Origin of the sequence: Microbulbifer agarilyticus, assembly GCF_020171345.1 — a bacterium.
In the GTDB taxonomy this organism is placed as follows: domain Bacteria; phylum Pseudomonadota; class Gammaproteobacteria; order Pseudomonadales; family Cellvibrionaceae; genus Microbulbifer; species Microbulbifer agarilyticus_D.
In genome coordinates, this window is sequence record NZ_JAIUZM010000001.1 from 1 (window position 1) to 922746 (window position 922746).

A 922746-nucleotide genomic window follows, 5' to 3' on the forward strand; every position below is an offset into this window, starting at 1 on the left:
TGCCATCGTTGCCTGCATGCGAAAGCAACTCACGATCCTCAATACCATGGTTAAAAACAACACGTACTGGGATGAAAAAATGGCTTAATCGCTTGACGGGACACCATAGTCACTTGTTATAGGTTTTAGCCCAGTCAACTACGAAGTCCGCATATTTTGGACAAAATCTTTTAAATTGGGAGACTAGCTCTCTACCACCAAATGTCACCGTGTTTTCATGTGACCAATATACAACGTTCCTCAAGTGAGAGTCGCAAGCAAACGTCTCATAGTACCCAAATGAAAATCCAGAATACTCACTTTCTTCAAAATGTGCGCCCGTTTCCTGGAAGAAATATATTTTCTCTCCATGGAAGAAGTTTACTAGAAATTGCTCAAGATCTGGTTCAGAGTGATAAGGAAGAATTTTATTTCCATCGATAGCCAAGACTTCGATTAGAGGTGTTGGATCTAGCTCCAATGGGAACCAGTAGTTACCACCCCATCCCCAAAGAGACATTGCAGCAGCACGCGCACGGTCAAGTTTACGCTGCACCTGGTTCTGCTCTTGAAGATATCGATCTAAACGTGCTCCAGCATCTTCCTTATTCATATCACTGCTCGAGACCTATAACGCCGCGCTCAGGGGCGGCTTGCTTTGGGCGCATTTTGCGCAAAAATGGGAGCGAGGCGACCTGCGCAAAAGGTGCACAAAGTAAGCCGTCCCCTGCAGCGCCTGGTTATGGCTGGCCGCGCTGCGGAACCGCCTACTGGCACGCTGCCAGCCACGGATTGGCTGGCCACCGCCCATTAAAACGTGGAAAGAATACCGCACTTTCCCCAACCTGTTTTTATCTTATTGGCACGCCACAATACTGCAGCGAGCTGCCAGCTTCTACTGAACTCAAGCGAACGCTCTAGGAACGAAACTGCTTGAATGTGCCGTGGCAAAAAGCCAAATACTGGATGCCAAAACTGTGCGCAAAATTTTCAGCCACACAAAAACTATTTTTACCGACCGGCACCATAACATTTTAATCGTAGTCCCAAAGACTACTATTTCGTGGCTACTATTCCCAGCCGCACTGAAAGTAAATTCTCTGTCAGAACCTATATAATTCAAACGCTTAACTGCGCTAAGGCACCCATCACCTTTCTGCGAAAATGGTCGTCACGACTACTATCCCCAATCTGCGCGACCATCCTAAACCATTGATTTGGATAACTTTTCTTTGGAATTCACCTGTTTCACTGGGGATAGTAGTCGTGACGATCGAAATGCCGGCTCGATGATGGTCATATTTGAATCACTAATCACCGGGCAAGCATTGGAATGTGGCTGCTTCGCCATGGATATTCAAATGGTTACCAGGGAATGACGCATCCATCGTAATTAAAGAACTGACCGCTATCTTCTGCGCTGGCGTTGAGCAGCAGATTTTTTACACCCGCTACACTTTCCTCCGTAGATATCAGCGCATTGGGGCCACCCATTTCGGTTTTAACCCAACCCGGGTGCAGAGCAACCACCTTGATCCCCTGCTCTTTAAGATCGATCGCGAGGCTCTTTACCACCTGGTTCAGTGCAGTCTTGGAGGAGCGATACATGTAACCGCCCCCAGACTGGTTGTCGGCAATACTGCCTACCTTGCTGCTCAATATTCCAACAACTTTGTTTTGACCTGCCGCCAGGTTGGGGTAGAAGGCCTCGGCGAGTTTGTAGGGGGCGATGGTGTTGATTTCCAGTACCTTGCGCCACTCGTCCACATCGACGTGGCCGAAGGTCACGCCTTTCGGCCCGTAGTAGCCGGCATTGCTCACGAGAATATCCACAGGGCGCCCGTGCAGGCGCTGCGCCAGGTCCGCCAACTGCGCATAGTCGGTAACATCCAACGTATGCACTTCCAGGTTTGCATAGGATTCGTTCAACTCGCTCAGCTCCCACGCCGCAGACGGGTTACGGCAGGTAGCGATCACTTTCCAACCATCTTTGACAGATTGCCGGGCCATTTCGAGGCCTATGCCGCGGTTACAACCGGTGATGAGAATCGTGCCAGACATGTTGACTCCTGTGGTGGTATTCTTGCCCGGTTCGATAATAGCAACTGCAAATGTTATGTATTACTCGCTTGGCGATTTGATCTGGATTTTTATACTGGCACTGCCCGCCTGGTATTTTTGGGCTGGTATGGCGGCCAAGGACAGGGTGCGCAAGATTGTTAAGGATCACTGTATGAAAACCGGCGTGCAGCTGCTGGATGATACGGTGATGCTGGACCGCACCCGCATCAAGCGCGACCGCCACGGCCAGCTGCGCATTCAACGACGTTACGAATTCGAATTTACCTCGACTGGCGAGCGCCGTTACGAGGGTTTCGCGGTACTGCACGGCCAGCGTATTACTCAGATCCAGCTCTCGCCCTTTCACCTCGACTAATCCTCGAGCCGGTGAAAAAACAAACAAGAGAACCCCATGCAATCACTCAAGAAAGGTATCTACCGGCACTACAAGGGCAATCTGTACCACCTGATGGAAATTGCCACCCACAGTGAAACCGGGGAACAACTGGCAATTTACCGCGCTCTGTATGATGACTTTGGTGTGTGGGCACGTCCCCTGGCCATGTTTGCAGAAACCGTAACCAAAGACGGTAAGCCATTCCCGCGCTTTGCCCTGGAAAAGCCGCTTGATTGACTTCGGTATCACGGCCTTCGCCAAATAAAGACAATAAGGACTCTCGGTGAACAACAAACAAATCCTGATTTACGGTGCCTACGGATACACCGGCGAACTGATCGCCCGTCAGGCCGTGGCCAAAGGGCTGAAACCTATTCTTGCCGGCCGCAGTGCCGCCAAGCTACAACCGCTGGCAAACGAGCTGCGCCTGCCCGCCATTGCGGCCTCGCTGGACGATGAGGAAGCCCTGGCGCACGCGCTGAAGGATGTTGCCGTCGTGATCCACTGTGCCGGCCCCTTCTCCGCCACCGCAGAACCCATGATGCGCGCCTGTATCGCCACCGGCACCCACTACCAGGACATCACCGGCGAAATGTCTGTGTATCAGATGGCCCACGGGATGGACGCCGAGGCGCGTGCCGCGGGCGTGGTGCTGTGCCCGGGCACCGGCTTTGACGTCATTCCCACCGATTGCCTGGCGGCGGCGCTGTATAAGGAAATGAACAGTGCCACCCACCTGACCCTGGGGTTTGACTCGGACTCAGGCCTCAGCCCGGGTACCGCTAAGACCTCGATCGAAAGCCTCGGTGTGGGCGGCGCAGTGCGCCGCAATGGCAAGATCGAGGTAACGCCTCATGGCGAGCTGACCCGCAAGATCAATTTCGGGCGTGGCGAGAAGTTTGCCGTTGCCATCCCTTGGGGCGATGTGGCTACCGCCTACTACTCCACCGAGATCCCGAATATCGAGGTGTATATCCCCATGAGCCCGCGCCGGGCGAAGAAAATGCAGAAGCTGAACGCATTCCGCTGGCTGCTACGCATGAAGTGGGTACAGAACTGGATGAAGGGCAAAGTGGACGAGAAGGTCCGTGGCCCCAGCGAGTCACAGCGCTCCCAGCAGCAGACCTGGGTGTGGGGCGAAGTCCGCAATGACCGCCGCGGCGAGCGCCGGGTAGGCCGCGTAGTTACCGCGAATGGGTACGACGTTACCGTGCACGGGTCGCTGGCGGTACTGGAGCATCTGCTGGGCTACACCGGTAACGGGGGCTATTTCACCCCTTCGAAACTGTGTGGCCACGAACTGGTCGAGAAGCTGCCGGGCTCCGGCGCGATCAAAATGTCCATCGACTAGATCTGTGTCTACGGCGCCACCGCTCACGTGGCGCTCTCTCTTCCCTCCCTATCCCCCTTCCCTGGCAAAACACCACCAGAATTCGCAGATTTCACAGACCTGACACATTTTGTTCAAGTCTGCGCAACATAGGCTTCGTACTTTTACCGTATGCGAAGCTTACCTATCACCCTAAAAACCGTCGATGTGTCGCTGGTCCTGCGTATGGCAGAGCGCGCGGCGCGACCGGCATCCCGTAGAAACTACCTGCTGCTGTCCCGCTCCGCGGATGGCTGGATCTACTTGGCATCGCCGCTGCTGGTGGCGATTGTGAGCCTGCAAGCGGCGCTGCAGTTCCTTACCGTCTGCGGTGCCGCCTTCGTCATAGAGCGCTCGCTCTACTGGACAATCAAAAACACCACCCGCCGTAACCGGCCTCCGGAATCGATTCCCGGACTGCGATCCATTGTTATTGCCAACGATCGCTTCAGCCTGCCATCCGGCCACACCTCCGGTGCCTTCCTGTTTGTGACCATGCTGGCCCAGAGCCTACACCCATTGTGGGCCCTGGGTTACTTCTGGGCTGCTGGAGTGGGCACTTCCCGCGTCGGGCTCGGCGTACATTACCCGACCGACGTATGTGCCGGTGCGCTACTGGGCACTTGTGTGGGGCTTACGGTCGCCGGGTCACTGCTATAAGTGCCGCACGCCACCGCTCACCGGTCTGGGTAAAAACAACTGAATACACTGCAACCCTCGCAATTCCTTTCGGAGAAGCAATTTGAAAATTCTGTACGGCGTTCAAGGTACCGGCAACGGCCATATTTCACGGGCCCGGGCCATGGCGGAAGCCTTCCAGCAGTTTCCGAACTTGGAGGTTCAATGGCTGTTCTCAGGCCGCCCACCGGAACAGCTGTTCGCGATGGAAGCTTTTGGTGATTACTGGTGGCGCGAAGGGCTCACCTTCGTGCACAAGGAAGGCAAGATCGATCAGCTCGCCACCGCCAGGCAACTGGATTTGCGCAAGCTGCTGAAAGACATTCGTGAACTCCCGGTAAACGATTTTGATCTGGTTATCAGTGATTTTGAGCCGGTCACCGCATGGGCGGCGAAAAAGCGTAAGTGCCCAAGTATGGGATTGGGGCACCAGTATGCCTTTGACTACGCTATCCCAGCACCGGCTTTTGGCTGGCTGCCACGGACCATCATGAAACTGTTTGCGCCGGTGCCACTGGGCCTGGGGATGCACTGGTATCACTTTGGCCAGCCGATCTTGCCGCCGATTGCCCACGCCCACGAAGAGACCGTGCCCCCAGAGCAGGACCATGTGCTGGTATACCTGCCGTTTGAACATGCACTGCCGCTGTTGCAACAGCTGGCGCAATTGCCGCAGAAGTTTATTGTTTACGGTCTGCCCACAGATCTCCCCAAAGCGGACAACATCACCCTTAAGGCACCTTCGATAGAAGGCTTCCGCCACGACGTCGCCACGGCCCGCGCCGTTATCTGCAACAGTGGCTTCGAACTAATTGCCGAGACGCTGACGCTGGGTAAACCGATTTTGACCCGCCCGCTCAAGGGGCAGTTCGAACAGGAGGCCAATGCAATGGCCTTGCAAGAACTGCAACTGGCGAGGGTGGTAAAACATATCGATGCACTCACCATTGGCCGCTGGCTGGAGGAGCAGCCAAGAGGCGTGCGCATCGACTGGCCGGATGTAGCGCACGCTATTGTGCAGTGGATTTCCGAAGGCCGCGCCGAAGCGCCACAAGAGTTATCCAAAAGATTGTGGCAGGGTGTCATTCCCGGCCAGCGCCGTACCAAAGCCGAAGTGCAAGGCAACAGCGCAGCGGTGGAAGTGGACGGTGTCGAAGGTGTGGAAGGTGTGGAAGGTGTGGAAGGTGTCGAGGGTAGCGAAGGCACCTGATCAGGTGCCTTGGTTTTTGCGCGCGCGGTTTAACGCTGGTTACGCACCTGCTCCCGTTGCAGATGGGCAACGGCCTCCCGCATGGTCGTTACCCAGTAGCGCTCCGGATTGGCCGCCAGGTGTTGCAGGAGTGCGCGGTGGTCCTCGGAGGCGACCGAGATGTAATCCCCACCCACTCCGTGAAATAAAAAGCCCACAAGGCTGTTGTTTTCCCGGGCGGCTTCCGCCACGGCTATCAGTTGTTCTGCGGTTTTTTCTGCACCATCGAACGAGGCTATTCGGTAAAAATCTTTGTTGTCCGGATGATGCTGTCCGTCGGCGGAAAACAAGCGCGCGGCGCTTACCAGTTTTTTCAGCTCCGGCAGTACATCCTCACCCCCCGCCGTCATATCACCACACGGGTAGGCAAAGGTACGCTCCTCCTCACCGTCGATGGCCTTGAGCATGGTATTGGTGGTCTGCACTTCATCCACAAATTGCGCGAGGGTGTACTTGTCGAGATCTTGCCACGGTTGCACCCAACTGCGATTAGCCAACGATTTGCGGCACGGGTGGTAAAGCATATGGTTGCCGAGTTCGTGGCCACTCTGCGCGGCGCGGCGCCACTCGTGCTGGCGCAAGCGCACCGACGGGCGCGCACCGCTCAGATAAAAAGTACCGGGCAGTTTGTGTTTATCGAGCTGGGGGATGGCCACGTCCAGGTGTGAATCCAGCGCATCATCGTAGGACAACACCACAGCAACTTCCGCACCACCAGGCCAGGGGGAAACGGCCCCAGAAGCGGCCCCAGAAGCCGGCACCAAAAGTACTATGCAGCAAGAGGCGATAACGGAAAACGCTGTCGACGAAAGCTGCCGTACATGCTTTCCTGACCATTTTGACAACATACAAACTTCCTGTTTGTTTTATTGTGACGGAACGGATTAAAGTGCGACCCGCAGGGTAAGTCCGCCGAGATCCATATCGACCGTTTCCGACGGCTCGGCTATGGCAATCGTGCCGTGGTAACTCTCTACGATATCGACAACCACGGCAAGACCAATGCCCTGCCCCTGCTGCTGTTCATCGGCCCGCACACCGCGCTGAATTACCTGTTGCCATTGGTCTTCGGTCAGTCCCGGACCGTTATCTGCAACAATTATCTCCAGCCCACGCTGGTCGTCGGTGTTTTTCGCACTGACCAGCAGTTTGCCGCCACCATACTTGTACCCGTTGTCGAGAAGGTTCCCCAGCATTTCCATCAGATCCCCTTCATCGCCATAAAACAGCACGGAAGGGTCGCACAGCAGTTCTGCATCGATGGATTTATCCCGGTAGGCTTTATCCAGTGCCGAGAGAATTTTCTCTGCCATGGGCTGTACCGCCACGCCGCGCAAGATGGACTTGGGCGATGTCGCCACCGCGCGCTTCAGCTGGTAACTGATAATCCCGTCCATGCGCTCCACCTGCTCCGCCAGCGCCTGCTGTGCGGCCTGTGGGTTGGCGGCCACGTCCATGCCTTTTAGCACCGCCAGTGGCGTTTTCAGACTGTGCGCGAGGTCACCCAGCGTATTGCGGGTTTTCTCCCGCTGGCGACGCTCATTTTCTATCAGCAGGTTCAGGTTATCGGTCAGGGGTACGAGTTCTTTCGGGAATTTGCCCTGCAAGGTATCGGCACCCCCACGTTGCATATTCTTCAGCGCACTGGTCACTTGGCGCAAAGGCGCCAGCCCCCAATGCAGCACGAGTAGCTGTACCGCGATCAGTGCCAGGGCGCCGATACCCAACCAGCGCCACAGGGTGGTATTGAATTGATACACCTGCGCCTGCAGCGGCCCGGCGTCTTCCAGCACCACAAAGGTAAATTGCAGCTCGTTATCCAGCCCCCAGGCGATCCCCTGGCGGAAGCTGCTGTAGGGTACGATTGAGTCCGGCAGCTGAATTTCGGCAAACACCTGCTGGCCCTGGCGCAGCGGTAACGGCAACGGTAACTCGGAGAAATTTGGCAGGCTAAGTGCCGAAGGTGAACGCCAGATAACCCGGCCGCGGGCATCCATTACCGCGCCAATCAAACCGGAATCCGGCTGGTTGAATCGCGGCTCCGGCAGGTTCAGGGGCAACAGCAGATTGTCGCCGTCCGGCTCGGCCACCGCCAGTAGCGTATAGATGTGCAACTGCAGCTCACGCGCTTTGGACTCATCCAGGGAGGTGCGGTAGGCCTTTTCCAGCACACCAGAAAGTACCACCAGAAAAACAAGTAGTACCAGAGTGGCCATCAGCGAAAGACGGCCAGACAGGGAATGTATCCAGCCCGAGAGGAACTGGCGGATATTAGACAGGCGGTTCAGCAAGGTAATCAGCTCGCCGGGCTAAACCGGTAACCGCGCCCACGCAGGGTTTCGATGGGTTTTATCCCACCTGCGGCATCCAGCTTTTTACGCAGGCGACCGATAAATACTTCAATCACGTTACTGTCGCGATCACAGTCCTGCTCGTAGATGTGCTCGGTGAGCGTGGTTTTCGATACCACCTCATCCGGATGCAGCATCAGGTATTCGAGTACCTTGTACTCAAACGACGTCAGGTCCAGCTCGCTGTCGGACACCTTCACCCGCTGGGCGCTGGTATCCAGCTCGATGGGGCCGACGCTAATGACAGGGGAAGAAAAGCCGGCGGAGCGCCGCACCAGTGCGTTCAACCGGGCGAGCAACTCTTCGGTATGGAAGGGCTTGGTCAGGTAATCATCACCACCGGCTTCCAGGCCGCGCACCCGCTCCTGCCAGTGGCCGCGAGCCGTGAGAATCAGGATGGGGAAATGCCGCGATTCCTTGCGCAGGGTTTCAATAACCTGGATACCATCAATTTTCGGCAGCCCCAGGTCCATTATCGCTACGTCGTAAGGGTACTCGCGCCCCAGATACAATGCTTCTTCGCCATCGGGCGCTTCGTCGACGGTGTACCCCCCCTTGCGCAGGGAAGCCGCCAGCTGTTCACGCAACGCGTGTTCATCTTCTACCAGCAGTGCGCGCATGGTGTGTCCTCAGTAATGCATTTTTCGTTATAGAGTTAGCGAGAAATTCTTCCGCTCTGTCGATCCACGAATACAACATAGACCTGACTTTTTTCAGAAAGTCCCTTCACGCGGAACATACTTTTGCCTTTGCGCTGTACTTCGCTGATCGCCAGGATCTTGCCACCAAAGCGTCGTTTTACCAGAGCCGCGGCCTCATTTTTGGAAATGCCTTTGTTTTGCACCCGCACTGTGGCCAGAGGCTTTATTTCCAGATGCCTTACTTTCGCGGCCTGCGGCATTTGTGCCCCTTTTAACGCCGCCTGTGACATTGCCGATGCCGCAGACACCGGCGCGCTCACCAGTGCCGCCAGTAGTAAGCAGGCCAATACGGCAAACGGTACAAGTTTCATCCCTGCGAAGTGGATGGATACGGCCCCTTTCACTTGCTGTGCGGCTTGCGGACCTCGAGTGACTTTCACTGCTCTGCTCCTGTCGATTCCATAGCGCCGGTGGATGAATAACAATCAGACGTTGATCACAGTACCGGCGTGACGTCTACACGAACCCGAATTCTATCTCCAGGATGGTGGTTAGTGCGAATCAGATATTCCTGGCCGTTGTAGCGGTAGTTGACGTCGTAGCCAATCAACTCACGGCGCGTGCTCACTTCTTCGACAACCTGACAGCGCTGCTGGGTGCCGTACTGGACTGGCGCCTGGCTGCGACTGATGGCATTGCCGATAACAGCGCCTACCGCAGCGCCTGCGACCATGCCCGCAGCCTTGTTGCCGTGATGATGCCGGTGATAGCGACGGTGGTGGTAACGCTTGTGGTGCCTGTGTCCTTTGCTCACATTGCGCCCCACCGCAGCCCCCACGAGGCCGCCGATAATGGCCCCGGCCGGGGAAGGCTGCTGATAGGTGACGGTCTGGTCCCAGCACTGGGTTCTGGGCTCGACGACATTCACGTCATTATAGATAGGCGTCACTGCGGTGACGGGGGCGTAGTCATAGCCATCCTGGCCCCCATGCGGACCGGGGTAATAGCCACTGTCACCTGCGCTGGCGCGGACACTCACCGCCACCAGAACCACGGTGAGACCAACCAGTGCCAGCTGCTGTAACCACTTGTTTGTTAATGCCATGTTGCGTACTCCCTAGACCCGAGCGGTGATGCTCTGGTGTGACTCTATTCTGAAACTGGTCACTACCAGGCATCTTTGTTTGGCCAACAATTCGACCGATGGGCGTACTTTAAAGGGCGCTGACTGAATCGATCCTGAACTGAAACGAAAAAGCGGGGCTTCCTGCCCCGCATATACTGGCCCCGCATATACTGGCCCCGCATATACTGGCCCCGCATAAATTAGTCTCGCTTCTGTCGTTTGCCGCCGCGCTGTTTGAAGCGCTGCCGCTGCTCTGGTGTCATCTTGCGCCAGCGCTCCCGCAAACGGCGCTGGCGCTCCGGTGGCAGCTGCTTGAAGCGTTCGCGCGCCTCGCGGATTCTCTTGCGCTCTTCCGGCGGCAGCTTTTTGAAGCGGTCATAGGACTCGCGCAGCTTCTGACGCTGCTCGGGCTTCAAGCGCTGCCAGCGGCCAAATTCCTGGCGCGCCTGCTGTCGCTCCTGGGCACTCATGCCCGCCCAGCGCGCCGCGCCCTCCCGCAGGCGGGTGCGCTGCTCCGGGGTAAACTGCTCCCAGCGACCTTCAAAGCGCTGCAGTAACTGGCGCTCGCTGTCACTCAGCTCTTTCCACGCGGCCGAGTCGGCCCAGGCGCCACTGGCAAGGGAGGCCAACAACAGCAGTGCCAAGCCGATTTTCCGCACGGTGCCGGCAACGGGATTCGATGTGTGTTTGGCTGTGGCGTTACTCATTGCGCTCACCCTGCTCACGTTGTTCACTTTGCTCACGACCTCCCCCCAAATCGACCACCTCTGACTTGGGCGGGGCTGGCTGCTTCTCCAGCACGTCTTCCACTTCGCTCGGGGCGATAAATTCACCGGTCTCATCGGTCCAATCCGACAGAAATAACAAAAAGTCTTCATCCAGAGGTTCGTTGGCAAACGCAAAAGGCAACATCACCAGCTGAACCGGCAGAGTCCACGCCAGAATCCGTATTGACGTACGGCGCCTGCCAACCCCCGACTCAGGACGAGTGGCCATCCAGCGCCTCCTCTGCCAGCCACTGGTAAAACTCCACGTCTTCGATCATGTCCAGCTCGGCGTCTTCATTCAGAATCCACGCATCCGCCAGCACATCCACCGGCTCACCCTGGAAACTGGATCGCTCCTGCCCGAAAAACAGCGCCACCGTCAGCACGGCTGCGGCACTGGCCAGCCCCGTGGGTAACCAAAGCATCCAGCCTGGCCGCGCAGTATCAGCCGCACCATCTAGTGCTGCAGAGCGCGCACGACGCAGGCGCGACAGGGTTTCGCCGTCGAGCGATTGCTCGCGGCGCTCCATGGCTGCGCGCGCACCGGCCGCTAATTCGGCATCGTTGCGCTCGCTCGTCTCTTCGCGCTCCCGCGGCGGAGCCTTGGGCTTGTCTTGTGGCGACGTCATCGCACTTCCTCCAATTGCCCGCGCAGGGCAGCCAGCGCCCGGGACAGGTGGGTCTTCACACTACCGCTACTGCAGGACATGGCAGCAGCGGTTTCCGAGATATCAAAGCCTTCGACACAGCGCAACATAAATGCCTGCTGCTGCCGCGGGGGCAAACGACCGACGGCGGACTCAATCGCATCCAGGGCGCGCTCGGAAAACACACCTTGCTCCGGCCGTGGGCCACTCCGATCTTCCAGCGCACCCGGGTCAAACACATCGTCCGCCTCGTCGTCAACGCGGGCAAACTTTTCCCGCAGTAACTGCCAGCGCGAGACGGTCTTGTGACGGCGGTGCCAATCGGTAATTCGGTTATTGAGAATGGTAAAAAACAGCGGGCGCCACTGCTCCCGCTGTTTGTGGCTGTAATTGCGCACCAGCGCGAACATAGCATCCTGCACAATATCCAGCGCATCGTCACGGTTCCCCACCGCCATAGCGGCCATGGAGAAGGCACGCTTCTCTACCGAGGCTAAAAATTGTTCCATGCTGCGTACAGTGGCCCTTTGCGTGGAGACCCTTTGCTTGGGAACCCTGAGTACAGGAGCCTATTCTGAAAGCGTTTTATTATCATGCGATGGCGGCGCGGCCCATGCTACCCCCGGGCCGCACATTCCACTCTCCGAGATTCGTTAGTTCCCAACGCGCGCACTGCGACGGTCCATCCGGCGGTCCACTGCCTGCCCCTTGCGGTCGAGCTTGCGGTCAATACGGTTCCCTTTGCGATCCAGGCGGTTATCGATGCGATCCCCTTTCTTATCGAGATGCGCCGCGCGTTTGTCTTTGCCGTTGGAGGCGGCGCGTTCGGACTTGCGATCTAGCCGGTTGTTAATCCGGTCGCCCTTGTTGTCCAGGCGGTTGTCGATACGATCGCCCTTGTTATCCAGGCGCTGCTCGATGCGATCCCCTTTGTTATCCAGGTACTGCGCGCGCTTTTCGCCCGCATCTGCCGCTGCGACACCGGAAAGCGTCGCGGCCATGGCCAGAAGGACGATTTGTTGCTTGATCCGTTTCATCGATGTTTCCCTATTCTGGTGGGTGGTTTGCAAGTAAAAATGCGTTTGTTCACTTATCAAAACGCAGAGGTCCACGATTGGTTGACACATCAATGGATTTTTTTGTTTATCGGGCCTCTGCCGCCTCCCCGCTGTATCCTAGCCAGCGCTCGGTCAGGGTGCCCGCGGTCATGGCGCCATTCACATTCAACGCGGTGCGCGCCATATCGATCAGCGGCTCGACGGAGATCAATAGGGCAGCGATCTGGACCGGTAGCCCCATGGTAGGCAGCACCACCAGCGCAGCAAAGGTCGCCCCACCGCCCACGCCAGCGATACCGAAAGAGCTGATCACAATGACGGCAATCAGCGAGGTGAGCCACACGGGGTCAAACACATTGATCCCCATGGGCACCGCCACCATCACCGCCAACATCGCCGGGTAAATACCCGCACAACCATTCTGGCCGATAGTGGCGCCAAAAGAAGCGGAAAAGTTGGCAATGGCCGGGGAGTTACCGAGCTTGTCGATCTGGGTTTCCACATTGAGCGGTATCGTCGCAGCACTGGAACGGGAGCTGAAGGCGAACACCAGTACCGGCCATACCTTGGCGAAATAGTGCAGTGGACTGATGCCGTTGATCATCAGTAACAGCGCATGCACCGCAAACATCAGCGCAATCGCCACAAAGGAGGCGAGCACAAAGTTGAACAGGTTGAAGATGTCGGTCCAGCTGGACTTGGCGACCAGCGCCGTTACCAGCGCCATAACGCCGTAGGGGGTGAACGCCATAATCAGGCGCACCAGCTTCATTATCCAGGCCTGGGCCACGGTAACAAAACGTTCGATCGCAGCGCCCTGCTCCGGGTTCTCCCGGCGTACCGCCAGTGCGGCGAGTCCCATCAATACCGCGAAGATCACCACGGCGATCACCGAGGTATCGCGCTGGCCGGCAAGGTCCGCAAAAATATTGCGAGAAATAAACGAGGTAAGGATTTCGGGAATACTGAGGTCCGTCACGCGGCCCATGCGTTCATTCAGCACATCCACGCGCGCGGCTTCGCGGGAGCCTTCTACCAGCCCCTCCGCAGTCAGGCCAAACAGATGCGCGATCACCACACCAATGAACGCGGCAATGGCAGTGGTGCCGAGAAGGACCACCAGCACCGACCCACTGATTTTGCCGAGCGATGCGGTATTGCTCACTTTGACCACCGCGGCGAGGATCGAGATCAACACCAGCGGCATCACCAGCAGGTGCAGAAGATTCACGTAGCCGTTGCCAATCAGGCCGATCCAGTCGAGTACCCAGGGGGTATTTACGCCCCAGCCCTCTGCCAGGTGCATCAGGCCGCCGAGCAACACCCCCAATAGTAGCCCGGCAAACACCGCCGGCGCCAACGAATTGCGGCTGTGGTGCCAGCGCGCCAGAGGCCAGAGTAAAAACAGATAGAAGGCCAGCAGTAGAAATGCACTCAATTGCATTTATTTTGAGTCCCAAATTGCGGATTTTAGAAAAATAGTTTGCGCGCATCCTAACAGTCGGCGCGTAAATCCCTTAAAGACGCTTTGGTTATACAGGTAGAAGCAAGCGTATGGCGCATGCCAGCCAGCCCCGGGAAAGCCCCTACTCCGATAAGTAGGGTTGAATAGCCTCCATTAAGGATTCTGCGGTTTGCGGGCCGATTAACGTCCGCTGCCACTGGCCGTGACGGTCGATAATGAAGGTGGAAGGCAGTACCTGTGGTACCGCCTGACCCCAGCGCCCTTCCGGGGCGCCCGCCAACAACGGGAAAGCAATACCGAATTTGTCCGCTTGCCGCTGTATTTCTTCTTTTGGCGGCTGGTCAAAATTTACCCCAAGCACCAGAACCCGCCCCTTGTGCTCGCGGTAGAAGGTGTTTAGCTCGGGTATCTCTTCGCGACAGGGTGCACACCACTCTGCCCAGTAGTTCACCAGCAGGACTTTTCCCGAGGTATCCAGTGGTTCGCCATTCAATTCAGCTAACCCACCGGAGCGCGCGCCGCACCCCGTGGCCAGCGCGAGCACTGCGATTAGAAGAAAAAGAGCGCGGAACCGCTCAAGACTTGGCTGTTTTACTCGACGACTTGCCGCTACGCGCATTGCGGCTACTCCCTTTGCTAACCGATTTATTATCTGGGATCTCTTCCCCGGCCACCGCGGCGGGATTCAAGCTGGTATCCACGCTCTTTTCCACAACCTCTTGCGACATCGACTCGCGAAACAGGTCGCCAAGGCTTCGGGAAAGGTGCTCGCGGGAAAAGTCTCTCGCTTCGCGGAAGCGCGCTTCCACCTCGCGGTACCAGGGGCGCACTTCCAACTCGCGGTGGCCGCTCTCCGGCACCGGTGCCGGGTGCAGCCAATCCAGCATCTGTTGCAGGGTCACCGAATCCAGATCGCGTACCAATACAAACTCGTTGCGATCGGTTTGTCCAATCACCTGATTGTCCTGCAGCACCTCGCGGATACGGCGCCACTGCGTGGGACGTATACCCGCGCGTGAAATATCCTGTTCGCGAATGGTCTGTCCCTGCTGATAATTACAGAAAAACTTCCACAAAATAGACAGGGTTGCCACCAAGTCGGAGTAATTTCGCCCCTGGGCCGCCGCGTGGTAAGCGGACAGTGTTCGCACCAGCACACACCCTGCCAGCACGATCATCCACAACAAATAGATCCACAACAGGAACAGCGGTACAAAGGCGAATGCACCGTAAATCGCCTGTACTGAACTGCGTCCGACGATAGTGCCAAACAGATACTTTGCAAACTCAAAGGCAAAGGCGGTGATCACGCCGCCCGCAAGCCCATGACGCAGCGGCACACGGCAATTGGGTACCGCCACAAATAGCAAGGTAAAAGCGATGGCGGTAAACACCCAGGGCAGCACCCGCAATACCACCGGTAATACGCCCAGGCTATCGTTGTGCGCGAGCACTTTCTGTGAGAACAAATAGGTGGTGGCGGCCATACCGGCCCCGAGCAATATCGGCCCGAGACTCAGAATCGCCCAGTAGAGTAAAAAGCTGGAAACGCCGCGGCGGCCCTTGGGAATATCCCAGATTGCATTAAACGTGGCCTCGATATTTTTCAGCATAAAGCCCGCGGTCAGCAGCAGAATACCAATACCGACACCGGTAAGACGCTGGGCCTGGGTGGAAAAACTATCGATATACTCCTGCACTTCGCGCCCGCTCTCCGGCACGAAATGGGAAAAGATCTGGTGTTGGATTTTGCTTTCCAGACCCGCGAAGTCCGGGAACAGTGACAGCATGGCGTAACTCACCGTCACCAGGGGGACGATCGCGAACAGTGTCATGTACGTCAGCGCCGCGGCATTCTGCCGGCAGTTCTTCTCGTTGAACACGGTCCACAAAGAGGTAAAAAAACGACGCCAGCGGTGCACCATTTCAGTCATGGGTCTTCTCAATTTGTTATAGCTCTTGTCAAACAACTCCCCACACCACTTGCCAATCCGGCTCTCGCTTACCGTGTAAAACAAGTGGCTACGCGCCATTTTCTCGTGAATGGAGCGTATAAATCCGTGCAATTTGTCTAAAAAGTACGCCATACCTCAGCGTAGACGACCAACCGCAGGCTGTTAGAATACGCCAAACCTTAACAGGATACGCTTTCGATGTGGACGATCTACCATAACCCTCGCTGTTCAAAATCTCGCCAAACCCTGCAGTTACTGCAGGAAAACGATATCGAACCGGAAATCGTACTCTATCTGGAGACGCCGCCAGATGCCGCTGCTCTGAAAACCATTCTTGGCAAGCTCGGTATCGCGCCGCGCGATTTGCTACGCAAGGGCGAAGAGGCCTATAAAGAACTGAATCTGAAAGACTCCAGCCACAGCGACGACGATCTGATCGACGCGATGGTAAGTCATCCCAAGCTGATCGAGCGTCCTATCGTGGTCAAAGGTGACAAGGCCGTACTCGGCCGTCCGCCTGAAAATGTACTGGAGTTGATCTAGTGGCTTCTGCGAATCAAGCGCCTTACATCCTTGTGCTTTATTACAGTCGCAGTGGCGCCACCGCCAAAATGGCCGCGGAACTCGCCCGCGGCGTAGAGGAGCTAGGACTGGAAGCGCGATTGCGCACGGTACCTTCGGTTTCGCCAGATACCGCGGCATCCTTGCCTCCGGTACCCGACAGCGGCGCGCCTTACTGTACCCCGGATGACCTGCGCCACTGCGCCGGCCTGCTGCTGGGCAGCCCCACACGCTTTGGTAACATGGCAGCGCCATTGCGCTACTTTCTGGACCAGACCAGTGACATGTGGCTCGACGGCAGTCTGAGCGGCAAACCCGCCGCCGTGTTTACCTCCACCGGGAGCCTGCACGGCGGCCAGGAAACCACCCTGCTGTCGATGATGTTGCCGCTGATGCACCACGGCATGGTCATCGCTGGTATCCCCTATTCTGAAGGGGCCTTGATGCACACCTCCACCGGCGGCACACCGTACGGCGCCTCCCACTGGGCAGGCAGCGCTGAGGACGGCCTGAGTGCCGATGAGATCACCCTGTGCCGGGCACTTGGAAAACGCATTGCCGATCTGGCGAACCGACTGGGAGAGCACCGTGGCTAAAGACAAGAAACCAGGCAAGCCCATCGACGAGGCGCTGGTAGCCCGCAAATTGGCGTTCGCACGCAAACTCAACTGGGTGTGCTACGGCGGGCTGCTGCTGTTATTCGTTGTGTGGAACCTGTTCCTGGGCGGCTCATTTAAATGGTGGTTGCTGCAGACAGTGCCGCTGCTGCTGGTATTGCCCGGCCTGCTCAAGCAGCGTCAGCGCAGCTATTTATGGCTGTGTTTTATCCTGCTGCTCTATATTACCGCCGGAATCGTCGACGTAATGATGCCTACACGCGGCTGGCAGCATGGCGCGTTGACCGCCCTCAGCCTTATCCTATTTATATCGTCAATGATGACCAGTCGCTGGCAGGTGCAGTTACACAACGCACGCACCCACGTCAGTTTGTAAACCACAGAAGAAACACAACAGACCGTTCAACAAGGAGTTTCAGGTTTGACCGAATCAACACGTAGCCGCGGGGTTATCCGCCGCTTCTTTGGCGCCATCGGCGGAGCCATCACCTGGCTGCGCCGGGTGGTTACCAACCTAATCTTCCTGCTGCTACTTCTGTTTATCGGCGTCGCAATATTTGGCGGTGAAGAGCGCATTACCGTGCCCCAGGGGGGCGCGTTAAAGGTGGCGCCCAGTGGCTTCCTGGTGGATGAACTCAGCCAGCCAGGCGTGCTACCCGGCTTTTTTGGCGGCCCCTCCGCGCCGCAAGAGACGCGGGTAAAAGACCTGGTCGACGCCATTGATCACGCGGCCGGCGACAGCCGAATTTCTGCGTTGGTTCTGGAACTCGACAGCCTCGCCGGCGCCAGCTTGAGCAAGCTCGAAGAAGTGGGTGAAGCGGTGCAACGCTTCAAGGCGAGCGACAAGCCGGTTTATGCCATCGGTGACAACTTCACCCAGGGCCAGTACTTCCTCGCCAGTCATGCGGACAAGGTGTACATGAACCCGATGGGCTCGCTGCTCATCACCGGTTTCGGCAGCTACCGCAGCTACGTGAAAAGCGCGCTCGACAAGCTAAAAATCAACTTCCACGTATTCCGCGTGGGCGATTACAAAGACGCCATTGAGCCCTATATCCGCGATGATATGTCGCCTGCCTCCCGCGAGAACAAAGCGCGCTGGCTCAACCGTTTGTGGAACGAATACACCGAACAGGTGACCGGTTTGCGCAACCTGCCGCCCAGCGCCGTCGATAACTATATTGCCGAATTACCGCAAAACCTGCGTGCTGAAGGCGGTAGCTGGGCCAAGGCAGCATTGGCGAATCAATTCGTCGACAAGCTCCTAACCCGTCGCGCGGCCGTCGCCGAGCTGCAGGAGGTCGTTGGCGAGGCCAAAGAAGATACATCCCAATACCGCGGCATTCATGCGCAGGATTACCTGCGCCACATGAAAATGACCAACCTGCCGGATCCGCGCCAGCCAAAAGATAAAGTCGCTCTGATCAGCGCCGCCGGCGCAATCGTCGATGGCGATGCACCGGCCGGACAGATCGGCAGTGCCAGCCTCGGCAAACTGATTGCCAAGGCCCGCGACAAAAACGTCAAGGCACTGGTGCTGCGTATCGACAGCCCGGGCGGATCGGCATTCGCGTCCGAAGCGATACGCCAGGAACTGCTCGCCACCCGCGAAGCGGGCATTCCGGTGGTGATTTCCATGGGCAGCGTTGCGGCCTCCGGCGGTTACTGGATTGCGGCCGGTGGCGATCGTATCTGGGCATCACCGTCGACCATCACCGGTTCCATCGGTGTGTTTGGCGCCTTCCCAACCTTCGAAGACTCGCTGGAACACCTGGGCATCTACAACGACGGCGTCGGCACGACCGCGCTGGCGGGCACCATGCGCCTCGACCGGCCGCTGCCTGAGGCCGCCGCCGATATCCTGCAGCAGGGCGTCGAGCATACCTATGCGCAATTCCTGCAGCTCGTGGCCGAAGCCCGCAACAGTACTCCCGAGGAAATTCACAAGATCGCCCAAGGACAGGTGTGGACGGGTCGTGCGGCTCTGGAGCTTGGCCTGGTGGATGACCTTGGCAATCTCAAGGATGCCATTGCGGACGCCGCACAATTGGCCGAGATTGATAAGTACGATGTGATGGAGATCCAGCGCGAGTTGAGCCCGAGTGAAAAGCTGATGCGTGCGCTGGCGGAAAACGTCGATGCCCAGGTGTCAGCCAGCATCGAACGCAACCTGCCGCTGGGCGCGTGGTTCAGCAGCCTGCAGCCCGCATTGCAACCGTTCGCTGAACTGAAGTCATTCAAAGACCCGCGCGCGCTGTACCTCCGCTGCATGGGTTGCATCGCCCCTTAGCGGGCTTTAAAACGTCCTCGACCAAGGCCATGATGGCGTTCATCGCCACCATGGCCCCTCGCCCCTCCTTCCCAGAGTTTCCCTCTCATCCTCGCAGGCCAAACAGCTTCTTCCAACGGAGACCTCCGCTTCAAGGCTCGCCGGGCAATTTTCCAGAACGTCGGCCATGTCACTGCCTGCCGACCTGCTCATTGGTAGTATTCGCGCCATACTCAGAAAAATATTTGGCAAATTTCGAAACGCGGATATCAAGTCATGAAACTACTCTCCTCCGTTCTCGTCGCACTGCTTTGTGGCAGCCTTTCGGTGGCATTGCACGCCGAGCCTCCCGAAGGTAAGGGCTGGAAGAAACACCACAAGCACAAAAAGCACAGTTACAAGGAAGAATACTGGGAAGGCAACTGCAAGGTTGAGCGGAAGTGGAGCCGTAACGGCGACTATAAGGAAGAGCGCACCTGCAAAACTCCCCGCCGCTATGCCCACCATCACGGTCATCACGATACCGCCCGGGTGGTGATTCTGCCCCCATGGTTCGACCAGCGCGCGCCTGAGCCCGAATACCGCCCGGAATGGCGCCCAACCACCCGCACCTCCGTGTCGCGCTGTAACAGCGATCAAGTGGGCAGTGTTCTGGGTGGACTGATTGGCGGCGTCATTGGCCACCAAATCGGCGATGGCCGTGGCAACACAGCGGCCACCATTGGCGGAGCCATTGCCGGCGTATTGATCGGCGGCGAAGTGGGCCGACGTATGGATCAGCGCAACCAGGCGTGTGTGGCGCAGGCACTGGAGTTTGCTCCCGAAGGCGAGCGTATCACCTGGCAAAACACCCAGGGCAATGAGAACTACGCGGTAATCCCCGGTAGCGTCGAAATGCGTGGCGATCAGTATTGTCGTTCCTACACCGCCGAGTTCTTTACCAACGACGCATCCGACAGCACACGCGGCACCGCCTGCCGTCAGCCGGACGGTACCTGGGTCCGCTCTATTTGATTCAGGCGCGGTCTTCTGACTTCGCGGCTCGACAAGGGCATCCCCTCACCGGGAATGCCCTTTCTTTTTTGCGCTCAAGGGCCTCTCAGCCCGCCCAGCCACCGAATTTCCGTTAGCTGGTCTCCCATCTCCCACATATTTCCGCCGCAACAGGCGCCGCACCCAATTAGTGCACCCCATGCTCTCGCTTCGACTCGATTACCCAAGATGAGGCATGCGGTTCGATAGCCTGGAATCAACAAGAGAATTACTACGCCAATTGTCGTGTGCAAAGCACCGCTGTGGCTCACTTTCCGTAGACTGGCACTATTTTTGGATTAGTAGATCTGAGCGCGCTCCTTTTAGGTGACGCTCTCAAGATCTGCATCAGGAAGACCCGCATCTGGAACGGAATGAATAAAAATACCCGCCTGTCGCACCAATGGATGATCGTCAGTGATCTGGACGGCACTCTGCTCGATCACTTTACCTACTCGCACCAACCGGCCGATGCGACCCTGGTGGATCTGGAAACGGCCGAAATCCCGGTGATTCTGAACAGCAGTAAAACCCGCGACGAGATGTTGACGCTGCGGGACGCACTGCAAAACCGCCATCCGTTTATCGTGGAAAACGGTTCCGCGATTTTTATACCCTCGGGTTATTTCCCGCAAAAGCCAGAACACGCACAAGAAGAATCCGGTTACTGGGTTCTGGAGCCCGGAGCACGTCGCCAGTCCATCCTCGACTTCCTGGCACAGGACAGGAAACGCCACGGCGCACCTTATTTGAATTTTGCCGCCGCCAGTATCGACGAAATCGTTGCGGCAACCGGGTTGAGCCGCACGCAGGCCGAGCAGGCAAATTCCCGACATTATTCCGAACCGCTGCTCTGGCAGGGTACGGAGCAGGAAAAAATGGCGTTTGCTCGCCGCGCCGAGGCCGCCGGCTTCGCCACACTACAGGGCGGACGCTTTCTGCATGTGCTCGGCCAGACCGACAAGGGGCATGCAACGCAGTTGCTGCAACAAATCTACCAGCAACACAGCAACCGCCCCTGTAAACTGGTCGGCAGTGGCGACGGACCCAACGACCTGGATATGCTGAACGTTGCCGACATCGCCATCATCGTACGCTCGCCAACTCATGCCCCCCCCACACTCGACCACCATCCTTTTCTGGCCGTCACACAGAATACTGGCCCGCAAGGCTGGGCAGATGCCATCCAGAAGCTGCTCGCAACCGAATTTAAAACTGCACAATAATAGGAAATAACTGTGACCGATTTTTTCCAAAATGGCGATATCACAACCCTGCACAATCTTTCCAATCGCAGCCTGGAGGACATGGAGGCAGACCTTATTCGCTTTGCCAAGCACCGCCCCATGTCGCTGCTACTGCCGTCGCTCTATTCCGAACTGGAAGGTGAAGCACTCCCTAAAATTCTAAAAATTCTGGCAGACGTCCCCTACCTGTCCGAAATTGTGATTGGACTGGACCGCGCCGATGAATCCCAGTACCGCGACGCACTGAAGCAGTTCAGCATACTGCCACAACACGTGCGGGTACTGTGGAACGATGGCCCGCGTCTGCGGCAGCTGGATGCGCAGTTACAGCGCGACGGCCTCGCCCCGCAAGATGCCGGCAAGGGACGCAATGTGTGGTACTGTCTGGGATATATTCTCGCTTCCGGCCGCGGTGAAGCGGTGGCCCTGCACGATTGCGACATCGTCACCTATGACCGCGAGATGCTGGCACGACTGTTCTACCCGGTGGCCAATCCGCAGTTCAACTACGAATTCTGCAAAGGCTATTATTCCCGTGTTGCCAACGGAAAAATAAACGGCCGCGTATGCCGCCTGCTGGTGACACCGTTGATTCGTACTCTGAAGAAAATCTACGGTCACACCAAGTATCTGGAGTACATGGATAGCTTCCGTTACTCCCTCGCCGGCGAGTTCTCCTTCCGCCGCGACGTGATCAATGACCTGCGTATTCCCAGTGACTGGGGACTGGAAATCGGCGTACTGTCGGAAATGTATCGCAACTACTCCACCAACCGCCTGTGTCAGGTAGACATTGCACACGCTTACGATCACAAGCATCAAGATGTGTCGTTCGACGATGAGCACGGCGGACTTTCCAAGATGTCCATCGATATCGCGAAATCCTTCTTCCGCAAACTGGCCACCCAGGGTACGGTGTTTTCTTCGGAAACCTTCCGCAGCATCAAAGCCACCTACTTCCGCATCGCCCTGGACTTCGTGGAAACCTATCGCAACGACGCCATAATTAATGGCCTGAATTTTGATATACACAAGGAAGAACAGACCGTTGAGCTATTCGCGAGCAACCTGGTAAAAGCGGGACAGGCGTTTCTGGAAAACCCGATGGAAACACCGTTCATTCCCAGCTGGAACCGCATCACCAGCGCGGAACCTGGATTCCTCGACCAGCTCAAGCAGGCGGTGGAAGCCGACTACGAAGAGTACAACGTTTGACCATCGCTCTATTTTCAGACTTGTAGATATCCGGGGGAGACCGTGAATCAATCGACTGCACACCTGCCAATCAAAGAAGTATTGCACCAGAAGGTGATGGATCACCTCACGTTTATCTACCCGGAACTCGACGTTGAACCCATTGCGCAAAACCTGATTCGGACGATGCGTCTGGATGAGGACTGCCAAAGTCCGCTTGCGCATAAAAACCTGTGGGATCAGACCGATATTGCGGTAATCACCTACGGCAACAGCTTTCTGAGCGACAACCAGCCACCGCTGAAGACGCTGCACCACTTTTTACAAGCGCATTTTCCAATGCTGATCAATACGGTGCACATACTGCCATTCTTCCCCTATTCCAGTGACGACGGCTTTGCGGTATCCGCCTACAAACAGGTGGATCCGCCACTGGGTGACTGGAGCGATATCCTGCGTATCAGCGCCGATTTTCACCTGATGGCCGACCTCGTAATCAACCACTGTTCCGCCCAGCACGAGTGGTTTACCAACTACCAGAAAGGGAAAAGTCCGGGCCGTGATTTTTTTGTCGAGGTAGACCCGAAAGAAGACCTCAGCAAAGTGGTGCGTCCCCGGGTTACACCGCTGCTTCGCGCAACCAGCACACCAAGGGGCACGCAACATGTCTGGTGTACATTCGGCCACGACCAGATCGACCTGAATTTCGCCAACCCCAAGGTACTAACGAAGATTGTCGATATTATCCGACTGTATCTGGACATGGGTGTGCGCATCTTCCGTTTGGATGCGGTCGCCTTTATCTGGAAAATTCTCGGCACCAACTGTTTAAACCTGGAAGAGACCCACGAGATCGTTCGCTTACTGCGCACACTGATTGAGCACGCCGACCCCAACGCGGTCATCATTACCGAAACCAACATTCCCAATCGGGAAAACCTGTCCTACTTCGGCAATGCCAATGAGGCGCACTGTATCTACAATTTTTCTCTGCCGCCGTTACTGGTGAATTCACTGGTCACCGGGAACTGTCGCTATCTGAAAAACTGGCTGATGAGTATGCCGCCCGCGCAGAATGGCACCACGTATTTCAACTTTATTGCATCCCATGACGGGATTGGTCTGCGGCCGGTAGAGGGATTGCTGGACGATAGCGAGCAAGAAGCGCTGATTCAGACGATGGAAAATTTCGGCGGGCAGATTTCCTGGCGCGCGCTGGATGACGGCAGTAACAAGCCTTACGAAATCAATATCTCACTGTTTGACGCCTTGAAAGGCACTACCGCTGGAGAAGATGGCTGGCAGCTAGAGCGCTTTGTGTGTGCCCATGCCATTATGCTGGCATTGGAGGGAATACCGGCGTTTTACCTGCACAGCCTGGTGGGCACCACGAACGACTACGAGCGGATGAAAGAGCACGGTCACAACCGCGCCATCAACCGCCGCCAGTGGCAGGAGCAGGAACTCAACGAGCGCCTGGCAGACCCAGAGAGCCACCATCACAAGGTATTCCACAAACTGCGCCGGTTAATCAAACTGCGCCGCGAACAGCCAGCCTTTCACCCCAATGCGACGCAGTTCACCTTGCATCTGGGCGACCATGTGTTTGCGTTCTGGCGTCAGAGCCTGGACCGCAGGCAGAGTATTTTCTGCCTGAATAACATCTCCGATCAGCCACAAACGGTGTCGCTGAACGCGATCAACCTGATTGGCACGGACACGTGGAAAGATCTGGTGAGCGATGCCACCTTCGATGACATGCTTGCGAGTATTACCCTCGATCCTTATCAGACGCTCTGGATCAGCAACCGCTGGTAGTCAGGTTTACCCCGTCAATCATCAGCGCCCTGCGGCTGCCGGATATCCAGCTGACGCAGGGCGCCACTGATCCACACCAGCACAAACGCCAGCAGGCTGAAGATGCCGGCCCACAATAGCGTAGTGAGTGGCGCGGTAAATTCACTGATCACACCGGCGAGCAGTGCCCCGATCGCCGCAGAGCCGAACAGGGAAAACTGGTAGATCGAAATAATTCGGCTGCGCACCTGCTCCGGTGCCAATACCTGGACAATGGACTTACCCAGCGCTGCCGACGCCGCGGCCACTGCGCCCCAGCAGGCACACAGCAGCGCAAGACCAAACGCGGTAGGCCCAAAACTGATCGCAATCAACAGCGCGGCGCTGTAGAGCAGGCACATCAGGACGCCACGGCCGGGATGGTCTCCCTGTCCTCGCCGCAGCATGACTACGGTTGCGGTCACCGTGCCCACGACAAATGCGATTTGCAGCCAGGCGTAGTAGCTGGCGCCCCGCTCGTAACTTTCCGCCAGCAACGGCAATACCACCAGGAACACACCGATATGTACCAAGCCGTTAAAGCCGACCAGCAGTACCAGCTCGAAAATTGCGCGGCTCTTGCGCACCTCGGCAAAGCCTTCCAGCAAGGCGCGCGGTAATTTTTTGGCAGGCTTTTCTAATGGGGCTCCGCCGCGACGCAGGGAAATAAAAAAGCCTGCGGCAAACAGTAATACCACCACCTGAATCAGCAGCAGGGTTTCCGCCCCCCAGCTGTCAAACCGGCTGGCCAGCAGCATACCTACCGCCTGCCCACCGTACTGCGCCAGCATCATCCAAGTCACCAGATGCTGTACCTGATCCTCCTGCAGCTTACCCCCTACTGGCGGTTGTTGGGCCCCACGTTGCACCAGCGTTTCCCGGGCAGGCTGCAGAAACGCCGTACACACCCCCAGGCTCACGCCGTACATCAATAACAGCGCCAGACTGGGAATAGAGTGCATCAGGTAATAGGCGAGCACTGCGTGACATAGAGCCAAGCCCAAGCAGGAGAGTGCGGCGACCCGCGCCGCGTCGATACGGTCCGCCAGCGCACCGCCGAATAGCAAAAATATCAGGTTGGGAAGTAATACCGAGGCCTGCACCCAGCTCAGCTGCAGAGCGGGCAACTCGACCAGCGATACCGCGATCCATGGCAGCAAAACCACCTGCAGACCGGTGGCAAGCGAGGTGCCACTGAAGCCAAGCAGAAAAGTTCGCAGTCGAGCCGCCAGTGCGGGAAAAGTCATTTCAGGATCCGGAAAACAGTCACTCGCTACCCGCGTTTTTCCGCTGCAACGATTCAGCAACAGACACAGAAGCCCGGGATACAAAAAGGGCCGCGATTACAGAACGGTCTATTGTCCCACAGATTGATGCGGTGCGGGGGCAGTGCCCAACTTGGCCAGCTGTCGAAGCGGCCAGAACCCTCGCACCAAACGGCGCAGTTGCTTTAACGCATCTTTGCTGTCGGTATAGGCCGCCCTTTCATAGGCAACGGTAATACGTGCGGCCATGGGACCAAGCGCCGGTAACTCCCGCTCAATACGTCGGGCAAAATCGCCCGGTGCCTCACCGGAGCGACGCGGCAAGCCGGCACGGGCCATGCGCTGGCAGAATCGCAGATAGGCGCGGCTGGCCGGGGGCAGCGCTGGGCCGCGCGCGGACAGGTTGAGCCAGACCAGCAGTCCCAGCAATCCTACAGCAATCGGTACACCGAGAAACATCGCCATACGCAGTGGCGAGATCTCGCCAAGCCAACGTTTCAACAAGCCCTGCTGACGGTCCGCGTCAAAGCTCACTACCGTTTGATACCAGCGGTAATTAATCGTGTCCCATTGCAGCCGCAACCGGTTTATAAAACCAATCTTATGCAGGGGCAGAAATGCATCCTGCATAAACTCTTCTGCTACGGCACTTTGCAGGCCGTCGCGAATACGCTCCGGCGCCACTGCCGCGGTGGGGTCGACCCGCACCCAGCCGCGCTCTGGCAACCAGATCTCTGCCCAGGCATGGGCGTCGTACTGGCGCACCAGCAGATACTCTTCCTGCTCCACCCACTTGCCACCCTGATACCCGGCGACGACGCGCGCCGGTACCCCCGCGGCGCGCATGGTAAACACGTAGCTGTTGGCGAAATGCTCGCAGAACCCCTGCTGCGTATCGAACATGAATTCATCCACCGTATCCGCACCCAGGGCCGGCGGTTTCAGTGTGTAGGTGAAGCTGCGGTTGTATCGCGCTAACAGGGACTGCGAGATGGCCAGTGAATCCATTCCCTCCCGCCGTCGGGCCTCTGCCCAGGCGCGGGCCTGCGGATTCCCGGATTCGGGCAACTGTAAATGACGACGCTCTTCCGCAGGGCTCAGCCGCGCTCCGGCAGTGGCACTCTCCCGCGGCCAGGAGCGGACGTCGTACGCAAGCCGGCTGCCTACGGGCATGTGATAAACCAACGTATCGTCGCCGGTCGAGCGCACCCCGCGTGTATCGGAGTCGGAGATCGCCAACGCGAATAACCAGGGGTTATGGCTGGCCTCCTGAATCACCTGATAACGATAGCGTGGGCCCACCGCGGGCAACCTGCCGTCGTCTTCCTGACTGCTCTGCGTACTGTGAAACCGTCGGCCAAACCAGCGGTTACCGGTAACCCCGGGCTCACTCCAGCGCCGGCCATCAAAGTGGGTATACACTAACCCCCGCCAGTAGCGCTGCTCTGGCGGGGGCACAGAACCGTCGAAGGAAATACGCAAGGCTGGCTTGTCGGATTTTGACAACCGACTGAAGTCCCCGGGGCTCATGGAGTCGCTGATCCCCGTGGAAGCGGCGGAGGTATTATTCGGTACCGCCCACAAGGGCCCCAGGCGCGGCATCACCACAAACAGAATCAACATCACCGGCACGGCTTGCGCAAGGATCTTCATCGACAATCCGAGCGCCCGCCCAACCCGCGCACTGCCACTGCCCTGCTGGGCCACCAGTGCGGCGGTAATCACCACCAGGCACAACACCCCATACAACGCGTACGGAATGGTCTGCTCAAACACAAACAGGGTGGCGGCAAGGAAGTAGGCCAACATCAAACTGAGCACCGCATCCCGGCGGCTCAACAACTCGATGTTCTTCAGGGTAAAGGAAACCGCCAGCAAAGCGACCATCGGCTCAAGCGCAAACCAGCGCCGGTAAGTCAGCGCTAACCCGGCTACGGCCAGGGTGACCGCCAGCAGCTTGATCGCGCGCCCGGGCACTGCACGGCGCCCGCGAAACACTTCTATCCGCCATAAAACGGCCAGAAACCAGGCAAAAATAAGCCAGCTCGGCAGGTGCGCAAAGTGCGGCAGCAGGACGACGAACTGGGCGGCAAATACCCACAGCAGGCTCTCGCGCGGCAGCAAGGTACGGAACTGGCCGGCAACCTCGCTCACGATGACACCCCCTGTAGCGGGAACAATGCCAACAAGGTCAGCGCCTTTTGTCGGTGTGCAGCGCCGATCGCAGGCGCCAAGGTCTGCCCCGGAATGCGCAGGCCGTAAGCCACTTGCGCGCGCTCCGCCTCCAGCACCCAGGCACACAGATTGCTGAGGCGGGCCTCCAACTCGCGTCCGGCCAGTAAATCCCAATCCAGCCACAAGCGGGCATCACTACCGGAGGCATACTCTTTACTGTACAGGTCACGCCCGCCGGCAAATTGCTTCCACGCCACGTGGCGCAATGAGTCACCGGCCTGATAACTTTTCAGCCCAGCGAAATCGTCCCCGCCTGCGGAGTGGGTTTGCTCCTGATCGCCTTCACCAACGCTCGCCCCCCAGGGCAGCGGGCCGGCAGACTTGGGTTGCGGATACACCAGAAACTCGACATCCAGGTCCACCCAACTCCAGCACTTGAACAACCCGGCAGGAAAGCGGCTTTCCACGCGTATCCGCGGCGCGCGCACTTTTCCTCGCCGTATCAGAGGAAGCTCGAGGGTCACTTCCGTTGGCTCACTATCGGTAATATCTACCAGCGCCCCTTCTTCCGGTGGCCAGCACAGCCGCACCCGCTCATGAGAGCGCTTGCCGGTTTTCTTCAGTACGATTTTGGCGCGGCCGAAATCACCAGCGAACGCGGGCTCCACTTCCTGCAGGCGCAGTTTGAGCGCCGACAGGTTGGCAAAGGTGTGCACCGGCAAAATCACAAACACCCCTACCAGCATGAATACCAGTGCGAGTACCAGATTGTTCTCGTAATTGGTGCCCAGCAGCCAAAGCAGAACGATCAGCAGCAGGAACCCCATGCCGGCGGCAGTGGGCAGTACAAACAGTTTGCGGTGATTGAGGGTAACCGTCGACGCAGGTGGCAAGCGACGATTCAACCAGCGCAACCACCGCTGCTGCAGCAGCCCGCCGGCTTCACTGTTATCGCTTACCGCTTTGAAGGAAATTTTTTCGAGCACTGGCCGGCCCCTTACTCGCCTCAGGCAGCGATGATGTCCACTTGGTGCATCATGCGCTCGACCAGTTGCGCGCCATCGCCACCATCCGTTTGCAGGCGGTGACCTGCGACGGCGGGAAGAACCGCCTGTAAATCTTCCGGCAGGATATGACCGCGGTTGTGGATCAGCGCCCAGGCGCGGGCCGCATGCAGCAGTGCCAGGGCACCGCGGGGAGACAGGCCTACACCACACTCGGCACTCTGGCGCGTGTGCTGCACCAGGCGCTCCAGATAATCGAGCAGCGAGTCGGAGGCTTTCACCTGGTGCACCAGCCCCTGTAGCTTGCGCAGCCCTTCGCTGTTGATACGCGGCGTGATCTGCGCCAGCTGCGCACGTGGGTCGACGCCATTGAACAGGGCGCGCTCGGCCTCGCGGGTGGGGTACCCCAGGCTGATACGCATCAGAAAGCGGTCCAACTGGGATTCCGGCAGTACAAAGGTGCCGGACTGTTGCAGCGGATTCTGGGTGGCGATAACAAAGAAGGGTTCCGGTAGCGGTCGGGTCTCGCCATCCACGCTGACCTGACGCTCCTCCATGGCCTCAAGTAACGCACTTTGGGTCTTGGGAGAGCTGCGGTTGATCTCATCCGCGAGCAGCAGCTGACTGAACACCGGCCCCTCATGGAAGCGGAATTGCCCGGTCTCACGCTCGAAAATGCTGATACCGATAATATCCGCCGGCAGCATGTCGCTGGTGAATTGGACCCGCTTGTAAGAGAGCCCAAGCACCCGCCCCAGGGCGTGCGCCAGGGTGGTCTTGCCCATACCGGGTAAATCTTCGATCAACAGGTGACCGCGCGCCAACAGGCAAGCCAGCGCCAGCTTTACCTGATGCTCCTTACCCAGAAGAACCTTACCGATATCCTCGACGATGGCGGAGATGATTTTTTGCACGGCAAATCCATTACTGCTCGGTTTATCTCTTAGCCATTAATGATAGGCCCCGCACCCGGCGGGGCCCTTCACAATGTCTCATTTCACGCCATTGTGGCTCTTTTAAGCCCGCTAGACCAGTGCCGACAAACCCCGCGCCAGATCGACTTTAAGGTCCTCAACATTTTCCAGGCCCACAGAGACCCGGATCAGGTTTTCGCTAATACCAGCCTTTTCCTTGTCCTCGTCACTCAGGCGCCCATGCGTGGTGGTGGCCGGGTGCACGATGGTGCTTTTGGCATCACCGAGATTGGCGGTCACCGAGAAAATCTTACAGGCGTCGATCACCCTCCAGGCAGCCTCCCGGCCCCCGGGCACGGTAAAGCTGAACACCGCACCAAAGCCGGACTGCTGTGCCGCGGCCAGCTGATGATTCGGATGGCTCGGCAGGCCCACATAATTGACCTTTTCCACTTGCGCGTGCTCATTCAGCCACCAGGCGATATCCAGCGCACTGGTGCAATGCGCGCGCATCCGCAGGCTGAGGGTCTCCAGCCCTTTCAGGAATACCCATGCGTTGAACGGGCTCAGGCTGGGACCGCAGGTGCGCAGGAAGATCACCACTTCATCCATCAGTTCCTGCTTGCCCACAACCACGCCACCCAGACAGCGGCCCTGCCCGTCCAGGAACTTGGTGGCGGAATGCACCACAATGTCCGCCCCCAGATCCAGCGGGCGCTGCAGCGCCGGGGTGCAGAAGCAGTTATCCACCACCAGCTGCGCGCCAGCACTGTGGGCCAGGTCAGCCATAGCCCGGATATCCGCAACCTCACACAGAGGGTTTGACGGCGTCTCCATAAACAGCAACTTGGTGTCGCCATCCAAGGCATCTTGCCAGGCCTGGAAGTCGGTCAGTTCCACAAAGCTGACCTTGACCCCAAACTTCACCATGTAACGGGTAAACAGCGCAGTCGTTGTACCGAACACACTGCGCGAGCAGATCACTTTGTCGCCACTTTTCAGGGTGGCCATGCACAGGCTCAGGATCGCGGCCATACCGCTGGAGGTGGCAACAGCCGCCTCCCCGCCTTCCAGCGCGGCAATGCGCTCTTCGAACATGCGCACGGTGGGGTTGGTGTAGCGCGAGTAGACATTGCCGGGGGAATCCCCGGAAAAACGCGCGGCGGCTTCTGCCGCGGAGGGAAAGACGTAACTGGAAGTGGTGTAGATAGGCTCGGCGTGCTCGCCTTCCGCCGACCGGCTCTGGCCCGCTCTTACTGCCAGTGTTTCCAGTGCATAGCCGTCATCTTCAAACATGGGGTATCCGTCCCGGATTTAGAAATCATCGGAACCGGTAATCTTACCCCAAGAGACGAGCGTGCGTGGAGCACTGCCTTCGCCTTGTGTAAAAACAAAAAGGCCCACCAATTGGTGGGCCCTCTCTATGCGAAAAATAGCGTGGGCAGCTTATAACGCGCTTTCATTACCTTTGGCGGTATCGTTGCGCGCGGCGTGCAGGCTGTCCAGGTATTCCTCAGTTACATCACCGGTGATGTACTTGCCATCAAACACCGCGCAATCAAACTCTTTGATTTCGCTGTTGCCATCGGCAGAGGAAACGATCAGTTCATCCAGGTCCTGATAAATCAGCCAGTCTGCACCGATCTCTTCGCACACGTCTTCCGTGGTACGGTTGTGCGCGACCAGTTCGGTGGCAGACGGCATATCAATACCGTACACATTCGGGTACTTAACCGCTGGCGCTGCGGATGCAAAGTACACTTTTGCCGCACCGGCCTCGCGGGCCATCTGGATAATCTGCTTACACGTCGTCCCGCGCACAATGGAGTCATCCACCAGCAACACATTCTTGCCACGGAATTCCAGTTCAATTGGATTCAGCTTCTGACGTACGGACTTCTTACGCTGCTTCTGCCCCGGCATAATAAAGGTTCGGCCGATATAGCGGTTCTTCACCATACCTTCACGGAACTTCACGCCCAGACGGTGCGCCACCATCTGGCCTGCGGAACGGGAGGAGTCCGGAATCGGAATAACCACATCAATGTCGTGGTCCGGGCGCTCGCGCAGGATTTTTTCGGCCAGGTGCTCGCCCTGACGCAGACGCGCCTTGTGCACGGAAACACCATCCATGATGGAGTCCGGGCGGGCAAAATAAACGTGTTCGAAAATGCACGGACGCAGCTGCGGGTTCTCCGCACACTGCTCGGAGTGCACAGTGCCGTCCAGCTCGATGTAAATGCATTCACCCGGCGCCACATCGCGCACCAGGGAGTAGCCGAGCACATCCAGCGCGACCGACTCGGAGGCCACCATATATTCGGTGCCCTGCTCGGTCTCGCGCTTGCCGTATACCAGCGGGCGGATGCCGTTGGGGTCGCGGAAAGCGACCACACCGTAGCCCACGATCATTGCCACACAGGCGTAACCACCGCTCACACGCTTATGTACGGCGCGCATTGCGGTAAAAATATCTTCCGCTTTTGGCTGAAGCTTGTGCTGTTTGTGCAGTTCGTGGGCGAACACGTTGAGCAGGACTTCAGAGTCTGAGTCGGTATTAATATGGCGCAGGTCCTGCTGGAAGATCTGCTCCTTCACCTCTTTCACATTGGTGAGGTTGCCATTGTGCGCCATGGCAATACCGTAAGGGGAATTCACGTAGAACGGCTGAGCCAGTGCAGGACCAGAGCTTCCCGCGGTGGGATAGCGCACATGGCCGATACCGAAGTTACCGGTAAGACGCTGCATGTGACGCGCGCGAAACACGTCGCGCACCAGGCCATTCGCCTTTTGCTGGTTCAGGCGGTCGCCATCACAGGTGACGATGCCGGCGGCGTCTTGGCCCCGGTGCTGCAACAGGGTAAGGGCGTCATACAACTGCAGATTGACGTCACTCTTACCGACGATTCCAACGATGCCACACATACTTCAGATAACCCCAGTCATTTTGAAATGGTCTCGGTGATCCAGCGCCGCCTCCTGCAGCCCATCGATCAGTCAAATTGCGCTGCGAAGAAGTCCTTGATCGCGCCGGCCGCTTCGCGTGCGCGATCTTCAAATTCAAGAAAATTCGGTATTAACGCCGACTGCTGCCACCAGCTGTCCTGATCCACCGGCGCCAGTGCCGGAGCAAAGATCAACAGCGCCATCACCACGATACAACCGCGGAACAAGCCAAATACCATCCCCAGCACCCGGTCGGTCCCCGAAAGCCCAGTGGCTTCCACAAACGCAGACAAAAACATATTCAGGCCCGCGCCTGCCAATAGGGTGACAATAAAGAGTATGGAAAAGGCCGCGATGACCTGCAGTGAAGGCGTATCGACGAGGTTGGAAAGCAACGGGGCCAGCTGGTCACGAAACATCATGGCCACGACAAAGGCCGCCACCCATGTAAGTAGCGACAGGACTTCACGCACAAAGCCTCGGCTTAAGCCGATAAGCGTCGAGATGGCAATGATTGCCAGAATGGTCCAGTCAGCCCAGTTCATTCAACCCTACCTGCTACGCGGCGGCTGCCGCGAAGAGCGCGCATTCTAACTTACCGACCCGGGCCAAGGAAGCCATTCACTGAACCACTTCACAAACGGAGATCTTAAGGTCCCGCCACAGGCCCCGGCATCAGGCGCGATAGCGCAGGATGAGCGTCTGGGTTTTCAGCAGTTTGTCCAGCTTCTGCTTGTCTGACTGCGCATCCACCCGACTTAGCTTGGGTCCCACAAACACGCGCACCAGGCGCCCCTTGGGGGTATCTACCGCACGGGTGTAGGCTCTGAAGCCGGCATCCATCAGCTGGTTGCGCACCCGGTCAGCGCTCGCCACTTCCTTATAGGCACCAACCTGCACCACCCAGCCTTCGGGCAACCCGTGGTCATCCAGCTGGGTTTCTTCTGCTGGCATCTGCAACTGAGGTTCAGATGCGAGCTCAGGCTTGGTTTCCGGCTTGGCCGGCTCGGCTTTCGCCACCGCGGCGGCGGGTTTCTCAGATTTCGAGCTCGCGGCGTCATCAGGGGAAGAGGACACCGACTCCGGGGCAGGCCCGGACTGTTCCACATACTCCGGCTGGAAGATTTCGTTTACCGGCGGCGCCGGCTCGACGTTTTTCACCGGCTGCGGCTCGGCAATGATGATGGGGGTAATGTCTGGTGGCGCCGGGATCTGACTGGTGACATCAATGTAGCGCGCCCCTTCCCGATCAAACAGACTGGGCAGGAAGATAACCGCCAACGCCGCCAGTACCAGTGCGCCGACAATGCGCTGTTTTACCCCGTCGTTCAGACGACGTGGCACACCTTCCGCGCGTTGAGTAAAAGAATCGGATTCGCTGTCCCGGCCGGCCATTTCGTTGCTCTCTTGTCGCTGCTCTGGGCTATTTTGCGCACTCGAGCGGCTGAATTGCTGACAAAACCTCTGCAACGGTAAAGAAAGAACCGAATACAAGCAACCTGTCTTCGTCGCTCAAGGCAGCAACGGCCAGCTCAAGCTGCTCGGCTACAGGCGCACACATCTCCTCTACCTGCCCCGCTGCAACACCCGCAACGGCGAGCCCCGCGCGGACCTGCTCGGCATCTGCGGCCCGGGGATTATCCGGCAAAACGGCCGGATACCAGTGGTCCACCAGCCCTTTTAACGGAACAACAAGCCCATCCAGATCCTTATCCGCCATCACCGCCACCAGTGCGACGGTACGACCAGCAACCGGGTGACGAGCCAACCAGCGAGCCAAGTATTCCGCCGCCGCAGGGTTGTGCCCCACATCCAGCAACACCTCGCGCTCCTTATAGCGGACCGACTGGCAGCGCCCGGGCATTTGCAGTGCGGCGAGAACATCGCACACCTGTTCTGCGCCCGGCAACTCGCCGGCCAGCGCCAGAGCGGTGATCGCGGCAGCCACACTGGGGGGGGGCAAGCGCAGCTCTGGCAACCCAATGCGCAGTTCCGGATCCGCGTTTAGCAGATACTCACCTTCGATCAGAGAAAACTGACGGTCGATAAAATAGCCGTCACACCCCAACTCCCGGGATGCATCCACTACCGACGCCGGTGGCTGCGGATCTGCACACACAAACGTCTTACCCGCGCGCAAGATCCCCGCCTTCTCGCGACCAATCACCTCGCGGTCATTGCCGAGCCAGGCTTCGTGATCCACCGCCACACTGGTGATGATGGATATATCGGGATCCACCAGATTCACCGCGTCCAGTCGGCCGCCGAGCCCGACTTCCAGCAGTGCGAACTCCACATCTGCGCGCTTGAACAACCACAGGCCAGCCAGAGTGGTGAATTCAAAGTAGGTCAGGCTGATATCGCCGCGCGCCGCGTCTACCGCCTCGAAGGCTTCGATGAGTTGCGCATCGCTGACCTCTTCACCATTCACCCGAATGCGCTCATTGAAACGCAACAGATGTGGTGAGCTGTAGGCGCCTACCGAGTGATCCCCAGCGCACAACAGCGCTTCCATGGTGCGCACGCAACTGCCCTTGCCATTGGTACCTCCCACGGTGATTACGCGCCGCGCCGGCGCCTGCACGTCGAGCGCGCGGGCCACAGCGGAAACCCGCTCAAGACCAAGTTCGATTTCTGTGGGGTGTAGCTGTTCCAGGCGCGCAAGCCAGGATTGAAGGTCACTCATGAATGCACCAAACGTTCGTCAGAACGCGAATTCTATTCAGGAAAGCCGGGAGAGAACAGGCAATAACAAGGCGAATTGGGGGGCGATTGAAAATAGCGAAAGGACGACGGGGAAAAACAGGGTCGAAAAGAAAAGAGTATGAAGGGAGCGACGGCCCCGCCCACAGAACAGGAGCGGGACCGCAAAGGCTCTAATTGTTGGTCAGCTTGCTTAACAAACGACCAACGGTATTGCGCATATCTTTACGCGGAATAATCATATCGATGGCACCGTGCTCCAGCAGGAACTCTGCGCGCTGGAAGCCTTTCGGCAGCTTCTGGCGGATGGTCTGTTCGATGATATTCGGCCCGGCAAATCCGGCGCGAGCGCCCGGCTCTGCCGCATTGATATCGCCCAACAGTGCCAGGGAGGCAGAAACGCCACCGTACACCGGGTCGGTCATGATGGAGATATACGGCACACCGGCCATGCGCATTTTCTCGAGGACCGCAGAAGTCTTTGCCATCTGCATCAGCGAGATCAGTGCCTCCTGCATGCGGGCACCACCGGTCGCCGAAAAGCACACCAGGGGAATGTTTTCTTCCAGCGCGCGCTGGGCGGCACGGGTGAACTTCTCACCCACCACATAGCCCATGGAACCACCATGGAACGCAAACTCGAACGCGACCGCAACCACCGGCTTGCCTTCCAGCAACCCCTGCATGGCCACCAGCGCATCTTTCTCACCAGTCGCCTTCTGTGCCTGGGTCAGGCGGTCTTTGTATTTTTTGACGTCCTTGAACTTCAGGCGATCCACCGGCTCGACATCGGTCGCCAGCTCTTCGCGCTGTTCGTTATCCAGGAACATGTCCAGCCGACGGCGGGCACCGATGCGGAAGTGGTGATCGCACTTGGGGCATACATCCAGATTGCGCTCCAGCTCAGGGAGGTACAGGGTGGAATCGCACTTTACGCACTTTTTCCAAACGCCTTCGGGCACCTTGCTGGCACCGGGACGACGTTCAGCGCGAATGACGGAGGGAACAATTTTTTCTAACCAGCTCATTCTGTTTCCAAATCCAATGCTTGCAGGATTGAGTCGCCAGGCTTCGACCCCTTGCGAAGTAGAGGTCAGGCTATATGACTGGCGATTCTAAAACCGCGAATTAAACCACTTTCAGAAAGATTGCTCTTGGCCAGATAAGCCGCCTATCCGGGCTTTCTGGCCAACCTCTGCTGGCGCCGCAATCACCGCACTGCAGAACCCCTTGCGGGGCAGGGTGCAGTCGCCAGTTAACTCAACTATCTAACTCGAATACCTAACTCAGCTGTCCAGCGCGGAGCGCATTTCGCCCACGATGGCGCCCACGCGGTCCTTGGCGGCGGCAGCGTCGGCAGATTCACCCACTGCAGATACCAATACACTACCGACCACCGCACCGTCTCCATCGGCACTCACCGCTTTTGCGGAGGCGCCATCCTTGATACCGAAGCCCACACAAAGGGGCAAATCGGTGAAGCGGCGGATACGGGTCAGATTCTCATGCACGGAATCGAGGTCCAGGTGACCGGCACCGGTCACACCCTTGAGCGATACATAGTAGACAAAGCCGCTGGCCAGCTCGGTAATCTCGGCAATCCGCTCATCGCTGGTCGTAGGCGTCAGCAAAAAGATATTGCGCAGATCGCGGGCTCTCAACAATTCGTTCAGCGGCACCGCCTCTTCCGCCGGCAGGTCCACGGTCAGCGCGCCGTCACCGCCAGCGGCCTGGAGCGCATCCGCAAACACTTCTGCACCCATTTTTTCAATGGGGTTGGCGTAGCCCATCAAGATCACCGGGGTCTCGGCATCCTTGGTGCGGAACTCTTCAATCAGTGCCAGACACTTACGCAGTGAGGCCTTGTGCTCGAGCGCGCGCTCGTGCCCCTTCTGGATCACAGGCCCTTCGGCCATCGGATCTGAAAACGGAACCCCCAGCTCAATCAGGTCAGAGCCATTGGCAACCAGCTGATGCATCAGGTCAACGGTATTTTCCAGGCCGCCATCGCCGGCGACAATATAGGTAACCAGCGCCTTGCGGCCTTCGCTGCGCAGCTTGGCAAAGCGGCGATCGATTCGATTATTTAATGTAGTCACGACCGGGTTCCTTAAACTTCAATGCCGTCGATAGCAGCAACGGTGAAGATATCCTTATCACCGCGGCCGGAAAGATTCACAACAATGTTCTGATCCGGGCGCATGGTGGCAGCCAGTTTCAGTGCATACGCTACCGCGTGGCTGGATTCCAGCGCTGGCAAAATGCCCTCGGTACGGGTCAGCTGGCGGAACGCTGCCAGAGCTTCATCGTCATTCGCCGCCACATACTCGACACGGCCAATATCACGCAGCCAGGCGTGCTCGGGACCTACTCCCGGGTAATCCAGGCCAGCAGACACCGAGTGGGTCTCGATAATCTGCCCATCCTCATCTTCCATCAGGTAAGTACGGTTACCGTGCAATACACCGGGCACACCGTCATTCAGCGGCGCGGCATGACGACCGGTTTCCACGCCGTCACCACCGGCCTCTACGCCGTACATTTTTACGGATTCGTCAGCCAGGAACGGGTGGAACAGACCAATGGCATTGGAACCACCGCCCACACAAGCCACCAGCGCATCCGGTAGCTGACCGAATTGTTCCAGACTCTGACGACGCGCTTCGCGGCCGATAATGGAATTAAAATCTCGCACCAACTGCGGGTAAGGGTGCGGCCCGGCGACGGTGCCAATGATGTAGAAGGTATCGTCCACATTGGTCACCCAATCGCGCATCGCCTCATTCATGGCGTCTTTCAGGGTCTTGGAGCCGGACTCCACTGGAATGACTTCTGCCCCAAGTAACTTCATGCGGTACACATTCGGCGACTGGCGCTTAACGTCTTCCGCGCCCATGTACACTGCACACTTGAGCCCCAGGCGCGCCGCAACCGTCGCGGTTGCCACACCGTGCTGACCGGCACCAGTTTCGGCAATCACCCGGCTCTTGCCGCTGTGCTTGGCCAGCAGCGCCTGGCCCACGGTGTTGTTCACCTTGTGGGCGCCGGTATGGTTGAGATCCTCACGCTTCAGCCAGATACGGGCACCGCCGGCGGCCTCGGTAAGACGCTCCGCCAGATACAGGGGCGAAGGACGACCAACGTAGTGGGCCAGATCGTAATCAAACGCGGCCTGAAATTCCGGATCGTTTTTCAGGCGCTCATACATTTCCCGCAATTCATCGAGAGCGCTGATCAGGGTCTCGGAGACGAAACGTCCACCGAACTCACCAAAGTGCCCGCGGGCATCCGGGTAGGCCCCAAAATCGATGGGTGAACTGGGTTTACTCACGGCTCATACTCCTTGAATCAAAGCATTACTGGACGCACCGCTCGCTGCTGCAGCACGGGCTGCGCGAACAAATTCGCGTACCTTATCTGGATCTTTACGGCCCGGTGCCGCTTCCACACCACCACTCACGTCGACCGCGTCGGGGGCCGCTGCGGAAACTGCCTGCGCCACGTTTGCCGGGTTCAACCCGCCGGCAAGAATCACCTGACGCGCATTGCGCTCACGCCCCTGAGGCACCCGCTGCCAGTCAAAGGTGTCACCGGTGCCGCCGGGAACGCCTTTGCGGTAGGCATCCAGCAGGTAACCGCGCGCGTCCGGATAGGCCGACATGGCCTCACTGGGGTTCAGCTCTGGTTTCATACGCAGGGCTTTTATATACGGACGATGAAACTGCCGACAATAGGCGGCGGTTTCATTGCCATGGAACTGCAGCAGGTTCAGCGGGACTTTCGCGAGCACCCGCTCAACTTCCTGTGGATGGACATCCACAAACAGCCCGGTCAACACGACAAAGGGTGTTACTGCACGGGCAATTTCCGCTGCCTGCTCGAGGGATACGTGGCGGGGGCTGGGCGGATAAAACACCAGGCCGAGCGCATCGGCGCCGGCATCGACAGCCAGGCGAGCGTCTTCGACACTGGTGATACCGCAGATCTTTACGCGCATAATCCTTACATCGCTATACCTGCCAGACTGGCGCTCTGTCGGACGCCGCTGCGTCCAAATCAGAAATCATCATACGACGATCGCCATACATCCCGGGCGCTGGCAGTAGAAGAATTCGGAGAGCAGGCGATACTAGCAGATCGCCGGGCGCGACGAAATGCGCACGCACCCGGAGGCCCCACAAAAGCGGTTACTGAGTACCGATACTGCCAAATGGCAGGGGTACCAGTAAGGGCCCCGGCACCACTTCCGGCAGGGTAAATTCCGGCGGATACTGAACGTCCACCAGATAAAGACCATGCGGCGGTGCAGTAACGCTGGCGGCAGTGCGATCGCGCGCTTCCAGCACTTGCTGCACCCACTCCGGCGGGCGGTCACCGCGTCCTACCGCCATCAAGACCCCGGCGATATTACGCACCATATGATGCAAAAACGCGGTGGCACTGACTTCCAACACAATCAGCTGCCCTACCCGGCCAATATCCAGACGGGTAAGACGTCGCACTGGCGAACGCGCCTGACACTGCGCAGCGCGGAAGCTACTGAAGTCGTGCTCGCCAATCAGGTGCCCGGCCCCCTCGCGCATGGCCTCCAGATCGAGGGTGCGCTCAGTCCAGGTCACTTCGCTTGCCGCCTGCGCCGAGCGCGTAGGCGCACTGTGGATCAGGTAGCGATAGCTGCGGCTGCGGGCAGAAAAGCGCGCATGGAACTGTGCGGGCACTTCCTGGGCCCAGTGCACGCGCACATCGAACGGCATCTGCGTGTTCACCCCCTGTACCCAGGCCTTAACCGGGCGCAGCGCGGTGGTATCAAAATGCACCACTTGGCTGGACGCGTGCACGCCGGCATCGGTACGTCCGGCACACACCAGTGTCACCGGTTCTGCAGCGACCCTGGACAGGGCCTTCTCCAGGGTTTCCTGCACCGTCAGCGGATCGTGCTTTTGCTTTTGAAAGCCCCGCAGGCGGGTACCACAGTACTCCACACCCAGGGCTATGCGACGAAGTCCTTCCGGTAAAGATTCCCCTGGGGGCACCTCACCGTTCGGCTTGTATTGGTAAATCTTGCTCTTCATAGGGCGAATTTTACACGGCCCCAGAAAAAAGAAGACCCCGCAAAAGCGGGGTCAAAGTGTTGTTGCTGTAGACAGCGTGAATTCGTTGGTGCTGAGCGCGCGATTAGCCCATGCGCTCCAGCATTTCCTTGGCGCGCTGCTGGTGCTCACCCGCACTCTCATCAACTACTTCGCCAAGAATTTCGCGGGCACCCTCTTTGTCACCCATATCCAGGTAAGCCTGGGCCAACTCGAGCTTGGTGCTCACTTCGTCGCTACCTTCGAGCAGGTTCAGCTCGGAATCCAGGTCACCTTCCAGGTCGAAACTCAGGTCTGCCAGATCCCCTGCGGTATCCGCAGCCGGCTGGACGCTCGCGGGGGCGTCCATAACCGCCAGATCGAGATCCTGATCTGCCGCCTGAGGTTCAACAACCGGCGTTTCAGCCAGGCCCGCATCACCCAGATCAATGTCGCCCAGATCAATGCTGTCCAGATCCAGACTTCCCAGATCATCTTCAAGGCTCACACCCAGGTCATCAGTGGCAGATTCATCTGACGACTGATCACCGCCCTCCATCGGGCTCAGATCCAGGTCAAAGTCCAGACCAGCATCATTGGATTCGGCGGCCAGCTCGCTGCTTTCCATAGAGGAATCCAGATCCAGACTATCCAGATCCAGCTCACCGTCATTCATCAGCTCATCCAGCGCGAAATCTTCGGCGGCGGGAGCAGGCTCGCTCGCTTCAAGCGTCAGGTCAGCGCCAGATCCGGAATCCAGATCGTCGCCACCCAGATCCAGGGAACCGAGGTCGAATTCCTGTTCAGAGGATTGCGCTTCTGGCGCAGCGTCCAGTTCCAGGCCACCCAGTTCCGCAGCAGGCTGCTCAGCATCTGTTGCGGTAAATTCATCACCCAGGTCCAGATCGAGCGAGAAGTCGTCATCTGCGGTGATGGGTTCAGCATCTGCGCCACCCAGATCCAGGGACAGGTCGTCGAGGGCGCCAATGTCGTCACTCTCCGCAGCCGGGGCTGCGGTGCTCGCTGCCGAGTCACTGTTGGAGAACTCGTCCAGATCATCAAAGCTCGCCTCAAAGTTGTCGAGGTCAGAACCCAGATCATCCAGCTGCGCAGCCTCCAGGGACTCGCTGGAGAAATTCGTTTCCGGCGCTTCAAAAGGACCAATACCGGCAATGGTTTCGCGCAGGCGCGCCGCACGATCCGCTACCGGGCCATCGCTGTAGCCCAGCAGCTGACGGTAATGATCGTCAAACTGGTTGCCGTCTTGCTGGTGTGCGTACACTTCCAGCAACATCAGACGTGCATCAACATTCTCGGGCGCACCCTTGAGGCCAGTCAGAAGCTTCGCTTCTGCTTCCTGATACTGCCCGAGAGACAGGTGAATTTCCGCTTCCGCCACCGGGTCGTCGGTTTCGACTTCGCCCAGTTGGTCCAGGTCGAGATTGCTGTTTGCTTCCAGCTCTTCAACCGCCACCAGAGAGTCATCTTCGAAGGATTCGCTGGGTGCTTCCGCCAGCGCGCGTTCGGCAGCCATCTCCAACTCAACCTGGCGGATGGCCTCTTCCTCTTCCTTGCGACGACGCCAGGTGAAGAAGCCAAACAACGCGGCCAGCAAGGCGCCAGCGCCAATGCCGATCCACTGGATGTTCTCCATCAGAGTGTCGACCAGACTCGGCTCGGAGCGGGTCTGCACCACTACACGATTGCGGTTAGCGTCCGACTCAGCGGCAGGCGCGACTTCCGGAGCGGCTTCGACTTCTGCCGCTTCCTCGCTGGTGGTGTCAAACTCGCCAGCTTCTACCTCGGTACCTTCTACCTCGGTACCTTCAACTTCGCTATCCGCAAACGCTGAGCTTTCTTCGCCGGCGAGATCCAGCGCTTCACCGTCGATATCAGCGGACTCGAAGGTTTCCGCTTCGGCTTCCAGCGCGTCATTGGTCTCTGTGGCCGCAGCCTGCACCGCCTGCAACTCATCGTTGGAGACTTCAACCAGACGCTCCATGGTATCGATCTGCTCGTTCAGCTCACCGATACGCTCTTCCAGCTCGGCGCCCTCGAGACGGGACTTATCCAACTCTTCTTCGGTAACCGCGAGCTCGCCTTCCAGCGCATCGCTCTCGTTGCTACCGCTGCCGGAACCGGACAAGACGGACTCGTTGTCGCCCGGTGCAGCCAGGGACACGCGGCCCTCCAGGGCATCGCTCTCGTAAGTTTCTTCAACGGTGGCACGGGCGTCCAGCGGGGCGCCGGTAACGCCGGCATCGGCCACTCGCTCACGCCAGGCATCGTTCTGGGTAGCAACCTGAGAAACCGCTTCGGAGCGCGTCAAACCACGCACTTCGTCTGCGGTGGGCAGACGCAGGACTGCACCTTTCTTCAGCAGGTTGATGTTGTTGTTGATAAACGCCTCAGGATTCAGGCGCTGGATCGCCAGCATGGTCTGCTGAACAGACAGGTCGCGTGACTCGCGGCTATCACGGGCGATTTCCCACAGGGTCTTGTTGGCTTCCACTGGACCGTAGACGCGGCTACCACTCTCGGTAGAGGTCTGTGGGTCACTAAATTCTTCTGCCGGCTCTTCAAAGATCGGCTGCTGTACCTGTTCTTCCACGGGTTCTTCAACCGCCGATACCGGTGCGGCCTGCTCCGCCGGAGCCGCCACAGGCTCTGGCGCACGTTCAACAGTGGGCTGGATCGGGCGTTGAACCGGGGTGGTATTGCGCTGCACCTGCTGACGCTCGCGCTCTGCAGCACGCACTGGCTGGGATGCGGTGTTGGTGGAGAACGCCGGCAGATCCATCAGCAGGGTGTACTCCCGCAGCAGGCGGCCGCTGGGCCAGCGGGTTTCTACCAGGAAGTTCAGGAAAGGTTCGCGAATCGGAGAGCGGCTGGTGATTCGCACCATCGGCTGGCCACTGGAATAGTCGACGTCAAAGCGGATGCCATCAAGGGAATACCCCCGCTCGACTCCTGCGCGCTCAAAATCTTCCAGGCTCGCCAGGCGGACCTTGATTTCGTTCTCACCCAGGCCGCGGGTTTGCAGCAGCTTAATTTCTGCATCGAGCGGCTGATTCAGAGTGGAGTTTACCTTAATCTCACCGAGACCAAGTGCCAGAGCCCCATTGCCACCCAGTGCGCTGACCAGACCCACCGCAAGTGCCAGCTTTTGCACACGCATATCCGATTCCCTTTATTTTTAGAATCACACCGGCACCTGATCATTTTTCATCCACGAGCACCGCTTCGTGAACATTGTCAGGCCCAGTTTGTGCTAATTTTTGCACAAAATTTATTCAACAAGAGTCGATGATCAGACATCAGACTCCACGCTTTGGCGACGATGCGTCCCCCGAAAAAGACTTAACCCTTCCGGATTTCCACTTAACCTTCCCCACAACACCCCCAAGTGTTGTGGATTCCTGAAAGGCACAAAGTTAAGAAGAAACCTTCAGAAAGGCCGCTAAGTATTAAATATCAATGGGTTTTTAGCAACAAGTGGACAATTTGTACACAGTTAATTGCGACGTCTTTACGCAAATTGTCGGATGCCGCACAAAATACAACCTGTCGCGGATTGATCAAACCGGTGCGCAAGCGCCCCAATAAGGTGCTCTCACTGCCGACCGCATCCTGTGCCGACGGACGCTCTCGCATCTCCAGGCGCGCGCCGTTGGCAAGCAAGCCGCGCACCGTCGCCAGCTCCTGCTGCTCTTTCAGCTGCACGCTGATGTTTGCCAGTTGGCCATGAAACACCGACGCGGTATTAATCGACGCATCCAGTGCCACTTCATCACCCAGCAAACGGCGCAATTCCAGCACCAGTGCCAACTCACTGAAACCGTGGCCACTTTCCAATTGCGCTTCGGCGGAACTCAGCATGTTGAAGGCAAGGCGCTGACCGCTGGTCTCATCCGCCTCTGGCTCCTGCCCATTGAACAGGCGCGCAGTCTGCGCAGCGGCGGCATCCACACTCGCCTTGCCGAGAGCGGACACGGGCTGGTTCAGAACCACCTCAACCGATTGCAGCTGGGACTTCAGCGGAAACAGCGCTTCTGCCAGCATCGCCGCACCCGCGCCCGGCACCGCAATCACCTTGCGGTCGTGTTCATCGCGCTGGTTAAGTTCTGCACTATTGAGCAATGGGTGAATCAGCGCGACGCTTTCATCACCGCGGGTAAGGCCCGCGGCATCCACCACCCAGGCACCGGCCTGCTCGGCCTGTGCCAACGCTGCGCTTGCCGTGTCACCTCCGGTCAGCAGCAACACCACCTGCTGCGCAGAAAATACGAAGTCTTTCAGCGGTGTGACCGGCACGCTGCGGTTGGCAAACACCTGTGGGTCCACTTCCGATTCATCGTCGATCACCAGTTTTAGCTGGTCCGGGGTGACGGTTTTGCGCTCCTCCAGGATCTCCAGCAGCGCATCAAACGGCGCGCTGCCAACACCAACGATCACCAGTTCCCGGGTGGACTCTGTCATATCTGGACCTATTTCGGTTTTGCGAATTTTGATTCTGTGAAAAGCAACGGCTGCTTTTCAGGCAGGTCGACCACTAAAGCAGCAGCCTGAAATTGCGGGGGATTATACTCACGGAGAGTCAGGGGGGAAGCCGCCCCAGGACTGGGGCGGCGATTAGAACAAAAAACAACCTGTGGCGCGTTACAGTTTGCCCATCAGAATGAGCAGCACACGGCGCAATGGCTCGGCAGCACCCCACAACAGCTGGTCGCCCACGGTGAATGCATTCAGATATTCACCGCCCATGCTCAGCTTACGCAGACGGCCTACCGGGATATCCAGTTTGCCGGTAACCGCAGTCGGGGTCAGTTCCTGCACAGTGACTTCGCGCTCATTGGGAACGACCTTGACCCAATCATTGGCAGTGCCGATCAGCTGTTCAATTTCCGCCAGCGGCAGGTCTTTCTTCAGCTTCACGGTAAATGCCTGGCTGTGGCAGCGCATGGCGCCGATACGCACACAAGTGCCATCCACCGGCACATCCGCGCTGGTGCCGAGGATTTTGTTGGCTTCTACCTGCGCCTTCCACTCTTCGCGGCTCTGGCCGGATTCCATCGGGGTATCAATCCACGGCAGCAGGCTACCGGCGAGCGGTGCACCAAACTCGCTGGTGGGGAATTCCGCACTGCGCATGTTTTCCGCAACCTTGCGATCAATTTCCAGAATAGCGCTGGACGGATCAGCCAGCTCGCTGGCGACGCCATCGCGGATACTGCCCATCTGGGAAATCAGTTCGCGCATATTCTTGGCACCTGCGCCACTCGCAGCCTGGTAGGTCTGGGCGGTGATCCACTCCACCAATCCCTCGCGGAACAAACCGCCCAGCGCCATCAGCATCAGGCTCACGGTACAGTTACCGCCAATAAAGTTTTTCACTCCGGACGCAATGCCCTGGTCAATCACATCGCGGTTAACCGGATCCAGTACGATGATCGCATCATCGTTCATACGCAGGCTGGAGGCGGCGTCGATCCAGTAACCTTGCCAGCCCTGTTCACGTAATTTGCCAAACACTTCCTTGGTGTAGTCACCACCCTGACAGCTGACAATCGCGTCCAGCTCGGCCAGTGCATCCAGGTCGTAGGCGTTTTTGAGGGGTGCGACTTCCTTGCCAATTTCCGGCGCTTTACCACCGGCATTGGATGTGGAGAAAAATACCGGCTCAGCAATATGTGCGAAGTCGTTTTCTTCCAGCATGCGCCCCATCAAAACCGAGCCGACCATACCGCGCCAGCCTACGAAACCTACCTTGTTCATTGTTAAACCCTGAGAATCTATGTATTTCCTGATCCCGCTGCACTTCAGCCAAGCTTATCTGGCAGGAGCACACCGGAATCATGTCCGTTCAAGCGACGCGTTACAGCGCCGCCACTACTGCCGCACCCATTTCTGCCGTAGAAACTTTCTTCGTGCCTGCGGTGTGGATATCCCCTGTGCGCAGCCCCTGATCCAGCACCTTGCTTACCGCCGCTTCAATGGCATCGGCGGCTTCGCCCATGTTCAGGGAGTAGCGCAGCATCATGGCCGCAGACAAGATGGTCGCCAGCGGATTGGCAATGCCTTGCCCGGCGATATCCGGTGCGCTGCCATGACAGGGTTCGTACAGGCCAAACCCGGTTTCGTTCATGGAAGCAGAAGGCAGCATGCCAATGGATCCAGTCAGCATGGCCGCGGCGTCCGACAAAATATCGCCAAACATATTGCCGGTAACCATCACATCAAACTGCTTGGGCGCACGCACCAGCTGCATCGCTGCGTTGTCCACATACATGTGGGACAGCTCAACCTCTGGGTACTCTGGCGCGAGGCGATCCAGTACTTCGCGCCACAGCACGGTGACTTCCAGCACGTTAGCCTTGTCCACGGAGCACAGCTTGCCGCCGCGTTTTTTCGCCGCTTCAAATGCCGTACGCGCAATACGTTCGATTTCAGACTCTTTATAGACGTAGGTGTTAAAGCCCTGCTTTTCACCATTTTCCAGCGTCTGAATACCGCGCGGTTCACCGAAGTAAATACCACCAGTGAGCTCACGTACGATCAGAATATCGAGGCCGGAAACCACTTCCGGCTTCAGCGAAGAGGCATCGGCCAATTGCGGGTACAGAATGGCCGGACGCAAGTTCGCGTAGAGGCCCAGACCGCTACGAATTTTCAGCAGGCCGCGTTCCGGGCGAATGGCACGCTCCAGCGTGTCCCACTTGGGACCACCCACCGCACCCAACAGGACCGCGTCGCACTCGCCCGCTTTGGCCAATTCGGCGTCGGTCAGTGGCTCACCGTGGGCATCGATCGACGCGCCACCAATCAAACCCTCACTGAACTCGAGGTTAAGTGAGAATTTTTGGTCTGCGGTTTTCAGTACCGCAACCGCCTGCTCGATAATTTCCGGGCCAATACCATCGCCCGGAAGAATCATGACTTTCTTGCTCATTTATCTTCCTAAAATTCCACTTCGTCCGTTTACTTCACGGCGTCGAACAGCCACGGTGCCTGCTCGCGGCGCTTGGCTTCGTATGCACGGATATCGTCCGCATCTTCGAGCGTCAGGCCAATGTCATCGAGACCATTCAACAGGCAGTGTTTGCGAAAGGCATCCACTTCAAACGCAAGGGTTTCCCCATTGGGTTTGATCACGACCTGCTCTTCCAGGTCCACCACCAGCTCATAGCCCTCTTCGGCGTACATCTCTGTAAACAGCTGATCGACAATTTCCTCTTCCAGTACGATCGGCAAGAGACCGTTCTTGAAGCAGTTGTTGAAGAAAATGTCGGCGAAGCTCGGCGCGATGATCGCGCGGAAACCGTGGCCATCCAGTGCCCAGGGCGCGTGCTCACGGCTCGAACCACAACCGAAATTCTTGCGCGCCAGCAGCACCGAGGCACCCTGATAGCGCGGGTGGTTCAGCGGAAAATCCGGATTGATCGGGCGCTTGCTGTGGTCCTGACCCGGCTGTCCTTCGTCCAGGTAACGCAGTTCATCAAACAGGTTCGGGCCGAAGCCGGAACGCTTGATGGACTTCAGGAACTGCTTCGGAATAATCAAATCCGTATCCACATTGGCGCGATCCATCGGAGCGGCTACGCCTTTGTGCTTGGTAAATGCTCTCATTACGCGGCCTCCTGCATTTCACGTACATCGACAAAATGGCCGGCAATTGCCGCGGCCGCGGCCATGCTCGGGCTGACCAGGTGGGTACGGCCACCGTAGCCCTGGCGGCCTTCGAAGTTGCGGTTAGAAGTGGAAGCACAGTGTTCGCCCGCACCCAGCTTGTCCGCATTCATGGCCAGACACATGGAGCAGGAAGGCTCGCGCCACTCGAAGCCCGCTTCGATAAAGACCTTATCCAGTCCCTCTTTTTCCGCCTGCGCTTTTACCGCCTGAGAACCAGGAACTACCAGTACCTGCTTTACGCTGTCGGCTTTTTTACGGCCCTTGGCCACCGCGGCGGCCGCACGCAGGTCTTCAATACGGGAATTGGTGCAGGAACCGATAAACACACGATCCAACGCAATATCGGTAATTTTCTGGCCGGCTTCCAGCCCCATATATTCCAGCGCGCGTTCGATGCCCGCTTTTTTGGTCGCATCGTTTTCGTCTGCTGGGCTCGGCACCAAGGCGCTGACCGGCACCACCATTTCCGGGGAGGTCCCCCAGCTGACCTGAGGCTCGATCTCTTCCGCCTTCAGCTCGACAACTGCATCAAAGTGCGCACCGTCATCGGAATGCAAACGGCTCCAGTTGGCCACCGCCAACTCCCACATCTCACCTTTGGGTGCGTATGGCTTGCCTTTTACGTATTCCAGAGTGACGTCGTCCACCGCAACCATGCCCGCGCGCGCGCCGGCTTCGATCGCCATGTTACACACGGTCATGCGACCTTCCATGGACAGGGAACGAATCGCGGAGCCGCCGAATTCAATCGCGTAGCCGGTGCCGCCAGCGGTACCGATCTTGCCGATGATGGCCAATACCACGTCTTTCGCGGTGACACCCGGACCGAGCTCACCGTCCACACGCACCAGCATGTTCTTCATTTTTTTCTGGATCAGACACTGGGTGGCCATTACGTGCTCCACCTCAGAGGTGCCGATACCGTGCGCCAGCGCACCGAGCGCGCCATGGGTAGAGGTGTGGGAGTCACCACACACGACGGTCATACCTGGCAGGGTCGCACCAGTCTCGGGCCCGATCACATGCACAATGCCCTGCCCGGGATCATTGATGCCGAATTCAACGATGCCGAAGTCTTCGCAGTTCTCATTCAGGGTTTTTACCTGAATACGGGAAACTTCGTCGACAATGCCTTCGATACCGCCAGCGCGCTCTTCCACGTGAGACGGTACGTTGTGGTCCGGTGTCGCGACCACGGAATCGGTGCGCCAGGGCTTGCGGCCGGCAAGGCGCAGGCCTTCGAACGCCTGTGGTGAGGTCACCTCGTGAATCAGGTGACGGTCGATATAAATCAGTGCGGTGCCGTCGTCGCGGCTCTTGACCAAATGGTCTTGCCAGAGCTTGTCGTACAACGTCTGTTTTTTATTCTGTGGGTGGCCCATAGCCCCATCTCCTCTATGGATAACATGCAGGAGTCTAAGAGGGGCATTGAATAACATCAATTTATATTTATTATATGGCGCATTCGCTTTTGGAATATGGTGCCGATCGTATGGAAATTCAGTGGCTTAGAGCCTTTCTCGCCATCTCGGAACAGGGCTCCGTGTCGGAAGCGGCAGAGCATCTGCACTTGACCCAGCCCGCGGTGAGCAAACGACTGGCCTCGCTGGAACAACAGCTGGGTGCACCGCTGTTCGACCGCATCGGCCGCAAATTGCAGCTCACCAACGCCGGCCGCGCCCTGTTGCCGCGCGCGCGCCACATTCTTAATGAAGTCAGTGATGCCGAGCGCGAGCTGCGCAGCCTCGGGGAAACCATCGGCGGCAGCCTGCGTATTGCCACCAGCCACCATGTCGGCCTGCACCACCTGCCGCCGGTACTGCGCGACTTCAGTAACCGCTATCCAGACGTGGCCCTGGATATTGATTTTGTCGATTCGGAGCAGGCCTATGAGGCCCTGATGGCGGGCGAGTATGAACTGGCGGTGGTGACCCTTGCGCTCAAGGACTACCCAAGCCTCAACGCACAAATTATCTGGCCCGACCCCTGCGTGGTGGTGGCCGCCCCCGACCATCCGCTGGCACAGATGTCCGAGCTGAACCTGCCGGCGCTGGCCCAGTATCCGGCGATTCTCCCAGATATGAATACCTACACCGGACGCCTGATCAAACGGGAGTTCGACGCGCACGGACTCAAGCTCACCGCCAAACTGGCCACCAATTTTCTCGAGACCATCAAGATGATGGCCGGTGTCGGTCTCGGCTGGAGCGTGCTGCCCAAAACTCTGGTGGACAGCAGCCTGGCAGAACTGCCCATGCCGCAGCTCACCATTCAGCGCAATTTGGGCATCATCTACCACCGCAACCGCACCCTGAGTAACGCCGCCAATGCGTTGCAGCAACTGCTGGTAAAGGAGGCGCGCGGGCTCTGATCGACCTAAATCGGCACCTCTGGCCCCATAAGCACTGGTCAAGAACGCCAATTAGCCCGCAAAACCGCGGCAAACTGCGCGCGTACAACACCAGTTTCAGGGAAATTTTATAAAAACCCTGTAGAATCTGCCGCAGAATTCAACGGGAGCGACTAAAAAATGAAAAAAATCACCCTGGCCCTTTGCGCCGCACTGGCTTCTGCCGGCGCCAGCGCCGACACTATCCTCGGTGTTGATGCCACTGCCGGTGCCTGGAAACCCTCCTACACCGGCGCAGTTGGTGTGGACAGCTACAACGTGGATGAGTTTTCCCTGGCGGAAGACAATGCCACCTTCCTGCAGGTTGCGCTGGAACACCCGATCCCGGTGATTCCAAACGTTCTGCTCGCGCACAGCAAGATTGAAACCAGCGGCATGGCCATGCTGAGCGAAGATGTCACCTTCGCCGACGAAACCTTTACCGTTGGCTCTGACGTCACCTCCGACATCAACCTGACCCACACCGATGCCACCCTGTACTACGAGATCCTCGACAACTGGGTAAACCTGGACCTGGGCCTGACCGCGCGTCAGTACAGCGGTGAGCTGACTGTAGCCACTCATGGGCTGTCTGAAAACATCGAACTGTCGGGCGTACTGCCAATGGTTTACGGGGTTGCCCGCTTCGACCTGCCGTTCACCGGCTGGTCCATCATCGCCCAGGGCAACGGTACCAGCTACAAAGGCGACAGCCACACCGACCTCACCGCCAAGGTGCGCTGGGACTTCGTTCCCGCGATCGATTTCGCCATCGAGGCCGGCTACCGCGTGATGAGCCTGGATGTACAGGAACTGGATGCTCTCCAGAGCGACCTGGAAATCAAAGGCCCCTACATCGGCCTGAACCTGCACCTGTAATTCCTGACAAACAGGCATTAACAGGCAGGCACAAAAAAGGCGGAGCGCTTTCGGCGCTCCGCCTTTTTTATTTATTCGATCTGGGTTTGATCAGGCAGACGCACCTGCCGGGATCGTTAGGGCAAACTTCACATCGCCATTCTGCGCACGCTGGCGCAGTACATGATCCACCAGTACCAGCGCCATCATCGCTTCCGCTATGGGCGTTGCGCGAATGCCGACACAGGGGTCGTGACGCCCCTTGGTGACCACCTCAATGGGGTTGCCGTTGATGTCCAGACTCTTGCCCGGAATACGCAGGCTGGAGGTCGGCTTCAGCGCAATGTGCGCGATCAACTCCTGGCCACTGGAGATTCCTCCCAGCACACCACCGGCATGATTAGACTGGAAGCCGTCTTCGGTGATTTCGTCCCGGTGCTCGGTCCCCTTCTGCTCCACCGACGCAAAACCGGCCCCGATCTCCACGCCTTTGACGGCATTGATACTCATCAGCGCGTGGGCCAGATCCGCATCCAGGCGATCAAAAATCGGCTCACCCAGGCCCGCCGGTACGCCGCTGGCATGAACAGAGATCCGCGCACCAATGGAGTTGCCCTCCTTGATCAACGCCTGCATATACGCTTCCATCTCCGGCACTTTGTCGGCATCCGGGCAGAAGAACGGGTTTTCGTTCACCTGTGACCAGTCGAGCTTGTCCACCTTGATCGGCCCCAGCTGCGACAGGTAACCGCGCACCTCAATACCGAACTGCTGCTTCAACCACTTTTTCGCGATCGCGCCCGCGGCCACGCGCATGGCGGTTTCCCGCGCCGAAGAGCGGCCACCACCGCGGTAGTCGCGCAGACCAAACTTGGCCCAGTAGGTGTAATCGGCATGGGCCGGGCGAATCTGCTCGGAGATATTGGCGTAGTCCTTGGAGCGCTGGTCGGTATTTTCGATCAGCAGACCAATCGGCGTACCGGTGGTCTTGCCCTCAAATACGCCGGAGAGGATTTTCACCTGATCCGCTTCACGGCGCTGGGTGGTGTAACGGGAGGTGCCGGGCTTGCGGCGGTCCAGCTCCAACTGAATTTCTTCCGCACTGATCTCAAGCCCCGGAGGGCAGCCATCCACAATGCAGCCCAGCGCGGGGCCGTGGCTCTCGCCAAACGTGGTGACACAGAACAGCTTGCCAAATGTATTGCCCGACATACCCGGAATTCCCTACCCCAGTGATTTATTCGATGAAAGCCGCGCATTATAGAGGAATCTGTGACGCGGCGCTTTCCAGTAGTGTAATTAGGCTGCTAGCGCCCTATTTCGCCGCTCCGGCTTCAAACATCTCCCGGCAAGCCAGCAGGTCTTCTCGCGTCAACACAAATACCCCGTGGCCGCCGTCTTCCAGTTCCGGCCAGAAGAATGGTACACGCGGATACGCCGCTTCCAGCGCCTCCCAGCTGTTGCCCACTTCGCACACCAGAATGCCCTCTGGCTGCAGGTAGTCCGGGGCCTCGAGCAGCAGGCGCCGGGTAAAATCCAGGCCATCGTCGCCGGAGCCCAGCGCCAGACCGGGCTCGGCGTGATACTCCGCCGGCATTTCCGCCAGGTCCCGCGCATCCACATACGGGGGGTTGCTTACGATCAGGTCATAACTGCAACCCTGCAACCCGGCAAACAGGTCCGACTGCACCGCGCGTACTTCATCATTCAACTGATGGCGGTTGATATTGATCTGCGCCACATCGATAGCGTCCTGCGAAATATCGCTCAGGTCCACCCGCGCCCCGGGAAAAGTATCCGCGCAGGCGATCCCGATACAGCCACTGCCACAGCACAAATCAAGTATCGCCAGCGGCTCCTGTTGCAACCAGGGCTCGAAGCGTTGGCGGATCAACTCACCAATTGGCGAGCGGGGCACCAGCACCCGCTCGTCCACGTAAAACGGCAAATCGCAGAACCAGGCCTCATTGGTCAGGTAGGGTGCGGGAACCCGGGCATTGGCGCGTTTTTCCAGTACCGCCATCACCTGCTGCCGCTCTTTCATGGTCAAGCGCGCAGATAGGATTTCCGGTTTGCTATCCACCGGCAGGTGCAGGGCATGGGTGACCAACAGGACAGCCTCATCCCAGGCATTGTCGGTACCGTGGCCAAACCACAGCTCTGCCTCATTGAAGCGGCTGGCACCCCAGCGGATAAAGTCCAGAACGGTCTGCAATTCATGCAAATCGGACTCCCGTTTCTCTATCATTAGCGATATTCCTCTATGTTTCGCGCTTTACTACCGTGTGACAAAGGCTTAGGGTAGCGCACCCCAAGGTCTCCGGAGTCAGTCTCCGGAGTCAGCCTTCGGAGAGACTACCCCACCGGCAAACCGGTGATCGAACGCCCGACTCTTTGCGTATCAAGGCGATTCGGGCGAGACGTTGGAAGCATATTGATGAAAGAACATTACGCACACATCATTGAAGCCATTGGCGAAGATCTGCAGCGCCCGGGGCTGCTCGACACCCCCAAGCGCGCCGCCAAGGCCATGCAGTATCTTACTCAGGGTTATCAGCAGACCGTAGACGAGATCGTCAACGACGCGCTGTTCCCATCGGACTGCAGTGAAATGGTGCTGGTGAAAGACATTGAGCTCTACTCACTGTGCGAACACCACTTACTGCCGTTTATCGGTAAAGCACACGTTGCCTACATTCCTGATGGCAAAGTGCTCGGCCTGTCCAAAGTGGCGCGCATTGTAGACATGTTTGCTCGCCGTTTGCAGATTCAGGAACAGCTCACCGTGCAAATCGCGGAAACTGTGCGCCAGGTAACCGGTGCCGCCGGTGTTGGCGTTATCGTTGAAGCCAAGCACATGTGCATGATGATGCGCGGTGTGGAAAAGCAGAATTCGGTGATGAAAACTTCCGCCATGCTCGGTTCTTTCCGCAGTGAGCAGGCCACCCGCAACGAATTTCTGTCTTTGATTCGTTAATTTTCAGGGCAGTTAATTCGTCACACGGTTCGGACGGTTTAGACAAAACAGGAGAGCCCGGCAATGCCGCATCTAGTGATTGAATATTCGCAAAAACTGGAAGACAGCATTTCCATTCCCGCACTGGTCAGCAACGGTCAGCAGGCCATGAATGACACCGGGCTCTTTAACGCCGGCGCGATAAAAACCCGCGCCATTCCCTTCCGGGAATTTGTGCTGGGGAAAAGCCACGAAGGCTCCAGTAACCTGTTCATTCACGCGGAAGTACGTATCCTCGAGGGGCGCACCAGCGAACAGAAAGAAGCACTGAGTGCCGCCATTTTCAACTATCTATGCGAGGCCGCGCCCGAGGTTCCGGAAATCTCTGTGGAAGTCCGGGACATGCAGAAGGCGAGCTACTCCAAGCGCGTGCCTTTCTAGATCACTCGAGCCGAAGCGCTTACCCTGACGACTCTGTACTTTGCGGGTCTTCACCGCGAAGGAAGGGCTCAAACCAGTGCGCAAGCTCTTCCTCACTGCCCTCCATATGCAGGTGGTGGCCACCGGCAAACTCGCGCAGTTCAATGCTCGGCACCTGTTCCGCCAGTGGCCGAATACGCTCAAGCATTCCCTGAATCCCCTCTTTCCCCAGTGCCAGCCGAATTGGCATGGTGGCGCGCGCGAGAAAGGCGCGTACTTGGGGCTCGTTGAGCTTGGCTACCGAAGCTGCCATTAGCTGCGGGTCATTACTCCAGGTGAAGCCCCCCTCGCACGGACGGATACCGCGCTCTACCAGTGCGCGTGCCGCATCGTCGCTCAACTTGAACAGGCCGTTCTTGCGTGCAGTCACTGCAACATCAATGGACTCGAATACGCGGCTCTTGCGGCCGCGATAACGCACACGCTGCTCGATACCCTTGCGCAGGGTGTCCGCGACTTCCTCATCCGATGCCGGCGGCGGCACCAGACCGTCAATCAGGGCAAGACGCCGCACCCGTTCGGGAAAAGTAGCCGCGGCAATGGTGCCAATTATCGCACCGCGAGAATGCGCCAGTATGGAAAACTCCTCCCACCCCAACGCATCGGCAATCGCCACTACGTCCTCAATTTCGGTCCAGATGGTGTAGTTCGCATCCCGGTGACGGTGGTAACTCTGACCGTGCCCGGCGAGATCGATGGCGACAAGATTAAGACTGTGCAGAAAAGGCGCCATGGCGTCAAAGCTGGCGCAGTTATCCAGCCAGCCGTGCAAGGCCAACACAGGTACACCTGCCGGGTTCCCCCATTGCCGGGCGGCAATGGCATTGCCCTGCACGTCCAGGACAATTTCTTTGGGCGGGGTAAAGTCGGGAGTGATTTGGGAGGATAAGGCGCTCATAAAAAACCAAAACCAGCTATCGAATGCGCCATGCTGACAGCCCGCCGCCGCCATCACAATGGCAGCAGGGTTCACGAGTTATGACCGATTGCTTGTATTAAGGGGCTGGATTGAGCGCTTAGATGAAGAAAATGGCATCAGGGTTTGTGCTGCAACCACTCGAGTTCCGCACAGTCCCACGCCCAGACATCCGCAGACAGACAGGCGAGGCTCGATGTGCCCATAGGGTGCTCTTCCGCACTGCCGCAGAGTCGATTAACCAGGCTACCTACCAGCGGCTGATGGCTGACCAGTAACACCGGAAAGTCTTTCTCATCCACTTCTGCCAGTGCATCCAGCACCGCCTGAGCCGGGGTATCACCGGTCAGCACTTCGTTGATTTCTACCGGCAAACCGAAAGTGTCAGCGACGATCTTCGCAGTCTGGCGGGTGCGCACAAACGGGCTTGCCCAGATGGTCTTTACCTGCGCGAGTTCCGAGGCGCGCTCCTTGCACACCGCCGAGACCTGGTCGCGACCGTCCTCGGTGAGGGCGCGGGTCTCGTCACTTTTACTAAAGGGTTCAGCGCGACCATGGCGCATAACAAACAACAGCACTACCTTCTCCCAATCATTTCCGGTGAGTACACCGTATACGGAGTCCTACTTTTCGTCGGCGCTGTCTTCCTTGCGAGGCGCGCTCCCGGCGTCTTTGGCAGCGGTATCGGCTGCTGAATCGCTGTCTGCCACCGAAATTACCTCGCCATCGATTTCTTCGGCACTCTCATAGGTAGAGAGATCTTCTTCCTCGGACTCCGGCCACTCCGAGAAGGGAAACGGCTTCTCTTCCGTGTTGTAGATCAGGAATTGCAGGGTTTGGTAGATATAGGAAGAAATCTGATCGCCGAGGCGGCGCAGGTTGTCATTCGCCTTGCCACTGACAATGGCAAACAGGAATTGGGCGATCACCACGGCCAGCATGACAAAGCCGGCTATTTCCAGCAGTACCGCGAAAAGCACCATGTAGATCAGGCGCAACCACTGATTGGTAGAGGTCAGGTTTTGTTTCAGTTCTTCATTGCTCATTTGGCGATCACCAGTCCTTTGTTGGGCACCAGAAATGGGAGAAGCCGGCCCCTGCCGGCCTTAGATTCAGCGGTTGAGGTTCCGCTTTTCCGGGCTCAGCGGTTCGAGAACCCTCAATATAGCCCGGATTTCTGTGTGAGCCGCAGATCAGGACTGCGGCCACTCGGAAAACGGAAACGGCTTTTCTTCCGTGTTGTAAATAAGGAATTGCAGCGTCTGGTAAATATACGAAGCAATCTGCTCACCCATGCGACGCAAATTTTCATTCGGGCCACCGGAAACAATGGCAAACAGGAACTGCAATACGATGGTCGCCAGCATCACCACACCGGCAATTTCCAACAGTATTACAAACAGCACCATAAACAGCAGACGCGTCCAGTGGTCTGCAGAGGTCAAATTCTGCTTCAGTTGTTCGTTATTCATTCACCGCCCCCAATTCAAAATAGGTAAATCAGGATTTGGCCGAATAGGCCACATCAAAGGTTTGTGCCCCGGACATCAGCTCACGGATTACCGTTGGTATCGGGGTATCTTCAAATAATATGGCGTGAATTGCAGAAACCAAGGGCATGTATACCCCCAATTCGTCGGCTTTGGCCTTAATGAGACGAACGGTGTTCACCCCTTCCGCCACCTGGCCAATTTCGGCAACCGCCTCTTCCAGTTTCTTGCCTTTACCCACCAGGTAACCCACACGGTAGTTTCGGCTCAAGTCCGAGGAGCAGGTAAGAATCAGGTCACCCACTCCGGCGAGTCCGATAAAGGTCATCGGATCGGCGCCAACTGCCTCGGCGAAGCGCATCATTTCCGCCAGCGCCCGGGTGATCAGTAAGCTGGTGGTATTTTGCCCACGCCCCAACGCCACAGCCATGCCGGTGACAATCGCGTAGATGTTCTTCAGCGCGCCGGCCAGTTCCACACCAAACACGTCGTTACTGGAATAGACGCGGAAGGTTTCCGAGTGCAGTACTTTTTGGATGGTCGCGCACAGCGTCTCGTCCTCGCTGGCAATCACCGTGGCGGTGTAATGGCCAGCGACAATCTCCTTGGCAAAGTTGGGGCCACTCAGCACCCCCACGCGCATACCCTCGGCTTCCTCTTTCAGGATGTCGCTCATCAGATGGAAGCTGTCGTGTTCGACCCCTTTGGTCAGGGAGATCAGCATGGTGCCCGGGTCGAGCATCGGTGCCGCCCGGTGTACGACTTCGCGGAAGGATTGACTGGGGATGGCGACAAACACGATCTGGCAGCCGCGCACCGCCTGTTCCAGGTCGGCGGTGATTTGCAGGTCCGGGTGCAGTGCCACACCCGGCAGATAACGCTGGTTTTCGCGCTCGGCCGTGCAGGCGGCGGCGCGCTCCGGGTCACGCATCCACTGTCGGGTGTCATGGCCGTTACCCGCCACAATATTGGCGACCGCCGTGCCAAAGCTACCGCCACCGAGAATGGCGATCGGCAAACGGGATTCCGGTGCGTTCGAGGATACGTCTGTTTGGGTCATAACGCTCTGTAGTTTTTGCTATACAGCGGGGGATTATACGGAGCCGGGCGCCAGCACCCAATGGCCATTTGGGGTTTTAAGCAGTTTTGCCAAGTTCGCCGACAAATGCTGTCCATTCGCCGCCAAATCGCGCAAAAAACCAACACAAAAAATATAGCCCAGGCCGGCCGTGCTCGATGGTACGAACCGTAAGACCGACTTATTCAGCCCGGCAAAAAGCACACATGAAAAAGGCCGGCGGGGAGCGCCCCGCCGGCCTTCCAGCAAGAACGATCAGCCGCCAGTTAGCGGTTGAGTTCCAGCAGCAGCGTGTTCAGGCGACGCACATAATCGGCCGGATCTGCCAGCTGGTTACCCGCCGCCAGGTTAGCCTGATCCATCAGAATATTGGTGAGGTCCGCAAAGCGGTCCTCATCCTGCTCCTGATCCAGACGCTGCACTAGCGGATGGCTCGGGTTCACCTCAAATACCGGCTTGGCATCTGGCAGCGCCTGGCCGGCCTGCTCGAGGATACGGCGCATCTGCAGGCCCATATCATTGTCACTGGCCACCAGGCACGCCGGAGAATCCACCAGGCGCGTAGTCGCACGCACATCTTCCACGCGCTCTTTCAGCACGTCCTTGACACGTTCAACCAGTGCGCCGGCATCTTTCTCGGCCTTTTCGCGCTCAGCCTTGTCGTCTTCATTCTCAGCTTCGCCGAGATCCAGCGCGCCTTTGGCCACATCCTGGAACGACTTGCCGTCAAACTCCTGCATATGGCCAACGAACCACTCATCCACCTGGTCGGTCAGCAGCAGCACCTCGATGCCCTTCTTGCGGAAGACTTCCAGATAAGGGGAGGACTTGGCAGTGGCGAAATTGTCCGCGCACACGTAGTAGATGTTCTTCTGCCCATCCTGCATGCGACCCACATAGTCTTCCAGTGACTGATCCTGCTTGGGGTCATCGGTGTGGGTGGTGGAGAAGCGCAGCAGTTTGGCGATTTTCTCTTTATTGGAGAAGTCTTCCGCTGGCCCTTCCTTCATCACCGAACCAAACAGATCCCAGAACTTCTGGTATTCATCCGCGTCTTTCTTCGACAGCTTGTCCAGCATGTCGAGCACACGCTTGGTCAGCGCGCTCTTGATCGCATCGGTGTTCTGGTCCTTCTGCAGGATTTCACGGGAGACGTTCAACGGCAGATCGTTGGAATCCAGCACGCCTTTTACGAAACGCAGGTACAGCGGCAGGAACTGCTCGGCGTCGTCCATGATGAAAGTGCGCTGTACGTACAGCTTCAGGCCGCGCGCGGCGTCACGCTGGTACAGGTCAAACGGTGCGCGCGCTGGGATGTACAGCAGGCTGGTGTAATCCAGCTTGCCTTCCACACGGTTGTGACTCCAGGTGAGTGGGTCATCGAAGTCGTGGGAAATGTGCTTGTAGAACTCCTTGTACTCCTCGGACTTCACCTCGGAGCGCGGACGGGTCCACAGGGCCTGGGCGGCGTTTACCGCTTCGAATTCCGGCGCCTTTTCTTCCGGCTCTTCACCCTCTGCGGCAGGCGCCTCTTCTTTCAGCATCTCTACCGGAATAGCGATGTGATCGGAGTACTTCTTGATGATGGAGCGCAGACGCCAGCCATCGGCAAATTCTTTGGCATCGTCTTTCAAGTGCAGTACCACGCGGGTACCGCGATCCGGCCACTCGACATTTTCCACGGAGTACTCGGCCTCGCCACTGCACTCCCAGTGTACGCCCTGGCTGGCATCGGCACCGGCGCGACGAGTGAAGACATCCACCTTGTCCGCCACGATAAACGCGGAGTAGAAGCCGACACCGAACTGACCGATCAGGTGGGCATCTTTCTTCTGGTCGCCGGACAGGTTCTGCATAAAGTTGGCAGTACCGGAGCGCGCGATGGTACCCAGGTTCTCAATCACCTCGTCGCGGCTCATGCCAATGCCGTTATCGGAAATGGTCAGGGTGCCGGCGTCTTTATCGAACTCGATGCGGATACGCAGGTCCGGGTCTTCCGCCAGCAATGAAGGGTTGGAGAGGGCCTCAAAGCGCAGTTTGTCTGCGGCATCGGAGGCATTGGAAACCAGCTCGCGCAAAAAAATCTCCTTGTTGGAGTACAGCGAGTGGATCATCAGGTGCAGTAACTGCTTGGCTTCGGTCTGGAAACCGTGGCTCTCTTTATGCGCCGCAACAGTCATGGAACGGTTCTCCCCTTATTCAATTCAACTACAGACAAATCGTCGTCAAGGGAAGGAATATTGGGACGTATGTGGGCAATTCAAGCGTGAACTGAAAACCCGCAACGAGAAACGTTAGCCAGACGCCAACTGATTATTTTTTCGACGCTGCCGCAGCCGCCTGAACCAGCTTTCCGTGGCCAGTGATATCGGCAATGAAATTGGCGGTGAGATCCGAGATTACCCGGGATTCCGCGTTCATCAGGATAACGATACCGACCTTGCGCTTTTCCGAGTAGGCAATGGCCGCGCGGAAACCTGCGACCCAGCCACCGTGAAACACAATTCGATCATCGCCCACGGTATACAGACGCCAGCCCAACCCGTAACCCGCATGATCGATGTAGTCCCGCCAGATGCGATGGCGCAGGTGGCGGCGGGTTTCCACCCGCTCGGTGGTAAGGTCGGCGATCACCTCGGGCGGCAGTACATCTGGATAAGCGCCCAATTGCGCCTTAAGCCACTGCCCCATATCGCTGATACTGGCATTCACCCCAGCCGCGGGCGCCGCCAGGTAATATTCCTTTTCCACCTTCACCGGGCGCCAGCCTTTACCGGTCTGGACGTGGGGGGCGGCACGATTACTGGCCGCCATAAAGCTTTCCCAGCCTAGGGAGGCGTCTCCCATCTTTAATGGGACAAAGAACCGCTGTTTCAATTGCCGGCCGTAGGGCACACCGGTCGCCTTGTGAATGACGTCTTCGATCAGGCTGAATAGCACGTTCTGGTAGCCATAACACTTGCCTGGGGCACAGTGCGGATCGATGGTGGAAAACATCGGCAGAATTTTCGACAGCGGACGGTTGTCCTCAAGATAGTTGTCGTAGGCATTCGGTGTCAGGCCCGAGGAGTGGCTCAGGAGGTGCTGCACCTGCAACTGCATGGATAGCGCAGGGGTTTTGAAGCGCAGCTCGGGCACATAGCGCACCACCTTGTCGCCCCAATTGAATTTGTTCTCATGCTCAAGCAGCGCGGCCATGCTGCCGGCAAAGGTCTTGGAAACCGACGCGAGGCGGAAAACCGTGTTTAAGGTGACCTTTTCACTCTTGCCCTTTACCCGAACACCATAGGTATCCATCGACACGATCTTATCGTGGTCCACAATCACGTAAGCGCCACCGGGGATCCCGCCCTTCTTCATCAATTGGCGGAAATAGCGATCAAACTCCCGTGCACTGGCTTCGACACTTTTCGATGAAGCAGAAGCGGACTTAGCCACCCGCCCGGGCTCGCCAAACGCATGCCCGGCAGGCGTCGCCAGTATCAACGCGGCAGCCAGCGAAACCCATAGGCCCCGCGTGCCGCTCAGTATTCTGTGAAAAATGCCCTGATACACCTGAATTACACCATGCGCCGTACTGCAATCCGCAGCGATTGCTCGCCACCCGGCCATATCGACCTAGCAAGTGATTGGCCCCAAAATGTGTGGGGGTACTCGTACTAAGACTAGCAGCCCGCTAAAAAATTCTTTAACCAGAAACATTCAGTCAAAGATTCTTCACACCCAAAATGACCCGGTAGACCGCCCACTCAGCAGAGGCCGGGCATCCTTATCAAAGTGGAACAAGCGCACATGTTAGCGTTTTTTCCATCTTTATGTGATTCACGGGAACAACAGGCACAAAAAAACCGCCTGCCGGCGGTTTTTTTACCGGGAGGGACAGTCATCCCTCCCCGCGCGAACAATGACTTACAGCTTGTCAGAGTTCTCGCTCAGGTAGGCAGCAACGCCAGACGGAGACGCGTCCATACCCTTGTCACCTTCCTGCCAGCCAGCCGGACATACTTCGCCGTGCTCCTGGTGGAACGCCAGCGCGTCAACCATACGCAGCATTTCGTCTACGTTGCGGCCCAGCGGCAGGTCGTTTACTACCTGGTGACGAACAACACCTTCTTCGTCGATCAGGAAGGAACCACGGAAAGCAACGCCAGCGTCCGCTTCCACGTCGTATGCCTGGCAGATTTCGTGCTTAACGTCAGCAACCAGCGCGTATTTAACCTGACCGATACCACCGTCGTTGATATCGGTGTTACGCCATGCGTTGTGAGAGAACTGGGAATCGATGGAAACACCGATTACCTCAACACCGCGCTTCTTGAACTCTTCAAAGCGGTGGTCAAAGGCGATCAGCTCGGAAGGGCATACGAAGGTGAAGTCCAGCGGGTAAAAGAAGATAACCGCTTTCTTACCCTTGATGGTTTCTGCCAGGTTGAACTCGTCAACGATTTCGCCGTTGCCCAGTACTGCAGCCGCTGTGAAATCCGGAGCGGGCTTGCCTACTAATACAGCCATGAGAATCTCCTCAGTGAGATAAATAATGGATTGTAGAAACGGTCACTTTATAACCAATGACTATAGAGTGACAAAAGATCGATAGGGGGCCGCTATGATACACAGGGGCTTATGGCAGTCCCATTAATTTTTTATATGGCGGCAATAGCAGACGCCACCTGTCAGCCAGCAGCAAAACCACCCGCCCTCATCCGTTGACCGAGAAGCCATCAACCGACCATGCAGTTCATATAACAAGCAGCTAGAATAATGATTGATCGATAGCAAAATCTTATTGACACTTATTCTCATTAACAATAAGATCTCTTTATCGATAAACAGTAGATCGAATTTGCACCAGGTTTCCCGATGTACATTTGTATTTGTAAAGGCATCACCGACAGTCAGATTAAAGACGCGGTTCACGATGGTTCCACCTCCATCAAGGCCCTGCGCCGTCAGCTGGGCGTTTCCTCCCAATGTGGACGCTGTGCGGAACTGACCAAGGAAATCATCGACGAGACTATGTCTGCGGGCATGCCCGCCGACGTGAATGGCGCACTGTTCTACTCCGCCGGCTAATCGGCGGCACTCCGTTTCCCTCACGCGCGACGCGATATGTCGCGCGCCCTGCGCCCCCTTTGGGAAACATTCCTATTCCACCCCCCAGCGGCTTTTCCAATAAGCGCGCTTTATTATCGTTCTGCGTTGTCTCTTCTCTCACGTCAAACCTAACTGACTTCCCCCTTCACCTGTTCGATTTCTCGATTCAGGAAAAAACCGACAATGGTGCGGATCGCAACCAGTGCGCCGAGAAACCACAGATCCTCCAGCGTGTGACTGACGACCGTGTGCAGCAAGTCAGAAATAATCAGCAGTTCCAGCGCAAACACCAGCTTGATACCAAGGTCACAGCGCGCCATCTGCAACGCAAACATACGTTCCGCATGCGAACCGGTTCTGGATGCGCGCAAGACTTCATAAACCGCGATCACAAAGCCCCACACCATAATCAATGAAGCGGTAGCTTCAATCACAAAGACAGCGCCCGCGAGAAAGGTATGGAAGTATTGCTCCATAAGGTCGCTACCCTTGATATTTCATGAGGTGATTAAACCAGGTTCGCATCGGTGATCACTTCGACCAATGCGGGCCCCGGATGCTGCAGCGCCTTCTCAAACGCTATCGGGAATTCGCTCGCCTCGGTCACCCTGAATCCCTGTGCACCACATAACTTGGCGAAGGCTGCAAAATTGGGATTGTGTAAATCGGTCTCCCACACCGGCCACTCACCGGCCCGCTGCTCCTTGGAGATCTTGCCGAGTTCCGAGTTATTCAGCAGAACATGGGTAATGTCCATGTTGTATTTCACCGCCGTGGTGAAATCCCCCAGGTACTGCCCGAAGCCACCATCACCGCTAATCGACACCACTTTCCGTCCGCGATATTCCCCCGCTTCTTGGGTCGCGGCCCAGGCCCCCATCGCCGCCGCAAATGCAAAGCCAATGGAGCCCAGATAACCCGACATCAGTACCCGCTGGCCCTTGCTCTCAAAATAGCGGCCAAATGAATAGGTGTTGTTGCCCACATCCACGGCAATCACCGCATCCTCCGGTACCAGTTCCCCGAGCCAGTGGAAAATCACCGCGGAATTCAGTCCCTTGCCCCGGTCATCCTGCACGCGGCTCTCTTTTTCCTCTCGCCAGATATGCCAACGCTGAGCAAGCTCTTGCCGTTGATCGACGGTATCCGGCGTGTCCGGCAACTTGCCGAGCACCAGCTGCGCGGTGCGACCAATATCGCCCCAGACCGGGAGGGTAACCTTGTGAAACTTCCCCAGTGCCATGCGATCAAAGTCCACCTGAATTATCGGCTTTACCGGGGTAATCCCTGTGTGATTGGAAAAAGAAGATCCGAAGGCAAGAATCAAATCGCACTTGTTCATAAACCAGCTGGCAACCGGCGTGCCGGAACGGCCGAGTACGCCCGCGGCCAGAGGATGCTGATCGGGAATCTGCCCCTTTGCCTTAAAGGTCGTCAGTACCGGCGCATTCAGTTTTTCTGCCAGGGCGATGACTTTGGACATGCCCTCGAGCGCACCATACCCTGCGATAATAATCGGGCGCTTGGCGGCCTCAATTTGGCTGACCATCTCCTGCACCACTCCCGCATCGGGTGCGATGCGTGCGGCTGCCACGCGCCCCTCGGGCCCGTCGGTCGGCTTGGCATCGCCAGCAGGCAGGGTCTGTACATCATTCGGGAAAATCAAATGCGCCACATCGCGCTCGACTATCGCATTCTTGCAGGCCAGGTTCATCAACTCGGCAAAGCGCGACGTATGCAACACGGTCTGGCTGTAGTGGGCTACCGGCGCAAACGCGGCGGTGAGATCAATGTCCTGGAAAGCACCCGGACCAAACACCTGCACATCCACTTGCCCGGTCAGCGCCAGCACCGGCGCGCGGTCCACCTTGGCATCCCACAATCCGGTGACCATATTCGTCGCACCCGGCCCGGCAATTGAAAGACAGGCGGCGGGCTTACCTGTCAGTTTGCTGTAGCCCGAGCAGGCGAAGGCGGCAGCACCTTCATGGCGAACGCCGTAGTAATTCAACCGGCCCTCTTTAGCCTCCAGCCGCAATGCATCGGCAAGGCCCAGATTCGAATGCCCCACAATGCCGAAGACACTGCGAACCCCCCAATTTGTCATGGTGCGGGCCATCACGTCTGCTGCCGTCGCTTCCCGCGCCGGCTCAGCTTCCAGCCCGATGTAAACCTCACCATCACGCACGTCGACCGGGAACAAGCGCTGTCCGGAATCCTCATGCCCGCCCGGTGAGCGACCGGTTTTTGGATCAAAATCCCAACCGTGCCAGGGACAACGCAGCCAGCACTGGCCGTCCTCGCCCACTTCGATGGAGCCCTCCCCGAGTGGCCCGCCCTGATGCGGGCAGCGATTGTCCATCGCGGTAAATTCACCATCGATATTAGTTAATGCCATCGAGTGCGTGCCGGCAGTCACCGTCTTCACGCGGCCTGGCGGCAATTCATTTACTGCCGCGACTCGCACCCATTCCAGTGATTCAATGCTGTCCGTCATTTCCGCTAACTTCCTGTATTGTTCAGGAGTCCCTGTTCACGTCCGGCGTCGAGCATTTGCTGCCAGTAGGCGCGCAGTAACTCTGCGGGATTCTCTACGGCAATAGCATCCCGGTAGCGAAGCACCGCACCACTAAAGCCTTCACTGTTCCAGTAAGCGCCACCGGCCAATGGCAGGTGTGGAAAACGCTCAGGCTGGGGATAAGCGGTAACAAAAAAGTAGGGCTCCGGTATACCGGTATCACCAAAGCTGAAACCAAAATTCAGCTGCTTATCGGAGTACTCTTCATCCGCAGGATCCTGCCCCGCTACCTTGTCTTCACCAAGCACCAGCATGGCCAGGTCGAAGTGCCCCGGCCACAGATTGATCGGGCTGGTTTCTTCAAGGATCCCGGACTGGAAATCGGCAAGCGCGGCGACGATTTCCCGCCACGCCTGGGCGAGGTCAGCGGCGACTTGTGCAGAGTAACCGGAGCGCACAACCCCATCTGCCGCGCCATGGCTTCCAGCACTGTTTTCTCCGGGGACATAGTCCGCGCCTACGCCCCCGCCAAGGAGAAAAGCCTGTAGCGCGTCGGCCAGTTGATCTGCCGTCTGGCTTCCCAGCGGTTCACTGAAACGTTCGCCGTTGGCGATTGCGGCATGAACACGATTGCCCGCCAGATCCAGTTCCAGCGCAAAGTGCACACCATCCGCGTGCAGCGGACCGGTCGCCACACCGCCCAGCGAGGGCGAGAGACACAGGTTCCACCAGTGTTTGCGACGCGGGCGACATGTTCGAATCCATCCGCCGAGTACCTGCGCATAGGCGTGGCAGGCATCACGGGTATCGGCAATCACGGCCGGTTGCAGAGATGGGAAATTGTGTGTGGACACAATTTACTCCTGAATTATCGGGGCCACACCGCCGTATTCGATGCCGGTCAGCTGCGCCATATCGGTTTTGTACGTGGTGAGGTCATCGATGGAGAAGTCACGCAGGTGGCGGTGACCCGCGGCTCGAGCCAACACCTGCATCAGGTGCACGGCAGACGTAAAGTATCGGGTCAGACGCGCCGCGGCCTCATCCACCGGCAAGCGCGCGCGCAAGTGCGGTTTTTGCGTGGCGATGCCGACCGGGCAATTGTTGGTATGACAGGCTCGCATGCCCAAACAGCCAATGGCCTGAATCGCAGCGTTGGAGACGGCAATACCATCCGCACCCAGCGCCAGCGCCTTGGCAAAGTCTGCGGGGCGGCGCAAGCCACCGGTAATAATCAGGGTCACATCGTCTGCACCACAGCGATCCAGATGACGCCGCGCCCTGGCCAGGGCGGGAATCGTCGGTACAGAAATATTATGTTTAAAAATCACCGGGGCAGCCCCGGTGCCACCGCCGCGCCCATCCAGAATGATGTAGTCCACACCAACTTCCAGCGCGGCATCAATATCCTTTTCAATTTTTTGTGCCGAGAGTTTGAAACCCACCGGAATGCCACCGGTTTTCTCACGCACTTCTTGTGCAAAATCCTGGAACTGGGCAAGGCTGGTCCACTCTGGAAAGCGCGCAGGAGAAACCGCTGGTTCACCTTCCTCAAGGCCACGCACCGAGGCAATTTTTCCACGGACTTTGTCACCGGGCAGATGCCCACCGGTGCCGGTTTTTGCCCCCTGCCCACCCTTGAAGTGGAACGCCTGGGTTTTCTTTACCTTGTCCCAGGAAAATCCGAAGCGCGCCGATGCCAGCTCATAGAAGTAGCGGGAGTTCGCCGCCTGCTCCTCCGGCAGCATCCCCCCCTCACCGGAGCAGATACCGGTACCGGCGGCCTCGGCCCCTGTCGACAGCGCTACTTTGGCTTCTTCCGATAGCGCACCGAAACTCATGTCAGATACAAACAGCGGGATCTCCAGGCGCAGCGGCTTCTTCGCCCGAGGCCCGATCACCAGATCGGTCGCTACCGGTTCATCATCCAGCAAGGGCATTTTGTGCAGCTGGGAAACCACAAACTGAATATCTTCCCATTGGGGCAGAAGGTCCCGGGAGACGCCCATCGCCTCCATCGGGCCATGGTGTCCGAGCTTTGCCAGCCCATCGTTCGCCAGCTGCCGGATGTACCCCACGTAGGGCTCATCCGTCGTACCAGTAAAATCCTGATAGGCCCCTTGGTACTCCTCGCGCTTATAGGGTTGGGGATGGGTTTGCGCCCACTCGGCAATCTCGTCCTCGTCCACAAAGACCTTGCTGCCTTCGCGCCAGGCGGTGAATTTTTTTAGCTTTTCTTCGTTGTGGTACTCACTGATACCCGAATCGAGCCGATAGTCCCACCCATGCAGGCCGCAAATCAGGTTCTGCCCTTTGACACACCCGTCGGACAACAGGGCCCCACGATGCAGGCAACGACCATAGAAAACATTAACGTCATCCGCGACGCGAATCACCACCAGATCGACACCTGCCACCAGGGCATGGGCCGGTTGACGATCTTCAAGCTCATTCCATGTTTTTATGGCGGTCTTGCGCATCTGCGGGCACTCGTTGCTGTCCTTGCTCAGGCGTCAAAAGACACACCTGAAAGATGGTTCGTGGCGGGGGAAAATAAAATTACTGTAGTGTAGTCGATACCCTCGCACGGACTCGCAGTAGGCAGATGCCGCTGATATTAAGTAGGAATCGTTTTCGTTTACCTTTACGGCTAAATTTGCTTTTAAGCCTTTATATATAGTCCCTGCGTAATTTCGCACTCAGCCTTGACTTGCCGCATTCTGCCCATCAAACTCGACCGCAATTCGCTCGGGGTTCAATGATTTTTATCAATCCGGCACCTCGAGCGGAAATCGGGACAATAAAATTGAGTGAGGGCTTCCCTGCCCCAAGTAAACGAGTTATCGCTTGAACAGGAAGCCGCAGGAAACAACATGGAGCTAACGCAATGAAAGGCGATCCAAAAGTCATCGAACACCTGAACAAAGCTCTCGGCAACGAGCTGATTGCGATCAATCAGTATTTCCTGCATTCCCGCATGTTCAAAGACTGGGGTCTGAAAGAGCTGGCGGATAAGGAATATCACGAATCCATCGACGAGATGAAACACGCCGACTGGCTGATCGAGCGGATTCTCTTCCTTGAAGGCATCCCCAACCTGCAACACCTGGGCAAACTGCTCATCGGTGAAAACACTGAAGAGATGCTGAAGTGTGACCTGCAGCTGGAGAAAAAAGCGATTCCAGATTTGCGTGACGGTATCGCCTACTGCGAGTCCATTCGTGACTACGGCAGCCGCGAATTGCTGCAACGCATCCTCGACTCTGAGGAAGAGCATGTGGACTGGCTGGAAACCCAGCTGAGCCTGATCGACAAGGTCGGCCTGCAAAACTACCTGCAGACTCAGATGGAAAAAGCTTCCGACGAATAAGCGTCGCTGCGCGGTTGCTGCCTACTAGTTAGTAGCTACTAGGTACGGCCTGCTAGAGAGCACCGCGCCATTCCGATGTTTGCAGACATAAAAAAACCGCGGTCAATGCCGCGGTTTTTTTATGGGCCGTATGAACGGAAAAGTGCAATCACTCGCCCTGTTCGGCGCTGCCTGCGGCCTCTTCAATCAACGTCTTGAGCTCGCCGCTTTCATGCATTTCCATGATGATGTCGCAGCCGCCCACCAGCTCCTGCTTAACCCACAGCTGCGGGAAAGTCGGCCAGTTGGCGTACTTCGGCAGTTCCTGGCGGATATCCGGATTCGCCAAAATATCCACATAGGCAAAACGCTGGCCACACGCCATGATCGCCTGGGAAGCGCGCATAGAGAAGCCGCACTGTGGCGCATTGGGGCTGCCCTTCATATAAAGCAGGATGTCGTTATCGGAGATCTGCTTTTTGATATTTTCCAGAGTATCCATAGTGGAAGCTAACCTCGGCTGAAAAGTCGGTTGGAAATACAAGTGACTGCGAGTGACCGCGGCTCCTGCGGTGTCGATCCGTCAACGAAAGCGCGCATTGTACCCGATTCCGATTCGATTCCCATCCGCGGCCTGCGGGAGGCCATAGGCCTCTGTTACCGGGCTCCCGCTGTGCTAGTATTGCCGGTTTCCCGGGAAAATTGCGGTCAGAAAACGCAAAAGGCGCATTTTCTGCGGTTTTCCCATTGTTCGGGGCCGGCGGATACCGGCCCACGCTTTGAGACCCACCCACAGAGGAGATATACGGTGGCCACTCCCGCACTGATGCAAAACTACGGTAACAGAACCCTGACTCTGGTCAGAGGCGAAGGTAACTACGTGTGGGATGACAACGGCCGACGATATCTCGACGCCCTCTCCGGAATTGCCGTATGCGGTCTCGGCCACTGCCATCCGGCGGTCACCCAGGCCATTCAGGAGCAGGCCAGCACCCTGTTGCACGTTTCCAACCTGTACAACATTCCCCCACAAGAACAGCTGGCGGAAAAGCTGGTGACCCAGTCGGGTATGGACAACGTATTCTTTTCCAACTCCGGTGCCGAGGCCAACGAGGCAGCCATCAAACTGGCGCGCAAGCTGGGCAACCAGCGCGGCCTCACCTGCCCGAAAATCGTGGTGACCGAGGGGGCTTTCCACGGCCGCACCCTGGCAACCCTGACCGCCACTGGCAACCCCAAGGTACAAGAGGGCTTCGCCCCCCTGCCCGAAGGTTTCTTGCGTGTTCCTTATAACGACGTCGCCGCCATCGAGAAACTGGCCGCAGAACACGAGGATATCGTTGCGATTCTGGTAGAGCCCGTGCAGGGCGAGGGCGGTATTCGCATCCCGGATGCGGATTATCTGGCGCGCCTGCGCGCACTCTGCGACAACCAGAACTGGCTGCTGATGCTGGATGAAATCCAGACCGCCAATGGTCGCAGTGGCAAGTTGTTCGCCTACCAGCATATCGACGGCCTGCTGCCTGACGTGGTCACCACCGCCAAGGGGCTCGGTAACGGCGTCCCCATCGGTGCCTGCCTTGCCCGCGGCGAAGCCGCCGCACTCTTTAGTGCGGGCACCCACGGCTCCACCTTCGGTGGCAACCCGCTTGCCTGCCGCGCCGGCCTCGCCGTGCTGGAAACACTGGAAAGCGAGTGGCTTATCGAAAGAGCCGCCAGCCTCGGCACCCAGATGCTGGATCAATTGAAAGCGGAACTAGCCGGCTGCCCACATGTTGTGGATATCCGCGGCCTGGGCCTGCTGATCGGCATTGAACTGGATCGCCCCTGCGCAGAACTGGTCGATCTGGCCCGCGCACAGGGGTTGTTGATCAACGTTACCGCTGGCAATGTATTGCGCCTGCTGCCGCCACTCACCCTGAGTGACGAAGAGTGCAGCCAAATCGCCACCACCGTCGCCGCACTGGTGCGGGATTTCGCCCAACAGGCCGCCTGAATTCGGAGGAAACCAACATGGCAGTCAGACATTTTCTCACCCTCCTCGACCTGAGCCGGGAAGAACTGCGTGCAGTTGTCGAGCGCGCGATCGAAGTAAAAGCCCTGCGCAACCAGGGTGTTACCAGCGAACCGTTTCGCGACAAAGTGCTGGGAATGATTTTTGAAAAATCCTCAACCCGTACCCGCGTGTCTTTTGAAGCGGGCATGGCACAGATGGGCGGTAGCGCACTGTTCCTGTCCCCGCGCGACACCCAGCTAGGCCGTGGCGAACCCATTGAAGACAGCGCGCGGGTCATTTCGCGCATGGTAGACATGGTGATGATCCGCACCTTCGGGCACAACGTGCTCGAGCGATTTGCCGAGTACAGCAAGGTACCGGTGATCAATGCCCTGTCCGACAGCTACCACCCCTGCCAGCTGCTCGCGGACCTGCAAACCTATGTGGAACACCGCGGCAGCCCCGAGGGCAAGGCCGTGGCGTGGGTGGGTGACGGCAACAACATGTGCCACTCCTACATCAATGCCGCATTGATGTACGACTTTGAGCTGCGCATTGCCTGCCCCGAAGGTTATGACCCGGATGAATCCATTGTTGCCCGCGCCAAAGACCGGGTGAAAATTGTGCGCACGCCACAGGAAGCGGTGAGTGGCGCCGATTGGGTAGCCACCGACGTGTGGGCCTCCATGGGCCAGGAGACCGAGCAGCAAATTCGCCTGAAAGCCTTCGAAGGGTATCTGGTCGATCACGAGCTGATGAGCCACGCCAACAGCGATGCGATCTTCATGCACTGCTTGCCCGCACACCGCGGTGAAGAAGTGAGCGGCGATCTGCTGGAAGACGAACAGATCTCGGTGGTGTGGGACGAGGCGGAAAACCGTCTGCACGCGCAGAAGGCGCTGATGGAATTCCTGCAGGAGAACAGCAACTGCTGATCGCCTTCGGATCTTTTGTATTCTGAACACCGAAGGGCGCCAGAACATTCTGGCGCCCTTTTTTGTAGCGGCTCTTCAACTGGTCACTTTTTACACTCGCAGGAGCCTCTCACGCCCCATATGGATGTACAATTTTCATCCACACCTTACCTCGCTGACAGCCAATAACTCGAAAGAGCCAAAAGCCAAAAGTGGCGCAAAAATCGACCTGACAGTGTCGGTTTGATCACACAATGTGCAACCTCGCTTGGTTATTGCCGGGCTTAATTTGAGACCCGATTACTATTAAAAAATATTCTTAAAACCCCCGCCCTACGCAATCCACTGCTCACTTTTTATACCCGCCCAGTAATGGCGGGCGCTAGCGCAAGGAAAAATCCACCGCCGCACCGGCTACCCACAAATTATCCACAAGTAACTCCAGAGTTATCCGCCTTGAATTACCCCCCCAACCGCATTATCTTGTTGCTCATTCGAGGTCGAACCCCAACATATTGGGTTTAGGTACCAGGCGAGACCCCAATTACCCTTGGGAAAACGTCGCCAGGGATTTTCCACAGCCACAATATCTTGTGTTCGACCTCTTTCGCACCAACTAGTTGGCACAGCAGGTTGTCCGTTTTAGACGCCCTCTTCTGGGCAAAAACGCGACACCCGGGCAATGCGCCCAGGCCAATCGCAGTTTCAAAGATGTACCCCACAAGAGTTACCCGAGCGAAGCTTGTACTTCGCCGCAGCTACTTGTGCCCGCGGAATCATTTTGGTTCCCCAAGAAACTGCGCTGGGCAATAAATAAGCGCCAGTGATGCAATGGCACTTAGCCAAGAACTACTAGCTAGTAGATGCGCAAATAGAAGTTGCGCAAAGAATTAAGGCCACAAGCCGAACTTGTATAAATCAAAGCAAAAACCAAAAGCAGTCGACCACGACACGCACGCACAATTTACGGAGAATTTCATGCACACAGAGACAGGGCGCCCCCAGTCTGAGCCAAACGGCACCACCAAGGAATCGGTAGCAGACCAGGCCAGCAGCAATACCTCACTGGCTGCCACTGCCCCCGGTCAGATCCGTGTTATCAAGCGCAACGGTACCGTGGTGCCTTACGCCGACAGCAAAATCTCTGTAGCCGTCACCAAGGCGTTCCTCGCCGTGGAAGGTGGTACTGCCGCAGCCTCCAGCCGTATCCACGAACGCGTGGCCGACCTGGTTTCCCATATCAGCGCTACCTTCAAGCGCCGCATGCCTTCCGGCGGCACCATTCATATTGAAGAAATTCAGGATCAGGTTGAACTGGAACTGATGCGTGCCGGCGAACACAAAATCGCGCGCGACTACGTACTCTACCGCGAAGAGCACGCGCGCCTGCGTGCCGAGAAAGAAAAAGAAAAAGCAGCGGCACCAGAAGCCGCTGCCGATACACACCCGAGCATTCGCGTAAAAGTGGAAGACGGCAGCAAAGACGGCAAGCTGGTACCGCTGGATATGGAGCGCCTGCGCACCATCGTCCGCGAAGCGTGCGAAGGCCTGACCGACGTCGACGGCGAGCTGATCCTCGGCGAAGCACTGAAGAACCTGTACGACGGTGTTTCCGAAACCGACATCAATACCGCACTGGTAATCACCGCACGTACCCTGGTTGAGCAAGAGCCCAACTACACCTACGCCACCGCCTTCCTGCTGCTGGACAAACTGCGCTCCGAAGCCCTGCGCTTCCTGGACGTGGCCGAGTCCGCAACCCAGCAGGAAATGGAAGGCCTGTACAAGCCGGCACTGGCGGCGTACGTAGCAAAAGGTATTGAACTGGAACTGCTGGACCCGGCACTGGCCAGCTTCGACCTGGAAAAACTGGGTGATGCGATCAAGCCTGAGTGCGATCACCAGTTCACCTACCTCGGCCTGCAGACCCTGTACGACCGCTACTTCATCCACAGCGATGAAATCCGCTTCGAACTGCCGCAGATTTTCTTCATGCGTGTTGCCATGGGCCTCGCCATTAATGAAGAAGACCCGAACGCCCGCGCGATCGAGTTCTACAACCTGCTGAGCTCCTTCGACTACATGAGCTCCACGCCGACACTGTTTAACGCCGGTACCCTGCGCCCACAGCTGTCCTCCTGCTACCTGACCACCGTGCCGGACGACCTGCACGGCATCTACGGTGCGATCCAGGACAACGCCATGCTGTCCAAGTGGGCCGGCGGCCTGGGTAACGACTGGACCCCTGTGCGCTCCCTCGGTTCCTACATTAAAGGCACCAACGGCAAGTCCCAGGGTGTTGTACCTTTCCTGAAAGTCGCGAACGATACCGCCGTTGCGGTAAACCAGGGTGGCAAGCGTAAAGGCGCCGTCTGTGCGTACCTGGAAACCTGGCACCTGGACATCGAAGAATTCCTCGAGCTGCGCAAGAACACCGGTGACGACCGTCGCCGTACCCACGACATGAACACCGCCAACTGGGTGCCGGACCTGTTCATGAAGCGTGTGTTTGAAGACAAAGAGTGGACCCTGTTCTCTCCGGCAGACACCCCGGACCTGCATGACCTGTTCGGCGACAAGTTTGAAGAGCGTTACAACCACTACGAGCAACTGGCTGCCGACGGCAAGCTGAAGCTGCACAAGAAAGTGCGCGCACTCGACCTGTGGCGCAAGATGCTGGGCATGCTGTTTGAAACCGGCCACCCCTGGATCACCTTCAAGGACGCCTGTAACCTGCGCAGCCCGCAGCAGCACGCCGGTGTGGTACACAGCTCCAACCTGTGCACCGAGATCACCCTGAACACCAAAGCAAACGACGAGATCGCGGTATGTAACCTGGGCTCGGTGAACCTGTCCCAGCACATCAATGATGCCGGCGAGCTCGACATCAGCAAGCTGGAAGGCACCGTCAAAACCGCGGTGCGCATGCTCGATAACGTGATCGACATTAACTACTACTCCGTAGAAACCGCGCGTCAGTCCAACATGCGCCACCGCCCGGTGGGCCTGGGCCTGATGGGCTTCCAGGACGCGCTGTACAAGGCCGGCATCTCCTATTCCAGCGATGAAGCCGTCAAATTCGCCGACACCACCATGGAAGCGATCAGCTACTACGCCATTTCCACCTCCAGTGACCTGGCGGCGGAGCGCGGCAGTTACACCAGCTACGAAGGTTCTCTGTGGAGCCAGGGCATTCTGCCGATCGACTCCATCGAAATCCTGGCCAAGAACCGCGGCGAGCAGTTCATCGATCAGGACACCAGCAGCACCCTCGAGTGGGATCTGGTGCGCAAGAAGGTTGCCAGCCAGGGCATGCGTAACTCCAACGTCATGGCCATCGCACCGACCGCGACCATCGCCAACATCACCGGTGTTTCTCAGTCCATCGAGCCCACGTACCAGAACCTGTACGTGAAATCGAACCTGTCCGGCGAATTCACCGTGGTGAACCCGTACCTGGTACACGACCTGAAAGCCCGCGGCCTGTGGGACAAAGTGATGGTCAACGACCTCAAGTACTACGAAGGCTCTGTACAGAAGATCGACCGTATCCCGGCGGATCTGAAAGCCAAGTACGCCACCGCGTTTGAAGTAGAACCGCGCTGGATCGTAGACGCCGCCAGCCGCCGTCAGAAGTGGATCGATCAGGCACAGTCCCTGAACCTCTACATCGCCGGCGCCAACGGCAAGAAGCTGGACCTGACCTACCGCATGGCCTGGTACCGGGGTCTGAAGACCACCTACTACTTGCGTGCACTGGCTGCCACCACCACGGAGAAGTCCACCGTGAACACTGGCTCCCTGAACGCAGTGAGTGCCGGCGGCGCGCCCGCGGCCAGCGCCGCTCCGGCAGCGCAGGCAGGCACTCAGGAAATGGGCGCACCGGCCGCCGTGCCGCAGGCCTGTTCTCTGGACGATCCGGACTGTGAAGCCTGCCAGTAATTGGCCGGCCCTAAATTAAAAGACTCTCGGGGGAGAGCGATCGCAGACACTCGTTTTCAGACGAAGCGTCTGCAACCAAGACCATAAGCGCCGCCCCGGTACCGGACCCAACAAGAGGTCCGGGCCGGGCGCCGGCCGCACACCACACACTTGCACGGACTGTTATGCAACAGCTCGTCACCCAAAAAAGGGGAAGAAGTCATGCTGAGCTGGGACGATATCGATTCCAAACCCGAACAGAAAGCGAAAGAACCGCAACCGATGCCGGGTGCACTGCAATCCGAGCAGCAGGCAGTCACCGAACCCAGCGCTAACTACCAGGTAGAGAGCGCAAGCAGTGCCCCGGCATCGACCGCGGCCCAGGAAGAAGGCGCAACCGTCAGCAGTGCAGCAGCCTCCTCCGCCGTGGAAGCCGCCCGTGCCGCGGTAAATGATCTGGACCCGGCCCCGGGCCTCGAAGAACTGGAAATGGGTGCAGCCCGTATCCAGGTGGACGAGAAGCGCATCATCAACTGCCGCGCCGACCTCAACCAGCTGGTGCCGTTCAAGTACGACTGGGCCTGGCAGAAATACCTCGACGGCTGTGCCAACCACTGGATGCCGCAAGAAGTAAACATGAACAAAGACGTGTCCATGTGGAAAGACCCCAACGGTCTGACCGAGGACGAGCGTCGCATCGTGGAATACTCCCTGGGTTACTTCTCCACCGCAGACTCCCTGGTAGCCAACAACCTGGTGCTGGCCATCTACCGCCACATCACCAATCCGGAGTGCCGCCAGTACATCCTGCGGCAGTCCTTTGAAGAAGCCATCCACACCCACGCCTACCAGTACTGTGTAGAGTCTCTGGGCATGGACGAAGGCGAAGTCTTCAATATGTACCGCGAAGTACCGAGCGTGGCCAAGAAAGCGGCGTGGAGCCTGTCCCACACCCAGTCCATCGGCGATCCCAACTTCAAGACCGGCACCCCGGAAGCGGACCAGGAACTGCTGCGCAACCTGATCGCCTTCTACGCGGTAACCGAAGGCATCTTCTTCTACTGCGGCTTCACCCAGATCCTGTCCATGGGCCGCCGCAACAAGATGACTGGTGTTGCCGAGCAGTTCCAGTACATCCTGCGTGACGAGTCCATGCACCTGAACTTCGGCATCGACGTGATCAACCAGATCAAACTGGAAAACCCGCACCTGTGGACCGATGCGTTCCAGCAGGAAGTCACCCAGATGATCCTGGAAGGTATGGAACTGGAAGTGGCCTACGCCCGCGACACCATGCCCCGCGGCGTACTCGGCATGAATGCCGCCATGATGGAGGAATACCTCCACTTCATCGCCAACCGTCGCCTGAGCCAGCTGGGTCTGAAAGAACAGTTCCCAGGCGCCCAGAACCCCTTCCCGTGGATGTCCGAAATCATGGACCTGCGCAAGGAGAAGAACTTCTTCGAAACACGGGTAATCGAATACCAGACCGGCGGTGCACTGCAGTGGTAAACCACTAAATGCATCGACTGTAGAAAAGGATTTACTACAAGAAAGAGTCGCTCACAGGAAGAGAGGTAATTAAGCGGGCGTAATGCCCGCTTTTTTTATAGTGCCAGTTACCATATTAATTGCGGAGAACTTAAAACTTGAGTGTTGCAGCATTTTCGGAAGCTAGAGAAACCAAACGAATGGCTCCAGAAAAATTAAAGTACTCGAAGAACGCTGTTCAGAAAGCTGGTAAAGATCTATTGAGAAAAAAGCTAATCAGAAATGATCCGCAACGCTTTAAAGAGTGCATGGAAATACTGTCAAACTGGAGAGCCTGCCATATATCTGCACTCAACGAAGTCACACGGCAGTTAGATCAACATTCAAAATCAGAGGATAGGAACTCAATTGTTGTCGCCAGATTAAAACGCACGCCCTCCGTAATAACGAAACTACAAAGAAACCCTAAGATGAACCTCGACCGGATGCAGGATATTGCCGGCTGCAGGTCAATAGTAAAAAACCCGAAAGCTGTCGAGAAAATTAAAAAAAAGCTGAAAAAGTCTTATGAACTGAGGGAAAAAGACTATATCTCAAACCCCAAATCTGATGGGTATCGTGGGATTCACCTGATAGGAAAACACAAAAATTCAGAAGACGGAAACGAGTATCAGGTTGAAATTCAACTTAGAACTCAGCTACAGCATGCATGGGCCACAGCCGTAGAAATCGTAGACCTTTTCACAAATCAAACCCTGAAGTCAAACATCGGGAAAAAAACTTGGAAGGACTTCTTCCTTCACGCTTCGAACCAATTTGCCAAACTCGAAAGGAAAAACCATGATAAAAATGCAAACAGTGAATCTGAACTCTCAAGGCTCGTAAATCAACTTAACATCTATAAAAAATTTGATGCCTTTCGGATTTCCCTCAAATATATCGAGCAGGCAACCCCTAAAAAACAGCATGCGTACGCACTAATAAAAATTGACACTAAAGAGACGAGGGGTAGCGTTAAATTTTTCATGGAAAGCAAATTTCTAGAGGCAACAGAAAATTACCTCGAAGGCGAAAAAGATTCTGCAAAGAATGAAAACCTCGTCGTAGCCTTAGTAAATGTAGCATCAATTGACAACCTGAAAGACGCTTACCCAAACTACTTTGCTGACTCTAGCCACTTCATAGAAAACCTGAGAAGGGTTGTCATTAGAAAACCAAACTGGATTACAAGAAAGCTTATGAAGTGGCTCGACTCTACAGGCCTTGTGGAAAGACCAAAAAATAATTAGCAGAAAACAGACCAAATTTTTAAAATAGCGACACAAATTAAAAGCCACTACCTTGCTATATCTTATATTTTAGAACCGAGAAACAGGCTTAGAGTGAAAGTCTGAAAACTCTAAGCTTGCCCCTCAGATAGCCCTACAACGTGTCTAAATCAAGGGGGTCGGCGCCTAGAATGGGGCCTTCGATCAACGCAGCCACCACCTGTCCGACATGCGGGTACCCAGTCCGATCACCAGTGTACCGCTAAAGGCGCTATAGTGAATCAGCAGCTTCTCAACTTCGGCGGCATATACCGTTTCACCGGCGGCACTGATCACGCTTTGATCGCAGCTCCGCAGCTCGAGCTGGCCATCCTACGGCACCGTGGAGCGGCCCTAGGTTTTTACATGGCACTCCCCAATGATGACAATAACGGTAGCAGCGATTTTCCGGATCTTCGCAATAGCCCACCAGGGTAAAGCTGTCCTCATAGGGAACACTGGCAATGGCACTAACAACGGCGGATGAAGATTAAGATATCATGACTCATCCTGAAATATTGGATTATGAAAATTTGGCGCTCTCAACTCAAAATTGTCAAAATCTACAGTTAAAGTCATGGGCTTATCGCTATAAACTTCGCCGTAGACGCCTATCATTCCAGAGAGTTTGCGCCTATCGAAAGCACTCCCCACCAACTTTCCATTCGCAAACACGTCGAGCTTTCCACCACTTGCCAAAATCGCCAAGCGGTTTTTTTCATTCACATTTAAAACCGGCGCATGGGTCCAACTTATTATATCGATATATTTAGGCTCAGCTTTTTCGTCATAATATTCGAATTTAAATTTCTGATTATTGGATATAGTGACTTGATACCTAGTATATTTAGATGCTCTAAATGCAAGGCCAGCCGAAAAATCATTCGAGCCATAGCTCCCTTTAAAATTAACATCTATCGCTGCATAGAAGTCTGAAAGAGGATCGTATTTAGAATACACAGTATAAGCTGTCGATGTACGAGTAGAATAGTCAACCCTCAAAACACCAGAGGCTATTGATGAGGTGTAATCTCCTTTTTCCCCGAATTCCTGCCCTAAATACCATTTATTTAAATCAGCACCAAAGTGATCATCAGCCACCATATTCCAAGAACTATGATCCGGGTAAAAACCATCAGCATCCCTATCAGAAAAACCATTAGAATCGTTATAGATATCACCTACATCAGAATTCACTCCACCGGCATCGCTTATATTAATTGTAGGTACGATATAAATAAATATTCCTATCGCCACCAAGAATCCACCAATAATGCCAGAAGCCTTCACACGATTATCTGGAATCGATAATTTCCCTGACACCCCACCAGAAACTGCCAAAACCAAGAAAATTATTCCAGCGCATACCATTATTGTGGGCAATGGTGTTCCAGCAAGCTCGCCAATTATCTCTTTCATCACCAAATGACTCATTAGTTATAGCAATAGGACAACTATTGAAACGACATTTTTAATACATGAAGCGGCTAAAATCTATGGTAGATTGAGAATAGCCAGAGTTATGGCGTTTATTTCAACTATGGGCAACTTTGAACTAAAATTACATTTAATCAATTCCTTCATATCGGCCCGACTTGAGCAAAACGCCACTCACGAACGATCAAAGGGGTCTCATTGATTTTGAGCCTGCCTGTACTTTTCCGATTTTCTATCCCCTCCGCCCAGTTTTAGCTTCTATCTGCGCCTTGAAACGATCATCAGCGAGCACACATGCTTTATTGGTTACATCACGAATAGCAAGCAAATCTCCGCCCGGCATCAGGCCACGAAAAAGTGCACGATACGCCCCCTGAAGCTCATCCTGAGCCTTCCCCTATTATCGATAAATGGCATGGTGCGACAGCAGACGGATAGGCTTACCCAAGGCATTACCACGATAGCTTGACCACGGGCATTCAAGGGCAAGGGAAACCATGCCAGCACACACCGGATTCAATTCGATATTGCGATATACCGTCAATAGATAACTCTCAACATTCACTAATTTGGACTTGCAAATCAATGACTCTTACCCATCGATTCCCACCCCAGCGATTCCAGTTTCAGTCACTGGATGGAGATAGGATAATGTGCTTGATTACAGCTGTGAACACTTATCCCCAACCCCCAATCATTCGCACTTATATTGAATACCGTTTGCAAGCTTTCGATAGGATAGATTATTCTCTGACGGGATATATTATAAAATTAGGGTTAGCTAGCCCATCAAGACAATATCGTTCTTTGCTTGGAATGGAATCCTATTAGCACATGCATTTATTCAAAATAAATTTAAAGGCAGGAGGCCTAGAGTGAACATAGAAGAATTGCTTAATGATTTCTCTACCGGACTAAAATCTGATCCTTTGAATATATCTGAACTTTCAGAAGAATTAGATATTGATGAGGATGAGGTTTTAGAAAAGCTATTAGAAATAGGTCTAATTCGCGAAAAATTTGACATCCACACTCATCAAAAGACGGCAACAAAAACGAAGCTGGGAAAGCTTTTCGAGGTTAAAAATGGATGGAATATTGTAGTCTCAGGAATAATCTCAAATTTCTATGAAGAAGAAATAGAGAGAAAAAGGTATGCACCTAATGTTCCACCAACAGACAAGACAACATCAGGACAGTACATTGACTCAGAAGAAAAGACCTGTAAAAACTGCAAAACAAAAAAAAGTGTAAGTTATTTCTATCCAAGCACTAGAACTTCAGGCGGCTATACAAAGTGGTGTAAGAGTTGCCTGGAAATCTACCAAAATAACCAAACAGAAACCAACACTATCGCCTGAATACTATTGGAGCCGATGGGAGATTCTAACGACGGTGTTAGCATTCTATTTAGATTGCGAGCTTAATGAGGGTGTTCAAGATTCTGTATCAGCCTGAAGATCAAAGGGGTCGAAGATCAAAGGGGTCAGAGTCATTGATTTTTAGCTTGCTTGTACTTTTCGGATTTCCCATCCTCTCCGCGCCCTAGGGGCTCGGATCTCCGCCCGATTTAATAAATGGGTCAGAGTAAAGTTCCGGCGCGCAAGGCATCATCTGTCCGCCACTGCTGATTGAGGACCGACAACAATATGAGCAAGAAGGCCAGTGAAAGATCTCGATATCCACAAGAAAATCACCGTTTTAATCGATGCGGGCAACCTGCGCAAGCCGTTGCTGGAAAGGGCCACCAGAGTCATCTGCCGAAGGGAGACAGTATGCCTGAGCTAATATCTTTAGGTGGATATCCGTGCCCGCATCAATATTGCAGTGCACTTAAATGAATCTACCGACCTAAAGCCCCTCGATCTCACCGAGGGCCGGGGCCAGCAGGAGACATAGTAAATAATTGGGGTCAGATCAACATTTTGGCACTGAACCACCCAAAACAGACATGCGCTATAAAGTTGACCCGCCCCAGTTATTGCACTCCGGTCGCAAAATAGCGTTTCCTCCGCGAGGTAGCCGACACTGTGCTTTGGCTGCTCCTACTATGGGCGTTAGGTGAAAGACTTACCCGCGTTTAGTTTTGGGGAATGACATGTCAGAGAAGACAGTGAATGAAGAGCCAGCGCAAAAAGTATCCCCTCGCCAGTGGATCAGATTGGTTGTGGTGTACCTCCTTATCCCGTTGGTTTTACTGATATGCGGTGGGGATCTCGGTTGGTGGCAGGCGTGGCTCTATTCCCTGCTGATCTTTGCCGCTGGTATAGGGGGGCGCATGTGGGCGGAACAGCGACACCCCGGATTGATAGCCGAACGGCAAAATATTGAAAATTTCCACAACGCAAAAGTCTGGGACAAAGTACTTGCTCCGCTGATGGCGGTGAGTCTCGTGTTCCCTATGGTTATAGTAGCGGGGCTGGACCACCGCTATCACTGGTCCCCCGAATTCCCGCTATGGCTGATCGTGATCGGCTTCACGTTAATCTTGCTCGGATACGCGTTCGCGGCATGGGCACTGGCAGAGAACCGCTTTTTCTTCAGCGTGGTGTGCATTCGGGCAGATCGAGGGCATGTGGTGTGTGACAGTGGCCCGTACCGGTTTGTGAGGCACCCAGGTTATGCTGGAAATATTTTTCCGCTGCTCGGGATTGTTCTTGCGCTGGGCTCGGTGTGGGCACTGATTCCTGCGGCGGTGGCAACAATCATCACAGTGATTAGAACCATACTAGAAGACCAGACGCTACAGGAAGAATTGCCTGGCTATCGGGACTATGCACGGCGCGTGCGCTTTCGGTTGATCCCCGGGATATACTGAGAGATCGGGGTAGTGGGTATCCCAAATTCGCATAATTGGGGGGGAGAGTAAAATTTTGAGATATGAAATATCCTTTACGGCACCCTGCTAATTGAGCACAGGAAACAACAAGAGCAAGGAACTCAATGAAAGATCTCGACGAGCACAAGAAAATCGCCGTACTGATTGACGCGGACAACGCCCAGTATGCCAAGGTAAAGGCCATTCTCGACGAGATCTCCGCGCACGGTCATATCGTAATCAAGCGTGCCTACGGCGACTGGTCCAGCGACTACTTGAAAAACTGGAAGAAGTCCCTCAACGAGCTGGCGATCCAGCCGGTTCAGCAATTCGCCTACACCACAGGCAAGAACTCTACCGATGCCTCGATGATTATCGACGCCATGGATCTACTCTATTCCAAGCGCTTTGATGCCTTTGCACTAGTTTCCAGCGACAGCGACTTCACCAAGCTGGCGTCCCGCCTACGTGAGGACGAGATGTTTGTGTTTGGCGTTGGCGAGCGCAAGACGCCTATTTCCTTCCGCAATTCCTGCGATGACTTTATCTTTACCGAAAATCTAGGTAGCGATGAAGTAATTACCGCGGCTAAGGCTACTGATAAACCCAAAGAACAAGAAGCAAAGGCAAGTCTCAATGACCCCAGCGAATTGATCCCGCTATTGACCAAGGCTTGGGAGCAGTACCAAGATGACAATGGCTGGGCCAACGTATCCGTCGCCGGAAGCTTCCTGAAGCGCTCCATGCCCGACTTCGATCCCCGCTCATACGGCGCGTCCAAGTTTTCGCAACTACTGGAGAGTCTGAAGGGAAAGTTGGAGATCACCAAGAAAAAGGGCAATGGCAACCAGATCGCGTATAAAGTTAAGCCCAAGAAAAACAAATCAAAGAGCAGACCTCAAGTAAAGGGTCAGAAGATGAGCGCCGAAGAATATGCATGAAATCAAGGCCAACCTGCACCCCTGTAGGCACTGCAACGAAACAGGTACCTGCTCTAACGGGAAGGAAAGGGCGAGCTGCAATGCCTGCGCAAAGGGTCATGAACTGAGCAAGCGACAACGCTATTTCGGGCTTCCCTGTGCCGCTTGCAATGGAATTGGACAAGCCGAGCCGAAAACCGAAAGGATCAATAAAAGAGTAAAGCCTGTGTTAGCGATGGGCATAGTGTTTCTACTATTGATTTTTATGTTTGCTTTGGCGCTAACAGGAAATTCACACTTCCCCGAATTCCTGGCCTTCTCCGGAACACTGATTGGAAGTATTATTGCTTTCTACTTTACCCACAGCAAACAAGCATAAACTCCCATACTGACCAAATTGAGTGAGACAGCACCCCAAATTACGTGCGCTGACAATAGTGAAGGAACAACTACAAAAAACAGTCACTCACAGGAAGAGGGGTAATTAAGCGGGCAGATTGTCCGCTTTTTTATTTAAGAAATTCCATTTGGCGTCAGAGTTTCTGATAGACCAAAGAAAATAACGAGTAGTGCGAATGCAACCTTTTAAAACGCAATTCACCTTGTCACGGGATTACCTAGCGGAGTGTTATGACCAGTCTTCACTCTATGGAAAAAGCATCAAACCGAATTATCTGTTTCCCGTCTTGATGCTAGCCGCTGGTACCGGGACATTGCTTTATACCGAGCAACCCAAAGTATTGGGCTACATACTGGTTGCTTTCGCACTTCTGGAACTACTCCATATTCGATTTCGACGAGCCTGGTGGCTAGCTCGGCAGATGTTGGGTAAAAGCGCCAATAGCGAGGTGACGTTGACGATCGATGACGAGCGAATAACCACGCAAAGTGACCACGCACACACAACACTGTTATGGTCGGATATCGAACAAGTCGTTGATACCGAGTTAGGTTTGATACTTATCACCAAGTCCAGTGGCCAGCACTACTTGTCAAAATCGTTATTTCCCGATGGTCTGGTCGAAAAGATCAAGGATCGTGCAACAAGTGCTCGCGCTTAGGTAAAAATGCGCAAGCGCAGATTCCCGGCAGATCATGTGGTTCAGCCCACATTCAGTTAAAGCCGGTACGATGGTGTCATCCTAAAACCAAACTCGGCCGCCGCCCGCGGGCGCGGTTTGCTGTGCTGGCACCGATGTACCCTAATGAAAAGACGACTGCTGCTGCCCTGTTCCCTCGCGATCCTGACAACGGCCGGTTGCAGTACGGCCCCGTATCAGCATTCACCGGCAGACACCGCCAATCCCTCCAACAACCCCGCCAAAGAACATCCTCAGGCAGTAAAGCCATCCAAGCCATCCCCTTCACCTACCGAGCTCATCAAAGAAAGCTTGTACCAGCAGCACCAAGAATGGAAGGGTATCCCGTATCGGCTGGGCGGCATGAGCAAGCGCGGTATCGACTGTTCTGCTCTGGTCTACCTCATCTACCGCGATCACATGGGGATTGAGCTACCCCGCACCACCCAGTATCAGGCGTTGGCCGGAGAGTCCATCAAGCGCGCGCAACTGCGACCGGGAGATCTGGTCTTCTTTAAGACCGGCCGCCGCGGCCGGCACGTGGGAATCTATCTGGAAGATGATAAGTTTCTGCACGCGTCGGTCTCCAAGGGCGTCACCATCTCTCACCTAACGGATCACTACTGGAAAAGCCGTTATTGGCGGGCACGCAGGCTGGATCTAGAGCCTACTAATGGTTCTTGATTGCATAGGCAACAACAGCGCTAATTCGCCTTTACGCTGGAATAATCATCGGGGCACGCGTAGAGTTTTGGCATCTGCCCCAACTAGCTACTGAGCACGATAACCACAGATGCCTTACGTACTGATTACCCTGGCCATAGTCGCCCTTATCGTCGGCCCACAACTGTGGGTGCGCTACGTGCTGTGGCGCCACTCCACCGAGATCGGCGATATGCCGGGGTCCGGGGCGGAACTGGCCGAGCACCTGGTTGAGCGCTACGAGCTCGACGGGGTAAAGGTTATCAAGGCGGAAAAGAACCAGAACTACTACTCGCCTTCGGAAAAGGTCGTGGCACTGAGCCCGGACGTTTACCATGGCAAGTCGGTCACCGCGGTGGCGGTAGCGGCCCATGAGGTGGGCCACGCGATCCAGTTCTGCCGCGAAGAGCCCGTCTCTAGGCTGCGCGACAAGTATCTCGGTAAGGCCGGACAGATCCAGAAAATCGGCGGCTACATTCTGGTCGCCGCACCGATTCTCACCCTGCTGATCAAGTCGCCGGTGATCTTCCTGTGGATCGGGATTGTGGCGGTAATCACCATGCTCGCATCCGCACTCATGTACGTGGCAATACTGCCGGAAGAGTACGACGCGAGCTTCAACAAGGCCCTGCCGATACTCAGGGAGGGATACCTGCCGGAGCACCTGTTAGGCTCGGCACACAGCGTTCTGAAGGCCTGTGCGCTCACCTATGTGGCTGGCGCCCTGCTGGATGTGTTGCGGCTGTGGCGCTGGATACGCTTTATCCGCTAAGCACCAGAGAACCCCGCTTATCTACCAATAATCTGCGTTGGCAAATGCGGGCACACACTCGGTGCGCCCCTGCATTGCCGGAATCGAATTTCCATCCAAGGGTTGCCCCAACCAGCCAATTGGCTGGCTCAGAGGGTAAGGCGCCTGCACCAGTTCTACTCTAACTGGCACAAAACCTATCTTGGAATAGAATGCCGGATCACCGTAGGTGAAAACCAGATCCGTTTACCTTGCACGCAGTTGATCGAGCCCGAAACGAGTTAGCCCCTGCCCTACCCCTGTGCCCTGCATCTCGCTGGCAACGGCAACGGGGGATAGAAGAAACGCCTGCTGGCCATTTGGTACCGTCAGGCGGCTAAAAAATATTGCGCCGACAATACGCTCTCCATCCTTGGCAACACACCCAATAAGTGCATCCGCTGGCGTGGTTGTGATCAGACAGGAAACCAAACGCTCGACACTATGCCCTTCGGCCGCACCTTCTGACGCGGAAAAAACGCGAGTGAAGAGTTCGACGACTTCGTCGGTCGCCGTGGGTGCGAATAGTGAAAATTCCATAGATCCGACTTCTTCCAATCCATTTTGCTGGTAGCTATCACTATGGCAGCAACAACCTGAAGTTACTGACTAAACTCCTATTTTCCGTAATGGCGCCCGGAGTAAAACCTGGTGAGTTCTGCCGACACCCCCACAAAGTCCGCAACAAAGAAAGCCCTGAGCCACCACCCTCGGCCTACTTACCGCAATCCTCCTGCTGATTTACCACTTCCGCAAGCCAAGCTGGAAGCAACAAAAGCCGACTGCCGAGCAGCAATAGATCAAGGTAAGGACGATGAAGACACAATCCCCATTCGATGAATTCTTTGATCAACTGAATGAAGATATTCCCGATCACACCTTCCCACGTACAACCATGTCGGCCTTTGCTGCAGAGGCAACCGTAAACAGCGAAGCCTGGGCGGACGCAAAACCGGTGATGAACCTATCCTCCTTTGTTACCACTTTTACCGAGCCTGAAGCCTTCGAGGTATGGAAAAAACACTACCTGAAGAACTACATCGACCACGACATGTACCCCCAGCTGTTCGATATGGAGGGACGCATGGTGCGCTGGCTGCACGACTTGTGGAATGGACCGAAAGACGCAGAGCCGTTCGGGACCGCCACCATCGGCTCCTCGGAAGCCTGTATGCTGGCGGGGCTAGCGCATAAATGGAACTGGCGTAAAGCACGACAAGCCGCCGGACTGGATGCAAGCCGCCCCAACATTGTCACCGGCGGCAACGTGCAGATCGTGTGGAAAAAGTTCATGCGCTATTTCGATGTGGAACTGTAATCCCCCTGAAAAAAGAATTTACCAACTTCAATGAGTTCGACGTATCGTTCAAAGTGCGGGAAAAGGGATGGGTACTTTCGGCCTACTCCATGCCACCAAAAGCCGAGAGCGTAAACTCATTACGGATCGTGGTACGGCCTCACCTCAACCACAATGTAATCAGGTCCCTGGCCGAGGATATCATCCATGCCTGTGACTGGCTCAAGGAACACGGAGGCAACGCAACACCGCCCAAGCTACACAATCCGCACCAGAGCTCGGTAAGCAAATGCTGAAGCACCTGAGGCTATCCATCCCGCTATTCAACACTACTGTGTGACTAAGCAAAGGCAGCTCTGACGGCACTAAACACCAAAAACAATAGCGGAATATTGGACGCGACAAAGACTGCGAAACGCAATTCAATTTTATTGCCCAGCGCTTGCACTAGACTGTGGATAATCCGCAATGCCACATAAGCCCAAGCGGCATATAGGGTGAATCCGCTTGAAATCCCCATAACAGCGAGCGCGAGCACAACCGCATAAAACAGCGTTGGCTGCTCCATCAGGTGGTTGTAATTATCCGCCTTCCAACGTACTTTGGCAGGAAGCTTGGCCATCTGCTCACCATTGGGTGCCATCGGATCCATCTCTAACTTCATGGACATGATCGCCGGCACGCGGGTAACGTACATCCAAAGCCACATCACCATTGACCAAACAACCAAGGCTACAAGTGGCTGGATTAACTGGTTAGATATTTCCATATCGCTTCTCCAATCGTTCCTTAAAATGTGTTAATAACTATCTCATACACCCTGCACTGCTAAGTAATACGCACATCTAAACCTCCACATATAACCGCAGCCTATCTCTGTGCTGAATCCCATCTTCGATTATTGACTGAGGTCATTAGTTATGTGTGTCCACGCTTGCCAGCTAACACTGCACGCGCATTAGTTGCGCGTGCTGCCCACGCGACTTCTTTGGACACAATAGTTTTACCGATTGGAGCAATAGCAATGCCTGCCAATTTGAGGTGCTGCAGGCCAAAAGGTATACCAATTATTGTGATAAAGCAGACCAAAGCAGAGAATAAGTGGCCGATAGCCAGCCAGAGCCCACAAAAAACAAACCAGATGATATTTCCAATTAAGCCAAGGGGCCCGGTACCAATATCTTCTTTCCAAGTTAGCTCATTTCGGGCGATAGCCTCTTTTCCAAAAGGAAGGAACGAAAACAAGCCTATGACGAAGCAAGCTCTGCCCCAGGGTATTCCTACAATTGAGACAAATGCGATGATACCGAAAACCCACCAGGCAAGCCCCATGCAGAACCCGCCTAAGATAAGCCAAAGTAGATTCCCTAAAAGCCTCATTTCATGCCTCTATTACTGATTTTTCTAAAGCACACATAGCGCCCACGGAGGCCCGAAGGGCCGGGGTTTCATTGCCTGTGATTGTTATCCTAGCGAAGTTCAAACACATACAATTTCTTGGGCGTCCCCTCAAACGGAACCCAAACTTCTCTCACGCCTTTAAAATCGAGGACTGAAATTGAATCCTCGATAATTTTCTGCCCCAATATCAGGCCTTCTGAAAAAGTTGAATAAACACCACGCCAATTGCTAACTCATGAAAATAGATAGGAATAACGCTATGTGTATTCTCATTACTTTTACGCACTGAGCATAACCGTATTATTCATAAGCCCCCGGTCTATTGTTCTCAGACGTTTCTGTTCACCGGAAGCACAAACCGCCGGCGAGGACAATTTTCTTTTAATTCAACAAGTTACAGCGCACTTAGCGTTAGACAGAAACAGTAAAAGAGGCCTATAGCGATTGTTCCCGGGGATTTAAATGGCTCTTTTGTTATTTTACACAACCATATAAGTCAAAGAGTTAGCCTACTGCAATCAGGGAACACAAGCCATAGGCTACTGAACAAGGGGATCTGACGAAACCATGTACATTAAATATGCATTGGAAGATTTTTTACAGGCATAAAAAAAGCCACCCGAAGGTGGCTTTTTAAGAAAGAAACTTGCTGATTACCAGCCGGTTACTTCCTTCAGTGCGTCGCCGATTTGCGCCAGGGAACGTACGGTTTTAACACCGGCGTCTTCCAGAGCAGCAAATTTCTCGTCCGCGGTACCTTTACCACCGGAGATGATCGCACCGGCATGGCCCATACGCTTTCCGGGAGGAGCGGTTACACCAGCGATATAGGAAACCACCGGCTTGGTGACGTTATCCTTGATGTAAGCTGCCGCTTCTTCTTCAGCGGAACCGCCGATTTCACCGATCATTACGATGGCTTCGGTCTGCGGGTCATTCTGGAACATTTCCAGAATATCGATGAAGTTGGAACCCGGGATCGGGTCACCGCCGATGCCCACACAGGTGGACTGGCCGAAGCCGTGGTCAGTAGTCTGCTTTACGGCTTCGTAAGTCAGAGTACCGGAGCGGGATACGATGCCCACTTTGCCCGGCTTGTGAATGTGACCAGGCATGATGCCAATCTTACATTCACCCGGAGTGATAACACCCGGGCAGTTCGGGCCGATCAGGCGCACGCCCAGCTCGTCACACTTAACCTTGGCCTGCAGCATGTCCATGGTAGGAATGCCTTCAGTAATGCACACGATCAGCTTGATGCCGCCGTTGGCCGCTTCCAGGATGGAATCCTTACAGAAAGGCGCAGGTACATAGATCACAGATGCTTCCGCACCGGTGGCTTCTACGGCTTCTTTTACGGTATTGAAAACCGGCAGGCCCAGGTGAGTCTGGCCGCCTTTGCCCGGGGTTACACCACCGACCATTTTTGTACCGTACTCGATAGCCTGCTCGGAGTGGAAAGTACCCTGGGAGCCGGTGAAGCCCTGACAGATGACTTTAGTGTCTTTGTTAATCAGTACTGACATGATTATTTACCCTCCGCAGCTTTAACCACTTGCTCTGCCGCGTCGGTCAGGCTGGTGGCAGCGATGATGTTCAGGCCGCTGTCGCTCAGAACCTTGGCACCCAGGTCTGCGTTGTTACCTTCGAGGCGAACAACAACCGGGATAGTAACGCCCACTTCTTTCACTGCACCGATTACGCCTTCTGCGATCATGTCGCAGCGTACGATGCCGCCGAAGATGTTGATCAGAACGGCTTTTACGTTCTCGTCGGACAGGATGATTTTGAACGCTTCAACAACGCGCTCTTTGGTCGCGCCGCCGCCAACGTCCAGGAAGTTGGCCGGCTTGCCGCCGTGCAGGTTGACGATATCCATGGTACCCATGGCCAGGCCAGCACCATTTACCATGCAGCCGATGTTGCCATCCAGTGCTACGTAGTTCAGGTCCCACTTGGCTGCGTGCGCTTCGCGCTCGTCTTCCTGAGACGGGTCGTGCATTTCACGCAGGTCTGGGTGACGGTACAGAGCGTTACTATCGATAACGATCTTGGCGTCCAGGCAGTGCAGGTTCTTCTCTGGAGTGATGACCAGCGGGTTGATTTCCAGCAGGGCCAGATCTTTCTCTTCAAACATTTTCGCCAGACCCAGGAAGATCTTGGTGAACTGCTTGATCTGGTCGCCTTCGAGGCCCAGTTTGAACGCCAGTTCACGGCCCTGGTAAGGCTGTGCGCCTACCAGCGGGTCGATGATAGCTTTCAGGATTTTTTCCGGAGTTTCTTCCGCAACTTTCTCGATCTCTACACCGCCTTCGGTGGAGGCCATGAAAACGATGCGACGGGTAGCACGGTCCATCACCGCACCCAGGTACAGTTCCTGGTCGATGTCGGTGCAGCTTTCCACCAGGATACGGGAAACCGGCTGGCCGTTTTCGTCTGTCTGATAAGTTACCAGGTTGTTACCCAGCCACTTTTTCGCGAATTCTTCAATTTCCGCTTTGGAGTCCACCAGCTTTACGCCGCCCGCTTTACCGCGGCCACCAGCGTGTACCTGGGCTTTAACAACCCACTTGTCGCCGCCGATTTCGTCTGCTGCCGCTGCTGCTGCTGCCGGGGTTTCCGCTGCAATGCCTTGGGAAACCGGCAATCCGTATGCTGCAAACAGTTGTTTGCCCTGATACTCATGCAAGTTCATAGTCAATACCAATTCACATTTGAAATGTGTTTACCAATTGCAGATTACTCTGCACCTTTACACAGCGCTCTGGTGCTGCCTAATTGCAAAACCAGAGCCCTGAAATTAAACCGGGGCGGCTGTTATAGCCGCCCCGAAAAATCACATCGCTTACTTGCGCTTTTTGCGGTTGGCGATATGGATCGCGTGGCCGTTCGCAGCAAGCGCAGCTTCTTTCACCGCTTCAGACAGGGTCGGGTGGCCGAATACGGTCATGCCGATGTCTTCTGCGCTGGAGCCAAATTCCATGGCGATTGCCACCTGCTGAACCAGGTCAGCAGCAGACGGGCCAACGATGTGTGCACCCAGTACGCGGTCGGTTTCCGCGTGCGCGATGATTTTCACCATACCGTGGGTATCGTTGGCTGCCATGGCGCGGCCGGAAGCAGCAAACGGGAATACGCCCACATTGTAGGGCTCGCCGTCGGCTTTCACCTGTTCTTCGGTGCGGCCAACCGCAGCAATTTCCGGGTGGGTGTAGATAACGTTCGGGATTACGTCGTAGTTCATCATCGGCTTCTGGCCGGCGATGCGCTCAGCAACCACCACGCCCTCTTCAGACGCCTTGTGCGCCAGCATCGGGCCACGCACTACGTCGCCCACTGCCCATACGCCCGGTGCAGAGGTCATGCACAGGTCGTTTACATAGATGAAGCCACGCTCGTCCAGTTTTACGCCAGCGTCTTCAGACAGCAGACCTTCGGTGTACGGACGACGGCCCACACATACGATCAGCTTGTCGAAAGTTTCCTGGTGCTCTTTGCCATCTTTGTCCTGATAGGTAACAACAACTTCCTTACCTTTCACTTCGCTGCCGGTTACACGGCAGGACAGGCGGATGTCGAGGCCCTGCTTCTTGAAGATCTTCTGGGACTCTTTGGCAATCTGCTGGTCCATGATAGCGAGGAAGCTATCCAGGGCTTCCAAAACCACGACGTCGGAACCCAGACGGTTCCATACAGAGCCGAGCTCCAGGCCGATTACACCAGCACCGATTACACCCAGACGCTTGGGCACTTGGGTGAATTCCAGTGCACCGGTGGAATCAACAATGATCTTGTTGTCCACAGGCGCCGGCGGGATGTTTACCGGAACAGAACCGGAAGCCAGAATGATGTTTTCTGCTTCGTAGGTAGTGCTCTTGCCGTTGTGGTCAGTTACTTCAACTTTCTTGCCTGCGAGCAGCTTGCCGGTACCTTCAATAGAGGTCACCTTGTTGGCCATAAACAGGCCGGCTACACCACCGGTAAGCTTCTTAACGATGTCGTCCTTACGGCCGATCATTTTCTTAACGTCAATCTTGACCTTGGCATCGATACCGTGGACTTCGAAATCGTCTTTGGCTTCGTGGTACTTCCAGGAGCTGTCCAGCAGCGCTTTGGAAGGAATACAACCAACGTTCAGGCAGGTACCGCCATTAACGGTCTTACCATCTTTGTTTACCCATTTTTCAACACAGGCAGTTTTCAGGCCCAGCTGCGCTGCGCGAATAGCAGCAACATAACCACCGGGGCCAGAGCCAATTACGATTACGTCAAATTTTTCTGACATGGTCTGTTCCAAATTTGAGTGGATTCAACGAATGCGGATTTGTCACCGCATGCCCGGGCTTCTTCCCGGATTTCCCTGAGACGGTCTTGTTGCCGTTGATGCCAGCTCGAACGGCTGGCTCATTTTGCGGGCGACCTCTTAAGGGCCGCCCTTTCTCCAAATCTAACCTGCTTACACTTCCAGCAGGATACGCGCCGGATCTTCGATCATTTCTTTGATCGCAACCAGGAAGCCAACCGCTTCCTTGCCGTCGATCAGGCGGTGATCGTAAGACAGCGCCAGGTACATCATTGGCAGGATTTCCACCTTGCCGTTGACCGCCATCGGGCGTTCCTGAATTTTGTGCATACCGAGGATCGCGGTTTGCGGCGGGTTCAGGATCGGGGTAGACAGCAGGGAACCGAACACACCACCGTTGGTGATGGTGAAGGTGCCACCGGTCATCTCGTCAATAGACAGCTTGCCGTCACGGGCACGGACACCCAGGTCACGGATATTGTTTTCCATATCCGCCAGGCCCATGTTTTCTGCGTTACGCAGAATCGGTACTACCAGGCCTTTCGGGGAGGAAACCGCAACACCGATGTCCTGGTAACCGTGGTATACGATGTCGTTACCATCGATGGACGCGTTCACCGCGGAGTAGCGCTTCAGCGCTTCTACTGCCGCTTTTACAAAGAAGCCCATGAAGCCCAGGCGAGTGCCGTTGTGGGTCTTCTCGAACAGGTCTTTGTAGTTCTTACGCAGATCCATGATCGGCTTCATGTTCACTTCGTTGAAGGTAGTGAGCATGGCAGTGGACTGGGAAGCGTCGAGCAGACGCTCGGCGATGCGCTTGCGCATACGGGTCATCGGAACACGCTTCTCAACGCGCTCACCCGCAGCAACTTCCACTTGCGCGGCGGCAGCCGGCGCGGAGGCAGCCGGTGCAGTGCCCGCCTTCATCACGTCTTCTTTCAGTACGCGACCGCCTTTGCCGGTGCCTTCAACGCCGGCCAGGTCAACGCCTTTTTCCGCAGCCATTTTCTTGGCAGACGGCATGGCAATTTTTTCGCCGGCAGCAGCAGGTGCCGCAGCGGCCGGAGCTTCAGCTGCCGCAGGTGCAGCTTCGGCAGAGGCGCCAGCGCCCTCTTCGAACTTGGCAATGACTTCATTGGAGAGAACGGTGTCGCCCTCGCCTTTGATAATTTCACTAATGGCGCCGTCAGCCGGTGCAACGACTTCCAGCACAACTTTGTCGGTTTCGATATCCACGATCAGTTCATCGCGGGACACAGCTTCACCCGGTTGTTTGTGCCAGGTGGCGACGGTGCCGTCCTGAACAGATTCCGGGAATGTTGGCGCTTTAATCTCGATGGTCATTGTTCCTGTTTCCTGAGATTTTCGGGGATGCGGAAAGACCCTCGCCCTTCGCAACATCCTGCTCTTTCGTTGTACTGCTGCCTTATTTGACAGTCAGCGCCTCGTTGATGAACGTATTCTGTTCTTCCAAGTGGGTGGACATGTAACCCGCCGCAGGTGCAGCGGAAGCCGCGCGGCCAACATATTCCAGTTCCAGCTTGGGATGTGCTTCTTTCAGCAGGCGACGCAAGTGGTGCTGGCTGGAGTACCAGGCGCCCTGGTTCATGGGCTCTTCCTGGCACCAGGCAACGCTCTTGATGCTCTTGAACGCGGATACCGCACTCAGGAATTCGTCGTCTGGGAAGGGGTACAACTGCTCCAAACGGACCAGTGCAACGTCTTCCTGTTCGCGTTCCATACGCGCTTCCAGCAGGTGGTAGTAAACCTTACCGGAGCAGATGATCAATCGCTTCACTTTGGCCGGATCCACACCGCCATCCTGGATGACGTTCTGGAACTTGCCGGTAGCCAGCTCGTCCAGGCTGGAAGTCGCGAGCTTGTGACGCAAAATCCACTTCGGGCTCATGATCACCAGCGGGCGGCGCATCGGACGCACAGCCTGACGACGCAGCAGATGGAAAATCTGTGCCGGAGTGGTGGCATTACATACCTGGATATTGTGCTCGGCACACAGCTGCATGAAACGCTCGAGACGCGCAGAGGAGTGCTCCGGGCCCTGGCCTTCATAACCGTGCGGCAGCAGCATCACCAGGCCACACATGCGGCCCCACTTGTGCTCACCGGAAGTAATGAACTGGTCGATTACCACCTGGGCACCGTTGGCGAAGTCACCAAACTGCGCCTCCCAAACCACCAGGGATTTAGGGGTAGTGGTGGCGTAGCCGTATTCGAACGCCAGCACCGCTTCTTCCGACAGCAGTGAGTCGTAAATATCGAAACGCGGCTGGCCTTCGAACATGTGCTGCAGCGGCACATAGCTCTGGCCATCTTTCTGGCTGTGGATAACCGCGTGACGGTGGGAGAAGGTACCGCGACCCACGTCTTCACCGGTGAAGCGGACCATGTAGCCCTCTTCCAGCAAAGTGCCGTACGCCAGGGTTTCCGCCATGCCCCAGTTCAGAGGCAGCGCGCCACCGGCCATTTTGCGACGGTCATCGTATATCTTGGAAACCTGACGCTGTATCACAATACCGTCGGGGACGGTGGTCATGCGAGTCGCCACGTCTTTCAGCTTGGTCAGCTCAAAGCTGGTATCGCCTTCGACGGTCCACTCGTGGTTCAGGTACGGGCGCCAGTCCACAAACATGGACTCGTCCGGCTCATTCACCAGGCCGGTCGCCACGTCTTCACCGCGATCCAGTTTGTCGCGGTAGTCGTTGGCCAGCTTGTCGGCGGCAGCCTTGTCCAGCACACCTTCGCCAATCAGCTTCTCCGCATACAGGGTGCGGGTCGTCTTGTGCTTGCGGATGGTCTGGTACATCAGCGGCTGGGTGCCGGAGGGATCGTCGGTTTCGTTGTGACCGCGACGGCGGTAACAAACCAGATCGATCACGATGTCTTTCTTGAACTCGTAGCGGTAATCAATTGCGAGCAGGCCCGCCAAGACAACCGCTTCCGGGTCGTCACCGTTTACGTGCAGTACCGGAGCGTCGATCATCTTCGCGACATCGGTACAGTATTCGGTGGAGCGCGCATCTTCGCGCTTGCTGGTGGTGAAACCAACCTGGTTGTTCAGCACCAGATGAATGGTACCGCCAGTGTAGTAGCCGCGGGTTTGGGACATCTGCAGGGTTTCCTGCACCACGCCCTGACCGGCGAACGCCGCATCACCATGAATGTTGATCGGCAGTACTTTCTCACCGGTGCTATCGCCACGGCGATCCTGACGGGCACGTACGGAGCCCACAACTACCGGCGCACAGATTTCCAGGTGCGACGGGTTAAAGGCCAGCGCCAAATGCACTTCGCCACCCGGGGTCATCACGTTGGAAGAGAAGCCCTGGTGGTACTTAACGTCACCGGAGGTATCGAGGGTCTTCTTGCCTTCGAATTCTTCAAACAGGTCCGCGGGGTTTTTACCGAGGATGTTGACCAGAGTGTTCAGGCGGCCGCGGTGGGCCATGCCGATCACAATCTCTTTTACCGCGTAGGTACCGGAGCGACGAATCAGCGCGTCCATCAGCGGGATCAGGCTCTCGCCACCTTCCACACCGAAGCGCTTGGTACCCGGGTATTTGGAATCCAGGTGACGCTCGAGACCTTCCGCAGCAGACAGGCGCTGCAGAATTTCGACACGAATATCTTCACCGAAAGTAGGCTTGCACTGGCTGCGCTCAAGACGCTGCTGAAACCACTGCTGCTCGTCGAGATTCGACAGATGCATGATTTCTGCGCCCAGATTTCCGCAGTAGGTATTTTCCAGGCCCTGTACGATGTCTCGCAGGGTGGACTCGCCGTTACCGAAGAACAGATCACCCGTCTGGAACGTAGTGTCGAAGTCGCCCTCGGTGAGGCCATGGAAGTTCAGCTGCAGATCTGGCACCTGTTCGCGGGCCATGATACCCAGCGGATCAAGGGTGGCCTTCTTGTGGCCGCGGTGACGGTAGGAATTGATCAGTTGCAGAACTTTGATCTGCTTGCGCTCGTGTTCAACATTGACAGAGCCGGCGCCGGGAGCGGCGAGAGGACGGGTACGGTTTTTTGCCAGTAGCTCGAAGTGCTGGCGAATAGCAGCATGGGAGACATCGCCACCGCTAACACGCGGCAGGCTGTCAAAGTAGCTGCGCCATTCTTCCGGTACACCACTGGGGTCGTGCAGATAGGTCTCGTACAGATCTTCGACATACCCAGCGTTACCACCAGAGATATGTGAAGTCCGCCAGAGCGCCTCCATAGAGCTTTCGTGCATTAATGCCTACCTCAATTGACGGCGCGCACCCTTGATTTTCGCGCCGCTCTTTCCTGTCTTTTCACTCACAAAAGGGGAGGCGCTGAAATAGACACCTCCCCTCTTTCGTATAGGCCTGACACCTGCGCTGCTGTCGGCCTAATTGTGCTTATATTTTTGGTGGGAAACCCACTCCCCGTTACCGGGGCATCCGTTATACGGCGCGGGTTATCAACATATTGCGGATATGTCCGATTGCCCGAGTTGGATTCAGGCCCTTAGGACAAACATTGACGCAGTTTTGGATACCGTGGCAGCGGAAAACGCTGAACGGATCGTCCAGTTTACCCAGGCGCTCGTCGGTCGCAGTGTCGCGGCTATCCGCCAGGAAGCGGTACGCCTGCAACAGGCCCGCCGGGCCGATGAACTTGTCTGGGTTCCACCAGAAAGAAGGACAAGACGTGGAACAACAGGCGCAGAGAATACACTCGTAGAGGCCATCCAGTTTTGCACGATCTTCCGGGGACTGCAGACGCTCGATGGCCGGAGCCGGGGTGTCGTTCTGCAGGTAAGGTTCGATTTTCTTGTACTGGGTGTAGAACTGCTCCATATCCACAACCAGGTCACGGATAACCGGCAGACCCGGCAGCGGGCGCAGTACCAGCTTGCCTTTCGGCGCAGCTTCAGACAGCGGCATGATACAGGCAAGACCGTTCTTGCCAGAGATGTTCATGCCGTCGGAACCGCACACACCTTCACGACAAGAGCGACGGAATGCCAGGGTCGCGTCCTGAGCCTTCAACAGCTCCAGTACGTCCAGCACCATCAGGTCTTTGCCCTGGGTGTCTACTTCGTAATCCTGCATATACGGTGCAGAATCGGTTTCCGGGTTGTAACGGTAGATGCTTACTTTCAACATGGTCTTTCCGCTCCCGAATTAGTAGGTACGCGCTTTCGGTTCGAAAGCTTCTACGGTGTTGGGCGCAAAGTTAACGGCACGCTTGCCAACACGCTTCTCCGCAGGGAAGAACATGGAGTGGCACAGCCAGTTCTCGTCGTCGCGCTCTTGGAAGTCCTCGCGCGCGTGGGCACCGCGGCTTTCGGTACGAGTCTCTGCGGCAATCGCAGTCGCTTCGGCCACTTCCAGCAAGTTTTGCAGCTCCAACGCTTCGATACGTGCGGTGTTGAACGCACGGCTCTTGTCGTCCAGGCGAACGTTTTCGATACGTGCGCGCAGGTCTTCCAGCTTCTTCACACCTTCCGCCATGAAGTCGCCGCGACGGAATACACCGAAGTGGTTCTGCATCACGTTCTGCAGCTCTTTGCGCAGGTCGGCAGCTTTTTCACCGTCGTTTTTGGTTTCCAGACGGTTCAGGCGGCCCATCGCGGCTTCGAGGTCAGAGTCGCTCGCTTCGCGATGCTCGATACCTTCACGCAGGGCTTTTTCGATGAACAGGCCAGAGGCGCGGCCGAATACCACCAGATCCAGCAGGGAGTTGCCACCCAGGCGGTTGGCGCCGTGTACGGATACACAGGCGACTTCACCACAGCCATAGATGCCGTCGATCACGTGATCGTTACCGGAAGCATCCTGGGTCAGTACCTGACCGTGAATGTTGGTCGCCAGACCACCCATCATGTAGTGACAGGTCGGAACAACCGGGATTGGCACCTTAACCGGGTCAGCGTGCGCGAAGGTACGGGACAGCTCGAGGATGCCCGGCAGCTTGGCGTTCAGGGTTTTCTCACCCAGATGATCCAGCTTCAGGAATACGTGATCGCCTTCCGGGCCACAGCCGCGGCCGTCGAGGATTTCCAGAACCATGGAGCGTGCAACAACGTCGCGGCCCGCCAGGTCTTTCGCGTTCGGAGCGTAACGCTCCATGAAGCGCTCGCCGTCTTTATTGATGAGGTAACCACCTTCACCACGACAGCCTTCCGTTACCAGTACGCCGGCACCGTGAATACCGGTGGGGTGGAACTGCCAGAACTCCATGTCCTGGACAGGAATATCGGCACGCAGCGCCATACCGATACCGTCACCGGTATTAATGTGCGCATTAGTAGTAGAGGCAAAGATACGGCCCGCACCGCCCGTCGCAAGAACGGTCGCCTTGGACTTAACGTAAACGATCTCGCCATCTTCGATGTTCATCGCGATTACGCCGACAACAGCGCCGTCCTGGTTCTTCACCAGGTCTACCGCGAACCACTCGTTGAGGAATACGGTGTTGTTCTTAATGTTGCCCTGATACAGGGTGTGCAGCAGAGCGTGACCAGTACGGTCGGCCGCCGCACAGGTACGTGCAGCCTGGCCACCGCGGCCGAAGTCTTTGGACTGACCACCGAAAGGACGCTGATAGATACGACCTTCTTTAGTACGGGAGAACGGCAGGCCCATGTGCTCGAGTTCGAACACCGCTTCGGGGCCTACGGAACACATATATTCGATCGCGTCCTGGTCACCGATGTAGTCGGAACCTTTGACGGTATCGAACATGTGCCAGCGCCAATCGTCGTTGGGGTCGTCGCTGGCAATCGCACAGGTAATACCACCCTGCGCAGAAACCGTGTGAGAGCGGGTAGGAAATACTTTAGTAATAACTGCAGTCTTGAAACCAGACTGAGCCATCTGCAGCGCAGCGCGCATGCCCGCGCCGCCGCCACCAATTACGATGCCGTCAAAGGTTATTGTTCGCATATTCGACATAACTTATACACCCCACAGAATTTCGATGCCCCACACCGCGTAGAACACGGCAACAGCACCCAACAACACTTCAACCAGAATCCGCAGGACGGTCGCTTTGCCACCCATCATACGATTGGTGATGTAGTCAGTGACCACAGACCAGAGACCAATCCAGGCGTGAGCAATTGTGGAGATGAGAGCAACCAGGCTGAATACGCGAACCCAGCGCTGCTCGAACAGCGCAGACCAGCTTTCGTAGCCAAAATCTTTGGAAAGGAAAATGAAACCCACTATAAAGAGGGTGTACGCCACCAGCACCACCGCGGTAACGCGTTGAACAAACCAGTCGTAGAGGCCGCTACGACCAAAACCAGTAACTGCCTTTACCATATCAGAACCCCCGCCAGCAGAATGAGCACAACAGAAAGCACCAGCACCAGGATGGCGCTGCGGCGACCACCTTCAAGGCTTTCACCCAAACCCAGATCCATAATCAGGTGACGCACACCTGCAATCAGGTGATAGATAAGTGCAGCCAATGAGAGCCACAGCACAAGCTTGGCCGGTACACTGGTGAAAAAGTCTGCTACTTTTTGGAAACCCTGCTCAGATTCCAGACTGGAGTCCAGCATGCACAACAAAAGTGCAACCACAGCGAAAAGCACCACACCGGAAATACGGTGCAGAATGGATACCAACGCTGGTACAGGGAGCTTAATAGTAGAAATGTCTAAATTGACAGGTCTGTTCTTGTTCACAGGAAAAACACCTTGTTACCCTGAAAGACGGGGCGCCCGCTAATTCTCTACATACCGGGCGAGCTTGCTGATCACTTTCCAGTCAACCTGTAGAGGTCTTGTACAAAGTGGCCTTACCAAGGCGCAAGCCGCGCGGATTATAGGCATTCGCATATCAAAACACAACGAACCGAAAATCGGCACGGACGGCTTTGTACCAGTTGCTTTCAGCGCCACCCAGCCGACCAAAGTATGAAGCGCGCGATTCAACCGGCCGGGGTGATACCGAAATTTACATGCCATATCGCCCTTTCAGACAGGCAATTTCCCTGCCACTCCGATCTACCACGGAAGATCCTGCGGCCGCGGAACCGACTGGCCACGGCAATTTGGTTTGACAATTTGGGGCGCGACACTTAAGTTTGGCCGCGCTCAAAAGCCCGCTAGCCCCATATCCGCGTCTGGATGTAGCCAATGAAGGCCGTCCGAGCCCGCAGAATCCGGCATTTTCCGGGTTGTGCCTGCGCAGCAGAAACGTCCGCGATACACAACGCTTTATAAAATGTGATCACGGAAAAGCGCGGATTTCGCCCATCTCAGGGCCGTGAATTACTGAATCCACTTCAGCAATTTGTGTGGAAATAAGAAAGCTGGCGAAAGAATAGTTTTTAGGAGTCCACAATGTCTGACAAGAAAGCTCAACTCGCGGTCGACGGTATCGACACCCCATTCGACCTGCCAGTCTACTCTGGTACTGCCGGTCCCGACGTTGTTGACGTCAGCAGCCTGGCCAGCAAAGGCCTGTTTACCTACGATCCGGGCTTCATGTCCACCGCCTCCTGCGAATCCAAAATCACCTACATCGATGGCGCCAAGGGCGTTCTGCTGCACCGCGGCTACCCCATCGAGCAACTGGCGGACAAATCCGATTACCTGGAAACCTGCTACCTGCTGATGAATGGCGAACTGCCAAATGCAGAGCAGAAGAAAGAGTACGTTGACAGCATCATGAACCACACCATGGTTCACGAGTCTCTGGTTAACTTCTTTAAAGGCTTCCGCTACGACGCGCACCCGATGGCGATGATGTGTGGTGTTGTCGGCGCCCTGGCCTCCTTCTACCACGATTCCCTGGACATCACCGATCCGGAGCACCGTAAAATCTCTGCGGACCGCCTGATCGCCAAGATGCCGACCCTGGCCGCCATGTGTTACAAGCACAGCAAGGGCCAGCCGTTCATGTACCCGGACAACAGCCTGAGCTACTCCGAGAACTTCCTGCACATGATGTTCGGCAACCCTTGTGAGCCGAGCAAGATCGATCCGATCGTGGCAAAAGCCATGGACGTGATCTTCCTGCTGCACGCAGACCATGAACAGAACGCTTCTACCTCTACTGTACGCCTGGCTGGCTCCTCCGGTGCCAACCCGTTCGCGTGTATCTCTTCCGGTATTGCCACCCTGTGGGGCCCGGCACACGGCGGCGCCAACGAAGCCGTACTGAACATGCTGCAGGAGATCGGCGACGAGAGCCGTATCGACGAGTACGTTGCCAAGGCCAAAGACAAGAACGATCCGTTCCGCCTGATGGGCTTCGGCCACCGCGTATACAAGAACTTCGACCCGCGCTCCCGCGTAATGCAGGGCATCTGTGACGAAGTCCTGGGTGCGATGGGTGCTGAGAACGATCCACTGCTGCGTATCGCCAAGAAGCTGGAAAAGATCGCACTGGAAGACGAGTACTTCGTAGAGAAGAAACTGTACCCGAACGTCGACTTCTACTCCGGTATTATCATGAAGGCGATCGGTATCCCTACCGATATGTTCACCGTGATTTTCGCTACCGGCCGTACCGCTGGCTGGATCGCGCACTGGAACGAAATGATTTCCAACCCATACAAGATCGGTCGTCCGCGTCAGCTGTACACTGGCTACACCGCACGCGACTATGTGGATCTCGACAAGCGTTAATTCCGAACGGAATTTCGCCTCCAAAAAACCCGGCAATCGCCGGGTTTTTTTGTACCTGCGTACCAAGCAGGTGCCCGCTTAGCGACCCAATCAAAGCATCGATTTTCGGACCGCACAATAAGTGTGACATAAATCACATATTGAGCAGGATAAGGAAACATTATTCTAAGAAATGAGTTTAATATTGCGCCTTAAGAATAAATTACTCCTTATGCAGGCGCATGGAGAATTTAATTGCTACGAACGTACCAATTAGACAATTAGAAAGGCCTCCCCATGTTCGGACTTTTTTCCAGCAAGTCCCGCGATAATAAAGACACCGAGAAAGATGTGAGTGGCACAAGTGGCCGTCGCACGATCAAGTACGATCCTTCGCTCATCCTGTCTTTAAAAAATGACCACCATGAACTGGTAAATATTTTCCAGCGCATCTGGTCCGAAGGTTTCGAAAAACAGAATTTTCGCCAGCTTTCCGAATTGTTGAGCATTTTCAAGTCCACCTTTCAGGCGCACTTGATCAAAGAAAACGTCAGCTTCTATGTGTATCTGGAACAGTCTCTCGTCAACGACAGACACACGTTGCAGATCGTCAAAGATTTCCGCACCGACATGAACGACATTGCCAATGCGGTAATCCAGTTCTGTAAACGCTACTCCCGCGGCACGCTGTCACGAGAAGAACTCATTCGCTTTAAGAGCGACTACGAGCAAATCGGCGAGGCGCTCACCCGACGCGTGTCATTAGAAGAAAAAGAGCTTTATACGCTCTATAACCCCAGCTAACCCCCCGTAGCCAGTGCCGGCCCCTCGCGACCGACACTAGTTGAACGTGCGTCAAATGAGAACGATAAATATGAGCATAACGATATAGAACAATAATAATCGAGCGCCCAAACGGCTCGAGAGCAACCCATACACAACACGTGGTGCGGTAGTGCGGCAGTACTCGGGAGGCAATTGTGACCGAAGCGGTTTCCGGGCTTTGTGAAAGCCAGCGACAAGAAAATACGACTGGTGCGCACACCAGGGATCTGGGCTACCCGACTTTTGTTGTGGTCGGTGCGGGCCCTGTTGGCGTTCGTTGCGCACAGCGATTACTGGATTACAGCTCCGATGCACAGGTAGTACTTGTCGGTGATGAAGAAGGCGAACCGTACAACCGGGTGCGCCTTTCTCAGTATCTTGCCGACAACCTGAAACAATCCGAACTCAGTAATCCGGTTACCCACGCCCGACACCCTCGCCTGGCGGAATTCCACAACCGCAAAATCATCAACATCGACCGCCAAAACAAACGGATCATCGACGATCAGGGACAGCAACTCCCCTACACCAAGCTGATTCTCGCCACCGGGTCTGTCGCCGCACGCCCAGAACTACCCGGTGTGCACCTCGACAACATCATTAGCTTTCGCAGTTTGGAAGATGCACAAACCCTGATCGAATTACGACAGACGGCCAACACCATCGTGGTAGTAGGCGCCGGCGCTCTGGGGTTGGAGACCGCCGCTGCGCTAAAAACAAGCAACAATCGCGTCGTACTACTTGCGCGGGGCGGTTTGCTCGGCAACCGTCTCTCGGATACCGCTGAGAGCTATCTCAGTGCCGCGTTGTCAGCCCTGCAAGTAGAAGTACTCGCAGGCGCCCAGCTGGAGAAATGTTCCGGCAAAGACGCGGTAGAGCGCACTGTGCTGTCGAGTGGGGAAACCATTGATGCGGACGGTGTCGTCCTGTGTACGGGTATAAAACCTGAAATCTCCCTTGCGGAGAAATGCGGGCTCGATACCCAACGCGGTGTTTTGGTTTCCCCATATCTGCTGACCAGTGACCCCGACATCTATGCGGTCGGCGAATGCGCCGAGTACAACGAACAACTGTATCAGCTGGTACGCCCGGGTTTCGAACAGGCGGAAATCTGTAGCCGCCATGTGTGTGCAACCACCGATCAGGCCCGAGCGCTACCGCCCTATCAGGGCAGCAGTAATGACATCCAGCTCAAGATTTCCCACATCCCATGTTTCCTTATTGGTAGCACTAACAATTCCAACGACCCGGATTTACGCGTACTCACCTTTGAAAACCGCTTCCGGGGCCTGTGCCGGGAGTTGTATGTCCGCAACGGCAAACTCATCGGTGCGGTCGTTGTGGGTGCCTGGGAGGAAGCCCATTCTCTGAAACAAGCCATCGCAGATGGCGCAGACGTGTCAGAGCAGCAACTGGAAAGCTTTTGTGAGCAGGGCAACCTCTGGCAGGAAACCCGTGAACAGACCCTCAAACAGCAACCGGATAATTATCTGGTATGCCAGTGTAATGGCGTCAGCAAGGGTGAACTCTGTACAGCGATCGCCGGCGGCAAGCGCAATTTGCAGGACCTCGAGATAGAGACCAACGCTGGCTCTGCCTGCGGCAGCTGCCGACCGCTGATGGCAGAGCTGCTGGATATTCCCGCGCCCAATCTGGTGATGCGCCATGCCCGCGGCATTCTGGTGATTTCCATCCTGTCACTGGTGCTTATCGCCATCGCAGCCTTCTCGCCACCCCCACCGGTTTCCGACAGCGTACAGGCGAGCTGGTACCTGAAGAAATTGTGGTACGACAATTTTTGGAAGCAGGTCAGCGGCTACACCTTGCTGGCACTCTGCGTCATGACCGCCAGCCTCTCCCTGCGCAAGCGCTGGCAAAAGATAAAAGCTGGGCACCTGGACCACTGGCGATACATCCACAGCCTGATTGGCTTTGCCGCCCTGCTGGTGCTCGTTGTGCACACGGGCTTCCGCCTGGGAGAAAACCTGAACCTCGCACTTATGCTGGTGTTTCTTGCGGCAACCTCTACCGGGTCACTGGTGGGGGTATTTATGGCCCGCAACCACCATTGGACCGACATAAAACTCCGTGAGCACCGCAAGTGGTGGTCGCGCGTGCACTACGCACTGCTATGGGCACTCCCGGTGCTGCTCTTCTACCATATTCTTGCCGTGTACTACTTCTAAATGAAAAACTATAAATTCAAATTCTGGCATTACGGCCTGATCGTAACGCTGTTGGGCGCGGCGTTTATTACCTACAACCTGCAGGCCTCGGATAAATCCTATTTCCTGAGTGGCGAGGCGACCCATGGTCACCACCAGATTGAAATGTCCTGCTCCACCTGCCATGGCGATGGGTTTGCCGGGCAAACGTTTATTCAGGGTGCCTGTGTCAATTGTCACAGTGAAGAGCTGGAGATGGCGAATGACAGCCACCCCCGCAGCAAGTTTTTAGACCCGCGCAACGCAGGGCTGCTCGCCCACCTGGATGCTCGCCAGTGCATTAGCTGTCACACGGAGCACAAGCCGGAAATCACGCACGAAATGGGCGTCACTCTCGCCGGAGACTTTTGCTTTCACTGCCACAGCGACATTGCAGAAAACCGACCCAATCACGCGGACTTCGGTTTCGAGACCTGTGCCAGTGCTGGTTGTCACAACTACCACGACAACCGCTACCTGTATGAAGAGTTCCTGGCCGAGCGCATTGATCACCCCGCACTCGTCGCGGAGGCACAACTGCCCATGCGCTCCCTCCTCGCTAAGTGGCAACAGGAAAACCCGGAAACAAAAGCGCTCGAACTGGCCGACGCGGACTTTAGCAAAACCAACATTCACGACAGTTCGCCGATGCAGTCTGCAGCCGAAGCCTGGGCACACTCTGCCCACGCCACAACAGGCACCAACTGCAATGCCTGCCATATCAATGGTGAAGCAGAGCTAACCAGCGCAGAAGTGGTCAGCGTGTGTGGCGACTGCCACAGCCGTCAATTGGAGCAGTTCAGCCAGGGCAAACACGGTATGCGCCTGGCAGCGAGCCTCCCCGTTCAGCAACCGATGTCTCCGGGGGATGCGCAAATTCCCATGAAGGCAGGAGTCATTGAGATGGCCAAGGAACTCAATTGTGCCAGCTGCCACAACCCACACGACCTGGATACCCGCGTTGCGGAAGTGGATGCCTGCCTGAGCTGTCACAACGATAAGCACAGCCTTGCCTACAAAAACACGGAACACTTCCGCTTGTGGGACCAGCAGCAGCCGAACGGCGTCAGCTGTGCGAACTGCCACCTGCCACGGGAAGAACACAAGGGACAGATACTGGTCAACCACAACCAAAACCACAACCTGCGCCCGAACGAAAAAATGCTGCCGGTATGCCTCAATTGTCACGGTGTTGAATTTGCGGTTGCCGCGCTGGCTGATGAGCGACTGATTGAGAGTAACTTTAATCATGAACCAGATTCAGAGCATAAGACTTTTGAACTGATTCGCGCGCGAATTGCCCGCATAAAAACGACTCGATAATCCCAACAGGAGGGAAACATGCGTAAATTACTTTCCGTAATGATGGCTGGAGCGGTACTGGCTGGCTGTAGTGAACAAAGTGGTGTTCAACCGGAGCGGATGGCCGATGCTATCTTTGCAGTAATCGAAGCGGACAGGGCCAGCTACACCAATTTCGTGGTCAACCGGCTGGCCAACGAAGAACAGGTCATCAAAGCCGACGAGCACTGGAAAGATACCAAGGCGTTGCCGCTACCTGCACAAATGATGCGTATGGGCGCCGAGCGCGTTGCCGAAATGGACTCCGGCTTTAACTATGCCCTGCTCTCCCAGTGGGCCATCAACAAACAGAACAAGCCGCGCACCGAGCTGGAAAAGGAAGGCCTACAGTTTATCAATGACAACCCAGGGCAGAACTTCTACGGCACCGAGACTCTGGGTGACACCGATTACTTTACTGCGGTTTACCCGGACGTAGCGGTATCTCCCGCTTGTGTCAGCTGCCACAACGAACATGTGGATAGCCCGCGTACCGACTTCGAGCTGGGTGAAACCATGGGCGGTGTGGTGATCCGCTTCCCGCTCTAACACCCTAACCGCACGCAGCTATAATCTGCACCCAATAAAAAAGCCCCGGTATTTACCGGGGCTTTTTCTTTGCTGCTCAATTAGTTCGCGTCAACGCGAAACCTCTTGATCAGTTGCAGCTCGCATCACCGATCTCTTCCCAGTCGGAAGACGTGCTCGGCTCCTGGCCCTGAGTCCACCACTTGGCACGGTAACGCTTGCCTTCGTGGTTTACTTCGTCACCGCCGTTATAGGCAGTGCTGGCGTTCCAGGGTACTTCAATGTCGCTGATCAGCTGCCAGTCGGCGGAAGTGAAGCTTGGCTCCTGCTGGGTCCAGTACTTGGCCTGCCATACCAGCTGCTCGTGGCTTACCTGATCGCCACCCACGTAGGTGCTGCCAGACTGCCAGGCAGGGAAGTTACCCGCGTTCGGATCGGTAGAGCTACAGCCACCATCCACAATCACATTGGTAACGGTCACAGTGACGTCCGCACTCGCAGAGGCAATACCATCGCTCACGGTAACGGTCAGGGTGAAGTTGGTATCCGCTTCTACCTGCGGAGCAGTAATGGTGATGGTGTCACCGGAACCGCTGGCCATACCGCTCCAGGTGTAAGTCAGTGCATCGCCGTCGGCATCGGTGCCGGTAGCGGTGATGGAATCACTGGCGCCTTCCTGAATGGTTACCTGTGCCGGGGCAGAAACCTGCGGCGGAGTATTGGCATCGGCTGGCAACAGGAAGATGCTCACCTGGTCCGGCGTTGCGTCACTGAGGCTGCCGTCGTTCACATTCAGCTCAAACACCAGCTCCTGTTCCGCGCTGACTTCCGCCGCGGAGAAGCTCGGCGTTGCGCTGGAAGCGTCGCTCAGGGTTACGCTGCTACCGGCAACCTGCACCCAGCTGTAGGTCAGTGCATCGCCATCCGGATCGCTGGAGGCGCTGCCATTCAGAGTGACTGTAGCCGGAGTGGTGACCATCTGATCCGCGCCTGCATCGGCACTGGGTGCCTGGTTCGGCTGGTCCGCAATAACGGTTACAGCAACCTGATCGGAATCGGAAGCTTCGCCATCGGATACGGTCAGCGAGAACACCAGTTCTTCGTCCGCACTTACCGCAGGAGCGGTAAAGCTCGCAGAAGCGCTGCTGGCATTTTGCAGGGTCACGCTGGTGCCGGAAACCTGTACCCAGCTGTACGTCAGTGGGTCGTTATCCAGGTCACTGGAAGTGCTGCCATCCAGGGTTACGCTTGCACCACTGTCCACACTCTGGTCGCCGCCGGCACGCGCAACCGGAGCGCGATTACCGAAGCCATCACCGTGGCCGAGGCTCTCGTGCATAGCGTTCATGATGTCGCCATTGTCCGCGTCAATCTCCCAGGAGAACAGACCAGCGAGGTTGTTGGACTGAACGTAGGCACCCTTGGCCATTACCGAACGATGGTTATCGTAGGTAATCAGGTCACCAGTACTCGGCTTGAAGATATACGGCGCTTCAGCTGCAGTATCGTAATACTCTTCCCACTCGCCGGTAGCGATACGGGCCACGATATCGCGGTAATCCACAACACCATCTTCCCAGGTACCATTCACCATACCAGTGGCGGTGCCGGTCATATGGTCATTACCGTTCCAGCCAGAAACACCAGTCCAGCCACGGCCATACATCGCCGCACCAACAACCAGCTTACCGGGGTCAACACCCAGGCCCAGCAGGTTCTGGATACCGTTGTGGGTGTTGTAAGCGTCGTCGGAGCGCCAGGTTGGCGCATACAGTGCAGTCTGGTGACCCAGTACTTCGTTGCTCCAACCGCCGTAGAAGTCGTAAGTCATCACGAAGAAGTAATCCATGTACTGCTGTACAGCGAGATAATCCACATCTTCAACTTTGTCGTAACCCGCACCAATCGCAGAGGTAAGCTCGTAGGTACGACCAGTCTCCTGCTCAAGGTTATCGAGCATGGCACGCAGGTCACGCATCAGCAGGCGATAGGTTTCACCATCGATGGCGGGGTCACCCAGAGTCGGGTTCGCGCCCTGGCCACCTGGGTATTCCCAGTCGATATCCACACCATCGAAGAATTTCCAGGTGCGGATAAATTCCTCAACAGAATCCACAAAGGTTTTACGCTTGGCGGCATCGCTGAAGAAGTAGAAGGGGTCAGACAGAGTCCAGCCACCAATGGACGGCAGGATTTTCAGATCCGGGTACGCCTGCTTCAGCGCCATCAGCTGACCGAAGTTGCCTTTGTACGGATCGGAGAAAGTCTGGTCCGCCTGAGATTTTTGCAGCGCGGCAAATGGATCGTGCAGGGAAACCTTGAAGTCTTCACGGCCGGAGCAGGAACGCTGCAACGCCTGGAAAGAGCCTTCAATTTCTTTCAGGCTATCGTTAATGCCGTCACCACCACAAATGGGGATAAATCCATAGATCAGGTGGGTCAGGTTGTAGGAAGGCATCATGTCTACGGAGAACTTGCGTCCGTAAACGCCCCACTCCACAAAGTAAGTACCCACAACGGAGTTAGTGGAGTTGGTGTAAGACTGGTTGTTCTCACCCGCGGTAACGGTAATCGGGTCGAGGTGGCTACCGTCGGTATCGGCAACCACGATGTCAGTTGCGGCAGAGGTGGAACAACCATCGTCATTACACAGCGCTACTTGCAGGGAGTACTGACCGCCTTCGGCCACTTGCAGAGTCGCGGTGCCGGTCTGGGTGGCACCACCGCCCACGTTTTGCTCCAGAACAACCTGGCCATTGAGCAGGTACTGCGCGGTGGTCGCGGGATCACCCGACCACTTGGACCAGGCTACCGGTACTTCAGCGTAGTCGTTAATGGTTACCAATTGCTCATAGGCGGTAGCGGCTTCATCCACTTCAATAATGGCGAAGCTGGTTTCCATCCAGTCAATGGTGGGAGCGCCGGGCGCGGCGATAGCAGAGGAGCTGGCGAGACCTAATGCAAGCATTGCATGGCGCCAGTGGCTTGGGGTTAGCCCTTTCATCGATATTCACCTTGTCGTTATTTTATGGGTAAGGATCTATCAACCAGGGCAGCGAAAGGCTGTTTCCGTTAAACCGCAACGGGCATCGCTGCCCTTGGTGGAACGGCATTCAACAGCAATGCCGGTACTTCTAACTTGTTCATTTTTCAATAACTTCTTGAACGGGTACCTCGTATATGTGCAGTCTGCAGCCCACACAATGACACCGCTGTCATTTTATCCGGAAAAAATGACAGCGGTGTCATTACTTTTTTACCATACCCCGTTTTTGGCGCATGTGGCCAGCGCGTTAAGTCACCAGTGGGAGATATGTCACAACTTCGCCACAGCTAATGGCGTGAAAATCGACCCTAAAAATGGCTCGTAGGAAAATTCATTTCTAAAAAAGAAAGGTGCGCCACAAAAATGTAGAAAGGGAGAGGCCCGCGCTATCTCGCCATGCTCTGACAGTATTTGGCTACCGCCCCAACGGAAAAGCGGCCGAACTCTGTCGACCGCCTTCGCCCCATTTTCCCAATCAAGCTGACTGAAACTTCCCGCTCTTACTCTCGCTGAAATCAATGTTTCAAACCAGTGGTCACCCGCTGTGGGCGTATTTCCGGTCATGTCCAGTCTTCGTTACGGACCGCTTTTTCTTGGCACTCCACCTCGTCTCGCGATGGGGGAGTCTTCCCGGGACTGATACCAGTTTAGGATCGCCAAAAGTGCCCCCACACTTTTTTCTCATTTTTATCCCGACATGTAATTTTCCCTTGCGGCGTCATTGGGAGCGGCTAGTGCGGACCATACACTCCCCGAGCGATGTTCGAGCAATTGCAAGCGGAGTATTTATGCAGTTACAGATGTTAAGACGTGCCGGCGTGGCTTCCGCCCTGGCACTGACTTTGACGACCGCTGGCTGCGCCAGCATGAGTGATACCGATCGCCGCGTGGGCACCGGTATTGGGGTTGGCGCAGTAACCGGTGCCCTCATCACGGGTGATGCCGGTGGTGCAGCGGTGGGCGCTGCGATCGGCGGTGCCGGTGGTTGGTTATACGACCGCCAGAAAAAAAGACGCTATTACTATGACAGATACGGTCGTCGGGTTTATCGCTAACCGCATGTATTGCTAAGCGAATCCAAATAATGAGTTCCCGCGGGTATACCTGCTGGAGCTCATTGTTTTTTCAGGGGTTTCACCAGACCTTCCAGCCCTTCAATTTTTATTTCCAGTGTCAACGCCATCAGCTGTCCGAGACGTCCATTGGGAAACTCTTTCTTCGCGAACCAGAGCAAATATTCCTCAGGTAGATCAATTAACAACCTTCCCGCATATTTCCCGAACGGCATCTCGGTACGGGCGATATCGATCAAGTCCTGCTTCTCAAGCATCACGTCCCCTATTTCACACAACGTCTTTTCCCGCGGATTCTACACTGTCTGGGACCTGCCCCGGTGGAACCTCCTTTGATCGCAGCAAGCTTTTTGCCGCCGCAGTTATGTGACAACATCAAGGCGCGGCCGACTATTCGGCCAATGCGCGTGCATCCAGGAAGATCCCCGGTACACGTTCGCAGCAGCCCTTAAAAATTTTTTGAAGGAATAACAGTGAAAATAAACGCGTCCACACAAAAATTTGGACTGGCGCTTACCATCGCCCTGCTTACCGCCTGCGGCAAACCCGCAGATGACACCAACACGGAAGCCAGCACCCAAGCTGCCGCCGACAAGCCCGCTGCCACGACTGAGGCACAGCCGGCCAGCAGCACCGCAACGGTTTCAACCGAGGGCATGTGGATGCCCCGCCAGCTGCCTGAACTGGGCAACAAGCTGGAAGAGCTGGGACTGGAGCTGGACCCCAGCACCATGACCGACCTGACTAAGTTCCCGATGAATGCTGTGGTCAGCCTCGGCGGCTGCTCCGCTTCTTTCGTGTCTCCCCAAGGGCTGGTAGCAACCAACCACCACTGTGCCTACGGCTCCATTTCCTACAACTCCACCGAAGACAATGATCTGCTGGCCAACGGTTTCCTGGCCAAGACCCTGGAAGAAGAAGTCCCTGCGGCACCGGGTTCGCGCATCTACGTTACCGTGGAAATGGACGACGTTACTGACAAGATCAAGAGCAAGCTTGACGACAGCATGGACGGCGCCACCCGCTTCAAAGCCATTGAAGATGCAGAAAAAGCACTGGTTGCCGCGTGTGAATCCGACCCCGGCCACCGCTGTGAGGTTTACAGCTACTACGGCGGCGCAAGCTACTACCTGATCAAGCAGTTGGCCATCCGCGACGTGCGCCTGGTACACGCCCCAGCCTCCTCCATCGGCAAATTCGGCGGTGATATCGACAACTGGATGTGGCCGCGCCACACCGGCGATTACGCATTCCTCCGCGCTTACGTCGGCCCCGACGGCAAGCCTGCGGACTTCTCCAAAGACAACGTGCCGTTTAAGCCCAAGCACCACCTGACCGTGGCGACCGAAGGACCTCAGGAAGGCGATTTCGTGATGGTTGCCGGCTACCCCGGGCGCACCAACCGCTACCGCACCGCCGAAGAAGTGAGCAATAACTTCACCTGGTACTACCCCACCATGCAGAAGGTACTGGCAGAGTGGTCGGAAGTCATCGGCAACGCGACCGAAAACAACAAAGACGCTGCGTTGAAGTACGCAAGCCTGGTTGCCGGCCTGAACAACTATTCCAAGAACTTCACCGGCATGATGGAAGGCTACAACCGTAGCGACCTGTTGACGCGCAAGCAAAAGTTGGAGAAGGACCTGCAGGACTGGATTGGTGAAAAGCCCGAAGAGCGCAAGCAGTACACTTCGGTAATCAACGATCTGAATAACCTGATCACCGAAAAGCAGTCCACCCAAGAGCGCGACTTGCTGCTCAACTACATGAACCGCTCCGCGATGCTGAGCAGTGCCCAGCGCCTCTACCGCCTGAGCCAGGAAAAGCAAAAAGCAGACGCAGACCGTGAACCCGGCTATCAGGAACGCGACATGACCCGCTTTGGCGAGAGCATGAAGCGTATCGAGCGCAACTTCGAGCCGTCGGTAGACCAGGCCGTATGGAGCTACTTCCTCGAGCGCTACAACGCGCTGCCTCAAGATCAGCGCATCGAGAGCTTTGATACCTTCTTCGGCGTTGAGCTGAGCGGCGAAGCGTTGCAGAACAAGCTGTCTGCCATGTACGAAAAAACCGGCCTCACCGACACCGATACCCGCCTGGCCTGGATGGATAAGTCGCCGGAAGAGTTCCGCGCAAGTGATGATCCATTCATTCAGCTGGCCGTCGCTACCTTCGATGACCGCATGGCGCTGGAGAAAAAAGACAAGGCGCTGACCGGTGCCTTTGCCAAGATCCGCCCGCAGTTTATGGACCTGCTGATTTCCTACTATCAGGAACAGGGCAAGCCGGTATACCCGGATGCGAATAGCTCACTGCGCCTGACCTACGGTCTGGTGAAAGGCTACACGCCGCCCGCAGGAACCGTGAAAGGCGCGGCCGACGGCAACGATGGTAAAGACAGCTTTGTGCCCTTCACCACCCTGCGCGGTATCGAAGCCAAGTACACCGGCGAAGACCCATTTGATTCTCCGCAGGCACTGCTGGATGCCATCAAAAACAAGGACTACGGTGATTACTACGATGAAAACCTCGATTCCGTACCGGTGAACTTCCTCACCACCGTGGACATCACCGGCGGTAACTCCGGTTCTGCCACCATGAACGGCAAAGGGGAATTCATTGGTCTGGTATTTGATGGCACCTACGACAGCATCAACGCCGACTGGGACTTCAACGACAACACCCGCGCAATCCACGTCGACGTGGAATATATGTTGTGGGTGATGGACAAGGTCGACAACGCCCATAACTTGCTTGAAGAGATGGGGGTTAAGGAAGCTCAACAGTAACTTCCTATACCCAACTTCCAAGCACAAAAAAGCCGGCGTTTAGCGCCGGCTTTACATACTTCAATCCCTACCCTATCTAAAGCCACCCTCCGCAGCGAAAGGTGGCACATACTCAGCACATATATTGGCTTACGCAATTACTTTCTCGGCTGCACCAGGTATAACGTGCAGCACCCGCCCAAATACCATCGCAACGCCGAAACCCCCAATTGAAATAGCGCTCTTACTACGCCCAAGCCCTATGTCATCCGGTGACTTACTTCAGTTATTCCCTATTAACTAAGCGCGGACAACTTCCCTCAAAATATCCGTTGACGTATATTTCTTCGCAGAAACTATAAACGATACAAAAAACAATGAATGACACCTTAATTACGTTAGCCAAAACAACCGTACTATCCACCTGCCTGCTACTGCACGCTTGCGGTGGCGGTGGCAGTGGCGGCGGAGCCAGTACTCCCGAGCCAACCAACTTGCCTCCAACCGTTTCAGCAGCAAGTGCCACCATTGCAGAGGGCACTACAACAACAATTGTCGCCTCAGCTGCCGATAGCGATGGGACCATAGCGTCCTACACATGGGAACAGAAATCCGGTGTAGCCCTAACCCTCAGCAACACGGATTCTGATACCGTTTCGATCACCGCCCCGTCCGTTACGGAAGATAGCGAAGCTGTAATTACCATTACCGTAACGGACAATAGCGGCGCAACAGCCTCACAAGACGTATTGATTACCGTCACAGCCAACCTACTCAGCTTGGTAATCGAAGGGCGAGTCATTGCACCCTCATTAGAAACAAGTAGCGTCGAGTTCCGAGTTGGTGAAGAAGTATTTTCGGCCCCGATCACGGCAAGTGGTGACTACTCAGTTCCCTTGAATATCGACGAGAGCCGATCAGAAGAGATGGTTCGTGCAACCACCAGTGACGGCTCCGGGCAGAATCTGCTCGTGTCACTGATGGGAAGCGTTGCATCGCTACACTCTGCCGCGGGTGAAGATGGCTTGCTCACACGCGACGAGCACCTATCGGTAAACATTTCACCGGTTTCTACAGCATTCACCGCTCAACTTGAACAGGGTGTGCCGCAAAGTATCTCTAGTGAAGCGGTACTTGGCGAACGAATGAAGCGACTAGATGGAAATGCCGCACTGCAGTTAGCGGTGTTAATCACTCTGATAGTTGACGATGCGGATGGTGTAGCGCTAGATCTTCCCGCGGGTATAAATAGTACCTATGCCCTCGCGGCAAAGCCGGAAAGCATCTCCGAGTTTGTTGTAAATACGCAGCTCAGGCATACCACGGCTTACCTCAATGCTCTTGCGCTCGTCGCTTCCCATGAAGATTTATCATCGTCTGCGGTAGCTCGCGTAAACAACACCTATGCTGACACTTATTACCTCACCACCGCTGGTATTCAGTCTATTCCGTTTGCGGCACTTGGCAGCCACTTCGTCGATCTGGGCTACAAATTAACCCTGAATACAGAGGGCCAGGGCAACTTGATTGGCCGACTCGGGGATACCACATTGAGTTGGGCGGCAGGAGAGGATGGTATTACTCTGTCCGGTGCAGAGTTCGTAACCGATGAAGAAACTTTTTGGGATGCCGACCTCGGCAAAGGTGTCGTGAGGCAAACAGTGGTCGCACCCTCGGGTATCCGCTGGCTCAATCAAGCCAACGCTACAGACTGGCTGTTGGTTACCGTGGAGGAATATTTCCGCTATCCCGATGGCGAGTACCCTTCAACGGAACCAGAAGTGCACACTGGTGCGATGCTAGCAGTCCGCCAGGCTGGCACAATTCCAGCGCATGAAGTTATTGAAGTAGGTTTAAACTACAGCCTGCCTCTTGGCTACATTCAGGGCAATGTGGAATCACCGGCTGTAAGTGTTCCCAACCCCGATTTTTCAATTCGCGCCACGCAAATGATGTTTACTGGCGATGTTGATACCGGCGGGAGTGCGACTTATGTCCTGGATCAAATCAACGGCGAAGGTATTCCTGCTAGCACCCTAGCAACAACCGGTTGGTCTATTAATAACGAAGGTCAATTAAAGTTAAACGATGTTTACGGCAACACAGTGGAAGTAACTTTCCTTGAAAATACAAACATCAAAGACTCTCTGACTCACGTAACGACCACTAATGACGTAAGGCGAACCGCCATGACGTCAAATACTTTTGTAAAAGAGGCGAGCGATTGGACGTCAAGCGAAGCCGTAGGTATTTACCGCCTGCCCGACGATTTCTATTACCCTAACTCTCCCTACTGGATTGAAGTAAATGCAGATGGGACAGCACTCACCGTGATCGGGTACGACTCGAACCCCAGCAACGACACCGCCATAACAGACAGCTTTGTTCAAATGCCGGGCTTCTGGCAGATAAACGCCAACGGCAACCTCGTTATTCGGCGCTACCGTCAATATCAAATGGGTTACTGTGAACCCGACAGCTGGAATCCTGCAGCAAGCGACAGCTGCCTCCTCTACAACGAGCGAGAATGGGTCCTTCAGCAAAATTTGGATAACAACGCAATCGGCGTTCAGCAGTATACGCGCTTTTTCGAAGATGCCTTCAGAGACCCATCGTCCGGTATCGAAGTTAATGAGCTACGATCCAGTTCTATCGCCAACTACAAATTTGAAAGAATCTCCGAGCGTCCATATACAATAAATAATTGACTATAGAAAAAGGGCCCCTTATCGGGCCCTTTTTTATTGGAAAATTAGAGTCATATCACATGTACGACCGATTAATAAACTGGCGCGGTCACGGCCGCCCCCGCGGCGCAGCGCTTACCCGTCGCGCATGCTGCCGCTCGTTTTCCTCCTTAAACCGATCACTGCCTAGTGCCAAACCTTCGATACCGAGCCGCGAATTTCCTCCAGCAATGGCCCATCTAACTGATACCGAAACAATGCCCGGTAGCTCTCGCGGCGCTCCTTTGGGCAACGACCTAGGGCCATGTATTGAGGATGAGGCGTCAGTAGCGCGGAAGCCTTACCCAACCCGTTACAACGGTAACTCGACCAGTAATACTCGCCCGGGTCAACCACCATGCCGGCACGCACCGGATTCAGTTCGATATAGCGATAACATTGCAGCAGGTATTCTTCTGACTCGACCAGGCAAGACTTATAACGGCCCTCCCACAGCGTTCCAGATCGCCGATACTCACGATTGAAATAGCGCACATAAATACGCCCAAGGGCCTGCATCATCCGGCTGACGCCATTGTCGGAAGCAGGCGTAGCTAAAAGATGCACATGGTTCGTCATAAAAACCCAGGCATGGACCTGAACATCAAACTCCCTCGCGTACTGCTTCAACCAGCCCGCATAGGCAATCATGTCTTGCTCACTACAGAAGCACACCTGCCGGTTGTTTCCTCGCTGAATAACATGCTGTGGAATACTGGCAGGACCGAGGCGGGGTAATCTGGCCATTGGAAGCTCCTTTTCCTGATGGCCACAGATTAAATGACGGGAAGATTCAAAAGGTGCTAATGGGCGTCATAATGTTGATCTGACCCCATTTATTTCCAGAAACACACCTGCCGGTTGTTTCCTCGCTGAATAACATGCTGTGGAATACCGGCAGGACCGAGGCGGGGTAATCTGGCCATTGGAAGCTCCTTTTCCTGATGGCCACAGATTAAATGACGGGAAGATTCAAAAGGTGCTAATGGGCGTCACAATGTTGATCTGACCCCATTTATTAACCCCATTTATTAACCCCATTTATTAACCCCATTTATTATTACTGGGCCTACTGGCGCAGACACTTGGCTCAGGAGCACAGATTATGGGTGTCCTTTTTCTTGTTTTTCTCCTCTCACTCGTCGCAACCGGCAAGGTATTCCTCATAAAACCCTGAAAAGTAATCATCTCTACCATTTAGCCACAATGGCTCTTTATGCACCCACGAAAACGAGGGGATCTCAACTTCAACCGTACCATTCGACAATTGTAGTTGCGCGCGTACTACCCAAATATTTCCATATGTCCCCCACCCATGATGAACTACCTTACTAATATTTAGTTTCGTTCCTGCAGCCACCATACCGGTGATTGATCCTTTCCGATCAAACACTAAAGGATCAAACAAAGTCTCATCAATTTCACCTTTACGCTTACTGTAGCGCTCCATACTAGGGGGAAAGCCGCCCTCTCCCACAGCCTGAATAGACAAGCAGTTCTCAACATTTGACAACCCACCACTTAGATTTGCACAATCACTTTCAAAAATAAATGCGGGCTTAGCCAACGTATAACATGCGCTGACAAAATCTGCCTCCCCAATCCGGCTGGAGAAGTCTTGCGAAGGAATACAGCCAAGTAGCAATGTAAATATAGGTGAAATTAGCACTATTTTAGTCATGGATTACCTCCACCATTTTTACGCTTTCGGTAGTTTGCATCCCAACCGTGACAAAACGCCCCTGAGGACCCACCATTAAGACAGTCAGTTGAATTCGAGTATGGATTCAATAAACGACCAAGCCATCCACCATTGATAATATCCCACTTACCTAGATTCGTAATAGCAAGGTTTTCCGAGACCGCGATATTACCAAAAGGAAGAGAGTTCAACTGGGCAGAAGGTGCAAACCCTCTAGCAACCAAATTATTGCACGTCAACGTCCCCAAGCTATGACAACCTGAGATGTGTGTTCCGGACTTCCCTCCAGTAATGTAATCGTGGCCACTGGCATCCAGTAACCCTTGATATCCAAGCAACGTATCATTTACATCCCAAATAACGCCCCACAAACCGTGCTTTCTTGATGTAAAGCCACTAATCTCATTAGTGCTTTCATGATATCTACTACCAGCAATTTTATTGCCTGCGAATGAATTAAGCGTAAGTAGAGCGTTTAGCTCTTGTAGCGTTAAGCCATTCTTTTCTGCAATCCTTGCCATTTCTTTCTGGACATAATGATTCTTCACTTCATGTCCAGCGTTAATCACCGTATTCCTGAAACTATTGGCATCAAACCCGTTGTAAAAGAAATTAACTGCCCTGCCGACTTTCGGATCTGCAATATTTGCTGCTATTTGTATAATATTGATTGATTGCGGCGGCCCGCTCACATATGCCATCACGCCCGCGCTAAACGCGTTTCGAAATGCTCCTGTTTTTTCCACCCCAAAAGCTCTCGATATATCGTAATTTCCTGCAGCAACACATGCTGCATAAGCTGGCCCACACCAAATGGAAGCAATATTCACGACCCACTGACTTGCAGTTTGACCTATAGCCCTAAAGAATCCACGAATTACTTTTTTAAACGGCCTAAACAATTTATCAAACAAAAAGCCGCTTGGATCAGTAAAACTAAATGGCCGGTTCAGGACATAGGTGTAGCGGTTAAAAGCTTGGCTATTTTTTAGGGACTGCACAAACGGATCCGCCTGCATAAACCGCCCAAGATGCGCATCATAAATCCGCCCATTCATATGAATGAGCCCCACCTCATCCAGCATTTCGTGACCGGTATAGCCGCGAGTAGTAGTGAAGGCGGTAAGCCCGGACCAGTCCGACGACATCAAGTCACTAACCGATACCGCTGCCCAGTTGATCGGGTCGCGGCGTTTACCCCAGGAGTCAAAGCTGAGCTCTTCCACCACGCTACCATTTTCGTCGGTAATGCGGTGCAGCGAGCCCAAGTGGTCGTTGTGCAGATAGCGCAGCTGGCTTTCCTGCAGGCTCCAGCTACTACCGACGCTGTAGGTATCCGTCTCAATCGCGGTGCCCTGGATATAGCGTTTGACCTTGACGATATTGCCGGTGGTTACCTGTTCCACACTCCCCAGATACAGGGTGGTGGTGGTACCACTGCTGTTTACATCTTCACGCCAGTAGCGCTTGCGCTCCGGACTGTAGGCAAAACTTGTGGTGTGCCCACCCTTGCTGATTTCCAGCGGCTTGTCGAAGGTGCTGTAGTCAATACTGCGGCCACTGCTGTCGCTGGTCATATTGCCATTGGCATCGTAGCTATAGGTCACACCGTTCGGTGTCGCAATCACCGCGTGCGGGCCGGGACCACTGCCGCTGTCATTACCGTAGACATAGTCACCACTGCCCACGTCGGACTTGGACTTGATATTGCCCAGACTGTCGTAGGTCATTACCTGTGCGGCTTTACCAACAACTGTCGCTGTCAACAGGCGGTTGAGGCCGTCATAGGTAAAGTCTTCATGCAGGTTGCTGCTGCCGCTCAGGTCTTTGCGGAACAGCAGGTTATCCACATCGTCCCAGTCGTAGTGCAGTTCCTGCACTTCGCCGAGCCCGGCGACAGTACCGGCAGTTCGCGAAATCAGGCGCCCTGTAATTGGGTCATGTACTTGAGCGGTGGTAATACCATTACCCTGAACAAATTCGGTTACATTGCCACGGGCATCCATTTCGGCAACGGTGTAGTAGGTGTCGAGATAGTTGCCTCCACTGCGATAGGCGTTCACCACCTTGTGCAAGAAGCCGTACTGGTTGTACAGGTTCTGGGTGGCACCGGCATCGTAGGCCGCGTCAATCTCGGTGTTGTACTCCTGGAATACGCGCCCGTACTGGTCGTACACGGTCGTGGTTTCAAAACCGCCGAGCACACCACCCAGCCCCATGCTGGTCAATGTGTTGCTCGGGCGGCCGAAGCTGTCGTAACCGTGGATACGGATATAGCCACTGACACTGTCCTGCACACTTTCCAGCTGGCCGAGACCGTTACTGGCAACATCGTAGGTCCAGGTGGTATTGCCCTCGATACTGCCACCCGCGCGGCGATCAATCCGGTTCACCATACGACCCAGCTTGTCGTACGTCATGCTGCTGGTCTGGCCCTTGGCATCGGTCTGCTGTTTCAGCTCACCGAAGCCGGTGTACTGGTAACTCCACTGCCCTTTGTCCGGGTCGTCCATCGCAATTTTGCGGCCCACGATGTCGTAGGTGAGCGTGGTCACGATATTGTGCGGATCGGACGGGCTACCGTGCGAGTTCAGCGTCTTCAGGTTGCCCTGAGCATCGTAGCCATAAGTGATGCGGCCACCGAGGTGATCGGTCACTTCCACCAGTTCGCCGAAGGCATTTTTCTTCTCGGTTTTGGTTTGCCCCTTGGGGTTTGTGGTAACGGTGGTGAAACCGTCATAGCTCGCGGTGATTGGATTGATCACACCCGGGAGCGTGCTGCGCGTAACGCGGCCCAACAGGTCGTATTCAAACTCGGTCCAGTAGCGGGACGTTCCCTGGAAATACGGCGTCGACTGGCGGGCAACACGGCCGAGCTGGTCGTACTCCACATCGGTATACACCCAGCGGCCATCAAAGCCTTTTGCCGCCTTGCGGATTTCGCGCCCGAGGGTATCCACATAGCTACGGCTGATCGCACCGCCGGCACCGGTACTTTCTGCGTAGTACTGGGCACTAACGGGGCAGGTACCATCGGAACAGGATTTCAGCAGAGTCTGTGACCAGGCACCGGTGGGCGAAGCCTCAAAGTATTTACGGCCAAACTTGCTGTAGGCCGTATGGCTAACCACACCGTTGATGTCTGCCACTTGAGTGGGGTTGCCAAAGGCATCGCGTACGAGAACTTCGGAGGTTACCTGCCCAAGGGCGTTGGTGGTAGACCTCAGGTAACGACCATCATCATAGGCATAGGTCGTAGTCCGAGAAATTTCTCCCGCAGCGCTGACGGTAGCTTCTTTCTTATTTCCGTACTGATCATAGATATAAGAAGTCTTCACCTGGAAAGCAGTTCCGGGCTCGACAATTTCCTCATGCAGCAGCCCCTGATTCGCACCGTTTTCCTCAGGATAATAAGTAAAGGAAGACGTGCGCGAAACACTCTGGGCGCCGCGGGTAGAGGTCACCACAGTCTTACTCATACGCCCCATTTCCGCGGCCCAGCCGGAACTCGGGAAGGTATTGACCGTATCTTTGACGTAGCTGTTACCGTCTGCATCGCTGGTGGTCATGGTTACGCGGGTAGCGTTGCCGTAACTGTCTTGCGTGGTTTCGGTCAGCACGGACTGCAACAGGCCACCCTGCGTAGTACCGTTATTTTTCAACGCATAGGTTTCTTCCACCGACTTGGCGATAAACGGACGGTACGGCTTGGCGGGCGTACCGCTGCCATTCCAGCCTTGCAATCTCCATTCATTAGACGCGCGGCTCAACACCTTGCCACTTGCTGTACGGGTTTCCGTCAACAGCGGCATCCCCATAAACGGGAAGTCCTGCCGGTAGCTGGTCTCGGTAATGACGCCGGTCTGCTCGTCGGTACTGGAAACCTTCTGGAAACCGAGCATACCGCGCCCGGCCGCCTGCAGTTTCATCTGATGGTACTTGTAAGACACCGCACTGGTTGCCGTAGCATCGACATTGCCAGCCGTAGCTCTCGCAGCGGGGGAAGTGCTTTCGACGCGGGAAACCAGGAACATGGGTGCCAGCACATCGAGTACGGGCTCCTCTTTACCTAACGTCTGCGCGCCTTCCGGCAAATCCCAAGGTCCATTGAGTGCATCGTAGAGGGTCGCTGGATCACCGGTTGTGACCGGGTAGCAGATTTCCTCTTCGAGCATCGGCGTGCCGGGTTCAGGCGGCAAAGTAATGCACACGGTCTCGGTCTCACTGGACATTTCCAGACGTGAATAGACCTGCTTGTCGACCGCGTTGGCATAGGTAATATCCGTGATATTGCCCATGCCGTTATCGATTTGCACGATTACATCGTCGGGCTTATTACGATTGGCACTGTCATTTTTATTCGCTAGGTACGTATACAGTTCACCGTTCTTTTGCAGGTAGTGATAATCGGCTTGAGTGTCACCATTGACATCGGCAAACCAATACATGTACTTCTCTTTGTTACTCGGCAAGCTGCGGAAATTTGTTTCAGTACTAAAGGTGTTACTACCAGGCTGCCAGTAGCGCACCTTCAGCTTTTGCGCAGCGTAATCCGGCCAGAATATATCCGGATAGCCATCCTGGTTGAGGTCAGCAAAGCTCGCCTTCTCTGAGGCACCTAGCCACTGCTTGGCGGAAAGCCCTGAGCCGGTACTGAGCTGAACCACAACCTGAATACCGTTGAAGTAAGCGATATCGCTGAGTCCATCCCCATTGAAGTCCAGTGCGCTTAACAACTTGTCTTTTTTGCTGCCATCTACATTGGCATAAGTCTGGAAACTGTCACCATCAAACGCCGCAATCGAATGTCCCTTGTACACATAACCGAATACCGGCATATCACAGAAGCCATCTAGGTAACGCGCTGCATAGAGCTCCTGATACTCAGCGTCTTCATCGATCTGCCGATAGGGTAACTGCTCGAAATCATCGTCGCGACAATCGACCTGTTCATACGCATAACGGGTGACCAGAACATCCAATGCCCCATCGCCGTTGAAATCGCCAAGCGTTGACGCTAGACGATCATCTTCGCTGAAGCTGGTAGCGCCCTCGGTATTGATCGGGTAGGTTTTTTCACTAGCAAACTTGTAGTAGGTATCCGAGGTGGGCGCTTTACCCGAAGGTACCAGCTCGCGCACTACCAAAGTCTGCGTCCCATCGCGCACCTCGGCCTTGATAAAATCCGCGAGGCCATCGCCATTGAAATCAGCAAAGATCGCATCTTCTCCGGTTAAGCCGGTGTTGATGCCGTTGAAATCCAACTTCCAGTTGTTGTTCGTTCCCGTATAGCGAGAAAGATAGATATACCAGCGATTGGCGACTTTCCCATAACTGGATTTATTATCATAAATTGCGATGTCATGCCGCCCATCGGCATTGTAGTCCAGAACCCGGAACCCAAATCCGGAGCCGGCACCCGCATTGGAAAAATACGACGGATTAGACGGGCCATTTAAGTAATGCTGCAATGAATAGGTGGAACCGTTACCTAAGGCATATTTGATCCGGCTATCTGTGTAGCCGTCATCATGATCCCCCTCGTGCCATACGAGGTCCTGCTTGCCATCACCGTTAATATCGGCATAGCTATGGGATACATAGAAACGGTCACTGGAGGGGGAGAAGTCCAGCCCTGATACACCGCTACTTGGGTAAGTGACAGAGGGAGTAGACCAAGAAAAATTTGTTGCCGGAAGGCAGGTACTACCTACACACTCTTCGATGCTTTCTATCCGTGAAGCTTTGTCAGCATTCGCCAGCGTAGAGGTCGGAACATAGTTGACGACATATTCCCGAAGATCCGTGCCGTCATTACGCGAGGTAACCTTAGACAGTCGTTGCGTCGTCGAGAAATGGTATCCGGCCGTATAACCGCTCTGACCATCCGGGCGCGTTTCGTATGCAAACACCACTTCGGCTGCACCGCCGGCATAGCGGACACGGTGAATTCGGTGGCCGGTTTCAGCATCACCCTCATAGACGAATTCAATACCATTGCCGGCACTGTCTGCGAAGAGGCTCTGCGCCCACCTTAGTGTCGCAGCACCCGCCAACTTGGAATCTACGGTTTTACCGTACTCAGAAGTTGAACCGTCCTTACGTGTCACCTCGAAATAGTCCGGATCACCTGCGCTACCGCCAATCGCTTTGACCGTCGCAAAACTGTCGATTTCCGTTTTATAGGTAGAACCATCCGCGCCATAAACACCCGACTGCAACAATAAGCGCTGCCCATCCAGGCAGAAGCGGTCTTCCGCGGTCCAAGAAATAGGCTTAACCTTGCCATCCACACCTAGCGTTTGCCGACACCGGCTGATAGCAGAGAGCCCACCGAGACTCCACCCTTTGCCCAGCAGTCCATTACCGCTGGAGCTGCTGTAGCCCATGGACAGTTGCGGCGCAACGCCAGCAATACCCGGGGCAACCGCGATGGGCACATTGTAAGTGGCCGAACCCGCCTCGTTTACACGGAATTCACCGGCCAAAGCACCGATCTTGTCCGAGTTGATCACCTCGCTACTACCCGCTGTTGGCGCAGTCGCGAGTATAGGCGCCTGCGGTGCCTCTGGCGCGTCATGCACAACGGCACTGCCAGAAGTGCTGTATCCACCGCACGCGCTAAAGCTCGCAACGGTGTTACAAGCCCGCACTCGGAACGCCCAGCTGCCGCCGCTTAGTCCGGATACAAAACGGTTGTTCCCCGCCGCATTACTCACCAGCTCCCAACTGCCGCCATCTTGGCTCTGGTAAAGCTCGTAGGTATCCACATTACCCGAGGCACTACCCCAGGAAAGCGTCATGGCACCATCCGCATCGGTTGCGGGCACACCGCTGATTGCGCCGGGCACGCCTGGCACGCTGGCTACTGCGGCCTGCGTGGAGGTACGGAAATCACCATAGGCCGTATAACTACCCTGGGTGTTAAGCGCTTGCACACGGAACTTATAGGCTCCGTCCGCCAGCCCGGAAACCGCCTTCGAAAGGCCGGTACCATTATAAATCTCTACCCAGGAGCCACCGTCCTTTTGCTGCTGCAATCGATATTTGTCTGCCGGTGCCGCCACCGCCGTCCAACTAATGGTAAAACCACCTGAGGTATTCGTTGCAGGCACACCACTTATGGAAGAGGGTGTTGCCGGCTTATTGGCAACCGTCGCCGTACCGGAGGTGCGGAAAGACCCGCTCTCGGTGTGGCTACCGACAAGGTTCTGTGCGCGAACACGAAATGCGTAAGCGCCATCCGCGAGTCCGGAAACTGCCTTGCTCGTGCCGCTGCCGGTATAAATAGTGCTCCAGGAACCACCATTCGTTTGTTGCTGTAATTGATACTGGTCAGTATTGACCGTCACTGCGGCCCAGCTGACCGTAAAGGCTCCGGAACTGTTGTTCGTTGGTACGCCGGAGATACTGGCGGGTGTCGCAGGCTGACGCGCAACAATTGCATTGCCCGAGGTACGGTAGCCGGTATGAGCCGTGTAACTTCCTTCGGTATTGAAGGCCCGCACTCGGAAGGCATAGGTGCCGTCCGCGAGCGCACTTACTGCTTTTGAAGTACCGGTATCTGAATAGATTTGCGCCCAGCTACCACCGTTCGTCTGCTGCTCCAGCTTGTAACCATCTACAGTGCCAGTTGACGCGGCCCAGGAAACGGTGAAACTGCCATCCACATCCGTGGTTGGTACGCCGGAAATACTGGATGGCACACCCGGAACATTGGCAACGGTAGCGCTGCTGGAGGTGTTATAAGCGCTATAGGAGGTAAAGGTATCTTCGGTGTTATAGGCGCGTACTCGGAATGAGTAGGTACCGTCGCCCAATCCGGAAACGGATTTCGACAGTCCGGTCCCGGTATAAATATTTGACCAGTTACCGCCATTTTTTTGCTGTTGCAGCTCATACCCATCTACGGTGCCACCGGAAGCACTCCAGCTAATCGTAAAGGCACCGTTGTTATCGGTACCCGGTACGCCACTGATGGTGGCGGGGTAGCCGGGCTTGATGCCAACGATAGACTCCCCCGACGTTCGGAAGCTGCCATATGCGGTGTACGTCGAGTGCGTATTAAATGCACGCACGCGGAACTTGTAAGTACCGTCCTCAAGCCCACTTACGGCTTTGCTTTGGCCACTCCCCGAATAAATCGTAGCCCAGGAGCCACCGTTCAACTGCTGCTGCAGCTGGTAGCCATCAACCGTCCCCGATGAAACACCCCAGCTAACGGTAAAGCCGCCATCATCATCTGTTGCCGGAATCCCACTGAGTGACGCTGGCGTGCCAGGGGCATTCGCCACAATAACGCTGCCAGAAGTACGGTAGCCGCTATAGGTTGTGTAAGTCGATTCTGTATTGTACGCACGAACACGGAATGCATAGGTGCCGTCTGCCAGACCAGAGACAGCTTTGGAGGTACCGGTGCCTGTGTAAATTTTGCTCCAGCTGCCGCTATCTTTCTGCTGGTAAAGCTCATAGCTATCAACGGTACCGGATGACGCTCCCCAGCTGACCGTAAAGGCCCCGTTGCCATCGGTCGCCGGTACGCCACTAATGCTGGCCGGCACGCCCGGCGTGCGCGACACAATGGCATTACCGGAAGTGCGATAGCCACTGTATGCGGTGTAACTATTTTCTGTGTTATACGCACGCACCCGGAATGCGTAGGTACCGTCCGTCAAACCGGATACCGCTTTGCTAAGGCCAGTACCTTCGTAAATCTTCGTCCAACTGCCACTATTTTTTTGCTGGTACAGCTGGTATTTGTCGACAGTACCTGACGACGCTCCCCAACTCACGGTAAAGGCACCGTCAGCATCTGTGCCTGGAACCCCCGAAATAGAAGCCGGTGTTCCCGGTACGTTGGCAACGGTGGCGGTACCGGAGGTTTTGTAGCCGCTACATGTAGTGTAGGAACCTACGGTGTTACAGGCGCGAACGCGAAAAGCGTAGTCACCGTCGCCCAGCCCCGACACCGCTTTCGAAAGTCCGGTGCCAGAGTAAATACTGCTCCAGCTACCGCCATCTTTCTGCTGGTACAGTTCATACTTAGTGACAGCACCTGTTGAAGCGCCCCAGGAGACGGTAAACGCACCATTGTTGTCGGTTGCGGGCACGCCTGAAATACTACTGGGTGTTGAAGGAGGATGCGCTACATAAAAGGTTCCCGAAGTCTTATAGGCGCTACAGGAGGTATAGCTACCGACTTTATTGCACGCGCGCACGCGATAACGGTAACTTCCGTCTCCGTTACCCGAAAACGACTTGGATCGCGCGGTGCCCGTGTATTTGGACACCCAGCTGCCACCATTTTTCTGTTCATAAAACTGGTAAGAAGTGACGGTGCCTGTCGCTGTGCCCCAAGAAACGGTATATGTACCGCTCGTATTGTTAGATGGGGTAGAAATACTTGCAGGCACGCCCGGCGTACGCGCCACAGTTACCCGCTTATTCACTGTGTAAGAACCGCAACTTGTGCTACTACAGGCGCGCACACGAAAATCATATTGGCCATTACCCCAGCTACTGATCGCCTTACTGCGCGCGGTACCACTGTGTACCAGCTCCCAGGTAGAGGTTCCTACGGTTTGCTTGTACAGCTCATAGCGCGCAACGACGCCAGAGGCAGCAGCCCACGACAGCGTGAAGCTACCATCCGCATCGTTTGTGGGGCCAGAAATCGCACCGGGTGTTCCCAGGATTGCGGTAACATTGACCGTCCAGGAACCAATGCTCTGCACCCGGAAGTCCGGTTCGGCACAATACCCGTTATGTATCGGAACCAGACAGATTTGAACAGCACCAAACACCTCATACTTCCAATTTCCAGTGGAAGTTTCCTTGGCTGAATAACTAGACGCCGTGTACCCAGAGGTAATAGTTCGATTCAGCGAACCATTTTTATAGATCTTAATGGATGATGGCTTTGTACCACTCGTGGGCTTATTCCAGGAGTAATTAATAGTGTACATACCGTCATTATCTGACGAGGGTCCACTCACCCCAGCAAAAGCAATAGCGCTGGTAAACGCAAATACCGCAAGCAGCACACGCTGAATTAGCATTGAAATATCCCCAATAGCAATAGGCAGCCACCAGCGCTTGATCTTATATAGCGATCCCCATCTGCTATATGTATAAGAACGCGGAAGTGGCTAATTAAAATTTTTAGGAACGGGAATATATTCGAAATAAGATGAGCAATCACACATGAAATGCGAACAGAATCTCAATTTAGCAGCAAGATGAAGAATTATTTTTCTGCCTTTTGGGAATTAACTGTCATACCGGTATGAAACCGAATAAATATTCGAATTAGCGTCGCAACTTTACCGATATTGGCCGCACCTAATCCGCTTGAGGAAACGGGTATAATAGAAATAAATAAGTGTATTAACAGGTTAAAAAAGCTGGCGACGATCGCCGGATTTTTTGGAGCTCTACTTTGTTGCTGCTAATTATATTGGAGCACAATACGATTTTCTTGATCAGCAGCGCTTGAAAATTTTACCCACAAAATCTTGTTTTCTTTATCGTAGAGCCAACCCCGCGGATTTTCTGAGTCAATATCAACCAGCGCAGGCAACGAATCTCCATTCAACTCTGGCGGCTGGAAGTCACGCCCTATCAGATTAAGCTTCACCCTATAGTTATGTTTTTTTGGCTTGCCGGCGTATTCCCCCTTATGCGCCCCGACCACAATTTCCAACTGTTTATCACTGGAGACTACTGAAATCCGCGAAAAGCTTTGCTCGCCCCTTTGATACCCCAGGGTTTCACCGTCATCATCGTACAGGGTAAATGAAGATTCCCCCCGTTCTTTGGGGTAAATGTCCAACGTAATCGGATCCGCATGCACCGCTGGATCAATATGGAAAATTTCCGGCCCCATTGGAATAATAGCCCCGCGCTTTACAAATAATGGGATATTCGGGTGAATATCCATACTGGCAGCAACCTGAATCGTTTGCCCGCCTTCGTACACTTGATGGGTCCAGTAATCCACCCACTGTAATCCGTTGCCCTTCGGAAGATAAATATCCATTTTCTCCCCGGGAAAAGAAGCAGCGGACTTGTACACCGGCGCCACCAGGATCTCCTCGCCAAAAAGATACACATAGCGGTTTTCGTCGGCTTCCCCGGGGTAAGCCAGGCGCAGTGGCCGTGTCAATGGCATGGCGTCTTGCCATATATGCCAGCTGTAGGTGTAAATGTAGGGCAACAAGCGGTAACGCAGCATGCGCGACTGATAACTCAGTTTTTCTACCTGTTCGCCCCAAGACCATACATCTCGCGCGGTAGTACCATGATTGCGTGTAGACGTAGTGAAGTCGGAAAACTGCATCCAACGCAACGCGAGTTCGGGGTCTTCCCCCTTGGTATGCCCCGGTGTATCTGCATGTAAATAAGACCAGCCGCCCGGCGCACCATCATCGCTGTGAACAATGGCTTCAATCGTTTCAGCAAAGCCTTTCCAGTCCCCCAGCACGTCGCCGGTCCAGTGGATGGGCATGGCTTTTTCCAGAGATTCCTCATTAGGTGTACGCATATAGTCACCACCTAGAATCGATTCCTGATTGTGGTGATTCGGCCGCGCGTAGTGGCGGGCCATAAACATGATGCGCTTGTCTTCTCCGTGATGTTTGCGCAATAACTCCCACACGCGCTTTTCATACTGAGAATCTGCCCGCCAAAAATCCAGCCAGACAATATCCACACCGTAGTCAAGATCACGCTGGAGCTGCGCCAACCACTCTTCCCCGAATCCGCCCTCGTGATAGTTCATCATGAGCTTAAAATTCATTTCGTGAAGCGAGTCAATCAGGCCCTCAGGATCGGGAAACTTGTTTAAGTCCCACGTCATATTTCCGGGCCAGCTCCATTCCTTGCCGGTCCAATACATGTCCAGCACCATGACATCTGCGGGGTAGCGGTGACTCCCGTAGCGATTTTCGATCCCCCTCAATGCGCGAGCATGGTCAAGAAATCCTTCCTGGCTGTCATAACCAAAATCCTCTTCGCCCCATCCTGACTGCATATAACCAAACCCCCACTTGGGAATCATTGGCTCGGTATGCGGCGCGTTTAGAGCAATTTCATCGCTATAGTCATCCAACATCTCGGTGACACCGACAACTGCACAGCCCTGGGCATCGACACTCCGCCCAATGGGCGACGCTGGGCAACGGTCATCTTTGTTTGGGATACCGTCGCGGTCGTCATCCGCACTGGGATCCGGTTTCGAACTAGCATCCTTAGGGTCTGTCTCGGCGATAATCTCATGCTCATTGATAAAGCCATCGCCATCGATGTCGATATCACATATATCCCCCTGTCCATCACCATCCATGTCCTCCTGATTGGCGTTGGCTTCAAATGGGCAGTTGTCACGGGGATCCTTTCGGCCGTCTCCATCGCTGTCTTTTGCGGACACTACGACGCTTACAACGCTAACAAGGGCAATTACCACAGCTCCAATAAGTAAGCTGCGTGCTGTATTTTTGTTCATCGACTCATTACACATTCAAAGCTGGAAACGCGAAGCAACACTATTTATGGTCAAACTTTATCCACCTGAAGAAGGCGGTTTTAGCTCGTTCCAAGTTGCGCGACACAAATATTGAACAGGACTGTAATGGGTGCGCCGATTGACGAATAGCTGGGAGGGAGAAGATTACGCTAAGGCGGGACAATATTGAGATAAAGGAGATTGGGCACATAAACTCGGCCACAGACACATGCACCGAGAGATTTGCTCGCAACAGCCCTCAATGAATGACTCACGCATACTGGCAGGTCACATACACCCGAATCCTGGCGATCAGAATTTCGCCAAACTAGGGGTGACCGATACCCGGCACCGCGGGCTCAAAGAGTGGCGCACTTGTTGCCGCTTCCGCAGTTACCGCACCTAATAAGACCGCCATGGTACACAGTACAGCAGCGACATCCACCGCAACTCGAACCGGGCGCGACTGAGTTTCGAGCCAACGCCCGCGAATACCTTTCATCATCCTTATCGCCTCGACGGTTATTTTTCTTCGAATAGTCGGGGCAATCTAATGAGAAAGCGGAAAAAGTGCGTACCAAGACTAGGTAAATCGGAAGTTGGGACCTTTTTCTAGGGACTACCGTGCAAAAATCACCCAGCGCGGTAGTGAGTCCTTACATTTAAAACTCGTATTGAAAAATGGCTCAGGAAGCAACTTGCGGCGCGGGCTCCTCTTTTCGATATTGCGTTGGCGTCATCCCTGTATCTATTTTGAACAATCGGTTAAAGGTTGTTTTACTGTTGTAACCTGCACGCATCGCAAGATCCATTACGGACCGATCTTGCAACGAGGGATCAGAGAGGAACTGCTTCACCTCGGTAATTCTGTAGCGATTGATAAACTCAAAGAAATTGCACTCGAATTCCCGGTTTATCAGGTTAGACAGCAACTTGGGCGAAAGCGATACCTGACTCGCCAGATCCTCAAGCTTGAGATTGCTATTCAGGTACGGCCGTGCCGACTCCATATGCCGAGTGACGCGCTGAACTTGCTCCCGTGTATAGGGTGTTCGCTCGTCCTTATCTCCGTCACTTACCGGATGGTCAGCAACCTCATCCAATACTTCCTGGGTGACTTTTTGTACACCGTTGGCAACGCCAAATCCGTAGTACAGCAATCCCGATATCAGCAGTAACTGGCCATAATTGGACGCGATCCCAACACCATCCAGATCGCTCTTCTGGATAGCACCTTCTCCCAGCACAAAATTGAAACTCGTATATATGCTGAGATACAGAATATTCCACAGCCTCAGCGCGATGAACCCGATCACCAAAACTTTTAACCACCGGTAGCTCAGGTGATCCACATTGGAATAGACATTGGACATCCGTGGCTCGTAGCTTTTGATCGTCCAAAAAGCCCAAACACCAAATCCAGCTCGGGTCAGATTTCGGCAGTGCTCATAGAATTGAACAGAGTCCGAGCGCAAAAATTGAAGTACCGGGGAGCCCTGGCTCGCACCATAGTAAAGTAGCGCGCCAAAATAGAAGACCGCATACAAGCACAGTGGGAATAGCAGGACTAAATCTTTACGTCGGAAACTGGACTGGGTAAAAAGTACACTCCTCGTATAAAGCAGTAAAAGCGGACCTTCGATCCAGAGGGACGCCTCGGAAACCGCGAATACCCAGGGGGTATGTGCTACCACCCAAACGTGGAACGCCTCTCCCCATAAGGCCAGTACATGCAAGGCAACCAAGGCTTGAGAGAGCAGGAATGCTCCCAACCACACATTTCCCCAACCGTAGCTGCGGCGGCCGATCGTGGCAATCAGGGCAAATAATAGACACAGATAGACTGTCAAAAAAAGCACTATGTCATGTGCGTTAAACAGAACTAGTTTCATCGTTTGCTCCGCCAAAGATTACGGTCACCCCGCAACATTAACCTCGTTTTCCTGCCTGACAAACCAGTTTAACGGCCGTACCAACGCTAAATCGATCCTTCTTATCGCAACCGCAAAAGTCAGTTCTCATGGCGTGTTAGAAATAATGTGCCAATTAGATTGTGCGCCGCCTCAAAAAATACGGGTGCTGATTGGTCGTTTTGCACTGACGTTTTACATGAAGCAAACGCGTGCGCTCTTAATAAATATCGACAAAAATGAGGCAAGTGATGAGTATGACAGGGTCCAATCCGGATACAACCACATCCAACACAGTTTTCAAGCGCAGTTTGCTCGCAATCTGCGTCGCAGCCGCCAGTAATGCTGCATTTGCTGAAGAAGAAATACCCAGCCATGAGGCACTGGAAGAAGTCGTCGTACAGGGGGTACGCGGCTCCCTGATGAACGCACAAGACATGAAGCGTGATGCATCAACAGTTGCCGATGCGATTTCAGCCTCTGATATCAACGCACTCCCCGACAAAAGCGTTCTGGAAGCCCTACAGCGAGTTCCGGGCGTATCCATTGAACGCTTTGCCGCTGCAGAGGACCCTGATCACTTCTCCATCGAGGGTAGCGGCGCGACCCTCCGAGGCATGGTGCAAAGCCGCAGTGAATTCAACGGTCGCGATAGCTTTTCCGCAAACAACGGCAGTGGCCTGAATTTCCAGGATGTACCGCCGGAGCTGATGGGCGCGGTGATTGTGTACAAAAACCAGACCGCCGACATGATCGAAGGCGGTATTGCCGGCACCATCAACTTGGAAACCCGCAAACCCTTCGATAGTGACGGGCAAACAATCGCGTTCAACACCGCGGTGAACTACACCGATATGCGCGAAGCCGCGACGCCGGATTTTTCCGGCCTGTATAGCAACACCTGGTCAACCGAAGCAGGTGAATTCGGTTTTCTAATCAGCGCGGCCAATTCCAAACTGGAGGTCAGCAACAACTCCATCCAGCAAGGTGTTCCAGAGCTGAAAGCCATCTCAGGCGTAGGTGAACGCTGGGTCCCAATCAATGTTGGCGCCCGCCTGGTTGATCAGGATCGAGAACGCACCGGCGGCAGCATGGTATTCCAGTGGGCCGACAATGATGGCTCCAAGCTGTTTACTGCGGAGTACGTGCGCTCCGATGCTGACCAGTCCTGGCTGGAGCATGCTTTCCAGTCCGACAATACCGTTGGCGAACCATCCGCAGACAGTACATATAACGACCTGCGCTTTATCAGTGGCACTCTGGAAGGCGCTACGGGTTATAACAGCTATACGCGCCAGTCCCACTCACACACGCTGGTGGAAGACTTCTCACTGAATCTTGAGCTGAACCCAACCGACCGCCTGCAGGTGACTCTCGATGCACAGTATGTCGATGCCAGCACCAAAGTCGTCGACCTTTCGGTGTTCGGCCATACTGCAGCAGATGTCTATGCGAACTTTGGTGGTGGCACACCGGATGTAGCCTTCCTTGCCCCATCCTCGTCGTCACAAACCAGCGAAGAGTATTTCACCGACCCGGCGAATTATTTCTACCTGGCGGAAATGGACCATATTGAAGACAACGATGGTAAGGAAGCGGCCTACACTCTGGACGTTGAATATCAGTTGGATAAAGGCTGGTTTCGTAGTGTAAAAAGTGGCCTGCGCGCTTCCCAGCGAGAACAGACTACCCGCTGGTCTACCTATCAGTGGGGTGTGGTTTCCGCAGACTGGGCAGGCGGTCAAAAATTCTTCAACGGTGTGCACGATGTTGACCCCTGGGATGGTCTCCCTGGTACCGCGACATACCCCGCTCCAGAATACGGCACCGCCAACTTTAACGATTTCTTCCGAGGCAAAACCACGGGTATCACTGGTGGAACCTTGCTCGTACCAAGCCCAGATCTGGTACAAAACTTCTCCCGCTACCGCGAGCAGCTCGGCGAAATTTCTCCGGACTTCTTTACCTCCATTGCCGATCGCGATGGTGTAACCAACGGTCCGTTTGTGCCCGACGAAATAAACCCCATTACCGAAGACCGTTTCGCGGGCTATGTAATGGCCGAATTCGCCAATGCTGACGACACCTTGACCGGTAACTTTGGGTTGCGCTACGTCGACCTGAGCTATGAAACAACGGGTGGGTCTTCGTTTGCTTACCTTGATGATCGTCTGCCACTGCCCGCCGATGATCTTGCGTTCTTTAATGGAGAAACCACATCTTTTGTCGATAACGTAAGTGATCAACATTTCCTCCCTAGCTTTAACCTGAAGTACGAGCTTCAGGAAGATTTACTGGTTCGCTTCGGTGCCTCGCAAGCCATTGCGTTTCCGGATATGGGGATGCTGCGCAGCTATCTCGGCGTATATGCCATTATTGAAGGGGTTGATACCGATGGCGACGAAGTAGAGGACACCGGTGTAGTAACCGACTACCGTGCGGGCACCGGCAACTCACGACTCAAGCCCATGCAGGCCAATAACTTCGATCTTGCATTGGAATGGTACTTCAGTGATGTGGGCGCCGTTTCCGGAACCCTGTTCCACAAGGATATTTCCGACTTCTTTACCAGCGGAACCTTCCCTCGGGAAATCACTAACAACGGGGTTACCCGCACTGTTCAGGTAGAGGGACCGGTTAACTTCGGCGATGGTAAAGTCACCGGCTTGGAACTCGCTTACCAGCAATTCTTCGATACTCTGCCCGGTGCGTGGAGCGGTCTGGGCCTTCAGGCCAACTACACTTACGTAGACAATAAGAGTATTCCTAACCAAAACCTCGACTCGCAAGAAGGTGGTAACGTCGAGGTTGCATTTGACAGCCTGCCACTGGCGGGCATGTCCGAGCACACGTACAACCTGGTAGGCCTGTACGAATACGAAGACATTTCCGCTCGACTGGCCTGGAATTGGCGTTCGGAGTACCTGCTGACAACCCGCGACGTAATCACCAAGTTGCCGATTTACAACGGAGAGGGCGGGCAGCTGGACGGCTCTATCTTCTACAACGTGAACGACAACATGAAAGTTGGACTGGAAGCGACTAACATTCTCGACCAGATCACCAAAACAAGCATGCAGGTGAACGAAGAAGGCCAGAAGTTGGACCGTTCCTGGTTTATTAATGACCGGAGAATCGCCGCTGTTGTGCGTATAAACTTCTAATCGCTCTGAGACCTGGAGGAGGGCATGCCCTCCTCCAGGTTTTTTCAGAGAACATTTAAGCAGTAATCAAAAGAACCGAATGAAAAAAATAATAATACTCGGTGGTGGCACTGCCGGCTGGATGGCCGCTGCAGCCATGGCGCGTTTCGTACTCCCCAGGGGAATCGAGATCACCCTCGTCGAATCAGATCAAATCGGCACCGTCGGTGTAGGCGAAGCAACGCTGCCTCACCTGCGTTCCTTCAATGAATTACTGGGTATCGACGAAAACGTATTCGTGCGTGAAACCCAGGCCACATACAAATTAGGTATAGAGTTCGCCAACTGGGCAAGACAGGGCGATTCCTACATTCACCCCTTCGGCGAATACGGCCGGGACCTTAACGGTATTCCATTCCATCACTTGTGGTTAAAAGCTCGCGCTGACAACAACGCAGAAGCGCTGGACAACTACTCTCTGCCCGTAATCGCTGCACTTAAGAATCGCTTTGAATTCCCCAGCGAAGACCTGAGGTCCATCCTCGCCACTTATTCCTATGCATTTCATATTGATGCTGGCCTGTATGCACGTTACTTACGAAAGTTTGCCTGTGAGCTCGGTGTTAACCGAATAGAAGGTAAGGTCGATCGCGTGGAGCATCATGCAGATGGCGATATTGCTGCGTTACACTTGGAAAATGGTCAGAGCCTTGCAGGAGACTTCTTTGTCGACTGTAGCGGTTTCCGCTCACTACTAATCGGCGAGCAACTGGATTCGCCGTTTATCGACTGGAGCCACTGGCTCCCCTGTGACAGCGCTATCGCCGTGCCTTCTGAAGCCCCCGCAGGCGAGCTGAGACCTTATACCCGCGCCGAGGCCCATACCGCAGGCTGGCGCTGGCAAATTCCGTTGCAGCACCGAATGGGCAACGGCATCGTCTATGCACAGCGCTATATGCAAGATGACGAGGCGCAAAACCTATTAATGCAGGGCCTCCCCGGTGCTACGACGAACGAGCCGCGCCAGCTGAGGTTCCAGGCCGGGCGCAGGCAGGAGTCCTGGCGAAAAAACTGCCTCGCTGTTGGGCTTTCTAGCGGCTTCCTCGAACCACTGGAAAGTACCAGTATCTACCTGATTCAAATCGCCATCACCAAATTTATTGGCCTGCTGCCCGCTAATCACGTTGCCAGCCAACGTCCGCAACGCAACGAATTCAACCGGCAGATGGCCCTGGAATACGAACGTATTCGGGATTTTCTTATTCTCCATTATTGCGCCACAGAGCGCGATGACAGCCCCTTCTGGCGTTATTGCCGGGAGATGGAGCTGCCTGAATCCCTACAGAACAAAATGGCGCTGTATCGGGAAAGCGGCCATATAGCGGACTATAAGAATGGGCTCTTTTTGGAACCGAGTTGGCTGGCGGTTTACCAGGGGCAACGTATCACGCCGAGGCAGTACTCCCCCCGAGCAGACGCAATCAAGAGTGATGAACTCGCAGCACTACTGAAAAACTACACGGAACTGGTACGCCGCGCCACATCGGATATGCCCCTACACAGCGATGTTGTCGACCGACAATGTGGCCCTCGCCCTACGCGAGTACCTTCCACTTCCATGAGTCTCTACCGGAGTGTGGGTAAATGAAGAGTAATCCGCTGAACATAGCCGTAGTGGGCAACAATCCGAGCGCCTGGTACACACTCCTATTCCTGACACAGCAACTACCCACGCAGGCATGTAACGTCACCCTGGTAGCGCCTCCCAAATCAAGCAATACCCCCCTTCTTCTCACCGAGGATGCGGCTCTGGCGCACGGCAACATCGGGATTGACCCCGTCGAGTTCATCGCTGCGGATATGGCAGACATATTACTGGCTTGTGCGGTAACACCACCGGGAAGCTCCCATATGCATGAGCCATTGTGGCTGGCAAGTGGCGGCTACGGATTCGAACACCACAGGCAAGCTTTTTTCCTGTGGTGGCAACGATCACAGAGGCTCGGAATGAAGGTGGAGGCTAGCCAGTTCAATATTGCCTGCCTCATGGCGCAGAAAGATCGTTACCTGCTGGCAGACAACAACAGCGCCGATGTCTATCAAACTACCCAAGCTGGCCTGCAGTGCACCAGTAAAGAGTATTGCGAATTCCTATCCCGAATAGCCAGCGCCCGCCGGCTCAACGTCATCGAACAAAATGTTCAGCTCTTTCAGGAAGCTGACAACACACGCACCAACTCGCTGCAACTGGAAGACGGTCGTATTCTAAAATGCGACCTGATCGTCGACTGCGACGGCCAATTGATGCACCAGTTGGCCGACGACTATCGGCATGGGGATCAGCACTACCAGCCCTGCCCCGGTATTCCCATGTATCGCCAGATCAATGCATCACAGATCCCTGGAGCGAAAGAAGCCGGTCGTAAAACCTTTGCACAATTACATCTTGAACGGACATCCTGGCAACTCAAAGTACGTGGTCAGCGGTTCGAGTACGAGATCCAGGCAGAGCTACAGCCACAATTTCAGAATGCATGGGTACAAAATATACTTGCCATGGGCCCAGCCTGGGCGGATCCCGGTTACAGTACGAATCCGTTAGCCGTGACCCAGTTCCAGCTCCAACAGCTCCTACCACTTCTTAACGAGACCCAAGGCTGGCAACCCCAACAGAAACAGTTCAACATTGAATCTGCTCTTTATCGCGATGAAGTGAACGACCTGCAGAATCTATGCAAGTGGCTCGCAGGACAGACAGGTTTCCTTACCCGCACGAATAGCCACCGTTTGGCACTACTACGCGCCTGCGGTCAAACTCCGCAAACTGATCACGAAGTTGTGGACAAATCTCTCTGGCAAATACTGCCCACTTTGGCGGGTGTCTGGCCACGCAAAGGCAGCATTCCCGAGCCCGGAAACGATAAAGATTATGCAAACTGGCTCAACGCCTTGCGGCCGCACTATCAACAGGCCGCGCAAAGAGCCCCTGCGTATACTGACTACCTTGCAACGCTGCCGAATACCATTAATAGAGGAGCGCGCTTGTGACTAACCCTTCCCCCGTAAAACGCGTCGTTATTGTCGGTGGTGGTACTGCCGGCTGGATGACCGCCGCCGCCCTCGCAAAAGTTACCCAAGGGACCGACAGCAAGATTCAATTGATCGAGTCTGAGTCTATTGGCACCGTAGGAGTGGGCGAAGCAAGTATCCCAAGCCTCATCACCTTCAACAAAATGCTGGGTATAGACGAAAACCAGTTTATGGCCGAGACCAAGGGTACCTTCAAGCTAGGGATCGATTTTGTGGGCTGGGGTGCTGAAGGTGAGCGGTACTTCCATCCGTTCGGTACTTATGGCCGAGGTATCGACAGCATAGATTTCCAACACTGGTGGCTACAGCGCTACAACCAGGGCAACTCGCCCGATCTTGAAGAGTACTCATTGGCTGCCCAATCTGCATTCGCCGGCAAGTTCACCAGAATGCAGCCCATGCCCGACGCGCCGTTTGATGCCCTGGCATATGCGTTTCAGTTCGACGCAGGTCTCTATGCACAGTTCTTGCGTAAATTCTCAGAAGACCTTGACGTCGAGCGTATTGAAGGAGTGATAGAGGACAGTCAGGAAAGCCCAGAATCAGGCTACATCGAAAGTGTCCGGCTGACGTCGGGTGAGCGAATTCACGGCGATCTATTCATCGACTGCTCAGGTTTTCGTTCCCTGTTAATGCGACAAGCCCTTGGAACAAAATTTGTCGACTGGAGTAACTTGCTACCATGCAACCGAGCAGTAGCAGTCGCCTGCGAACGTAGCGGTGCACCGGAGCCGTTCACGCGCTCCACCGCGCGCTCAGCAGGCTGGCAATGGCGAATCCCACTGCAGCACCGAAATGGCAACGGTTATGTCTACTGTAGCGATTACATCAGTGATGATGAGGCGACCGCTACATTGCTCGAAAATCTGGATGGCGCCGCGGAGGGAAATCCGCGGCAGCTAAAATTTACCACCGGACATCTAGAGTCCTTCTGGGAAAAAAACTGTATCGCGATTGGGCTTTCTGCCGGATTCCTGGAGCCTCTCGAAAGCACCAGTATTCACCTAATTCAAAGTGCGATTCAAAAACTGATAGCGCTCTATCCCAGCCAAAACTTTGAAGAAGATAAACGTCGTATCTTTAATGAGCGTACCATCCTGGAATATCAGCGAATCCGTGATTTTCTTATCTTGCACTACCGGGCCAACCGCCGGCCAGAGCCCTTCTGGCGCGCACTCACCGCAATGGAGGCACCTCCCCACCTTGCTCGCAAGCTGACAAGCTACCAGCAAACGGGCAATATATTTCGTGAAGATGACGAACTGTTCAGTGTACCCAGCTGGCTTGCCGTCATGCATGGACAAGGAATTCGCACAGAGTCTTGTCACCCATTAACGAGCAAAATGGACGCGTCATTTGTCAAGGATAGACTGCAAGAGGTTCGCGACGGGATTCAATATGTTGTAGGTGCCATGCCGCCCCACGGAGAGTATCTCGACCGCTACTGCAAGGTTAAATAATCACCGGTAGCATACAATAAAAAGCGGGGCTCAAGCCCCGCTTTTTATTTCACATCATTAATAACTCAGACCGAATCCATAAGGAAACAGCGGATCATAATCCTCATCACCGAGGTTGATTGGGATCTGAGCCAGATTGCGAGGCCAGGTCACCGGCAACTTTCCTGTTGGCGCATATTCGCCAAACAATACATCGGCCACACCAGCGCCCTCGGTACCAGGGAGCCATGCGGCAACAACAGATTGCCAATCGGATATCTGGTCGGAAACCATTAATGGACGACCGGAAACAATCACAACTACCGTCGGTACGCCACTATCGGTCACACGATCTAGCAACTGACGCTGTTCGGCCGATAGACTCATTGGCTTACATTTTTCACATGGCGCTGGACGATAGTCCCCCCAACCTTCCGCGTATGGGTCTTCGCCGACCACGACAATCGCCACATCATGACCTTCGACGCCTTTGCCGTCTTCACCGTAGGTAACCGTGGATGCCGCTGCCTGGATACCTTCAAGAATCGTCGTGCCCTGCGTTTCAATTCCTGATTTACCCTGCCATTCAAGCGTCCACCCACCTGACTGGAAACCAATATCGTTGGCATGTACGCCGGCAACAAATATTTTGGACTTTTTCTCAATTGGTAACAGCGACTTTTCGTTCTTCAGTAACACCATCGACTCGCGTACCGCCTGGCGCGCGAGCGCACGGTGCTCGTCATTACCGAGGACACTATCGCCCTGTGCACTGAGCGCCAAAGGTGATACCGGATTTTCGAGCAGCCCTGAACGTGCCTTAACCAGAAGAATACGTCTCACTGCCTCGTCAATGCGCTCCATCGGTACTTCACCAGCCTTGACTGCCGCAGTCAGGTCGGTGATGAATTCCTGCCATTTCTCTGGCTCCATGATCATATCAAGGCCGGCGTTAATGGAGCGGACCACACGCTCACGATTTGTTTCTGCTGGAATTTCGCCCAATGCAGACCAATCGGAAATTGTAAAGCCAGCAAATCCCAGCTCGTCTTTGAGGAGATCGCTCACCAATCCCTTGTGTTCATGCATCTTTTTCCCATTCACACTACTGTAGGAAACCATTACCGAGCCTACATCCGACGACAAGGCTGGCAGGTAGGGAGAAATATGCAGTCGCTCCAATTCTTCATCAGTCAGCTGCGTGTCGCCACGGTCGATCGCATAACCCTCATCACCGGTTCCATAGGTGGTGCCGCCATCAGCTACCCAGTGCTTCGCCGTCGCAATTACACGGTTTTCGCCAATGGTATTGCCGTTCAATGTGTCCCCCTGCAAACCTTTTACGAAGGGCTCCGCAAACTCTGCGACTAGGGTCGGATCCTCACCAAAGCACTCATAGGCGCGCCCCCAACGATCATCGCGGGCGACACACAGGGTCGGAGCGAAGGTCCAGTGGATACCCGTGGCAGCGACTTCTTTTGCGGTAGCCAGACCGATGGAATACGCCAGTTCTGGATTACGCGTCGCACCCAGACCAACGTTATGAGGAAAAATCGTCGCATTCTTTACATTGCTGTGGCCATGAACTGCGTCAGTGCCATATAAAATGGGAATACCAAGTCGGGTTGACTGTGCGGCGTCCTGGTAGTCGCTAATCATGCCGACCCAGTCGCTTCTCTTGTTTTCACCGGGTACAGAGCCACCACCGTTGAGAATGGACCCAATAAAATAGGTTTTTACATCCTCCGGACTCGCATGAGATCGCTCGGCCTGGGTCATTTGCCCAATTTTTTCAGCCAACGACATTCGCTCCAGGAGCGCCTCAACCCGTTTATCAACGTCCTGTGCAGCAAAACTGGCTCCGCTCAACAGCAGTGTCGACAGTGCCCCCAGGCAAGATATCCACTTCATATTTTTTCTCCATTATTTTACGCGTCTCTCCCGTCGATATGCTTTCTTAATCACCGTCGAGAAAGTGACAGGTAACCCAGACATAAAAAAAGCCGGAGCAGATGCAACCGGCCACAATTTCGACGAGAAAAAACATCGAAAGCACAACGGTCGTCATGACCAAGAGAGATGCTTTACAGATGAACCACCATGCGCGAGGTTCAGCGCTTAATGTAGCATGTGAAATTTTGTCTGGAAGGCGTTCACGACAAGGAGGTCTTTGGATGAGACGATTCGGACAAGCGTATGAACAAGAGGAATTCAATGCGCCGCCTTATTGCAACTAGGGGTTCATTGTAATTACGCAATACACTAGGAAAAAGGAGAATACTACTTCCGGTTACGTAAAAACGGGGAAAATGCACCGTAGTAGACGATGTAGCAATAGCAAATCAGGGGCACAACAAATGAAAGCCGGATACCTGCGCTATCCGCAGTAATCCCCTGTAATAGTGGCACTATTGCGCCTCCGACAATAGCCATGCATAGCACACCAGACCCCTGACTGGTGAACTGCCGCAAGCCGCCAAGCGCGAGACTAAAAATCGTGGGAAACATGATTGAGTTGCACAGGCCGACTGCGACTATCGTCCAGACCGCCAGGGGACCCTCTGATGTAATTGAAAGCGAAATCAATAACACAGCAGAAAATCCGCAGGTGGCAAGCAAGGCACCAGGACGCACGAACTTCAATAGTCCCGCGCCAATAAAACGTCCAATCATCGCGCCAGCCCAATAGAGCGATACGTAACGCGCGGCCTCTCCGACCCCGATATCACCAACGGTCTTCTCGGTCAGATAACTAACCAAGAAACTGCCTATGGCCACTTCAGCGCCCACATAAAAGAAAATGGCCACAGCGCCTAATGCCAACCGTGGAAACAGAAGAAATTCGAAGATTCCAAACGCCCGCGCGCTGGACTCTTCCGGCAATTCCTCTTCCACCTTAATCGAAGGCAGGCTAACCCAGGAAAAGAATGCCACCAACACCAGCAGGACGACGGAAAGCCAAAAATAGGGAATTTCGACAGAGGCGGCCTCACTGGCAGGATAGTTGACTCCAGGTTGTATTGAAGAGAAGTTAACAATGCCTGCGCCCGCTGAGAAAATGACAAGGGCACCAAAAATAGGCGCCAGTGATGTTCCCAGAGAATTAAAAGCTTGGGTCAGATTCAGTCTGCTTGGAGCGCTTTCAGGACGGCCTAGTGCGATTACATAAGGGTTCGCAGAAACCTGCAAAATGGCGATACCGCTAGCCAGTACAAAGAGTCCCAGAAGGAACATCATGTAAACATGCATACGTGCGGCGGGAATGAACAATAGGCAGCCAGCACAGGCTATTAATAAGCCAAGCACTATACCCAGCTGGTATCCGACCCTACGAATTAACAACCCCGCAGGCACAGACACAAGAAAGTAAGCCGCAAAAAAGCTGAACTGGACCAAAATCGCCTTGGTATAGTTCAGCTCAAACGCGCTCTTTAAATGCGGTACCAGTATGTCATTGAGGCTGGTAATAAAACCCCACACAAAAAACAAAACCGTCAGCACAAACAGGCCCGCACGCTTACCTACGGTATAGGTGCCTACCTCTTTCGCTACACCACTGGAACCGTGGGTACGCTCAGGCACTAATTCATTCATCTGCTTTCCGCTAAATTGGCATACGGGCCCAAAATGGCATCCTTTCCTGACTTACATCCTCTACTACCAAAAGCCACCCTGTGAGGTACCAAATTTGGTTATCAACGAAGCTAACACAACCGGCGGCCAAGTTGGCTACAGGAAACCCCGCATGCGTCCGACCGGACCAAATATACGACAAGGTGGATACCACAAAATACACGAGCACCCACAATCCGATAGGGCGTCCCAAAACCACGGCAAGGTGGACAGATCATTGGCGTAAAGAATAGCCCGCCCTCCCAGAAATGTGTATTCTTTTCTAAGCGCCGAAGCTGTGTAATCTGTGCCAACCGATGATGCAATAATTGACAATAAGATGAGCTCTCTCAACCCTCGGCAAAAGCTGGCTGAACCTTCGACGATCCAGTCACAACACTGGTTTACCAAGCTTCAGCTGGTGAGCTGGTCCGGTATTATTATCATTACCTTTTTATCAGTAAGTGCATGGAGCCCCGCCAGCAGTGGTGCCGCGGCCGAGCCTTTCAACACCCTATTTCAATGCGGTATTGGGGTGCTACTCTCCCTGTTCTTAAAACCTATATTTGATGTCGCCTGGTATGCGCCAATCGCACTACGCACCTTTGTTTACCTTCTGGCTATCGCGGTCATTGCAGGAGTCTGGACCGTGGTGCGGATGGAGTCCAACCAATATTTACTGGGCGGGCACTCACTCTGGCCCGAATTTGGTGGTTGGTACTATGCGTCTTTATTTACATTTTTGTTCTGGAGCGCACTGTATTGCGGAGTGAAATATTTCTTGCTTCTGCAGGAGGAGCACAAAGTTGTTCTAAAGGTGGCGGCGATTCACGAACAAGAACAATTAAAACGCGTCCACGCGGAGTCAATCGCCAAGGAAGCGCAGTTGAAGATGTTGCGCTACCAACTCAACCCTCACTTTCTGTTCAATACCCTCAACTCCATCAACGCGCTAATTCGTATTAAAAGCGAGAAGCAGGCACAAGATATGGTACTTCGCTTGAGCCAGTTTCTACGCCTTTCCCTAACTGAGGCGCCATTAGCGAAGGTCTCACTCGCCGAAGAAATTAAAGCCGTTCAGTTATACCTGGATATCGAACGAACACGCTTCGCCGACCGACTTCGCGTCGAGGTGGACATTGAAGAGAGAGCATCGAATAGCCTGATCCCCAGTATGCTACTGCAGCCTATCGCGGAAAATGCCATCAAGTACGCCATTGCACAAAGCGTGTCTGGTGGAACCATCGAAATACGCGCAAAAATCGACCAAAATCGATTGCACATTGAGATGTGTGACACAGGAACAAGTAGCGACGACGTATCAGAGACAGACTCGGATATTGCATCCACAGGTGTAGGCTTGTCGAACGTACAGGAGCGCTTGGCAACGCTCTACGGCAATGATTTTCGCTTTACGCAAACTCACAAACCCTCGGGCGGACTTATTGTTACGCTCAATCTGCCGAATGAGCCCGCTGAGGAAACACAACCGGAGGCGATCTCATGGCCCCACTGAAAACGGTGCTGGTGGATGACGAACCCCTGGCTCTACAGCTACTTCAGTCGCTGCTGGATGACATACCCGAGATAGAGGTCATTGCGACTTGCCGCAATGGTCGTGAGGCGCTCAACGCGGTCGCCACCCATTTACCCGACTTGTTGTTTCTGGATATCCAGATGCCAGGTATGAATGGGTTTGATGTGATCGGGCGACTACAGGGGGACATCATTCCACAGGTGATCTTTGCTACCGCCTACGATCACTATGCGGTCGAAGCGTTCGATGTCAATGCGGTGGACTATGTACTCAAGCCCATGGAACCCGAGCGGCTGGCACTCGCGGTCGATCGTGCCCGGGCACGACTGCAACAGCAGGCACAGCAAAACAGCCACAACCAGGCCGACGAAAAAGGGCGCCTGCTCTCCTCCCTTACCGCACATTCACCGCAGTCGTCGGAAAAAAGAATCACCACCGATACACCCAGAAAACTCGCGATCAAGGACGGAGGGCGAATCGTTCTGGCAAATCAGTCAGATATCGAATGGATCGATGCCGCCGGTGATTATATGTGTGTCCACACAAATGGTGAGACACACATCATGCGCAGCACACTGAAAGAGCTTCAGCAGCAGTTGTGCCCTAAGACATTCAAACGCGTACACCGATCGACTCTGGTTAACCTGAATTACATCCATGAGATTCAGGTGCTGACTAAAGGAGAGTACCTACTGACCCTAAAGAGCTCAGAAAAGGTCAAGGTTAGTCGAAATTATCGGCAGCCGATCAAGGAATATTTAGAGCAGAATCAAACAGCGGCCGCTGTTTGAGCCTAAAAAAAATGCCCGGGATAACCCGGGCAATCTTTATCTTCCGCTAAGAGCGCAAATCATGCTTCGCGGACAAAATGCCCCTTCAATCCGTAATACAGGATGTAGACGTAGCAGGCGATAGGCAACGCAAATGCCATCTGAATACCAATACCATCGGCCAGGGCGCCCTGCGCAAGCGGCACCAGTGCGCCACCCACAATTGCCAAACACAGGAAACCAGAGCCCTGACTGGTTAACGGCCCCAGACGCGCCAAGGCGAGACTAAAAATAGCCGGGAACATTACCGAGTTACACAGGCCAATGGATAGTACACTCCACATAGCCAGTTGACCCGAGCTGAAAATCGTCAGCAGCAGCAGAATGACAGCGCCAATAGAACATACCGCAAGCACTTTACCCGCGGACACGTATTGCATTACGCCAGCGCCGATAAAGCGGCCAACCATCGCTCCGCCCCAGAAGAGAGATACGTAGAACCCAGCTTCATGCTCGGTGATACCGGCAATATTGCTTTCCGACAAGAAGTTAACGAGGAAGCTACCAATGGATACTTCGGCACCCACATACAGGAAGATCGCCACAACACCCAGTGTCAGATGACGATGCTTGAGCGCCTCCCAACGACCAACCTTCTCGACGGCTTGATCAGCACCCATATGGCTTTCAATCTTCGGGAGTTTCAAAAAGCGAAAGGTAAATGCCAGCACAGCCAGAGTTGCTGCCAGAATCATATACGGCAGTTCAACCGCCGATGCACCCTCGACACCCGACATATCCGAAGCCGCAACGCCAGCAACCGACAGAATCAGCGCGGTCCCGAAAAATGGTGCCACAGTGGTACCGAGAGAGTTGAAAGCCTGGGTGAGCGTTAAGCGGCTCGCCGCAGTTTCTTCTGCACCAAGAGCCGTGACATAGGGGTTAGCAGACACCTGTAACACAGTAATTCCTGCCGCCAGCACAAACAATGCGAACAGGAACAGGCTGTATACCTGTATGCGCGCAGCCGGTACAAATAGTACACAGCCAATGACGGCGATACCCAGGCCGATAACGATGCCGTTCTGGTAACCGACCCGCTCCACCAGCTTGCCCGCGGGCAGAGACACGAGGAAATAGGCACCAAAGAAGCAAAACTGAACCAGCATCGCCTGGGTATAGCTCAGGTCAAAGACACCTTTCAAATGCGGAATCAAAATGTCATTCAGACAAGTTATGAATCCCCACATAAAAAACAGTGACGTCAACGCAATCAATGCAAATTGCTGGTTTGATCCCCCTTCCTCGACCCGACTAATACTGGCCTGTCCTATATCTGGTCCGATAGCTGCCATTTAAGTACCCCTAGAATGTTAATAAGGCGACAGGCACAAAGGTGCCCATAAGCCGGTTGATCTATACGTAGGAGGTTGTATCACGCCCAAAACAACGGTTTTTCGGGTTTTCGACAAGGTGGTAAGAATCGGAGACAACAGGGAAAGTTTGGGAGGGGGAGCGGGAAGGTGGGGAAACAAATAGGGGCCGTAATACGGCCCCTTGCAGTCATTACTGACAGCTACCAATCAGAGTCCAGGTATTGTCGCTACCCGGCACACTATTGGTGTACCAGTTGGCCTGATACAGATTGCCTTGATAGGTCATTTGGTCGCCGCCCAGCAAATGGGTATTGGGACCACCTTCGTAGTCGGCATGCAGCCAGTTAGGATACTCGGTAACGCCGCTGCACTGGCCGGTGGTGACGGCACAGCCACTGCTGTCGACCGTCACACCGGGCTGAGTGGCCGGACACTGGTCCGCAGAATTCACTACGCCGTCGTTGTCGTCATCCAGACAGCTAGGATCATTGTTGCACCCGGAGTCTCCGACCGCCTTGATCTCAATCCAGTTGATATTCCAACCACCAGTGACCGCAGCGATAGCGAGTTCGGTGGTGCCAGCAGGCAGACTAACGGTGTGAGAAACGGTGGTCCAGCTCTGCCAACCTCCGGTGCCTCCAAAGCTTACGCTGCCGTACTCCACAGAACCACCCGGCTGCTCCAGCTTCAGGCTGCCGCCGCTTTCGGAGGCCACGCGATAGCTCACCTCGTAGTTACCGGTGCTGCTTGCAGGCAGGGTAACGTTGTAGGTCATCCAGTCACCGGCATCGATCCAGCCCACATTCTGGCCACCACCGACGTCGGTGGTTGCCTCTACTTGGACGTCGCCTGCATCACGCCAGTTTTCCGCTTCAACGCGTACAACTTCTCCACCAGGATTGCAGTCTGTAGTGCACGGCTCGACATCAACGCGCAACCAGTTCAAGTTCCAGCCGCCAACTTCAGCGGCAACACCTAGGATCTGCTGACCAGCCGGCAGCTGTACCTGATGGGAGATATCCATCCAGCCCTGCCAGTCACCGGTATTTGGTACATCGACAACACCGTAGGTGTTCTCACCACCACCCTGCTCCAGCTTGATGCGGCCACCGTCCACGCCGGAAGCAACGCGGTAGGTCACGGTTGCGGTGCCTGCCTGCGGCAAATTCACGTCAAAGGTCAGCCAATCGCCATCGTCAATCCAGCCGGCATTCTCGCCGCCACCAAAATCAGTGGTGGTTTCGAACTCAACGCCTTTTGCCTGGCAGAAGCTCTCTGCTTCAATCTGGGTACCGTTGCCACCCGCACCACAAGGACCATCAATGATGGTTTCGGTTGGCTCACGGCCACCAAGAATCTCCTTGATGAAATGCCCGGATTCTTTCAAAGTACCATCGGACCAGAAGAATGAGCTGGATTCTTCTTCGCCCAGGTGATTAAAGTCTTTGTCGTTGTAGGCCCAGGCGGCATGACTAATGCCGTTACTACGCAAGAAGTCGATCCACGCCCATGTTTCATCCCGGTTAACCGGACCCGCCCCGTTAGCATTCACCATGCCCCATTCAGTGGCAAACAAAGCAATGCCGTTATTCAGGGCCGTCTGCGCTTTGGCCCGCAATTCGGCTCTGTGGGTATTCGCGTAGAAATGGATGGTGTAGGCCAGGTTCGAAACATTGGCCGGGTTGGTTGAGGCAATATCAACATCCTGAGACCACTTAGGTGTCCCCATAATAATCAGGTTGTCCGGGTCGATAGAGCGGATGGTATTGCCAACTTGCTCCGCGTAAGGCTTCAGTGTGGAGTGCCAATCAACGTGCTTGGGCTCGTTGTAGATTTCGTAGATAACGTTGTCGTGTTGGCCCCACTTCTGTGCTACCGCCCGAAAAAAGTCTTCCGCAGACCCGGGGTTCGTATGAGCGATATGACTATGATAATCCACAATTACATACATATCGTTATCGATCGCGGCCTGTACGACGGTATCCAAGCGCTGCATATTCGAAGCCCAATCATCCTGCACGCCACCGGGCTCACCGTGACCGATAGCCGCACGAACGATATTTGCACCAAATTCACTTTTGATGCGGGCTACTTCAGCGGCGGTGTAGTACTTCTCTCCGCCCCAGTTGTTATTACTCCAAAACAGAGAAATACCTTCGAGGCTCTTTACCTGACCACCCACCAGTACTTTATTGCCTTCCACACGCAATGGCTCTACTGCCGCCACACTACCTGCTGCGACCATAAGGCCGAGCGCCGAACACACTGCGGCGACTTTTTTTCCGGCCAGGCCTAGAGCAGGCCAACGTCTACTTTTTTGAATCATTATTCTCACCATCTAAGAGTTATTGTTGGGACGGCAAAATCTAGAGACGAAGAAACCAAAAGTCGTACCAATACCAGTATTAAACGAACTTGGGACGACAATTGGCACGCGAGAACCATATGGAAAGGGAATCAGTGCGAAAAAAGACTTTTTGTCTCTATACACGACACAAAGAAAAGAAATAAGCAAAAGCGATGAAGCGGATTAATACATAGATAAAATTTTGAGGGAAAAAACTCTCCAATAGCAAAAGAGAAGAAGAATTTTCAGGCGTTCCCTCTTCGCCCAAAACACTGCGTGGCTACAGTCAACCACCCCTATCCTCAGAAGGATGTGTTAGATTTCATCGCACTACAATGGCATTCCACAAGGCTGCAAAAAGACGTATAAAGGTAGCAAATTCATAATAATCATATAGGTGGACTCCCGATGCACTTCACCCGCACGCTCCTCATAGCCATTCTTACTCTGGCTTGTAGCAACATCCAGGCCGCTACGCTTATCCACAATATTGCTGGCTATCACACGACATCTGATGGCCTTGAGTCATTTGAGGCGCTGGTCTTTGACGATGGCAAGGTCTTGGCAACCGGCAAGCTGGCAGATTTGAGGGAGAAATTCCCCGAAGCAAACGTACGGGATGCTGGAGGCAGGACGCTGTTGCCTGGGCTGATAGACGCACATGGTCACGTCCTCGCACTAGGACGTCTAAGGCAGGAATTAGATGTAAGGAACCTTTCTCTGGAACAAACCCTCGGCGCCACAAAAACATTCGCCAAAGATAAAGCTGCGAACGAATGGGTTTTGGGACGCGGCTGGAACCAGGTACTCTGGTCGGGCAAGCAATTCCCCACAAAAACAGCACTCGACAAGCTCGACATCCCCAATCCCGTCTGGCTACGCCGGGTTGATGGCCATGCAGGTTGGGCCAACTCTGCCGCCTTGCGGCTCGCCGGCATCGACCGAGAAACGGAAAATCCGGAGGGTGGTGAGATCATCAAAGACCGATTGGGTGAGCCGAGCGGGATCCTGATAGACAACGCCATGCTGCTACTGGAGCGCGCCATTCCTCAGGCGGGGCTGCAGCAGGATAAAGCCTCGTTAAAGGCCGCATTCAAAAGCGCCCTGTCACTGGGCCTGACCGGTATTCACGACGCCGGCATCGACAGCAATACCCTGCAGGCCTACCGTGAACTCGCCGCAGAGGGTGCCATTCCACTGCGCATTTACCCGATGATTGCCATCGAGGATGAAAACCTAACAACACTCCTCAAAGCCGGCCCCATCGGCGCGCCCGACCAGCGACTCTACGTGCGCAGTATCAAACTCTCGGCCGACGGAGCACTTGGCAGCCGTGGCGCAGCGCTACTCGCCCCGTATCAGGACAAGCCAGATGAACGCGGCCTCCTGCTCCACCCGGAAGATGAAATCCTCTCGCTACTACGGCTTGCAACCGAGCACGACTTCCAGGTCAACGTACATGCCATTGGCGATCGTGCCAATCACATCGTGCTTAACCATTTGTACACCCTGCACAAAGACAACGACCAGAAACCGTACCGCCACAGGGTTGAGCATGCTCAGGTCATGCTGAAAAGCGATATACCACGATTCCCATCACTTGGCCTGATCGCATCAATGCAGCCCACCCACGCCACCAGCGATAAAAACATGGCTGGTGACCGACTGGGAGAAGAACGCCTCGAAGGCGCCTACGCATGGCGCACCTTTCTCGACCAAGGCACCAAGATCGCGGGTGGGTCCGACTTCCCGGTAGAGCCCGCCAACCCATTGTTTGGACTACATGCCGCGGTTACCCGGCAAGATCGTGCCGATACACCGCAAGGCGGTTGGCGGCCAGAGCAAGCCATGACACTCACTGAAGCGTTACGGGCATTCACCCTGGATGCAGCCTATGCAAGCCACCAGGAAAACCTGATCGGCAACCTGGAACCGGGGAAGTTCGCGGACTTTATCCTACTGGAGAAAAATATATTTGCGATTGCCCCGGAAGATATTTGGCAGGTAGAAGTTGCCGAAACCTGGGTTGAAGGCGAGCGCGTTTACACGAAGGCCGATTGAACTAAATAAACTCTTTTCCCGGGCATCCACGCCCGGGAATTAAAAGGCATTCAAAGATCTAAAGCCTGATGGAGTTTGGCAATGGCACAAAACCCACTTTTCCAAAAAATCCGCGCAGCGACAGTCTATACGACCGGAATTCTAATTTTGGTCAGCAGTCTTAGTGGACCATCGTCTTTCGCCGCCAGTCCGGCAATAAGTGTCACCACGTACGGGACTCTTCCGCTCACGCGTACGCAGTACCAGAACAAACTACGCGGCTTCTGGTTGGGACAAAGTCTTGCCAACTGGACGGGGCTGGTCACTGAAATGGACAAAATCGGTGGCCCGGGCCCGCACGGTGTCTTCTACACCCGGGACGACTGGGGAAAAACGGACCAGCCGAGTATTTGGGGGCAAGGTGTCCCCAGTGACTTATCCACAACCATCGACTGGGTCCTGCGCCGGCCAGGGGAAGTGTGGGGAGCGGATGACGACACCGATATCGAATACATATATCAGCACCTACTGGATCAACACCAGACCACAATGCTCACCCCCGAGCAAATTCGCGACGGCTGGCTCACGCATATCTATTCGGACGAAAACACCCCCTTCACCACTACCGATGGAAAAGCGGAAAACTTTCTTTGGGTATCCAACCAACGGGCACACGACTTAATGCGTGAGCAATCTCTGCTGCCACCGGAAACCAGCCAACCCGACCACAACCCCCACTTCGACATGATCGATGCGCAACTGACCACGGAAATATTCGGCCTGTTTGCGCCCGGAATGCCGGACATTGCCCTCGCCATGGCCCACCTTCCCATCCGCACTACCGCACGTGAAAACGCCGCCTGGGCGGCAGAATTCTATGTGGTGATGCACGCTCTCGCTGCGGGCATTGACTCCACGCTCCCCGTCAAGCCGCAACTCTTCGCCATCGCCGACCGCGCGCGCCAGCAGCTGCCGCAAGGAAGCTACAGTGCAGACATGTACGACTTCGTACAAAAGCAGTACCAAAAGAAGGTACCTTGGGAAAAAGTGCGCGATAGCCTGCATAAAAAATATCAAATCAATGGCGAAGCTGGTTACGACCTCAGTACACGTAACCTCTACTGCAACGGCTGCTTTGCCGCCGGCATCAATTTCGGCGCCAGCCTGATCAGCCTGTTCTACGGTGAAGGGGACTACCGGGAAACCGTAAAGTTGGCCGTGTTAATGGGCTGGGATTCCGACAACCCGGCCGCCACCTGGGGCGGATTACTGGGTTTTATCTACGGACATGAAAAACTCACTGCGTGGTTCGGTCCACTATCCGATGAATTCGACATTCATCGTACCCGCGGCGGTTTTGCCAACAATGGTCAGGATACATTTACAAATATGGCACGGGTGGGCGTAACCATCGTTGACCGAGTGGTACAGGAAAGACTTGGCGGATCGCTGGATACCGAAAACAATCGCTGGAGTATCCCACGCCTCGAGAAAAATTCAGGCTTCGAGCTACCCGAAGAGGCCCCCGACAGCCGAAACCCCCAAAAATCAAGCAACGATGCCGAGCCCCTCACCGTCCTATCCCTGAATATTTACGGACATGCCACTATGCCGGCGGCCGCGGCCAAGTATGCGCAACTCGTTACCGATCACAATGTAGATCTGCTGGCAGTGCAGGAGGGTGTCGACGATTGGCAGATTCAAGGCCTGCCCACCGATTACCGACGTGCAGAGGCTTTGGCCAGCGCATTGGGGAATTGTTGGGTGCGCCGATATCAAGTTTTCGCCAACCGTTGCCGAGGACTGGAGTTCGAGCACAATGAACGCTTTGATATGACGGATGGGCCAAATGCAGTGCGCACTGGTGAATTGGTGGTAATTCGACGTGGCGCCGAGCGTTTCGGCCTGATCGATGTGCACTGGGATCACGAAAGCGAACGGGTGCGTTACGCCAATAGCCGCGAAACCAACGCCGCTACAAACTCCCCGTATCTACTCGATATCCCGCTACTGGTGGCGGGCGACTTCAACACAACCTGCGAAAGTGCGACGACCCAAGCGCTCGCCATAAGCTCAGATTTATCATTCCTGTATGGGGATGGTATTGACTGTGGTTTCGTGCGTGGCCTGAAAGGCAGCGGGAAAAGTATTGACGCCGCGCCATCGGACCATCCAGGTATTTTACTAAAAGTGACGGCTTTGAAATCCTGAGTACCGAGAAAACGCAATTCTATGGATACTATTCCATTAATCCTGCCCATCCCACTACAACTCTAATTCGACCGGTAATAATCACCGAAGTCAGACACCATATCCGTGCGTACCGATTTCTGTACTGTATTACGAAGGGCCGCTATGCGGCCCCACGTTAATTACTGGCAGCTACCAATCAACGTCCAGGAGTTATCACTCCCAGGCTCGCTATTTGTGTACCAGTTCGCCTGGTACAAGTTTCCCTGATAGGTCATTTGGTCTCCGCCAAGAAGGTGGGTGTTGGGACCGCCCGCATAATCGGCGTGGAGCCAGTGCGGATAAGCGGTAATGCCATCACACTGGTTGCTGGTCACAGTACATCCTTTGCTGTCGACTGTGACACCGGGTGCCGTTGCAGGGCACTGATCTGCTGAATTAACAACACCATCATTGTCGTCGTCCAGACAACTTGGATCGTTATTGCAACTGGAATCTGTAACCGGTTTAATTTCAAACCAGTTGATATTCCAACCGCCACTTAAGGCAGCAATCGCAAGTTCTGAGGTATTTGCGGGTAGCGAAACTGTGTGGGATACAGTAGCCCAACTCTGCCAGCCTCCCGTAGCACTGAACTTTAGGGTTCCGTATTCCACGGCACCTCCGGGTTGCTCCAGGGTTAGACTTCCTCCGTTACTCGCGGACGCCACTCGATAGCGCACCTCATAGCGACCTGTATTGCTGGCAGGCAAGTGGATGCTGTAGGTCATCCAATCGTCAGCATCAATCCAGCCTACATTGTCTCCACCATCGATGTCGGACGTTGGCTCAACCTGAACCTCCCCAGCCTCGCGCCAGTGTTCTGCCTCAATACGCAAGGAATCACTTTCAATTGGGCAGCCACTGTTGGTTGCTGCACCGACGGTTTGCGGACAGGCGTCGAAGGGGTTGCGCACCCCGTCGTTATCATCATCCAACAGTGAACAACCGTCACTGTCCACCGGTGCGCCGAGTGGCGTTTGCGGACACAAATCGACATCGTTACTCACGTCATCTGCGTCATCATCGCCGGGAACGGGACAGCCAAGGCTATCTACTTCTACACCTGTGGGCGTGCCCGGGCACTGGTCGAGCTGGTCCGGCACCGTGTCCCCATCCTCATCCGCCACCGGCACATCTGGCTGCCAGCGAAAGGTTACCGCGGTACGCGGAGCGATAGTATGCTCGAACGCCGAGTCCTCCCATGCAACCGAAACCGTCTGGGCGCTATTCGACTTGTTGTACACCAGAGCCACCAAAGTGCCATCCGGGTTTTTCAACGCAACGTTTACGATGCTTTCAGAGAAGCCTGTGGACGCAACTCGACGCGCACCAGGCTGCATAAAGCGGGAGAGTTGCGAAATAATGTAGTAAGACACATGACGCGTAAGCCCCTGCCCCCCCTCTTCTAGGGTGATCGCGCCCAGGCACGCAGTACAACCGGTTAGGGTGGTAGGCGGCGAGGTTACGAGGTTCCATTCGAGTACTGTGCGCGCATAATTCCTTAGGGAACCCATTACCACCGTTTCCATATGCCAGGCGAGGTCGCCATCAAACGCCGCAGCCCATCCCGCGGGCGTATCGTCTTCCGGTCTACCTGTCCATTGCTCAGTAAAATAAACGTCTTTACCACTCGCGTGATAAACATCACTCATGGTACTTATTTCACCGGCGTACAGGTGGAACGCGGAACCGTCAATGTACTGGCTCTGGGCTACGCGGATGGGAAACTCCGGGTGGTCGAGATTGTGATCAAAGCCGAGTAATTTCACATGGCCGAGACCGGCTTGCTGCAATGCCGGGCCGACATATGTTTCCACTAGGTCGTACTGCTGCTCGGCATTCATCAGCATACTGGGTTCATTCCAGGGGTTTTCTGGCTCGTTTTGCGGCGTCATCCCCCAGATCGTAATACCTTCAGCAGCCATGGCCTGAATATATTGCACAAAGTAATTTGCCAAATCGCCGTAGTGCGCGGGTTTGAGCGTCCCGCCGACCCAGTCATTGTTGGTTTTCATCCACAATGGTGCGGTCCACGGCGTGGCGAGGACTTTGATCTCTGGATTTATGGCGAGGATTTTCTTTAATACAGGGAGCAAGGTCTGCGTGTCAGGCCCCTGCAGGGAGAAACTGCGGTCGCTGCCTACTTCGGTAAAGGTAAAGGATTCCCAGGTGCCGGCAGATTGGTCGTTATCTACCATACGAACCAGGAGATTGTCATCGATATGCAGCCGGTCGTGGTTACCGAAACCTTTTAGCGGCAGCGATAGGAAGTAGGCGCCATGCCCTTCGCCGGGTGTCAACTCCCATTTTTCCCACCAGCCGTCAGCGGAAGTTTCCTGCATATCCGCCATATTGGTATCGTCGGTGCGCAACCGTGGCACGCTTCCACCGGCAGCGCGATCAATAAAGAACAATCCATCGCCCGCGGGGACAAATTTCCACTCGAAGTCCGGTCCGTGCGGTGAGTCAGGTGCTGTGTAGGGATCTTCGTTAAAGCCACTGGCACCCAGGCGCACATCGTGGGCGGGCATGTCGATGTAGTAGGTTTTACCCGGATCCGGAATAAAGTTTTCCTGGCTGCGGGTTTCGTCACTGTAGGTGTACAGAGATGTAGAGAGATCGGATGCACCGATGCTGATCCTTACCATGGAGACGTTGTTTCCCGCCTGCGGATGGAACATCTCGTTTAGAAACGCATTCTGTTCGGCTTCTGGTAGCGAAAGGATGGCCGCTGCACTGGCTTGCGTGAGTGCGTAGCCGAGGCCAGTTACGGATTGAAACGTTTGCGAAGGGTCAATTTCAATCGCAAACCCGCTTGTGGCGGCGGGCTGGGTGAACGGGAGGTCAAGCACCTGTTCATGTAGCAGTTTGCCGCGGTCGCCCTGGGTAGTAAGGACACTGACTTCCTCCGCGAGTGACAAGCTGGCAAATGCCAGCGCGGACAGGGTCAGCGCCGCCAGCGATGCTCTTCCGTTCTTCTTCATTATTCTCACCATCAAATTTTTCATTATTGGGAGAGTGAAAAATACGGAGGTTCTTGGGGAACGTCGTATCAATAAGAGAGTTTTCTTAATTTCGTACGAGTTCGCATGACCTGACACCAACCGAACGCGCAAATGTGGATTGATCCACTGAGTTTGGGCAAGCACAAAGTCAAAAACGAGAACCTGCAGACAGGTGCACAAATACAAAAAGCCCGCGCTAGCGCGGGCTTTTTTAATGGTATGGATTTCCGAGATTCCCTAAAGCGGCATTCCTTAAGCCACCCAGAAAATCAAGAATCAATCGAGCTTGGTCAAACTAAACCAGTTCAGGTTCCAGCCACCAACCGGTACGCCGATACCAAAATCCTGGGAGCCGGCATCCAGATGGACATCCAAGCTGATCGTGGTCCAGTTCTGCCAATCGCCGGTGGCGGGCACGTTCAGGGTACCGTATACCGGACTACCCCCCGCTCGCTCGAAGCTCAGCTGGCCGCCGCCTTGAGAGGCCACACGGAATTCCACTCGATAATTACCGGCACTCGGCACGTTTACACCGTGATAGGCCATCCAGTCGCCGTTATCGAGGTAACCCACATTCTGACCCCCGCCTACATCAGAGGTCGCTTCAACCTGAACGCCTTCCATGAAGGTGTAATTTTCGGCTTCAACCTTGATGGTCTCACCGCCCGGATCAGTAGATTGAATATCCAACCAGTTAATATTCCAACCCGGCCCCACCGCAGCGACCGCTACCTGTTGATCACCGGCTGGCAGGCTCACGGTATGAGAAATCGTGGTCCAGGACTGCCAGTCTCCGGTATTCGGTACGTCCAGCTGGCCGTACACCGGCGAGCCACCCTTGCCTTCAAATTGCAAGACACCGCCTGAGCCGCTGGCCGCAACACGGTAAGAAACCTCGTAGTTCCCAGCTGCCGGTACATTGATGCGATAGGCCATCCAATCGTCGGTATCGATATAACCAACGTTTTCACCACCGCCGGTATCGCTGGTGGATTCGGTTTGCACCCCATCGGCGCCACAGAACGCTTCGGCTTCGATGCGTCCGGGTACATTTACCGCAGTTGCCGAATCGCAGTCATCGCCACCCTCTGGGCCACCCCAATTAAGTAAAATATCTCGAACTTTGTTGCCCGATGCCGTCAACTGGGCGGGCGCCCAACTACCAGTGGCACTTGCACCCGGCACCAGTGCAGAGGCACCTTCTGGTTTATCGTTGATCGACCAGTTGGCGTGACTGATATTGTTGTTCTTAAGAAACTCCATCCACGCATCGGTCTCACCGTAGTTAACGCCGCCGTTACCATCGGCATTTACGGTGCCCCACTCGGTCACAAACAGCGCGATCCCGTTATTCAATGCGGTCTGCGCCTTGTCGCGTAACCATTGGCCGTGAGAGCCGGAGTAGAAGTGCAGGCCGTAGGCAATGTTGGCGTGGCCCTGGATGGGGTCAAAGGAAGCGTCATCCACGTCCTGAGACCAGTTCGGGGTGCCGACAATAATCAGGTTGTCCGGGTCAATCGAACGGATTGATGAGATAACGGATTCTGCGTATGGCTTAACGCCACTGGACCAGGAGACCTGCTTGGGCTCGTTGAAAATCTCATAAATAACATTGTTGGTATGACCATAATCGGCGGCCATGCGTGAGAAGAAATTGACCGCACGGCTCCAGTCATGTTCATTCGCGTAATGGGAGTGCCAATCGATAATCACATACATGTCGTTGGCAATAGCTGCATCCACGATGGCCCGGACTTTAGCCTCATTTCCCGCCGGGTCATCAAAGTAGCCTCCGGGATCTTCCACGCCCATGGCCGCACGTACCACGCCGGACTTCCAATCGGACTTCAACCAGCTAACGGTGCTTGGGTTATAAAACTTCTCGCCCCCCCAACCATTGTTACTCCAGAAGAAACTGTTGCCTGCCACACTGCCTTGCTGACCTCCAATCAAGACCTGGTTGCCATTTACAGACAGTGGTTCAACAGCAAGCGCACTACTGGACATCAGCGCAAGTGTGGCCAAAAGCAAGTTTTTATATGCGTTCCCGGCTGGAGCTGAACGCCCGTTTTCTCTTTTCATCAATTATTTTCTCCGCTTCATGACTATTGTTATTTGCGATTTAACGGCTAAAACACGTCATCCAAGTATTGGCTCAGAAAAACTTGCCACTGGGATAAACAAGATTCAATATGTCACTGAATGAAGGGAGCAAATGGACCAATGAGTTAAAGCGGGAGGGAAAAAGGTTAATACGGACTATCGATACAAAACCGGCCACTAGCACCGGCTTCTAAACAGATACAATTAGCTTCTGGCAAATCACAGTAACTCAGTTTTTACTTTTCCGCACCGCTGACAGCGTGATTCCGTTATCAGCCTTCCTTGCTTCACATCAAATTTTCGCTCAGCCACCACCTTCCACTTGTGAAAGCCATCACGACACAGGCTACTGCCTTTATGTTTTTCCCAAGCGGTCTTGCGCTTGAACTGAATGACCTCACCCACCGTTTTCTCCACTAGCAGTCCTATTTTATGCTTTGCTACGCAATATACCTCTATTCAGATGATTCTGCGCCGCGTGGCACATAGTGTGCTTTTTATGCAGGATATACAACGCGCTACGTAAACAAGATACCGCCGTAAGTATTCGCGTCGCGCGTATCGGGAACTCCAGGAAAACCCCCAAATACAAGCAAAGCGCACCAATTTCTACCGATAGAAGCAAATGACGAACTTAAGTCCAATTTAACTCGGAAATTGGTTTGACGGGGCTATAAGTCGCGCCTAATTTGAAGCGTATCACCCGATGCAAACGCCATGGATGGGCGCTGCCGATGAGTCAATTTCTCGACCGTCTCACCTTCTTCCGTAAAAAAACAGAAAAATTCTCCGCCGGCCACGGCATTACCACCGAAGACCCCCGCGACTGGGAGGACGCCTACCGTAAACGCTGGGCCGCAGACAAGATCGTGCGATCCACCCACGGTGTAAACTGCACCGGCTCCTGCTCCTGGAAAATCTACGTAAAGGGCGGCATCGTTACCTGGGAAACCCAGCAAACCGACTACCCGCGCACGCGTCCCGACCTCCCCAACCATGAGCCGCGCGGTTGCCCACGCGGTGCCAGTTACAGCTGGTACCTCTATTCCGGTACCCGGGTACGTTATCCACTGGTACGCGGCAGGCTGGTGGAAGCCTGGCGCGCGGCCCGGGTCAGTAAATCGCCGGTAGAAGCCTGGCGCTCCATTGTCGAAGATGCCCCCACGCGCGATAGCTGGGTATCGCGCCGCGGTCGCGGCGGCTTTGTGCGTATCGGCTGGGATGAAGTGGCGGAAATTGTCGCTGCGGCAAATGCCTATACCGTTCATGAGCACGGTCCGGATCGGGTGGTAGGCTTCTCCCCCATCCCCGCCATGTCCATGGTGTCTTACGCCGCTGGCGGCCGTTATCTCTCACTGATTGGCGGCACCCTGCTCAGCTTCTATGACTGGTATTGCGATCTTCCGCCCTCTTCGCCTCAAACCTGGGGTGAACAAACCGATGTTCCGGAAAGTGCCGACTGGTATAACTCCAACTATCTGCTGGTGTGGGGGTCCAATATCCCACAAACGCGTTCACCCGATGCGCATTTTTATAGCGAGGTGCGTTACAAGGGCACTAAAAGCGTCGTGGTTTCGCCGGACTACAGCGAGGCTTGTAAATTCGCCGACCTGTGGCTGCACCCCAAACAAGGCACCGATGCTGCTCTGGCACTGGCACTCGGTCACGTGGTGCTCACCGAGTTCTACGTAAAACGGCAGGTTCCCTATTTTATCGATTATGCGCGACGCTACTCCGATCTCCCCTTCTTGGTAAAACTGGTTGAGCGAGATGGGAAACTGGTGCCAGACCGCCTGCTGCGCGCAGCGGACTTTACCGATGCCCTCGGAGAATCCAACAACCCGGACTGGAAACCCGTCGCCTACGACGAAAACAGCGGCGATGTAGTGTGCCCCGCAGGCTCCGTGGGGTTCCGCTGGGGCGAACACGGCAAGTGGAATCTGGAAGAAAAAGACGGCCAGGGGCGCGACACCAAATTGCGGCTAAGTCTTGAAGACATCACGGAAAGCCGTGAGGCGGTCTCCTTCCCCTACTTCGGCAGCGACGCACCGGAAACCTTTGTCGCCACCAATCACGATTCTGTACTTGGGCGCAAAGTGCCGGTGGCTACTCTGCAGCTGAAGGATGGCAGCTGCCGCGTAGCCTCTACCTTCGACCTGTTTATGGCCAACTACGGCGTCGACCGGGGCTACGGCGGTGACAACGTCGCCACGAGTTTTGATGACGACGTGCCCTTCACGCCCGCCTGGGCAGAAACCGTCTGTGGTGTAAAACGCGATGCCATCGTCCAGGTTGCCCGGGAGTTTGCCGGGAACGCCGAGCAGACCGAAGGCCGCTCCATGGTGATCGTTGGTGCCGGGCTGAACCACTGGTACCACATGGACATGAATTACCGCAGCATTATCGCACTGCTGGTGATGTGCGGTTGTTGCGGTAAATCCGGCGGTGGTTGGGCGCACTATGTAGGGCAGGAAAAACTGCGCCCGCAGACCGGCTGGCTGCCGGTCGCCTTTGGCCTCGACTGGACCCGCCCACCGCGGCATATGAACGGTACCTCGTTTTTCTATGCCCACACCGATCAGTGGCGCTACGACTCCATGACTGTGTCGGACATTCTCTCCCCCACCGCCCCGGAAGGCGACTGGGATCACGCGATGATCGACTACAACGTGCGCGCAGAGCGCATGGGTTGGCTGCCGTCCGCACCACAACTGCAACAGAACCCGTTGCAGGTAGCAAAATCGATCTTCGAATCCGATATAGACCCGGACAGGGCTGTGCCGGAAATGCTGAAGTCCGGGGCGCTCAAGTTTGCCTGTGAAGACCCGGACAACCCGGATAACTGGCCGCGCAATATGTTCTTCTGGCGCTCGAACGTGCTGGGCGCCAGTGGCAAGGGCCATGAATATTTCCTCAAGCACTTTGTCGGTTCCCAGCACGGGGTAGTCGGCACGGAAGAAAGCAACCCGATCAAGCGCCCCTCTGAAGTCGTCTGGCACGATGAGGCACCCCAGGGAAAACTGGATTTGATGGTCAACATCGACTTCCGCATGTCGACCACCAGCCTCTACTGTGACATCGTATTGCCCACCGCCACCTGGTATGAAAAGCATGACCTGAATACCTCGGACATGCACCCCTTCATTCATCCCCTGACCGCAGCTGTGGACCCGGTATGGGAATGCCGCAGCGACTGGGAAATTTTCAAAACCATCGCGAAAAAATTCTCAGAAGTTTGTCCGGAAGTACTTGGCGTAGAAAAGGATCTGGTGCTGACTCCGATTCAACACGACGCTCCCGGCGAGATCGCCCAGCCCTACGAACCAAAGGACTGGAAGCGCGGTGAGTGTGAGCCGGTGCCCGGAAAAACCATGGCCTCGGTCGCACTGGTGGAGCGAGATTACCCGGCAACCTACCAGCGTTTTATTTCCCTTGGCCCCGCGCTCGAGGAAAAAGGCAACGGCGGCAAAGGACTGAACTGGAACACGGAAACCGAAGTCAAAAACCTTGCCAGCCTGAACGGTACCCATCCAGATGGCAGCTGTGCCGGCCGTCCAAAAATCGAAACCGACATTCAGGCTTGCGAAGCCATTTTAATGCTCGCCCCGGAAACTAACGGTGAGGTCGCGGTAAAAGCCTGGGAAGCCCTGGGTAAAGCCACCGGCCGCGACCACAGCCACCTGGCGGAAGGCAAGGAAGAGGAGAAGATTCGCTTCCGCGACGTGGTATCGCAGCCGCGCAAAATTATCTCCTCGCCGACCTGGTCGGGCATCGAAAGCGAGCACGTGTCCTACACGTCGAACTGGACCAATGTGCACGAGTTGATTCCATGGCGGACCATCACCGGCCGCCAGCATCTGTATCAGGATCACCTGTGGATGCGGGCGTTTGGCGAAGGATTCGTTACCTGGCGCCCGCCTATCGACACCCGCTCGGTGAAACAGGTACTCGGCAAGATCCCCAACGGCAACCCGGAGATCCAGCTGAACATTCTCACCCCGCACCAGAAATGGGGTATCCATTCCACCTACACGGAAAACCTGATCCTGCTGAGCCTGAATCGCGGAGGGCCGGTGGTATGGATCAGCGAAATGGACGCAAAGCAGGCGGGTATCGAAGACAACGACTGGATTGAAGCCTTCAATATCAACGGCGCACTCACCGCGCGGGCAGTCGTCTCACAGCGGGTGATGGCGGGCACGGCCATCATGTACCACGCACAAGAGAAAATAGTGAATACCGTGGGCTCGGAAATCACCAACCAGCGCGGTGGTATCCACAACTCGGTGACACGTATCAATGTGAAGCCCACCCATATGATCGGCGGCTACAGCCAGCTCGCCTATGGGTTCAATTACTACGGCACTGTCGGCGCCAACCGCGATCAGTTCGTTGTCGTTCGCAAGATGAACGAGGTCAACTGGTTCGACAAGGAAGTACACACCTGACAAACGTCCGTCAGGAAGTCGCAGTATTCACACCAAAAAACACTGGTGCATCCAGGTAGTAAATTTTCGGAATAACGCCGAAACAGCACAGGGAATTGTGATGAAAGTCCGCGCGCAGATCGGGATGGTGTTGAACCTGGACAAATGCATTGGTTGTCACACCTGCTCCATCACCTGTAAAAATGTATGGACCAGTCGAGAAGGCGTTGAATACGCCTGGTTCAATAACGTTGAATCAAAACCCGGTATTGGCTATCCCAAAGATTGGGAAAATCAGGAGCGCTGGAATGGCGGCTGGATTCGCAAGAAAAATGGCAAGCTACAGCCCAAGGCCGGCTCCAAGTGGCGTATTCTCGCAAACATCTTCGCCAACCCGGACCTGCCGGAAATCGACGATTTCTATGAGCCCTATACCTTCGAATACGAGTGGCTGCAGAAGGCACCGGAACTGCAGGCCCAGCCCTCCGCCAAACCGCGTTCTATGGTTACCGGCCAGGCACTCACCAAGATTGAGTGGAGCGGCAACTGGGAAGACGACCTGAGCGGCGAGTTCAGTAAGCGCTCAGTGGATTACAATTTTTCCGGCATCGAGAAAGAAATCTACGGCCAGTTCGAACAGACCTTTCTCATGTACCTGCCACGCCTGTGCGAACACTGCCTCAACCCTTCGTGTGTGGCCTCCTGCCCATCCGGCGCCATCTACAAACGTGAAGAAGACGGCATTGTGCTGATCGATCAGGACAAATGCCGCGGTTGGCGTATGTGCGTTTCCGGCTGCCCCTATAAGAAAATCTATTACAACTGGTCCTCCGGTAAATCGGAAAAGTGCATCTTCTGTTACCCGCGTATTGAGGCGGGTATGCCCACCGTCTGCTCTGAAACCTGTGTTGGCCGTATCCGCTACCTTGGCGTCATGCTGTATGACGCCGACCGTATCGAGGAAGCCGCGGCGGTGGAGAATGAAAAAGACTTATATGAAGCCCAACGCACGATCTTCCTCGACCCTAACGATCCGGAAGTGCGTGCCCAGGCCCGCAGGGACGAAGTGCCAGAAGCCTGGCTGGAGGCGGCAAAAAATTCACCGGTCTACAAGATGGCGATGGAGTGGGATGTCGCCTTCCCACTGCACCCGGAATATCGCACCCTACCGATGGTCTGGTACATCCCGCCACTGTCCCCGATCCAGTCCGCCGCAGAAGCCGGCAAGATCTCCACCAACAATGGCATGCCAGATGTGAAGTCCCTGCGGATTCCCATGCGCTACCTAGCCAACATGCTCACCGCTGGCGACGAAGCACCGATTGCTACGGCGCTCGAACGCATGCTCGCCATGCGTGCTTATATGCGAGCCAAAAGTGTCAACGGCGTTACTGATAACTCGATCCCCGAGAGCGTAGGCCTCGATGCACAAACCATCGAGGAGATGTATCGGTACATGGCGCTGGCCGCCTATGAAGATCGCTATGTAATCCCGACCAATCACCGGGAGAAAAACGAAAACACCTATCACCTCCGTGGCAACTCCGGCTTCGCCTTTACCGAGCCGCACAACGGCCGAACCAAGAACAACGATATCTTTGGTGGGCCCAAGAAAATGCCACGCAAACCTTTTACGGACTCCCCCTGATGATACGCACATTACGCGCTCTGGCACTACTGCTCGACTACCCGAGCGAGTCGCTCAAAACGCACTTTTCCGAAGTACGCGAAGCGCTGGAAACCGAGGGTTTTCTGAAGCCGGAAAGCTTGGCGAAGCTGCGACCGTTGATGGATAACTTTGAAGTGCTGCCGCTGCTTGAACTGCAGATGAACTACTCGGAGTTATTCGACAACTCCCGCGCACTATCATTGCATTTCTTTGAGCACATTCACGGAGAGAGCCGTGATCGCGGCCAGGCCATGCTCGACCTTGGCGAGGAGTATATAGAGCGCGGTTTCTACATTGAGCGGGATGAACTTCCAGACTTTATTCCCATGTTTCTCGAGTTTACTTCCTGTCTTACGATCGATGAGGCCCGCGACTGGCTATCCCAGCCATCCCACGTATTTGCTGCACTGAAGGAACGGCTTCAGGAGCGCGATGCAGAGTACGCTGGAATCTTCGACGCACTGCTCACACTTATACAGGAAAAACCTGACCCGGAAGCAGTGCGTGAACTGGTGGAACGCGCCAAGGCTTCAGAGAAGACTTCAATTGATGAGGTTTGGGAGGAAGAACAAGTGACGTTTATGGCCTCACAACCCCACAAACCGGTCAACAAGATTGTGGATCGCCTGAAGGCCGCCGGTAAATTAATCGTGTCCTCCAGCGACACCTGAGAAAGGCAGACGAGGCACATTCATGCACGACTTTATCAACTATCTGTTATTTGGGTGGTTCCCCTACGTCGCCCTGACGATCATGATACTCGGCAGTATCATTCGCTTCGACAAGGGGCAGTATGGCTGGCGATCTCAGTCGTCCCAGTTTCTGCGTCGCAAGCAAATGATGTGGGGGTCCAACCTCTTCCACCTTGGTATCCTCGTGCTGCTATTCGGTCACTTTGTTGGCCTGCTCACCCCGATTGGTGTGTTCGACGCACTGGGTATCAGCCACAGTTTCAAGCAGTGGATGGCACTCAGTGTGGGTGGTATCGCTGGTATCTTGGGCTTTATTGGCTGCACATTGCTTCTGCACCGCCGGCTGTACTACCCGCGCATTCGCAAGAGCTCTTCCAAGGGGGACATTCTGGTATTGGTATTCCTGTGGCTACAGTTGCTGCTGGGGATCGCCACCATTTTTTGGACCATCGACCATATGGACGGCAGCGCCATGGTGCTATTTATGGGGTGGGCGCAGGGGGTAGTTACCTTCAATCCAGAGGCCGCCAACCTGATCATTGATGCACACCTGGTGTACAAGCTGCACATCATTCTCGGATTGACTTTACTCGCCATCACGCCGTTTACGCGCCTGGTGCATGTCTTCAGTGCACCCTTTGCCTATGTGTTGCGCCCAGGCTACCAAATCGTTCGGTCACGGCGGCTCGCGCGCCGTACTAACACCCCACCGCCAAGCTCAGCGCCAACCTCTGTCGCCTCCAGAAAATCCTGAGTAAATAGCATTCTATGAGCACCGACAACAAAGACAGCGCCGTACAGTATGTGGAAATCCCCGCAGTGGGGATCCCGGCCGTAGATGTTACCGATCGACATCCTGAGCCCAAAATGCCGTCAGCCTGTGAAAGCGGTGGCTGCGGTTGCGCCACCGGTTCCAGTGAACCCTTGCCCACATTCTCATTCGGCGAAGTTACGGTGAATGGTGTGTCGATCGGTGAACATGTCATCTCGCGGGAAATGCAACACCACCGCGCCGATAGCGCCGAGGCCGCCTGGCAAGCGGCCGCTCGCGCACTGGTAATCAAAACCCTGCTGTTACAAGAAGCGAGCGATCGCAATATCGCTGCGGGAGTCCACGGCGATGCCGAGCAAGAGACCGATGATCGCAGCGAAACCGATGACGATGCCCGAGTGCGCACACTGCTCGAGGAGGTACTGATACCGGAAAAGGTCCACGAAGAAGAGTGTCGCCGTTATTACGACACGCAAACCCATCGTTTCCGCACCCCAGACCTATTTGAAGCGGCTCATATCCTGATTGAACCGAATGAGCAAAGCGAATCAGCCTGGCAAGAGGCCGAACAGTCCGCACGTAGTCTCATTGAACAGTTAGGTGATGATGCACAGGCATTTTCAGAAGCGGCCGAGCAGTTTTCCGGTTGCCCCACCGCCCATCAGGGCGGCTCACTCGGTCAAATTCGCCGTGGCGAGTTAGAGCCGGTACTGCATGACGTACTGGAGACCCTGGCCGAGGGCACGATCTTTCGTGAACCCGTGCGCAGCCGCTTTGGCTGGCACCTGATCCGCCTGCACCGAAAGATCAATGGGCGGATCCTACCCTTCGATATGGCGCGGGAAAAAATATTCGACATGCTGGAAGCGCGCGCTTGGGTGAACTCCGCCTCTCACTACATTGCCGAATTGGCCCAGCGAGCCGATATCGAGGGTGTGCAAATTGATTCTGCAGCGGATGCCGTTGCCAACGTGAGTACAGAACATGAGTGATCGAAAGCCACCGAAAGATTCCGACCTCAACCCGGACTTGAGAGCGAAGACTGACGAATCGTACGGGCCAGACCAGCAGGGACGAGATCCGATGGAGAGCATCTCCTCGACGGGTAAGCAAGGTCGCGAATGGCCTGTGATTTGGGTTGTGGTCGCGATCATTTGCATACTAATTTCGCTGTTTATTTTTATCGCGTAAGCACCCTAGACAGAAACATCGTGTAAGCCTATTGAACCGTCTGGTTGCCGCAGGGAATACTTATCATGGATGCCCCGTCTACCGTCTCAAAATCCGATCAAAACCGCGCGCTCACGCTGAGCACGATCGCCTTCACCGTATGCTTTGCGGTGTGGACAATCTTCTCGATCATCGGTATCGCCATCCAGGAAGAGTTGCAACTCAGCGAATCCCAGTTGGGCATTCTCATTGCCACACCCATTCTCACTGGATCCCTGACCCGATTGATCCTCGGCGTATGGACTGAGCGTTATGGCGGCCGCATGGTGTTCTCACTACAAATGCTGCTCACCGCAATCGCCACCCTCTTGCTTACGGTGGCAAACAATTACCCTATGTACCTCCTCGCCGCACTGTTCATCGGCTTGGCGGGAGGCTCCTTCATCATCGGTGTGACCTACGTTTCCAGCTGGTTTGAATCGGCACGGCAGGGCACGGCGCTGGGTATCTTTGGTGCAGGTAATGTGGGCGCGGCAGTCACCAAATTTCTCGCACCCTTCGTGTTGGTTGCCTTTGGCTGGCATGCAGTGGCTTATGTATGGGCCGGCGCACTCGCACTAATGGCGGTAATTTTCTACCTATTTGCCAAAGATGAACCGCAACTAATCGCACGTCGAGCGGCTGGCACAAAGCCCATCTCACTTTCGGAACAGTTCGAGCCACTTGAAGATATTCGAGTGTGGCGTTTTTCCCTGTATTACTTCTTCGTATTTGGGGGCTTTGTTGCGCTGGCACTATGGCTTCCACACTATCTCATCGACGTGTATGAAGTGGATCTAAAAACTGCAGGTATGTGTGCCGCGGCCTTCTCGCTATCGGCATCGCTGTTTCGCGCCTACGGCGGGCACTTGTCTGACCGATTCGGCGCACGTTCGGTCATGTACTGGACCTTCGGCTTCTCGCTGTTCCTGTTGTTTATGCTGTCATACCCGCCGACGCAGTACATCATTCAAACCAAGAGTGGCCCACTCACCTTCGCTACCGAAATGGGGCTCTGGCCCTTTGTGGTCACCCTATTCATTCTCGGTTTCTTTATGAGCTTGGGTAAGGCGGCCGTTTTCAAGCACATCCCGGTGTACTACCCCCATCATGTGGGTTCTGTCGGCGGGTTGGTCGGTATGATTGGCGGGCTGGGTGGGTTCATCCTCCCTATAATTTTTGGTATGGCATTGGATCTTACGGGCATCTATACCAGTTGCTTTGCGATTCTTTTCGCCATCGTGGTGTTCTCGTTGATCTGGATGCACTTGGCGATAAAAGCCGAGGAGCACCACAGTGAATACGAAACAGAATTCCGCACAGAAGCCGACCGTGAACGAGGCTCCACGGTAGTAACCGAGCAGAAGGCACAGGAACTGCTCAACAAAGGGGAAAGTACCATGAAGGAAACGGTGCTCAAGGAATGGCACCCGGACGATGAAGCGTTCTGGGAAACCAAGGGACGCGCCATCGCCCGACGCAATCTGTGGATATCCATCCCCGCCCTGCTGCTCGCATTCGCGGTATGGATGGTCTGGTCTGTGGTCGTCGCCAAGCTCCCCGCGATCGGGTTCAACTTCACGTCCTCGCAGCTATTCTGGCTAGCCGCACTGCCCGGACTTTCTGGCGCGACGCTGCGCATATTCTACAGTTTTATGGTGCCGATCTTTGGCGGCCGATTGTGGACAACATTATCCACAGCATCGCTACTGCTTCCCGCCATTGGTATGGGCTATGCGGTGCAAAACCCGGATACGCCATTCCTGATCTTCCTGATCCTCGCCCTGTTGTGCGGCTTCGGTGGTGGTAACTTTGCCTCGTCCATGGCCAACATCGCGTTCTTCTTCCCAGACAAAGAAAAAGGTAACGCGCTTGCGTTGAATGCGGGGCTCGGCAACCTCGGTGTCTCGTTGATGCAGTTCCTGGTGCCGATTGTTATTACCATCAGCGTCTTCGGCGTACTCGGCGGCGAGCCGCAGACCACCAGCGAAGGCACCAAGGTATGGATGCAGAATGCCGGGTTTATCTGGGTGCCAATGATCATCCTGTCCACCATTGCCGCCTGGATGGGCATGAACGACATAGCCGACGCCCGCTCCAGCTTCAGCGACCAGGCGATTATCTTCAAGCGCAAGCACAATTGGCTGATGTGCATCCTGTACACCGGTACCTTTGGCAGTTTTATCGGCTACTCCGCCGGCTTCCCGCTCCTGGCTAAACTCGAATTCCCGGATGTGAATACACTGCATCTGGTATTTCTCGGCCCATTTATTGGCGCGTTAAGCCGTGCCGGAAGCGGCTGGCTCGCGGACAAATATGGCGGCGCGCGGGTAACCTTCTGGACCTTCGCGTTGATGATTGTGGCTACACTTGGGGTGATTTATTTCCTCACCAACAATGAAATGGGCGGCGCTTTCTGGGGCTTCTTCGGCTGCTTCCTGGCCCTGTTCTTCCTCACTGGCATCGGCAATGCCTCCACCTTCCAGATGATCCCGGTGATTATGGGCAAAGAAATCCCGCGGCTGATGCCTCAGCTACAGGGCGAAGATCGAAACAAGCAGGTGGATCGCGAGAGCGCCGCGATAATTGCGTTTACCAGTGCCATTGCCGCTTACGGCGCCTTCTTTATCCCCAAGGCCTACGGTACCTCTATCAATATGACTGGCGGCCCCATGGCCGCACTGTGGGCATTCCTGATTTTCTATGTGATCTGCCTGTTCCTGACCTGGCATTTCTACTCCTCTCGCCGCGGTATGCTTTACGAAATTGAGCACAGCAAGAACAAGGAGTAATTGGGTCGAAAGAGGATTAGCACACTGTAACGAATACAACGGTACCGTTAACACGACGATGACAGCTAGCCAGGCAGGACCAACTGAAAATGCCTGGCTAGAATCACCAATAGAAAAACGTACTTCGATCCCACCAGCACGAACTTCACTTCAATATATAAAAAGACGCCCTGCAGACGTCTGTCTAATTCTTAAAAGTGTCAAAGTTCGAAAAACATAATGCTTTCTAGTGAAGGGAAGCACGTGGGGCGGAGCAAATGGATCACACAAGACCTTAGTCAAGCTTGGTGAAATCGCCCATCAGCCAGCGCTCACTACCGGCAGCTGGCATCAGCTGTGGCTGTGGGCCATACCACCGAAAGAGCGCAAACCAGTGGCCATTACCTTTGGTAGGGATATGGTTTGTAGCCGGCCTACCTTGCGGCAGGTTTGCGCCAACGGTAAGAGCAACAGTGCCATCTTCAGCGATGACCAAGTCATCGTCTTTGGAGGAAATTGCCACTGTGGGCACATCATCAAAGAAAGTGCCACCGGTTTCGAATTCATACACCGTAACAGACCAAAACTGCGCTGCAGGAACATCCGGCGGGACGACCAGTTCATAGGTATCGCTACTCTTAAGCACATTACCGTCAGCATCCCGTTGACCTACGAGATAGAACGTCGCTTTCCCTAAATGTTTAGGTGCCCAAATTGCCCAGTGAAAGGTTTGCGCGCGACTACGCCAATCATAATTTCCATCTTCATCCACATAGGTGAACTGACTTGCAGACTCACTGGGGGATACCGGAGTCGTCCAGTGAGCACCTGGGAAGAACTGATCCCCTATACCACGAAAGTCAGTTTGTAGCTGCTCCCAGGCCCGGGTAGCAGCCTTCGCGTAGGAGTCGTCAGGCATAAACTTTTTACCCTTGGCAATTCCGATCTGTTCTAACTTGGCGATGAATGACGCGTCGATCGGTTTATGGGCCTCGGTTTGAACATAGGTATCGAGCAGACGAAAGTAATTTTCGTCGTAGGGTGGACGCGGGTCATAAGGCTTATTTCCAGCATCTACGTAAACAGTACTTTCAGAATCCCCTTCGAATGGATACACCTTCATTTTTTTAATGTACGAGATCGCGTCTTCAATATCATCGGCTTCAAAGGACACCGGCGTCACCCGTAGCCCGGCGACCGTATTGTAGTGGGCGCTTGGAACATGTAAATATCCAGGCGGAATAGCTTCGCTATAACCCGGTGGCGTGATAAGAATCTTACCGCCCTGACTCTTATCAATCCCATTTTCACCACCAATATCTTCAAGCGGAACCATGAATGGGTCCAACAGAGAACCAAAAATACCCAATTTCCCGTCAGCGGCGGGAACTTCGAATACCACCGGCCCATCGAAAGTCTCTATATGAGAGGCGATGTAGAGTGTTACATTGTTCGGGGTAAGAAACTTGACATTGTGATCAAGCGGTTTTGACCAATACGTGATTTGGTTTGGCTCTGCGCCGACGTCCCGCAAGCTCGCTTCCTTCTGTGCAAAAAAACTGACAACAGGCATTCCCCACAACGCCACCTCAAGTGCGTCGTCCTCATCAGAGGATTCTACTGAGGTGGCGACAGTAGCATCACTATCTCGGGTACAACCCGGCGCCACCGCAAAAACAGCAACCAAGAGTACCAAGATTGCACTGATTCGTTTTACCATTTCCTTTACTCCTTTTAAGAGAAATGACGCCAAACCTGCTTTATAGTGGATTCCACAATGAGAATGAATACTGAAGCCAAGATTTGCAAAAGTTGCTGGCGTCCGACAGTCGAGCATACCCAGAGGCTATCGTGATTATAGCGATACCGCGATGGATCGATGACCTCTCTAGCCTTAAAATTCCCCCAGGATAATTAGTGGTCCTTCGTACCGAGAAATTTCTTACACAAATACTAAAATCAACAAAACGAACGGAACACATTGGCACGAAAAATTGAATAATGTGCATAACATTTTTGGCAATTGTAAAGCCATTTGCGAGATAGACTTTACAGAGATGTCGGTTTCAGGCAATAGAGTATCGGCGGACTTATTTACGTTTCTCGACATTTCGTGACTCAATCAATTCCTGTCACAATCTAAGAAGAAAAGATCGAACTACAGCATCCTTTTGTGTCATGGCTTTTAACCAAAACTCATACCTATCTGCATAAAAATAAATACCCGAAAGATATGCCACTGAAAAATAAAGGCGCCACCCATTTTTTAAAAGCCGCTTAGTGCATTTTTTATCTAGTAACCAGCGATAGGCTATGATCAGGAAAGTACGTAACGTCACATAAATCTTTTCTTACCTTTTCCCGGAGACACTAGTGAAGAATTATACGAAACTACTATGCACCCTCATTGCTGGACTATCCCTTGCCGGTTTCGCCACAGGCGATCAATTCGACATGGTGATCCAGAATGGTCGAGTAATGGATCCAGAAACCAACTATGACAATGTTGCCAACGTCGGGATAAAGGATGGGCGTATTGTTGTAATCACCGAGAAAGAGATAAAAGGTAAGGAAACGATCGACGCGAAAGGACTGGTGGTCTCGCCGGGCTTTATTGATACACACTTTCACTGGACCCGCCCGATTGGATACAAGTTTGCCCTGCGGGATGGTGTAACCACAGCGATGGACCTTGAAGCCGGAACCTACGGCCCCCGAGTCGCTGAATGGTATGCGATGCACGAAGGCCGCAGTGCAGTGAATTATGGGACCGGATCCGGACATGAATTTGCGCGCAATAAGGTTACGGAAGGCCTGCCAGACAGTGACTTACTCGACGCGCCATTTTCTGTAGTAAAAGGCCGTGGGGCGGGAACAAAATGGTCAGATGAGGTGCTCAACCTTGAAAAAGGCAATGGCATGTTGTCCCTTATCGACGAAGGCCTACGTCAGGGCGCAATCAGCGTAGCATCAACCGTTGGCTATTTGCCTGGTGCATCCGCACGTGAAATGTTTGAAGTTCAGCGTGTCGGAGCGAATTATGGTCGTCCAACCTCGGTGCACCTGCGCTACACCCCGGGCACAGACACAACAGAAGTGAATGGTGCTCAGGAAGTATTGGCTAACGCCATTGCCTTGGGCGCTGGCGTCAGCATCAACCACTTCAACAATCCTGGCTGGCCGCTGGTGCAGGAATTATTGGTGCGATTGCGAAAAAAGGGGCACAACGTATGGGGAGAGATTTATCCGTACGCGGCTGGACAGACGACAATCAATGCCGCGTTCGTTCGGCCCGAGAATTGGGTCGAAAAACTGGGCCACAAGTATGAAGAAACAATGCAGGATCCACTGTCGGGGGAATTTTATACTCTTGATAAATACCAGAAGATCCTCGCCGAAGCGCCCACCACACAGGTCGTGCTATATAAGATGCCACCTGACGACATTGCAAAATGGTGCGCCTTACCTGGCGTGGTCTATGCAAGTGATGCAATGATGTTACCTAGCGGCTGGGATGATGCCATTCCTCCGGAAACGCCGTACAACAAAATACCCAACACACATCCGCGCCTTTCCGGGACACGTGGAACCTGTTTCCGCCTAAGCCGTGAAAATGACATACCTATCATGCAGGCCATTTCCGCAGCGAGCTATAATCCTGCGAAATACCTTGGCGCCATGGGCCTCAAGGCAATGCAGGAGCGTGGTCGTATACAGGAGGGCATGGTTGCCGATATCACGATCCTCGACCCAAAGAATGTACGCGACAATTCGGACTATGCAGAAGGAACTAAGCCAACCACGGGGATTCCCTATGTCATCGTCAACGGGACTGTCGTGGTCAGGGATTCGGTAGTGCTTGACGGTGTCACCCCAGGACAACCTATCCGATTTCCGCAAGAGAATAAGGGACGCTTTAAGCCGCTTTCGCTCGAAGAGTGGCGTAATACTTATCTTCCGGCGACCATTGATTTCGGGGCACTAGATCGGAATCAGCTAAAGCCCTCCGCCAAGGAAGCGCCAGAAGCGCCGGAATAACAACATCGGATTTTGCTTCCGGCCCATGAAAGTGGTTTCAAATCAGCGGCTTTGTAGTTGGCTATTTTTGTGCTATTCGAGCACGAAAATAAAACGACACAAAAGACGTCACCATAGTAGTCTTGTTCGGCAGTGAACTCCTTTCCCGAATGCTTACCATTTTTAACGCCGGCTTTGGACTCAGCCCTCATTGACTAATAATTTAAGATTAATGACTGGATGTCAGCTTCTCTTGTAAAGCCATCAACGTGCCAGAGATTACAAATGTAATGTGGATAATTACACGCCACATAACGAGATTTTGATCGCTGTCTTCTGTCATGGTCAAAAACACTTTTAATAACTCTATCGATGATATAGCAACGATGGAGCCAATTACTTTAATCTTTAGGCCTGCAAATCCAACTTTACCCATCCAACCCGGCCGGTCTCCATCATCTTCCACTTCAATTTTTGAAACAAAACTTTCATAGCCGCTAAATACGATTATAAAAATTAAGCTGGCAATAAGAGCAATATCGATTAGTGTTAAAATATGTAGAATAACCTCTGATCCGCTAAGCTCATTTATATGTAGAACAATATGTGCTATCTCTTTTATGAACTTCAACAATAAAACAGAAACCGCAGCGATCAACCCAACAAAAAACGGCACTAAAAGCCAACGACTAGCAAATAAATTACGTTCAAATATTTCTTCAAAGTTTTTCATTCCAACCCCTAATGAGTATTTATTCATCGATTCAAATAGTGATCTGCTGCCACTTTCGTGGAAACTTTATGCCGCCAGTTTTCCATACTCTGAAGGCGATTGATAGCCGAGACTGGAGTGAAGCCGCTCTCGGTCGTAGAACTCGATGTACTCAATGATATGAGCCACCGCATCGATTTCGTTTTCGAACATCCGCTGGTGAACAAGCTTTGTCTTCATACTGTGGAAGAATGATTCGACGATTGCATTATCCAGAGGATTGCCCTTTCGACTCATACTCCGTGTCATACCTGCCGACTCAACAAGCTGTCGATACTCATGTGCTGCATATTCAATTCGCTGGTTAGAATGGAATATACAGCCCGCTACTAGAGCCTTTTATACCGGCCGACTTCATGAGCCTGGATACTCGCCTGACACTACATGACAAGCCGCTACGCTTTAGTTGTTGGTGTACCCGCCGGGCCCCGTATGCCTTTCGGAACCCCTGGTGCAACTCCACAATAGCATCGGTGAGACGGCGATCATGCCTGCGATGCTCGCTGTCTTCGCGTTTTCGCCAGGCGTAGAAACCGCTTTTCGACACACCAAACAGATCACATAGCTTCCTAACGTCACGACCTTTACGGCTCTTCTCAACCAGCTCAAAGAGCTTTACTTTATCCGCTGGAAGAACCGCTCGGCCTTTTTTAGAAGGTCAATCTCGTCGTTACGATTGGCCAGCTCTCTCTCTAGTTTCTTTATTTTTTTCTCAGCTGCAGCCAACTTCTCTTCAGCTTCCTTTACTGGGTCAGCACGACTTGGACGACGCTTGGGGGATGGTTTGGCAGGCTTCATATGCTTGTTTTCCTTCAGCTCTCCGCGGCGGTGCTCTATCTGCTACCGATAGAACATCACAGGATGTATGCCAAGGGATTCTGCCACATCCTTTGACCTAACGTCAGGATGATTGGCTAACTTAACGGCTTGAAGCTTATAAGCCAGGGTATAACGATCATAATTACGCTTTTTGGCATGTCCCATGCTGGACCTCTTTCGTGGATAAAAATACGGTCCACGAAAGTGGTTTCAGATCAGCGGCTTACCTTGTGCGCGTTTTCCGCGAAAATGGGAGCGTAGCGACCCGCGCAAAACGTGCACAAGGTAAGCTGTCCCGCGGAGGGCCACAGGCTCGGAGCAAATTGCCCGGCCTCGTTATACGCTACACTCGCTCTCAACTACGAGCACGCGCACTTCACCCCTTGGGTGGGCGACATGCTCCGTACCTACTGAAGCAAAAAATATATCGCCAACTTCTAATACAGCTACTTCTTCAGTTCCATTCACTCGATAGTGCATATCTACTACACCATCTAAAACAACGAAGACTTCCTCCCCGTCATTTATATGCCACTTATATGGCTTATCTGTCCAATGCAGTTTGGTAGTAATCCCCTGCATATTTGCGATTTGTTTCGATCCCCAAGCGCGATCGGCAGTGAAACACCTACTTTTTACAACTTCCATTTTCTAGCTACTTATCTGAATCTCGACATCACTGCGCTGGTCTTACCCACAAAAAGTAGACACTCTAACCATGCGCATTTTACGCAAAAATGGGAGCAACAGCGACCGCGCAAAAGGTGCACAAAGTAAGCTGTCGGCTGCAGTGCCATGTTATATGTTTACTCGATAGTGACATATAAGTGCTCGCTACGCCCGTTACACTGACTACTCGGGTGGCCTAGACAGGTATAGACCTCCGTGATCTTGCGGAATCCAGAACCCGACTGTGTGATCAAATTTAGTTTTGCCGGAATTGTGTCACAAGGTTCGGGGCAAATTAACGCAGTCATTTCAAAATCTTTGATCGGAGGCAAAATAAACTTTCCGTCTTCGTCTGTTTCAGCTTTGTTTTCCGGATAGTTCTCTAGATACACCTCTGCGCGTTTTACCGGCCTACCTTCAGAATCAACAACCACGCCCGTATAAATTGGTGTTTTCCAGTTGTAGTGCGGGTATGGGAGTATGCACCCCGACAAAAACAAAGCTAAAACCGCGATCAATATTGGTTTCATAGTGTCATATAACGCCCAGTGCAGACGCAGCCAGCGCGGAGCGCATTTTGTGTTAATGTTTGAGCGCCAGCGAGTAAGACAAAAGGTGCGTAGCGTTGGCTGTCGCTCTGCCGCTGCTTGTTATGCATGGCGCTACTCCGGACCTTCGCTTAAGGTCGATAGTGCCTGGCGCACCTGATTTTCGTCTAGATACATACCACTCATAGGATCAAAAATCACACCATTGAAGTGAGTTGAGAACAATGAAGCAGTATAGAATGCAACAACACTCTCCTCTGGACTGCTACCCTAGCGCAGCTGCAGCACCTTTGTGTTTGAGGAGCTTAAATTCTCATTTTTTGGTAGATAATCTTCTAGACTTGAATAGTCAATACTATACGTTTCCACGCCAGACTTACTTCCTCTCAAGGTAACTGGCAAGAATCCGCTATGTTTTTCGAGATCAACATTTTCTTCATAGACAACTCGTGGCTCTAGATTCTTCGCCACTTCATTTAGATCGCTTGTTCCCAACGTTACATCCAAAGCAAGAAAAATAAATAATTCCATCGACACTTTTGATATTACTCACTCACCTGTAAAGATGCATAACAGTTTATTAATGAGCCACTGGCTCTATATCTACCTGGCTACTATTTCCAGCTCGGGACACTTCAGATTCCATATTAAATTCTTAATTTACAACAGGTTACAGCTTTTCGGTTAAATCGCAATCAAAAATAACAAGCCACTGGCGCAAGTCGCTCCACTAAACCGATGGCTTTTGAACACGATTATGCCCCTAGAAAGATCAATGACTTAGGGCAGATTTTCTTTAGATGTTTGCCTTGACTCATTAATTAAGCATATTCCCCCAAGGCTAGAGTGGCTAGAAGGCATCTAATCTGAGAGTTATAACGAGGAATACTGATGGAACTAGTGACTGCGTATCCTCTTCCATAAAAAACCGGTGCCTAGCACCGCGTTTCATTCATTTCTACACAGCGATTTAGTTAAGTATCGCGGCGATTTCCCGCTCGATGATCAGCTGCTGTGCCTCTCGTGAGATCTGAGCAGGGTTATCATTATTCTGCAGGGTATCGGAGTAATAAAACTGTGTGTGGTTGCCGCCTTCAATACGTACGTAGTTGGTATTGGTCGGCAACTGGTTCTTGCTGCCCTCAATATCGCTTTCAGTAGTGAGACCATCCATACTACCCCAGATTGAAGTTACTGGAATTTGTATATCAACCAAGTTCGTTAATGCGTCCGGATATGCAGCAAGCAGAATCAACCCGGTAATACCATCGGAGGGCGCTCGGTTGCTGTCTACCCATAGTGCAGCCACTGTACTGCCCAGCGAGTGTCCAGCAACAACCCAATCCACGACATCATTGCGCCAGTGATTTTTCACATAGGTACCGTAGTGGGTGCCAAAAAAACCAAAGTTAAATGGCGGATTTTTCGACCTAAAAATAAAACCTGTGACTAACAACCATTTATAGATGCAATGCTGGCGGGAAAAGGCACGAGCAACGGGATGCATAGCTTAATTTATTGTGAAGAATACTTATGTGTCTTGACCCATTCGATTCCGCCAACCCTTTGTGAGACCCATCACACTTTCCGGACACCTGTTTGTTAACCTTAATAACTCACTTCAATCCATTGAGCTTCACAATGAAAACAACTCTTAATGCCATATCTCTTGGAGCGTTGTTGTTTTGCCTCCAGGCCTGTACGCCAGATTCTCCCGATGTCACGAGTAAAGCAGATACCGGGGGTGCTGAACCCATCACAGTTACTGATGCCACCGAGTCTACCGGCTCTTTTGAGCGCTATTCCGCAGAGCAATTTTTCCAAACCACTACGGTTTTCGGCTCTTCCATCAACCATGACAACTCGGCGGTGCTGGTCAGCAGCGATGAGTCCGGAGTATTCAACGCTTACCGCTATCCTCTGGATGGATCGGCGCCGGTGGCACTAACTCAGTCTGACAAGGACACAATTTTCGGAGTGAGCTGGTTTCCACAGGATGAGCGAATTCTGTACACCGCGGACGAAGGCGGCAATGAACTGAACCACCTGTATGTTCTAGAGAAAAGCGGTGAAGCGAAAGATCTGACGCCCGGTGACAAGCTCAAGGCCCAGTTTTTCGGCTGGCATGAGGATGACAAGCAGTTCTATGTTGCTACTAACGAGCGAGACGAGCGCGCGTTCGATCTCTATGCCTATTCCACTGACGGGTATGAACGAGCCCGAGTATTCGAGAATGCCGACACCCTGAACCTGGATACAGTGAGCCGCGATGGACGCTGGCTGGTCATGACGAAGGCGAACAGCAATGCGGACTCTGACCTATTTCTGGTGGACCTCCAATCGGAAGAGAAGACTGCGATGCATATCACCCCGCATGAAGGCAACGTAGAGCATTCTGCCTATACGTTTACTCCAGACAGCAGCAAGCTGGTGTACGGTACCAATGAGGCTACCGAGTATCGCCAGGCATGGAGTTACGATATTGCCAGCGGAGAGCGCTCCCCACTGTTCAGCGCAGACTGGGATGTATCCTTTGTTTACTACTCCAAAGATGGCAATTTCCGCGTAATCGGGACTAATGAAGATGCGCAGACCAAACTGGACATTGTCGACCAGCGTTCAGGTAAAGCCCTAAGCCTGCCGCACCTGCCCGCCGGGGATCTGCGCAGTGTGAACTTTGCCAATGATGGCAAGTCCATGGTGTTTTACGTGAACTCCGATACTGCACCTTCAAACCTGTATAGCTACGAGTTTGGTGCAGACAAGGTAAGCCGGCTGACAGATACCCTTAATCCGGAAATCAGTGAGCAAAACCTGGTTGCCAGTGATGTCGTGCGTTTCCCGAGTTTTGATGAGCTTGAAATTCCGGGTCTTCTGTACAAACCGCAGGGTGCAAGTGCTGAGAATAAAGCCCCGGCCTTGATCTGGATTCACGGTGGCCCCGGTGGCCAGTCCCGCACGGGCTACAGCGCGGCCAAGCAACATCTGGTTAACCAGGGATACGCGCTGTTTGCAGTCAACAACCGTGGTTCATCCGGTTACGGCAAGACCTTTTTCCACCTGGATGATAAAAAGCATGGGGAAGATGATCTGCAGGATATTGTCTACGGCAAGAAATACCTGCAGTCCCTGGACTGGGTTGACCAGGACAAGATCGCAGTGATCGGCGGCAGCTATGGTGGTTACCTGACGATGGCAGCGATGGCGTTTACCGATGAATTCGAAGCGGGGATCAACATTTTCGGCGTTACCAACTGGGAGCGCACCTTGCAAAGCATTCCGCCCTGGTGGGAATCTTTCAAGAAGGCGCTGTATGACGAAATGGGTGATCCGGCAACAGATGCTGAGCGCCATCGCCGTATTTCCCCACTGTTTCATGCCGACAAAATCGACAACCCAGTACTGGTAGTACAAGGCGCAAATGACCCGCGCGTTTTGCAGGTTGAAAGCGATGAAATGGTTGAGGCCATTCGCAAGAATAACGTACCGGTTGAGTATGTATTGTTTCCTGATGAGGGCCACGGTTTCCGTAAAAAAGCCAACCGTATTACTGCGTCAGAAGCGTACGTAAGCTTCCTGAATGAGCACCTTCCACTAGGCGAAAAGATGTAATTCGCTGGCACAAGATATGAAATAGCCCGCAGTTCGCGGGCTATTTTTTTGTCCAAATTCTTACAGCGTAAACTCCCCGATTTAATAAGGAAATCGACAACGAACTTGACCAACTTGTTTAAGCTTTAAACCCAATAAGGGCTTCAAGCGCAGGAGTTGTTGGTTGGTTCATTCACTAACGTCATTTAGGGGTACTGACGTTATCGCGCTGAGACGAGTATTAAACCGAACCACCAGCAGCGTGAGCGGACGCCCAGGCCCATTGAAAGTTAAACCCACCGAGCCAACCGGTTACATCCAGCACTTCGCCGATAAAGTACAGTCCCGGCTGTTTCATGCTTTCCATACTGCGGGATGACACCTCATTGGTGTCTACACCAGCGAGGGTAACTTCTGCAGTACGGTACCCTTCAGTGCCTTCTGGTATCAGCGTCCAGGTTTGCAGCTTTTCTGCCACCGTGCGCAGTTCGCTATCTGTGTATTGCTTGAGCGGCTTCGTTTGCAGGCCGTTTCTGTGCAGGAAGAACTGCACCAGTTTTTTACTCCACAGCTCCGCCAGTGCCGTATGCAGGGAGGTCTCCGGCTTGGTACTGCGCTGCTCCGCCAGCCAATCTGACAAATCCATTCCCGGAGCCAGATCAAAGGTCACCGGCATACCCTCTTTCCAGTGGCTGGAAATCTGGAGTACGGCTGGGCCACTCAACCCCTTGTGGGTAAATAACATCTGTTCGTGAAAGGCACCCTGTGCACAACTGGCATTCACCGCGAGTGAGGTACCCGGCAATTCCTGTTGCCGGTTTAACGCGCGCTGATTCAGGGTAAAGGGCACCAGGGCGGCGCGGGTGGGAATGATGTTATGGCCAAACTGACGTGCCACGTCGTAGCCAAAGCCGGTGGCCCCCATGGTAGGAATCGACAAACCACCGGTGGCAATTACGAGCGAGGTGCAAAGTACCTTGCCCAAGGAGGTGTGCACGGCAAAGCCCTGCGGCTCGAGGGGCTCGATTCGCTGGATATCGCAGCGGGTGCGAATCTGCGCCTTGGCTTCCCGGCACTCTGCCAACAGCAGGTCGACAATGTCCCGGGACTTGTTATCGCAGAACAGCTGGCCGAGGGTTTTCTCGTGGTAGGGAATACCGTGCTTTTCTACTAGCGCGATAAAGTCCCATTGGGTGTAGCGGGCCAGTGCGGATTTACAGAAGTGCGGGTTTTCGCTGTAGAAGTTGTCCGGCGCCGTGTACAGGTTGGTGAAATTGCAGCGGCCGCCGCCGGACATCAGGATTTTCTTGCCGACCTTATTGGCGTGGTCCAGCACCAGCACGCTGCGGCCACGCTTGCCCGCCACCGAGGCACACATCAGGCCGGCAGCGCCGGCGCCGATGATCAGTACATCGGCCTGGGTGGGGAGGTCAGTCATTCTTCCGTCGGATCAAAAGTCGAATCAGGAGTCGAATCAGGTCTTCGGCAGGGTTACGCCGCGCTGGCCCTGGTATTTACCACCGCGATCCTTGTAGGAAACATCGCAGATTTCATCAGACTCGAAGAACAACATCTGCGCCACGCCTTCATTAGCGTAGATCTTCGCCGGCAGGTTGGTGGTGTTGGAGAATTCCAGAGTCACGTGCCCTTCCCACTCTGGTTCCAGCGGGGTCACGTTCACGATGATGCCGCAGCGCGCATAGGTGGACTTACCCAGGCACACGGTTAGTACCGAGCGCGGGATGCGGAAGTACTCGACGGTACGCGCCAGCGCAAAGGAGTTGGGCGGGATTACACAGTAGTCACCCTCGACGTCGACGAAGCTGTCTTCATCAAAGGCCTTGGGGTCCACGGTGGCGGAGTGCACGTTGGTAAAGATCTTGAACTCACTGGCACAGCGTACATCGTAGCCGTAGCTCGAGGTGCCGTAGGAGATCAGGCGGTCGCCGGAGGCCCCGTGGCGTACCTGGCCCGGTTCGAAGGGCTCGATCATGCCCTCATTCTCAGCCATACGACGAATCCACTTATCGGATTTGATGCTCACCCTGTCCCCTCACTTGTTCATATCTGGCGGTCATTAAAGAGGCCGAATCATAGCGGTTTTACCCTGTGCAAAAAAGTGTCAACTCACTTGGTACAGGCTTGCCGATACTGGATGGGTACTGTATAAATTACCAGTAACAACTGTATACACATACAGTTCAACACCGACAGACCACCCGTGTGGAGCGAGCCAATCGTGAACAGCGCCGAAAACTTTTTGCAAAACAAGCAGTTAGCTAAACAGGCCAACAACGAGCCCCTACCTCCAGGGCAAGAGCAAGCACAGCCATTGCAGCAGTTGCTGACACGCCCGGACATCTGGCAACTGGCCAGCGGCCAGGGCCGCAGCCGTACCGGTATCAGTACTGGCTACCGCGGTCTGGATGCGCTGCTCACAGGGCACGGGTGGCCACGCGCCGCCTCTACCGAACTACTGATCGACAAGGCGGGTATCGGCGAGATGTCGTTGATCCTGCCAACTCTGGCCGAGCTCACCCGCCAGGGGCAGATGGTGATTCTGGTGAATCCACCGCTGATTCCCTACGCCCCAGCACTGGTGCAGGCGGGTGTGCAGCTGGAGAAGCTGCTGGTTCTGCACCCCCGCGGCCAACGGGACCAGCTGTGGGCAGCGGAACAGTCCCTGCAATCCGGTGCCTGCGGTGCGCTGATCCAGTGGCAGGGCAAGGAAACCCCGGCAGACAAAGACCTGCGTCGCCTACAGGTCGCCGCCCGCGATGGCGATTGCCTGCACTTTCACTTCCGCCCCGGCTCTTGTGTAAAAACACCATCGCCGGCGGCCCTGCGCCTGCAACTGAAGAGCGACGGCGAACAGCTGGCGCTGCACCTGTTCAAGCAGCTGAGCGGCAAGTCCGGCCAGCGCGTACACCTGGCACGCAACCCGGATCTGGTGCGCCGCGATCAGCCACTGCACTGATCGCCCCGGCTTAAGACAAAGAGGAACCATCCATGCTCTGGCTCTGTATCCAGCTCCCCAAGCTTCCCCTGGAAGCACTGACTCGGGCACACCGCGCCGGGGACAGTGCTCCTCTGGCGGTGGCTCAGAGCAGTTTGATTATTGACGCCAACCGGGCTGCCAATAGCCAGAATGTGGAACCCGGGCTCAGCATTGCCACCGCCTGTGCTTACTGTGCAGACCTACAACTACTGGAGCGGGATGCGGAGCGGGAAGAACAGCTACTACAGCAATTGGCGCAGTGGGCCTATAGCTTTACCCCGGTGGTCTCTCCGCGCAGCGCCGAGCGCGAGCACAACCAGCCAGACAACCAGTTTGCCTGCCTGTACCTGGAAATCAGTGGCTGTCTCAAGGCACATCACGGTCTGCGCCCACTACTGCAACAACTGGGTAAAGAGCTGCGCAAGATGCGCATAAGCCACTTTATGGGTCTGGGACACAGCCCCAGTGCGGCGCACTTGTTGAGCCAGTTGCCCGAACACCGCCAGTGGCTGGCGGAAACCAAACACGCCCCGACCTCACAGCAGTGGCGCCAGTGGATCAGCTTTGCCCCCAGTAAATTGCTCGACTGCAATCACAAGACGATTGCCAAGCTGTATGCCTCGGGCATAAAGCGGGTCAGCCAGTTGCTGGCAATTCCACTGTCGGAAGTGGGTAGCCGCTTCGGCCGCAACTTCATCAGCTACCTGGCGCAACTGAACGGTACCCGCCCGGACCCGGTGCCCAGCTTTGAACCACCGGCGGAGTTTCACAACGAGCTGTTTTCCCCCAGCCCGCTGGATAACAGCGAACAACTGCTCTTCCCCGCCGGCCGCCTAATACGTGAGCTCTGCCGGCAACTGCAGCGCCGCCAACTGTACAGCCAGCAACTGTGCTGGGTGCTGGACTACGGCAGCCGCGGCCAGCAGCCGATTAATGTGGAAGTATCCCGCCCACTGCTCGACCCGCAACGTCTGATCGCACTGACCAAGCTGCAGTTTGAACGGGTGGAATTGAAAGAACCGGTGCAGGCATTGACGCTCAAATGCCAGCAGCTGCAACCGATTGAAAACCAGAGCCTGCGCGAAGATTTCTTCGACGAGGGCAGCAAGCTCAACGAAAGTTACCAGCTGATCGACAAGCTCAAGGCGCGCCTTGGGCATCAGGCACTTTCCGGTGTCACCCTCAAAGAAAGCTATCTGCCGGAGCAGGCCTGGCAAAACGCCGATAGCCTCACCTTGCAGAGTAAAGCCAAGGGTCATCACCTCACCCCGGTCAGGGCGCCCCGCCCCAACTGGTTACTGCCAAGGCCGGACCGACTCCAGCAGCGGGATCACAAACTGTTTTACGACGGTGAACTGCAGTTACTGCAGGGCCCGGAACGAATCGACGGCTACTGGTGGCAACAGCGCCGCCACGCTCGCGACTATTACATCGCCCGTGGCAGCCATGGCAGCCTCTACTGGGTCTTCCAGGACCTGACATCAGAAAGCTGGTTTCTGCACGGGGTTTATTCCTGAGCAAGCCGGTAACACCATAGCGGACACGTATCGGTATGCAGTACGCCGAACTTTTCTGTCAGAGTAATTTCTCCTTTCTACAGGGCGCCTCCCATCCACAGGAACTGGTGGCGACCGCGTACGAGCTCGGCTATCGCGCGCTGGCGATTACCGATGAGTGCTCCATGGCGGGCGTGGTGCGCGCCTACTCCGAACTGCAAAATCTTGCTGAACAGCACGAGCGTCCGTTCCAGTTAATTTGCGGCAGCCTGTTTCGCCTGCAGGAAGAGCACCAGCAACTGGTATTACTGGCCCCGAACAGATTGGCCTACAGTGAAATTTGCCAGCTGATTTCCAGCTCGCGCCTGCGTGCGGAGAAAGGCCAGTACCAGACTTTTCTCGGAGACATCATCCAGCAATGCCAACACGCACTGTGCCTGTGGCTGCCGCCCCAAACTACGCAACAACAGGCACCACTCAATATTCCCGGAGAGCTGAAACAGCATTTTGGCAAACGCCTGTATATTGCACTGCACCACCATTTACTGCCCGGTGAAAACCAGCGTTTGCAGGCACTGATCGCCTTTGCCAAATCCGAACAGCTCCCGCTGGTGGCCACCAATGCGGTGTTGATGCACAGTCGCAGCCGCAAACCACTGCAGGATGTACTGAACGCAAACTATCACAACTGCACCCTGGATCAGCTGGGCTATCGGTTGCAACAGAATGCCGAGCGCTACCTGCGCAGCCTGCCAGAAATCGCGGCACTTTATCCACAGAGTGCGATCGTCAACACCCTGCGCATTGCCGAGCAATGCAGCTTTAGCCTGAGTGAACTGCAATACCAGTATCCCGCGGAGGTGATCGCGAAGGATAAAACTGCCGGTGAATACCTGCGGGAGCTGGTGGAAACCGGCATACCGATCCGCTGGCCGCAAGGCCCCGCAGAGCATATACGCCAGCAAATTGACATCGAACTCGCACTGATTGCCGAGCTGAAATACGAGCACTACTTTCTCACCATTTACGACATCGTCCAGTACGCGCGCAAGCAGCATATTCTTTATCAAGGGCGTGGCTCTGCGGCCAACTCGGTGGTGTGCTACTGCCTGTTTATCACGGAAATTGACCCGCACAAAATCGGTTTACTGTTCGAGCGCTTTATCTCGCGCGAGCGTAACGAACCACCGGATATCGATGTGGATTTCGAGCACGAGCGGCGCGAAGAGATTATCCAATACATCTACCAGAAATATGGAAGAGAACGCGCAGGGCTGGCAGCTGCCAAGATCACTTACCGCTTTAAAAGCGCCCTGCGCGACCTCGGCAAGGCACTGGGACTCGGCGCGGCAACCATTGAACAACTGCAGGCCGAACGCAGCTGGTGGGACAAGCTGGAGGATTTTCCCGATCAGTTAAAGAAAGTAGGCATTGCACCCAACAGTGTCGCCGGGCGCATGCTGCCCAAGCTGCTGGAACAGATCTATGGCTTCCCGCGCCACCTGTCACAACACGTGGGTGGGTTTGTCATTACCGAACTGCCACTCAGCCAGCTGGTACCCATTGAAAACGCGGCCATGGAAGACCGCACCATCGTACAGTGGGACAAGGAAGACATCGAAGACCTGAAGCTGATGAAGGTCGATATCCTCGCCCTCGGTATGCTCACCGCCCTGCGCAAGGCACTCAACTATATGGCGCTGTATGGGCGCCGAATGCGCCTGCAGGATATTCCCGCAGACGACACGGCGGTATACGACATGATGTGCCGCGCAGACACGGTGGGCGTCTTTCAGATTGAGTCCCGCGCGCAGATGAGTATGTTACCGCGCCTGCAACCGCGCCGTTTTTACGAACTGGTTATCGAGATCGCCATCGTGCGCCCGGGGCCGATTCAGGGCGGCATGGTGCACCCCTATTTGCGCCGCAAACAGAAGCTGGAGCCTGTCACTTATCCACACGCGAACTTGCGCCCGGTGCTGGAACGCACGCTGGGTGTACCCATTTTTCAGGAACAGGTGATCAAACTGTCCATGGTTGCCGCAGGCTTCAGTGGCGGCCAGGCAGACTCCCTGCGCCGGGCCATGGCCAGCTGGGGAAAAAATGGCAACCTGATGCAATTCCGCGAAAAGCTGATCGACGGCATGCTGGCGAATGGTTACCAGCACAGTCTGGCAGAGCAATTATTTGAGCAGATGAAAGGCTTTGGTTCCTACGGTTTTCCGGAATCCCACTCCGCCAGCTTTGCCCTGCTCGCCTATTTCTCCGCGTGGATTAAATGTCACCACCCCGCGGCCTTTTACAGCAGCCTGCTGAACAGCCAGCCGATGGGCTTCTACGCCCCGGCCCAACTGGTGTACGACGCTCAACGGCACAATGTAAAAATACTGCCACTGGATGTGAACCACAGTGGGTGGCACCACAGCCTGGCGTTAGAAAAACATTCTTTACCAGCCATTCGCCTCGGCCTGCGCTTGGTAAAAGGGCTGGCAGAGGAAACCGCCGAAGCCATTGAGACCGAGAGACTGGAAGGCGACTTTCAATCGCAGCAAGACTTTACCCAGCGGGTAGATATTCCCCGTGCACAAAGTGCCATTCTGGCGCACGCCAACTGCTTTTACAGTATTTCGGAAAATCGTTTCCACAGTACCTGGCAGGCATTAAACAGCCAGCTGGAGCACACGGCACCGCCACAGCACCAGCCGGAAACCAGCCAATCGGACAATATCTATAGCGATTATCAAACCACCGGCTTGACACTGCGCGAGCACCCGATCTCCTTACTGCGCAAGCAACGCCGTTTTGACAACCTGGTCCGCGCTTGTGACCTGGATGCACTCAGGGATGGTGAAAGAATCAAGGTGCTCGGTCTGGTCACCTGCCGCCAGCGCCCAGGCAGTGCTGCCGGGGTACTGTTCCTCACACTGGAGGACGAGACCGGGGTAATCAATGTGGTGCTGTGGAAGCAGGTACAGGAGCGTTACCGCAAGGAGATCCTGCGCGGCAAGATGCTATTGATTGAAGGCAACCTGCAGATCAGCCGGGACGCCGAGACCCAGCAGCTCTCGGTTATCCATCTGATCGGCAAAAAGCTCGACTGCCTAGCCTGGAAAGAGATCCAGCGGGTGCGCAGTTTTCATTAAGAAAATAAACAGTACACCATCCTCTCTGGAACACCGAGATTCAATATACGGTCCCGGTACAATCAGCCAACTGGATCGGGGAATACTTGGTCGTGCACCTGTGCTAGAGCCTTAAGATCTTCAACAACCAATGGATACAGACAAACACCATGCTGCAACTGCGCCTGACGTAATTTCCAAGCACGTTTTCCAGGTACACGTAAGGTACCACCATCATCCGATTCACAGGATGACCACAATGCCGTAAGGGCTGAAGTCTGTCGCAAGAAGCGTTGTGCATCACCAAACGCTTGCGGATCAATCACCTGTAAAAAGACGGAATTCGCCTCATCGTCCTGTGCGACGTCATCCGCTCGCCCGTACCCACCGAGCCCCATACTCAGCACTTCCAACATCGCTGACAGCGCCGCACCCTTGTAACCGTGATCCATGCCACCCACTGGCAGAATACTGCCACCATTGGCAAACGCCGCCGGGTCGTCACTGGGATTACCCGCAGAATCCTTCAGGTATGCGTGTGGCAATTTTCTTCCTTCTCGTTCGGCGCGCGCGACATACCCGCCGGCGGTAGCGGACATACTGATATCAAACAACAGTGGATAGTCGCCAGCGGGCGCGCCGAAGGCGATTGGATTGGCGGAAAACAGCGGCGTTTTACTGCCTTGGGGCGCAACAGTACGCTCCGCCGGTGTGGAACAGGTGAGAATCCCGACACAATTGTGTTCAAGGATTTTAGGAAGGTACGCAGCCAGGCAAGCGATATGCTGGCTGCGACGTATTACAATACTGACCACACCAAACTGCACTACCCGTGCGAGCGCCTCATCAACCGCTCGCGAAACAACCCAGGGGCCGGGAAGAAGCTCGGCATCCCAATTCAGGCAGTTGCCCCGGTCCAGCAAGACATGCGGCTCACCCGCAAGCCGCGACGCGCCGCTTTTCAGCCATTGCAGGTTGGAAGCTACCCGATTCAAACCATGGGTGGTGAAGCCCATAAGATCTGCTTCCAGAAACACTTCCGCCATGGTATCGGCCCGCTCGGATGCAATACCGGTAGAGGCAAATAAGGTACTGGCAAATTTTTTTAGTGCTTGCGCATTATAGCGTGTGCTCATGGTATTTTCTGGTTGTACTTTTTATTGCTGTGTTCGAGTGAGGCTGTCGAACGAAGGTTTCCAACAGTACTTTCAGTGATCCGAAACCTTACCGCGCATGGATTTAATTTTTCCACGCCGCGCTTTGCTGTTGAGGCGACGCTCCTTGGAGCCTTTGGTGGGTTTGGTTGGAATGCGCTTCTTGGGCACCACCAAAACACTGGTAATTATTTCCCGCAGTCTATCCAACACATCTGCGCGATTCTTATCCTGGGTGCGAAACCGCTGCCCTTTGATCACGATCACGCCTTCATCTGTAATACGCTGATCGCGCAGGGCTAACAAACGTTGCTTTACCGGACCCGGCAGACTAGACGCACCGATATCGAAACGGAGATGAATGGCGGTCGAGACTTTATTTACGTTCTGACCACCGGCACCACCAGAGCGCATTGCATGCATTTCCACTTCATCGAGTGGCAGCGCTAAATTACGAGAAATAAACAACATAAGAAAATGCTTCTATATTCCGCACATTCATACTAGGAAAATTCGTCTATGCTTATTCGAATCACATAAAAAATCATACCAAACTCACACCTTAAATCCTCGAAAAACTAAACGAAGAGCGACACGAGTCAGGCATGAGCCAAAACCGCAGTAAACACTTGGCGCACTTCAACCCACCGGTTTTCTATTCGGCGACGGCCGTACTTCTGTTAATCGTCGCCTACGCGGTACTTGCCCCGGATAACGCCACCGCCACGTTTAAATACCTGCAGACCTGGGTCGTGGAACACATGAGCTGGTATTACGTACTCGCCGTGGCCATCGTGCTGATCGGTACCATCGCCATTGCCATGTCCAGGTTTGGCGCGATCAAGCTTGGGCCCGAGCACGCAGAACCGGATTACGATTTTCTTTCCTGGTTCGCCATGCTGTTCTCCGCAGGCATGGGTATTGGTCTTTTATTCTTCGGCGTCGCCGAACCAGTGATGCACTATTTAGACCCGCCAGTGGGCGATACCGGTACCGTTACCGCTGCGCGTCAGGCGATGGTACTCACCTTCTTTCATTGGGGTTTTCATGCCTGGGCCATCTACGCGATTGTCGCACTGATACTTGGCTATTTCAGTTACCGGCACAAACTCCCGCTCACCCTACGCTCCGCACTATACCCAATGATCGGCGAGCGTATCTACGGTCCTATGGGCCATGCGGTCGATGTCTTTGCCATCGTCGGCACTGTCTGTGGTGTGGCGACTACGCTGGGTTACGGGGTACTGCAAATCAACTCCGGTCTTAATCATCTGTTCGGGTTGCCCATCGGCGACGGGGTGCAGGTCGCCCTGATTGTACTGACCACTCTGCTCGCTACCGTATCGGTAGTTGCCGGCCTGGATACCGGAATCAAGCGACTCTCTCAGTTCAACATGGTACTGGCCGCCCTGCTTCTGCTGATGGTGTTACTGTTGGGCAGCACCGTGTATTTGTTACAGGCATTTGTGCAGAATTTTGGTAGTTATCTTTCACAAATTGTCAGCAAAACCTTTAATCTCTACGCCTATGCGCCTACTGACTGGTTAGGGGGCTGGACAATTCTTTACTGGGGCTGGTGGATGTCCTGGTCACCATTTGTTGGCCTGTTCATTGCGCGCATCTCCCGCGGGCGCACCATTCGCGAGTTTGTTATCGGCGCGATGCTGGTGCCGGCACTGGTCACCATGATGTGGATGACCTTCTTCGGTAACTCAGCCATTCATATGATCCTTGACCAGGGGCTTACCCAACTGGGAGAAATCGTTGCCCAGGATCAATCCGTCGCTCTGTTCCAGTTTCTCGAGCAGTTCCCATTTTCCTCGGTATTTTCGTTTGTCGCGGTGATTATGGTGATTGTGTTCTTCGTGACCTCTGCGGATTCCGGGGCAATGGTGGTTAACATGCTGTCTTCCCACGGACGGGATGAAACCCCACTGTGGCAGCGAATCTTCTGGTGCTTCCTGATCGGCGCCGTGGCCATTGCGCTATTGCTGGCGGGGGGACTGGGCTCACTGCAAACCGCGGTCATTGTGAGCGCGCTGCCCTTTTCCGCCATATTACTGATCGCCATGTACGGGCTGATCACTGCTCTGCGTACCGACAGCGCCAAACGCATAAGCCAGCAGGCTCCGGTGGCACCCATCAGTGCACGCAACCCTGTGGCCTGGCAGGAGCGCTTGGAAAATGCATTACAGCTTTCCAACCTAACCGAGGTTCAGGCCTTCATAGACAACACAGGCAAGCCAGCTCTAGAAGAGTTTTCCGCAGAAATGCAAAAGAATGGTTACCAGACATCAGTGACAGAACCCAAAAATCATGTAGTTCAGCTGGAAGTAACGCAAGGAAGCGAGGTCAGCTTCATTTACGGATTGCACCCCAAGGCCACTCTAAAACCCGATGCCGCCCATCCCGAGCGCGAGCTGGATGATGACCTTGATAAAGACTCGGACGATGTTTACTTCCGCGCGGAAGTCCATCTTCAGGAGGGCGGCCAGGACTACGACGTGATGGGCTGGACCTCGGAACAGCTACTTACCGACATGGTTTCCCAATACGAGCGCCATATGCAGTTCCTGCACACGCTGCGCTAGCCCGACAGGCCCCGCAACTTGCCAAAAATGTTACCGGGATACACGCGCCACAACCAGTGACCGATCAGACAGATTTAGTTTCGACTTTTCGTTCACTCTGTTTTTTTCCTCGGTTAGTATCGGACGAGTTCTGGTTTTTCTGGGACGACTAACAGATAAAAATAATGATGCACGCACAGGTCTTACGCTGACAAAACTCAGCGATTGCGCTGCGCGTAGCGATGCTAGGAGATAACCATGCCCAACGCCAAGCGCAACCTGGCGGCCGCGATAGCTTTTGCTTCCATCACCAGCGGTCTGAGCACCACCGCCCTTGCCGATGAGTCCCCATTTTCTCAAGTGGTCGCATTTGGCGACAGCCTTACCGATGTGGGTAACGCCGGCGTATTCACCAGCGGTGACGACAAGCAGGCTGCCATCGACATTCTCTCGCAACAGCTCGGCCTGGGACCGGTCGCCCCGTCTTGTGCCGGCCTGTTCTTGTGTCTTCCCGACGTTACTTCAACCGTTAGCCCCGAAGATCAAGTGCGCGCGTCACTATCAAACGTAGGCGGCGGCTGGGCCGTTGGCGGCCACCGCGCCGCCGACGTGCTTTTGAACGTACTGGGTACCCGCGGCTATATGGAATACCTCGCCGAACAGGGGCTGACCCTTGATGTGAACACGCACAGCTATGTCAGTGCCCTGCTGCCGGACCCGACCCGTGAGACTGACACCGGCCTCTACCCTGACCTGAACCTTCTCGGCGCGTATCTCGCCGGCGACCCGAGTGCGCTCGGCGCAATCATTGCCGATTCCGGCATCACCGGTAATCCACACCCACTGGGTCTCGGTTACCTCGAAACCACCCGTGGCCGCGCCGACGGTAAAGCGCTGTACTGGGTTAATGGTGGTGGCAACGACCTCCTGAGCGGGTTTACTGCTTCTCTGAGTGGCGCCATCACTGCGGAACAGTTCGGTGCGCAAACCGGCCTCGCCGCCAACATGCTGGCCGACAGTGCCGGCGCACTATCAGATGCCGGCGCGAACTATATTCTCGTTTCCAATGTCCCCGACATCAGCAAAACCCCGGGTATGTACGCCGCCGTTGCCCAGGCTGTGGCAGCGAGCCCGGAAGCCGCACAGCTCGCCAACGCAGTTGCCGGCGGTTTGCTAACCCAGCAAGAGGCTGACGCCCAGCTAGCTGCCGCCATCGACGGTACCCTTTCACAAGCCAGCGATGCCGTTACCCTGTTTAACAGTACCCTGCTGGCGGAGGCCCGCGATATTGACGGCGTACTGATGGTGGATATGGAAGGTGTTGTTACCATTGCCATGGAAAATGCGGCAACGCTGGGCTTCTCCGATGAGTTTGACCAAAGCACCCTGTGCTACAACGGCAATGATTGTATTCCACACCCGGTATACGGCGAGAACGGTAGTGCGCCGGATGCCAGCAAGCTTCTGTTTAACGATTCCGTACACCCCACTCAGGCCGCCCAGGAACTGCTCGCGGATTACTACACCGCCGTGGTCAACGCGGCGCAAGTAGCAGGCCAGCTTCCAGACATGGGTGTACAGGCTTCGCGCAGCCACACCGCCGCACTGGAAGAAAGCTTCGCCAGCAGCCGTTACCGCTCTGCGGAAAGCGGCGTATTTGTGAGCGGCGTATTCGGTAGTAGCGATTACGACAACAACCTGGCGCCCTCTGCCAGTGGTGACGGCAACGGCGGACTGATCGGTGCCGGTTACGCATTGCGCGATAACCTCCAGCTGGGCTTCGCGGTGAGCCGCTCTGATCTGTCCTTGGAAAACAACCAGAGCGACATCGAGTCCACCTCGACCAACTACAGCCTGTTCACCCGTTACCACGCCAATGGCTTCTTCGTTGACGCCAGCGCGACCATCACCGATGTGGATTACGACCGTATCGGCCGTCACTTCCAGCTGGGTGATCAGTTCTCAGATACCCTGTACGGTGAAACCAGCGGTGAAAACACCACCCTGGACCTCACCGCCGGCCTCAACGTTTCCCGCGGTGAAGCCCGCTTTGGTCCATTCGCCGGCGTAACCAAGGTGACCGCCGATGTGGATGGCTACACCGAGGGTGCGATTGATGGATTCACCTATGCCAGTGCAGACAACCAGCAGGCTGACCCGTTCGGTATGAACTTCGGCAGCCAGGAGCGCCGCTACACCACCATGCGCTTCGGTGCTTTCGCCGATAAAGCCTGGGGTGATGTGAGTGCACACGCGCAGCTGTGGTACGAAGACACCACCGGTACCGAAAACGACATGCTGGAAGTGGGTGTTAAGTCCATGACTGGTAACATGAACGCAATGCCGAGCTACGCCAGCAAAGACACCGGACTCTTCGAAGACGGTGCCGGCGCACTAGTTGGCTTGCGTTGGCAAGCGGCCGAAGCCATCGGGGTGAGTGCAAACCTTACCGCGCGCCCGAACTCGGAGCACGGCTCCATCAACGTAACCTACCGCTTCTGATAAAACTGCTTAGCCGCATAAAAACGCCCACTTCGGTGGGCGTTTTTATTTGTGGATAAAGCTGGGTATTCTCCTCTACTCAGCGATAACCTGAAGTGCCCTCATACAATGTCTAGCTCCCCAGTACCCACAATTACTACCGAACGTTTGCGCCTGCGCCAGCTTACCGACAGCGATGCAGATGCGCAGTTCACTCTGGAGCTGCTGAACGACCCGGACTTTCACCGCTATATTGGTGACCGCGGTGTACGCACGCTCGAGGATGCGCGTCAGTATCTCCTGCGCGGTCCCATAGCCATGTATGCATCCCACGGGCTCGGAATGTGTTGTGTAGAACTAAAAGATGGAACCCCCATTGGGCAATCTGGACTGATGCGCCGCGCCGAACTGGATAATGTCGAAGTCGGCTTCGCCTATCTGCCCCAGTATCGCGGGCAAGGTTATGCCTTGGAGGCGGCCACCGCGGCCATGCAATGGGGAAAAGAATCACTCGGTCTAACGCGCATTCTCGCCATCGCCACGCCCGAGAACCATGCCTCCATCCAGCTGCTGGAAAAACTCGGTTTGAGCAAGGAAGACGTTTTCATATTCCCGGAGACCAACGAAGAACTCGCGCTCCTCGCCTGGAACCGGGAAAGCGAACCGAACAAACAATAAAAAAGCGAGCCGAGGCTCGCTTTTCTACATCACCAACACTCAGTGTGCACTGGCTGCACCGGCGCCTTGCGGGAAGCGAATACTTTCCACCATTTCCTGCACATCGTCAGGTGTCTTACGGGTAAATTTCGCCACGCCAATCGCCACGGCAAAGTTCAGCAGCATGCCCAGGGTTCCGATACCTTCCGGCGAGATACCAAACCACCAGTTGTCCGGCGTGTTCGCTGCCGGGTTCACAAACTTGAAGTAAACGATATACGCCGCGGTAAACAGGATTCCGGACAGCATGCCGGCGATCGCACCTTCCTTATTCATCCGCTTGGAAAATATCCCCATGATGATAGCCGGGAAGAATGACGAGGCTGCAAGCCCAAAGGCAAAGGCCACCACCTGGGCGACAAAACCCGGTGGATTAATCCCGAGATAACCCGCAATACACACGGCAACTGCCGCGGCGGCCCGGGCATAACCCAGCTCCTGTTTTTCCGTAATGCGCGGCATCAGGTTGCGCTTGAGCAAGTCGTGGGAAATGGACGTCGAAATCACCAGCAGTAACCCGGCCGAAGTAGACAAGGCCGCAGCCACACCACCGGCAGCAACCAGTGCAATTACCCACGCAGGGAGATTGGCAATTTCCGGGTTCGCCAACACCATAATGTCGCGGTCTACCTGCATCTCATTGCGTTCGTCACCGGAATAAAACATCTTGCCGTCCGCATTCTTGTCGTCCCACTGGATCAGTCCGGTCTCTTCCCAGTTGGCGACCCAGCTCGGGGCTTCCGCGTGCGGTGTGCCTTGCCCATCCGGCCCGTTAATGGTGTCGATCATATTGACCCGGGCAAACGAAGCGATGGCAGGCGCGGTGGTGTACAGCAGGGCAATAAACAGCAGTGCCCAACCGGCAGATTTTCGCGCGTCACGCACCTTGGGCACGGTAAAAAAACGCACGATCACATGCGGCAGGCCAGCGGTACCGACCATCAGCGCTGCGGTAATGAAAAACATATCCACAGTACTCTTGCTACCCGAGGTGTACTCGGCAAATCCAAGCTCTGTGGATAACCCATCCAACTTATCCAGTAGGTAGGTGCCATCGGACAGCAGGCCACCAAAGCCCGCCTGGGGAAGAACATGGCCGGTCATCATGATGGAAATAAAAACTGCCGGCACCATATAGGCAAAAATCAGTACACAGTACTGGGCCACCTGCGTGTAGGTAATGCCCTTCATGCCCCCGAGCACCGCGTAGAAAAACACTACCCCCATGCCAATAATCACACCGGTGGCGATATCCACTTCCAGAAAGCGGGAGAACACCACGCCCACGCCACGCATCTGGCCAGCCACATAAGTAAAGCTGACAAAAATGGCACAAATCACTGCCACCGTGCGCGCCGCCTGGGAGTAATAGCGGTCGCCGATAAAATCGGGCACGGTGAACTTGCCGAACTTACGCAGGTAGGGCGCAAGACACAGGGCCAGCAGTACATAGCCACCGGTCCAACCCAGCAGATATACCGCACCGTCGTAACCCATAAAGGAAATCAGACCGGCCATGGAAATAAACGAGGCTGCCGACATCCAATCCGCTGCCGTGGCCATACCGTTGGCCACCGGGTGCACCCCACCGCCGGCCACGTAGAAATCATTAGTGGAGCCCGCACGGGCCCAGAGGGCAATGGCGATGTACAGGACAAAGGTTGCCCCAACAATCAGGAAGGTAAGGCTTTGCACATCCATGCTCACTGCCCTCCTTCAAGTTGCTGAGATGCAATGTTTCCTGCAGATGGCTCGGTATCTTCCACAGAAGTCGCCGACTCATCGCCTTCATACACACCGTACTTCTTGTCCAGCTGATTCATTTTGTAGACGTAGAAAAAAATCAAACCCAGAAACACATAGATAGCGCCCTGCTGGGCAAACCAGAATCCCAGCTTAAAGCCACCAAATCGGATCTGGTTCAATTCTTCTACAAAGAGGATTCCGCAACCGAAAGACACCACAAACCAGACGCACAGCAAGCTGAGCATCAGGCGAATATTTTCTTTCCAGTAACGGGCGGCCTGTTGCCGATTGGCAAAGCTCATCGCACGACTCCTAACGTCAAATTGTTCTTATTCGAAAGGACTACTCTACCCTGATCCGCGCGTACAAAAAAGCGACACAGAGGATAGGCGCTCGTCCGTGACCAGCTGAAGAGTTCGATCCGATGTTTGACGAGCCGTGTATTTGACAAGCAATAGGTCTGTACTAGGCTCAAGGCGGGAGTTTGGTCTTTTTACAATAAACCGCAGAGAATCACGCCATGATCATCGCCACCGATATGCCTGAAGTTTCCAGCTGCGCTGCAACGGAGTGCGCCTACAACACCGATTCCTCATGCCACGCACGTGCCATCACCGTTGGCGATGGTGAACACCCGGACTGCGATACGTTTTTCAGTAACAGCCACCACACTAGCCGTCAACGCAATGCGGGTGTTGGTGCCTGCAAGGTGACCGGTTGCAGCCACAACATCGATTTTGAATGCAGCGCGGACAAGATTGAACTGGGCTATAGCGGCGATACGGTTAACTGTCTGACATACGCGCACTAGGCGACTCTGCGCGCCACCCCAATACGCAGTAATACACAATGTAGAGATAACACATCACTGGTATGAAGTAGGAGTGATGCAGGCCTATCGCGTCAGCGAGCACGCCTTGAAGCAGCGGTACCAGTGCCCCCCCAACAATGGCCAGACACAGCAGTCCAGATGCCTGGCCAGATTGAACCCCCATCCCCTCCAGCGCCAGACTAAAAATCGTCGGGAACATGATCGAGTTGCACAGCCCCACCAGCAACAAAGACCACATGGCGACGACCCCATTGGTGAACATTGCCACTAATATCAGCACAATCGCAGCGACCCCATTTACCGCTAGCACCGTTCCCGGTGGTACCACCCGCATCACGAAAGCACCAATAAACCGCCCCACCATGGCACCGGCCCAGTAAATCGCGATGTAATTTGCCGCCTGTGCCTCCTCCATCCCCATGACTTCCGGCAAGCCTAGGAAGTTGACCATAAAACTGCCAATGGCCACTTCCGCGCCAACATACAGAAATATCCCCAGAGCCCCGAGTACCAGATGCCGATGTGACCAGAGGGACTTTTCCCCCACTACCTTGCCGGTGTACTCCGGCAAAACACGCGGTAATTTCAGTAGGTAGAAGGTCACCGCAAGTAATACGAGCGTGCCCGCAAGAATCAGGTAGGGGAGCTGGACCGACTTCGCGGAATGGCTTGGATCGGGCAGCGCCGTTACCGCGGTCGAAAGGATGAGTGCACCACCAAAAAATGGTGCCAAGGTGGTACCCAAGGCATTGAAGCCCTGAGTCAAGGTCAAGCGACTGGACGCCGTGGCAGGATCCCCCAAAGCAGTGACATAGGGGTTAGCAGAGACCTGCAACAGGGTGACACCGGATGCCAATACAAACAGCGCACCCAAAAACAGCGGATAGGTTTGTACCTCTGCAGCGGGATAAAACAGCAAACAACCGAGCGCTGCTAGTAGTAGCCCGCACACAATACCGTACTTAAAGCCAATTCGGCGCACCAAGGCACCAGCGGGTAGCGAAATCGTAAAGTAGGCGCCGAAGAAGGCGAACTGCACCAGCATGGCCTGGGTGTAGCTGAGGTCAAATACCGCCTTGAGGTGCGGCACCAGGATGTCATTGAGGCAGGTGATAAAGCCCCACATGAAAAACAGGATGGTCAGTGCGGTCAGAGCAAACCGGTGATTCTCCTGTACGCCACCTTGGCCCTTACTGCCGTGTGTCGACTTCGCTCCTGACACAGGTACCTCAACTCCTGACAACCCCTCTATTCATCATAGACAGTCAGAGGACGAGTCCGCGCAACGCCGAAAATACTCAAATGAGCGCTTTTTACGCCACCGCGCATCGATAGTCGAATGGATAGGCGGGATACTTGGATCCAAAAATTTCCAGCCCTTCCTCACTCAGAATGCTCTGGGCGCGGGAAGATCCACCACCGGTTCCGAGGGTCGCACATCCATGTACCACCCCCTACCTATGCCCGATACGGCGCACCAGAGCGCCAGCTGGTGGTGAAATCTAGAGCAGGCGCCTAAGAAGATAGACTGCACCAGTACGTCCTGGGTATAACTGAGGTCAATACTGTCTTGCCGTACTACACCAGAATGTCATTGAGCTAAGTGATAAAACCCCACATGAAAAACAGAATAGTCAGAATAAATTTATTTCCATTTATTGGCTCTTAACTTAATGCCTATTCACTTGATAGGTAAAACACTGAATTCCTATCTTGCTCCCCCAGTAAATATCATAATCACTTGCAAGGATTTTATACTCACCCTTTGGCAACCAAAGCTGCCCATTCACAGGCGATAGAGACCGCGAATTCATATAGGCGTCCGTCATGAGTATCGACGGGTTCAGGCCCTCACCTTCTTGAGTGATCGAGTAAAGGCCATCACTTTCCAGCTCAATCAACCCCAAATGAGATGCACCCAATCGGTTTCGTGAACCCGCATTTCTTGAGTCAACGCAGGCCTCACTGAGCTCGCCCAAGTGGATGCGCTGATGCACTGGCAAATATACATCTTGTGCCTCGGGATCCATTTTGAGGTGATTAGGAATCGCATAAATTTCGTCGCGGCCATCTGGCTCGATGGAATTTATGCCCCACTGAGAAAGCGCACCCAGCTTGCCTTCGACAGCACCTGGGTCAAGCGTATGCAGTGAGTCAATAAATGTGAAAATCGTTTTAAACTCTGGCGAATCGGCACTATCTATCATTGCCTGATGGAACTTTGCCACATCCTTACCAACCGCATTGAACAGCTCATTCAGCGAATTTTGAACGGCTATTTCGTTAAACCAACCGACATAGGGCTCTTCCGGTGTCTGGCTGTCAAAGGAGTTATCCAGCGCAATTTCGGCAAACCAATCCGCATAGCCCTCCGAGTAAGCTGTCATTGGATTTAAATAATCCGCAATGCTTCGCTCCCCGCCACTGCTATCATTTTGCGAAATACTACCCATCACGTAGTGACCGAGCTCGTGAGTAATCGTCCAGTCATCAAACTCATGGTAGACGGGCTCGATCTCGATTCTCGCACTGTTATATCCCGCACAATTCCTTCGACAGCTGGCATAGGCCTGACTGGTATCCAATCCACCCTGATACCAGGCATAACTACTATCCAGGGCTGTAGGGGACCAATAAACATCCAGGTCGACCCAGCCAAGAAGATCGCCGTCATCTACCCAATGAAGTGCCCGACGGACATTACTGATGATATTTGCAGCCGCAGACTCGCGCACAGGGTCATAAACTCCCGCGTCATAGCCACTATCTAAAACCAAATCAGACAAGGGTGTATTCACGTCAAAGACTTCTGACGACACAATGGCAAAGCGATAGGTTGGCGGCTTAACTGCTTGAAGCGACCAAAATCGATCAGCATAATTTTGGCTAATATGCAGGCCAACCTCTTCTACCGTATTGAGGAAGTTGGTATCAGTATTATCAGCGACACGGATCAGAGCCCCGTTCTTGTAAAACATCGGCTCATAATTAATATCTACTGCAATCCCTTTCGGGATATCTACTTGATAGCTACCATCATCAGAAATTGAGCTTGAAGATACGATTAAATCACTACTATCACGAACTACAATGCTTCCAGCAATTACTGGAACCGTTGAAACACTACCGGGTTCGACATCTTCATAAAGCACCCTTCCCGAAGCCGTAACAGCCTCACCTCCGACCACAGTCGTTACCTGGTAGACCGTCTTGAAAGGTCGGCCATCATTCAATGTACCCTGTAGATAAAAGCTTGAATTGAGTTCACTAGAGTAGAAATTTGCAGCACTCAGTACCAGACCTGCTTCTGAAATTGAAATTTCAGCAAACGGCATCTCAAAAGGCAAATGTATATTTGCTTCTTGAAACTCATCGAAGGGAACCGTATGAGAACCTCCAGCGTTGAGCTGGATACGTTCAACACCTACTGACGAAGCAACCTCAACAGAAATCGTCTTAGTAAACCATTCTTCATGCCCCTTAAACTGGACACTCACATCTATCGCCAAGGTATAACTGCTTTCACTATGTTCTAAAAAGTACACTATACGGTTGAATTCATCAGGGTCTTTATACTGCACTTCTGAAACAGCCGGAAAAGACTTCTGATTAATTTCATAGTCATTAATCTCCAAATCAGACTGAATATAAGCGTAATACCCGCCCCCGGCAGTAACGCTCGATTCGTAAGAGATGGAGAAGTCAGGCTTGAAATCAACAATCTTGACCGTAATCGTTGCAGAGGCCGTAGCACCGTCATCATCGGTCACTGTAACCGTGACATCTACGGTTTTGTCTTCGGTAACAGAGGGCGCAACAAAAGAAGTTTCTGCTTCGGTCACTGAAGTCAAATCAATAGCTTCGGTAGAAGACACCGCCCAGGCATAACTGGCAATTGAACCATCGCTATCCGATGCGTTGGCGGTTAAGACAATCTCATTTCCTTCGTCGACCGCAGATACTCCGGCAATGGAAACCGTAGGCGCTTGATTCTGAGGTGTGGCCCCTCCGCTAGGGGAGGAATCCGTCCCACCACCACCGCCACCGCCACCGCCACAAGCCGTTAGAACAACGCTCAACATCAATGATAGATAAATACGCCTTTGCATCCTTCCCCCTAAATAACTGTTCGTCCTAATATCGTATAATTTTTCTACTGGTCTTCGATCGACTTCGAAAGTCATCCACACGATGAAGCCTGCAATAACCGTTGAACTAAGTCCTGCACAGCCAGGGGAATATACCTCTCTCCCGCAATAAAACTCTCAAGGCCTCAGACAGGGAGTACCTAGGGCGTTCGCCGAAAATTGTCGTCAAATTACGCTACTCAGCACCCTACCCCCAACGATTGTCGACAAAATGGTACATTTTTGCGACATTACTGAAAAGCTCATTAGAAATAGAATTGAGAAATAGCATTGGGAAACGGGATTGAGAAATAGGGTCGGATCAATTTTATGGCTGATTAATCAGCCTCTACACGGCTCGTCCCTGACGAAACATTGACCACATAAAATGCGTCGACCGCAGTACTCAGGAGGTGTCTATGGGCGTGACAATATTGATTTGATACGACTCAATTGAGCAGTTCGACAGAACCTACTTTGGTTACGGCTTCGATCGAATACTAGCCTGCTATTCGGACCGAATTGCGCTAGGTGAGCGGGAATAAGTTTCAAAAAAAGTTGGCTGCGACTTGCCGTCGACACAGAGTAGCCACAAAATTGCTCAAATGTGATGAGAAGGCCACATAGAAAGGATGAGATACAGAACCGCGACCAGCCAAAGTCCTGTATCTGCGAGATATCAGAAAAACTTGATCACACCAAAGCACTACGGTATTCGAACGAATAGCCCAAGTACTTCGGCCCAAAAATTTCCAACCCTTTCTCACTCAAGAATGCATTGGGTGCGGGAAGAACTACCACTGCCACTTGCTGGCCTACGCGATAGTTGGGGTTGGTTACCGGCTCACCGGTTTCCATATCCAGCAGACAAATCAGGTCCGGTATGGTGGCGTGCACTTCACCGTTGCGCCACCCAATCATATTCTCATTCTTGAGCCAAATTGCGTAATCCGAGCCCGCGTAATCCCCTTCCCCGGAAATAGAGATATTGCCAAGCGTGAAACCCTCAGCGGTCTTCCAGTCGCACGTGGAGATAGCTCCACGGAACACCACTTCGCCGCCACCTTGCGCCGCAATATTCGCTGCAATGTCGCCGCCGTCTGCCTTGGTGGCGCGCCAGGTTCTGCCAAGTTCCAGCGCTTTGGTGATGGTGCCGCCGATCAGCGCGCCGCGTAGTTCCTGCATACACAGGGCATGATCGACTGCAGCAATATCATTGCCGCTCGCCATGGATAGCGCGCGGACAATTTCCTCTGCGCGAAGGTCATCAACCACGTTTTCAATAACCATGCACTCACCAAAGGCATTGGCAGTCACAATGGGGGCCGCCGGCAGGTCGTTCAGGTAATACGTGGAATGCGTAATTTCCGGGACGGCGCGACCGGCCGGGTCACCATCGACGATGTAGCCACCGGTCATGGCGGCAACGTAAAACGCCATTGCCGTGTTTGACCCACCCAGTTCACAGGCTACGGTGCCACTGAACTTGGTTCCCTTGTAAGCCTCCATACGCTGGTAAGCTGCAAGAATGGGACGCACTTCACCGGTAGGCAAACGCGCGTACTTATCCTCCTCTCCCGCCGGCAGCTCTGAGATAGCACCGAGCATATAGGGAGTACAAATCATCGCTTCGTCAGGAATTTCCGATGGGTCTGCGAGCACAAACTCCTTGCCCAGCGCCAACGCTTCATCGATGAGTTCAAAACCCTCATCCAACTCGCCGCCACCGCCGGTTCCGAGGATCGCACATCCATACAGAATGTCTTGCAGATTCTGTCTTGTCAGTACTCGCATTGTTCAGTCTCGCACTACAGATACACAAGGTGCCGCCCGGTAACCGAGCGGCGCCCTAATATGGATAAAGTCAAAAATTAAAAGGAATATCCGAATTGCACGCCGTAGTAGCGGGGGCGCCCCGGCTGTCGGCCATATCCGTAGTCCAATACAAATGCGTCAGAAATGGTCGCTTCATCGGTGACATTTTCCGCAAACAAAGTAATGCGACTTTGATCGAAGATGTAACTCGCGCGCACATTCACAATATTAGTAGCACCGCTTTCCAGACTGTTTTCCAGGTCCCAGGCGATGGGTCCATTGCGCAGGTAGTCCACCCGGAACTCCAGCCCGGAACCACTTTGCAGTGCACGTACATACTCAGCACCAAGATTGATATTGGAGCGGTAGACACCGGGTACGCGATTGCCTTCGAGATCCGGATTCGCATCGTATTGATCGATTTCCGACTTCACCATACCAACACCACCGTGCAGGCGCAGAGAAGAGTTCACCAGATACTGGAAGTCCGCCTCAAGGCCCTGAGAAATGGAGCGATCGATGCCCAGGTTTTCTAAGGTAAAGGTCTCGACATTGAACTGCGTATACTGGGTATTTTGCGTATTCACATGAAACGCAGCGCCGTTCAGCACGAGTTTCTGATCCAGAAAATCAGACTTGAAGCCAATCTCGAAATTGTCAGAAATTTCCTGATCAAAGACGCGTTCGACATCGGGGTGCGGTTCATTGAAGCCGCCACTGCGGAAGCCGCGGGAAACAGACACATAGGTCAGTAAGTCTCCCGATAAATCGTATGACAGTTGGAATTTTGGCTGCAGTTCGGAGAAGTCGCGCTTGGCAAAGGTGCCTTCTACATCGCGCCAATCGTAGGATTCCCGTTTATCCATGTCGTAACGCAGCACGGCAGAGACCGTCAGTGTATCAGTCAAGTCGTATGCCGCCTGGCCAAAAATTGCCCATGCATCGCTGGTGTTGGAATCTACGATGGAATACAGATATTCGGTGAAAAAATCCGGGTCGAGGTTACTACCGATGAATTCATCGTTGGGAATATCGAAGCTATCCCGTGTGCGCACCCCTACACCATCAAAGTCATCCCACAGATGCAGCGTAGATTCGACTTCTCGCAATTGATAGTAGGCACCGGCTTGCCACTGCACTGCGTGATCAGCAGGCGCGGTGAAACGCAGTTCAGAGGTATAGGCCTTTACGCCGTATTGGGTTTCCTGTGCGCCGGCGAACAGCAGGTCAAAGTCACTCGGCATTCCGGTGTAATCCGAGTCGGAAAAAGACAGGTCGTCTACTTCACTGTAGCCCGCGACAAACAGCAGATCGCCATAGTCTGCAGACCATTCAAACTTGCTAGACAGCTCCAGTAGCTCGCGGTTGCTGCCACCGAGAATATTGGACGATTGGCCGGACCAGACGTTGTCTCCGATCGAGTCCGGGGAATCAACCACGCTGTAATAGCCCACCCCGGCCTGATTGTCGGAATAGCGCGCACGCAGGTCCACTTTGCCCTGATCACTCAGCTGGTAGGAGAGTAGGCCGGATACGGTGGAGACTTTGCTGGCATCCACCATTTGCCCGGTCACTTCGTTTTCAATAAACCCCGCACTATCGGAGTGTTTGGCACCCACGCGGTAATACAGTGAGTCTTCGACCAGCGCACCGGACAGAAAGCCCTCGGCATTGACGCTCTCACCATTGCCTGCGCCGACCACGAATGAGCCTTCGGTTTCATTGGTGGGTTCCCGAGTGACGATGTTGATCGCTCCACCCACTGCGCCCTTACCGTAGAGCGCACCCTGAGGGCCCTTGATCACTTCGATGCGCTCGACCGCGTGAAGATCCTGGTTAATGAAGTCCATGCTTGGGGCGGTAACCCCATCAACGACGTATGCGAGGGGCGCATCGCCGACCTGTGGGGTGATCATGCCGCGGATGGAGATGCGAGCAGTGCCTGGACGGTAGTTGTCGTCCATACTCAGGTTTGGCGTCAGTGCCGCAACACCTTTCAGATCCCGGATGCCGGCGGACTCAATCTGTGCAGCACTCAGCACGGTGATGGAATCCGGTACTTCCTGCAGGCTTTCGGCACGCTTGCGCGCGGTAACCTGAACTTCCTCAATGGTGTAGTCCGCGTAGCTCTCGGCCGCGATGGCCGCCCCGAGAATGGTCAAGCTGAACATCCGCAGCCATTTTTTGCCTTCTGGCATCTTCCGCTCCTTAATCGTTATTCGAAATCTAGCGACGGAGAGCGTGTACCAGCTGCCCCCGAACCCTGCTCAAAAAATTACCATGCAGGGCGGGAAACCTTTGCGCGACGGAGCCGCCCGAGACGAAACTTTATGAACATCTACCCGCTCTCGGGGAAACATTGTTTCCGGGCATTGGAGGTATAGTTAGCTCTGAATGATAAGAACGGCCAAGTGCCACCCCGGGCCAACACTCATCAGGCTATACCGCCAGATGAGCAAGCTGGGCGAACAGGTAGTCGACGTATGCACAATCAACCCAACACCGATCTGGAGCAATTGCTGCAGGATTACGCGACCGAACCGGTTCCTGCGCATATCAGCGTCAGTGGGGGCAAGATCTCCGAGGTGAACTCTGCGCTCGCCTTCTCCCTGCCCGGTGTAATGACCGGGGTTGTGGTGGTGGCAGAGGCGGGTATGGCGACCGCACTGTGGGCATTCTTGCTGGGCGGCCTTGCGCTGTCTCTGGTGGGCTTCGCCACGGGAATTGTCGGCGTTCGCAAACGAGTTAGCTCCTATATGCTGATCAAAGATTCGTTCGGCAGCCGCGGGGCAAATATCGTAAATTTATGTATTGCCCTGTCCATGTTTGGCTGGTTCGGGGTGAACATCGTGCTGTTCAGCTCCGCCATGGAATACCTGCTGGCAGACATTAGCGATATCAGCCTGCCCCATTGGCTGGCCCCGGTATGCGGGGGCGCGCTGATGACCGCATCGGCCATCTTCGGTTTCAAGTCGATTCAGAAACTCGCCGCCATCATTGTGCCCATACAGCTGCTGGTGCTGTGTGTGTTGCTTTACAAGCTGGTGGATCAAGCAAATTTTGCGGACATCCTCTCCGCCAGCGGTAAAGCCAATATGGGACTCGGCGAAGCAGTTTCCGCAGTAGTGGGCAGTTTTATCGTGTCCGCACTGGTGATGCCGGACCTAACCCGTTACGGCAGGTCCACCAAGGATGCTGCGATCGCTTCCTTCCTGCCATTTTTGGGCAGTGCCACACTGGTGTACTGCATCAGTGCAGCGGCTGCGGTGTGGTTATCGGAGACCGACGTGCTCGCCATGCTACAGGCAGCCGGCCTTGGCATTTTGGCACTGGTATTTGTGATCTTTTCCAGCACGATTACCAATGCGGTAAATTTGTATGGCTGTGGGCTGAGTATTGCTGCGATTGTGTCCCGCTTTAAAGAGTGGCAGATCGTGATCTTTTCCGGCATTGCCGGAACCGCCGTCGCCTTTGCGGGGATTTCCGATCACTTTATCGATTTTATTTTTTCGCTCGGGATCATCTTTATGCCGGTCGGCGCGATCTATACCGCACACTATATTCTGGAAATGAAAAGTGAACGATTAGTTGGAGCAAAAGGATCGCAAATTGAGGGGCCGACCAGGTTCTCTTGGCCGGCGATGCTGGCATGGTTAGCCGGTATGGGTGTGGCGTTTCTCACCAGCCAGAAAAAGGTGTTACTTACACAGATCCCCGCATTCGATGCACTCATTGCATCAGCACTGACTTATGTCGTACTGATAAAACTCGGTGAGGTAACGAAGAGGAGACGCCGGCGCTAACTACTGCGCTCGTCCATATCGTTTAACCACTCCAGTTCGCCGAGGGGGTAGGACTGAAATGGCTTGGGTGTGGACAGGACGAAGTTACTGGTAATCCTGGAGATGCCCAGGTCCTGTTCTAGCAGGCGATTGCTGATCTCGTTGTACTCTTCGAGATCGCGGCAAATAAAGTGTACGAGATAGTGATACTCGCCACTGGTTTTAAAACACTCTACCGCCTGTGGGAGCTTGCGAATAGCGGCTTCAATATTCACTTCCGCCGCGCGCCCGCGGTTGTCGCCGATAGCCAACTGCGCCATGGCCATCACACTGGTACAGACGCGGTTAAGATCCAGCTCAACGGTGTAGTGCCGGATATACCCCTGCTCTTCCAGCTTTTTGGTGCGCTTCAGGCAAGCGCTCGGTGACAGATTGACCTTTTCCGCCAGATCCCGGTTACTGATGCGCGCATTTTTCTGGAGCTCCTGAATGATCCGTTTGCTCACGCGATCAAACTTGAAATCCGACTTATCCATGTATCCGCACTCGCGATCGGGGGACTGGCAGCAGCGGGCTTATTCCCTCACCCGCTGCTAACGTAGCGCTACTTAACTTCTTCGCCGTGGGCCTGCTTGTCGGCGTGGTAAGAAGAACGCACCATCGGTCCACAAGCGGCGTGCTTGAAGCCGATTTTTTCCGCATACACGCGGTACTCTTCGAACTCGTCCGGGTGCACGTAACGCTGCACCGGCAAATGCTCCTTGCTCGGCTGCAGGTACTGACCAACGGTCAGCATGTCGATATCGTGGGCACGCATGTCGTCCAGCACTTCAAAAATTTCTTCCTTGGTTTCGCCCAGGCCCACCATCAGACCGGACTTGGTCAGGACGTCCGGGCGACGCTTTTTGTATTCCTGCAGCAATTTCAGCGACCACTTGTAGTTGGCCCCCGGGCGGGATTCGCGGTACAGGCGCGGCACGGTTTCCAGGTTGTGATTGAACACATCCGGTGCCTCGGCTTCCAGGATATCCAGTGCCACGTCCATACGGCCGCGGAAGTCCGGAGTGAGGATTTCCACCTGCAGGTTGGGCGACAGTTCGCGGGACTGCTTGATGCACTCGGCAAAGTGTTCGGCACCACCGTCGCGCAGGTCGTCGCGGTCTACGGAGGTGATTACCACGTAGCGCAGGCTCATGGCCGCAATAGCTTCTGCGAGTTGCTGCGGCTCGTTCGGGTCCAGCGGATTCGGCTTGCCGTGGCCCACATCGCAGAAGGGGCAGCGACGAGTGCAGATTTCACCCATGATCATAAAGGTGGCGGTACCACCACTGAAGCATTCGCCCAGGTTGGGGCAACTGGCTTCTTCACACACGGTGGCCAGTTTCTGCGAACGCAGGATGCTCTTGATGCGCTCCACTTCCTTAGAGGCCTTTACCGAAGGCACCTTGACGCGAATCCAGTCTGGCTTGCGCAGGGTCTGATCGCTGGCGATTACCTTCACCGGGATACGCTCAACCTTTTCCCCATCGCGCAGCTTTTCGCCCTGCTGTAAACGACGGGTGCGTTTTACCGGTACGAGATCCGGTTTGCCGGTCTCGGTTGGATTTAGCTCAGCGGGAGCTACTTCAGTCGCCTTCACTTCAGACTGGTCGGCGTCAAATCGTTCAGACATTACTTGTTCCTGGTTCAGCAGCCTGCACCTGTGCAGCTACCTCAAATACGTTTTCATCCAGCGGGGTCCAGCTGGCTTCCGGCAGCCCCAGCTTCTGCTGCAGCGCTGCGACAAATTTTTCCGCTACATCCTGCCACGCAGGCGTGGGCTGGATCACTTCGGCCATCTGCACCATTTGCATACCGGCGTAACCGCACGGATTGATCCGCAGGAAGGGGCCGAGATCCATATCGATATTGATGGCAATACCGTGGAAACTGCAGCCGCGGCGCACGCGCAGGCCTATGGAGGCAATCTTGTTGCCCGCACGCGGGCCTTCGGTCAGGTAGACACCTGGTGCATCCGCACGGGGCGCGGCACTGATGCCGTATTGCGCCAACATGACCACGGTCGCTTCTTCCAGTGCGGTCACCAGGTCACGCACGCCAATTTTGCTGCGACGCAAATCCAGCAGCGGATACACCACCAGCTGGCCAGGGCCGTGATAGGTCACCTGGCCGCCGCGATCCACCTGCACCACCGGTATGTCACCGGTATTAAGCAGGTGCTCGGCCTTACCAGCCTGCCCCTGGGTAAATACGGGAGGGTGTTCTACGCACCAGATCTGGTCCGCGGCATCGTTGCCGCGCGTATCGGTGTAGTGAGCCATGGCGCGCCATACGGTCTCGTAATCGCGCCGGCCCAGGTTGCAGATGACCGGTTCCGAACCCGCCATCACAGCACCATATGCACGCCCGGGTGGGCCTTCAATTCTTCGAACAGCGCCTTCAGTTGTGGCTCGCCGGTGGCGAGGATGTAGAAGGTCACCGAGTTGAATTTCCCATTGCGGCTGGGCTTGTGCTTCAACTTGCTTTCATCGAAGCCCGGCGCATGCCGGCGCATCACATCCATTACAAAATCGTGCACCTGATCATCGGCGTCTCGCACCACTTTGACCATATAGTCTTCACACGGGAATTCGATTTTGGGAGGCTGCTGCTCTGAATCCTGGGTCATACCACGCTCACATGGCCGCAGGTCAGATGGTGGATTTGCCGGTATCTGCCCGGCGAGGATTGCGGCCGGGCGGGAATTATACAGTGCCGATGGAGCACTGGACAGGGAGGAAAGATTGCAGACGAAACTGCTTTGGGAGGGAGGTAAAACAGCCCGGCGAGCGAATTCGCCGGGCCATATCAGGATTTTACTTGAAGAACGACATGACAAAGCGCTTGATGGAATCCCACATGCGCTTGAAGAAGCCGGCCTCTTCCACATCTTCGGCCACCACCGCGGGTACATCCGCGACTGTTTCGCCGTCGAGGTTCACGACCACTTTGCCCACTTGCTGGCCTTTGGCCAGTGGCGCCTTCAGCTCACCGTCGATAATCAGGTCGGCCTTGATGTTCTCTTCGCCACCGCGGGGGATAGTAACGAATACGTCGCGCGATACCGCGATACCCACAGAGTCGGCCTTGCCGCCCCATACGCGTTCGGTCTGCAGCACATCGTCGCTGCCGTAGACCTTATGGGTCTGGAAGTAGCGGAAGCCGTAGGCAAGTAGCTTCTGGGTCTCCGCCGCGCGCTTCTCATCGCTATCGGTGCCAACAACTACCGAAATCAAACGCATGCCGCGTTTCACCGCAGAAGCTACCAGGCAGTAGCCGGCTTCTTCGGTGTGGCCGGTTTTGATGCCATCTACCGCGGGGTCGCGCCACAGCAGCCGGTTGCGATTGGGCTGGTTAATGCCGTTGAAACGGAAATACTTCTCGGAGTAGAGCGCGTAGTGGCTCGGATGGTCATTAATCAGCGCCCGCGCCAGCGTACTCAGGTCGCGGGCGGTGGTGAGGTGCCCATCCGCTGGCCAGCCAGTGGCATTGACGAAGTTGGTATCCCGCATGCCAATACGCTCGGCTTGCTGGTTCATCACTTCGGCGAAAACTTCTTCACTACCCGAAACATACTCGGCCAACGCGATACTGGCGTCGTTGCCGGACTGAACAATCACACCGCGCAACAGATCGATCACCGGCACTTTGTCGCCAACTTTAACGAACATCTTTGAACCGCCTTTGCGCCAGGCTTTCTCGGAGATGTTCACCATGTCCTGCTCTTTGATGACGCCTTTTTCCAGCTCTTCAGAAACGATGTAGCTGGTCATCATTTTGGTCAGACTGGCGGGGGGAATCTGTTTGTCCGCAGCGTGCTCCACTAGCACCTGGCCGGTGTGGGCGTCGATCAAGATATACGCCGTCGCCGCTAGCTGCGGTGGCGCGGGAATCAGTGGTTTATCGGCCTGGGCCACACTGGCGCTAACAATCAGGAGCAGACAGGCAAATAAGCGTTTGAACATGGGTATCTCTTATTCCTTGCGTTCTTAAAATATCAATTCCCGGCTCCAGCCGGGGGAATACAGTAGCGTTACTGCATTTATTCCATAACTTCTGGGTTCAATCCACGACCACCTGAGGCTGGCCGAAATTGTGTTGTTCAACGGATTCCCGCAGCGCAACCAGCGCCCGCTGCTGCTCTATCGGCCCTATTCGTACCCTATATAGCATCTTTCCGCCACGATTTACCGGACTTACGCTAACAGGATAGCCGAATGTGGCGGCCAGCTGCGCGCGAATCTGTTCAGCCTGCAAGGATGAGCTATAAGCACCCACTTGCAGGAAGGTATTATCAGGCAACTTGAAGCTGGCATCTTCCGGTAAACCATTACGGGCAGCGGCGTCTTTTTCTACCGCCAGTGTCTCCATCGCACTTGGCAAACTTGCCGGGTCCAGCGCTTCCACTTCGACCCGAGCGACGCCTTTGTCGATATATCCGAGCTTCTGCGCAGCCGTGTAACTCAGATCAATAATACGGCCGGGCACGAAAGGGCCGCGATCATTCACGCGTACGATGATACTGCGGCCATTATCCAGATTGGTGACCTTGGCGTAACTGGGCAGTGGCAAGGTTTTATGCGCGGCAGACATGGCGTACATGTTGTACACCTCACCATTGGCGGTTTTGCGGCCATGAAACTTGGTGCCATACCAGGAAGCATGCCCGCGCTCCCGATACCCCTTCACGCCATCGAGAATCCGGTACTTTACGCCATTTACCACGTATGGGGACTTGTTGCCGGCGACGCCAATAGGTTCACGTACGGGGGTCACTTCCGGGGTTGCCAGCATATCGACCGGTACCGCGGGGCCGCTATCGCGCACTTGATCGAAAGGGATATCGCCCGCTTCCACCTTGGAAGTTCGCTTTTGCTCTATCGGAACCGTGCTACAGGCGGACACAAACGCCAACAGACAAGCAGCGCCAATTCGGGTCGAACACCCAGACAGTGGTTTTATCATGATTTCCCCCCGGTGCGAGACAACCGCTTTCGCTACCGTTTTTATCGATCTGTTCCGTTTTGTACGGTTACTTATTACTGTGCAATTTTGCGGCGCACTCTGGCGCCTTTCAATCTATATGGCTGGCTATATGGCTTCAGGCTAAATCGTTTCAGGAACGACCACCGCGGGCCTTGATGATTTCCTGCCCCAGTTCATACACCGCCATCGCATACATACGGCTGTGGTTGTAGCGGGTAATGGTGTAGAAATTATTCAATCCGATCCAGAACTGCTCGCCATTTCTTGTTTGCAGCGAGAACACGTTGGCCGGCATTTCCTTGGTTACCTGCGCAGTAGTGGGGAAACCTTTTGCCTCCACTTCACCCACCGTCCACTTGGGCTTCAGGCTGTCGTTGACGATGGTCATATCGGCATTGGGCAGCGGTTTGGTGATGACGGCAACCGGTTCACCGGTCTTCCAGCCGTGCTGCACAAAGTAGTTGGCCACACTGCCAATCGCATCTTCGGTATCGGTCCAGATATCCACGCGGCCGTCGCCGTTAAAGTCCACCGCATAGAAACGATAGCTGGAGGGCATAAACTGACCGAAGCCCATGGCACCGGCGTAAGAGCCTTTCAGGCTAGTCGGATCGATCTTTTCATCGCGGGTAAGTAACAGGTAGTTTTCCAGCTCCTTGGTAAAGAACTTGGAGCGACGGGGATAGTTAAACGCGAGTGTGGACAGCGCATCGATCACCCGATAGCTGCCCATATTGCCACCATAGCGGGTCTCGACACCGATGATGGCCACAATGATTTCCGGCGGCACACCGTATTTTTCTTCTGCGGCTTTCAGCGCTTCTGCGTTCTTATCCCAAAATTCGACACCGCCGCGAATACGGGCATCGGTGATAAATATATTGCGGTAGTCGTACCAGGGCTTGGCTTTTTCTGCCGGACGCTTGATGAGTTTGAGAATCGAGTCTTTGCGCCGCGCCTCACGCATCAGTGTTTCGAGCTCGTCGCGGCTGAAGTTGTGCTCGGCAACCATATAATCCACAAAGGCTTTGGCCTGGACATTCTCGTCATGCCCCTGCTCCTGAGCGCAGGCACCGAGCACCAGTCCCAGGCCAGCCAACAATCCCGTGGTCCACTTCAAAACAACCGCTCCTGTCTTCATAAAGCACTTCCCACTACTTTTTCACTATTCACTGTGTAAATCGCTGCATCCGTCACAATCGCCCTGGCCGGAGCCATGCCATCCTGGCGCCGTTATGGCTATTGTGACTACAAGCGCGCCAGAAAGTGGCACGATACACGTGAAAAAGTAAAGTCAGCCTGAACCGGCTCACGTTATTGGCAAACGTGGCGTAATTCCGGCGACGTACTCAGAAAAGCACTCTGCGTCTTTCCGTGCTGATGGCCATCAAAATACCGAACCCAGCCATCAAGGTGATGACCGAGGTACCACCGTGACTCACCAACGGCAGGGGCACCCCCACCACCGGCAGCAGCCCGGTAACCATACCGATATTCACAAACACATAAACGAAGAAGGTCAGGGTGATACTGCCCGCCAACAAGCGTCCGAATACATGCTGGGCCATAAAACTAATATAGATGCCCCGGGCAATGATCAACAGATACAGGGCAAGAAGTATCAGCGCACCGCGCATGCCCCACTCTTCTGCGAGCACCGCGATAATGAAATCGGTATGGCTCTCCGGCAGAAAGTCCAGTTGCGACTGGGTGCCCTGCATGTACCCTTTACCAGACCAGCCGCCAGAACCAATGGCCGCCTTAGACTGGAAAATGTTCCAGCCGGCACCAAGCCGGTCCGCATCGGGATTAAATAGAGTGAGAATACGCTGCTTCTGGTAGTCCCGCAGGCCCCACATCCACATGGGCCAGGCCGCCATCAATAACATTACCACCGCACTGCCAATCAACTTCCAGCTAAGACCCGACAGGTACAGCGCGAAAATACCCGATGCAGCGATCAGGATGGACGTCCCCAGATCCGGCTGGCGCACAATCAACAACGCCGGCACCCCGATAATCACCAATGTGGTAAATACCGTTAGTAGAGAAGGAGGCAAGGTGCGTTTGTGCAGATAGGCGGCCACCGCGATGGGCACCGCCAGTTTGAGCGCTTCCGATGGCTGAAAACGAAATCCACCAATTTGCAGCCAGCGCTGCGCACCCTTGGCGCCAACGCCGATTAACAGCACCGCGACCAGTAAGCAGCAACCCGCCACGTAAAACCAGGGCGACCAGCGGCGGTAAAACTCCAAGGGGATCTGCGCGGCAATAAACATGCCGACAAAGGCCAGCGCCATAAATACGGCCTGACGTTTCACATAATGCAACTCGTCGCCGGCAGCACTGTATAGGACACTCAGTCCCGCTCCCGCCAGTAACAGCAATAGCAGCAGGAGGGGTAGATCAATATGCCAGCGACGGGCAAAGCTCTCCGGGCGGCGCAGACTGCTGCCGGCATCCGGCAGCCGGTGCATATAATCGCGACTAGCCACGAAACACTCTCCCCATCGTTTCAGAGCACTGTTCGTCGAAATACGGAATGTACAGGGGCTGGATACTCGCGGTGTCTTCCAGTGGTCGCGACATCCAGTCGAAGAACAGCTCCCTCGCCACCGGCGCGGCGACCAGGCCGCCGCCTTCACCGTTTTCCACCAGCACCGATACTGCAATCTGCGGATCATCCATCGGCGCGAAGGCAACAAACAGGGCGTGGTCGCGGTGACGCTCCTTCAAGGCTTCCGAGTCGTACTTCGCCCCCTGGGCAATACCCACAACCTGCGCAGTACCGGTTTTACCCGCCACTTTGAAATCCAGCCCGGCACCGGCGCGCTTGCCGGTACCGTTGGTGGCGTACACAACCGCTTCCATCCCCTCGAATACTACGTCCCAGTGTTCCGGGCGTGCATCCACGTGGTGCAGCACTTCCGGCGGCTGCTCGACACCGTCCACCGCCATCACCATTTGCGGGCGATAGTGGGTACCGCGATTGGCAATGGTGGCGGTCATCACTGCCAGCTGCAGAGGTGTCGCCAATACAAAGCCCTGCCCCAGTACCGCATTGAGGCTGTCACCGGGGAACCAGGGAACGCCCCGGGCACCGCGTTTCCAGTCGCGCGACGGGAACAGGCCGGGATATTCGCGGGGCAGGTCGATGCCGGTCTTCTCGCCAAGGCCAAAGCGGGTGGCGATATCGTGCATCTGATCAATGCTCCAGCGCGACGCCATGTCCCAAAAATAGGTATCGCAGCTCTCCGCGAGCCCCTGCACTAGATCGACGTGGTTGCCATGTCCGGTGCGCTTCCAGTCGCGATAGATACGCGGATCATTGGGCAGCTTGAAGAAACCCGGATCGCGAATTTTTGTATCGACGTCAATAATGCCATCCGCCAGACCGCCGAGCCCCATCATGGGCTTCAGTGTCGACCCCGGCGGATACTGCCCCTGCACAACGCGGTTGAACAGCGGCACATCCAGCGAGTCTCTCAGCGTGCTGTAGTCCTTGAAGCTGATACCGGTGACAAACAGGTTGGGGTCAAATGACGGCTGGCTGACAAACGCCAGTACCCCGCCGGTTTTCACGTCGATCGCCACCACCGCACCACGCTTATCGCCGAGTGCGCGGGTGGCAACCTCTTGCAGGCGGGTGTCCAGGTGCAGGGTCAGCTCCGCGCCGGGCTTGGGATCTTGGCGCTCCAGCACGCGCAATACCCGGCCACGGGCATTGGTTTCCACATTTTCAAACCCGACCTCACCCAGCAATAGCTCTTCATAAGATCGCTCGAGGCCGACCTTGCCAATACTCTGGGTCCCCCGGTAGCGGCGCACATCTTCCTGGGTAAAGCCGGAAAGTTCGCGTTCATTGATACGGCCGACGTAGCCAACACTGTGGGCGAATAGGTCCTGCTCCGGGTAATAGCGCACCAATTCAGCCTCCACCGAAACACCCACGAGGTGGAATTCATTGACGCTGATACGAGCAATTTCTTCTTCGCTGAGGCGGTAGCGGAGGGGAACAGGTTCAAATGGCCGGCGCCGCGGCAGGCGGCGTTTGAATTTTTCCACGTCGCTGTCGTTCAACTGCACCAGTTGACCAATCAGTTCCAGGGTGGCGTCCAGGTCCCTGACCCGCTCGCGCACAATCGACAGGGTATAACTGGGGCGATTGTCGGCCAGCAGCTGGCCGTTGCGGTCATAGATCAGGCCCCGGGTCGGCGGGACCGGGCGAACCTGAATACGGTTCTCATCGGACTGGGTGCGGTAATCTTCGAAGTGCACCACCTGCAGATTGTAAAAACGGGCAACCAGCACCCCCAGCAGCACCATAACCCCACAGATGGCCACCAGCATACGGTTACGGAATAGCCGCTGCTCCGTGTGGTGATCTTTAAAATGCAGGTTTTCAGGCATGCTGGTGAATACAGGTTATTCGGTGGCGCGAAAATGACCACGAAGTGTACACAAGTTTGCTGTCCCTGCGGAAGTAAACCACTGCTCGTAGCAGGCATTTACAGTGCATCAGTAGGCACGGTTATCCAGCTACTGAGACCCCGCTCACGGGCACCGGTTCACTTGTGATAAGGGTGACCCGCAAGCAGTGTCCAGGCGCGGTAGAGCTGTTCCGCCAGCAGCACGCGCACCAGCGGGTGCGGCATGGTCAGTGCCGACAGCGACCATTTCTGATTCGCGCGCGCCACGCACTCCGGCGCCAGGCCGTCGGGGCCACCGATGAGCAGACACACGTTGTCGCCCCCCATCTGCCAGTCCGCCAGCTCGCGGGACAACTGCTCCGTGCTCCAGGACTTGCCCTTCACTTCCAGAGCGACCACATGTTCACGAGGCTGGATTGCGGCGAGCATCGCCTCCCCCTCTTTCTGGCGGGCTTTCTCCACCAAAGCGGGCGAGTTTTTCTGGCCGCGATTGCCCAGCGGGATTTCGACCATTTCCAGGGTCAGCTCCCGCGGCAGGCGCTTGGCGTACTCGTTGTACCCCTGCTGCACCCACCCGGGCATTTTGCCGCCAGCGGCGATTATTTTGATCTTCACGAGGATCGCATCTTCACGAGAGACAAACTGACAGGATCAGCCTTGGTGAGGGTCGGAACCATCCGCTTCTTCGCGGGTGTTCGGGGTCATGGACCAGAGTTTTTCCAGGTCGTAGAAGCCGCGGGTCTCCGCCTGCATCACATGCACCACCACGTCACCGTAATCCACCAGCACCCACTCGCCCTGGTCCATACCCTCAACGCCAATGGGGCGAATACCCGCTTCCTTGCCATCCTCGACCACATTATTGGCCAGGGATTTCACCTGACGGTTGGAGGTACCTGTGCAGATGATCAGGGTTTCCATCACATCGCTGAGTCCGGACACGTCCATGGAAACAATGTCTTTGCCCTTGAGGTCTTCCAGTGCGTTTACCGCAATTGATTTGATATCAGTCATAACACCTGTATCGGGAGCCTGTGCTCCACCGTTTTAACGCTCTTGTTGATAGAGCCCTTGAGATTGAATGTAGTCCAGCACCCGCTCCGGCAGTAAAAACTGGGGGGAGCGACCACTGCGTAATTGGTTGCGAATGTCGGTGGCGGAAATAGGCAGTAAACGCCGCTCCTGCACCAGAATTTTGCCCGCCGCCTGCTGTTGGATATCCGCCAGTTCGCCGCGCCGGGCCGCCAGCAGGTCCGCAACCTGCCCGCTTGCCGGAATCTCCCAGCCCGGCCGCGCCACTACCACCAGATGGGCCAGGTCCAGCAATCGCTGCCAGCGGTGCCAGCTGGGCAGTCCCAGCAGGGAGTCCATCCCCATGCAGAAGGCGATAGACAACTCAGCGCCCAACTCACTGCGCAGCTCTTCGAGCGTATCCACGGTGTACGTGGGGCCGGCACGCAGCAGCTCCCGTGTGTCCAGCACCAGCTCCGGACAATCTTCCAGTGCTAATGCCAGCATATCCCGGCGCTTTTCTGCCGTAACACCGGGCGCTGCGCGGTGCGCGGGCTGGTGCGACGGCAGCAGGCGCATTTCGTCAAAACCCAGCGCCTGCTTCAGCTCCAGTGCCATACGCAGATGGCCGAAGTGAATCGGATCAAAGGTGCCGCCGAACAGCGCCAGGGTTTTTAACGAGGGCGAACTCATTGACGAATTTGCCCGTCCCCGAACACGATCCATTTTTGCGAGGTCAGGCCTTCCAGGCCCACCGGGCCACGGGCATGGATTTTATCGGTGCTGATACCAATTTCCGCACCCAGGCCATACTCGAAACCATCGGCAAAACGCGTGGACGCATTGACGATCACGGAACTGGAATCCACCTCCGCCATAAACCGGCGCGCGCGGGTGTAGTCCTCGGTAACGATCGCTTCGGTGTGGCCGGAGCTGTACTGCGCAATGTGTTCCATCGCCGCGTCCATATCCGCCACCACCCGAATCGACAGTATCGGGGCCAAATATTCCGTACCCCAGTCTTCCTCGGTGGCGGGTAATGCCTGCGGCAGAATCGAACGTGTTTTTTCGCAGCCGCGCAGTTCAACGCCCTTCTCACCGTAAGCGGCGGCCAGGCGCGGCAGGAACTCCGCCGCCACGGCCTCTGCCACCAGCAGGGTCTCCATCGCATTGCACACGCCATAGCGATGGGTCTTGGCATTTAGCGCAATATTAAATGCCTTTTCCGTATCCGCCCGGTCATCCAGGTACACGTGGCAGATACCATCGAGATGCTTGATCACCGGAACCCGGGCCTCGCGACTGATACGCTCGATCAGCCCCTTGCCACCGCGCGGTACGATCACGTCCACAAACTCCGGCATCGAAATCAGTGCGCCCACTGCAGCGCGATCGGTGGTGCCCACCACCTGCACCGCCGCTTCCGGCAACCCCACCTGCTTGAGGCCAGCGGTGATACACGCGGCAATGGCCCCGTTGGAGTGCAGCGCTTCGCTGCCGCCGCGCAAAATAGTGGCGTTACCCGACTTCAGGCACAGGCTGGCAGCATCGATGGTCACGTTCGGGCGGGATTCGTAAATAATCCCAACCACCCCGAGAGGCACGCGCATTTTGCCAAGCTGAATACCACTGGGGCGGTACTTGAGGTCACTGACTTCACCCACCGGGTCGGGCAGTTCGGCGATTTGTAGCAGCCCTTCGATCATGGCGTCGATGCGCGCGTCGTTCAGTTCCAGGCGATCCAGCAGGGCCGCGTCCAGACCGTTGTCACGGCCGTTCTGCATGTCCTGGGCGTTGGCCGCCGCCAGTTGCGGTCGCTGCTTATCCAGTTCCGCGGCGATGGCCTTGAGTGCAGCGTTCTTAACTCCAGTGTCGGCGCGAGCCATCAGACGGGCTGCTGCGCGCGCGGCGCGGCCCATGGCCTGCATCTTCTGTTCAGTACTTTGTTGACTGCCCTGCTGCTCGGTGGCACTGACACTGTTCACTGCTAATCTCCATGCATTACACGCTATCGGTTCGGGACCATTACCAGTCCCGCGTCATCTTGTCCTATTACCGGCGACGATATTCGCCATTCCCGCCAAAAAGAAAGCTGTTGGAAAAAAGCCGCCGGAAAAAGGCCGCGCAGTATACCGCAAGCGCGGCCAAAAATTGGCCTGGATTGGTCAGGATCGACTCGAGTTAAGCAGAATCCTCCGGGTTCACCCCCAATTTCTGGTGGAGATAAGCGATCCCCAGCAGTGCGAGGCCCATTCCCATAAACGAGGCCACCCGCAGCAGCCCCTCAAGCCCGGACATATCCACCAGAAACAGCTTGACGATCACCAGTGCCAGAAGCGCCATACCGCCTTGATAGCCGCTGCGCCAGCCACGCCAACTGGCGACCAGAATCGCGGTTACCGCCAGCGCCAGCCACACCGCCGAATAGGTGTAGAGCTCGCCGGTGCTTGCCGGGACATCCAGACGGATGTTGCCCTGCCACAAATGCCGCACTTCAAGCGATATCCACACAAACGCCGCCAACGCCGCAAGCTGCCCGGCAAAGCGGCGCACACTGGGCAGGTAGAAGCGACTGGCCAGTGCCGCCAGTAGCACGGGCCCGGCAAACGCCGGTATCAGCATATTGAGCAGCGGGCGCTCGCCAATGCCGCGCCACACCCAGGGCTCGCTCAATGCGGTAGCCAGCAGAATCCCGATGTAACAGGCCAGCCCGGCCAGCATCAGCACGCGACCATAGCCGTCGTACCAGCGGCCAAAGTGGCCACTGAGCAAACTCTTGCGGTAATAGACGAGACCCAGGCAGGTAAACAGCCACATATCGATCACCGCCTCGGTAAAACTGAACTCGGCAGCGAGCGCATTCCCACTGTAGAGCCAGTAACGGCACTCCGCCCACAGGGTGAGCACCAGTAGGTGCAGGGCGCCCGCTTCCGCCCAGCGTGCCAAACCCACCTGCGCCGAATCCGCTGGCTGAGAAGAGGAAAGTATTCGCGCAGCGATCCAGGCACACAAGGTCGCACCGCCATAGGTCCACAGCGACCAGTGCGCGACGTTTCCATAACTGAGCAGCCATGGGTTTAATGTCAGCCGCACCACGACCACCAGCAATACCGCCTTCAGCAACCAGCCGAGCGCAGGCATATCGAAACGACGAATCACCCACGCCAGGGATATCGCTTGCAGCGCGAGCGCCAGGGTAAGACTTGCCTGTTTCAGCCACAGGCACACCGCCAGGCTATAGGCGAAATGGGCGGCGATAAACAACCACACCACCATACCCCGCGACCAGTGTTTACCGACGCCACGACTACCAAGGAACATAAAGATGGCGCCGAATATCGCCGCATACAGACACCACAGGTACCGCGGCAGGAAGTCTCCGGCAAGGGAATACCCCAGCAACAATGACAACAGTGGCACCATCACCGCCAGCGACGCCCACCAGGCCGCGGTTACCGTACGCTCTTTACTCTCGCCGCTACCCACCGCGAAATAGTTGTACACGGCAAAACCGCTAAACAGCAGCGTGTTCACCAGCAGGTAGGTCAAAAATGGGCTGTGCAACTCGGGGGGTAGTGGCGCCAAGCGCAAGGGCTCGCCGCCAACCTGATTGGCAAACCAGACCGCCACCTGCCCGAGAAACAGCACCCAGGGTACCGGCGCCAGGCGCGGGGTCTGGCGCGCGGCGAGCAAGGTCACGATGGCGAGCGGACTCCAGGCCCATATTGCCGAAGAGAGGAAACCTTCACGCAAAATGGATAGGCACTGCGCGGCGACCAGTAACAGCAGGCTGGGAAGCACCAGTGCGCCCTGCTGACTCGTATCCGGAATACGCAGGCGCAGCAACCAGTCCCGGGGAATAACGGCCAAAATCAGGTAAGCGACTGCCGCCAGATAGGGGCCACGCCAGCCATCAGCCTGATGCCCAACCAGGGAAACCAGCCACCACAACAATGCGCCGGCCAACAATCCGAGCCAGAGCCAACTGCGATAGACGTGGCGCAGGAGCAACAATACCGATGCGGAGATGATAAGCGCGTACACCATAGCGCCGAGTACGTTGCCGGAGTCACTGGAGACCAGAACCGGCACCGAATAAGCACCGAGCATGCCGATCGCCGCCAGCACCGGGCCGTGCAAGCGCGCGAGCCACATAGTCACCAAGGCCACCAGCGCCAGGGCACCAAACGCCACCCCAGGCTCGATAAAGTGATACAGGTGCACCGAGGAAAGAACGGCCGCAAATGCGGTTATGGCGCCACCGCCGGCGAGGGCGGCAAAGGTTGGGTGGGTACCACCGGTTTTACGGCGCAACACTTCCGCCGCAATATACAGCGCAAGCGCCGTGACCAGGCCCATCACCACCCGGACCTTGGGGCCGAGCAGCCCCTGCTCGATACCGTAGCGGGCAAGAAATACCCCGGATAGCGCCACACAGGCACCACCGAGCCACACCATCCAGTTTTTCTGTAAATTCGAGAAAAAGCGGCCGCCTGCGATGGGCCCCTGGGGTGAACGCTTCTCGGGTTGCGTGGCCCAGCGCTGGCTGCGGGGTTTCTGCAGTGTAGCCGGCGCCGGCTGCTCCAAATCGAGATCCAGTTCGAGCGTATCGGGCTCTGGTGGAGATTGCGCGGCGATGGAAAACACTTCGTTATCGCCCGCTGTACTGCGGTTCTGCCCCGTGGCTTCGCCCTGCTCAGACGCTTCGTCCAACCGCGCAGTTAAGCTGCGTACCTCTCTGCGCAGCTGTTTTACCTCGGCGAAGGCAAATATCCCCATGAATGCGCCAACAATGATGGTGACAACCAACAGGACGCCGAGTAGGACAAGGTTTTCCATAGTGATCTTTCAGGTTTATTGTTCTGTTTTCTAACCGCTTGCTCGTTGCGGCCTAGCCGCGAATCGCGCGGGCGTCAGCCATTGCGATCCACTCACCAGACGCCTTTGTCGCTATTCCTTCGCCCATTGATCCAGGTTGGCGGCGATGCTTGCCAGCCGCTCCAGCGGATCATGACTTGCCAGCAGTTCCACGCGCGCCGCATCCTCCAGTGGCAGCAGTTGTGCCAGCTGCCAGGATAAGGCCTCCGCGGACTCAACGGGCGCAAATTTCAGTGCCAGACTTGCGGCGTGTTGCTTCAGCTCATTCAGTACCGCCAGCAGGCCGTCGCAGCTCTCCGGCACCGGGTGGGACTCTTCGTCTGGCAGCCACTCCACTTCCGCCATCAACAGGCCGTCTTCCTCACGATGGGTTTCCAGCACGCGGAAGCGGGACTCGCCGGCCACGTCGATATGCAGCAGCCCCTCTTCGCCCTGACTCCAGTCCACCACGCGGACATAGAGCCCCAGCGGCCAAACCTCCGACGGGCCCACCTCCTTGCCACTGCGAATCAACACCACCCCAAAACCGGTATCGGACTTCAGAGATTCAGTCACCAACCGCAGATAGCGCTGCTCGAAGATACGTAATGGCAGCGTCACCCCGGGGAACAGGGCCATGTTGAGGGGAAAGAGCGGAATAAGGGACAAAATGCTGACTCTCTGGTTGAACGTGAATGGGACAACGATACCACTCCTGCGGATGGCACAAGAATAATCTCCCGACGCGCAAACAAAAAATCGCGCCATCTGATCTATGCTCAGAACTATGTGCGAAGTGAAATCGCCGATGTGCAACGCGGTTGCGCATCCACGGTCGCGAATCAAGAGGTATCACCATGCGTTGGCGTCAGGGTCGCAGAAGTTCGAATGTTGAAGACCGCCGCGGAGAACAATCACCGGGAGGCGGCGGCCTGGGAGGGATAGGCAACCTGCTCGCGCTGGCCCCGTTCCTGCTACGCAGCAAAACCGGCTGGCTGATTCTCGCGGCTCTCGCCGCCCTGTACTTTTTTGGCGGCAACTTGTTTAGCGGCATGCAAACCACCGCCCCCCCAAACCTGGGCCCGAATGCACAGACCGCACCGGGTACCCCCGGCGCCACGGACGAACTGGCGCAATTTGTTGCGGTGGTGCTGGGGTCCACCGAAGACGTGTGGGGCGGTATTTTCCAACAGGCGGGCTCGCAATACACAGCCCCCAAGCTGGTGCTGTATACCGATGCGGTGCGCTCTGCCTGTGGCTTGAGTTCTGCGGCGGTAGGGCCGTTTTACTGCCCGGGTGACCAGAAAGTGTATCTGGACCTGAGCTTCCTCAACGAGCTCAAGAAACTGGGCGCTCCCGGGGACTTTGCCTTTGCCTACGTGATTGCCCACGAGGTTGGCCATCATGTGCAAAACCTCCAGGGTACATCCGCCCAAGTACAGCAAGCGCGCATGCGTGCGGATAAAGTAACCGCAAATCGACTCTCGGTAATGCTGGAGCTGCAGGCAGACTGCTATGCCGGCGTTTGGGCGTTTTACGCCAATCGCGACAAGCAAATGCTCGAGCCCGGGGATGTCGAGGAAGGTTTACGTGCGGCAGCGGCCGTCGGCGACGACCACCTGCAACGCCGCGCCGGCCGCGCCGTATCCCCCGACGCGTTTACCCACGGCAGCGCAGAGCAACGGGCCTACTGGTTCAACCAGGGATTCAGCACCGGTGATGTGAACAAGTGCAACACGTTTGCGGCGCTATCCGGACGGTGAGTAGCGCCCGAGTTCGTTACGCACTAAGCTTGCCGCTCAAGAAACACTTCATCACCAATAAATAGGGAGATACCCGTGCCAAGAGCAACAGCACGCCACATTCTGGTAGAAACTGAAGCCCAGTGTCAGGACCTGAAAAAGCAAATTGAAGACGGCGCCGACTTCGGAAAAATTGCGCAGCAATATTCCAAGTGCCCATCCGGCCGCAATGGCGGCGACCTGGGTGAATTCGGTCAGGGTCAGATGGTGCCGGAGTTCGACAAGGTGGTTTTCAACGATGAGTTGAACAAGGTACACGGCCCGGTGAAAACCCAGTTTGGTTATCACCTGCTGGAAGTGACCAGCCGCACCGCTTGATTTAAAGGCTCAGGGCATCAAAAACACAGATGCCCGAAGCTAAGGTGCCGATGCCGGGCAAGACATTGTGAGACCTTCTTAAACAGGGATGTTTTAGAAGAGCTCCCAGGGATGGGTTTACGGCGTGTCTCACAATGTCTTGCCCGGTGGCGGTACCGCCACCAGAGCCAGAACAAAGCATCTCCGCCCCCGGGTTACCCCTTACTCAGAGCTTGTCTCAGTGCTTGTCTCAGCCTGCCATTCGAACAGGTTCATTTCGATGAAGAAGAAGGCTACCAGCCACAGGAAGGCATCCCAGAAATCCAGGAAGCTGCCATTTACACCCCAGTAGATCGCGCACAGCAACAGGGTGAAGTAGAGAATGCCTTTGATGACCTGGGAATAACGCATGATGGAATCGGATAGCTGGTGACGCAGCTGCAGCCATACATCAAAGGTCAAAATCGCAACCACCAGCAGCCAGGCACCGGAATTGATTACATCCACCCAGGCCAGCCACTGAATCTCACGCCAGACTTCCGCAGCACCCACAACCTGCGTATCCGCCAGTTGCAGCAGGCTCGCATCCGCCAGCGAGCCACAATTGGCCGCCGTCAGCGCCACATAGTCATCCTGCTCCAGCACCATCGACCAGCCACCGTTTGCCGCCAGGTCACAGGCTGCCGCCGACGCAGGGAGAAGGTTGGTCACGGTCACCATCTCGGAGAAGTAACCGTAGAAGGAGTAAACAATAAACACGTAACAGAACGCGGACACCGCGTTCAGCGCCCACTTGGTTGCGCCCTTCAGTTTCTCGTCGGACAGCACCCAGGTTTCCAATTCGAACACCAGCAGCAGCACCACCCATGCCAGGGTATCGATCGAATCGTTATAGGCCTCAATAATTTTGCCCAGGCTGACGCCGTCAGCGAATACGGTACCCGCGGCCGCGTGGTTTTCCAGGAAAAACGCATATACGTTGTACGCCAGCAAACTGTATATAACGTACTTAAAAATCTTGAACAGGGTATAGCGATTAGCGGATAAACCGGCCAAAGAAACCACCTCGGACATTGGCGAAGAACCTCGATAGCGTGATTATTGTTGTTACTTACTCAAATACTGAACGCGTTGCTTGGACAGCTGCGGATCTCTTGCGGGTTGTTGGATTTGCCGCAAGAAACAGCAATATCGAATAATTGTTCGGTTTTTGCAACCACCAGCGCGCAATTTCACCCTATAGGACGATATTTCTCAAGCCGAGCATAAAAGCGGAAACTATTTCAGTTGGCTACCGCGCGCTCTGGTTCGATGCCCGAAGCACCGTCATCAAACAGGCGGTCAAAGCGCACCTCTGGCTCAGACCAGGCACCGTTAATGCGGTAGCTGACGCTGGCGACACGATCCACCTGCTTTTTGAATACCTTACTGATCAGGTAAACACCGGCCGCCGCCGGCAGGCCACCGGCCAGCGCCGCAACAAAAGCGAGGTTGTTACCCACAGGCAGGGTCGCCACCAGCGTCAGGTTCAGATCCTCCCGCTGCAAGTTCACACGCCCCGCCATCTGCAACTCACTGGTGGGGCCTTCCACCTGGATGGGTACCGCGATCAGTAATTCGCCGTCCCCTTCGAAATATACCTCGCCGCGCACCCGGTCAAAGGTCAGGCCACTTTGCACCAAGTCGGAGAAATCCAGGCGCAGACGCCGCGCCCAGGTGTCGAAGTTGAACAGGGAAAGCAGCCGCAGCAGGGACGTGCCGGCATTGTCACTGGCACGGAGGAAATGACCGTTGCGGATATCAATACGGATTTCGCCGTTCATACCGTTGGGACGCAACATTGCCGGCGAGCCGCTCCAGCGCAGCGCAGTATCAAATACCGCCGAGCGGCTTTCGATGGCCGCTTCCTGCCCCCAGGCCTGCAGCACGTCACCGAGGTTATCGCCTCGCAAGCGACCAATAAACTGCGTGGACTCGCTGCCATCGGCGTCGCGCATCCACATCAGCTGGGCACCCAGCCTATTTTCTCCTTCGCCGCGCCCCTCGATACGCAAACCACGCATTGCGCCCTGAATTTCACTGACCACGAGGCGCTCTTCAGAGGGACGCAAACGGAACGACCAGGGGCCCATATCCTCCTCACCGAGCCACAAGTTTTCGGTGGAGAAATCCACCCGCGGCAAAGCGGTGAAATCAAACCCTTGCCAACGATCCTGCACTGCCTCAAGTACCGCCGTTTCCGTCAGTTCACGGGTTTCCTCTTCATCATTGCGGTTCTGGGCTTCCGTCTTGGCCAGTGCCGGCAGTCGTAGGTGTTCGAGTTTCAAATTCAGCGGCGAGGTGGAATTGAGAAGCCCGGTCAACTCGCCAGCCGCGGTTTCGCTGTCAAACTGCACCTGCCAGTCGGCACCCAGCCCGCGACCGCGCGCATGTATATTTTCGATCTGCACCGCATCAGACACTCGCAACAGATCGGTACTGAGATCGAGGACAATGGGTAAGGCCGAAGCATCATCCCCGGTTGCTGGCTCAGCGGGACTTGCGGTGTAGATTTCCAGCGCCTCTTTCCAGGGCGCAAAATCCACAACCGCCAGATCACCAAATACCGAGATGCCCGGGGAGTCTGGCAGTGTGGCGGGCGCATTCAGCGCGATGGCGGCGCGCTCCAGCTTACCGCCGACCTGCCACAGCTGGCCCTGCAAATGCTCACCATAACTGAGGTGATAGAGGTTGCCTTCATCCCCGATGGGCACCCGCATAACAAACCGGGATTTTTCACCCGCCGGTTTTCCCAGCGGTGCCGGCAGCCCAACGGCTACCTGCTGCAGGTCGGAGGAAATTTCCAGAATTGCACCGTACGGCTTGTCCTTGGATTTTGCCGGAATGGTAACCAGCGCCTGATAATCGAGGTCGCCCTCCATCCACTGCAGTTCCGGGCGCCCACTCCAACGGCCGATATCGGCGGTATTCGCGCTGCCATTCACGACCACTTGGGTATCGCGCTCATCCCCTGCGCCCAGGTGTTGAATGGATGCCTGTAATGGCTGCCCCCACAATGCGCCGCGGAAAGTGGAGCCCTCCAGGCCATGTTTACTGTGGTAGCGCACCTTCCCATTGAGTTGATCAAACTGTAGATTCAATTTCTGCAGGTTCAGCTCACTCCCGGCAAGCGTCAGGTCGATATCCTGCAAGGGCGCAAACTTGGCACCACCCATGGGCTGGACAATCTTCAACGTGCCCTGCATATCACCGCTCAGAGACCAGTGATCAAAGGCATCACCCAGCTTGTCGCGCAAGGGTGATTCCCGCAGCAACTTCATACCATCTGCAGCAGGCCCTTTTAGATCCGCGGAGACATCCAAACGTGAACCACCCGGCGCGGGTGAAATACGCACAGCGACATTTTCGCCGTCCACCTGCCACAGCTTTGCCGTGGGAGCCGCCACCAGGACTTCCGTATCATTAATCCCCAAATGACCATTCACTTGCTCCGCAACGGGCCAACCGCTGGCGTAACGCAAACTGCTGTCGGCAATGTCGGCCTGCAGCTGCACTGTCTGCCGCTGCTTGCTCTTGCCTAACGCGAGCAATGCCGCATCCTCGCCTTGCCGATAGCTGTAGCCCCGATAAATAAACCCGGCGGTGGGAATTCGCCCCGTGTTATCCACACCAATGCTGTCGTTCAGCCACTTGCGCAGATCGGCACTCACAACCGTCGGCACCAGGTGACGCTGCTCGGCTACCGCGACATTGCGCAAGCCGAGCGCCAGGGTAAAGTCGGATGGGCGGGTAAACGGCACTATGGGAATCTGCAGCAGGAACTGGCCGCGGAAAGCACCTGCCACGGGCACCTGCTCCTGCTGGCCAACCGCCGCAGCGTCCAACAAAAGAGGACCGGAATACACGGATACGGTGTCGTGCTCGCGATCTACATCCCAGGCCACGGTGCCGCGGGCGGAGGTAAAATTGAATGGCGCTTCATACAGCATGGGAAAATGCGCGCTGAAGCCGCTCTGGCTATCGAGTTCAACCCGACCACCCTGACCGTTCAGCGACAGGAAGCCGTTGACGCCGGTCACCGCCGGCGCACCGCGGTGCGCGCCCGCGGCGACATCGTGCAAGTTGGCGGAAATGGTTACTTCGCCGTTCACCCGGGACAGACGCACATTTTGCAATTCACCGGAGGGCTCCAGAGCTTGCAACCACTCGTCGGCTTTTGTCGGAATCAGCTCCAGCACGCGCAGTACTCGGTGCCAGGCCTGCAGTTCAATCTGATCCAGCGCCAACTGCAGGTTGCCCTGCTGGTCGCCACTTGCCTGTAGGTTTACATCCGGCACTTCCAGCTGCTGCCAGTTAAGTCCCAGATCCTGCAGTACAAGCTCCCACTGTTCGCCGGGGCGCCAGTTGCCGGAAATGTTGCTCGAGAGGGCATTCAAAGTACCCAGCGCACCCGCAGGCACTGTTCGGGTGTCGACATCACCGGCAGACGCGGCGTCCTCGGCAACCTGTGAGAGGCTCAAATTACCGCGCAGGCTGTAACCGGATTCTGCATCCGAACTAAGCCACAGGCGCCCGCCCGCCAGTTTGCGGCCGGGCCAGTAGAGTTTCTCGGGAAGGGGGGACAACTGGTACATCAGCCCGATCAGGTCTGCGTCTACCAGCAGTTCATTCAACTGTGCGTAGCCGCGCAGGGTGAACGCTTCTTTGCGCCGGGGATCTCCGCGCCCTTCCAGCACCAGGCGCAGGCTCTCCTCACCGCTGTTCAGGCTCTGCACTGCACCGGTAACAAATGCTCGCGCCACCAAACGGTGGAAGCTACCACTGTTCTCAAGCTGGATTTCCTTCAGATTGACATTCGCCGACTGCCCATCGGTAAGAGAGAGCGCAATACTGGCGTCGCGCACCAGTACCTTGGGACCGAGCTGGAAAATACGTGCCGGGTCGCCCAGGCGCACGCCATCGGTAGTTGGTGTTGCCGGCTGACTGGCACGAGGGAACCCGCGCACCTGCCAGCCGCCTTCTGCCCGCTGTTCCAGAGCCGCAGAGAAACCGTCAACCTCGAGGTTTTTCCAGATCAGTTCGCGATTCCAGAGGCTTGCCAGCAGGTCCAGATGGAACAGGCCACGGCGCAGTGCGACCTGGCCCTCTTCACCAATCTTGAGCCCATCCACCTGCAGCGCAACTTCCAGCGCCTGCCAACGCAGCGAGATATGTTCGAGCGCCACCGGCGCACCCAGCTGTTGCGACAGCCAGCCACTAATTTGCGGGCTGTACTTGCTGACTTGGGGCGAGAGAATACGCCCGGTCTGCACCAGGATCGCGAGGGAGATCACCAGGATCACCACCAGCAACCAGAACTTGCGGACGAACCAGCGCAACCACAGCATCAGGCAGACTCTCCCAGAGGAAAGGCCATGCTCGGGCGCACGCACACAGTCTTGGTCGGACGATTACACCAGTACAATGTCGTACTGCTCCTGGTTATAAATAGGCTCCACCTGAAACTGAATCGGGCGGGCAATAAATTCTTCCAAATCGGCCACATTGGCCGACTCCTCGTCCAGCAACAGGTCAATGACCACCTGGCTGGCCAGCACCATAATCTTGTCGCTGTCGTAGGCACGTGCTTCGCGAATGATCTCGCGGAAAATTTCGTAGCACACCGTTTCCGCGGTCTTCAGCGTACCGCGCCCCGCACATACCGAGCAGGGTTCGCACAGCATCTGGCCGAGGGACTCGCGGGTGCGCTTGCGCGTCATCTCCACCAGCCCAAGTTCCGACACCCCGGTAATACTGCTTTTGGCGTGATCGCGTTCCAGCGCCTTCTCCAGCGTGCGCAGCACCTGGCGCTGGTGCTCGGTATCCTGCATATCGATAAAGTCGATAATGATAATGCCACCGAGATTGCGCAGGCGCAGCTGGCGCGCAATCGCGGTGGCTGCTTCCAGATTGGTTTTGAAGATGGTCTCTTCAAGGTTGCGATGCCCAACAAACGCGCCAGTGTTGACGTCAATGGTACTCATCGCTTCGGTCTGCTCGACGATCAGGTAACCCCCGGACTTCAGCGTCACCTTGTTCTGTAGGGCCTTGCGGATTTCCTCTTCCACACCGTACAGGTCGAACAGCGGACGCTCACCGGGATAGTGCTCGATGCGCGGGGCAATTTCCGGCGCGTACTTGCTGGTGAACTTGGCCGCACGGGCGTGGGCCTCCCGTGAGTCAATTCGGATCTTTTCTGTATGTGGGCGAGCCAGATCGCGCAACGCACGCATGAAAAGCGGCAGATCCTCGTAAATGATCGAGGGCTCTTTTTCAGCCTTGATGCGCTGCTCCAGCTCATTCCAGAGCTTGTACAAGAACGGTATGTCGCGCAGTAACTCTTCTTCACTGACCCCTTCTGCGACCGTGCGCAGGATAAAGCCGCCATCGCCGCTCAGTCCCTCGTCCGCCAGCTTGGTGGAGGCCAGATCCACCAGGCTGCGCAGGCGCTCGCGCTCGGACTCATCCTCGATACGATTGGAGATACCGATGTGCCGGGTCTGCGGCATATACACCAGGTAACGGGCAGAAACCGACAAATGCGTAGTGAGGCGCGCGCCTTTACTGGAGATAGGGTCCTTGACCACCTGCACCACCAGCGACTGCCCCTCGCGCACCAGTGCGCGGATATCCGCAACCTCCCCCTCACGGGACTCCATGCCCTCGTCATCCAGCGGCGCGATATCCGAGGCGTGGATAAACCCGGCGCGCTCCAGCCCGATATCGACGAACGCGGCCTGCATACCCGGCAGTACCCGCACCACCTTGCCCTTGTAGATATTGCCGACAATACCGCGGCTCACGGTGCGCTCCAGGTAAACCTCCTGCAACACGCCGTTTTCTACCAGCGCCACACGGGTCTCCATGGGCGCCACATTGATCAATAATTCTTCGCTCACCGGGCCGCTACTCCTCGATCATCCCTGCATCGACGCGCCGATCAAATTGCCAGAAAGGGATGCCTGCGCGCTCCAGAAAACCCGACAGGGTCTCCAGCGGCAATCCCACCACATTGCTGTAACTTCCCTCGATAGACGCCACCAGCAGAGCGCCCTTGCCCTGGATACCGTAACCACCCGCCTTGTCGCGCGGTTCGCCGGTGTTCCAATAGTCTTCGATCAGACGATCGCTCAATTCACGAAAGCGCACCCGGGTTTCGACCACGGTACTGAACGACTGATCCCCATCGGTCAGGCAAATGGCGGTGAGCACCGCGTGCTCGGCGCCCGACATAAGGCCCATCATGCGGCGAAAGTCGGCGAGATCCCGCGGCTTCTCCAGCACCTCATCTTGCACGATGCCCAGGGTATCGGCGCCCAGGGACCAAACGGCGGCCCTTTTCCCTTCCCACTCTCCCACTTCCGATTGGGCAAGTCCGGCCCGCGCCTTTTCCTGGGCAAGGCGCAGCACGTATTCCCGCCCAGACTCATCTGGGCGACGACATTCTTCTACCGAAGTGGCAGCAGAGAAAAACGGGACCCCTATCTGCGACAGCAGCTCGGCGCGCCGGGGGGAGCCCGAGGCGAGAAGCAGGCGTGGCGCTGGGGTAGTTTGTCGAGTGTCTGGCTGTGGCACGGGCAACGCTTATGATTATGTATTTGCTGGACGAAAGTTCAGAACGCCTGATTATAGCGGCCGCGCTCGAAAAATAACCGCCCCTTTAAGGTTACTTAACGTAAATTTCGGTCGAGTTTTTTATTTCCGGGGCTTGGGTCTCAGTGTTTCGGTCACCGTTCGCGGCAGCGTCAGAGACCGTAAAGCTATCGGACCCGCAGGCTCGAAGCAGTGCGGTGCAACCAGGGGGTGACCACCGGCCACAGCACTGCCGTGGTGAGCGCCGGCCACAGAAAGGTCAATCCCGGCACCGACTTGCCCGCCAGGCTGTGCACCCAGTTGCCCAGCAACTGGTTGATCCCCACCAACACAAATACCCACATCAGCTGCTGCCCCGGGTTAAACGCGCGGGTACGACGGTAGGTCAAAAGGCTGAAATAGGCGAGCACCGCCAGAGACAGGGCGTGCGCCCCGAGGGTGGCCCCGGTCACCAGGTCTTCCGCGAACCCCACCATCCAGGCAAAGCCCACCCCCAGCTCCTGGGGCATGCGGGTCGTCCAGAAAATCACCACCAGAGCACAGAACGCAGGCCGGAACCACAGCCAGTCGGTGGGCAGTGGCATCACGGCCAGCAGCAGCGCAACCACCACGGTAAACAGGATAAACCAGCGATTGTGGGCATCCATTCGCTCAGTCCTGCCCCTCGTCTGTGGGCGTATTCAATACCGCCAACACAAAACGACTGCGGTTCATGCGCCCGCGGGGTTCCACATCCACCTCGGCAAAGGCACGCCCGGGGTCACGCTTGACCGAAATCACCTCGCCCACCGGGTAGCCCGCGGGAAAGCGCCCGCCCAGCCCAGAGCTCAGCAGGAGATCACCCTCGCGAATATCACTGGTGTTGGCCAGGTGGCGCAACTTGAGTCGGTAGAGGTCTCCGGTGCCCTCGGCCACTGCACGCACGCTGTTGCGCAATACCTGCACCGGCAGGGCGTGGTTGGCGTCAGTAATCAACAGAACCCGACTGGAAAAGTCCCCGGCCTCAATCACCTGCCCCAGCAGACCGCTGGCATCCATGATCGCGGCCCCCTGCACCACACCATCGCTGCGGCCTTTATCGATAATCAGTACATGTTCGAGCGGGTCCGGCGACACGCCAATCACCTGCGCCACCAGTACGCGCTGGTTCACGCTCTCGGCGGAGTTCATCAATTCTTTGAGCTGGGTATTTTCCGCGCGAACCGCGGCGAGCAACTGAGCCTGCTGCTCGAGCAACATCACCTGATGCTTGAGTCGGCTGTTTTCCTCCAGCAGCTCATCGCGGGTGCGCCACTGTTCGCCGGCCCAGTCACCCACCCTCGAGGGGGTTCCGGTCAGCCAGTAAAAGGGAGCCGCCAGACTGGAAAGGCGCTCGCGCACGGGATTCAACCAGTCGGTATAGAGATTGATCAGGATCAGCGCCGTCGCCACCAGTCCCAGCGCAAGTATGCGGGATTCCGGTGACGGGCCTCGGGTAAATAGCGGTTTAATGGGCGGCCCCCATCGACCTGTTCAGCAATGATGTTTTTATTGGTCTGTACGCGTATCCGTACGCGGGTGAATCGGCGGCGCTCGGCCCGGGTATTCCGTCAGGAAGTCATCGGGACGCAATCGGCGCTCCATGAGCACCGCCGTCGCAAACTGGCCGCAACCAGCTGCGTGTCGGATTTAGCTGGAAACTCAGCTAGAAACTCAACTCGAAACTCAACTCGAAACTAGGTACAGACGGCTCTTGTCCATCATATCCAGCGCCTGGCCACCGCCACGGGCAACACAGGTCAAGGGATCGTCGGCGACAATGACCGGCAGGCCAGATTCTTCCATCAGCAGGCGGTCCAGGTCGCGCAACAATGCACCACCACCGGTCAGCACCATGCCGCGCTCGGCGATATCGGAGGCCAATTCGGGGGGAGACTGTTCCAACGCGCTCTTCACCGCCTGCACGATACCGGTCAGCGGCTCTTGCAAGGCTTCCAGAATTTCGTCGCTGTTCAGGGTGAAGCTGCGCGGCACACCTTCTGCCAAATTGCGACCGCGCACGTCGATCTCACGTACTTCGCTCCCGGCATAGGCACAACCGATTTCTTCTTTGATGCGCTCGGCGGTGGCATCGCCAATCACGCTGCCGTAGTTGCGGCGCACATAGTTCACGATGGCTTCGTCAAAACGGTCACCGCCAATGCGCACGGAGTCGGAGTAGACCACACCGTTCAAGGAGATGATTGCGATCTCGGTGGTACCACCACCGATGTCCACCACCATGGAGCCGCTAGCTTCTTCCACCTTCAGGCCCGCACCGATCGCCGCCGCCATAGGCTCTTCGATCAGCCACACCTCGCGGGCACCCGCACCGAGGGCAGATTCGCGAATCGCACGGCGCTCAACTTCGGTGGACTGACAGGGCACACACACCAGAACCCGCGGGCTCGGACGCATCCAGCTGTGCTCATGCACTTTCTTAATGAAGTGCTGCAACATCTTCTCGGTGACCTGAAAGTCTGCGATGACACCGTCTTTCAACGGGCGAATCGCGGTGATATTGCCCGGGGTACGACCCAGCATGCGCTTGGCTTCCACGCCAACCGCTTCCACTATTTTGGTTCCGTTGTAGTGACGGATAGCAACAACAGATGGCTCGTCGAGGACTACGCCGCGATCGCGCACGTAGATCAGCGTGTTGGCAGTACCCAGGTCGATAGAGAGATCACTGGAGAACATGCCCCGCAAACGTTTAAACATGGAATTCGGTTACCTTAATTCTTCTGTAGTACAACACCCGAGCGGGATCAGGTGCCGAGAGCGCAAACTAGTGTGAACAGCGCCCCCAGCTGGAGATGCGTCACAGGATAATTAGTCCACGCAAACAATTCTGTGTTCCGGACGGCGTTTTCGTCCGTTCTTCGACGAATAAGCCAGAGACAACGGTGACCTGGCCAGAATCGGCAAACTCTAACAATGGCGGGGGTTAAGGGCAAGGCTCAGGGCCCTCTGATTTATAACCATAAAGAGTTTCCCCCACAGGTATGCTAAATTTGCGCTCCTTCTGTTACCGCCAGCCCCGTAAAACCGGGCCTGGCCGCAAATTAGCCAATGAGAAGCTGGAGTCTCTACCCCCATGGCCGTGGACGCGCAAACCATCGAAAAGCTGGCCGAACTGGCCCGCATCGCCATTTCCGAAGAAACCATAGACGAAGTCAGCAGCCGGCTGGGTGACGTGTTGCAGCTGGTGGACCAGCTGCAGGCGGTCAATACCGATGGTGTTGAACCCATGGCCCATCCACTGGATGAGGTGCAGGTCCTGCGCAAAGACGCTGTGACCGAGCCCAACCGCCGCGAAGCGTTCCTCGCCCTGGCACCCCAATCGGAAGCGGGCCTCTACCTGGTCCCTAAAGTCATCGACTGACCCTCGACCGACCAAACAAGTACCGACTTGGGCCACCACAGAATAGACAAGAAACCGGATTTCCAATGCATCAGTTGACCATCGCCGAGATCATCCGCGGCCTGCGCGACAAACAGTTCTCCAGCGTTGAACTCACCAGCCACTATCTGGAACGCATCCAGCAGCTCGACAGTCAGTTCAACAGTTTTATCACCGTCACCAGCGAGCAGGCACTGAAAGAGGCTGCGACTGCCGACGCCCGCCTGGCGCAGGGCGATGCCCCGGCACTGTGCGGTGTGCCAGTGGCCCACAAGGATATTTTCTGCACCAACGGCGTACGCACCAGCTGTGGTTCCAAGATGCTGGACAACTTCGTGCCGCCCTACGACGCCACCGTGATCCACAACTTCCAGCAGGCGGGTGCCATCAGCCTGGGCAAGACCAACATGGATGAGTTCGCTATGGGCTCCTCCAACGAAACCAGCTATTACGGTGCGGTGAAAAACCCCTGGGATGTGGAACGCATTCCCGGCGGCTCCTCCGGCGGCTCCGCCGCTGCGGTCGCCGCACTGCTGGCACCGGGCGCAACGGCCACCGATACCGGCGGCTCGATTCGCCAGCCCGCTGCCATGACCGGCACCACCGGCCTCAAGCCGACCTACGGCCGCGTATCGCGCTGGGGCATGATTGCGTTCGCCTCCAGCCTGGACCAGGGCGGCCCGATCACGCGCACCGCGGAAGACGCCGCGCTGATGCTGTCGATAATGGCGAGCCCCGATGCAAAAGACTCCACCTGCCTGGACCGCCCGGTGCAGGACTACACCGCGCAACTGAACGACGCCATCGCCGGCCTCAAGATCGGTGTACCCAGTGAGTACTTTGGCGAGGGCCTCGACAGCGAAGTAGGCGCCCGGGTGCAGGACGCACTGAAGGAATACGAAAAGCTCGGTGCCGAACTGGTTGAAATCAGCCTGCCCCACAGCAAGCTGGCGGTACCGGCCTATTACGTGATCGCACCGGCAGAGGCCTCAGCCAACCTGTCGCGCTTCGATGGCGTGCGCTACGGCTACCGCTGCGAAAACCCCGCGGACCTGCGCGATTTGTATATGCGCTCCCGAGGCGAAGGCTTCGGCGAGGAAGTGAAACGCCGCATTTTAGTCGGCAGCTACGCCCTGTCTGCCGGCTATTACGATGCCTACTACAACAAGGCCCAGCAGGTGCGCCGCCTGATCAAGCAGGACTTTGTCGATGCCTTCGACAAGGTCGACGTCATCATGGGTCCCACGGCTCCGAACCCTGCGTTCAAACTGGGCGAGAAAAATGCCGACCCGGTGGCTATGTACCTGGAAGACATTTACACCATCGCCACCAACCTGGCCGGCCTGCCCGGCATGTCCATCCCCTGCGGTTTCGCCCACGGCCTGCCCGTCGGCCTGCAGATCATTGGCAACTACCTGGACGAGGCGCGCATGCTGAATGTGGCGCATCAGTTCCAGCAAGCCAGTGACTGGCATCAACAAACCGCCCCGGCAGCAGAATAAGGAGACGCGACATGGAATGGGAAGTCGTAATCGGGTTGGAAGTGCATGTGCAACTGGCCACCCAATCAAAAATTTTCTCCGGCGCCAGCACCGCGTTCGGTGCTGACCCGAACACCCAGGCCTGCGCGGTAGACCTGGCCATGCCCGGCACCTTGCCGGTACCCAATGAAGAAGCTTTCCGCTTCGCGGTGATGTTTGGCCTGGCCATGAACGCGGAAATCGGCAAGCGCTCCGTATTCGAGCGCAAAAACTATTTTTACCCGGACCTGCCCAAGGGCTACCAGACCACCCAGCTGGAGCAACCGATCGTCGGCGAAGGGCAGATCGAGATCCATCTGGAAGACGGCAGCAGCAAGACCGTGCGCCTGCACCACGCGCACCTGGAAGAGGATGCGGGTAAATCCCTGCACGAAGACTTTCATGGCATGTCTGGTATCGACCTGAACCGTGCCGGTACCCCGCTGATTGAGATCGTATCCGAACCGGATATGCGTAGTGCCGCCGAGGCCGTGGCGTATCTTAAAAAGATCCACAGCATCGTGACTTACCTGGGCATTTCCGACGGCGATATGTCCCAGGGCTCCCTGCGCTGCGACGCCAACGTTTCTGTGCGCCTCAAAGGCGAGGAAGAACTGGGCACCCGCACCGAAATCAAAAACCTGAACTCCTTCCGCTTTATCGAGAAGGCGATCAAGGTGGAGGCGCAGCGCCAGATCGACCTGATCGAGGACGGCGGCAGGGTGGTACAGGAAACCCGCCTGTACGATGCGGACAAAAACGAAACCCGCTCCATGCGCAGCAAGGAAGTCGCCAACGACTATCGCTACTTCCCGTGCCCGGATCTGCTGCCGGTGGTGCTGTCGGACGAATACATCGAGCAGGTACGCGGCGACCTGCCGGAACTGCCAGACGCAAAGTGCGCACGCTTTGAAAAGGAATACGGCCTATCGGCCTACGACGCGGACCAGCTGACCCAGGAGCGCCTCACGGCAAACTACTTTGAGCAAGTTGCAGCGAAAAGTGGCGAAGCCAAACTGGCGGCCAACTGGGTGATGGGTGAAGTCGCGGCACTACTGAACCGCGAAGAGAAATCCATCGAGCAGTCCCCGGTTAATGCTGAGCATTTGGCGGGCCTGATTGCGCGCATCAAGGACGGCACTATTTCCTCAAAAATCGCCAAGCAGGTGTTTGAGGCTATGGCCAATGGTGATGGTGACGCGGATGCCGTGATTGAGGCCAAAGGCCTGAAGCAGGTTTCCGACACGGGCGCCATTGAAAAGCTGGTTGACGACGTGATCGCGGCCTCTTCAGCCCAGGTAGAAAACTATCGCAATGCCGATCCCGACAAGCGCCCGAAAATGATGGGCTTCTTTGTCGGCCAGATCATGAAGGCCTCCAAAGGCCAGGCGAACCCGCAGATGATCAACAAGATCCTGAAAGAGAAACTGGACGCCCTGCTCTGAGGTTGAGACTGGGGATGAAACCGGAGGCATTGGTGGTATCACCCCACCTCCGGTGGCGCCCGGACAAGAGCTACAACAGACCACGCAAGGAATTAACAAGTGAGCCTGAAAAAAGACAAACAAAAAGTTCTCGGTGAAGTGTTCGACGACGCACGTATCGCCGGCTTTCTCGAAGGTGAAGCCCCGGAAGGGTTTAACCGCGACTTCTACCTGCTGGAGCGGGCCTACCGCGGCATGAAAGCAGAAAACTTTGCAACCTTCGTGCGCCTGTTCAAGGAACAGGGCCTCGACCTGAGCAGCCAGAGCCCGGAAGGCCAGACGCTACTGACGCGCATTGGCGAGCACGAGCAAAGTGCCGAGTATGCCGACATCCTGAAGGCCGCGGGAGCGCAGTAAGTCATGGCTTCCAACCCGGCACATGGCGTACACGCACTGATCCGGGGGGCGCAGCTGCTTACCCGGAAAGAGCTGCGCCCGTTCATCATTATCCCCCTGCTCATCAACCTGGTGCTGTTTATCGCACTGGGCTTCGTGATGATCAGCCAGTTCGACGACCTCGGCCGTTACATCGGCAGCCTGCTCACCGATACCCCCGTGGACACCTCCAACATGTCCTGGTGGCGCGCCATTCTCGCCACCGGCGCAGACTGGGCGGCAAGCGTATTCCAGTGGCTGGCCTGGTTAATCGCCATTGTTGTCGTGCTGCTGTTCTTCTTCGTATACGGCTACCTGTTCGGGATTATCACCAACATCATCGCCGCCCCGTTTAACGGCATGCTGGCCGAGAAAGTCGAAGAACTGTTGACCGGCCACCCGCCGCCCCCGGAAGCCTTGCACAGCATGGTCTTCCGCACCCTCGGCCGGGAGCTGCGCAAGCTGATGTACTTTATTGGCTGGGGTGTCGTGATCTTTGTGATCGCCCTGCTCACCAGCTGGACTGTATTTATCCCTGCCCTGCTCGGCGCGCTCTGGGGTGCCTGGTGTATGGCGATCCAGTACGTGGATTACCCGCTGGATAACCACCAGCGTTCTTTCAGCGAACTGAAAAGCGTGCTGATGCGCAAGAAATTCACCACCCTCGGTTTTGGCGGCAGTGTGATGCTGGCGAAGATGGTGCCGATCCTGAACATCTTTGTGATGCCGGCGGCGGTTGCCGGTGGAACAGCGTTGTGGGTGGAGCGCATCTGGTCCGATGGCGACCCCGGCAAGGGTCCAAACGGACGGAGTTTCCCAATCGATCCGGCACCCGCTACTGAAACAAAGAAATGGCCGAAAGGTATTGAGGGACCGAAAAACGACAAATAAGCAGGCATAAAAAAACGCGGGTATTTCCCGCGTTTTTTGCCCAACGAACCGCTGAAGAATCAGCGGCGCGAGCGGCCACCGCCACCGCGACGCCCACCGCGATGACCGCCACGATCATTGCGATCGCCACCACTACTGCGCTTCACCTCCACCTTGGGCGGTGCAACCAGCAGCTCTTCCGGCGGTACTTCGCACTTCAGTTTGCTGCCGAGCAAGGTCTCGATCGGCTCCAGGCGCATCGCATCGTCTTCACAGGCGAAACTGATGGAGGTGCCCTTCTTGCCCGCGCGCCCGGTACGGCCGATACGGTGTACGTAATCTTCCGGCTCTTCCGGCAGGGTGTAATTCACTACGTGGCTAATACCGTCGATGTGAATACCACGGCCCGCGACATCGGTGGCGACCAGCACTTTGGATTTGCCGGTTTTGAAGTCTTCCAGGGTGCGCACGCGCTTGTTCTGCGCCACTTCACCGGACAGCAACCCGGCCTTGATGCCATGTGCGATCAGGTGGTCGTGCAGGCGACGACACTGGTCGCGACGGTTGGCGAACACGATCAGGCTGTCCACATCATCCTGCTGCACAATGTTGTACAGCAGCGGGTATTTCTCATCACCGGAAACCAGATACACATGCTGGGTAACGGTATCGGTTGCCACGCGCTCCGGCTCGATTTCCACGATGGTCGGTTCTGTAGTCCACTGCTCCACCAGGTCGTCTACCTCGGGGGTAAATGTGGCGGAGAAGAACATGGTCTGACGATGGGTCTTGCGCGGCGTCTGACGCACAATACGGCGTACATCGGGAATAAAGCCCATATCCAGCATACGGTCCGCTTCGTCGATCACCAGAATTTCAGTCTGATCGAGGTAACAGTCGCGCTTGTTGACGAAATCCAGCAGGCGACCCGGTGTGGCCACCAGAATATCCACCAGGCGTTCGTTCAGCGCCCGCTGCTGTTTCTCGTAATCCATGCCGCCAACCAGGGTGTGGATTTCCAGGTCCGTATACTTACACAGGTTCTTGGCGTCGTCGGCAATCTGCATCACCAGCTCGCGGGTCGGCGCAATGATCAGTGCACGGGCCTCGCCGGCATAGCGCTCGCCGTCAAACGGGTGCTTGAGCAGGTCATCGATTACGGTAACCAGGAAGGCCGCCGTTTTACCGGTACCGGTCTGCGCCTTACCCACCAGATCGTGACCATTAAGCGTGTACGGGAGAGATTGCCCCTGAATCGGGGATGCATACTGGAAGCCGAGGTCCGCAATGGCGTGCATCAACGGCAGCGGCAGGTCCAGATCGTGGAAGCGCACCTTGCCTTCCTGCTCCGGCACCGGGAAGTCGTCCAGCGTCCACGGCTTCTGCGGGGCCTTAGGGCGAGTATCCTTGCGGCCATCGGTGCGCTGGTCACGGCGGCGGTTGCGCTGGCGTCCACGGGAACGGCCATCATTTCCAGAAGCGGATTTACCCTCCGCAGAGCGCTTGTCGGCACCCGGGCCAGCCTTCTGGCCTTTAGCCTGCTGTTTGGATGCGTTGTCAGACTTGTCGGAGGAACGACGGAAAAACTTGCCTATCAAAAGATTGCTCGCTCAATTGCCCCGGCGCGGCCACAAACCGGCCGACCAAGGTAGCCCCTGTGACCACTGGGCCACAGGAACGGGTTAAATAATCGGCGAGTATATCATTTATATGTGACGGGCGCGGGAAGCATCGTGTGAGTCCCGCAAATCTGCGTTCGGTGACTGGCGCGGCTTAGTCCCGCAGCAAGCCGCGGCGACGAGCAATCCAGTAGTCGAGGCTGACAAAGCGCCCACCGCCGGTAAACAGCAGGGCCAGCAGCATAATGAAGTAAGTGGCCGCAAACTCGATACCGTTTTTGAGCACGGTAAAGTTCCCGGCCTCGGTCAACCACTCGTAATGCCCGTACTCCTTGAGTAATTCAACCGCCTTTTCCTTGCGCACTGCGGCTTCCGCAATCAGGTCCTTGCGCCACTCCCAGGGCATGGTGAGTGTTTGCTCCGGCAGGGCATGCCAGCCATATTGCCAGTGCGCCGCTACCGCCGCGACCACCATAGTGAACATCAGGGGGATTGCGGCCAGGCGCAAGCCCAGGCCAAGCACCAGTGCGATACCACCAAAAAACTCGGTGAGTGCGGCCAGCCAAGCCAACAGCATTGGGGCGGGCAAACCCAGCCCCCAGTCCGGGTTACCGAACCAGGCCGCAACATCACCAATGCCCATTAACTTGTTCCAGCCGGCAAGGATAAAGATCGGCCCAAGGAACAGCCGCAAGGCCAGCGGCCCCAAGCCATCCAGCGGTCGAAGAAAGCGCAAAAAACCCTCATAGAATCGATTGAACCCGCTGTGCGCCCCATCCATAATCCGCTCCCGTTTTGGTGTATTGCGACTGAATCCGTTTGACCCAACCTGTTCAGTAGTCGCGCAAGACGTGAAATGCTTACACTTCACCCCCCAATTTGGTCCCGAACAGTTTAGCCCCCAACTCATAAGCCGAGCAGACTTCGTCCTACACCATGTTTCGCATCTATAAACGCGCCACAGCCATCGAGCTACGTCACCTCACCAACCTCGGTGGGCCGCTGGTAGTGAGTAATCTGGCGGTAGTGAGCATGGGGGTTACCGACACCATCGTCGCCGGACGCTCCGGTGAGCTGGATCTGGCAGGGCTCGCCCTGGGTTCGAGTATCTGGGCCGTATGCGCGGTGACCCTGATCGGCATGCTCGCGGCAGTGTCACCGGTGGTGGCCAATCTGCGCGGCGCCCGCGACGAACAGGGTTGCGCGCGGCAGATGAGCCAGTCGGTGTGGATTGCGCTGGTGGGCGGATTGCTGGTGGCGGGCGCCTTGCTGGCGGCACCGCTGTGGAGCCAGTGGATCCAGACCGAGGAAGCGGTACGTAAAATCATGGTGCAGTACCTGCTGGCCCTGGCCACTGGTGTTCTGCCCTTTGCCTTTGGCAGCGCCCTGCGCGGTTACTGTGAAGGAATGGCGCAGGTGCGCCCGGTAATGCGCATCTACCTGGCCGCGGCGGTGCTCAATGTGCCGCTGGATATCCTGTTTGTGTTTGGCTGGGGCCCGATACCCGCCATGGGCGGTGCCGGGTGTGGTTGGGCCACCAGCCTGGTTTGCTGGGCGATTGCCATCGCGCTCTACTGGCACGCGGGCAATGACCCGGCTTACCGGGCGTTGAAGTTGCGTTTACTGCCGCAGCGGCCGCACTGGCCGACCCTGAAGCATCTGCTGGCGGTCGGCATGCCGATCTGCGTTGGCGCCGCCGGCGAAGTGACCTTCTTTGCCAGTCTTACCCTGCTGCTGGCGTCCTACGGCGCTACCATCGTATCGGCTCACCAGATTGCGATGAGCATTGGTTCCATTTTCTATCTGGTGGCCCTGGCGCTGGCCCAGGCGGTCAGTATCCGCACAGCCCAGGTACTGGGCCAGGCGCGCCCAAAGCGCGCGCGCTTTGTCGGTATGGTGGGCGTGGGCAGCGGCCTGATCTATGCACTGGGCACCGGCGTGGTGCTCATTAGCCTGCGCAATCTGTTGGTGCTCGCTTACACGAGTAACGTGGAAATCATTGCGGTGGCCACCAATCTGTTACTACTCGCGGCCGCCTTCCAGCTGGTGGATGTTGCTCAGGCCATGGCCTGGGGCGCCCTGCGCGGCTACAAGGACACCCGGGTGCCAATGTACATACAGCTGTTTTCTTATTGGTTAATTGGCCTGCCTTTCGCCTACTGGCTGGGCGAACAATTCTGGGGGGTATACGGCTACTGGGTTGGAATCTGTATCGGCCTCGGCACCGCATCCCTGCTGCTGCTCTGGCGACTCCAGCGCACCAGCAACAAGGCGCTTCCCGCCACACGCGCCGTGTCCGCCTAATTTCCCAGCCGATCTGCGAGCTGACCGGCCAGAATCGCAGAATCGCCAAGTGCCGCGCAATTCGCCGGGAACCGATTGGCTATACTCGCGCTCTCAGTTTCCAGACATCCGAATCATCGCGCGCGGCCAGATCGCTTTGGCCGACGCGGGATTTCCAGTAAAACGGAGCTTTTCATGCGTCATCGCGCTCTGCGCCTCTCCCTGCTGCTTGCCCTGTACTGCCTGGCGGCACCCTCGCTGGCACTGGACGAATCGAACCAAAGCGACAAGACCCCAGAGCCGGAGCCATCAGCCCAGCAAGCCGTACCAGCGGAACCATCGCCCGACGCAAGCGCGCTGCAAGAAAGTGAACAGCGCAGCACCGGTGACCAACCGGAAAAGCCGATTCCCAAGGCAAAGAGCGTCGAGCTCGACAAACCCGTGAGTGAAAGTGAACTGGTTGCGCCACCCGCGACCAGTGAAGAGCCTGCACCCACTGCAGAAACCGCCCCGCCTGAAAAACCCGTCGAGACACCGACAATCGAGCAAGTGGCGCCTGTAGGCCGCCCGCTACAGTTACTGGGTGCCGAAGTGCCTCCAGCAACCACCACGCGCCTGGCCTGGTCACCTCGCCAGCATTTCGAAGGCGTCTACAGCGCCACTCCGGTTCTGGTAGTCAATGGCGTGGAAACCGGCCCAACTTTGTGCCTATTCGCCGCGATCCATGGTGACGAATTGAACGGCATCGAAACCGTGCGCCGGGTAATGTACAACCTGGATAAAGAGACTCTGAAGGGCGCGGTGATCGGCGTACCGATCGTTAATCTGCAGGGGTTCCACCGCAGCTCCCGCTATCTGACCGACCGCCGCGACCTGAATCGCCACTTCCCGGGAGACAACCGTGGCTCCTCGGCCTCGCGAATCGCGCGCTCCTTTTTTGATGAAGTGGTGGTGCACTGCAACGCCATCGTCGACCTGCATACCGGGTCGTTTTACCGCACCAACCTGCCCCAGCTGCGCGGCGATCTGAAGGATCCCAAAGTCGTTAAATTGACCAAGGGCTTTGGCTCCACCGTGGTCCTGCACAGCGATGGCGCCAAGGGCACCTTGCGACGGGCGGCGGTGGAGGCAGGCATTCCCACGGTCACCCTGGAAGCCGGCGCCCCCATGGTGCTGGACGAGCTGTCGGTCAGTCACAGCGTGAAAGGTATTCGCACCCTGCTCAATCAGCTGGGCATGATGAGCAAATTCAGCCTGTGGGGTGACCCGGAGCCGGTGTACTACAACTCCACCTGGCAGCGCGCGACCACCGGCGGCATTATTTTCAGTAACGTAAAGCTTGGTTCCACCGTGCGCAAAGGCGACCTGCTCGGCACGGTCACCAACCCGATCACCAACGTGCGCAAAGAGATTCGCTCCCAATACAACGGGCGCATTCTCGGTATGGCCATGAACCAGGTGGTGCAGCCAGGCTTTGCCGCTTACCACATTGGCATTCAGGCTCCAGAGGAACAGATTTCAGCCCCGCAGGAAGTGACGGCAGAAGCAGAACCTGCGCCCTCTGATCAGGAAACAAGTGCCAGTGAGAAACCCCAACAAGACACCGCGACAGACGTAAAACAGCCAGCACAAAGTACGGAGTCCGAACCATCCGTCGATCCTGAAGAGCTAAGCGAAGAGGATGAATAAAACGGCCGACTAACGTCTGTGCGCCGCAGCAGTGAATACGCAACGCTCCTGCGGCTAACCGTCAAGAAGGTGGCGAGTTACTTTCCCGATCAATCACCGGGGTAGGATCAAAGTTTAACGGCTCGGGCTGCAATGTGATGTGGTGAATACCGAACCGTCGATTCAAGGTGCTGCGCAGCCGCTCGAGCACCGACGGCCAAGCCTCCAAATCATCGACGATAATATGCGCAGACAGCAGAATCGTACTGCTATCGAAGCGCCATATATGCAGGTCGTGTACGGACCGCACGCCCTCCTCTAGTGCCATGGCTTCCTCCACACTGGGCAAACTCAACTCGCGGGGCACACGCGCCATCAACACATCGACCGAATCTCTGATTAACCGCGCGCTGGCAATCAGGATCAGGATGCAAATCAACATGGAAAGCAACGGGTCGATTGGCGTCCAGCCAGTGAAATAAATCACGCCCCCCGCCACCAGCGCCGCCACCGAGCCAAGCAGGTCACCCATAACATGCAGTAACGCGCCACGAATATTCAGGGTCTGTTCGCCCCGGTGCAGTACCCAGGCCACGGCAACATTTACCAGCAAACCAATCGCGGCGATCAGCATCACCACGCCACCAGCAACCGGCTGCGGGTTTTGCAGGCGATCAAACGCGGCCATTGAAATACCCACCACGATCAGCAACATCAGCAACGCATTGACCATTGCTGCGAGCACTTCCGCACGCCCCCAACCAAATGACATCACCCGGCTTGCCGGCTTGCGCGCAACCAGTGCGGCCGCCGCGCCGAGGGCGAGAGAGAAGGAATCGGTAATCATATGGCCCGCGTCGCCCAGCAAAGCGAGAGAGCCGGAAAGCCAGCCACCGACAGCCTCGACGATGGCGAACAAAAAGGTAATAACCAGCCCCCAGACAAGGGGCTTCAAGCGGCCGCTACTATGATGGTGATGGGCATGATCGTGCATGCGTGATGTCCTAGCCGGTTTCCTTACTGGCCACTCCCCACCGCGATAACGAAGGGGTAAAACGGGTGTGGCTATGTACGCCCGAGCGTAATACGTTCCCGCCCGGCATAGTCCAGTCGGGTTTCCACATCCTTGTATCCATACTCGGAGAAAATATTGCGCACAGCCTTGCCCTGCTCCCAGCCGTGCTCCACCAGCAGCAGACCATTCTCGGAGAGATGAGCGGTTGCCTGAGACGCTATCTTGCGAATATCGGCAAGCCCTTTTTCATCCGCCACCAGCGCAGACACCGGCTCAAAGCGCACATCCCCTTCGCGCAAATGCGGGTCTTGGGTATCAATATAGGGAGGATTACTGACGATAACATCAAAGGTGGCATCACCCAGGGCAGAAAACCAGTCGCTCTGCAGGACTTGTACGTTGCCAAAGCCCAGCGCGCCCCGATTTTCCTCAGCCAGCGCAACCGCTGCCGGCATGGTATCCACCGCGGTTATTTGCCAGTGCTTTTTTTCACTCGCCAGGGCCAGGGCAATGGCGCCAGTGCCGGTACCGAGGTCGAGCAATCTCGCCGTAGTCTGTGGGCAGAGGGCCAGTACCGTTTCGACAAGCACTTCGGTATCGGGACGGGGAATCAGCGTGGAGCGATTTACCCTTAGGGACAGTGACCAGAATTCGCGGCTACCAGTCAGGTGCGCCACCGGCTCACCGGCAACACGTCGCTCGAGCAGCTGTTCAAATTCCTCTTGCTGGTCGTCGCTTAACGGTTGTTCCGGCCAGGTGTAGAGCCAGGCCCGCGACTTGCCTAACAGGTGGCACAGCAACACCTCGAGATCCAATCGCGGGCTATCACTGTCGGTCAGCTCTATTGCGCGTTGCAGGTTTTCCTTAACCGTTGCCATACGGATTAATGCTGCCCCAGTGCTGCCAGCTGATCCGCCTGATACTCGGTGCGCAACGGACCAATGACCTCATCCACCGCGCCCTGCATCACTTCATCAAGCTTGTACAGAGTCAGGCCAATGCGGTGGTCGGTCACCCGTCCCTGCGGAAAGTTATAGGTGCGAATGCGCTCGGAGCGGTCACCGCTGCCCACCAGATTGCGGCGCGCATCGGAGATTTCCTGGGCGGCGGCAGACTCCTGCGCGCTGTTGAGTTTTGCCTGCAACAACGCCATCGCCTTGGCCCGGTTCTTGTGCTGGGAACGCTCATCCTGACACTCCACCACAATACCCGTGGGGATATGGGTAAGACGTACCGCAGAATCCGTCTTGTTCACGTGCTGGCCACCGGCGCCGGAGGCACGGTAGGTATCCACGCGCAGATCGGCTTTGTTAATTTCGATCGCATCGCGCTCGTCGGGCTCCGGCATTACCGCCACGGTACACGCGGAGGTGTGAATGCGACCCTGGGACTCTGTTTCCGGCACCCGCTGCACGCGGTGCGCACCGGATTCGAATTTCAATTTTGCGTACACATCTTCGCCCGCAACGCGGGTAATAATTTCCTTGTAGCCGCCATGTTCACCGGCGTTTTCACTGATGATTTCAATACGCCAGCCCTGCTTCTCCGCATAGCGGGAATACATGCGGAACAGGTCGCCGGAGAAAATCGCCGCTTCATCACCGCCGGTACCAGCGCGGATTTCCAGATAAACGTTTTTGCGATCGTTGGGGTCGCGAGGCAGCAGCAACGTCTGCAGCGCCTTTTCCAACGGCTCCAGTTGTGCTTCCGCTTCGCGCAACTCTTCCTGGGCCATCTCGCGCATTTCTGCGTCGTTCTCTTCCAGCATTTCGCGCGCGCCGGCCATATCGTCCAGCAGGGTCTTGTAGCGGCCATAACAGCTGACCACTTCTTCGAGCTCGGAATACTCGCGCGAGAGATCGCGGAATTTGTCCTGGTCACTAATGATTTCCGCATCCCCCAACAGGGCAGATACTTCTTCGTGACGCTCCACCAGATTGTCGAGTTTGCTTTGTACCGAAGCTTTCATTACTTGAGTTTCTTCTTGTCCTGCTTGTCCGTGGAACCCTCGGTTCCCGCGGACGCGTCCGAGCCCGTGTCATCCGGGCTTAACCCGATGATCTGCCGGGCCAGACGCAATCGTTCCAGATCACCCTCCGCAGTGGCCTGTCGCAAGGCCACAGTGGGAGCATGAATTAGTTTATTGGTTAATGTGCGCGCGAGTTGCTCCAGCAATTGCTCCGGCTCACTGCCTGTGCGCAATTGGATTAGCGCTTTTTCCAGCTCATCCTTGCTGATCGCCTGTGCCTGCTGACGGTAACTGCGAATGGAGTCCACGGCGCGCAGGCTGCGGTGCTCACGCATAAATGCCGAGGCAGCTACATTTACAATTTCATCCGCGGCCTGGGCCGCCTGCTCCCGCAGACGTTTGCCCTCATCAATCACACCGCGCAAGTCGTCCACGGTATAGAGGTAGATATCGTCGAGCTCACCGACTTGCGGCTCAATATCCCGCGGTACCGCAATGTCCACCATGAAAACGGGGCGATGGCGGCGCTCTTTCAGCGCAGTTTCCACCGCTCCCTTGCCGAGAATCGGCAACTGACTGGCGGTAGAACTGATGACGATGTCCGCACACGGCAAATGCTCGGGAATGTCTGCCAGCAGAATCGCTTCAGCACCAAAATCTTCTGCCAGAGACTGGGCCCGCTTTAGAGTCCGGTTGGCCACAATCAACCGTTTTACGCCTTTATCCAGCAAGTGGCGGGCCACCAGCTCAATCGTCTCACCGGCACCGATCAACAGTGCGGTCTGTTCGGCCAGATCAGTGAAGATACGCGCGGCGAGTGATACGGCGGCAAAGGCGACGGATACCGGATTTTCACCAATGGCAGTCTCGGTGCGCACCTTTTTGGCCACCGAGAACACCTGCTGGAAAACATTGTGCAACGTAGGGCCCACACTGCCGGATTCACGGGCCACCGCGTAGGCGGACTTGATCTGCCCGAGGATCTGCGGCTCACCGAGCACCAGAGAGTCCAACCCGCAGGCCACCCGCATCATATGCCGCACTGCCGCTTCATCCGTGAACTGGTAGTAACAGCTGGTCAGCTCCTCCAGAGTGACCGCGTGGTACTCTGCAATCCAGGCCAAAACGGCCTCCGGAGTCACCTCGCCGTAGATTTCGGTGCGGTTACAGGTAGAAAGAATGGCCAATTCCGGGCATTCAAGGGCAATGCGCGCCTCGGCCAGGGCACTGGGCATGACTTCGGGGGCAAAGGCCACCCGCTCGCGCACGGCAACCGGCGCGCTGTCATGATTGATTCCCAGGGCAAGGATTGGCATAGATTCTCGTCACTACTTCCGCGCGCCAACACAACAAGCGAGCGCGGTGCAAAAATGGACGCATATTGTCCGGGCCCGCCGCGGCTGGTGCAAGCAGAATCCGGCGACGCACAAAATCTTCCTAGTTTAAATAGATGCTGACTTTGTCACCGGACCCGACCTGCCGGCTACGGGGGGCGAATTCAGAACTAGAATTATACGGCGATAACCCGGAAAAATACGCCAATAGGCGCTTCCTTAGCCAAATTGCCACGGTTTGCCGCGTATCTGGCCAAATGCCCTATGCCCGCGGCACCCTGCTTAGCCCGCAAGGGCCCGCCCCATTCGTGAGCAACGCGTGTATCAGGAAGCGCGAACGTACGGACACGTTTCTATGCAGCTGCTCTCCCCATATTTACTCGCCTGCCGCCAACCCCACAAGGCCCTCAAGACCGCGCTATTTCACAGTCATCCTGCACGTTTCAGGCGCTTCCTGTACGGGGTCGCTACGGCCTCCTCGCTTGCCATTCTCTGCGCATGTGCACAGCAACCGCAGATAGAAGACGGGGGCCAGGGGGATTGGCGCGACCAGTGGGAGTCCGAAGTCGCCAGTGAAGCTGACACTGAGACCCGCGAGCAAGACAACGGAGAAGACAGGCTATCTGAGCCCGCGGAGACCACGGCAACTGCCGAAGCAACCAATCAGCCCGGCACGGCCCGGCCCAGAGCGGAGGCAAAAGCCAAACCTTTCCCCATCGAAACGCTTTACACGCTGCTTGTGGCAGAAGTTGCGGGCAATAGAGAGCAATACGATTTGGCCCTGGCCAACTATTACTTTCAGGCCGAACGCACTAAGGACGCGGGCGTTGCTGCCCGCGCCACCCGCATTGCCCGCTACCTCAATGCGCGCCGCGCCGCGCTGCGCTCGGCGCAATTGTGGGTAAAACTGGCACCGGACAGTGCCGACGCACAATTGGCGGCAACCGCCGAGCTGACCCTCGCCGGCAAGCTGGATGAAGCCCTGCACCATGCAGAACTGGCGCTGGCACTTGGCGGCAACGCACCATTGCAGTCGGTGGCCGCCACCGCAGTTGATAATGAAGAGCTGGCGGCGAAAGTACTGCCGGAATTCGAGCGCCTCCACCTGAAACACCCCAGGAATTCTGAAGTCTCTCTGGCCTACGCCATGCTATTGCGCGCAAACAAGCGCGCTCAGGAGGCCTTAAAAATCACTCGCCAGGTACAGGAGCGCGACCCATCAAATCTGGATGCGCCTCTGCTGGAGTCCCACGCCCTGATCGACATGGGTCGAGAGAATGAAGCCCGCCGCCTGCTGGAAAACCTGGTAGAGCTGTATCCGAGAGAGAGCCGACTGCGCCTGCAGTACGCCCGGCTACTTATTCAGCAGGATCTGGATCTGGCCCAGCAGCAGTTTGCCGAGCTGGTAAAGCAGCGCCCCAACGATGGCAACCTCATCCTTTCCCTGGCACTTATTCACTATGAAACCAAGCAATTCGATAAGGCCACACCGCTGCTCAACAAACTACTTAAGCAGGAGGATCACGAATCCATCGCGCACTTTTATCTGGGCGGTATTGCCGAGCAAACAGACAACCCACAGCAAGCCGTTATTCATTACCGCCTGGTGCGCCCGGGGAGTGACTATGTGCAAGCCATCACCCGCGGCACAAGCCTACTCGGCAAGCTTGGGGAAACTGAAGAAGTGCACGAATGGTTCTCTGAGCTGCGCCAACGTCATCCCAAGCAGCAGGAACAGTTTTATCTGATGCAGACCGATCTGCTGACAAAAAATGGCTATTTGGAAGAAGCCCAGACTCTGCTGGCTGACGCGATAAAAGTAAATGAGGACAGCAAGCGCCTGATTTATGCACACGCCATGGCCAGTGAACAGCTGGGCGATATAAAAAACTTTGAACGGGGTTTACGCAAGCTATTGTCCCACGACCCGGATAATGCGAACCTGCTTAACACGTTGGGTTACAAACTGCTTTCTTATGACGACCGTGTCGAAGAAGCCATGCTGCTCATCTCCAAGGCCATTGAACTCAGCCCGGATGACCCTGCGATCATCGACAGCATGGGCTGGGCGCATTATCGCCTTGGCAACTACGCCGAAGCAGTGACCTATCTGCGAAAAGCACTGAGTCTGCTGCAAGACCACGAAATCGTCGCACACCTGGGGGAAGCCCTTTGGGCACTGGGCGAACGGCAACAGGCCATGCAGGTATGGGAGCAGGGATTGCAGCAAAACCCGGAAAGTAAACTTATTCCTGAAACCATGCAGCGGTTACAGGATCAACAAAGACTGGAACAGCATGTTACGGAAAGCTGACGTTCTCTCTTTCACCTCATACGAAGCAACCGCACGCCGCGCCCTGAAGTTTTTTGGCGCAGCCTTGCTATTGACACTCGCCGCGTGTAGCGCGCAGAAGCCGCAACCACAGCAACCCCCTGCCCACTCCGCGCAGCAGCAATCCGCGGCGGCGCTTCAGCGCTGGGAAGTAAAAGGGAAACTGGGCGTGCGCTCACCAAGAGAAAACGGCAGCGCAAATCTGGTATGGCAGCAGGCTAATTCCAATTACCGCATTCACCTGAGCGGGCCTCTCGGTGCCGGGTCCACCACCATCACCGGCGCACCCAACGGTGTAAGCCTGCAAAAGGGCAGCGACCCAGCGGTGTTTGCATCCAACCCGGCACAACTCACTGAACAGATCATGGGTTGGCCGCTGCCAGTCTCAGAAATGTTCTACTGGGTGCGCGGTCTGGCGGCACCCGGTGCGGTAAGTGGCCAACAGAAGGATTCAGAGGGGCTACTGCAAACCCTGCAGCAGGCTGGCTGGCAATTGAACTTCAGCGATTATCAGGCAGTGGGTCCTTACAAACTGCCGAGCCGCATCAAAGCGGCCAGCTCGAACCCCGCGGGCCCGGTGAGCGTTACCGTTGTGGTCAAGGAGTGGATTCCGAAGTAATCGCAGGTATCGACACCTTCACCTTCGCCCCTGCTAAAAAAAACCGGCGGCTGGTAAACTGGCCGCCGGTTTCTATATTGCCTCCAGCTAAATGAATACGCCCCCCCTCACTCTCACCGCCCCCGCAAAACTGAACCTGATGCTGCGCATTCTGGGGCGCCGCGAGGACGGCTATCACGAACTGCAAACGGTATTTCAGCTACTGGACGTTGGTGACACCCTGACATTCAGCCCAACTAATGATGCGCAAATTCACCTCCACTGTCCCGGCGTCGATGTTCCCCCGGAACAAAACCTGATCGTGCGCGCGGCCCGGCTACTGCAGACAGCAGCGCTGCAACAGCACAGTAACCGGCGAGACCTCGGGGCAAAGATCACCGTGGATAAGGTACTACCGGCGGGCGGCGGGATCGGCGGAGGCAGTAGCGATGCCGCCACCACCCTGCTGGCCCTGAATCACCTGTGGCAGTGTGAACTGGACGCGGACGCGCTGGCAGAACTGGGCCGGCAACTGGGCGCAGACATTCCCGTCTTTGTGCGTGGCGCTTCCGCATTTGCCGAAGGTGTTGGCGAAAAGCTCACCCCGGTATCCATCGAGCCCCGCTGGTACGTCGTACTCAAACCTGCCTGCCATGTCAGTACCGCAGCGCTTTTTTCCAATCCGCGTTTGACAAGAGATTCCGCCGCAATTACATTAGCGGCCCTTCGCGACAGGCAGCTGAACAGCGACTGGCTAAACCAATATGCCGGTAACGATTTTCAGCCGCTCGTTGAAGACCTCTACCCAGAGGTGCGCGAAGCCAGAGAGTGGCTTGCGCACTATGCAGACGCATTTTTGACCGGAACCGGCGCTTGTGTTTTTGCCGGATTTGAGTCGGAAGCTGCTGCACGGAAAGTGCTTGTGGCACGACCGGATGGGTGGGAAGGTTTTGTTGCCAAAGGTGCTGATGAATCACTCACACACAGGCAACTCGCGAATTTTGCAGCAACTGTCTAAGTTGACTAACTGCAACTTTGCTGGGGTGTAGCCAAGCGGTAAGGCAGCGGGTTTTGATCCCGTCATGCGAAGGTTCGAATCCTTCCACCCCAGCCATTTCCTTATTTATAGGTATCCCTACCACCTTGGGGTACAGACGGAGCCTCCGGCCCAGCCGGAAAAATTGGCAACCTAGCCACAACTCGACACTTGCACAACGGTCGCCCAATGAATCGGCAATACAACACCCTGCAAGCAGTTCCCACTCCGTATTCCACCTAATTTTTACTACTATCTTCTATCCCGACGAAAAAGGTACTCGCAGTGGCTGACTTAATGGTCTTCACCGGCAACGCAAACCCGGAACTGGCACAAAAGGTTGTTGAGCATATGGCGATACCGCTGGGGGAAGCAGTGGTTAAGCGCTTCTCCGATGGCGAAATTGCTGTGGAGATTACCGACAACGTGCGCGGCCGCGACGTTTTCGTCGTTCAGTCCACCTGCCAGCCAACCAACCGCAACATCATGGAACTGATCCTGCTGGTTGACGCACTGCGCCGCGCCTCGGCCGGCCGAATTACCGCGGTAGTCCCCTACTTTGGTTACGCCCGCCAGGATCGTCGCGTTCGCTCCCAGCGTGTGCCGATTTCCGCCAAGGTTGTTGCCGACATGATGGTGAGCGTGGGCATCGACCGCGTTCTGACCGTTGACCTGCACGCGGAGCAGATCCAGGGCTTCTTCGACGTGCCAGTGGATAACGTTTACGGCTCCTCCGTGCTGCTCGACGATATTGAGCGCCAGAAGTATGAAGACCTGGTAGTTGTTTCCCCGGACATCGGCGGCGTTGTGCGCGCGCGTGCGGTAGCCAAGAGCCTCGACTGCGAACTGGCAATCATCGACAAACGTCGCCCGGCAGCCAACGTGGCGGAAGTGATGAACATCATCGGTGAAGTCAGCGGCCGCACCTGCCTGCTGGTGGACGACATGGTCGATACCGCCGGCACCCTGTGTAACGCCGCCAAGGCCCTGAAAGATCACGGCGCCAAGAAGGTTGTTGCCTACTGTACCCACCCGGTACTGTCCGGCAAGGCCATCGACAACCTGAACAACTCAGTAATGGATGAACTGGTAGTCACCGACTCCATCCCGCTGGGCGACAAAATGGAGAAGGCTCCCAAGATCCGCCAGCTCACCCTGTCTGCCATGCTGGCCGAATCCATGCGCCGCATCAGCAACGAAGAATCGCTGTCGGCGATGTTTAGATCTTAAGAGTTCCGCTCTTAAGGGCTTCCCGCTCACGCACCGATTAAGAGTCGCCCCCGACTCCCCCGCGATCTTCTCCCCATAAGCGCTGGCATTCGCCGGCGCTTACACTTAGAATACGCGCCCGCCCGGCACTGCCGGGCGTTTACTATTGGGCGTTTCAATAGATTTCGCCTGACTTATAGCAACGCCAGAAGGTTCCGGTCGCAGGTCCTTCTGGACAGACAACCTGAGGTTTACCCCATGTCTGATTTCAAACTGAATGCCAGCCTCCGCTCCGACGAAGGGAAAGGTGCGAGCCGCCGCCTGCGTCGCCTGGAAGCAAAAGTACCGGCCATCATCTACGGTGGCAAAGCTGAGCCGCAGTCCGTTTCTCTGCTGCAGAAAGACCTGTTCAAGGCCCTGGAAAGCGAATCTTTCTACTCTTCCGTCATCACCCTGAGCGTTGAAGGCAAGGAAGAAACCGTGATCCTGCGTGACCTGCAGCGTCACCCGGCCAAAGCGATCCTGCTGCACGCTGACTTCCAGCGCGTATCCGCCAACACCAAAGTACACGTAAAAGTACCGCTGCACTTCCTGAACGAAGACAGCAGCAAAGGCGTTAAGGCCGGCGGTATCGTATCCCACACCCTGACCGAGCTGGACATCACTGCACCGGCTTCCAAGCTGCCTGAGTTCATCGAAGTTGACCTGGCTGACCTGGAACTGGACGGCAACATCCACATTTCCGACATCAAACTGCCGGCTGGCGTTGAGTCTGTGGACCTGGCTCACGGTGAATCCCACGACCTGGTAGTTGCCTCTGTACACAAGCCGCGTGGCGCTGTTGAAGCCGACGCTGAAGCTGCAGAAGGCGAAGAGTCCGGCGAAGAATAAGCCGACTCTCCAAGTCGACTTCTTCTCAGGATAAGCACCTTGAGCAAGGCTCCGGACACGCCCATCCAGTTGATTGTGGGCCTGGGTAACCCAGGCCCGGAATACGACCGGACGCGACACAACGCCGGAGCCGACTTTGTCTCCGAGCTGGCCCGTATTCACGGCACCCAGCTCGCGCCAGACAGCAAGTACCACGGCCACTCCGGCCGTGTGCGGATCGGCGGGCAGGATATCCGCCTGCTGATTCCCACCACCTATATGAATCGCAGTGGCCAAGCAGTGGGCCCACTGGCGAACTTCTTCAAGATTCCCGCCGAAGCTATTCTGGTCGCTCACGACGAGCTGGACCTGCCCTGCGGTACCGCGCGCCTGAAAAAAGGTGGCGGCCACGGAGGCCACAATGGCTTGCGCGATATCATCGCGGCACTGGGAAACAACCGTGAATTCATGCGCCTGCGCCTCGGCATTGACCACCCGGGTAACGCCCGCGATGTGGCCAAGTACGTTTTGCAGCGCGCGCCCCGCACCGAGCAGGACCAGCTGGCGGACGCCATCGATCGCGCGGTGGATGTACTGCCCTCCGCCGCTACTGGCGACTGGAACGGGGCCATGAAAACACTGCACACCAACTCCAAGTAGCGGCTCTTCGCTGCGAAACGTATTCAACGAAAGGCGGCACGCGCAGACGTACCAGCCACACCAACAGGATTCAGACCATGGGTTTTACTTGCGGCATCGTCGGCCTGCCCAATGTGGGCAAATCCACCCTGTTCAATGCCCTGACCAAAGCGGGCATCGACGCAGAGAACTTCCCCTTCTGCACCATCGAACCCAACGCGGGTATCGTGCCGGTACCGGACACGCGCCTGGACAAGCTGGCAGAGATCGTCAACCCGCAGAAGTTGATTCCCACCACCATGGAATTCACCGATATCGCAGGCCTCGTGGCCGGTGCCTCCAAGGGTGAAGGGCTGGGTAACAAGTTCCTCGCCAATATCCGCGAGACCGACGCCATCGCCCACGTGGTGCGCTGCTTCGACAACGACAATGTTATCCACGTAGCCAACCAGGTAAACCCGGTTGCCGATATTGAGGTGATCAACACCGAACTGGCCCTCGCCGACCTGGATACCGTGGAAAAAGCGCTGCAGCGCTACACCCGCGCCGCCAAAGGCCAGGACAAGCACGCGATCAAAATGAAAGCGCTGCTGGAAAAGATCCAGCCGCACCTGGATGAAGCCAAGCCGCTGCGCTCCTTCGGTCTCAGCGAAGACGAACTGGCAGACCTGCGCGAGCTGAGCCTGCTGACCGTTAAGCCCACCATGTACATCGCCAACGTCGATGAAGACGGGTTTGAAGGTAACGCACACCTGGATGCGGTTGCGAAAATCGCCGAGGAAGAAAACGCGGTTCTGGTACCCATCTGCAACAAGCTGGAATCCGAGATCGCCGAACTCGACGACGATGAAAAGCTGGAATTCCTCGAAGAACTGGGCATGGAAGAGCCCGGCCTGAACCGCGTCATCCGCGCCGGCTACGAGCTGCTGGGCCTGCACACCTACTTCACTGCCGGAGTAAAAGAAGTGCGCGCCTGGACCATTCCGCTCGGCGCCACCGCACCGCAGGCCGCGGGTAAGATCCACACCGACTTCGAAAAGGGCTTCATTCGCGCAGAAGTTGTCAGCTACACCGATTTCGTGGACAACAACGGCGAGGCCGGTGCCAAAGAAGCGGGCAAGTGGCGCCTTGAGGGCAAGGAATATATCGTTGCCGACGGCGACGTAGTCCACTTCCGCTTCAACGTTTAAGCCCCTCTCTTCGGCTACTTCCGCTAGCCAATTTCCGGCGGGCGCTCGACCACTTAACTCGAGCGCCTGCCGGAATAACTCGCCACCCGCGCCCCGACTGCCATAGCCGCAACATAACCAACACCAAAGGTTGCCATGCACCAATCCAACTGGAGAATTGGTCTTCCACTCGCCCTCACCACAGCCTTCCTCTGGGGCCTGCTGCCCATCGCCATGAAGGGACTGATCGAGGACATGGATTCCACCACGGTCACCTGGTATCGGTTCTTCGGTGCCGCACTGTTTGCCGGGATCTGGTATGGATGGCGGCAGGAGCTGGACCTGAAAAGCCTTTTTAGCGGCAAGCTTCTGCCCTATACGGTGCTGGCGGTAGGCGGCCTGCTCGCGAACTACATCACCTATGCCACCGGCCTCAATTACATTACCCCGGGTGCACTTCAGGTCCTCATTCAGCTTGCCCCGCTACTCCTGGTGATATTCAGCGTGTTCTGGCTCGGTGAGCGCTTCTCGCCCCGCCAGTGGATGGGTGTCATTCTGGTCTGCGCCGGCCTGCTCATGTTCTTCAACCAGCGCCTGGGAGAACTCTGGGCCGGCGAGGATCGTGAATACCTGATTGGTGTGGGACTGGTGGTGATCGCGGCAATTACCTGGGCGGTTTACGGGCTTTTCCAGAAAAAGATCGTCGCGCAGTCACGCCCCCAGAACCTCCTGATGCTGATCTATGTAGCCGGGACCCTGTGCTTCCTACCAGTCTCCCACCCGGGTACGGCACTGCAACTGGATTGGCTGGGCTGGGGACTCCTCCTGTTCCTGACCGCCAACACCCTCATCGCCTATGGCGCCTTCGCCAAGGCCATGGAGGTATGGGAGGCCTCCAGAGTGAGCGCGACGCTGGCACTGGTTCCGCTGATGACTCTCGGGCTGAGCACGGTTATCGGCGCGATATGGCCGGGTTACATCGACATGGAGCCGATGAACTGGATCAGCTGGGCTGGCGCGATAACCGTTGTACTGGGCTCACTACTGGCCGCCATTGGCCGTGGCCGCTGATCCACTCACTGGATTCTGCGGCAAAAGCGTATTGCGCGCTAAGCTACTGATTAATTTACTAAAAAAGTGTTGACAGCCCCCCGAGGTCGCCCGATAATGCGCGCCCTCGGTTAGCCGAGATTGTTTGTGGCAAGGTAGCTCAGCTGGTTAGAGCGCAGCACTCATAATGCTGAGGTCGGGAGTTCAAGTCTCCCCCTTGCTACCATTTTCTTCTCGTGATTCCAGCATCACGGAACACCACTGGGGTGTAGCCAAGCGGTAAGGCAGCGGGTTTTGATCCCGTCATGCGAAGGTTCGAATCCTTCCACCCCAGCCATCTTTATAAAAAAGGCGATTCCCCCGGGAATCGCCTTTTTTATTTGCCGCCTACTCATCCGAGCCTGCCAGGCTCACATGTATCAAGTCGCCGCAACGGCATCTTCAGTCTCGGAAGACACGGTAAAGTCGCGCTTGCGAAGCTGCTCCCGGCGCAGCCCGAGCGATCTGAGCGCCTCAAAGCCCGCCAGACACGCAACCATCCCGAGAAGCGCCAGTGCCACCCCAGACGCGCCCAGAGAGCCCCACTCGGACACACAGGTCCATACGAACTGAACCACGCACAACAGCGCCACCACCAGCAGCGTGGGCGTGCGCCCTATCAAGCCCACTACAAACACCCCTAACGGCGCCCCAAGGGCCACTACAGGGGCCGCAGCGAGCCAATTGCCCAGCACCCCGGGCTGCCAGTCGCCAGCGACACTCTTGACCGCCACACCAACCACAGAAGAAAACGCCATGATGACCACAGAAGTGGGAATGGCCACCTTCAGATCCACGCGGCTTAACAGCACCAGCGCCGCGTACACCACCATATCAATGCCAACGCCGGTCACCGACACAGCGACAAACCCGGAAGCCGCACCCAGCAGCACACCGATGCGGAAATCCTTCGGGCAACGGGGATCACCATGGTGGTCATGGGCGGTAATCTCACGCAGACGATAGAGGTGCAGTAGACCAAAGCTTCCCCAGATCACCGCAAAGGTCAGCTTTACCCACAGATCCGGCACCAGTGGAGCAAAAAACAATATGCCGATCGGCGTGGCGATCAGACTGCCGAGCAAGGCACCGCGCAGCATCGCCCAGGCAAGCGCCTGCCGACGACAAAATATATAGATACTGGCACTGACCATACCGATGGACTGCACCGCAAAACTGAAATCTCTCCCGAGACTCGCGGGCATATCAAACAAAAGCACCAGCACCGGAAACCCCACCGTACCACCCCCCATAGGGGTAGAACCGGCAGCGTAGCTACCAACGGCCATAGACAGTGCCATGGGCCAGTGTTCGGCGACCAGAGGCCAAAGATCATTGCCGAAGACGTAAACAGCCCACAGAGAATAGAACACAGCGAGCCACAGCAACCAGGGCAAAAAACGGGACAAGATGAACTTCATAAACTGAACCCACACTCAACGCTGGGCATGCACAAGCTGCAGAAACCTGTCATGTGTCATTGAGGCAGCTTTCGCACGATCCACAAGCTGCTCAAAACGCCCAAATATGGCGCCAACTTCCGTATCAGACATGGAAAAACGGGGAGAGGGATAATGCTGCATCCCGTACAGCACATAACGATAATTCGTATCGGTGAAGATACTCGCATAGCTACCGGCAAAATCCTGATATTCACAGATCTTGTGTTTCCACAGAGGCAATCTGGAGTTCAACCAGTGACACCCCTCAACGGTCGCAGGAGCGTTGCGCCAAAATTCAGTATCATCACGATCAGACAAGCAATAGTGCAGGACAATGAACTGCTTTAGGTCTTGGTAAAAGCCGCGCATTTTTTCATTATATGAAGCACGCAACACATCACTTCCGTCATCGCCCGCTAGGTGCGTTGCAAGCAAACTCACACCCAAGTGAATCATGTGCAGGCCTGTAGACTCCAAAGGCTCAATGAAGCCCCCGGACAACCCAACTGCAACACAGTTTCCAACCCAAGTATCCTTTCTGCAGCCAACCTTCATATCCAAATGCGTACATTTGATTACGCTAGTCTCAGCCCCCAAAAAACTCCGCAACTCATTTTCGGCCTGCTCCGGCGACAGCCGGCTACTGTCATAGACATAGCCACTGCCCTGCCGATTAACTAGATCGATTTGCCAAGCCCAACCACTGGATAGCGCTGTAGCAACCGTATACGGGCGCGGGGCCGCACCTTCTGGCATCTCCCGCTGAATAGCGACAGCCTTATCGCAAGGCAAAACGTCAGAGAACGACTCCCAATTATCTTTCTGAAGCTTATCGATTAATAAACCGCGAAATCCTGTGCAATCAACAAAGAAGTCCCCCGCCAAGCTTCCCTGATCCGTTGTAACTGAAAGAATCTCCCCCTGCTCAACCTCAGCATCGAGAACAGTTGATTCAATATGGCAAACGCCTTGCTCGACCGCTTTTCGGCGAAGAAAACGCGCCAAAAGCGTTGCATCGAGATGGTAGCCGTAAGGCGCAATGGCTTGAAACTGGGGAGAGGAGCCACTCTTTGGGCACTGCGCCGATTTAATTAGGTGAGAATTTAAGCTGACACCTTCATCATAACGCTGCCGGTCAGATCGCCTCCCGACGAACCATGCCGTAGAAATATCTACCGAGCCACCGGGTTGCTGCTGGTCAAACGGATGAAAATACTCATGAGTATTACCATCAACAGGCTTCATCCAGTTGCGGAACATTATCCCCGACTTGATGGTTGCATTCGTCTCCGCCATTAACTCACGTTCATCCAACCCCATAGCAGCAAAAAAGAATCGAATGCTGTGAACGGTAGCTTCTCCAACCCCGATAATTCCAATATCTGGGCTTTCTATGACATTGATCTGGTAGTTTTTGACATCGCGATTGAAATAGCGATTGAGGTAAATTGCGGTCATCCATCCCGCACTACCACCACCTACAATATTCAATATTTTGATCGCGCGAGACTTCATAGTTTGTTAAATTTTTTGTAGGCCGTATTTTTTAATACGCTCAATAAGCACCCGGTGCTCAGGCAACGCACCTAGCAACTGCTTAGAGAACATCGAAATTTCTTGAATTCTGTTCACAGCATCTGACATACCCGTGTACCGCCCAGAAAACCCTGCCGACAGGGTCGTCTCAAATTCCATTCCGTATAGAACGTACTGGTAGTTTGCCAGATTAAAAATTCCGAATTTACTCGGAAAATCATATGCGCTAGGCGGCTGAAACCTCCAGAGAGCTAACTTTTCCTGGAGCGAATCAGGAATTGAGCGTGCGTCACAGTTATCAATCCAAAACGCATGATCCCGGCGTCCACTAATGCAATAGTGCAATTTGATAAAGTCAATTACACAATCCCATGAGTACTGGACAGCCTGATTAAATTGTTTTGCCACTATCGGCATTACCGACTTGTTTGCCGGAAAAGTATCCGCGAGCATCCGCGCGGTGGCATCGTAAACGAGAATGCCTGTTGCCTCTAAAGGCTCAACAAAACCCTGGGACAAACCAATCGCCACACAATTATTTTGCCAAAAGGTTTCGCGATAGCCGACTCGCATCGGGATTTTTCGAATAGATAGGTCACCCTTTTGATCACCAAGATAGCTCCGGAAAACGGATTCTGCCCGATCGTGGCTAGTGTGATCGCTAGAGTATACATACCCGGTACCGCGGCGCTCAGATAGACCAATATCCCATACCCAGCCACTTTCTTGAGCGGTGGATATAGTAAAGCTTGGAATCGGGACACCCTTGCTCTTATATGGTATTTGCGCAGCCAACGCATAGTCCGCAAACAATACATCGCGCTGATCTACGAACTTCACCCCTAACGACTGCCCCAGCAGAAGTGAGGCGAAGCCCGTACAGTCGACGAATAAATCTGCTTCCAGCAGTTCACCCGCAGCGGTTTTAACCGCAGAAATATTTCCACACTCATCGCGCAGAACACTCTGCACGTCCGCAAGCAGGTGCTTTACGCCCAGCTTCTCTACACCATGCCGTGTGAGTAAGCGCGCGAATTTAGCCGCATCTAGATGATAAGCGTAACTGGTATGCCCCTCGTATTCAGGCACTGTCATATCTTTGGGGCCAAGCCCACTGTCACAGACAGCACCCTGTACAGATACGGCATCTACGTAGCTACAATCTGCCGCACCTTGCAACCAGTAAGGTGTTAAATCGCCAAACTGGCTATCCGGGTAATCAAAAATATGGTGGTAGTAGTCTGCACCAGGTGCACCGGGGGGGCGGACCCAATTCGCAAACTTGATGCCCTGCTTGAATGTGGCATCACACTCACGCACAAATTCGGTTTCACTGATGCCGAGGTAACGGAGGGAATCCCTAATCGCTGGGACCGTACCTTCACCAACACCAATTGTGGGAATATTTTCAGACTCGACTAGCGTAACCTGAACGCCAGTTGGGGAGGAGGAGGCTAGCTTTTTAGCAAGGTGACAAGCTGACAACCAGCCAGCTGTGCCACCTCCGACTATCAATATACGTTTGATTTGCTCACTGCTATCGATAGTCATGCTATTGAACTGAGTTCAAAAATTAAACACCAGCCTGCATTTTGGCCAGTCGGGAGAACTGATGCATAGAGCCCAGCTGCGCGTACAGTGGCGGCAGGAAGCCACGCTTGCGGAAGTCCGCAAAGTCTTCTTCGCTCAGCTCGTTCAACTTCTTCTCGTCGATCATGTAAATACCGGTCAGATTGATCTTCTCACCACCAGCATTAACTGCAACGTTCTGAGTGGTCAGCAGGTCCTTCTCGGCCAAAATCGCGATGAAAGCCTTGGTCATCTGGTCACTTTCCAGGTAGCCCACCAAAGACTCTTTCTTAGCCTTCAGGTACTCAGACTCTTCACCAGCGTCGTCGAACAGGGCATTCCCCTCTTCTTCGCCGACAACCGGGCTGTTCTCTACCAGGCCAACCATCAATTTCTCTTTATCTTCGCCGGCAGGAGCCAAAACGAAAGGATGGTTGCGCACGGCACCCGGAACGAAAACACCTTTCCAGCTTTCGCCATCAACAAACAGGTTTTCGCCTACTTTCAGGCTCAAAAGTGCAACAGATTGGAATTGTCCAGTATCGGAGTTCTTCACGAAAACGATTGGGTATTCAGCACCCAGACGAGAGAACTCATGGGCAGTTACCGGCACCATGTGAGCCTCTTTTACGTGCTCAAAGGTCCCCAATTCACGAACTTTCAGCTTACCGTGAACATCACTGCGCAATGGTACGATTTTTGGGGCTTCTACAGTGGCCATACAACACCTTATTCAATTGGAAGTTATTCTAAAAAGCCCGCCTAGTATATTTTTCATACGAAAAAAGGGAAGCAAAAACTTCCCTTTTTCCGTCACATCACGAAATTACTTCGCTATTAGAACTTGTAGGAAGCTCCAATGTTGATGCGGCGAGCAGTTTCGTACTCATACAGCGGAAAACCGCCGGTGAAACCGCTTCCTGGAGCAGGCTCAGCATTGTTACCCAGCTGAACAGACTCTTCTGCCAGCAGGTTGTTCACGTCGAGCTTAACATCCAGGTTCTCAGTGGCATACCAAACAGCACTCAGGTCGAGGCTACCGAAATCGTCGTGCAGACGATTGCCGTATGCACCGGACTCACGAATCATATACTCACTGCGCCAGTTGTATGCAACACGAGCGGAGAACATGTCATTTTCGTAGTAACCAGTCAGGTTATACACGTTCTCAGAGCTATCACTCAGGAACGGATTACCATCAGTGAAGGTTGCTTCATCGGTATCCGTATCTGTCCAAGTGTAGTTCACGATAGCGCCGAAACCGTTACCGAAGTCTTGCTGGTAACCCAATTCGATACCAGTGATCTCAGCACTTTCGCCGTTGTCTTTTTCCTGAACAGTCCAACCGAAGGGCACTTCACTATCAGGCAGCTCGAACGGAATCTCGCTGGCGGAAGCACTGTACTCGCTGATGGTTACAAAGTTGCTAACGTCTTTGTAGAAGATACCACCAGAGATCAGGGAGCCTTCAGCAAAATAGTACTCAACACCCAGGTCAAACTGGTTAGCCAGGAAAGGCTCCAGACCAACGTTACCAACTACCCAGAACTGGTTGTTGTCGATTTCGTCATTAGCACCGATGGGGCTCGGGTTAACATACATGTCTACGTACTGCGGACGAGCCATTACCTTGGCGGCGGCAGCGCGAACAATAACGTCCTCGCTCAGGTTGTATGCCAGGTTAAAGCTCGGCAAAACAACAGAGTAGTCAGCATCGGTTTCAGTGCGCACACCATCAATGTAGTAAGTGGAGGTAGCGTCGGTAGTTACATAGCGCAAACCGAAGTTACCGCGTACATCACCCACCTCGTAGGTAGCCATGGCGTAGATTGCAGAGTTAGTCTCGTCAATCTCGCTGTAGGAGCCCAGGTCCTCAACCTTGCCGGTGATAGAGGATTTGGCCCACGCCTTCAGTGCGTCAGCGTTCATGCGAGGAATCTGGTAGCTGCCAGCACCGGCATCGATAGCGCCGTTGATGATACCGTCGGTAGAGATTACCGGATCGAAACCATCGGCCTGAGTGAACACAAAACGACGGCTGGTGGAGTTATGATCGGCTGTCTTAATACCGGTTTTGATGGAATTGATCGCACCAAACTCTACATCAAACTCAACATCCGCCTGGAAGTAGCTCTCTTCGTCAGTTTTCGGAGTCGCATTGAAATTGGCACCGGTACCCATTGCCAGGGAGCCCGGATCATAGCTACCCATGTCGAATCCGTTCAGGTCCCAAGACTGGCCGCCACCGAAGAAGTCATAGCTAGCGCCGTCCAGCGCAAAGCCGCCGGAACCGTCGTCTACAACCATTTCAAAGTCGGTACCACCGGTAGAGGAGGTAGAACCCGCCTGGAAGCTCGCCTCGTAACCCTCACCAGAGTAAGTCACGGACAGGTCGACTACGTCAGAGTTCATGGTTGCTTCACGCGGACGCGCCTGCAGGTAAGCCACGTTCAACGGACCACGCGCAGTAGTACCATTGATCTGGTCTGCGGGATCAACGTCAACGCCACACCAGCCACAGTTGCCCTGAGTCAGCCACAGCGCGTAGTTGGTGTTATCGGCCTCCATCTGCATATCGATGGCATTCAGCACGATATCCAAGTTTTCAGTAGGCTGGTACTGGAAAGTAGCATTCAGCGCAGAGCGCTTACGCTCCTGCTCAAACGCAACTGGACCGGCACCCCACTCCCAAAACGCTTCGTTACCTTGACGCTGCAGCAAACGCTCTTGGGAAACGGCAGAAACTAGGACACCAAAGGTCTCAGAATCGTTTTTCCAGCTCGCCAGACCAGAGAACTGCGGATCGGTGGAGTCAGAATCAGACTGACGGGAAGCTTCTACAGAAGCCTGGAGAGTCAAAGAATCAAGATCCAGAGGCTTGCGAGTATTGATAACTACGGTACCACCCACACCGCCTTCTGCGATGTCAGCCTGGGAGGTCTTGTACACTTCGATGTTGCCAACCAGCTCGGAAGGCAGCAGTTCATAGTTGAAGCTACGCTTGGCAGGCTCTAGTACAAACCAACCGGTAGACGCAACGTTCTGGCCGTTCAGCGTGGTAAGAGTCAGGTCATTACCGGCACCACGGATAGATACCGCTGCGCCTTCGCCGAACTGGCGCTGGATAGTTACACCAGGAACGCGCTGCAGAGATTCCGCAACGTTTTTGTCTGGGAACTTGCCAATATCTTCAGCAGAGATCGCGTCCACAATAGAGTAGGAATCGCGTTTGGTGCTGATTGCATCTTGCAGAGCTCCACGAATACCAGTAACGGTAACTTCTTCGAGAGCGTCAGTTTGCTGGGCTACTGCCAGCGGAGCCATCAGGCCACCACTCAGTACAGCCGCACTGATCGAGAGAGCGAGTTTGTTGCGCTTAAGCATCGATTTCCCCTTCCTTTTTTATAGATATAAAGGTTTGGCTAGAAACTTTTTATTCACCTTGTACCGCCAAATGATAGCGCTGTCATTTGATGTTTTTGATAGCGCTGTCATTCTCACGATCGACAATACACACTCTGAAAAAAAAAAGCTACCGCTCCGGCGGGAAAATATCTGGGTAATTGTCGTATTTCTATGCTCACTAACTGTCATTTGTGACAGTTCAGAGTGATATTTACTCGGAATTCGCGCCACCACAGTACAAAATTTGTACAGCACTACTTGACCGACCATCCATCTGCGCGCCCGCTATTCTGACGGCTCCCGCTTGCCGCCAAAGTGCGGAACGCGAAACAGTCCGGCATAAAAAAACCCCGGCAAGACCGGGGTTTTCAAGCGATAGGTCAATCTCGAACCTATTCGATTTCCTTGATGCGCATGGAGCTGGTACCGCCGCCCATGTTCAGGCGCTCACCCTGGGTAATCAGGATACGCTGGCCCTTTTCCAGGTCGATACGCGAACCCAGTACCTCAACGATCGCGTCGGTCAGATGGCCGAGCGGCACCGACGCCGGGTCAAATTCGATCGGCTCTACACCGCGCAGCAATACCAACTGGCGGGCGACGCGCGAATGACGAGTCATGGCAAAAATCGGCAGCTGGCTGGTGGCACGGGACATGATGCGCGGAGTACGGCCTGATTCGGTCAGTGCCGCTACCGCACACAGGTTCTCAACCCGGGCCGCAGATTCAATTGCCGCCTGTGCAATCACGGTGTCAATAGTCACGGAGGAAGAACGGTCTGCAGCCGGGCGAGAGGTCGTACCCAGGTACTGCTCTGCACCAACAACCACTTCCGCCATGGATTCGACCGCCGCTACCGGGAAGTCGCCAGCGGCGGTTTCCGCGGACAGCATCACTGCGTCGGTACCATCGAGAACCGCGTTGGCCACGTCCATCACTTCAGCGCGGGTCGGGGTCGGATTGGTGATCATGGACTCCATCATTTGAGTCGCAGTAATCACGCCGCGGTTCAGTTCATTGGCGCGGTTGATCAGTTTTTTCTGCACGCCCACCAGCGCTGAATCACCGATTTCTACACCCAGGTCACCACGGGCCACCATGATTACGTCAGACGCCAGGATAATACCGTCCATCTGTTCGTCATCGTTGACCGCTTCGGCGCGCTCCACCTTAGCGACGATCGCTGCGTTACTGCCCGCTTCGCGCATCGCCTTGCGAGCGATCTCCAGGTCTTCCCCGCTGCGCGGGAAGCTCACTGCGAGGAAATCCACATCCAACTCGGCGGCGAGTTTGATATCGCCGTAGTCTTTTTCGGTAAGCGCCGGCGCAGACAGGCCACCACCAAGCAGGTTAATGCCCTTGTTGTTGGACAACTTGCCACCCTGCAGTACGCGACAGAACAGCTTGCTATTGGTGCCACCAGTGACTTCCAGACGAATCTTGCCATCGTCCAACAGCAGAATATTACCGGGCTTGCAGTCTGCAATAAGCGAAGGGTAATCGACACCCACACGCTGCTGGTTACCGCCCTCTTTCGGGCAATCGGCATCGAGGGTGAACTCGGCGTTGTTTTCCAGAAAGATGCTGCCTTCTGCAAAACGGGCAATCCGGATTTTGGGGCCCTGCAGGTCGCCTAGAACGGCAACCAGTTTGTTTTGCTCTGCAGCGGCGCGGCGCACTTCTTCCACACGTTTGCGGTGGTCATCGGCACTGCCGTGGGAAAAATTCAGGCGCACAACATTTACGCCGGCGCGGATAATCTCGTCAATTACACGTGGCTTGTCAGTGCCCGGGCCGAGTGTGGCAACAATTTTTGTATGGCGAATCATAGTGGTGGTTTTGTATTTGAATGTGAAGTGAGACCGATTCATTGTGGTCGCAGTCATCGTTGACCGCTTACCTTGCTACCAAACCCGCTAGCAAGGTCAAAAATAGGCCCGGGTAAGTCTTGCACTCACCCGGGCTGGATAACAAAACGTTATCCCGCTGCTATTACAGAAGTAATTACAGACCTTGCGCTTTGGCCATGGCCAGGCTGGTGTCGAGCATACGGTGAGAGAAGCCCCACTCATTGTCGTACCAGGACATCACTTTCACCAGGTTACCGTTTACACGGGTGTGGTTGGCGTCAAAGTGGCTGGAAGCTGCAGTGTGGTTAAAGTCCACAGAAACCAGAGGCTGATCGCAGTACGACAGCACACCACCTTTCATGGTGCCGGCAGCGTCCTGAAGAATCGCATTGATTTCATCCGCAGTGGTTTCGCGGCTAGCAATAAACTGGCAGTCGACCAGGGAAACATTGTTCACCGGTACACGTACCGCCATGCCGTCCAGCTTGCCCTGCAGTTCCGGCAGTACCAGACCTACCGCGGCAGCCGCGCCGGTTTTGGTCGGAATCATGTTGTCTGCAGCTGCACGTGCACGATAAATATCTTTGTGCACCGCATCCTGGGTGTTCTGATCGTTGGTATAGGCGTGCACAGTGGTCATAAAGCCACGCTCGATACCAATCGCTTCGTTCAGTACCTTGGCAACCGGGGCCAGGCAATTAGTGGTACAGGAAGCGTTGGACACAACTTTGTGCTCTGCAGTCAGTTTGTCGTCGTTCACACCGTAAACCACGGTCAGATCGGCGTCCTTGGAGGGAGCAGAAATCAGTACTGCTTTTGCGCCGGCTTCCATGTGCTTGGAGGCTGCGGCCTTGTCGGTGAACAGGCCGGTACACTCAAGTACCAGGTCCACTTCCAGCTCCGCCCATGGCAAGGCGGCCGGGTCGCGCTCCTGGCAAACTTTTACGGTGTCGCCACCAATAACCAGGTTCTCACCGTCGACCACGACTTCAGTATTGAAGCGGCCATGTACGGTATCGAAGCGGGTCAGGTGGGCATTGGCTTCCACCGGTGCCAGATCGTTAATCGCAACCAGCTGGATACGGTCGTTATAGCCAGACTCGTAAATTGCACGAGTGACATTGCGGCCAATACGTCCATATCCGTTAATAGCAATTCTGAGTTTCATATCGCTACACCCTTTGTCTTGTAAAGTTTATGAATTTTGTATCGCGACGCTGAGTGCAAATTCCCCCCCAGCGCTTTGTCTCAATCTTGAAATTCTCGAATCCGTTGAGACTGAATCAGCCTTTCAACTGGGACGCCTCTTTCGCGAGACGTGTGATCTCAGCCCAGTTCTTTTCTGCCACCAGTTTCGGGGCCGCCATCCAGGAACCGCCAACACAAACAACGTTGGACAGGTTCAGGTAGTCCATCGCATTTTTGGCACCAATGCCGCCGGTGGGGCAGAACTTGACTTGGCCCAGCGGACCACCGATGGACTTCAGCATCGGCACACCGCCGGCCGCTTCCGCGGGGAAGAACTTCTGGTAGCCATAACCACGCTCCAACAGGCGCATAACGTCGGATGGATTGGCAGCGCCCGGCAACATGGGTACCGAGACGTCAGCAGCGGCATCCAGCAGAGCGTCGGTCGCACCCGGGCTCACCATAAAGGTCGCGCCGGCATCCACGGAGCGGCGGATGTCACCAGCATTCAATACGGTGCCCGTACCTACGTGCGCATCCGGCAAATGCTTGGCAATTTCTTCTACCGCGGCCAGCGCCGCTTCGGTGCGCAGAGTGACTTCCAGTACGTTCAGGCCACCTTCTACCAGTGCCTGCGCCAGCGGCAGTGCATCACTCACGTTATCGATCACGATTACCGGCACTACGCCAGCCTGCTCCAATACGGGTACAAGACTCTCTTGCATGGTCAATTCCTAAAACTTGCCTAATTCGTTGTTATTCAAATGATCCAGGGCCCAATAGATTAAGGTGCCCAGTACACAGTGACCGGCTTTGATCCCTGTTTGAGAATGCTGCGTACTGGCATCTCCAGCACGTCGTCGCCCAGCAGTGCCTGGCGATATACTTTCAGCTTCTCTTCACCGGAGATCAGCAGTTTGATTTCTTTTGCCTGCAAAATTGCGGCAAGTGTCAGTGTCATGCGTTCTGTGTGCACACCGGTGACCGCACTTTGTTTCGCAGTAATGGCTTTGCACAGCTTTTCACTTTTCGGATCGAGCGCCTCTTCCAATCCTTCCGCGTAGGGAAAGAAGGAAGCGGTGTGGCCATCGTTACCCATGCCCAGCACACACACGTCGAAAGGACGCGGCAACTCTTGAAAGGCGCGTTCACAATCCGCCTCACCTGCCGCCGGCGTGGCCGCAGAATTTTTCATACCCAGACACGGAGCCTTGGCTGCTTCGTTTTGCAGCAGGGTATTTGAAATAAATGCCAGATTACTGCCCGCTTCGTCTTTCTCGACCCAGCGCTCATCCACCAAGGCTACGTTGACCTTCTCCCACGGGAGTGGTCGACGAGACAGTTCGCGATAAACCGGTTCGGGCGAGCTTCCGCCACTCACCAGGAACGTCGCCTGGCCGTTCGCCTTAATACCTTCGTGCAGTGCAGCAGCACACTCGTTGGCGAGCGCCAGTGTCAGGCGCTCTCTATCTGCAAAAAACTTTTCTTCAACCATGTCTTGTGACCGATTTTGAAATTAATTCTTTCACTGAATATTTCGATTAAGGGTTAAACCAGTGGTGGCCATTTTCCGCCAACAGTTGATTGGAGGCCTGCGGCCCCCAGGTACCCGCACGATAAAGCTGCGGCTGGTTGTTGGTTTCGCGCCAGCGATCCATGATGGGATCGACCCATGCCCACGCCGCCGCGACTTCGTCGCGATGGATAAACAGCGCCGAATTATTCGCCGCCGCATCCAGCATCAGGCGCTTGTAAGCATCACTCTTGAAGCTGTCGTAGGTTTCAGACAGTGACAGGTTCAATTCAACTGGTTGCAGCTCCATGGTGAGGCTGTCCATCTTTTTCGCCATCAGTACCAGCTTGATGCTCTCTTCGGGCTGCAGGCGAATCACCAGGCGGTTTGGCAACACCTCACCCGCTTCCGGCTGATACACACTATGGGAAACATTCTTGTACTGAATAACAATTTCCGCACAGCGCTCTTCCATACGCTTGCCGGTGCGCAGATAGAACGGCACGCCGGTCCAACGCCAGTTGTCGATATGCGCACGAATGGCAACGAACGTTTCGGTTGTACTATTGGGCGCTTTCAATTCTTCCAGATAGCCCGGCACCAGCTCTTTGCCCAGGCCGCCGGCCACGTACTGACCACGCACAATATTTTCATCGACATCGTCGTCGGTCAGCGGACGCAGTGCTTCCAGCACCTTGATTTTTTCGGAACGGATATTGCGGGCAGACATGCTGTTGGGCGATTCCATCGCGATCAGGCACAACAGCTGTAGCAGGTGGTTCTGAACCATGTCGCGCATTGCGCCAGTGTCATCGTAGAAACCGGCACGGCCTTCGAGGCCCACTGTTTCATTAATACTGATCTGAATTTGTTCAATGGTCTTGGCGTCCCACAGGTGCTCGAACAGTACATTGCTAAAGCGCAGCGCCAACAGGTTCTGGACCGTTTCCTTTCCCAGATAGTGGTCGATACGGAAAATACTTTCTTCGCGGAAGTACTCTGCGATCTTGCTGTTAATTTCGTCAGAGGTTTTGGCGTTGTAGCCCAGTGGCTTCTCTACCACAACGCGGGAGTTTTCGTGAATCAAACCTTTGACAGACAGGTTTTCACAGCAGGGACCGAACACGGCCGGCGGAATCGCCAGATAAAACAGACGGGTGCGCTCGATATCGTTGCCCAGCAAATCTACCAATACATCCCACTGCTCATCGGGCTTGGAGATATCCAGGGCAACCGCGCGCAGCAGCGGACTGAAAGCTTTCCATTGCTTATCCGAGTACTCACCGTCGCGCAGGTGGGTTTTCAGCGCCTGCTGTGCGGTATTCATGTATGCATCGGCATCTTCCGGGCGACGACATACCGGAAAAATGCGAGTGCCCTTGTCGAGGCCACCTTCGATAAATGCGCGGTACAACGCGGGAATTAATTTGCGCAGTGACAGATCTCCGCCGCCACCAAACAGTACCATGTCGAATGCTTTTGCCATTGCTCTGCTCTCAAACAAAGACGCGGGCATCTGTTGCTAAAGATCCCGCGTAAATTTCAACTTAAAAAAGAATGCTACCACCGGTTTCCGCGCCGCTCGCAAGCTTGCGCATATTGACAAACAGGTCGCGACCCATGCCTGTGTCATTGCCAGACAAATCGCATTCCGCTGGCGCTCGTGCCGCCAGCTCTTCATCACTTACATGTACTTTGAGAACACCGGCTTCCGCATCGAGTTCGATGAGGTCGCCATCTTGGATTTTGGCAACCATGCCGCCTTCCAGAGCTTCTGGAGACAGATGGATTGCCGCTGGTACCTTGCCAGAGGCACCAGACATGCGGCCGTCGGTAACCAGCGCTACCTTGAAGCCACGATCTTGCAGAACGCCGAGAGACGGCGTCAGTTTATGCAGCTCCGGCATCCCGTTCGCTTGCGGACCCTGGAAGCGCACCACCGCGACAAAGTCCTTTTCCAGCTCGCCCGCTTTGAACGCATCCAGAAGATCATCCTGACTGTTAAACACCACTGCCGGAGCGGTAACTTTCAGTTGCGGTGATTTCAGTGCAGACACCTTGATCACACTGTTACCCAAGTTGCCTTTCAGCAACTGCAGGCCGCCGTGGCTAGAAAACGGATCGTTCGCGGGGCGAATAATGTCCGAATTACCAGACTCTTCTGCGGTCGGGCGCCATACCAGGCCAGTCTTGTCATCATTGAGGAATGGATCGTAGGTGTAAGGCTCCATACCTGAATCACCAAGCACGGTGCTGACGTCGTTGTGCAGCAGACCGGCACCCAGTAATTCGCGGATCAGGAATTGCATACCACCTGCAGCCGCAAAGTGGTTGATGTCGGCGGTACCATTCGGGTACACGTGACACAGCAGCGGCACCACTTCGGATAGCTCGGCCATGTCCTGCCAAGTGATCTGAATACCGGCAGCGCGCGCCATCGCGATTAAGTGCATGGTGTGGTTGGTGGAGCCACCAGTCGCATGCAGGCCGACAATGCCATTCACAAACGCTTTTTCGGTAAGAATCTTGGCAATCGGTGTGTAGTTGCTGGGCTCGGAAATCTGCACCAGCTGCTTCACGGCAGAGTGGTTCAGCGCATCGCGCAATTCCGTACCCGGATTAACGAAGGAGCTACCCGGCAACTGCAGCCCCATGATTTCCACCAGCATCTGGTTACTGTTGGCGGTGCCGTAGAAGGTGCAGGTACCGGCACTGTGATAAGAAGCGCTTTCCGCTTCCAGCAGTTCCTTACGACCTACCTTGCCCTCGGCATACAATTGGCGAACGCGCACTTTTTCCGAGTTTGACAGACCGGTAGGCATTGGGCCGGCGGGGACAAATACCGCAGGCAGGTGACCAAATGACAGAGCACCAATAACCAGCCCCGGAACAATCTTGTCGCAGATGCCGAGGTACAGGCCACCATCAAACATGTCGTGGGACAGTGAAATGGCCGTGGCCATGGCAATGACATCACGGGAAAACAGCGACAGCTCCATGCCCGGCTGCCCCTGGGTCACGCCGTCACACATCGCCGGCACACCACCGGCAACCTGTGCGGTTGCACCATTGCGCAGGGCCTCGGCCTTCAGCATATCGGGATAAGCGCCGTACGGCTGATGCGCAGACAACATATCGTTGTAGGCATTAATGATGGCCAGGTTCGGTCCCTGTCCGGATGCGATCAGATTTTTGTCGTGATCGCTAGATGCTGCCATCGCATGCGCGAGGTTCCCGCACGCCAGATTGTGACGTGCCCGACCTTTGCCCTGCGCGCGCTCAACCTGGGCCAGATACTTGGCCCGGGTTTCTTCACTGCGGCGAATAATCCTGTCGGTCACCGCTTGTATGCGACTGTTTACCACTGTTTGGTTTGCCATTTTTAATCAACTCTTCGTTTTTTATCGGCCCGCCACACGTTGTTGTTAAGCCTGTTCTCCAGCAGGCTCAGCCACCGCAACTTCCGGTAGCTCCGTGGACGTAACCGCGCCGTTCTTTTTCCGGCGGTAGTATTCGATCAGTTGCGTCGTAGAACTGTCTTCGCCGGTCAAATTTCCCGCAGCCAGTTTCGGCTCCAGTTTGTTCGCCAGCCCCTTACCCAGTTCCACTCCCCACTGGTCAAAAGAATAAATTTGCAAAATCACACCCTGCGCAAAAATTTTGTGCTCATAGAGTGCAATCAGTGCTCCCAGTGATCGGGGGTCTAATTCCTTCAAGAGTATTGTGGTACTTGGCTTTCCACCCCTGTGTACCTTGAAGGGGGTGAGCCTTTTTATCTCTTCTTGCGACAGCCCCTTGGCTGCCAGCTCACTCGCCACTGACTCGGCATCCACACCGTTCATCAGTGCCTGGCTCTGGGCAAACATGTTTGCCAGCAGAATTTCGTGGTGACCATCGAGGTCGTGCCCGGGCGCCACGCTGCCAATAAAGTCCGCTGGCACCACTTCCGGGCTCTGGTGCAGATACTGATAAAACGCATGCTGCCCATTGATACCCGTCTGCCCCCAGATCAGAGGGCCGGTGGGATAATCCACCGCCACCCCGGCGCGGGTGGTTGATTTGCCGTTACTCTCCATATCCGCCTGCTGCAAATACGAAGGCAACATATGCAGTGCCTGCTCGTAGGGCAGCACGGCGTGTGCCGGGTATCCCATAAAAGTGCAATACCAGACACTCAGCAGCGCCATGATGACCGGCGCATTGGCTTCCAGCGGTGCCTCGCGGAAGTGCTCATCCATGCTCGCAGCCCCATCCAGCAACGCGCGGTAATTCTCAAATCCGCAGGCGATCGCAATTGGCAAACCGATCGAGGACCAGAGCGAAAAGCGCCCCCCAACCCAATCCCAGAAGCGGAAAGTCCGCTCTGGCAACACCCCAAACTGCTCCGCCTTGTCGGGACTGGAAGTCACTGCGGCAAAGTGCTGCTGCAACAGCGCCTCCCCATCTACTTCCGGCATCGCCCGCTGTAGCCACTTAAGTGCGCTGCGGGCGTTGGTCATTGTCTCGCTGGTCGTAAACGTCTTGGACGAGACAATAAATAGTGTCGAATCGGCATCCAGGCCGGCCAGCACATCCGTGAGCTGGGCTCCATCCACGTTGGAAACGAAATGCACTGCGACATCGCCCTTCCGGTGGGCTCGCAGCGCTTCGATGGTGGTTTGCGGCCCGAGATGGGAGCCTCCAACCCCAAGATTGACTACATCGGTAAACCTTTTACCCCGATAGCCATTCAGGGCTCCATTATGTAGTAAAACTACAAACTTTTTCAAGCGCTCCAATTCAGCCTCGACCTGGGCCGTGACGGAATCCCCATCAATCTCAATATCTGCCTGCAACCCCCCACGTAGTGCGGGATGCAGCACTGCCCGGCCCTCGGTTGCATTAATTGGCTTGCCGGCGAAGAAATCTGTGCACCACCGAGACAGCCCAGCCTCTTCAGCCAAGCGTAATAAATTTACAAAAACCTCCTGGTCGAACAGGTTTTTGGAGAAATCCAGCAAGAATTCCGGCAGCTCGAGTGAAAACCGCTCGGCCCGCTGTGGATCTGCAGCAAACAGGCTCTTCAGCGATGCCTGCTTGAACTCAGCGGCCTGCGCCTGCAACGCGCGCCAGATAGGTGACTGTGAAAGTGGTTGAGACGAAGAAGTGTCAGAGTGCATAGCGATCCCCGGAAAGTGGCGCCAACACTGGGGATGCGGGCACCGGTTATTGTTATTTACCCGTATAGCTCGCGACTTTCACACCCCTGAGCGAGAGCCACCGAGCGAAATGACAACGCTGTCAAATTGGCGAGAGAGTCACACAGTTGACGAGGGGTGTCAATTAGGTTTGTAGTTTTTTTCCACGCCGGTCACCGTGACATGCACAGAAGCAAACTCAATGAAGCGTGAATGACTGTGAGGCCATCGTCGCGCGGCGCGGAACCGGTTAAACTTGCGGGTTAGGCAAAGACAAGGAAAACGCCAGACATGAAAAGCACCATCAACGATGTGGCCGCACTGGCCGGGGTGTCGATCAAGACCGTTTCCCGGGTAATCAACAATGAACCCTCGGTACGACCCGCCACCCGCAAGAAAGTGATGGATGCGGTTGAAGAACTTCATTACCAACCGAACCTGGCCGCCCGTAACTTGGCGGGCACCCGCAGCTACACCATTGCACTGATCTACGACAACCCAAACGCCTACTACGTGATCGACATGCAGAACGGTATTCTCGAGGCCTGCAAGGCGCGCGGTTACGAGCTACTTATCCACCCAAGCAACGCCAAGTCCGACACAGTTAACGACGAATTGCGCGCTCTGGTGGAGCACTCCAAAGTTGCCGGCGTGGTGCTAACCCCACCCTTCTCCGAGACCCAGTCGGTCATCGATGAAATCAACAAGCTCGGCCTCGACTACGTGCGGATTGTTTCCAGTGGTGCCGCTGAGGGCGACGAAGAGAACTGTATTCAGGTCGACGATACGGCGGCAGCCTTCGATATTACCCAGCACCTGATTGACCACGGCCACAAACGCATCGGTTTCCTCTCCGGTGGCGAGGAGCACGTGTCGACCCACGGACGTCTGGACGGCTACAAGCAGGCGCTGCAGCAAGCAGGCATCAATCTGGCCCCGGAACTGGTCATCCCAGGTGAGTACTCTTTTGACTCAGGTGTAGCCGGCGCCAAGGCACTACTTGAAAGCGACAACCCACCCACGGCCATCTTTGCCAGTAACGATGAAATGGCGGCGGGCGCGCTGTTTGCCGCACGCCTGATGCATGTCGAGATCCCGGAGCAACTCTCTATCGTCGGTTTCGAGGATAGCCCCTTCTCCCGCCAGACCTGGCCGAAACTGACCACCGCACACCAGCCCAACAATGAAATCGCCAAATGTGCCGCCGCGCTGGTATTGAATAAAGCGCGCAGTAAAGGTGCTGCGGAAAGCGCTGCCGCCAACAAGGAAGCAGGCATTACCAAGAAGTTTGTCCCGGAGCTGCTGGTGCGCGATTCCACCGGAGACTCCCCGAGCTAATCAGCCTCGGCGCATGCCAGTCGGCATGCGCCTCCCTTCCCCGCCCCGAATTTCACACAAAAAAAAGCCCTCACAAGGAGGGCAAAGATGACGAGAACCAAAGAGAAAACATAAAACTGACTGTTGCGATGACAACAGCGGGAAGGATTACTTCCAGCTGCGCATCTTGTGCCCTTTCAGGGCGTAGAAAAGAATAAACAGGTAAGCCGGGATGGCGATGGCGTAGGCCAGCTGACCATCACCAGTATCGGCAAAGTGGCCGTACAGCGGCGGCAGAACCGCACCTCCGGAGATACCCATAATCAGCAGGGCGGCACCCTTGGAGGTGAACTTGCCCAGACCATCCAGCGCCAGCGGCCAGATTGCCGGCCAACACATGGCATTGGCGAAGCCCAGCAGTGCAACGAAGTAAACTGCGTTGGGAATTTCAGGCAAGCCAAATACAGCCAGTGTTGCAGAGGACATCGCGGTACTCTCGAGAGAACCGGTCATCACCGCAATGGTAAACAGGATACCCAGCACCGCGGAGATCAGCAGCGCGGCCTGCTGACTAATAAAGCGTGGGATGGCAACGGTGCCCCAGAGGTAGCCCAACACCATAAACACCATGGTGTAGGACGTCAGCACAGAAGCCACCGCCGTATCCAGGCCCGCCTGCTTACCCAGCAGGCCGATAGCATCGCCGGCAATTACCTCAACACCCACGTAGAAGAACAGCGCAATGGATCCCAGGATCAGCTGCGGGAACTTCAGCAACGCAGGCAGGTTTACCGCCATCTCTTCCTGACCTTCGATGGCTTCATCTTCGATATCCGGCAGCGGAGCGAACATCATCGCTACCGCCAACACAAAACCGAGAATTGCCATGCCGATGTATGGGGTAACCAACTGACCCGCCAACTCATCCAACTTGGCATCTTTTGCGGTTGCGGCAAGGGCGGACAGCTCCGCATCGCTTACACCGCTAATGCCGGACATAACCAGAGCAGTAAATACCAGCGGTGCAACGATACCCGCTCCCTTGTTCAGCAGACCCATGATGCAAATACGCACCGCGGCAGTTTCCGGGGAGCCAACTTTCACCACGTACGGGTTAGACGCGGTCTGCAGAATAGTGAGGCCAGAGCCCACAACAAATTGCGCGAGCAGGAAGATACCAAACATACGGCTGTAAGCCGCTGGGATAAAGATCAGGGCACCCACCGCAACCAAAGCAAGGCCCAGTGCCATACCGATTTTATAGCCGGTACGCTCGATAATCGCGGCCATGGGCAACGCCATCACGGTATAGGCTATATAGAAAGCGGAAGCCACGAGCATCGCCTCAAAGGCACTCAGCTCACAAATAGTTTGCAGGAACGGAATCAGGGCACCGTTCAGCCAGGTAACAAAACCAAAAATGAAAAATAGCAGGCCGATGATCACCATCGGCAAAACGCTGCTGCGCGTTTCGCTCTGGCTAATAACTGCGGTATTCATAGAGTCACCTTTAATTATCGTTATCTAGCGTTAATAAAATTCGTCATCAATTTTTGTATGTATGCAGATGGTCAGTCTGCGGAAAACACTTCCTGTCCGCTGATCCAGGTTTTGCGCACCTGGCCATCGTCGTCCAGTAAAATCATGTCGGCCGCACTCCCCTCCGCAATGCGTCCGCCGTCAAAACCGAGAAACTGGGCGGGATACAATCCTGCCATACGCAGGGCCTCACTCAGCTCGACACCACACCAGTCACGAATGTTGCGCACCGCACCAATCATATCCAGGTGGGACCCCGCCAGCTCACCGGTGGTGGAGGTCAGCTTGTCGCCATCGCGCGTCACCACGCGATCGAACAACGGAAAACTCATCTCGTCACTGCCAACCAGTGACATCGCATCAGTCACCAGCATAATCTTGCCGCGCGGCTTGGCTTTCAGCGCCAGTGTCATGGCTTCGGCGCTTACGTGGTGACCATCGGCAATCAAGCCACACCAGCAACCGTCACTGATCAGTGCGGTGCCGACCATGCCCGGGTCACGCGAATGCAACGGCGACATGGCGTTGTATAAATGGGTAAATCCGGTCGCGCCAGCGGCGACGGCTGCCGCAGCAGTCTTGCCGTCGGCATTGGAATGCCCGAGGCAAACCTTCACGCCCAGCGATACCAATTTGGCGATATCTTCCGGCGTTACATTTTCCGGCGCCAGGGTCACCACCTTCAGGCCGAGATCATCGCGAGCATAAATCGCCAGCTCTTCGTCGCTGAGCGGGCGAATGAAACACTCTTCGTGCGTACCCTTTTTCGGCGCGCTCAAATGCGGCCCTTCAAAGTGCACGCCCAGCACACCGGGCACACCCTCTTTTAGCGCGGCAGCGACCGCGTCTGCGGCCTTCTGCATCACCCCCACCTGATCGGTAATCAGGGTGGGCACAAAACCGGTAGTGCCGAAGCGCGCGTGGGCAGCCGACATCTTACCCAGGGCATTCACGCTGGTGTCGTTGTTAAACAGGGCACCGCCGCCACCGTTCACCTGAACATCAATCAGGCCCGGCGCCAGTAATCCGCGCAGACGGACTGCATCGGACACGGGCGCACCACCCAAAGAGACAATCTTGCCGCCGTCGATGGTCAGCGCCACGTCCCTGCGGAGTTGTTCGCCATCAAAAAGCTGCTCGGCGATATATGCCTGTGCCACTGTCTTGCCCCGCGTCCTGGATTACTGCAATTAAACCGTCTGTGTCACTTTCTTCAGACCCGCCGGCTCATCCGGATTGATACCGCGGCTCACCGCCACGTGGGCAACATCGATGTAGAAGCGCTGCAGCAATGCCAGCGGCGCAACCCGCGGGTGTACACCTTTGCTCGGTACATGCAGATTAATCAGGGTGCCGCCGCGACGGATAATGTCAGCGATCTGTTCGCTGTGCGCCTGATAGGATTCGTCTTCAATCGGCACGTTCACTACGGTGAGTTTTTGCTCCACCAGGGTTACCGGACCGTGCAGGAACTCCGCACTGGAGAAAGATTCCGCGTGCACACTGCACACCTCTTTCAGCTTCAGTGCCAGTTCGCGGGTAATGCCGTAGCCAGGGCCGCGGCCGAGTACAACCAAGTTCTTCACAGCGGCCAGATCTTCCGGGCGCAGCTGTACATCGGACTCAACCGCATCGGTGAGGGTTTGCGGCAACATCTCAACGCCGGCCATCAGCTCGGCATCCTGCGTCCAGTTGGCGACCAGCTGCAGCACCGCAGAGAGAGTACACAGGTAGCTCTTGGTTGCGGCAACCGCCAGTTCCGGGCCGGCCTTCAGCGGCACAACCTGGTCGACAATATCTTTAATCGGTGCAGTCTCATCATTGACCAGCGCGACGGTGTAGGCACCGGCGTCTTTCGCCATTTGCGCCTGCGCGAGGATGTCCGGACTGCGGCCAGACTGGGAGATAACGATAACCAGCGCATCTTCCAGCTTCAGTTTTTTGCCATACACGCTGGACACCGAAGGTGCCGCGGCGAAAGTCGGGGTACCAGTCTCAATTTCGATCAGGTACTTGGCAAACACACCGGCATGGTCGGAAGAACCACGGCCGACGATCATCACAAAACGCGGCGGCTTGCTGCGCAAACGCTCACCCAGCGCTTCCATGATCGGCGCATTGTTTTTCAGTTGCTCGGCAACCCGGCTCGGGGCTTCACGGGCCTCGCGTTCCATTACAGTCATTGCCATAGAAGCATCCACCTTGTTGGCCTCACCAGAGGTCACTGCACTCATAAAATCTATCCGTAACTTGTATCTGACCGTGTCTTCAGGCGCACTGCGGCCTTCCGACAACCTGTGTGTTCTAACGACTTGCGGCGCTCATCCAAAGAGCGCTTTGGCCTCAACCTCATCACCGGAGCCAGAATCACTGCCACCCAGGGCCGCGAGAGAGTGCTGCGCAAAGTAAACGCAACCCAGTTCCGGCGGGTCCAGTGGGTCAGAAACCTGTTCTGCGACATGTGGCTTCAGCCAGGGCTTCAAGCGCGGTGCCAAGCCGCCGATCATGGCCAGGCGAGGCGACTTGCCTTCCATCAACTTATCCGCAAGATCACTGATGTAAGCGGCACCATCGCGCATGATCGATGCAGCAACCGGGCAATCGGCCTCGGCGCACTCCACCACCGGCACGGCCAGCTTGGCGTACTGGCTGGACGGTTTGCCGGCCATCATCTCAATTACGTCGTAGGGATCGCTGGTGTCGAGTACCGCTTCCAACTCGCGCTTGAGCATGGAGTCTTCGGCGAGACCTTCCATTGCCATCAGCAGGTACTTCACCGCCTCCATGCCCAGCCAGGCACCACTGCCCTTATCGCCGTGGGGGAAGCCGTGGCCACCAATAATCTCACTGCGGCCATTGACCCAGGAGTAGCCGACAGAGCCGGTGCCAGCAATAATGACCGCGCCGTCGCCGCCACGATGGGCGCCCAGGCATGCGGAGTGCTGGTCAGTGGTGAGGAACATTTGTTTGAAGGGGTGCGCCCAGGCATTCATCTCGTTGTAGAGACGGGGCATGTTGAGCCCGGCGAGGCCAACACCAGCCACCAACTCACCGAGGGTTTCGGCGGGCAAACCAGCATCCGTCACCGCCAGGGCGGCAGAACGCACGATGGAATCAATGGTTTGCGCGTAACCATGCAGGGGGTTTGCGGGCCCTGAGACCCCGGTACCGAGCAGGCGATTGTCGGCATCGAAGATGGATGCGCGGCATTTGCTACCGCCGCCATCGACGCCAATAAAGAGTATGTCCCTGCTGTCTCTCAAAGCAACCATCTAACCGGCCCCTAAGATTTCTATTGTTATGTTTCCTTACCGGAGCTCCCCACCGCAGGTTTTGCGCCCCAGGGGATTCCGGCGAGGCGCCAGTGACGCCTGTACCAATCTGTGTATGCAGAAATACTACAAGACAAATGACAGCGTTGTCATGTCTTTTTTCAAAAAACCTACAAAGAGTCAGACCAGTATATGCCTGTTTTACGAACCAACTGGTGGGAAAACAGCGAATTCCTCGCTAGGTGAGCAGACACACCGGAAGACAGTTCAAAGAATGACCACCCCACCTCCTAGGCTGCTCGCTGGCCAGTCCGGTGTATATGATGTGCTCCATGTTCCAATTGACTGAAATAAATCTGTCACATTTTTCTGCGATAAAGCGCGCGCCCGCAGCGCACGACAGGCAATGATTCGCCGCGCGGGACGTCTTTCGAGGAATCTAGTGAAGAGAGAGGAGACAGGATGGAACTCAGTCAGACACACAAGGGAAAACTTACCGTCGCAGTACTGCTGCTTATCATAGCCCTGACGAGCCTACTGCTCACCGGCGTCACAAAAGCCGCCGACAGCGGTGATGCGCGGGTACTGTTCCGCATGACGGGTTCCAATACCTTCGGCGCAGATCTGGCACCGGCACTGGTGAAACAATATCTACACTCCCTCGGCGCCACCGATATCCGTCAACGCGGCCAGGGAGAAAAACACTGGATCGACGCACACCTGCAACATGAGCGGGTGGTTGTGCCGATAGTCGCCCTCGGCTCCAGTACCGGATTTAAGGCGCTCAATGGGGATAGCGCGGATATCGCTATGGCCTCACGCCGCGTGAAGGCAAAAGAAGTCGAAATGCTGGCCCGCCTTGGGGACTTTACCAGTGCCCAGGCGGAGCACGTGATCGGCCTGGATGCGCTGGTGATCACAGTGCACAAGGACAATCCCATCAAGCGACTGAGCCTTGCGCAACTGGCGCAAATCTACACAGGCGAGATCCGCAACTGGGCCCAACTGGGCGGTGATGACCAGCCCATTCGCCCGCTACATCGAGACATTGAGTCTGGCACCCGCTCCACCTTCGACAGCGAAGTGTTTGGCGGCAGCCGCCCGGCCAAACCCTTTGTGTACGAAGTATCTGGCAACCAAGAAATGCGCGACCTGGTCGTGCGGAACCCGGCCGCCATCGGCTACCTGCCATTCGCCGATGCTACAGGCTTACCTAAGGTCGCAATCAAATCTGGCGAACTGGCCGCGGTAGTGCCCAATCGCGGCATCATCGCAACCGAGGACTTTCCCCTCACCCGTCGGCTGTACCTGTACCGAAACCCGGGCCGCTTCAATCCGCAGGTCGACGCCTTCCTGCACTTTGCAGAATCCCACGCCGGCCAGCGAATCGTCGAGGATATCGGCTTTATCAATTTGACGCCGGTTGCCTTACAGATGGCACCGTTTGCAAACGCGCCGGAAAATTACCGAACGCTGATGGAAAATGGATCGCGGCTCAGCATCTCGTTCCGCTTTGCCAACGGCAGTACCGAGCTCGACAACCGTGCATTGCGCGACCTGCACCGATTACGGGACTATATGTCTGAAGAAGAAAATCGCGACCTATCTCTGACGCTGGTGGGTTTTTCCGATCGCAAATCCAGCGAAACGATTTCCGACCTCATCTCCCGCTTCCGCGCGCTCAAGGTTCAGGGCGCCCTGCTGCGTGACCACCAGATGGGAGACAGCCAGATTATGTCGGTCGGTGCCTTCGCGCCGCTTACCGCCGATAGCGAGCAGGGACCAGTAAAAAACAGCCGCGTCGAAGTTTGGATTAATTAGGCGGCCCTTTAGCACATGGCCTATGCGGTGGCGTGGCACAGCAACTATATTTAACGCCATGAACACCGCGATTTTGCCAAACAGAAACAGCTACTACGCACGCATCGCCACCCTGTTGCTTGCCCTGCTTCTGTTGTCGCTGTCCGGGTGTTCCAGTGTGCGCCTGGTTTACGGTCATCTCGACTGGTGGATGGACCGCACGCTGAATAAATATCTGAACCTGGAAGGCCCGCAAAAAGAACTTCTTTCCCAGCGGGTCGACGAATTCCACCGCTGGCATCGCCAGACGCAATTGCCGCGCTACGCCGACTACATGGAACAACTGGCGGCACAGGTTGATTCTCCCGACGCCAGTCCGGAAAACCTGAATAAAATTGAACAGCAGGTGGATGAGTTCTGGCACTCCTCCGTAATCATGCTGAGTGACCTGCTGCTGCCCATCCTGGTGGAGCTGGATGACAGTCAAATCAACCAGTTGTCCGAAAACGCGCGTGAAGAGCGGGAAAAGTCGCTAAAGAAATGGGATAAGTCGCAGCGCAAACGCGAGAAGCAGTTTCGCAAACAAGCGGAACGCTGGCTGGGAGACCTCACCGCCGGGCAGCAAACCATGATCGACGAACAGGTGGCCAATACCAAGTTTGACCCCGCACGTCGAATTGCTCAGCGCGAACTCTGGACCAATACCTTCCTCGACACGTTACGCAACAAACCGCAAGGGTACGAAAACACACTGCGTGAATTGCTGATCGACCCGCAGGCACTGTGGCCAAAAGATTACCGCCAAATGCAGGATGCATTGCGCGACCAGGGGAGAGCGCTGGCCACAGGGATATTGGAAAGCACCACTCCCGAGCAGCGCGCCCACATGAAAGAGACCCTGCTGGAATTCGCTTCCGACTTCCGCCACCTGGCGGCACAAAAACACTGAATAGCAACACCAAGCAGTGGCCATACGCACCAGCCCCGCCCCCCGCCAATTAGCACTGAATGGACATTGCTACAGTCCGTTTCAGCTGCAACAAATTTTCTGCCGAATCCCCGCGGATTTTGACGTTTTTTCTGTAAAAAAATTACTGAAAACATGACGGCTTCCACCCACTGCTGATAAGCTCCCGCTCCGAATTAAATCGCCAAATAGTTTGGATAGAGAAGAGGAAAGTCCGTGCGTATCGAAACAGCTCATCGCGACCAGCTGCAACAGTGGGAAAAAGACCTGGAGCAACAGTACCAGCGAATTTGCCAGCACAACCTGAGCCTGGACCTGACCCGCGGTAAACCGGCGGCAGACCAGCTTTCCCTTTCCGACAGCCTCGACGGCATTCTGACCGGTGATTACCGTGCCCCTGATGGCACCGATACCCGCAATTACGGCGGCCTCGAAGGCATCGCCGCATCCCGCGAGCTGGGAGCGGATATCCTGCAGGTACCGTTTGAAGAAGTGCTCGCCGGCGGCAACAGCTCGCTGACTCTGATGTACCACGCGGTGCTCACCGGCTACCTATTCGGCTTTGCTGGCAACCAGCCGTGGAAAGACATGAGCGCGCCTAAGTTCCTGTGCCCGGTTCCCGGCTACGACCGCCACTTCACCATTTGTGAGCAGCTGGGTATCACTATGGACACCGTGCCCATGACCGCCACCGGTCCGGACATGGATGTACTGGAGCAAAAGATTCGCGAAGACGACCAGATCATTGGCCTGTGGTGTGTACCCAAGTTTTCCAACCCTACCGGCGTAACCTACGACGAGGACACCGTGAACCGCCTCGCGCAGCTGGGCAAGACTGCCAACCCGGGCTTCCGTATCTTCTGGGACAACGCCTACGCGATCCACGATCTGGACCACCAGGTAACCCTGCCCAATATCCGCGAAGCGGCACTGAGTAACGACACCGCTGACTCGGTGCTGCAGTTCGCTTCCACCTCCAAGGTGACCCACGCCGGCGCAGGTGTGGCCTTTGTAAGCGCGAGCCCGGCTAACCTGGCGTCGATCAAGCAGCAGATGTCTGCCATGACCATCGGCCCCGACAAGGTGAACCAGCTGCGTCACTCGCGCCTGTTCCCGGAGCTGACCCAGCTGAAAGACCACATGCAAAAGCACGCAGAAATTCTGCGCCCGAAGTTTGCCTGTGTACTCGAGCACCTGGATAAAAACTTCATCGATACCGATCTGGGCGAATGGGAAAAACCGCAGGGCGGTTACTTTGTTTCCTTCAACACCCGTCCGGGCGTTGCCTCTGAAGTGATTCGCCTGTCCGCAGAAGCGGGCGTCAAGCTGACCCCGGCAGGCGCCACCTTCCCGTATGGCAAAGATCCGGAAAACACCAATATCCGCATCGCCCCGAGCTTCCCGCCACTGGAAGAGCTGGACACGGCCATGGCGGTATTCACCCTGTGTGTGAAACTCGCCACCGTGCGCAAGGCGCTGGCCGACATCTGATCGCCCAACGCACCCTTCATAAAAAAATAAAAAAACCGGCAAATTGCCGGTTTTTTTATGTCTGATTTTCTACGCAAGCATTAAATCTGCTTACGTCAGATCTGGTTCCGCCGCGTCTGCCAGGTAATCGGCCGCGCGTACTGATCCACCTTGTCTTCCACCCCAAGCAGCATCGCAAACAGGGCCATACGCACCAGCAGGCCGTTGTCGGTCTGACGGAAAATGGCCAGGCTCGGGTGCTCGTTCAGGTCCGGGTCGAGTTCATTGGCTTCCGCGCGGGAATCCCGCGGCAGCGGATGCATGATGACCGTATTGGGCTCCGCGTGACGGGTGAAAATATCGCGGTTCAAACGGAAGCGCCCGCGATAGCGGTCCGCCTCTTCCTGGGATTCAAAGCGTTCTTCCTGGATGCGGGTAGAGTACACAATATCCACATGCTTGATGGACTGCTCCAGCTGGTCGGAAACCGTCACCTGGTGGCCGGCCTCACGCAGTTTTTCGATCACCGCCGGCGGCATGGCCAGCTCTTCCGGAGAAACAAATACCAGTTGTACGTTCTTAAACAGGCACAGCAGCTTGCACAGGGAGTGCACCGTGCGGCCGTATTTGAGGTCGCCGATCATGGCGATACGGAAGTTATCCAGTGAACCGCCCTTGCCTTCCAGCTCCTTGCGGATGGTGTACAGATCGAGCAACGCCTGAGTGGGGTGTTCATTGGCACCGTCACCACCATTCACCACCGGCACCCGGCTGGCAGCGGCAAACTCGGCAACCGAGCCTGCCTGCGGGTGACGCATACAAATCACATCGGAATAGCCGGAAAGCACCCGCGCAGTGTCGTACAGGGACTCGCCCTTAGCCATGGCGCTGGCAGAAACCCCCACGGTCTCGCGCACGGTGCCGCCGAGCAAGTTGAAGGCGCAGCCGAAGCTTACCCGGGTGCGGGTGCTGGGCTCGAGAAACATATTGCCGAGGATTGCGCCCTCAAGTACGCGGGTCACTTTCTCCCGGCGCGCGTAAGGGACCATGGTGTCCGCTACGGTAAAGATTCGGTCGATGTCGCCACGCTCAAACTGGCTGACGGAAAGGATATTGGCGCCGATAAAGTCCATTGATGCTCCACTTTATGCACAGGTTTGCGCCGGGATCGCCGGCGGCTTAGCGGGCGGTATTCTACGCGGCGGGCCCTGTTTGGAATAGTACGTCTGGACAAGTACGCCTTGAATAGTAGCTACAACTTAGCCCAGCAGCTCAGCCCAGCAGCGCGTCGCCCCAAGCTTCCAGTTGATCCAACAGCGCATTGCGCTCCGGGTACTCCTCCCGCAGGCGCGCAATCTCCTCAAAGTACGGCTCCATGGTAATACTGGCGCCAAACTGGGGATCCGTCAGGCGCTGGTAGCGCCACTCTTCCCAGCGCTCCTGCTCCTCCTCGTTCAGGGTCTGCGGGAAATTGCGTGCGCGCAGGCGGAAGAGCAGCTCCGGCAGGCGCGCATCGGAAAATGGCACTTCTGCCGCCAGCGCTTCGGGGCCGCGGCTGGCCAGCGCATTGTGCAGCTGGCGGCAGGTATCGCGGTCGGCGTCGTTCATAAAGCCGTCGTACAGCCGCGCCTCCACATCCTTTTTCGGGAACTCGCCATCGAGGAACACTTGGTGCAGTTTTTCCGTCAGGTCCAGGCCCTGCAGTGCCTGCCAGTTCACACGGCAGGCCTCCTTGTCGATCTTGAGTTCGGCCGCGCGCTCATCCGACAGCATATTGGCCGGTGCCAACACCGGGCAGCGGTTCATATGGATCAGCTTCAGGCCCGCGGGCAGTTCCCCTTCTGCCAACTTGTCCCGCGCGGTGTACAGGCGCTCGCGCAGCGGCTCGGCATCCAGATCCAGAATCGGTTGCGGGTCCATGGCCAGGTTGGCACAGATGACCGCGTTGCGGTTCACCGGGTGCATGGCCAGAGGCAGCACGTAGGTCAGGTGGCCATGGCTGGCGGGCACCTTGCCGGAGATATGCAGCAAGGGCTTACGCTCGCGCGGATTGAGGATCTTCGCCACTTCCTGCTTGCGACGCAGCTTGTACACATAATCGTAGAGTTTGGGCTGCTTCTCGCGAATCAGGCGCGCCATATCGATGGTGGCCTGCACATCGGAAAGCGCATCGTGCGCCCCTTCATGGCTGATGCCATTGGCCGCGGTCAGCTCTTCCAGGCGGAAGGAAGGTACCCGGGTACCGTCGGCGCCGTCGCGCTCAGGCCAGACGATGCCCTCGGGGCGCAGTGCATAGGTAAGGCGCACCATATCAATGATGTCCCAGCGGCTGTTGCCGGACTTCCACTCGCGCTCGTAGGGGTCGAGCAGGTTGCGGTACAGGGTGTGGCGGGTCACCTCATCGTCAAAACGCAGGCTGTTGTAGCCCACGCCACAGGTACCCGGCGCCCCCAGTTCATCGAGGATCTTCCGGATAAAATCGATTTCCGGCAGACCTTCCGCAAACGCCTTCTGCGGTGCCAGCCCAGTCACCAGCGCCGCCATGGGCTGGGGCAGGCAGTCACTGGTGGGCTTGGCATAAATCATCAGCGGGTCACCGACGATATTCAGGTCCTCATCGGTGCGAATACCGGCGAACTGAGAGGGTTTATCCGCACCCGGGTCGACGCCCCAGGTCTCGTAATCGTGCCAGTACAGTGTGGTGCCAGACGGCTTGCCGGACATGTCTTTCCCCTGAATCCTTCAACTGCGCGCCATGTTACCTCAGCTCGCGTGCACCGCGCAGGTTGCAAAGCCTTCGCCGCCCATTAAAATCCCGCCTTCTTCTATATTGTCCAGAACGTCCACGGGATAACGCCCACCTATGAATATTCGCCAGCAACTTAACGACATTTTCCAGACCGCCATGACCAACGCGGGCATTCCCGCGGAGTGCAGCCCGGCGGTCGCCCCGGCCAAAAAGGCGGGCTTTGGCGACTATCAGGCCAACGGTGCTATGGCCGCCGCCAAGAAAGTGGGCACCAACCCACGCGAGCTGGCGGCCAAGATCATCGACAACCTGGGCGAGCAGCCCATGATCGAGAAGGTCGAGGTCGCCGGCCCCGGCTTTATCAACATTCACCTGAAGGAAGCCTGGCTGGGCGAAACCCTTGCGGCCGCGCGCGCCGATGAGCGCCTGAACATCGCCGCTGTCGCCAGCCCCGAAACCGTGGTACTGGATTACTCCCACCCCAACCTCGCCAAAGAGATGCACGTGGGCCACCTGCGCACCACCATCATCGGCGACGCCCTCGCCCGTCTGCTGGAGTTCCAGGGGCACAAGGTGGTTCGCCAGAACCATATGGGCGACTGGGGCACCCAGTTCGGCATGCTGCTGGCCCACCTGGCGGACCAGATGGAAAACCAGGACGCGGAAGTGGCCCTGGCGGACCTGGAAGTCTTCTACCGTGAAGCCAAGGTGCGCTTCGACGAGGAGGAAGGCTTTGCCGACCGCGCCCGCGAATACGTGGTGAAACTGCAGGGTGGCGATGCCGACTGCCTGAAACTGTGGCAGCGCTTTATCGACATCTCCATCAGCCACGCGGAAGAAATCTACCAGAAGCTGGGTGTCACCCTGAAGCGGGAAGACGTATACGCCGAGAGCCAGTACAACGACGACCTGCCGGTACTGGTGAAAGACCTGCTGGACCGCGGTATCGCGGTGGAAGACCAGGGCGCGATTGTGGCCTTCCTGCCGGAAATGGCCGACAAGGAAGGCAACCCGAGCGTGGTGATCATCCAGAAAAAAGGCGGCGGCTACCTCTATGCCACCACCGACCTAGCGGCCATCCGCTATCGCGCCAATGCCCTGAACGCCAACCGCATCCTGTACGTGGTGGACGCGCGCCAGTCCCTGCACCTGCAGCAGGCCTTTACCGTGTCACGCAAAGCCGGTTACATCGCCGACAGCCAGACGCTGGAACACTGCGCCTTCGGAACCATGATGGGCGACGACGGCAAGCCGTTTAAAACCCGTAGCGGTGGCACCGTGAAACTGGCCGCCCTGCTGGACGAAGCCGTTGAACGCGCCACCGCACTGGTCGCCGGCAAGAACCCGGAGCTGAGTACCGAGGAGCAGGCCGAGATCGGCCGCGTGGTCGGTATCGGCGCGGTGAAGTACGCGGACCTGAGCAAGACCCGCACCAACGATTACGTATTCAACTGGAATGCGATGCTGGCATTTGAGGGCAACACCGCACCTTACCTGCAGTATGCCTACACCCGTGTACGCAGCATCTTCCGTCGCGCCGGCGTTGAGCCATCCGCGCTGACCGGTACCATTACCCTGGGTACCGATGCGGAGCGCGCACTGGCCATCAAACTGAATCAATTTGGTGAAGTACTGGATCAGGTGGCGAAAGACACCTTCCCGCACGTGCTGTGTACTTACCTGTATGAGTTGGCCAGCGCCTACATGGCCTTCTACGAGGCTTGCCCGGTACTGAAAGAAGGTGTGACGGAAGAAGAGAAGCAGAGCCGGCTGCAGTTGTGTGACCTAGTGGCGCGCACCCTGTCTACCGGCCTGGGCCTGCTGGGTATCGAGACACTCGAGAAAATGTAACTCGAGGAAAAAGATGTAACGAAAACGGCCTCAGGCACTTTCCCTGGAAAGTGCCTGCTGCAACACCTGCTGGGCACTGGCGAGATCGGCGTCGCGGATCAGCCAGAGCTCGGAATGCCAGTTCAGGTTCCCCGCCCCAAAACCGTGTCCGCCCTGTGCAGACTCTACCCGCGTTTTCTGCGTCAAAACCGAATAGCCCGCAGACTGCAAAAGATTCTGCAGATAGCTGCCCAGTAGTTGATCGTCCGTGGTGTAAATTTTTCGCGCCATGATGCGAGTGAGTAACCTTGCAATCCCTGCTCGGCGGACTTTTGGTCCGACTACGAGACGTCCCCAAATTCTGAAATGATATTTCATGGAATTTGCCATTCCCCGCCAGGAATCCAGTGTCCCTTTCTGGCACCGGCGTGCAAATCGGAATGGCATAATGAAAAGATAGACTAGAGGGGGAGGAGGCGCCGCGTGATGAAGATGAAATACGCGGCACTAATCACGCTCTGACGCTTTTTTCTTTGCGTTTAATTTTTGTTGGCGTTAACCAGCTCCAGCGGGCGCACTACATCACCTTTGGCATCACCTTTGGCATCAGCCGCCAGTGGTGGCAGCGATACCTCGTAGATTTGGAATTTATTTTTTCCATGGCGCTTGGCGTGGTACATCGCCATATCGGCTTTCTGCAGAATGGCCTCCAGAGTTTCCCCCTTACCCTCAACCGCGACCACGCCAATACTCATGGTGACGGTAACCAGGTTGTCGCCGATCTTCACCGGCTGGGCCACCGTATTCAGTAATTTTTCCGCAAGAATCCGGTAACTATCGCCCACGGCATCGCGCACAAACACACAGAACTCATCGCCGCTGAGACGCGCCACAATATCGCCTGAGCGCATCACGCTGAGCAGGCGGCGGGCAATCACACACAACAGCTCATCGCCGCCCTGATGCCCCAGAGTGTCATTCACTTGCTTGAAGTCATCCAGGTCGATAAAAAACAAATACCCTAACTGTTGTACGGCACCGGGTTGATGCCGCGCCAGCTCCAGGTGGAACTCCAGTTGCTCGATGAGACTGTACCGGTTGTCTAGCCCGGTCAGGCTGTCGTGCATAGCGATCTGCTCGAGCTGGGCCGTTTTACGGGTAACCATGTCATTCATGTCTTCCAGCTGATCACACACCGCATGGCCGGTGGTATCGAGAACGTCCAGCTCGTCGAACTTTTCCAGATTTTTTTTCACCGGCCGAATTAACTGACGGGCATCGCCAAAGCGCCCGTTGGTCAATAGCGGCAGCGCCTGTGCCAGCCGACGCAAGCGGACAATGGGGCCCCACAAAATCCCCGCCACCGCCGCACTGAAAATCAGCGCCCCCAGTACCGCAAACAGGAACAAGACCTTTACCGACTCGCTGATGTGTTCCACCTGGGTCGACACATCTTCAATGAACACAAACTGCGGGCCTTCATCGTGCACATCCATACGCATGGTGCGGATATCAAACTGGCGCTCGTCCAGCTCGTACACTCTTGCCCGCTTCAGTCCGGATAAGTGCGGCACATCCGCGGCAACGCGATCAAGCAGCGGTAGTACCCGCTCGCGGGAAGTCAGTGACAGGATTTCACGCTGCCAGTTCGCCAGGTAAATACCGCCGCTATTCGCTGGTGCCTGCTCCCGCACCGCCGAGAGAATACCAATGTCGGTACCGGTCATTTCGCGAAACCGCTGCAGGGCTTTGACCAGCGGCCGTTCCAACTGCAACACATAATCGCCGCCGCGCGCGCGCATGGGCAGCGCCAGACTTTGCACACACACCGGCTCACAATGCACCAGCTCCAGTGGCTGCCCACCCAGCAGCACCTGCGCCACCTGCCCCGGGCGCAGTTTGCGCTGCGGCGCGCCCCAGCTGTCTACCAGCTGGCTGTCGGCGTCATACACCTTGAGCGAGTGCAGCACCCAAGTTTGTTGCAGCAGCTCCCACTGCCGATCCAGCGCCTTAGCCAATTCGTCCCGGGAGGAGATACGCCCACGGGGGCTGAGCGCAATCAGCTCTGCGAGCCGCACCAGTTCCTCGCGGGATTGCTGCAGCAGGCCGGATACCTGAAACTGAAAATTGAGGTGCCGCTGCTCGCGGTTTTTGGACATCAGGGACTGCAGGCTGCCGTTGCCCAGCAGGATGAAAAACAGGCACACGGCCACGACCAGCATTGCCGAGGAGAGGCAGGCCTTAACGCGCAGCGAGTTGAAATTTGCCTGTGGCAACACGGTGGAATCCCTTATTCCCTGGGAGTGGATACAAAATGGCCGCGGTCCTTCGGGCCCTTCGCTTTATTTGATTATTCAGGGAGTATGGCGCAATTTCCCGATCTGGCACGGGCGTCCGCGCAACACACAGAAAAAAATAGCGCCAGACTGCCTGAAACAGGATATATCTCACAAAAATGTGCATACCCCAGCACATTTCGCCCCCCAAACCGGCGAATTGCCCGTAAACACTGCGGTTGCTAAGATGCGCGCCGACTGGCGCCCCCCACAGACTTAATCTGTACATGGGGTCACGACGACGATGTCGCGCCGGCAATTGGGCAAGTGCACTTTGCCACACCATTATTATTGAACGTCGAACGCGGGAACGGCTGGTCATTCGCCATGCCGCCCCAGAATGAATACGGATCCGTTCGTCCGACCCACTTTGCTATTTTTGAGCGTTAACGCATTCCGGGAATTTGTCCCCGAGTGCCCTCAGCGTTTACAGGAATCCGACCACCATGACCCAGCCTTCCCTCAAGCAGTTGGAACAGCACGACGCCTTTATCCGCCGCCATATCGGCCCGGACGCCGCGCAGACCCAGGCCATGCTCGACACCCTCGGTGTCGCCACCCTGGACGAACTGATTGAAAAGACCGTGCCTGCCGCCATCCGCAAATCCGATGACCTGAACCTGGCAGATGCGGTGGACGAACAGGAGGCGCTGGCGGAACTGAAAGCGCTGGCGAGCCGCAACAAGATTTTCCGCACCTTTATCGGTATGGGTTACCACGACACCATCACCCCCAACGTGATCCTGCGCAACGTGCTGGAAAACCCGGGCTGGTACACCGCCTACACCCCGTACCAGCCGGAGATTGCCCAGGGTCGCCTGGAAGGCCTGCTGAACTTCCAGCAGATGATCATGGACCTGACCGGTATGGACCTGGCCAACGCCTCCATGCTGGACGAAGGCACCGCCGCGGCGGAAGCCATGGCCATGTGTAAGCGCCAGGTAAAGCGCAATAAATCTAACGTCTTCTTTGTCGACGCAGACTGCCACCCGCAAACCATCGCGGTGGTACAGACCCGCGCGGAACATTTCGGCTTTGAAGTGGTTGTGGGCAACCCGGAAACCGACCTGCCGGAAGAACTGTTCGGCGCCCTGTTCCAGTACCCGGGCTCTACTGGTGTGGTACGCGACCTCACCGACCTGATTGCCAAGGTGCACGAAGCCAATGCGCTGGTCACCGTGGCCGCAGACCTGATGAGCCTGGTAGCCCTGAAAGCGCCGGGTGAAATGGGTGCCGACGTGGTGGTTGGCTGTAACCAGCGCTTCGGTATCCCCATGGGTTACGGTGGCCCGCACGCCGGCTTCTTCGCCTTCCGCGAAACCTACAAGCGCTCCGCGCCCGGCCGCATCATCGGTGTTTCCGTGGACAGCAAGGGCAAGCGTGCCCTGCGTATGGCCATGCAGACGCGCGAGCAGCATATCCGCCGTGAAAAGGCCAACTCCAACATCTGTACCTCCCAGGTACTGCTGGCCGTGATGAGTGCCTTCTACGCGATTTACCACGGCCCGGAAGGTCTTAAGACCATCGCCGCGCGTATCCAGCGCCTTACCGACATCCTCGCTTCCGGCCTGAAAGAAAAAGGCCTGAGCCTCACCCACGACAGCTGGTTCGATACCCTCACCGTCTCCGTGGGCGACAAGCAATCTGACATCTTCGAGCGCGCCATTGCCGCCGAGGTCAACCTGCGCAAAGTGGGCGCGGACGCGCTGGGTGTCAGCCTGAACGAAACCACCAAGCTGGAAGATGTTGCCGAACTGCTGAATATTTTCACCGGTGCCGAGCACGGCCTCGACCTGCACGCGATGGATGCCGAGCTGGCCGCCAAGGGCCCCGCCGGCGTACCCGCAAGCCTGCAGCGCACCAGTGAATTCATGACCCACCCGGTGTTCAACACGCATCACTCCGAAACCGAGATGCTGCGCTACCTGAAGACTCTGGAGTCCAAAGACATCGCCCTGAACCACAGCATGATTCCGCTGGGTTCCTGCACCATGAAGCTGAACGCCACCGCCGAAATGATCCCGGTGACCTGGCCGGAGTTCGGCAAGCTGCACCCGTTTGCCCCGGCCGACCAGGCTCAGGGCTACCGCGAGATGTTCACCCAGCTGGAAACCATGCTGGCGGAATGTACCGGCTACGACGCCGTGAGCCTGCAGCCGAACGCCGGCTCCCAGGGTGAGTACGCGGGCTTGGTAGCAATCAAGAAATACCTGGAAGCGAAAGGCGAAGGCCAGCGCGATATCTGCCTGATCCCGGCCTCCGCCCACGGCACCAACCCCGCCTCGGCGATGATGGTGAGCATGAAGGTTGTGGTGGTTGCCTGTGACAACAACGGCAACGTGGACATCGCCGACCTGAAAGCAAAAGTGGAAGAGCACGGCGACCGCGTCGCGGCGCTGATGGTGACCTACCCCTCCACCCACGGTGTATTCGAGGAAGGCATCCGCGAGATCTGCGAGCTTATCCACAACGCCGGCGGCCAGGTGTACATCGACGGCGCCAACATGAACGCCCTGATTGGCGTAGCCGCACCGGGTAAATTCGGTGGTGACGTATCCCACCTGAACCTGCACAAGACTTTCTGTATTCCCCACGGTGGTGGCGGCCCTGGCATGGGCCCGATTGCGGTTGGCGAACACCTGAAGCCTTACCTGGCAGGCCACCCGGTAACCGAGGTACCGGGCAACGATCCGGTCAACGGCACTATATCTGCGGCACCCTGGGGTTCCGCCAGCATTCTGCCAATCAGCTGGATGTACATCCGCATGATGGGCAAAAAAGGCATGAAGCTCGCCACCGAAACCGCGATCCTGAATGCCAACTACGTGGCCAAGAAGCTGAGTGAACACTACCCGCTGCTGTACAAAGGCAGTAACGGTTTTATCGCGCACGAGTGTCTGATCGACCTGCGCCCGCTGAAAGAAGTGAGCGGTATTACCGAGGAAGACATCGCCAAGCGCCTGATGGATTTCGGCTTCCACGCGCCGACCATGTCCTTCCCGGTTGCCGGCACCCTGATGATCGAGCCGACCGAGTCGGAAGCGCAGGAAGAGCTGGATCGCTTTGTACAGGCCATGGCAACCATTCGTCAGGAAGCGGATGATGTGGCCAGCGGCAAATACAGTGCAGACGACAACCCCCTGCACAATGCGCCGCACACTCAAGACGACGTGATGACCGACGATTGGACCCATCCGTACAGCCGCGAAATTGCCGGTCGCCCGGCAGCCTGGCTGAAGCACCACAAGGTGTGGCCCGCGTCCAACCGTATCGACAATGTGTACGGTGACCGGAACCTGATCTGTTCCTGTCCGCCCGTTGAGAGCTACATGGACTAAATAGCCAGGAATAAGTAGCCCAGAAATAAAAATGCCGGAGCAGTGCTCCGGCATTTTTTTTGGATAATCTAAAGTCATCTGGCGGCAAAGCACCGGGTGATATTTTTCGAAATCGCTGTGAATACTTCCCTGTACGCTGCGTCGGCGACGTCCATGTCGCCGACGCTTTCGAAAAATATCACCCGGCACTTTGCCTTCTCATCAGGCTTCTGTAGTGCAAGAGATCACTACCGCTCGGCCCCTTCCCGACATTCACCGCGCAGTTCACCACCTTGCGGCGATACCACTCGATCAATCACAAAATACCCGTCGCGACAGAACCCCGTTTCCTGAAGTTTAAGCTGTAACGCATGATCGAAGTTCACCCGGCGCGGGCGAGCGAAGCCCTCGTATTGCTTGCCCATGCGCGCGCGCTCGCTCGCACTCTGCGTATATGGTCCGCGCAATGCGGGTGCAGCGACTTCCAACACGTAGGTAAAACGCTTGGAGCCGTTGGCAGAAATCTCGGTGTGGAAAGACTCTTTGATCCCAGGATTTGGGGCCGCCGGTTCGCTTGCGCAACCACCGAGTAGTTGCGTCATCAATACGAGAGCTGCACCCGTAACCATTGCTTGTTTCATCTTTCCCCCAAGAAAGCAACTAGAAAGCTACTAGAGAACTACTTAAATACCACGGTGCGGTTACCGTGAATAAACACACGTTCTTCGAGAACCCGCTGTAACGCGCGGCTCAATACCTGTTTTTCCACATCGCGACCGGCACTGGCCATATCGTCAGCGGAATAGAAGTGATCCACATGAATCACATCCTGCTCAATGATCGGGCCCTCGTCCAGATCGTCGGTGACAAAATGCGCGGTGGCACCAATAATTTTCACCCCGCGTTCAAACGCCTGCAGGTAAGGCTTGGCACCGATAAAGGCCGGCAGGAAGGAGTGATGAATATTGATGATGCGGTTTTTGAAGTGGGCAACAAACTGCGGTGTGAGCACCCGCATATATTTAGCGAGGATCAGGTAGTCCGGCTCGTAGCGGTCCACGATCTCAATAACCTGCTCCTCGTGCTGGGCGCGCTCGAGATTTTCTGCCGGCACCCAGTGGAACGGGATGTCGAACTTTTCCACAAGCGGCTGCAGCACCTTGTGGTTGCCAACTACTGCGGCAATCTCCACATCCAGGGCGCCGGAATAGCACTTCATCAGGATATCACCCAGGCAGTGGGATTCCTTGGTAACCATCAACACCACACGCTTGCGACCACTGGCGACCAATCGGCGCTCCGCCCCTTGGGGCAGTGTCATATCCAGGTCTTCCAGGAAGGTGTCATCGTTAAAGATCCCTTCCAGCGCAGTGCGCATAAAAAAGCGGCCCTGTGCGCGGTCAACGAACTCGTCGTTCTTGGTAATATTCAGTTGGTGCTTGTAGCAGATGTTGGTGATCTTCGCGATCAGCCCTTTGGCATCGGGGCAGTCCGTTAGCAGTATCTTCTTTTCCATGGTCCAAAATCAGACTATTTATCCAGAACAGTGACTATACACTATGTGCTTTCGTGTACCCGCGACAATGACTAGTTTTCGACCAATTCGTCGAGTTATCTTTTGACCCGACATTTATTTACCAGACCTATCTACCAGAACTATCTAGCAAAGCTATTTACCAAACCAAGGGGCGTTATGGACAAGCAACTCTTCAGTGAACACCTTGCCATCCTGTGCAAGCGTTACGATGAGATCCTCGAGCAATGCGGGTTTGAGACCCTCAACGTGTATAGCGGTTCGCCGTCCGTACAGTTTCTGGATGACAACTATTATCCGTTCCGGGTTAACCCCCAGTTCAAAGCTCTGGTACCGGTCACCGACAACCCACACAGCTGGGTCATCTATCGCCGCGGCCAGAAGCCCAAGTTGCTGTTCTACCGCCCGGTAGACTTCTGGCACTACGTGCCGCCCGCTCCGCAGACCTTCTGGAGCGACGAGTACGATATCGAGCTGCTGTCCAAACCGGACGAAGCCAAGGCGTTCCTCAGCGGTGAGAACGCGGCCTTTATCGGTGAGACCAGCAAACTGGAAGGCTGGGAGATCGGCCAGCGCAACCCGCAGCACCTGATTGACCAGCTGCACTGGGCCCGCGCCTACAAAACCCCCTACGAATTCGCCTGCCTGCGCGAAGCTAACCGCATTGCGGTGCGCGCCCACCAAGCCGCGGAAGAAGCCTTCCGCAGTGGCGCGAGCGAGTTCGAAATTAACCTGGCCTATCTGAACGCCGCCGGCCAGGGTGAAAACCAGATGCCGTATGGCAATATTGTCGGCCTGAACGAGCACGGTGCCATCCTGCACTACACCCACTTATCCACACAGCGCCTGTCCGAGAACGAGCGTCGCAGCTTCCTGATCGATGCCGGTGCCGACTGCAACGGCTACTGTGCCGACATCACCCGCTCCTATGCGTACCGCGATGGCGAGTTCGCCGAGCTGGTAACGGCAATGCACGAGAAAGAGCAGGAACTGGTTGCGGGCCTGACTCCCGGTGCCTCTTATGTGGAACTACACAAAGACTGCCACCACAAAATCGGTCAACTCCTGCAGCAGTTTGGTGTGATCAAAACCTCCCCGGAAAGCGCGGTGGAATCTGGCCTCACCGGTACCTTTATGCCCCACGGGCTGGGCCATTTCCTCGGCCTACAGGTACACGATGTGGGCGGCCACCAGACCGCACCGGAAGGCGGCACCACGCCACCGCCAACCGAGTACCCGTTTCTGCGTACTACCCGTACCATCGAAGAAAACCAGGTCTTCACCATCGAGCCGGGCCTGTACTTTATCCACAGCCTGCTATCGGATCTGAAAGAATCCCAGCTGACGGATGAAGTGAATTGGGACAAGGTGGAAAAACTGCGGCCTTACGGTGGTGTGCGTATCGAGGACAACCTGATCGTGCACAAAGACCGCGTGGAAAATATGACGCGGGATTGCTACTAACTCTCAAAACAAAGAAAGGGCCTGATCACAGGCCCTTTTTTATTGGCTGCGAAATGGAATCAAACTAACGCACTACGCACCGTGCGTGTCGCCTCCACCATATTCAGCAACGCGGAACCTACCTCCGCCCAGCTGCGGGTTTTTAATCCACAGTCTGGATTTACCCAGAGTTTTTCTTTCGGGATGACTTTGAGTAATTGCTGCAGCCGCGCCTGCAACTCTTCACGTTCCGGCACGTTCGGTGAATGGATGTCGTAAATACCCGGGCCGATTTCATTCGGGTAGCCTCCATTTTCACCGGCAAAGACATCCAGTAGGCGTAGATCCGAACGGGCAGATTCGATGGTGATGACATCCGCATCCAGCGCCACAATCGCGTCCATAATCGCGTTGAAATTCGAGTAGCACATGTGGGTATGGATCTGGGTTTCCGGTTTCACCTCACTGCAGGTGTAACGGAAGCAACCCACCGCCCAGTCGAAATACGCTTTGTGGTCTGCCTCGCGCAACGGCAAACCCTCGCGCAGTGCTGGCTCGTCGATCTGGATAATGCCGATGCCCGCCGCCTCCAAATCCTGTACCTCATCGCGCAGCGCTTTGGCGATTTGCAGGCAGCTTACCGCGCGTGGAATATCTTCGCGGGTGAAGGACCAGTTCAGGATAGTGACCGGGCCGGTCAGCATGCCTTTTACCGGACGCTTACTGAGGCTCTGGGCGTATTCACTCCATTGCACTGTCATCGCCTTGGGTCGGCTGATATCACCGGCAATAATTGGCGGTTTTACACAGCGAGAGCCATAGCTCTGCACCCAGCCATTACCGGTGTGGATAAACCCGTCCAATTGCTCGCCGAAGTATTCCACCATGTCGTTGCGCTCGGCTTCGCCGTGCACCAATACGTCCAGACCCAGGATTTCCTGACGGCGAATCGCTTCGGCTATTTCTGCACGCAAGTGCTCGTGGTAATCCTGCTGGCTGATTTCTGCGTTGCGAAACTGTTTACGCACCTGACGTAAAACGTCGGTCTGTGGAAAAGAACCGATAGTGGTGGTCGGCAGTAGCGGAAGCTGCCAGCGTTCGCGCTGAACTTCGACCCGCTCGGAAAATTTCTGCGGGCGCCAGGTACTTTCCAGCTGCTGACGTACATCCGCCTCGGTACGACTATCGGTTTGAGGAAAAGCCACGAGTGGCTCAGCCCCCGGTTCGAGTGCCGATTGCAGCTTCTGTAGTTCATCGAGTTTCTGGCGGCTATAGGCCAGTTTGTTTTTGTGTTCTTCGCTCAATCCCGCTTCGGTTTCCAGATCTACTGGCGAATGGAGCAGCGAACAGCTGGCAGATATCCACAAACGGTCGCCGAAGACTTCCGCTTCTTTTTTCAGAGCCTGCTGCCACTGGGCCAGATCGGTTTTCCACACGTTGCGGCCGTTGACCACGCCGACCGAGAGAACCTGGCCTCCCCGCAACGCCTCCAATGCAGGCTGCAGCTCTTCGCGACCGCGCACCGCATCGATATGAATTCCATCCACAGGCAGATCAAATACCAGCGGCAGATTTTCCCGCAATGTGGAAAAGTAAGTTGCCAGCAGCAGTTTACTGCCACTGGCTTGCGCCAGAGCTTTATACACAGGGGCAAATGCATCGCGCCATTCCGCGGGCAAATCGAGCCCCAGGATTGGCTCGTCGATTTGCACCCATTGCGCGGCGGCGTCAGCCAGCTGTACCAGTAACTGCTCGTAGCAGGCCAAAAGCCCCGGCAATAAATCGAGCGCGTTTTCCACACCGCGCCCTAACCAGAGGTAGGTCAGTGGGCCAATGATCACCGGCTTTACGTTGTGGCCGAGACTTTGTGCATCTTTTATTTCTGCCAGCAGCCATTCCGCGTCCAGTCTGAACTCCTGCCCCACGGCAAATTCCGGCACCAGATAGTGATAGTTGGTGTCAAACCATTTGGTCATCGCACTGGCGGCCACCGGCGCGCCGGAAGGAGCGCGGCCGCGGGCGAGGCGGAAGTATTGGTCCAGCTTGTTGTCTGCCGCGCCGGCCTCAAAGCGCTCGGGAATAACGCCGAACATCAGCGAGTGATTCAGTACCTGGTCATACCAGGCGAAGTCCCCCACGGTCGTGAGCGCCAGGCCCGCCGCTTGCTGGGCCTGCCAGTTCTGACTGCGCACCTTTGCGCCGGCGGCCAGCAGTGCCTGCTGGTCGATCTCACCTTTCCAGTACGCTTCCTGCGCGCGTTTGAGCTCGCGATGCGCGCCAATGCGCGGGTATCCGAGAATATGTGTCTTTGCCATGCCCTTTCCCCTGGGTCCGTAAAATTCGGGGTTGATTCTGGGGCGCACAACATGTTCAATCAATTTCATATTTTTCGCCAAAAACATGAATTTAACTAAAGATGACAAATACGAATGATTGAGCTGAGGCACTTGCGCGCCCTGACGGTACTGCGGGACACCGGCAGCATGGTGCGTGCGTCCGAGCGCCTGCACCTGACCCAATCCGCGCTCTCCCACCTGTTCCGCGAGATGGAAGACCGCCACGCGCAGGCGCTGTTTGTGCGCAAGTCGCGGCCCCTGCGCTTTACCAGTGCCGGGCTGCGGCTGTTGCAGCTGGCGGACGATGTGCTACCGCGGGTGGCGGTAGCGCAACGAGACCTGGCGCGGCTGGCATCGGGGCAGGCGGGGCGGCTGAATATCGCGATCGAGTGCCACAGCTGTTATCAGTGGCTGATGCCCACCCTCGATGCCTACCGGGACGACTGGCCCGAGGTCGAGCTGGACCTATCCAGTGGTTTCCATTTCGCACCGCTACCGGCGCTGGTACGCGGTGACCTGGATCTGGTGGTTACCAGTAACCCGGATACCTCTCTCAAGGGTATCCACTACGAGCCGCTGTTCAGTTTTGAGATGTGCCTGGCGGTCAGCCGCAAACACGCACTGGCGAAACAGAAGACGATAGCCCCGCAAGACCTAGCGAATGAAGTGCAAATTACCTACCCGGTAGAGCGAGAGCGACTGGATATTTTCCAGAAGTTCCTCGACCCGGCCGGTATCGAACCCATCGCGGTGCGTACCGCCGAACTCACGGTAATGATGGTGCAACTGGTGGTCAGCGGCCGCGGTGTTTGCGCCCTACCCAACTGGGCTCTTTACGAATATTTACAAAAGGGGCTGGTAAACCAACTGAGACTAGGAAAATCCGGCGTGTGGAGTACACTCTACGCTGCGGTGCGCGAGGAGATGCTGGAACAGGCTTTTCTAAGGGACTTCTTCACCACAGCACGGGATACCTGCTTCGCCAATCTGAATGGCGTGCTTGCCGCGACCGATAACATAAACAAGTAATAAAACACACAAGGGGATATGTATGGCCTCCACACCCAATAGCTGGAGCAAGACTCTCAAAACTCTGCACTGGATGATCGCGTTTTTTATCCTGTTCGCCTGGGCGTCCGTAGAACTCCATGAGCAGTATGCGAAAGAAGATCCGATGCGCGGTTGGTGGATGGTTGTCCACTTCTCCCTCGGCTTCCTGGTTCTGTTCCTGGGCCTGTTCCGTCTCTACTACCGCGCTACTCATGGTCGTCCCAACCTGTACGGCAGCGGCTTCCAGAAGCCAATCTCTCTGCTGACCCAGAGCTTGATGTACATATTGATCATCGGTATGCCGCTCACCGGCCTGCTGATGCGCCAGTTCGCGGGCCGCGACACCAAGCTGTTCTGGCTGTTCGACCTGCCGGCCTTCTTTGAGAAGAATATTGATGTGGCCAAGCAGTTCGCCTTCCTGCACAAGGAACTACTGTGGAACGCCCTGCTGGTACTGCTGGTACTGCACATTGGTGGCGCCCTGTGGCATCACCTGTACAACAAAGACAATACCCTGCGTCAGATGCTGCCGTTTGGCAAAGTGAACTAACAGAGTCAAACAACAGGGTTAAAAAGCTCGCACTTCGCGGGCAAACAAAAAGGGCACCAACTGGTGCCCTTTTTTATTCGCCCTGTAAGCCAGGATCAGTCGCGGTCGCGATGCTGCTTTGGCTTGCCAGACTTGCGGTGTGGCTTATCACCGTGCTTGCCACCGTGTTTGCCTTCAGGCTTACCTTCAAACTTGCGCTTCTTGAAAGAACCGCTTTTCTTGAACGGTTTGCCACTGTCCACCGCATTCGGGTCGTACTTGGCAATGTTCATCGGACGGCCGTTTACCCGCACTTTTTTCAGGTGCTGGAAAATCTCTTTCGGCATACCTTCCGGCAGATCGACGGTAGTGTATTCCGGGTAGATTTCAATGCGGCCGATGTAAGAGCTATCCAGCTCTACTTCGTTGGCAATAGCACCAACCACACTACCCGGGCGCACGCCGTGCTCGCGGCCCACATCAATGCGGAAACGCTCTTTGCCTTCATCCGGCGGCGGCATACGCTTGTCTTTTTCGAAGCTGCCTTTGCGCTCGCGCTTGCGGTCGCCATCACGGTCGCGGCGGCGGTCGTCGCGGTCACCTCGATCATTAAAGTCGCGCTGCTTCGGCTCGCGCTCGTCCAGCAACAGTGGCTGGTCGCCCTGCGCCATGGCCGCCAGTGCCGCAGCCACATCCAGCGGGTCCACTTCGTTGTCGGCCAGGTACTGGTCCACCAGGTCGCGGAACGGTGCCATGTCGCTGTCGCCAGCAAGGGTATCGCTAATACGCTGACGGAATTTTTCCATGCGCGATGCGTTTACCGCTTTCGCCGTCGGCAGTTCCAGACGCTCGATGGACTTCTTGGTCGCGCGCTCGATAACGCGCAGCATGCGACGCTCACGCGGCGCCACAAACAGAATCGCATCGCCTTCACGGCCGGCACGGCCGGTACGGCCAATACGGTGGATATAGGCTTCGGTGTCGTAAGGAATGTCGTAGTTGATTACGTGGCTGATGCGCTTCACATCCAGGCCTCGCGCCGCCACGTCGGTGGCCACAACGATATCCAGCTTGCCCGCCTTCAGCTTGTCGATCACCTGCTCGCGCAGGTTCTGCGCCATATCGCCGTTCAGGGCGGAAGAGGCAAAACCGCGTGCGGCCAGTTTGTCGGCGAGCTCAACGGTGGTGTTCTTGGTGCGCACGAAGATGATGGTGGCATCCACCGGCTCGGCTTCGAGAATACGGGTCAGCGCATCCAGCTTGTGCAGGCCGCCCACCGGCCAGTAGCGCTGGCGAATGGTTTCTGCGGTCTCGGTCTTGACCTTGATTTTCACGTCCACCGGCTCGTCCAAATGGTCGCGGGCAATCTTGGCGATCTCGCGCGGCATGGTGGCGGAGAACAGCGCGATCTGGCGCTCTTCTGGAATCTGTTCCAGTACCCACTCCACGTCGTCGATAAAGCCCATGCGCAGCATTTCGTCGGCTTCGTCGAGGACCAGCGTCTTCAGGTTGGACAGGTCCAGGGTGCCTTTGCGCATGTGGTCCATCACACGGCCCGGGGTGCCTACTACCAGCTGCACACCGCGCTTCAGTTGTTGGATCTGGCCGCGGTAGTCCGCGCCACCATAAATAGGTGCAACGTGGAAACCTTTGAGGTTAGCCGCGTAGGACTGGCAGGCCTCGGCCACCTGAATGGCCAGTTCTCGGGTCGGTGCCAGCACCAGTGCCTGAGGGCGTTTGCTCTTCAGGTCCAGGCTCGCCAGCAGAGGGAGCGCGAATGCCGCTGTTTTGCCCGTTCCTGTCTGTGCCTGGCCCAGTACATCGCGCCCTTCCAGCAGAGACGGGATGGTCTTTGCCTGAATCGGGGATGGGGTTTCATAGCCAAGTTTGGTGACAGCGTCGAGGATTTCAGCGGGCAGGCCCAACTGGTCAAAGCCAGTGGCCGTGGGGGTATCGGTCATATTTGGGAATCACTTGCGGCGTCTAACGCCGGTACTTGAGGGGCCGGATTGGCCTTTAAAAGGCTGCGCAGTCTAACAGTTTAGCCCGAGAAGGCCAGTTTATTTTTTAACCGGTAGATTTTGTTCGAGACCGCAGAATCTGAACCTGTCGGTTACGTGCCTGCGAACCCGGCGGTCATTGAAGTCACGCTCTTCATGGCGGTCAAAGGGTCTTGTGATGGGCGAAGTGCATCGCAGCGATCTTGCCCGGATTATCGCGCACCAGCTGCCAGGCCTTCTCTTCACCGACTACCTTAGCCGCAGCCTCTCGGCCTGCGTTCAGCGCTGGTGGACGGCGCACTTCATGGTGGGCATCGGTGGCTAGTATGGTGACCAGCCCGTTCTCCAGCATCTCGATGGAACGCTGCTGTGCCGGCTCACCAAAATGACCACATACGGCGCCGGAAGTTACCTGGAACAGGCAACCCTCATGCACCAGCGGCATCACCTTATTGAAATCGCGGATGACATCCTTGTTGCGCTCCGGGTGCGCAATCATCGGACGGACCTTCTGCTTGCGCAGCCAGCGGATCAACTGTTCGGTACCCGGCGGGATATGGCTGTGCGGCAGTTCCAGTAGCAGGACCTTTTCGTCGCCCCACTCGCCCAAAAAAGGTACCTGCTTCAGAATCACCATATTCAGGATTTCTTCGGACAGGCGAATTTCTGCCGCCATACCCACATGCAGCGGGATCTCGGCGGTATCCAGCGCGGCAACCAGCTGGCGGTGCGCTTTAGAGATGGTCGAAAACGTATTGGGGAAGCGGCCAGAGTGAATATGCGGGGTGGCCACGATGTGAGTAATGCCATCGGCAACCGCGGCGCGGGCCAGTACCAGCGCCTGGTCGAGATCCCGGGCACCGTCGTCGATGCCTGGGAGAAGGTGGCAATGCAGATCGATCATGCGAGCTCTACGCTGTCCTCTTTTACGTATTCAAGGTGTGCATACACACAAACCTGAACAACTCCGGCATACCCGAACCGAGGCACATAATTAGCACAAAAGAGCTTCTTAGGTACGCGCGTACCGATCTTCAAAGCGGACGATATCGTCCTCCCCCAGGTAAGAGCCGGACTGCACCTCGATCAATTCTAGCGGAATGGTCCCCGGGTTTTCGAGACGGTGGACTACGCCAAGCGGGATATACGTGCTCTGGTTTTCGGTCACCAAAAACTCTTTTTCACCACAGGTCACATTCGCAGTACCAGACACCACGATCCAATGTTCCGCACGGTGATGGTGCATTTGCAGACTCAGTTGTGCACCTGGATTCACTACAATTCGCTTCACTTGGAAACGTTCGCCGAAATCAACGGAATCGTAATAGCCCCACGGGCGGTAGACTTTACGATGCAATTGCGCTTCCGAGCGATTTTCGGCCTTGAGGCGTTCAACCACCTTCTTAATATCCTGCACGCGGTCTTTAGCGGCAACCAGCACCGCGTCATCACTTTCTACCACCACGATATCATTCAGGCCCACAGTAGCAATTAACTTGCTATCGCTCTGTACAAAGCAATTATGGCTATCCTCCAGGATAACATCGCCCTTCGACGTATTACCCTGCTCGTCCTTCTCAGACACCTCCCAAAGCGCTGACCAAGAACCCACGTCATTCCAGCCGCAATCCATCGGCACGACCACTGCATCGCGGGTATGCTCCATAACGGCATAATCAATAGACTCATCGGTACAGGCCAGAAAGGCCTCACTAGCCGGGCGCACGAAGTCGACATCAAAGGTGGCACCCTGCATGGCTTTCTCACAAGCCTCAAGGATATCCGGGCAATATTTAGACAACTCTTGGATAAAACGGCTGGCACGGAACAGGAACAGGCCGCTGTTCCAGTAAAATTCACCGGAACTCACGTATTTCTCTGCGGTAGCAAGATCAGGCTTTTCTACAAACTGCTGAACCACAAACGCGGTCTCAGCTTCATCTACGGCCCTTGCCTTGTTGATATAGCCGTAACCGGTTTCGGCAGCCGAGGGCACAATACCAAAGGTCACCAGTTTGCCAGCCTCGGCGTGAGGAACCGCACACATCACCGCGGCTTGAAAGGCAGCTACATCTTTTATTGCGTGGTCTGCGGCCAACACCAGCAGTAACGGATCTTCCGCCCCCCCCGCGATGGCCCTTAGCGCTGCCAAAGCGACCGCAGGAGCAGTATTGCGGCCTGCAGGCTCGAGTAGAATACCGCTATGAGCCTGCCCCACCTCGCGCAGCTGCTCGGCCACAATAAAGCGGTGATCATCGCCACATATTAGCAATGGTGGCTGCGACTCAATGCCCTCCAATCGCGCACAGGTGTTTTGCAACATAGTCGCATCATCCGTAAGCGGCAGAAACTGTTTCGGATGAAGTTTGCGCGAAAGCGGCCACAGGCGGGTGCCGGAACCACCCGCCATAATTACGGGTAAAATCATAAATTTATTCTGTTACAGAAATAGCACTAACGGCCCCCCCACCACTCCAATAAAAAGAGGCGGCATTTAAGCCCCATTATGTCACGCTTGGGAGTCGTTTGTGACCATCCATCGAGCGGTAATGAGCCGCCTCGAATACTTGAGCTGCGCTATCTGTAGCACTCCCCGTTTACAATTTTCCCGCCCAAAGCAAGCCATTACAACCTTTAGGGATTTGCATCTGCCTTTGCGGGGCATAACACAGTACCGCGAGCATTTTTTGACCAGACCACCGCACTTCCTATCAATCCTTAGAAGCCTGTATCAACGGAGCCCACCAGGACTCGCCCTGCAGGTACCACTGAATGGTTTTCTCGATTCCGGAAGAAAAGGATTCCGCCGGCTGGTAGCCGAGCTCGCCGCGGGATTTTGACGGGTCGATGGCATAGCGACGATCGTGGCCTGAGCGATCAGTCACGTAGGTGATCAGCTCGGCAGAGCGCCCCTCCCTGGCTCGCCCCGCATGCGGAAATCGGTCACCAAGGTCTGGGCTACTGGCGAATGCTTTATCCACCAGCTCACAAATCAGCCTGACGATGTCGATATTGGCCCACTCATTGATACCACCAATGTTATAGCACTCACCCAGTTGGCCTTTCTTGATCACCAGGTCGATACCCCGCGCGTGATCCTCCACATACAGCCAGTCACGGATCTGCTGGCCGTCCCCATAAATTGGAAGGGGCTTGTCGTGCAGGATATTGGTGATAACCAGCGGGATCAGCTTTTCCGGGAAGTGATAGGGCCCGTAGTTATTGGAGCAATTGCTGGTGGTGACCTTCAGCCCATAGGTATGGTGGTAAGCGCGGACCAGATGATCGGACGCCGCCTTGCTCGCAGAGTATGGGCTGTTAGGCGCGTAAGGGGTGATTTCGCTGAAGGCTGGATCGCTGGGCTCTAGGGTGCCATACACCTCGTCAGTCGAGACATGGTGAAAGCGGTGACCTTCTTTGTTCAGCCCCTCGTCCAGCCAGACTTTCTTCGCGGCTTTGAGCAGGCTATGGGTGCCGATGATATTGGTTTCAATGAATGCGTCCGGGCCGGTAATGGAGCGGTCTACGTGACTCTCTGCGGCGAAGTGTACCAAGGTGTCGATGTGGTGCTCTTTGAGCAGGGTTTCCACCAGCCGGGTATCACAGATATTGCCGTGACTGAAAACGAAGTTCGGATTACCGGCCACTGCCGCCAAGCTGGCCTTGTTGCCGGCATAGGTGAGCGCATCCAATACGACCACTTTGTCTTGCGGGTAGGTCCGCATCCAGTAGTGAACAAAGTTAGCCCCAATAAAACCGGCTCCGCCGGTTACAAGTAGATTGCTCATTTATAGTTCCGTTGAATTGAGGACAGACCTTAAAACCTGGCGCCAGTGCTGTAGCGCCAGGCCTGTCTCATTTACCAGTCGAGACTTGTCCAACACACTGTAAGACGGGCGCGCTGCTGGAGTTGGATAGTCGGTGGTCGCAATTGGGGCAATGTTTACCCGCCTATTATTCGACAGCAGGCCGGCTCTCTTACCTTCTTCGAAGATAGCCACGGCGAAGTCGTACCAGCTAGCGGCACCGGCGTCGGTGCAGTGGTAGATACCTTTGGCTTCCGGCACAGCGGCCAAAGCGAAAATATTTTTTGCGAGGGTACCCGCCCACGTGGGGGTACCGATCTGGTCAGCCACTACCCCCAGCTGGTCGCGCTCCCGCATAAGGCGCAACATGGTGGTAACAAAGTTTCCACCCTCGCGGTCGTATACCCAGGCAGTCCGCACGATGATGGCGCCCGGCAGGATGGCTTCCACCGCCTCTTCGCCACGCGCCTTGCTTTCGCCGTACACGCCGAGCGGGCTTCTGGCATCACCCGGCATATAAGGTTGAGACTGCTTTCCATCGAACACGAAATCGGTAGAGACGTGAACCAAGCGGATGCCCAGCTCACGGCAAGCCAGCGCAAGGTTTTCCGGGCCGCGCGCATTAATCAGATGCGCCTGTTCACAATCGGACTCTGCCTTGTCAACAGCGGTGTAGGCGGCAGCGTTGATAACCACCTCCGGCTCCGCCTGCTTGAGGGCAGAAAACACCTGATCTTTACTCGCAATATTCAGTGTGTCTCGCCCGTGAGCAACAATAGCCGTGTCGGCTGAGGCCTGCTTCAGCAGCTGCCTGCCGAGCTGGCCACTTTTACCGGTGATTAGAATTTTCATCGTCCCCCCCTTCAACCAAAGACGGCGGCGTCTTTCAGGAGTTTGCCTTCGGCATCTTTGGCGGAGAGCTGAGGCTGCTCGCCATTGACCAGAGGCCACTCGATACCGAGCTCCGGATCATCCCAGCGCAGGGAGTGTTCGTACTCGGGGGCGTAGTAGTCGGTACACTTGTAGACAAACTCTGCGGATGCACTGGTAACATAAAAACCGTGGGCGAAACCTTCCGGAACCCAGAGCTGGCGCTTATTGTCTTCGCTCAGTAACACGCCGACCCACTGGCCGAAAGAAGGAGAACTTCGACGCAGGTCTACAGCCACATCGAACACCTCTCCGGATGTAACCCGCACAAGCTTGCCTTGAGTATGCTCGGTCTGATAGTGAAGGCCGCGCAATATGCCTTGGCTAGATTTGCTGTGGTTATCCTGTACAAAAATGCGTTCGGCACATTCCTGATTGAAAAAATCCTGGCGAAAGGTCTCAAGGAAAAAACCGCGCTCGTCACCAAAGATCTTGGGGTCGATAATTTTTACATCAGGAATGTTGGTTTCTATTATTTTCATATCAACGCGCAAACCGGTGATCGCGGGCAGACTCAACAATAAGCTGCATCAAATATTCCCCATACCCACTTTTCATCAGCGGCCGAGCCTGTTTTTCCAGCATTTCCGCGTCAATAAAACCTTTACGGAAAGCAACCTCCTCGGGGCACGCGACTTTTAAACCTTGCCGGCGCTCAATAGTCTGTACGAACTGCGCTGCCTCCAGTAAATTGTCGTGGGTTCCCGTATCGAGCCAGGCGGAGCCGCGCCCCATCAATTCAACATTCAGATTACCCTGCGCCAAATACATTTGGTTGAGGTCCGTAATCTCAAGCTCACCTCGATGGCTAGGCTTGATCTCCTTGGCAAGGTCGCAAACCTGATTGTCGTAAAAATAAAGGCCAGTTACAGCGTAGTTCGACTTCGGCTCTGAGGGTTTTTCTTCGATACTGATTACTTTGCCGGCGCCATCAAACTCTGCAACGCCGTATGCCCTGGGGTCCGCGACATGGTAGCCAAACACCGTGGCACCTTCCGTTCGCTGATCCGCACATTTCAGCACTTCGTTAAAGCGCTCTGCATAATAGATGTTATCACCCAGCACAAGTGCGCTGGGGCTATTACCGACGTGCTCCCGGCCAATCAAGAAGGCTTGCGCCAGACCGTCGGGAGACGGCTGCACAGCATAGGAAATATTTACCCCCCATTGACTGCCGTCTTCCAGCAGGTTCTGGAATAGATGCTGTTCGCTGGGCGTGGTTATAATCAAGATGTCCCGGATTCCAGCCATCATAAGGGTGGTCAGCGGGTAATAGATCATGGGTTTGTCGTAAACAGCCATCAGCTGCTTACTGACCCCCTTGGTAAGTGGGTATAGCCGGGTGCCTGAACCGCCAGCCAGTACGATGCCCTTCCGTGGTGTTTCCCTTAATTTCATTCGCTTTCCCAGTTGAGTCCATTTTACTAGCCTTGGTCAAACTACATATAGCAGACACCCCCGCCCGCCAAGCACAAAGATGCCCCCCATCACTACATCCATGTAGATGAACCTCTCGGAGGCGCCCAAAACAAAAAAGGCCGCACCCTTACGGATGCGGCCTTTTTAATTTGGTGGAGCTAAGCGGGATCGAACCGCTGACCTCAACACTGCCAGTGTAAAAAACGCACAAATCTCAGTGAACAACGATAAACAACCACAGCCCAAGGAAAGCCATTTAATCCATACAAATCAATACCTTAGCCTGTTCACTGTTGTTCACCCCTGATCTCCCCCGTCCTTCCCCGTTCATTCAAAATGGACTTAATATGGACTTAAATTTAGCATGGGGGCTCTGGGAGGAACCATGCAAGCCAAGCTGACCACTACTACTATCCGCAATCTTGAGCCCCGCGAGAAGGCCTACGAGGTCGTAGACTCGGAACTCAAGGGCTTCCTACTCCGCATCCAGCCCACTGGGCGAAAGACCTTCTACTTCTCTTACAGAACTAATGACGGCAAACGTAAGCGGATCAAGATAGGCCCATTGGGCCCCTCCCTAACCATCGCCCAAGCCAGGGACCGAGCTACCAGCATGGCCGGTAAGGTTGCGGAAGGCGTTGACGTGCAGGGAGACAAGATTGAGGGGCGCCAAAAGGCCAAAGAAGCGCTGAAGGGGACTTTGGGACGATTCCTGGTCGACCAATACGAGCCTTGGGCACTTTCTAACCAGAAAAGCGGGCACTACACGGTCAGTACCGTCCGTGCCTCCTTTGCCGACTTCCTGAACGAGCCCATGAGCCAGATCCAGCTCCGGAAAGTAGAGCGCTGGCGAACCGAGCGCCTTCAAGCAGGCCGGAAGCCCTCTTATGTAAATCGCTGTGTGAATGCCCTCCGAGGAGTCCTGACTAAAGCAGTTGAGTGGGAGGTACTTGACGACCACCCCCTGAAGAAACTGAAAGCCCTGAAGATCGATGAGGGCAGGAAAGCCCGATACCTATCTCCAGCTGAGGAGGAGCGGCTGTTTAAAGCTCTGGCAGAACGAGACAAGGAGCTAAAGGAAGCTAGGGAGAGAGGCAATCGGCACCGTCGAGCGCGTGGCTACCCTCTCCTGCCCGACTTGAGCCGCCATGCCTTCTCCGACCGAATGACGCCTCTCATTACCCTATCCCTGAAAACAGGAATGAGGCGTGGAGAACTATTCGATCTGGAGTGGTCCTGTGTCGACCTCGACAAAAAGGTCATTACAGTCCGGGGAGAAACGGCAAAATCCAGCAAAACCCGGCATATCCCCCTAAGCCCCACCGCGCACCAAACATTAGTTGAATGGCTACGGCAGGCACCACTACCAGGTAGTTTGGTCTTTCCTGCCGACAATGGCAGCCGCCTGGATAACGTCAAGAGCTCTTGGAACAGTATTCTCAAGAAAGCCGGTATCGAGAAGTTCCGCTGGCATGATATGCGCCATGACTTTGCCTCGAAACTCGTCATGAAGGGCGTCCCCCTAAATACAGTGCGAGAGCTTTGCGGCCATGCAAATTTAAATACAACTCTGCGCTATGCACACTTAGCGCCTGACCATAAAGCTGATGCAATAGCACTAATCGGCTAAGGAGCAATTTAACCATGTATGGTCCTTGGTACCCACTGGAAGAGGCCTGTGAAATTCTCGGGATGCGACGTTCAGAGCTCTCCTATTTGATAACCAAAGGCGAGATCCAGCCTGTCGCCTTTACCGTGGAGCGTCCGCTCTTGCTGACATCACGGGATAGCGAAGGACGCTGGATTGGACGCGCCAGCTGTCGATATCGTGGGCACCTCCAGATGCATCCTAACGTGATCCAACCCCTAATTGATGGAGAGCCCATCAAGGTTAAGTCGGGAATGGCAGTACTCGAACCCGATGCTATCGGCAACTGGAGTAGTTCTTATCCGTTTAAAAGACAAGATCCAATTCCGCCTCTTTCTGGTTGGAAACCGGCCGTCAAAGATGCCGAACTCATAAGAACACTGATAGCTCTCCCATTTCCCAAGGAAGGAGTCTCGACCAACTCTGCTCTTACACGGGCGACTAAACACCTAGAGAAAGCTTTGGAAGCACAGAAAGCAGGAGAGCGCTATGAAATGGGAGGGCTATTCCCTGTTGAGGACAATCAACTTTTTTTCGATCAAAATAACGAGTTCTCTCCAAAAGACGTCCGCATTCCAGCTTCGGAAATTGAGAGTTATTTAAACCGCTCTAATGTGACTGAAACTAAAGCCCCTCCACGAGACACAAGTCAAAAAGAGAACCAGCTACACACCCTTCTCTTTAGAATCATTCAGCACAATCCCGACATAAAAGCGAAACAAGCGTGGGCTCTTCTTGAAGAGGACCATGAAGCTGACACCCCAAAATTTGACCTGGATGGGATCATTCAAGCTATCAGCCCAACAGAATTAGAATGGCTGAGCAGGTATGGGAACACGAGTTATCAGAAATTTAGCTCTTTCGCACCCACCTTGAGCAAGGTTCGGCGAAAATATCGCGAAAACAAGGAAGCCAACTAATGGAAAAGCTCTTAAGAAGGTCCTATGAATTAGAGAACGAATTACGCAAATTCTTCGAACTAGGCCTCTTCGACGACACAATGGATGTATTCGCCAGTCGCGCAATGTGCAGCTTAGCATTTGAGCATGCAGAAGCTGTGAAGTACTTAATTGCTGCGGAAAAGCACAACACTGCGATCAGCTTGGTGCGACTCCAATTTGAGGTATTGGTGAAAGGTATGTGGTTATTGTTTGCAGCTCCAGATGATGCTATCGAAAAATTGTTTACTGATGTAACTCTAGAGAACTTTAATCAGCTTAACCAAGCTCCAGGACTTAGCCAGATGCTAGAGGAGCTGAAAGGCAAAGCCCCGGAAGGCGCAACTACCATGTTAAGTGGATTTAAGGAATGCCACTGGAAGTCCCTCTGTTCATTCGTCCATGGCGGTGTTCTCGCATTCCAAACGCATGCGCTATTAATGCCTTCAAAAATGCTCAAAAACATCCTCAAGACTTCCAACGCAATTTCTACAATGATCGCTATGCTGCTGATCTTGCTGTCGGGCGTGCCCGAGCACCACGATAGGCTCACGGCCCTGCAAAAAAAATATGCAGATTGCTTCCCCACACTTCTACCAGCCTGACACCTTTAGGTTGGTCGTTTTTTATACAAGTTTAATCTGTCGGTTTTGCCCCTATCACTTCACCTAAGGGGGCCGCTCCGTCTGTCATTTGCTCTTCGGTTCCCGTTCGCTTCACCGTTCGGTTGCCGTTCGGTTGCCGTTCGGTTAACCCTCAGGGTTAAAAATTAACGCTGAGCCTTAAATTTTAACCCTGAGCTTAGCGCTCAAATTCAGCACTTACGGTTAGCTCATCGACTGCAATAGCTTGGTGAGACAACTGATGACTGCTGGTAAACAGACTCTACTCCCCCGTTCCCTCTCCGAGGCGGAAGCGGCGCAATACATCTGTATGAGCCGCTCATTCCTTCGCCAGTCTCGCATGGACGGAAAACGGGACTCCCGAACCCCTGCGCCCCCTTTCATAAAGATCGGGCGTGCAGTCCGCTACCTACGGGAAGACCTGGACCAATGGCTGGACCAGCAACAGAAGCTGGACCATCTAGGTCAACTGGGGCTATAGCATGGCCTGCATATCAGATCCGACCTATAGCTTGGACGGCTTCAAACCCTGCTTGGCCTATAGGTTTAACCCTGTATTAACCCTTCTTGAAACCCACCGGGAACCTATAGGCCAAATCCGACCTATAGGCCAGCGGGCTTTCAGTGTCTGGCAACCTATAGGTCATCCTTCCGTGCCCGACTCAGCGGCATCATTCCAGGAGGAAGCCGGGCTATGAGTGAGTTCGCGCTGGATAAGGCCCTGCGCATCACCGAAGACTTCGGGACTTTTGAGTGCCGGAAATTCCGAGAGCGGATCTTTAGCGCGCACGAGTTCCTATGCCTCCCCCTCGCCCACCACTACAAGCGAATCGCTGAGCGAGAGAGCCACGTCGCGGCCAATACAGAACTCCGACAGCTCCATAAGCTACTCACTCTGGGGAAGTCCTTTGAGGGGCTATTTATTACCTCCTCTGATGATGAGGTGAAGGAATTCGCCAGACATAAGGCGAAGCAGGTCAGTACAATTTTCATCCAGAACGAAAAAGCGCTCGGCCCCACCATAGCCCTAGAAAAGGTCATCGCCATTATCGAGCGATGCGAGTTCGAGTTCCCCCACCCCGAACCACTTCAAGCAAGCCCCGAAGAGTTGGCGCCGGCACTGGCTCGCACTTTTGACGAACAGTGGTGGCGCCGGCAGATCCGCAAGCGCCAGGACTTCATTCTGGAAGCTGTACATATCAGGCTTGGGCTCGTTAACAAGCGATCCGGAATCTATGCCAGTAATCACGGCGTAAAGCGCAAGTTCTCCCAGTGGAACCGCAATGAGGGCCTTTTGGCTCGTCTGGTCGCCGAGAACGATCTAGGCCAAGTTTTCAGCCTCCTTGATATCACTAAGCGGGGCGTCTCCAACCTGACCAATCGCCGCAATGAGCTGATGACGCGGCTTTCAGGTTTCGAGGGCATATCAGCCAAGCGGGGAGATATTGGGGTCTTTGTGACTCTGACCGCTCCGTCCAAATATCACAGCCATCTGTCCAACCCCTGTGTACCCAACCCCAAGTATCAGGGCCATACGCCTGCCGACGCTCAAGCGCATCTCAACCGACAGTGGAGCAAGATCCGGGCGAAGTTCGACCGAATGGGGATCAAGCCATACGGCTTCCGCGTAGTAGAGCCTCACCACGACGGATGCCCACACTGGCATTTGCTCCTATTCCTGCCTCAGCCCCAGGTTAAGCCGGCCATTGAAGTTATGCGCCATTACGCAATGGAGATAGACGGAGATGAGGCGGGCGCAGACAAGCACCGCCTGAAGGTCGAATACATTGACCCAGCGAAAGGGACCGCAACCGGCTATATCGCCAAATACATAGCCAAGAATATCGACGGTGTGGATGTGGGCGAGGATCTCCACGGCCACGATGCGATCGAGAGCGCTACCCGAATTCGCGCCTGGGCCTCTACCTGGAACATCCGCCAGTTCCAGCAGATCGGCGGCCCAGGAGTTACTGCTTGGCGGGAGTGCCGCCGGCTGTCGCACAGCGACCTTAAAGAAGCCGTTCTGAATTCTGTTGGAGATGAAAAGCTGGGCGAGATTGTGAAGGCCGCCGATGAGGGGGACTGGGAGCGATTCGTAGAGCTATTCGGCGGCCCCACCGTCGCCCGCAAAGATCAGCCTCTTAGAGCCTATCAGGTCGTCAAATCGACTCTGAACAAATATGGAGAAGAGGCCAAGAAGCTGATTGGCCTGCTTTACCGAGGGATTGAGAAGGTCCGAACTCGGCTTTTTGAGTGGACCATTCGCCCGATAACAGAGGCGGAGCAAGATAGTGGCTTTACGCCGCTCAACTTTTCTTCAGGCGGGGCGAACGCCCCGCCCTTGGAGTTCTGTCAATAACTGTACGATTGTGAATATACGACAAGACGAAGATTCGACCTAAAACGATTAAAGAGTTAGCATTGGTATCAAATAATATTACTTGGCACAATTCAGTGCTAACAGAGATATCCTTTGGAAAAGTCACCAATGGCAGAGCTCAAACCCTGGCAAAAGCGTCCTTTTGAACTAATTATTCACGCAGAAACACATTTCCGTAAAAAGACGGACTACGATCGAAGACTTGCTCTTATCAGCTTTGACAACTCTATAGAGGTGTCAATTGTTACATATCTTTTATTAAACCCTATTCAAAGGGGAGAAAGACATTATCCAAGGGCAGATATCGAAAAATGGAAAAAGAATTTCCCTAGTAAAATTGAATTTTTTCTAGAAGAAGTAAATAAGAGAAAACTACCTATTCATTCAGAAAAAGCTGAAATACTCTGGTATCACGATCAAAGGAATGAACACTATCATGGTGGCGGATCTGGTGTTCCGGAAGAAGAAACATTAACTAAAATAAGAGAAATATCTCTTTGGGTATTCTCCGTTTTATTTGAGATATCAGATATTTCCAACCACTTAAAAAACGTCGTTGATGAAAGAGAGGGCAAAGTTTCCAAGATACCCGATGGCTATGCAACTCCTGAGCCATCTAAAAGCCCTCCTCCAATCCCTGTTCATCACGGCACCACACAAGAGAAATCACTAGCATTAGTATCTCTGATAGGACAATGGGATGAGAGCAACGAACATGATATGGAATTTATAAAGGGTATTTCAGATGAATTTTGAAACTTTTTTGTCTGACATTAGGGAAATCATCCAATCCGAAGACGCGCCTATAGTACTAGACAATGGAATTTGGCGCGTATTAAACCGGGAGTCCCTATGGACAAACTCATCTTCTCGGTTTTTTGACGCACATTTAGAAACCTTCGAAAATAAAGTAATTGATGTTCTTTCTGAGATTGACCCTAAATTTGACCTCCCTGTCGATCAACAGTATGCAGCAAAGATTTACGGAAAAAATTTAAAATACTCTAGCCAACTTAGAGAAGGACTAAGCGAGACTCTTGCCTTACTAGGAAACAATGCTAGCCACCTGGAAAATTGTTCAAACACCAAACCGAAATCAACGGTTTTTCGAATTTTAAAAAACATTCTAAGCAGAAAAGAATGGAGAATTTGGGCAAGTTTAGACGATCACTTACCTAACATAGCAGAAGCCGACCCAGATGAATTCCTCCATCAACTAGAAGTGCACCTCAATCAAGATCCATGCATTTTTGATGAAATCTTTCTTCTTGAAGGTGATCCAATTTTTGGATCCACCTATATCACTGGGATATTATCGGCACTTGAAGCACTATCCTGGCATGAGGATTACATTGTCAGATCAACAACAATTCTTGCCCGGTTAGCAAGTAGAGATCCGGGAGGGAGATGGCAAAATCGCCCCATAAATTCTTTAACTTACATTTTTCTACCGTGGCTCCCACAAACATTCGCTACTTTTGAGAAAAGAAGGGCCTGTATCACCTCGATTGAAAGCGAACAAAAAGAAATCGCTTGGCAACTTTTACTGAGCCTGCTCCCGAACCAAAGCCAAACGAGCAGCGGAACTTATAAACCAAATTGGATTATGGAAATTCCAAGCGACTGGAAGCCTGAAGTAAAGACCAATGAATACCATGAGCAGGTTAACTATTACACAGAAAAAGCTATAAATTTAGCATTTGGAGACACCGAAAAACTATTAGGCCTGCTACAAATACTGGATAACTTGCCAAGCCAATATCTTCACGAAATATTAGCCCACATATCCTCAACAGATATAACAGATTTAGATGAGGATGAACGCTTCCCCCTTTGGCTAAAGATTACCAAGATAGCTAGAAAGCACCGTAGATTTTCTAATGCAAAATGGGCACTAACCGAACCTTTAATTGACGATATTGAAAAATCTGCGGACACCATAAAGCCCACCTCAATCGAACTTAATAGCATTGAGCTATTTAGCCAAAGTGAACATGAACTTTACGGACCTGGAGACAACTGGAGGCAACAGAGTGAAGATATTGAAAATTCACGAATTGCGACAGTAAAAGAAATTTTAGGCGACGGCGGTTTAGGTAGAGTTCTTAATTTCGCAACGCAAGTAGAGTCTCCATTTCGTCTTGGATACTCCTTAGGCAAAGCCCTACCAATTGATGATGACTCTGCTCTACTACCTGAAAAATTGTTAGAAAAAGATGAAAAAATTGAGTTTTTAATAAACGGATTTATTTCATCAAGAATACAGAATTTTGGCTGGAAATGGGTATTTGTCGGTAGCTTTAAAAGCTGGGATAACAACCTGAAGTCAGAGCTAACCTTAAGGCTTCCATTTACCATGTTGGCTTGGAATATAGCAAGAAATGAGTTAAATGATCCCATAAATGATTACTGGAAGCATGTAAAAGTAGAGCCGTACCAGTCAAGGGGAGAACTTTCGGTTGCAGCAAAAAACCTGCTTTCCGCCTCTCGACCGCTCGCAGCGCTAAACTGCCTATCATGCGACCTTTTGAATGACAGGCCTTTAGACACTCAACTAGTAGCTGAGGCACTATTACAGGCGCCAGCCTCAAGTGAAGACGAGCCGAGTATAGATTCTTATCATTTGGTCGAACTAATAAAGCACCTACAAGATTCTCCTGAATTTCCTGAAGATCTACTGTTCAAAGTGGAGTGGGCATATCTACCAATTTTGGAAAGCCACAACGGTGGGAGTCCCCGCCTTTTGAAGAAGCGATTATCTGAAGACCCCTCTTTCTTTTGCGAGGTAATTCGGAAGGTCTATCGATCTAAACATGATACTCCCGACAGCGAAGAACAGCACGACGAACAAGACGAAACTATAAGCACAAATTGCTGGCGATTACTCCATGGATGGAATACCCCTCCTGGAGTAAGCGAAAATCTCGACTTCTACGCGTCTGCATTTACTGAATGGCTCACAAGCGTAAAAGAGTATTGCAGCAAGTCAGGACACCTTGAAGTGGCACTCAATCACGTAGGACAAGTATGCTTTTACGGCCCTTCAGACCCAGGAGGGCATTGGCTCGATTTAACAATATCTAGGGAGCTCAACGCGCCAGAGAATGAAGAAATGAGAAGAGGGCTTTACTCTCAGGCTCTAAATTCTCGAGGTGTACACTGGGTGGATCCGTCAGCCGCGCCAGAAAAGCGGCTTGAAGAGAACTGGAGAGGCAAAGCGCACCAGAGCGATGATGCAGGACTCGGGAGACTTGCCGCCACTCTTCGAGAGCTTGCCGAGCATTACAGGCAAGAAGCCGAGGAGATTCTAAGCAGCAGGAGATAGTCAAGCTCCGCCCTGATTGCGGCAAAGAAGGCAACACAGCCCCCAAAAATCTTCTCTTGCTTTAGCCCGTGAAGATCCAACCCAGCTTACAACTTGCCCACTGGCCGCCTAATCGCCCCCCCCCAATTAGTGGGGGGGCTCCACGATGGACTTAATATGGACTTAAATTACGGACACAAAAAAACCCGCTCAATGAGCGGGTTCAGAAGTCGTTGATATACAACGAAAATTTGGTGGAGCTAAGCGGGATCGAACCGCTGACCTCAACACTGCCAGTGTTGCGCTCTCCCAGCTGAGCTATAGCCCCAAAGTCGCTCTCTTACTTGGGTTTCCCCCGAAAGCGAGGCGCATTTTAACAGCGCCGCTTCGGGTGTCAACCAGAAAAACAACTTTTCAATCAATTAGTTAGAGCGTAATGAGGAGCACTCTCCTACCACCCTCAATGGATGCTGGGTCAGCCGCTGGCCCAACACCCCCCGGTCTTGCCCGGCTCAGGCCTCGGCCTCTGCCTTTGATTTCTGCTGCCCCAGAAACTTCTGCAGCCCCACGCCAATCTCCGGGTGATGCAAGCCGTATTCAAACTGGGCTTTCATGTAGCCGAGCTTGTTTCCGCAATCATGGCTGTGACCAACGATCCGATAGGCGTCAACATTTTGCACCTTCAACAACTCATCGATGGCATCGGTGAGCTGAATCTCACCACCAGCGCCCGGCTGGGTTTTTTCCAGCAGAGTCCAGATTTCCGCAGGAAGGACATAGCGCCCTACTACGGCCATATTGGAAGGTGCAGCATCAACACTGGGCTTTTCCACCATGCCGTCGATCTTGGCTACGCCACCCACTTTGAGGTCGGCCCCCAGGCAGTCCACGACGCCATATTTACTGACGTCTTCCCACTCCACAGATTCAACCATGATCTGGCTGGCACCCGTTTGCTCGAAATTACGCACCATGGCGGCAAGGTTCGAGGTAGTGAGGTCTGCAGCGTATTCGTCCACAAGAACATCTGGCAGCAAAACCGCAAATGGATTATCGCCAACAACCGGGCGCGCACAGGCAATGGCATGCCCCAGACCTTTTGCCTCGGCCTGACGCACAGAAATAACCGTGACATCACGCGGAATAATGGCGCGCACCTCGTCCAAAAGCTGTCGCTTCAGGCGATTTTCCAACTGCGCTTCTAACTCGAATGAAGTATCGAAATGGTTAGTGATGGCATTTTTACTGGCATGGGTGACCAGCACAATTTCCTTGACCCCAGCCTTTACCGCCTCATTCACCACGTACTGGATAAGTGGCTTATCGACAATCGGCAGCATCTCTTTCGGAATCGCCTTGGTTGCCGGCAACATCCGAGTCCCCAAACCCGCAACCGGAATAACAGCTTTTTTTACTGTGGTCATATTTATGTCCTTTTTCTGCAATTTACTTGGGGCTCATTCCCTGGCCCCTGAGCGGTGCGGAATTCTACATGCAAAATGTGACAACTGTCACACAGTGTCTCATTTTGATACAAATCTTTTACTTTTGGCACCAAGGCCATCCAGTAATTAGTTAGGCAAAAAAAATGCCACTCTGTACAGAGAGCGGCACTTTTTATCCGCTGCCTTTAAGGAACTACATTTAACCCAGGCTGTTGTATTCCTTCTCCCAGCGCTTCAACACCTTCTTGCCGGCGCTACCGAGGACGTCGATGGCCTGGCGCAGGCGGGCGCGGCTGAGGTCGGCGCCCAGCAGGCCCATGGCATCCATGACGGAGAAGGACGCGGTGGTTCCGCTAATGGCGACAAACAGCGGCGCGTTGAAGTCTTTGAGCTTGATGCCCATCTGGGTGGAGAGCTCTTTGACGGCGGCAAAGATGTTTTCCTTGTTCCAAGTACGCAGGGCTTCCAGACGCCACAGGGCGAATTGCAGCAGCTTCTTCTGCTCGTCCAGTTCCATCTTGTTGCCGACGAAGCTCTCTTCGCTGAGGCCGAGGTTGCCGGCGGCGAGGAAGCTGACCAGCGGCATAAAGTCGCCAAAGGTTTCCATGCGGCCCTTGGCGTGCGGCAGTACCTTGAGCAGGTTGTCGCGGTTCAGCAGCCACTTCTGCAGGCGGTCTGCCAGTTGCTCGTCTTCCAGCTCGCGGATCCACAGGCCGTTCAGCCAGCTCAGTTTTTCCACATCGAATACCGGGCCGCCGAGGGAGACGCGCTGGATGTCGAAGTGCTTGAGCATTTCGTCCAGGGTGAACTTCTCGCTCTCGTCCGGCATGGACCAACCCATGCGGCCCAGGTAGTTGAGCAGCGCTTCTGGCATAAAGCCGGCGCGCTTATAGTACAGGATGGAGGTGGGGTTTTTGCGCTTGGACAGTTTGGTTTTGTCCGGATTACGCAGCAGCGGCAGGTGGCACAGCACCGGCATGTCCCAGCCGAAGTATTCGTACAGCAGCTTGTGCTTGGGTGCGGAGTTAATCCACTCCTCACCGCGCAGTACGTGGGTGATTTCCATCAGGTGGTCGTCGACCACGTTGGCGAGGTGGTAGGTGGGCATGCCGTCGGACTTGAGCAGGATCTGCGCATCGACCTGTGCCCAGTCAATTTCGATGGTGCCGCGCAGCAGGTCTTCCACCACACAGGTGCCGGTCTCGGGCACGTTCATGCGTACCACGTAAGGCTCGCCGGCAGCCTTACGCTTTTCCACTTCATCCGCGGGCAGCGCCAGGTCACTGGGCTTTAGGGTCGCCTTGCCGGATTCCTGCAGCTGCGCACGCAGCTCGTCCAGCTCTTCCGCGGTGCGATAGCAGTGGAAGGCATGGCCCTTGGCCACCAGCTCGTCACAGTATTTCTTGTAGATGTCGCCGCGCTCGCTCTGGCGGTAGGGACCATTGGGGCCGCCGACATCCGGGCCTTCCTGCCAGTCCAGACCCAGCCAGCGCAGGCTGTCGAGAATCGCCTGCTCGGATTCCGGGGTACTGCGCGCCTGGTCGGTATCTTCAATACGCAGTACAAACTGGCCACCGTGGGCGTGGGCAAAGCACTGGTTGAACAGGGCAATGTAGGCCGTGCCTACGTGGGGGTCGCCGGTGGGGGAAGGTGCAATTCGGGTTCTTACGGTCATTGGTAACCTGATGTTGGACAAATAACTAATAAAGGAAGAAAGAAAGACATTTGAGGCGCGGCATTATATCGCCGGGGTCGTAACGCGCACAGTGCGATCCCCGCCCGATTTTCTGTCGCATTTCTGACCAAAAGAGGACTTAAGCGTCACCAGTGATAAATTCACCCGAAAAATCCGTGACTGAGATCACAGAAAAGGTATGATTACCTCTAAGTCGACGAAATTGGGGAAAAAACCGCCAATCCACTGTGGTCGACGCCAGGGCCAGCTCATAAAATGCGCGCCCCACAACGATAACACTTCGGGATTTAGGGAAATCTACAATGAAAAAATTTGCGCTTCGCTCTCTGGCAGCCGCTGCGGCTCTGACAGCAGCTTCCTCCGCCTTCGCGGCTACCGATGGCACTGCAGGCTCTTCTTCCACTGGTGATGCACTGATCACTCTGGAGCTGAGCAAACTGATCTCCATTGCGGGCCTGGACGATATGGACCTGAACTTTGGCAACGGATACGCAGCAGTAACCGAGTTCTGCGTCGGCCAATCCGGCGGTGTGCGCCAGTATGACGTTACTCTGTCCAGTGCTCATGCGACAGCGGCCGCTACCGGCACCGGCCAGTTTGGCGGCAACGAATTCCAGCTCTGGAACAATGACGGCGCCAACGCCGATTACATCGGTTATGACGTAACTTATGTGCACGATACCGACGTATCTACTGCTGTAATTGATGGCACTCCGGTAGCTGCAGGTACCAGCGGCGCGGCGATCGGCACCAGCTTTGGTGATGCCGGCGAAGACCGTCTGGGCGCGCTGAACTGCACCGACAGCGACGGTGTTAATGCGCGCATCGACGTCGTAGTCCCCTCTGCGGAACTGACCAAAGCCAGTCAGGTTGGCGTGACTACCTTCACCGACACCCTGACTGTTACTGTGCAAGCACTGTAATAGCGCTCGGCCCGCTACGGCGGGCCAACTCTCCATCCCTCATGAAGCGCTTCACAAGGCGCGCGATTCTCGGCGCGATACTGCTTCCGATCTCAACCACTGTATGGGGTGCCACCGCAGCATTCACCCTAGAAACCGCTGCGCCCATGGGATTTGAAGAACTCACTGAGCCCACGCCGATTGTTCTCGACGTTTACTTCGGCGGCAGGCTTCTCAGCCAGAATATCGCCGCTACCGTCGACCTCAATACCCTTACCTTTTCTGACCCCCAGAAATTATTCGAATTGCTTCCCGCTCTTGAGGACCCGCAGCCGGTGCTTGAGCGCTTACAACAAGCGCTAAAGACTAACAGCCACCTGATATGCCGAACTCGCACGCAGACAAAGTGCGGCCTTGCGGATGCCGAAATTCTAGAGGTTATCTACAACCCGGATCAGTTTCGCGCGAATATTTTTATTGCCTCGGATTACCTCGCCAATGCCACCTTGTTAGCCGACCCTTTTTTACCGCCTGCAACCAACCGCTTTGCCATAAGCCAGCGATTGTCCGGCAATTGGTCTGGGGCCAGGGACCTCTCGAATAACGAGGATATTAGCGGCCAAAACTTCACGCTTTTTTCAGATTCCGTGGTGAGCTTTGGCGAAGCATCGATTCAGGCGAGAAGCTCTTTCAGTAACTCAACGATCCAAAATTCGGAAAACAATACGTTCCGTCTATCTGAGCTTTTCTGGACGCGCGACTATCGCGGTCGAGCTATTTCTGCCGGACTATTCCAGCCGGCAGGTATCGACAGCCCGTTTCTGTCCACCCAAGGAGTTTATGGAGCGGAATACTACAGCTCCAACAATACCCGTATGGACTTGGAAAGCCGTACCGGTACACCCATTGAAGTCTTCATGCCGGTCTCCGGCCGCGTGGAAGTGTTCCGCAATGAGCAGCTTATCCACAGCCAGATGCTTGAAGCAGGAAACCGCCTGCTCAGCACTTATGCCTTCCCGCAAGGTTCCTACGATGTCCGTGTCGTGACCTATGCCGAAGACGGCAGACTGCTCGCCGAAAGCCAACAGTTTTTTGCCAAGGATTCACGCCTTCCTCCTGCTGACGAATGGCAATGGAATCTAGTGGCTGGCGCTCTTTCTCAGCAGACTTTTACGGATAGCCTACCAGAGGTGTCTTCAGACTTTCTGATACAGGCAGGCGCGGCCAGACGGCTTGTGGATAATTTTGGTCTTTCAGGCAACCTTGCCGCCAGTGAAAATTCGCAGCAAGTCGAATTGGGCGCGCGTTGGGTCAGTAAATATATTGACGTGACACCAAGCTGGATGACTACCGATAGCGGGCGTAAAGGCTATCGTGTAAATGTGTCCCTGCGCAGCCCATGGGCCAACCTGACACTTCAGGAGGCACGGCTTGATTCGTCACAATCAGACGAGTTTGAAGAAAGCGTGGATCTGCTGAGCCAGGGTTATGACTACCGTACCGTTTCAGCGGTAATCCCTCTTTTACAGGGCCGTATTAGCGCCCGCTATTCCGAAAGGGCCTCCGGTGTTGCCAGTAGCGACCTGCAGCTCCAGCTCGCGGATACCGCCTATTCCGGTAATCGATTGAGTACTGTTGAGCTGCAATACCCAATTTTGCGCAGTCGTAGTTGGATTGGTGACATGCGCTTCGGATTTAACAAAAGCGAGGCAGACCAAATTTGGACGCTGAACTTTCAGCTGCGCCAGTACAAGGGCCGCTGGAGTAACAGTGGATCTTTACGCACCGAATCCGGCAACCGCCTGGGAGACCGACACTTTGGCGGTATAGGCACAACCTGGCAGGATGGTGACCTGTTGGCCGCAGAACTGCAAAACCAACTGAATTTTGAAGCCACCGCGGACAGCCGGGCAATACGCAACAGCACCCGATATGCGGGCCGCCGTGGCAGTTTGACATCCAATCTCAACTACCTCGCGAGCAACCAGGATACCCTGAGCTATACCGGCCGCTTTAATACGACATTCGCCAGTGACGGCGAACACTTCTCCTGGGGCGGCGAGAGTACTTATAACAGCAGTATCCTGGTGGACATTGAAGGCGCCAAAGAGGATCAGTTTGAAATTCTGGTCAACGGCAACCGTCGCGGCTATGCGAAAGGGGGCGAACAATCGCTGATTAGCGTACCCGCTTTTGAAAACTACGATATTGCCGTACGTCCACTAGGCGATGGCTTCTACAGCTATACCGACAACAGTGAGTCGATAACCCTGTATCCAGGAAATATGGCCAGCACGCACTATGAGATCAAAACGCTCATACTGGTGCTGGGCAAACTTGTCCGCGACGACAAGCCCGTGACGGGTGCCACCTTCCGTATCGGTGAGCAGAAAACCAAATCTGATAACAATGGAATCTTCCAGCTCGAATACTATGCTGCCCCAGGTAAGAGAAACTTTTCCTATATTATTTGGAATGATTGCGAAGTACCGCTCGAGAAATTACTCGGCGACCGCAGCTGGCTAAACCTGGGGACGATTGATCTGAACAAGGCAAGTTGTGATTTTGACCAGGAGGGGCAGCCACTTGCGTCAACTCACTAAACTATTTCTGCTGTTATTAGCGCTAACTCTCTTGTCCGGCAATAAAGCCTTTGCCAATGACTATTGCTCCGTCGACTTTGCGCTCAGGGTTTGTAATCTGGATGGCGAAACACTGGATCAACAGTATGCAAACGGTACTGGAGAAAGTGCCGATCTGAATTTTGAAGTGCAAAGCTGTAAGTGGCAGTCCAACAAGAATGCATGCCACCCATCCAACTTCCTCGCCTATCTCGTGTCAATTACCGCAGATAATGACGGGACGAACTTCTTATTGACCGGCCCCGGCAATGTGACGCTGCCGGTATCCATCAGTTATACCGACGCAACCAATTTTAGCGCTGCCATTCCCGCGGACGGCAGCGAAGTGGAAATGAACGGCACCAACACCTTGCAGCCGGTAGCGATTACCGTAACGGTGGATCCGCTCGCAACACAGGGACTGGCTCCGGGCACTTACAGTGCACCATTTACGTTCGCAGCCCGCCAGACCGGCGGTTGTGGCAGCAGTGGTTGCACCGAATTTAACGATATCGCTTTTACCGTAAACGTCACCATTCCTTCACAAATTGTCGTGAGGCGGCTGAACGATATTCCGCTTATCCGACCCGCCAGCGCCAGCCAGCCGATCATGCAGCGGGAGGATATCTGTGTTGGTGGGACAGGGTTCAGTGAATACAACGTGTCATTCTTGAGTGAGAATGGCACGACCGGAACGGGCAGTGGAAGTTATCCGTTTCAGCTCAATGGCAGCAATACTACGGATGCGATGCCATACGAGGTCGCGTTTGCAGGATCAATCTCGGCGGTTAGCGGAACCTCCGCTGCAAGTGACGGCACCGTGCCGGGCACCTTCACCCGCACAACCGACCTTTCCTGCAACCTCGATAATGCGACCATTTTTATCACTGTGCAGGCCTCTGACTGGACGAGTGCCGTCGACACGCAATATACCGATACCTTGCATATTACGGTGACGCCAGAGTAACGCCCCGGGCGTTACAGTGGTAGTTTTACGGTTTCCGACTTATCCCCATCAAACGCGCGGACTGCCAAATAGCCGCCTTTTTTATCCAAGGGAACTCGCTTTTCCGCGCCCGGGTACAGTCTTCCAGCCAGCTCGACAGGTGAACACTGCTGCTCTGATACACAGTGCTGAACGCCAATGATTTCCGCATTCACGGCGCCGTTGTTTTTCAGGTTGATCTGGTCGCCAGAGTGCTCGAGCTGCAATGCATAGGTTCCGCCGACCGGCTGCACAAAAATCAGCGCCTGAAATGCCACCAGGACTTTTAAGCCCGATGCCTCTGTGGTGATTTCTCCTACCACCGGCTTAAAGGTTACCCGATAGACCCTTTCCCGTTCGATTCCAGATTCCACATTCATCAGGCGAAAACGCTTTTGTGCCCCTGCTGGAATCACGGCCTTGCTCGGGCTAATCAACAATTTAAAGTCTTCGGGATTCACGACAGGAACAAGCTTTTCATTTTCCGTCCCCGGGTTATCCACGCGGAACACTTCTGTCTGGACGTACAGAGTTTCCTGATCCGGGTTGTACACAACGATGTCTTCCCGGGCATTGGGAATCGCGTCCATATGGACGATCATTTTATCCAGAGACATCGCCGCCCAGGCCGGGCCGGCCACACAGATAAGCAGAACTGCCAAAAGCTTTTTCATAATCCGCTACTAGCTAAATCGTTTCGTATTTGTAGCCATTTTAAGGGGCTGGTGCGGATAAACAACCAGAAACATCCGGGATTTTTTAGGGGCGATTCAGGCTCTATTCAGCGGCGATGAGCACTTGTTTTGGTGAGGGCTGCTCGCCATCCGATGAGGGGAGAGGGATACAGGTTTTGCCACCAGAATAACGAAGTGAATGGTAACCATCAGGTATTGTCGACTCAGAGTCTGACACAAGCCAACTTACCCGAAAGGCACTTCTGGGGAAGTGGTGTAAACACAGCGTGGGGGATGTCGCGGAATGATGCCCGGAAAACTGAACGGATGTACGTTCGGCATTGGCAGCATTGGAGCCCGAGGCTTCGAGCGTGACGCTGGGAGGCAGTATCAGGCTTATGCGAACGGTTCCTGTGGCCGTTTCCCCAACACTACTGGCAACCGTGATCTCGGTCCCTCCCACACCTACCCCCAATACCACAAGAGGCAGTAACAGTAGCCCACTCCACGAGCATAATTTCGCCGTTTTCTTCTGCGGGAACACCTTCGTCAACGAAACTTCAGATGCCAGTGCCAACTTCAATACCTCTAACACAACGATGCGAGCTTCTTTCAGTGTAGGCGGGGTCTCCCGAATGACTGCGTGTAGGAGGGATGCGGAAAAACGTGGCGTCAAAGCATGCGCCACCAGTTCCTTGCAAGCGGCCACACAGCAACTATTTTTCAATTAGAGATTTTGCGGTATCTCCCTCCTTTTCCACACAATAAGGCTACGCCTGGCGGGAACCCCTATCGATGTTGATTGCGCACTTAGGCGACAAAATCCACCATCCGGAAAATACCCTTGCCGCCTTCGAGGCCGCCCACGGTCTTGGCGCCTGCGCCATCGCCACCGAAGTACAGTTCAGCAAGAACCAGACACCCTGGTGCTGTACCGGTGATGGCATGGCATTCCCTCAGGCTGCGATCTCTGCGCCGCTGCGCTGCCTGAAAGACAAAGACCTCAGGACTCTGCCTCTCAGCAGTTTTCAGCAGCTGGTGAATTGGGCCAATCGCCACCGACATCTCGAGTGGTTTGTGGAACTGAATCCCGACACGTTGGCGCAGATTGGTGCAGAGACGGCCATTGAGCGCTTACTGGAGGACATTCACGGCCCTACGGACAATTTCGTTCTACTCACTTCGGACCTGCGCAGCCTGCGGCTGGCACGCAATCAGGGTTTTGATGTGGTGGCGCTGCGGGTGCCGAGTGTGTCTTATTGCCTGTCTGCGGAAGTGGTTACCCTGGCGCCGGATTACCTGCTAATTGACCAGACGGCGGTGGACTGTCAGGAACTGCCCCCGGGCCCCTGGCAATGGGTCGTGCATGAAATCAATACCACCCAGGGCGCGGTGCACTGGCGCCACCGGGGTGCCCACCATATTCTCACCGGCAACCTGCCGCTGCTAATGCGTTCGCGCGAGGCCAGCAATGTCTACGGAATATGATGTTCTGGTTGTCGGGGCTGGCATTCAGGGAGCGGGCGTTGCCGAGGCGCTGACGGCCGAGGGCTACCGTGTGGCCATTCTCGAACAGGAGGCCATCGCCTGTGGTACGTCTTCACGCTCCTCCAAACTGATCCACGGCGGACTGCGCTATTTGGAAAGCGGCCAACTCTCACTGGTGCGTGAATGCCTGAACGAGCGTCGCTGGCTGCTAACCAACAAGCCAGACCTGGTGCATATGGTGCCGTTTATGATCCCGGTGTACCGGCACAGCCGCCGCGCACCCTGGAAGATCAGACTCGGGCTAAGCCTGTACGCACTGCTGGCCGGGGTGTTTTCTTCGCAATCCCGTTTTCGCAAGATCAATATTCACGATCACCAGGCTCTTTCTGGGCTGAATAGTGATGACCTCATCGCGGTGTACCGCTATTTCGACGCGCAGACCGATGATGCGGCGCTAACACAGGAAGTCATCCGCACCGCGGAACGCGGTGGCGCAGAGTTGATCTGCCCGGGAAGCTTGGTGGGCGCGGAAGTCACTGACCGCTTCGTGCGTGCGGATTATTTCCATCAGGGGCAGTTAAACACCCTGCACTGCCGCACGCTGGTGAACTGCACCGGCCCGTGGATTAGCGAGACCAACAGCAAGTGCGCCCCCGGCGCCAAACTGCCGCCCCTGGAGCTGGTGGCAGGCACCCATATTCAGGTACCACTGAAAATCTCTAACAAGATTTTTTATGTGGAAGCGGAAGACGGTCGCGCGGTGTTTGTGATGCCCTGGCAAGGCGAAACCTTGGTAGGTACTACCGAGCGCCCCTACCACGGTAATCCTTCCGAGGTAAAACCGACGCTCGAGGAAAAGGCGTATCTGCTGCGGACCCTGAAGCAATACTTCCCGGAAACCCGCCCGCTGCAGTTAAGTGAGCTCAGCGACAGCTGGGCCGGTTTGCGTGTATTGCCAGGCGCCAACAACAACCCCTTCTCCCGCAGCCGCGAAACCATGATCTGCTGCGACGATGACAAACACCCGCGTATCGTAGCGGTAGCAGGTGGCAAGCTCACCAGTTATCGGGCCACCGCGCGCAGTGTACTGAAAAAAATACGGCCGCAGCTGGACTCAAACCGTGACTGGAGCCCTGCGGCAATGGCCTCGGAACAGAGCAGCAAGGAAGGAGCCAAGGAGCGTAACCTCTAGTAGTACTTGACTAGGTACTTGATGCCCTGCTGCCTGTTATACTGCGGGCAGAATTTCCCCCTGATTTGCTGGTTATGTCCGACGCACCCTCTTCCACTCCATCTTCTACCTCTGCGGCAACGAACCCGGCCTCGCGCCCGACCTCCGGCACTGCCACTGCGGTATCCCATCGTTTTTGCACCGCACCGCTGATGGATTGGAGCGACCGCCACTGCCGCTACTTTTGGCGGCTGTTCAGTAAAAACGCCCTGCTGTACACGGAAATGGTGACCACCGGTGCGATCTTGTTTGGCAACCAGCAGAGCCACTTGGACTTTAACGTGGAGGAGCAACCGGTGGCGCTGCAGCTAGGTGGCAGCGACCCGAAAGACCTGGCGCGCTGTGCGGAAATTGCCGAGCAATGGGGCTACAGCGAACTGAACCTGAACTGCGGCTGCCCCAGTGACCGGGTGAAAAAAGGCCGCTTCGGCGCCTGCCTGATGGCAGAACCGGATCTGGTGGCTGAATGCCTGGGCGCCATGCGCGAGGCGGTTTCGATCCCGGTGACGGTGAAGCACCGCATCGGTATCGACGATATGGAAGACTACCCGGGGCTGACACGCTTTGTGGAAGCGCAGGCGCGGGCCGGCATTACCACCTTCATTGTGCACGCGCGCAAGGCCTGGCTGAACGGCCTGAGCCCAAAGGAGAACCGCGAGATACCACCACTTAAATACGACATGGTGTATCAGCTGAAGAAGGATTATCCGGAGCTGGAAATTGTGTTGAACGGTGGCATCAACACCATTGAAGAGTGCCAGCACCATCTACAGCTGCTCGATGGTGTTATGCTCGGGCGCGCGGCGTATCAGACGCCAGCGCTGCTGGCTGATGTGGACGCTGCCCTGTTTGGCGGTGAACCGGGGCCAACCCCGGCGCAGGTCGTGCAACAGATGTTGCCGTATATTGAGCAGGAGCTGACGAAAGGGCAGCACCTGAAACACATTACCCGCCACATGATGGGGCTGTTTCAAGGCGTGCCCGGCGCACGCCGCTTCCGCCGCCACTTGAGTGAGCGCGCGCACAAGGCGGGCGCCGGACCGGAAATACTGGAGCAGGCGCTTGGACTGGTGACCAGCGCTGCCTAAGCGCAAGAACGATTTTGAATACAGGTTTTAACGATAAGGACGTGGGGACGAAATGAACAAACTGGAACAACTCAAGAAGCGCAGCCTCGTGGTTGCCGATACCGGCGATATCGAAGCTATCCGCCGCTATCAGCCGCAGGATGCCACCACCAACCCGTCCCTGCTATTGAAAGCCGCACAACTGCCGCAGTATCAGCAGCACGTGAAAGACGCCCTGGCCTGGGCGGAAACCCAGGGGGGCGATGTGATTGCCCAGGCTTCCATGAAGCTGGCGGTGTCCATCGGCAAGGAAATTCTGCAGATCGTCCCCGGCCTGGTTTCCACCGAAGTCGACGCGCGCCTGTCTTTTGATACCCGCGCCAGCGTGGAGTACGCCCGCCGCCTGATCACCCTGTACGAACAGGAAGGCGTGGGCCGCGAGCGCGTGCTGATCAAGCTGGCCTCCACCTGGGAAGGCATTGCCGCAGCCTCGCTGCTGGAGAAGGAAGGCATCCACTGCAACCTCACTCTGCTGTTCAGCCAGTGCCAGGCGGTGGCCTGTGCCGAAGCCGGCGTCACCCTGATCTCCCCGTTTGTAGGCCGCATTCTAGACTGGTACAAGGCCAGTACCGGGCGCGATGACTACACTGCACAGGATGACCCCGGCGTGCTGTCGGTGGACAGCATCTACGAATACTACAAATCCCGCGGTTACCCCACCATTGTGATGGGTGCCAGCTTCCGCAACACCGGCGAAATTGAAGCCCTGGCCGGCTGTGACCGGCTCACCATCAGCCCCCAGTTACTGCAGGAACTGCAGGACGATGAAGGCGAGCTGGCCAGTGGCCTGAATGAAGACGTTGTACCGCAGGCCAAACCGGAGCAACCGTTGTCGGAAGCGGAATTCCGCTACCAGCTGAACGCCGATGCCATGGCCACAGAGAAGCTTGCCGAAGGTATCCGCAACTTTGTCGCGGACCAGCTCAAGCTGGAAGCCCTGCTTGAGGAAGCGCGTTAATTCCGCGCGCTCTTCATTGCGCCCTTCCGCGCACCCTGCAACGCACAAGACACACAATCAGGAGCACACCACCATGCTGCATCAGCTTCGCAAACTGTTCGAACAGATTGGCGCTGGCGAAAGTGTGGAGGTGCGCCCGGAAAAAGATGTACGCATGATCAGCGCTGCGTTGATGGCGGAAATCGCCACTGCGGACCAAAAGGTGGATGCGCGTGAGCGCAATGCTCTGGTGCGGCTGTTGCGGGATCACTATCAGCTGGACGAAGCCACCGCCGAGGACATGGTGGAGCGCGCGCTCACCGAGCGCAATGAAGCCACCTCGCTGTACGAATTCACCCAAACCGTAAATGATAACTTCAGTGAACGGGACAAGTACCTGCTAGTGAAGCAGATGTGGGTGGTGGCCTTTGCCGATGGGGAAATTGACGCGTTTGAGGAACACCTGATACGGCGGGTGGCAGAGCTGATTTACCTGCCCCACGGCCTGTTTACCCGCGCCCGCGCGGAGGCGCGGGACGAATCACAGTTGGACGCGGATTAGGCCGCTGGAAACAGATTAGAACAGTCTCGAGAAATAAAACCCGGGAAGCGTTCGACAGGGGTTAGTGATTCGCGGCAGACTTTCGCTCGGAACCGGTGTGGGATTTGGTGGCGTGCTCGGTCTCGAGCGCATGCACTAAGTCGCGGAAAGTCTCTTCGTTCTGCTCGTTCATACTCATCAGCACCTTATGCGCTTCCAGCACCATTTCACGAGCACTGTGCTCATCGGGTGCGTGGCATTGCAGAGGTACGGGGCTTGCCTGATAGGCATCATTGTCGGCATCGCCGGAAATTTCCATCAGCTCCTCAAAGCCCATGGAATCCAGCAGGTGTAGCAGGCCGCGGTCTTCACACAGTACAAGCGGCTTGTTGCCGTTGCTCGCTTCGCAGCGGAAAGCAATTTTCGCCATCAAACCCAGGGTGGTACTGTCGACACCTTCGGCGTCGTGCATATCAAACACCACACCGCGAAAATCACTGTGCGAAAACATCTTGTCGATAAAGCTATCGAAAGAAGTACACAGATTGAGGCGCACATCACCCACCAGTTTGACGACATAAATGCCCTGGTGGTCACCAACCATTATCTGCCCGGACTGCATAGTTGACCTCAAGCACACCCTGCCCTGATCCCAGGCGAGGGTGCGAGACGGTTAAATTGCGGCTTTTGGCCGCAGCACGCTTCCTTGTGCATAGCTGGTGCAAACAACAGAACCGGCTGCCAATGCTTGGTGCGCCCGTACCGATTGAATGCCCTTGATTTGGCGGAGCTTACTCCTGCCCGACAGCGCTGACAAGACCAGTGTGACTCCCCTTGTGGATAACCGCAGAAAATCAGGCTACTCGGGGGACTTCAGCCACATGATCAGTCTCACACGGCTCTGCTGAACCTCACATGAACCGAGAACCAACACCTGTATGAAAGTATGAAGCAATATCTGGGCCGAGTGGTGACCGGCAGGCCACATGACCCGATAGAAAACCTTAGTCAGCGATAGGGTCCTGTCGCATGGTAAGAATGGCAATATCGTCCGGCAGGGATTCCGCGATATCCACCTTGAGCGCCGCACACAGGCTGTTGAGGTCGCCGCGGCTGTTGTCGATCATCTTCAGCAGCGCCTCCTCTTTTTCCAGCAGGTTGCCCTCCAGTAATTCGAGCACGCCGTCGGAGCAGGTCACCAGCCGCCAGCAGGCGGGCAGTGCAAGATGGCGCACCTCCCAACCGCCGCGGTGGAACAGCCCAAGCGGACGCCCCTTGCCAGGCAACCAGTGCGCCCCTTCTTCGGTGACCAGCGCCGGCATCGGTACCTGCCCGGCAACCGCATAGTGCAGCTGGCGTGCACGGCTATCCACAACACCGACAAACATACTCGCGTGCTTGTCGAGACTGGTGGCTACCAGCTCCGCATTGATCATTTCCAGAACGGCCGTGATGTCCTGATCGATGGTATCGAGCTGGCTGAACAAGGGGCGCTCGCGCAGCAGGTGCATAATGCTGTGCTTTATCAGAGCGGTGATCAGCGCCGAAGACACGCCGTGACCGGATACGTCCACCAGATAAAATGCGACAAATCGCTCGCCGAACAGGCCATAGTCGACGAAGTCACCACTCAGGTACAACGATGGTAGTAATCGATAGGCCGCCTCAATACCCGCGGGATACTGGTAGGGACTACTTGGCAGTAGATGCTGCTGAAGTTGACGACCCGCCTCGTGATCTCGCTGCAGGAGTTCAATATGTTCCTGCATTTCGCGGTTGCGGGCCTCCAGCTCTTCACGGTACGCGCGGTTCTGCTGAGTAAGCTTTCTCGATTCCGCGACACGGGTAACCGCGTGATCAATCACCCCGTCATCGGCAATGGGTTTTAACAGGTAATCGCTGGCACCAAGGCGCAGTGCCTGCACCACATCAGTTACCGCACTGTCGGAGGCGACCACCACCACCGGAGTTTCGGCACTCAGCCCCTTCACCTTACGCAGGACTTCAAGCCCACCCATATCCGGCAGGTGCAGGTCGGTAATTACCAGTTCGAATTTATCCGGGTCAAAACTAGCGATCGCGTCCAGGCCGCAATGAACCAAGGTTACGGTGTAACCTAGTCGCGACAGGGAATTTTGCAATTGGCCGCAGCAGGGTTGATCGGGATCGATCAGCAGCAGGCAGTGACGCTCGCTGACGCTTTCGGTGGCGTCAGCGGCTGCGTCTGTCTGAGAAGTGGACCGGGTGATGTCCGATGCCGTATCAGAAATCGTATTCATCCATATCGCCGCCGAAGTCGTCTTCCTGTTCACCATCGTTGATCAGGTACTCTCGGCGCTGCAGGTAGGCATCGCGCATTAACACATAGCGGTCGCGGTCGCCCTGTAGGAGGGACTCCGTTTGCAGCAGACTGGCGCGAGTTTGCACCACATTCAATAACTTGAGGGAGTACTCCACCGAACTGTTATCGACATAGGTCAACGGGTTCGTGTACCACATTACCACTTCCCCGGGCACATCACGCACCGTTGATGGTCCGAGTAAAGGAACCACCAAATAGGGGCCCGAGGGTACACCCCACACGGCCAGCGTTTGCCCAAAGTCTTCGCCGTCACTGGGTTCCAGTCCCATATATTGGGCAACATCCAGCAACCCCACCAAGCCGACGGTACTGTTGATCAGGAAACGGCCGGTGTCATTGCCTGCCTGCCCCCATTTCCACTGCAACACACCGTTTAGTACGTTGTTGATTTCACGCAGGTTGGAGAAGAAGTTAGAGAAACCGGTCTGCATAAAGATCGGCGTGATCTGGCGATAACTGACTGCGGTCGGCTTTAGAAACCAACGATCCGCGGTATCGTTAAAGCGGAACATGGCGCGGTTAAATCCCTCCCAGGGATCGCGCTGTTGTGGCTCTTCCGCGCTGGCAAATTCATCTGCCGGGTCAAAGCCGTATTCGTCTTCGAACCCCGCGCCAAACTCACCGGAGGCATCGGTGCTCGACTCGGCATCGCCCGCACCGGCACCACCGGCTGCCTCGCCTTCGGAGGCAAATGGATCTGCCGCAGACGCATCACTGGCGCCCGGCTCATCTGCAGCCGGTGCGACTGAAGGGGTCTCGTTGGGAATTTCCGCGAAAGGATCGGATGATTCCTGCGCCAGAACCGGCGAAGCCGACAGGAGTAAAACCAGGGTCCACGCGGACATATGTGTGCGGCTAAGCAAATCCCTGCTCCTCGCAAATAGATGACGTTTATTCAAACCAGAGTTCTTGTTTCCGTTTGCGCAATCTTAACACCGGTATTAATGCCAGCATAGCAGCTGGCCGTTTTGGTCAATCGCGCTGAGCGGTATGCCTGAAAGGGCTTAGGCTCCGCGGAAACCGGCAATAATGTCGAGCCGATGTAACTTTTGTACCAACTCCACCCCAAATCCCAGTAATTGCTCTGGCTCCGGATGCTGCATGTCCTGCGCAAGCTGTAATAACAGTTGGCGAGCGCTCTTTGGCGCACTGGCTTCGGCCTGGGCCTTTTCCACAAGCTGCAATAAATGCAGGGTTGCAGGGTTGGCCTCCATAAAACCCACGTCGTCTTCGCGATTGCGATACACCACCAGGCAGGTAGGCTCGGCGCCGGGCTCCAGAGGCTGGAACCCAGGGCCAATTTGATGCACCGGGTAATGGTAACTCAGGCGCCACGCGAGCGGTGACGCAACTGGCGCCATATCCAACGTTTCAGCTGACGAGATGCCCACGCTCACATCTTCCGGGAATTTTTCAGGACTCACATCCAGCGCCAGTTCCACCCATTCGTAGTGCGCCAACTCCAGAAGGAATGGAGCGTCCTGCTCACTGGCGGGCGACTGCGCGCGCTCGTTCTGCAGGTAATGCAGAAACTCTTCACTGATCTGCAGGAAATAGGGGCTGTGGGAGCAATGCCGCTCGACGAAGTCCCGCACCATGGCATGCCAGACATCGTCCGCGATTATACTGCGCAGGACCGGAAAACCGCCGGAAATAAAGGATTCAATGTTGTTGTAAATCAGATCCCGATAGATGCCCATGCGGCGATCTTCAATCCCCGCCGGTGCCGCCACCTTTGCAGGCGCGCGCAAGTGTGCAGCAAAATAGCGCTGCATCAGTTGAAAGCCGGCATTCTTTTCCGCCACAGAGTCATCGAGCACATTGTTATCGGCCATGGATGACCTCCGCGAGCGGAGATTCGGCACTGCGCGTGTGCACTCCGGCGGCCGCTTGATATTGGCGGATCTGGGCAACTTCTTCACACAGTTCCGGCAGTGGCGGAATATTGAAATCCCGTTCGAGCAGTGTGGGCATCGGGCCGAAGGCCGCGTAGGCTTTTTGCAGCAACGCCCACACTGGATCAATCACCGGCGCGCCATGGGTATCGACCTTGAGGTCTTCAGCCTCGTCAAAGTGCCCCGCCACATGGACGTAGCAAATACGTTCCGCAGGTAGCCCCAACAGGAACTGCTCGGGATCGTAGCGGTGATTAACCGCGTTTACATAAATATTATTGACGTCGAGCAACAGGTCGCAGTCGGCTTCCTGCAGTACCGCATTGAGGAATTCGAGTTCGTCCATTTCCTGGCCGGGCGCGGCGTAATAGGAAACATTTTCCATGGCAATGCGTTGCTCGAGAATATCCTGCACCCGGCGAATTCTACCGGCCACATAGCGCACCGCTTCTTCGGTGAACGGAATCGGCAGCAAGTCGTATAGGTGCCCATGGTCCGAGCAGTAACTCAAGTGCTCGCTGTAACAGCGAATATTGTGTGTCTTGATAAAATCTTTGATCGAACGCACCAGCGCCTCGTCCAGAGGCGCCGGAGACCCGATGGACAAAGAAAGTCCATGGGTGACGAACGGAAAACGCTCGGTGAATTCACGAAACCAGCGGCCGTAACGGCCCCCAACCCCAATCCAGTTTTCCGGCGCCACTTCGAGAAAGTCGACATCGGAGGGCTTGAGCGTTTCGCCCATCATCGAGCGCCGCAGTCCAAGACCTGCGCCTTGGACCGGGTATTGCCGTTGCGTGTTGGTCATCATATGACTATCAGCTTATGTGCCAGACTGAATTATCCGCCACACTTACCTTCACCACATTTACCTTCTTTCTTTTTACCTTCGCCGCACTTCCCTTCGCCGCACTTACCTTCTTTCTTTTTACCTTCTTCGCCGCACTTACCTTCGCCGCATTTCCCTTCTTTCTTTTTCCCTTCTTCGCCGCACTTACCTTCGCCGCATTTACCTTCTTTTTTCTTGCCGTGGTCATCCGCAAGCTTCAGGTTGTAACCCGCGGTCAGCTCGGTCGCGGTGAACGGGTTTGCAGCAGTGGATACGCTGAGGGTCGCGGAGGCGATAAAAGCAGCACCAACGGCCGCGGCAAGAGGCAGATTCTTCTTGTTCATGGCAGATCTCCTGATCAAATATCAAAATTTAAGGCTCTTCACGCTCGCGGCGCGAACACCGCCGCTCCCGGATTATAGTTTCCCGTGAAGGGGGCGCCCTGAAAGTCAGACCAACGGTTCGCAATTCGGGTTCAATACCCGCTGTGCTGGCTTCCAGAACTGTGAACTTGGCCCAATAAACCGCGATTTCCTGAGCGGTTACCCAATAGTCGAGGGGTAACGGCGGTTCTTACACAAAGAGCCAAACTTTTTTTTGTATAACGCTGTCATCCATATTCAGTGCACAAAAGAGTACTTTAGATACTGTTTAACCCTGAATTTCTGACCAGATCTTACGCAATCGTTTGATCGAAACCGGCATCAGGGTTTTCAGGGTTTGCGCAAACAGGGAGACGCGAAATTCCTCCAGCATCCAACGGTACTGCAGTATGCGCGGGTCTCCAGACAGCAACTGCAGGTCGCGCCCGGCGGCATAATCCTCATAGAGCTCGCTGGCCTGCTGGAACTCGCCGCTGAGCTTGCGATCCCGGTTTGAATCCAATGCGGCCTTTTCCAGACGCAGCTCAATCCCCTTCAGGTAGCGGCCGTACTGACGCAGCCACTCGAGCGGCGTATGGAATAGAAAGCCGCGATAGAAAAGCCCACTCAACTGATTGTTGATATCACCCACCGCCATGGCGACGGCTAGGTTTTTCTGTTGTTTGATTTTTTTACGCAGGGGCACCAGCTGCGCCAGTGCTTTGATCAGAAGTTCGCCGATTTCCTGGGCGATGGCGATCAGCTGCTCACGCGTCTCCAGCGCCTGAACAAACTCGCTCTCACTGCGGGGCCAGTTCTCGTCCGCCCAGAAACACTCACGCGCTGCCGCCATCAGAATATCGTCGGCAACCTCTTCGCGACGCCCCAGGTCTGCGGCACTCAACCCCAGCTCTTTGCCCTTGAGCAGTTCCTTGCGCAGATATTTCACCGGTTCCGGCAGGTGCAGTAACGCGAGACGACAGATACCGGCGCGGGTGAAACGTGCCGCTTCGTCCGGGTTATCCAGCAGTTTAAGATCAACGCTATCTTTGTTGGCGATTAGCGCAGGATAAGCGCGCACCTTCAGGCCACCCTGATCCAGCTGGTGGGTATGTGGCAGGTCGCCGAAATCCCAGCGGGTAATTCCCTCGCGCTCGAAATCGTCGCCGGCACTGGCGAGCTCCTGCTGCACACGATCGCGATAACGTGCCTGCAGTTCCGGCAGATCGCGCCCCTGATCCAGCAGGCGGCCGTTTTCATCCAGTACCTGAATATTGAAACGGTAAAAGTCTTCGACACCCTGCTCGGCAGAAGCCCAGGCGTCTTCCGGGAGATCCTGTGCAGTCTGGCGCTTCAGCTCATGGGCCAGTGCTTGCCACAGCGGGGTGTTGTCCGGCTGCATACGCGGCAAGGCTTTATCCACAGCGGCCGGCACCGGCACGAAGTGCTTGCGATATTGCTTGGGCAGGTTTTTAACGAGTGCAATGCATTTATCGCGCAAAATGCCCGGTACCACCCACTGCAGGCGGGACGCAGGCACCTGGTGCAAGGCACCGACCGGTACTTGAATACTCACACCGTCGTCGGCACTGCCCGGCTCGAAGTGATAACTGAGCGGATACTCGATACCACCGCTGGCGAGCGAATCCGGGAACTGCGCCTCGCCCACATGTCCCGCATCCTGCTGCATCATCAGGTCGCGGGGAATAAACAGCAGCTGTGGATCTTTCTGCTCTGCCTGCTTGCGCCACTTTTCAAAGCCCGCCAGATTCACAATATCCGCAGGCACGCGCTCGTCGAAAAAGCGGTACACCACTTCATCATCGACCACGATATCCCGACGACGGGACTTCGCCTCGAGGTCTTCCAGCTCTTCCTGCAGTTGCTTGAAGTGCTGGAAAAACTTGCCCTTGCCGCGATAGCGCTGCTCCACCAAGGCTTCGCGAATAAATACTTCGCGCGAAGTCACCGGGTCGAGTTTGCCATAGTGGATGCGCTGTTTATCTACTAACACCAGCCCGTACAGCGTCACCTTCTCGAACGCCATGACCGCACCGGAGCGCGGATTGTAGTGGGGCTCGAAATAGTTGCGTTTTACCAGGTGCTCAGAGCAGCCCAGCACCCAGTCCGGTTCGATTTTGCCGACGGTGTGCGCAAACAAACGGCTCGTCTCCAGCAATTGCGCAGCCACCAGCCAGCGCGGTGGCTTCTTGAATTGCCCGGACCCGGGGAATACATGAAAGCGGCGGTTGCGGCAGCCAAGGAATTCCTTGTTTTCATCGCGTACACCGATATTGCCGAGCAGCCCCGGCAAGATCGCCTTGTGTACACTGGCGTAGTCCGCGGGCTCCGGGTTCATTTTCAAATCCAGGTCGCGAATGGCCACCCGCAGCTGGTGGTGGATGTCTCGCCATTCGCGCAGCCGCAGCCACGACAGGAAGTTTTTCTGGCACCACTTGCGCAGCTGGTTCTGGCTGAGCTCCTGGCGCTGGACTTCAAAGCCATCCCACAGATTCACCAAGGTGAGAAAGTCGGACTGCTCGTGCAGCCACTGCTTGTGCTTCTCGTCGGAAGCTTGGCGTTTTTCTGCCGGGCGTTCGCGTGGGTCCTGCACGGCAAGCGCACTGACAATGATCAGCAACTCACGCAAGCTTTTGGTGGAGCCGGATTCCAGCAGCATGCGCCCGAGACGCGGGTCCAGCGGCAGGCGCGACAGCGCTCGGCCCATTTTGGTTACCGCGCCTTTGCCATCGACCGCTTGAAGTTCCTGCAGTAGGTTATAGCCATCGTTGATCAGTCGCTGATCCGGCGGATCGACGAATGGGAATTCGCGAATATCGCCGATGCGCAACTGTAGCATCTGCAAAATCACCGCGGCCAGATTTGTGCGCAGGATTTCGGCATCGGTAAATTCCGGCCGCTGCACAAAGTCAGATTCTTCGTACAGGCGAATACAGACACCGGCACTGACCCGGCCACAGCGGCCCGCACGCTGGTTGGCGCTGGCTTGTGAAATAGCCTCCACCGGCAAACGCTGGATTTTGCTGCGATAGCTGTAGCGGCTGATACGCGCGGTACCCGGATCGATCACATAGCGGATACCGGGAACGGTAATCGAGGTTTCTGCCACGTTAGTGGCCAATACAATTCTGCGGCCTTTGTGCGGCGCGAATACCCGACTCTGCTCGGCCAAGCTGAGGCGGGCATACAGTGGTAACACATCAATATGTGGCAACTGCGCGTCACGCAGCGCCTTGGCACACTCTCGAATCTCCCGCTCACCACTCATAAATACCAGAACGTCGCCACCGCGACGGGGCGAGGATTTTTCCTCCTGCAGTAATTCCTCAACGGCTTCAATTACCTGCTGGTTCAGGTCTGCATCGCTATCGGCGGGTGGGCGGTAGTGGATATCCACTGGGTAGGTGCGGCCGGATACTTCGATAATGGGCGCATCATCGAAGTGTCGGGAGAATTTCTCCAGGTCGATAGTCGCAGAAGTAATGATGAGCTTGAGGTCCGGGCGCTTGGGCAGAATGGTTTTCAAATAGCCCAACAGGAAATCAATATTCAGGCTGCGCTCGTGAGCCTCATCAATGATCAGCGTATCGTAATTGTTGAGCAGTGGGTCCCGCTGGATTTCCGCGAGCAGGATGCCGTCGGTCATCAGTTTGATGTGGGTGTGCTCGGTACTCTGGTCGGTAAAACGCACCTGATAGCCCACGGAATCCCCGAGGGACTGACCAAGCTCTTCGGCAATACGATTGGCTACGGTGCGCGCCGCGATTCGCCGGGGCTGGGTGTGACCAATCTGACCGACAATACCGCGCCCCAGTTCGAGGCAGATCTTCGGCAACTGGGTGGTTTTACCGGAGCCGGTTTCACCAGCCACCACCACGACCTGGTTAGCCGCAATCAACTCGGCAATTTCTTCGCGGCGCGCCACCACCGGCAGCCCTTCGGGCCACTCGACCTTGGGCAACTTCTGTTTGCGCGCCTCTACCAAAGCCACCGACTCCGCCAACTGCCCCTGCAGTTGCGCCAGCATCCGGTCCGCAGGCTTGCCCTCTTTCAGGCGCCGCCGCGCATTGTTGAGGCTGCGCTTCAGGCGATAGCGGTCGCGCCCCATGCACTGCGGTAGCAACTGCGCGCACTGCTGGATAACGGATTCGGGGCTGGGTTGGTTTTGGGGTTCGGAACTCATGAAACGGCTTATTAGAGTGACTGTTTGTTCAGGCCCTGAGGGCGGCCCGACTGGCGAGCGGGACATTATACCCCGTGGATACCCGCTGGGGACTCCCACAGCCTCTCCCTAGAATTGCGCCCGCTGTACCTGTCCTATACTCAAGCGAAAGGCGCGTATTACCACCGCGCACAATCACTGTGCAGACAAGCTCGCCGCGCACCAGCGGCCACTTCGAGGAGCCTCCATGCAAGACCTCAAGCCGAGACCCCCAGCCAGTGCCGGGGAGATGATGGGACACCCCAAGGGGTTATACCTTCTGTTTGGCACCGAGATGTGGGAACGCCTCAGCTACTACGGCATGCGTGGCATCTTCGTGTTTTACCTGACTTCGGCGACCACGGCGGCCGTATTCGGCTGGGAAGCGCTGTCTCAGTCAGAGTTGCAGTCCAAGGCACTCAGCTATTTGGGCTGGTACGCAATGCTGGTGTACCTGACCCCCATCATTGGCGGCTGGATGGCCGACAACATATGGGGCCAGCGACGCTGCATTATGTTTGGCGGTGTGCTGATGATGCTCGGGCAGTTTGCGCTGGGCTTCCCCCACAGCTGGCTGCCGGACGGTACCGAGATCTATATGCTGTGGCTCGGCCTGGCGCTGATGATCGTCGGCAACGGCTTCTTCAAGCCCAACATTTCCACCATGGTCGGCGACCTCTACGAGGAAGGCGACAAGCGCCGGGATACCGCATTCACAATCTTCTACATGGGGATCAACCTGGGTTCCATCCTGGGCTATCTTGTCATCGGCTGGATCGGCGAGAAAGTGGATTACCAATTGGCTTTCTTCTGCGCCGGCCTCGGCATGCTACTGGGCCTGATCCTGCAGGCTACCCAGTCGGATAAACTCCTCGGCGAAATTGGCAACCAGCCCTCTGCCAAGCTGGGTCTGAAGCCAAACCTGGACGACGAAGAGAAGAAGCGCCCACTTACCCCGGAGGAGCGCGACCGCATCAAGGTAATCCTGATTCTGGGCCTGTTCACGGTAATTTTCTGGGCTGGTTTTGAACAGGCGGCGGGATCCATGAACCTGTTCGCCAAATACAACACCGACCTGCACATTTTCGGTTTCGAAATTCCCGCCAGTTGGCTGCAGATGGTAAACCCGCTGTTTATCATCATCCTTGCGCCGGTGGTGGCGAGTATCTGGGTGGGGCTCGGATCCCGCGAACCTTCTTCGCCTGCGAAATTCAGTCTCGGTCTTATTTTCCTCGGCCTCGGCTTCATTTCCATGGTCGGTGCGGCACTGCAGATTGGCGATTCAGAAACCGCCAAGGCGAGCCCATGGTGGCTGGTGGTGGCCTACATCTGCCACACCATTGGCGAGCTGTGCCTGTCGCCCATCGGGCTATCCATGGTGACGAAACTGTCACCACTGCGCTACCTGAGTTTGATGATGGGCTTGTGGTTTGCCTTTATCGGGATTGCCAACAAGGGTGCGGCGGAGATCGGTAAGCTGGTTGGTGAAACCGGCCCGCTGGCAACCTTTGGTGGTGTGGCGATTGCGGCGATTACTGCCGGGATTATTCTGTTCTTTATCCGCGAAAAGTTAGTGGACTGGATGCACGGCGCGGAAGAAGAGCACACGAAAGTAAACGAAACCACCAAAGAAGAAATAGGCATTACTGCGGATCACGATGTGGCGCCGCAGAAAAAGTTTGGTGAGTAGATAGATAAAGTCGACGAGAAGGCAAGGTGCCGGGTTCGGGTTTTCAGGAGCGTCGGCGACAGGGACGTCGCCGACGCAGCGTACATGGATGTATTCACAGCGGTCCTGAAAACCCGCACCCGGCGTCTTGCCGCCACACCAGAAGTTCAAGACTCCAATTGCCTCAGCGCCCTTTCACCAGATAAGCAATCGCCCTATCCAAACCCTCAATGGTCATCGGATACATCTGGCCGTTAACCAGTTTCTGAGTCATACCGGTACTGGCAGTGTACTGCCAGTACTCTTCATCGGTGGGGTTGAGCCATACAAGTTTTTCGTAGGTGTCGGTGACCCGCTGCATCCAGGCCGCACCGGGCTCCTCGTTCATATGCTCAACGCTGCCGTAACGACTGGTGATCTCATAGGGCGCCATCGCCGCGTCACCCACAAAAATCACTTTGTAGTCCTTGCCGTAAGTGCGCAACACTTCCACCAACGGCGTGGATTCTGAATAGCGGCGCTGGTTGTCTTTCCACACATGCTCGTACACAAAATTGTGGAAATAAAAATATTCCAGATGCTTGAACTCACTGCGGCAGGCCGAAAAAAGCTCTTCACACTGTTTGACGTAGGGATCCATAGAACCACCCACATCAAAAAAAATCAGCACCTTTACCGCATTGTGGCGCTCGGGCACCATCTGGATATCCAGTAAGCCAGCATTGCGGGCGGTTGAGCTAATGGTGCTGTCCAGGTCCAGTTCTTCCGCGGCACCACTGCGGGCGAACTTGCGCAGCTTGCGCAACGCCACCTGAATATTGCGTGTGCCCAGGCTGACGCTGTCATCCAGATTGCGGAACTGGCGTTTTTCCCACACTTTGGAGGCGGACTTATTACGACTCTGGCCACCCACGCGAATACCACCCGGGTGATAGCCGCTATTGCCAAAAGGACTGGTACCGCCGGTGCCGATCCACTTATTGCCGCCACTATGCCGTTTTTTCTGTTCTTCGAGACGCTTCTTAAATTCTTCCAGCATCTTCTCGAGCCCACCCATGGACTCGATTTTGGCCTTTTCCTCGTCGGTAAGCTGCTTCATAAACTCCGCCCGTAGCCAGTCTTCCGGAATCATCTGCTCCAGAATATCGTCGAGAGACTCCAGATCTTTGAAGTAGGCGGCAAAGGCACGGTCAAATTTGTCAAAGTGCTTTTCGTCTTTTATCAGGCAGGTACGAGAAAGAAAATAGAAGTCATCGAGGTTGGCATACACCAGACGCTGCTGGAGCGCTTCGAGTAGCGATAGCAGCTCAGTGATGGACACCGGGAGCTGGTGGCGACGAAGATTTAAAAAGAATCCGATGAGCATGGTTGCGGTCTAGCGCCCTTCGCGGCGTGCCATAAATGCCAGTCGTTCAAGCATATGCACGTCCTGCTCGTTCTTCAGCAGCGCGCCATACAACGGCGGAATTGCCGAGCTGCCATCGCGGTTTTTCAGTACGTCTTCTGAAATATCGTCGGCCATCAACAGCTTCAGCCAGTCGATCAGCTCGGAAGTGGAAGGCTTTTTCTTCAGGCCCGGTACGTCGCGAATCTGGAAGAATACATCCATTGCCTCGGCAACCAACTGCTGTTTGATATCCGGATAGTGCACATCCACGATTCTTTGCATGGTCGCGCGATCGGGGAAGCTGATGTAGTGGAAAAAGCAACGGCGCAGGAATGCATCCGGCAGTTCTTTTTCATTGTTGGAGGTAATAATGACGATCGGGCGGTGCTTGGCGGTGATCGTCTCACCGGTTTCGTATACAAAGAACTGCATACGGTCGATTTCTACCAGCAGGTCGTTGGGGAATTCGATATCCGCTTTATCGATTTCATCAATCAGCAGAACCACCCGCTCGTCAGCCTCAAAGGCCTCCCACAGCTTGCCCTTCTTGATGTAGTTGCCAATATCGTGCACCCGGTCCACGCCCAGCTGGGAGTCCCGCAGGCGCGATACCGCGTCGTATTCATACAAACCCTGCTGCGCCTTGGTGGTGGACTTGATGTGCCACTGAATCAGCTTGAGGCCCAGGCTGCTGGCCACCTCTTCCGCCAGCAGGGTCTTACCGGTGCCTGGCTCGCCCTTGATCAGCAGCGGGCGCTGCAGGGTTACCGCCGCATCGACCGCCATCTGCAGATCGTCTGTAGCCACATAGTTATCGGTACCGGTGAATTTCATGTGTACTCCGAAAGCCTGAGAATCGAAAGTATCCATGGTAAAGGAAGCCCACAGGGGGCCAAAGGCGGAATCGGTCAGAATGGATGACAGCAGCGGCCGCGCCCGGGCAAAGCGCGACCATAGATCGAGACTTGGTCACAAATGACGAATTCAGGCAGCCTCGGTGCGGCGCCGGCGCACCACTTGGCGCCCCTTGTCGGTGATATACCAGCGAATACCCAGGTGGCTATGGATCTTGCCCACCATTTCCAGCACCAGCAGGCTGTTCAGGGCCCGCGCCACGGAATTGGTCTCCATATTGCCCTCCTGCACCATACCCGCCAGCGAACGGAATACGCACTCGCCGCTGTTGAGCAGGTTCAGCACGTGCAGCGCATTGTCGTCGAGCTTGCGAATCTGGTTGAAATCCAGGGTCGGCCCCTGATCCGGGTCTCCTTCGATTTCATGCTCCAGCAGCGGCATGATTTCCAGCTGCATGGCACGGATTTCCTGCTCGAGGTTTTCCACGCGGGCACGGGCAATACTGGCATCGCGCAGCTGACGTCGCGCGGCATTGAACACAAACATGCGCGAAGCGATGGCAGCAAGTAGGCAATAACCGGTAAAAATCAGCAGGCGGGAGGGGTCACCCTGAATTTCGATCAGCAGGTCGCTCTGGGTGAATTTCAGGAAGATCGGTACCATTAATGCGCCGCATAGCCCCATGATCAGGCAGCGTGCCAGGCCCGCAGGATCCTCCTCTGTGAACAACATCTGGTAGTAATTGACCAGACCCCCGAGGATTCCGGAGACCAGCATAACGGCGGTCAATATAAGGAGGTGATCGAGCATCCCTGTCCCTTCATTCCATGCACAGTAAACGCCGCGACAGGCACTTCTTGTGATTGTTAAGAACGTTTTGATTAGCTGTTTTACGACGGGCTTTAGTAGATATAGCAGCTAGCAGCGGGGACGGCTCAGACGAACCAAAGGGAAAAAGGAACTTGGCGCCAGTAACCACCTATGTCGCGGACTGGCGCACGCATTTGGATATACGACGTCAGTACTGGTCACTTTCCGTCATCGGGCGATCTTTGCGACGACGCAACACCAGCTTGATGATCCCGACAATCAGCATCACGGAGAAAGCACCGGCGGCGGCAAAAACCAGGCTGGCGGAAACTTCCGGCGTGGCGCCCTCTTCCTCAAACAGGGTCTGATACACAAACAGCGGCAATATTGGCACCAGCGGGCCATCGGCCATTGCACCGCGGGCGGGCACCAGCAGCACGGTTGCCGCTTCCAGCAAAATCAGATTGCGCACCCAAGACCACCCCCAGTTACGCATAAACCACCAGCCTGCGGCCAGCAGAACAATCACCCCAGCGGTATACACGGCCCAGGCTAACTTAAACTCTTCCACTATTTCTCTGCTCTTTTTATTGCTTCCAACACGTTGTGCCCAGAACCAAGTTTATCCAGTTACAGACACACGCTAAAAATCTTTCATCGCACGACTCGCCCGATGCATATCCGGCCTATTCATCACCGACCTATTCATCACCGACCCAGGTAACGATATATTCCTCGTAGTCTTCCACATCTACATCGGTTTCGCTGATGACTTTGTCACGCACCGAGATACCCGCACGATGTACCGACTCGGGATCACCGGAAACCAGTGGGTGCCACTCGGGCAAATCGCCCCCAGCAGCGAGAATCCGGTAGGCGCAGGTTGCAGGCAACCAGGTAAAGTCCACCGCGCGCTGCGGTGTCAACTGAGTGCAACCCGGCACCTGTTGCATGCGGTTAGGATAATCGGTGCAACGACAACTGTGGCTATCCAACAACTTGCAGGATACACAGGTCGTGGCAACTTCTCCGGTCTCTTCATCCTGCAACCGATGAAGGCAGCAGCGCCCGCAACCATCGCACAACGACTCCCACTCGGCGTCGGTCATTTCCGCCAGGGACTTTCGTTGCCAGAACGGCCGCTGACTTACCACAATCGCTACCTCGCCACCGTTAAAAAATAATCAGCCGCGAGACAGCTTGCTGTTTTGCGCAGCAATCGCCCGCATTTCATCGTCCACCACCGGCGGCATTTGCAGATAGAAGCCCTGCGCCTGCAACTGCTTGATTACAGTCTCTGCTTCAGCACGCGCCAGGGTGCGTTCCGGGGTCAATATTAAGGTGGTGACATGTACCGGCTCGCCGAACAGTTCCTGCAGCTTATCGGGTACACGCGCCAGCCCCTCCTGCTTTTGCACATACAGATACATTTCCTGTTCCCGCGGGCTGCGGTAAATATCACACAGGAGCTTACTCATACTTTTAACTCTTTCAATTCTTGCAGTAGTGGTTCGCCTACTACCGCGCGGCGCCAACCTACGAGGCGCCCTTCCAATGTTGGCTGCTGGGCCTGTACCAGTACTTCCAGTTCTTTTTTACGCACCAAAATTTCGGGTGGCAGCCCCGCCATTTCCGCCAGCTCGGTAACCTTTTTACGCAGCAGCTTCAGGACTTCACCCTGCTCGCGGTTGAGAGGCTGCGGCAGTCGAGCAGGAAGGTCCTCGCGTTCGGCCGCACCAGCAATGATTTCCAGCAATTTCTCGCCATAACGCCGCAAGGTCTTTCCTTCGAGCCCCGGTTGCGCCAGCGTCGCCAGGTACTTGGGCATATGCTGGGCGAGTGCCATGCACACATTTTCTTTGATCAGGTGGTTGCGCGGCATATCTCTCACGCGCGCTTCACGCTCACGCCAGGCACAAAGGTCCTGCAGTACTGCAAGCTGGTTCTGGCGCAGCCGCCAGGCACCCTTTACCTTGCAGTAGTAAAGTTCAGGAGACTCAGGCTGGCGCGCCGCGGCTACCATGGCCGTGCAATCTTCCCAAAGCCAATCGATACGTTCCTGCTCGCGCAAGCGTTTTACCAATATGCCGTACACCAGCGGCAACCAGGCCACATCCAGTGCGGCATAGTTTTTTTGCGAATCGCTGAGCGGGCGCTGCAGCCAGTCGGAGCGGGTTTCACTTTTCGGCAAATCGATCTGCAGCAGCTGGCTAACGGTTGCTGCATACCCCAACCCCGCGCCCATACCGCTGATTGCCGCGGCGATTTGGGTATCAAAAATCGGATCGGGTATAACACCGAGCAAGCGTTCCAGTGTTTCCAGATCCTCACTGCAGGAGTGCATGATTTTGATCACGCGTGTGTCTTGCAGTAGTTCTTTCAAAGGTTCCAGATTGGAAATGGCAAGGTTATCGATCAGGTAACAGTGTTTACCGTCGCCCACCTGCACCAGCGCCGGCTGTGGATAAAAAGTGCGGCTGCGCATGAACTCGGTATCCAGCGCAATAGCACTCTGGGTGCGCCAGCGCGCGCACAATTCCGCCAACTGCTCGTCGCTGTCAATCCAGATCGGAGTGACATCAACCAGCTGCTTATTTTCCGCAGTGAATGATTCAGCGTTAAATAAATCCGCCATTTACAGCACCGTCCGACTGTTGAAGGCGTGCGCCAGAGTGCCGCCATCGATGTATTCCAGCTCACCACCAATGGGAACACCGTGGGCGATGCGACTGACCGCCACCTCTTTGGACCGCGCACGCTCCGCAATAAATTGCGCGGTGGCCTCGCCTTCCACGGTTGGGTTAGTGGCAATAATCAGTTCGCGAATCTTCGGTTGCTCCGCGCCCTCGTCAGTGCTTTGCTTTTCGCTCAGGCGTTCGCCGAGTACATCCAAGCCAATATCCGCAGGACCGACGCCATCAATGGGCGACAGGTGACCGTGCAATACAAAGTACAGGCCGTGATAGTTGCCCGCCTGCTCAATGGCCAGTACATCCGCCGGTGTTTCCACCACACACAGCAGCGAGTGATCGCGGCGTGTGTTGTTGCACAGGGCACAAATTTCCTGCTCGGTCAGGGTGCGACAACGGCTGCAGCGGCCGACTTTCTCGACCGCCTGCTGTAACGAACTGGCGAGCAGACCCGCCGCATCGCGGTCTTTTTCCAGCAGATACATAGCCATGCGCTGAGCGGACTTGGGTCCAACCCCGGGCAGGCAGCGTAGTGCGCGAATCAGGTCTTCAATCAGGGGACTGAACATATTTCTTGTTTAAACGTAAAAAGGGCCCACGCTGGGCCCCGCAAAAATTTGGGAAAACGAAAACCGGTGTTAAATACTTGGCCAGATATGTGGTCAACCTGCGCAATCAGCCAAATGGAAACTTGAAACCTTCCGGCAGATTCATGCCCGCACCGAGGTTACCCATCTGCTCTTTCTGCACCTTCTGCACCGCTTCTTCAACACGACGAACGGTATCGTTCACCGCCGCCGCCAGCAGGTCTTCGAGCATTTCCTTGTCTTCGCTCATCAGGCTGGCATCGATATTCACATCCACCACATCGTGGCGGCCGTTCATGGTCACCTTGATCATGCCGGCTCCGGACTCCCCGGTTACCCGCAGGTCGCCCAGCTCTTTCTGCATCTTTTCCATGCGCTCCTGCATGTCGGCCTGCATTTTCTGCGCCTGCTGCATTAAATCGCCGAAACCTTTCATCATGGCAATTACCTATTTTCCATTTACTTCATTAATTCGTTTCTAACCCGGTCACTTTTGCCGAGCTGTATTTAACCCAGAAATTCGACCGAGTCTGGCACCAGCTGTGCGCCCAGCTCCGATTGCAACTCCTGCACCAGCGGGTCCTGATTCAGCGAGTCGCGCGCAGATAACAGCTGCGCTTCTTTGGTTGCCGCAATCAATTGGGCGGGGGTGCCGCCGTACACATCGCCTACCTGAATCTGCACGGTGACTGGCTGACCGAAAAAGTCACCCAGCACGTCCGCGAGGCGGCGCTGATGCCCCTCGTCGTACAAACTGCTGCGAGTCTGGTCCAGGGTAAAGGACAGTATATTGTCCTGCCTTCCCAGTAACTCCAGGTTGGCGGCAATGGAGTGCAGGATACCGGTCACTCCCATTTGCGGGTACATGGCGGGCCAACTACCGGGAGTCAGAGCCTCCAGGCGTGCAGCGGGCGTCTGCGCCTGTTGCGAGGCTTGCTGCTCAGGCACACCTGCAGTTGCCGCCGGGGCCGGGGTCTCTGACTGCACAACTTGCTGGGGCGGCACGGATTGCACCTCCGCTACCTGCTGACGCAGTCGCTCACGCATTGCCGTGCGCTCATCCGGCGCTGCTTCCGGCTGCACTGCCTGAGTCGCTGCGGCAATCGGTTGCTCGGCCACCTGCTCGGCCACAACGGCTTCTGACACATTGGACTGAGCTGGCAGTTCGGCTACAGCCTGGTTGATCGGTGGCTGCGACACCTGCACCGCCGGCTCGGGTGCCGGTTGGTGCGCAGGTTCGGTTACCGGCGCACTCGTCTGAGGCTCCGGGGTGAATTCAGGGGCGGGCTTTTTTCCCGCATCATTCACTACCTCCTCGGAACCAGATGCCGACTGGAGCTCCACGTCCCAGGGGGGAGCTTCATCCACCGGGGGCTGCGCAGTGGGCGCTTTGGCTGCAGGCTCAAAGGGTTGTGGTGAAGTCGCAGGCGCTTCTGGTTGTGATTGCGCAACGGGCGGCATCTGCTCTGCCACCGGTGGTTGCTGAGAAGGTTGCGGCGCTGGCTCTGCGGGCGCTTCCTGAGCCGGAACCACGGACTGTGGCGAAGGCTGGGCCGAAGTCTGCTGGGGTGCCGGTTGCGCACTGGCCCCTGCACCTGCAAGCGGAGCGGTTGGGATATGGGCAACGCCCTGCGGTTTGAATGCGAGCATTCGCAGCAGCGCCATTTCAAAGCCACCGCGCGGGTCCGGCGCCATCGGCAGGTCCCGGCGTGCGAGCAATGCCATCTGATAAAACAACTGCACATTTTCGCCGGCCATGGCCGCCGCGTGATGCTGCAGCAACTCGGCATCGCCAAGGGCGTTGTCGATGGATTCCGGCAGCACCTGGGCAATGGCAATACGGTGCAGAATAGAGGCCAGCTCAGCCAGCGCTGCGCTGTAATCCGGTGCCTGTTCGGAAAGCTCGCTCACGGTATCGAACAATGCGGACGGGTTTTCATCGGACAGCGCCTGCACCAGTTTCCAAACCAGGGTGCTGTCGAGGGTGCCGAGCATGGCTCGCACTTCTGCTTCACTGATCTTGCCGCCGCCGAAGGCAATGGCCTGATCGGTCAGGCTCATGGCGTCGCGCATACTGCCATCGGCCGCCCGGCCCAGATGCCAAAGGGCCTGCTCTTCAAACGGCACCAGCTCTTTTTCCAGTACGAAGCGCAGGTGCTCAACCACCCGCTCCGGGCTCATATTCTTGAGGTTGAACTGCAAACAACGCGATAGCACCGTCACCGGCAGTTTCTGCGGGTCGGTGGTGGCGAGCAGAAATTTAACGTGGGGAGGTGGCTCTTCCAGGGTTTTCAGCAGTGCGTTAAACGAGCTGTTGGACAACATGTGCACCTCATCGATCAGGTACACCTTGTAGCGGCCCCGGGTCGGTGCGTATTGCACATTCTCCAGAAGCTCGCGGGTGTCCTCGACCTTGGTGCGGGAGGCGGCATCCACCTCAATCAGGTCGACAAAGCGTCCGTCGGCGATTTCGGTACATACGGAACACTGACCACAGGGCTCGGAGCTCACGCCCGTTTCGCAGTTCAGGCACTTGGCAAGAATTCGCGCAATGGTGGTCTTGCCCACCCCACGAGTACCGGCAAATAGGTAGGCGTGATGCAGGCGGTTGTTGTCGAGGGCATTGATCAGCGCCTGAAGCACGTGCTCCTGCCCGACCATTTCCCGAAACAGCCGCGGCCGCCATTTGCGTGCCAGTACTTGGTAACTCATTCGCTCTCCGCCGTGGCCCCAGTCGACATGGGCGCCACCTTTAGTCGATATCTGCCGACTGATCCGAGGTACCCCCGGCCTAGCTGGCATTGAAATTTGAGAAGTGCGCCATTATACCGGCATCGACGCGCAGGAATAGGCATGTGCCTGCGGTCACTGGATTTATCGACCTGACGTGCGTGCAGGCTGTTCAATCGACTGCTGGACGCACCAAAAAGAACCACTTTGATAAACTCAGTCACTTTATCTTGCCAAAACGACCACTCGTCGATCGTTATCCAGCTGTGTTATAACTGACGCGGTTGGCCTTATAACAATCATAACGAGCGCGATACGGGGAATCCGTCCACCAATGAGCAAAGCCCGGAAGACACTTCTGGAATCTCTTTTTGCCGATCACGGCCAGGCGCTGGTGCGCTTTGTCACGCGTATTGTGCGAAGTACCGAAGATGCCGAGGATATTGCCCAGAACGCCTACTTGCGACTGCAGAAGCTCAGCGACGAGAAAGACCTCGACAACCCCCGGGCCTACCTCTTCCAGATCGCCAACAACCTGGCCGTGGACCAGCTGCGCCGCGGCAAACTGCATATCGACTATGTAAGCCAGCAATTGCCCCCCGAGGGCTCCACCCCCACCGATGACGAGTACGGTTTTGACCAGTCGCCGGAACGGGTGCTGGCAGCAAGACAGCAATTACAGGCGATCCACCAGGCCATGGACAGCCTGCCACTCAAATGTCGCCAGGCATTCCTGCTGCACCGCAATCGCGGCCTGTCCTACTCGGACATTGCCCAGGAAATGAACATCTCGGTCAGCAGTGTAGAGAAGTACATTCTGCAAGCGCTGAAAGTCTGTCGACAGAAGACCGGCGGAATACGCTGAGACTGTCGCCACACGCCCCGCTCCCGCACCTTATCCACTCATCGCACCTAGCCCCTCCACTAATCGCACATTGGTTGCGACTTGGTCTACCTTTGAACAAGCTTGGCGCATGGCATGCAATAACGCACCGCCGTGCAGCAAAAACATAAAAAAGTATTGAGGGCAAGGGGCTGTAGTCCGTCTTACTGGTATACACGGGCATCCATGTGAAAAAGAACGGATCATTCGTTCAAAATATGCTAAATTTTGCGGCGTTTTATCGTAAAAATTGCGCAGAACGAACAGGCACGTTGCTTTGGGCGCCAAACTTTAGCACCAAATTGGTGCGGCGAGACGGAAATGGAACTTGTTAGTCACCATTTGCTCAAAAGACAACTCTGACAGACAGCCCGATTCATAGATCGGGGAAAAGGTATTAGTGCGGTGAACCTCCAGGAAGTACAAAAAGGACCAACGGAAGATCAGCTCGATCAGGCTTGCGCCTGGATCGCGCGTTTGCGTTCCGATTCGATCAGCGATGCTGATCGCCGTGCCTTTGCCAGCTGGATGTCCGATGATTCCGCCAACCGTCAGGCCTTTGATGAAATGGCTGAGCTGTGGGGCGATCTCGGCGCCTTTTCACACATGCCACTGAATGAGCTCTATCCGGAGAGTGTGCCGACCAATCAGTCCGCCGCCGCAAACACGCAATCCTCTCGCACGTCAGCCTCTGCCTCTACGAGCGGCTGGAACCTGCCCCAATGGTTACTTGGTGGTGGCGCAGTGGCCGCCTGCCTGACCGTTGCACTCTGGGTGGGCAATCAGTGGCTGCAGCAGGCCCCGGCATCGCAACAGGTTTACGCAACTGCCGTAGGTGAGACGCGTACCGTTTCACTGGCGGATGGCTCGCAAGTGCAACTGAATACAAACTCTGAACTGGTGGTCACTTTCAGTCGCGATGAGCGCCGCACCCAGCTGCTGCGCGGCGAGGCTTATTTCGACGTTGCACGCCAGACCGCCAGACCGTTCACGGTCGCCGCCGGCGAGGCCAACATTCGCGTACTCGGCACCCAATTCAATGTTGAGCGCAACCGCAGCAACACCCGGGTATCCGTGACTGGTGGTGTGGTAGCGGTGAGTGAATCCCGTACTGCCAGCGGCCTGCAGCCCGAAACGGTAAAATTGACCCGTAATCAAAAGGTCAGCGTATCCGGTAGCGGCCTCTCCGATGTCAGCCGCACCTCGGCCAATGAAGCGCTGGACTGGACCCGTGGACAGCTGGTTTTCGACCGCACCCCACTGAATGAAGCACTGGAAGAATTGAACCGCTACCTGGACGTGCCCGCAGCGGCAGCGGCCAATGTGGGTGACCGCACCCTGTCCGGGACCTTCGAGCTCGCCGACCCGGAGAGCACCCTATCTGCGATTGCGACCGCCCTGGACCTCGACCAGGACCAGAGCAATCCCAACCTGACTCTCTTGTCTCCCAAGCCTAAGTAAGATATAAATCCCGCCCTGGTGATCGTACTTTTTTTAGCCATAAGCTAAACGATCGCCCATTTACGACATCAACTAAAACATAAGCTGTGTTTTCTGGTCGCCGATCGCGCCGGATACGGGCGGGATGAGTCGCATTGAATTTCCGGCATTGGGCAACGCTGTCGCTGACGGGTCTGCTTATACTCTCGCAGAGTAGCCTTGCCGCCTGCCCGAAATCCGGTGTTGAACTCCCCTCCGGCAACCTCTCCAAAGCACTCATATCGCTGGGCCGCCAATGCCGTATTTCACTGGTAGTACAGGCGGATAGCGCTTCTTCTATACAAGTCCGGAAACAATACCTCGAGACCCCCGACGGCAGTATTGCTCCTGCTTTGAAGCAGCTGCTGGCAAAAACCGGCCTGACATTTACCCACACCGGCACCAATGCCGTGGCAGTGGTGGCCAAAGCGAAGAAATCCGAACAGCAAGAAGCCGAAGACTCCCTCTTACCCGAAGAAGAGGTGATCGTCACCGGCCGCAGCCTGACCGGTAGCCATTTGCGCTACCTGAAGCTCGATAGCTATGCGCCGATCGATGTATTGGCGCAGCCGGAGCTCGAGATCACCGGTGCCCAGACCGTCTCAGAACTGCTGAAGTTTCTACCGGCAGTCTCCGGCAACTCCACCAGCACTTCGGTGACCAACGGTGGCAACGGCACCGCCACCGTCACACTGCGCGGCCTGCCTGCCAGCAACACCCTGGTACTTATCAACGGCCGGCGCATCGTCAGCAACGGCTTTGGCGGGGAAGCCGCGGACCTCAATACCATCCCCCTCTCTGCGGTAGACCGGATCGAAGTATTAAAAGACGGCGCGTCCGCAGTGTATGGCTCCGACGCCATTGCCGGGGTTGTGAACATCTTGCTGCGTAGAGACTTTGACGGCTTGTCCGTGAACAGTTACTACGGCCAGGCCGAACGCGGGGATCAGGAAACCAGTTCCTACAGCGTCACCTGGGGTGGAGGCAACGAAGATACACACCTGATGCTGAGCCTCGCGGACTACCGTCAGGGTGAAGTCTTGAGCCGCGATCGCACCATTTCGGATTCTGCGGATAACCGCGGCCGTGGCGGTACCGACTTGCGCTCCGCCGCATCACCACAGGGATTCATTGCCCTCGAGGATGAGGTCGTCACCAATAGCGTCGACGGCTACCGTACCTGGACAATGGAGGACCTGTATAACTTCCGCGAATACACCTCCGCACTAGTCCCCTCGGAACGCCAATCTGTTTATCTGGCGCTCAACCATCGCCTCCAGGGCGACACGCAAGCGTTCGCGGAGGCCATGGCCGTTCGCACCCGCTCCGAGGCGGCGATGGCACCTACTCCGGTATTTACCCGCTTTGACAATGGCGACCTGACGATATCCAGCGACAACATATACAACCCGTTCAACGAAGACATTGTCGATGTGCGCAAGCGGGTGATTGAGCTGGGCCCGCGCGCGCAACACAATGGCACGGACACCTTCCGGTTTAACACCGGCTTGAAGGGATTGATGGACGACTGGCAGTGGGAATTAACTGCGGCCGCGCACTACACCCGCGCACGTGAGCGCCTTACCAACCTGATCGACCCTTTCCGCCTTTCCCGCGCGCTCAAGGGGCCGGACATCTGTGCGGAAAACAGCGACTGCGTGCCCGTTAACCTTCTCGGCGTAACCGGAAGCATTGACGAGCAGCAACTGGATTACATCCGCGCAACCAGTTACGTGGACGGTGTGAGCCGAATGGCGTCCGTTACTTACATTGCCGACGGTCCGCTGGGCAAAATCGCGTCGGGTGACATTCTCGCTGCGGCTGGCGTCGAGTTGCGCAGAGAGGAAATCCGTTTCCGCTCCATCGATGCCGCTGGCTCCTCGTTCATCGGTGGCGCCTCCTCGGGCGCTGCCAAGGGATACCGGCTGATTGGCGAAAGCTTCGCGGAAATTTCCATTCCACTGTCCGCTGAACGACTTTGGCTGGACGGCGCAGTGCGCTACTCGGATTACAGCGATTTCGGCACCACGGCCAATCCAAAGATTGCATTGCGCTGGCGCCCCTGGCCATCTCTTCTGGTGCGTGCAAGTTATGCCACTGGCTTCAAGGCACCGACCCTGGTGGACATGAATCAGACTGGTTACCAAAGTCAGGAATTCCTGTTTGACCCCTGTACCAATAGCGACGCGGCCCTCCTCCCCGGCTGCAACGGGCAAGCAGACCAGTCACGAATTCAATACCTGACAGAATTTGGCGGCAACCCTGGCCTGCAGCCGGAGACTTCGGATAACCGCTCCCTCGGCATCGTGTGGACACCGGGCGGCTTTACCGGCTTCCATGCCAGCCTCGACCTGTACGATATCCGCCAAAACGATGTGATCGACACCAGCCCGCAATACCTGATCAACGAAAATGCAAACAACGGGCTCTTCAGTGATCGCGTTCAACGCGACGCCGGCGGTGACATCACGCGCATTGTCGCCACAAGACTCAATATCGGTGCGCGAGAAGTACGCGGTATTGACGCCTCCATGCGCTACCAGCACTTGTCAAAAAAACTGGGGCTCATTCGCTGGTCCATGAATGGCAGCCACATTGACCGCTACCTGAATCAGCTGGCGCCGGGTAGCCCTGTTGAGGACCTGACGGGCACCTTCGTCGACGCTGCGAGTGGCGGTGCCGGCTCGCTCCCGGAATGGAAAGCCAACACCGGTGTTTACATGCAGCGAGGACGCTGGGAAGGCGGCTACACCATTCATTACGTAGACAGCCTGGAAGAAAGCTTTACCCTCGACAACAAATTTGTCCGTCGAGATATTCACAGCTGGACAACCCACGACGTTCAAATCGCATACGCGGTACCGTCAGGATTTCGTTTTGCGATCGGCGTCGACAACCTGATGGACAAGGCTCCGCCGTTTGCAGCTTCCGCGTTCAACGATAATTTTGACGCGCGCACCTACGACATTGCCGGTCGCTATTGGTACACGACCTTTAGCTTCAACATGTAAAGCAAACGTCGCAAAAAATTCTCCGCGGATTTTTCCTTCGCCCATTTTTTCTGCGCACACCTGACGCGGAATATTTTTCTCAAACACTCTCCATGCGCCACGCGCACTGGCGCTTCTCATCGGTACTTTCACGCAACGAACGCACACCTCGTTCGCCATTTTCCCCACTTCTGACGCCGGTTTTGGCACGCCTGCACCAAAGGCGCAATTTCATTCACGAATCGACTTGAACGGTGAAAAATTGTTCTAGGGTTGATAGCAAGCCTCTTGTTGATAGATGTATGTAGTTGTCAGGGAGGGCGTAGCCATATTCGGCGATCATTACCGGTATCAGGAGAGGTATACCATGGACAAAACCCGTCTTTCTCGGGCAATCAAGGGCGCAATCGCAGCTGCAGCCGTCGCATCCAGCTTTTCTACCGTTTCGTTTGCTCAGGATGCTCAGGCGCAGGTTGAGGAAATTGTTGTAACCGGTTCTCGCATTCAACGTGCGACGGATGCCAATAGTGCCACGCCCATCACCGTATTCGATGCGGCTGCACTGGAGCAGTCGGGCCAGACAACGCTGGAAGATTTCCTGCAAAACATTCCATCCATGACAGGTGGTCAGCTGGGCTCCTCCGTGAACAACGGCAGTGCCGGCCTTTCAACCGTGTCACTGCGCGGTTTGGGCTCCAACCGCACGCTCATTTTGATGAACGGTCGCAGGCTCAGCTCATCCGCCGGCGCTACCGGCGTGGTGGACCTTAACACCATCCCCGTTTCGATTATTGAACGCGTGGAAATTCTGCGCGACGGTGCATCGACCATTTACGGTTCCGATGCCATCGCGGGTGTTATCAACATCATCACCAAAAGAGGTTTTGAAGGGGCGGAACTCTCGGCGGAGTACGGTTCTTCCACCCATGGCGATGGTGACGAATATCTGGCGGCAATGACCCTGGGTGCCTCCAATGATAAAGGGCACGTAATGGTCAACGCGCAGTACACCAAGCGCGAAAGAATCGGCCAGGGTGATCGCCGCTTCTCCGATTGCCCACGGCGTGAAATTGGCGGTGACGTGCTTTGCGGCGGCAGCTCGACAACCACGCCCGCCCGCTTCTCACCCACTGCGAACTCTGATCAGCTGATTGTAGATCCGGTTACCGGCCTGGTGCGCGACTTCAATGCCGCCACCGATGCCTATAATTTCGCCGACGCCAGCTATCTGGTGACCCCGCAAGAAGTTGCATCCATGTATGGCTACGGCACCTACGAGCTGTACGACTGGAAAGACTTCACCGACGTCAACGCGTTTACCGAACTTTCGTTTGTAAACCGGCGCTCAGACCAGTTAATGGCTGCAGAGGGCACCTTCTGGGGCCCCCTGGTACCCGTTAGCAACCCCTACAATCCAATCGGTGAACCAGTAAATATTGGTCGTCGCCTGGAAGAAACGGGCGGACGCGCATTCACTCAGGACCTAAATACCTGGCGTGGCGTTCTCGGCCTGGAAGGCGAATTCTGTAATGAGTGGACCTGGGATCTTTCCTACAATTACGCGCGCTGGGTAGATGCGCAGATTGACCGCGGCCGCGGTAACACCGTGCGCTTCGAAAACCTGCTTGATCCGGACCTGTGTGCGGAAGACCCGGACTGTGCGGCCGCCGTTGGAGCGTCCGGTGAGGTCGCCTGGAACCCCTTTGCCGAAGGTACCCTCACCCCAGAAATGCAAAACTATGCTCTGGTAACCAATTCACCGGTAGAGCGCTCCACCTTGCGCAGCTTGCAAGCGAACCTGGTAGGCGACTTCGGTGACTGGTCCCTTGCCAGTGAAGGGCCGGCCTGGGCAATAGGCTATGAGCATCGCGCCGAGCGCGTGGAAATTGTTGCGGACGGTGCCGCGCAAATCGGTCAGATCTACTTTGTCAGTGGTGACTCTTGGGGTGGCAACTACAGCGTCGACGAGTTCTACGGGGAGGTGCGACTCCCTATCATGGACGGCGAACCCTGGGTCGAAGTCCTCGCGGTAGAGGCCTCCTTCCGCTATTCCGATTACAACACCATCGGTAGCGACACCACCTTCGGTGCAGTTCTCGAATATGCACCGCTCGACGAACTGCGCTTCCGCGGCACCTACTCTGAGGGCTTCCGCGCGCCCGGTCTCGACGATCTGTTCCTGCCGCCAACGGTATCCGCAGAGTCCTATGCTGATCCGTGTAATGAATACGGTGCGGCAGATAATCCCAATGTCCGGGCTAACTGTGCTGCAGACGGCATTGCACCTGGCACCACCATTTCGTCCACTCAGGCAACCGGCCTGTTCGGTGGTAACCCAGATCTGGCAGCGGAGAAATCCGATAGCTGGACATTCGGTATCGTGTGGACCCCGTCCTGGACCGATGACATGGGCTTCACGCTGGACTACTTTGACATCAGCATTGACGACGCCATTGGGACCCTGACCACCGACACTATCGTCCAGGGCTGTTACGAGAGCCCCAACTTCAGCTCACCCTTGTGTGACCTGATCACCGGAGCAAGAGCAGTGGGTATCAGCCCATCGGCAGACGCGCCAACACGGCGCGCTTCCGACCTGACCATCGCCGGTCAGCTATTGAACAGCCAGAACGTGGCCACCTTTGAAACCTCTGGTGTGGACCTCGGCTTCGATTACAGCGTGCCCGTAGGCCCGGGTGTGGTAACCGTGAATGCCACCGCCACCTACCTGCACGAGTGGAAATACCGCGGCAGCTCAGAAGATCCCACCATCGATCTGGCGGGCTACTTCTACGCCGACCCGGTAACCACCGCCATCGTGGCCTTCCCAGAGTGGAAGTTCTACGGCACCGTAGGTTACGAGCTGGATTGCTGGAGCGCCTTCACTACCATACGCATGGTGGGTGAAGTGGACGACTTCGACCCGTCTCCGCGCGATCTGGCCACCCAGATTGATAATACCTGGTACCAGGATGTGAACTTCAACTACTTCCAGTGGGAAGGCGTCACCATCACCGGCGGTATCCGCAACCTTTGGAACCAACAGCCTCCCTATGTCACCAACTATGATGACATGAACACCCTGATGAGAAGCTACGACACCGTCGGTCGTTACTTCTACGGCGGTATTACCCTGCAGTTCTAAGGCTCTAGCCTCTCCTCCAAGCCCCGCCCTCATGGCGGGGCTTTTTTATGCCCAACAGGCACACCAACCCAAATTTCGCTCTGCCCACCTCAAACCTGACAACTGTCTAACCTGTCAAAACGACACTTTCAAAATTTTTATATTTTTTTTTGAGGGAACTTATACCTCATCCGTTAAATACACGTTGGGAAGGAAATGACCACTTGGGGGTAGTCGTTTCCGCACACGCCAAATCTGGCAAACAAACATAAATCCAACGATCAAGAGAGGATTTACAATGAAAAAGAACCTCCTGTCCGTAGCAGTAACTGCTGCGATCATGGTTCCAGCCTTGCCTGTATTCGCACAAGAAGATCCGGCCCTGGTAGAAGAGGTAGTGGTTACTGGTTCCCGCATTAAGCGCGAGACCCTGAACACCGCTGGCCAAACTGTTACTATTGACCGCTCTGACATCGACGTAACTGGCAACATGTCCGTTGCAGATGTACTGCGTGAAACATCCCTGAACACCTTGGGCTCTTTCAGTGAGCGCTCCGGTAGCTCCGCTCAGTCCAACGCAACCGTAAACCTGCGTGGCGCCGGCTCTGACCGTACCCTGGTACTGATCAACGGCCGTCGTGTTACTGGCTCCCCGTCTCTGGGCGGCGGCGGCTCCGTTAACCTGAACATGATCCCGATGGACGCGGTTGAGCGAATTGAGATCCTGGCTGATGGCGCCTCCTCTACCTACGGCTCCGACGCGGTAGCGGGTGTTGTTAACCTGATCATGCGCAAAAACTTTGAGGGTGTATCCTTCAAGTCCCGTATGGGCCGCCCATCTCAGGAAGGTGGCGATGAGCAAGGCATGAGCTTTGTATTCGGTGCAACTGGCGACCGTGTATCCGTAACCTCCGCATTTGAATTCAATTCCCGCGACGAGATCTACGATCGCGACCGCGACTACACTTCTGCCCGCTGGGCCGACGAAAATGGTGATGGTTTCATCGACATCTCCACTGAGACCGTTGGTGTAAGCCGTTACGCTCGCGGCATCTGGGATCCGGTTAACGAGACCTGGGCAGCTCCGGGCACCACCTGGAACGCAGAAACCGGCCTGTGGGAAGGCTCCAACTGTGAAGCCATCGGTGAAGGTTTCATCGACGCTCAGTACAAAGGCGGTAACGTTTGTGGTTACGCCTACGGCCTGATCTCCGCGAACCGCGCATCCCTGGAGCGTGCAAACAGCTTCACCAGCGCTGAATTCGACATTGATGGCAACTGGAAAGCCTACACCGACGTTCTGTTCTCCCGTGTAGAATCTTTCGGTCGCTACGCTCCTCCCGCGGCAAACTTCAGCCCGATGCCGGCTGATCACCCGGACAACCCTACTGGTGTAGACACCTACGCCACCTGGCGCTGGGACCGTATCGGGCCACGTGACAACACCGTAGAAGACCTGATGATGGACGGCACCTTCGGTTTTAACGGCCAGATCAATGACAACGTATCTCTGGAAGTTTACGGGCAATACGGCAAGTACATCTCTACCGGAATTGGCAGCAACTACCTGAGCTACGGTGGCCTCGCCATCAACAACGAATGGTACGGCGACCTGATCATGGACAGCGAAGAAGCTGTTGATCGTCTGCGCGCAACCACCGTTACCGATGAAGAGATGAACACCCGCAAGCTGTTTGCTGGTTCCCAGATCGACTTCATGGAGCTTTCCGGCGGCACCGCATCTGCATACGTAGGTGCTGAGCACATGGAAATCAACTACACCTCCATCGTTGACGCCCAGTCCGAAGCTGGCTGGATCGGTGGCAGTGCCGGTAACAGCGCAGCGGGCGGCCGTAAGCTGAGCGCTCTGTTCACTGAATTCCTGCTTCCGGTAACCGACCAGATCGAAGTTAACCTGGCCGCGCGCTACGACGATTACGACGATTTCGGCAGCGCTACCTCTCCGAAAGTTGGCGTCAACTACAGCCCGATTGACACCCTGACCCTGAAAGCTTCTTGGGGACAAGGCTTCAAGGCTCCGGCTCTGTCCGACCTGTACGGCGTGACCTCCTTCTCTGCGGAAGATGCAACTGACTACGTTTACTGTGCGGCTAACGGCATCTCAACTGCTAACTGTGTTGAAGAGCAGTACAACACTTACTACGGTTCCAACCCGGAACTGGAAGCAGAAGAGTCCGAAGCATTCACCTTTGGCGCGGTATATGATGTTACCGACACCATCACTGTGGGTGTTGACTACTTCAACCTGACAGTTGACAACGTAATTCAGGTTGTTGGCGCTCAGGACATGATCTTCGCCGAGCTGGCTGGCTTGCCGAATACTGTTGCTCGACTGGGCAACGGCGAGATCGATGAAATCCGCGCTGGTACCGTGAACGGACCTGGTTTCGAACTGCAATCTCTGGACTTCAACGCCAAAGGTTCTTTCGACACCAATTATGGTAACTTCGGTTTCAACGTTCTGTTCAGCCACCTCCTCGAATATAGCCAGCAGGCTTACTTCGGTGCGGCGGTTCAGGACCACGCTGGTTGGAACCTCTACCCTGAGTGGAAAGGTACCGTTGGCCTGACCTGGAATATGGGCAACCACAGCGTCGACTGGTACTCTGCTTACACCGGCGTGCACGCTGCTGAGAACACCATTAATAACGACGGCTCCCTGCTGCCGCCTCTGCGTGCAGAAGGCGAACTGGACAGCTGGCTGATTCACAACGTAGCTTATAACTACACCTTCAACGATGACCACAACGTACGCTTCGGCATCCGTAACGTCATGGATGAAGATCCGGTGTTCGACAAGAACGGTGAGTTCTCTCGTGACCACTACGACCTGTACAACAACTTCGGTCGTGTATACTTCGCTGAGTACTCCATCGACCTGTAATAGCAACATGAGTTGATTATTCAACTCGTTGTTGACAGGATAGGGCCTCCATTTGGAGGCCCTTTTTTATGAACACTGCAGATGCTTGGTCAGATTTCTGGAAACAAGGTTTTCCCACATCGTTTGCAAGCGATCTTCCCGAAAGCTATCAAGGGGAAATCGGCAGCTTTTGGATAGAAGCGGCGAGTAAGCTGAATAAAAAAGCAAAAATTTTAGATTTAGCCACCGGCAATGGTGCGCTAGCTCTGCTTTTCGCCAGATTCAGTCAAAAAAAACACATGGATTTTGAAATACACGCTATCGATAGCGCAGCGATTTCACCGGCGGAAAATAACAAGACCCCCTCCCTCACCCCACTTTACTCATCGATTAACTTCCACTCAAACTCAAGTATTGAGGACTTTGGATTTGATACGCCGGGCTCAATAGATCTAATTTCTTCACAGTTCGGTATAGAGTACTCAGACTTCACACGATCCATTTCAAATGCAGCGAGTCAACTCAAACCTGATGGAGAATTCAGAGCCATCTGCCACTACACTGAGTCAGAGACATTTGAAAACTGCATTGAAGACCAGTCAGCGTATAACCTCGCTATCGACACCCTTCAAATCCACGACCTAATTTCTAACTTTTTAAAGTCAATTGGTTCCATCGACTCTCTGAGTGCACTTGAAAAAGAAATCCTCATAGTAAGTAATCAGGAAAAGCTGAATGCTTTAATGAGTTCGATTAATGTACTGCGAGAAAAATATCCCAACTCTGCGGTCACAGCCTACTTCGTAAACAATGTAAATTCATTTTTTTCATCGCGCCTTGTGTCCACGGCTCAAGAGAAAGCGAACTTTTCCTCATCACTCGATACAGGCGCTAGAATGGGAAGGGTGCGAATAAACGATCAAATAAATGCCACTCTGTCTCCAGAATTAGTACAACGCTACGAACGTGCGATATCTGATAGCGGCCTTACTCTATCAAACAGCTCAAAATTTTTAGATGGGGAGAAGATTATTGGCTGGTGCTTCTGTGCTAATAAACCTACCTAATTACCTTAACTCGTATATTTAGGCTTTCAACTGCTATAAATTACTTACTTTGTCAGTACCATAAACGCCACAAATGTGTACGGTTGACGAACATCATTAACCAAGAGAGCTTCCGTTGGATACACTTACAGCCTTTTTGACTCTTCTCTTTGTAATGGATCCACTGGGCAATATCCCAGTATTCCTCGCCGCACTGAAGAACGTACCGCCAAAGCGCCAGCTTTACGTCATTATGCGTGAGCTGATCTTCGCACTAATCGTTTTACTGGTGTTCCTGTACGCCGGACGCTTTGTACTTGCGTGGCTTGGCTTGTCGCAGGAGGCGATTCGTATCGCAGGCGCGATCATCCTGTTCCTGATTGCCATACGGATGGTGTTCCCGATCGAGGGCGGCATTATGGGTGAGCGACTGGAAGGAGAGCCATTCTTTGTACCGCTGGCAGTGCCCCTGGTCGCAGGCCCCTCCACCATGGCAATTTTGATGCTTATGACAAATAGTGAGGGCGAGCAACTATGGGATTGGACTCTCGCACTGCTCGGCGCCTGGGGGGTATCGGCAGTTATCCTGTTGGCTTCGTCGCCTCTGGCTAAACTTTTGGGTAATCGAGGACTTATTGCCGTGGAAAGACTGATGGGGATGGTACTGGTAATGCTCGCCGTTCAGCTGTTCCTCGATGGTATAAAACAAAGCCTCAATTGATCCGTTTGAATTCTGGGCGCGGAAATCGCGTCCAGCGCACCTTCCTGTAACCTGCGTCGCCTATTACCAACCCTCCTCCTTCCTGTATTGCACCAGACGCAATTCCAGGCACTCACCGCGAAAACCCTTTCTACCAGTCGTTATCACTGCACACTCCCATGCTTGTAGAACTTAACTCCAGCATACGAAAGCAAATCACGAGAAAGGTCAAAAAACCAACACAACAAATGATTGATCACTATTTAATCACCGAACCTCTTTTTGGCGATAGCCATTCTCATCCTAATTTTCATAGAACTTTAATAATTTCTAACAACAATGGTCAAAATATAAGGATAAGAACACTTCTCGAAGAACGCTTTTTATCCAATATGAGCATTCATCGAACAAAATGAGTTAATGGGGACAGATACGCAAATGTCAGGTTAGTTCCATAAAATATTTTTGTCCTTTAAAGTCAGCTCGCACTCGATATAGAGCAAACAGATAAAAGTGCCTCTGAAAACATAAAAGGACACATCTATGATCAAGACCAAGTTGAGTATCGCTATTGCGGCCTTCAGCAGTATCGCTGCCGCAGGCGTTTCCGCTCAGGAAAACGTCCCCGGCCCTGCCGTTGAGGAAGTGATCGTTACTGGTTCCCGTATTGCGCGTGACCCACTGTCGACCACCGGCCCGATTACCATCGTAGATTCCGAGGCGATCAGCCGCTCCGGTGTTGGCACCATTGACGAGCTGCTGAACCAGCTGCCGTCCATGGGTACCACCGGTATCAACGCAAACGACAACAACGGTGGCCAGGGCCTGGCATTTGTTGACCTGCGTAACCTCGGTTCCGCGCGCACTTTGGTGCTCGTGAACGGTCGTCGCTTCGTCTCCTCCGCTTCCGGCGTGAGCTCTGCGGTGGACATGAACAACATCCCCGTTGAGATGATCGATCGAATCGAAGTGCTGACCGACGGTGCTTCCGCGGTTTACGGCTCCGACGCAGTTGCCGGCGTGATCAACGTGGTCATGAAAGATTCCTTTGAAGGTCTGCGTATCAATGCCCGCGCCGGTGCAACTTCCGAAGGCGGTGGTGAGAACGGAGACATATCCTTCACTTTCGGTAGCGAAGGCGACCGCGGCAGTTTCATCGCGAACATCAGCCACAGCCAGCGCGACGAAATTACTTACAACGACCGTGATTGGGCTGGCCTGACTAGCTCCATGGGCCCGAACGGCAACATCTTTACCCGCTACGGCGCCTTCAGCATCCAGGAAGACGGCGTGACCCTGGGCAATTACGCGGGCTACGACATTGGCCAGCACATGTGGCTGTCTGGCGCCATGGAACGTTCCTCCGCTACCGCATCTGGTAAATACTCCATCACCAACAGTGTTGAGCTGTGGGGTGAGGCAAGCTTCACTACCAAAACCACTAACCAGCAGCTGGCCGCACAGCCGATGTATGCCGGTAACGGTTTTAACCTGAACCCGGAAACGCACCTGCCTGAAGCCATCAAGTCTCAGCTGCAGGATGCCTGGCAACAAGCCGACGATGCCTATCAAATCGAGCTGGCTGCATATAACGCTGCGGTAGCGCAATGGGAAGCGCAGGGCAGCCCTGAAGGCCTTGAGCCGACTGCCCCGGTTGCCGCCCACGGCACCGACTGGGTTGATGGTTTCTCCGATTTCCGTATTCGCCCGGTTGACGGCGGCACCCGCTCTTACGAGCAGACCACCGACACTTACCGTCTGGCCACTGGCCTGAGCGGTGATTTCTCCAACGGTTGGAGCTGGGACACCTTCGTAAGCTACGGCAAAAACGAAGGCAATAACGTCACCCTGAACTCCTACAACAAAACCAAGCTGGATGAGATCTTCAGCGGTGAAGCTGGCCTCGATTTTGATTTCGCTGGTGGCATGAGCCCCGAAATCATGGATTACTTCCGTTACGACGACCGTGAAAACAACTCCTACGAGCTGCTGAACGCAGGTGCGTCCCTGTCCGGCGATATCGAAGCTATCGAATTCCAGGGCGGTGCACTGGGCTTCGCAGCGGGCGTGGAATACCGCGAGGAATCCGGTGAGTTCAACCCGTCCCCGGAAACCCAGAGCGGCGAAACCTTTGGTAACCAGCAAGACGCCACCGGCGGTGAATACGACGTTACCGAGGCATTTGCGGAATTCAATCTGCCAATCCTGCAAGGTGCGAAATTCGCAGAAGAGCTGACCGCTGACGTGGCGGTGCGCTACTCCGACTTCAGCACTTTTGGCGGCCAGAGCACCGGTAAAGTCGGTCTGGTTTACGCGCCGGTTGAAGACGTGCGCTTCCGTACCAGCTACTCCACTTCTTTCCGTGCGCCGGGTATCTATGAACTGTTCAGCGGTTCTGCGCAGAGCTACGAGTACCTGATCGATCCGTGTGACACCAGCGCGTCCAACACCGACGGCCAGGGTAAAAACTGCGGTATGGTCGGTGCGGGCTTCACCCAGGCGGGCAACCAGGTGCCAACCAACATCGGTGGTAACGAAGAACTGACCCCAGAAGAAGCGAAAACCTTCACCGCAGGCATCGTGTGGACCCCGAGCTTCGTAGACGACCTGTCCATCACCCTGGACTACTACGACATCAGCATCGAAGACGCGATCACCTCACCGGACCTGCAGCGTATCCTGGATGACTGCTTCCGCGATGGCATTGCAAGCGCATGTCAATTTGTTACCCGTGGCGCTGGCGATCAGATCGTTGCGCTGGAAGGTGCGAAGATGAACATCGGCCAGGTTGACACCCGCGGCGTGGACGTCGACATCGTACACAACCTGCACTTCGATGCCGGCCGTCTGGGCCTGCGCGCTCAGGCTTCCCGTCTGCTGGAGTACAACGAGTACAACGAGCAGTCCGGTACCGAGTCCGACTACCTCGAGTACGTGGGCACCACCGGTGGTCTGTACGTGAAATGGCGCGGCCTGGCCAGCGCCACCTGGTACGGTAACGACTGGGATATGGGTGCGGAAATGCAGTACTTCGACGATGGCTACAGCCCGTACAAGCCGGTTAAGTCCATGACTTACCTGAACCTGCGTGCAGGCTGGGATATCAATGAAGGCACGCGTCTGTCTGCCGGTATCGACAACGTGGCCGACAAGGCACCGGAAGACACTTCCGGCTACAACGACTGGAACAGCTTCTACGACTTCCAGGGTCGTTACTTCTGGGCTGGTGCTTCTTACCAGTTCTAAGTCGCGACTTTAATGTTGTAGACATTGCGTCGAACGAAAAAGGGGATGCCACTGGCATTCCCTTTTTTTTATTCTTTCCGGTCGCTGAGTAGATAATTCAGCTTTCTATTGTAGGCACTTTGCGTGCTTGGGTTATTCGCCAGAGAAAAAGCCTCGGAAAAATGTTCACGGGAATCATCAAACTCGCCCAGGCGAAAGCGCGTAAGCCCCATCAAAAAGTGAAACCGGTGATCGTTCTCATACTGCCAGATAGCACGTCGCAGCTGGCTTTTCGCACTCTTGTAATCCCCCTCTTCATACGCCGCCCGTGCCTGATAATACAGATAATACGGATTGCGCTCACGATGGTAGCGGGCCCGTTTCGCGTAGTAATCGGCTAGTTCAAACTGTTGCTGCTTGCGATGCAGGCGCTCCAGGTTGCTCATCGCAATGGCGTGATCGCCCTGTATCTGCAGTGCGCGCTTGTAACTTTCCTCGGCCGCACCAAATTCCTGATTGCGGCTGTAAAAAGCACCGAGATTTGCCCACAGATCCGCATGGTGAGGTCTCAACTCCAGGGACTTACGCAGATAGCGGAAGGCATCGCGCATCTCACCCTGCTGCATCAATTCAAGACCGCGGTTGCTGTAATACTGGGCAAATGCCTCGGTATCGGAAATCTTGCGCTGATCGTAGACAGGGTCATAAGCCTGCAGGTTGAAATCGACCACGCGCCGTCCGCGCGGGCTCTGGCTCACCATGTTGATATGGCGGTACACCACAAAGGTCTGCGCCTCTTCATGCCCCCACACCGGAGGCACTTCCACCTGGTTGAAATAGGCATTGGCACCGAGCTCCCGGGCCATAGCTACCATCAGCACCGTGAACGCCATACAGTTGCCCACCTGCTGGGAGTAAGTTTCGCTGGCGGTGAGGGTCTTGTCGGCGTGGTACTGCACCGTGTAATCGCGGCGCTCAAATCCATTCAGCAGTATTTGCAGGCGGTGCTGGGGGCCCGAGTCAGGTGCAATTTCCGCGAGGTAAGCCCGCATCTCGGGCGCAAGGCCCAGGATATCGTCCTCCGGAAGCTCCGAGAGGCGCACAGGTTCTGCAAACAGAGGCTGGCCGGATAACAACCACTGGGTATCGATTGGCTGGTGTACCTCGTCCGGGACACTGGCGCAGCCACTCAGCAGCAGCGCCAGGCCCCCAAACCAGATCTTGTTCCGCCAAGCAGCCAGCAGTGACCGATATTTGCCTGTCGTTCCAGAATATTCCGGGGTTTTCATGGTTATTCTCCCCATATCGTTTTCTGAATCTCTGATTTTCCACAATTCTTGTCGTGTAGGAATACCTTTCGCAGGTTCATTTCCTGTTTCAGCTGTAACCATTCGCCAGTTTCCGGCACCGCTGTTACACTCGCAGGGGATTAACTTATAACGTTATAACAATCGGAAACGCTGATATGTCGTCACAACTACAACACAACAGCGATGGCTTCTTTGGTCATCCCAAAGGGCTCTCCACCCTCTTCTTTACCGAGATGTGGGAACGGATGAGTTACTACGGCATGCGGGCCCTGCTGGTCCTGTTCATGACCGCCAGCCTGCAGCAGGAAGGCCTCGCCTTCACCGTTGCCGCTGCAACCGCAATCTACGGCCTGTATACCGGTGCCGTTTACTTCCTGGGCCTTCCAGGTGGCTGGATTGCCGACCGCCTGCTCGGCGGCCAGCGTACCGTCTGGTACGGCGGTATCATCATTATGTGCGGCCATATCGTGCTGGCCATTCCCAGTGAGAATACCTTCTTTATCGGCCTGATCCTGGTTGCCACCGGTACTGGTCTGCTGAAGCCAAATATCAGCGCCCTGGTTGGCCACCTCTACGCCGACGACGACGTGCGTCGCGACAGTGGCTATGCCCTCTACTACATGGGTATCAACATCGGTTCCGTACTGGGCTACATGATCTGTGGCTACTTCGGTGAGAAAGTGGGTTGGCACTGGGGCTTCGGTGCCGCTGCCGTGGGCATGGCCATCGGCCTGGTCCAGTACCGCAAGACCATCGGCAACCTGGGTGATGCCAGCCTGAAGCCGGAACACCCGATGACCGAAGCCGGCGCCAAGAAGGCCTGGGGCACCATCTGGGCGGTTGTGGCTGCCGTTGTGGTAATCACTGCGCTGACCATGAGCGGTGTAATCGTGTTTGACCCGGTTTCCGTGGCCAAGTACGTAGCCGTTGCCTTCACCCTGATCTTCTTTATCTACTACGCCTATATCTACTTCGCCGGCCAGCTGAGCCCATCCGAGAAGAAGCGTATGTGGGCCCTGTTCCTGGTGTGTGTGGCTTCCGCATGTTTCTGGTCCGGTTTTGAGCAGGCGGGTTCCTCCCTGAACCTGTTCGGCCGTGACTTCACCGACCGCATGATCGGCTCCTTCGAGATCCCGGCATCCTGGTTCCAGAACGTGAACCCGATGTTCATCATCATCCTGTCGCCGTTCTTCGCAGCCCTGTGGATCAACCTGGGCAAGCGCATGATCTCGCCGTCCTACGGCATGAAATGTGCGATTGGTCTGATCATCATGGCCACCGGCTTCATCGTCATGTTCTTCGCTGCCCAGCAGGCCGCTGCAGGCCTGAAAGTAGCGCCGATGTGGCTGGTAACCACTTACTTCCTGCACACCGTGGGTGAGCTGTGCCTGAGCCCGGTTGCACTGAGTGCGGTGAGCAAGTTGTCTCCGCGCCGCTTCGCCGGCCAGATGATGGGTGTGTTTGTACTCACCTACTCCATCGGCAACATCATCGCTGGCCTGCTGGCTGGTAACTTCGACCCGAACAATGTTTCCGAGCTGCCGAACCTGTACCTGCAGATCGCCATCTTCAGCATTGGTATCGGTGCCGTGATTGCGCTGATCAGCCTCAAGTCCAAGTCCTGGGAATCCCAGGGTGGCGACCATATCGAGCCTGTTGAGCCGGCCGAGGCGACTGCCAAGACCGTGTAATCGCTCGATTACAACGTAATAAAAAGGCCGCTGCGGGTAACCGCAGCGGCCTTTTTTTATGAGTATTGTTTTCGATATAGACGAGGGCTAGCTCAACCGAAAACCACCCCATAGTTCAGCCAGATAAAGCGCGCTCCGATCAGGAACAACAAGCCGGCAAAGCAGTTCTTCAACAACTGCGGTGAAAGCTTGTGCGCGAGCAGCGCGCCGAGGCGGGCGAACCAGGTACTGGCGAGCACAATGCCGAGAAACGCGGGCCAGTAGATATAGCCACTACTCCATTCCGGCAGCTGTGGATTGTTCCAGCCTTGCACCGCAAAGCTGAGCGCACCGGCGACCGCAATGGGTAGGCCGCAGGCGGCGGACGTCGCCACCGCGCGCTGGATGACCACATGGCAGCGCGTCAGGAATGGCACCGTCAGTGAGCCCCCGCCAATACCGAAAATCGCCGACACCCAACCGATAAAGCCCCCGGCAAACGAGAGCCCCACCCTGCCCGGTACACGGCTGCCGTCGCTGACGAGCTGCGCCTTGCGCAGGCCGTCGCGCCACATCTTGAGTGCGATACCAACGGCAAAAATACCAATCAGCAGCTGCAGCCAGGCACCGCTCAGCCAATCGGCAGTCATGCCGCCAATCCAGGAACCAATCAAGATGCCCGGCGCCATCGCAGCCACAATACTCCAGTCCACCGCCCCTTTGAGATGGTGGGTGCGCACGGAACTGATGGAGGTGATGATGATGGTGGCGAGTGAGGTGCCCACCGCCATGTGGGTGAGGATTTCCGGGGCGATGCCCTGCGCGGTAAACACCAGCACCAGTGCCGGCACGATGATCAGGCCCCCGCCGACACCAAACAGGCCGGCGATGGTGCCCGCCCCCATGCCCACCAGCAAGTAAATCAACAAAACTTCCACTGCGTGCCCCCAGTCCCTTATTGAAAGGTCATCAAAAAAAATGCAAAAAAAACGGTGGCATATAGCCACCGTTTTTGTCGGCCCGCAAGCGGGCCCGCAAACCAGCGGGAATTACTCCTCGCCAGTCGCCTCATCCGCCTGCTCGGCTTCATCGGCTTTGGCTTCCTTGATGGACAGCTTGATGCGGCCACGCTGGTCTACGTCCAGTACCTTGACCTTCACCATCTGGCCTTCGCTCAGGTAGTCAGTAACCGCATTTACGCGCTCTTCCGCGATCTGGGAAATGTGTACCAGACCGTCTTTACCCGGCAGGAAGTTAACAAACGCACCGAAGTCCACGATACGCACAACCTTACCTTCGTAGATCGCGCCGATTTCAGCTTCCGCGGTGATTTCCTCGATGCGGGTTACCGCCGCTTCCAGGCTCTCGCCGTCTTCACCGAACACCTTCACGGTACCATCATCTTCGATGTCGATGGTTGCACCGGTATCTTCGGTGATGGAGCGAATGGTCGCACCGCCTTTGCCGATCACGTCGCGGATCTTGTCCGGATGGATCTTCAGGGTGGCGTAACGCGGAGCGTTTTCGTTAACCACTTCGCGGGAAGCACCGATAACCTTGTTCATTTCCGCGAGGATGTGCAGACGCGCGTGCAGAGCTTGCTCCAGAGCGGTCTCCATGATCTCTTCGGTAATACCTTCGATCTTGATGTCCATCTGCAGCGCGGTCACACCAGAAGCGGTACCGGCTACCTTGAAGTCCATATCGCCGAGATGGTCTTCGTCACCCAGGATGTCGGTCAGAACGGCAAAGCCTTCGTCTTCCTTCACCAGACCCATGGCGATACCGGCAACCGGCGCCTTCAGCGGAACACCCGCGTCCATCAGGGCCAGGCTGGAACCACACACGGATGCCATGGAGCTGGAACCGTTGGATTCGGTGATCTCGGATACCACACGCAGGGTGTAGGGGAACTCTTCCGGGTTCGGCAGTACCGCAGCGATACCGCGACGGGCCAGACGGCCGTGGCCGATTTCACGACGGCTAGTAGCACCAACACGACCCGCTTCACCTACAGAGTAGGGAGGGAAGTTGTAGTGCAGCATGAAGTAATCTTTGCGCTCGCCTTCCAGGGCGTCGATGATCTGTGCATCGCGGGTCGCACCCAAAGTGGAAACCACCAGCGCCTGGGTTTCACCGCGGGTGAACAGCGAGGAACCGTGGCTCTTCGGCAGAACGCCAACTTCTACGGAGATCGGGCGTACAGTCTTGGTGTCGCGGCCGTCGATACGCGGCTCACCACGTACTACAGCGCCACGTACGGTCTTCTTCTCCAGCTTGCCGAAGTAGCTCTTAACGGTGCCTTCGTCCAGCTCTTCAGTCGCCAGGGCTTCAGCCGCTTCGTTACGCAACTCGCCCAGACGGGTAGTACGCGCCTGCTTGTCGGTGATTTTGTAGGCTTCCGCTACTTTCTCACCGAACTGGGCTTCCAGCGCAGACTTCAGCTCTTCGTTAACCGCTTCCGCCTGCCAATCCCAGGTGGGCTTGCCCGCTTCGGCTTTCAGTTCTGCACAGACTTTAACAACCGCCTGCATTTCCTGGTGGGCGTACAGTACCGCACCCAGCATGATGTCTTCCGGCAGCTCCGCAGCTTCGGACTCAACCATCAGGACCGCGTCTTTGGTACCGGCAACAACCATGTCCAGCTCAGACTCTTTCAGAGCGGCATAGCCAGGGTTCAGGATGTAGCCGTCTTTCTCGGTGTAACCAACACGGGCAGCACCAATCGGGCCCGCGAAAGGAATACCGGAAACAGACAGGGCAGCAGAGGTGCCGATCATGCCGGCGATATCCGGATCTACGTCTTTCTCGGCGGACAGTACAGTGATCATCACCTGTACTTCGTTCATGAAGCCATTCGGGAACAGCGGACGGATCGGACGGTCGATCAGGCGGGAGGTCAGAGTTTCTTTCTCAGACGGACGGCCTTCACGCTTGAAAAAACCACCGGGAATCTTGCCGGCCGCGTAGGCTTTTTCTACATAGTGTACGGACAGCGGGAAGAAGCCCTGATCTGGTCTGGCTTCTTTGGCGCCTACAACGGTACACAGAACAACGGTTTCACCGATGGTGACCAGCGCTGCGCCGGTGGCCTGGCGTGCAACTCGGCCAGTCTCAATGGTGACTTGATCTTTTCCGTACTGGAATGTTTTGGTTACTGGATTCACTAGTTTCTTTCCTGTTTCCTTACGGCTGCTGGCCCATTCCAACAGCCCCTACAGTGTTCGCCCGCAAACAAACGGACGATGGTTGCCGGCCTGTAACGTATGCCGGCAATCCCGGGGAACTACTTAACCGACTCCCCGAAATTCCTATATTCACTCGTTCCTGCAGCTCAATGCGTGTAAAGCAGCATTTATACAAGAACTAAAAAGAACAATGCCCGCCAGAGGCGGGCATTGTCAGGGTCTTAGCGACGCAGGCCGAGCTTGGCGATCAGCTGAGCGTAACGGTTCAGATCCTTGCGCTTCAGGTAGTCCAGCAGCTTACGACGCTGGTTTACCATGCGGATCAGACCACGACGGGAGTGGTGGTCTTGCTTGTGAGAAGCAAAGTGACCCTGAAGCTTGTTGATGTTGGCAGTCAGCAGGGCTACCTGAACTTCCGGAGAACCGGTATCACCTTCAGACTGGCCGTGCTCTTTCAGGATGGCTGCTTTTTCGTTTGCAGACAGTGCCATAACGAATTACCTCGTTCGTAACATGCTTTGAAAATTCGGCTGGCCCGTGCATGTTTACAGACCAGCTAGTCGCTTATTCCCCGTATTCGCCGGAAAACCGGCTCCTGCGGGTTATTTTACCAACCGGCGGGGGGCAACCCGCCCGTCATCAGTAATCTCTCCAACGCCCAGAAATTCACCACTTTCCAGGAAGAGGCGCACCATATCACCTTCGTCGCCCAAGCGATAGACCTGCAGATCCATAACCGGTTGCCCCTGACGCAGATAGTAACCCGTGTCATCCGCGAGGATCATCTTGGGCAGCCCGGAGGCGGGAGAATCCGCTGGCAACAGGTGGTGATCGAGTACTTCAGCGCGGTCTTCCCCACGCTCTTCGGTCAGCTCATCCAAGGTGACCGAGTCGTCTTCATGGTAGGGGCCTGCGGCAATGCGGTGCAGTTTTTCAACAAAAGCCCCTACACCCAGCGCCTTACCCAGATCTTCCGCGAGACTGCGCACATAGGTGCCCTTGGAGCAGTGCACTTCGACCTCTGCCCTGGGCAGCTTGTCTGGAGAATCTGCCGCAGGGATGAAGTTCAGCAACTCGTAGGAGAAGATCTCCACCTGGCGCGCTTCACGCTCTACTTCAATGCCCTGACGCGCCAGCTTGTATAGCGGCTGGCCATTATGCTTCAGCGCGGAATACATGGACGGCACCTGGCTGATAGTGCCGCGGAAATCCACCATGGCATCGCGCACCTGCTGTTCGGTGATCGCCGAGGCATCGCTGGTGGCCACAACATTGCCATCCGCATCACCGGTTTCGGTAGTCATACCGAGGCAGAAGGTACTGCGATAGCGCTTGTCGGCATCCAGCAGGTACTGTGAAAACTTGGTTGCCTCACCGAAGCATACCGGCAGCACGCCGGTCGCCAGCGGGTCCAGCGCGCCGGTATGGCCGGCGCGATTGGCAAAGAACAGGCGTTTGGCTCGTTGCAGGGCGTCGTTGGCAGAAATACCGGTGGGCTTGTTCAGCAACAGCACACCATTTACCTGCCGGCCCCATTTTGGTCTGCGGCCCATCAGTCGTTCTGTTCTTCCGGTTCGTCGTCAGACTTTTTCTGGTCGGACTTCACCGCCTTGTCGATCAATGCCGACAAGTGCTGGCCACGCACAGAGGTTTCGTCGTAACGGAACTGCAGACGGGGAATCGTGCGGATCTGAATTTCCTTGGCAAGCTGGCTGCGCAGGAAGCCGGCAGCCTTATTCAGGACGTCCATGGAAATATCGATCTTGCTGCGATCGTCTTCGCCCACCAAAGTGACAAACACTTTGGCAGTGGTGAGATCGCGGCTCACTTCCACGTCGTTGACATTGACCATACCAACGCGCGGGTCGCGCACTTCGTGCTGAATCAGCCGCGCCAGCTCTCGACGCATGGCGTCGGCAACTCGATCGGCTCGATGAAATTCTTTGGCCATTGTTTACCTATTAAAAATGGCATTTCGCCGACAGCCAGGCCCCGCGGTAAAACCGCGGTGACCCGGCTGCCGGCGAAAGAGAACGTTACAGTTCGCGGGCAATTTTTACGATGTCGAAGACTTCGATCTGATCACCAGGCTTGACGTCATTGTAGTCTTTAACGCCGATACCACATTCCATACCGTTGCGGACTTCCTGCACGTCGTCTTTGAAACGACGCAGGGATTCCAGGTCGCCCTGGTAGATCACAACGTTGTCACGCAGTACGCGGATCGGCTTGTTGCGGTACACGGTACCCTCGGTAACCATACAACCGGCAATGGCACCAAGTTTCGGGGAGCGGAATACGTCACGCACTTCGGCGATACCAACGATTTCTTCGCGCTCTTCCGGATCCAGCATGCCAGACAGGGCCTGCTTCACTTCGTCGAGCAGGTTGTAGATCACGCTGTAGTAACGTACTTCAACACTTTCGGTTTCTGCCAGCTTACGCGCGGCGACATCGGCACGGGTATTAAAGCCGATTACGATTGCGCCGGAGGTCAGGGCCAGGTTGATATCGTTTTCCGCAATACCACCCACGCCACTGGAAACCACGTTGACGGACACTTCTTCGTTACCGATATCGGCCAGTGCCGCTTGAATCGCTTCCAAAGATCCACGCACGTCGGCCTTAACCACAACCGGCAGCACTTTCTTCTCACCGGCTTCCATGTTGGCAAACATGTTTTCCAGCTTGGCGGCCTGCTGACGCTGCATACGCTCGGTGCGCTCTTTGTCGGCACGCTGCTCGGCAACTTCACGAGCTTTACGCTCATCCGCCACAACCATGAATTCGTCACCCGCATTCGGGGTGCTATCCAATCCCAGCAGCTCTACCGGTGTAGAGGGGCCCGCTTCTTTCACGGATTTACCCAGTTCGTTAGTCATCGCACGCACGCGGCCGTAGCTCTGGCCAGCCAACACGATATTACCGCGCTGCAACTCGCCGTTCTGTACCAGCAGGGTGGCAACCACACCGCGGCCTTTTTCCAGGCGCGCTTCGATCACAACACCGGTGGCCGGTACACCGACCTTGGCTTTCAATTCCAACATCTCAGACTGCAGGGATACTGCTTCCAGCAGCTCATCAATACCCTGCCCGGTGTGGGCAGATACTTCAATGAACTGGGTGTCGCCGCCCCAGTCTTCAGGAATCACGTCTTTCGCCGCCAGCTCGTTCTTCACACGATCCGGGTCAGCCGCTTCCTTATCACATTTGTTGATCGCCACAACCAGCGGTACACCGGCGGCCTTGGCGTGGGCGATGGCCTCTTCGGTTTGTGGCATTACACCATCGTCCGCGGCCACAACCAGGATAACCACGTCGGTCGCCTGGGCACCGCGGGCACGCATGGCGGTAAACGCGGCGTGCCCCGGAGTATCCAGGAAGGCGATCTCGCCCTGGCTGGTCTTCACCCGGTAAGCACCGATGTGCTGGGTAATACCACCGGCTTCACCGGACGCCACCTTGGTTTCACGGATGTAGTCGAGCAGCGAGGTTTTGCCGTGGTCAACGTGACCCATAACGGTCACAACCGGGGCACGGCTCACGTCTTCGCCGCCTTCCTGCTGAGATTCAGCAACCAGCGCTTCTTCCAGCGCATTCTCCGACACCAGCACCACCTTGTGGCCCATTTCTTCGACAATCAGGGTCGCGGTATCGCGATCCAAGCTCTGATTGATGGTGACCATTTCGCCCATCTTCATCAGGCGCTTGATCAGCTCACCGGCTTTAACATTTAACTGCTTGGCCAACTCGCCGACGGTAATCGTCTCGCCCAGTTGCACTTCGTACACTTGCTTTCCTGTCGGCTTCTTGAAGCCGTGTGTGTTCTTCACTTTCAGCGTAGGACGAGAAAGTGAGCGGGTGCTGCGCTGATCTTCTTCCGATTCAAAAGCTTCCAGCGCTGCATCGTACAGGGAGGTTTTGCTGGATTTTTTCGGGCCGGATTTACCGCGACGACTGCTGCGACGCTTGCGCGGCTCGTCATCGTCGCTGCTGGTGCTATCAACAGCAGCTTCCTGCTTGCGGCGCAAAGAGGGTTTCACGCCACCAGAGGTGTCGGCAGCCGCTTTCTGCTTGGCCTTCTCGGCACGCTCTTTCTGTTCTTCTTCGACGCGCTTGCGCTCCGCTTCTACGCGCGCTTTTTTCTCTTCCAGCTCTGCCGCTTCACGCTCCGCTTCTTTCTTGCGACGCTCCATGGCGGCAATACGCATGGCTTCAATATCGTCCACATAGCTGGAGCGAACGGGGGCAGGTGCAGGCTTGGCTTTCGGCGCAGGCTTGGCTTCGGATTTGGCCTCTGCTGCAGGCTTCTCGGCTTTGACGGCCTCTTCAGCCTTGGCCTCGGCTTCCGCTTTGGCGGCCTCCGCGGCCTCTTTTTCAGCCTGAGCCTGGGCTTCAGCTTCCGCCTTAGCGCGCGCCTCTGCCTCTGCAGCGTCCTTTTCCGCCTGAGCGCGCTCGGCCGCAGCTTTTTCCGCCGCAGCCAGCTCTTCTTCCGCCTTCTTCAGTGCGGAAGTATCCACTTCTTCCTGCGGCTGTTCCGCTTCGGACTCTGCACGCTTCACGTAGGTGCGCTTTTTGCGAACTTCCACATTCACGGTCTTACGGCCAGTGCCAGAGCCGGTTTTCAGCGTGGTGGTGGTTTTACGCTTGAGGGTGATCTTGCGAGGCGCGGCGTCCTCTTCCCCTTTGCTGCTGCCGTGGCTGCTTTTCAGGAAATTGAGCAAGACCTGCTTCTCTTCTGCAGATACCTTTGCATCCGCTGAAGTGTGGGGCAAACCCGCTTCGTGCATCTGCTTGAGCAGACGCTCCTCGGTGGCACCAACCGATTTGGCGAGTTCGCTAACTGTTACTTCGGCCATTCTCTCTCCTAAAAAGTCGCATTGCGGCGGCGCGGTATCAATGCATTTTTCCGCTCCGCCCTTGGCCTGACTGGCAGGCTATTCGGGGCGCGCACATCACACTCAGAGTGACGCGCAGGGCCGGGCTCGCACCCGGCACTTGGGCATTAAGCCTCTTGATCACTGTCGTCGGCGAACCACGGCTCGCGTGCTTTCATGATCAGAGCTGCGGCACGTTCCTGGTCCATGCCTTCAATTTCCAACAGGTCATCAACGGCCTGCTCCGCCAGGTCCTCCATAGAGGCAACCCCGCGGCTGGCCAGCTGGAACGCCAGCTGTCGGTCCATACCTTCCATGTTCAGCAGGTCTTCCTGTGGCTCGGACGCATCCAGCTCCTCCTCGGAGGCCAGCGCCTGAGTCAGCAACGCGTCCTTGGCGCGGGCGCGCAACTCCTCAGCAATCTCTTCGTCGAAGCCATCGATCGCCAGCATTTCTTCCAGCGGAACATAAGCGACTTCTTCGAGGGAAGTGAAACCCTCGTCCACAAGGACACCGGCGACATCTTCATCGATGTCCAGGCGCTCCATGAAGGTTTCCATGATGCTGCCAGATTCCGCTTCCTGCTTGGCCTGCCACTCGTCAACGCTCATTACGTTGATCTGCCACTCGGTCAGCTCGGAAGCCAGGCGCACGTTCTGGCCGCTGCGGCCAATGGCCATTGCCAGGTTTTCTTCCGCTACGGCTACGTCCATAGAGCCGGCGTCTTCGTCCACCACGATGGATTCGATTTCGGCTGGCGCCATGGCGTTGATTACGAACTGGGCCGGGTTCTCGTCCCACAGGACGATGTCCACGCGCTCGCCAGACAACTCGTTAGAGACTGCCTGAACGCGCGCACCGCGCATACCAACACAGGCACCGACCGGGTCGATGCGGCCATCATTGGTGTTCACTGCAATCTTGGCGCGCAGGCCCGGATCGCGGGCGGCACCACGGATTTCGATCACTTGCTCGGAAATTTCCGGCACTTCAATGCGGAACAATTCGATCAGCATTTGCGGGCAGGAGCGGCTCAGCATCAGCTGCGGGCCACGGGCTTCCGGTTGGATTTCCAGCAGGATGGCGCGTACGCGATCGCCGAGGCGGAAAATCTCACGACCAACCAGCTGGTCGCGGGGCAGGCGCGCTTCGGCATTGTTGCCCAGGTCCACCGCGATAAAGTCGCGAGTCACCTTCTTCACGGTACCGCTGACCATTTCGCCAACGCGATCGCGATACTCATCGACGATCTTGGCGCGTTCGGCTTCACGGACCTTCTGAACGATTACCTGCTTGGCAGTTTGTGCTGCGATACGACCGAAGCCTACGTTTTCCACCTGTTCGCGGAATACGTCACCCGCTTTCAGCTCGGGATCTTTTTCATGGGCTTCTTCCAGAGTGAACTGGGTACCCAGCTCTGCCAGAGTGTCGTCGTCAACGACTTCCCAGCTACGGAAGGTTTCATAGTCACCACTGCGGCGATCGATGATCACTTCGATAGTGGAATCTTCGTCGTAGCGCTTCTTGGTGGCCGTCGCGAGCGCCACTTCGATTGCCTGGAAAATAATATCCCGGTCAACGCCTTTCTCGTTGGAAACCGCTTCGGCTACCAGCAAGATTTCTTTGTTCATGCAGCTGCCTCTTCAAAAACGCTACGTGGTGACTATTCAATGCTTTGATAGAACCGTTACCGGTGGTTCCACCCACTACTTCCGCATTGCCCTTTCTAGTTGGCCCGAAAACCGGACACTGGCCCAAAATTCAGGCCCGAAACTTTGTTACCGCTTATTTGCTGTCATCAAATTGCGGAATGATATTTGCCTTCTCGATACTGTCGATGGGCAGTAAATATTCATTTTCGCTATCGATACGCAGGACGATTTCATCGCCCTCCACACCGGCCAGCAGACCGCGCCATTTGCGCTGTCCGTCCAGTGGCATACGCAGGCGCAATTCAATCTGGGCACCGATATAACGCTGGTACTGTTCCAGCTTGTACAGCGGGCGGTCCATCCCGGGGGAGGACACTTCCAGGGTGTACTTGCTGCTAATGGGATCTTCCACATCCATCACCGCGCTGACCTGGCGACTGACCTTTTCACAGTCATCCACGGAGATGCCGCGCTCGGCGTCGATATAAATTCGCAGCAGGGCGTTGCGGCCGTGGGTCTGGTAATCGATCCCCCACAGCTCGCAATCCAGTGATTCAACCACCGGAGCCAGAAGCTCTTCCAAAAGTTCGCGCTTGCTTGCCATATCACCACTTTGGCCCCGGCCCGCGCCAATCGCAGTGCGACTGCCCGGAGGGGCGGATGCGCGATCGCTTGTGCCGACCGCAAAAAACAAAAAATGGGCAGCGGAGCTAACCCCACGGCCCGAATGAGAAACCGCGGCGCCGACTCCCGGCCCATTCGGATGGCAAACCGGGAAATTCCCGTTTACCGCAGATACGAAAAAGCCCCTAATAGGGGCTTCAACTGCGTAGCCACATAGTATTTATGCAACCACAAGAATTTGGTAGCGGGGGCAGGATTTGAACCTACGACCTTCGGGTTATGAGCCCGACGAGCTACCAGGCTGCTCCACCCCGCAACAACAACTCTGGGGCTAGGCGACCACTTAAACCTCATGAAGTATAAATGGAAATTTGGTAGCGGGGGCAGGATTTGAACCTATGGCCTTCGCCGGCTATGCCGCCAGAGGTAAAGAGAGAGCCCGTCGGGCAACTCAGCAGAACCACTGAAACCAAATTTTGGTAGCGGGGGCAGGATTTGAACCTACGACCTTCGGGTTATGAGCCCGACGAGCTACCAGGCTGCTCCACCCCGCACCAACGACCCGGAAGTCGACCTGGTAAGTCTCGACTTCCTGCGGTGGGTGACCCCAACCGCTCAGAGGCTGCGCATTCTATTGATCGCCCCACTGGGAGTCAAGTCACTTCTGGCATTAAATTACTCCCAGCAGTTTCCGGACTTAAACCAGCTGCGCGATACTTTCTGTATAGACTATGTAGATGACCGTAGTTGGCCGTATATCGCGCCAAGTCGACACCCGGAATCAAGAGTTACCGAACGGTCACACAGCATCCAAGCTTTTGGGGAGCGCTTAGCGCGCCCCCAACGAGGCCCGATCAGAACTTGCCCACCATGTTGATAAACACGCCCTGACTATCGTAATCGAGATCGGTCAGATCATCGGAGAAGTCGGTAAAGTTATAACCGACGCCAGCCTTGAAGTTACGCCCCATCTGACGGTAGAGCGCGAGCAGAGCGCCGCTTCTGCGGTCACCGGCTTCCGGCAGGTCGAGCATCCGCCCTTCAATCAGCAGGTCCCACTGGTTGACGAAGTGCCAGTCCGCACGCAGCACGTACAGGTGCGCGGTACTGTCGAAGAACTCCGGATTTTCCCGCTCCATGCTCAACTGGCCGAGACGGTAGGCGTACTTGGCTCCCAGGGTCCAACGACGCGTCAGGTCGTAGTTGGTGTCCACAGAGAAGATATGACTCTTCTGCACATAATCAATCGCGCTGCTGCGGCTGCTCGAAGTCACCAGTACCTGATCGGATGTGGGCACATTGTAGAAATAGGTGTACTTCAACAAGGTGTTCCAGCGATCGTTATCCACCGGGCGATAGGCGTAGCCCATGACCCCCTCGGTAAACTTACCGTCATAGAACTGCCCAGCAGAACTCTCGCTGTCGGAATAATTCAGCTTGCCGACGAGGCGCCAGTCGGCACTCAGCTGATAGCTGAGGGCATTTTTCAGCAACCAGGTTTTGCGCTCGTTTTCCAGCACGGTTTGATTGGACGGCTCACCGGTATCGCTGACCACGGACTCGGTCAGCGTTTGCATATTGTCGACCCGGTACTCCACCGCACTGGACCAACGCAATTCGCCATCGTTAAAGCCCATGCTCGCACCCATGGCGCGGCGCTCGGTTTCGGCACCGGTACGCGGGTCCTCCAGTGTACCGGCCTCGAGGTTGGTACCGTAATTCCATTTATCATTGGGCGCCAGGTCCACCCCCAATGCGTGGGTCAGTCCGGTGGACACATCACCATGGGTGTAGCGTTCCTCACCATAAATACTCGTGGTATCCGAGAAGCGACTGCGGAAACCACTGTTCAGGTTGCCGCGCCGCGCACGCACGCCGGTATCGGTGCGCTCGTTGTCCAGGGTGTAATTCAGGTATAGGTTGGTGCGGTCGGTCACCAGGAAATCGGTACCGACACTGGCGGCGGTACCGGTATCACCACCGGACAGCTCACTGTCCACGGTAAAGCGATCGCTTACCCGGTAGGCGCCGCCGAAACCAACGCGATTGTTTTCGTCTCGGCTACCCGAGACGTCCGCGGTGCGCTGCACAAAACCAAACGCGCTCCAGTTGGCACCGGAATCGTAGCCGGCCTGAACCGCGACATCGGTACGGTCGCCCTGCTTCTGCGTGAGTGGCACCACCGGTGACAGGTCTTCCCGGGAATCGGAACGCGCGGCCGCGGCGAGACGCCAGCGGTCACTCAAGCGATACCCCAACTCCACATCGGTAGCGGCGGTCTGCAGGCCCTGCTGCTGTTCCTTGCTATCGGTTTTTAACGCGACATCGAAGCGCTCGCCAATTGGCACATTGATTGCGCCACCGTACTGTTCGGTTTCGCGGGTAGCCAGCTGACCGGGCGCTGAAAAGCCCGCGTCCCGCTGTTGAGCGTACACAGATACGGAGCCGCGCGTGCCGGCAAAAAAATCATCCAGCTGCATCGCCGCTTCGACCTTGCTCGCACCTGCTTTTGCGTTCGGGTCGATGGGGTCAATCGAATCGATCGGGTCTTCCAAACTAAAGCTGTAACCACCATCCAGAGAAGAAAGACTTTCCAGGGTGTTACCCTGGCTCTCTGCAGTTTCCAGCTTGACCCAGGTGCCCGCCGATTTGCGCAAGGTCAGGTCGACACCATTCAGGGAGGACTCGTTGTCCTCTTCATCCTGTTGGCTCGCAGTGAGGCCAATACGCACATGGTCACCGGCCCAGTAGTGCGCACTACCGCCCACGGCAAGAGTGTCCAGGTCTTCGAAACCCGGGGTGTATTCGTAGCGGGCAACCAGATACTGGGGGTTGCCGTTATAGGAACCATCCTGAATGATCAGGTTGTCCCCGGCGATCGCCGACAGCGGACGATTCAGTACCACGCGGCCCTGAATGTAATCCACATCGTAATCGATCACCGGTGTGAGGTTTTTCACCCCCAGCACCAGGCCGGAATTTTTATCCCGCACTTCCACGCGCAGACGCTCGGACCCGGTAAGGATGTCCTGGTGTCGCAGGTAATACAGTGAACCGCCGGTACCACGGAATTCGTCGCGGCCGGCAATGGTGCCCGGTTCCGCGCTGAATGCATCAATTTCAAAACGCTTCTCACCAAAGTCGGTGACGTCATCGGTTTCGAAATGGAAATTGGCCCCGTAGAGCGCACGGTCAATATGCGCCAGCTCATTATCGGTGTGCGATGCTTTAAAGTTACCCCACAGACCGTAGTCGTCGTAGTTCTCAAGCTTGATGTAGAACTTGCCGGAGGTGGGCGCATCTTCCACTACGGTGGAGTCGTCACCAAAGGTGGGGTAGTACAGGTCGCTGTCCAGACGCCGGAAAAGTGCATCCGGTGTCTTTTCCATAAAGTTGGAAAACAGCTCGTCGATCGGACCTTCTTCGGTATCGGCACTGGCAGACAGGCGCCAGCCATCACCAAAGCTACCGCTGGTGTAAAACGCCAGACGGCCGTCGTAACTTGCGGAATTGTCGTAGTGGGTTTCGTCCCCGGTCACCAGGGCAGCCGGGCCATTGGTATCGTCATGAGCGATGGTGACATCGGCGATACCCACACTGAACCAATCGCTTTGGTTGAACTCCAGATCCCGCAGGAACAGCTCACCATTGCCGTGCTCGTCCAGCACCGCCACTTCCACAGTGTGCAGCCCCTTGGCAAAAATTTCCTCGGCAACAAAAGCGCCCTCGCTGCTCACGGGCACTTCCCTGCCCGCCAACCACACACTGTGGTTCGCCGGAATCTCCGCACCGTTCACCAGCACCGCATTGCCGCTCACCGGAATATTCTGCTCGGCGAGACGGTTTTCCCCGTAACCTACCAGCAGCTCGGTCTCGGTGGTCGCTTCCCGCAGCTGTGGCTCAAAGTTGTCCACAAGCCAAAGTGTCTGCGGGCGCGTTTCATCAAAGCGCTGTTTCCAGTCATAGACCCGCAACACATATTTCAGTTTTTTCAGCGGTGCCTGGAAGCTTTCCAAATTTGCATCCCATTCACCCTCGCCATTCTGGTCCAGCGTAACCACGGCCAACGGCGTATCCCGCAGGGACTGCTCTTCCTCAAAAATACGCACTTCCCCACGGGTAATAAACGAGGGGTAGTTGGTGTAGTGCTTGAATTGGACGCGACTTTCGACCAGCTCGGTTTCCGGGTCATCCGCATAGCGGATGGTATTCGGGAATGCGGTGACATTGAGGCGCGGTTGCATCGACTGATTGTCAAAACGGAACTGGATGTTGGCCTGTTCCAGCGCGACGTCGGTACAGCGCTGTAAATCTGCGGAATTCTTGTGCGGATCGTATTCCGGGGCGCCGTCCACGGTAATGCGCATCAGGTTCAATGCGTACGGGTTATGCGCCACGGCTTCCTGTTGCAGGCGTTCGATCTCCAGACGGTCCTGCTCGGCGAGAATCGCTAATTCGTCGTATAGCACCTGCACTTCCACACGGGCACCATCCATGTGGATAAACCCAGTCTGCACCACATCCTTGGACTCTACATAGCCCCGCCCGTGGAACTCCACCTGGTTATCTTCAAGGCCCAGTTTTTCCTGCACTACCTGCATGGTTTTCTTGGCGCGCGCGGAAGACAGGCCCACGTCGTCGCCATACACCATGGCCTCACGACGCTCCATACGCTGATTATCGCTGTAACCGACAAAGCTCAGGCGCACATTCGACTTGCCTGCCACTTCATCCATCAACCGCTGCATCTGTGCCAGCTGGACACTGGAAATCTGTGGGTCACCGCTGTTAAGGAAAATCGGCGGTACCTCGCCGGTGGGCGACTCATGGGCGATGGTAATGGTTTCTGCCGTAGCGGACTCCGGGCAGGCCTGCACGCCATCAGCGGCGGTTTCCAGCAGGTCGTCGTACCAGAACTCCACCTCTACCCGATGATTGAGGGAACGCCCCTTGGCGGTGTCGTTGGCGGCAACCGGCTGGGTTGCGCCCTTGCCACTGCTAGTCACCATGTAACCCGGCAGATTCAGCTGATCCGCAACCGCCAGTGCTACCCGCCGTGCCTCGGCGCGGGACAGCGCCATCTGATCGTCATACAGCTCGGCCGGACCTTCCGGGAACGACGCCGCATTGGTATGGCCGACAAAGTGAATGGTGAGATTGGGCTTATCCAGTAAGGTACTGCGCACCTCCTGAATGCGGCGCACAAAGGCCGCCGGCAAGTCCACCTGCCCCGGCTCCAGGCGCAGCGGCGAAACCAAATTTTTTAGGCGTGCGCGCTGATCAGAACCATCGCTATAACGCAGCTTACACACGGTTTCCTGGCGGCAGACCTGCACCCGGTTCAACTGCAGGGCCTGGGCGCGACGCTGGGCATCGCGCGCCTGCTGATCCAGCTCGAAATAGCGCAGCGTTAAATCAACCCGACGATTGAGTTCGCGCCCCTGCGCGGTGATATTTTCCGTAAGCGGTTCGCTATCCCCATGCGTTTCCACCACGATGGCATCGTCCGGCAACTCCAGCGCGGTCTGAAAATACTCCGCAACCCGCTGAGCACGCGCCAGCGCGAAGGCAGTTTTATCCGCGTACTCCGCCTGCTGCGCATCGCTCAGCGGCGCGCTGTCGGTGTGACCGGTAAAAATCAGCTGCAATTCATGGGCATTTTCCAGCGCCGCCAGTTTCTCTTTCAGCTGCGCAACAAACTCTTCTGGCAGTTCATCGTCTACCTCGCGGTAAACCAGTGGCGGCAGCGCGTCTTTTTCCAACACCGCCTCTTCCGGGGCGACAAACACCTCCGCGTCCTGTACCCATAACTGGCCCACCTCGGGTATCAAGGTGGTCTCGGTGTTACTGCCGAGGGGTTTATCGGTGTAATCCGCGGTGCTTTCAATCTGTGGCGAAAGTCCGGGGATTTTCTGCCACCAGGATATATCTTGCTGACTGGCTTCCTGAGCAAAAGCCGAGGTACCAGCCAGCGCGGCAATGATCATCGCCAGTTTTTTTTGTGAAGGACGGAACATCACCGGGCCCCTCCCTGATCTTCACTTCCGATCATGCGATTAATACTGCGTTTGAGCCCGTCCAGCACATTGCCACGTTCGGGCGGCGCACCACGGCGCCAGAAAACTTCGGTTTCGATATTCAGCGGGTAACAGCAATCCAGTGCCGCCCAGTCTTCCGCGATACGAGCCTTAATAGTATCGAGGCGAGCCTGCACCAGCGCCGGATCTTCGTTTTCCGCAAGATATGACAGGCGCAGCAGGGACGGTGCCTCCTGCAGGCGCTCCAGCAGCAGCCCGGTACGCGAATGCCACTGTGGACGCAGCTCGGTAGTACCCGGCTCGAATACGGCTTCCGCGAGATCCAGCCGCACTACACGGTGCAAGCTGGTACCAAAATTAAACTCCAGCATTTTGCCTCGCGTGGCGCGCAGCACCCGCGGGTTTTCCGTGGTCAGGCGGTAACCACTGGGCAGACTGCGATCGTCGAGCTTCAGCACGAAGTTGGAACCGCGATCCGGGTTCGGCACGGCCGCACAGGTAATGTGGAAACGGCCGTTTGCGTCCGCAGTGGCTTTCAGACCGTTGGCGGTGACCACGCGCGCACCCGGTACCCCACCCTCACCGGCGTCCTGGTAACCATTCAGGTTTTTATCGTCAAACACCTTACCGATCACATCGGTACAGTCGAAGGTTGGGTCTGGAACCACACGCACGGTCGCCGACGCCTCACCAGAAAGCTGCTGGGCAGACAGTTCGTTGAACATGCGCGCCCGGTTGATGTACTCACCTTCACCGACACCGGAGCCCACCACCAGCAGCAATTTCATGCTGTGGGTTTGCTCGGGTTCTGCACGCAACTGCGACCACTGCAACTGCAGCCCGTTGACCTCGGGCTCCATGGGCTCGCCGTCCAGGTTCGCGGAACCCGCCACATACTTGAAGCCTGCGGGGAAGTAATCCACCAGTTGCAGGTCCGTTAGAGCCACGGGCAGAGAGTTGTTGAAGGAGATGGTATAGGGCACCAGCTGGCTGCGTGTCACATTCAACATGGCGGCAGTTTTGGTCAGCGCCAGAGCGCCGTCCAGCTGCGGATCCAGGGCAATGTGGTTGTTAAACAACTGGCTGCTACCGGGCTGATTACTGTCATCCAGGTTCAGGCGCAGGTAGTAGTCGGTCTCGCTGCTGCGCGCATCCACGTCCACAGGCGGCGGCGTCGCCGAAGGCTGAACCTCACAGTGATCCGGTGTCGCCGGATTCCTATCCGCCGCACTGCCAAGACAGGCCGCCACATCGAAGCTGCCGGTATCCACACCGGTTTGTGGTGGGATGATTTGCGATGGGCCAGACACGTAGTTGTCACTGGGCACATCCACTTCGATCAGGTAGTCCGCGTTGATCGCACAGGCGGCACTGCTGAAGTTGACATCGAACTTGTAGAAGCCGCCGGTGAGCGTGACCTGATTTTGTTGCTTGGCATCATCAAAGCAGCTGTCCGGCAGTAGCTGACCACTGGAGCCACTCACCAAGCGCACCCGGGCACCGTTGACCGGCGCACGCAGTACCGAATCGTAGATCGCACCGTTGGGGGTAATCGGCAGGTTCAGGTTCTGCAGGTTCGCCCCAGACTCCACATAGATGTTGAGGATCTGCTGCGGCCCGTTGGTGTAATCGGAACTGGCGGTACCGAGAGAAGCCGTGGAACCACTCGCATTCGGGGCGAGATAACGAATCTCGTAACTGATACCGGGCACATTGGCGCCGTCCATATTTGGCACCAGCCCATCAAATACGAAGAAGCCATTTTCATCGCTCTGCACGGTTTCCAGCAGCGCGTTGTTGAAATACAGCTCGACATTCCAATTACTGAGCAGTGACTCATCCGCGTCGAGCGTTTCATTGAAGTTGCCGTCGTGCCACAGATAACCGGAAAGGTTGGCGATGCCCGGGGTACCACCGATATCGATGGAGACGATCGCCTCGTTGTACATCGCCGGATCATTCCACTGCACCTGAGCGGTGTTCACCACCGAGGTACCAATCGCAAGATTTGGCCCCAGGCGCGCCTGAAAGCGCAGGGTCGCCACTTCGTCCGGCTGCAGGTCACTATAGTTGGTACTGTAATCCACGGTAATAACGGAACCGTTGACGGTCACACCACCGGGCTGACCATTTACCTGCGCAGAATCAGCCACATAAGTGAGCACGCCGTCGCCCGCCGCAAGCAGGTCATCGCGAATCACGATAAGGCTGGCCGGTACGCTGCTGATATTGGTTACCCGCACCAGATATTCCAGGACCTTGCCAGACTCGGCATCGCCACCACCGACGACCGCAACTTCTTTGGTAATCGACAGCTGCTGAGCGTCACCCACGACAACCTCGGTGGGCTGGGCGCCGTTACTGCTGTTGCCGTCGGCATCGGTGAGAGTAAGCGGCGTCTCCACACTGTACACGCTGCCCTGGTTGCTGATGATGGTGCCGCGTTCGGTATCCGCGTTGACCATCACATCAAACTCAATCACGGCAGTTTGCGCACTGGTAATAATGCCTTCGCCGGTCGCCGGCAACGGCGGTGTCAGATCGTCACTGCTGATGGCGAGTCCAGCCTCCAGCGGCGACGCGCCCCCGTTATCCGCCACATCAAACCCGTTCAGCGTTGTGCTGTTCGCCACGTAGCTGGTACCGGCCGGGACCAGGTCAACCAACCGCGCTTCGGTTGCATCTTTACCGCCCATATTGGCGACGGAAATGGTGTAGCGCAGCACATCTTCCGGGTCCACAATGCCGGCAGACAGGTTGTCGACCACCAGCTGTACGGTTTTGGTAACTACCAGCAACGGCACGTCGCCGACAATATCAATGGTGGGGTCATCCACGGTGGTGGTGGCCGGATCATCCGATGGACGCTCCGCGAAGGCACCGCTCCCGGCGCCGTCACCATTGGCGAACGCCTGGTTGGAAATCACGGTTCCGTCGTTCACGTCGTTGATCACAACATCAAACGTAATCACCGCCGGCGCCGCACCGCTGGCTGCGGCAAGCACCAGACCGCTCTCTTCACCCGGTGTCTGTACGCTGATACCGACGGCCAGCGCAGTAGATCCGCTGACATCGGCAACCTGTGCACCGTTTAGCGTGGTGGAGTTCGCCACATAAGTTGTGTTGCCCGGCACCAGGTCACGCAGGATGGTATTAATTGCATCTTCACTACCGGTATTTTCGATGGTGAGCGTGTAGCGCAGGCTGTCGCCCGGAGCCAACACATCAGGGTCGCCGGTCAGGTCCTCGGAGGTTTTCTGAATCACCAGCCAGGGCGCGGAGTTGATCAGAGTTTCGGTCGGGTCTTCACTGCCGCCCACAGACGGATCATCACTGGACGCAAACACCACGTCGCTCATGCTGAGCTGCGCCTGATTGAGCACCACAGTGCCGCTGGTAATCACCGGCACCAGATCCACGTCAAACGTGACGGTGATGGTGTCTCCCGCTTCTCCGGCCTTGGCAATTGCCAAGTCGGTTACCTCAAGCAGACCACTGGCCTGCGCCCCGCCGTCGGCGACAATATTGACCGTCGCGCCCGCAGGTGCGGAAACATCGCGCAGTGAATCAACCTGGAACATCGCGCTGCTATTCAGGCGATCCAGTTCGTCACGCAGTACGAACGCGTCCAGAGGCACATCGCTGACGTTCTGAATTTCAATGCTGTAACGCAGGTGATCACCGGGACTGGCCTCTGCGCCGGACTGACCGGTGGTCACATTGAGCACCGACTTACGCACTTCGAGAATCGCCGACAGAACGGTGAAGGTATGGCTGTCCTCGTGATCAACCACACCAGGGGTTCCGTCTGTGAGCGCGCGCTGATAGGCGAAACGCTCCGCCACTGCCGCAGCGGCGCTGTACCACTGGGTAGCACCGGCAATATTGGTCAGGGTGGTGTCGTTGATGTTATCGCCGTCCAGCTCGACCTGATAAACCAGGGTCAACGCGTCGCCGGCCGCGAGTTCGTCGTCGGTCTGCAAGCTCGCGGAGAATTCACAGGTAGGCGTGCCGTCAAAGAAGGTTACCGCGAAATCACTGGCCGCCAGAGCAACCGTGGAGCCATCGGCCTTCTGGATCGCCGCCGACTGAATCACCGGCTGCACGTCGCACATACCGCCCGGCTCCGGATTTGGCAGCCAGTCGGTCAGTGTCACATTCCACGCGCTGGCCGAACTGTTGTTGCGTACGGTCAGGGTAAAGTTTTCCGGCGTGCCCACCTGGATGGTTGCCGGGCCGGTTTTCTCCACCTCCAGTTCCGCATGTACGATGGTCACCGGGTTGGCGTCACCACCGGTGGTGGCATCGTCACCGAGACGCGTCACACCGTTGCTGTAGTCATACCAAGCGCGGTTAACAAAGGGGTCGGTGCGGCTTTGATTGTTTGCGGTATTCAATACCGCGACCGTTACCTCGACCTCGACCTGCGCGCCGGCGGGAATATTCAGCCCACCACTGGTGTCTGCAAGCACCAGATCATCATCGGTTCCACTGTTGCTCAGCGTATTACCACCAACAACATTGGCGGAAACAAATGCGAGATCCACGCCCGTCGCCGCCAGGTTGTCCATGATGCGCACATCTTCCAGCGCAACATTTACAGGTGTGGCGGGCACGGTCAGGGTGTAGGTCAGCTGTTCACCGATCGCCACGGATGTCTGCGCCGTCGCTTTACTCAGCACGCCGGCTACCGGCGTGGTCAGGTTAAACGTGGCGACATCAGAAGGGCCGTACTCTTCACGCCAGTCTACCGCGCTGTTGGCCGGCACCTGATCATTGTCGAACGAGTAATAACGCGTAACCTGCGCGCTGTTGGTCAGGGTCAGGCCGGCGCCGAGGTCGGCATCACCAGTAACTTGGTAGACCACCCGCAAGGTTTCGCCCGCCGGAATTGCAGCGTTGGCAGCGGGATCGAAGTCCCAGTTCGCGGTACCACTGGCCAGATCATAGGTTGGCGTCAGGGTGATACTGGTCGCCGCATTGACCAGCGTCGCACTCTGCATGCTGACGCCGCCATCGCGCAGGCCAATGGGCAATACATCTTCCAGCACCACATCGTAGGCCGGTGCGTTGCCGGCGTTGGTGATATCGACGGTGTAAGTGGCCGCCTCACCGGCCTGAATTTCGGTATCGCCATTAATAGCTGTCACCGCAGACTTACTCACAGTGAGCAATGGCTGCAATGCATTTACGCTGGCGCTGGTGGTCAGCGGCGCACCCGGTGCGCTCCCCACCAGATAATTCAGGGTTACGACGTTGTTCAACGCCTGCGAAACAGGCTGCTGTGACAGGGCGTCACCATTCAGCACGCGGGCGCGATAAGTAATCGTCAGGAAGTCGTTGGTATCGTTGCCATCCGCCGGGTTGCTAACCGAACCCAGATCCCAGGTAACGGTGCGCTGATCGGCGCTGACTGTCGGAGTGGGCGGTGTGGCAGCGGGGGTACCGAAGAACTCCGCACTGAGCACGCTGACATACGCCATACCCTGCGGCAGCGTGTCCTCCAGCACGACACCATCGTGGTCGCCTTCAACGAGGTCAACCTGCAACTGGTAATCGACGGTGTCACCAACCCGCAGATTGCCATCGTCATTCCAGCTGTCAGCCTGACGGGTCTTCTGTAGGTCGATATCGTAATCCACACCGAAACCGCTGGTATCGCCGCTGCAATAGGTATTGGGCGGGGTAACGCTGGGACAGCCGGCCCCGGTACGTTCGCGGTCACCGGGGTAAGTGCCGATGAGCGACGTCCAGTCCACCAGCGCACTGTTGACGATATCCGCAGCGGTGATGCTGCTTACATTGGTCTGATAGGTAACGACCAACACACTACCCGCCGGGATCTCCACGGAGCTATCGCCGTTGTCGCGGCCCCAGTTCAGGGTATTGCCACTGACCGAGGGTGTTGCATTGAACCCGGCAAGCGCGCCGCCATCCAGCAACGCAACCGCAGAGCCATCCACGTAACTGAGTTCCGCCGGCAGGACGTCGGCAATGTTGGTATCGAACGCGGAAGCGTCACCATCGTTGGTAATGGTGAGGGTGTACTCCAGCACATCGCCAGTGGCCGCAGGCTGTCCGGGGTCAGTCAGGTTGGCGACGTCTTTGACTACGGAAAGGTTTGGCTCAACCACTGTGAATTCGGCCGGCGCACTGCTGCCGCCATCCACAGCGCTGCCACCCGCCTGATAGGTATAGGCGGCAACGTTTGGCACCGGCGTGGCACTGGCACTGACATTCTGAGTGTTGGCCACCCAGGTGGTCAGGGTGATCACCGCCTGCTGACCCGCAGGAATATCGCCGATGGCCCAGCTCAGGTCCTGCCCGCTCTGCACCGGCGCGAGCGCGAGTGCGGCACCATTCAATTCGACCGTGGCATCGACGTATTGCAGCGCCTGATCCAGCGTATCGGTAACACTCACCCCACTCAAAATACCGTTCACCGGTGCACCCGGTACGGTGATGGTGTACACCACTTCTTCGCCAATGGTGGCCTGGGTTTTCGATACGGTTTTGGTGGGCGCCTCGACCTGGAAGTTGTTGGTCATCCAGACACTGTCGGCAGCTACCGGATTAATGGCGACGTATTCCCGCGCATCCGCCGGATCCAGAGTTTCCCGGGACCAGTAGGCAACAAGCGAAGCGGCGTTGGACCAGGTCTGGTCCGGCGCGACGTCGGTATAAAAACCAATCTGATAATTCACGGTGACGCAGCTGGCCGGGTCGAGGGCAACGTTCAGAGAAAACGCCATTTCGCCATCACGCCCTGCAGGTGCGGTGTAACTGTAATCCGCTGCGCCCAGCGCGGTGCCATCGATGGCAACCGCGATGCTGCTAATAGAACCCTCATCAAGCTCTGCCGGGAGGTCGTCGTTCAGGATCACGCCGTAAGCCGGCGCATCACCGACGTTACAGGCCTCGATCGCGAACTGCATGCTGTTGTTGACAATATCCACCAGATAGGCGGTGGCAGAAGACTGGCCATCGCCCACGATGCTGCCACTGGCCGGCAATACCGTTCCGGTTTTGGTCAGCGCGGTAATCTGCGGCTGTAGTACTTCCACACTGGCGGCATCGGGCGTGGTGGATGCGGCAACGCCTGTGGCGTAGGTGTAACCCAGGGTGGCCTGGTTGTTTAGCACGGTGGAAGTGGGGGTAGCCGCCGGGCTATCGGCCGCACCGTGTTGCACCCGCGCGCGGTAAACAATGACGAGGGTATCGTTCGCCGGGTTCTGGTCCGCGGCGTTGGTGATATCACCCAGAGTCCAGGTCAGGGTACCGGTCTGGTCCGCGCTGGGTACGTTCGCCGCGGGAATATCTGCGTAGGAAAATACCCCACTCGCGGTATAGGGTGCGCTGCTGGCGCCATGGATACTTACCACATCCACGAACGCCAGGCCCGGGTCCAAAACATCGGTCACCACGACGTCGCGATTCAACCCTTCGGACAAGGTGAGCGCCAGCTGATAGGTCACGGTGTCGCCGGCACGGGCGTTAGCATCAGCGGTGGTGGCGATGCCACTACCCCAGGTATCGCTCAGTACCGTTTTTGCGATGGCTGAATTGTCGACGCTCGCCATCAGCAGCTCGTCGACAAAAAAGTAATCATTCAGCGCGGTAGTATCCGGCGCATCATTGCCGGTGCGCTCTTCCACGTCAGCGCCATCCAGCGAGGTCCAGTCGGCAACGATGCTGTTGCTCAGGTCGCTGCCATCCACACCATTTACTGCTACCTGGTAGGTCAGCGTAAGCGTGTCGCCAACCGCAATATCCAGCTCTTGCCCGCTGCTACGCCCCCAGCTCAACACATCGCCACTCACGGACGGTGCCAACGTAGTTGTGGTGCCGCCCACAGTAATCTGTGCGCTGCCTGCCACCAGGGTTTGGCTGGCGGTAAGGGTGTTTTCAATCGCGAGATCGTAGGCCGTGGAGGTGCCGTTGTTGGCCAGCGCGATGGTGTACTGCAGTACATCGCCACCATAAGCACTGGTGCCGCCGCGGGAATTGTTCACCACGCTCGTCGTGGCAGTAATATTCGGCTCGACTACGGTAAGTGCTGCGGTGGTGTCTGCGGTTCCCGCATCGCTACTCTGGGCTCCGCCCTGGGTACGGCTGTAGGTGTAGCTGGCGGTGTTCGTGAAGGTAACCGCGTCCTGGTTTTCCATGCGGTTTTTTAGGCGCACCTGCACGGTGACTTCCGCCTGCTGATTGGCCGGAATATCGATACCGGTAACCGCTTCCACCAGCACGAGACTGTTGGCGCTGCCGGTGTTGCTCAGGGTGTAATTGATACCGTTTACCAGCGCCGTTGCGCCAACCAACTCGAGGTTGGTCGGCAGCTGATCATTCACCTGCACATCGTAAAGCGGTGCCGGTACCGGGGTGGCAGGTACCAGAATGCGGTACTCAAATACTTCACCAATCGCCACCTGGGTGACGCCGCTCGGGTTTTGTTTGTCCAGTGCTCCCGGCGAAATAATCACGATTTCCGTGGGGTTGATCGGGTTGCCCTGGGGGTCGGCCTGATTAACCACCCCTTCCGCATCGTTCGGGTCGTCACTCAACGCGGAGAAAGCCGTACCACTAACATCGTCATCTTCCGCATCCATCCGCGCCTGGTTACTCACCACGTCACCAGTGCTAAGTGAGCCCAGAACATTTACCTCGAACTCCACCGCAATCGAGGCAAGCGCCGTGCCGGGGAGTACATCCAAGTCACCGCTGATGGTCAGCAGGCCGGCACCGTTAAAGGCACAGGTGGCACCCGCCGGGCAGGTAGCCGCATCAACCGTCGCGGAAGCCAGATCAAAGCTAGCCGCGTCGAGCTGATCGGTGATCACCACGTTGTAAATATTTTCATCGAGGTTAAACAGGCGCAGGCGATAGCGCAGACGGTCGCCCGGCGCCGCCGAAGCAGTCGGCGACTGGCCGGTGGTGACGTTGCTGACGGTCTTCTCGAAGTAGTAACCGGACAGCGCCGCGGTTACCGAGGCGGCATCCTGCTCGTCGTCGGTATTGATGGTACCGTCCGAGCGCGTACCGGTGTATTCGATACGGTCGTTGTTCGCACTGGAATCGTTGTACCAGGCGGTAGCCGCGGCCACGTTGGTAAGCACATCGCCATCTACCGGTGCGGTTGCCGACGACACATCATCCAGCTGACTGGTATACACGATTTCCAGTACCGCGTTGGCCGCGAGGCCACCCGCCTCATCCTTTAACGCGATGGTCATTAACCCGGCATTGGCGCCGCTGGTATTGTACGTCAGGGTGTAATCGTCACCTTCGGTCAGCGCCACACCGCCCAGGGTAACGCTCTGTATACTCGGAGCTGTCTCCCGCATACCCACCGGCAGCAGGTCTTCGACCTCAACATTCCAGGCCGGCGATCCGCCCACGTTTTGTACACTGATGGTGTAAGTGGGCGTATCAGCAAAGTTAATCGCGGTCGAGTCAGTGGTTTTGCTCAGCACCAGATCCGGTGCGGAAATACTCAACAGCTGGGCAACGCCGCTTTCACCGGGTAACGGATCGTAGAAGGTGCCGTCGATCACGCGACCGAACCACCATTCGGCGATATTGGTAAACGACTTGCCAATACTATTTAGCGGCGTGTCATCCAGCACCACCTCGAGCTCAATATGAATCTGGGCTCCGGCCGGCAGAACACTGGGGTCATTGATGCGGAAGGTCAGTAAACCGGGGTTGTTTGCCGGGCCGCTGTTACTGAACGAATAGGCGGAGGGGGACATCGCGGTAATTGCACCGCTGGTATCCTCGTAAAACAGCCGTACATCCAGCAGATCCAGATCCACACCCAGGGCTGCTGCGGAGAGGTCGTCCTCAATCAGAATGCCCTGAATATCGTTCAATGAACCAGCGTCCTGCAGCACAGTACCGGTAACCGGATCAAACAGCACCGGGATGTCCAAGGTGTAAACAAACGGTACACCCACCGAGACCGATGCAATCGGGTTGCCAGCAAGATCGGTGGCCTGCTTTTCGATTTTTTCTACCGGGATAATCAGGTCCTGACAACCTTCGCGCACGCTGCTGAAGTCAGAACCATTCACCGCCCACACCGATGCCTTGCCGTCTACGTTCGCACAGGCAAAGTTACCGCCGAAGCAGACGTTATCAAAAATAATCAGCGTTCCCTCTGGCGCGCCGGCAAAGTTGAGGGTGGACTCGAGGGGCACATCACAGGAGAAATTTTGTACAGTACACGAGCGATCAATGGACAGCTGATCCGCGGGCGCCATGGTGCGGCCGGTACCATCGGTTGTGGGGTAGTAAGGGCCATCGATCAAACAGCCACTGGGTGTGCCCGGAGAACCTGGCGGCACCGAGTCGATGGCAAAGTCCGTGGTCTTAAAGGAAGCAGCGAGTGCAACCTGGGCAAACGCGAGCGACAGGAAAAACGCGAGCAGCACCCGCACCCAATTTCGAGGCGCGGTGAATTCGGAGCACGCAGCGCCGCCTTCCTGGCAAGAATTCGAGGTTTTCGATCCAATCACATCTGGCTTCATCGTTTATTTTTCGTCGCAAATCAGGTTTCAAGCTCGGCGAACAGGCCGCTCGAACACATAAACCGTACACACACTGCCCGGTGATGCGACTTTACCGATATGCTGAAAAGGAGGGCGTGAAGCAAGTCAAAATTGCGGTAGCCAGAGGGGAACTTTTTCTACGTTTGCCAAATAGTTCTCAAGTAAAGCTCAGGTAACTTCTTAAGAAAAGGCAGAACCACCCAGGGGGGACCTGGGTGGTTACTTTTTAACCTGACCGCTAGGCTGCGGGCAGGAAGTCGATCGGGTACAGGATGGTGATGGTCGGCACGCCGGCCTTCTCACCAAAGTTAAACCGTTTCACTCGTGCCACGATCTTGCTGTCGAGCGCCGGAGAGTCCATATCACTGGTCTCCACCGCCGCCAGAGACACGGAGCCATCCGGCAGAATGGTAATACGCAGTACCATTTTGCCCTGCAGCGCCGGGTTGTTACGCAGCTCGCGATTGTAGATCCGGTACAGGGCCGACTTGTAGCGGTCGAACACAATCTGGATCTCTTCGTCGGTACGGGATGGCCCCACACCATCGCTGAGCGGACGGTCTTCGCCGGCAAAATCACCCTCGGTGCCAATACCACTGGACACCCGCGAGAAGCTCACCCCATCCAGCGCAGAACCTACACCACCAGAATTACGACTGAGTGCTGACGTATTGATACCGTCGGACCCGGACTTCGCCGCCGCGGTAATCAGCGAGCGCTGACTGCGGTTTTCCTTCTTACCCGCGGTACTGAGCTGCGTCTGGTTGCCCAGGCGATTGTCGAGATCATCCTGGATAAGATCCTGGAAGTTGTCCTTGAAGGCCAACACACCCGCGCGCTCAACCTTCTTACGCGCCTGCTTGCGCTCAACATTAGACGGCTTAGGCTCTTCTTTCGCCACCTGCTGCTTGGGCTTCTCCAGATCCCTGACTTTCTCTTCCGGCTTTTTCACCACCGGTTGTGGTTTCGGCTTGGGCTTTTTCTTCTCCAATACCAGTTTGGCCAGGCGCTCCGGCACCTCAACGACCTCATCTTCATCCGGCTCCGGCAGCTGCCACATGTGCACGCCGAACCCTAGGAAGAAGGCCAACAACAGGCAGGCCAGCACACTTCTGCGGAAGCGGCGCTCGTCGTCGCCGTTGGTACTCCACGGCATGACGCCGTCTCGGAAGGCGGAGTCCTCCAGCTCACGAGTCACCTCGTACTGGTAGTGCACCTCTTCTTCGGCCTGGCGAATCTCACGGAATTCTGCATCCAGGTCGAACAGCTCGTCCCGGCAATCTTCCACTTGCTCCTGCAGCTTGCTCTTGCGCTCGTGCAGCAGATTAATATTGGCGTGATAGATACCAACCGTTTTCTGCAGACGGTGTATCAATGCCTTGGATGCATCCTGCTTATAGTGCTCCGCCCAAAACAGATCACCCGCGCCCGCCTCTTCCAGCTTATTGAGGCGATCGGAAATCTCATCCAGCAGCTGATGCTTGGCCTCATCCTGATGCAAGGCTTCGAGCTTGCCATCAACTTGCCCGCACTCTTCTTCGAGTGCAGCCAGATGCTGACGGACCTCTTCCTGCCTGACGGTCAGTGCCTGTTTTTGTTGATGAAATTTATTCACAAACGCTCACTAACTCTGAGATGCTTTTTGAATAACCGCGAGGGAAATCCGCGTGTATCCGGCATTAGTACAGCTGGACATGACCTTTTTCAGAATGCTGAACGGTACGGTCCGATCCGCGAGGATATTCACTTCCGGCGGTTCCGCCAGCAAGGCTGCCGCCTCTTCCGTTACGTCCTCTCCCGCCGCTGCACGCTCGGCAAGCGCCAATTTGGCTTCTTCCAGCTCCGACTCCGCCATGGTCGTAGCCTTGCCTACCTCCTGGATCATGGCCTGCTGAATCACCTCGATCACCAGCTCTTCACTCTGGAACAGATCCGCGGTGGCCATCACCGGCTTGGCCTCGATCAACACTTCATCGTGCGTGACCATCAGGGTGACCGTTTCCCGCGGTTTAGACTCTACAACCGAGTCCGGCAAGGTAATGACCTTGGGGGCCTCGATGGCTTCGTCACTCGCGCTATTGGTCAGCAGGAAGAACACCAGAATCGTGAACACATCCATCAGGGACGTCAGATTCATACCCGGTGTTTTGCGCTTGCGGCTGCGCGCCATGCGCTTCATGCGTCTACTTTCACGTTTCACGGCGCGTCTCCCAGGGAAATATCGGGAAAGAGTTCCATTACTTCTGGCTTGGCATCGGGATCGGGCTCACCGCCCTCTTCCGGCGTAGGCATCACTTCCGCGCTGCGCACGACATCCATCACACCTACCAAGTGCTCGTAGGCCACTTCCGGCTCCATCAATAATGTGGAATCGGTTTTGTCCGGATAACTTTCTTTAATCCGCAGCAGGTACTCGCGCAGCTTGGCCAGGTCATACACTTCCTCTGTGGGCAGTACGATTGGCAAACCAAACTCGTCCAGTGGAATTTCCACTTCGCCCTCGGCCGCCGCTGTATCACTCGCCGCTTCGCCCTGATTCAGATTGGGGAAGCGCGCAATAACCTTGTCGCCATCGCTCAGTTCCAGCACATCCTTGCGCACCACCACTTCGAGGGTTACGCCCGGATCATCAGTCGCACCACCGGCACCACTGGGCATATTCAGCTCGAGGATGGTCACCCGAGAAAATACAGCGGATACCAGCAGGAATGGCACCAGCACCACCATCAGGTTCAGGAAGGCGGTGATGTCCAGCTCCGGAGCCTCTTTGGCTCTGCTGTGACGCCTGCTTCTCATTACACTGATTCCGCGTTGGATGTTTCTTCAGGTTTCGCTGCGGTCGTTTTCTTTTGGGCGGCGCGGGTCTGCTCGACGTCGCGGTTCTGCGGCTTGTCAGCGCTCTCAGCCTTTTCTTCCTTTGGTACATCGCTGCGGCGACGAGTACTGGAAGACATAATGTTCAGTGCTTTTACCGAAACCATTTCCAGGCTATCGACGATCTGCCCGGTCAGGGAGTTCAGCAGCGCGTGTACGATCAACAGGGCAATACCCACCATCAGGCCGAAGGCGGTGGTGTTCATCGCCACGGAAATACTGGCAGACAGCAGGTCGGCCTTCTCCGCCGGGTTGGCGTTGGCAACCGCGGTAAAGGCTTCAATCAGACCCATGATGGTACCGAGGAGGCCGAGCAGCGTGGCGATGTTGGAACCAAGCGCGACATAAGGCGTGCGCTTTTCCAGCTGCGGAATGGTTTCCATGATGCTCTCTTCCATCGCGATTTCGATGTCTTCGCGACGACGGACGGCACCCTGACGCTCCAGCCCCATGGCAAGCAAGCGCCCCACACCGGTGTTATCTTCCTTGACCAGATTGCGCGCGCGATCAAAATCACCGGACTTCAACACCGGCTGAAGCTTTTCCCAGGCATTGCGGTTGGTGCGACGCTCATACACCAGACGAATATAGCGTTCGATCGCTACCGCGGCGCCGAGCGCGAATACCACCAGAATGGGGTACATGAATGCACCACCAGTCTGAAAAAACGCGATTACGCTATTAAAGAAATCCATCACTTTTCCTCTTGGTTTTCTTTCTCGGGCCCGCGGTTGCTTCCGCCTTGCCTTCGTTTTGACCCCAGGGGTCGTGTTTTAGTTAACAGGTTGATCAATCGTCCGTGAGGCTGAGCTGGTAGAACTCGAGTTCTCGCGAGAAGACCTCTTTGTCCAACGGCTGCAGGCTCGGGTCCAGCAAGCTGGAGTTGAGTCCATTTTCCACACCGACTTCCGAACTCTTCCACGGTACGATGTAGAGCGATTTTGGCGCTTCCTTGTTACCAATAATGGAAATACCGGAAAGCTCTTTCACTTCTTTGTCGACTTTACCTTCGCCTTCTTCCTGCGCAACCGCAGTGACGCTACTCATCAACAAGAAAATTACCGCAAGTGGACGCAAAACACTGTTCATCAGTTCACTCTCCGCTTGAGGTCGGTTACCCAGATAGCGACCTTGGCGTCACCTGGTTGATATTGAAGGTATCGTTCGAACTGGGCCAGAGCACAGTTAGGCTCCTGCAAGTAAAGGTCACACAGAATACCCAGGTTCTTGATCAGCGGCAGATTGTCCGGATGCAACTGCAGTGACTTGGAATAAGTCGCGCGGGCTTCCTCAAAGCGCCCCTGACGTCGGTAAAGAACGCCAAGTTCATTACTGGCCACAGGATCCAGCGGTGCCGCACGCAGGGCTTCCAGAAAAGACTCCTCCGCATGCTTCTCATCGCCTGTGCGGTAGTAGGCAATACCGAGGTTGACGTAGGGTGCGGAAAGCCGCTGCTCACGCTCGACTACCGTTTGCAGCAAGGCAATCGCTTCGGGATAACGCTCACCCTGCAGATACTCCACTGCCTGGGTGAAGTCCCGATTGACACTACCAGAAACCTTTACATCCAATGGATTTACCGGACCCCGGGCGGTCTGCGGGCCGCTGGCACACGCGGCAAGCAGTTGCAGCAACACCAGGATCAGACTCAATTTTCCCAGTCGCGCGACCCGCGGCAATGACAATGGCAACACAGTACGCATCAGCCCTGATCCTCCTGCGTCGAATTATCCGCGATAACCGCATCGCTTTCTGTGACAGGTTCTTGAGAGACTGCTGCGCCGGTTATCACTTCGGTCGTCGAATTTTCTGTTTCCGGCACCGACACTGTTTCAGGTACCGGCACTATGGTCATCACAATATTGCCGGCATCTTCCGGGCGTTCGTACCTGGCAGGCACCAGACCCGCGAGCTGGCCAATACTTTTTGCCACCCAATTGTTGTAAATGCCCGCAGCCATCAGGTCGATGTTTTTCTCGTGTACCGAGATGGCTCGCTCCTCAAAGGGATAAATCTGCTCCTCCAACGCCAACTCATATTCCTCAAGCTCAAGCGCACTGAGATTGGTTGGTCGTTCTGAATCTTTCAGCGCCTGACTGAAATGCAGGTAGATTTCCCCGAGGTAGAACGTTGCCGCCGCGGTAACGTCAGCCACCTGGTAATCGATGAGGTCACTAAACGCTTTGGTCGCCGCTTGCATGCGTTCGCGCTTGGCATTCAGGTTACGCTCCAGTGGCGCGACCAGCGCAATTTGCGCGAAGGCATCAAACTTGGGTTCCGCCAGTTTCAAGGCTGCGCTGCCACCCAGATAACGCGTGCGGTCGTTGCGCTCGTTACCACCGCGCAGCTCGATGCGCACTATGTCATCCAGAGTGTTGAGGTACGCCTGCTGATTGCCGCTGTTCAGATAGATATCGGCAATCTTCTGGCGAGTCTCCAGAGCTGGCTCCATCGGATGCGGAAACAGCTTCACATAGCGATTGAGAACCGCCAACGCTTTATCGAAATTCTTCGCCGCGCTATACAAGCTCGCCGCCTGCGTGAGGGCCTCGCGACGCACGTCCTCATCGTCAGATTCGCGTTCAATACGCTCAAACTCCGCACCAGCAAGCAGCAGCTGGCCACTTTCCTGGTAAACCACCGCGAGCTTTTTGGTAACTTCTTTCTGCAGCTCGTGCTGTGGATGGTTGCCGCGGAAAGCCTGCAGTACGCTGGCTGCACGCCCCCAGTCCTGCAATTGAATCAGGGATGCCGCCGCATCGTACTCGGCGGTGGCAAGGATAGAAGCCGTCGGGGCGGCCTGGCGAATACGCAGGAAATGCTCCGCAGCCGCGAGGTGCTGCTCCGCTTTGCGGGCCTGATCACCCTGCTGGTAAATGGCCCCGGCCAGGTTTTCGATCAGATCTTGTCGATCTTTCGCATTCGCAGCGGTCAGGCTAAGCGCTTCGCGATAACCCGCTTCGGCATCCGCGTACAGCTCGGTGTCGAAGGAAGCGTGGGCAACCAGCAACCAGGCAGAGCGCTTGATTGCCTGATCGGCCGCTGGAAATTTTTCCAGCAACAGGCGACCGTTTTGAATTGCCTCCGGGAAGCTCTTCAGCTTGTACAGGTCATCCACAGCGCCGAGTAGAATTTGCGGGGCCTTGGCGTGCTGCGGGAACGTTTCAGAGAACGTCAGAGACGAGCGAATGATTTCTCGTTGCAGCGCAACCTTGTCTGCGCGACCAGCATTGGCTAGCCCATTCTTGAGGTGCTCGCGGTAGGCAAACACCGCGGCGTAACCCGCCTCACTGGCATTCTCATTAACGGCATGATTCGGGTAGTGATACGCCGTGCGCTCATACTCGCGGGCGGCATTGAGGAAATCTTTGTTTTCCAGCATCAAGCCGGCGAGCTGGTAATTGATTTCCGGCGCCTTCGGCTTATCCGCGAAGGACGCGAGGTAACGTCGGTACCAGTGAATCGCCTCAGCATAATTTTCGCCACGCTTCCTGGCGAACTCTTTGTCCTTCGGCTTCACATTCTGGTAAGCCGCATGATAGTGGCTCGCCAGGTCAATCAGGTTGGTCTGCTGGAATTCTATGACCTCGGCGTATTCTGCAATATCGAACACCGTCCAGTACTGTGCGTCCAGCGCGTAGGTGTTGGCAAAGTCTTTCTTCGCTTCCAGTACCAGACGAGGGAAGCCACCCTTCTGGTAAATTTCGATCACACGAATGGAGAAATCGGGCGCGACCTTGTGCAGCGGATTGCGCTCCACAAAAGTATCGTAGGACTTGGCCGCGTCCTGATAGCGGCGCTTGTCCAGGTAGTACTCACCGAGGTGGCTGTATACGTAGGACTCATAGTCCCGTGCGCCTTTACTCGAAAAGTAGTCAACGATCGACTCCGCACCGCCCAAATACGAGAAGCTCAGGCTGATAACACGGAAGGTATCTTCGATATGCTTGCGTTCGGTTTCGTTGGCCTTCTGCTCAAAATCGTAGCCTTCTGCCACCTTGTAATCGAGCATGCCAACAAAATCGTCAAGCGCCATTTCGTACATATCTTGCTTGAATAGCGCCCAGCCACGTTTGTACATGGCAAGTTCGTAAAAACTGGAAACCTCACCCATGGCCACAACGCGACCGTAAGATTCCTCTGCGTCGAGATATTTTTTACGCGTGAAGTAATATTCACCAAGACGGAAATAGGACTCATCCAGATGGCGCGATGCCGGATACTTCGCCACCAGCTGACGCAGTACCGTCACTGCCTCCTCAATTTCGCCCGTTTCCTCATAGGCGCGCGACAGTTGGTACATCACCTGATCATTGCGCTCGTAGAGCGGGTATTGCACCAGTAATTTTTGATATAGCGCGATGGCTTCGCGGGCATTCGCAGCGAGCAGTGCATCGGGGTCATCACCGGGCACGGAAACCTCGGTATCGCTTGCGAGGCCGGCCAAATCGACGGAACCGCTGGCTCGCGCCTCGAAGTCGGACTGCGCTTCATCGCTTCCGCGGGCAACACCAGAAAGAGCCACTTCTGCGCCGGCAGCGGCTGCAGAAACACCCGCGAGCTCAGGCGCATCCAGATCGGCACTGGCAGTAGCCACTTTTGTATTCGCACGCTGGTTGGCCGCGGCAACTTCGCCCTCGGACAGGATGCGCGTCTCGTTGCTATTCGGCAAAATGCCCGCTTCAGCGCGATGTGCCTGTTTGATTTTCAGGTCCGCGATACGGCGAATCGCCTCCGGCGTCAGCGCGGTTTCCGGCGTTTCCTGCAGGTATTTCTGATAACTCGCCAGGGCCTTTTCAAGCCCCCCATCAATATGGGTTTCGCGAATTTCAATATCGACACTCTGCAGGCTACCAATGGTCTTGCCACTGTTACTGGCACAGGCACCCAATAGCAGTGCCGCAGAAGCGGCAGTGACCAAACCCAGGCTTCGATAATGCGACGCCATAGCTTTCTTCAACACGCCGGAATTATTCATCGCCGGCTCCTTCTACCTGACCACCCTGCGGTTGCGGGGCCTCGAGCTCCGGCGGGTTATCCACAGGCAAAGCCTCCCCGTCAGCGTCGCTGGCAGCGGGATTGATTTGCTCAAACTGCTGCTGGTACGCCTCGACCTTGCGGGCGTCTGCGCGCTGCTCCTGCAACTCATTGGCACGGTCATAGCTATCGGCCAGCGCGAAGCGGGCCTTGATCTGGTAGCTTTCGAGCTGCGCACGACGCTGATCCAGTTCGTTAATCGCCAGTTGCTCCAGCATACGACCCTGACGCGCCATCAACTGATCAATACGCCGTTGTGCGCGATGCAAGCCCGCGCGCAAGCTAACGATCTGATCCGTATAGCCTTCGTAACTGTGGGTGGCGGCCTGACGACTGCGCACGTAGCGCTGATAGGTTTCCTGCAAGGTAGCAATCACCACATCCAGCTCCTGCAAACGCTTGAAAGCTTCAGTCAGGCGGTGGTCGAACTCGCGGGACAGGTGGAATTTGAGCACACCTTCGAGGCGCGTGATCCGGGCCTCCGTTTCTTCACTTTTTAGGGAGGGGTTATAGTCGAGGATCTCGCGAATCTGCTCGAGTATCAGGCGGGATTCTGTTTCATCGCTTTTCGCCAACAGTTCAGGGCGGCGATTCACCAGCAAATTATCGATACGCGCAGCGAGGCGCTGACGCTGCTCGAGACGCATTTTTATGCGCGCGTCAATCTGGCGGAACTGTACATCCAGCGCAGGCAAAATGGGCTCGTAATAGCTGCGGCGCAGCGCGATGATTTCCTCAAACGCATCCAGGCTCTGCAACCAGTCTTCATTGCGTTCCAGCAGGTCATTCAGGTCCTGATAGTTGCGCAGAAATTCCTGGTAATCGTTGGAGGCCATCAACTCGAGAAGGTAGTGGGTCTCTGGGGCATCGGGCAGTTTGCGCAGCTCCACCACCCAGTTCTTCACCTGACGGGCTTCCTTGCGGCGCAGCGCTTCGAGCAGTTTGCCTTCGCGAATACTGTTGATGGACTGGGTCAACACATCCACCTGAGAACCAAACAGGTCCAGTGCCTGACCGTAATTCACCGCAGCGGTACTGTGCACCTCGAGCTTGCCGTAACTGTAGGGCACCGCAAGCATCGCTTCCTGCACCGCCGAATTTGTCGGCTTGCGCTGGGTTAGTAACTGCCAGGGCACCAGCGCGCGATCATAGCGGCCCGCATTGGCCTCGACCCAACCCGCTGCGAGCAGTGCCTGATTCGAAAACGGCCCGCTCAACTGCACGCGATCAAAGTAGGTGCGCGCACGCTCGTAATCCTCGGCCTCCATCAGCTGAAAACCCAGCAGCAGGTTGGTTTTATCCTGCAGCGCGCTCATGGCTGCACCGATGCCGGCACCGCGGCCGAGGCGGTCCAGCTCCAGCAAACCTTTTTCCGTTTCCCCGGCCTTCAGCAACGCAATACCCAGGTTGTATTCCACAAACCCGGAATGAGACTCTTCACCCTTTAGCGCTTTCAGCAGTGCAACCGCTTCCTCAAAACGGCCCAGCTGCATGTACACCTGGGCACGCAGAAACTGCTCTTCCGGGCGCACACGCTCGGGCACTCGCCCCTCAATCAGCTCCAGGGCATGCAGTGCATTGGCAAACTGCTGCTTGTGGTAATGGATTTTGGCGAGGCGGTAGGCTGCTTCATTTTTGATCGGCTGGGGCACATCGCCCTTGAGCACCTGCTCCATGGCACGGCCGGCTTCCCGGTGCATGCGGTAAGAGAGCTCGAGGTCGCCAACAGCGAATGCGGCCTGGCCAAAGTGCAGGCTGAATGGATCTAATTCGGGATCGTCCAGCAGACGAAACTGGTCGAGCTCGGTATCGAGGCCGGTAATGGCATCAAAGTACCGATCCTGGTGGGCCTGGAACAGCGCCTCACCAAAAAACAGGTCGCGCAGCTGGTCCGTATGCAGGGCAGACGGATCCGCGGGCGCTTTTGCCTGCGCAGGTAGGACGCATAGCGCAGTCAAAGCTGCGCCAGCAATCACGCTGGCCAGACGGGTGATCATGCTTACCAGTCCTTGAAGTTGATAGCGGACTGGTTGCCGGCAATCTGGATCTCAACAAACTTGGGACCCACTGCTTTTTCCACGCTGTAACGCGCTGTCGCACGGTACTCTTTGCCGGACTTGGACTTGCCGAAATAAGTCACTTCCAGCGGGTGCGCGCCGGTCTGCACATTGGCGGTATGGATACGCTGTACCCCACCCAGCTGCAGGGCTTCGATTTCGCGGTAGGTGTATAAGTGGTGAGCGACCACCTGGTTATCGAGCTTCACCTCGACAGATTCAAGACTGAATTCGGAACTGTTGGGGAGGGAAACAAACAGGGCGACCTGAGTGTTGGACGGAAACAGCAGCTTCTCTTCCAGGCGATTGAGCTCGGACGTAAGACTGATCACATCTTTCTTTACGTCCTGAATCTGCTCGTCGAGCCCGCGGATCTCTTCGCGACTTACCTGGTTGGCCCCCTGGGCATTGGTCACCACCGCCAGCATCAGCAAAACGGTCGCCATCAGAACTCTGCACATATCCCTTTTACCTCAAACCCCAACCTTTTTTATTGGCTGCGGACTCACCCGTCACTTTTCCAGCGAAGGTCGAATACGCATTCTTAGGCGGGAGATTGTATTGCAAGCAAGTGGGTGGGAGATGTGAGGCGCTTCAAAACTCGCGCAGAGTGCGATAAGAATTTTTTCTTAAAATTCAAAGGACAAGAGAAAGAAGCTCGATTTTGTGACAGGTATCACGAGCCTCAAGCGAAGCTTCCTTGTGCGCCAGGTCACAATTTCGCCGTTAGGCGCGGAACAGGGTCATATTTTTGTGGCTCAAGCTTGTTCAAGCGATAAGAAATGAGTCCCGCGAGGTTTGCAAGCACTCACAAACCCGGTCGGGCAGCTCACCATTTCTTTAATGCTTCTTCGTCACTGTTTCGCGCCTGCACCCAGTCGCCCTTCTCGGCGCCTTTCGCGAACTCCTTCTTCCAGAAGGGGGCTCGGCTTTTCAGGAAGTCCATAATAAACGCGCAGGCATCCAGTGCAGCCTGGCGGTGGGCCGAGGTCGCGCCCACAAACACAATCTCGTCACCGGCAGAGAGCGGGCCATAGCGGTGCACAATTCGTACACGCCCCAGTGGCCAGCGCTGCGCCGCCTGCCTGGCGATATCGGTCAGTGCGGATTCCGCCATCCCGGGGTAGTGCTCCAACTCCAGTACCGCGACCGACTGCTGTTCACCCGACTCTGCTGGGGAAAAGTCTCGCACGTTACCCACAAACATCGCTGTGGCACCGTCCACATAGTTTTCACTGCGTAACAGCCTGTACTCTACCCCGGGGTCGAACCCTTCGGCCTGTACGGAAATAGAAATTTCCAGTGGCACTTCAGCCTCCCGTCACCGGCGGGAAGAAGGCAACCTCATCGCCATCTTTGACCGCGGCTTCCATACTCGACAGTTTCTGGTTCAACGCCACCTGCAGCTGATCACTGGCCAGCGCCGCCTGCCACTCACTGCCCTTGGCCGCGAGGCTAGTGCGCAGGCCTGCAATATCGGTAATACCTGAGGCTTCTGCTTGCAGACCTTCGCAGCCCAACTGCTCACGCAGGCTGGCAAAAAACAGTACGTTGATCACGACTTTTCCTCCGCGGCTTCCGGCGTCCAGTGCCCGCGCTTGCCACCGATCTTTTCCTGAAGCCTGGTGGGTCCAATTACCATGGCCGGGTCAACGGCTTTGCACATGTCGTAAATGGTCAGTGCGGCCACACTGGCGGCGGTCAGCGCCTCCATTTCCACGCCGGTACGGCCGGCGAGGCGACAGAAGCTGGCGATGTTCACGGTGGAATTGGCCTCATCCAGTTCGAAGTCAACCTTCACCTTGGTTAGTGCCAGCGGGTGGCACAGAGGGATCAGATCGGCGGTTTTCTTGGCGGCCTGGATGCCGGCGATGCGGGCGGTGGCGAGCACATCGCCCTTTTTGTTGTTACCCGCTTGCAGTTGCGCGAAGGCTTCCGTGGACATGGCGACGGCGGAGATGGCGCGGGCAGAGCGGTCGGTGATGTCCTTGTCGGTGACATCGACCATACTGGCTTCGCCTTGCTGGTTGAGGTGTGTCAGGGTCATGTATTGGGCAACCTTGGGCAATTTACTTGGTTAGATAGCCAACGAAGTTACAGGGCTTGTGACTTGCGGTGAGCTGTTCCTGCAGCAGTTTGGTCCAGCCGGTTTTGCACGCACCGGTGGAACCGGGCAGGCAGGCGATCAGGGTGCGGTTGGCAATGCCGGCCAGTGCGCGGGACTGGATGGTGGAGGAGCCAATCTCTTCGTAACTGATGGAGCGGAACATTTCGCCGAAGCCGTCGATGTGTTTGTCGAACAGGGGGGCGAGTGCTTCTGGGGTGGAGTCGCGCCCGGCGAAGCCGGTGCCGCCGGTGGAAATAATTACTTGTACTTCTGGGTCGGCGATCCAGTCGGAGACTTGCGCACGCAGCAGGTATTTGTCGTCGATGACGATGGCTTTGTCGGCTAGATTGTGGCCGTCTGCCTGCAGGGCTTCTACCAGGTATTTGCCAGAGGTATCGTTTTCTTCGGTTCGGGTGTCGGAAACGGTGAGAACGGCGATGTTCAGTTTTTGATTGGGATCCAGTGGGGCGTGGGACATTTTTTGGTGCTCCGTCGCGGCCTTTTATGTTGGGTACTTTGTTCTTGGTTCTGTGGCGAGCAGGCATCGGGTGAAGGGGTTCAGGACCGCTGTGAATACATCCCTGTACGCTTCGTCGGCAACATCCCTGTTGCCGACGATCCTGAACCCCTTCACCCGACACCCGCTCTTCAATTCTGAGTTTCGCGCTTAGCCACCAATTATCGAGAGGTTTTCTGTTCCTCCCGTATTGCCCTGCTGTAAGTAGTGGCTGACTTCTTTATTACCGATCATGGTTCTTACACTTTCCGCCAGCGCACTGGCATCGCCATCGCGAATCGCATGGCGCAAATCAATGCCGGTATCGGAAAACAGGCACAGGTGCAGTTTGCCCTGGGCGGAGATGCGCAGTCGGTTACAGCTGCTGCAGAAGTCTTTGCTGTAGGGCGTAATCAAACCGATACGGCCGGCGTAGTCGGGGTGGACGTATTCACGGGCGGGGCCGGCATCGATGGCGCGAGGGAGTAATTGCCAGCCGGTTTCGATCAATAGCTGCTCGATTTCGGCGCCGCGCAGGTGGTTGCTGGCGAAGTAGTCGCGGTTGTCGCCGGTCTGCATCAGTTCGATAAAGCGGAGGGTGACCGGGGTGGTTTTGAGCCAGGCCAGAAACTGTTGCAGTCGATCGCGCGCACCGTCACTGAGCAGCACAGCGTTGACCTTGGTTTGTACGCCCAATTCCAGTGCGCGGTCGATACCGGTCAGAATTTTAGGCAGGCAATCGTGGCCGGTTATGTGGGCAAATTCACTGGGGTCGAGGCTGTCGATACTGATATTGAGCTGGTCGAGGCCCGCGTGGTGCCAGGTGTCGATAGCAGCAGGCAACTTGTAGCCGTTGCTGGTGACGGCGACGCGGCGGATGCCCGGGGTGGTCTTTGCGGCCTGGATGAGTTGCGGGAGATCTTTGCGTAAAGATGGCTCGCCGCCGGTCAGGCGCACCTTTCTGGTGCCGAGCTGGGCGAAGGCGCGCATGACGGTGGTGGCTTCCGCGACACTGAGGTCGGGCTGCTTAGGGCTGGCCTGGTAGCCGTCGGGCAGGCAGTAGTCGCAACGGAAGTTGCAGACATCTGTCACCGACAGGCGCAGATAGTAGAAACGACGGCCGTGGCCGTCTTCCAATACGCGGTTTTCCTTCATCACCTTTCCAAATGCGGGAGGCCGTTCGGTTTCCCTTGCGACCCTGGCGGGCGGCTAAGCCGCTCGCGGCCTACATCCCGTATCACTCGCTTATCGATGACTTAGGAATGCAGGCTCGGTGTTGTTGATATCGTTCGTTTAGACAGTGTTTAAATCGAGGCCCGGTTCAGGCCATCTGCAGCACAGTCCTCTGTTCAAGATTCGCTTCAAATTACAGGTAGTTTCGGCACTACCATCCGTATTCTAACCACATCCGCCCGTCTAAATGCAATTTCACCGCCAATCTCGCGTCTGACTGAATCAACAGACGTCGAGGATCTTCAGCGTGTTGGTACCACCGTGGGACTGCATCAGATCACCGCGAATCAGGATCACCCGGTCACCCTCATCGACAATGCCGCGTGCCCGCAGGGTATCCAGGGCGCGCTGGTTGAGCTCGCGGTCACCCTCGTCGTCGCCGGGCACGAACAGCACGGAGATTACCCCGCGATACAGCGCCATCCGCCGCTGGGCGACAGGCTCGTGGGCGAGACCAACAATGGGCAGGCCGGAGCGAATGCGCGAGGCGATAAGCGCCGTGTAGCCGGTCTGGGTCATACAGGCGATGGCGGTGACTCGCTCCAGGTGATTGGCAGCATACATGGCGGAGAGGGAGATGGTCTCATCGATGCGGGTAAACCCCTGATGCATGCGATGACCGGACTCCTGGGCCGAGCGTTCGCGTTCCGCCCCCAGGCACAGGCGGTGCATGGCCTCTACCGCCTCCACGGGAAAACCACCGGCGGCGGTTTCGGCCGAGAGCATAACCGCATCGGTGCCATCGAGTACCGCATTGGCCACATCGAAGACTTCCGCCCGGGTGGGCAGCGGTGCGGTAATCATGGTTTCCATCATCTGGGTGGCGGTAATCACCGCGCGGTTGAGCTGGCGGGCGCGCTTGATCATGCGCTTCTGTACCCCAATCAGGGCGGCATCCCCTATTTCCACCCCCAGGTCACCGCGGGCCACCATCACCGCTTCCGAAGCGCGGATGATGTCGTCCAGGGTGTCGTGATCCGCCACGGCCTCGGCGCGCTCAACCTTGGCCACCAGCCCAATATGCTTGCCCTCTTCACCCAACAATTCCCGGGCTTCCAGCATGTCCTCGGCGCTGCGTGGGAAGGATACCGCCAGGTAATCGACGCCAATGTCGATGGCGGTCTTGAGGTCCCGCTTGTCTTTGTCGGTGAGGGCTGCCGCAGACAGTCCACCGCCCTGTTTATTGATACCCTTGTTATTGGAGAGGCTGCCGCCCACCACCACCGTAGTCAGCACGTGGCGCTCGGTCACCTGCTCCACATTCAGGATCACCCGCCCGTCGTCCAGCAGCAGCACATCGCCGGCGGTTACATCGCTGACCAGCGCTTTGTAATCGCAGCCCACACGTGTCTCGTCACCGGCATTGGCGTCGAGCGCCATATCCAGCAGAAAGCGCTCTCCCTCATGCAGGATGACGTGATTTTCGCGGAAACGGGCGATACGGATTTTGGGCCCCTGCAGGTCACCCAGCGCCGCCACGGTTTTCCCCTGGCGCTCGGCAATCTCGCGCACCTGCTTTAAACGGCGGCGGTGATCTTCGGCAGTGCCGTGGGAAAAGTTGAGGCGCACCACGTCGACCCCGGCAGCAATCAACCTTTCCAGCACGCCCGGCTTGTCACTGGCCGGGCCCAGGGTGGCAACGATTTTGGTACGACGAAAAGGCGAGGTGGCCGGTTCGACCGTGGGGATATGGGGCATGGAGGTTTCTCTGGCAACTTGCGACCGAGTCCGGGTCTATAGACTCAGCTTAGCCAGCAATACTGCCCCGGCGGGTCTGGCTTTCTAGTTATCCACAGTCGGCAGCACCAGAATTGCGCGGAAATCATTAACATTGGTACGGGTTGGCCCCGTTACAATCAGATTGCCCAGTTCCGCGAAGAAGCTATAGGCGTCGTTGTTGGCGAGATACGTTTGCGGTTGCAGCCCTTGCGACAGCATCTTGGCCCAGTCATCCGGGCTGAAGGATGCGCCAGCGTTGTCTTCGGAGCCATCAATGCCATCGGTGTCGATGGCAAGACCATAGATACCCGGCGCCCCTTTTAACCCATCGAACAGCCCCAGCAGATACTCCACATTGCGCCCGCCGCGACCATTGCCGGTCACCGTGACGCTGGTTTCACCGCCCGACAAGATCAGCAAAGGCTGGCGGAGTTCTTCCTGCACATCCAGCGCCATCGCCGCGTGCTCGGCACCCAGCTCCCGCGCCTCCCCTTCAAGGTCATCACCCAGCACACGCACCTCGACACCCGCCGCCAGCGCCGCACTGCGCGCCGCTTGCAGTGCGTCGGCTGCTTTGGCAAGCATCACGGAATGATCGCGCGTAAAGTCGGCATCATCCGGACGCGGGGATTCCGTTGCGGCTTCGAGATGTGCACGCACCTCGGGCTCGAGGTTTATCTGATAGCGCTGCAGAATTTCCAGAGCGTCGGCCGCGGTGGTGCTATCCGGCAAGGTTGGGCCCGAGGCAATCAGCGTAGGATCATCCCCGGGAACATCAGAAATTAGATAGGTCACTACACGCGCAGGATGTGCAGCGGCAGCCAGGCGTCCGCCCTTGATCGCTGACAGGTGACGGCGCACGGTATTGATCTCACCAATCGGCGCGCCGCTGCGCAACAGGGCCTTATTAATGGATTGCTTCTGCTGCAAGGTGAGCCCCGGCGCCGGCAGGCTCATCAGTGCGGAGCCTCCGCCAGAAACAAGAGCCAGAACCAGGTCCTCTTCCCCGAGCCCTTCAACAGAGGAAAGCATCCGCTTGGCCGCCTGCTCTCCGAGGTTATCCGGCATTGGGTGTGCCGCTTCCAGTACCTCGATCTTCTCGCACTGCGCAGCATGCTCGTAGCGGGTTACTACAACCCCCGAGATATCCGCCTGCGGATACTGCTGTTGCCACGCGCGCTCCAGCGCCGCTGCCATTGCGGCACTCGCCTTTCCGGCACCCACTACCAGCGTTTTCCGCCCGGGTGCCGGGAGCTGGTCTGAAAACAAGTTGTCTGGGTGTACCGAGGCAACGGTGAGCTGCGCGAGCTCACGCAACCATTGGCAAAGGCTCTCGGGGCTCATTTCAATGCGGATCGGTGGCAACGTTGGAAATGGTGGCAAGTGGCTTCTCCTTAGCAGTGCGGCGGTAATTTGACTCTGCAAAAACAGTTCCGCTTTTGTTGCCTTCCCTATGAATAGCCTCTCACCATAGCCCGGCGTATGCGCTCACCTGATCAGAGGAAGGCGAATTTCGCGAGAAAAATCGCACTCAGAATATACAGGCTTACAGAGATTTGGCGATGCTGACCGGTAAATAGCTTGAGCGCGGTATAGGTCAGAAACCCGAGTGCGATGCCATTGGCGATGGAAAAGGTCAGCGGCATCATAATCATGGTAACCACCGCGGGAATCGCATCGGTGAGATCCTCCCAGTCGATATGCGACATGCCGCCCATCATCAGCATCGCCACATAAATCAATGCGCCAGCAGTGGCATATGCGGGGATCATCCCGGCCAGCGGCGCAAAGAACACGCACAACAGAAACAGCACACCTACCGTCACCGCGGTGAGCCCGGTGCGCCCTCCTGCGGCCACACCCGCGGCACTCTCCACAAAGCTGGTTACCGGTGGGCAGCCCACAAAGGCGCCCAGCACACTGGAGGTACTATCTGCCTTCAAGGCCTGGGGGAGTTTTTCGATGCTGCCATCCGGCTCAATCAGCTTGGCGCGGTGAGCAACCCCCATCAGGGTACCGGCGGTATCGAAGATATTGATAAACAAAAACGCGAGGATCACGCTGACCATACTGAGATCCAGCGCCCCGCGAATATCCACCTGCATCCAGGTAGGTGCCAAGCTCGGCGGTTTGGACACCAGACCACCGTATTCCACCAGTCCCAGCACCAGCCCGATACCGGTGACCACCAGGATACTGATCAGGATCGCTCCGAACACCCGCCAGAAGCTAAGCACCGCAATCAGCAGAAAACACAGTGCACCGAGCATGGCCGGCGGCTCACGAAAGGATCCGAGGGACAGTAAAGTGGCATCGCTGGATACCACGATGCCCGCCGACTTGAGCCCAATCAACCCAAGAAACAGCCCCACCCCTGCCCCCATGGAGTAGCGCAGGCACATAGGGATACTGTTCATAATCCACTCACGCACCCGCGACAGGCTCATGGCCACAAACAGCACGCCAGCAATAAACACCGCACCCAGCGCTACCTGCCAGCTGTAGCCCATCTCACCGACTACCGAGTAGGCGAAGAACGCGGTCAAGCCAATACCCGGCGCCAAGCCAACCGGCCAGTTCGCGTAGAACCCCATCAGAAAGCAGGCCACCGCACTGCCCAGGCAGGTGGCCACAAACACGGCGCCGGGATCCATACCGGTACCAGAGAGCATATTGGGCGTCACGAATACCACATAGGCCATGGTGACGAAGGTGGTGAGGCCAGCGAGCAGCTCGCCGCGCACCGTGGTGCCGTGCGCGCGCAACGCAAACAGACGCTCGACCACCTTGTTTGACGACTGCTGCACCGACATCTCCAACCTGTGGATTAATTAACGGGAAGGGCCACTTCTAGACAGTGTGGACAATGAACGGCCTGGCGCCCAGTTGCGCAAGCCCCAGCAAGCAGCAGCGACTTCTCATTGGCCTCGCCGGCCAGTAAAATCGCCCTCTTTACCCAATTACGACTATCCCGAGATACCGGAGCTATACCCATGGGCAGAGCCTACCAGAACCGCAAAGAGTCGATGGCCAAGACCTCGAACATGAAGGCCAGGGTCTACAGCCGCTATGGCCGTGAGATCTACGTGACCGCAAAGTCTGGCGGCATTGACCCCAACGGTAACCTGGCCCTGCGCAGCCTGATCGACCGCGCCAAGAAAGAGCAGGTCCCCGCCCATGTGATTGAAAAAGCCATCGACAAGGCCAAGGGCGGCGCCGGTGAAGACTTCGCGCGCGCCCGCTACGAAGGTTTTGGCCCCGGCGGTTGCATGGCCATCATCGAGTGCCTGACCGACAACCCGAACCGTACTTTCGGTGATGTGCGCCAGGCGTTTACCAAAACCAAGACCAAGATCGGCACCGAGGGCTCCGTTAGCCACAGCTTCGACCATCTGGCGATTCTCGTCTTCAAGCACGATGACGAAGAAGCCGTACTGGAAGCCCTGATGGAAGGGGATGTGGACGTAACAGACATCGAAAACGAAGACGGTAAGCTTTCCGTATTCGCACCGCAGTCCGAGTACTTCAAGGCCAAGCAGGCACTGATCGAAGCCTTTGGCGAGATTGATTTCGACGTGGATGAGATCCAGTTTGTGCCGCAGACCTACACCCAGATCAGCGGTGACGACGTAGCGCTGTTTGAGAAGTTTATTAACATGCTGGAAGACCTGGAGGATGTGCAGGCGGTTTATCACAATGTGGAAAACCCCTGATTTTCAGCGGCGAGTAAAAACTGGCGCATCCGGTTTGTGATGCGCCAACCTCCCACCTATCCCTCACACAAAAACCACCTCTCCCCCCTCCCTCCTTAGTTATAGTTTTTAATCGCAATAAGATTCATTTTGCGCCATTCCAGTTTAACTGGTACTGGCGTAAAGGGACGCATAATGACAAAGAGTGGTATTTTCTACCTACTCTCTTTTTCGAAGCAGAAACTATTCTATGAAGCGCCCAAATATTGAGGATGCGTGGCAATCTTTCCAGGAAGTTTATGCGGATATTGGAAAATCTGTATCTGCGGTGGGCACTAAGCTCGGCGGGAAAGTCGACTACAACATAAATAAAGTACCGCAAGGACAAGGTCGATTCGAAAACGCCTGTGCGATTCGTATGAGCTATGTGCTCAACGAGAATGGCATCAATATACCGTATTTAAGTGGACAAACAGTATCCGGCGCCCAAGGTCGCTGGTACATTTACAAAGTCAAAACCCTGATCGCCTATCTTAAGAAAACCTTTGGAACTCCTGAACACACCTTCCGAAACCCAGATGAAATTTCGTTCACAGACAAAAAGGGAATTTTAGTGTTTGAGGTCGATCAATGGAGTGATGCCAGCGGCCACGCTACCATCTGGAACGGCAACGCCTGCTCTGACAAATGTTATTTTCCAATTTCGAAAAAGGCCTTCTTATGGGAACTCAAAAGCAAGCACTCGCCTTTTTAAGCTTTTTTCTGTTATCGGCCTGCGGCGAAAGCACTGCATCAAACCTGCGTGAAATCACTAAAGAAGAAAAGGATTTCCGAAAATACGCAACAGCTATTTGCCTAGGGTCTTCATTTTCGGAAAAGTCAATTAGGGCTGACGCTAATCGTTCTGCGAACGTATATATGGGAAATGTCGACCTGGCGGCTTACGAAGCCTTGAGAGCTCAACTAAAAAACTGGAAGCCAACCGAATTTACAACCAAAAACGGATCTCAAGCCGCGATTACTCGCTGTATAGAGTTTTCGGAGTCTAAAGAGGTTAAGCAACTCTTCAATGAATTTGACCCGTGCAGCCACAAAGAGGCTTGGCTGGATCAGACGAACTTTGACGCTCAGTGCGAATAGTCGCTGCTGTTGAAAACCCACACACTCCCCACGAGGAGGCCTATCACGCTACCCCTCAACATTTAAAGAACCCTCGGAGACGATGACGCTCACGCTAAACTTACCGAATACATACCAAGAGACCACATAGTATTCATATGCCTCTGGAGAACAATAAAACTGAATCAGAATGTATAGGGTTTGGCGGCGGCTGCCACTGGTGTACAGAAGCTGTATTTCAGCAGTTGCGCGGTGTTGAGCGCGTCGACCAAGGGTACATCGCATCACAGCCTCCGAATTCAGGCTTTTCAGAGGCTGTGATCGTACACTTTGACCCCGACGAAATTTCCCTGGAAACGCTGATTGAGGTGCACCTATATACGCACAGCGCTACAGCGGCTCACCAATTGCGTAAGAATTACCGCAGCGCGATCTACTTTTTTAGCGAGCAACAAAGGGAGATTGCCCAAGAGGCTTTGCGCAAATTTCAAAATGATTTCGCTGATCCATTGATCACTCAGATCTTGCCCTACCACGCATTTCGAAGTTCAGACCCACAGCATACGAATTATTATTCCACTGACCCACAGCGGCCATTTTGCCAGAGGTACATCGAGCCGAAACTTCAGCTGCTTCAGAGCAAATTCTTAGACGGGTTAAAAAAACGGAAGGACTCTGACTGAGCCAGAAACACAAAAGCCCCGCACTGCGGGGCTTTTGGAAGAATACCGAACTCATGCGAAGCTCGGTTTTCAATGTGGTGCCCAGGGCGGGACTTGAACCCGCACGAGCATAGCTCACTACCCCCTCAAGATAGCGTGTCTACCAATTCCACCACCTGGGCAAAAACTTTTCAGTTTTTGATTTCGCCTTTCGGCTTACTGAGGCTGTTCCTCAGTGTCTGCTTCCGGCAGTTCAGCCTGCGGGGCTTCTTCTGCGGAGGGCAGTTCGTCGGCCGGAGCAGCTTCCTGAACTTCAGGGATGTCGCTCTCGATGACCGCCGGAACGTCGTCCTGCTGTTCGCGGGACTCAACTGCTGCAGGAACCTGCGGCAGACCGTCGATGTCCGGTGCTTTGTTGACGCTGGCGAGGTAGGCCAGGCCAAAGCTGGTGACGAAGAATACCGTCGCCATAATTGCAGTCAAGCGGGAAAAGAAATTTCCGCTACCCTGGCTGCCAAATACGGTTTGCGAAGCGCCGGCACCGAAAGATGCACCCGCTTCAGCACCCTTACCCTGCTGCAGCAAAATCAGCGCGATGATACTCAGCGCGGTGAGGATGTGTACGATTAAAACCAGTTTTTCCATTGTCCAGAAAACCTGCTGTCGGGCATCTGCCCTTGCTCAAAATTTCTTTGCTGCGCTCAATCGGCGGCGCGGCAAATCTGAATAAATTCTTCGGCCTTTAATGAGGCCCCGCCCACCAAGGCACCGTCAATATCGGGCTTGGCAAACAGTTCTGCGGCGTTACCGGCTTTTACGCTACCACCGTAGAGAATCTGTACCTGCTCTCCAGCTTCACCCAGCTGTTCGCGGATAAAGCGGTGCACTTCCTGCGCCTGTTCCGGGGTAGCCGTTTTACCGGTGCCAATCGCCCACACAGGCTCATAGGCGATGACCGCATTTTGCCAGGTATCTGACAGACCAAGGTCAACCACGGCCTGAATCTGCGCGGCAACTACTTCCAGAGCCTTGCCAGATTCACGCTCTTCCAGCGACTCTCCCACACACAGCATGGGAACGAGGCCTGAAGCCTTGGCTGCGGCGAACTTCTCCGCTACCAGTGCGCTGGTTTCACCGTACAGGCTTCTGCGCTCTGAATGACCAACGATGACGTAATCGGCACCGAAGTCTTTCAGCATCTCAGCGGAGACTTCGCCGGTGAAAGCACCGGAGGCTTGTTCGCTGAGGTTCTGTGCCCCAAGGCCCAGATCGCTGGCAATCTCTCCGACCAGGCCCAGATAGGGGTATGGCGGGCAGATCACTACCTGTGCGGAGCATTTACCGGACTCAAGTCCGCTGTTCAGCTCGGCCAACAGTTGCTCGGCAAACGTCTTGCTGCCGTGCATTTTCCAGTTGGCGGCAACCAGTGTTTTACGCATGGGTGCTCCTCCAAGGGGCGCAAATCTTAGCGGTATTGCCGGTAACATACAACCAGCGTTTTCGGATATTTATTGATTTTTCAATGGCTTCCGACACTTTGGGCTCACTTGCCGCCCTGCTCAGACGCCAGGCCGCTCTCACGCGTTCCCCACGCGCTCCACCACCTGGGCGATGTCAGCCGCTAACTGTTCAACGAGCGGTCCGTCCTTACCCTCAACCATTACCCGAATCAGCGGCTCGGTGCCAGACGGGCGCAACAGCACCCGGCCGCTATCCGCCAGGGTGGACTCAGCCTGGGCAACGGCGGCCTGCACGTCAGTATGCTCCAGCACGCCGTCGCGGCTGGCGAGGCGCACATTGATCATATGCTGGGGCAACATGTCCATTTTTTCGCTCAGCTGGTCGAGCGACTCGCCGAAGTCACTAACCGCACGCAAAACCTGCAATGCGGAGATGATGCCGTCACCGGTGGTGGTCACATCGGTGCAGACAATATGCCCGGAGGACTCGCCACCCAGGGTCCAGCCGTTCTTGTACATCATCTCCAGTACATAGCGGTCACCAACCTTGGCCCGTGCGAAGGGTATGGCACGCTCTTTCAGGGCCAGTTCGAAGCCGTAGTTACTCATTTGTGTTCCGACCACACCGCTGCAACCGCCGAGGAATTGCTGGCGATGAATGGCGATCAGGAACAACAACTGGTCACCGTCGATCAGCTTGCCGTTTTTGTCCACAAACATCACCCGGTCACCATCGCCATCAAACGCGATACCCAGATCCGCACCGCGCTCTACGACCGCTTGTTGCAGCTTCTCGGGCTTGGTGGAACCGCAGTCCAGGTTGATATTCAGTCCGTCCGGCTGCACACCAATAGCGTGCACTTCGGCACCGAGCTCACTAAATACCTTGGGCGCGATGTGGTAGGTGGCTCCGTTGGAGCAATCCAGAACGATATTCAGGCCCTGCAGAGAGTAGCGCCAGGGGGTACTCGCCTTGCAGAACTCGATGTAGCGACCCACGGCATCATCAATACGCCAGGCCTTACCCAGGTCCTTGGCAGTTTCCATGGGCAGATCTAACGCCGCTTCGATTTCGGCTTCAACCTCGTCAGGCAGCTTACTGCCGTCGGCACTGAAGAATTTGATGCCATTGTCTTGATACGGGTTGTGCGAGGCACTGATCACGATGCCGGCCTGGGCATGAAAGGTACGCGTGAGATAGGCAATCGCCGGGGTGGGCATGGGGCCGAGCAGACCGACGTCGACGCCGGCATTGATCAGGCCCGCCTCCAGCGCGGCCTCAAACATATAGCCCGACACGCGGGTATCTTTGCCGATCAGGATGCGGCTGCGCCCTTTCCCTGCACGGTTTGCACCCAGCACCTTGCCGGCGGCGTAGCCGAGACGCAGCATGAAATCTGGAGTGATGGGGCCCTTCCCGACCTGGCCGCGGATACCGTCTGTGCCAAAGTACTTTCTTGTCATCTGATCACTCGCTTCTCATTCACCGCCCCACTCAGGGGCAATCTACCAATTGTTGTAATTTCAGCACATCTGCGGTGGCGGCAACGTCGTGCACGCGAATAATCGCGGCACCGCGTTGGGCGGCCAGCATAGCCAGCGCCAGGCTGCCGGCGAGGCGTTCATCGACCTCGCGTCCCAGCAACCGCCCGATCATGGATTTGCGCGACAAGCCCACCAGCAGAGGCACCCCTTTGGGCGCCAGCTCGGGCAGATGGCGCAGCAGCGCAAGATTGTGCTCGTCGTTCTTGCCGAAACCAAAGCCCGGGTCGAACATGATCTTTTCCCGCGGGATACCCGCGTCGACGCAGGCCTGCAGGCGCGTATCGAGGTAAGCGCGTACTTCGGCCACCACATCCGCATATTCGGGCTTGTCCTGCATGGTGCCGGGCTGCCCCTGCATATGCATCAGGCACACCGGCAAACCGGTCGCGGCAGCGGCCTGCAGTGCCCCTGGCCGGGTCAGTGCGCGCACATCGTTGATGATACCGGCGCCAGCTGCGGCGGCATTGTGCATTACCGAGGCGGTGCTGGTATCGACAGAGATCACAACATCCAGACGTGCTGCAATGGCTTCCACTACCGGCACCACGCGCGCCAACTCTTCCTGTTCGGACACCGGCGCCGCACCCGGGCGGGTAGACTCGCCGCCAATATCGAGAATGGATGCGCCATCTCGCACCATCTGCTCGGCACGCTGTAGCACCAGATCCAGATTTAAACCACCGTCGCCGTAATAGCTGCCGCCATCGGAAAAGGAATCTGGCGTGGTGTTGAGGATGCCCATCACTTGCGGACGGGACAGGTCCAGCATGCGCTGGCCGCACAGTAACTTCATATCGTTCTTATCGCTTGATGCAACTCAAGCGGCGCCGCGGGAAAAGATCTGCAGGCGTCGCTTGGTATTGCTAGATATACAAAGCGGGCCTGCTAGTGAATAGCAGGCCCGCTTCGCGGTCGATACTGGAAGCGTATCGACAGAGTCCGCCTATCAATCAGTGACCGTTAACCGGGCCACCTACGGAGCTGTCACCATCCTCGGACTTGCTTTCCGGCTTGATGTCGTCGGAAGAGTCACCACCGGTGTAGTCGTTGTCGTGCCAGTCTCTCGGCGGGCGTACCTTGCGGCGCGCCATCAGGTCATCCACTTGTTCCGCATCCAGGGTCTCGTATTCCATCAGCGCGTCTTTCATCGCTTCCAGGATATCGCGGTTTTCTTCCAACAGCTTCTGCGCACGGTCGTAGCAAGTGTCGATAATTCGGCGCACTTCCTCATCGATTTCGTTCGAGGTCTTGCCGGATACCGGGTTACCCTGGCCGGGCTGACCGCTCTCGTCTTCGCCGTAGTGCAGCGGGCCGAGCTTCTCCGACAGGCCCCACTTGGTGACCATGTTGCGGGCAATATCGGTAGCGCGCTCAATATCGTTGGAGGCACCGGTGGTTACACCATCCACCCCCAGGGTCATTTCTTCAGCAATACGGCCGCCAAACAGGGAGCACAGCTGGGATTCCAGCGCGCGCTTGGACAGGCTGTATTTGTCTTCTTCCGGCAGGAACTGGGTAACACCCAGGGCGCGGCCGCGCGGAATGATGGTGACCTTGTGCACCGGATCGTGCTCCGGCACCAGGCGACCAATAATGGCGTGACCCGCTTCGTGGTACGCGGTATTGGTCTTTTCCTTCTCGTTCATCACCATGGACTTGCGCTCGGCACCCATCATGATCTTGTCACGGGCACGCTCGAACTCGTCCATGGTCACCATGCGGCGGTTGGCGCGGGCGGCAAACAGGGCAGCCTCATTCACCAGGTTGGCCAGATCCGCACCGGAGAAGCCGGGAGTACCACGGGCAATGGTCTGCGGGTCGACCTTCTCGTCCAGCGGCACCTTGCGCATGTGCACCTTCAGGATCTGCTCGCGGCCGCGGATGTCCGGCAGGCCGACAAACACCTGGCGGTCGAAGCGGCCCGGGCGCAGCAGCGCGGAGTCGAGTACGTCCGGACGGTTAGTGGCGGCGATCACAATTACGCCTTCGTTGCCTTCAAAGCCGTCCATCTCTACCAGGAGCTGGTTCAGGGTCTGTTCGCGCTCGTCGTGGCCTCCGCCTACACCGGCACCGCGGTGACGGCCGACGGCGTCGATCTCATCGATAAAGATGATGCACGGGGCCTGCTTCTTGGCCTGCTCGAACATGTCGCGCACACGGGAGGCGCCCACACCAACGAACATTTCCACGAAGTCGGAACCGGAAATCGAGAAGAACGGTACCTTGGCTTCACCGGCAATAGCCTTGGCCAGCAAGGTTTTACCGGTGCCGGGAGGGCCCGCCATCAGCACGCCGCGCGGGATGGCACCGCCGAGGCGCTGGAATTTGGACGGGTCGCGTAGGAACTCCACCAGTTCCTGCACGTCTTCTTTCGCTTCATCCACACCCGCCACATCGGCGAAGGTAGTTTTAATCTGGTCTTCGCCCAACAGGCGCGCCTTGCTCTTGCCGAATGCCATAGGCCCGGAACGACCACCGGCACCGCCCTGCATTTGGCGCATAAAGAACATAAACACGGCAATGATGATCAGGATCGGGAAGCTGGCCACCAGCAGCTGCTGCCAGAGGCTGGCACTTTCCGGCTCGCGACCGTTGAACTCGACGCCGCCGCGCACCATTTCATTGGTGAGCTCGTCGTCGATAATTTGCGGCTGAATGGTCTTGAAGCGGCTGCCGTCGGCTTTCTCGCCGGTAATAACGAGGCCATCAACCAGCACATTTTTGATTTGGCCGGACTGCACATCCTGGACAAAGTCGGAATAGTTGAGGGATTCATCCCGGGTTTGCGGCTTGAAGTTCTGGAAAACCATCAGCAGCACCGCGGCGATGATCAACCACAACACCAAATTCTTTGCCATATCGTTCAAAGGGTATGCCCTCTTGCCTGTGCCTTGGTTTGCGCCTTGGCAACTTTATCCATTCCTTCCATCCCACCCAGTATAGGTGGCGAAAATCGTAAACCTGTCGCCCCGGTCATGGGGACTTTATCAAATCTCGGCAATTAAAGCCTCGCAAGTCAGCCTTTCTCGCCCCGTCTTACCCCTTAAAGCCGCGCGCTACCACATAGACTTCGCGGGAACGCGGACGGGATGCACCGGGCTTGCGGGTTACTACCGTCTGATACTGACTGCGCAGGTCGCGAATCAGTTCATCGAACCCTTCCCCCTGGAAGACCTTGGCCACAAAGGCTCCGCCTGACTTCAGGGTCTGGCGCGCCATATCCACTGCCAGCTCCACCAGATACATGGACGCGGGCTGATCGACGGCACGCACTCCACTCATATTGGGGGCCATATCGGAAATCACAAGGTCGGCGCGCTCTTCTCCGAGCTTTTCCAGCAACTCTTCGAACACGGCCTCCTCGGTGAAATCGCCCTGCACAAAGTCCACGCCCGCCAGCGCATCCATGGGCAGAATATCCGATGCCAGCACCCGGCCCTTGTGACCAACAAGTTCTGCAGCCACCTGAGACCAGCCACCGGGGGCGGCGCCCAGATCAACCACGGTCATACCCGGCTTGATCAGACGGTCCTTCTCCTGCAACTCCTGCAGCTTATAGGAGGCACGGGAGCGGTAGCCCTCTTTCTGGGATTGTTTGACGTAGTGGTCGTTAAAATGTTCACGCAGCCAACGGTGGCTGCTCTTTGATCGGCCCATCAGTTACAATACATCGCTAATTTATGGGGTTGTCCACGCGGGTTGCCCACACGTCGAATACCCAAGTATGGGTTTAAGGATGGAGTATTGTATGCCTTTAACCGCTGACCGCAAAAAAGCGCTGCGCGCCCGTGGCCACAGCCTCAAGCCAATCGTGACCGTTGCCGACAAAGGTCTGACCGAAGGCGTTCTGGAAGAGTTGAATCGCGCCCTGGAAGATCACGAGCTAATCAAGGTGAAACTGGCGGTGAATGACCGCGATGTGCGCCGCGAACTGATTGGCGAGCTGTGCGAGCAGAGCAAATCCGAGCTGGTGCAGGAAATCGGCAAAATCGCGCTGATCTTCCGCAAGGCGGAAAAGCCCAACGCGCGCCTTTCCAATCTGCTGCGCCCCTGAGGCCCCCTTCCCTTTCTGGCCAGCGCCAGTCCTGGCGCCGGCCCTTAAAAGCTTCTCTTTAGAAACGCGTCGGCGGGATAAAGCTGCGCGGACGATCCGTGGGCATCCGCCCGCTGGCGTTTGGCGCCTCGACCTCAAAGCGCAGTACGCCGAATGAGCCGGCACACGCCGGACTCAGGTTTTGCCCCCAGCCCTCGCCCGCGCACAGGGCGACAGGGGTAATGCCCCGCAGGTGATCATCGGCAGCGGCCCAGGCTTCCGGCAACAGCCCTTGCACCGCAGTGCTGGCCCGCGGGCGAATCAACGTCGAGCCAATGCGCCCGCGCTGCCCCTGCGCCACCACATAATCATCGGCGGAAGTAGGATTGAACGGACTGTTGGTGACGGCCACATCGCGCTCGATGCCATAGCGCAGGCTCATCATGGTTTCCTCGAACAGCATGGCGGTATCCTCCCAGGGAGAGCTATAGCTGTAGAAGGCGTTGGCGCTGTCCGGGAAAAAGAAATTCGCCACATCGATCGGGGTATAGCTTTGCTGCAACAGAGTCGCTTGAGCGCCGCGGTAACGCACATCCGCCAAGTCGTAGAGCTCCTGGGATGTCATCCCATTCACTGCAGTGACGGACGGATTCACGAAGTCACTTTTGTAGGCCTGGTTAAAGAAAATGTCGTCGAGAGCCAGTCCACCCTGAATTTTTGCCTGAGACATAGCGTCGTTGGCATGCGCCAGCTCGTGGTAAAGCAGAGATCCAAGGTCAACTTCCAGATCGAAGAAAGAGCGAGTCTCTCTCAGGTAAGACGGATAAAAAGGGAAGGCATAGTTGTTGTTTTTTACGTAGCGCCAGGGAGTTACGTATTGCAAATCACTACCAAAACCACTGCGATAATCTGGCTGCTCGTTAATAAGGTCACGTTCGCTGGGTGTTAGCCAGAGGCTATCAGGGTCAAGGTAGATTGCCCCGGTGAGGCTCCAATAGAAAGAGGGCCGCACATCACTGGAAATCACGATGGCGGTGACCGAACGCAGCATCAGCGCAAAGTCATCGTAGGGGTCCAGCTCGCGAATAAACCGTTCAAAGCGCTCTCCCATCCAGTCGTGAGAGACCGCGACGTGATCCATAATCTGATCGACGGTAGGTGCATTACTGGTTAAGCCAATAATCGGCAAAGTTCGCAGGCTGCACAGGCTTTCTTCGGTCAATTGGTTGGAGTAAACACACTGGGCCAGCGCATCGCGATAAGGGCTATCGCTGCGATAGCTATACACCGGGTTTAGTGGTGACGTTTTCGCGCAATATTCACCATCGCCATCACAGAAAAACTCACTGGTAACCTCAGGGCGGTCCTGCACCACCACATACGCCACATCGGAGTAGGTACCGAAAGACGTCTCCACCTCACCGCGAAAACGCATTACCTGATCACTATTCACCCGGGGTGCAGTCACAAAAATTACTGGCTCCCCGGAATCATCCTCCACAAGATCCGCCTGCGGGCCGGACTCCTGCACAAATCGCCATGAATTTACCGAGCCGGAATATTCGCTGAGATTCAGACGCAGGGAAAAGTCGGCCCCCTCGCTCACCGCCCGATCCGCGCGCAGCTGCACACGGGTGTGGTCGCTATTTGGTGCGACGGACATATCAAAAGTGCCCTGCACCTGATCACCGTCTTCATTCGAGGCCGTCAACTGAAAACGATATTCGCCACTGAACGCGGTATCAAAACTGATTCCCGCCGTGCCATTGCCCGCCAGAGGTGTCACCACCGGCCCCGCCAGCTGCTCCCACTGGAAGCGGGTATAACCCTGCTCCGATAAGGTCGCGACTATACCCACGGCATTATCAACTTCCGCATTTGTATCCCCCGTGAGCGTCAAAACCGTGCTCGCAGGTGGCACTAGGGTACTATCGGGAGGCAGAGGGCCATCATTACCACCAGATCCGCCACCACAGGCCACAAGAGAAGCGGTACCCAGGATACACAGCGATTTACCCAGAACGCGCAAATAACGAACAGGGAAGGCGGAAGGACGGTATACGGACATGGTGGCTCCGTGCGTTTCGATGGTTTTTATAATTGGTACAGCCGATTAGATTATCCCAGCTGCCCCGCAGGTAAAACCCCGTCTCGCTGTGACCCTCGTCAACATTCAGGCGAAAAAAAAGGCCCACCTTTCGGGGGGCCGTTTTTTGTACGAGTCGGGTCTGAAAAATCAGGCCGGATTCATCTTACCCAGTACGCTCTGCAGACTCTCCTTCGCATCGCCAAACAGCATGCGCGAGTTGTCTTTATAGAACAGCGGGTTGGCAACACCGGCGTAGCCGGACGCCATGGAACGCTTCAGCACAACAACTTTTCCAGCCTTCCACACTTCCAGTACCGGCATGCCGGCGATGGGTGAACCGGGCTTTTCCACCGCGTCGGGGTTCACTGTGTCGTTCGCACCGATTACCAGTACCAGATCGGTTTCCGGAAAATCATCGTTGATCTCTTCCATTTCCAGCACGATGTCGTAGGGCACATTGGCTTCCGCCAGCAACACGTTCATGTGTCCGGGCAGACGGCCCGCAACGGGGTGGATACCGAAGCGCACGGTTTTGCCCGCTTTACGCAGCTTGTCGGTCAGATCGCTTACCGCTTGCTGCGCGTGGGCTACCGCCATGCCGAAACCGGGAACGATAACGATGTTCTTGGCCGCTTTCAGGTCATCCGCCAACTCATCGTGCGTAGTCGCAACCGCCTCGCCTTCGACCTCACTGTCACCACCGGCCACTTCACCATCGGAACCGAAACCGCCCAGAATCACGCTGATAAAGGAACGGTTCATACCGCGACACATAATGTAACTGAGGATGGCACCGGAGGAGCCGACCAGGGCACCGATAACAATTAGCAGATCGTTGCTCAGCATAAAGCCAGTGGCCGCAGCGGCCCAGCCGGAGTAGCTGTTCAGCATGGAGATCACTACCGGCATATCCGCACCGCCGATCGCCGCGATCAAATGGATACCCAGCAACAGCGCGATACCCGTCATAACCAGCAGGTTAATGATGGTGGCATTGCTCACGTCCGCCGGAATGAACTGGGCACCCAGCACCACGCAGATCACCAGCGCGATCAGGTTCAGCCAGTGGCGTGCCGGCAGCATCAGCGGTTTACCCGAAATCAGGCCCTGCAGTTTGCCGAAGGCAACGATGGAACCGGTCAGGGTGATGGCACCGATGAACACGCCGATATAAATCTCGGAGTTATGCACAATGTGTGCGGCACCTTCGAGATTAATGCGCGGGTCCAGGTAGCCGCCCCAGCCGATCAGCACCGCGGCCAGACCTACAAAGCTGTGTAGTAGCGCGACCAGCTGCGGCATCGCCGCCATCTCCACCTTGCGCGCCAGATGGATGCCAATCACCGCACCCACACCCATGGCAATCGCCACCGGCAGGTAGGCGCCAGAGGTAATACCGGCGACGGTGGCAATGATGGCCACCGCCATACCCACCATGCCGTAGTAGTTACCACGTCTTGCGGTCTCGTGCGCGGACAGTCCACCGAGGCTCAGAATAAACATCACCGCAGAGAACAGATAAGCCATGGAAATTACGCTATTCATGTCTCTTTCTCCTTAGCGACGGAACATTTTGAGCATACGGTGGGTAACAAAGAATCCACCGAAGATATTGATACTGGCGACCAGTACCGCAATAAACGCCATGACAGTGACAACGAAGGAACCGGTGGCCCCTACCTGCAACAAGGCACCGATAATCACAATGCCGGAGATAGCGTTGGTCACACTCATTAGCGGAGTGTGCAGCGCATGCGACACATTCCAGATCACCTGCCAGCCGATAAAGATGGCCAGAACAAACACCGTAAAATGGGCAACAAAGTCTGCCGGGGCAGATTTACCCAGTGCCAGCAGCAACAGGCCAGCAACGGCCCAGAAGGCAACCAGAGACAATGGGGAAGACTTCTTCTCCGGCTTTGGTTCCACTTCGATCTGCGGCTCCGGCTGCTTTTGCTGGGGCGCGGCAGAAATTTTCGGCGGGGGTGGCGGCCAGGTGATTTCACCTTCCTTCACCACAGTGGCACCGCGAATAGCTTCGTCTTCGAAGTTGATTTCGATTTCACCGTTCTTTTCCGGTGTCATGTCCGTCAACAGATGGCACAGGTTGGTGGCATACAGGGTGGAAGACTGGGTAGCTGCGCGGCTGGCCAGATTGGTGTAGCCCAGAACGGTGACACCACTCTTGACCACCTTTTTATCGGCTTCGGTGAAGTCACAGTTACCGCCCATTTCCGCCGCCAGGTCCACCACCACAGAACCGTCGGCCATGGTTTCCACCATGTCCGCCAGCCACAGCTTCGGTGCCGGCTTGCCGGGGATCAGAGCGGTGGTGATAACAATGTCCACTTCCTTGGCCTGTTCACGGAACAGCGCCATTTCGGCATCGATAAACTCCTTGGACATCTGCTTGGCGTAGCCGCCGGTGCCGGAACCATCTTCCTCGATTTCCACAGTGAGGAATTCCGCACCCATGGACTCCACCTGCTCGCGTACTTCCGGGCGGGTATCGAAGGCGCGCACGATGGCACCCATGCTCTTGGCGGTGCCAATTGCAGACAGCCCCGCAACACCAGCACCAATCACCAGCACCTTGGCCGGTGGAATTTTGCCGGCGGCGGTGATCTGGCCGGTAAAGAAGCGACCAAACTCGTGGGCGGCTTCAATCACTGCGCGGTAGCCGGCAATGTTGGCCATGGAGCTCAACGCGTCCATTTTCTGCGCGCGCGAAATACGCGGAATAGATTCCACCGCCAGCGCGTTAATGTTTTTGTCTGCGAACTTTTTCAGCAACGCTTCATTCTGCGCCGGCTTGAGAAAGGCTACCAGCGTGGCACCGCTGGGAATCAGATCCAGCTCCGCATCATTCGGCTGCTGAACTTTCAGTACGATCCCGGCCTGACTCAGACAGTCGGCGGCATTAGCGCACAACTTGGCGCCGGCCTGCTCATATTCTGTGTCGGGGAAGTTAGCTCCTTCTCCGGCACCCTGCTCGATGACAACGTCAAAGCCCAGCGACTGCAAACGCTTTACGCTGGCTGGCGTTGCCGCGACCCGCGACTCTCCAGGCGCGGTCTCCTTTGGTATGGCAATAATCACCGTTTGTGCTCCCGTTAAAAGATTTGTCGTTGTTATAAACCCAAGGCCCTGATGCGAACATTTGGGCTGTCCTTTGTAGGACGAAACACTACCGCCGAATTTAATTCCGCCAGTACAGCCTTTTATTCGGGTCACCCCGAAACAACAAATTAAAAGGCAAAGACAGGCCTGCCCCGGAAAAAACAGCTTCCAGAGAAATTAAAACCTTTTCGGTAAGTCGCTGCATTAAAGAAAATAAATTTCGGCGACGGAAATAGAGGATTCTTATTAGGCGTTTTGAGGAAATTTATTAAAAATATCGAAAACTGCTCAAAAAACAGCAAATTAAGTTACAAAAGAAACGAAAAAGTGCACCCAAAACGTAAACTTCACGACATAAGTGACTTTCGCTCACGCAGGGTGACCAATGAAAAAACTGGCGCGAAAAAACGCCGTGCACCTACGGGCGAGTCGTATAAGGGATTATTTAATTAACTATTCCAAACCGTTTAATTAAATAATAACCCTTTGAAATGGAATTCATGCGGCATTGGAATAGATATCAAATAAAACCGATATCTGGATAAGTTTTACGACATTTATACATCGCTTTGGGCCAATCAAATTTCACTGCGGCCATATTTTATATGGCGTATTACCGGCTTTTAGCAGGTAAAAATCCTAAAGGGAGTAAGCGCGCCTGTACCGGGTCTGAGCGCAAATATTGTAGGAAGCGAATAGCCAGATTTCGCTGCCGGGTATCCCGCAAGATCACCAGCTGCTGCTCCAGCGGCGGGTGGAACTGATAGGGGATACGCATAAACTGCGCTTGGCGCCCGGAAGCCAGGGCCTGCCCGTAGGGAATCAACCCCAGGTCCCCCTCCCCTTGGTGCAACATGATCTGCGCGTGCCCCGAATGCCCCGCGTACACCACTCGATTCTTTACCTTCGGCCACAAGCGCAACTTCTTTAACATCTTGACCGCCGCATCCCCATCGGGGGCGAGCTGCGGATCAGCCACGACCAATTTATGTTTACCGCGGCCCAATAACAGGATGAGCTGGCGAGGGGTGAGTGTCGCGCCGGAGGCGCCCTGTGTCGCGAGCGCAGCAAGGGTGGAGAACCCGGACGACTTGTTCGTGGAAATTTTCTCACTGGCCCATACCGCCAGCTGCCCACGCGCATAGGTCTGACGGCTGGCCGGAACCGTAAGTCCAGCCTTTTCCAGCAATACCGGGCGTGCCATATCGGCAGAGAGAAACAGGTCGAAGGGACGGCCCGCGTCGTTTGCACGAATCTGACTGTAGAGCAGGCCACTGGCCCCAGCGGTAATCTCCAAGCGACAGCGGCAGTGCGCTTCGAAAGACGGCCGCAAAGCCTCGAGCGCAGGCTGGAAGCTGGCATCTACGGCGATACGCAGCACCTTCGGGGTGCGCTCGCCACAACTGGAAAGGGCAACAGCGACCACAATGAAGCAGATGGTCGCAAACAGGCGCCGAAGCCGTTTACCGGCGAGGGAAAAGCTCGTATTCCGTAACAACATTCGAATACAAATACCTCAATTCGAATCTACCCCCACGGCCGGTCACTGGCTGCCACTACTCTGTAGATGACGCCAATCCTTGTGCTACCCCTGCAATCGGCTGAAATCCTCCGGTCGATTGAGGTTCAGGTGCCAATCGCCCTCCGGGACCGGCAGTTGCACGCAGCCAACAAACCCAAACAGGGCGCGCACAGAGGCAATAGCATCCCCCGCGGCGGCGGCACCCAGGTACTTGCGGCTGCGCGCGTTCAGTGGAAGCCAGCACGGCATAAAGTAGTCACCGAAACACACCGCTTGATCCACGGTCTGCCCGACCACACACAGCTGTTTCAGCAAACCTGGTGACAGCAGCGGCATATCCACCGGCACCACCAGCAATGCGTCACAGGCGAGTTCCCACTGGTGCAAATGCTGATCGATGGCCTGGAGTCCCCCGAGAGGGCCTGCGGCTTCTACCTGGTCTGGAATGCCACCTGGGCGGCGCCCGCTCACCAAAGGCGCCATCATCTCTATGCCTTCAGGCGCTTCAACCAACTCCAGCTGACGCTTCGCATGCTCGAGCAGCGTACTGCCATTGGATAATTTTAGCAGCGCCTTGTCCTGCCCCATGCGACTAGACAGTCCGCCAGCGAGTACTACTGGGCATACCCGAATTACCGGAGTTAATTGATTACCTGATGGCGATGTCATTTATTACTGCATCCTGACATTTGATCCTCGTGACTCCTGCGTACCACGTTCACTGAGAGGCGAAACCATACAGCAAAATTACGGTAAATTAGCCTCGCATATTTGATCTTTGAGAAAAGTAGCCCAAAAGGAACTCTCCCAGCCCGCCCCAAATGCCGCACCATATTGCCGCGCAACCACCTATCTTTGCACCATATCGCACCACCAATCTCCATATAGTGGCGTATCCAGCTGCTTTCTCGCTTCGCGCCAAGACCTTGCTGCACCGCCAGGGCGCAATCGCCCGCCAGAAGGCAACGAATCAACACGGAAGCGCCCATATAAAGCACACGCTCTACTAAATTAGCATCCATTGGTACGAGTTTTGATTGTCCAAATGCCAGTGGCATTGAGGCCCGGCCGCACAATCCGTGCCGCCGGGCCTTTTCTATTGCGCGCGAATATCCAGGGAGATCTCCATGGTTGCCAGCCCATGTGCAGGCCAGACTACCGCCGTCCAGCTTCAGCTCACCAGAGCTGCTCTCGGGGCTGCGCTGCTGCTCAGTGCGACAGATGCCGTTGGTGCAGAAGAAAACATCGCGCAAATGCCCGGGGACATGATTCGCAACAGTACCTTTGGCCTCAACTTTCGCCCCCGCTACGAGCATGTACGCGAAGTCTCTTTTCCCAAGCACGCTACCGCCGGCACCTTGCGCAGCCGTGCGACCTGGACCAGCGCCCGCTGGGATGGCTGGGAGTTCTTGCTGGAGGGCGACAATGTCACCTACATTAGTAGCGAAAAATTCAACAACACCGAGAACGGACGCACCCAGTACCCGGTCATTGCCGACCCGGATTACAGCGAGGTGAATCGGGTTCAGCTGAGCTACAAGCACAACACGAACCTGCTCACCCTGGGCCGGCAGCGTATTAATTTTGACGATCAGCGCTTTATCGGTGGTGTCGGCTGGCGCCAAAATGAACAGACTTACGATGCGTTACGCGCCGAGTGGGCATTCGACGACCGATTCACCGGCGACTACTTCTACTCCTGGAACGTCAACCGGATTTTCGGCCCCGATGGTGCCGACGGAGATATTGGCGGGCCGGTTAACGCGCTGCGCCTTAAATACAAGGTACGCCCGAATCACACCCTAAGCGGCTTTTTCTACAGCCTGGATTTCCACGAATTTGACCAGCTGGCGAGTGTCACCGCTGGCTTCAAGTGGAGCGCAGACTGTGACACCTTCCGCTGGCACCTGCGCGCCGCCACCCAGAGCGATACCGGGCGCAACCCCTACGACTACCGCGCGGAGTATTACAACGCGGAGTTCGGCACCAAGCCGGAACAAAAATACAAATTTGCCGGATTTGTCGGTACCGAGTGGCTCACCGGTGACGATCAGTGGGCATTTCAAACCCCGCTGGCCACGCTGCACAAGTTCCAGGGCTACGCGGACAAATTCCTGACCACCCCCGTCGACGGCATCCGCGACTACTACGCTGGCGGCTCAGTGGTTATTTCTGGCATTAAGTTTGCAGCAACTTTGCATAAATTCTATAGCGATCGCTTCAGCCGCGAGTACGGCAACGAACTCGACCTGGTAGCGACCTATGCCATAACAAAAAATATCGACCTGCTCGCCAAATACGCCACGTACGACGCTGACACCTTCAGCAGCGATACGGACAAATTCTGGCTGCAGTTCGAATTGAAGTTTTGACAAAGCGATGACGACCAACCCAATCAGCATTTTACTGGTCGATGACCAGAGCGAGCGCGCGGCTATGGTGTCCGAGCAGCTCAGCGCTGCCGGATACAACCTGCTGGCGCAGCTTTCCAGCGCTGAAGGCCTCCTGTTTCAGGTGGAAAAGCACCGCCCGGATATCGTATTGATCGATATCGAATCCCCCGACCGGGACATTCTTGAAAGCCTCTCCGTGATCAACCAGCACAACCCTACGCCAGTGGCGATGTTCTCTGCCCGCGGTGGCGCAGACTTCATCAGCAGCGCGGTGGATGCCGGAGTCAGCGCCTATATGGCTGAAGGTCTGTCCGCGGAGCGGGTCGCACCGGCCATTGAAATCGCTATGGCCCAGTTCCGCAGCTATCAGCAACTGCGGCAGTCCCTGGAGCGCACCCAGCAACAGCTGGACGAGCGAAAAATCATTGAGCGCGCCAAGGGGTTATTAATGGCCCGCAAGAATATCAGCGAGCAGGCCGCACATCAGACCCTGCGCACCCTGGCGATGAACAGCAATTCCACCATGCGCAATGTCGCCGAACAAATCGTCACGCATCTGCAAACACCGGCCAGATAGCGGGATTTGACACAGAATTTTAAAGATTGCCGAGAGTACTACCGTGAGCAGCCTGCAAGTCGAAAAGCCAAAACTCAAACTGCTCTATCTGCGCCTGACAGATAGCGCCCCACTGATCATCGCCCATGAGCTCGGATTATTTGAGCAGCATGGACTGCAAGTAACGTTAAAGCGGGAAACTTCCTGGGCCACACTGCGGGATAAGCTAATCGGCGGCGCCGCCGATGCCGCCGCGATGCTTGCGCCCATGCCACTCACCCTCAAGCAAACCTTGCCGAACTGCGAAGAAGAACTGCTCAGCGGTCTGATCCTGAGCTGCAATGGCAATGGAATTACCCTATCCAGCGACCTCTACAGCAAGTTAAACACACAGACTGACGATGCGGATGGCGCAGGCGCAGCGCTGAAGCAGTTTGTTGACCGACAAGCAGCGGATGCAACGCCGCTCACGTTTGCCAGCGTGTATCCATTTGCCAGCCACACATTGCAGCTGCGCCACTGGTTAAGCAATGCCGGGATTAATCCCGACACCGACGTGCGCCTGCAGGTATTGCCACCGGAACAGATGGTGGACCACCTGCGCCGTGGGGATATTGACGGTTTCTGCGTTGGCGAGCCCTGGAACACCTTTGCCGCCCAGGAAGGTATCGGGGTCATTGCCACGCCGAACAACGCCCTGATGCCCGCAATGCCAGAAAAAGTACTCGCGGTTACACGCAGCTGGCACGAGGCAAATCCGGCAACGCATCTGGCATTGCGTGCCGCGCTATTGGAGGCCTGTGGGTGGCTGAGCGACCGCAATAACCGTCGCGACGCAGCGGGAATTCTGGCACGCCCGGAATATCTCAACCTTGCTGATGACCTAGTGGCCGCCTCTCTGAACGATCAGCTGTACCGTAAAAAGAACATGATTCCCGAGCAGAATACAGGCTGGCATTTGTTCGCCCACCCGCAGACGGACCACGGGCGTCCCACACCACAAAAAGCGCGCGAGCTACTTGCCTTGTGTAACGAAATCGCGCCGACTGCTACAGATACTGCAGAACTCTTCCACGCTGACCTCTATCAACAGACCCTCGACTACCTTCGACTGCGCGAAATGCATGCTCCCAAATCACACACAGGCTAGTGGTCTCTTCTGACTAAATAAGCCCTGGAGCACCCTCCTCACGCGCCCACACTCGGTGCACATTTGTGCACCACCCCAGACAGAGCACACCAAAACAGGGCGCAATCGACAACTGGCTGGGCCCCTGAACCGCGCACAAACTACTGCCGACGGAACATTACTGCGCGTCATCGGACAAGTTTCGCCTCTAGTGCGCCATTTTTTCGCAGCACAGCGCACCAGTTTCGCCCTGTGACCGGGTTTGCGCACAACCATGGCACAGTTATTGAATAGCTATTACATAGTTATTGATACTTATTAGTAGGACAGCGAAGTCCACCGGCGGCAGCCAGGGTGCCCCGTGGGCTTTTTTTATGCCCGCCGTTTGGAGCCTTGCCGAGCAAGCCGACAGATTCAAAACACAAACTAACGGGATAACATTATGTCCAGTGACTCCTTAAACCTATTTTCCTTTAAAGGAAAAACCCGGGTACTGCACCTCACCTGGATTGCCTTCTTTATTACCTTCTTTGCGTGGTTCAACCATGCACCGCTGTTGATGGCAATTGCCGACAGTCTGTCGCTCACTTCGGAACAGGTAAAAACCCTGCTGATTCTGAACGTGGCACTGACCATTCCCGCGCGCGTAATTATCGGCATGCTGACGGACAAATACGGTCCGCGCCTGACGTATTCTCTGCTGCTGGCCATCGGTAGTATCCCCTGCTTTATTTTCGCGCTGGCCGATAGCTTCACCGCGGCGGCGATTGGCCGCTTCCTGTTGGGCTTTATCGGCGCCGGCTTCGTAGTGGGTATTCGCATGGTTTCCGAATGGTTCCCGGCCAAACAGTTGGGCACCGCGGAAGGTATTTATGGCGGCTGGGGTAATTTTGGCTCTGCGGCGGGCGCTATGACCCTGCCGACCATCGCCCTGCTGTTCGGCGGTGACGATGGCTGGCGCTACGCGATCGGCCTCACCGGTGCCATCGCGCTGGTGTACAGCGTGATCTACTACCGCTCCGTGACCGACACCCCCAAGGGTGGCACCTATTTCAAGCCGAAGAAAATCGGTGGTATGGAAGTTTCCAGCCCTGCCGATTTCGTACTCTTGCTGATCATGAAAGTACCCATGTACGCGGCTCTGGCGCTGCTAACCTGGAAACTGTCCCCATCTGGTGTCGGCATGCTCGCACAGTCTGTCGCGGTTGTAATTTACGTGGCACTTGCGGCGCTGTACCTGTTTGACGCGAAGAAGTGCTACGACATCAACAAAGAAATTTTCGTAAAACTGCCGGAGCCGATTCATCGCTATCAGTTCAAGCAGGTTGCGGTTCTGAACATTCTGTACTTCGCGACTTTCGGCTCCGAGCTCGCGGTTGTTTCCATGCTGCCGCTGTTCTTCTCCGAAACCTTTACCCTGGATCCAGTAAAAGCGGGGCTACTGGCTTCTGCCTACGCGTTTATGAACCTGATGTCCCGCCCTGCCGGCGGCCTGATCAGTGACCGCTTTGGACGCAAGAGCACGCTGTTGATTTTGACTGCAGGCCTGGCGGTTGGTTACCTGACGATGAGTATGATCGACTCTGAATGGCCGCTGTATCTGGCAGTAGCTGCGGCGATGGCCTGTTCTTTCTTCGTGCAGTCAGGTGAAGGGGCGGTGTTTGCGGTGGTACCGCTGATCAAGCGTCGCTTGACCGGCCAGATCGCCGGTATGACCGGTGCTTACGGTAACGTGGGCGCGGTGTTCTATCTGACGGTGCTGAGTATGGTGTCTTACCAGACCTTCTTCCTGGTGATTGCTGGTACCGCGGTGTTGGGCTTTGTTACTCTGCTGTTCCTTGCGGAGCCGGAAGGTCAAATGGCCGAGGTTATGCCGGATGGTAGCGTTTCACTAATCGACGTTGCCTGATCCAGGTAATGGGGCAACCACTTAGATAGTTACGTGGCGCGGCGTGCCGGAATCCGTTTTCGAGACACGCCGTGAACCCATCCCTGGGGGCTTGTCCGCGAGATCCCTCTCGCAGACAGTCCCGAAAACGGATTCCGGCACACCGCTTATCGCATAGATCTCAGCCCTGCCGATACTGCGAGGATCACTTTGAACCACACCTGCGAAATCACCACCGTGTCAGATTCGGATCACAAAGCCTCCAATTCCGAAACTCTGGAGTTCGCCACTGCGAGCGAGTGTGGACTGCGCGCTTACAATGACGATGCTGTGGCCGTATACCGGGCTACCGGCAGCGATCTGCGCTATCGCGGCTCCATAGCGGCGGTCGCCGATGGGGTTGGCAGTGCCGAGGCGGGTGGCGCAGCGGCACGGGCGGCAATCAGCGGGTTTATCTCCGATTACTACAGCACGCCGGATTCCTGGTCGGTAAAGCAGGCCAGTGCACGGGTTCTACATGCACTCAACAGCTGGCTGTATCGGCAGAGTGGCGGAGCCGACGAGGTACAGCGTGGTTGGCTGACGACCTTTTCAGCAGTGATTCTCAAGGGCTCTACCGCACACCTGATTCATATTGGTGACTCGCGCATTTATCGATTGCGGGATGGTAATCTGGAGCGCCTGACCCGCGATCACAGTCGCGCACTTGGTCCGGAGCGCACCTTTTTAAGTCGCGCTTTGGGTATGGACGCGCATATCGAGGTGGACTATCGACGCGAACCGCTGGAAGCGGGCGATCTATTCTGTGTCACCACCGACGGTATCCACGATTTTCTGCCGAAAGGGCAATTCACCGAGCTGCTCGCCAAGCACCAGCTGGACGCAGCGCAGGCGTTGACCACAGCAGCGCTGGACAACGGCAGTAAAGACAATCTGAGCCTGGCGTTGTGCCGTGTGAACGTAGTGGACACCGTGCAAGCCGACGATGTCATGGTGGCCACCAGCCAACTGCCCTTCCCGCCGCCACTGCAACCTGGAAATAAGATTGACGGTTACGAGGTACTGCAGGAACTCCATGCAAGCAGCCGCAGCTACCTGTATCTCGTCAGAGATATGGAGTCAGGAAAAAATGGCGAGCCGGAACGGCTTTGCGCACTGAAGGCTCCCTCCGAGAACTATAGTGATGATCCTGCCTACATCGAACGCTTCATTGCGGAAGAGTGGACGGGGCGCCGCCTGGATCATCCGGCCATCGTCAAAATATTCCCACCGCGCAAGGAACGTAAGTTTCTGTACCATGTGATGGAATATGTGGACGGGCAGAACCTGCGCCAGTGGATGCAGCTCAACCAGGAGCCACCCCTGGATCAGGTACGCAATCTGGTACAACAACTGGTTAGTGCCCTGAGACGCCTGCAACGCCTGGAAATCGTGCATGGAGATCTCAAGCCCGAAAACATCATGGTGGACACCAGCGGGCGCCTGAAGTTGATTGATTTGGGAGGAGCCAATGCAGCAGGCCTTCAGGAACTGCTGCGCTATCAGGACAGTGCGCCGCCCGGCAGTAAAAACTACTGTGCACCAGAGTATTTCTTCAAAGATGCGGCCAGCCACCGCTCCGATATCTTCTCCCTGGGTGTTATCGCCTATGAAATGCTGACCGGACATTATCCCTATAAAGAGCGCTTTGGCAGCAGCCACTACCAATTGAAGACTTACGCGAGCCTGCGCTACATCCGCGCACGGCAATACCGGGAGGACATTCCGGAATGGATTGATGGCGCTCTGCGCCAAGCCTGCGCACCGGATCCGAAAAACCGTTATCCCGCTTTGTCGGAACTCGTGCACGACCTGAGTACACCGAACAAAAAGTTCGATACGACGGAGAAGCCTCCGCTGATCCAGCGCAACCCACTGCTGTTCTGGCAGACCGTCGCAGTGCTCGCGCTACTTTCCCATTTGTTGTACTTCCTTTAACCCTGCTTTCCAAAAAATTGCTTCCGAAAGCACGGCAAAAAACCTGTCGCGTTCCAAACTGGGGCGCGCACCACTTTATCGCACCAATTTGCAGCATCAATTTTCCACTCTCGCGAATCCAAGCCTTCCATTAACCACAAGCTCTTTGCAATTTCCCTACGCCATCAGGGATCAGCCCAAGTTGGCATAGAGATTGAATACCATTAGTCACAATCTGAAATTCTTTTAGCAAGGCAACGGCGCCTGACACTCTTCGACAGAAGAGGGTAAGCCCGTGCAGCCTTAGCATCTGTGGCCCCCCACCTTTCTGTCGAAAACGTCAGGCACCAATACTCGGTAAGACTCCGGGTACCAACCTGGTAAATCACGGCAGAGATTATGGTTAAGCAAAAAATCGTCGTCATCGGCAACGGCATGGTCGGTCACCACTTCCTGGAACAACTGGCGAATCGCCCCGAACGCGAACTGTTCGATGTACTGGTATTTTGTGCCGAACCCCGCCCCGCCTACGACCGCGTGCATCTCTCCGAATATTTCGGCGGCCGCACCGCCGACGACCTGGCCATGGGCAAGGTTGAGCAGTATCGTGAGTGGGGCTACGACCTGCGCCTGAACGATGCCGCAGTGAGCATCGACCGCGAAAACAAAATCGTGACCTCTGCCAGCGGTGCCAGTGAGCCCTATGATCACTTGGTACTCGCCACCGGCTCCTATCCTTTTGTACCGCCAATTCCCGGCCACGAACACAGCAAGTGCTTTGTTTACCGTACCCTGGAAGATCTGGACAAGATCCAGGCAGCCGCTAACGACGGTAAAGTTGGCGTTGTCGTAGGTGGAGGCCTGCTGGGTCTGGAAGCGGCCAACGCCCTTAAGCAGCTGGGCCTGGAAGCGCACGTAGTGGAATTCGCGCCCGGCCTGATGTCCGTACAGCTGGACGAGGGCGGCTCCAAACTGCTGCGGGAAAAAATTGAAGAGTTGGGTGTAACCGTACACACCAGCACCGCGACCGAGCTGATCGAAGAAGTGGACGGCGGTCGCCTGCGCATGAACTTCAAGGGCGAAAAGTCCCTCGATACCGACCTGATTGTCTTCTCTGCCGGTATTCGCCCGGAAGACAGCCTGGCCAAGTCCGCCGGTATCGAACTGGGCGAGCGCGGCGGTATCGTAATCGACAATAACTGCCGTACCTCCGATAAAAATATCTTCGCCATCGGCGAATGCGCCCTGTTCAATAACTTTATCTTCGGTCTGGTAGCTCCGGGCTATACCATGGCGCGCACCGCGGTCTCCCTATTGTGTGGTGAGGCAGCGGAATTCAACGGCGCGGACATGAGCACCAAGCTGAAGCTGCTGGGCGTGGAAGTAGGCTCCATCGGTGATGCCCACGGCCGCAAAGAAGGGTCTGCCGCCATCACCTTTGTCGATGAACAGACCGGCGTGTACAAGCGCATGATCACCGACAGCGAAGGGAAAAAGCTACGCGGTGCGGTACTCGTTGGTGACACCAGCGACTACGACACCCTGCTGCAGTACCACCTGAATGACATGGATTTGCCGGAGCATCCCGAACAGCTGATCCTGCCAGCGCTGGATGGCGCCGCACCGACGCTGGGTGCCGATGCCCTGCCCGACACTGCTACCATCTGTTCCTGCCACAACGTCAGCAAAGGCGACATCGTCGGCGCCGTGCAAGGTGGCTGCTGCTCCGTAGGTGAAGTGAAAGACTGCACCAAAGCGGCAACCGGCTGTGGTGGCTGTGCCGCCCTGCTGAAAAATGTTGTGGATACCGAGCTCGCCGCTCTGGGTGTCGAGGTCAACAACGACCTGTGTCCGCACTTCCCCTACACCCGACAGGAAATCTTCCACATGGTGCAGGTGGAAGAAATCAAAACCTTTGACGAACTGCTGGAAAAACACGGCACCGGCAAAGGCTGTGAGATCTGCAAGCCCACTGCCGCCTCAATTTTCGCTTCCCTGTGGAATGAACACATTCACGAGAAGCCGCACGTTGGCCTGCAGGACACCAACGATACGTTTATGGCCAACATGCAGAAGAACGGCACCTACTCCGTTGTTCCGCGTATTGCCGGTGGCGAAATTACCCCGGACAAGCTGATCGTACTCGGCGAAGTGGCGAAGAAATACGACCTCTATACCAAGATCACCGGCGGCCAGCGTATCGACCTGTTTGGCGCACGCCTGGAAGAGCTGCCGGAGATCTGGCGCGAACTGACCGACGCAGGCTTCGAAACCGGGCACGCTTACGGCAAGTCGCTGCGTACCGTAAAGTCCTGTGTGGGCAGTACCTGGTGCCGTTTTGGTGTTCAGGACAGTGTGGGCATGGCCCTCACCGTTGAGAACCGCTACAAGGGATTGCGTTCACCGCACAAAATCAAAATGGCGGTTTCCGGCTGTACCCGCGAGTGTGCGGAAGCACAGAGCAAGGACATCGGTGTGATCGCCACCGAGAACGGCTGGAACCTGTATGTATGTGGTAACGGCGGCATGCGCCCGCGTCACGCCGACCTGTTCGCGACCGATCTGGATGACGTCACCCTGATCAAGTACATCGACCGCGTACTGATGTTCTACGTGCGCACTGCCGACAAGCTGCAGCGTACCTCGGTATGGCTGGAAAACCTGGAAGGCGGCCTCGATTACCTGCGCGAAGTTGTGATCGAGGACAAGCTGGGTATCTGCGACGAGCTGGAGCGCCAGATGACCAACGTGGTTGGCACCTACCAGTGTGAATGGAAGACCGCGATCAACGATCCGGAAATGCTCAAGCGCTTCCGCCAGTTCGTGAACACTGACGATAAAGACGAAAAGATCGTATTTGTGGAGGAGCGCCAGCAGCGTCGTCCAGCGACCGAAGAAGAGATCGTCAAGATCGCAGAGCCGGCATAAGCCGGCTCGCACCAGCAAACAGAATTGAAGATTTCATCACCCTATTCTTTCCATACCATTGTGGAGAACCGAAATGAGCGAAGTTGCCATAACCCGCACCGAGTGGCTGCAAGTCTGCAAGCGATCAGATCTTGTAGCCGATTCCGGAGTGTGCGCTCTTGTGGGCGATCGACAGATTGCCCTGTTTTTTTTACCCGAACAGGAACCCCAGTTGTTCGCCATCGATAACTGGGATCCTATCGCCAAAGCCGGTGTCATCGGCCGCGGCCTGGTTGCGGAGATCGACGGTGAAGTCACCGTGGCATCACCACTGTACAAGCAACACTATCGACTGACCGACGGCCAGTGCCTGGAAGAGGAAGCTATCCAACTCGCGGTTTACCCCGTCGCTTTCGATGGCGACGACGTACTGATCCAGGTCGATTAATAACAACAAAAAAGCAGTCGAAGATGGCATTAACAGAGCTGTTTAGCGCCCATAGATCCTGTACCACCTGCCCCTATTGCGGCGTGGGATGCGGAGTCGCCGCAACCAGGGAAACCACCCCTGGCAATCAAGGTGACAAAGAGGATGTGATCCGAATCCAGGGAGACGATCAGCATCCGGCCAACAAAGGTAAACTGTGTGTAAAGGGTTCTTCCCTTGCGGACACGCTGGGCAACCACGGGCGCCTGTTAAAGCCACAACTCCATGGCGAAGAGTGCGATTGGGAAACTGCACTGGATTTTGCCGCTACGAAACTGCGCGAAACGATCAATGAGCACGGCCCGGACTCTGTGGCCTTCTACCTGTCCGGCCAGCTGCTGACCGAAGACTACTACGTAGCCAACAAACTGATGAAAGGCTACATGGGCACCGCCAACGTCGATACCAATTCGCGCCTGTGCATGTCCTCGGCGGTTGCCGCCTACAAGCGCTCGCTGGGTGCCGACGCGGTACCCTGCAACTACGAAGACCTCGACGAAGCGGAACTGGTGGTGTTAATCGGTTCTAACGCCGCCTGGACCCATCCGATCCTGTTCCAACGTATGCAGGCGAGTAACGCCAAGCTTGTCGTCGTCGATCCACGTGGCAGCGCCACCAGCGAAATGGCAGACCTGCACCTGGCCATATCCCCGGGCAGTGATGCTGCACTGTTTAACGGACTGCTGCATTACCTGGCCGAGTTCGGCGCACTGGATCAGGCGTTTATCGACAACCACACCGAAAACTTTACCGACACCCTGTACGCCGCCGCAGAGTGGACCCCGGAAAAAGTCGCAGGTCACTGCAGCGTCGAGCTGGAGCAGCTCCTCGAATTCTACGAGCTGTTCCGCAACACCGAAAAAGCCATCAGTTTTTATTCACAGGGCGTCAACCAGTCCAGCACCGGTACCGACAAGAACAACACCATAATCAATTGCCACCTGGCCACCGGCCGTATTGGTAAGCCGGGCTGCGGCCCCTTCTCCATCACCGGCCAACCCAATGCCATGGGCGGGCGTGAAGTGGGCGGGCTGGCGAACATGCTCGCCGCGCACATGGACTTTACCGAAGAGAATATCGACCGTGTCGGTCGCTTCTGGAATGCCAGTAACATGGCCCAGGGGCCGGGTCTAAAAGCGGTTGAGCTGTTTAATGCGGTAGAAAGTGGTCAGATCAAAGCCGTATGGATTATGGCCACCAACCCGGCGGTGAGCATGCCGGACGCACGCCGCGTCGCGAAAGCGCTGAAGAACTGCCCCACCGTCATCGTGTCCGACTGTGTTGGCGATACCGACACCGCGCGCTGTGCCGACCTACTGCTGCCCGCCACAACCTGGGGCGAGAAAACCGGCACGGTTACCAACTCCGAACGCCGCGTGTCCCGCCAGAAAGGTTTCCTCCCCAAACCCGGCGAAGCCCGCCACGATTGGGAAATTATCTGTGATGTAGCAAAACGCCTGGGCTTCGGTGAAGCCTTCGACTTCCAGTCGCCCGCGGATATTTTCCGCGAACACGCCGCGCTTTCCGGTTTTGAGAACAACCGCGAACAGGCCCGCCGCGCGTTTGATATTTCCGCGCTTGCCAATATCAGCGACCACGAATACGACTTCTTCACCCCGGTACAGTGGCCAGTAAACGCAGATAACCCGCAGGGTACTGCGCGCCTGTTTAGCGATGGCGATTTCTACACACCCAATGGACGCGCCCGTTTTGTTGCCGTACAGCCACAGAGCCCAAAGCAGGAAACCCGCGACGAATACCCCCTGGTATTAAACAGCGGCCGTTTGCGCGACCAGTGGCACACCATGACCCGCACCGGCCGTGCACGCCAGCTGCTGGACCACAGCGAGGCCCCGGAGCTGCATGTGCACCCGCAGGAAGCAGAAAAATTTGGTATCCAGGATGAACAGCTGGTGCGCGTGGAAAGCGAAAAAGGCCAGTTCTTCGGCCGCGCCAGAGTCACTCCCAGCCAGAAGCCCGGCCAACTCTTCGCGCCCATTCACTGGAGCGACAGCCTCGCCCACAACGCCACCGTCAGTGCCCTGGCTATTCCCTTTACCGACCCCTTCTCTGGTCAACCAGAGCTAAAGCAAGTCGCAGTTAAGGTGGAGCCACTCACCGCGCACAGCTATGCATGCCTGTTACTGCGCACCGAAGCCGCAGAAGAATTACACAGCCGCCTGCAAATTGGCGAAGCCAAACTGTTTGAAACCATTCTGCACTGGTACCGGGTACCGGTTGAAGGCGGCTACCGCTTCGAACTGGCATTGAAAAAACAGCCGGACTGGCAAGCGCTCGCCGACAAACTGTTTAAGCTCGGCGACAAACAACTCAATCGCAAGCAACTGCAGTTACCCAGCGGTGAACGCTGGCTGCTGCACAGTGAGCTGATGGAATTCCTGGTATTCACCAGCGCCGAATGGCACTCCCTGCCGGACCGCAAGACACTCGAGAATGCGCTACTGGAGCCACTGCCCGACGCACCCGCAAAACTACTGCACGACGTCCCTGCCGGCGCACAGATGGTATGCACCTGCCTACAAGTCTCCCGTAAGGAAATCGAAACCGCTATCGCAGAGGGCGCCGCCTCGGTAGACGAACTCGGTGAGCTACTGGGTTGCGGCACCAACTGCGGCTCCTGTAAGCCGGAGATCTCCGCACTGCTCAATACCAACCTTGCAGTCGCCGTCGGCTAGACTGGTTTCTCCGAAACCGTCGACGACCCACTAACTTAATGCGAAGGCAAAGTGCCGGGGATGGGTTTTCGAAAGCGTCGGCGACATGGACGTCGCCGACGCAGCCTACAGGGATGTACTTGTGGCGGTTTCGAAAACCCATCCCCGGCGCTTTGCCGCCACACAACCAGTCAAGTAAGTACCACCTACCTCCGGGCAACGAGCCCAAACCACCCCTACCCATATCCCAAGCCCCCCCAAATACTTGAACCCACAGCCCTTAGAAAGCTATCTTGCAACTCAAGTCGACAAAGAAAAGGCGAGCTTCATGTCCGATGTCTGTGCACAAAATGGTCTGCGTTCCGTAGAAACCGCCAAACAGATGCTGATCGATAGCATCGAGCCCATTACCGCAACAGAGACAATCCCCCTCGCTCAGGCATGCGGCCGGGTGCTGGCTGAACCGGTACTGGCAGCGCTAGACCTACCCCCTTGCGACAACTCCGCCATGGACGGCTACGCCCTGTGCGGGGACCACCATAGTTATACCCTGATCGGCAAAAGCCTCGCCGGGCACCCCTTCAACGGCGCACTCGAACCCGGCCAGGCCACCCGCATCACCACCGGCGCCGCCGTACCTGCCGGCGCCGACCGCGTACAGATGCAGGAAAATTGCAGCATTGAAGCCGACCAGCTCACCATGAGCCGCCCCGCCAGGCCCGGCGAAAATATTCGCCGCCGGGGCGAAGACGTCCACACCGGCCAAAGCCTGGTGCCGGTAGGTGCAAAAATTAAAGTCCCACACATCGCCCTGCTCGCCGGCGCCGGTGTGGCGGAAATCATCGTACACCGCAAACTGAAAGCCGCCCTGCTTTCCATCGGCGATGAACTCAAGCCCATCGGCACCCCAGTATCTGAACTCGGCGACGGCGACATTTACGATAGCAACCGCATTGCCCTGCACGCCGCACTGGAACAACTGGGTGTCGACATCCTCGACCTCGGCTGCTGGCCAGACCAACCGGAAACAATCCGCGAGGCATTTGTCGAGGCCCGGGACAACGCCGACTTCGTGATTACCAGCGGCGGCGTATCCGTGGGCGAAGCCGACTTCACCAAAACCGTATTACAGGAACTCGGCGAAATCGGCTTCTGGAAACTCGCCATCAAACCGGGCAAACCCTTCGCCTTCGGCCGCCTGCCCAAGGATCAGGGCGAAACGCTGTTCTTCGGCCTGCCCGGCAACCCCGTTTCTGCGATTGTCACGCTGGATCAGCTGGTGGTACCGGCGCTGGAAAAACTGCGGGGCACTTCCGCAGAGCACCGCCACCCACCGCTTCAGACACGCGCGCGCCTATTGAACAACATTCGCAAGCGCCCTGGCCGCACCGACTACCAACGCGGCTTTACCTATTGCGACAGCGACGGTATTCAGGTGGTGGAAACCCGAGGCATTCAGGGCAGCCACATTCTCTCAGGCTTCGCCGCCGCCAACTGTTTTGTGGTGCTGCCCCGTGAAGGTGGTGATTGTGAGACCGGCGACTGGGTCACCATAGAACCGTTCAACGCGCCGCTAAAATAGACCCGCGGCGCCGATGCTATACTCCGCGGCCTGAAATGCTCTCCGTCTAAAACAACTCCACAAGAAGTACCATGAGCCGCAGCCGCTACGAGAAATTTAAACAGGTGCTCCGCCAGCGCCAGCACGACATGACCCTGCTCACCGACCAGGTGCACAAGGGCCAGAACATCTCCGCCATGCTGCGCACCGCCGACGCTGTCGGCATCCCCGAAATCCATATGGTGCAACCCAGCTACGGCCACCTGCTGTATCACAACACCGCCGGTGGCAGCGGCCGCTTCACCGGCAATGCCGTCTACCCCGATATCGAATCCGGCATGGTCGAACTCAAGAACCGCGGCATGCACCTTTATGCTGCGCACTGGTCCGACCGTGCCATCGACTTTCGCGCAGCCGACTACACCAAGCCCTTTGCCCTGATCATGGGTGCCGAAAAACAGGGTCTGAGCGATTACGCCGCAGAGTTTGCCGACGACCATGTCACCATTCCCATTATTGGTATGGTTGAGAGTTACAACGTGAGCGTGGCCGCTGCGATCATTCTGCAAGAGGCGATGCATCAGCGCCAAAAAGCCGGCATGTATGAAGATAAGGTGCTGGATGAAGAAGATCCGGCCATCAAAGATATTCTGTTCCGCTGGATGCATCCGAAAATGGTGAAGTACTGCGAGAAGCACAACTTGCCATTTCCGGAACTAGATGAAGACGGCGATATCATTCCACCGAAAGACCTGAAGTACCGACAGCCCGGCCAATAGCAAACGGCTCGACGCGAAGGCGACGTAGCGGGCGAGGGTGTTCAGGAGCGTCGGCGACAGGGACGTCGCCGACGCAGTGTACATGGATGTACTTGCAACGGTCCTGAACACCCTCGCCCGCTGCTTCGCCGCCACACAACCAGCAAGCCACCGCGGCCCATTGCGCCCCCTCCCCTATCCAACTAACCTTGGCTCACTATTTCCAAGACCAAGCATTCCTCAGGGAGGACGCAATGCATACCGAAGCAATCGAATACTATATCGACGACGAGTCCTTTACCGGCTACCTGGCCTACGACGACAGCATTGAAGGCGAGCGCCCCGCTATCCTCCTGCTGCACGAATGGTGGGGCATGAATGACTTCACCCGCGAAGAAGCCGAACGCCTCGCCGCCGAAGGGTTCACCGCCTTCGCCCTCGATATGTACGGCACCGGAGTAAGCGCCGACAACCCCAGCGACGCCGGCGCCCTGATGACCAAAACCATCGAAACCGAAGGCGCACCGCTGAAACGCTTCCAGGCCGCCCTCGACCTCATCAACGCCCACCCAACCGTGCAAGCAGGCCAGGTCGCTGCCCAGGGTTACTGCTTCGGCGGCGCCGTTGCCCTCACCATGGCCCGCCTCGGTCTGCCACTCAAAGGCGTTGTTAGCTTCCACGGCGCGCTGGAAAGCGACATCAAAGTAAAAGCCGGTGACATCACTGCCGAGCTGCAGGTCTATACCGGTGGCGACGACGCCATGATCCCCGCAGAGCACGTGGCCAATTTTGTACAGGAAATGCAAACCGCCGGCGTGCGCTTCGACGTAACCAGCTACCCTGGTGTACAACACGGCTTCACCAACCCGGCGGCTACCGCGCGTGGTGAAAAATTTGGCATCCCGTTGAAATACGATGAAGCGGCCGCCAACGACGCCTACGAAGGTGCCGTAAACTTCTACAACAAAATCTTCCAGCAGTAAGTACTGCCTCCCGCCCTTCCCTATTTCATCATTTGGGGCGGCTGGCAGTGGCGGCCGCCTTACCCTTCAGGGACAATAGCCACTGCATTCTGCACTGCCAGTCATTCCAAAGGGGGAAGCGTGCAACCCATCATTTCAATCACCGGCGTGGGCAAAACCTACGCCGGAGGTTTTACCGCGCTCAAGTCTGTCGATCTTGAGATTAATTCCGGCGAGATCTTCGCTTTACTCGGCCCCAATGGCGCCGGCAAAACCACGCTGATCAGCATCATCTGTGGCATCGTCAATCCAACCAGCGGGCGGGTCACCGCCGACGGCCACGATATCCAGCGAGAATTCCGCGCGGCGCGCAGTAAGATCGGCCTGGTACCTCAGGAGCTTTCTACCGACTCCTTCGAGAGCGTATGGAACACCGTCAGCTTTAGTCGTGGCCTATTTGGCAAAGCGCCCAACCCCCAACATATTGAAAATATCCTGCGTCAACTGTCCCTGTGGGATAAAAAAGACAGCAAAATCATGGCGCTATCCGGTGGCATGAAGCGCCGTCTGATGATCGCCAAGGCGTTATCTCATGAACCCTCGATCCTGTTCCTCGACGAACCGACCGCCGGTGTGGATGTGGAATTGCGTCGCGACATGTGGGAAATGGTACGCGGCCTGCGTGAAAGTGGTGTAACCATCATACTGACGACCCACTACATCGAAGAAGCCGAAGAAATGGCAGACCGTATCGGCGTGATCAATCATGGCGAACTGGTGCTGGTAGAGGAAAAGCACGAGCTGATGCAAAAGCTCGGCAAGAAACAGCTGACCATCCACCTGCAAAACCCGATCAGCGAACTGCCGGAAGAACTCAAAGAGTTTGAACTGGATATCGCCGACGAAGGTAATCAACTGATTTACACCTTCGACACGCAGCACGAGCACACCGGCATCGCCACCCTGCTGCGCGCACTCAACCAGCAGGGTATGGAGTTTAAGGACCTGCACTCCAGCGAAAGCTCGCTGGAAGAAATTTTCGTCAGCCTGGTGCACCAGAACCAGGATGAACGCCAAAGTGCCGGGTAAAAATAGCCGGGTGAAAGAGGAAGTAGCAACGTGAATATTTATGGCATCCGCGCCATCTACCAGTTCGAAATGGCCCGCACCGGCCGTACCCTGATGCAAAGCATCGCCTGGCCGGTCATTTCCACCTGTCTGTACTTTATCGTGTTCGGCACGGCCATCGGCAGCCGCCTGGGAGAAATCGAAGGCGTCAGCTACGGGGCGTTTATTATTCCCGGGCTGATCATGCTATCGCTGTTATCGGAGAGTATTTCGAATGCCTCCTTCGGCATCTTTTTTCCGAAGTTCTCGGGTACGATTTATGAAGTGCTATCGGCGCCGGTGTCCGCGTTTGAAATTGTGGCCGGCTATGTGGGTGCCGCAGCAACTAAGTCTGTGGTCATCGGCATCCTGATTTTGATCACCGCGCGCTTTTTTGTGGACTATGAAATCGCCCATCCATTCTGGATGTTCGGATTTCTGTTGTTAACCGCGATCACTTTCAGCATGTTCGGTTTTATCATCGGTATCTGGGCCGACGACTTCCAGAAACTGCAGATAATCCCATTGATGGTCATCACGCCCCTCACATTTCTCGGCGGAGCCTTTTACTCCATCAATATGTTGCCGGAGTTCTGGCAGAAGGTAACCCTGTTTAACCCCGTGGTGTACCTGATCAGCGGTTTCCGCTGGGCGTTCTACGGAGTGTCCGATGTCAATGTGGGGATAAGTCTGGGGATGACCCTGTTTTTCCTGTTCGCCTGCCTAGCTGGTATCTGGTGGATTTTCCGCACCGGCTACAAGATTCGCTCCTGATCCAATCGGCAGCAACAAAAAAGCCCGCGTTTTTTTCGCGGGCTTTTTACATTCTGGTCTCTGCCGATTGCTTATACGGACTGCTTATGCCGACTGCTTATTCCGACTGCTTATTCCGACTGATAGGCACGCATAAACACGCGCACGACTTCCGTCACATGCTGGGCGATTTCCTCCCGCGACGGTGGCGCGGCACAACCAATGATGATCTGAATGTGGGTGCAGCCACCCTGTAACATGCCAAAAAACACTTCAGCGGCCCGTTCCGGGTCCGGCACTTGCATCTGACCAAGCTCCACCGCCCGATTAAGGAAGCGAATCATCTCATTGCGTGTGCGCACCGGGCCGGCCTCATAGAACAGGTTGGCCATGGTCTGGTCCTGAGCCCCCACCGCACTGATTAATCGCATCAGCTGCAGTGAATCTTCGTGGTAGAGCATCTCTAGAAACGCTTCGCCAATCGCCTGCAGCCTGGACGACAGCTGCGCGCTCGCGTCCAGGGTAAACATTGCCTCCGGCATCTGACTACCGCACTTGGCCTCTACCGCTGCGCAAAACAGCGTTTCCTTGTCGGAGAAGTGACTGTACACCGTCAGCTTGGAAACACCGGCCTGCGCCGCCACCGCGTCCATGCTGGTACCGGTAAAGCCGTGGGCAAGAAACAGGGTCTTGGCCGCATTCAGGATCGCCTGTCGTTTGACGGGGTCCTTGGGGCGACCGCGGCTGACTGGTGCGTCGGTCGAACTGGATAGATTCTGTTCACTCATGGTTCTAGTTCATTGCCGTCGTGCTCGTGCACTTCCCGCTATTCGAGCAGCCGGGTCGGTCATTCAGGTTGAAGTACGCGCTCGCCTCCACCGAATTAGTGGACTCACGAGTTTAATATACTTACTATACTCTTCAGTTCATTAAAGGCCAGTTTACTACAGGCTTGGCCACTCAAGCTCAAATCGAACGCTTCCATATCGTGACAGATATCCTGATAGGTATCTTGATAGGTAGCAATGGGCGCCGTTGTGGCGTGGTAGACAACTGTACCAGTTTCCACAGTGATCCCCACCACCTGTCACCACGGCGCCCAGTGATTCACAAGGAATGAGGTACTCATGCGCCGCGCTCTCACGCACCCAGGCTACGCACTCAAGTTCTCCAGCCTGTTGCTGGGCTCCCTAATACTGGTCGCCTGCTCTGCACCGGAAAACAGCGAGACCATGCCGCCACGCCCGGCGATCGTGGTACAACCCAAGGCGTCTGGCAGCCAACTGGCTGTCTACCCCGGTGAAGTCCACGCCCGACATGAATCTGCACTGGCGTTTCGCGTGGGCGGTGCGGTCACCCGTCGCCTGGTAGAAACCGGACAGCGAGTAAAGCAGGGACAACCCCTTGCCGAGCTCGACGCCCAGGACCTGAACCTGCAGCGAGATGCGGCCAGAGCGCAACTACAGGCCGCGCAAACTGAAAACCGCAATGCGAGTGATGAGCTGGCGCGCTATCGCGACTTGCTGGAGCGCAAACTCATTGGTGAATCGCAGTTCGATGCGGTCAATACCCGCCACGACAGCAGTGTTGCACAGCTGGAACACGCCCGCGCCCAGCTGCAGGTGGCAAAAAACCAGGCGGCCTACGCAGTGCTCAAGGCGCCCAGCAATGGCGTAATCACCCGCCGCAGTGTCGATGCCGGACAGGTGGTAAGTGCCGGACAAACGGTATTTGTGCTGGCCGCAGACGGGGAGCGCGAAGTGCGTATCGACTTGCCGGAACACGAGGTGACCCGCTTTGCGGTGGGTCAGCCCGTCTCCATCGAGTTGTGGTCAGCGCCCGGCGCGCCGATTAATGGCACTGTGCGCGAGCTGTCCCCCGCCGCCGAAGCGGGGCTGCGCACCTTCGAAGCGCGTATCACTTTGTCCCGGGGCGCCGACAGTGCGGCAAATCACCCTGCGCCAAAGCTCGGACAGAGCGCCCGCGTTTTCGCACGCACCAGCAGCGTGCGCCCGACACAGCGTCTGCCCATGTCCGCCATTACCGCGGAAGGCGCGGATCCCTATGTATGGCGTATGGACCCGGAGCATTTCACCCTGCACAAGGTGGCCGTCACCATTGCCAACTACGGCCACGTAGATGCCGAGGTTATTTCCACGCTCAGCCCGCAGGACTGGATCCTTGCCGCAGGTACCCAGCTGGTTCGCGAGGGACAGCGAGTGCGCCCTGTCGACCGGCACAACCGCCCCATTGAGGCCGATAATCGTATCGCCCACCAGCAATAACTGTTTGCGGAAGAAACTTATTCCCTGCTAACCATCCGCCGTAGCGGACGACCGGAAACCCTAAGATGCGATTCAACCTTTCCGAGTGGGCACTCAATAACCGACCACTGGTGCTCTACGCCATGATCATCCTCGGGGTGATCGGCACCATTTCTTATACTCAGCTCGGCCAAAGTGAAGACCCGCCGTTTACCTTCAAGGTGATGGTGGTTAATACCCAGTGGCCGGGGGCCAGTGCTGAGGAAGTGTCCCGCCAAGTCACCGAGCGCATCGAGAAAAAGCTGATGGAGACCGGGGACTTCGAGCGCATCACGTCCTTCTCCCGGCCGGGGCAATCTCAGGTCATGTTTGTCGCTCGGGAAAGCCTACACTCGGATAAGATCCCAGATCTCTGGTATCAGGTACGGAAAAAGGTTGGCGACATTCGCCATACCCTGCCACCGGATATTCAGGGGCCCTTTTTCAACGACGAGTTCGGCACCACCTTCGGCAACATCTACGCACTTACCGGCGCAGGCTTTGATTATGCGCTGATGAAAGACTATGCCGACCGCTTGCAGCTGGCACTTCAGCGTATCGACAATGTCGGCAAGGTCGAACTGTTGGGGCTGCAGGACGAGAAAATCTGGGTAGAAATCTCCAATACCAAGCTGGCGTCACTGGGTATTTCCTTATCCCAGGTGCAGTCTGTATTGCAGGCGCAAAACCAGATGGCGGATGCCGGCATTGTCGAAGCCGTCAGTGATCGCGTGCGGATACGCGTCAGTGGCCAATTTCGCAGCGTCGAAGAAATTCGCCAGTTCCCCATTCACGCCAACGGGCACACACTCACACTCGGCGATATCGCCAGGGTAGAGCGCGGCTTCAGCGACCCACCCCAGCCACGCATGCGCTTTATGGGTGAGGATGCCATCGGTATTGCCGTATCGATGAAAGACGGCGGCGATATCTTGCAACTGGGCGAACATCTCGATGCCGCAGTAATTGAGCTGCAACAGAGCCTGCCCATTGGCCTAGAACTCAGAAAGGTATCCGATCAGCCGGCCGCAGTAAAAAGTGGCGTGGGCGAATTCGTCAAAGTTCTGATCGAGGCTCTGGTGATCGTGATGCTGGTGAGCTTTTTCTCACTGGGTTTCCGCACCGGTCTTGTAGTGGCACTATCGATTCCGCTGGTGCTGGCAATGACCTTCGCACTGATGAACTATTTCGACATCGGACTGCACAAGATTTCTCTCGGCGCACTGGTACTCGCGCTCGGCCTGATGGTGGACGACGCCATCATCGCAGTAGAGATGATGGCGATTAAAATGGAGCAGGGCCTCAGCCGTATCAAGGCGGCCGGCTTTGCATGGACCACAACCGCGTTCCCGATGTTAACCGGAACCTTGATTACCGCAGCGGGCTTCCTGCCTATTGCCACCGCCCAGTCCGGCACCGGTGAATACACCCGCTCGATTTTCCAGGTGGTTACCATTTCCCTGCTGGCTTCCTGGGTCGCGGCAGTAATTTTTGTCCCCTATCTGGGCAACCGCCTGTTACCCGAGCGCGGCGGCCACAAAACAAGTGACCATGTTGACCCGTATAGCCAGCCCTTCTATCTGCGCTTCCGTCGTGTCCTGCACTGGTGCCTGTACTACAGAAAGACGGTTTTACTACTGACCGCGCTACTTTTCTTCGGAGCAATTTTTCTGTTCCGTTTTATACCCCAGCAATTTTTCCCGTCCTCCGCACGTTTGGAGTTGATCGTTGATCTAAAACTCAACGAAGGGGCATCGCTGTATGCCACCGAGGAACAGGCTCTGCGCCTGGAAACACTCCTGTCGCAACACCCTCAGGTCGAAAATTATGTAGCCTATGTGGGCTCCGGATCGCCACGCTTTTATTTGCCACTGGATCAGCAATTGCCCGCGGCCAGTTTTGCCCAGTTTGTAGTGCTGACCCGCAATGTGGAGGAGCGCGAGCAGGTCCGCGCCTGGTTGATTGCAACGCTGAGTGAGCAGTTCGCTGAGGTGCGCACCCGCGTAACTCGCCTCGAAAATGGCCCCCCAGTGGGTTATCCGGTGCAGTTCCGAATTTCCGGAGAACACATTGGCGAAGCGCGCCGTGTCGCCCGCGAAGTCGCAGCCGTTGTACGCGACAATGATGCACTCACCAATGTCCACCTGGATTGGGAAGAACCGAGCAAGGTAGTCAACCTCGCGGTGGATCAGGCACGGGCACGCCAAATGGGTGTAACCAGCGCTTCCCTGTCTCAAGCTCTGCGCGGTTCACTGTCTGGTACCGAAGTAGGCCAATATCGTGAAGATAACGAACTGATCACGGTGGCGGTGCGCGGTGAAGAGCGCGAGCGACAGGCACTGGCACAACTGGGGAATCTGGCGGTGCAAACCGATAATGGCAATTCACTGCCGCTCAATCAGATTGCCACTCTGGATTACGGCTTCGAGGAAGGCATTATCTGGCGCCGCGACCGACTTCCCACCGTCACCGTACGCGCAGATATCTACGGTACTCAGCAGCCAGCCTCCGTAGTCGCCGAACTCTGGCCGCAACTTCAGCACCTGCGTGACTCACTGCCACCGGGCTACCTGCTGGAGGTCGGTGGTAGTGTGGAAGAATCTGCGCAGGGGCAGGACTCGGTCAATGCGGGTATGCCGTTATTTGTCTTGGTGGTGTTTACCTTGCTGATGCTACAGCTGCGCAGCTTCTCCCTCTCCACCATGGTGTTTCTCACCGCACCGCTTGGAATAGTCGGGGTCACCCTGTTCCTGCTGCTGTTTAACAAACCATTTGGCTTTGTGGCGATGCTCGGCACCATCGCGCTGGCGGGGATGATCATGCGTAACTCGGTGATTCTGGTGGATCAGATCGAGCAGGACAAAGGCCAGGGACTCTCTGTATGGGACGCTATCGTCGAGTCCACCGTACGCCGCTTCCGCCCGATCGTGCTCACCGGGTTGACCGCGGTGCTGGCGATGATCCCGCTCTCGCGCAGCGACTTCTTCGGCCCCATGGCGGTCGCGATTATGGGAGGGCTCATCGTGGCAACGGCGCTGACACTCCTGTTCTTACCGGCGCTCTACGCCGCCTGGTATCGGGTCAAGCGGCCGAATAGCAATACCCCGTCTATAGCGTCAGCCGAGACACCATCAATCGAGCCGGCAAGCTAAACAAAAGACTAAACAAAAGACCAACCAAACAAAGAAAAAGAGCCAAGAATCCGCGATTCTTGGCCCTTTTTTATCACCTTTTTCTACTGCCCGATTACTGCTGCTTGATCGAGTCGTAGACAATTCCGGTCCACACATCGGGCTTCATAAAGCCCTGGCCGTATTTTTCATCAAACTCCTTGGTGGGGTTTGCCGCAATGACTTCTTCTTTGCTCATGCCCTTGTCCACCAGCGCCTTGATATTGCCTTTCAATTTCACCAGCAAGTCGTGGTAGCTCTGCAGTCCTTTCTTATCCGTGAGCGGTCCGTGCCCAGGAATGATGCGCGTGTTGTCATCAGACATCTCGATCACTTTGCGCGCATTTTCGATCACGCCGTCCAGCACACCGCCCGCGGAAAGATCCACATAGGGGTAGCTACCATTGAAGAAGGTATCGCCCATATGGATCGCGTTGGCATTTTTGAAATGGATGATCGAGTCGCCATCGGTGTGTGCCGGGCCCACATGCTGCACACGCACTTCATCGCCGTTCCAGTAGAAGGTGGTGGCATCGGTGAAGGTAATTACCGGTAGCGCATCCGCCGGGGCCGGCGGGGTGGTACGGTCCCACAGCTTGGTGAACTGTTCGGTACTCATGCGTTTGCGCACATTCTCGTGGGCAACAATCAGCGCACCCGCCTTACCCATATTTTCGTTACCACCGGTGTGGTCGCCATGCCAGTGGGTATTGATCACAAAGCGCAGGGGCTTATCGGTGAGCTTCGCCACCTCCGCGAGAATTTTTTCACTCAGCGGAGCGAACTGATCGTCCACCATAAACGCACCATCCTCCCCCACAAACAGTCCGATATTGCCACCGAGGCCGGTCAGCATATACAGGTTTTCAGCGACAGGTTCGGATTTGATCTCCACCTTGGAAAAGTCGCGCTGTGCCTGCGCGGACATGGCCGTGCTCAAGCTTAAACCGAGCGCCGCCAGCCTGACTAAAAACGCTTTCTTCATTGATTCATCTCCTCAAATTCCTGTAGCTCTTCAATTATTTTTTGTAGGCGATCCGGTCTGTCGGTCATGATCCCATCCACCCCCAGGGCGATGAGCCGGCGCATCTCTGGCTCATCGTTAACGGTCCAAACATCCACACGGACGCCGCGGAATTGTGCCTGCTGCACACTTCTAGGGTCTACCAATGTGATGCCTGAATACCTTACCGGTAGGTGCAGTGCCTGATAGCGAGGGCTCAACAGACGGAACAGCTGCAGCTTACTGGCCGCGACAAAGGCTCTCACTTCGTGAGATCCTGCCCCGGTGGCCACCTGTGGACAATCGCGGCGAAATGCGTCTATCGCTTCCTGGTGAAAGGAGGAAACAATCACCAGGTTACTTTTCTGGAAAGATTGCAGTTTTTGACAGAGCAAACCCGCGGCTTCCGCCTGCGGTGTTTTCAGCTCAACAATCATCGGGTAGCGCGGGTAGGCCTCGAATACCTGGTCGACCGTAAGGATGCGTTGGGGGTTCTCCCGGTAGGGATAGCTGCTGCCATCCTTGGTCCAGTTGTAAGCCACGTTCAACTGACGCAGTTGTGCCAGGGTTTTATCGCGAATCGCACCCCGTCCGTCCGTAGTCCGGTCTACGGTGTCATCGTGCATCAGCACCAGTGCACCGTCCGCCGTCAGATGCACATCCATCTCCAGCACATCGACCTTCAAAGCGGCCATCTGTTCGAGGAAAATCTCGGTATTGCCCGGGAACAGGCCCTTGCCGGAATCGTCCGCATGGGCAATCACCAGCGGTCGGCGAAACCCTTCCTGTTGGTAACTGGGGAACTGCAGACCAGTGTCTGGCGCAGGGCGTGCGGCCAGAAAGCGCCAGCCAAGAAATAGCAAAGCCGCCAGAACCAGTAGTAACAACAGGCGTTTAAGCATTTTCGGACAAATCACTCGCGGCCACACGTGCGGCGCGCTGTTCACGCCAACGCAGCAAGAGTGCCTCTAACCAGAGAGGGAAGAAAATCACGATGTCGTAAACCCGCACCAGCATGCCGCCTACACCGGTAACCGCTGCGCCGGTGAGCCGCAGCGTCATCGACAGAAGACGCAGGGCAAACGCAGAAACCACCCCAACTACCGTACGTAAAGACAGCACGAAGCGCTCCAGAGGAATCGCCATAAACGCGAGCGCAAAGGGCAAGAAAAACCCCATTCCCATTTGAACCGCCACGGTGATCCAGTGCACTTCGCTCACTACCGCATCGCTGCCGGCGAGCGCTGCACTCTGGATAAGATCCTGTTGCAACAAGATATCCCGCATATAAGCAAGGCCGGCCTCCATGGTGGCGAAGAGCACCAGCAGGACAAGCGCCGTCGACTTTATACAATTGCGTAATTTGTCCGCGAGTGCACTGACACCAGGAAACATGCGGGTAATGCGCAGGCTCTCCATGACCAGCACGCCCAGCGAGATCTGCATAAAGATAATCACCAGCGCAGAAATGTCGGCCAGCTTGAAGGCACCGAGGGAGCTGGCGCTGCCGACTATTTCTGCCATCGGGCGGGCAATCAGGTGAAAGTTCACCAGGACACCGCCGGCGACCATGGCCAGCACCAGTGTCGCGATGAAAAACTGAATGAGTGACGAGGAAGACAAGCTACGCAGGGCGCGGTCGCTACCCTGCAGAATTTCCTCATAGCGCGACATATGCCCGTCGATGGCTTTGGAACGCTGCTGCACCGTGGTCACGGTTTTGTGCATATCCCCAAGACTGGTAAGAATGCCTCGCCAGCCCGGCATCATGCGCTTTAACAGCAGGTGACGTTCACGCGCGGACTCCCGGTAGGCTTCCAGCGCGCGGCCTTCCGCCTTGCGCATGGAGCCATGGATCGTCTCCAGCACATCCCCAACCACGCCGTCGTGTTTGGAAGGGATTTCTGCGACCGCCTTGATGGCTTTGGCCCAGTTAGTGGGCTCGGGAGGGACCTCGGCGCTACGAACATAATCTTCGTCGATCGTGGTGAGCTGCTCGCACAAACGCCGGTGCAGGGATGGATACTGGGCGAGATCTTTTTTCATCGCCCCTTCAATACGGCCAAAGTCCCGCTCAAGCTGTCGCTCAGTCGCCTCGCGTCCGGCGGCCAGCAGAACCTCACGATTGCGCAGTTGCAGACGCGCCTCCGCTGCCGCAACGGCATTGGCCCCAAGCCGCAGGGACTGGTGAAAAAAGCGCGCCAATGCGTAGATGCCCTGATGGGCCGGTGTGCGCGCCAGAAACAGCGCAACCAGTGCGATGACAAACCACATCCACGGCGGCAAATTTTGGAATAACTCGGCCATGGTACAACGTCCTCCCTGCTGACTGGCAGCAATGATTGTTGGATGCACAGACCTAAGTACTGCTGTTTAAGTCCTGGTTTAAGTCCTGTTGGATAACTTCGCTTTATTCGATTTGGGCCCGGGTAACACCCCATGCTATCAAGTGCCGCGAAAGGATTCTCGTGCACCACGCCACAAATGCGGCAAAAGGCGAATATGCGCGATTAATCCACCCAGGCGAAGACGTGAAGCACACGAAATGTGGCTTTTGACGCCAAAATAGGCGGTGTGTCGACATGTGCAGAGCAATAGAGCGGTCGATCGAGCCGTTTGCTAAAGCGCAGAATGACTAGGGCCTCCAGCACCGCCTCAAAAACCAGTAGCGCGACCAGATCCGGCCACAGCTCCAGAATATCTACGCCCCGCAACATGATTCCGCGAATCAGGCGCACAAAGTGGCTAAACGGTAATGTCTCTGCGAGCCCCGGCACCACGTTGGGTATCTCATTGAAAATGAGAACGTTGATCCAGGTAGGCGCATACCGCCAGCACATGAAACGCTCTCTCATTGAAAAATAAATTTTGTCAAAAACGCCATAACAAAAAATATTCTCTAAAAACTACAGATACTTGAGGATTCACGGGTTCTCGTTTCGAAGAAGTACGCAGGGAGGATAAATAATCCAGCTTCTGTCATCAGATTGCGCCGACTTTCCGGGAAATCCGTCTACACTCCATACAAATTTCTCAGGGATTGAGATTTTCCACGTAAGTGGATTGGCATATTTTCCTCCCGGCACGAAGAAGTGGGCTCGCACCACAACATGCAGTAAATTAAGACACATCGGCGAGGAATTTAGGAAGACGCATTTTTTGCCTGATTTAACACCCCAGGCATCCCTTCCCACATGCTCATATTCCTGAGACTCCTTGAGTTAATTATGGGGTCATCTATGCCGATTCTCTTTTTGAGCGATGCCGGCCTTCATGGGGATTTGCTGTTCTCTCTCATTTCAGAGTCACTGCCATTTAACTGGGAAAAATCGGAATTTGGAAAACAAAAGCACTGCCTGCAAAACTACGATGTAATCGTCGTAAATTGTTTTGGCCTTTCCTCCCAACCCATCCCCGGGAAAGAGTTTCACTATTTAAAGGACTTGGAACACTCGCGCGTCCTACTCATCAACCTTCCCGATGATTTGCCTGCCCACGTCACCACACCGCTGGAAGAACGCAAGTTTGTTTTCCTCTGTGATCACCGTACCGGACAACAGGAACTGGTGAGCAAACTGGCCGCCAGCATCCAGAGCTCCCAGCTTCAAAATGACTCCGACTCACGATCAAGGCTGCTGTTAACCAAACGGGAGCAAGAGATCCTCGCTCAGCTCACTACGGGAGAGCCCAACAGTATTATTGCCTCGCGCCTGCACTTGAGTGAGCACACGGTAAAAAACCATATGTACAACATCTTTCGCAAGATTGGCGTGAAGAACCGGCTACAGGCGAGCAACTGGGCAAAATTGCACCTGCAAGTTGAACGAATATGAGAACCACTGTCGCGCTTTGCATTTTGCTAATGACGCCGCAGCCTGCCGTATCTCAGGAGGATAACGGCACCCTGGAAGATCAGGTTGTAGCAGAAGATAGTGCGGCCATCGAAGACGAGATCAGCGGATTCAATATCGACCAGACAATTACCCGCACAGGGCATGATTTCGCGAGGTTTATGAGTGAGTACCGCAACCTGAATTATCCAGACAGCGACTACAACCTCACGATTCAGGAGCGCCCTTCCGCGCGCTGGGGCAACCTGATTTGGATCACCTACAACAACAAAACCGTGTTTCGGCGCTTTATCAGCCCCAGTACAAACAATATCCGCCAATTGGCAGAAGAAGCGTCGCAGATGATTCACGAAATGGTATTACAGGAAAAGGTACGGGCGGCCTTTACCGATCACTTTGATTTAGGCAAGGACGAACTCTGATGATAATCAAAATAATGCATCAACTGACATTCATTGCTGGCATCGCACTGGGCGGCAGCACACTTGCTACCGAATTGATCTATGAACCGACTAACCCAAACTTTGGTGGCAACCCACTGAACGGCACCTTTCTGCTACAGAATGCCCAATCCCAGGATGATCACGACGACCCGGATAGCCCGGCAGACCTGTACCAGCAACCCAGTGCACTGGACCGTTTTACCGACTCACTGGAAACCCGCCTGCTTAATCAGTTGCTGACCGATGTCGGCGATGGCAATAGCGGTGAATTGATCACCGACGATTTCATCGTCCAGATTGTGGATAACGATGGTGTGTTGACGGTACTGATTACCGATCGATCCACTGGAGACAAAAGTGAAATTGTAGTGAGCGGATTAAACCCGACAAATTGATATCCCATTACACGACCAACGAAACGAACCCACTGACGTCAATCATAAATAGGCAAAAGCTATCAGTGCCAACTAGATGCATCCTGGACTGATCCGCAATCCGAATAATCGCGAATAATATTGGAGACAAGCGTGATGTTTACTAGAGGTTTCAGACTCGTCGCCACCCTTTCGTTTGTGCTCGCCTTGAGTGGCTGTGTTCTGGTGAAGCAAACGGGCGAGGCCCTGTTTGGACCTGGCATTCAGGATGCGAAGCTGACACCGCGTAAGAACACCTTCCGTGACCTGCTCGGCTTGCCGCAGCCCAGAGGAAAAATACTCGCGGCGGTGTACAACTTTCGCGATCAAACAGGCCAGTACAAACCCGCCCCCTCCAGTAGCTTCTCTACCGCGGTTACCCAGGGTGCAGCGTCGATGCTGATGAATGTGCTGAACGAATCCGGATGGTTCATTCCACTGGAGCGCGAAGGGCTTCAGAACTTACTGACGGAGCGCAAGATTGTGCGTGCGGCATTGGCCAAGCCTAACGCACCGGAAAACAATCTGGTGCTGCCCTCACTGGTAGCCGCCAATATTCTGCTCGAAGGCGGCATCGTCGCCTATGACACCAATATCCGTACCGGTGGTGCCGGTATCCGTTATTTCGGTATCGGCGCGGACGAGCAGTACCGTGTGGACCAGGTGACCGTAAACCTGCGCGCCGTCGACATTCGCTCCGGCCGCGTCCTTCACTCGGTGTTGACTTCGAAAACGGTGTACTCAAAGGCCATTAGTGCGGACGTATTCCGTTACGTGAAGTTCAAGCGCTTGCTGGAGATAGAAGTGGGTACCACCACCAACGAACCGGCTCAGCTTGCCATGTTGTCGGCAATGGAGTCGGCAGTGATCCACCTGATCAGCCAGGGCATCGTGGCTAACTCCTGGGCACTGGATAACCCCGAAGATATTAATAACCCGGTTCTGCAGTACTACCTGAACGAAGGTACGGCCATCTTGTAGATCGCGTTTTTTCCCGATGCTCGGTCACTAAAAAAATCAAAGAGAAAATATCCATGAATCTCTGGCACGCCAAGTTTGCTAGCCCTTACTCGAGGTATGTTTCGATTTTCATGCTGGCACTTCCCGGTTCACTGATGGCGCAGGAAATCGAAAGTACAGTGTCCGAACTTTCGACGCTCAGTGAACTCGATGTGTCATTCGGTTTTTCTGCCGCCAATATCGCCAATATCTATCAGGAAGGAAATTTCAACCAAGTTTCTGCGAAGCAGACTGGCACAGTAAACTTTCTCTCTGTGCAGCAGGTGGGCTTCAACAATTTAGTGGTCGCCAATCAGGTCGGTGACGGCAACAGTAGCATCACCACCCAGGCTGGCGAGGGTAATATCGCTGCACTACTTCAAGCGGGCTATGAAAATTTGATTCTGCTGGAACAGGTGGGCTATGCACATACTGCCGGTATCACCCAGTACGGTGTGCGTAACTCGGCCACCGTGGAGCAGGTAGGGCTTAATCACAACGTCACCATCAACCAGCGCGGAAACGGCCTGAGCACCGCGGTTACCCAGACCGGTATTTCCATGAGCACGACAATTAATCAATATGACTAGTCACGCCCTCTCGCGCCTTCAAGACAGTTCGATAGCGAGCGCGCTCACACCCGCGGCTACAATTGCCCTGGTGGCTGCGGCCACGTTGCTTCCTTATCCGCCCCTAGTGCAAGCTGAACAAAATACGGTGTATCAGTACCAGGAGGGACTGGATAACTTTGCTCTTATCCAGCAGCAGTTTTTTAATACTGTGGATAACCAGCTGGAGCAGGATCAGGAAGGCTCGCAAAACACGGTCGAAGCAACACAGAAACAGGAGAGCGGCAGCCTAATCCAGCAGCAACAGGACGGCATTTTTAATAAAGCCTATGCACAGCAACAATACGGCACTGGAAATACAACGCACAGTCTACAGGTTGGCACAGAGAATCGCGTAACCAGCCTACAATCCGTTTCCTATAACAGCCGCGTACAGGTGCAGCAGGGCGGCTTCGGCAACGAGGCCCATGCGCAACAACTTGATGGCAATTTCAATGATTTGCGCATCCGACAAGTCGGCATACAGAATCGCGCGGAAATTCAGCAAACCAGTGCGTTTTATGCGAGAAGCTTTATCGAACAGCGGGGCAATGACAACACGACCACGGTTACGCAAACCGGCATAGCACAGCTGTCAATTTCAGTGCAGGAGGGAGCGTTTAACAAGAGCGTGGTTCAACAGTCTGGTGCACTGCATGCGTCCGATGTATTTCAAGATGGGCTGGCCAATCAGGCATCCCTATTACAGGCAGGTGACGACAATCAAATCAGCGCCCGCCAGAGCGGTAATTTCAACCAGCTGATGATTGAACAGCGTGGCGCCATTGGCCTTGGGGGAAATCACCAGACGATCATAAGCCAGTCGGGTACGCTTAACGCAACTGCTGTTACCCAAACTGGTATTTCTTCCAGTGCCACAGTGACCCAGTACGGTGTGGGTAATTCGGTGTCGCTCAGCAACTAATCCGCAACCAGTCAGCAACTAAGTGCGTAAGCGACGCTGAGTTTTTCTACGGTCACCCGAGTTGCCCTTCTGGCAGATATTCCCTTCGTAAAAATCCTTTTTTGCGCCATAACTGCGCTATTCAGTTATGAGTGCGTATTTTCCAGAATTATTGCTGATTAAAAAATTGTACTTTTTTCCTAGATTTTAATGACTTCCCTCCTATAGCGCCCCTCCTTTCGAGCATCAACACTCAAGTACAAGGTGATTATTTTTTAGCCTTTTCGGGCCAACTCATGATGACCTGCACGATCAACATTATGGACCGCGCCAATGCTCGGAGGCACCTGCCTTGAATCTCATATTTGCGCGGGCACCGAACCTCAAGAACTTGGGCAGTGACGCCTCATGAATACGTGGAACAAGTTTCAACGTGAGGCTTCGTGCCGAGGTACATGGCGCCGGCATACCGTCGCGCCATGTTAATCAGCTTCCAAGGGCTGATTGTATTTAACGTCCGAAGTAAAGGAGCAACTCATGAAGACGTTTACCCCGATTGCGGCTGCAATCTTGCTCGCTGTCAGCGGTTCTGCTTTTGCAGGGAACAATACCGCTACAACGCTGCAAAACGGTGTTGGTAACAACGCCAATGTGAACCAGACGGGTCTTCTCACCAACAACAATACTGTGATGCAGGTGCAAACCGGTTTCTTCAATAGTGCCGACGCCTCCCAATCCGCCGAGAATGGCAGCATGATTATGCAAACCCAGTTGGGTGCGCTGAACTACGCTTCCTCCACTCAAACGCTCGGCCTCAGTAACACTGCATCGGTTTTGCAGGTGGGTATCGCTAACACCGCGAAAACCAAGCAAACCGCATCCGGTTTATCCTCAGCCTCAATCGTGCAAACTGGCTTCCTGAACTGGGCCAAAGTAGCGCAAACAGTGAGCCTACTGAGCTCCGCATCCATCAGTCAAAATGGTATTGGCAACAGCGCCAAAGCCGTACAATTCCTTAGTCTGGCTAACACCTCGGTGATTAATCAGAACGGTGCGTTAAACAACGCAGACTCCTGGCAATCGGGGATTATGCAGACGTCCAGCATTACGCAATTGGGCCTCGGTAACGATGCGGACACACGCCAGATTGGTCTGTTTAACGACGCAAACATTCTACAGGACGGCCTCGGCAACCAAGCTGACGTGTCTCAGCTGGGCGCTGCAAACTCAGGTAGTACCTCGCAGTTTGGTTTCTTCAACGACAGCTACATCGGCCAGGTTGGTGTAGGCCACATGGCAACCACCACTCAGGTTGGTGCGTTCAACAACGCGCTAGTAGGCCAGTTCGGCCTTGTTGGCGATACCGCGATGGCCACCCAGATGGGTGTCGGTAACAACGCGGTGATCTTCCAGTAATTCTGCGAATCCGCGTTTAACGGCGAGCGGCTAAACCAGCCGCTCGTTCGCTATTTAACGACACAGGAAACCACCCACGCTATTTCAAAAAATTCCTTTCGATGTGGGAAGTGAGGGAGTTCAAATGAAGCATCTAGCGCATATCAGCACCGCCGCGATGCTCGCAGTAAGCAGCGCGGCGATGGCCGATTCCAATACAGCATGGCTGACTCAGACAGGTGTCGGCAATACCGCAAGCGTGGATCAGACCGATGCGGCCGCGATGGGCAATACCATTCACCAGACACAAACCGGCTTTTTCAATCAGGCACATGCGATGCAGGTTGGTGAAACCGGCAGCGTCATTTATCAGACCCAAGAAGGGTCACTGAATGATGCTTACTCGCTGCAGTCATATGGCGCAAACAACTTTAGCGATATTCAGCAGCAGGGCTTTGCCAACACGGCAAACACCCTGCAAGTGGGATCGTTCAACAGTAGCGCCGTGATCTCGCAGCAGGGCACCGGTAATAACGCGCGTATTGATCAGGCGGCCGGTACGGATAACACCGCGATCATCCAGCAGAATGGTCTGGTACACAATGCGTACATCGGTCAGTTCTTTAGTGCCGACTCCACGGCCTATGTATATCAGGAGGGTACCGGGAACGATGCCGCAATTCTCCAGGGCGGCATTGGCCACACGGCAATGGTCAACCAGGCTGGTGCAGCCAACAATGCAACCATTACCCAGGTAGGTTTCTACAACCATGCCGTAGTGACCCAGAACGGCTTTGGAAATGATGCCTACATTACCCAGTTTGGCCTGTATAGCAGCGCATCCATCACCCAGGATGGCGCCCTGAACCACGCCAGTATCCTGCAGCAGGGGCTCGGTGGGCACAACGCGATGATTAGCCAGAGCGGTAGCCTGAACAACGCCATGGTGATCCAGAGCGGGCTGTCCGAGACTGCCATTGTCACCCAGGTTGGCGTAGGCAATCAGGCGGTGATTTTGCAGTAGTTCTCGCTAGCGCTTTCTGCAGAGCAAAAACAAACAAGGCGGCCAATGGCCGCCTTGTTTTATCCACAACAGAAAAAATCAGATGTGTTCGACGGAGTCGATCTCGTACTCCACCGCGCCGGACGGGGTGTTCACCACAGCGATATCCCCCTCTTCCTTACCAATCAAGGCGCGCGCAATCGGTGAGTTCACAGAAATTTTCTTCTGCTTCACATCCGCCTCATCGTCACCGACGATTTTGTAGGTTACTTCGCTGTCATCTTCCATATGGATGATGGTCACGGTGGTGCCAAAGATCACTTTACCGGAGGGCTCGATGGCTTTGACATCGATAACCTGTGCCAGGGACAACTTGGCTTCAATTTCCTGAATGCGACCTTCGATGAAACCCTGCTTCTCACGGGCAGCGTGGTACTCGGCGTTTTCTTTCAGGTCGCCGTGCTCGCGGGCTTCGGCGATCGCCTGTACAACGGCGGGGCGCTGCACCTTCTTCAGGTCTTCCAGTTCGATGCGCAGTGCTTCGGCGCCTTCAACGGTCATAGGTACGCGGTTCATGGGGAACCTCCAGAATCTCAATATTTCACGGCGCCCAGGGAGCAACCGCGATGGTTTTTATACGGTATTACTTGAACGAAAAAGCTCCGCCAAATGGCAGAGCTTTTTACTTGCGCCACTAGCTAAAGCGGCGCTATTGGCTCGTCGATCAGCCCTGCAGGCGCACTACACGCTGGTGCAGCTCCTGCAAGCTGCGTACCTTGTGTGGTTCGGCAATCTGCAGAGCCATGGCCATGGCGCGTGCCGCAGCCAAGGTCGTGGTGTAACAAACCTGGTGGTTTTCCGCACTGCGACGGATGTCGGCGGAGTCCCGGATGGCCTGACGACCTTCGGTCGTATTCACCACCAGCGCAATCTCGTCGTTTTTGATCATATCGACGATATGCGGGCGTCCTTCGCTCATCTTGTTCACAGTTTTAACGGGAATATCCGCGTCTTGCAAGACCTTCGCGGTACCGCGAGTGGCAACCAGTTCGAAGCTGAGGCTGGCCAGCTCGCGCGCCACCTCGACAACACCCTGCTTATCCACATCACGCACGGAGATGAAGACCTTGCCGGATTCCGGCAGTGCGTCGCCGGCGCCAATAAGGCCCTTGTCGAAGGCTTCGGCAAAGCTCTCGCCCACACCCATCACCTCACCGGTGGATTTCATTTCCGGGCCGAGGATCGGGTCCACTTTCGGGAACTTGTTGAACGGGAATACGGACTCTTTCACGGAGTAGTAGTCCGGTACGATTTCCTGGGTGAAGCCCTGGTCCGCCAGGCTGATACCCGCCTGACAGCGTGCGGCGATCTTGGCCAGCGAGGTACCGATGCACTTGGAGACAAATGGCACGGTACGGGAGGCGCGCGGGTTCACCTCGATCACGTAGATCTCGCCGTCCTGGTAGGCCAGCTGGGTGTTCATCAGGCCAACCACGCCCAGTTCGCGGGCCATGGCTTTCACCTGCTCGCGCATTTTGTCCTGTACGTCGGCCGGCAGGCTGTATGGCGGCAGGGAGCAAGCGGAGTCACCGGAGTGCACGCCACACTGCTCGATGTGCTGCATGATCGCGCCGATGACCACGTCCTGGCCGTCGGAAACCGCATCAATGTCCACCTCAATGGCGGAGTGCAGGAAGTGGTCCAGCAGTACCGGCGCATCGTCGGATACTTCTACCGCTTCTTTCATGTAGGTCTTGAGTTCGTCTTCCTTGTAGACGATCTCCATCGCACGGCCGCCCAGTACGTAGGAAGGACGTACCACCAGCGGGTAGCCCACTTCTTTAGCCTTCTGGATGGCTTCGTACTCGGAGCGCACGATGGCGTTCTGCGGCTGCTTGAGACCCAGGCGCATGATCATCTGCTGGAAGCGCTCGCGGTCTTCCGCACGGTCGATCTGCTCCGGGGTGGTACCGATAATCGGCACACCTTCGGCAGCCAGGTAGCGCGCCAGGTTCAGCGGGGTCTGGCCGCCAAACTGTACGATCACGCCCACCGGCTTTTCTTTGCGCACGATTTCCAGCACGTCTTCCAGGGTTACCGGCTCGAAGTACAGACGGTCGGAAGTGTCGTAGTCGGTAGATACGGTCTCCGGGTTACAGTTGACCATGATGGTCTCGTAACCGTCTTCGCGCATCGCCAGCGCTGCGTGTACACAGCAGTAGTCGAACTCGATGCCCTGGCCGATACGGTTTGGGCCGCCGCCGAGCACCATGATTTTTTTCTTGTCGGAAGGTGCCGCTTCACACTCTTCGTCGTAGGTGGAGTACATGTACGCGGTGCTGGTGGCGAATTCCGCCGCACAGGTATCCACACGCTTGTACGCGGGGAACACGCCCATCTTGTGGCGGAACTCGCGCACGGTCTTCTGGCTCACACCCAGCAGGTCTGCCAGACGACGGTCGGAGAAGCCTTTGCGCTTCAGGAAGCGCATGCTTTCCGCGGTGAGCGCGGAAGTCGGCATGGACTTCAGCGGCTCTTCGATATCCATCAGTTCCTTGATCTGCACCAGGAACCAGGGGTCAATGCCGGAGAGTTCGTAGACTTCCTCGATGGTCATGCCCACACGGAAGGCATCGCCCACATACCAGATGCGCTCGGCGCCCGGTACGGACAGTTCGCGGCGCAGGCGCTCCATGGAGCCCACTTCTGCCGGGTCGATCTTCGGCTCAAAACCGAAGGAACCCACTTCCAGGCCGCGCAGGGCTTTCTGCATGGACTCTTGGAAGTTACGGCCGATGGCCATCACTTCACCCACAGATTTCATCTGGGTGGTCAGGCGCGCATCTGCTTCACCGAATTTCTCGAAGGTGAAGCGCGGAATCTTGGTCACAACGTAGTCGATGGACGGCTCGAAAGACGCCGGAGTAGCACCACCGGTAATGTCGTTTTGCAGCTCGTCGAGGGTGTAACCCACTGCCAGCTTGGCCGCGACCTTGGCGATCGGGAAGCCGGTGGCCTTGGAAGCCAGTGCAGAGGAACGAGATACCCGCGGGTTCATCTCGATCACAACCATACGGCCGGTTTTCGGGTCCATACCGAACTGTACGTTGGAGCCACCGGTTTCCACGCCGATCTCACGCAATACCGCGATGGATGCGTTACGCATCAGCTGGTATTCCTTGTCGGTGAGGGTTTGCGCCGGGGCTACGGTGATGGAGTCACCGGTATGTACACCCATCGGGTCAAAGTTTTCGATGGCACACACGATGATGCAGTTGTCGTTTTTGTCACGCACAACTTCCATCTCGTACTCTTTCCAGCCGAGCAGGGATTCGTCGATCAGCAGCTCGTTGGTCGGAGACAGGTCGAGACCACGCTTACAGATCTCTTCGAACTCCGGCCAGTTGTAAGCCACACCACCGCCGGAACCACCCATGGTGAAAGACGGGCGAATGATCACCGGGAAACCAAATTCTTCCGGTACCTTCTTGGCCTCGTCCATGCTGTGAACGATCTTGGCGCGCGGGGTTTCCAGACCGATGGCCTTCATCGCCTTGTCGAACAGGTTGCGGTCTTCCGCTTTTTCGATGGCATTTTTATCGGCGCCGATCAGCTCACAGCCGAACTCTTTCAGCACGCCGTTCTCGTCCAGCGCCAGCGCACAGTTCAGCGCGGTCTGGCCGCCCATGGTGGGCAGGATCGCGTCCGGGCGCTCTTTTTCAATGATCTTGGCAACGGTCTTCCACTCGACCGGCTCGATGTAGGTCGCATCCGCCATGGCCGGGTCGGTCATGATGGTGGCCGGGTTGGAGTTCACCAGGATCACCCGGTAACCCTCTTCGCGCAGGGCCTTACAGGCCTGGGCGCCGGAGTAGTCAAATTCACAGGCCTGACCGATAACAATCGGGCCCGCGCCGATGATCAGAATGCTTTTAATGTCTGTGCGTTTTGGCATCTTTCTTCCGAATCTAGCCGGCCGCAGCCGGTGGATAAAATTCTGGTCTTGCATCGCAGGAGCCCGTTAAAGCCCCTGCCGTGAGAGCGGCGCTTAGCGGCGCGCTTCCATCATCTCGATAAACTGGTCGAACAGCGGCGCCACATCGTGTGGGCCTGGGCTCGCTTCCGGGTGGCCCTGGAAGCTGAACGCCGGCTTGTCGGTCAGGCGAATACCCTGCAGGGTGCCGTCGAACAGGGACTTGTGGGTGATTTCCACGTTGTCCGGCAGAGAGTCCATGTCCACCGCAAAACCGTGGTTCTGCGCGGTGATCATCACCTTGGTGGAGTTCAGGTCCTGCACCGGGTGGTTACCACCGTGGTGGCCGAATTTCATTTTTGCGGTTTTGGCGCCAACCGCCAGGCCCAGCAGCTGGTGACCCAGGCAGATGCCGTAAGTCGGCAGGCTGGTGTCGAGGATTTCCTGGATCGCCTTGATCGCGTAATCACACGGCTCGGGGTCGCCGGGGCCGTTGGACAGGAAGACACCGTCCGGATTCATCGCCAGCACGTCGGAGGCAGGAGTTTCTGCCGGTACCACGGTGATGCTGCAGCCGCGATCCACCAGCATGCGCAGGATGTTGCGCTTCACGCCGAAGTCGTACGCCACAACCTTATACGGTTGCGCCGCCGGTGCCGGCTTGTGGCCCTGGCCCAGTTCCCAGGTACCTTCGTTGAAGTCGTACTGCTCTTTGGTGGAAACCACCTTGGCCAGATCCATGCCTTTCAGGCCGGCAAACTCCTGGGCCTTCTTCAGGGCTTCCGCCTCATCAATGCCCTCGCCGGCAATAATGCAGCCGCTCTGCGCACCTTTGTCGCGCAGGATACGGGTCAGGCGACGGGTATCGATATCGGCGATGCCGACGATATTGCGCGTCTTCAGGTAATCTTCCAGAGACTGTTCGTTACGGAAGCTAGAAGCCAGCAGCGGCAGATCGCGGATTACCAGACCGGCAGACCAGATCTCGGCACACTCTTCGTCTTCAGAGTTGGTACCGGTATTGCCGATGTGAGGATAAGTCAGGGTAACGATCTGGCGGGCGTAGGATGGATCGGTCAGGATTTCCTGATAACCGGTCATGGAGGTATTGAAGACTACCTCACCAACAGTTGAGCCTTCCGCGCCAATAGCGCGACCGCGGAAGACACTGCCATCGGCGAGCACCAGCAGTGCCGGGGTGGTGCTGGGCATCAAGGATTCCGGCGTGGGAACAGCGTTGTTCAATTCAATCTCCAGTCGTCAGAACAGCTTGCGGGCGGGGTGAGAGGGCGCACATTTACGTGCCACAACAGGCGAAGTTTCAGCTGCAACTTATTACCCTGTGCCCTTTATAAAAAAGCGAGATGAAACTTCTGCTTCATCTCGCTTATTTATAGAGTTCTTTTCGGGCGCTCACTGAGGCTTTCACCTTGGCTCTCACGGTTTGGCCGGCAACCAGTTCGGTGGTTTGGTGGGCGGGAAATAACCGCCAACACCGGCGCAATTTTTGGCAGGAAAGCCACGGGCTCTGCGGCCATTATGGCGCGAGCAACTACTGTGGGGCCTCTCCAAGCCGGGCGCAGATTCTACGGGAAAATGCCCTAGCCGGCTAGTACAATTTTACGCCAGATATGAAAAACCGCACGGGACTGTGCACTCACGGCCAATCGGGAGCCCAAAGCAGATTAGTTGACCTCTCGGGTCAGGCGAAACAGGCTGTTACCCATCTTCAGTTCGGCGCGGTCGAGGCGCGTCTTATTCAACTGCAGCGACATGTTGGCGCCACTGCCGGCAAACTCCACCATGCCCCCCAGCTGGTTGAAGCGACTGACATCGCTCACCGTCAGCACCGGGAAGAATTCCAGCGCCCCCACAGCCTTGGCCACCGGCTCCAGCCCCAGCTCACTGCCCATCACCATAATCTGGCAACGCCGTGCGCGCATGGTCTCACCGTCGTTAACGGTCTCCAGCGCAACCATACGCCCCTGGATACGGTGGCGATGAAAACGTGCAGTCAGCGCAGGTACCAGCGCCTCATCGCCCATCACACAGATGCGGAAAGGCGCGTTGGAGCCGTTAAAGACCTCGATAGGCCATTGGAAGTGGTGGGCGAAGTGGACGATATAGTCGACCATCACCTTGCGCCCGAGATCGGTGTCGGAGAGTTGCTCGGCGGCGGAGGGCGTCGCCGTACTCACCCCCAGAATCAGCAACAAACCCACAACACCACGCCACCAGCCAAAAGACTTGGACGAGCGCGAGTAATGGAAGGCTGACTTCAACATGGCTGGGGGTCACCAAAATAAAGATTTCCCCACACTGTGGATGTACAACGCGGGCTAACCCAAAGGGTAGTATCCGCAGCCAGCGCTCACCATCGTCGCAGCGCGAGGTGAGCGCCAAAAGTACTTAGCGATAAATACCGGATCAGGCGTTATCAGACGCCCCGACAATGGCCGGCTTCCATTTCAGCGCCTTTTCAATCGACAGAATCATCGACCCCGCGACATCCTTGCGGGTGGCACTTTCAATGCCTTCAAGGCCCGGCGAAGAGTTTACTTCCAGCAGCAGCGGCCCCTTCTTGGAGCGGATGATATCCACGCCGGCCACCTTCAAGCCCAACACCTTGGCCGCTTTGATCGCCAGCCTGCGCTCCTCCGGCAGCACCTTGACCACGGACGCGGTGCCACCCTGGTGGATATTGGCACGAAACTCCCCGGGAGCGGCCTCGCGCTGAATCGCCGCAATCACCTTGCCGTCGACCACAAACAAGCGCAGGTCCTTGCCCTCGGCCTCGCGGATAAACTCCTGCACCAGCAGGTTTGCTTTCAGTGACTTGAATGCATTGATCACCGACTCCGCCGCCTTGCGCGTCTCCGCCAGCACCACACCGCGCCCCTGGGAGCCCTCCAGCAATTTCACGATCAACGGCGCACCGCCCACCATCTCAATCAGCTCGTTGGTGTCGATCGGCGAATTGGCAAACCCTGAAATCGGAATATTCAGCCCTCCCTCCTGCAATAACTGCAGCGAGTAAAGCTTGTCTCTGGATTGGCTGATCGCCTGTGAGCCATTCAGCGCAAACACCCCCATGCTTTCAAAGTGGCGAGTCAGCGCACAACCGTAAAATGTTTGGCTAGGGCGAATGCGCGGAATGATGGCATCCAGATTGTTGAGGATGCGACCGTCGCGGTAATGCACTTCTGGCTCGGCCGCATCCAACTTCATATAGCACTGGCGGATATTCAAAAACGTCATGCGGTGACCGCGCTCGGTGCCCGCTTCCATGATGCGCTGATTGCTGTAGAGATCCGGATTGGATGCAAGCACACCTATACGCAGGCCGGTGCCCGCCATGTGGTGCTCGTCGTGGTAGTACTCCTCCAGCTGACTGCCGGGAATTTCCCCCAGACAAAAGCTCGCCGCGGGATCCACTAGCATACGCCCCATCATCGCCTCGCGGCCGAGCAGCATGCGATAGCCCATGGAGTCTCGATTGGTCAGTGTGAGTTCCACATCCCAAGTGCTGCCACCGATACTGATCGGCGTCTTAATCACCAACCGTTTTTCGCTGTCACCAGAAGAACTCCGCACGGTGCGCTTATCCAGCACCCGCGCCTCGCAACGCACGCTGGGGCGTCGCAGTCCCTGCAGGGGGTGTGCCTCAAAGCTCACCCACGGCTCACCACCGCGGTTGAAGGGCTGGATGTTGTATGCGTGTAAAGAGGAAGTCTTGGCGCCCGAATCAACACGAGCCTTGATAGCAGGAATACCCAATCCCGGGAAACCGCACCACTCTTCGCTGCCGACAATGATTTTCTTATCCAAGTAAAAGCCTCTTCCTATTCGTACAAATTATTTGAGCGCGAGCACATCGCGCATATCGTATTGGCCGGCAGCCCGCCCTATCAACCAAGTCGCTGCGCGTACGGCACCGCGGGCAAACGCCAGGCGACTGCTCGCCTTGTGTGTGATTTCAATACGCTCACCATCGGCGAGGAAAGACACGGTATGCTCGCCCACGACATCACCGCCGCGCACCGTGGCAAAGCCAATGGTTTCGCGCTCGCGCGCGCCGGTCTGGCCCTCACGACCGTACACCGCCACTTTGGACAGATCGCGCCCCAGCGTATCGGCAATCACCTCACCCATGCTAAGTGCGGTACCCGAGGGGGCATCCACCTTGTGGCGGTGATGCGCCTCGACGATTTCGATATCCACGTCGTCGCCCAGTACCCGCGCCGCGGTTTCCAGTAAGTTAAAGCACAGATTCACACCGGTGGAGAAATTTGTGGCGAAGCACAGTGGCGTTTTGTCCCCAGCACTGAGCATCTGCGCGCGCTCATCCGCAGTAAATCCGGTGGTACCGATCACGATGGCCTTACCGTGTTGGGCACAGTAGGCAGCGTTATCCAGCGTCGCTTGCGGAGAGGTGAAATCGATCAGCACATCAAACTCGGCTTTCTCCAGGCTATCCACGATTGCCAGACCATTGCGCCCGAGCCCTGCGACCTCGCCCGCGTCCACGCCCACCAGACTGGAACCGGGGCGCACGATGGCGCCACTCAGCTTGGCCTTGCCTTCCTGCTCAGCAAATGACACCGCCTCCGCCAGCACCCGACCCATGCGGCCGCCAAACCCTGTAATCGCAATATTTACTGTGGTACCTGCTGACATGATCCCTGTAACTCTCCTGTTATACGGTGGGGCGAAAACCGCGAATTCTACTCCGGTTTGGGCTCCGGGTAGTAATGAATAATCTGTGTTGCCAACACCCTCAGCAACTTTCGCCTACTGACTCCCGGGTATTCCTTGCGGCACAACATTCCTCGACTAGGCTTTTAATAACCTGTTGATTGGAGCGTCACTCATGCCTCGTAAGTCTCATCATCCCTTCCTGTCGTCACTGTGCGCCGCGCTGGTGGCCTTGCTGCTTTTCACCGTTGTATCCACTGGTAAGGCGGGAGACGATGACGGTCTTGGCGCCGATTTCTGGGAGAAATATGACGATATTGCCGACTGGACGACCCTGCGCCTGAACCTGACCCCGGAACAGGAAGACAAGGTATTGCCTATTTTAGAGCGCAACTTTGAGCTACAACTGACCATCCTAAAAGACTACGGGTTTGGTAAGGGCAAGTTACCTAAGTTGACCCGTGAACAGCGCGAGGAGCTTGATGCAAAAATCATCGCAACCCGCGCAGCCACTCGCGTAGAAATGGTTAAGGTATTGAACAAGGAGCAGCTCGAAGAGCTCAAGAAAATGCAACTGGAATTCCACCAGGAATTCCGCAAGCGGCTGGATAAGAAAACGAAAGAGTAGCTTCGGCAAGACATCTATTTAAACTACGAAAAAGCCCGGACATTTCTGCCCGGGCTTTTGCTTTGCCGTATACATTCCGGCAACAAGAAACGACGACGTTAAATCAGAGTTTCATATCACCGAAGAAATTCTTCACCCCTTCAAACCAACCGGTCTGACGCGGGGAGTTTTTCTTCTCGCTCAAAGTGCTGGCGAACTCTTCCAACAGTTCTTTTTGCTTGCTGGACAGGTTAATCGGGGTTTCCACCACCACACGGCACAGCAGGTCGCCCGGGGAACCACCGCGCACCGGGGTAACACCCTTGCCACGCAGACGGAACAGTTTGCCAGTCTGGCTTTCTGCCGGGATCTTCAGTTTGACCTTGCCATCGAGGGTCGGCACTTCCATTTCACCGCCGAGGGCGGCGGTGGCGAAGCTGATGGGTACTTCGCAATACAGGTTTTTGCCATCGCGCTGGAACAGCTCGTGCTCGCGCACCATCACCTGAACATACAGGTCACCGGCGGGGCCGCCATCGGGCCCGGCTTCACCCTCGCCCGCGAGGCGAATGCGATCACCGGAATCCACACCCGGCGGCACCTTGACCGACAGGGTTTTGGTTTCTTCGATACGACCGCGGCCGTGACAATCGGTGCAGGGATCGGTAATGACCGTACCGCGACCGCGACAGTTGGGGCAGGTCTGCTGAACAGAGAAAAAACCCTGCTGCATGCGCACCTGACCGGCGCCACCACAGGTGCCACAGGTCTGGGGCTGAGAGCCTGCCTTGGCACCGGAACCGTGGCAGGTGCCGCAGTTGGCCAGGGTCGGCACTTTGATTTTGACGGTGGTGCCGCGCACCGCGTCTTCCAGGTCCAGATCCAGGTCGTAGCGCAGGTCGGAACCGCGCGCCGGACCACGACGGCCGCCACCACCGGCGCCGCCACCAAAGATATCGCCAAACACGTCACCGAAGATATCGGAGAAACCGCCGAAGCCACCGGCACCGGCGCCCGCCTGACCATCGACGCCAGCGTGACCGAACTGGTCATAGGCCGCCTTCTTCTGAGGGTCGGACAGGATCTCGTAGGCCTCATTGGCCTCCTTGAACTTGTTTTCCGCCTCTTTATCGTCGGGGTTGCGGTCCGGGTGAAATTTCATCGCCACCCGGCGGTAAGCCTTTTTCAGCTCCTTATCATCCGCGCCTTTGCTGACGCCGAGGACTTCGTAGTAATCGCGTTTGGACATAGCTCTGTGTGTTCTGTTTCAACTGCTTTTTCAGGCACGCCTTAAAACGGCGCAAGGCGCGAAGCCCGATTCTGATGACCGGACGTCCGCGCCTCTGAAGGCGTAAGCTTCAGGACGCCGCCGGAACCCCAGCGGCGGCTGTATCTTACTTGTCTTCTTTCTTGTCGTCTTTGACTTCTTCGAACTCTGCGTCCACTGCGTCGTCACCACCGGACTGGGCCTGCTCGCCCTGCGGCTGTTCGGCACCCGCTTCGCCGGCCTGTGCCTGCGCCTGCTCCGCGTACATCTTCTGTGCAACCGGGCCAGACGCTTCAGTCAGCTTGGTGGTCGCCGCTTCCATGGCCGCCTTGTCGTTGCCTTTCACGGCTTCTTCGGCTTCGGTCAGCGCGGCTTCGATGGCGGTCTTCTCGTCCGCAGTCACCTTGTCACCGGCCTCTTCCAGCGTCTTCTTGGTGGCAGAGATCAGACCGTCGAGGGTGTTGCGCGCGGTGACCAGCTCTTCGAACTGCTTATCCGCTTCGGCATTGGCCTCGGCGTCCTGAACCATTTTTTCGATCTCGTCATCGGACAGACCGGAGGAGGCCTTGATCACGATGGACTGCTCTTTGCCGGTCGCCTTGTCTTTGGCGTGCACGTGCAGGATGCCGTTGGCATCAATATCGAAGGTTACTTCGATCTGCGGCATGCCGCGCGGCGCCGGCGGGATGTCAGCCAGGTCGAAACGGCCCAGGGACTTGTTCTGTGCCGCCTGCTTACGCTCACCCTGAACCACGTGAATGGTCACGGCAGTCTGGTTGTCGTCGGCGGTGGAGAACACCTGGGACTTCTTGGTCGGGATAGTGGTGTTCTTTTCGATCAGCGGCGTCGCCACGCCACCCATGGTTTCGATACCCAGGGTCAGCGGGGTTACGTCCAGCAGCAGTACGTCTTTCACGTCGCCGCCCAGTACCGCGCCCTGAATCGCTGCACCAACGGCAACGGCTTCGTCCGGGTTTACGTCCTTGCGCGGCTCTTTGCCGAAGAACTCGGTTACCTTGGACTGAACCAGCGGCATACGGGTCTGACCACCTACCAGAATCACTTCGTCGACACCGGATGCGGACATGTCGGCGTCGGCCAGTGCGGTCTTAACCGGCTCCAGGGAGCGGGCAACCAGGTCTTCTACCAGGCTTTCCAGCTTGGCGCGGGTCAGTTTTACCACCAGGTGCTTAGGACCGGTGGCGTCTGCAGTGATGTACGGCAGGTTCACTTCGGTCTGCTGGCTGGAGGACAGCTCGATCTTGGCTTTTTCCGCAGCTTCTTTCAGACGCTGCATGGCCAGGGGATCACCTTTCAGGTCGATGCCCTGCTCTTTCTTGAACTCTTCCGCGAGGTAGTTAATCAGGCGCAGGTCGAAGTCTTCACCACCGAGGAAGGTGTCACCGTTGGTGGACAGTACTTCAAACTGCTTTTCACCGTCGACGTCGGCGATTTCGATGATGGAGATATCGAAGGTACCGCCACCCAGGTCGTATACGGCGATGGTGCGGTCACCACCGGCTTTGTCCATACCGTATGCCAGTGCGGCTGCGGTCGGCTCGTTGATGATGCGCTTAACGTCCAGTCCCGCGATGCGGCCGGCGTCTTTGGTCGCCTGGCGCTGGGAGTCGTTGAAGTACGCCGGCACGGTGATTACTGCCGCATCGACGGTCTCGCCCAGGAAGTCCTCGGCGGTTTTCTTCATCTTTTTCAGTACTTCGGCAGAGATCTGCGGCGGCGCTTTCTTGTCGCCCTTCGCTTCTACCCAGGCGTCGCCGTTTTCGGCTTCAACGATGGAGTAAGGCACCATTTTGATGTCTTTCTGCACAACGTCGTCTTTGAACTTACGGCCGATCAGACGCTTCACCGCGAACAGGGTGTTGGTCGGGTTGGTTACCGCCTGACGCTTGGCAGACTGGCCTACCAGTACTTCGTTGTCGTCGGTGAACGCAACGATGGAAGGGGTGGTGCGATCGCCCTCGGCGTTCTCAATAACGCGGGCCTTGTCGCCGTCCAGGACTGCCACACAGCTGTTGGTAGTACCCAGGTCGATGCCGATAATTTTTCCCATGGATCTGATTCCTCACTTTGCTGCACGCCGGTTTTACGCGATTTTCAGTCACCGGCGCTGCACGTTTGTATTCGGTTGCTGCTTATATTGGTGCCGCCTTTCACATTTCAAGGGCGGCCGCTAAATCAAGGTGCTTTTGAAACGACGACCATTGCCGGGCGCAACAGGCGACCGTTCAGGCGATAGCCTTTCTGGAACACGTCCAGCACCGTATTTGGCTCCACATCGCCATTCGGGATCTGGGTCATGGCCTGGTGCAGTTCCGGGTCGAAGGGCTCACCGGCCGGGTCGATTAACTCCACACCGGACTTGGTCAGGGTGTCGATAAAAGACTTCTGGGTCAGTTCGATACCTTCGCGTACCGCCTTTTGCGCTTCGTCATCCTTGTCGATGGTGGTGAGGGCACGCTCCAGGTTGTCCACAACCGGCAGCAGGTCCTTCAGCAATTTTTCCTGGCCAAATTTGTGGGCTTTTTCCACATCCTGCTGGGCGCGACGGCGGGCATTCTGCACCTCGGCCTGAGCACGCAGCACCATGTCTTTGTGGTCCGCCAGCTGCTGATGGAGGGAAGCGATCTCCTCGTCGTGCGCATTTTCTTCAGCCAGTGCCTCTTCGGCGGCGTGCTGCTCTGCTGCGCTCGGGTTTTCTACTTCGACGGCGTGTTCCGCCGTCTGATCGCCGGTGTCGATCTGCTCTTCTTCGCTGCGCTCTTTGGCCACTGCTTTCTCCGTCTGTGTCCTGCGTTCAACTGACCGTTCGTCAACGGCGCTGTTGGGTGTTCAAAAGAAAGAACCCGTCGTGCCGGGCCGTTTAATACCGGTCCGTCGCGGGTGAGGAGGGTATATGGGGTCATCCAAGCACACTTCAAGTCGCACTTAATGGATACCAGCAGCGACCGCCCACGGTACCGGCTGATACAAAAGCGCAGGCAGCGAACTGGCCGTTAAGAGCCCCTTGGGAAAGCAGGGTAATGTGGCGATTGGCCTGCGACGAGTGCGATCAGCACCCAATTAGGCCCCATGAAGATTGAAACCCCTAGTGCAAATACTGTATAAACAACCACTATCGAAATAACAACGAACGCATTCCCATGTTGCTGCACCTGTCCATCAGTCAGTTCACCCTGGTCGACCAGCTGGAGCTGGAGTTCGGTCACGGCACCAGCACCCTCACCGGCGAGACCGGCGCGGGCAAATCCATTACTCTGGATGCACTCGGTCTGGCGCTGGGTGACCGGGGCAATGGCGAGCTGGTGCGCGCCGGTGCCAAGCGCGCCGATATCCACGCCACCTTCGATATCAGCAACCACGAGGAAGCCCGCACCTGGCTGGAAGAGCAGGAGATGGACGCCGAGCGCGAAGTGATTCTGCGCCGCACCATTAGCGCCGACGGCCGCTCCCGCGCCTATATTAATGGTCAGCCAGTCACCCTGATGCAGTTGCGCACCCTGGGCGAGCAGCTCATTGATATCCACAGCCAGCACGAACACCAGTCGCTGCTGAAGAAAGACACCCACCGCCGCCTGCTGGACGAATACGCCCACGCCGAAGGGCACAGCGCCGAAGTGCGTATTCACTACAAGACCTGGCAGGACCAGTACCGCCGCTACCGCCGCTTGGCAGACAGCGCCGAGGAAACCCAGGCGCGCCGCGATCTGCTGGAATACCAGCTGGAAGAACTGGCACAACTGGACCTGAAACCCGGCGAACTGGAAGAGCTTGAGAGCGAGCAGCGCCAGTTAGCCAACGCCGGTGACATTCTGAACGGCAGCTATCAGCTGGCCGCCATGCTGAACGGCGGCGAAGGAGATATTGCCGAGCAGCTACACCGCGCCCTGCAGCTGGTCAGCGCCATGCCCGAGCAGAGTCCGGCGCTGGCCGAGGTGGCACAGATGCTCGACAGCGCGCGTATTCAGATCGATGAAGCGGGCAGCACCCTGTCGCGCCATATCGACAGCTTTGAAATGAACCCCGAGCGCCTGACGGAAGTAGAAGAGCGCCTGTCGGCCATCTACTCCATCGCCCGCAAGCACCGCATTCAGCCAGCCCAGCTCGCCGAGCTGCAACAACAGTGGCAGCAGGAACTGGAAGAAATCGGCGCACCCGACGCCCTCGACAAGCTGGCCGACGAATGCGAGCAGCTGGAGCAGGCCTTCCGTGTCGCCGCCGGCAAGCTCAGCAAGCTCCGAATCGCCGCAGCGAAGAAGCTCGCGGGCGCAGTAAACAGTCAGCTCGCCGATCTAGCCATGCCCCATGCCCGTGTCGAGTTGGCGCTCACTGCGCTGGAAAAGCCCACTGCCACTGGCCTCGAAGAAGTGGAAATCCTGATTGCCACCAACCCCGGCCAGCCGGCACGAGCACTGGGCAAAATTGCCTCCGGTGGTGAACTGTCGCGAGTGAGCCTGGCTATTCAGGTCGTCACCGCGCAAACCTCGCGCACCCCCACGCTGGTGTTCGATGAAGTGGATGTGGGTATTGGCGGCGCTACCGGCGATGTAGTGGGCAAACTGCTGCGCCAGCTGGGCGAGCGCGGCCAGGTTATCTGCGTGACCCACCTTGCTCAGGTCGCCGCGCGCGCGCACCGCCAGTACCTGGTGGAGAAGCACAGCGATGGCGAAGCGGCATTCGTGGCCCTGCGGGAACTGAAGGATGCAGAGCGCAGTGCCGAGGTGGCACGCATGCTCGGCGGTGAGGCTACCGCGCAGTCGCTGGCGCACGCGGAAGAGATGCTGGCCCGGGCCTGATTGAGCGCCCTCAACCAAGGGAAAACTCGGCTAAGCAGTCACAATTAAGCGGCCTTCGGGACCGAAATTGACCGAAAGTGGCGGGAGATTCACTTTATACTCCCGCGCCCGCTACGGCGGATACGACTACACTGACGGGAATCAATTCGGTCTCACCATGCAAACCACGATTTTCAACACCCCCATTATCACGCCATTCCTGCGTTTGATAGCCAAGCTGCTACTGAAGCTACACGGCTGGAACATCGTCGCCGACGAGCAGGCGATGAAATTGAAAAAGTATGTCCTCATTGCCGCCCCCCACACCTCCAACTGGGATGGCTACATCTTTATTCTGGCGGCGCTGAAACTGGGGATAAACCCACACTGGATGGGCAAAGACAAGCTGTTCCCTTTCCCGCTAGGTGGGGTGGTGCGCTGGTTTGGTGGTATTCCCGTTGACCGCAGCAAGGCGAACAATCTGGTAGATGCCACCATCAATCAGTACAACGCCCACGAAGAACTGGTTATCGGCATCCCGCCGGAAGGCACCCGCGGCAAGTCCGAGCGCTGGAAAACGGGCTTCTACCATATCGCCCGCGGCGCTGCGATTCCGGTGGCCTGTGGCTATATCGATTTCCAAAGCAAAGAAGCGGGAGTCGGTCCGGTCATGGAGATGAGTGGCAATTTGGAAGAAGACTTGAAACGACTGGGGGCGTTTTATGCGACCAAGGTAGGCAAGTATCCCAACGATTACACTCCGCCCATCTAAGCCACAGCGCAAATGGTGAAAAATCACCCAATAAAAAAGGGAGCATCTGCTCCCTTTTTTATTGCCCTAAACGCTGAGGCCTGGGCTGCATGATCAGTACTCGCCGATCAGCTCTCTTTCTTCTTTACGTAGAGCACCAAGCTGTGGCCAGTCAGCTCGTAGCCATGTTCCGCAGCAATCTTGTGCTGCAACTCTTCGATCTGCTCATTGTGGAACTCGATTACCTTGCCAGAATCGGTACACACCATATGATCGTGATGGTCGCCGCGATCCAGCTCGAATACGGAGTGGCCACCGTCAAAATTATGGCGTATTACCAGTCCGGCACTCTCAAACTGGGTCAATACCCGATATACAGTAGCCAGGCCCACATCCTCACCGGCCTCCAGCAGCATTTTGTACACATCTTCAGCGCTCAGATGTTGTTCGCTGGCGCTCTCAAGCAGCTGCAGAATTTTTACACGCGGCAGTGTGACCTTGAGGCCAGCCTTGCGCAGTTCCTGGTTTTCGTTAGACATGGGTATTCAAATTCCGGATCTTTATGCTCTATTGATCGTCCGCCTGTCGACAGGCGAATAGTTCGGGTATTATCCACGCCCAAGGTGGACAGCGAAACCCCGATACCCGGATTCGTGATCCGTGGTACTGGCACCCAGTATGCGGTTTAGGCCGACAGGCCGGGAACTTAATCGCCGGAAAGGCGACTATTCTCTGTCAGGGCGGCATCACACCGTCGGGCGGCAGCGCGGGGCGCTGAATCCACCAGAGGCCTAGCAATGGGCCCCATTACGGAACCATAAAAATTCAGATGGAGCATTCAATGCCATCAGTTGTACGCATTCTGCTGATCGCCGGGCTGGTTAGCCTGGTTACCGGTTGTAGCCTGTTCAAATTCCCCGGGGTACACCGGATTCAGGTTCAGCAGGGCAATATCATCACCCAGGAAATGGTCGACAGGCTGCAGCCGGGCATGACCCGCCGTCAGGTGCGCTTCGTGCTGGGCACCCCGCTGGTTGAAGACACCTTCAATCCCAACCGCTGGGACTACATCAACCGTATTCGCAGCCCCAAGGGTGAAGAAAGCCAGCAGCGCTTTACCGTCTACTTCAATGGCGACCTGTTGATTGCCACCAGCGGCGACTGGCAGCCGGTCGGCTGGCCTTAAGCCCTCACAAGCCCCCGCGCAGACAACGTCAGCCGCCCTCGGCCTGACGCTTCGCCTTTGCCGCCCGCTGCTTGCGCGCCTCTTTCGGGTCCGCGATCAGCGGCCGGTAAACCTCCACCCGATCTCCCGGCTGTAAGACGTATTCCGCGGCTACCGCCAGCCCCTTGGTACCCAGCGCCTGGCCAAAAATGCCCAGCTTTGCGGTGACCGGATCTACTTCCGGGTACTCGCGGGGGATGCCGGACTGCTCCAGCGCCTGTAATGCAGTGGTGCCGGGCTCGACCAACAGGCTCATCAGACGCTGTTCGTGAGGCAGTGCATATACCACCTCCACCGCGATCGTTTTCTGGGTACTCATGTATTTTCTCCATAAATCTTCTTGGCCCGTTCACACATGGCATCCACCATCTGATTGGCAATACCGCCGAACAGTTTGCCCGCCGCGGCGCCCAACAGCCGGTTTTCTACATCAAACGACAGGGTAAAAGCCACTTTGCAGGCATCTTCGCCGAGCGGGGTAAAGGTCCAGCAACCGTTGAAGGCGCTAAACGGCCCGTCCACCAACTCCAGTGTCATCTGTGTGGGGCGCTGTAAACCGTTCCGGGTGGTAAAGCTCTGGCTGATCCCCGCGCGCGACAGATCGAGCCGCGCCTCCAGGGTTTCTTCATCCTGGTGCAGCACCTCCGCACCGCGGCATCCCGGCAAAAACTGCGGGTAGCTCGCCACGTCATTCACCAGCTCAAACATCTGTTCCGCACTGAACATAACCAGTGCACTGCGTTCAATTTTTGTCATCGGGTATCTTTTTCATCACTCACGGCTTGCGCCATAGAGACCGGATTCTTACCTATCTCGCGATACAGGAGGCAAATTTCGCCCGCGAAGCTACTCAAGGCGGATAAATCCTGCAACAATTCGTTCTTTATCTGCTCTGCAGACTCGACCGTTTATTGCCCAGACCATCCCCCTGCGGAACCTGTACTTTTTATGTACGGCTCAGGGGCGCCCAGCGCGGCCACGGCAATCACTCAGATGACAAGAATAACAGGCAAGCGAGAAATCTATGTCCGCAGCTAGAGAACATTTTGGCTCCCGAATCGGTTTTATTCTGGCCGCCGCCGGCTCCGCCGTCGGTATTGGCAACCTGGTGGCCTTCCCCGTGGCCGCAACCAAAAGTGGCGGTGGTGCCTTTCTGTTGGTATACGCGTTTTTCGTTTTCCTGATTTGCCTGCCGGTGATGATGGCGGAGCTGGCGCTCGGCCGCAAATCCGACAAAGATCCGGTGGGTGCATACCGCCAGCTTTCCGGCGGCTCCCGACTATGGCATATCCCGGGCTGGCTGGCCCTGCTCACCCCGTTCATGATCGCGGTATTCTATATCGTGGTCACCGTGTGGGTTCTCGGCTACCTACTCGCCACCCTGACCGGCAACCTGGATCAGCTGGCCAACGGCGAGTACTTCGGCCAATTCATCAACTCGCCGATCGTGTTCGTTTACCTGATCGTGATGATGCTGGTGATCAACGGCATCCTGGCTATGGGTGTAAAGGACGGCATTGAGCGTGCAGCCAAGACCCTGATGCCCATGCTGTTTGTGATGCTGGTGGGCCTGGTAGTCTTCGTTCTCTCCCAGGAGAATGCCATGCTGGGAGTGAAGTACTACCTGACTCCAGATCTCTCCAAGCTAAATGCGGAAGTCGTGAACAACGCGATGGCGCAGGCCTTCTTCTCCCTGTCGCTGGGTATGGGCATCATGATTACCTACGGCTCCTACATGAAGAAGCGGGACGCGATTCCCGGTTCTGCGAAGGCCGTTGCGCTCACCGACACCATGGTGGCATTCACCGCGGGCCTGCTGATCCTGCCGACCATTTTCCACTTCAACCCGCAGATCGACCCGACTGAACTGAGCGACTCGTCTGCGGGCATGATCTTCCTGTTCCTACCGAAGATCTTCTTCGCGCTGCAGGAAAACATCGGCTACTTCGGCGCAAGCGCCTTTGCCTCGGTGTTCTTCTTCCTGGTACTGGTTGCCGCCATCACCTCGCTGGTTTCGATCATCGAAGTGCCGGTCGCTACCCTGTGTGACGAAAGAGGCATGGAGCGTAAGAAAGCCATCTACACCGTTGCTGCGGCACAGCTGGTACTCGCCGTCGCCTGTGCCATGTCTTTCGGTATGGCCGGCTGGCTGACCCAGTTCGTATCGATTGCCGGTGAAAATAAGTCATTCTTTGATCTTGTAGAACTGATCTTCTACTCTACAATCCTGCCGCTGAACGGCCTGCTGGTCTGCCTGTTTGTGATCTACAAATGGAAGAAGTCCAACTTTGATGCCGAACTCCAGGAGGGTGACAGTGGCTTTGCCGGTACCCTCTCCCAGAAATATGTGAACTTTTCCCTCGGTACTTTTATCCCGCTGATCCTGTTGCTGGTATTCATCAACACGGTGGCCGAGAAGTACTTCGGGTATAGCTTCTTCTAAACTCAGGCAACGTTGTATTCATGGCCAAAAAGAAAAAGGCCCCGTCCTCAAACACCATCGCCCTCAACAAGAAGGCGAAACACGATTACTTTATCGAGGAAAAGTTTGAGGCGGGCATGGAGTTGCAAGGCTGGGAAGTAAAGTCCTGCCGCGAGGGCAAGGCCCAGCTCACCGATAGCTACGTGCTGTTCAAAGACGGCCAGGCGTGGCTGCTGGGTGCGCGTATTCAACCGCTCCCCAGCGCTTCGACCCACTTCGTTACCGAACCGGACCGCACCCGCCGGCTACTGCTGAACAAGCGCGAGATCGCCAAGCTAGTGGCCGCGGTCAACCAGAAAGGTTACGCCTGCGTGTGTACCGCGATCTACTGGAAACAGCACTTGATCAAATGTGAGATCGCGCTGGCCAAAGGTAAAGCCGGGCACGACAAGCGGGAGACTGAGAGAGAGCGGGACTGGAACCGCCAGAAACAGCGCCTGATGCGCAGCGACCACCGTTAACCCGCAACGCACCAAAACAACAGAACAATAACGACGAGATTTACCATGAGCGCACCGCGAGGACAGTTCAGTTCTAACTTCGGCTTCCTGATGGCCGCCGCCGGCTCTGCCGTCGGCCTCGGCAATATCTGGGGCTTTCCCACCAACGTCGCCGCCAATGGCGGTGCCGCGTTTGTGGTGATTTACCTGGTACTTGCCTTCCTGCTCGCCTACCCGGTGCTGATGGCGGAACTCGCCATCGGCCGCTACGCACGCAGCAACATGGTAAAAGCGTTGCGGGAGATTTCCCCGGGCCCGGTCAGCCGCGCCGCCGGTACCCTCACCGGTCTCGGTGGTATTCTCGTCGCCTCCCTGATTCTGAGCTTCTACGCCATCGTCGCCGGCTGGATGGTTGCCCATCTCGCAGACCCGGTTGCCTCACTGGTAGGCGCGAAGGAAGTCGCCGCCTGGATGACCGATGACAGCACCGCGCGCAACTTCACCTTTACCGCCATCTTCAGCGGCTTCACCATGCTGATTATTGCCAGCGGCGTGGAGAAAGGTATCGAGCGCTGGTCCACCCTGCTGATGCCGTCGCTGATCCTGTTGCTGCTGATGTTGATCGTGTACGTACTCGCGCAGCCCGGCGCCTTCCAGGGGCTCGAAGCCTACCTGATCCCGGATTTCAGCAAACTCTCGCCGGAGCTGCTGCTGTCCGCCATGGGCCAGGCGTTCTTCTCCCTGTCGCTGGGTGTGGGCACCATGCTGATTTACGGTTCCTACCTGAGCAAGGAAGAAAGTTTGCCGCGCCTCGGCGCTCTGGTCACCCTCATCGACGTTGGCATCGCGTTCACCGCCGGCCTGCTGATCCTGCCGGCCATGTATGTGGCCCAAGCCGCAGGCACCCAGATCTTCTCCGAGGCGGGCGACCTGATTGCCGGCCCGGGCCTGATCCTGCAGGTACTGCCGGCTCTGTTCGACAGCATGGGCACCGCCGGTCTGTTTGTCGCCATCGCCTTCTTCGCCCTGATGAGCATCGCTTCCCTCACCTCCTCCATTTCGATGTTGGAAGTGCCGGTAGCCTTCTCCATAGAAAGCCTGGGCCTGAAGCGCAAGCCCGCCACCCTGTTGATGGGCGCAATTATTTTCCTGATCAGCACCGTGATCATCCTTAATTTCGACAGCCTGTTCGGCTTGGTGATTTCCATCAGCACCGAATACGGCCAGCCGCTGCTGGGTGTAGCACTGTGCATCTTTGCCGGCTGGATCTGGCGCCGCGACCAGTTACTGATGGAGATGCAGGAAGGCCACGAAGGCATCGAGAACACCCTGTTCTGGAAAGTTTGGCCCTGGTACGTGCGCATCGTGTGCCCACTGCTGATCCTCGCGGCCTTCGCGCAGACTGTGCTGTAACGGCCTGATCCGGATTATCTGACCTAGAATACTCCTGATATTCCCTTGGGCTGCCCGCCGCGGCAGCCCAAACGCTCCCCCACTGCAACTGTTCCAACCGATCGTCTAGCGACGCTGCGTTTATGCCATCCAGAAAACCACCTTCGATCTTCCGCAACGCCACTCGCCGCAATACTGGTAAATCACCGCAAGGCGGCACCAGGAAACCATCGCAAGCGACACCCGAGGTGGAGATTGAGCGGTTTAGCCACGAGGTACGCGGCATTGCTCGCCACCAGGGCAAAACCGTATTTGTGGATAACGCCCTGCCGGGTGAAACGGTGCGTATCCGCTATACCGCCAACCGCGCCAAGTTTGATGAAGCGGTGGCCACCGAGGTACTGACAGCCTCCCCAGACCGGCAGACACCGCCCTGCCCCCACGCAGAAGCCTGCGGCGGCTGCGCGCTGCAACAGATGACACCTGCAGCGCAGATCGACGCCAAGCAACAGATCCTGCTGGATCAGCTCAGCCGATTTGCCAAAGCCACTCCCGAGCAGGTGTTACCGCCACTCACCGGCAGCACGCTCGGTTACCGCCGCAAGGCGCGCCTCGGCGTGCGTTTCGTAAAATCGAAAAGCGGCGGCAAGGCGAGCCTGGTGCTGGGCTTCCGTGAGAAAGGCTCCAACGACCTCACCGATGTTGAGCAGTGCCCGGTACTTCCCGCGGAAGCCTCTGCACTGATTCCGCAGTTGCGCGAGACCATCCTGCAGTGCGAGGGCCGTCGCAACATCTCGCACATCGAAATTGCCGCTGGCGAGAACCATACCGCACTGGTCATCCGCCACCTGCAGCCACTGTCTGAGGGCGACCGCAATTGCTGGCTGGACTTCGCCAAACAACATCAGCTGCACCTTTACCTGCAGGGTGAACAGGGCGATGCCAACACGCACAAGGCCTGGCCCGAGTCCGGCCCGGCGCGTTTGAACTATGCGTTACCCGCGTTCGACCTGACCCTGAATTTTCATCCGCAGGATTTCATTCAGGTGAATTTTGAAATCAACCGACAGATGGTTTCCCTGGCGCTGGAACTGCTGGATGTACAAGCGGAAGACCGGGTGCTGGACCTGTTCTGTGGCCTCGGCAACTTCACCCTGCCACTGGCCACCCGCGCGCGCGAAGTGGTTGGCGTGGAGGGGCTGTTTTCACTGACCGAGCGCGCGCGAGAAAATGCGTCTGCCAACGGCATCGACAATATCCGCTTCCAGGCCGCCGACCTGACCGAAGACTTCTCCCGCAGTCCCTGGGCGCGCGGCGGCTTCGACCGCATCCTGCTGGACCCGCCACGCAACGGCGCGCTGGAAGTGGTGCGCAAGATCGGCCAGTTCAACGCCAAGGCCATCCTGTACATTTCCTGCAACCCCGCCACCCTGGCGCGGGATACCGCGGAACTTATCCAACAGGGCTACGTCCTGCGTAAAGCCGGGGTAATGGACATGTTCCCCCACACCACCCACGTGGAATCCATCGCCCTGTTCGAAAAGGCCTGACCCAGTCAGGCCCTCCAGTTCACCTATAAGCACGTGAACAATACAGAACCGGCGGTCAATCTTTTTGCAAACACACCTATTGTGACAATCCTGCTTCCGGTATAATTACTAATACGCCTACGAGATTCGTAGACGCCGATTCCGGGGATGACTTGGATTCGACGCCGGTGACGAAACCATGGGTGCATGCCGTGAGGGTAGCGAATCACGTAAATCCAAAGCTGCATTTTATTAGTTGCCAACGACGACAACTACGGTGCCCAACTCGCTGCGTAAGCAGCTTGTGAAGCACTAACTAAGGGTTCGTCCCTTAGCGGCCCTCAGCAAGGTTCCAGTACCGCGCTGTTGGCTGTTATACAGAACTGGATCGCCGTGACACTTATCTGAGGTAGATCGGTTAAAACTTTTTCAGAATCGTCTGCTACGTCCTGCCCGTTGGGCTGTAGTGGATTAAATCAATAGACGGAACTAAGCATGTAGAGCCTCTGGCGGAGTGCTGACGGACGCGGGTTCGACTCCCGCCATCTCCACCAATCAAAGGTCTTAGATGGCCTCAAAAGCCGCAGCCTGAAAGGGCCTGCGGCTTTTTTGTGTCTATGAGGAACCAGGGCGTGTCGCTGCACTTGTTACTCTTAAATTCCTCGAGTGTACCAGGGTCATTTTCGCCCCCAAGGGCACAATCAACTACGAGGGGTCTGGTAAGCTCGCTGCACCACTGCCAACACCACCGCGGTTGTCCATCCAAACATGATGATACCGATGGCAGCCTGGAAGGATGACAATAGACGCAGGCTGCTCTCCAAGACGATATCGCCGAAGCCCAAGGTGGTGTAAGTCACCATGGAAAAGTAGAGCGCAGGTTCCGCTTCGCTGAATGCTCCGAGCCACCGATATACCCGCGCCCAGGTCATTACTTCAAGCACCGAAGCGAAAAACATGAGTAGTACCACGGCGGACACCACGATCGGTCTTCCAACAGGCAGCAAGGGATGTGCAGAATGCAATCCGGCAACATGACGGCTCCAACGAATTGCAATTGTCATCGCTACCGCATGTATCAGTGTATTCACCACCAGCAATGCCGATGCGATTAACAATGTTTTAATCAGCATTTTTCGCCTCAGCCATCTCTCACTCCTGAAATACCTTGCGCCAATATCCTGTGCGTTGCAGCATCTCTTCACGAGTTTCCGGTGGTACCAGTTCCAGTGGCGAAAGATTTTCTCGCACTTCCCAACCTCCACCAAGCGCTCGATAAACTTGCACCAGGCTGGCCGCTACCGCGCCGCGTGACTGCGCCAGTTGATCTTGCTGGTTCGCATCCGCGGTGAGTGTTGTGATCACCGTGTTAAAACCAACCAGCCCATTTGTGTATTGCGCTGTAGATAGTTCCACCGAGCGTCGGGATGCAGAGGCAGCGCGCTCGATCATAACCAGCTGCTGGTGTGATTTCAGGTACGCGACAATCGCATTTTCGGCGTCGACCTGGGCGTCCAGCACTGTTTGCCGATAATCTTCCAGCAGCTGCTGGAACCGGGCGTCCTGGAGGCGTACATTGCTGCGCAGTCGCCCGTAATTAAACAGATTCCAGACAAATCCGCCGGCAATGCTCCAGGTTTCAGTCTCACCTTCAAACAGCTGGCCGATTTCAGTGGCCCGCGAGCCGATTGCACCGGCAATCGAAAACGCTGGGTACAGATCTGCGCGCGCCACACCAATCTGTGCGCCCTGCGCTGCCAACAAACGCTCGGCCCCACGAATATCGGGCCGCTGGCGCAGTAAGTCCTGAGGCATGCCAATGGCGACTTGCGGAGGCGCGGAGGGAATTCCCTTGGCCACTTCCAGCATCGCCCCCAGACTACCCGGCGGGCGTCCGAGTAGCACACTGAGTGCGTTCTTTAATTGCTGCAACGTGCTTTCGAGCCCTGGCACAATCGCCTTGGTGTTGTACAGCAACGACTCGGCTTGCTCCGCGTCGAGGTCGCTCACTTCTCCGGCGTCTGCCTTCGCACGTGCGATATGAAAACTCTGGGATTGCAGCTGGATGTTTTGTTGCGCCACCTCCAGACGACTCTGTGTAGTACGGATCTGTATATAAATCTGTGCGACCTGTGCCACTAGTGAAACCAGCACGCCGTCATATGCTGCCACGCTCGCTTCCATAGATGCTGCAGCGGTGCGCACCTCGCCACGGAAACGCCCCCACATGTCGAGCTCCCAGGAAACATTAAATCCCACGTCGTAGTCTTCCAGGATAATATTGCTTTCTTTAAAGCGGGCGGCAGAGCCGGTGAGTTGCTGCAGCTGTGGGAATTGGTTCCCTACCGCAATGGCTAGCACTTGCTGTGATTGCATCACGCGTAATGTCGCGGAGCGCAAGCTGAGGTTTTGTTCAAGCGCTAACGCAACCAGCTCATCCAGCAGTGGGTCGGAAAATGCCTGTTCCCACCACAACGGCATCATCGGTGCGTTGCTACTGACCTCTGCAGCACCGTGCTCAATCCAATTATCAGCCACCGGGGCGGCGGGCGGTAGATAGTCCGGGCCCAATGTGCAGCCGGCCACCGCTACACTAATTGTCACAACGGTTGCCGCTAGTGGCGACAACACGCCTCTATTCGCAGCACCGTAATTAATGTGGCTCTGTAACACGGGCTGCATCATCCGTTTTTTCGGTTCCGCCGAAAACCTGCACGGAACAGCTGGTACCCACTCGCAGCATTACTCCATCCGGTACATCGTGCAGCGAAACTTTGACAGGGACTCGCTGGGCCAGTCGGATCCACTCGAAGGTGGGGCGCACTTCCGGAAGCAGGTCGCGCCCGGTGGTGCCATCCTGCTGGGCGATGCCCCAGCCAATACTCTCCACCCGTCCTTCTAGGGGCCGATCGGGGTAACTCATCAGGGTAACCCGTGCACGGTCGCCCGGCTGGATTCTCGCCAACGCGGTTTCACGAAAAAAGCCCTCGATCCAGTAGCTTTCGGTATCGACCAGTGCGAGCACCGGTTGGTTTGCCACCGCGTGGCTGCCAACGCGCAGGTTCAGGTTGGTGACATAACCGGAGACCGGCGCGGTGACGCGTGCAAACTCCACGTTCAGTTGCGCTTCGCGCACCGTTGCGCGTGCCGCTCGGATATTTGGGTTGGCAGCACCAAGTTCACCCAGTTTTGCGCGTGCCTCATCGAGCTGTGCCGATGCACTGGTAAAATTGGCGTGCGCCTGTATCAGTGCCGCTTCGGCCCCCTTGCGACGCTCCAGGGAAATTGTGTGCTGTGCCAGTGCACGCTCTACCTGCTTTTGGGATGTGGCGCGCTGCGGCAACAAGCGCTGCTGGCGCTGTAATTCCGCTTCATTTTTCTGAATCTCAGCATCGACCTCGTTAATCGTGATCTCCGCCCGCCGTACTGCGGCGCGTGCGACTTCAAGCTGAGCGGCCACCGATGCGACGTTTTGCTCCTGAGCGAGATAACTGTCATCGGTGCGATCGTACTCCGCACGGGCTCTTTCAAGCTGGGCGGAAAATGGGCGCGGATCAATTTGGAAAAGCAGCGCACCCTGTTCGATAAACTGATTATCCTTAATCCCCATCTCCACAACCTGCCCCGAAACATTCGGCGTAACTTGAATCACTGCTGCACGCACCTGACCATCCCTAGTCCAGGGATTCTGCAGGGAATACCGGTATTTGAGCAGCACAGCGAGGGCCGCGATCAGTACCACCAGGGATGTAAACAGTATTTTTCTTGGCACAGGTAAGATTCAGATTCCGATCAACAGGGTTCCTACAAGCAAGGTAAAAATCACACTCATACTGGTGAGTACCAACGCCGGGTGGACAAAGTGGCGAGAGAGTCGGTAGCGGTCCAACAATCGCGCGACAATAAGCGCCAGTACCACACCAAAGAAAGAGGCTATGAGCATCGGCGACAGGTAAACCCCGGCCAGTGATATCTCATGGGGTACGGGCATACTTATTCACCACTCACTATTCGAAGAAGTATTGCTCATCCCACAGACTCCAGTTAATTTCATCGGTCACCCGACACATCTCCACCAGCGTCTGCCCGATACCGCGCAGCAAGCCCGCGCGGCACAACCACTGCTCGATTTCGTCGGCGCTGGGCACACCGCGCTGCGCCACATCGCTGCGCACAGTGGATTCCATGTCATCCAGTAACTGCTGTAGGCGCATCGACAGCGCCTGATAATCCACCAGTTTTCCCCTCGAACCATTGAGTGACGCAGCCATCGCCGACAAGGCGTGTGCCACCGATTCTCGCCAGCGCTGCAAAATATCCGACTCTGCGCAACTTGCCGGACTCTGCGACGCCAGTGACAGCATGAAAAACGCCAGCGCACCCACTCGCTCCACGAGTGAATGCAATGCATCACGCGACTCATCGGGCAGCAGCCGTGCAGGCACGCGGGATGCCGACTCAGAAATTTTCACTGGAAGTGTAGTCAGTGATTGGGAGAGCGAATTTTCCCGCCAATCCTCACTTAATCTATCCTTGGGACGGCCGCCCACACGAGCGAAGTGCCCGGCAGAGAGAAAGAAGTGTCTGAGATGACGACGAAACACCTGTTCCGGTCGTGGTGAGGTGGGAATGTAGGCAGCCAGAGACAACAACAGGAGCACCAGGACAAATACCATGGCGATACTCACCACAGACATGAAGCTATACGTCTGGGCATTCTGAATACTGGTGACGGCGATAAACACGCACAAAATCAGTACTCTCACCCCCCTTGCCTCCGGGCTGGCAAAGAGCCTGCAAAGCACAAAGCTGAAACCAAACAGCAGTAAGCCCAACTGCCAGAATGCATGCAGCTTCGGCATGACGAGCAGATAGATCGGTGCCGCCAGTAGGATCGCCAGCAGCACGGGCACCAGCAGCCGTCGGGGGGGAACGTGCGGCGCTGTCGCCATCACCAGCGCAAAAACCCCGGTCAGAGTAACCAGGGTGGGCCCTGCTGGTACACCTTCGACATAAATGTATATCAGATAGGCAGCCCACAGTGAGCCGATCACCCGCAGGGTTGCTATCAGGCGATCGCGGTCCAGGGTCCAATGGCTGGCGACGCTTCGCGGCTTATCGTTTCCCTCCAAAGCGGTCACATCTCCTGCGGACAGGGCGACCGACCGATGGCCATTAATATCTGCGCGCAACGACAACAGCGCCCGACTCAGCGTGTCCAATTGAATAAATTGGCGGCGAATCATCGCGAGATTCCCGGCATCATAAAGTGACAGCGAATCCCTGCCAGATTTTTCCACACCCAAAGCGAACGTTTTTTCCACAGAAGCGACGTGACCGGAGTCCGGTGGCGTCGCGAGCACATCGAATCGCCTCTGCATGCTCTGATCAAAGTCCGGTTGTGACGGAATCAGCGCTTGTATCTGCTGCAGGGTGCGCCCCGGGGCAAGCAGGGCCAGCTGTTCCAGGCACTCGGTCAGCGTTTTGCAGTGAGCGACATATTGCTGCCACTCTGCACGCACCTCCCAAATGTCGTAACTGTCGGCGATGGCCGCGTTGAGGAGGCTGTCCAAACTGCGATGCGCTGCGGCCAAGTCCCCTAGCTGGGCCCTCGTTTTGGCCATATTCGCTGGTCCGTGTCGCTCAACAACGATTTTCTGGTAAAGCGCACGTTGCTTCTGGTGCAGCGCTGCAACAGCATCGCGAAAGTCGTCAGCGCTACGGCAGGGCCAAAGCAGCATCGCCACCAAACTGTAAATCAACACACCCAGACCGGTTTGCTGCGCACGCAATACAGCAGTATCAAATGCGCTATCGTGTGACGTCGCTGCACCGACACAAATTATCACACTGGAAAAACCACAGACCTGCCAGAAATACCCACGTGTGGAACCCAGCATCAAATACGCACAGCACCCTACCCACAGAGAGAGTGCGGTCATGAACAGCCAGCGATCCTGAGGGAAGAGCCCTACCAGCACCAGAGCCGCAATCGCGGCGACCAGCGTGCCCAGTATGCGCATCGCCCCCTTATTCAGAGAAAGGCCAAGGGAGCTCAGGCTGACTACCGCAACCGCCAGGCCCGCCCACATGGGCTTTTCCCAATTGGCCTGTAGCGCGATCCAGTAGGTCAGCACCAATGCCAACGCCGTTTTTACAGCCTCACGAGTGGCTGCAGACCGCAACGCATTGGAGATTGTTGTCGTAACCATCGTTAACGCGGAGCCTTGTCCGATCGCGCGTCATCACGTCCCAATCGCGTAGCGAAGGAGTTCGCGGTGATACCGTGTGCGATGACGCTGAGCAAAATGGTGACGCATACCGTCAGGGTCAGTGTGTCGTTCCCCGGCAGGCTCTGATCCAGCACCATGACACCAAACACAATACTCGCGAGGCCCCTTGGTCCGAACCAGCCCATAAACAGTTTCTCCCGAACACTGGATCCGGTACCGGTGAGGCACAAATAGACCGGAAGCATACGTATCACGGTCAAACTCAACAGTGCGTACAGCACCACTTCCCAGCTCAACTGTGCCAGTGCCTTGCCGACTACCCCCGCACCAAATGCTACCCAAGTCAGCAGCGCCAAGACGTCCCCGGTACCCTCGGCAGCCATCAGCAGGTCATGCTTCTCTGCCCGTGCGAGCCATCCAAACAGCAGCCCACCACTAAATGCCGCGATAAAACCACTACCCCCAACCCATTGGGCGGTGCCAAAACACCCGAGAGCCATAGTGATCACCGGCAACTGCTGCCAGGTATCGAGGATCCAGCCCCGGCGGATCGCCGCGCGTAACAAGCTGGTTAATGCTGCGGTCAAACCGATTCCCACCAGCAGCCCGATACCCAGCTCTTCAAGCACCAACTTGAGCGCCAACGCTCCGGGAGCTTCCGCAGCCGCCTCTCCGGTCGCCAAAGCGAGGAACACTAAAAGGATCGGCACACAGATGCCGTCGTTAAGGCCACTTTCCGCGTTGAGCCCCTGACGAATATACGACGGCACTGCCGGGTTCGAGACGACAGCCTTGCCGAGCGCAGCATCAGTAGGCGCCAAAATGGTGGCGAGTACCGCCGCTTCAAAAAATGACAGATGGGGAAAAAGGAAGACACCGGACAGAATGCCCAGCGCGATGGTCAGCGGCAAACCGATTAGCAGCAGCCGTTGGGGGACCGCAATGGTGTGCCGCAACACCTTGAGGTCGGACTTGGCCGCATCGGAAAATAGAACCAGCGCCAAGGTCAATTCCGCGATTGTACGCAGGTTGCCCGAATCTACCTCGAAGTGCAGTAATCCCAACCCCCATGCGCCAAACGCCAGTCCAAACAGCGTATAAACCAGCGCGCCATTAATCGGTGTGCGATCTGCGCGCCCACTGACGATGCCGTACAGAAAAACAAACAGCGCCAGAATAGAAAGATCTACATAGTGCATGGGACTTCCCGTGTCCTCTTCATCCGCTGCCGAGGAAACAAGGAATGTGAATCAACGACGGCTCTCGACAATATCGAGCTTAGCGCACTCGGTGAACGGGTGTCGTTTAGCGGTATTCGTCCAACAGCGGTGACATATCCGCCCGACCGATTTCGCCTCCGTCCCGCGACCGGACCGACGCTCGCCTCCCCCAACGACAGCCACTCGGTGAAGCCCCGTTGACGGTATTTACTTTTGAGTTTTTTTGCGCGAACCCCACAGGCTCAATACCCTGCATATAAGGCACGCCTGGCTGCAAGGTTCCCGCCCACAAATCCACTCATCATTTGCATAGAACTTCTGACATTATTGAGACGTCAAAGCATGTCTAGGATACTAAGTGCCTGCCGCACCAACCTTCCCGGCTATTTACAACAGTACAACTCAAATAAGTGAATCATGACGCGACTGAGAAATATCCCACTGGCAACACTCCTGACCCGCTGGGTCTACCCCGCTGTCATTGCCATGATGGCGCTGGCACTGTGGCAATATCCAACTTGGTTTGGCCAGGAGATACCCTACCAGACCGCGGCTGAGCAAGAGGAACTGCCGGACTATGGCAGGGCTGAACGGGAAACGGTGGCGAGAGAGTTTCGCGCGGCCTGGGTTGCCACGGTGGCGAATATTGACTGGCCCAGTGCGCCAGGCCTGCCGGTAGCGCAGCAGCAACAGGAGGCCATCGTCTTACTGGATAAGGTGGCCGCGGCAAATATGAATGCGGTGATTTTTCAGGTTCGCCCGCAGGCCGACGCCCTGTATGTCAGTGAGCTGGAGCCCTGGTCTTACTACCTCTCCGGCGAACAGGGCAAAGCGCCAGAGCCGCTCTATGACCCCCTCGCCTTCTGGATAGAGCAGGCTCACCTGCGCGGCCTTGAGCTGCACGCTTGGGTGAACCCATACCGCGCCCACCACACCCAGGGCGGCCCGGTATCTGAGCACTCCATCGTCAACACAAAGCCGGAGCTGACCGCAAAGTTAGCCAACGGCATGTACTGGATGGAACCCACCCGGGAAGAAACCATTGCGCATTCCTTATCCGTCATCACCGACATTGTGCGGCGCTACGATATCGATGGCATTCACTACGATGATTATTTCTACCCCTACCCTTCCTACAACGAAGGTGCCCCCTTTCCGGACCAAGATAGCTATGCGGCCTATCAACAGCAAGGCGGGCGGCTTGGCGTATCCGATTGGCGCCGGGCGGCGGTGAATCGCTTTGTCAAAGACATCTACCGCGAAGTAAAACGTATCAAATCCCACGTAAAAGTGGGTGTCAGCCCCTTCGGTATCTGGCGACCCAAATACCCGGAGACCATCGCCGGCTTTGATCAGCATGAGCAGCTCTATGCCGATGCCCGTCTTTGGCTGAACGAAGGCTGGTTGGATTACTTCACGCCACAGCTGTACTGGAATATCAACCGGGTACAACAGAGTTTCCCCATGCTGCTGGCCTGGTGGCAGGGTGAGAACCATCAGCAGCGCCACTTGTGGCCCGGTTTGAGCAGCAATCAGGTGGAAACGAATCGGGGCTCAGACGAAATCATTAACCAGATTCTGTTTACCCGCGCACTCCTGCAAGAACAAACCGGCCAAGTTTTCTGGAACGTGAAAACGGTGAGTGAAAATCCCAGGTTTGCGCAGTTGCTGAAAGATACCGTGTTTTATCACCAAGCACTGGTACCCGCTTCGCCATGGCTGGACAGTACAGCCCCTTTGCCACCGGAGGTGCGCTATCAGTCAAACACCGACGGGCTGAGTGTCAGCTGGCAACCTCGCGGTGATGAAGCGGCGTCCCGCTGGTTGCTGTACTACCAAGCGCGCAACAAGTGGCGCTATCGGATTTTTAACAAAGACATCCTCAGCCATCAATTCAGGCAACAGGATGAGGTCACAGCCATTGCGGTTGTCGCGGTGGATCGAAATGGCTTGGAGAGTGAGCGAATTGACCAGCAGATAGCTGGTCGTTAATTCATGATTTAAAAGCTAGTCCGGCTGCTTTCCAGCCGATGGCGCGGCGACGGCACTGGACTCTACTGAGGACTGCACAGGAGCTGCGAGGGCGGTTGCGAGCGCTTTCTGAAAGATGTCCCATACGGTAATAAAAACGCCGGTGATGACCGGTCCAATGATCAACCCGGCTGCGCCGAACATAGCAAGACCGCCAAAGGTGCCGATCAGTACCATTAGATCGTTCAGTTGGGCTTCGCGACCAACTAACCACGGACGAAGCAAGTTATCTGCCAAACCAACCACAATTGCGCACCAAGCGGCTAATCCGATTGCACTAACGGTTTCTCCGGAAAATGCTAAATAAATGACCGCAGGAACCCATATGATGGAGGGCCCGACGGCCGGAATAATCGAGGCGAAGGCCATCACTACGCCCCAAAATGCTGCCGACTGGATGCCTACGATCGAAAATGCAATGCCACCCAAGGCACCCTGTACTACCCCGATCACCAAAGTCCCCTTTATGGTCGCACGGCTCACGGAGACCACTCTATCGACCAGGCGATTTTGAGCGTCGATCGTCAACCCGGTGTAGTGGGCAAGCTGCGCCAGCACGGTCGTCTTCTCCTGCAGGAAGAACACCATTGCATACGCCATGACGAAAAGGCTCAGGAAGAAATGCGCGGTTCCCCTGGTGGCCGCGGAAACAATAGACAAGAAGAGTGAAGCCAGCCTACCCGCAAGCTCGCCCGCCTTCGCCGCGATCTGTGGGCCGAGTGCTTCGAGTTTTTCCCTAAACGGAACCCAGTCGGGGAGCTGGATTGTCGTCCAGTCCGTGTCCAGTCGCTGAATAAAACCACCGAGTCCCGCGACCAGATCACTGGCTTGGGTTGCGGCAATAAATACGATTGCGAGCGTCGGCACCAATACGCCTATCAGTAAGATGATAAGGGTGATGACAGCGGCAACCCCGTGACGCCCCCCGACGGCAGTACTTACTTTTGCCTGAAGGGGCGCTGCCATCGCGCTAAAGATTGCAGCGAGTAAGAGCGCGACAAGAAAGTCCCGAATCATGCCGACGAAAAGCGCAGAAATCGCTAACGTAGCGAGGCCTGTGGCCAACAGTGTTACACGAGCAGGGCTTGTAGCGACGTCGGGCATCGTTAAGCGTTCCTCTGGCACCTGAGGTGCGTTTTAAGCCAACTGATCAGGGCCAACCTCTACCACCAGCTTGCCGAAGTTTTCACCTTGCAGTAAGCCAATGAAAGCCGTTACTGCATTTTCAAGGCCCGTCACTTTGTCTTCCCTGTATTTGATTTTCCCCGACATCAACCAGGGCACCATGGCCTGCTGGAATTCTTCGTAGCGGTGCCCGTAGTCATCAAATACGATAAAGCCCTGCATCTTGGCACGCTTCACCAATAGATTGCCCATCAGCATCGGCATGCGATCCGGACCCGGGGGTAAATCCGTGGCATTGTATTGGGCAATCAATCCACACAGCGGAATGCGAGCCTTGGGATTTAGTAACGGCAGCACCGCATCAAACACCTTGCCGCCGACGTTTTCATAGTACACATCAATGCCGGCCGGACAGGCTTTGGCAAGCTGCTCGCCCAGATCACCGGCATGGTGATTCAGGCAGGTATCAAAGCCGAGTTCCTTCACTGCGTAGTCGCACTTCTCCTGGCTACCGGCAATGCCCACCACGTGGCAACCCTGGATCTTGCCAATCTGGCCCACCAGGCTGCCCACCGCACCCGTCGCTGCAGCAACAACGAGGGTTTCACCGGCTTTGGGCTGGCCGATATCCATCAGGCCCATATACGCGGTTAACCCGGGCATACCCAATACACCCAAACCATAGGATGGATTGGGCATAGCGCTATCCAGTTTGATGACGCCTTCACCATCCGAGAGGCTATAGTCTTGCCAGCCGCCAAAGGCCACCACCAGGTCGCCCTTAGCAAAACCTGGATGTTTCGATTCCTCCACTCGGCAGATACTGCCACCCACCATCACCTCACCAATCGCAACAGGTTCCGCATAGGACTTCGCATCGCTCATGCGCCCGCGCATATAAGGATCGAGCGATAAGTAAATGGTGCGCAACAGTATTTGTCCTTCGCCTGGGGTCGGTACCGCCGCTTCTAATAAATTGAAATTGGCTGGGGTCGGTGCACCGTGCGGACGAGACGCCAGGGTGATTTGACGATTTATGTCGCGGCTTTGATTCATCTAGGCACCTTTATTCTGCACTGGGAAGGCTGGAGCACAGGACCTTTCTATTTGGCACTTGCTCGCGCGAATTTCTCACATAATGAACCTAGCAGAGACTTAGACATTGTCACCTTCGGGAAAAGTAAGTCCATCCCGCGGCGCAAATATCCAGCCCTCACCGGCGGGGGTATCCGCATCCGGGAAGCACAGTGCATCCGGCTCGCAATGGAACAACCAGGCGACGAGTGCACATAACAGGGCATCGCGTTTGTCTTCGTGGTCGATGCCAAATATATAGCCGGCCATATCCCACTCATCCACTGCGGACTTGGCAGGCTTGGTCCGGAAGTCTTTTAGTAGGTTGCGCACCAATGGCGATGGTTTGCATGCGGATGGATAGGCTTCAAACGCACTGAGTGCAGAGCCACCCTGCCAGACGCCGGCAGTGGTGATTTCAGGGGCGAAACGGGCGAGTACATGCATGCCTTTGGTGGCCTGGCTGCCGATCATATCTTTGACGGGAGACAGTGGCCGCAGGCCATGGCGAAACAGGAATTGCTCGGTGTGGCGAAACAGGTAGGGGTTTGTGGCCGACTCATTAATTACGCCGGCTGCGAGGCCACCAGTGACCAGCTGCTGGAAGGCTTGCGAGAAGCCGAGAGGGGTATCAATTGCCAGTATTACCGGCGGCAAGTCACCAGCAGGCTCGACGCCACAGCAATCGAGCAACGTGCGGCACCACACTTGGGTGGAGTCGGCCTCGTTGATAACGGCCCGCAGGTTGCCGCGCCAGGGACGACCGAGGACATTGCGCCCACGGTCCAGAACAACCAGCGCATCGCGGCTGTTAGCGTTGTTATCGCAGTTCCAGCCGCCTACATCCCAGCCGATAAACAGCGCTTCAGAATCCTTATCCGTGTGCATTGCTTCCAGTTCAGGCCAACATTGACACTCCTAGGATAAAGGAAGCTGAGGCGGTGGGCGGCTAAAACCGTGACTTAGCGGCCTTTTTCTTTGCGGATTTCCTCAATGAAATCGACGGTGATCTCTGTAACACCCCGCTCACGCGCGGCGGCTTCCACTTTCTTCTTTACGGTGCCGCGTACAAACACCGGGACAAAGTCCATCGACAGTTCCGCGGCCATATCCCACTTGATCTCAGACTCACTCATAGCAAAACTCACTTACACATAATTTGTCAGGTTAGGTATATCACCGGGACCGTCGGCTCTGAACAGATGGCGGGCTCGATTACCGCTATCAAGCCATCGCGGGGACTGTGCTGCCATGCGGTTTGTCAAAAACCCCTGTGGAAACCTCCTTGGCGCCGGAATATGGGCGACGGTGTCTATACTCGAGTCACAATTAAGCCCCCCACGTACCGCAAGCTACCGGAAGAGCCGCCTGTGCCCATTTCACACAATATCCGATGCCCGCTTCTCGCCCTGTGCTTTGTTTCCGGCCTCTCGGCGACTTACCCGCTACACGCCGCAGACGACGCACCGAAACACTTCGACCCGCTGGGCAAGCCGCCGTCAGAGCATACGCTCAAGGTGATTGCCGAAGACAGCGCCAACCTGCCATTCGACGACAAGCGCGACTTTGACGAAGCCAATAAAGGGTTTATCGCCAAGCCGGACAACTGGAAGGTAACCGGCCCGGAAGGCAATGTGGTGTGGGACCTCGACCGTTACGACTTCTTCCGCAGTGACAAGGATTTCCCGAGTATTCATCCGTCGCTGCAGCGGGTGTCCCGGCTGAATATGAAAGTGGGCCTGTTCGAGGTCATTCCCGGTTTCTACCAGGTGCGCGGTTTCGACCTTGCCAATATCACCTTTGTACGCGGTAAGACCGGCTGGATCGTATTGGACCCGTTGACGGCACCGGAGACGGCGGCCGCAGCAAAGGCACTGGTGGATGCGGAGCTGGGCGAGCGCCCAATCGTGGCGGTGGTGTATTCCCACTCCCACGTTGACCACTGGGGTGGCGTGCGCGGTATCGTCGATGAGAAAGACGTGGAAGCGGGTAAGGTGAAAATCATTGCACCGCGCGGCTTTATGAAACATGCGGTGTCGGAAAACGTGTTTGCCGGCAATGCCATGAACCGACGGGTGCAGTATCAGTACGGCACGCAACTACCCGCCAGCCCGTATGGCCACGCCGGCCAGGGCCTGAATATGAACGTCGCCAATGGCGCGACCGGCCTGATCCAACCCACCACAATCATCGAAGAGGATTTTGAAACGCTGACGGTGGATGGCGTGGAAATGGAATTCATGAATACGCCGGGCGGCGAAGCGCCCTCGCAGGCGCATATCTGGTTCCCCAAGAACAAGGTCTACTGGACCGGGGAAGACGTGACCGGTGTTTTCCACAATGTGTACACCCTGCGCGGCGCATTGGTGCGCGACCCGCATTTATGGTCGCAGCATATCAACCGCGCGCTGTACCGCTACGGACGCAATGCCGATGTGATGATCGCCTCCCACCACTGGCCACGCTGGGGCAATGAGCGCGTACAGGAAGTGCTGCGTGGGCAACGCGACCTCTACGCCAACATGAACAATTACTCTCTGTTTCACGCCAACCAGGGCGTTACCATCAACCAGATTCACAATGTGTTCGAAACCCCCGAGGGTATCGCCAAGCAGTGGTACAACCGCGGCTATCACGGTTCACCGGAGCACAATAGCCGCGCAGTGATTAATCGCTACCTGGGATACTGGGATGGCAACCCCGCCACATTGATTCCATTGTCGCCTGCAGACGCTGCCCCGCTCTATGTGAAGATGATGGGCGGCTCCGACAAAATTCTGCGCGAGGGGCAAAAGCTGCACGATGCGGGCGACTACTTCCTTGCACAGGAGATTCTCGACAAGCTGGTACAGGCAGAACCCAATAATCGCGATGCGCGACTGCTACTGGCCGATGTATGGGAGCAGATTGGTTACCAGCAGGAAAACCCCGGCCTGCGCAACAGTTTTTTGCAGGGTGCTTATGAACTGCGCAACGGTTTGCCCGAGGGTGCTCCGCCCAGCACCAGCAGCCCCGACGTTATTCGTGCGATGACTACCGGGCAGTTCCTGGATTTTCTCGGCGTACGGCTTGATCCCGGTAAGGTAGAAGATCTCGGCTTCCGTATGACCCTCATAACACCGGACAACGATGAGAAGTATGCGATTGAGTTATCCGACGGCACACTGACCAACATCGAAGGCTTCGAAGTCGATGACCCAGACGTGACCTTACGCATCAATCGCTCAGACCTCGAGCAGATCATGATGGGCAAAAGGACTCTCAAAGCGGCGATTGAAGACGGCACAGCCAAGGCGGATGGCAACGTACAACTGCTGTATCAGCTCGGCCAGGCGCTAGTCACATTTACGCCGAACTTCCCCATGATCCCGAGCAAAGAATCAGAGGCGGTACGCAAGCAAAACCCGTATGAGGCGGTAATCGAGTTGCCGGGCGAGTAACGTATTCCATCCAAAGTCACCGCCCCGACCTGAGACGCTCAATTCCAAAGTTGCTTCAAGTCGATGGAGGTCCAGTCGCTGAAGTAATCGGGTACTGGAACCTTCAGCCACAGGGTGCGCTGTGCGACATCGGTCACCATTTGGTGGGTGGTTAAATCCGCATCCTGCTTGATCGGCTTGGTCGACCCACCATCAGCCGCGAAAGTGCCATCATCATTGAACAGGCGCAGGTCCATCAGTTCGCGCACCTTGTCCGCGTCTACCGCGCCGGTATTCTCTTTCAGGCGTTCGGTCATATTCGCAAAACGGCGCAGGGAATTACTCACCGTCTCGCGCTTACCCAGCCCCCAGTGCTCCCCCATAAATGAATTCACCACCACCAGCGAATGATCATCGGGCGAGCGCAGGCGGTTGCCACCAAGGGAAGAACACTCCATGGACGCACCGCGGTGCTCATCGCCGATCGAGAGGATCATGGAGGTGCTGGTCAGGATGCCGTTCAGGCGCGTCACAAGGCTCGACAGTGTGTGCGCCTCACTCATCATGTCCGTCAGCTCGTTAAGAATTGAAGGCCGCTCCACATAAACAACAGAGCCGCCCATACTCGTGCCATCGTGCACATCCAGATACACCCCGTGTTCGTTAATCACGGTAAACGGACAATACATGCCGGGCCAGCCGAGCGCGGCAAAGCGATAAGAACCGTCGGTGGGCTTGCGTACGGTTAGTACCTGCGGAAATTCATTGAAGGTTTCACTCCAGTCCATATTGCGCCCGATATACATATTTCCGTTGGCGGAATGTTTGCCCCAAGACAGGATCGAGGTACACCCGGCGAAGGAATGGCACTTGGACTGGAAGATGCCATATTCCATCACCTGATCGAGCATACAGACATTCTCGGTCGGCCAGGATGAACCTTCCGCAACGCCGTCGTACCACTGGCGGTTACGCGTCGAACAGGAAACGTAGGCACGGCGCGCCCAACGCTGCATTTCCTCTTGCGTGAGCATCCCAGAATCCAGCTGGGGCTTTAACAGTATTTCCCAGGTTTTTTGCATGGCATCCACCATCAGGGCGCCGTATTGCACACCCATATCGTAGGAGCTACCAGAGAGAACCGGTATCAGGAAGCCGTTTTTCTCGTACAGTTTTCCCATGCCAGATTGATTCAGTAAATTCACCATGACACCTTTAACCAGAAGGAAATACTCAATAACTCTAGTTCAGGCTCGACCGGCTCACGACGCTCCCTAGATGCAGAATTCAAAAACAAAAAAACCCGGCCAAGGCCGGGTTTTTTTGTAGAACTCTGTGTCTGTTACTGACAGACGTTAACACTTGATGCGGGATCAAATGCCAGAGTACCGCTTACATCGGTGACACAGAAGTTAACGGTAACGCCACCTTTGGCGGTGCCCGATGTCACCAGTGTCGCCACACCGTTCGCATCGGTAACAGCGGAAGCAGATTCGCTCCAGGTGCCGCTGAAGTCACCAGTTACGGTCGCCCCAGACACTGGGTTGCCCAGGTCGTCGAGTACGGTCACTGTCGCGGTACCGGATTTTGTGCCCCTACCGGCATCCTGAGTTCCCGTTACCACGGAACTCACCACCAGACTGGTCGCTTCGCCACCGGACGAACCATCACTCACACTAACGACCTTGCTCGCGGTATCGCTCGCGCCCTGATCATCGGTGACGGTGAGGGTTACGGTGTAGCTACCGGCCGCCGCATAGCTGTTGCTTGCGGTTACACCAATATCGCTATTGCCGTCACCGAAGTCCCAGCTGTAGCCGGCAATACTGCCGTCACTGTCGCTACTTGCGGAGGCGTCAAACGTACAAGCGAGATCTGTGCAGCTCTCAGAGAACGCTGCAACTGGAGCATTGTTACCCGGAGGGGTAGTACCGCCCTCCCCAAGGATCACAATGTTATCCAACACATAGGTGTCGTTGGTAAAATTGCCCGGGTCTACCATTACCAGCAAAGCATTTACATCACTATCCGTGGTAGCGCCATCAATACGATCGGCCATTTGCAGGCGCAACGTCTGCCAGCCATTGGCGTGTTCAATATCGGCGCGGTAGCCACTGTGACGGCCGCTAGGATAGTTACTGGGGGTAGCAACGTTGCTATTTTCCAGCTGAATAAGAATTTCTTTGCCGACCATTGCGGGATCGGTGTTATTCACATCCAGTTGGAAGGCTTTATCGCCCAGGGTAAAGGGGCCGGCATCGGGGATGGCAGAAGTCGCGTGGGCAAGGACATCCCACTGGGAGCCCGCGTCACGGGTATAGGTGAGTACGCCGTTATCCGCACTATAAGTACCAGTAGCAGAACTTACGCTCATCTGGCTGTTGCCGTTGTAGTCTTCCAGCACGGTTTCCGTGCTCAGGTTTTTGCCAACGTAAATTCCGGTGGAAACCTCACAACCACCGCTGTTGACGGTAAGTGTCTGCGTGGTAGCCGCACTCGCCTCATCCCAGGTCACCTGAATGCTTGAACCGGAACCAGAAATGGTACCGCCGGTTACCGACCAGGTTGGGTTACCGGATCCATTCAGCACGCTATAGGTTTCGGTACTGCCCGGCTGCGGCAAGTGGTTGCCACTCAGTGCCGGCTGGCTGCCCGGATAAACGCGTACATAGTCGACATTCAGCTGCTGCGGCATTACGGAATCATCTACCTCACCGCCCCAGGAACCGCCGACGGCGAGGTTCAGCAGGAAGTGGAACTTGTTCCGGCCATCAAACGGCCAGTCTTCCGGAGAGACATCCGCCGGGGTTTTTACCGAGTACAGCAGGTTATCCACATACCAGCGAATTTCGTGGGATTCCCATTCAATGGCATAGGTGTGGTAATCGTCCGACCACTTACCGGGCTGCATCATAATGCCGTTGCCCTGATGGGAATTATCCGGCCACGGTTGCCCGTAGTGGATGGTGCCGTAAGCGAAATTTGCGCTCTGGCCGACGGATTCAAAAATGTCGATCTCACCACTCATGGGCCACCCGTTTACCGGGTCGGTAGGCAACATCCAGAAGGCCGGCCACATGCCCTGGCCATCGGGGAATTTCATGCGCGCTTCAAAGCGGCCAAATGCCCATTCACCAGAGCCCGGCATATTCGCAGTGCGGATACGCGCAGAGGTGTACTGCGAACCGCGAATACGCTCCTTACGCGCCTCGATGGTCATAACACCATTGTTCAGGGTGATATTTTCGGCCTGGTAGCTTTGCAGCTCACTGTTACCCCAGCCACAAATCCCATAGCTACAGCCATCACCGATCATGATGTCCCAGGCATTGGTGTCGAGGCTGGCCTGGTCAAAATTTTCTTCGAAAATCGGGGTTTGACACTGTTGCGCATAAGCGCCACTGGATATGGCACCGATTGCAGAACTGAGCACGAGGGTTTTAAAGGTACGACGCATTATTTTGGTTTTACTCATTGTTATCTCTTCCTGGATATTTTTTTGGTTTTTGAAAACCCCGAAGCCGCAAAGGGCTTCGGGCTCTCTCAACATCTAGCTTGGATTACAAACTATTGAGGAAGTGGAGCAGCGCCTGACGATCGTTGTCGCTCAGGCCCTGATAGGCATCATTGGAGTCTTGCGATTCACCGCCATGCCAGCGAATTGCCTCATCCACGGTGCGCGCGCGGCCATCGTGCAGATAGGCATGATGTGGCATACAGATTTCATCGCCCTCGGCGCCGGTTGGATTGGTTACACCGCCGGTAACACACGCCGCCAGTCCAAGCCCCCACAGCGGAGTGGTTCGCCATTCGCTGCCAGACGCCTGACCATCGCCGAGGCTATCGGCCAGACCCGGCCCCATATCGTGCAGCAACATGTCGCTGTATGGGTGGATGGTTTGGTTGCGCACTTCGGCGAGCGGGTGGAATTCGCTGGTCTGGAATGACTCGGTATGACAGCCGGTACAGCCAATGCTGCGGAACACATCGCGCCCCTGCAGTACGGTGGTGTCTTCCACACCGGCTTTCCAAACCCGCTGCGGGCGCACACCCAAGGTGGACAGGTAGGTAACCAGCTTGTCCAGATTTTCTTCCGGCATCAGCGGGCTATTCTGGCCGCAGTTGGCCTGTGCGGAACCGCAATCCGGATCTGGCATTACGCTGGTGCGCACACCCATATCGGTATTCAGCGCTGCTGCCGCCTGGTGACGTACGCTGGCCGCCGTCGCTTTCCAGCCGAACCGGCCAACGCGTGTCAGGCTCGGATTTTCCGGGTCGAGCACGCGGTTGGCGCGACCGGAAATGCCATCGCCATCTGCGTCATTGGCATCCTCAAGGGCAAGAATCGACGCTTCAGGAATCGCCTCCAACAAACCGAGTCCTACCAGACGCGGGGCAATACGCGCGGAGAAGGTTTCCGGAGTACCGCCGGTGAACTGATAATTTGGCGTGCGCAGGCCCTCTGGTGTTTCGATCCAGGAAGCAATCGACACGTCGCCTTCACCACCCGATCCGTTCGGCTGCAATACGCCGCCGCGGTCGGCGGTAGGCGCACCAGTGGCGTCACCAATCTTAAATACCCAGCGGTCCAGCAGCTCACCATCCGTAGCAACCGGAGCACCGCCATTGCGCTCGTGACAGTCGGAGCAGCGCTCGTTGATGTAGCGTGTTCCGGTCAGCCCCACGTTGGATTCGAGTACCCCGTTCTCCGGATCTTCATCGTGCATACCGTCGATAAAGGAAGAGTGGTGTACGCGGCGCCCCTCGAGGAACTTCTGCGCATTGTCATAGCCGAGGTTGGTGGCCATCTGCATGAAATGGTCGTTCGGCTCGTTGGTGTATTGATAGTGCATACTGGTTTTTCCGCCCAACCAGTATTCCTCCGGAATCTTGGCACTGTCTTCGCGGAACTGACTGACACCGGGAGCCTCGGCAAACCAGGGCACGATGCCTTCACCCACGACGTACAGGAATGTGGTGCCGTAATAGTTTGTCTGACCGCGCGGAATACTCGGATCACTGAACTGGCTGATCTCAAATTCCATGCGGTCGCCTACCTGTATTTCACGCCCCAGACGATTGTTGAAATTGCTGGTCTTACGGTAGTAGTAGAACTCGCCATCGGTGCCCAGGTAATCCATCATCACGTTACTTGCATAGGAAGCAACGGTGGTGAAGCCGGTATACCACCAGCGGTTTTCCGCCTGGTTTGGATCGAGGGGGAACACTGTGCGCACATTCATCGTTACGGTGTCACCGCCTTTGGCAACTTCGTCGATGATCTCAATGCTGCTTGAGCGGTGCTCAAAGTAAAACTTGATGAAGTGATCGTAGGATTGAAACTCATCTTCCCGCGCGTGACGTGTACGTGGACGATCGGAGAAGCGCGTAACCAATGCGGTCGCCGTTTCATACTGGGTATCGGGCTCGAGCACTGCGGCATTGTCGAAGAGCGGGGTAACCGCGCCGAGCACGCCGTAGGGCACCGTCCACCAGACACCGCCGGCACCGTCGCCATTGGTATCACCAGCGGCATTATCACCTGCGTAGAAATACAGCGGGCGGCCTTCATAGGCAGCCTGGTAGCTACCATCCGCACGCTGAATGGTGCTCAGGTTTACCACACCGGTAGCAAAGCCATCGGTTACCAGTACCGGCGGCCAGTTTGTGGCACAGCCATCGTTACACTGGCTGGTGCCGGGCACATTCAGGTCACTGTCAAACACGTACAGCGTGTAGCCAGGCTGGGCACTATCGGCACCGCCCACCAACATGGTATTTGCGAAGGACACCTCAACCTGTCCAGTGGGTAACGGGCAACCTGTGGCGTCTACCGGGGTGCCTGCGGCGGTGCCGGGGCACAAGTCCTGCGCATCCTCAACACCATCACCATCGGCGTCGCCCGCCGCGAGTTCACAGCCATTCGCATCCACTTGCGTGCCAGCCGGGGTGCCGGGGCACAGGTCGCTGCCATCGGCAACACCATCGCCATCACTGTCGACAATTACTTCACAACCGTTTGCGTCGACGGTTGCACCGGGCGGTGTGGCCGGGCACTGGTCCTGACCGTTAACGACACCATCGCCATCACTGTCCGCACTCGGGTCACCACCACCGAACACATGGGTAACCGGCGAGGTGGATTTCGCTCCGGGCAACGCGTCATCCCAATAGGTGAAGTAGTAGTTGATCTCATCGCCGTTCGCGAGGCCGGTGACGATGTAAGTATTGCGATTGTTCGCTTGCGTCATACGCACATTTTGCTGGCCGCCACCGTTTACGCTGTAGTGTGCATCGGCCCAGGAGGAGCTGTTTACGAACAGCTCAACACTGTCCACACCGGTTTCCGTCAAACCGTATTCGCCACTCGACACTGGGCAGCCGTTCGCATCAACCGCGGTGCCGGCGGGAGTACCCGGGCACTGGTCGAGAGCGTCACTCACGCCATCGTTGTCGCTGTCGCCACCACCAGTGGTCACAGGGCAACCGACCGCATCGACCGTGGTACCCGCGGGCGTAGCCGCGCACTGATCTACAAGGTCCGGTATTCCGTCGCCATCACTGTCGGTATCGGGAACCAGTTCAAACCAGTTCACATTGAAATTGCCGGCATCGACGTCCATACGGAATGTCTTGCGCCCCCGGCTGGATAGGTCAATGGAACCGACATAGCGGGTTTCAAAGCTCTGCCAGCCGCCGGTAGACGGGACTGTATCGGAGCCAATGGAAACGCCATCCAGAGACAGGCTAAAAGCACCTCCGCCGGTATTGGAGGCTACGCGGGCAAATACCGAGTAAAAGCCGGGTTTGGGTCTGAGGGTGTATTCCAGCCACTCACCACTTTCGGTCCAGGCAATATTGCGGCCGCCACCGTCGTCGGTGGTTGTTTCAATGTCAACGTCGTCGCCATTGCCTGCGCCACCGTTGTCACCGGGATCGGAATCGTAATATGCGTCATAGTCTTCAGCCTCGACATGGATTAGAGACTGGGCATGGGCTTGCCCGGCCACAGCCGAGCAAATCAACAGTGAAGCCACTGTCGACCAGAGGGGGGAACGTATCATCGCGTTGGTCCACTCGTTATTGTTTTGTTTGAGTTGGGACTGCTCGAGATTTACATTGCCAGAAATGACTGTCAGCTTGCGTCCCAGTTGAGGCAAGCCTTGGAAAGTGGGCGCCTGGGTCGAAAGTGGGAAGTGGGCACTGTCTGCAGTGCGAGAGATATTCTCCCTACCAACAGATACTTAGAGGTGATAAGCCTCTAGCGACAACTTATTCATGCGGAGAGAAAAAACTGACAGCCAGAGTTGAAAAAGAAAAGGTGCGTGTAAAAAGTAATCTTAAAAGAAATCACAAACTTTGATAACAATGCAGAATTTATAATCATTTATTTAAATTCCGACTTGAACACAACTGGTAGAAAAGCGCGCCAACCGTAAAGAAGCACCAGGTTGTCCCCATGTGTGTGACACAACCGGGCCAGTTCCCAGTCGTTCCAACGACTTTAAAAAAGCGGGTGATTAACCCCCGCTACTTTCTTCCAGAGGAAGACTAACCAAACTAAAAAAGCCCGATATGAACCATACCGGGCCCTCCTCTACACAGAGCTGAAACATCGCTTAGGCGCGGAATCAGCTGGCTGCAGCTAGCGCCATGCCTTGTTTTTTGTCTGCAATATACCGGTCAACAATCTTTTCCAGAATATCCAGCGGCACCGCACCATTCTTCAACACCACATCGTGGAAGTCGCGCAGATCAAACTGGTCGCCCAGTTCTTGCATGGCTTTTTCGCGCAGCTCCAGAATCTTGATCATACCGATCTTGTACGAGGTCGCCTGGCCGGGCATAACGATATAGCGCTCGATTTCGGAGACTACATCGCTCTCCGCCATACCGGTATTGGCCAGCATGTATTCGATGCCCTGCTCGCGGGTCCAGCGCTTGTGGTGAATACCGGTATCGACAACCAGACGCACCGCGCGGAACAGCTCGCCGACTAAACGGCCAACGTTGTCATAGGGGTTATCCTGGTAGCCGAGTTCCCACGCCACCTGCTCCGCATACAGGGCCCAGCCTTCGATGTAGGCAGTAAACGGGGCCATGCGGCGCATGAATGGCATACCTTCAAGCTCCATGGCGATGGCGATCTGGAAGTGATGCCCAGGGATACCCTCGTGGTAGGCAAGCGTGCGCATGCCATATTTTGGAGTGGCCTTGATATCGTACAGGTTGGCAAAGAAGCGACCGGGGCGGCTGCCATCCAGTGCCGGCTGTTCGTAGTAGGCACCCGGTGCGGTCTTCTCCTTGAATTCAGGAATACGCACTACTTCCATGCCCGCCTTTGGGCGCACACGGAAGGCACCATCGATGCCCACATCAATCTCGTCGAGGATCTTCTGGTAGTCCTCCAGAATCTGCGCACGGCCTTCCTCACTGTCCTCATAGTAAAATTCTGGACGCGCGGCGAGGTCCGCCATGGTCGCGGTGAAGCCAACGGAGGTATCGAAACCTTCGCCATTCAAGATGGTGAGAATTTCCGATTGAATACGCTGCACCTCGGACAGGCCCAGTTCATGGATTTGATCCGGGGTGTAGTCGGTGGTGGTAAACATTTTCAGGGCGAGCTTGTAGACCTCTTCGCCCTCGGGCAGATGCCAATAGCCGTGGTCATTGCCAGCGCGGTCGGAAAGGTTGGAGAAATAACCAATCATGTCCTGATAGGCGGGATATACGTACTGCTCGATGTGCTGCTCGGCGGTGGCAAGAATATGCACCCCGGCTTCCGCGTCAATGTCTTCAGCTTCGTCGAGTTTTTTCACGAGTGCGGTATAGAGAATATTCTCTTGCGCCGGTGTTTCCACAAAACCGCGCATCTCATCGAGTACCCGATCAATCACGAAGCGCGGGGGAACGATGCCGCGCTCTTCACGTACCTTGAGGTCTTCCAGTTGCGCGCCGAATTTCGACTCCACCGCCTGCAGGCGTGACAGATAATTCTGTGCGTCTTCCAGGTCTTCCACGCGATGCTGCGCTTCCATAAAGCTTGGATAGCCATTCTGCACACCGAACAGCTGATTCACCGGGTAGGTGTGGTAGCGGTATGGCTCCGCAGCAATGATCATATCTGCGAGGTATGTGGCGATGTCGCGGGTCAATTCCTCGTTTTCGTCCAGTCCCTCATAGCGATCCAGTGTCGCCCGGAACTGTTTAAAGTCGGCAAACATCTGCGCAGTTTTTTCGGGATCTGTTTCATCCAGGCGAGCATTGTGGCCCTTGATTCCCATGGACTCGAGAAAGCCGAGGGAAGTCAGCATCTCTGGGCTGTCAAAAGCCATGCTCACCAGGGGGCGATCGATAAACACGCGGAAGGAAAAGGGTTTCTCGGCGACCACCTCATGGGTGGCAATACCACCGGCTGCGACGATGGCAGCGAGCAAAGTGCCACCGGTGTACTTTAGGATTTTCTTCACAATCGATAACCTCTGTTATCCGTTCTCGTTTTTGGGTTTTATTTAGTGGGCTTTTGCCGTGGCCTCGCCACCGCGCTGGTCTTTATCGGGAAAGGAAGACTGCTCAAGCAGCATGACAAAAAAGCGAATACCGCTGGCAAAATCTTCCACCCCTAATCGCTCATCGATACCATGGAATGTATTTACCGTCTCGGGGGTAACGCGCACCATCAGGAAGCGGTATACCGCATCCGACAAGCCATAGAAATGTTTGGAGTCGGTACCACCCTGTACCAGATACGGTGCTACCAGCACATTCGGATCCAACTCGCGGATATTCTTTTCGATCAGTCGGTAGCCGTAGGCATCGGTGCTCGATACCGGCGACGGATTACTGGCCATGAACGGCTCAATGGACACGCGCGGATCGTCAATGACCGAACGTACCCGCGCGACGACGGACTCGGCTGTTTCGCCGGGCATAATGCGGAAGTTCACCACCGCACTGGCGCGGGTCGGCAGGATATTGGACTTGCTGCTGCCTTTGAGCATGGTGGCAGCGGTCGAGGTGCGAATGCCGGAGGCACTGCTCTCGTTAGCGAGGATCGCAGATTCAACCAACGGACCTGTCAGCCACTGGTTTGCCATGCCAAAGCGGGCACCAAAGCCTGCGTAGTGGCCAACCGCATCAAATGTCATGTTGGTGAACTTGAGCGTGGTGGGGAATTGATTGTCCTCAAGCTGCACAATCGCGCGCGCCAGAATACCGGCGCCGGTGCTGGCGGGCGGCTTGGATGAATGGCCCCCGGGCTGTTCCACTACCAATCGCACATTCACAAAACCTTTCTCGGCCACGCCAATAACGGCAATCGGCTGCTCGAAGCCCGGCATCAGGCCCTCGGTAATCGCACCACCCTCATCCAGCACAAATTCAAAGTTGAGATCGCGGCTGGCGAAGTAGCGCGCAATTGCTGCAGCGCCGTTTTCCCCACCGATTTCTTCGTCGTGGCCGAAGGAGAAAAAGATACTGCGCTCGGGCTGTGCGCCGGTTTGCAGCAGGTGCTCCATGGCTTCCATCAACGCCATCACGCTGGCTTTATCGTCGATGGCACCGCGGCCCCAGATCTGGCCATCGCTGATCACGCCGGCAAACGGCGGGTGCGTCCAGTCGGACAGGGTGTCCTCATCCACAGAGACCACGTCCATATGTCCCATGAGCAGAATGGGCTTCAGCTCTGGATTGGTGCCGGGGAACTCATACACCAGAGAGTATTTATTAAAGACATGGCGTGTAGCGAACGCCGTCACCGCGGGGTATTGCGCTTCGAGATAATTGTGAAAATCGATAAATGGCTGCGGTTCTAGGTACGGCGCTTCATCCTGGGTAATGGTTGGAAAGCGGATGACATCCGCCAGGCGCTGTGCAGCCTGCTCCGCATCCAACGCAAGCGGAGGTTGCGGATTTTCGATCACCAGCTGTCGGTCTGGATACACCATTACCGCGCGGACACTGGCAATTGCCACCACCAGAACAATGCCCGCCCCCAGCAGGCCTACAATTCGCTTTTTCATGACTCGATTCTGCCCCAAATTCAGCTTCAAGCCATATTGCGTCAAGCCCAACAAAAAGTAAACACAGGTGTTTACCTTTGACTTACAACCCTCTAACCTCCGCCCTTAGCGATATACCGCAGGATACATCGGATACTTGCACCACGCCTGTGTAACGCCTGTTTGCGATACACAGGCGTAACGAATGTGAGTCGAGAAAGAGTTGAGACAGTGAAAGTTTCTGAGCAGAAGCGACAACAGATTCTGGACACCGCCCACGACCTGTTCCTGGAGAAAGGCTTCGCCACCACGGCCATGCACCAGGTGGCGGAACAAGCGGAGGTATCCAAGCGGACCCTGTACCGGCACTTCCCCACCAAAGAGGTGCTGTTTGCGCACGTGTTGGGGGGGCTGGCGGAGCGATGTGTGGCACAGGTGAACCAGAGCTACCAGCCCGATTCGCCGCTGGAGCCGCAGCTGTGTTCACTGCTACACGCGAAGCTGGAAATCCTTGCAGACCCGGCCTACGTCACACTGGCGCGTATCGGCATCCCCGAGGTATTGGCCGACCCGGAGCGCGCGCAACAACTAACCGAGTTACTGAATGCCACACCGGGGCCGCTGTTGCACTGGTTGGAAGCGGCGGCCGCAGATGGCCGCCTGGAGAAGAAGGATGTGATGTATGCCGGTCGGCATATTCAGGGCATTCTAGATACCTTTGCCTTCTGGCCACAGTTACTTACTGGGGCACCGCGGCTAGACCGCAATGAAGAATCGCGGGTGGTGGATACCGCACTCACAACCTTCATGCAGCAATACGCCAAGAGAACCGAAAGCTAACTTTCGGTATCAATCTGCGGTTGCAAGACCTAATGCCGTAACAACGGCTTGGCACTCCCCTCTTCCGGCACCGGACCGCGCATCAAATATACGGCGATAATCGCCCCGACAATGGAAACCACGGAACAGGTCAACATGGCCGCGCTAAATGCATCATCCTGCACATCGCGCAGGGCCTGCTGCAATGCGTGACTGGTCTCTGGCTTTAATGTGCCGAGTTTGGTCAGTATGTCGCTGTTGGATCCATTGGCGAGCGCTTGGGCGAGCTCATGTCGCTGCTCAGACTTGATCGGCAACGCGTGCAATACGGTTTCCAAATGCTTGCGAATTGACGCTACGTGCGCCGCGCCGGCGACGACCGAACCCACGGATGCGCCGAAGGTTAGGCAGGCGTTAACCATGCCCGATGCCTGGCCGGTATGTTCCTCTGCACAGAGACGCAAGCCGATACGCGGCAAGAGTGGAATGGTGAGACCAAAGCCAACCCCGGTCACCAGCAACATCCACCAGGTGTCGCGGTAAGTAGAATCGTTGGATACCGTAGATAGCAAAATCCCACTGAGCGCCAGACACAGCATGCCGATGGTAATCGGCCAGCGGTAACTATAAGGCCCGAGGATCTTCGGCCCCCAAATGGAGAAGACCAACATAACCGCCGTCATCGGCAGAACCGCAGCACCGGCCTCAACCGGGCTCATCCCGAACGCAACTGGTGACTGCACGAAAAGGTTGTAGAAGATGAAAAAACCGAGCAGGTTAAAACCGGCGATAAAGATTCCCAGCGTCGCCATTTTGAAGCGCGGGTGACGAAAGTAATCGAGATGTAATAGTGGACTTTCGCAATGCTGCTCACGCCACCAAAAGGCGATACCGGAGACTATGCCGATACCGATGGAAGCGAGTGTGACCGGGCTTGTCCAGCCGGCAAGTGAGCTATTCGCAAGTCCATAGGCGACCGGTCCCAGAGTCAATATCAATAGAATACCGCCGAGAATATCCAGTGATTTGTTGAGCCTTTGTGTCGCCGGTACGTAATTATTGCGCGAAACAATACGCACAAGGATCAGCGCCAACCCGAGCACGGCAAGATCCATATAAAAGATCCAGCGCCAGCTCAGATACTGCCCCAGCGCACCGCCAATGATCGGGCCGAGACTCATACCCAGTGCGATCATCGCACCCCATACACCGACCACTACCGGCCGGTCTTTGGGCGGGGTCGCGGATGTCAGTAGGGAAAGAGAGGTACCAAATAGGGATGAAGCGCCGAAGCCCTGCAACATGCGCCCGAGCAACATTTCAGTACCGCCGGTCGAAATGGCAACAAGCAGTGAGCCACATGCAAAGGTCAACATGCCGAGAACGAAAGTACGTACGCGCCCAAACAGATCAGCGCAGCGCCCCATGATCGGCATCAGCGATGATGTCGCCACCATGTAAACGGCCATGATGCCCTGCACTTCACTGGGCGTGAGGTCCAGATCTTTGCGCAGCATTGGGATGACCGTGGTAATCGCAGTCGTGTTATAGGCAACAACGGTCATACACATGGCCGTCATTGCCAGAACGAACCACATACCGCGCTTTGAATGCTCGTCAGACACGGATGATTCGATGCCCACCTTGTCTCCCTATTTAAATAGGACCAGCCCCCAAAACCCGCGTTGGACACCACTGGATCAAAGAGCACGACTTATTGCGCGATCACAGCGATATCGCAACGTCGGAAAATTGAAGCGTAGTTGTTTCGATAACAGCTGGCCGAGCCCTTACGTTTTGCTTCACGGTAACCGTGCACAAAAATGACGCGTAAATCCCTCTAACGGCCGCTTTCAATCCGTCCAGCGATCCAAAGCCCAGCGACTATGTGTATAAATACAGTCTGCCCTTCAGCAAGCAACCAGATCGAGCGCCCGATGAATCCAATCATTGCCAATAATAAGCCCAGCAAAGTGAACCTTGAGCAGGGCAAAGAATACTTCTTCTGCGTGTGCGGAAAATCCGGCAATCAGCCATTTTGCGATGGTTCCCATGCGGGGACGGGATTGGAGCCGAAACTCTTTGTGCCGGAGGAGAGCGGTGAGGCCTATCTTTGCCAGTGCAAGCATTCCGCGAACATCCCGTACTGTGACGGCACCCACAAACAGTTTTCCGATGAAATGCTGGGCAAGGAAGGCCCGGGCATCCGTGCGGACAATGATGGCACCCCGACCGCAAAGGTCACCAAAGAAGAACCCACCGTAGAATTTATCCATCAGCTGGCGCGCGAAGGCTTGTCGCAAATGGGCCATCACGGCCCGATGACCGCGATGGGAGTGCCGCGTCATCAGTTGCCCCACTGGGACGACATTCAGTTGCTCGCCGCACAGATGGCTAGAAAACCGCTGCAGGAAGATGCCGCAGTCGGTACCGAGCTGGTTATTGGGCCCCGCGCCAACAAGCCACTCAAGCTGAAAATACCGCTGTTTGTATCGGACATGAGCTTTGGCGCTCTCTCTGAAGAGGCCAAGGTGGCACTGGCGAAAGGTGCCGAGATGGCGGGCACCGGTATCTGCTCCGGCGAGGGCGGCATGTTGCCGGAAGAACAGGAGGCCAACTCGCGTTACTTTTACGAGCTCGCCAGTGCCAAGTTTGGCTTTGAGGAATCCAAGTTGCTCAAGGTGCAGGCCTTCCACTTTAAAGGTGGCCAGGGCGCCAAGACCGGCACCGGCGGTCACCTGCCCGGCGCAAAAAACGTAGGCAAAATCTCCGAGGTGCGCGGCATTCCCGAAGGGGAGCCTGCGGTATCTCCACCCTCTTTCGAAGATTTGCATACGGTCGATGACTTCAAATGCTTTGCTGATCACGTACGGGAGATTACCGACGGCATTCCCATCGGTTTCAAACTGAGCGCCAACCACATTGAAGACGATATGCAGTTCGCGTTGGATGCCGGTGCCGATTACATCATCCTCGACGGACGTGGCGGTGGCACCGGTGCAGCACCGGCCATGTTCCGCGACCATATCAGTGTGCCGACAATTCCCGCCCTGGCACGGGCGCGACGCTTTCTCGACGACAGGGGCGCCAGCGGTGACGTCACGCTGATCATCACCGGCGGCCTGCGCGTACCCATAGACTTTGTAAAAGCCCTGGCACTGGGCGCCGACGGTATCGCCATTGCCAACAGCGCCATGCAGTCCATTGGCTGCGTCGCTGCACGTATTTGTAATACCAACAACTGCCCCGCCGGTATTGCCACACAAAAAGCTGACCTGCGGCAACGGCTGAATGTCGACAAGTCTGCCCAACAGTTGAAGAACTTTTTCGAGGCTTCCGTCGAACTTATGCAGGTCATGGCCCGTGCATGTGGCCACGACAATCTAAGTGGATTTAACGCGTCGGATCTGACGACTTGGAACCGGGATATGGCGCTACTCTCCGGGGCTGCCTATGCGGGTGCAGGAAACCCCAATGAGTAAGATTATTCCGTCGAATACATAACGGCGCTCATCCGACACGGAGTAGATGATTGAATGCGATTCGTCATGATCGACACATAAAATAGAGATTGGCGCATTTAATCTGTCGTGCCACGAGCGCTGCCTGGCTTTCTACTACCCTTCTAATTAGTTTGCATAACTTCGCAAAGGGTTTCAGGATGGCACAGCCTTCTCCTATTCGCGCACCTCTTCGTTCTGCCTCCCTCATTTTTCTGGTGGGCGCCGCGTTTGGTGCACTCGCCTTCTGGCTGAGCAGTATCTATTCATTGACTACGATTCCCTCGGCCGAAGCGGCGGGTGGCGAAGTTAAATCACCAACGGGGACCGCACCGGATCGCTATGCTTACTACCCCGGCACCGAAGCACTGGCCAAGGACGAAATTCGCGTAGTGGCTTGTGGAACTGGTATGCCAGCAGCGCGGCGCGGGCAGGCTGCAAGCTGTTTTCTGATCGAGGTGGGTAACGGGGACAAGTTCCTGTTCGATATTGGCACCGGCTCCATGGCCAATGTGGCAAGCCTGATGATTCCCTATCAGTATCTAGACAAAGTTTTCCTTTCCCATTTACACACCGACCATATGGGCGACCTCCTCGGCCTGTGGGCGGGAGGCTGGACCGCAGGGCGACCGAATGCACTGCGTATTTGGGGACCATCCGGTGCAACCCCAGAGATGGGCACGGCCTACGCCATGGATCATTTCCTGAAGTTCGTAAACTGGGACAAGGTGACGCGGGAATACAAGATCAGCCCCATTCCAGGGCAACTGGAGGTCACCGAGTTTGACTACGCGATACCGGACCAAGTCGTATACCAGAACAACGGTGTCACCATACGCTCGTATCCCGCAGTCCATATCGGTGATGGCCCGGTGAGCTATAAGCTCGAATATGCGGGACTAAGCGTGTTCTTCAGCGGCGACACAGTGCCGAATCGGTGGTTCATCGAACACGGAAAAGATGTAGACCTGGCTATTCATGAGTCCATGCATACCCCGGAACAGTTTGTGCAACTCTACAACCAACCACCGCAATTAGGTTGGCGCACCTGTTGCGAATTCCACACTTCCCCGCAGGCATTCGGCAAGATCATGAGCGCCATCCAGCCACGGCACGCGGTGGCATATCACTTTTTTAATGAACCCGCTACGCGCTACCAGATTTATCAGGGGATCCGCGACACCTATGACGGCCCACTATCCATGGCTACCGACATGATGGTGTGGAATATTACGAAGGATGGCATCGAAGAGCGTATGGCGGTGTCAACGGACGACGCCTGGTCGGTACCCGGCACTGCACAGCAACCCCCGCCGGTGAAAGGCAAGCCAAACCCACTCAGTGAATCAATTAACGTCGGGCGCTGGCGCCCCGCATTTGAGGCGCAGGACCCGGCGCTCGATAAATACATGGAAAGACACAATCTGCAGAAGGAAGATTGGCGCCCGAAAATGTATGAACAAATGCAACAGGAAGAGCAGTAAACAGGCGCTTATAAGCTGAGGCCGATATCTGTGTTGCGATACTCTTTCATGGTCGCCTGGTGCTGCTTGGAAAATTTAATTGCCTGCGGCATACCCCACTCGAAAAATTGATGTCCGGTACTGGACATCTCTTTGGGATCGACATTGAGGTTAAAGACCCAGAGCGCGGTGCCCACATCGGACAATACGCTGGCGTCAAGATTACGCCGTGGCACTTTCACATCGAAAATTTTGAAGTGCACCTTATAGTCACGCCAGCGCAGCGCGCAAAATTCATTACGGTTCCACATATACACAACCTGACGCCGCGAGTGTCCGTTGGGCGCAAGAAAAAATGCAGTCTGGTCAATGCCATCGAAATACAGATCATTGGGTAAATTGTCGAGCACGCCAGCCATACGCAGGGACGTCATATAGAGGTCGGTGAGGTCCACCAACTCATTACTTACCTGCCCGGGTTCAATCATGCCTTTCCAGAACACAATGCCGGGCACTCTGACGCCGCCCTCCCAGGTGGTGCCTTTGCCGCCACGCCATGGGTGATAGCCGGAATCCGGCCATACGTCTTCATTGGCGCCGTTGTCAGAGGTGAAATACACAATCGTGTTTTCCAGCTGTCCGTTCTCTTCCAGCGCCTGCATGATCTCGCCAACAATGTCATCCACCTCGACCATCGCATCACGCACCGGCATGGCGGCCGGGCTTTTGCCAATGTATGCCGGCGCCACCAGGGAATCGTTGTGAATTTTTGAGAAAGAGTGGACCAGATAGAAAGGTGTGCCTTTTGCTTTGGCGTCCTTTAAGAACTTGAGCGATTTATCCCGCAGCAGCTGATCAACCATCCGCATATCGTCCACGGTATTGATGGGGTATGCGACCTTGCGCCGACCACCTTTTTCGCCCTCGATCAGCCCCTCTGGACGCAGGGTAAACGCCAATTCGTGCAGCTCCGGGTTATTGATCATGTCGGAGTACTGACGCTTTAACAAGAACTGGGTGTAATCCGACTGCACAGAGGGCAGCCCGTAGAAGTAATCGAAGCCCACCTCATGGGGCAGCATCCCTTCGGCCTCACCAATATGCCACTTGCCAATGAGTGCGGTTTTATAGCCAGCGGAGGTCAGCATCTTGCCGCTGGATTGTTCGATTCTCCACGGGTTCTTGGTGATCACGTCGCCAGTGAGAATCGGGCGCACCAGGCCACTGCGCACCGGCAAGCGCCCGGTCATTAACGCCGCCCGCGAGGAAGTGCAGGTTGGCTGGGAGTACATCGAGGTTAACTTCAGGCCCTCGCGCGCCAGCTTGTCGATATTCGGCGTGGGCGCGCCAATGGCGACCCCGCCACCAAATGCACCCGGGTCTCCCCAGCCCATATCATCCACAAGAAAGATAAGGATATTCGGCTTCTGCCCAGCGCGCTGCCCAAACGCCTCCAACTTCTTTACCGCCAGCTCCTCCTGGTGTGGCCGCGGAATAGCGGGTTCAAAGTTCTTTCGCTCAACCACACTCAGGTCAAACACGCTTTTGTCCGCGAGGCTCCGCTCAGCGAAAAACAAGCTAAAGGCGCATATACCCAGTGCAACCGACAGGAATCTCTGCATTTGCTCGGCGTCCCTTTACACAAAATGTCAGAAAAACGGGGGGATCGCCTTCCAGTCTAGTTTCTTTCCCGCCCGCGCGATTACTCGCGAGCGGGATATCCAGCGCACATGGCCCACAAGTCAGCACAAAGAAAACCAAAACGTTACACTGCAACATCACATTGTGGTATGCTTGCGGACGCCTCTCAGGCGCAGTAATACCTGCCTCCTGAATAACACCGCATTTTGCAAACCCCGGCACCGGTGAATCTCACGACCCGGGCGACCCAACCAATTACAAACTGACTAATGGCAACACTTCAGTACTCCACCGATAAAGCCGCTATCGGCCTGTCGATTCTTTGTACGGCGCATTGCCTGCTGCTGCCACTACTGATCCTGTTGGTGCCAAGTATCGCGACCCTGACCATCGCCGGCGAAGTATTTCACCAGTGGATGGTAGCTGCCGTGCTTCCGACCAGTATTTTTGCGCTGGCAATGGGCTGTAAGACGCATAAACTGTACCGCTTTGCTGCGCTGGGTGGTGCCGGACTGGCGATGCTGGTCCTCGCAATTCTGGCTGGCGAACAGGTTGGCGAATTCGGCGAGAAGGGACTTACCCTAGCCGGTGCCACGCTGCTGGCGCTCGCCCACCTCCAGAACTATCGTCGCTGCCGGCAGCACAACAACTGCGACTGCCACTGATTTGGCGCGGGCAGCTCCACGCCCACCTGACCGCCAGTCCCGGCTGCACTTCGCCTGAGGAATATTGCATGGGCTCCGACAAAGTAAAAATCTCTGCGGTTCCAACCAACATCATTACCGGCTTCCTGGGTGCGGGGAAAACCTCGACCATTTTGCACCTGTTGAAAAGTAAACCCGCGGATGAGCGCTGGGCGGTGCTGGTGAATGAGTTTGGGGAAATCGGCATCGATGGCAGTCTGTTTCAGGGTACGCACCGCGAAGAAGAAGGGGTGTTCATTCGCGAAGTGCCCGGCGGTTGCATGTGCTGTGCCGCCGGCCTGCCCATGCAAATTGCCCTCAACCAGTTGCTTACCCGTGCCAAGCCCGACCGCCTGCTCATTGAGCCCACCGGCCTCGGCCACCCGATTGAAGTATTGGAAACGCTCTCGGCCGAGCACTACAAAGACGTGCTGTCTATTCAGAAGATTCTCACTTTGGTAGACGCCCGCAAGCTGGCGGACGAACGCTACACCAGCCACCAAACCTTTAACCAGCAGATCGCGATTGCCGACATCGTGGTAGGCAACAAGCAGGATCTCTACGGAGACCGGGAAAAAGCCGCGCTGCGCGAGTACGTCAAGGTGCACAGTCCAAATGCAACCGAGGTGCTGTTTGCTGAACAGGGTGAAGTGGACTTTTCCATTCTGTCCGGACCAACTGCCACCCGCGCCTCCCCGCACTACCACGAAAGCCATGCTTCGCCCTCCGTGCAGGAAGAAGCTGAAATTCCACAAGCGGGCTTCCTCAAGGCCATCAATCAGGGCGAAAGCTATCAGAGCGTTGGCTGGCGTTTTGCCCCAGACATCGTGTTTGACCAGAAGAAGCTGTTCAACTTCTTGAGCGGCCTGACGGTGGAGCGCATGAAAGCGGTGTTTATCACCGACGAGGGCGTGTTCGGCTACAACCTGACTCCGGATACCCTGACCGAAGTTGAACTGGACGATTGCGCAGAGAGCCGTATCGAAATCATTGCACAACAGCTGGACGACACGTGGGAAGCGCAGCTGATGGCGTGCCAGCTGCCTAGTGGATAATTAGCGCCTTGGCGACGCTTTTTGAATGCCGCAATTTTTAGGTGGTCGCGCTTAAAAATTGATGACTCTCGCCAATCTCTGGCGCACAACAGCCTCGAGTGGCGAGGTAGTGCTGGTTAAAGATTCTGAAGTAATGCTGTAGTGTCAGTGCTGGCTGCTCTTCACCGGCAAGCAACAGACAGCTGATCGCCGCTTCGGCGGTGGAAAAGCGGTGGCTTCTGCCTGAGTCACGCACCGAGTAAGAGCGCACCAGGGTTTCCGGCAAACTCAAGCACGGAACATCATCCAGCCAGCGGCTGAGGCCAATCATACGACTGCACTGTTTCCAGGTGCCATCGAGAATGATCAGTGTGTTTTTTTTATCGCTCGCCGGCACGCTGTGTACCACCTCGCGAGCACTATTCTCGGTGCCATCTGCAGGAAAAACCACAAAGCAATTTCGCTCTGGATCCTGCAGCAACTGCTTCAACTCCGCTGGTGCCTCCTGCCGGTTCCACAGGAAAGCCGGCGTTTCCGGAAACACATCCACGATTAGGCGCCCAGTATTGGTGGGCTTGAACAGCTCCTTGCGGTGCATCAGCAACACAAAGTCCAGTGCACTTTCCGCTTGCGGCCGCCATGCACACATACACGCAAACGCGCCCATCTGGCAGTCCGGGCAGCGCTTCACGCTTTTGCCTTTGGCCTGAAAAGGTTTGGTGGATTTTGCCAGTTCCTGGTCGCGCAGGCGGGTATAGCTGTTGGAATTCATAAACTTCGCAGGGAGCGGAATTGCTGTCACTTTTCCGTAGTGGAAAACGGCGAGATTTTACACATTGATGCGGTGCATGTCCCAGCGCTATTTGTTACCCATGGGTCAGGGATAAGCGCCGCAACCCACCATCGACACACCCACCACGAAGCCCTCATTGCAGCCCCCGGAAGGACTCATCTAGCCCACCCCGGCAACTTCCGTACGCCATGCTACTTTTAGTGTTGCTCTCGCACGCGGCTTTCCGAATCACGAGATCGCTTGCGCGCGCTGCGTTCCGGGTCACCTAAACACAAACAGGCCCGGCGATTTCTCAAGATCCGGCTGGCGATCCATCACGATAATCCGATCGCCTGCATCAACCGGTGTGACATGGAGTTAACCATGAAAAGACTCAGGCTGGCCGCTTGCGTGGCAATTCTGTTCCCGATTTTTGCAACTGCCCAGATTCCTGTTTCCGATGTCGACCTCACCCGGTTTTACCTGCGCATTGGCGCCAGCTCGGTGCACCCCGATGACAGCCATAGCTCCCTGAAGTACTACCTGTTTCAGGACTGGGAGCTTTACCGCACAAACTGGGAGACCGATGACGACACCACTTGGAATATCTCCGGTGTATGGCGGCCACTGCCTTACCTTGGCGTGGAACTGCTGCATGTAGGCGACTCCGATCACCCACTCTCTCTGGGAAATTTTCGCGCACGCCCCGGCCGGGACAATATCCACTTTGGCCGATTTAGCCTCTCCTCCACCAATCTGTTCGTTAACTGGTATATGACAGATCTGGATTGTCTGGGCCAACCCTACCTGGGCATCGGCGTGAATTATTCCGATTACCATGACGACCACCTGTACCCGGAGTTTCAGGACTACCTGATGGGCAGTGGCATGGCGACAGGTCCGGGCCATTTCGGTGTGGGCCACTCCTGGGGAGCCACTGCGCAACTGGGTGTGGACTGGCGACTGGGGTGGGGCAAGATGCGCTCCTGGCTTATCAATGCCGCCGTGATTTACGTCGACTCCAGCGTCGATGCCGAGGTTACCTTCCCCACAACGCTCGGTTACGAGCGGCTTTATTCAGACTTCAACACCGACCCATGGACATTCAACCTGGGCGTCACCTATGAGTTCTGACACCCGGCCGCACGGCGCTACACCAATGGGCACCGGCGTATTCTGGATAATCGGGTTCATTGCTTTACTGCTGTTGCCAATGCCAGCCAGAGCCGACTGCTCGCCGGGAAATATTGGTACCGAAGGCCCGGATACCATCCGGTGTGACGCAGACAACGATGCTGCCGGTGCCGACGTAGACGCACTTGGTGGTAACGATGTACTCAATCTAGATGGCGGCACCATTGGTATCGCCAATGCGGGCACTGGCGATGACCAGATCAACGTCAATGGTGCGGTGATCGACACCAACCTGTTCACTGGAGATGGCCACGATACCGTGATTGTGGAAAACCGCGACTCACAGATCGGTAACTTCTTTAACGGCGGTTTGGATACCGGCGATGGGGACGACCGTATTGAGATATACGATGGCCTGACCTTTCGCCTGAACGCAGGTGCTGGCGACGACTCTCTACTGCTCGATGGCGGCTTCATATTCGAAATCGCAGACATGGGCGCTGGCGACGATACGTTTTATTACGACGAGGGCATTATCAACCACTTTTTGGGAGGCAGCGGCTCCGACTATCTGGAGATTGACGCCCGCGCCTTCGACGAGGAAGACACCATACTCGACGGTGGCGATGATGCCACCGCAGACGATGGTGATATCGACACGCTGCGCTTCAAACTCGATCACCTGCTTGATGGCAGCAAGCTGTTGAATTGGGAGAACCTGATTATCAATGGCAGCTCCAAGCTGCGCATGTTCAACGAGCTGACCGTCGGTGGCGGGCGCAGCGGAGGCGAATCACTTGGGCTGGACATCCGTTTCGGCGGTATCCTGGAGCCGACCGATACCAAGTTTGCCATCTTTGGCGACGTGCAAAATGCCGGCACCCTCGACCTGGAAAACGGTGTCTTCAATCAGCTCAATATCGCCACCCATGACGACGGACGTTTTGGCTCCTATCATGGCCGCGATGGACGCCTGTGGATGGATACACAACTCGCCGGTGACAACGCACCAACCGATTTTCTCGCCATCGCCGGCAATGCGAGCGGGCGCACCTTTGTCGATATTTTTAACCTTGGCGGAAATGGCGCACTCACCGTTGGCGATGGTATTCCCATCATCCAGGTGCAGGGCAATAACCCACTGCGTGCCTTTACCCTCGCACCGGACTACACAGGATTCGATGGGCGCTCGGCGATTGTCGGCGGCGCCTATGGTTACACATTGCACCGTGGCGGCATCGATGGCGGGAGTAACGACACCTGGTTCCTGCGCTCTACGATCAGCAACCCGTTCAATGGCAGTGGCAACCTCATCCCGCGCTGGCAACCGGGTGCCGTGCTGTACGAAACCTACGCCCAGTCCATTCGCCGCATGAACACACCGACCACGTTGCGCAAACGTGTGGGCAATCGTTTCTGGGCCGGCACCAGCTTCAGGGATCGCGGTACCTGCTGTTACGGCGAAGCCGTAGAACGCACCATCGACGGCGGCGGCTGGTGGATGCGTGTGAACACCGAATACAACGACAATGCACCAGAAGAGTCGACCGCACACGCCGAATGGCAGCAGGATTTCGGCCAGGTACAAATCGGTAGCGACGTCTCCTTCGATCCTGCGGTGTACTACGGCCGCATGATGCTCGGCGTGTTCGCCCAGTACGGCAGTGGCAGCACCGAGCTCGACAGTTTCTTTGGTCGCGGCGATATCGATACCGATTACTTCGGTGTCGGCGCGTCCCTGACCTGGCACGGCAGCCAGGGCAGTTACGCCGATATACAGGCGCAGTTCAACTGGTTTGACTCAGACCTGTATTCCAGCGAGCTCTGGTATCTGGGCAAAGACAATGATGCCGTCGGCTTTAATTTTTCCGTCGAAGGCGGGCACAGTTTCAAACTGTGTGATTTCTACTCCCTGACCCCGCAATTGCAACTCGCGTTCACTGCGGAAGACATCGACGACAATCAAGACCCCTACGGCGCCAGTATGACGGACGCAGAAAATCAGGGGGGCTTTGCCCGCATGGGCGTCGCTTTCGAGCAACGCCTCAGCCAGCGGGTGAACCGCAATATGTACGGCAACCTGTTGCTGGAACGCATGGGCTTTTACGCCATTGCCAATACCTACTTCTATTTTGACGACCAGACCGAAGTGAAGGTATCCGGTACCTCACTGTTTCAGGAACGGGATCAGTGGTGGGGACGAGTTGGCGCCGGCTTTACTTACGACGAATGCGGTGACGGTTGCTCGGTCTACGGCGAGCTGGACTACGCGACCAGCCTGAACAACCTGGGGGATAGTTACAGCGTGCAGCTGACCTTCGGTTTTCGCTACAAGTGGTAATTACCCCTCACTGAATCGCTCGGAAATTCGCAAGTATCGAGCGTCAGCCGAATTCCCTATACTCGCCCCATGAGTGCCCTACTGCCTATCGCTACCCCGGATCACTGGGATAACTTCCTGTGGATGTTGAATACCACCGACATCGCACCGGAGTTTCCACTGCCGTGGTTGCCACAGGCGCGGCGCCGGGCACTGGCGGAATACTTCTCAACCTCTGGAGTACGCGCGCAACTTGAGGCTCCTCTGCTGGAAACCCTGCAGCAGTGCAGCAGCCGTCGCCTCGGCATTTACTTCGAACAGCTCTGGGCCTTCGCTTTCACTCACCACCCGGACTACACCCTACTTGCCCGCAACCTGCCCATTCGCGCCGAAGGCAAAACTCTGGGTGAGCTGGACTTCGTGGTACGCCATCATCCGGACGGCGCAGTGGAACACTGGGAGCTGGCACTCAAGTTCTACCTGCAGATAGGCGACTACTGGGTGGGGCCCGGCCTTAAGGATCGCCTGGATATCAAACTGCTGCGCATGCGCGACCACCAGTTGCCGGTAGCGCTCAGCGATACCGCCAGCGCAATCTTGGGCAATCAGGGCATTCAGCTGGACCGACAGTGGGCGCTGATGCCCGGCCGCCTGTTCCGGCCGCTGGCATCGCTGCCTGCACCGGCCCCGTTGCCGGGAGATTACTGGTGGGCCGACCTCGCCACCTTTCGCGCCTATTTCCCCACTGCCCACAGGGACAATGTCGATACCTGGTACCAGCTGCCCAAGTCCTGCTGGCTTGCCCGCTATCAGATGCACATCGCTGACAACACACCCGCTACTACTGAGGCAGAGCCCGAGCTTAGCGAAGCGCTGCTATCTCGCGGCCCCATCTGTGTGGCCCGCACTGCGCCAGAGGGCGAACTGAGCCGCGGCTTCCTGGTGCCGGCAGACTGGCGAGCGCGTGCACTGGCATCCATTCCCCGCCAAGCCTGATAGCAACCCTCCCGGCAGTGCTCCCGCGCAAAGCGACGCACCGCCACCCCTGATCGGGTAACCACGGCCACACAATCCTGCTTGACACAGATCAATTTACATTTACAATTTTCAGAAATTTCTGAAAGTTAAGAAGAAACCGAAATAGATGAAGCTTTCCAATCAAGCGCAGGCCTTCGTATTACATTTTGGGGAGATGGGGAGCCGCTGGGGATTCAATCGCACCGTCGGCCAGATGTTCGCCCTGATGACCATCCACAACGAGCCGGTAAACGCCGATCAGTTGGCGGAGGCACTGAAAATCAGTCGCGGCAATGTGAGCATGGGGCTCAAGGAACTGCAGGCCTGGCGCCTGATTGAACTGCATCACCAACCCGGTGACCGCAAGGACTACTTTACCGCTGCGGGGAGTATCTGGGACCTAGCGCGTACCGTCTTCGAGGAACGGCGCAAGCGGGAGCTGGATCCGACCCTCACCCTGCTGCGCCAGCTGCTGCTCACCGAACCGCGGGACGAGCAGGAAAGCGTCGCACAAGAGAAAATCCAGGAGGTATACAGCCTGCTGGAAATGCTCGACCAGTTTGCCAATACGCTCAGCAAACTGGATGAAAAAGACCTGCTCAAGCTCATGAAACTCGGATCTGGGCTAAACAAGTTGTTGGACCTTAAATCCAAAGCCAGCGGGTCCGGCGCAAAGAAAAATTCAACACGCAAATAATCACTGCCAAGCTCGCCAGTTTCACAACCCGGGAGTGCGGCACCGGGCTAAACATCGCCGCACGCTGTTACAAGCTGCGGCCACCCCGGTCGCGGCTGCTCTCTAGAGGTGCCCATGCTGGATACACTGCTGCTCTCCCGAATACAGTTCGCTGCCAATATCAGTTTTCACATTCTGTTCCCTACCATCACCATCGCGCTCTGTTGGATTCTGGTCTTTTTCAAGCTTCGCTTCGACTTCACCAATGACCCGGTATGGATGCGCGCTTATCGCTTCTGGGTGAAAGTTTTTGCCCTGACCTTCGCTCTAGGCGTGGTAAGCGGTATTACCATGTCGTTCCAGTTCGGCACCAACTGGCCGGGATATATGGAAACGGTGGGTAACATTGCCGGGCCGCTCTTGGGCTATGAAGTGCTGACCGCTTTTTTCCTCGAAGCAACCTTTCTCGGCATTATGCTATTCGGCATCAAGCGCGTGCCCAGTAAAGTCCATACATTTTCTGCACTCATGGTAGCAGTGGGCACCACGCTCTCGGCCTTCTGGATCCTGGCACTCAATTCCTGGATGCAAACACCCACCGGGCACGAAATGCGCGACGGTGTTGCGCATGCGGTTAGCTGGGTGGAAATTATTTTCAACCCCTCTTTCCCCTATCGACTAACGCATATGCTGCTGGCCTCGGGCCTTACCGCGTCCTTTTTCGTCTGCGGCATTTCCGCCTACCGCATCCTCAAGGGCGACCTAAAGCTGGCCCCGCGGCTGGCACTGAAAACTGGCCTGATCGTCGCCGCCATACTTGCCCCGATACAGGCTTTCGTCGGTGACGCCCATGGACTCAACACCTTCAAGTACCAGCCGCAAAAGATTGCCGCGATGGAAGGGGTGTGGGAGACAGAAGACGGCGCGCCATTATTGCTGTTCGCCATCCCCAATGAAGAGACCCGCAGCAATGACTTCGCCATTGGCATTCCCAAACTCGCCAGCCTGATCCTCACCCACGATCCCGATGGCAAAATTCTGGGGCTCAACGAGTTCCCCAACGACCATCCCCCGGTAGCGCCGATGTTCTTTGGCTTCCGCATCATGGTGGGCATGGGGATTCTTATGCTCATCACCGCGTGGACAGGCTGCTACTTTCTATACCGCAAAAAGACTTTATCGACGACCTATTTAAAGTGGCTTGTAATGATGACCTTTGCCGGCTGGGTGGCAACCCTTGCGGGCTGGTATGTTACCGAGATCGGACGGCAGCCATGGCTGGTCACGGGGATCTTGAGGACCGCAGATGCCGTCACGCCGATCGCGCCAAACAACGTGGCTCTCTCACTCGCCCTTTATCTAACCACCTATACCGTCTTGATGTGGGCGTATATCCACACCCTGAAGCGCATGGCTCTCAAGGCCGTCACCGTGGAGGAATTTGAAACCGCTGAACCCAGAGCACACGGCAACCTGCCGAATGTACCCAAGGTAAAAGTCGATACCAGCGGAGGTGTGGCATGAACGAGATCATCAATAATGGGAGCGACTGGCTACCCGTCGTATTTATTGGCTTGATGGGGCTCGCGGTGCTGGTTTACGCGATCCTTGATGGATACGATCTCGGCGTGGGTATCCTGCTGCCGATGGGCGAGCAGGATGAACCCGAGCGCGACACCATGATCGCCTCCATCGGTCCGTTCTGGGATGCCAACGAAACCTGGCTGGTGCTCGCCGTCGGTATTCTGCTCATCGCCTTCCCTTCGGCCCACAGCCTTATTCTGATGCACCTGTATATTCCTGTGGCATTGATGCTGGTGGGACTGATTATGCGCGGCGTTGCGTTCGACTTTCGCGCCAAGGCGGCGGTGGATCACAAGCTTACCTGGGATCGCACCTTCAAAATCGGCTCGCTGATCACAACCCTTACCCAGGGCTATATGCTTGGGCAATACGTCATGGGCTTTGACTACAGTGTGCCTTCGCTGCTGTTCTGCCTGCTGTCAGCTTTGGGGGTTACTGCGGCGTACAGTTACATCGGCGCAACCTGGCTGGTATTGAAAACCGAGGGAGAATTACAAACACGCGTAATACGCTGGGCACATCGCGCAGGCCGAGCCGCACTGTTAGGGGTTATCTCGGTTAGCATCATCAATCCGCTGGTTAACCCCGGCGTATTTGACCGCTGGTTTAATTATCCACTGGTAATGTTTGTACTGCTGATCCCTGCGGTATGCTTTCTGGGATTTATCTTTAACGATATCCTGCTAAAGCGCCTGCCGAAGGACAACGATCGACATAGCGCACTACCGTTTTTCATCACCAGCGCTATTTTTACGCTGTGTTTCAGCGGAATCGGTTTCAGCTTTTACCCGTATATCGTACCCGGTGAACTGACGATTTGGGAGGCCGCTAGCGCGCGCAACTCACTGCAATTCATCCTCGTCGGTGCGCTTATCGTCATACCGATGATTTTGCTGTACACCGCCTTTTCCTATCATGTATTCAGAGGTAAAGCGACGCAACTGGATTACCACTAAATAAAAAGGGGCTTCTACTGGAAGCCCCTTTTTATTTATCGAAGTTAATGAACTTAATTGTCTGCCTTAAGCGTGCGATCAAAAAAGTCCTTCATCATCTGATACCAGTGCTTGCGGGTTTCCTTGCCGCGCAGGCTGTGCTTTTTGCCGGGGTAGGTCATCAGTTCAAACTGCTGGCCATTGTCCTGTAGTTGCTTGATCAGCCTGGTGGTATTGGTGAACAGGACGTTGTCATCTGCCATACCGTGATAAATCAGCAGCGGGCCCTTCAGGTTTTCCGCGTATGGAAACACCGAAGAGGCTTCGTACGCTTGCGGGACCTGATTCGGGTTACCCATGTAGCGTTCGGTATAGTGGGTATCGTACAGCCCCCAGTCGGTCACCGGCGCACCGGAGATACCCGCCTTGAAATAGTCCCCGGCCTTGAACATAGTCATCAGAGCCATATAACCGCCGTAGCTGTGGCCGAACACACCGATGCGCTCAGAGTCGATAAACGGCAATGTGCGCAGGAACTTCACACCGGTTACCTGATCTTCCACTTCCACGCCGCCCATTTTCTGGAAGATCGGGTCTTCAAATTTCTTGCCGCGATTGGCAGAGCCACGGTTATCCAGGGTAAATACCACATAGCCCTGCTGCGCCATGAACTGATTAAACGGCCTGTCCCAGCTGTTGGTTACCAGCTGCGCGTGTGGGCCGCCATACAGAAACACCATGGTCGGGTAGGTTTTCTTCGGGTCGAAGTTCGCCGGCTTGTACATCCGGTAGTACAGTGTGTGTCCTTCGGGTGCGGTAATCTCGCCAAACTCGGGCTCGATCCAGTCGGACATATACGGGTGCAACGGGTGGCCTTTCTCCACCTTGTTTTCCTGCAGCCAGGTCACGCGCTTGCCATCGGCAGCGTGCAGGCTCACCTGTGGCGGCGTGGTGGGATTGGAATAGGTGTCGATATAACCGGATGCATCACCGGCAAACGCAAACCGGTGCATGCCTGCGCGGGACGAAATCTTTTCGACCTTGCCGCTGCCTTCCAGATCGGTCACGTACAGGTGACGCTCCAGCGGTGTATCTTTTCGGCCGGAGAAATACACCTGACGGGACTGTTCATCCAGTGCTTCCAATTCGTCAATTGCCCACTCACCACGGGTCAGCTGGGCCAATTGCTTGCCATCAAAGTCGTACAGATACAGGTGCTTGAAGCCATCTTTTTCAGAAGACCAGATGAAACGCTCACTGTCTTTCAGGAAACGCAGGTCGTCGAACAGGTTCACCCAGGTATCACTGGACTCCACCAGCACGTCACGGGTATCTCCGCTGGGGATATCCACAAAACGCAGCGCTAGTTGCTGCTGGCTGCGGTTCTGCCACTGGTAAGACAGCAGGTTGTCACGCGCCCACTTTACCCGTGGGATATAAATATCCTGATCCTTGCCAAGGTCCAGCCACTGGGTCTTGCCACTGCCCAAGTCCAGCACTCCCAGCTTGACAGTCACATTGGGGCGGCCGGCCGCAGGGTAGCGCTGGCTGATCATCTCGATGCGGTCCGCGTAGATTTCGCTGCGGGTTACCTCGTCGACCGGGCTCTCGTCCACCTGCAAATACGCAATGCGTTTTTCATCCGGCGACCACCAGTAGCCGGTCATGCGGCCCATTTCTTCCTGCGCCACAAATTCGGCCATGCCGTTTTTGATCGGGCCCTTGCCGTCAGCGGTTAACTGGCGCTCCTTCCCGGTCGCCAGATCCACCACATAAATATTCTGGTCGCGAATAAACGAAACAAAATTGCCTTTCGGAGAAACCCGCACATCCGTCTCAAACGCCTCGGTCTCGGTCAGCCGTTTGGACTTACCGTCATTCAATGCGTAGTAGAAAACATCACCGGCCAGCGGAAATAGCAGTGACTCGCCATCCTTTGACCAGCTGTACTCCATGATGCCGCTGCCGAAGATACGCTGGCGCTCGCGACGGGCCTTTTCCTCATCGGAAAGCTTTTCCTCACCCTGGTGCAGCGTATCCGAGTCGACCAGTACACGGGTTTCGCCATCCTGCAGGCTGTACTCCCACAGGTCGTAGCGGTTGTAGTCATTCTCGCGGCCTTTCAGGAATGTCACGCGGCTGCCGTCCGGGGAATACTGCAGGGCACGGGGGCTGGTTCCGCTCAAGGCGGGGTCGGAGAATATTCGATCAATAGTTAGCTTTTCCGCGGAGGAATATCCGGTGAAACCGGCGATCAGCAGAGACAGGGCGAGACGCTTCATAACCACTTCAACATAAACGAATTTGTGTCGGGAAAATGACACAAAACCGGCGTGATTTGTAGCTTTTGAACGCATGCTGCCAGCCATGCCCCAGTCTCTCAAGAGTCACTTCTATACTGGCGAGTGCGCTTGGCAGCCTCCCTGCGAGAGGATTATTGAGGTGATTTGGCCAGCTCGAGAACGGAGTCACTGAGCGAGATGTAAGCGCCAACCAACCCTGAATTGCGTCACAGGTGAAGGTATCAGCCATACTGGACACTTGACAAAGATCATTTACATGCCAAGAATCTCCAGTCATTATGTGAAAAAAAGACCATAACGAAAAAGAAGGCCGCCAGTGATGGCAAGAACCTACCTGCGAATTGACATAGTCTCCGATGTTGTCTGTCCCTGGTGTGTCATCGGATTCAAGCGCCTGCAACAAGCCCTTGCCAAGTTCCCCGGGCAGTTTGATCCCAACCTCGTCTGGCACCCGTTCGAGCTGAACCCACAAATGCCCGAGGCCGGCGAGAACCTGCGCGAGCATATGATCGCCAAGTACCAGATTTCTCCTGAAGAAAGCACCGAAAGCAGGGAGCGCCTGAAAGAAATTGGTTCGTCGCTCGGTTTCACCTTCAACTTCTCCGACGGCATGCGGATCTACAACACGAACCATGCCCACAGGCTACTACATTGGGCCGAACCAACCGGGCACCAGACAGATCTTCAAGTACGCTTGTTTGAGGATTACTTTACCCACGGTAAAAATCTCAATCATGAGCGCGTACTGCTGGATGCGGTTGACAGTGTGGGGCTGAACCGCGATGAAGCATCGGCTGCGCTGCACGACAGCGCCATCAAACGACAAACACTCGCCCGCGAGGAGCAGTTGCTGATGCAGGGTATCCGTGGTGTCCCGCTATTCATGTTCAACCACGACTACGCCATCAGCGGAGCCGAGGAAACCAGTGTGTTTGAAAGCCAGCTGCAGCAGTTCGTGGAACCCAGTAGCTAGCGACTCCACCCCCTCACTGGATTAACCTTCGTTTACACAGCTTTTTTTACTCACCGAGCGTCAACAAAAAATCCGCGTGAAAACGCAGGTGCTGCTCAATAAACGAAGCAATGAAAAAGTAACTGTGGTCGTATCCCGCATGGTACTCCAGACGCAGCGGGTACTTGGCCGCACTTGCCGCGGCCTCCAGAGTCTCCGGCTTCAGCTGCTCTTCGAGAAACGGATCATCTTCGCCCTGGGATACCAGTATCGGCAGTTGCTCACTCGCCCGCCCCAGCAGCACCGTCGTATCGTATTCCTCCCACCTGGATTTATCTGGCCCCAGGTAAGCTCCCAACGCCTTCTCACCCCAAGGACACGCCATCGGGTTACAAATAGGACTGAATGCGGATGCCGAGGTGTAGCGTTTGGGGTTTTTCAGCGCGATGGCCAATGCACCATGCCCACCCATGGAGTGACCGCAGATCGCACGGCGCTCACTTACCGGGAAATGCGCTTCGATCAGGTCCGGTAACTCATCCACCACATAGTCGTACATGCGATAATGCGCGCGCCAGGGTTCTTCGGTGGCATTCACATAAAACCCTGCGCCCTGGCCCAGATCGTAACTTGGGTCATCCATCACATCGTCCCCGCGCGGGCTGGTATCAGGAATCACCAGCACCACACCGAGCTCCGCCGCCATTCGCTGTGCACCGGCCTTCTGTGAAAAGTTTTCGTCGCTACAGGTGAGCCCAGACAACCAGTACAGCACAGGAAAGCGCTGATCCTTTTCCGCCTGAGAGGGCAGGAAAATCGAAAAGCGCATGGCACAGTCCAACACGTTAGAGCGATGCGTGTACTGACACTGACTGCCGTCGAAACACTGTGTCTTACTGACGAGTTCTAGAGTCATCGATAAACCTCACACGTAGTGGATAACACTGCGAATACTTTTACCCTCGTGCATCAGGTCAAAAGCTTCGTTAATTTTTTCCAGCGGCATGGTGTGGGTAATAAAATCATCGAGTTTGAATTCACCTGCCAGGTAACGCTCTACATAATCGGGCAGCTGTGAGCGTCCTTTCACACCGCCAAATGCCGTACCGCGCCAGACACGCCCGGTAACCAGCTGAAACGGGCGGGTGCAGATTTCCTTACCGGCCCCGGCCACGCCGATAATCACCGATTCGCCCCAGCCCTTGTGGCAGCACTCCAATGCAGAGCGCATCACATCCACATTACCGATACACTCGAAGGAGTAATCCACACCACCATCGGTAAGCTCAACGATCACATCCTGAATCGGCTTGTCGTAATTCTTCGGGTTGATGCAGTCGGTGGCACCGAGCTTTTTCGCCAGCTCAAATTTTCCTTCATTAATATCGATGGCAATAATCCGCCCGGCTTTTGCCAGCCTTGCCCCAATAATCGTGGCCAGGCCAATACCTCCCAGGCCAAATACGGCAACACTCGCCCCCTCTTCCACTTTCGCGGTGTTGGCCACCGCACCCATGCCGGTGGTAACACCACAACCCAGCAGGCAGATTTCCTCCAGCGGGGCATTCTTGTTCACCTTGGCGACGGAAATTTCCGGTAGCACCGTGTATTCGGAAAAGGTAGAAGTTCCCATGTAATGAAACACGGGCTTACCATTGACGGTAAAGCGAGACGTGCCATCCGGCATCAGGCCTTTGCCCTGGGTGGCGCGGATCTTCTGGCATAGATTGGTTTTTCCCGACAGGCAGAATTTGCACTCGCCGCACTCGGGGGTGTACAGCGGAATAACATGGTCGCCCACCGCCACACTGGTAACCCCCTCACCCACAGATTCCACAATGCCGCCGCCCTCGTGGCCAAGGATCGCCGGAAAGACGCCCTCCGGATCCGCGCCAGACAGTGTAAACGCATCGGTATGACAAACCCCGGTGGCCAGCAACCGGATACGCACCTCGCCCGCTTTGGGCGGCGCCACCACAACCTCCTCAATCGACAACGGCTCTCCAGCCTTCCACGCAACCGCCGCTTTGCACGTTATGGGCTCTGCTGACATTCCTGTTCTCCTGAGCAAAGAATTTATCGTCCTGACAATGGTCATCCAGCTTATCAGGTTTGGGTGGGGGATGAGCGCTGAGGGTGCGCGGGCGCGTAGTCAGGCACTGCGCTTCGACAATTAGGAACCGGCCCCCACCGGCCCTAATATTCAGCGGTAAAACCGAGAAAAACAGAGGTAGTCGCCATGTCAAAAGCCTGGGTTCTGGTAGCCAATCATACTCACGCCCGCCTGTTTGAGGCGGAAAAACGCGCGGGGACCCTCAACGAGATAGAAACACTGGTATACCCAGAAGGGCGGATGAAGGGGCAGGAATTGCTCAGCGATGCCCCCGGGCGGACCTTCGACAGTCGCGGCGAAGGCCGCCACGCCATGGAAGGGACCAATGTGCGGAAGCGAGGTGCCAAGCGCTTCGCCAAAGACATTGCCCACACCCTGGAAAAAGGCCGCCAGCAAGGCCGCTTTGACCGCCTCTACATCGTCGCCGACCCCTCCATGGCCGGTAACCTGCGCCTTTCCATGAGCTCCCCCTGCCTGGCGAGCATTGCCGGTGAGGCACGCAAAAACCTGACGAAAAGCGATACCGAGGAAATTCGCGCGCAGCTGCCCATGTGGCTATAGCCGTCAGCCCGCACACGGGCGGTCCTCGCTTTCGCTGCTGAAGCGTCCAGCACCTAAAATGGTTACGGAAAACCTTACCCACCACCGGGCCAAGACGCCCGGTGGTGGCAATTGATTTGTTATCGCCACCCTGAGACCATGCCACCCAGCCAGCCTGAGGCCCGGGCCAGCGCACAAGTCACACCTCCAAGGAAGCGGCATGCTACGACTGTTTCAAATCCAGCACGGCAAAATCAAAGAAACCTACTCCGGTAGCGACTATCGCAGCCAGCCCCTTGAGGACGCCGCCTGGATTGACCTGCAAGAACCGGAAGAAGAAGAGCGCGACCTGCTGGAACACCTGCTGCGTACCGAACTGCCGGAATCCGACGACGTCGACGAACTGGAGTCTTCCGCGCGCTACTTTATCGATTCCGCAGGCATCCATGTTCACTCCCTGTACCTCACCCAGAGCGAGGGCCGGCACGACACCGCGACCGCCGCATTCATTCTGCAGCCGAAACGCCTGATCACCGTCCGCGATACCGAGCTGGCGGATTTCCGCCTGCTGCGTATGCGTGCGCGACGCAATCAGGTCGAGGCGCACAACGCCCAAGAGCTGTTGATCCAGCTGTTTGAGCAGAAGGTGGAAAACCTCGCCGACGCCCTGGAAGACAACTACCTGAAACTGGGTGAAGTCAGCCACCTGGTGCTGGAAGAAGAGGAAGGCAACCTCGAAGACGCGATCGATCACCTGGCCAAGCTGGAAGATTCCAATGGGAAAATCCGTCTTTGCCTGATGGATACCCAGCGCTCCATCGCTTTCCTGCAGCGCCACCTGAAAGATGACCCGGAGCTGCGCGAGGATTGCTGGGGGATTTTGCGCGACATCGACACCCTGATGTCTCACACCACCTTTCTGTTTGAAAAGATCAACTTCCTGATGGATTCCACCCAGGGCTTTATCAGCATCGAGCAGAACAAAATTATCAAGATTTTCTCCATCGCCGCGGTGGTTTTCCTACCGCCCACCATGGTCGCGAGCATTTACGGCATGAACTTCGAACACATGCCGGAATTGGAGTGGCTGCTGGGCTACCCCTGGGCACTCATGCTGATGCTGCTGGCGGGCATGGCGCCCTACCTGTATTTCAAAAAGAAAGGGTGGCTCTAGGCCACCACCTGCTAACCTTAATGCGTTGGAAAGCCATAACAGGGAAGCAGGACGATAATGGCGACGGCGGGCGGTAACAATTCGGAGCAATCCACACACAAACCTTTCCACTTGCGACGCTGGCTCAGCGCGCAACAGGCCGTAGACCACCTCAATGTGCTAACGGAAGAACAGCTCACCGGCGACGACCTAGCACGCCTCGCGGAAGACGAGAAACTCGACCTCTACTGGTACCGCCCGGGCCAGCAACTCAAATTCATCGACAAAACCGGCTGGAGCAATATCGAGCTCAGTGAACCCCTGCGTCTGTCTCCCCAGAACCGGGGGGACTGGCGTGCGATCGTCGGCATCTTGCGCCACCAGCCCGCCTTGCCTGCGACGGAGAATGACACCCCCACCCTGCTGGATGCCGAAGGCAACCGCCTACGCATCACTTTTGGTTTCCACGATCGTCCCGAACCGTTCAGTGGCCGCTGGTATCCCAATTATTCCGAGCTGGTGGTTAGACGCCGGGATCTGGATAACCTGGAAAGCCAGATGCTCACGGAAGAGGGCGAGCAGCCCCTGGAAGCGGGCCTGCTGCTGGACGTTATCTGGCAGCTGGAACAGATGGCGATGGAAAACGGCCAGGCCCACGAACATCCCCACGATCTGAACTGGCTGACCGACGAACTGAGAGACCGCACCAAGCTCGACCCCAGGCTGCTGGGGAAGGTCCTTAATGCGGCCGAGCGCCAGCACACGCTGCATTACTGATAAAAGACCCCGAATCGCCTAGCACCCATCTCGCAACCCAAATCGTAGAAATGGTTCTGGATGTTGGGGATATTCGTCAGTAAGTACGCGGGCTTTTTTTGTTTTAGGCATTCACTGTGCGCGACGCCGGCGAGCGGCTAACTAAATGCCCCACAGCGTAAACCACAAGGCCCATAAGAATACCGGGCATCCCCTCATATATATGCGCATGCCAACCGAACCAACGCCATGCTAAAGCCGTAGCCAGCCCCAAAAGACTCATCGTGATAGCCAGTCTTTGCGATGGACGCCCGCCCGCCGCGAGCACCATCAGCAGAGGGGCAAACGCCGAAGCCAGTGCCGACCAACTCATGACCACCAGACTGAATACACTTTGTTCATTCAGCAGCGCCCAGGTAACCGCCAGCAAGGCGATTGCAACCGTGGCAAACTTGAGCAGGCGAGTATTTTCCGTACGCTGTGGCAATAGATCGTGGGTGAGGGCCGCAGAGCAACTCAATACCAGAGAGTCCGCGGTCGACATCGTCGCTGCAAAAATGCCCGCGAGAATCAGGCCCACCATTGCAGGCGACAGCAGCTCCATCGCCATCATCGGCAATGCAAGCTCCGCATCAAATGCACCCTGGTCACTGAGCATAATTCGCGACAGCATGCCGACACCCGTGGCCATACAGTAGAAAAGAACAAACCACAGGTAGTACCAACAGCGCGCGCGCACCATGTGCCCGACATTATCCAGTGCCATAAACCGCACCATCACATGTGGTTGCCCGACAACTGAAATCCCTGCAAATAGCCAGCTCAGGATAAACACTACTCCGCCGGCGAGGCCGGGCAGTAGCAAGCCCTGTGGATACCAGTTCAGGAAGCCCTCCACTTGCCCCATGGCCTGCCAGGCCGCAGTGGCGCCGCCCACCGACTGGGTTGCGACAAACAGCAGGGTACCCATGGCAAGCACCATGACAAAAGACTGCGCGACATCCGTCCAGATGGATGCGCGAATACCACCCGCCAGGCAGTAGGCCGCAACAATCACACCACCGAGCACCGCGCCGCTCCAGATCGGCAAATCCAGCACCACGTACAACGCCTTGCTGCCTGCCACCAGCTGCGCACTGGCATAAGCGAGGAGGAACAATAGAGAAAGCAGTCCGGCGAGTTTTTGCCAATGTCCAAACCGGATTCCCTGCCAGCAGGCCAACACTCCGGCGTAACTGGATTCACCGCTGCGCTTGACCGCCTGGCGCAGGCTTTTGTGAATCCAGAGGGAGCCGAGGAAGTCCCCCAGAATCCAGCCGATCATCAACCAGATGGAGGCGAGTCCGGTCATGTAGGTGTAACCAATAACACCAATAAACATGTAACCGCTGTTATTGGTCGCCACCGCGGAAAGCCCCACCAGCATCGGCGGCACGTCTTGGCTGGCGAGGTAATAATCTTGCTTGGTACCGCGACTCTTGCGATACGAACTCACCCCAACCGCGGCAAAAAGAGCCAGGAAAAAAAGAAAACTCAACAGCATACTTACCCCCCGGAAGATCAATTATTGTCGTTATTCTGGGCAGCCTTCCCGCAGCTACAGAGCGGCCCGAATCTGGAACGGTATGTAAAACGGTCCTAATCCGCGTCTCACGCGGCGCATATCGCCTCACCATGATCGTGCACTTCAACCAGTGCCGCATGTAGCGCTTTTACTGCGCTTTCGTAATCACTTTCATCGATCATAAACTGCATATCGACCTGCCGCATGGACTGATGAACCGCAAGAATACTGATACCAGAGCCGGCCAGTGCGCTGACTGCCCGCGACAGCATCCCCGCGACTTTCATATCGCTACCGATGGCAGACACCACAGCAACTTTTCGCACCTGGATTGCGCAGTCCGGGAATAGCTCACCAATCGTTTTTTTGATGCGCTTGACCGTTTTCAAGTTATTACTCAGGTAGTGAGTAATGGTATTGGCGTTGGTATCCTTGGTAACCACGCTCCCCTTGAAGCGCGCGATGATCTCATTGATCGAGCGGTCATAACTGGTCATGCTGCCCATCATGTCCTGGTCAAAGCACTCAACCGCATAAATATTTTTGCGGCCGGCAATGATCTCCACCTGAGGTGTATCGCTGACGTAGTCTCCAGTAACCAAGGTGCCACTATGATCCGGCTCGAAGGTATTCATCACCCTGAGCGGAATTTCCTGCTGACGCAGTCCCTTGGCCGCGCGGGGGTGAATCGCCTCCATGCCCAGGTTAGCAAGCTGGTCAGCAACATCGTAGTTGGTGCGACCAATGGGCACCGCCTGCTCTTCACCAACCAGACGCGGGTCGGCGCTGCTCAGGTGGTATTCCTTGTGGATAATTGCCTCGCTGGCACCGGTAATGACAGCAATCCGACTGAACGTCATCTCGCTGTAACCACGGGCGAAGGTCTTCATGAGTCCTTCCGCGGTATGCGCATACCCGGTAACAATCGGCAGCTCATTGTCAAAGTCGACGTCTGCGAATGCACGTTCGATACGCTCGTCCAGTGTTCGGTGCTCACCGTCACGCCAGCCGGTGAGATCCACGAAGCGCGCGTTGATCCCTTCCTGCTTCAGTAGCTGCGCCATATTCCAGGCGCTGTGGGCCTCCCCCAGGCTTGCCAGCATTTCACTGACCACGTCCAGGTGACCCTCAAGGGCAAAATGGCCGTGCTGACACACCCGCTCAAGATCCGCGAGACAATTGGCCGCATCCTCCAAGCGCTCACCAATGAAGGCATTGGCCTTGGCCAGCATAATATCGTCGGTGAACAGCGATGCATTCACCTCCTCCATGCGAGCACGCAAGCCAGCAACGGCATCAGACCACTCGCGGTCGTCATCGGCACCCGCAAACAGGGCAAAGATACCCGGGCGACCAGATTTCTTATGCTCCAGCAACATATCGGTAATGCCACCGTAGGCAGAGACCACGAAGACTCGTCGATACAAACGGTTGGCTTCCACATTGCCGTTTTTCAGAATGATATTGTCACGTACTGCGCGGTAGTCACTCATAGACGTACCGCCGATCTTTTCCACCGTATGCGCTTTCATGGGATCCTTGCGTTGACCATTTCCGAATTTCTGATGAGAAGCACCCTGATGATCGCTGGAATCAAAATACTCCCGCGAGGTACTCCAGAACTCTGCTGCCCTGTTGTGCATTGGAATTATCCGGGACGCTGAATTATTTTTCGCCCTTTACCTCTTCGGCATCCAGCTCGTAGGCACCTTCAGCGTTATGCACTTCCTTACCGTGCAGAGGCGGGTTGAAGACACAAGCCATTTTCATTTCTGTTTTGGCTTTCAGCACATGCTTGTCGTTTTTATCCAGGATATAGATCGTGCCCGGAAAAATCTCATGCACAACGCCATCGGCTTCCGCCATCACGGAACCTTCACCAGACATACAGTACACAGACTCCAGGTGGTTCTGATAGTGCAGGTTTAGTTCGGCACCTTCGTAAATGGTGGTGATATGGAAAGAGAAACCCATATTGTCATTTTTCAGCAGGAGGCGCGTGCTCTCCCAACCATCTGACACGATACGACGGTTGGATTTTTCAGCGTCTTGCAGATTTCTTACGATCATTACTTACTCTACTTAAATTCTAAAATCTGGTCTTGGAAAGTGCGGCCCACCAGGGATCGCAAGGGTATCGCAAAGCTTATTAGGCCGCGTCGGCCAGAGACTTCGCTTTGTCGCTATCTTCGGCAAAAAAGTCGTGCTCTTCCGGCACTTCTTCGCCGCGTAATACTTTTGCTACCGCAGCTTCAATGATATCCAGTGCTTTTTTCAGGTTTTCATCACTGACTGTCAGGGGGCACAGGGTTTTCACCACGTGGTCGTCCGCACCGCTGGTTTCAATCACCAGGCCGTTACGGAATGCCTCAGAAGTAATCTTGCTCGCCAGCTCGCCACTGACACAGTTGAGACCGCGGAACATGCCGCGACCACGGGTCGTCATGTTGCCATCTCCGTACTCGTCGACGATCGCCTGCAGACGGGATTCAATGTATTCACCCTTGCGCAGAACGTCCTTGGCGAACTTGTCATCACTCCAGTAATGGTTGATCGCAGCGGTCGCGGTTACAAACGCGAGGTTATTGCCGCGGAAGGTGCCGTTGTGTTCGCCCGGCTTCCACTGGTCCAGCTCTGGCTTCATCAGTACCACGGCAAACGGCAGACCATAGCCACTGAGAGATTTCGACAGGGTAACGATGTCCGGGACAATGCCCGCTTCTTCAAAACTGAAGTAACTGCCGGTACGGCCACAGCCCGCCTGAATATCATCGATGATCAGCAGTACATCGTGCTTGTGACACACTTCCTGCAGGTTGCGCAGCCACTCAACGCTCGCTGCATTAATACCGCCCTCGCCCTGCACGGTTTCAACCAATACTGCTGCCGGGTGATCAATACCACTGGATGAATCACTCAGCACCTTGTCCAGGTAGGCAGTCGTATCAATGTCATCGCCCAGGTAGCCTTCATAGGGCATGCGCGAAACGCCGCTCATACTCACGCCAGAGGCACCACGATGATGCGAGTTGCCGGTAGCAGACAACGCAGCGAGGCTGCAGCCATGGAAACCGTTGGTAAATGAAATAATGTTTTCACGACCTTTGTATTTACGTGCGATTTTCAGCGCTGCTTCCACCGCATTGGTGCCAGTAGGGCCGGTAAACTGCATCACGTAAGTCAGGTCGCGCGGCTGCAAGATTTTTTCCGAAAAAGCCTCAAGGAACTCGCGCTTGGCCTTGGTGTGCAGGTCCAGACCGTGGGTGATGCCATCCTGCTCGATATACTCCAGCAGAGCCTGCTTAAAAATCGGGTTGTTGTGACCATAATTCAGGGTGCCGGCACCTGCGAGAAAGTCCAGGTACTGATTACCCTCCTCATCGTACAGATACTCCCCCTGTGCCTTGTTGAATACCCGCGGGAAGGCGCGGGCATAGCTCATTACTTCAGATTCGATTTCTTCAAATACTTTCATTTCGGCAACCCTTTCTAATGGTTGAATAAGTACGAATAAACAATGGAAATAGGATTCAGACCGTTGCGGGAGCGACTCAGTCGGTGTTGCGCTGATGCCCTACTGGGGAAAATGGCCCGATTCGCACGAGCAGCTCGCTGTCGTGCTGGCCGTTGAAATGACGCTCACGGTCAAACATCACGGTGTCCGCACATGCCGCTCCAAGCTTGCGAGCGAAACCGCGGAACAATGCCCACGAAGCTTCATTGTCCGGAGTGATGGTGGTTTCGAGGTGGCTGACCCCGCGACAGGCTGGACGGGCCAATATCTCGCGCAGCATGCGGCCGGCGAGGCCCATACCACGCCCGCCTTCGGCCACCGCCACCTGCCAGATGAACAGGGTGTCTGGACGGTCGGGAATGATATAGCCAGAGATAAACCCCACTAACGCGCCATTGCGCTCAGCGGCCACACTGGTGGCGGCAAAGTGACTGGCCTGCAGCAGGTTGCAATAGAGAGAGTTGGTGTCGAGAGGCGGGCAATTTTCAATCAACTGGTGAACACTGGTACCATCTTCGCTGACCGGGAGGCGCAGTTGAACCTCGCCCCCATTAGGTGCGGTATCCGGCGCCTGACTAGCCTGTTGCGGCTGCACCGGATGCAAATTGTCCCCATTCGAGTCGTCTTCTTCTTGTTCGCGTGCAGCGCTCAAACCAATTCCTTCCAAAACCGATATTTAGTCATCAAATTATTACAGCAATATTGAACCCCTGGCAGGGCGCCGAAAAGTTTCAGCCTAACGTCGATTTAGACCAGAATTTGGTTCGAAGCCGAGAAAAATATTTACTACTCTAAACATTTAAATCCATAGTACTCTAAGCAATCTTTGTGGCGCAAGACCAAGCCGCATGCAAGCTGACCAGTTTATAGCCAGCTTCGACATCCCGGCGGCGCCCCGCAATCGTGCGAAACCCGCACCAACAAAGGGTTTGCGCACAACAAAGGGGCGCACAGAGAGACTTAACAACAAAGCCAATTTGCCGGCACAAGATTCAACTAGAGGCCAGTCAACGGGGGCGGAAGAGCGGATAGAGCCGACGATAGATGACACATTCAGGCACGAAGCAATTGACAATCCTGACGCAAAACCCAAAATCGGGCGCGAGTGAATAGGCCTAAGCCGACACGAATTCGAGAGCCCACTGCTGATGGACAAGATTGAAGAAGTACTGATTACCCTGCGACGCCTGATCCGCGCCACTGACCTGCACTCCAAGCAGCTGGTCAAGACGGCCGGGCTTACGGCGCCACAATTACTGCTATTACAAGCGATTCGCGAACAGGGCCAGGTCACCATCGGCGCCCTGGCCAAGGAAATCAGCCTGAGCCAGGCCACCGTCACTACCATCCTCGATCGACTTGAGAAACGCGGCCTGGTCTACCGCGAGCGCTCATCAGAGGATAAACGCAAGGTGCACGCCTACCTTACCGACGCCGGCGCAGACATTATTCGCGATGCCCCAACCCCGCTACAGGAGCACTTTGTAAAGCAGTTTCGCGACCTGCGGGAGTGGGAACAATCGATGATTATTTCGGCATTGCAGCGTGTCGCACTCATGATGGACGCCGAACATATCGACGCATCCCCGGTACTGGATGTCGGCGAGCTCGACAGGAAGGACAGCCGCAAGACACCCCCTAGTGGCGACAAGGCAAGCTGACGAGGGGGGGGGGGCCTGACCATCCTCGCGCACAATCTTCGCCTGACCCGCTATCGCAAGAAGTACGCGTGAAACGCAAAGTTACACCCCGAAGTTGTACGGCCGTGCAACTTCCTCGCTATTTCCCCGAATTTCCCCCGCAAGTCGTTGCATTCAAACCGCAGTCGGGTATAACTGTCGGTGCAACACTATGGTGGGCGCATGCCTGTTGGCTAGGAAGATGTCAGCGGCAGACTTGTGATCACCAATACAAGACAGCGGCGAACAGCTGTCGCGGCGAAAACAAACGAATCCGCAATACTTTCGTATATCGATAGACGACAACGCTTCGGACAGGTACACCCTTTCCGTAGGTCGTTCTGATTGTCTATACCCGCGACGGCCCCCGGGCTTAAAAAACAGAGTGGCAAATGCCCTCGCCCAACTGCGCACAAGGTCGTGCCCGGCACAACAAATTCCGGCAGTCCTGTCTTGCAATTTCTGTTCAGATTTTCGGCAACCGCAGCCGTTTTGGCGGCCTCGCTTCAGCCGTTTTTTGTGCAGCTTTCTTGGGGAAAGGACGAATCATGGCTTGCTTGCAGCACCCGGACCGGGATCAACCCGTCTACCTGTTGGCGCATCACACCGTTGGCCGTCGCCAGGGTGTCGCGGACACACGTATCACCTTGCCGGAAATTTCCGGTATTCATGCCGCCATCCAGTGGACTGGCAGCCACTGGATCATTCGCGACGTCAGCCGTAACGGTACCTGGGTCAATGGCCAGCAACTGATCCCGGCAAAAAACCAGCAGCTGCAGCTGGGCGACAAGATCACCTTTGGCCGCGCCAGCAACTCCGAGTGGAAAGTAGAAAGCCTCGACCCACCGGAAAATCTGCTGATCGACCTGGAAACCGGCGAAGCCACCACTCTCGAGTCCTACCACCTGCTGCCGGACGAACACGACCCCATCGCCAGCCTGCACTTCAACCCCACCAATGGGGTTTGGATTTACGAGATTCTGGGTTGCGAAGATAACAGCGATAGCGCCAAAGTGGTAAGCCACGGTGCGCGCGTCGATTGTGTGCGCAACAGCTGGCAACTGTTCCTTGGCAACAGCCAGGGCACCACCACCGAGCTCTCCCTCAAAAGCCTGTGTATCGCCGACTTCCGCCTGCGCTATACCGTGAGCCATCACGAGGAACATGTGCAACTGCAACTGGTGAAGGACGATATGAAGCAGGACTTGCCGGCGCGCTCGCACAACTACCTACTGCTTTACCTGGCCCGTGCGCGCATCAGCGATATCAAGCGCGGCGTCGACCCCGCCGACCAGGGCTGGGTTGCGGTGGACCTCGCCACCCGCGAGCTGGGCATCACCATCAACCACCTGAACACGCAGATTTTTCGCGCGCGCAAACAGATCGCCGACAGCCTACCGGATGCCATTGATACCTCACAGCTGGTAGAGCGCCGCGCCTATGAAATGCGCCTCGGCTGTACCCAGCTGGATATTTTCAAAGGCTCCCAGAGGGAAGAGCTGGAAGCGTCTACCGGTGAATACCCTCTTGCAAAAGAGCCTGCACAGGAGAGCGACCCGACGCCGGCCTGATCGCCGGCCCAGCCTCAAACAGAGGACGCCTTGCAGGGAGCAAGTTGGAATCCACGGACGGCGGTTTTTCCCGTAGGTTTGTTTACCGCAGTCATCACATGCAATCTGAGCAGTTACCGTTTTATATCGGCCGTTACCACGCCACCGCCAGACTCGGGTCCGGCGGCATGGGCGTGGTTTACCTGGCCACCGACGAACGCCTCAACCGCCAGGTGGCGATCAAAAAACTGCTGCGCAACCCCAACAGCAGTAACGCCGACGAACGCATCCGCCGCGAGGCGCTGCTGCTCGCCCAGCTCAACCACAGCAACATTGTCCAGCTCTACGATGTGGTAGACACAGACAATGGCATCGCACTGGTAATGGAATATGTCGATGGCTGCAGCCTCGACCGCTGGCAAAGAGAACGCTCGCCGGACCTGATCCAGAAACTGCAGCTGATCAAACAAATCTGCAGCGGCCTCACCCGCGCGCACAGCGCCGGCATTATTCACCGGGACCTGAAGGCCGAAAACATCCTGGTGGACAACGGCGGCACCATCAAGATTACCGACTTCGGTATTGCCAAAAACTGGCAGGAAGACAGTGACCTCACCCGGGAACAGCATGTGGCCGGGAGCTGGGGCGCCATGTCGCCGGAACAGGCCCAGGGCAAACCCCTCGACAACCGCAGCGATCTCTTCTCTCTCGGGGTACTCGCCTACCGCCTGCTGTGTGGGCAGAGCCCGTTTGGCGATGACAACAGCCCCTATGTGGTTGCCGACCGTATCGTAAAGCAACCGCATGTGCCGCCCGCGCGTCTCGCCCCCGAACTGCCGCCGCAGCTGTGCCAGCTGCTGGACCTGTTGCTGGCGAAGAAGCCCGAGCAGCGCCCGATCAACGCGGCTGCGGTGGCCACCGAACTGGAAGCCCTGCTCTCCCAGTTGCGCGGCAGCAATACCAGCTTTACCCGCACCCACAGCCTGACCGCCACTATCTCGGCGGATACTTTTTACCAGCACACTGTGGAGAAATTCCCGCTCTGGCGCCGCCTGCAAATTGCCACTGGTATTGTCGTGGGTGGCGCGCTGGGTGCTGCCGCCCTGTTTGCCGGGTCATCAATGGACTGGCTGCCCACAGCAGAAGACCGCATACAGAACCAATACATTGCCGTGCTCGAGGTTGAAGACAGCCACGAAGACGAGGGCATCTCGCGCGAACAGCGCCTGCTGCTCAACAATGTGCACAGCGCCCTCAAACAGGGGCTGTCTAACCGCACGGGGCTCAACCTGATTTCCTTTGCGGAATCCCACAAGTTGCACGGCCAGCCCATTGCCGCACAGGCAAAGAGCCTCAATGCCGACCTGCTGCTGGTCCCCACCCTGGATTGCATCCGCCACAGCTGCGAGCTCTCCATGGAGCTGCTCGACAGCAAATCGCTGGCAGTGATCGGCAACCGCAGCACGCGCCTGGCACTGGACGAGGGATTGGAAAGCCGTGCGCGAACACTGCACCAGCTCAACAACCTACTGCCCAACTTCCCTGCCAGCGGTGCCGACCAGGCTCTGCATATCAGCGCCGAGGATTATCAGCGCTACCTGGAGATTTACGAGCGCCGTGCCGACGAACTGCACCAGCCCGAGCTGCTAGACGAAATGGACGCGCTGCAGCAGAAGGCGAGCAACTTTGCACCACTGTATGAGCTCTACGCGCATATCGTAATTGACCACGACCTCAACAGCCGCGCCGCCGAGGCCGTCGACCGCCTGCAGGGCTTTTTACAGCGCGCGCCGGCATCATTGGCAAATACGCCCCAACTGCTGATCAGCGAACTGCGCCTGGCCATTCATGCTAATGACCCGGGCCGCGCGGAAGCGCTGCTCGCGCGTCTGGAGCTGATCCTGCCGGACAAGGCCAGCTACTACCAGCTGAGCGCCATGTATCAGGAACAGCGCGGCAACTACGACCAGGCCCTGCAGGAAATTAACAAGGCGCTGCAACTGCGCACCAGTTACGGCTACCTGATCCAGAAAGCCCTGGCGGAGACCCGCGGCGGCGATATGACCTCGGCCAACCAGACCCTGCTCGAAGCCATCGCACTGAATGGCGACCACATCGCGGCGATATCGCTGCTCGCCAGCAACCAGCTGGATTTGGGGGAAACAGGGGAAACCGTGCGCCTGCTGTCCGAGGCCGGCGTGGACAGCATTGGCCCGCTGGACCTGTATAACCTGTGTCTGGCCTACTACATCGAAAAACAGTACGGCGAGGCCCGCGGCTGCTTCGACCGCGTCAACCAGCTCTCCCCCAAAGATGCCGAAGCCTATCTATATCAGGCGGAAATTGCCTACGAGCTCAAGGAACACAAAACCGCGCTGAACTTTGCCCGCCGCGCACTGCGCGTCTCCCGTGACCGCGACGACTGGGAAGGGCTATTGATGCAGGCCCGCGCCTATGCCGAACTCGGCCAACCGGAGAAAGCGGTAGAGAACCTGATCAAGATCCGCCGCGACGCGCCGGACGATCTATATACCAATTACCTGCGCGCACAGGTGTATATCACCACCGGAGACCTGCTCTCCACGAAGGCGCATATGCGCAAAACCCTGGAGCATGGGATATCCCCCATCTGGTATTACACGCCGCGGTTTGCCAAAATCTGCACTATCCCCAGCTTCAACGACCTGCGACAGCAATATCCGGGTCTCTGTGGCGGCAAGGGAACAAATAAAAAGAAGGGCAATTCCCAGCTTGCCCTCAATGGGACCCAGGAGTAGCGGGTTCGGCTCAACCACACAATGAAGCGAAGCAGATGGATATTGCAGACCCCGAGGTTGTACAAAAAAACAACGCAACCGATGCTACCCAGGAAACCCCACAGTTAGGCAGCGACCGCTACCGTGTACTTAGCACGCTAGGTGCGGGCGGCATGGGAGTTGTCTACCTCGCGGAAGACCTGAAGCTACACCGCAAAGTAGCGGTTAAGAAGCTCCGCGACGATATCGCCAGCCAGAATGCCCGCGAGCGCATCCAGCAGGAAGCCCGCCTGCTCGCCCAGCTCAACCACCCCAATATTGTCGCCCTGCACGATGTGCTGGAAGACACCGCCGGCAACGACACCAGCGTCGCTTTGGTAATGGAATATATCGAGGGCACCACACTGCGCGCGTGGATGCGCGAGCGCGGCCCCAGCCTGCAACAGAAGCTCAGCCTGCTAATGCAGATCTGCCTCGGCCTGCAGCAGGCCCACGACCTCGGCATCATCCACCGCGACCTCAAGGCCGACAATATCCTGATCGCGGAAAACGCCAAGGGCGAGCCGGTAGCCAAGATCACCGATTTCGGCATCGCCAAATCCCAACAGCTGGACGAGAAAACCCTCACCGCGGAAAACCAGCTGGCCGGCACCATCACCGCCATGTCGCCGGAGCAGATCCTCGGCAAAACCCTCACCGCGCGCAGCGATCTGTTTAGCTTGGGCGCCATTGCCTATGAGCTACTGTGCGGCAGCCGTCCATTTGAAAAACACGAAGCCGGTGCGCTGGCCATGGCCAACCGCATTACCAACGAACCGCATATCCCGCCGCAACAGGCGTGGCCCAATATTCCCGAGCCTTTAGCGGTACTGCTGGACAAGCTTCTCGCCAAAGAACCCGCGCAGCGCCCGGAAAACGCGCAAATTGTGTATCAGGGCTTTGCGCTGCTGCATAAACAGGGAATGGAAGCGGAAGCGGAGGATTTCACCGCCACTCTGACTGACCTGTTTACCCAACAGAAAGTCAAAAGTCGCCGACGTTGGCAGCGGGTGGTAGCCGGTGTTGCCGCGACTCTGATACTGGGGGCGGGAAGCTACTGGGGCTGGAAGGAATTTACCCGACTGGAGCCACAGTATATTGCGGTGATGCCGGTGGAAATACACGGGGAAATTCGCGGGGAAGAGAATGCCAAGGCGCTGACCAAGACCATGGTGCGGCAAGCGTTGATGAATTCGGTTTCGCAATTGAAAGCGAGTGCGCTTGTTAGTTTCGAACCTACAGAGGGTCAGACATTTGAAGAAAATTTGCAGGCACTGCGAGACAAAGGGGCGACAGATGCGTTACTTGCACGACTTGAATGTACTCTAGCTCGGTGCAATATTGAGCTTCAGAGAATAACGCCTCAGAAAGAACAAATTCTTCAGCAAATCAGCTTTCCCTTTTTGACGGAAAACAGCCAAGAAGCTGCATACCGTATCACGAACACCATTCCCCAGTTATTCCCAACCAAATATACAAATATACTACTCAACCACAGAACATTAGACACGAATGACTATGAGAAATATCTAGAAATCACCGCAAGGGTTGACCAGAAGAATGTTAATCAAGACGATTTGAAGTGGTTAGAAAAGCTCATAGGTACCCACCCAGAGAACATCAATCTTTACAGAACGTATGTAAGTGTAGCCACGACATTGTATGTCAAAACGGACAAAAAAGAATTCCTCCAAGCTGGAACCTCAATCATTGACAGGGGAAAGATTAAGAACATTAACGGTTTATTTTTGCTGGAAATGGACCTGTGGCTAAACTCATACAATTCAGACCCAGAAAACTTTGAAAAACTAATCAAGGATTCTTACAAGTTCGACTTCCCATCTGCTGAAATACAGAGAAATTATTCACGATTTTTATACCTACAAGGAAAATACGAAGAAGGTGTAGAGTTCGCAAACAACGCAGCAAAATTGAATCCATCCACTCAGAATTATTATCTAATAGCACTAAATGAATGGGGCGCAGGGAAATATGACAATGCGGAACAAGAACTAGCTAGAAATATAGCCAAACACCCTAGACACTGGCCATCCTATGGGTTACTTGGCGCGATAAAAATTGAAAAAGGCGAATATCTAAAGGGAGAGGAAACTATAACCAAAATCCCATCCAAGCTGCGAAACTGGAGAGTTTTATCAAATCTCGCTGGTGCATATTTTCTGCAGCGCAAATATTACAAAGCACTTGAAACTGCTAACCTTGTACTTCAAAAAATACCAGACGACATACCCACCGTCGGCTTGATCGCAGAATCATATATTATGCTAGGAAGAACACCTGAAGCCGAAAGTGAGTATGGAAAAATTCTCGAACTGACACAAAATGAAGAGAGCCTAGAAGCTAGAATGTACAAGGCTCTAGCGCATGCAAATTTAGAGGACGCAACCAAAGCTATCGCTTTAGTCCACGAACTACTGCAAGAAGCGCCGAATGACACCTATGTAAAATATACCGCCTCACAGGTGTATTCTCTTGCAAGAGAATTTAGATCTGCAGATCTGTATATAAAGCAATTAATCGGCCAGGGCATGGATGCAGACTGGTTTGCTCTACCGGCATTCCAAAGCCTGTGCACCCAGCCCATAGTATCTCAAGAAGTAAAAGTCACCATATGCACTTGATTACTGAGGCTCTGCACGCATCTTGGGATCTGCAGAATAAACCGTACCTTCCGATGAATTTTCAGCAACCCACTTAAATGAAAAGCCATTCGGCGTCTGCTTATTCGCCTTTAACTCAATCTCCAGAACCTGTGGGGCCTGATTCTTGACCTTGCACTTCTGGATCGCGCCGAGACCGTCATTGTCGTTATCGTAGGTATCGATACCGTCATACTTGCCCGGCTGTTTAGCAAATTCCAAGGTGGTATTAACCAGTGAAATTAGCAAAGTCGCCTTGCCGGAGTTGCTGGTGCCTCCAGAACTTACCCCTTCAAATACAATATGGAAAGTATCGAACTCCAAACCGTTAGAATCCTTGAGAATCCATAACTGATCTGCACCAGTGGGCTCAAGAGTAAATTCTGCGGTAATGTCACCTTTCGCCGGCACTGTAACCGTCGATTCAACAAGTTCAACTGCTTCTGTCATTTTTCTATCCTGTACGTTTTGACTGTAATCCCTGCAAACCGCCCAGGGTGATCGTTGGTCTTGAAATAATTGAATTACAAACACAGACTCAGAGTGAGAACTGAGTCACATAGCTTAATGCAACCGACGCAGGTAATTCCATCAAATTTTGAGCAAAAAAAACCGGCAGTAAGCACGCTTACTGCCGGTAGTAAAAAGATGGTCCCAGCCATCTACGGTTACAACAACACTATCAAGAGCGAAATGAGGCATCCGTGCCTCTGTCAGGCCCTTCCACAATCCCGGCTTCCTAGGCTCTGTGGTTACCGGGCCGGCCTGACGGTTCAGCTTGCGCTGAAGTCTTCCTGAATTGCTGACCGCCGCCAAATTAGGCTCTGTGGTGACGGTCAACTACCAATCCATTGGCGAAATGGTTGAAAGGCGCTGTACTGCTTGCCGATGACGGGTGCTCATCCTGAGCAACCCGATAATCCTTATCCGTAGATCCGTTTTCCTTAACGGACACCGGAAACAGGGTGTCTGCAATCCACCTTGCCGCGGCTCCTGTGAGGGCCGGGCATCGCGTCCCCTTCAACCTTGAGGTGAAATTTACGGATTTCTCTATTACAGGTCGATCACACGCCATTACACGAAATTACACGACAATTGCGTCGCGCCAATTTGGCGCGGATTTAAACTACAAATTAAGCAATTATGCGGCCTGTAGAACTCTGTGCCTCTTGCTGAAACTGCGTAGGCGAACGGGGCACATGGAAGCACCGCGTAATGTGAAACCATTCACTACACTGTGAAATCGGTGCCCGCGCTTCGCGGGCCCCCTGTGTGGCGCCTGTTGCTTGCTTGTTGGGCACCGGGCCTTCCCGTAAACTCGGCGGTCATTTCGCCCATAAATTAAACAGCGCTGATTTATCCACAATGCCGAGAATGTTTACGCGCCTGAATCTGCTGAGCTACCTGGCTGTCTTCTCGCTGCTCTTATATGGCAGCTTCAGCCAGGCACAAAGTTACGAACAGCTGTACAGCGATTACCGCGGCAGCCTGTACCAGATCCGCCTGATCGAACTCTCCTCCAATTCCAAATCCGGCCTCGGCTCCGGCTTTCAGATTTCCAGCGATGGTTTGATTGCCACCAACTACCACGTGGTATCCGCGGCGGTACACGATGAAGACAAGTACGCGCTCAAGTATCTGTCGGTGGATGGCAAGGAAGGTGACCTGGAATTGCTGGATGTGGATGTCATCAATGACCTGGCGATTCTGCGACAAAAAGGCGAACCGGGGCCGGATTACCTGCGGCTGGCACAACAGCCACCGAGCCGCGGTGAAACCATTGTCTCCATGGGCAACCCGCTGGACCTGGGTATGACCATTGTGCCCGGCACCTATAACGGGATCGCCAGCGGCAGCTTTTACGACCGCATCCATTTCTCCGGCTCCATCAACCCCGGCATGAGCGGCGGCCCGGTGATCAATCGCAATGGCGAGGTGGTAGGTATCAATGTGGCCACCGCCGGTAACCAGATCAGCTTCCTGGTGCCGGTGGACAAGCTCATCAACCTGCTGGAAGACTTCAAAAACGACCTGAAGAACGGCAACGGCACCCCGGAACTGCAACCGATCATCGACCGCCAGCTGCACAAGAATCAGCAGCGCATTATCGACGAGATACTCGGCGCGGACTGGAAGCTGCGCCCACTGGGCGACGCCATGGTGGTGGGGGAAATCGTGCCGTCGATCCAGTGCTGGGGGAATACCAGCGACGACGAAGACGAGATGATCAAACAGGTGGCCAAGGGCTGTACCGGGCAGGATGTGGTGTACCTGTCGGAAGACTTCGACACCGGGCGGGTGGAATACGAATTCTTCTGGCTGGAATCCGAAGACGACTTCCTGTCGTCGCGCTTTTACGCGGCCTATGAAGAAAACATGAGCGGCTTCTTCCCCGGTAACAGCGCCAGTGAAGAGGATGTCACCGACTTTAACTGCAAACAGCAGTTCACCACCCAGCCGCGCAATGGCAATGCCGCCAAAACCAATGGCGCGGATAAGGAAGGTGACAAGGAAGCCGGCGGTGACGAACAGAAACCACCCAAGGCCAATGGCAACCATGAGCCGGTGATTGCCCGTACCACCTACTGCGTGCGCCGCTACAAGAATTTCCCGGACCTGTTCGATGTGTTCTTTGTGAGCCTCACCGTGGACCATGAAAACCGCGCGCTGGTGAGCCACTTCACCCTTTCCGGGTTCACCCAGGAATCGGCCACCGCCTTTACCCAGAAGTTTGTGAGCGAAATCCAATGGCACTGATTATTGAGACCATAGATCGTGCCCACCGGGTGTGTAACCGCTTCCGGATGGAGGGTGACCGCGCGACCCTCGGCCGCTGCTACAGCAACGAGGTGATGCTGGAAGACCCGCATGTGGACCCGGTGCACGCAGAAGTACTGAAGGACGACGACGGCTGTTACGTCCTGCACGACCTGAAGAGCCTCAACGGCATGCGCCTGATGCGCAATTTCCGCGACAAGTCGGTCAAGCCGATGGATGTGGATGCCTACCAAATCCAGTGCGGCGATGAGGTACAGCTGGGCAAGAGCCGGGTGCGCTTTATCGATTCCGCCATGAGCGTATCGCCGGCCATTCCGCTGCATTCGGCGGAAAACGTGTTCGACCGCCTGGCGACGCCACTGGTCGCCACGCTGCTGTGCCTGCTGGTCGCCGGTATCAGCCTGTGGCTGGCGTTCCTCGGCAGCACCAGCGAATTCCCCTGGACCCGCGTGGTGGAAGTGCTGACCGATGTGATCTTCGGCCTGCTGATATACGCAGCCGCCTGGGCATTTATCGGCAAGGTGGTGAAGCACGAATCGCACTTCCTCGCCCACTTTTCTATCGCCGCTACGGCGGCCCTGGTGTACGCCGCCTGGCAGTGGTTCGGCTCGCTGCTCAATTTCAACTATTCCATTCACCATGCGATACCGTTGCTCAACATCCTGGCGCTGGCGGTGATCCTGCCGGTGATGCTGTGGTGCGCGGCCTATCTGGCCCTGAATATTGCGCCGCACTGGCGCCTAGTGGCCTCCATTGTGCTGCCCTGGTGTTTCCTCGGCTTTCTGGCCGCGGTGGAAATTGGCCGCATGGACGAGTTCAGTGGCTCACCGGAAGTGTCCAAGGAACTGAAGTCAAAGACCCTGCTGTGGCGCAAGCCGGTGCCTATGGACGAGTTCCTCGCGGCTACTCCGGCCCTGTTCGATATCCCCATCAAAAAGGATAAGGACGATAAAAAGGCCGAGAAAAGCACCGAGTCAAAAACACCGGCGAGCGCCGAAGGCGAATGAGCAGGCAGGTTATTGGCCACGGCTAATTATCAACACACGGTCGAACTCTGTGCCGCGAACGCATAAAATCTCCCCCGCGCCGACGCCGTAGCGGCGCGAATCAGGAGTAGATGCCATGACCGAGTCCACCACCGAACAGAGCGTATTCTGGAGCCCGGCTGTTGCCCAGCTGAAGCCATACGTGCCCGGCGAACAGCCCAAGAGCACCGAGCGCCTGATCAAGCTCAACACCAACGAGAGCCCCTACCCGCCCTCGCCCAAGGCACAGGCGGTACTGCAGGAAGACGGCCTGGCCGCACATCTGCGCCTGTACCCGGACCCGGAATCTACCCAGCTGCGCGAAACCATCGCCGCGGAGTTCGACCTTGCTCCCGAGCAGGTATTCGTCGGCAACGGCTCCGACGAGGTACTGGCACACGCCTTCTACAGTTTCTTCCAGCGCCCGGAACCACTGCTGTTCCCGGATATCACCTACAGCTTTTACCCGGTGTACTGCCAGTTCTACGGTATTGAATCCCGCTCCCTGCCCCTGCGCGAGGACTTCTCCATCGGCGTCGAGGATTATGCGGTAGCGAACGCCGGCGGGGTGATTATTCCCAACCCCAACGCGCCCACCGGCCGCTACCTGCCACTGGCAGAAATCGAAAAGCTGTTGCAGCTGCACCCGGAGCGGGTGGTCGTTATCGACGAGGCCTATATCGATTTCGGTGGCGAAAGTGCGGTGAGCCTGATCGACCGCTACCCCAACCTGCTGGTTATCCACACCCTGTCGAAATCCCACGCACTGGCCGGTTTGCGCCTGGGCTATGCCATGGGGCAGGCACACCTGATCGAGGGACTGAACCGGGCGAAGAATTCCTTCAATTCCTACCCCATCGACGGGATTGCGCAGAAGGTGGCCACCGCAGCGATCGCCGACCGCGCGTGGCTGGCGGATAACTGCGCCAAGGTTATCGCCACCCGCGAGTGGACCTGTGAACAACTGTCTGAGCTGGGCTTCGACATAGTCCCATCCACAGCGAACTTTATCTTCGCCAAGCCGACGAAGACTTCTGCCGAGGCGCTGTTTCTCGCCCTGCGCGAGCGCAACATCATCGTGCGCTATTTCAACAAGCCGCGGATTAGTGAGTACTTGCGTATCAGCATCGGCACCGATGAAGAGATGCAAGTACTGGTGAGCGCTTGCCAGGAAATTCTGCTGTAAGCGCCCACGTCGCCATTTTCCACAATAGCGGATGCGTCCACAGAAGCGGCTTGGGGAACCTCTATAATTCCCCGAGCACTAATGCCTAAACCGGCCCCACTTTGAGCCTCAACCGGACGCATCCGCCGTTGTTATGCCGCTGACCAAATCACTCTCCGCCCGACTTCTTATCGCCGCCCTGCCCCTGAGCCTGCTGCTCGCAGCAACGGACGTATCCGCGCAAAATCCGTGGGAGGATGTGAAAGCCCCTTCCAAGCAGTCTCCGGAGAGCATCGGCGCCTACACCAATGGCTGCCTGAGTGGCGCCGAACAGATGCCCCTGCGCGGCGACGGCTTCCAACTGGTGCGCACCGGGCGCGATCGTCACTACGGCAATCCGTATCTGGTGAAATTCCTCAAGGACTTTTCCAGCAATGTGGAAAAGAACAATCTCGGGCGCCTGCAGATTGGGGATATGTCCATGGCTCGCGGTGGGCCCTTCAGCAGCGGTCACACCAGCCACCAGATGGGGTTGGATGCCGACATCTGGTTTTCCCAGGACCACCGCGCTGCCGAGCGCCCGCTGTCTCCCTGGGAGCGCGACAATATCGCCGCCATCCCCATAGCCGATGCCAAAAAGCATGTTTTGCTGGAAAAAAACTGGGATGAGCGCATCCCGGGTATCGTGCGCCTCGCCTCGGAAGACCCCCGTGTCGCGCGCATCTTCGTACACCCCACCATCAAGCGGAAAATGTGCGATATTGCAGGGAGCGATAACGAATGGCTGCGCAAGGTGCGCCCCTGGTGGGGACACAACTATCACTTTCATGTACGCCTGAATTGCCCGCCCGGGGACAACAGCTGCAAACCGCAGGCGAAGGTTAAGGGCGACCCTTGTGGCGGTGGTCTGGACTGGTGGTTTAGCGACGAGTTTTACGCCATCCTTAACCGACCGCCGTCTAAAGAGCCGGAAAAACCGGCAGAGAAGCCACCAATGCCCGCCCAGTGTGCCCAGGTATTGAGTGCGCCCGCTGGCGAAAGTAAGCGCTAACGTACGACAACAAACAAATGAGAGACCGATGACAAACGAGTCTGCCAATCCCATCAACGTCCTGCTGATCTGCGGCGGCGGCAGCAGCGAACACGATGTATCCCTGCGCACCGCGGACTTTATTCAACAGGAGTTGGCCAAGTCCCCGGCGCTAAAGCTGACGCGGGTGACCATGGATGCGGATGGCCGCTTTATCGATGCGGACGGCCAGCTGCGCGAACTGCGCTCGGACAAACTGCTGTACAACGCCGGTGGCAGCGCGCAACCGGTGGACTATGTAATCCCGGCCATCCACGGCTACCCCGGTGAAACCGGCGATCTGCAGTCACAACTGGAAATTCTCGGCCTGCCCTATTACGGCTGCGGCCCGGAGGCGAGCAAGAACTGCTTCAACAAGGTCACCACCAAACTGTGGCTGACCGCACTGGGCATCGACAATACCCCCTACCAGTTTCTGTGCGCCGAAAACGCTGAGGAATTTGCCAAGGCCCAGGATGCACTGAGCCAGTGGGGCTCGGTATTTGTGAAAGCGTCAAATCAGGGCTCATCGGTGGGCTGCTACCAGGTGAGCACTCCGGAAGCTCTCAATGAAGCATTGAAGGACGCATTCAAACTCTCCCCCTACGTGCTGGTAGAAAAGTGCCTGAATGTGCGCGAGCTGGAAGTTGCGGCCTACGAATACCAGGGTGAACTGGTGGTAACACCTCCGGGCGAAGTGCGCGCGCCGTCGGACACCTTCTACAGCTACGACGAAAAGTATGCAGAAGACAGCCGTGCAGAAACCTTTGTGGAAGCAGAAGGGTTGTCCGAGGGCCAACTGAACTGGATTCGCGAAGCATCGAGACGCGCGTTTGTCGGCCTGCAGCTAAAAGACCTTTCCCGCATCGACTTCTTCCTCACCGATGAAGGCGAGATCTACCTGAACGAAGTGAATACCTTCCCCGGTATGACCTCGATCTCGATGTTTCCGAAGATGCTGAAAAATCAGGGGCATGAATTTTCGAAATACCTGGGCGCACTAATCCGGGCGGCGGTGCACTAAGCCGGCAAGCTTTATACTCACTTCACCCTTACGACTTTAACCCGGGCGGGCATCTCACCATGACTCCCGGGTAAAACTGCGTTATTTCTTAATCTGCTGCCAGTCCAGAGAACAGAGTGTGCAATACGTGATGGGCGGCCTCGGGGCTATTGGAGAGTGGTGCATATTGCAGGCGTGCGCTTGGCTCACCAGGTTTGCGCTCGAAAATAACCTTATCCTTCTTGATCGTCTTAAGCACCTTGAGGTCAGCAAGCTTCTCCGGTGGAACCGCTGTTGGGTCTTCCGACAGCACAACGAAGTCCGCCAATTTACCCACTTCGATTGAGCCTTTGTCATCCTCTTCAAAGTGCTGCCACGCGGGCCAGATCGTCATGGCCTTCAGCGCGGTATTCACATCGACCCGCTGCTCGGGGCCGAGAATATAGCCCGAGCGTGTGCGGCGATTCACCGTGGCATCGAGCACCCGCATACTGTTGGGAAAGGCCACTGGCGCATCGTGATGGGTACCAAACATCAGGCCGCGCTTGCGAATCCATCCGGTGGGAGAGATATTTTCTGCGGCTTTCGGCCCAACCGTATGCTTGCGATGCCAATCCCCCCAGTAAAAAGTGTGCATGGGAAATACCGACTGAAAGACTCCCAGTTCTTTAAAGCTATCTACCTGGTCTTCACGCTGAAACTGACCGTGAATCAGCACGGGACGATTACCGGGGTCACCATATTTTTCACGCGCTTTTTTAAGCGCAGCGATCAACATATCCGACGCACCTTCGCCATTGGAATGTACGAGAATCTGCAGGCCGTGTTCAAAGCACCAGTTGACTGCGTCTTGCAGCTGCTCCTGGGTAATTGCCGAGTAGCCCTTGTAGCCTTTGGGGTATTTACCTACCGGATCGTAGTAGGGGCGGTCTCGCAGCGCGGTAAATCCTTGCGGTGAGCCGTCGATTGTCAGCTTGCAGCCGCCTACCCGCACGTTATCCACGTAATCCCTGGACATACTCTGCTTGATAAAATCACGCCCCTCCAGAACATCCGGGAAGGCCACCACATCAATCAGAATATCGCCATCGGCGGCGGCTTTTTTCAGCGCCTTGACCGCCGCCTCCGATGAACGGCCGTCCTGCCCCGTGGTATAGCCGAACTTGGCCCACAGCTTGCTACCAGCGCGGGCAAAGGTCACCAGGCCCTCATCCCCCAGCTGGCCCAACAGCGGCAAAAACACCGAGAAAAAGGCATATTCTTCCAGTACGCCGTTCGGCTCACCATTCTCATCGCGCTGGATAACACCACCTGCGGGTGCTTTGGAACCCTTGTTGATCCCCGCCATTTCCAGCGCCTTGGAATTCGCTACTCCGAGATGCCCCGACTGATGCACAATAAGCATGGGGATATCCCGTGAAACTTCATCGAGATCCTCTCGCGTAGGATGACGCAGCTCCTTCAGCTGGGCGTTGTCATACCCGAAGCCGATGATCATGTTGGTCGCGGCGACAGCATCGGCATTGTCTTTCGCCCATTGAGAGAGGGTGCTCTTTAACGAGGCAATATCCGTCACTTTGCCGTCTGGCGGCGAAAGCAGGTTCGCGGAAAGCGCCTGCAGGCCGCCAAATACAACATGACCGTGACTATCCACAAATCCGGGCACCATCGCCCTACCGTTTAAATTGAATTCTTGCGTGGTACGGCCTTTGTATTTCTTTAGGTCTGCCAGGCGGCCTACCGCGATAATCCTTCCATCTTTTACCGCCACCGCGTCTGCTTTGGGCTGCTTATCATCCATTGTGAGGATTGGCCCGCCGGTATAAATGGTGTCGGCGATCTTGGCTGGGGTATCGGAAGCATCTGCTGCACACACGGTTAATACAAAAACCACTAACAGCATACCCAGGTAAACTTTCATGACAGATTCACTTATTCAGTCGATGCGCTTAGTAGCAAGCTTAGAAGTCTGCGGGAGCTACTTTCGCTAACTCACCTGTTGTAGGGCTTCCGATAGCCATCCATCCTGCCGTTTGCGCGAAAACTGCCCGCGCAGAAACTCCATCTGGTCACCGCGAATCCGCGCGCTATTAGTTAACGCCAGATACTCCGCGGCGTTGGGCACAAATGGCAGGGCCAGCAAGTCCATATCGATATGCTCCAGCAGCCGGTTACCCTTGTGTTGATTACAGCGGCGGCAGGCGGTAACCACATTCTCCCAGGTGTCGCGCCCGCCCTTGGAAACCGGGTGAACGTGATCTCGGGTGAGGTCACGTATCGGAAACCAGCTACCGCAGTACAGGCAGGTGTGCTGGTCGCGGGCGAACAGCGCACGATTATTCAATGGCGGCCGATTGCGTGGCCGCGCCATACGATCACCACCACAGGCAATAATGGCCGCCAAGTCCAGAGTGGACCGCTCGCCCTGGCGGTTAATACCACCGTGCACCGTCTGTACGACACCACCCAGGGTCCAGGTAACCAGCTCCCGTACATACAGGCAGGCGGCCTCCTCCCAGCTCAGCCACTCCAGGGGTTGCCCGGCGAGATTCAACCTCAGGATTTGTGCTTGCACGCGTTCACCTCCCGTTTTTGCGAGCCTGAAAAGCAACAAAGCCCCGCGGGCATACCGACGGGGCTTTGTTGCAGGATGAGGAATTTGGCGGTTCTTGAAGAGAGTGCGCGGAGTAAATCGGGCGAATCGGAGGAAAGGGGCGAAATTTGGAGGTGATGAAGGCTCGACCACCAGTGGTGACAAGGTGGTTGTACGATAAACGGGTAAAGCACTAGGTTACTGAATGCATCATCCTCCACGGTCAAAAAAAGTTGACCGGCTTGACCTGATTAAAGCGGAGGTTTGTTACGATTTCCAGACAAAGCAAATAAACGGCTGCAGAAATTGTATTTGCGCGAACGGACAGATTAACTGAACGGCAAACTTGTATAGACAGGAAAGGGAAGTGCAAGATCACGGAGGCGCCAGGGCGGGAAGAAAACGATTTACGCTGGCCCAAAACGTAAAACACCGCTTGAGCAATCCGGCCCAAGCGGTGCGTCTCACAGGATGGTGCCCAAATCCTTTCGGGCTGGCAGCGCGATCTCCATTCCTTGGGGATCTATCCTTGCCGCCGTTGCAATCCGTTCTCCGTCCTTGCAATTACATTATGGTCTTTTCAGAAAGATGCGGTAGTGGGAAAGTGCTGAACTTGTTGTAAGAGATGTCTTACATACACGTGACCGACGTCACATTTAACCTGAATAGGCTGCTTGGAAAGGCGTGGCGCGTATCGCAACTGGTACTCCTGTGCGACATTTAGCGGCTTACTATAGTTACTTTTGTTACGAGATCAAGGACGATGGGGGACACATGTCGAAAAAGGCGCTAGTTTTTTATCTGTTTGCCACAGCTGGCGTAATTTCAATTCTAGCGCTGATCGTTGCCCTGGCATTCGGTCTGGTGCCCGGTGTCAATGTGCCCTGGGGGCAGATGTTTGGCGTCAGCACCGACGAAAAAACCGTGCAGCATCAAATTAAAGTTGCCGACGGCTTTCAGGTAACGCTGTTTAATGACAATGTGCCCAATGCGCGCTTTATGGCGGTGACCCGCAATGGCGATCTGCTGGTTTCGCAGCCGAAGCTTGGCCAGGTCAGCCTACTGCTCGCGGACCGCAATGGCGACGGCGAGTCCGATGGCCAGCGCGTGCTCATCGACCAGCTAAAGCGCCCACACGGATTGACACTGTTTGAAGACTGGTTATATATCGCCGAGAGCGACGCTGTGGGACGCGTGCCCTTTGATCACTCCGATGGACGCATTGCCGGCCGCTACCAACACGTGGTCACCGGGCTCGGCGACACCGGCAATCACTGGACCAAGACCATCGGCCTGGGCCCGGATGGCTGGATGTACCTCTCCAGTGGCTCGACCTGCAATGTGTGTATAGAAGAAGACCCGCAACGCGCAACGATCATGCGTTTCCGCCCGGACGGCAGCAATTTCCATGTATATGCCACCGGCCTGCGCAACAGTGTCGGCTTCGACTGGTCACCAAAGGATGGTGCACTGTATGCCACCGACAACGGGCGCGACTGGCTCGGTAACGACTTCCCTCCGTGCGAATTAAATCGCATACAACAAGACGGTTTTTACGGCTGGCCTTTCGCCAACGGCGATCGCGTTCCCGACCCGGACTTTGGCGCAAATGGCGACGCCGCGCTGCAGCAGATTATCCGCGACTCCATGCCGCCGGTATTTGATTTCCCCGCGCACAATGCCCCGCTTGGCATGCGCTTTTTAACCAGCCGCGAGCAGCCTCGTGGGTACCGGGAGGCCGCATTGGTTGCGCTGCACGGATCGTGGAACCGGGATGTAAAAGATGGCTATAAGGTGGTGGCCCTGCACTGGGGCACCAGTGGCCGTATTCGTAGTGAAGACTTCCTGTGGGGATTTCTTGCTGAAGACCGAGAGACGGTTTACGGTCGCCCGGTGGATATTGCCGAGGATGTGCGTGGAACCATTTATGTCTCCGACGATTACGCGGGCGCGGTGTATCGGGTAAAGGCGGGCGCCGCGGATCGAGGTGCTGCCAGCACGGCGACCAGTAAACGCCCACCGATCAGCGCACCGAAAAAACCCCTCGCCATCGATGGCGATGCCGCACGCCAGGGGGAACAGATTTTTGTGCGCCGCGACTGTCTGCGCTGCCATCAGCAGCTGCCCCTGAAAGGCCTGAGCCGCCGCTACACGCTGAAACAACTGGCCGATTATTTCGACACGCCGACGCCACCGATGCCGAATTACGGATTCAGCAACGGCCAGAAACGCGCGCTTGCACATTATTTGATGGAGCGGGAAATTCAGGGCAGCGGACAACTGGAGAAAATGTTGCCATGAGTCATAGCTGCTTGCGGGATCACTGACCCTTGGGCCGCTTCTGCAGCTTTCTCTGCAACGTGCGCCGGTGCATTCCCAATGCCCGCGCCGTGGCCGAGATATTGCCATCATTCTCCGCCAGCACGCGCTGAATATGCTCCCATGCCAGACGGTTCACCGATGGCGGGGCGCTGGAGATCTCTGGTAATTCGGTAGCATCGCTGGAGTTGGCTTGTTCACCGGTGAGCGCCGCCACCAGCTGGTCGCCTCCGGCCGGCTTGCACAGGTAGTCGTCGGCGCCCAGTTTGATCGCGGCGACCGCGGTGGGAATACTCGAGTAACCGGTAAGGAGGATAATGCGCGCGCGCGGGTTCCCTGCGCGCAGCGGCGCAATCAACTCCAAACCGCTGTCGTGATGAATTTTTAAATCCAGCAGCGCGCAATCAAATCGCTCCCGCGCAATCAGCCCCAACGCTTCGTCGACAGTCTCCGCCACGCGCGTGTCAAAACCGCGCCGTGACATGGCCCGCTCCAGCATATTGCGGGTGCCGGTCTCATCGTCGACGATTAGCAGGCGCAATGGGGAATGACTCACGACACCTCCGCCATGTCACTTTCCAGTGGCAGTTCAATGGTGGCCACGGTCCCCTGGCAATCACGCCGGGCCGCAAGTGTCAGGCTGCCACCGAGCTGGGCCAGTGTGGTTTTACTCAGAATCAAACCGATACCGAAGCCACCCGACTGCTGTTCATTTTCCACTTCAGCATCAGCGCCAAAACCCTGACCATTGTCTGCTACCTCAATACGTAAATGCTCCGCCCCCCACGCTACTGTGAGCGCGACCGGCTCCGATGAGCCGCTCGCCTGCGAAGCATCCAGTGCATTGTTCAATACGTTAATCAGCGTCTGCTCAAGGGTTAGCGGCAAACGTGCGCGCATATCCTGCGGGCCACTCTGCTGCAGCTGGAAACGCGCTTCCGGGCGCAGTAACTGCCAGCGCTCCAGACTGCGGTCGATGAAGCCCGCCACCGACTGGTACTCCTCGTTACCCGCCGGGTCGCGCGCACGGCTTTTGAGCTGCTCCAGTGCCTGCTTGCACAGGTTCACCTGTTGCTGCAGTAGCACCAGATCCTCTTCGACAAACTCCGGCAGGTCCTGCTGTGCCTGCAACTCTTCTACCAGTAAACCAATGGTCTGTAGCGGTGAGGCAAGCTCATGGGCGGTACCGGCAGCCAGGGTGCCGAGGGACAGCACCTGGTCCCGCCGCGCCTGCTCCTGCCGCAGCCGGTGCAGGTGACGGTCGCGACTGCGCAGGCCTTCCGCCATGCTGTTTACAAAGCCGGCGATCAGTATTGCGGAAAAGGTAAAGGTGGCCCACATACCGATGAGGTGGCGATAAAAGTCCCCGCTCTGGCTTGCGGCCATGTCGTGCCCGGCTCCATGCCCCGCCCCATGCCCCATATGCGCACTGTGGCCGCCGTCGATACCGGGGAAGAACGCCATCAGCGCGGTATAGGTGGCAATGCTGATCGCCGCCATCAGCCAGGCGAAAAACCGCGGTTGGGTTGCCGCAGCGATGGTGAGGGGAACCAGCAGATAAATCACGAACGGATTGGAGGCCCCGCCGCTCAGGGCGAGCAGGGGTGGCAGCCACAGCCAGTCCATCAGTAAATGACCAAAGAACTCCAGACGCCCTACCGCAACGCTGCCGCGGGCGCGCCAGCCGCTGATCAGGGTGGTTACCACCCCCAACAGGACAAACACCAGCGCACCGGCACTCAGGGCATCCGCTAGCCACAGGCTGACGCCGATGTAGGCGCTCAAAGCGATGGCCCGCAGCGCGGTCAGGCGCCGCAGGTTGACGATGATGGTTTTATCCCCGCCCAGGGGCTGAGGTACTACCGATGCTACAGGTGCGACAGATGACACGGTCAACGGGCTCGATTAGGCATACAGGCCTATTGTGTCGCCACCGCGCCGATAGAGCCAGCGGCAGCCGGCTGCGGCTGCACTTTTGCCCCGCGCTTTTTGCGTTTTGCCAACATCACCCCGCCGATGGCGCTGCTCACCAGCAATAGCAGCAGGGTAAACACAATCAGCAGGTCGCGGCCCTGACGCCCGGTGAGCGGGGTCAGGTGGTTCCATTTGTGCAACAGTGAGAATGACAGGCGCTCGGCGCGGTCAATACCGCGGGACTGGTCCACCAGCACACCGGTGGCCGGGTCCACAAACAGCGTCGTCTTGTCTGCATCTGCCACGGTGACCTGCCACACCGGCAGGCGTTTGTTGCGGAAGTCGTAACCGGGGCCATAGCGGGTCACCAGCTGCATGTCAGCGATGGCCTGCGGCTCAATATTACCAATGCGCCCGGCCAGCAATTGCGCCTGCTCACGGTCGGCAAAGGTTTGCAGCGGCTCGCCGGTGCGCGCATTTACAAACAATGCGCCCGCCTCGCTCGGTCGACCGTCGAAACGCTGGTTGCGGCTTCCGGGGGCGGACGATTTCTGCGGGGCAAAGCCAACGCGATACAGCGGTTCGTCAGCGGCGCCACTGATCAGCGACAGGCTGTTGATGGCCCGGCCATCCAGCTGATTGACCCAGCTGAAGTCTGCATTCAGGTTGCGAAACTCCCCCACTTCGCCAAGACGCAGTCCCTGCACCTGCTCTACCAGGGACTGCTGTAACAGGTGGTAGAAGCCACTGGCAGACCAGCCCAATAGCGGTAGCCAGAGGACATAACCCAGCCAGCGATGGTAGCGGCGCTTGCCATCTTTGATCTTGCGGGACTTACCCTTGGGCGGACGCAACGCGAATACCAGAGCAATGCCGGTGGCCGCGAACGCAAACAGGGTCAGCATCAGCAGGCCGATCAGTAACAGCCGCCCGTATTCCAGCCCATCCAGCCAGGCAAAGGTATGCAGCTGGCGAAAAATGCCCTGCATAAACGATTTGCTGTCATTGGTGAGCGAGGCAAGCGCTGCGGTTTCGGTGTGCACAAACAGGGTCAGACCATCGTCGCCGGCGTATTCAATCCGGTACACCGGCAGCAGGCGGTTTACCGAGGGGTAGGTGTTGTCGAACTCGGTCTGTAGCTGCACGTCGGCGATCTGCTCGTCGCTGCGGCCACTGTAGTAGCCGGCGAGCCAGCGGGCCTGCGCCAGGTCACCATTCACAATCTCGCGACCGTCATTCAGGGCATAGTAGTTGCGCGGTGCCGTCTCACTCGCGGTAACCTGCAGCAGCGGCCCATTCTGAGAGGGCACCACCTTCACCACCCGCGCGCCCTGCACCCGGGATTCATCGGCAAGCAATTGTGGCAAGTTGCCCAGGTCTGCCGCCTGCAGGCTCACCGACGGCGGGAAAAATTTGGCGGCCTTGGGGCCAAACCAGGCCATCATCGGGTGGCTAATACCCGAGAGCGCCCATACCAGAATGCCGGCGAGCGCGTACCAACCGAGTTTGTTGTGCCACGCGAGCCACTGCTTTTTCAGATTCATAACGACTGTTCTTGTGCAGATATTCTTTTAATGACGTTTTTTATTCTTTCCATTTTTTACAACGACAATCAGAAGCGATAGCGCACGCCGGCAAACATGGAACGCGGCAGGCCCGGACGATAGCTGAGGTCCGGATCGCCTACCTGGTTGGCCGTGTAGGTGGAGTAGCGTTCATCGGTGACATTGGACAGGCGCGCGTACACAGATAGGTCATTGCTGAAATCGTGGGTAGCGCGGAGGTTCAACAGGTCGTGACCTGCGTACTCCTGGGTGTTGGTTTCATCGGTGTAATAACCGCCGGTGTGGGACCACTCCAGCTCTACCCGCAGGCCACTCAGCCACGTCGGGGTATAGGCCAGCGCAAGGTTGCCCAGAGTACGCGGTGCCTTGCCGATGTCGTTGCCGGCAAAATTCAGGTTTTCACTGACCATGCAGAAGCAGGCGAAACTGAACTGGCTGAATACGTAGGAGTAATCCTTGTATTCCTGCTGCATGGCGGCGTAAGACAGGGCCAGCTGCCACTCCTCACCGAGGGGGGCCTGTACACTCAGCTCCACACCCTGGTGACTGGTTTCCCCCGCGTTGGTGGTCTTGCGCGTGTCACCCTCGATATAACTGACAATATCGTTTTCGGTAGTCATGTCGTAAACCGCCAACTCATAGTTCACGGCCTCGGCAACAACACCGCGCAGACCAATTTCCTGGCTGACACTGGTCACCGGCTCAAGCTCGGTGGTGCCGGTTGAGGAGCCCGGACGGAACAGGGTACCCACGGTGGGCGCGCGGAAGGCGTGGCGATAGCTGGCGTAGAGCTGATGATTGTCGTGCAGCTTGTACACGGCCCCCAGTTTCGGGCTCAGGTTGTCATAGTCGCGACCCTGCGATGCCGGGCGGAAGTGCGAAGGATCCTCGTTGGGGGTATCCAGCCGATCCTCATACTCCACATCAAATACGTCATAGCGCAGTCCCGCAGACAACCTCAATTGCTCTGTGGGCGCATACTCCGCGTGCACATAGGGAGAAACGGAAGTCTGCTCTGCAGCAAAGTTGTAGGTGAACTCGCCGGTGCGCGCATAGTCGCTATAAATATCGCCCTCACGGATTACCGTGATGCGCTCTTCGCGGTATTCGGACGGTGTGTAATCCGCATCCAGCCCCACAATAACCTCACCGCGATCAAAGTCGCGGCGATACTTGAGCAGCAGGCCGTAGGAACTGAACTCGGTGTCGCGGATATTTGGATCGTAGGTCACCATCCAGCTGGGCATCATTACTGTGCTGTTGTGACGATAGAAGGGAGTTACCGTCACCAAGCTGTATTCATCCGGGGTGTGCGCCAGCTCGGAAGAAAGGCGCAGGGCCTCCACCTCGCGGTAACCGATATCGCCGTGGTAGCGGTTCTTCTCTACATTATTGCGGTAATCGGCTTCTTCGAGACCGGATACGCCGCTCTGGTCGATGGTGGAATAGGACAGCACCGTCTTGCCATCCCAGCCCTCGGCGAATTTGCTGTCGAACCGGCCACTCATGGAAGTGCGGGTGTAGTCCGCTTCCTCACGGAAGCCATCGCTGGCGGTGCTGTTCAAATCCAGGCGAAACGCGCTGCTTTCACCAACTTTATTACCACCAGAAATCAACGCCCGCTGCCAACCGTCAGCGCCCAGCTCGCCATTGAGGGAAATCTCGGCTTCTTCGGGCGCGGCCTTGGTCACCGCATTGATTACCCCACCGATGGCATCGCTGCCATACAGTGCCGAAGCCGGCCCCTTGGTGACTTCCAGCTGTGCACTTTGCGGCACATTGATCTCATACAGGCCGTTGTGGTTGAAAAAGCCGGTAGGACGGGTGGGAATACCATCTTCGAGAAACAAATAGACCCCGGCGGTGGAGATGGGCTGGCGAATCGAGGTCATGTGCCCCTCCCCGCCCAGGTTATTCACGTGCACCCCGGCCACCCGATTCAGGGCATCGGCGGGGTGCGCCGGCGCGATGTACGCCAGCTGCTCCCCGGTCACCACACCCACAGACTCCGCCAGCTCCGAGCGCACCTTGGCTTCCCGCGTCGCAGTGACAACCACCTGTTCCAGGGCACTGTCTGCCAGAGCGCCCGTTTCCGCCTGTGCAGATGGGGTCAACAATGGTGAGAAATTTACGGCCAGAGCGAGAGGGCAGGCTGAAAAAGCAGCAGGGGCACGCACGGGAATTTCCTTGTGTAGCGGTATATCTGAATAGGGGAATGCTATCGGAAATCCCCTGCGCGCAACTGCGCCATATTGTCGCAGGGGGTGTGGCGTTGACCGCGTTATCACGAGCCGCTAAGGTTGCCCGCACCTGCAAGTCCTATCAGAGAATTCGCCATGGCCGCAAAAAAGAAAGCCGCTACTTTCGAGAGTGCATTGGAAGAACTGGAACAGCTGGTGGAACGCCTGGAAAGCGGCGATTTGCCACTGGACGAGGCCCTGGCGGACTTTGAGCGCGGGGTGAAGCTCACCCGCGAGTGCCAGCAAAAGCTGGCCAGCGCCGAACAGAAGGTCAAAATACTGATGGAAGAAAACGGCCAGGTACAGGAGCTGCCGTTTGACGCCCCTGACCAGCGCCCCGGAGAACCAGAATAAGTGAGCAAGTAAGTGAGTAGCCCTGCCCCCGTTCCCACTCCGGCGCCGATGCCCGCCAAACTGAAAGCCTTTCTGCAGACCTCAAGCCTCCAGGTCGAACAGACCTTGAAGACGGCTCTGGCCGACGAGAGCCGAGCCGAAGCCCTGTTCGCCGCCATGCAATACGCGGCTCTCGGCCCCGGCAAGCGCCTGCGCCCCGCACTGGTTTATGCCTCGGCGCTCGCCCTCGGTGGTGAGGCCTGCGCAGACAACTGCCATGCCGCGGCCGCCGCGCTGGAGTGCATACACGCCTACTCTTTAGTCCACGACGACTTGCCGGCGATGGACGACGACGCTTTGCGTCGCGGCCGCCCGACCTGCCATATCCAGTTTGACGAGGCTACCGCGATCCTTGCCGGCGATGCCCTGCAGTGCCAGGCGTTCGAACTGCTCGCCGCAGCGCCGCTGGCGGCGGAGCTGAAAGTGCAACTGATTGCCGAGCTGGCCCGGGCCTCCGGTGCCCGTGGCATGGTGGCCGGTCAGGCCATCGACCTCGCCGCGGTGGACCAGTCGCTGACGCTCGAGCAGCTCAAGCATATGCACCGCCTGAAAACCGGTGCCCTGATCACCGCCAGTGCGCGTGTCGGCGCCCTGATCGGCGGTGCCGACGAGGCGCAGCTGGCCGCGATCACCCGCTATGCCGAAGCCATCGGCCTGGCGTTTCAGGTCCAGGATGACATCCTGGATGTGACCGCGAACACCGAAACCCTGGGGAAAACCCAGGGTGCCGATGCGGCCCGCAACAAACCCACTTATGTATCGCTGCTGGGACTGGATGGCGCCCAGGCCAAAGCGAAAGAATTGCACCGGGAAGCCCACCAGGCCTTGCAGGAAGTCTCCCCACAGGCAGACAACCGCAACTTCAGTGTCCTTCAGCAGCTGGCCGATTACATCGTCAATCGAGACTATTAATCCTCCAGTCGTCTCCGGTGATCAGTCTGACCAGAAGACGCTAGAAGCGCCACTACCCGCGCACAGTGCCGTGACCGAAACCCTCTACCGGTTCGCGGCCCACCCCCTGCATACCGTATCGCTTTTCACCACCCGCCCCCTCTGAATACCTCCCGCTGGCGGTAATACGCGTAGAGGATTTTCACTTAAAACTTGTGAAACATTGCACTCCAGGGCTCTCTCAAGCAAGGAATTTAGCCTAAAGCCTTATAAATCAGACTTAGCAGCCAGAAACATCAACCCTTTTGACAGTTGTGCACATTTGACGAGAGTCAAAAACTCTGCAAGATTTAGTAGCCGCCGCAGGCGACTTAGAGCGCTCCTTATTGAGCAGATGAATAACCAGAAGGATCGGAGCCCTAACCAGCACAGACCTGCGCATATAGATAAGAATAAAAGGTGACGAGTATGAAGCGTAAACAGCGCACAGTAATTGTCCCGATGGCGGTTGTCGCATTGACAATTGGCCTGACAACCGATGTACTTGCTGAACCTCTAACGGCAACGAAGCTGATAGAAGCTTGCAAGGCCTACAAGGCCGATCAGGAAAGCGCGCACGCGACCAGCTGCCGCGCGTTTATCCATGGCTATCTGTCTGCGAGCAAAGATATTGTCGCCGCAGAAGAGCGCCCCTCCGAATTTGTGGCCCGGGCCATTAAAACCCGGGCCAGTCGACTTTCCGATGAAGCGGAACAACGCCTCAGCAGCCGTTACTGTCTGCCGCCCAGCGCAACCCTCGATACCCTGATTGCCCAGGTGGCGGAAATTCCGCAGCCGTTTGCAAAGGATGCAACGGCAGAATCCGCGATGCTTGCGGTTTTGGAAAATCACTATCGCTGCAAAGATGTACTTAACCCCTGAACCGGTTTCGCTGCCACGCCCATCAGCCGGCAGCTTCCGCAAAGGCATTTATAAAGATTTTGTAGTCAATCATCCATGCGTTACACCTTTTGTCTTTTTGCCGTTCTCGCGTTTATCTGGCTTACCAACTCCGGCCTGTACACGCCACTACTGCTCTCCTTCGGACTCATCTCCGTTGTTTTCGTGATCCTGATAGCCCGGCGTATGAAAGTCGTGGATGGGGAATCCCTGCCGCTTGAGCTGTGGGCTACCCTACCGGGCTATTACCTGTGGCTGTGGCGAAAAATCGTTGCCAGCAACCTGGAAGTTGCGGCTTGTGTCTGGGGTGGCCTGTTCTCACGCAACGAAACTATTTCGCCGTGCAGCGAACGCATTCCCACCAAACTGGGCTCAGATCTTGGCAAGGTCCTCTATGCCAACTCAATCACCCTGACCCCCGGTACCGTGGCCATCGATGTGGATGATGACTCGGTGCTGGTCCACGCACTGACCCGCAGCGGGCTAAATGAGCTCAAGCAGGGAGAGATGGAAAATCAGATCCTCGCCCTGACAGAAAAAAATTCAGATTCAGGCACCAATACAGGGCAGAAGAACGAATGTTGAATGCAACTCTGATCGCCCTGCTCGTGGTGATGTCTCTGGCATTGGTTCGCGCAATCAAGGGCCCGTCTATTCACGACCGCATTCTCGCGGTGAATATGTTTGGAACAAAAACCGTACTGCTGATCGCCGTTATCTGCTTTACCTTCGGCAAGCCGGAGTTTCTAGATATTGCGCTGGTTTATGCGCTGATCAACTTTGTCAGTGTGATTGGGGTACTGCGTTATTTTGAGTTTCGCAACAGAAACCAGAATGGTACTCGGAACGGTTCAGAGGAGTTAGCAAGTGATTGATTTGTTGCTTGGCTATACCAGTGGCCTGCTGCTTTTTCTCGGCTGCTTTTTTATGCTGACTGGCGCTATCGGCCTGCTGCGCTTTCCCGATTTTTACTCACGTATGCACGCGGCGGGTGTCACCGACACCCTCGCAACCATTCTGATCATCGCGGGCCTGATGCTCATTGCCGGCTGGAGTCTGGCGCTGTTCAAGCTGGCACTGATCATGCTGTTTATTTTCTTTACCAGCCCCACGGCCAGCCATGCATTGGCGCGTTCCGCTCAGCTCTGCGCTTTGCGCCTGACGCAAACACCAGTGGAGAAAGGCCCCGCAGACGCTCCCCGTCCGGTGGCAGAGGCAAGCGCACCGGTTTCCAAGATGGAAGCCGCTGAGGGCACTTAATATCAATGAAAAAAATACATAAAGCAGTCAGGGGGAAATGTTGATGGACCTGTTGCTGGATATCGCATTATTGGCGCTACTACTGGTTACTGCCGTTTCTATAGCCTGGATCAAGGACCTGTTTGCGGCGGCAATGCTCGCAGGCATTTACGGTCTGCTGTCTGCAGGCTTTTTCATGACCATGGGTGCGGTGGACGTCGCCTTTACCGAGGCCGCGGTGGGTGCGGGCATTTCACCGCTACTCATTGTACTGACCCTGGCGCTGTGCGGACGCTACCAGCGCGCCGACCGCAACCGCGCGCGCCTGGCCGTCGCATTGGTCGTCACCGTTGGAGCACTACTCATTACCGCCACCGTCGACATGCCCTCATTCGGCGATGCGAATGCGCCGGCACAGGCGCACGTGGCCCCGCACTACATTCAGGATTCTCAGGAAGAAATTGGTATCCCCAACATCGTTACCTCGGTGCTTGCCAGCTACCGCGGCTTCGATACGTTTGGTGAAGTCGTGGTGATCTTTACCGCCGGACTTGGAGTGCTGTCACTGCTAATGGGCAGTGCACCCACGCCGCAGCAGGCTCCCCGCCACTCCCTGGTGGAACAGCAGTCGCGGGATATCGTGCTGCGCGTGGTGGCCAAGGTCCTGATCGCACCGATCATGCTGTATGCACTCTACGTGCAGTTTCACGGCGAATACGGCCCCGGGGGAGGTTTCCAGGCCGGGGTAATCTTTGCCGTCGGTTTTATTCTTTACGGCCTGGTGTTTGGACTGGATGCGGTGCGCAAGGTCGCAAGCCACGGGCTGGTACAACTACTGTCGGCAGTGGGTGTTCTGGTGTTCGGCTGCACTGGCTTACTGAGCCTGGCCAACGGCAAAAACTTTCTCGATTACAGCGCGCTGGCAGGCGACGCGGTGACCGGGCAACACATCGGCATTATCGCGATCGAGTTGGGCGTCGGCATTACCGTGGCCGCGGTAATGATCATGATTTCCTATTTGTTTACCGCTCAGCTGCGCGATCGCGAAACAGAACTTTCCGCAAAGGGTACCCTGCCAACAACAGGCAACACGCCGGAAGGGCAAGCCAGCGTTGTGCTGTCCTCTTTGCAAACTCAGGAACAGGGGGCCGGATAAGGTGTTACTGGCATCGCACTACAACTACTGGATCGTTATCGCACTGATGATGATCGGCCTGTATATGGTCATCGCCCAGGGCAACCTGGTGAAGAAGATCATTGGCCTGAACATTTTCCAAACCTCGGTTTTTATTTTTTACATCAGTGTGGGCAAGGTGGATGGCGGCGGCGCGCCAATTCTGAGTGAGGGCGAAACCCTCTACTCCAATCCTCTACCCCATGTATTGATTCTCACCGCCATTGTTGTGGGGATTGCTACCACGGCACTGGCGCTGGCGCTCACCATTCGCATCAAGCGCGCCTACGGTTCCATCGAGGAACGGGATATTCAGGCAGCGGAAGCGCTGCAGGAACAGGCCTCGGCCGAGGTCGCGCCCCAGACGCAAACTCCAGCCGGTAAGGAGAAGTAAACCATGCTGGCACATCTTCCTATTTTGCAGGTAATCCTGCCGCTGATGGCGGCACCTTCCTGCCTGCTGATTCGCAAGGCCACGCTGGTGTGGCTGTTTACCCTGGCCGTCAGTATTGCGGCGCTGGTAGTAAGCGTATTGCTGCTGCAACAGGTTTATGCAACCGGCCCGATCACCTATGAGCTGGGTGGCTGGAAAGCCCCGTGGGGTATCGAATACCGCATTGACCTGTTGAATGCCTGGGTGTTGTTTATTGTCACCGCACTCAGCAGCGTGGTGTTGAGTGCGGCCCATACCAGCGTGCAAAAGGAACTCGAGCCCACCAAGCAGACCGTCTTTTACGCACTGTACCTGCTGTGTTTTGCCGGCCTGCTCGGCATTGTGGCTACCGGTGATGCATTTAACGTATTCGTGTTTCTGGAAATTTCTTCCCTGTCTACCTACGCGTTAATCGCGCTGGGCAAAGACCGGCGCGCGTTGTGGGCGGCATTCCAGTATCTGATTATGGGAACCATCGGGGCCACCTTTATTCTGATCGGTATCGGCTTCCTGTACATGATGACCGGCACCCTGAATATGGCGGATCTGGCTGCGCGTATTCCGCCACTCAGTGAGTCCACCACGGTACTCGCCGCGTTTGCGTTTATTTTCGTGGGTATCTGCCTGAAGCTGGCACTGTTCCCGCTGCATCTGTGGCTGCCGAACGCCTACAGCTGTGCACCATCCATCGTTACCGCCTTTCTCGCCGCTACCGCCACCAAGGTCGCGCTCTACCTGTTACTGCGCTTTACCTTTACCGTGTTCGGGGTGGACTTTTCACTATCGCACCTGCCGCTGGATACGCTGCTGATTGGGCTCGGCCTGGTGGGCGTATTTGCCGCATCCATCGTTGCTATCTATCAGGCCAACATCAAACGCATGCTGGCGTTCTCCAGCGTGGCCCAGATCGGCTACATGGTGGTGGGTATCGGCATCGGCACCGCCACCGCACTGCAGGCCACACTGTTGCACCTGTTCAATCATGCATTGATGAAAGGTGGGCTGTTTTTGGCACTGGCGGGGCTGGTCTATCAACTGGGCGGCTGCCGCATTGAACACTTCCGCGGCCTTGGCCGCACCATGCCCTGGACCATGGCCGCCATCGTAGTGGGTGGTATCAGCCTGATCGGCATGCCATTGACCGTAGGTTTTGTCAGCAAGTGGTACCTGATTGCCGCAGCCATCGAACAGCAGTTCTGGGGAGTGGCAGTACTGGTAATACTCGGCTCGCTACTGGCGGTGGCCTATATCTGGAAACTGGTGGAAGCGGCCTATTTTCAGGCTCCGGAAATTAATGACGGTGCGACGGCGAAACGGGAAGCGCCCCTGGGCATTCTGCTCCCTGCCTGGCTGTTGATCGCGGCAAATATCTATTTCGGCATCGACACCCGCCTGCCGGTTGAAGTGAGTGCGGCAGCCTCACAATTCCTGCTGGGAGGTGGCGCGCAATGAATACCTCTAACCTGCTGCAACTGACCCTGCTCATCCCAGTACTGGCACTGGTGGGCATTCAACTCACCGCCCGCTGGGAAAATGTGCGTGAAGCGATTTCCTTAATTGCCGCAAGCACCCTGTTTTTCACCGTCACCCAGCTGTATCAGCCCATGCTCGACGGCCAGGTAATTGCCGCCTATTGGCTGGATGTTCTGCCGGGGCTGGCGCTGTCATTCCGCGTAGAACCACTCGGCCTGATGTTCGCGCTGGTGGCGAGTTTCCTGTGGATCATTACCACCCTCTACGCCATTGGTTATATGCGGGGGCACGGCGAAAAAAATCAGGCACGTTTTTTCAGCTTGTTTGCGGTTTCCATCGGCGCGGTGATGGGTATCGCCTTCGCGGAAAACCTGTTCACCCTGTTTATCTTCTACGAAGTACTGACCCTGTGTACCTATCCGCTAGTCACCCATGCGGGTACCGACAAGGCTCGTGCCGGGGGGCGTGTTTACCTGGGTATCCTGCTGGGCACCTCGGTGGGCTTTTTCCTGCTGGCGATCATCGCCACCTGGTTGCTGGCCGGTACCCTTTCGTTCACCGAGGGTGGTGTTTTCTCACCCGGCACCTCGCTCACACTGTTGTCCGTACTGCTGGTGCTGTTTGTGTTCGGTGTCGGCAAGGCGGCCATCATGCCGTTCCATCGCTGGCTGCCCGCGGCCATGGTGGCGCCGACACCGGTAAGTGCACTGCTGCACGCAGTGGCCGTGGTAAAAGCCGGCGTATTTGTATTGCTGAAAATCTGCCTGCTGATTTTTGGGATCGACACGCTCAAGACGATCCCCGCTACCGAATGGCTACTGTATCTGGCCGGCGTTTCCATCCTGCTCGCGTCGATCATTGCCCTGCGCCAGCAGAACCTGAAAAAGCGCCTGGCCTATTCCACCGTGAGCCAGCTGGGTTACATCACCCTGGGCGCCCTGCTCGCCACCAGTGCGGGGATGACCGGCAGTGCGCTGCATATCGTGATGCACGCCTTCGGCAAGATCACCCTGTTCTTCTGCGCGGGCGCGATTCTGGTGGCGGCACACAAAACCGAAGTACACCAACTGCGCGGGTTGGGCCGGCAAATGCCGGTCACCATGACCGCATTTCTGGTCGCCAGCCTGTGCATTATCGGCATCCCGCCCACCGGCGGCACCTGGAGCAAGTGGTATTTGATGCTGGGCACCTTCGAAGCGCAGCAGTGGATTTTGATGGGGCTACTGATGATCAGCTCGCTGCTCAGTATCGCCTACCTGTTGCCAATCCCGCTGCGTGCATTTTTCTCCCGTGGTGACCAGGACGTGGAAGTGACTGGCGCCCCTGATGCAGCTGCAACCAGCGCCATCAAGGAGGCTCCGCTGCCCTCCCTGATCGCCCTTGGTATCACTGCGGCGGGCTGTATTTACCTGCTGCTGTTCCCCGATGCGTTCTATCAGCTAATCAAAGCCGGAATCTGATATGAGTGGTGAAAAACAGGATTTCTTCGACAATCCAAATAACATCCGCAATATGCTGCGGGTGTTCTACGTTATCTGCGCCCTGCTGTTTGCGGCGGATTTTGTCGTGCATCGCCACACCGAGTTTCGCTTTGAGGGCCTGCCCGGCTTCTACCCCATCTACGGCTTTGTCGGCTGTGTGATCCTGGTGTTTGCGGCGAAATGGATGCGTACTTTCCTGATGCGTCCGGAAGACTATTACGACAAACGTGAACTGACCGACTTCAACAGCGATGACAGTGATGGCATTGATGCGTTATCTCATGAAGACACCAACACCTCTGTGAACGGAGGGCATCAGCGTGTTTGAAGTTGCCCCGTTTATTCCGTTCTTTATCGCTGCTGCGCTCGGGCTGTTTCTGCGCGGCTGGATGCGCGCGGTACTGTTTATCGCGGTACCTGTAGTTGGCCTCGCCAATTTGTGGCTGCTGGGCACCGGCGGAGCAGGTATTGAGTTTGGCCACTACGCCATTCTCGATTTCAATTTACTGCTGTTTAAAGCCGATAAGCTGAGTCTGCTGTTTGGTTACCTGTTCCATATTGCCGCACTTATCTCGGTAATCTATGCCCTGCATGTGCGCGACACCCTGCAACAAGTGGCCAGCATGCTCTATGCGGGCAGCGCCCTCGGGGCGGTGTTTGCCGGGGACCTGCTGACCCTGTTTATTTTCTGGGAACTGCTGGCGCTGACCTCGGTATTCCTGGTGTGGGCACGCCGCAGTGGCCGCGCCTATGTAGCGGGGCTGCGCTACTTCACCCTGCACATCCTCTCCGGGTTGCTGCTACTCGGCGGAATCATCTTTTACGGCCAGACTCATGGCACCCTGGAGTTCGATCAGATCGGGCTCGACGGCAACGTCCTCGACAACCCCGCGAGCTGGATGATCTTCCTCGCGTTCGGCATCAAGTGCGCCTTCCCGTTTTTCCACAACTGGCTTACCGACGCCTACCCCGAATCCACCCCCACCGGCACGGTCTTCCTGAGCGCGTTCACCACCAAGGTAGCGGTGTATGCGCTGGCACGGGCCTACCCCGGCACCGAGTTACTGGTTTACATCGGCGCCACCATGGCCTGCTTCCCGATTTTCTATGCGGTGATCGAAAACGACCTGCGCCGGGTGCTGGCCTACAGCCTGATCAACCAGCTGGGCTTTATGGTGGTGGGCATTGGCATCGGCACCTCACTTGCGATCAATGGCGCCGTGGCCCACGCGTTTAACGACGTGATCTTCAAGGGACTGCTGTTTATGTCCATGGGTGCGGTGCTGCATGTCACCGGCAAGATCAACGGCTCGGAACTGGGCGGCCTCTACAAGAAGATGCCCAAAACCACGGTGCTGTGCATAATTGGTGCCGCCTCCATCTCCGCCTTCCCCCTGTTCAGCGGTTTCGTCAGTAAGTCCATGGTGATGAGTGCGGCGATCAAGAACGGCTACGACTGGGTATGGCTGATCCTGCTGTTCGCCTCCGCGGGTGTGTTCCACCATGCGGGGATCAAGATTCCCTACTTCGCCTTCTTTGCTCACGACGCCAAGCTGCCGGCACGCGAGCCGCCGGTGAATATGCTGATCGCCATGAGCATCGCGGCAGCGTTGTGCCTGATCATCGGCGTTTATCCACAGGCGCTGTATAGCCTGCTGCCTTACGACATCTCGTACACCCCCTACGACGTCACCCATGTACTGACCCAGCTGCAACTGCTGTTCTTCTCCGCACTCGCGTTCGTATGGCTGAACCTGCGCCACCTGTACCCGCCGGAACTGCCTTCGGTAAACCTGGATGTGGAGTGGATCTACCGCCGGCTGGTACCGGATGCCCTGCGCGGCCTGTTCAACCGCCTGTTTGCGCTGGACAACCGCCTGCGCAGTGCCGCGGTTGGCGGTGTGGCGCGCCTGGTGGAAGGGGTGGCCAACCACCACCGCGCCGACGGCATCATGGCCCGCAACTGGCTCACCGGCAGCATGGTGGCCGGTGTGGTGCTGTTGCTGGGTATCTACCTGGTACTGGGGTGGCTGTAAGGGGATGCGGGGGTCTACAGGGCTCTGTGAGATTGCGAGGTAACGATTGACCGGGGAGACGTGCGCCGCGCAGGATGCAATCTCCCCGCGAGGGGCATACAATTCCCTTCTTATATCAGTTGCAATTGATACCTTAGGCCGCCGATTCGACTTCGCGTAAGCGTGCGGCGCCTGGGGCTGCCCGATTCAGGACCCTTGATGTTCGACGAGATCCCCCGCCAGCGCCCGCAGACGCCGCTGCTCGACCAGATTGATGAGCCAGCCCAGTTGCGCGCCCTGTCGGAAAAACAACTGCCAGAACTGGCAAGCGAATTACGTGAATACCTGCTCTACTGCGTAGGCCAGACTGGCGGCCACTTTGGCGCCGGTCTCGGCGTAGTTGAGCTCACCATCGCTCTGCACTACATCTACAACACCCCGGAAGACCGTGTGGTGTGGGATGTTGGCCACCAGACTTATCCACACAAGATTCTTACCGGCCGCCGCGAGCAGATGCTCAGCATGCGTCAGCAGGGCGGCCTGTCCGGCTTCCCCAAGCGCAGCGAAAGCCCCTACGACACCTTTGGCGTCGGCCACTCCAGCACCTCCATCAGTGCCGCACTGGGCATGGCGCTGGGTTCCCCCGACGAGCGCAAGGTTGTCGCCGTAATTGGCGATGGCGCCATGACCGCGGGTATGGCATTTGAAGCCCTGAACCACGCCGCGCACACCGGCAAAGACATGCTGGTGGTGCTGAATGACAACCGCATGTCGATCTCCAAGAACGTGGGCGGCCTCGCCACCTACTTCGCGCGCATTCTCGCTAGTAAGACCTACCTGAACATGCGCGAGGGCAGCCGCAAGATCCTGTCGGCTATCCCCAAGGCATGGCAGCTGGCACGCCGCACCGAAGAGCACGTAAAGGGCATGATTACCCCCGGCACGCTGTTTGAGGAGCTGGGCTTTAACTATGTGGGCCCGCTGGACGGCCACAACATGCAGGACCTGGTGCATACCCTGCGCAACCTGCGCAATCAGCCAGGGCCGCAACTGCTGCATGTAGTCACCACCAAGGGCAAGGGTTTTGGCCCTGCGGAAGAGGACCCGGTGGGTTACCACGCGCTGAACAAGCTGGAACCGGAGCCCAAGGTGCAGGTCGCGGTATCGCCCGAAGCGGCCGCAACCGCGAAGAAGAAAGGCCCCAAGTACCAGGACATCTTCGGCCAGTGGCTGTGTGATATGGCCGAGCAGGACGACAAGCTGGTGGCTATCACCCCGGCTATGTGTGAAGGCTCCGGCATGGTGGAATTTGCCGAGCGCTTCCCGGAGCGCTACCACGATGTGGCCATCGCCGAGCAACATGCCGTAACCCTGGCAGCGGGCCTCGCCTGTGAACAGCAGAAGCCGGTGGTGGCCATCTACTCGACCTTCCTGCAGCGCGGATACGACCAGATGGTGCACGACGTTGCGATCCAGGATCTGGACGTGACCTTTGCCATCGATCGCGCCGGCCTCGTCGGTGAGGACGGCCCGACCCATGCCGGCAGCTTCGACCTGACCTTTATGCGCTGCCTGCCAAACCTGGTCATCGCTGCGCCGTCGGACGAGAATGAGTGCCGCCAGCTGCTCTACACCGCTTATCAGCACAATGGCCCATCCGCCGTGCGCTACCCGCGCGGTACCGGCCCCGGCATCGAGATTGAAAAAGACATGACCGCCCTGCCTGTAGGCAAAGGGCGCGTTGTGCAGGAAGGCAGCAATGTAGCGATCCTGAGTTTCGGTACCTTGTTGGCGCCGGCCCGTGAAGCGGCAGAAAAACTCGGCGCGACTCTGGTAGATATGCGCTGGGTGAAACCGCTGGACGAAGAGTTGATCGACCGACTAGCGGACAGCCACGATTTGCTGGTCACGCTGGAAGAAAACACCATCGCTGGTGGTGCCGGCAGTGCGGTATCGGAATACCTGAATCAACGCATCATCCCGGTACCGCTGTTGCAGCTGGGATTACCCGACAAAATTATCGAACACGGCAAGCATCCAAAGCTGCTCGCAGAAATTGGCCTCGACGCCAAGGGCATCGAAGAACAAATTCGCAAACGCCAGAGCCAGATGCATCGGGCGCAGTCAAACGGGCAAGCGGCGGCGATTTAAACAGCAACGCGCATAGTAGTCGAATCGAAGGTCAAGTGCCGGGTATTCGTTTTCAAAAGCGTCGGCGACAGGGATGTCGCCGATGCAGCGTACATGGACGTATTCACAGCGGTTTTGAAAACGAATACCCGGTGCTTGACCGCCACCATGCTCCAGAAGGGTTCTTCGAATTAGCTTGGTGGCGGCAGATCACAGGGTGGAGCTTTTGGAAACCGCTGTGAATACATCCCTGTACGCTCCGTCGCAAACATCCCTGTTTGCGACGGTTTCCAAAAGCTCCACCCTGCGCTCTGCCTTAGCATCGACGTTAAGCGCCTCGAATACACGCAAAATAAAATAGAGACAGGTAGTTAAATGTCCCTAACTAAAACCATAAAAAATGTCCTTCGCGCAAAAAATCTCGGATTATCTGCGTTAATCCTACTCGTGAGCGCGAGTTCACAGGCAATGGAGCAACGTGACTTCGACAAAGCCATGAAGGCGCTGCCGAAAACTGGCGCCAGCGAAAAGCTAAGCGCGCTGCAGGACCTTCGCTACCGCTGGATCATGGAAAGCTATCCAGAGAATGCGACCTATCAGGGCTACCCCGGCGTGGAGCGCGACTGGACCGATCAATCCCTCAAGAGTATCGAGCGCCGCAAGGGCCAGACGCGCAAGCTGCTGGCAACCAGTCGCCAGTTAAACGAAGACAAGCTCAGCGATAGCGAAAAGCTCGACTATCAGCTGCTGTACCAAGACCTGTTGTTAGAGGTACGCGGCTACCAGTTCCCCGAGCACCTGCTGCCGATCAACCATATGAGCGGTATCCAGCGCAGTGTGCCCGCAGTCTTGAATGCGATGCCCAAGCGCACCGCTGCGGACTATGAAGATATTCTTGCGCGCCTCGACAAGCTGCCGGGCTTGATCGAGCAGACCAAGATACTGATGGAGCTTGGCCTTGAGCAGAAGCTCACGCCACCACAAATCACTCTGCGTGACCTGCCCGGCCAGATTCGCGCACTGATTCCGCAAGACCCGGCGCAGAGCCCACTGCTCAAGGCATTCAATAATATGCCTGCGAGCATTGCCGAGACGCGCAAGAACAGACTGCGTACGCGGGCACATAATATTTATCGCAAGTCGCTGGTGCCAAACTGGCAGCGCCTCGCCGAATTTGCGGAGCGGGAATATATCCCACAGGCGAGCACCGAAACCGCATTTACCAAAAACGCCGACGGGATCCGCTGGTATGCGTACAAGGTGCGCGAGCAGACCACCACGGACCTGAGCCCGGCAGAAATTCACCAGATCGGTCTCGAAGAGGTGCGCCGCATTCGCGCACAGATGGATGCGATTATTGAAAAGACGGGCTTCGACGGCGACTTCAAGGCGTTCACCGATTTCCTGCGCAACGACCCGCAGTTCTATCACGTAACCCGTGAAGACCTTCTGAAGCAGTACCGGGATATTGCCAAGCGCATTGATGGTGAAATCCCCGCGCTGTTCCGCACGCTGCCAAGATTGCCCTACGGTATTAAACGGATTCCGGAGTACTCGGAGAAATCCCAGACCACCGCCTATTACCAGCCGGGCTCCATGGAAACCGGGCGCGCCGGGGTATTCTTCGCCAATACCTACAACCTGAAAAGCCGTCCCATCTGGGAAATGGAAGCGCTGACCGTGCACGAGGCCGTCCCCGGGCACCATCTGCAGATTGCACTGGCGCAGGAACAGCAGGATATTCACCCGCTGCGTCGCACCAAAATGTATACCGGTTACGTGGAAGGCTGGGGACTTTACTCCGAAAGCCTCGGTTACGACCTCGGCCTGTACCAGGACCCTTACAGTGAGTTCGGTGCGCTGACCTACGACATGTGGCGCGCGGTGCGCCTGGTGGTCGATACCGGTATGCATCAGCTGGGCTGGAGCCGCGACGAAGCCATTCGCTACTTCATGGATAACAGTGCCAAGCCCGAGCATGATGTGGTGGTGGAAATCGATCGCTACCTGGTATGGCCGGGACAGGCGCTTGCCTACAAAGTTGGACAGCTGAAAATTCTGGAAATCCGCGCACGCTCGGAGGAAGCTCTCGGCAATAACTTTGATATCCGCCAGTTTCATGACGCACTGTTGGGCGCCGGCGCCTTGCCGCTTAATTTACTCGAGACACGTATGAACCGTTGGATCGAATCCCAAGGGGGCAGCCTGAGCCAGACCACCCCAGCGGATGAGTCGGCAGGACAGGCAGCGCTCAACTAATTTCTCAGACAAAAAAAGGCCGCAAACGCGGCCTTTTTTGTGCTGAACAGAAGTCAGTGCGAACATCATGTGCGGTTTTTATTGGCACGCGCATGGTTCTGTACCGAGCGGTACAGCTGACTCAACGAACGGTCAGCCGCCCTCGACTCCGCCAGCGTTTTGCTATTGCGAGCCACTTCCCTCTCCAGCTTGCGCCAGTTGTGCAGGCGACGCGCATCCAGCTCACCGGTGTCGATCGCCCGCTGCACTGCGCAGCCCGGCTCAGATTCGTGAGCGCAATCCGCGAAGCGACACTTGTCCGACAGCGCAGTGATGTCCGCAAAGGTCGCCTCCAGCCCCTCACGGATATCCGCGAGTGCCAGCTCGCGCATACCCGGACTGTCCAGAATCAGCCCCCCATCCACGATCGGATAGAGCGCGCGATGACGGGTGGTATGGCGCCCCTTGCTGTCGTCTTCACGAATACCACCGGTTGCCGCTAGTTCGGTTCCCGCAAGGCTGTTCAACAGGGTGGACTTGCCCACCCCGGAGGAACCGAGCAAAGCCAGTGTCTCGCCACTCTGACAATACTCCCGCAGCGGCGCAACACTTGCGCTATCCAGAGCATTTATCAATTCCACAGGCAGGTCACTATGCCCCTTGAGCGCCTCGTGGAACCGATCATGGTTCTCATCCAGATCCGCCTTGGTCAGCACCAGACAGGCGCGACAACCCGCTTCCTTCACCAACGCCAGATAACGCTCCACCCGCGACAGGTTAAAGTCCTGGTTACAGGAGGAAACGATCAGTACGTTATCCACATTGGCCGCGATCAGCTGAACCTGCTTGGCACCCGGTGCCATGCGCTTGAACAGACTACTGCGCTCCAGCCGGCGTACAGGCTTGCGGCTGTCGCGTGCCAGCAGCAGCCAGTCGCCAACCGTGGGACGCTCTGCCGCATCTTCAAACAGTGCGCCGCTGACCAATACGCTCTCCTCTCCCGACTCGCCGGATACTTCGATCTGGCTGCGATGTACCGCCATCACCTTCACCGGCTGGCAGTTGTTCAGTTCGTCGAGACTCAGCTGCTGCTGAAAAAAGGGCTTCCAACCCAGCTGCTGGAGTGGGGATACGCTAGTTGCAGGTATTTTTGCGCCCGCTGCAGAGGCGCCACGCCGAAATGTTGGGCGACGTGAAATCAGGGATTTACTCAATGTCCTAAACCCTCAGTGGTGCCCGCCACATCACTCTTTCTCACTCAGGAAGAGGCTGCGGGCACGTATGATTTGGCCGCAGAACACAATGTCTGGGCACGATCAGGTGGGGTTTCGATGGAATAAACGAAACCCGACAATAGGAACTTGCCGGGCAGAGGGACTGGAAACGGAAATATCAGTCGCAGCTGGTCCGGCGGAAATTGGATACACTCATGAACCATTCCCTGCTGGTGAAATTTCGTACAACTTAACAGGCCTAGGAAGTAACTGCAACAGCCGCGGACCAATGGGCCTTGCTTACACGCCAAAAGCGTAATGCCGGCGCCAGAAATATTTTCCCACCCACAGAACGAACAAAAGCCGGCAAAAGCCGGCTTTCTATATCGTAGCGCTGACGGTACATCACCTTTCTCGACCTTCAGCGATCAGATAAGTACGAGTATAGACACCTTTGACGATTCCGCAGTCCTTAGGTGCATCGCTTGCTCTTCCTGAGCTTTGCGCGGGATCAGTGTCTTGCTCGCCTATAGATTGGCGTTTTCCCGTTTCCTTTACATAACGCTTTTATGAAAGGTTTGTGACAACGAAAACTACTCGCAGTCACCTGCTTCCACCTGGCAAAGTCCGCGCGAGCGATCACTTATCAGGGTTTTCATCGCCGTCAAACAAGTGCCCCAGCTTGCCCTTTTTAGTGGAAAGGTAATTGACGTTGTGCGGGTTACGCCCGGACTGGTGTGGAAGCCGCTCGGCCACATCTACGCCGAGATCCCGCAGCGCTTTTACTTTGCGTGGATTGTTTGTCATCAGGCGTATCGACTTGATGCCCAGGTGATCAATCATCGGCTTCAGGATCGAGTAATCCCGCATATCCGCACCGAAGCCGAGCTGCTCATTCGCCTCAACGGTGTCGGCGCCCGCGTCCTGCAGATGGTAGGCACGAATCTTATTCAACAAACCAATGCCGCGACCTTCCTGACGCAGGTAAAACACCGCACCACGGCCCTCGGTGGCAATACGATGCAATGCATATTGCAACTGGGCACCGCAGTCGCAGCGCAGGGAAAACAGCGCATCGCCGGTCAGGCACTCGGAGTGAATACGAGCCAGCACCGGCGCATCGGTGTCGAGATCCCCCATGCTCAGGACAACGTGCTCCTTGCCGTTTTCCACTTCCTCGAAACCGTGCATCTCAAACATGCCCCAAGAAGTTGGCAGTTTGGAAGATTCCACATAGCGAATGGTCAAGCTGATACCTCGCGATCCATCAAAATCGTCATCAATTGCGCGCGCGCAGCAGTAACAGTCCATCCTGCTGCTGCATATCCACGCGACTCAAAAAACTGTTGCCCAGCAGTGTCACACTGGGAAAATCGCTACCCAGTACGGTAGCCTCTACGTTGTGCACAGTGATGCCACCGATGGTGACGCTCGCCAGTTGCAGCCTGTACGCTTTTTCCACGCCGCTGGCGGTAGAAACCGTCATGGGCCTCGCCCGCGACAGGTCCAGCCCCAGGCTTTTTGCCGTGGGGTAATTAAACGCGATGCTGGTGGCACCGGTGTCCACCATCACATTCACACGGCGCCCATTAATCCACGCCGTGGTGCTGTAATGGCCGCGGCTGTCCGGATTCAGACGCACTTCGGCGCGCTGGGCCTTGGCATAGTTTGCCGCCACCGGCGCCGCCAGGGTCAGTTTCTGTTCCCGCCCATCAATACGCACCAGCGCATGCTCACTGGTCACCGACACCAGGGTCACGCCCTCTGGCGAGGTTTTGCCGGACTTCAGCAGGCGCTGCTTGCCGTTCACCTCAAACATGGCGCTGGTGCCGAAAATGGCCTGCAAACGCACTTCCTGTGCACTGACAATGACTGGCACCAGCAGCGTGACAGCGAGTATGAATAGACCGCGCAGCGTCATGGGCATCCCGCCTCAGAGTGTGTGAATCAAATAAGCCGTGCCCTGCAACACCAGCGCGGCGTAAATTCCTGCCAGTATATCGTCCAGCATGATCCCCAGACCACCATGCACACGGCGGTCAGCCCAGCCGATGGGCGGGGGTTTGGTGATATCGAAAATTCTAAACAGGACAAATCCGTACAGGGCCCACAGCCAGCCCGCCGGGGCCATAAACATAGTGAGCCAGTAGCCGACAAATTCGTCCCACACGATGCCGCCGTGGTCGTGCACACCGAGCTTCTTGGACGCGGCGCCACACAGGTAGCAACCCACGACAAAGGTGATAACAAGTACCGCCAGGTAGGCCAGCGGCGACAGAAACTGCAGTCCATACCAGAGTGGAACCGCCGCGAGGGTACCGAAAGTCCCCGGTGCCTTTTTGGCAAGGCCGGAACCAAACCCAAACGCGAGAAACAGCACCGGGCTGCGCAGAAGTTCGGCCATGGTGGGCGTGGGCTTCGGTGTAGGGGGCGGTGTTGCCGTCGAATTGGTGCTCATAATGTTGTTATTCTCCACCGCTTAAAAGTGTTGGAAACTGGTGCCGCTGGGCTGCCAGCCCACGCCATGCAATCGACAGCGCACCCCGCTTTCCGCAGTCATGCGACCGATGGCCGTAATCGGCAGCTGCAGTGCCCCCAATGCACTTAAATGCTGCTCGGGGATCGTAAAGCAGAGCTGGTAGTCGTCTCCGCCGGTGAGCGCGGTTTCCAGGGCGCGCTCGCCTTTTACACTCTGCGCCAGTGGCGCTATCGGCAAACGCTCCAGATCCAGCTCGGCACCGAGACCACTGGCCTCACAGATATGCCCGAGATCCCCCAGCAGGCCGTCCGAAATATCCAGTGCGGCACTGGCGTATTCGCCAATGGCTCGGGCCACCGCGAATTGCGGCTCCGGGAAATAATAGGCCGCCTCGCTTTGCTGTTGCTGTTGCTGTTGCTGCGCGAGACTGCCGTCGATTTCGCCCAGCACAATGGGCAATGCGGCTGCGCCGGCACCCAGCGTATTGGACACAAAAATGCGATCGCCAGCACTCGCGCCATCGCGCCGCAGTGGCGCGTCACAGGCACCAGTGACCTGAATGGTGATCGACAACGGCCCCTTGGTTGTGTCACCACCGATCAGCGTTATTCCATACGCGTGCGCCGTCGCCGCAAGTCCGCGTGCGAACGGCTCTAACCAATCGGGGCTACTCTCAGGCAACGTCAGCGCAAGCGTAAACCACAGAGGTTCCGCGTTCATCGCGGCGAGATCCGAAAGATTGACGCGCAGCGCGCGGCTGCCGATACGGAAGGGATCAGCGCTTGCAGGAAAATGCACATCCGCCACCAGGGTATCCACACTGGTGGCGAGAATTTTACCGGTGGGGGGATTCAGCAGCGCGCAGTCGTCGCCAATACCCAACACCACGCTCTGGTTTGCATAACCCTGAGCGCCAGAATTGGGCTGGCCCTCGGTTTGAAAGCGGGAGGAAAAGTACTCCCGAATCAGTTCAAATTCACCGGGGCCGGGCATGCGCAATTTAGCCCTTATCGGCCTTTACTTCGACACTGCGCTCTTTCGCTGCAACCTTGTCGAGAATACCGTTAATAAACTTGAAAGCATCGGTGGGGCCAAACTTTTTCGCCAGGGCAACGGCTTCGTTGATCACGACCTTGTAGGGCACGTCGATACGGTTCTTCAGCTCGAAGGTGGACATGCGCAGCAGCGCGCGAGACACCGGGTCGAGCTCTTCGACGTCGCGGTCCAGGTATTCGGTATAAATACCTTCGATCTCGTCGAGGTTTTTCGCCACGCCATGCAGCAACTCGTGAAAGTACGGCACGTCGGTTTTGCTCATATCGTTGTCGGTACGAAACTCGGCTTCGATAGTATTCAAGTTGGAGCCAGCCATTTGCCACTGATACAGGGCCTGCATGGCGTAGTGGCGAGCCTTGCGGCGGGCAGATGCGGTTACGGTCATTTCAATTCAGTCCGGTTTAGATTTTGCCCAGCAGGGAAACCATTTCGAGGGCGGTTTCCGCGGCTTCACAGCCTTTGTTGCCGGCTTTGGTGCCGGAGCGCTCGATGGCCTGCTCGATGGAGTCTACGGTGAGAACACCGAAGGTCACAGGGATGCCGGTGTCCATGGATACCTGGGCAAGGCCTTTGGTACATTCGCCAGCTACGTATTCGAAGTGCGGGGTACCGCCGCGGATCACCGCACCCAGTGCAATAACTGCGTCAAACTTTTTGCTCTGGGCAATTTTTTGCGCGGCCAGCGGGAATTCGAAAGCACCCGGGGCGTAGTAAATGGTGATGTCTTCTTCCTTGATGCCTTTGCGGCGCAGGGTGTCCAGCGCGCCGTCTTTCAGGCTTTCTACAACGAAGCTGTTCCAGCGGCTCACCAGCAGCGCGTACTTACCGGTGCTGCCTACGAAATCCCCTTCGATAACTTTGATCTTGCTCATGGTCTCTTTCCGTTTCTGTTTTCCACTTTGAGCCCTTGGTATCTCTTTGGCCCTAGAGCAGTGGCGGCGGAGCACCGGGTATAAGTTTTCAGGACCGAGCTGGGCGCCCCCTGTGAATCCATCCCAGGGCGCTGCGGCGCAAACTTCCTGTTTGCGACGCTCCTGAAAACTTATACCCGGCCCTCCGCCTTCGATTCAAAAATACGGGGTCTTAAACCCCATGTTTTCCTAAATTTCTTCCGCGTTCAGATATTCTTCAACTTCCAGATCGAAACCGGAAATTGCGCTGAACTTGAACGGCGCACTCATCAAACGCATTTTGCGCACTTTCAGATCACGCAAAATTTGTGAGCCGGTACCTACCTGCTTGTACACCAGATCCTGGCTCGGGCGCTGTTGCTTGCCGCTGATCAACCAGTCGATACTCTCTTCAATTTCATCGGTGGTTTCGTTGTGGCAAATCACTACCACAACACCCTTGCCCTCTTCCTTGACCTTTTTCAGCGCACTGCGGAAGGTCCAGGGTTCGTACTTTTCGTCACCGCGGCGCAGGCTGAATACGTCGCGCAGGGTGCTGGCCACGTGTACGCGTACCAGCGTCGGTTCTTCCGGATTGAACTCGCCAAGGCTGAAAGCGAAGTGGCGTTCGCGGCGCGCTTTGTCGAGGTAAGTGCGCAGTTTGAATTCTCCAAACTCGGTATGCACACGGCGCTCGTTTACGCACTCAACGGTTTTTTCATTGAGGGCGCGGTAGTTAATCAGGTCGGCGATGGTGCCGATTTTGAGGTTGTGCTGCTTGGCGAACTTTTCCAGGTCCGGGCGACGGGCCATGGTGCCGTCTTCGTTCATGATCTCGACGATGGCGGCGGCGGGCTCGAAACCCGCCAGGCGAGCCAGGTCACAACCGGCTTCGGTGTGGCCGGCGCGACTCAGTACACCACCGGGCTGGGCCTTGATCGGGAAGATGTGGCCGGGCTGCACGATATCGGACGGCTTGGCGTTGCGGGCAACGGCAGCGCGGATGGTGCGGGCACGGTCGGCGGCGGAGATACCGGTGGTAACGCCTTCGGCAGCTTCGATAGAGACGGTGAAGTTGGTGCTGAACTGGGCGCCATTGTCACGGGACATCAGCGGCAGGTCGAGCTGTTCACAGCGGTCGCCGGTCAGGGTCAGGCAGATCAGGCCGCGGGCGTGGGTAGCCATAAAGTTGATGTCTTCCGGGCGCACCTGTTCGGCGGCGATGACGAGGTCACCCTCGTTCTCGCGATCTTCGTCGTCCATCAGGATAACCATTTTGCCCTGACGGATATCGTCGATCAGTTCTTCAACGCTATTCAGTTCCATAACTCTCTCAATATTGTCGTCGGTGCCTTTGGGACCCGTACATTTATGTCTTTTCGCTTTAGGCCTTGTAAAAGCCATGCTGGGCGAGGAATTCCATGGTCAGCCCATCGCTCTTCGGCTCCGCCGCGGCATCCCCCAAGAGTAGCCGCTCCAGGTAGCGCGCAATCAGGTCGACTTCCAGGTTCACCTTGGTGCCAGCCTGATAACCGCCAATCACCGTTTCTGCGATGGTGTGCGGCACGATGGTGAGTTCGAATTCCGCGCCATCCACTGCGTTTACGGTGAGGCTGGTGCCATCGATGGTGATTGAGCCCTTGTGAGCAATGTATTTGGCCAGCTCTGCCGGTGCGCGCAGGCGGAACTGCTCGGCGCGGGCAGCGGGCTTGCGCCAGACAACTTCACCAATGCCATCAACGTGGCCGCTCACCATATGCCCACCGAGGCGGGTCTGCGGCGTGAGCGCCTTTTCCAGGTTCACTTTGTCACCGAGTTTCCAGCCCTGCAGGGTGGCGACGGCAAGGGTTTCTGCGGACACATCGGCCCAGTAGCCATCGCCAGGCAGGTCGACCACGGTCAGGCAGACGCCATTGGTCGCGATACTGTCGCCCAGCTTGACGTCGGACAGGTCGAGCTTGCCGGTCTTTATTCGCAGGCGCAGGTCGCCGTCCTTCGGCTGAAGGGCAACGATCTCACCTACGGCTTCAACGATTCCAGTAAACAAATCAGTTACCTTTTAACTACCTGTTGCTAACCCCCACCGGCGGCTAGCGCTCGATATCGGTGGTCGCGGTAATGCGCCAGTCGTGGCCAACCGCCCGCATATCGGTAATGGTGATGGGCAGCATGGAGCCCATACGCTCGATTGGCAGCTCAAACAGCGGCCGGGCGCTGGAGCCAAGTATCTTGGGCGCCATGTAAACGATGATTTCATCCACATGGCCCTGGTACATAAAGGCGCCGGAAAGGGTCGCGCCACTCTCGATCAGCACCTCATTGCACTCGCGACGGGCGAGTTCCTTCAATAGTGCCCCCAGATGCACACGGCCTTCTTTATCGGCAGGCAGCACCAGTACCTCGGCACCGGCCTTTTCCAGGCGAGCACCGCGCTCAGGCTCCGCGGCATCCGTTGTGATCACCAATGTGGGGGCGCCCCCCTGCAAAATAAAGGCCTTGGCGGGAGTGCGCAGCTGGCTATCGACGATGACCCGCAACGGCTGCTTCTCTGCGGAAGCTGCGGCCAGCTCCGCCGGCAGCGCCATCTCTTCCGGGCGCACATTCATATTCGGGTTGTCGTAACGCACCGTATCCGCACCGGTGACCACCGCACAGCTGCGTGCGCGCAGCGCCTGCACATCCGCTCGCGCCGCCGGGCCGGTAACCCATTTGGACTCGCCACTGGCCATGGCGGTGCGGCCATCAATGCTCATGGCAGACTTGCTGCGCACCAGGGGCAATCCAAGGGTCATGCGTTTGATGAACCCGGGATTCAGCGCCCGGCAGGATTCTTCCAGCAATGGGCCCTCCACTTCAATGCCCGCATCGCGCAGTTTTTGTAACCCGTTGCCACTGACACTGGGGTTGGGGTCTTCCATACCGAACACCACCTTGGCCACGCCAGCGGTGATCAGGGCATCGGCGCAGGGACCGGTTTTACCAGTGTGACTGCAGGGTTCCAGGGTGACGTAGGCAATGTTGCCGCGCGCCTGCTCACCGGCATCCCGCAGGGCTTCGATTTCCGCATGGGGCTCACCGGCACGCTTGTGCCAGCCCTCACCGACAATATTGCCGTCAACATCCGCGATCACACAGCCAACACGGGGGTTGGGCATGGTGGTGTAGAGGCCGCGCTCGGCCAACTGAACAGCGCGGGCCATCAACTCGCTGGGGCTATAGGCCATTACTTGACCTCCCCCGGTGATTTCTCGTGGGGCGTGTTCAGGCGTTCAATCTCGTCACTGAAATCGCTGACATCCTCGAAACGGCGGTATACGGAGGCAAACCGCACGAACGCCACCTGATCCAACTCACGCAGCTGCTCCATCACCAGCTCGCCGATATGCCGCGCGGGCAGCTCGCGCTCGCCGGTGGCCTGCAGGGAGTGCTTGATCTGGGCGACCGCCGCTTCCACCCGCTCGGTACTCACCGGGCGCTTTTCTACCGCGCGCTGAATACCTGCACGCAGCTTATCTTCATTGAAGGGCTCGCGATGGCCATTCTGCTTCACCACGCGGGGCAGGAGCAGTTCGGCAGTCTCAAAGGTGGTGAAGCGCTCGTGGCACTGCAGGCACTCACGACGACGGCGTACCTGGTCGCCATCGGCAACCAGGCGGGAATCTACGACTTTGGTTTCATCTGCGCTGCAGAAGGGACAGTGCATGGGGAGAGGGCCCTCGAAAAAGTGGGCCGCAGTTTAACACATAAGTGCTATTTCCCCGCTATTCGGGCCCAATGAGGGGCACGCGCAGAGCCGAGTTCTGGGCAAGGAAATCGACAGGGGTCAGAGATAGGTTCTGCTAGGCGGCGCACTGATCGCAGAGACAGGGCAGCTCCAGCGCCGGGCTCAGCAATTGCCAACCCGCGTCAGCGGCGCCTTTGCGCAGGGTTTTTACCACCTCGCCCTTAACTGCGATTTCTTTCACCGCACCACAGCCTTCACAAATCAAAAACTGCGGAGTCTCATGCTCGTGGTGGCAGGCGATATGCGAGCAGGCGACAAATTTGTTGGCGGAGACCAACTTGTGCGCCAGGGCATTCTCCACCAGAAAATCCAGCATCCGGTAGACGGACATCCCCTGGATGGTCTCACCAGTTTCTTCCCGGTAGAGATCGACGATTTCGTAGGCGGAAAGCGGAGCGGGCGACTTCAGCAATAGCCTCAGGATGCTCTGGCGTTTTTCGGTAAAACGCACGCCATTTTCACTACAGCGCTCGCTGGCACGCTGCATGACCTGATCAACCTGAGTCTGCTTCATTCGAGGCTCCAATCTGCAAGGCCATCGATTCTAACACCACTGACAAATTGGCTAAAATCCGCCCCGGGTTCGCGGGCGATACAAGACCGCCCATCGAGCCTGAAGCCCTCGGTTAGAGATTTTCGCGCTCAATAATCCGCTGCCACAACTTGTGGCGCAGGGCGAGTATGCGGGACTTGGTAGCCGCCGGAATCCAGGTGCGCTCGAGTTCCTGCGGACGCGGGTAAACGGCCGGATTACCCAGCAAGGTCGGATCAACCAGATCCTGCGCCGCCATATTCGCATTGGCGTACTGGGTTTCGTTACTGATATTAGCAATGACACTGGGCTGCATAAGGTAGTTGAGGAACTGGTAAGCGGCGTCAACATCCCGCGCATCGGACGGCATGGCAACCACATCGATCCACAGCGGGAAGCCCTCTTTCGGCATCACATAGCGGATATCAAAGTTCTTGCCCGCCTCTTCAGCCATCTGCTGGGCGACGAGAACATCACCGCTCCAGGCGTGGGCAATGCAACGCTTGCCACTGGCCAGGTCTTCCACGTATTCACCGGAGTCGAAGTCGGTAATATGCAAGCGTACCTTGGATAGCAAGTTGGCCACCATGTACTGGTGGGCAATGCTCATGGAGTTGGGGTCTTTCTCCAGATATTTGAGCGCAACGTCAAAGATTTCTTCCGGCGAGCGCATCAGCGTCGCGTTGCAGTGGTCGAGCTTACCCAGGTTTTCTGGGTCAAACAGCAGGCCCCAGCTGTCTTCCGGCAGGGTGCCACCAAAGGCCTTCTCTACTGCCTGCACGTTATAGCCGATGCCCACGGTGCCCCACAGGTAAGGCATCGCGTAATCATTACCCGGGTCAAACAGAGCCAGGCGCTGCATGAACTTGGGGTCGTTTTGGGACCAATTGTCGATACGGTCGCGGTCTAGTTTCTGCAGCTGGCCGGAGGCAATATATTTGGGGAGGTTATCCGAACCCGGAACGATCACATCAAAGCGGCGGCCTTGGTTTAGCCAAACCTCTTCGAGCTCTTCGATATCGTCGAATTCAAAATAATGCACCTTGATGCCGGTAGCGGCCTCAAAATCGGCAATGGTGTCTTCGGCGATCGATTCCGACCAGTTGGCAAAGTGCAACTCGCGCGCCTGGGCAGCCAGGCTGAAGGCAAAAACGGCGGTCAGGGTGACCAACAAATTGGATACTGGACGCATGCTTTACTCTCGCTCCGCAGCCCTGCTGCGCGGTGGCTTCAGTGCTTCGCCGCGGCACTCCCGCCACATGTGCAAAGCCTCGAATCCTGAAACCGCTCGGACCCGAAAGTACCGGTCGCTTGCGCAGACCGTTAATCAGCAACACTTCCCTGATGCCGCCAAAACACTCAGCAAATACTGCGCCGAAGGGCGCAAACATACAGACCCGAAGTTCACTTCGGTTTTAGAGGGCGCGTATTAAAACAGAATCCGCAGTCTGTTTTACAGTCCGTCGAGATAATTTTTTAACTTAATTGCCAAACAAAGAAAAAAGACCCCTTAAAAGGAGCCTTTTTGATACGAAATTGCTAGATCTCAGCCTTTGTAAACTGGGAACTTCGCGCAAATATTGAGCACTTTCGCCTTCACATCGGCGATGGTTGCGGCCGCATCGCCCTTCTCCAGCGCGTCCAGCACATCACAGATCCAGTTGGTGAGCTGCTTGGTCTCTTCCACACCGAAACCGCGCGTGGTAATGGCCGGGGTGCCGACTCGCAGACCGCTGGTGATGAACGGGGAGCGCGGGTCGTTCGGTACCGCGTTCTTGTTTACAGTGATGTTGGCGTTGCCCAGGGCCTCGTCCGCATCCTTACCGGTGTACTCCTTGCCGATCAGGTCCACCAGCATCAGGTGGTCGTCGGTACCGCCGGAAACGATGTTGATACCGCGGTCGAGGAAGGTCTCTGCCATCGCGCGCGCATTTTCAACAACCTTCTGCTGGTAATCCTTGTACTCGGGGCTCATGGCTTCCTTGAAGGAAACCGCTTTGGCCGCGATCACGTGCATCAGCGGGCCGCCCTGGCCGCCCGGGAATACCGCGCTGTTCAGCTTCTTCTCGATCTCTTCATTGGCCTTGGCAATGATGATGCCGCCACGCGGACCGCGCAGGGTTTTGTGGGTGGTGGAGGTCACCACGTCTGCGTGGGGAACCGGAGACGGGTATACGCCCGCGGCGACCAGACCGGCTACGTGCGCCATGTCGACCATCAGGTAGGCGCCTACCTTGTCGGCGATTTCGCGGAAACGCGCCCAGTCCATGATGCGGCTGTAAGCGGAGAAGCCGGCAACGACCATCTTCGGCTTGTGTTCCAGCGCCAGGCGCTCAACTTCGTCGTAATCCACTTCACCGGTTTCGGCGTTCAGGCCGTACTGCACCGCGTTGTAGATCTTGCCGGAGAAGTTCACTTTGGCGCCGTGGGTCAGGTGGCCACCGTGGGCCAGGCTCATACCCAGTACGGTGTCACCCGGGGCGCACAGTGCCTGGTATACCGCGGCGTTCGCCTGGGAGCCGGAGTGCGGCTGCACGTTGGCGTAGTCGGCACCGAACAGCTCTTTGGCGCGCTCGATGGCCAGGGCTTCTACCTTGTCGACGTACTCACAGCCACCGTAGTAGCGCTTGCCGGGATAACCTTCGGCGTACTTGTTGGTCAACTTGGTACCCTGAGCTTCCATCACCTGCGGGCTGGTGTAGTTCTCCGAGGCGATCAGCTCGATGTGCTCTTCCTGGCGGCGGTCTTCGTCCTGGATGGCAGACCACACATCCGGGTCGTATGAAGAAAGGGTGACGGATTTATCAAACATGGTATTCCCTCGGATGATAAGGCGCGAATCGCGCAAGCATAATCTCGACAAGGGCAAATACCGACCCGTTTTGACCGGCCCGCCCCCAGAAAGCGGCGCATTGTACACCAAGGGAGGCGCTGCAGCGCAAAGGGTGCACATGAAACAATTTCAATTCGGGCTGTAAATTCGCTCAAGTGGGTGTTTGCCCCCCCGCCGCCTGGTAGACAGCTACTGAAAGCAGCGAGGCAAGTCGCAGGCACCAAAAACGCAAAACGCGGCCCGAAGACCGCGTTCCGAAATACCGCAGGTCAGATACCCAAAACCTGCAGCTGCCAGCTGGCAAAAACTCAGCTTCCGCCTTAGAAACGAAACACCAAGGAGCCGGACCAGAAATCCACGTCTTCCTCAACCACGGTGTATTCGGCCTCGAAATTCACGGCCTCGGATAAAGACAAACCAAGACCCAGGCCCGCGGACAGGCCAGACTCGCTACCATTAGCATCATCACCAAAGTCGACACTTTCGTTCAAATAGCCCAAACGCCCCTTGAAATAGATGTCGCCCTGACTGCGGTAGGTTGCGTACGCACCAAAAGTCGAAATGCTGTAGTCAGCCTCTATGTCCACCCAGGAATTGCGTAAGCGAAACTCACCATCCACCACTGACGTAGTGTATTCACCTTCCACACCAAAGCCGTTTGCCCAATTGTATCCGGCGCGAAAACCCGCATTGAACGGGCTATCGCCACTGATATCTGCATCCATCAGGCCGGCAACGCCACCAAAGTAACCACCTTCTGTAGCCTGAGCACCCATTGCGCATCCCAACAGGGCCAACGCAGCCAAAACTTGCTTCATCATTCAATCCTTCAAATGCTTATGATTTTTGGAGCGCGAATTCTACTGCATGAATTTTGGCGCCAACAGCCCCGCGCAATTACACGCTATTACAGCAGTGCGCTAAACCCGGTCAGGTCCACCAGCTGGCCACGGTAACCGTAAACCTGCTCGATCAAAGCCGGCTGCAGCAAGTCAGCGGGCGTGCCGTCGGCCTGGATACGGCCTTGTGCCAGCATCACCATGCGATCGGCATAGCGGGCAGCGAGGTTGAGGTCGTGGAGTACTGCGATCACCGCGGTCTTGTCATCGGCCACTTCCCGGGCCAGCGCCAGTACATCATGCTGGTGCTTGAGGTCGAGGGCGGAGGTGGGCTCATCCAGCAGCAGGATCTTTTCGTCGCCGGGGTCAGCGAGGCTGAGCTGCGACAGCACGCGGGCCAACTGCACCCGCTGCTTCTCCCCGCCAGACAGGCTGGGAAACAGGCGATCGCGCAGATGCCACACGTCGGCACACTGCATATAGTGCTGGATGCGGGTTTCCTGCTCGGCTCGCGACAGACTGCCGGGCCCAAGGCCGAGCTGCACGACTTCGCGGCAGGTAAACGCAAAATTCAGATTGGAGTGCTGTGCCAGCAGACCGTAGCGGCGTGCAAGGGCCCTGCGCGCCTTTTGAGAGCGGTACCAGTCAGCCTGAGGGCGGCCGAGCAGCTGAATATGCCCGGCGTAATCCAGTTCCCCGCTAATTGCGCGTAACAGTGACGTCTTGCCACTGCCATTGGGGCCGAGCAGCGCAGTCACTTCGCCACAATGGAAGTTCAGGGAGATATGTTCCAGCAGCGGCGATTCCGCGCGCGGGTAGCGAATCGAAAGATCTGAGATTTCTAACAACACGTTGACTCCTCCCCCTTAAACGATCTGGCGGCGCTGCTGCCACAGCAGGAACAGGAAGAAAGGTGCCCCGATAATGGCGGTGAGGATTCCCACCGGCAATTCCGCCGGCGCAAACACACTGCGTGCAATGGTATCCGCCACGGTCAGTAACAAACCGCCGAGCAGTGCGCTGTAGGGAATCAAAAAGCGGTGGTCCGGCCCGCGCAGCAGGCGCACGATATGTGGGACCACCAAGCCGACAAACCCGATGATGCCGGATACCGAAACCACAGCACCCACGGCGATGCCATTCAGCACAATGATCTGGCGCTTCAGGCCATGCACATCCACCCCCAGATGACGGGCCTCAGACTCTCCCAGCAACAGGGCGTTAAGATCGCCGGCGCGCAGCCAGAGCAGGACGCTACTGGCAATAAAGATACACCCGGTGACCAGCACCGAGGTCCAGCTAGCCCCTGCCAGCGAGCCCAGCTGCCACATGGTCATATCCCGCAGCGCGGTATCGGTCGCCACGTAGGCGAACATGCCAAGTACGGCTCCGGCCAGGGCAGAAACCGCAATACCGGCGAGCAGCATCATTACCACCGAGCGCCCGCGGTCACCCAGGACATACACCAGCCAGGTAGCCAGGATTGCACCCGCGCTGGCAAAAACCGGCAACAGGAACCACTGCACCTGTTCAAACAAAGTGCCCGCCCAAGAGCCGAAAGTATCGAAAGCACCGAGAGTACCGGCGAGCACACTGCCAAATACCAGCACAGTGCCCGCGCCCACCGCGGCGCCCGAGGAAACTCCGATAATGCCGGGCTCCGCCAGCGGGTTGCGGAACATGCCCTGCAACACCGCACCACACATACCCAGGGTGCCGCCCACAATCAGGCCAAGCAGCAACCTCGGCAGGCGGATCTCACCGAGAACCAGGGCGTACTGGTCCGGCACATCCAGGTCCAGAGCACCCGGCCAGCTCCAGTGCAGTAATCCTGCTACCACGTCTTGCCAGGTAATATGCATAGCACCCACCGCCAGAGAGAGGCCACTCCCCAGCAACAGCAGTGCGGTCAGCACTGGCAGCAGGCTTTTATCACTCAGGCGAAACTCCACAGGACAGATACCTCAATTCGATCATCTTCGCGCACACGGGCGCTGCCCGATGTCCGCCACTATACCTTCTATCAAGCCTTCCATCAGGCCTTATCACGGGCCTTATCCCAGGCCTTAGAACAGACTTGCGCTCGCTCCGGAGCAACCTTACCGGTCTACGGAAATCTTATCGTTCAGCTTTTTGGCCTCACGCAGGCTGGCCAGCCCCAGACCGCCCAGTAACGCGTAGCCATCCACCGCGAAAAATGCGGCTCGCTTTCCTGCCGGGGTAAGCTTGAGCAGCGGTTGCCACACCAGCAATTCAGCACCATCGCGCAACTGCTCCGCCTGATCATCCGAAAACAGAATCCAGTCCGGGCGCAATTCCACCAGTGCTTCGTCGGACAACTGCTTGTAACCGTCAAATGTCACGACATTCGTACCGCCGGCCAGCCGAATCAGGCTGTCCGGGCTGGTGCCGGTCCCAGCCGCCTTCAGGCCACGTCCACTCTGCGCACGCACAAACAGGATGCGCGGTCGTTGTGTTAGCGTCGCGCGCGCACGTGCCAAAGAAGCCAACTGCTCCTCGACACTTTGCGTAACCGCCTCTGCGGGCTTACCCAGCACCTCGCCCAGTCGCTGAATATTTTCCAGTAGCTGTTCGCCACTCTGCGCCTCAGGCAATTGCACGATTTCCACGCCGGAGTTCTCCAGCAAGGTCAACGTGTTTGCCGGCCCCATATGATTGCCCCCCACCAGCAATTGCGGATTCTGTGCCAGCAGGCCCTCGGCCGGCAGATGCCGGTAGTAACCAACCACCGGCAGCGGGCGAAAATCTGCCGGCAGACGCGTTGAGGAATCCACCGCGATGAGATTGTTACCGCCACCCAATGCAAGCACCAGTTCGGTAATGGAGTGTCCCGCGCTAATCACTCGCCCCGGTACCGCCAGGGCAACACTGCTGACGAGCATCAGTGCAGAAGCCCCGAACAAACGAGAGAGCGAGCGTTTCCATTTCCATCTCCAATTACAAGGTTTCGGAAAATTCATAGTGCAAATCCAGTCGAAAAATTCTTGTTCACCGTTTATCGAGGCCAGTATTTACGGCGCGCTCGGCGTAAGAGGCTGCAAGGCAATCTCAGCCACTTCCACGCCCTGCTTCTGCAGTAACGCAAACAGATCCAGCATCCGCTGCACCGGAACATTGCGGTCGGAGGCCAGCGCCACCGGCCGGTCCGGTTCCGCAGCCAACAGGATCATCAACGAGTGTTCGAATTCCGCGTGCGTACGGAACCCCTTGCCGTCAATACCCCAGAGTTCGGGGCCATCATTGGAGAGAGAAATCGTCAGTGGGTGTGCAGGCATGGCGGCGGCGTGTTCGCTGGCCGGCAAATCCATTGGCAGCGATGCCAGTCGTGTATTTGCGGTCAGCAGTAAAAACACCAGAACGATAAAAATAATATCCAGCAGCGGCGTCAGGTCCGGTGCCAGATTGGCCATGGAAAACTGCCGCGAATTTTCCGGGCTGATGCGAATCACGCGGCCGACTCCGCAATATTCACCACATCGCGCACGCAGGTATCCGGGGTTTTACAACACGGGTCCAGCCCTTCGAGCCACAGGTTGCCGCGGTTAAACAAATGCTCGAGGTCCGCCACCACCCGGTCGCTCCAGATGGCCAGCAGGTGTGCGCCGGCAATAGCCGGCAGCGCGACGATGAGGCCTGCGGCCGTTGTACTAAGAGCCATACCCAGCCCGTCGGCCAGTAGCGCTGGCGTCACCGGTTCGCTGCTGCCGGAAAGGCCGGCAAACATTCCGATCAGCCCGAGTACGGTACCGAGCAGCCCCATCAGGGGACTGATAATGCCGATCACCATTAACAGGCGAAGTCCGCTGTGCAAACGGCGGCGCTGGTCCTGCAGCCAGACTGCGGCGATCTCTTCCCGCTGGTTTTTTTCCACCTTGCGGTGCCGTAACAACAAAACGGTTGCCTGGCTCGCCAGCGCCCGTTCTGTTTCGCATTCCAGCGCGAGTCGGTCGAGACCACTCTCATCGGAACACTGCAAACGCTTGAAAGAACCACTAATCCCTCGGTGTCCGGTGGTCAACAAAAACCACAGGCGCTCCCCAAGAAGCGCCAGAGCCACCGCAGACACCACAAGCAAGGGCCAACGCATAAGGCCGAGCTGAATAAAAAAATCCGATAGGGAGAGGTGCTCGAACATTTCGATCTCAAAAATTTCCGTGGCCCGATTTATTTACCAGCGTTTTTTCGCAGGTGTTTTTCACAACAGGTTGTTCTTAGAGAGCAAACCGTATCGGCAGCTGCACACGCGACACGCGCGCGTGCCCCCCCTCCCGATAGGGAAGAAAATTCCACCCGGCAACGGCTTTCAGGGCCGCCTCGTCCAGACTGGCCACGCCCGAGGATTTCAGTAAGCGACGCACCACCTGAGCACCAGCCTGATCCAGCTGTACCTCCACCACCACCGTGCCCTGTTGTCGGCGTTTACGCGCCAGCTCTGGGTAGACCGGGCCACCGGGTGGGCTGGCAAAAGCCGGGCGTTCGACCAACACCGGCTCATCACTCACACTCTGTTGCATGCTTTTCGGGGCACTCGCCACATCCTGTGCGTTCGTTTCCACTGCAACCTGAGGTTGCGCTACTTTCGACTCGCTCCTTTGCGGCGCCGGTTTGGTAGTGGGCTTTTGCGGCGTAGGCTTTTTCACTGGCTTGGGCTTGGCAACCGGCTCAGGTTTTACCGGCTTTGGCCTAGGTTCTGGTTTAGTCGCCACCGGTTTCACCGACTTCGGCTTTAGCGGTACTGGCGCCTCTACCGCCTTCTGTGCAGCCGGGGCAGCCGTCAGTTTGAGCTGGCCAAGCTTTAGTGCCGTGGTTCCTGAGGGCGCCAGATGGCCATCAACAGCGGGCGCAGCCCACAGCAGCCATGCATGCAGTGCAAACGAGCAGGACACCATAATCAGCAGGCGGTGTTTCACTCTTTATCTCCGTCCTCGAAGCTCGTTGTGCGTCAACTTGATTGTGCCCAGATAAAACGATCCGACTCGGTCCACTACAGGAAAAATAGCGGCGCCCCTGCCTGTCACTGCCGCGCAGAGTAGCAACTTAAAATCATTTACGCAAATACGAATCATTAGTATTTACATTAAGCACACCATCCCCTAGCATGCTCCGCACCCGTACTTACCCAGCGAATACTTTCTGGGAACGGCGGCTGCGGCACCTTACTCAGTGCCGACTACCAAGGAACGTCATATACAAAGGGGCATGTTCATGGATCGCATCAAATCACTTCGCATCCACCCTCTCACCGCGGCCGTTCTGGCCCTGACCGCCAGCACCGCGGCAGCAGAGGAAGGCAACGCAGATCAACCGATTATTCAGTTTCACGAAGTACTGGTTGCCGCGGATCGCAACCCGGCAGCCAAGGAGAAAGACGAGCGCATTCTTGTGGTTGAACGCACTCAGCTGGAAGAGCAGCAGCCCGAGTCCATTGCCCAGGCCCTGAAGTACGCGCCCAATATCGAAGTCGTCGGTGGTCCGCGCTACTCCAACCAGTCGCCGAACATTCGCGGCCTGTCTGATACCCGCGTCCTGCAGACCATTGACGGCGCGCGCCAGAACTTCAGCTCCGGCCACCGCGGCACTTACCAGCTGGCCCCGGAATTACTGAAGCAGGTAGAAGTGAAGAAGGGCCCGGCTTCCAGCCTGTGGGGCTCAGGCGCGATTGGCGGTATTGTGGCGATGTCCACCAAGAGCACGTCCGACCTGCTGAGCGGTAACGACACCTTTGGTGGTTATGTGAAAGAAGAGCTCGGCACCAACGGCAACTCCACCGAAACCACGGTTGCCGCCTATGGCCTTTACGGTGACTTTGACTACCTGATAAACGCATCCGTATCCGAAAACGACAACGTGGAGATCGGCAGTGGCGAGGAGCTGGCAGACAGTGCTGGCGAGAACACTGCGCTGCTGGCCCGCGGCGGCTTCAAAATCAGCGACAACCAGCGTGTCGATATCTCTTTCCGTCACAACAACCGCGACGAGGCGGTGCCATCCAATCCGAACGCCAACGTTGGCACCAGCTCCCCACTGGTTGAGCGCGACATCACCGACCAGAACGTGACCGCCAACTACTGGGTTCAGGCAGGAAACAGCAAACGTACCGACGGTGCCGCCCGCCATACAACAAAAGTTACGGTTTACCGCAACGACACCCAGTTTGAAGAATTCCGCCCGACTCAGGGTGACTCCTCTCTAGGTACCTTGGGCCAAAACGACAATACCGAAGTCACCACGACCGGTATCGCGATCAACAATGCCACCGAAGGCTTCGGCGCTCAGTGGGTTTACGGCCTCGACTGGTATCAGGACGATATCACCACCGTGCGCGATGGTGACAACCGTCCCGAAAACATGAACGCAGACAGCGACGTGCTTGGTGTTTATGCGCAGGCTGCATTCAATTTTGGCGACAAGGTTACCCTAACCCCGGGGGTGCGCTACGACCGCTTTGAAGCCGAAAGCCAACAACTTGCTGACTCTGCACGCAACGACAGTGCGGTATCCCCCTCTCTCTCCGCAGAAGTCAAAGCCGCGGAATGGCTGTCCTTGACCGCCAGCTACGCCACCGCATTCCGTGCGCCTGGGGTTGAAGAGATGTACACCCAGGGCACCCACTTTGCCTACGGCGACTTCAGCTTTATGGGCCTGGGTTTCCTTGCCAATACTTTTATCCCCAACCCGGATCTTGAAGCAGAAGAAGCCAGGAATGCTGAGCTGCGCGCCGACATGGCTTTCAGCAACCTGGCTGCCGAAGGCGACCAGCTGACCGCCAGTGCTGCGATATTCCGCAACAAAGTGGATAACTTTATCGAACAGGTGGTGATCAACCCGCACTTCATGCTCGGTTTCCCCATGAACACGACTTATCTGAATGTGGATAAAGCCGAACTGAAAGGTTTCGAGCTGGGTGTGAACTATCTGGTAAGCGATCTTGAGTTGGGTATGAACTATGGTCAAACCGAGGGCAAAGACCTGTCTGACGATAGCTATCTGAGTAACATCCCGGCGGATAAAGTGGTATTGGATGTGGGCCACTACTTCCTACAGCGCGACCTGAAAGCGGGCTTCCGTACCACGTTCATTTCTGCGCAGGAACAATTGCCAGAAGAAGAGACCCGCGAGTTTGGCAAGTACAACCTGACCGACGCTTACGTCACTTGGGAGCCAGCCACCGGAAGCCTGAATGGTCTCAAGCTGGGCCTCGCTGTGGATAACCTGACCGATGAAGAATACCGGGTAGCCTTCCAGGAACTGTATATGCCGGGCCGCAACATTAAGCTATCCGCAAGCTACCGCTTCTAATCGACAACTTAAAGGCCCTGAGCCAGCACGAACGAGCGACCTCCGCGGGTAATAACTTGGCAAACGATTGCCGATAGGTTGTTTGACAAGTTATTACCCGTGGAGGTCGCGACCCTCGAAGCCCGGGAGCCCGGAAGCCCGGAAGCCCGGAAGCCCGGAAGCCCGGAAGCCCGGAAACCCGGTACTTCGTAGCCCGCCGAATCTGCGGTGGCCATTGCGCAAACAACCTGTCGGCAATCGTTTGCGCAATGGCCACCCCAGCTTCGGCTAGTTCGGTAATTACGGATTAATTTTTTGGTGTTGCTTATGCATGACAAGGTACAAGAGCTGCTTGCGAGTGAAGATGGATTCACTTTGGAGCAGATGGCAAACAAACTCGAAACCAGTGTGCGGGAAATCATCGTCAATCTTCCACAGGAAATGGCTTCACTGGCTGGCAGTGAAGATGTGTGGGGCCTGATCGAAGAATTGCCCAGTTGGGGCAAGGTGACTGCAATTATGCAAAACGAAGGATCGGTATTCGAATTCAAAGGTGAATTCCCCAAGGGCAGTATTGCACACGGTTACTTCAACTTCATGCACCACAAGAATCCCTTCCATGGCCACTTGCTGGTTGACGGCATTGTGGAAATTGCGTTTGTCAGCAAACCGCACCGCGGGACCGAAAGCCACTCCATGGTGTTTTTGGCACCCAGTGGCAACTGCGTATTTAAAGTATTTCTGGGCCGCGACGCTGAGCGCAAACTGATCCCGGAACAGGTAGAACGATTCAAACAATTGAAGCAGCTGGCCAGCGTCAGTGTTTAGTTTTTCTCAGGGGAGATACGGATATGACCGAACAAAATAACCCAGCACCAAAAACCGACGAAGGCGCTGATCTGGTAGCCGAAGTACGCGACTTTATCGCCACCCGTAAGCTGCTGAATCTGGCGAGTCTGGCAGAAGATGGCCAACCGCACGCGAGCACCGCTCCTTTCCTCGCCGCCGATGGCAATTTCTACCTGTACGTGTCTGACCTGTCCGAGCACGCCGCCAACCTGAAAGCGAACAGCAAGGCGTCTGTGATTTTTAATGCGGATGAGGCCGACACCAAGCAAGCGTTTGCTCGGCTGCGCGTTACCTTCAACGTTGCCGCCAGCCTGATTGAGCGCGATGGCGAAGCCTGGCAGAACCGCATCGCGCAGCTGCGCGAAAAGTTCGGCCCGGTAATGGACCATCTGAAAGATTTGGAAGACTTTAATCTGTTCGAGTTGAAGCCGAGCGCAGGCCTTTACGTAAAAGGTTTTGGCCGAGCCTACGCTCTGGAAGGCCTGGAAAAGCAGGTTGCGCTGCACCTGAAAGACGGCCACAAAGAAAAGAAAAGCAACGCAGCCTAGATTGGTCAAAAAACACACAGAACAGTGCGCTTCAGGCCTCCGGGGCGCCCTACTCTACCCAGCCTCCCCCAAATCCCCCCGTCACCACGCACCGACTTGATCCACATCAAATTCTATTTTCTGTAGCGGGCAACAATAGTCCTATTGGAACTTTCCATTAGAACTAAGGCATGCGCTATGGAGATGCATGATGCACAAGATCTACCAGCAGCTCTGCTGCGACCACAAACAAATGCAGCAACTGCTCGATGCATTTGAGGGCTTACTGGAGCAACTGGGCAAACAGGACAGGGACCCCGCCACCCTGCCGCTTATTCTGGAAGCACTGGACTACTTTTCCGTCTACCCCGACCAGTGGCATCACCCGATCGAGGACCTGGTGTTTGAGCAACTGCTGGGCAAAACGGTGGATGTGCGCGATGTGATCGACAAAACCCTGCGCGAGCATAACCAAATCGCCGATGCGACCCGCAAGATGGGCCAGCTGTTTTATGCGGTGGCAAATGACGCAGCGGTAGAAAGAGAGCAGCTGTTCAGCGCCGCACAGGAATACATTGTGCTGCAGCGGAAACACATGCAAAGGGAAAACGAAATTTTGCTACCGCTGGTGGCAGATCTGCTGACACAGGAAGATTGGGATTGTATCCAGGACAAGATTCACCAGCGCCAGAGTGCGCACTTTAACGCTGGTGTGAAGCGACTCTACCAGGCAGTCTACAAGGATGTAGCCAACACTGTGCCGCTGGAAGCAACCGCTTAACAACGCTCGCGAATCATCAACTTTCGTAACTGCAATGGGTGCCCGCCAGTTCGCTGAGAGCAATCGGATCCAGGATGGTGACGGAGCGCCCCTGCACGCGAATCAATTCCTGTTTTTGAAAACGGGAAAGCAGGCGACTCACGGTCTCGGCAGTCAGACCAAGATAATTTGCGATATCAATCCGCTGCATGGACAGCACGAACTCACTGGCGGAATAACCGCGTCGCGAATAACGGCTGGAGATATTCACCAGCAAGGCTGCCAGCCGGCTATCCGCCGAGCGCTTGCCCAGTAACAACAGCGCTTCATTTTCCTGCTTTAACTCTTCAGAAAAAATACTGTAGATCTGCTTCTGCAATGCCGGCACTTGCTGGGCGAGCCCCTCCAGTTGCGTAAACGGCAATACGCACACGCTGCTTTCCTCGAGCGCCTCGGCATACCCCGGGTGCATACCACCACTGTAGGCATCCAGGCCAAGCAGCTCACCGGGCAGCGCAAAATGCGTAACCTGGGTATCGCCATCGGCACCAATCACCGCGGACTTGAAACTGCCAGAACGGATCGCATACAGGCTGTCGAAGGGGTCGCCGGCACGGAACAGAGTTTCTCCGGCGCGCACGACTTTCTTCTTGCGGGTGACCTGTTCCAGGCGCTCAATATCGCCATCACTCAAACCCACCGGCAGGCATAACCGGCGTACGGAGCAATTGCTACAGCTGACAGCAGGGGACGTTTTCTTCATCGGACTATCGATTCACCAAGCGTACGTTTGATCCATGTCGTTGTTTGAATTGTATCCATTCACCGCCCCTAAAGCACCCGCGAATAGCGCGCAGCCGTCTTGGCACCGTGCAAATAGGAATCAAAGGCGGCAGCTGCATTGCGCAGGAACCAGCGCCCACGCTCGGTGACGAAAAGGTCATCCTTCGTCTGGCCCAGTAAACCGTCATCAAACATCGGCTGCAGGCGGCTGAGCTCCGCGCCAAAACCGGCAGCGAATGGCAGCCCGGTACGCCGCTCAACCTCGCGCTTGTCGATACTCAGGTGGCACATCAATTCCATGATCAGCCACTGGCGCAAACGGTCGTCATCGGAGAGCTGCCAGCCGCGCGAGATCGCCTCGCCGCGTTCACTTATCGCGGCCGCATACTGTTTGAGGCTGTGCTGGTTCTGCCAGTAGCCATCCTTGCTGTAGCTGATCGCGGAGGCTCCCAGCCCCACCAATGCATCCGCAGGCATCAGCGTATAGCCCTGGAAATTACGTGCGAGGCGTCCCTCAGCTGCCGCCTGTGAGAGCGCATCCTCCGGGCGCGCAAAATGGTCCATGCCGAGGAATACATAATCGGCTTCTGCCAGCCGACGAGTGGCGGCCAGCTGCATGGCAATTTTTTCGGAGGGCGCGGGCATCAGGTCGGAATCGATCAGGCGCTGGGACTTAAAGCGCTCCGGCAGGTGCGCATAGTGGTAAAGCGCGATTCGGTCGGGCGCCAGGTCGAGCACTGTATCCACGGTCTTCTCCAGACTCGCTACATCCTGACCGGGCAGGCCATAAATGAGGTCATAGGAGATGGACCCAAAGCCCTTGGCACGGGCACCTTCGGTTAGCGCGCGCACCTGCTCCACACTGCATACCCGGTTAATCGCACGTTGCACGTCCGGGTTAAAGTCCTGAATACCCAGGCTCAGGCGGTTAAACCCGAGTTCACGCAAGGTATCCAGCGTTTCGATTTCCAGTGTGCGAGGGTCTGCCTCGATGCTGTATTCCACATCGTCATCAATGCGCAGGTCGAAGATCTCTCCGAGCCCCGCCATTAAGCGACGCAGATCGCCATCATTAAGAAAAGTAGGCGTGCCCCCACCCAGATGCAACTGTACCACCGGCGCTCGTGCTACCCGATCGCGGTACCACTGTGCCTCCTTCAAGACATTCTCCAGGTAATGCGAGGCCAGCCCATATTGCTGGGTAATTACCTTATTGCAGGCGCAGAAGTAACAGAGAGAACGACAAAACGGGATGTGTACATAAAGCGACAGCGTTTCTACGTCTTTCAGCGCTTGCCACGGTTGTATCGCGCCGCCATCTCGCCCGCCTCCCTGCTCACCTCGCTCCAGGGCAACAAAGCGATCGGCAGTGGGGTAGGAGGTATAGCGAGGACAGGGGCCTGCGTATCGTGACAACAACTCCGCCGACAGGCGTTGGTCACAGGCGTGGGGAATACGGCCTTCGCTATCAGCGGTATCGACGTTATTGACCATCTGAGGGGTACCTCTGATCCTGGCTTACGCGGTGGAAAGTCAGGCAGCGTACCCGCCGGTCTGCCCCCAACAATTGACCTAGATCAAGCGCCGAAGGCTTTGATCTCAGTCACCTACCGGGCGCCGGAACAGATTTTGAATAGAAGAGAAGTCCAGCGCGCTGTTCACCGCATCGCCGCCGTGCAGCTGATAGAGGTTTTTTGCCAGCGCGCCAAGCGGGGTCGATGAGGCACTCCCCGCCGCGGTATCCATGGCGAGCCCCAGATCCTTCAACATCAGCGCCACCGAAAAGCCGCCGGTGTAATCGCGGCTCGCCGGCACCCCCTCCATCACCCCGGGGTAAGGATTGTACTTTTCCAGAGACCAGTTGCCGCCGGAGCTCGCGCGCATGATCTCGGAAAGCACCGCGGGATCGAGACCGTTATCCACACCTAGCTGTAGTGCTTCGGCGGTACCAATCATGTGGATTGCCAGCAGCATGTTATTGCAGATTTTTGCCACCTGCCCGCTGCCAGCGGGGCCGGCATGAAAAATATTCGAGCCCATAGCCTCGAGCACCGGGCGGGCAGACGCAACCGTCCCCGCTTCCCCACCACACATAAATGACAGCGTGCCGGCCGCAGCTGCGGCAGTGCCACCAGAAACCGGCGCATCCACCGCTCCAATTCCGCGCTCACCCGCCGCGGCGATAACCTGACGCGCGTCGTTGGCAGAGATAGTGGAGCAGTCGATAAGCAGTACTTCCTGGCGCATCGCCTGGATCAAACCATGTACGCCGAGATACAACGTCCGCACCGCTTCGCCACTTGGCAGCATGGATACCACGGCATCGGCATTTTCAATTGCCGCGAGCGCGCTCTCGGCTTTGACACAGCCATTGGCGACGGCGCTTTCCAGCATCACTTCGGACAGGTCAAACGCGGTTACGCGAAAACCACTTTTGGCGAGGTTGGCCGCCATGGGGCCGCCCATATTGCCGAGACCAATAAACGCTATCGTCTTCATCCGCATCCACCTTTTTTCATTATTTTTGCTTTAGCCATCGCTGCCCTTTCGCCACGCGAAAGCGTGGCCTTCACACTGAAAAAGACAGGCCAATTACTTCCAAAGATACGCCTGGTCGCTGGTAAATTCATCCTTCTCTGGACAGAAAACCCATTGGTGCCCCTTGGCAATTCCCCGATAGCACTACGCCCCTGCACGGCAGGATGCACCCTATTCGGACCCAGCATAAATCTATACGCGGCGGTAAAGGCCAAGCGATCACCCCTTATGAATCAAAGAATCTATCTCTATACTCCATTGGTGAATAACCAGTACTTTTCTTAAAAGCACGATAGAAAGCGCTCGCCTCCGAATAGCCAAGCTGAACCGCTATATCATCAACAAAGCAACTCGTCTCTGACAAGGTCTTCTTGGCAATCTCCATCGTTACTTCATTTTTCAATTCTCGAAAGGAGGTACTTCTATCACTCAACCATCTAGTAAGACTTCGACGCGACATAAAAAGTTGCTGGGCAACATAAACCGCATTGCAATTTTCTGAACCAAGATTTTGCGCTATAAAGTGCTTTGTTCTCGACAAGACATCCCTTTCCCTTTGAATCTGCCGGTAAAGCTCCTCGGTGTGACTCCTTAGAACTTCCAAAAGATATGGATCACCATTGCTAATCTTGGCCTTCAGCTCATCAGCTCTAATCCATACAGCAGCAACATGACTTGAAAACGAGATATCTTTGCCAAACACCTGCTTGTATCGCGAGACATCCCGAGGCCTCTTGAACGGGAACAGCACCCGAACTGGGCACCAATCATCCCCTAAGTGCGAACGAAAGAATTTAACCAATAGTGCCGTACTCATGACCACTTCTTGTGTCACGTCCACATTCGGCATATGTGTAGGAATATACTCAATTACGCTCTCTTCATCTGATCGAGAAAAGAAGTTTACAGAGAGCTCTTTAGATACCGTTTGAGCATAGCGGGCCAGGCACTCACAACACTCTTGTAGAGTCGAAACATGATAGGCCAATGCAGCGCCACCACCAAAATAGGACATATCCACCTCGCCGAGCAAATCAAGCGCGAGGCTTTCGTTATCAAGCCTAGTTGCGAGCCAATTAAATAGCGCCATGTAGCTCAGCATGGGGAGTTTTTTCCATTCCGGCTCTGGCGCCGCATCCGGCACAAGAACCTCACGCATCTCCGCGGTCGTTATGCCGCAACTCAACGCATAATCAACCAGCCACTGTGACCGCAGGTGTGCGCTTTTATCTGGGTAAGGCACCAACGTCTTCATACGCCGCCTACTTTAATCGTAAAAAAGTATCATTCCAAATATGGCCTCAAATGTCACCCTTATCGATCTCTCAATTTGTTAACTTTCACGTCAACGCTTCTCCCAAGCCGGTGAATTGAACAAAGTCACATGAAATGCATTACTAAAAGCCAGAACTATGCTTGACCCAAAAAATGTAAAATCCATTGCTGATGCGCGGGCCATTATTGAGCAGCGAGGAATCACACATGTGAAAGTTGGCCTCTTTGATACTGATGGAGTAATGCGCGGGAAGTACATGAGCAGCCATAAGTTTCTATCCTCGCTCGAACACGGGTTCGCTTTTTGCGATGTCACACTAGGATGGGACTCAAACGACCAGCTATATGAAAACAAAAATGTAACCTTTACAGGCTGGCATACTGGCTATCCCGATGCACCAGTGCGAGTGATTCCGGAGAGTTGCCGACAGATACCATTCGAACCGGAGACGCTCCTCTTTCTTTGTGAATTTGACGGTAGAGCATCAGAACTTTGCCCGCGTAATCTACTAAAGAGAATCATCCAGAAGGCGAGTAAAATGGGCTTCGAGCCATTTGCAGCTTTTGAGTATGAATTTTTCCTATTCAACGAGACCCCCCTTAGCGCTCGCGAAAAGAGGTACAACAATCTCCAGCCATTTACACAGGGAAATTTTGGCTACTCTATGATCAGAAACTCTGTGCATTCTGACATATATGAAGAACTGTTTGCGCTAAGTAATAGCATGGACTTTCCAATTGAGGGCCTTCATACAGAAACCGGCCCTGGCGTGTTAGAGGCTGCGCTGGCAGTAGATACAGCTGTATCTGCAGCTGACAAAGCTGCGCTGTTCAAAACATATATTAAGGTATGGGCACAACGGATCGGAAAAATGGCCACCTTCATGGCCAAATGGTCAAATAAATTTCCTGGCCAATCCGGCCATATACACATGTCACTGCGTCACAAAGATGGACGATCCGCTTTCTACGACCCGAAGCAGCCACACAACATGAGTGATCTGCAGCGGCACTTCGTTGCCGGCTTGCAAAAGCTAATGCCTGAGTTTCTGTCCATGCTGGCACAGACGGTGAACTCATACTCTCGCCTGGTCCCTGGATTCTGGGCACCGACAGCATCCACCTGGGGATGTGAAAATCGTACAACTGCACTACGAGTCATTCCCGGTTCAGATAAGGCACAGCGTGTAGAATTTCGGCTTGGTTCAGCCGACGCAAACCCTTACATCGCACTAGCTGCAACATTAGCAGCGGGATTGTATGGCATTGAAAAGAAACTTGAGCCTAGCCTAGAGGTGAAGGGAAATGCATATGAGCAAAAACATCCAGACCACCTTGCACTACCCCAGACTTTGGCGGAAGCGGCGCGCGCACTGAGAAGCTCTGCTGCTGCGAAATCTCTATTTGGCGAGCAATTTGTCAATCACTTCTCCGCCAGTAGAGAGTGGGAATTTTCAGAATTTTGCAGGCATGTTACTGACTGGGAAAGATCACGCTACTTTGAAATCATCTAGCGGTTAGATTTCTATTAACTAGCAATCTATCCTCAGCAGGCAGATATCTATGACGTCTATCCAGAAAACAATCTCTCCCGTCGATAACTCCGTCTACGTTCAGCGCCAACAAGCAACTATGAAGGAGATTACCCACGCGGTGTCAACAGCAGGGGCTGCCCAAGCCGAATGGAATACTGTTCCCTTGGCCAAACGGCAGGATTTGTGCAGCGCTGCCATTTCTTCACTTCTTGAGAATAAAAGCGCTATCGCAGAAGAATTATGCTGGCAAATAGGACGACCAATACGACAGTCAGAGGGTGAAATCCGCGGAGTTGCCGAGAGAGCGAGGTATATGATTGATGTCGCTCCAGAAGCTTTATCGACAATATACCCCACCTCTAAGAACGGCTATAAGCGATATATTCGTCGTGAGGCGGTAGGCACTGTGCTAGTAATTGCGCCGTGGAATTACCCCTATCTCACGGCGATAAATGCAATTATACCAGCGCTACTCGCTGGAAATTCTGTACTTCTAAAGCACTCAGCACAGACGCCTATATGTGCGGAACGTCTATTTCAGGCGTTCGAATCAGCGGGACTGCCAAAGGGAGTCTTCCAGTATCTTCATCTAAGCCATCAGCACACTGAATCACTCATTGCAGATCCCGGCGTCGACTATGTCGCGTTTACGGGGTCAGTTGAAGGCGGTGAAATCGTAGAGAAAGCTGCTGCCGGACGCTTTATTGGTGTCGGTCTCGAGCTCGGAGGCAAAGATCCTGCGTATGTGCGCGCAGATGCAGACCTAGACCATGCAGCCGCTACTATCGTGGAAGGAGCATTTTTCAATTCCGGGCAGTCCTGCTGTGGAATCGAGCGAGTCTATTTACACGAGTCTATCCACGACAATTTTATAGAAAAAGCTGTCGAAATTGTAAAAGGCTATAAGCTCGGTCGCCCCGATGAATCCGATACGACATTAGGACCGGTTGTGCGTTCTTCCTCCGCAGAATACATTCGACGTCAAATCAAAGATGCTCTCGAAAAAGGGGGGGTCGCACAAATTAATCCGGATGAATTTCCCTTAAATGCTGATGGATCACCGTACCTGGCACCGCAAATAGTCACAAACGCCAATCACACCATGCGCCTCATGACTGAAGAATCCTTCGGGCCAGTCATAGGGGTTCAAAAAGTTGCAAACGATAGCGAGGCCATCCGGCTAATGAACGACAGTGACTTTGGGCTTACTGCGTCGATTTTTACCTGCGACACCGAGGAAGCCGAATCACTTGGTAAAAAGCTTCAGGTTGGCACCTTCTATGTAAATCAATGTGACTACCTCGACCCCGCGCTGGCTTGGTCTGGAGTCAAACGGTCAGGACGAGGATGTACTCTATCAAAACTCGGCTATTCATCTCTAACACGACCAAAGTCATTCAACATAAAGATCTAGTGGCGGCAAAACAAAATGACCGATTTCATGGCGAACTGGACCTATCCTAATAACATCTACGCTGGCGCCGGCCGTATAAAGGAGCTGGCGGGTCTGTGCCAGCAGCTAGATATGAAAGCGCCACTTTTTGTTACTGACCCAAACATGTTGAAACTGCCAATAGTTGCTCAAGCACTTTCTTCATGTCGGAAGATGGGAATCAAATGTAAAGTTTTTTCTGAGATACAGGCAAACCCAAATGGAGAAAACGTAATCTCCGGAGCCGCAGCTTACCAAGATGGCGGGCATGACGGGGTGATTGCCTTTGGTGGCGGAGCCGCACTGGATGCCGGCAAAGCGATAGCGTTATTGTCTCGCCAAACACGTCCTCTATGGGACTTTGAGGACGATGGCGACAATTGGCAGCGAGCAAGTGCAAACGATATACCACCGATTATTGCCGTACCGACAACTGCCGGCACAGGATCCGAAGTTGGCCGCGCAGCGGTCATTACGCGAGAAACTGAAGACATAAAAAAGATCATTTTCCACCCGGCAATACTTCCAAAAGCCGTAATCCTTGACCCAACACTTACGATCGGATTACCTCCTCACATAACCGCTGCAACAGGTATGGATGCGCTGTCCCATAATCTAGAGGCATTATGTGCACCCAGTTATCACCCAATGGCCGACGGCATAGCGATGGAAGGTATACGGATTATCAAGGAATATCTGGCACGAGCCTTCACGGACGGCAGTGATATCGAAGCCAGAACTCAAATGCTTGTGGCATCCAGCATGGGAGCTACAGCGTTCCAAAAGGGGCTTGGGGGAATGCACGCAATGTCGCATTCCCTAGGTGCGCTCTATAGCCTACACCATGGCCTACTGAATGCTATTTTGATGCCTTACATTCTACGAGCGAACCAAACAGCGATCGCCACAAAGATTGTCCGGCTATCACGATATCTAGGCTTGGCAGATCAATCCTTCGAAGGGTTCTTCAATTGGGTCTTACAGCTACGAAAGAATCTCCAGATCCCCCATACACTTTCGGAAATCGGACTGGATGACATAGATGCTGAAAAAATCGGGCTTATGTCTAAAAGAGATTCTTGTGCATCTGGAAATCCGATTGACCTGTCCCCGAAGCAGTATAGAGACGTATTTTTGGATGCCCTTGAGGGAAAGCTCTAGGATCCCAAAGAGCAAACCCACATACTCGGATATTTTTTGATTTACGCGGAAGAACTGGAAAGCCAGATCAATACTACAAGCATGGGCTTCGCCACTTGATCCGATCTCACTTAGATTCCTCTCACGAAAGAGCGGAGAATCTATGTGAGTTTTTCCTGCAGTTCGTGTCTCACTCTGCACCTTCGAAAAACCCTCTTTATCCAATTGCAGAGTATATGCACCATCGAAGCCTGGAACTTTTCCAGTTGGCTATTTCACGGGATTTCGGCAATCGCCTGCCTAAAAATTACTCGACATGTTGATCGTTCAAGTCATAGGTAGCCAAGTTATTTCTTACAGTGGACTCTAGGGAGAAGAGGAAGAATATGGAATGCGCGTAGGCCACCAGCGATAGATTCCAAATAAACAGCTTGGCCTTTACTGATAGAAATCTGACCTTAAATGTCACCCGCAAGTCGTATGTTGAGTTATACGATTTGATAGCTCAAAGATTCACCAAAGCTTATACGCGATCCCATATTTTAATAAAAAGGCGAGATGGTCATGACGCAACGTTTTCGGAAGTTTACAGACAATATTATTTCAAGATCCGTGATTTGTGCGATTACTGGCATAGGTACGGCAGTGGCACAGGAACACGAAGACAGCGAACCTCAGGGGAAGACTCATTCATTCGAGGAAGTTATCGTCACCGCCCAGAAGCGAGAGCAAAGTATCCAAGATGTGCCGATGTCAATATCAGCCCTCAGCTCGTCCGATATGGAGGGATTGAAACTCCGATCAAGCATAGAAATCGCATCACAGGTTCCTAATATGCAGATTTCCACGCCCTATGGTGACGGGTTTCCAATTATCTCGCTTCGTGGCGTAAGTATGAATGACTTTTCGCTTAACCAGTCTAGTCCGGTAGCCGTGTATGTAGATGAGGTATTTAAGGGAAACCCCGCGCTCCAGGGGGTGCAATTATTTGACCTGGAGCGAATTGAGGTTCTTCGAGGTCCTCAGGGTACGCTTTACGGAAAAAATGCAACTGGGGGGGCCGTTAACTTCGTCACCAGGAAGGCAGGAGCAGATACGGAAAAATACCTCAGCTTTGGACTTGGCAGCTACAACCGAAGAGAAGTACAGGGTGCATACCAGTCAGAGATTCTTGAAGATACCCTTGCCATTCGATTGGCAGGAACCAGGACAGTCGAGGATGGCTGGATGGAGAATAAGGTGCCAGGGATAGACGATGCTGGCGCCGTCGATGAATGGGGTAGCCGCATCTCCCTCGCTTTTACGCCAACAGAATCTCTGCATGCAGACCTGCGAGTTTCTTCGAGTCGCTCGGAGCCTGTTAACTACGGAATCATCGCAGAGGCCGGACAATTTGGTGCAGGAAATGGCTTTTATGAACTGTTTGACGCACTGGGTCAGGCAATTGGTGGGACCAATGGTGGCTCAGACTCATCATATATCCGACATGGTCTAGATGACTTTGAAACTGAGTCAAATAGTGATGCGAAGCGCAAGATCGGCACGGACTCAGCTTCCCTAACGATTAACTGGGACATCAGCTCGGTCTTGACCCTCACCGCCATATCATCTTGGGATGAGGGTACGTTTTTCGTACCTGAGGATGCAGACGGCAGTCCATTACGGATTTTAGAGAGCGACTTCACGTCGAGTGCGGATCAAGTAGCTCAGGATCTTCGTATCACATCGGCCTTTGAAGGCCCATTCAATTTCATTTCAGGACTATACCTGTCCAATGAAATAACCAACGTTGCAACGACCACACGGCTATACAACGATCTTGATGTAAACCAGGATGGCGATCTGAACAGCTTTGACTGTCTCGACCCGGTTATGTACGCCTTTGGAGCTGGCGGCAATGGAAATACAACGGATAACGCTGACCTGCTGAATGGGATATTGCCTTCCCTCGGGCTCGGAATTTCCGGGCTCGGCGACTTCGCCATCCTAGGCTGTCAAGTTAATAATAACTTCGAGCAAGACCGCCGCAGTCGTGCGGCATATTTTGACGGCACCTACGATCTTTCTGACGCGTTGACCATGCGCTTCGGGGTTCGGTACACGGATGACACAAGCGATCTGAACGACATGGAAGCTCGACTTCTTGATAACACGGGAGCTGACCTAACCCCCTATATCGGAATGACAATTCCCACTATGTCAACAAGTAATGACGATCAAGAATGGTCTGGAAAAATAGGTCTCGACTATACAACAAAAGGCGACTCACTCATTTTCGCCAACTATAGCAAAGGCTACCGGTCAGGCGCCTACAATGCGCAAGCATTCCTGAGTCCGTCTGAAGTCAATTACGTAGCTCCAGAAACACTATATGCCCTAGAGGTTGGATTCAAATCAACTCTGCTCGACGGTGCCGCACAAGTGAGTGGGGCGGCTTTCCACTATGACTATGACAACCAACAGTTCCTTAACATCGACACCGAGACGCTTGCGCAAAGCCTGATCAATATAGAAAGCTCAACGATCCGTGGAATGGAAATCGAGATCTCCGCCTTTCCCACCGATACGCTGCGAATCAGTGGAGGCCTGGGCATCATCGACGCGGAGGTCGCGCAGGGTACGCTAAGTGGCATCGAGCTGGCGGGAAAGAAATTGGTTTCAGCTCCAGAAGTCAACGCCAATTTTTCTGCAGACTACTTTTACGCAGTCGGAGATGAGGGAACCGTTACCTTCCATATTGATGGTAGCTACGTCGACGATCTGTATTTCGATATCTTTAACTCAGAAAGTATCAAACAGGATGCCTATTGGCTGACCAATGCCAGAATTTCATATGATCCCGGCACTACCGAGAATGACCTATCAATCTCAGTATGGGCAAAAAATCTTCGCAATGAACGTTACAGCAACCTGTCTCTCGACCTTCAGGAAACATTCGGTATGAATTACCACAATATTGGGTCCCCATTCATGATGGGTCTAGAGGTGAGCTGGAGCTTTCAATAGCCTTAAATAACTCATAAGGGCCTTCATGCGCAAACGAATGAGACGACGTCTCACATGAGCGCATGATGGGCCCACACCATTCTCGCGAGGTACGCATGTCAAAAAAATTAATTTCGAGTCGAAAAGACTCAGGCCTAGGGCAAAAAAATCGAAGAGAATTCCTCAAAGCAACTGGGATATTGGCAGTCAGCGGAACGGTCTCAGCATCGCAAATTAAAGAAGCACCACAAGATAAAAAGTCTTGCACACCAGGGTGCGATTACGATGTTGTTATTATTGGAGGCGGCTTTGCTGGCGTTACCGCAAGTCGGGACTGCGTCGAGAACGGCTACAAAACACTTCTACTGGAAGCACGAAATCGTCTCGGGGGCCGGACATTTTCATCTGAACTTGACGGGAACCAAATAGAACTTGGCGGAGCCTGGATTCACCATTCGCAGCCCTTCGTTTGGGCTGAAAAAGAGCGCTATTCCATGGAGGTTGACGAAACTCCAGGTGCGATGCCTGACTATATGATTACGATCGAGAATGGCAAGCAGAAAATCCTCAATGCCGAAGAAGTCGGCGTCGTGTTAGAAGCATTCCAAAGATACCTAAGCGATAGCCGAACTGTCATTCCACGCCCCTATGAGCTTATGTTTAATGGTGAACTAGCCATCGCGGCAGATAAACAATCTGCGCGAACCCGGCTGGACGAGTTCGACTTCCCAAAATACGCCTACGACATGATTGATGGTTATCTCGGTGCGGCTGGTGGTTCGACTCCGGACAATATGTCATACCTTGAGGCACTACGATGTACAGAACTGTCCGGCGGTAGCTTTACGACTTACATGGATGCCGGTGGTCGCTTCAAGCTTCGCGATGGCACCCAGGCACTAATTGAAAATATGCTAAATGATGCCCGCCCGGAAATACGCTTGTCGACGCCCGTAAAAGAAATTGTGGACCTAACATCCCAGGTTCGAGTGACTACTGCGCGCGGCGAATCTGTTACCGCGGCAGCGGTCATCGTTGCACTCCCCATGAACGTTTTGCCTTCATTAGATTTTAGCCCCCCGTTAGATTCCAAGCTGCTTCAGGCAACAAAGGAAGGGCATGCAGGTAAGGGCTACAAGCAATATATAAAGGTTCGCGGTAATCATGGGAATCTCTTCGGCGCCGCATCCTCTAAAAACCCGTATAGCGTTATTGGCACATTCCAAGAGGGCGACGGCTATACGATCATTGTGGCTTTTGGAGCGGATACAACGTTTGACCCCTATGACGATAGGGCCGTTCAAAGCGCCCTTTCGGCATTCATACCAGATGTCGAGGTTATTTCGAGTACGTTCTATGACTGGCAGTTAGACCCCTACTCAAAAGGTACCTACTGCAACTACGCTCCCAAGTGGATGACGAAATATGACGAGGTGTTTGCCAGAGATAATGGCCGCATTCTTTTCGCACAAGGAGATCACGGAGAAGGTTGGCGCGGCTACATTGATGGCGCTATAGGCGCAGGCCTGAAATCTGCGCAGCGCGTCAAGAATCTTATCGGATAACCCCATCTTTCCTTCGAGGTTCAATTTGTGATGTTCATAAAAAACCAAATTATATTGAGCTTTTTGCTACTTATTCCGGAATTATCATTCGCTGAAAGCAGCATTGATATTGGAGAGAGAATTTTCAAGAGCAAGTGTTCAGCATGTCACTCTCTAAAACAGGGAGATCATATGATGGGCCCCAGCCTCCACGGTGTTGTCGGTCGACAAGCTGGCACAACCGGGGACTTTGATTTCTCTCTGGCCATGGAGCAGTCCAATATCATATGGAGCGACCGGACACTCAATCAGTTTATGGAAAATCCGATGGACTTGATAAGTGGCACAACCATGCCATTTGGCGGAATCAGAAATTCAGCCGACAGGTCGTCTTTGGTTGACTTTTTAAGTTTTAGATCAAAGCGTGACCGAACCGACAAGTAAACGCAAAGAGAACTCTGGATCAATTGCGACCGAAGATACTCTACCCCATCATACAACTGAACAAGAAATATACGACCATGCATTTACAATCAGAATTTGAAACGGGCTTCAAGGAAGAGGTATCCAATCGGACTTACGCACATCTCGTCACAAAAAAGTTACTTTCCAGAACTTCAAGCAGTGAAATGGGGATTTTTTGGAGAGCCTATCATCAGCTGGAGGAATTCCAAGCACCGCTGTACTCAAACATCTGCAAAAGATGGGGAATTGATAAAAGTGTTGGGCTTTCACAAAAGATAAAGTCGTCGCTTATTGCCTGCGCCCCACGATTTCTTTTCTCCGGCATGCTTGTTTCCACAAAGAAGGCAACCGAAGAGTATGTCGACACATTGAAGTCGCTTGCGAAAATAGGTCCAAAATCCGACAAGTGGTTTTTGGACTATATGGTTGCACAGGAGTCACTTCAAGTCCATATGTTGAATCTAGCCATTGAAAAGAGATATACCGAAGCCTCGGCGGAGGTATCTACTTTTATCAAAGAACATCAATTTCTGATTGAAGCATCTGATGAGTATTAGGCTTCTCGGATTCTGCGATATTTGAGTTTATTTAACTACGCTAGGTTAGCAATGATCAGGCAAAAAGATGACCGCCTCAAAAACACAAAGACATCCCAACAGTTCGCTTTGCCCGGAATTAGATTCGCAATTTTACCTGCAGAAGAATAGCTTCCTTGAGTCGGAGCCGGAAACGCTGAGTGAGCGAAAATCGCATCTCAGAACGCTCAAGGAGATACTGATCGAAAATCATACTGAAATATTTTCGGCGATTAGTCGGGACTTTGGTAATCGATCTATCCACGAGAGTCTATTGGCAGAGTACATAACGGTTATAGGTAATCTGAACAGCACCATTAGGAACCTAAAACGATGGATGAAGCCGGAGCGCCGACATGTTGAATTAACGATGTACGCAGGGGCAAAGAACTGGGTGATACCGCAGCCACTTGGGGTCGTTGGTGTCATCGTTCCATGGAATTTCCCGGTCAACCAGATATTTACTCAATTGGCCTCCATTTTTGCTGCTGGCAACCGTGCAATGGTAAAAATGTCTGAAAAATCGACTCATCTAAGCGCGCTGCTTATATCGATAGTTGAGCGATATTTCCCCAGGGAGAAGCTGAGCATACATGCGGAGTCAGGCAGGACCGGTACGGATTTCGCCCAACTTCCATTCGACCATCTGATATTTACCGGATCTAGTGATACGGGAAGAAAGGTTATGGCTTCAGCCTCCGCTAACTTGACGCCGGTCACACTGGAACTCGGAGGTAAGTGTCCAGCGATTATCGCTACTGACTACCCTCTTAAAAAGGCGGTAGAGAGAATCCTGTTCGCGAAGCAATTTAATGGTGGTCAAATATGTACCTCGGTGGATTACGTATTCGTGCACCACAGTAAGCTCCAAGAATTTATTGCGTTGTCGCGGTCATGGGTAGAGAAATCGATACCCGATATTAATAGCACCGACTATACATCGATCATCGATCAAGCGGCATTCACCCGAATCGAGGAGACGGTAGAAGATGCGAAAGATAAGGGTGCACGGATTCTGCCCTTGACGGCCCAGAGTCCTAATGCCTTATCCCGAAAATATCCCCTCACACTGATACTGGACACTACGGAGGATATGATAATCCGTAGAAAAGAGACATTCGGACCGTTATTAATGGTCTTACCCTATGACACGCCTCAGGAGGTGGTTGGCTACATTAATAGGAGAGATCGGCCTCTAGCCATCTATCCATTTAGTAACGACAAACAGCTCACTCAACGTTACATAGGCCAGATCATGTCTGGAGGAGTGACGGTCAATGATGCCCTCTATCATGTCGGCCAGCACGATCTGCCTTTCGGCGGCGTGGGCGCAAGCGGTATGGGGCACTACCATGGCCGCGAAGGTTTTTTGAATTTTTCGAAACTTCGCCCAATCATGGAACAGGCTTCTATTACGGCCGGCGGGCTATTGTCGCCGCCTTATTCTACGGGCCCAGCGGATAAAATATTGAGATTCCTGAGCCAATTTCTGGCGAGATAATAATTGGAAAAAAAATGAATAGCGTTGAGTTTATTAACCAATACCGTAACCTAGCGGATCTTATCGAAAGCAACCTCACTAAATATGCTGAAAGTCCGGCATTCAGCTGCCTCGGCCATACAGTCACATATAGGGAGGTCGATAATGCTTCTCGCGCCTTTGCGTGCTACCTACAGCACAAGCTAAAGCTAAACGCTGGAGACAGAATCGCCATTCAGCTACCGAACCTCATCCAGTATCCAATTGCCATGTATGGCGCCTTGCGAGCCGGCCTCGTTATTGTCAATACCAACCCGTTATACACATCACGAGAAATGCTGCATCAATTCAACGACTCTGGTGCAAAGGCGATCGTTATCCTTGACGATCTATTAGACAAATACAGTGACATTCAGGGTGATCTTGCCATTAATCATGTCATTGTGACGGGTATCAGTGACTTGCTCACAGACGAGCGCCCGGGATATCAATGCGATAGTTTCGTCAGCTTCAATCAAGCTTTATCTGAGGGGGCATCTTTCGAACTGTCCCCATCCAAGGCATCGCTCGAAGACGTTTGCGTTCTTCAATACACAGGCGGAACAACCGGGGTTTCCAAAGGCGCTGCATTAACGCACTATTCGATTGGGTGCAATTTGTACCAGACACTCCAACCCCTGGCGCCGTTATTTCGGGAGCAACGGGAGATTCTTGCATGCCCTCTTCCACTCTACCATATCTACGCTTTTTCCCTCGCGATGCTGATGCAGCCCTCGAAAGGAAATCTTGTCGTACTTATCCCCAATGCCAGGGATCTGCAGGCAGTTATTTCCCAGCTTTCAGCGTTCAGGATTACTGTGTTCGCTGGGCTAAATACATTGTTTGTCGGCCTGGGACGACATCCCGACTTCCGACGGCTAGATTTCTCTCAGATGATGTACTCGCTCTCGGCTGGAACGGCCTTAACCGAGGCTGCTAATTCACTATGGCGTGAGGTAACGGGCAGTATTATCTGTGAGGGATACGGGTTGTCAGAAACCTCTCCGGTATTAACCGTTAATGATCCGAGCGGTGCCGAATTCGGCACGGTTGGAAGGCCTGTTCAAGATACAGAAATACAGTTTTGGGATAGTAATGATCAACCCGTTGCAGAGGGAGAGCGCGGCCAAATTGTTGCACGAGGCCCTCAAAATATGCATGGATACTGGAACATGCCCGAGGAGACAGCCAAGGTAATGAAGAACGGATTTTTCAAAACAGGAGATATCGGTGTTTGCCTGCCTGACGGTCGCATTAAAATAGTTGATCGCTTAAAAGACATGATCATCGTATCAGGTTTCAACGTGTTTCCTAATGAAATCGAATCGGTGTTAACACAGCACCCAGTAATTTTGGAAGCGGCCGTGATTGGCGAACCCGATAGTAAGACGGGGGAAAGGGTTAGCGCCTATATTACAGTATCTGACTTTGTCGACCCGCTGGATGTAACTGAATTTTGCCGTAAATACCTAACTGCTTATAAAGTACCAAAGCAGGTCTCTATTGTGGAATCTCTCCCAAAATCATCTGTAGGAAAAATTTTGAGACGTGAACTAAGGGCAACGTGATTATTGGGGGAAATAGCGCTAGCCACGAGTTACTCTTGTCGCCCTCCGGATCCTCTTCTGGAATGAGAATGTATAAACCGTCTGGCGCGCTCTGGGTAGGGCGAGTCTTTACAGCAACACAGTTGACTCAGCCCCGGCTGCCTTTGGCAACGCTTCACTCGGTTACCGCCCGAGTGACGGCGGCAAGATTGAACTGAAGTGAATCAGCCAGGGAGACTACGATCTTGAGCCGGAAAACCTGCATACTTAAGCGGTGCACGATCTGCTGAACCCGTACTCCTGTTTTTCTGCTTTGAAACTGTCACCTGTCGCTGAGAGTCCGCAATCCTACCGATGAGCGCTACGCAGAGAGAGCGGACTTCGGTAGTTTCTCAGGCTGTCGCGACTTTCCAGGTGCACCGCCCTCAATCTATGAAGGTATCCAGCTAAGCTACTTACGATACGGTTTTATTGTGCGAGCGTTATTCGCCCAAATACACCGGCATCTATCCAGCCCCAGTTGCGTCCGTGAGGGGCGCGTTCCGCCACCGGATGGCTGCCGATAAAGTGCTCTCGGTTACCGCCATCCGCATCAATATAGGCGGCCATAAAGCCAATTTTGCTTCCTGCGGTTAATCGCATGGCAGCGTTGCCCGCCTGCGGCAGCCAGTCGTCGCCAAACAGTGCAATGCGCATTTCCCAAATCACAGGATAAGGCGCCTCCGCACTTCTGCGCCAAACGGATTGCACATGGTCGTTATATAATTGCGGCCGCACCTTGCCGCGATGGTCTGGGCCGATATCCACCACCTGATTGTCGATGCCTACATGATAGGCAAATGCATTGTACTCCTGCCCCGGCGCGGACTCGGGGCCGCCATGGATACCGCCAGATGCATCGGGGTCGATAAAAATTTCGAGCGTATCGTCATCCCACCAGTTTGCTAATGGGTTGGGGTGGGTATCGGAAAAATGTTCGTCCTGTATCTCAGCGAGCAGATAAAGGTAATCCTCGCTCCATGCGACCTTGAGACGACCAGAAAAGTCTGAGGGTTCCGGCATCCCGCTGGATTGATTATCAATCAGCAGCTGATCCAGTTGCATCCAGGATGCTTTCTCCCAGACCAGCTCTCCGGCCACCCCATCAACGGTCGGGGCAACTTGTGCATAAGGCGCGGTATAGGCACTGGATTCTGCACTGAACAACAAGACGCCTGCCAGCACCCCGCACATCGTTGCACTAGTTTTTGCAAAGTTTGAAACAGACATGAAAAGTCCAATAATTTTTTAATAGCAGGTCGAAGACCTAGCAGATAACCAACTTGATATATCGTCATCCAGAAGGTTTCGCGCGCACGCTAGGATCTCGGGCAGCTTTTGCTGGACATTCAGTGAGATCACATCTGCCTCGCCGGACGGATTTTCCAGGTCCAGAAACTGGCTCGACAGTAAGGTGGATGGCATAAAGTGCCCAGAACGATTGTCCATTCGCGCCTGGATCACTGCATGTTCGCCGTGCAGGTACAAGAAACGTGTTTGAAAACCGATAGTTCGATAGCGATCACGGTGCGCACGACGCAAACAGGAGTTCGACATCACCACGCCCCTGCCGGCAGCACGCACGTCGGACAGATGGGTGCAAATGCTTTCAATCCAGGGGGCACGCATATGCTCATCAAGTGGCTGGCCCGCCGCCATGTGTGCGCGGTTTTCCGTGGAGTGAAAGTCATCAGCCTCCACAAAGTCGAATGCATAGACTTCCGCCAGCGCCCTAGCCAGGGTCGTCTTGCCGCTGCCACTGACCCCACAACAGATGAGCAAAGGCGGCCTCACCACAGTCTCGTTTCTGTTTTCCACGACTCGATACCTAGTACGAAAACCTCGGGACGATAACATCTTCCCGGCGCAATTTCGCCTACCCGGGGCGCAGAGAGTCAAGCACCCTGCCAGATGACTGTGAATGCGTTCCAGCCCATATTCCCGCACGATCACTACGCCGGGGCCAGCATCATTGGCCAAAGGGGGTTGACGGATGTTGTGCGACAGCCGGCAGCCACAGTAGGCGACAGCTGGAGCGGAATTATTGTGATCTACAACAGCGTCGACAATTACACACACAGTCTGCCGGCGGGCGAGTGGAAGGTAGCAATGAAGAAGTCAGACCCCGCTGCCGGTAACGGGCGCGTGGTATCCGGTTCGGTGGTCCTGGAAGGTACCGCCATGACGATGCTCTACCGCGACTAAACCGTAACCCGCTCCCCCCAACACAGGCCCGCTACAGATCTGCCAACGGGCTTTGTTCCCAGGGCGCGGTAAAGCAGCGCTCAATATCTTCGCGGGTAACCTCTGCAAGTGTCGCCGGCTGCCATTGCGGCTGGCGATCCTTATCGATCAGTAGTGCCCGCACCCCCTCCTTCACCTGGCCGTTACGACACATATTTACTGCCAGTGCCAGCTCCATACGCAGTACTTCCGCCAGCGACATATGCCGGCCGCGGCGCAGCTGCTCCCACACAATCCAGACCGTAAGCGGGCAGCCTGCCTGCATGGTGGCCGAGGCGCGCTGCAACCATTTGTCATCGCCGCTATAGGCGGCAATGTCCGCATAGACGTGCGGCAAGGTCGCGCCGTCGGTCAGTTCCTGAATCGCATCGTAGTGGGTGCGCAGATTGGAATCCGGCTGTTCGGCGCTCGCCATTTCCAGAGACTGTACCTGCTTGCTCACCAGTACATGGTTCTGGTGGATATCCTCGGAAAACGCCAGTGCCGCGAGCCCTGTCAGTAATACGTCTTTGCTGTCACTGGGTAGCAGGCGATCGGCCATGCCACAGTAAATCGCATCAGTACCGTTGAACTGGGCCCCGGTCAGGCCGAGGAACAGGCCGGTACGCCCCGGCATTCGATTGAGAAACCAACTGCCACCCACGTCCGGAAACAAACCAATGGTGATTTCCGGCATCGCCATGCGCGTGGTTTCGGTAACGATACGATGGCTGGCGCCACTCATAATGCCGATACCGCCGCCCATGACGATGCCACTGCCCCACACAACAATGGGCTTGGGATAGGTGTGGATGCGATAGTCCAGGCGGTATTCACGGGTGAAGAAGTCCTGGACAAACTGACCCGCGCTCGGCTCCCCGTAACTGCCCGATTCCCGGTGCAGCGCCACCACATCACCGCCGGCACATAACGCCTTCTCCCCTGCCCCCTCGATCCAGATACAGGCCAGGGTATCGTCCTGCTCCCACGCGTCCAGCTGACTGGCGATCAGGTCGATCATCTCAAGGTTGAGGGCGTTGAGCGCTTGGGGAAGATTCAGCGTCAATTTGCCGAGCGCGCCCTGGCGCTCAACGATAACGGGGTATTCCTGGGTCATACTGGTTCCCGGTTGTGTTATTTGGGGCAAAGTTAACCATAGATGGTGCCTGAGAGGCATTACTTGTGCCCACCAAAATGCCTAATGCGAAGACGCTGATACCGGGAAACCCCATGCGAGACCCGCTAAAGCAGGGACGTTTTAGAAGAGCCCCCATGGATGGGTTGACGGGGGGCGCCTAGCTCAAGACTCGCATAGGATTTCCTGATAGCGGCACCGCCACAGAACTAGATCAAAACCACCACAAGATTAACCCCAAGACGCAGGTTGAAGTTTCCCACCAACCTGATAACTTGCGCGCAAATTCTGACCGACTGGATTAGAGCTCTAATGGCTGAATACGTATACACAATGAACCGCGTGGGCAAGGTTGTTCCGCCCAAGCGCGAGATTCTGAAAGATATTTCCCTGTCCTTCTTCCCCGGCGCCAAAATCGGCGTGCTGGGCCTGAACGGCGCCGGTAAGTCCACCCTGCTGCGCATCATGGCGGGTGTCGATCAGGACTATAACGGTGAAGCCCGCGCCATGCCCGGCATCAAGGTGGGCTACCTGCCGCAGGAGCCGCAGCTGGACCCGGAGAAGAACGTGCGCGGCAACGTGGAAGACGGTGTGCGTGAAGCCATCGACGCCCTCGCCGGCCTCGAGCAGGTCTACGCCGACTACGCCGAGCCGGACGCCGACTTCGACGCCCTGGCCAAGAAGCAGCAGCAGTTTGAAGACGTGATCCAGGCCTGGGATGCCCACAATCTGGAACACCGCCTGGAAGTAGCCGCCGACGCCCTGCGCCTGCCGCCGTGGGATGCCGACGTCACCAAGCTGTCCGGCGGTGAGAAACGCCGCGTGGCCCTGTGCCGTCTGCTGCTGTCCCGCCCGGACATGCTGCTGCTGGACGAACCCACCAACCACCTGGATGCGGAATCCGTATTCTGGCTCGAGCGCTTCCTGCACGACTTCGAGGGCACCGTGGTAGCCATTACCCACGACCGCTACTTCCTCGACAACGTAGCCGGCTGGATTCTGGAACTGGACCGCGGCCACGGTATTCCCTGGGAAGGTAACTACACCACCTGGCTGGAGCAGAAAGAGAAGCGCCTGGAGCAGGAGCAGAAAGGCGAGCAGGCCCGCGCCAAGGCCATGCAGAAAGAACTGGAATGGGCCCGCCAGAACCCGAAAGGCCGCCAGTCCAAGAGCAAGGCCCGTCTGTCCCGCCTGGAAGAAATGCAGTCGCAGGAATTCCAAGCCCGTAACGAAACCAACGAAATCTACATTCCACCGGGCGAACGCCTCGGTGACAATGTGATCGAGCTGAGTCATGTGAGCAAGGCGTTCGGCGATCGCGTGCTGATCGACGATCTGTCCTTCCGTGTGCCCAAGGGCGCCATCGTCGGTATCGTCGGTGGTAACGGCGCGGGCAAATCCACCCTGTTCCGTATGATCAACGGCGCCGAACAACCGGATTCCGGTGAAATCAAAATCGGTGAAACCGTACAGATCGCCAGCGTCGATCAGAGCCGCGAAAATCTCGACGACAACAAAACCGTATGGGAAGCTGTGTCCGACGGGCACGATATGCTCAAGATCAACAACTACGAAGTTGGCTCACGCAACTACATTGGTCGCTTCAACTTTAAAGGTAGCGACCAGCAGAAACGCGTGGGCGAACTCTCCGGTGGTGAGCGCGGCCGTCTGCACCTGGCCTACACCCTGAAGCAAGGCGCCAACGTACTGCTGCTGGACGAACCGTCCAATGACCTGGACATTGAAACCCTGCGTGCACTGGAAGAAGCCCTGTTGAGCTTCCCGGGCTGTGCCATGGTGATCTCGCACGATCGCTGGTTCCTCGACCGTGTGGCAACCCACATCCTGGCCTACGAAGGCGACAGCAACGTGGTGTTCTTTGAGGGTAACTACACCGAGTACCACGAGGACTTTGTGGCGCGCAACGGTGAAAACGCTACGCCGCACCGGATGCAGTACAAGAAACTGAAGACCTGATCGTTCCGCAGGACAAGTACTGGCGTATATCGGCAACATTTGTCACAAAAAAGCCAGCCCAATTTGGGCTGGCTTTTTTGTGCTTCGCAAACTGTTAAAACGTAAACGGTACTGAGGCGGAAGGGTTAGATATTCGCCGCCTGCAAAATCTGCGTTTTTAACATGGCCGCGCCGATCAAACTCAAATGATCATCGTCCCGATAAAAGGACTGCTCGAGATCATGCGTGATACACCTGCCGGAAATCTTCGTATTGCAAAACAGCTTATGGGGATAAACCCGCACGATATTTTCGTGCTGAACACTATCCAATAAGCGCGCACTCGCTTGCACTCGCTCCTGAAACACAGCGTAGCTGGTAGAGATCGGGTTCTTGGCCAGCTCAGTCCTCATCGCATCTTCGCTTTTCCCAGACAGTTTGATCTTAAGCTGTTTTGTCACATGCCACCCCACCTCTGGAACTGGGTACATGAGGACGACCTGGTGGCCAAATCTAGCAAGCTCGAGCAGTGCCGTGACGTACTCTCTACTAATGGCTGCTGCGCGCTGTTCCCGCGATTCCAGAGGCTCAGAGGGGTACTGCATTCTATATTCCATTTCACCCTCGTACTTACCCTCCTGGTTGTCGAAACGATCCTCGGAAAGGATCAAAGGCAACCTACCCCCAACCACCACAACACCGGGCTCACCGGACAACAAGATTTCCCTCCGGCGCTCCTGGACTGCCGAAGTGCAGCGTGTAGCCTCGCCGTTTTCCTTGCGCACCCGATCCATATTCGGCACGTACATGCAGCCAGATTGGGTCAGTACGTGGAAGCTCAGATTATTACTATTTGAATACTCCAGCAGACTGCTTTCCAGGGTCATCATGTGTGAATCCCCCAGCAAGTAGAGAGCCCTATCCCCACCCTCATTAAATATGCAGTGGAGATTATCCTCGCACAAATTCACTTCAACTTGCGCCTCTTTCACAATGGTCGGCAGGCGCATGTCAAACCCATCATTCTTTATCACCATCAAGGAGAAACCCAAGAATACAGCAACGAACGATGATGCCAGCATATTGGTTTTACGCAGGGATATCTGCCCTGGCTTGCGGAAGGGCTTTTCTATCCAGCGATAGGATACGTAGGCAAGTATAAATACGGCAGCAATCGACAACAGCTTAATTGCAAAAGTTTCGAAGCTATTGGATATGCGCAAAAAGGCGAATAACGGGTAATGCCAGAGATACAGAGAGTAAGAAATTAACCCGATACCGACAAAGCCCCTGGTCGATAACAGCCGGGTCACGAGGTTGCGGTCATCGGGAAAGGCAATCACCAGCACCGCACCAAGCACGGGAAAAATCGTGACAAACCCCGGGTGTGCCGAAGAAAAGCTGATATACACGAGAGAGTATGCAATCAGCAAGATGCCAATATAGGGAAACACCTTATAAAACGGTGTCTCTTCCTTGTTGATTACGTTCTGCGAAATCAAATAAGCAACGAGTGCGCCGGCAAACAGCTCCCAGATTCGGCTCGGTAGCATATAAAAGGAAAACGATGAATTACGCGCACTCATCCACTCAGCAAAACAGAGGCTCGCGATAATCGAAACGACGAAGAAGTGCAGAATCCAACCTTTGCAATACCGATACAGCAATATCGTCAGCATTGGAAACACAAGGTAATATTGTTCTTCAACCGCCAGAGACCAGGTATGCATCAACGGCTTGAGTAACGCCGACTCCGCACCATATGCCTGCAAACTGTAGTTCCAATAAATATTCGAGCCAAAAAGTAAGGAGGCAACGAGAGAGTTTACGAAATCGACCAAATTGTCTGAGAGCAAAAGATACCAGGCGACGGGTATACAAAAAGCCAGTACTACAAACAATGCGGGCAACAGCCTTCGCGCTCTGCGTACATAAAAATCGGAAATTGAGATAGATCCTGTTTTCTCCAACTCCTTTATCATAAGGGAAGTAATCAAGTAACCGGAAATAACAAAGAATATATCAACGCCAAGATATCCGCCGGGAAGCAGCTTACCTCCGAACAACATAATCTCTGCGTGATAGATAACAACAGATATCACTGCTATGGTTCGCAAACCATCGATATCCGGCCTATATGTCAATTGCACCTACTGCGCCCCCGCCCAACAAATAATGTCTCTGCCCAGTGCTTGAGTTGAGCACTTTCTAGCAGTGCGCATTATTAACAATCTCATCACCGTCTTGCGTCCACATACCTCTCAATTTTCAAATATTCCCTCTCCCCATTTTGGCAAAGGGATCACCAATCCGACTCATCCCACATTTATTCATGAGGCAACCAATGGTTCATGCAGAAACAGACCTCTTCGTCAGGGCTTGATTGCCGGAATAAAAATCTACATATATTGGAGTAAGAAGAAAACGCCCCAGAATTGGGCACAGCATCTACCAACTAAGGTGGCTTATTGCCGCTCGCGATACATTTCAGTATCGTGACCGATACCTCACAACAATAAAGTCCCGTCATGGAAAAGAATACAGGCGTCAAACTTTCATCCGGATTTCAAATACTACCTGCCGTACTTGGTGTGCTGATATGCCTTGGCAGCTATGAATGGATGATCGTCAACTGGGGGCCGGAAAATGCGCCGTTTATGACGCATGTCGCCAGAGTAGTTCTCGCTACAACCTTACTTGGCGTGGTGTGGTATATGCAATTGCAGCGGCAACGGCGCCTTAGCGTTCGCCTGACAAAGCTGCTAACCCAGCAAGAAAAGCTCAATGAACGAAGCCAACGAGAGCTGCAAGAACGTGAAGTTACGCAGCGCCAACTTTCCGATCAGCTAGAATTTCTTCAGATCCTAGTAGATTCCATCCCCGCTCCTATTTTTTACAAAGATAACGAGGGTATTTACACGGGCTGTAATCGCGCATTTGAAGCATTCCTTGGTAAGCCTCGGAAGGAAATTGTGGGCCACTCTGTATACGGTGTTTCGCCTGGTCCCCAAGCCAAGGTCTATCACGAAAAAGACCTGGAACTCATGCAGCAACGGGGCCAGCAAACTTACGAGTCTCAGGTGGCTTATGCTGATGGCACCTTGCATGATGTCATCTTTAACAAAGCGGCCTATGAACTACAGGACGGAAGGCTTGGGGGGCTGATTGGAGTCATACTGGATATATCCGAGCGCAAGGCACTGGAAAAAGACCTGGTTGAGGCAAAAGAGACGGCAGAATTTTACAGCCGCTCCAAAACCCAATTCCTCACCAATATGAGCCACGAAATTCGCACCCCGCTCAATGCCATTGTCGGTTTTAGCCAGATACTGCAAGGTCGAAGCGACAGTATCAACCTACCAAAGGAATTCACCGATATTTTTGGGAAAATATCAATTAGCGGGCAACGGCTTGCCGAGTTGGTCAACGATGTGTTGGATATCTCTCGAATCGAAGCTGGAAAAGTTGAGATTATTGAGGAGGACTTTTCCTTACCTAATCTCATTAATTGTATTCTCGTTTCTTGTGAGCCTCAGGCCACCCAAAAAAACCTAAACATCCATTGCTCGATTGACACTTCGCTACCGGAGTTTATCCGCGGTGACCGCGGAAAGCTTTCGCAGATCCTTATCAACCTGATGGGCAATGCCATCAAGTTTTCGCCAGACAATGCCGAAATACGCTTAACCTTAAAAAAGGTGTCGGAGAAACACCTTCAATTCGAAGTCATTGATGAGGGGATTGGGATACCTGCGGAACAGCAGGCCATTATTTTCGAGCCTTTTGAACAGGCAGACAAGTCACAGAAAGGCCAATCCAGAGGCACCGGGCTGGGATTGCCAATTACCCGCAGCCTGGTTGAGTTACTCGGAGGGAATATTGAGCTGAAATGTTCCGACACTATCGGCGGCGCATGCTTTCAAGTCTGTTTGCCGCTCCAATACGGACAAGTAACTCCGCCTCTCGAGCAGGAGTACACAACTTCCAATTTTGAATTTTCAGGAAAGCGAGTGCTCATTTTCGAGGACAACCCCATGAACCAGGCACTGATGCACGCTTTCTGCGAAGACCTAAAGCTCCATGCGACGTTTACCGCTAACGGATACGAGGGAATTGATCTCGCAAAGAAAATCCAGCCCGATCTAATCTTTATGGATATCCAGCTGCCTGGACTGGATGGCATCCAAGCCACACTTCAGGTTCGTCAGCACCCCAAGCTAAAGGATATTCCGGTAATCGGGCTTTCCGCGGCGGCGTTCAGTGATCAGCGGGATGATGCGCTGGCTGCGGGCATGAATGACTACATTACCAAGCCGATCGCCCTTCCGCAGCTGGCCCAATCGATCCATAAGTGTCTGAACTAAAATCTAGAGTAACGTAATACATGTGCGGAAAATAAACTCGAAAGGAGCGTTAGAAAGGCTGTGAAGAAAATCGCAATTTTTGTCGACGTGCAAAATGTGTATTACACCGTGAAACACGCATTTAATAGTAACTTTGACTACAATGCATTCTGGTCACATGTAACCCACGATCGACAAGTAGTAACTGCTTTCGCCTACGGCATAGATCGAGGCGATCAGAAGCAGCGAGAGTTCCAGAACATACTCAGAGCAATCGGGTTCGAAGTTAAACTGAAGCCCTATATTCAGCGATCCGACGGCTCAGCGAAAGGTGATTGGGATGTGGGAATTACCATTGATGTACTGGACTACAGCCCTGGTGTCGACACCGTCATCTTGGTTTCCGGAGATGGTGATTTCGATTTGCTGGTACAAAAAGTACGCGGAGACCTGGGCAAGAGAGTCGAAGTATATGGCGTAGCGGCGCTAACCGCGGGTACGCTTATTAAAGCCGCCGATAGCTTCAACCCCATCCAAGACAATTTCTTGCTGCAAAAGAAATTTTAAGCCGTATCCTCATATACAAACACGCTGCGCGGCCGCTTAAAATCTGCGGACTAACCTGCAGGGTTACTGCACGGTGCCAATCGCCTCGCTTTTAGTTTCACCGGGAGTATCCTGATATGGCGCACACGCTACCCGGTTACGGCCAGCCTGCTTTGCCCCATAGAGCGCAATATCCGCCTCTTCAAACAACTGAACCGAAGACGCATAGTTTTCCCGCTCGGAAGTAGCCAGGCCAATGCTAACGGTGAGGGAAATATCATCCAGCTCCTGCGTCGCCACCAATCGCACCAGTCGCTCAGCCACTATCAAAGCCTCTTTGTGCCCCGCTCTGGGCAACAATATAGCGAATTCCTCACCTCCGTAACGACACGCCAGTACTGGCTTGCGAATCTGTCGTTTCACCAGCTGCCCCACTGCACACAAGGCAGCGTCACCACGAGCGTGGCCCAGACGATCGTTGACTTCCTTGAAATGATCGAGATCCAGGATCAATAGGGATAAGGGCGTCCCGTTGCGCGCCGCGAGATCAAACTCCCGGGGCAATTGCTCGTCAAAATAGCGACGATTGAAGAGGCCCGTTAGCTGATCCGTATAACCATGACGGTGGATTTCCCCGACCCGGGCTCCGAGTGCAAGCGACAATAACACCATCTCAATCAAAGCGCCGACCTGGAAGGCGTTGTGAGTAAAGCCATTATGCGGAACTAAACCGAACGTTTTCAGCATGTAGATAACCACACAGACCAGCAGTGCGGACCAACCAACAAGAAAATAGCGCGCAGGAATCGAGCCACGCAGAACACTGATAACACCCATCACCATAAAGAGTATGGTGAGCACCAGGGTCAGAACCGCCAGGCTCAACACCATCGGGCCGTAGCTGACAAACGGTGAGATTGCAGTTAACGGAATCAGTACATACATAAGCCAGCGCGCAACGTGGTCGGTGCGCGGAGCAAACCGCTCGCCAGAGCAGATAGTGCGAACGAACTGGGTGCCGAAGATCAGGGTTAGCCCGAGCAACAACACCAGGCTCTGATTCGCAAGCCACGGGTTACCCGGCCACAAATACTGAAAGGAGACACCGTTGTGGACACCAAAATAGAGCCCGTAGCAGACGGCGTAGCCCATGTAATACGCGTAGGCCTTATCCCGCACCGCTAGGAACAGGAACAGGTTGTAAATCACCAATACAAGAAAGCCACCGTAGTAGACACCAAGCAAAACTTGCTCATAAGCCAACCCGGGGAGAAATTCCGTTTTACTACTGACGCTTAAGCCGATATTCATAGACCCGGAAGTCTGATATCGAAGGTAAAGTGTTTGCACAGAATATGGTGCCAGGGTGACCGGAAAAACAAAGTCGCGCAGATCCAATGGGCGCGAATAAAAAGGACGAAGATCGCCAGTGGCAATGCGCTGCCAGCCGCCGTCGTCGGTGGGCTGCCATAAATCCAACAGGTCAATAAGCGGGTAGTCCTGCCGAATCACCAGCTCGACCGGCTCCGAGGCAGGGTTGCGCAAGCTCAGCGCTACCCAATAGACCGCCGAGGTGAATCCGAAGTTGGTTTCATCACCCTCCGCTAACTTCATCCATGCGTGACCTTCCACATTGAGGATGTCCTGGATGCCGAGGTTGCCACTTTCATCCGCCAAAATGCGCATGTGTGAGTTAAGGCTTTGCGGAGCTAACTCTTCCGCCACCACGAGGGGTGCTGCTGAGGCGCCCTGAGACAAGCAAACCAGCATCAACACCCAAATCCACCTGGCGATGACCATCGCGCTTCTGCCCTCAGTTTTCCCATATTTTTATGACGCAAGATGTTACCACAATCCTCTTGCATACCAGGCAATGTCACCAGCCTCAACTGGAAGGAGGGCGGCTTTACCGACATCATCGATCAGGGAAGCGGGCGCGATCAGGCCACAGTCCTTGACGTTGGGCTATCCAACTTTCTGGCCGAGATTGGACTCACCTCAGGCTTCATCGGTACCGCCAGTCTATTCGGCATTATTGGCTACACAACGGATAGCGATTCCGGGGAGGTGAACACCTTTGAGGGGCGTATCGGCTTCCATAAGAAATGGAAAGCTGACCAGTAGATTAAAGTGGCCCACACTTGCTGGCTTAATGTATGTACGGTGAGCGCTTTTGCATTGGCCTAGTTATCGATATCCTTTGCAACTACGCGTAAAAAATACAATGCAGGAGTCGTTGTTGGAAATTTCTGAACTTTATCATTTCCCGGTAAAATCCCTGCAGGGGCACAAAGCAAATACCTTGCCGCTAGATGATTTTGGCGCCATCAACGATCGACGCTGGATGCTGGTGGATGAAGAAAACCAGTTTGTAACCCAGCGGCGACTGCGTGATATGGCTCAGCTGAAGGCCACCGCAATCGAGGGTGGCGTGCTGCTGGAAAATCCACGGGGTGATTTACTGCAGGTCCAAAGACCTGACAACAAAGCCGAATTGAGAAAAGTACGCGTTTGGCATGACAACGTTACTGCCCGCGACGCGGGCGATGACGCAGCGCAGTGGCTGAGCGAGCAATTGCATACCAGTGTGCGCCTCGTCGCAATGGGTGAAGAATTCCGCCGTCCACTACAAGCGCCCCGCGCAGACCGCCAGGTTGGCTTTGCCGATGCGGCACCGCTGCTGGTCATCAGCCAGGCGTCACTGGACGACTTAAACAACCGTCTCGAAGAACCGGTTTCCATGCTGCACTTTCGCCCCAACCTTGTCGTAAGTGATTGCGAACCCTTCGCAGAAGATCACTGGAACACGTTAACAGTACACACTGCTGACGGCCCCATCGAATTCGACTGCACCCACCCCTGCGCCCGCTGTGCGATCCCCGGGCTGGACCCGCTCACCGGTCGCGCGCAGAAAGAGCCACTGAAAACACTGGCAAAGTACCGAAGGTGGGAAGATGGTCAAATTTATTTTGGTATGAATCTGGCGCCAGCATCTGCCGATAAACTACACGCCGCGCTATGCACAGGCGATAAGGTCGAAGTTCGCTGACTACCACAGTCACTTTACTGATCTATCTGTACAATTGGTTCGACAACGGCCTTATACGGCCAGGTACTGACGAATTAGCTCGTCATTCAGGTTGGACATTTTGTCCGCCGCCATCACAGCGCCTTTCTGCATCAGGCGGAACTCCCGCCCCACCCTGCGGGCAAAACCCAGCTTCTGCTCTACCAGAATTACCGTCAAACCGTCCTCCTGGTTAAGCTGCGTTACCACATCGCCGATTTGCCGCACAATATTCGGCTGAATGCCCTCATTGGGCTCATCCAGAATAAGCACTTTCGGGTCAATCACGAGTGCGCGGGCAATGGCTAGTTGTTGCTGCTGTCCGCCGGATAAATCACCTCCGCGCCGCTGTAGCATTTCCTTAAGCACCGGAAATAGCTCAAATACCCGCTCAGGTATTTTCTTCAACCCATCGCTGCGGGCAGGAAGCCCAATTTGCAAGTTTTCCTCCACAGTGAGCAAGGGGAAGATATCCCGCCCTTGCGGCACATAGCCTATACTCATCTTGGCGCGCTGCTGCGCGGCCGCTTGCTGGATGGGTTTTCCATCGAAAAGGATCCGCCCACTGCTCGCAGGTAACAGCCCCATAAGACATTTCAGCAGTGTCGTCTTGCCCGCCCCGTTCCGCCCCATAATGCAGGTGCAGGAACCTTTTTCGATATTCAGGTCCAGGTCCCACAGTATCTGGGTACCACCGTATTTTTGATTCAATTTTTCAATACGAATCACGCGTCTTCCCCCAGGTATACCTCAATCACATCGCGATTGTTCTGCACTTGATCCATGGTGCCTTCTGCCAGCACTGCCCCCTGGTGCAATACCGTCACAGTTCGCGCAATACTGCGCACAAACTCCATATCGTGCTCCACCACTATGACTGTGTGCTTACCTGCTAACGATATCAGTAGCTCTGCAGTGCGCTCTGTTTCCTCCGCGGTCATACCTGCAACCGGTTCATCTACCAGTAATAACCTGGGTTCAGCGGCCAGCAGCATGCCGATTTCCAGCCACTGCTTTTGCCCGTGGGACAGCGCTCCGGCCGACTGGTAGCGGGCATCCTCCAGGCCGATCACCGATAGCACTTCTTCAATGCGATCTCGTTCAGGGCCAGAGAGCTTCGCGGTCAATGCCCGCCAGACGCCCCTGTACCCCCTTAGCGACAGCTCCAGGTTATCAAATACGGTATGTGCCTCGAACACCGTGGGCTTTTGGAACTTACGCCCGATCCCGAGCCCGGCAATTTCTGCCTCGTCGTGGGCCAGCAAATCGATGTTTTGCCCAAACCACGCGCTGCCGCTATCGCAGGCTGTTTTACCGGTAATCACATCCATCAGGGTGGTCTTGCCCGCACCATTGGCCCCAATCAGGCAGCGCAACTCACCGTCATTTACATAGAGGTTTAAATTGTTCAGCGCCTTGAACCCATCAAAGCTCACATTCAACTCTTCGAGGTACAGAATAATGTCTTTTGATACATCTACTGGCCGCCGGCGCGTCACTAGAAAGGGCCAGGTAGTGTCCCTGCGCATCAATTCACGCGCCTGCCCAGCAAAGTGATTAATTGGACTCACGCGCCCACCTCCGCTACTGACAGTCCATCATCTCTGGTTGTTTTATCTTTACCTGTGTCTGGTCGACGATACATCAGCTCAGTTGCACGCCCGAACAAGCCAGCCAGACCACGCGGCAGGTAAACAGTCACGATGACAAACAAGGCGCCGAGTGCGAATAACCAGGCATCTGGCATAAGTGCGGTAAAACGCGTTTTTGCGTAGTTCACCAGTAACGCGCCGACAATCGCGCCATACAATGTGCCGCGGCCACCAACGGCCACCCATACCACTACTTCAATAGAATTGAGCGGGGAAAACTCCCCCGGATTGATAATGCCGACCTGTGGCACATAGAGCATACCGGCGACTGCAGCAATCAATGCCGAGTACACAAACAGCCATACCTTGTAGTGCTCGGTACGATAGCCGAGAAAACGTGTACGAGCCTCCGCATCCCTTACCGCGACGATCACCCGCCCCAGACGCGACTGCACAATTGTACGGCTCGCTAAAAAGGTAAGCACCACAAGAAAAGTCGTGACTAGAAGCAAGGCTACACGGGTGGCATCTGCCTGCAGGTCAAAACCCAGAATGTCTTTAAAATCTGTCAGTCCGTTATTACCGCCAAACCCCATCTCATTGCGGAAAAACGCGAGCATGAGCGCATAGGTCAGTGCCTGCGTCATAATCGAAAGGTAAACACCTGTTACCCGCGAGCGAAATGCCAACCAACCAAATACAAAGGCGAGAGTACCGGGCACCAGTAATGCCATAAATATGGCAAACCAGAACTGGTCCATACCGAACCAATACCAGGGGAGCTCTTGCCAATTCAGGAATACCATAAAGTCTGGCAGGTCCGGGTTTCCATATACACCGCGGTCACCGATCTGACGCATCAGGTACATACCCATGCCATAGCCGCCGAGTGCAAAAAACGCTCCATGTCCAAGACTCAAAATTCCGCAGTAGCCCCAGACAATATCCACCGCCATCGCCAGCATGGCGAAACAGAGATATTTGCCCATCAACGTAATGGTGTAGGTACTCACATAAAAGGGAGAGTCGGCCGGCAACAGGAGGTTCGCTGCAGACATTGCCAGCGTCACCACCAGTAGTATCCCCACCAACCAGGAGGTACCGCGCCCTGGTTGACGCATTGCAGCCAAAAGACGGGACGACGCCTGCGCGAGACTATTGAGCACACTCATTCCGCTGCCCTCCCGCGCTGTGGAAACAACCCTTTCGGTCGTTTCTGGATAAACAGGATCAAGCCAACAAGCACAATGATATTCGCCAGTACCGCACCCATAGAGGGCTCAAGGAATTTATTTGCTACGCCAAGGGAAAAACCTCCCACCAGCGTACCCAACAGGTTCCCGACTCCGCCGAAGACCACCACCATAAAGGAATCAATAATGTAAGACTGGCCCAGGTTTGGCCCAACATTGGTCAGCTGTGACAAGGCAACCCCAGCCACACCGGCAATGCCGGAGCCGAGGCCAAAGGTCATGGCATCCACCATCTCGGTGCGCACACCCATCGCCTTCGCCATATCGCGGTTTTGCGATACGGCACGTACATTCAAGCCAAGGGAGGACTTTTTCAGAACCACGACCAGGGCGGCAAAGATCGCCAGCGCAAAGAGCAATATATACAAGCGGTTATAGGTAACCGAAAAAACTGGATTAATCACCAGCGAGCCGCTCATCCAGCTTGGCGTGACCACCTGCATATTGAGAGGCGAAAAGATACTGCGCACAGCCTGCTGCAGTATCAGACTGATGCCGAAAGTAGCGAGAATTGTTTCTAATGGGCGCCCCTGTAAGTGGCGAATAACACCTCGTTCGATCAGCACTCCCACACTGCCGGAAACCAGGAACGCCGCAGGTACTGCAATCAAGAGTGAGTATGCAATGGCCCCGGGGAATAGTTGCTGGATAACATAGGTGGTGTAAGCCCCCAGCATGATCATTTCACCATGGGCCATATTGATCACACCCATCACACCAAATGTGATGGCAAGGCCGATGGCTGCCAACAACAGTACCGACCCCAGGCTTAGGCCAAAGAACAGCTGTTCTAACTGGCCAAAAAATTCTATGCGCTCGGATATTTTATCCAGCGCTTTTTGTGCCGCAGCTCGTACGGCCAAGTCCTGTTCTTGCGCATCGTTCACCAAGCGCTGTAACTGGTTACGCACGGCGGGCTCCAGCTGCCCACTCATGACGCCTATAGCCTCTAGTCGCTCCTCGGAAACACGGCTATCGCGCAACTGCACCATGGCTGCGGCGAGATCGATCAGGCGGGCCACCTCTCCGTCAACACCGCTTTGCTGTGCCGTTGTCAGCAGACGCATGTTCTTGTCATTCAGATCATCCAGCATCGCCAGTACGGCCTGCTTCTGGGCAAGTTTGCTGCCATGCAGTAGATCGATACGCGCTAGCGTCTCGCGCAATTGACTGCGAAGCCGGTTATTAACACGAATCTTCTTAATTTCCCGTGAGGTAAACTCACCAAGGGCAGCCTTACCAAACACATCGCGACCAATGTAAGTCCGGCGTTCTGTTTTGGTAATAGCAATAATCTGTTTACTCTCTTTAACAAAGTAGAGTTCACCAGCCAGCATAACCTCAAAAAGGGGCCGCATTTCTGCGCCCCCAGCTTGCTCCAGCTGCCCGATCAATTCGCCTGTTTTTTTCAGACTTGCCCCGGGCAACTGCTGGAGTACAGAGTCCGCAGAGATTCCTGCGGGCTCTGACTGTGCCAGCGGACTGCCGGTCGGTAATAACAACAGTACAATCGCAACCGACCAAAGCTTGTGTAGTAATGCGTTCACTACGTTCTCCGCTATCCCGTTCGACTTACTGAACCTGACCGCTACATGCCTTGGACTTGGTGTTGTAGTTGCCGCACTTAATCGGCGCTGTCCAATCGGCAATCAGATCCTTGGAACCAGGCAGGAAATCGGACCAGGCATCACCGGCAACGACACCGTCGGTTTCCCAAACTACTTCGAACTGCCCGTCATCCTGGATCTCACCGATAAACACTGGCTTCGACAGGTGATGATTCTTGTTCATCTTCGCTATGCCACCCGTCAGATTCGGGAACTCAATTCCGATCATCGCCTGCTCGACCGCGTCAACTTCAGTAGTACCCGCTTTCTCTACCGCCTTGGCCCACATATTGAAGCCGATATAGGTCGCTTCCATCGGGTCGTTGGTTACGCGCTTCTCGTCGCCGATAAACGCCTTCCACTGCTCCACGAAATACTCATTGGCTTCACTATCGATACCCTGGAAGTAGTTCCAGGCGGCGAGATGACCAACCAGCGGGCCAGTATCGATACCGGAAAGCTCCTCTTCACCCACAGAGAAGGCCACTACGGGAATGTCTTCTGAGCTCACACCCTGGTTACCCAGCTCCTTGTAGAAAGGCACGTTGGCGTCACCATTGATTGTGGAAACCACAGCAGTTTTCTTGCCCGCACCACCGAATTTCTTGATGTCGGAAACAATACCCTGCCAGTCAGAATGGCCGAACGGGGTGTAGCTGATCATGATGTCTTCTTCGGCAACACCTGCAGCCTTCAGGTAGGCTTCCAAAATTTTGTTAGTGGTACGCGGATAGACATAGTCGGTGCCCGCCAGTACCCAGCGCTCCACTTCCAGGTCAGACATCAGATAGTCCACCGCGGGAATCGCCTGCTGGTTGGGAGAAGCACCGGTGTAAAACACGTTTTTTGAGGACTCTTCGCCCTCATACTGCACCGGGTAGAACATAAGCCCATTCAGTTCTTCCACCACCGGCAGTACGGACTTACGGGATACAGATGTCCAGCAACCGAAGATTACATCCACTTCCTCTTTGGTCAGCAGCTCACGCGCTTTCTCCGCGAATAGTGGCCAGTCAGATGCAGGGTCTACCACCACAGCTTCGAGTTTTTTACCCAGTAAGCCGCCCTTGCGGTTTTGCTCATCGACCATCATCAATACGGTGTCCTTCAGCGTGGTCTCACTGATGGCCATGGTGCCGGACAAGGAGTGCAATACACCGACTTTGATGGTTTCTGCCGCCAGCACCACACTACTGATGACGCTCGTGCCCGCCGCCAGAGCGATACTGGCGATCATTTTTTTTACATTCATTAATAGATTCCTTTATTGATTTTGAAGCGTTGATCAGGACTTACAGCTGGACCTGCATACCCAGGCTCAATACGTCGACGTCGTCACCCGCATAGCCAGAAGCATTGGCGTCACCGGAGACGAAACTGAGATTGAGGCGCGTGTTGTGGCCGCTCACCACATAGTTAAGGCCCAGTTCGGTAGAACTGCTGCTGGAGGCATCAGACGGGCTGTTCTCGACCAGTCTCAGGTAAGGCTGGAATTTGCCGGGGCCCACATCGTTGGGAAACAGGTAGGCAGCAGTAGCGAAAACGGACTCGCCGTCGAACAGGCAGAAACAATCATCGGCCGCCGGCATCGAGGCCAGGGTGTAATCTGCATCGAAGCTTTTGTATTCGCCCTCTACGGTCACCACTCCACCGCCGCCGAGTACGGTTTCGGACAACATATCGATAGTCCAACCGGAGAAATCGCCAGCTTCAGATGCACTACCCACACCGTCTTCCTGGCTTTGCATGGAAAGAGCAAGGGTGAAGATATTGCCGAGGCCACCATAGTAGGTAGAGCTGGTGTAGTAGCCTGGGTTGGATTCCATGTTCAGGAAGTTGTAGGCGAAGCGCGCTGCGTACAGCGGATTATCATCCTCGTTACTGAAGCCATCCACGCCTGCGAAGGTACCCACCGCATACTGGAATTTGCCTGCAGTACCCCAGAAGGTAACGCCCTCGTCGCGCCCAATGAGCCCCGCCTGGCCACCTTGGTCAGAGGCATACAAAGGCTGGCGATACTGATTCCAGCTGAGTGCATAGTAAGGCCCGCTCATTTCGATACGGTCTGCCGGTGTCAGCATATGCCCAACCCAGATATTGAACTCAGGTGTGAACTCAAATTGGGCAATAGCATCCAGAACATCGACGGTATCTCCGTCGCGCTGTTGCAGGTTGAAGGTGAACTTGACGGTATCGTTCAGTTGGCCTGAGGTATACACGCGTATATCCGGCAGGGCGAAGTCACTGTCGCCTTCTACCGATTGAAACTGCGAGCGGAAGCCAGCTCCGATACTGAAGGTCTGGCCGCCTTCAGACTCATACTGTTTGGCCAGTGCGGGAAGCGACACGGAGCTCAGTGCCAAGATGGCCGCCGCACAGCTTGCGCGGCCGAGTAATTTCTTAGACCGCGATTGATGGTTCAGTCGCGTACTCTCTGTCGGTGTTTCCATTGATATCCCCTTAGTCGTCGTTGTGGTCTCGATTGGTTATTTTTTGCTGCTATCGATTATTCGATTGGCGAACCAGAGGCGCTATACGCGAATAAGGGCACAGGACTACGTCATTTGACGGTTCTCAGGTAATCCGTGGTGGATAAACTAAAGAAGTAAGAAAAAGGATCGATTCGGTATTCTTGTTGCATGAAACTTGCATGAAAAACAGGAGTATTCTGGCAGTGACAGGCAAATCCCGGTGGTTAACGTAGTTACGGGCAACGATAACGACAACGAACAACAGGCTATGCGCCCCGCACAACAGGTTTTCCGCGTAAGGCGGACCTACAACAAGTGGGTGGGAGACGAGACACTCGAAGACTTCGCACTGCGCTTTACCGCGGTGCGCGGGCGCCGTTTTACCATCGAACAAGTGGCAAAGACCGCACTGGGAGCCACCGCGTTCCTCGCTCTTGAAGCAATTGCGGCGGCGGTGACGCTCAATTACGGTTTTATCAATACCGTTGCGGCGATGCTCGCCGTAGCCGCAGTGATCTTTATTACCGGCTTTCCCATTAGCTACTACGCAGCCAAACACGGGCTGGATATTGACTTACTTACACGTGGTGCCGGCTTCGGCTATCTCGGCTCCACCATCACGTCGCTGATCTACGCCTCATTTACGTTTATCTTCTTTGCAATTGAAGCGGCCATCCTCACCTCGGCGTTGCACGCACTACTGGGGATTCCACCGGCCATCGGTTACATACTCTGTGCCGTTGCGGTAATCCCTATCGTCACCCACGGCATTCAAACGATCAGCAAGTTCCAGATTGGCACACAGCCGGTATGGCTATTTTTGCAGTGCCTCGCCCTCGCTATCGCCGCCTGGTTTGAACTATCTCGAGTGGAGGACTGGACTCGCTACGCACCGCAACACAACCCGCAAGGCGCCGAATTCAACTGGATGCTATTTGGTGCAGCCGGTGCGGTCTTTTTCGCAATGGTGGCGCAAATCGGTGAACAGGTGGATTACCTGCGATTTATGCCCGAAAAAACCCGCGAGAACCGCAAACGCTGGTGGTTTTGGCTCACCCTTGCCGGACCGGGATGGATTTTGATCGGTGTGATCAAGATGCTCTTCGGCTCCTTCCTCGCTTACCTGGCAATCACCCGCGGTGCCTCCAGCCTACAAGCGGCGGACCCGGTATACATGTACCAAATGGTCTTCAACTACATCACCCAGTCTCCCACCATGGCACTGATTCTTGCCGGGATTATGGTAGTGGTCTCGCAGATGAAGATTAATGTGACCAACGCCTATGCCGGCTCCATCGCCTGGTCGAACTTTTTCTCACGCCTGACCCGCAGTCATCCCGGACGAGTAGTTTGGCTGGTGTTCAATGTGAGCATTGCACTGATCCTGATGGAACTGGGTATTTACGGTGCATTGGAAGGTGTACTGGGTATTTTTTCACTCGTCGCGATTAGCTGGCTGGGATGCCTGGCTGCGGACTTGATGATCAACAAACCACTAGGCATCAGCCCATCTTACGTGGAGTTTAAACGCTCGCACCTGTATGACTTTAACCCGGTGGGCGTGGGCTCGATGTTGCTCGCGTCCGTCATCGGCATTCTGTGTTATCTCGGCCACTTTGGTGAGGGAGCAAAGAATTTTTCCAGTTTTATCAGTCTGGCAATCTGTTTTGTGATGGTGCCATTTTTCGGCGTGGTGACCCGCGGGCACTTTTACCTGGCGGTGCGCCGCAACATTCCTGACGACGACTTCCAAGTCGACTCCGGCACAATCCAGTCGAGCAAGACCTGTTGCATCTGCCAGAACGACTTCGAACCGGCAGATGTAAGTTCTTGCCCCGCGTATCAGGGGCCAATCTGTTCACTATGTTGCTCGCTGGATTCCCGCTGCATGGATGCATGCAAGCCCGATGCACACTTCTCTCAGCAGCTACTTGCGCTGATCAAAATGCTGGTGCCCGATCAGGTCGCCGATGGCATCGACTCCCGGCTCGGGCGCTTTACTGTATTGCTGATCGGCGCCAGTGCCTGTATCGCGGGGATGCTATCGCTGATATATGGGCAGATAGCCCCTACTCTGCCTGCAGCCGCCGATGCACTGCGGCAAACGTTCTGGACGCTGTTTGTGGTACTGGTGTTAATTGCCGGTGTCTTGTGTTGGCTGTTCCTGCTAACCCATGACAGCCGCGTCGTGGCCCAGCTGGAATCCAACCGGCAAACCCGCTTGCTCATCAGCGAAATTGAAGCGCACAAGGAAACCGACCGCGCCCTGCAATTCGCCAAGGAAGAGGCGGAAAGTGCGAACAGTGCAAAAAGTCGCTACCTGTCCGGCATCAGCCATGAGCTGCGCACGCCACTACAGTCGATACTCGGCTACGCCCAACTTCTTAACCAACAGACCGACATCCCCGATAAACACCGTAACGGGCTGCGAATTATTAAACGCAGCGGAGAATATCTGACCGACCTCATTGAAGGGCTACTGGATATCTCCAAGATCGAGGCCGGGCGTCTGGATATTTACCGTAATCGTGTGCGCTTACCTGAACTAATCGAACAAATGGTGGACATGTTTGGGCCACAGGCTGAAGCCAAAGGGATTCAACTGCACTGTCACATTCACAGCACACTGCCATATACAGTCATCGCCGATGAGAAGCGTCTGCGACAGATCCTGATCAATTTACTATCGAATGCAATCAAGTACACACGCATTGGCAAAGTCGATTTTCATATCCGCTATCGCAATCAGGTTGCCGAATTTACGATCGCCGATACGGGCGTCGGTATTCACCCTGAGCACCAAGCGCGTATTCTCAAGCCCTTTGAACGAGTGCGTAACGGCGACAGCCCTACGGTAACCGGTACGGGCCTCGGCCTCACCATTGCCTATTTACTGGCGGAGATTATGGGCGGCGAACTGCGGATGGAGAGTACGCCCGGCAAAGGGAGTCGTTTCACTGTCTCTCTGCTGTTGTCATGGGTGGATTCAGAGCGGCCACGTGAAATCCCAACACAAAATCTGACCGGTTACCAAGGGCCAAGGCAAACCATCATGGTGGTCGATGATGAAGCCATACACCGCGGCCTAATTGGCGAATTGCTCGCGCCTCTCGGTTTTACCCTCCGTGAAGCCCAGAGCGCTGAAGACTGCCTAGCTCAGCTTGAACAGGGTAATCCCGATCTATTTTTGCTGGACGTAAGCATGCCCGGCATGGATGGACTAACGCTGGCAAAGACATTGCGTGAGCGTGCGTATAATGGCCCGATTGTAATGCTATCGGCGGAAGCAAAAGAGCATCACCTACAGCCGGGAGACTCTTGCAAAGCCCACCATGACGCCTATCTGGTTAAGCCTCTGGTCAATCAAAAGCTATATGACACCATGGCGGAGCTATTGGCGCTGGAATGGTGTTTTGATTCTGATGTGGATTCGCCCACAGACACGACAGTTAATTCAGAGTCAGACAAATCCTGCCCGGCAGATACACAGAAAGACACACAAACAGACATACTCCCCAAGCACCCCTTACTGGTCGAGCTATTGGCATATGCACGGATCGGCTACCGTGGTGGCGTGCAACGAATCTTGGACAAAGTTGCCACTGCAGGCATCGTCAGCGAGCAGCAGTTGGAAGAGTTCCGTCAACTAGCGAACAGCATGCGTCTTGAACGTTTAAGCGAGTCGCTTGTAAACCATTCGCGTGAACCCACGAAACACGCATCGGAGGAATCCCCATGACCCCCTGCGACGATGTCGAGACTTCGCCGAAAAAACCAAAAAAATCTGTGCGCCGCGCGGGGGATATCGTACTGGTGGTCGATGATTCCCCGGACACCTTGAGCCTGATTAACGACACTCTGGAACAAGCAGGGATCGATGCGTTGGTGGCATTAGATGGCAGCCAGGCATTGAATATTGCCCAACGCTTACGGCCGGATATGATTTTACTTGATGCGGTCATGCCGGGACTGGACGGATTTGAGACCTGCCGTCGTCTCAAGGCTGATCCAGCTCTTGCGACGATCCCGGTTATTTTTATGACCGGACTCACCGATTCCGCTGATATTGTGCGTGGTCTGGAAAGTGGTGGAGTAGATTACCTCACCAAACCCATAAAACCCACTGAATTAATTGCCCGCATAAAAGTGCATTTAAGTAATGCGCGGCTGACATCCAGTGCACATCAGGCACTGGACTCCACCGGGCAGTATTTGTTTACCGTAGATCTGGCGGGACAAATGCAGTGGGCGACACCACAAACCTACACACTCCTGGATAGCGCCGGAGCGCTGCAAGACGACGCAAAACAGAAGCTCCTCGTCACACTGAAATTTTGGCTGCAACGCGACCCAGCGGCTGGCAACAAACTAAAGCTGGATGGATTAAAAAAGACACTGGCAGTGGTTTTTGTCGAACGCCGGGATGCTAAGACCTGTCTGCTAAAGCTGGTGGACGATGATGGACCCGCAGGAGAAGAAATCCTACGAAAAAAGCTTACCCTTACCAAGCGCGAGTCAGAAGTCTTGTTCTGGATTGCCAATGGAAAAACCAACCGGGAGATCGGGGAAATTCTGGAAGTGAGCCCGCGTACCGTCAACAAGCATCTGGAGGGTGTATTTTCAAAACTGGGGGTTGAGAACCGGACCGCCGCGGCAGGCATTGCCATACGCACTTTGAATCCGGACTCGTAATCTTAGCCGGTTAGTCTTCTGACTCTTCCTGCTTGTTAGTACTTTTTCTTAACAAAAATACTGCTACGGCGCTAACTGCCAGTGCCATCGCGACCCACAACACATGATGCAGGTCGTGCACCACACCCGATGGAGCATGCCCTTCGTGAGCATGCGCAATAAGACTTATGGACATAGCTATCCATATCGCCACTAGCTTTAAAACTAACTGCATTTTCATACGACTTCCTTCCTAACAGTTTTCTCAAATCGTTAAATAAACAGTATTTTATTAACCCAACTTTCGCGTCAGGACCCTTCTGGCTGTGTCGAGTTTGCTCAACTAAGCAACCGCTGGAATCGCTTTTTCCTCCAACATCCCCTCGCGCACAATAAACTGAATAATATCCTTTAACCCCTGCTGCGCTTTCAGGTTCGAAAACACAAACGGGCGCTCGCCACGCATTTTTTTGGCATCCCGATCCATTACGTCCAACGAAGCGCCGACTAGTGGTGCGAGATCAATCTTATTGATCATAAGTAGGTCCGAGCGGGTAATGCCGGGACCACCCTTGCGAGGAATCTTGTCACCGGCGGAAACGTCGATGACGTAAATAGTGAGATCCGACAACTCCGGGCTAAACGTAGCACTGAGGTTGTCGCCACCGCTCTCCACAAATACGACATCCAGCGCGCCATGACGGACAATCAATTCATCAATTGCGGCGAGGTTCATGGAAGCATCTTCCCGGATAGCTGTATGGGGGCAACCACCAGTTTCCACACCAATAATTCGGTCCGCGTCCAGCGCTTCATGCCGAGTGAGAAACTGTGCGTCTTCCTGTGTGTAAATATCATTGGTTACTACGGCAATCTGGTAGTGGTTGCGCATCGCGGCACACAGTTCCCGCAATAATGCAGTTTTACCCGAGCCTACCGGCCCCCCAATGCCAACGCGCAGAGTTTGTTTTTTTCGTGAAGTCATCGTTATCCCCGAATTATTTTTGAGAATGTTTAAGACCGGAATAGGCGGCTGTATTGGGTTTCATGACGGGCACTGGCAATAGCCAGCATTGGCAGGCCAGCGCCAAGATCATGATCCTGAAGTTGTCGCGCTCGCTGCATCGCAGCCGGAACTTCCCGCTGCAGCTCGCCAATCAACTGTTGCGCCTGAGTCTGCCCAAGAGGCACCAGCTTGGTCGCGGCGGCGACCTGGTTTTCAAGCCAGGACCAAACAAACCCGAGCGTGGCCGCCTCCTCGTTGAGTTGCCAGTGATGCGCCGCAACTGCAAAAGCTGCGACAAAGCTGATATCACCATCCAGATGCGTCTGTACAATATCCAGCTGTGCCAGCAGGCGCATCAATGCCGCACCTGTTGCCGTATCCGTGAGTCGCAATTCACGGGTTTCACGGCACGCCAAGGTGTACTGATTCCAATACGCGAGCTGGTGGTTTTCTCCCGCTTCTGCGTCATCCGCCTGTAACGCTCGATGGCAGCGCATTAGCAGTGGGCAATCTACGCCGGCGATGGATTCCAGCAGCTGCACCGACAGCCATTCACGGGCACCGCTAAGGTCGGTTATCCAACCGGCCTCTACAGCGAACTCCAATCCCTGTGAAAACGCATAGCCACCTACCGGCAAGCTAGCACTGGATAGCTGCAGTAAGCGCAGTAATGCCGTATCAGTGGTGGTGATGCTCATGGGTTGTGTCAGAATTAGCAGAATGGCTGTGGGAGTGACTATGAGAGCTAGCGTGACCGCCACTGTAGGCACCGGATTCGGGCACGAATACCGTGCGCTCTTTCTTCAAGGTTAACCCCAGTAGCTCGAGCATCTCCTCCAACACATGATCCGGAGTAATACGCAACCAACGCTCACCATCTGTATCGGCAATCTGCAGCTTTACGTGACGATTGCCCAAGTGGTAGCAAGCGCGGCTAAACATCTGCCAGTCCGCTGCGTAGGCAGTTGTTACGGGTTCGTCCGCACCCACCACCTGAATGTTCTTACCACATTCACTCTGCAATATTTCGCCCACCAACAGCGGCTTGCCGCGCTCCAGGAAAACTCGAACTTCGTGACCACCTAATGTGGTTGCACGCAGCCGCCCACGGTCACGCTGCAAATGATCGAGAACAACCTGCTCCGTTGCAGACGCATCGTTTCGAATTCCGAGCCGTCGATATACATCCAATTTCACTCTGGCCTCCTTTGGAATCAGAACAGGCAATAGCGCTGTGCCAGGGGGAGTTCTGTGGCGGGTTCGCAGGTAAGTAGCTCGCCATCGGCACGCACTTCATAGGTTTGCGGATCCACACTCACATCTGGCTGCCAGTCGTTTAGTAACATGTCCTTTTTGCGCACGCTGCGGGTGTTTTTACAGGGAGCAAGCGTGCGCGCGAGCCCGAGCTTTATCCCAAGATCTCGCTCCATCGCAATTTGTGAAACAAACGTCAGTGAGGTCTTTGCTGCAGCAATACCGTGAGCGCCGAACATCGGACGGTAGTGCACCGGCTGCGGTGTAGGGATTGACGCGTTTGGATCGCCCATTGGGGCTGCGGCGATCATGCCACCTTTGATAATCATGGATGGCTTGATACCGAAGAAGGCTGGCTTCCATAGCACCAGGTCCGCCAGCTTTCCCTCTTCGATGGAACCCACTTCGTGGGCAATACCATGAGTAATAGCGGGATTGATGGTGTATTTGGCTATGTAACGACGCGCGCGAAAATTATCCGCACCAGCGGTATCGCCGGCACGATCTTCCAACAGGGTTCCCCGCTGGACTTTCATTTTGTGTGCGGTTTGCCAGGTGCGTGTAATCACCTCGCCCACACGCCCCATCGCCTGCGAATCGGACGCAATCATGCTGAACGCGCCCAGGTCGTGGAACAGATCCTCCGCAGCGATGGTTTCCCTGCGAATACGCGAGTCCGCAAAAGCGATATCTTCCGGAATACTGGTATCCAGATGGTGGCATACCATCAGCATATCCAGATGTTCATCTACGGTATTTACTGTATACGGTCGCGTGGGGTTGGTCGACGACGGCAGAACATTGGCTGAAGCACAGGCCTTGATGATGTCCGGCGCATGACCGCCACCGGCGCCCTCCGTGTGATAGGTGTGAATCGCGCGTCCCTTAAATGCATCCAGCGTGTCATCTACAAAGCCGGATTCGTTTAAGGTGTCGGTGTGTATTGCTACCTGTACATCGTATTTTTCTGCAACGGTGAGACAGCAATCGATCGCCGCGGGGGTAGTCCCCCAGTCTTCGTGTAATTTGAGTCCACAAGCCCCGGCTTCGACCTGCTCTTCGATGGCTTTTGGCAAACTGCCATTACCTTTGCCAAGGAAGCCAAAATTCATTGGCAGGCTATCGGTGGCCTGCAGCATTTTGCCAATATTCCAGGGGCCGGGCGTGCACGTTGTGGCATTCGTGCCGGTAGCGGGGCCGGTCCCCCCGCCAATCATGGTGGTGACACCCGACATCAACGCTTCCTCCACCTGCTGAGGACAAATAAAGTGAATGTGCGCGTCGATAGCACCTGCGGTAAGGATTGAACCCTCGCCGGCAATAATTTCCGTCCCGGGGCCAATGACAATGTCGACCGCCTCCTGCACATCGGGATTACCGGCTTTACCAACACCGGTAATTCGCCCGTTTTTCACTGATACGTCGGCCTTTACCACACCCCAGTGGTCGAGAATCAGGGCATTGGTAATCACCAGATCGGGCGTCTCTGCGCATGAACGCTGACTCTGCCCCATTCCGTCACGAATAACTTTGCCACCGCCAAACTTGACCTCGTCGCCGTAGCGAGTGAAATCTTTTTCCACCTGCAGCCACAATTCGGTGTCGCCAAGACGAACGCGATCGCCAGTGGTTGGGCCGAACATCTGTGCATAACTTTCCCGATCCATCTGGCTCATGGCTCGCATACCTCCACAGCATCGAGCGCACCCATGACTTCACCGCGGAATCCATACACTTTGCGGGCGCCGGCGTAAGCCACCAGCTCCACTTCGCGCCCCTGGCCGGGTTCAAACCGTACCGCCGTCCCCGATGCAATATTCAAGTGAAAACCACGGGCACGTTCGCGCTCGAATCGGAGCGCGGGGTTTACCTCGTAAAAGTGATAGTGAGAGCCAACCTGCACAGGCCGGTCACCGGTGTTTTCTACACGCAGGGTCCGTGTTTCACGCCCTGGATTAAGCTGAATATCGCCTCTGTCTGCGGCGACCTGAATTTCTCCGGGAATCATCTTGCTGCCTCCGCGTTAGCTGATGGGGTTATGTACCGTCACGAGTTTGGTTCCATCGGGGAAGGTGGCTTCTACCTGTACCTCGTGTACCAGATCGGCGACGCCCTCCATCACCTGATCTGTACGCAAAATTTCGCGACCAAAACCCATTAGTTCGGCAACACTTTTTCCATCGCGCGCGCCTTCAATGATTTCCATCGAGATTAACGCCACCGCTTCCGGATAGTTCAATTTCAAGCCACGGGCGAGACGTCGCTCGGCCAATAGTGCGGCGGTAAACACCAGCAACTTATCTTTTTCTCTGGGCAATAATTCCATGGAAAACCCGCAATTATTTTATTGAATTCATGTGCGCCAAATCCTCGGTGCACAGGCACTGCGCCCGAGTAGCTGCGGACGCATGTAGCACCACGTTTGGCTCAACAATTCACGTACTTCAAATGCACAACGCCCCAACACGCGCACTACCAGCATATTGGCCACAAGGGTGACTCCGCCAAGGCTATGCGTATTACCACACGTTAAAATCTGGCGGCACTCCGCCATCGCGTCATCGCAAACCGACTCCGCAAACGGCCCCATTACCATCACCCCGTTTACCGGAAAGTTACTCAGCCCCGCTTTGGAGCACAGCATGTCAACCGCGGGATCCCCCAATCGCAGTGAGTCCAACAGCAACGGCACACCATCCAAGAAAATTTCCAGACGCTGATGCAATCGACTTTGGTGAAACGATTCGCCTCGGGCTGGCAACCCCAGTGATGTCACCTCCCACCCTGCAAACAGCGCTCCCGGTTCCAGGTTCACGCGGGTGTGCATGGAGCCATTGGCACCGGGATAAGCGATGTTCTCCAGAGGCAACCACTCAAGACTCGCGCCTGCGGCAATTTGCAACAGGGTGTTTTGCCGCTGCAGCAGGCCATCACCGCGCGCTCGGTACACACGGCCGGCGCCGGTCGTGGTCACCAGTGCCCGTGCACGCTCTGCGACAGTGATGCGGATATCCAGTTGATCCCCGGAAACCAGGCCACCGGGGGGGTGCAGCAGGTATATGTGTGCCAGATCCCGCCCTTCGGGGAAAAATGGTTTCTGTACATACAGCGGACCCCGGTGATGATTTTTTGCCAGGCGACAGCCTCGCCCATCACGCTCAAATACCAGTTCCAGCCCCGCCAACCAGCGGCTCGCACTACTGCTCGCGCTTTCGGAGTAACCAAGGCCTTCAGAACTTTGTGAGGTGGCGAGCTGATTCATCAAAAACGTGCAAGCAGGGCAACACACGACTGCCGTCAATTCGTTGGATTAGAGGACAATGGAAACAAGAATCGAGGAACGACGGTATGCGTCAATTGACGTAGTTAAGTGCCGCCGACTCCGGTAGACCCAAACTGTAGGAAATTCGATACACTTTGATGCCCACCCACCTTGCAAGGAGCACTCCATGGCCCTGACCCCATCCACCATGATTCCCCTCGGCACCCCCATGCCGGCATTCTCGCTACCCAACGCAGATGGAAAGGTGGTCGACAGTAATGAATTTAATGGAAAGCCGCTGGTGGTGATGTTTATCTGTAACCACTGTCCCTTCGTAAAGCACATCGCCGATGGGCTGGCAGCTTTTTGCAAGGACACTGTGGCCAAAGGCGTTAACGTTGTGGCAATCAACAGTAACGACTTTGCCAGTTACCCGGCGGACAGCCCGACCAAAATGCGCGAGGAAATCGCACTGCGGGGATATGAATTTGAATATCTGGTGGACGAGGACCAGTCCGTGGCCAAAGCGTTTGACGCAGCCTGTACGCCGGACTTTTTCCTGTTCGACGGAGACGGGAAGCTCGCGTACCGCGGGCAGTTTGATGACAGCCGCCCAGGTAACGATGCGCCGGTCAATGGGAAGGATTTATACGCTGCAGTGAACGCGGTGTTGGTGGGAGAGAAACCTGTGGAAGATCAGGTGGCGTCGATTGGCTGCAACATTAAGTGGAAGTAATTGTTGATGAAATATTCCCGGTGGCGGCACCGGGAACATTCAAGCATGTCATCCAGTGCTAGGCGGCGCTTTTCAGGAACGCCAGCATCCAGCGCGCTACCGCGCTCTCGTGAATGTCGTTGTGCAGAGATTCCTTGCCCTTCTCGACCATATCTTCGCCGAATACTTCTTTGCGCAGCTCCATCAAACCCTTTGAGTAAGGCTTGGTGAATTCCGGGTGTGCCTGCATGGTAAGCATGTGCTCACCGACCTGTAGCATTGCATAAGGGCAGAAATCGCTGGAGGCAATCACCTTGGTCTCGGGCGGCAACGCCACCACCTGATCCTGGTGGCTGACCAGCAGGCTGAATTCCGCCTGCGGCTCGGTCATCCACGCTGGCGTCTCCTGCACCTCGTAACTGTGCACCCCGACACCCCAGCCCTTGTCGGACTTGCGCGCCTCACCACCCAGGGCATGGGCAATAATCTGGTGACCAAAGCAGATACCCAGGGTCGGCTTCTCGCAGCGGCGCAGCTCGCGCACAAACTCCATCAGCGGCGCTATCCACGGCTGATCGTCATAGACGCCAGTTTTACTGCCGGTAATCAGGTAGGCGTCCACTTCGTCGATATCCGCCGGGTATTCACCGTGCTGCACCTCGTAGGTGACAAACTCCAGCGCGTCATCCTCACGCTTCAGTAGCGCCGCAAACATCTCCGGGTACTCACCGAATTCGGCCACCAGCTGCGGGCGCACATCGTCCGTTTTGAGAACACCAATCTTCATTACTTCACCCATATACAGGCCTATTACCAACAAGGATCATTTTTGTGATCACATTATTGCCGCAGTGCGCGCAGGCCACAAGCCCAGATCCGAATGTCACCCAATCAAACGCAAGAAAGTTTCTCCATTCGACAGACAGCTAGACTGAAAGTGTCGTGCAAAATGGCAATGCAAGACTGCATTGTCGCACCTCTAGGAAGTTCAAGGAGCGATCTTATGAAGAGACTCAGTCTGGCCGCCGCATTTGTCGCCGCCACCCTCGCCAGTAGCCAGTGTCTGGCCGATCTGGAGCAAGGCGACTTTATTGTCCGCATCGGCTGGGGGCTGGTGGATCCGGATGATGATTCCGACCCGCTGCTGATCGATAACACGGTCGAACTGACGAACACCCGGGTTCTTGTGGACGATGGCGATAGCGCGACCTTTACCGGCACCTGGATGTTCGCAGACCATTTCGGCCTCGGGTTACTGGCGGCACTGCCGTTTGAGCACGACCTGGATGTCATCGGCCTGCCCAACCCCGACAACCTCGACGCCCGGCTCGGCAAGGTGGATCTGGGCAGTATCGAGCATCTGCCACCCACACTTACCGTGCAGTGGTTTCCCACGTGCAAAGAGTCCTGGGTACAGCCCTATTTTGGCCTCGGGGTGAATTTCACCACCTTCTCGGACGAAAGCATCAGCACCGTTGCCAATGACTACTTCGCGGATGTGCTCGGGGCCATCAGCCGTGCCAATCTCCGTCTCGACGACTCCTGGGGGCTCGCCGGCGAAATCGGTGTGGATGTGATGTTCGGGCCGGACAGTAACTGGCTGTTCAATGCAGCCGTTTGGTACCTGGATATCGACACCGAGGCCAAGATCGACTTCCGCAGCCGCGGCGATACCTTTACCCGCATCACCACCGATGTGGATATCGACCCCTTTGTTTACTCGATTGGTATCGGCTACAAGTTCTAGACGCTCCCCCGCACGGGCCCGCCAGGGCCCTCGCTCCCCCGGCATCGCCCCGGCAAACATTGGATTCGGCGCCACCCCTCTGGCAGCCGCTGCTTTAATGTGCCGATAATTGGGCACCGCAGCATCGACGCCCCCCAAAAAGCTGACAAAGTGGCAGAATAAGCACCTGTACCACCACCCACGAAGTCATCGCTGCCATTTTCATGTATGATTGCGCGCCAACTGACTATTTTTTAGCCGGCAGGTGAACCAGAGGAGACATAATGACGACATCCACCTCCCCCAGCGAGATCCAACCCGGAGCCTCCGGCAAGAAAACCGCCTTTACCCGCTTCCTCGATACCGTGGAGTGGCTGGGTAATCTGCTGCCCCACCCCATCACCCTGTTCGCCATATTTGCCCTCGGCGTGATCGTGCTGAGCGGTGTCGCATCCTTCTTCGGGCTTTCCGTGGTCGACCCGCGCCCGGAAGGTGCCGCTGGACGCTCTGCAGACGGCGTTATCCATGTGGTGAACCTGCTGTCCGGTGAAGGCCTCAGGACAATTGTTACCACCCTGGTCACCAACTTTACCGGCTTCGCGCCGCTGGGCACGGTGCTGGTGGCCCTGCTGGGTGTGGGGATTGCGGAGCATTCCGGCCTGCTCTCCGCGGCCGTGCGCGGCATGGTACTGAAGGCTTCCAAGCGCACCGTGACCGTAATCGTGGTGTTTGCCGGCATCATCTCCAACACCGCGTCTGAACTCGGTTACGTGGTGCTGATTCCGCTGGCCGCAATGATTTTTCACTCCCTCGGCCGCCACCCACTGGCGGGCCTGGCCGCCGCGTTTGCGGGTGTCTCTGGCGGATACAGCGCCAACCTGCTACTGGGCACCGTCGACCCACTGCTGTCGGGCATCACCGAATCCGCCGCGCATATGATCGACCCCAACTATGTGGTGGGTCCGGAAGTGAACTGGTACTTCATGATTGTGAGTACCTTCCTGATCACCATTGTGGGCAGCTGGGTAACCCTGGCGATCGTGGAGCCGAAACTGGGCAAATACGATAACAGCGAAGCTTCTGTCGACCTGTCCCAGGACAAAATGACCGAACTCAGCGATGATGAGAAGCGTGGCCTCAAGTATGCAGGCCTCGCTGTACTGGGCGTGTGCGGTTTGCTGGCACTCACCATCGTTCCCGAGTGGGGCGTGCTGCGCAATCAGGAAACCGGCGCTGTGGCGGGCTCCCCGTTCCTGAAAGGCATCGTGGCACTGATCGTGGTGTTCTTTGCGGTTCCGGGCTTTGTCTACGGCAAGACCGTGGGCACCATGAAGAATGATCGCGATGTGATCGACGCCATGTCCCGGAGCATGGGCACCATGGGTATGTACATCGTGCTGGTGTTCTTCGCCGCGCAGTTTGTGGCCTTCTTCAAGATGACCAACCTCGGTACTATCTTTGCAGTACTGGGTGCCGAGGCCCTGCAGAGTATCGGCCTGACCGGCCCGATTCTGTTCCTGTTCTTTATCATGATGTGTGGTGTGGTGAACCTGAGCCTCGGCAGCGCCTCGGCCCAATGGGCGGTGACCGCGCCGATTTTCGTGCCCATGCTGATGCTGCTGGGCTACGCGCCAGAAGTCATTCAGGCGGCCTACCGGATCGGCGACTCGGTCACCAACATTATTACCCCGATGATGAGCTACTTCGGCCTGATCGTATCCTTCGCCACCCGCTACAAGAAAGATCTGGGTATGGGTACGCTGATCGCAACGATGATCCCCTACTCCATCTTCTTCTTCGTTGGCTGGACCGCGCTGTTCTTCCTGTGGGTATTTGTTGCGGGCATGCCGGTAGGGCCGGGTGCGGCGACTTACTTCACTATGTAAGGACACAGAGTCACAAAGATTGATTCCTACCGCGGTGCATGGTTTGCTTCACTCGAGCCATGCACCGTAAAACAGGATTGTTCTTGTGAAAAAGCCCCTAAAAGCCCTCTCTCTTTCCGTCCTGGCGCTTGTTAGCCACGGCGCTCTCGCCCAAGCACAATCAAACAATCTCGACACTGCCCTCAAGAAAACCGGGCCAAACGTGATCGAGTGGCGACGACATATCCATCAGAATCCGGAACTGGGCAATCGTGAATTTGAAACCGCCAAGTACATTACTCGACACCTGAAAGACCTCGGTATGGAAGTGGAAACCGGTATCGCCCACACCGGGGTGATTGGTTTCCTCAAGGGTGGCCAACCCGGCCCCACGGTGGCACTGCGCGCGGACATGGACGCGCTGCCGGTAACCGAGCAGGTGGACCTGCCCTTCGCATCAAAGGCAACAACCCAGTACAACGGTGAAGAAGTTGGTGTGATGCACGCCTGCGGGCACGACACCCACGTGGCCATGTTGATGGGTGCCGCCGAGGTGCTGGCCGGTATGCGCGACGAACTTGCCGGCAATATCCTGTTTATCTTCCAGCCCGCCGAAGAAGGCGCACCAGACGGCGAAGAAGGCGGTGCCGAGTTGATGCTGAAAGAAGGCTTGTTCAAGAAATACAAGCCCGCCGTGGCGTTCGGCCAGCACGTGACTTCCAGCCTGCCCTCCGGTGTCATTGGCTACCGCTCCGGGCCACTGATGGCGAGTTCCGATCAGTTCAAAATTCATGTGCATGGCCGCCAGACGCACGGCTCCCGCCCCTGGGGCGGCGTCGATCCGATTACCGCCGCAGCGCAGATCGTGATGGGCACACAGACGCTGGTTAGCCGCCAGATTGATATCACCAAAGAACCTGCCGTGGTTTCCTTCGGCATTATCGACGGTGGTGTGCGCAATAATATTATTCCCGACAGCGTGTACATGAACGGCACCATTCGTAATTTCGATATGGATAACCGTCAGGAAATTTTTAAACGCTTGAAGGTCACCGCGGAGAAAATTGCCGAAGCCAGTGGCGCCGCGGCAAAAGTGGAAATTCTTGAGGGCTACCCGGTAACCGTCAACAACCCGACACTCACCGAGGAAGCCATTCCCGCGCTAAAAGCCGCGGCTGGCGACGACAAGGTAATGGTGATTCCGAAAATTACCGGTGCCGAGGACTTCTCTTTCTTCGCCAATGAAATTCCGGGCTTCTACTATTTTCTTGGGGTTACCCCCAAGGGTACAGATCCTTCCACCGCTGCCAGCAATCACTCACCGCAGTTTTACGTGGATGAGAGCGCCCTGAAAATTGGCACTAGGGCGATTACCCAACTGGCCATCGATTATCTGGACAGGCAACAAAACCAGTAATGGATAGCAATAAAAAAGGCGATCTTACGATCGCCCTTTTTATTTATAGCGCCTGAGCAAAAAACTCTACGCTTACGCCGACTCGGTACGGCGTTGCGGGCGGCGACGGCGCTGCCCCGGCTTGGCCGCTGTATTGCCATTGCTATTACCATTGGCAGCACGATTACCTGAACGGCTGTTGCCACTGCGGCCATTGCCGTTGCGCCCTTCCGAATGATTACCATTGGCGCGGTTGCTGGAAGCGCTACGATTCCCAGACGGCTTGTTTCCACCAGACTTATTGCCGGAAGGTTTGTTACCGCCAGCCTTGCCGTTGCCCGACTTGCTGCGCCCACCACCGCCGCGGCGAACCTGTGAACCTTTGCCGACTTTTCCGCCGGATTCCGGCACCACGTGGTCCGGTTCAAAGCCCTCAATTTCTTCGCGCTCGATCGGCTTCTGGATCAGTCTTTCGATATCGCGCAATTGCTTGATTTCATCCGCGGAAACCAGGGATACCGCCTGCCCGGATGCGCCGGCACGGCCGGTGCGCCCAATACGGTGTACGTAATCTTCCGGCACATTCGGCAAATCGAAGTTCACCACCTGCGGCAGCTGGTCGATGTCGATACCGCGCGCGGCAATATCCGTGGCCACCAGGATCTGCACCTTGCCGTTCTTGAAATCTGCCAGCGCTTTAGTACGCGCATTCTGGCTCTTGTTGCCATGAATCGCCGCTGCGGGAATACGGTGCTGTTCCAGTTGCTTCGCCAGGCGGTTGGCACCGTGCTTGGTACGGCTGAATACCAGCGCCTGGTGCCAGCCATTTTCCTTGATCAGGTGACACAGCAAAGATGCCTTGCGGGACTTGTCCACCGGGTGCAGTTTTTGCCTTACGGTCTTGGTGGTGCTGTTGCGCGGCGCCACATCGATTTCCACCGGGTCGTTTACCAGCCCCTTGGCCAGACTGCGAATTTCCGGTGAGAAGGTGGCGGAGAACAGCAGGTTCTGACGCTTCTCCGGCAGCACGCGCAAGATTTTTTTGATGTCGTGAATAAAACCCATATCGAGCATGCGATCGGCTTCATCCAGTACCAGCGTTTCCAGGCGATCGAATTTGATCGCGCGCTGGTTGTACAGGTCCAGCAGGCGGCCCGGGGTGGCTACCAGGATGTCCGCACCACCGCGCAGGCGCATCATTTGCGGATTGATTTTTACCCCACCGAACACAACGGAGTGTCGCATGGGCAGGTGTTCACTGTAGCTTTTCACATTGTCGAACACCTGCGCAGCGAGTTCGCGCGTCGGGGTCAGTACCAGAGCACGTACCTGGTTGTTGCGCGCGCGCTGGCCGGCACTCAGCCGGTGCAGTAGTGGCAAGGTAAAACCGGCGGTTTTACCGGTACCGGTCTGTGCCGCCGCCATGACGTCGCCACCGCGCATCACCACCGGAATGGCTTGCTGCTGGATAGGGGTAGGTTGGGTATAGCCCTGCTCCGCCACGGCGCGGGCAATTTCCGGCACAAGGCCGAGATCTTCAAACAACATAATGTATCTTCTTGCAGGCGACCGCAGTACAACACCGGGTCAACCAGAGGTAAATTCGTGAAACGCGCGCTGAAACCGCAAAAAATTGCCATGTTCCACAGTCGGTTTCGAGTTGCCGCCTTAGGCGTAGGCCGAAATTCCAATTCGGCTGGGTGCGGCATTCAGTAGGAAGAGTTCAGGCACACTGATGAGTACAGTGTTCTAGAAATGAGCCGGGAAATGGTCCGGCCTACAGATGACGCATCTGGCGCAATAGCCAGCCGCGGCACTATACCACAGCGCGGCAGACTGCCTAGTTTTAAATTTACGCTCGCCCGCTTTGCAGTGTCGGGCCCATGATGTAGTCCCGCGAAACCTTCGCCCCAGTAACCAGAGACCACGCTCAACAACAGAGCAGCATGAGAAACCGTTGACATTGTCGCCGCCAGAGGGTTTTCTAAGGTACGCCAAGCGATAAAGAACGCTGTTCTGGGCTATATATAACAACAGTTAATAATAATTTCCGGAGCTTCCCATGGAATCGAGCCCCCTGATCTCTATCGGCCTGCCGATCTCACTGTTTATCATCATGATCGGCATTGGCATGACCCTGACGGCCCGGGATTTCCATCACGTCACGGTCAAACCGGCCGGGCTGATCCTCGGCAGCATCACCCAGATACTTTTGATGCCAGCCATTGCCTTTGCACTAGCGTGGGCACTGTCGCTGCCACCAGCCATGGCAGTGGGCCTTGTGGTCATCGCAGCCTGCCCCGGCGGCACCACCTCCAACCTGTTTACTATGCTGGCGCGCGGCAATGTCGCCCTGTCCATTGTGCTCACCATCTCGGCGAGTTTGATTACCATCATGACGCTACCGATATTCGCCAACTATGCGCTGCAGCTGTATTACGGCGCGCAACAGGAGATTGCTCTGCCATTCGTGCGCACCGTGCTGATGTTGTCCGCAATCGTGCTGCTGCCGGTTGCCATCGGCATGACCGTCAAGGCATGGCGCCCCACATTTGCGGCGCGCGCAGAAGGATTTGTGAGTATTTTCGGCGGGCTGGTGCTTGTGTTACTGGTTGTGGGCATCGTTTACGGAATACGCGACCGCTTCTTCGACCTGATGGCGCAGGCCGGCCCCGCCACCATTGCCCTGAACCTGCTCGGTATCGTGCTGGGCTTCCTGAGCGCGAAGCTCGTGGGACTCGGCAAACGTGAGGGCCTGGCGATTGCCACCGAACTGGGGATTAAAAACGGCACTCTCGGCCTGATGGTGACACTGACCCTGATGCACTCCAATGAGATGTCTGTGCCGTCGGCAATCTACGGAGTCATCATGTTCCCGATCGGCTTTATGCTGGTGGCCTATGGACGCCGGGTAGTGAAGCAGGGAGAGGCAGCTGGCACCTACGAAGATCAGCTCAACCCCACCTAACAACTCATAACTCTGATATCGAAAGGGGGCCAGTTTAAGCTGGCTCCTTTGTATTCCACCACCAATCGACCGCAATATCAGGCAGGCTTGTCGACGCGATAACAGCTGTACTCCAGCGAGCTCCCCGCCAGCTCCTTGGTTTCCGAATGCGAAAACACTGCACCGACTTTTTCCGCCGCTTTCTGCGAGCGGATGTTCTCGGGGCCAATGTGCAACCAGATACGTTCCACATGCTGGAACGCATAATCAAACATGAGTTTCTTTACGCGGCCGTTCGTTTCCCCGCCCCAGAGTTTGCGCGAAAGGAAGGTATAGCCGATTGCCACTTCCCGCCCCGGCTGATAATCGTAATATCGCGTACTGCCAATTATCTCGTCGGTAGTCCGATCGACAATCTTCAGCGTAGATCCATACTCCATTGCGGACTCAAACCATTTTTCAAATTCACTACGCTTATAGCGATCTTTTGCTGGATGGTCTGCCCATAGAGCCTTGTCGTTAGCGACACGGAATAAACCATCGAAGTCCGTCACCTGCAGTTTGGATATCTCAACCACCGGATCCTGAAGTGTTTTCGTTAAGTCCATCTGATACACCATATTTGTACAGCCAGCTCCATAGCCACCACTATTGTTTTCATCACGCACAGCAACAGCGGGACCATCTTGGCAATCACTGATTAATATATAATGAAACCTCGATTAGTTATACGGAAAGGCATCAACGCATAACTTGCCCCCTTCCTCCTATAACTTGCGATAGGTTGAGCAAACTTGAGTATTCAGGCACTTATATGACAACGCGTATCAACGCCGATTTTTCCCAAAGAGTGGTAGTCCGCCCGGAGCAGTATGATTGGGTGGCGTCGCCGATGCCCGGCGTAGAACGCATGATGCTGGACCGGATTGGCGACGAGGTTGCTAGAGCAACCTCAATTGTTCGCTACGCACCAAACAGTGCATTCTCACCCCACGTCCACTCGGGTGGTGAAGAATTCCTGGTGCTGGAGGGTGTCTTTTCCGATGAGCACCGGAACTATGGCAAAGGCAGTTACGTACGCAATCCAGTCGGCACCTCCCACACACCGAAAATTGGCGCAGAAGGCGCAACCATTTTCGTCAAGCTGCATCAATTCGACGAAGCCGACAAAGAACAGAAGGTAATCGACACCAGTACGCAACCCTGGCTTCCGGGGCTGGTAGGCGGACTGCAAGTTATGCCCTTGCACGAATACGGTACCGAGCGTGTCGCGCTGGTAAAGTGGGCCCCCAATACGCAATTCAACAGCCATCAACACTGGGGCGGTGAGGAAATTTTCGTAATAGAGGGCACCTTTCACGACGAGCACGGCAACTATCCGGCGGGCTCCTGGTTGCGCAGCCCGCACTTCAGTCGGCATACCCCGTTTACGAAAGAGGATGGTGCATTGATCTATGTTAAGACCGGGCACCTGCCGTCATAAGCAATAAAAATTTAGCAGATTAAAAAGGTGATTAACTGTTCTGCAATGTGGACATACAGTCAGCGCTGGCAGGCAAAAAAATGGTGATATGATCACCGCGCACAAAACAAATAATCAGGTTTCAACATGCCACGTTGGTTGAAGCAGCTTGCCGCTGCAGTTTTTATTTTGGTGCTTGCGATCGGCACCTTCCTTACCATCACCCTGCGCGCGAGTCTGCCAACACTCGACGGCGAGATTACGGTGGATTCTGGCCTCGGCGCCCCGGCGACACTGGCGCGTGACGACAAAGGTATCGCGGTGATTACCGCGGCCAACCGCCTAGATGCCGCCTATGCGATGGGCTTTGCCCACGGGCAGGACCGTTTCTTCCAAATGGACCTGGCATCCCGTCTCGCCAGCGGTGAGCTCGCAGAGCTGTTTGGCAACATTGCGGTTGAAGCCGACAAGAAATATCGCGTGCACCAGCTGCGCCGCCGCGCCGATGAAGCGCTTGCGCAGATCCCCGCCGTGGATCGCGCCATTCTGGATATCTACGCTGAGGGTGTGAATGCGGGACTCGCCAGTCTCGGCAGCAAGCCTTTCGAGTATCATTTGTTGCGTGTCGAGCCCAAACAGTGGTCCCCGACCGAGTCCATGCTGGTGTCCATGTCGATGTTCATCCAGATGACCGGCAAGCTGGCGCAATCGGATTACGCCCGGGACCTGCTGCTGCGCGCCGGCGGTGAAACCCTGCTGGAATTCATCCAGCCCCAGGGGACCCAGTGGGATACCGCCATTGACGGCACCAAGTATGCGACGCCGGCAATCCCATCGGAGTCCACCTTCGTGATTAACGGTACGAGCGAACCCAGCGAGACCAACGAGCTGGCCGCCGTAACCCCCGAACCTGGCCCTATGAACGGCTCCAACAGCTGGGCCATCAGCGGCGCCAAGACCAGCCACGGTGGCGCGCTGCTGTCCAATGACCCACACCTGGGTATGGCCATACCGCATATCTGGTACCGCGTGCAGCTCAATTACACCAATGCCGCGGGCAATGCAGTGCACATGAACGGCGTGAGCTTCCCCGGTATGCCGGCCATGGCCATCGGCACCAATGGCAACGTCGCCTGGAGCATGACCAACTCGGCGGGTGACTGGGCCGATTACATCATGCTGGACCACGATGAAACCCACTACGAAGCCCCCGAAGGCCGCCAGGCATTCGATCGCCAGAGCGAAACCATCCTCGTCAAAGGTGAAGAGCCGCTGTCACTCGAAATTGACAACACCATCTGGGGCCCTGCCGTCACACTGGCAGATGGGCAGCGCGCGGCCTACCGCTGGTTGGTGCATCACGCGGAAGCATTGAATCCGCTGCCATTCCTGAACCTGGACGATGCGGCGACCGCAGCAGAGGCTGCGGACATCGCCCATCGTTCCGGCATCAGCCCGTTTAACTTTGTGGTCGCGGACAGCGCAGGGGAAATCCTGTGGACGATTCTCGGCCGTATTCCCGAGCGCGGCAACGTGCCGAGCGAGCGTCTGGTACCCTGGCAGCAAGTGGACGATACCTGGCGCGGCTGGTTGCAGCCCGCGGACTACCCGATGATTACCAGCGAACAACTGGATTACATCTGGACCGCCAACAACCGCATTGTCGGGGACAAGATGCGCGACCAGATCGGACGCGGCACCTATGCCCTCGGCACCCGCGGCTGGTTGATCGAGCAGGACCTGATTGCCACCGAGCGCTTCGACGAACTGCGCATGACCGAAATGCTGCAGAACAACCGGGCGGAAACCGTCACCGGTTGGCGCGACCACCTGCTGAGCTGGATGGAGCCGCTGCACGACCTGTCCGCAGAAGAGCACAGTGCACTAACAGCCCTCACCGACTGGACCGCACGGGCAGCCTTAGACGACGTCGGCTACACCGTGGCGCGCGAATACCAGCGCGAATTCACCCGCGCAATGAACCGCGCCCTGCAGGAAACCCTGGTAAACAACGAAGTGATTTCTGCGGAACACGATGAGGTATGGCTGTTCAACAGTAACAGTGAGGGCGCCTTGGCCAAGATCCGCGACCAGCAACCAGCACACTGGCTGCCCGAGGGCTTTGACAACTGGCTCGCGTTCCAGCGTTCGGTGTTGCAATCGGTACTCTCCGATCTGGTTGAAAAACACGGTACGCTGGCGCAGGCAAACTGGGGCAAACACAACGCGCTGCAAATGCACCACCCACTGGCCTCGGCACTGCCCGCATTCCTCGGCGACCAGCTGAATATGCCGGCGAGTGAACAGGCCGGTGACAGCTACATGCCGCTGGCACAGCGCCCCAAGCACGGCCAGTCGATGCGCTTTGTAGTAAGCCCGGGTAAAGAACAAGACGGCTTCCTGATTATGCCCGGCGGACAGAGTGGTCACCCACTTTCCGATTTCTATACCGCCGGTCACGCCGACTGGGTGAATGCAGAAAATACTCCGCTACTGCCGGGAGCGGTGATCCACACGCTGACACTCTCGCCCCAGTAGGGCGAAATCCCAGCCCCAGCTCCTGACCACCCGCTGGTGGGGGGAGCTGGCAACCTCTGGGCGGTAGCAGAATGTAAACACGGTATTACCTTGCTTATGCCCACACGCACCTAGCCAACCTTAGCTTCATAATTAATACCCGCCACTTCGACAGTCCCTCTCAGTCAGCTCACATCCGCGGCAACCACATACCCATGGTCGCAGCAAAGATGCCGATGACCATAAAAATGGTCAGTGGTACCAAGGTGCCCACGAAAGCAATCTGGGTACGCTGCCGGGCAACAGGCTTTTGGCAATGGAAATACCATTCCAGCATGGCCAGCGGAAGCAGGTACTGCGCAAATCCCAGAAAGTACAGGAAAGGCCCGGTGAAAGATTTCCAGTCGATACCCCAGCCACCGGTGAGCATCGCCCACCCCATCAGCGCCACACGGAAGAACCATACTGCACTGGCCGCCATAAACAGCCGCAATGCCCAGCGGCGATGTTCGCTAAACCGGCCAGCCATTGCCGTGCGCAATGCCAGAAAGGCAAACACGAGTATCAGCACACCATCAATCGATATGGTGATCTGCGACATGAGGTTACCGATGGTGTGCCGGGTCCAGGTCATGTACAGGCCGGCAATACTGCTAATAACCGCGGCGAACAAGTAACTGCGCCCCAACCAACGGTGGAAATTCGGCGCAGAGCGGCGTACTGCGGGAATCAACTGCAGAGGTCCGCCGCCAATCACGATGACCGCCAAAAGCACGTGACTTACCGCTGCCAGATTGCCCAGCGTGTCCCCCTCGCGAAACCCTCCCGGCAGATGCAGTCCCTCGAGGCCGTGCAACCCGGACTGGGCAATGGGCGGATAAAAGACTGCCAGAATGTACACTACAAAAATCGCGTGGCCGATCGCTGCGGCAGTAAACCAGCTTTTTACCGTCAGGGTGACCGCCCGCCGGGCATCAAAGGGTTTGGGCAAGGAGGGGCTGAGCACAGCTTCGTTCATGGGGATTCTCCAGGTGTTTACATCTGGGTTGGGACTGAATGTGACTGCGAGCATGATCCTCTTCTGCAGGTCGCCACACATCCGCCAAAAGCGGGATTTTGATCTCCCCCAAAAGGAGGAGACGCACCCGCTGCCGACTCCACCGCAAGGCTCATGACAGCTCCCCACGCCTGGTTTAGCATGCACGAATGACATCGCGCCCCAACACATCAGCGTCGGACACCCCTGACACCTCTCACTCCCATACAGAATTGCCCAAACGGCCGGTATGGCAGCCAATCCGAGGGCCCTTCGAGCGCTGGCCACATTTAACCGATCTGTTGCTCGCCATACTCGCCCTTTTATTAACCCTGCTGATGTGGTCGCGCACTGGCGATGTACTCGCGTTACAAAGCCTGTGGGACGTGGCGGCTTTCCAGTGTGCGTTCATAGGCTGCTTCGCCCTGCTGTGGCGCCGCACACACCCCTGGCAGGTGCATGCGGTTGTACTTGCCGCCATGCTGATACTAGAGCTGGGCTTGCCCGCCAATGGCGTCGTCGCCCTGGCATTTTCGCTCTACACGCTCGGCCGCTATGAAGCGAATACCCGGGCCAGTTTTATCGGGGTCATTGCCGCCATCGTGTTTGTGGCAATCGACCAGAACACCCTGGTTCAACCCACTGCCGGCGGTACTGTGACGGTGATGCTGGTTTGGGCGCTGTGGTATATCGGTCGCCGACTGCGTTTTCGCGGCGAGTACCTTCGCTTACTGGAAGAAAGAGCAGATTACCTGGAACGCGAGCGCAACGCCGAGGCCGAACGCGCGGTGGCCGCGGAACGCACGCGCATCGCGCGCGAGATGCACGACGTGGTGGCCCACCAGGTCAGCCTGATGACGGTTCAGGCCGGCGCTGCCAGAGCGATCAGTCGCAACAACCCGGAAGCTGCGAGTGAGGCATTAGCCGCGGTGGAAGCGGCAGGTCGCCAGGCCATGGCAGAAATGCGGGATTTACTCGGTGTGTTGCGCCCCGCCAGCGATGCAGCCGCCCTGACACCACAACCGGGCCTGGATGATCTGACGGCCTTGATCGAAAAAGTACGCTTGGTAGTACCCAAGGTGGAATACGACAGGCAGGGTGATCTGGAATCGGTACCCACCGGCGTTTCGCTTGCCGCCTACCGCATTGTTCAGGAGTCTTTGACCAACGTGGTTAAGCATGTCGGCTCGAAGGCCAGCGTGTACGTGAGCGTAAAGGCTGAAAAAGAATGTCTATCCATCCGCGTCTGCAACGATGGACACAGCCCCGCTGAGCCAAGCGGCGACACTAAATTTGGCGATGAGCCTAGTACCGGACCTCATTCCCGGCCTCATACCGGACATGGAATTGCCGGTATGCGTGAGCGCGCAGAATTACTCGGCGGCCACTTGCACGCGGGGGTACTCGCCCACGGCGGATTTGAAGTAACCGCGCAATTACCCACAGCGACAGGGAGAAGATAATGTTGCGAGTCATGGTGGTGGATGACCAGGCCCTGGTGCGGCGAGGCTTTGCCCTGGTGTTGGATAACGAGCCCGACATTGAAGTGGTCGCCGAGGCCGGCACCGGTGTGGAGGCGATCGAGGCCGCACACGCCCAGCAGCCGGATGTTATTTTGATGGATATCCGTATGCCGGAGATGGATGGCCTGGAAGCCACCGCGCGCATCCTGGAAGCCGGCGACACAACATGCCGGGTCATCATCCTCACCACTTTCGATCCCGACGAATACGTGTTTCGCGCACTGCGCGCGGGCGCCAGTGGCTTTGTACTAAAAGATATCCCACCGGAAGCACTCGTCGACGCGGTACGCACGGTCGCCGAGGGCGGTGCCATGCTCGCTCCCGGCATCACCCAGCGCCTGATCAGCCAGTTCGCGCAAAAGTTGGGAAGCGAACGCGACCTGGCCGAACGCCTGCAGCGGCTGACATCCCGCGAACGCGAAGTACTGACGGCCATCGCCGCGGGTAAAAGCAATGCCGAGATTGCCGAAGCCCTGTTTATTGGGGCGGCCACGGTAAAAAGTCATGTCTCCAGCTTACTGTCAAAGCTGGGGCTACGTGATCGTGCCCAGGCGGTAGTCTTCGCTTACGAATGTGGCTTGGCAACCCCGGGGGAGCATGATGTCGGCTTCTAGTGCCACGCGCGATTCTCAGCGCAACGCGCTGTATAACCTCGCCGCAGTCGGTGCTGCGCTTCTCGGTTTGCTGCTGGTTCTCGGCGCCCGCGGACATTTTGTCGCCGTCTGGCCACTGCTATCCGACGACACAATTGGCATTTCCCGACGCTTGCTGCTGATATTACCCGGCGTGATGCTCGCCGGTACCGCCGCACTAAATTTACTACTGTGCAAATCGCTCTGGCAGCGGCGGGAGTACGCAATCAATCTGACGCTTGCCGCCAACCTGATTGCAGCAGTGTATTTAATTTACCTGATGATCCGCGGCGTGCCCGGCCATCCCATCGGCACCTTTCTCGCCTTGGAAACTTCCTTTGTCATCCTATTGGCAGGTATACGCTTGGGCCTGGTTTGGCCTGCGCTGGCGGATGTAGAAAAGCGTTAAGCTACTTGTTGCGACAAACATCGCGCGCGATTTCTTTTTTATTTATGAACACAAAAAAGCCCCGCAGAGCGGGGCTTTTTCTTGACCGGTAATTTAACCGACCTCGGCGAGGTTGCCTTTGCTTTCCAGCCACTGCTTGCGATCACTCGCACGCTTTTTCGCGAGCAGCATATCCAGTAACTGGTTGCTGTCGTCACCAGACTCAATATACAGCTGCACCAGTCGGCGGGTGTTCGGGTCCATGGTGGTTTCACGCAATTGCAGCGGGTTCATTTCACCCAGCCCTTTGAATCGCGTTACCTGAATCTTGCCTTTCTTTTTCTCCGCCGCAATGCGGTCGAGAATGCCCTGGCGCTCGGCATCGTCGAGGGCGTAGTAGACGTCCTTGCCGATATCGATACGGAACAGAGGCGGCATGGCAACGTACACATGGCCGGCAGTAATCAGTGGGCGGAAATGACGCAGGAACAGTGCGCACAACAGGGTGGCGATGTGCAAACCGTCGGAGTCCGCATCCGCGAGAATGCAGATTTTGTTGTAGCGCAGGCCTTCCAGGTTGTCACTACCCGGATCCACCCCAAGCGCCACGGCAATATCGTGCACTTCCTGGCTGGCGAGGATTTCACTGGAGTCCACTTCCCAGGTATTCAGGATCTTACCACGCAGCGGCATGATCGCCTGGAACTCGCGATCCCGCGCCTGCTTGGCGGAACCACCCGCAGAGTCACCCTCCACCAGGAAAAGTTCGGAGCGACTGGCGTCGCCACTGGAGCAGTCGGCGAGCTTGCCGGGCAGTGCAGGCCCCTGGGTGACTTTCTTGCGCGCGACCTTTTTCGCCGAGCGCAAACGCTTCTGTGCATTGCTGATACACAGCTCAGCGAGCTTATCGCCTTCTTCGGTGTGCTGGTTCAACCACAGGCCGAACGCATCTTTGGCCACCCCAGAGATAAATGCGGTGGCTTCACGGGAGCTCAAACGCTCCTTGGTCTGCCCGGAAAACTGCGGGTCGGCCAGTTTGGCAGAAAGTACGTAAGAGCACTGGTTCCAGATATCTTCCGGCCCCAGCTTTACCCCGCGGGGCAGCAGGTTGCGGATTTCGCAGTACTCGCGCATGGCATCCAGCAGGCCTGCGCGCAGGCCATTCACGTGGGTACCACCTTGCGCAGTGGGAATCAGGTTTACATAGGATTCGGCGGTAACCTCGCCGCCTTCTGGCAGCCACTGTACCGCCCAATCAGCCGCTTCGGTTTCCGCCGCGAAGTTGCCCACGAACGGTTCCGCCGGCAGCACTTCCCAACCCTGGTTTGCGCCAGCAAGGTAATCCTTGAGGCCATCTTCATAAAACCACTGGTCGGATTCGCCGTCCTGCTCATTGATAAAGGTGACGTTGAGGCCGGGGCACAGTACCGCTTTGGCGCGCAACAGGTGACGCAGGCGCGGGACCGAGAATTTGAAGGAATCAAAATACTTGGGGTCCGGCAGGAAACGCACGCTGGTGCCGGTGGTGCGCTTGCCACACTCGCCCACCACTTCCAGATCAGACGCTTTGTCACCGTCCTGGAAACCAATTCGGTGGATCTTGCCGTCGCGCTGGATGGTAACCTCGAGCACTTTGGACAGGGCATTCACCACGGACACACCCACCCCGTGCAGGCCGCCGGAGAACTGGTAGTTGTTGTTGGAGAACTTACCACCGGCGTGCAGCGTCGACAGGATTACCTCCACACCGGGGCGCCCCTGTTCCGGGTGGATATCCACCGGCATACCGCGGCCATCATCACTCACGGAGATGGAGTGGTCCTTGTGCAACACCACTTCGATCTTTTTCGCATGCCCGGCGAGGGCTTCATCGACACTGTTGTCGATCACTTCCTGGGCGAGGTGGTTGGGACGGGTGGTTTCGGTATACATCCCCGGGCGCTTTTTCACCGGGTCGAGTCCCGTCAATACCTCGATATCTTCTGCGGAGTAATTGGCCATAGATTTTGTTCGCCGTGGCCGGCGCCTACTGCTTGGGTGTTGTTATGGGTCTTGTTACAGGTTCTAAATGGGTGTCGTCAGCGATCTGCAAACAGGAAATCTACCAGCGGTGGCATATAGCGATCAAATCCCTGAAAGCTGTGATCGCCACCTTCTTCCACGGTCTGGCGCTGCCCCAGGTAAAACTGCTCGGCTTCACGACAATCCAGAGTCTCATCACCGCGCTGGGCAAGTAGCCAGTAGCGGCCGCCCAATGTTCCGGGGATTTCCGCTTCCAGGCGCTGCATATTATCCACATCCTCACGCTGTAAGCGGTAGGTGAAATCCTCACCACTATAGGGCTTCAGGTTCTGATCGAAATAGTTCGGCATAAAGCGCGAAGGCGTCACCGCCGGGTTCACCAGCACCGCCGGCAGCTTGTGCTGCTCCGCCAGCCAGGTACTCCAGAAACCGCCCATGGAGCTGCCCACAAGGCCGATGGGCCCCAGATGCTGGGCGATGAAATCTGCCAGTGCCTTGCCCAGCGCTGCGGCAGCCTGCGCCGGATAAGGCGAGATCAGCGGCGCGTAGAACACAATATCCGGACGACTCGCCTCCAGCCACTGCTTCAACTGCTGACATTTGAACGACTGCGGCGAAGATAGAAACCCGTGCAGGTAAACAAGCAGGGGGCGATCGTGGCCGGTATGGGTATCAGATTGCGACATGCGGGGGATTATAACGATGCCGCCGGCAGATGTACCGGCGGCAGGCATCAGATCTCTTAACGCAGGGACTCGTCCAGACTGGCAAAGGCGCGGCGCAGGTCCACACGCATATCGTGCCAGAAGGTCACGTTATTGAAGCGTTCGAGACGGCCACTGGGCCCAAAGCTGCCAAAGTTTTCGCCGATGTCGCGGCGGTCGCTGAAACGCATCACGGGGTTACCGTTACTGTCGATCAACTCGCCAGACAGTACACCGTAGGCACTCTGGGTGGTGTAGGTACGCCAGGGCGATACCAGCGGGTCGATGGGCGCACCGAGAGCAAAGCGGCTCAGGTCCAGTTGCATCACATAATCCGCTTCGGCGCGGTCGGCAACCAGCTGGCTCTGGCGGGGCTGCAGGAAGCGCTCGTTCAGGGTTTCACCCAGCAACTCCTGCAACCTGACCATATCCTTGTCACGCAGCTCGTAGTCCTTGGCGCGCAGAGGCGAGGTCGTGCTGGGGTGACGCTTGGTGTACTCCACCGCAACCGGTTCCAGGTAAACCTTGGCACCACTGAGATCGAAGGCAAACGCCGCACTGACACTATCGAGACCGGTTTTGCGTGGGACTAGACCGTCCTGCTCATCCGCCTGCGACGCAACCGGGGTTTGCACACAACCGGCAACCAATACCGCGGCGACCAACAGGGAGAGTATGTATGGATAACGTTTCTGCATGGTGACCTCACTTCCTGATGAATGCGTTAGGGCTGCGGGGCCGCCAGTCGTCGCCTTATAGCAGACCAACCGCTTCTCCGCTCGAATCCGGTACCACCAAACCGCGAATTCAGGTGCCACTTTATAATAGACAGCCGGCCGTGTGGTCATCAACGACAGGTTAAGAAGCGCAAAGGGGAGATTACTCTGTGCGCGAGAGAGAAACCGGATCAGTATCCCGAGGAGGCCAGATCAACGCTGTATTCGGCGATGGCCACGCGCTCCACGCCGGTTTCATAACTGCCATCCTGGTGCAGGTCGAACCAGCGGTAACCGGGCATCTGGTCATCCACCGCAAAGGGGCCACTGCCCGGGGTAAACTGCACCGAAGTGGAAGGCGTTGCATGCAGTCCGACGCTACCGAGTTGGTTGTCATACTGCTGATGTACGTGCCCCCAGGTGATCGCACGCACGTTTGGCGCGCTGCGCACCAGCTCGATAAAGGCATCACAACCTTCTCGCAGCATATGGCCATCAATCCAGTGGCTGCCCACTGGCACCGGCTGGTGATGCATCATCAGCAGCAGGTGAGCGTCGCTGTGGCTGGTGATGAGCTGCTTGATACGGGCGAGCTCCTCAGCACTGAAGCCACCGCAGATCTGCCCGGGCACACTGGTGTCGAGCAGCAATAAACGCCAGTTGCCAAGTTCAACAACTTCCGGACGGCGCTGCGGCGCCAGTTGATCCATGCGTTGCGGGTTGTCGTGATTTCCGGGAATCCAGTACCAAGGTGAGGCAACCCGCTGCATCTTGTGCAAAAAGCGGCGGTAAGCGGCCTCGGAGCTGTTGGCGGACACATCGCCGGTCACCACCATGACTTCAGGTGGCACAGCACCGCCCTCAAGGACCGAGAGAACTTCGTCCAGGGTGTGGCCGGTATCCAGACCGAGCAACTGATAATCAGGCCGACCGCCAATATGGGGGTCGGTAATCTGGATCAGTCGATGTACTGTTTCTGGATGGTTACTCACTATCTCACCTTGCCGCTACGTCCGTGTCTGCCTGCTATTCCTTTTTGCTACAGCTTCCCGCGGTTACTCGGGCTTGCCGTTAATCCCCGCAGGCAGCGTGTATTCCGCGCGGGCATTTGCCAGGCAGTGGGCCAACCATTCGCTTAAATAACGGTTGACCTGTTGGCGTTCATCTTCGTTATGCATGGCCGGGTTCGGGTAGCGGAAGTTCAATCCGTCACCCCCAACGGGCCCCTGTCCATTTACCGCGACCACTTCCGCCATGCGCGCATCGTGATATAGACGCACGGTAATCGGGGGCGGAGTCAGCCAACCATCATCCCGCTTGCTCGAGGCTGCCGTCGAGGCACGCAAGCTGACCTCGGTGGTGTAGCGACTGCGATCCAGCACCGCCATCTCCAAGGTCCCCTGGGGCATCTGGTAGCGCCAGTTTTGATTGGTCGCGAGTTCCGGCATTAACTTGCACAGACGCAAATAGTTCGCGTCGCAGTCTGCGTGATAGGTGGTCAGATCCACGCGATAGCGCGCCCGACCAGCGCCTACTTGAGCCCCCCGAGACTTGCCCCTGGGCGCCACAGCTTGCGGTCGGCCTGTGTCTGCCGGTACTGCCATTATCGACACTCCTGTTGTGTTCTCGCCGTGACTCAGCTCTCAATTTGTCTGCGACAAATGTAAATTGCGGCTAGTGCACGCAAAGCCTGAGCAAAAACCGCTCAAGACACGGCCTGTACGTGTAGTTCCCGTCACATTCCAAACAAAAAAGTGACCGTTCACTAGCTTGGCAGCATCCGCCACACCTGGCTATTTGAGATTCGCTATCGAACTGGGCAGGTTCGAACGTGACCTAAATCCCGAACCGGTTCACATGAGTCAGCGCAGCCGCTTCCGATTCAGCTGCAGCCACTGCAGACTAATGATACTCGCCGCATTATCGATGGCACTGTCGCCGCTATCCACAGCCGCCATCACGGTCGCCAGCGGGAATACCCGCAGGCGAATATCCTCATGCTCATCGGCCAACCCGAACAGTCCTTCGCGGTCGCGCAGGTCTACACAGGCGCAAAAAAGGTGCATGCGCTCACAGGTGCCACCGGGACTGGGCAGGTAACTGCGGATAAAGTGCAGTTCCTGTGCGGTGACACCAGCCTCCTCCTGCAACTCGCGACGGGCCACGTCTGCCAGTGATTCACCTTCTTCCACCATGCCGGCAACCACTTCCAGGCACCAGGGGCCGGATTCCCGCTCCAGCGCGCCGATACGGAACTGCTCAGTCAGCGCCACCAGCTGGTGCTCGGGGTCATACAGCAGCACGCCAACCGCGTCGCCGCGTACAAACAGTTCCCGTTCCATCTCAGCACCCCAGCCACCGCGAAAGAGGCGGTGGCGCAGACGCAGTTTGTCCAGTTTAAAAAAGCCGCTGTATGCACTTTTACGTTCAACAATATCCACCGCGCCCCGGGTAAACTGCGGGCGCAGGTCCTTGTTATCACTCATTCACTTCATTCCTTGGAGAATCTTACGATCTGGATCAGTCGTAACCTACATCTGTGTAGGGAGGAAAACGCGCCAGAATCTGGTTAGCCTCTTCGCGCAAACGGAACAGTTGCTGCTCCGGCGCCAGGTGTCGAGCCGCGCTCGAGGGCATGGATCCACGCCACAGTGGTGCATTTTCTGGAGACAGTACATCCACAATCAGCGTGGTCTCGCGGTATTCCCGCACCCGCAGGGGTGGGCGCCAGCCGAAGCCAAAGTAGCCGTAGCCACCATAGAGGGAAAAGGGATCTTCATGTACCGCGACCTTATCGGCGCTGAATAACTGCACCCGCACCAGGAAATCCGCGGTCTCGCGGCTGTCGGCGGGCTGGTAACGCCCTTTCAGCACATCGTTCACCGCCTGGCTGGCACGTTTGCTTTCAAACGGGGACACAGGGCCATTCGCCAGGGTATCCAGCAGGTGATAGCTGCGCAGGTTGGCAAACTTGAAATTGGGGTCGTAGTCGACCGCTACCGGGTTGGGCGCAGCACAGCCACCGAGAATTAGCGCCGCAATCAGCCCCAAAGTGACAGTGGTAAGAGATTTTCGCAAAAAAGCCATGTTGTCTCCTGATCGTTCAGTGAGAGTACCGGCGTCCTTGCCGAAACGTTATTGGAATTGGGTATGGGTGAATGCTACCGCAATCGGCTGGAGTTTATCCCGGCTCAGGCCGCTGGCGGCAGATCCCTGAGCAGGTCTCCCACCGCATTGTTCAGAATCCGCTGGCGCTCATTCTTGTCTTCCGGACGCGCCATCAGCTTGGTGGCACTGCCCCCCCAGATCGGCATGCCATTTTGCGGGCCAATGCCGACAGACAGGGTCACGCGCGGCGCGCCGCTGCGATCTGGCAGTTCCACCACGCCGCGCTGGGCGTTGCTGTCGAACTGGGCGTCCCAGCTTTCATTCTTGTCGTCGCTGGCAAATTCTTCTTCCACTACCGCTACCTGGTAGTCCACCACCATTTGCGCATCCTCGGGCCGCGCTACCTGCAGGTATCCCTTCGACTGCATCAACGCGCTCACCGCCTGACGCAACTCGGTATCCAGCTCAACCAGCTGTGCCGGTGCGCCAGAGTCGACGCTCAATGCCTCGGTTCCCCAGGCGTAGGTTTGAAAACTCACCGGTGCCGCTTGCGGCTGGATACGCTCGATCTTTGTGGGCGTGCCACACCCTGCGAGTCCAATCAGCAGGAACAACCCGATCAGAAGGGTAGAAATGGTATTGCGCATCGATTCTTCCTTAGATACGTTCTTGGATACGTTGCCAGACCCAGACTTGGATCCATCTTCAGCTGTTTTGATTGCAAGCCCAGCTATTTGAAGCTGTCTTCCAGAGCCGGGTAAAGCTCGATTTTCGGGCTCCACAACAGCCACTCATCTTCCGCCTTACCATATAGCGGATAGTGACTGCCGGATTCTACCTCACGGCCCATTTCCGGGTTATTGGGCGTGGCAAAGGCTATCCCACCCGCCAGCAGAGCCTGGGTGGATTCCGTGTGCACATCGAGCCCGGTCTTCAGGCCAAAATTCACCTCTACACCGCTGGCATTCCAGAACCGCGAGTGCTCGCGCACCAGGGTGCGGAAATGAGGCTCAATATAAACATAGATGTAAACCCGGTCTGCCAGTTCCCCGAGCTGGTATCCGGTCACCCGGCCCACCTGCACCTGCCGGTAATACACTGGACTGCCGCGCTTGAGTGAGCCGCGCCGCGGCGCATTCAGGATCAAGGCCAGGCCGGGCATCATCATGGTATCCGCCAGGTCGGGTTCAGGCTTGGTGGACATCGCGACAAACTCGGTCTGCGGGTCGTTGCCGCTACCCGGGTCTAACTCAAGATAGGGACCGGTCACCAGGGTTTCCAAATTGCTCACGCCGTCGAGGCCCAACTTCGGCCCCACCACCCACACCCGGGTGCCCGTGCGCGCGAAGCGCTCCGCACGACGGTACAAACGCGCCCGTGCACGCACGCCGTCCATTTCCAGGGTCAGGCGCATGCGCGTGATTTCACCCACCTGAATTCCCCGGTAGCGCAGCGGCGCACCAACCTTCAGGCCCTCATCACCTTGGAGATCGATGTAGATATTGATCCCCTCCTCCTGCGCGTCGTCACGGCTGCGGTAAAGGCGGAAATTGTCACCGCTACGGGCGCGTTCGGCGTTTTTACTGTGGTGGGGGCCGGTGCCAAAAGCAATACCGCCGCGCACCACCGACAGCAGGGAGTCGGTTTCCACCTCGATCCCTTCCTGCAAGCTGGCACTGGCGCGCACCCCGCTGACATTCCAGAAGCGACTGTCACTATTCACCAGATGCGCATAGGGCGGATCGATCACGATGTATACCTCCACCCCGGAGCCGTCGGGCATCAGCGACATACCCTGCACCTTGCCCACTTCCACATGGCGGTAATACACCGCTGCGCCTCGCTGCAGCGAACCGGTACTGCGCGCGGTTAAGGTGAGATGCAGCCCCGGTACACGGGGGTCACGCTGTGGCGGTTGTGACGCGGCGCTGAAGGTGCGCAGCGAGCGCTTGCCCTTGCGCAGGTCCACTTCGATGCGATTGCCCTTCAGTAGGTCGTTGACCCCGGACGTGAAATCCAGGGTTGGTGGCGCCAGCCAGAAGCGGGTGTTCTCGCTGAGCAGGTCATCGGTTATCGGGTCCATCAGCACCTCGACCGACATTCCTTCAATATCGGGCTTGGCCTTTACCCGGCTGACTTCACCTACCTTGATGCCTTCATAAATTACTTCGGTGGCGCCTTCCGACAGACTCACGCCGCGGTCAAAATTCAGAGTGACGGGAATCCCTGCATCGGCCTCGGCAAAGTTTTTGTAGAGTTTGAACGCATTGCCATCCACCGCTTCTGGCGAGTGCCGCTGGGCATCCGGGGTGTAAAAGCTGACCCCACCGGCAATGAGCGAAGCGAGGGATTCCAGCTCCACATTCACACCGCCAATACCACCCTGAATAGAAATCCCCGAGGTATTCCAGAAGCGGCTACCGCGGCGCACCAGATGCGCGTATGAGCGGCGAATAAACAGGCTGATCTCCACTTCGCTGGCATCGTCGGTCAGCTGGTAATTCTCAACCTTGCCCACCTCCAGCTGGCGGTAGTACACCGGTGAACCGCGATTTAACGAGGCCAGGCGTGGAGATTTGAGAGTGACGCGGAGACCGTCACCCTGCACGTAGGTAGGCGGCTCCGTCACCGCAACGAAGTGTTTCTGCGCGGGACCACTGCCCGGCTCGATCGCAATAAAGTTACCCGACACCAGCGCCTCGAGGCCGCGTACCCCGGTAAGAGAGACTTCTGGCTTCACCAGCCAGAATTTACTGCCACGGGTAAGCAGGTAAGCCGCACTGTGGTTAAAACGGACCTCGGCAATCACCCCGTCCCGCCCATCCAGCTCCTTGGCACTGGGCACCAGACGGAAATCCTCGACCACCCCGATTTCCACCCCGGAGTACTTCACCACGGTTTTGCCCTTGACCAGGCCATCACCACTGGAAAACAAAATGGTCGCTTTGATATCGCCCTGGGTAAAGTCTTCGTACAGAAGCCAGATGGCTATCCCCGCGGCAATCAGCGGCAACAGCCATACGAGCGATATACCGCGACTGCGGCGCGCCACCCCTGCGGGCGGTACGTCGTAATCCATCGGCGATTCGCTCATCCAAACTCCCTGTACTTGCTAATTAGCTGTCGGGCCTAGCACTAATGATCCGAAGACGTCGAGTGTGCGCTGGACTCGGCCTTGTTCGACTCGTACACATCCCATACCAGCCGCGGATCAAACGCGCGCACCGCAAACATGGTGACGATTACCACTGTGGCAAAGGCCGTACTGCCAGGGCCCGCAGCCACTTCGGCAATGGCGCCCATATCCACAAGCGCCACCAGAATCGAGATCATAAACAGATCCAGCAGTGACCAGCGGCCAATGGCGCTCACCACCCGGTAAATACGCATGGACTGACGCGGCGACACATTGAGGCGCAACTGCACCACCAGACATAAAATCACCAGCCCCACCAGCTTCATCACCGGCACCGCGATACTCGCGATAAACACGATCAGCGCAATACCCCAGAAACCGGCATGGTATAGCTCAAACACGCCGCCAATGATCGTACTGGGGTCACCGGCGCCGAGGTAAATCACTGTCATCACCGGCAGCACATTCGCCGGGATCAGCAGCAGCGCGCCGGTGATGGTCAGCGCCCAGGTCAACATCAGGCTGGCCTCTACCCGACCATGCATACGCGCCCCACAGCGAGGGCAAAAGCAGGTGTGGGTCGCAGGCTTCACACGCACCAACTGGCGGCACCCCAGACACGTCCAGAACCCATGAGACAGTGCGCGGGCGGGTCGGTTCACGCGGCCCCCTCCCCCGAGCTCCGCTCCGGATCGTCCTCAGGTTCCACCACAGGCTTGCGTGGGATCTCGGCGTGACGGGCAAGTCGCGCCCAGACCGTTTCAGCATCGAACGACACCGTCGTCGCGCTGGAAATGACCATCATCGCCGCAAAACAGTAGAGCCCAGGCTCAATCGTCATTTTTCCCAGGTCCGACATTTTCACCAGAGCCACCAGGATGCCCAACATATATACATCGAGCATCCCCCACTCCTGCAAATGGTGGTACCAGCGCAACGCTTTTGCCACAGGCTTCGCCATACTGACCCAGGCGCTGCCCCAGCAGATAAACCCCAACAGCAAAAACTTGGCTAACGGCGCCAGCACACTGCAAAACAGCACGATAGAGGCAAGCCAGATGTAGCCCGCCGCAAACAGGGCCATAACCCCATTCATCAGCGTATTTTCGGCGCCGAATGAAAACAGCGAAAACTCAATGAGCGGCAGTGTTGCGGTGGGTATAAACAGCAACAACCCCGTCAGGCTCAACGCGGCCGTATGCGCCACACTGCGGTACATATTGCGATGCAGCACTGCCCCACAACAAGGGCACTGCAGGCGCTGGCCCACCGGCGCGTGAGAGCGCGTCAGCAGCAGATCGCACTGATGGCAGGCCCGTTTCCAGACCACCTCGCGCGATTCAGGCTGCTCTTGGTACTGAAAAGACTGCTCCATGTCCCGCCTTTACTGACATCCCACACACGGCCCTTGCTTGCCGGCGATTCCTTGTCACCGGTATACGGGCAGTTTATGCACTCCCTGCATCCAATCGACGACATTGTCGCGTCAGATGGAGCGGAAACGACGTAAAGCCCGCTGAAAGGCTCGAAATTGGTCACTGGACGCACATTCGCGTCCGTTTAACGAAGATATACCAATTTGCCGGGAGCGTCGCCTCGACGCTCCCGCAGGCGGGCGGTACACTCTCGCGACCGCAGACCCGACCCCCGTCTCAAACGGAAACAGTTGGGTACGACGGACGAAGCCAGCACTGCTCTCAGAGCACACAACAGACTGGCTCCAAATCCGATTTTTGCGCGTATATAGCAATACTCAGCGCAAAAGGTGGAGCGGGATATACGGCAAAACCGCAGGCGCGGGTTGCCCATGTCGTCACCCAAGACGCCACCAAAAACTTGAAGACCGCAGCTGTCATAGGAAAGCAAACGTAATGACAAGAAGTGCACAAGGGCCCATCGCTCGCAAACTGAGCCGCCCGATGAAATCTCTGCTCGCCGCGACCGTATTGGGCCTGGGGGCTGGTCTCAGCGCCGTGCAGGCGCAGGCCGACACCCTGTGGGAAATCTACCTGCAGTCCCTCGACAATGATCCGCAGCTGGCCGCCGACCGCGCCGCGTACCGCGCCGGCCTGGAGGCAAAAAACCTCGGCCGCTCCGCGCTGCTCCCGCAGATCAACGCAAGTTCGGATTATCGGACTATCCGCACGAATTCCGAGTCCATCGCACAAACCTGCCCCGATGGCACGCGCTTGTGCCCAAAAGAGGATCTGATTAACGGTACCGCCTCTGGCGACACGGATATCGATAGTTTTAATTATGGCGCACGACTGGATCAGGCCATCTTTGACCTGCCTGCGTGGTTTGGCTACAAGCAAGGTAAAGTGGTCAGCGAGCAAGCAGCAGCCGAATTTAGCGCCAATCAGCAGGAAATGATGCTGCGCGTGGCCAGTGCCTATTTTGACGTGCTGCGCGCCCACGACGTGCTGGATGCGGCCATTGCGGAAGAGGAAGCCCTGGCCAAACAGCTGGAACAGACCCAGCAGCGCTTTGAGGTAGGATTGACGGCGATCACCGATGTTTACGATTCCCGCTCCGCCTATGACAGCTCTGTAGCCCGCCGCCTCACCGCACAAGATGACCTGCTGAGCCGCTTCGATGCGCTGTCAGTACTGACCGGCAAAGACCACGATGACGTGGCCCCCCTACAAGATACCTTTACCGTCGCACCGCCGAATCCCACCGACCGCGCTGCTTGGGTCGAGTTTGCACTGACCAACAATTTCACGTTGAAGGCGTCGCGCCTGCAGGCGGACGCTTCACGCTACAACGCCCGTGCCGCCGCTGCCGACCACCTGCCAACTCTGTATGGCTCCCTGGCCTACGACAAGCTGCATCGCGACGGTAAAAGTTCTGGTGCCACACGCTTCCCGGACTTCGACCCCTTCGACAGTGAGACACCCGTCGATGAAGAAATCGAGACCAAGGTCGCAGCCATCACCCTGGAAATGCCGATCTACTCCGGCGGTCGCCTGAGCGCGAGCCGTCGCGAGGCGCGCAACCAGGCATTCCAGGCACAGGACCTGCGCAACTTGACCGAGCGCAACACCATTCAGGACACTCGCACCCTGCACCGCGCCGTGACCACTGACACCAGCCGCGTTGAAGCCCGCGAGCAGGCAGTGATCTCCGCAAAAAGCGCACTGGATGCCACCCAGGCGGGCTATGAGGTAGGTACCCGTAATATTGTTGACGTACTGCTGGCACAGCGCACCCTGGCGCTCTCCCAGACCGATTACGCCAATGCGCTGTACGACTACATCCTCAACACCCTGAACCTGAAGCTGGTAGCGGGCCTGCTGGGTCCGGACGACCTGCAGGAGCTGGACGCCAGCCTGAACCCCAGCATGCCGGTATCCCGCGCACATATCCTCGATAGCGGCGCCCCGGGCTTCAGCAAGTAAGCCGAATAAAAGCCAATATTGCGCACTGCGCGCAGAAATACAGGGCCGGTACTGCTATAGTGCCGGCCTTTTTTCGGCCTGGGTAAAATGCGCTGGCCCGCGGTTCAATCGGTAATTGCCGGTTTCTGCGCGCCACTGACTACACTAGCCAAATGCCCGTTTACCACCCTGAACTGCGCTCAAGACATCCATGAAGTATCTGATCACCGGCAACGCCGGCTTTATTGGTTTCCACGTTGCCCGCACCCTGATGGCCCGCGGCGACGAAGTCGTCGGCATCGACAACGTCAATGATTACTACGAAACCAGCCTCAAGGAAGACCGCCTGCGGAAACTGGAAAGCACCGCTCAGCAACACGGGGTTGCCTACCAGTTTGTGCGCGCCAATATCGCTGATCGCGCGGCGCTGGATCGCTGCTTTGCCGAGCACGAGTTCGACCGGGTAATTCATCTGGCCGCTCAGGCCGGGGTGCGCCACTCTATCGAGCACCCGGAGTCCTATGTGGAGAGCAATCTGGTGGGTTTCTCCAACCTGCTGGAAGTCTGCCGTCAGGCCAAAACACCGCACCTGAGCTACGCCAGCACCAGCAGCGTTTACGGCGGCAATACCACCATGCCGTTTAGCGAAGATCACGGCGTGGACCACCCGCTGCAGTTTTACGCCGCCACCAAACGCGCGAACGAACTGATGGCGCATAGCTACAGCCACCTATTCCGTTTGCCCACCACCGGCCTGCGCTTCTTTACCGTCTACGGCCCCTGGGGGCGCCCGGACATGGCCCTGTTCAAGTTCACCCGCCTGATCCTCGAGGGCAAGCCGATCCCGGTGTTTAACCACGGCCACCACACCCGCGACTTCACCTATATCGACGACATTGTGCAGGGTGTTATCAAGTCCAGTGATCAAGTTGCGGCACCCGATGCAAACTGGTCCAGTGCACAGCCGGAGCCAGCCACCAGCAACGCCCCCTTCCGTGTGTTCAATATCGGCAACGGCAATCCCGCGCAGCTATCGGACTATATCGATGCGCTGGAACAGGCACTGGGGAAACAGGCAATTCGCGAAATGCTGCCGATGCAGCCGGGAGATATTCCGGATACCCATGCGGATACCGGCAAGTTGGAGCAAGCGGTGGGTTATCGCCCGGACACCAGCGTGGTGGATGGCGTGCAGCGATTCGTGGATTGGTATCGGGAGTACTACGCGGTTTAACCGTTAACCAGGCTTATTTATCCTGGCCTTGTTCTGCACAGGCGTTGCGGTAGGCACCTTCGAGCACCTGCCAGTCTTGCTCACGGAACTGGAATCCCGACAACCGCCCCAGCTCTTTGTCCAGTGAGCGCCGCAGGCGCGCCACATTACTGTCCGCATCCTGCCGCGAAAGGGGGCTGCGAATCGCTCCCTTGTCGAAATCGATCAGATACCAGCTCGGCTCCTTACCATCAGCGCCAGCCAGCAGAATATTGTGAACGTTGAGATCCGCGTGATACACGTTTTGCTGATGGAAGCGCGCGATCAATCGACCCAGTGACTGCCATAAAGGTTCATCCATAGGTCCTTTACATAACACCTGGGCCAGTGTCTCAGAGTTAGGTACTCGCTCGGTAATCAACGCACCACGATAGGCTAGAGGCGGCACACTCACACAGCGCGCGGCCACCGGTCGTGGCACCGGCAGCCCAAGATCACGCATTTCACGCAGCATATGGAATTCCCGCCATACCCGGGTATTGGGCAGGCGGCTATACAGGTAGGATTTTTCCACCACACGCCCGGCCAGCCCGCCGCGATGATACTGCTTGAATACCAGGTCGTGGCCGGCATAGGAGAACATCACCGCCTTGCCGCGCTCCACCTGGGCACTACCACAATTCGCTGCGAGCCAATCAGATCGAAACAGTTTTTCACAGTCGGCACCAAGCATCTCATCGTCGAAAATGACGGTGGCGCGCTTGTGCGTGAATTGCTGATACCCCACGGGGGACTCCCTAAACGTGCTTACCGGCCTTGCCCGAAGCACAACCTAACCATGTTTTGCCCATTCTAACCGTTGCGCAGCCAGCACCCCAGTGCCGTTATCCCGCTAAGGTTCGGATCAGGCAAATAATTTCCGCACTTTGCGCTCAATGCGATCCAGCAGTTTCAGCCAACCGGCACCCTGCATCGGGTCATAAGCCCACGGCTGTTTCACCTTTTTATCGGTTTTGAGGAATTCTTCGGCCACCGGCAGGCGCACAGGAGAAGACTGCGCCAGACTATCCACCTCAATAGCGGACATCACCTGCAGCGGATAGAGACCGCAGTTGCGTACCCACTCGCCAAAGCGCAATGCGAGAGATTTTTGCTTGCCGCGGTACGCGCCACCGTTGGGCAGCCACATGGCAAAGGGCACGCGCATACGGGCCATACGGCAAAACATCTTGGCCGCGCGGCGGTTATTGACCGACTCACCCACTTCAAACTGCCAGTTGTGTTCACGCAGGCGCTTGGGGTCGGCAATCAACAGTGCGGAGAACCAGGTCCCGGTGGAACGCTTGCGCGGGTACCAGAACCAGAAATTGCGCTCGGTATCAAAGCGGAAATCCCGGTCCACCTTTTTTCGGAGGGAAATACCGCGCACGAAGGCGGGGGAGATAAAACCCAGATCCGGCTGACTGGCGAAACTGGTCCGCAGCACCTCAATGTCCTCTCGGGTCAGCGGCCTGACCATCTGGGTGTCGTCCTGCAGGAAGCACATCAGCTCATCCGCATTGGCCATTTCATAGGCCGCCTGCATATTGGCATAGAGGCCGCCCAGCTTGTGTCCGGACTCAGCTGTACGGTCAATCACCTGATGGCGCTGAGCCGCCTCCCGCAGCACCGCCTGCGTCGCGGGATCATCACTGCCGTCGTCGACGATGGTCAACCGACAGTGAGGTGCGCAGGCCTCGATGGAGCGAATACAGTTCTCCAGCTGAGCACCGCGATTGTAGGAAAATACGAAGATATGCATGTTCTGCCCCCTGATATTCCGTGGGAATCATCTTCAACCGCGACCCAACTCCTGTCGCTTCAAGCTAGAATACCAGCCTCCGCACACAATCGCTAAGCCGCCCCCCCAACACAGAAATAAGTGTGTGGCATGTCGGACTTTCAACATTCCGGAGTGCAAATCTCGCTCCAACTCCTTAGAATTGCCGATTTTTAAGCCAAGGATCCGGCTCCGCGAATTTCCTCTGGGACCTCTATGACCAAGCGTTTCGTCATAACCGGCTGTGGCCGATCTGGCACCACCTATATTGCCAAGCTTCTCACCGAGCTGGGCTGCCATTGTGACCACGAAGTTTTCTTTACCGGACGCAAACCCGGCGTATTCACACGACTGGCGGCGCAACTGGGTGTCCGCGAACTCGCCTGGCAGCCGCCGGTCATTGGTGAGGCCGCTTGGGAGGCGGTACCCTGGCTGCCGCATATGCCCGACGACATCCAGGTGCTGCACCAGTTGCGCCACCCGCTGGAATTTATTCGCTCCCGCCAGAAAAAGGGGTGGGTACACGGCTATTTTCGCAGCCGCCACCTGCCGCACTTTCCGCGCATGAACAAGGAGCGCTTCGCCGCACTGCCCCTCGCGGAGCAGGCTGACTGGCTGGCCAGATTCTGGATCGATTGGAACGCGCTGGCCGAGACACGCGCCGAGGGCAAGCCGTACTTACGTTACCGAATTGAGGATTTCGACCTGGCGAAGCTGGAAGAAATTCTGCAGCTGATCGACTTCCCACACGATCCCGCGCAAGTCGAGCAGGTATTCAGTGCACTGCCCACCAATGTGAACACCCGCGGCCAAAAACGCGAAGATATCACCCTCGACCTGCTGTCCGACGCGACCCGCGCCGACCTCAGTGCCGCCGCCCAGCGTTACGGTTACAGTCTTTGATCGTGAACATTCTGTACAATTTACACTCAGTTTTACCCCAATTCCCGGTGGAGACCCCATGAAGCAGTCCGTCATCATGACCACATATAACTCACCCGAGTGGCTGGAGAAGGTACTGTGGGGCTACAGCTGCCAGAGCGAACAACCGCACGAGGTTATCGTCGCCGACGACGGCTCCACCCCGGAAACTGCCATCCTGGTCGAGCGGGTACGGGAAGATACCGGCCTGAATATTCGTCACATCTGGCAAAAAGATGACGGCTTCCGCAAGTGCCGCATCCTCAACAAGGCAATCCTCAGTGCCCGCGGTGATTACGTCGTGTTCACTGACGGCGACTGTATCCCACGCAAAGACTTCCTGGCAGTACACAAAGACCGCGCCGAACCCGGCTACTTCCTGTCAGGTAGCTACTTCAAACTGCCCATGAGTACCAGTGAAGCCATTACCCGTGACGATGTCGAATCCGGACGCTGCTTCGACTATCAGTGGCTGCGCGCCAACGGTCTCAAGCACCGCCGCAAAACCCTCAAACTGCGCGCCACCCGACGCTGGGCGCCGTTACTCAACCGAATGACACCCACCGCCTGCAACCTGAAAGGCTCCAATGCTTCCGCATGGCGAGAAGATATTCTCAAGGTAAACGGGTTTGACGAACGCATGGCCTGGGGCGGCCTGGACCGGGAGTTTGGCGTACGCCTGGAGAACGCCGGCATCAAGCCACGCCACGTGCGCTTTGATGCGATCTGCATCCACCTGGACCACCCGCGCGGCTATGCTGACCCGGAAATTGTCGCGCGCAATAAGGCCCTGCGCCTGCGCGTGGCCAAAGAGGGCATCATTGAGACCCCTCAGGGTATTCGCCAGCTCACCGAAGCCGGCTACCGTGCGGAATAGCGCATAGCGACTACCACATTCCATATTTTTACAGTTGAAAGACGTCCATGAGTGTATCGCAAGTTAAAAAACACTGGTCCGACCCCATCGTAAGCCGCTTCCTGCGGTTGGCCGCCAGCGGCCTGGTGCCACCGTCCCTGTTCCAGGAGCCGCTGCCGAGCAACAGCGAGCGCGCCGCGCGTACCGGTGTACTGGATATCGAAATTGTCAGCCATTGCTGGCAATACTCACACTTTCTGATTTATCAGTTGAGTTCACTGGTGCTGTTCCCGCCGACCAAGGCCACGGTAACCATGACCGTATACTACAACAGTGAAGATACCCGCACCGCAGCGGTGCTGGACTTTTTCGGCAAACAACAAATTCCGGGTATCACCTGGAACTGGTGCGAGCTGCCCAAAGAGTCCCTGTACCGCCGCGCTATCGGCCGCAACCAGGCGGCGCTCGCCACCAAAGCGGACTGGATCTGGTTCACCGATTGCGATCTGATGTTCCGGGAAAACTGCCTGGATCAGCTGGCAGAACTGCTACAGGGCCGTACCGACAGCCTGGTATTCCCCGAGCGCGAGCGCATTACCTCGCTGCTGGAAGACGACGACCCCATGCTCAACTTCGACCCAAATGACGTACAACTCGCGGAGATCGACGACTCCCGGTTTGTCGAGCAAACCCGCGACCGCGCGACGGGCCCCCTGCAGATCGCGCACGGGGATATGGCACGCGCCGGTGGCTACTGCGATGCGCTCAGCTATTACCAGAAACCAGCGGAGCGCTGGTGCAAGGCCCACGAAGACCGCGCCTTCCGCTGGTTACTGGGCACCCAGGGGACACCACTGGATATCCCCTCGGTATATCGCATTCGCCATATCAGCAAGGGCCGCTATACCGGCAGTAAACTGAATACCCAGATTCGCAGCAGTGTGCGGCAGGCGACCGACAAACACTGATCACTTCGTAAATATGATACGCAAAAGAAAAAGGCCGGATGGTTTACCCACCCGGCCTTTTTTGTATCGAATATGATTAACGCTTATTCATGCGCATCAGCGACTCTACCGCCTCGACGGTGCGCGCCAAAGCACCGCTATTCTGCGCCGCGACTTCTCGCGCACAGCTACCTGCTTCGACACGGCCTGCCGAATCCTCCAACCAGCTTGCCACCTGCTGCGCCATCTGCTCTGCATCATCCACAACCCTGAGGCCACCCGCTTCCTTCAGCAGGTCGGAGACCACACCAAAGTTGTGCAGATGCGGGCCACACACCACCGGCACCCCCCATGCAGCTGGCTCGATCATATTGTGTCCACCCACGGGCACCAGGCTGCCACCGACAAATGCGACATCACACGCGCCATAGAAACGCAGCAATTCTCCCATGGTGTCGCCCAGCAATACCTGGTCAGACGCCGCCGGCACGCCGCCATCACTACGCCGCACCGTGCGCAAGCCACGCTCACGGCACATGCGCGCCACACTATCAAAGCGCACCGGGTGTCGCGGGACCAGCACCAAGAGCAGGTTCGGGAAGCTAACCCGCAGTCGCTCAAACGCGTCCAGCACCACTTCATCTTCACCCGCATGAGTACTGGCGGCCAGCCATACCGGACGCCCCTGCTGTCCACTGCGCCCACCTTCATCAGCCTGGCCACCCGAGTGTCCCCATTGATGGGAGAGTGCCTGGGCCTCGCTGATCAAACCGGACCCGATATGCAAATCGAACTTGATGTTACCCACCGCAGATACCCGCTCGGGCTCAACTCCAAGCTCAGAGAAGCGGTATGCGTCCGCAGGGTATTGCGCCAATACCCGGGTAATATGACTCATCATTTCCTGGCTCAAACGAGGGAACCGCCGGTAGCCCCGCGCAGACTTCTCGCTCAACCGCCCATTGACCAGCGCCACCGGGATATTGCGCTTGTCGCACAGTGCCAGCATATTCGGCCACAACTCGGTTTCCATGCTCACCAGTACATTGGGCCGCAAGGCATCGAGAAATGGCGAGAGGCACTCAGGCAAATCAAACGGCAGGTAGTAATGCAGCAGCCGGCCATTGAGAATGGGCTCAAGGGCATCGTGTACGCGCTGTGACCCAGTGGGCGTGGTGGTGGTCACCAACCACTGCCATTGATGGTGCCGTGCCGCCAGCTCCTTGATCAACGGAATCGCAGCCAGGGTCTCCCCGACAGAAACCGAGTGAATCCAGATCAAGGGTGCACGACTGGCCCGGTCCGGTACCATTCCAAAACGCTCGCGCCAGCGACGGCGAGCACCCGGTCGCGAGGGCACCAGACCGAAACGCTCGCTCCAGCGCTTGCGATACGCAGGGTCGGCCCGCCCCCGCCACCAGAGGTGCAGCAGCATCAGTGGCAAGGTGAGCCGGAAAAACCAGGTGTACAGATGGCGCATCAAATCAAAATCAGGTTTTGCTAACCGGTAATCGTTTTGGTGAATTTTGGCAAACGCGAGCATGGAATCCCGCCTGTTGAGGCTCTATTCTACCCCATTCTCGCGCCACACTGGTGCAACGCACGTCGGGACATTACCCGTTACATGGTCGCCGCCCCGCCTGCAATGGAATCCGTGATTAGGAGCACCTCGTGAAAGTCGTACAGTTATTGCCCGCGCTCAATTCCGGCGGTGTGGAGAGAGGCACACTGGATCTGGCCCGGGCACTTACCGAAGCCGGGCACGCATCTATTGTCATTTCAAACGGTGGGCGACTTGTTGAACAGCTGGAAAGAGAGGGAAGCCAGCACATTGCCCTGCCCATCCACAAAAAATCCCTGTCCAGCTTGCGCCAGGTGCGTCCTCTGCGCGCGCAGATCCAAGCGCTGCAGCCAGATATTTTGCACGTGCGCTCGCGTATGCCTGCGTGGCTGACCTACCTGGCATGGAAGAAACTGCCGCGCGATGCTCGTCCACGCCTCGTCAGCACCGCCCATGGCCTGTACTCGATTAATCGCTACAGCGCGATTATGGCCCGCGCCGAGCGTGTCATCGCGATCAGCGAATGCGTGCGGGATTACCTCAACGACAATTACGCGCACTACCTGCAGTCACCGCCGGAGCTGATCTATCGCGGAGTCAATACCGCCGAGTTCCACCGCGACCTGTCATTGCCCGCAGGGTGGCGGTGCCAGGTCGAAAACGAATTCCCGACTCTCAAAGGCAAGCGCTGGCTTCTGCTTCCGGGCCGCCTGACCCGCTGGAAGGGGCACCAGACCTTTCTCGAGCTGATAGCGCAACTGGTCAAAAAAGAGGCGGACCTACAGGGTGTGATCGTCGGAGGCGCCGAGCCGAACAAAGAACACTACGCGGGCGAGCTGATGGCAAAGGCCCGCGAGCTCGGTATCGCGTCCAGAGTGACCTTTACCGGGCAGCGTTCGGATATTTGCTACTGGTATCGTGCATCGGAGCTGGTGTTTAACCTCTCCCAGCGACCGGAACCCTTTGGGCGCACGGTCATCGAAGCTGTGGCCATCGGCACGCCGGTAATCGGCTACAACCTGGGCGGCCCAGCAGAATCCCTGCGGGCCTGCTTCCCGCAAGGGCTGGTGGAATTTGATCAGCCAGAGCAATTGCTAAAAACAACGCTCACCTTGCTGAACAGCGAAGATAAACCTCGGCTACCGGTTTCCTTTACTCTGGAAGCTCAGGTACAAAGTACCCTGTCACTCTACCAATCCCTTATCAATAGCGGCTGACAACCCTGCCAGCGCACCAGCGCCAGTACCAAGAGCAGATCGGTCAAGTCCAAAAGCGAGATCTGGTCTATAGCTCTTTCGAGGGGTGGCAACGTACAATATTGGTTACTCGACCAATAATGCCGACAAAACCCAGGCGACACGCTGCATGTCTAGTATCTCTACCGCCCCTAGCAACCCTTCCCTTGCGGCCAGAATGCTGGATCGCAAAACCTCAATTGCGCTGCTTCTGTGCAGTTCCATCTGGGTGCTGCCCTGGTCGCGGACCTTCCAGCTGTCGGTACTGATTCTGGCCATCGCCTCAATCACCCTGCTGATTCGCCAGCGTCGCGACTGGTGGACGCCGGGCGCTGCCAGCTGGTGTGCCATGAACCTATGTGCGGCACTGGCTTTGGGTCTCTCGGCCTTATATACCGAATATCCCGATAAGCCCCTCAAATTGATGGGATTCCAACTGTTTCTATTACTGGCCGGAATGGCAGTCTTGTACTGGGCACGCAATGACCAGATCTGGAAACGACTGCAGTGGTGCCTGTTTGCGATTATCGGCTTCTGGCTGGTTGACGGGCTGTTTCAAGCCCTCGTCGGCTTCGACCTGTTCGGCGTGCCGCGCAGTGAGCGACTCGGGGGCTACTTCAGCCATCCGGACAAATTTGGCTTTTACATTTCATTTCTGTGTGCCTGGGTTCTATTTGCCCCGGTTGTACGCCGCTGGTCCCTACCACTCCAGGGAATGGCGTATTTGTTGTGCCTAGCGGTTACCTTTTTTGGCAACACGCGCGCGGGCTGGGTCAGTTTCATGCTGATCAGCGCGGTTTGGTTGTACATGAGCCGCGCGCAAATACTCGCTGCGCTGCGCACCGCGCCCTGGCTATTGGGCCTGGTTGCCGCTGCGATTGGTGCGGCCGGCTGGTGGATCCTGCAGGACCCTCAGGTGAGCAAACGTATTACTGCCACCATTCCGCAAAGCTTTGATCTCGCAGGCATTGCCGCGGTTATCCCGATCCGCGCGCAGCTGTGGGGACAGGCGTGGGAACAGTTTCTGGCCAACCCCTGGTTTGGTACCGGTGCCGGCAATTACAGCCTGTATTTACCGGACAGCTGGACCGGCACCAGCCTGTTCCAACCCTATACCCACCAGGTTGTACTGGAGATTCTCGCCGGTACCGGCGCAATCGGCAGCCTACTGTACGTCACCATTGCAGCGATTTTTCTCACGCTGGTATGGCGCGCACTCTTTTCCAGATCCGCTACGACACGTGACGAAAATCAGCTGCCGGTAGCCCCGCTGCTGATCCTGGTTTGTGTTTGGTTTCCGTTCAACACCCATCGCGAGCTGTTCAGCTCTGAAATGATGGTGCTAACATGGCTTTCTATGGCGCTGGTGGTTGCGCGCTTGGACCTTGCGAGATCACCGGCAGCACACAACTAAACGCATACCGACTCGCTGTAACATATTCGAATACACGATTGGCACAGGGAAGTACCATGGAAACTGCAAACGAAACTCTCACAGAAATATCCGGCAGCGTTGCCGCGCATATAGATTCAACCAGCGCAGCACAAATTGCCGAACGTGTGCGCGACCACCTGGTAGGGCGGCTGCGCTCTATAGAGCCGCAGGATCAACCGTTTTCACACCTGTATCTGGAAAATTTTTTCCCGGATGATATCTATCAGCGCATCTTGCAAAGCGCGCCCTCGGCAGACTTATGCAAGGGACTGAACCACAAAGAGGCCATGCGCAGTGATGGCAGCAGTACCCGCCAGGTCTTCCCATTCAATGATAAAAACCTCACGCGCCTTGAAGGGGAGACGCAGGCCCTTTGGCAGGGCGTAACCGAGGGTATGCAGGCTGTCGAGGTCAAGCAGGCCCTGTTCGAATGTCTCGGCACCGACCTGGCCCGCCGTTTCAAAGTACCCGGTCAGCAAGTTCCCGCGATTGAGGCCTACCCGAAAACGGGCTACTTCTGTGATCACAGTGGTTACCAGATTTCACCCCACCGGGACGTTGCGCGCAAAATCGTAACCATGCAGGTGTACCTGCCCCGTGACAACAGCCAGGAAACCATGGGCACCAGTCTGTACGAGCGTGGCTTTGTCGGGCGCCTGCAGTATGAATTCCGCAAGCTGGGGTTGGGTAGCAAGGATGGTTTCAAGGAAGTGCGCCGCTTTCCTTTCGTTCCCAACAGTGCCTACGCCTTTGTTGTCGGCAAACACAGCTGGCACGGCCGCCCACAGATCGAATGCGCCAGTGAGCGCCGCTCACTCATGCAGATTTACTACCAGAACCCCTCCGAGCCCTTCTACGACTGATTAAGGGTGTGGGGGCAAACAAACAAAATATACTGAAGGGGCGAACCCCTGAAATGGTCACCGCCCCTTCTCGCCTCAATATCTGCCTACTGAGCGACGGCATCCCCGGCCACGTCAACCAAGCCCACGGTTTTGTCGACTGGCTGCGCGAAGCAGGATTCCACCCCCATGTCCAAGTCATCGAGTGCACGCCTAAGGCAAAGTGGCTGCGCCCCCTACTTGCGACCGCCATTAAATACGCGACAGATTCAAGCGCTCTTACCCGCGCCATTCTCGCTACACATCGGCTGCAGCCTTTCCCGCAACAACCACAGCTAATCCTTTCTGCCGGCGGTAACACCCGATTTGCCAATACTGCACTCGCACAATTCTGGAAGTGCCCAAACGTATTTCTCGGCTCGCCGCGCAAGCTCGCCCCCCACACGGTATCTGCCCTGCTGACCCTGGAGCCAGCCCCCGGCTTTACCCACAACAACCTGGTTGTGGACTTTGCGCCCGCACGAATCAGCAACACAAAACCTTCCCCCAACACCTGGGCACTGCTCCTTGGAGGTAACGGTAGCGGCTATCAATATGAACAACAGGATTGGCAAGCGATTTTGCTGTGGGCGCAAAACTGCGCGAAGAAAAATCAGATTCGCTGGCTAGTAGCGGGGTCTCGCCGCAGCCCGGCGGCTTTGCGTGAATCGAGCAAAAAAATATTGGGCGAGGCTCACGGCCATCAACATTGCTGGCCTGAGGATGGAGGAGAGCCGCTGGCAGAGCGCCTGCCTAAGGTAAGGCAGGTAGTATGCACCGAAGACAGCATGAGCATGCTGTGCGAAGCGATTAATTTACCTCGGCCACTGCTGAGTCTGCGCCCGGAGCGAGTTACACCAGCACCGCGCTACCAGCAGGCCATCGAAAAGTTCGCACAACGGGGCTATTTGCAAAGAGCGCGTATATCCGAACTTGGCGGTTTCGACTGGGTATCGACCGACCCCGATGCATTTGCCTCACAGATAGAATCTTCACGCCGAAACATTGTGGACAAACTTGTGCAACTCATTCCGGCGCTGGAAAAATATCGCGATTAATTGGCTGGCAACGCGCGGCAATATACCTCGACTGTCGCCTGCGCCATGGCATCAACGGTGAGATGCTGTGTCGCGTAGTCAAATACCGGCACAAACGCACCTTTCAGTGCGGCATTATCTTGCAAAGCTGTCTGCAACAATTCGGCAATTGCCGAAACCGAAATGTCTTCAGCGATAAATTCTGCCGGTAAAATTTCCCGATTGCTCCCAACATCTGTGGAAATTACCGGGCACCCACTCAGCAAGGCTTCCACTACGGTATAGGGGGCACCTTCTTTGTGAGAAGACACCACCATAAACTCCGCTGCCTGCATCCACGCAGCGACATGCTTCGAGTAACCGACAAAGCACACGCTCCCCTCGAGCGATAAATCCTTGGCCAATGTTTCCAGCTTGTTCCGCTCCGGACCGTCGCCCACCAGATACAAACAGGCATCCACCGGGCGCAACTCGGCCCACGCTTGCAACAACAAATCGATTCCTTTGGCCGGCACCAGGCGCGCAACGGAGAGCACGACCCGACGCCCATCCACGCACTGCTGCGGAGGTGACAGCTCTTTTTCCGGTGCGTGGGTGCCGTTGGGAATCACCGACCAACCCAGCGCGGAGTTCGCTACCGCCTTGCGACTTACCGCAATACGCTCAGGAAAATGACGCGCCACCGCATCTTTGGGGTGCACGATATTGTGTCGGGTAATGACCTTGGAGGCAGGAATAAAACGACGCAAACTCGCAAGTACACCCGCGGCCTTCCCCCCGTGCCCATGTATCAGGTCGAATCCGTGGCGACGACAGCTCCGCACCAGTGCAATGAGCAGCAGCGGGTTGCGCCGACTCAAATCGGTGTCCATAGGCACAAATACTACACCCTGTGGGCACTGCGACTGGTAGCGCGGGTGGGCAATAATAGAAACTCTGCAATCCATATGGGAGGCTTGCCACCCGGCCAACTCCATCACATGTTTTTCCAAACCGCCGAACTCACTACTCATAAACAAGTGGCAGATATTTCGAGGTGAAGGTTTTGACATCAGGCACATTCCAGATTGCAGCGACGAAGCAGCGCGGCCGCGAGACGCTGATATTGATTGAGCGGCTCGCGTTGGACACCGGGCGACCGCTTAGCATCTGCAAGCTGCTCACTGACCAACCCTTCGTCAATCAGCCGCTGCACGGCCGCACGCACCTTATTTTCGCGATTGCGTGAGGGCAGCGCCAATACGCCCACCTGCGCACGGCTTTGCAGGGCCTCAAACACCATGGAAATACTATCCCGGGTTACCCACACCTGCTCCACGGACGCCAACTGTTGCTCCAGCCAACCGTCATCGCACTCGCGCCAGGAAGCCAGAGTAAAGCCCGGCCGTGCCAACTGCTGCAGGGCAAATTCAGGGGTGCGACGGCTGTCCGCCAGGGTCCACTGCAGTGAGTTTGTCGCCAGCTGCCCGATATCGCGCTCAAGGGTGACGCTATCCCAGGCAAAGTGCCTGCTCGGCCCCCCGAGCAGGATAAGCCCTGTGCCCGCGCGCGTTGGCTCTTGCGGCAGCGGCAGGGTGAGTGCCCCCCGGGTGGTCAGGACATTTGGCAGGGCAGGCGGGCGATCGTGTTCGGGGATCAGGGCAAAATCGAACCATTGGATGGGCAGTGACGGGCGCATCAGGACCACACTGCGTCCACCAAAGCGCTTGCGCGCCGCGAGCAGCGGCAGGTGGCAACGGTGACCAGCGCCGATTAAAAAATCCGGTTGCCCCAGGGCAATGGCGCCAGCGGCATCCAGAGCCATTTGCAGAGAGCCCGGTAGCCAGAAGCGCAACTGACTGCAATCCACATCACAGCTCTGCACCCGAGCGGCCCCCATGCGCTCACGCAAGCCTGCCAGCAGCGCTGCGCTCTGTTTTTCGTGGGCCTTATTGCCATCCACAAACCGCCAGACTGTGATCAAATACTTCTCTCCAATTACACACACATACGCACCGAGCGCAGGCACCAGCCAGCTCTTAACCACAACGGCGATGGATTTCGCCGCTTACCTTACCTGCAGCGTGTTGAATTTGCACCTGCGGGGTGCACAGTCAGACACATCTAACCCGCCCGCGGTGTTCATGGCGAGTGCCGCTCATAAACGGTAAACTTGGCCGCCTACACTGTTGCTAACAGGCCCCGCAACCCGGATTGGCGGACCCGCGGGACACAGACCTACTCAAAGGATTTCCAAGAAGATGAATGTCACCGTTTTTGGTACTGGCTACGTTGGCCTGGTGCAGGCTGCGGTACTGGCGGAAGCCGGTCACCGGGTTACCTGTATCGATATCGATGAAAACAAGATCGAGCGCCTGCGCCAGGGGCACATCCCCATCTTTGAGCCAGGCCTCGAACCGCTGGTCAAACGCAACAACGAGTCCGGCAACCTGAGCTTTTCCACCGATGCCGCCGAAGGTGTGGCCCACGGCGAGCTGATCTTTATTGCCGTCGGCACCCCACCCGATGAAGACGGTTCTGCGGACCTGCGCTACGTGCTGACGGTCGCCCGCACCATTGCCGAACACATGGACGACAAGAAATACATCATCAATAAGTCCACCGTGCCCGTTGGCACCGCGGACAAGGTACGCGAGGAAGTCACTCGCACCTTGCAGGAACGCAATGCGCTGAACCTGGAGTTCGATGTCATTTCCAACCCGGAATTCCTCAAGGAAGGCTCCGCGGTGGCCGACTGTATGAAGCCCGACCGGATTATCATCGGCACCTCCGAGCAAGCATCCGAACAGAAAATGCGCCAGCTATACGCACCGTTTAACCGCAATCACGACAAGGTCATCGTGATGGACGTGCGCAGCGCCGAGCTGGCCAAATACGCGGCCAATTGCATGCTCGCCACCAAGATCAGCTTTATGAACGAAATGGCGGTGATTGCCGACCGTGTGGGCGCCGATATTGAATCCGTGCGCCAGGGTATCGGTTCCGACCCGCGTATCGGCTATCACTTTATTTACCCGGGCATTGGTTACGGTGGTTCCTGCTTCCCCAAAGACGTGCAGGCCCTGAAAACCACCGCGGCACAGCTGGGTATCGAGCCCAAAATCCTGAACGCTGTCGAAGAGCGCAACCACAGCCAGAAGCACTACCTGCTGGAAAAAATTGTCGAGCGCTACGGCAAGGACCTGACTGGTAAGACCTTCGCCCTGTGGGGCCTATCGTTCAAGCCCAACACCGACGATATGCGCGAAGCACCGGCTCGCGTACTGATGGAAAACCTGTGGAAGATGGGCGCCAGCGTGCGTGCGTTTGACCCGGAAGCGATGCACGAATGCGAGCGTATCTACGGCAACCGCGACAATCTGCAGCTGTGCGGCACCCGCGACAGCGCGTTGGCCGGCGCCGACGCACTGATTGTCGCCACCGAATGGCAGCAATTTAAAACCCTGGACTTCGCCACCGTCAGCAGCAGCCTCAAGGACCCCGTGGTATTCGACGGCCGCAACCTCTACCACCCGCTGGATATGGCAGAAGCAGGCTTCGAATATTACTGCGTGGGACGCCCCCAGCAGACGGCGCGCTAAGCGGCGACAGCCATAACCAAAAAGGGCGGGCATCCTAAGGATGCCCGCCCTTTTTTGTACGTGGCGTGAAGGTATCAAGCAGACGCGGCGACTTCCTCGCAACCTTCATGCACATCGCTCAGCCAGCCCATATGGGCCTGACTGCGGCCCTGCACCACGTCAAAGTACAACTGCTGCAGGCGCTTGGTAATCGGACCACGGCGACCCGCGCCAATGGTACGCCCATCCAACATGCGAATCGGCAGCACTTCCGCAGCGGTGCCGGTAAAGAATGCTTCATCCGCGATATATACCTCGTCGCGGGTAATGCGTTTTTCCACCACCTTGTAGCCGCATTCGTTGGCCAGCTGGATAACGGAAGCACGGGTGATGCCATCCAGGCAGGAGGTGAGTTCCGGGGTGTAGATCACACCGTCGCTGACCAGGAAGAAGTTTTCGCCACTGCCTTCCGCTACATAGCCTTCTGGATCCAGCAGCAGGGCCTCTTCACAGCCGTTGCGCAGGGCTTCCTGCAACGCCAGCATGGAGTTGATGTAGTTGCCATTGGCCTTGGCCTTACACATGGCAATATTCACATGGTGACGTGTGTAAGAGGAGGTATTCACCTTGATCCCCAGTTCGCGCGCCTCCGGTGTCATATAGCTTGGCCACTCCCACGCCGCAACGATCACGTGGGTCTGCAGCGCGTCGGCGCGCAGCCCCATACCTTCCGATCCGTAAAATACCATCGGGCGCAGGTAGGCTTCTTCCAGGCCATTTTCACGCACCACCAGACGCTGGGCTTCATTCAGCTGTTCCGCGTCGTACGGCATGCTCATGTTCATGATCTTGGCGGAGCGGAACAAACGGCGGGTGTGTTCCTGCAGGCGGAAAATACTGGTGCCGCCATCGGCGGTTTGATAGGCGCGCACACCCTCAAATACGCCCATTCCGTAATGCAATGTGTGGGTGAGCACGTGCACCCGGGCATCGCGCCAGGGAACCAGTTCACCGTCAAACCAGATAACGCCGTCTCTATCGGCAAAAGACATGGGGATCTCCTACAAAATTCTAACTACGCAACTCTGTAGGAGCGGCCTGGAGGGGGAGCGGAACGGTCTGAGCCGGGTCGAGCCAATTCGCCTGCAGGCAGGCTCCTACAGCACAGAGCCTGATGAAAAACAGTTTAATCGGGCAGCGAACAACTACAGGGAACCTGGCGAGACTTCACTCGCTTAGCCCAGCATCTGCTGCCAAGTTGTTGTAACGGTCTTTCTTTCCGCTTCGAATTGGTCACCGGATACAACCCCCGGCAGCTGTTGTAATGCCAGGCGATGACCTTCAGATCGGTAGGCTTTGTAGGCGTCGATCAAATGCGCGGCTTGATGGGCCGGCATCAGGCCCGCCTCAGTGAGGCTTTCAAGGATGCGAATATTATCGGTATATCGCACGATTGATGGGGCGCGCTGCGCCCAGGCCAATGCGGCATATTGAACCATAAATTCGATATCCACAATACCGCCAGAGCCGTGCTTGAGATCGAATTGCCGATCATTGCTCTTATCGAGGTGTGCACGCATCTTATTGCGCATAGCCACCACCTCTTCACGCAATTTCTGCTCATCCCGCGCGTCACATAGCAACTGTGTCCGCAGAGCTTCGAAAGCTTGTCCGAGGCGCTCACTGCCCGCCACAGGCCGGGTACGCACCAGCGCCTGATGCTCCCAGGTCCAGGCACTCTCACGCTGGTACTTTTCAAATGCGGCCAGCGAGGTTACCAGCAGGCCCGAATTGCCAGAGGGGCGCAGGCGTGTGTCTACCTCGTACAGCGCGCCGCTCAGTGTACGAGTCTGCAAGATATGAATCAGGCGCTGGGCAAGGCGCGTGTAAAAGCTCTGCGCGTCGAGTGAGCGCTCGCCATCAGTGTAACCAGCACCATCGACATCGTGTACAAATACAATATCCAGGTCCGACCCGTGTCCCAACTCCAGACCGCCGAGCTTGCCGTAAGCCACAATAGAAAAACGCATATCGTCAGCACTGGCACCCTTTGGCGTACCGTGCTTCTCCGTCACCTGCTGCCAGGCCAGCACCAACGACTGCTGCAAAATAGCTTCCGCCAGCCAGGTAAGAGAGTCACTTACCTGCATCAGCGGCAGGGCACCGGTAACTTCCTGCGCCGCGATGCGCAGGCTCTGCCCCTGCTTGAAATGACGCAGCGCTTCCATTTGCGCTTCAAGGTCACCCGTATCTACCCGCAGCATATGCTGGCGCAGTTCATCGGCAATATCCTGTGCCGTCGATGGCTGCAACAGGCGCCGCTGGTCGAGCATTTCATCCAGCAACACCGGGTGCCGCGCCAATTGATCGGCAATCCACGGCGAGGCACTGCACAGGCGCAACAGCTGCTGTAGCACCGGGGGATTTTCGTTGATCAGCACCAGATAGGCACTGCGGCGCAGAATCGAGCGCAACAGCGGCAGCACGCGCTCCAGCGCCAGCAGGGGCTCGCCAACTTCCGCGGCTGCAGCGAGCAGCAGCGGCATGGTCTGATCCAGGCGCTGGCGCCCGGCCACTGGCAAGGCCGAGACAATGCGATCGCCGTGCAATGCGCTAATGACCTCCAGCGCTTTATCCGCCGGCTCGAAGCCTGCGTCCTGCAACTGGGTCAACCAAGTGTCGCGATCACTGTCGCGCTCGCAACCACTCCAAAGCAATTCCCAGCGATCGCTCTCGGAGATCTCATCGCTTTCTTCCGGTGGCGCGATCACCTGGTCGAATTCACGCTCGATCACCGTCTGCGCCAGCAGCAGCTCTTCCTCGAGCGACTCCCAGCCGGCATAGCCCAGGGCAAAGGCCAGCTGCTCACGCCGCTCACTTTCTACCGGTATCGTCTGGGTCTGCTGGTCTTTTTCTGCCTGCAAAGCGTGTTCTACACGACGCAGCAAAAGGTAGGCATCGCGCAACTGACCGGCCGCACCCTGCGGTAAATGCCCGTCCTGCTCCAGCAGCGGTAGGACCTTCAGGATATTACGCACGCGCAGGTCGGGCTCTCGGCCGCCGCGAATAAGCTGGAAAGCCTGGGCAATAAATTCCACTTCGCGGATGCCGCCGCGCCCTAACTTCACGTTATCGGTCAGGCCGCGCGCGCGTACCTGCCGCTGGATCAGGGTTTTCATTTCCCGCAGCGCTTCGATCACACTGAAGTCGATATAGCGCCGGTAGGTAAATGGGCGCAGCAGTTCCATTAATTCCTCCGCTGCCTGCGCCCCGCCCACCAGGCTGGAAAAGGCCACGGGCCGCGCCTTGATCATGGCGTAGCGTTCCCACTCCCGCCCCTGGGTCTGGTAGTAGTCTTCCAGCGCAGCAAAGTGACTTACCAGCGGGCCGCTGTCGCCATAAGGCCGCAGGCGCATATCTACACGAAACACAAAACCGTCGGCAGTTACCGCATCCAGCGATTTAATCAGGCGCTGGCCGAGGCGCTGGAAAAACGCCTGGTTCTCCAGCGGTTTAATCTCCGATGAGTCACCGCCACTTTGCCCAGGTTCCGGATAGGCAAAAATCAGATCGATATCTGAGGACAGGTTGAGCTCACGCGCACCCAGCTTACCCATGCCCAGCACAATCATCGGCTGAATCTGGCCGTCGCGACTGCGAGGCTCTCCGTGGCGCTCGACCATTTTCTGCCAGTGCCAGTCGAGCGCTGCCTGAATACAAATCTCGGCCAGCTCGGTCAAACGGGCGCAGACTGTGGGAATATCCCACTGCCCGGCAAAGTCCCGCCAGATCGCCTCCGCAATCACCCGGTTGCGCAACAGGCGCAGGGCGCGCTCCAGGTCCTCATCGCTCTCCAGGGTGGAAAGATCCGGCGGCGCCAGCCCCAGGTCATCGCTCGCGAGCAATTCACCGAGCAGTCCAGGGGTTCGTGCGCACTGCTGCAAAAGAAAATCAGACCCAAGCAGCCCTCTCGCCACCAACAAGGGCAGCGATGCATCCGCTTGCAACTGCGCTTCCAGCGCAGCGACCTCGGCCTCCCCCACCTGCTCACACCAGCTTTGCCACTGCGACTGCAGCCGGGCTTGCAGCGGTGCGGGGCAGATCGATTCGGGGAAGTGATACACGGCAGGGTCCTTTTGCGCGAAAAAACTGATTCAAGTATAAGTGTGCGGCCGGGCGCGAGGGCCCGACCGGATTGGGAGGCGGGCGTTTAGAATGCGATATCCGGTGGCGGCGCCACCCGCAACACTTCCTGTACGGTAGTAATACCGGCGGCGACTTTCTTTGCCCCAGAGAGTCGCAGGCTGCTCATCCCCTCGCGCATTCCCTGGCGACGCACCTGCTGTAGGTCGCTATCGGCGGTAACCAGCCCCTGAATCGCCTCACTAAACGGAAGGATTTCGTAGATCCCCTGGCGCCCGCGGTAGCCGGTATTGCGACAGTCCAGGCACCCCTCCGGCTGATACACCACTTCGGGCTTGGGCGCTTTCCAGGGCTTCACCAGCGCCTGCCAGTCTTCATCACTAACCTCCGCCTTGCGCTTGCAGCTGGGGCACAGGGTGCGCACCAGGCGCTGGGCCATCACCCCTAGCACGGTGGATTTCAGCAGGTAGTGGGGTAATCCCAGGTCCAGCAGACGGGTCACCGCGGTGGGCGCGTCATTGGTGTGCAGGGTGGAAATCACCAGGTGGCCAGTCAACGCCGCCTGCACCGCCATCTGCGCGGTTTCCAGGTCGCGAATCTCACCCACCATGATGATGTCCGGGTCCTGACGCATCAGGGTGCGGATACCGGCGGCAAAATCCAGGCCGATGCTGTGGTGCACCTGGGTCTGGTTGAAGCTGTCTTCCACCATTTCGATAGGATCTTCGATGGTCGAGACGTTCACCTCGCTGGAAGCCAGCTGCTTGAGTGCGGTGTACAGTGTCGTGGTCTTACCGGAGCCGGTGGGGCCGGTCACCAGCACGATGCCGTTGGGGCGGCCGAGCATTTTTTGCCAGCGCGCCAGGTCGTCACCGGCGAGGCCCAGGTCGTGATAGGAGCGCGCCAGTACCTCCGGATCAAAGATCCGCATGACCAACTTTTCGCCGAATGCCGTGGGCAGGGTCGACAGACGCAACTCTACCTCGCTGCCATCCGGGCGCTTGGTCTTGATGCGGCCATCCTGAGGCTTGCGCTTCTCCGCTACATTCATGCGCCCGAGAATCTTGAGGCGGCTGGTCACCGCCGCGTTGACCTGATCGGGCAGCTCGTGGATCGGGTGCAGCACACCGTCGATACGAAAGCGGATGCGGCCAATGCCGCGACGGGGCTCAATGTGGATATCACTGGCGCGCTGATCGAAGGCGTGCTGCAGCAGCCAGTCCACGATATTGACGATGTGCTGGTCGTTCGCTTCGGGGTCCTTGAGGTTACCCAGTTCCAGCAGCTGCTCGAAGTTACCCGCTGCGGAGCTGCCCTTGAGGCCGCTGGCACCGGAAATCGAATTGGCCAGGGAGTAAAACTCGGTACCATAGCGCAGGATATCCGCCGGATCGGCCACCACCCGCTGCACCGTGCGGCCGCTGGTGTGCTCCAACTGCTCCTCCCAGCCGGAGGTGTACGGCTGCGCGGTGGCTACCAGCAGCATCTCCGGGCTCGCCTCCACACACAGAATCTGGTGGCGTTTGGCAAACTGGAAGCTCATGACTTCGGTCACCGCTGCCACATTCACCTTGAGCGGATCGATATGGTAGAGACCGTGGGAGGAGGTATCTGCGAGCCACTGGGTCAGTACCTGCGCATCCAGGGTGCGCCCGGGTTTCTTCTGGTTTTCCAGTTCGCAACTGGCGATATAGGTCAGTGGGTGCATCTGTGCCTGTTCGGCGGTGCGCGGGGTGCCGATCAGTCGGTTGGCATCCATACGCGCCACATACCCGTCAACTACCAGGTCCTCCAGCAACCCTGGCAAGTCGAGAATCCGGTCTGCACCTCTTACTCCAGCGCCTGCAGCCATACCTTGTCACCCGTCTACGCTTATTGTTAGAAGGCGCATTGTAGCTCTATTGGCGAGCCGCAACAGTGCGCAGGTTGGTCGAATTACTACGGAAACCATCACGTCACTGTGCCCTGCGCACAGGTTGGGGTACCATGCCGCCGGATAAGGCCCCTTCTGGGCCGTTAAACCTACTGTCAGGACTGGAAAAAGGAACGAACCATGCCCTTGTCCAACATCGGCAATTTGTTCGGTCGCTCGCCGATCAAACCGATCAAAGAACATATGGCGACCGCCCACGAGGCGTCAGCGGATTTGGTGCCCTTCTTTGAAGCCCTCGTCAATGAGGACTTGGCTGCCGCCAAAACTGTCCAGGAGCGCATCTCCGCCAGTGAGAGCCGCGCCGATGACATCAAGAGAGACCTGCGCCTGCACTTGCCCGACAGCCTGTTTATGCCGGTATCCCGTACCGACCTGCTGGAACTACTGCACGTGCAGGACAAGGTGGCCAACACCGCTCAGGACATCGCCGGCCTCGCTTTAGGCCGCCAAATGCAGATTCCCACGCCACTGAAGCCTTTGATGTGCACCTTCGTCGAAAGTGCTGTGGCCGCATCCGCCCAGGCCCTGACCGCCATCAACGAACTGGATGAGCTGCTGGAATCCGGCTTTTCCGGTCGCGAAGTCGACATTGCCCAGCGTATGATCGAAGAGCTGGATGAGCTCGAGCGCAAGTCCGACAAATTAGAAGTAGAAGTGCGCGCTGCACTGTTCGCCATTGAAAAAGACCTGCCGCCGGTGGACGTGATTTTCCTGTATCGGGTGATCGAGGAAGTTGGCGAGCTGGCAGATGAAGCCCACGGCGTGGGCAACCGATTGCAGCTGTTGCTGGCGCGATAACGGGGAGAGAAAACGTGGAAATTATCGCTCAATACGGCCATATCTTTCTGATCATGGCCTGTGTATTCGGATTTTTCATGGCCTGGGGTGTGGGCGCAAACGACGTGGCCAACGCCATGGGCACCTCCGTAGGCTCCCGCGCGCTGACCATCAAACAGGCGATCATCATCGCCATGATCTTCGAATTCGCCGGTGCCTATTTAGCCGGCGGCGAAGTAACCTCGACGATTCGCAAGGGAATCATCGCCCCGGACCTGTTTAACGACACCCCGGAACTGCTGGTGTACGGCATGCTCTCCGCACTGCTGGCCGCCGGCACCTGGCTGCTGATCGCCAGTATCCTGGGCTGGCCGGTTTCCACTACCCACTCCATTGTCGGCGCCATCGTCGGCTTCTCCGCGGTGGGTATCTCGGTGGATGCAGTGGCCTGGGGCAAAGTGGGCAGCATTGTTGCCAGCTGGGTAGTTTCCCCGGTACTGGCGGGCACCATTTCCTTCATGCTGTTCCGCAGCGTGCAGCGTCTGATCCTCAATACCGAAGACCCATTCAACAACGCCAAGCGCTATATCCCCATCTACATGTTTGCGGTGGGCTGGATGATCTCCATGGTGACCCTCACCAAGGGGCTCAAGCACGTATTCAAAGATGCGAATATCAGCCTGGCGTTCTGGCAGGATGCCCTGATCGCCGCGGTTATGGGCCTCATCGTAATGGGTATTGGTGTGGTCATGCTGAAGCGCGTGAAGCGCGACCCGCAAGCCGAGAAGGACAACCGCTTTGCCAGTGTTGAGCGCGTCTTCGCCATCCTGATGATCTTCACCGCCTGTGCCATGGCGTTTGCCCACGGCTCCAACGACGTGGCCAACGCCGTTGGCCCTCTGGCCGCGGTCGTGAACACGGTTCAGCAAGGCGCGGTAACTGCAAAGGCGGTGATGCCGCCGTGGATCCTGCTGCTGGGTGGTGCCGGTATCGTGGTCGGCCTCGCTACGTACGGCTTCAAGGTAATGGCGACCATTGGCCGCAAGATCACCGAGCTGACCCCGAGCCGCGGCTTCGCCGCCGAACTGGGTGCAGCTGCCACCGTGGTACTTGCTTCCGGTACCGGCCTGCCCATTTCCACCACCCACACCCTTGTGGGAGCGGTACTCGGGGTTGGCCTGGCGCGCGGCATTGGCGCACTGAACCTGCGCATGATCACCACCATCGCCGCCTCCTGGGTAATCACCCTGCCGGCGGGTGCCGGCCTGGCGATCCTGTTCTTCTTCTTCTTCAAAGGCGTATTCGGCTGATAGCGAGCAGTTCGCAAAAGCCGACGGGTAATAGAATTTACCGGTAACGTCTGATAAAAAAGGGGGAGCCAATTGGCTCCCCCTTTTTTGTGCTCGCAATGTGAGAAGGATCCCTCTATGCAGCGCCCCATGCAACTGCCCATCTATCAGGCCGACGCCTTTACCTCGAAGCTCTTCCAAGGCAATCCTGCCGCGTACGTCCCGCTCACCCGCTGGCTCGATGACCAGCTGATGCAGCAGATCGCCGCAGAAAATAATCTCGCCGAAACTGCCTTCACCGTCCCGGCCGGCAACGGCTTTGAGCTGCGCTGGTTCACACCAGGAGAGGAAGTACCCCTGTGCGGTCACGCCACTCTGGTCACCGCCCACCTGCTATGGACAGAACTGGGCTTCACCGATGATGCGATTCATTTCTTCACGCAAAGCGGCGAATTGATCGTGCGCCGGGATGGCGAACGTTTGGCACTCGATTTTCCTGCCCAGATAAATCAACCCATCTCACTGAGCGATGCGTTCACCCAGGCACTTGGCGTAAGCCCGACCAACGCCTTCGAGGTTGCCGGCTCCAATGACCAGTTGCTGCTGGAATTCACTGCGGCTAAGCAGGTCGCCGCGCTATCCCCGGATATGCGCGCAGTTGCCCAGCTCCCTTATAAAGGCCTGATCTGTACCGCCCCTGGCGACAGCTATGCTTGCGACTTCGTTAGCCGCTTTTTCGCACCGGCCATTGGTATCGATGAAGACCCGGTGACCGGTTCCGCACACACGCGACTGGTGCCTTTTTGGGCGCAAAAGCTCGATAAAACGACATTGAGTGCAAAACAGATTTCAGCACGCGGCGGGGAGCTGGACTGTGAACTGATCGGTGACCGGGTAATTATGCGTGGCCATGCGGTGACCTACCTGCGCGGCCAAATCGCCGTATAAGCGGTAGCGTGGGCCCCATATGGGCCCGCGTGACTAACGGACAAGGAGCACTACCTGACAGCTCACCAGTAATGGTAGTGCAGCCGCTCATTCTTTTGCGGCCCATGAATTTGCCAGATCAGCTCAATTTCATCTGTGTGCAAAATCAAATCGGCGGTGTAGGTATCCGCACCACACTGGTGTGCGTTTTGATGACGAAACCCATGCGCAGTAAGCGGCACGAAATTAAACAGCAGCATCGACTGGTCGCCCTGCACATGCTCCAGCCGCACAAAATCAACGCAGCGAGTCCACCGGTAACAATTGTTGAGCGCGACCTTGTGCCCATCGACATCGGTAAATTTCGCCTGCTCGGTGAACACGGTGTGTGCGCCAAAGTTTTCCACAGCAACATCCCCGCGCCCATGGCCACGCCAGTTGGTGGCCGAGCCCGGACCGTTGCTCGCATTGAAACTGAAACTGCGCACCCGCGCTAAGCGGGCACAAAGCTTTGCCAAAGCGACGAGCCCAAGTTTATCCACACTCTCTGAATCCACACCCTGACCCACGAAACTGCTGCCCTGTGCATAACCACATTTCTGTCGCCCGGTGCGACAACACCAGGCAAGGTACCTAAGAGCAGTTTATGCAATTTCAGACAAGTCACCGTCTGCGCGGCAAACCTGTTACGCTGAAAGAACCTCGCGTGTCAGCGGAAAAAACACCGGGGCCAAATAAATACACCAGGACGCACCCCAGATAACGCACAAGGAAGGCCACCATGAGTATCCGCTCGCTGCCGAATTTACACAGCCAGCTGCAGCAGTTGGTTGCCAGTCCCAGTGTCAGCGCCACCAACCCCAAACTCGACATGGGCAATCGCGGCGTGATCGACCTGCTGGCGGCCTGGCTGGAAACACTCGGCTTCGCCGTTGAAATCATGCCGCTGGAAGACCAGCCCCATAAAGCCAACCTGATCGCCACCCTCGGACAGGGAGACGGCGGGCTGGTCCTCGCCGGTCATACCGATACCGTGCCATACGACGACAACCGCTGGCAGTCGGACCCATTCCAGCTGCACGAGCGCGACAACCGTTTTTACGGTCTCGGCAGCACCGATATGAAAGGGTTTTTCCCGCTGGCGATCGAAGCCGCCAAGGCCTTTATCGACAAACCGCTACAACAGCCACTGATTATTCTCGCCACCGCGGATGAGGAAACCTCCATGGCCGGCGCCCGCGCGCTGGTAAAGGCGGGCCTACCCAAGGCGCGCTACGCGATTGTCGGCGAGCCCACCGGCCTCAAACCCATTCGCATGCACAAGGGCATGATGATGGAGCGGCTGCGCATCACCGGCCAGGCCGGTCACTCCTCCAACCCGGCCTATGGGGCCAGCGCACTCGAAGCCATGCACACGGCGATGGGGGAAGTAATCAAGTTCCGCAACGAGATGCAACAGCGCTACCAGAACCCGGGGTTTGCGGTGGAGGTCCCGACGCTCAACTTGGGCTGTATTCACGGCGGCGACAACCCGAATCGAATTTGCGGGCACACCGAATTGCAGTTCGACTTGCGCCCCCTGCCGGGCATGTCCATGGACGCACTGCGCGGCGAGCTGCACCAGCGCCTCAAAGATGCGATGACGGACGAAAAAATCCAGCTGCAAATGGACTCACTGATCGGCGGTGTCGACGCATTTGAAGAGCCCGCCGATTCTGAACTCGTCAAGATCGCCGAACAGCTCACTGGCCACAGTTCGGAAAGTGTGGCGTTTGCCACCGAGGCGCCCTTTTTACAGCAGCTCGGCATGCAGACCATTGTGCTTGGCCCCGGCGATATCGACCAGGCCCACCAGCCGGATGAGTATCTTGGCCTGGAACGTATCGACCCGATGCTGGAGACACTGAAAGGGATGATCGGAAGGTTCTGCCTGTAGCATGCCAAACGATATAGATGCAGAAAATGCGGTATATTGTGCCCGATACCCACTTAACCGCTGACAACCAACAAACGTGAACACCGAAACCACCACCCTCAACTGGTTCAGAAACGCCGCGCCCTATATCAATGACTTGCGCGGACGAACCCTGGTGGTCGCAATTCCCGGCGAAGGGTTCGCCGACGAGAATTTTCGCAATCTGGTGCATGACCTCACGCTGCTGATCAGCCTCGGGGTAAAACTGGTACTAGTGCACGGCGCACGTGTCCAGGTAAATAGTGCGTTGAAAAAAGCCGGGATCGAAAGTCGCTTTCTGGGTAATACACGCATAACCGACCGCGAAACCCTCGAGGTTATCAAAGCCGCCGTCGGCAAACTGCGACTCGAAATCGAGGCCGCTTTTTCCCAGGGTCTGCCCGATTCGCCCATGGCAGGTGCCGCGCTCAAAGTCATTTCCGGAAACTTTGTCACCGCGCGTCCGGTAGGAGTAATTGATGGCACCGACATGCGCTGGACCGGACAGGTCCGGCGTATCGATGAGCAGGCCATCGGGCGTGCACTCCAGGACAATTCCCTGGTACTGCTCTCCCCCTTCGGCACATCTCTCACCGGTGAGCTGTTTAACCTGAACTATCTGGACCTCGCCGCCGAGGCCGCCAAGGCCCTACAGGCGGAAAAGCTGATCCTGTTCCGCGACCTGCCACAACTGGAAATTGAGGGTGCGCCGGTACACGAGCTCAGCATTCATCAGGCCGAGGATGTCGCGGGAAAAGCCAGCAGCGAAACCCTCACCTGCGCAATTGCTGCATGCAGCGCCGGCACACAGCGGGTCCACCTGCTGAGTTATGCCGACAACGGTGCCTTACTGCAGGAGCTGTTCAGCCGCGAGGGTACCGGGACCATGATTTACCGCGACAGTTACGAGGTGATCCGGCGGGCACGTATTCACGACGTCGGCGGTATTCTCGGACTGATCCGCCCACTGGAAAAACAGGGGGTACTGGTGCGGCGTTCGCGAGAAAAGCTGGAAGCGGAGATCGACCATTTCACCCTCGTGGAGGTGGACGGTACCCCGGTGGCTTGCGCCGCGCTGTATCCCATCCTCGACGACGAGGGTGACACCATCGCCGCAGAAGTCGCTTGCGTGGCCATTCACCCGGAGTTTCGAGGTGGTGGCCGCGGTGCCAAATTAATGCAGCATCTCGAGCGACAGGCCCGCGCACTGGATCTGTCGGAAATCTACGTACTCACTACGCAAACCGAGCACTGGTTCATCGAGCGCGGGTTTACCCAAGTGGACGTTTCCCAGCTGCCCACCAGTCGTAAATCGCTGTACAACATACAGCGAAATTCACGCGTCTTATGTAAGCGCCTCGGTGCGCAATAAATTTGCCTGCTGATCGAGCTTAAACGGATAGCTCTTTCGCCCGTTTGGCGCGTTTTTACCAACCGCGCACAACGCCTTTCATTTTGCTAATCTGTGGCGCTGCCGGGCACGCCAGCCCTGCCCGCGCCGAACGCAACCTATCCACAAACGATCACGTTTAACCGTCACCTAAAAGTACCGCTATGCCTCAGTACCGCTCACGCACCTCCACCGCTGGCCGCAATATGGCCGGCGCCCGCGCCCTGTGGCGCGCCACCGGCATGAAGGATGAAGATTTCCACAAACCCATTATTGCCGTGGCCAACTCCTTCACCCAGTTTGTGCCCGGGCACGTACACTTGAAGGATATGGGGCAACTCGTCGCGCGAGAAATTGAGAAAGCCGGCGGTGTCGCCAAGGAATTCAATACCATTGCGGTGGATGACGGTATCGCCATGGGCCACGATGGCATGCTCTACAGCTTGCCCAGCCGCGAAATCATCGCCGACTCCGTGGAGTACATGGTCAACGCACACTGTGCCGACGCACTGGTGTGTATCTCAAACTGCGACAAAATCACCCCGGGGATGCTGATGGCGGCGATGCGCCTGAACATTCCGGTGATATTCGTCTCCGGCGGCCCGATGGAAGCCGGTAAAACCAAGCTCGCCGACCACAAGCTCGATCTTGTGGATGCGATGGTCATCGCAGCCACCGATTCCGCCACCGATGAGGAAGTTGCCGAGTATGAGCGCTCGGCCTGTCCTACCTGCGGTTCCTGCTCCGGCATGTTTACCGCCAACTCCATGAACTGCCTGACCGAGGCCCTCGGCCTGTCCCTGCCCGGTAATGGCACCACGCTCGCCACCCACGCCGACCGCGAGCAGCTGTTCCTGCGCGCCGGCCGCGAGATCGTCAGTCTGGCCAAACGCTACTACGAGCAGGACGACGAATCCGCTCTGCCACGCACCATTGCCAATCGCTCGGCATTTACCAATGCAATGGCCCTGGACATCGCCATGGGCGGTTCCACCAACACCATTTTGCACCTGTTGGCTGCGGCGCTGGAAGGCGAGGTCGACTTTACCTTGGCAGACATCGATCGCCTGTCCCGCAAGATCCCGCAGCTGTGTAAAGTGGCCCCCAACACACAGAAGTACCATATCGAAGACGTGCACCGCGCCGGTGGCGTCATGTCGATTCTCGGCGAACTGGAAGCCGGCGGATTGATTGATGCCAGCCTGCCTACCGTACACAGCAAATCCTTCAGGCACGCCCTGGAAGAGTGGGACATCCGACGCACCGATAACCCGGATGTACACAAGTTCTTCCGTGCAGGCCCGGCTGGTATCCCGACTCAGCAAGCGTTCAGTCAGGATTGCCGCTGGAACAACCTGGACGGCGACCGCGAACAGGGCTGTATCCGTTCTGTCGAACACGCCTACTCATCCGAAGGCGGCCTCGCCGTACTTTTCGGCAACCTCGCCCCGGATGGCTGCGTAGTAAAGACTTCCGGCGTGGAAGAGGAACTGTGGCAGTTTGAAGGTCCCGCGCACGTGGTGGAAAGCCAGGAAGATGCGGTCGCACATATTCTGGAAGGCAAGGTCAAAGAAGGCGAAGCGGTAATCGTGCGCTATGAGGGCCCAAAAGGAGGCCCGGGCATGCAGGAGATGTTGTATCCCACCAGCTACCTGAAATCCAAGGGGCTCGGTAAATCCTGCGCCCTGATTACCGATGGCCGCTTTTCCGGCGGCACTTCCGGCCTATCGATCGGCCATGTTTCCCCGGAAGCGGCGGGTGGCGGCAATATCGGGCTGGTCCAGGATGGCGACCTGGTACGCATCGATATTCCAAAGCGCTTGATTGAAGTAGATATTCCGGAAGCGGAATTGCACCGCCGTCGCGAGGCCATGAGCGCCAAAGGCGCACAGGGCTGGAAACCCGTGCAGCAACGTCCGCGTAAGGTTAGCCGTGCACTGAAAGCCTATGCGCTGCTGGCCACCAGTGCCGACAAGGGTGCGGTACGCGAAATCGACTGAGCGCAGCAAACGGAAACTGAATGACAACGTAAATAAAAAGGGGCGCACTGCGCCCCTTTTTATTCTTCACCTCAACCGGCTGGTTTCACGCTCTCTTCCTCTCGCCAGTCCGCAAACGTTTCCAACAAAAAATCGATCGCGGCACGCACCCGCACAGACAGGTGTCGATGATCGCGGTATACCAGCCAGGTATTGGGACCCTGCGCCCAGTAACCCTCCAGCAGCGGCTTCAGGGTGCCATCATGCGCGGCGTCGCCAAAACTCGAACCGGGCAAATAGGCGATACCCAGCCCGGCCTGGCAGGCGGCCACCACGCTGCGCCCACTATTGGAGCGCCAGCGCCCCGAAACACGCACCTCGGTGTCTCCAGTGTCCTCACGAAAACGCCAGCGATCACTGTTGGCAATGATGCAGTGATGGTAAGCCAGGTCCTGCGGTCGTTGCGGTGTGCCGTGGGTCGCCAAATATTCCGGACTGGCCATGCACACTAAAGCGCGCGCAACCAGAGGGCGGGCGATGAGTTGTGAGTCCTGCATATCGCCGTAACGCACAGCCAGATCAAACCCCTCTTCAACGAAGTTCACCAGCCGGCTATTGAAGTCGATCTCCACCTGCAACGCGGGGTGCACTAACGCAAATCGCATAAGCGCTGGTGCCACGTAACGTTCGGCAAACTCACCGGCCGCAGACACACGCAAACGCCCCTCGAGAGCGCCACGCTCACGCCCAATCTGCTCTTCCACGGCCTCGAGACCGTTCATCAGATCGCGGCACTCTTGGTAATACTGCTGGCCGGCTTCGGTCAGGCGGACAATTCGGGTACTGCGCGCTACCAGTGACACACCGAGTCGCGCCTCTAGCCCCTTGATCCTGCGCGACACGTGCGAAGTAGAGACGCCCAGCTGGCGTGCGGCCGAAGAGAACCCCTGAGTCTCTGCCACCGCAAGAAACTCCGGCAGGCCATCCAACTGCGCCATTGTTGCACCTCAGCAATAAAGATTTTCAAATTTGCAGGATTATCCCACATCAGTGAAAAGCCTAGTATGTGCCCATTCCAACAGAGGAGTGAAAACGATGACGAAAATCCTGGTGATTGTGACCAACAGTGCGAAATTAGGTGATACGGAAGATAACGGCACCTACGCGCCAGAACTCACCCATGCGCTGCGCGAGTTTAACGACGCGGGCTTCTCCTACGATCTCGCGTCTATCCATGGTGGGGATGCGCCTGTCTATGGCACTGACATCGATGACCCGGTGAACAAAACCATGCTGGCCGATGGCGGCCTGTTGTCAGCAATGGCCAATACCAAGCGGCTGGCGGACGTCAACGCAGACGACTACCAGGGTATCTTCTATCCGGGTGGTTTTGGCTTGCTTAACGACCTCGCTCACGACAAGGCGGCAGCCGCAATTACCGCAGCCCGTTATGACGGTGGTGCGGTAGTAGGAGCCGTTTGCCACGGACCCGCAGGCTTGCTGGAAGTGACCCTGGCCAACGGCAGCAACATCATGCGCGATAAAACGGTTACCTGCTTTACCCGCCGTGAAGAGGAACAATTCGGCACTATCGACCAGATTCCATTTGTGTTACAGGATGCGATCAGCAGCAAGGCAGGGCAATTCCAAGAGGTGGAGCCCTGGGGCGAAAATATATTGGTGCAGGAACGCCTGGTTACCGGGCAAAACCCCGCATCCGCCGGCGGCGTTGGGCAGGCGATGGTAAAACTACTGAAGCGTTAACCGCACAGTCGGTTCAAGAGTCAGCGCAACCTCCCGCTACCAGCGTAGCGGGAGGTTCTTTTGTCACTCCGTTAGGTTAGTTCGCAAGCTTGTACGAGATTCGGTTGCGAACACCGTGTTTTTCCACCGGTTTACCATCCACTACCGTAGGGCGATATTTGAATCGCTCTACGGCCCTTAGCGCGGATTGATTGAACACATCCGTTGGCGCCCCCGAGGCATCGTAGCCTCCGACTACAGATGGATTTTTCACCGAGCCATTTTTGCTAATGGTGAACTCCACTACGACATAGCCCTCAACCCCTTTTGCCATCGCTCTGCGCGGATAACGCGGCGCAGGCTTGTAGATTGGCATCGGGTTCGCAGTCACAATGGAAGTATCGACTTTTGTGCCGGTTGTTGTTGGCGGCTGAAAAATGATCGGCATATCGCCCGGATCTAGCGTGTGCTCAACCGTGGTTGGTGTTATCGGCGGTGGTAACTCCTGGGGCTTGGCCACACGCGTTTCGCGAATAACGGTCGGCTTCAGCTCCGGCAAGTGAATCGGCGCGATTGTTGGCGATTCCTCTACCGGTGGTTCTTGCAGGTCGGTAGCAATCAGCTGCGACATGCCGAACAGCAATAGGCCAGTAACCCCCAGGGCCATAGCGCCGTTACGCAGCAAGACGATTGACTTGATCGCAGAACGAATCGGTATCGATTGAAGGGACGTTGAATTAAGCGGATAAGCCAGTTCCATAACACCTCTCCTTTTTATTTTCGGGTGTTGTTTAAAGTGCAGCGCCAAATCACGACAGGCGCGGCGATGGAAAAAGCTGATCAGCTATTTATAGGTTTAGTTGAATCTGACGATATTGCAAATAATTCGCATTTATTGTCACAAAATACGCCGGCGCCTCTTAGTCCGGGTCTCTTAATCCAAGTCTTTTAGCCAGCGCCTCTTGTTAGTTAGACGCATAAAAAAAGGCCGCACAAAGTGCGGCCTTTTCGGTCGGAGAAAACCTCCGGCATGTAACAAGTATTACATAGCCAGCTGTTTTTCCCGCTCCTGCTCTTTCTCTACGAAAGTAATCCATTGCTTGGCAAACTTCTCGGAACGCTTGTCTTTCAAAGCTTTCTTGAAGTTGGTCAGGGAAGCGTCGTACTTCTTCAAGTTGGCGTTAGCCATACCCAGCACAACATAGAGCTGGTCCGGGCGCTTGATATTGCCCTTCTTCAGCGCTTTAGCACCCATGTCCAGTGCTTGCTGATTCTTGTCCAGATCCAGGTAAATACCCGCTAAGCGCGAGTAGATATCACCCTTGTCAGACAAGCTCGCCGCCGCTTCCAGCTCCGGAATAGACTTTTGCAGCTCCTGAGCCATCTGGTAGGCCTGAGCCAGGGTTTCAAGGTTCTTGGAGGTACGCTTGATTTTCTTCTCGCGCATACCTTTGTCGATTACCTTGGCGCCCTTGTACGGCATCTCGGCACCCATGAAGAGGTAAGCCATGTTCAACAGCTCTTTCTCTTTCTGCAGGGCACCAGCAAGGTAGGCAGCCTCCATCATGTGAAGCATATCGTCTTCACGCTTCAGCTCACCATACATGCCCGCCAGCTGCTTGTAGTACTCCCCTTTCGGGTAGTGCTTGACCAGCTCTTCCAGGATATTGGTCACCTGCTTGTAGTCGTTCTTGTCGTAGTACAAGAAACGCTGCAGGCCGTACCAGTTTTCCTTGGGCACCTTGCCTTCTTTTTTGTACATGGACACCGCCTGATTGATATCAGACAGCGCCTTGGCATTGTCACCCAGCTGGTAGTAAGCCTGGGAGCGCAGTGCGTAGGAGTCCGCGTTGACGTTATCCGCTACGTTGAACCAGCGGTTCAGATAGCTGATTGCCTGCTTGTAGTCCTCGGTTACGAAGTACAGCTGGGCAATGGTCAGCAAGGTACCTACTTCCAGCGCTACCGGCAGGTTTTCTTCACCCTGCTCCAGCACTTTTTTGTAGTAGGAAATCGCCTGCGGGTACTTCTCCATGCTGTAGTAAACAAAGCCGTAGAAGTAGTACATCTGCGCGGTTTCGTAACCGTTCAGCTTGGACTTACCCGCTTCCATCTCACGCAGGGCGGCCAGAGCTGCCGTCCAGTTCTGCGCGTCCGCCGCTTCCTGAGCCTTGCCCAGGTACTTGAACGCGCTCTCGCGCATCGCCGGGGTCTTGCGAGTTTTCTTCTCGCTCTGCGCTTCCGCCTGGGCGAAAGACGCAGACACACCCACAGCCTCGAGCACGGTTACGCTAACCGCCGGCGCCAGGACCAGGGGCAGCGCTACGGACGTGCGCAGGACAAGCCGGGAAAGGCTCTTTGTCACGGTCGTCATATTCATATGCGTCCCCTATTAGTTCTTGGCCAGGTTGAAGCTGATTTTGGTTTTTACACCAGGTACTTCAATCGGCTCGCCATCAACAACCCGCGGCTTGTACTTGTACTTCAGCGCAGACTTAACCGCAGCACTATTGAAAATAGTGGTGGGTTTACCGTCCAGGGTGAAAGCTTCCACAACACGTGGATCACGTACTGAACCGTTCTTGGTTACCGTGTACTCGACAACCACCCAGCCCTCAATGCCACGCTGAAGCGCGCGACGCGGGTACTGAGGCTGCACCTTTACGATCGGCAGGTAGTCACCTTCAGAAGCGAAGCCACCGATGCCACCCACCTTCAGGTTGGCGTTTGCCGCTGGTGCAGACATGTTCAGGGCATTGTCTACGTCCGGCTGGTCAAACTCCGGCTCCGGCATATCGGGCGGCGGCTGCTCCGGCTCGTCGGGCTTATCCGGCTTGCTGGTGTCGTATTGGGTTTCGATCTGGGTATCCGGCATGACGACGTCGGCAACCTTGATTGGCTCTTCATCATCGGGAGCCTTCATGTTTGCTTCGATCAGCGCATGCATGGTGAAGATCAGGGCAAAAGTGGTGGCGACTGCCAATGCACCTGCCCCTAATAGTCTTACCGGGTTCATAGCTGTTAACTCTTCTCTGTAGCGACCGACACTTTATCGATTCCGATTTTTCTGGCCGCATCCGCGATCAGGGCAACCTTCTCGATACTCGCCTTTTTATCGGGCTGAATCACCAACCACCCCTTGGGGTTTTCCGCGTAGAGCCGCTCAAGGGTGTTTTTCACCAGGCGGTCATCTACCTTCTCTTTGGCAATCCAGATTTCATTGTTGTCGTTAATCGCTACCAGAATAGAGGCGGCTCTGAGATCAGCGGTTGTCGCTTCCGGCTTAATTACATCGACACCCGGCTCCTTAATAAAGGTCGCGGTGACGATGAAGAAGATCAGCATGATAAACACCACGTCCAGCATGGGCGTGAGGTCAATCGCTTGCCCTTCCTCTTCAGCCGTATTCTTTTTTCTGCTCATTGCAACTCTCTCTAGCAAAATGCTAATAGCGAGATTTGGCCCGGAGCTTCCATCGCACTAAGTACAGATGAAAGCTCACTTGTTGGCTAAACCTTCTTGGCTGCCAGAGCAGTTTTCACCACCCCGGCGACGCTATCGTGGTGCCTTAGTGATCCATCGTCAGATGGTCTTCCAGCAGCTGGGTTTCACGCTCAGCGGTACGAGTGATATAGGTATTAGCAAACACCCCAGATAGTGCGGTTACCATGCCGGCCATCGTCGGGATGGTCGCCATGGATACGCCACTGGCCATTTGCTTCGCATCACCACCGCCGGTAATCGCGAGAACTTCGAACACATTGATCATGCCCCAAACGGTACCCAGCAGGCCGAACAACGGCGCCAGGGCAACACAGGTCTGAATCATGTCCATATTGCTCTGAATCTTCTCGGAAACCTGAGAAATCAGCGAATAACGGATCTGGTGGGCATTCCAGGATTTACGCTCGGGGCGCGCTTCCCAGGTATCCACAGCACCCTGTACATCACTCTTCAGGCTACCTTTGAAGTAGAAGAACCGCTCGAAAATCAGCGTCCACATGAAGAAGGTCAGGCCGGCGATCAGGAGTAGTACTGGCCCGCCCGACGCCATAAAGGCGTTGACGGCGGCCCATGCGTCATTCAATGCGTGCATGTTGCCGCCTCCTCTTATTTACGCTCAGCGTTTTCTGCAACGATACCGGCACTGCGCTCGTCCAGGATGTGCAGGATACGCTTGGCGCGGCCGTTCACGATGGTGTGCAGCAATACAGTTGGGATCGCAACACACAGACCCAGAACGGTGGTTATCAGAGCACCAGAAATACCGCCAGCCATTGCTTTTGGATCGCCCGCACCGAAGATGGTGATCGCCTGGAAGGTAATGATCATACCAACAACGGTACCCAGCAGACCCAGCAGCGGGGCTACCATGGCAATGATTTTCAGCAGGTTCAGGCCGGATTCGATGGCCGGACGCTCTTTCAGCACCGCTTCTTCCATCTTCAGTTCCAGAGTTTCACCGTCGATACCTTTGTTCTCTTCCGCTACGGACAGAACACGACCCAGCGGGTTGTTGGTGTTCGGAGTAGAGGAACGCAGCTGGGCATTAACCTTAGCATTTACGCCAGACAGTACGATCAGACGCCAGATAGCCAGCAGCACTGCAAACACACCAACAGAGGTAATGATGTAGCCAACCGGGCCACCCTGGTGCCAGCGCTCAACCATGCTCGGGCTTGCAATCAGTGCTTTCAGCAGGGAACCGCCGGTAGGGCCGGTGGGATCAACACCGAACGGAGAGAAACCACTGGTGGCGCTCTGCAGATCAGAAGCCATGCTCTGGAACTTGCCGTCTGGCTGGCGAATCAGTTCGGCCAGCTTCTGGTTGTCGTTCATTTCCAGGTACTTGCCGTTGGAAACAATGTTGAAGTTACCAACACGTACAACTTCCTGATCAACCTGTTCACCTGCCGGCAGGATCACGGTGGTGTTGAACTTAACAACCTTGCCCGCTTCCACGGTCTCGCGCTGCATTTCATACCACAGACGCTCGATTTCCTGGATGGTAGGCAGCTTGGTCGCGGAGTTCATTTTGTCGATCAACTGATCGAGGAACTCGGCACGGCCCGGATACTGTGCAGAAACCAGGGAGGTTTGCATGTTTGCACGCAGGTCGCCCGCGGTGGAGGTCAGGTGGCCGAACAGCTCTTTCAGGGAGCCCAGACGTTCGTCCAGCTGCTGACGCTTCTGCTGAACCAGCAGCTCCTGCTCTTCATACTTCTTTTCCAGCGCCGCAGAGCGGGCTTCTTCAGAAGTACGAGTGTTCTCAGCCTGACGCAGCAGAGAGCCCTGGTTGGCTTTCTGGCGACGGAAGTCGGCTTCGCGCTTCTTGTGCTCGGCAGATTCCGCAACCTTGGAGCTCTGTACCATCTTCAGCAGCTGGTCCAGGTTAGAAGCTTTGTCCTGTGCAACAGCAGAAACGCTGAACAGGCCAGCGGCTGCAACCGCTAGTACGCGTTTGGCGATAGAGGTTTTCATTGTGCAGCCTCCGGAGCCGGAATCGGCATAGTCATGATTTCTTGAGTGGCCTGTTTCTTGGCGATTTTCAGACCCTGCATGATCGCGCGGCGGTAGTCGCCGGAATCAATCTCAACCCAAGCTTTCTGCTCTTTGTCGTAGGCCAGGGAGATTTTGGAGTCCGTAGTCTGAGCTACCAGAGCAATACGACCGATCTGCAGTACGTTTACTTCGCGGTCCTGACCGTTCACGTTCAGGGTATCGCCGTAGCTGTCGATCTTACGCGCGTATTCGGATTCGAAGTTGTACAGTTCCAGTACCTGACGGAATTTCTCCGCTACAGTGATATCGGAACGGTCCATATTATTCTTAACCGCTGCCAGGTTGGCTTTACGATCAGCCAGCTTGAACGGTGCGTCCAGTTCGATGAACTGCTCCAGACCGTCCAGCATACGCAGGATCAGCGGCTGGATCTGACGCTCAATAACGGTTACCTGATCGATGGACTCGTCGAGGTCCTTGATCACGGTCAGCTGGTTAGCCAGCTGCTTTTCGAGCTGACGGTTGTATACACGCAGACCGTCAATCTCTTTGTTCACAACTTTGAACTGCTGAAGCAGGTCAGAGGTTTCCTGAGCGATCTTGTCGATGCGCTTTTGAGATGCAGTTGCGGCGGCAGTTTTCTGCTGGCCAACCTTAAGAACGGTGTCGATTGTATCCGCAGTGGCTACGCTACCGTACAGTGCGCCGGCAGACAGCGCAGTGGTCAGCGCCACAGCCATGAATCGCTTGGTTTTCATTAGACCCCCCAGTGGGTTCAATATTTCACAACATGGTCGCGATGGATTAGCTGCCACAACGCGGTAGTTTATTGGTTTGAAGACAGCTAAGAGCCGCACATTGTAAACAGCCGATTTGATTATTCAAATGCCGATTGACTACGTCGAGCCGCCTGTGTAGCACGGTAACACCCGGGTAACACCCGCGGGTCTGATGCACACATTTGCAGCCACTCACACTGTGCAACATTTGACCAAATCTACCCGAAAGTATGTTTTTTGGTCAAATCGTATTTAAATAAACCTGTCGTACTGGACTAAGCAGTAGTTGTATTCATCCCGTTCCGAGGCCGGGTAACAGTCCCGCGAGGCCTCTTTCCAGGTTTTGTCGATATCCGGGAAAAATGCGTCCCCGTCGACGTCAGCATCCACTTCCGTCACATACAGGCGTTGGGCAAGCGGCAGGGCCTGGCGGTAAATCTCAGCCCCACCGATGACCATCAGTTCAGTCACCCCCGCCTGCTGCGCGGCGGCATCCGCGAGGGTGATCGCAGCTTCCAGCGAAGAAACCACCTCCACACCGTCAGCGCGCCACGCACTATTGCGGGTGATCACGATATTCTGCCGACCGGGCAGCGGACGCCCGATGGATTCAAAGGTCTTGCGCCCCATCACCACTGGCTTGCCCAGGGTGGTGCGCTTGAAAAACTGCAGGTCCCCGGAGATACGCCACGGCAGGGTATTCTCGCGGCCGATAGCGCCATTGCGCGCCATTGCCACGATCATGGCAATGGGCGTCTTGGACGCCCCCATCACACCGCCACCGGCGCGGGAATATGCGGATAGGCCTCGTAGCCCTTCAGCTCAAAGTCCTCAAAACGGAACTCGAACAGGTCCTTCACCGCGGGATTCAGCACCATTTGCGGCTTGGGCAGGGGCTGACGGGAAAGCTGCTCCTCCACCTGCTGCATATGGTTGGAATACAGGTGCGCATCGCCAAAAGTGTGAACAAAGTCACCGGGCTGCAGGCCACAAACCTGTGCCAGCATCAGCGTAAGCAGGCTATAGGAGGCAATATTGAACGGTACCCCGAGGAAAATATCGGCACTGCGCTGGTACAGCTGGCAGGACAACTTGCCGTCCGCCACATAGAACTGGAACAGGGCGTGACAGGGTGCCAGCGCCATTTTTCCGGCCGCCGCATTGGCGCTGGGTGACACGCCCTCATCCGGTAAATCGGAGGGGTTCCAGGCGCTGACGATCAGGCGACGGGAGTCCGGACGGGTCTTTAGTTGCTGCACCAGATCCTTGATCTGGTCGATATGCCGCCCGTCCGCGGTCGGCCAGGAGCGCCACTGGTAGCCGTATACCGGTCCCAGATCACCCTCTTCGGTGGCCCATTCGTCCCAAATACGCACCCCATTGTCCTTCAGGTAACCGATATTGGTATCGCCTTTCAGGAACCACAGCAGCTCGTGAATGATGGAGCGCAGGTGGCACTTCTTGGTGGTGACCAGCGGAAAACCTTCCGCCAGATCAAAGCGCATCTGATAGCCGAAAACACTGCGGGTGCCGGTACCGGTACGGTCGCTCTTCAGCGTGCCGTTGTCGCGCACATGGCGCATCAATTCGAGATATTGTTTCATCTAATTGCGTATTCTTGAAATCACTTACTTGGCAGAGCTTCTTTTCAGTTTCGCGCTGCCTTTACTCTTTGCGCTGTCGCCCGTGGGCTTATTACCGCCATCCTCGTCCTGACCGCGCCCTTCCGGCAGCGGCTGGGTGCGGTAGCTCCACACCAGAATGAGGATACCGGCCACGATCATCGGCAGGCACAACAGCTGGCCGCGCGTCATCCAACCGAACATCACCTCGATGCCGACATCCGGCTGGCGCACAAACTCGACTAGGAAGCGGAAAACGCCATACAGCAGAATAAACAGGCCGCCGACCGCCAGGCGCGGACGCGGCTTGCTGGAATAGATCCACAACACCACAAACAGCACCAAGCCCTCGAGGAAGGCCTGGTAAAGCTGAGAAGGATGCCGCACCAGCAATTCCGGATCGTGGGGGAACACCATGCCCCAGGGCCCATCGGTCTCACGCCCCCACAACTCCTGGCCGATAAAGTTGCCAAGACGCCCCAGACCGAGGCCTATCGGAACCAATGGGGCGACAAAGTCGATCAGCGCCGGGAAGGTGGTACCGATCTTGCGCGCATAAATAGTGGCCGCCAGCATCACACCGATCAGCCCGCCGTGGAAGCTCATCCCCCCTTCCCACACCTTGAACAGGCTGAGCGGATGGGCCAGCAACTCGCTGAAGTTGTAAAAGAACATGTATCCGAGGCGGCCACCGACCACTACACCGATGGCGCAGAACAGGATCAGATCCTCAACCTCAGACTTGATCACCGGCGACCAGGGTTTCTGCGCCCGGCGCATGGCCAGCCACCAGGCCGCAGCGAAGCCGGCAAGGTACATCAGGCCATACCAGTGAATCTTGAGTGGCCCAATGGCCACCGCAACGGGATCTATCTCGGGGTACGTCAGCATGCTGAAACCGCGGTTATGGAAAGTGGGCGTTATTATGGTTGGAAACCCGTTGCCAGTAAAAGCCCGGGATTATCCCGGAGAAGAATTTCCATGTGCCTACTACTGATCGCCTACCGCCAACACCCCCAGTTTCCGTTCCTTGTGCTGGCCAACCGGGATGAATTCTATGCCCGTGCCACGGAAGCCGCGGGGCCTTGGCATGACCAACCGATCACCGCCGGTCGCGATCTTGAGGCCGGTGGGACCTGGCTCGGGGTCGCACCGAACGGAAGGGTCGCCGCAGTCACCAATATGCGCGAACCTCATGTGCCGGAGCCGTCCGACGCACTGTCTCGCGGAGAGATTCCGGTCAATTTTTTGACTGGTGAACAGACACCCAGCGCCTTCGCTCAGGGCATTGAGGGATCGCGCTACCGGGGCTTCAACTCTCTGCTGTTCGATGCCCGCCGGCTCAGCGACGACCATAACCCGGCACTGGTATGCGCCGGCAATCGCCACCAGCCCTTTGCGATTACCGCAGGAGTGCATGGAATTTCCAATGGCGCACCAGATTCCCCCTGGCCCAAGGTCATTCATGGTTGCACTGCGCTGTCCAAGCTCACCGCGGAACTGCCCAACACACTGGATGAAAACAGCTTTGTGACCCCGGCGCTGAATCTGCTGGCCGACACGCGCCGGGCACCAGTTGATGAGCTACCCGATACCGGTGTGGGCGAAGCCCTGGAAAGTGCGCTGTCGTCAATTTTCGTGCGTATTCTCGATGGCGATGCACCACCCGGGACACCGCTGTCGACGGGCTACGGTACTCGCGTCAGCTCGCTGGTCGCGGTGGATCGGGACGGCGGCATCCAGTTTTGGGAACAGGGCTACGAAAATGGTCAGCGCAGTGGTGCCACGCGCCATTTTCGCCTGAATCTACCTGCCTGCTAAGGCCACAATCCGCATCGCGCCAGCGACACAAGATTAAATGAATCTAACGCCAAGCAAATTTCGCATTTGTTGCCATACTTAAGTGCACAGGCAGGCGGACGTTGAGATACGCGCAAGTCGTTCTCTCGATTCGCTTTAATAAAAGGAAGGTCGCGCGGGATGCTCGACTAAGGTGCGCTGACGGTGAACGCTTTCACCGGTTTTTCGAGGAGAGGCGCGCCGAAGGTTGGGAAGGTATGAACGATCGGGCCCCGGCTTCCGCACTGTAAACCGGCGCCCTGCAGTATCGCTGAGGTACCATGTCATATTTCATTCCAGAGCGTCGCAAACGCAAATCGATCCTGCCGCTTATTTTCCTCGGCAGTTTGTGCGTGTTTGCCCTCTATTACGCTTTCACTGCCAATCAGAAAACGGTCCCGGTACTGCCGGAGAATGCCGTGCGCCCGCACCTGGTGAACTGGCTGGAGAACAATCCGGATGCGTGGCCCGCTCAGGATCCCATTTTTAATCCGATTGCCGTGCGCCGCATCTACCGTCGCACGGATTACCGCCTGCTGTGGTTTGATAACTACAGTCTCAGCGATACGGCGAACGACCTGCTCAAGCAGCTGACGGCATCAAGCTCTGGCAACCCCAGCAGTATGGTGGATTACCGCTATCACCTGGGTTACTTCGACCGCACACTGCGCGACACCCCGCAACGATTGCAAATGGCCGCGGTACTCGACGTCTTACTGACCGACGCATTTATCTCTTATGCGCAGGACACCCAGCTGGACAAGTTGCGTCCCAAGGCGCCAAAGCACCATCCGCGGTTGCGCATGCGCGACAAGCACATCACCCCGGTCAACGCCACCGAGGGCGGCTTCCAGATGGTAAGCCAGCGCAGTGACACAGACACCCTGCTCGACGGGCTGCAGCTCGCCAACAACAGCTACGGCAGCCATTCCGGGCGCCAATACTTCCGCGGTTACAACCGCGGCAGCAAGACGGTAAATCGCTCGCGCTATTATACCCAGCGCTCGTCCCAGGGACGTACGGTGTACAGCAGCGGCTCTCGTTATGCCCCCAGCCACAGCGCTCGCTACTCCACCCGCAGCTATCCACGCCCGTATACCTCGAACCGCGCATACCCACGCGTAATGCCCCGCTTCCGCAGCCTGGCGGACGAAGGCTCAGGCCTGACCCCGTCCCATGGCGAAGGCTTGTATGTCGAGGAAAACACCCCGTTTGGCAACGATGCGCAGGCTTTGCGCGAGCAGCTCGCCCGCTACCGCAATATGGCAGCCTCCGGTCGCTGGCGCCCCTTGCCCGCCGGTCCGGCGATGACCCTCGGCGCCAAGCACGCGAATGTGATTCACCTGCGCAATATGCTGACGGTGTACGGGGACTATTACGGCTTCGGTGACGATATCAACAGCAAGAAGTTTGACCAGCGCCTGCACAATGCGGTGGTACGCTTCCAGGTACGTCACGGCCTGAAACCCGATGGCATTGTTGGCAAGCAGACCCGCCAGCGTATGAACATCTCGCCTTCCGCCCGTGCGCGCATTATCGAAACCAATATTCGTCGCCGCGAGAAACTGCCAGCCAACCTGGGCGACCGCTTTATTCAGGTCAATGTCCCGGGGTACCGCCTGAACTATGTGGAGCAGGACCGCGTCAAGCTGTCAATGAATGTGGTGGTGGGCAAGAAGGTCCACCAGACCCCGGAAATCAACACCCGCGTGGCCCGCGTTGTGTTCAACCCCACTTGGACGGTACCGCGCAGCATTCTGGTGAGCGAGATTCTGCCCAAGGCGCGCGCCAACCCGCACGGCATGGAAAACCTTGGGTACCGCGTGGTGAATGGTAGCGGCGAATACCTGCCGCTCAACTCGCAGAACCTCAAACGCGCAGCCGCCGGTGGCTTCCTGATGCGCCAGAAGGGCGGCGAGCAGAATATTCTGGGGCGGATCAAGTTCGAGATCCCGAACTCCGACGACATCTATCTGCACGACACCCGCGCCAAAAGCCTGTTCAGCCTGACCGATCGTGACTATAGCCACGGCTGTGTTCGCCTGGAGAAACCCCGCCAGCTGGCCGAGGTACTGCTGCAGGACGAGCCCGGTGACTGGAGTCGCTACCGCATTGAGCAGCTGACCACCGGTGACGACACCACCGAGGTACGCATGAGCAAGAACGTGAAGGTGTACCTGACCTACTGGACCGCTTGGGTCGATGGCGACGGGCGTATGCACTTCCGCCCGGACATCTACGGCAAGGACGGTCTCACCGCAAACCAGTTCTGAAACTTCTCTCACTGCCCATGAAAGCGCCGGGTGAAGGATCCACCCGGCCGATTCAGGCTCCCTATATTCCTAAACCACCGGACAACCTCAATCCGCATACCCCAATCGTATTTGCCGCCATTCCGGTCACAAATTACCAATTAAGGCGCAGCGCTCGCATTTTGCGCGCTGTCTTTGATTGGCAATAGGGGCCGAGCCAGCTGCCCCGGCACAGACAGGGGTCAGCGATGGGCAACAAGTTGGGATATCCGGTCACCTTAAGTGCGGCAATGCTATTGTCGCTGTCAGTCGACACGATTGCGCTGGAACAGCCTGCACAAGCAACACCAAACCAAAAAGATCAGACGGAACAGCCAGCCCCGACGGCCCAACAAAGTGCCCGGAAAGATTCACGCGCGGAAGATTCCGCAAACTCTAACCAAAACACCTCTTACAGTCCCTACACGCCTTACGGCCGCCAGTACGCGTTGATGCGCGAAGAATTGGCACGCTACCAATCTCTCAGCAACACCGGTAGCTGGCAACCGCTGCCTGCGGGGCAACCACTGGCGCCCGGAGTGCGTGACGAGCGGGTCAAGGCACTGCGCAGCCTGCTGATGCAATACGGCGATTTGACGTTGTCGTCCGACATGGCAACGGCGACCATGCAAAACACCGCGGGAGCAATCGACAAAACAAAGCCCTCTGCTGATCTTTACGATCAACAACTGCGCGAGGGCGTTGAACGCTTCCAACGCCGGCACGGGCTGCGCGCCGATGGCGTCGTCGACAAACGCACCCGTGACGCCCTGAATACTTCCCCCAAAAAACGCCTCGAGACCCTCGAAGCCAATCTGGCGCGCTGGCAGCAAACCCCCAAAGATTTGGGGCCGCGCTATCTGCTGGTGAATATTCCCGACTACACCCTGCGCCTGATGGAAAACGAGCAAGAGCAGTACCAGATGCGCGTCGTGGTGGGCAAGACCAAGCACCAGACACCGCGGTTGAGCACCCGCATGACCCGAGTGGTATTCAACCCCACCTGGACGGTGCCGCGCAGTATCGCCCTCAAGGAACTGTTACCCAAAGGTACCGGCACTTTAACGTCCCGAGGCTACCGGCTAGTCAACAATCGCGGCAAAGCCGTCCCCTTCAGCGGTGCCAACCTACGCGCTCTGCGCCTGGGTGGTGTAGCCCTGAGACAGCGGGGTGGCGAGGGGAACGCCCTCGGACGTTTCAAATTCATCATCCCTAATCAGCAAGCCATTTTCCTGCATGACACGCAGAAGAAAGAACTCTTCGGGCGCAACCAGCGCGCCTTTAGCCACGGTTGTGTGCGCCTGCAAAAACCGCGGGAACTGGCTCAGATTGTGCTCGCGGATCAAGGCAGACCGGGCAAGTGGGATCAGGAGCGGCTGGCAAGATTCACCACCGGTAGCCGCACTCGCTCCGTAGAACTGGACCAGCCAATCCCGGTACATATTGTCTACTGGACGGCGTGGGTGGATGAGGAAGGCTTACTGAACTTTCGCCCGGACATTTACCAGCTCGACAAGAACACCGCAGAGTGACAGTGGGGGGAGTTCGATGTGCATTAACAAACGCCTGAAAAATACCAAGCCGCCCAATCTCAGCATGTGTGAGTGGCACGCGCTGGCGGTCGTGGGTTTTTGTGCCCTGCTCCCCCTCAGTGCGCTTGCGCAACAAGAAACGGCTAGCGCAAACACGATCGCGCCCGATATCGAATTACCGGGGGCACAAGCCGAGCAACAAAACACACCGCCAACAGTGGCCGCGGCAAACAGAGCCATCAATTTCGCCTCCGCCGGCAATGCGCTGCGCGAAGAAGCGGTGCGCTACCGGACCCTGGCGCAGCACTGGCAGCCTATCGATGCCGGCACACCCCTGCGCGCCGGTGACCAGGGGCCAAGAGTGGCGCAACTGCGCGCCATCTTGAAACTATATGGGGACTATCAAGGCCCACTGGGGCCGCTCGCATCCGCCAAGTCGGCCGACGATCGTTTTGATGCGGGCCTGCAACGCGCGGTGGAGTCTTATCAGCGCCGCCACGGGATCGAAGTAACCGGCACTGCCAACCGCATCACGCTGGAAGCACTGTCACGACCACCGCAAGAACTGGCGGAAATTCTCGAAATCAATGCGGAACGCTGGGACAAGCTACCCGCCAAACCGGGCAACCGTTATATCTTTGTCAATGTGCCGGACTATCAGCTGCAGCTCATCGATGACCAGCAGGTAGTACTCACCATGAAAACCGTGGTGGGCAAAAGCAGCAAACGTACCCCGGACCTGAACACCCGGGTGGTATCGGTGGTATTCAACCCCACCTGGACGGTGCCGCGCAGCATTCTGCTCACCGACCTGCTCCCGAAGGCGCGGAATTTTCCCGAAGCCATGCACAAACGCGGCTATCGCGTGATCCGCTACGGCACCAATACCACTACCCCGATCAGCGAAAAAAGTATCGAGAGTGCGGCCCGGGGTAAAGCGACCCTACGCCAGATCGCCGGCCCCGGTAACACGCTGGGGCGCGTCAAATTTGTTATCCCCAATAAGCAGGCCATTTATCTGCACGACACCCAGGCGCAAAGTCTGTTTGAGCAACGTGATCGAGCCTTCAGCCACGGCTGCATCCGGCTCCAGCAGCCGGAAGAGCTGGCCTACGCCCTGTTGGGCAGCCAGGGATGGGACAGAACCCGGGTTGCACAGGCAACCACGGGGGATGAATCGCTCACAATCAAGGTGAAAAACCCGCCGAAGCTCTTCATTACCTACCTCACCGCTTGGGTCGATCATCTGGGCCAAGTCCAATTCCGCCCGGACATTTATCACCGGGACCGCTAGCACACTCGCAAAGCACCCTGCTTCGGCGGTTTTTTGGGAGCTACTACCAGCGTCCTCGCATTACCATCCAAAAATTGCATGGACGCTACTATCAGGAAGGGTACGCGGCAAGTTTCCCGGCCAGTATTTTGGAGGCTTTAAAGTTCACATAATTAAGAACGGCACAGATCTCACTGTAGAGCTGACTACTGGACGCATTGAACTTACTCCCATCAAATCCGATAAAACCCTATAAAACAAATGACCAGTCGCATATTGCTACCCCTCCTAAACAATTTGGCGCGTTACTTTTAGGGAAATGGGGAGGCGCACTTTCGGGAAACGCTAATATAAGCACCTAGGAAGCGCCATTGTCCGCTACTAAATTATTTTTAATTGATAATGAGAGTTTCACTTCTCTCCCAGCTCATATCCACTGGCGTGACTCTCCGGGGGGACTCACGGCACCAACGGGGAGAACATTTAGATGAAAAAGTCCGAATCACTATCAACCATCAACTTTCTCGATCGAATTAACGCCAATATATTGGCACAGGTAACCCCGGAAATCCCAAGGTTGAACAAAGTTCGTAAAGAAAATGGCTACAGCGAACGTCCAACATTTTTCGCACCGCCCGCCATGCCTCTGCAGTACGAAATCGTTCATGATGTAAAAATTCGATATGCACATGTCGGCTCCAGCGACAAACCTACGCTCGTAATGCTCGCTCCGTTTCCGCAGAGCATAATTGCCTACGCGCCAATATGGTCACGTTTAGCAAAAGAATTCCATCTTTATGCATTTGATATGCCTGGGTTCGGCCATAGTGAAGGCGGGAAGGAATTCATGAGTTTCCGTGCACAGGGCAACTTCCTCAACAGCCTGATTCAACACTTCAATATCGAGAACCCACACCTTCTCGGGCCTGATGTAGGCATGCCAGCAATCCTCTATTACGCAGGCACATATGATGAAAAAATCGCTAGTATTATCGTTGGGGATGGCCCCGCCATCAGCCCGTCGTCCAATGCCAGCATTATCCATAAGATGGTGGAGTCACCCTTCTGGCGGCTGATTTTCCGTATTGCCGGAGCAGGAGCGCTCGTGGAAGCCGGACGCCGAATCTGCTACGTAAATTATTGCCCCAACGATATTGAACTTTCGGATTACAAGAAATCCTATTCAGGGAGGGTTGGCGCCGCGCTACATTGGTTTAAGAGCTATCCTGAAAGCCTGGCAACCGTCGACCCGCTCCTCGAGAGTATCGCGTCACCCACACTGCTGTTCTGGGGAGATGAGGACGCAATCCTCCTTCCTGACAATGCCGTGCGAATCCAGCAGAGAATGCCCAATGCAAAATTGCATATTTTCGAGCGCTGCGGGCATTTTTGCTACCAAGATAGAGCCGAAGAATTTACCGCGATGGTCATCGACTGGATTCGCAAACATGACTGAAAAAATTACCAAAATTAATTTATTTCTCTGCACTGAACAGTAGCGCCCGATTGAGCCCGGAGATTACAAATGAGTTTCTGCCACAGGCCGGTCTTTCGACAGATACTTGCCACCTCACTGCTCATACTCTTATTACCTTTATCCAGCTTTGCGGAGGAACAGCAACCGAATATTCTGATCATACTGTCGGACGATATGGGCTGGGCCGATACGGGAGCTTTCGGCGGCGAGATCGAGACACCTAACATAGATCAAATCGCTAGAGAGGGTGTGCGCTTCGTAAACTTCTACACCAATCCGATGTGTACTCCCACACGGGTTACGCTGATGTCAGGACTGGATCATCACATAGCCGGCGCCGGCACTATGACACTGTTCACGGCGCCTAACCAGCAGGGCAAGCGTGGCTATGAGGGGTGGCTTCTGCCCGATTACAAAACCCTCGCAAACATTATGCAGGAGGCCGGTTATAACACCTATGTTTCGGGAAAATGGGACTTGGGACGTTTTCCCGAATTAATTCCCACATCGAGAGGATTCGATAGAGACTTCGTTATGTTGGATAGCCACGGCAGTCACTACGACATGACAAATCTGTACACGGACAATCCAAAGCTCATGTTTACCGAAGATGGTAAATACTTGACCCGCCTACCAAAGGACTATTATTCCAGCAAAACTTATACGGACAAGATGATCTCCTTCATCGAAGAAGGCCGTAGTAATGGTAAACCATTTTTTGCTTATCTAGCATACCAAGCACCTCATGATCCTCACCATATAGATGAACCGTGGCGAAGCAAGTATCAGGGCAAATACGACAAAGGCTGGACTTATTTTCATCGGGCTCGTTATTCAAAACAGCAAGCGCTAGGCCTGCTACCCGAAAATTCCGAACTGGCCGAACGCTATTGGTATTTACCAGATTCTGAAGTTCTCGCCCCCATCACGCTCGCTACTCTCGGCAGGCACATGGAACTGTATGCGGCAATGATGAACAATATGGATTACCACATTGGTCGGCTCCTTGAGTACCTGAAAGAGATCGGCCAGTATGAAAATACCGTTATTATTTTCTTTGGCGATAATGGGCCGGAAGGAAACAACACTTTCGAAGCAATTACAGCTTCCGGCCTGAGTAATAATATCTTTCGTGCGAAACACTGGTCTCAAGAGCACCATATTAATGTCCTAGGCACGCCCAATTCCTACCCCGAATACGGCGCTGGTTGGGCGCAAGTCTCAGCCACCCCATTTTACGGACACAAGTCTTTTCCATCAGAAGGTGGCATTCGCAATGCACTGATTGTGAAAATGCCAGACAGCAAGCATATCGGCGGCACCATTCGAACCGATTTCATGCATGTCAGTGACATAATGCCGACATTGACGGAGCTCACAGGGCAAGAATTTCCCAATGGCGATACCTCTGGAAAGAGTTGGCTGGGGATGCTTCGAGATCCTGCGCAACATGTTCGAGACGAGGACGACTGGATAGGCTGGGAAATCATGGGCGCCATGGCCCTGCGCAAGGGAGACTGGAAAATACTAAACAACTGGCCACCCTACGGTACAGGGAACTGGCAGCTTTACGATCTCAAGTCAGACTGGGCAGAACGTCACGACCTTGCAGCCGTTCATCCTGAAATACTCAAAGAGCTGATATCGCTCTATGAAAATCAATACATGCCCAACAACAACATTATCTTACCGAACCGTGCAATCTCTGAAAGCCTATGGTGGAACAAACCCCTGAGATTCCCCCAGTTCGACAACTACCCGCCGGGCCTGTATCGACAACAGTATCATCCACCGCCTGAAATGCTCGCAGAGCCGAAAGAATAGGAGCGAGGATAAACACTATGAATCGAAGACTAATCAAAGCTGACAAACTTCCAGGCCTGTTCATCGCCGCGCTGATTTGTATGCTGGTTTCTGTCTCCGCGAATGCTGTTTCACTGCCACCTCGCTTCTACCACAAGACACTGGTAGGTACGAATTTCATCCCCATTCTCGGGATAAGTATCGATGGCAATGTAAATCCGCTGGATCCGTCTTATGCGGTCAATGCTGATGCGCAAATCGACGGCAATCTGGTAATGGCGGGTTACGCCAGAAACTTCTCCTTTTTCGGTCGGTCGGCCCAATTGGCGTACTTGCAACCCATGGGTGATCTGTCCATTCGCAGTACGGCTGGAGCCGAGCAACCCACAGACGCATCGGCGAATGGCTTTGGCGATCCGTTCTTCGAATTCAATATGAACCTTATCGGCCCCGATCCCCAGCGCACTTTGCCTGACGCTCTCCGGTATAACCCCGGCTTTTCCATGGATATCTTGATAGACCTCAGTGTCCCGATCGGTGAATACAATGAGGGAGAGGCAATAAACATGGGGATGAACCGCGTCTGGGGACGCGTTGGATTCCCCATGATCCTCCAGATTGGCGACGTTTGGGCTCCGGGCCATCGCACCTCACTAGAAGTCATTCCAGCGGTAATCCTGTATGGGGACAACGACGATTTTGGCCCTAATGGTGATTTGACCCAAAGTACTGACCCCGGCTCTAGCCTGGCCATGCATTTTACCCATGACCTCAACGATGATATTTGGATATCACTGGACTACACCTACTTGCAGCTGGGTGATTCGGAAGTGGGACCGGTAGAGAGCGACGGCCAAAGTTTTTCCAGTGTTGGCGCAACGATTAGCACACAGATCACACGAAACATGGTGGCTAGTTTCGGGTACCAATCAACGCTTGACGACAATGCGCCAGAAGACATCAAGATGAGTACATTCAGCCTGAACTTCACCTTTTTCTGGGCCCCCTTGCTCGACGGACTGCACCGAATTGGTTCTGATGGCGAATAGTTGGCTCTCTTGCGGGGATGGATTGGCCCTCCCACCCGCCCCCCCCTCTGTAAAAAGGGCACTCAAGCATAAGATCAGGGCAGCTTTCACGTACTCCCAGCCTACCCCCCTGAGGAACCCTTTATCTGGAACTTTCAGGTCACAGAAAAATAATTTTCCAACAATGACAGCGTTGTCACTAAAAAATTGGGGATCAGCAACCTGCACACAGCAAAAAAAATCCGAAGTACCTAGCGTGGTAGAAAAAAATCGCCAGTCCGTTTTCCAATCATTTCCTCATTACCGCTGATCGATTTGTAACCAAAGGTTATTTTTTGTACAGTGTGCCCATACCGAAAAGCACCGGACGCTTCTCGAAGACTAGAGGCTTATTGAAAGCACAACTCACGACGACACCAAAGGCGGTAACAGGGTATGAAAGAACTTTCCAGACGCAGGTTTTTAGCAGTTTCTGCAGCAACCGCGGCGGCGGTTTCAGCCGGCCCCGCAATGGCAAAAGTGGGCAAGTCGCGCAACCTGAAAATGCGTAATTTGCACACCGGTGAGCGCCTGAACACGGCCTTCTGGGCAAATGGCGACTACGACGGTAGCGGCCTGAAGCAGTTTAACCGACTGCTGCGCGATCACCGCGCCAATGAAGTAACACGCATGGATCCGAAACTGTTCGACATCGTGTACAAGATCAAGGAAAAACTGAACTACAACGGTGAGATCGAGATTATCTCCGGATACCGCTCTCCCAAGACCAACGCCAAGCTCCGCGCAGCTGGCCGTGGTGTGGCGCGACGCAGCTACCACACCCGAGGCATGGCACTGGATATCCGCATGCCGGGTGTCGCCCTGTCTAAAGTGCGCAAAGCGGCGCTCGACCTGAAAGCAGGTGGCGTGGGTTACTATCCGAAGAGTAACTTCGTACACGTAGACACCGGCCCGGTTCGTCGCTGGTAAGCGAGTGGCCGCGCCCAACCCCGGAATTAACCGGGAAACAAAAAACCCAGGCTTTGCCTGGGTTTTTTGCGTTTCACGTCGAGTAAATACTTCGCCAGTGTTCACTCCTCCGGCAAGGTCACACTCACCGGGGTCATGTCCTCTTCCCGTGCCGGCACCTTGGTGTCTCCAGAAATCAGCCCGAGTAGTTTTTCCACTTGCTGGCGGCTACGCTGCAATTCTGCCGGCTCCGCCAGCTCGATTGGATCTTCCATTTTCAGCAAACGCGCTTCCAGCAACCCAAAGGTCTCCGTCAGCGCCGCAGCCTGATGTTGGTCCAGCAACATGTCTGCCAGCCCGGAGCCCTCACCCGGCAGCCAAGCCACCTGCAGATTGCGCAATATGGCCAGCAGCGCCTGTTTGGAGTTTGCCGCCAAACCACTTTCCACATCGCTCTCGGAGCTTTCAGGCACCCGCGGCAAAATTTCATCCCGCAGAAGGTCAACATGGGCACGGCGAATCCACTGCAGCCGCGCTACGGGTTCACGGGCCAGATAATAGCGGGATAGGTCATTGGCGGTAACCGGCCAGCGATTGGCCAGTTGCGACATATCTTCACTGATGCCCTGCGTAATCAGTCGAGTCAATTCTCGGCGTCGATTCGAGGCCTGAGCCTTGGGCTCCTCGCCCCCGCTGGACTCGGCAAACTGATCGGCAGAGCGCTCGCCGGTGGGGCCCCAGAGCATAATTTCCAGGGCGTGAAAGCCGGTACTGGCTTCCTCGTGGGCGGTAAGTCGGTGCTGCTTGCGCAAATTGGCCAGGGTCAACTCAATGGCGGTGTCATTCACGATGCCACTAGTGGAATAGCCGGGCACGGTATCCAGATAGCCAGCCTGTACCGGCCAGCTGTTCAGCCCCATCAGCAAGTCCTGGCCTTGCTGTTGCAGCGGTGAAGGCGCAAACGCCACCTTAATAAACGGCAGCGCCGCGGAAAATTCACGGTGCGCATCCAGCCAGGCCAGCTTGGCGGACTCCAGATGATCGTCTGTGGGCGCCATCAGTAGCTGGGTGACCGCGCGATCCAGGGCCTGCGTTGCGGCTTGCGCATCAATGACCTGGGCCTGGCCAGCCTGCCAGTATTCCTCGGAGTAGGCATTGGCGGTAGCAGCATTCACCGCCTGCACCGGCGCGGCAGAAACATCCTCCTGCGCGGCGCCTGCTTCCGGCTCACGCTCACACCCGGTACTTGCCAGTAATAAGCCACCGAGTATGAACACCTGAGACAGCCGCTTTACGCCACTTGAAAGATTTTTTGCAAACATTCCCTGATAAAAACATATCCCGGGTACTGCGTTTTTTATCTGCACAAACAAACCCTAAGACCCTGTGTTTACTGTGAAATTGAACAATTCGGTGCGATGCGTTTTACCAATCCATTGCACTGGCAAAATCTTCGTAGTCACCGCGCAGGCTGATCACTTTCCAGCCGCGGGTAAGTGCCTCCTCACGCAGCCGGCTATCGGGATCCACCACAACGGGGAACTCTACCTGCTTTAGCAGGGGCAAATCGTTGATGGAGTCGCTATAAAACCACTTTTGTCCCTTGGCATATTGGGGATAAGCGTCGAGCCACTGCTGCAGACGCAACACCTTGCCCTCCTGGAAACAGGGCTGCCCCGCCACCTGGCCAGTAAACTTGCCGTCCACTTCTTCGGGCTCGGTGGCCAATAGGGTATCCACCCCCAGGCGCGCAACAATCGGCTCCACCACAAAGCGGTTGGTGGCAGTGATAATCATGATGTGATGGCCCGCTTCGCGGTGCCGCTGAATCAGGGTTTCCGCGTGCGGTAGCCAGATATCACCAATGACTTCCTGCATAAACTCGTGCTGCAGGTTCTGCAGTTGTCCGCGCGACAGCTGGGCCAATGGCTCCAGTGCAAAGGAAAGATACGCAAAGATGTCCAGGGCACCCTGCTGGTAGTCCCGGTAAAAGCGGTCGTTCTCGCTGCGGAAGCGCTCCCCGTCCACACAGTCACGTTCCACCAGGAACTCGCCCCAGGCGTGGTCGCTATCGCCACCAATCAATGTGTTGTCGAGGTCAAAAATCGCCAACTGCACAAAATTCTCCTTTATTGACTATAGGGCACTGCTGGCGCCCACGGCGCCCTGACGCAATATTTGCGCGCCAATTCAATCGCAACCAGGGCCAAACAGCGGTACCCACACCGTTAGTGGCTTTCCCTGTCCGAGGGCGGGAGAGTTTACCCTGCCGACTGCTGGGATACATCGACTGCCATCACTGAATTGCCGTAATTCGACCGCTGTGGAACAATGCAGAACATTATGGTGCGCTGGGTGTGTTACGCCCGGACGGTTGGTCGAGATGAGTTCGGCAACCGATTACTGCACCGCAAAGATTGAGGACGGTATTTTGGGCGACGGCAAGCACACACCCGCCGGGCGAAAAAACCGCCGCAAACCCACCAGATCTTCCGCGCGCAACGACCGCGCTGGCGGCAACAAGACCCAGCGCAAACCGGCGGCAGATACTGGTGCGACTTCGGACAACAGCAGCAATATCGACAGCGAGGGCTTCCGCCCGAATGTTGGCATCATTGTTCTGAATGCGCGCGGCCAGGCTCTCTGGGCACGCAGGGTAGGCGGCAAGGACGCGTGGCAATTTCCGCAGGGCGGCATCAATCCGGGCGAATCCCCGGAGCAGGCACTGTATCGGGAACTTTACGAGGAGATTGGCCTGACCCGTAGCCAGGTCACCATGCTGGGCTGTACCCGCGGCTGGCTGCGCTACCGCCTGCCGCAACGCTTGGTGCGGCGCCGCTCGGAACCCCTGTGTATCGGCCAAAAGCAAAAATGGTTCCTGCTGCAGCTCAATGCAGAGGAAAGCAACATCAGCTTCAACAACGGTTACAAACCGGAGTTCGATCATTGGCGGTGGGTGAGTTACTGGCACCCATTGACCAAAGTGGTGACCTTCAAACGCGAGGTTTACCGGCGCGCTCTTACGGAGCTGGCGCCTACGCAAATACAATTGGAAAGACGCTGGCTGAAGCGCGACCAGTAACCCTGCGGCTGCGGGGCCCCAAGGACAAGCGGGCACCGCGCCATAAACGCGCAAGCCAGCGACGGAGACAGTCCAGACTGACTCCACAATACGGCGAGGAAAGCCATTTTGCTCGGATCATTACGCAGTATCGTTCAGCAAGTTAATACCGCCCGGGACTTGCCCTCGGCGCTGGACATTATCGTCCGCCGCGTGCGCGACGTTATGCAAACGCGCGTGTGCTCGGTGTACCTGCGCGATAAACACTCTGGTAACTACGTACTGATGGCCACCGAGGGCCTGAATCAAGACGCGGTCGGCAAGGTGCACATGGCGCCCGGTGAGGGCCTGGTGGGCAACGTGGCCACCCGCGAGGAGCCGATTAATCTGGAACACGCAGAAGCACACCCGGCGTTCCAGTACTTCCCCGCGACCGGCGAGGAACGATTCTCCGCCTTCCTTGGCACCCCCATCATTCACCACCGCTCTGTTCTCGGTGTGCTCGTGGTGCAGCAGGCCGAGCGCCGCCGCTTTGACGAAGGCGAAGAAGCCTTTCTTGTCACCCTGTCCGCACAGCTCGCCGGCGTTATCGCCCACGCGGAAGCCACTGGCGCCCTCGCCACCATGGGCCAGCAGCGCAATGAAGCGAAATTCAGCGGCCTTGCCGCCTCCCCGGGTATTGCCATTGGCCGTGCCCATATCGTCGCACCGCCGGCCAACCTGGCCACCGTACCCTTCGCCTGTGCCATGGATGTGGATGCGGAGCTGGCCCTGTTCCAGCAGGCATTATCTGCCGCCCGCAGCGAAATCCGCGAGGTTGGGGAGCGCCTAAAGGGCGAGCTCAACAAGGAAGAGCGGGCCCTGTTCGATGCCTACATCAGTATGCTCGACGACAGCTCCATCGCGGTGGAGGTGTGCGAGCGCATTCGCCAGAAGCTGACCGCCAGCCGCGCCTGGGCGGAAGTGATGCTGGAGCATGTACGCCGCTTTGAGGCCATGTCCGACTCGTATTTCCGCGACCGTGCCGCCGACGTGCGCGATCTGGGCGCGCGGGTATTGATGCACTTGCGCCAACAGGAACAGAGTCAGCGCGACTACCCGAACAACACCATTCTGATCGGCGAGGAACTGACCGCCTCGGTACTGGCAGACGTACCGCGTGAAAAGCTCGCCGGACTGGTGTCGGTAAAAGGCTCCGGCAACAGTCATGTAGCCATTCTCGCCCGGGCCATGGGAGTCCCCGCGGTCATGGGGGCTCAGGATCTGCCCTGGGAACAAGTCGACGGCGTGGATATGATCGTCGACGGCTATCGTGGCAACCTGCACCTGCAACCGGGCTCCGAACTGCGCCGCCATTACGAGGCCATTGTCGCCGAAGAGCGCGAGCTCGCGCGCAACCTGGACCACCTGGCGCAACTACCGGGGGAAACCGCTGACGGACACCGTATACGCCTGTGGGTAAATACCGGCTTGATGGCCGATGTAGTGCGCTCGCTAGAGCGTGGCGCTGAGGGTGTCGGCCTGTACCGTACCGAGGTGCCATTCCTATTGCGGGATCGCTTCCCATCGGAAGAAGAACAGCGAGAGATTTATCGGGAGCAGCTGGAGGCTTTTGCCCCGCGCCCGGTGACCATGCGCACGCTGGATATCGGCGGCGACAAGGCCCTCACCTATTTCCCCATTGAGGAAACCAACCCCTTCCTTGGCTGGCGCGGTATTCGCGTAACACTGGACCACCCGGAAATTTTCCTCGGCCAGGTACGCGCCATGATGAAGGCAAGCCTCGGACTGGATAACCTGCGCATCATGTTGCCCATGGTGACCGGGGTCAGCGAAGTGGAAGCGGCACGCAAACTGGTGGATCGCGCCTACGATGAGTTGCTGGACGAGGGCTATGCCATCAAGCGGCCTCCGCTGGGAATCATGATTGAAGTCCCCTCCGCGGTCTATCAGGCCCGCGAACTGTCCAAACGGGTCGACTTTATGTCCGTCGGCAGCAACGACCTGACCCAGTACCTGCTGGCGGTGGATCGCAACAACAGCCGGGTAGCGAGTATCTATCACAGCCTGCACCCGGCGGTACTCCAGGCACTGCTGCAGGTGGTTACCGCCTGCCACGAGACGAGCACCAAGGTGGGCATTTGTGGTGAGCTGGCGGGGTCGCCCGGTGGTGCGCTGCTGTTGGTCGCCATGGGCTACGATGTGCTATCGATGAATGCAACCAACTTGCCGCGGGTCAAGGCTGCCCTGCGCGAGGTCAACAAGTCGGATCTGGACCGCTTGCTGCAGCAGGTACTGAAAATGGAGAGTCCGGAGCAGATCGAAGAAAAGCTGCAGGGTTATCTGCAGGATCTTGGTATTGGCGGACTGATGCAGCCGCAGCAGACGGAAACCAGCTCCGACTCCTGACCGGCTCTGGCTCCTAAATGGCCTAGTGAATTGAACAAACAAAAACGCCGGGCGATGCCCGGCGTTTTTACCTCAGCAAAAAGGCTATTAACCCTCTTCGCTCTCTGCCTTGTACGCGTCCGCGTCCAGCAGCTTGTCCAGCTCGCCTTCGTCGCTGGGCTTCACTTTAAAGAACCAACCATCGTCGTACGGGCTGGAATTTACCGTCTCCGGCTCATCTTCCAGTGCTTCGTTGATCGCCACAACTTCACCAGAAATCGGGGCGTAAATATCACTGGCCGCTTTCACAGACTCAACCACGCCCGCCTCTTCGCCGGCAGACAGGGTCTGGCCAACTTCCGGGGTTTCTACGTAGACCACATCACCCAGCGCATCCTGGGCGTGATCGCTAATACCGACGGTTACCGTGCCGTCCTCTTCCAACCGCGCCCACTCGTGGCTGGAGGCGTACTTCAGTTCGTTGCGAATCTCGCTCATGGGTTCTTCCCTCAAATAAGCTCAAAAAAATCGATAAACAGTGTATTCATCAAATATTGCAGCGGCGCCCGACACGCTTATACCAGCGGTTTGCCGTTGCGCACAAAACTCGGCTTCACCACCCGCACCGGCACCAGCTTATTGCGGATTTCTACCTGCGCGGTGTCACCAACACTCACCGGTACGCGGGCCATGGCGATTGAGAAGCCCAGAGTGGGTGAGAAGGTTCCGCTGGTGATGATACCGCGGCGATTCGAATCGTCCACCACAACCTTCTGTCCAGCGCGCAAAACTCCGCGCCCGTCCAACACCAGGCCAACCAGTTTGTTTTCCACGCCCGCGGCTTTTTCCTGCACCAGCGCTTCACGGCCGATAAACTGGCGGTCTTCCGGCTCCCACACAATGGTCCATGCCATGTTGGCCTGCAGCGGCGAGGTGTCGTCATCCATCTCGTTCCCATACAGGTTCATACCCGCCTCGAGACGCAGGGTATCCCGGGCACCGAGACCGCAGGGCGCGACGCCCGCGTCCGCCAGCGCCTGCCAGAAGCCTGGCGCATCTTCGTTGTTGAGCATGATCTCAAGGCCATCCTCGCCGGTATAGCCGGTGCGGGCAATAAACCAATCGCCGCGGGCAAAACTGTTAAATACCTTGAGGGCGGAGATGGCTGCAGTCCAGTCAATCCCCATCACCTCGTTGACCTTCTCAATTGCCTGCGGGCCCTGGATGGCCACCATCGCCAGGTGCGGGCGCTCTGTCAGAGTGACATCAAATGCCTTGGCTTGCGCGTTCATCCACGCCAGGTCTTTTTCCCGGGTGGCGCAATTAACCACTACGCGATAACCGGGGTCACGCAGGTAGACAATCAGATCGTCCACCACACCACCCGCGGGGTTGAGCATGCCGGTATAGAGCGCCTTGCCCGGGTTTCCGTCCAGCTTGGCCACATCGTTGGCGAGCAAGGTACGCAGATAGTCGCGGGCACCGGCGCCATCAACATCAACGACGGTCATATGGGAGACATCGAACATGCCCGCGCCCTGACGCACCTTGTGGTGCTCTTCCAGCTGCGAGCCGTAGTGCAACGGCATATCCCAGCCACCAAAGTCCACCATTTTGCCGCCCATGGCGACGTGGGCATCGTAGAGCGCGGTTTTATTTCCCATTCTGAGCAGAATCCCCAATCGAGTGTTTGCCTTGCGAATGATTGCCTGCTGGCCCCGGCCAAACCCGGTGGCGGCGCCACTTCCCGGAAGGGCTGGCGCGGGCAATCCATAAAGCGGCGTATTCTACCGGCGGCAGAGCGGCAGATACCAGATGCCAATACTCTGCAAAGACTAGCAGCCGCAGTGAAAAATATTATTGGCCAAGCCCAGTGGAGGGTATTGCCAAGAGGTTGAGTGCGTTAAAGCCTGCGCCCGCCTGTGAAAACTCCGGCAGCCAGGGTGCGAGCGCCACCCCAATCGACCGCACGCTATATAAATATGCGAAAAAAGAACTTTTGGTACTAACTCGTTTGCAGTAGTTTTACCCGTCATCTGATTAGAACAACACGTCTCCGCTATGGATTGGTCTGGCTGGTTTTCCCTTTTTCTTGTGTTTGCCGTATTGGCCACCCTCATCTTTACCCGCGTGCACGCGTATCTGGTGATGATGGCAGCGCTCACCCTGTTGAGTGCCAGCGGTATTCTCACCCCCATCGAGGCCCTGTCCGGATTCAGTAACAGCGGCCTGATTACCGTAGCGGCCATGTTCGTCGTCGCCACCGGCATCCACGCCTCCGGTGGTATCGATATGCTGGTGAAACACGTGCTTGGACGCCCCAAAGGCACGCGCTCTGCCATGCTGCGCGTATTTGCTCCGGTGGTGGCGCTTTCCGGCTATTTGAACAATACCCCGGTGGTTGCCACCATGATCCCGGCCCTGAATGCCTGGGCCAAGCGCATTGATATTGCGCCATCCAAGCTGATGATCCCGCTCAGTTACGGCGCTATCCTCGGCGGCACTCTCACCCTGATCGGCACCAGCACCAATTTGGTGGTTAACGGCCAGTACCAGGCAATCACCGGCAACGAGGGCTTCTCACTGTTTTCCATCGCCGCAGTGGGGCTGCCGGCGGCGCTGGTTGGCGTGGCCTTTATGCTGATCTTTTTTCCCCGCTGGCTGCCGGATCGCCGCGAACAAACCCCTTTCGGCAACTTGCGCGAATTCACCTTGGAAGTTGCCATCGATCGCAACGGACCGCTGGTCGGCCAGACGGTGGAAGACGCGGGGCTGCGTGGATTGCGCCGGGTCTATCTGGTGGAGATTGAACGGGACAACCATGTGATTACCCCGGTGCGCTCGGAGGAGAAACTCCGCGGCGGGGATCGCCTGGTATTTGCCGGTGATACCGAGGCCATCTCCGACCTGCTGCGTATGCGCGGCATCGTTCCCTCCGATCACGATCACGAAGAAGCCGTATTGGAGACCGGTTTCGAAGAGCGCCGATTGGTGGAAGTAGTGGTCTCACCCCACTGTGAAGTGGTCGGCACCAGTATCCGCGACGCCCAGTTCCGCAAGCGCTACGGCGCTGCCGTGCTGGCGGTGGCCAGACAGGGAGAGCGCGTGTCCGGCAACCTGGGTAGCACCAAGTTGATGGCCGGTGACACGCTGTTGTTGGAAGCCCGCCCGGGCTTTGTCTTGCGCCAGCGCTACAGCAAAGACTTCCTGCTGATCAACGATCTGGAGGCGGAAAGCCCCCGACATGAGAAAGGCCTCACTGCCTGGCTAATCCTGATCGCCATCGTGCTGGCGGCCGGCTCAGGCCTGATCAGCATGCTGAACGCCTCCCTGCTTGGCGCCGGTGCCATGCTGATTACCCGCTGCTGTTCGGTAAACCAGGCACAGAAAAGTCTGGATTTACCGGTACTGATTACCATTGCCGCTTCCTTCGCCCTGGGCGTCGCACTGCAGAAAACTGGCGTCGCGGCGGTATTGGCGGAAGGGGTGATATCGCTCTCTTACGGACACCCCTGGCTGATGCTGATTCTGGTGTACCTGTGCGTATCCCTGCTTACGGAAATGGTGACCAATAATGCGGCGGCCATCATCATGGTGCCGATCGTGCTGCAGATTACCGCCAGCGCTGGTCTGAATCCTGAACCATTTATGTTTGCAGTGATGATGGCGGCCTCTGCGAGTTTCGCCACGCCACTGGGCTACCAGACCAACCTGATGGTATACGGCCCGGGCGGTTACCGCTTCTCCGACTACCTGAAAGTGGGTATCCCCATGAACCTGCTGGTGGGTACCGTCACCATCCTCATTCTGCTGACCAACTGGAATTTGGTTTTGGGCCAGTAACGGACCTATCGATTCCTACATATAAATAATTCTGGCGCGGCGGCGCAGGCGGGGTTATAAAGTCGCCCCTGTTCAACCCGCTGCGCCCGGCGCCACACCGCCTTCTCCTCCCGCGCAGCCCCTGCGGAAGCCCCCTATTTGAACTCTGCCTTTTCCACTGCGGAAGTACTTCCGCAGGCTTATGTCGAGCGCGACTGGCGCCGCAGCCCCGATGATGACGATCCGCTGGATCGCATTGCCAGCGCGCTGCGTGAGACCGGTTATATTGTGTTGCCGGCACCGTTGCCGCCTTCGCTACTCGGATCCATGCTGCGGCATTTCCGCTCTATCGATCGGGAGCGTTTCCAGGCGGCGGGTATTGGCCGCGAGCAGGAGCACCAGCTGAACCAGTTTGTGCGCACAGATGAGATTTTCTGGCTGGATAAGTCGAATCCGGCGGTGGCGGCGTATCTGAGCTGGGCGGAGACATTGCGGCTGGGATTGAACCGGCGCCTGTTTCTGGGCTTGTTCGATTACGAGTGCCACTACGCGCGCTACGACCGCGGCAGTTTTTACAAGAAGCACATGGATGCGTTCAAGGGCAGTACCAACCGGGTGGTGAGCACGGTGCTGTACCTGACGCCGAACTGGCAGCCGCAGGATGGCGGTGAGTTACAGATCTACGCGCCGAACTCCGATGAGGTGATCGAGAAGGTGGCACCGCGGTTCGGGCAGATGGTGATTTTCCTTTCGGAGGAATTCCCCCACGAAGTGCTCACCAGCCACCGCCCCCGCTACAGTGTTACCGGCTGGTTCCGGGTGAACAACAGTCTTGGGGAGACTATTGATCCGGCTCGCTGACCTCTGAGGCACAGCCCACTGAAGTGGCGTACCTGCTGCCGAATTGTTCAAGGGGCTTGCGACAAACCGATCAGAGTTTTCGCTTTTCTGATGAGTCACCGGCGTCCTTCTTCGGTGCCGATTCCTGTCCATCGGACTCGCTTCCGCTGCTGCCGCCCCCCTGAAGCTTGTCGACTTCAGATTGCACCGCCTTTTCCAGCTTTTCCTGGGGCCGCTCCCCTTCCTGCTCTCGCTGGGCCGCATCATCTACCCGCAGGCCGTGGCGCTTGGCGCGGATGCGCCACAGGCGTTTCGCCACCTCCTGGCGATCCGGAGTTTTGTCTGCCTCATCGACAATCTCTTCACCCAGTAAGGTCTCGAGAATATCTTCCAAAGCGACCAGTCCCTCGAGGCTGCCGTACTCATCCACCACCGCGCTAATCTGCACCCGCCGTGACAGCATCTTGTGGAAAACCTGATAGATGGCCGCAGTTTCCGGCACCATCAACAAATCCCGGCGCAGGCTGCGTAACGGGGTTTCGCCTTCATCGCGCGCATAGGCCAGCAGCAGGTCCTGCTTGAGTACAAAGCCCACCACAAAATCGGCATCGTCCTGTTCATACACGGGGATACGGGAGAAGCGGCTCTTCTCTACCTGCTCGTAAGCTTCCGCCACCGTCATGTCCTGGGAAAGGGAAAACACCACGGTACGCGGCGTCATGACCTCACGCACGGTGTGATCACGCAGGGTAAAAAACAGGTTGTGCAAGATGCTGGACTCTTGTCGCTCCAGCTGCCCTTCCGCCTCACCAATTTCCGCCATTACCGCAAACTCTTCGCGGCTGAAACCAGTTAGCGTGGTGCCATGTGCCAACCCTTTAGTAAGCCATTCGGAGAGCCACACAAACGGCTTCAGCAGAATCACCAGATAGCGCAGTACGTAAGCCGTGGTGGGCGCAAGCTGACGCCAATACACAGCACCAAGGGTTTTCGGGATGATTTCAGAAAACACCAGAATCAACAGGGTGAGGATCGCCGAAGCAATACCAAGATACTGGTTGCCGAAAACTGCAGCCGCCTGGGCACCGGCGCCCGCCGCACCCACCGTGTGCGCAACGGTATTCAAGGTAAGAATCGCCGCGAGGGGCGCGTTGATATCGTCTTTCAGCTGCCCCAGCAATTTGCCGGAGCGGTGCCCCTCTCGCTCCAGCAGGCGGATGTAAGGGCGGGTCACACTGAGAATCACCGACTCCGCAATAGAGCACAGAAAAGAGAATCCCAGCGCGACGAGCACATAAACTAACAGTAATAACATAAGCGATCAGAAGGACTTTCGACTTGTATTTGATTGGGGGCTTTGTGATTGCGCGGGCGTTGCAAAATACCGCTGCGCGCCACCGCCCAGACAAAACAGTATCCCAAGCAAAAGCCCCGCGGCAAATCCCCCCGCATGTGCGGCATTGGCAATGCCACCGGGGATAAAATAATCCACCAGCCCCGTCATGCACACCAGCAACCACACCACAGCGAGCCAGATGAGCGCCGCGGGCACATCACGCCACTGGGGCTGCCAGCGCTGGATCACCAGCGCCGCACCGATCAGGGCATAAACCACCCCGGACATACCACCAAATAAATTACCAGGCGACCAGGCATATTGAGCAATATTGGCCAGCGGGGCACTGATCAGCACCAGCAATGCAAACCACAGTGATCCCGCACGCGCCTCCAGCGAACGTCCGACAATCCAGATACCCAGACTGTTAAATAGGGCATGTGGAATCGAGAAGTGCACCATCGCCGGCGTCCACAGCCGCCAGAATTCACCCTGGGACAACTGCTGGCTCAATATTGAACCGGGCAAATCAAAGTCGCCCTGCTGTTCCGGATAAATCACCAAAGGCTCGGCCCAGCCCTGGCGCAGTAAAAACCAACCGATAAAACACAGAGCGATCAGCAGCAGGGATACCGGTGTCTGCTGCAGCGGCCACTGCGGGATCGCCGATACTGGTTCGGCGCTTTCGGCTCGCTCCGTTTTTTCCGCGCGGGCCTCGGCGACAGGTTGCGCGGCCGCGCCATCGACGTCGCCACTACCATTTACTTTATCGGTTTCACCCTGCGCTTCAGAAGAATCGTGGACCTGCACCTCAATCCGAGCCAAGTCCACACTACCTTCCTGCCAGCGAATAAATAAATCACGCAATGGCTCCACCAACTGTGGCACCAGACTGGCGACCACCTGCGCATTGTTTTCTTCACTGATGCGCACGGGTAACTCGTGGCGGCGAATAAATTCCGCGAGCGGAGAAAGATCTCTACCAAGAGGGAACTCGCAGATGGTAATCCACTGATTCAAACGGCAATCCTTATTCAATCAACCTGCATTATGGTCCAATAAAAAACGCGGCTCATTTGCCGCGTTTCGTTATTTTTCCCCGTGCTTTTGTGCACATCTCAAACCGACATTGCGCGCATAATAATACGCTTTTTCAGCATCGGACTGGCATCGACCATGCTGAGCCCGGTATTGCGCAGCCAGCGCCAGTGCAGATCGCCCGCACCAAACAACGATTTAAATGCACTCATGGCTTTGAGGGTCGATGCATTTTCACCGCGACGGCGACGCTGGTAACGCGACAGTACCGACGCATGTGCGGGAGAAATCCCCCGCTTCAGGGCGCGCTCGACTTCTTCCGTCAGCACCTGTGCATCCATCAGCCCGAGGTTGGCACCCTGCCCCGCCAGCGGATGAATGCTGTGTGCGGCATCGCCAATCAACGCAGCACCTGGACCGAAATAGGACTCGGCGTGGCGCGCGCGCAGTGCAAAAGAAAAGCGCTCACTCACCGACTCAATAGTACCGAGACGACTTTCAATGGCTTTCTCGAGATTTAACGCAAACGCTTTGTCATCCAGCATCACCAGCTCGCGCGCGAGATCATCGTCCGCGGACCAGACCACCGCGCAATGCTTATCGTCGCCCAAGCCCGCAAGCGGCAACATTGCCACCGGACCGGTATCCAGGAATCGTTGCCAGGCAGTGTGTTGGTGAGACTGTTCACAGCGCGCGACACAGACCAGTGCGGTCTGACGATAATCGACATCGCGCGTGCGGATACGCAACAGGTCACGCACGCGCGAACGTGCACCGTCGGCGCCAACCAACAAGCGCGTGGTGTACACCGGGGCCTGCTCATCCAGGCCGTCGATCATTTCGCGATTGGGGCTGCGCGCCTGTAAGTGCCACAAACCGCAATCCCGCCACCAGCTTTCCAATTTAAAGCCGGTTTCCATGCTCACATTGGGTAACTCTTCTATACGCGCGCGCAACGCCGCCAGGATTACATTGTTTTCCACAATGTGTCCGAGGTTGGGCAACTTCACATCCCGGCAATCGAAATAGACCGAGCCGGTACCCTCTGCATCCCACACCCGCATCTGGGTGTAAGGGCATTCGCGCTCGCCTTCGATCCGTTGCCAGGCACCGGTCTCTTCCAGGAGTTTGCGGGAAGCCTCGGTCAATGCCACTACCCGTGCATCGTAGGCATCCGGGCGTACCGGCTGCTCCACGGTTGACGCCTCCAACAGCGAAATGCGCAATTGCGGGCAGCGCACAGCCAGCAGAGCCGCCTGCGCCATCCCCACCATACCGCCACCAACGATGGTCACGTCCATTCGCTGTCTGTTCATAGGCAGTGTGTCTCCGGGCAAGATATTGTGAGAGGAGTGGGCGATCCGATACGTTACTGGACCGCCGTAGAAATCCGAACTGTTATAGTGTGCTTATCGTGCAATCCCAGCCGCTTGCCGGGCAAAAGCAGCCCGAGCGGTCGGAGCCAGGGCCAGTCCCAGTAAGCCCAGCTGGCGCAAACCGCTGACCAACAGGTTACGGGATGCAAATAGTGACGGGACCTTGTCGCTGAAACCGATGGTGAGCATCTGATCCTGTTGGCGCTCACGCCAAAAATTCTGCATTAATTCTAGCTCGCCAGGGCCACTTTGCGCGAAGTTCGCGCCTTTTGCCGCCATTTCCCGCCCAATAATTCGCGCCAGGGTTTCACAGTCGCGCAGGGTGAGATTGAACCCCTGCCCCGCAACCGGGTGCAGAAAGTGCGCGCTATTGCCCACCAGTGCCACCCCACGGCGCACCTGTTCACGCGCCAGCGACAGGGTCAGCGGATAACTGTGCACCTTGCCCGCACGCACGATACGCCCCGCACGCCAGCCAAAACTATCCTGCAGACGCTGTAAGAACTGCGGTTCAGGCAGGCCTGCGAGCTCCTGCTCACTGCCGTGTCCACACGTCCACACCAACGCTGCGCGATGCATACCGTCGCGCTTGGGCAGCGGCAGCAAAGCCATGGGACCGCGGTCGGTGAAGCGCTCATAGGCCACCCCGTTATGATCACGCTGCAACCCCACGGTAGTAACCAGCGCATGCTGCTGGTAATCGACCTTCTCAGTCGCAACACCCAGCTGGCGGCACAACGCGGAATCCGCTCCGTCGGCCACCACCAGCAGGCGGGCATCCAGGTAGGTCACCTGCGTTTCACATTGCACCTCAAGGTGGGCCCCCTGTGGATGCATCTCCACCTTGGCAACATCGGCCGGTGCCCACACATCAACCCGGGACCTCGCCAGGGCGCGATACAGCATCGGCCCCAGGGCCGCGTTTTCTATTACCGCACCGAGCATGCCATCAAAGCTTGCACCTGCCTCCCGCTGTGCCTGCAAGCTGGCACCCAGGCTGTGCCCGCGGTCAGATACCTGAACCCGGCGGATCGGCGCGGCGTATTTCTGCAATTCAGACCACAGCCCCAGCTCGTCAAAAATCCGCAGGCTACCGGCGGCAATGGCGGTGGCGCGGGTATCGAAGCTGGGCAGCTTGAGCTCGCCCGCTTCGATAGCGATCGTTTGGCGTTCGAGCAAGGTCACGTTGAGTTCCGGGCAATGATGCGCCAGCAGTAGTGCCAAACTGGCCCCGGCCATGCCACCACCGACAATGGCAACGTCGGTCATTTGCTTGTCGGTCATAGCAGGGGCTCCTGAGTCAACTCGCCGGCACTCATCAGGTGTTCGATATCGGCAATGGATTTGGGGGCATTCGCAGACAAAATTTTGCAGCCCTCTTTCGTCAGCGCGACGTCGTCTTCAATGCGAACCCCAATGCCGCGGAACTTTTCCGCCACCGACGTTTCGTCCGCACCGATGTAAATACCGGGTTCCACCGTCATCGCCATCCCGACTTCCAATTGCCGCCACTGTCCGTGCACCTTGTAGTCACCCACATCGTGCACGTCCATCCCCAGCCAGTGGCCGACCCTATGCATATAAAATTTCCGGTAGGCACCGGACTCAATCAGCCCGTCAATGTCGCCCTGCAACAGCCCCAGGTCTTTTAGTCCCTGCACAATAACTTCAACGCTGGCGAGGTGCGGTTGATCCCAATCATGTCCCGGGCGGATTTCTTCAATCGCCGCCTCCTGGCTGGCGAGCACAATCTCATACACCGCTTTTTGCGCACCACTGAAACGGCCACTGACCGGAATGGTGCGGGTAATATCGGCGGCATAGCCGCGATACTCGCAGCCCGCATCGATCAATACCAGGTCGTCTTTTTTCAGCTGCGCGTTATTGGCGATGTAATGCATGACCAGGGCATTGCGACCGCAGCCCACAATACTCGGATAGGCCGGTTCCCGCGCGCCCTCGGTGGCAAAGGTATGCAGTAATTCGGCTTCCAGCTGGTACTCGTAGATTCCGGGGCGGCAGACCTGCATCGCACGGCGATGCCCTGCGGCGCTGATCTCGGCCGCGCGCGCCATCAGGCGAATTTCCGCAGCGCTCTTGAACAGGCGTAAATCGTGCAGTAGTGGGTCAAGGCTCACCATCTGCGGCGCGCCGCTACTGCCGGGCGCCTCATCGATTCCCTGCAGATAAGTCTGTAAGCGCCGGTCCAGCTGTGGATAACGCCCCATGGTGTAACAGATAAACGCCCGCCCCTCGAGCAGGCCGGGAAGAATATCGTCGAGATCACCGATCGGGAATGCGTCGCACAGGCCACAGTGCTCCGCCGCCTGCTCCGGCCCAAGACGCGGGCCATCCCACATTTCCTTGTCCACATCGCGTTCGCGACAGAACAGCACAGACTCACCCTGCGCACGCCCCGGCACCAGAACCAGCAGGGATTCCGGCTCGCTGAAACCACTCAGGTAGAGAAAATCACTGTCCTGACGAAATGGGAAATAGGTATCGCGGGAGCGCAGCTGTTCCCGCGCGGCAGGAATAATGGCGACACTGTTTTCCGGCAGCGCATCCACCAAACGCTGGCGGCGGCGGGCGTATTCGGCTTTTGAGATATTCATTGACGATGCAATAAGTCAGACATCAGTGCAGGGTTGGGCCGGCAGGCTTGTTCGCCGCCGCTGCGGGATCATCCCCCGCTGCATTATTACATTCCACAAAAATATTCAGCGCAGCCATACGTACATACTCCTGCACTTCGAACAGCTGACGTTCCTGCTCCGTATCATTTTCCATCCCTTCGGCATCCAGCTGAGCAATTTCCGCCATATCTTTCAATGCCTCACTGCTGGTAGGTAAGAGCTTTTCGCTGTACTTGCCCACACCAAAGCCATGCAGAAAACCTTCACACCAAAGACACAGGGTTTGGCCTCGCTCCGCCAGCTCGTCGCTGTCACTGAGCAGTGGCTCAAACGAAAAATCCTTTTCGGAAAAATCGTCGAGACTTTTCTTCGCCAAGGCCTGTACGTCACTCTTCAGGTCTGCAGGTACCGCTTCCAGGTCAAGAAATTCACCGGCTTCTTTCTGCCAGCGCGCCGCATCGGGGCGCGCCCCGGCGGCGAGCAACCCACAGATAAACCCGTGTAGCTCGCTCGGGCCTACCTTGCCTCCCGCCGCGACAATCTGATTGGCCAGGTCATCAAACGACAACTTTTTTGCGGACATACATGCTCCAAAAACAAAGACATTACGCGTGGGCCTGCGGCTACCACAAAGCAGATGCGCCACCTTTCTCTCCCGCCGCGCTTGCTTAGCCAATGCCGGCCACGGAGAGTAAAAAATTTGCGCTAGCGCCGGGAATTGACCGACCGCACGTGAAATAATCTTCGACAGAAATTCAAATGTGCGAATAAATCGCCAATCTGGCGAAATAATAGCTAATTCACTACCCCGGCGATCAATCGTGCGGGCACACGGCTATTGCAGGTAATTGACCCTAAAATATACCGGCAATATAGTAGCGGAATACCCCGGCTTGCGCAGGTCATTGGAGCAGGCGGCGCACACGATACGCAGGAATTATGGACAAAGTACAGGCGTTAGAACTCAAGCTGGATACGCTGATTCAACAGTATCAGCAGCTGGCGGCCGATAATCAGGCCCTGCGTGAGCAGGAGGGCCTGTGGCAACAAGAGCGCCAACGGCTAATTAAGAACAACGAAATTGCCCGCAGCCGTGTTGAAACCATTATCAACCGCCTGAAGGGCATTAACCCTGACGGCTGAAACCAGAAGCTAAATACTGGCAGCAAGAGTCAAATCGCCCGAGCCCTGATGATCCATGAGCAGTAATACCAACCAATCCGCCACAGTCGCAGTAACCATACTCGACAAAGAGTACCGGGTTGCCTGCTCCGAAGAAGAGCAGGCTGGCTTGCAGGCGTCTGCAAAACTGCTCAATGAGCGCATGGCAAAAATCCGCAACAGCGGCTCTGTGATCGGCGCCGAGCGCATTGCGGTAATGGCCGCACTCAACATTGCGCACGAACTGATCCAAGCCAAAGCCGGCCTCGCGCGCCAGCCAGTGGAAGAGCAGATGCTCGACCGGTTGCACGAAAAAGTTCAGGCCGCGCTGAATACGGTCGACAGTAATTAACGTTTTATTTATTCCCCCGCTTTTTCTTCCCGCACAAACTTGACTAGCGCAAAAAAGACCGTTTTGGCGCGAAAGGGCGTTTAGCCAAGACCACCCACAAGAGGTATACTGCTTACACGCCCTGAAGTGTTGGCCAGTTGACTATGTCCTGAGCCGATAATTCTACCCTGGAGGTTTCCAGCGGGTGTTGGTGTGCAAGTCCGCCACGTAGCGGAAAGCCTTATACATCCCGGGGACCGCCACCTTGAGCCTTACGGTTCAAGGCTATGTCTTCAGCCGCATTTCGGGGCTCTTAATTCCCATCTCGCGCTTTTGCTGCGGAAGGCAGTGGAAGACGCCTACCAGTCAGTCCATGCCAAATTCTCCCGCGCCCCCAAACAAGCACCAACTGCGTAAACGAATACGGACCGCGCGCCGCGCACTCAATCCCAACCAGCAACGACTCGCCAGCCGACACTTGTGCCTGCGACTGGCACGCAGCGCGGAATTTAAGCGGGCACGGCATATTGGCATCTACTGGCCGATGGATGGCGAGATAGACCCGCGTGCGCTGCAAGTGCGCTTCCCAGACAAACAGTTTTACCTGCCCGCCCTGCCGCGTCCCGGGCGCAACACCATGACGTTTCTGCGCTGGCATGGAGCCCCATTACGCTACCGCAACCGTTACGGCATTCCGGAGCCGGCCTTCAGTCGCAGCGAAGTGCGCAAGCCGCAGAAGCTGGATATCGTGTTGGTCCCACTGGTGGCGTTTGATCCAAGTGGTGCGCGTCTCGGAATGGGTGCTGGCTATTACGACCGTACTTTTGCGTTCAAGCACGTGCGACCGGGCAGTGGTCCTCAGCTGGTGGGCGTGGCGCACCAGCTGCAATGCGTGGAAAAGCTAACCATGGAAAGCTGGGATATTCCGCTCGCCCTGGTGGCGACCGATGAACGGCTGTATCGCTGCGACTAGCGCGAACTCAAATGCAGAGAACATAAAAAAAGCCGGGCCCCGAAAACGGGGCCCGGCTTTTTTGGGCATCTAGCCTGCGGACGCAAGGGTCAGCGAGTGACCACACCTTGCTGAAGGGCTGCCGGGGCTTGCGCTTCCTCTTCATCGGAAGAGAACACCTCGGTCAAACCGCTGCTGCTCAGCAGTACGCCCGCAACAAAGACAACTACCGCGAGTGTCATTGCATCGGGTTTCATGGGGACCATCCTGTAAGATCTAATTTTTTTGTTGTTTTCGCTATCTTTTTACATCTGGCGATCTGCGCCGCCAGTAGTTATCCGGCCCGCTATGGTGAGAAAACCCCAGCCAGCGGTGCCAAATACCGATCAAAAGATACTCGATCAGTGGCCAAATAGTAACCCGCCAACAACTTTTTTTTGAGATTCTCCTCACAGTTTGCAAATTGCAAGTTCGACAGATCCGAATCTGTGCACTACTCGCCGCAAGATTTGCGCACAAAGCCCGTTAATGCTTAATCCCGCTGTGCCAGGAAGAACCGATAGGCCGGATTCTCACTTTCGTCCCAGAAGGGGTAGTGCAGCTGGTCCAACAGGGCGTTCAGTTCCGGACGCTCGGCCTCAGCCACCTCCAGCCCCACCAGCACGCGACCATAGGCCGCACCGTGGTTGCGGTAGTGGAACAGGGTAATGTTCCAGCGGCCGGCCAGCTGCTCGAGGAAGTTGCGCAGGGCACCGGGACGCTCGGGGAACTCGAAGCGGTACACCACCTCGTTGCTCACACCGGGGGCGCGGCCACCGACCAAATGGCGAATATGCAGCTTGGCCATCTCGTTATCGGTCAGGTCGGTGACCTGATAGCCAGATTCTTCCAGGTTAGCTACCAGCTGTGCGCGATCCGCGTCAGTGGATACCTGAATGCCCACAAAGATATGCGCCTCGCCGGAATTGGCGTAACGATAATTGAATTCGGTGATCGAACGGTCACCCAGATCGCGACAGAACTGCAGGTAACTGCCGGCCTTCTCCGGGATGGTCACCGCCAGTACCGCTTCGCGCTTCTCTCCGATTTCGGTGCGCTCGCTGATATAGCGCAGTCGGTCGAAATTGGTATTGGCGCCACTGCACACGGTGGCCAGTGCCTGGTTTTGCTCGCCGCTCTGCTCCGCGTACTTCTTCAGCCCCGCGAGGCCAACGGCACCGGCGGGCTCGGCAATCGAGCGGGTGTCCTCGAAGATATCCTTGATTGCCGCACAGATCTCATCGGTGGACACGGTGATGACGCCATCGATGGTCTCGCGCAGCACCCGGTAGGTTTCCTCGCCGATCTGGGCCACTGCCACACCATCGGCGAACAGGCCCACCTGCGGCAAGCGTCCCTCACGATGCCCCTCGTCCATGGCCAGTTTCAGGCAGGCCGCATCTTCCGGCTCCACCGCGTAGACCTTGATCTCCGGGCGCACATACTTGATGTAGGCCGCCATACCCGCTGCAAGGCCGCCGCCCCCCACCGGGATAAATACCGCGTCCAGGTTGCCCGGGTGCTGGCGCAACAACTCCATGGCCACGGTGCCCTGGCCGGCGATGACGTCGGGATCGTCGTAAGGGTGGATAAACACCAGGTCGCGCTCTGCCACCAACGCCCTGGCATGGGAGGCCGCCTCATCAAAGGTATCCCCGTGCAGGACCACTTCCGCGCCGCGCATGCGCACCGCGTTGACCTTGATCGCCGGTGTAGTGGAAGGCATCACAATGGTGGCGCGCACGCCTAACTGCTGCGCGCCCAGCGCCAGGCCCTGCGCGTGGTTGCCGGCCGACGCGCAAATCACACCCTTGGCGCGTTGCTCCGCAGGCAGTTGCAACAGTTTGTTATAAGCGCCACGAATCTTGAATGAGAACACCGGTTGCAGGTCTTCCCGCTTCAGCAGAACACGGTTGCCAAGGCGATGAGAGAGCTGACGCATCGGCTCCAGTGGCGTTTCGATGGCGACATCGTAAATACGCGCGTCTAAAATGCGCTTGATATAGGACTTGGGCATGACAGAAATCGGCAGCCAGTTGATATTTGCAAGCCCGCCAGTCTAATCTTTATACAGCAGCAAAGCCACCAAAAAGCCATTTTTGCGCATGGAAACTTTCATTTATCGACGCATGGATGGCAATAATTGCACAAGGACGCATAAATCCTCATGAACCAGGACCAACTGAAGCAGGCCGTCGCGCGCGCCGCGGTGGAATACATCACCCCCATGCTCGAGCCCGACACCATCGTCGGCGTCGGTACCGGCTCCACCGCCAACTACTTCATCGACTATCTGGCGGAGAAAAAGGGCCTGTTCGACGGTACCGTGGCCAGCTCCGAGGCCTCCGCCGAGCGACTGCAGTCCCACGGTATCCCGGTGTATGACCTGAACGCGGTGGACGGAATCCGGGTCTACGTAGACGGCGCCGACGAAACCAACCCTTTGCTGCAACTGATCAAGGGTGGTGGCGCGGCCCTGACCCGCGAAAAAATCGTCGCCGCCTGTTCCGAGGAGTTCGTGTGTATCGCCGACGAGAGCAAATGGGTAGAGGTGCTGGGCAACTTCCCACTGCCGGTGGAAGTGATCCCCATGGCGCGCTCGTATGTTGCGCGGGAAATCGTCAAACTGGGCGGTGACCCCGTTTACCGCGAAGGTGTGACCACCGACAACGGCAATGTCATCCTCGACGTACACAATATGCAGATCGCCAAACCCCTGGCACTGGAAGACGCCCTCAACAACCTCACCGGTGTTGTGACCAACGGCTTGTTCGCTGCGCGCCCGGCCGATATCCTGCTTTTAGGTACCGCCGACGGTGTGAAGACGGTGAAGTCCAAAGTCTAAATTCGTATTAACGAGCCCGCGATCGACAGCAATGACCCACAAGAATAAGAAACGTGCATTGGCACTGCTCGTGCTGCCAGCCCTGCTGGCAACGGGCTGTGCCACCACCCCGCCCAGTAACACCGACGATCTGTGTGAGATTTTCCGTGAGAAAGACGGCTGGTATCAGGATGCTGCCAAATCCGCGCGCAAGTGGAACACCCCCATCGCCACCATGATGGCAACACTGCACCAGGAATCGCGCTTTGTGCACGATGCCAAACCGCCGCGCAGTAAAATCCTATGGATTATTCCCGGCCCGCGCCCCTCGGATGCCTATGGTTATTCACAGGCGCTGGGCACCACCTGGCGCGGCTACCAGCGCGCCACCGGCAGCTATGGCGCGGACCGCGATGACTTTGGCGACGCCATCGATTTTGTCGGCTGGTACCACAATACCAGCCAGCACCAGTGCAACATTCGACCCAACGATACCTACCACCTGTACCTCGCCTACCATGAGGGCCAGGGCGGGTTTAACCGCCGCACCTACCGCAACAAGCAATGGCTAAAAAATGTGGCGCAAAAGGTATCTGCGCGCTCACAAACCTATCAGCGACAACTCAATAGCTGCGAAGCCTCTCTGAAGAAGCGGAAAAAATTCCTCGGCCTGTTCTGAGCCAATCATCCGACGCATCGATAAATTCGGCAGGCCGCGCACTAAGTGGCGCCGGATTTGCCGAGCGCGCCGGAATAGCAACTACCCTTTGCAGACAGTGCTTTGCCCCTTTGGTTGCCCCTGTGTCTGCGCGTTTGGTACCGTTTGATCAAGGCTCTGTCGCCCTCACCCGACGCTGGGCGTGCGAATCCGCACAGATGCGTTGCCTTCGATAACCCATTGCATTCGAAAATCAGAGGTGCTTATGAAGCCGACCGCCATTTACTCCCTCGTCCTCGCCCTGGCACTCGCCGTTTCCAGCGCCTTTGCGGAAACCGCGGTGTCCGATACACAACTGCAGAAATTTGCCGAAGCCTACCGTTCTATTGTGACCCTGAGCCAGGAGTACGCACCGAAGATTAAAGCGGCCGCCGATGCCGCTGCCGCGGAAGCGATCAATGTAGAAGCGCAGGGTAAAATGCTCGCCGCGGTGCAAAGCGCGGGGTTGAGCAAGGAAGAGTATCAGGGCATTGCCACCCAGTTGCGCAACGATCCCGAGCTGCTGAAGAAGGTCAATACCATTCTGCAGAAGGCCGCCGCACCGCAGCAGTAATCGTTACAGTTTCTCCTTACTGGGGCGCCGGAATCTGTTCCGGTGCCACTTGCAGCTCCTCGACAATTGCCGCCAGATTTTCCTGCACCCACTTTCGATCAATGGACCCCCAGTCCTTCATCTCATAATAACCGTCGTTATTGCGCACGCCCTGCTGCACAAACGCCACCAGGGTACCGTGGCCCGGCAGGCCCTTGGCAATCACATCCTGAATGGTGCGGCGCGGCCAGCCAGTGGCCTCCTCCAGTGCGGGGTTATTGGGGCGCGGCAGCCGCTCAATCAGGTAGGCGATCAACAGGCGACGGCAGATGGTGGGGTTGAGACCCGAATTCAGGGCTTGCGGCATGGTACGTCCTTGTTTGCGAGTTAAGCTGCGCCCTTTGTAGCACATAGCGCGCCGCAAACCACCCCCCACCAGATCACAAGTTTCCACCGCGAACCGGGACTCCCCCAGAATGAATCGCTGCAAAGCGCGACTTTTCACCCACCTTTTTGCATAATCCGGTCACAAATATTCAATAAGCACACAGCGGGAAAGTGACCGTGGAGACAGAAGAGAAGCCTCAAGAATCCTTGCAGTATCGGGAATCCGGCATTCTGGCCGCTGCGGTATTTGCCCACCTTGCCGCCGCCCGCGCGCAAGGTATCGATTGCGATCGCCTGCTCATAGACTCCAGCGTGGACCTCAACCAAACCCAGGCACCAGACGCGCGCATTGGGCGAGAGCAACTGGCCCTACTCCTGCGCCGCCTGTGGGATGAGCTGGGCGATGAATCCAGCGGCTATCTGTCGCGCCCCTGGCTACCCGGCACCTTCGCCATGATGGGCCACGCCACCATCACCTGCCCCAGCCTGCGTCGCGCCCTGCTGCGCTCAGCGCGATTTGTTGCCATGGTCAGCGACGAGCTGCACATCAAGCTGGTGGAGGATGGCGAAGAGGCGCGCCTTATTTTCCATCACGAAAACCGCAAGCAACTACCGAACCAAAATTTTGTTGAATCTATTGCCGTCATCTGGCTGCGCTTTTTTAGTTGGCTGATCGACCGCACGATTTTACTGGAGCGGGTACATCTGGCATTCCCGCCGCCGGATTACGACGAAGAGTATGCGGATATGTTCCCCTGCCGACACTACTTCAATCAGCAGGAAACCTGCCTGGTATTTAGTACCCGCTACCTGAGCATGCCACTGGTGCGCGATGCCCAGCAGCTAAGCGAATTCCTCGCCCGTGCGCCGGAGTGCCTGCTGACCCAGTACAAATCCGACAACAGTTTTACCGGCCGTATTCGCCGTATGCTGCAAAGCGACAACAGTATTGAAAACCTGTCCCTCGACGATGTGGCGGAGCGACTGTTCACTTCGCCACAGACCCTGCGCCGACGCCTGAAGGACGAGGGCAACAGCTGGCAGGACATCAAGGATTCCGTGCGCCGCGATATGGCCATGTACCAGCTGAAGGGCCAGGATACCGCGGTTGCCGAAATTGCCGAGCGACTGGGTTTTTCCGAGCCCAGCGCGTTCAACCGCGCGTTCAAGAAATGGACCGGACTGGCACCGGGCGCCTATCGGGAAAAATTCCGCGGCTGAGCCCAGCGCGACAGAACAAACAGTAAACCCCATAAAAAAACCGCGGCGAACCGCGGTTTTTTTTATTTCCGTCACCCCTTGCACTTACTGGGTGTATTTATCCACCTTCACCGCGATGCGACGGTTTTGCTGTTTACCTTCTTCGGTATTGTTGTCGGCAACCGGCTTGGCCGCGCCAACACCCACCGCGGTCACGCGAACCGCCTGCACACCGGCATCAGCGAGCATTTTCTTCACCGCTTCCGCGCGGGTCTTCGACAGTTCTTCGTTCGCCGCGGCATCGCCGTCACTATCGGTATGCCCTTCAATGATCACCGTCAGGCCCGGGTTTTCCTGCATGATTTTAATTAACGCCTGCACGTCCGGCAGCGATGCCGCGGTGGGCATAGTGCCGTCCGTCGGGAACACGATTTTCAGCAGGAACTCCTTGTTTGGATCCCGTGCGGCTTCCGCCAGGTAAGCGCGGAAGCTGGCGGCGAAGTCTTCAGTACCAACGATCGTACCAACCGGGGTTTCGGTGCCCGTGTCTGGCGTGGTCGTCGCAGGGTCTGCCGGAGGTGGTGTCGCATCGTCAACCACCACTTCTTCTTGCTCCATCACTACACCACCGGTGCCATCATCCATTTTCTCTTTCTTGGCACACATATTCAGTGCCCACAGCACTGCCAGCGCGATGAGTAGAGGCCACAGCCACTTGCCGAAGCCACTCTTCCTCTCTATTGGCTGTGCAGCCGCCTGACGCGGGGCCGCCTCCGCTGCAGGTGCGGTAAAGTCATCCAGGCTCTTCACACCCAGCTCGTTCATCAGGCCGGCAGGCACGTAATTTTTGATGCTGTCTTTTTGCCCCATCAGCAGTGACGCAAGGCCTTGCATATTCAGGCCCTTACTTTTCACCAATTTACCGATGATGGACATCACTACCGGCGCGGCGACTTTGAGCAAGCTGCCGGTCTTGGTATTGTCCAGCCCCAGCGCGCTGGAAATCACATTGAATACACCGGACTCCTTGTTCCCAAACAGGGAACCAAGGATATTGCCCCCAACATCCTGCAGGCTCGTCATGCGGCCCGCATCGGCAAAGATGTCCCCCGGCGAGGACAGGTCCATTTCGGTACTTTTGGTAGCCATATTCAGCAGGGAGCCCAGGCCGCTTTCACTGCCGGCCTTACCCATCATACCGGCCAGCACCGAGGCCACACCGGCTGAAAAGGCACCTTCCGATTTATCCGCCGGCAAGCCCAGGGCACTGCCCAACGCGCTCATTCCCGCCGAACCCAGGTGGCGTACCGCCATATCCAATATATTGTCAGCCATGTCGTTACCTCTTCAGATCTTGCTAACAGACCTGTGTCTCAGGCCTTTGCTGGTTACCTAGATCGCCCGCGCGAACAGCCTGAAGGCGTCGTCGGTGCCGGCGGCGTGCATTCAAACGAATCACTCTCATCAGTGTACGGCAGTAGGTTCGACGAGTTAGGTCGATTCAGAATAAGGCTCGTAGCGCGCATCAGCTTTCCGAATGTGGTCGAAGAGCGGCAAACTGGATCTGGTCGGTTTATCTCAATCTGCGGCAAGGGTATTCTTGCCCGCTGACATTTGGCGCACGATTCTTATGACACACTCCGACCTCACAATTCCCGGTTACACCGTGCACGGTCCCATTGGCCAGGGCGGTATGGCATCGGTCTATCTGGCCACACAGGAGTCTCTCAATCGCAAAGTGGCCATCAAGGTACTGCGCAACGTTGAGCGCGACAGCGCCAGTGCCAGGCTGAATGCGCGCTTTATCAATGAGGCCCACTTTATTGCGAGCCTCAACAACCCGCACATCATCACCATTCACGACATCGCCACCCTAGCGAATGGCGACCACTACATCGCCATGGAGTTTGTCAGTGGCGGTGACCTGGATGAAAACCTGGAGCGGTTCCGTGAGCCACAGGCTGCACTGGGCTTAATCCGTGAGATCGCCCAGGGGCTGGCGGTGGTGCACCAGCAAGGCATCATTCACCGGGACGTAAAGCCCGCGAATATTCTGTTTCGTAAAGACAAGACGGTCGTGCTCACCGACTTTGGCATTGCCAAGGAAGTGGATAACAACTCCGACCTGACCCAAGCTGGTTTCAGCCTGGGCAGCCCGTCTTACAGCAGTCCGGAACAGGCTCAGGGGCAACCGCTGGATATCACCAGTGATATCTACAGTCTCGGCGTGATCCTGCTGGAACTGTTACTCGGCTATAACCCGTTTAAGGGCGACAGCCACACGGGCACCGCCATCAACCACATTCAGCAGCCGGTACCAGAGCTCCCCACAGAACTGGCTTACCTTGCACCGCTGCTGGAACGCATGCTGGCCAAGTCACCGGCCGATCGCTTCCAGAACTGTGAAGTGCTGGTCACGGCCATTCAGTCCCTACACCAGCCGCCTGCGACCACTGTGGCCATATCCACCCCCGCTCACCAGGGCAACGTTGCAAAACTTCCATTTCTGCAATCCCGCCCCGCTCTCGCCGTAGCAGGAGTAGCCTGTGCCGCGCTGCTCGTAGCTGCGCTGACCTATGAAAGTGAGACCGACAAAGAAATAAACCGGCTGCTGGAGCGGGCGGAACTGGGCCTGGAGGAAGAACGCTACATCTTCCCGGAGCAGGACAATGCCCGTTACTACTTTCGTCAGGTGTTGATGCTGGACGACGACAACCGTGCCGCCGAAGATGGCCTGGCCGAAGTAACGGCACGGCTGGTACAGCGGTATGTGACACGGGGCACCGAAGCGCTGGAGCGCGGCGACCTCAACCGCCCGCAAGGGAATAATGCCCTGTACTTCTATCGCGAGGCGCTGGCACTGGATGCCAATAACAACCGCGCGCTCGCAGGTATGGGCCAGGTTGTGGATGAATACACCCGTCGTGCGCGTACCGATTTGCTGGAAGGCGATATCAAGGGCGCCGACCGCAATGTGAAACGCGGCCTGAAGGTCCAGCCCGATGACGGAGAGCTGCTGGCCCTGCGCAAGGAAGTGGAAGAAAAAATGCCGAGAGCAAAGCGCCTGATCCGCAATGTATTTGGCAAAATTCGCGAGCAGATCGACAGTAATTAATCTCGCTCTGCGACGATAGGTTTATCCAAGTAACTGCTGCGGTGATCGTCCAATCTCACCACCACAACAAGCAAGCCCACAGTGCTGCCGCTGCTGGATATGGCTTTCTGCATTCGCGAGTAGTGCCGATAACCCTGTGCGCCCTCAACAGGCGGAGGCTAATCCGCCCCCCGCTTATCGATATTTTCAGGCAAGCCTTTTCTCGGCGAACTTAATGATTCACCATCCCACATGGGTGTGCCAGTACGAAATGCTGCACGCGCAATCATATGCGCCCCAACCGGTACTGTGAGCAGTAAAAAAAGAATGGCCGCCACTGCGCGCGCCGTTACCCCTGTATCCTGAAAAAGTAGCGCCACGCCAATTAATAACAAGCCACAACACAGGGTGGCGCCCTTGCCAGATGTACTCATACGCAAATAGATATCCCGCATGCGCACCAAACCCAGTGCCGCGGTAAAGCCGAAAAAACTCCCGGTGATAATGAGCAATGCAAGCGCCCACTCAAGAATGGCTTGAATCATCTGTGCCCTCGCGCTCGGTTTTCGCCAACACTTCATCCTCCGCAAGCCGCTCCACAAAGCGACCAAATGCCACCGCGACCAGAAACGCGACCAGTGCCAGAGCAATCGCCGCATCCAGATACACATCACGTCCAGAAGAAATCGCCAGCAGCGCGCAGTAGGCAACCGCCAGAATATTCAGTACATCCAGCGCTACCACACGGTCTGCCAGTGTGGGCCCGCGCGCAATACGGTAAAAACACAGGCCGAGCGCCAGCAACAACAACCAGGAAGCCAGAGCGATCGCCAGGGTAAGAATCGGCGAACTTCCGTCGAGAATCGCCTGCAACATTATTCAAACGCCTCACGAATTTTTTTCTCCAGACCGTCATGCAACTCCTTGCGAAATTGCGCCCCGTCGGAGACAAACATACTGTGTACGTACAAGGTTTTGTTTTCATCATCGATATCAACCACCAGGGTGCCCGGGGTCAATGAGAGAAGTTGCGACAGCAGCAGTAATTCATTGTCATCCGGATATGACGTGGGGACTTCCACTACACAAGGCTGCCGGTGAGAAGCGGGCGCCAGCACTTCCCAGGTAGCACGCAACCCTGAAACCAATAGCTCCTTCAAGAAATAACCGATCAGCGCCAACACCTTGGGCAGGCGCCGAAAATAACCATCGTTAAATTTGCGCACCGGCGACAGCGCCATCGCCAGGAACCCGATGATCATCCCGACTACGACATTATCCAGGGTGGCGTCACTGGTGAGCGCACACCAGCTGATCGCCAGCAGAATATTCATCAGAAACAATTGCATAACGCCTCCTTCGGCAGCTACGAATTCACATCACCCGCCGCGCGACGGTAACACCGTTGCCACATAACCCGCCGGGTCTAACAGCTCCCTCGCCGCGGTTTCACAGAATTGGATCAGCGGCTGGGGGAACAGCCCCAGGCCCAGCGTAATCGCCACCAATAGCACCGTCGGCAACATGCGTTGTATACGCTCAGAAACCGTGAGACTGGTGAGGGAGCGCACCTCTCCGGTTGGGTGTGGCTTCCAGAACGCCTCGCTCCAAATCTTGCTCATGGAAAACAGGGTGAGCGCGCCGGTAATCAGCGCAACTGCCGCCACCCAATAGGCCGCCTGCTCCAGGCTGGCAGTGACCAGCATCAACTTGGCCCAGAAGCCGGACAGCGGCGGAAAGCCGGCAAGACTGAACGCGGCAATAAAAAATACAGCCGCTAATACCGGGCTCACTCGATACAGCCCGCCAATTTCCGCGAGGTTGAAACTGCCGGTCATACGCCGCGCCGTACCGCTAATCAGCAGCAGGTTGGTCTTGGCGACGATGTTGTGCACCATGTAAAAGATAGACCCGGCCAGTGCCAGCGGGCTAAACAGCGCCAGCCCCAGCACCAAGAAACCAATCTGACTGATAATATGAAAGGCGAGAATTTTGCGAAATTCGTATTGCGACGCCGCACCGATAACACCGCTCAACATGGTGAGTAGCGCGGCAATCAGCAGCAGGTCATGGGCAAAACTAAAGTCGGCGGGGAATATCAAAGTGAAAGTACGGATCAGCGCGTAGACACCCACCTTGGTGAGAAGCCCGGCAAATACCGCCGTCACCGCCACTGGCGGCACGTGATAAGAAGCCGGCAACCAAAAATACAGCGGAAACAAGGCGGCCTTGATACCAAAGGCCACGATCAACAGTACCGCCAGCATATGCAGCGCCGCAGGCTGGTCCACCTCGGCGAGCGCCACATGTAACGCCGCCAAATTCAATGTACCGGTAAGACCGTACACCATGCCGATGGCCATCAGCATAAACAGGGTCGACACCAAGTTAAGTGCTACATACTTGATACCGCCATCCAACTGCGCACGCTCGCCACCGAGAATGAGCAGCGCAAAGGAGGCAATCAGCATCACCTCAAACCATACATACAGGTTGAACAGGTCACCGGTTACAAAGCTGCCGCACACCCCGGCAAGCAACAATTGATAAAACCCCTGAAACCCCAAGACTTCACGGCGCAAGTCCACATCCGCCTGGGCAAAAATGGCGACCACCAACCCCACCAGCCCGGCCAACAGCAGCATGACTGCACTTAGCCGGTCCGCCACCAGAGTAATACCGAAAGGCGCCGGCCAGTTACCCATTTGCGCAGCAATGGTTCCCTCGTCGACTACCCGCACAAAGATAATTACCACGACGATAAACAGCCCGATGCACCCGAGCAGACTGATCGCGCGCGCGCGCCGCGGCTTACGCCTGGCCCCCAGGGCAAAGAGTCCGGTCGCAATCGGCAGCAGGAATGGCAGCGCGAGTAGCCAGCCCATCAGTGCTCCCCACGTTTCGGCGGGGGTTCCGCCAGGCGCATATGGTCGGAATCAATGGTGCCGAGTTCGCGATAACAGGCCACGACCAGTGCCAGGGTAAATGCCAGTAACCCAAAACCGATTACGATCGCAGTAAGGATCATCGCCTGTGGCAGTGCATTGGCGACCGGCTCTAGCGGTGCTTCCTGCCCCTTGGGGATCAGTGGCGGCACAGCCCGGGTCAAGCGGCCGGCAACAAAGATCACCAGGTTGGCGGCATTGCTCAGTAGTATCAGGCCAAACAAATAACACAGCAGGTTCGACGCCAGCATCAGGTATACACCCGCAGCCACCATCACCCCAATCACGAGCACCAATGCCGATTCCACGTCAGTCCACCTCTATGGTGAAAAACAGAGCCAGCACCGCGCCCAGCACCGCCAGGTAAATGCCTACATCGAACAGCAACACCGTGCTGATCGGAATGCCCTTGTCGCCTTCGCCACCGCCGATAAAGAGCCACAGGCCGGTAAACGGCGGAAACCCCTTGAGCAGGCCCGGCACCGCGGATGCCAGGGAAAGCAGTGCGCCGATGGCCGCCAGCTTCACCGGGGAAACGCGCAACGCCGCGCGCGCTTCCTGCAGACTCCAGGCCAGCGCATACAACACGAATGCGGCGGAGGCGATTAACCCGGCAATAAACCCACCGCCGGGCAAATTATGCCCGCGCATTAACATGTACACGGAAAACAACAGAATCAGCGCAACCAGCAAGCGTGTGGTGCCCTGGAGGATGACGGAGCTCATGTCTGTTCCTTTTTCGTATCGGCGAGCGACACTCTCGGTTTGAGTTTGCGCCGCAACAAGGCGGCGGCACCGACCGCAGCCACCAGCACCACTACCACCTCACCAAAGGTATCCAGTGCGCGGAAGTCCACCAGAATCACATTGACGATATTGCGCCCGAACGCCTCGGGTACGGCAGCAAGTTCAAAGTATTCTTTGGTCGGGCTGATCAGCGGCTGCTGCAGTACCGCCAAGATCGTCAAAGACACCGTAGTACCGACCGATACGGCGAGTAGCGCATCCACAAAACGAAACCCAGTCCCACTCACCTCGGTGGCGTGCGGCAAACGGTGTAGTGTCAGCGCAATCAGCACTAAAAACAGCGTCTCCACCAACAGCTGGGTGATCGCTACATCCGGTGCACCGAAAAACAAAAAGATCAGCGCAATACCGACCCCCATACCACCGAGGCTACAAATGGCGGTCAGCGGCGTACGAGTGCATATCGCCACCAGAGAGCCGGCAAACACCAGCGCCATCGCCGCCCATTCCTTCACCGTCAGGCGCTCCCAGTTCACGGCCATATCAAAACCGCCGCTGCGCATCAGCCCCCACAACAACAACACCGAGGCAACAGCAAATACCGCCGCCAGATAGTGTTTGAGAATGCCGTGTTGTAGATGGCGGGTATGCAGCGCCGCACCGCGTTTGAATAAATCCAGGCCGCGGTCCCACTGGGTGTCCGAGTTCGCCGGGAGCCATTTGGCAATCCAGTTGAGAAAGGCGCGAATTTGCGGCTGCAAATAAAATGCGAGTACGCCCAATGCAAAAGTGGTGATACTCATCACCAGCGGGAGATTGATGCCATGCCAGAGTTTTAATGACACGGATTCCTCTCGCCCCATGGTGGCGGTTACCGCGGGCCCGACCAGGGTGTCGGCGATCAGTGCGGGCGCCAGGCCAAAGGTCAGCCCCAGTAGTGCCATCACCAGCGGGCTGATCCATAACCCCGGTGATGCCTCGCGCACCGACTGCAATTTTTCCGGCAGACGCCCCCAGAAAGGCCGCAGCGCAACTGTGGCGGCAATGGCGACCATCAATGCATTGGCAAACACGGCGGCCCAGGCCACAAAGGTGGGCTCCTCGGCAATCGCCAGCGCCCCCTCGTATTTCAATTCCTTACCGATAAAACCGAGAAATGGCGGGAACCCCGCCATGGAAAAGCCGGCGGCGGCGGCAATCACAAAGGTAATTGGCAGGCGCTTGCCCAAACCGCCGAGCGCAGTTATCTCACGGGTGCCGGTCTGGTGGTCGATAATCCCCACCACCATAAATAGTGCCGCTTTGTAAAAAGAGTGCACCAGAATAAACGTGATCGCCGCGGCAATGGCCACACTGGCCTCGGAGCCGAGGAACATAATCAGGATACCCAGCGCCACCACCGTGGTGTAGGCGAGTGCGAGTTTCAGGTCCGTCTGTCGCATGGCGAGAATCGCAGCAATCACCGCCGTCACCGCGCCGACGATATTGAGCGTCAACAACCAGGCTTCGCTGCCACCCAATACCGGATACATACGCGCGAGCAGATAGATGCCGGCCTTTACCATAGTGGCGGAATGCAGGTAGGCGCTGACCGGGGTGGGCGCGGCCATGGCGTTGGGCAGCCAGAAGTGGAAAGGTAATTGCGCAGATTTGGTAAAGGCGCCGATCAGTACCAGAATCAAAATCGGCAGGTACAGCGCGTGGCTATGCACCTTGTCTCTCGCCGCCAGTACTTCGACAAAGTTGTAACTGCCGACAACCATCCCCAGCAACAGCAAGCCAGCCAGCAAGGCCAGTCCGCCGACCGCGGTAATCAGCAATGCCTGCAGCGCCGAGCGCCGCGCGCTGGCTTTTTCATGATTGAAACCGATCAGCAGGTAGCTGGCGATGGTGGTGATTTCCCAAAACACAAACAGCGTAATGAGATTGCCGGCCAGCACCAGCCCCAGCATGCCGAGCATAAACAGAAAGAGATAAAAGAAAAATCGCTGGATCAGCGGATGGCCGCGGAGGTAAAACTTGGCGTACAGCGCCACAAAGAAACCGACCCCGCTGACCAGTAGACCGAACAGCAGGCTTAAACCGTCAATCAGGAAATTCAGCTCGACCCCGAGACTGGGAACCCAACTGACGCCGAACACCAGTGGCGCGTGCTCCCGCACTGGGCCGATCAATGACAGCAGCCAGAGCGTGACCCCGAGGGGGAAAGCCAGTAGCGCCAGCGACCAAATGCGTTCGCCCCATCCTGTGGGCGGCTGGTCGCCGGAGTGCACCTCCGTGTCCATCACTTCTTTACAACATCCATGTCAGCGGCGCAGACTGTTACCGAGCTGCGCTGCCGCATTACTCCATGAGGAAATTTTTTGCGTGCGGCAAGTATAGACGCAGGCAGGCGTTCTCTTTTTTACCGCCCACCGCTCAGTCTTACGGTGGTGAGTGCAATTTGGCGAGTTCTTCCTTCTTCAGCAGCTTTACATTAAACAGCTTGAGATCTTCCAGCCGCTGCAGTTGCGTCGCCTCATCCCCCACTACAACCCAGATCATCGAGTCGGGCAGCATATAGGTCTCGGCAATTTTCTGCACCTTGGGAATCGTCATCGCCTTGGCCACCGCCTCGCGCTCGCGTACAAAGTCCGCCGGCCAGCCGAATTCGCTCATACTCTCCAGCACACCCAGCTTGGCGCCGGCGGTTTCGAAGGCGCGGGCGTTACTGCGAATAAGGAAAGATTTCGAGGTTTGCAAATCCTCCTCGGTGTAGGTGGGCCCGAACTCCTTGAGTACATCATTAATTAACTGTACCGATTCCCCGGTGACATTGGCGCGTACACCACTGCCAATGGTGAACTGCCCCTCGTGTTTGTTACCGGAAATACTGGAGCTGATGCCATAGGTGTAGCCCTTGCCCTCGCGCAGTAACTGGGTCAGGCGAGAGGCGAAGCCACCGCCACCGAGGATGTAATTGGTGAATACCGCCGGATAATAATCTTCCGATACCACCGGCATCGCCATGCGCCCAATGCGCAATACCGACTGCTTGGAGCCGGGCACATCGATAAAGTAGATACCGGGCTCGGCGGGTTCGGATTTCGGGTTGGGGACTTCCACCGCTTTCGCCGGCCACTGCTTGGCCAGCTGTTCCGCAGTGGCCATAAAGTCCGCCTGTTGGATATCCCCCACCACATGGGCGCGGGCCACCGACGGCGACAGGTAGTTGTTGTAGTAGGCCTTGAGGTCGTCCATGGTAATCGCATTCACGGATTCCTCGGTGCCCAGACCACTGTAACCACGGATATTGTCTTTGCCGTGGAGCAGGCGGGCAAAGTTCTTGCCAGCGATCGCGTTGGGCTCGCCCTCCGCCTGTTTGATCTGGCTGATAACGCCCTTCTTCGCCAGCACCAGCTCCTTCTCATCCCAGCGCGGTTCCAACAGCATTTCCTGCAACAGCGCGAACACCTCGTTGAAGTTGCGTGCCAGGGTCGTCACATCAAAGCGAAAGGTATCCTGCCCGGAATAAATACCGATGCCGGCACCGAGTTTCTGGATGGCCGTTTCCAACTCTTCCGGCGTACGGTTTTTGGTACCGCGGCCCATCAGTATCGCCGTGAGGTGCGCCACACCGGTTTTATCGATACTCTCCTGCAATTGGCCGCCGTCCATCACCAGGCTGAAGCGCACCGTCGGCACTTCGCTGTTTTCGATGCCCAGCACTTCGATGCCATTGCCCAGCTTGCCGCGCCAGACATCCGGCACCACTGGTTCCGCCGGTTCGCCGTATTCGGGCTCCTTGAGGCGGTCAAACGTCGAAGGGGTTTTCTCGTATTCCGCACTGCCGGAGGCATCAAACTGCGCCTCCGCGCCGGCGACCACCTCCTCTTCCACCACTTGTGCGGCAACAGAGCCGTCCAGCGCTAGATCCTTTTCACCGCGTGGCACAAAGCTCGTTGCGATATAGGGCTTACCCTTGATGTATTTCTCGTACACGCGGACCACATCTTCCGACGTCACCGCCAGCAGGCGTGCAATGTCCTTGCTTACATAGCCCGGGTCATTGGCGTAAATCTGGTACTGGGCCAGCTGGAAGGCCTTGCCCACCACACTGGAGAGACTGTTGTAGAAGGCCACCTCCTGGCCCGCCTTGATACGCTCCAGGTCTTCCTCGGATATGCCCTCTTTTTCAAACAGGGCAAAGCTTTTTTCGATGCCCGCGTAAATCGGGTCCAGCGCACCACCGGCAAACGCCTGTGTCTTGAGCTGCATCTGCCCTGCCAGTTCCGATTCATAGGCGTACATGGAAACACCCGGGGTCAACTGCTCTTGTTCCACCAGCACTCGGTACAGGGGCGCACGCTTGCCCACAGAAAGGTAATTTGCGAGTACCGCCAGTGGATAACTGTCGGCGTTATAACGGGGCACGGTGGGCCAGGCCATGGTGAGTTGTGGCTGGCGGGCAAAGTTGTCTTCGTAATACAGACGCTTGGTTTCCTTCAGGGTCACCGGCTGCTTGGCTGCGCGTTCCACCGGCTCGCCCTCGGGAATCTCATCGAAATACTTGTGCACCAGCTTGCGCGCCTGCTCTGGGTCAAAATCTCCGGACACCACAAGGGTCACATTGTTCGGCACATACCAGCGGCGGAAAAACGTCTTCACATCATCCAGCGTGGCATTGCCGACATCTTCCAGCGAACCAATCACCTGCCAGCTATATGGGTGCCCTTCCGGGTAGAGGTTGCTGTCGATCACATACTGGGTGTGGCCGTAAGGGCGGTTATCCACGCCCTGGCGCTTCTCGTTCTTTACCACCTGTTTTTCTTTCGCCAACACCGGGTCGGTCACCGTATTGATAAACCAGCCCAGCTTGTCCGCCTCTGCCCAAAGCATTTTTTCCAGCGCGTCTTTCGGCACCGTCTGGTAGTAATTGGTGACATCCCGGGAAGTAGAACCATTGGCACCGGAACCACCGATGCGTGCACTCATCGCATCTAGCCCGCCCTTGCCCAGGTTCTCGGACTCTAAAAACAACAGGTGCTCGAACAAGTGCGCAAAACCGGTACGCCCCTCTACCTCACGCGCCGAACCCACATGGGCAGTGAGTGACACCGCCACCACCGGATCGGAACGGTCGATGTGGAACACCACGTTGAGGCCGTTATCCAGCTGGAACTGCTCGTATTCGATGGAGAAGTCAGGTTTGCCTTCGTCCTTCGCCTGCTCTTCCGGCGCAGCTTCGCTTTCAGGTTTGGGCGAGAGTTCCGTCTGTGAGCGGTCGCAACCGGTCATACCTACAGATAGAAATATTGCAGTAAACAGCGTCAGGGCGGCGGTAAGGTTGCTGGGCATGAGGCATTCCTTTGCGTTGTTATGCAAGGAAGATAGCAGGTGTGTCGAGGCTAAGCGATGGAGTTTTGACGGCCGCCCCAAAAGACGATCGATATGGCAAAGAAGTTATTTGTTGGCTAAGTGACTGAAGCAATCGATTGCGAAAAATTGAGTTTTTCACCAATCACCGGGACAATTAACAATAGGTACTATCCCGTCTGCCCCCCACACACAGATAACACGTCCATTTGCGAATAACGAAAACTGTAAATTTTATCGAGATACTAAAGGCTATCGCACTTGTTAAAACTTACTCAGATTGCTTTTTTACTATTTTTACACTGATATTCAAAATCCCTCTTACCGCCCCAATTAACTAGCCCCATATGTATATTTCCCGGCGCTAAAATTTCCGGTGAATACTCGCACGCTCTATCTAGCAACCCCATGCCAGTTGATAGGCCCACCTCAAATGCGCCCGTTTTATTAGTTTTCTTAAGTATGAATGTTCCCAAATAGGTAACCTCCCCATTCTTCACTTCAAATTCGAGCGGATTCGCAAGTGGTATATCCAAGCCATTGACAAGACCGTTCATTAGCTCACTGCAGTCAAAATGAATAATTCTATAGATCCCCGAACGGAGTGAATGAACGGGCTTTCTCGAGGCCAAATGTGTTATACGGCCTCGATTATATAGCGCTAGCTTGCAGTCTTTACGCCGACTGTCATCCTTTAAGTAAAAATCGAAGACAACATAACCTGCGCCAGACTGAACATCCTCAATTGAGGCGCATGCGGATAAAAAAGTAATCGCTAACAAAGTGGCCCACTTCAACTAGTTCACCTAGGTTGCTTTCTATTAATGTAATTATTTAAGGACTTCCACAGCCCAAAATACGTGGTAATTTGCCATCGACTAAGGTTTACCCGTAGCCACGCAAAATATAGTCGAAAATCAAATAGTCGACTTAAGCGACATTATTGGGAACACATAGACTACCAGTGGATAATTTTGAAACGTATGACGTTCTTATCGGCTCCAATTCTAGCGCCATTGTTTCGGGCTGCTCACACCCTGATTATTGCGGCAATATTCAGCCTTTGCGGTTGTGCCACTACCGCAGGCTTAAGCTGCAAACCGGGCGAACAGCTGGAAATCCACGACCAACTTTTCTTCGGCACAGAAACATTCACTGGTGAAGTATCAGACGCCGAGTGGCGGGATTTCCTTGCCAACGCGGTGTCACCGCGCTTCCCCAACGGATTTACGGTTCTCTCTGGCAGGGGACAGTGGCGCGGTAGCAGTGGCGAGATTGTACGTGAGCGCAGCAAGGTGTTGTTGCTGGTGCATCGGGAAACGGCAGGGTCCGACACCGCCATTAACGAGCTTGTGGATATCTACAAGCAGCGTTTTCAACAGGAGTCGGTACTGCGGGTGCGCAGCCCGGTGTGTGTTTCCTTCCGCTAAATCGCATTGTTACCCGTTTGCTTTGCCAGCCTCAAACGAAACCAGACGTGCAACAAGATAGGTGAGGGTTGGCGCAGCCATGGCCGAACTGTTCCGACGGGTATCAATTTGCCTACACTGAGTTTCTTAAACCGTGACACCTGTCATGCTACCGAGCAGCAGTGCGCCAAGGATAATTCGTCGAAATGGGAAAGAAATACCTCTATAAAAGCTGGCGACGGGCTTTTGGACACATGTTTGCCCTCGTATTCGCATTGGTGTCGTTGGGCATTGTGGTATCGACGGTGGTTAGTGCCATTGTCAGTATTTTCGAGGGAGAAGGAGTATCCAGCGCCACCAATATCGCTTACATACTTGTCAATACGGCAACCAATTTTGTTGTTGCATTGACCATTTTCGAGTTGGCCTATTTGATCGATTTAGAGCTCGCGGTACCTCCGGGGTCTGAGCCCAGTGTTACCGAAATCCTGCAACGTGACTTACCGCGCTTCATCGGCACCATTATTTGCGCTGTCGCACTTGAGGGGCTGATTTTGATCCTCAAATACAATACCGAACAGGCCTATGATCGTATTTATATTGCGGTTGCCGTGATATTGAGCGCGGCATTATTGCTGGTGGCGTTAGCGCTCTATCTGAAATGGTTCCCCCTGGGGAAAACACTGGAGCACCACAAGGCGCCATAGCCTGCTAAGCAAAGCGACTGTGTGTATGGCTGTATTCGCCGGAGCACTATTGCGCGCTCGTTTTTAGGCATTCCAGCGCCAGTGGTTTCTCCCAGCCAAAAACCGAAACCAGACCCTAGCCTCCAGTCATCTTTCTCCTATTCGACCGGCCGCCACCACCGCTCAGTTCGCCGACGTGTTACCGCCTAGATTTTCGTTTCACCCCCATTTTCAGCAATTTCGTCGAGCCAATGCATCTAAACCAATATTTATGTGCATCAATACTCCAACTTTCAGGAGAATTGACTTATGCGATGGATTGCGATTTTAGCCAGCGCGACGCTGGCTGCATGTAGCAGCTCGACGACACTGCCCGGGAATACTGCTGCCGGGAGTGAAGAACTCAGTGCGCGCGTTGCCCCACTTATCCACAGTGCAGACGCAGCCAGCGGGCTGCCACTTACAAGCACGTCTCTGTCCCCTTTGCCCTGGGAACAGGAGGGGCAGCTGCCCCCACAGACAGATCTGCAGCCGCTGGCGCCGGATCTGCTCGCGGTATCGCCGGAAATGAAAGCGTTTGTGGATTCGATCGACCCGTCACTTTCACCCAACCAGCGTATGCGGCAAATTTTGCGCACGCTGCGCCAGCAGCGGTTTTATATGGAGTACGATCTGGATACCACGGCCACTGCTGCTGAAGCGTTTTCACAGCAGCGGGGCAACTGTATTTCGTTTGCCGCGATGATTGTGGCGCTGGCGCGGGAGGTGGGCGTACCGGCGCACTTCAACCAGGTGCACGTACCACAGGAGCGGCGCGCCACCCGCAGCAACAGTGGGCGGGTACTGGTCGAGAACGTCCTGCATATCAATGCGGAAATATCCTATGGGTGGAGCACGCGGATTGTGGAGATGAATTTTGAGCCACGCTCGCGCTACCGCCACGAGAAGCTTTCGGATGAGGACGTACAGGCGCTGTACCTGAATAACCTGGCCTTGAACGAAGCGCGGGACGGGAACATCGACACGGCGATCGGCATGACCCGCGAGGCGCTGACACTAACACCGGAATCTTCGGTGGTGTGGAATACCCTTGGCTATCTGTACCGACGTCAGGGCAGCCTGGATCTGGCGGAGCTGAGTTATACCCGTGCCATTTCCCTGGACAATTCAAATATCGCCGCCAAGAGAAACCTACAGCGGGTGTACCAGCTGCAAAGCCGACGTGAGCTGCTGCAGGCGGCCGGGTCACCACAGAATTCAGGTCAGGATTCCTGAGTTTGCGCCTCGCGAAATTGCAGCTCGGCGAGGCGTTTGTACAGTGGGGAGCTTTCCACCAATTGCTGATGTCGACCCTGGGCAACCAGGCGCCCATTTTCCAGCACGGCGATATTGTCCGCGTGCAGAATGGTGGCAAGGCGGTGGGCAATAATAATTGTGGTGCGATCGTTCATCAGCGTTTCTAGCGCACGCTGCACATGGTGTTCGCTCTCGGCGTCGAGCGCACTGGTAGCTTCGTCCAGCAATAGAATTTTTGGGTCTTTAAGAATGGCCCGGGCAATGGCCAGACGCTGTCGCTGCCCACCGGAAAGCCGCGCGCCCTGCTCGCCCAGGTGACTGTTGTAACCATCCGGAAGTTGCTCAATAAATTCATGGGCGTGGGCGGCCTTGGCGGCGGCAACGACTTCCGCATCGCTGGCATCGGGCTTGCCGTAGCGTAGGTTGTACCAGACGTCTGCGGTAAACAGTGCGGGCTGCTGTGGTACCACCGCCATCTGACTGCGCAACATCGCAGTATCGAGATCGCGAATATCGATTCCGTTTAACGTAATGCACCCACTTTGCGGATCGTAAAAGCGCTGCAGCAAATCCATCATCGTGGATTTACCCGCGCCCGAAGGTCCGACGAGAGCCAGACTTTTGCCCGTGGGCACATCTAGGCTCAACTCTTCCAATGCAGGTTTATCCGGCCGCGAGGGATAGTGGAAAGTGACTCCCTCAAAAGCGAGCTCGGCTTCACCTTCTGCGCCGTCGACCGTGCTCTCTGCATCTTGCCCACCGGTTTGAGATGACGCGATTGTACTGACCGGGATTTCCGCTTCGACATTCAGCAGGTCGATCAACCGTTCGGTGGCACCGGTGGCACGCTGCAGCTCGCTATAAACCTCGGAAATGGTGGCCACCGCCGACCCCATCATCACCGCATAAAAAACAAAAGCGGCGAGGTCACCGCTGGTGATGCGCCCGGCAATCATGTCGTTGCCACCGACCCAGATCAGGCCGCTGACCGCGCCGAACATCATCAATATCACTACCGCAATAAGCAGCGAACGCTGGCGCACGCGCCGCTTGGCAACGCCAAACGCGATTTCCACTTCACCAGAAAACGCCTGCATTTCATACCGCTCACGGGTGTAGCTCTGCACGGTTTTAATATGCTGGATAATTTCTCCAGCGTAGCTGCCCACATCGGCAATGGAGTCCTGGCTTGCCTTGGAGAGTTTGCGCACCCGGCGCCCGTAAAGGGTAATCGGCAGCAGCACCAGCGGTACGCCGATCAGTACCATCAGGCTTAACTTCAAATTGGTGAATAATAGAAGAATCAGCGCACCGACAAACATCAGCGCACTGCGCAGCGCCATGGAAAACGAGGTACCGATGATCTGCTGCAGCAGGGTGGTATCGGTGGTGAGGCGAGACATAATCTCGCCGCTGCGGTTGGTTTCGAAATAGCTCGGATGCAGGGTAACGATATGATCGAATACCGCCTTGCGCAGATCCGCCACGACCCGCTCGCCCAGCCAGGAAACCAGATAGTGCCGGGTGTAGGTGCCCAGGGCCATCAGCACGGCGAGCACCATAATAATAAACACCGCGTGGGACAGCGCTTGGGTGGAATCGCCGGTTAGGCCCTCATCCACCAGCAGCCGCACGCCCTGGCCGATGGACAGGGTGATAGCCGCGGTAAAAACCAACGCCACCGCTGCACACATCAGCACCAGCTTGTAGGGCCGCACGAATGGCCACAGCGCCCTGGCCATGGCGCCAGCGCTTACACTTGAAGATTTTGGTGATAGCGACGGAGCAGAGTCGGTTGCGGTGGGCGCAGGGGAGTCCGGCATAAAGAGAGCCTTCTGTATAAATCAAACCGCGATAGTATGCCGTTGCCCGCCTTCAGGCCAGACTGGAGAGCCCGTTCCCCCAATAGTCGTTTCACATTTACAATTTGGCGGAGAGCTCGCGAATCTCGCGGTTTAAAATCCGGTCGTTATCGCTGTAGTCCATGGGGATATCGATCAGGTGTATCCCCCCTTCCTGCATACAACGTTCAATCGTGGGGCGAACATCTTCGGTGTGTTCTATACGGTGGCCGCTGGCCCCATAGGACTCTGCGTAGGCAACAAAATCCGGGTTGCCAAAATCCAACCCAAAGTCGTGGAAATTCATCTGCGACTGCTTCCACTTGATCATGCCGTAGCCGTCGTCACGCAGAATTAAAATCACCAGGTCGAGCTGCAGGCGCACCGCCGTTTCCAGCTCTTGGGAATTCATCATAAATCCGCCGTCGCCACAGATCGCCACCACACTGCGATCCGGGTGCACCAGCTTGGCGGCCATGGCGGATGGGAGCCCGGCGCCCATGGTGGCGAGGGCATTGTCGAGCAGCACGGTATTGGGCTTGTGCGCTTGGTAGTTGCGCGCAAACCAGATCTTATACATGCCATTGTCCAGCGCGATGATGCCGTTATCCGGCACCGCCTCGCGCACCTCTTTTATCAAACGCTGAGTCTTTACCGGGAAGCTCGCGTCCTGTGCGCCGTCCACAATATGCTTGCGCAGCGCATCGCGAATACGGTGCGCGTCGGTGAAGCTCCAGTGGCTTTGCGGCTCGAGCTTTTCTTTTATCTGCCACAGGCTGTTGGCGATATCCCCCACCACTTCAATCTGCGGGAAATATACCGGGTCGACCTGCGCGGAACTGAAGTTAATATGCACCACTTCCGGCCCGCCCGGGCGCATAAAGAACGGGGGTTTTTCCACAACATCGTGACCGACATTGATTATGAGATCGGCCTGGTCAATGGCGCGGTGCACGAAGTCACCGTCGGACAAGGCGGTGTTGCCGATAAAGTGCGAGCCCGCTTCGTCGATCACGCCTTTGCCCATCTGCGTGGTCACTGCGGGGATACCAAACTTTTCCACAAATTCCCGCAGCATCTTTGCAGTGAGTTTGCGGTTGGCACCGGCGCCGATTAACAGCAGCGGCTTGCGCGCGGCAGCGATGGCCTGCACCGCCTGGCACACCGCTTTATTCTCGGCAATGGGGCGGCGGGTATAGCTGGGCTCCAGCACCGGCATGGTGGAGTGCTCGCGGGCGATATCTTCCGGCAGTTCCAGGTGCGTCGCACCGGGCCGCTCTTCCTCCGCCTGCCGAAATGCCTCGCGCACATGCGCCGGCACATTGTCGCCACTGACGATCACCTTGGTGAACTTGGTCAGCGGCTGCATCATGTCGACGATGTCGATAATCTGGAAGCGCCCCTGCTTCGAGCTTTTGATCGGCTTCTGGCCGGTAACCATGACCATCGGCATGGCGCCGAGCTGCGCGTAGGCGGCCGCGGTCACCAGGTTGGTAGCACCGGGGCCTAGGGTAGAGAGGCACACGCCGGCGTTGCCGGTCAGCCGCCCGTAGGTGGCCGCCATAAAACCGGCCGCCTGCTCATGGCGGCCTATCACCAGCCGGATCTTGGAACCGCGCAGGGATTCCAACAGATCCAGGTTTTCTTCTCCGGGGATGCCAAAAACGAACTCGACGCCTTCCGCTTCCAGTGCGCGCACAAACAGATCCGATGCTTTCACCAAACTCCCTCTCTAATGCCTTCGCCAGGGGCCATATCTAGCGCCACCGCTACCCCGCTGAGCCCCGGGAATGCGCCGATCCAATTGCAATAGCAGCGTAGCAGACGCGCCATGTTTCCAGTCCCGCCCATATTAACTGGCGAACTCAACCATCTTGTTGCTGACCTCACAGTCTGGCGCCGAAAGCCTTGAAAGTGCCCCATAAGTTCCGGTACATTGCGCGCCTATTTTTTAGCCATAGTTTTTAGCCAGAGAGTGACTTCCAAGTCGCTCCGTGTGTCGGGAAGGATTCCGCCAGCTCACTTGAGGTAACCATGAAGCTGACCCAGTCCCTGCCCGCCCTATCCCTCTCCCTGCTGACCGGCCTGTTCGCCGCTGGCACCCAGGCCAAAACCCTGTGGAGCGACAACAGCCTGACCGCGCTGCACGGTAAGAACTACGAAGTGAACTACGGCCTGTCTACCGACGACAGCACCCGTAACGTCCTGACCTTCGAACACGTGAGCGGTCACACCTGGGGCGACCTGTTCATGTTCGGCGACTACCTCAAGTCCACCGACGGTTCTGCCGAACTGTACGGTGAAATCTCCCCGCGCCTGAGCCTAGGCAAGCTGGGTAACGATGTGGCATTTGGCCCGGTAAAAGACGTGCTGCTGGCTGGCCAGCTGGAACTGGGCAATACCGATGACCCGGACAACCTGCTGGTAACCGGCGAACGCTTCGTCAACAAACTGGCGGGTGTGGGTTTTGACCTGGACGCGCCGGGCTTTGCCTACCTGCAGGCCAACGTTTACCACCGTAACAACGAAAAGCGTGCGGACAACGAGCAGCTGACCCTGGTTTGGGGCCTGCCGTTCACCATCGGTAGCGAATCCTTCCTGTACGACGGTTTTATCGACTGGGCCAGCGCTTCCCGCGATGTACACGCCAGCCTGAACTTTACTTCCCAGCTGAAGTGGGACATTGGCGCGCGCAGCGGCAACCCGAAGAAGCTGTACGCTGGTGTTGAGTACGTGCACTGGAACGATAAGTTCGGCATCAAGGACGGCACCTTCGGTATCGATTCCAACGAGCGCAACATCAACCTGCTGCTGAAGTACCACTTCTAATTAATCTTCTAATTAATCGGTGCGTAATATCATGAGCCAGTCGAAATCTACCGCGGCCGCCGACAGCGCGGCCCCGCAAGCGAATATCCTCGAGCGCCTGTTCAAACTTTCCGAGCGCCAGACCACTGTGCGCCAGGAAGTCATTGCCGGTCTCACCACCTTCCTGACCATGGCCTACATCATTTTCGTCAACCCGAACATCATGTCTGCTGCCGGCATGGATCAGGGCGCGGTATTTACCGCAACCTGTCTCGCCGCGGCCGTGGGCTGTTTGATCATGGGCCTGTACGCCAACTACCCGTTTGCGCTGGCACCGGGCATGGGCCTGAACGCCTTCTTCAGCTACGTGGTTGTGGGTGAAATGGGCTACAGCTGGCAGGTAGCGCTGGGTGCGGTGTTTATCTCCGGTGTGGTGTTCCTGCTGCTCAGCATCTTCAAGGTGCGCCAGTGGGTGATCGACAGCATTCCCATGTCCCTACGTCAGGCGCTGGCGGCCGGTGTGGGCCTGTTCCTGGCGATCATCGCGCTGAAGAGCGCAGGCATCGTGACCGCGAGCCCGGCCACCCTGGTAACCCTGGGTGATGTCACCTCCGCGGAAGCGGTACTGGCCGCACTGAGCTTTGTGCTGATTGCGGCGCTGGCGTACCGCCGTATGCTGGGCGCGGTGATGATCGGGATTCTGATCGTGACCGGTATTGCGCTGGCCCTGGGCAAGGTGCAGTACGGTGGCCTGGTTTCCGCACCGCCGAGCATGGCGCCGACCTTTATGCAGCTGGATATTGCCGGTGCGTTTAACGTAGGCATGATCAGCGTGATCTTCGCGTTCCTGTTTGTGGACCTGTTCGACACCGCCGGCACCCTGCTGAGCACCGCCGACCGCGCCAAGCTGCTGGACAAAAAAGGCCAGCTGCCAGGTATGGGCAAGGCGCTGATGGCCGACAGCTCCGCGTCTGCAGTGGGTTCCCTGATGGGTTCCTCCACCACCACTACCTACGTGGAAAGTACCGCGGGTGTTGCCGCTGGCGGCCGTACCGGTCTGACCGCGGTAGTATGTGCGGGCCTGTTCCTGCTGGCGCTGTTCTTCTCGCCGCTGGTGGGTATGGTTCCGGCCTACGCGACTGCCGGTGCACTGATGTACGTTGCGGTACTGATGACCTCCGGCCTGTCCACCATCGACTGGGATGACATTACCGAGGCGGCGCCTGCAGTGATTGCCGCGGTGATGATGCCGTTGTCGTTCTCCATCGCCAACGGCATTGCGCTCGGCTTTATCGCTTACGCGGCGATCAAGACCCTGAGTGGTCGCTCCAAAGATGTGAGCATTGCGGTGTACGCGCTGGCGGCACTGTTTGTGGCCAAGTTCATCTTCTTCTGATGCGCTTGGGCGGCGCGCGCCTGTTGCGGGTGCGCGCCGATTCTCCTTTTCTTCCCCTTCTTTTTCTTTCTTACCTTTCGCTCCCTTTTCCTCTCTGCAAAAACCTCCTCTCTGCAGAAACGATCAGCCGTGCGCGCTGGCCAGACACTCCCACAAGGTCTGCACGATGCGCGATGCCTTGGGTGAGCGCCGCTGGATCGCCATAAAGTCACATTCGTAGTGATAGCGCTGCGGACAGATGGCCCGGATCTCGCCCTTCTTCAGAAACGTCTCCGCATAGTGGTCCGGCAGGTAGCCGATATACCGCCCGGACTGCAGGCAGTGCACGATCGCTTCCTGGTCGTTGACAGTAATGTCCCGCTGCAACCCCAGCCGGTTGCCCACTTCCATATTCGGCGAGTGATAGCCGAGGCCGGCGTATTTGCACGCGCGAATAGCGTCGTCGTCGATGGAGATATCCGCGGTACCGAACAATGGGTGGCGGTAGCCGCAGTAGAGATACATCTGCTCATAAAACAGGTGCTGGTAGTCGAGGCTGGGGGACTCGCGGTGGGCGGGAATCACCCCCAACTGGAAGCGCCCCTCCATCACCCCGCGCTCGATTTCATTGATCGGCTCAATGTGGATATCCAGGCTGACCTCCGGGGCCAGGTCGTCAAACTGGCGCAGGGCGGCGTCGATATGGGCGGCGGGGTTGGTGACCATCTTGTCGAACAGGGCCAGGGAGATATGCCCGGTCATGCGCTTGTGCACATCCGCCACCTCACCGCGGAAGGCGTCCAGGGAGCTGAGCAGGCGCAGGGTGGCCTGGTAGATCTGGCGCCCCTCGCTGGTGAGAGCAAAGCCGCTGCGCCCGCGCTGGCACAGGGTCACGCCGAGGCGCACCTCCAGGTCCTTGATATGGCGGCTGATGGTGGAACGCCCCACGTTGAGCTCCAACTCCGCCGCCGAGAAGCCCCCTGCCTCCGCCACTGCGCGGAAAACCCGCAGCAGGCGCAGGTCGATATCACTCAGCTGCCCCAGCAGCGCCGTCTGTTTGCGACCCACAGTATCTTCCTACCCTTCCTATCCTTCTTACCCAGCCTCTTTCGATGCTTAGTTGCACACTCTTAGTTGTATGGGAGTGAAACTGAACATCGATAAATAACAGTTTATGCAACATTAAAGCTCTTCTACATTGGCTGCAACCAAACCAATCAAGCTGCTATCGATAAGCAGCAAGAGACAAGAAACAGGAATAAAGGGGAGCAGAGCAATGGACATGAGCGTGAACGACAAGTTTGCCGGCCTGACCCAGGCCCAGCTGGATGCCCACTGGATGGCCTACACCGGTAACCGCCAATTCAAGCAGGACCCGCGCATCATCAAAGGCGCCGAGGGCTGCTACTACACCAGCGCCGACGGCCGCCGCATCTTCGACGGCCTCTCCGGCCTGTGGACCTGCGGCGCTGGCCACAACCGCGTGGAAATTGCCGACGCGGTGAGTGAGCAGTTGCGCACCCTGGACTACGCACCGGCGTTCCAGTTTGGCCACCCCAAGGCCTTCCAGCTGGCAGAGCGCATCACCCAGCTTATGCCGGAAGGCCTGAACCGCGTGTTCTTCACCGGCTCCGGTTCCGAGTCTGCGGAAACCTCCCTGAAGATCGCCCGCGCCTACTGGCGCAAAAAGGGCATGCCATCGAAAACCAAGCTGATCGGCCGCGCCAAGGGTTACCACGGAGTGAACTTTGGCGGCATCAGTGTCGGCGGTATCGGTGCCAACCGCGCGCTGTACGGCACCGCCGTAGATGCCGACCACCTGCCGCACACCGTGCTGCCACAGAACAAGTTCTGCAAGGGCATGCCCGAGGAAGGTGCCCACCTGGCAGACGAGCTGCTGGAAATGATCGCCCTGCACGATGCCTCCAACATCGCCGCGGTCATCGTCGAGCCCATGGCCGGCTCCGCCGGGGTACTGCCGCCCCCCGTGGGCTACCTGCAGCGCCTGCGCGAGATTTGCGACCAGCACAACATCCTGCTGATTTTCGACGAGGTGATCACCGCCTTCGGCCGTATGGGTGCCGCCACCGGCGCCGAGGCCTTCGGTGTTACCCCGGACATCCTCAACACGGCCAAGCAGCTGACCAATGGCGCCGTCCCCATGGGCGCGGTCATCGCCAAGCAGGAAATTTACGATACGTTTATGGACCAGGGCGGCCCCGAGTACCTGCTGGAACTGCCCCACGGTTACACCTATTCCGCCCACCCGGTGTCCTGCGCGGCAGCGCTGGCGTCACTGGATATTCTGGAGAAGGAAAACCTCTTCTCCCGCGCCGCCGAACTGGCAGTGGTACTGGAAGACCGCGTGCACCAGTTGAAGGGCACCCCACTGGTGACCGACATCCGCAACTGCGGTGTTGCCGCGGGCCTCACCATCGAGGCCGCACCGGGTGAACCGCTGCTGCGTCCTTACCAGATCGCAATGAAGATGTGGGAAAAGGGTTTTTATGTGCGCTACGGTGGCGACACCATCCAGCTGGGCCTGCCGTTTGTGGCCGAGGCGGAAGAAGTCGACACCCTGGTCAGCGCCCTGGGCGATGCCATCAGCAGCGTCGCTGCCGGCTGAGACCGGCCAACCAAGCACACAAACCAAACGTATCAAGAACACGAAACTTTTAGAGAGTTAACCAAGGAAACAACATGAGTATTGTTGGTCATTTTATTAACGGCAAAACCGTCGACGCCGCCGAGCGCACCCAGGACGTCTTCAACCCGGCAACCGGTGAGGTTTCCAAGCAGGTCGCGATCGCCGCGAAAGACACCGTGGAAGAAGCGGTGGCGGCTGCATCCGAGGCCTACAAGACCTGGCGTAACACCCAGCCGATCAAACGCGCGCGCATCATGTTCAAGTTCAAGCAGCTGCTGGAAGACAACGCAGAACAAATCTGCGCGCTGATCGGTGAAGAGCACGGCAAGATTTCCCACGACGCCATGGGTGAACTGACCCGCGGTATCGAGAACGTGGAGTTCGCCTGCACTGCGCCGCAGATGCTCAAAGGCGAACACAGCCGCAACGTTGGCCCGGACATCGACTCCTGGAGCGAAATGCAGCCGCTGGGCGTGGTTGCCGGTATTACCCCGTTCAACTTCCCCGCCATGGTACCGCTGTGGATGTTCCCGCTGGCCATCGTGTGCGGCAACACCTTCGTACTGAAGCCCTCCGAGCGCGACCCTTCCTGCGCCCTGCTGCTGGCCCAACTGCTGCAGGAAGCGGGCCTGCCGGACGGCGTATTCAATGTGGTGAATGGCGATAAGGTTGCGGTGGATACCCTGCTGACCGACCCGCGCGTGGAAGCAGTGAGCTTCGTTGGTTCCACCCCGATCGCCGAATACGTTTACGCCACGGCCAGCGCCAATGGCAAACGCTGCCAGGCACTGGGCGGTGCCAAGAACCACGCCATCATCATGCCGGATGCAGACATGGATAATGCGGTGGCCGCACTGACCGGTGCCGCCTTCGGTTCCTCCGGTGAACGCTGCATGGCGCTGTCGGTGGCGGTGTGTGTAGGTGATGAAGCCGCGGATACCTTTATCGACAAGATGTCCCACGCCATGCAAGACCTGAAAGTGGGTGCCTACACCGACAGCAGCAACGACTTTGGCCCGGTCATCACCGAAGCACACAAGAACAAGGTGGACGGCTATATCGCCAGCGCCGCCGAGCAGGGTGCAACCATTGTGGTCGACGGCCGCGACCCCAAAGTGGCCGGTTATGAAAACGGCTTCTTTGTCGGCGGTACCCTGATCGACAAGGTGAAGCAGGGCATGACCTGCTACGAAGAGGAAATCTTTGGCCCGGTGCTGCTGGTGGTGCGCGCCGAATCCATGGAGCAGGCCATGCAGCTGATCAACGATCACGAGTACGGCAACGGTACCTGCATCTTCACCCGCGACGGCGAAGCGGCGCGCTACTTCAGTGACAACATCCTGGTGGGCATGGTCGGTATCAACGTACCGCTGCCGGTACCGGTGGCCTACCACAGCTTCGGCGGCTGGAAGCGCTCCCTGTTCGGCGACCTGGGTGCCTACGGCCCGGACGGTGTGCGCTTCTACACCAAGCGCAAAACCATCACCCAGCGCTGGCCATCCAGCGGCGTACGCGAAGGTGCACAGTTCTCTTTCCCGAGTAACTGATCCCCTCCACTCGCTATCTACGAAAAACGCACGCAGAGAAATCTGCGGGCGTTTTTTTGTTCAAGTACTTTGTGTCATTATCCGCCCCCAAAATAGTTACCCCATTAAATCAAGGAGTGCGCACAATGAGCAGAAGACTTATTTCCAGCGGATCGGAATTTGAAACCAAGATCGGATATTCCCGTGCGGTTGTGGATGGCGATTACGTCTTCGTATCCGGCACCACCGGCTACAACTACGCCAGCAACAGTATCAGTGACGATGCCGTTGAGCAGGCGGACCAGTGTTTTGCGAATATTGAGCAGGCACTGAAAGAAGCGGGCAGCAGTATCGCGCAGATCGTGCGGGTGACCTACATCCTGCCCAACCGCGATGACTTCGAGCCCTGCTGGCCGGTATTTGAAAAGTGGCTGGGAGACGTGCGCCCGGCAGCCACCATGTTTGAAGCGCGCCTGCTGGACGACGCGATGAAAATTGAGATTCAGGTGACCGCGCGCGTTTAACGCACACGCTGAGGCAGCCGCTTATGCCCTGTCAGGGAAGGTCAGTTAATCCTGATCTTCCCTAACCCCTGTGCGACGCCAATCAAAGCTGCTCTGCCGCTTTCTCTCCTGACTGCTCGCCGAGTTGTTCTCCTAGGCTTTCTCCCAACCGCTCTTTTTTCGCCACCGATAGATAGCCGAAATAGCGATCGCGAATTTCCCGTACATAATTCACCGGCTCCCGCCCTCGCACGTAACCGAAGCGCGCCTTTTTGTAGTACTGCGGTTTTGACAGCAGCAGCATGGCCTCTTCCACATTATCGAACCAGCGATTCGGATCCTTGCCGAGCTTTTTCGCCAGTACTCGCGCGTCTCTTACATGCCCATGTCCGGCGTTGTAGGCGGCCAGGGAAAAATAAATCTTCTGGTCAAACGGCAGCGATGAGGGGAAACGCTCTTCCAGCCAACCGAGATAAGATACCCCCGCACGAATACTGTTTTCCGGATGATACAAATCGGAAATGCCGAGTTGTTTACCGGTGCGCGGCATCACCTGCATCAAGCCGCGGGCGCCGGCAAAGGAGCGAGCCTTGGGATTGAAGCGACTTTCCTGATACATCTGCGACACCACCATGCGCCAGTCCAGATCGGCCGGCACCGCATGCTTGCGCACCAGCGGATCGTAGGGTGACAGCTCGGTGGTATCCCGCAGGCGCTCGCCCTGCTTGCCCTTGATGAACTTTTCTTCCTTGAAATACTTGTTGTAGGTCACATTGAAAAACAGGCCGCGGTAGTATTCGTTCAGAAAGCCGTTCAGTTTGCCCAGCAATTCCGGCTGGTCTTTGCGTACCGCCCAGGCAATAGCCTGCTCTTCGGAAAGGTCACCGACCACCACAAAGTCATCGCGATAGGTTTGCTCGATTTGCACCAGGTGCGAATCCGCCACGGTGTAGTCGTAGCGTCCCTCGGCAACCGCATCGATCAGCTGTTCCGTGGTGGCACCCTGAATCGGCAAAATATTAACCGGCTTGCTGCCCTCACTTTCCACAACGTCAGCCTGCAGTGCGGCCAGCGCTTCGAGGCTGGAGTAATAGCTGTTGAGAGGGTTCACCGCGACGGACTGTCCGATTAAGCGCTCGGCAACGGGGACCATCATCTCCTGCGCTTTATCCGCGGCGGCGATCAATTGTTCGGTGACCTGCATGTATGGGCGGGTAAATACCAGCCCCTGCTGTTTGCGCGCGTCGGTGACGGTCAAGGATGCGGCAATCACATCCCCCTTGCCCTCTGCCAGCGCCTCCGCCAGATCCACATCGTGACCGGGCACCACCATACTCAGGCGCAAGCCATGGTCTTCAGCAAAGCGCTTTAACAAGTCGTAATCAAAGCCCATCAGTTCGCCCCGCCACATAAAGTAGGACGCGGGGTGATTGCGGGTCAGCACGCGCAGGGTTTTACTTTCTTTGATCTGCGCCCAATCGCGACGAGCATTGTTGCGCTGCTGTGCGGCGACCAGGTGCTCTTCGGTCAGAAATTCATTTAATGCCTGCCCCAGCGCCGCGGCATCGCTGCGCACCGCCCAGGCGATGGCGCGGCCGCGATCGGTAAGGTTTTCAGCCTTTAGCGTGGGAAAATCTTCGAGCAACACTGCGGATAAATTGCTGTCGATAATGGTTGCGGCAAAAGTGCCATCGGCGACGCCGCCCAGCAATTCATCCTGACTAATGGGTTCATCGAGAATCTGGGCTTGCAGGGATACCTGGGACTTATTTGAGGAGGACTCGGCCAACTCGGAAATCGTTTCTTCAAAAGCACTGCCCTTGCGCACCGCAACCTTAATAGGTGCGGAAATGGGTGCAGAAATGGATTCAGCGGCGGCAGCCGACTTGGGAGCCGAACCCTGCACGCGACGGGTGATCAGCTGCTCTTGAACATACTTCAACGGGCGCACATACAGGACCTGTTCGGCACGCTGTTCGGTGCGGGTAAAGTTCACCGCAATCACATCACCCTGCCCTTCCCGCAGCGCGGGAATCAGGTCGGCAAAGCTATCCACATAAATCCATTGCACCGCGAGCCCGCGCTGCTCGGCAAACTTCTCGGCCAGAGCCCGCCATTCCACTGTGGGCAGGCCATCTCGCGGCAGAGAAACCTCTTCCAGTCCCTTGGGGGCCAGCAGCCGCAGGGTACCGTGCTGGTGAATCTCTGCGAGATCGCCCTGATTGATATAGTTGGTAAATGCGGGAGCTTCGGGTTCGCTGGCCTGCGAAGCTCTTTCTTCAGTCGCCTCTTCAGTTGCCTCTTCAGTCGCCTCTGCAGGGCTGCCATTCTCGATGCCCCCGGCCGTCTCTTCCCTTGTGGCATCACCACAGGCGGCCAGCAGAACGCCGAGCAGGGCTATCACTACTACCCATCCCGCTCTCACGGTCTCCAAGCAATCCTTTTCTTGTGTCCGTTTTCCTAATAACCCGGCCATACCGCGTACATCTCCTGTTTTCGGTATCGAGCATGCACTGTCTCACAAACCGTGTGCAATTTCGATTCCGCACAAATTTTGCACAACCATACCATCTCGGCCTCCACACCGCGACGCGCGTCAATTTGAGCGAACTTCCATAAAGCAAAGCATTTTCCGCCTTAGGCTTGGCGCCAAAATAGACCACCTATTCAGACTGGCTCCTCTGCAAGCTCTCAGCTGGTTCTATAGGGAAATGCGAAAACCCCGCATGTTATGCCTTGGCAAGCTTCCCAAAAAACGTTTGATCAGAAGAATCTTTGGTCACAAACAAAAAAACAATCGAGGACACACTATGCAATCCTCCGGAATTTTGACGGGATTTAAATTAACCACGGCGGCAATATTGATTGGCGCCTGGGCATCTACCAGCGCCACCGCAGATACCATATACCAGGACAATTTTGCGAACGGGGATATCAGTGGCTGGTCCACCACCGGCACTGTTGATGCATACAATGGCAACAGTATGCGCCTGCGAGGCACGTCTACCGCAACACAGGCACTTTCTACCGCGGGCTATTCCGCGGTTTCCGTGGAACTCGCCATGTCGGCGACCTCGCTGGAAAACGGTGAGTTCTGTTACGGCGAAATTTCCACGGACGGCGGCAGCAGCTGGACAACGACGTTAACCATTGCCAACGGTGATGACAACGGCAGCCAGTTCTCCAGCAATAGCGCGCCGTCCGGTATCGACAATAACGTTGCCGTGCAGTTGCGCTTTCGTGGCACCGGCGCCACCACCGGCGACTACTGTTATGGATACCGCGCACTGGTAACCGGGACGGGTGGCGCGCCGACCGAACCGGACATTAGCGCACCGGCAAGTATCAGTTTTGGTGCCATCGGCACAGGAACGAGCTCCACGCGCACCATCACCGTTGCCAACGAAGGCTCTGCCACCCTTGTTATCAGCAATGTGAGCAACCCGGCATCACCTTTCTCGGTAGCCAGTAACAATTGCGGCAGTGTAAGTGCCAGCGCAAGCTGTGATATCGACGTAGCATTTACACCGCAAGCGGATGGCAACTTTAACGGTAGCCTCAATATCTCTTCCAATGATCCGGACGAACCGAGTGTTGCGGTGACCCTCAGCGGCAGCGCCTCCACCGGCGGCGGCAGTGTAGACGACTTTGATCCGCTAAGCGGTAGCGGCGATGTTTCTCGCAGTGCGCTGAGCATGAATACGCTGATCAACGGCAGCGATCCGGGCAGCCTGGTGGATTACAGTCACTACGCACTACCTTCCGCTGCCGCCATGCCCGGCAACCAGTTTGAAGGCTCTCTGGAGTTATTCGGTGAGGCATCCGGCGGCGCGTTCGATGAGCACAAGGATACATTCCGCTACACCGGCTCTCGTGATACCACCCGCAAGCACCTGCCAGAATTCAATTTTGAATTTGTACAGAGCGGCAGCCATATTTTCCCGGTAAAGCGCGGCTCCATTGTCAGCACGCACCCCGAGTGGGAATACATCCTGACGCCGGGACGGGTCTGGAATGAAAATGGGGATGCCGGTTACAGCCGCGTAGCCCTGCCATTTGCCCTGCAACAGAAAAATGCCAACTGTGTGCACAATGGCATGATGACATTCCTGTTCAAGGACGACGGCTCTGTCTCCGATGTGGCCTATCAGATCGCCGGTGAAACCTGCCTGTACTTCCAGGTGGATATGTGGGGACAACTTGCGGCTAGCTACACGCCCCACAGCGTTGCCAACAGCGACCAGCTGATCAGCGATTATCAGGCCGAAGTCAACAATCGCATGCCCAGCAAACCGCTCAGCGCACTGGCCCAGGATTATCCCGGCACTGACTACACCGCCTTCGCCGCACCGAACGGCAAAGACCCTCTAGACATTTCGCTCGCAGGTTTTGTCATTGACGGCACCCATTACATGGGTGGGTGTGGTTCCCGCCGCGGTGACTATCCCTACTGTGAATCGCTGGTAGTACCGTCTTATTCCAGTGCCAAATCGGTGTTTGCCGGTGGTGCGATGATGCGTCTGGAAAAGAAATATCCAGGAACCTTTAACCAAGCCATTGGCAGCTATATCAGCGAGTGCAATACCAACGGTAACTGGAATGATGTGACCTTTGGCAATGCGCTGGATATGGGGACTGGTAATTACAATCTGGCTGGTTATATGAGTGACGAGGGGGCGAGCCACACCAACGATCTGTTCCTGCCGGAGGATCACGCCAGCAAGATCAATTACAGCTGTACCGAATACTCGCGCAAGGCAGCACCCGGTACCAAGTGGGTATATCACACGTCCGACACCTATATTCTCGGCACGGCAATGAATGCGTACCTGCGCGGCATTGAAGGCAGCAGCAGTGATATTTTCACCGATATTGTAGTAGACGAAATTCTCGCACCGCTGGGTGTCAGCCCCACCGCCGAATTCACCCGTCGCACCTACGACAGTGTGCAGCAACCATTTACCGGTTGGGGGCTGATATGGCTGCGCGACGATGTGGCGAAGATCGGCGCCTTCCTAGCGGGTGGCAGTCAATCCGTATTACATCAGGGAGAATTGGATGCAGCGCTGCAGCGCAACAGCGCCGATCGTGGCTTGGAACCTCTCAGCGACTACAAGTACAACAACGGTTTGTGGGCGCACGAGGTGAGCGGCAACATGAGTGGCTGCAGTAGCCCGGTGTGGCTGCCGTTTATGTCCGGCTACGGCGGTATCAGCGTGCTGATCCTGCCCAACAACTCGGTGTACTACTACTTCAGTGACGACGATGTGTTCTTGTGGATGGATGCGGCTCAGGAGTCGCACAGCATTCGCAGCTTGTGTCAGTAGTTCTCACGCACAACCAAATAAAAAGGGGCGATTTATCGCCCCTTTTTATTGATGAAAATTTACTTGCTAAGAAATTGACGTCAACCCTCTTCTACCAGCCAGGCAAGTGCCGCGGTTTTGTTTTCGAAGAAGCGGGCTTCGCCGCCAATAAACCAGCTGCCGATCTTGGCCGCGGTTTCCTGCCAGGACTTACTGCCTACCATGGCCACCTTGTTGAACTGGCGACCGTGCTTTAATCCAAGCTTTAAATCATCCCAGGCGGCATGCATTTCCCAGCCGTCCATCTCCCGGGCATCCATCATCACGTCGATTTTCGGGCTTTTCATACCTGCAATCGCAGTCTCCAGCATGGGCACCATGATCAGGTAGTCTTCATGCCGCAATTTTCCGCGCGCATGCATGGTCAGCAGAACTTTTTCATCGGCAACACGCTCTACACTGACGGAAAAACCATGATGATATTCGTGCATGCTCGCTCCTATACCCCCATACGACTTAAACCCGCGTACGGCTTAAGCACACAGGTATAGGCTAGATATTTTCAAAGGGCAAATTCGGCGGGTGACCCTTTTTAGTGCGACAGTACGTCAACAATTTCATGGGTCGCATGGATCAGGCGAACCAGTTCGCCTTCAATGCGCACGGTCACCAAGCCACGAGAATCTACCGGCTGTACGATCACGGCATGACGATAAATTTCGTCTTCCAGGACATAACCGGGCGCAAGCTTTTTCTTCCAGCCGGGAGGCAATTCACCACCACGCGCTACTTTTTTTTGCAGGCCAGGGGGCAGATCGCTGTTGTGCTTGTCGGGTTTCGCCATGGCGCTGGTACCGCCCAATGCCAGAGCCGAAACAACCAGAGTGGTGGCGATATGCTTGAACATAATTGTTTCCTTGTTGGATATTTTGTACAGATCGGTATAGACACCATGCTAAACCGCAGGCGGCCTTTGACCTTCGCGGTAGATCACAGTTTCAGCATAACCTTGTGAAAATGACTCCAGCCTGAACAAAAAAAGGGCTGCGAAAGCAGCCCAAAGGAGTCAATTTAGACGGGATAACGTAGAGATGATTAACTGATGTCAATCCAAGTGGACTTCAGCTCGCAGTACTTGTCCAGCGCGTGCAGTGACTTGTCGCGGCCGTTACCGGACTGTTTGAAACCACCGAAGGGCACGGTGATGTCGCCACCAAAGTAGTTGTTGACCCACACCGAGCCCGCGCGAATGTCACGCGCCATGCGATGGGCGCGGGCGAGATCTTTGGTCCACACGCCGGAGGCCAGACCGTAAATGGAATCGTTGGCGATCTGTAATGCTTCTTCTTCGGTCTCGAATTCAATGATCGACAGTACCGGGCCAAAGATCTCTTCGCGGGCAATGGTCATATCGCTATTCACACCGCGGAAGATGGTCGGCTCGTAGTAGTGACCACCTTCCACTGCTGCCGCCGGCTTGCCGCCGCACACCAGGCTAGCACCCTGCTCCAGACCTTTGGCCACGTAGAATTCCACGGTGTCGTACTGGCTCTGGTCAATCAGGGCACCCATCACGGTGTTGGGATCCTGCGGGTGGCCCGGCTGGAAGCGCTCGGAAGCTTTCTTGACCTTCTCGATAAAGGTATCGGCGATGCCTTTCTCCACCAGCAGACGCGTACCAGCGGTACAAGTCTCTCCCTGGTTATAGAACACCGCCAGTGCGGCCGCTTCCGCGGCCTTGTCCAGGTCGGCGTCGGCAAACACGATATTCGGGCTCTTGCCGCCCAGCTCGAGGAAGGTACGCTTCAGGTTGGACTGGCCGGAGTATTCGGTCAGGGTCTTGCCGACTTCGGTGGAACCGGTAAAGGTCAAGCCATCGATATCCATGTGCAGGCCCAGGGCCTTGCCCAGGCTGCTGCCCGGTCCGGGCAGTACGTTCAGCACGCCATCCGGCAGACCTGCCTGTTTCGCCAGCCCCGCCAGCTTGATTGCGGTGAGTGGCGTGTTGGATGCCGGTTTCAGGATCACGCTGTTGCCGGTAGCGAGCGCCGGGCCCAGCTTCCACGCGGTGGTGGAGAGCGGGAAGTTCCACGGCACGATCGCTGCCACAACGCCCAGCGGCATGCGGGTAATCAGGCCGATCTCGGTGGGGCCGGTGGGGGCAATTTCGTCGTAAATCTTGTCGATCGCTTCCGCATTCCAGCGAATGGTGGTGACCGCACTGGGCACATCCACATTCATGGTGTCGCTGATGGGCTTGCCCGCGTCGAGACTTTCCAGCAGGGCGATTTCTTCGCGGTTTTCTTCGATCAGCTCGGCGAAACGCACCAGGATCTTCTTGCGCTCCATAGGTGGCATGTCGGACCAGATACCGGATTCGAAGGTCTCACGGGCAACCTTGACCGCTATCTCGGCGTCTTCCGGGCCACAATTGGCGATCTGTGCCAGCTCGCGGCCATCGGCCGGGCTGGTACACGGGCGGGTCTGGCCGCTGATCGCGTCCACGTAGGCGCCGTTGATAAAGGCACGGCCCTCAATAGTGAGTTCGTCGGCCCGGGCGAGCCACTCCTGCAGGGTTTGCGGCGTTGGCTGTGGGTTCCGGTTGTCAGTCATGGTCACCTCGGTTTGGCACACGAAAAGTTGGCTATCAGCTAAAAACTGAAGGATTATTCAGTTTATATCTAAAATGTGATCACAAATCAATGAGTCTGTATTTTGCTGCAGGGAAACTGTCGCTGTAAACCCGCGAGATCCGCTTACACGGCCTCGAAGGTACCGGTCTCCAGATTCTTGCGTGCACCGGGAATCGCGAATACCCGATTGTGGAATGCGATATAGAAACCCGGCGACAGCAGGCGCGCAGCAAGCAACGCTTCGGTGACGTTCTGGCGGGCATCGGAATCGATAAAGCCCATGGGACGCATGGCACCAGTGAACACCACGGGCACCGCGGGCGTACCCATCTTGTCAAAGCAATATTCGGCGGTGACCGACATGGTGTCGGTTCCGTGCAGAATCACGATGGGGTCGCCCTTCTCGGCGGTGCGCGCGATGGCCGCACAAATCTGGTCGCGGTCGCTGTCGTCCATCTCCAGAGAGTCCTTGTTGAGGATGCTCTCCAGCTCGAGGTGGGTATAGGGCAGGCGCAGGCTGCTGATCAGGCCCTCGCGAATAATCGAGGCACGGTTTTTCAGGGTGCCTTCGGATTCGCAGTAACTCTTCTCGATGGTGCCACCGGTAGTGAGAATGCGGACACTGGTCTTTTGGTTGAGATCTGTCATCGTTTTTCCCGCTGAATGAGTACAAATGTGCGCATCTTAGTGGGCTGGAGAGAACGAGACAATTCTAGTGTCCCGCAATGCAATTCATGAGTTGCGGGACAGGCGCCTGCCCGCGGTGCGACACCACGGACAAGTCAGGGGAAGATTGAGGGAAAGAAGGGCTTAGACTTCTTCGATACGGTAGGAATGCACGATCTCCACACCGGCCTTGCCGAGCATGATGGAGGCGGAGCAGTACTTCTCTGCGGACAGCTCCACCGCGCGCGCCACCTGTGATTCCTTGATGTTGCGCCCACGCACCACAAATTCCATCTCGATTTTCTCGAACGGCGCCGGCACCGCGTCCGGGCGGTGACCCTTCAGTTCCACGTGACAGCTGGCCACGTCCTGGCGGGTCTTTTGCAGGATTCCCACCACGTCGTAGGATGCACAGCCACCCACACCCAGCAGAATCATTTCCATGGGGCGGATACCATTGTTTTTCTGGCCACCTTCCATCACCACGGAATTGCCACTGCCCGCTTCACCGACAAAAGTGACACCATTTACCCAGGTCACCTGACCCTGCATTACGCCCGCCATGGAACTCTCTCCTTCATATTGGATGGGGGCCGGGAGCTTATCACAACAGTCCGCGGAATCCGCAGAACAGCGCTCCCGGTAACTGGTACGGATGTGCAGTCTCACTCTACCATCTGAGTAAGCCTTTACTTACGGTGGTTGTCAGCGCTGTGCGCAACCGCTATAAACAAACCCTGCCTATGCCCCATACAAAAAGTGGCCCAGATCACATTGCGGACGATTGCCTCGTAAAGGCCCTGTTTGCACTAGGGTTTTAGCGGGATAATCGTCCCCTTAACCGGGATCAGGCACAAATATTTCAAAAAAAGGAGTAGATCCGTGACGGTCTCTACCGAAGACACTCTGACTAGTGGCAACATCGAAGACTTCCTCGCCCACTGCCACCGCCGCCGCTACCCAGCCAAGAGCACCATTATTTACGCCGGCGACCGCTGTGAGTCTCTGTACTTCATTATGCGTGGTTCCGTCACCGTTCTGATCGAAGACGACGAAGGTCGTGAGATGATCGTTGCCTACCTGAACGATGGCGACTTCTTTGGCGAGATGGGGCTGTTCGACCAGGACACCCGCAGCGCCTGGGTTCGCACCAAGACCGAGTGTGAGGTAGCAGAAATCTCCTACACCAAATTCCAGGAGCTGACCCGCCAGCATCCGGAGTTCCTGTTCAATCTGGCTACCCAGATGGCACTGCGCCTGCGCAACACCACCCGCAAGGTGGGCGACCTGGCGTTCCTCGACGTCACCGGTCGCGTAGCCCGCACCCTGCTGGATCTGTGTAACGAGCCAGATGCCATGACCCACCCGGAAGGCATGCAGATCAAGATCACCCGCCAGGAAATCGGCCGTATCGTGGGCTGTTCCCGCGAGATGGTGGGCCGGGTACTGAAGACCCTGGAAGAACAGGGGCTGGTATCGGTGAAAGGTAAAACCATGGTGGTGTACGGCACCCGCTAAGCGGCCGACATCACGGATCAAAAGCCGGGCAAGAGCCCGGCTTTTTTGTGCGCGGCGCATACGGCGCCCCAAAATCGAGCACCCGCACCAGAATGGGGCCAGAATTTTCGCCCCCACCAAAGCTTGCACCGAATTGTCGCGCCGGCACAAAATAATTCACCGTTCAGCCGAAAAATTTAGCAACATATTCTTTTCCGCACTGGTACGTTGGTTGCACTCGAAATAACACACAACAAAAAGCTCCAGGGGAACCACGTGAGACACAACAACTATCTCGGGCTGAAAAAATCCCATCTGGCACTGGCGATTTCCTGTGCCGCCCTGCCCATGCCGCACCTTGCCTCTGCACAGGCTGCCGACACGGAAAACAAACCCGTGTTTGAGGAAGTGGTGGTAACCGGCTCCCGCCGCGAAGAGAATGTGATGGATATCCCCATCAATATTTCTGCGGTGGGTGGCGAGAAGATCGAAGACCTGCGCCTCGACAGCATCGCCAAGATCGCCTACTACACCCCCGGCCTGACCGTGGTCGATCGCGGCCCGCGGGACGAGAGACCGGACATTCTGGTGCGCGGCCTGAACACTGGCGGCCTCGGCCCGGGCTTCAGCAGCAGCACCGTTGCCACTTACCTGGGCGACATCCCGTTGCAGGTAGACCTGAAGCCCGTCGACCTGGAGCGCGTGGAAGTATTGATCGGTCCCCAGGGCACCTTGTATGGCCAGGGCACCATGGGTGGCGCTATCCGCTATATCCCCGCTAAAGCGGACCCTTCTGGATTCACCGCAACCGTGCGCAGTAGCGCCAGCAGCAACGCGGAGAGCTCCGGCCTCGGCTCTGAATACGGTGCGACCCTGAACTTTGCAATTACCGATAACCTGGCCGTGCGCGTAAACGCGGACAGCATCCAGGACCCCGGCTTTATCGATTACAACTATGTCGTACGTGAATCCGGTGTATCTAACCCCGACCCGGATTTCAGCAACCCCGACGACGTTGCCGCGAACCTGCGCCGGGTAAAAGATGCCAACGGTGAAGACACCAAGTCTGGCCGTATCAATGTGCGCTGGCTGGCCACCGACTGGCTGGAAGCCAACCTGTGGCACTACTACCAGGACACCAAGGCGGAAGGTCGCCAGCTGGCTCACCAGCTGTCCTTCAATACCGGCCCTTACGAATCCGGTATGCGCTACGAAGAACCTAACCACTACACCAACAAACTCACCAGCATCGAGCTGATCGGCGATCTGGGCTTCGCCCAGGCCACTATGGTTTACGGCCAGTCCGAATACGATGAGCTGGGTCAACGTGACCAGACCGACCTGTTGTTGGACCTGGACTACGGCTATGACTCCTTCCCCTCTTTCTCCGCCTATACCCGTGAGGAAGTGAAGGACAAGGCCGACACTTTCGAACTGCGCATGTCTTCCCAGCACGAAGGCCCGTTCAAGTGGGTAGCCGGTTACTTCCAGAACGAATATCAATCCGATGCCATCAGTGAAGAATTCACCCCCTTCTTCGACCAGTTCGTTGTGGACAACTGGGGCGGCGTGCAGCTGCGTCCGGACAACCTGGAATACATCCAGCTGACCGATATCGACGAAAAAGAATCCGCGTTCTACGGCGAGCTGACCTACGACATCACCGACACCCTGTCGGTTACCGGTGGCTACCGTCGCTACAAGTTTGAAACCGACATTACCGGCGGTTTCGGCCTGCCGCTGTTTGAAACCGTATTCCTGGGCGAACCCCAGGACGCGATCAACGTAGACCTGGGCAGAAACCAGGGTGAAGACGAAGGTGACCTGTTCAAATTCAACGTCGCCTGGGATGCCACTGCCAACGGCATGGTGTATTTCACCTACTCGCAGGGCTACCGCAATGGTGGCGTTAACTCCGTACCGGAGTGTACCGCCGAGCAGATCGCCAGTGACAACCAGCAGCTGTGTGCACTGTCGGATGAAGTACTGATCGATCCGGACAAGATCGACAACTACGAAGTGGGCTACAAGGGCCTGGTTGGCGATCGCCTGTCTGTGAGCACCGCGCTCTATTACATCGACTGGACCGACCTGCAGGTGGCCACCACCACCACCAACGGCTCCCTGCCGATTACCGGCAACGGCAGTGCCGCGGTCAGCCAGGGCTTCGAACTGCAGGGTAGCTGGCTGATTAGTGACAACCTGGACCTGGCATTCACCTATGCCTATACCGATGCAGAACTGAGCGAAGACGCTCCCGGTCTGGTTGGCCCATACGACGTCTATGCCGGCGCCCGCCTGCCCGGACACGCGGAACACCAGGGCTCGCTGAACCTGAATTACACCACCACGGTACTGAACGGCTACGACCTGGACCTGAACTACGGTCTGGTCTTCGCCAGCGACGTGTACAACATGGTCGGTGGCCCGGAAGATCCGCTGTACATGATCGACGAAGACACCGGCGACATCATGGCTGGTGACCGCGGTGGTGAAGCGATCCCGGGTTACGCGGTACACCATATGTCCGCCACTCTGCGTTTGGACAAGTGGACCGTTCAGGCATTCGCCGACAACCTGTGGGACAAGTACTACATCACCGGTACCCGCACCAGCCGTCGCCATCTGCAGGACGAAAACAATGGCCCGGGCATCGAGTGGGGCAATGGCTTCACCCAGCGCTCTTACGGCCAGTACGTAGGTACCCCGCGCACCATCGGTGCCCGCTTCACCTACGAATTCTGATGCTGATTTAGCTTCAGAACTTCATTGGAAGCCGGCCTGGGATACACTATCCCGGCCGGCTTTTTTATTGGTTGCTATTCATGCAAAACCCCTCGATTCCACAACTCCACGCTGCTGCCGAACAGGCCCTTAACCGGGGCGATATGCGCACGCTGCACCAGTGCTGCCGACAGATTTTGCAGTTGGAGCCCGCGCACAGTGACGCCTGGTTTCTGATCAGTATCGCGGCCGCTGCGGCCGGGCAGGTCAACAAGGCGCTGGAAATGATCGAGCGCGCACTGGCAACAGCGCCGCGCAACGCAGAATATTTGAGCCAGAAGGCCCGCTACTGTGCGCAGCTGAACCTGTATACCAAAGCACTACAGGCGGCAGACGCCGCCATGGCGGAAAGCCCCGAGCGCCCACTGATTCTCGACACCCTCGGCGTGGTGTATGCGAAGTTTGATGAACACGCGAAAGCGGTGATCCCACTGCGACGTGCCGTGGCACTCGCACCAGACAATGCGCAGTTCCAGTTTAACCTGGCATCTGCCGAGCAGTTTCTTGGCAATCAGGAAGCAGCCCGCGCTACTTATGAAAAAGCAATCTCACTACAGCCGAAATTCAGTCGCGCGCGCTGGGCTCTGTCCGAGCTGGCAAAAAATGACACGCAGTCCGCAACGAGTGGCGAGCTTGAAAAGCTGTTAGCCCGGCCCGGCCTCGCCGCCGAAGACCAGCTCTACCTGAGCCATGCACTGGCCCGGGATCTGGAGCGCGCCGGCGATTACACCCAGTCATTCCGCCACCTCGCCCAGGCGAAAGCACGCTACCGTGAGAAGATTGGCTACGACTTTTCGCAGGACGCGGAACTGTTTGAGGCAATTAAATCCGCATTTCCCAGCGGTGAACATTTATCGGAAGGCGTGCACGCGAGCCTTGGGGAAAACTGCCTGTTTATTCTGGGGATGCCCCGCTCCGGTACAACTCTGGTAGAGCGCATTCTTGCGAGCCATTCTCAGATCGAAACGCTCGGTGAGCTGCATGAGTTTCCGCTGGCAATCAAGCGCCATTCACAAAGCCGTTCGGCGCAAACACTGGATCCAGAGGTAATCACTGGGGCACTCGCCGCGGACGCGGAGTCTATTGGCAGGGATTATGTAGCACGCTGCGATGAGCGTGGCAAAACCGCGACGCGCCTGATCGACAAACTGCCAATGAATTTCCTCTATCTGGGATTTATCCTGCGCAGCCTGCCCCAGGCAAAAATCGTGGTGCTCGACCGAAACCCGCTGGATGTATGCCTGAGTAATTACCGCCAACTGTTTTCTTTTAACTTCCGCTACTACCACTATCACTACAGCCTCAGCGATACGGCACGCTACATCTGCGCCTATAAAGATTTAATGGCGCACTGGAACAGTCTGTTCGGGAACAGAATCTATACGCTGAACTACGAAAGACTCACAGAAAATCCGGAGCAAGAGGCGCGGGTACTGATGCAATATTTGGCGTTGCCCTGGGAAGCAGAGTGTCTCGAGTTTTATCGTTCAGGTGCCGCCGTGTCCACGGCCAGCAGTGTGCAGGTACGCCAGCCTATTTACCGCAGCGCGGTGGAACGTTGGCGCAAGTATGAGAAGGAGTTACAGCCGGCCGCGGAAATCTTTGCCGAGGCCGGGCTGATTTAAGAAATGAGATCGCCGGGCTAACCCTTAGTTAAACAGTTCCATCAGGCGACGGCCGGGCTCTTCCTCGCGCATAAACGCTTCGCCCACCAGGAAGGTGTCGACATTGTGGCCACGCATGGCGGCCACATCGTCCGTGGTGTGGATACCACTCTCGGTAACCACGATACGGTCGTCCGGGATCATCCCCAGCAGGCTGAAGGTAGTTTCCAGCTGCACATCAAAGGTGTGCAGGTTGCGGTTGTTGATCCCGATCAACCGGTTCGGCAGCTTCAGCGCACGCTCCAACTCCTCGCGATCGTGCACTTCCACCAGAACATCCAGCCCCAACTCTTGCGCCAAATCATTCAGACTGGTGAGCTGCGCATCGTCCAGGCAGGCAGCAATCAACAGGATACAGTCGGCACCCATGGCGCGGGCCTCATACACCTGATACGGATCAACAATAAAATCTTTGCGGATAACCGGCAGGCGCACCGCACTGCGCGCCTGTTGCAGATATTCATCCGCACCCTGGAAAAAGTCCACATCGGTCAGTACCGACAGGCAGGCCGCACCACCCTTTTCATAGCTGGTGGCAATCTCCGCGGGAATAAAATCTTCGCGAATAACGCCCTTGCTTGGCGAAGCCTTTTTAATCTCCGCAATCACCGCTGCCTCACCGGCATTGCGCTTGGCTTCAATCGCCTTCACAAAACCGCGACAGGGCGGCTGCTGCAACGCACGCTGCTGCATTTCATCCTGGCTAACCAGCCTCTTGCGCTCGGCGACTTCTTCCCACTTGCGCTCGACAATGGTCTTCAGAATTGTTGGCGTACTCATGACTTCACTCTTTGAATGCGCTGGTAAAGGCAGCCAGCTCGTTAATTTTTTCCCCGGCCAGTCCGCTATAAATCGCGTCCTGCGCCATGCTCACCCCTTCCGCGGGGCTCGCCGCTACACCGCTTACGTAAATAGCCATGCCGGCGTTGAGGGCAATAATGTCTGCAGCCTTGTTGCCCGCAGGTGTTTCGCGCTTGCCCAAGGCATCGCGAATCAGTGCGAGGGAGGCCTCGGAGCCATCCACGCACAGATCATCCATGGCTTTTGGTTCGATATCGAAATCCTCGGGCTTGATAACGATTTCGGTTAGCTCACCATCTTTTAATTCCCAACCGCGGGTCTCGGCGGCGAGACTCACTTCATCCAGCCCATCGTCGCTGTGCAGAACCAGCACGTGCTCGGAACCCAGCGTCTGCAGAACTTCCGCCAGCATGCGGCAGTAGTGCGGGTCAAACACGCCGATTACCTGGCGCTTTACGCCGGCCGGATTGGTCAGCGGCCCCAGCAGGTTGAAAATAGTGCGCAGGCCCAGCGCCTTGCGCGGTCCAATCGCGTGACGCATGGCACTGTGATAGCTCGGCGCGAACATAAAGCCCACACCAACACCATCCACGCAGCGCGCCACCTGTTCCGGGGTTAGCGGCAAATAGATGCCCGCCTTTTCCAGCAGATCGGCAGAACCGGAAGAAGAGGAAACCGAGCGATTGCCGTGCTTGGCCACCCGCGCGCCGGCAGCGGCTGCAACAAAGCTGGACGCACTGGAGACGTTGAACAGGTTTGCCCCGTCACCACCGGTACCCACAATATCGACTGCATGGGTGGGGTCGAGCTCGACCTTGGTGGCCAGCTCACGCATCACTTCCACCGCGCCGGTAATCTCGTCAACGGTTTCTCCCGCCATACGCAGGGCTACCAGAAACGCACCGATCTGCGCGTCTTCCGCTTCGCCGCGCATAATCTGCCCCATAGTCCCGCGCATCTCTTCGCGGGTGAGATGTTCGCCTTCCACCAATTTGGCAATGGCCTGCTGGATATTCATTATTTTTACTCCTCCCCCAAATCCCTAATCAGGTTGGATAGCAGATCTCCGATAAAGCTCAGGTCTTCTACGTGAAGGTACTGATGCTGGGATCCGTTTGTGAGACCTTCTAAAACAGGGATGTTTTAGAAGAGCCCCCATGGATGGGTTTACGGCGTGTCTCGCAAACGGATCCCGGCAGCAGTGCCGCCACCAAATCCGCTACGAAGCGCACAAGTAAACCTCAAGACTCCAAAAAATTCCTCAGCATATCGTGCCCGTGCTGAGTCAAAATCGATTCCGGGTGGAACTGCACCCCCTCGATCGGCAGCTCGCGATGACGCAGCCCCATAATTTCATCCATCTCGCCATCTTCGGTCTCGGTCCACGCAGTGACCTCAAGACAGTCCGGCAGACTACCCTTCTCCACCACCAAGGAGTGATAACGGGTCGCCTCAAACGGATTCGACAGGCCGTTAAACACCCCCAGGTTATTGTGGATAATCGGTGACGTCTTGCCGTGCATCACCTCACCGGCGCGCACCACGCGCCCACCAAACACCTGGCCAATACTCTGGTGGCCGAGGCAGATGCCGAGAATCGGCAGCTTGCCCGCATACGCGCGAATGGTATCCATGGAGATACCCGCCTCATTCGGCGTACAGGGGCCCGGGGAAATCACAATTTTTTCCGGGTTCAGCTGCTCGATATCGGCAACGCTGATCTCGTCATTGCGCTTCACCACCACATCCGCACCCAGCTCCGCCAGATACTGCACAATATTGAACGTGAATGAATCGTAGTTATCGATCATCAGGATCATGATTCGGTTCCTCTATCCTGTGTCGCCTCGCCCAGACGCTTCTGCAGGCGGGCAAGGGATTCCTGGGTAGCACGCAGTTCGCGCAAAATTTCGGTCTGGCTCGGCGGCATGGAAAGCTCGTCCAAGCGGCGCAGCTTGGCCTCTTCCAAGTTGTTCAGCACCACCCCGATAAACAGGTTGATCATCACAAACGCGCCCATCACCACGAAGCTGATGAAATAGATCCAGGCGTAGGGCATGGCATCCATCGCGGTGTACATAATGTCCGTCCAGTCCTCAAAGGTGACGATACGGAACAGGCTCAACAGCGCGATGGGCAGGGTGCGCCAGTGGGTGGGGTCGATTTCGTGAAACAGGAAATAACCGGCCACACCGTAAATATAAAAAATAATCCCCATCAGCAAACTGATATGGAACATGCTGGGCAGGCTGCGCAGCAGCGTGTCCACCAGCAGGCGCAGCTCGGGGAACGCAGAAACCAGGCGCAATACCCGCAGCACCCGCACCAGGCGCGCCAGCGTGGCCATGGGACCGGCCGCCGGAATCAGGCTGAGCACGATGATGGAGAAATCAAAGCAGTTCCAGCCGTTGGCAAAATAGCGCCACGGACGACGTCCCTCGGCGGCGATCTTGATGGCCGCTTCCACCATAAACGACAGCAGGATCAACTGGTTCACGCCCTGCAACATGCCGTTGAAACGCTCGACCACCCAGGTGGAGGTTTCCAGGCCCACAGCAACCGCATTGACCATAATCAGGCCAATAATTACCTGATTGAAGATCGGCGCTTCTACGAGGCGACGGCAGCTCTCGGCAAAACCACGCTTCTGTTGTACTGATATTTCACTCATCGGTAATACGTCTTCCAATGTTTCAACATGGGTCTCAATACGGGTTTCAATACGTTTCTCAATACGCTTGGGTTATTCACCGGTAGCGATGGCTACGGCGCGGAACAGTGCCCGCGCCTTGTTCATGGTCTCATCCCACTCGGACTGCGGATCGGAGTCGGCCACGAGGCCGGCACCGGCCTGTACAAATACTTTTCCATCCTTGATCACCGCGGTGCGGATGGCGATGGCGGTATCCATATTGCCGTTCCACGCCAGGTAGCCCACGGCACCGCCGTAGACGCCGCGCTTCTCCGGCTCGAGCTCATCAATAATTTCCATGGCACGGATCTTGGGCGCACCGGAAAGCGTGCCCGCCGGGTGCGCCGCGCGCAGGGCGTCGATGGCATTAAGCCCCGGTTTAATCTTGCCGGTTACATTCGACACGATGTGCATTACATGGGAGTAACGCTCCACAACCATCTTTTCCGTCACCTGCACGGTGCCGGTCTGCGCAACCCGGCCAACATCATTGCGGCCCAGATCGATCAGCATCAGGTGCTCGGCAATTTCTTTCGGATCCGCCAGTAAATCTTGCTCCAGTGCCAGGTCCTGCTCTTCAGTGGCGCCGCGGCGGCGGGTACCGGCGATCGGGCGCACGGTCATATCCCCATCTTCCAGGTGTACCAGGATTTCCGGGCTGGAGCCGACCACCTGGTGATCACCCAGGTCAAGGAAGTACATATATGGGGAGGGGTTCAGGCTGCGCAAGGCGCGGTAGAGATTCAACGGCGGCACGGTAAAGGGCGCGGACAGGCGCTGGGACGGCACTACCTGCATCACGTCACCGGCGAGGATATAGTCCTTGACCCTGTGTACACCCTGCTTGAAGGCATCTTCGCCGAAATGGGAAACAAAGGTGTCTTCGGCGGTGTGCTCACCGTCAATCCCGAGCGGCTCGACGCTGTCGAGGGGCTGGGACAACTGACCGACCAGCTCGTCCAAACGACGCTGGGCGGATTCGAAGGCATTTTCCTGCTGCGGGTCGGCGTGCACGATAAACAGCACGGCACCGGCCAGGTTGTCGAACACCACCAGTTCGTCGCTTACCATCAGCAGGATATCCGGGTTACCCAAGGTATCCGGCGGGCAGCTGTCGGCCAGTTTCGGCTCGATATAGCGCACGACGTCGTAGCCGAAATAGCCCACCAGGCCGCCATTGAAGCGCGGCAGCCCGTCGATTTCTGGCACTTTGTAGCGGCCGCGGAACGCTTCGACGAAGGCCAACGGGTCGTCGACCTGCTTCTGCTCAATCACTTTGCCGTCACGCTCAACCGTTATCTCGTGACCGGTCACCTTGAGTACGGTGCGCGCGGGCAGGCCGATAATAGAGTAGCGGCCCCATTTTTCCCCACCCTGTACCGATTCCAGCAAGTAGCTGTAGCGGCCGCCATCGCGGGCAGCGAGCTTCATGTAGGTGGTGAGTGGGGTTTCAATATCGGCCAGCACGCGGCGTACGAGCGGTATGCGGTTGTATCCTGCAGACGCAAGCTGGGTGTATTCGCTGGGGGTCATGGCGACTCCGGTCTGTGCAATGCTTTGTTTGTTCTATCGGGGCCTGGATTTCCCATCGTTGTGGAATCCTACCCGCGGGGAAGGCGCCCGTCGGACCTAGTTGTGTGACTCTTCATAGAGTGAGGTCTTCAGGCTTCAGCGGATCAGCGGCGCCATCGCCAGCTGTTGTTGAGGTGGGCAGTGCAGTTCAATGTCAGAATCTCGCAGCGTCGAGTTGCTTCCCTGTATTCCGGCGAGCAAGTGTACAAAGGTCTCTTGGGGTGGGCAAGCGCCGCTTCGCGGGCACCTGCCTCAGTGACTAGTAGTTCGCAGGCCGCTCTAACGTGGTTCTCAAGCCTGGGCCAGCTCGGCACGCATGGCGCTTATAACCTCTGCATAGTCATCCTGATTGAAGATCGCTGAACCCGCGACGAAGCTGTCGGCACCGGCCTGGGCGATTTCGCGGATGTTGTCGCGGGTCACGCCGCCATCGATCTCCAGGCGGATATCGAGGCCGGAGTCGTCGATCAATTTGCGAGCTTCCCTGAGCTTGTCGAGGGTGGCGGGGATGAATTTCTGGCCGCCGAATCCCGGGTTTACGGACATCAGCAGGATCATGTCGAGCTTGTCCAGCACGTATTTGGCGGCGTCGAGGCTGGAAGCCGGGTTGAATACCAGGCCTGCCTTACAGCCGAAGGATTTGATCAGTTGCAGGGAGCGGTCGACGTGCTTGCTCGCTTCCGGGTGGAAGGTGATGTAGGTGGCACCGGCGTCGGCGAACATGCGGATCATGTCGTCGACGGGCTCGACCATCAGGTGCACGTCGATTGGCGCTTCCACGCCGTGGTTGCGCAGGGCTTTGCACACCATGGGGCCAATGGTGAGGTTGGGGACGTAGTGGTTGTCCATTACGTCGAAGTGCACCCAGTCGGCGCCAGCGGCGAGGACATTATCCACTTCCTCACCCAGGCGGGCGAAGTTGGCGGAGAGGATGGAGGGTGCAATTTTGTAGTCCGGCATTTTCTCGTCTCAGTACCAGTTGAGTGGAGGACCTTCTTGGTTGGGCCCTATTTTGGCTTTTGTGGCGGCAAGGTGCAGGCGGGGGCTTTCGGGACCACTGTATACCCATCCCTGGGCGTTTCGGCGCAAACTTCCTGTTTGCGACGATCCCGAAAGCCCCCGCCTGCACCTCGCCTTCAATTTTGACTTATGCAGTGGGTGCGCTTTTTTGGCTATTCAGCGCGCAGTTTCTCTTCCAGATTATTCAGACGCTCAGGCGTACCCACGTCACACCAGTCCCCCGAGTAGACTTCCGCCTGCATCTTGTCTTCGTTATGTGCGAAGACTTCACCAAGGCCATAGCATTCACGGGCATTGGGGTATTCGGTAAGGATTTGCGGGCGCAGGTAGCTGATGCCGGCGAAGGTGTAGCGTGGCTTGGTGCTGCCAGAGAGCAGGCCGTCATCGATGCCGAAGTCCCCCTCCGGGTTGTGCGGCGGGTTGGGTACCATCAGCAGGCGACCGGGGCAGTTTTCCGGCAACGGATTGTTTACCCAAGCGGAAAAATCAAAGTCACACCAGACATCGCCATTCACTACCAGAAAGGGCTCTTCGCCCAGCAGCGGAAATGCCTTGCAGATACCACCGGCGGTTTCCAGCGGTTCACTCTCTTCCGAATACTGAATCTGCACACCAAAACGCTCACCGCTACCCAGATGCTCGCGGATCTGGCCGCCCAGGTGTGCGAGGTTTATCACAAGGTTCACAACCCCGGCGGCGGCGAGGCGCTCGATGGCGTATTCGATCAGCGGCTTGCCCAGTACCGGAATCAACGGCTTGGGCGTGAAATCGGTAAGCGGGCGCATGCGCTTGCCGAACCCGGCGGCAAGTAGCATGGCGGTGGGCGCCTTGGGCGGTTGCGATGTCATGCGGTCCTTTTTATTGGGCTTTATTGGGCTGCGTTATTGGGCAGCTAGCGGGCAATGTTCGTTATGAAGGAGCTCGCGTTACGGTGTAACGGTGGTATCGGCCTGCTGCCGTTCGCCGGCAGTGCGGTAGTCGCGATACCAGTCCTGCTGCTCGATCAACGGCATTATTTCAGCCCGGAACCAGCGGGCGAAGGGCTGAAGCTCGTCGTATTTATCGCACACTTCGAGGGTATAGCGAATGACCAACGGCAAATCAGGCAGGTAACCGTGCTTGCCATCCCGTAAATACAGCCGTGGGAAGAGCCCGAGCACCTTGAAGTGGCGCTGCAGGCCGATCCAATCAAACCAGCGCAAGAAAGTTTCCGGCGACACTTCGGGAATTACGCCCGCATCGACCGCGGTAGTGGCGTACGCCAGGGCCCAGTTTTCCACCTGTTCCTGCGGCCAGCGGATGTAGCAATCGCGCAGCAGGGAGGCTAGGTCGTAGGTGACCGGGCCCCACACCGCATCCTGGAAGTCCACCACTCCCGGTCGCTCGCCATCGCGCATCATCAGGTTGCGGCTATGGTAGTCCCGGTGCACCAGCACCTGTGGCTGACTGCTGGCGCTGTCCAGCAGGTGGGCAAAGGTGTGCTCTATCAGCTGGTTTTCTTCCTCGCTCAGCTCCCGCTGCAGCAGTTTGCCGATCAACCATTCGGGCAGCAGGCGCATTTCCATGTGCAGCAGCTCGCGGTTGTAGGGCGGGAAGAGTCCCTCCTGACGCGGGATTTGCTGCAGGCATAGCAGCTCATTCATCACTTCCGCGTACAGGCCGGAGACGCTGTCCGGATTCAGGTTCCGCAGTAACTGGGTGTCGCCGAGGTCTTCCAAAAGCATATAGCCGTGCTCAACATCGGCGGCGATCACCAGTGGGGTATGGATGCCATTGCGGCGCAAATAGTCCGCCAGTGCAACAAATCGATTGACGTTGGTCTTATTCGGGGGAGAGTCCACCGCGATCAGGGTGGGGGCGGTATCGGTGCGAAAGTAGCGGCGGAACCCGGCATCGCCGGACAGCGCCTGCAGGTGCAGGGTCGCCTCCAGCGGCGGCACCCGCAAGGACTCATGGCCTGACTGCAGGGCACGGGCAGCCCACTGGCGCAGTTGTTCTTTGCGCTCATCCGGGGCCTGGGTTACACACTCGTTCATCCACTACCTGCTTGTTCACGTCAACACGTCACCACGGGTTTGACCACTGGAATGGCCCTGAAGGATACCGGTGCCGCCTGGAAATCTGGCATTGTAGCGACACCCGCCGCACGGTTCACCCGCTAATCTTTGCGCGGCCGGTTTCCATGGCCGCAACCATTCAAGTAGAATCGACCGCTGATTTTGCGGACCGGTTCAAACTTCGCCGATTCGTTATTTTTGACGCCATTCGCGCAACTCTCGCCAACGGCCAGAATCCAAGACAGACTCTAAAGATAGCTGGAACCAATCACTCGATGCTGGAAGCTTCCCGCTGGCGCAGCCTTGCGCTGGCCATTGGACAATTATCACGCCCCCGCCCCCTCGCTTTCGGCCTGCTCGCTGCCCATGCCCTGTGGCCGCTCGCTGCTGCCGCGGACAGCGACGTCGCTTCGGCTCAGCTCGAAGAAAATCCGTACCTCTATCTGGACTGGTTTCCCAAAGGCCAGCTGGAGCCTTACCTGCGCAACCAGATCTCGCCGATCTGCGGCGGCATGTTTATCGAGCCCGCACGCGCCTACCCCAATGCCGAAGAGCTGCCGGAAGACGCGCCGCTGCGCGCCACCGCCGACCGTTCCGACTGGCTGGAAGACGGCACGGCGCAATTGCGCGGCAATGTGCACATCACCCAGGGCTACCGCCAGCTGTTTGCGGATCAGGTAGACGTCAACCGGGCAGAAAACACCGCTTACTTAAGCGGCGCCATCGAAATGCGCGAGCCCGGCATGCTGGTGCGCGGTAAGGCGGCCGAAGTGCACACCGATAGCAAGGCAGCTTCCATTGAAGACGCGACCTATGTGGTCCACGACGAATCCGTGCACGGCTCCGCCCGTTTCGCCTCCCGCGAGGCCAGCGGGGAGCTGATTCTGACGCAAGGGAACTACACGCGCTGTGAACCGGACGACGTTTTCTGGCGCATGACCGGTGGTGAAATCACCATCGACAATGTCGAGCGCCAGGGCACCGCGCGCAATGTGCGTCTGGAAATTGCCGATATACCCGTATTTTATTTCCCCTACATGCGCTTCCCGGTAGGGGATGAGCGCATGTCTGGCTTTCTGTTCCCCAGCATCAGCAACAGCGATGATAACGGCTGGGACATCGCGGTGCCCTACTACTGGAACATCGCACCGCAAATGGATGCCACCATTGCCCCGCGCTATATCCAGTACCGTGGCACCGGCCTGGAACTGGAGGCCCGCCATCTCAGCGAGTGGTTCAGCACCGAGGCGCGCCTCGCGGGCCTGCCCAATGACAAGGGCGGCGACGATGAAGATGCACGGCGCCTGATTAACGAAGGCTTTCCGGAAGATCTGGTATTACCCGCCAAGGGCGAAGACCGCTGGTATGTGAATTTAGACCAGGTAGGCGGTAATGGAGGCCCATGGCGTACCCGCATCGATTTCTCCAAGGTCAGCGATCCGGACTATTTCCGCGACCTCGACACCGCTGAACTGAAAGCACCGGCCAACGTGAGTTCGCGAGCGCTCACTGACCTCAACCAGACGGCGGAAGCCAGTCTAACCCTGGAGCACTGGAACGCCAGCGTGCGTGTGCAGGAATATCAGCAGCTGTCCAAAGACCGCTTCGACACCTATAGCCAGCTGCCGCGTATCAACGTGAACGGCAACTACAAGTGGAACGACTGGTATTTGATGCTCGACCACGAGATCACCAGCTTTGATCACCAGGATACCCAGACCATCCAATTCATCGCCGACGTCAATGATCCGGGCAGTGTGACCACCAGCACCCGTAATTTCGTCAATGCACGCCGCGCGCGAGTGGACTACAGCTATGGCTGGGACAAACAGTGGTTGTGGGGGTTCTTCAACCCGCAGGTGACCGGTATCTATCTCGGCTACGAGCTATCCGATACCTTCCTGGAAAATCCAGATATGGACACCCCCGAGGCCGCGGCGGCACAACTGTCCATTGATAGTGGCCTGTTCTTCGAACGCGATGGCAACCTGTTTTCGCGGGAGTATGTGCAAACCCTGGAACCGCGCCTGTTTCTGTTGGCGAGCTCTAACGCGGATCAGTCGGACTTCCTCAATGTCAGTACCAGCCCAGTGGACGGCGGCAACGACCTGCTCTATGACACGTCGCTGTTTACCTTCAGCTACGATCAGCTGTTCCGCGACAGTCGCTTTAACGGCAACGACCGTATCGACGATGCGGACCGCGCCGCCCTTGGCCTGACCACCCGGTTTATCGACCCGCGCAGCGGTCGCGACCTGTTTGCCGCCAGCGTAGGTCAGATTTTTTACTCCAATGACAGTCGTATCGAGCTGGCGGAATTTATCGAGGACGTGCCGCGCTCCGAGTTTGCCGCGCGCCTGGAGAGCCGCCCCACGAATGACCTGCGCATCAGCAGTGAGCTGATCTACCACGACAGCGACAATACGATTAACCGTGGCAACGTCACCTTGCGCTACCTGGATGACGATTTTCGCCTGTTTAACGTAAGCTACCGCTACCTGCGCAAGGAAGAGCGCTTCGACCCAACCGACACCTTCTTGGTACAGGGACCGGTACGCCAGGCAGACATCTCTGCAGCCTGGCCAATAAATGATCGGCTTTCGGTTCTGGCTCGCGCCAACTACGATTTCACCTTCGACAGGGAACTGGAATACCTGGCGGGACTCGAATATGACACATGCTGCTACCGCACCCGGGTGCTGTGGCGCCGCGAACTGGACAATGACCTGGCCGACGTCGTACCGCCGGAAGAGCTGAAATTCGACGAAGGTGTCTATATTGAACTGCAGCTGAAGGGCCTAGCAGGCCTGGGCGGTTCCGTCACCCGTATCCTGGCCCAGGGCATTGCCAACTTTGAACAACGAGAAGTACTGAAACAGTGATGACAATAATGCAGATGTTCACCTCTCTTCGCCGCAGCCTGCTGGCCGTAGCCGCCGCCAGCGCCATCGCGCTCCCCGCCTGGGCCCAGGTACAGCAACTGGACCGTGTGGTAGCCGTAGTGGACGACGACGTGGTAATGGCCAGTGAACTGCAGCAGCGCATCAACACCATCACTCAGCAGATCGCCGCACAGAATGTACAGGCGCCACCGATCGACGTGCTGCGTCGCCAGGTCCTGGAGCAGCTTATCGTTGAGCGCCTGCAGCTGCAGATGGGTGCCCGCGCCGGCGTCACCATCTCCGAGGAAGAGCTGGATCAGGCGATCGCACGAGTGCAACAGAACATGAATCTGTCTCCGGCCCAGTTTCAGCAGAAGCTTGAAGTAGACGGTATCTCCAACAATGCCTTCCGCCAGCAAATCCGCCAGGAACTGATCATTCGCCGGGTGGAACAGGGCAGCGTGAGCCGCCGTATCCAGATCACCGACCAGGACATCAACAACTTCCTCCGCTCCAAAGAAGGGGAGTTCTGGAAGTCTCCCCAGTATGAGCTTGGTCATATCCTGATCGCGGTAAGCTCCAGTGCCCCAGCCGAAGAAGTCACGGCAGCCCGTGAAAAGGCTGATGCGGTTTATGACAAGGCCACCGGCGGCGAAGATTTCCGCGCCCTCGCGATTTCCAACTCCGCCGGCCAGAACGCTCTGCAAGGCGGTGATCTGGGTTGGCGTAAACCCGTTGAGCTTCCGACCCTGTTTGCGGATGCGCTGGACGGTGTGAAGGTAGGTGAAACCACCAAACCCTTCCGCAGCGATGCCGGCTTCCACATGCTGAAGATCCATCAGCAGCGCGGCGCTACCGAGCAGGTGGTGGAACAGACCAAGGTGCGCCATATTCTGGTAAAAACATCAGCCATCCGTGATGACGACGCCGCCTACAACCTGCTCACCGACCTGCGCAGCAAGATCGAAGCCGGTGAGTTGAAGTTTGAAGATGCCGCCAAGGACAACTCCGAAGATATCGGTACCATGCTGCAAGGGGGCGACCTGGGCTGGTCCACGCCTGGCCAGTTTGTCCCGGAGTTTACCCAGGCCATGAACAACACCACGGTGGGCGAGATCAGCATGCCCTTCCGCAGCCAGTTCGGCTGGCACATCCTGCGCGTGGATGAGCGCCGCCAGCAGGACATGACAGACCAGTACATCCGCAATCAGGCCGCCAACCTACTGCGCAACCGACGTTATGAGGAAGAACTGCAAAACTGGCGCCAGGAAATTCGCGACCAGGCTTATGTGGAAATCAAACTGCCGGACGCAGAACCCAGCGACACTGAACAAAGCGCCGAGGGCGCCAACGATTCCCAGTAACACGTTATGATCCCCCGTATTGCCTTCACCCCCGGCGAACCCGCCGGGATAGGCCCGGAACTGGCGGTAAAACTGGCCTGTTCGGGCCGCTCATCGACGATTATCCAGGCGCAGATCATCGCCATCGCCGACCCAGACCTCCTGCAACAGGAGGCCGCCCGACACGGAAAGCGGCTAAAGCTACTACCCTTTGACCCGGCACTGCCCCCAGAAACCACCCCGGAAGATGCTCTGCACCTGCTGCCGGTTTCCCTTGCCTCGCCCGCCGCCCCCGGCCAGCTCAATGCAGCCAACGGCGCCTATGTCCTGGAAACCCTGCGCGTTGCCGCCGAGGGCTGCCTGCAACGCACTTTTGATGCGGTGGTAACCGGACCGGTACACAAAGGCGTCATTAATGAGGCCGGCGTCGCCTTCAGTGGACACACCGAATACTTCGCCGAAAAAGCCGGTGTGGAAAAAGTCGTGATGATGCTCGCCGCCGATGACCTGCGCGTAGCACTCGCGACCACCCACCTGCCGTTAAAAGATGTCAGCGGCACGGTTACCGGACAATCGCTGCAACAAGTGCTCACTATCCTGCATCGGAGCCTGCGCGATCAGTTCCGTATCGAGCGGCCGCGCATTGGCGTCTGCGGCCTCAATCCCCACGCAGGTGAAGGGGGACATCTGGGCCGGGAAGAAATCGAAGTGATCGAGCCGGCCCTGAACACCCTGCGCGCCCTCGGCCTAAACCTGATCGGCCCGTTGCCCGCGGATACCCTGTTTACCCCGCCACAACTGGCCCGCTGTGACGCGGTACTTGCCATGTACCACGATCAGGGCCTGCCGGTGTTAAAATTTAAAGGGTTCGGGCGCGCCATCAATATCACGCTGGGACTGCCGTTTATCCGCACCTCGGTGGACCACGGTACCGCGCTCAATATTGCCGGCCAGGGTATTGCCGATAGCGGCAGCCTCAATGCCGCACTAAACCAGGCCATCGAGCTCGCCAAGCTACGACATATTTAACGCGTGCCTTCCGCGCACCCAATGCCATCCAAACGAATACATCCATGGACAATTTTTTCCAACATAAGGCGCGCAAGCGTTTCGGTCAGAACTTTCTTGTCGACGAAAACATTATCGAGCGCATCGTGCGCGCCATCGGCCCCAAAGAAACCGACAAGCTGGTAGAAATCGGCCCGGGCCAGGGCGCCATTACTTCCCTGCTAATCGATAAGTGCCCATCACTGACCGCAGTAGAATTGGACCGCGACCTGATCCCAATGCTGGAGTTCAAATTCCGCGACTACCCGGATTTCACCATCATTGAGAAAGATGCGCTGAAATTTGATTTCGGCAGCATGGTGGAAGAAGGCGAACAGCTGCGTATCGTCGGCAACCTGCCCTACAACATTTCCACCCCTCTGCTGTTCCACCTGCTGAGCTTTCGCGGCAAGGTAAAAGACATGCACTTTATGCTACAGAAGGAAGTGGTGGATCGCCTCAGCGCAGTACCCGGAGTGAAAGCTTACGGCCGTCTCAGCGTGATGACCCAATACCACTGTCGAGTGCAGGGATTGTTTCCGGTACCACCGCAGTCTTTCCGTCCTGCCCCAAAAGTAGACTCCGCCATTGTGCGTCTGGTACCCCATCAAACACTGCCGTACCCGGCAGAGAACGAGGCGCTATTGGAACGCATTGTCAGCGTGGCTTTCCAACAACGCCGTAAAACCCTGCGCAACGCGCTGAAGCCACTATTTCCCGACCTCGACCCAGAGCAACTACCGGTGGATACCAGCCGCCGCCCGGAAACCCTGAGCGTACAAGAGTATGTGGAGCTGGCAAACTTCTGCAACAACCTGACACCACCGCAAACCCAAGCGCAGTAAACGGAAAATACCTTGGCCACTTACGCAATAGGCGATATTCAGGGCTGCCTGGAACCGTTGCAGAGACTACTGAAGAAAGTCGACTTCAATCCACACAGGGATAAGTTATGGCTGGCCGGTGACATGGTGCACCGCGGCCCCGACAGCCTCGGCACCCTACGCTTTCTGTATGAGCATCGCAGTCAGGTGACCGCTGTGCTCGGCAACCACGATCTGCATCTGCTGGCCATCGCCCACGGTGCCAAGCGTCTTACCGATAAAGAGCACGACCTCGCGAAAATCCTGCGGGCCAAGGATGCAGACACCTTACTGGACTGGCTGCAAAAGCAACCGCTGATGGTGCATAAAAAAGTAAACGATAAATACTTTTCTATGGTGCACGCGGGCATTCCTCCCATCTGGAGTATGAGCAAGGCTCTGGAACTTGCCGGCGAAGTGCACAAAGCACTGCAGGACCCGGCGATGGCCGAAGCCTATTTCTTCGGCATGTATGGCAACGAGCCTCACAAGTGGAGTGATCACCTGATCGGCGTCGAGCGCCTTCGCTCAATCACCAACTATTTCACCCGCATGCGCTTCTGCAAAGAAGACGGTACTTTAGATCTGGTCACAAAACAGGGGCCATTAGCTGCGCACCACGACTACCACCCGTGGTTCAGCTTCAAGCACCGCAAAACAAAAAACGACCGGATTATTTTTGGTCACTGGGCAGCGCTGGAAGGGGAAGCCAACACCAAAAATATTTACGCACTCGACACCGGCTGTGTTTGGGGCGGCTACCTTACTGCGATGAAAATGGAAGACGAATCGTTTTATTGCGCCGATTGCCCGCTGTAAGCACGATTAATATTGTGCCGAGGCGGACTTCTGGCGAACAAATTTTACCCAAAAGTGACTCACACCTCTCTTCCTCCCCCCCTCGCATCCCCCTCTCCTTTCCCGAATCACCCCTGACTACTTTTTTCTCCGCCCCCCGCGGGTGGGATGCCGCTTGCAGGCACCTGACCTCTAATCGATCTTCCGTTTTTGTACATGATTTCAGTCGCCCGTCGGTTTGAGGGGGCTCGTGTAACGATGGTGAAGCAGCCTGTGGCAACACATAAAAGTCGCGGCTGGCAGAGAATCGACAATAGAAAAAATAAGGTCAAAGAGCATGCAAGCATCCTCACACTCCCGGGGGAGTGCCCGCCGCGTACAATTAAGTTCGCTGCTGGCCATGGCGGTCGCCGCCGCTACCCACAGTACCGCTCAGGCGAGTACAAACTCTGAACTTTCCATGGTCAATATTCCTGGCACCATCCAGACCGCTATCGGTTGCGGCGACAACTGGCAGCCGGACTGTGCGGCATCACAGCTGACCTACGATGCAGAAGATGACCTGTGGCAGGGCACATTCACCCTTCCTGCGGGCGACTACGAATATAAAGTCGCGATCAATGGTAGCTGGGATGAAAATTACGGTGGCAATGCCGACGCGGGTGGCGGCAATATCCCACTAAGCATCGCCACCGAACAGTCCGTGAAGTTTATCTACGACCATGAGACCAACTGGATTGCCGACAACGTCCGGCACACCATCGTCACGGCCGCCGGTGATTTCCAAGGCGCACTGGGCTGCCCGGATAACTGGCAGCCGCAGTGCTTGCAAACACTACTGCAGGACGTAGACGGCGACGGTATTTACACTTTCATTACGGACGCAATCCCGGCCGGCGATTACCAGATGAAAGCCGCGCTCAATGAGGGCTGGGATGAGAGCTACGGTGACAACGGCAACAATATTGCCTTCACTGCAGAAGCGGGCAAAGAAATCTACTTCGCTTTCGACAGCAACACCAACAAAGTCGTCGTGAGCACCGACGGCGTTCCCCGCGGCGACCTGACCACCGATAGAGCGCACTGGGTCGATGCCAGCACGATCCTGTGGCCGGTCACCATGCCAGAAGGCGGTAGCGCAAAGCTGGTGGTAAGCGACAGCGCTGCACTTACTCTGGGTCCTGACGGCGTTGCCGGAGATAGCGAAATTGCGCTGACTGTAAGTGCAAATGGCGCATCCGAAGAAGCTCTCGCCAAATTCCCGCACCTCGCGAATTCCACCGCCCTTACCGTGCCCGAAACTGCGGACCTGTCCGCGCTGGTAAAAGGTCAACTGGCAGTTGCCATTTTTGATGCAGAAGGCGCAATTGTGGATGCCACTGGTATTCAAATGCCGGGCCTGCTGGATGACGCTTTTGCCTATGAAGGTACTCTCGGTGCCACCGTTGGTGAGAACACCGTCGAATTCGCGCTGTGGGCGCCCACCGCAAAATCCGTCAAGGTACACCTGTTCGACAGTGGCGATCAGTACGCACCGAGCACCAATGTGGAAATGGTTGAAAGCAACGGTGTATGGACGGCTTCCACCAGCATTGACTGGGATCGCAAGTTCTACATGTACGAAGTAGAAGTTTACTCCTACGCGACCCGGAAGATCGAAAACAACTGGGTTTCCGACCCCTATTCCCTGAGCCTATCCACCAACTCCTACAAGTCACAGATCGTCAATCTGAATGATGATGACCTGAAGCCTGAAGGTTGGGACGCGGTAATGAAACCGTCTCTCGACGCGGCGGAAGACATCTCCATTTACGAACTGCACGTGCGCGATTTCAGTATTGCCGACGACATGGTAAGTGAAGCGGCTCGCGGCACCTTCGCCGCGTTTGCAGAAGATGGCCGCGGCAGCCTGCACCTGGCGGAGCTGGCATCAGCGGGCCTGACCCATGTGCACCTGTTGCCGGCGTTCGACTTTGCCACGGTGAATGAAGATCGCTCCGCACAACAAACTACTGAAGACCTCAGCGTCTACGCGGCGGACAGCAGTGAGCAGCAGGCAGCGGTCAACGCGATCCGGGATGAGGATGGCTTCAACTGGGGTTACGACCCACTGCACTTCACCGTGCCCGAAGGCAGCTACTCCACCGATCCCAACGGTGTACAGCGCATTGTCGAATTCCGCGAGATGGTGCAATCCTTGAGCGACGTTGGCCTGCGCGTGGTAATGGATGTTGTTTACAACCACACCAGCTCTTTTGCTCAGTACGATAAGTCCATTCTCGACAAGATCGTTCCGGGCTACTACCACCGTCGCAATGGTGAGGGCTTTGTGGAAATGAGCAGCTGCTGCGCGAATACCGCCAGTGAGCACACCATGATGGAGAAGCTGATGCGCGACTCCATGAAGGTCTGGGCCACCGCCTACAAGGTGGACGGATTCCGCTTTGACCTGATGGGACACCACACCAAGCAAAACATCCTCAATGTCGCAGCCGATATGGAAGCACTCACCACCGAAGCAGACGGTGTCGATGGCTCATCCATTTACCTGTACGGCGAAGGCTGGAACTTCGGTGAAGTGGTTGACGATGCGCGCTTTGTGCAGGCGCGTCAGGGCAATATGGCAGGCACCGGCGTTGGTACCTTTAACGACCGCATTCGCGATTCCGCGCGCGGTGGCAACCCGTTTGGTGGTTTTGAAGAGCAAGGCTTCAGCACCGGCCTGTTCACCGACAGCAACGGTAAGTTCAATGGTGACGAGCGCGCTACCCTGCTGACCCTGGCGGACAAGGTACGTATCACCCTCGCCGGTAACCTGGCAGGCTACGAGCTGGAAACCTCAAACGGCACCACCATGACTGGCGCCGAACTGGAATACAACGGTCAGGCTACGGGCTACACCGCAGATCCGCAGGAGTCGATCAACTACGTTGCCGCACACGACAACGAAACACTGTTTGACGGCATCCAGATCAAGGCCAACAGCACTACCAGCCTGGCAGATCGTGTGCGCCTGCAGAACTTCAGCACCTCGCTGGTGATGTTCGCCCAGGGTGTTCCGTTCATCCATGCAGGTCAGGAAATACTACGTTCCAAGTCCATGGACCGCGACAGTTACAACTCCGGTGACTGGTTCAACGCTATCGACTTCTCCCTTGCCACCGACAACTGGGCCGCCGGCCTGCCGATCGCGGACAAGAACGAGGACAAGTGGGGCCTGATGGCACCGCTGCTGGCGAACCCGGATATTGCACCGCAGCAGTCCGATCGCGAATTTGCGCTGGCGGTATTCAAAGAGCAACTGCAGATCCGCGGCAGCAGCAAACTGTTCCGTCTGCCCACCAAGGAAGCGATTGATTCTGTAGTGTCCTTTGCCAACACTGGTCCCGAGCAGATCCCCGGGCTGATCGCCATGCATTTGAACGATCCGGCTGGCGACTTTGATGAAGAGACCTCGCAGATCCTGGTGCTGTTCAACGGCGGTGCGGAAGCGCAGGAGTTTACCCTCGCATCCGCCGCGGAATTGCCGTTTGCCCTACACGAAGTGCAGCAGGCATCCGCAGATGAGGCACTGGCCGATGCAACCGCAGACGCTGGCGTGTTCACTGTTCCAGCACGTACCACTGCGGTGTTCACCCTGGCCCGTGAAGACGACAGCTCTATCCCCGAAGACGAGGAAGAGCTGGAAGATGACCAGGGTGAGGATGAGGACAATGACTCCAGTGGCGGCGCCACCGGTTTCGCCCTCCTCGCCCTGCTCGCCGCCGCCCTGCTGCGTCGCCGCTTCGTCTAAATTAGCGATCCGTTATCAGGCAATAAAAAACCCGGCCATATGCCGGGTTTTTTATTGCCATCTTTCAGATAGATTTTTATCAAGAACGGCTTGCTATCAAGAACTACCTGTCATCAAGTATCTCTTGGTATATCCCTGTGGGTTCTGCGATTGCAGCCCACCGACCGGCAAAGTCGCCTCAGTTTCTCAAGCCGTGTACTGATTCCTTTCGGTCCAACTCGATCAAGTGCCCTGGTTGGAGACAAATCCAACTGCAGTCACAACCTCTGCCCATGGCTTACAACCGATTTTGCACTGCCTAACCGCTTCGCAAAACTGACGCGCCAATCGACGTATCTTGTCACTATCCACCTTCCAAGGCCACAGCGCTGACTATCCTGAAAGTGCGGGACCTGATAGCAGGCCCCCTGTTGCGACAGCAGCACCGTCGCGCACTCAATAGGTAATAACGATAGCGTTCCCGCTCTTCCAGCCTCATCGGCGCTATTTTGCGGGATGTATTCGCGGTCATCACACGCTGCAGCGCAGTTGGCACTCCACGGCAGGAGGCCGGTTACTGACGCGGTACGCTACAGGGAGTCGTAAATCATGTCGATATTCAATCACTACCTGGAACGCTACGAGTCGATTCAGGAGGAAGAACTCACCATCCAGGAGTACCTGGAGCTGTGTAAAAACGACCGCAGCGCCTACGCTTCACCGGCGGAACGCATGCTGATGGCCATCGGCGAGGCCGAGCTGGTGGACACGTCGCGCGACCCACGACTCTCACGCATCTTCTCCAACAAGGTCATCAAGCGCTACAAGGCATTCAGCGAATTCTATGGCATGGAAGAAGCGATTGAGCAGATCGTGTCCTTCTTCCGTCACGCGGCCCAGGGTCTGGAAGAGAAAAAGCAAATTCTGTACCTGCTGGGTCCGGTGGGCGGCGGCAAGTCATCTCTGGCCGAACGACTCAAGGCATTGATGGAACAGATCCCTATCTACGCCATCAAAGGGTCCCCGGTGTTTGAATCGCCACTGGCGCTCTTTTCTCCCACCGAAGACGGCCAGATCCTGGAAGAGGACTACGGCATTCCGCGCCGCTATGTAAACACCATCATGTCACCCTGGGCAGTAAAACGCCTGCACGAATACAACGGCGATATCACCAAATTCAAGGTGGTCAAAATCCGTCCCTCAATCCTCGATCAGCAAGCAATTGCCAAGACCGAGCCGGGAGACGAGAACAATCAAGATATTTCCGCGCTGGTCGGCAAGGTGGATATCCGCAAGCTGGAAGATTTCCCACAAAACGACCCAGACGCCTACAGCTTCTCCGGTAGCCTGTGCCGCTCTAACCAGGGGTTGATGGAGTTTGTGGAAATGTTCAAGGCACCGATTAAGGTACTGCACCCATTGCTAACCGCAACTCAGGAAGGCAACTACAACAGTACCGAAGGGCTGGGCGCCATTCCGTTTAACGGTGTAATCCTGGCGCACTCTAACGAATCCGAGTGGCAGTCGTTCCGCAACAACCGCAACAACGAGGCCTTCCTCGACCGCATCTATATCGTCAAGGTGCCCTATTGCCTGCGGGTGCACGAAGAGATCCGAATTTACGACAAGCTGCTGGAAAACAGTTCGCTGTCGAAAGCGCCCTGCGCACCGGATACCCTGCGCATGCTGGCACAGTTCTCGGTGCTGTCACGCATCAAGAATCCGGAAAACTCCAGTGTGTTTTCCAAGATGCGGGTCTATGACGGCGAGAACCTGAAAGACACAGACCCGAAGGCGAAGACCATTCAGGAGTACCGCGACAACTCCGGTGTCGACGAGGGCATGAACGGCCTCTCTACCCGCTTCGCATTCAAGATCCTGTCCAAGGTGTTCAACTTCGACGCGACAGAAGTGGCCGCCAACCCGGTGCACCTGCTGTATGTACTGGAACAGCAGATTGAGCAGGAACAGTTCCCGCCGGAGATTCAGGAAAATTACCTGGGCTTCATCAAGGAATACCTGGCGCCACGTTACGTGGACTTTATCGGCAAGGAAATCCAGACCGCGTACCTGGAGTCCTATGCGGAATACGGTCAGAACCTGTTCGACCGCTACGTGACTTATGCCGATTTCTGGATTCAGGATCAGGAATACCGCGATCCGGAGACCGGTGAAATTCTCGACCGCGCGGCACTGAATGAGGAGCTGGAAAAAACCGAGAAGCCCGCAGGCATTTCCAACCCCAAAGATTTCCGCAACGAGATCGTCAATTTTGTCCTGCGCGCCCGCGCCGGCAACCAGGGCAAGAATCCGGACTGGAGATCCTACGAGAAGCTAAAAGCAGTCATCGAGAAGAAAATGTTCTCGAATACCGAAGACCTGCTACCGGTTATTTCGTTCAATACCAAGGCGTCTGCGGACGACCAGAAGAAGCATGCGGACTTTGTCGCGCGGATGGTCGAGCGCGGCTACACCGAGAAGCAGGTGCGACTGCTCTCTGAGTGGTATCTGCGGGTGCGCAAGTCTCAGTAATTGATCAAGGTTTGTGTCTTGAAGTCCGACGGTGGCGGCCCTGCCACCGGTGGAGCTCTCCAAGACACGTCGTGAACCCATCCATGGGGACTTGTCCGTCGGGTCCCTCCGACGGACAGTCTCGAAGAGCTCCACCGGTGCCAGGGCCTTCAGACAACCCATCCAGCTCCGTGAGCAGCGCAGTTGGTATTGATTGCTTGGCGCATCGCCGAATTGGCAGTGGCTTGGGTCAGCAATATAAGGCAGTACTATGAGCTACATCATCGACCGTCGCCTGAATGGCAAAAAGAAAAGCACCGTAAATCGCCAGCGTTTCTTACGGCGTTACAAAGCACACATCAAGAAAGCCGTCGGCGAAGCCATGAACAGCCGATCGATCACCGACTTGGGTAAAGGTGAAAAGATCAGCATCCCCACCCGCGACCTCAATGAACCAATTTTTTCCAATGGCCGAGGCGGCCATATGGAGCAGGTTTTGCCGGGAAACAAGGAGTTCGTCACCGGTGACCGGATTCCGCGCCCCGGACAGGGGCAAGGGCAGGGAAGTGGCGGCAGTGGCGCCAGTGACAGTGGCGAGGGAATGGATGAGTTCGCATTCCAGATTTCGCAAGACGAATTCCTCGAATTTATGTTTGAAGGTCTCGAGCTGCCGAACATGGTGAAACGGAAACTTGCCGGCAATGATGCCTTTCACGTCGTGCGCGCAGGTATTTGCAATGAGGGTAGCCCGGGACGGCTGAATGTCGTGCGTTCCATGCGCGCGGCAAATGCGCGCCGCATTGCCCTGAGCGGCGGCAAGCGTCGCAATCTTAAACTGCTGGAACAGGAGTTGCTGGCAGAGGAAGAAAAGGATATAGCCCTGCGCGATCAGCGCAAGCTGGATGAGCTGCGCGCAAAGATTGAAGACTTACGCGGCCGCGTGAGTCGCATCCCGTTCCTTGACGATTTCGACCTCAAGTACAACCTGCTGGTAAAGCAGCCGCGCCCCAGCTCCAAGGCGGTGATGTTCTGCCTGATGGATGTGTCCGGTTCCATGAACCAGGCCACCAAGGATATGGCCAAGCGGTTTTTCTTGTTGCTCTACCTGTTCCTGCAGCGCAGCTATGAATACACCGAGATTGTGTTTATTCGTCACCACACCAGCGCCAAGGAAGTGGACGAACAGGAGTTTTTCTACTCCCGCGAAACCGGTGGCACCATCGTATCCAGCGCGCTAAAAATGATGCGTAACATCATGCGTGAACGCTACCCGGCCAGCGAGTGGAACATTTACGGCGCCCAGGCCTCCGATGGCGATAACTGGAACGACGACTCCAGTACCTGCCACAAAATTCTGATCGACGACATCATGCCCCACGTGCAGTACTACTCCTATGTGGAAATTACCCCGCGGGATCACCAGGCCCTGTGGGATGAGTACCAGAGTGTGGCGGAGGTGTTCCCTGAGCACTTTGCCATGGAGCAAATCATTGATGTCGGCGATATCTACCCGGTATTCCGCCAGCTATTTACCCAGAAGGTTGCCGTCTGATGCTTGATACAGGACTCAACGATAAGCAGCCCATCTCCACCACTTCCGAGTGGACGTTCGAACTCATTCAGGAGTACGACCGGGAAATCGCGCTGCTGGCCAAAGAGTTTGGCCTGGATACTTACCCCAATCAGATTGAGGTAATCAGTTCCGAGCAAATGATGGATGCGTATTCATCTGTGGGCATGCCGGTGGGTTACAACCATTGGTCCTTCGGCAAGCAGTTCATCAGCGTGGAGAACAACTACCAGCGCGGACGTATGGGCCTAGCCTACGAGATTGTAATTAATTCCAATCCGTGTATCGCCTACCTGATGGAAGAGAACACCATGACCATGCAGGCGCTGGTCATCGCACACGCCAGCTACGGGCACAACTCTTTCTTCAAGGGCAATTACCTGTTCCGCACCTGGACCGATGCCAGCAGTATCATCGATTACCTGCTGTTTGCAAAAAACTATATTGCCCGCTGCGAAGAACGCTATGGCGTGGATGAAGTCGAGGCGCTACTAGACAGCTGTCACGCGCTGATGAATTACGGCGTCGATCGCTACAAGCGCCCCTATCCCATTTCCGCCCATGAAGAAGAGCGCCGCCAGAAAGAACGCGAAGAGTATCGGCAACGCCAGCTAAATGACCTGTGGCGGACCATCCCCAAGCTGGGGGGCGGTGAAGAAGAAGCGACGGTACAGCGTTTTCCCGAAGAACCGCAGGAAAACCTGCTCTATTTTATCGAAAAAAATGCACCGCTACTGGAAAACTGGCAGCGCGAACTGATACGTATTGTGCGCAAAATGGCGCAGTACTTTTACCCACAGCGTCAGACCCAGGTAATGAACGAAGGCTGGGCAACCTTCTGGCACTACACATTACTTAACGAGTTGCACGCTAAGGGTAAGGTCACTGATGGCTTTATGATGGAGTTCCTGAGCAGCCACACCAGTGTGATCTACCAGCCACCCTACGACAGCCCCTACTACAACGGTATCAATCCTTACGCTCTCGGCTTCAGTATTTTTACCGACCTGCGCCGCATCTGTGAAAACCCCACCGACGAAGATCGGGCCTGGTTCCCGGACATCGCCGGCAGCAATTGGAAAGAAACCCTGCAATTCGCGATGCGCGACTTCAAGGACGAAAGTTTTATCCTGCAGTTCCTGTCACCCAAAGTAATGCGGGACATGAAGTTGTTCTGTATTTCCGATGACGATCGCGAGAAGGAAATTGAGGTGGGCGCCATCCACAATGAGGATGGCTATCGGGAGCTAAGAGCGAAACTTGCCGGGCAATACAATCTGGGCAATCGCGAGCCAAACATTCAGGTGTACTCCGTCGACACCCGTGGCGACCGATCCATCACCCTGCATCACACCCAGCATCAGCGCCGACCTCTGGGTAAAGACACATTCGAGGTACTCAAGCATTTGCATCGCCTGTGGGGGTTCGACGTGCATCTGCAAAGCTTCAACGGCGATGAAATCACCGCGAGTTATCATTGCCCAGAGCAGGGAAGAGACCGATCGGAAATCGAAGAGTCCATGCTGGTGCCAAAGCCGATCTGATATCGGCGAGGCATCCAGACTAGTCGATCAGGCGTCCAACAGCAGGTTGATACGCCCTACCAACTCGTTGCGGTCGCAACTGGCAGCAACCACCGCATCGGCACCGGCATCCAACCAGCGCTGAGGGTTAGCTTCGTCTTGTGGCGCAACCAACACCACACTCAGGGACGAAAACTCACTGCGCGAGCGCAGCATATCCAATACCTGAAAGCCGTTCACCCCCTCCAGATTGCTGTCCAGCACCAGCATTGCCGGCTTACCACTGGCCAGCATGGTGCCCGCGCTAAAGGAATCGCTCGCTAGATCCACTTCACAGCCAGCCTGTTGCAACAACTGGCGACCCGCAATCATCTCCGGGGAATCCGACACCAGCAGCACTTTGCGTGTAGCGGCACCCAGCTCTGCCGGTACCGGCATGGCGTTATCCCGCAGGAAGCTTACGAAGTCTTCCACGCAAATGCGGTGATCACCGCGTCCCGGGAGCTTGTACGCTTTGAGCTGCCCACGCTCAATCCAGCGGATAACGGTACGGAAATTGACCCCGCAATACCGGGCGGCTTCCCCGGTCGTAAGTACATGCACTTCGCTCATTTTATTACTTTCCCCCACGAATCGCGCATCTTGTTATTAATTGTGCTGAATTAAACCAAAAATACAGGCGTTAATTCTATGCCTATATATGTTTAACGAACCAACCGACATTTCCCTCAATTAAAGTTTGAAAGCCACGGTTGACAGTTATGACAGGTTAAATAAAATGGGCGCCATGTTGACGTCGACGTAATATGTCGGCATTACACGCGCTATCCAGCCTGATCCTGCAGCCTTTTGTCACGAAAATGCTGCTATCTAGTGTCCGGCTGAACTCTTTCGCGCACGCGAGCTTGTTGGGATTCTCTCTTCACGAATACCCTAAGACCCTGGGCCCCCTTGTTTTTTCGGGGCCTTTTTTTTATCTTCCCGATCCTGCATTTTCCTAATATTTATCTGGGTACATGCGTTTTTTGGCGCGATTTATCTCAGGTACAGCGGTATTTATGGCAATTTTCGCCTTTTCTCACATTTTGTTGGTTACCGCTCACTCCGCTGGCGCTGCGCGGCCCTTGGCGCTGGGTTTCACGTGATGAAGATCTATCTGGTCGGCGGTGCCGTCCGCGACAAACTCCTGCAACGCCCGGTACACGAACGCGACTGGGTGGTAGTCGGCGCCACCGAAAACGACATGCGCAACCGCGACTTCCGCCCGGTGGGCAAAGACTTCCCGGTTTTCCTGCACCCGGATACCGGAGAGGAATACGCACTGGCCCGGACCGAGCGCAAAAGCGGCCACGGCTACGGCGGTTTCACCGTATTTGCCAGCCCTGACGTCACCCTGGAACAGGACCTGCAGCGGCGCGACCTCACCGTCAACGCCATGGCAGAAACCAATGATGGCGCCATCATCGATCCTTATGGCGGCCGCGCCGACCTGGAAGCGCGCACACTGCGCCATGTATCACCGGCCTTTAGTGAAGACCCCCTGCGTATATTGCGTGTGGCCCGTTTTGCCGCACGCTACGCACCGCTGGGCTTCACCATCGCCGATGAGACCATGACGCTGATGCGCACCATGGTGGCGGCAGGAGAGGTGGAGCACCTGGTTGCAGAGCGGGTATGGAAAGAGGTGAGTCGCGCACTCACCGAGCCGCGGCCGGATATTTTTATCAGCACGCTGCGGGAATGCGGCGCCCTCAAGGTACTACTGCCGGAAGTGGATTGCCTGTTTGGCATCCCGCAGACACCGCTGCATCACCCGGAAATTGACACGGGCGACCATGTGCTGCGCGCATTGCGCCAGGCGCCACCGGAGCTTCCGGTGCGTTTTGCGGTACTGGTGCACGACCTGGGCAAAGGCGTTACCCCACTGGAGGTTCTGCCCAGCCACCGCGGCCACGAAGCGGCCGGCCTACCGCTGGTAAAAGCCGTGTGCAAGCGCCTGCGCGTACCAAATCCAATTACCGCGCTTTCACTCGGCGTGTGCGAATACCATTTGCACAGCCATAAAGTGTTTGAGCTGCGCCCACAGACGCTGCTGAAATTACTGCGCGCGCTCGATGCGCTGCGCAAGCCGGAGCGTTTCGAACAGTTTCTGGAAAGTTGCGAGGCAGACGCCCGCGGCCGCCTGGGGCTGGAAGACCGCGAATACCCGCAAGTCGACTACCTGCGCGCCGCACGCGATGCCGCCGCACAGGTAGACCCGCAAGCGCTTATCGCGCAGGGCTTCGCCGGCGCAGAGCTCGGTAAAGCACTGGATCGGGCACGACTGCAAGCTCTGACCAAATTGAAAAGCACCTACGGGGCGCCCGCTCAGGACTAACGGGCAAGCGCGCCACCTCCAAGTATTCCAATAGCCGACGGAAAACCAACAATGGCCACAGCTCTGATCACCGGCGCCGCCGCGCGTCTCGGGCGCGCAATTGCCGAAGAACTCCACCGCGATCATCGGGTCATTGTGCATTACCGTCACTCCAGTCAGGCGGCACAGGCATTAGTGGAGACCCTGAATCAGCGCCGCCCCGGCTCCGCGGCCGCAGTACAGAGCGAGCTCGCCGGCGCCGACGATTGCCAGCAGCTGGCCGAGTCCGCCCTGGCCTGCTTCGGCGAAGTATCCGTGCTGGTGAACAACGCTTCCGCCTTCTATCCCACCCCCATTGGCAGTGCCAGCGAGCAGCAGTGGGGCGAACTGATGGGCAGCAACCTGAAAGCCCCGTTTTTTCTCAGCCAGGCCCTGACTCCGGCCCTGGCGGATGCCAACGGCAGTATCGTCAACCTTGCCGATATTCACGCAGACAAACCCATGCCCAGCCACACCATCTACAGTGCGGCCAAGGCGGGGCTGGTAATGATGACCAAGAGCCTGGCCCGCGAGCTGGCGCCGCGGGTTCGGGTCAATGCCGTGGCGCCCGGTGCGATTCTGTGGCCGGAACAGGTCAGCGAAGGCTATAACAAGGAGCAGATACTGGAGCGTATCCCCATGCAGCGTAGCGGTGACCCATCGGACATCGCCCGCACTGTACGCTTCCTTGCCTGTGACGCACCCTATGTCACCGGCCAGATTATCGCGGTCGACGGTGGCCGCAGCCTGAATATGTAATGCCACTATTTCTCTTAAAGCTTGAGGTAACGCAGTGAGCGAAAAGCAATATATTTCCGCCCAGTCCCTGCTGGACGATTCTTACACGTTGGCCCTGAAGGTCGTAGAAAGCGGCTTCCAGCCAGACTACATCGTAGGGGTTTGGCGCGGCGGTGCACCCATCGGCATCGCAGTACAGGAAATGTTTGATTTCCTCGGCTTCCACGCGGACCACATCGCCATTCGCACCTCCTCTTACAGCGGCGTTAACCAGCGCCAGAAAGAAGTCAAAGTGCACGGCCTCACCTACCTGATCAAACAGGTGGAATCCCATGAAAAAATGCTGATCGTCGACGACGTTTACGATACTGGACTGAGCATTCAGCAAGCCATCAGCGACATGCGCAAGGCGGCGAAGAAAAACACCCCGGAAATCCGTGTTGCCTGCCCCTACTTCAAACCCAGCCGCAATCAGACCAACATGGAACCAGACTACTACCTGCACGAAACCGACAAGTGGCTAGTATTCCCCCATGAATTGAAAGGCCTGAGCATGGATGAGATTCTCGAAAACAAACAGGAGCTACGTAAGCACGAAGACAAACTGCGCGCGCTAAAGAAAAGCGACTAGTCACTCACAAGAAAACCATTACAGGACTTCTGTCACTATCGATCACTGCGGGTTAGCCGTGCAGCCGGAAACGGCTATAAACATGTGCCGTTGGTCTAAGAAGCACCGGTAAGCCTGAACTAAGTAATAGGCCAAGGCTCTCGCTTCCCTAGCCCTCCGCTCGTCGATCTGCCAAATTTCACTGCAAATTCACCGGCAGCTTGTCACAATGTCTACTCATCTAACACGTGGACAGGCACTGCCGGTGAACACCCTCAAGATCCTCTTGGTTGAAGATAACCCCACCCTCGCCCGTCAGACCGGTCAATTTCTGGAAGGGCATGGCTGGCATGTGGACTTTGCTGGCAACGGGCAACTCGGCCTGCAACTGGCACTGCAGGAGATCTACGACCTGATCCTGCTGGACCTCAATCTGCCGGACATCGACGGCCTTGAAGTCTGTCGACAACTGCGCGAGAAAGCCCAGTTTTCTGCCCCAATTCTTATGCTAACCGCGCGAGATGCCTTTACCGACAAGGCAGAGGGGTTTGACTCCGGCGCAGATGACTACCTGTGCAAACCGTTCGACCCACGCGAACTGGCCCTGCGCTGCCGCGCCCTGGCGCGACGCTGGGAACTGCACCGCAATGACGAAATGAGTATCGGCCCTCTGCACGTCCACCGGCGCCGCCGCGAAGCAGCGAGAGACGGGCAAACCCTCAAGCTCACCACCATTGCCTTCAATATCCTCTGGGAGCTCGCCTGCGCCTACCCCGAACCACTCAGCCGCGGAGAAATTGTGCATCGCATATGGGGCGACAACCCACCCGACAGCGACGCCCTGAAATCACACATCTACAGTCTGCGGCGTCAGCTGGACCGACCGTTTCCCGAACCCATGCTGCGCACCATCAGCAGTATCGGCTTCCAGCTGGAGTTACCCCGTGCAAGCTGAAACACCCCGCAGTAATCTGCAACGTAAAGTCTTCACCCTGTTCGGTGGCTTTACCCTGCTGCTCTGCCTGATTTACTCCGGTATTGGGCTACTCACCGCCTACGTGATCGAGGACCAGCTGCTCGACAACCTGATCAATGAAGAAGCGCGTTACATCGAGCAGTCGCTCCATGATGACGGCACCCTGCCCAGCCCGCGGCTGCCGATGTTTACCCTGTACACTTCACCTGCCGATACCCCACCAGAATTCCTGACCGCACTAGCTGGTGAGCAACGCAGAGCCGAATACTTTGTCGAAGGGCGCCAGCATTTTCACTTGCGTGAACTTTCCCCCGACACCAGTGCAATACTGGCCGCCGAGGTTGGCAATCTACTCACCGTTTCCAGCCAGTCGGGGCGCCTGATCTGGCTGCCATTGGCTGCCTTTCTGCTCACCACAGTTCTTGCACTGTGGCTCGCCTACCGGCTCGTAACCTCCGCGATTCGCCCCATCCTCAACCTTGCCCGGGAAGTTGAGCTGCAGGCGACAAACCAGTCGCCGCTGGCGCTAAGCACCAGCAGTCGCCACGACGAGATCGGCTTTCTCGCACGCACCCTCCAGCGCAACATGCACGAGCTCAAACAGGCGCGGCAGAGAGAGGCGGAATTCACCCACGATGTCAGCCACGAACTGCGCACCAACCTAGCCATCGCCAGCAACACCCTGGCCCTTGCGCGCAACCAAGGCCTGGGTGTGGAAGAGTCTCGCGAGCTTAGCGACATACTGGCGACCATGAACAGAACCGTCAGTACACTGCTGGCACTGGCACGATCCGAATCCTTCGAACACTCCAGTTTCGACCTGCGCCCGCTTGTGGAAGAACGCCTGCTTGCTCGCCGCGAGATTGTCATGCACCCCGACTTCCAACTCGATGTAAAACTACCGGACACCCTACCAGTAGTAGGGCATCCACACCTTGCAGCATCGCTGCTTGATATCCTCTTCGATAATGCCATCCAGCACGCGTCGCAACCGGCGCTGGAGATTCGCCACGAGGACGGCGCACTCATTTTCGAAAACCCCGTTCTGAAGGAGTTCAGCACTGCATCGCTGTTTAACGCCGGCACACGTGGGCCGAACAGTGAGGGCTTTGGGCAGGGGCTCTATCTGGCCAGCAGAATTTTTTCCGCACTGGGCTGGCGCTTTTCGTCTACGTGCGAAAACGGCAGGTTTTCGCTCTCCGCAATACCTGTGTCTGATAACGCAGACCGGTAACGCCTGGCGAAATCAAGTTAGTCCGCTTATTTCACTCGCCCTTCACCTTGTGCCGGGCAAGATCTCCCTACTACCTACAAGGAGATCCACCATGCTTAAAAAGATACTGGCAACCATCCTTTGCACCGCCGCAATTTTGTTCGGCACCGCCTTCTGGCTAAAGAGCCTGATACCCCCAGCCCCCGATCACGACGCGCTGGCGCGCACCACGCCCGCAGACGTTCCTTACCTCAAGCAGATCCCCACTGAAAAAGAGCGCGGACGTATTCTCGTCGTCGTGAGCAGCGCCGCCGAGTTCGGCAACACGGGCAAAAAAACCGGCTATGAATTCACCGAACTAGCGCGTCCCTACTATGTCTTTAGCGCCAATGGCTTTGTCGTGGACATCGCCAGCCCACAGGGCGGCGAACCACCCGCGATAATGGACAAGGATGATATGGGGCCCTTCGAGTATGCCTTCCTCAACGATAACGGCGCGATGAAAAAACTGCGCAACAGTATTCCCCTGGAAAATGTCGTCGCGGACCAGTATGAAGGTATCTTCTTTGCCGGCGGTAAAGGCGCGATGTTTGATTTTCCCGGCAATCCGGCGATCCAGAACCTGGTCATCGCACTGCACAAGAACGACGGCGTGATCGGAGCAGTCTGCCACGGTCCTGCCGCACTGGCGGATATCACGCTCGATACCGGCGCTTCATTTCTCGACGGGCGTCGCATCACCAGCTTTACCAACGAAGAAGAGCTGTTCCTGATTCCGGATGCCGAGCAAGTCTTCCCTTTCCTGCTGGAAACCCGCCTGCGCGAAAATGGCGCCGTGCTTGAGAAAGGCCCGCTTTATCTCAATCAGGTGACGATCGATAACGGCCTGGTTACCGGTCAAAACCCCTGGTCATCATGGAACGTCACTGAGGCCATGGTGCGTGCGTTGGGCTATGCGCCTGTGCCACGTAAAATCACTGAAACAGAAAAAACTGTGGAAATACTATTGGCTTATGAAAATAAAGGCCATGATGCTGCCAGTGAAACGCTGCAGAATTTTATGCAGCACGCAGGTGGTAACGGAGAAGCAATCGACCGACGCTTGCTGGCCATGCATGGCCTTGTTGCGGCCATGAAGGGAGAGATGAAAAAGTTTCTGGATATCGTGCGGCTGCTGGCGAGCGCCAAGCACCGCACCACCGATTCTAGACTTCCGGCCAGCTGAAAGGCACGGGCCAGAGTTTCTGGGAGGTTTGATCGTAACCTTCCCAGAGCTCTTGATAGGTTTTTCCAACGACAGGATGCGCCGCTTGAGGAGCCACTTCTGATAGCGGCAGCAACACAAAGGCATTCTTGAGAATTTCATCGCGCGGCAATGCGATACCATCTATCTCACCGGTGAGTTCATCATAGGTAAGAATATCGATATCCAGTGTTCGCGCGCTGAACTTCGGCCCACTGCGCACACGGCCGTTGGCATCTTCGATATCGCGCAGGCGCAGGGCCAGCTCGCCGACCGATAAATCCGTATCGATCGCCGCAACCAAATTGTAAAAATTATCGCCCTCGAAGCCCACCGCTTCGCTTTCGTAAACCTGGGACATCTTCAGGTCACCAAAGGCTTCCACCAATGCGTCCATTGCGGCACACAGGTGTTTTTCACGGTCAATGTTACTACCGAGACTCAGGTAGACGATTGCCATTGATCAGACCTCCACAGCCTGTTTTTTACCACGTTCTATGATGACGCCTACATCGCGCGCGCCGCGCACGGCGCCCGGCTTGGAAAGACGTAGTCGCAGCCAGCTCACATTGAATTCGTTACGCACAATCTTGGCGGCCTGTTCCGCCATGGTTTCCACCAGCAGAAACTCGCTGCCTTCGATAAACGCGATCAGGCGCTTGGCAACGGCTTTGTAATTCAGGGTGTGTTCGATATTGTCCGTGCGTGCGGCCTCACGAATATCGAACGCCATCTCGATATCGAGACTCACGGTCTGGCGCACTTCCCGCTCCCAGTCGTAAATGCCAATAATGGTTTCGACTTTCAAATCACGGATGTAAACGATATCCAACGCTCGTCTCCTTTCATTTCTACTTTTTATTCTGCGCTTGCCCGCTAACGGGAACCGAGCGCACCGGTCAATTCGGTCAGCGGCCAGCGCGGGCGCACTTCGATTTCGAGATCGGCGCGCTGCCCGGCATGCAGGCGCAGGCAACCGGCATAAGCGATCATCGCGCCGTTGTCGGTACAGAATTCCTGGCGCGGGTAATACACACTGCAGCCGTCTTCCGCGAGCCGCGCTTCCAACCGTTGACGTAACAGGGTATTTGCAGAAACCCCGCCGGCAATCACCAGAGTCTTGCGCTTCGCCTGTTTAAGCGCACGGCGGCATTTGATCACCAGTGTATCCACCACCGCCTCTTGGAAGGCGGCGGCAATATCCGCACAGGTCTGCTCATCCGGCAAACCATCTTCCAGCGCATGTTTTTGCACGGTGGTAAGGGTGAACGTTTTCAGGCCAGAGAAGCTGAAGTCGAGCCCCGGGCGATCAGTCATCGGGCGCGGGAAGGTAAAGCGCAGCGGGTCACCCTTTTCCGCCAACGCCGCGAGGCGCGGGCCACCCGGGTAATCCAAGTCCAGCATTTTGGCCGCCTTGTCGAAGGCCTCACCGGCGGCGTCGTCGAGGGATTCACCCAGCAACTCGTATTGCCCCAATCCCTGCACGTCTACCAGCTGGGTATGGCCGCCGGACACCAGCAGTGCCACAAACGGGAATGCCGGCGGGTTTTCCTCCAGCATCGGGGCTAACAAATGCCCTTCCATATGGTGTACACCGATCGCCGGTACATCCCAGCCGTAGGCAATGGCGCGACCAGCGCAGGCGCCCACCATCAGCGCGCCAATCAGGCCCGGACCCGCGGTATAGGCCACACCATCGATGTCTTCGGCGCGCGTATTGCTCTGCGCCATCACTTCGCGCACCAGTGGCAGCAACTTGCGCACATGGTCGCGACTGGCAAGCTCGGGCACCACACCACCGTAATCTGCGTGCAGTTTTACCTGACTGTAGAGCGTGTGACCAAGCAGCCCCTGTTCGCTGTCGTACAGGGCGACTCCGGTTTCATCGCAGGACGTTTCTATTCCGAGTACTCGCACAGTGCCCGACTTTCCTTTAATAGTGACAAATTATCCGAAAAAAGCATTAAAACCGGTCAAACTACCGGCGTTAACCCCCGCGCGGGGGCGCTATCATACTCTCACGTGGGCCAGAAATCCGCCGCACTGCACCGAAGTCAGCCCCCTTTGGTGAGGGCGGCTATATTTACCGGCCCGGGTAGGGTGTAACTGAGCCAGCGCAGAAACCGTCTATCCAGTCGCAACGCCCGTGTGGCACCGGCTGGCACCGGGTTGGCGCGATTGCATCCACAAGGCTTGCGAAGGCCAAATCATCTGTATAGAATTTGCGCCCTCGCTGTGAACCGGCCTCCGGCTTGTATCTGCGAGATAGACATTTTGCCGGATAGGCCCCGCCAGTCCCTGTGCGCGTTACCAGTAGTATTACTAGTAAGTATTGCTTTAGGGATTCTGGCCGAGAGAAACGAATTTTACAGGTAATCTAATGCCCTCAGTACGCATCAAAGACAACGAGCCATTTGACATCGCTCTGCGCCGCTTCAAGCGCTCCTGCGAAAAAGCCGGTGTACTCTCCGAAGTACGTCGTCGCGAGTTTTACGAGAAGCCAACTTCTGTTCGCAAGCGCAAGGCTGCGGCTGCTGTTAAGCGCCACGCCAAGAAAATGCAGCGCGAAAACCGCAAGTTCCAGCGTCTCTACTGAGTTTTGCCGGGCCTGAGCCCGGTCTCTCGCTCACAGCACGCTGACGCGAACGCAGTTCGCGATCTGAAACGGCGCCCGAGGTCACTCGCGCGCCGTTTTCTATTTCTTGCGCTTATTTATCGAAGCCTGACTCTTCAGCCGCTCCGCCCTAGGCGCTATGCTTAGCCGCCTTATTACCATCTTCCGCAACCAGAACCGGACAACGCCCAATGAGCACACTCAAGGAAACTCTCGCTACCGCTACCAAAGACGCCATGAAGGCCCGCGAAAAGGCACGTCTGGCGACCCTGCGCCTGATCAATGCAGAGATTAAGCGCGTAGAAGTGGATGAGCGTATCGAGCTGGACGACGCTCGCATCCTGGCCCTGCTGGACAAAATGACCAAGCAGCGCCGCGACTCCATCGCCCAGTATGAAAAGGCCGGCCGCCCGGAGCTTGCCGAAGTGGAGCAGCAGGAAATCAACGTAATCCAGGACTTCCTGCCGGAGCAGCTGAGCGAGGCGGAGATTCAGGAAATCGTAGCCGCAGCAGTCAAAGAAACCGGTGCCGCCAGCATGGCCGACATGGGCAAGGTGATGGCACTGGTGAAGCCGCAGGTACAGGGCCGCGCCGACATGGGCGCAGTCAGCAAGCTTGTGAAGGCATCCTTCTAACGGCTGCCAAGCAGTTAGATTAACGACCTATGGCAGGCAAAATCCCGCAGTATTTTATCGACGACCTGTTGGCCCGCGCCGACATCGTTCCGGTCGTCGATAGCCGCGTTAAGCTGCGCAAGACAGGGAAGAACTATTCCGCCTGCTGCCCATTTCACGATGAAAAAACCCCATCTTTTACCGTAAGCCCGGACAAACAGTTCTACTACTGCTTCGGCTGCGGGGCCAGCGGCAATGCCGTTGGCTTCCTGATGGAGTACGACCGCCTGCCGTTCCCGGAGGCGGTGGAAAAGCTCGCCGCCAGCCTGGGCTTGGAAGTTCCGCGGGAAAAGCTCGATGCCGGCCAGCTCAAGCGCCAGCAGGAAAGCCAGTCGCTCTATCAGCTCACCGAAAAGGCCGCGGAGTTCTATCGCGAGAAACTGCGGGACCACAAGGTCTCCACACCCGCCATCACCTACCTGAAGAATCGCGGGCTTTCCGGCGCGATCTGCAAGGAATTCGGCATCGGCCTGGCGCCGCCCGGGTGGGATAACCTGCTGAACCAGCTGGGCACCAGCTCGGAGAAAGCCGTCCAACTGGAACTTGCCGGGCTGGCGATCCGCCGCCAGGACAGTGACGGCCGCTCAAATCATCAAGGGGCAGGCAAATCCGAACCTGCCAAGCGCCATCATTACGACCGCTTTCGCAACCGCATCATGTTTCCGATCCGCGACCAGCGCGGGCGCACCATCGCCTTCGGCGGCCGGGTGCTGGGGGACGACAAACCAAAATACCTGAATTCACCGGAAACCCCGATTTTCCATAAGGGACGTGAACTCTACGGCCTCTGGGAGGCCCGCCAAGCCAACCGCGAGCTCAAGCGCCTGATTGTGGTGGAAGGCTATATGGATGTGGTTGCGCTGGCCCAGTTCGACATCCGCTGCGCCGTGGCCACCCTCGGCACGGCCTGTGGTGAAGACCATATCCAACTGGCGTTCCGCCACACCCAGGAAGTCGTGTTCTGTTTTGACGGCGACCAGGCCGGCCGCACCGCTGCCCGCCGGGCACTGGAAGCCGGCCTGCCGCACATGCAGGACGGCCGCAGCCTGCGCTTCCTGCTGCTGCCGGAAGGGGAGGATCCGGACACCCTGGTGCGCCAGATTGGCGGTGAACGCTTCGATCAATTGATCGACGAACAGGGCCGACCACTGGAAGACTTCCTGTTCGACCTGCTCGGCGAAGGCATCAACATCCAGACCATGGATGGCCGCGCGCGCCTGTCGAAGGCAGCCGCCCCCCTGCTCGACCGGCTGCCCGCCGGCGTTTACCGCCAGCTGATGTTCCAGCAACTGGCGCGACGCACCGGCCTCGAACAGGACATGCTGGAAGAGATTATCGCCGCGGAAAAAGCCCGCAGCGCGGAACTCACCCGCCAGTCGCAGCCTGAACCCAAACCGGCGCCTAAGCCAGCAGCCAAGTCTGCTGCCGGCCCCTCTACGGCCCACTCTGCGGCGCCCTCGACAGCATCCTGGGCGCCCCCCCCTGCCAGCGAAGCAGCTCCACCTTACGGTGACGAAGCGCCGCCCGCAGAGGCTTACGACGGGCCACCGCCCGACTACGACGAAAGCGGAATACCTCAGGGCCCTCAAGACCACCCGGAAGAAACCCCGGCCGCCCAGGGCGGCCCGCGCCGCCGCAGCGGGCAGTACCGCCTGCCCGCCGAACGCATGCTGATCGCACTGCTGCTGCACCATCCGCAGCTGGCAGAGACGATCGAGGACAGTAGTCGATTTAGCGCCAGCAACGACGCCGATTTGCAGCTGTTCGGCGAAATTCTGCAGGTTTTACACAAAAATCCCGGCCTCAACAGTAACCAGTTGTTCGGCCGCCTGCTGAACCTGGAAAGCAAGGAAGCCCGTGAGCTATTGCCGCGCCTCGCCATGAGCCACCCCATCGTCGGCAGCCAGGGCCAGGCGATGGAATACGACCCGAACACCGAATTCAGCGATTGCCTGCGCACCCTGGATCTCGCCGCCGAACGCGAGCGTAAAAGGGGCCTGCTGGACCAACTAAAGAGCAACGGCAACCAGCTAAGCGCCGACCAGCTGGCACTATTGGCACAATTTCGCCGCAAACAAGACTGACACCGCCGCTAAAGGTTTTCAGTCTTCCCCCCTTGAATTCCCCGCTGCCAACACCATATACACAGGCCCGCCGCCAGTAGCCGGCGGGAAACCAAAGACAAGCGCGCTCGGACACCCTGAACCACACCATCTGCCTTGACAGTCATAGTGGTTATTGCTATCGCAAATACGCTATAATCCCGCGTCTTTGTCCAGACAAAAGTCCAGACTATCAATCCCCAGAATTCAGGGTTGTGCATGACCGACAAAACCCAACAGCAAAAAACCACCTCCCGCATTCGAGAACTGATTGCCCGCGGTAAAGAGCAGGGCTATCTCACCTATGCGGAAGTGAATGACCACCTGCCAGAAGACATCTCTGATCCCGATCAGGTGGAAGACATCATCGGCATGATCAACGACATGGGCATCAAGGTGTTTGAACAAGCACCAGATGCCGAAGAACTGTTGATGGCCGAAGGCGACAGCTCCGCTGATGAAATCGCCGCCGCCGAAGCCGCCGCTGCACTCGCCGCCGTAGAATCCGATGTAGGCCGTACCACCGACCCAGTGCGCATGTATATGCGTGAGATGGGCACCGTGGAACTGCTTACCCGCGAAGGCGAAATCGCCATCGCCAAGCGTATCGAAGAAGGCCTGCGTGAACTGATGGCCGCCCTCGCCTACTGGCCGGGTGCCGTGCAGCACATCATCGACGAGTACGCGCTGATCGAGAAAGAAGAGCGCCGCGTCCCCGACGTGATCGCCGGCTGGCTCGACCCTGCCGAAGACGTACCTCCGGGTGCCCAGGCTGGTCAGGCTGCGCAAGCCAAATCCGAGGACGGCGACGACGATTCCGACGACGACTCCGAGGAAGAGGAAGAAGAAGAGAACCCCGGTGGTATCGACCCGGAAGAACTCGCCGAGCGCATGAACGCGCTGATCGCCGCGCAGAAGAAAGCTGACGCCGCAATCAAAAAGCACGGCCGCGACTCCAAAGAAGCCGGCGCCGCCCTGGAAGCCGTGGGCGAAGTATTCCGCTTCTTCAAACTGGCCCCGCGCCAGTTCGATCCGCTGTACACCGCAGTCCGCGATATTCTCGACGAAGTGCGCGCTCAGGAGCGTCTGGTGATGAACCTGTGCATCAAGCGTGCCCGCATGCCGCGCAAAACCTTTATCAAGGAATTCCCCGGCAACGAGACCAATGAAGATTGGATTCCGGCGGTCATCAAGAAGAAGCGCGACTACTCCGACGCGCTGCGCCAGGTATCCGAAGAAATCCAGCGTGCGCAGCGCAAGTTGCAACACGCTCAGGACAAGGCGCAACTGGACGTTGGCCAGATCAAAGAGATCAACCGCCGCATGTCCATCGGTGAGGCTCGCTCTCGCCGCGCCAAGAAAGAAATGGTTGAGGCCAACCTGCGTCTGGTTATTTCTATCGCAAAGAAATACACCAACCGCGGCCTGCAGTTCCTGGACCTGATCCAGGAAGGCAACATCGGCCTGATGAAGGCGGTAGACAAGTTCGAATACCGTCGCGGTTACAAGTTCTCCACCTATGCAACCTGGTGGATTCGCCAGGCGATCACTCGCTCCATTGCCGACCAGGCGCGCACCATCCGTATTCCGGTGCATATGATTGAGACCATTAACAAGCTCAATCGTATCAGCCGTCAGATGCTACAGGAGATGGGCCGCGAGCCAACTCCGGAAGAGCTGGGCGAGCGCATGGATATGCCGGAAGACAAGGTGCGTAAAGTCCTGAAGATCGCCAAAGAGCCGATCTCCATGGAAACGCCGATCGGTGATGATGAAGACTCCCATCTGGGCGACTTTATCGAAGACCAGAACCAGTCTTCCCCGGTGGACACCGCGACCTCAACAGGCCTGCACGATGCAACCCGCTCTGTGCTAGGCGGCTTGACCGCGCGGGAAGCGAAGGTACTGCGCATGCGCTTTGGTATCGATATGAACACCGACCACACCCTCGAGGAAGTGGGCAAGCAGTTCGACGTTACCCGTGAGCGTATCCGTCAGATCGAAGCCAAGGCACTGCGCAAACTGCGCCATCCTTCGCGCTCCGAGCACCTGCGCAGCTTCTTGGACGAGTAACTTTCCATCACGGAAATGTTGTCCATACTTGAAAAAGCCCGGCTCGCCGGGCTTTTTTGTGCGCCACGATTTTATTACAAACGGATGAACATCCACGGCAACGGAGCAACAGAAAAACAATGGAAGAGCAGTTTGTGAACAAACCCGGAAAAACCGGTATCTCCCGCCTTATCGCCGCCACCGAGTATTCCCGTCAAGGACTGCTCGCCACCTGGCGCAACGAAGCGGCTTTTCGCCAGGAAGTCTCTCTCTCGATTATCCTGATCCCCGCCGCCCTGTGGCTCGGTGAATCCGGCGTCGAGCGCGCCCTGCTGATCGGCGTCACCCTGCTGGTGATGATCGTCGAGCTGATGAACAGCGCAGTGGAGGCCGTGGTCGATAGGATTGGCCCGGAAAAGCACCCGCTGTCGAAAATTGCCAAAGACACGGGCTCCGCCGCGGTTTCCATATCCCTACTGCTGTGGGTCAGCACCTGGGCCTGTATCCTGCTGCCGCGCTGGCTTGGCTGAGCTATTGCCAATGGATGACCGAGCGAATTAGCCCGACAAAATTCGTGACCGCCGGGCGCTCGGCCCGGCAATCCTACCCGCCCCGACCTAAACTCCCTGCACTGACGTACCTAATTGGTACCCCCTAAATAAAGCGCAACGGATTTGCGCCCAGCAATAAGTTCAGGGATGGAACCATGCTGTATTCTCGGGTGACCCGCGATGTTGGCGCGGGCACAGCGGCGGTATTGCTGACACCGCTTCTCACAATACTCCCGCTCCTGCCACATAGTGCATACGCCCAAATCCAGTTAGACGACGGCGACAATCAATACATTCTCGAAGCCGATGACCGCGCCGCGGGCAACAACGCACTGCTGATCGATGGCGGCAACGGTTTCGACACCCTGACCCTGCGCGATGTCGTTATCAGCAACCCCGCCCGCCTGCAGCGCTGGGAGTCTATAGTGCTCGACGGCGCCAGCCGCCTGACCCTCGACACCACACTAGTCCTCGGCGATGACGGCGGCCACCCGGGCCGGCTGCGCATCGGCAGTGACAGCACCCTCGCTTTGCCACACCTGGGCGCCGCTATCACTCCCTACCGCGACCAGCGCCTCAGCTTGGTCAACCACGGCGTCATCGATATGCGTGGCAGCACCGCCAATCAACTACTTGTACAGGGCGATTACAGCGGCACTGGTATCATCCACATGGATATGATCGCCGGTGATGACGACAGCCTCGCCGACCGCCTCATCGTGAATAGCGGCCACGCCAGTGGCAGCACGCAGCTGGTTTTCGAGCGCTTTTCCGGCAACGGCGCGGATACCATCGATGGTATTCTCGTCGTGGAAGCCACCAATGGCGCCACCACCGCCAGTGGCGCGTTTTACATGGACAGCCCCATATCCGCCGGGCCCTACGAGTATTTTCTGTTTCGCGGCGCCCGCAATCCCGAAGACAACGACAACTGGTTTCTGCGCTCCAACCTGCTTCCCGGTGATGCCGGGCGCGACGAATCAAATGGCCTCAACCAGGTAACGAGTTCCGGCACAGCGGGCATCGAAACCGGCGCCTCCCCTGCCGCTGCCCCCCTACTGAATCTTGCCGCTGCCAACACAATCACCAAGCCTCTGCCCCTCTACCGCCCCGAAATACCGCTGTACGCTCAGGCAAAATCCCTCGCGCGCCTAACCTCCCTGCAAGAGATCGGCAGCTATCACAAACGGCGAGGCGAACAGCGCAGCTGGTTTGACGGGATTAACCAGGAGTGGGCGCGCGTGCACCACACCCGCGCCGACTACAACTGGCATGGCGACGTGGATAACCGTTTCGACGGCAACATCTCCGGCTTTCAGGTGGGTAAGAATTTCTGGGCGGGTCCCACCTGTACCGGCGGCGCACGGGAAATGGGGCTTTTTGTCGGCAGTACCCGCACCAACGGCGATGTCACGGGCTTTGCCCGCGGCTTCAACAACTACGACGCCGGGCGCAACCAGCTCACCAGCCACCACCTCGGCTACTACTTCAACGACTACCGACCCAACATGGGCTATTTCGACTTCACCGCCAAAGTCGCCTACGTGAAAATGCACAGCCAGTCCACACGCGGCATCGGCGACACCGTCACCGGCCCACAGCTCACCCTCTCCATGGAAAAGGGCTTAACCTGGCAGGTCAGCGAATCGCTGAACCTGGAGCCGCAACTGCAGGCGGTAGTGAATTACACCAACTTCTCAGCCTACGAGGACGGTATTTCTTGGGTGGATACGGACAAGACCCCGGAAGCCAATTTTCGCGCCGGCATCCGCGGTTACAACGTCGACAGCCAGTGGTTCGATGGTAACTTGCGGCTCTACCTGTTCGGCAACCTCTGGCACACCCTCGGCGGCAACGACCAGTTGGTGTACAACCTGGATCAGCAAACCGATCTTGAGCGCGAGGCCACCTGGGGTGAGTTTGGCGCTGGTGCAGTGCTACTGGAGAGCCAGTACGGCAGCGCCTTTATTAACGTAGGCTACCAGACCTCACTGGACGGCCTGAACTGGTCCGGGGGCAACGCCAGCCTCGGCTTCAACTGGGCATGGTAAGAATCGGGGCAGCATGGGGAAACTGCCTCAGAGCGTTGATTTAACGAAGAAAATCGAGTACTTTGCCAACCCGTTCGCAGGTCCCTGCGAACGCCTGTGGGGGCCTTTAGCTCAGTTGGTTAGAGCATCCGACTCATAATCGGCAGGTCCTGGGTTCAAGTCCCGGAAGGCCCACCATATTCGCCTCAAGCTCAACTCTCCGAACCCGTCGGATGCCGACTCACCTTTCAACCTGAAAGTCGGGCAGGCCCTGAATCCAAGTTCCGGAAGGCCCACCATTTTTACTTTATTCCCGTCTCTTAATTCCTAAATAACATTACGGCTTCAGCGCAGATTTTGCATTGCAGCAGCGAAACTCTCTGCAAAAAATTCAGCCACATCAAGCGGCCTGAATCACTTCAGGTTTTCTGCGCAAAATTAATACCCCCAGCGCAACCACGGTCACCAGCAAGGGCGCAAACGACACCCACAGTACGGCATTCCAACCGTAGGCGCTGAGCAGTCCGCCTGAGGCAAAAGAGCCCAGCGCCATCAGCCCGAACACAATAAAGTCGTTGAGGGATTGCACACGGGTTTTCTCACTATCGCTGTGGCATTCGAGTACCAGCGTCGAGGCGCCGAGAAAGCCGAAGTTCCACCCCAGCCCCAGCAAAACCAGCGTTCCCCAGAAGTGCATCACCTCGACGCCGGCCAGCCCCACGGCGGCGGAGACACCAATCAGCAGCAGGCCCACCATCATCACCCGCTCGGCACCAAAACGCGCGATCAAGCCGCCGGTAAAAAAGCTCGGGCCAAACATGGCGATGACATGCCACTGCAGTCCCAGGTTGGAGGATTCCGTGGAATGCCCATGCATGTGCATGGCAAGCGGGGCCGCGGTCATCAAGAAATTCATTAGCGTGTAGGAGATGGCCCCACACGCGGCGGCGGCAATAAAGCGTGGCTGGCGCGCGATTAGTGAGAGGGGCCGGCCACCGCTGGCGGCACTTGCAGACGGCATGGGCAAACGCACACCGAACAGGATGATAGCCGACAGCGCCGCGACCAGCGCCTGCGCTAGGAAGGTAACGGCAAATACGTGCTCGGCCCATAAATCCATGGTCCAGGTCACCAGCTGTGGGCCTACGACACCGGCGGCAACGCCGCCCGCCATCACCATGGATAAAGCCCGCGCCTTGCGGCTGGGCGCTACCGCATCCGCCGCGGCAAAGCGGAATTGCAAGACAACCGCCGCGTAGGCCCCACCAAACATTGTCGAGCCACAGAACAGCCAGAAACCGGTGACACCGCCAACCAGGATTGCATAGGTGCCGAGCAAACCCGCCAGCACACCGGCACCGGCGCCCAACAGGAATGCTGCGCGTCGCCCGTAGCGCCCGGCAATCGCACCCACCGGCAAAATGCACAGCGCCATGCCCACCACAAAGACCGACAGGGGCAAGGTTGCCAGCCAGGATACCGGTGCCAGCTCGGCACCGACGATCGCGCCGGTGGCATAGGCCACCACCGAGTTGGCTCCCGCCAGGGCCTGGGCGATGGTTAATCGCCAGATATTACCGCGTTGTTCACGCTCACTCAGTTGCAAGGGGGCATGCGCGGATCCGTCGTCCGCCTGCGCCGTCTGTTCGGTTACATCATTCATACACAAGTACTTCCCTACACGGCTACTGCGCCACACCTTGGCGACAAAAAATCCTTCCGCTAAACCGCGCCGAATATACCAAAGCCAATATCACAAACACTATCGTCACAAGCACGATCGCCACAGAGGTTTACGTCGGACTGCGCCGCATCCAACCTGCGCACCGGTAACTCATGCTAAAGTGGCAGGTTTAACCCTAAGTACCGGCAGAAAAAACCGTCCCGGAGAGCCCGATTTGGTCCGCTTCACCCTCAATAACGTTCGCAATATGGTGGACCCGCGTACATTCGAGCGCGGAGAAGATTATTTCCATCGCGGGCGGGTACAGGAAGCCTACTGGGACCAGGACGCCGAAATCTACCGCGGTCGCGTCAAAGGCTCGGCGCGTTTTGTTTACCGGGTGGAGCTGGATGTGGAGCGCGGCCGTTTGGTAGGGCTCTGCTCCTGCCCGGTGGCACTCAATTGCAAACATGCGGTCGCCGTTGCGCTGGAACTGCTGAACAAGGAACAGCAGGTAAATACGGTAGAGGGCCGTACCAATAGTGAAAGCGCCACAGCCAAAGCGGGTACACCCGCGTGGCAGCAGTGGCTGTCCGACCTGCCCGGCGCGCCGCGCACCGAGGTGCAGCCACTCGAACACGGCCAGCACTACTTGTTGTATGTACTGGAACAGAACACCCAGGGGCAGCTGCAGTTATCCACCAAGAAAGGCTACCTGAAGAAAGACGGCAGCTGGAGCCAGTTGCGCTATTTCACCCAGGAAACCAACCGCCTTGGCTGGAACCGCCCCAGCCACCTGCTGGACGAAGACGTCACCATCCTGCAGTTGCTACCCCGTGTTAGCGCCAGTGGCAGGCTCGAACTCTCTGGCGAGCCCGGCCGCCGCGCCCTGCCCTACCTGCTCGACAGCAAACGCTTTTATTTCGAAGAAGAGCGTATTCAGCAGGGGCCGGCCCGTGCACTGCAGTGGACGTGGCAGCCAGAGCACGATGGCAAGCTGCAACTGAGCGCGCGTCTCGACGGGCTGGACCAGGGTAACTGGCACATAATTTCGACCAACCCGCCCTGCTATCTGGATACAGAGCGCGCATGTATCGGCGATATCGCCACACCGCTGCCAACCTCCCAATTACTACACCTGCTGGCGATGCCCGCGGTACCCGCGAGCGACATCGGCCTGATGTCCGTGGAGCTACGCCAGCGCGTGCCATTGGAACAATTGCCACTGCCGGTAGAGCCCTCGCTCACTGTAGTGCGCACCTTTACCCCGCACATCACCCTGGTCGGGTGTGACTTCGACCACTACAAGCTCCCGGCCCTGAAGCTGCACTTCGACTACGGCGGCTTTGCCCTTGCCCCCAGCTACAGCCGGCACTATGCGGGCCCGGAAATTACCCAGGAGCAGGATGGCGACTACATACGGATTATTCGCGACGAGGAGGAAGAGCAGCGCTGCCGCGATCGAATACACGAGCAGGGCCTCTACCTGATTCAGGAAAACCTTGGTGGCCAGGAAGAAGTCTGGATACTGGATGCCACCAGGCCTGAGAAAATTTTCCAACGCTGGAGTGCACTACTGCGGGAACAACTACCCGAATGGCGGAAACTGGGCTGGGCAATCGAAACCGACAGCAGCTACCGGTTTGATATCGCCCGCGCTGACATCGCCATCGAACTAACCGATCGCGACAACAACTGGTTTGATATGGGGCTGGACCTGACACTGCCCAACGGGCAACAGTGGCCCATCGTCGATTTGGTGGAGCAATGGCTGGAACAGGACGCACCGAATGAACTGAGCCTGATTGTCGATGGTGACTGGGTGAGCGTAAATACGCGGCCATTGCAAAGTATTCGCAGCCTGCTGTTCGATTTACTGAAGGAAAAAAAGCTGGATAAACCCATCCCGCTGCCCGCCTTCCAGGCAGTGCAGTTCGCGGATATCGACAAACTGGACGACGCGCACGCGCCGAACATTCACCAGCTAAAAGAAACCCTGCGGGACTTTTCCGGGCTGCCCAATATACCCAAGCCACAACATCTGCATGCAACGCTGCGGCCCTATCAGCACGATGGCCTGAACTGGCTGGCATTCCTGCAGGGCTACGGTTTCGGAGGTATCCTTGCGGACGACATGGGGCTTGGTAAGACCCTGCAAACCCTGGCACTGATCCAGCACATGAAGGAAAGCGGTAGCCTCACCGTGCCGGCACTGGTCATCGCCCCAACCAGCCTCACCGGCAACTGGGTACATGAAGCGGCGAAGTTTACCCCGGAGTTACAGGTAACTCTGATTCACGGCCCCCACCGTGAAGGCGCTTTTACCCAGGTCGCACACAGCGATCTGGTCATCACTACCTACCCCCTGCTGGCCCGCGATTACGAACACTACCGAGACCATGCATTTAGCCTGCTGGTGCTGGACGAAGCCCAGGCCATCAAAAACCCCAACACCAAGGTTGCCGAGCATGTGCGCCGTATCCGTAGTGCCACCCGCCTGTGCCTGTCCGGCACGCCGCTGGAAAACCACCTCGGCGAACTCTGGGCACTGATGGATTTTGCCCTGCCCGGATTGCTCGGTGGCGCCAAGGCATTCCAGCAGGCTTACCGCAATCCCATCGAAAATCATGGCGACCACGAGCGGCAACAAGAACTCGCCCGCAAGGTACGCCCGTTTATGCTGCGGCGCACAAAATCCGAAGTGGTCGCCGACCTGCCGCCGAAAACGGAATCCATGCAGTATGTGGAACTGGGGAGTAAGCAGCGTAGCCTGTATGAAAGTGTGCGCATCAGTATGGAAAAGCGTATCCGCGATCTGGTCGCAAGCCAGGGGCTCGGAAAAAGCCAGATCGAGTTTCTCGATGCCCTGCTAAAACTTCGCCAGACCTGCATCGACCCTCGACTGGTCAAGCTGGAAATGGCGGCGGGTATTCAGGAAAGTGCCAAGCTCAACTGGCTGGAAGAGAACCTGCCGCAGTTGCTGGAAGAAGGCCGCAGTATTCTGATCTTCTCCCAGTTTACCCAGGTGCTAAAACTGATCGAGCAACAGCTCGACGAACAACAGGTCGAATACGCGAAACTTACCGGCCAGACTCGCAACCGCCAGCAAGCAATAGATCGTTTTCAAAATGGTAACGTGCGGGTATTTTTAATCAGCCTCAAGGCTGGAGGTTCCGGACTAAACCTGACCGCAGCGGATGTAGTGATCCATATGGATCCCTGGTGGAATCCCGCGGTAGAAAACCAGGCTACAGACCGCGCCCACCGCATCGGTCAGGACAAACCGGTGTTTGTGTACAAGCTCATTGCGGCCGACACGGTAGAGGAACGCATCCAGAAAATGCAGCAACACAAGCAAGCGCTTGCAGATGCCCTGTTTGATGCCACGCAGGCTGAGCAGCTGCCAAAAAGTGGCGAAGAACTGTTGGGGTTACTTTCGTAAAATCAGGCCGGGTAAATTAAGCCGGAAAAACGGCACGCAAATTACTGAGTGCCATTTACAGGCTATCATCCTTGTCCAAACTTTGCAGCTGCGTCTCCAGTGCCCGCAGCAGAATACCCGTTACCCAGTCCGCCACTACTTTTTCAAGATACATACCTGATCACCGTAATAGTTGTTGCCGTAGTTGCATTCAAAGTTGCATTCAAAGTTGCGTTCAACGTTGCACTCGGTCTCAGCGGCTGCAGGTAACTCTTTAAGTAACAAGGGTGTCGTGGAATTTTTCATTTTTGCTCTCGCTCTTTCTTAATCTGTTCGTCGTGTATTCGCGAAACTAAGACTAAGAATAGACCCAAAGTCACCATGGCGATAATCAAATACAACTTTCGCGGTGATTGTCGAGAGCTATATCAATACTCGAGCGATCGCTGGTAAATCGGTGAACCTGCTTTCAGGCGACGAGAACTTGCGGTGAGTCTCAGGGAAAATGGCATTTGTGCGCACATTGGGCATGTGGCGGCTGGCCCCTCGTTTTTTACACTACAGTTAAAACGTGGCCGCGCAGACTTTCCGTATCTTTTCCCTGGTCAACACGCTCACGAGAGAACGACCGCGAAAGCAGCAAAGGCATTCACCGCAGCGTATATGCAGTAGAGGTTTCCAAATGAATACGCACTTGCCGCTAAAACCCCACAACCAAAGTAAATCAGCCTTTCTCGCCACACGGCAGAAAGACACCAAGACGCAACCTCAGTCACAAACCAAGCTGAGTAAGAACAGCGATAATTTGAGCCTGCGATATCCAAAAGAATTGGAACGCTGTTTCGTGCTCGGTAATAACTGAGCATTTGCGCCTTAGCCGCTCCAGCGGAAGTTTGAGCAACTGGCAGATAGAAAAAAGGCCGCGGATTGCAATCGATCCGTGGCCTTTTCTTTTTGAAATCTCAATTGCGAAGCAGTTAATTGGAAGCCGCCAAAAAGCCGGAACAAACTAACTGCGCATCTAAAGAATTCGGACTTTACCCCGAAGTTGGTGAATCTGCGCGATTAGGCAACCGCAGCCCCACCCCACCACTTCTCATGAAAATAGTAAGCCACCGTGTTACATGCGGGCTCAACCAGTGCCAGCGCACTTCCGACCCAGAAATCCCCGGTCATCACAAAGCCCACGGTAAACGCAACGGCCATGTGAACTAACGCAAAACTACAGGTCTTCTTCATAGTGAATCATCCTCAGTTGCACCGCTATCGGGTCGCGGCCGCACTGTTCATATTTTGCACAGCCGCGAACAATATGCCGATTATCGAGAACAATTCCTATTTGTAAAAATTGTTTGTACTTCTTCGTTTGATAGAGATGACTAATCAGACCGCCTTATTTTCTTCTGGACTGCCTAGTCGTGGGAAAAGGAGCGTGTCGACATAACACCAGCGGTAACGGGCTAACTGCGAAGCTCGAATTAATACTTCAAGGTACCGCGAATCGGATAGTGGTTGTCTGGGTCACGAATCCACGCGAGACCGCGTGTCAGCGCACCCAGCTCCGGGCGCACAAAGGGATTATTCGAAATATCCACAACATGCAGATTGCCTTCCTCGTTCACCACAAACAGACCGGGCTCCGCAAAATTGTGGTCCGTCTCTTGTTCCGAACGGGGGATGGAGATGTACAGGCCCAGAGCCTCCATCTGCTCTTCCGTCAGCCCGTAGGCAATGGGGAAGGTCACCTGCACCTTTTCCAGGTGCTGCTCCAACTGCTCTTTTGAATCAGCGGACACCGCCAGAATGTCCACATCAGCATTCCGAAAGGCCTGCTTGAATGTCTCCAGTTCATTCAAGTACTTGGTGCACAGGGGGCAGTGCTTGCCACGATAAACAAACACTGCCTGCCAGGTCGCGCCGCCTTGTGGCTTACCGAGCGTAACGCTCGACCCATCCAGCTTGACCGCCTCCAGGGAAGGAAAGGCATCACCTGCTCTCAGTTTGCTAGAAGTAGCCATATTTACATCTCAATTAGGAATATACCGTGGAGATTCGTCGCAATAAGCATAGGTTATGACGTGGAACATGGCGCTATCACAGTTAGACAGAAATCAGACCGGCAGACACCCTACCAAACAAGAAACGGCTATCCGAAAACCGTATAATGACGCGAAACGTTTGCGGTTAAGCTGCCCCAGCGTGAGCTCTTTACACGCTCTTGGTGATGATCAAACGCATCACGATCAATGAACTCTTCATGGACATTAAAGCGTGCCGGCTCTTCACCATCCTGTTCGACAACAAATTTTAGACACCCAGGTTCCGCGCGAGTAAGGCGGATATGCTCAATGAGCTCTCGCTTGACGCTCTCAAGCTCAACTTCAGGGACAAGGATGTACCCATTCAATATCACCTTGCCCATTGCACAACCCTTAAAATCGAAAACACTAGATTCACTAAATTATGCCAGACAGCACAATTGCCTATACGCCACTTTTCTCAAGCGCGAGTTCATAAAACAGAGTATCCATTTGACTATCAAGCCTTTTGGTGAACCCGAGCTTCTCGAAAAGCCGCTGAGACTGGATATTTTCCAGACTGACGCCACCAATGAGCGTGCGAAGAGCCCTCCTCTCGCGCACTTCATCAATAAAGCCGCGTAGCAATTCACTCGCCAACCCTTGCCCCCAGTGTGATTCTCGGAGTAAGAAACCGATATGTGCATCGCGCTCCTGACTCACATGGACAAACAGAAAGCCCACGAGCGCATTATTGACCTGCGCCGTAATCAACAAAAGATGACTCTCGGAGCTCATGCGGGCTAGCCATACGTCCGCATCCTTGGCGGAATCAATCTGTGAAAAGTGTGGTGGCAGATGAGCAACAACTGCAGGTGTAAGAATTTTCGGTATTTCTTCCAGTAATTCCTCTCGATCTGATACAGCACCGTCAGCAGTTAACTCAGCCACTACAAGTCGAGGAGTTTCGAAATCGAAGATCATAGCTGGTCACTCACGAAACCAAACTCAGCGACACAAAAACGCATCTAAGAAAAACAGTTTCGCGCAGGATAAATCTTCTTATCATATACGCGCATCAGCTTTCCCAGTCACTTTTTGCAGGGATTCGACCGCCAAGAAAATTTAGAATCAACGCGGTAAAGATGGCCATCATGACGTAACCCAGAATGGCCTGTAATGCAGCCCAATGCCGAATATGTGACGTTGGGACACAGTCGCCAAAACCCAATGTGGTCCATGTAACGACACTAAAATAAAAACTTGTGTAAGCATCCTTGATCAGACTACCTTCACACACGATACCTTCTCGCTCGTAAAGCGCGGCAAACCCGGCAATCTCGATAATGATGATCACAACAAAGTAGATGAACGCCTGGATTCTGTATCTGAAGTTTCTGTGACTTAACGCCCAACTGACGAATATGGGCACCGTAACCACCATCAAGACAAATGACAGGCTCCGCAAACCAAACACTGAACACAAGAGTGTAGTGATCAAAAGTAAATACATGATCTTTGATTCATTAAGAATCTTCATATTTACGCTCGCATTTGATTCGCACAAAATAAGAACAATTCGACCTTATGGTATCTTATGCGAAAAATAGCACATTGCGCTCAGCCAGTTAGGCACATTTCTACACCAGAAATATATTTCCTTCCCTGCTTTCTTGGGTAAACGTAATTCGCCTTCCTAAATACTCACCGACCAACTCTTGCATTTAATTTTCAACAAGCAGGTTTGAACCGACCAATATAGCCAATCACATTGATGCATACCGCTTGCGCTGCTCCGCCTTATCCAAATTATCTGGATAAAAATCATGGCTTACCAATTCTTGATCATCTGGCAAGCCAGATCCGTGTGAAAAGTATCAAACCATTCGGTGTTCGCATGTAAGAATGCCTGTACATGAATTGAGTCGGGTTACCGGATGAACGGGTGGACGCTATCGAAAGGGGGGGCTGTAAGCGAGCTATTGCCACGCTGATGCGATTGTACGCTGGCTTAACTTCACCACCGCACAATTGTCCGCAACCAAAACTTTATAATTAGTCGTGAGGATTTGCCGGTGCCTTACTGAGTAAAACGAGCACCAGTGTCGCCAGCGGACCGAAAATCAAACTCAAAATCCACCAGATCAGGCCACTGCGGTTTTTCCCCTGGGCCAGACCTGCGTTAATCAGGGAAAGGGTGCCCCACCCCACCAGCCACTCCCGCGACTGGATCATGACTTGATACTCTTCCATCGTGTTGATTCCTATTAGTTATCCAGCAAGAAACGGGCAATGGTACGGAAGCCGTGCCCCTTGGCGCCCTGCGCCCACTGATCATTTGGCGCAGGCAAATAGGAACCGGAAAGATCCATATGTACCCAGCCGCGACCTTCATCGCGCACAAACTTGGCCAGGAACGCCGCCGCCGTGGACGCACCGGGAGTACCTTCACTGCCGATATTGGCGATATCCGCAAAGCCAGAAGGGATTTGCTCCAGATGAAATTTGTCCAGCGGCAAACGCCAGGCCTTTTCGTGCTCGGACTTGGCCGCACTCAACACCTTGTCCGCCATACCGTCTTCAAGACTCAGCACCGAATTGTAATCCCGACCGACCGCCATTTTCGCCGCACCGGTCAACGTGGCCGCATCAAGGATGTAGCGCGGGTTCTGTTCGCTCGCTTCCAGCAGGCCGTCCGCCAGGACCAGACGCCCCTCGGCATCAGTATTCAGGATTTCTGCGGTTACGCCATTTTTATAGCGAATCACATCACCCAGTTTGAACGCATGACCCGAGATCAGGTTTTCCGCGCAGCATAAGTACAGCTTTACGCGCTTCTGCAAACCCCGCGCGATTGCCAGCGCCAGGCCGCCGGCAACCATCGCCGCACCACCCATGTCAGACTTCATATGGGCCATGCCGGCGGAGGGTTTAATGCTGTAACCACCGGAGTCAAAGGTGATGCCCTTGCCTACCAGGCATATATCCACATCGGTAGCGTCACTACCCGCGGGGTTATAGTCGAGCTGCAGCATGGCACCGCCACGCACACTGCCACGGCCCACGTTGTAAATCCCCATGTACCCCTCATCGCGCAGCGCATCGCCTTCGACAATGCGGAAGCTCACCGCGTCCGGGGCGAGCTTTTGCAGCATCTCCGCAGCACTTTCGGCGAGGGCACGCGGGGAAATATCTTCCGGAGAACCGTTGGTAATTTCGCGAACCCACAGAGCGGCGGCCTTGCGCGCTTCCAATTCCGCCAGCTCGCTGCCTTCCGCACTGCCCCAGTCCAGATTGCTGTTGCGGTTCGGGTTGTAATAACCCGCCCAGAAGGCCCAGCGGCTTTCCAGATCCCAATTATCGCCAACAAGGGTGATGTCGGTAATACCCATACCATCGAGACGGCGGGCCGCACGCTGGGTGGCAACCAGCATGCCGCCTGTGGCGTCGCTAGCGTGAATGCGCGCTTCTGTATCGGCGAAACTTAACAGGGCATTTTTGCCCCAGTGCTCCGCCGCCGCGGAGGATTCCAGCCGTACCTGCATCGCTTTGCTCATCTGAACCTCATTTATTCGGTGTTATTCTGCGCATCTGCGCCTGGGTGAATCGTCACTCCCTACAATATTGGGTCAGTCTAGCAGCCTGCAAGGGGGGGTAGATTGCGCCGCCGGGGACAGAGCCGATACACTGGACGAGTGCACACTCACAATTGCACAGCAGCAAAGCACAATAACGACAAGGATGTAGACCATGGGCAATGCTTGCCACTATCACTCCAGTGCCGATGCCATCTGGCAGTGCAGCGGTTGCAGTAAGGAATACTGCGGCGACTGTGTTCCCGGCTCGGTGGATAACTATTACCGCTCCACCCCCAAATGCGTTCTGTGTAACAACCGACTGCAGCATGTCGGGGCGAGCAACAAGGCCAGACCCTTCTGGCAAATGGCCCCCTTCTATTTCCGCTATGCACTGAACGCCGGCCCCTTAACCGTATCCGCGATTTGCGCGGTGGCTGCACTAGCGATCACCGGGATGGGCATACTCTCCATCTTTATCCTGGTGGCCATGCTGGCGGTGGTCATGCGCTACAACCTGCTGGTGATCGAAAAACTGGCCAGTGGCGATCTGCAGGCGCCCACCTTTGGCGACGCTCAGGACGGCCGCAGCGCGGCGGTGTTTGCACGGGTCATCGGTATGATTCTGGTCGCCGGTGGTGGTGGCGCATTGATTGCGACCACCCTCGGTGTGGGCGCGGCGCAGGTGTACTCCATTGTGCTTTCGCTATTGGGACCAGCGGCAATGATTGTGCTGGCACTGGAGCACAGCATGCGTGCGGCGGTAAACCCGCTCAAGCTGCTGCATTTCACCCTGATTATTGGCTGGCCCTACTGGCTGCTGTGGCTGTCCACCAGTGCGGTTTCTGCTGCCCCCACCGTGCTGCTACCGGTCGTCGCGGACAAGCTGCCGGTATGGATGCTGTTGCCGCTACTGGCCTTTGTCACCAGCTATTTCTCCATCGTCACCAGTGCCATGATGGGCTACATCTGCCTGACGCGGCAGCAGAAGCTGGGCGTAGCATCGCAGGTGGGCGATGAGGAATTTCTCGAAGAGCGCGAGTTCGAGCGGCGCAAAGCCATGGCGGACTCCAGTATTTTTCTGCGTGAAGGGCGCCACGAAGAAGCGCGTAAAACCCTGGTCGGCGTATTGCGTCAGCAACCCAACGATGTCGCGCTCAACGAGCGTTACTATCGCCTGCTGCTCGCCACCGACGACAAGAAGGCCCTGCGCGAACTCGGCCCGCATCTGCTGGAGCGCTTTATTAGCATGAAGCAGCCACACAAGGCCGCAGAACTGTATATGGCCACCGTGCAGTCCCACGGCACACCGGCCATCGACAAGTCACTGTTGCGCCACCAGATTGCCGAGGCGCTGTATCGCCAGCGTCAGTTCAAGCCGGCACTGGCACTGGTCAACAACCTGCACAAGGAAGACCCGCACTACACCCGTCTGGACAGTGCCTATCTGCTGTTGGCGAAAATTTATATGGATGGGTTTAACCGCACCGACAACAGCCGCAAGCTGCTGGCATTTGTACGCAGTAAGTTTCCGAAGAGCGCGGTGCTCGATGAGGTACAGCAGCTGGAATCGATTCTGGCAGCCGAACAGCAGAACAAGAAAAGCGCCCAGCCAAGCTAGACCGCGCTGGGTTGCAGGGCGCGCGCAAAGTCGAGTGCCTGGCGCGCGCGTTCCTCATCGCCACAGCGGCGGTAGTGTTCCACTACGCCGTTGGCCAGGCGCGCCATCAGCGGGTGACGCTGCTGCTTTTGCTGCAAGCGCTGCAGCAAGACTTCCACCAGCGCCCACTGTTTCTCCCGCGCAGCGCGCTGCGCCAGGATCAGGCACACTCGCGGCGTCAGTGCGCGCGGTTCCTGCACTTTTTCCCGATAGGTTTCGACACCGGCGGCAATCTGCGCAAAGTCCTGTTGCGGCAACTTGGCGAGGGCAAACAGCGCGAGCCAGGCCCGGTGATGGGCCTCACTCTCCGGTGCGAGACCGGTGAGCTCGATGGATTTTTCAATCAGCGGCAGTGACGCCGGATGCTGCTTGAGCGCACTGCTGGCCGCCTGCCCCGCCTCCAGTAACTTACCGTGATTTTGCAGAGATTCGATGCGCGCCAGTGCCAGCTGCTCCGGTGTGGGCGGCAGGTCTTCCTCCACGTGAATATCGCCACTGGGGCGTACCCGGATCAGCGCCATGGTGCAGACAAAGCCCGCCACCAGACCGCCAAAGTGCGCCCAGTAGGCAATGTTTTCGCTACCGAAGAAGTAACCGAAGACCTCTTTGCCCAACCACAGTGGCAACACCATCAGGGCCGGCGCGGAAAATTCTCCGAAGGCAAAACCGAGGGTGTAGAAAAAGCGCAGCCGCCGGATCCCGTATACGGCGACAAACATCCCCATCACCGCAGACACCGCGCCGGATGCGCCGATCATCGGCATCAGGCTGCCCGCTTCCACCCCCATATGCAGGCCCGCGGCAGCCAGTCCACCGAGCAGGTACAAACCGAGGAACCAGGCGGCCCCCAGGGCCAGCTCGACCGACAGGCCAAACAGCAACAGGAACACCATATTCCCCAGCAGGTGATCCCAGCCACCGTGCAGGAACATATGCCCGAACAGGCCTTTCAGCGTAGGATCTGCCGGAGTCAGGCCGTAGGCAAAGCTGGACAGGCTATCGCGCAGCCGGGCGAACTCCTGACGCTGGGCCAGCCACTGCTGGGCCTCCCCGCCTTCCTGCTCCAGCTTAGGCATCAGCCAGTCGTGGAACTCACGGCTCCACAACAGCTGCTCATACATGAAGTCTTCCCCAGCGCCCTGGGCCAGGGTGCGCCACTCGGGCTTCTCCGTATCCACAAACTCGTAGAAGCGCGCCTCATCCAGTTCTGGCAGCGTGCTGGAGAAGTAGTACTCCTCGGCCGCCTGCCAGCGAGCCTCGTCGCCGCTCTGGTAGAGCATATACACCAGCAGGTTCGCCAGGATCAGCGCAAAACACACCAGTGGTGGCCGGCGCCAGTCGGGTTTGTTCTGGATGGGGATGATCAGCAAGGTGGGTCCGCTACAGGTTTGGCATTGATTGGAAAATGTTCAGGTCCCCAGAATACAGAGGTGGCAAAATAAGACCAGCCCCTTTGCGGGCCTTTTCGTCAGCTTTTCACCGCCTTTGCGGCCAGCGTCAGCGAATTGCGGCGAACTGCGAAGGTCAAGCTGACTCAGGCGTCACGGGCCATTGCCGCCGTCACCACCGTCACCACCGTCACCACCTTCCGCACCACCATCGGCGTCGCCGGCGCCGGGCCAATCCTCGGAACCGCTGGAGCCACGCCTCTCAATCTGCGTTGGAGGCTCACTCTCCGATGCCTGCGGCACAGGCGGAGCGGCTTCACCCCAGCTGCGCACATGCAGGTCGCGCTGGGGGAAGGGAATCTCGATGCCACGCTGGTTGAACTCCCGCAGCAACTCGAGATTGTACAGCGCGTGCAGGTCGCCCAGCGACGACACCGCATTGCTGTTTACCCACACCACCAGTTTGAAGTCGAGGGAGCTGTCGCCGAAGGACGTCAGCCACAGTTCTGTTTTGCGCTGCCAGTTGGAAAAAGTCACCGGTACACGCTCCGCCGCGGCCATAGCCGCCTGCCGCACCTCTTCCGGGTCGGTGCCATAGGCCACACCGAACAGGACGTGAATACGCCGCACCGGATCTTCCAGTGTGTGGTTGGTGACACGCCCGGTCACAAACTCGGAATTCGGCACCAGGATATCCACATTGTCACGGGTGGTGATACGGGTAGAGCGCACGTTGATAGCGCGGATACGCCCAAACACCCCGGACTCCAGCTCCACCAGGTCACCGACCCGCAGTGGCTGCTCGAACAGCAGAATAATTCCGGAGATGAAATTGGAAAAAATCGCCTGCATACCAAAACCGATACCCACCGACAGGGCGCCGGCGACCAGGGTAAGCTTGGAGGTATCCAGCCCCACCATGGTCAGCAGGATAATGATCGTGATGATCACGATGCAGTAATTCAACACCCGCCACAGCGCGTACGCCGCCTGTTCGCTGGTGCGTTTTCGGCGCTCCATGCGACGCAGGATCACACTTAGCAGCCGCGAACACCCCCAGGCGCCGATGATCACCAGAATCATCTGCGCAATGTCTTTCAGGGTGATCGGCTGCTGACTGATAGCGAAAAGTTCGTAGTTCGCGAGATTGCGCCAGCCACTACGCAATTGCTGCAGCTGCAGGACAATCCGGTCGCCAAGCGTGCGCCACCACCCCTGCTGCCGCTGATACACAAACAGCTGCGCGGCCTCGTAACGCTTTACTTCGTCAATCAGGTCACCGGCATGGCCGAGGGCGCTGTTGATCTTCTCGAAACGCTGCCACCAGCGCTGCATCGCCTTTGGGTCTTCACCGCCCCAGGCTACCACCTGCCGCTGGCGCATATTGAGCTGGCGCACCAGATCCGCCTGAGCTTTTTCCGCGTTTTCCACCAGCGTTTTACTGATGGTGAGCTTTTCCGCCTCGCCGTTTGGATCCAGTACGCTGTTCATCGCCAGCAGCAGTTCTTGCTTGCGCAGCTGCAGGCGATTTTGCAGTGTTTCCACACTGTAATTCATCAGGCTGATCTGCTGCTCAAGCGTGACCTCGCTGTCGGCGCTCTCAAAGACCTGATGGCGGGAAGCACTGCGCTCCCGCGCCAGCTCCTCCAAGCCGGTTTTATCTTCGGTACGCGCCGAGGCCAATTCATCGGCAACCTCCTGACTAAAGCGCAGCTCGATCAGCATCCTCTGCAGTTGTGCACGGCCGTAGGTCAACTCCTCATCCCACAGCGCAAGCTGATCCCTCAGCAGTTGCTGCTCTTCCAGCACCTGCAGATGATTTATCTGCCCAAAAAACACATCCAGCGTTGCGCTCAAATGTTTCGGGTCGTTGCGGTTAATATCCCGCAGCACCGCCACCTTTTCCCGCAGCCGGCTGAGTGAATGCGCGACGCCATCGTCCATCTGGATTTTTTCTAATTGCACCCCCTGATAGCGTTGCTGGCCCCGCGCTACCGCCGCGTCGGATGCCGCCCATTGCAACACCGTGGGTGCCTCCGGAAAGGTCACCTCCGGCAAAATCTTGACGGACTTTAGGTTCTCACTTTTTTGCCAGGTCTTGCGGACGCCCTCGAGACGCTTGTCAATCTGCAGAACCCGCTCGTCGAGTTCTGCTTCTTCCGGCAATGTTTTTTTCCAGTCCTGCCAGGCCTTTTCAACCTCGGTTAACCACTGCTCTTTTTGCTGGTGCGTAACGTCCGGCCACAGCGTCCACCAGTCCGCAGACAGCGCGCTGAAATCGGGAATAACCGGGGAAAATTCTTTGGGCTTAACGGAGGGAAGTTGTGCACTGGCCAGGGTGGAGAACAGCAGCAAAAACGTGCAAACACAGAGAAGCAGAGACCGCCGCCATGGATATGGCCGCGGTGGCGGGAAGCCCTTCGGGTGGGCGTTGCTGGCTAACATGCCGAAACCATCCCTGTACCACACTCCCCAACTACTTTCCCTGTACCGGCCGCGAGGCCTCGTCGGCCATCACCGATGGCATATACCCCTTATACACAGCGCATCTGTTTCAGTGTAGATGAGCGGTGTCAGGTAAATTTTCGCGCTATATCCCTGCTCAGCGGCGCCGGTCGTAACGTTGAATACAGTCGCGATATACCCGTTGATAAATACGCATACGCTGGCGATCCAGGGTACTGCCGCGCTGCGCGGCGGTAGAGGCATCCTGACGACACAGGGACTCGGCGATGACCCGATTGTCGTAACGCTCGCCACTGGCGTCATAGGGGGGGCGAATATTGGCGTAGGGGCGCGGCTGACGGCGACGCGGGTCGCGGTAGCCTTCCGCTTCAAACAGGGTCATGCCCTCGTCATCGACACCGTCCGGATCCAGCGCATCCGGCGGATAGGCCTGGGGAATACCCGAGCGGTCGCGCAGGGTGCCGAGGTCCTTATCGGGATAACCGTACAGGCGCTCTTCATACTTGCCGGCAAAATCGCCGTTGTAGTAGCGCCGCCAGGCATACGGCGGCTGCGTTACTACATAGCGGTCGCGACGGGGATCGAAGCGATAAAAGGTGCCGGTGCCGCTCAGGAAAAACTGGCGACCGTCGATCTCAAATCCACGACTGCCGTAGGGCACAAACTTGAGTTCCGCCCCCAGTGGCGGTTCCACGCGCAGGAAGCCATCATCCTCACGCCGATAAAAGTAACCCCCTTGGTAGAAATAGATATTGCCGCTCAAGGTAAGCTGGACGGCATCGGCGGAGAGCTGCCGCTGGCGGTTGGGGTCGCGCTGATAATCTCCTGTGGATTCACCGCTCGTCGTGTCCGGCGGCGGCAGGGTGGTTTGCGCCCCCGCCACGGAGGGAAGGCTGGCCGCGCACGCCATGGCACAAACTACTGCACAGCTGCGCAACCGGTTTAACTGTGGGGGAAGCAACTTCACACAACTACCTCACGCTTTACATGGCCTCGACCATGACAACCACACACAGCAACGCACGGTCTCCCACCGCCGCAAAAGGCAAGGCAACGAGAGGCCGCGCGCGCATAGTAGCCGGAGGCGCCGCTCTACATGAGACCGGCGGTGACGACAGGGCACTCGAACTTTTCAGCTCCGCACTTTCTGCCGTACGGCCGACTACATATTCAGTGTAGTTTCGCCCGGGGCAACCTCCAAAGGATGCTCCCAAAAGAGATAGCTTCTGCCTTACTCCACAGACACTGCTTCCCGCAGCACCACACACAGGGCCACCGCTCCGAAGCGATTCTCGGCGCCATCGTAGTGACCGCGGGCATGCAGCCGCTTGACCATGGCACCGGCCATCAGTCGACTATCGAGTTCCGTGGCAAAGCTTTCAAAGTCGGAGAAGAACACCAGATCGCCGGCGTCACTACCGCGCTGGGCGATGGTGTAGATACCGCGGCCGAAGAACATCGAGTCGGCGGGTTCAATGGCGGGCAGCCCGTCCAGCTCCAGCAGGTCGGTGCGGTGCGAGCCGCGCAGGATATGGTGCGCGACGCCAAAGGTGCTGTCAGCGGACAGGGTGAGCCCGGTGGCGGAAAGACTCGCAATTGCACTTACCCCCCCTACCTCTCCCGCTTCAATTTCCTCTTCATCCCCATGTGCCCAACCCACCAGCAGGCGTGCGCGGGCGTCGCTGAAGTCGGTGACCGAGAGGGCGCTGAAGTCAGCGGGTGCGGTGCCGAAAGGCGCCACATAACCGCGCAACTGCAGCGGCGAGCCCATGCCGAGAGCGCCCAGCCCCAGACCGGCAATATCGACCTCGTAAGCCGCGGGATCCGCATCCTGTTCCACCGTCACACCGGTGCCGGCAAAATCAAACATGGCAACTTCACGGCCACCGAAGGTCAGCGCAGCCGCTTCCAAAGTGCTATCGGTCTGCGCAGAGGCGGTTGCCGACAGGCGCGTCAGCAGCAGGTGGGCATGACCTTCCCGCGCATCAAACAGAGCGCTCTCGGCATCCCAGCTACCCAGCAGACGAATGCGCTGGCCGATGGATATATCCTGCAGGCCGAGCATCTCGTGCTGGCGGCGAGGTTTGCTCACCTGAGTCATTTCTCCCAGCTGTATGTCCATGGTCTGGTTGAACTGGACTTCACCATCCACCCGCACCAGGTTCGCGCCGCGCACGGTAAGGCGATCGCCATCGCGTGCAATCACATGCCCGGAAACCGCATCCAGATCGGCACCGGGCACACTGGAGCCCACCAGTACCGAGTCCGCAGTGAATTCGCGGGATACACGGTTGAACACACCCATCGCCAACGTCGCGGTGCCAGCTTCGAGCTCCGCCAGCGCGGTCAGACCGGTAGCGCCGACATAGGCCTCACCATCGATTTCCCAAGAGGTTTCACTGTCGGTAACGATATCAATTCCACCCAAGCGTCCTTGCTTGCGCTGGAACGGACGCAGGGCAATACGGTAATCGCCTTCGGTCTCGTCCACCTCGATCAGCGGGCCGCGCATGCGGAAGTCTTTTTGCTCGTATGCATTCACCTCGGCGACCAGCACTGGATACAGCTCGGCGACAGGCGCATCCCCTTCCAGATTCACCGTATGAGAAGCCGCGAGATCAAAGTCGGCGGTAAGCATGGCCGGCACACCCGGCGCGATTACCAGCTGATTGCGGTTGTCGATGGTGAGCGCCAGGGTAACCTCTCCTACTGCCTCGCCAGATTCGTCCACCACCGTGGCCAGATGCGCTTCACCATCCTTTTCGATGTAAATATTTGCCTCGGTGTAATCGAGCGTGATTTCCCCGCGCACATAAGTACCCACCGGCACCGTTGCCGCGGTAACCAACTCGGTTACATCCACATACTGCGCGAAGTCCACGATGTTGCTGGTCGGTAATACATCCACGCGCGCGCCGTTTGCCCGCTGCAGCGACAGTGACACCACTTTCACTTCGTACTGCAAGAAGTCGCCGTCGGCATCGGTCATGCCGATCAGCACCGTGCCGCAAGCATCAGAGTTACTGCCGCTATCAGAGGTTTCGCAGCTACTACTGCTCGGCGGGATCGGGTTAATCGGGTCTGGGATTAATTCGGTTGTCTCACTGCCGCCACCGCAACCAGCCAATAGCGCACTCAACAGCACTCCGCTTAACCAGCGTGCGGAATGCAGATTAGATCGCCCTTGCAGGCGCATTGAATTGAGTATTGCCCACATCCTTGGTTCCTCGTTATTTATTTTGAAAGCAGCCCCAGGGAAACAACCCGGGAAACTGCTCACGGAAAATCAGGTAACTGACCAGGTCGCCTGTATAAAACGGGGAGCGGGCACAAAGGTTGACAGGAAATCGAAAGAAATTTTACGAAGTTATAACCGGCACAAAATGGCACATAGAAAATGACGCTGTGAAAATAACAGGCACAAAAAAGGCATGAACCCGAGGATTCACGCCTTCTCGCGGCGTTCATACGGTAGTGTTTACTACCTTAACGAGCGCCATAACCCGGTGAGAGATCAGGCCAGGGTGATGATCACCTCACGCAGCTTGCTCACGATCTCATCAATTTCATGAGCCTCGATGATCAGCGGCGGCGACATGCACAGCGCATCGCCAATACCACGCGCCATCACACCTGCTTCCCAGGCCAGCGCGGAAGCCTTGGCGCCAAACTTACCCTTCAGGTGCTCCGGCGCACGCAGTTCGATCGCGCCGACCAAACCATAGTTACGCACGTCGATGACGTTATCCAGATCCGCCAGGCTGTGCAGGGCATTTTCCCAGTGCTTGCCGATATCGCCAGCAGCGCGGGTGAGCAGACCTTCGCGCTCGTAAATATCCAGCGTCGCCATACCCGCAGCACAGGCCACCGGGTGTGCGGAGTAGGTATAGCCGTGGAAGAATTCCACCATACCTTCGGCCGCCGCATCCATCACGGTGTTGTAAATCTTGTCGCTAACAAACACCGCACCCAGCGGTACCGCCGCGTTGGTAATACCCTTGGCGGAGGTAATCATGTCCGGGGTCACACCAAACTCCTGAGAAGCGAACGGCGAACCGGTACGGCCCCAACCGGAAATCACCTCATCAAAGATCAGCAGCAGGTCGTGCTTGTCGCAGATTTCACGCAGGCGCTGCAGGTAACCTTTCGGCGGCAGTACCACACCACCAGCACCGGAGAACGGCTCTACAATCACCGCCGCGATCTGGTCCGCACCGTGGAACGCCACCAGACGCTCCAGATCTTCTGCCAGCTCCACACCGTGCTCCGGCAGGCCTTTGCTGAACGCATTGCGCTCAATATCCAGCGTATGGCGCATATGGTTCGCCTTCACCGGCTGACCAAAGCTCTGATAGTTCGGCGCAATACCGCCCACAGAAATACCACCGAAGTTCACCCCGTGATAACCCTTCTCACGGCCGATAAACATAGTGCGCGAACCCTTACCGCGAGCGCGCTGGTACTGCAATGCAATCTTCAGTGCGGATTCCACCGCCTCGGAACCGGAGTTACCGAAGAACACCCGGTTAATACCTTCCGGCGTGTGCTTAACCAGACGCTCAGAGTATTCAAAGCCCAGCTCGTGGCCGAAGTTGAAAATGGAGCTGTAATCCAGCTTCATCGCCTGCTGCTGAATCGCCTGGGCAATTTCACTGCGGCAGTGTCCGGCGTTGGAACACCACAGGCCTGCGGTCGCATCGATAATTTTGCGGCCAGATTTTTCAAACAGGTAAATGCCTTCCGCACGCTCGACAATACGCGGCGCTGCCTTATAGCTGCGGTTGGGGGTAAACGGCATCCAAAATGCGTCGGTATTCAATTCGGACATGATGTTCTCCGATTTATTTTCATGCGCCTAAGCGACACACAAAAGGTAGCAAATAACTTTGATGCGAAGGCTGAGTGCCGGGTACAGATTTTCAGGAGCGTCGCAAACAGGAAGTTTGCGCCGCAACGCCCATGGATGGGTTCACAGTGATCCTGAAAATCTGTACCCGGTGCTCTGCCGCCACACGATCAATTAACCATTCAAATAGGGCTTATGCCCCGTAACAGCAATATTTGGTTTCATAGAATTCGGCCATACCTTCAACGCCGCCTTCGCGACCGATGCCGGATTCTTTACAGCCACCGAACGGCGCCACAGTGGTGGAGAAAACACCTGCGTTACACGCCACCATGCCGTACTCCAGTGCCTCCACCACACGGTTCGCGCGGTGAATATTTTCACTCATCACATAAGCTGCCAGACCGTAAGGTGTATCGTTCGCACGACGAATCACATCGTCTTCATCACGGAACTTCTGCACCACCGCCAGCGGCCCAAAAATCTCTTCCCGCGCAACGCGCATCTCATCGTGCACATCCACCAGCAAAGTCGGCGCATAGTAATTTTCACCGTGCGGCAGGAAATCACCACCCAGCAACAGGCGCGCACCATTGGCGACCGCCTCCTCCACCAGACCGTGGACCTGATCCACCGCGCGGCGGTAAATCAGCGGGCCGAAATTAGTGCCCTCTTCCAGGCCGTGACCCGGCTGCAAGGTTTCCATCTGCGCCTGCAGCTTGGATACAAACTCATCATGTACCGACTCGTGCACATAAATGCGGTTGGTCGACACACAGGTCTGGCCTGCGTTGCGCATCTTGGTGGCCATACACGCAGTGACCGCCACATCGATGTCGGCATCGTCAAACACGATGAACGGCGCATTGCCGCCGAGTTCCATGGACATCTTCTTCACGGTGCTCGCGCACTGCTCCATCAGCAACTTGCCCACCGGCGTAGAACCGGTAAAGGTGAACTTGGCCACGCGCGCGTCCTGGGTCAGCACCTTGCCGACGCCGCGGGAATCTTTACTCGCCACCACATTCAGGGCGCCCGCCGGAATGCCCGCTTCCTCGGCCAGCGCACACAGCGCCAGTGCCGACAGCGGCGTTTCGCTCGCCGGCTTGATGACCACAGTACAGCCCGCCGCCAGCGCCGGTGCCGCCTTGCGGGTAATCATCGCGTTGGGGAAGTTCCACGGTGTAATACAGGTCACCACACCCACCGGTTGGCGAATGGTGTGCAGACGCATGGCCGGGTTATGGGTCGGGATCGTCTGGCCGTACGCGCGACGACATTCCTCTGCGTACCACTCGATGTAGGAGGCACCGTAGTCGATCTCACCCAGGGCCTCCGCCAGCGGCTTGCCCTGCTCCAGGGTCAGCATGCGCGCCAGGTCTTCGCGATTTTCCACAATCAGCTGGTACCAGCGCTTCAGCACCGCCGCGCGCTCGGCCGCGGTTTTGCTGCGCCACTCAGGGAAAACACGGTGCGCCGCGGCAACCGCGCGTTCGGCATCGGCAACGCTGCCATCGGCAATTTCCGCCAACAGCTCGCCTGTGGCCGGGTCAGTGACCGCCAACTTACCGGCGCCCTCGCACCACTGACCGTCGATATAGTTCTTGGTCTGCAGCAACTGGCTATTGTTCAAATTCATCGAATACTCCCTGATCCCTTTATTTATCAGTATTGGAGCAATAGTGGCGGGGAAGTCTGGTGGCGAAAAGTAAGAAATTTAAAACTAAAATTTATGTTTACCTAACTTTAGATTAGGCTGTGCCAGAGACGCGACGCCTGCACGCAATCCAGACAGGCAAATGGAGGCCAAAAACCATGAAAAGCAGCCAAAAATCGGCGAAAACTGCGCTTTCCGGCCGCCTCAGCGATATGGACCTGCGCCTGCTGCGGGTATTCCGCGAAGTGGTGCAGGCCGGTGGTCTGGCACCTGCCGAGGTGACCCTCAATATCAGCCGCTCCACCATCAGCGTGCACCTGTCCGATCTGGAGACCCGCTTGGGTATGCAGCTGTGTCTGCGCTCGCGCGGCCGCGCCGACTTCAAGCTCACCCCGGAGGGGGAATCCCTGTACCAGGCGATTTTGGAACTGGATGGTCACCTTGCCACCTTCAAAAGCCAGGTCAACGCCATCCAATCGCAACTGACTGGCAAGCTGCGATTAATTCTGCCGGACGATGCCCTTGCCATGCCGCAGCTGGACCTGCCAGGCACCATTGCGCAACTGCGCGAGCGCGCGCCGCAGCTGCAGCTGGATATCCAGCTGGCCGCCCCCCACGAGCTCGAGCTGGAAATTCTCGCCGGGCGCGCCGATGTGGGCATCAACCCGCTGCACTCCCGCCGCCCCGGCCTCAGCTACCAGCCACTGTTCAGCCACCAGTCGCTGCTGTACTGTGCCGCCAACCACCCTTGCGCCGCGCAAGCGGATGTCGGTATTGACGAGGAGCTGATCACCCAGCAGGAACTCGCCGCCCCGGACCACGCTGTTTTGTCCGGCGCCGCGCATTTGTATCGACTGTTTCCGCACAAAAGCATCGCCAACCATATGGCCGCGCGTTTGGCGATGATCCTGTCTGGAAAATTTATCGGCTTTTTACCCGCCTACCTAGCGGATGAATATGTTAGAAATGGCTCCCTGAATGCGCTGCGCCCGGAGCGCTTCTGCTACCAGATCCAGAATGCGATTACCTGCAAAAGCAGTGCATTGGAGCAACCTGCGGTACAGTTGTTTATCGAGTCGCTACAGATGCCGGCGAGTGAAGTTTAGCTAGCCGATGCACGAGCAAACCCAGAAAAATAACACGCCTAACAATGCGGAAATGCAGAGACAACTCGGGATGTAACCATGGCTTCCGATATCAAAGATAAGTCCGAAAACACCACAAAAAAATATACCGAACAAACCCTGAAATCCTGGAATGAGGCGGCCGCCATTCACCACCAGCGCAACCCGGACCTGGCCGAGCGCGTTGCCGAACCAGGCTTCAACGCACTGGAAGGGGATTTCAATCGGCTTGTGGATGCACAGGAACTTACCGGCGCTTCAGTGGTTCAGGTGTGCTGCAATAATGGCAAAGACCTGCTGTCGATCAAAAACAAGGGGGCGGGTTACTGCCTGGGCATCGACGGTTCCAGCACGTTTGTCGAGCAGGCGAACACCCTGGCCCAGAGCGGCAACTTCTCGGATGTGGCATTCGAAACCCACAACGTGTACGAAATTCCTCAGCACCATTACGGGCGCTTCGACTTCGCCGTCATTACCATCGGTGTGCTCAACTGGATGCCGGACCTACGTGCTTTTTTCGACATCTGCAGCAAGCTATTAAAACCCGGTGGCCGCCTGTTGATGGAAGAACTACACCCGGTACTGAATATGTACGCCGAAGGCACGCCGTCACATATCGCCTACTCCTACTTCGACCGCGCGCCCCAAGTCGACAACAGCGGCTTGGATTACTTCTCTGGCGAAAAGTATGCGTCTGAGCCGAATTACAACTTCCAGCATACCCTGGGGGACATCCTCACTGCGGCTATCGCCAGCAACCTGGCACTGGAGACCTTTGAAGAAATTGCCGAAGACGTAGGCAACTACTGTGGTGACCTCGCCGAAAGCCCGCACAATCCACCCCTTGCCCTGACCGCGAGCTGGAGGAAAGCCTGAGATGCAGCAGGAGAAATTCACCCAGGAAGTTGCGCGCCGACTGCGCCAGTTGTTTGCCAATTCCAAACTCGGCATGCAGATCCCCGTGGTCGAGCGCCACCGCCTGGAAGGCTTTATGCAGGCCGGTATCTATCTCGGTCTTAACAGCAAGGCCGAACTGGCCCAATTGATGGAAGAGATTCACATCGAGGTATTCGGCAACACCATCGCCGAACACAAGGCAGAAGCGCCACACGCTTGGGTATTTGAAGAGATCGACTACGGTCCCTACGAAACGCCAGCCTATGTGCGCAATCGATAATTTTGCGACCGCCAACGCACGATTAAACTTTGGAGCACACCGTGAGCGTAACCACCTACTACCTGGAAATGACCAACTCTGGGCAACTGAACAGCAAACCATGCCCGGACGGGCTGTCGATTGTGGAAGCGGAAGAAAAGGAATTCCGCTTTAACCGCTACCTCTACCAGCTGGTGGGAGAACCCTGGGAGTGGACGGACAAGCTCAAGCAACCGGATGCGCAATGGCAGGACTATGCAGAGCGCGACGAGCTGCGTACCTGGGCAGCCTACTACCGCGGCACCATTGCCGGCTACTTCGAACTGGAGAAACAGGCGGACGATACGGTACAGATCGCCTATTTCGGTTTGGCGCCCCGCTTTATCGGCCGTGGCTTTGGCGGACACCTGCTGAGCCGGGCACTGGAAGAGGCGTGGAGCTGGGCTCCCTGCAAACGCGTGTGGGTACACACCTGTACTCTCGACCACGAGGGCGCGCTGGCCAACTATCAGGCGCGCGGCATGCAAATTTACCGCACCGAAACCGAAGGCTAACCCACGGCTAACGCCTATGCCCATTTGCTGGATACTGCCGAGCGACAACCTGTGACACCAATTGATACGCAACCAAAGGTGACCTTATTAAGCGGCAGAGTCATTAAGGCCCAATAAAAGGAAAGAAACCAAAGAGGCCACGCTGCCAGCAACAAGTGGGGTAGGGAAACGAAAAACTGGGTCCGATAGTGGCGGCAAATGCCTGCCGCTTCTATCGGATACCCAGCAAAGGAAGGGAACGATGTTGTTATGAGATCAGGGGGTAGCCTTGTTGCTGCCGCCTGCGGCCATCGTATTTTTGTTTTTCGCCGATGCCTTGCCGTGGTTATGGTTATGGCTGTGCGCGTGAGCATGGGCGGTGGAACGACCTGCTTTCGGCTTCATTTCAGCCAACATCATCTTCATCTGGTTGTACTCGTGCTCATTGGTGAGCTCCAGCATCAGCGGCTGCGCAACTTCGGTGAAATACGCCGCATCTTTACGATCGTACAACTCCTGTGCCATCCACTGGGCGATGTGCAGTTCGCGCGGGGCACGCAGGTAAGCCTGCTCCAGCATTTCCACATATTGCGTCTTCGGGTAGCCCAGCATCTGCATGGTGATCGCCAGTCCGTACCAGTTCATCGCCTGGCCGTCCTGGTTGTTAACCAACTTGACGAATTTGTCGCGGGCACCTTTCAGGTTCTCTTTGCTGCGCTCGTTACCCACACTGCCGATCTCGCGGTTCAGCCACAACCAGGCCTGGGCCTTCTGGTACCAGAACTCATCCCGGTCAGAAGGGGCAACCTGCGCCAGCAAACGCGCCGCGCGGTCAAAATCACCCTGACGGGTAGCGGCGTCGGCGCGCACCGCGGTCAACTCCGGGGAGTAAACGTCGGCACTTTCGGCGTAGGCAGCCAGATCGCGGATACCCTGCTGGTTATAACCAGACTTCACCAGGAAGCGCGCCAGTTCAACGACGGTCTCCTGACCACTCATTGCGCGCAGCTTCGGACGCTCCGACTTGAAGCTCGCCGGCACCTTGCCGCGGGCCAATTTGAAGCGACCTTCCAGGAACTGCGCGTTGTACGCCTCTTCAATGTCGGCGATGGACATACCCAGGTTCTTGCTCAGTGCGCGTACCGGGTCGGCACCGTTGTTGTAGTCCTTAACGAACTGTTTGAATTCCTCGGCCTTGCCACTCTTCATGATGATCCAGTGGGCCAGCATCCAGCCACTGGCATACACGCGGCCTTTTTCCTCATCCGGCGTGTTGTGCACGGTCGCGCGCAACAGTTCCTGCAGAGGTACCGGGCTGGTGTACAGCAGGGTCATCGCACGCTCACCGGGGATAGCACCGATGTCGTAGGTATTGCCCGGGCCAAAGGTCATGGTAGACATGAACTCGGCGAAGCCTTCGCTGTACCAGTACGGATAGTGCGTAGTGGTTCCGTTGTAGCTCAGGAAGTGGGTGTACTCGTGGAACAGGAACTCACGAGCCTCCAGCTGACGCTCACCGGTACGACCGTCGAGGTTCACCAGCGCGTAGCTGCCCTCTGCGGTGGTATCAAACAGGCCATTGGTCAACTCGGAGAGGTCATCACCTACCAGACCGGCATAGCTCTCGCGGTCAGCGGCAGCATAGATGGTCAGCTTGGCACCATCATCTTTGGCGCCCAGCAGGCTCAAAGCCACCGCGCGATAACGTTCCAAATCCTCCGCCAGACGGCGTACGGAGCTGGGTTCGCCGTTGGTGACGATGTGAAAGTTAGCGCTGTCAATTTCGTACCAAGTGTCTTCCGCGAGACTTTCTGCCATGACATCACTGGTCGACAGCCAAGCACCGGAAAAAACAACTAAATACGCGAGCATTCGTGAAAACATATTCTGACCATCCGGGTTTTTCGCCAATGGTGCAGCTGTCCGTTTTTTGAACAGCGCTGCGTGAAAAGCCACAATAACCGCTTTCACTGGTTAAAAAAAGAACAATCTTAAACGAGAACCCATAATTCATCTTTGGTATAAAGGCGGTCACGAACGGTACGAACTATTCAGTCACAAAATGACCGAAAAGTTCTGGGTTTAGCCACGCGCCACTGACTGATAATTTGCTCACAGTCACAAAAGTTGCCCCCTCCCCATTCTCACTGGGCTCCTTAGACTTCTTGGATCCGCCCCGGTCCCGTACCAGGGCAGAGCGATGAAGTAGTAAAACGATAATAATTCTGAGAGAACACCATGAAGACATTTGCCCTGCCGGCGTTGCTGGCTGGTGCCCTGTGCGCCGGATTTACCGCAACCAGCCAGGCCGCCCCCACCTTTATTCCAGACCTCGACATCACCACCTTCGACGGCACCGAGCTGGACGCCAACCTCTATGTACCGGAAACGCCAGCCCCAGCAGGCGGCTACCCCACGGTACTGTTTACCAACAGCTGGATGCTGGACAAGAACCAGTACCTGCTGCAGGCCAAGGAGCTCGCCGAAAACGGCTATCTGGTGATGAGCTATTCCACCCGCGGCTTTGGTGTCTCCGGTGGCCTGGTCGACGTGGCTGGGGATAACTCTATTAACGACGCCAGCGTGCTGATCGACTGGCTGCAGGCCAATTACGCGGTAGGCAAACTCGGCATGGCCGGCATTTCTTATGGTGCGGGTATTTCCCTGGTCACCGCCGCCCGGGATCCGCGGGTAACCGCTGTAGCAGCGCTTTCTGGCTGGTCGGATGTGATCGAGGGCCTGTACCCGAACAACACCGTTAACCTGGTCTGGGGCACCATCCTCACCACCACCGCGCTCAACCTGGACCCGGAAGTGGATACCATCTGGGCCAACCTGCGCGCCACCGAAAACATTGCCGGCGTCGAAGCCTTCGCCGCACCGCGCTCCGCCCTCTCCTATGTACCGGAACTCAACAGCAATGGCACTGCGGTACTGATGTCGAACAACTTCGCCGACTACCTGTTCAAACCCAACAGCATGACCCAGCTGTATTCCCTGCTGGACGGGCCCAAGAAACTGCTGCTGAACCCCGGCACCCACGCGGTGACCGAGACCCTGGGTGGCAACGACGGGCATATCTGGGCAACCACCTTCCGCTGGTTCGACCGCTACCTGAAAGAGGAAGCCAACGGCATCGACAGCGAGCCCAAGGTCGACATGACCGTGCGCATCAGCAACAAGCTGGAGCAGTTCGACGACTTTCCGGTCACCGATAAATCCACCCGCTACTACCTGCACCCGCGCCTCAGCTACTTCAACAACGCCAGCATGAAAAGCAGCAGCTACACCGGTTGGGGCTGGAGCAACGACTTCCACGGCGGCGCCGACACCAAGGCGGGCACCGGTATCCCGGTGGTTTCCGACGCGCTCGAAGGCTTTGGCATTCCTGTCTATACCGACATGACCGGGATCAACGGCTATCACGCCATCGAATACAACTCACCAGTGCACTGGAGCACCTTCAAGATCCGCGGCACCCCCAGCCTGGAAATGTGGATAAAACCCAGCAAGCCGGAAGTTCAGCTGCACGTGCATCTGTATGACACCGGTCCCCTGGGCCTCGGCCGCCTGATTACCCATGCCCCCATTACCGTGCGTAACGCGGCGGTTGGGCAGAGCCAGAAAATCTCCCTGGACCTGTTTACTACATCCTACGATGTTCCCCCGGGGCATGTGGTCACCCTGGCCATCGACACCCAGGGGCTGATTTATCAAAAGCCTGCGGACACCTGGTACGAAATCACCGTGCCGTATCGCAAAAGCCAGCAGTCGGTGCTGACGATTCCGCACCTGTAATTCCGAAAAAGGAAAAGTTCGGAAGGCATATATAAAGGGCAGGTGCCGGGTATTGGTTTTCAGAAACGTTTTTGAATCCTGTATCCGGTGCTTGACCACCACCCAGCTCACTCCATCCTCTTATTAGCTGACACCAAAATCAGCGCCCATCCCCTGTAACGCAAAGCACGCGCCCCGCTACAATAGGGCCCGCTACACTAGGGAAAACCTTTCCCCCATTTTCCAATCCAAAAATTTACGCAAAGATTTCCAATGCAAAAATTTGCCTTACCCGCGCTACTGGCCGGACTGATCCTGCTTACGGCATGCGGATCCGACAAAAAGAACACCGAAGATACTCCGCCAGCGGAGCCATCGGCTGCCAGTGAACAAAGCGCCGTGCCCGCAACACCGGAAGAGTCCGCCAGCCAGCGCGAGGCCAGCACAAATCCACGCGAACAGGCGCCCGCGGGCAGGCTGCCCGACGATGTGCGCCCAACCGCTTACCGACTCGACCTTACCCTCGACCCACGCCAAGATACCTTCCACGGTCAGGTGGATATCGACATCGAGCTGGATAAGGCGTCCGACCATATCTGGATACACGGCAACAACATAAATGTTTCCGATATCAATGCCGTGGTACACGCCGCAAATGAAAACGCACCGGCCAATGCCGAAGGCGAAAATGTTGTACCGGCGGAATACAAACAGGTGCTCGATAGTGGCGTCGTCCGTGTCGACTTTGGCGAAGAGATACCCGCCGGCAAAATCACCCTGCGCATTCAATACAGCGCCCCGTTCGACAAAAACCTCGCCGGCCTGTTCAAGGTCGAGGAAAAGGGCGATGCCTACGCCCTGGCAAAATCGGAATCCATCCAGGCACGTCGTTTCCTGCCCGGCTTCGACGAGCCCGGCCTCAAGGCAACTTATGACATCAGCCTGACCGTACCCGAGGGATACGAGGCCATCAGCAATGAACCGGAAACCGCGCGCAGCGACGCCGGCAACGGTATGCAGAAAGTTACCTTCGCCCAGTCTCCGCCCATGCCCACCTACCTGCTCTCGCTGGCGGTAGGTCCGTTCGATGTAGTGGAGCGCCCGGCCATCCCCGCCAACCAGTACCGCAAAAAGCCACTGCCGCTGCGCGGCTTTGCGCGCAAGGGCCGCGGCAAAGACCTGAAGTACGTACTCGACGTCACCCCGCAAATGCTGCGTGTGTTTGAAGAGCAAATCCGACGCCCTTACCCCTTCCGCAAACTCGACATCATCGCTGCGCCCCAGTGGCCCAGCGGTGCCACCGAGCTTTCCGCGGCGATTACCTACCGCGAACAGCGCGTGCTGGTAGAAGGTGACGAGCCGGCTCCAGGACAGCGCCTGGCACTGCTGGGGATCCACGCTCATGAAATCGCGCATATGTGGTTTGGCAATCTGGTGACCCCGCCCTGGTGGGACGACCTGTGGCTGAAAGAAGGTTTCGCCACCTGGGGTACCCCGGTGGCACTGACCATCATGGAACCCGACGGTGGCCATGACCTGAACGCAGCGGCGCGTGCAATCAGCGCAATGCAGCTGGATTCACTGGCCAGCACCCGCGCGATCCGTGAACCCATTACCGACAACAACAACATTCGCAACGCCTACGACGCAATTACCTATTTGAAGAGCCTCGGGGTTATCCACATGGTGGATGAGTACTTCGGCGCCGATGTCTTCCGCCCCGCGCTGGGACGCTATGTGGAAAAGTTTGCCGATGGTGTCGCTGACTCGCCGGATTTTTATAAGGTAATCGGCGATGAAACCGACAGCCCGCAACTGACCGAAACCTTCCGCACGTTTGTCGAACAGAAAGGCGTGCCGCTGCTCACGCTGACCGTAGATTGCAACACCGAAAGCGAGGCTCAGGTGCATATCACCCAGCAGCGCTACAAGCCGCTCGGCTCCCCTATAGCCGACTCAGGAGAACAGTGGAGCATCCCATTCTGTATGCGCGGCAGCTCTGGCGTTGCGCAGTGCGAGTTCCTCACAGATAGTAAACAGACGCTCGCGATCTCCGGTGGCGCCTGTCCCAAGTGGGTTATGCCAAATGCCAATGGCAGTGGCTACTATCGCTTCAATATGGATGAGACACAGTGGCAGGCGTTACTCGACGCATTTGATTCCCTCAATACCACCGAGCGGCTGTCACTGATCGATAGCGCCTTCGCCGCATTCGAAGCGGGGCAACTGAAACCAGCCGCACTGCTGGAGGCTGTGCGTCTGTCTGCCACCTCCGATAAACGCCAGGTGGTGGAAGCGCCTCTTGCATACCTCAGTAAGTACAGCGATCACTATGTAGATCGCGAAAACGCAGGGAACTGGCAAGCACTCCTGAAAAAGCTCTACGGCAAAAAAGTGCAGGAACTGGCGGGCAAAGACGATTCGGAAAGTAAGCTGCTGAACAGCCGCCTGCTTGGCTTCCTCGCGCTGGAGGCGAACGACCAGAAGGCGCGCAAACAGCTGCAAGAAAAAGCCGAACAGTTCACCGGCTTCGGCGTTGAGCGTGACTCAAATGCGCTGAGCTCCGATTTGTACGAAAGTGCACTGACGGTTGCGGTGCAGGACTCGGGTAAGGACTTCCTCGACCACCTGATCACAATCCGCAAACAACTGGATGACCCGCTGTTCGAGAATGCCAGTGCCAATGCCATCGGTCGGGTCACCGACTTTTCGCAACTGGACACCATCCACGAGCTTGCCCTGAGTGACGAACTGGGTTCCCGGGAAAGTTTCGGGCTGATACTGAACTCCATGGCGAGTTCGGAGCTGCAAACGCGCAACTGGCAGTGGCTACAGGAAAACTTTCCGGCGATAGTGAAGAAAATCCCCGAGCAATGGCGGCGCAACACCCCGCGCTTTTCCGCCAGTTTCTGCGATCCGCAGTCGCTGCAGGAAGTTCAGCTGATGTTTGCCGACAACAAACAAATCATACCCGGGTTTGAGCGTGCTCTGGCGCAGACGGAAGAGCGAATCAAACTGTGTATTGCCTTAAAAGAGAAAGGCGCCGAACTAATCGGCGCCCTTAAATAATCACACAATAGAAAAATGGCAGCCTCGGCTGCCATTTTTTCAACAACTAATCAAAATCGATACCCGACTGCGTAAGGGTATCCTGCATAGGCTGCAACTGCTCCGCGAAATTGCGCCACTTCTTAAGTGACGTCTGATATACCGGCTGATGCACCTGCGCCGCGCTCGCAGTAGCGGTGCCTTTATCCGATTTAAAGTAGCGCGTTAAAATAGCGTCATCCCAGGGCAGTTCACAACGGCGATACAGTTCCAGCCCGGCATTCGGCAAATCGGTCACCAGGCTCTCGTAATCCACATCGATCACCCGATCGGCAAACACAGCGCGCCAGTGCTGCATCAATCGATGGTAGGCGCCGTAATACTGCGCCATCTCCGACTGGCTGTAGGAAAACGGATACGCGGTTTTAAACAGCGTCTTATACACCGCATAACAGGTATCCATAGGGCTTCGACACAAATGGACAATCTTGGCCCCCGGCAGCGCGCGGGCAATCCAGCCAAGGTAGAGAAAGTTCATCGGGTTTTTATCAATAATTCGGTCGGCCCCGGCGAAATTGGCGCGCGCACGCAGCTGCTGCACATAAGCATCGCCCACCGCATTCACATCAAGGGCATTACCGGCCTGCAAAATGATATTTCGGTCGCTTCCACTTTCGCTGCCGTGGACTTTAGCAGCCTCGCGAACTAATAATCGAGCAAAGGTATCCGGTTCACCGGCAGAAACCACATCTCCAGACGCGCACAGTACCCGATCGAGTAGCGTGGACCCGGTACGCGGCATACCGAGAACAAAGATAATTTCTTTACCGAAATCTGACGGAATATCACTGGCGGTTAGAAAGCCTGGGGTAAAGCTATCGGCTATGTCCGACATAACCGATAGGTCACGATCAATCTGGTAATCGATCGATTTCCTTCTTACCTCACAACCCTGTTGCAGTGCCGCGAAACTATCCGCGTACTGCCCCAGGTCTTCATATTCTTTGGCAAGGGCAAATTGCAATTGCACCCTGGCGACTTCAGGTAAATCGCACTGGACAAGTTGTTGCTGTAATTCCGGAATATGGTTGCGCTGCACGTTCTGTTTGCGCAGATCGGAGCGGTTCTTGTAGGCCTCCCAGTCTTGCGGGTTTAACGCCAATACGCGATCGTAGAGTTGTTCCGCACGTTCAAGGTTACCCATAGCGCGGTTTGCCGCAGCGCAGTTGAATAAGAACAACGGATCGTCCGGTTGCTTGGTCAGCGCATGTTCAAATACCTGCAGCGCGGTCTCATGAGACTCACACAGGGTCAGCAGATAACCGAGCTGGGAGAGCATGGCCGCATCCAAGGCTTCCACCGGCTTCAGGTCGGCAGATGTGGCGACGCCGAGCGCACCCGCCAGGTCACCCTCGCGCACAAAGCTGGTCGCCTTATGCAGCAGGATCGGGCGCCGGCGATCAACCTGATCGGGAAACAGCTTTAGTGCACTATCGAGCTGATCGCGCGCGGTCGCAAATTGATTACACCCCATTAATATGTCCGCGTATAAGCGGCGGCCACTGGCAAACCCGGGGGAATGATGGATCACCTCTTCAGCCGCGCTCTGCGCTGCACTCAGGTTACCAGAACGAAAATACTGGCGAGCGCGGATATACGCTTGCTTGGCTTCGCTGTTGGGTTCAACCGCTGTCTGCATAGTCTTTGAAGATTTTTAACGTTATCTACCCAGTGTACCCGCTTTTGCGCCATAAAAAAGCCGGCCTCGAAGGCCGGCTAAACTGTCACACGGTGAGACAACGATGAGTCTTAGAAGTGGTAGCGTCCGGAAACTCCCAGGGTGCGCGGCAGACTGATATAGTCTTTTGACGCATTGCCATAGAAGTTTTCCGCCGGATCGGTACCCATGTGCGCTTCGGTCAGCGCACCCGTTACACCATCTTCATTGAAGAGGTTCTTCGCAAACAGTGTGACATCCCAATCGTCCGCCACCAGTGTACTGCTCGCATTCCACAGCTGGAAGCCGTCGAACTCGGTAAAGGTTCTGCCGCTGCCGATCGCGTTGGTGGTTTCAGATTGATAGTAACCACTCAAGCGCGATACCAGCGTAAGATCCGCCGCGACCGTAGTGGTGTGATCCAAAGAGAGCGACATGGTGTGCTCGGCAGTACCGGGCAGTGTGGTGCCGGACCCGGCAACCATAAACTCACCCAGAATTCCGTTGCCCTCCCAGTTGCCGCTGGGCTGATAGAAATCCTTGGTCAGCTCCGCATCGACAAAAGCATAACCGAAGTTGTAACTGATACTTTCGCTCAAGTCGCCATTCAACTCGACTTCGAGCCCCTGGGTGCGCGCTTCATCGCCGTTAACCGCCGCAAAAAAGCCCCAGTTGGAAGTCGCCGTGTTGAGCTGGGGATCGGTCCAATCCATGCGGAACAGGGACACGGTGTAGCGCATTGCGTCTGTCGTACCCTTAACACCCAGCTCGTAGTTCATCACCTGGTCCGCACCGTACTGCAGGTACTCCGGGCTTTCCGCAAAGCCACCCATCAACGGCACCGCGTTGGCACCACCGCGGCGATAACCTTCGGAGACGGTCGCGTAGAACATGGTGCTCTCGCTCATATCCCAGGACAGGTTTGCCTTCAGCAGTGTGTCGTCATCTTCGGTGGTGAAACTCGCGCGAGTGTCTTCTTCCGCTGCCGGCCAGATCGGCAGCTGCAGTACCGAATCGTTGGTCAGCTTGTTGTCGAAGTGGCGCAGGCCCAGGGTCATACGCAGGGTATCGGAGAAGTTAAATGTGGTTTCGCCGAAAATAGCCGCATCGGTAAAGTTCTGATTACGGCGGAAGTAGAAGTCCTGATCCTGGACATTGCCCCCCCAATAAGTGAAGTCTTTCGCCAGAGTATCTTCCGGTCCCCATTTAGGAGGTGCAAACTCTGCCCAAGCTGCCCAACCCGGCATATAGCTGTTTTGCCCTGCCTTACTGTCTTGGTCCATATAGAAGAAGCCGGCAACCCAATCCACGAAGTTATCGCCATTGGAGACCAGGCGAATTTCCTGCACCAGCGCACTGTCATCGTAGAAGCGCTCGGCCTGAGCCAGCGGACGGGGTGAACCGCCATAGTAGTTTGCGAACCAGCCGTTCTGTGCGTAGAAGCCGGAGTTATCACTGATGGCTATGCCATCGTGGGAGTAGCTGGAAGTGCTGGAGGTGAAGGTGGCGAAGCCCATATCCAGGGAAATTTCCAGTGAGGTCAGGGAGACGTCGCGCTCGGAGGGTTCCAGGGTTACCGCACCGTTTTCATAGTCATCGTAGAATTCTTCTTCGCCGCTGACCCAGTTGGTGCCGCGGGTAACCTGACGACGCCCGCCAATTTCATCACTCTGCATCTGATGCGACAGCTGTACGCTCAGCTGGTCATTGGGCTCGATCAGCAGTGCAGCGCGCGCGTAGCTAATTTCCACCGTGTCTGCGTCTTCCACGCTGCGGAATACCGGCGCACCATTGGCGATGTCGCCGCCGGCTGCCACGGGGGCACCCTGAGCATCGAGCTCATACACATTGGTGTAATCGACTATGCCGTCGTTATCAATCATGCCCACGTTCGCACGCAGTGCCATCGTGTCACCGAGCGGGACATTGATCAGCGCATCGCTGTTCATGTTAAAGCCGTCGGAACCTTCTGTCTGACTGAAACTGCTACCCACAGTCGCTTCATACTCGCCGAGCTTCGGCTTGTTCATAATGTAGCGCACGGTGCCCGCCAGGGAGCCGGAGCCATACAGGGTACCCTGTGGGCCACGCAATACTTCCACGCGCTCAATGTCTTTCAGTACGAAGTTGGCATACAGCGGCGTGTCGTCTACGTAGGTTGCTACGGTCGGTACGGCGGAGAGCGGCACATCACCATTGGAGCCGCTATCGACGTTCACACCACGAATCATTACCCCGTTCACGGTGCCGGAGTTGCGGTATCCGCGATCCACAACGGTCAACCCGGGAACACTGCGCATCATTTCTGCAGCATCGGTAATCTGGCTCGCTTCCAGCTCGTCACCGGAAACCGCAGAAATATTGTAGGGAATGTCCTGTACGCTCTGCGCGCGACGGGTTGCGGTAACGATGATTTCTTCAACCGTTTCAGCACCTTGCGCCAGGGAGATTTGCGGAACCGCGAATAACGTACCCGCAGATACGGCCGCGACCGCACTGGCCAGTGTGGATTGGGTAAACCTCTGCTTGTTTGCTTGTTTCATGGTGCCCTCTGCTAGGTTTGAAACTCTCTTTGAATTGTCTTTGCTGGCCAAACAGCGCCGGCTATTGTTGTGGTTATTTTTTATATCCGGACCCTGACCCTAACCTAGGGCCAGTTAGTCTATAACGACTGGTCCAGTTTTTACTCATCCTGTGAGAATGGGTTCGGTTTATTCGGGGCTCACCCCGACATTTGTTACGCAAGTAATCACTCAGGTACTTTCAGTTCACCAAGGCGTTGCAACGTGGGCGATACTGCGCCCGCTTCATACTGAGGGTACTGCACCCGACCATCGCGGAAACTCTTCAGCGTCTGGCCCAGCCCTTTCATGCCGCGCTCACGCACTTGAGTAACTTTGTCTAGATTAACTTCAAATGCGACAACCTCTTCCTCTACAGAAGCCTCGTGAATAGTCTCACCTTCCGGCCCAACGATGATGGACCGCCCTACCCCCTGGGCGCCGGCCGAATTCACATCGACGATATAGCACTGGTTCATGGTGGCGCTGGCGCGGACGATGGACAATTCATCCTGACGATCAATGGTGTCGGTTTTGGTAGGGTGGATAATGACCTCGGCGCCCAGCCACACCATGGCGCGGGTGGTCTCTGGAAACCACATGTCGTAGCAAATCGACACACCGAAACAGCCCACATCCGGTATATCGAACACGACAAACTGGTCGCCAGCGGTCACGCCCTTTTCATAGGGGAGGAAGGGGTACATTTTGCGGTAGCGGGCAATCACTTCACCCGCGGGATTGATCACCGGTGTGGTATTGAATACAGCAGTGCCGCATTTCTCGTACATGGAGCCAGGGATCAACCAGATACCCAGCTCACGAGCGGCGCGACAAAAGGCTTCTTCTTCTGCGGAGGGCAGCTCACGGGCGTGCTGCGCACCGACGCCACGCAGTGCCAGCTCGCTCAACACAATCATTTTCACCCAGGGGTAACGCAGCTTGGTTCGCTGGATTTTCTGCAGCAGTAGCTCGAGATTATCCACTTCCTCAAGCTTCAGTTGCAGCGCGGCTATCCCGAACGTATTGGGTTTGCTACTCATTACACCGGTTCCTGGTTGTGCAGTCTTGTTCACATTGTCTGGGACCATACTGACCCATGCGACAATACCGCTATAGGGCCAGATGACCGCATGACATGAGTCCAAACCGCGTTTTCCGCTAAAAACGGTTGCTTGGCTCTATCGACAGAACCAATCTGGCACTATGGATGGCGATGTAATAAGTTAGTTTTGATCCGGAGCCTGGCCGACTACCGCGGGGCAGGTAGATGTAGAAACAGCCACAGCAAAAACGATGCACCGGAGCAGCCATGCAAAATCCAGTAAACAGCGCAGCGACAGACGTTTCCAATGGCGGCGGCGTGCTGCCCGATAGCAGTTCAGCGCAACGGCCGCTTGCCAGTGGCCGGTTTGCGAGTAATGGCTGGGCCGCGAGCGTATTCCTCGCGTTTCTCTCTTCGGCGGGGCTCTATTACGTCAATATCTTTCCGGTCATTGTGGATGCATTGATGGCCGGCGCTGGGCTGAGTGCCGAACAGGCCGGGCAGATTACCTTTGCCAACACCATCGGCGCGGTTATCGGCGCCTTCGGGGTTTCCTGGCTGATTCGCCATATCCCGCGCTGGAAACGTGCGGCGGCGATTCTGCTGTGCTGCTCGATCGGCATGGATGTATTGACCATCCAACTGGCCAACCTGGATTTGTTGATCCCGCTGCGCCTGGTGCACGGTATTCTCGGCGGTGCACTGGTAGGGCTGGGATTTGCGGTCATCGCACGCAGTGGTATCGCGGGTCGCAGCTACAGCATGGTGCTGCTGGTGCAATACACCGGCGGCGCTATCGGCATGGGATTCCTGCCGGCCTTGGTGGTTGAGCATGGCACCTACGTACCTTTCTATGCCCTGATTACCTTTAGCGCAATTACCTTGGTGATGCTTCCGTTGATCGCGGACTATCCTTTGCCGAGTAAACCGTCGTCCGAATCGCCCACCCAATCACCGAGTGCCGCTCACGAACAGACAAAGGCATCGCGCTCTCTCCTTCCAATTGCAATTACACTGTTCGCGCTGTTCTGCTTTCAGTTTGCCAACATGGCCCTGTTCGCGTTTATTTTTGATCTGGGGAAAACCTATGCGCTACCGCTCGGATTTATCAGCCAGACGTTGTTCTGGGCAAACCTGATTGCCATCAGTGGGGCCATGCTCGCGGCAGTGACCGGGCAGAAATATCCGCTTGCGAAACCGCTTGCTGCGGCATTGGTCATTACGCTGGTTGGGTTGCTGCTTTTCTTGCTCAGCGATGTACGCGCGATGTTTATTATGGCCAATGTGGTAACGGGTATTACCTGGGCATTCTGTGTGCCCTATTTCCTGACCATCGCCTCGCGTTTTGATAGCGCGGGCCAGATGGGCGCCTTTGCGGGGTTTGCCTCCAAGCTGGGATTGGCCTGTGGGCCACTATTTGCGGGGTACTTCATCACCGGTGGCGGCAGCTATGCGCAGCTGATTATCCTGGCCACGGTGATTCTTGGTATCTGTTTGATTGCCATTCCAGCGGCAAGCCGACTGGATCACTCGAACCAACAAGGCTAGCCGAATTAATCGACCTGGTTACTCTCGACCGGGCTATTCGTTGGCAACAACTGCCGTATCAATCAGTTTTCCGCTCTCGTTAAACCATTTGATACGGTGGCCATCGGTTACCACGTGAAAGCTGGCCTTGCGGCCGTATGACCAGGTGCGCCACTGGCGCACCCACTGGTCGCCATCGAGCCACCAGCGCCCGGTATCCGTCTCGTCCATTTCCACATCGTTGCGCGAATAGCCCAACATGGTGCCGTCGGGTTTCAATTCGATACGATAGGATTCGCCCAGGGTGTTGGTGCCAAGGAAAACCGCTCCCGGCATTTCCTTCTGCAGATCCTGGGCACTCAGGCGCCTTCCCGCGGCATTGGCAAGCGATTCTTCTTCCGCCTGCAATTCTCCATAAATCAGCTGCGCGAGTACCCGTACACCGCCTTCAATTTTATCCGCATCGATTGCGGAAAAGCCCAGGCGCACCGCACTGCCATCGCTGACGGCTTCCAGTAGCACGCCATTTTTCTCAGCGCTAATTTGTAACTGTGCACCGTCCATATGCGGTGGCAGTTCCAGCCAACAGGCGGTACCGCAGCTTGCGCGCCGGACGTTTAATTTCGGCAGGTGATACATCAGCGCTTCACCCAGCGCCGTCCAGCGCTCTTTCAGCTGCTGGGTAATTTTAAACAGTGCCGCATCGAGATAGCCGGCGGCGACAAACTTTGCCAGCAGGCGCTGGTTGAGTGCGGGCACGCGCTCTCGCAGGGTATAACGCAGCGCACGCAAACGCTGGATCACCGGCTTGGGGGCAACCACAAATGCCAGCTGCATGCCGGGGTCGATGATTTTGGGGAACTGATAGAGGTAGATAACCGAGCCGCCGCCATCCATACCTTTCAGCGGCGGCAATGGATTGCCGTGGTAACAGAAATCGTGATCGCAGTCGTTCTCGATAATCACCGTTTTCTGCTCGCGCGCCTGCTTCAGCAGCAAGCGGCGGCGCTCCAGGCTGCAGGTAACCGCCGTGGGGTTGTGCACATTGGGCTGCAGGTAAATACAGTCGGCTTGTTGGAGATTCTCATCCAGCAATGGGCCGTCTGCATCTTGCGTTAACGGCAATACCTGCGCACCGGTGCGGCGGAAGATCTCGCCGGTCTCACCGGCGGCCGGTTGCACGAGTGCGAGTTTGCGCTGATCCCCCAGCAATAGCTCACCAAGCAAATGGCAGGCTTGCTCCACGCCGCAGGTGAGCAGGATTTGCCCCGGCTCTACGTAGATACCGCGACGGGGCAGCAGCCGGGTACAGATCTGCTCCACCAGATGGCGATCGTCTTCATTGCTTCCCAGGGTCGCCCACTGTGCAACTTCCCGCGCGGTAAAAATATCCCGTGTGCACTCTCGCCATTCGGCTCCCGGGTACAAGCGCGGGTCGTATTCGTTACTGACAAAGGGAAAGGGGTATTGCAACCAATTGGCGGGACGCGCCTGCAGCGCACGACGATTGACCGAGACCGCATTGCAATGCGTGCGCCAGAAGCTGCGATCATCCTCATCCCGCTGCGGTTCGCCGGCACTATGGCTGATTACGCCCTGCTGGGAAACGGTATCGCTGACATAGAAACCACTCCGCTCACGGGTTACCAGAAAGCCGTCATCCACCAGCTGCTGGTAGGCGAGCACCACGGTATTACGTGCCACCCCCAGCTGCTCGGCCATACGCCGCGAGGAAGGCATTTTATGACTGGCGGGAATGCTCCCGGACAAAATGCCCTGGATTAGCTTTTCACGGATTTGCTGCTGCAGACTTTTTTCTGCTGCAGGATCGAGAATGATCAGCGCTTCGCTCATGTTCGGCTCGTTATATTTGTTCTCGCCTGATACATACCGCAAACGACTTAAGCATGACAGCCACGAGTGTCATCCACAGTGTGCACGGGGGCCCGCGCAGTTTCAAGCACGGGCCCCAAGGGTTATTGCCAGCCCCCAGCGATTGGAGGCCCGGTTAATTTCATGCGGATTGCGTGCCAACCTTCTTCAGACGGAAGGCCAACCACACCAGAATGATGCCGAATGCGATTGCATAGCCGCCGATCAACCACAGCAACGCCAGCGCGCCGGCTCCGGGTTTGATCAGGAGAAATAATCCAACAATGACCGACAGGATACCGGCCAGTATCAGCAGCCACTCGTGGTCTATTTCCTTGCGCAGGCGGATCGCGCCGATGATCTCAAAGATACCGCGTACCAGCGCCCAGGCACCGATAAAAATCACCAGTACCAATGCAGTCACCTGCGGATATACAAAGGTGATGATACCGGCCGCAATACCGGTGATGCCGACAAACAGCAGCCACCAGAGTGACGAGCGCTCGGCAGAACCGCGGCCCTTGATGGCTCCGTACAGGGCAATGACGCCGTCCACCAGGGTGTAGGCACCGAACAGGAGGACCAGGCTAAGAAGGGATATACCCGGCCAGACAAAGGTGAGTACACCAAACAGTATGGCGAGCAACCCGCGCACCAGCGCCACCCACCAGTTGTCGACCATGGCGCGCAACAGCGGGCTGTTGGCGAGATCGCCCCCACTAGCGGAATCATTTTTGCGAATTGGAGTTTCTGAGGACACGGTAAGACTCCCTAAGCAAGGATATTGAGTCAGTGCGTTATAAGGTGGAGGTAATGAACTCACCACTTTTCCTACTAACCCGCGAGACAGGACAACACCCGATCCAGCCAATATGGCCCGGGCATAACAACCCACCTCGAAATTCCTCACCGACCGCTGGAGTCCTACTCCGTGAAAATTGAACCCGACACGATACAGGCAGGCGCTACCTCAGGATCACGCCTCGCAACATGCCGCAGGTATGGACATAAAATGTGTACGTGACCAAGCCCCGTTATGAGTCGCGCAACTTGGTATTAACTGCCTCGCCCACCGCGATTTCACGGAGGACCTTGACTGCCTGCCCCGGCTGCAGGCGCTCGGCGCCGCGCACGATGACCTGATCACCATCGCGCACATCCCCTTCCACGGCTATCCAGTCGCCGTCGCCACTGCCGGCGGTAACGGCGAGACGCTGCGCCTTGCCTTCGCCATCCACCCGGAATACGTAGGCATTGCCATCGCGCAGGATCAGGGCATCGCGGGGAATGGCTATGGTCTGCTCCGCCGCACGCAATGGCACTGCTACCTGTACCGGCAACCCGGCGATCCATCCGGCAGCAACTTCGGTGGGCAAACTGACCAACATTTTCACCCGGCGAGAGCCGGTATCGGCCACCGGCACCAGCTGCCGTACCTGTCCCTGCACAACTGTCGCAGCAGACTCGCGCTGGGCGCGGTTACCCAGCACATCGCTGCGCAAAGTCAGGACGTCGCCCTGTTGCAATAAGGGCAATGCCCCCAAGGGAATATCTGCTTCCACTTCCAGCTGCCCCATATCCAGCGCGCGCATCAGCTCATCACCTGTGCGCACGTATTCGCCGGGCTGTAGTTCACGGCTGACCACCAAGGTATCAAAGGGCGCATTGATGCGGGTTTTACCCAGTTCGTACTGGCTGCGATCACGGGCAATTTCTGCCGCGGCCAATTGCTGAGCCAACGCCTCCCGCTCTGCCTGCTGCTCTTCCAGGACTGCGCGCGATGTGCTGTTGCGCTCGGCGAGGGATTGCAGGCGATTCAGTTGCGCGTCCATATAGGTCAGGCGCGCCTGCAGTTGTTTGATCTGGCTTTCCGCGTCGCGCAACTGCAACTTCCACGGGGTTGCATCTAGCTCGGCGAGGCGCTGGCCCTGCTTCACCTGCGTACCCGGCTCTGCAACATATTCCAGCAGGCCATCCAGCTGGGATGACACGCGAATATCGCGCCGACTCACCACGCGCCCCGCAGCCCACTGACTTGGGGAAAGATCGCGCAGCTGTGCGCGGCTGGTGGAGACCGCCACGCCATCCTGCGCTCCTTGACCGAAAACAGGTAAGGAAAAAATACTGCCTGCGATCAGCAGTGCGTTGATCCAATGGGAAATTCGATTTCGAGAAATATTTTTCGTCTGCATCATGACTCGCTCCCTGCGTGGTCGGCGTGGAGTTTGTGTTGAATTTTGTTTAGACCCGGTAAGGGCAGTTTGCCGGTTTGCAGCAGCGCGGGTAGCAGAACCAGGGTAAACAGGGTGCTTACCGCCATACCGCCAACGATTACCGCGGCCAGGCCGCGATAAATCACACTGCCTTCACCGGGCGCCACCAGCAGCGGCAACATGCCAAACACGCTGGTGAGGGTGCTCATGAAGATCGGCCGCAGCCGCAGCTTCAGGGCCTGCTCTACGGCAGAAGAACGATCGAGCCCTTCCTGCTCCGCGGCGCGGGTTTGATGCACCAGCAGGATTGCATTGTTAACCACCAGGCCGAGCAGGATCACAAAGCCGATCATGGTCAGGAGGTCCAGCGGCTGGAAGCCAAACAGATTAATCAAGCGAAGCGCGAGCACCCCGCCCACCGTGGCAAGCGGCACGGTCAGTAAAACCAGAGCTGCGTCTTTCAGAGAGCGGAACAGCGCACTCATCAGCAGGAACAGGATCACCAGTGCCAGGACGAAATTCTGCGACAGGGATTGGATCGCGTTATCCAGATCACTGGCATTACCGCCCACCAGAATGCTGCCGTCGGCAGGCATCGCGGCCTGAATTTTCGGCAGGATATCTGCCTCAATTTGCGCACGCACTTCCTCCAGGGAAACATTGTCCGGCGGCACGATACGCAAGCTGATGGTGCGACGCCCGTCCACCCGACGCAGGCTGCCCGGCCCCACCGTGCGCTCCACACTGGCCAACTGCGAGAGCGAAGTAATCTGGCCGCGGGGGGTAACCAGCGGGGTGTTTTCCAACTGCTCGGGCGTACCCCACTCCTGCGCCTTGAAGATCACATCCAGGCGTTTTTCACCGTTGAAGTACTCACCCACGTAGAGGCCATTGCCGAGCGCGCGAATCAGGCTGCCCATATCCTGGCGGTTCCAGCCCTGCTCGTAGATGGCGCGGTCATCCGGATGCACGGTGAGTTCCGGCTCTGCCAGTGACAGGCCCGGGTTGGGTTGCACGGGTACACCCGGCATCTGTTCGCCGATAATTTCCACGCCGGCCGCGGCGGCTTTCATCAGTCCCTCTGCGTCTTTGGATTGCAGATGCAGCTCAATTTGCCGGTCGCCGCCGAACTGGCCGAACAAGTTGCCCCGCGCAGCAAAGCCCTGAAAATCTGGAATATCCTTGAGCACTTCCTGCCGCAGGATGCGTTCCATATCTGCAGCCTTACTCATATCCTTCACCCGCACCCCCATGGTGCCGCCATTCGGCCAGGTGAGGATGTAATAGTTTTTTAACGCCGGCTCTTTTTCTCCGCGCATATATGGGCCCATACGCCGATCGAGTTCTGCCACCACTTCTTTCGCAATAGTTTTATTGTTGGTGGCCGCGGGGAAATTCAGCCACACGTCCACAGCGTCCCGCTTTACCGGCGGCAGGTAGTCGAGCTTGGGTAACAGCAACCAGGTCGCGGCCAGCGGCAGCACTAGAAACACAGCAATCACTCGCCAGCGCCGTGTGGTGGTCGCAGTAAGTCGCATCACCCGACTGCTGATTTTGTCCCACAGCGGTGCCAGGCGGTCGCGGGCAGAAACTTCCGGCAACCACAGCTTTGCCGCGACGGGCACTACTGCCACCGCAACCAGCAGCGAAAACACCACCGCCACGGCAATGGTGAGTGCCAGGTCACCGAAGATCTGCCCTTCCACGCTGTTGAGAAAAAATACCGGCAGGAAAATGGCTACCGTGGTTGCCGTGCTCGCCAGCAGTGCACCCCACACCTGTCCGGCGCCCTGCGCGGAAGCCTCGTCGGGACTCTTACCCTTTTCCCGCAGGCGAATAATGTTTTCCAGCACCACAATGGCGGCGTCCAGCACCATACCGGTAGCAAACGCGAGCCCCGCCAGCGAAATTACATTCACACTACGCCCCGCGGCAGACAGCACCACAAAGGTGGCAAGCAGGGAAATTGGAATCGCCGCGGCTACGATCAGGGTGGCGCGCATACGCCGCATAAACCACCACAACACCCCCACCGCCAGCAGCATGCCAAGCAGCAGGTTTCCACCGAGTAAATTCAACGCACGGTAGACAAAGATCGATGCATCAAAGGACTGCACCAGCACCAGCTTCTGATCCGCCAACATGGTGTCATTCAACTCCGTGACCCGCGCCTTAACCCGCTCCAGAGTCGCCAGCATATTGGCGCCATTGGCGCGATTAATACGGATAGAAACCGCCGGGTTGCCATTTTGTGTAGCGGTGCCATTGGATTCCGACGGCGCCACTTGCACACTGGCGATATCGCCTAGTCGCACGGGGCGTCCATCACGCCACTCCAGAACCAGTTGCGCAAGCTCATCCGGACGGTACTCACCGGCAAAGCGTAGGGTGTAGCGACGGCGCCCCACATCGGTAAAGCCGCCGGACACATCCCGTGCCGATGCCAACTGCTGGGTAACCAGCGGCAACTGAATCCCTAGCTCCGCCGCCTTCCACGGATCGAACACCACCTGCAGCTCTTCCCTCGCAGCGACACCATTCTGCGCCGCTACACTCGCAACGCCGGGCACCGCCTCCAGCTCCGGGCGCAACACGTCTTCAATTAGGCCCGTGTACTCCTGCATGGTGTTCGGATTGCCCGGCAACAACTGTAGGAAGAAATACGTCAGCGGCGACGTATTGCCACCCCAGCCGCCCAACATCACCCGCGGCGGCTCTGCATCCCGCGGCAATGGCGGCAGACTGCTCATCCGGCTGATCACATCGATGAGCACCTTGTCCATATCCGTGCCCATGGCAAACTCGAGATTCACCCAGGCGCCACCGCGACCGGCGTTTACCTGCATCATCTCCAGCCCGGTCACTCCCTGCAGCACCGACTCGATCGGCTCAACAATTTCCGCCTCTACTTCCTTAGGCGAAGCCGCTCGCCACCCAGCCTGGATGGTGATCTGCGGGTTTTCGATATCGGGAAATAATTGCACCGGCAGTTTGCTGGCGAGAAACGCGCCCAGCAGCACGGCAAGCACCACGGCGACCGCCGTGGCGGCAGGATTCTTTAGCGCGGTATTGGTGAGCGACATGCGCGCGACCCCATCAACGTTTGATTGTTTTTATCAAAATACTTTTGAGGTTGAGAATATCTGCTGAGGGCAGCAAGGCAACGCGGTTGCGATAGAGGGAAGGATTTTGCGGGCGAGCCGGAGAAAAAATAAGACGATCGGTTTACGAAGTTGAAGCGTGCAATGAGAAAGCGGAGCACACTGCTCCGCTTTCAAATAACACTAGAAAAAACGCTGTCGAAAACTAGATAAAATGTTGAACCTTGTTCTTATAGCTGCGGCTCATCTTCAATCGCTCACCGTTGTTCAGCACCAGGTGATACTCACCGTTGATATGTGCGCAGATCTCGCGCACGCGTTTCAGGTTGACGATGGTTGAGCGGTGAATACGCTGGAACACTTTGGGGTCCAGCTGCTGCTCCAGCTCCTTCATGGTGATGCGCATAACATGGGTTTCGCCGTTGGCATGCACACACATGTAATCTCCGGCGGCATCGATCCAGTCGATATCCCGCGCCGGTACCAGAGAGATTTTTCCGGAATCTTTGATGGCGATTTTTTCCGGGTAGCGGCTGCCACCCAGTTCGCCCGCCGCCAGTTTTTCTTCCAGCGCTTCCGGCGATTCGTGGGTCAGGTCCGCGACCGCCTCCAGCAATTGCTCGCGCTGGGCCACGAGGTTTTCGCTACCGCGCTTCTCCCGCACCCGCTGCAACGCCATCGCCAGGCGATCTTCTTCGATGGGCTTCAACACGTAGTCGACCGCATTCACTTCGAACGCCTCTACCGCGTACTGGTCGTACGCCGTGACAAATACAATCTGTGGCATCCCGTCCGCCGGAAGCAGCTGTACCAGGTCCAGACCACTAACCCCCGGCATCTGAATATCCAGGAAGGCGACATCCGGCTTTAACGCCAGGATCTGTTCGCGCGCCTCGCGGCCGTTGCCGCATTCGGCCACCACTTCTATACCACCGAGGTTCTCCAGACGCAGGCGCAAACCGCGCCGAGCCAGGGGTTCATCGTCCACTATGATGACTTTCAGAATATCACTACTCACCAGTACGCCCTCTCCAAATAATCCTGTTATTCCTGTTCAAACGGAATGCGCAGATGCACACTCAGCCCGCCTTCCGGGCGGTTGCAGAAGCGGGTCTTCTGCTCGTCACCATAGAGCGCACGCAAGCGCTCACAGGTATTGCGAATACCAACACCGGCGCCCTGCCCCAGCCCGGAGAGTTCTTTCTCGGACACGCCCGGGCCATTGTCGCTGACCTCGACCAGCAGCTCACCGGCAAACACCCGCGCCTTGATGGTGATCTCGCCGCCCCATTCACGCTGGGAAATACCGTACTTAATCGCGTTTTCCACAATCGGTTGCAACAGCAGGCTCGGCACTAGTGCGCGGGGCGCATCGCCTTCCAGGTCGATATTGATCTGCAAGCGGTCGGCGAAGCGCACCTTTTCAATGTCGAGATACAGCATCAGCGCCTCGACTTCTTTCGCCAGCGTTACCTTCTGCATGGGGTCGTTATCCAGCGAGTGGCGCAGGAACTGCGACAGGCGGGTCACCATGCTGTTAGCGGTCTTGCCATCCTGATCCAGGATCAGGGTGGAAATCGCATTCAGGGTATTGAACAGGAAGTGCGGGTTCAGCTGGTAGCGCAGCATCTTGAGCTGTGACTGGTGCGCGATGGACTCCGCCTTCAGCGCCTTCTCCTGCTGCTGCAGGGATGTCTGGTAGTACTTGATGCCGTAGTAGAGCGCCGTCCAGGTCATGTAGATCAGGAACGAGTAGGAGAACCAGTAGACCGACATCACCAGCGGGTGCTCGTCGCTCTCCTTGCCGTACAGCCACAGGTTGCCACCAAACTTGATCGCCGCCCACAGTGCCGCCGCCAGGATGATGACTCCGAGGGAACCGATCAGACGCGTGGCCGGCGGTTTGTCCCACAGACGCTGGAAACCGCGGCGCATGCCTTCCGACAGGGCGATCCCCGACGCCGTGGCCACGGCAAGGTAGCCGCAGTACAGCAGGTGGTTCTCCACCCAGAAGAAGCCACCGATAAACGTCAGCAACGTATAGCCCGCCCAGCCGCTGCACTGCAGCGCCCAGTACTGGTGACGCTCACTTGCCAGCTTGTCGGAAAGCCAGTTAAAAACAGAAGTACCCATATTTCTCCATAAGTGCGCACGCATTGCGCCAATCTGGGAAAATAGCCTAAATGAGGAACGCGGTGAACGAAATACCACCAACCGCAGCAATCTGACAGGTTGCCGCAGAAATCGCGCAGATTTGGGGGATAGCGATGAATTACTGGCTGTTTAAGTCGGAACCGGATGAATATAGCCTGGATGACCTGAAGAGGGAGCCTGGTCATACAGGCCGCTGGGATGGCATCCGCAACTACCAGGCGCGCAACTTCCTGCGCGACTCGGTGCAGGAGGGCGACGGCGTGCTCTTCTACCACAGCGCCTGCAAGGTCCCGGCGATTGTCGGCACCGCCAGCGTGGTGCGCGGTGCCTACCCGGACCCGGCCCAGTTCGACCCGGAGAGCAAATACTTCGACCCCAAGGCGACCGCAGAGCAGCCGCGCTGGTACTGCGTGGATATCCGCTGGCAAAGCGCATTTGCCCAACCGGTGCCGCTAAAAGACATCAAGCAGAACCCGGCACTGGAGGAGATGGTACTGGTGAAGCAGGGGCGGCTTTCTATTCAGCCGGTAAAAGCGACGGAGTGGAGCCTCATCAAGAAACTGGGAGAAGCCAGCTAAAGCATCGGGCCGGCCCGCTAAGTTGCACTAGAGACACACTGGAGGCGCACTAGAAGCGCAATAGCGACGCGCTAGATAAATTCGGCGATTTCCTCGAGTGGCTTCTTCTGGATCGCCGGCACTTCCGCGCCCTCTTCCGGCAGTCCTGCCACCACAATCATATAGGGGCGTTCATCGCTGGGACGGCCGAGGATCTGGTTGAGAAACTTCATCGGGCTCGGGGTATGGGTCAAAGTGGCGACACCGGCGTTGTGCAATGCTGCCAGCAGCATACCGGTGGCGATGCCCACCGACTCCGAGGTGTAGTAATTCTTCAGCTGCTCACCCGCCTCACCTTGGGAAAACTTCTTCAGGAAGATCACGATCAGGTAGGGTGCCGTTTCCAGGAACGGCTTGTGTGCGTCGGTCCCCAGCGGCGCCAGCGCATCGAGCCACTCTTCCGACGCGCGTCGTTCGTAAAACTCGCGCTCTTCCGCTTCAGCAGCGATACGAATTTCTTTCTTTACCGTTTCTGACTCCACCACACAGAAGTGCCAGGGCTGCATATTGGCCCCGCTGGGTGCACTGCCAGCGGTACGCACCGCGTCTTCAATCACCGCGCGCGGCACCGGCGCACTGGAAAAATCGCGCACCGAGCGTCGCTGCTTCATCTGCTCATAAAATGCTTTGGCCCGCGCGGCCTTGGTCGCATCATCAAGCTGCTCAAATTGCAGCGGGATAAATTCTTCGGCTTCAGCCATGACAGTCAATTCCTATTTCGAATCCGGCGCTTGTTGCACAACACCCGCTTTACACAATGCCCACGTTACACAACGCCTTTAGTGCCCGCGATAAACAGGCTGAGCAGGGACAGCAGGGTCAACACAATCAGAATAATGCCGAGCAACAGAAGTGGACGGAATGGCTTGCGCTCGACCCGGTTGTAGCCGCGGGCCAGATAGCGGTCGACCTTTGCCTGGTCTTCGTCGGAGAGTTTTTTCGGCGGAACCGAGAGGTCCGCATCCTGTTCTGGATTGGACTCAAATTTGGACATAAGCAACCCGGTATTTTTATTGTGATGCCCCGAGTGTAGGAGATTCGCCGCCATGAAAAAAGCCCCGCGGGTGCGGGGCTTTTTTGGAACCGGGGACGGAAGATCAGAACAACTCTTCTTCCAGGTCCATCAGGGTACCGCTGCCGGCCACGACACTGGCGGCCAGGGCTTGGGACTTCGGCAGCAGGCGCGCGAAGTAGAAACGCGCGGTCTTGATCTGGGCACGGTAGAAATCCTCGTCTTTGCCGCTGGCAACGCTGGCGACCTTGGCCCACATATAGGCGTAAGCCACATAGCCAAACAGATCCAGGTAGTCCACGGAGGCCGCACCCGGTGCATTCGGGTCGGTTTTGGTGGCCTCGATAACCGCTGCGGTCGCGTCTTTCAAACGCTGCAGCTCAGCGGTCAGCGGCTGGATAAACTCGACCAGGTCGGCGTTGCCGGCATTGTCATCGATAAACTGCTGTACGTCGGCGGCAAACAGCTCAAACAAGGCGCCACCGTTGGCGACGGTCTTACGGCCGATCAGGTCCAGCGCCTGGATACCGTTGGTACCTTCGTAGATCTGGGTAATGCGCACATCGCGTACCAGCTGCTCCTGCCCCCACTCACGGATATAGCCGTGACCACCAAATACCTGCTGGCCAATTACGGTGCAGTCGAGGCCGCGGTCGGTAAAGAAGGCTTTGGCCACCGGGGTGAGCAATGCAACCATCGCTTCCGCCTGCTGCTTTTCCTCACCTTCGCCGTACTTGGCCAGGTCCAGCCACTTGGCGACATAGGTAGACAGTGCGCGGGCGCCACCGATGTAGGCTTTCTGCGTAAGCAGCATGCGGCGTACGTCCGGATGCACGATGATCGGGTCAGCGGCCTTTTCTGGCTGCTTGGCACCGGACGGGGAACGGCTCTGCACTCGGTCGCGGGCGTATTCAATCGCATTTTGATAGGAGCGCTCGGAAGCACCCAGCCCCTGGATACCGACACCCAGGCGCTCGTAGTTCATCATGGTGAACATGGCGGCGAGGCCCTTGTTCAGCTCACCAACCAGCCAGCCCTTGGCACCGTCAAAGTTCATCGCACAGGTGGAGGACGCCTTGATGCCCATCTTGTGTTCGATGGAGCCACAGTTGACCGCATTGCGCTCGCCCAGGCTGCCGTCTTCGTTCACCAGAATCTTGGGCACCAGGAACAGGGAGATGCCCTTGGGCCCTTTCGGCGCATCCGGCAGCTTGGCCAGCACCAGGTGAATCACGTTTTCGGACAGGTCCTGGTCGCCGCCGGTAATAAAGATCTTGCTACCGGTAATGGAGTAGCTGCCGTCTCCCTGCGGTTCCGCCTTGGTGCGGATAATGCCGAGGTCGGTACCGGCGTGCGGCTCGGTGAGGTCCATGGCACCGGACCAGGTGCCGGCGTACATGTTGGGCAGGTACTTTTCTTTCAGCTCCTGACTGCCGTGGGCATCGATCGCCAGGCAGGCACCGTTGGTCAGTACCGGGTACAGGGCGAAAGAGATGTTTGATGAGTTCAGCATTTCCTCGACCTGGGCACCCAGCATCTTGGGCATGCCCATACCGCCAAATTCGGGGTTGCCCACCAGCGCGCCCCAGCCGCCCTCACAGAAGGTGGCGTAGGCTTCGGGGAAACCTTTCGGCGTGGTTACCACACCGTCGTTCCAGGAGCAGCCTTCTTCATCGCCGCTGCGGTTGATCGGGTCGAGGGTGTTTGCGGCCAGCTTGCCCATCTCTTCCAGAATGGCGTCGGCGGTCTCGCGGTCCGCGGTTTCCGCCAGCGCCGGCAGGCGCGCCCACAGTTTGTCTGCCTCGAATACTTCGTGCAGCAGGAAGTTCATCTCGCGCAGTGGCGCCTTGTAATCGGCCATGGTGTCGCCTCTTAGAATCGATTTTTTTGGTGTGTCTGGAGATGGCTCTACGATGTGCAAGCCAGAGTCAATCAATCGTTTGTTTCAAACGCATGTTTGAAATCTAGGCTGAAGGGCCTCCCAAGTCAAGCCGGACCCACGGTCCGGCCTGGGGAATCAACCAAATTTGGTCAGTTGGAAGAAGATAGCAGCGGGGAGAGGTCGAGGTGGGCGGCGCCATTACGGTAGTCGCCAGATTCGTCGTACGGCAGGGTGCCTAGGCATGGCGCGGGCAAAATTGCCCGCAGGGTCATCAGGTTTTCCTCGGCGCGGGGCATATCTTCCTGCGGACCGCGCACAAAGTTTGCCACCCAGCCCGCTAGCGGCAGGCCGTCGCGACGAATGGCTTCAGCGGTCAGCAATGCGTGATTGATGCAGCCCAGTTCGACACTCACCACCAGAATAACCGGCAATTCCAGCGCGCGCGGCAGGTCCGACAGGAACTGACGGGGGGCCAAAGGCACCCGCCAGCCACCGGCGCCCTCGATCAGCACCAGATCGGCGCCACTACTCATGACACCGCGGCAAATGCCCTCAAGACGGGAAACATCCAGCCTGCGCCCCGCCTCCATCGCCGCGATATGCGGGGCGATGGCGGGTTCCAGCGCCACCGGGTTGACCTGCTCGTAGGGCATGCCCTGGTTCATCGCCTCAATCAGGGTCAGGGCATCGCTGTTGCGCAGGCCTTCCGGGGTCTGCGCACAGCCGGACGCCACCGGTTTTACCGCCGCGGTTTTCAGGCCCTGCTCGCCCGCCGCATGCAATAATGCCGCGGTGGCATAGGTTTTACCGACCTCTGTATTCGTTCCAGTCACAAACAAAGTTTCGGTCACAAATTCTTCCTCATTCTTTGGTTTTTTTGTTTGACGGCTCTTTAAACATGATCTACTTGCTGATAAATTGATCACTTAGAGCGGTATTCATGCAACCCATTTCGCCAATCGAGGCCCGGGTTAGGATAATTGCCTAAAAAAGTTCCCGGACCTGGTCTGGGGTGACAGTCAGGGACAGCGCTGTCATAACGCTATTGCGTCACCAAGTCGCACCGCGCAACCACATTTCTCCGCCCGGCAGCTCGATTCTGCCAACCCGCAGAGACGCCCCGCAAATGTCAGGGATGTGGAAGTGCGAGAGCACGGAAGCTGATTGTTCAGCCCCGGAATGACACCAACAATGCCATTACTACCGACGAGAGCCATGCGATACCTGAAACTGAGTCTGATTGCCCTGTTAATGATCCCCACCCTGGCTATGGCCAAGATTAAAACCGTAGATGAGGTGGTCGTATACAAATCCAAGCACCTGATGCAGCTGAAACGCAACGGTAGGGTTGTTAAAAGCTACAAGGTGGTATTTGGTAAAAACCCTATTGGGCACAAGCAGTACGAGGGCGACTCCCGTACGCCGGAAGGCCGCTACACCCTGAACTGGAAAAAGAAAAACAGCACCTACTATCGCGCTATCCAGGTTTCCTACCCTAATGCGGCGGACCGTGCGCGGGCGAAGAAAATGGGCCGCAGCCCAGGTGGCGCCATCATGATCCACGGCCAGAAACCGCACTGGAAAGGTATTGAACAGTACCTGACCCGCATGAACTGGACCGACGGTTGTATCGCGGTAACCAACCCGGAGATGGACGAGATCTGGGCGATGGTGGATACCGGTACGCCGATTGAGATTTTCCCCTGATCGCAAATAGATAGCAGCGCTCAAAGTTCGAATCGAAGGACAAGTGCCGGCTGCGGGTTTTCAGGAGCGTCGGCGACATGGACGTCGCCGCCGCAGCGCCCAGGGATGGGTTAACAGCGGTCCTGAAAACCCGCAGCCGGCGCTTGACCGCCACCAAGCTATAACAAAGCTCCAAATCCAGAGCCGTGGCGGTGACGCTACCAGGTAAAGGTTTGTGAGACACGCCGTGAACCCATCCCTGGGGGCTCTTCTAAAACATCCCTGTTTTAGAAGGTCTCACAAACCTTTACCTGGCATCGTCACCTTATCTCTAAGCTTCTCAACCCGGTTCAACATCGGGGGCTAGTGCTCTTCCTGATAGTACTCAGGCGCCAGATCATCAAAGCGGGTGAATTTACCCACAAACGCCGCGCGGCAGGTACCGATCTCACCGTTACGCTGCTTACCGATAATCAACTCCGCCAGCCCCTTATCCGGGCTGTCTTCGTTGTAATACTCGTCCCGGTAGATAAACAGGATCACATCCGCATCCTGCTCGATCGCACCGGATTCCCGCAGGTCCGAGTTCATCGGGCGCTTGTTCGGGCGCTGTTCCACCCCCCGGTTTAACTGCGACAAAGCAATCACCGGGCATTCGTATTCTTTGGCCAGCGCCTTCAAGGAGCGGGAGATTTCCGAGATCTCCTGGGTACGCCCTTCGGTGCTGCCCTTCACCTGCATCAGCTGCAGGTAATCCACCATCACCATCGCCGGCAGCGCACGCTGTTCCGCATCTTCGCGGCTCAGTCTGGGGTCCGCCTGCATCAGCTTGTTGGTGTGATCGCGCACCGTGCGCTTCACACGCGCACGCACCTCTGACGGTGACAGGCCCGGGGTATCGTCGATATAGAGCCCCTTGCCCTTCATCTTCTGCACAGCACTGGAGAGCTTGGGCCAATCCTCCTCCTGCAACTTACCGTTACGGATACGCCCCTGGTCGATCTTGCCAATGGAAGACAGCATACGCATGACCAGGCTGTCCGACGGCATCTCCATACTGAAGACCAGAGTCGGCTTCTCCTGGCTGAGCATGGCGGCTTCGACGAAGTTCAGCGCCAGTGCGGTCTTACCCATGGAAGGACGGGCAGCGAGGATAATGAGTTCACCGGGCTGCCAGCCGGAAGTGCGCTCATCGAGCTCGGTGAGGCCGGTGCTGAGGCCGGTGAGGTCGCCCTCGGATTTGAACAGTTCGTCAATGCGCTCGACGGTTTTCTTCAGCAGCGAGTCGACACCGACAAAGCCGCCCTCTTTGGCGCGACCTTCGGCAATCTCTGCCACGCGGCGCTCGGCCATCTGCAGCAAGTCGACGGAGCCGAGCCCGCCGGGGTTGAAACTGGTACGGCTGATTTCGCCGGCGGCGGCGATCAACTGGCGCAACATGGAGCGCTCGCGCACGATTTTCGCGTAGGCGACGATGTTGGCGGCAGACGGGGTGTTTTCCGCGAGTTCAGCCAGGTACGCCGGGCCGCCAATATCAGCCAGCAGGTCGCGACTGGCGAGGCCTTCCGCGAGGGTAACGATATCCAGCGGCTGCTCGCCGCCGGACAACTCGAGCATGACGCCGAAAATAATCCGGTGATTGGCGACGAAGAAATCTTCTGCGCTCAACTGCTCTGCCACCGCATCCAGGCGGCTGGCGTCGAGCATCAGACCACCCAGCACCGACTGCTCGGCCTCGACCGAGTGCGGCAGCGGGGAGCTGGCGGTGGCTTCCTGAGCCTCTTCTTGCGGAGCGTATTCGTTCATGTTCGCTGCTATGTGTTACTACCGGTCGTTGCGGTCATTGGTTCCAGGCCTACCCCGCCGCTGACTCACAGGCCAGGTGCACCGGGGGCGGGAACCATTTGCCTGGCTCACAAACAAGTCAGGCGCTGCACCCTCCGACACCGGTAGAAAACCGGCAGGGAGAATCCAGCGCCTGATTGTAGCGCGGCTAGACGGAGAACGGGCAATTCCATTCTCCACAGGCCTCGCTGTGGCGATTCGGTAACTGCAGAAGCTTATTCGGCTTCTACAACAACCTTCACGCTGCTGATTACGTCGGCGTGCAGCTGTACGTCTACGTCGTACTCGCCCAGTTCACGCAGAGCGCCTTCCGGCAGCTTCACTTCAGCTTTGCTTACTGCAACACCGGCAGCGGTGATCGCTTCCGCGATATCGCGAGTGCCGATGGAGCCGAACAGCTTGCCTTCGTCGCCAGCGTTAGCAGCGATGGTAACAACCAATTCAACCAGCTGGGCAGCGCGGCCTTCAGCTTCGCTTACTTTTGCAGCGGCAGCTGCTTCCAGCTCAGCGCGCTTGGCTTCGAACTCAGCAACGTTTGCTGCGTTGGCCAGTACGGCTTTACCGGTAGGCAGCAGGAAGTTGCGGCCGTAACCGGCTTTTACTTCAACGCGGTCGCCCACGTTGCCCAGTTTGCCTACTTTGTCGAGCAGAATAACTTCCATCTCGGAACCCTCAGTTTCAGTTCTTGTGCGCCGCTCAGCGTTTGTCGCTGGCGCGTGCGCGAATATCAATCCAGCTATCGATCAGTGCCAGTCCGCACAGGAAACCAGCCAGCGGCAGTGCCGCAATTACCAGCATCACATACAGGGCAACCAGCGGACCGCGTCCCCAGCCCCTCTGGGCTACCAGCCAGTGGATCAGGCAGATACCTGCCACCATGATCGGGAAAGCGGCAACCGCACCCCAGAACACAAAGTGTTCACTGACCAGGCAGTAAATCCACAACAGCATGCCGGCAGCTGCGAGCGGCAACGGCATACGCAGGTTGTGCATTTCCTGCTGCAAACCACCGGGGTTGTACAACAGGGCCTGCCACCAGCGCCCCAGCAACAGTGCCAACATGGCGCTGATTACCGAGACCCAGGCCAGGTAACCGGTAGCCTGCGCTTCGCTGGTAAATGCCTTACCCAGCTGCTGCGCTTCCGGTGTGCTGGCACCGCCCGCGGCCTCATTGACCGCCTCGAGCAGGTTGCCCAGTACACCGCCAGTCACCTGCGAGGTCACTAGGATGCCCGCGGCGGTCACTGCGGTCAGCGTCACCAGTGTCCAACTCCAGGCGCGGGTTTCGCGCAGGACCAGGGCACTCGCCAACACCGCCACAAAGTGCGTGATCGCCATGCCAGCCATCAGCGGGGACATATAGCCCGCGCCGGCTGCGGCAACAATTGGCAGTAGACCCCAGACCAGCACAAACAGGCCGTCGCCACTGCCGCGGCGTAACCCCACCAGTGCAAGCACTGCGGGGCTGATCAGCGGGATTCCCACCATGGTGAGGATCACCGCGCGCACGCGCGATCGCATGGCAAATTCAGCGATAGCGCGCACTAGATAGCTTCTCTATAACAATCAATACGAAGCAAAGCGATGCTTAGGCTTCGTGGCTGTCCGTGTACGGCAGCAGCGCAATGTAACGCGCGCGCTTGACCGCGGTGGCCAGCTGACGCTGATACTTGGCTTTGGTGCCAGTGATACGGCTCGGTACGATTTTGCCAGTTTCAGAAACGTAGGCTTTCAGGGTATCGAGATCTTTGTAGTCGATACGCTTTACGCCTTCAGCGGTGAAACGGCAGAACTTACGACGACGGAAAAAACGTGCCATCTGACTATCCCCTTACTCTTCGTCTTCAGTGGTGTCGGAAGACTTAGCTTCCTCGGCGCCTTCGGAAGAAGATTCTTCACGTTCGGCGCGTTCGCGACGCTCAGAGCGTTCTGCGCGCGCAGCTTTGCGCTCGCGGGACTCTTTCTCAGCCTTCATGATCGGGCTTTCTTCGGTGATCGCTTCATCTTCGCGGATCACCAGGTTGCGCAGCACGGCGTCGTTGTACTTGAAGTTGGTGGTCAGTTCGGCCAGCGCTTCTTCAGTACACTCAACATTCATCAGAATGTAGTGAGCCTTGTGGATCTTGTTGATCGGGTAAGCCAGACGGCGGCGGCCCCAGTCTTCCAGACGGTGAACGTCGCCACCGCTTTCTTTGATGGTCGCAGTGTAACGCTCGACCATGCCGGCGACCTGCTCGCTCTGGTCCGGGTGAACCAGGAATACAATTTCGTAATGACGCATTTTCGCTCCTTACGGGTTAACACAGCCTCCCGGCTTGCCGCTGCCCTGTCTAATAAGTAGAAAGTGCAGCAACCGCCCAGTGAGGCAAGGAGTACGCAACAGCTCCCGGGATGGGGCTATTGCGGGCGGCGTATTCTATGCCTCTGTCGGAGTGGTTGCAAGTTGAACAATGGGTTGACCGCCGCAAATAGAAACACACCAGTCTGTAAGCACCCACTTACGCCGTGACGTGTATCTTATGCGCGCTGCCGCCAACCAGTGCACGGGCTCAGAGAGCCGCCTACATCCAGCAGCTCGTCCGGGCAGTCACATCCATAGCGGCAGCCGACCCTGAGCGAGATCAAGAGCCCAAGGCCGATTGCAGAAATAATTGAACAAAATAATTAAACGAGGGATTGAGGGGGTTGGCGCGCCAGACGTCATACAGGCATAGGTCGCGAAAATAATTCTAAACAATAACAATAACGTGCAAGGACCGAAGAATAACAAGCGGGATAACACCGTAGGGGGGCACTTGTGCCCCTTCATTTTTTACCCCTTATTGCTCCCCCTCAGAACACGTAACTAACGCCAAAGCTTAGCTCCGTCTTGTCGTAATCGTAGATTTCGCGGTTCTCCCGATTATCAATGTGCAGAAGCTTGCCATCGAGAGTCAAGCGCGGCGTCAGCCGGTAGCGGGTCGACACCCAGGATTTCACCCGATCCGACTCGCGCTCATATTCGAGCGACTCACCGCTGCTGTCACTGACCCGATTGGTTCCGTTGTACACACTGTAGCGATACTCCAGCCCACCACGCAGCTCCCAGCGGCTGAGAAAGCGCCAGCGCGCATCGCTGCCGAAAGCATGGCGCGCGGGTGAGTAGCTATAATAATCTCCCGCGGCCTGCTGCAAATCCTCGCGATCATTGGTGTCATACAGGTAGTAGATACCGAGGTCCGCGCCGAACGTATTGCGGCGCGCACGCGCCGAGAAGCGCTGCCGCCAGCCATCGAGATAGCGGTAACTCTCGCCACCCGAGTAGTAGGCGGGGATATAAGACAGCTGCACCCGTACTGCGCCGAACGCTCGCGCGGCCCGCGCGGTCAGCTGCAACTGCCGGCTCACCTGCTCACCGCCGAGGGAAACCTGCTCGGCACCTCCCCCGGTCTCCAGTTGCCACCCTCGCCAGCGTCTGTCGCGAATCAGCGAAGCGCTGAGACTTCCCAGGCTCAAACTGTCCAGCTCACTGTAGCGCCGGGTAAAACCGTAGCCCTGCAGTCGCCAGCCGTCGATGTCGCTGCCGGCAAGGCGGTACTGCCCCCAGGCAAACAGCTCGAGAAAATTGTCATCCCCGACCGCATCTTCACCCAGCAATTCGGCCTTCACCGCGTACGGGTTGTTGTCGAAGCCGCCGTTAACACTGGCCATGGCAAGCCAGGGACGCGGCGCTGATGCACGCTCCACGCCAGCTCCCAACTGCAGCGCAGCAAGACGTTGCAGCTTGGGCGAATCCGCGTGTTCACTCACCCGGCGAAAGTAGCGCGCAGCAAGCGCTGGATCGCCCTGCCTGCCCGCCAGCAGGCCAAGGTTATATTCCGCCAGATCACGCCACTTTGGCTCAGAGATCAATAACCAAAAATATTCGGAGGCCTCAGCGTAGCGCCCCAATTTGTAGAGGGTGACACCGAGATTGAACTTCAGCCGTGCACTTTTATCGCCGGCCTGCTCCATTTGCTGGAACAGGGCCAGCGCACGAGGATAATCACCACGTTTAAACGCGCCTGCAGCACTGGATAACTCCGCCGCGGCCAGCCGCGCGGGACCAAACACCGACACCAGCACCAACATGGTGATCAGCACAAACAACTTAATAAACTCGCGCATTCCTTGCCTCGTGAGCCTGCGGGGTTTTGTTCGAAGGAATAAGAGGCTCAGCTGCCGGTAGCGTCGCTCACATCAACCGGCTCAGTCGCCACATCCCCGCGCAAGGATTCCAGCAGTGCATCCACTTCACTCATGTCTACACCCGCGCCGGCGGGCAGACTGCCGAGAATGTCCTGCACCATCTGCTCGATCATGCCCTGCATCTCATCGCTGGTGAGGCCATTTTTCAATGCTTCCTCGACCGCCTCACGGGCTGACTCCACCGCCTGCTGCGCCTGTTCATTTGCGGCGAGCGCGGCATTCTGCGCGTTTGCCATCATCTCACCGCGTCGTTCGGCCATCTCGGCCAGCATGGCTTCCCTGCGCTCGGCAACGTCACTGGGCATCTCGTCCGAACTGGATGGAGACGCCTCACGCGCAGCCTTGAGCGCTGCAAGCGCCGCAGCGAGCCGCTGCTCCGCGAGCTCTCGCACCTCCTCTGGCAATTCAATGCTGTTGAGCAGGTCTTCGACGCTTTGCGCATCTTCGACCACCTGCAGGGTCACATCCGGGTCGACCACGTCAGTCTGCGCATCGAGTGCCGGACCGTCATCCGGCACAGCCACCTCTTGCTGGGCAACGGCAAAATTAGGCACAGACAGAGCGGCTATAGCCAAGCCAGCCAAACCGGCAGAAACGACATGACGTGTAAATACAGAAGGGATGTATTGAAAAAAACGGCGTGCTTGTTTTGCTGACATAATCCTTTACCTCGCGTCATCAAAAGCAATCAATGGAGCGGAAATACAAGGAAATTAAAGCAGGCTATTGGCGAAAGGAGTGGAAAAACTGCGCAAAGCAGGTCTCAAAACCTCAGGACGAAGCGCGAAGAAGCGACAGGTTACTGCCCGCAGGCGCGAGAGTACGCATCAGAAGTGATCAGAAGCAGGGAATAGCGAGGAGACCAAAGCAATAACCTCCCCGCCAATGAAAACGTCGGTGACAACCTTAATTGGCCCGACGCTGCCGAACGGCCTCAAACAGGCAAACACCTGTGGCAACGGAAACGTTCAGGCTGCTGACCTCACCCGCCATGGGGATTTTGATCAGGTGATCGCAGTTTTCCCGCGTCAAACGACGCAAACCTGGGCCTTCAGCACCCATCACCAGCGCCAGCGGCCCAGTCAGGGAAGACTGGTATACGTCCTGCTCCGCCTCACCGGCGGCGCCGTAGATCCACACTCCCGCCTGCTGCAGCATTTGCAGGGTGCGTGCCAGGTTGGTCACAGTAATAAACGGCAATACCTCGGCGGCACCACAGGCCACCTTGCGCGCAGTTGGCGTGAGTCCCGCAGCTTTATCCTTGGGCGCAATCACTGCGTGCACGCCGGCCGCATCCGCGGAGCGCAGGCAGGCGCCCAGGTTGTGCGGGTCGGTAACCCCATCGAGTATCAACAGGAAAGGCGCTTCGCCATTGGTGTCCAGGTCTTTCAGCAGAGACTTCAGGAACTGCTCATCGTAAATCTTGGTATCACCCACACAGATGGCCACCGCGCCCTGGTGATTACCTTCATCGGCAACTTTTTCATCCAGCGCACGGCGATCCACGAAGCGAATTACGATTTCGTTCTGTTCCGCCTGGCGAATGATTTTCTGCAGTTTTTGATCGCGGCGACCGCGCAACAGCAGTAGCTCCTGCACCTGCTGGGGCGAGCTTTTTAACAGGGCCTGCACCGCGTGCAGGCCATAAACCAATTGCTGAGCCACGATTTATTTCTTCCCGCCTGATTTCTTCGCCAGTTTTTTCTTCAGTTTCTTTTTCGCTGCTTTCTTGGCTGCACGCTGTGCTGACTCGGCCTTTTCCGCCTTCTGCGCAGCTTTGCGCGCGGCTACCGCCGGACGCTTGCCACCTTTACGAGGTGGCGTTTTCTTCGGGCGACGCTTCTTCGGTGCAGCCTCTTCACTGGTATCCGTTTCGGAAACGATTTCTTTTGATGGCGGCACCACCTCGGCGTCATCGCTGCCAACCTTGCGCTTGCGAATCGGGCGCGGCTCATCCTCAACGCTTTCGGTACGCTTGGATTTCAGCCCACCGCCCCAGGGGCTCGCCTTTTCCGCCTCTTTGCTAAAGTCGTGTTTGCCACGACGTTGGCGCTCGGCCTGAAACTCAACGGCCATTTCCATCGCGCGGCCACTGACCTGGGTGGACTCCTCTCCGGAACGGGACTTTTTCACCGCTTTCTTCGCCTTGCTTTTCGCATCTGGCGCCGATGTCGGCTCATCGGTAACACTGTACTTCACGGACTGCTTATCAACCTTACTGTCATCTTGCTTGCGGGATTTTTTGTCGGACTTTTTGTCCGCCTTCTTATCGGCCTTTTTATCGGCTTTAGGCTTGCGATACTTGGGCGTCTGGTAGCTGGGACGCGGATGCAATTCGACAAATGTGAAATCGACCTTGCGTTCCTCAAGATCCACCCGCGCCACCTGCACCGTGACCCCGTCACCCAGGTGGAAACGGGTACCGCTGCGCTCACCGACAAGGCGCTGTTGCGCTTGTTCGAAGTGGTAGTAGTCCTTTGGCAGTGCGGTGACATGGATCAGACCTTCCACATACAGGTCTTCCAGCTCCACAAACAAGCCAAAGCCGGTTACCGCGCTGATTACGCCGCGATACACCTCACCCACATGATCCTGTAAATATTCACACTTGAGCCAGCTGACCACGTCGCGGGTTGCGTCGTCGGCGCGGCGTTCGGTCATCGAGCAGTGCTCACCCAACTCCACCATGGCCACGGCGGTGTACGGCAAAATCTGGGCGCGCTCCATTACCTGGGCGCCCGGTGCCTGGCGCACCTTCTTGGCCACTGCCGCCGGATTGGCGCTGCCATTGCGAATCAGCCAGCGCAGCCCGCGGTGCAGCAGCAAATCCGGGTAACGACGAATCGGCGAGGTGAAATGTGCGTAAGCGCGATAATCGAGCCCGAAGTGACCGCGATTCTCTGGCTGATAAACCGCCTGGTTCATCGAGCGCAGCAACATGGTCTGGATAATGTGGAAATCCGGGCGACCATCTGCCTGGGAAAGCAGTTCCTGATAGTGGCTGGGCTGGGGTTCGCTCCCTCCTTCAAGACGCAAGCCCAGCTCGCCCAGGTACTCGCGCAGGTTTTCCAGCCGCTCCTGTTTGGGAATGTCGTGCACGCGGTACAGCGCTGGCAACTCCGCCAGCTCCATCAGCTCAGCGGCACACACATTGGCGGCAAGCATGCACTCTTCGATCATCTTGTGCGCGTCGTTGCGCTGCACCGGCACGATGCGCTCAATCTTGCGCGCTGCGTCGAACATGATCCGCGTTTCTGTGGTTTCGAAATCGATGGCACCACGGCGATCGCGTGCACCGCGCAGCGCACCGTAAAGGTCGTGCAGGTTGTCGATGTGTGGCGTGAGTGCGGCAAACTGCTTGCGAATACCACTGTCGCGGTTATCCCGCTCCTCAACCATTTCCCCAACCTGGGTATAGGTAAAGCGCGCGTGGCTGCGCATCAGGCCTTCGAAGAACTGGAAGTTGAGGATGTTGCCGGACGGATCGATGTGCATTTCACACACCATACACAGGCGATCGACATGCGGGTTCAGCGAGCACAAACCGTTGGAGAGCTTCTCCGGCAGCATCGGCACAACAAAGTCGGGGAAATACACCGAGTTGCCGCGCTGATGGGCTTCCTGATCCAGCGCAGTATTTACCTGCACATAATGGGAAACATCGGCGATGGCGACCAGCAGTTTCCAATTACCATCTGGCAGCACTTCACAGTAGACCGCATCGTCAAAATCCCGCGCGTCTTCACCGTCGATGGTGACCAGCGGCAGCTGGCGCAGATCGATACGCGCCGCCTTGTCTTCTTCCAGCACCTCGTCGGCGATGGTGTCGGTTTGCGTCAGCACCGCGGCGGGCCAGCTATGGGGAATACCGTAGTTACGGATGGCGACGTCGATTTCCATCCCCGGGGCAAGGTGGTCGCCAAGGATTTCAGCAACCTCACCCTGCGGCAAATTATTGCGGCCCGGCTGGGTGGTGATATTCACCACCACATACTGGCCACTTTGTGCATCGGCACACTTGCCTTCTGCCACCAGCACGTCGAGGGTCATGCGCGGGTTATCCGGGCGCACAAAGCAAACGCCGTCTTCGCGGTACAGGCGCCCGGCCAGCTGCTGGGTGTTGTGCTTGATTACCCGCACCACCGCGCCTTCGCGCTTGCCACGGAAACCTCCGGGGGTTTCCCGCGCCAGGACTTCGTCGCCATCAAATACCTTGCGCATCTGGCGATGGGACAGGAACAGGTCGTCGCTGCCGTCGCCCGCAGAGACAAAGCCGAAGCCGTCGCGGTGACCGATTACGCGACCGCGCACCAGGCTCATTTTATCGAGCACACCGAAGTCCCCAGCGCGGTTGCTGGCGATCTGTCCGTCGCGGCTCATGGCGATCAAACGGCGGCGCACACCCTCGCGGCGATCTTCATCGTCGATCGAGAGCAGGTCCGCGACCGTTTCCCAGGCTACCGGGCCCGGCTGCTGCTCCAGCACATCGAGCAGAAACTCGCGGCTGGGAACGGGTTTTTCGTATTTCTCCGCCTCGCGCTCGGCATGAGGATCATCCGAGATGGCAGAGGGGTTGGTTTTGTCTTGATTCAAATCTGCTTCCAATGTTCTGCGTTTAAGCACGCGCTCTGCGCGGCCCCGGAATCGTCCGGCGCAGGAAGGTAAGTGGGTGCAACTGCCAGGTCTCGGTGGAGGCCTGCCGGGGATTTACTCCCAGGCATGAGGTTCACGGGCAAGAATCCAAGGTGAGCATTTGGAGTGGCGAATGCCGAAAGCGGCACAGGGCCACTGAAATCGTTGCACATTGCCGCGATTATAAGCGATTTGCGAACCAATTCCCCCGTTGATTTGGAATATCCATCCGGATGTGTGTCCAGAGAGAGACTGAGTGGACAAAAAAGGGCACAAACCGCGCCGCAAAAAGCGTTGACACCCCCAGGGCAAATCACTATAGTGCGCGTCCTCAACGGAGCACACCGTTGAATTGCCCAGGTGGCGGAATTGGTAGACGCGCTAGCTTCAGGTGCTAGTGACCGCAAGGTCGTGGAAGTTCAAGTCTTCTCCTGGGCACCATCTTTAAAAAAGGGGCCAACTCGCAAGAGTTGGCCCCTTTTTGTTTTCCACCACTTCGAAATCACATCACTGTCGACTCGAAGACCAGTGGAGTTGCCGCTAGCGGCAGCAACTCCACAACAGCCACACAATTAACCGGTATTACGCATACCTGCCGCAATACCCGCAATCGTCACCATCAGTGCGCTTTCCAACACCGGGTCTTCCTCACGGGTGCGCAGACGCGCCATCAATTCTGCCTGCAGCAGGTGCAGCGGGTCGGTATAAGGGTCGCGCACGCGGATGGACCAGCGCATCACCGGGTTGTTATCCAGCAGACTTTCGCGACCAGTTAATTCACTCAGAGCCACGACGGTGCGCGCCAGACGGCTGCGCAGCTCGACGCCGAGACGCTGCAGCTCCGGGTCGTCGGTTAGGCGCTCTTCGTACCACAGGGCCACGCGGGTGTCGGACTTGGCCAGTACCATTTCCAGCATATCCACCACGGTCTGGAAGAAGGGCCACTGCTCGCTCATGGTACGCAAGGTATCCGGCGCATTTTCCAGGCCGGTTTCCAGTGCCGCGCCAGTACCCAGCCAGGCCGGCAGCATCAGGCGCATCTGAGTCCAGGCAAATACCCACGGAATTGCGCGCAGGGTCTCCACCCCACCCCCGGGCTTGCGGCGCGCCGGGCGACTGCCCAGCGCCAGGCGGCTGAGCTCGGTTTCTGGAGTGACGGTGCGCAGATAAGACACCAGTGCCGGATCGTCGCGCACCACCTCGCGATACGCCCCCACCGAGGCCTGAGTCAATCGATCCATCTCCGCACGCCATTCCGGGCGCGGCTCTGCCGGCGGCAGCAGCGTCGCCTCCAAAGTTGCCGCGATATATTGCTCCAGGTTGTAGGCGGCAACCGATGGGCGCCCGTATTTGAAGCGAATCATTTCCCCCTGCTCGGTCACGCGAATGCGCCCGGCAACAGAGCCCGGCGGCTGCGACATCAGCGCCATGCGGGTCGGAGAGCCACCGCGGGAGATGGAGCCGCCGCGACCGTGGAACAGGGTCAGTGGAATCCCGTGCTCCCTGAATATACGGGTGAGTGCTTCCTGCGCGCGGAACTGCGCCCAGGCCGCACCGAGGAAGCCCGCATCCTTGGCGGAATCGGAATAGCCGATCATCACTTCCTGGCCCGCCTTAACCCGCTCGCGGTAGAAAGGGATTTCCAACAGCGCATGCATGGTGTCGAACGCATTGTTCAAGTCGTCCAGCGTCTCGAACAGCGGCACCACACGCATGGGCGCACGCACGCCGGCTATTTTTTGCAACAGCATAACCGCGAGCACATCGGATGAGGTGCGAGCCATGGAAATGACGTAGGCACCGAGGCCCTCCGAACCCTGCTCCGCAATTACCTTGCAGGTATCGAGCACCTCGCGCACTTCGTCGGTACAGAACTCGCTCTGGTAGAAGGCGCCGTTGATCAGCGGGCGGCGACTCTCCAATTCCTCCAGCAGGAACTTCTGCTTTACCTTCTCGCCCCACTCGGCATAACTGCCGAGATCAAGGAAGCGGGTAATGGCATCAATCGCCATGGCGTGACGGGTGGACTCCTGGCGAATATCCAGCTTCAACAGGGTGATGCCAAAACCGTTGAGGCGACGCAGCGTATCTTTCAGCTGCCCATCGGCGATGGCCGCCAGCCCCACTTCACGCAGCGAGCGATCGATCAGGCTTAAAGGCTCATACAGCTCGCTGCTTGAGGTATACACCTCGCCCTGCGGCTCCGCCGCGTCGTTCACCCGCGCCTCCATCAATTCACGGGTATTGCGCAGGCGATCTCGCACCGCACGCAACAACAGCCGGTAAGGCTCGTGGCTCGGTCCGGTGTGCGCCAGCAGCTCTTCACTGGCGCGGTGCATGGAGAGGTCTGCGAGCAGGTTTTCCACATCGCGCAGGTACAAATCAGCCGCCATCCAGCGTGCCAGGTTCAAGACCCGGCGGGTAACCTTGGCGGTGACATTAGGGTTACCGTCTCGGTCACCCCCCATCCAGGATGCAAAGCGAATGGGAACCCAATCTGCGGGCAGTGGCTCGATACCGGCGAGCGCCAGCTCGTCTTCAATTTCGCGCATCCCCTGGGGGACTGCCTGCCACAGGGACTGCTCGATGGTGGCAAAGCCCCACTTGGCCTCATCGACCGGCGTCGGGCGCTCACGGCGGATTTCATCGGTGCACCAGGCAGACAACATCTGCTCGCGCAACAGGCGACGCAGGCGCTCGGCCTCTTCCGGCGTGCAATCCGGGCGGTCGAGGCCGGTCAACAGATCGGCCATCTGGTCGTATTTGCGAATCAGGGTGCGGCGCGTCACCTCGGTGGGGTGTGCGGTCAGCACCAGCTCCACAGACAGGTCAGACAGCACCTGGCGCACCTGCTCGGGGGCGACATTCGACTTCTTCAGTTCCTCCAACACCTGACGCAGGCCGCGGTCGGTATCCGGATCACCGGGGAAGCGCTCGTGCTGGCGACGCAGGCGTTCGCGGTGGCGCAACTCGGCAATATTGGCGAGGTTCAGGAACTGGCTAAAGGCGCGAGCCACTTCCAGCAGGGTCTCATCATCCAATGGATCCAGCAGCTCTCGTAATTTACCTACAGGCATCTCCCCATGGCTGCGGCTCTCCACCGCGACCTGGCGAATGGTCTCCACGGTATCGAACAATGCTTCGCCAGCCTGGCCGCGCAATACGGTTCCCAGCTCTTCGCCGAGAAGGCGAACATCTTCCCGCAACGGTGCATTTTGATCTTGATCCATGGAATATCTCCCCCTGACGGATTACTTTCTGGAATGCATTCTCCCATACTTCTCCCCAGATTTTGATGCCGCAGACCAAATTCTTGTAATTTAACTACAAGAAAATACAACAAACTCTGCCGTCAGGTAGACATCACAGGATTCACCGGTCACACCTGACAATTGACACGCCGCCAAAAACGGCTATAGTGCGCAGCCTCAACGGCGCATAGCGCTGTTTGCCCAGGTGGCGGAATTGGTAGACGCGCTAGCTTCAGGTGCTAGTGACCGCAAGGTCGTGGAAGTTCAAGTCTTCTCCTGGGCACCATCTTTCAAAAAGGGGCCGACTCGCAAGAGTCGGCCCCTTTTTACTTCCAGCAGCTACCATTTCGCAAACCATCGCTTGCCGCGCTCGTCTAGGACACCACTTTTCACCAATACCAACCAGGAAGGTTTGAGCTACGCTGGCGACAGACTCTCTTCCTTCTCAGAAATAATCTTTTTTAACCGGCTATTGACCTCACTGCCTGAAATACCAGCATGAATATTCCTATGGCAGGTCGGGCAGATTGCGGCGACGCCCTCCGGCGTATCCGCGCCCCCATCAGATACTCGATTAAGATGATGCACCTCTAAATATGGCTCATGCTTCTTAGTAAAAAAAGGAGCAGGAGAGTCGCAACATTCACAAATACCTTGCGCCCGTCTCAGCGCATATCTTCTTACAGCTTCGCTACGATAATACTGGCGAGCCTTTATGGTTCTAGTAGGCCGCGTACTAGTTCCACCAGAAACAGCTAGCTCACGAAGCTGTTCGATACTTAATGATTTAGGAAGTGTAGCCAAAGAATCATCTTCGAACCGCGTGGACAGTAACTGTCGCGCTACTCCAAGCGGCTCGAAAGCAAGCTCAAATAATATAGCCTTTCGATCATTTCCCTCTCGATCGCGTCTCACAACTATTTGATGATCTATAGAAACTGACAGAACCCCTTCCTCGTTTGCATAAAAAGTAGAACATGTCGTTCGTCTTTTATGTGATCTCTAAGCGCAAGGTTCCCTCTGGTAAAAGTCATATCGCCGACTTGTCCCTCACCCGAATACAAGAATTTACCATCCTCGGTGAAGCCATCAGTATAACCATGCTGCTCTCCGCTATCTCCTGTGAAAAGGAACATAACTGGGTGATCCGCACACTTACACATTCCGCCCTGTCTATTCCCTCCAAACTTGTCATGAAGATCCCCGCGACGGTTATACTCTTCACCTACTACGTAAGGTACGATCACTGACTGACCTCCAAATGTAAAACGAATTCATGATCTACCGGAGCAAGAGGTAAATCTTTCAAGGTAGACAAAGAGCAAAAACTATAGTCTTCATGCTCGTTAAGCACTGGTTTTCCGCTAACCGACACTCCAATAAAGTTAATACGAAATCTCGATCCAACTTCGCTGGAAGAAAAAATAGTTTTACCAATCGATACCACTTCTAATTCCAACTCTTCTCTCAACTCTCGCTCGAGAGCTTCCGAAAAACTTTCTCCAAACTCAACTTTCCCACCAGGAAACTCCCAAAGCCCCCCATGATGCTTATTCATGGGCCTCTTACAAACTAAGTAACGGCCAGAAATTTCCACAACGGCCGCGACCACATCAATAAGTCTATTTTCAATACTCACATTCAAATAACCGAAGTTTTATATCTTCGAGACTATCATTTTCTTAAAAAGAAATTTAGTGATTTGACCAATACTAATTAATACTATTGAGCAGATGTAGGTCAATCTACATTAGCAACACCAACAGAACCCAATAAAGAATAAAAAATATCTTATTGTAAAAGCGGGAAATTCAGACCGATTAGGAACCGAGGGAAGGCTCGGGCCGATGTAGAGTCAACCAAAATAGAATCACTGAAAAAATACCGCATACGGCAATGGATGCCACCAACGTGAACGGTGATCCGTCAAATACCGCACTGACAATAACAATGGCAATTGCTCCCAATACCATCTGCAGAGTTCCGCCCAGAGCCGCTGCGGTGCCGGCGATTGGCCCATGCTCATCCAGAGACAGCACCATGGTTGTTGGCACAATCAAGCCGAGAAAGGCATTCGATAAGAGCAACAATGCCACCAGGACGACAAAATTGTCCACACCGGCGATATTCAGCAGGAGATGGACAATGGAGGCGAGTGCGAACCCATTTACCGCCCACTT

General features: G+C 56.3%; 731 protein-coding genes, 10 tRNA genes, 2 other RNA genes, 2 pseudogenes and 1 riboswitch (1 of these 746 only partly in view). Of the genes and pseudogenes, 313 read left to right on the top strand and 432 right to left on the bottom strand.

Features of this window, described 5'->3' with window-relative positions:
- Positions 1 to 109: 109 nt before the first annotated feature.
- Positions 110 to 592, bottom strand: a complete 483-nt coding sequence (locus tag LCM31_RS00005; protein WP_224866470.1) for a hypothetical protein — start codon at positions 590 to 592, stop codon at positions 110 to 112.
- Between the two features lie 752 nt (positions 593 to 1344).
- Entirely contained in the window at positions 1345 to 2040 is a 696-nt protein-coding gene (locus tag LCM31_RS00010) for an SDR family oxidoreductase (protein WP_224866472.1), read from the bottom strand.
- A gap of 55 nt (positions 2041 to 2095) precedes the next feature.
- On the opposite strand from LCM31_RS00010, the gene LCM31_RS00015 reads away from it, so the two are divergent.
- The 5 genes from LCM31_RS00015 to LCM31_RS00035 all read left to right on the top strand — a co-directional run bounded on the left by LCM31_RS00015 (position 2096) and on the right by LCM31_RS00035 (position 5694).
- A complete protein-coding gene (locus LCM31_RS00015; RefSeq protein WP_224866474.1) occupies positions 2096 to 2416 on the top strand; it encodes a DUF3301 domain-containing protein in 321 nt (106 codons plus the stop codon).
- 36 nt (positions 2417 to 2452) lie between these two features.
- Positions 2453 to 2674 (top strand): DUF1653 domain-containing protein, encoded by a 222-nt coding sequence (locus LCM31_RS00020; RefSeq protein ID WP_224866477.1) that lies wholly within the window; start codon positions 2453 to 2455, stop codon positions 2672 to 2674.
- Positions 2675 to 2720: 46 nt separating this feature from the next.
- Positions 2721 to 3788 (top strand): saccharopine dehydrogenase family protein, encoded by a 1068-nt coding sequence (locus LCM31_RS00025; protein ID WP_224866479.1) that lies wholly within the window; start codon positions 2721 to 2723, stop codon positions 3786 to 3788.
- A 150-nt stretch (positions 3789 to 3938) separates the two neighbouring features.
- Positions 3939 to 4466 (top strand): phosphatase PAP2 family protein, encoded by a 528-nt coding sequence (locus LCM31_RS00030; protein ID WP_224866481.1) that lies wholly within the window; start codon positions 3939 to 3941, stop codon positions 4464 to 4466.
- Positions 4467 to 4548: 82 nt separating this feature from the next.
- The gene (locus LCM31_RS00035) at positions 4549 to 5694 is read left to right on the top strand and encodes an MJ1255/VC2487 family glycosyltransferase (RefSeq protein WP_224866483.1); all 1146 of its coding nucleotides are present in this window, start codon (positions 4549 to 4551) and stop codon (positions 5692 to 5694) included.
- A 29-nt stretch (positions 5695 to 5723) separates the two neighbouring features.
- Here the strand turns inward: LCM31_RS00035 and LCM31_RS00040 are convergent, their stop codons facing one another.
- The 13 genes and pseudogenes from LCM31_RS00040 to LCM31_RS00100 all read right to left on the bottom strand — a co-directional run bounded on the left by LCM31_RS00040 (position 5724) and on the right by LCM31_RS00100 (position 15722).
- A complete protein-coding gene (locus LCM31_RS00040) occupies positions 5724 to 6431 on the bottom strand; it encodes a polysaccharide deacetylase family protein (RefSeq protein WP_318247424.1) in 708 nt (235 codons plus the stop codon).
- Between the two features lie 186 nt (positions 6432 to 6617).
- Positions 6618 to 8024 (bottom strand): ATP-binding protein, encoded by a 1407-nt coding sequence (locus LCM31_RS00045; protein WP_224866487.1) that lies wholly within the window; start codon positions 8022 to 8024, stop codon positions 6618 to 6620.
- A 5-nt stretch (positions 8025 to 8029) separates the two neighbouring features.
- On the bottom strand, positions 8030 to 8704 hold the full coding sequence (locus tag LCM31_RS00050) for a response regulator transcription factor (protein ID WP_224866489.1): 675 nt from the start codon (positions 8702 to 8704) through the stop codon (positions 8030 to 8032).
- 35 nt (positions 8705 to 8739) lie between these two features.
- The gene (locus LCM31_RS00055; protein ID WP_224866490.1) at positions 8740 to 9165 is read right to left on the bottom strand and encodes a PepSY domain-containing protein; all 426 of its coding nucleotides are present in this window, start codon (positions 9163 to 9165) and stop codon (positions 8740 to 8742) included.
- Positions 9166 to 9221: 56 nt separating this feature from the next.
- Positions 9222 to 9830, bottom strand: coding sequence for a glycine zipper 2TM domain-containing protein (locus LCM31_RS00060; protein ID WP_224866491.1), 609 nt, complete (start codon positions 9828 to 9830; stop codon positions 9222 to 9224).
- A 221-nt stretch (positions 9831 to 10051) separates the two neighbouring features.
- Complete coding sequence (locus tag LCM31_RS00065; RefSeq protein WP_224866493.1) at positions 10052 to 10558, bottom strand: DUF3106 domain-containing protein; 507 nt, start codon at positions 10556 to 10558, stop codon at positions 10052 to 10054.
- Positions 10551 to 10847: a hypothetical protein gene (locus LCM31_RS00070; RefSeq protein WP_224866495.1), complete on the bottom strand. Its 297-nt coding sequence runs from the start codon at positions 10845 to 10847 to the stop codon at positions 10551 to 10553. The genes LCM31_RS00065 and LCM31_RS00070 overlap by 8 nt, the downstream gene beginning before the upstream one ends.
- On the bottom strand, positions 10831 to 11247 hold the full coding sequence (locus LCM31_RS00075; protein WP_224866497.1) for a hypothetical protein: 417 nt from the start codon (positions 11245 to 11247) through the stop codon (positions 10831 to 10833). The genes LCM31_RS00070 and LCM31_RS00075 overlap by 17 nt, the downstream gene beginning before the upstream one ends.
- Positions 11244 to 11789: pseudogene (locus LCM31_RS00080) on the bottom strand (RNA polymerase sigma factor); the annotation flags it as partial. The gene LCM31_RS00075 and the pseudogene LCM31_RS00080, both read right to left, overlap by 4 nt.
- Positions 11790 to 11918: 129 nt before the next feature.
- The gene (locus tag LCM31_RS00085) at positions 11919 to 12302 is read right to left on the bottom strand and encodes a hypothetical protein (protein WP_224866501.1); all 384 of its coding nucleotides are present in this window, start codon (positions 12300 to 12302) and stop codon (positions 11919 to 11921) included.
- Positions 12303 to 12408: 106 nt separating this feature from the next.
- Positions 12409 to 13767 carry an L-cystine transporter gene (locus LCM31_RS00090; protein WP_224866503.1) on the bottom strand — a complete coding sequence of 453 codons (1359 nt, stop codon included), beginning with the start codon at positions 13765 to 13767 and terminating at the stop codon, positions 12409 to 12411.
- 142 nt (positions 13768 to 13909) lie between these two features.
- On the bottom strand, positions 13910 to 14407 hold the full coding sequence (locus LCM31_RS00095) for a TlpA family protein disulfide reductase (protein ID WP_224866505.1): 498 nt from the start codon (positions 14405 to 14407) through the stop codon (positions 13910 to 13912).
- Positions 14364 to 15722, bottom strand: a complete 1359-nt coding sequence (locus LCM31_RS00100; protein ID WP_224866507.1) for a YihY family inner membrane protein — start codon at positions 15720 to 15722, stop codon at positions 14364 to 14366. Before LCM31_RS00100 ends, LCM31_RS00095 begins: the two co-directional genes overlap by 44 nt.
- Before the next feature lie 219 nt (positions 15723 to 15941).
- Here LCM31_RS00100 and arsC point away from each other — a divergent pair, with 219 nt between their 5' ends.
- The 8 genes from arsC to LCM31_RS00140 all read left to right on the top strand — a co-directional run bounded on the left by arsC (position 15942) and on the right by LCM31_RS00140 (position 24481).
- On the top strand, positions 15942 to 16286 hold the full coding sequence (gene arsC, locus LCM31_RS00105) for an arsenate reductase (glutaredoxin) (protein ID WP_224866509.1): 345 nt from the start codon (positions 15942 to 15944) through the stop codon (positions 16284 to 16286).
- Complete coding sequence (gene wrbA / locus LCM31_RS00110; RefSeq protein WP_224866511.1) at positions 16286 to 16900, top strand: NAD(P)H:quinone oxidoreductase; 615 nt, start codon at positions 16286 to 16288, stop codon at positions 16898 to 16900. The genes arsC and wrbA overlap by 1 nt, the downstream gene beginning before the upstream one ends.
- Entirely contained in the window at positions 16893 to 17297 is a 405-nt protein-coding gene (locus tag LCM31_RS00115) for a DUF2069 domain-containing protein (RefSeq protein ID WP_224866512.1), read from the top strand. The genes wrbA and LCM31_RS00115 overlap by 8 nt, the downstream gene beginning before the upstream one ends.
- A gap of 45 nt (positions 17298 to 17342) precedes the next feature.
- Positions 17343 to 19211, top strand: coding sequence for a signal peptide peptidase SppA (sppA, locus tag LCM31_RS00120; RefSeq protein WP_224866514.1), 1869 nt, complete (start codon positions 17343 to 17345; stop codon positions 19209 to 19211).
- A gap of 255 nt (positions 19212 to 19466) precedes the next feature.
- A complete protein-coding gene (locus LCM31_RS00125; protein WP_224866516.1) occupies positions 19467 to 20204 on the top strand; it encodes a glycine zipper 2TM domain-containing protein in 738 nt (245 codons plus the stop codon).
- 392 nt (positions 20205 to 20596) lie between these two features.
- On the top strand, positions 20597 to 21448 hold the full coding sequence (locus tag LCM31_RS00130; protein WP_224866518.1) for an HAD-IIB family hydrolase: 852 nt from the start codon (positions 20597 to 20599) through the stop codon (positions 21446 to 21448).
- Positions 21449 to 21460: 12 nt separating this feature from the next.
- Positions 21461 to 22684, top strand: a complete 1224-nt coding sequence (locus LCM31_RS00135; protein WP_224866520.1) for a glycosyltransferase family protein — start codon at positions 21461 to 21463, stop codon at positions 22682 to 22684.
- Between the two features lie 96 nt (positions 22685 to 22780).
- Positions 22781 to 24481: a sugar phosphorylase gene (locus LCM31_RS00140; protein ID WP_224868632.1), complete on the top strand. Its 1701-nt coding sequence runs from the start codon at positions 22781 to 22783 to the stop codon at positions 24479 to 24481.
- Positions 24482 to 24495: 14 nt separating this feature from the next.
- Here LCM31_RS00140 and LCM31_RS00145 read toward each other — a convergent pair whose 3' ends face one another.
- The 20 genes from LCM31_RS00145 to leuC all read right to left on the bottom strand — a co-directional run bounded on the left by LCM31_RS00145 (position 24496) and on the right by leuC (position 49646).
- Positions 24496 to 25746, bottom strand: coding sequence for an MFS transporter (locus LCM31_RS00145; RefSeq protein WP_224866522.1), 1251 nt, complete (start codon positions 25744 to 25746; stop codon positions 24496 to 24498).
- Between the two features lie 108 nt (positions 25747 to 25854).
- Complete coding sequence (locus LCM31_RS00150; protein ID WP_224866524.1) at positions 25855 to 27918, bottom strand: transglutaminase TgpA family protein; 2064 nt, start codon at positions 27916 to 27918, stop codon at positions 25855 to 25857.
- Positions 27915 to 28925 (bottom strand): DUF58 domain-containing protein, encoded by a 1011-nt coding sequence (locus tag LCM31_RS00155; protein ID WP_224866526.1) that lies wholly within the window; start codon positions 28923 to 28925, stop codon positions 27915 to 27917. The genes LCM31_RS00150 and LCM31_RS00155 overlap by 4 nt, the downstream gene beginning before the upstream one ends.
- 20 nt (positions 28926 to 28945) lie before the next feature.
- The gene (locus LCM31_RS00160) at positions 28946 to 29857 is read right to left on the bottom strand and encodes an AAA family ATPase (protein WP_222250949.1); all 912 of its coding nucleotides are present in this window, start codon (positions 29855 to 29857) and stop codon (positions 28946 to 28948) included.
- A 111-nt stretch (positions 29858 to 29968) separates the two neighbouring features.
- Complete coding sequence (locus tag LCM31_RS00165) at positions 29969 to 31153, bottom strand: O-succinylhomoserine sulfhydrylase (RefSeq protein WP_224866527.1); 1185 nt, start codon at positions 31151 to 31153, stop codon at positions 29969 to 29971.
- A 150-nt stretch (positions 31154 to 31303) separates the two neighbouring features.
- Positions 31304 to 32782 carry an amidophosphoribosyltransferase gene (gene purF / locus LCM31_RS00170; protein ID WP_224866529.1) on the bottom strand — a complete coding sequence of 493 codons (1479 nt, stop codon included), beginning with the start codon at positions 32780 to 32782 and terminating at the stop codon, positions 31304 to 31306.
- Between the two features lie 68 nt (positions 32783 to 32850).
- The gene (locus LCM31_RS00175) at positions 32851 to 33348 is read right to left on the bottom strand and encodes a CvpA family protein (protein WP_077405036.1); all 498 of its coding nucleotides are present in this window, start codon (positions 33346 to 33348) and stop codon (positions 32851 to 32853) included.
- A 130-nt stretch (positions 33349 to 33478) separates the two neighbouring features.
- The gene (locus tag LCM31_RS00180) at positions 33479 to 34198 is read right to left on the bottom strand and encodes an SPOR domain-containing protein (RefSeq protein ID WP_224866531.1); all 720 of its coding nucleotides are present in this window, start codon (positions 34196 to 34198) and stop codon (positions 33479 to 33481) included.
- Positions 34199 to 34226: 28 nt separating this feature from the next.
- Positions 34227 to 35489 carry a bifunctional tetrahydrofolate synthase/dihydrofolate synthase gene (folC, locus tag LCM31_RS00185; RefSeq protein ID WP_224866533.1) on the bottom strand — a complete coding sequence of 421 codons (1263 nt, stop codon included), beginning with the start codon at positions 35487 to 35489 and terminating at the stop codon, positions 34227 to 34229.
- 190 nt (positions 35490 to 35679) lie between these two features.
- The gene (gene accD / locus LCM31_RS00190) at positions 35680 to 36534 is read right to left on the bottom strand and encodes an acetyl-CoA carboxylase, carboxyltransferase subunit beta (RefSeq protein WP_224866535.1); all 855 of its coding nucleotides are present in this window, start codon (positions 36532 to 36534) and stop codon (positions 35680 to 35682) included.
- Between the two features lie 258 nt (positions 36535 to 36792).
- Positions 36793 to 37605, bottom strand: coding sequence for a tryptophan synthase subunit alpha (gene trpA / locus LCM31_RS00195; RefSeq protein ID WP_224866537.1), 813 nt, complete (start codon positions 37603 to 37605; stop codon positions 36793 to 36795).
- 11 nt (positions 37606 to 37616) lie between these two features.
- Positions 37617 to 38837 (bottom strand): tryptophan synthase subunit beta, encoded by a 1221-nt coding sequence (gene trpB, locus LCM31_RS00200; protein WP_224866538.1) that lies wholly within the window; start codon positions 38835 to 38837, stop codon positions 37617 to 37619.
- A 3-nt stretch (positions 38838 to 38840) separates the two neighbouring features.
- On the bottom strand, positions 38841 to 39503 hold the full coding sequence (locus LCM31_RS00205; protein WP_224866540.1) for a phosphoribosylanthranilate isomerase: 663 nt from the start codon (positions 39501 to 39503) through the stop codon (positions 38841 to 38843).
- Between the two features lie 190 nt (positions 39504 to 39693).
- The gene (gene truA, locus LCM31_RS00210) at positions 39694 to 40578 is read right to left on the bottom strand and encodes a tRNA pseudouridine(38-40) synthase TruA (protein WP_224866542.1); all 885 of its coding nucleotides are present in this window, start codon (positions 40576 to 40578) and stop codon (positions 39694 to 39696) included.
- A 103-nt stretch (positions 40579 to 40681) separates the two neighbouring features.
- On the bottom strand, positions 40682 to 43753 hold the full coding sequence (locus LCM31_RS00215) for a FimV/HubP family polar landmark protein (protein WP_224866545.1): 3072 nt from the start codon (positions 43751 to 43753) through the stop codon (positions 40682 to 40684).
- A gap of 296 nt (positions 43754 to 44049) precedes the next feature.
- Positions 44050 to 45054, bottom strand: a complete 1005-nt coding sequence (locus LCM31_RS00220) for an Asd/ArgC dimerization domain-containing protein (protein ID WP_224866547.1) — start codon at positions 45052 to 45054, stop codon at positions 44050 to 44052.
- A gap of 180 nt (positions 45055 to 45234) precedes the next feature.
- Positions 45235 to 46350 carry an aspartate-semialdehyde dehydrogenase gene (gene asd, locus LCM31_RS00225; RefSeq protein WP_224866549.1) on the bottom strand — a complete coding sequence of 372 codons (1116 nt, stop codon included), beginning with the start codon at positions 46348 to 46350 and terminating at the stop codon, positions 45235 to 45237.
- 100 nt (positions 46351 to 46450) lie between these two features.
- Positions 46451 to 47524 (bottom strand): 3-isopropylmalate dehydrogenase, encoded by a 1074-nt coding sequence (leuB, locus tag LCM31_RS00230; RefSeq protein WP_224866550.1) that lies wholly within the window; start codon positions 47522 to 47524, stop codon positions 46451 to 46453.
- A 29-nt stretch (positions 47525 to 47553) separates the two neighbouring features.
- Positions 47554 to 48201: a 3-isopropylmalate dehydratase small subunit gene (gene leuD / locus LCM31_RS00235; RefSeq protein ID WP_224866552.1), complete on the bottom strand. Its 648-nt coding sequence runs from the start codon at positions 48199 to 48201 to the stop codon at positions 47554 to 47556.
- On the bottom strand, positions 48201 to 49646 hold the full coding sequence (gene leuC, locus LCM31_RS00240; RefSeq protein ID WP_224866554.1) for a 3-isopropylmalate dehydratase large subunit: 1446 nt from the start codon (positions 49644 to 49646) through the stop codon (positions 48201 to 48203). The genes leuD and leuC overlap by 1 nt, the downstream gene beginning before the upstream one ends.
- Before the next feature lie 110 nt (positions 49647 to 49756).
- Here leuC and LCM31_RS00245 point away from each other — a divergent pair, with 110 nt between their 5' ends.
- Entirely contained in the window at positions 49757 to 50635 is an 879-nt protein-coding gene (locus tag LCM31_RS00245; protein ID WP_222232769.1) for a LysR family transcriptional regulator, read from the top strand.
- Positions 50636 to 50794: 159 nt separating this feature from the next.
- A complete protein-coding gene (locus tag LCM31_RS00250; protein ID WP_224866556.1) occupies positions 50795 to 51532 on the top strand; it encodes a TIGR04219 family outer membrane beta-barrel protein in 738 nt (245 codons plus the stop codon).
- 90 nt (positions 51533 to 51622) lie between these two features.
- Here the strand turns inward: LCM31_RS00250 and aroC are convergent, their stop codons facing one another.
- Both aroC and prmB read right to left on the bottom strand, forming a co-directional pair.
- Positions 51623 to 52723, bottom strand: coding sequence for a chorismate synthase (aroC, locus tag LCM31_RS00255; RefSeq protein ID WP_224866558.1), 1101 nt, complete (start codon positions 52721 to 52723; stop codon positions 51623 to 51625).
- Positions 52724 to 52826: 103 nt separating this feature from the next.
- On the bottom strand, positions 52827 to 53759 hold the full coding sequence (prmB, locus tag LCM31_RS00260; RefSeq protein WP_224866560.1) for a 50S ribosomal protein L3 N(5)-glutamine methyltransferase: 933 nt from the start codon (positions 53757 to 53759) through the stop codon (positions 52827 to 52829).
- A 189-nt stretch (positions 53760 to 53948) separates the two neighbouring features.
- Between prmB and folE the strand changes: the two genes are divergently transcribed.
- Together folE and LCM31_RS00270 are read left to right on the top strand one after the other, a co-directional pair.
- The gene (gene folE, locus LCM31_RS00265; RefSeq protein ID WP_010133080.1) at positions 53949 to 54488 is read left to right on the top strand and encodes a GTP cyclohydrolase I FolE; all 540 of its coding nucleotides are present in this window, start codon (positions 53949 to 53951) and stop codon (positions 54486 to 54488) included.
- A gap of 63 nt (positions 54489 to 54551) precedes the next feature.
- A complete protein-coding gene (locus tag LCM31_RS00270; protein WP_224866561.1) occupies positions 54552 to 54908 on the top strand; it encodes a 5-carboxymethyl-2-hydroxymuconate Delta-isomerase in 357 nt (118 codons plus the stop codon).
- A 19-nt stretch (positions 54909 to 54927) separates the two neighbouring features.
- Here LCM31_RS00270 and LCM31_RS00275 read toward each other — a convergent pair whose 3' ends face one another.
- The 8 genes from LCM31_RS00275 to LCM31_RS00310 all read right to left on the bottom strand — a co-directional run bounded on the left by LCM31_RS00275 (position 54928) and on the right by LCM31_RS00310 (position 62943).
- Positions 54928 to 55845, bottom strand: a complete 918-nt coding sequence (locus tag LCM31_RS00275) for an alpha/beta fold hydrolase (protein WP_224866563.1) — start codon at positions 55843 to 55845, stop codon at positions 54928 to 54930.
- A gap of 137 nt (positions 55846 to 55982) precedes the next feature.
- Complete coding sequence (gene sixA, locus LCM31_RS00280) at positions 55983 to 56441, bottom strand: phosphohistidine phosphatase SixA (protein WP_224866565.1); 459 nt, start codon at positions 56439 to 56441, stop codon at positions 55983 to 55985.
- A gap of 45 nt (positions 56442 to 56486) precedes the next feature.
- A complete protein-coding gene (locus LCM31_RS00285) occupies positions 56487 to 56909 on the bottom strand; it encodes a DUF4389 domain-containing protein (RefSeq protein ID WP_224866567.1) in 423 nt (140 codons plus the stop codon).
- Between the two features lie 147 nt (positions 56910 to 57056).
- A complete protein-coding gene (locus tag LCM31_RS00290; RefSeq protein WP_077405105.1) occupies positions 57057 to 57335 on the bottom strand; it encodes a DUF4389 domain-containing protein in 279 nt (92 codons plus the stop codon).
- Between the two features lie 28 nt (positions 57336 to 57363).
- Positions 57364 to 58413 (bottom strand): NAD(P)H-dependent glycerol-3-phosphate dehydrogenase, encoded by a 1050-nt coding sequence (locus LCM31_RS00295; protein ID WP_224866569.1) that lies wholly within the window; start codon positions 58411 to 58413, stop codon positions 57364 to 57366.
- Positions 58414 to 58697: 284 nt separating this feature from the next.
- A complete protein-coding gene (gene htpG, locus LCM31_RS00300) occupies positions 58698 to 60611 on the bottom strand; it encodes a molecular chaperone HtpG (RefSeq protein WP_224866571.1) in 1914 nt (637 codons plus the stop codon).
- A gap of 133 nt (positions 60612 to 60744) precedes the next feature.
- On the bottom strand, positions 60745 to 62043 hold the full coding sequence (locus LCM31_RS00305; protein WP_224866573.1) for a serine hydrolase domain-containing protein: 1299 nt from the start codon (positions 62041 to 62043) through the stop codon (positions 60745 to 60747).
- 297 nt (positions 62044 to 62340) lie between these two features.
- Positions 62341 to 62943, bottom strand: a complete 603-nt coding sequence (locus LCM31_RS00310) for a peroxiredoxin (RefSeq protein ID WP_077405119.1) — start codon at positions 62941 to 62943, stop codon at positions 62341 to 62343.
- A 348-nt stretch (positions 62944 to 63291) separates the two neighbouring features.
- Between LCM31_RS00310 and LCM31_RS00315 the strand changes: the two genes are divergently transcribed.
- Positions 63292 to 63504: a bacterioferritin-associated ferredoxin gene (locus tag LCM31_RS00315; RefSeq protein WP_224866575.1), complete on the top strand. Its 213-nt coding sequence runs from the start codon at positions 63292 to 63294 to the stop codon at positions 63502 to 63504.
- Positions 63505 to 63653: 149 nt separating this feature from the next.
- Here LCM31_RS00315 and LCM31_RS00320 read toward each other — a convergent pair whose 3' ends face one another.
- Genes LCM31_RS00320 through LCM31_RS00335 form a run of 4 tightly spaced genes read right to left on the bottom strand, consistent with a single transcriptional unit; the run spans position 63654 to position 68523 of the window.
- Entirely contained in the window at positions 63654 to 64001 is a 348-nt protein-coding gene (locus LCM31_RS00320; protein ID WP_224866577.1) for a DUF1622 domain-containing protein, read from the bottom strand.
- Positions 64002 to 64033: 32 nt separating this feature from the next.
- Entirely contained in the window at positions 64034 to 66022 is a 1989-nt protein-coding gene (locus tag LCM31_RS00325) for a thiamine pyrophosphate-dependent enzyme (protein WP_224866579.1), read from the bottom strand.
- Between the two features lie 5 nt (positions 66023 to 66027).
- Positions 66028 to 66897, bottom strand: a complete 870-nt coding sequence (locus LCM31_RS00330) for a DUF5996 family protein (protein WP_224866580.1) — start codon at positions 66895 to 66897, stop codon at positions 66028 to 66030.
- Between the two features lie 3 nt (positions 66898 to 66900).
- Positions 66901 to 68523 carry a glutamate synthase-related protein gene (locus LCM31_RS00335; protein ID WP_224866582.1) on the bottom strand — a complete coding sequence of 541 codons (1623 nt, stop codon included), beginning with the start codon at positions 68521 to 68523 and terminating at the stop codon, positions 66901 to 66903.
- Positions 68524 to 68930: 407 nt separating this feature from the next.
- On the opposite strand from LCM31_RS00335, the gene bfr reads away from it, so the two are divergent.
- Positions 68931 to 69413, top strand: coding sequence for a bacterioferritin (gene bfr, locus LCM31_RS00340; protein WP_010133094.1), 483 nt, complete (start codon positions 68931 to 68933; stop codon positions 69411 to 69413).
- Between the two features lie 148 nt (positions 69414 to 69561).
- Here bfr and grxD read toward each other — a convergent pair whose 3' ends face one another.
- Positions 69562 to 69894, bottom strand: coding sequence for a Grx4 family monothiol glutaredoxin (gene grxD, locus LCM31_RS00345; RefSeq protein ID WP_224866584.1), 333 nt, complete (start codon positions 69892 to 69894; stop codon positions 69562 to 69564).
- Between the two features lie 306 nt (positions 69895 to 70200).
- Between grxD and LCM31_RS00350 the strand changes: the two genes are divergently transcribed.
- The 5 genes from LCM31_RS00350 (at position 70201) to LCM31_RS00370 (ending at position 79003) form a co-directional block, all read left to right on the top strand.
- Positions 70201 to 71388 carry an aspartate aminotransferase family protein gene (locus LCM31_RS00350; protein WP_224866586.1) on the top strand — a complete coding sequence of 396 codons (1188 nt, stop codon included), beginning with the start codon at positions 70201 to 70203 and terminating at the stop codon, positions 71386 to 71388.
- A gap of 17 nt (positions 71389 to 71405) precedes the next feature.
- Entirely contained in the window at positions 71406 to 72323 is a 918-nt protein-coding gene (gene argF, locus LCM31_RS00355) for an ornithine carbamoyltransferase (RefSeq protein ID WP_224866588.1), read from the top strand.
- Between the two features lie 957 nt (positions 72324 to 73280).
- Positions 73281 to 76244 carry a ribonucleoside-diphosphate reductase subunit alpha gene (locus LCM31_RS00360; RefSeq protein ID WP_224866589.1) on the top strand — a complete coding sequence of 988 codons (2964 nt, stop codon included), beginning with the start codon at positions 73281 to 73283 and terminating at the stop codon, positions 76242 to 76244.
- A gap of 201 nt (positions 76245 to 76445) precedes the next feature.
- Positions 76446 to 77735, top strand: coding sequence for a ribonucleotide-diphosphate reductase subunit beta (locus tag LCM31_RS00365; protein ID WP_224866591.1), 1290 nt, complete (start codon positions 76446 to 76448; stop codon positions 77733 to 77735).
- Between the two features lie 137 nt (positions 77736 to 77872).
- Complete coding sequence (locus LCM31_RS00370; protein WP_224866593.1) at positions 77873 to 79003, top strand: RelA/SpoT domain-containing protein; 1131 nt, start codon at positions 77873 to 77875, stop codon at positions 79001 to 79003.
- A gap of 183 nt (positions 79004 to 79186) precedes the next feature.
- On the opposite strand, the gene LCM31_RS16240 is transcribed toward LCM31_RS00370, so the two are convergent.
- A complete protein-coding gene (locus LCM31_RS16240) occupies positions 79187 to 79318 on the bottom strand; it encodes a hypothetical protein (protein WP_263600879.1) in 132 nt (43 codons plus the stop codon).
- A gap of 201 nt (positions 79319 to 79519) precedes the next feature.
- A complete protein-coding gene (locus LCM31_RS00375; RefSeq protein WP_224866595.1) occupies positions 79520 to 80440 on the bottom strand; it encodes a family 16 glycoside hydrolase in 921 nt (306 codons plus the stop codon).
- Between the two features lie 893 nt (positions 80441 to 81333).
- Between LCM31_RS00375 and LCM31_RS00380 the strand changes: the two genes are divergently transcribed.
- The 8 genes from LCM31_RS00380 (at position 81334) to LCM31_RS00410 (ending at position 86749) form a co-directional block, all read left to right on the top strand.
- Positions 81334 to 81819 carry a hypothetical protein gene (locus LCM31_RS00380; protein ID WP_224866597.1) on the top strand — a complete coding sequence of 162 codons (486 nt, stop codon included), beginning with the start codon at positions 81334 to 81336 and terminating at the stop codon, positions 81817 to 81819.
- 304 nt (positions 81820 to 82123) lie between these two features.
- Complete coding sequence (locus LCM31_RS16245; RefSeq protein ID WP_263600880.1) at positions 82124 to 82246, top strand: hypothetical protein; 123 nt, start codon at positions 82124 to 82126, stop codon at positions 82244 to 82246.
- A gap of 310 nt (positions 82247 to 82556) precedes the next feature.
- On the top strand, positions 82557 to 83276 hold the full coding sequence (locus LCM31_RS00385; RefSeq protein ID WP_224866599.1) for a methyltransferase family protein: 720 nt from the start codon (positions 82557 to 82559) through the stop codon (positions 83274 to 83276).
- Between the two features lie 125 nt (positions 83277 to 83401).
- The gene (locus LCM31_RS00390; RefSeq protein WP_224866601.1) at positions 83402 to 84217 is read left to right on the top strand and encodes an NYN domain-containing protein; all 816 of its coding nucleotides are present in this window, start codon (positions 83402 to 83404) and stop codon (positions 84215 to 84217) included.
- A complete protein-coding gene (locus LCM31_RS00395; protein WP_224866603.1) occupies positions 84210 to 84575 on the top strand; it encodes a hypothetical protein in 366 nt (121 codons plus the stop codon). Before LCM31_RS00390 ends, LCM31_RS00395 begins: the two co-directional genes overlap by 8 nt.
- Positions 84576 to 84771: 196 nt before the next feature.
- A complete protein-coding gene (locus tag LCM31_RS00400; RefSeq protein ID WP_224866605.1) occupies positions 84772 to 85257 on the top strand; it encodes a YcxB family protein in 486 nt (161 codons plus the stop codon).
- A 144-nt stretch (positions 85258 to 85401) separates the two neighbouring features.
- Entirely contained in the window at positions 85402 to 85959 is a 558-nt protein-coding gene (locus LCM31_RS00405; protein ID WP_224866607.1) for an NlpC/P60 family protein, read from the top strand.
- 109 nt (positions 85960 to 86068) lie between these two features.
- The gene (locus LCM31_RS00410) at positions 86069 to 86749 is read left to right on the top strand and encodes a zinc metallopeptidase (protein WP_224866609.1); all 681 of its coding nucleotides are present in this window, start codon (positions 86069 to 86071) and stop codon (positions 86747 to 86749) included.
- Between the two features lie 225 nt (positions 86750 to 86974).
- Here LCM31_RS00410 and LCM31_RS00415 read toward each other — a convergent pair whose 3' ends face one another.
- Entirely contained in the window at positions 86975 to 87307 is a 333-nt protein-coding gene (locus LCM31_RS00415) for a GNAT family N-acetyltransferase (RefSeq protein WP_224866610.1), read from the bottom strand.
- 274 nt (positions 87308 to 87581) lie between these two features.
- Here LCM31_RS00415 and LCM31_RS00420 point away from each other — a divergent pair, with 274 nt between their 5' ends.
- Positions 87582 to 88085 carry a pyridoxal-dependent decarboxylase gene (locus tag LCM31_RS00420; RefSeq protein ID WP_224866612.1) on the top strand — a complete coding sequence of 168 codons (504 nt, stop codon included), beginning with the start codon at positions 87582 to 87584 and terminating at the stop codon, positions 88083 to 88085.
- A gap of 319 nt (positions 88086 to 88404) precedes the next feature.
- Here the strand turns inward: LCM31_RS00420 and LCM31_RS00425 are convergent, their stop codons facing one another.
- The 11 genes from LCM31_RS00425 to sdhC form a co-directional block, all read right to left on the bottom strand.
- Positions 88405 to 88833, bottom strand: coding sequence for an MAPEG family protein (locus LCM31_RS00425; protein WP_224866614.1), 429 nt, complete (start codon positions 88831 to 88833; stop codon positions 88405 to 88407).
- 149 nt (positions 88834 to 88982) lie between these two features.
- On the bottom strand, positions 88983 to 89444 hold the full coding sequence (locus tag LCM31_RS00430; protein ID WP_224866616.1) for a YccF domain-containing protein: 462 nt from the start codon (positions 89442 to 89444) through the stop codon (positions 88983 to 88985).
- 674 nt (positions 89445 to 90118) lie between these two features.
- Positions 90119 to 90991, bottom strand: coding sequence for a succinate--CoA ligase subunit alpha (gene sucD / locus LCM31_RS00435; protein WP_224866618.1), 873 nt, complete (start codon positions 90989 to 90991; stop codon positions 90119 to 90121).
- Between the two features lie 2 nt (positions 90992 to 90993).
- A complete protein-coding gene (gene sucC / locus LCM31_RS00440) occupies positions 90994 to 92160 on the bottom strand; it encodes an ADP-forming succinate--CoA ligase subunit beta (RefSeq protein WP_010131884.1) in 1167 nt (388 codons plus the stop codon).
- A gap of 150 nt (positions 92161 to 92310) precedes the next feature.
- On the bottom strand, positions 92311 to 93750 hold the full coding sequence (gene lpdA / locus LCM31_RS00445) for a dihydrolipoyl dehydrogenase (protein WP_224866620.1): 1440 nt from the start codon (positions 93748 to 93750) through the stop codon (positions 92311 to 92313).
- Between the two features lie 171 nt (positions 93751 to 93921).
- Positions 93922 to 95112 (bottom strand): 2-oxoglutarate dehydrogenase complex dihydrolipoyllysine-residue succinyltransferase, encoded by a 1191-nt coding sequence (gene odhB / locus LCM31_RS00450; RefSeq protein WP_222250508.1) that lies wholly within the window; start codon positions 95110 to 95112, stop codon positions 93922 to 93924.
- An 82-nt stretch (positions 95113 to 95194) separates the two neighbouring features.
- Positions 95195 to 98020: a 2-oxoglutarate dehydrogenase E1 component gene (locus LCM31_RS00455; RefSeq protein ID WP_224866622.1), complete on the bottom strand. Its 2826-nt coding sequence runs from the start codon at positions 98018 to 98020 to the stop codon at positions 95195 to 95197.
- Positions 98021 to 98213: 193 nt separating this feature from the next.
- Positions 98214 to 98918: a succinate dehydrogenase iron-sulfur subunit gene (locus LCM31_RS00460; RefSeq protein ID WP_010131890.1), complete on the bottom strand. Its 705-nt coding sequence runs from the start codon at positions 98916 to 98918 to the stop codon at positions 98214 to 98216.
- A gap of 18 nt (positions 98919 to 98936) precedes the next feature.
- A complete protein-coding gene (gene sdhA / locus LCM31_RS00465) occupies positions 98937 to 100709 on the bottom strand; it encodes a succinate dehydrogenase flavoprotein subunit (RefSeq protein WP_224866624.1) in 1773 nt (590 codons plus the stop codon).
- Between the two features lie 3 nt (positions 100710 to 100712).
- A complete protein-coding gene (sdhD, locus tag LCM31_RS00470) occupies positions 100713 to 101081 on the bottom strand; it encodes a succinate dehydrogenase, hydrophobic membrane anchor protein (RefSeq protein ID WP_010131892.1) in 369 nt (122 codons plus the stop codon).
- Entirely contained in the window at positions 101075 to 101449 is a 375-nt protein-coding gene (gene sdhC / locus LCM31_RS00475) for a succinate dehydrogenase, cytochrome b556 subunit (RefSeq protein ID WP_010131893.1), read from the bottom strand. The genes sdhD and sdhC overlap by 7 nt, the downstream gene beginning before the upstream one ends.
- A 660-nt stretch (positions 101450 to 102109) precedes the next feature.
- On the opposite strand from sdhC, the gene gltA reads away from it, so the two are divergent.
- The 5 genes from gltA (at position 102110) to LCM31_RS00500 (ending at position 108297) form a co-directional block, all read left to right on the top strand.
- Positions 102110 to 103399 carry a citrate synthase gene (gene gltA, locus LCM31_RS00480; protein WP_224866626.1) on the top strand — a complete coding sequence of 430 codons (1290 nt, stop codon included), beginning with the start codon at positions 102110 to 102112 and terminating at the stop codon, positions 103397 to 103399.
- Positions 103400 to 103675: 276 nt separating this feature from the next.
- Positions 103676 to 104182 (top strand): hemerythrin domain-containing protein, encoded by a 507-nt coding sequence (locus tag LCM31_RS00485; RefSeq protein ID WP_224866627.1) that lies wholly within the window; start codon positions 103676 to 103678, stop codon positions 104180 to 104182.
- A gap of 176 nt (positions 104183 to 104358) precedes the next feature.
- A complete protein-coding gene (locus LCM31_RS00490) occupies positions 104359 to 106389 on the top strand; it encodes an FAD-dependent oxidoreductase (protein ID WP_224866628.1) in 2031 nt (676 codons plus the stop codon).
- Positions 106390 to 107730 carry a cytochrome c3 family protein gene (locus LCM31_RS00495; protein ID WP_224866630.1) on the top strand — a complete coding sequence of 447 codons (1341 nt, stop codon included), beginning with the start codon at positions 106390 to 106392 and terminating at the stop codon, positions 107728 to 107730.
- 18 nt (positions 107731 to 107748) lie between these two features.
- Positions 107749 to 108297, top strand: coding sequence for a Tll0287-like domain-containing protein (locus LCM31_RS00500; RefSeq protein WP_077401689.1), 549 nt, complete (start codon positions 107749 to 107751; stop codon positions 108295 to 108297).
- Between the two features lie 109 nt (positions 108298 to 108406).
- On the opposite strand, the gene LCM31_RS00505 is transcribed toward LCM31_RS00500, so the two are convergent.
- Positions 108407 to 111280 (bottom strand): glycosyl hydrolase family 18 protein, encoded by a 2874-nt coding sequence (locus LCM31_RS00505; protein ID WP_224866632.1) that lies wholly within the window; start codon positions 111278 to 111280, stop codon positions 108407 to 108409.
- Between the two features lie 830 nt (positions 111281 to 112110).
- On the opposite strand from LCM31_RS00505, the gene LCM31_RS00510 reads away from it, so the two are divergent.
- A complete protein-coding gene (locus LCM31_RS00510) occupies positions 112111 to 112377 on the top strand; it encodes a glycine zipper domain-containing protein (RefSeq protein WP_222232701.1) in 267 nt (88 codons plus the stop codon).
- A gap of 59 nt (positions 112378 to 112436) precedes the next feature.
- On the opposite strand, the gene LCM31_RS00515 is transcribed toward LCM31_RS00510, so the two are convergent.
- On the bottom strand, positions 112437 to 112652 hold the full coding sequence (locus LCM31_RS00515) for a DUF3820 family protein (RefSeq protein WP_222250474.1): 216 nt from the start codon (positions 112650 to 112652) through the stop codon (positions 112437 to 112439).
- Between the two features lie 216 nt (positions 112653 to 112868).
- Between LCM31_RS00515 and LCM31_RS00520 the strand changes: the two genes are divergently transcribed.
- The gene (locus LCM31_RS00520) at positions 112869 to 115184 is read left to right on the top strand and encodes a S46 family peptidase (RefSeq protein ID WP_224866634.1); all 2316 of its coding nucleotides are present in this window, start codon (positions 112869 to 112871) and stop codon (positions 115182 to 115184) included.
- Between the two features lie 356 nt (positions 115185 to 115540).
- A complete protein-coding gene (locus LCM31_RS00525; protein WP_224866636.1) occupies positions 115541 to 117871 on the top strand; it encodes a PKD domain-containing protein in 2331 nt (776 codons plus the stop codon).
- Between the two features lie 165 nt (positions 117872 to 118036).
- Here the strand turns inward: LCM31_RS00525 and LCM31_RS00530 are convergent, their stop codons facing one another.
- From LCM31_RS00530 to LCM31_RS00555, 6 genes are all read right to left on the bottom strand, one after another.
- Complete coding sequence (locus tag LCM31_RS00530; RefSeq protein ID WP_224866637.1) at positions 118037 to 118636, bottom strand: transposase; 600 nt, start codon at positions 118634 to 118636, stop codon at positions 118037 to 118039.
- A gap of 388 nt (positions 118637 to 119024) precedes the next feature.
- A complete protein-coding gene (locus LCM31_RS00535; protein WP_224866639.1) occupies positions 119025 to 119570 on the bottom strand; it encodes a hypothetical protein in 546 nt (181 codons plus the stop codon).
- A complete protein-coding gene (locus tag LCM31_RS00540; RefSeq protein ID WP_224866641.1) occupies positions 119567 to 129325 on the bottom strand; it encodes an FG-GAP-like repeat-containing protein in 9759 nt (3252 codons plus the stop codon). The genes LCM31_RS00535 and LCM31_RS00540 overlap by 4 nt, the downstream gene beginning before the upstream one ends.
- Before the next feature lie 713 nt (positions 129326 to 130038).
- On the bottom strand, positions 130039 to 132093 hold the full coding sequence (locus LCM31_RS00545; protein WP_224866643.1) for a TIM-barrel domain-containing protein: 2055 nt from the start codon (positions 132091 to 132093) through the stop codon (positions 130039 to 130041).
- Positions 132094 to 132421: 328 nt separating this feature from the next.
- Positions 132422 to 132598, bottom strand: coding sequence for a hypothetical protein (locus LCM31_RS00550; protein WP_224866645.1), 177 nt, complete (start codon positions 132596 to 132598; stop codon positions 132422 to 132424).
- 181 nt (positions 132599 to 132779) lie between these two features.
- Positions 132780 to 133985, bottom strand: a complete 1206-nt coding sequence (locus LCM31_RS00555) for a helix-turn-helix domain-containing protein (protein ID WP_224866647.1) — start codon at positions 133983 to 133985, stop codon at positions 132780 to 132782.
- Positions 133986 to 134254: 269 nt separating this feature from the next.
- On the opposite strand from LCM31_RS00555, the gene LCM31_RS00560 reads away from it, so the two are divergent.
- From LCM31_RS00560 to LCM31_RS00575, 4 genes are all read left to right on the top strand, one after another.
- Positions 134255 to 137167 carry a TonB-dependent receptor gene (locus tag LCM31_RS00560; RefSeq protein ID WP_224866649.1) on the top strand — a complete coding sequence of 971 codons (2913 nt, stop codon included), beginning with the start codon at positions 134255 to 134257 and terminating at the stop codon, positions 137165 to 137167.
- Positions 137168 to 137246: 79 nt separating this feature from the next.
- The gene (locus tag LCM31_RS00565; protein ID WP_224866651.1) at positions 137247 to 138794 is read left to right on the top strand and encodes a tryptophan halogenase family protein; all 1548 of its coding nucleotides are present in this window, start codon (positions 137247 to 137249) and stop codon (positions 138792 to 138794) included.
- Positions 138791 to 140194 (top strand): tryptophan 7-halogenase, encoded by a 1404-nt coding sequence (locus LCM31_RS00570; RefSeq protein WP_224866653.1) that lies wholly within the window; start codon positions 138791 to 138793, stop codon positions 140192 to 140194. The genes LCM31_RS00565 and LCM31_RS00570 overlap by 4 nt, the downstream gene beginning before the upstream one ends.
- A complete protein-coding gene (locus tag LCM31_RS00575) occupies positions 140191 to 141696 on the top strand; it encodes a tryptophan halogenase family protein (protein WP_224866655.1) in 1506 nt (501 codons plus the stop codon). Before LCM31_RS00570 ends, LCM31_RS00575 begins: the two co-directional genes overlap by 4 nt.
- Before the next feature lie 57 nt (positions 141697 to 141753).
- Here the strand turns inward: LCM31_RS00575 and LCM31_RS00580 are convergent, their stop codons facing one another.
- Positions 141754 to 143586, bottom strand: coding sequence for a glycoside hydrolase family 3 protein (locus LCM31_RS00580; RefSeq protein WP_224866657.1), 1833 nt, complete (start codon positions 143584 to 143586; stop codon positions 141754 to 141756).
- A gap of 369 nt (positions 143587 to 143955) precedes the next feature.
- A complete protein-coding gene (locus LCM31_RS00585) occupies positions 143956 to 145269 on the bottom strand; it encodes a sugar MFS transporter (RefSeq protein WP_224866659.1) in 1314 nt (437 codons plus the stop codon).
- A gap of 358 nt (positions 145270 to 145627) precedes the next feature.
- On the opposite strand from LCM31_RS00585, the gene LCM31_RS00590 reads away from it, so the two are divergent.
- Positions 145628 to 146803 (top strand): sensor histidine kinase, encoded by a 1176-nt coding sequence (locus tag LCM31_RS00590; protein WP_224866661.1) that lies wholly within the window; start codon positions 145628 to 145630, stop codon positions 146801 to 146803.
- The gene (locus tag LCM31_RS00595; protein ID WP_224866663.1) at positions 146791 to 147615 is read left to right on the top strand and encodes a LytR/AlgR family response regulator transcription factor; all 825 of its coding nucleotides are present in this window, start codon (positions 146791 to 146793) and stop codon (positions 147613 to 147615) included. Before LCM31_RS00590 ends, LCM31_RS00595 begins: the two co-directional genes overlap by 13 nt.
- Before the next feature lie 59 nt (positions 147616 to 147674).
- On the opposite strand, the gene LCM31_RS00600 is transcribed toward LCM31_RS00595, so the two are convergent.
- Complete coding sequence (locus LCM31_RS00600; protein WP_224866665.1) at positions 147675 to 148949, bottom strand: sugar MFS transporter; 1275 nt, start codon at positions 148947 to 148949, stop codon at positions 147675 to 147677.
- Positions 148950 to 149160: 211 nt separating this feature from the next.
- Positions 149161 to 151215 (bottom strand): cellulase family glycosylhydrolase, encoded by a 2055-nt coding sequence (locus tag LCM31_RS00605; protein WP_224866667.1) that lies wholly within the window; start codon positions 151213 to 151215, stop codon positions 149161 to 149163.
- Positions 151216 to 151725: 510 nt separating this feature from the next.
- Between LCM31_RS00605 and LCM31_RS00610 the strand changes: the two genes are divergently transcribed.
- Positions 151726 to 153378: an amidohydrolase gene (locus LCM31_RS00610; protein WP_224866669.1), complete on the top strand. Its 1653-nt coding sequence runs from the start codon at positions 151726 to 151728 to the stop codon at positions 153376 to 153378.
- Between the two features lie 81 nt (positions 153379 to 153459).
- Positions 153460 to 155568 carry an ADP-ribosylglycohydrolase family protein gene (locus LCM31_RS00615; RefSeq protein ID WP_224866671.1) on the top strand — a complete coding sequence of 703 codons (2109 nt, stop codon included), beginning with the start codon at positions 153460 to 153462 and terminating at the stop codon, positions 155566 to 155568.
- Between the two features lie 161 nt (positions 155569 to 155729).
- On the opposite strand, the gene LCM31_RS00620 is transcribed toward LCM31_RS00615, so the two are convergent.
- Together LCM31_RS00620 and LCM31_RS00625 are read right to left on the bottom strand one after the other, a co-directional pair.
- Positions 155730 to 158573 (bottom strand): cellulose-binding domain-containing protein, encoded by a 2844-nt coding sequence (locus LCM31_RS00620; RefSeq protein ID WP_224866673.1) that lies wholly within the window; start codon positions 158571 to 158573, stop codon positions 155730 to 155732.
- Positions 158574 to 158870: 297 nt separating this feature from the next.
- Positions 158871 to 160523: a carbohydrate-binding protein gene (locus LCM31_RS00625; RefSeq protein ID WP_224866675.1), complete on the bottom strand. Its 1653-nt coding sequence runs from the start codon at positions 160521 to 160523 to the stop codon at positions 158871 to 158873.
- Between the two features lie 31 nt (positions 160524 to 160554).
- Here LCM31_RS00625 and LCM31_RS00630 point away from each other — a divergent pair, with 31 nt between their 5' ends.
- From LCM31_RS00630 to LCM31_RS00665, 7 genes are all read left to right on the top strand, one after another.
- Positions 160555 to 160800, top strand: a complete 246-nt coding sequence (locus LCM31_RS00630) for a hypothetical protein (protein ID WP_224866677.1) — start codon at positions 160555 to 160557, stop codon at positions 160798 to 160800.
- A gap of 631 nt (positions 160801 to 161431) precedes the next feature.
- Entirely contained in the window at positions 161432 to 165145 is a 3714-nt protein-coding gene (locus LCM31_RS00640) for a nitrate reductase subunit alpha (RefSeq protein WP_224866681.1), read from the top strand.
- Between the two features lie 100 nt (positions 165146 to 165245).
- Positions 165246 to 166772 (top strand): nitrate reductase subunit beta, encoded by a 1527-nt coding sequence (narH, locus tag LCM31_RS00645; RefSeq protein ID WP_224866683.1) that lies wholly within the window; start codon positions 165246 to 165248, stop codon positions 166770 to 166772.
- Positions 166772 to 167464 (top strand): nitrate reductase molybdenum cofactor assembly chaperone, encoded by a 693-nt coding sequence (gene narJ / locus LCM31_RS00650; RefSeq protein WP_224866685.1) that lies wholly within the window; start codon positions 166772 to 166774, stop codon positions 167462 to 167464. The genes narH and narJ overlap by 1 nt, the downstream gene beginning before the upstream one ends.
- Positions 167465 to 167486: 22 nt before the next feature.
- Positions 167487 to 168239 (top strand): respiratory nitrate reductase subunit gamma, encoded by a 753-nt coding sequence (narI, locus tag LCM31_RS00655; protein ID WP_224866687.1) that lies wholly within the window; start codon positions 167487 to 167489, stop codon positions 168237 to 168239.
- A 14-nt stretch (positions 168240 to 168253) separates the two neighbouring features.
- Positions 168254 to 169249 (top strand): peptidylprolyl isomerase, encoded by a 996-nt coding sequence (locus tag LCM31_RS00660; protein WP_224866689.1) that lies wholly within the window; start codon positions 168254 to 168256, stop codon positions 169247 to 169249.
- Between the two features lie 264 nt (positions 169250 to 169513).
- The gene (locus tag LCM31_RS00665) at positions 169514 to 172258 is read left to right on the top strand and encodes a nitrate/nitrite transporter (protein WP_224866691.1); all 2745 of its coding nucleotides are present in this window, start codon (positions 169514 to 169516) and stop codon (positions 172256 to 172258) included.
- Positions 172259 to 172532: 274 nt separating this feature from the next.
- On the opposite strand, the gene LCM31_RS00670 is transcribed toward LCM31_RS00665, so the two are convergent.
- Positions 172533 to 173957, bottom strand: a complete 1425-nt coding sequence (locus tag LCM31_RS00670; RefSeq protein WP_224866693.1) for a DUF1214 domain-containing protein — start codon at positions 173955 to 173957, stop codon at positions 172533 to 172535.
- A gap of 653 nt (positions 173958 to 174610) precedes the next feature.
- Here LCM31_RS00670 and LCM31_RS00675 point away from each other — a divergent pair.
- The gene (locus LCM31_RS00675; RefSeq protein ID WP_224866695.1) at positions 174611 to 176275 is read left to right on the top strand and encodes an amidohydrolase family protein; all 1665 of its coding nucleotides are present in this window, start codon (positions 174611 to 174613) and stop codon (positions 176273 to 176275) included.
- Positions 176276 to 176483: 208 nt separating this feature from the next.
- On the opposite strand, the gene LCM31_RS00680 is transcribed toward LCM31_RS00675, so the two are convergent.
- The 8 genes from LCM31_RS00680 to LCM31_RS00715 all read right to left on the bottom strand — a co-directional run bounded on the left by LCM31_RS00680 (position 176484) and on the right by LCM31_RS00715 (position 180569).
- On the bottom strand, positions 176484 to 176987 hold the full coding sequence (locus LCM31_RS00680) for a TIGR00645 family protein (RefSeq protein WP_224866697.1): 504 nt from the start codon (positions 176985 to 176987) through the stop codon (positions 176484 to 176486).
- Positions 176988 to 177053: 66 nt separating this feature from the next.
- The gene (locus LCM31_RS00685; protein WP_224866699.1) at positions 177054 to 177275 is read right to left on the bottom strand and encodes an integrase core domain-containing protein; all 222 of its coding nucleotides are present in this window, start codon (positions 177273 to 177275) and stop codon (positions 177054 to 177056) included.
- Positions 177276 to 177330: 55 nt separating this feature from the next.
- Positions 177331 to 177573: an IS3 family transposase gene (locus LCM31_RS16425; protein ID WP_224866701.1), complete on the bottom strand. Its 243-nt coding sequence runs from the start codon at positions 177571 to 177573 to the stop codon at positions 177331 to 177333.
- A 68-nt stretch (positions 177574 to 177641) separates the two neighbouring features.
- Complete coding sequence (locus tag LCM31_RS00695; protein ID WP_224866703.1) at positions 177642 to 177824, bottom strand: hypothetical protein; 183 nt, start codon at positions 177822 to 177824, stop codon at positions 177642 to 177644.
- A 42-nt stretch (positions 177825 to 177866) separates the two neighbouring features.
- On the bottom strand, positions 177867 to 178010 hold the full coding sequence (locus LCM31_RS16430; RefSeq protein ID WP_224866705.1) for a transposase: 144 nt from the start codon (positions 178008 to 178010) through the stop codon (positions 177867 to 177869).
- Positions 178011 to 178181: 171 nt separating this feature from the next.
- A complete protein-coding gene (locus LCM31_RS00705) occupies positions 178182 to 178493 on the bottom strand; it encodes a cupin domain-containing protein (RefSeq protein WP_224866707.1) in 312 nt (103 codons plus the stop codon).
- Positions 178494 to 179332: 839 nt separating this feature from the next.
- Positions 179333 to 179593 carry a hypothetical protein gene (locus LCM31_RS00710; RefSeq protein ID WP_224866709.1) on the bottom strand — a complete coding sequence of 87 codons (261 nt, stop codon included), beginning with the start codon at positions 179591 to 179593 and terminating at the stop codon, positions 179333 to 179335.
- Between the two features lie 439 nt (positions 179594 to 180032).
- Positions 180033 to 180569 (bottom strand): alpha/beta hydrolase, encoded by a 537-nt coding sequence (locus LCM31_RS00715; protein WP_224866711.1) that lies wholly within the window; start codon positions 180567 to 180569, stop codon positions 180033 to 180035.
- 134 nt (positions 180570 to 180703) lie between these two features.
- Here LCM31_RS00715 and LCM31_RS00720 point away from each other — a divergent pair, with 134 nt between their 5' ends.
- The gene (locus LCM31_RS00720) at positions 180704 to 182674 is read left to right on the top strand and encodes a S9 family peptidase (RefSeq protein WP_224866713.1); all 1971 of its coding nucleotides are present in this window, start codon (positions 180704 to 180706) and stop codon (positions 182672 to 182674) included.
- Positions 182675 to 182894: 220 nt separating this feature from the next.
- Here the strand turns inward: LCM31_RS00720 and LCM31_RS00725 are convergent, their stop codons facing one another.
- Both LCM31_RS00725 and dcd read right to left on the bottom strand, forming a co-directional pair.
- Entirely contained in the window at positions 182895 to 184091 is a 1197-nt protein-coding gene (locus LCM31_RS00725) for a BaiN/RdsA family NAD(P)/FAD-dependent oxidoreductase (protein ID WP_224866714.1), read from the bottom strand.
- Positions 184092 to 184127: 36 nt separating this feature from the next.
- Positions 184128 to 184697 carry a dCTP deaminase gene (gene dcd / locus LCM31_RS00730; protein ID WP_010132174.1) on the bottom strand — a complete coding sequence of 190 codons (570 nt, stop codon included), beginning with the start codon at positions 184695 to 184697 and terminating at the stop codon, positions 184128 to 184130.
- Positions 184698 to 184892: 195 nt separating this feature from the next.
- On the opposite strand from dcd, the gene imuA reads away from it, so the two are divergent.
- Genes imuA through LCM31_RS00745 form a run of 3 tightly spaced genes read left to right on the top strand, consistent with a single transcriptional unit; the run spans position 184893 to position 190290 of the window.
- Positions 184893 to 185630 (top strand): translesion DNA synthesis-associated protein ImuA, encoded by a 738-nt coding sequence (imuA, locus tag LCM31_RS00735; protein WP_222230370.1) that lies wholly within the window; start codon positions 184893 to 184895, stop codon positions 185628 to 185630.
- A gap of 32 nt (positions 185631 to 185662) precedes the next feature.
- Positions 185663 to 187168: a Y-family DNA polymerase gene (locus LCM31_RS00740; RefSeq protein ID WP_224866716.1), complete on the top strand. Its 1506-nt coding sequence runs from the start codon at positions 185663 to 185665 to the stop codon at positions 187166 to 187168.
- Between the two features lie 35 nt (positions 187169 to 187203).
- Positions 187204 to 190290, top strand: a complete 3087-nt coding sequence (locus tag LCM31_RS00745; RefSeq protein WP_224866718.1) for an error-prone DNA polymerase — start codon at positions 187204 to 187206, stop codon at positions 190288 to 190290.
- 62 nt (positions 190291 to 190352) lie between these two features.
- On the opposite strand, the gene LCM31_RS00750 is transcribed toward LCM31_RS00745, so the two are convergent.
- Both LCM31_RS00750 and arfB read right to left on the bottom strand, forming a co-directional pair.
- Positions 190353 to 191405, bottom strand: coding sequence for an Ldh family oxidoreductase (locus tag LCM31_RS00750; RefSeq protein WP_224866720.1), 1053 nt, complete (start codon positions 191403 to 191405; stop codon positions 190353 to 190355).
- 72 nt (positions 191406 to 191477) lie between these two features.
- Complete coding sequence (gene arfB, locus LCM31_RS00755; protein WP_224866722.1) at positions 191478 to 191894, bottom strand: alternative ribosome rescue aminoacyl-tRNA hydrolase ArfB; 417 nt, start codon at positions 191892 to 191894, stop codon at positions 191478 to 191480.
- Positions 191895 to 192028: 134 nt separating this feature from the next.
- On the opposite strand from arfB, the gene LCM31_RS00760 reads away from it, so the two are divergent.
- The 3 genes from LCM31_RS00760 (at position 192029) to LCM31_RS00770 (ending at position 197152) form a co-directional block, all read left to right on the top strand.
- Positions 192029 to 194014 (top strand): BCCT family transporter, encoded by a 1986-nt coding sequence (locus tag LCM31_RS00760; protein ID WP_224866724.1) that lies wholly within the window; start codon positions 192029 to 192031, stop codon positions 194012 to 194014.
- A gap of 237 nt (positions 194015 to 194251) precedes the next feature.
- Positions 194252 to 196495 (top strand): autotransporter outer membrane beta-barrel domain-containing protein, encoded by a 2244-nt coding sequence (locus LCM31_RS00765; protein WP_224866726.1) that lies wholly within the window; start codon positions 194252 to 194254, stop codon positions 196493 to 196495.
- 108 nt (positions 196496 to 196603) lie between these two features.
- On the top strand, positions 196604 to 197152 hold the full coding sequence (locus LCM31_RS00770) for a GNAT family N-acetyltransferase (protein WP_224866728.1): 549 nt from the start codon (positions 196604 to 196606) through the stop codon (positions 197150 to 197152).
- A gap of 39 nt (positions 197153 to 197191) precedes the next feature.
- On the opposite strand, the gene LCM31_RS00775 is transcribed toward LCM31_RS00770, so the two are convergent.
- Positions 197192 to 198892, bottom strand: a complete 1701-nt coding sequence (locus LCM31_RS00775) for a sodium:solute symporter family protein (RefSeq protein ID WP_224866731.1) — start codon at positions 198890 to 198892, stop codon at positions 197192 to 197194.
- Positions 198893 to 198894: 2 nt separating this feature from the next.
- Entirely contained in the window at positions 198895 to 199239 is a 345-nt protein-coding gene (locus LCM31_RS00780; protein ID WP_404803964.1) for a DUF4212 domain-containing protein, read from the bottom strand.
- Between the two features lie 218 nt (positions 199240 to 199457).
- Between LCM31_RS00780 and LCM31_RS00785 the strand changes: the two genes are divergently transcribed.
- A complete protein-coding gene (locus LCM31_RS00785; protein ID WP_077401530.1) occupies positions 199458 to 199748 on the top strand; it encodes a DUF1540 domain-containing protein in 291 nt (96 codons plus the stop codon).
- Here LCM31_RS00785 and LCM31_RS00790 read toward each other — a convergent pair.
- The 4 genes from LCM31_RS00790 to LCM31_RS00805 form a co-directional block, all read right to left on the bottom strand.
- On the bottom strand, positions 199723 to 200991 hold the full coding sequence (locus tag LCM31_RS00790; RefSeq protein WP_224866733.1) for a sugar MFS transporter: 1269 nt from the start codon (positions 200989 to 200991) through the stop codon (positions 199723 to 199725). The two genes, LCM31_RS00785 and LCM31_RS00790, sit on opposite strands and share 26 nt — an antisense overlap.
- Positions 200992 to 201439: 448 nt before the next feature.
- A complete protein-coding gene (locus LCM31_RS00795) occupies positions 201440 to 203878 on the bottom strand; it encodes a PKD domain-containing protein (protein WP_224866735.1) in 2439 nt (812 codons plus the stop codon).
- Positions 203879 to 204589: 711 nt separating this feature from the next.
- Positions 204590 to 205690, bottom strand: coding sequence for a DUF917 domain-containing protein (locus LCM31_RS00800; RefSeq protein WP_224866738.1), 1101 nt, complete (start codon positions 205688 to 205690; stop codon positions 204590 to 204592).
- A gap of 77 nt (positions 205691 to 205767) precedes the next feature.
- Entirely contained in the window at positions 205768 to 207909 is a 2142-nt protein-coding gene (locus LCM31_RS00805) for a TonB-dependent receptor (RefSeq protein WP_224866740.1), read from the bottom strand.
- A 285-nt stretch (positions 207910 to 208194) separates the two neighbouring features.
- On the opposite strand from LCM31_RS00805, the gene LCM31_RS00810 reads away from it, so the two are divergent.
- On the top strand, positions 208195 to 209514 hold the full coding sequence (locus LCM31_RS00810; RefSeq protein WP_224866742.1) for a purine-cytosine permease family protein: 1320 nt from the start codon (positions 208195 to 208197) through the stop codon (positions 209512 to 209514).
- Here LCM31_RS00810 and LCM31_RS00815 read toward each other — a convergent pair.
- The 15 genes from LCM31_RS00815 to LCM31_RS00885 form a co-directional block, all read right to left on the bottom strand.
- A complete protein-coding gene (locus LCM31_RS00815; RefSeq protein ID WP_224866744.1) occupies positions 209511 to 210029 on the bottom strand; it encodes an Lrp/AsnC family transcriptional regulator in 519 nt (172 codons plus the stop codon). The genes LCM31_RS00810 and LCM31_RS00815 overlap by 4 nt on opposite strands.
- 68 nt (positions 210030 to 210097) lie before the next feature.
- Positions 210098 to 211165, bottom strand: a complete 1068-nt coding sequence (lipA, locus tag LCM31_RS00820) for a lipoyl synthase (protein ID WP_224866746.1) — start codon at positions 211163 to 211165, stop codon at positions 210098 to 210100.
- Positions 211158 to 211880, bottom strand: coding sequence for a lipoyl(octanoyl) transferase LipB (gene lipB / locus LCM31_RS00825; protein ID WP_224866748.1), 723 nt, complete (start codon positions 211878 to 211880; stop codon positions 211158 to 211160). The genes lipA and lipB overlap by 8 nt, the downstream gene beginning before the upstream one ends.
- Positions 211880 to 212161 carry an HP0495 family protein gene (locus tag LCM31_RS00830; protein ID WP_010132193.1) on the bottom strand — a complete coding sequence of 94 codons (282 nt, stop codon included), beginning with the start codon at positions 212159 to 212161 and terminating at the stop codon, positions 211880 to 211882. The genes lipB and LCM31_RS00830 overlap by 1 nt, the downstream gene beginning before the upstream one ends.
- A 187-nt stretch (positions 212162 to 212348) precedes the next feature.
- Positions 212349 to 213497 (bottom strand): D-alanyl-D-alanine carboxypeptidase family protein, encoded by a 1149-nt coding sequence (locus tag LCM31_RS00835; protein ID WP_224866750.1) that lies wholly within the window; start codon positions 213495 to 213497, stop codon positions 212349 to 212351.
- A gap of 97 nt (positions 213498 to 213594) precedes the next feature.
- Positions 213595 to 214497, bottom strand: coding sequence for a septal ring lytic transglycosylase RlpA family protein (locus LCM31_RS00840; protein ID WP_318247425.1), 903 nt, complete (start codon positions 214495 to 214497; stop codon positions 213595 to 213597).
- 151 nt (positions 214498 to 214648) lie between these two features.
- Entirely contained in the window at positions 214649 to 215638 is a 990-nt protein-coding gene (gene mltB, locus LCM31_RS00845; RefSeq protein ID WP_224866752.1) for a lytic murein transglycosylase B, read from the bottom strand.
- A 229-nt stretch (positions 215639 to 215867) separates the two neighbouring features.
- A complete protein-coding gene (gene rodA / locus LCM31_RS00850; protein WP_224866754.1) occupies positions 215868 to 217013 on the bottom strand; it encodes a rod shape-determining protein RodA in 1146 nt (381 codons plus the stop codon).
- Complete coding sequence (gene mrdA / locus LCM31_RS00855) at positions 217006 to 218928, bottom strand: penicillin-binding protein 2 (RefSeq protein ID WP_224866756.1); 1923 nt, start codon at positions 218926 to 218928, stop codon at positions 217006 to 217008. Before mrdA ends, rodA begins: the two co-directional genes overlap by 8 nt.
- Before the next feature lie 158 nt (positions 218929 to 219086).
- Positions 219087 to 219563: a 23S rRNA (pseudouridine(1915)-N(3))-methyltransferase RlmH gene (gene rlmH / locus LCM31_RS00860; protein ID WP_224866758.1), complete on the bottom strand. Its 477-nt coding sequence runs from the start codon at positions 219561 to 219563 to the stop codon at positions 219087 to 219089.
- A 36-nt stretch (positions 219564 to 219599) separates the two neighbouring features.
- On the bottom strand, positions 219600 to 219962 hold the full coding sequence (gene rsfS, locus LCM31_RS00865; RefSeq protein WP_224866760.1) for a ribosome silencing factor: 363 nt from the start codon (positions 219960 to 219962) through the stop codon (positions 219600 to 219602).
- 33 nt (positions 219963 to 219995) lie between these two features.
- On the bottom strand, positions 219996 to 220652 hold the full coding sequence (nadD, locus tag LCM31_RS00870) for a nicotinate-nucleotide adenylyltransferase (protein ID WP_224866762.1): 657 nt from the start codon (positions 220650 to 220652) through the stop codon (positions 219996 to 219998).
- Positions 220649 to 221944 (bottom strand): glutamate-5-semialdehyde dehydrogenase, encoded by a 1296-nt coding sequence (locus LCM31_RS00875; protein WP_224866764.1) that lies wholly within the window; start codon positions 221942 to 221944, stop codon positions 220649 to 220651. Before LCM31_RS00875 ends, nadD begins: the two co-directional genes overlap by 4 nt.
- A gap of 196 nt (positions 221945 to 222140) precedes the next feature.
- Positions 222141 to 224798 (bottom strand): DUF2339 domain-containing protein, encoded by a 2658-nt coding sequence (locus LCM31_RS00880; protein ID WP_224866766.1) that lies wholly within the window; start codon positions 224796 to 224798, stop codon positions 222141 to 222143.
- A 111-nt stretch (positions 224799 to 224909) separates the two neighbouring features.
- The gene (locus tag LCM31_RS00885) at positions 224910 to 225485 is read right to left on the bottom strand and encodes an LON peptidase substrate-binding domain-containing protein (RefSeq protein WP_224866767.1); all 576 of its coding nucleotides are present in this window, start codon (positions 225483 to 225485) and stop codon (positions 224910 to 224912) included.
- 188 nt (positions 225486 to 225673) lie between these two features.
- On the opposite strand from LCM31_RS00885, the gene ypfJ reads away from it, so the two are divergent.
- Both ypfJ and LCM31_RS00895 read left to right on the top strand, forming a co-directional pair.
- Positions 225674 to 226579, top strand: coding sequence for a KPN_02809 family neutral zinc metallopeptidase (gene ypfJ, locus LCM31_RS00890; RefSeq protein WP_224866768.1), 906 nt, complete (start codon positions 225674 to 225676; stop codon positions 226577 to 226579).
- A 75-nt stretch (positions 226580 to 226654) separates the two neighbouring features.
- A complete protein-coding gene (locus LCM31_RS00895) occupies positions 226655 to 226936 on the top strand; it encodes a peptidylprolyl isomerase (RefSeq protein ID WP_222230327.1) in 282 nt (93 codons plus the stop codon).
- Positions 226937 to 227137: 201 nt separating this feature from the next.
- On the opposite strand, the gene LCM31_RS00900 is transcribed toward LCM31_RS00895, so the two are convergent.
- The 7 genes from LCM31_RS00900 to LCM31_RS00930 all read right to left on the bottom strand — a co-directional run bounded on the left by LCM31_RS00900 (position 227138) and on the right by LCM31_RS00930 (position 237286).
- On the bottom strand, positions 227138 to 227989 hold the full coding sequence (locus LCM31_RS00900; protein ID WP_224866770.1) for a hypothetical protein: 852 nt from the start codon (positions 227987 to 227989) through the stop codon (positions 227138 to 227140).
- 209 nt (positions 227990 to 228198) lie between these two features.
- Complete coding sequence (locus LCM31_RS00905; protein ID WP_224866772.1) at positions 228199 to 232302, bottom strand: YhdP family phospholipid transporter; 4104 nt, start codon at positions 232300 to 232302, stop codon at positions 228199 to 228201.
- A 63-nt stretch (positions 232303 to 232365) separates the two neighbouring features.
- Entirely contained in the window at positions 232366 to 233853 is a 1488-nt protein-coding gene (gene rng / locus LCM31_RS00910; RefSeq protein ID WP_224866774.1) for a ribonuclease G, read from the bottom strand.
- Positions 233854 to 233860: 7 nt separating this feature from the next.
- The gene (locus LCM31_RS00915; protein WP_224866776.1) at positions 233861 to 234529 is read right to left on the bottom strand and encodes a Maf family protein; all 669 of its coding nucleotides are present in this window, start codon (positions 234527 to 234529) and stop codon (positions 233861 to 233863) included.
- Between the two features lie 185 nt (positions 234530 to 234714).
- Positions 234715 to 235194, bottom strand: coding sequence for a rod shape-determining protein MreD (gene mreD / locus LCM31_RS00920; RefSeq protein ID WP_224866778.1), 480 nt, complete (start codon positions 235192 to 235194; stop codon positions 234715 to 234717).
- Positions 235195 to 235198: 4 nt separating this feature from the next.
- Complete coding sequence (mreC, locus tag LCM31_RS00925; protein WP_224868633.1) at positions 235199 to 236038, bottom strand: rod shape-determining protein MreC; 840 nt, start codon at positions 236036 to 236038, stop codon at positions 235199 to 235201.
- Between the two features lie 213 nt (positions 236039 to 236251).
- Complete coding sequence (locus tag LCM31_RS00930; protein WP_224866780.1) at positions 236252 to 237286, bottom strand: rod shape-determining protein; 1035 nt, start codon at positions 237284 to 237286, stop codon at positions 236252 to 236254.
- 376 nt (positions 237287 to 237662) lie between these two features.
- Between LCM31_RS00930 and gatC the strand changes: the two genes are divergently transcribed.
- The 5 genes from gatC (at position 237663) to cysZ (ending at position 242238) form a co-directional block, all read left to right on the top strand.
- Complete coding sequence (gene gatC, locus LCM31_RS00935; RefSeq protein ID WP_222230315.1) at positions 237663 to 237950, top strand: Asp-tRNA(Asn)/Glu-tRNA(Gln) amidotransferase subunit GatC; 288 nt, start codon at positions 237663 to 237665, stop codon at positions 237948 to 237950.
- Between the two features lie 65 nt (positions 237951 to 238015).
- On the top strand, positions 238016 to 239470 hold the full coding sequence (gene gatA, locus LCM31_RS00940) for an Asp-tRNA(Asn)/Glu-tRNA(Gln) amidotransferase subunit GatA (protein WP_224866782.1): 1455 nt from the start codon (positions 238016 to 238018) through the stop codon (positions 239468 to 239470).
- A gap of 11 nt (positions 239471 to 239481) precedes the next feature.
- Positions 239482 to 240933 carry an Asp-tRNA(Asn)/Glu-tRNA(Gln) amidotransferase subunit GatB gene (gene gatB / locus LCM31_RS00945; protein WP_263600883.1) on the top strand — a complete coding sequence of 484 codons (1452 nt, stop codon included), beginning with the start codon at positions 239482 to 239484 and terminating at the stop codon, positions 240931 to 240933.
- A 99-nt stretch (positions 240934 to 241032) separates the two neighbouring features.
- Positions 241033 to 241329 carry a PA4642 family protein gene (locus LCM31_RS00950; RefSeq protein ID WP_224866784.1) on the top strand — a complete coding sequence of 99 codons (297 nt, stop codon included), beginning with the start codon at positions 241033 to 241035 and terminating at the stop codon, positions 241327 to 241329.
- A 3-nt stretch (positions 241330 to 241332) separates the two neighbouring features.
- Entirely contained in the window at positions 241333 to 242238 is a 906-nt protein-coding gene (gene cysZ / locus LCM31_RS00955; protein WP_224866786.1) for a sulfate transporter CysZ, read from the top strand.
- A gap of 59 nt (positions 242239 to 242297) precedes the next feature.
- Here the strand turns inward: cysZ and rhlB are convergent, their stop codons facing one another.
- On the bottom strand, positions 242298 to 243815 hold the full coding sequence (rhlB, locus tag LCM31_RS00960; RefSeq protein WP_224866788.1) for an ATP-dependent RNA helicase RhlB: 1518 nt from the start codon (positions 243813 to 243815) through the stop codon (positions 242298 to 242300).
- 175 nt (positions 243816 to 243990) lie between these two features.
- Positions 243991 to 244617: an HvfX family Cu-binding RiPP maturation protein gene (locus tag LCM31_RS00965; RefSeq protein ID WP_224866790.1), complete on the bottom strand. Its 627-nt coding sequence runs from the start codon at positions 244615 to 244617 to the stop codon at positions 243991 to 243993.
- Between the two features lie 155 nt (positions 244618 to 244772).
- Here LCM31_RS00965 and LCM31_RS00970 point away from each other — a divergent pair, with 155 nt between their 5' ends.
- Together LCM31_RS00970 and LCM31_RS00975 are read left to right on the top strand one after the other, a co-directional pair.
- Complete coding sequence (locus LCM31_RS00970; protein WP_224866792.1) at positions 244773 to 246140, top strand: MATE family efflux transporter; 1368 nt, start codon at positions 244773 to 244775, stop codon at positions 246138 to 246140.
- 174 nt (positions 246141 to 246314) lie between these two features.
- Positions 246315 to 247808 (top strand): succinylglutamate desuccinylase/aspartoacylase family protein, encoded by a 1494-nt coding sequence (locus tag LCM31_RS00975; RefSeq protein ID WP_224866794.1) that lies wholly within the window; start codon positions 246315 to 246317, stop codon positions 247806 to 247808.
- A 61-nt stretch (positions 247809 to 247869) separates the two neighbouring features.
- On the opposite strand, the gene LCM31_RS00980 is transcribed toward LCM31_RS00975, so the two are convergent.
- The 4 genes from LCM31_RS00980 to hemA form a co-directional block, all read right to left on the bottom strand.
- Positions 247870 to 248781, bottom strand: a complete 912-nt coding sequence (locus tag LCM31_RS00980) for a cation diffusion facilitator family transporter (RefSeq protein ID WP_224866796.1) — start codon at positions 248779 to 248781, stop codon at positions 247870 to 247872.
- Positions 248782 to 248852: 71 nt separating this feature from the next.
- Positions 248853 to 249680, bottom strand: a complete 828-nt coding sequence (gene prmC, locus LCM31_RS00985) for a peptide chain release factor N(5)-glutamine methyltransferase (RefSeq protein ID WP_224866798.1) — start codon at positions 249678 to 249680, stop codon at positions 248853 to 248855.
- Between the two features lie 5 nt (positions 249681 to 249685).
- A complete protein-coding gene (gene prfA / locus LCM31_RS00990; protein ID WP_224866800.1) occupies positions 249686 to 250771 on the bottom strand; it encodes a peptide chain release factor 1 in 1086 nt (361 codons plus the stop codon).
- Entirely contained in the window at positions 250771 to 252087 is a 1317-nt protein-coding gene (gene hemA, locus LCM31_RS00995) for a glutamyl-tRNA reductase (protein WP_224866802.1), read from the bottom strand. The genes prfA and hemA overlap by 1 nt, the downstream gene beginning before the upstream one ends.
- A gap of 373 nt (positions 252088 to 252460) precedes the next feature.
- Here hemA and LCM31_RS01000 point away from each other — a divergent pair, with 373 nt between their 5' ends.
- The 11 genes from LCM31_RS01000 to LCM31_RS01050 all read left to right on the top strand — a co-directional run bounded on the left by LCM31_RS01000 (position 252461) and on the right by LCM31_RS01050 (position 261345).
- A complete protein-coding gene (locus LCM31_RS01000; protein ID WP_224866804.1) occupies positions 252461 to 254419 on the top strand; it encodes a tetratricopeptide repeat protein in 1959 nt (652 codons plus the stop codon).
- Positions 254403 to 255056 (top strand): lipoprotein insertase outer membrane protein LolB, encoded by a 654-nt coding sequence (gene lolB / locus LCM31_RS01005; RefSeq protein WP_224866806.1) that lies wholly within the window; start codon positions 254403 to 254405, stop codon positions 255054 to 255056. Before LCM31_RS01000 ends, lolB begins: the two co-directional genes overlap by 17 nt.
- A gap of 91 nt (positions 255057 to 255147) precedes the next feature.
- A complete protein-coding gene (ispE, locus tag LCM31_RS01010; RefSeq protein WP_224866808.1) occupies positions 255148 to 256053 on the top strand; it encodes a 4-(cytidine 5'-diphospho)-2-C-methyl-D-erythritol kinase in 906 nt (301 codons plus the stop codon).
- A 21-nt stretch (positions 256054 to 256074) separates the two neighbouring features.
- Positions 256075 to 256149 (top strand) — tRNA-Gln (locus tag LCM31_RS01015).
- Positions 256150 to 256368: 219 nt separating this feature from the next.
- Positions 256369 to 257301, top strand: a complete 933-nt coding sequence (locus LCM31_RS01020; protein ID WP_077401404.1) for a ribose-phosphate pyrophosphokinase — start codon at positions 256369 to 256371, stop codon at positions 257299 to 257301.
- A gap of 237 nt (positions 257302 to 257538) precedes the next feature.
- Positions 257539 to 258171 (top strand): 50S ribosomal protein L25/general stress protein Ctc, encoded by a 633-nt coding sequence (locus LCM31_RS01025; protein WP_222246471.1) that lies wholly within the window; start codon positions 257539 to 257541, stop codon positions 258169 to 258171.
- A 39-nt stretch (positions 258172 to 258210) separates the two neighbouring features.
- On the top strand, positions 258211 to 258810 hold the full coding sequence (pth, locus tag LCM31_RS01030) for an aminoacyl-tRNA hydrolase (protein ID WP_224866809.1): 600 nt from the start codon (positions 258211 to 258213) through the stop codon (positions 258808 to 258810).
- A 77-nt stretch (positions 258811 to 258887) separates the two neighbouring features.
- Positions 258888 to 259979 carry a redox-regulated ATPase YchF gene (ychF, locus tag LCM31_RS01035; RefSeq protein ID WP_224866811.1) on the top strand — a complete coding sequence of 364 codons (1092 nt, stop codon included), beginning with the start codon at positions 258888 to 258890 and terminating at the stop codon, positions 259977 to 259979.
- A 135-nt stretch (positions 259980 to 260114) separates the two neighbouring features.
- Positions 260115 to 261029: a DMT family transporter gene (locus LCM31_RS01040; protein WP_224866813.1), complete on the top strand. Its 915-nt coding sequence runs from the start codon at positions 260115 to 260117 to the stop codon at positions 261027 to 261029.
- Between the two features lie 128 nt (positions 261030 to 261157).
- Positions 261158 to 261234, top strand: a tRNA-Met gene (locus LCM31_RS01045).
- A 36-nt stretch (positions 261235 to 261270) separates the two neighbouring features.
- A tRNA-Gln gene (locus LCM31_RS01050) sits at positions 261271 to 261345 on the top strand.
- A gap of 82 nt (positions 261346 to 261427) precedes the next feature.
- Here LCM31_RS01050 and LCM31_RS01055 read toward each other — a convergent pair.
- The 12 genes from LCM31_RS01055 to pgi all read right to left on the bottom strand — a co-directional run bounded on the left by LCM31_RS01055 (position 261428) and on the right by pgi (position 278709).
- On the bottom strand, positions 261428 to 262468 hold the full coding sequence (locus tag LCM31_RS01055; protein WP_224866815.1) for a sulfite exporter TauE/SafE family protein: 1041 nt from the start codon (positions 262466 to 262468) through the stop codon (positions 261428 to 261430).
- Positions 262469 to 262483: 15 nt separating this feature from the next.
- A complete protein-coding gene (locus LCM31_RS01060) occupies positions 262484 to 264004 on the bottom strand; it encodes a tryptophan halogenase family protein (protein ID WP_224866817.1) in 1521 nt (506 codons plus the stop codon).
- 6 nt (positions 264005 to 264010) lie between these two features.
- Positions 264011 to 265576, bottom strand: a complete 1566-nt coding sequence (locus tag LCM31_RS01065) for a tryptophan halogenase family protein (RefSeq protein ID WP_224866819.1) — start codon at positions 265574 to 265576, stop codon at positions 264011 to 264013.
- A gap of 22 nt (positions 265577 to 265598) precedes the next feature.
- Positions 265599 to 266315 (bottom strand): SapC family protein, encoded by a 717-nt coding sequence (locus LCM31_RS01070; RefSeq protein ID WP_224866821.1) that lies wholly within the window; start codon positions 266313 to 266315, stop codon positions 265599 to 265601.
- Between the two features lie 116 nt (positions 266316 to 266431).
- Positions 266432 to 268978, bottom strand: coding sequence for a TonB-dependent receptor (locus LCM31_RS01075; RefSeq protein ID WP_224866823.1), 2547 nt, complete (start codon positions 268976 to 268978; stop codon positions 266432 to 266434).
- A 413-nt stretch (positions 268979 to 269391) separates the two neighbouring features.
- Entirely contained in the window at positions 269392 to 270828 is a 1437-nt protein-coding gene (pyk, locus tag LCM31_RS01080; RefSeq protein ID WP_224868635.1) for a pyruvate kinase, read from the bottom strand.
- Between the two features lie 175 nt (positions 270829 to 271003).
- Positions 271004 to 272017: a type I glyceraldehyde-3-phosphate dehydrogenase gene (gap, locus tag LCM31_RS01085; RefSeq protein WP_222230265.1), complete on the bottom strand. Its 1014-nt coding sequence runs from the start codon at positions 272015 to 272017 to the stop codon at positions 271004 to 271006.
- 115 nt (positions 272018 to 272132) lie between these two features.
- Entirely contained in the window at positions 272133 to 272762 is a 630-nt protein-coding gene (gene eda, locus LCM31_RS01090; RefSeq protein WP_224866825.1) for a bifunctional 4-hydroxy-2-oxoglutarate aldolase/2-dehydro-3-deoxy-phosphogluconate aldolase, read from the bottom strand.
- Between the two features lie 59 nt (positions 272763 to 272821).
- Positions 272822 to 273532, bottom strand: a complete 711-nt coding sequence (gene pgl / locus LCM31_RS01095) for a 6-phosphogluconolactonase (protein WP_224866827.1) — start codon at positions 273530 to 273532, stop codon at positions 272822 to 272824.
- Positions 273533 to 273578: 46 nt separating this feature from the next.
- Entirely contained in the window at positions 273579 to 275036 is a 1458-nt protein-coding gene (gene zwf, locus LCM31_RS01100) for a glucose-6-phosphate dehydrogenase (RefSeq protein ID WP_224866829.1), read from the bottom strand.
- 61 nt (positions 275037 to 275097) lie between these two features.
- Positions 275098 to 276930, bottom strand: a complete 1833-nt coding sequence (gene edd, locus LCM31_RS01105; RefSeq protein WP_224866831.1) for a phosphogluconate dehydratase — start codon at positions 276928 to 276930, stop codon at positions 275098 to 275100.
- A 45-nt stretch (positions 276931 to 276975) separates the two neighbouring features.
- A complete protein-coding gene (gene pgi, locus LCM31_RS01110) occupies positions 276976 to 278709 on the bottom strand; it encodes a glucose-6-phosphate isomerase (RefSeq protein WP_224866833.1) in 1734 nt (577 codons plus the stop codon).
- Positions 278710 to 279018: 309 nt separating this feature from the next.
- Between pgi and LCM31_RS01115 the strand changes: the two genes are divergently transcribed.
- Entirely contained in the window at positions 279019 to 280065 is a 1047-nt protein-coding gene (locus tag LCM31_RS01115) for a LacI family DNA-binding transcriptional regulator (RefSeq protein ID WP_224866835.1), read from the top strand.
- Positions 280066 to 280212: 147 nt separating this feature from the next.
- Here the strand turns inward: LCM31_RS01115 and LCM31_RS01120 are convergent, their stop codons facing one another.
- From LCM31_RS01120 to nagK, 4 genes are all read right to left on the bottom strand, one after another.
- Positions 280213 to 281544 (bottom strand): sugar MFS transporter, encoded by a 1332-nt coding sequence (locus LCM31_RS01120; protein WP_224866837.1) that lies wholly within the window; start codon positions 281542 to 281544, stop codon positions 280213 to 280215.
- A gap of 71 nt (positions 281545 to 281615) precedes the next feature.
- Positions 281616 to 282743 (bottom strand): N-acetylglucosamine-6-phosphate deacetylase, encoded by a 1128-nt coding sequence (gene nagA, locus LCM31_RS01125; protein ID WP_224866839.1) that lies wholly within the window; start codon positions 282741 to 282743, stop codon positions 281616 to 281618.
- A gap of 30 nt (positions 282744 to 282773) precedes the next feature.
- Positions 282774 to 283817, bottom strand: coding sequence for a glucosamine-6-phosphate deaminase NagB-II (gene nagB-II / locus LCM31_RS01130; protein WP_224866841.1), 1044 nt, complete (start codon positions 283815 to 283817; stop codon positions 282774 to 282776).
- A gap of 87 nt (positions 283818 to 283904) precedes the next feature.
- Positions 283905 to 284855 carry an N-acetylglucosamine kinase gene (gene nagK, locus LCM31_RS01135; RefSeq protein WP_224866843.1) on the bottom strand — a complete coding sequence of 317 codons (951 nt, stop codon included), beginning with the start codon at positions 284853 to 284855 and terminating at the stop codon, positions 283905 to 283907.
- Between the two features lie 462 nt (positions 284856 to 285317).
- Here nagK and LCM31_RS01140 point away from each other — a divergent pair, with 462 nt between their 5' ends.
- From LCM31_RS01140 to LCM31_RS01150, 3 genes are all read left to right on the top strand, one after another.
- Positions 285318 to 286676 (top strand): substrate-binding domain-containing protein, encoded by a 1359-nt coding sequence (locus tag LCM31_RS01140; RefSeq protein WP_224866845.1) that lies wholly within the window; start codon positions 285318 to 285320, stop codon positions 286674 to 286676.
- Between the two features lie 73 nt (positions 286677 to 286749).
- Positions 286750 to 287604: a DUF6279 family lipoprotein gene (locus tag LCM31_RS01145; protein ID WP_224866847.1), complete on the top strand. Its 855-nt coding sequence runs from the start codon at positions 286750 to 286752 to the stop codon at positions 287602 to 287604.
- 234 nt (positions 287605 to 287838) lie between these two features.
- Positions 287839 to 289113 carry an aminotransferase class I/II-fold pyridoxal phosphate-dependent enzyme gene (locus tag LCM31_RS01150; RefSeq protein ID WP_224866848.1) on the top strand — a complete coding sequence of 425 codons (1275 nt, stop codon included), beginning with the start codon at positions 287839 to 287841 and terminating at the stop codon, positions 289111 to 289113.
- A 95-nt stretch (positions 289114 to 289208) separates the two neighbouring features.
- Here LCM31_RS01150 and LCM31_RS01155 read toward each other — a convergent pair whose 3' ends face one another.
- A complete protein-coding gene (locus LCM31_RS01155) occupies positions 289209 to 290225 on the bottom strand; it encodes an aspartate carbamoyltransferase (protein WP_224866850.1) in 1017 nt (338 codons plus the stop codon).
- 139 nt (positions 290226 to 290364) lie between these two features.
- Entirely contained in the window at positions 290365 to 291816 is a 1452-nt protein-coding gene (gene sbcB / locus LCM31_RS01160; protein ID WP_224866852.1) for an exodeoxyribonuclease I, read from the bottom strand.
- Between the two features lie 139 nt (positions 291817 to 291955).
- Between sbcB and argS the strand changes: the two genes are divergently transcribed.
- The gene (gene argS / locus LCM31_RS01165) at positions 291956 to 293692 is read left to right on the top strand and encodes an arginine--tRNA ligase (protein ID WP_224866853.1); all 1737 of its coding nucleotides are present in this window, start codon (positions 291956 to 291958) and stop codon (positions 293690 to 293692) included.
- 30 nt (positions 293693 to 293722) lie between these two features.
- Here the strand turns inward: argS and LCM31_RS01170 are convergent, their stop codons facing one another.
- Entirely contained in the window at positions 293723 to 293962 is a 240-nt protein-coding gene (locus tag LCM31_RS01170) for a DUF2007 domain-containing protein (protein WP_224866855.1), read from the bottom strand.
- Between the two features lie 248 nt (positions 293963 to 294210).
- Positions 294211 to 295950: a diguanylate cyclase domain-containing protein gene (locus LCM31_RS01175; RefSeq protein ID WP_224866857.1), complete on the bottom strand. Its 1740-nt coding sequence runs from the start codon at positions 295948 to 295950 to the stop codon at positions 294211 to 294213.
- A 503-nt stretch (positions 295951 to 296453) separates the two neighbouring features.
- On the opposite strand from LCM31_RS01175, the gene gcvP reads away from it, so the two are divergent.
- Positions 296454 to 299345, top strand: coding sequence for an aminomethyl-transferring glycine dehydrogenase (gene gcvP, locus LCM31_RS01180; protein ID WP_224866859.1), 2892 nt, complete (start codon positions 296454 to 296456; stop codon positions 299343 to 299345).
- 227 nt (positions 299346 to 299572) lie between these two features.
- Here the strand turns inward: gcvP and LCM31_RS01185 are convergent, their stop codons facing one another.
- Together LCM31_RS01185 and purU are read right to left on the bottom strand one after the other, a co-directional pair.
- A complete protein-coding gene (locus tag LCM31_RS01185; RefSeq protein WP_224866861.1) occupies positions 299573 to 299965 on the bottom strand; it encodes a hypothetical protein in 393 nt (130 codons plus the stop codon).
- 38 nt (positions 299966 to 300003) lie between these two features.
- Positions 300004 to 300840 carry a formyltetrahydrofolate deformylase gene (gene purU / locus LCM31_RS01190; protein WP_224866863.1) on the bottom strand — a complete coding sequence of 279 codons (837 nt, stop codon included), beginning with the start codon at positions 300838 to 300840 and terminating at the stop codon, positions 300004 to 300006.
- Positions 300841 to 301017: 177 nt separating this feature from the next.
- Here purU and pepQ point away from each other — a divergent pair, with 177 nt between their 5' ends.
- Positions 301018 to 302322 (top strand): Xaa-Pro dipeptidase, encoded by a 1305-nt coding sequence (gene pepQ, locus LCM31_RS01195; protein WP_224866864.1) that lies wholly within the window; start codon positions 301018 to 301020, stop codon positions 302320 to 302322.
- Positions 302323 to 302381: 59 nt separating this feature from the next.
- Here the strand turns inward: pepQ and metE are convergent, their stop codons facing one another.
- A complete protein-coding gene (gene metE, locus LCM31_RS01200; RefSeq protein WP_224866866.1) occupies positions 302382 to 304616 on the bottom strand; it encodes a 5-methyltetrahydropteroyltriglutamate--homocysteine S-methyltransferase in 2235 nt (744 codons plus the stop codon).
- Between the two features lie 114 nt (positions 304617 to 304730).
- On the opposite strand from metE, the gene LCM31_RS01205 reads away from it, so the two are divergent.
- Positions 304731 to 305666, top strand: coding sequence for a LysR family transcriptional regulator (locus tag LCM31_RS01205; RefSeq protein WP_224866868.1), 936 nt, complete (start codon positions 304731 to 304733; stop codon positions 305664 to 305666).
- A 22-nt stretch (positions 305667 to 305688) separates the two neighbouring features.
- Entirely contained in the window at positions 305689 to 306237 is a 549-nt protein-coding gene (locus LCM31_RS01210) for a cytochrome b (RefSeq protein ID WP_222246442.1), read from the top strand.
- 95 nt (positions 306238 to 306332) lie between these two features.
- On the opposite strand, the gene LCM31_RS01215 is transcribed toward LCM31_RS01210, so the two are convergent.
- The 7 genes from LCM31_RS01215 to rfbA form a co-directional block, all read right to left on the bottom strand.
- Positions 306333 to 308177: a DEAD/DEAH box helicase gene (locus LCM31_RS01215; protein ID WP_224866869.1), complete on the bottom strand. Its 1845-nt coding sequence runs from the start codon at positions 308175 to 308177 to the stop codon at positions 306333 to 306335.
- A gap of 202 nt (positions 308178 to 308379) precedes the next feature.
- On the bottom strand, positions 308380 to 309120 hold the full coding sequence (locus LCM31_RS01220; RefSeq protein WP_224866871.1) for a tyrosine-protein phosphatase: 741 nt from the start codon (positions 309118 to 309120) through the stop codon (positions 308380 to 308382).
- 108 nt (positions 309121 to 309228) lie between these two features.
- Positions 309229 to 310644 carry a mannose-1-phosphate guanylyltransferase/mannose-6-phosphate isomerase gene (locus LCM31_RS01225; RefSeq protein ID WP_224866873.1) on the bottom strand — a complete coding sequence of 472 codons (1416 nt, stop codon included), beginning with the start codon at positions 310642 to 310644 and terminating at the stop codon, positions 309229 to 309231.
- Between the two features lie 283 nt (positions 310645 to 310927).
- On the bottom strand, positions 310928 to 312004 hold the full coding sequence (gene rfbB, locus LCM31_RS01230) for a dTDP-glucose 4,6-dehydratase (RefSeq protein WP_224866875.1): 1077 nt from the start codon (positions 312002 to 312004) through the stop codon (positions 310928 to 310930).
- On the bottom strand, positions 312005 to 312874 hold the full coding sequence (gene rfbD, locus LCM31_RS01235) for a dTDP-4-dehydrorhamnose reductase (RefSeq protein ID WP_224866877.1): 870 nt from the start codon (positions 312872 to 312874) through the stop codon (positions 312005 to 312007).
- A gap of 11 nt (positions 312875 to 312885) precedes the next feature.
- On the bottom strand, positions 312886 to 313434 hold the full coding sequence (gene rfbC / locus LCM31_RS01240) for a dTDP-4-dehydrorhamnose 3,5-epimerase (RefSeq protein WP_224866878.1): 549 nt from the start codon (positions 313432 to 313434) through the stop codon (positions 312886 to 312888).
- A 1-nt stretch (position 313435) separates the two neighbouring features.
- On the bottom strand, positions 313436 to 314350 hold the full coding sequence (gene rfbA / locus LCM31_RS01245; RefSeq protein WP_224866879.1) for a glucose-1-phosphate thymidylyltransferase RfbA: 915 nt from the start codon (positions 314348 to 314350) through the stop codon (positions 313436 to 313438).
- Between the two features lie 406 nt (positions 314351 to 314756).
- Between rfbA and LCM31_RS01250 the strand changes: the two genes are divergently transcribed.
- The 6 genes from LCM31_RS01250 (at position 314757) to LCM31_RS01275 (ending at position 323285) form a co-directional block, all read left to right on the top strand.
- Positions 314757 to 316001: a site-specific integrase gene (locus LCM31_RS01250; protein WP_224866881.1), complete on the top strand. Its 1245-nt coding sequence runs from the start codon at positions 314757 to 314759 to the stop codon at positions 315999 to 316001.
- A gap of 14 nt (positions 316002 to 316015) precedes the next feature.
- Complete coding sequence (locus LCM31_RS01255) at positions 316016 to 316939, top strand: hypothetical protein (RefSeq protein WP_224866883.1); 924 nt, start codon at positions 316016 to 316018, stop codon at positions 316937 to 316939.
- Positions 316939 to 317562, top strand: a complete 624-nt coding sequence (locus LCM31_RS01260) for a DUF6988 family protein (protein WP_224866885.1) — start codon at positions 316939 to 316941, stop codon at positions 317560 to 317562. The genes LCM31_RS01255 and LCM31_RS01260 overlap by 1 nt, the downstream gene beginning before the upstream one ends.
- A 712-nt stretch (positions 317563 to 318274) precedes the next feature.
- A complete protein-coding gene (locus LCM31_RS01265; RefSeq protein WP_224866888.1) occupies positions 318275 to 319939 on the top strand; it encodes a replication endonuclease in 1665 nt (554 codons plus the stop codon).
- A gap of 129 nt (positions 319940 to 320068) precedes the next feature.
- Positions 320069 to 320716 carry a hypothetical protein gene (locus LCM31_RS01270; RefSeq protein ID WP_224866890.1) on the top strand — a complete coding sequence of 216 codons (648 nt, stop codon included), beginning with the start codon at positions 320069 to 320071 and terminating at the stop codon, positions 320714 to 320716.
- Complete coding sequence (locus LCM31_RS01275; protein ID WP_224866893.1) at positions 320706 to 323285, top strand: hypothetical protein; 2580 nt, start codon at positions 320706 to 320708, stop codon at positions 323283 to 323285. The genes LCM31_RS01270 and LCM31_RS01275 overlap by 11 nt, the downstream gene beginning before the upstream one ends.
- Positions 323286 to 323516: 231 nt before the next feature.
- Here the strand turns inward: LCM31_RS01275 and LCM31_RS01280 are convergent.
- The 3 genes from LCM31_RS01280 to gltX form a co-directional block, all read right to left on the bottom strand.
- Positions 323517 to 323592: transfer RNA gene (locus tag LCM31_RS01280), tRNA-Ala, on the bottom strand.
- A 184-nt stretch (positions 323593 to 323776) separates the two neighbouring features.
- Positions 323777 to 324688, bottom strand: coding sequence for a UTP--glucose-1-phosphate uridylyltransferase GalU (galU, locus tag LCM31_RS01285; protein ID WP_224866894.1), 912 nt, complete (start codon positions 324686 to 324688; stop codon positions 323777 to 323779).
- A 220-nt stretch (positions 324689 to 324908) separates the two neighbouring features.
- Positions 324909 to 326384 (bottom strand): glutamate--tRNA ligase, encoded by a 1476-nt coding sequence (gene gltX, locus LCM31_RS01290; protein ID WP_224866895.1) that lies wholly within the window; start codon positions 326382 to 326384, stop codon positions 324909 to 324911.
- Between the two features lie 323 nt (positions 326385 to 326707).
- Here gltX and LCM31_RS01295 point away from each other — a divergent pair, with 323 nt between their 5' ends.
- From LCM31_RS01295 to LCM31_RS01305, 3 genes are all read left to right on the top strand, one after another.
- Positions 326708 to 327328: a hypothetical protein gene (locus LCM31_RS01295; RefSeq protein ID WP_222246427.1), complete on the top strand. Its 621-nt coding sequence runs from the start codon at positions 326708 to 326710 to the stop codon at positions 327326 to 327328.
- A gap of 146 nt (positions 327329 to 327474) precedes the next feature.
- Positions 327475 to 329910 carry a TcfC E-set like domain-containing protein gene (locus LCM31_RS01300; RefSeq protein WP_224866896.1) on the top strand — a complete coding sequence of 812 codons (2436 nt, stop codon included), beginning with the start codon at positions 327475 to 327477 and terminating at the stop codon, positions 329908 to 329910.
- Positions 329894 to 330895, top strand: a complete 1002-nt coding sequence (locus LCM31_RS01305; protein ID WP_224866897.1) for a hypothetical protein — start codon at positions 329894 to 329896, stop codon at positions 330893 to 330895. The genes LCM31_RS01300 and LCM31_RS01305 overlap by 17 nt, the downstream gene beginning before the upstream one ends.
- An 11-nt stretch (positions 330896 to 330906) precedes the next feature.
- Here LCM31_RS01305 and LCM31_RS01310 read toward each other — a convergent pair whose 3' ends face one another.
- Positions 330907 to 331587, bottom strand: a complete 681-nt coding sequence (locus LCM31_RS01310; RefSeq protein ID WP_224866898.1) for a fimbrial biogenesis chaperone — start codon at positions 331585 to 331587, stop codon at positions 330907 to 330909.
- Positions 331588 to 332382: 795 nt separating this feature from the next.
- Here LCM31_RS01310 and LCM31_RS01315 point away from each other — a divergent pair.
- From LCM31_RS01315 to LCM31_RS01335, 5 genes are all read left to right on the top strand, one after another.
- Positions 332383 to 333075 (top strand): PI-PLC domain-containing protein, encoded by a 693-nt coding sequence (locus tag LCM31_RS01315; protein ID WP_224866899.1) that lies wholly within the window; start codon positions 332383 to 332385, stop codon positions 333073 to 333075.
- Positions 333059 to 334267 (top strand): glycerol-3-phosphate dehydrogenase/oxidase, encoded by a 1209-nt coding sequence (locus tag LCM31_RS01320; protein WP_224866900.1) that lies wholly within the window; start codon positions 333059 to 333061, stop codon positions 334265 to 334267. The genes LCM31_RS01315 and LCM31_RS01320 overlap by 17 nt, the downstream gene beginning before the upstream one ends.
- A 74-nt stretch (positions 334268 to 334341) precedes the next feature.
- The gene (dusA, locus tag LCM31_RS01325; RefSeq protein ID WP_224866901.1) at positions 334342 to 335394 is read left to right on the top strand and encodes a tRNA dihydrouridine(20/20a) synthase DusA; all 1053 of its coding nucleotides are present in this window, start codon (positions 334342 to 334344) and stop codon (positions 335392 to 335394) included.
- A gap of 52 nt (positions 335395 to 335446) precedes the next feature.
- Positions 335447 to 336391, top strand: coding sequence for a transaldolase (gene tal / locus LCM31_RS01330; protein ID WP_224866903.1), 945 nt, complete (start codon positions 335447 to 335449; stop codon positions 336389 to 336391).
- Between the two features lie 73 nt (positions 336392 to 336464).
- Complete coding sequence (locus LCM31_RS01335) at positions 336465 to 336932, top strand: tellurite resistance TerB family protein (protein WP_224866905.1); 468 nt, start codon at positions 336465 to 336467, stop codon at positions 336930 to 336932.
- A 61-nt stretch (positions 336933 to 336993) separates the two neighbouring features.
- Here the strand turns inward: LCM31_RS01335 and LCM31_RS01340 are convergent, their stop codons facing one another.
- From LCM31_RS01340 to hrpA, 7 genes are all read right to left on the bottom strand, one after another.
- Positions 336994 to 337533 (bottom strand): STAS domain-containing protein, encoded by a 540-nt coding sequence (locus LCM31_RS01340; RefSeq protein WP_224866906.1) that lies wholly within the window; start codon positions 337531 to 337533, stop codon positions 336994 to 336996.
- Between the two features lie 382 nt (positions 337534 to 337915).
- Positions 337916 to 339190: a SpoIIE family protein phosphatase gene (locus LCM31_RS01345; RefSeq protein WP_224866908.1), complete on the bottom strand. Its 1275-nt coding sequence runs from the start codon at positions 339188 to 339190 to the stop codon at positions 337916 to 337918.
- A complete protein-coding gene (locus LCM31_RS01350) occupies positions 339174 to 340136 on the bottom strand; it encodes an MlaA family lipoprotein (protein ID WP_224866910.1) in 963 nt (320 codons plus the stop codon). Before LCM31_RS01350 ends, LCM31_RS01345 begins: the two co-directional genes overlap by 17 nt.
- A gap of 141 nt (positions 340137 to 340277) precedes the next feature.
- The gene (locus tag LCM31_RS01355; protein WP_224866912.1) at positions 340278 to 341108 is read right to left on the bottom strand and encodes an HvfC family RiPP maturation protein; all 831 of its coding nucleotides are present in this window, start codon (positions 341106 to 341108) and stop codon (positions 340278 to 340280) included.
- Positions 341098 to 341979: an HvfB family MNIO-type RiPP peptide maturase gene (locus LCM31_RS01360; RefSeq protein WP_224866914.1), complete on the bottom strand. Its 882-nt coding sequence runs from the start codon at positions 341977 to 341979 to the stop codon at positions 341098 to 341100. Before LCM31_RS01360 ends, LCM31_RS01355 begins: the two co-directional genes overlap by 11 nt.
- 29 nt (positions 341980 to 342008) lie before the next feature.
- The gene (locus tag LCM31_RS01365; protein WP_224866916.1) at positions 342009 to 342341 is read right to left on the bottom strand and encodes an HvfA family oxazolone/thioamide-modified RiPP metallophore; all 333 of its coding nucleotides are present in this window, start codon (positions 342339 to 342341) and stop codon (positions 342009 to 342011) included.
- A 307-nt stretch (positions 342342 to 342648) separates the two neighbouring features.
- A complete protein-coding gene (gene hrpA, locus LCM31_RS01370) occupies positions 342649 to 346563 on the bottom strand; it encodes an ATP-dependent RNA helicase HrpA (protein WP_224866918.1) in 3915 nt (1304 codons plus the stop codon).
- A 226-nt stretch (positions 346564 to 346789) separates the two neighbouring features.
- Here hrpA and LCM31_RS01375 point away from each other — a divergent pair, with 226 nt between their 5' ends.
- Complete coding sequence (locus LCM31_RS01375) at positions 346790 to 348271, top strand: peptide MFS transporter (protein ID WP_224866920.1); 1482 nt, start codon at positions 346790 to 346792, stop codon at positions 348269 to 348271.
- Positions 348272 to 348434: 163 nt separating this feature from the next.
- Here LCM31_RS01375 and LCM31_RS01380 read toward each other — a convergent pair whose 3' ends face one another.
- From LCM31_RS01380 to dnaX, 10 genes are all read right to left on the bottom strand, one after another.
- Positions 348435 to 349616 (bottom strand): vWA domain-containing protein, encoded by a 1182-nt coding sequence (locus LCM31_RS01380; RefSeq protein ID WP_224866922.1) that lies wholly within the window; start codon positions 349614 to 349616, stop codon positions 348435 to 348437.
- A 9-nt stretch (positions 349617 to 349625) separates the two neighbouring features.
- Positions 349626 to 350471 (bottom strand): AAA family ATPase, encoded by an 846-nt coding sequence (locus LCM31_RS01385; protein ID WP_224866924.1) that lies wholly within the window; start codon positions 350469 to 350471, stop codon positions 349626 to 349628.
- 150 nt (positions 350472 to 350621) lie between these two features.
- On the bottom strand, positions 350622 to 351302 hold the full coding sequence (locus LCM31_RS01390; RefSeq protein WP_077401181.1) for a YEATS-associated helix-containing protein: 681 nt from the start codon (positions 351300 to 351302) through the stop codon (positions 350622 to 350624).
- Positions 351303 to 351510: 208 nt separating this feature from the next.
- A complete protein-coding gene (locus tag LCM31_RS01395) occupies positions 351511 to 351873 on the bottom strand; it encodes a hypothetical protein (RefSeq protein WP_224866925.1) in 363 nt (120 codons plus the stop codon).
- Positions 351874 to 352003: 130 nt separating this feature from the next.
- Positions 352004 to 352456: a YcgN family cysteine cluster protein gene (locus tag LCM31_RS01400; protein ID WP_222230152.1), complete on the bottom strand. Its 453-nt coding sequence runs from the start codon at positions 352454 to 352456 to the stop codon at positions 352004 to 352006.
- Positions 352457 to 352486: 30 nt separating this feature from the next.
- Complete coding sequence (locus LCM31_RS01405) at positions 352487 to 352780, bottom strand: YcgL domain-containing protein (protein WP_224866926.1); 294 nt, start codon at positions 352778 to 352780, stop codon at positions 352487 to 352489.
- The gene (gene rnd, locus LCM31_RS01410) at positions 352777 to 353937 is read right to left on the bottom strand and encodes a ribonuclease D (RefSeq protein ID WP_224866927.1); all 1161 of its coding nucleotides are present in this window, start codon (positions 353935 to 353937) and stop codon (positions 352777 to 352779) included. Before rnd ends, LCM31_RS01405 begins: the two co-directional genes overlap by 4 nt.
- On the bottom strand, positions 353938 to 354561 hold the full coding sequence (gene recR / locus LCM31_RS01415) for a recombination mediator RecR (protein ID WP_224866928.1): 624 nt from the start codon (positions 354559 to 354561) through the stop codon (positions 353938 to 353940).
- Between the two features lie 106 nt (positions 354562 to 354667).
- Positions 354668 to 355015 carry a YbaB/EbfC family nucleoid-associated protein gene (locus LCM31_RS01420; RefSeq protein WP_077408039.1) on the bottom strand — a complete coding sequence of 116 codons (348 nt, stop codon included), beginning with the start codon at positions 355013 to 355015 and terminating at the stop codon, positions 354668 to 354670.
- Positions 355016 to 355086: 71 nt separating this feature from the next.
- Complete coding sequence (gene dnaX, locus LCM31_RS01425) at positions 355087 to 357291, bottom strand: DNA polymerase III subunit gamma/tau (protein ID WP_224866929.1); 2205 nt, start codon at positions 357289 to 357291, stop codon at positions 355087 to 355089.
- Positions 357292 to 357643: 352 nt separating this feature from the next.
- Here dnaX and LCM31_RS01430 point away from each other — a divergent pair, with 352 nt between their 5' ends.
- The 8 genes from LCM31_RS01430 to LCM31_RS01465 all read left to right on the top strand — a co-directional run bounded on the left by LCM31_RS01430 (position 357644) and on the right by LCM31_RS01465 (position 373661).
- Complete coding sequence (locus tag LCM31_RS01430; RefSeq protein ID WP_224866930.1) at positions 357644 to 358174, top strand: RNA polymerase sigma factor; 531 nt, start codon at positions 357644 to 357646, stop codon at positions 358172 to 358174.
- 423 nt (positions 358175 to 358597) lie between these two features.
- Positions 358598 to 359653, top strand: a complete 1056-nt coding sequence (locus LCM31_RS01435; protein ID WP_224866931.1) for a FecR family protein — start codon at positions 358598 to 358600, stop codon at positions 359651 to 359653.
- Between the two features lie 134 nt (positions 359654 to 359787).
- Positions 359788 to 362682: a TonB-dependent receptor gene (locus LCM31_RS01440; RefSeq protein ID WP_224866932.1), complete on the top strand. Its 2895-nt coding sequence runs from the start codon at positions 359788 to 359790 to the stop codon at positions 362680 to 362682.
- Between the two features lie 346 nt (positions 362683 to 363028).
- On the top strand, positions 363029 to 365806 hold the full coding sequence (locus LCM31_RS01445) for a TonB-dependent receptor plug domain-containing protein (protein WP_224866933.1): 2778 nt from the start codon (positions 363029 to 363031) through the stop codon (positions 365804 to 365806).
- Between the two features lie 277 nt (positions 365807 to 366083).
- The gene (locus tag LCM31_RS01450) at positions 366084 to 368690 is read left to right on the top strand and encodes a TonB-dependent receptor plug domain-containing protein (RefSeq protein WP_224866934.1); all 2607 of its coding nucleotides are present in this window, start codon (positions 366084 to 366086) and stop codon (positions 368688 to 368690) included.
- Positions 368691 to 368758: 68 nt separating this feature from the next.
- On the top strand, positions 368759 to 369736 hold the full coding sequence (locus LCM31_RS01455) for a class I SAM-dependent methyltransferase (protein WP_224866935.1): 978 nt from the start codon (positions 368759 to 368761) through the stop codon (positions 369734 to 369736).
- A gap of 115 nt (positions 369737 to 369851) precedes the next feature.
- Entirely contained in the window at positions 369852 to 370436 is a 585-nt protein-coding gene (locus tag LCM31_RS01460; protein ID WP_224866936.1) for a MarC family protein, read from the top strand.
- A 522-nt stretch (positions 370437 to 370958) separates the two neighbouring features.
- Entirely contained in the window at positions 370959 to 373661 is a 2703-nt protein-coding gene (locus LCM31_RS01465) for a TonB-dependent receptor plug domain-containing protein (RefSeq protein ID WP_224866937.1), read from the top strand.
- Positions 373662 to 373729: 68 nt separating this feature from the next.
- Here LCM31_RS01465 and LCM31_RS01470 read toward each other — a convergent pair whose 3' ends face one another.
- Positions 373730 to 374929, bottom strand: coding sequence for a tetratricopeptide repeat protein (locus tag LCM31_RS01470; RefSeq protein ID WP_224866939.1), 1200 nt, complete (start codon positions 374927 to 374929; stop codon positions 373730 to 373732).
- A 176-nt stretch (positions 374930 to 375105) separates the two neighbouring features.
- Between LCM31_RS01470 and LCM31_RS01475 the strand changes: the two genes are divergently transcribed.
- Positions 375106 to 376641 carry a peptide MFS transporter gene (locus LCM31_RS01475; RefSeq protein WP_224866941.1) on the top strand — a complete coding sequence of 512 codons (1536 nt, stop codon included), beginning with the start codon at positions 375106 to 375108 and terminating at the stop codon, positions 376639 to 376641.
- Positions 376642 to 376733: 92 nt separating this feature from the next.
- Here the strand turns inward: LCM31_RS01475 and LCM31_RS01480 are convergent, their stop codons facing one another.
- The 29 genes from LCM31_RS01480 to LCM31_RS01620 all read right to left on the bottom strand — a co-directional run bounded on the left by LCM31_RS01480 (position 376734) and on the right by LCM31_RS01620 (position 421879).
- Positions 376734 to 377558 carry a sulfite exporter TauE/SafE family protein gene (locus tag LCM31_RS01480; RefSeq protein ID WP_224866943.1) on the bottom strand — a complete coding sequence of 275 codons (825 nt, stop codon included), beginning with the start codon at positions 377556 to 377558 and terminating at the stop codon, positions 376734 to 376736.
- 111 nt (positions 377559 to 377669) lie between these two features.
- Positions 377670 to 379787 carry a polyribonucleotide nucleotidyltransferase gene (pnp, locus tag LCM31_RS01485; RefSeq protein ID WP_224866945.1) on the bottom strand — a complete coding sequence of 706 codons (2118 nt, stop codon included), beginning with the start codon at positions 379785 to 379787 and terminating at the stop codon, positions 377670 to 377672.
- A gap of 242 nt (positions 379788 to 380029) precedes the next feature.
- Positions 380030 to 380299, bottom strand: coding sequence for a 30S ribosomal protein S15 (rpsO, locus tag LCM31_RS01490; RefSeq protein WP_066966910.1), 270 nt, complete (start codon positions 380297 to 380299; stop codon positions 380030 to 380032).
- A 111-nt stretch (positions 380300 to 380410) separates the two neighbouring features.
- The gene (gene truB, locus LCM31_RS01495; protein WP_224866947.1) at positions 380411 to 381361 is read right to left on the bottom strand and encodes a tRNA pseudouridine(55) synthase TruB; all 951 of its coding nucleotides are present in this window, start codon (positions 381359 to 381361) and stop codon (positions 380411 to 380413) included.
- On the bottom strand, positions 381361 to 381759 hold the full coding sequence (rbfA, locus tag LCM31_RS01500; protein WP_224866949.1) for a 30S ribosome-binding factor RbfA: 399 nt from the start codon (positions 381757 to 381759) through the stop codon (positions 381361 to 381363). Before rbfA ends, truB begins: the two co-directional genes overlap by 1 nt.
- An 85-nt stretch (positions 381760 to 381844) precedes the next feature.
- Entirely contained in the window at positions 381845 to 384667 is a 2823-nt protein-coding gene (gene infB, locus LCM31_RS01505) for a translation initiation factor IF-2 (protein WP_224866951.1), read from the bottom strand.
- Between the two features lie 146 nt (positions 384668 to 384813).
- A complete protein-coding gene (gene nusA, locus LCM31_RS01510) occupies positions 384814 to 386316 on the bottom strand; it encodes a transcription termination factor NusA (RefSeq protein WP_224866953.1) in 1503 nt (500 codons plus the stop codon).
- Between the two features lie 154 nt (positions 386317 to 386470).
- Positions 386471 to 386941 (bottom strand): ribosome maturation factor RimP, encoded by a 471-nt coding sequence (gene rimP, locus LCM31_RS01515; protein ID WP_224866955.1) that lies wholly within the window; start codon positions 386939 to 386941, stop codon positions 386471 to 386473.
- Between the two features lie 259 nt (positions 386942 to 387200).
- Positions 387201 to 387277: transfer RNA gene (locus tag LCM31_RS01520), tRNA-Met, on the bottom strand.
- A 161-nt stretch (positions 387278 to 387438) separates the two neighbouring features.
- Positions 387439 to 387515: transfer RNA gene (locus tag LCM31_RS01525), tRNA-Met, on the bottom strand.
- Between the two features lie 300 nt (positions 387516 to 387815).
- The gene (locus LCM31_RS01530; protein WP_224866956.1) at positions 387816 to 392978 is read right to left on the bottom strand and encodes an OmpA family protein; all 5163 of its coding nucleotides are present in this window, start codon (positions 392976 to 392978) and stop codon (positions 387816 to 387818) included.
- Complete coding sequence (locus LCM31_RS01535; RefSeq protein WP_224866958.1) at positions 392978 to 403438, bottom strand: isopeptide-forming domain-containing fimbrial protein; 10461 nt, start codon at positions 403436 to 403438, stop codon at positions 392978 to 392980. The genes LCM31_RS01530 and LCM31_RS01535 overlap by 1 nt, the downstream gene beginning before the upstream one ends.
- A gap of 349 nt (positions 403439 to 403787) precedes the next feature.
- Positions 403788 to 405164 carry an AgmX/PglI C-terminal domain-containing protein gene (locus tag LCM31_RS01540; RefSeq protein ID WP_224866960.1) on the bottom strand — a complete coding sequence of 459 codons (1377 nt, stop codon included), beginning with the start codon at positions 405162 to 405164 and terminating at the stop codon, positions 403788 to 403790.
- Between the two features lie 9 nt (positions 405165 to 405173).
- Complete coding sequence (locus tag LCM31_RS01545) at positions 405174 to 405749, bottom strand: ExbD/TolR family protein (RefSeq protein ID WP_224866962.1); 576 nt, start codon at positions 405747 to 405749, stop codon at positions 405174 to 405176.
- On the bottom strand, positions 405746 to 406345 hold the full coding sequence (locus LCM31_RS01550) for an ExbD/TolR family protein (RefSeq protein ID WP_224866964.1): 600 nt from the start codon (positions 406343 to 406345) through the stop codon (positions 405746 to 405748). The genes LCM31_RS01545 and LCM31_RS01550 overlap by 4 nt, the downstream gene beginning before the upstream one ends.
- Positions 406345 to 407118, bottom strand: coding sequence for a MotA/TolQ/ExbB proton channel family protein (locus LCM31_RS01555; protein ID WP_224866966.1), 774 nt, complete (start codon positions 407116 to 407118; stop codon positions 406345 to 406347). Before LCM31_RS01555 ends, LCM31_RS01550 begins: the two co-directional genes overlap by 1 nt.
- A 94-nt stretch (positions 407119 to 407212) precedes the next feature.
- Positions 407213 to 407512 carry a hypothetical protein gene (locus LCM31_RS01560; protein WP_224866968.1) on the bottom strand — a complete coding sequence of 100 codons (300 nt, stop codon included), beginning with the start codon at positions 407510 to 407512 and terminating at the stop codon, positions 407213 to 407215.
- Entirely contained in the window at positions 407512 to 408126 is a 615-nt protein-coding gene (locus LCM31_RS01565) for a tetratricopeptide repeat protein (protein ID WP_224866970.1), read from the bottom strand. Before LCM31_RS01565 ends, LCM31_RS01560 begins: the two co-directional genes overlap by 1 nt.
- Complete coding sequence (locus tag LCM31_RS01570; protein ID WP_224866972.1) at positions 408126 to 411401, bottom strand: tetratricopeptide repeat protein; 3276 nt, start codon at positions 411399 to 411401, stop codon at positions 408126 to 408128. Before LCM31_RS01570 ends, LCM31_RS01565 begins: the two co-directional genes overlap by 1 nt.
- Positions 411394 to 413457: a tetratricopeptide repeat protein gene (locus LCM31_RS01575; RefSeq protein ID WP_224866974.1), complete on the bottom strand. Its 2064-nt coding sequence runs from the start codon at positions 413455 to 413457 to the stop codon at positions 411394 to 411396. The genes LCM31_RS01570 and LCM31_RS01575 overlap by 8 nt, the downstream gene beginning before the upstream one ends.
- Before the next feature lie 2 nt (positions 413458 to 413459).
- The gene (locus LCM31_RS01580; protein WP_224866976.1) at positions 413460 to 413978 is read right to left on the bottom strand and encodes a hypothetical protein; all 519 of its coding nucleotides are present in this window, start codon (positions 413976 to 413978) and stop codon (positions 413460 to 413462) included.
- Positions 413979 to 414346: 368 nt separating this feature from the next.
- Entirely contained in the window at positions 414347 to 414826 is a 480-nt protein-coding gene (locus LCM31_RS01585; protein WP_224866978.1) for a molybdenum cofactor biosynthesis protein MoaE, read from the bottom strand.
- 1 nt (position 414827) lies between these two features.
- Positions 414828 to 415076 (bottom strand): molybdopterin converting factor subunit 1, encoded by a 249-nt coding sequence (gene moaD, locus LCM31_RS01590; protein WP_224866980.1) that lies wholly within the window; start codon positions 415074 to 415076, stop codon positions 414828 to 414830.
- A complete protein-coding gene (moaC, locus tag LCM31_RS01595; protein ID WP_224866982.1) occupies positions 415073 to 415564 on the bottom strand; it encodes a cyclic pyranopterin monophosphate synthase MoaC in 492 nt (163 codons plus the stop codon). The genes moaD and moaC overlap by 4 nt, the downstream gene beginning before the upstream one ends.
- A gap of 22 nt (positions 415565 to 415586) precedes the next feature.
- Positions 415587 to 416102 (bottom strand): molybdenum cofactor biosynthesis protein B, encoded by a 516-nt coding sequence (moaB, locus tag LCM31_RS01600; protein WP_224866984.1) that lies wholly within the window; start codon positions 416100 to 416102, stop codon positions 415587 to 415589.
- A 189-nt stretch (positions 416103 to 416291) separates the two neighbouring features.
- Entirely contained in the window at positions 416292 to 417275 is a 984-nt protein-coding gene (moaA, locus tag LCM31_RS01605) for a GTP 3',8-cyclase MoaA (RefSeq protein WP_224866986.1), read from the bottom strand.
- Positions 417260 to 417408, bottom strand: a riboswitch (molybdenum cofactor riboswitch). (Overlaps the previous gene by 16 nt.)
- A gap of 167 nt (positions 417409 to 417575) precedes the next feature.
- Positions 417576 to 419051, bottom strand: a complete 1476-nt coding sequence (gene pyk, locus LCM31_RS01610) for a pyruvate kinase (protein WP_224866988.1) — start codon at positions 419049 to 419051, stop codon at positions 417576 to 417578.
- Positions 419052 to 419135: 84 nt separating this feature from the next.
- Positions 419136 to 420455: a glycerate kinase type-2 family protein gene (locus LCM31_RS01615; protein ID WP_224866990.1), complete on the bottom strand. Its 1320-nt coding sequence runs from the start codon at positions 420453 to 420455 to the stop codon at positions 419136 to 419138.
- 113 nt (positions 420456 to 420568) lie between these two features.
- On the bottom strand, positions 420569 to 421879 hold the full coding sequence (locus LCM31_RS01620) for an NCS2 family permease (protein WP_224866992.1): 1311 nt from the start codon (positions 421877 to 421879) through the stop codon (positions 420569 to 420571).
- Positions 421880 to 422065: 186 nt separating this feature from the next.
- On the opposite strand from LCM31_RS01620, the gene LCM31_RS01625 reads away from it, so the two are divergent.
- The 4 genes from LCM31_RS01625 to LCM31_RS01640 all read left to right on the top strand — a co-directional run bounded on the left by LCM31_RS01625 (position 422066) and on the right by LCM31_RS01640 (position 424566).
- Positions 422066 to 422785, top strand: a complete 720-nt coding sequence (locus tag LCM31_RS01625) for a YebC/PmpR family DNA-binding transcriptional regulator (RefSeq protein ID WP_224866994.1) — start codon at positions 422066 to 422068, stop codon at positions 422783 to 422785.
- Positions 422786 to 423014: 229 nt separating this feature from the next.
- Complete coding sequence (locus LCM31_RS01630; RefSeq protein WP_222230093.1) at positions 423015 to 423518, top strand: type VI secretion system amidase effector protein Tae4; 504 nt, start codon at positions 423015 to 423017, stop codon at positions 423516 to 423518.
- Positions 423485 to 423904, top strand: a complete 420-nt coding sequence (locus tag LCM31_RS01635) for a hypothetical protein (RefSeq protein WP_222230091.1) — start codon at positions 423485 to 423487, stop codon at positions 423902 to 423904. Before LCM31_RS01630 ends, LCM31_RS01635 begins: the two co-directional genes overlap by 34 nt.
- A gap of 137 nt (positions 423905 to 424041) precedes the next feature.
- Positions 424042 to 424566, top strand: coding sequence for a peptide-methionine (S)-S-oxide reductase (locus LCM31_RS01640; RefSeq protein WP_224866996.1), 525 nt, complete (start codon positions 424042 to 424044; stop codon positions 424564 to 424566).
- 75 nt (positions 424567 to 424641) lie between these two features.
- Here the strand turns inward: LCM31_RS01640 and LCM31_RS01645 are convergent.
- From LCM31_RS01645 to rlmE, 7 genes are all read right to left on the bottom strand, one after another.
- Positions 424642 to 424727, bottom strand: a tRNA-Leu gene (locus LCM31_RS01645).
- A gap of 34 nt (positions 424728 to 424761) precedes the next feature.
- The gene (gene secG / locus LCM31_RS01650; protein WP_010131659.1) at positions 424762 to 425190 is read right to left on the bottom strand and encodes a preprotein translocase subunit SecG; all 429 of its coding nucleotides are present in this window, start codon (positions 425188 to 425190) and stop codon (positions 424762 to 424764) included.
- 56 nt (positions 425191 to 425246) lie between these two features.
- Positions 425247 to 425984: a triose-phosphate isomerase gene (gene tpiA / locus LCM31_RS01655; RefSeq protein ID WP_224866998.1), complete on the bottom strand. Its 738-nt coding sequence runs from the start codon at positions 425982 to 425984 to the stop codon at positions 425247 to 425249.
- A gap of 138 nt (positions 425985 to 426122) precedes the next feature.
- Positions 426123 to 427469, bottom strand: coding sequence for a phosphoglucosamine mutase (gene glmM, locus LCM31_RS01660; protein WP_224866999.1), 1347 nt, complete (start codon positions 427467 to 427469; stop codon positions 426123 to 426125).
- A gap of 31 nt (positions 427470 to 427500) precedes the next feature.
- Positions 427501 to 428343, bottom strand: a complete 843-nt coding sequence (gene folP / locus LCM31_RS01665; RefSeq protein ID WP_224867001.1) for a dihydropteroate synthase — start codon at positions 428341 to 428343, stop codon at positions 427501 to 427503.
- 157 nt (positions 428344 to 428500) lie between these two features.
- Positions 428501 to 430408, bottom strand: a complete 1908-nt coding sequence (gene ftsH / locus LCM31_RS01670) for an ATP-dependent zinc metalloprotease FtsH (RefSeq protein ID WP_224867003.1) — start codon at positions 430406 to 430408, stop codon at positions 428501 to 428503.
- A 178-nt stretch (positions 430409 to 430586) separates the two neighbouring features.
- Positions 430587 to 431207, bottom strand: a complete 621-nt coding sequence (gene rlmE, locus LCM31_RS01675; protein WP_010131665.1) for a 23S rRNA (uridine(2552)-2'-O)-methyltransferase RlmE — start codon at positions 431205 to 431207, stop codon at positions 430587 to 430589.
- Positions 431208 to 431298: 91 nt separating this feature from the next.
- Here rlmE and LCM31_RS01680 point away from each other — a divergent pair, with 91 nt between their 5' ends.
- On the top strand, positions 431299 to 431604 hold the full coding sequence (locus LCM31_RS01680) for a YhbY family RNA-binding protein (RefSeq protein ID WP_222230084.1): 306 nt from the start codon (positions 431299 to 431301) through the stop codon (positions 431602 to 431604).
- Positions 431605 to 431662: 58 nt separating this feature from the next.
- Here the strand turns inward: LCM31_RS01680 and LCM31_RS01685 are convergent, their stop codons facing one another.
- The 5 genes from LCM31_RS01685 to mobA all read right to left on the bottom strand — a co-directional run bounded on the left by LCM31_RS01685 (position 431663) and on the right by mobA (position 438983).
- Positions 431663 to 433651: a hypothetical protein gene (locus LCM31_RS01685; RefSeq protein ID WP_224867005.1), complete on the bottom strand. Its 1989-nt coding sequence runs from the start codon at positions 433649 to 433651 to the stop codon at positions 431663 to 431665.
- Positions 433652 to 433819: 168 nt separating this feature from the next.
- A complete protein-coding gene (gene pntB, locus LCM31_RS01690; RefSeq protein ID WP_222230082.1) occupies positions 433820 to 435217 on the bottom strand; it encodes a Re/Si-specific NAD(P)(+) transhydrogenase subunit beta in 1398 nt (465 codons plus the stop codon).
- Between the two features lie 12 nt (positions 435218 to 435229).
- A complete protein-coding gene (locus tag LCM31_RS01695; protein WP_224867007.1) occupies positions 435230 to 436771 on the bottom strand; it encodes a Re/Si-specific NAD(P)(+) transhydrogenase subunit alpha in 1542 nt (513 codons plus the stop codon).
- A 634-nt stretch (positions 436772 to 437405) separates the two neighbouring features.
- Entirely contained in the window at positions 437406 to 438293 is an 888-nt protein-coding gene (gene modA, locus LCM31_RS01700) for a molybdate ABC transporter substrate-binding protein (RefSeq protein ID WP_224867009.1), read from the bottom strand.
- Positions 438294 to 438377: 84 nt separating this feature from the next.
- Positions 438378 to 438983 carry a molybdenum cofactor guanylyltransferase gene (gene mobA, locus LCM31_RS01705; protein WP_224867012.1) on the bottom strand — a complete coding sequence of 202 codons (606 nt, stop codon included), beginning with the start codon at positions 438981 to 438983 and terminating at the stop codon, positions 438378 to 438380.
- 458 nt (positions 438984 to 439441) lie between these two features.
- Between mobA and LCM31_RS01710 the strand changes: the two genes are divergently transcribed.
- From LCM31_RS01710 to LCM31_RS01770, 13 genes are all read left to right on the top strand, one after another.
- Positions 439442 to 440686, top strand: a complete 1245-nt coding sequence (locus LCM31_RS01710; RefSeq protein ID WP_224867014.1) for an alginate export family protein — start codon at positions 439442 to 439444, stop codon at positions 440684 to 440686.
- Between the two features lie 7 nt (positions 440687 to 440693).
- Positions 440694 to 441284, top strand: coding sequence for an ANTAR domain-containing response regulator (locus LCM31_RS01715; protein ID WP_224867016.1), 591 nt, complete (start codon positions 440694 to 440696; stop codon positions 441282 to 441284).
- Positions 441285 to 441327: 43 nt separating this feature from the next.
- A complete protein-coding gene (locus LCM31_RS01720; protein ID WP_224867018.1) occupies positions 441328 to 442413 on the top strand; it encodes a CmpA/NrtA family ABC transporter substrate-binding protein in 1086 nt (361 codons plus the stop codon).
- 421 nt (positions 442414 to 442834) lie between these two features.
- Complete coding sequence (locus LCM31_RS01725) at positions 442835 to 444301, top strand: NarK family nitrate/nitrite MFS transporter (protein ID WP_224867020.1); 1467 nt, start codon at positions 442835 to 442837, stop codon at positions 444299 to 444301.
- 189 nt (positions 444302 to 444490) lie between these two features.
- Entirely contained in the window at positions 444491 to 446257 is a 1767-nt protein-coding gene (locus LCM31_RS01730; protein ID WP_224867022.1) for a bifunctional protein-serine/threonine kinase/phosphatase, read from the top strand.
- 378 nt (positions 446258 to 446635) lie between these two features.
- Positions 446636 to 449164, top strand: a complete 2529-nt coding sequence (nirB, locus tag LCM31_RS01735) for a nitrite reductase large subunit NirB (RefSeq protein ID WP_224867024.1) — start codon at positions 446636 to 446638, stop codon at positions 449162 to 449164.
- A gap of 73 nt (positions 449165 to 449237) precedes the next feature.
- Complete coding sequence (gene nirD / locus LCM31_RS01740) at positions 449238 to 449591, top strand: nitrite reductase small subunit NirD (RefSeq protein WP_224867026.1); 354 nt, start codon at positions 449238 to 449240, stop codon at positions 449589 to 449591.
- A 23-nt stretch (positions 449592 to 449614) separates the two neighbouring features.
- Positions 449615 to 452326, top strand: coding sequence for a nitrate reductase (locus LCM31_RS01745; RefSeq protein ID WP_224867027.1), 2712 nt, complete (start codon positions 449615 to 449617; stop codon positions 452324 to 452326).
- A 307-nt stretch (positions 452327 to 452633) separates the two neighbouring features.
- Complete coding sequence (gene moeA / locus LCM31_RS01750; RefSeq protein WP_224867028.1) at positions 452634 to 453887, top strand: molybdopterin molybdotransferase MoeA; 1254 nt, start codon at positions 452634 to 452636, stop codon at positions 453885 to 453887.
- A gap of 71 nt (positions 453888 to 453958) precedes the next feature.
- The gene (trmH, locus tag LCM31_RS01755) at positions 453959 to 454645 is read left to right on the top strand and encodes a tRNA (guanosine(18)-2'-O)-methyltransferase TrmH (protein ID WP_224867029.1); all 687 of its coding nucleotides are present in this window, start codon (positions 453959 to 453961) and stop codon (positions 454643 to 454645) included.
- Between the two features lie 233 nt (positions 454646 to 454878).
- A complete protein-coding gene (locus LCM31_RS01760) occupies positions 454879 to 455607 on the top strand; it encodes a dienelactone hydrolase family protein (RefSeq protein WP_222230055.1) in 729 nt (242 codons plus the stop codon).
- Between the two features lie 120 nt (positions 455608 to 455727).
- Positions 455728 to 456675 (top strand): ATP-binding cassette domain-containing protein, encoded by a 948-nt coding sequence (locus LCM31_RS01765; protein WP_224867030.1) that lies wholly within the window; start codon positions 455728 to 455730, stop codon positions 456673 to 456675.
- 30 nt (positions 456676 to 456705) lie between these two features.
- Entirely contained in the window at positions 456706 to 457467 is a 762-nt protein-coding gene (locus LCM31_RS01770; RefSeq protein WP_224867031.1) for an ABC transporter permease, read from the top strand.
- A 110-nt stretch (positions 457468 to 457577) separates the two neighbouring features.
- On the opposite strand, the gene LCM31_RS01775 is transcribed toward LCM31_RS01770, so the two are convergent.
- Positions 457578 to 458234 (bottom strand): TetR/AcrR family transcriptional regulator, encoded by a 657-nt coding sequence (locus LCM31_RS01775; protein ID WP_224867032.1) that lies wholly within the window; start codon positions 458232 to 458234, stop codon positions 457578 to 457580.
- 339 nt (positions 458235 to 458573) lie between these two features.
- On the opposite strand from LCM31_RS01775, the gene LCM31_RS01780 reads away from it, so the two are divergent.
- Entirely contained in the window at positions 458574 to 459731 is a 1158-nt protein-coding gene (locus tag LCM31_RS01780) for an efflux RND transporter periplasmic adaptor subunit (protein WP_224867033.1), read from the top strand.
- A gap of 65 nt (positions 459732 to 459796) precedes the next feature.
- A complete protein-coding gene (locus LCM31_RS01785) occupies positions 459797 to 462901 on the top strand; it encodes an efflux RND transporter permease subunit (RefSeq protein ID WP_224867035.1) in 3105 nt (1034 codons plus the stop codon).
- Between the two features lie 94 nt (positions 462902 to 462995).
- On the opposite strand, the gene LCM31_RS01790 is transcribed toward LCM31_RS01785, so the two are convergent.
- From LCM31_RS01790 to LCM31_RS01805, 4 genes are all read right to left on the bottom strand, one after another.
- The gene (locus LCM31_RS01790; RefSeq protein ID WP_224867036.1) at positions 462996 to 463904 is read right to left on the bottom strand and encodes an MBL fold metallo-hydrolase; all 909 of its coding nucleotides are present in this window, start codon (positions 463902 to 463904) and stop codon (positions 462996 to 462998) included.
- Entirely contained in the window at positions 463901 to 464824 is a 924-nt protein-coding gene (locus LCM31_RS01795) for a glycerophosphodiester phosphodiesterase (RefSeq protein ID WP_224867038.1), read from the bottom strand. Before LCM31_RS01795 ends, LCM31_RS01790 begins: the two co-directional genes overlap by 4 nt.
- Entirely contained in the window at positions 464817 to 466229 is a 1413-nt protein-coding gene (locus LCM31_RS01800) for a hypothetical protein (protein ID WP_224867040.1), read from the bottom strand. The genes LCM31_RS01795 and LCM31_RS01800 overlap by 8 nt, the downstream gene beginning before the upstream one ends.
- Positions 466230 to 466432: 203 nt before the next feature.
- Complete coding sequence (locus LCM31_RS01805) at positions 466433 to 466762, bottom strand: P-loop NTPase family protein (RefSeq protein WP_224867042.1); 330 nt, start codon at positions 466760 to 466762, stop codon at positions 466433 to 466435.
- 354 nt (positions 466763 to 467116) lie between these two features.
- On the opposite strand from LCM31_RS01805, the gene LCM31_RS01810 reads away from it, so the two are divergent.
- The 8 genes from LCM31_RS01810 (at position 467117) to LCM31_RS01845 (ending at position 473559) form a co-directional block, all read left to right on the top strand.
- A complete protein-coding gene (locus tag LCM31_RS01810; RefSeq protein ID WP_224867044.1) occupies positions 467117 to 467755 on the top strand; it encodes a helix-turn-helix transcriptional regulator in 639 nt (212 codons plus the stop codon).
- A 29-nt stretch (positions 467756 to 467784) separates the two neighbouring features.
- Positions 467785 to 468195: a curli production assembly/transport protein CsgE gene (locus LCM31_RS01815; protein WP_224867046.1), complete on the top strand. Its 411-nt coding sequence runs from the start codon at positions 467785 to 467787 to the stop codon at positions 468193 to 468195.
- A complete protein-coding gene (locus LCM31_RS01820; protein ID WP_224867047.1) occupies positions 468195 to 468611 on the top strand; it encodes a curli assembly protein CsgF in 417 nt (138 codons plus the stop codon). Before LCM31_RS01815 ends, LCM31_RS01820 begins: the two co-directional genes overlap by 1 nt.
- Before the next feature lie 135 nt (positions 468612 to 468746).
- Positions 468747 to 469610 carry a CsgG/HfaB family protein gene (locus tag LCM31_RS01825; RefSeq protein ID WP_224868636.1) on the top strand — a complete coding sequence of 288 codons (864 nt, stop codon included), beginning with the start codon at positions 468747 to 468749 and terminating at the stop codon, positions 469608 to 469610.
- 53 nt (positions 469611 to 469663) lie between these two features.
- Positions 469664 to 470218 (top strand): hypothetical protein, encoded by a 555-nt coding sequence (locus LCM31_RS01830; RefSeq protein WP_224867049.1) that lies wholly within the window; start codon positions 469664 to 469666, stop codon positions 470216 to 470218.
- Positions 470219 to 470345: 127 nt separating this feature from the next.
- Positions 470346 to 471161: a hypothetical protein gene (locus LCM31_RS01835; RefSeq protein ID WP_224867051.1), complete on the top strand. Its 816-nt coding sequence runs from the start codon at positions 470346 to 470348 to the stop codon at positions 471159 to 471161.
- A gap of 516 nt (positions 471162 to 471677) precedes the next feature.
- Positions 471678 to 472556 (top strand): hypothetical protein, encoded by an 879-nt coding sequence (locus tag LCM31_RS01840; RefSeq protein ID WP_224867053.1) that lies wholly within the window; start codon positions 471678 to 471680, stop codon positions 472554 to 472556.
- Between the two features lie 124 nt (positions 472557 to 472680).
- Positions 472681 to 473559 (top strand): hypothetical protein, encoded by an 879-nt coding sequence (locus tag LCM31_RS01845; protein WP_224867054.1) that lies wholly within the window; start codon positions 472681 to 472683, stop codon positions 473557 to 473559.
- A 78-nt stretch (positions 473560 to 473637) separates the two neighbouring features.
- On the opposite strand, the gene greA is transcribed toward LCM31_RS01845, so the two are convergent.
- The 6 genes from greA to dapB form a co-directional block, all read right to left on the bottom strand.
- A complete protein-coding gene (gene greA / locus LCM31_RS01850) occupies positions 473638 to 474114 on the bottom strand; it encodes a transcription elongation factor GreA (RefSeq protein WP_222230029.1) in 477 nt (158 codons plus the stop codon).
- A gap of 148 nt (positions 474115 to 474262) precedes the next feature.
- Positions 474263 to 477493, bottom strand: a complete 3231-nt coding sequence (gene carB, locus LCM31_RS01855; RefSeq protein ID WP_224867056.1) for a carbamoyl-phosphate synthase large subunit — start codon at positions 477491 to 477493, stop codon at positions 474263 to 474265.
- Positions 477494 to 477586: 93 nt separating this feature from the next.
- On the bottom strand, positions 477587 to 478723 hold the full coding sequence (gene carA / locus LCM31_RS01860; protein WP_224868637.1) for a glutamine-hydrolyzing carbamoyl-phosphate synthase small subunit: 1137 nt from the start codon (positions 478721 to 478723) through the stop codon (positions 477587 to 477589).
- Positions 478724 to 479196: 473 nt separating this feature from the next.
- A complete protein-coding gene (locus tag LCM31_RS01865) occupies positions 479197 to 479796 on the bottom strand; it encodes a YfiR family protein (protein ID WP_224867058.1) in 600 nt (199 codons plus the stop codon).
- Between the two features lie 142 nt (positions 479797 to 479938).
- Entirely contained in the window at positions 479939 to 481339 is a 1401-nt protein-coding gene (rimK, locus tag LCM31_RS01870; protein ID WP_455565244.1) for a 30S ribosomal protein S6--L-glutamate ligase, read from the bottom strand.
- A 27-nt stretch (positions 481340 to 481366) separates the two neighbouring features.
- Entirely contained in the window at positions 481367 to 482188 is an 822-nt protein-coding gene (gene dapB / locus LCM31_RS01880; RefSeq protein WP_224867060.1) for a 4-hydroxy-tetrahydrodipicolinate reductase, read from the bottom strand.
- 193 nt (positions 482189 to 482381) lie between these two features.
- On the opposite strand from dapB, the gene LCM31_RS01885 reads away from it, so the two are divergent.
- The gene (locus tag LCM31_RS01885) at positions 482382 to 482834 is read left to right on the top strand and encodes a hypothetical protein (protein ID WP_224867062.1); all 453 of its coding nucleotides are present in this window, start codon (positions 482382 to 482384) and stop codon (positions 482832 to 482834) included.
- Positions 482835 to 482937: 103 nt separating this feature from the next.
- On the opposite strand, the gene dnaJ is transcribed toward LCM31_RS01885, so the two are convergent.
- The 3 genes from dnaJ to grpE form a co-directional block, all read right to left on the bottom strand.
- Entirely contained in the window at positions 482938 to 484062 is a 1125-nt protein-coding gene (gene dnaJ / locus LCM31_RS01890; protein WP_224867064.1) for a molecular chaperone DnaJ, read from the bottom strand.
- A gap of 145 nt (positions 484063 to 484207) precedes the next feature.
- Complete coding sequence (gene dnaK, locus LCM31_RS01895) at positions 484208 to 486151, bottom strand: molecular chaperone DnaK (protein ID WP_224867066.1); 1944 nt, start codon at positions 486149 to 486151, stop codon at positions 484208 to 484210.
- Positions 486152 to 486276: 125 nt separating this feature from the next.
- A complete protein-coding gene (gene grpE / locus LCM31_RS01900) occupies positions 486277 to 486870 on the bottom strand; it encodes a nucleotide exchange factor GrpE (protein WP_224867068.1) in 594 nt (197 codons plus the stop codon).
- A 371-nt stretch (positions 486871 to 487241) separates the two neighbouring features.
- On the opposite strand from grpE, the gene recN reads away from it, so the two are divergent.
- Complete coding sequence (gene recN, locus LCM31_RS01905) at positions 487242 to 488894, top strand: DNA repair protein RecN (RefSeq protein WP_224867070.1); 1653 nt, start codon at positions 487242 to 487244, stop codon at positions 488892 to 488894.
- A 157-nt stretch (positions 488895 to 489051) separates the two neighbouring features.
- A complete protein-coding gene (locus tag LCM31_RS01910; RefSeq protein ID WP_224867072.1) occupies positions 489052 to 489645 on the top strand; it encodes a lysophospholipid acyltransferase family protein in 594 nt (197 codons plus the stop codon).
- Positions 489646 to 489752: 107 nt separating this feature from the next.
- Here LCM31_RS01910 and fur read toward each other — a convergent pair whose 3' ends face one another.
- Entirely contained in the window at positions 489753 to 490163 is a 411-nt protein-coding gene (fur, locus tag LCM31_RS01915; protein WP_224867074.1) for a ferric iron uptake transcriptional regulator, read from the bottom strand.
- Positions 490164 to 490465: 302 nt separating this feature from the next.
- Between fur and LCM31_RS01920 the strand changes: the two genes are divergently transcribed.
- Complete coding sequence (locus tag LCM31_RS01920) at positions 490466 to 490810, top strand: outer membrane protein assembly factor BamE (protein ID WP_224867076.1); 345 nt, start codon at positions 490466 to 490468, stop codon at positions 490808 to 490810.
- A 28-nt stretch (positions 490811 to 490838) separates the two neighbouring features.
- Here the strand turns inward: LCM31_RS01920 and LCM31_RS01925 are convergent, their stop codons facing one another.
- Positions 490839 to 491168 carry an RnfH family protein gene (locus tag LCM31_RS01925; RefSeq protein WP_224867078.1) on the bottom strand — a complete coding sequence of 110 codons (330 nt, stop codon included), beginning with the start codon at positions 491166 to 491168 and terminating at the stop codon, positions 490839 to 490841.
- Positions 491165 to 491605 (bottom strand): type II toxin-antitoxin system RatA family toxin, encoded by a 441-nt coding sequence (locus LCM31_RS01930; RefSeq protein WP_224867080.1) that lies wholly within the window; start codon positions 491603 to 491605, stop codon positions 491165 to 491167. Before LCM31_RS01930 ends, LCM31_RS01925 begins: the two co-directional genes overlap by 4 nt.
- A gap of 268 nt (positions 491606 to 491873) precedes the next feature.
- Here LCM31_RS01930 and LCM31_RS01935 point away from each other — a divergent pair, with 268 nt between their 5' ends.
- The 5 genes from LCM31_RS01935 (at position 491874) to ssrA (ending at position 497246) form a co-directional block, all read left to right on the top strand.
- On the top strand, positions 491874 to 493292 hold the full coding sequence (locus LCM31_RS01935; RefSeq protein ID WP_224867082.1) for a sodium-dependent transporter: 1419 nt from the start codon (positions 491874 to 491876) through the stop codon (positions 493290 to 493292).
- Between the two features lie 20 nt (positions 493293 to 493312).
- Positions 493313 to 493792, top strand: coding sequence for an SsrA-binding protein SmpB (smpB, locus tag LCM31_RS01940; RefSeq protein ID WP_077400871.1), 480 nt, complete (start codon positions 493313 to 493315; stop codon positions 493790 to 493792).
- 45 nt (positions 493793 to 493837) lie between these two features.
- The gene (locus LCM31_RS01945) at positions 493838 to 495184 is read left to right on the top strand and encodes a sodium-dependent transporter (RefSeq protein WP_224867084.1); all 1347 of its coding nucleotides are present in this window, start codon (positions 493838 to 493840) and stop codon (positions 495182 to 495184) included.
- A 122-nt stretch (positions 495185 to 495306) separates the two neighbouring features.
- Positions 495307 to 496713 carry a 23S rRNA (uracil(1939)-C(5))-methyltransferase RlmD gene (rlmD, locus tag LCM31_RS01950; protein WP_224867086.1) on the top strand — a complete coding sequence of 469 codons (1407 nt, stop codon included), beginning with the start codon at positions 495307 to 495309 and terminating at the stop codon, positions 496711 to 496713.
- A 143-nt stretch (positions 496714 to 496856) separates the two neighbouring features.
- Positions 496857 to 497246: a transfer-messenger RNA gene (gene ssrA, locus LCM31_RS01955) on the top strand.
- Between the two features lie 147 nt (positions 497247 to 497393).
- Here the strand turns inward: ssrA and LCM31_RS01960 are convergent.
- From LCM31_RS01960 to LCM31_RS01985, 6 genes are read right to left on the bottom strand one after another with little or no spacing between them, the layout of a single operon-like run.
- The gene (locus tag LCM31_RS01960; RefSeq protein WP_224867088.1) at positions 497394 to 497825 is read right to left on the bottom strand and encodes an ion channel; all 432 of its coding nucleotides are present in this window, start codon (positions 497823 to 497825) and stop codon (positions 497394 to 497396) included.
- Between the two features lie 19 nt (positions 497826 to 497844).
- A complete protein-coding gene (locus tag LCM31_RS01965; RefSeq protein WP_224867090.1) occupies positions 497845 to 499296 on the bottom strand; it encodes an efflux transporter outer membrane subunit in 1452 nt (483 codons plus the stop codon).
- Positions 499297 to 499345: 49 nt separating this feature from the next.
- Complete coding sequence (locus LCM31_RS01970; protein ID WP_224867092.1) at positions 499346 to 500464, bottom strand: HlyD family secretion protein; 1119 nt, start codon at positions 500462 to 500464, stop codon at positions 499346 to 499348.
- Positions 500465 to 500473: 9 nt separating this feature from the next.
- On the bottom strand, positions 500474 to 500683 hold the full coding sequence (locus LCM31_RS01975) for a DUF1656 domain-containing protein (RefSeq protein WP_224867094.1): 210 nt from the start codon (positions 500681 to 500683) through the stop codon (positions 500474 to 500476).
- A gap of 16 nt (positions 500684 to 500699) precedes the next feature.
- Entirely contained in the window at positions 500700 to 502904 is a 2205-nt protein-coding gene (locus LCM31_RS01980; RefSeq protein ID WP_224867096.1) for an FUSC family protein, read from the bottom strand.
- A 2-nt stretch (positions 502905 to 502906) separates the two neighbouring features.
- Positions 502907 to 504124 carry a cation:proton antiporter gene (locus LCM31_RS01985; protein ID WP_224867099.1) on the bottom strand — a complete coding sequence of 406 codons (1218 nt, stop codon included), beginning with the start codon at positions 504122 to 504124 and terminating at the stop codon, positions 502907 to 502909.
- Positions 504125 to 504562: 438 nt separating this feature from the next.
- Between LCM31_RS01985 and LCM31_RS01990 the strand changes: the two genes are divergently transcribed.
- On the top strand, positions 504563 to 506137 hold the full coding sequence (locus tag LCM31_RS01990; RefSeq protein WP_224867101.1) for a glycoside hydrolase family 10 protein: 1575 nt from the start codon (positions 504563 to 504565) through the stop codon (positions 506135 to 506137).
- Positions 506138 to 506152: 15 nt separating this feature from the next.
- Here the strand turns inward: LCM31_RS01990 and LCM31_RS01995 are convergent, their stop codons facing one another.
- The 4 genes from LCM31_RS01995 to LCM31_RS02010 all read right to left on the bottom strand — a co-directional run bounded on the left by LCM31_RS01995 (position 506153) and on the right by LCM31_RS02010 (position 509511).
- Positions 506153 to 507280 carry an AI-2E family transporter gene (locus LCM31_RS01995; protein WP_224867104.1) on the bottom strand — a complete coding sequence of 376 codons (1128 nt, stop codon included), beginning with the start codon at positions 507278 to 507280 and terminating at the stop codon, positions 506153 to 506155.
- A gap of 33 nt (positions 507281 to 507313) precedes the next feature.
- On the bottom strand, positions 507314 to 508357 hold the full coding sequence (locus LCM31_RS02000) for an NADP-dependent oxidoreductase (RefSeq protein WP_224867106.1): 1044 nt from the start codon (positions 508355 to 508357) through the stop codon (positions 507314 to 507316).
- Between the two features lie 99 nt (positions 508358 to 508456).
- Entirely contained in the window at positions 508457 to 509263 is an 807-nt protein-coding gene (locus LCM31_RS02005) for a hypothetical protein (RefSeq protein ID WP_224867108.1), read from the bottom strand.
- Between the two features lie 74 nt (positions 509264 to 509337).
- Positions 509338 to 509511 (bottom strand): hypothetical protein, encoded by a 174-nt coding sequence (locus LCM31_RS02010; protein WP_224867110.1) that lies wholly within the window; start codon positions 509509 to 509511, stop codon positions 509338 to 509340.
- Positions 509512 to 509745: 234 nt separating this feature from the next.
- Between LCM31_RS02010 and LCM31_RS02015 the strand changes: the two genes are divergently transcribed.
- Positions 509746 to 511815, top strand: a complete 2070-nt coding sequence (locus LCM31_RS02015; protein ID WP_224867112.1) for an alkyl/aryl-sulfatase — start codon at positions 509746 to 509748, stop codon at positions 511813 to 511815.
- 38 nt (positions 511816 to 511853) lie between these two features.
- Here the strand turns inward: LCM31_RS02015 and LCM31_RS02020 are convergent, their stop codons facing one another.
- From LCM31_RS02020 to LCM31_RS02055, 5 genes are all read right to left on the bottom strand, one after another.
- Positions 511854 to 512975, bottom strand: coding sequence for a C45 family autoproteolytic acyltransferase/hydolase (locus tag LCM31_RS02020; RefSeq protein WP_224867114.1), 1122 nt, complete (start codon positions 512973 to 512975; stop codon positions 511854 to 511856).
- A gap of 161 nt (positions 512976 to 513136) precedes the next feature.
- A complete protein-coding gene (locus LCM31_RS02025) occupies positions 513137 to 515269 on the bottom strand; it encodes a family 16 glycosylhydrolase (RefSeq protein WP_224867116.1) in 2133 nt (710 codons plus the stop codon).
- 85 nt (positions 515270 to 515354) lie between these two features.
- Positions 515355 to 518858 (bottom strand): di-heme oxidoredictase family protein, encoded by a 3504-nt coding sequence (locus tag LCM31_RS16360; RefSeq protein ID WP_318247427.1) that lies wholly within the window; start codon positions 518856 to 518858, stop codon positions 515355 to 515357.
- 567 nt (positions 518859 to 519425) lie between these two features.
- A complete protein-coding gene (locus tag LCM31_RS02050) occupies positions 519426 to 521264 on the bottom strand; it encodes a DUF885 domain-containing protein (RefSeq protein WP_224867118.1) in 1839 nt (612 codons plus the stop codon).
- A gap of 42 nt (positions 521265 to 521306) precedes the next feature.
- Complete coding sequence (locus tag LCM31_RS02055; protein WP_224867120.1) at positions 521307 to 522815, bottom strand: M20 family peptidase; 1509 nt, start codon at positions 522813 to 522815, stop codon at positions 521307 to 521309.
- 210 nt (positions 522816 to 523025) lie between these two features.
- On the opposite strand from LCM31_RS02055, the gene LCM31_RS02060 reads away from it, so the two are divergent.
- A complete protein-coding gene (locus LCM31_RS02060) occupies positions 523026 to 523634 on the top strand; it encodes a TetR/AcrR family transcriptional regulator (protein ID WP_224867122.1) in 609 nt (202 codons plus the stop codon).
- A 29-nt stretch (positions 523635 to 523663) separates the two neighbouring features.
- Here the strand turns inward: LCM31_RS02060 and LCM31_RS02065 are convergent, their stop codons facing one another.
- Entirely contained in the window at positions 523664 to 525256 is a 1593-nt protein-coding gene (locus tag LCM31_RS02065; protein ID WP_224867124.1) for an MFS transporter, read from the bottom strand.
- A 294-nt stretch (positions 525257 to 525550) separates the two neighbouring features.
- On the opposite strand from LCM31_RS02065, the gene LCM31_RS02070 reads away from it, so the two are divergent.
- On the top strand, positions 525551 to 527095 hold the full coding sequence (locus LCM31_RS02070) for a glutamate synthase-related protein (RefSeq protein WP_224867126.1): 1545 nt from the start codon (positions 525551 to 525553) through the stop codon (positions 527093 to 527095).
- Positions 527096 to 527274: 179 nt separating this feature from the next.
- The gene (gntH, locus tag LCM31_RS02075) at positions 527275 to 528597 is read left to right on the top strand and encodes a guanitoxin biosynthesis MBL fold metallo-hydrolase GntH (RefSeq protein WP_224867127.1); all 1323 of its coding nucleotides are present in this window, start codon (positions 527275 to 527277) and stop codon (positions 528595 to 528597) included.
- Between the two features lie 8 nt (positions 528598 to 528605).
- On the opposite strand, the gene LCM31_RS02080 is transcribed toward gntH, so the two are convergent.
- Entirely contained in the window at positions 528606 to 530198 is a 1593-nt protein-coding gene (locus LCM31_RS02080; protein WP_224867128.1) for an arylsulfatase, read from the bottom strand.
- A gap of 288 nt (positions 530199 to 530486) precedes the next feature.
- On the opposite strand from LCM31_RS02080, the gene LCM31_RS02085 reads away from it, so the two are divergent.
- Both LCM31_RS02085 and LCM31_RS02090 read left to right on the top strand, forming a co-directional pair.
- Positions 530487 to 530882 (top strand): MerC domain-containing protein, encoded by a 396-nt coding sequence (locus LCM31_RS02085; protein WP_224867130.1) that lies wholly within the window; start codon positions 530487 to 530489, stop codon positions 530880 to 530882.
- 68 nt (positions 530883 to 530950) lie between these two features.
- Complete coding sequence (locus tag LCM31_RS02090; RefSeq protein ID WP_224867132.1) at positions 530951 to 531955, top strand: CobW family GTP-binding protein; 1005 nt, start codon at positions 530951 to 530953, stop codon at positions 531953 to 531955.
- A 37-nt stretch (positions 531956 to 531992) separates the two neighbouring features.
- On the opposite strand, the gene LCM31_RS02095 is transcribed toward LCM31_RS02090, so the two are convergent.
- The gene (locus LCM31_RS02095; protein WP_224867134.1) at positions 531993 to 532706 is read right to left on the bottom strand and encodes a tRNA-uridine aminocarboxypropyltransferase; all 714 of its coding nucleotides are present in this window, start codon (positions 532704 to 532706) and stop codon (positions 531993 to 531995) included.
- Between the two features lie 384 nt (positions 532707 to 533090).
- Between LCM31_RS02095 and LCM31_RS02100 the strand changes: the two genes are divergently transcribed.
- The 6 genes from LCM31_RS02100 (at position 533091) to cydB (ending at position 540393) form a co-directional block, all read left to right on the top strand.
- Positions 533091 to 533840 carry an OmpW/AlkL family protein gene (locus tag LCM31_RS02100; protein WP_224867136.1) on the top strand — a complete coding sequence of 250 codons (750 nt, stop codon included), beginning with the start codon at positions 533091 to 533093 and terminating at the stop codon, positions 533838 to 533840.
- A gap of 79 nt (positions 533841 to 533919) precedes the next feature.
- Complete coding sequence (locus LCM31_RS02105) at positions 533920 to 536181, top strand: autotransporter family protein (RefSeq protein ID WP_224867138.1); 2262 nt, start codon at positions 533920 to 533922, stop codon at positions 536179 to 536181.
- 69 nt (positions 536182 to 536250) lie between these two features.
- The gene (locus LCM31_RS02110; RefSeq protein ID WP_224867140.1) at positions 536251 to 537156 is read left to right on the top strand and encodes a DUF1853 family protein; all 906 of its coding nucleotides are present in this window, start codon (positions 536251 to 536253) and stop codon (positions 537154 to 537156) included.
- A gap of 148 nt (positions 537157 to 537304) precedes the next feature.
- Positions 537305 to 537874 carry a GbsR/MarR family transcriptional regulator gene (locus LCM31_RS02115; RefSeq protein ID WP_224867142.1) on the top strand — a complete coding sequence of 190 codons (570 nt, stop codon included), beginning with the start codon at positions 537305 to 537307 and terminating at the stop codon, positions 537872 to 537874.
- Between the two features lie 114 nt (positions 537875 to 537988).
- Positions 537989 to 539377, top strand: a complete 1389-nt coding sequence (locus tag LCM31_RS02120; RefSeq protein WP_224867144.1) for a cytochrome ubiquinol oxidase subunit I — start codon at positions 537989 to 537991, stop codon at positions 539375 to 539377.
- A complete protein-coding gene (gene cydB / locus LCM31_RS02125; RefSeq protein WP_224867146.1) occupies positions 539374 to 540393 on the top strand; it encodes a cytochrome d ubiquinol oxidase subunit II in 1020 nt (339 codons plus the stop codon). Before LCM31_RS02120 ends, cydB begins: the two co-directional genes overlap by 4 nt.
- 53 nt (positions 540394 to 540446) lie before the next feature.
- On the opposite strand, the gene LCM31_RS02130 is transcribed toward cydB, so the two are convergent.
- Positions 540447 to 542654, bottom strand: coding sequence for a S9 family peptidase (locus tag LCM31_RS02130; RefSeq protein WP_224867148.1), 2208 nt, complete (start codon positions 542652 to 542654; stop codon positions 540447 to 540449).
- A 340-nt stretch (positions 542655 to 542994) separates the two neighbouring features.
- Here LCM31_RS02130 and LCM31_RS02135 point away from each other — a divergent pair, with 340 nt between their 5' ends.
- Positions 542995 to 543648 carry a DsbA family oxidoreductase gene (locus LCM31_RS02135; protein WP_224867150.1) on the top strand — a complete coding sequence of 218 codons (654 nt, stop codon included), beginning with the start codon at positions 542995 to 542997 and terminating at the stop codon, positions 543646 to 543648.
- Between the two features lie 46 nt (positions 543649 to 543694).
- Here the strand turns inward: LCM31_RS02135 and fghA are convergent, their stop codons facing one another.
- Together fghA and LCM31_RS02145 are read right to left on the bottom strand one after the other, a co-directional pair.
- Entirely contained in the window at positions 543695 to 544543 is an 849-nt protein-coding gene (gene fghA, locus LCM31_RS02140) for an S-formylglutathione hydrolase (protein WP_224867152.1), read from the bottom strand.
- A 9-nt stretch (positions 544544 to 544552) separates the two neighbouring features.
- Positions 544553 to 545680, bottom strand: coding sequence for an S-(hydroxymethyl)glutathione dehydrogenase/class III alcohol dehydrogenase (locus LCM31_RS02145; protein ID WP_224867154.1), 1128 nt, complete (start codon positions 545678 to 545680; stop codon positions 544553 to 544555).
- 186 nt (positions 545681 to 545866) lie between these two features.
- On the opposite strand from LCM31_RS02145, the gene LCM31_RS02150 reads away from it, so the two are divergent.
- From LCM31_RS02150 to LCM31_RS02160, 3 genes are all read left to right on the top strand, one after another.
- Positions 545867 to 546301: a host attachment protein gene (locus LCM31_RS02150; protein WP_077400732.1), complete on the top strand. Its 435-nt coding sequence runs from the start codon at positions 545867 to 545869 to the stop codon at positions 546299 to 546301.
- Positions 546302 to 546500: 199 nt separating this feature from the next.
- On the top strand, positions 546501 to 547454 hold the full coding sequence (gene corA, locus LCM31_RS02155; protein WP_222246312.1) for a magnesium/cobalt transporter CorA: 954 nt from the start codon (positions 546501 to 546503) through the stop codon (positions 547452 to 547454).
- A 57-nt stretch (positions 547455 to 547511) separates the two neighbouring features.
- Complete coding sequence (locus tag LCM31_RS02160; RefSeq protein ID WP_224867156.1) at positions 547512 to 548210, top strand: hypothetical protein; 699 nt, start codon at positions 547512 to 547514, stop codon at positions 548208 to 548210.
- A gap of 103 nt (positions 548211 to 548313) precedes the next feature.
- Here the strand turns inward: LCM31_RS02160 and LCM31_RS02165 are convergent, their stop codons facing one another.
- The 5 genes from LCM31_RS02165 to ectA form a co-directional block, all read right to left on the bottom strand.
- A complete protein-coding gene (locus LCM31_RS02165; protein ID WP_224867158.1) occupies positions 548314 to 549732 on the bottom strand; it encodes a sodium/proline symporter in 1419 nt (472 codons plus the stop codon).
- A 107-nt stretch (positions 549733 to 549839) separates the two neighbouring features.
- On the bottom strand, positions 549840 to 551396 hold the full coding sequence (locus LCM31_RS02170) for an aspartate kinase (protein WP_404804016.1): 1557 nt from the start codon (positions 551394 to 551396) through the stop codon (positions 549840 to 549842).
- Between the two features lie 22 nt (positions 551397 to 551418).
- Positions 551419 to 551823 (bottom strand): ectoine synthase, encoded by a 405-nt coding sequence (locus LCM31_RS02175; protein WP_224867160.1) that lies wholly within the window; start codon positions 551821 to 551823, stop codon positions 551419 to 551421.
- Positions 551824 to 551902: 79 nt separating this feature from the next.
- Positions 551903 to 553228, bottom strand: a complete 1326-nt coding sequence (gene ectB / locus LCM31_RS02180) for a diaminobutyrate--2-oxoglutarate transaminase (protein ID WP_224867162.1) — start codon at positions 553226 to 553228, stop codon at positions 551903 to 551905.
- 76 nt (positions 553229 to 553304) lie between these two features.
- Positions 553305 to 553919, bottom strand: coding sequence for a diaminobutyrate acetyltransferase (gene ectA / locus LCM31_RS02185; protein ID WP_224867164.1), 615 nt, complete (start codon positions 553917 to 553919; stop codon positions 553305 to 553307).
- Positions 553920 to 554415: 496 nt separating this feature from the next.
- On the opposite strand from ectA, the gene LCM31_RS02190 reads away from it, so the two are divergent.
- The 4 genes from LCM31_RS02190 (at position 554416) to LCM31_RS02205 (ending at position 561933) form a co-directional block, all read left to right on the top strand.
- Positions 554416 to 554928 carry a MarR family winged helix-turn-helix transcriptional regulator gene (locus LCM31_RS02190; RefSeq protein ID WP_224867166.1) on the top strand — a complete coding sequence of 171 codons (513 nt, stop codon included), beginning with the start codon at positions 554416 to 554418 and terminating at the stop codon, positions 554926 to 554928.
- Positions 554929 to 555494: 566 nt separating this feature from the next.
- Positions 555495 to 556517, top strand: coding sequence for an FHA domain-containing protein (locus tag LCM31_RS02195; RefSeq protein ID WP_224867168.1), 1023 nt, complete (start codon positions 555495 to 555497; stop codon positions 556515 to 556517).
- Positions 556518 to 556615: 98 nt separating this feature from the next.
- Positions 556616 to 559273 carry a serine/threonine-protein kinase gene (locus LCM31_RS02200; RefSeq protein WP_224867170.1) on the top strand — a complete coding sequence of 886 codons (2658 nt, stop codon included), beginning with the start codon at positions 556616 to 556618 and terminating at the stop codon, positions 559271 to 559273.
- A 35-nt stretch (positions 559274 to 559308) separates the two neighbouring features.
- On the top strand, positions 559309 to 561933 hold the full coding sequence (locus tag LCM31_RS02205) for a serine/threonine-protein kinase (RefSeq protein WP_224867172.1): 2625 nt from the start codon (positions 559309 to 559311) through the stop codon (positions 561931 to 561933).
- Here LCM31_RS02205 and LCM31_RS02210 read toward each other — a convergent pair whose 3' ends face one another.
- Complete coding sequence (locus LCM31_RS02210) at positions 561934 to 562401, bottom strand: hypothetical protein (RefSeq protein WP_224867174.1); 468 nt, start codon at positions 562399 to 562401, stop codon at positions 561934 to 561936. It lies immediately after the preceding gene.
- A gap of 915 nt (positions 562402 to 563316) precedes the next feature.
- On the opposite strand from LCM31_RS02210, the gene LCM31_RS02215 reads away from it, so the two are divergent.
- From LCM31_RS02215 to LCM31_RS02235, 5 genes are all read left to right on the top strand, one after another.
- Entirely contained in the window at positions 563317 to 564708 is a 1392-nt protein-coding gene (locus LCM31_RS02215) for a S1C family serine protease (protein ID WP_224867177.1), read from the top strand.
- Positions 564699 to 565736 (top strand): FHA domain-containing protein, encoded by a 1038-nt coding sequence (locus LCM31_RS02220; protein WP_077400692.1) that lies wholly within the window; start codon positions 564699 to 564701, stop codon positions 565734 to 565736. Before LCM31_RS02215 ends, LCM31_RS02220 begins: the two co-directional genes overlap by 10 nt.
- Before the next feature lie 115 nt (positions 565737 to 565851).
- Positions 565852 to 566940, top strand: coding sequence for a histidinol-phosphate transaminase (gene hisC / locus LCM31_RS02225; protein ID WP_224867179.1), 1089 nt, complete (start codon positions 565852 to 565854; stop codon positions 566938 to 566940).
- A gap of 133 nt (positions 566941 to 567073) precedes the next feature.
- The gene (mepA, locus tag LCM31_RS02230) at positions 567074 to 567970 is read left to right on the top strand and encodes a penicillin-insensitive murein endopeptidase (protein WP_224867180.1); all 897 of its coding nucleotides are present in this window, start codon (positions 567074 to 567076) and stop codon (positions 567968 to 567970) included.
- Positions 567971 to 567998: 28 nt separating this feature from the next.
- Positions 567999 to 569012, top strand: coding sequence for a D-alanine--D-alanine ligase (locus LCM31_RS02235; protein ID WP_224867182.1), 1014 nt, complete (start codon positions 567999 to 568001; stop codon positions 569010 to 569012).
- Positions 569013 to 569100: 88 nt separating this feature from the next.
- Here the strand turns inward: LCM31_RS02235 and LCM31_RS02240 are convergent, their stop codons facing one another.
- Positions 569101 to 570912 (bottom strand): amidohydrolase, encoded by a 1812-nt coding sequence (locus tag LCM31_RS02240; RefSeq protein ID WP_224867184.1) that lies wholly within the window; start codon positions 570910 to 570912, stop codon positions 569101 to 569103.
- A gap of 66 nt (positions 570913 to 570978) precedes the next feature.
- The gene (locus tag LCM31_RS02245) at positions 570979 to 571566 is read right to left on the bottom strand and encodes an HNH endonuclease (RefSeq protein WP_224867186.1); all 588 of its coding nucleotides are present in this window, start codon (positions 571564 to 571566) and stop codon (positions 570979 to 570981) included.
- Positions 571567 to 572358: 792 nt separating this feature from the next.
- Here LCM31_RS02245 and LCM31_RS02250 point away from each other — a divergent pair.
- A complete protein-coding gene (locus LCM31_RS02250) occupies positions 572359 to 573885 on the top strand; it encodes a PQQ-dependent sugar dehydrogenase (RefSeq protein WP_224867188.1) in 1527 nt (508 codons plus the stop codon).
- A 19-nt stretch (positions 573886 to 573904) separates the two neighbouring features.
- On the opposite strand, the gene LCM31_RS02255 is transcribed toward LCM31_RS02250, so the two are convergent.
- The 4 genes from LCM31_RS02255 to LCM31_RS02270 all read right to left on the bottom strand — a co-directional run bounded on the left by LCM31_RS02255 (position 573905) and on the right by LCM31_RS02270 (position 579559).
- On the bottom strand, positions 573905 to 574459 hold the full coding sequence (locus LCM31_RS02255) for a response regulator transcription factor (protein ID WP_224867189.1): 555 nt from the start codon (positions 574457 to 574459) through the stop codon (positions 573905 to 573907).
- On the bottom strand, positions 574456 to 575793 hold the full coding sequence (locus LCM31_RS16365) for a sensor histidine kinase (protein ID WP_224867191.1): 1338 nt from the start codon (positions 575791 to 575793) through the stop codon (positions 574456 to 574458). Before LCM31_RS16365 ends, LCM31_RS02255 begins: the two co-directional genes overlap by 4 nt.
- A gap of 29 nt (positions 575794 to 575822) precedes the next feature.
- Positions 575823 to 577361 (bottom strand): PepSY domain-containing protein, encoded by a 1539-nt coding sequence (locus LCM31_RS02265; RefSeq protein ID WP_224867193.1) that lies wholly within the window; start codon positions 577359 to 577361, stop codon positions 575823 to 575825.
- Positions 577362 to 577429: 68 nt separating this feature from the next.
- A complete protein-coding gene (locus LCM31_RS02270; RefSeq protein WP_224867195.1) occupies positions 577430 to 579559 on the bottom strand; it encodes a TonB-dependent receptor in 2130 nt (709 codons plus the stop codon).
- Positions 579560 to 579718: 159 nt separating this feature from the next.
- Between LCM31_RS02270 and xseB the strand changes: the two genes are divergently transcribed.
- From xseB to LCM31_RS02340, 14 genes are all read left to right on the top strand, one after another.
- Entirely contained in the window at positions 579719 to 579976 is a 258-nt protein-coding gene (gene xseB / locus LCM31_RS02275; protein ID WP_222229887.1) for an exodeoxyribonuclease VII small subunit, read from the top strand.
- 48 nt (positions 579977 to 580024) lie between these two features.
- Positions 580025 to 580927 carry a polyprenyl synthetase family protein gene (locus LCM31_RS02280; RefSeq protein WP_224868641.1) on the top strand — a complete coding sequence of 301 codons (903 nt, stop codon included), beginning with the start codon at positions 580025 to 580027 and terminating at the stop codon, positions 580925 to 580927.
- A gap of 447 nt (positions 580928 to 581374) precedes the next feature.
- Positions 581375 to 581827, top strand: coding sequence for a Rap1a/Tai family immunity protein (locus LCM31_RS02285; protein ID WP_224867197.1), 453 nt, complete (start codon positions 581375 to 581377; stop codon positions 581825 to 581827).
- 75 nt (positions 581828 to 581902) lie between these two features.
- Positions 581903 to 582430 carry a Na+/H+ antiporter subunit E gene (locus LCM31_RS02290; protein WP_224867198.1) on the top strand — a complete coding sequence of 176 codons (528 nt, stop codon included), beginning with the start codon at positions 581903 to 581905 and terminating at the stop codon, positions 582428 to 582430.
- A complete protein-coding gene (locus LCM31_RS02295; protein ID WP_224867200.1) occupies positions 582424 to 582720 on the top strand; it encodes a monovalent cation/H+ antiporter complex subunit F in 297 nt (98 codons plus the stop codon). Before LCM31_RS02290 ends, LCM31_RS02295 begins: the two co-directional genes overlap by 7 nt.
- Positions 582713 to 583105: a monovalent cation/H(+) antiporter subunit G gene (gene mnhG / locus LCM31_RS02300; RefSeq protein ID WP_224867202.1), complete on the top strand. Its 393-nt coding sequence runs from the start codon at positions 582713 to 582715 to the stop codon at positions 583103 to 583105. Before LCM31_RS02295 ends, mnhG (LCM31_RS02300) begins: the two co-directional genes overlap by 8 nt.
- 43 nt (positions 583106 to 583148) lie before the next feature.
- Complete coding sequence (locus LCM31_RS02305; RefSeq protein WP_224867204.1) at positions 583149 to 584240, top strand: DUF4040 domain-containing protein; 1092 nt, start codon at positions 583149 to 583151, stop codon at positions 584238 to 584240.
- A 1-nt stretch (position 584241) separates the two neighbouring features.
- Positions 584242 to 584652 carry a cation:proton antiporter subunit C gene (locus LCM31_RS02310; RefSeq protein WP_224867206.1) on the top strand — a complete coding sequence of 137 codons (411 nt, stop codon included), beginning with the start codon at positions 584242 to 584244 and terminating at the stop codon, positions 584650 to 584652.
- Between the two features lie 3 nt (positions 584653 to 584655).
- Positions 584656 to 586143, top strand: a complete 1488-nt coding sequence (locus tag LCM31_RS02315; RefSeq protein ID WP_224867208.1) for a monovalent cation/H+ antiporter subunit D family protein — start codon at positions 584656 to 584658, stop codon at positions 586141 to 586143.
- Entirely contained in the window at positions 586140 to 587624 is a 1485-nt protein-coding gene (locus tag LCM31_RS02320) for a proton-conducting transporter transmembrane domain-containing protein (RefSeq protein WP_224867210.1), read from the top strand. Before LCM31_RS02315 ends, LCM31_RS02320 begins: the two co-directional genes overlap by 4 nt.
- Before the next feature lies 1 nt (position 587625).
- On the top strand, positions 587626 to 587973 hold the full coding sequence (locus LCM31_RS02325) for a hypothetical protein (RefSeq protein WP_224867212.1): 348 nt from the start codon (positions 587626 to 587628) through the stop codon (positions 587971 to 587973).
- Positions 587966 to 589681 carry a Na(+)/H(+) antiporter subunit D gene (locus tag LCM31_RS02330; RefSeq protein ID WP_224867214.1) on the top strand — a complete coding sequence of 572 codons (1716 nt, stop codon included), beginning with the start codon at positions 587966 to 587968 and terminating at the stop codon, positions 589679 to 589681. Before LCM31_RS02325 ends, LCM31_RS02330 begins: the two co-directional genes overlap by 8 nt.
- Before the next feature lie 198 nt (positions 589682 to 589879).
- A complete protein-coding gene (dxs, locus tag LCM31_RS02335; protein ID WP_224867216.1) occupies positions 589880 to 591811 on the top strand; it encodes a 1-deoxy-D-xylulose-5-phosphate synthase in 1932 nt (643 codons plus the stop codon).
- A gap of 447 nt (positions 591812 to 592258) precedes the next feature.
- The gene (locus tag LCM31_RS02340) at positions 592259 to 594049 is read left to right on the top strand and encodes a DUF885 domain-containing protein (RefSeq protein WP_224867218.1); all 1791 of its coding nucleotides are present in this window, start codon (positions 592259 to 592261) and stop codon (positions 594047 to 594049) included.
- 65 nt (positions 594050 to 594114) lie between these two features.
- Here the strand turns inward: LCM31_RS02340 and rsgA are convergent, their stop codons facing one another.
- The 21 genes from rsgA to LCM31_RS16370 form a co-directional block, all read right to left on the bottom strand.
- Positions 594115 to 595242, bottom strand: a complete 1128-nt coding sequence (gene rsgA, locus LCM31_RS02345; RefSeq protein WP_224867220.1) for a ribosome small subunit-dependent GTPase A — start codon at positions 595240 to 595242, stop codon at positions 594115 to 594117.
- 639 nt (positions 595243 to 595881) lie between these two features.
- A complete protein-coding gene (gene ribA / locus LCM31_RS02350; RefSeq protein ID WP_224867222.1) occupies positions 595882 to 596490 on the bottom strand; it encodes a GTP cyclohydrolase II in 609 nt (202 codons plus the stop codon).
- A 31-nt stretch (positions 596491 to 596521) separates the two neighbouring features.
- Positions 596522 to 597163 carry a retropepsin-like aspartic protease family protein gene (locus LCM31_RS02355; protein ID WP_224867224.1) on the bottom strand — a complete coding sequence of 214 codons (642 nt, stop codon included), beginning with the start codon at positions 597161 to 597163 and terminating at the stop codon, positions 596522 to 596524.
- A gap of 12 nt (positions 597164 to 597175) precedes the next feature.
- The gene (locus tag LCM31_RS02360; protein ID WP_224867226.1) at positions 597176 to 597700 is read right to left on the bottom strand and encodes a phosphatidylglycerophosphatase A family protein; all 525 of its coding nucleotides are present in this window, start codon (positions 597698 to 597700) and stop codon (positions 597176 to 597178) included.
- Positions 597701 to 597721: 21 nt separating this feature from the next.
- On the bottom strand, positions 597722 to 598714 hold the full coding sequence (gene thiL / locus LCM31_RS02365; protein WP_224867228.1) for a thiamine-phosphate kinase: 993 nt from the start codon (positions 598712 to 598714) through the stop codon (positions 597722 to 597724).
- Positions 598715 to 598721: 7 nt separating this feature from the next.
- On the bottom strand, positions 598722 to 599162 hold the full coding sequence (gene nusB / locus LCM31_RS02370) for a transcription antitermination factor NusB (protein WP_224867230.1): 441 nt from the start codon (positions 599160 to 599162) through the stop codon (positions 598722 to 598724).
- Positions 599163 to 599178: 16 nt separating this feature from the next.
- Positions 599179 to 599649, bottom strand: coding sequence for a 6,7-dimethyl-8-ribityllumazine synthase (gene ribH, locus LCM31_RS02375; RefSeq protein WP_010131707.1), 471 nt, complete (start codon positions 599647 to 599649; stop codon positions 599179 to 599181).
- Positions 599650 to 599877: 228 nt separating this feature from the next.
- Positions 599878 to 600993 carry a bifunctional 3,4-dihydroxy-2-butanone-4-phosphate synthase/GTP cyclohydrolase II gene (ribBA, locus tag LCM31_RS02380; RefSeq protein ID WP_224867231.1) on the bottom strand — a complete coding sequence of 372 codons (1116 nt, stop codon included), beginning with the start codon at positions 600991 to 600993 and terminating at the stop codon, positions 599878 to 599880.
- Positions 600994 to 601051: 58 nt separating this feature from the next.
- On the bottom strand, positions 601052 to 601714 hold the full coding sequence (locus tag LCM31_RS02385; RefSeq protein ID WP_224867233.1) for a riboflavin synthase: 663 nt from the start codon (positions 601712 to 601714) through the stop codon (positions 601052 to 601054).
- A 43-nt stretch (positions 601715 to 601757) separates the two neighbouring features.
- Complete coding sequence (ribD, locus tag LCM31_RS02390; protein ID WP_224867235.1) at positions 601758 to 602891, bottom strand: bifunctional diaminohydroxyphosphoribosylaminopyrimidine deaminase/5-amino-6-(5-phosphoribosylamino)uracil reductase RibD; 1134 nt, start codon at positions 602889 to 602891, stop codon at positions 601758 to 601760.
- A complete protein-coding gene (gene nrdR / locus LCM31_RS02395) occupies positions 602891 to 603370 on the bottom strand; it encodes a transcriptional regulator NrdR (protein ID WP_010131713.1) in 480 nt (159 codons plus the stop codon). The genes ribD and nrdR overlap by 1 nt, the downstream gene beginning before the upstream one ends.
- A gap of 136 nt (positions 603371 to 603506) precedes the next feature.
- A complete protein-coding gene (locus LCM31_RS02400; protein WP_224867237.1) occupies positions 603507 to 603965 on the bottom strand; it encodes a Fur family transcriptional regulator in 459 nt (152 codons plus the stop codon).
- Positions 603966 to 604077: 112 nt separating this feature from the next.
- Positions 604078 to 605175, bottom strand: coding sequence for an extracellular solute-binding protein (locus LCM31_RS02405; protein WP_224867239.1), 1098 nt, complete (start codon positions 605173 to 605175; stop codon positions 604078 to 604080).
- A 354-nt stretch (positions 605176 to 605529) separates the two neighbouring features.
- On the bottom strand, positions 605530 to 606795 hold the full coding sequence (gene glyA, locus LCM31_RS02410) for a serine hydroxymethyltransferase (RefSeq protein WP_224867241.1): 1266 nt from the start codon (positions 606793 to 606795) through the stop codon (positions 605530 to 605532).
- Between the two features lie 341 nt (positions 606796 to 607136).
- On the bottom strand, positions 607137 to 607637 hold the full coding sequence (locus LCM31_RS02415) for an outer membrane beta-barrel protein (RefSeq protein WP_224867243.1): 501 nt from the start codon (positions 607635 to 607637) through the stop codon (positions 607137 to 607139).
- Positions 607638 to 607723: 86 nt separating this feature from the next.
- Entirely contained in the window at positions 607724 to 608506 is a 783-nt protein-coding gene (locus tag LCM31_RS02420; protein ID WP_224867245.1) for a heme ABC transporter ATP-binding protein, read from the bottom strand.
- 15 nt (positions 608507 to 608521) lie between these two features.
- Entirely contained in the window at positions 608522 to 609607 is a 1086-nt protein-coding gene (locus tag LCM31_RS02425; protein ID WP_224867247.1) for a FecCD family ABC transporter permease, read from the bottom strand.
- 147 nt (positions 609608 to 609754) lie between these two features.
- Complete coding sequence (locus LCM31_RS02430) at positions 609755 to 610558, bottom strand: heme/hemin ABC transporter substrate-binding protein (RefSeq protein WP_224867249.1); 804 nt, start codon at positions 610556 to 610558, stop codon at positions 609755 to 609757.
- A gap of 129 nt (positions 610559 to 610687) precedes the next feature.
- Positions 610688 to 611125, bottom strand: a complete 438-nt coding sequence (locus tag LCM31_RS02435; RefSeq protein WP_224867251.1) for an ExbD/TolR family protein — start codon at positions 611123 to 611125, stop codon at positions 610688 to 610690.
- Positions 611122 to 611811, bottom strand: coding sequence for a MotA/TolQ/ExbB proton channel family protein (locus tag LCM31_RS02440; protein ID WP_224867253.1), 690 nt, complete (start codon positions 611809 to 611811; stop codon positions 611122 to 611124). Before LCM31_RS02440 ends, LCM31_RS02435 begins: the two co-directional genes overlap by 4 nt.
- A 76-nt stretch (positions 611812 to 611887) precedes the next feature.
- The gene (locus LCM31_RS16370; RefSeq protein ID WP_224867255.1) at positions 611888 to 612586 is read right to left on the bottom strand and encodes an energy transducer TonB; all 699 of its coding nucleotides are present in this window, start codon (positions 612584 to 612586) and stop codon (positions 611888 to 611890) included.
- Between the two features lie 295 nt (positions 612587 to 612881).
- Between LCM31_RS16370 and LCM31_RS02450 the strand changes: the two genes are divergently transcribed.
- The 4 genes from LCM31_RS02450 (at position 612882) to LCM31_RS02465 (ending at position 617111) form a co-directional block, all read left to right on the top strand.
- Positions 612882 to 614975 (top strand): TonB-dependent hemoglobin/transferrin/lactoferrin family receptor, encoded by a 2094-nt coding sequence (locus LCM31_RS02450; RefSeq protein ID WP_224867257.1) that lies wholly within the window; start codon positions 612882 to 612884, stop codon positions 614973 to 614975.
- Positions 614976 to 615281: 306 nt separating this feature from the next.
- The gene (gene hutX / locus LCM31_RS02455; RefSeq protein ID WP_224867259.1) at positions 615282 to 615782 is read left to right on the top strand and encodes a heme utilization cystosolic carrier protein HutX; all 501 of its coding nucleotides are present in this window, start codon (positions 615282 to 615284) and stop codon (positions 615780 to 615782) included.
- A 23-nt stretch (positions 615783 to 615805) separates the two neighbouring features.
- Positions 615806 to 616351 carry a pyridoxamine 5'-phosphate oxidase family protein gene (locus tag LCM31_RS02460; protein ID WP_224867261.1) on the top strand — a complete coding sequence of 182 codons (546 nt, stop codon included), beginning with the start codon at positions 615806 to 615808 and terminating at the stop codon, positions 616349 to 616351.
- A gap of 187 nt (positions 616352 to 616538) precedes the next feature.
- Entirely contained in the window at positions 616539 to 617111 is a 573-nt protein-coding gene (locus tag LCM31_RS02465) for a hemerythrin domain-containing protein (protein ID WP_224867262.1), read from the top strand.
- 16 nt (positions 617112 to 617127) lie between these two features.
- Here LCM31_RS02465 and fnr read toward each other — a convergent pair whose 3' ends face one another.
- The 4 genes from fnr to LCM31_RS02485 form a co-directional block, all read right to left on the bottom strand.
- On the bottom strand, positions 617128 to 617853 hold the full coding sequence (gene fnr, locus LCM31_RS02470) for a fumarate/nitrate reduction transcriptional regulator Fnr (RefSeq protein ID WP_224867263.1): 726 nt from the start codon (positions 617851 to 617853) through the stop codon (positions 617128 to 617130).
- A 68-nt stretch (positions 617854 to 617921) separates the two neighbouring features.
- Complete coding sequence (hemN, locus tag LCM31_RS02475; protein ID WP_224867264.1) at positions 617922 to 619367, bottom strand: oxygen-independent coproporphyrinogen III oxidase; 1446 nt, start codon at positions 619365 to 619367, stop codon at positions 617922 to 617924.
- A 105-nt stretch (positions 619368 to 619472) separates the two neighbouring features.
- On the bottom strand, positions 619473 to 620378 hold the full coding sequence (mmsB, locus tag LCM31_RS02480) for a 3-hydroxyisobutyrate dehydrogenase (RefSeq protein WP_404804028.1): 906 nt from the start codon (positions 620376 to 620378) through the stop codon (positions 619473 to 619475).
- Positions 620379 to 620637: 259 nt separating this feature from the next.
- Positions 620638 to 621666 (bottom strand): AraC family transcriptional regulator, encoded by a 1029-nt coding sequence (locus tag LCM31_RS02485; RefSeq protein WP_224867266.1) that lies wholly within the window; start codon positions 621664 to 621666, stop codon positions 620638 to 620640.
- Positions 621667 to 621823: 157 nt separating this feature from the next.
- Between LCM31_RS02485 and LCM31_RS02490 the strand changes: the two genes are divergently transcribed.
- The 9 genes from LCM31_RS02490 (at position 621824) to LCM31_RS02530 (ending at position 634449) form a co-directional block, all read left to right on the top strand.
- Positions 621824 to 623200: a glutamine synthetase family protein gene (locus LCM31_RS02490; protein ID WP_224867267.1), complete on the top strand. Its 1377-nt coding sequence runs from the start codon at positions 621824 to 621826 to the stop codon at positions 623198 to 623200.
- 49 nt (positions 623201 to 623249) lie between these two features.
- Entirely contained in the window at positions 623250 to 624635 is a 1386-nt protein-coding gene (locus tag LCM31_RS02495; RefSeq protein WP_224867268.1) for an aldehyde dehydrogenase family protein, read from the top strand.
- 15 nt (positions 624636 to 624650) lie between these two features.
- Positions 624651 to 625814, top strand: a complete 1164-nt coding sequence (locus LCM31_RS02500) for an iron-containing alcohol dehydrogenase (RefSeq protein ID WP_224867269.1) — start codon at positions 624651 to 624653, stop codon at positions 625812 to 625814.
- A 543-nt stretch (positions 625815 to 626357) separates the two neighbouring features.
- A complete protein-coding gene (locus LCM31_RS02505; RefSeq protein WP_224867271.1) occupies positions 626358 to 628799 on the top strand; it encodes a TonB-dependent receptor in 2442 nt (813 codons plus the stop codon).
- Between the two features lie 95 nt (positions 628800 to 628894).
- On the top strand, positions 628895 to 630343 hold the full coding sequence (locus LCM31_RS02510; protein ID WP_224867273.1) for a flavin monoamine oxidase family protein: 1449 nt from the start codon (positions 628895 to 628897) through the stop codon (positions 630341 to 630343).
- A 30-nt stretch (positions 630344 to 630373) separates the two neighbouring features.
- Positions 630374 to 630766, top strand: coding sequence for a c-type cytochrome (locus LCM31_RS02515; RefSeq protein WP_224868642.1), 393 nt, complete (start codon positions 630374 to 630376; stop codon positions 630764 to 630766).
- Positions 630767 to 630843: 77 nt separating this feature from the next.
- On the top strand, positions 630844 to 631344 hold the full coding sequence (locus LCM31_RS02520) for a hypothetical protein (protein WP_224867275.1): 501 nt from the start codon (positions 630844 to 630846) through the stop codon (positions 631342 to 631344).
- Between the two features lie 67 nt (positions 631345 to 631411).
- Positions 631412 to 632863, top strand: coding sequence for a coniferyl aldehyde dehydrogenase (locus tag LCM31_RS02525; RefSeq protein ID WP_224867276.1), 1452 nt, complete (start codon positions 631412 to 631414; stop codon positions 632861 to 632863).
- Between the two features lie 14 nt (positions 632864 to 632877).
- Complete coding sequence (locus tag LCM31_RS02530; protein ID WP_224867277.1) at positions 632878 to 634449, top strand: AMP-binding protein; 1572 nt, start codon at positions 632878 to 632880, stop codon at positions 634447 to 634449.
- A gap of 447 nt (positions 634450 to 634896) precedes the next feature.
- Here the strand turns inward: LCM31_RS02530 and LCM31_RS02535 are convergent, their stop codons facing one another.
- On the bottom strand, positions 634897 to 635697 hold the full coding sequence (locus LCM31_RS02535) for a CBM9 family sugar-binding protein (protein ID WP_224867279.1): 801 nt from the start codon (positions 635695 to 635697) through the stop codon (positions 634897 to 634899).
- 18 nt (positions 635698 to 635715) lie between these two features.
- A complete protein-coding gene (locus tag LCM31_RS02540; protein ID WP_224867280.1) occupies positions 635716 to 636249 on the bottom strand; it encodes a gluconokinase in 534 nt (177 codons plus the stop codon).
- A 129-nt stretch (positions 636250 to 636378) separates the two neighbouring features.
- Here LCM31_RS02540 and LCM31_RS02545 point away from each other — a divergent pair, with 129 nt between their 5' ends.
- On the top strand, positions 636379 to 636672 hold the full coding sequence (locus tag LCM31_RS02545; protein ID WP_224867282.1) for a hypothetical protein: 294 nt from the start codon (positions 636379 to 636381) through the stop codon (positions 636670 to 636672).
- 31 nt (positions 636673 to 636703) lie between these two features.
- On the opposite strand, the gene LCM31_RS02550 is transcribed toward LCM31_RS02545, so the two are convergent.
- Complete coding sequence (locus tag LCM31_RS02550; protein WP_224867284.1) at positions 636704 to 637807, bottom strand: enoyl-CoA hydratase/isomerase family protein; 1104 nt, start codon at positions 637805 to 637807, stop codon at positions 636704 to 636706.
- Positions 637808 to 638137: 330 nt separating this feature from the next.
- On the opposite strand from LCM31_RS02550, the gene ettA reads away from it, so the two are divergent.
- Positions 638138 to 639802, top strand: a complete 1665-nt coding sequence (ettA, locus tag LCM31_RS02555) for an energy-dependent translational throttle protein EttA (RefSeq protein WP_224867286.1) — start codon at positions 638138 to 638140, stop codon at positions 639800 to 639802.
- A gap of 125 nt (positions 639803 to 639927) precedes the next feature.
- Here the strand turns inward: ettA and LCM31_RS02560 are convergent, their stop codons facing one another.
- A complete protein-coding gene (locus LCM31_RS02560; RefSeq protein WP_224867288.1) occupies positions 639928 to 641931 on the bottom strand; it encodes an acyltransferase family protein in 2004 nt (667 codons plus the stop codon).
- 378 nt (positions 641932 to 642309) lie between these two features.
- On the opposite strand from LCM31_RS02560, the gene LCM31_RS02565 reads away from it, so the two are divergent.
- Positions 642310 to 644145: an ATP-binding protein gene (locus LCM31_RS02565; RefSeq protein WP_224867290.1), complete on the top strand. Its 1836-nt coding sequence runs from the start codon at positions 642310 to 642312 to the stop codon at positions 644143 to 644145.
- 60 nt (positions 644146 to 644205) lie between these two features.
- Positions 644206 to 644691 (top strand): LabA-like NYN domain-containing protein, encoded by a 486-nt coding sequence (locus LCM31_RS02570; protein ID WP_224867292.1) that lies wholly within the window; start codon positions 644206 to 644208, stop codon positions 644689 to 644691.
- Between the two features lie 63 nt (positions 644692 to 644754).
- On the opposite strand, the gene LCM31_RS02575 is transcribed toward LCM31_RS02570, so the two are convergent.
- Entirely contained in the window at positions 644755 to 646440 is a 1686-nt protein-coding gene (locus tag LCM31_RS02575; RefSeq protein ID WP_224868643.1) for a diguanylate cyclase, read from the bottom strand.
- A gap of 72 nt (positions 646441 to 646512) precedes the next feature.
- On the opposite strand from LCM31_RS02575, the gene LCM31_RS02580 reads away from it, so the two are divergent.
- The gene (locus LCM31_RS02580) at positions 646513 to 646794 is read left to right on the top strand and encodes a hypothetical protein (protein WP_224867293.1); all 282 of its coding nucleotides are present in this window, start codon (positions 646513 to 646515) and stop codon (positions 646792 to 646794) included.
- A 115-nt stretch (positions 646795 to 646909) separates the two neighbouring features.
- On the top strand, positions 646910 to 647719 hold the full coding sequence (locus LCM31_RS02585) for an MOSC domain-containing protein (protein WP_224867294.1): 810 nt from the start codon (positions 646910 to 646912) through the stop codon (positions 647717 to 647719).
- 51 nt (positions 647720 to 647770) lie between these two features.
- Here LCM31_RS02585 and urtE read toward each other — a convergent pair whose 3' ends face one another.
- From urtE to LCM31_RS02615, 6 genes are read right to left on the bottom strand one after another with little or no spacing between them, the layout of a single operon-like run.
- A complete protein-coding gene (gene urtE / locus LCM31_RS02590) occupies positions 647771 to 648466 on the bottom strand; it encodes an urea ABC transporter ATP-binding subunit UrtE (protein WP_224867295.1) in 696 nt (231 codons plus the stop codon).
- The gene (gene urtD, locus LCM31_RS02595) at positions 648463 to 649299 is read right to left on the bottom strand and encodes an urea ABC transporter ATP-binding protein UrtD (protein WP_404804239.1); all 837 of its coding nucleotides are present in this window, start codon (positions 649297 to 649299) and stop codon (positions 648463 to 648465) included. Before urtD ends, urtE begins: the two co-directional genes overlap by 4 nt.
- A 5-nt stretch (positions 649300 to 649304) precedes the next feature.
- Positions 649305 to 650450 (bottom strand): urea ABC transporter permease subunit UrtC, encoded by a 1146-nt coding sequence (gene urtC, locus LCM31_RS02600; RefSeq protein ID WP_318247434.1) that lies wholly within the window; start codon positions 650448 to 650450, stop codon positions 649305 to 649307.
- Positions 650451 to 650497: 47 nt separating this feature from the next.
- Positions 650498 to 652129 (bottom strand): urea ABC transporter permease subunit UrtB, encoded by a 1632-nt coding sequence (gene urtB, locus LCM31_RS02605; RefSeq protein ID WP_224867297.1) that lies wholly within the window; start codon positions 652127 to 652129, stop codon positions 650498 to 650500.
- A gap of 25 nt (positions 652130 to 652154) precedes the next feature.
- Positions 652155 to 653426, bottom strand: a complete 1272-nt coding sequence (gene urtA / locus LCM31_RS02610; RefSeq protein ID WP_224868645.1) for an urea ABC transporter substrate-binding protein — start codon at positions 653424 to 653426, stop codon at positions 652155 to 652157.
- Between the two features lie 55 nt (positions 653427 to 653481).
- Complete coding sequence (locus LCM31_RS02615) at positions 653482 to 654639, bottom strand: hypothetical protein (RefSeq protein WP_224867298.1); 1158 nt, start codon at positions 654637 to 654639, stop codon at positions 653482 to 653484.
- A 241-nt stretch (positions 654640 to 654880) separates the two neighbouring features.
- Here LCM31_RS02615 and LCM31_RS02620 point away from each other — a divergent pair, with 241 nt between their 5' ends.
- Positions 654881 to 658399 (top strand): hybrid sensor histidine kinase/response regulator, encoded by a 3519-nt coding sequence (locus LCM31_RS02620; RefSeq protein ID WP_224867300.1) that lies wholly within the window; start codon positions 654881 to 654883, stop codon positions 658397 to 658399.
- On the top strand, positions 658396 to 659352 hold the full coding sequence (locus LCM31_RS02625) for a response regulator transcription factor (RefSeq protein ID WP_224867302.1): 957 nt from the start codon (positions 658396 to 658398) through the stop codon (positions 659350 to 659352). The genes LCM31_RS02620 and LCM31_RS02625 overlap by 4 nt, the downstream gene beginning before the upstream one ends.
- Positions 659353 to 659362: 10 nt before the next feature.
- Here the strand turns inward: LCM31_RS02625 and LCM31_RS02630 are convergent, their stop codons facing one another.
- From LCM31_RS02630 to LCM31_RS02665, 8 genes are all read right to left on the bottom strand, one after another.
- On the bottom strand, positions 659363 to 659572 hold the full coding sequence (locus LCM31_RS02630; protein WP_224867304.1) for a hypothetical protein: 210 nt from the start codon (positions 659570 to 659572) through the stop codon (positions 659363 to 659365).
- A gap of 102 nt (positions 659573 to 659674) precedes the next feature.
- Positions 659675 to 660316, bottom strand: a complete 642-nt coding sequence (gene ureG, locus LCM31_RS02635; RefSeq protein WP_224867305.1) for an urease accessory protein UreG — start codon at positions 660314 to 660316, stop codon at positions 659675 to 659677.
- Between the two features lie 29 nt (positions 660317 to 660345).
- Positions 660346 to 661035 carry an urease accessory protein UreF gene (locus LCM31_RS02640; protein WP_224867307.1) on the bottom strand — a complete coding sequence of 230 codons (690 nt, stop codon included), beginning with the start codon at positions 661033 to 661035 and terminating at the stop codon, positions 660346 to 660348.
- The gene (locus LCM31_RS02645; protein ID WP_224867309.1) at positions 661016 to 661534 is read right to left on the bottom strand and encodes an urease accessory protein UreE; all 519 of its coding nucleotides are present in this window, start codon (positions 661532 to 661534) and stop codon (positions 661016 to 661018) included. Before LCM31_RS02645 ends, LCM31_RS02640 begins: the two co-directional genes overlap by 20 nt.
- Positions 661535 to 661551: 17 nt before the next feature.
- A complete protein-coding gene (gene ureC / locus LCM31_RS02650) occupies positions 661552 to 663267 on the bottom strand; it encodes an urease subunit alpha (RefSeq protein ID WP_224867311.1) in 1716 nt (571 codons plus the stop codon).
- Positions 663264 to 663599, bottom strand: coding sequence for an urease subunit beta (locus tag LCM31_RS02655; protein WP_224867313.1), 336 nt, complete (start codon positions 663597 to 663599; stop codon positions 663264 to 663266). The genes ureC and LCM31_RS02655 overlap by 4 nt, the downstream gene beginning before the upstream one ends.
- 15 nt (positions 663600 to 663614) lie before the next feature.
- On the bottom strand, positions 663615 to 663917 hold the full coding sequence (locus LCM31_RS02660) for an urease subunit gamma (RefSeq protein WP_224867316.1): 303 nt from the start codon (positions 663915 to 663917) through the stop codon (positions 663615 to 663617).
- Between the two features lie 27 nt (positions 663918 to 663944).
- Entirely contained in the window at positions 663945 to 664853 is a 909-nt protein-coding gene (locus LCM31_RS02665; protein WP_224867318.1) for an urease accessory protein UreD, read from the bottom strand.
- Positions 664854 to 665040: 187 nt separating this feature from the next.
- On the opposite strand from LCM31_RS02665, the gene LCM31_RS02670 reads away from it, so the two are divergent.
- Positions 665041 to 665589, top strand: coding sequence for a thioredoxin family protein (locus tag LCM31_RS02670; RefSeq protein ID WP_224867320.1), 549 nt, complete (start codon positions 665041 to 665043; stop codon positions 665587 to 665589).
- Positions 665590 to 665647: 58 nt separating this feature from the next.
- Here the strand turns inward: LCM31_RS02670 and LCM31_RS02675 are convergent, their stop codons facing one another.
- Positions 665648 to 666355 (bottom strand): glutamine amidotransferase-related protein, encoded by a 708-nt coding sequence (locus LCM31_RS02675; RefSeq protein ID WP_224867322.1) that lies wholly within the window; start codon positions 666353 to 666355, stop codon positions 665648 to 665650.
- Between the two features lie 216 nt (positions 666356 to 666571).
- Here LCM31_RS02675 and LCM31_RS02680 point away from each other — a divergent pair, with 216 nt between their 5' ends.
- The 3 genes from LCM31_RS02680 (at position 666572) to LCM31_RS02690 (ending at position 670576) form a co-directional block, all read left to right on the top strand.
- Positions 666572 to 667315, top strand: coding sequence for an OmpW/AlkL family protein (locus tag LCM31_RS02680; protein ID WP_224867324.1), 744 nt, complete (start codon positions 666572 to 666574; stop codon positions 667313 to 667315).
- Between the two features lie 263 nt (positions 667316 to 667578).
- Positions 667579 to 669180, top strand: a complete 1602-nt coding sequence (locus tag LCM31_RS02685; RefSeq protein WP_224867326.1) for an AbgT family transporter — start codon at positions 667579 to 667581, stop codon at positions 669178 to 669180.
- 85 nt (positions 669181 to 669265) lie between these two features.
- A complete protein-coding gene (locus LCM31_RS02690; protein ID WP_224867328.1) occupies positions 669266 to 670576 on the top strand; it encodes a M20 family metallopeptidase in 1311 nt (436 codons plus the stop codon).
- Between the two features lie 72 nt (positions 670577 to 670648).
- On the opposite strand, the gene LCM31_RS02695 is transcribed toward LCM31_RS02690, so the two are convergent.
- The gene (locus tag LCM31_RS02695; protein WP_224867331.1) at positions 670649 to 672103 is read right to left on the bottom strand and encodes a DEAD/DEAH box helicase; all 1455 of its coding nucleotides are present in this window, start codon (positions 672101 to 672103) and stop codon (positions 670649 to 670651) included.
- Between the two features lie 514 nt (positions 672104 to 672617).
- On the opposite strand from LCM31_RS02695, the gene LCM31_RS02700 reads away from it, so the two are divergent.
- The gene (locus LCM31_RS02700) at positions 672618 to 673523 is read left to right on the top strand and encodes a bile acid:sodium symporter family protein (protein ID WP_224867333.1); all 906 of its coding nucleotides are present in this window, start codon (positions 672618 to 672620) and stop codon (positions 673521 to 673523) included.
- A gap of 77 nt (positions 673524 to 673600) precedes the next feature.
- Here LCM31_RS02700 and LCM31_RS02705 read toward each other — a convergent pair whose 3' ends face one another.
- Entirely contained in the window at positions 673601 to 674110 is a 510-nt protein-coding gene (locus LCM31_RS02705; RefSeq protein WP_224867335.1) for a GNAT family N-acetyltransferase, read from the bottom strand.
- Between the two features lie 206 nt (positions 674111 to 674316).
- Between LCM31_RS02705 and LCM31_RS02710 the strand changes: the two genes are divergently transcribed.
- Together LCM31_RS02710 and LCM31_RS02715 are read left to right on the top strand one after the other, a co-directional pair.
- Entirely contained in the window at positions 674317 to 674985 is a 669-nt protein-coding gene (locus LCM31_RS02710; protein WP_224867337.1) for a cupin domain-containing protein, read from the top strand.
- Between the two features lie 126 nt (positions 674986 to 675111).
- On the top strand, positions 675112 to 677502 hold the full coding sequence (locus LCM31_RS02715) for a penicillin acylase family protein (protein WP_224867340.1): 2391 nt from the start codon (positions 675112 to 675114) through the stop codon (positions 677500 to 677502).
- 169 nt (positions 677503 to 677671) lie between these two features.
- Here LCM31_RS02715 and LCM31_RS02720 read toward each other — a convergent pair whose 3' ends face one another.
- Positions 677672 to 678499, bottom strand: a complete 828-nt coding sequence (locus LCM31_RS02720) for a DUF2306 domain-containing protein (protein WP_224867342.1) — start codon at positions 678497 to 678499, stop codon at positions 677672 to 677674.
- A 188-nt stretch (positions 678500 to 678687) separates the two neighbouring features.
- On the opposite strand from LCM31_RS02720, the gene LCM31_RS02725 reads away from it, so the two are divergent.
- The 3 genes from LCM31_RS02725 to LCM31_RS02735 are packed head-to-tail and all read left to right on the top strand — an operon-like array spanning position 678688 to position 681081.
- Entirely contained in the window at positions 678688 to 679980 is a 1293-nt protein-coding gene (locus LCM31_RS02725; RefSeq protein ID WP_224867344.1) for a sensor histidine kinase, read from the top strand.
- On the top strand, positions 679980 to 680654 hold the full coding sequence (locus LCM31_RS02730; RefSeq protein WP_224867346.1) for a response regulator: 675 nt from the start codon (positions 679980 to 679982) through the stop codon (positions 680652 to 680654). Before LCM31_RS02725 ends, LCM31_RS02730 begins: the two co-directional genes overlap by 1 nt.
- Positions 680638 to 681081: a hypothetical protein gene (locus tag LCM31_RS02735; RefSeq protein WP_224867348.1), complete on the top strand. Its 444-nt coding sequence runs from the start codon at positions 680638 to 680640 to the stop codon at positions 681079 to 681081. Before LCM31_RS02730 ends, LCM31_RS02735 begins: the two co-directional genes overlap by 17 nt.
- A 93-nt stretch (positions 681082 to 681174) precedes the next feature.
- Here the strand turns inward: LCM31_RS02735 and parE are convergent, their stop codons facing one another.
- The 11 genes from parE to LCM31_RS02790 form a co-directional block, all read right to left on the bottom strand.
- On the bottom strand, positions 681175 to 683061 hold the full coding sequence (gene parE, locus LCM31_RS02740) for a DNA topoisomerase IV subunit B (protein WP_224867350.1): 1887 nt from the start codon (positions 683059 to 683061) through the stop codon (positions 681175 to 681177).
- A 77-nt stretch (positions 683062 to 683138) separates the two neighbouring features.
- Positions 683139 to 683816, bottom strand: coding sequence for a YqiA/YcfP family alpha/beta fold hydrolase (locus LCM31_RS02745; RefSeq protein WP_224867351.1), 678 nt, complete (start codon positions 683814 to 683816; stop codon positions 683139 to 683141).
- A gap of 8 nt (positions 683817 to 683824) precedes the next feature.
- Positions 683825 to 684484: a hypothetical protein gene (locus LCM31_RS02750; RefSeq protein WP_224867353.1), complete on the bottom strand. Its 660-nt coding sequence runs from the start codon at positions 684482 to 684484 to the stop codon at positions 683825 to 683827.
- A 209-nt stretch (positions 684485 to 684693) separates the two neighbouring features.
- Positions 684694 to 685494: a metallophosphoesterase gene (locus LCM31_RS02755; RefSeq protein ID WP_224867355.1), complete on the bottom strand. Its 801-nt coding sequence runs from the start codon at positions 685492 to 685494 to the stop codon at positions 684694 to 684696.
- A 63-nt stretch (positions 685495 to 685557) separates the two neighbouring features.
- The gene (locus LCM31_RS02760; protein ID WP_224867357.1) at positions 685558 to 686106 is read right to left on the bottom strand and encodes a DUF1249 domain-containing protein; all 549 of its coding nucleotides are present in this window, start codon (positions 686104 to 686106) and stop codon (positions 685558 to 685560) included.
- A 258-nt stretch (positions 686107 to 686364) separates the two neighbouring features.
- On the bottom strand, positions 686365 to 686988 hold the full coding sequence (locus LCM31_RS02765; RefSeq protein WP_224867359.1) for an NUDIX domain-containing protein: 624 nt from the start codon (positions 686986 to 686988) through the stop codon (positions 686365 to 686367).
- Positions 686989 to 687022: 34 nt separating this feature from the next.
- Positions 687023 to 687589 (bottom strand): DUF4136 domain-containing protein, encoded by a 567-nt coding sequence (locus LCM31_RS02770; RefSeq protein ID WP_224867360.1) that lies wholly within the window; start codon positions 687587 to 687589, stop codon positions 687023 to 687025.
- Positions 687590 to 687693: 104 nt separating this feature from the next.
- On the bottom strand, positions 687694 to 688257 hold the full coding sequence (locus LCM31_RS02775) for a DUF4136 domain-containing protein (protein ID WP_224867361.1): 564 nt from the start codon (positions 688255 to 688257) through the stop codon (positions 687694 to 687696).
- An 83-nt stretch (positions 688258 to 688340) separates the two neighbouring features.
- Positions 688341 to 690704, bottom strand: coding sequence for a PqiB family protein (locus tag LCM31_RS02780; RefSeq protein ID WP_224867362.1), 2364 nt, complete (start codon positions 690702 to 690704; stop codon positions 688341 to 688343).
- Between the two features lie 41 nt (positions 690705 to 690745).
- Positions 690746 to 691408, bottom strand: a complete 663-nt coding sequence (locus LCM31_RS02785) for a paraquat-inducible protein A (protein ID WP_224867363.1) — start codon at positions 691406 to 691408, stop codon at positions 690746 to 690748.
- Positions 691405 to 692121, bottom strand: a complete 717-nt coding sequence (locus LCM31_RS02790; protein WP_224867364.1) for a paraquat-inducible protein A — start codon at positions 692119 to 692121, stop codon at positions 691405 to 691407. Before LCM31_RS02790 ends, LCM31_RS02785 begins: the two co-directional genes overlap by 4 nt.
- A gap of 496 nt (positions 692122 to 692617) precedes the next feature.
- On the opposite strand from LCM31_RS02790, the gene LCM31_RS02795 reads away from it, so the two are divergent.
- On the top strand, positions 692618 to 694147 hold the full coding sequence (locus LCM31_RS02795) for a TolC family outer membrane protein (protein WP_224867365.1): 1530 nt from the start codon (positions 692618 to 692620) through the stop codon (positions 694145 to 694147).
- A gap of 190 nt (positions 694148 to 694337) precedes the next feature.
- Positions 694338 to 695360, top strand: a complete 1023-nt coding sequence (locus LCM31_RS02800) for an NAD-dependent epimerase (protein ID WP_224867366.1) — start codon at positions 694338 to 694340, stop codon at positions 695358 to 695360.
- Positions 695361 to 695373: 13 nt separating this feature from the next.
- Here the strand turns inward: LCM31_RS02800 and LCM31_RS02805 are convergent, their stop codons facing one another.
- The gene (locus tag LCM31_RS02805; RefSeq protein WP_224867367.1) at positions 695374 to 696126 is read right to left on the bottom strand and encodes a 3-deoxy-D-manno-octulosonic acid kinase; all 753 of its coding nucleotides are present in this window, start codon (positions 696124 to 696126) and stop codon (positions 695374 to 695376) included.
- Positions 696127 to 696243: 117 nt separating this feature from the next.
- Complete coding sequence (locus LCM31_RS02810; protein WP_224867369.1) at positions 696244 to 697140, bottom strand: glycosyltransferase family 2 protein; 897 nt, start codon at positions 697138 to 697140, stop codon at positions 696244 to 696246.
- A 234-nt stretch (positions 697141 to 697374) separates the two neighbouring features.
- Here LCM31_RS02810 and LCM31_RS02815 point away from each other — a divergent pair, with 234 nt between their 5' ends.
- From LCM31_RS02815 to LCM31_RS02825, 3 genes are read left to right on the top strand one after another with little or no spacing between them, the layout of a single operon-like run.
- Entirely contained in the window at positions 697375 to 698061 is a 687-nt protein-coding gene (locus LCM31_RS02815; RefSeq protein ID WP_224867371.1) for a hypothetical protein, read from the top strand.
- A 58-nt stretch (positions 698062 to 698119) separates the two neighbouring features.
- Complete coding sequence (locus LCM31_RS02820) at positions 698120 to 698956, top strand: glycosyltransferase family 2 protein (RefSeq protein WP_224867373.1); 837 nt, start codon at positions 698120 to 698122, stop codon at positions 698954 to 698956.
- 47 nt (positions 698957 to 699003) lie between these two features.
- The gene (locus LCM31_RS02825; RefSeq protein WP_224867375.1) at positions 699004 to 699903 is read left to right on the top strand and encodes a glycosyltransferase family A protein; all 900 of its coding nucleotides are present in this window, start codon (positions 699004 to 699006) and stop codon (positions 699901 to 699903) included.
- Positions 699904 to 699979: 76 nt separating this feature from the next.
- On the opposite strand, the gene waaA is transcribed toward LCM31_RS02825, so the two are convergent.
- Positions 699980 to 701362, bottom strand: coding sequence for a lipid IV(A) 3-deoxy-D-manno-octulosonic acid transferase (waaA, locus tag LCM31_RS02830; protein ID WP_224868646.1), 1383 nt, complete (start codon positions 701360 to 701362; stop codon positions 699980 to 699982).
- A gap of 191 nt (positions 701363 to 701553) precedes the next feature.
- On the opposite strand from waaA, the gene LCM31_RS02835 reads away from it, so the two are divergent.
- The 4 genes from LCM31_RS02835 (at position 701554) to LCM31_RS02850 (ending at position 706052) form a co-directional block, all read left to right on the top strand.
- Positions 701554 to 702660 (top strand): glycosyltransferase, encoded by a 1107-nt coding sequence (locus tag LCM31_RS02835; RefSeq protein ID WP_224867377.1) that lies wholly within the window; start codon positions 701554 to 701556, stop codon positions 702658 to 702660.
- Positions 702661 to 702808: 148 nt separating this feature from the next.
- A complete protein-coding gene (locus LCM31_RS02840) occupies positions 702809 to 704092 on the top strand; it encodes an O-antigen ligase family protein (RefSeq protein WP_224867379.1) in 1284 nt (427 codons plus the stop codon).
- A gap of 56 nt (positions 704093 to 704148) precedes the next feature.
- Positions 704149 to 704976: a hypothetical protein gene (locus LCM31_RS02845; RefSeq protein ID WP_224867381.1), complete on the top strand. Its 828-nt coding sequence runs from the start codon at positions 704149 to 704151 to the stop codon at positions 704974 to 704976.
- Positions 704977 to 705029: 53 nt separating this feature from the next.
- Positions 705030 to 706052 carry an ELM1/GtrOC1 family putative glycosyltransferase gene (locus tag LCM31_RS02850; RefSeq protein WP_224867382.1) on the top strand — a complete coding sequence of 341 codons (1023 nt, stop codon included), beginning with the start codon at positions 705030 to 705032 and terminating at the stop codon, positions 706050 to 706052.
- Here the strand turns inward: LCM31_RS02850 and LCM31_RS02855 are convergent.
- Together LCM31_RS02855 and LCM31_RS02860 are read right to left on the bottom strand one after the other, a co-directional pair.
- Positions 706049 to 707083 (bottom strand): glycosyltransferase, encoded by a 1035-nt coding sequence (locus LCM31_RS02855; protein WP_224867383.1) that lies wholly within the window; start codon positions 707081 to 707083, stop codon positions 706049 to 706051. The genes LCM31_RS02850 and LCM31_RS02855 overlap by 4 nt on opposite strands.
- Positions 707083 to 707994 (bottom strand): ELM1/GtrOC1 family putative glycosyltransferase, encoded by a 912-nt coding sequence (locus tag LCM31_RS02860; protein ID WP_224867384.1) that lies wholly within the window; start codon positions 707992 to 707994, stop codon positions 707083 to 707085. The genes LCM31_RS02855 and LCM31_RS02860 overlap by 1 nt, the downstream gene beginning before the upstream one ends.
- A 277-nt stretch (positions 707995 to 708271) precedes the next feature.
- Between LCM31_RS02860 and LCM31_RS02865 the strand changes: the two genes are divergently transcribed.
- Positions 708272 to 709612 carry a UDP-glucose dehydrogenase family protein gene (locus tag LCM31_RS02865; RefSeq protein ID WP_224867385.1) on the top strand — a complete coding sequence of 447 codons (1341 nt, stop codon included), beginning with the start codon at positions 708272 to 708274 and terminating at the stop codon, positions 709610 to 709612.
- Positions 709613 to 709686: 74 nt separating this feature from the next.
- Here the strand turns inward: LCM31_RS02865 and LCM31_RS02870 are convergent, their stop codons facing one another.
- The 3 genes from LCM31_RS02870 to LCM31_RS02880 form a co-directional block, all read right to left on the bottom strand.
- On the bottom strand, positions 709687 to 710643 hold the full coding sequence (locus LCM31_RS02870; RefSeq protein ID WP_224867386.1) for a branched-chain amino acid transaminase: 957 nt from the start codon (positions 710641 to 710643) through the stop codon (positions 709687 to 709689).
- A gap of 183 nt (positions 710644 to 710826) precedes the next feature.
- A complete protein-coding gene (gene glnE / locus LCM31_RS02875; protein WP_224867387.1) occupies positions 710827 to 713715 on the bottom strand; it encodes a bifunctional [glutamate--ammonia ligase]-adenylyl-L-tyrosine phosphorylase/[glutamate--ammonia-ligase] adenylyltransferase in 2889 nt (962 codons plus the stop codon).
- Between the two features lie 86 nt (positions 713716 to 713801).
- Complete coding sequence (locus tag LCM31_RS02880) at positions 713802 to 715586, bottom strand: GspE/PulE family protein (protein ID WP_224867388.1); 1785 nt, start codon at positions 715584 to 715586, stop codon at positions 713802 to 713804.
- Between the two features lie 201 nt (positions 715587 to 715787).
- Here LCM31_RS02880 and LCM31_RS02885 point away from each other — a divergent pair, with 201 nt between their 5' ends.
- The 3 genes from LCM31_RS02885 to LCM31_RS02895 all read left to right on the top strand — a co-directional run bounded on the left by LCM31_RS02885 (position 715788) and on the right by LCM31_RS02895 (position 718681).
- Positions 715788 to 716465, top strand: a complete 678-nt coding sequence (locus LCM31_RS02885) for a TIGR00153 family protein (protein WP_224867390.1) — start codon at positions 715788 to 715790, stop codon at positions 716463 to 716465.
- A 14-nt stretch (positions 716466 to 716479) separates the two neighbouring features.
- Complete coding sequence (locus LCM31_RS02890) at positions 716480 to 717754, top strand: inorganic phosphate transporter (protein ID WP_222229706.1); 1275 nt, start codon at positions 716480 to 716482, stop codon at positions 717752 to 717754.
- Positions 717755 to 717871: 117 nt separating this feature from the next.
- Positions 717872 to 718681, top strand: coding sequence for a PhzF family phenazine biosynthesis protein (locus LCM31_RS02895; protein WP_224867392.1), 810 nt, complete (start codon positions 717872 to 717874; stop codon positions 718679 to 718681).
- A 62-nt stretch (positions 718682 to 718743) separates the two neighbouring features.
- Here the strand turns inward: LCM31_RS02895 and LCM31_RS02900 are convergent, their stop codons facing one another.
- Positions 718744 to 719202, bottom strand: a complete 459-nt coding sequence (locus tag LCM31_RS02900) for a DUF6314 family protein (protein ID WP_224867394.1) — start codon at positions 719200 to 719202, stop codon at positions 718744 to 718746.
- Positions 719203 to 719441: 239 nt separating this feature from the next.
- On the opposite strand from LCM31_RS02900, the gene argE reads away from it, so the two are divergent.
- The 3 genes from argE to ilvD all read left to right on the top strand — a co-directional run bounded on the left by argE (position 719442) and on the right by ilvD (position 724004).
- Entirely contained in the window at positions 719442 to 720596 is a 1155-nt protein-coding gene (gene argE / locus LCM31_RS02905) for an acetylornithine deacetylase (RefSeq protein ID WP_224867396.1), read from the top strand.
- A gap of 76 nt (positions 720597 to 720672) precedes the next feature.
- Positions 720673 to 721986, top strand: a complete 1314-nt coding sequence (argA, locus tag LCM31_RS02910) for an amino-acid N-acetyltransferase (protein WP_224867398.1) — start codon at positions 720673 to 720675, stop codon at positions 721984 to 721986.
- Between the two features lie 182 nt (positions 721987 to 722168).
- On the top strand, positions 722169 to 724004 hold the full coding sequence (ilvD, locus tag LCM31_RS02915) for a dihydroxy-acid dehydratase (RefSeq protein ID WP_224867400.1): 1836 nt from the start codon (positions 722169 to 722171) through the stop codon (positions 724002 to 724004).
- Between the two features lie 71 nt (positions 724005 to 724075).
- Here ilvD and LCM31_RS02920 read toward each other — a convergent pair whose 3' ends face one another.
- On the bottom strand, positions 724076 to 724981 hold the full coding sequence (locus tag LCM31_RS02920) for a LysR family transcriptional regulator (protein ID WP_224867402.1): 906 nt from the start codon (positions 724979 to 724981) through the stop codon (positions 724076 to 724078).
- A gap of 97 nt (positions 724982 to 725078) precedes the next feature.
- On the opposite strand from LCM31_RS02920, the gene LCM31_RS02925 reads away from it, so the two are divergent.
- A complete protein-coding gene (locus LCM31_RS02925; protein ID WP_224867404.1) occupies positions 725079 to 725747 on the top strand; it encodes a type 1 glutamine amidotransferase domain-containing protein in 669 nt (222 codons plus the stop codon).
- Between the two features lie 76 nt (positions 725748 to 725823).
- Here the strand turns inward: LCM31_RS02925 and LCM31_RS02930 are convergent, their stop codons facing one another.
- The 10 genes from LCM31_RS02930 to lgt all read right to left on the bottom strand — a co-directional run bounded on the left by LCM31_RS02930 (position 725824) and on the right by lgt (position 734520).
- Complete coding sequence (locus LCM31_RS02930; RefSeq protein ID WP_224867406.1) at positions 725824 to 726486, bottom strand: energy transducer TonB; 663 nt, start codon at positions 726484 to 726486, stop codon at positions 725824 to 725826.
- A 282-nt stretch (positions 726487 to 726768) separates the two neighbouring features.
- Positions 726769 to 728106, bottom strand: coding sequence for a tetratricopeptide repeat protein (locus tag LCM31_RS02935; RefSeq protein WP_224867408.1), 1338 nt, complete (start codon positions 728104 to 728106; stop codon positions 726769 to 726771).
- 12 nt (positions 728107 to 728118) lie between these two features.
- Positions 728119 to 728742 (bottom strand): energy transducer TonB, encoded by a 624-nt coding sequence (locus LCM31_RS02940; RefSeq protein WP_224867410.1) that lies wholly within the window; start codon positions 728740 to 728742, stop codon positions 728119 to 728121.
- Between the two features lie 5 nt (positions 728743 to 728747).
- Positions 728748 to 729149, bottom strand: coding sequence for an ExbD/TolR family protein (locus tag LCM31_RS02945; protein WP_010131795.1), 402 nt, complete (start codon positions 729147 to 729149; stop codon positions 728748 to 728750).
- 145 nt (positions 729150 to 729294) lie between these two features.
- Complete coding sequence (locus LCM31_RS02950) at positions 729295 to 729822, bottom strand: MotA/TolQ/ExbB proton channel family protein (RefSeq protein WP_224867412.1); 528 nt, start codon at positions 729820 to 729822, stop codon at positions 729295 to 729297.
- A gap of 14 nt (positions 729823 to 729836) precedes the next feature.
- Positions 729837 to 731207: a MotA/TolQ/ExbB proton channel family protein gene (locus LCM31_RS02955; RefSeq protein WP_224867414.1), complete on the bottom strand. Its 1371-nt coding sequence runs from the start codon at positions 731205 to 731207 to the stop codon at positions 729837 to 729839.
- A complete protein-coding gene (locus LCM31_RS02960; protein WP_224867415.1) occupies positions 731204 to 731986 on the bottom strand; it encodes a DUF3450 domain-containing protein in 783 nt (260 codons plus the stop codon). Before LCM31_RS02960 ends, LCM31_RS02955 begins: the two co-directional genes overlap by 4 nt.
- Before the next feature lie 273 nt (positions 731987 to 732259).
- Positions 732260 to 732778 carry a dihydrofolate reductase gene (locus LCM31_RS02965; protein ID WP_224867417.1) on the bottom strand — a complete coding sequence of 173 codons (519 nt, stop codon included), beginning with the start codon at positions 732776 to 732778 and terminating at the stop codon, positions 732260 to 732262.
- Positions 732778 to 733611, bottom strand: a complete 834-nt coding sequence (locus LCM31_RS02970) for a thymidylate synthase (protein ID WP_224867420.1) — start codon at positions 733609 to 733611, stop codon at positions 732778 to 732780. Before LCM31_RS02970 ends, LCM31_RS02965 begins: the two co-directional genes overlap by 1 nt.
- 24 nt (positions 733612 to 733635) lie before the next feature.
- The gene (lgt, locus tag LCM31_RS02975; protein ID WP_224867422.1) at positions 733636 to 734520 is read right to left on the bottom strand and encodes a prolipoprotein diacylglyceryl transferase; all 885 of its coding nucleotides are present in this window, start codon (positions 734518 to 734520) and stop codon (positions 733636 to 733638) included.
- Positions 734521 to 734610: 90 nt separating this feature from the next.
- On the opposite strand from lgt, the gene LCM31_RS02980 reads away from it, so the two are divergent.
- The 8 genes and pseudogenes from LCM31_RS02980 to LCM31_RS03015 all read left to right on the top strand — a co-directional run bounded on the left by LCM31_RS02980 (position 734611) and on the right by LCM31_RS03015 (position 745841).
- Positions 734611 to 735450 carry an NRDE family protein gene (locus LCM31_RS02980; RefSeq protein ID WP_224867425.1) on the top strand — a complete coding sequence of 280 codons (840 nt, stop codon included), beginning with the start codon at positions 734611 to 734613 and terminating at the stop codon, positions 735448 to 735450.
- A 299-nt stretch (positions 735451 to 735749) separates the two neighbouring features.
- A pseudogene (locus LCM31_RS02985) lies at positions 735750 to 737534 on the top strand (L,D-transpeptidase family protein); the annotation flags it as partial.
- Between the two features lie 434 nt (positions 737535 to 737968).
- On the top strand, positions 737969 to 739291 hold the full coding sequence (locus tag LCM31_RS02990; RefSeq protein ID WP_224867429.1) for a L,D-transpeptidase family protein: 1323 nt from the start codon (positions 737969 to 737971) through the stop codon (positions 739289 to 739291).
- Positions 739292 to 739307: 16 nt separating this feature from the next.
- The gene (locus LCM31_RS02995; RefSeq protein ID WP_224867431.1) at positions 739308 to 740585 is read left to right on the top strand and encodes a L,D-transpeptidase family protein; all 1278 of its coding nucleotides are present in this window, start codon (positions 739308 to 739310) and stop codon (positions 740583 to 740585) included.
- Positions 740586 to 741051: 466 nt separating this feature from the next.
- Entirely contained in the window at positions 741052 to 742020 is a 969-nt protein-coding gene (locus LCM31_RS03000; protein WP_224867433.1) for an alpha/beta fold hydrolase, read from the top strand.
- A 69-nt stretch (positions 742021 to 742089) separates the two neighbouring features.
- Positions 742090 to 743865 (top strand): arylsulfatase, encoded by a 1776-nt coding sequence (locus tag LCM31_RS03005; RefSeq protein ID WP_224867435.1) that lies wholly within the window; start codon positions 742090 to 742092, stop codon positions 743863 to 743865.
- Between the two features lie 17 nt (positions 743866 to 743882).
- Positions 743883 to 744893 (top strand): transporter, encoded by a 1011-nt coding sequence (locus tag LCM31_RS03010; RefSeq protein ID WP_224867437.1) that lies wholly within the window; start codon positions 743883 to 743885, stop codon positions 744891 to 744893.
- Positions 744894 to 745307: 414 nt separating this feature from the next.
- The gene (locus LCM31_RS03015) at positions 745308 to 745841 is read left to right on the top strand and encodes a DUF882 domain-containing protein (protein WP_224867438.1); all 534 of its coding nucleotides are present in this window, start codon (positions 745308 to 745310) and stop codon (positions 745839 to 745841) included.
- A gap of 101 nt (positions 745842 to 745942) precedes the next feature.
- Here the strand turns inward: LCM31_RS03015 and LCM31_RS03020 are convergent, their stop codons facing one another.
- Positions 745943 to 747142 (bottom strand): imelysin family protein, encoded by a 1200-nt coding sequence (locus LCM31_RS03020; protein WP_224867440.1) that lies wholly within the window; start codon positions 747140 to 747142, stop codon positions 745943 to 745945.
- Positions 747143 to 747245: 103 nt separating this feature from the next.
- Positions 747246 to 747938, bottom strand: coding sequence for a histidinol-phosphatase (locus tag LCM31_RS03025; RefSeq protein ID WP_224867442.1), 693 nt, complete (start codon positions 747936 to 747938; stop codon positions 747246 to 747248).
- A 460-nt stretch (positions 747939 to 748398) separates the two neighbouring features.
- On the opposite strand from LCM31_RS03025, the gene LCM31_RS03030 reads away from it, so the two are divergent.
- Together LCM31_RS03030 and ptsP are read left to right on the top strand one after the other, a co-directional pair.
- The gene (locus LCM31_RS03030) at positions 748399 to 748902 is read left to right on the top strand and encodes an RNA pyrophosphohydrolase (RefSeq protein WP_224868648.1); all 504 of its coding nucleotides are present in this window, start codon (positions 748399 to 748401) and stop codon (positions 748900 to 748902) included.
- A gap of 108 nt (positions 748903 to 749010) precedes the next feature.
- Complete coding sequence (gene ptsP, locus LCM31_RS03035; RefSeq protein WP_224867444.1) at positions 749011 to 751290, top strand: phosphoenolpyruvate--protein phosphotransferase; 2280 nt, start codon at positions 749011 to 749013, stop codon at positions 751288 to 751290.
- A gap of 87 nt (positions 751291 to 751377) precedes the next feature.
- Here the strand turns inward: ptsP and gcvH are convergent, their stop codons facing one another.
- Positions 751378 to 751767 (bottom strand): glycine cleavage system protein GcvH, encoded by a 390-nt coding sequence (gene gcvH, locus LCM31_RS03040; protein WP_224867446.1) that lies wholly within the window; start codon positions 751765 to 751767, stop codon positions 751378 to 751380.
- A 77-nt stretch (positions 751768 to 751844) separates the two neighbouring features.
- Positions 751845 to 752933, bottom strand: coding sequence for a glycine cleavage system aminomethyltransferase GcvT (gene gcvT / locus LCM31_RS03045; protein ID WP_224867448.1), 1089 nt, complete (start codon positions 752931 to 752933; stop codon positions 751845 to 751847).
- A 397-nt stretch (positions 752934 to 753330) separates the two neighbouring features.
- On the opposite strand from gcvT, the gene LCM31_RS03050 reads away from it, so the two are divergent.
- Both LCM31_RS03050 and LCM31_RS03055 read left to right on the top strand, forming a co-directional pair.
- Positions 753331 to 755112, top strand: coding sequence for an SLC13 family permease (locus LCM31_RS03050; protein WP_224867450.1), 1782 nt, complete (start codon positions 753331 to 753333; stop codon positions 755110 to 755112).
- 138 nt (positions 755113 to 755250) lie between these two features.
- Positions 755251 to 755952, top strand: coding sequence for a 2OG-Fe(II) oxygenase (locus tag LCM31_RS03055; protein WP_224867452.1), 702 nt, complete (start codon positions 755251 to 755253; stop codon positions 755950 to 755952).
- Between the two features lie 70 nt (positions 755953 to 756022).
- On the opposite strand, the gene LCM31_RS03060 is transcribed toward LCM31_RS03055, so the two are convergent.
- The 6 genes from LCM31_RS03060 to LCM31_RS03085 all read right to left on the bottom strand — a co-directional run bounded on the left by LCM31_RS03060 (position 756023) and on the right by LCM31_RS03085 (position 762900).
- Positions 756023 to 757246 carry a hemolysin family protein gene (locus tag LCM31_RS03060; protein WP_224867454.1) on the bottom strand — a complete coding sequence of 408 codons (1224 nt, stop codon included), beginning with the start codon at positions 757244 to 757246 and terminating at the stop codon, positions 756023 to 756025.
- A gap of 6 nt (positions 757247 to 757252) precedes the next feature.
- On the bottom strand, positions 757253 to 758287 hold the full coding sequence (locus LCM31_RS03065; protein ID WP_224867456.1) for a rhomboid family intramembrane serine protease: 1035 nt from the start codon (positions 758285 to 758287) through the stop codon (positions 757253 to 757255).
- A 98-nt stretch (positions 758288 to 758385) separates the two neighbouring features.
- Positions 758386 to 759621, bottom strand: a complete 1236-nt coding sequence (locus LCM31_RS03070; RefSeq protein WP_224867458.1) for a UbiH/UbiF/VisC/COQ6 family ubiquinone biosynthesis hydroxylase — start codon at positions 759619 to 759621, stop codon at positions 758386 to 758388.
- Positions 759622 to 759714: 93 nt separating this feature from the next.
- The gene (gene ubiH, locus LCM31_RS03075) at positions 759715 to 760965 is read right to left on the bottom strand and encodes a 2-octaprenyl-6-methoxyphenyl hydroxylase (RefSeq protein ID WP_224867460.1); all 1251 of its coding nucleotides are present in this window, start codon (positions 760963 to 760965) and stop codon (positions 759715 to 759717) included.
- Entirely contained in the window at positions 760962 to 762296 is a 1335-nt protein-coding gene (gene pepP / locus LCM31_RS03080) for a Xaa-Pro aminopeptidase (RefSeq protein WP_224867462.1), read from the bottom strand. Before pepP ends, ubiH begins: the two co-directional genes overlap by 4 nt.
- Before the next feature lie 22 nt (positions 762297 to 762318).
- On the bottom strand, positions 762319 to 762900 hold the full coding sequence (locus LCM31_RS03085; protein WP_224867464.1) for a UPF0149 family protein: 582 nt from the start codon (positions 762898 to 762900) through the stop codon (positions 762319 to 762321).
- 356 nt (positions 762901 to 763256) lie between these two features.
- Between LCM31_RS03085 and LCM31_RS03090 the strand changes: the two genes are divergently transcribed.
- The 4 genes from LCM31_RS03090 to LCM31_RS03105 all read left to right on the top strand — a co-directional run bounded on the left by LCM31_RS03090 (position 763257) and on the right by LCM31_RS03105 (position 764782).
- Complete coding sequence (locus LCM31_RS03090) at positions 763257 to 763460, top strand: TIGR02449 family protein (RefSeq protein ID WP_010131826.1); 204 nt, start codon at positions 763257 to 763259, stop codon at positions 763458 to 763460.
- Positions 763461 to 763515: 55 nt separating this feature from the next.
- Positions 763516 to 763830: a cell division protein ZapA gene (locus LCM31_RS03095; protein ID WP_224867467.1), complete on the top strand. Its 315-nt coding sequence runs from the start codon at positions 763516 to 763518 to the stop codon at positions 763828 to 763830.
- A gap of 115 nt (positions 763831 to 763945) precedes the next feature.
- Positions 763946 to 764124: non-coding RNA, 6S RNA (gene ssrS, locus LCM31_RS03100), on the top strand.
- A 58-nt stretch (positions 764125 to 764182) separates the two neighbouring features.
- Positions 764183 to 764782 carry a 5-formyltetrahydrofolate cyclo-ligase gene (locus LCM31_RS03105; RefSeq protein ID WP_224867469.1) on the top strand — a complete coding sequence of 200 codons (600 nt, stop codon included), beginning with the start codon at positions 764183 to 764185 and terminating at the stop codon, positions 764780 to 764782.
- A gap of 89 nt (positions 764783 to 764871) precedes the next feature.
- Here the strand turns inward: LCM31_RS03105 and LCM31_RS03110 are convergent, their stop codons facing one another.
- Complete coding sequence (locus LCM31_RS03110) at positions 764872 to 765018, bottom strand: hypothetical protein (protein ID WP_198040190.1); 147 nt, start codon at positions 765016 to 765018, stop codon at positions 764872 to 764874.
- A 275-nt stretch (positions 765019 to 765293) separates the two neighbouring features.
- The gene (ilvA, locus tag LCM31_RS03115) at positions 765294 to 766817 is read right to left on the bottom strand and encodes a threonine ammonia-lyase, biosynthetic (RefSeq protein WP_224867470.1); all 1524 of its coding nucleotides are present in this window, start codon (positions 766815 to 766817) and stop codon (positions 765294 to 765296) included.
- A gap of 150 nt (positions 766818 to 766967) precedes the next feature.
- Here ilvA and rpiA point away from each other — a divergent pair, with 150 nt between their 5' ends.
- The 3 genes from rpiA (at position 766968) to LCM31_RS03130 (ending at position 768895) form a co-directional block, all read left to right on the top strand.
- The gene (gene rpiA / locus LCM31_RS03120; protein ID WP_224867472.1) at positions 766968 to 767645 is read left to right on the top strand and encodes a ribose-5-phosphate isomerase RpiA; all 678 of its coding nucleotides are present in this window, start codon (positions 766968 to 766970) and stop codon (positions 767643 to 767645) included.
- A gap of 31 nt (positions 767646 to 767676) precedes the next feature.
- Positions 767677 to 768303 carry a transglycosylase SLT domain-containing protein gene (locus LCM31_RS03125; RefSeq protein ID WP_224867474.1) on the top strand — a complete coding sequence of 209 codons (627 nt, stop codon included), beginning with the start codon at positions 767677 to 767679 and terminating at the stop codon, positions 768301 to 768303.
- 244 nt (positions 768304 to 768547) lie between these two features.
- Entirely contained in the window at positions 768548 to 768895 is a 348-nt protein-coding gene (locus LCM31_RS03130) for a DUF4168 domain-containing protein (protein ID WP_224867476.1), read from the top strand.
- A gap of 16 nt (positions 768896 to 768911) precedes the next feature.
- On the opposite strand, the gene LCM31_RS03135 is transcribed toward LCM31_RS03130, so the two are convergent.
- A complete protein-coding gene (locus LCM31_RS03135; RefSeq protein ID WP_224867478.1) occupies positions 768912 to 769241 on the bottom strand; it encodes a helix-turn-helix domain-containing protein in 330 nt (109 codons plus the stop codon).
- A gap of 197 nt (positions 769242 to 769438) precedes the next feature.
- Here LCM31_RS03135 and LCM31_RS03140 point away from each other — a divergent pair, with 197 nt between their 5' ends.
- Positions 769439 to 770482, top strand: a complete 1044-nt coding sequence (locus LCM31_RS03140) for an AraC family transcriptional regulator (RefSeq protein ID WP_224867480.1) — start codon at positions 769439 to 769441, stop codon at positions 770480 to 770482.
- 84 nt (positions 770483 to 770566) lie between these two features.
- Here the strand turns inward: LCM31_RS03140 and LCM31_RS03145 are convergent, their stop codons facing one another.
- Positions 770567 to 771796, bottom strand: coding sequence for an OmpA family protein (locus tag LCM31_RS03145; protein ID WP_224867481.1), 1230 nt, complete (start codon positions 771794 to 771796; stop codon positions 770567 to 770569).
- Between the two features lie 295 nt (positions 771797 to 772091).
- On the opposite strand from LCM31_RS03145, the gene LCM31_RS03150 reads away from it, so the two are divergent.
- The gene (locus LCM31_RS03150) at positions 772092 to 773576 is read left to right on the top strand and encodes a serine/threonine-protein kinase (protein ID WP_224867483.1); all 1485 of its coding nucleotides are present in this window, start codon (positions 772092 to 772094) and stop codon (positions 773574 to 773576) included.
- A 158-nt stretch (positions 773577 to 773734) separates the two neighbouring features.
- Here the strand turns inward: LCM31_RS03150 and mnhG (LCM31_RS03155) are convergent, their stop codons facing one another.
- The 9 genes from mnhG (LCM31_RS03155) to LCM31_RS03195 form a co-directional block, all read right to left on the bottom strand.
- On the bottom strand, positions 773735 to 774100 hold the full coding sequence (gene mnhG / locus LCM31_RS03155) for a monovalent cation/H(+) antiporter subunit G (protein ID WP_224867485.1): 366 nt from the start codon (positions 774098 to 774100) through the stop codon (positions 773735 to 773737).
- Positions 774081 to 774431 carry a monovalent cation/H+ antiporter complex subunit F gene (locus LCM31_RS03160; protein ID WP_224867487.1) on the bottom strand — a complete coding sequence of 117 codons (351 nt, stop codon included), beginning with the start codon at positions 774429 to 774431 and terminating at the stop codon, positions 774081 to 774083. Before LCM31_RS03160 ends, mnhG (LCM31_RS03155) begins: the two co-directional genes overlap by 20 nt.
- Entirely contained in the window at positions 774431 to 774904 is a 474-nt protein-coding gene (locus tag LCM31_RS03165; protein ID WP_224867489.1) for a Na+/H+ antiporter subunit E, read from the bottom strand. Before LCM31_RS03165 ends, LCM31_RS03160 begins: the two co-directional genes overlap by 1 nt.
- A 30-nt stretch (positions 774905 to 774934) precedes the next feature.
- Complete coding sequence (locus tag LCM31_RS03170) at positions 774935 to 776440, bottom strand: Na+/H+ antiporter subunit D (protein ID WP_224867491.1); 1506 nt, start codon at positions 776438 to 776440, stop codon at positions 774935 to 774937.
- Positions 776440 to 776808, bottom strand: a complete 369-nt coding sequence (locus LCM31_RS03175; RefSeq protein WP_224867493.1) for a Na+/H+ antiporter subunit C — start codon at positions 776806 to 776808, stop codon at positions 776440 to 776442. The genes LCM31_RS03170 and LCM31_RS03175 overlap by 1 nt, the downstream gene beginning before the upstream one ends.
- Before the next feature lies 1 nt (position 776809).
- The gene (locus LCM31_RS03180; protein WP_224867495.1) at positions 776810 to 777226 is read right to left on the bottom strand and encodes an MnhB domain-containing protein; all 417 of its coding nucleotides are present in this window, start codon (positions 777224 to 777226) and stop codon (positions 776810 to 776812) included.
- Positions 777223 to 779532 (bottom strand): hydrogen gas-evolving membrane-bound hydrogenase subunit E, encoded by a 2310-nt coding sequence (mbhE, locus tag LCM31_RS03185; RefSeq protein ID WP_224868651.1) that lies wholly within the window; start codon positions 779530 to 779532, stop codon positions 777223 to 777225. Before mbhE ends, LCM31_RS03180 begins: the two co-directional genes overlap by 4 nt.
- A 139-nt stretch (positions 779533 to 779671) precedes the next feature.
- Positions 779672 to 782584 (bottom strand): M16 family metallopeptidase, encoded by a 2913-nt coding sequence (locus LCM31_RS03190; protein WP_224867497.1) that lies wholly within the window; start codon positions 782582 to 782584, stop codon positions 779672 to 779674.
- A 293-nt stretch (positions 782585 to 782877) separates the two neighbouring features.
- Positions 782878 to 783399 carry a hypothetical protein gene (locus LCM31_RS03195; RefSeq protein ID WP_224867498.1) on the bottom strand — a complete coding sequence of 174 codons (522 nt, stop codon included), beginning with the start codon at positions 783397 to 783399 and terminating at the stop codon, positions 782878 to 782880.
- Positions 783400 to 783585: 186 nt separating this feature from the next.
- Here LCM31_RS03195 and LCM31_RS03200 point away from each other — a divergent pair, with 186 nt between their 5' ends.
- The 3 genes from LCM31_RS03200 (at position 783586) to LCM31_RS03210 (ending at position 785972) form a co-directional block, all read left to right on the top strand.
- Positions 783586 to 784032 carry a DUF3574 domain-containing protein gene (locus tag LCM31_RS03200; protein ID WP_224867500.1) on the top strand — a complete coding sequence of 149 codons (447 nt, stop codon included), beginning with the start codon at positions 783586 to 783588 and terminating at the stop codon, positions 784030 to 784032.
- Between the two features lie 185 nt (positions 784033 to 784217).
- Positions 784218 to 784718, top strand: a complete 501-nt coding sequence (locus LCM31_RS03205) for a hypothetical protein (protein WP_224867502.1) — start codon at positions 784218 to 784220, stop codon at positions 784716 to 784718.
- Between the two features lie 288 nt (positions 784719 to 785006).
- Complete coding sequence (locus LCM31_RS03210) at positions 785007 to 785972, top strand: transglutaminase domain-containing protein (protein WP_224867504.1); 966 nt, start codon at positions 785007 to 785009, stop codon at positions 785970 to 785972.
- On the opposite strand, the gene LCM31_RS03215 is transcribed toward LCM31_RS03210, so the two are convergent.
- Positions 785960 to 787816, bottom strand: coding sequence for an ABC transporter transmembrane domain-containing protein (locus tag LCM31_RS03215; protein WP_404804060.1), 1857 nt, complete (start codon positions 787814 to 787816; stop codon positions 785960 to 785962). The genes LCM31_RS03210 and LCM31_RS03215 overlap by 13 nt on opposite strands.
- A gap of 97 nt (positions 787817 to 787913) precedes the next feature.
- Positions 787914 to 789554, bottom strand: a complete 1641-nt coding sequence (locus LCM31_RS03220) for an acetolactate synthase large subunit (RefSeq protein WP_224867508.1) — start codon at positions 789552 to 789554, stop codon at positions 787914 to 787916.
- 314 nt (positions 789555 to 789868) lie between these two features.
- Here LCM31_RS03220 and LCM31_RS03225 point away from each other — a divergent pair, with 314 nt between their 5' ends.
- Together LCM31_RS03225 and LCM31_RS03230 are read left to right on the top strand one after the other, a co-directional pair.
- On the top strand, positions 789869 to 790663 hold the full coding sequence (locus LCM31_RS03225) for an outer membrane protein OmpK (RefSeq protein ID WP_224867510.1): 795 nt from the start codon (positions 789869 to 789871) through the stop codon (positions 790661 to 790663).
- Positions 790664 to 790694: 31 nt separating this feature from the next.
- On the top strand, positions 790695 to 792038 hold the full coding sequence (locus LCM31_RS03230; protein ID WP_224867512.1) for an NCS2 family permease: 1344 nt from the start codon (positions 790695 to 790697) through the stop codon (positions 792036 to 792038).
- A 123-nt stretch (positions 792039 to 792161) separates the two neighbouring features.
- Here the strand turns inward: LCM31_RS03230 and LCM31_RS03235 are convergent, their stop codons facing one another.
- Positions 792162 to 793085 (bottom strand): LysR family transcriptional regulator, encoded by a 924-nt coding sequence (locus tag LCM31_RS03235; protein WP_222229593.1) that lies wholly within the window; start codon positions 793083 to 793085, stop codon positions 792162 to 792164.
- A gap of 208 nt (positions 793086 to 793293) precedes the next feature.
- On the opposite strand from LCM31_RS03235, the gene LCM31_RS03240 reads away from it, so the two are divergent.
- The 3 genes from LCM31_RS03240 to LCM31_RS03250 all read left to right on the top strand — a co-directional run bounded on the left by LCM31_RS03240 (position 793294) and on the right by LCM31_RS03250 (position 796714).
- Positions 793294 to 794643 carry an aspartate aminotransferase family protein gene (locus LCM31_RS03240; RefSeq protein WP_224867514.1) on the top strand — a complete coding sequence of 450 codons (1350 nt, stop codon included), beginning with the start codon at positions 793294 to 793296 and terminating at the stop codon, positions 794641 to 794643.
- 74 nt (positions 794644 to 794717) lie between these two features.
- Complete coding sequence (locus LCM31_RS03245; RefSeq protein ID WP_224867515.1) at positions 794718 to 796211, top strand: CoA-acylating methylmalonate-semialdehyde dehydrogenase; 1494 nt, start codon at positions 794718 to 794720, stop codon at positions 796209 to 796211.
- Between the two features lie 125 nt (positions 796212 to 796336).
- On the top strand, positions 796337 to 796714 hold the full coding sequence (locus LCM31_RS03250; RefSeq protein WP_224867517.1) for a RidA family protein: 378 nt from the start codon (positions 796337 to 796339) through the stop codon (positions 796712 to 796714).
- 82 nt (positions 796715 to 796796) lie between these two features.
- Here LCM31_RS03250 and LCM31_RS03255 read toward each other — a convergent pair whose 3' ends face one another.
- Complete coding sequence (locus LCM31_RS03255) at positions 796797 to 799097, bottom strand: transporter substrate-binding domain-containing protein (protein WP_224867519.1); 2301 nt, start codon at positions 799095 to 799097, stop codon at positions 796797 to 796799.
- Between the two features lie 406 nt (positions 799098 to 799503).
- Between LCM31_RS03255 and LCM31_RS03260 the strand changes: the two genes are divergently transcribed.
- Positions 799504 to 802020, top strand: a complete 2517-nt coding sequence (locus LCM31_RS03260; protein WP_224867521.1) for a choice-of-anchor D domain-containing protein — start codon at positions 799504 to 799506, stop codon at positions 802018 to 802020.
- Positions 802021 to 802100: 80 nt separating this feature from the next.
- Here the strand turns inward: LCM31_RS03260 and LCM31_RS03265 are convergent, their stop codons facing one another.
- The 5 genes from LCM31_RS03265 to LCM31_RS03285 form a co-directional block, all read right to left on the bottom strand.
- Positions 802101 to 802490: a SpoIIAA family protein gene (locus tag LCM31_RS03265; protein ID WP_224867523.1), complete on the bottom strand. Its 390-nt coding sequence runs from the start codon at positions 802488 to 802490 to the stop codon at positions 802101 to 802103.
- A gap of 101 nt (positions 802491 to 802591) precedes the next feature.
- On the bottom strand, positions 802592 to 802906 hold the full coding sequence (locus LCM31_RS03270; RefSeq protein ID WP_224867525.1) for a hypothetical protein: 315 nt from the start codon (positions 802904 to 802906) through the stop codon (positions 802592 to 802594).
- A gap of 188 nt (positions 802907 to 803094) precedes the next feature.
- Positions 803095 to 804612 (bottom strand): aldehyde dehydrogenase, encoded by a 1518-nt coding sequence (locus LCM31_RS03275; protein ID WP_224867527.1) that lies wholly within the window; start codon positions 804610 to 804612, stop codon positions 803095 to 803097.
- A 143-nt stretch (positions 804613 to 804755) separates the two neighbouring features.
- On the bottom strand, positions 804756 to 805280 hold the full coding sequence (locus tag LCM31_RS03280; RefSeq protein ID WP_224867528.1) for an asparaginase: 525 nt from the start codon (positions 805278 to 805280) through the stop codon (positions 804756 to 804758).
- 162 nt (positions 805281 to 805442) lie between these two features.
- Positions 805443 to 805850, bottom strand: a complete 408-nt coding sequence (locus tag LCM31_RS03285; protein ID WP_222230415.1) for an OsmC family protein — start codon at positions 805848 to 805850, stop codon at positions 805443 to 805445.
- A 330-nt stretch (positions 805851 to 806180) separates the two neighbouring features.
- On the opposite strand from LCM31_RS03285, the gene crp reads away from it, so the two are divergent.
- From crp to LCM31_RS03300, 3 genes are all read left to right on the top strand, one after another.
- Positions 806181 to 806816, top strand: coding sequence for a cAMP-activated global transcriptional regulator CRP (gene crp, locus LCM31_RS03290; RefSeq protein WP_010133420.1), 636 nt, complete (start codon positions 806181 to 806183; stop codon positions 806814 to 806816).
- Positions 806817 to 807071: 255 nt separating this feature from the next.
- Positions 807072 to 809540 (top strand): TonB-dependent receptor, encoded by a 2469-nt coding sequence (locus LCM31_RS03295; protein ID WP_224867530.1) that lies wholly within the window; start codon positions 807072 to 807074, stop codon positions 809538 to 809540.
- An 80-nt stretch (positions 809541 to 809620) separates the two neighbouring features.
- Entirely contained in the window at positions 809621 to 811204 is a 1584-nt protein-coding gene (locus tag LCM31_RS03300; protein WP_224867532.1) for a tetratricopeptide repeat-containing sulfotransferase family protein, read from the top strand.
- A gap of 24 nt (positions 811205 to 811228) precedes the next feature.
- On the opposite strand, the gene trpC is transcribed toward LCM31_RS03300, so the two are convergent.
- From trpC to LCM31_RS03340, 8 genes are all read right to left on the bottom strand, one after another.
- A complete protein-coding gene (trpC, locus tag LCM31_RS03305; protein ID WP_224867534.1) occupies positions 811229 to 812023 on the bottom strand; it encodes an indole-3-glycerol phosphate synthase TrpC in 795 nt (264 codons plus the stop codon).
- Positions 812024 to 812027: 4 nt separating this feature from the next.
- A complete protein-coding gene (gene trpD, locus LCM31_RS03310; protein WP_224867536.1) occupies positions 812028 to 813062 on the bottom strand; it encodes an anthranilate phosphoribosyltransferase in 1035 nt (344 codons plus the stop codon).
- A 223-nt stretch (positions 813063 to 813285) separates the two neighbouring features.
- A complete protein-coding gene (locus LCM31_RS03315; protein ID WP_010133414.1) occupies positions 813286 to 813864 on the bottom strand; it encodes an anthranilate synthase component II in 579 nt (192 codons plus the stop codon).
- A complete protein-coding gene (locus LCM31_RS03320; protein ID WP_224867537.1) occupies positions 813861 to 814715 on the bottom strand; it encodes an ion transporter in 855 nt (284 codons plus the stop codon). The genes LCM31_RS03315 and LCM31_RS03320 overlap by 4 nt, the downstream gene beginning before the upstream one ends.
- Before the next feature lie 72 nt (positions 814716 to 814787).
- Positions 814788 to 816269, bottom strand: coding sequence for an anthranilate synthase component I (gene trpE, locus LCM31_RS03325; RefSeq protein WP_224867538.1), 1482 nt, complete (start codon positions 816267 to 816269; stop codon positions 814788 to 814790).
- 330 nt (positions 816270 to 816599) lie between these two features.
- Positions 816600 to 817268, bottom strand: coding sequence for a ribulose-phosphate 3-epimerase (gene rpe, locus LCM31_RS03330; RefSeq protein ID WP_224867539.1), 669 nt, complete (start codon positions 817266 to 817268; stop codon positions 816600 to 816602).
- Positions 817269 to 817480: 212 nt separating this feature from the next.
- A complete protein-coding gene (gene murU, locus LCM31_RS03335) occupies positions 817481 to 818176 on the bottom strand; it encodes an N-acetylmuramate alpha-1-phosphate uridylyltransferase MurU (protein ID WP_224867540.1) in 696 nt (231 codons plus the stop codon).
- A 78-nt stretch (positions 818177 to 818254) separates the two neighbouring features.
- Entirely contained in the window at positions 818255 to 819364 is a 1110-nt protein-coding gene (locus tag LCM31_RS03340; protein WP_224867541.1) for an aminoglycoside phosphotransferase family protein, read from the bottom strand.
- A 296-nt stretch (positions 819365 to 819660) separates the two neighbouring features.
- Between LCM31_RS03340 and LCM31_RS03345 the strand changes: the two genes are divergently transcribed.
- The 9 genes from LCM31_RS03345 to LCM31_RS03385 all read left to right on the top strand — a co-directional run bounded on the left by LCM31_RS03345 (position 819661) and on the right by LCM31_RS03385 (position 835715).
- A complete protein-coding gene (locus tag LCM31_RS03345; protein WP_224867542.1) occupies positions 819661 to 822267 on the top strand; it encodes an LPS-assembly protein LptD in 2607 nt (868 codons plus the stop codon).
- Positions 822267 to 823631 (top strand): peptidylprolyl isomerase, encoded by a 1365-nt coding sequence (locus LCM31_RS03350; RefSeq protein WP_224867543.1) that lies wholly within the window; start codon positions 822267 to 822269, stop codon positions 823629 to 823631. The genes LCM31_RS03345 and LCM31_RS03350 overlap by 1 nt, the downstream gene beginning before the upstream one ends.
- A 6-nt stretch (positions 823632 to 823637) precedes the next feature.
- Positions 823638 to 824639 carry a 4-hydroxythreonine-4-phosphate dehydrogenase PdxA gene (pdxA, locus tag LCM31_RS03355; protein WP_224867545.1) on the top strand — a complete coding sequence of 334 codons (1002 nt, stop codon included), beginning with the start codon at positions 823638 to 823640 and terminating at the stop codon, positions 824637 to 824639.
- Positions 824640 to 824683: 44 nt separating this feature from the next.
- Positions 824684 to 825502: a 16S rRNA (adenine(1518)-N(6)/adenine(1519)-N(6))-dimethyltransferase RsmA gene (gene rsmA, locus LCM31_RS03360; RefSeq protein ID WP_224867547.1), complete on the top strand. Its 819-nt coding sequence runs from the start codon at positions 824684 to 824686 to the stop codon at positions 825500 to 825502.
- A gap of 12 nt (positions 825503 to 825514) precedes the next feature.
- Positions 825515 to 826339, top strand: coding sequence for a symmetrical bis(5'-nucleosyl)-tetraphosphatase (locus tag LCM31_RS03365; RefSeq protein ID WP_224867549.1), 825 nt, complete (start codon positions 825515 to 825517; stop codon positions 826337 to 826339).
- A gap of 316 nt (positions 826340 to 826655) precedes the next feature.
- Positions 826656 to 830111, top strand: a complete 3456-nt coding sequence (gene pulA / locus LCM31_RS03370; RefSeq protein WP_224867551.1) for a pullulanase-type alpha-1,6-glucosidase — start codon at positions 826656 to 826658, stop codon at positions 830109 to 830111.
- 588 nt (positions 830112 to 830699) lie between these two features.
- Entirely contained in the window at positions 830700 to 832622 is a 1923-nt protein-coding gene (locus tag LCM31_RS03375; protein ID WP_224867553.1) for a PrkA family serine protein kinase, read from the top strand.
- 250 nt (positions 832623 to 832872) lie between these two features.
- Positions 832873 to 834153, top strand: a complete 1281-nt coding sequence (locus LCM31_RS03380; protein WP_224867555.1) for a YeaH/YhbH family protein — start codon at positions 832873 to 832875, stop codon at positions 834151 to 834153.
- Complete coding sequence (locus tag LCM31_RS03385) at positions 834153 to 835715, top strand: SpoVR family protein (protein WP_224867556.1); 1563 nt, start codon at positions 834153 to 834155, stop codon at positions 835713 to 835715. The genes LCM31_RS03380 and LCM31_RS03385 overlap by 1 nt, the downstream gene beginning before the upstream one ends.
- 27 nt (positions 835716 to 835742) lie before the next feature.
- On the opposite strand, the gene LCM31_RS03390 is transcribed toward LCM31_RS03385, so the two are convergent.
- On the bottom strand, positions 835743 to 836306 hold the full coding sequence (locus LCM31_RS03390; protein WP_224867558.1) for a response regulator: 564 nt from the start codon (positions 836304 to 836306) through the stop codon (positions 835743 to 835745).
- A gap of 532 nt (positions 836307 to 836838) precedes the next feature.
- Here LCM31_RS03390 and LCM31_RS03395 point away from each other — a divergent pair.
- The 6 genes from LCM31_RS03395 (at position 836839) to LCM31_RS03420 (ending at position 842851) form a co-directional block, all read left to right on the top strand.
- Positions 836839 to 838071: a multifunctional CCA addition/repair protein gene (locus LCM31_RS03395; RefSeq protein WP_224867560.1), complete on the top strand. Its 1233-nt coding sequence runs from the start codon at positions 836839 to 836841 to the stop codon at positions 838069 to 838071.
- A 51-nt stretch (positions 838072 to 838122) separates the two neighbouring features.
- A complete protein-coding gene (locus LCM31_RS03400) occupies positions 838123 to 838848 on the top strand; it encodes a pteridine reductase (protein ID WP_224867562.1) in 726 nt (241 codons plus the stop codon).
- A 34-nt stretch (positions 838849 to 838882) separates the two neighbouring features.
- Complete coding sequence (locus LCM31_RS03405) at positions 838883 to 839458, top strand: phosphoribosyltransferase (RefSeq protein WP_224867564.1); 576 nt, start codon at positions 838883 to 838885, stop codon at positions 839456 to 839458.
- Positions 839459 to 839666: 208 nt separating this feature from the next.
- Positions 839667 to 840392: a response regulator transcription factor gene (locus LCM31_RS03410; protein ID WP_224867566.1), complete on the top strand. Its 726-nt coding sequence runs from the start codon at positions 839667 to 839669 to the stop codon at positions 840390 to 840392.
- Positions 840382 to 841647, top strand: a complete 1266-nt coding sequence (locus LCM31_RS03415) for a sensor histidine kinase (protein ID WP_224867568.1) — start codon at positions 840382 to 840384, stop codon at positions 841645 to 841647. The genes LCM31_RS03410 and LCM31_RS03415 overlap by 11 nt, the downstream gene beginning before the upstream one ends.
- A 91-nt stretch (positions 841648 to 841738) precedes the next feature.
- Positions 841739 to 842851: a type 1 glutamine amidotransferase domain-containing protein gene (locus LCM31_RS03420; RefSeq protein WP_224867570.1), complete on the top strand. Its 1113-nt coding sequence runs from the start codon at positions 841739 to 841741 to the stop codon at positions 842849 to 842851.
- On the opposite strand, the gene folK is transcribed toward LCM31_RS03420, so the two are convergent.
- Genes folK through tsaD form a run of 3 tightly spaced genes read right to left on the bottom strand, consistent with a single transcriptional unit; the run spans position 842832 to position 844786 of the window.
- Positions 842832 to 843329, bottom strand: coding sequence for a 2-amino-4-hydroxy-6-hydroxymethyldihydropteridine diphosphokinase (gene folK, locus LCM31_RS03425; protein WP_224867572.1), 498 nt, complete (start codon positions 843327 to 843329; stop codon positions 842832 to 842834). The two genes, LCM31_RS03420 and folK, sit on opposite strands and share 20 nt — an antisense overlap.
- Positions 843330 to 843332: 3 nt before the next feature.
- Positions 843333 to 843701 carry a dihydroneopterin aldolase gene (folB, locus tag LCM31_RS03430; protein WP_224867574.1) on the bottom strand — a complete coding sequence of 123 codons (369 nt, stop codon included), beginning with the start codon at positions 843699 to 843701 and terminating at the stop codon, positions 843333 to 843335.
- A gap of 44 nt (positions 843702 to 843745) precedes the next feature.
- On the bottom strand, positions 843746 to 844786 hold the full coding sequence (gene tsaD, locus LCM31_RS03435; protein ID WP_224867576.1) for a tRNA (adenosine(37)-N6)-threonylcarbamoyltransferase complex transferase subunit TsaD: 1041 nt from the start codon (positions 844784 to 844786) through the stop codon (positions 843746 to 843748).
- Between the two features lie 463 nt (positions 844787 to 845249).
- Here tsaD and rpsU point away from each other — a divergent pair, with 463 nt between their 5' ends.
- From rpsU to LCM31_RS03470, 7 genes are all read left to right on the top strand, one after another.
- Positions 845250 to 845465 (top strand): 30S ribosomal protein S21, encoded by a 216-nt coding sequence (gene rpsU / locus LCM31_RS03440; RefSeq protein WP_010133379.1) that lies wholly within the window; start codon positions 845250 to 845252, stop codon positions 845463 to 845465.
- Between the two features lie 209 nt (positions 845466 to 845674).
- On the top strand, positions 845675 to 846118 hold the full coding sequence (locus tag LCM31_RS03445) for a GatB/YqeY domain-containing protein (RefSeq protein ID WP_222229519.1): 444 nt from the start codon (positions 845675 to 845677) through the stop codon (positions 846116 to 846118).
- A 29-nt stretch (positions 846119 to 846147) separates the two neighbouring features.
- Positions 846148 to 848241: a DNA primase gene (gene dnaG / locus LCM31_RS03450; protein WP_224867578.1), complete on the top strand. Its 2094-nt coding sequence runs from the start codon at positions 846148 to 846150 to the stop codon at positions 848239 to 848241.
- 237 nt (positions 848242 to 848478) lie between these two features.
- The gene (rpoD, locus tag LCM31_RS03455; protein WP_224867580.1) at positions 848479 to 850332 is read left to right on the top strand and encodes an RNA polymerase sigma factor RpoD; all 1854 of its coding nucleotides are present in this window, start codon (positions 848479 to 848481) and stop codon (positions 850330 to 850332) included.
- A gap of 119 nt (positions 850333 to 850451) precedes the next feature.
- Complete coding sequence (locus LCM31_RS03460; RefSeq protein WP_224867582.1) at positions 850452 to 850841, top strand: diacylglycerol kinase; 390 nt, start codon at positions 850452 to 850454, stop codon at positions 850839 to 850841.
- Positions 850842 to 851017: 176 nt separating this feature from the next.
- Positions 851018 to 852913 carry an autotransporter family protein gene (locus tag LCM31_RS03465; RefSeq protein WP_224867584.1) on the top strand — a complete coding sequence of 632 codons (1896 nt, stop codon included), beginning with the start codon at positions 851018 to 851020 and terminating at the stop codon, positions 852911 to 852913.
- Positions 852914 to 853013: 100 nt separating this feature from the next.
- Positions 853014 to 853090: transfer RNA gene (locus LCM31_RS03470), tRNA-Ile, on the top strand.
- A 202-nt stretch (positions 853091 to 853292) separates the two neighbouring features.
- Here the strand turns inward: LCM31_RS03470 and LCM31_RS03475 are convergent.
- Positions 853293 to 854555, bottom strand: a complete 1263-nt coding sequence (locus LCM31_RS03475; RefSeq protein ID WP_224867586.1) for an MFS transporter — start codon at positions 854553 to 854555, stop codon at positions 853293 to 853295.
- A gap of 235 nt (positions 854556 to 854790) precedes the next feature.
- Here LCM31_RS03475 and LCM31_RS03480 point away from each other — a divergent pair, with 235 nt between their 5' ends.
- Complete coding sequence (locus LCM31_RS03480; protein ID WP_224867588.1) at positions 854791 to 857997, top strand: DEAD/DEAH box helicase; 3207 nt, start codon at positions 854791 to 854793, stop codon at positions 857995 to 857997.
- Positions 857998 to 859041: 1044 nt separating this feature from the next.
- Here the strand turns inward: LCM31_RS03480 and LCM31_RS03485 are convergent.
- From LCM31_RS03485 to pepB, 7 genes are all read right to left on the bottom strand, one after another.
- The gene (locus LCM31_RS03485; RefSeq protein WP_224867590.1) at positions 859042 to 859215 is read right to left on the bottom strand and encodes a DUF2061 domain-containing protein; all 174 of its coding nucleotides are present in this window, start codon (positions 859213 to 859215) and stop codon (positions 859042 to 859044) included.
- A gap of 239 nt (positions 859216 to 859454) precedes the next feature.
- Positions 859455 to 859994, bottom strand: a complete 540-nt coding sequence (locus LCM31_RS03490) for a peroxiredoxin family protein (protein ID WP_224867592.1) — start codon at positions 859992 to 859994, stop codon at positions 859455 to 859457.
- Positions 859995 to 860122: 128 nt separating this feature from the next.
- Positions 860123 to 860398: a putative quinol monooxygenase gene (locus tag LCM31_RS03495; RefSeq protein ID WP_224867594.1), complete on the bottom strand. Its 276-nt coding sequence runs from the start codon at positions 860396 to 860398 to the stop codon at positions 860123 to 860125.
- Positions 860399 to 860459: 61 nt separating this feature from the next.
- Entirely contained in the window at positions 860460 to 860978 is a 519-nt protein-coding gene (locus LCM31_RS03500) for a GNAT family N-acetyltransferase (protein WP_224867596.1), read from the bottom strand.
- A 94-nt stretch (positions 860979 to 861072) separates the two neighbouring features.
- Positions 861073 to 861534: an ion channel gene (locus LCM31_RS03505; protein WP_224867598.1), complete on the bottom strand. Its 462-nt coding sequence runs from the start codon at positions 861532 to 861534 to the stop codon at positions 861073 to 861075.
- 515 nt (positions 861535 to 862049) lie between these two features.
- On the bottom strand, positions 862050 to 862247 hold the full coding sequence (locus LCM31_RS03510; RefSeq protein WP_224867599.1) for an antitermination protein NusB: 198 nt from the start codon (positions 862245 to 862247) through the stop codon (positions 862050 to 862052).
- A 14-nt stretch (positions 862248 to 862261) separates the two neighbouring features.
- Positions 862262 to 863551: an aminopeptidase PepB gene (gene pepB / locus LCM31_RS03515; RefSeq protein ID WP_224867601.1), complete on the bottom strand. Its 1290-nt coding sequence runs from the start codon at positions 863549 to 863551 to the stop codon at positions 862262 to 862264.
- A gap of 193 nt (positions 863552 to 863744) precedes the next feature.
- Here pepB and LCM31_RS03520 point away from each other — a divergent pair, with 193 nt between their 5' ends.
- Positions 863745 to 865190, top strand: a complete 1446-nt coding sequence (locus LCM31_RS03520) for a tetratricopeptide repeat protein (RefSeq protein ID WP_224867603.1) — start codon at positions 863745 to 863747, stop codon at positions 865188 to 865190.
- Here the strand turns inward: LCM31_RS03520 and LCM31_RS03525 are convergent.
- The 6 genes from LCM31_RS03525 to LCM31_RS03550 form a co-directional block, all read right to left on the bottom strand.
- Positions 865187 to 866599 (bottom strand): rhomboid family intramembrane serine protease, encoded by a 1413-nt coding sequence (locus LCM31_RS03525; RefSeq protein WP_224867605.1) that lies wholly within the window; start codon positions 866597 to 866599, stop codon positions 865187 to 865189. The genes LCM31_RS03520 and LCM31_RS03525 overlap by 4 nt on opposite strands.
- Positions 866600 to 866770: 171 nt before the next feature.
- A complete protein-coding gene (locus LCM31_RS03530) occupies positions 866771 to 869062 on the bottom strand; it encodes a mechanosensitive ion channel family protein (protein WP_224867608.1) in 2292 nt (763 codons plus the stop codon).
- 157 nt (positions 869063 to 869219) lie between these two features.
- Positions 869220 to 870050, bottom strand: coding sequence for a DUF6515 family protein (locus tag LCM31_RS03535; RefSeq protein WP_224867610.1), 831 nt, complete (start codon positions 870048 to 870050; stop codon positions 869220 to 869222).
- A gap of 264 nt (positions 870051 to 870314) precedes the next feature.
- A complete protein-coding gene (locus LCM31_RS03540) occupies positions 870315 to 872300 on the bottom strand; it encodes a DUF4382 domain-containing protein (RefSeq protein ID WP_224867612.1) in 1986 nt (661 codons plus the stop codon).
- Between the two features lie 297 nt (positions 872301 to 872597).
- On the bottom strand, positions 872598 to 873911 hold the full coding sequence (locus tag LCM31_RS03545) for an aspartate aminotransferase family protein (RefSeq protein WP_224867615.1): 1314 nt from the start codon (positions 873909 to 873911) through the stop codon (positions 872598 to 872600).
- Between the two features lie 211 nt (positions 873912 to 874122).
- Positions 874123 to 875568: an NAD-dependent succinate-semialdehyde dehydrogenase gene (locus LCM31_RS03550; protein WP_222229472.1), complete on the bottom strand. Its 1446-nt coding sequence runs from the start codon at positions 875566 to 875568 to the stop codon at positions 874123 to 874125.
- Positions 875569 to 875744: 176 nt separating this feature from the next.
- Here LCM31_RS03550 and LCM31_RS03555 point away from each other — a divergent pair, with 176 nt between their 5' ends.
- The 4 genes from LCM31_RS03555 (at position 875745) to LCM31_RS03570 (ending at position 878420) form a co-directional block, all read left to right on the top strand.
- Positions 875745 to 876692 (top strand): LysR family transcriptional regulator, encoded by a 948-nt coding sequence (locus LCM31_RS03555; RefSeq protein ID WP_224867617.1) that lies wholly within the window; start codon positions 875745 to 875747, stop codon positions 876690 to 876692.
- 78 nt (positions 876693 to 876770) lie between these two features.
- Complete coding sequence (locus LCM31_RS03560; protein WP_224867619.1) at positions 876771 to 877586, top strand: class I SAM-dependent methyltransferase; 816 nt, start codon at positions 876771 to 876773, stop codon at positions 877584 to 877586.
- A 1-nt stretch (position 877587) separates the two neighbouring features.
- Positions 877588 to 877887, top strand: coding sequence for a hypothetical protein (locus tag LCM31_RS03565; protein ID WP_224867621.1), 300 nt, complete (start codon positions 877588 to 877590; stop codon positions 877885 to 877887).
- Between the two features lie 41 nt (positions 877888 to 877928).
- On the top strand, positions 877929 to 878420 hold the full coding sequence (locus LCM31_RS03570) for a GNAT family N-acetyltransferase (RefSeq protein ID WP_224867623.1): 492 nt from the start codon (positions 877929 to 877931) through the stop codon (positions 878418 to 878420).
- 255 nt (positions 878421 to 878675) lie between these two features.
- On the opposite strand, the gene LCM31_RS03575 is transcribed toward LCM31_RS03570, so the two are convergent.
- Positions 878676 to 880217, bottom strand: coding sequence for a hypothetical protein (locus LCM31_RS03575; RefSeq protein ID WP_224867626.1), 1542 nt, complete (start codon positions 880215 to 880217; stop codon positions 878676 to 878678).
- A gap of 420 nt (positions 880218 to 880637) precedes the next feature.
- Here LCM31_RS03575 and LCM31_RS03580 point away from each other — a divergent pair, with 420 nt between their 5' ends.
- The gene (locus LCM31_RS03580) at positions 880638 to 882197 is read left to right on the top strand and encodes an alpha/beta fold hydrolase (RefSeq protein WP_224867628.1); all 1560 of its coding nucleotides are present in this window, start codon (positions 880638 to 880640) and stop codon (positions 882195 to 882197) included.
- Between the two features lie 252 nt (positions 882198 to 882449).
- On the top strand, positions 882450 to 885245 hold the full coding sequence (locus LCM31_RS03585) for a M1 family metallopeptidase (protein WP_224867630.1): 2796 nt from the start codon (positions 882450 to 882452) through the stop codon (positions 885243 to 885245).
- Positions 885246 to 885291: 46 nt separating this feature from the next.
- Here LCM31_RS03585 and LCM31_RS03590 read toward each other — a convergent pair whose 3' ends face one another.
- The 3 genes from LCM31_RS03590 to LCM31_RS03600 form a co-directional block, all read right to left on the bottom strand.
- A complete protein-coding gene (locus tag LCM31_RS03590) occupies positions 885292 to 886923 on the bottom strand; it encodes a sulfotransferase family protein (RefSeq protein WP_224867632.1) in 1632 nt (543 codons plus the stop codon).
- Between the two features lie 110 nt (positions 886924 to 887033).
- Positions 887034 to 889484: a TonB-dependent receptor gene (locus LCM31_RS03595; RefSeq protein ID WP_224867635.1), complete on the bottom strand. Its 2451-nt coding sequence runs from the start codon at positions 889482 to 889484 to the stop codon at positions 887034 to 887036.
- 206 nt (positions 889485 to 889690) lie between these two features.
- Complete coding sequence (locus LCM31_RS03600) at positions 889691 to 890545, bottom strand: carbon-nitrogen hydrolase family protein (RefSeq protein ID WP_222229452.1); 855 nt, start codon at positions 890543 to 890545, stop codon at positions 889691 to 889693.
- Positions 890546 to 890814: 269 nt separating this feature from the next.
- Between LCM31_RS03600 and LCM31_RS03605 the strand changes: the two genes are divergently transcribed.
- On the top strand, positions 890815 to 892095 hold the full coding sequence (locus tag LCM31_RS03605) for an MFS transporter (RefSeq protein WP_224867637.1): 1281 nt from the start codon (positions 890815 to 890817) through the stop codon (positions 892093 to 892095).
- 33 nt (positions 892096 to 892128) lie between these two features.
- Here LCM31_RS03605 and LCM31_RS03610 read toward each other — a convergent pair whose 3' ends face one another.
- From LCM31_RS03610 to LCM31_RS03635, 6 genes are all read right to left on the bottom strand, one after another.
- On the bottom strand, positions 892129 to 893928 hold the full coding sequence (locus LCM31_RS03610) for an aminotransferase-like domain-containing protein (protein WP_224867640.1): 1800 nt from the start codon (positions 893926 to 893928) through the stop codon (positions 892129 to 892131).
- A 160-nt stretch (positions 893929 to 894088) separates the two neighbouring features.
- Positions 894089 to 894706, bottom strand: coding sequence for an HdeD family acid-resistance protein (locus LCM31_RS03615; RefSeq protein WP_224867642.1), 618 nt, complete (start codon positions 894704 to 894706; stop codon positions 894089 to 894091).
- A gap of 274 nt (positions 894707 to 894980) precedes the next feature.
- Entirely contained in the window at positions 894981 to 896141 is a 1161-nt protein-coding gene (locus LCM31_RS03620; protein ID WP_224867644.1) for an efflux RND transporter periplasmic adaptor subunit, read from the bottom strand.
- The gene (locus LCM31_RS03625; protein ID WP_224867646.1) at positions 896138 to 899242 is read right to left on the bottom strand and encodes an efflux RND transporter permease subunit; all 3105 of its coding nucleotides are present in this window, start codon (positions 899240 to 899242) and stop codon (positions 896138 to 896140) included. The genes LCM31_RS03620 and LCM31_RS03625 overlap by 4 nt, the downstream gene beginning before the upstream one ends.
- Positions 899243 to 899465: 223 nt before the next feature.
- Complete coding sequence (locus LCM31_RS03630) at positions 899466 to 900278, bottom strand: LytR/AlgR family response regulator transcription factor (protein ID WP_222229444.1); 813 nt, start codon at positions 900276 to 900278, stop codon at positions 899466 to 899468.
- Between the two features lie 26 nt (positions 900279 to 900304).
- Positions 900305 to 901393, bottom strand: a complete 1089-nt coding sequence (locus LCM31_RS03635) for a sensor histidine kinase (protein WP_224867647.1) — start codon at positions 901391 to 901393, stop codon at positions 900305 to 900307.
- Positions 901394 to 901527: 134 nt separating this feature from the next.
- Between LCM31_RS03635 and LCM31_RS03640 the strand changes: the two genes are divergently transcribed.
- Positions 901528 to 901992 carry an EVE domain-containing protein gene (locus LCM31_RS03640; protein ID WP_224867649.1) on the top strand — a complete coding sequence of 155 codons (465 nt, stop codon included), beginning with the start codon at positions 901528 to 901530 and terminating at the stop codon, positions 901990 to 901992.
- Positions 901993 to 902063: 71 nt separating this feature from the next.
- Here the strand turns inward: LCM31_RS03640 and LCM31_RS03645 are convergent, their stop codons facing one another.
- From LCM31_RS03645 to bioD, 4 genes are all read right to left on the bottom strand, one after another.
- Entirely contained in the window at positions 902064 to 902732 is a 669-nt protein-coding gene (locus LCM31_RS03645; RefSeq protein ID WP_224867651.1) for a nitroreductase family protein, read from the bottom strand.
- 65 nt (positions 902733 to 902797) lie between these two features.
- Positions 902798 to 903025: a DUF3094 family protein gene (locus LCM31_RS03650; protein ID WP_077399913.1), complete on the bottom strand. Its 228-nt coding sequence runs from the start codon at positions 903023 to 903025 to the stop codon at positions 902798 to 902800.
- Positions 903026 to 903128: 103 nt separating this feature from the next.
- Positions 903129 to 904904, bottom strand: coding sequence for an acyl-CoA dehydrogenase C-terminal domain-containing protein (locus LCM31_RS03655; RefSeq protein ID WP_224867653.1), 1776 nt, complete (start codon positions 904902 to 904904; stop codon positions 903129 to 903131).
- A gap of 170 nt (positions 904905 to 905074) precedes the next feature.
- Positions 905075 to 905776, bottom strand: a complete 702-nt coding sequence (gene bioD, locus LCM31_RS03660) for a dethiobiotin synthase (RefSeq protein WP_224867654.1) — start codon at positions 905774 to 905776, stop codon at positions 905075 to 905077.
- A 364-nt stretch (positions 905777 to 906140) separates the two neighbouring features.
- Between bioD and LCM31_RS03665 the strand changes: the two genes are divergently transcribed.
- Positions 906141 to 906632, top strand: a complete 492-nt coding sequence (locus LCM31_RS03665) for a L,D-transpeptidase family protein (RefSeq protein ID WP_224867656.1) — start codon at positions 906141 to 906143, stop codon at positions 906630 to 906632.
- 342 nt (positions 906633 to 906974) lie between these two features.
- Here LCM31_RS03665 and dnaB read toward each other — a convergent pair whose 3' ends face one another.
- The 9 genes from dnaB to rnr all read right to left on the bottom strand — a co-directional run bounded on the left by dnaB (position 906975) and on the right by rnr (position 917276).
- Positions 906975 to 908417: a replicative DNA helicase gene (gene dnaB, locus LCM31_RS03670; protein ID WP_224867658.1), complete on the bottom strand. Its 1443-nt coding sequence runs from the start codon at positions 908415 to 908417 to the stop codon at positions 906975 to 906977.
- A 254-nt stretch (positions 908418 to 908671) separates the two neighbouring features.
- Entirely contained in the window at positions 908672 to 909118 is a 447-nt protein-coding gene (rplI, locus tag LCM31_RS03675) for a 50S ribosomal protein L9 (RefSeq protein WP_222246106.1), read from the bottom strand.
- A gap of 34 nt (positions 909119 to 909152) precedes the next feature.
- Positions 909153 to 910001, bottom strand: coding sequence for a hypothetical protein (locus tag LCM31_RS03680; RefSeq protein ID WP_224867660.1), 849 nt, complete (start codon positions 909999 to 910001; stop codon positions 909153 to 909155).
- A gap of 43 nt (positions 910002 to 910044) precedes the next feature.
- Positions 910045 to 910275 (bottom strand): 30S ribosomal protein S18, encoded by a 231-nt coding sequence (gene rpsR / locus LCM31_RS03685; protein WP_010133305.1) that lies wholly within the window; start codon positions 910273 to 910275, stop codon positions 910045 to 910047.
- Positions 910276 to 910287: 12 nt separating this feature from the next.
- On the bottom strand, positions 910288 to 910737 hold the full coding sequence (gene rpsF, locus LCM31_RS03690; RefSeq protein WP_224867662.1) for a 30S ribosomal protein S6: 450 nt from the start codon (positions 910735 to 910737) through the stop codon (positions 910288 to 910290).
- A gap of 551 nt (positions 910738 to 911288) precedes the next feature.
- Positions 911289 to 912602, bottom strand: a complete 1314-nt coding sequence (locus LCM31_RS03695; RefSeq protein WP_224867663.1) for a tetratricopeptide repeat protein — start codon at positions 912600 to 912602, stop codon at positions 911289 to 911291.
- A 47-nt stretch (positions 912603 to 912649) separates the two neighbouring features.
- A complete protein-coding gene (locus LCM31_RS03700; protein ID WP_224867665.1) occupies positions 912650 to 913342 on the bottom strand; it encodes a hypothetical protein in 693 nt (230 codons plus the stop codon).
- A gap of 247 nt (positions 913343 to 913589) precedes the next feature.
- Positions 913590 to 914348 (bottom strand): 23S rRNA (guanosine(2251)-2'-O)-methyltransferase RlmB, encoded by a 759-nt coding sequence (gene rlmB, locus LCM31_RS03705; RefSeq protein ID WP_224867667.1) that lies wholly within the window; start codon positions 914346 to 914348, stop codon positions 913590 to 913592.
- 3 nt (positions 914349 to 914351) lie between these two features.
- Entirely contained in the window at positions 914352 to 917276 is a 2925-nt protein-coding gene (gene rnr, locus LCM31_RS03710) for a ribonuclease R (RefSeq protein WP_224867669.1), read from the bottom strand.
- Between the two features lie 393 nt (positions 917277 to 917669).
- Between rnr and LCM31_RS03715 the strand changes: the two genes are divergently transcribed.
- Positions 917670 to 917756, top strand: a tRNA-Leu gene (locus tag LCM31_RS03715).
- Positions 917757 to 917887: 131 nt separating this feature from the next.
- Here LCM31_RS03715 and ppc read toward each other — a convergent pair.
- Positions 917888 to 920545: a phosphoenolpyruvate carboxylase gene (ppc, locus tag LCM31_RS03720; RefSeq protein ID WP_224867672.1), complete on the bottom strand. Its 2658-nt coding sequence runs from the start codon at positions 920543 to 920545 to the stop codon at positions 917888 to 917890.
- Positions 920546 to 920765: 220 nt separating this feature from the next.
- Between ppc and LCM31_RS03725 the strand changes: the two genes are divergently transcribed.
- A tRNA-Leu gene (locus tag LCM31_RS03725) sits at positions 920766 to 920852 on the top strand.
- Positions 920853 to 920983: 131 nt separating this feature from the next.
- Here LCM31_RS03725 and LCM31_RS16435 read toward each other — a convergent pair.
- The 3 genes from LCM31_RS16435 to LCM31_RS03740 form a co-directional block, all read right to left on the bottom strand.
- The gene (locus LCM31_RS16435) at positions 920984 to 921481 is read right to left on the bottom strand and encodes an HNH endonuclease (protein ID WP_224867674.1); all 498 of its coding nucleotides are present in this window, start codon (positions 921479 to 921481) and stop codon (positions 920984 to 920986) included.
- Positions 921482 to 921809: 328 nt separating this feature from the next.
- Positions 921810 to 922205, bottom strand: a complete 396-nt coding sequence (locus LCM31_RS03735) for an NUDIX domain-containing protein (protein ID WP_318247428.1) — start codon at positions 922203 to 922205, stop codon at positions 921810 to 921812.
- Positions 922206 to 922386: 181 nt separating this feature from the next.
- Positions 922387 to 922746, bottom strand: partial view of a multidrug effflux MFS transporter gene (locus tag LCM31_RS03740; RefSeq protein WP_224867676.1) — the 3' end only. Its footprint extends 837 nt past the window's final position; 360 of the gene's 1197 nt are visible here — the last part of the coding sequence; the start codon falls outside the window, past its right edge; it ends in the stop codon at positions 922387 to 922389.

Excerpts from the sequence above, each read along its gene's own strand:
- LCM31_RS02360 (WP_224867226.1), bottom strand. The coding sequence starts at position 597,700 with ATGAGCACCAATTCGACGGCAACACCGCCCCCTACACCGAAGCCCACG.
- LCM31_RS02290 (WP_224867198.1), top strand. The coding sequence starts at position 581,903 with ATGCGTTACACCTTTTGTCTTTTTGCCGTTCTCGCGTTTATCTGGCTT.
- LCM31_RS00670 (WP_224866693.1), bottom strand. The coding sequence starts at position 173,957 with ATGGTAAAACGAATCAGTGCAATCTTGGTACTCTTGGTTGCTGTTTTT.
- nirB (WP_224867024.1), top strand. The coding sequence starts at position 446,636 with ATGGTTAAGCAAAAAATCGTCGTCATCGGCAACGGCATGGTCGGTCAC.
- nagB-II (WP_224866841.1), bottom strand. The coding sequence starts at position 283,817 with ATGAGTGCAGTGACCTCTGGTGAGGCCAACAAGGTGGATGCTTCTATG.
- mepA (WP_224867180.1), top strand. The coding sequence starts at position 567,074 with ATGCCGCTGACCAAATCACTCTCCGCCCGACTTCTTATCGCCGCCCTG.
- LCM31_RS00585 (WP_224866659.1), bottom strand. The coding sequence starts at position 145,269 with ATGAATGAATTAGTGCCTGAGCGTACCCACGGTTCCAGTGGTGTAGCG.
- LCM31_RS16360 (WP_318247427.1), bottom strand. The coding sequence starts at position 518,858 with ATGATACGTTCCCCCCTCTGGTCGACAGTGGCTTCACTGTTGATTTGC.
- aroC (WP_224866558.1), bottom strand. The coding sequence starts at position 52,723 with ATGTCGGGCAATACATTTGGCAAGCTGTTCTGTGTCACCACGTTTGGC.
- LCM31_RS00725 (WP_224866714.1), bottom strand. The coding sequence starts at position 184,091 with ATGACTGACCTCCCCACCCAGGCCGATGTACTGATCATCGGCGCCGGC.
- LCM31_RS01270 (WP_224866890.1), top strand. The coding sequence starts at position 320,069 with ATGGCAGAGCTCAAACCCTGGCAAAAGCGTCCTTTTGAACTAATTATT.
- LCM31_RS01945 (WP_224867084.1), top strand. The coding sequence starts at position 493,838 with ATGAGCGCACCGCGAGGACAGTTCAGTTCTAACTTCGGCTTCCTGATG.
- LCM31_RS01805 (WP_224867042.1), bottom strand. The coding sequence starts at position 466,762 with ATGTGCTGGCGGTATGCGCCTACCTGGATCAACGTTCTCATTTTCAAT.
- LCM31_RS02505 (WP_224867271.1), top strand. The coding sequence starts at position 626,358 with ATGACGCAACGTTTTCGGAAGTTTACAGACAATATTATTTCAAGATCC.
- LCM31_RS02120 (WP_224867144.1), top strand. The coding sequence starts at position 537,989 with ATGCTGGATACACTGCTGCTCTCCCGAATACAGTTCGCTGCCAATATC.
- LCM31_RS02315 (WP_224867208.1), top strand. The coding sequence starts at position 584,656 with ATGCTGGCACATCTTCCTATTTTGCAGGTAATCCTGCCGCTGATGGCG.
- ypfJ (WP_224866768.1), top strand. The coding sequence starts at position 225,674 with ATGCGTTGGCGTCAGGGTCGCAGAAGTTCGAATGTTGAAGACCGCCGC.
- LCM31_RS02950 (WP_224867412.1), bottom strand. The coding sequence starts at position 729,822 with ATGCACGCATTGAATGACGCATGGGCCGCCGTCAACGCCTTTATGGCG.
- LCM31_RS02175 (WP_224867160.1), bottom strand. The coding sequence starts at position 551,823 with ATGATCGTAAGAAATCTGCAAGACGCTGAAAAATCCAACCGTCGTATC.
- LCM31_RS03560 (WP_224867619.1), top strand. The coding sequence starts at position 876,771 with ATGGCTTCCGATATCAAAGATAAGTCCGAAAACACCACAAAAAAATAT.
- LCM31_RS03145 (WP_224867481.1), bottom strand. The coding sequence starts at position 771,796 with ATGGCTGACAATATATTGGATATGGCGGTACGCCACCTGGGTTCGGCG.
- rpoD (WP_224867580.1), top strand. The coding sequence starts at position 848,479 with ATGACCGACAAAACCCAACAGCAAAAAACCACCTCCCGCATTCGAGAA.
- LCM31_RS01225 (WP_224866873.1), bottom strand. The coding sequence starts at position 310,644 with ATGATTTTACCCGTAATTATGGCGGGTGGTTCCGGCACCCGCCTGTGG.
- LCM31_RS00745 (WP_224866718.1), top strand. The coding sequence starts at position 187,204 with ATGCAGTACGCCGAACTTTTCTGTCAGAGTAATTTCTCCTTTCTACAG.
- LCM31_RS00785 (WP_077401530.1), top strand. The coding sequence starts at position 199,458 with ATGATCATCGCCACCGATATGCCTGAAGTTTCCAGCTGCGCTGCAACG.
- LCM31_RS02200 (WP_224867170.1), top strand. The coding sequence starts at position 556,616 with ATGCAATCTGAGCAGTTACCGTTTTATATCGGCCGTTACCACGCCACC.
- tal (WP_224866903.1), top strand. The coding sequence starts at position 335,447 with ATGAACAAACTGGAACAACTCAAGAAGCGCAGCCTCGTGGTTGCCGAT.
- LCM31_RS02865 (WP_224867385.1), top strand. The coding sequence starts at position 708,272 with ATGAATGTCACCGTTTTTGGTACTGGCTACGTTGGCCTGGTGCAGGCT.
- fghA (WP_224867152.1), bottom strand. The coding sequence starts at position 544,543 with ATGACTCTAGAACTCGTCAGTAAGACACAGTGTTTCGACGGCAGTCAG.
- LCM31_RS02640 (WP_224867307.1), bottom strand. The coding sequence starts at position 661,035 with ATGAGCATCACCACCACTGATACGGCATTACTGCGCTTACTGCAGCTA.
- LCM31_RS01865 (WP_224867058.1), bottom strand. The coding sequence starts at position 479,796 with ATGTTGAAGTCAGCCTTCCATTACTCGCGCTCGTCCAAGTCTTTTGGC.
- LCM31_RS03050 (WP_224867450.1), top strand. The coding sequence starts at position 753,331 with ATGGATTGGTCTGGCTGGTTTTCCCTTTTTCTTGTGTTTGCCGTATTG.
- LCM31_RS03210 (WP_224867504.1), top strand. The coding sequence starts at position 785,007 with ATGCGATGGATTGCGATTTTAGCCAGCGCGACGCTGGCTGCATGTAGC.
- LCM31_RS03340 (WP_224867541.1), bottom strand. The coding sequence starts at position 819,364 with ATGAACGAGTGTGTAACCCAGGCCCCGGATGAGCGCAAAGAACAACTG.
- grxD (WP_224866584.1), bottom strand. The coding sequence starts at position 69,894 with ATGGATACTCTGGAAAATATCAAAAAGCAGATCTCCGATAACGACATC.
- LCM31_RS02615 (WP_224867298.1), bottom strand. The coding sequence starts at position 654,639 with ATGGAAACACCGACAGAGAGTACGCGACTGAACCATCAATCGCGGTCT.
- LCM31_RS03635 (WP_224867647.1), bottom strand. The coding sequence starts at position 901,393 with ATGGGTACTTCTGTTTTTAACTGGCTTTCCGACAAGCTGGCAAGTGAG.
- LCM31_RS03010 (WP_224867437.1), top strand. The coding sequence starts at position 743,883 with ATGAATCGAAGACTAATCAAAGCTGACAAACTTCCAGGCCTGTTCATC.
- LCM31_RS02845 (WP_224867381.1), top strand. The coding sequence starts at position 704,149 with ATGGAAACTGCAAACGAAACTCTCACAGAAATATCCGGCAGCGTTGCC.
- LCM31_RS02025 (WP_224867116.1), bottom strand. The coding sequence starts at position 515,269 with ATGAGTAAAACCAAAATAATGCGTCGTACCTTTAAAACCCTCGTGCTC.
- LCM31_RS03585 (WP_224867630.1), top strand. The coding sequence starts at position 882,450 with ATGCAAAAATTTGCCTTACCCGCGCTACTGGCCGGACTGATCCTGCTT.
- LCM31_RS02450 (WP_224867257.1), top strand. The coding sequence starts at position 612,882 with ATGGATCGCATCAAATCACTTCGCATCCACCCTCTCACCGCGGCCGTT.
- LCM31_RS02205 (WP_224867172.1), top strand. The coding sequence starts at position 559,309 with ATGGATATTGCAGACCCCGAGGTTGTACAAAAAAACAACGCAACCGAT.
- pntB (WP_222230082.1), bottom strand. The coding sequence starts at position 435,217 with ATGAATAGCGTAATTTCCATGGCTTATCTGTTCTCTGCGGTGATGTTT.
- LCM31_RS03625 (WP_224867646.1), bottom strand. The coding sequence starts at position 899,242 with ATGTCGCTCACCAATACCGCGCTAAAGAATCCTGCCGCCACGGCGGTC.
- LCM31_RS01310 (WP_224866898.1), bottom strand. The coding sequence starts at position 331,587 with ATGAAAAAGCTTTTGGCAGTTCTGCTTATCTGTGTGGCCGGCCCGGCC.
- LCM31_RS02215 (WP_224867177.1), top strand. The coding sequence starts at position 563,317 with ATGCCGAGAATGTTTACGCGCCTGAATCTGCTGAGCTACCTGGCTGTC.
- rfbD (WP_224866877.1), bottom strand. The coding sequence starts at position 312,874 with ATGAAAATTCTAATCACCGGTAAAAGTGGCCAGCTCGGCAGGCAGCTG.
- LCM31_RS00415 (WP_224866610.1), bottom strand. The coding sequence starts at position 87,307 with ATGGAATTTTCACTATTCGCACCCACGGCGACCGACGAAGTCGTCGAA.
- LCM31_RS01715 (WP_224867016.1), top strand. The coding sequence starts at position 440,694 with ATGACGACCAACCCAATCAGCATTTTACTGGTCGATGACCAGAGCGAG.
- sdhD (WP_010131892.1), bottom strand. The coding sequence starts at position 101,081 with ATGGTAAAGGCAGTTACTGGTTTTGGTCGTAGCGGCCTCTACGACTGG.
- pyk (WP_224866988.1), bottom strand. The coding sequence starts at position 419,051 with ATGCCCCATATCCCCACGGTCGAACCGGCCACCTCGCCTTTTCGTCGT.
- LCM31_RS02720 (WP_224867342.1), bottom strand. The coding sequence starts at position 678,499 with ATGAACGAAGCTGTGCTCAGCCCCTCCTTGCCCAAACCCTTTGATGCC.
- LCM31_RS01365 (WP_224866916.1), bottom strand. The coding sequence starts at position 342,341 with ATGAACAAGAAGAATCTGCCTCTTGCCGCGGCCGTTGGTGCTGCTTTT.
- LCM31_RS01910 (WP_224867072.1), top strand. The coding sequence starts at position 489,052 with ATGCAAACCACGATTTTCAACACCCCCATTATCACGCCATTCCTGCGT.
- LCM31_RS02285 (WP_224867197.1), top strand. The coding sequence starts at position 581,375 with ATGAAGCGTAAACAGCGCACAGTAATTGTCCCGATGGCGGTTGTCGCA.
- LCM31_RS02235 (WP_224867182.1), top strand. The coding sequence starts at position 567,999 with ATGACAAACGAGTCTGCCAATCCCATCAACGTCCTGCTGATCTGCGGC.
- pyk (WP_224868635.1), bottom strand. The coding sequence starts at position 270,828 with ATGATTCGCCATACAAAAATTGTTGCCACACTCGGCCCGGGCACTGAC.
- LCM31_RS02055 (WP_224867120.1), bottom strand. The coding sequence starts at position 522,815 with ATGAAAAAGCGAATTGTAGGCCTGCTGGGGGCGGGCATTGTTCTGGTG.
- hisC (WP_224867179.1), top strand. The coding sequence starts at position 565,852 with ATGACCGAGTCCACCACCGAACAGAGCGTATTCTGGAGCCCGGCTGTT.
- LCM31_RS03320 (WP_224867537.1), bottom strand. The coding sequence starts at position 814,715 with ATGAGTGAAATATCAGTACAACAGAAGCGTGGTTTTGCCGAGAGCTGC.
- folC (WP_224866533.1), bottom strand. The coding sequence starts at position 35,489 with ATGAGTGACCTTCAATCCTGGCTTGCGCGCCTGGAACAGCTACACCCC.
- recN (WP_224867070.1), top strand. The coding sequence starts at position 487,242 with ATGTTGCTGCACCTGTCCATCAGTCAGTTCACCCTGGTCGACCAGCTG.
- LCM31_RS01220 (WP_224866871.1), bottom strand. The coding sequence starts at position 309,120 with ATGATCGATCTGCATTGCCACCTTCTCCCAGGCATCGACGACGGTGCC.
- LCM31_RS03265 (WP_224867523.1), bottom strand. The coding sequence starts at position 802,490 with ATGCACGAATATCATCATGGTTTTTCCGTCAGTGTAGAGCGTGTTGCC.
- LCM31_RS02150 (WP_077400732.1), top strand. The coding sequence starts at position 545,867 with ATGTCAAAAGCCTGGGTTCTGGTAGCCAATCATACTCACGCCCGCCTG.
- LCM31_RS01530 (WP_224866956.1), bottom strand. The coding sequence starts at position 392,978 with ATGTTCCGTCCTTCACAAAAAAAACTGGCGATGATCATTGCCGCGCTG.
- LCM31_RS03610 (WP_224867640.1), bottom strand. The coding sequence starts at position 893,928 with ATGAGCGAAGCGCTGATCATTCTCGATCCTGCAGCAGAAAAAAGTCTG.
- LCM31_RS01265 (WP_224866888.1), top strand. The coding sequence starts at position 318,275 with ATGAGTGAGTTCGCGCTGGATAAGGCCCTGCGCATCACCGAAGACTTC.
- LCM31_RS01250 (WP_224866881.1), top strand. The coding sequence starts at position 314,757 with ATGCAAGCCAAGCTGACCACTACTACTATCCGCAATCTTGAGCCCCGC.
- LCM31_RS03600 (WP_222229452.1), bottom strand. The coding sequence starts at position 890,545 with ATGAGTAGCAAACCCAATACGTTCGGGATAGCCGCGCTGCAACTGAAG.
- LCM31_RS03650 (WP_077399913.1), bottom strand. The coding sequence starts at position 903,025 with ATGTCCAAATTTGAGTCCAATCCAGAACAGGATGCGGACCTCTCGGTT.
- LCM31_RS03400 (WP_224867562.1), top strand. The coding sequence starts at position 838,123 with ATGGCCACAGCTCTGATCACCGGCGCCGCCGCGCGTCTCGGGCGCGCA.
- modA (WP_224867009.1), bottom strand. The coding sequence starts at position 438,293 with ATGTTGTTACGGAATACGAGCTTTTCCCTCGCCGGTAAACGGCTTCGG.
- mnhG (WP_224867485.1), bottom strand. The coding sequence starts at position 774,100 with ATGATTCAAGCCATTCTTGAGTGGGCGCTTGCATTGCTCATTATCACC.
- cysZ (WP_224866786.1), top strand. The coding sequence starts at position 241,333 with ATGGCTTCCAACCCGGCACATGGCGTACACGCACTGATCCGGGGGGCG.
- LCM31_RS00290 (WP_077405105.1), bottom strand. The coding sequence starts at position 57,335 with ATGAATAACGAACAACTGAAGCAGAATTTGACCTCTGCAGACCACTGG.
- rnd (WP_224866927.1), bottom strand. The coding sequence starts at position 353,937 with ATGGCGGATTTATTTAACGCTGAATCATTCACTGCGGAAAATAAGCAG.
- LCM31_RS01170 (WP_224866855.1), bottom strand. The coding sequence starts at position 293,962 with ATGGCGCGAAAAATTTACACCACGGACGATCAACTACTGGGCAGCTAT.
- LCM31_RS03180 (WP_224867495.1), bottom strand. The coding sequence starts at position 777,226 with ATGAGCTCCGTCATCCTCCAGGGCACCACACGCTTGCTGGTTGCGCTG.
- LCM31_RS03105 (WP_224867469.1), top strand. The coding sequence starts at position 764,183 with ATGCCAAATTCTCCCGCGCCCCCAAACAAGCACCAACTGCGTAAACGA.
- LCM31_RS01580 (WP_224866976.1), bottom strand. The coding sequence starts at position 413,978 with ATGTGCAGAGTTCTGATGGCGACCGTTTTGCTGATGCTGGCGGTGGTG.
- hutX (WP_224867259.1), top strand. The coding sequence starts at position 615,282 with ATGCATGACAAGGTACAAGAGCTGCTTGCGAGTGAAGATGGATTCACT.
- LCM31_RS00365 (WP_224866591.1), top strand. The coding sequence starts at position 76,446 with ATGCTGAGCTGGGACGATATCGATTCCAAACCCGAACAGAAAGCGAAA.
- LCM31_RS00320 (WP_224866577.1), bottom strand. The coding sequence starts at position 64,001 with ATGGAGCAATACTTCCATACCTTTCTCGCGGGCGCTGTCTTTGTGATT.
- moaC (WP_224866982.1), bottom strand. The coding sequence starts at position 415,564 with ATGACCCTGACACACCTCAACCAGCAAGGCGAAGCCAGTATGGTCGAT.
- LCM31_RS03230 (WP_224867512.1), top strand. The coding sequence starts at position 790,695 with ATGAGCCAGTCGAAATCTACCGCGGCCGCCGACAGCGCGGCCCCGCAA.
- LCM31_RS00305 (WP_224866573.1), bottom strand. The coding sequence starts at position 62,043 with ATGGCCGGGTGGCGAGCAATCGCTGCGGATTGCAGTACGGCGCATGGT.
- LCM31_RS00610 (WP_224866669.1), top strand. The coding sequence starts at position 151,726 with ATGCACTTCACCCGCACGCTCCTCATAGCCATTCTTACTCTGGCTTGT.
- leuB (WP_224866550.1), bottom strand. The coding sequence starts at position 47,524 with ATGAGCAAGAAAGTCATGATTCTTCCGGGCGATGGTATTGGCCCGGAA.
- LCM31_RS02730 (WP_224867346.1), top strand. The coding sequence starts at position 679,980 with ATGTTGCGAGTCATGGTGGTGGATGACCAGGCCCTGGTGCGGCGAGGC.
- LCM31_RS02135 (WP_224867150.1), top strand. The coding sequence starts at position 542,995 with ATGGCAAGAACCTACCTGCGAATTGACATAGTCTCCGATGTTGTCTGT.
- moaA (WP_224866986.1), bottom strand. The coding sequence starts at position 417,275 with ATGAAGGAAAACCGCGTATTGGAAGACGGCCACGGCCGTCGTTTCTAC.
- LCM31_RS00205 (WP_224866540.1), bottom strand. The coding sequence starts at position 39,503 with ATGCGCGTAAAGATCTGCGGTATCACCAGTGTCGAAGACGCTCGCCTG.
- LCM31_RS02820 (WP_224867373.1), top strand. The coding sequence starts at position 698,120 with ATGAAGCAGTCCGTCATCATGACCACATATAACTCACCCGAGTGGCTG.
- LCM31_RS01455 (WP_224866935.1), top strand. The coding sequence starts at position 368,759 with ATGAACACTGCAGATGCTTGGTCAGATTTCTGGAAACAAGGTTTTCCC.
- pulA (WP_224867551.1), top strand. The coding sequence starts at position 826,656 with ATGCAAGCATCCTCACACTCCCGGGGGAGTGCCCGCCGCGTACAATTA.
- carB (WP_224867056.1), bottom strand. The coding sequence starts at position 477,493 with ATGCCAAAACGCACAGACATTAAAAGCATTCTGATCATCGGCGCGGGC.
- LCM31_RS00605 (WP_224866667.1), bottom strand. The coding sequence starts at position 151,215 with ATGGTCGCAGCAGGTAGTGTGGCGGCAGTAGAGCCATTGCGTGTGGAA.
- LCM31_RS02825 (WP_224867375.1), top strand. The coding sequence starts at position 699,004 with ATGAGTGTATCGCAAGTTAAAAAACACTGGTCCGACCCCATCGTAAGC.
- rpe (WP_224867539.1), bottom strand. The coding sequence starts at position 817,268 with ATGCCGGACTACAAAATTGCACCCTCCATCCTCTCCGCCAACTTCGCC.
- LCM31_RS00620 (WP_224866673.1), bottom strand. The coding sequence starts at position 158,573 with ATGAAGAAGAACGGAAGAGCATCGCTGGCGGCGCTGACCCTGTCCGCG.
- LCM31_RS02265 (WP_224867193.1), bottom strand. The coding sequence starts at position 577,361 with ATGAATCTGAAAAAGCAGTGGCTCGCGTGGCACAACAAACTCGGTTGG.
- LCM31_RS01040 (WP_224866813.1), top strand. The coding sequence starts at position 260,115 with ATGCACCAATCCAACTGGAGAATTGGTCTTCCACTCGCCCTCACCACA.
- LCM31_RS01115 (WP_224866835.1), top strand. The coding sequence starts at position 279,019 with ATGAAAAGCACCATCAACGATGTGGCCGCACTGGCCGGGGTGTCGATC.
- LCM31_RS03315 (WP_010133414.1), bottom strand. The coding sequence starts at position 813,864 with ATGATCCTGATGATCGATAACTACGATTCATTCACGTTCAATATTGTG.
- pdxA (WP_224867545.1), top strand. The coding sequence starts at position 823,638 with ATGATCCCCCGTATTGCCTTCACCCCCGGCGAACCCGCCGGGATAGGC.
- pepQ (WP_224866864.1), top strand. The coding sequence starts at position 301,018 with ATGGACAAGCAACTCTTCAGTGAACACCTTGCCATCCTGTGCAAGCGT.
- sucD (WP_224866618.1), bottom strand. The coding sequence starts at position 90,991 with ATGTCAGTACTGATTAACAAAGACACTAAAGTCATCTGTCAGGGCTTC.
- narH (WP_224866683.1), top strand. The coding sequence starts at position 165,246 with ATGAAAGTCCGCGCGCAGATCGGGATGGTGTTGAACCTGGACAAATGC.
- lipB (WP_224866748.1), bottom strand. The coding sequence starts at position 211,880 with ATGGCGGGTTCGGAACCGGTCATCTGCAACCTGGGCCGGCGCGATTAC.
- LCM31_RS00140 (WP_224868632.1), top strand. The coding sequence starts at position 22,781 with ATGGATCACCTCACGTTTATCTACCCGGAACTCGACGTTGAACCCATT.
- LCM31_RS01575 (WP_224866974.1), bottom strand. The coding sequence starts at position 413,457 with ATGATCACCCGTCTGGCCAGCGTGATTGCTGGCGCAGCTTTGACTGCG.
- secG (WP_010131659.1), bottom strand. The coding sequence starts at position 425,190 with ATGGAAAAACTGGTTTTAATCGTACACATCCTCACCGCGCTGAGTATC.
- trpC (WP_224867534.1), bottom strand. The coding sequence starts at position 812,023 with ATGAGTACGCCAACAATTCTGAAGACCATTGTCGAGCGCAAGTGGGAA.
- LCM31_RS00430 (WP_224866616.1), bottom strand. The coding sequence starts at position 89,444 with ATGAGGCTTTTAGGGAATCTACTTTGGCTTATCTTAGGCGGGTTCTGC.
- ureC (WP_224867311.1), bottom strand. The coding sequence starts at position 663,267 with ATGAGCCAGATGGATCGGGAAAGTTATGCACAGATGTTCGGCCCAACC.
- LCM31_RS00270 (WP_224866561.1), top strand. The coding sequence starts at position 54,552 with ATGCCGCATCTAGTGATTGAATATTCGCAAAAACTGGAAGACAGCATT.
- LCM31_RS01260 (WP_224866885.1), top strand. The coding sequence starts at position 316,939 with ATGGAAAAGCTCTTAAGAAGGTCCTATGAATTAGAGAACGAATTACGC.
- LCM31_RS00385 (WP_224866599.1), top strand. The coding sequence starts at position 82,557 with ATGTCAGAGAAGACAGTGAATGAAGAGCCAGCGCAAAAAGTATCCCCT.
- LCM31_RS00980 (WP_224866796.1), bottom strand. The coding sequence starts at position 248,781 with ATGCACGATCATGCCCATCACCATCATAGTAGCGGCCGCTTGAAGCCC.
- LCM31_RS00360 (WP_224866589.1), top strand. The coding sequence starts at position 73,281 with ATGCACACAGAGACAGGGCGCCCCCAGTCTGAGCCAAACGGCACCACC.
- lolB (WP_224866806.1), top strand. The coding sequence starts at position 254,403 with ATGTTACGGAAAGCTGACGTTCTCTCTTTCACCTCATACGAAGCAACC.
- LCM31_RS03300 (WP_224867532.1), top strand. The coding sequence starts at position 809,621 with ATGCAAAACCCCTCGATTCCACAACTCCACGCTGCTGCCGAACAGGCC.
- eda (WP_224866825.1), bottom strand. The coding sequence starts at position 272,762 with ATGCAAGAGAGTCTTGTACCCGTATTGGAGCAGGCTGGCGTAGTGCCG.
- LCM31_RS03225 (WP_224867510.1), top strand. The coding sequence starts at position 789,869 with ATGAAGCTGACCCAGTCCCTGCCCGCCCTATCCCTCTCCCTGCTGACC.
- LCM31_RS02685 (WP_224867326.1), top strand. The coding sequence starts at position 667,579 with ATGACGACATCCACCTCCCCCAGCGAGATCCAACCCGGAGCCTCCGGC.
- LCM31_RS01830 (WP_224867049.1), top strand. The coding sequence starts at position 469,664 with ATGAATCTCTGGCACGCCAAGTTTGCTAGCCCTTACTCGAGGTATGTT.
- LCM31_RS02340 (WP_224867218.1), top strand. The coding sequence starts at position 592,259 with ATGGAGCAACGTGACTTCGACAAAGCCATGAAGGCGCTGCCGAAAACT.
- LCM31_RS01980 (WP_224867096.1), bottom strand. The coding sequence starts at position 502,904 with ATGGTTACGACAACAATCTCCAATGCGTTGCGGTCTGCAGCCACTCGT.
- LCM31_RS00835 (WP_224866750.1), bottom strand. The coding sequence starts at position 213,497 with ATGTTCAAACGCTTATTTGCCTGTCTGCTCCTGATTGTTAGCGCCAGT.
- LCM31_RS00030 (WP_224866481.1), top strand. The coding sequence starts at position 3,939 with ATGCGAAGCTTACCTATCACCCTAAAAACCGTCGATGTGTCGCTGGTC.
- lipA (WP_224866746.1), bottom strand. The coding sequence starts at position 211,165 with ATGTCTGAACGATTTGACGCCGACCAGTCTGAAGTGAAGGCGACTGAA.
- trpD (WP_224867536.1), bottom strand. The coding sequence starts at position 813,062 with ATGAATATCCAGCAGGCCATTGCCAAATTGGTGGAAGGCGAACATCTC.
- recR (WP_224866928.1), bottom strand. The coding sequence starts at position 354,561 with ATGTTCAGTCCCCTGATTGAAGACCTGATTCGCGCACTACGCTGCCTG.
- LCM31_RS03135 (WP_224867478.1), bottom strand. The coding sequence starts at position 769,241 with ATGCCGCAAGCCCTGAATTCGGGTCTCAACCCCACCATCTGCCGTCGC.
- LCM31_RS03510 (WP_224867599.1), bottom strand. The coding sequence starts at position 862,247 with ATGGAAGAGTATCAAGTCATGATCCAGTCGCGGGAGTGGCTGGTGGGG.
- LCM31_RS02735 (WP_224867348.1), top strand. The coding sequence starts at position 680,638 with ATGATGTCGGCTTCTAGTGCCACGCGCGATTCTCAGCGCAACGCGCTG.
- LCM31_RS00250 (WP_224866556.1), top strand. The coding sequence starts at position 50,795 with ATGAAAAAAATCACCCTGGCCCTTTGCGCCGCACTGGCTTCTGCCGGC.
- LCM31_RS02320 (WP_224867210.1), top strand. The coding sequence starts at position 586,140 with ATGAATACCTCTAACCTGCTGCAACTGACCCTGCTCATCCCAGTACTG.
- LCM31_RS03015 (WP_224867438.1), top strand. The coding sequence starts at position 745,308 with ATGAAAGAACTTTCCAGACGCAGGTTTTTAGCAGTTTCTGCAGCAACC.
- LCM31_RS03020 (WP_224867440.1), bottom strand. The coding sequence starts at position 747,142 with ATGTTTGCAAAAAATCTTTCAAGTGGCGTAAAGCGGCTGTCTCAGGTG.
- LCM31_RS02670 (WP_224867320.1), top strand. The coding sequence starts at position 665,041 with ATGGCCCTGACCCCATCCACCATGATTCCCCTCGGCACCCCCATGCCG.
- LCM31_RS03270 (WP_224867525.1), bottom strand. The coding sequence starts at position 802,906 with ATGTTCAAGCATATCGCCACCACTCTGGTTGTTTCGGCTCTGGCATTG.
- LCM31_RS00555 (WP_224866647.1), bottom strand. The coding sequence starts at position 133,985 with ATGAAACTAGTTCTGTTTAACGCACATGACATAGTGCTTTTTTTGACA.
- dusA (WP_224866901.1), top strand. The coding sequence starts at position 334,342 with ATGTCCGACGCACCCTCTTCCACTCCATCTTCTACCTCTGCGGCAACG.
- LCM31_RS00765 (WP_224866726.1), top strand. The coding sequence starts at position 194,252 with ATGCCCAACGCCAAGCGCAACCTGGCGGCCGCGATAGCTTTTGCTTCC.
- LCM31_RS03375 (WP_224867553.1), top strand. The coding sequence starts at position 830,700 with ATGTCGATATTCAATCACTACCTGGAACGCTACGAGTCGATTCAGGAG.
- LCM31_RS03070 (WP_224867458.1), bottom strand. The coding sequence starts at position 759,621 with ATGAACAGACAGCGAATGGACGTGACCATCGTTGGTGGCGGTATGGTG.
- LCM31_RS01565 (WP_224866970.1), bottom strand. The coding sequence starts at position 408,126 with ATGCGTACTGTGTTGCCATTGTCATTGCCGCGGGTCGCGCGACTGGGA.
- LCM31_RS02490 (WP_224867267.1), top strand. The coding sequence starts at position 621,824 with ATGCTTGACCCAAAAAATGTAAAATCCATTGCTGATGCGCGGGCCATT.
- LCM31_RS02675 (WP_224867322.1), bottom strand. The coding sequence starts at position 666,355 with ATGAAGATTGGTGTTCTCAAAACGGACGATGTGCGCCCGCAGCTGGTG.
- ectB (WP_224867162.1), bottom strand. The coding sequence starts at position 553,228 with ATGAAAGTATTTGAAGAAATCGAATCTGAAGTAATGAGCTATGCCCGC.
- LCM31_RS02970 (WP_224867420.1), bottom strand. The coding sequence starts at position 733,611 with ATGAAACAATATCTCGAATTGATGCGCCATGTGCGCGACAACGGCACG.
- LCM31_RS01070 (WP_224866821.1), bottom strand. The coding sequence starts at position 266,315 with ATGGCCACTGTAGAAGCCCCAAAAATCGTACCATTGCGCAGTGATGTT.
- LCM31_RS02430 (WP_224867249.1), bottom strand. The coding sequence starts at position 610,558 with ATGCTCGTCAGCAGTGTTGCCCTGGCGGTACCGGGGCGAGTGATTAGC.
- galU (WP_224866894.1), bottom strand. The coding sequence starts at position 324,688 with ATGACCACAGTAAAAAAAGCTGTTATTCCGGTTGCGGGTTTGGGGACT.
- LCM31_RS02765 (WP_224867359.1), bottom strand. The coding sequence starts at position 686,988 with ATGAGTGATAACAAGGACCTGCGCCCGCAGTTTACCCGGGGCGCGGTG.
- folK (WP_224867572.1), bottom strand. The coding sequence starts at position 843,329 with ATGGCAATCGTCTACCTGAGTCTCGGTAGTAACATTGACCGTGAAAAA.
- LCM31_RS01185 (WP_224866861.1), bottom strand. The coding sequence starts at position 299,965 with ATGAAACAAGCAATGGTTACGGGTGCAGCTCTCGTATTGATGACGCAA.
- prfA (WP_224866800.1), bottom strand. The coding sequence starts at position 250,771 with ATGAAAGCTTCGGTACAAAGCAAACTCGACAATCTGGTGGAGCGTCAC.
- sucC (WP_010131884.1), bottom strand. The coding sequence starts at position 92,160 with ATGAACTTGCATGAGTATCAGGGCAAACAACTGTTTGCAGCATACGGA.
- LCM31_RS00420 (WP_224866612.1), top strand. The coding sequence starts at position 87,582 with ATGAAGACACAATCCCCATTCGATGAATTCTTTGATCAACTGAATGAA.
- LCM31_RS00130 (WP_224866518.1), top strand. The coding sequence starts at position 20,597 with ATGAATAAAAATACCCGCCTGTCGCACCAATGGATGATCGTCAGTGAT.
- LCM31_RS02090 (WP_224867132.1), top strand. The coding sequence starts at position 530,951 with ATGGGCTCCGACAAAGTAAAAATCTCTGCGGTTCCAACCAACATCATT.
- LCM31_RS01215 (WP_224866869.1), bottom strand. The coding sequence starts at position 308,177 with ATGACCGATACCCCCACGGCCACTGGCTTTGACCAGTTGGGCCTGCCC.
- LCM31_RS03595 (WP_224867635.1), bottom strand. The coding sequence starts at position 889,484 with ATGAAACAAGCAAACAAGCAGAGGTTTACCCAATCCACACTGGCCAGT.
- LCM31_RS02440 (WP_224867253.1), bottom strand. The coding sequence starts at position 611,811 with ATGTTCGAGCACCTCTCCCTATCGGATTTTTTTATTCAGCTCGGCCTT.
- rfbB (WP_224866875.1), bottom strand. The coding sequence starts at position 312,004 with ATGAGCAATCTACTTGTAACCGGCGGAGCCGGTTTTATTGGGGCTAAC.
- ubiH (WP_224867460.1), bottom strand. The coding sequence starts at position 760,965 with ATGACCGACAAGCAAATGACCGACGTTGCCATTGTCGGTGGTGGCATG.
- LCM31_RS02920 (WP_224867402.1), bottom strand. The coding sequence starts at position 724,981 with ATGGCGCAGTTGGATGGCCTGCCGGAGTTTCTTGCGGTGGCAGAGACT.
- dnaK (WP_224867066.1), bottom strand. The coding sequence starts at position 486,151 with ATGGGAAAAATTATCGGCATCGACCTGGGTACTACCAACAGCTGTGTG.
- LCM31_RS03350 (WP_224867543.1), top strand. The coding sequence starts at position 822,267 with ATGACAATAATGCAGATGTTCACCTCTCTTCGCCGCAGCCTGCTGGCC.
- LCM31_RS00090 (WP_224866503.1), bottom strand. The coding sequence starts at position 13,767 with ATGCAATTGAGTGCATTTCTACTGCTGGCCTTCTATCTGTTTTTACTC.
- LCM31_RS00165 (WP_224866527.1), bottom strand. The coding sequence starts at position 31,153 with ATGTTTGAAGATGACGGCTATGCACTGGAAACACTGGCAGTAAGAGCG.
- LCM31_RS01800 (WP_224867040.1), bottom strand. The coding sequence starts at position 466,229 with ATGGCCGAGTTATTCCAAAATTTGCCGCCGTGGATGTGGTTTGTCATC.
- LCM31_RS02750 (WP_224867353.1), bottom strand. The coding sequence starts at position 684,484 with ATGCAGAAACGTTATCCATACATACTCTCCCTGTTGGTCGCCGCGGTA.
- LCM31_RS02220 (WP_077400692.1), top strand. The coding sequence starts at position 564,699 with ATGGCACTGATTATTGAGACCATAGATCGTGCCCACCGGGTGTGTAAC.
- LCM31_RS00800 (WP_224866738.1), bottom strand. The coding sequence starts at position 205,690 with ATGCGAGTACTGACAAGACAGAATCTGCAAGACATTCTGTATGGATGT.
- LCM31_RS01060 (WP_224866817.1), bottom strand. The coding sequence starts at position 264,004 with ATGAAGTCTCGCGCGATCAAAATATTGAATATTGTAGGTGGTGGTAGT.
- LCM31_RS00685 (WP_224866699.1), bottom strand. The coding sequence starts at position 177,275 with ATGACACGGAGTATGAGTCGAAAGGGCAATCCTCTGGATAATGCAATC.
- LCM31_RS02495 (WP_224867268.1), top strand. The coding sequence starts at position 623,250 with ATGACGTCTATCCAGAAAACAATCTCTCCCGTCGATAACTCCGTCTAC.
- LCM31_RS03545 (WP_224867615.1), bottom strand. The coding sequence starts at position 873,911 with ATGTCCGAATTGAATACCGACGCATTTTGGATGCCGTTTACCCCCAAC.
- dnaJ (WP_224867064.1), bottom strand. The coding sequence starts at position 484,062 with ATGTCCAAACGCGATTACTACGAAGTCCTCGGCGTCAGCAAAGGCGCG.
- mmsB (WP_404804028.1), bottom strand. The coding sequence starts at position 620,378 with ATGCGGATGAAGACGATAGCGTTTATTGGTCTCGGCAATATGGGCGGC.
- gcvH (WP_224867446.1), bottom strand. The coding sequence starts at position 751,767 with ATGAGCGAGATTCGCAACGAACTGAAGTACGCCTCCAGCCACGAGTGG.
- LCM31_RS03485 (WP_224867590.1), bottom strand. The coding sequence starts at position 859,215 with ATGAAGAAGACCTGTAGTTTTGCGTTAGTTCACATGGCCGTTGCGTTT.
- LCM31_RS02840 (WP_224867379.1), top strand. The coding sequence starts at position 702,809 with ATGTCTAGTATCTCTACCGCCCCTAGCAACCCTTCCCTTGCGGCCAGA.
- LCM31_RS02520 (WP_224867275.1), top strand. The coding sequence starts at position 630,844 with ATGCATTTACAATCAGAATTTGAAACGGGCTTCAAGGAAGAGGTATCC.
- LCM31_RS16430 (WP_224866705.1), bottom strand. The coding sequence starts at position 178,010 with ATGGGACATGCCAAAAAGCGTAATTATGATCGTTATACCCTGGCTTAT.
- LCM31_RS02995 (WP_224867431.1), top strand. The coding sequence starts at position 739,308 with ATGTGCATTAACAAACGCCTGAAAAATACCAAGCCGCCCAATCTCAGC.
- LCM31_RS02400 (WP_224867237.1), bottom strand. The coding sequence starts at position 603,965 with ATGAAGCAGACTCAGGTTGATCAGGTCATGCAGCGTGCCAGCGAGCGC.
- LCM31_RS02925 (WP_224867404.1), top strand. The coding sequence starts at position 725,079 with ATGACGAAAATCCTGGTGATTGTGACCAACAGTGCGAAATTAGGTGAT.
- LCM31_RS03280 (WP_224867528.1), bottom strand. The coding sequence starts at position 805,280 with ATGACAGATCTCAACCAAAAGACCAGTGTCCGCATTCTCACTACCGGT.
- rsfS (WP_224866760.1), bottom strand. The coding sequence starts at position 219,962 with ATGACTGATATCAAATCAATTGCGGTAAACGCACTGGAAGACCTCAAG.
- LCM31_RS00505 (WP_224866632.1), bottom strand. The coding sequence starts at position 111,280 with ATGAAAGGGCTAACCCCAAGCCACTGGCGCCATGCAATGCTTGCATTA.
- LCM31_RS02095 (WP_224867134.1), bottom strand. The coding sequence starts at position 532,706 with ATGAATTCCAACAGCTATACCCGCCTGCGCGACCAGGAACTGGCAAAA.
- ppc (WP_224867672.1), bottom strand. The coding sequence starts at position 920,545 with ATGGATCAAGATCAAAATGCACCGTTGCGGGAAGATGTTCGCCTTCTC.
- LCM31_RS02000 (WP_224867106.1), bottom strand. The coding sequence starts at position 508,357 with ATGAATCAAAGCCGCGACATAAATCGTCAAATCACCCTGGCGTCTCGT.
- LCM31_RS02745 (WP_224867351.1), bottom strand. The coding sequence starts at position 683,816 with ATGCCTGCCGCCGGTACATCTGCCGGCGGCATCGTTATAATCCCCCGC.
- LCM31_RS01640 (WP_224866996.1), top strand. The coding sequence starts at position 424,042 with ATGCCTCTGGAGAACAATAAAACTGAATCAGAATGTATAGGGTTTGGC.
- LCM31_RS00680 (WP_224866697.1), bottom strand. The coding sequence starts at position 176,987 with ATGAAAAACTTTGAAGAAATATTTGAACGTAATTTATTTGCTAGTCGT.
- corA (WP_222246312.1), top strand. The coding sequence starts at position 546,501 with ATGCTACGACTGTTTCAAATCCAGCACGGCAAAATCAAAGAAACCTAC.
- LCM31_RS00310 (WP_077405119.1), bottom strand. The coding sequence starts at position 62,943 with ATGGCTGTATTAGTAGGCAAGCCCGCTCCGGATTTCACAGCGGCTGCA.
- LCM31_RS00075 (WP_224866497.1), bottom strand. The coding sequence starts at position 11,247 with ATGACGTCGCCACAAGACAAGCCCAAGGCTCCGCCGCGGGAGCGCGAA.
- LCM31_RS02295 (WP_224867200.1), top strand. The coding sequence starts at position 582,424 with ATGTTGAATGCAACTCTGATCGCCCTGCTCGTGGTGATGTCTCTGGCA.
- LCM31_RS00815 (WP_224866744.1), bottom strand. The coding sequence starts at position 210,029 with ATGGATAAGTCGGATTTCAAGTTTGATCGCGTGAGCAAACGGATCATT.
- LCM31_RS02625 (WP_224867302.1), top strand. The coding sequence starts at position 658,396 with ATGACCCCCTGCGACGATGTCGAGACTTCGCCGAAAAAACCAAAAAAA.
- LCM31_RS01360 (WP_224866914.1), bottom strand. The coding sequence starts at position 341,979 with ATGATGACCAACACGCAACGGCAATACCCGGTCCAAGGCGCAGGTCTT.
- smpB (WP_077400871.1), top strand. The coding sequence starts at position 493,313 with ATGGCCAAAAAGAAAAAGGCCCCGTCCTCAAACACCATCGCCCTCAAC.
- LCM31_RS02160 (WP_224867156.1), top strand. The coding sequence starts at position 547,512 with ATGGCGACGGCGGGCGGTAACAATTCGGAGCAATCCACACACAAACCT.
- LCM31_RS01925 (WP_224867078.1), bottom strand. The coding sequence starts at position 491,168 with ATGAGTACCCAGAAAACGATCGCGGTGGAGGTGGTATATGCACTGCCT.
- metE (WP_224866866.1), bottom strand. The coding sequence starts at position 304,616 with ATGGCAAAGACACATATTCTCGGATACCCGCGCATTGGCGCGCATCGC.
- LCM31_RS01275 (WP_224866893.1), top strand. The coding sequence starts at position 320,706 with ATGAATTTTGAAACTTTTTTGTCTGACATTAGGGAAATCATCCAATCC.
- LCM31_RS00840 (WP_318247425.1), bottom strand. The coding sequence starts at position 214,497 with ATGATAAAACCACTGTCTGGGTGTTCGACCCGAATTGGCGCTGCTTGT.
- LCM31_RS02945 (WP_010131795.1), bottom strand. The coding sequence starts at position 729,149 with ATGAGCAGAAAAAAGAATACGGCTGAAGAGGAAGGGCAAGCGATTGAC.
- LCM31_RS03085 (WP_224867464.1), bottom strand. The coding sequence starts at position 762,900 with ATGTCCGCAAAAAAGTTGTCGTTTGATGACCTGGCCAATCAGATTGTC.
- LCM31_RS00510 (WP_222232701.1), top strand. The coding sequence starts at position 112,111 with ATGCAGTTACAGATGTTAAGACGTGCCGGCGTGGCTTCCGCCCTGGCA.
- LCM31_RS01825 (WP_224868636.1), top strand. The coding sequence starts at position 468,747 with ATGTTTACTAGAGGTTTCAGACTCGTCGCCACCCTTTCGTTTGTGCTC.
- htpG (WP_224866571.1), bottom strand. The coding sequence starts at position 60,611 with ATGACTGTTGCGGCGCATAAAGAGAGCCACGGTTTCCAGACCGAAGCC.
- LCM31_RS01205 (WP_224866868.1), top strand. The coding sequence starts at position 304,731 with ATGATTGAGCTGAGGCACTTGCGCGCCCTGACGGTACTGCGGGACACC.
- LCM31_RS01300 (WP_224866896.1), top strand. The coding sequence starts at position 327,475 with ATGGGATTTGAAGAACTCACTGAGCCCACGCCGATTGTTCTCGACGTT.
- LCM31_RS03580 (WP_224867628.1), top strand. The coding sequence starts at position 880,638 with ATGAAGACATTTGCCCTGCCGGCGTTGCTGGCTGGTGCCCTGTGCGCC.
- pepP (WP_224867462.1), bottom strand. The coding sequence starts at position 762,296 with ATGAATATCTCAAAAGCCGAATACGCCCGCCGCCGCCAGCGTTTGGTG.
- rbfA (WP_224866949.1), bottom strand. The coding sequence starts at position 381,759 with ATGGCCAAAGAATTTCATCGAGCCGATCGAGTTGCCGACGCCATGCGT.
- LCM31_RS00245 (WP_222232769.1), top strand. The coding sequence starts at position 49,757 with ATGGAAATTCAGTGGCTTAGAGCCTTTCTCGCCATCTCGGAACAGGGC.
- LCM31_RS01725 (WP_224867020.1), top strand. The coding sequence starts at position 442,835 with ATGTCCAGTGACTCCTTAAACCTATTTTCCTTTAAAGGAAAAACCCGG.
- LCM31_RS02810 (WP_224867369.1), bottom strand. The coding sequence starts at position 697,140 with ATGCATATCTTCGTATTTTCCTACAATCGCGGTGCTCAGCTGGAGAAC.
- LCM31_RS02110 (WP_224867140.1), top strand. The coding sequence starts at position 536,251 with ATGAGTGCCCTACTGCCTATCGCTACCCCGGATCACTGGGATAACTTC.
- LCM31_RS00085 (WP_224866501.1), bottom strand. The coding sequence starts at position 12,302 with ATGAAACGGATCAAGCAACAAATCGTCCTTCTGGCCATGGCCGCGACG.
- LCM31_RS03215 (WP_404804060.1), bottom strand. The coding sequence starts at position 787,816 with ATGCCGGACTCCCCTGCGCCCACCGCAACCGACTCTGCTCCGTCGCTA.
- urtA (WP_224868645.1), bottom strand. The coding sequence starts at position 653,426 with ATGATCGCCAGTATCGCTCTGGCGGCGGGCACGAGCGTCATCAGTAGT.
- LCM31_RS01635 (WP_222230091.1), top strand. The coding sequence starts at position 423,485 with ATGGGAACTCAAAAGCAAGCACTCGCCTTTTTAAGCTTTTTTCTGTTA.
- LCM31_RS03005 (WP_224867435.1), top strand. The coding sequence starts at position 742,090 with ATGAGTTTCTGCCACAGGCCGGTCTTTCGACAGATACTTGCCACCTCA.
- xseB (WP_222229887.1), top strand. The coding sequence starts at position 579,719 with ATGGCCGCAAAAAAGAAAGCCGCTACTTTCGAGAGTGCATTGGAAGAA.
- LCM31_RS02885 (WP_224867390.1), top strand. The coding sequence starts at position 715,788 with ATGCCCTTGTCCAACATCGGCAATTTGTTCGGTCGCTCGCCGATCAAA.
- LCM31_RS01785 (WP_224867035.1), top strand. The coding sequence starts at position 459,797 with ATGCGATTCAACCTTTCCGAGTGGGCACTCAATAACCGACCACTGGTG.
- LCM31_RS03165 (WP_224867489.1), bottom strand. The coding sequence starts at position 774,904 with ATGCAATTGTTTCTGATGAATATTCTGCTGGCGATCAGCTGGTGTGCG.
- rpsO (WP_066966910.1), bottom strand. The coding sequence starts at position 380,299 with ATGGCACTGTCTGCAAACGAAAAAGCAGCCATCCTGAAAGAGCACGGC.
- LCM31_RS02170 (WP_404804016.1), bottom strand. The coding sequence starts at position 551,396 with ATGCACAACAGGGCAGCAGAGTTCTGGAGTACCTCGCGGGAGTATTTT.
- truB (WP_224866947.1), bottom strand. The coding sequence starts at position 381,361 with ATGGGCCGCAGACCAAAATGGGGCCGGCAGGTAAATGGTGTGCTGTTG.
- edd (WP_224866831.1), bottom strand. The coding sequence starts at position 276,930 with ATGGCAAACCAAACAGTGGTAAACAGTCGCATACAAGCGGTGACCGAC.
- LCM31_RS02355 (WP_224867224.1), bottom strand. The coding sequence starts at position 597,163 with ATGACGCTGCGCGGTCTATTCATACTCGCTGTCACGCTGCTGGTGCCA.
- LCM31_RS00970 (WP_224866792.1), top strand. The coding sequence starts at position 244,773 with ATGTTTCGCATCTATAAACGCGCCACAGCCATCGAGCTACGTCACCTC.
- LCM31_RS00930 (WP_224866780.1), bottom strand. The coding sequence starts at position 237,286 with ATGTTTAAACGTTTGCGGGGCATGTTCTCCAGTGATCTCTCTATCGAC.
- LCM31_RS00580 (WP_224866657.1), bottom strand. The coding sequence starts at position 143,586 with ATGAAGTGGATATCTTGCCTGGGGGCACTGTCGACACTGCTGTTGAGC.
- greA (WP_222230029.1), bottom strand. The coding sequence starts at position 474,114 with ATGAACCGCGTACCTATGACCGTTGAAGGCGCCGAAGCACTGCGCATC.
- accD (WP_224866535.1), bottom strand. The coding sequence starts at position 36,534 with ATGAGCTGGTTAGAAAAAATTGTTCCCTCCGTCATTCGCGCTGAACGT.
- nirD (WP_224867026.1), top strand. The coding sequence starts at position 449,238 with ATGAGCGAAGTTGCCATAACCCGCACCGAGTGGCTGCAAGTCTGCAAG.
- LCM31_RS00405 (WP_224866607.1), top strand. The coding sequence starts at position 85,402 with ATGAAAAGACGACTGCTGCTGCCCTGTTCCCTCGCGATCCTGACAACG.
- LCM31_RS02700 (WP_224867333.1), top strand. The coding sequence starts at position 672,618 with ATGGAATCGAGCCCCCTGATCTCTATCGGCCTGCCGATCTCACTGTTT.
- LCM31_RS01930 (WP_224867080.1), bottom strand. The coding sequence starts at position 491,605 with ATGACAAAAATTGAACGCAGTGCACTGGTTATGTTCAGTGCGGAACAG.
- LCM31_RS00665 (WP_224866691.1), top strand. The coding sequence starts at position 169,514 with ATGGATGCCCCGTCTACCGTCTCAAAATCCGATCAAAACCGCGCGCTC.
- prmC (WP_224866798.1), bottom strand. The coding sequence starts at position 249,680 with ATGGCAACGGTTAAGGAAAACCTGCAACGCGCAATAGAGCTGACCGAC.
- nadD (WP_224866762.1), bottom strand. The coding sequence starts at position 220,652 with ATGAGTTCGCCCTCGTTAAAAACCCTGGCGCTGTTCGGCGGCACCTTT.
- LCM31_RS01845 (WP_224867054.1), top strand. The coding sequence starts at position 472,681 with ATGAAGCATCTAGCGCATATCAGCACCGCCGCGATGCTCGCAGTAAGC.
- LCM31_RS03410 (WP_224867566.1), top strand. The coding sequence starts at position 839,667 with ATGTCTACTCATCTAACACGTGGACAGGCACTGCCGGTGAACACCCTC.
- LCM31_RS02710 (WP_224867337.1), top strand. The coding sequence starts at position 674,317 with ATGACAACGCGTATCAACGCCGATTTTTCCCAAAGAGTGGTAGTCCGC.
- ribD (WP_224867235.1), bottom strand. The coding sequence starts at position 602,891 with ATGGCCTATAGCCCCAGCGAGTTGATGGCCCGCGCTGTTCAGTTGGCC.
- LCM31_RS03465 (WP_224867584.1), top strand. The coding sequence starts at position 851,018 with ATGCTGTATTCTCGGGTGACCCGCGATGTTGGCGCGGGCACAGCGGCG.
- LCM31_RS01470 (WP_224866939.1), bottom strand. The coding sequence starts at position 374,929 with ATGAAAACCCCGGAATATTCTGGAACGACAGGCAAATATCGGTCACTG.
- LCM31_RS00460 (WP_010131890.1), bottom strand. The coding sequence starts at position 98,918 with ATGTTGAAAGTAAGCATCTACCGTTACAACCCGGAAACCGATTCTGCA.
- LCM31_RS02510 (WP_224867273.1), top strand. The coding sequence starts at position 628,895 with ATGTCAAAAAAATTAATTTCGAGTCGAAAAGACTCAGGCCTAGGGCAA.
- LCM31_RS02550 (WP_224867284.1), bottom strand. The coding sequence starts at position 637,807 with ATGACCCAGGAATACCCCGTTATCGTTGAGCGCCAGGGCGCGCTCGGC.
- LCM31_RS00050 (WP_224866489.1), bottom strand. The coding sequence starts at position 8,704 with ATGCGCGCACTGCTGGTAGAAGATGAACACGCGTTGCGTGAACAGCTG.
- LCM31_RS03475 (WP_224867586.1), bottom strand. The coding sequence starts at position 854,555 with ATGAATGATGTAACCGAACAGACGGCGCAGGCGGACGACGGATCCGCG.
- LCM31_RS01295 (WP_222246427.1), top strand. The coding sequence starts at position 326,708 with ATGAAAAAATTTGCGCTTCGCTCTCTGGCAGCCGCTGCGGCTCTGACA.
- LCM31_RS01390 (WP_077401181.1), bottom strand. The coding sequence starts at position 351,302 with ATGCTCGATCACCTCCTTATATTGACCGCCGTTATGCTGGTCTCCGGA.
- LCM31_RS00795 (WP_224866735.1), bottom strand. The coding sequence starts at position 203,878 with ATGCAAAGGCGTATTTATCTATCATTGATGTTGAGCGTTGTTCTAACG.
- LCM31_RS03150 (WP_224867483.1), top strand. The coding sequence starts at position 772,092 with ATGACACACTCCGACCTCACAATTCCCGGTTACACCGTGCACGGTCCC.
- LCM31_RS03390 (WP_224867558.1), bottom strand. The coding sequence starts at position 836,306 with ATGAGCGAAGTGCATGTACTTACGACCGGGGAAGCCGCCCGGTATTGC.
- LCM31_RS02725 (WP_224867344.1), top strand. The coding sequence starts at position 678,688 with ATGACATCGCGCCCCAACACATCAGCGTCGGACACCCCTGACACCTCT.
- bfr (WP_010133094.1), top strand. The coding sequence starts at position 68,931 with ATGAAAGGCGATCCAAAAGTCATCGAACACCTGAACAAAGCTCTCGGC.
- LCM31_RS03000 (WP_224867433.1), top strand. The coding sequence starts at position 741,052 with ATGAAAAAGTCCGAATCACTATCAACCATCAACTTTCTCGATCGAATT.
- LCM31_RS01885 (WP_224867062.1), top strand. The coding sequence starts at position 482,382 with ATGCCTCGTAAGTCTCATCATCCCTTCCTGTCGTCACTGTGCGCCGCG.
- LCM31_RS01375 (WP_224866920.1), top strand. The coding sequence starts at position 346,790 with ATGCAAGACCTCAAGCCGAGACCCCCAGCCAGTGCCGGGGAGATGATG.
- LCM31_RS03575 (WP_224867626.1), bottom strand. The coding sequence starts at position 880,217 with ATGGCAGAAAGTCTCGCGGAAGACACTTGGTACGAAATTGACAGCGCT.
- LCM31_RS02530 (WP_224867277.1), top strand. The coding sequence starts at position 632,878 with ATGAATAGCGTTGAGTTTATTAACCAATACCGTAACCTAGCGGATCTT.
- LCM31_RS00905 (WP_224866772.1), bottom strand. The coding sequence starts at position 232,302 with ATGCTGTGGTTGCGCTGGTTCGTCCGCAAGTTCTGGTTGCTGGTGGTG.
- LCM31_RS03125 (WP_224867474.1), top strand. The coding sequence starts at position 767,677 with ATGACCCACAAGAATAAGAAACGTGCATTGGCACTGCTCGTGCTGCCA.
- narJ (WP_224866685.1), top strand. The coding sequence starts at position 166,772 with ATGATACGCACATTACGCGCTCTGGCACTACTGCTCGACTACCCGAGC.
- LCM31_RS00015 (WP_224866474.1), top strand. The coding sequence starts at position 2,096 with ATGTATTACTCGCTTGGCGATTTGATCTGGATTTTTATACTGGCACTG.
- LCM31_RS00565 (WP_224866651.1), top strand. The coding sequence starts at position 137,247 with ATGAAAAAAATAATAATACTCGGTGGTGGCACTGCCGGCTGGATGGCC.
- asd (WP_224866549.1), bottom strand. The coding sequence starts at position 46,350 with ATGAACAAGGTAGGTTTCGTAGGCTGGCGCGGTATGGTCGGCTCGGTT.
- LCM31_RS01075 (WP_224866823.1), bottom strand. The coding sequence starts at position 268,978 with ATGCTTAAGCGCAACAAACTCGCTCTCTCGATCAGTGCGGCTGTACTG.
- LCM31_RS03385 (WP_224867556.1), top strand. The coding sequence starts at position 834,153 with ATGCTTGATACAGGACTCAACGATAAGCAGCCCATCTCCACCACTTCC.
- LCM31_RS03060 (WP_224867454.1), bottom strand. The coding sequence starts at position 757,246 with ATGTTATTACTGTTAGTTTATGTGCTCGTCGCGCTGGGATTCTCTTTT.
- LCM31_RS01680 (WP_222230084.1), top strand. The coding sequence starts at position 431,299 with ATGCCTTTAACCGCTGACCGCAAAAAAGCGCTGCGCGCCCGTGGCCAC.
- LCM31_RS03260 (WP_224867521.1), top strand. The coding sequence starts at position 799,504 with ATGCAATCCTCCGGAATTTTGACGGGATTTAAATTAACCACGGCGGCA.
- LCM31_RS01210 (WP_222246442.1), top strand. The coding sequence starts at position 305,689 with ATGGCCTCCACACCCAATAGCTGGAGCAAGACTCTCAAAACTCTGCAC.
- LCM31_RS02535 (WP_224867279.1), bottom strand. The coding sequence starts at position 635,697 with ATGTCTGTTTCAAACTTTGCAAAAACTAGTGCAACGATGTGCGGGGTG.
- LCM31_RS02665 (WP_224867318.1), bottom strand. The coding sequence starts at position 664,853 with ATGAATCAGCTCGCCACCTCACAAAGTTCTGAAGGCCTTGGTTACTCC.
- LCM31_RS00530 (WP_224866637.1), bottom strand. The coding sequence starts at position 118,636 with ATGGCCAGATTACCCCGCCTCGGTCCTGCCAGTATTCCACAGCATGTT.
- LCM31_RS03590 (WP_224867632.1), bottom strand. The coding sequence starts at position 886,923 with ATGCAGACAGCGGTTGAACCCAACAGCGAAGCCAAGCAAGCGTATATC.
- LCM31_RS01465 (WP_224866937.1), top strand. The coding sequence starts at position 370,959 with ATGATCAAGACCAAGTTGAGTATCGCTATTGCGGCCTTCAGCAGTATC.
- LCM31_RS01775 (WP_224867032.1), bottom strand. The coding sequence starts at position 458,234 with ATGAGTGAACAGAATCTATCCAGTTCGACCGACGCACCAGTCAGCCGC.
- LCM31_RS03495 (WP_224867594.1), bottom strand. The coding sequence starts at position 860,398 with ATGGGCAAGGTGATATTGAATGGGTACATCCTTGTCCCTGAAGTTGAG.
- LCM31_RS00020 (WP_224866477.1), top strand. The coding sequence starts at position 2,453 with ATGCAATCACTCAAGAAAGGTATCTACCGGCACTACAAGGGCAATCTG.
- LCM31_RS02935 (WP_224867408.1), bottom strand. The coding sequence starts at position 728,106 with ATGAATATGACGACCGTGACAAAGAGCCTTTCCCGGCTTGTCCTGCGC.
- LCM31_RS01320 (WP_224866900.1), top strand. The coding sequence starts at position 333,059 with ATGTCTACGGAATATGATGTTCTGGTTGTCGGGGCTGGCATTCAGGGA.
- LCM31_RS02130 (WP_224867148.1), bottom strand. The coding sequence starts at position 542,654 with ATGAAGCGTCTCGCCCTGTCTCTGCTGATCGCCGGTTTCACCGGATAT.
- LCM31_RS02680 (WP_224867324.1), top strand. The coding sequence starts at position 666,572 with ATGAAGAGACTCAGTCTGGCCGCCGCATTTGTCGCCGCCACCCTCGCC.
- fnr (WP_224867263.1), bottom strand. The coding sequence starts at position 617,853 with ATGAAGAAAACGTCCCCTGCTGTCAGCTGTAGCAATTGCTCCGTACGC.
- LCM31_RS03530 (WP_224867608.1), bottom strand. The coding sequence starts at position 869,062 with ATGTTAGCCAGCAACGCCCACCCGAAGGGCTTCCCGCCACCGCGGCCA.
- LCM31_RS01630 (WP_222230093.1), top strand. The coding sequence starts at position 423,015 with ATGAAGCGCCCAAATATTGAGGATGCGTGGCAATCTTTCCAGGAAGTT.
- LCM31_RS02145 (WP_224867154.1), bottom strand. The coding sequence starts at position 545,680 with ATGTCAGCAGAGCCCATAACGTGCAAAGCGGCGGTTGCGTGGAAGGCT.
- pgi (WP_224866833.1), bottom strand. The coding sequence starts at position 278,709 with ATGCACTCTGACACTTCTTCGTCTCAACCACTTTCACAGTCACCTATC.
- folP (WP_224867001.1), bottom strand. The coding sequence starts at position 428,343 with ATGAAGTTACTGTGCGGCCAGCGCATGCTGGACCTGTCCCGTCCGCAA.
- LCM31_RS01560 (WP_224866968.1), bottom strand. The coding sequence starts at position 407,512 with ATGAACAGTGTTTTGCGTCCACTTGCGGTAATTTTCTTGTTGATGAGT.
- LCM31_RS03110 (WP_198040190.1), bottom strand. The coding sequence starts at position 765,018 with ATGAAACCCGATGCAATGACACTCGCGGTAGTTGTCTTTGTTGCGGGC.
- lpdA (WP_224866620.1), bottom strand. The coding sequence starts at position 93,750 with ATGTCAGAAAAATTTGACGTAATCGTAATTGGCTCTGGCCCCGGTGGT.
- LCM31_RS02080 (WP_224867128.1), bottom strand. The coding sequence starts at position 530,198 with ATGCAGAGATTCCTGTCGGTTGCACTGGGTATATGCGCCTTTAGCTTG.
- LCM31_RS00390 (WP_224866601.1), top strand. The coding sequence starts at position 83,402 with ATGAAAGATCTCGACGAGCACAAGAAAATCGCCGTACTGATTGACGCG.
- LCM31_RS03420 (WP_224867570.1), top strand. The coding sequence starts at position 841,739 with ATGCTTAAAAAGATACTGGCAACCATCCTTTGCACCGCCGCAATTTTG.
- LCM31_RS03620 (WP_224867644.1), bottom strand. The coding sequence starts at position 896,141 with ATGATGCAGACGAAAAATATTTCTCGAAATCGAATTTCCCATTGGATC.
- LCM31_RS00965 (WP_224866790.1), bottom strand. The coding sequence starts at position 244,617 with ATGGATGGGGCGCACAGCGGGTTCAATCGATTCTATGAGGGTTTTTTG.
- dnaG (WP_224867578.1), top strand. The coding sequence starts at position 846,148 with ATGGCAGGCAAAATCCCGCAGTATTTTATCGACGACCTGTTGGCCCGC.
- LCM31_RS00595 (WP_224866663.1), top strand. The coding sequence starts at position 146,791 with ATGGCCCCACTGAAAACGGTGCTGGTGGATGACGAACCCCTGGCTCTA.
- LCM31_RS01745 (WP_224867027.1), top strand. The coding sequence starts at position 449,615 with ATGGCATTAACAGAGCTGTTTAGCGCCCATAGATCCTGTACCACCTGC.
- LCM31_RS01810 (WP_224867044.1), top strand. The coding sequence starts at position 467,117 with ATGCTCATATTCCTGAGACTCCTTGAGTTAATTATGGGGTCATCTATG.
- waaA (WP_224868646.1), bottom strand. The coding sequence starts at position 701,362 with ATGCGCCATCTGTACACCTGGTTTTTCCGGCTCACCTTGCCACTGATG.
- rfbC (WP_224866878.1), bottom strand. The coding sequence starts at position 313,434 with ATGAAAATAATAGAAACCAACATTCCTGATGTAAAAATTATCGACCCC.
- prmB (WP_224866560.1), bottom strand. The coding sequence starts at position 53,759 with ATGATAGAGAAACGGGAGTCCGATTTGCATGAATTGCAGACCGTTCTG.
- LCM31_RS00005 (WP_224866470.1), bottom strand. The coding sequence starts at position 592 with ATGAATAAGGAAGATGCTGGAGCACGTTTAGATCGATATCTTCAAGAG.
- LCM31_RS00495 (WP_224866630.1), top strand. The coding sequence starts at position 106,390 with ATGAAAAACTATAAATTCAAATTCTGGCATTACGGCCTGATCGTAACG.
- LCM31_RS00760 (WP_224866724.1), top strand. The coding sequence starts at position 192,029 with ATGAGCCAAAACCGCAGTAAACACTTGGCGCACTTCAACCCACCGGTT.
- LCM31_RS02165 (WP_224867158.1), bottom strand. The coding sequence starts at position 549,732 with ATGCTGTTGAGTTTTCTTTTTTTCCTGGCTCTTTTTGCCGCGGTTGGG.
- LCM31_RS01140 (WP_224866845.1), top strand. The coding sequence starts at position 285,318 with ATGGAACTCAGTCAGACACACAAGGGAAAACTTACCGTCGCAGTACTG.
- LCM31_RS01780 (WP_224867033.1), top strand. The coding sequence starts at position 458,574 with ATGCGCCGCGCTCTCACGCACCCAGGCTACGCACTCAAGTTCTCCAGC.
- LCM31_RS00805 (WP_224866740.1), bottom strand. The coding sequence starts at position 207,909 with ATGCCAGAAGGCAAAAAATGGCTGCGGATGTTCAGCTTGACCATTCTC.
- dapB (WP_224867060.1), bottom strand. The coding sequence starts at position 482,188 with ATGTCAGCAGGTACCACAGTAAATATTGCGATTACAGGGTTTGGCGGC.
- LCM31_RS03275 (WP_224867527.1), bottom strand. The coding sequence starts at position 804,612 with ATGACTGACAACCGGAACCCACAGCCAACGCCGCAAACCCTGCAGGAG.
- LCM31_RS01445 (WP_224866933.1), top strand. The coding sequence starts at position 363,029 with ATGGACAAAACCCGTCTTTCTCGGGCAATCAAGGGCGCAATCGCAGCT.
- trpE (WP_224867538.1), bottom strand. The coding sequence starts at position 816,269 with ATGACCCCCAGCGAATACACCCAGCTTGCGTCTGCAGGATACAACCGC.
- LCM31_RS02190 (WP_224867166.1), top strand. The coding sequence starts at position 554,416 with ATGGACAAGATTGAAGAAGTACTGATTACCCTGCGACGCCTGATCCGC.
- gcvT (WP_224867448.1), bottom strand. The coding sequence starts at position 752,933 with ATGGGAAATAAAACCGCGCTCTACGATGCCCACGTCGCCATGGGCGGC.
- LCM31_RS01315 (WP_224866899.1), top strand. The coding sequence starts at position 332,383 with ATGTTGATTGCGCACTTAGGCGACAAAATCCACCATCCGGAAAATACC.
- LCM31_RS02930 (WP_224867406.1), bottom strand. The coding sequence starts at position 726,486 with ATGGAACTGGCTTATCCGCTTAATTCAACGTCCCTTCAATCGATACCG.
- LCM31_RS03380 (WP_224867555.1), top strand. The coding sequence starts at position 832,873 with ATGAGCTACATCATCGACCGTCGCCTGAATGGCAAAAAGAAAAGCACC.
- LCM31_RS00285 (WP_224866567.1), bottom strand. The coding sequence starts at position 56,909 with ATGAGCAATGAAGAACTGAAACAAAACCTGACCTCTACCAATCAGTGG.
- LCM31_RS00215 (WP_224866545.1), bottom strand. The coding sequence starts at position 43,753 with ATGCGTGTGCAAAAGCTGGCACTTGCGGTGGGTCTGGTCAGCGCACTG.
- pgl (WP_224866827.1), bottom strand. The coding sequence starts at position 273,532 with ATGGTTGAAGAAAAGTTTTTTGCAGATAGAGAGCGCCTGACACTGGCG.
- LCM31_RS00770 (WP_224866728.1), top strand. The coding sequence starts at position 196,604 with ATGTCTAGCTCCCCAGTACCCACAATTACTACCGAACGTTTGCGCCTG.
- gltA (WP_224866626.1), top strand. The coding sequence starts at position 102,110 with ATGTCTGACAAGAAAGCTCAACTCGCGGTCGACGGTATCGACACCCCA.
- moeA (WP_224867028.1), top strand. The coding sequence starts at position 452,634 with ATGTCCGATGTCTGTGCACAAAATGGTCTGCGTTCCGTAGAAACCGCC.
- LCM31_RS02965 (WP_224867417.1), bottom strand. The coding sequence starts at position 732,778 with ATGGGGGCGTCCAAGACGCCCATTGCCATGATCGTGGCAATGGCGCGC.
- murU (WP_224867540.1), bottom strand. The coding sequence starts at position 818,176 with ATGACATCGCAACCGCCCAAGGCGCCCACCGCCATGCTACTTGCCGCC.
- LCM31_RS00325 (WP_224866579.1), bottom strand. The coding sequence starts at position 66,022 with ATGACGGACAGCATTGAATCACTGGAATGGGTGCGAGTCGCGGCAGTA.
- gatC (WP_222230315.1), top strand. The coding sequence starts at position 237,663 with ATGGCCGTGGACGCGCAAACCATCGAAAAGCTGGCCGAACTGGCCCGC.
- LCM31_RS00550 (WP_224866645.1), bottom strand. The coding sequence starts at position 132,598 with ATGATGAAAGGTATTCGCGGGCGTTGGCTCGAAACTCAGTCGCGCCCG.
- LCM31_RS01550 (WP_224866964.1), bottom strand. The coding sequence starts at position 406,345 with ATGAGAAGCAGGCGTCACAGCAGAGCCAAAGAGGCTCCGGAGCTGGAC.
- LCM31_RS01120 (WP_224866837.1), bottom strand. The coding sequence starts at position 281,544 with ATGAATACCGCAGTTATTAGCCAGAGCGAAACGCGCAGCAGCGTTTTG.
- rsmA (WP_224867547.1), top strand. The coding sequence starts at position 824,684 with ATGGACAATTTTTTCCAACATAAGGCGCGCAAGCGTTTCGGTCAGAAC.
- LCM31_RS00535 (WP_224866639.1), bottom strand. The coding sequence starts at position 119,570 with ATGACTAAAATAGTGCTAATTTCACCTATATTTACATTGCTACTTGGC.
- LCM31_RS00010 (WP_224866472.1), bottom strand. The coding sequence starts at position 2,040 with ATGTCTGGCACGATTCTCATCACCGGTTGTAACCGCGGCATAGGCCTC.
- rlmE (WP_010131665.1), bottom strand. The coding sequence starts at position 431,207 with ATGGGCCGATCAAAGAGCAGCCACCGTTGGCTGCGTGAACATTTTAAC.
- LCM31_RS01020 (WP_077401404.1), top strand. The coding sequence starts at position 256,369 with ATGGTCTTCACCGGCAACGCAAACCCGGAACTGGCACAAAAGGTTGTT.
- LCM31_RS02500 (WP_224867269.1), top strand. The coding sequence starts at position 624,651 with ATGACCGATTTCATGGCGAACTGGACCTATCCTAATAACATCTACGCT.
- LCM31_RS02760 (WP_224867357.1), bottom strand. The coding sequence starts at position 686,106 with ATGGCAGTACCGGCAGACACAGGCCGACCGCAAGCTGTGGCGCCCAGG.
- gcvP (WP_224866859.1), top strand. The coding sequence starts at position 296,454 with ATGACCCAGCCTTCCCTCAAGCAGTTGGAACAGCACGACGCCTTTATC.
- LCM31_RS02895 (WP_224867392.1), top strand. The coding sequence starts at position 717,872 with ATGCAGCGCCCCATGCAACTGCCCATCTATCAGGCCGACGCCTTTACC.
- LCM31_RS03130 (WP_224867476.1), top strand. The coding sequence starts at position 768,548 with ATGAAGCCGACCGCCATTTACTCCCTCGTCCTCGCCCTGGCACTCGCC.
- parE (WP_224867350.1), bottom strand. The coding sequence starts at position 683,061 with ATGGCCAATTACTCCGCAGAAGATATCGAGGTATTGACGGGACTCGAC.
- LCM31_RS01430 (WP_224866930.1), top strand. The coding sequence starts at position 357,644 with ATGAGCAAAGCCCGGAAGACACTTCTGGAATCTCTTTTTGCCGATCAC.
- LCM31_RS00545 (WP_224866643.1), bottom strand. The coding sequence starts at position 132,093 with ATGAACAAAAATACAGCACGCAGCTTACTTATTGGAGCTGTGGTAATT.
- urtC (WP_318247434.1), bottom strand. The coding sequence starts at position 650,450 with ATGCGTCAACCAGGGCGCGGTACCTCCTGGTTGGTGGGGATACTACTG.
- LCM31_RS03200 (WP_224867500.1), top strand. The coding sequence starts at position 783,586 with ATGACGTTCTTATCGGCTCCAATTCTAGCGCCATTGTTTCGGGCTGCT.
- LCM31_RS00145 (WP_224866522.1), bottom strand. The coding sequence starts at position 25,746 with ATGACTTTTCCCGCACTGGCGGCTCGACTGCGAACTTTTCTGCTTGGC.
- LCM31_RS00705 (WP_224866707.1), bottom strand. The coding sequence starts at position 178,493 with ATGGAAGTTGTAAAAAGTAGGTGTTTCACTGCCGATCGCGCTTGGGGA.
- LCM31_RS01960 (WP_224867088.1), bottom strand. The coding sequence starts at position 497,825 with ATGCTGATTAAAACATTGTTAATCGCATCGGCATTGCTGGTGGTGAAT.
- LCM31_RS00425 (WP_224866614.1), bottom strand. The coding sequence starts at position 88,833 with ATGGAAATATCTAACCAGTTAATCCAGCCACTTGTAGCCTTGGTTGTT.
- LCM31_RS01355 (WP_224866912.1), bottom strand. The coding sequence starts at position 341,108 with ATGGCCGATAACAATGTGCTCGATGACTCTGTGGCGGAAAAGAATGCC.
- LCM31_RS00100 (WP_224866507.1), bottom strand. The coding sequence starts at position 15,722 with ATGACTGAAATGGTGCACCGCTGGCGTCGTTTTTTTACCTCTTTGTGG.
- LCM31_RS03665 (WP_224867656.1), top strand. The coding sequence starts at position 906,141 with ATGCGATACCTGAAACTGAGTCTGATTGCCCTGTTAATGATCCCCACC.
- hemN (WP_224867264.1), bottom strand. The coding sequence starts at position 619,367 with ATGGTCAATAACGTCGATACCGCTGATAGCGAAGGCCGTATTCCCCAC.
- ettA (WP_224867286.1), top strand. The coding sequence starts at position 638,138 with ATGGCTGAATACGTATACACAATGAACCGCGTGGGCAAGGTTGTTCCG.
- LCM31_RS02955 (WP_224867414.1), bottom strand. The coding sequence starts at position 731,207 with ATGAAAACCTCTATCGCCAAACGCGTACTAGCGGTTGCAGCCGCTGGC.
- LCM31_RS02800 (WP_224867366.1), top strand. The coding sequence starts at position 694,338 with ATGAAGTATCTGATCACCGGCAACGCCGGCTTTATTGGTTTCCACGTT.
- ribH (WP_010131707.1), bottom strand. The coding sequence starts at position 599,649 with ATGAGCAAGATCAAAGTTATCGAAGGGGATTTCGTAGGCAGCACCGGT.
- LCM31_RS00775 (WP_224866731.1), bottom strand. The coding sequence starts at position 198,892 with ATGGATGTGCAAAGCCTTACCTTCCTGATTGTTGGGGCAACCTTTGTC.
- leuC (WP_224866554.1), bottom strand. The coding sequence starts at position 49,646 with ATGGGCCACCCACAGAATAAAAAACAGACGTTGTACGACAAGCTCTGG.
- LCM31_RS00455 (WP_224866622.1), bottom strand. The coding sequence starts at position 98,020 with ATGCACGAAAGCTCTATGGAGGCGCTCTGGCGGACTTCACATATCTCT.
- LCM31_RS01025 (WP_222246471.1), top strand. The coding sequence starts at position 257,539 with ATGTCTGATTTCAAACTGAATGCCAGCCTCCGCTCCGACGAAGGGAAA.
- purU (WP_224866863.1), bottom strand. The coding sequence starts at position 300,840 with ATGGAAAAGAAGATACTGCTAACGGACTGCCCCGATGCCAAAGGGCTG.
- LCM31_RS03095 (WP_224867467.1), top strand. The coding sequence starts at position 763,516 with ATGAGCAGTAATACCAACCAATCCGCCACAGTCGCAGTAACCATACTC.
- fur (WP_224867074.1), bottom strand. The coding sequence starts at position 490,163 with ATGTCTAACGAAAACCAGGAACTGCGCAAGGCTGGCCTCAAGGTCACA.
- LCM31_RS03550 (WP_222229472.1), bottom strand. The coding sequence starts at position 875,568 with ATGAATTTGAACAATAGCCAGTTGCTGCAGACCAAGAACTATATCGAC.
- LCM31_RS03345 (WP_224867542.1), top strand. The coding sequence starts at position 819,661 with ATGCTGGAAGCTTCCCGCTGGCGCAGCCTTGCGCTGGCCATTGGACAA.
- rlmD (WP_224867086.1), top strand. The coding sequence starts at position 495,307 with ATGCCATCCAGAAAACCACCTTCGATCTTCCGCAACGCCACTCGCCGC.
- LCM31_RS00560 (WP_224866649.1), top strand. The coding sequence starts at position 134,255 with ATGAGTATGACAGGGTCCAATCCGGATACAACCACATCCAACACAGTT.
- thiL (WP_224867228.1), bottom strand. The coding sequence starts at position 598,714 with ATGCCCGGCCCCGGTGAATTTGAACTGATTCGGGAGTACTTTTCCTCC.
- lgt (WP_224867422.1), bottom strand. The coding sequence starts at position 734,520 with ATGCTGACGTACCCCGAGATAGATCCCGTTGCGGTGGCCATTGGGCCA.
- tpiA (WP_224866998.1), bottom strand. The coding sequence starts at position 425,984 with ATGCGTAAAACACTGGTTGCCGCCAACTGGAAAATGCACGGCAGCAAG.
- LCM31_RS02565 (WP_224867290.1), top strand. The coding sequence starts at position 642,310 with ATGGAAAAGAATACAGGCGTCAAACTTTCATCCGGATTTCAAATACTA.
- LCM31_RS00500 (WP_077401689.1), top strand. The coding sequence starts at position 107,749 with ATGCGTAAATTACTTTCCGTAATGATGGCTGGAGCGGTACTGGCTGGC.
- LCM31_RS01475 (WP_224866941.1), top strand. The coding sequence starts at position 375,106 with ATGTCGTCACAACTACAACACAACAGCGATGGCTTCTTTGGTCATCCC.
- arsC (WP_224866509.1), top strand. The coding sequence starts at position 15,942 with ATGTGGACGATCTACCATAACCCTCGCTGTTCAAAATCTCGCCAAACC.
- LCM31_RS02465 (WP_224867262.1), top strand. The coding sequence starts at position 616,539 with ATGATGCACAAGATCTACCAGCAGCTCTGCTGCGACCACAAACAAATG.
- LCM31_RS00975 (WP_224866794.1), top strand. The coding sequence starts at position 246,315 with ATGCGTCATCGCGCTCTGCGCCTCTCCCTGCTGCTTGCCCTGTACTGC.
- LCM31_RS02240 (WP_224867184.1), bottom strand. The coding sequence starts at position 570,912 with ATGAAAGTTTACCTGGGTATGCTGTTAGTGGTTTTTGTATTAACCGTG.
- leuD (WP_224866552.1), bottom strand. The coding sequence starts at position 48,201 with ATGAGAGCATTTACCAAGCACAAAGGCGTAGCCGCTCCGATGGATCGC.
- folE (WP_010133080.1), top strand. The coding sequence starts at position 53,949 with ATGAAAGAACATTACGCACACATCATTGAAGCCATTGGCGAAGATCTG.
- LCM31_RS03250 (WP_224867517.1), top strand. The coding sequence starts at position 796,337 with ATGAGCAGAAGACTTATTTCCAGCGGATCGGAATTTGAAACCAAGATC.
- LCM31_RS01405 (WP_224866926.1), bottom strand. The coding sequence starts at position 352,780 with ATGAGTAAGCTCCTGTGTGATATTTACCGCAGCCCGCGGGAACAGGAA.
- LCM31_RS00070 (WP_224866495.1), bottom strand. The coding sequence starts at position 10,847 with ATGGCCACTCGTCCTGAGTCGGGGGTTGGCAGGCGCCGTACGTCAATA.
- LCM31_RS02105 (WP_224867138.1), top strand. The coding sequence starts at position 533,920 with ATGCCAGCCAGAGCCGACTGCTCGCCGGGAAATATTGGTACCGAAGGC.
- LCM31_RS00175 (WP_077405036.1), bottom strand. The coding sequence starts at position 33,348 with ATGAACTGGGCTGACTGGACCATTCTGGCAATCATTGCCATCTCGACG.
- LCM31_RS00780 (WP_404803964.1), bottom strand. The coding sequence starts at position 199,239 with ATGAGCTTTGCCAATCGGCAACAGGCCGCCCGTTACTGGAAAGAAAAT.
- LCM31_RS00485 (WP_224866627.1), top strand. The coding sequence starts at position 103,676 with ATGTTCGGACTTTTTTCCAGCAAGTCCCGCGATAATAAAGACACCGAG.
- LCM31_RS03170 (WP_224867491.1), bottom strand. The coding sequence starts at position 776,440 with ATGGGCTGGCTACTCGCGCTGCCATTCCTGCTGCCGATTGCGACCGGA.
- LCM31_RS00335 (WP_224866582.1), bottom strand. The coding sequence starts at position 68,523 with ATGCGCAAGACCGCCATAAAAACATGGAATGAGCTTGAAGATCGTCAA.
- glyA (WP_224867241.1), bottom strand. The coding sequence starts at position 606,795 with ATGTTTGATAAATCCGTCACCCTTTCTTCATACGACCCGGATGTGTGG.
- LCM31_RS00695 (WP_224866703.1), bottom strand. The coding sequence starts at position 177,824 with ATGAAGCCTGCCAAACCATCCCCCAAGCGTCGTCCAAGTCGTGCTGAC.
- LCM31_RS00810 (WP_224866742.1), top strand. The coding sequence starts at position 208,195 with ATGCACAATCAACCCAACACCGATCTGGAGCAATTGCTGCAGGATTAC.
- LCM31_RS02405 (WP_224867239.1), bottom strand. The coding sequence starts at position 605,175 with ATGCGTCCAGTATCCAATTTGTTGGTCACCCTGACCGCCGTTTTTGCC.
- LCM31_RS03090 (WP_010131826.1), top strand. The coding sequence starts at position 763,257 with ATGGACAAAGTACAGGCGTTAGAACTCAAGCTGGATACGCTGATTCAA.
- ribBA (WP_224867231.1), bottom strand. The coding sequence starts at position 600,993 with ATGGAACTGAATAGCGTTGAAGAACTGATCGACGATATCCGTCAGGGC.
- LCM31_RS02280 (WP_224868641.1), top strand. The coding sequence starts at position 580,025 with ATGCCCGCCAAACTGAAAGCCTTTCTGCAGACCTCAAGCCTCCAGGTC.
- LCM31_RS03655 (WP_224867653.1), bottom strand. The coding sequence starts at position 904,904 with ATGGCCGATTACAAGGCGCCACTGCGCGAGATGAACTTCCTGCTGCAC.
- LCM31_RS03505 (WP_224867598.1), bottom strand. The coding sequence starts at position 861,534 with ATGAAGATTCTTAATGAATCAAAGATCATGTATTTACTTTTGATCACT.
- LCM31_RS01795 (WP_224867038.1), bottom strand. The coding sequence starts at position 464,824 with ATGCTTAAACGCCTGTTGTTACTACTGGTTCTGGCGGCTTTGCTATTT.
- LCM31_RS01345 (WP_224866908.1), bottom strand. The coding sequence starts at position 339,190 with ATGAATACGATTTCTGATACGGCATCGGACATCACCCGGTCCACTTCT.
- LCM31_RS02990 (WP_224867429.1), top strand. The coding sequence starts at position 737,969 with ATGGGCAACAAGTTGGGATATCCGGTCACCTTAAGTGCGGCAATGCTA.
- moaB (WP_224866984.1), bottom strand. The coding sequence starts at position 416,102 with ATGTCCCACGCCCCACTGGATCCCAATCAAAAACTGAACATCGCCGTT.
- rpsU (WP_010133379.1), top strand. The coding sequence starts at position 845,250 with ATGCCCTCAGTACGCATCAAAGACAACGAGCCATTTGACATCGCTCTG.
- LCM31_RS01685 (WP_224867005.1), bottom strand. The coding sequence starts at position 433,651 with ATGTCCGTATACCGTCCTTCCGCCTTCCCTGTTCGTTATTTGCGCGTT.
- LCM31_RS01820 (WP_224867047.1), top strand. The coding sequence starts at position 468,195 with ATGATAATCAAAATAATGCATCAACTGACATTCATTGCTGGCATCGCA.
- LCM31_RS01385 (WP_224866924.1), bottom strand. The coding sequence starts at position 350,471 with ATGAAATTCACCGGTACCGATAACTATGTGGCTACAGACGATCTGCAG.
- LCM31_RS02020 (WP_224867114.1), bottom strand. The coding sequence starts at position 512,975 with ATGGGAAAACTGTACGAGAAAAACGGCTTCCTGATACCGGTTCTCTCT.
- gatB (WP_263600883.1), top strand. The coding sequence starts at position 239,482 with ATGGAATGGGAAGTCGTAATCGGGTTGGAAGTGCATGTGCAACTGGCC.
- ychF (WP_224866811.1), top strand. The coding sequence starts at position 258,888 with ATGGGTTTTACTTGCGGCATCGTCGGCCTGCCCAATGTGGGCAAATCC.
- LCM31_RS03500 (WP_224867596.1), bottom strand. The coding sequence starts at position 860,978 with ATGATCTTCGATTTCGAAACTCCTCGACTTGTAGTGGCTGAGTTAACT.
- LCM31_RS01000 (WP_224866804.1), top strand. The coding sequence starts at position 252,461 with ATGCAGCTGCTCTCCCCATATTTACTCGCCTGCCGCCAACCCCACAAG.
- LCM31_RS03695 (WP_224867663.1), bottom strand. The coding sequence starts at position 912,602 with ATGCGCGAGTTTATTAAGTTGTTTGTGCTGATCACCATGTTGGTGCTG.
- rpiA (WP_224867472.1), top strand. The coding sequence starts at position 766,968 with ATGAACCAGGACCAACTGAAGCAGGCCGTCGCGCGCGCCGCGGTGGAA.
- dnaX (WP_224866929.1), bottom strand. The coding sequence starts at position 357,291 with ATGAGTTACCAAGTACTGGCACGCAAATGGCGGCCGCGGCTGTTTCGG.
- LCM31_RS00065 (WP_224866493.1), bottom strand. The coding sequence starts at position 10,558 with ATGAGTAACGCCACAGCCAAACACACATCGAATCCCGTTGCCGGCACC.
- zwf (WP_224866829.1), bottom strand. The coding sequence starts at position 275,036 with ATGGCAAAAGCATTCGACATGGTACTGTTTGGTGGCGGCGGAGATCTG.
- ilvD (WP_224867400.1), top strand. The coding sequence starts at position 722,169 with ATGCCTCAGTACCGCTCACGCACCTCCACCGCTGGCCGCAATATGGCC.
- LCM31_RS00095 (WP_224866505.1), bottom strand. The coding sequence starts at position 14,407 with ATGCGCGTAGCGGCAAGTCGTCGAGTAAAACAGCCAAGTCTTGAGCGG.
- rfbA (WP_224866879.1), bottom strand. The coding sequence starts at position 314,350 with ATGAAATTAAGGGAAACACCACGGAAGGGCATCGTACTGGCTGGCGGT.
- LCM31_RS00715 (WP_224866711.1), bottom strand. The coding sequence starts at position 180,569 with ATGCATCCCGTTGCTCGTGCCTTTTCCCGCCAGCATTGCATCTATAAA.
- LCM31_RS02715 (WP_224867340.1), top strand. The coding sequence starts at position 675,112 with ATGCCACGTTGGTTGAAGCAGCTTGCCGCTGCAGTTTTTATTTTGGTG.
- LCM31_RS01570 (WP_224866972.1), bottom strand. The coding sequence starts at position 411,401 with ATGAATAATTCCGGCGTGTTGAAGAAAGCTATGGCGTCGCATTATCGA.
- mrdA (WP_224866756.1), bottom strand. The coding sequence starts at position 218,928 with ATGCCTGAAAACCTGCATTTTAAAGATCACCACACGGAGCAGCGGCTA.
- LCM31_RS00525 (WP_224866636.1), top strand. The coding sequence starts at position 115,541 with ATGAATGACACCTTAATTACGTTAGCCAAAACAACCGTACTATCCACC.
- LCM31_RS02770 (WP_224867360.1), bottom strand. The coding sequence starts at position 687,589 with ATGGCTTTTTTGCGAAAATCTCTTACCACTGTCACTTTGGGGCTGATT.
- LCM31_RS00180 (WP_224866531.1), bottom strand. The coding sequence starts at position 34,198 with ATGGCCGGCCGGGACAGCGAATCCGATTCTTTTACTCAACGCGCGGAA.
- LCM31_RS02195 (WP_224867168.1), top strand. The coding sequence starts at position 555,495 with ATGGCTTGCTTGCAGCACCCGGACCGGGATCAACCCGTCTACCTGTTG.
- LCM31_RS03445 (WP_222229519.1), top strand. The coding sequence starts at position 845,675 with ATGAGCACACTCAAGGAAACTCTCGCTACCGCTACCAAAGACGCCATG.
- ureG (WP_224867305.1), bottom strand. The coding sequence starts at position 660,316 with ATGACTTCACGAAAAAAACAAACTCTGCGCGTTGGCATTGGGGGGCCG.
- LCM31_RS00375 (WP_224866595.1), bottom strand. The coding sequence starts at position 80,440 with ATGAAAGAGATAATTGGCGAGCTTGCTGGAACACCATTGCCCACAATA.
- LCM31_RS03555 (WP_224867617.1), top strand. The coding sequence starts at position 875,745 with ATGAAAAGCAGCCAAAAATCGGCGAAAACTGCGCTTTCCGGCCGCCTC.
- LCM31_RS02515 (WP_224868642.1), top strand. The coding sequence starts at position 630,374 with ATGTTCATAAAAAACCAAATTATATTGAGCTTTTTGCTACTTATTCCG.
- nusA (WP_224866953.1), bottom strand. The coding sequence starts at position 386,316 with ATGAACAAAGAAATCTTGCTGGTAGCCGAAGCGGTTTCCAACGAGAAA.
- LCM31_RS01815 (WP_224867046.1), top strand. The coding sequence starts at position 467,785 with ATGACGCCGCAGCCTGCCGTATCTCAGGAGGATAACGGCACCCTGGAA.
- LCM31_RS01985 (WP_224867099.1), bottom strand. The coding sequence starts at position 504,124 with ATGCACTATGTAGATCTTTCTATTCTGGCGCTGTTTGTTTTTCTGTAC.
- LCM31_RS02325 (WP_224867212.1), top strand. The coding sequence starts at position 587,626 with ATGAGTGGTGAAAAACAGGATTTCTTCGACAATCCAAATAACATCCGC.
- LCM31_RS00400 (WP_224866605.1), top strand. The coding sequence starts at position 84,772 with ATGCAACCTTTTAAAACGCAATTCACCTTGTCACGGGATTACCTAGCG.
- sdhA (WP_224866624.1), bottom strand. The coding sequence starts at position 100,709 with ATGTCGAATATGCGAACAATAACCTTTGACGGCATCGTAATTGGTGGC.
- LCM31_RS01920 (WP_224867076.1), top strand. The coding sequence starts at position 490,466 with ATGCCATCAGTTGTACGCATTCTGCTGATCGCCGGGCTGGTTAGCCTG.
- LCM31_RS01990 (WP_224867101.1), top strand. The coding sequence starts at position 504,563 with ATGACGCGACTGAGAAATATCCCACTGGCAACACTCCTGACCCGCTGG.
- LCM31_RS01340 (WP_224866906.1), bottom strand. The coding sequence starts at position 337,533 with ATGCAGTCCGGGCAGATAATGGTTGGTGACCACCAGGGCATTTATGTC.
- LCM31_RS03645 (WP_224867651.1), bottom strand. The coding sequence starts at position 902,732 with ATGGCTGAAGCCGAAGAATTTATCCCGCTGCAATTTGAGCAGCTTGAT.
- ilvA (WP_224867470.1), bottom strand. The coding sequence starts at position 766,817 with ATGCCCAAGTCCTATATCAAGCGCATTTTAGACGCGCGTATTTACGAT.
- mbhE (WP_224868651.1), bottom strand. The coding sequence starts at position 779,532 with ATGGACACGGAGGTGCACTCCGGCGACCAGCCGCCCACAGGATGGGGC.
- LCM31_RS00830 (WP_010132193.1), bottom strand. The coding sequence starts at position 212,161 with ATGACCCAGGATTCAGAGCAGCAGCCTCCCAAAATCGAATTCCCGTGT.
- rpsF (WP_224867662.1), bottom strand. The coding sequence starts at position 910,737 with ATGCGTCATTACGAAATTGTATTCCTGGTTCACCCGGACCAGAGCGAG.
- LCM31_RS03605 (WP_224867637.1), top strand. The coding sequence starts at position 890,815 with ATGCAAAATCCAGTAAACAGCGCAGCGACAGACGTTTCCAATGGCGGC.
- argE (WP_224867396.1), top strand. The coding sequence starts at position 719,442 with ATGAGTATCCGCTCGCTGCCGAATTTACACAGCCAGCTGCAGCAGTTG.
- LCM31_RS02100 (WP_224867136.1), top strand. The coding sequence starts at position 533,091 with ATGAAAAGACTCAGGCTGGCCGCTTGCGTGGCAATTCTGTTCCCGATT.
- LCM31_RS02460 (WP_224867261.1), top strand. The coding sequence starts at position 615,806 with ATGACCGAACAAAATAACCCAGCACCAAAAACCGACGAAGGCGCTGAT.
- nagK (WP_224866843.1), bottom strand. The coding sequence starts at position 284,855 with ATGGTTGCTTTGAGAGACAGCAGGGACATACTCTTTATTGGCGTCGAT.
- gltX (WP_224866895.1), bottom strand. The coding sequence starts at position 326,384 with ATGACCGTAAGAACCCGAATTGCACCTTCCCCCACCGGCGACCCCCAC.
- LCM31_RS01155 (WP_224866850.1), bottom strand. The coding sequence starts at position 290,225 with ATGGACTTTATCGGCGCCAATATCCTTTCCGTCAGCCAGTTTGAGCGT.
- rpsR (WP_010133305.1), bottom strand. The coding sequence starts at position 910,275 with ATGGCACGTTTTTTCCGTCGTCGTAAGTTCTGCCGTTTCACCGCTGAA.
- LCM31_RS00740 (WP_224866716.1), top strand. The coding sequence starts at position 185,663 with ATGCTCTGGCTCTGTATCCAGCTCCCCAAGCTTCCCCTGGAAGCACTG.
- LCM31_RS00315 (WP_224866575.1), top strand. The coding sequence starts at position 63,292 with ATGTACATTTGTATTTGTAAAGGCATCACCGACAGTCAGATTAAAGAC.
- LCM31_RS03490 (WP_224867592.1), bottom strand. The coding sequence starts at position 859,994 with ATGGCTACTTCTAGCAAACTGAGAGCAGGTGATGCCTTTCCTTCCCTG.
- LCM31_RS00880 (WP_224866766.1), bottom strand. The coding sequence starts at position 224,798 with ATGGAAAACCTTGTCCTACTCGGCGTCCTGTTGGTTGTCACCATCATT.
- LCM31_RS02855 (WP_224867383.1), bottom strand. The coding sequence starts at position 707,083 with ATGTCAAAACCTTCACCTCGAAATATCTGCCACTTGTTTATGAGTAGT.
- LCM31_RS02580 (WP_224867293.1), top strand. The coding sequence starts at position 646,513 with ATGTTACCACAATCCTCTTGCATACCAGGCAATGTCACCAGCCTCAAC.
- LCM31_RS03160 (WP_224867487.1), bottom strand. The coding sequence starts at position 774,431 with ATGTTGCAGGCGATTCTCGACGGAAGTTCGCCGATTCTTACCCTGGCG.
- LCM31_RS02525 (WP_224867276.1), top strand. The coding sequence starts at position 631,412 with ATGACCGCCTCAAAAACACAAAGACATCCCAACAGTTCGCTTTGCCCG.
- argF (WP_224866588.1), top strand. The coding sequence starts at position 71,406 with ATGGCAGTCAGACATTTTCTCACCCTCCTCGACCTGAGCCGGGAAGAA.
- LCM31_RS00125 (WP_224866516.1), top strand. The coding sequence starts at position 19,467 with ATGAAACTACTCTCCTCCGTTCTCGTCGCACTGCTTTGTGGCAGCCTT.
- LCM31_RS02790 (WP_224867364.1), bottom strand. The coding sequence starts at position 692,121 with ATGGAGCAGTCTTTTCAGTACCAAGAGCAGCCTGAATCGCGCGAGGTG.
- LCM31_RS01420 (WP_077408039.1), bottom strand. The coding sequence starts at position 355,015 with ATGAAAGGTTTCGGCGATTTAATGCAGCAGGCGCAGAAAATGCAGGCC.
- infB (WP_224866951.1), bottom strand. The coding sequence starts at position 384,667 with ATGGCCGAAGTAACAGTTAGCGAACTCGCCAAATCGGTTGGTGCCACC.
- trmH (WP_224867029.1), top strand. The coding sequence starts at position 453,959 with ATGAGCCGCAGCCGCTACGAGAAATTTAAACAGGTGCTCCGCCAGCGC.
- LCM31_RS00395 (WP_224866603.1), top strand. The coding sequence starts at position 84,210 with ATGCATGAAATCAAGGCCAACCTGCACCCCTGTAGGCACTGCAACGAA.
- LCM31_RS01255 (WP_224866883.1), top strand. The coding sequence starts at position 316,016 with ATGTATGGTCCTTGGTACCCACTGGAAGAGGCCTGTGAAATTCTCGGG.
- dnaB (WP_224867658.1), bottom strand. The coding sequence starts at position 908,417 with ATGAACGAATACGCTCCGCAAGAAGAGGCTCAGGAAGCCACCGCCAGC.
- rimP (WP_224866955.1), bottom strand. The coding sequence starts at position 386,941 with ATGGCAAGCAAGCGCGAACTTTTGGAAGAGCTTCTGGCTCCGGTGGTT.
- LCM31_RS02780 (WP_224867362.1), bottom strand. The coding sequence starts at position 690,704 with ATGAGCGAATCGCCGATGGATTACGACGTACCGCCCGCAGGGGTGGCG.
- mobA (WP_224867012.1), bottom strand. The coding sequence starts at position 438,983 with ATGACATCGCCATCAGGTAATCAATTAACTCCGGTAATTCGGGTATGC.
- LCM31_RS01555 (WP_224866966.1), bottom strand. The coding sequence starts at position 407,118 with ATGGATTTCTTTAATAGCGTAATCGCGTTTTTTCAGACTGGTGGTGCA.
- LCM31_RS02655 (WP_224867313.1), bottom strand. The coding sequence starts at position 663,599 with ATGATTCCCGGAGAAATTCAGGTCGCCGCAGACAGAGGCGATATTCAG.
- LCM31_RS01840 (WP_224867053.1), top strand. The coding sequence starts at position 471,678 with ATGAAGACGTTTACCCCGATTGCGGCTGCAATCTTGCTCGCTGTCAGC.
- LCM31_RS02795 (WP_224867365.1), top strand. The coding sequence starts at position 692,618 with ATGACAAGAAGTGCACAAGGGCCCATCGCTCGCAAACTGAGCCGCCCG.
- nrdR (WP_010131713.1), bottom strand. The coding sequence starts at position 603,370 with ATGCACTGTCCCTTCTGCAGCGCAGATGAAACCAAAGTCGTAGATTCC.
- LCM31_RS03190 (WP_224867497.1), bottom strand. The coding sequence starts at position 782,584 with ATGCCCAGCAACCTTACCGCCGCCCTGACGCTGTTTACTGCAATATTT.
- gatA (WP_224866782.1), top strand. The coding sequence starts at position 238,016 with ATGCATCAGTTGACCATCGCCGAGATCATCCGCGGCCTGCGCGACAAA.
- LCM31_RS03285 (WP_222230415.1), bottom strand. The coding sequence starts at position 805,850 with ATGCAGGGTCAGGTGACCTGGGTAAATGGTGTCACTTTTGTCGGTGAA.
- LCM31_RS02575 (WP_224868643.1), bottom strand. The coding sequence starts at position 646,440 with ATGCTGGTTTGCTTGTCTCAGGGCGCCTCAGCAGCACCCCTCGTGGTG.
- cydB (WP_224867146.1), top strand. The coding sequence starts at position 539,374 with ATGAACGAGATCATCAATAATGGGAGCGACTGGCTACCCGTCGTATTT.
- LCM31_RS03245 (WP_224867515.1), top strand. The coding sequence starts at position 794,718 with ATGAGTATTGTTGGTCATTTTATTAACGGCAAAACCGTCGACGCCGCC.
- purF (WP_224866529.1), bottom strand. The coding sequence starts at position 32,782 with ATGTGTGGCATCGTTGGAATCGTCGGTAAGAGTGACGTCAATCTGCAG.
- LCM31_RS02815 (WP_224867371.1), top strand. The coding sequence starts at position 697,375 with ATGACCAAGCGTTTCGTCATAACCGGCTGTGGCCGATCTGGCACCACC.
- LCM31_RS02960 (WP_224867415.1), bottom strand. The coding sequence starts at position 731,986 with ATGAAAACCAAGCGATTCATGGCTGTGGCGCTGACCACTGCGCTGTCT.
- nusB (WP_224867230.1), bottom strand. The coding sequence starts at position 599,162 with ATGACCGTAACCGCATCTGCCCGCCGCAAGGCTCGCCACTACGCCATG.
- LCM31_RS03205 (WP_224867502.1), top strand. The coding sequence starts at position 784,218 with ATGGGAAAGAAATACCTCTATAAAAGCTGGCGACGGGCTTTTGGACAC.
- hrpA (WP_224866918.1), bottom strand. The coding sequence starts at position 346,563 with ATGAGTTCCGAACCCCAAAACCAACCCAGCCCCGAATCCGTTATCCAG.
- LCM31_RS02250 (WP_224867188.1), top strand. The coding sequence starts at position 572,359 with ATGTCGAAAAAGGCGCTAGTTTTTTATCTGTTTGCCACAGCTGGCGTA.
- LCM31_RS03395 (WP_224867560.1), top strand. The coding sequence starts at position 836,839 with ATGAAGATCTATCTGGTCGGCGGTGCCGTCCGCGACAAACTCCTGCAA.
- LCM31_RS01975 (WP_224867094.1), bottom strand. The coding sequence starts at position 500,683 with ATGCCCGTACCCCATGAGATATCACTGGCCGGGGTTTACCTGTCGCCG.
- LCM31_RS03540 (WP_224867612.1), bottom strand. The coding sequence starts at position 872,300 with ATGTGGGCAATACTCAATTCAATGCGCCTGCAAGGGCGATCTAATCTG.
- LCM31_RS00600 (WP_224866665.1), bottom strand. The coding sequence starts at position 148,949 with ATGGCAGCTATCGGACCAGATATAGGACAGGCCAGTATTAGTCGGGTC.
- dxs (WP_224867216.1), top strand. The coding sequence starts at position 589,880 with ATGTTCGACGAGATCCCCCGCCAGCGCCCGCAGACGCCGCTGCTCGAC.
- LCM31_RS03565 (WP_224867621.1), top strand. The coding sequence starts at position 877,588 with ATGCAGCAGGAGAAATTCACCCAGGAAGTTGCGCGCCGACTGCGCCAG.
- LCM31_RS00660 (WP_224866689.1), top strand. The coding sequence starts at position 168,254 with ATGAGCACCGACAACAAAGACAGCGCCGTACAGTATGTGGAAATCCCC.
- LCM31_RS00900 (WP_224866770.1), bottom strand. The coding sequence starts at position 227,989 with ATGTCCGAGGTGGTTTCTTTGGCCGGTTTATCCGCTAATCGCTATACC.
- ispE (WP_224866808.1), top strand. The coding sequence starts at position 255,148 with ATGAATACGCCCCCCCTCACTCTCACCGCCCCCGCAAAACTGAACCTG.
- LCM31_RS01790 (WP_224867036.1), bottom strand. The coding sequence starts at position 463,904 with ATGAAGAAAGCGTTTTTAGTCAGGCTGGCGGCGCTCGGTTTAAGCTTG.
- arfB (WP_224866722.1), bottom strand. The coding sequence starts at position 191,894 with ATGTTGTTTATTTCTCGTAATTTAGCGCTGCCACTCGATGAAGTGGAA.
- LCM31_RS02850 (WP_224867382.1), top strand. The coding sequence starts at position 705,030 with ATGGTCACCGCCCCTTCTCGCCTCAATATCTGCCTACTGAGCGACGGC.
- gap (WP_222230265.1), bottom strand. The coding sequence starts at position 272,017 with ATGAAACTCAGAATTGCTATTAACGGATATGGACGTATTGGCCGCAAT.
- ftsH (WP_224867003.1), bottom strand. The coding sequence starts at position 430,408 with ATGGCAAAGAATTTGGTGTTGTGGTTGATCATCGCCGCGGTGCTGCTG.
- LCM31_RS02695 (WP_224867331.1), bottom strand. The coding sequence starts at position 672,103 with ATGTTGTTTGAAGATCTCGGCCTTGTGCCGGAAATTGCCCGCGCCGTG.
- hemA (WP_224866802.1), bottom strand. The coding sequence starts at position 252,087 with ATGCCAATCCTTGCCCTGGGAATCAATCATGACAGCGCGCCGGTTGCC.
- glmM (WP_224866999.1), bottom strand. The coding sequence starts at position 427,469 with ATGACAAGAAAGTACTTTGGCACAGACGGTATCCGCGGCCAGGTCGGG.
- LCM31_RS00590 (WP_224866661.1), top strand. The coding sequence starts at position 145,628 with ATGAGCTCTCTCAACCCTCGGCAAAAGCTGGCTGAACCTTCGACGATC.
- LCM31_RS00410 (WP_224866609.1), top strand. The coding sequence starts at position 86,069 with ATGCCTTACGTACTGATTACCCTGGCCATAGTCGCCCTTATCGTCGGC.
- pepB (WP_224867601.1), bottom strand. The coding sequence starts at position 863,551 with ATGAGCAAAGCGATGCAGGTACGGCTGGAATCCTCCGCGGCGGCGGAG.
- LCM31_RS01380 (WP_224866922.1), bottom strand. The coding sequence starts at position 349,616 with ATGCTCATCGGATTCTTTTTAAATCTTCGTCGCCACCAGCTCCCGGTG.
- LCM31_RS00275 (WP_224866563.1), bottom strand. The coding sequence starts at position 55,845 with ATGAGCGCCTTATCCTCCCAAATCACTCCCGACTTTACCCCGCCCAAA.
- LCM31_RS02305 (WP_224867204.1), top strand. The coding sequence starts at position 583,149 with ATGGACCTGTTGCTGGATATCGCATTATTGGCGCTACTACTGGTTACT.
- LCM31_RS02870 (WP_224867386.1), bottom strand. The coding sequence starts at position 710,643 with ATGTCTTTTGCCGATAGAGACGGCGTTATCTGGTTTGACGGTGAACTG.
- LCM31_RS01055 (WP_224866815.1), bottom strand. The coding sequence starts at position 262,468 with ATGAAGTTCATCTTGTCCCGTTTTTTGCCCTGGTTGCTGTGGCTCGCT.
- LCM31_RS03460 (WP_224867582.1), top strand. The coding sequence starts at position 850,452 with ATGGAAGAGCAGTTTGTGAACAAACCCGGAAAAACCGGTATCTCCCGC.
- LCM31_RS02115 (WP_224867142.1), top strand. The coding sequence starts at position 537,305 with ATGAAGCTTTCCAATCAAGCGCAGGCCTTCGTATTACATTTTGGGGAG.
- LCM31_RS01935 (WP_224867082.1), top strand. The coding sequence starts at position 491,874 with ATGTCCGCAGCTAGAGAACATTTTGGCTCCCGAATCGGTTTTATTCTG.
- LCM31_RS02415 (WP_224867243.1), bottom strand. The coding sequence starts at position 607,637 with ATGATGAAGCAAGTTTTGGCTGCGTTGGCCCTGTTGGGATGCGCAATG.
- rplI (WP_222246106.1), bottom strand. The coding sequence starts at position 909,118 with ATGGAAGTTATTCTGCTCGACAAAGTAGGCAAACTGGGCAACGTGGGC.
- carA (WP_224868637.1), bottom strand. The coding sequence starts at position 478,723 with ATGCCCAGCACCACCCCGGCACTGCTGGTGCTCGCCGATGGCAGTGTC.
- truA (WP_224866542.1), bottom strand. The coding sequence starts at position 40,578 with ATGAAGAGCAAGATTTACCAATACAAGCCGAACGGTGAGGTGCCCCCA.
- argS (WP_224866853.1), top strand. The coding sequence starts at position 291,956 with ATGAATATTCGCCAGCAACTTAACGACATTTTCCAGACCGCCATGACC.
- LCM31_RS01995 (WP_224867104.1), bottom strand. The coding sequence starts at position 507,280 with ATGCCCGACGTCGCTACAAGCCCTGCTCGTGTAACACTGTTGGCCACA.
- LCM31_RS00710 (WP_224866709.1), bottom strand. The coding sequence starts at position 179,593 with ATGGAATTATTTATTTTTCTTGCTTTGGATGTAACGTTGGGAACAAGC.
- LCM31_RS00060 (WP_224866491.1), bottom strand. The coding sequence starts at position 9,830 with ATGGCATTAACAAACAAGTGGTTACAGCAGCTGGCACTGGTTGGTCTC.
- LCM31_RS02210 (WP_224867174.1), bottom strand. The coding sequence starts at position 562,401 with ATGACAGAAGCAGTTGAACTTGTTGAATCGACGGTTACAGTGCCGGCG.
- LCM31_RS00640 (WP_224866681.1), top strand. The coding sequence starts at position 161,432 with ATGAGTCAATTTCTCGACCGTCTCACCTTCTTCCGTAAAAAAACAGAA.
- LCM31_RS02630 (WP_224867304.1), bottom strand. The coding sequence starts at position 659,572 with ATGAAAATGCAGTTAGTTTTAAAGCTAGTGGCGATATGGATAGCTATG.
- LCM31_RS00615 (WP_224866671.1), top strand. The coding sequence starts at position 153,460 with ATGGCACAAAACCCACTTTTCCAAAAAATCCGCGCAGCGACAGTCTAT.
- LCM31_RS01625 (WP_224866994.1), top strand. The coding sequence starts at position 422,066 with ATGGGCAGAGCCTACCAGAACCGCAAAGAGTCGATGGCCAAGACCTCG.
- LCM31_RS02660 (WP_224867316.1), bottom strand. The coding sequence starts at position 663,917 with ATGGAATTATTGCCCAGAGAAAAAGATAAGTTGCTGGTGTTTACCGCC.
- narI (WP_224866687.1), top strand. The coding sequence starts at position 167,487 with ATGCACGACTTTATCAACTATCTGTTATTTGGGTGGTTCCCCTACGTC.
- LCM31_RS03520 (WP_224867603.1), top strand. The coding sequence starts at position 863,745 with ATGGGCAATGCTTGCCACTATCACTCCAGTGCCGATGCCATCTGGCAG.
- LCM31_RS02880 (WP_224867388.1), bottom strand. The coding sequence starts at position 715,586 with ATGGCTGCAGGCGCTGGAGTAAGAGGTGCAGACCGGATTCTCGACTTG.
- LCM31_RS03240 (WP_224867514.1), top strand. The coding sequence starts at position 793,294 with ATGGACATGAGCGTGAACGACAAGTTTGCCGGCCTGACCCAGGCCCAG.
- gntH (WP_224867127.1), top strand. The coding sequence starts at position 527,275 with ATGGCACAGCCTTCTCCTATTCGCGCACCTCTTCGTTCTGCCTCCCTC.
- LCM31_RS01450 (WP_224866934.1), top strand. The coding sequence starts at position 366,084 with ATGAAAAAGAACCTCCTGTCCGTAGCAGTAACTGCTGCGATCATGGTT.
- LCM31_RS00720 (WP_224866713.1), top strand. The coding sequence starts at position 180,704 with ATGAAAACAACTCTTAATGCCATATCTCTTGGAGCGTTGTTGTTTTGC.
- LCM31_RS02705 (WP_224867335.1), bottom strand. The coding sequence starts at position 674,110 with ATGGACTTAACGAAAACACTTCAGGATCCGGTGGTTGAGATATCCAAA.
- LCM31_RS01710 (WP_224867014.1), top strand. The coding sequence starts at position 439,442 with ATGGTTGCCAGCCCATGTGCAGGCCAGACTACCGCCGTCCAGCTTCAG.
- LCM31_RS00220 (WP_224866547.1), bottom strand. The coding sequence starts at position 45,054 with ATGACAGAGTCCACCCGGGAACTGGTGATCGTTGGTGTTGGCAGCGCG.
- LCM31_RS01335 (WP_224866905.1), top strand. The coding sequence starts at position 336,465 with ATGCTGCATCAGCTTCGCAAACTGTTCGAACAGATTGGCGCTGGCGAA.
- LCM31_RS01760 (WP_222230055.1), top strand. The coding sequence starts at position 454,879 with ATGCATACCGAAGCAATCGAATACTATATCGACGACGAGTCCTTTACC.
- odhB (WP_222250508.1), bottom strand. The coding sequence starts at position 95,112 with ATGACCATCGAGATTAAAGCGCCAACATTCCCGGAATCTGTTCAGGAC.
- LCM31_RS02940 (WP_224867410.1), bottom strand. The coding sequence starts at position 728,742 with ATGAACCCGGTAAGACTATTAGGGGCAGGTGCATTGGCAGTCGCCACC.
- LCM31_RS02545 (WP_224867282.1), top strand. The coding sequence starts at position 636,379 with ATGACTGTGAATGCGTTCCAGCCCATATTCCCGCACGATCACTACGCC.
- LCM31_RS03700 (WP_224867665.1), bottom strand. The coding sequence starts at position 913,342 with ATGTCAGCAAAACAAGCACGCCGTTTTTTTCAATACATCCCTTCTGTA.
- LCM31_RS02775 (WP_224867361.1), bottom strand. The coding sequence starts at position 688,257 with ATGCGCAATACCATTTCTACCCTTCTGATCGGGTTGTTCCTGCTGATT.
- LCM31_RS02085 (WP_224867130.1), top strand. The coding sequence starts at position 530,487 with ATGGCAACACTTCAGTACTCCACCGATAAAGCCGCTATCGGCCTGTCG.
- LCM31_RS00295 (WP_224866569.1), bottom strand. The coding sequence starts at position 58,413 with ATGACCCAAACAGACGTATCCTCGAACGCACCGGAATCCCGTTTGCCG.
- LCM31_RS00515 (WP_222250474.1), bottom strand. The coding sequence starts at position 112,652 with ATGCTTGAGAAGCAGGACTTGATCGATATCGCCCGTACCGAGATGCCG.
- LCM31_RS03640 (WP_224867649.1), top strand. The coding sequence starts at position 901,528 with ATGAATTACTGGCTGTTTAAGTCGGAACCGGATGAATATAGCCTGGAT.
- mreD (WP_224866778.1), bottom strand. The coding sequence starts at position 235,194 with ATGGATGCCCACAATCGCTGGTTTATCCTGTTTACCGTGGTGGTTGCG.
- sbcB (WP_224866852.1), bottom strand. The coding sequence starts at position 291,816 with ATGTCCGGCAAGCCGTCTGGCACCACACTGTACTGGCACGATTACGAG.
- LCM31_RS00570 (WP_224866653.1), top strand. The coding sequence starts at position 138,791 with ATGAAGAGTAATCCGCTGAACATAGCCGTAGTGGGCAACAATCCGAGC.
- LCM31_RS02485 (WP_224867266.1), bottom strand. The coding sequence starts at position 621,666 with ATGAAGACGTTGGTGCCTTACCCAGATAAAAGCGCACACCTGCGGTCA.
- LCM31_RS02005 (WP_224867108.1), bottom strand. The coding sequence starts at position 509,263 with ATGCACACGGATAAGGATTCTGAAGCGCTGTTTATCGGCTGGGATGTA.
- LCM31_RS02980 (WP_224867425.1), top strand. The coding sequence starts at position 734,611 with ATGTGCCTACTACTGATCGCCTACCGCCAACACCCCCAGTTTCCGTTC.
- LCM31_RS00750 (WP_224866720.1), bottom strand. The coding sequence starts at position 191,405 with ATGAGCACACGCTATAATGCGCAAGCACTAAAAAAATTTGCCAGTACC.
- LCM31_RS01065 (WP_224866819.1), bottom strand. The coding sequence starts at position 265,576 with ATGACTATCGATAGCAGTGAGCAAATCAAACGTATATTGATAGTCGGA.
- LCM31_RS02070 (WP_224867126.1), top strand. The coding sequence starts at position 525,551 with ATGAATCCAATCATTGCCAATAATAAGCCCAGCAAAGTGAACCTTGAG.
- LCM31_RS02010 (WP_224867110.1), bottom strand. The coding sequence starts at position 509,511 with ATGAGTGAGTCTGAGATCAAGTGGGATATGGCCGCGGAACTGTCGATG.